This window comes from Brevibacillus sp. DP1.3A (assembly GCF_013284245.2).
Lineage (GTDB): Bacteria > Bacillota > Bacilli > Brevibacillales > Brevibacillaceae > Brevibacillus.
Genome location: NZ_CP085876.1, coordinates 4,833,659 through 5,582,500, shown reverse-complemented (window position 1 = coordinate 5,582,500; position 748,842 = coordinate 4,833,659). Strand labels below are relative to the sequence as shown.

Below are 748,842 nucleotides of genomic sequence, written 5' to 3'. Positions count from 1 at the left end.
GACGATGAGGTTGATAGGTTCGGTGTGGAAGCGCGGTAACGCGTGGAGCTGACGAATACTAATCGGTCGAGGACTTATCCACACACTTAGCAATCATGCGTATTCAGTTTTGAAGGAACAAACCTTCAATGTTCCTCGGTAGCTCAGTTGGTAGAGCAATCGGCTGTTAACCGATCGGTCGGCGGTTCGAGTCCGTCCCGAGGAGCCATATGGATGGATGTCCGAGCGGCCGAAGGAGCACGATTGGAAATCGTGTAGGCGGTGTCGAACCGTCTCGTGGGTTCAAATCCCACTCCATCCGCCATCTTGGCCCGTTGGTGAAGCGGTTTAACACAGCAGCCTTTCACGCTGTCATACAGGGGTTCGAATCCCCTACGGGTCACCTAGAAAGATCCCTACATATTTGTAGGTGATTTGGAGGCTTAGCTCAGCTGGGAGAGCATCTGCCTTACAAGCAGAGGGTCGGCGGTTCGATCCCGTCAGCCTCCACCACTAATATTAATGGACATAGTCCTGATTATCGCGGGATGGAGCAGCTCGGTAGCTCGTCGGGCTCATAACCCGAAGGTCGCAGGTTCAAATCCTGCTCCCGCAACCAAATATGGAGCTGTGGTGAAGTTGGAGTTCACGCCGGTCTGTCACACCGGAGGTCGCGGGTTCGAGTCCCGTCAGCTCCGCCATTTCTAATCAAATGAAATTGGCGCGTAAAGCATGGATATAAGGCTCGGTAGCTCAGTCGGTAGAGCAGAGGACTGAAAATCCTCGTGTCGGCGGTTCGATTCCGTCCCGAGCCACCTTTATAGGGGCATAGTTTAAAGGTAGAACGAAGGTCTCCAAAACCTTTGGTGTGGGTTCGATTCCTACTGCCCCTGCCATTTTTTAAGACAACAGTAGTAATTATGGCGGTCGTGGCGAAGGGGTTAACGCACCGGATTGTGGCTCCGGCACTCGTGGGTTCAAGTCCCATCGATCGCCCCATAAATTCATAGTTGGGGATTACTTATTGGGGTATAGCCAAGCGGTAAGGCAACGGACTTTGACTCCGTCATTCCTAGGTTCAAATCCTAGTACCCCAGCCATTAAAATGCGGACGTAGCTCAATTGGTAGAGCGTCGCCTTGCCAAGGCGAAGGTCGAGGGTTCGAGACCCTTCGTCCGCTCCATTTCTCAAATTGTTTCACCTTATATCATGGAGGCATAGCCAAGGGGTAAGGCACGGGTCTGCAAAACCCTTATCCCCGGTTCAAATCCGGGTGCCTCCTCCATAGTACTTGCCGGTGTGGCGGAATGGCAGACGCGCGCGACTCAAAATCGTGAGGGAAACCGTGGGGGTTCAAGTCCCTTCACCGGCACCATACTTTTACAAGCTAACCCTGAATGTCAAGATATCTTGATGATTGGGGTTTTTTTCTGCTTTATTATGCACATAGTGTAGACAGGGAAATAGACAACTTGTGTACGTAAGAGGACGAGGTGGTTGAGGTGTTTTACAAACTACAAGACAAACCGCCAATGGGGATCACGACGCTGTCCGTATTGCAGTGGATGATCGTAACTGTTTCCAGCAGTGTGGCGGTACCACTAATGATTGGAGATATGTACGGCTTGCAGGCTGATGAAATTGGAAAGCTGATGCAGCAGACCATGTTTTACATTGGACTCGCGTCACTACTGCAGGTATGGATTGGACACCGCTATCCAATGATAGAAGGACCGGCTGGATTATGGTGGGGGATCTTTATCATTTTGGCTCAACTCGGAACGAGCATGGGTCTTCACCCACAAGAAATTGGTCAATCCTTTCAAGTGGGGATGATATTAGCAGGTCTACTCTTTTTCATTTTTGGTTTATTAGGCTGGATTGGCAAATTGCAGAAGTGGTTTACGCCGCTGGTTTCAGGGACGTATATGATTTTGCTTGCTGTTTCTTTGTGTAGTAACATTCTCACCGGCATGCTCGGTATTGGTTTTCAGCATTCAAAAGAGGTACAACCGGGTGTAGCACTTGTGTCTATAGGGATCGTAGCCCTTGTTGTGTTTATTATGCGAACGAAGCGATTCTCCAGTTTTGCCGTATTGTTTGGCATGGTTGGTGGCTGGATCGTGTACGCGCTTCTTGGATGGACAGAACCTGTCCGGCCTACTGAGCAATTATTATCATGGCCTTCTATTTTCTTTTGGGGACCCCCACGCTGGGATTGGGGCGTTGTATTAACAAGTATGCTGACAGGATTCGTTCTGTTGACAAACCTCATGACGAGTTTGTCAGTCATGGGAAAAGCGACAGACACTGTGCCTACTGAAAAGCAGTACAACCGCGGGGGCATTTTTACAGGGGTATCCCATTTCCTGTCAGGCTTGAGCGGTGTGGTTGGTATGATTCCACTTTCCTTGGCAGCAGCGGTTATTCAAACGACGAAAATGGCTTCGCGCCTGCCATTTGTGATAGCGATGCTGGGGATGATGCTGATTGGGTTGATTCCCACTGTTGCCCATTTTTTGGCGGCTTTACCTACTCCAGTGGCATACGCGGCAATGTTCATTTCCTATACGCAACTGCTTGGCTTCGGGTTGAAGGATTACGTGAATGTGAAGATGGACGAACGTACGATTATTGTTGGGGGCAGCTCGCTTCTGATCGGGATCGGAGTCATGTTCGTACCTGCTGTAGCTTGGCAGCAACTTCCTGCATTAGCCAGTTTTTTGTTCGGCAATGGCTTACTGCTTGGAGTTATTGTGTGCCTGGTCCTGGAACATATTGTTTTTAGAAAAAAGGAAGATAGCGTAGAAAAAGACGGCCAGGCTGCATGACGGGCCGTCTTTTTCTTAGGCAGTAACTATAGAGGAGTGAGTCAGCTCGCCACCGTTGATTTCCGTAAACATGCGACCAACTGAACCTACGATTTCTTCTTTTTTAGATTGTTCCATTTTTTCATGGAAAAAGATGATTTGGAGGAGCGTGCTGCTTTGTTCCGTTACGCATGAGCGCTTGGAATCAACGATGGGACTCCCAAATGCGCCGTTACTATCAGCGAGCAACAGTTTTCCTTCCATGTTGACTTCGCGTCCATTTAATCCTTCATAGACATCATCGGCGTAGCCGAGGCGACAAGTGATATCACCCGCTAAGTGATTGACGTCATAAATCCCAAAAGGAAGCGCGTGCAAAACCGAGAAAAAATTATTAACATCAACAGCGCTATTAATCCAGAAAAAAGGATTTCCCTGCAGCAGTCGGCGAAGTAATGCTTCGGAGGAAGGGCGGTATCTGGATGGATCAATGCCAACTTGCTTAAAGCAGGCCCTCCACTCGCGGATGCCTTCGATTTCTGTCAGGTTTGCAGTGTCGTGCTCCAGCCGCAAGCTCTCCACATAATAATTAATGCGTCCTTGCAGCATTTTGGGGGAGTCACTAACGGAAGCATTGCTGTATTGTAAAATGCCGAGAGAAAATTGCGGCAGACGCTCGGACACGGAAGAATCTAGCTGAACTTGCATCTATAGACACTCCTTATTAAACCTATTTTTGGTAGTATAACAAAAAATTTTTGTGGAAGCGACTAAGCTTCGATACAATAGAAGAGAACAGAGGAGGGAACCCTGACGATGACGATGCGTGAGGTTGATATTTATACTGACGGAGCTTGTTCCGGCAATCCAGGACCAGGTGGTTGGGGAGCTGTACTGATGTACGGCCAACACATCAAGGAAATGTCCGGTGCCGAACCGCATACAACAAATAACAGAATGGAGCTGTTGGCGGCCATCAAGGCGCTCTCTACATTGAAGGAGCCTTGTAAAGTGACGTTGTACAGCGATAGTGCATACTTGGTTAACTGCTTCAAGCAAGGCTGGTATAAAGGCTGGCTGAAAAACGGCTGGAAAAACAGCAAAGGCCAGCAGGTGGAAAATCAGGACTTATGGAAAGAACTGCTGCAATTGATGGACACCCACGAGGTAGAGTACGTAAAAGTCAAAGGACACGCCGACAACAAATGGAACAACCGCTGCGACGAATTGGCGACAGGAGCGATTAAACAGCTGTGAACGACTTGCAGTACTGGGAGCAGACAAAGCAGTCCATCATTGACTATGCCAAGGAAATCGGAATTGATAAGATCGGGTTTGCCAGTGCCGATCCATTCACGACCTTAAAAGAACGGCTTATTGTACACCGGGAAAAGGGTTATGAATCTGGATTTGAAGAACATGATTTAGAAAAGAGAACGAACCCGGAACTGTTGTTAGAAGGGGCACGTTCCCTGATTTCAATAGCACTGGCCTACCCATCCAAGCTCAAAAATCCACCAAAGTCAGAGCCTGGAGCGTATCGGGGAATCTTGTGCCGTGCAGCATGGGGAACCGATTACCATCACGTTCTGCGCGACAAGCTGGACAAGTTGACTCGATTCATTATGGAGCTGGAACCAGGGACTCGGATCGAATCCATGGTAGACACGGGAGAATTGTCTGATCGTGCGGTAGCCGAGCGAGCTGGGATTGGGTTTGTAGGAAAAAACTGTGCCATCATAACGCCAGAGTTCGGATCATGGGTGTACTTGGGGGAGCTTGTAACGAATCTTCCGTTGCCAAGCGACCAACCGATCGAAGAAGGCTGTGGCGACTGTAATATATGTGTAGACGCTTGTCCGACCGGAGCCTTGATTCAGGGGGGGCAGCTTGATGCACAGCGATGTGTTGCGTATTTGACTCAGGTAAAAGATTTTATTCCAGATGAATTCCGCGGAAAAATCGGGAATCGGCTGTATGGTTGCGACACTTGTCAGACGGTATGTCCTAAGAATCGTCGTATCGACAACGACCATCATGCTGAATTTCATCCTGATCCGGAGATTGCCAAGCCTTTGTTGATTCCGCTGCTTCAGATGAGCAATAAGGAGTTCAAGGAAAAGTTCGGCCAATCCTCTTCATCTTGGCGGGGCAAAAAGCCCATTCAGCGTAATGCCATACTAGCGCTTGCACATTTCAAGGATCGGACGGCTGTTCCTCATTTGGAGCGTCTTTTGTTCGAAGATCCCCGTCCAGTCATTCGTGGAACTGCTGCATGGGCACTTGGAAAAATCGGAGGAGAGCAGGCACAAGAAGCGCTCATTACCGCGAAAGCAAAAGAGGCGTCACCAGAAGTAGTGGAAGAGATAGAAAAAGGCATGAGCATGATTCGTGCATAGGCTTAGTTTGAACGAGAGAGGGAGGACGTAAAATGGCAAAGGAATTAGGCTATACCATGATGGATTCACCGATTGGACCATTGCTCTTGGCTTCTACAGAAGAAGGGCTGTGCTACATTCAGTTTGCCAATGAACAAGACGGATTGGAGCCTCTGGTGCGCTGGTGCAAAAAAACGTTCTTAGGAATTACCCCAACATGCAACGATGCGATCAATGAGTCCGCAAAAATACAGCTAGAAGAGTATTTTGCAGGCAAGCGAAAAACGTTTGATGTTCCAACCGTATTGTACGGAACGCCCTTTCAAAAGTCTGTATGGAATGAGTTATCGAACATCCCCTATGGAGAAACTCGTTCTTACAAAGATATTGCCTTGGCTATTGGAGCGGCGAAAGCTGTTCGAGCCATTGGCGGTGCGAACAATCGCAATCCGATTCCTGTCATTATACCGTGCCATCGTGTCATTGGCTCGAATGGTGCCTTGGTCGGATACGGCGGTGGCTTATCCATTAAAGAATATTTGCTGTCCTTAGAAGAAGGTCCACTATTTGCTCACGCTTCTTCCTAATAAGCTGTCTGCTTGCTCGGGCAGCTTTTCTTTTTCTTCTGAATGCTCCACGAGCGACATATTCTTCATTGAGATGAACGGTTTATGAGTCTATGTCGCAGGCTGGAGGCGGAAAGGAGGAGGGGAAAGTGGAGTGGCGTGAATTTGTTCAGCAATACTTTCAAGCAGTTCATCGGTCATCTATGGACGGAAAGTATGAGCGGCTGCTGCCTTTTTATTTCACAGGAGAGTCTGGCGTACAGGAAGAATGGGATCGACTGAACCGGGAGAAGCGGAAAATTGAGGAGCGGGGAGCCAAATTATTGGCTGTCCAGGGACAAGTAACGCCCATGTGTTGGGTAGATACCGATGCCACCATGGAAATAACGGTTCAATGGCAAGAAAATAAAACACTGGGGATCAAGCATACCAAGTATAAAGAGGCAAATAAAAGAGTGTTCCAGCTCCAGTTGCTCAAAACGAATGAAAAGTGTTCCATTATCGGGGCGAGGGAGTCGAATGGGGATCAAAAATTGGTGGTCGAGGAAGAGGAGGAGCCTGTCATCGTTGTGTCAGGCGTCGAGGATGCCATTGACCAACCTATGCTGATTGTGCATGGAGCGGGAGGTTACAACGCTTCAAATGCAGTCGCGTATGCGGAACGCTACTGGAACACGACCAATCCCGTGTATCCTCGTTTTACGGATGACTGCACGAATTTTATTTCGCAATGTTTACACGCTGGCGGAATCCCTATGCTGATGTCGAAAGAGATGGGCAAGGGCTGGTGGATTCGCACGGGAAAAGGAACCTCTTGGAGCTATAGCTGGACGGTAGCGCATAGCTTGTATTTGCTTTTGAAATCGGGTGGACCACCTATGCGGGCGGTTACGAAAAGCTCTGCGGCCGAATTGCTCCCAGGTGATATCATTTGTTATGACTTTGACGGGGATGGGCGTTTTCAGCACAATACGATCGTGGTCGCAAAAGACGCGAATCAGATGCCGTTAGTGAATGCCCATACAACAGATAGCAGCATGCGTTATTGGGCATATGAGGATTCCACAGCCTATACGCCCAAAATGCGCTATGCCTTCTTTCATATAAGAGGGGTATAATTACCGCTTGCGAAAAAAAGCTCTTCGTATAAATGAGATGCTGCGAATCATCCAAATCATTGCTGCGAAAATAAGCATGTCTGAAAAGGTATGCGGTTCTCCTTTAATGGATTGTATGTAAATCAAGCCATGGAACAACACGATGATAAAAAGCCATGGATTGGCGAGATGAAGCCTTTTCCAACTGGAGCCACCCAGCCATTTTTCTGCCCGTGCAGAAGAAGTCAGCCATAGGGCTAGTAGAATGAAAAAAGCAAGCAGCCCAAGATAGTTCGCAACGCCTGTGAGGGTCCAGTTGGGAGATGGCCACATGGTGGGATCAGAGGAATCGAAAAAGAACAGACCCAGCCATCCATCAGCCTTTTCAGAACGGTTTTCATGAATGACCATCAGGCGAGGCTCACTTTCAAAAAGGATGAGCACAAGAATGACATGCAGCAGTCCAGTTAGTCCAGCCCATATGCCGATATCTCGACGGATGGACAAGCTGACAGCCGTCCAGCCAGCAGGGAGCCAGGACTGGAGTGGACCAATCAGTAAGGTGCAGCCAATCAAAATAAATGAGAGATAGCCGAGCAGCATACTCCATGTTTCCAGTGCAGGGAACGAAGAAAAATCAGTCCACATCCAAGTGGCGCCTAACAGGATCAAACTCAGGATGCTCACATGTGCGACAAGGCGTCGCCCAAATGAAAAGGGTGTCCTCATCTAATCGTCACTCCTTCGATAGCCAAAGTTTTCTGATTAGATGCAGCAGGCACTCCATTTGTTACAGAAGCTGGGTACGGTGGTATAATAGGACGAGTACAGGTATCAAGTTCGCAATTTACAAGGAGATTTTCAGATATGCCGTTACATATAGTTTTGCATGAGCCGCTCATCCCTGCCAATACGGGAAACATCGCCCGTTCATGTGCAGCGACGGGAGCGCATCTGCATTTAATTCATCCGCTCGGATTTTCAACGGACGATCGTTACCTGAAGCGGGCTGGTCTCGATTATTGGCATGCAGTAAATGTTCACCATCATGAGAGCTTCGAGCACTTTGCTGCGGCACAAGGAGAAGGTGCGGGTACCTTTTACTTTGTGGAGACCTGGGGGGAAAAGTTGTATACAGACGTTTCTTTCCGGGATGGCGACTACATTATCTTGGGCAAGGAGACGACGGGCTTGCCGGAAGAGCTGACAGAAAAATATCGGGAACAGACTATTCGTATCCCGATGAGCGGTGCGACCCGTTCTGTGAACCTGTCCAATTGTGCAGCTATTGTCTTATTTGAGGGACTTCGTCAGTTAGGTTTTCCATCGCTATCGTAAGGCATTTGGGAGGGAGAGATCCATTATGACTGTGAACACCATCCTGTTTGATTTGGACGGTACGTTATTAGAGATGCAGACAGAACCCTTTGTCAAAAGTTACTTGGTTGAAGTAGGCCGTCATGTCGGAGATAAGTACGATACCGAAAAGCTGTTGGCGCTGATTTGGGATGCGACCAAGGCAATGATCATGAATCAAGAGCCTGACAAGACGAACGAGCAAGTTTTTATCGAACATTTTACCGAACACAGTGAGTGGGATCGGGAGGAAATATGGTCTCTGTTCGATTCGTTTTATCGCGATGTATTTCCGACACTTTCTCACCTGACGTATCCTTCACCATGGGCAAAGCAGATCATTGATGCCGCCAAAGAGCAAGGATTTCGGGTTGCAGTAGCGACGAATCCTGTTTTCCCGCGTGATGCGATTCACCATCGCCTCGCTTGGATCGGGATGTCCCCGAATGATTTCGAGCTGGTCACTGTCTACGAGGAGTCGCATTTCACAAAGCCGAATCCTGGTTACTACAAGGAGATTTGTCAAAAGCTCGGGGTTGAACCGACAGACTGTGTCATGGTCGGGAATCACATGCAGGAGGACATGGTCGCATCCAAGCTGGGAATGAAAACGTTTTTGGTAACTAATTGGATGGAAGACCGCGGTGAGCCTCAGTATCCGGTAGATCAGCGGGGATCATTAGAAGAGCTGTTTACGGCGCTTTCTGAAAAAAGCGGTGTGTTTGCAGGTTAAGGAATGACCATGAAAGAATAGACGAGAAGCAGGCTGTCCGTTTGAAAAAATGGTCAAGCCTGCTTTTTCACATACTTTTCCCAAAATCATCAGGTAGGCTAGGGGTGTACGACTACGTTTTACATAATAAAGGAGGAAAAAATCTGTATGAAAAAACTTGTTTCGTCTCTGATGATGGCTACCTTACTGTTTAGCGGTATCTCTGTTGTGGCTGCAGCGGATACAGCAGCGGATGCTACGGTTAAGCACTCGAAAGCGGAGAAAAAGGAAGAAAACAGAGCAAAACTGAACGCGAAGGCTACCAAGTGGGGCGTAGAAACCACGGATAAAACAAATAAGGAAGTAAAAGCAGCCATTCAAGAAGCAAAAGCGGCAAAGAAAGCAGAAAACGTTGAGAAAAAAGCGGCAAAAGAAGCGAAGAAGCAAGAGCAACTCGCCAAGCTAAATGATAAAGCTGTGAAGCTGGGCGTTGATACAGCAGGTAAGACGGCGAAGGAAGTAAAAGCGGCTATTAAAGAAGCAAAAGTAGCAAAAAAAGCAGAAAACGTTGAGAAAAAGGCAGCAAAAGAAGCGAAGAAGCAAGAACAGCTCGAGAACCTGAAAGAAAAGGCGGCCAAGTGGGGCGTTGACATAACAGGTAAGAGCGCAAAAGAAATCAAGGCTGAAATCGAAGCGAAGAAAGCAGAAAAGAAAGAGAATAAGAAATAACAAGAAAACAAAAAAAGCAGGTTGCCACAGTAGGCAGCCTGCTTTTTTCCCCTGGATGCTTCTTACATGTTCCAGGTTTTGTCTTCGTTGTAGCCCGCTGTCAGCATGAAAAACAGAAAAGCTCCGAGGACCAATGCTACGATAAATGTACCCACGTTTGACAGCTCCTTTCGTAAACAAACTACTCCCATTATAGCGTAGCCTGCCCACTTTGCAAACGAATTAAAGCTGTTGCGCCCTTGTGAGTGACAATTTTCGATAGTCATACACGAGCTTCAAAAAAGCACTTAGCGCAATATATACACTCAGTTTCTCACCCGTATCGAGTTCCATCCCTGTCACTGCTTGGTAAATGAATATCGCAAGAATCACCAAGCTCGCGATGCCAGTCAAATAAAGTCCTTTTTTCACTTGAATGCGTTCTACTTGAATATCCATGATCGTTCCTCCTGTTATTTTATGCCAATGCGTCTTGGCCTCCGTGTATGTTGCTTATGATTGTATTTTACAGGGGAGATGGGCTTACAAACCATCGAATCAACTTACAGCTACGCACGGTAAACCTTACAATTCCGTAATCTTCCAAGCTGTTAAAAAGCAATGTGACGGATTTTTTATGGGAAGATTGCTGAAACTTGTGCAGATGTCTCGCATACACATATGTAAAGGCTGTAAGAGCCTGTTGGCAACCGGAGAAAACGGCTTGCACGTGAATGCGTGACCGCAGGCGGACATATACATGAGAGTACATTGTCGTTGGGAAGAGAGAGGGCTTAAGAGGGAGGAGTGTCGAACATGGACATTTTAAAACGGATCGCTGAGCACCGGGCCCGCGAAGAAAACCTGATGTGGAGAGGAACATTCGCCGAATATTTGCAACTGGTACGTAAAAATCCGCAAATAGCCCAGACGGCGCACTCACGCGTCTACAACATGATTAAAAGCGCGGGGGTTGAAGAGAACGAGGACGGCTCACGTTCGTATCAATTTTTTAGTCGAGAAATCTTCGGATTGGATCGTTCTGTTGAGCGCCTAGTGGAGGAATATTTCCACTCGGCTGCACGTCGTCTGGATGTTCGCAAACGCATCTTGCTCTTGATGGGACCTGTCAGTGGCGGTAAGTCTACGCTCGTAACGATGCTCAAGCGAGGACTGGAAGAGTATTCTCGGACGGAAGACGGAGCGATCTTTGCACTTGATGGTTGCCCCATGCACGAAGAACCTCTTCATCTTATCCCGCACGAGTTGCGTCCAGAGGTAGAAGAAGAGCTGGGAATCAAGATTGAAGGGGAATTGACGCCCTATAACCGGATGAGGTTGGAGAACGAATTCGGAGGGTGCATCGAAGATTTCCCTGTTCACCGGATTTTGTTTTCCGAAGCCAATCGTGTCGGGATCGGTACATTTAGCCCTTCCGATCCGAAGTCTCAGGATATTGCCGATTTGACGGGGAGCATCGACTTTTCGACGATTACGAAGTACGGCTCTGAGTCTGACCCGCGCGCGTATCGTTTTGATGGGGAGCTGAACAAAGCCAATCGCGGATTGATGGAATTCCAGGAAATGTTGAAATGCGACGAGAAATTTTTGTGGCATCTCCTGTCGCTGACACAGGAAGGGAACTTCAAGGCAGGTCGTTTTGCCCTCATTTCTGCAGATGAGCTGATTGTTGCGCATACGAATGAATCGGAGTACAAGGCTTTTATTGCGAATAAGAAAAATGAGGCACTGCAATCTCGGATTATCGTTATGCCGATGCCGTATAATCTGCGTGTCAGTGACGAAGAAAAAATATACGCAAAATTAATCAAGCAATCCGACTTGGGGCATGTGCATATTGCACCGCATGCGCTCCGGTCAGCAGCAGTCTTTTCCATTATGACCCGCCTGAAAGAATCGAAAAAACAAGGGGCCGACTTGCTGAAAAAGATGCGGCTGTATGACGGTGAATCGGTGGAAGGCTTCAAGGGAGCCGATCTGGAAGAGCTGCGTAACGAGCATTCCGATGAAGGAATGTCTGGTATTGATCCGCGTTATGTCATCAACCGTATCTCCAGTGCACTGATCCGCCGCGACACCGAGTGCATCAATGCGCTTGATATTCTCCGGGCGCTAAAAGAAGGCTTTGACCAGCATCCATCCATCACCAAGGAGCAGCGGGAGAGGTATATGAACTTCATCTCTATCGCGCGCAAGGAATACGACGAGCTGGCGAAAAAAGAAGTGCAGAAGGCGTTTGTCTACAGCTACGAAGAGTCGGCAAAAACGCTCATGGATAACTATTTGGACAATGTGGAAGCTTATTGCAACATGAACAAAATCCGTGACCCCGTTACAGGTGAGGAGATGGATCCAGATGAGCGCCTGATGCGTTCTATCGAGGAGCAAATCGGCATCTCAGAAAATGCCAAGCGGGCCTTCCGTGAAGAAATTCTCATCCGTATCTCGGCCTATGCGCGTAAAGGGAAGCGTTTTGACTACAGCACGCATGATCGTCTGCGGGAAGCTATCGAGAAGAAGCTGTTTGCCGATCTGAAGGATGTCGTCAAGATTACGACCTCGAACAAAACACCAGATGAGCATCAGCTCAAGAAGATTAATGAGGTTACCAAGCGTCTTATCGAAGAGCATCAATATTGCCCAGTTTGCGCAAATGAGCTGCTGCGCTATGTGGGTAGCCTGTTGAACAGATGACGGAACTTTTGCGACATGAGGAGCACGTCATATTCGGCGCAGATTGCGCCAGTTGCTAGGAGGAGACGGCATGAAAGATGAATCATCGTTCATTGTCTCCCGGGAAGACTGGTCGCTGCACCGCAAAGGGTACCAGGACCAAAATCGACACCAGGAAAAAGTGAAAGAAGCGATCAAAAAAAATCTGCCCGATCTCGTCAGCGAAGAAAACATCATCATGTCGAATGGTCGGGAAGTTATTAAGATCCCTATTCGCTCCCTGGATGAATACCGATTGCGTTTTAACTTCCAAAAGGGAAAACATGGCGGTCAAGGTAAAGGAAATAGTAAAGTAGGCGATGTCGTAGCCCGTGACGGCGATCCGGCACAAGGGCCAGGAAAAGGTCAGGGAGCGGGTGATCAGCCAGGTGTAGACTACTACGAGGCTGAAATCAGCGTAGAAGAATTGCAGGAGATGCTTTTCGCCGAGCTGGAGCTGCCGAACCTTCAACAAAAAGACGAGGAACAAATCGTCGTGGAAGAGACTCGGTTCAATGATGTCAGGAAAAAAGGCTTGATGGGTAACATTGATAAAAAACGTACGCTGATCGCAGCCATCCGCCGAAATGCGCTGGCAGGCTACAGTGATATGGAGCTGGGGATCACCGATGATGACCTGCGCTTCAAGACGTGGGAAGAGATCATCAAGCCACATTCCAATGCTGTCATTATTGCGATGATGGATACGTCGGGAAGTATGGGCGTGTTTGAAAAGTATATCGCCCGCAGCTTCTTCTTCTGGATGGTACGTTTTCTGCGCACCAAGTACGAAAAAGTCGAGATCGTCTTCATTGCCCATCATACGGATGCGAAGGAAGTAACGGAGGACACCTTTTTCTCGAAAGGGGAAAGCGGGGGGACGATCTGCTCCTCTGCCTACAAGAAAGCGTTGGAGATCATCGATAGCCGCTACCCAACATCGCAGTACAACATTTACCCGTTCCATTTTTCCGATGGCGACAACCTCACGTCTGACAATGAGCGTTGCGTAAAGCTGGTAAAAGAGCTCATGGAGAGATGCAACATGTTCGGCTATGGCGAAGTGAATCAGTATAATCGTCATTCAACCCTCATGTCAGCATATCGCCACATCAAAGAGCCGAAATTCATGCATTGTGTCATTCGGGAAAAGGGCGAGGTATACAAGGCATTGCGTACTTTCTTTGGCAAGAAGGAAGCTGTGAAGTAATCATAGAGGCAACCGGGCGAGAAATCGTCCGGTTGACTTATATTTGCTTGCATGAGCCACATGAACAAAATGTGAGGGGTGTTACTATGTATCCACAAAAGCATCGGATGCGCAACACGGGAGCCTTCACTTTCTTGGCATACTTTACATTGGGTGCAGGTGTACTGCTATTTTCTATCGGTTTATACAATGCAACAGGTCTTCAGCTGCACGAAAAGGGGTATTATATCGCATGTATGCTTCTGGTAGCAGTTGGATCGATTTTGACGCAAAAAGTAGTGAGAGATAATGCAGAGGATCGAGCGATTATCGAGGAACAGGAAAGAGAATTTAATTTGAAGGTATCGAAAGCGGAGAAAGATACGCCGAAATAGCCCTGTTTACATATGGGTGGTCCGGTTAATCCAGTTGACCCTGTAGAAACTTCGGAGTCTAGTATTCTCGTTAGAGTATCGCAGAGCAGCATCTCTTTTTGAATGACTGTCTGTAGCATATTTTGTAATGTAATGGCATTCTCACGAGTAAGGCTGATTGGATGTTCACCCAATCTGGTCAAATTGGACGGGGATGCAGCTATCGGGGAAACCAATGGATTGCAAAAGAAAACCGTCAGGGTCATGCCCTGACGGTTTTTCGAATGAGCTCTATAAACTCCGCTGCTTTCTCGATGTGTGGAGCATGCCCCACATGTTCCATGACAAACTCCTGATAGGAACCCCCAGCGCGTTGATACTGTTCGAGCACGTCACGAATTTGGGAGACCATTGGCTGCGGGGGATAGTCGTCTTCCCCTGGCCATCCGGGGACATAGCCAAGCTTGCCCAGGGTACCGAAATCAGCAAGCGACTGATCCGAGATAATGGCATCATCCGCACCGCGAATCCATAAAATCGGACACTTCGGCTCAATCTGGACAATACCGGACAAATTTACGTATTTGGGAGAAATCGCATTCGTAATCCCTGTCGCCCCAGGAGCAACACCGGGCCAATCGTTTACGTATTCAAAAGCACCAGGGTAAAAGTCTTCTCCCGTTCTCGTAGAGAGTATCGCGCTCACATAACGGTCTTCCTGCTCTGGGTCGACTTGGAACGGGGGCTTGAAATAAAGTTGATTCATGACATTGCGAGGACTGGAGGGAGATTCATTACTCATATCTTTGGCTGCTATCCTTTTAACCAGCTCGGAGTTGACGGCTCCTCCACCCGAGCCTGAAAAGCTGCTGTAGCAGGGGGTGCCAGCTATATCCTTGGTTCCACCAAAGCCGTAAGGGGACATGGGGGCGATTAGAATCAGGGAGCGGACTTCCTGCGGGTGATCGATGGCAAACTGCATCACGATCCCTCCACCCAAAGACCAGCCGGCAAGATGGATAGGTGTTGGCAAGTCCAATGCCCGAATAAACGAATGAAGGTCATCCGACCAGTCTCGCAAACCGCGTGTTGCATCGATAGGCAATGCTTCACTTGCTCCATAGCCACGCATATCAGGTGCATACACACGGTACTGGTCACATAGAGCCGCAATGGTATCATCCCAGAACAAGTTGGCTGATGCATTGCCGTGAATGAGGAGAAGCGGTTCTCCTTCCGGTACGCCTGCTGTCAGGTAGGAAACAAGCAATCGATCTGTTTGAATCGTTTTTGTTTCGATTCGTGCATCCATCAATGATGTGCCTCCTTTCATTGTAAAAGAACATAAATATCAGAATATTTACATTATATATCTGTTCAGTTACAAAATGAGAAAAGAAAACAACCGCCCGTGAAAGGCGGTTGCAGGAAGGTTACATATGGAGACCACGCATCTGTTGTTCGATTTTTTCAAAGCCGCCAGAAACCTTAACGACTTCGTCTTTTTGCTCAGAAACGAGAACAAGCACTTCTTCCAGGCTCTCTTTGTTCTTGTCGGTAATATCTGCGTTGACTTCTACTTTTGCGCCGACTTCCTGAATCATGCTGTGAACATGGATGATGAACTCTTGCAGGTTTTTCGTTTTATCCGCAAAGTTTTGCATGTAGTTGTCTACATTGGTGAACATTTCTTGCACTTCGAGGATGCCCTCGCTATTTTTCTCAAAAGAAGTCTGTGACTCGGAAATCATATCCGATACCAGCTTCATTTTTTTGCGAATGGTCATCAGCAGGCTCGAGATCGACTCAGAGGATAGCTTGGAGGATTCAGCCAGCTTGCGTACTTCATCTGCTACGACAGCAAATCCTCGGCCGTGTTCGCCTGCGCGAGACGCTTCAATCGTGGCATTGAGTGCCAACAGATTGGTTTGTGCAGAAATCTCGGAAATGGTTTGAATGATTTTCCCAATCGATTCGGTTTCTTTATTGAGCTCTTGAATCAGTTGGTTCGTACCTTGGATGTCCGTGATGAATCGTTCAAAGTCATTGCCGATGTTGCCAATGCGTTTGCCGCTCTCGCTAGTGGCTTCTTTGGTCGATTCTACGTACTCATGCATCTCTGTAACAGAGCGAGTCATATCCTCAACTTGCAGATTCGTCGAGCTCATTTCCCGACGCAGCTCGTCCGTGTTGCTGGTCTGGACCGTAAAGGACTCCATAATGTCTTGCAGGGAAGCGACGGTTTCGACTGCGCGAACATTCACGCCGTCCGTCACCTGGTTCAAATTCTCTTGATAGTCTTGCATAGAGGTGAGTGATTCATTGATTTGATCCAGAACACGTTGCAACGATTCCTTCGAGGCAATCGCTTCTTGCTTTTGTTGCTCACTTTCCTCTTGCAGCTTGTTATTGAATACAGCATGCATCATGCTCGTGACAGAGACGAAGCAGAAGGTAAGCAGGAAGTACATCAGATCAAGATTGTTAGTCGAATGGAAAATCGTTTCTCTCTGTGTCAGGAAGTAGTAAGAGACAATACCCAATGTCGATACAATCGTCAAAATATTGATGAGTCGGTCTTGATAAATCCCCATGACTGCTACAAAGAACATAATGGTCATGATATTGATCATATGCGGGTCTAGTCCAACTACGATGAACATGAAGATCCCGATTACGGCGAAGTTGAAAAACTTCATGAAGGGCGCTGCTTTTTCACGGAAGCTCGGGCGATTGGAGATGTAAGTAAAAGGTGCCAGCACGCCATACAAAATACCCAGTATCGTGAAAACGAATGTGTACGATACGCCTAGAAAAAGGTTTAAGACCTGAACAACCGTAATAATACTTGCGAATACGATTACGACCCAATTGTTTCTTCTTCTCAATAGATCAATGTTATCAATGTTATCCATGTTACCCACCTACCTCGACTTTTACTTGGTTGGATGACGACGAATTGTACCAGGAATATTTCGGATCGTGCTTATTGTCATAGACATCTTTTAGATGAAACAGGGTCGGAATGGCATCGGCCCCTTTGTAAAAGACGATATCTTTGGTTTGAGTCGCTTTTACTTGATACTTCTTGTTAATGAACGAAAAAAAAGTCGGATCTGCTACCCCAATTGCGTGGGTATAATCATGCTTTTCAGCGTAATCTATCATCAAGCAAATTCCTTTTTGCCCTAGTTGTCCACGGTATTTCGGCAAAACAGCAAGACTGTCTACCTCCATTACTTTCATATCTTCTGTAACAACATCCTGAAAAAGTGCTTTCATATAAGCATTTGATTTGGAAAAGGGCGTCATTTCAAATGTTCCACCTGCTTCACCGTCTTCGGCAATTAAGAGGAATTGTGCGGAGCCTTCTTTCGCGTACTCCATCTCGAAGCCCATGCTTGTCCATACTGTTTCTTTGATTTCATGAAATTTTGCTAACTCTTGTACGGTTTCTACTTGTTTGTACATAACTTGTCCACTCCATCATTTTCTGATTACCGTGTTGTGTATGTTTGACGTCTCAAAAGTTATGTTTTTCCATCCGTTACGAAAATGAAAGTGCTTTCATCCTCCTTTCAAAAAACGAAACACAAAAAAAGGCCGTTCCATCGAAATGGAACAACCGAAGCTACCAACATCAAAAAAATGGTCTCAAGATGATGGCAACCCGGCTATCATGGTCAAAGACTGTAGACCCGTGGTTTTGCGTCGCCACCTTTCGATGACTTTGCCTTTTGCATTTTTTAGCAAAACTTGTAAAAATGTGTCGAATTTTGCTAGATATAATCATGCAAAATATAAGCCAAAAGATATATCTTTGTCAAGTTTTGGTAGGGAAAAGAAACTAATTGTTTATAAAGCTTAGACGTACAAAAAACCAGTTGTGGTATCAACTGGTTCTTCGTTATATAGGCGTTAGGTTAGGTTACGCAGAATGTCTAAAACTTCGGTTGGCTCCATTCGCTTTTTGTAATCTGGATCTAAGCATGCTAACCGGATTACGCTCTGGTTGTCGAGGATATAAGTAGCAGGAATGGGGAGCGTCCAAGAATCGTCACTATTAAAATGCTTGAGATCAATATCCAATGATCGGTAGGTATCCTGTAAAGAATCAGGCAGTCTGAATCTGAGTTTATATTTTTCTGCTACCTGGTTATTGGTATCGCATAACACGGGAAAGCTCAGTCCGTTTTTCTCTTGCATAGTAAGAGAGTGTGCAGGAGATTGTGGGCTAATGGCAAACAATTGGGCACCCAGAGAGGTTATCGTATCGATCTGTTTTTGGTATGCTTGCAGTTCCAAATTGCAGTAGGGGCACCATGATCCACGGAAAAACGTGAGGACGATGGGACCTTTTACGATTTCTTCCGACAAGGTAATGGTCTTGCCAGTGTGATCGTTCAATGTGAAATCAGGCGCCATCGAACCAATCGGTAAGCCCTTTGCCTGTCCAGAGATCCTCAGCTCCTCGATTGATCTTGTAAATGAATCTGTTACTTCACGAGTGAGGAAGTCTGCTATTTGAATGGTTGTATAATCTAGCTCTTCGCGCAGGCTCTGAAAATGTGGTTTATCCATATGTCGTTCCCCTCTTTTTCGAAAGAATAGTAGAAGCCATAGCTTTACGATATCTTTCTTTTAGAGGGAAAGATGTAAACTGGATTACATCTTCTTTAAAATGTTGTCCCGATGAATGGAAATGGTTTTAAAGCCTGTTTGAATTAGTTCTTCTCTTGCTAAAGCACGTAATGCTACCGTCACAGCTTCCCTGGATGCCCCGACAAAATGGGCGAGCTCTTGATGGGAAAGAGGTAACTCAATTTGTAGAAACGCAGAACTGTTAGGATTGCCAAATTGGTCGGCAAGCCTTACTAACGTGGAAATAATGCGATCTTGTAAAGGGAGAAGGGCAAGATTTTCGGCTGCTTGGCTGATCGAAACCATTCTATCGCTAATGAGCCTCATGATCTTCATCATCAGTTGCGGGTGTTCGATTATGTAGCTCTCAAATTTTGCTTTGCTCATTTTACAAATGAGGCAGTCTTCGATGGTTTCTATATACATCTCCCGTGTACCTAATGAGAGCAAATCCACTTCTCCAAACACATTGCCTTCCCCAAGGATATCAAATGTAAACTGCCGACCATCCCGATTTACTTTATATAAACGTACTTTCCCCTGTTTGATGAAGTAGAAGCCCTCTGAAAAAGTTTCTGGTGTTTGAATGCACGTATTTTTGGGGAAAGGGGTTAAGGAGGTTAATTGATCGATTAAGCGCAAACTTTCCTCGGATAATGAATTCAACAAATAAAATTGGGATAAATATGTGATTCGGTTCATCATTTCTGTTCGGTTTGGGTCTTCAGGATGGTTCTTTTCGCTTTGGTTACAATTCTTTTCGTTTCCTTTGAATCAGAGATGCTTAGCCACTCGTCACAAAGCTGTATCACCCAGCTTGGTTGTGATTTACTCGCATCGTTCAACCAATTCCCTACAGAATCTTGAACATATTTAGATAGATCTGACTTCACTGGCGTGAGCAAAGGCAGGCAGCGAGCTGGATCATTTTTCAATGCGTCAATATGCTTACACCAGACACCTCGTGGGCGTGTGGCCTCTACCGCAAAGCGGCGAATATTTTCGTCGGTATCCAGTACCCATTCGCTCAGGAGTTGAATGGAATGGTTCAGATCATGCACGAGAGAATCTCGAATCGCCATCCATGCGATCTCTCTCACTCCAAAATGATGATCTGCCGCGAATTTTCTTATTTGCCTTAGTTTTTCTTCGACCGATAAGGTGTTGTCCAAGCCAATGATATAGGCACTCCAGCAACGTACACTGTCTGACTTGTGGGTGGCCAACGATAGGAAAACGGGAGACGTAGCTATGGGTTCACCCGATTTGTGTAAGATCGCAAGTAGTTCTTGTCCAATCAGACGGATAGCCTTCATTCCGCTCGTAGATCCCGTTTCTTCTAATTGATCAACAAGTGGAGAGACATGCGCATCTAATTGAACATGAGGCAGAACGCTTCGTAACAGATGAATATGATCCACAGCCTGCCATTCAGTCAAATTGACGCTTTCTAATTCTCCAGCATGAAGGAGTGCTAATACATTTTCAGGGATGAGCGAGGCTTTAACTGCTCCTTTTCTCGTGTGTACCGAATCCGGCATTTTCAACAAACCCCTTTTCACTGAAATGATAGACATTCAAAACGGAATAGCTGCAACAAAAGTATACATAAAAATCACCCGTAACAAAAATTTTCCAACTATCCGATAACTAGAAGGAATAGGAGGGGATTTTATGAAGGAAGTAAAAGTGATTCAATTTTACTTTTCCGGAGGCGGTGAAACGATTAGCATCGAATCGACGGAACCGGAAGAGATCATTCAAATGGTCGCTAATCAAAGCGACGGATGGCTCCAGTATGATGATGTTGTCATCAACGTCAGAAATGTTTCGTATATCAAAGTACGCAATCAGGCGTAAGGATAGGAAAAGGGCGTCAAGCTCCGATACGAAAAAGCTCTCCTTTGAATATGGAGGGCTTTTTCGTGTTGGAGGTAGCGCTGCTGGTTATCCTATTTAATAGAAGAAAAAGGAGGGTGGCAAGATGACGCTGGAAGAAGTCATGCAGAAGCTCGAAGCGATGGGGACAGAGCAGACGAAAAAAACGTTATTGCGGCATGGGGCGAAAGAGCCTTTGTTTGGCGTGCGAGTGGGCGATATGAAAAAGCTGGTCAAGGAGGTAAAGCGTGATCAGCAGCTCGTCCAGGCGCTGTACGATACGGGAAACTACGACGCCATGTACTTGGCAGGATTGACGGTTGACCCGAAGAGCATGACAAAAGAGCGGCTGCAGGCTTGGGTCAAGGAAGCGTCTTGGTACGCGCCCGCCGAATATACGGTTGCGAGTGTAGCCGCTGAGAGCCCTTTTGCCATGGAGTTGGCACGAGAATGGATCGAGTCAAAAGAAGAGATGGTAGCCACATGTGGGTGGAATACGTATTCGAACTACTTGTCGATTATTCCCGATGAACAGCTAGATAAAGAAGAAATCAAGCGGCTCCTTATGAGAGTGAAGGAGACGATTCACCAGGAACAAAATCGCGTACGGTACACCATGAATCAATTCGTTATTTCAGTAGGAGCATATGTACCGGAGCTTCATCAGGAAGCGTTGGAAGTGGCCACAGAAATTGGCAAAGTGCATGTGGACGTCGGACAGACAGCGTGCAAGGTTCCGTTGGCTACGGAGTATATCAAAAAGATAGAGGAACGCGGGAGTGTCGGAAAAAAGAAAAAGACGTGCATCTGCTAGTCGGGCATTTTACTCATTCATTTGGCGTATATTTCTAAGGTGCTTTTGTTTACTAAAGTATCGACTATTCCTTGCTAATGTGCTATCATGATACCTTGTTAACGTATTACCACTTTATCAGAGTGAAATATAGAGTAGGGAAAACGAGGGGGATCATCACGATGAAGAAAATAGCATGGATGTCATTGTTATTGAGTGCGATGGTTTCATTGGTAGTGGGCTGTTCCAGCGCAAAGACTGGCGCTGACGCGAACAAGCTGATTATCGGAGTTGATGATAAGTTTGCACCAATGGGATTCCGGGATGAGAAAAATGAGCTAGTCGGTTTTGATATTGATTATGCACGTGCAGCCGGCGAAAAGATGGGCAAACAAGTCGAGTTTCAACCTATCGATTGGAGCGCAAAAGAATCTGAACTAAATAGCGGTCGTATCGACTTGATCTGGAATGGATATACGATTACAGATGAGAGAAAAGAGAAGGTTCTCTTTACCAAGCCTTATCTGAAAAACGCGCAAGTAGTTGTTACGATGGCAAATAGCAACTTGACAAAGCTGTCAGACTTGGCCGGTAAAGGAATTGGTTTGCAAAAGCTGTCTTCCGCAGCTGACGCTGTCAATGCAAATGACATGAAAAATCAGGTCAAATCAATTACAGAGTATCCTGATAATGTACTGGCATTGAGCGATATGAAGATTGGGCGCGTGGAAGCAGTTGTCATCGACCAGATTGTAGCCGATTACTACATGGCAAAAGAATCTGGAACCTTTAAGCTGTTGGAAGAATCACTTGCTCCTGAGGAGTATGGAGTGGGCGTCAAAAAAGGGAACGAGGCGTTATTGAACGAACTGCAAAAAGCCTTGGATACCATGAATCAGGATGGAACAGCAGCTAAAATATCGGAAAAATGGTTTGGCGAAAATCGCGTGTTGAAATAAACGGAAGATACGATGGCTTCGCCGAATGATTGGCGAAGCCACGCTTTATTATAAGGATTAGGAGCATACCAGATGAGCTTAGACTATATTATCTCCATTACCGTGCCTATGCTAGAAGGGGCGCAGATGACGGTGTTACTGTTCTTCATCGCTATTCTGGCATCGATCCCATTGGGATTTCTTATTACCTTAATGGCGAATAGCAGCAACAAAGGTCTGTCTTGGTTCGCGCACACCTATGTGTATGTCATGCGTGGAACGCCTCTATTATTACAGCTATTGTTTTTTGTCTTTGGCCTCCCCCTCTTGCCAGTGATCGGAGAATACTTGGTTATGGATCGATTCGTAGCTGCATGCCTCGGCTTCGTGCTGAACTACGCAGCGTATTTCGCGGAGATTTTCCGTGGAGGACTGCTATCGATCGACAAAGGACAGTACGAGGCGGCACAGGTCCTCGGCTTTAGCAAATGGCAGACAACCAACAAGATTATTTTGCCGCAAATGTTTCGCGTGGCTTTACCTGCTGTCGCAAATGAATCCATTACGCTCGTAAAAGACACAGCGCTGCTCTATGCGGTTGCCGTCCCAGAATTGCTTCACTTTGCACAAACGGCTGTGAATCGCGATTTTACCATCGTTCCGTTTTTTATTGCGGGAATCATTTATTTGTTGATGACGCTATTGTTGACGTTGTTCTTTAAGTGGCTGGAGAAAAGATTCAAATTCGAATAAAGGGCTGGCGCAATATGGAAATCATTCAAGTATCGAATCTAAAGAAATCGTTTGGTAATCAGGAAGTTTTGCGAGATGTCTCGTTTTCGGTGAAAAAGAACGAAGTCGTGGCAGTAATCGGGCCTTCTGGCTCCGGCAAAAGCACGATGCTACGCAGCTTGGTCAATCTGGAGCAGGTGAATGGTGGCAGCATTCGTGTGCAGGATGATTATTTGGTGAAGGACGGCGTTTATGCCAGTAACCAGGAAATCAAGCAGATCACATCGAGAATGGGCATGGTCTTTCAGCATTTTAATCTGTTTCCTCATCTCACAGTAAAAGAAAATCTGGAGATTGCACCACGCGTAGTCAAAGGTGAGGCGCCCCAGGACATCCACAGAAAGAGTGCAGATCTCTTGGAAAAGGTCGGCCTGTCTGATAAGGCAGACGCGTATCCGGCGAAGCTCTCAGGTGGACAGAAGCAGCGTGTGGCGATCGCCAGAGCACTGATGATGAATCCGCAAATATTGTTGTTTGACGAGCCTACGTCTGCGCTCGATCCAGAACTGACGGGTGAGGTCCTGCAAGTCATCAAGCAGCTTGCCCAGGAGCATATGACGATGATGGTTGTGACGCATGAGATGGGATTCGCACGCGAGGTGGCGAACCAAATCATGTTTATGGACAACGGGGAATTCGTAGAGTCGGGAACACCTGAGCAATTGTTTACAAACGCTAAATTTGAGCGGACCAAAACTTTTTTGCATCGTGCATTAAAATAGGAAGATCAACAACAAATGCCCTCAGTGTCGAGAAGACAGATTGAGGGCATTTTGTATAGACAGGCTACATCACCTGATAGTTCAAGTACCGTTGGCTGATGAACGAATGAAAATGATCACTGAACGAGTCAGCATTTAAAAACGCATTGTAAGCGTAAGGAGTGACCCGACAGTAAACGAGCTCTCGTCCATCGTGAAAACGGATGTAGAGGTGGCTTGAAGACAGATCGTAGCGAGCAGCTTTGATCAATTTCGATTCCAGTTCCTTGTAGGTAATTTCTTGGGGTTGATTCTGACGTGGCAGAAATTGGCGGAAAAAAGATCTCAATGTACGTGCAAACTCCTTTATCTAAAAATCTGCTTATCTATTTCTACGAGTCTTCATTTTACGCAAAAATTTAGATTCGGAATACAAAAATAGCACACCAATTGCAAAATAGGCTAAGAGAACCGTATTCAGAACGATCATCGGAAAGTCGGCAAGCATGTAAGTGCCTCCTGTTAGAGAGAATGAAGTCACGAATGAAAAGGAACCTGCTCCAAAAAAGTGAAAATTTTCTTTTTGCTTCGTTCTATGGGCCTATAATCTGATTGTGTATAGAAAGGAATGATCATCCGAAAGTATGTAGACTCATGAAAAATGTTGTCGAATATAGTCTATATTACCTATTTTGTTATTGTCAATAATTACATAGCACCAAAACTTCTTTTTGCAAATTTCCTTGGTGAACTACCTTGTATCACGAGGTATAGTGTGATAATCTCTAGGCATGTCACGGGGAGGAGATGCTTTTGTGAACAAGGAGTTGTTGAAAGGAAGCATCGATCTATTGCTTCTCTCGCTGATCGCACAGAAAGATCAGTACGGCTATGAGTTAGCCAAGAAGATTCGCGATAAAAGCGATGAGCTGTATGAAATCGGTGAGGGCACATTATACCCTGCCCTAAAGCGACTGGAGACGCAAAAGGCAGTGGAGTCTTACTGGGGGGAAGCCAACGAAGGCGGACGCCGCAAATATTATCGGATTACCAAGACCGGCCAGGGACTTCTTCAAGACAAGATGAAGGATTGGCAGAGCTTGAGCAGACTCATTACGCTCGTCAATGAGGGAAGTGAGTAAGCGAATGAAGCTGGAAGAGTACGCAGAGCGGGTTGTCAGGCGTTTGCCGTGTTCCAGATGGGAAAAGCAGGATGTCAAAGATGAGCTGATGGATCATTTAAGGAGCATGAAGAGTGAGTTGGTCGAAGAAGGCTACGAGGAACAGCAGGCCGTCTCTCTGACCATTCAACGATTTGGGCCTACGGGGGCAATCAGCCGGGAACTGTCTGAATCGATGCCGCTCATTGATAAATACTTCCGCAAATGGCTCATGACGTTGTTTTTCTTGTATGTAGCGATCTCCAGCTATCTCTTGTTATTGTCGCCTGATCGCTTCCGGCGCAGAGCTTTTACAGTGGAATGGAAGCAGAGGATGATCGAATACGGTGTCCCGCAATATACGCATCTTTTTCAAAATACGAAGCCATTTCAAACCTTGGTGGATTACGTCTTCCATTATGATCATTACAGCTTCGGTACGGTGATGTATAACTTGATAGGGAATATCCTTATTTTTTTGCCGCTGGGATTGTTTTTGCCGCTTTTATTCTTGTCCTTTCAAAACATGCATCGCGTGTTTTTTCTCACATTGTCCGCCAGTCTTATCATTGAAGCGTTGCAGCTTTTTCTTGCATTAGGAAGCTTTGATGTCGATGATCTGCTGCTGAATGTAATCGGGGGACTGATTGGTTATGGAATGTTTCGATTAGGAGCAGCCATGATACACAGGCGAAGGAAAAGCATTCGCTTCGATGACGATTTGTCCGCTACACCCTCGTAAAAGCAACATAAGTCGAAGAAGCCTCATGGACCGAGGTCGCCGAGTTGTAAGGTGACCTTGGACAAGGTTTTCGATGGCTTTTTATGCATGTGTACATCGTATTACGATATACATAGTTATTCGATCTAGGAGGATTTCATGAAAAGAAAAGCGATTTTACTCATCGTGTTCGCCCTCATGCTCCAAGTAGTAGTTGGTTGTGAGAGCAACCATGCTAACGGGCAAGTGCAGACGAAGCAACACGCAGATTTTACTTTTGATGTGAAGCCGGAGACCTTCGAAGTATTTGTCGAGAAAGACGGAGTGAAGGAAAGTGCTTCTGAGCCCATCCCAGCGCGTAAGGTAGCGAATGTACAAAAAGGTGAGCAGGAGATTACCTGGAGCTATCCAGACGATAAGCTGGATGTCTCGCTTCAAAAGAAAGAGGATCATTTGCAAATCACCCTGACCTCGACAGGGACAGAGAGCTTTTCCTGGCCTACCGTGAAAGGATCTAGCTATATGCTGCCTTTAGGGGAAGGCAAGTGGATTCCTGCCGACGACAGAGAGTGGCAGTCCTTTTTCAAAGAGGAGAGTCTTACTTTCGCGGAGTCATTCTCCATGCGCTTTTTTGCTGTCAATAAGAACAAGTACGCGCTCATGTACGTGGTGGACAACTTGTTTAACAGTACAGTCGATTTTGCAGTCGATCCGACGATTTCCTTCACGTTCTCGCATGAGTTCACAACGATTAATTCAGACAAGACCTACGGATTTCGCTTGTATGTAACAGACAATGATCCAGTCAGCATTGCAGGCGTGTACAAGGATTATATAAAGGAAAAGGGAGAGCTGCTGACTCTGGCAGAAAAAGCGAAAGCGAACCCGGATGTGGAAAAGCTGTACGGAGCTCCTCATTTTTATTTGTGGAACAAGAGCTTCCTGACTGCTGAGGATGTAAAATGGCGTGCATTGAAAACCAAAATGGACGCGAACTTCATCGGATGGATGGAGCAGTTCTTGCAAAGCAGCGAGGATGGAAAAGAGAGCATCCAGCAATTCCGCGAGATTCAAAAACAGGATTACGTCGCGGACTACCAGAAGAGAGCGATCATCAGCGGGTTCAACTATGCGTTGCGCTCGCGTGAGTTTTACAATCCGAAGCTATTTACGAACGTCGATGAGAAGACAAAAGAACTCATCGGAAAAGGGATCGACAAGCTGACGGAAGCACAGCTGTACGACTTGAACAAACGACTGCTGAAAAGTGTATTGCAGGATGCCGTTCCACCGATAGAAAAGTGGGGCAATGCGGATTCTACTGATCTGCTCACGGACATGAAAGCAGCCGGAATTACGAATGCATGGATCGGCTTGCCGGACTGGACTGCCGCTTACATGAAGCCAGCATTCACTCAACAGGCGAATGATACAGGCTATTTGATCGCCAGTTACGACTCGTACCATTCCATTCATAAGGAAGAGAATCAGGATTGGAATACGGCTATTTTCGAGGATAAGAGCTTGTATGAGAATGCGACAATCACGAAGAAAAATGGAGAAAAGAAGGCTGGTTTTCTGCAACGTGGCAGATTGTTGAATCCAACCTTATCGCTGCCAAGTGTGAAGCAGCGTATGGATGAAATCATGAGTAACGATGTCGCTTTTAACTCGTGGTTTATTGATGTAGATGCAGCAGGGGATTTCAACGATGATTATTCGCCTGAGCACACGACGACAGAAGCGCAGGATATGAAGGCGAAGCTTGCACGGATGGACTATATTCGTGATGAAAAGAAATTGGTCGTTGGCTCTGAGACGGGCAACGACTTCGCTAGTAGAAGCATTGCTTTTGCCCACGGGATTGAGACGCCTGTCATCAAATGGGCAGATCCAGATATGAGAAAAAACAAGCAAAGCCCGTATTATGTGGGAGGTTATTGGTCCCCAGCGGGTGAGATTCCAGAGCGTTACAAGAAGCAGGTTCCGATTAAGGAAGAGTACCAGCATGTGTACATTAATCCAGCGTACTCCTTGCCGCTATTCAAACTGGTTTACAATAACTCGGTGATCACAAGCCATCACTGGGAGTGGGGTAGCCTGAAGATCAAGGGAGAAGTCGGTACTCGCATGCTCAAAGAACTGCTCTACAATGTCCCGCCGCTCTATCATGTGGATAGAAAGATGTGGGATGCTGAACAAGAGTTGATCATGAACTATCTGAAGGTGTGGTCTCCCTTCCATAAAAAAGCAGTGCAGCAAGAGATGACCGATTATCGTGTGTTGTCTGAAGACAGACTCGTGCAAAAGGCAGTTTATGGGGATGATTTGCAAGTGATCGCCAATTTCTCACAGAAAGATTTCACGTACGAGAATCAAGTGGTGAAGGCTAGATCGGCTCTCATCATCGATGGTAAGAATAAACAGACATTCCTTGCTCCAGCGCAATAGGAATGCATGGAAAAAGGCTGTCCGCGAAAATAATGCGGCAGCCTTTTTGCTTACTAAGGAAGTGGGGAGTATTTCTTGCTTTTCAAATCGTATTGCAGTCGATTGATAAAGTTCATGGAAATGCGGGAGTAATGCCGTTCCGCAGAGCGGACCCAGCCATAATAAATAGGTTGTTGATAAGGGATATCCAAATCAAGGGTTCTCGAATCGGAGTCTTGCAAATGTGGTTCATGAACAAAAGAGTAGTCCAGTCCGATCGTAACAGCGAGATTTTGCCGGATCGCATTGCGGAGGGCTTCTGTGTTGTTTGTGGTGAACAGTATGTCGACAGGACCGTATGTAGCGGCAAAATCCTCTACGAACCATTTGACATAGTCGTCGTTGTACAGGACAAAGGATTGCTTACGGAGCTCTTCGGGCGTAACGGAATCCTGATAAGCAAGTGGCGAGTTTTTGGGGACACCGACGACCATTTTTCCCTCTAGCAGCTGTTCGAACACCAAGCCAAGTCCCTCGCTCTTTTTGAGCAGGTTCTCGTGGATGATGACCAGCCCAATGTCCAGCTTGTCATGAAGAATGTCCTCTAATATTTCCTGCGTGCCTTTTTCTGCAATTTCGGTACGGATGTGAGGATAATCTTTCTTAAAGCTCGCGACGGCATCGACCAGTAGATTCATGGGACCGGGAATCGTGGCGAGTCTCAGCTCACCCGTCAACGTGTTCGTGTAGTTTTGTGCTTCCTCCCAGATCTCCTGGATTTTCCCCAAGGCTTCAAACGCTTTTTTGATGATGATACGCCCTTCAGAGGTCGGTACAGCTCCTAAGCGCGAACGTGTAAACAGAGTAACGCCTAGCTCTGCTTCCAGACTGGCGAGTGACTGGCTGATGGCAGAGAGTGTCACGTGCTTGTTCTGAGCGGCTTTGGTCAGGGAGCCTGCCTTCGCTATTTCTACGATATATTCCAGTTGTTCCAGATGCATTTGGCAAGCTCACATCCTTTAGTCGTACTTAAGGAAGGGTAAGTATGTTTACATATTTTTAAATATAAAAGAGTCCTATAATGAAAGCAAGGCAAGGGATCAGGTATAAAAGACATAATAAATGGAGGCGTTTTCAATGGCGAGACTCGAAGGGAAAGTAGCGATCATTTCCGGTGGCGGAACAGGAATCGGGAAAACAACGGCGATTCGTTTTGCCAAAGAAGGTGCGGAAGTAGTCGTTACCGATATCAATCTGGAAAGTGCCTCTCAGACGGTAGCCGAAATCAAGGATGCGGGTGGAGAAGCCATCGCGATTGCGCATGATGTAAGCCGTGAAGAGCAATGGCAGCAGGTAGTGGCAACCACCGTAGAACAATACGAGAAAGTAGATATCCTGTTCAACAATGCAGGCATTTATATCATTAAACCGTTGGCGGAGATTACCGTAGAGGAATGGAATCGTCTCATGGCGATTAACGTAACGGGCGTCTTTTTGGGAATGAAGCATGTGATGCCACACATGGCAAAACAACAAGGTGGTTCTGTCATCAATGCCTCTTCCATCGCTGGGCTTTTTGGTGCACCGGGTCACGTCTTGTACGGAGCGAGCAAGGGAGCGGTTCGTATCATGTCCAAGGATGCAGCGATGGAGTATGCGGCACAAGGTGTGCGCGTAAACTCGATTCACCCTGGTTATATCGATACAAACATGGTGTCCTATGCTTCGGAAACGACAAAGCATTCCAAAGCAGAGCTGGCACAAGCTACTCCAACAGGTCGACTCGGTACTGTCGAGGATGTAGCCAATATAGTGCTGTTCCTCGCTTCTGACGAGTCTTCCCATGTCACAGGGGCGGAATTCGTCATCGATGGCGGCGCGACAGCGAGATAAATCGGTACGAATACCATTTTCGAAAATAGGAGGAGTTATCCATGAGACTCGAAAATAAAGTAGCGATCGTAACAGGTGGAGCAAGCGGAATCGGAGAGACAACCGTCCGTCTCTTCGCAAATGAAGGGGCAAAAGTAGTGATTGCTGACTTCTCCCCACGTGGAAATGAATTGGCGGAAGAGCTCAATCAGGCGGGCTTCGATGCGTTGTTCGTGAAAACGGACGTAACGAAAGAAGACGAAGTGAAAAATATGGTGAGCGCCACTGTAGAAAAGTTCGGAAAGGTAGACATTCTGTTTGCCAATGCGGGAATCGCGAAAGACGCACCAGGTCATCTGTTGAGTATGGATGATTGGCAAAGAACGATTGATATCAATCTGACTGGCGTGTTCTTGTGCGATAAATACGTTATCGAGCAAATGCTGGCGCAAGGGACTGGCGGCGCGATCGTCAATTGTGGCTCGATCCATAGCCATGCCGGAAAAGCAGGTGTGACCGCATACTCTTCCGCCAAAGGTGGCGTGAAGCTCCTGACCCAGACACTGGGACTTACGTATGCCAAGCAAGGGATTCGCGTAAATGCGGTCTGCCCAGGCTATATTGACACGCCGCTGATCGCTGGTCGAGATGAAGCCTTAAACGAGCACCTGATTGGATTGCATCCGATGGGGCGCTTGGGTAAACCAGAAGAAGTTGCCAAGGCTGTTCTGTTCCTTGCCAGCGATGATGCTTCCTTTGTCACTGGGACAAGCTTGCTGGTCGACGGCGGTTATACCGCGCAATAAAAAGGTCTTTCTCCTCGCGTAGATTTGTCTACTCGGGGAGATTTTTTTTCGCAAGATCACATCGGACAAATGCCCTCAACCATCGTCCAAGCGGGCGCCAAACCGATCGAATATGATGGGAATAAGCCATTACGCAACGGGGAGGGAGGAGTTTTGCCGACTTTTGTAGGCACGGTAACCATTACCAATAATGTCGGGAATATCAACTTTGGCGATACGGCAAACAACTCTCCGAAAAGCGTAACCAAAGCGTTTGCTGGTTCGGGTGGAAATAATAGCGGTAACGTAGTGAAGGTCATCAATGAAAATAGTCAAACCATCACATGGGTGGGTTCCATTACCCGTGGAATGAAAGCAAAAAAAGCAAAGAAACAAATCCGTCGCGCAGCCCGAAAAGGCAAAAAGAAAAAGTAGCCTTGAAAAAGGCGCGTGTGAGAATGGACAAGCTCAACAATAGAATTGAGATTAAGACTATTGCGAATTTATGTGAATTGAGATAAAAAAGATGAAAGACGATCGCAGAAAGGAAAGCAAACCATATGACGAAAACAAATGAAGAATCACTCTTATTTACCCGTGTGAACAAAGACACGCAGGCACTGCCGATTTCCATTGAGGATTGGGAGAAAAAGGCGCGAGAGGTTTTGCCGGATGGGCCATTTGATTATGTTGCCGGGGGATCAGGGGCAGAAGAAACGCTGGTAGAAAATCGGACAGCTTTTTCCCGTTGGGCAATCATTCCGCGGATGATGCGGGATGTGACGAGTCGCACCATCGGTATTTCGATGTACAATCAAGCGTTGCGCACACCGATCTTCTTGGCACCTGTAGGCATGCAGACGATTTCACATCCCGATGGAGAGCTGGCGTCTGCCAAGGCGGCAGCAGCAGCCGGAGTGCCGTTCGTAGCCAGTACAGTTTCCGCTCACTCACTCGAACAGATTGCCGAAGTGATGGGCGATGCCTATCGCTGGTTCCAGCTCTATTGGTCGAATGATCGAGAGGTTTCTGCCAGCATGGTCAGACGAGCGGAAAAGTCTGGCTATTCTGCCATTGTCCTCACGGTAGATACCGTTATGCTAGGGTGGAAGCGCAGAGACTTCCGCAACGGGTATTCGCCACTGCGCGAAGGAAGGGGACTGGCGAATTACTTGACAGATCCTGTTTTCTGCTCGCGACTCCCTGAGGTAACGCCGGAGAATGCAGTGGAGGAAGTGTTGAAAAACATTTATCATCCAGCGCTGAATTGGAACGATATCGCCTTTTTGCGTGAGCATACTCGTCTACCGATTTTGGTAAAAGGCATTTTGCATCCGGATGATGCGCGACTTGCTTTAGAGCATGGTGTAGATGGAATCATTGTTTCCAATCACGGTGGACGGCAGATGGATGGCGCCATTTCTACGCTGGATGCGTTGCCAGCGATTGCCGAAGTGGTAGCTGGCAAAATACCTGTCTTGCTCGACAGTGGCGTGCGTACAGGAGCAGATGTCGTGAAAGCAATTGCTTTAGGTGCCAATGCTATCCTGATTGGTCGCCCATTCCTGTATGGACTGGCTGTTGCAGGAGAGCAAGGCGTAGCGAGTGTGTTAGATACACTCATCCATGAATTTGACGTCGCGATGGCGCTGTCTGGCAGCAATTCTGTTGCGGACCTCAATCGCAGCATTTTGGCCCGTTTGTAAGGGAAACAGGCCAATCATACCCATTGTTGAAAAAAGTGAGCCAGGCTACGTGCACTGGTTCATTTTTTTCGTATGGACACCTCATGAAGTTTGCAAAAATGTTGTTTCTACCGCAGCTGTTCTCGTTGAACTTTCGGAAAAACATGGTAAAATGGAACGAACTTGTATTCTGAACGTTACGATCCTTCTGTAAGGATCATTTTTTTTGACTGTATTCGAAAGTATAAACAGGAGATTGAAATGAATAACCAAATGTTATCTTCACTGACACCCCAAGATTGGGCTGGGCTACTACGCGAAAAAGATGGTGAGCTGAACATGGTTGTGAATGAGCTGGCAGATGTCAAATACGCTTTGGACCAATCCACGATCTTGGCAATTACGGACCATAAGGGGATTATTTTGCGGGCAAATGAGCAATTTTGCCGCATATCGAAATACGAACGAAGCGAATTGATTGGAAAAGACCATCGTATTCTTAATTCGGGTTACCATCCGCAAGGCTTTTTTAAAGAAATGTGGTCTTGCATTCGATCTGGCCAGGTCTGGCGGGGGGAAATTCGTAATCGCGCCAAAGATGGCAGCTATTATTGGGTCGATACAACCATCGTGCCATTTAAGAACCAAGAGGGCGAAATCTATCAATACCTTTCCATTCGCAGTGATATCACATGTCGTAAGCTGATGGAAGACGAGCTCAAGCGGAGTGAAGAAAAGTATCGCATTATCGCGGAAAACACATCGGATATCATCAGCATCATCAACCTGGATGGGGAATTCCTCTATTTGTCCCCGTCTCATAAGCGGGTATGGGAGCATACCGTTCCTGATGAGGAAATCCATAACCTGTTCGAGTGGATTGTGGAGGATGACCGAGATATTTTTGCTTATGCGATTCAGCATGCCTTCTCTACACGTAAAGAGTACATGGTGGAGTGCCGGATTAACACCCAAAGAAACGATGTGATCTGGACAGAAAGCAAAATCAATCCGATCACGGATGAAGAAGGAAATGTGACCAAGCTGCTCCTCGTTACCCGTGACGTCACAGACCGGAAACAGTCCGAAGAGACCATTCACCACTTGGCTTATCACGATGCGTTGACAGACCTGCCGAATCGACGGATGTATGTTCAACAGCTCAGCAAGGAAATGATGCAGGCCAAGCGTTTCCAATCGAATCTGGCTGTGTTGTTTTTAGACATGGATCGCTTTAAGGATGTGAATGATTCGTTCGGTCATGACGTAGGGGATATGTTGCTGATCGAAGCATCAAAGCGTCTACAGGCATGCCTAAAACAAGGAGATGTCGTGGCCAGGTTGGGTGGAGACGAATTTACGATTTTGCAGAACCATCTACAAGATCGAAGCGAAGCGACTGCATTGGCAGAGCAGATCATGAATCAGTTACAGCGGCCGTTTGAATTAGAGGGTCATGCGTTCAACGTGTCGTGCAGCATCGGTATCGCCATGTACCCGCAGGATGGGGACAATCCCGAAGATTTGTTGAAAAGGGCCGATACGGCCTTATATACAGTGAAGTCACGTGGGAAGAATGGCTATGACTTTTTCGATCCAACGATGGAGGCGAAGTCGCTGGAGCGCATTTTGATGGAAAATGAGATGCGGAAAGCCATTGAACAAGAGCAGTTCCAAATTTACTATCAGCCCAAAATCGATATTGTGACAAGTTCGATGACAGGCATGGAGGCGCTCGTCAGATGGGTGCATCCAGAGCTGGGCATCATCCCGCCGAATCGCTTTATTCCTATCGCTGAGGAGACAGGAATGATTCTGGCGCTTGGGGAATGGATTTTGAAACAGGCGTGCAAACAAAATAAAATCTGGCACGATCAAGGATATACCCTGAAGGTCTCTGTGAATTTGTCAGCGAGACAGATCTATCAAAAAGATCTGGTCGAGATGATCAAGGATATTCTTCGGGAAACCAATCTGTCTCCTGATTGGTTAGAGCTCGAGATTACGGAGAGTATTTTTGTCAAAATGGAAGAGGCAACGGCAGTCCTGCAACAGATTCGGGACATCGGCATCCAAATTTCGATTGATGATTTTGGGACAGGCTATAGCTCGTTTAGTTATATTAAAAGCTTGCCAGTCGATACCATCAAAATTGACGCCTCATTTATTCGCGACATTCATCACAACCAAGAGAGTCAAGCGATTGTAAAAGCGATTGTCACGATCGCGCAAAGTCTCAATATGAATGTCATCGCAGAGGGAATTGAGCTCCATGATCAAGTAGCGGCTTTGAAGGAAAATGGCTGCGACCACGGTCAAGGCTATCTGTTCAGCAAGCCGCTTCCGACAGATGCTTTCGACCAGTTCCTGCGCCAAGAGCTGCAATAATATGGCAGGAAGCAAAGCCGGGTGAGAACATCCGGCTTCTTCTTTCGTGTGGTACTATAAGAGGCGGACAAAAACATAAGAGCAAGTGTGCAGCTAGAAAGGGAGGCCCCTCGTGGGAAAGTTTTCGGGTAAGACTGTTGTTGCTATTGCAAGTTTGGTATTGATGTGGGGATTAAGCTGGTCGATCTACAAAATGTCACTCGCTTATACGCCACCGATTTTATTCGCAGGAATGCGTTCGCTGATTGGCGGACTTCTGCTCGCTTTATTCATTTTACCGAAATGGAAAAAGATCAACTGGCGTGAAAACTGGTTGCGCTATTGTATATCTGCCTTTCTGAATACCTTGTGCTTTTACGGCATTCAGACGGTTGGACTCGTGTATTTGCCAGGTGGATTATTCTCTGTGTTGGTGTACTTCCAGCCAATCTTGATTGGACTCTTTGCCTGGTTGTGGCTGGGTGAGAGCATGACGGTCCTCAAGGTCATCGGGCTGATCATGGGATTCCTCGGGATACTTGCGGTCAGTGCAGATGGACTGACTGGACAGGTTTCCATCGTGGGCGTTATTTTAGGTTTGTTGACGGCTCTTACGTGGGCGCTGGGCGTGATCTATGTGAAAAAAGTTAGTGCCAAGGTAGATTCGCTGTGGATGGTTGCCATGCAATGCATCATCGGTGGCGCGGCCTTAACTCTTTTGGGGACAGGCGTAGAGAGCTGGTCCGACATTGTCTGGAATGTTCCGTATCTGATCGGTCTCAGCTATGGCGCTACATTTGGTGTACCGATTGCCATTGTCATTTACTTTGGGCTCGTGAATGCAGGCGAAGCGAGCAAGGTGGCCGCCTTTACGTTTCTCGTACCGCTCATCGCAGTCGTCACGGGTACCATTTTCATGGACGAGCCGGTTACGTATTCGCTCATCGCTGGTCTGGTATTGATCGTGTGCAGTATTTGCTTGGTGAACTATCAGAAAAAGATACGACAACCTGCAATTGCTAATACTCTTAATCGTTGATGAGACGACAAAAAAACAGCCGACACCAGGTTCGGCTGTTTTTCTTTTTGAGATTATACGTAGGGCTCTTTGTAGATTCCTTTTTCATAAATGTACTGAAGGCAAGCATCCGGCAACAGGAAGCTGGGATCGCCGCCCTTGCGGATTTCGTCTCGGATGTAGGTAGAGCTGATTCCCATGTTGATGCCTTTGCTCATAATGAGAAAATGCTCGTCGTGATTGCGCAGCAGCGCGTCCTCGGCGATCAGGTCAGCGGTCGGATAGCCTTCACGCGACATCACGATGAAGTTGAAGCCTGCGATCAGCTTTTCAGCGTTACCCCAGTTCGACAGTCCCTCTAACAAATCCGACCCCATGATGAAAAAGAGCTCGTCGTTCGGGTACTTCTTTTTCATGTGCATCATCGTATCGTACGTATAGGTTTCACCTGGCAAGGCATCCATCTCGACTGTAGAAATCTCGAAAAGAGGTTCGTCATATTTGTTTGTTTTGTGTGTACTGCTTGCTAAAGCCAGTTTGAGCATGTGCAAGCGATGGACGTCCTCTGTCTGCAATTTTTTATCATGACGCTTTGAAGAGCATGGTACGAAAATGACTTTGTCCAGTCGTCTCCGGTGAGCGACGGTCGCTGCGGTGAACAAATGGCTATAGGTTATGGGATCAAAGCTGCTGCCATAAATGCCGATTCGCATAAAAATTGCCTCCTATCGTCATGAGCCTGTTATTTTTTTCGAACAGTCATGCCAAGCTGGTTCTGAAAATGACCGAGAGCCCATTTGTGGCCTTCTGGAAGAAAGCTCGCTACAGCATCCTCGTGGATGACGACAGAAAAGCCGTTATAGAAGCCTTCAATCGCTGTATGGAGTACACAAATGTCCGTGCAGACACCTACCAGATGAATCTCGGTAATACCTCTCGTACGCAACAATAGCGCAAGGTCGGTACCTTGGAAAGCACTGTAGCGCGTCTTATCCATCCAGTGAATCGTATCTTCGAATTCCTCGTAAATCTCCTGAATGCTGCCATACAAATTCCGTCCAGCCGTCCCGATAATGTTGTGCGGAGGGTAGAGTCCTGTCTCAGGGTGATACGGGTCCTGCTCGCGATGAGCGTCGACTGCCATGACGACAAAGTCGCCTTCTGCGAGGAAGTCGCGGATCAGCTCTCCAATGCGTCTTTCAATAGCCTGACCAGGCTCTCCACAAGTCAATGCACCATCTGTCGCGACAAAATCATTCGTGTAGTCGATCACAATCAAAGCTTTCATGGCAAAAACCTCCTGAATGTGGACTTTTTCAGTAAATCATGGCAGTTGGGGTAAAGCCTGTAAAGCGATAGAGCTTGGCTGGTGAATTCGAAAACTCGGTCGAGTAGACAGGCTGTCCGTCAGCTGATAGAACTGGCTCGAGCAATCCTTGCCGTCTGGTTGTCGCAAGCAAGCGCCGCTCGAAATTTCCGCGATCTTTTGCCGAAAAGGACGGAACGACGGTCTCGATCACTTGCAGCAGTTCGCTCAAGGTAAACTCATCTGGCAAAAACGCTTTGGCGATAGTCGTTTGCAGCATCTGCTCACGAACTCGCTGTAAGGCGTCAGTCAAAATTTCACGATGATCAAAAGCAAGGTTGAGGGCAAAAGCTTCTTCAATCGGAAACAGCAGCGCGTCTGATGCATCGTCGCTAGCCTGTGTGTGTTTCAATAAATCTTCATGAACGAGGGAGACATAGGCAACACTCGGGATCCAACCACGAGGGTCTCTACCTGGCTTGTAGTACGTCTTCAACTGCTCGATGTGTACATCGCGGTCAATATTCGTCTCTTCTTTCAATTCACGATAGGCGCATTCGTCCAGTGTCTCCGATTCATGGGAAAATCCGCCGGGTAAGGCCCATTGCTCTCCAAATGTATCGCTTTTTCGCTTGATCAAAAGGACGGCCAATTGCTTGAGTGGCAGTGATTTTGTTTTCGTTTGGCGCGGGATGGAAAGGATCGTAAAGAGGCAAATATCTGTAGGAAGTCCATCCGGCGAGCGGTACTTTTTGGTACGATAGTGGATGCGTTTGGCTCGAAGGGGTGACGTACTCACAAGATCATCCTTTCCGTTTGCTCGAATCTGATATCATGCTTTTATGTTATGATAACGTTTTAACAATGTCAATATTACAATGTAAAAAACTGTGAAAAAAGACGTCTGTGAATGTCAGACGTCTCTCGAAGCAATTCCTGCGAAAAGCGATTGATTAAACAGCATCCAGCGCGAGTCGCAATGTAATGTTAATGTTTTCTTCCGTTTTGGCCACGATTGTATGAGGGCTAGTCAATCCGAAGTCACCAAACGTTACGACGGACGTTCCTTCCAACTGCAGCTTGCCTTGGGAATAAATCGCGTCAGCATTAATTTTCACGTCTTTGGCAAGTCCTTTTACGGTCAGGACGCCATTGATGGTGAACGAAGCTTTTTGGCCTTCTGTCCAAGTGGTTGGCCAGTTCTCAAAAGATTTCGCTTCAAATGTAGCTGCAGGGTTCACGGCTGTATCAAAGTAATCTGGAGATTTGATATGGGTGTCGCGCTTTTCATTACCGGAGTTCAGCTTATTCAAGTCTGCGGAAGCTGTTGCTTTCATTTGATCTGGTGCAGAGAGGTTTACATCCCAGCTACCAGTAATGCCGTCCATTTCAAAGTTTACCGTTTCTTTCGACGTAGTTACGGAGAAATAGACTTTGGACTGGTCATTGATTGTCCATTTTTTATTCAGTTGATCTGCTGTCAAAGGTGTTGACAAAGCGGTAGATGAGGCTGTGGTTACCGCAGCTGCAGGCTGAATCTCCACATGGTTTCCCACGAAATAGTCATAGAGCATGTAACCTCCGATACCGACCACAAGCGTGGCAACTGATGCTGTCAGGATAACCGAATTCTTTTTCATTATTGTATAACCTCCATGTTTTGAAGTGTTCAGATTGTCGTATGTATTTGACTACGCAGGGATCATTATGAGAGAGGAAGCTGAGTGGGGCTTGAAAGCTGGCTGAAAGTTTGTTGAAAGTGCAATGGTAAGAGAATTATCAACGTTTTTTATATTAAATTTACATTTATTGGGTTGCTGTACTATCAAAAGCTTTCAGCTCGTACTCAGGGCATATTCAGCAAACATTCAGCTACTCTTGGCCTGTTCAGGTAAAATAGAGGTGAGGTGAAAGAAATGAGCCTAAACAAAGGCATTAAAATATTGCTTGTCGATGATGAACCGACCATCCTGCAATTTTTGGAGATGGGTCTTGAAAATGAAGGTTTTCAAGTATTGACGGCACAAGATGGGATGACTGCCGTGACCATGGTAAAGGAGCATCAGCCCCATGTCGTCATTCTCGATGTGATGATGCCAGGCATGGACGGCTTCGAGGTATGCCGGATGTTGAAAAAGATACAGAATGTAGCAACGATCATGCTGACAGCCAGAGAAGACGTGGAGGATCGGGTAAAAGGGCTGACGCTTGGTGCCGATGATTATATGATCAAGCCGTTTAGCTTTGAGGAGCTACTTGCCCGTATTCATGCGCGCATTCGCAATCATTACCCACATCTGCTCTCCAAGGTACATCTCGGCCCCTTCCAGATCGATGACAGGCGAAAGGAAATTACCTACGAGGAAACGCTTCTAGAGCTATCGCCAACGGAATACTCTTTGCTGAAATATTTGGTGACGAATCACGGCTTGGTGCTGAGTAAACCAATGATTTTGGATAACGTGTGGGGCTATGATTTCGGTGGGGAGGAGAACATTGTCGAGGTGTATATTCGCTCCCTGCGTGACAAACTGAACGATCGTCAGCATCGAATCATTCGCACATTGCGCGGTGCGGGCTATCGGGTTGATTTTGTATGACGATGAATCGAAACAATCAATGGGCCGCCTTCCTAGAACCGAACTCTTTGCGTTATCAGCTTTTGTCACGTTCGTTATTTATCTTATCTGGGTTGCTGCTTCTAATCGGCATGATTCAATACTTATTGATGGAGCAGTTCTTGTTTCGCAGCAAAGCGGAAAGCTTGTTAAATCTGGCAGTTACCGTTCCTTATCAGGTCTTGGAAGATACGGAAACGCTCCCGAAATACGATCAGTATGTCAGCGCGTTGCTCTCCTTGCGTACACCTGATATCAAGTATGCCTTTATTGATAACGACGCCAATGTGACGGAGCTGTTTGCGAATCCGAGCGAAGGCTATTCCCCACGCTTTCCTGATAGTTTATACCGCGAGATCTTAGCTAGTGGCGTATGCACTTTTAAATATAAAATTTTGGAAGGTAGCACTGGGAAGGATTATTTAGTCGTGCTGGCACCTATCAAATCACCTGAACAGCTGCAAGGAATCGTACAACTGAGTACACCTGTCGGCTCGATGCGGGAAGTGCTATTTCCACAGCTGATCATTTTCTTCTCTGCATCTGCACTCGCCTTGCTAATTGGCTTGTTAACCTATGTGCCTGTGCTCCGCCGTACGCTGAACCCACTTTCTCGTATTGAGGTTACAGTTGAGCGGATTAATGCGGGTAATTTGGATGAACGACTGCCGATGGATCAAGGCCAAATGGAGATTGATCAATTATCGGCGGTCTTTAACGGAATGCTGGAGCGGTTGGAAACCTCCTTTAAAATCGAGCAAGAAGCTGGAGAACGGATGCGACGCTTTGTAGCAGACGCTTCGCACGAATTGCGAACACCGCTGACATCCATCCATGGTTTTTTGGAGGTGCTGCTACGCGGTGCGGCGGCAAATCCCGAACATTTGCAGAAAGCTTTGAAAAGCATGTACGGCGAGACAGAGCGGCTGAACAAACTGGTTAATGATTTGCTCTACCTGGCTCGGATGGATCGGGAACCGGCTTTTCTTTTGCAAGAAGGGCAGTTGGACGCGGTCGTGCACAGTATGGAATCGCAGCTCATGGTCCTGGCAGGTGACCGAAACGTTCATTTCCGCGTAGAACCGAATGTTACGGCTACTTTCGATTGTGACGGAATGAAGCAAGTTATTCTCAATCTGTTTCAAAATGCGGTGCAGCATACTGACCCTGTGAACGGTGAGATCGAGCTTACATTGAGCAAGATTGCCAATGGGATTGAACTGACGTTCAGAGATAATGGGGCAGGGATCGCACCGGAGCATGTCCCGCATGTATTCGACCGTTTCTATCGGATTGAATCCTCACGCGCACGCAAAAGCGGAGGTGCTGGCTTGGGGCTGTCGATCACCCAATCCATCGTAGAAAATCATCGTGGAAAAATTGACGTACAAAGCAGCTTGGGAACTGGGACCGTGTTTCGCGTCTGGTTGCCTAACGGTTTGAAAGAGGTCCAGAAGACAGAAGTTGTTGGTTGACAATGAGAGAAAACGTCATTTATAATCTGAGACATTCAATAAAACAACCAACACAGCCGTGAAAAGGAAAGTAAAAAAGGGATTTTGACGTCCAGAGAGTTGCCTGTTAGCTGAGAGGGCAGCCGCGAACTCTTTTTGAAAGCCACCTTGGAGCTCTGCTTTTGAAAATGCCAAGTAGAAAGCAGCGGATGGCCCACGTTATGGGGCGCATGTCTTTGTAGACAGCACGAGTTTGCCTTTTGTGAGAGAGGCAAAAAAGCTGAGTGGTAACGCGATACCTTCGCCTCAGCAATCAGATTCATGGAAATCATGAGTCTGGTTGCTGGGGCTTTTTGCATTATGAGGTTGTGTAAAAAATAAAGAGAAAACTGGAGTGGTGGGGCATGGATCGCTTGAAGCAAAGAGAGCTGTTACACCTGTTGGAAGAAGACAGTCGCATGAGCGCTGAGCAAATCGGAAAAATGATCGGGGAGCCGACTGAGGTCGTTGAACAGACGATTGCAGCATTGGAAGCTGAGAAGGTCATTGTCAAATATCCAGCGCTGGTGAACTGGGAGCGTGTGGACGATCATCCGTACGTGAACGCCATGATTGATGTGAAAGTGACGCCGAAGCGCGATGTCGGCTTTGATGAAGTGGCGGAGCGAATCTGCCGTTTCCCAGAAGTGAAGGCTGTTTACTTGATGTCTGGTGCAAGCTATGACTTGTCGATTATTTTGGAAGGCAAAACGATGAAAGAGGTAGCCACTTTTGTTTCGCAAAAGCTGTCCACTCTCGATTCCGTTGTCTCAACAGCTACACACTTTATTTTGAAACGTTACAAGCACGATGGCATTGAGCTGGAAGATCGTGACGAAGATCACAGGATGGTGGTTACGCCGTGAATACACAAGTCAAAGTCAAAAACCGTTTATCCAATACAGTTCAATCATTGAAGCCATCAGGCATTCGCCGCTTTTTCGATTTGGCAGCATCGATGGAGGGAGTCATTTCCTTAGGTGTAGGGGAGCCTGATTTCGTTACTCCTTGGCGCATGAGAGAAGCTTCGATTTCTTCGCTGGAGCGTGGACATACAGCTTATACATCCAATGCAGGTATGCTGCCATTGCGTGTGGAAATTCAGAAATACTTGGAAGAACGTTTTTCTGTCAGCTATCATCCAGAGACAGAAATTCTCGTGACGGTTGGTGCCAGCGAAGCGATTGATATCGCACTGCGTGCCATTCTCGATCCGGGTGATGAAGTGTTGGTTGTGGAACCTTGCTATGTCTCCTATGAACCAGTCATTCGCTTAGCTGGCGGGGTGCCGGTTTTCCTGAAAACAACGATGGAAAACCAGTTCAAGCTGACACCGCAAGAGCTGGAGACGCACATCACCGCGCGTACAAAAGCAATCATCTTCTGCTATCCAAATAACCCGACTGGGGGGACTATGACGGCAGAAGAGTGGAAAACGCTTTTGCCGATCATTGAAAAGCATGACCTCATGGTGATCTCCGATGAGATTTATGCGGAACTTACCTACGGTCGAATGCACGATAGTATCGCGGCTCTGCCAGGGATGAAAGATCGGACGATCCTGATCTCCGGTTTTTCCAAAGCATTCGCGATGACCGGCTGGCGTCTGGGATATGTCTGCGCGTCGCCTGATTTGCTCGCAGGCATGCTGAAAATCCATCAGTACACCATGTTGTGTGCACCGACAATGGCTCAGATGGCTGCATTGGAAGCTCTGCGTCATGGACGTTCTGATAAGGAAAGAATGATTGAGAGCTACCGTCAGCGCCGCAATTATGTGGTAGATGGATTCCGTCAAATCGGATTGACTTGCCACGAGCCGGACGGAGCATTCTACGCATTCCCGTCTGTAGCTTCTACAGGCCTCAGCTCTTCTGAGTTTGCAGAGAAGCTGCTGATGGAGGAAAAGGTAGCTGTCGTACCTGGAGATGTGTTCGGCGAAAGCGGACAGGGGCATATCCGTTGTTCTTATGCAACATCGATGGAGCAGTTGAAGAAGGCTCTAGAACGTATGGAGAGCTTGATGGGACGACTGTCATAACATTTTCCGGGAAATAAAGGGGGGCGGCTTTCGAAGCTGTCCCCTTTGTTGCGAAGTGGCTGTGGTGGGGAAGAAGCGCATTTCCAGTCTGCACTTCGGCCTACGCCCCGCAAGGGGGATTCACTGGCCGCTTCGGAAAAAATGGCGGGAGCGCTTCAAACGTAGAAGCCTCGGTGAAGTATTTCATAAGTGAAGCTGAAAACCCCCGCCATTTTTTCCGAAGCTGAGTTGTGCTCCAGAGGCGCTTGACTGGAAATGCGCTTCTTCTTACGCGGCTGTAGGAAGGGAACAGCTTGAAAACTGGTGTAAGAAGAATGATTGAAGGTAGGGCAAGAAGTTTTAAAGCCACAAGCCTTTTTAGGAGGAGATTCCTTAATGATTTCACTGCCAACCCATTTTACCCAAACAATTATGGGCGTACATAAAGAAGAGGGGTGTCTCTGGCTGGATTCCTTTCATGAGTTGATTGCCGATTGCGAAGAACGGTGGTCTCTAAAGGTGCTTGAGCCGTTTCCACTCTCCTATAACTTTGTCGCACCAGTTGTGTTGAAGGATGGGAGAAACGCAGTGCTGAAGCTGGGCGTGCCTGGACAGGATTGGCAAAGAGAGCTGGCAGCGATTCGGGCTTTTGCAGGGCGGGGAATGGTGCAGCTACTCGATGCTGACGAGGAAAAAGGGATCATGCTTTTGGAGCGCATCATGCCAGGGGAGACACTGGATATGCTGAGTAGTGAAGACGAGCGAATTCAATGCGTGGCGGACGTGATCAAAAGGATGCATACCCCCATTTCGAGAGTTGGCAAGCGTGCGTCTATGTTTCCGACGATAGCAGACTGGGCTGTGGGACTGGAAGAGATTCGCCCTCATTTCCAAGGGGGGACAGGACCGATTCCCGAGCAAATGGTGGAGTGGGCCATGCAATGGTACAAAAAACTTCTCTCCACACAAAAAGAACAGTGCCTGCTGCATGGTGATCTTCATCATGAAAATATTTTGCGCGCTGAGAGAGAGCCGTGGCTGGCTATTGATCCAAAAGGGCTGATCGGGGAGACGGAATACGAGGTGATTCCGTTTTTGCTGAACCATTTGCCAGAGGATGGGATAGAAGAAGTAATGAAACAGCGGGTCGATGGGCTGACGAAGGCGCTGTCTTTGCAAAAAGAGAGAGTGTTGGCGTGGGCGTATTGCCACAGTGTGCTATCGGCTTGGTGGTTCATAGAGGATTTTGGTGTAGACGGTGGTCGTCTGGTAATGCCGGGAGTTTTTGAGAGGCTAATAAATGAGTAAAGGCTTCACCCTGTGGGATGAAGCCTTCTTTATTTTAAATGAATAAATGAGATCCTTCGTTATACGAAATATTAATAGCCAGTTGACTGATTCAAGGTGGTAGCAGCGAGATTGTATTGATAAACCGATTCGATTGCTTTTGTTTCGGAGTCAAACAGGTTTGCTTCGTCTTCCATCAGTTCTTTCATCGATGCTTTTCCTAATCTATATTGATCGATTGTTGCCTGATAGCGCTCCAATGCGGTTTCTTTCTTCGTTGTACTTTCCTCTAAAGTCTTTTTTGCTGCCAGTATCTTCGTATAGTTGTCACTTACTTCTTGGCCGACTTTCTTTTGTGTCTTTTGTTTTTGCAGTTCCGCTTTTTTGTGCTCGTTTTTTGCGATTGTACCTTTATGTGTACTGAGTGCGGAATACTCTGCCGTGTAATCAATTCTTACTTGGGCAAAGTCTATTTCTGCTTGTGCCTTGATCATCTCAGGACGTTTTTCAAAAGCTTTTGCTTGCAATTGCTCCAGGGAAAGTAGCTCATGCTGGGTCAGATCAGTAGCGGTCATTTTCCATTGTCTGTCCGCTTTTTCATTCAATAAATCGTTGAGCTTGGCCAATGCTTGTTTGTAGCTGGTTTCAAGGGCAGCAAGATTTTTATGAGCTTCTGTTTCTTGGGAGTCCAACCAGTACTGTCTTTGCAAGCTTTTCTTCTGCGCTTTGATTTTTGCGTCTAATGACTGGACTTCGAAGAATGCTTTTTGCACTTGCAATTGTATGGTGTTTTTTTGCGTATTCAGGGCGACTTCATCGACAACTACTTCTTTGACCGCTTTGGCTGCGTCTTCGAATTTCTTTTTTGCATCAGCCAGAGTCATGATGTCGGCTTTTTTGATTTCTTCTTTTTCTCTCAGTGTGATGGATGTCTCGTACTTCGTAATATCTAAATCAAGCCGAAGCACCTCCAGATCAACGCTGTTCTTTATTGCCTGTTCGACTGCGAAATCTAGCGACAAAAGGGAAACATCCGTCTGTTCAGCAGTGGCCACGAGTGGTGCGGCCAGAGCCATATGGGCGCCACCTGTGAGGAGAGAAGTGACTAATGTTGTGCTGTAAATGTGTTTGAAGAGCCTGGATTTCATGGGGCAACCTCCTGATCATATATGCAAGAATTTGATAACGATTCTCATTATCAAATCCATGAAAAGTATATATTTCCAATAGAATTTCGTCAATAAGAAAATGTTTTTTCATCATGTTCTTGGTCAGAAATCCAAAAGGAATCCCCTTCAGGAAAAAGGCAAAGTGAGCATCTGCCTGTTTCCCCAAAGGGGATTTGTTCTTCGTGATGGGAAAGAACTATTCTTTGTCCCTGTTTTCTTTTTTTGCCGCAGCCGTCTTTGCAGTTTGGTCCAATGTCCCTTCCTTTGGTGTAAGGGAATAACCATGCATATTGCTTCCGTTATAACCCATGTCCGGCTTTTCCTTTGAGATGCGATCAGTCATTTGCGTCCCCCTTATTTTGCCCAGTGGGTGTAGAGTCTTGCTGCACATACGGATTGTCGATGTCATTTGGTTCCTTGTCTAGATTGGTACGGATTGCGATTATTGGGCTATTCGGAGGTTGAGCGATTAGTCTGTCATCCAGTTGTTTGAAATCAGGCAGGTCGTTTTCGCGAGTGTCATCCATGTTCGTCTCCTCCTTTACGGGTTAGTATGTCCACCATCTGCCTGCCAATTTCCTTAACTGGAAAAGGAAAGAGACTGGTACTACACACGAAAAAACAGCCCCAGTCCCAGGAAAAGTTCGGGCGGAGGCTGTGGCGATCATCTTTGTGCAGTTAACTCGTTTTCTTGGCTAGGATCTTCATAAAAGAGGCAAGATTCGTTTGTAGCAATGGTGTGAAGGTAGAAAAGGAAGTATTTTCAGTGAGTGTAGTCATTTGACGAACAAATTCAGTGGCGTCCTTTGTATTTACATTCTCAAAGTGGTTAGCGATTTTTGTATTTTTTAAATCGGAGAGAAGCGTAGCTTGTTCGTTTCGGTATTGTGCGATCCAGTCTGGACGATGTTGCAGCTTTTTGACGAATTGAATCAGCGTGCTTACTTTCTCTGTTTGATTGGTTGTGGCCGCTTGCATTTTTTTGTAGGCTTCTGGGTCATACCGCTCCATCAGCGTGGACGGATTAACATAGTCGTTCGGCGCCCCATGTGGTTTTTGCGGAAGCTCTACGTAGCTGGCACTGCCAGTTGCAGGGTCAACCTTTCGTGTTTTGGCGACTCCAGCAAGCAGCTGGAGGGTATCCAAAAATTCAGCAGCATTTTTTTCATCACCCATGTATTGGTCTGCCAAATATTTACCTTGGGTTAAACCGACTTCTACCAAAGCAGTTCTTTCTTCATCCGTGTAGGTGGATTGGGAGTTGAAAAAATTTTGCTCCAGGATGTGGTCAAAGGCTTTGCGAGCCTCGGGTGGTTTATCTGCGAAAATTTTATCCAAACGCTCATTAATCTCTGTGCTAAAGAAAAATTGGACGCTGTGATGTTCGATGGCATCAGCAGGTAGCTCGCGTGCCTTGTGTGAACGAAGGTCTACAGTATCGGGCTTGGGCAATCCCAGACTAGTTCCTGTCACCATTTTGGGTGCAGGTTGGTTAGTTGGAAGCTGGGGGGGTAGGTAGCGGGTATTCGATTGGATTTGCATGTTCTACTCTCCTCACATGGATTCATGTTCAGTCGTGATGGCAGGAGATCTGGTTACCTTTTATCAGATGACTGGTATGAGTTGTGAGAACGGAAGGAAACGGATCTCAATTGCTTCTTGCCTATACTATCGGCTGTTTTTGGTCCATTTTTAATATGCTGGCAAAGATGAAAAAGGACTCCCGTTCAGATAACGGAAGTCCGTATTTTTTTCTTCGATTACTTCGTGTATTCATCCATGCTGAAGTCTACTTGTTCAAGCGGGACGAGCTTGGTCTTTTTGGTGATTTTATAAGCGAGCCAAATGATTAAGAAGAGTGGCAGGCCAATGTAAGAGACCAGGACGCCATACCAGTCAATCATTCCACCCACGAATGCGGAGTAGTTTTGCCCCAAAATAACGATACAGCAAATGATGAAGGCAAAAATCGGTCCAAACGGGAACCATTTTGCCCGATAAGGCAATTCGCTTAAGTCACGACCCTGAGCGATAAACGCTTTGCGGAAACGATAGTGACTAATGGCAATTCCCAGCCAAGCGATGAAGCCTGACATACCGGAAGCATTCAAAAGCCATACATACACTTCGCCTTCCCCAAACAGAGAGGACAGAAAAGCAAGGGCGCCAATGAGCGCAGTCAAGATCAAGGCATTGATCGGTACGCCGTTACTTGTTACTTTCGCGAACCATTTTGGTGCGTTTCCTTCTTTCGCCAAGTTCCATAGCATGCGTGTAGAGGCGTACATACCAGAGTTACCAGCAGACAATACAGACGTGAGAATAACGGCATTCATGACAGATGCTGCAAAAGCAAATCCGGCATTTTCAAATACAATCGTAAACGGACTGATCGCAATATCCGTAAGGTCGCCACTGATCAGATTTGGATTATCGTATGGAACCAACAACCCGATGATCAAAATAGCGAGGATGTAGAAAAGCAAGATGCGCCAAAAAATTTGACGGATGGCCTTCGGAATGTTGCGGGCAGGGTCTTCGCTCTCCCCAGCTGCGACACCAACGAGCTCTGTCCCTTGGAAAGAGAATCCGGCAATCATAAAGACACCGAGCAGGGCCATGAAGCCGCCATTGAATGGCGCGTCGCCTTTGGTGAAGTTTTGGAAGCCGACTGCTTGACCGCCCATAATGCCAAAAATCATCAACACACCCACAATAATAAAGATGATGACCGTTATTACTTTAATCAAGGCGAACCAATATTCTGATTCTCCATAGGCTTTCACAGACAGGAGATTCAAGGCAAACAGCAATCCGAGGAACAAAGCGCTCCACAATATCGCTGGGGTATCCGGGAACCAATATTTCATAATAAGTGCCGAAGCTGACAGCTCGACGGCAATGGTAATCGCCCAGTTGTACCAGTAGTTCCAGCCGAGAGCAAAGCCGAGAGATGGATCGACGAACCGTGTGGCATACGTCGAAAACGAACCGGAAACAGGCATGAAGGCCGCCATTTCCCCCAAGCTGGTCATTAAAAAGTAAACCATGATACTAATGGCGAGATAGGCGACTAAAGCTCCACCAGGTCCAGCGGAATGGATCGAGCCTCCACTCGCGAGAAACAATCCCGTCCCAATCGAGCCGCCGATGGCGATCATCGTCAGGTGTCGGGCTTTTAAACCACGTTGCAATTGATTTTGTGACATAAGCTGCTTGCACGACCTTTCTTGATTTTTGAGAAGGAAGGTCGGAAATTAAAAAACCGCCATAGCCAAAAAAATGGCATAGGGCGGTATCATCCAATCCCCACCAAGCCTTCACTGAAGATAGCTCACCACGTTTGCTTGGCATGCAAACGTGACAGTTCTGCCTCTTTCGAGTACAGCCCCAACCCAATCGCACAGAGACGCGATATGAGCTTCGGCGGATTTTCCTTACCTGGAGTCATTGATTTTCTCTGAATCTCGTACAGGATGATATAAAAGCCGCGACCTCTATCCCCACCGTGAAAGATGAGGATAACATGTATGAAATTATGTGATTTAACAACTATAAAGGATTGTTCGGGATTAATCAATGTGAAATTTTGTTATTCAAATGAACGTCTGGCAGGCCAGGAGCCTTGCAGCTTGCGAATTTGGACGATTTGTCCCGTATGAAACGCATCATGCAAGACAAGACTCATTACGGCCTGGTAAATGGGTTTATAGGTAGCCATCTGGTTTAACTCTTCATCCGTCAGCAAGGAAAGCTTTTCATGAATGTGGTGATGGACGCTTTCCATTCGCAAGAGGGTAGCTTGCCAAGCGTCTTCGTCATCTGGACCACCGGATGGGGTGAAGGTATCATCGTTCGTCACAGCGGAGCCAGGAAATTCGGTGCCCAAAAGACGATGCAACAGGCGTTCTTTGTAATAAAGCAGGTGGCTGACGTTTTCCCAGATTGTGTTGGCTGCTTCTCCCACAGGGCGCCAGCATGCCTCCGCTACTGATACTCCGGCAAGCGCTTCTTTTAAGGGTGGATACCAGTCTTCCTTGTCATAGGCACATTCCCAACCGTGCAAAAGCAATTCCTTCCGATTCATACGCTTCCTCCTCGTCTGTGAAACAGATTGATGAAACGCTATAATAGCTGTAAGAAATGATTGTGTAACCAGTTAATTCAATTACGATAGTTACAAATAAAGACTACCATATCCTGTATGGTCATACAAGAGAGAAAAATGAAGGGTTTCGTCAGGAGAGTTGATGACATGGACTGGCTTTGTATCGATTTTTTAAATAGTGATTGGCGGGATTGGCGCGGTTCTGGTCGTGGGGAAAATCGTCTGGAGAAAGAGGAATGGCTGTCATCCTTTTTGCAGACATACAAGCTAACCGCACCGCTGCCGATGAATGAGGCGTGTGCCGCGTCTCTTTTGCAATTGCGGGAGCGTTTGAGACGTATGCTAGAGGCCGTAATCCGTGGAGACCGATTCCAAGAGGAGGACCTTGTGGAATTGAACAAAGTGTTGGCTCTCGCTCCTTTTCATACGCAGGTGTTGTATGTAGATGAGGAGGGCGGCTACAGGCAAAAGCAATCCAGCCAAGCAGAGGGATGGTCACTCGTCATGGCACAAATTGCAGCTTCTTTCGCGGAGTTGCTTGCCCCACAGCATCTGGAGCGAATCAAAATATGTGACAACGAGGATTGCCGCTGGGTGTTTTATGATGAAAGCCGCAACCGGGTGCGCCGCTGGTGTGATGACAAAATGTGCGGAAACCTGATGAAGGTGCGCCGTTTTCGTGAGCGGCAGAAGGAAAAAGGTTAATGGAGCCTTAACCAAAGACCGTCGGGATTTTGTCTCTGACGGTTTTTTCTATGTTTGAGACATAATAAGTAGCATATACATGGGAACGGAAACGAGGTGGGTAGGATGAGTCAAGCGCGCAAAAAATGGTTTCAGGCACTCGTATTGGTGACACTTGGGGCGATTTGTCTGGCTATATGGTATTTGCAGCCATATCAGCCCGATCAGGCAGCGTTAACGGCCATGCAAGGCGGTGAGGGGATTACGGTCATGGATACGAATGACTGGATTATTTTCCAAGGCGGGGAGTCACGCGAACCGGGACTCATCTTATATCCGGGAGCACTTGTCAAACCGGAGAGCTATGCACCGATTGCCCGTGCTTTGGCAGGCTCCGGCTACCATGTTTTTCTCGCACGAATGCCGCTGAATTTGGCTGTAAGTGATATGACGCGAGCCACACAAGTATTGAAGGCGTACCCGAATAAAACGTTTGTCATCGGAGGACATTCGCTTGGTGGTACTATGGCAGCTCAATTCGCAGCAAACCACCCGGACCGAATCAACGGCGTGTTTTTACTGGGAGCGTATCCGAATAGTCAGGGGAACTTGAAGAAGGTGAATTTGCCTGTGCTGTCTTTGCTCGGGTCTCGCGATGGAGTGATCAATATGGAAAGGTTTATGGAGAGCAAGCAATATTTGCCCGATCGTACTGTGTACATGTCCATAGAAGGGGGGAATCACTCCCAGTTCGGAAGCTATGGATCGCAGGAGGGCGACCAGCCTGCTGCCATTACCCCGCAGGAGCAGTGGCAGCAAACAGTGGCAGCAATCAAGGATTGGCTGCTTAATGAGGTTACGATGATGAACGTGGAATAATACCAGATACAACACCTGTAATGCGAATGTTTTCCGAGGGGAGTAGCATGGGGGTGTCTTGCTCGCGTGTGGTTGTAAACAGACATTCCAATGGATTGACGTCTGCTGCGATGCGCACAAGAAACTGCCCCTCCTGTCGGATCAACACAGGTCTGTCTTTTACAGGCTCCATCGAAAAGTCTGCGATCAAGAGAGCATCTCCGGGAAAAATACCGAGACCACGAAGGCCATCATCTCGCATGATGAGAGCAAAGCGGGCCACGTGATAGCTGGCTACCTGCAAGGAGGGTAACAGCGACAGCTCCTCGTCTTGGTCCAAGGCGAGATCAAAAAAATGAGTCGTGTATGCATCTCCGGCAATAAAGACTCGTTTCATCAGGTATCGCCTCCTTCATAACTAGCGTCTTAATTTATCCATAGACGGGAAAGCCTTTGGCATACAGTCGGCTCAGTATGCGCTCAAAACGGGCGCGAGCAAGAGGCATCGGCACCTGAAAGCGCTGAGCCAACATAGCCGGAGCGTTGTATCGCGAGCAATCGGCAAGCAGGGGGCTCATCATGTAGATGGGGAGCAGCAAATGCTCGGCAAAATGATTCGCCTGCGATTCTTGCCAGTCAATCATCCATTCGCTGCTTTGGGGCTGAATGCCTTCATGAAGGAGCAAATGTCCAAGCTCATGCGCGATTTTAACCCGCTGGGTAGCTGGATCGAGTCGCTCGTCCACCGCAATGACATAACGTCCCGGAGAAAAGGGATGCGCGTGTGCACGACTCCTGCCGCAAATGCGATGGATCTCGATGCCGTACGTTTCGCACAGCAGATGCAGATCGATTTGTTCGGGCTGGTCGATGCCGTGATGCTGAAGCAACAAGTACACGCGACTCTCGAGCCATGTTTGCGGTTCGCAGATTTCTTTCAAAAGGGAGTGAAGCATCAAGGACCTCCTAAATGAATGGTGAGGAACGTACGTTCTGCTTTGTGCTGAAAAGAAAACCCCGCACTGGGGTTATTTTTATTTTTTTTTGATGTCTTCCGTGATGTCAAACAAAGACGGAGGTCGTTCCTCGCGTACTTTACGGACTTTCCACTGTTTCTTCAAGTCGTACCAGTAGCGGCGAATTTCTTTTTTCTCCTCTTCTGAAGCGTCCAGATACCCGTCTAGGAAATAGTAGTCGTCTGGGTCATCGATCTTTTCCTGCAAGAGCTCGTCCAACGAACGTTGATTTGTCTGCTCAGTTGCGGGGAGGATATAGGCTGTGACTTCATCTGTGCGGCCCAACAACCAATCGGTTGTGACGTCCAGCACATCAGCCAATTGCCGTAGCATGTCATTCGGTGGTGTGCTGTGGTTGTTCTCGTAGTTACTGATCGTCCCCTTGGTCGTGCAGACATGCTCTGCCAACTCTTCCTGGGTCAGACCTTTTGTCTTACGAGCTGTGCGTAAGCGCTGAGATAGCATGAGCGTGCCAGTCCTTCCTATGAGGATGTACAAATTTATTGTACTAAATGAGAGGGAAAAAGAAAAGTATGGATATTAATTTTGTTTTCAACGAATTATGTACAAGCCTTTTGTACAAAATACAGATAAGGACGGTGCAGGAACACTCGTTCTGTACAGTGACAAAAGGGGAGATCAAACATGGAAGATCAAGTAACAACCGTATTACTTCAGCAAGGGCCATTTGCTGCTTTGTTTGTCTGGTTGTTGTTTTATATTATGAAAGCAAATCGCGAGCGCGAGGGGCGCTTACAAGACTTGTTGGACAAATACAGCGACAAATATGATCTGATCCTCGAGGAATTGCGCGAGATCAAAGGAAAAGTGAAGAAATAACGCTTTTTGACATCAAACCTTCTGATGAGCGTGACGAATACGAATACGAATCCATTACTTATGTTGCCCGATTCCTTGAAGAGCTTATTCAGCAAGGGGGGACAAATCGTTGCAGCCTGTACCAGACCTTGATCGGCCTTTAGCCCTTCAAGGTCCTTTTTTACTTGCAGTGTCCTTTTCCCCAATCACACGTCTTCCATAATAACTTACTAATACTTAGCAAAAAGGAGCAGCATGACTATGCATTTACCCGTCGTCTACTCAACCATCTGTGAAAAAGCATTACAGAAAGTACTTCAGGAAGCATATCCAACCGAACAAATACAAACGGTACACTACATGCTTCGAGGCATGAACGATACGTACCTCGTGGAGACAATCGATCAAAAACGAATATTCAGGCTGTATCGCAGTGATTGGCGAACAGAGGAAGCAGCAGTCGCGTTCGAGATGGAGCTGTTGCTTCATTTGAACAGACAAGGAGTATCGGTTTCTGTGCCAATTGCGGACGGCTCAGGAAAGCATGTCTTGAGACTGCAAGCAGCAGAAGGCAATCGCTTTGGCACGCTGTTCACTTATGCCTGTGGCAAGGAGCAAGAGATCGATAGCGAGGAACTGAGCGCACGGTTTGGCAGAACCGTTGCTGAGTTGCATGTCAAAGCAGAAGGTTTTTCCACACAACAAGCTCGCGAGGTGTGGGATGCCAAGACGTTGATTCATCGCCCGTTAGCGATCATCGAGGCACGTCTGCAGCATCGGAAGGAGGATTTTCAATTTCTCCAAAAGCTGGCGATTGAGCTGGAAGCCAAGCTGAACGAGCATATCCGTGCGGGACTAGACTGGGGGATTTGCCACGGAGACCTTCAAGGGAATTTTAATACGAATTTTTGCGAGGACAACACCTGTACCCACTTTGATTTCGACCTGTGCGGATATGGCTGGCGGGCGTATGATCTAGCCGCTTTCAAGCTGAGCCGAATATTGATCGAAGAAGATGACGAACTGGTGGAATCGCTATGGAGTGCTTTCCTAAAAGGATATACCGAGGTTCGTCCCTTATCTGGAAACGATCAGGCTGCGGTGTCGCTTATGACAGGCATTCGCCAATTGTGGCTAATGGGGCTGTGCATGCATGATCCTCATATCATGGGTAGTAGCGAATCGGATGATGCTTTTGTGAATGAGAAGATGGAGTTTTTCAAAAAATTTTTCGCGTAAACGAGAAGTATTTTGCAAAGCGTTGTCAGAAAAACATGCGACCCGAAGTCAATGATAGGTAAGCCATACATTGACGAGAAAGAGGGAGAAAGCATGCTATCTTATATGGGAAGTGGCCACTACTGCTACGCAAATTCATCATCAATGCTTTTGGAGACAATTGGGGAGAAGGTAGCGCCTGCTGTACTCGAGGTACTTTCCGGTGTAGGAGTCGGAGCCATCTGGTATGAGGAGCAAAAAGTCATTTATTTCGGACAAGTGATTCCTGACCGTGGTGTCAGTCATGCGCTAGAACTGCTTGGTTTTCGTTGGACGGAAAGATCAGGAGATGCAGAGGGCGAGCCACCGTTGGCAGAATTACGGCGCGATTTGGAAAAGGGACCCGTGTTACTCGGACCGCTTGATATGGGCTACCTGACGTATAACCCAAATGCTCAGTACTTGGGAGGTGCTGATCATTTTGTTCTTGCGTACGAGATGGATGATCAAGCGATCTACGTGCATGATCCCGCAGGTTTTCCTTTTGTCAGCCTGCCGTTGTCTCAGTTTGTCTTGGCGTGGAAGGCTGAGAAAATCTTTGATAGCCTCTTTTCCTATCATTATTGGACTGCACCAAAGCGTGTAGGTAGTCCGACGGAGGAGGAGCTGGTTGCAAATGCGCTTCGTTTATACCAAGGGATCTATCAGGAAAGCGCAGCAGCTGAACCGAACCCTTCGATCCTATACGGAAAGGAAGCGATCTTGCGTGTAGTGAAGCGGATGGAAGATGAAGGTGGACTTTCGCCAGCGGAAATGGGCCACTTATCCTATTTTGCTTTCCAGCTAGGGGCGAGGCGAGCGATGGATTTCGCTGTATTTTTCTCGAAGCATGAGCCAGAGCTGGCGGCGATCAAAGAGAAGCAGGCGAAGCAATTCGGACGTTGTCACACACTGACCGTAGAAAAGAATGAGAAAGAACTCGCGGATGCCATGCGCGTGCTGACAGATATCGAAGAAGAATTTCGCCAAGCGGTTTGTACCAAATAATATCGTTCCCCCGAGTGAGTAAGCAACGCTCCTTGGGGGTTTTTCTTTAATTTAAATATTATTACTTTTTTATGATTCATGACAATTACATCCCGGATGTGTTACCTTGATATTCATTCGTCCATGTAAAAGAGACAAAGTCCATTCCACGCGGACATTATTTACCAACACGTAACGGGGGTTCAAGTCATGAAACAGTTAGGTTTACTACCCAAAATTCTGATCGCCATTGTCCTTGGGATCGGGATCGGTTCCATTTCGCCGATTTGGGTTGTGAAAGGATTGGCTACATTTAGTGGCCTGTTTGGAAATTTCCTCGGATTTGCGATTCCGTTGATTATCATTGGATTTATCGCGCCAGGCATTGGTGAGCTGGGCAAAGGGGCAGGGCGTTTGCTTGGGATAACCACAGGGGTTGCTTACTTGTCTACGATCCTTGCAGGAGCGCTTGCTTATTTGGTCAGTACGAGTATTTTTCCACACATTCTTGAGGTAGGTGGACTGGTGAATCAGTATGCCAACCCGGAGAAAGCACTGGTGAAGCCGTTCTTTACCGTGGACATGCCGCCGATTGTAGGTGTGATGACAGCATTGTTGCTCGCCTTCACCCTTGGTCTTGGAGCGACTGTCATCAAAGGGAACGCCCTGCAAAATGTGATGGTAGACTTGAGAGATATCGTAGAGAAGCTGATCGCTTCCGTCATTATCCCGTTGCTTCCCTTACATATCCTGTCTGTATTTTCTAACCTGACCTATGGTGGACAAGTCACCATGATTTTGTCCGTGTTCGTTAAAGTTTTCGTTATGATTATTGGCTTGCATCTATTCTATCTGTTCGTGCAGTACTTGGTAGCGGGCCAGATGGGACGCAAAAATCCATTCACGCTGATGAAAAATATGCTTCCCGCTTACTTTACCGCGATTGGGACACAATCATCTGCGGCCACCATTCCTGTGACACTGAATCAAACCAAGAAAAACGGTGTGAGCGAAAAGATCGCAGATTTCGTCGTTCCACTCTGTGCGACGATCCATCTTTCCGGAAGCACGATTACGCTTGTCAGCTGTTCCATGGCAGTCATGATGCTAAATGACATGACGACATCCTTTAGCGTGATGTTTCCGTTCATCTTGATGCTGGGCGTAACGATGATCGCCGCACCAGGTGTGCCGGGCGGAGCAGTCATGGCGGCACTCGGATTGATGGAGTCCATGCTCGGATTTACAACTACGTTGACTTCGTTGATGATTGCGCTGTACATCGCGCAGGATAGCTTCGGTACCGCTTGTAACGTAACGGGTGATGGTGCGATTGCGGTGATTACGGATCGTTTGAGCGAGGAGAAAGCGGCTTAAAATCTGCTTGAAAGATGTATGTGGAAAAGAGGCCCGTCCCTTTGGGGATGGGGCTTTTTTTGTTATCCTTCGACAAAAAGTCAGTATAGTTTACAAAAATCAACAAATAAATTCAAAAAACTTTATATTTTGACAAAAATTGAAAATAATGGTACATTCGTTCTATTCCATAATATAGGAGGCAATCATTGTGAAAAAAATTCTACTAGCATTGACACTTGTGTTTGCTGTATCGTCCTCAGCTTTTGCTTCAAGCTCGGAAACAGAATCGAACAATACTTTCGAAACAGCTAATTCATTGGCGGTTGACGCTAGCATTTCAGGTCAAGTTGACAAAAGTGATGATGAAGATATTTTTGTTTTTGTAGCTAACAAAACTGGACAAGTACGTGTTTTACTTACAGCACCAACTGGGATTGCAGCCGTTGGGTTATATGACTCTGACACTACATATATTCGAAATGCTTTCATGGAGATACCAATGGATATTGAAGTAGTGGCTGGTCAAAAGTATTATCTTAAAGTATTGAGACTTGGTGAAACTGTCAACTATAGTTTGTCCGTTAATAATCTATAATTAATTTCGAATATGAGACAAAATAGCTCTTTTCTATAGCCAAACTTGGTTTAGAAAGGGGCTATTTTGGCTATGTACAGGTACAGTTGCAAAAGATTAACCCTTGGTTTTCGTGGGGATTTTTTTCACTCAATTTCCCCCGTTTCCAACTAGTGAGAATTATATTATCATTGGGTATAATTCCATCATTCTACTTTTTGCGAAAAGGGGAATACATAACGCAATGTTTAACGAACGGAAAGCGTTACAAATGACATTGCAGGCCATGCTAGAGCAACGTATGGCACTGCGTCGACAGTATGTCGATCAGGACAAGCAGTTGGGAGCTGACATCAAACAGCTTTTGAGCCGTATTCGCGAGTTGGATAACGAAGCCGGGATCGGAGACGATGAAAGCTCAGAGGATGAAACTATGTCAACAGAGGAATTTTCCGACGATCTGATGAAGCGAATGAAGGTAAGAAAGGCTCACATTCGTCACGATTATTTGGAAGTTGCGAAGCACATCGAGAACCTGTTACGGGAAGCGATGTCTCCGATGTCATTGGCTGATCTCTGCTCCGTGTTGAAAGCACGGCACCAGGTTGAGTTTGCGAGTCCCTACATTGGTGTACAGAAGTCATTAAAGTATCTACCCCAAGTAAAAGTAGAAAAAGACGGGCGGAAACTGATTTTTTCACTCTAGGCAACGAGGGTGAGATAGACAGTTTCACGGAAGGCAAGACCCAAAAAAGGCGATGTGTCTATGCACAATCGCCTTTTGGTGTCTATTGATTTACTTGCTTATTGCAAGAAGGACTTGAGCATCCAAATGTGTTTTTCCAGGCCGCTGCGGATTCCCAAAAGCATATCGGCTGTCGCTTCATCGTCGGCTTGGTCTGCCGTTTCCATAGCCAGCTTCAGCTCGTCTACGAGAATGGAGAAGTCTCTTGCGATCGTTTCTACCATTTGCTCAGCTGTTTCGTTTCCTTCTGCTTCGGTGATGCTCGCTGTGTTCAGACATGCAGCCAAAGTCGCTACAGGCTTTCCGCCGATGGAGAGGACACGTTCAGCGAGGGAATCAAGATTCGCTGCTGCTTCGTTGTACAATTCCTCAAATTTTGCGTGGAGCGTAAAGAAGTGAGGTCCTTTTACATTCCAGTGAAAATTGTGTAGTTTCGTATAGAGGACTGTCCAGTTCGCCACTTGTTTATTTAATACGCTATAGAGTGTGTTTTCCATTGAGAATCTCTCCTTATTTATAATAATTATTTGTTTAAACTTATTATAAACTAATAAGGATTATTGTCAACACCCAGGAGGAAATTTATGCAGCAGCTGCGTATCGGTGCGGTTATTTTAGCGGGCGGAAAAAGCAGCAGAATGGGCTCGCCAAAGCAAAACTTACCGTGGAGGGACGGAACCTTTTTAACAGAGCTAGTAAAAGAAGTACAGGAGGTTGGCTTGTCTTGTTTCATTGTAGCGAACGATTTTTCGGATACTCAAGTGACACAAAAGGAACAAATTGATGAACGGCCCGTCACAATTACACCTGATCTGGTACCATCCTGCGGTCCTGTCAGTGGACTGGTTACTGCCTTTCGCGTAAGTTCCGAGGATGCTTTGCTGGTGTTGTCCTGTGATCTTCCCTTTATGGATCGTGGGCAAATTGCCAAGCTTATTGAATTTGCGAGGGAGAGGGACGATTGGGATGTGATCGTCACCCAATCAGAGGGACGCACGCATCCGTTATGCGCAGTGTATCATCGGAGAACGCAGGCTAATTGGGAACGGGCGCTGTTACATGGACAGCGAAAACTGATGTGGACATTAGAAGAGTTGCGGGTGGTGCCATTGCCTGATGAATGGTTGGACCCTTGGGCTGTATTTAATGTCAACACGCCTGAAGAGTACGAACAGGCTAAACTAGAAGAAAAACGCAGAAAGACAGGACATGCTTGAGACGTGTCCTGTCTTTTTGTTTGGAAAAAAGGGGCTGTTTATAGGGGGCTATCATACAAGCATTTCTCAGGACAAACCGTATGAATAGTAGTGATCGCTAACGAAAGGAGGGAAGCGCAATGACAAGAAAGTGCAAAAAACAGGGCCAACACCACGGTCACCACTGTTGTTGCAAAAAACACGACAAACATCACGACCACCATTGTTGCGGTAAAAAACACGACAAGCATCACGACCACCACTGTTGCGGTAAAAAACACGACAAGCATCACGACCACCACTGTTGCTGCAAGAAACATGACGATTACTGCGAGCCTCACTGCTGCTGCAAAAAACACGATGAGCCGCATTGCTGCTGCAAAAAGCATGAACAGTGCCACGATCACTGCTGCTGCTGCAAATGTCATGATTGCAAATGCTGTGAAAAACATGACCACCACTGTTGCAAGAAGCATGAAATAGATGATGAAGACGAAGAAGAGGATGACGACGAAGACGAAGACGAAGATGACCACCACTGCAAGCATCACAAAAAGAAACATTGCTGGTGCAAATAGAAAATTCCCACGTACAAAGAACAAAAGCCCGAGAGCTAACTCGGGCTTTGAGATTACCAACAGCTTGTCCCGCTTTTGATTGATTCCTCCTTTAAGGTAGGAGGATTCTCTGCGCTTGTGTATACACGTTCATTTTGTCATTGCGGATAAATCCGACAGCGGTGAGCTTCAGCTCATCTGCCAGTTGCAGGGCGAGATCAGTTGGAGCGGACTTGGACAATATGATGCCAGCACCAATCTTGGCAGCCTTGAGCAGCACCTCAGACGAGATGCGTCCACTGAAGACAAGAATTTTGTCCGTGGTCGAAATGTCATCTCGCAAGCATTTCCCATAGATCTTGTCGAGAGCATTGTGACGTCCGATGTCGGAGAACTGAAGCAAAACTTCATCCGGTGTACAGAGGGCTGCATTGTGGACGCCACCTGTTTGGCGGTGGATCTCAGACGACGCTTGCAATTCTTTCATCAGGCGCATGCATTGAGCGGGAGTGACAGTTGTTGTGCTTTCAACGGGCTTTGCTGTGCGCGCATCGCTAAAAAAGTAAAAGGATTGTCTGCTTTTTCCGCAGCAGGAGGTAATTCTGCGTTTGGAGTAAAAGCTCTGCGACAAAATCGTTTCTTTATGCAAATCAACGTAGGCAAAACCTTGGGCCTCATTAATCGTAAGCTGTTTGATTTCCGAGTAGCTCTTGATGACGCCCTCGGCTGCTAGAAAACCGATGACCATTTCTTCCAGGTCGGCCGGAGTACATACGATTGTAGCGAATTCCTCATCATTGAGGAAAATCGTGAGGGGGTACTCGGTAACGATTTCGTCGTCTTCCCAGCCATGTTGGTCAGCCGAAATTTTCAACACGGGCAGTCGGGTGGTGATGGTTAGTTCGGACATACGGGCCTCCTTTTTGTCGGAAATATGAAGTTTTTATGGCTATTTTGTGAGGAAAATATTGTCGAGTGAACGCTTACATGGTAGTATACTATGTGAGATGAAAAGTGTCATAAAATTTTCGTCTTTCCATGTATGCTTAGCGTAAGGACAGATTGACACGGAGCAGCGACCCTGCCACCGATTATTTTGTAGCCTTGCAGCGAATTACATAGTGAACACAATGCTTGTTGATGCTGATGTAGCGTTCCTGCTGATGATTAACTGCTGTGTTTCATCGTATCCCTCGTTTCCATTTGTGGAGACCTGGGTGAGTCGGTGAAATCAGCAGTTTTTCTTTTTTTCGAGAAGGCTGCTGATGGATCCACAGCATGCGAAAGACCATTGCGAAGGAGATGAATGATTTGGAACAAAAAGTGAAAAACCGCTGGCTCATCGCGTTGGCTGCGGTAGGCATCCACATCTCGATTGGATCAGTATACGCATGGAGTGTATTCACGAAGCCAATTACCGAGCAGTTCGGCTGGGACTTGCCAGACGTTCAATTTACGTTTAGTATTGCGATCTTGTTCTTAGGGCTGTCTGCTGCCTTCCTCGGTCATTACGTAGAAAAGCATGGCCCGCGCAAAGCTGGCATTCTAGCATCTATCTTTTTTGGAGTAGGAACTGTCGGGGCTGGCTTGGCGATTCAAATGAGCAGCTTGCCTCTGTTGTACTTGTGTTATGGGGTACTTGGCGGTATCGGTCTTGGTGTAGGTTATATTACGCCAGTATCGACCTTGGTCAAATGGTTTCCGGATCGCCGTGGTTTAGCAACAGGTCTTGCGATTATGGGCTTCGGCTTTGCATCCATGATTGCTAGTCCGATTATGAACACTTTGATTGCAAATGTAGGAATCGCGAACACCTTTTATATTTTGGGCATTATTTATTTCGTTGTCATGTTGGCTTCGGCTCAATATTTGGCTCCACCTCCAAAAGGCTGGGTACCTGCTGGATTTTCCGCTACGGGAACAGCTGGCAGCAAGCAAATCAAAAAAGATTTGTGCCAATTGACTGCCAACGAAGCGATCAAGACACGCCGTTTTTACTGGCTGTGGTTGATGCTGTTTATTAATGTGACATGTGGAATCGCGGTTATTTCGGTAGCATCGCCGATGGCGCAAGAAATGGTGGGCATGTCTGTCGGAACAGCAGCTCTGATGGTAGGGTTAAACGGTTTGTTCAACGGTGGTGGACGAATCGGATGGGCGTCTCTGTCTGATTTCATTGGACGACCAAATACGTACACAGCTTTCTTTGTTATCCAAATGGTATTGTTCTTCCTGTTGCCGAATTTGTCCAATCCAATTCTGTTCATGGTTGCGATGTTTATCATTATGACCTGTTACGGTGGTGGCTTTGCATCTATCCCGGCATACATTGGTGACTTGTTTGGAACGAAGCAATTGGGCGCGATTCACGGCTATATTTTGACGGCATGGGCTGCTGCCGGCTTGGCAGGGCCGATCTTTGCAGCATGGGTTCGCAAGACGACAGATAGCTATACAGGAACTATGAGTGTTTTCGCAGGAATGTTCGTTGTCGCTCTGGTGATCTCGCTATTAGTCCGTCTGGATATCAAAAAACTGAAGGAAGAAGCCAAACAAAGAGAAAAGTCTGTTGAATTGGCTAGTTAATCAATGGTAAAGTTTAAGTAGAGAATGATTTGAAGTAAAGGTGATTTTCCTCGATGAATAAGTTCGAAGCAGAATTCAGTAATTTGGTCAGGGCTTTCCGAAAGCGCCATATGGGAAAGGGACCTAGCAAGATCAGCACCACGTTCTGCAAGAACTGGGCGATTTGCGAGATGGAAGGCAACCTTTCTCCGGTGGAAAAGTTCATCGCCACTTCGGAAGACGGAAAGCAGACATTACGAGCTGCCCGAACCGAAATGGTCAAAGAGATCTATCGGAAACACCAGCCAGTTGACATGGAAGCGTTTCTTGGAGCAAAACTCGTTGATCTATTCGTCGATATTGACATTGAACGGGATTTTGGAATGTCGATCTTTGTTTTTGATCAAGACATCGAAAAAAGAATGAAAAACGAACCGTAAGTCTAAACGAAGCAGCGATCCTGTTCACCGGCTTAGACATAACGGAATTCGCGAAAGCAAACACGAAGTTGAGACTAGGTAGCGAACCTGCCGTAGACAACCACCGTGAACACGCTCTTTTCCTATAGGACAAGGGACGGTTTCATGGTGGTTTTTTCGTCTCAATGGAGTTTATTAGAGGGGAGATAAAGAAATGGGCAAGACCAAGCATGGCGGACCAATTAAGCTGGATACTTCGTGGAAGCCTTCCTTATGGGCTTCACTGATGCCGATGGGACTCGGAAAAATCAAGCCGCATCACATTCGCGATACGATGAAGGTGGCCTATGACAATCGCGATAATTTGGGCTACGCCTATCGAATTTTAACGCAAGGTGTATGTGATGGCTGCGCTCTCGGCGTATCCGGTCTCTACGATCAGACGCTGACTGGCCCGCATTTGTGCACCACGCGCTTGAACGTGCTGCGTCTCAATACGATGTCTGCGATGGATCCAAAATGGTTCGAAGATGTACGGGCGCTACAAAAGTTATCCAGCGAAGAATTGCGAAAGCTCGGAAGAATCCCGTATCCGCTGTCCAGAAAACCTGGGGAAAACAAGTTCACGCGCATTAGCTGGGATGAAGCGCTGAACCGCATTGCGAAAAAAATCAAAGACATCAGCCCAAAACAACTGGCCTTTTTCTTGACAGCTCGTGGTATTACGAACGAGGTATACTACACGGCAGCGAAAATGGCTCGTTTCCTCGGAACCAACAACATCGACAACGCATCACGTATTTGTCACTCGCCGAGTAAGACGGCATTGAAGCGTTCGGTTGGAATTGGTGCATCGAGCTGTAACTATCAGGATTGGATCGGTACTGATGTGCTCGTATTCTGGGGCTCTGTACCAGGTAACAACCAGCCTGTATCGACGAAATACATGTATGCTGCGAAAAAAGCAGGAACGAAAATCATCTTGATTAACCCGTACAGAGAGCCAGCGATGGAGAAGTACTGGATTCCATCTGTACCGGATAGTGCTTTGTTCGGAACGAAGATTGCAGACGATTTCTACCAAGTGAACATTGGCGGCGACATCGCATTCATGAACGGCGTGATGAAGATTTGGTTCGAGATGGAGGAAGCCAAACCAGGTTCTGCGATCAATCATGAATTCATCAAGGAGCACGCGAACGGAATCGAAGAGCTGCGCAAGCATGTGATGAATGAATCGTGGGACAAAATCATTGAATCCTCCGGTCTCAGCCGTGAGCGTATCAAAGAATTCGCGCAACTGCTCGCCAACTCCAAAAATGGTGTATTCGTATGGAGTATGGGACTGACCCAGCACAAATTCGGTACGGACAATATTTCTCAAGTAGCCAATCTGGCTATCCTGCGTGGATTCTTCGGTCGTAAGCACACAGGTCTCATGCCGATTCGCGGTCACTCCGGCGTACAAGGCTCCGGTGAAATGGGTGCCGATCCATTCAGCTTGCCTGGCGGCGACTTCGAAGAAAAATCGTGGAACCGCATTGAAAAGATCTGGAACTTCCCGATCCCGAAATGGCAAGGGGATATCGTAGGTATTTCTTTGGAAAATGCAGTGTTGCCAGATGGACACGAGCGCAAGACCAGACTGTTCTACACGAGCGGTGGTAACTTCCTGGAGACGATGCCAGATCCGGACTTCATGCAAAAATGCTTGGAAAGCGTAGAGCTGCGTGTACATCAGGACATCATTTTCAATACATCTACGTTGGTGGACGCGAAGGAAGAAGTGATCGTTCTACCGGCAATGACTCGTTACGAGCAGCCGGGTGGCGGTACTTCGACTAGTACAGAGCGTATGGTCTACTTCAGTGCGGAAGTCGAAGGGCCACGTATTGAAGAAGCCCGTTCGGAATGGGAGATTTACGTAGACTTGGCGGCTCGGGTAAATCCAGAGAAAAAGCATCTGATGCACTTCTCCAATGCGGCTGAAATTCGCGCAGAGATCGCCCTAGCGAATCCGAACTACGACGGCATCCAGCATCTGAAAAACCGTGGAGATGTCTTCCAATGGGGTGGCGCATGGTTGTGTGAAGATGGCGTATGCCCGACACCAGACGGACGTTCGAATCTGATCCCGATTGAGATTCCGGATTTGAACAAGCCAGAGGGTCACTTCTATGTAACGACTCGTCGGGGCAAGCAGTTCAACTCGATGGTCTATAGCAAGAAAGACCCGTTCAACAATGCGGACCGTTATGATATCCTGATCAATGCAGAGGATGCAAAAGAACTGCGCATTGCAGAAGGCGAAAATATCGTCGTTTACAATAAATATGGAACGTTCCAAGGACGGGCCAAATTCGAGGACACTAGACGAGGAAACATTCAAGTACACTGGCCGGAAGGGAACGTACTCATTCCGAAGGGTGTATACGAGACATACGCTGGTATTCCCGAATACAATACAGCCGTGAAGGTTGAAAAAGCGGACACTTTCCACGCCAACAAAGATTTGAAATACGTGGAGAGAGAAGTAGAAGATTTGGAAGTAAACGTCGGCTGACGAGCTGTAGCAATGGGTGGTCAAGATTAGGAGGAACAAGCCATGCGTTTTTCGCGACAAACACTCTCGGTTGAAGAAGCGATGAGCAAGCTGTTGGCAAAATTGCTGACAGGGAGAACGGAACAAGTGCAGATCGGGGAGGCATACGGGCGGATACTGGCCTCTGAACTATGTGCAACATACGATTTGCCGCACTTTGACCGCTCGCCACTGGATGGGTTTGCCGTGAGAGCTGCGGATACTGTGGGGGCCTCCGTTGACCACCCGATTACGCTAACAGTGCTAGAGACGGTTGCGGCCGGGCAAGTACCTACTAGAGAATTGGAAAAGGGCTACGCGACGCGGATCATGACTGGTGCGATGATGCCTGCGGGTGCGGATGCGGTCATCATGTTTGAGCAAACGTACAACCCAGCCGAAGAGGCGGATACTGTACGGATCAAGCGGGAGATGAAGCCTGGAGAAAATGTATCGCGACGCGGTGAAGAGATGGCCAGAGGAACGATCATTGCTAAGGCGGGCGAGCGGATTAACGCAGGTACGCTCGCCAGTTTGGCTACGTTTGGCTATTCGCAGGTAGAGGTGTTCTGCAAGCCGCGTGTCGGTCTGATTTCGACTGGAAGCGAGCTGCTGGAGATTGATCAGCCGCTTGCTCCAGGCAAAATTCGCAACAGTAATACGGTGATGCTGACTGCCTTGATTGCCGAGGCAGGGGGCATCCCTGTTTCGTTTTCAAGACTGCCGGATGATCTGTCGGTGGCAAAGGCGAAAATCAGTGAATGCTTGCAGGGCGTGGATTTGGTCATTTCAAGCGGCGGTGTGTCCGTTGGGGATTTTGATGTGATCGCGGCTTTAGTGGATGAGCCTGAGGTGGAGCTTCTGTTCAACAGGATCGCGATACGTCCGGGAAGTCCGACGACAACCATGATCATAGAAGGCAAGCCTCTTATTGCCCTATCAGGGAATCCGGGTGCCTGTTTTCTCGGGTTTGAGTTATTTGCGCGAGCAGCCATTCGTCGCATCTCGGGAGAAGCCCATGTAGTGCAGCAGGTGATTAAGGCGAGACTTGGTGTCGATTATACGAAGCCTTGTCCATACCCTCGTTACCTGCGAGGGAAGCTTCTCGAAAAAGACGGGGTTTTGCACGCGATACCTGATTTCAATGAAAAGGCAGGGAATCTGGGGACGTTGAAGGACAGCGAATGCTTTATGATCATACCAGCAGGGGGAAGCGGGCAAAAAGCAGGAGAGCTGGTTGATGTTCTCACGCATGCCGCCCCAACCTGGAGAAGAGAGGGATAGCGAATGGTCAAGCCACCTTGTGTTTTGCAGATTGTCGGTTATTCGAACAGTGGCAAGACGACGCTGCTCACCAAGCTCATTCCGATCCTCGAAAAAGCAGGGATTAGAGTCGGAGTCATCAAGCATGATGGTGGACACGATTTTGAGTGGGATCAGCCAGGGAAGGACACCTGGCGTTATCGTGAAGCCGGAGCCTCGCTAGTTGCGATCACTTCCAAAACGAAAACGGCCATCGTAGAGCAAAAGCCGCAGGAGTTGTCCGTTCTTATTCAGCGCTTAGCAGATGCCGGGGCTGAGCTCATTTTGGTAGAGGGCTTCAAGCGTGAAGGCTATCCCAAGCTCGTCCTGCTTCGCAGGCCAGAAGATGAGGAGCTCTTATCGATCGTTACTCATCTGGTAGGGATCGTAGGTTGGTCAGACAATCGTCAGCCGGGGTTGCCATTTTTCGATATTAATGACATAGACAACATGGCCAAGTTTGTGAGGGAACGGGTATCTGGTTGGAATTGTCAAAACTGATTAGAAACATTGAGATCATCCCAGCTTGATTTGGGATGATCTTTTTTTGTAGCATGGCAGATTATCCATGTAATGAAATATGTGGTAATGTAAATAAAAAATCGGCGAGAAATGATAAGGAGCAAAGAACATGAAATGCCCTCACTGTAACAACGAGTTAAATGAACTTCCTTTCTGTTACGGAATGAATGCGCCACATTATTTTTACATGGTACCAGAAGAGAAAAGAACAGAATTAATAAGAGACTTTTGTGTAATTGATGAACAGCATTTCTTTATTAGAGGACATATTGAAATACCAATAGTGGATACAAATGAGAAGTTTATATGGAGTGTTTGGGTCTCACTTAGTGAAGAAAACTTTTTGAAATCGAATGAATTGCTGCATGTAGAAGGAAGAGAAAATGAAAAACCTTATTTTGGTTGGTTATCGACTGAACTTTCCGTCTATCCAAAAACTACACTATCTTTAAAGACATTCGTACATACACAAGAAGTTGGTGCGGTTCCCTTAATAGAATTAGAACAAACGAATCATCCACTTGCCGTTGAACAAAGAGAAGGGATTACAATGGAGAGAGTGAAAGAAATTGCTCATTTAATCAATCATACTGAGTAATAAGAAAATGCCTGCTGCCGGGTTGTTCCGGCAGCTTTTTCGTTTTCTAATGCTTTAGATGATAGCTTATGGATTGCTTCAATCTGGTAGTTTTGGACGTATATATTCACTCCAATGGCTGATAAACTTGCAGCATATTTCAAAATAATAGGAGTGATAACAATGGATGGAGTGCGTTACAAAATTAGAGAAGTATTGGATCAGAGCAAGATTGAGACGTTTTTGCAGCAAGCTAGAATCGGACATCTTGGAATGGTCGATGGTCATTTGCCGTATGTTGTTCCGCTCAATTTTGTTTGGACAAATGGGCAGCTTTATTTCCATGGAGCCACCGGCGGGAGAAGAAATCAGGTTATGGATGCTAATCCAGAGGTCTGTTTTACGGTTTGTGAAGAATATGGAACGATTACTGATCCGGTGCCAGCTAAGACAGACACAGCGTATATGAGTGTAATGATTTTTGGCAAGGCACAGCCTATAGTCGATCTGGATGAAGCTACACACATGTTGCAAGAAATGATGAATAAGTATGTGCCTGGCTACTATAATCGGCCTTTACCCAAGCAGCACGTAGACAAATACCGTTCAGCAGTATTCGGTGGTCCGGTTCAGGTGTACCGAATAGATCCATATCATATCACTGCGAAAGAAAATGCAATGGAAGAAGAAAAAATGTTCAAACCTGGTAAAACCGTGTAATCTTCGCAAGACGAAAAATGCCTTCTTCAATGGTGGATTCATCTACTTTAGCAAAACCCAGTACCCACCCTTTTCGATCGCTTTTCATACAATACTTGCTAAGTGGATAAACACGGATTCCATTTTCGAGTGCTAGGTTCGTCGCGGCTTCTTCGACAAACGATTTATCAGCTTCAAGAAGGATATGCAACCCCGTTTCTACGCCGCTTAGTGTGAAGTGTTCGCCGAGACCTGTCGTGATGATGGCCTTCGTCATGGCTTCATGTCTGCGCCGATATACATTTCGAACCCGTCTCATATGGCGCATGAAATGACCATGCTCAATAAAATGAGTAAGCGTTAATTGCTCCATAATCGGGAGATGCCGATAGGTTAATTCATGGACTTGGGCGAGCTGACGAATGGCCTCTTTGGGACCAACGATTGCCGATATTCGAATACCAGGAGCAATCATTTTGGAAAAACTCATCATATACAACGTGTTCTGAGGTCGCTGACTGAACAAGGTTGGAAGGGGGTCGCCGCGATAGCGAAATTCACTATCGTAATCATCCTCAACAATCCAAAACTGCTGCTCGGCAGCCATGTGTAACAATTGTTGCCTGCGAGGTTCCGACATAATTACTCCAACCGCACACTGGTGCGATGGCGTAACATAGACAAGCTTGGACCCCGGATGAATCTGGTCTACACATAACCCGTACTCGTCAACTGGTACGGAGACAACTTGCATACGCCGATACTTCATTGCCATCCAGGCAGCAGGGAAGCCAGGATCTTCAACAGAAACGCTATCTCCTTCATGTAAAAGGGCTTGGGCGATCAAATCGATGCTATGTTGTGCACCTGAGGTTAACATGATTTGATCGATATTCACATGAACCCCCCGTTCAAGTGACAAATAACGTTGAATCTGTTCTCGCAGTGGTTGGTATCCATAGGCATTGCCATAAGCCCAACTGTCCAGATTCGTTTCTGTAGAAGCCTGTAAAAACGAACGTCTCCAATTCTTTTGAAACTGTTCGTCCAAATAGGGCTCATGGGGACTGAAATCGATCTCAACCTTTTGACTATCTTTGTCCCCGAACCAACCGTGCAAATGACCGATTGTAGTGTTTAATAAAGGCAATTCGGGAGGGACAGGTCCTTCTGGCGCAGCATCCTCTGAAGGACGAGTTGCATAAGTCCATTCGCTAACTCTAGTCCCGCCGCGACGAGAGGTTACCGTGTATCCGCGACTAAATAACTCCTCATAAACAATCTGCATGGTTGAACGGGAAACGCCAATTAAAGAAGCGAGTTCGCGGGAGGGGAGCAGCAATTCACCTGGCTGCCATTTCCCGGTGGTAATATTATGGATCGCTTGGTCCAGCAGTTGCTGCCAGATTGGACGCTTGTCATCTCTGTTTACTGTTAGCATTCATTCACCTTCAGTGGTTTTGTTTAATGATGGATTTGGCTGATATGCTATCATGGCAATCGTTACTTTTGCAACAAGACAGTTGGGGGACGACTTTTTCTTATGGCGTTTTGCAGTTGTCACAAATTGTTTCTATTTCCTGTGACCAGAATCACATGTGTATTTCTGAACCTCCCGTACACTTGAAATATAGAAAGAACGAAGCACTTCAAGGAGGTTCTACGATGTTAAGCCCAAAAACCATTGAAATCATAAAATCAACCGTTCCTGTGCTAGAGGTGCATGGAACTGCCATTACAAAACGTTTTTATCAAATGATGTTTGCTAAGCACCCTGAGCTTCTCAATATTTTCAACCACGCCAATCAAAAGCAGGGAAGACAGCAAGCCGCTCTGGCAAATGCGGTGTATGCTGCGGCTTTGTATATTGATAAGCTGGAAACGATTTTGCCTGTTGTGAAGCAGATTGGACACAAGCACCGCAGCTTGGGAGTGAAGGCCGAACACTACCCAATCGTTGGGGAAAACCTGCTTGCTGCGATCAAAGAAGTACTTGGGGATGCCGCTACGGACGAGATTTTACAGGCGTGGGCAGAAGCGTATGGTGTCATTGCGGATGCTTTCATCGGTGTAGAACACGAAATGTATGAAGAGGCGAGCGGACAGGCTGGAGGTTGGGAAGATTTCAGAGAGTTTATCGTCCAACGCAAGGTGAAGGAAAGCGACGTAATCACTTCCTTTTATCTGGTTCCGGCGGATGGTCAGTCGATTTCCAGCTATGAGCCAGGGCAGTATGTCAGCGTCAAGGTAGAACTACCGGGCGAGCAATTTACGCACATTCGCCAATACAGTCTCTCTGATGCACCAGGGAATGCGTACTACCGCATTTCTGTCAAACGCGAGGATGCGATGCAAGATAAGCCAGCAGGAAAAGTATCCGTTTATTTGTCAGAGGAAGTGAAGGAAGGAGATAGCCTGCAGCTGTCTGCTCCGGCTGGAGATTTTACCTTACAGCAAGAGGGCAGCCGTCCGGTTGTGCTACTCAGTGGTGGTGTAGGATTGACCCCAATGATCAGCATGCTGACCACACTGATCAAATCGGGAACAGACCGTCCGATCACTTTCATTCACGCAGCCAAAAACGGAAATGTGCATGCCATGAAGCCAGCAGTAGAGGAGCTGGCCGCAAAACATCCGCAGCTCTCTGTTCACTGGTGCTATACACAGCCGACCGAGCAAGATCGATTGAACGGTGCTTTCCAGAAAGAAGGATATATCGACTTGCCGTGGCTGCAAAATGTCATCGATACAAAAGAGGCGAGCTACTATTTCTGTGGTCCAATTCCATTCATGAAGACGATCAACGGTGCTCTGTTGGAATGGGGAGTGCCAGCAGACGATATTCATTTTGAGTTTTTTGGACCGGCTGCTACATTGGCATAAAGAGGATCTTACAGAAAAGTACTAAACTTACTCGCGATTCGCAGTTTGAGCGCGCAGCAGTCGATTTACCGTCTCGCGGCGAAGCCCGATGAGCTGACCGATTTCATCCTGAGTCAGCAACTCCGAAAGCGAGGCGACAGGAATGAATGTCTGAAACCAAAGCTGGAGCTTGCGAAGCTTTTCAGCAGGAGAGACTTCGGTCAGTTGGTCGATACGCTGCTGCATCATACGTAGCTTCCCTTGCAGCTGTAGCGCGATATCACGACACTTTTCAGGATTGTCATCCAGATGGCGATACCAATCTGGGGCAGATAGCACTTCGACCTCACAGGTCACAAGCGCGATTGCTGTCCCGTAATAGGGATTCGGGCTCATTAACGAATGATGCGGAATGATCTCATCCGGAACGATGATGTTGACCAGCGTCAATGCTCCGTCTGCATGCACCCGAACGATTTTTAACAGACCGCTCTTCAGATGATAGAGCGGTCCTGTTTCTCCTTGTCGAAACAGGACTTCTCCCTTGTGCAGGATCATGGGTTTCTCCTCGATTCTCTAAGTTTTTCTCTAGCAATTATAGCAAGCCCGGCATGTGGAAGTAAGCAAGCGTAAAAAGCAGTTTGCCGCTTTTTTAGGCTTGCTACAGCAATAATGCCTTTTGCTATAATGGGGAAATCACAGCTAGATAAAGGGAGTTGTCTGATGCTCAACTTTTTTACATGGGTAGGCTCCATAGTGGGGGTACTCCTTATCGGATTGATTGGCTATGTGGCTTACCGCTACTGGTACCATATGGGACAGCTTCCGAAGCCGGAGTTTCGTCATCTGGACACGAAAAAGCCAGTGCCTGCCGACTGGAGTCATGATGAGGTTACATTTACATGGATCGGCCACTCGACGATTCTGTTGAATATGTTTGGTACGAAAATACTGACGGATCCGGTTTTGGGAGAGAAGCTCGGGATTAAGCTTGCAGGTGTCCATTTTGGTCCCAAGCGCTTTACGCCTCCTGCCCTCGACTTTGCTGAGATTGGCGAGGTAGATATCATCTTGCTATCGCATGCCCATTTGGATCATGTCGATCTGCCTACCTTGCAGAAAATAGCGAATCGTTCCACACATGTGATTACGGCGCACCAGACGAGCAAGCTGTTCAAGCATATGCCATTTGGTTCGTATGAGGAAATGCAGCCGGGAGAAGCCGTTACAACCAAAGAAGGAATGACGGTTACTGCGATTCCTGTTCGCCATTGGGGCAACCGGTTTCCATGGAATCATGAATATGGCTACAACGGCTATATGATTGAGAAAAACGGCGTGCGCATCCTCTATCCAGGCGATACTGCTTATATCTCCATGGAAAATTTGGCGAAGCAATTCGGGCCTATCGATCTGGTGTTCATGCCGATTGGAGCCTACAAGCCAGACTCGTATCAAGCAGCGCATTGTACGCCAGAGCAAGCATGGCAAATGTTCAAGGAGACTGAAGCCAAGTGGCTGGTGCCCATTCATTGGAATACGTTTGTGCTCTCGCGTGAGCCTGTTGATGAGCCGTTCGAGCGTCTGTTGGCAGTAGCGGGGGACGAGAGGGATAGGATCGTTGTTGAAAAACAAGGGGAGACGTTTTCGATCCCTGTTCAATAGGCGTGAAAAGTTAGCGACTGCTTACATGGCAGTCGCTTTTCTAACGATATGAATAAATGGGGAGGGAATAGCTACCTTATTATAGAAATATTTTTATCGAAGGAGTTTTTTGAGGAGGGGTACATATGACAAAAGCATTGCCACAACGCTGGGATATGGATGTGATTTTTCCTGGTGGTAGTGAATCAGAGGATTTTCGGGCGTTTTTAGGAACTTTGGAAGGGGATATTGCGAACCTGAAAGCTCGGTTGGAACAATCTAGCACTGGTTTGCATGAAACAGCGGCTTTCAAGGAAGTTGTCACTCAGGTCCAAAGCATTGCTGTGCGTGTGAGACAAGCAGGTGCATTCATTTCCTGCCTGACTGCTCAAAATGTAAAGGATGAGCCAGCCAAGCTGATGGGTGGGCGTGTGAAGAGCATCTCGGCTGCGTTTGGTGCAGTATTGACGCGCTGGGAAGAAAAGCTGCTGGCTATCGACGAGGCTGCATGGGAGAATCTGTTGGCAGACGAAGAAGTGCAACCGCTTGCTTTTGTGCTGAATGAGCGCCGTCGCCGTGCACAGGAAAAGCTGTCGCCTGAACAAGAAGTGCTGGCAAACGATTTAGCTGTAGACGGGTATCACGCTTGGCAAGATTTGTACAATGCGGTCGTGGGACGTATGAGCATTGAGGTTGAGGTCAATGGAGAGACGAAGCAGATGTCTGTCGGGCAAGCGTCTAACCTAATGAGCAGTCCTGACCGTGCTGTTCGTGCCCATGTTTTTGAAAAGTGGACAGAAGCTTGGGGCAAGGAAACGGAGCTGTGCGCGCAGGCGCTGAATCACTTGGGTGGTTTCCGTCTCTCTCTGTACCGTCATCGCGGCTGGGATTCCGTTCTGCGTGAGCCGCTGGATATTGGACGGATGCAGGAAAAAACACTCGACGCGATGTGGCAGGCTATCGACAATCGCAAGGATCGTTTGGTTGCCTATCTGGAGCGCAAGGCGAAGTTGCTCGGTGTAGACAAGCTGAGCTGGTACGATGTAGGGGCTCCAGTCGGGAATGTACATAAAGAAGTGTCTTACGATGAAGCAGCTGCCCTGATCGTTGAGCACTTCAAACGTTTCAATCCGAGCATGGCTGAGTTTGCGCAAAAGGCATTCGATGAGGGCTGGATCGAGGCAGAGGATCGTCCTGGCAAGCGCCCAGGCGGATTCTGCACGAGCTTCCCAGTCAGCAAGCAGTCTCGCGTGTTCATGACGTATGCAGGAAGCGCAAGCAATGTATCCACACTGGCACATGAGCTGGGGCATGCGTATCATCAGCAAGTCATGTGGAATTTGCCAGCACTTAACCAAAACTACGCGATGAACGTAGCGGAAACAGCATCTACCTTCGCAGAGATGATTCTCGCTGACGCTGCTGTGAAAAATGCAGCCAATGACGATGAAAAACTGGTGCTCTTGGAAGATAAGCTGCAATCCATCGTCGCGTTTTTCATGAACATCCACGCTCGCTTTATTTTCGAGAAAAACTTCTACGAGAAGCGCAAAGAAGGTCTCGTTAGCGCGGCTGATCTAGACCGAATCATGGAAGAGGCGCAAAAGCAAGCGTACAATGGCGCTTTGGCAGATTACGAGCCGCACTTCTGGGCATCCAAGCTGCATTTCTATATCACGTCGTATCCGTTCTACAACTTCCCGTACACATTCGGGTACTTGTTTAGCATGAGTGTCTATGCGCGTGCACTCGAAGAAGGCGAGAGCTTCGCTCCGAAATATGATGCACTGCTCCAAGATACGGGCCGCCTGATGGTAGAGGACTTGGCGAAGAAGCATCTCGGCGAGGACATGACGACAGTTGAGTTCTGGCAAAAAGCTGTTGATCTGGCTGTGGCAGACATCGACGAATTCCTGCGCCTGACAGAAGAAGCATAAATTCACGAATAAATAAGCTCCAAGCAGTCTGTCGCTTTTCTGACAGGCTGCTTTTTCGTTGAGAGATTGTTAACATCGCAGACGAAATCTTCGGATAACCTTTACCTGCGGTTTATAGAATCCTCGCTATTTTTTCGTACAGTAAAAGGGAAGGGAGTACTTGCAAAGGGAGGCATCGTAATGGACACTGGCAGTCATCTTTTGTTGGGTGTCACACTGGCGGGCTTAGCCCATATCACGCCAGCAGTGGCACATGATCCGGCGCTTGCTCAGGCGCTGATGATCGCAACGGTAGTGGGATCTCATGCCCCGGATTTCGACACTGTGGCCAGACTTCGCGGTATTTCTTTTTACATTCGCTTTCATCGGGGAATTACTCATTCGATTCCCGCCCTGTTTCTGTGGCCCCTCATCATCAGTCTTCCTCTTGCCTGGGGGTTTGGTCTCATGGGGCAGTTCGGGATTTTGTACGGATGGACGCTGCTGGCTGTTGTGCTGCATGTTTTTCTCGATATGCTAAACGCCTATGGAGTTCAATGTATTCGACCTATTAGCAAGCGCTGGGTGCATTTGGATGTGCTCGCGATTTTTGAGCCACTGGTGTTCGCGGTTCATTTGGCAGCGGCGATATGGTGGATAGCTTTTAACGGAGATCCCAGCATGCTATTTCCGGGAGCATATGGGATGACGCTCCTGTATATTGGCGTGCGGGCTTGGCAGCATCAGCGTAACGTCAAGCGGGTAGTAAGGGCGTTGGAAACAAGAGGCATATCCCATGTTTTCCCGAGTATACATCCTTTTCACTGGCGATTCGTCGTAGAGACGGAGAAACTGTTTTACACAGGGAGAGTCGAGTATGCACGTGTGATACTCGAGGATGTGTATCCGAAGCAGCAGCGTGATGCAATCATCCAGGCTACTGTCGGTGTGGACGGAGTTCGTGCTTTTCTCGGATTTGCTCAACGAATCCACGTCACGTGGAAGGAGATTGCCGACGGTTATGAAGTCACGTGGAGCGATGTGCGTTTTTGGTACAACCGCAAGCTGCCATTTGGCGTAGATGTTGTCTTGGATCGTGATTTGAACGTAGTTGATCATCGGCTGGGCTGGCGAAAAAAAGCGTGGGACCCGCCGTTTGTATAAGGAAAGCTAGTATAGGTAAGCCCCGTCAGTTTGGTGAAGCTGGGGGCTTACTTTTTTTGCGTGTGGAAATTTAAAACAATAAATTTCGTAGTGCATAACGAGGTGCATCAGCGTCTGCTTCTTGCATTGCTTCAGTAAAACTTTCTGCTTAAACGCGGTCGCCCCCCTTGAGGATGCCTAGATAGAGTTTTTTTCTGTGCAAACAAAAATGAAGATCATCCATCAGTTTATGCTGATAAAAATAATCTTCTAAGGTTTAAGAGGTATCGATAAACCAACAAAGCTGGTGAGAAGAAAAAGCACAGGGCTCGTAGACCTTGACAGCGCCTCCCCAGTCGGAACTTTCAAAAGGGGACCACGCTTGTCGAACACTTCTTCTATGAGATACTTCCGCCCATAGGGTGGCTTTGGCTCGACGGTCCCCTTTTGGAAGTGGAGACGGACAGTGAATCACCCCTGCTGGCGTGTCAGAGTCGAAGAGAGCTGTGCTTTTTCTTCTCCTCCACTATGTTGACCCCATTCATAAGGACCTTTATAAGTTATTCTAACGAAATGGCGCTATGCAATCTCCAGAAAGAATGATACACTGAAAAAAACTAAACGTTCGATGGTGATAGAATGAATGTGTTATATTCGATCAGAGTAGAATGGTCTCCTGCGTATGAATGTATCATTAGCCTTTACACTTACATCTACGAGAAGGAGCGCAAGCATTGTTTGCTTGGTACGGCTTGGTTAGAGGAGACAAAACAAAAGCTCCCGGTCTCTTTTGCAGATGAACTCGCAGATGAACGCTGGGAGGTACTCCACCGTTTGGTGCTGCTTGTAGCGCAATCACCCCGGACCAAATCCGTTGAAGAATTTCTTGGGTGGCTGGAAAGCATCCCTCCCGGTGAAATTTATGAGCGCCTCGCGCCATGGGTGGAGACAATCCCACTGAACTTGGGAGAAATCCGTGATCGCAGCCTATCGTTGCTTACCCGGTGGAATGAACATTATTTTTCGAAAGTGGACCCACGCATTTTGGAGAGTCTGCAACGGAGCGCCGATGAGTTGACAGTCCGCGCCAAAGAAACGCCTCCAATCGATTTGGTCGATCATGTTACGAACGGTATCTGGATTGAGCCGATGGCAGATTTGCGAGAGGTTGTACTGATCCCGCAATATCATTGTGCCCATTCTTCTGTTCTCGACTTTTATCGGGGACTTGCCACTTGCATGTACCCTGTCAAAGATGCAACAACGACCAAACCACAGCCGCTTCTGGAGCTGTTGCCTATTACACAGTGCTTGGCGGATGAGAAGCGTCTGCAAATCTTGCGCTGCCTGGCAAAAAAGACGTGCACCCTCGGTGAATTACAGAAGCAAGTATCCTTAGCAAAAAGCACCGTCCATCATCATGTAACGGCATTGCGCAGAGCGGGGCTGATTCGTGCTCACTACACAGGAAGTACGACGATTTCCTACTACAGTCTGCGAGAAGCCTTCGTCGAGCGTCTCCCGGTCTTACTGCGTTCCTTCTTCCATACACCAGAGTGATTTTGCTTACGGAAATGGCATGATTTTGTTGAGAGGGTAGGTTGAATCAGTATGAGCAAAATGAGGCAAGTGTGGGAGGCGTATCACCCGATTGTTCATCTGTTGATGGCAGGCACGGTGTTCGTTCAGCTCACCCAATCGATGAGTATCCCTTTTCTGGCCATCTATCTCGGTGAAACGACGAAGCTCTCTCATGCCTATATTGGACTGATTATCGGTGCAGGTCCTTTGGCTGGAACAGTAGGAGGATTTGTTGGCGGGATTCTCTCGGATTTGTTTGGCAGACAAAAGCTGATGTTTTTTTCCTTGCTTGCTATGGCGTGCTCGATTATCGGATTCATTACGGTGGCTCATCCGATCGGTTTGCTGTTAATCAGCATGGTTATGGGATTTGCGGCTTCGATTTTTGCGACGGTTTCAAAAGCGCTGATGGGCGACTTGACTCCCGAGCATAGACGTTTTCGTGTGTTCTCGAACCGCTATCTTGCGAACAATCTAGGTTTCGCGATTGGTCCTATGCTCGGTGCTTTTTTGGGGATTTCCGGCAGCAATCTGGCGTTTTTTCTGACTGCGGTATCCTTGGTGAGCTTTGCCATCATTTTATTAGTGGCATGTCGGAGATGTGGCGTCACCGATGATGCTGGGGGGAACGGAGAAGTAGAGAGAGCTAGTTTGGGTGAGATCTGGCAAGTGCTCAGAAGGGATGTCGTCCTTCTTACATTTGTCACAGGCGGAATCCTGTTAGTGACGGTGTACGGTCAGATGTCTGTTACGCTCTCCCAATACTTGCGGGAAAACTTTTCAGAGGGAGTCGCCTTGTTTGGAACATTGATGAGCGTCAATGGATTTACCGTCTTGCTTTTGCAAATTCCAGTGACGAGGCTGGTTGAGCGTTATTCCTTGTTTACACGGATAGCAGGTGGCGCTGTATTGATGGCCATAGGAGAAGTCGGATTTGCTTTTTCGCCAGACTGGGCTTGGTTTATTACGGCGATGATCGTATTTACGCTAGGGGAAATCTTGATCATACCTGCGGAGTATGCGCAAATCGATGAGATCAGTCCAGCGAATATGCGAGGGACTTACTACGGGGCACAAAGCGCAACGATGCTGGGCAGCTTCCTTGGACCATGGGCAGGTGGTATGGTGCTCACCGCATATGGTGGCCCCGTGATGTTTTTGGTCATGGCAGTATTGGCGCTGGTTAGCTTGATCTTTTATTGGCTGGGACGTAGGCTGCATGAAAAGCGGAAGCAGCCTAGAATTGCAATTGTAGAGACTGCCATGTAACTTCTTGCCGATTGATTGCGAGTACCGTATAATGGAAAGTATCTTTTTCAAAAGGGGACGTTTTGATGTCGGTGTGTGTTCTTAACTAGGCAATTGGATAGGGTACTCCCAGTATTTTTGGCAAAAACCACATTTCATGTCGGCTTATTTGCTATGGAAAAAGGGAGGCCTTGATTAGTTAAGAACTTACGGTCATCCATCTACCCATTTGTTCGACTACGGGAACCGTGCTCTTACGCACGGTTTTTTTGCGTGACTATCCACGCGCACGTAGCGAACGTATGCCCTCAAGGCGGAGATGAACGAATGTTCATGCTCTGCCTTTTTTGCATGCATGATGGGTCCATCCCTTTTGAAAAGAGGTTTTCTACATGAAAAATTATATCGAAGACACCTATAAACAAGTGCGTTTACAAGAAGGCCAGCGTGTAATCGAACAGTTTCTGCTCGCGTGTTATTTTCATCCGGGTTTGCCTACGAAAGAGCTGGCGAGAAAGGTGCTCTTGCCTGTACCTGTGGCGACTGCGATCAAAAAAGAACTGATCAAGGCCGGTGCCGTACAGCAGGGGAGCGGGGTGAGATGCACCGCAGAAGGGGAAGCGTTCATTGAGCAAAAGCTAGGGTTTGGTGGGCTGGATCGAGAGCTGTACGAGAAGTTGATGAGAGACGACGAAGCTTGGAAAACCGAGCTGGCTGACTTGCAAGCGGAAATGGAGACGATTTTTGCTGGGCGTCCGCAAGTCGATGTACAGATCGATCAGTCCAAATGCACAGTCGAGACGAGCTTGCGCAGGGCAATCTTATGCTTGCGGCATCAGAGCTTGGTGGGCAAAAAAATATTATGCGTCGGGGATGATGATTTGGTTAGCATCTCGCTGGGGCTTTTGCTCAAGCGCCTGTTTCCGGGGAATCAGCAACGTCCAGGGCAAATTGACGTAGTCGATATCGATGAACGTTTTCTCCAGTACATTACGGATGTGTCCAAGCAAAAAGCATTGACCGTGGCCTGCCATCAGGCTGATTTGCGGCAGCCGCTGCCGAAGAAGCTGCAGGGTGGGTACGATTGCTTTTTCACCGATCCGCCTTATACGCTGCAAGGAATGGCTTTGTTTTTATCCCGTGGAATCAGTGGGCTGCAAAAGCAAAAAGGACTGTCCATCTTCTTGTCCTTTGCGCATAAATCGCCTGATTTCACGCTGAATATGCAACGGGAGTTCGTGCTGGCAGGCTTGACCGTACGAGAGGTGCTCAGTCATTTCAATGAATACGAAGCGGCGCAAATGATTGGAAACAAGGGACAAATGATCGTGCTCACCACCACAGAGCTGACGGCTCCGACGATCAAGCATCCATTTCTGGAGTCGCTGTACACAGGCGAAGAGACTCCTTCCAAGCGTGAGTATCAATGCAAGCGTTGCAAAAGATCGATCCAGGTAGGGGCACAGGCAAAAATAGTGACGATAGAACAATTGAAAAAACGCGGCTGCCCTCGTTGTAAGCACCAGAGCTTTGAACTGTTGTCCCGCCGGAGAGCACAAGACTGATTGTCTGCAAGTGGGCATATGGTAGTGGTGGAGGGGAGGGAGAATAAAATAAGATGGCTTACGAAAAAGCGTTTGCATTATTACGGATCGGGACGGGAATCTTGTTTTTCATTCATGGCATAGCCAAGCTGCAAAAAGGGATGGCTGTTGTTGTGACGACGTTTGGAGATCTCGGCTTGCCGGGGTGGCTGGCGTATCTGGTGTTGATCGTAGAACTGATCGGCGGTCTCGCGCTGATCATCGGTGTCGGGGCGAGATATGCTGCCTGGGGATTAGCTGCGATCATGGCAGGAGCAATTGTGACGGTGAAATGGGCGAAAGGGTTTGTTGGCGGTTATGAGCTGAATTTGATCCTGTTGCTTGTCACGATTTGTGTGGGTCTAAAAAGGTGAAAAAGAGATCCGGCTGAACCAGTAAGTGGTCAGCTGGATCTCTTTTTTTAAACAAACAGCTCGTAATACTCAGGAGAAACGTTTTCTAAAAATGGACTTTTTTCACCCGAATAGTAAAGGTGCAGCTCGTGCATGGCACGTGTACATGCCGTGTAAAAAAGCTTGCGTTCACTTTCTTCGCCATAGCATGTGGCCGAAGCATCATAAAGGATGACCGCATCGAACTCGACCCCTTTTGCCAAGTAAGAGGGAATGATCAAGATTCCCTTCTCAAAGGAAAGAGTAGCGGGCTTGATCAAGCGAATCGGCAATCTCTCTTGCAAAGCGTCATGGACGGCTTGGGCTTCCTCTAGCGTTTTGGTGATAACAGCGATCGTCTGATGACCACGATCGGCGAGCTCACGTATGCGCGCTTCGATTTGATCGGTATGAGCTTGAGGTGATGTCACTTTGGTTAGCGTTGGCAAGCGACCGTCGCGCATAAATGGCTCAATCATATCCCCGTTTCGCAAAAGTTGTCGTGTAAACAAGACGATGGGATAGGTGGAGCGGTAGCTTTTGGTCAGGACGAAGGTCTCCGTCTTTTCAGGCTCAAACAGGGATGTGACAGCATCAAAGCTATTCTGGTGATACGCATGGGCGTAAATCGCCTGATTCCAGTCTCCCAGCACGGTCATTTTGGCACGGGGAAACAAGCTCTTGATGAGAGCGAACTGAAAGGCGGAGTAGTCCTGGGCTTCATCGAGAAAGACATGACGGACGAGGTTGTTCGTCTGCTTACCCTCCAATCGTTCCTGTAAATACAAATAAGGAGGGATATCTTCACATGCCAAATACTGTTGCTCTAAACGCTCTGTTGTCTGTTCGCACACTGCGGGCCAATTGTCCAATACATCGTGTTGGAGTGTGTCTGGCGCAAGCGTCCCGAGCAAGTCAGGTGACAAGAAGAGCTGGCGGTAAATAGCGCGCGTATCAATAAATTGTAGTTCCCGAATAAAATCGCGCAGTGGCTGAAACTGCTTTTTGACGATCCAGTTGGCTAAGAGCTCCTGCTCGCGTTCGAAGTCATCGAAGGTATCCTCACGAAACTGCTTTTTGCGGCGCAGCGATTGATAGGCAGCTACATAAGCATCTCGGTCAAGTAGCTCCATTTCCTCTTCTACCCATGGTTTTGATCGTTCACGCTGTTCCCGTTTTTTCAGCTCTGTCAGCAGTGATTTCGCAACGAGTACCATCCGATTGGGGATCGGCAGACTCGTATCGAGAGAATAAAACAGTTCATGGATGTGCGCAGCACTGATTAGAGTCTGGTTTCTAAATGTAACGGGGCGAAACAGGATACCAGATTCCTTCAGGCTATTTGCGTATTGATCCATGGCTTGCAAAAACAAGTCGCTTGATTTGAAACGGATTCCTTCCAGCCGCGCCTCGCATCCAGACTGATCACTTGCTGTCAGTACATACTCCATCTGTTCAAGCGGGTTTTCTAGACGGAAGTCGTCACCGAGACGATGCTCCGCGTATTCCTGAAAAGTCGTTTGCTGCATATTTTCCTCGCCGAGCTCAGGAAGAACGGTCGAGACGTAGCTGTTGAACAAGGAGTTGGGCGAGAACAAGACGATTTGCTCCGCGGTCAATGTCTTGCGATAACGGTATAACAAATAAGCGATTCGTTGCAAAGCCGCTGACGTTTTTCCGCTACCAGCAGCTCCGGAGACGATGACGAGTCGGCTGCGTTCGTTGCGGATGATACAGTTTTGATCCCGCTGGATCGTGGCCACGATGCTTTTCATCTGCGAGTCAGCCTGTTTGCCGAGTACCTCCTGAAGCAGCTCGTCACCAATCGTCACGCCCGTATCGAACAGGTGCAGCAATTTGCCGTCGCGAATGATGTATTGTCTTTTGCACGTAATCTCTCCACTTACGCTTCCGCTTGGGGTATTGTACTCTGCTGGCCCCGGCGCGTAGTCGTAATACAGACTGGAGATCGGTGCGCGCCAGTCGTAGACGAGAAATTCTTCATCGTTTTTATCCAGCAAGGAAGCAATGCCGAGATAGATGGCTTCTGGCTTCGATTCCAGCTCTTCTTGAAAATCAATCCTGCCAAAATAGGGAGAGTGCAACAATCGCTGCAGTGTACGCAACTGATTTTGGGCATGGCGATGGATGCGTTCACGTTCGGACAGGACTTCCGCTTGTTGCTTAATACTGGCGTAAGTCTCGACAGCTTCGATGGCATCTTCGAAGTTGACTGTTACATCGTCCCAAAAATGCTTGCGAATTCCGATGATATCCTCGCTCACGACATTCACATGCTCTTTGAGGTCATCTATTCGGTTCTTTATCTCTGAGATGACTCGTTCAACACGTTGTTGTTCGTTTTGCCGATCTTGATCAGTCACGCTCATGGTACCGCTCCTTTTTCGTTCCCCATTTTTGGCCTGAAGGTTTGACAATCGAAAGTGAATGTGGTACTATTATATTGGAGATAAAATAGTTACATATTTACAATTGACCAACAGACCAATTCTCATTTTATCACGTGAAAATTGGCTTTTCAACATGGTATAGGGAAAATACAAAGTGAAATGACAGGGAACTCCTTTGGGGGTTCCCTTTTTTGTTGCGGCTATACTTGTCCGTCAAGCATTCCAGTGAGAGCTACCCATATACGGGTTGTTCCCACCAGTCTATTGAAAAGGAAAAGGATGTCTTCTCACCTGTGTTTGGAACGCGAACGATGAGTGCCATTCCTGGTCCGAGAATCCACTGTCCACCAGGGGTCGCCTCAACGGTGGAGGACGCCGGAATGATTCGCGTGGCAGTATGAATGTGATCAGAAAAGGTATCCGCCATGCCAGTGCCATGCAAAAGTTGCCCTTGGGCGGCGGGACAAGCGGGGAGTTGAACATAACCAGAAGTCACTTGACGTGAGAGAGTTGCACCAGTGAGGGAGGAGCCTTTGCCAAACAAAAAATGTGCTTCTATCGGGTGCGGGGATGGATTGGTGATCATCCAATGGTGGACAAATAAATGAACACCGGAGCGTAAGGGATTCGACAAGGTAGCGATCCCGATAGCCCCATCGCCCACGATCATTTTTTCCGATTGCCCCATAAAGTATTTACATTGATCCGCCATCGACATCGCATACGGAATGTGAACACTCCGACTCAGCTGTTCCGTAGCAGAAGGAGTGGGAAACGGATAGTACCCCATCTGCATGTAGACATCTGGTATTCCGCTGTAAAAGTACGAGGGGCGTGTATAGGAGGGCTTTGTCATGATTTCCTCTCCTTGTGAGTGGGGTAACTGCTAACCCTACAGCATATGGCCATCGTCCATAGAGGGTGTCAGGAGTTGGCGTTATTGGCAGGCAAAGTTCCGATGAAGTCATGGCGTAAAGAAAAAAGGCTGGGAGTCAGAATCCCAACCTTTAGCAAGCTTTTGTCTACGATACGGTTTTCCAAGCATGAATCGCAAGCAGCGCCCATCCAGCGAGGAACAAAACGCCGCCAATCGGGGTAATCGCTCCGAGAACCTTAATACCGGTCATTGCCAGCGTGTAGAGGCTGCCGGAGAAGACCAAAGTTCCGGCTGCAAAGCACCAGCCCGCCCATACGAGGCCAGAAGAATCCGGGTACCATTTGAGCAACAGGGCAACCAGCACCAGAGCCAGCGCATGTGTCGTCTGATAGGTCACGCCCGTATGGAAAATGCCCAGCGAATAGGCGTCCAGTTTTTCCTTCAGTGCATGTGCTCCGAATGCTCCTAACGCAACCGAAAGAAATCCACTGATACTGCCAAGCATCAAAAACAGCTTCATGAGTGCGTCACTCCTTTTTTCGCATAACCTGTACATTTGTCTGTTCTCTATTTTAACGTAAATCGGGTATGAAAGCCCAATTGTAATTTGGTGAACACGCCTTGGACTACCGTACAGACCGCTTGTCAACCTCCGTCATAAAGTAAAGTATCGCAGTGGCAACGCTTACAGGCTGCTGCGACGGGAGGTGACGTAAGATGAACAAATGGATTTCCAACGTAGGTGGTCTCCTCGGTGGCTACGCATTGCTGAAAGCACCGGTAGCTGGTTCCTTCCTTAATGGATTGGACCCGCTAATAGATGGAGTTGGTCTCACCGCTGTGGTCGTATTCGCAGGAGCTCTTATTTATTCTGGTGTACGCGACTGGTTCAAGGGTTAAGAAGTAAGATAGAAAACAAATCAAGGGTGTCTCCAATCGGGGATGCCTTTTTTTCTGGATGAATAACAGAGCAAATTTACAGAAATAGCCTTAGTCCGAACTACTACCGGACTAAGGCTGTTTAGATGCATCTTATTTGTGCTTTACTTGATTACTCTTTTTATTCGAGATTAAATCCATTATACCGATCAAGGCCACTATAAAAATAGACTGCAATAGAGGTTTTACATAGCTGGATTGATCGTAAATAAAGTAAGCTACTATTAAGTTGAGTATGAAAGTAATTAAGTACCCAAAAGTTTTAATTATCTCACCTCATCTCAGAACCAAGGGTCTATTATAGTAGATTCTCTTACATCTACTTCAAGATTACCACCAGTATAATTTGAATTTTTGGTAACTCTTATTTCTTTTTTGATTTCATAGTCTCCAATGAAGTTTCCGTTCATATCAAATTTACCAGCCGATAATTCTCTGTAGAAGTATTTAATAGCAAAATATAAGTTTTCTGTGTCACTACTAACGAAATAATAGACACCGAATCCACCAACAGCAGCTACACCAACTCTACGAGGATCTGGTAATCCACCAGCTTTTGCCCACTCGACTACGGCTGCTCCCAACGCTGTTTTTACTGCTGCTTTGAATTTCTTGGAAGTGTTAATGTCATGCGTTTTCATGTGTACGTAGGGAGTTGGATAAGAAGCAGCAGCTTTAAGACTGGTTTTAAACTCTGAGACAAGCAAATTATTGACTTTAGATATGGATTCAGGTGATGTTTCGACTAACTTTAAATTACCATCTACAATTTTAAAGTCAATATTGTTTTTCTGTAAGATACTGATAACTCTTTCATTGGCTATAGGTGATACTTTTTCATTGACTTCTGCCGCAGAAGCAAGAGGAACACTGAAAACTACCATTAAACAAATGGCAAGAAATAGAGTGTACAACCGTTTCACTATAGGACCTCCACTCATAATGTGTTTACAATTTTGATTATATATGGAAAAATTAGTAAATGAAAGAGGTCTCTGAAAATATTTTTGGCAATGATAGGGGGATAGTTGATTATTTTGTTTGAATTAAAAGCAATATCTATTCTAAATGTTGGCGTCTTTTAACCCGGTGCCCATATGCATAAAGTAGACCGACCGCAAAAGGGGGAGGCGAAACAATTTGACCAACGACAAGCGAAAAGAACTGGAGCGATCCATTGACGAAATTACCGAGATCGCCAAAGGGTTTAATCTCGATTTTTACCCGATGCGATACGAGATATGCCCGTCTGACATCATCTATACATAATGGGGCTGTCCCAAAAGCCGTGAAAACGGCTGAGGAAAGCCCCTTTTTTCGTGGAGATTATAAAGACTTTTCTCGTGCCCTAGCTGCAGTATCATATGACTTTTTGGCAAGACAGTAATGGTAATGACCATCTCCAGACTTCGCTTGTGACCAATGTCTGTCCCCTTTTTTCAAACCTTTCAGCTAGTTTTGCATACGTTTCCTTGCTTTTACTCATGATTAGTACCTCCCTTACAGTTTCACAAGCTGATGTACTCATGGCACCATTATTACCAAGTTAATGTACAATAAACTGAGCTCTGATTTGTCGAAAAAGCACGCATTGTCTAATTTTTTGTGAAAGGGTAAAATTATATTGTGAGTTTCATATTAGGAGGGATCATCAAATGAGAGATCGTAATATAGACGGAAGGTACAGGCAAAAAAGAGGAGATACTCATGTCGGTACCATTGAAGAAAAATATGGTTTGGATTTTGGTGTACGAAGCGACATGCATCTTGAGACCCTCCGCAAACGAGAGGGAGGAAAATCCCTCACACAAATCATAAAAGAGTACAGCGACAATGATGATGAACAATAGGCTTGTTGAAAATAACTTACTTCATGAGAAGTGAAAGGGCATCTAGGAATAAGAAATCCGAGATGCCCTTTCATTATATTATTACCCGGACGGAGGGAATACATGGCGAGGAGAATTAAACAAACGGGAAAATTGTTACATGTACCTAATAAAGCGATTCGATCGTTGTTGTTTTCAAAAGTGGAGAGTACAGCATTAGTAAGACGTTATCTTCAGGTGACGAAAGGAACCACTGTAAAGAGCATAGGGGACGCTCTGATGAGATCCACTAAAGAAACGCTAATCAAAATCGTAAACGCTTGTCCCGAAATCGATCAGAAAGCTATCGAGGATTGTTTTGAAGACAACCGCTATAGTGCTCGTCCTAGTTTTCAGCTATACATGTTAATCCCAATCGATCCGAAGCTTATGCATAAGGATTTTATGAAAAATTGGGGAAAGAACAAAGGCCTGGCCGCGTTAAATCAAATACTTATTGATGAAGTTCATTCGAAGGGAGAATGGAAGAACATCGAGATTATAGACCAAAGCGAAGTTGATCCTTCTACCCTTGAATTTTCGTTTTCATATCATGAACGATATGAGTACATCGAGCCTGAAACGGAAGATAGTAAACATGTTTATGAGTTGAAGTACGGGTTCTTTTGGATGAACATTGATGAGCGGTTTGTGAGCATTAGTGTGCCAACTGATAGTATCTCCACAGTGTTAGCACTTGCCATCCAACAGGTATTTAAAATTTATACAACATCGGTCAATATTTCAGATAACGTCATGAAACGTATGTTTAAGGTTGATGATTTGAAAAGCTCATCGCTTTATCATCCCAAACCACCCGAAGGTATGCCACAACGCTTTACCGTGGCAGATCCGCATATGGGTTCGATAATGGAGAAAATGAAGGGATACGAGGAATACGGCTCTGCACGTTCCACCTATCAGGAAGAAGTCGAGGAAGATACGTTTTCTTCGCTTGGAATCAACTTAAATAAAGGGAAAATTTATCTGACTCGACAACTAAAAGCTTCGACTCTTCGTCGCTGGGGACTTCAACGGATTAAACAGTTGACGGGTTATATGAAGGGTATCTATGAAAAGGGAACGTTAGATGAACAATTTGAAGTCCTTGGATTGAACGACGACGAAACGTTAAAAGATTTTACTCATACAAATGAAGAGAGAGCTGTCATTCTGTCCATATTAAAAACAATCATGAGATGTAAGCAAAATGAGGAACGAAGCATGTCAGTGATTGAGTATAACGTGGAGAACCTGTATAAAGTCTTACGAAAACATACCACTGCCATATTTAAACCATTTTGTGGAGAATGCCAGCATTATAATGAAATCGTATGTCCATCCTGTGGGAAAGCGGAAGTGGTTACCATTCAAAAAAAGGGCGAATTAGAGGGAAGTTGCGGATACTGCCATGAATCTGTTGCTCTCTCCCTTTTGACTTGTACGGAAGGTCACAGAGTGAAAGTAACTTCCTATTACGATGGAATGCAGATGATTCCGCAGATGAACCTAAATGAATTGTTGAACCAATTAGCAGAAAAGTATTTTAGGATACGTCTCCAACTAGGAGAAAAAACTAACTTCTATCTGATTGGCAACACGGTGTATGTTACTAAAACAACTACTTCGAGCAAAGTAATGTACCATATTTCCGATATTCGGAGTCTCAAGCCTGTGTGGGATCGAACACTGACTGATGAGAAGAAAGCAGAAGTGACAGAAATCCTGCAACTTTTGAAAGAGAAATGTAGCAACCACAGTGTGGAAGGCTGTCGCAAATGCCAAAGCGAAAAGAGCTTACTTTGCATCATGAAGCCGTTTGCGACGTTTACGGACCATAAGCTTCATCCTCATCATGGACAAGAATTCGGTGACGTTAGTTTTACGATGGAACTCGAGAATTTGGGAATTTCCGATGCGGTTTTTGTGGGAATGGCAAAGAGCTACGAAGAAGGGACGATAACCCAAAGTCATCGTTTGGGAAGAGAAATGATTCAACAATTTATCGCGAAATGCATTGATGATCGGGTTCATGTTTTGGGGCTTATTATCGCTGCGGATGTTGATCAAGGATTGATTGCTATGTGCAGACACCTAGCAGAAAAACACAACAAGAAAGTGATGATGTGGTGCTTTGATGAGCTAGTTCTTGCTGTGGATTTTGCTCTAGAAAAACTAGGATTGAATCCTGTTGATGTAAAGAAAGCTATCGTATCAGATACCCATAAAAGAACTACGGGTAAGGGAACTGGGAAAGCAAAGGGCAATAAAACAGCCAGTACGAAGGCAAGAAGTAAACCTATAAGAAAGAAAGCTGCAAATTAATAAACCCCAGGCACACAAGAAATCCTTTTTGAAGTGCACCCCTTAAAGTAGACATTGGAAAAACCCCTGCGGTTTACCGATGAAAACTTTAGGGGGTGTATTTTTATGCCAGCAAAGAAAGGGCAGAAGTTTAAGCATTATAGTGAAGAACTTAAGTTGCAAGCAATTCAGATGAGATTAAAGGGTGTTTCCAAACGGGTGATCATGGAAGAATTGAAAATTCATGATGAGGACCGACTAAAGGTCTGGATGCGGAAGTATAGGAAACTCGGAGAGTTTGGTCTTCTAGATCAACGTGGCCGTCGCGAAGAATACATAGATGCAAACAGATATATCGAAAAGTTAAAGCGGGAGAATAAGATGCTAAAAAAGTGCTTGGAAATCTGGATGCGGGAGGTGCAGTCCATAAGTATGCCGCAATCAAGAAAGCAGCAGGAGAATACACCATCAGTGAGCTCTGTAAGCTGTTTGGCGTCTCAAGAAGTGGATACTACGCATACTTAAAACGCCAAGGAATAGATCGGGACAAGTCTATGAAAGATTTAGTCCAGGCTGTGTATAAGAAGTACCACGGTAAATATGGGTATAGACAAATCCAACTATTTCTCCTGCAAGATCATGGGGTGTGGGTCAATCATAAGAAGGTACTACGTCTCATGCAAGAAATGGGGCTCCGTTCTCGAATACGTCGCAAGTATCGTTATCACCTTGCTTCATCGGTTGGGGGGCGAGTTGCCCAAAATATTCTACAGCGTAATTTCAAAGCAGATGTGCCCAATCAAAAGTGGGTAACGGACGTCACACAGTATCGTGTCTCGGATACTTGGCTCTACCTGTCTGCTATTAAAGATTTGTTTAATAACGAAATCGTGGCCTATCACATGGATGTTCGCAACGACAATCAATTGGTCCTACGGACCTTTGAGAAAGCTTTTGAAAAGACGAAAGACGTGACTGGACTGATCGTTCACAGCGATCAAGGATTCCAATACACGTCCTACGCTTACCACGACATGCTGCCAAAGGTTGGCGCCCAAATCAGCATGTCTAGAAGAGGCAACTGTTATGACAATGCCTCGATGGAGAGCTTCTTCTCGCATCTTAAAACGGAAGGGCTCTATCCTTATGATATCCGAAGTATCGATGAGGCACAAAGGCGAATCGAGAAGTACATTGACTTCTACAACAAAAATCGCCCGCAGAGAAAATTAAAAAAGCTGACGCCTGTTGAATTCAGACGCCAGCTAGTGGCCTAACGGCCCGGGTTTTTCTTACTGTCCACTAAACGGGGCCTTGACCATTTCGTGTGCTTGGGTTTTTCTATGAATAGTTTGATTTAGTGGAAAGAGCAAAGTTAGGCGTTATTGAAAAAAGAGAGCCATATTTCGCTCAAGAGAACGTTTTTTAAAGATGTGTATTGTGTAAATTGTGGATGACACGCTCTGTTCGCTATAAAAATGTCGCTTTAGAAGTTATAATAAGTGGTATGACACTTGAAGGCTTCATCGAAATAGGAGGTTAAGTAGTTTGGAACCTTTTGATAAAAAACCCACAGTATTAAGTATGTTTTGTGGCTGTGGAGGACTAGACTTGGGATTCCACGAGAGTGGGTATGACGTAGTGTGGGCAAACGATATTAATGAAGATGCTTGTCTTACGTATGAACACAATCTTGGACAAGTTGTTAGAGGAAATATTGAAGACTTAGAGATCCCTGTTATAAAGGATCTGGACATTCTTTTATCGGGTTTCCCTTGCCAGTCATTTTCAAATGCTGGTAATCGTAAAGGAATCTACGAAAAAAGGGGAAACTTATATAAGTTTACTTTGAAATACATCGAAGTCCTTCGTCCAAAAGTAGTAATGATGGAAAATGTGCGAGGTTTACTATCCACGAAAACGGAAACTGGATATTTACTTCCAGAGATCTTCCAAAGCCTAACCAAAATGAACTATGAGGTGCATTTCAAACTGGTAAATGCTGCTCATTTTGGGGTACCACAAAATAGATTAAGGGTAATTATTGTTGCGTTAAAAAAAGACGCGGCATTAGGTAAGTTTTATTTTCCAGAACCTATTACTGGACTAGACTTGTCTATTCAAAATACCATCTTTGATATCCCGGCAGATACACCAAATCAAGATGAAATGCTGAAATTAAATCCCCAAGCACTATATTTAGGGGACTTTGTTCCAGAGGGAGGTTCATGGAAGGATATCCCGACAGAAGTGCTACCTGATCGATTGAAGAAAATTAGAGATAATATGGAAAAGTACAGATGGCCCAACTTCTATCGAAGATTCCACAGAGATGAGATTGCTGGAACGATTACAGCTGCATTTAAGCCCGAAAATGCTGGTGTATGGCACCCTGTTGAAAAAAGAGTGTTTACAACAAGAGAAATTGCCAGAATACAGTCTTTTCCCGATGACTTTGAATTTAAAGGACGCACCATTAAAGCAAATTATGAAATGATCGGGAATGCAGTGCCACCGAAACTTTCCTATGCTTTTGCTAGAGAACTTAGAAAAGTTTTAGTTGGCGAAGACATCCCAAAAAGAGGGGAAGTCAGACTGTTTTCTCAGATAGGCTTCGGGTCAGTTCCAATTCGTGTTAACGATCCTGAAGTTATTTATGATTACTATGAACCTATTCAAGAACAGTTGAGTTTTATTAAAGCACTCGGACAATAATTATTAAGTGGGGGGTCTTTATAAGATCCCCTCTTGTTTTATGATCTACTGTCCAGACTTTGAAACGAATGCTGATAAATACTTTTGGAGTTGAGAAAATGTACTTTTCGTCAAGTGTGTTTATAGATAATTTCGAAAGATTGAGATTAACTGTTAACGATGGGAAGAAAGGGATAGAGCAAACTACAGGCTTAGCCACCTTTTTAGCTGTAGATATGGCACAGAAAGAAACTGGACAAGAAATTTTAAATTTACACCCAGAAAACAGACAGCATCGTGAACGGGTGACAAGCAATTTTGTAAACGTCCTTTGTGTAGGTAGAAGAGATGGGATTGAACTCCAAGTAAACAATTTGGGGATGATCGAATTTGAACAGAGGAAACTGGATAAAAAGTTTAGCTCGAACGTTTTAACTACACCAGTAAAAAGAGCATCCGAAACTGTTGGAACAAGGAATTACCCGAGTCGACCGGCACCTTTGCTTACATTGGGACTTGAACTTGTATCAGGTAATAAGTGGGGTGTGAAGAAGTTAGACAATTGGACAGAGACTTTTATGACTTTTTTCAACGATAGATTATGCGGCCAAGATACTTTTCCGTTAATTGTGTATCTTTTACGGGATCATTCTTTTGGTTCTATTCCTGATCCTTCCAAGGCTTTAATCGATGCTTTACAACTCAAGTTTACGAGTGAATTAAGTGACTATCTGGTGACCCACGCAAGGATACCTGATAATTGGGATACTGGAAGCTTTTTTTCAGAAATACCCATTTCAATAGAAGAACTTGAAGACATTGCAGCAGAGAGTGAGGAGCCTGAAATGGTTACAGGTAATCTTCAGGAGGGAGAAATAGATAACAGTTTACCTAAAAACTTAATTTTATTTGGACCTCCTGGAACAGGAAAGACATTTCGTACTGCAGAGTTAGCACTGCGGATGTGTGGGAATTGGTTAGCGGAATTTGGCTCAGCTGAAAAAAGATCCGAGGTCATGCAAACCTTTAAGCAGCTTCAAGACTTAGGGATGATCGAATTTGTTACCTTCCATCAATCAATCGCTTATGAGGAGTTTGTTGAGGGCATTAATGCCAAAGTTGAAGATGGAGCTGTACATTACATAATCAAAGACGGCATATTTAAAGAGATTTGTAGTAGGGCTGAACAGTCAGGAAAGAATCATATCCTAATTATTGATGAAATTAACAGGGCTAATATCTCAAAAGTATTTGGTGAGTTGATTACGCTAATCGAGGAAGATAAAAGGGCGGGCGAGTTAAATGAGATCAGAGTTCGCTTACCTTATTCTCAACAACTATTTTCTGTTCCCAGCAATTTATACATAATTGGAACGATGAATACAGTTGATCGCTCAATCGCACTTATGGACGTGGCACTAAGAAGAAGGTTTGAGTTTGAGGAAATCATGCCACAGACTGATTTACTTGGAGTAATAAAGGTAGACGATGAGGAAATCAACCTGTCGCAACTAGTAGAAACAATAAACAAAAGAATAACTATTTTGCTCGATAGAAATCATACATTGGGGCAAGCCATTTTTATGCGGGTATCTAGTTTAGAGGGGTTAATATCGGTTATGAAATACAAATTGTTGCCATTGTTACAGGAATATTTTTATGGTCAGTGGGATAAAATTGGTGTTGTTTTGGGTGATAACTTGAAAGAAGACAAGGATCTTAAGTTGATAGTGGAAGATAAAGAGTATGACACAGAAAAACTATTGGGAAAATCAGATTACATGGATCAGTATGATCCGATTTATACAGTAAACCCTAAATTTGGTACAGATGAAAAACACGATATTAAAATAATCAAGAGTATTTACGAATAGTGGGATGGTTCCATGATACCAGTCATTAGTGTAAAGGAATATGAAGCGATACTAATAGGTAATCGGTTCTCGCTTGAAAAAAAGATGATAACTAGGTCACAAGCCTCTTTGCTAGAGAAATTGGAACGAGAACAGGGCAAGTCCATTTTTAAATGGGGTAATAATCAGATCATCCCCCAACAATGGATAGGAGTAGCAAGTGTCGCAAATCTACAAGTGGAAATTTTACCGAAGTTGTCCGTGGATGATTTTCAAAATATCAGAAGAAATCTCCTTTACATGTTGACAGTCGCAAGAGAAGTTCCTTTTAGGGTTCAAGACCTTGGAAGATATGATACTCAAAAACACACGTTTTTGGAATGCTTTATTAAAGTTTTTATAGACAAATTGACCTTTGCCATTAAAGCTGGTGTGATCCATCAATACAACCAGATCGAAGAAAATGTTCCCTTTCTCAAGGGGAAACTAATAGTGCCCGAGCATTTACGAAAGAATTTTTATAACCGAAGTAAGTTTTATGTTGGCTATGACGAATATTCCATACAGAATATACCAAATAGGATATTGAAAGCAACTATAGGTAAGCTCACCAACATTTCGAAACTTTCAACTAATAAGAAAGAACTTCAGTTACTCAATGCCTTATTCTCGGAGGTAGATGAAAGGGAGTTTAGCATTAGTGATTTCAATTTGTTAAGCTTGCCAAGGACCGTACATCAGTCTTATAAGGAAATATTTGGAATGTGTAAGGTATTTTGGGAAGATGAATCACCAAATTTAAGTAGTGGTTCTTCACAAAGTTTTAGCCTGCTTTTTGATATGAATGTTATCTATGAGAAATTTATCCAAAACCTTTTAGTGCAGTATAAAGACAAAGTAATGGACGAAAAAAGCAATGTTTTGACAAAACGTGATGGGACATCAAGGTTTTTGCTTAAAAATCTACAAAATCGCGGGGCATTTAGGTTAATGCCAGATAATTGTATTTATAACCAAGATGAAGGAAAAATAGTAAAAATAATTGATACTAAATGGAAAGTCCTAGACAATAGAAAATTGAACTTTGGAGTTAGTCAGCAAGATATGTATCAAATGTATGCATATGCAAGAGAGTTTGAGTGTAGTAAGATTGTTTTACTATATCCAAACAATCAAATACTACCTATGGAACTACCGAAATATTATAACGAAACTTTTCATGACAGGAAAATTGAGATATCAGTAAAGACTGTTAATCTTAATTACAGGCTTCCGGAAGAGATTGATCGTTTGATTATGGAATTAAAGGAAATTGTACAAATTTAGTGGGTTAATTATAATTCATTTCTTAGACAGTTAACTGTTGAAAATTAGTACTAAGCTGCTTTACTCCTTCACTTGATGAAGGAGTTTATTTTTTTGCGGGCAATTTACTTTTTTGCACTAAAATACTACCATCGAATTATTAGTATAAATTACTCATATTTTATATCGAGGGTGCAGTAAAAACATACAGGAAATCATGCATGAAAGGGATTGGGTAAAATTGGCGATCAAATACGAACAAATTCTTGAATCAAAATTGAATAAATGGAAATCAAACCTTATTGATCTTTCCAAACGAAATCGCTTACTTAACTTTGCTGAAAACAGTTCTTCAGTCCTGCGTTTTAAGATGGAAATGGAGGATTTGTTCAGTGGATTACTTGAAGATTACCAATATAAAGTAAACAGCATTGTTGATATGCAAGCGTATGTTTTGAAAGAGAAAAGACGGAAGAAACGTAGTAAAGACATTACGGTTAGTGAAGCAGACCAACAAGTTAAATTATGGGGAGAGATTGCAGATAAGGATGAAGATGAAATTGAAAATGCATATGGAAAATTAGAAAAACAGCTCAATGGTATTCGTTTGAAAGCTAAAACCTTCAGTGATGAAAAAGGGATCAACACGCTTTTCATTGGCTTTGGTTTTTTAAAGTGGAAAGAATCAGATGACAGCAATATTTATATTAAATCGCCAATTGTACTGCTCCCCGTAATCTTAAAAAGAGAGAATGTAAATGAACCGTATTGTATCGAAAAATATTCTGATGAGGTAACAATTAATCCTACCTTACTTCAAAAACTAAAAGTTGATTTTGGATTAAATTTTTCCTTTAACCAAGAAGAAGGCGACCTCACATTAGCGGATATCATTACTCAATTTGAATCCCAAATCAGAAATCAAAAGGATTGGGAAGTAGTAAAGGACTCTTATCTAGGATTGTTCTCATTTAGTAAACTCGTAATGTTCAAAGATTTTGAGCAGTATGCTGATTTGTTAAAGAAACACGAGCTAGTTCAAAAATTGGCAGGCGTTTCTGATCAAACGACTTATTCTGAAAGGGATTCCTATGAAGATATTCGAGAACACGACAGAAAAACTCGGTCAGCTGAATCCTTTCAAATTTTAGATGCAGATTCAAGTCAGCAAGAAGCTATATTGGCAGTTCAAAAAGGAAAAAGTTTTATAATCAGTGGTCCACCTGGAACCGGTAAGAGTCAAACTATCACGAATATTATTGCTGAATCTCTTGCGAAAGGAAAACAAGTGCTATTCGTCAGCGAGAAAAAGGCAGCCCTAAATGTGGTTAAAAAACGTTTGGATGATCAATTCCTCGGTGACTTTTGTCTTGAGTTACATAGCAATAATGTCAGCAAAAGGTATGTATTAGAGGAGTTAATTCGAACTTCTGGGTTACTTTATTCGCCGAATCGATCCCCAGTAAATTTTGATTCTTTTGATCGAATGAAGGCAAGATTGAATGAGTATGTGGATGCTTTACACACAAAAATTGAACCCTTGCAATTAACTCCACAGTATGTCCATGGCCTTTTAGCGAAGATGCATGATGTTGATGAATTAGCCTATACCATTGAAGACATACAATCCGTCAATCGTTCACGATTAGAGGATATTAATGAACTCTTGCAAAAAATGGAGACTTATTCTGATGTGATAAAAAACCATGAACAACATGTATGGAGAGGGGCTTTACAGACACGTTTCACGCTTGAATTGCAAGGCAACATCTCCGCCAATTTTCGTAAGTTAGCTAATGGACTCGAAAGCGTGGAAGATAAAATTAGGAACATGCCTTCTTTTATCTGGGCGTATTGGGGGACGACTCCAGAAACAGTAGAGCGAATTCAAAATCTAAGTAACTCGTTGAATCAAATTCCCAAAATTCCTAGGTATTGGCTTAGTGATGATAAATCGTATGATACTAGCAAAGAAGTTTATGATCAAATGAAGGAAACGTTTCTACGATTTGCAGGGAAACAAAATCAGTTGTTCGAGTTTTATAACGAAAATGTGATTTCCTTAGATCTTGATCAAATTGAGTATACAATATCAAGAAAGTTCCAGCATGAATTGCATGGACTAATAAAGAATCCAGATACGTTTCTTGATGACATTGTAGCTTGTAAACAAGAACTTCTGAATGCCGTCCAAAAGACAGAGAAAGAACTAGCGATTTTGTTAAGTACGCAAGCTTTTTCAAATGAAATATTTGGAGTACAGTTTCCGAATGTATCTATAAACAATATTCAAGCATTTTTGACCATTGGGAAGTACATTTTAATAAATCCAACCCCAACCCCTGTATGGTTTGAACGAGCTAAACATCAGCAACTAATTGAGGAAGTCAGAGAGACGAAAAGCAAGTTTGAAGAGTACACAAGTGAGCGTATGGCATTTGAACAAAGGTATGATCTTGATTTACTGAACGAGATAGATGTGAAAGATGTTTTTCAAAGATTTATGAACGAATATGCGGGTTTCTTTCGTATCTTTAAGAGAAGATTTTGGGATGACAAGAAAAAGCTAAAATTATTTCAGAAAGAGAAAACAAACCTATCATACGAAGAGCTTAGTAAGGACCTCAGGCAGGCAGTAAAATTGGTGGAAAAGAAAGCCTGGATAACTGAAGCGGATCCTGAATTGAAGAGGCGTTTTGGTAAGACTTATCAAGGTGAACGAACCGATTGGGAACAACTGTGTCAGAATATGATCAATGTATATGAACTTTGTTCTTTCTTGGAAGCTGCCGAGCTTCCGAAATCAGGTATTGAAAAACTAATGCTTGACTTGAATAGCTATCAGTTGGAACGAGTGAAAACAAAGTTCCACGAAATAACGGAGGCACTCTCTCGGTTTAATAACCAGATGGGAATATTATTCGACCAGGTACACATCGCAAATGTATTGGAACAAAAAGACGAAGATCTTTTATTTGTTGAAGGTAATTTGCAAAGAATCCATGAAATATCTGAAGAATTACAGACAGGTGTAAACGAATTAACCCAGTTCTCAAATAAAAATAGGTGGAAAAACAGCAAAGAATTTATAGCAGATATCCATGAAATAAAAGAGTACATGGAAATGAAGCAAAACATTGAAAATGTGATGAATGATTATCAGTATCTCTATGGTCCACTGTTTCATAGATATGAAACCGATTGGAATGAAGTATTTTCGGCAATTCAATGGACTCAAAAGTTATTGGATATTTGGGATGGCAAGGTTCCTGAATCAATGATTGAGTTAATCTTTGATGAATCTCGCATCCAATATGCTCAATTCATGCAGCATGTTAGAGAAATAGCGATTGCTTGGAATAACACGGTAAGAGAGAGGGACTTCTTTTTTACGGTTTTCCCAAGGGATGCCAAATTATTTGGACAAAATACTTTCCAGCAAGCGGATTTACGTAACATCATTCAACATCTGGATGTTTGGGTTGACGAATCCTACAAATTAGAAGAATGGAATGCTTTTCAAAATGTATTGCAGGAATCTTCCGAATATGGAATTGCGGAATTTGTTTATGAAATCATGAATCCAGATGACCATCAAGGGAATACCCGTGACTTATTCCTTAAACGGTTTTATAAACTATGGTTAGATTATGCGTATTCTCTGCTCCCAAGTCTATCCCTGTTTTATTTTGATCAGCATCAACGACTTCTGGATGAATTTAAGAATACGGATCAAGCTCAAATAAAGCAAAATGGAGCACGGCTTCATCATATTTTGATGAATAATAAAGAAATGTTTCTTAATTCATTTACAGGTATACAACATACTGAAGCTTCTATTCTAAGTAGAGAAGTTCAAAAGCAAAAACGACATAAAGCTATTCGTCGATTATTTTCTGAGATACCTAATCTGCTTACAGCATTAAAGCCTTGTATGATGATGAGTCCCATGTCTGTTAGCCAATTCATCGATCCGAATATCATCAAGTTTGATGTAGTTATTTTTGATGAAGCATCCCAAATATGTTCAGAGGATGCCATCGGTTCTATCATGAGAGGCAAACAAATCATTATTGCCGGTGACAATAAACAGTTACCACCAACACGCTTTTTTGGGACTACAGCCGAAGAAGACGAGGAGTTTATTGATGAAGAGGATTCAACAAATGAAATTTATGAGAGTGTCCTTGACGAAGCAGCTGTATTTATGCCAACCGTACCACTAAAATGGCACTACAGGAGTAAACATGAGTCACTCATCGCTTTTTCGAACCGTGAAATCTATAACAACGATCTTTACACGTTCCCAAGTTCAAGTTCAGCCGATAACGATGGGGTGTCACTTGTTTACGTTTCAGAGGGAGTTTATGATCGTGGAGGAAGTAAGAAAAACCGGATTGAAGCAATGGCAGTAGCGAAGCTGATCTTTGAGCATTTCCTTAATTCACGCCGAAGCTTGGGAGTAATTGCATTCAGTGAAGCACAGCAAGAAGCGATACGTGATTATGTAGATGAGATACGAAAGAAACGACCAGAGTTCGAGAAATTTTTTACTGAGGATACTGCTGAACCATTTTTTATTAAAAATCTCGAGAATGTACAAGGAGACGAACGGGATACGATTATTTTTAGCGTAGGATACGGAAAAGATGGGAACGGGAAATTGCATTATAACTTTGGGCCACTTAACAAACCCGGTGGTGAACGTCGTTTAAATGTAGCTATTACTCGTGCAAAATACGAAGTCAAAATCGTTTCTAGCATACTCCATACGGATTTAGATGATGAAAAGCTGAACAAACTAGGCCCTCAACTTCTAAAAAGTTATTTGTATTATGCCAGCACCAGAGGAAAATTTAATCCGAATAGTAGTACCAATTCAGATGTTGGGTTTGATTCCCCATTAGAAGAAGATGTTTATGATGCATTAACGGCTCGAGGACTCATCTTACACAAACAGGTGGGATGTTCCTCATATCGAATTGATCTTGCGGTTGTAGACCCTAATCATCCAGGGAGGTATTTACTCGGTATTGAGTGCGATGGAGCTACTTATCATTCTTCCAAAACGGCACGAGATCGGGATAGGCTGAGACAACAAGTTCTTGAGTCGCTCGGATGGAAAATACACCGCATTTGGTCACAAGATTGGTTTAAACGGAAGAGACATGAAATTGAAAAAATCGTAAGTTTGGTAAACGAAATCAATTGTAAAAATTAGTACAGAACGTAATTGATTTTAATAAGTAGGATGTTTCTTTTAGCTGTTTCCCCCATATACATAAAGTAGACCGACGGCAAAAGGGGGAGGCGAAACGATTTGACCAACGACGAGCGAAACGAACTGGAGCGATCCATTGACGAAATTACCGAGATCGCCAAAGGGTTCAATCTTGATTTTTACCCGATGCGATACGAGATATGCCCGTCTGACATCATTTATACATTTGGCGCGTATGGAATGCCGACACGATTTTCTCATTGGAGTTTTGGGAAGTCGTTCTACCGAATGAAACTGCAATATGACCTGAATCTGAGCAAAATCTATGAGCTCGTCATCAACTCCAATCCTTGTTACGCGTTTCTTTTGGACGGCAATTCCTTGATCCAAAACAAGCTCATTGTGGCTCACGTCCTTGCTCATTGCGACTTCTTCAAAAACAATGTGCGCTTCTCCAACACCAATCGGGATATGGTCGAAAGTATGGCGGCCAGTGGAGAGCGGATTCGCCAGTATGAAATCGAGTACGGCAAGGATGCTGTCGAGAATTTGCTCGATGCGAGCTTGGCGATTCAGGAGCATATCGATCCGAGCTTGCTGCGTCCAAAGCTGCGTTGGAAACGAGAGCCAGAGGAAATGAACAAAAAGACGAAGAACGAACGGCGATCCCCATATGACGATCTCTGGGGATTGGACCGCAAAGCAAAAGAGGAAGCCGAGCTGGTAAAAGCACCACGCAAATTCCCGCCAGAGCCGGAAAAAGACCTCCTGCTGTTCATTATGGAATACAGCAATATCTTAGACGATTGGCAACGGGATGTGCTGACGATCATTCGGGATGAGATGCTGTATTTCTGGCCGCAGATGGAGACGAAGATCATGAACGAAGGCTGGGCCACCTACTGGCATATGCGCATCCTACGGGAAATGGAGCTGACTGAATCGGAGACGATCGAGTTTGCCAAGCTGCATTCCTCCGTCATTCAGCCTTCGACGACGAGCATTAATCCGTATCATTTGGGTCTGAAAATTTTGGAGGACATTGAGAAACGCTGGGATAATCCGACCAAGGAAGAGCAGGAACGCTTCGGACGCAAGCCAGGAGAGGGACGCGCGAAAATTTTCGAGGTGCGGGAGCTGGAGTCCGACATCAGCTTCATTCGTAACTTCCTGACCAAGGACCTCGTCAGTGATCTGGATTTGTACATGTTCGGCAAGCAGGGCAACGATTGGGTTGTCGCGGAAAAGCAGTGGGAAAAGGTACGCGATGGTCTTGCGGGCACACGGGTTAATGGGGGATTCCCTTATGTACTCGTGCACGATGGGGATTACTTACGCTCCGGCGAGCTGTACTTGAAGCATCATTTCGAGGGGCTGGAGCTGGATGTCAAATACGTAGAAAAAACATTGCCTTACGTCTATTCCCTATGGGGAAAATCCGTTCATCTGGAATCGATGGTGGAGGATCGACAGGTGTTGTTTACGTACGATGGGAAGAAGGTACATCGTCGCTTTTTATAGGGGAAAAAGGCCGCATGCCCGGTGGAAGCTGACCGAGCGTGCGGCCTTTTCTACGTGTCCGAACTAGGACAACTGATCCGTAATTCCGATGTGACTGCTGATCCCGCCGTCCATGGTGATGCTGGCTCCGTTGATGTACCCGCTATGTGGTCCGACGAGATGATAAACCATCTGGGCGATTTCCAATGGATGAGCTACACGTTTTACCGGGCTTTTGGCGATGACCCGATTCATATAATCAGAAATATCCTCCGGACGTACGCCCATCGCAGTATCCACATACCCCGGACAGATGGCATTACAAGTAATCCCGTGCTCTCCCCATTCCGCCGCAATTGTTTTTGTATAGCCGATCATGCCGTGTTTGGAAGCGACGTAGGTGGATGAATGTGCAGAGCCTAGTAAGCCCTGAATGGAAGCGATGTTTACGATCCGCCCGTAGTTCCTTTCTTTCATTTTGGGCAACAGGTTTCTGCAAAATAGGAATACACTCTTCAGGTTGGTATTCATGATCCAATCCCACTCTTCATCGGAGACCTCGTCTACCCGGTGGAATGGCCCGCCCACTCCTGCATTATTGACCAAGATGGTGACATCCCCGAAATGCGATTCCACAAGCTGGATGGCTTCTTCAACCTGCGCTCGTTGACCGACATCACAGCGAATGGGCAAGGCTTGACCGCCTGCCTGATTGATTTCTTTGGCGACTAACTGTGCCTTTTCTTCTTGTACATCAAGAACAGCGACATGGACCCCATGTTGAGCCAAAAGTTTTGCTGCTGCGGCCCCGATCCCATTGCCTGCTCCTGTGATCATTGCTACTTGCTGCATTTGTAAACTCTCCTTATTAATCTGTCATTTAGAGAATGCCTTTAGGAGGAAGGATTTTGACTTCATCGATTCGAACGTGGAGGGGACGGGAGGCGATATCTAACACGGTATCTGCCACATCTTTTGGTACGAGCATCGCACTCGGATCAAAAAAATGCCGGTCCTCCGTCATGTTTGTATGAACGGCGCCGGGAAAAATGGTGGAGACTCTTACATTGTCGTTTTTCCATTCTTCATTGCAAATTTGGGAAAAGCCTTGGACGGCAAATTTCGAAGCACCATAAACGCCGTTTTCCGCAATGGGAATATAGCCTGAGACACTAGAGATATTGATGATTCGGCCCCCGTGAGCTTTCATTACCTTGTATCCTTCGCGACTACAAAGAAAGAGTCCAGTTACATTAGTGCGGAAAACATTCTCCCATTCTTCTAAGCTTGTTTGTTCAACAGGCTTAAACACGCCGACTCCTGCATTGTTGACGAGGACATCTAGACGTCCGTATATCCTTTGTACACGCGCAAATAGGGCAAGGACACTTTGCTCGTCTGTCACGTCTAGCTGTATATTCGTCACACTTCCCGGTTCAGCGTGTGCGATTTCGTTGGGATGAGGCGCGGATCGAGAGGTTGCCCAAACAATCGCTCCTTCTTTTGCCAGAACATTTGCCATTTCAAGACCCAATCCTCGACTGGCTCCTGTGATGACCACGACTTTATTCAGTAGTTTCATGTGTACCTCCGGATATAAAACGTGCATTCCAAGAATTGGGTTCATTCAAGCGTTTTTAATGGTACAAAAATTTGCTTTCCCCAACAAGCGCCATAGGAATGAATTTCGGTAAAAGTAGTAGGAATTTGCTTGGCAGGAACTAGGTATTTGATCGTGGAAAGCTTTGTTAGTAAACCTATTTCACCCTGGGAGGCTCATTCTATGGAAAAGCATGCGGCTGTTATCGGATCAGGTGTTATGGGACATGGAATCGCGCAGCTATATGCATTGGCTGGATTTCGTGTTTCTCTTTACGATTTGCAGGAAGAGTTTTTGATGAAAGCGAGAGCTAGCATCGAGCACAGCCTTTCCCTTCTGGTTGCAGAGGGAGTGATTGCAGACCAGTCTAGAGTAACAGCACTCGAACATATTGTCCTGACCACGGATTTGCGAGCGGCAGTATCTGATGCAGAAGTCATCACAGAAGCAGTACCAGAAGTCATCGAGCTAAAGTGGGAGCTGTTTGAAAAGCTGGAGCAATACGCAAGGCCAGATGCGATTATTGCTTCCAATACGTCTACGTTTTCGATTGCGCGACTGATCGAAAAAGCAACTACGCCACAACGCTATATCATTACACATTTTTTCAATCCGGCTCAATTGGTTCCGTTGGTCGAGATAGTCAAGCACGAGAGGACCGCGCAGGAAGTGGTTCGCAAGACGATGCAGCTAATGGAAGAGATCGGGAAGTCTCCGGTTTTGCTGAAAAAGGATGTACCGGGCTTTATCGCCAATCGGCTACAAACAGCCTTGATGAGAGAAGCTTTTCATTTGCTCGCAGAAGGTGTAGCAGATGCAGCCCAGATCGATACGGTGATGAAAGAGGGCATTGGCTATCGTTGGGCTTTTGTCGGGCCTATTGAGACGGCGGATTTTGGCGGACTTGATACGTGGAAGCGTGTGATGGATAACCTGGCGCCAGAGCTGGATGCGTCGACAAAAGCACCCGCCATCATTGAAGACAGAGTAGCAGAAGGCAATCTCGGCACCAAGACCGGAGCAGGTATTTACTCGTATAAGGATACGTCTGTTTCAGAAAAGCTTCGTGTACGTGACGAACAGTTCATTCGCTTGGGGAAAATGAAGCGCGGTTGAAATGGCTTACAGATAAATACTTTATTCGTAAATTTTTCACTAAATACTCATTCATTCCTAGCCGATATTAGATTGGGGTTATATCATGGAAAAAATTTCCCCAATACAACCTAGAAAGTAGTTGAGAATGAGTGAGAGTTGGCCTAATAAATTGGAGTAGAAGCTTTAAAACGAGGTTAATCGCAGCCTTTCTATTGATTCTGCTTGTTCCTACTATTGTCGTTGGAACACTGGCTTCCAATCAGGCGAAGCAGGAGATGGAAAAACAGATCTTGAACAGCGCTAAAGAAAATGTCGGGCTGGTCAATTCGATTGTGACGAGTACGATTAAACCCAAGCTGGACACCATTGAGTTTTTAGCCAAAACCGTTAACAAAAGCATGTATCCAACCAAAGACAGTGCAGCGCTCGTCATGCCGCATCTGGATATTTACAGTGGAATGCTTCCGGACACGAATGGCATTGGTTTGGGGACAGTGGACGGCCAGTATTATCAATCCCCGAAGGTAACAGTAAAGGCAGGTTTTGATCCGCGAACGAGAGAATGGTACAAGAAAGCGATGGAAAATAAGGGGAAGGCTGTCATTACGGAGCCGTATGTCTCAGCAGCATCAGGCAAAGTCCTCGTTACCATTTCTAAAACGACGGATGATGGATCAGGTGTGGTCGGAATTGTGATGGGTGTCGAGCAGATCAAAGGTCTGGCGGATATGGTCAGTATCGGAAGCGACGGGTACGTCATGATTTTGGACAGCAACAAGAAGTTCGTTGTTCATCCAGAAAAAGAGTCTGGCACTGTAGCGGAAGAGAGCTATTTTGAAAAATTGTATGAAGGTGCATCAGGTGACTTCCGTTACGACGAGCAAGGCAACGAACAAGAAGTGCACTACACGACGAATGAGCTGACTGGCTGGAAAATCGCTGGAAAACTGGATCGTTCGGAGATACAGAACTCTGTACAGCCAATCTTCACCTTTACGTACATGACAATCGCTATTTGCTTGATTGTAGGAGGATTGATCGTAACGGTTGTACTGCGCTCGATTATCCGATCTATTCATGCGGTCAAGGTACATGCAGTCAAAGTGAGTGAGGGTATACTTACTGAGCCTATCCAGGTTCGTTCCAATGATGAGATTGGTGAGCTGGGTCGCGCCTTCAATACGATGCAGGACAACCTGCGCACGCTCATTTCGGATGTAGAGACAAGAGCAGAACAAGTGGCCGCTTCGTCTGAGCAATTGACCGCGAGTGCGCAGCAGACGAGCATCGCCACTGAGCATGTTGCCACGGCCGTGCAAGAAGTTGCTGGCAGCGTAGAGAAGCAAACGAATGGAATTGACCAAAACGTCCACTCTCTCCAAAATATATCAGACGGCGTAGCGCAAATTGTGGAGAGTGTACATGGATTGACGGATATCGCTGAGCAAACAACTATTCACGCAGGTGAAGGCGGCGAATCGGTTCAGAAGGTAATGGGCCAGATGGACTCGATTCACGCGTCTGTGGAACAGCTCAATCACATGGTTCATTCCCTTTCAGAACGCTCCAGAGACATTGTCGCCTTCTCCGAAGTGATCAGTGGAATTTCGCAGCAAACAAACCTGCTTGCACTGAATGCAGCGATCGAGGCGGCACGGGCAGGCGAGCATGGCAAAGGATTTGCGGTTGTAGCAACAGAGGTAAGGCTGTTGGCAGAGCAATCGCAGGAATCGGCCAAGCAAATTTCCGACCTTATCGTAGAAATTCAACGTGATACGCAAGAATCCGTTGAGACTATGGAGAAAGTCAGACGCGATGTTTCGGAAGGCTTGCGAATTTCCAAAGGTACGATTGATAAATTCGAGGAAATTTTGACAAGCACGAAACAAACAAATCCTCGTATCGAGGAGGTCTCGTCGATCGCTCGACAAATCGTAGCAGCTGTTGCGGAAGTAAAGGTGACAGCGAACGAGTTGGCGATGATTGCAAAAGGCAATGCAGAAACAGCAGAGGAAGTAGCCGCTTCTACAGAAGAGCAGCTCGCATCGATGCAAGAAGTTTCAGCATCTGCCCAATCTCTGTCATCGTTGGCAGAAGAGCTGAATACGATGATCAATAAATTTCGCTACTAAATAGTCTACCAATACCGACCGTCCTGTCTATCATACATAAACAGGGCGGTTTTTCTATGGCTCGGGGGGCGATATATTCCCGGCTTTTTTTATCTATTGCAGTTCTATATATTTTTTACTTAATTAACCTTCCTTCGTTACCGATATAAAAAATTAGGACTTCACCAACACGAAACGTTTATCCAAATACAACTTAGAAAGTAGATGAAATGAAGTGAAAACTAAATTGCGAAATTGGTTTCGAAGCTATCGAACCAAACTCATTATCACATTTCTCTTGATTCTGTTAGTCCCTTCCCTTGTCGTTGGAAGCCTAGCTTACCATCAAGCGAAACAAGAAATTGACAAACAGATCATGGACAGCGCCAACGAAAACGTCGATTTGGTCAACTCCATCGTCAGCAATACGTTTGAGGGCAAAAAGAAGGATGCTGACTATTTGGCAAAAGATATCACACCTGGCGTGAAATCAGCTGAAGTTCAAGAAGAAATCATGCATCATTTGGATATGTATATGGGTATGCATGCGGAAGCGTCCAGTATCAGTTTGGGAACGGTTGATGGACAGTACTTCCGCGCTCCTAAGCAAGAAGTACAGGCAGGTTTTGATCCGCGTACGAGAGACTGGTACAAAAGAGCGATGGAAAACAAGGGGACTGTCGTCGTTACGGAGCCATATATTTCGGCGGTATCAGGTGAGGTTTTAGTAGCGGTAGCAAGAACGACGGAGGATGGCGAAGGGGTTATCTGCATTACCGTTGGGATTGAACAGATCAAACAACTGGCAAACTCAGTCAGCATCGGTACCGATGGAGATGTCATCGTAGTGGACAGCAATAAGAAGTATGTCGTCCATCCGGAAAATCAGGCAGGAACGCTGGCACAAGAGAGTTTTTACGACAATTTGTACCAAGGGGAAACAGGTAAATTCACTTACGAGGAGCAAAGCATCCCGAAACAGATTTACTATGTGACGAATCCGGCTACAGGCTGGAAAATTGCCGGGTCGATGTACCTGTCAGAGATTGAGGATGCTGCACAGCCGATTTTTGCGCAAACATTTTGGACGATCACGATCTGCTTGCTGCTGGGAGGACTCATTGTAGCAGCTGTACTGCGTTCCCTCCTCCAGTCCATTCAGGAAGTGAAGGTACATGCGGTCAGAGTGAGCCAAGGTAATTTGACTGACCCGATTAAAGTGCGGTCAACCGATGAAATCGGTGAGCTCGGCCATGCGTTTAACACGATGCAGGATAACCTGCGCGCGCTCATTTCCGATGTCGAGGCCAGAGCGGAGCAAGTAGCAGCGTCTTCGGAGCAATTGACTGCGAGTGCGCAGCAGACGAGCATTGCAACCGAGCATGTAACGACTGCTGTTCAGGACGTAGCTGGCAGCGCGGAACAACAAACGAGCGGAATCGACCAAAATGTTCGTTCATTACAGGACATTTCGGAAGGGGTCACACGGATAGTAGAGAGTGTTAATGTGTTGTCAGATACTGCTCAGCAAACGACAGTTCAGGCAGAAGAAGGAGGCAACTTTGTCGCTCAGGTCATGAGTCAAATGAAGTCGATTCATGAATCGGTAGAACAGTCGGATCGCATGACCAAATCGCTCTATGATCGTTCGAAAGAAATCGGCACGATCTCGGATGTCATCAGCGGAATTGCCCAGCAGACGAATTTGTTGGCATTGAATGCAGCGATAGAAGCGGCGCGGGCTGGTGAGCATGGTAAAGGCTTTGCGGTTGTTGCTACAGAGGTGCGTCTGTTGGCTGAGCAATCACAATTGTCGGCCAAGCAAATTTCTGAATTGATTACAGAGATTCAGCGGGAAACCAAGCAATCCGTCGACAACATGGAAAAAGTCAGCCTGGATGTTGCAGCAGGCTTGAACGTTTCGGAGGAGACGATTCACAAGTTTGAAGGCATCATGGAAAGCACCAGACTGACCAATCCACATATCGCAGAGGTTTCCTTGATCGCACAGCAAATCTTGGCTAGTGTTCAGGAAGTAACCGCGACAGCCAATGTGCTCGTCACCATCGCGAAAAGTAATGCCGAAACAGCCGAGGAAGTAGCAGCCTCTACTGAGGAGCAGCTCGCCTCCATGCAAGAGATCTCATCCTCCGCTCAATCCCTGTCGTCATTGGCGGAAGAGCTGAAAGTTTTGATCAATAAGTTTACTTATTAACCTGTGTCCTTACACAAACGAAGCGCCCTGTCTCTAGGCATACGAGCAGGGCGCTTCGCCGTATAGATGTGGTAACATATGGGCAACACAACCGATATGGAATGAGGAGATGTGAACGATGAACATGAGGATCAGAATAGAACAGGTAGATGATTATTCTGTTACGGAACAAGTCGTAAAAAGTGCATTCGCGAATGCAGAGTTCAGCGATCACAAAGAACATGAATTGGTGTCTCGCATCAGAAAATCTGATGCATTCATCCCCGCGTTATCTCTAGTTGCGATTGATGAAGAAAATCAAGAAATCATAGGACATATTCTTTTGTCGAAAATATACATTCGCAATGACAATCGGAGCATAGAGTCACTTGCACTTGCCCCAGTGTCTGTCTTGCCCGATTACCAAAGCAAAGGAATCGGAAAGAAGTTAATTCTCGAAGCCCTCCAAAAAGCCAAAGAACGGGGATACCAATCTGTTGTTGTTCTCGGGCATTCCGAATATTACCCGAAGTTTGGCTTCCAAAAAGCTTCGCACTGGGGAATAAAAGCACCTTTCGACGTACCGGATGAGGTATTTATGGCGTTGGAGCTGCAAGAAAATGCGCTGGCTCAAGTCTCGGGCGTTGTTGAATACTCCAGTGCTTTTTTTGAATAGGTAGGGATTGTTAATGAAAAGAAACGCAGTAGATTGTTGAAGCCATCTATTGTGTTTCTCTATTCCTAATTATGGTAATATGAAGTGCCTACCAATTCGAGAAAAAACGGAATCGTATGTCGGAGGGGAAAAGGAAACGATGGAACTCAGGCGAAACGAATCGATCGTGCAAGAGAATATAGCGGCAAACCTATTCAGAGGAATGGAAGGAGTAGGTGGGAAGTTAACGATTACGAGTGAAAGACTCTATTTTCAACCACACAGTCTCAATATTCAAACACAACCTCTCGAATTAAACTTGAATGATATTGCGGCAGTTGAAAAGCGGAACACGCTGTTCGTGATCCCAAACGGAATGAAAATCAAGATGCATAATGGGCAAGAGCATAAATTTGTTGTATGGAAACGAGCGGAGATCATTGGAATGATTCAGGATACAAAAGTGAAGCAAAAAATGACGGTGATCATTAAGACGAGGTAAGCGATCCGTTCAATGAAAATCGCCCTGCCACAAGCAATACTGTGCAGGGCTATTCCTATATTTTACAAGTCCTTTGCAATGTGCGGTTTGCTATAATGACTGGTACCCCCACCGCCAACCAATACTCTTCCACCTTGTCTGAAGATGAGCAATTTCCTAGATCCATTTGAAAGCAGTACCGTTATTTTTGCTCGATTCGCTGTTGCAATATAGATAACGTAACCACTTCTGGAGATTACTGTACGCCAGTTGCGATCGAATTCAGAGCGCAGAACCCGATTGGAATACACTTGGTTTTCCACGCGTCTCGCAGTGATTCTTTTCTTTTTCATCGAGTATCAACACCTCCTGTCAATCTATCCTATTCAGGAGATAGAAAAAAGAATGGACAAGAGTTGTAGGCGATTTTACTATTTTCGTTGCAACAACACAGGAAGCGTTCTATGATAACATCAAGGACGGTATTCATCGTAGTAAGCCGTCAAAAAGGAGTGAAAGACAATGGCAAAAAGCGCAGCACGCAAGCAACGGGAAAAGCTGGCCCGTGAAGGCAAAAGAAATCCAGAGCTCAACAGAAGCATTTTCGCTTTTGCAGACATGACACAACGGACGACGAAGACGAGAGCAGAAAAACTGAATCAACAGAAACACAAAAGGTCGTTATCCTACCAAAGTGATGATGGCCTTTTTTATTTGCGTGCGAAGCGTGCTGTAATCGTTTAACATAAAGTCATCCCGTACCAAAGTGAGGCATGACACCATGAATAATACCATTCATCCCGAATGCGCGAGAGCCATTCAACATCTCCTCCAGCTGAAGGACCCCAAACGCGAAGACTTTTTGGCGTTGAAAACGTACGGTAATGACCGCTATTCGGCAATGGGGTGGGAAGAGCTACAGTCGTACATCAATGAAAAGACCGTCGTCATTGTCGAGCAGTTTGAAAATGAACAAAATATTATGTCTGCCCTGCGCTGGGTAGCCAGAGGACTGCCGGTTTGGCTAGCGATTCGAAAAGTGCGGGCGGATTATTCTGTGTATGGATACAAGAAGTAGCCTGTCTTTCAAAAAAAATATATGCAAATAATAGAAATAATACTGCACTAGCGAAAAGATAGGTCTATTATTGTCAGTATCAGCAATATTGGAGGGAGACATCATGACAGATTACTTACTTAGCTTACTACAAATCATTATGATCAACCTGGTCCTGAGCGGAGACAATGCAGTCGTTATTGCTCTTGCCTGTCGCAACCTGAGTCCAGAGCTACAGAAAAAAGCCACCTTTTGGGGGAGCTTTGGTGCAATCGGACTGCGGATCATCCTTACCTTCATTGCCATCTGGCTGTTGAACATCCCGTTTGTCCAAGTCGTCGGAGGACTTTTGCTCATCTGGATTGCGGTCAAGCTGTTAAAAGGTGAAGATGAGGACAGTCACATTGGTGGCGGAGCGAGTTTTGTTGAGGCACTTAAAACCATTATTTTTGCCGATCTGATTATGAGTCTGGACAATGTCATTGCCGTAGCGGGAGCAGCGAACGGGAACCTGGTTTTGGTCATCATCGGTCTTGCCATCAGCATTCCGCTCATCATTTGGGGAAGCCAGTTGCTGATGAAGCTGATGAATCGTTTTCCCATCATCGTATTATTGGGGGCGGCATTGCTCGGATATACAGCAGGAGAAATGATTGTAGGAGACAAAGCAGTTGGCAGCTTCCTGGAGGGGGTAATGCCTTCGCTGCATATTATTTTGCCGGTAGCATTGGCACTTCTGGTAATTGTGATTGGAAACTATTTGAAAAGGAAGGAGAAAAATGTGTTAAATAAAGAAGTGACAAATAATCATGCGGAGACACTATAGCCATGGAATATCGCGATTGGTACATTCTCCAAACCTTGTACCAGGAACAAAACATCACCAAAACAGCCGAAAGCTTGTATTTGTCCCAGCCTGCTCTGACCAAACGGCTGCGGCAGATTGAAAAAGAGTTTGGCGTACAGATTGTGCAACGGGGGAGTAGAGGCGTTCATTTCACTCCTCAAGGCGAGTATTTGGCCAAATGTGCGGATGAAATGCTCCTCAGACTGCGCAATATCAAGGAGCATGTCTTGAACATGGGAGACGAGGTCAATGGTACGCTCCGGCTGGGGGTTTCCAACTATTTTGCACGGTACAAGCTCCCGATGATCTTGAAAAAGTTCAAGGAAGCCTATCCAAACGTCGAGTACAAGGTGATGACCGGATGGAGCAAAGACGTCTACAAGTCCGTGTATAATCAGGACGTGCACGTAGGCTTCGTCCGGGGAAGCTACAACTGGTCCGACCAAAAGCACTTGCTGTTCGAGGAATCGGTCTATGTCGTTTCCACGGAACCCATTCATATCGACGACCTACCCACCCTGCCGCGAATCGACTATGAGACCGATCCGATGCTGCGGGCGTTAGTGGACAACTGGTGGACCGAACGATTTTCCCAACCACCTCTGATCGGTATGGAGGTCGACAAGGCGGATACATGCAGTGAAATGGTAGCAAACGGTTTGGGGTACGCGATCCTTCCACGAGGCGTGCTGAATGGCAAAGACGATCTGCACATGATTGAGCTAACCACAGCAGAAGGGGAGCCGATCAAGCGAAGTACCTGGATGTTTTATCATGCCGACTCAATGGACTTGCAAATGGTCAAGGCATTTGTACGCTTCATGGAGCAGGGTGAGATAACATTTCTCGATTAAGCAAGGAAAAAGGAACTGCTGGGAACTCTCTGAATGGGAGCCAGCAGTTTTTTATTATTCACGCAAGGAATCGCCAACGATAACCATTTTGTATTTTTGCTGCGAGAACAATTGTTTTACACTAGGTGTACCCCCACCCTAGAAGCTTCATACAACGTCGGAGAGTAGGAGAGGGAACGCTTATGCTGCTACGCATTCTGTTTACATTGCTGTTCGGATCACTGGGAGGCTGGCTGTTTGCTACCATCCACAGCCCACTTCCTTGGCTGCTCGGAGCACTAGTCACCACAGTTATCTGTAATATGCTTGGGGTCAAAAATCTTTGGATTCCCCGTTGGTTTCGTCAAGCAGGATTGACAGTGATCGGGATCACCCTTGGTCTGCGAATGACACCTGAAATCGTCGATACGATGACGGGGCACATCGGTTTGATGCTCGTCACCACGATTTTGACCATCTTGATCAGTTTGATGAACGCTTGGATATTTTATAAGGTCTGCCGAGTAGACGGAATAACGGCGATCTTCAGCAATATCCCCGGCGGATTATCAGAAATGGTGTCGGTGGGGCAAATGGCAGGGGGAAATCAGCAAGTCATCACGATTTTCCACTCGATTCGTGCGATTAGCGTCGTGCTTTGCACACCTTATCTTGTGACATTTCTACCTACCCATGCTGCCATACAGACAGCTACTACAGAACACATGCTGGGGATTGGGCAGACGGTCATGATTCTTGTGGCTGGTGTCATTGGAGCGTTGATTGCGTCTCGCTGTTATATACCCGCTCCGTTCTTGCTAGGTGCCTTGCTCGTGACCGCTTTGATTTCGATGAATACATCACTTGTGGGAGAGAGTCCTGCGTTGCCAAGCATCTTGGTCCAAGTGGCGCAAATATTCATCGGGGTCAGCATCGGTCTTGGTTTCAAACGAGAGGACATCGCCAAAAACCGCCGATTCTTTCTGTTCGGCCTGATGCACTCCCTGTTTTTGTTCGTCATGGTGATTGCCCTTGCTATCGGCATTTCTTACGTGACGGCTACTGATATCGTGACGGCGATTCTGGCTACGGTGCCAGGTGGACTCGCCGAAATGAGCTTGACTGCCTTGGCGACAGGAGCCGATCCGCTCTTAGTGACGGCGTTTCATCTGTTTCGTGTGGTCCTCGTACTCACGTTGTTTTCCTTCGGCGCTCGTGCGTGGACGAACCGCCACAGCAGGATCAAACAGCCAAAGGAGACCGGTGCTTGACGCAGTATTACAGTCGAATCAATGGTAAGGCCTGTACGTTCCCTGATCGGAACGGCAGGTCTTTTTGGCGTGAAAAAAATGAAAATAATCATAAATATGGTGTTTATCCAAATTATCTGAACAAACTAGGAAGCGTTTTCATCGGATGCTATGATCTCCTTAACATATTTGAAAACGCTATCATTCGAGGGGGTTATAAAGATGAAAAAATCAAACAAATGGACAAAGTGGACCGGAGTACTCCTCACTACGGCAATGGCACTTAGCCTCGCAGCCTGTGGAGGTGGTGGGCAGACAGCATCCTCTGGAGGAGCTTCTACCTACCCAGAAAAACCTATCTCGGTTATCGCTCCGTCTGGGGCAGGCGGCGGTTTGGATAAAACAGCGCGTTCCCTCGCAAAGGTGATGTCAGCAACGAAGCTGGTAGACAAGACGATCTCCGTTGAAAACAAGCCAGGTGGCGGACAGGCAGTAGGTTTGGCTGATTTCGTGACGCAGGATAAGAAAAACAACTATAAACTCCTGCTTCCTTCTACACCAATCGTCATCAACAATGTGAAAAAAGAAGGAAACAGCCCGCATTCCTACAATGATATGACTCCGTTGGCACAATTGACGAAAGATTACGGCGCGATTGTAGTAGCAGCCGATTCTCCATACAAGGATCTGAAATCGTTAATGGATGCAATCAAAGCTGATCCAACCAAAGTAACGGTTGCAGGCGGTTCTGCTCCTGGCTCGCTTGATCACTTGACCTTTTTGATGCCAGCTGTAAAAGCGGGAATTGATCCGAAATCAGTGAAATACATTTCTTACGATGGCGGCGGAGAAGCGATCGCATCTCTCTTGGGTGGCAATGCTGACGTACTGGCTACAGATGTATCCGGTTCGGGTGAATACTTGAAATCCGGCAAAGTAAGAATCTTGGGTGTTTCTTCCCCTGAGCGCTTGAAAGGTATGTTCAAGGACATCCCGACGTACAAAGAATCCGGTTATGACACGGAGCTGATCAACTGGCGCGGTGTATTTGGACCAAAAGACATGACGCCAGATGCTGTTGCTTACTGGGAGCAAAAATTGAAAGCGATGACAGAGACTCCTGAGTGGAAAGCAGAGCTGGAAGCAAACGGCTGGGACGATGGCTACAAAAACGGTGCAGACTTCAAGAGCTACCTGGGTGAGCAAGAAAAAATGTTCACGGAAATCCTGGGCTTGCTCGGAATGGCGAAATAAAAAGGTTTGATGCGGGATGGAGAAGGAGCGATTCTTCTCCTCCTTCATTCTGGATTCTTGTACGAACAGGAGGGAACACACGTGAGCAAAACATTTGACCGCTTCGCCAGTCTGATTTTTCTCGTGTTGGGCGTAGCATTTGTGGTCGGAAGCCAAAACATTTCGGCGAGCGCTTACGGTAGCAATGTCGGACCAAACATTTTTCCGATGGGACTCGGAAGTCTGCTGATCCTGCTCAGCCTGCGATTATTTTATGAGACGTTCAAATACAAGCAAGAGGACGAGAAAGAGAAGCAAAAGCTCGATTACAAACGGTTCCTCATCATTCTTGTCGCGGCATTATTCTACGTATTGCTTTTAGAGGAAATCGGCTATGTGATTAGTACCTTCCTTTTCCTTTTAGTTGGATTTCAGACGATGCAGAAAGGGAAATGGCTCAACAGCGTGCTCATTTCCGGTGCGTTTTCATTCGGTGTCTACTTGTTGTACGTAGAAGTTCTCGATGGCACTTTGCCTGGTTTACCAACATGGTTAGGCTTGTAGGAGGTGGATGAAATGGGTGCAATTGATTATTTGCTGAACGGATTTGCTACTGCCCTGCAATGGCAAAATATCATCTTTGCGTTTGTCGGCGTCTTGATCGGGACAGTAGTCGGGGTATTGCCAGGGATTGGGCCAATCAGTGGCGTGGCCTTGTTGATTCCAGTGACAGCTTCGTTGACGAGTGGACTGCCGCCAGAAGCAGCGGCGACCAGCGCCATTATTTTGCTGGCAGGGGTTTACTACGGAGCGATGTACGGCGGCTCTACCACTTCGATTTTGTTGAATACACCTGGTGAGTCATCTTCTGTTGTTACCGTACTGGACGGATACCCGATGGCTAAGCAGGGAAGAGCGGGCGTCGCTCTCTCCATCGCTGCGATTGGTTCGTTTTTTGCAGGGCTAGTCTCGCTTATCGGTCTAGTATTTTTGGCAGAGCCACTCTCAGAGGTAGCGCTCAAGCTCAGTCCGGCAGATGAGTTTTCACTGATGATCTTGGGGTTATGTGCACTGAGCGGGTTGGCAGGTAAGTCCGTCACCAAAGCACTGATGATGACGGTTTTTGGCTTATTGATCGCGACGATCGGGCTAGACAATGTATCCGGCGTGGCGCGTTTTACTTTTGATATGCCCGAGCTTTATTCCGGTTTGGAATTTTTGACGATTGCCGTAGGGGTATTTGCGCTTGGGGAAGTGTTCAAGACGATCCTCGAACGTGATGTGAATGAGGGGGAGATCGCCAAAATCTCCCGAATCATACCGACCAAGGAAGACTTGAAGGAAAGTGCTGGACCGATTCTCCGTGGATCACTTGTTGGATTCTTTAAAGGAATCGTTCCTGGTTCCGGTGCTACACTGGCCTCCTTCCTCGCTTATTTGCTGGAAAAGAAAATCAGTAAAACGCCTGAAAAATTCGGCAAAGGGGCAATCGCTGGGGTAGCGGCTCCTGAGTCGGCGAACAACGCAGCATCTGGCGGGGCGATGATCCCACTTCTAACCTTGGGGATTCCAGGTACAGGGACGACAGCGGTATTGATGGGTGCATTGATTATGTACAACGTGCAGCCAGGTCCACTCTTGTTTGAAGATCATCCAACCATCGCTTGGGGCTTGATCGCCAGTATGTTCATCGGAAACGTGATGCTCTTGATCCTCAATATGCCGCTTGTAAAGGTGTTTGCGAAGCTGATTGAGACACCACCTAAATATTTGATCCCGATGATCGTTGCCATTTCCGTGTTTGGTGTATACGCAGTCCGAGTCTCGGTCTTTGATCTAGTCTTGCTGCTCCTCTGTGGACTCGTCGGTTACTTTTTGGCGAAAAACGATTTCCCAATGGCACCACTCGTTCTTGGCTTGGTGTTGGGTCCGATGATTGAAAACAATTTGCGACGCGCGCTGACGACGTCCAATGGTGATTTTTCTATCTTTATTGAAAAGCCAGTATCGTTGGTGTTCCTCATCATTGCGGTTCTCTGGATCACCGTTCCCTTGATCATGAAAATGAGAGGGAAGAAAGTAATCGTGAACGAAGAATAGAGGAGGGCGATTCTCATGCGCGATGACAAAAAGATCAAAGAGGAAGTCAAACAGCAGTTCGGTGCGAATGCCGAAAAGTATGTGAACAGCCAGACACATGCTACGGGAGAGGATCTCGCTCTCCTGAAGCCTTGGCTGATTCCTTCGCCTGATTGGGTGTTTCTCGATGTGGCAACGGGCGGCGGTCATCTTACCAAGGCAATCGCTCCACATGTCGGTCAAGTCTTTGCGACTGATTTGACACAGCCGATGCTTGCAGCGGCGCGAAACCATCTGAAATCTCACACTAGCAATGTCTTTTATGTGGTTGCGGATGCGGAAACACTGCCGTTTTTGAGTGAATCCTTTGACGCAGTCGGGTGCAGAATTGCGGCTCATCACTTTCCGAACCCAGAGGCGTTTGTAAAAGAAGTGGCCCGTGTCTTAAAGCCAGGCGGAAAATTCGTGTTGATCGACAATATCGCAGCAGAGGATGAAAAGCTCGATCGATTTGTGAATACGCTGGAAAAACTTCGGGATCACAGCCATGTACGAAGCTACTCACGCTCCGAATGGTTAGCATGGATAGAGCAAGAGGGACTGGTGGAGAGTCATTCGCGCATCCGTAAAAAGACGTTCCCGTATGCCACTTGGGTCAGACGTACGACTGAGACTGAGGAGCAGGTTGAGCAAGTAACCGCGCATATCACAAGTGCCGATGAGGAAATCCACGCCTACTTTGCTGTAGGAAAAGAAGGAGAGCAAGTCGTTTCCATCCAAGTTGATGAGTGGATGGCGTTGTTTGAGAAACCAGAATGATAAGGACGATGCTTCTAAGCTGGTCCCCGCTTACAATCAAGCGGGGGCTTGTTCTTTTTTGTATGGGTACCTAAGTAACGATTCGTAATGATAAGGGGGCTTTCACGACGGTTTTTGGCATTATTTTTTTGGGATATTTTGCTCTGTATTTACTATTCGTTTGAATTCGGTCAATATAGAGTACGAATGGTCTATATGAAGGAAAATATGCTACTATAACCACAGGAGGTATGTGATGGATGAAGTTGACCTGAGAATTGTTCAATTGCTCGAGGAAAACGGTAGGATATCTCATGAGGAAATCAGCAAGCTACTGCACATCTCGCGACCGGCTGTCCACCAACGGGTTGCCAAGCTCGAAAAGAATGGTGTTATCAAGGGATACCGTGGCATCATTGACTGGAGAAAATTAGACCAAAGGCTGAAGGTATTGATCTTCGTCAAAGCAAGATGTCAGGACTTCAAAGAAATCACAACAAAGATTGTGAACGTTCAGGTACCGAACGTGACCATCATCGAATGCCAGCGGCTCGCGGGAGAGTGGTGTATGATGCTAAAAGTACGTGCGACGGCACCGGAAGATATCACCAATCTGATCGATGAAATGGTCCAGTATGACGAAATACTGGAAACCTCCACGACCTTCATCTTGTCGACGATCTACGAGGATGGCTGGAAAGAAATTTGAAGACCAAGGTGGAAACACAATGACAGGAAAAAAAGATTCGAAATTATTTGTCGTTACGATTGCGTTGCTAGCGGTCTACCTGTTTTGGGGAGGCACTTATCTCGGAATGAAGATCGCCATTGAGTCGATGCCACCCTTTATTATGGCGGGTGCGCGATTTTTTCTAGCGGGATCGATCCTGTTCCTGATCGGGCGTTGGAAAGGGGCAGAGCTGCCCAGTGCAGCAGAATGGAGAGGGGCCGGAGTTGTTGGGGCGTTGCTGCTTCTCGGAGGTAACGGTGTAGTCGCATGGGCACAGCTCAAGGTACCGTCAGCAATCGCGTCCTTGCTGATCGCTACGGTTCCATTATGGATTCTCGTCTTCAACTGGATCGGTGGCAACAAAAAGAAGCCAACAGTTGGAGTCATGGGAGGAATCCTGTTTGGCTTGGCGGGGATCGCTGTGCTGGTTGTCCATCCCGAGAGCTCAAGCAATCAAGGGATCGATACCATCGGAATCTTGGCGCTCCTGTTTGCCTCGATCTGTTGGGCAGTGGGATCGCTGTATTCGCGCTATGCAAAGCTCCCAGCATCACCTGTGATGGCGACGTCCTTACAAATGATCATTGGAGGAAGTTTGCTGGGGATCGCGTCGCTGTTTCTCGACGATTGGACGAAGCTGCATATATCGGAGATTTCTCTGCGTTCCTGGATTGCCTTTGGCTATTTAGTTGGATTTGGTTCCATTGTCGCCTACACGGCGTACATTTGGCTTTTGAAAAATGCAGAGCCTTCCCTGGTCTCCACGTACGCCTATGTGAACCCGATTGTCGCAGTATTTCTAGGTTGGCTGATCGCTGATGAACAATTGACAAGCCAAACCTTGATTGCTGCTGTCATGATCATCGCATCCGTTGCCATCATCACAATGTTTCGGGAAAAGAGTCCAGGTGCGACACAACCGGTAGCAAGAAAAGAAAAAGGGAAGCTTCAGGTTCATAAATGAAGCTTTCCCTTTTTTTGCTATCAGGCATTATTTGGCCGTTTTTTGCGGTACCCAGCGGTATTTTCGTTCCGGACGCCCGACGGTTCCATAGAACGTCTCAACAGTCACTTCATTAATAGAGACGAGAAATTCGAGGTATCTGCGCACAGTCGAATGGCTCATGCCAGCCAGTGCAGCCAAATCATCGGCATTCATGCTTTGGGTGGTCTCCTGCATTTTGTCCCTGATCAGCTTTAACGTCAGCTTGTCGATGCCTTTCGGGAGTGTGGTGACTGTCTCAACGGCTTTGGTAGCAGGAGTGTGTGCAGCTTTTGTAAACAGCTTGTCCACTGCTGTTTGATCAATGGTTGTATGCTGCTGCAACTGGCGTCTCGTATTTGCATATTGCTCCAAGGTAGACATGAATTTATCGATCATAATCGGCTTGATGATGTAGCTGTATGCCCCGCCACGTATCGCTTCTCTCACGGTTTCCACATCGTTTGCGGCCGTGATCATGACGACATCGATCCCGCGAAAATGCTTCCGAACTTCACGCAACAGGTCAATCCCATTCATATCCGGCAAATAAATGTCCAAGAGCAGAACATCCGGCGTAACGACGTGAAGCATCTCCAATGCCTGTTTTCCAGTCGTGGCCGTGGCAATAATCTGGAATCCTTCCAGTTTACTTGTGAATTGTTCATAGATTCTAGCTGCAATTTCGTCATCTTCCACGATCATGACGGTAATGGGTTTCTCAGACATGATGGATTGCCTCCTCTCTACTTGCTTTGTCCCATTTCTTGGGGACGTCGACGGTGAAACGCGCTCCGCCAAGATCACTTTTTCCGAGTGAGATTTGCCCCTCTAATAGCTCGATGGCGTTTTTCACAATAGCCAAACCGAGTCCTCGATTTTCACCTGATTTCGTAGTGACACCGCTTTCAAAGATACGGGGCTCCAATTCTTTTGATACCCCATGCCCATTGTCCTCGATATCAAAAATGATATCGCCACCTAAATCAGTAAAGGATACGTGAACCATTGCGTCAGAGCCTTTGTATTCGAGTGCAGCTTCCATCGCGTTGTCGATCAAATTACCGAGAATGGTGACAAGTACCTTCGTATCGATGCTGTCAGGTACATCTCCCAAATAGCTGTCCTGATCTATTTCGAGTAATACCTTCAGCTCTTTGGAGCGATTGATTTTCCCTAGCAGACAAGCTGCGATGAAGGGCTCTTTGACTGAACTCATAATGAAGGCGAGAATATCCTGCCGTTCTTTAACTTCATCGGTGATGAGTTCGATTGCTTTGTCGTACTCCTTTAGCTTGAGTAGACCGTAAATAGTGTTCAAACGATTTAAATATTCGTGATTTTGTGCACGCATATTGTCCGAAAAGGAACTGATCTTCGTAATTTCTTCGGTGAGCTGCTCGATTTCAGACTCTGGACGAAATGTGAAGACGACGCCTCTAATTTCATTATTACTCAAAATAGGAGAGTAGTCGGTTATAAAAATTTCGTGCCCCAGCAAAATTTTGTAGTTCATTTCTTGCGTATTTCGATTGACAGAAAGAATGATGTCGCGCAATTGCGGGCTAGCGATCGATTTCCCTACGGTCAAATCCTCTTGGAGGAGGGAACGTGCGCGTTTATTCATCGAGACGACACGCCCTTGCATATCGACTGCTACCGTAGCATCGCGAATCGATTCAAGAATAGCTGCTTTTTCCGTAAACAAAAATGAAATTTCTTCTGGCTCCAGACCAAAGATCAATCGCTTGACTCTTCTGGCAATGATAATAGCGCCAATAATTCCGATAACCAACAGCACCAAGGATAAGGAGACGACTCTTTCCTTGTATTCCGCGACCTTTTTTTCTACATCACTCATGACATAGCCGACAGAGGAGACGCCGATTGTTTCGCCTTTCTTGTTGACGATCGGTGTTTTCGCTTTGATGGCTGGACCTGAAATGCCTGTCCCCCGATAAATGACCGAGCGGTTTTCTAAAAAGACGGGGTCATTGCTGGTTCCCATCGGTAATCCAATCTGCTTTGGGTCGTAGTGAGAGTACCGAATACCGTCCTTGTTTCCAATCACCACATAGCTGGCGCCAGTTTCCATCCGAATGGTTTCGGCTATCGGTTGTATCACCTTGGAAGGATGATCGGTCTCGAAGGCTGCAATGATGCGCTCGTCCATGGCAGATAGCTTGGCGACCGTCATGGCTTGCTGTCCAATATAACGATCCAAAATGTCATCTAATATGAAGGAAAATAAGGCAGTTCCTATCCCCATGCTGATCAGGACAACGATGGAAATGAGCAGAACCATTTGGGTCAAGAGGCTGATGCGGGCTTTTTTGGGTGTATGAACCATGGGCAAACCACCTTCGATGACAGTTCAAGATGTTAGGAATGTATGAAACCGTTTACTCCATTCATTATAACAATAACGCTTTCACATTTGTGACACAAAGTAAAAATGTAACAACGCGACAGCCAATAGGTTTATGAAAAAAGTTTTGACAATTTTTTTATAAAAAATTGAACAAAATATGAACAACAAGTGAATATTATGTTACAATAAGAGCATCAAACAAACACGGTCACGCAAAAAATCTATGATGATAGGGGTTTTGTGTTATGAATAACGATCGAAAAGCAGCGGATGTATTAAGATGGATGGCTTGGACAGTATTATTTGTCGGTGCTGTTATTATGGCTTTCACTGCAAGCGATTTCAGATCGCAGAACATGCCGTTGATGGTGTCGATCGGATTTTTGATCGCTGGTATGAATATCTTCATTATGAGCACGGTATTTCGCTTGATGACACTAAAAAGAACTGACGCCTAACAAGATAAAATAGTCCCATAGAGAACCTCTCATTTTCTTCATTATTTTGAGAGGTTTTTTTATTTATACGGAATTTTGCCGTCAGCCAAATGCGCTGGCGTTTTTTTGATTTTTTTATTAAAAGTGAAAAGAAATCTTGACATTCAAGATTGGGCGAGATGACCAAAAATGGGTGCTGGACTTCATTAGAGGAGAATCCTAACAAGAATATGATCAACTCGTGAATGCTATGTGAACACTTTGTAACAGAAAAGCTACGAAATATTGAACGTCGTTAAAAACGAGTACAAAAGCTCGCAGACTCTGCTAGTATGTATATGCGGCAAATAGTGAAGTTCACTTGTGTTAAAAAACCTCTATTGTGAGGAACTCTCGAAAAGTGTGAATGCACGTTAAAAAAGAAGGTTTTCCAAAACCTCGTTCGAGACCTCTCTATAGTGAGTGACTGCACTATAGACATATGTGAGGCGAAGTTCATCTGAAAGGAACTGCGCTCTCAAAGTATTACATGCTCGTTGTTTGTGACTAGGAGGGATTAGGAGAATGAGCGGAGGAAAAATGCTGAGGCATATCCAGTTTTGGATCTTGGCAGTGTTGGGCACCGTTCTGCTGACAGGCTGTGGTAGCGAATACCTCGTCTTGAATCCAAAAGGACCTGTAGCAGAAACGCAGTACAATCTCATTATTATTTCCACGATATTGGTCGCTGTCATTATCGTTCCGGTTATTGCGCTTACCGCTTTCATTGTATACCGCTATCGGGATACACCGGGCAATAAAGCAAGTTATAAGCCGGAGTGGGCACACAGTACAACCCTAGAGGTAATTTGGTGGATTATTCCTATCGTTATCGTTGCATTGCTGGGTTACTTTACTGTCCGTGATATTTATTTGTTAAAAGAGAACCCGAATAAAGAAGTTGCTCCTATGACCATTCAGGTTACGGCTTTGGACTGGAAATGGATGTTTACGTATCCAGAACAAAATATCGCAACTGTTAACCATCTGGAGATTCCAGCAGGTGTACCGATTCGCTTCCAGGTATCTGCTGATGCACCGATGAACTCTTTCTGGGTTCCAGAATTGGGTGGACAAATTTATGCGATGGCGGGAATGGCTACCGAGTTGTATCTGCAAGCAGATGAACCAGGTACATTCGCTGGATTTAGCTCCAACTTCTCTGGTGAAGGCTTCGCTAAAATGCAGTTTAATGTAGTGGCAAAACCGAAAGAAGAGTTCGATAACTGGGTCAAAGAAGTAAAAGGTACGACTCCAGCTATGACGAAGGCAGATTATGAAGAACTTCGCAAGCCTGGCGTGACAGATAAGTTTACGTATTCTGCATTCCCAGAAGGTATGTTTGAAGAGATCGTTGCCAAATATGGCCATGGTCACGATATGGACTATGTGATGGAGAAACCTCCTGCGCCTGCAGGTGACAAGTCTTCTAATGAGACTTCGCAAAATACGCAGCAAAAGACTGAATCGCACAACATGCCTGGAATGAATCATTCCAGTATGAACCACTAGGCGAGAGGGAGGAGGAATACCACGTGTGGGAGAACATTAAGGATTTTGCATCCACGTTCTTTGTAACAGGTGACCCGCTGATTTACGGTGCGGACGTATCGATTGTACTATCCATGGTTGCGATCGTATTCGTTCTGACTAAGTATAAAAAATGGGGTTGGCTATGGCGTGAATGGTTGACTACAGTTGACCATAAGCGTATTGGTATTATGTATTTGATCGCATCGCTTCTGATGCTGTTCCGCGGTGGGGTTGACGCCCTGCTGATGCGTTTGCAACTGGCATTCCCGAACGTAGAGTTCCTGAACTCGGATCACTATAATGCCATCTTTACGACTCATGGTACGATCATGATTTTGTTCATGGCGATGCCGATGATGTTTGCCTTGTTCAACATGGTAGTACCGCTTCAGCTCGGCGCTCGAGATGTAGCGTATCCGTTCTTGAACGCACTCAGCTTCTGGCTGTTTATGCTCGGTGCGATGCTGTTCAACATTTCGTTCGTAATCGGGGGCTCCCCGGACGCTGGTTGGTTGTCTTACCCGCCATTGTCACAAAATGAATTCAGCCCTGGACCAGGTCAGAACTTCTATATATGGGGGATTCAGATCTCCGGTATCGGTAGTTTGGCGACAGGGATTAACTTTATCGTAACGATTCTCAAAATGCGTGCACCTGGCATGAAGCTTTCCAAAATGCCATTGTTTAGCTGGTCCGTATTGTCCAGCTGCATTATGATTATCTTCGCTTTCCCAATCTTGACTGTAACACTTGCACTGTTGTTCCTTGACCGTTTTGCAGGTGCTCACTTCTTCACGATGGACGGCGGCGGTAATCCGATGATGTACCTCAACCTCATCTGGATGTGGGGTCACCCTGAGGTATATATCGTAGTAGTACCAGCTTTCGGTATCTTCTCTGAAATCGTGGCTACGTTCTCACGCAAAAAGATTTTCGGCTACAAATCAATGGTTTGGGCGATGATGATCATTGCCGTTGTATCGTTCTTTACATGGGCTCACCACTTCTTCACAATGGGTACGAGCGCAAGTGTTATCGCCTTCTTTGCGATATCAACGATGATTGTTGGTATCCCGACCGGGGTTAAGGTCTTTAACTGGCTGTTTACAATGTACCGTGGTCGGATATCCTTTAAACAACCAATGCTGTGGACCATTGCCTTTATCCCGTGCTTCGTAATTGGTGGAGCGACAGGGGTAATGCTGGCAGTAGCTCCGGCGGACTATCAATATCACAACAGTTACTTCTTGGTTGCCCACTTCCACCAAGTATTGATCGGTGGGGTAGTGTTCGGTTACCTGGCTGGTATTTACTACTGGTGGCCAAAACTGTTCGGTTTCAAGCTCGACGAGAAACTGGGCAAATGGGGCTTCTGGTTCTGGAATATTGGTTTCTACGTGTGCTTTATGCCGCAATACGCGCTCGGTTTCATGGGTATGACTCGCCGTTACTATACGTACGGTTGGGATCGCGGTTGGGCAGACATGAACTTGGTATCCACTGTTGGGGCATTCATGATGGGTATCGGTTTCATCTTCCAAGTATGGCAAATCGCTTACAGCATCAAAAATGGTGAGCGCGACACGACAGGCGATCCATGGAATGGTCGTACGCTGGAGTGGTCGATTCCGTCACCTGCACCGTTCTACAACTTTGCTGTTGTACCACAAGTGAAAGAAATGGATGACTGGTGGGCAACAAAAGAAGCAAAAGCAAATGGCACCTATAAAGAAGAACCGGCGAAACTGGAGCCGATTCATATGCCGAAGAACTCTGGAATTCCGTTTATCATGGCGAACTTCTGGTTCTTGGTAGGTTTTGGTTTCACATTTGGTTGGGTTTGGATGGCCGTCATTGGATTCATTGGAGTATTCGCATGCATGTGGGCACGCTCCTTCCAATACGACACGGATTATTACGTACCGGTGGAGGAAGTGCGTCGCACTGAGGCTTCACTGGGGAGGGTGGTGTAACGATGGCGCAGCATCATGACCATGGTCACGGCCACGACCACGACCATCATGAAGAGCATGAACAATTAAAGGTTCTTGGTTTTTGGATTTTCGTTGTAACAGACTGCGTGCTGTTCGGTACATTGTTTGCAACATATGCGGTAATGATGAATAGCTTTGCTGGTGGACCAACTGGACAGGAATTGTTCCAGCTGCCAGGTGTTATTGCTTCAACCTTTATCTTGTTGACAAGTAGCTTTACCAGCGGGCTCGCTGTTTTGGCGATGAACAAAGGCAATGTCAAGCAGCTGATTGCTTGGCTGGCTGTAACTGGTCTTTTGGGACTGTCTTTCGTAGTGTTGGAAGTCACTGAGTTTATGCACTTGATCAGCGAAGGTGCAACTATGGGTACTAGCGGCTACTGGTCCGCTTTCTACACACTGGTTGGTACGCACGGATTGCACGTAACGCTTGGTTTGTTCTGGATGACTGCGTTGATCTTCCAGCTGAAGCGTCGTGGAATCACCGCGGTTACTCGCCGCAAAATTACCAACCTGAGCTTGTACTGGCACTTCCTTGACGTTGTGTGGATCTTCCTCTTCACAGTCGTTTACTTGATGGGGGTGATGTAAGGTGGCACAACATCAAAACCATGGCGGACATCATAGTCACGGATCGATGAAAGAGTACGTGATCGGTTTTATCCTGTCGATCGTGCTCACCATTATCCCACTCGTGCTGGTCATGAACCCGATTTTGAGTAAAACGGCGACCATGATCACGATCTTGGTAATGGCGCTCTTGCAGTTCGTAGTTCAGTTGGTCTTCTTCATGCACATCCGCGAAGGAGAAAAACCACGCTACAACGTACAGACATTGATTCTTGGACTTGTGTTTGTATTTACAATCATTGCAGGTTCCCTCTGGATCATGTTGTTTAACAAATATTAATCAGTTAAGAGCGTGGCACAGGCGATTCGTTGCTTGTGCCGCGTTTTTTTTGTTTTTGAAGTGGCGGTAGTGGGAGGAAGAAGCGCATTTCCAGTCTGCGCTTCGGCCTACGCCCCGCAAGGGGTGGGGACTGTCCGCTTCGGAAAAAATGGCGGGAGCGCTTCAAACGTTGAAGTTTCGAAGAGGTAGTTCATAAGTGAAGCTGAAATTCCCCGCCATTTTTTCCTACGCTGAGTTGGGCTCCAGAGGCGCTTGGACTGGAAATGCGCTTCTTCTTACGCGGCTTTTCGTCAACTAATAGAAGTGATTCAAGAAGGTGAAAAATTGTTTGGCTAGTAACTCTCTCTTCTTGTAGCTATAATAGAAAGAATTTTACGCAAAAATATGCAAAGGGAGTGGAGTCGATGGCTGGGCGACTGTATTTAACAAAGCCTTGTGCAGAACTTCAAGCAGAGTATATTTCCTTTTACGAAGAGTGGAAAGAAAGTGGAGAGCCTATCGTACCGTGGGTGGTGGATCGGGAGCCTTATGATTTTCCTGCGTATCTGGAATTTCTGAAGAGTGAGAGTAGCGAGGAAAATCTTTCGGAGGGATATGTTCCTCATTCGACGTATTGGCTCATAAATGAAGAGCAGCGCATAGTGGGGGCGGTGAATATTAGGCATCGTCTCAACGAGCGTTTACGAAAATACAGCGGGCACATCGGATATGGAATCCGCCCTTCCGAGAGACGCAAAGGATATGCGACGGAAATTTTAGCGCAAGCTCTAAACATCACGAGTGAGCTGGGGATAAACGAAGTATTGGTGATTTGTGATTATGATAATGTTGCATCGGAAAAAACGATAGTAAAGAACGGTGGCGTGTTTGAAGCGGAATGTACGGACGAGGATGGGATTGTGATCCGCCGTTACTGGATTACACGATAATGATGGAAAAGAATATCATGCATTCGGGAAGTCCACCTTTTCTATCATAGAGAAGGTGGACTTTTTTCATGAAAGTGTTTTTAGGACTTTTCTTTTTCGATACATAGTATATAATTATGTTATGAAAGTTATTTTGGAAGGGAGAGATTTCTTTGTTTGATATCGTAATTATTGGAGCAGGCCCGGCAGGAGGAAGTGCAGCGTTGTTTGCTGCAAAAGCAGGTAAGAAGACGTTGCTGATTGATAGTGATAAAAGCATGACCAAGCGCGCGTGGATGGAAAATCACTACGGCATCATGGAAATCTCAGGTCCAGACCTCATTGAGATCGGTAAAAAGCAAGCAGCGAAATTCGGTGCGGAGCTGGTAGCCGACCAAGTAAGCAGCATTACCAAAACAGAGCAAGGCTTGCTCGTAGAGACAGCGGAAAAAGGCAGCTTCGAGGCTAAGCATGTGATTCTGGCAACTGGAGCGCTCGTGACTTTGGCAGAAGCGATTGGGGTAAAAACCAAAGAAGGTACAGAGCCACGGATCAAAACTGTTGTCGATGTCGATGCACAAGGGAAAACGAACATCGAAGGAATTTGGGCAGCAGGTACGTGCGCGGGAGTGAGCGTACATACGATCATTACATCTGGTGATGGCGCCAAGGTTGCAATCAATGTTATCAGCGAACTGAATGGCGAGCGTTACGTCGATCACGATGTTTTGAAAACAAACTAAATCAGGTTAGAAACACCTTCTTACCATTTTGGTCAAGGCCCCGTTTAGTGGACAGTAAGAAAAACCCGGGCCGTTAGGCCACTAGCTGGCGTCTGAATTCAACAGGCGTCAGCTTTTTTAATTTTCTCTGCGGGCGATTTTTGTTGTAGAAGTCAATGTACTTCTCGATTCGCCTTTGTGCCTCATCGATACTTCGGATATCATAAGGATAGAGCCCTTCCGTTTTAAGATGCGAGAAGAAGCTCTCCATCGAGGCATTGTCATAACAGTTGCCTCTTCTAGACATGCTGATTTGGGCGCCAACCTTTGGCAGCATGTCGTGGTAAGCGTAGGACGTGTATTGGAATCCTTGATCGCTGTGAACGATCAGTCCAGTCACGTCTTTCGTCTTTTCAAAAGCTTTCTCAAAGGTCCGTAGGACCAATTGATTGTCGTTGCGAACATCCATGTGATAGGCCACGATTTCGTTATTAAACAAATCTTTAATAGCAGACAGGTAGAGCCAAGTATCCGAGACACGATACTGTGTGACGTCCGTTACCCACTTTTGATTGGGCACATCTGCTTTGAAATTACGCTGTAGAATATTTTGGGCAACTCGCCCCCCAACCGATGAAGCAAGGTGATAACGATACTTGCGACGTATTCGAGAACGGAGCCCCATTTCTTGCATGAGACGTAGTACCTTCTTATGATTGACCCACACCCCATGATCTTGCAGGAGAAATAGTTGGATTTGTCTATACCCATATTTACCGTGGTACTTCTTATACACAGCCTGGACTAAATCTTTCATAGACTTGTCCCGATCTATTCCTTGGCGTTTTAAGTATGCGTAGTATCCACTTCTTGAGACGCCAAACAGCTTACAGAGCTCACTGATGGTGTATTCTCCTGCTGCTTTCTTGATTGCGGCATACTTATGGACTGCACCTCCCGCATCCAGATTTCCAAGCACTTTTTTAGCATCTTATTCTCCCGCTTTAACTTTTCGATATATCTGTTTGCATCTATGTATTCTTCGCGACGGCCACGTTGATCTAGAAGACCAAACTCTCCGAGTTTCCTATACTTCCGCATCCAGACCTTTAGTCGGTCCTCATCATGAATTTTCAATTCTTCCATGATCACCCGTTTGGAAACACCCTTTAATCTCATCTGAATTGCTTGCAACTTAAGTTCTTCACTATAATGCTTAAACTTCTGCCCTTTCTTTGCTGGCATAAAAATACACCCCCTAAAGTTTTCATCGGTAAACCGCAGGGGTTTTTCCAATGTCTACTTTAAGGGGTGCACTTCATTTTGAAGAAGGTGTTTTCTTTTTTCTTCCAATCAACGATAGCTTGTATCGTGATCTCGTTTTTGACATAATGAAGCTAATTGTGCTCAGAGAAGAGAAGAATCCTGTCAGGTTGAAGAGCGTTCCTGTTGCTCTGGAGAATTGATGCGGATTCTATTTTTATCTAGATGGCCCTATGTAAGAAGGGAGGGAGACAGGTAGCATGTTCGTCAATTATATGGTGATTAGCTTGATCGTTTCTTCCTGCACGATCGCGCTAATTTTCTTGATTCGAAAAGTATTTCGCACCCAGCTGTCGGCTAGATGGCAGTACAATTTGTGGTTTCTCTTGCTGGTCGCTTTGACGCCAGTATTTATTCCGAATTACTTTTTTGATTTTGGAAATCTATTTGTCTCAGACATGAATCAGCGTAATGCAGCCGGCAGCTCGACGCTCGCTGCGCAAGCTCCTGTGTTTGAAAATGTGAATTGGGTACAGGATTTAACGTTGTCGGTAAATAGCCATACAACTGACTCCTTTCCTACGATTCTCGTCAGCATATGGGTAGTCGGCATGATCGTTTGTGCTTCGATCACGTTATCAGCCTGGTTAAAAATCCGGCAGATCAAGCGGACAGCATCTGTGATCACTAATCAAGAAATCATCGATTTGTTTGAACAATGCAAGAAGGATGTAAAAATAAATCGGAACATCGTGTTAGCAGAATCCAAGCAGGTCAAATCTCCGATGACGTTTGGCGTTTTTACGACGTATGTTATTCTTCCCAGTCATTTTGATGAATGGCTGTCGATCAATGAAATGAAGTATATCTTTTTGCATGAGCTCATGCACAAAAAAAACAATGATATCGTCATGAACTACGTGACCGTCGTGTATCAGCTTTTGTACTGGTTCCATCCATTAGTTTGGCTGGCATTTCGGGAAATGAGAGTGGACCGTGAAATTGCTTGTGATGTAGCTGTGTTGAACTTTTTAGACAAGCGAAATTATGTGGAATATGGTCATACCATCATTAAGTTTTTGGATAAAGAAAGTCGAACTGGAAATGTTGTTTTGGCCAATCAGTTAAACGGTTGCAAGAAGGCAGTGAAAAAACGAATCGAGAAAATCGCATCCCACAAGGCCGAATCAAAGCTGTTGCAGTTAAAAAGTACGTTCATTTTTTCCATGATGGGCGTCTTGGTTGCCAGTCAGGTTCTTGTTGGTTCCGCTTTAGCTGACGATCGCAGTCGCTATCATTTTCAAGATGATCGAACCATTTACGAGGATTTAGACAACTATTTCCGTGGTTATGAAGGTAGTTTTGTCTTATATGATTGGAAAGCCGACCAGTATCGGATTTACAACAAGGCAGGAAGTACACAACGAATTTCACCGAACTCCACCTACAAGATTTTTCTCACCTTGTTTGGATTGGAGACCGATGTGATTTCGAGGGAAGGCTCCCTGTTAAAATGGGATGGAATCCGTTATCCGTATGAGCAGTGGAACCACGATCAAGATCTATTTACCGCGATGCGATACTCCACGAACTGGTACTTTAAAGAGTTGGATAAGAGCATCTCTCCGGATACATTGCAAGCTTTTCTGGAACAATTGAACTACGGAAATTACAATACATCTGGTGGAATCGGCGAATATTGGATAGAATCTTCCTTGAAGATTTCTCCGGTGGAGCAGGTACAATTATTAAAAGCGTTCTATACGAACCAGTTTGGTTTTCAAGAAAACAATATCCAGACGGTGAAAGATTCCATCCGCTTATCGGAAAAGGCGGGTTCGATTCTTTCCGGGAAAACAGGTACAGGCGCCGTCAATCAAAAAGACGTGAACGGTTGGTTCGTTGGATATGTAGAGAACAAGGAGGGCACCTACTTCTTTGCTACAAATATACAAAGCGAAGATGACGCGAATGGACCTGCAGCAGCAGAAATAACCTTGTCTATTTTGAAAGCGAAAGGTCTTTACTAGCCTTTGTTCTTTCAGTCATGATTATCGAAAGGGGGAGACTTCATGTCTACATCTATGCCAAGTATTTCAGAAGCGGAATGGCGAGTGATGAATGTGCTATGGGAAAGGTCACCGCTGACGGCCAACGAAATTATTTCCTCCTTGGAAGGTCAAACGGATTGGAACCCAAAAACAGTACGTACTCTTTTGAATCGTTTGGTTCAAAAAAATGCCGTTGGAGTCAATCAAAACCAAAGAGTCTATACGTTTTATCCGTTGTACTCGCAAAATGAATGCCAGCACGCTGAGGCACAGTCCTTTCTGGAGCGGATTTACAGCGGAGCGCTAAAATCGATGTTGGTTCAGTTCATTCAGAAGGAATCCTTATCGGACGAGGAGATTCAGGAGTTGCGTTCCATATTGGATGCGAAACAAACATCGACTGATGCTCCTAAAAAATGAGGCACGCCCTTTCAAGCTGACTTGGAGAAACCATTTACGGTTATCCAGTTTTCTTGAGAGGGCGTCTTTTTTATTTTAACAAAGAAGGAATGTAGCTCTTTTCCTTGCAAGAAAAAGGAGATTGACACTAGTGGATTACGCGTGTAATATTATCGTGAAATCAATTGACTACAAATGTAATACGATATTACAAGAATAATCTACAGTTGTTATCTTCCTAGAAAGAGGTATGTCATCCATGAAAGCTCACCAATCTAAACGGATCGGATTCACAGTGAAAACGATTTTTCTCACGCTTCTCACGCTCACTGGTTGCTCTTCTCCAGAAGCACCTGTCGTAAAAACGGAAACGACAGCATCTGCAATGGATCTAAAGTTCGCTGCGCTGGAAAAGAAGTTTGATGCGAAGCTCGGCGTATATGCGATCGATACCGAAACAGATTTGGCAGTTGCTTATCGCGAAGATGAACGATTCGCTTTTGCCTCTACGTACAAGGCTTTAGCCGCAGGTGCAGTTTTGCATCAGAAACCGTTGGAAGAGCTAGACAAAGTCATCACCTACACCAAGGATGATCTCGTTACTTATTCACCCATCACAGAAAAACACGTAGCGACCGGGATGACTCTTCGCGAGGTTGCAGACGCCGCGGTTCGCTATAGTGACAACACGGCGGGAAATCTGTTGTTCAAAGAATTGGGTGGACCTAAAGGCTTTGAATCAGCTTTGAGACAGATTGGTGATAGTGTTACGACATCCGAGCGCTATGAGACGGAATTGAATGAGGCTAAACCAGAAGATATTCGCGATACAAGCACACCGAAAGCACTTGCAACGAGCCTAAGAGCCTATACGGTAGGGGATGCGCTGTCGGCGGAGAAGCAGACGATTCTTATCGAGTGGCTGCAAGGCAACACGACGGGAGACAAGCTGATTCGGGCGGGCGTCCCCAAAGACTGGAAGGTCGGAGATAAGACGGGAGCAGCAAGCTACGGAACGCGAAACGATATAGGTATCATATGGCCACCGAATAAAAAGCCCATTGTCATTGCAGTGCTGTCGAGCAGAGATAAGCAGGACGCCACTTATGATGATGCGCTCATTGCTGAAGCTACCAAGGTTGCTGTTGACGCACTGACGGCTGTAAAACCGTAATAGATCAACAAGTGAGGTGATCACCAGATGATAGACAACGGTGCATACTTACTCGTAAAAAAAGGGGACCTCAACCAATTTGCCACGCGCAAATATCTCACCAAGGATCGCTGTACAATTGGGCGGAAGGGGACAAGCTTTCAACTGGACATTACATTTAATAGTCCGTACATTTCGAGAATGCATGCAGCCTTCCAAAGGATCGGGAACGATTACAAGATTATCGATCTGGAAAGCAAGCATGGCACAGAGGTAAACGGGACGCCCCTTCATTATTCGTCTCACATTCTTCGTCACGGCGATCAAATAAGCTTGTCAAAAGGGATAGCAGAGCTCGTCTTTTTACGAGAGGTCAATAGACTGGATGATACGGTGGAGCTCCCTCTCACGCAGCCAAAGAGCGATTCGCTTTTGCCAGGTTTAGAGTTTCATCTGGAGAGAAGAGAAGTTCGTCTCGACGGGACTAGACTGCATTTGACCGGAAAAGATATGGATTTGCTGAAGCTTCTCTACCAAAAGGCGAACCAGGCTGTTAGTTTTGAAGAAATTATGCTGACAGTCTGGCCAGAGCGAATGCTGCATGAGGGTAATGTCCCGGATGTCGGACGAGTGGAAGTCAATGCGCTCGTCTATCGATTAAGGAAAAAGCTTCGGCGCTTCGGGCAGCAAATCACGACGATTCCGCGATATGGATATCGCTTAGATGTTTAAAACAGGGAAAAGCAAAATCCATGTTAGAAAGGTGAGATTCGTTTGAAGAATCATAAGGGTTGGATAGGGAAAGCAGTATGTAGTTTGTTCCTGACAGTCGCCGTTACTCTAACATCTTTTTCTAATCAAACGACGATTGCCCAAGTTACAACATCAACTCCCACTCAGATTACCAATCCAGGGAAAAGCATTGTGTTAACAAAATTAAATGACAAAGTATGGTTACATACATCCTATAATGAATGGAATGGCACAACCTATGACCACAATGGCTTAATCGTTTCTACGTCCAAAGGAGTCGTCCTGATTGATACAGCATGGGGGGACACTCAAAAAACGGAAGAGCTATTACAGATGATTAAGAAGCATTGGAAGAAAGACGTTGTTCTGGCTCTGATTACGCATGCACATGATGACAGCATTTCAGGTATCCGGGCGTTACTCCATCAAAAAATAGATGTACGCAGTACACGTTTGACGGCAAAATTAGCGAAAGAATATGGATATCCTTCGCCCAATCCGACACTCGATGAAAAGCCCGTAATAAAGGTAGGCGACACCATCTTAGAAGCCTATTATCCTGGGGAAGGGCATTCGAGTGATAACATTACCGTTTGGCTTCCCCAATCCAAAATATTATTCGGTGGATGCTTCGTCAAATCATTAGATGCTAAGGACCTCGGAAATCTTTCAGATGCCAATGTAGAACAATGGGATGACTCCGTTCAGAAGGTAATCGAAAAATATCCACAGGTCGAAACGGTTGTACCTGGACATGGGAACACGGGAGGCAAAAACTTGCTTGATCACACCATTGAGCTAATCAAACAACATTCTCAGAAGCAAGAAGCTGCCTTGAAATGAATCTCCTTCAAAACAAACTCCTTCTCAAGATCAACATGAGAAGGAGTTTGTTTATGTAAGGTGTTTTCTTTTTTCTTCCAATCGTCTAAACTTTTGATATAGGCCAGAAGTCATTGCTCTATTACCATAATCATTCAGTCATAGGAGTCCTTATTATGAAAAAAATCGTAGGTATTTCCTTGATGGTCGCTTTACTAGGCTTCAACGCCTATTTGTGGCCGACACTGATTCACGCAGTAAAAACAGATGGACGAACGGATACAAAAACAGCATCTGTCTCGCAAAAAGCAGGTACTGCAATGCCTGCTATGGATTTGGCCAATCAAGGTCCGCGCAACGCAAATGTTTCCGCCTATCCGGTTGAAAAGCCTGTGGCTGTGTCAGCTCCTGCACCTGTACCAGCGTCAGCGCAGAAACAAAGCGAAGTGAAGCCAAAAACAAAAGCAGTAGCAGCTGCTAAAACGAGCACACCGAAGAAGAAAACACAAAAGACGAAAACCGCGACAAAAGCAGTCAAGAAACAGACGGCACGTCCTCCGGCAAATAAGGTGCCAACGTATCCGGCCTGGGATGATAACGGCCTCTATGTCGTAGACGATGGAGGACCAGGAAGTAGTTGGGTGAGGCTGTCGGATGGTTCTTTGCTGCGTAAGAGCGACGGGACACGGACATTTAACATGCCCTATGATAAGAATCCATTCACTGGAGAGATTAAGCCGACAGTGGAGCCGATGTCAGAAGCGGCGTATAAAATGTGGAAGGGCAATCAAGCCCAGCAGCCATCGCCATTCAGCCCGTCACCGTTCGGGCGATAATAGATTGCGAAAAATTGCTCCGCGAAAAGGAGCAGTTTTTTTCGATATGTAGTCAAATTTGAATATAATAATGTATAGTACTTTGATTTGACCACTCAGGAGGGTGAAGCAATGATTGCAAGAGAAAGTAAAGTGAATAGGGTAGTAGCGGGGCTGCTGCTTGGTCTCCTGATGGCTTCCATGGACAATACCATTGTTGCGACGGCGATGGCTACGATTGTCGGTGAGATGGGCGGCATGGATAAGTTTGTTTGGGTGACATCAGCGTACATGGTCGCTACGATGGCAGGGATGCCGATCTTCGGTAAACTCTCCGATATGTATGGGCGAAAACGTTTTTACATATTTGGTCTCATCGTATTTTTGTTAGGGTCCATTTTATGCGGGACGGCAAACAGCATCGTTGAGTTGAGTATTTATCGGGCGATTCAAGGGATTGGCGGCGGAGCGCTGATGCCGATTGCCTTCACGATTATTTTTGACGTATTCCCGCCGGAGAAGCGTGGAAAGATGACGGGACTTTTCGGAGCTGTATTCGGTACGTCCAGCGTATTTGGACCTTTGCTGGGTGCGTATATTACCGAATATGTCAGCTGGCATTGGATCTTTTACATCAATGTACCGATTGGTGCTATGTCCCTTTGGTTGATCTCGATGTATTACAAGGAGTCTCTGGAATTCCGCAAGCAGAGCATTGACTGGTGGGGAGCGATTACGCTGGTGGGTGCTGTAGTGAGTCTGATGTTTGCACTGGAGCTGGGCGGCAATCAATACGCGTGGGATTCGATGCAGATTATTGGATTGTTCTCTTCCTTTTTCTTGTTGTTTGTAATTTTTCTATTTGTCGAGAAGCGGGCATCTGATCCGATTATTTCGTTCTCCATGTTCAAGAAGCGGTTATTTGCCGCGACAAATGCGATTGCACTGTTGTATGGAGCTGCTTTCATTATCGCTACGGTGTACCTGCCGATTTTTATCCAAGGGGTATATGGCGGATCAGCGACGAATGCCGGATTGCTGTTGACACCGATGATGCTCGGTTCGGTTGCTGGTAGCCAGCTAGGCGGATTCTTGACGACGAAGACCAGCTTCCGCAATATTATGCTTCTGTCCGCAGTCTTTTTCATTCCAGGTATTTTCCTTTTGAGTACACTGACACCTGATATTCCTCGTTCGATCGTTACGCTTTATATGGTGATTGCAGGGTTTGGTGTGGGCTTCTCTTTCTCCACATTGGGAATTTCAGCGATTCATGGCTTTGATATGCGTCAAAGAGGATCGGCAAGTTCGACGAACTCTTTTTCCCGTTCATTGGGGATGACATTGGGAATCACCGTATTTGGTATCTTGCAACGTAATTCGTTTGAAAACGGCATGTTCTCAGCCTTCGGGGGTCAAGGGATGACGAATGCCATTACAGACCCGCGAGCGATTTTGACACCAGAAGCGCGCGAATCCATTCCGGCTCCTGTTTTGGATCAAATGATCGATATTCTCGCTTCTTCGATTGCGAATACGTTTATGTGGGCGCTCATTCCTGCAGTTCTTGCTCTCGTGTGCATTTTACTGATGGGAAATGATCGGGCGCTGGGGAAATCGCCTTCCGCACCGAAACCGGAACGCGGGTAGAGGAGAATCGTCATGAGTCTAAAATTGCTTGTTCTGGGATTGCTGATGGAAGGGGAGAAGCATCCCTACGAGGTTCAGCAGCAGGTGAAGGCCAGGGGAATGGATTGCTACATGAAATACGCCAAAGGTTCCCTCTACTATGCCTTCGACCAACTGGAAAAGAGCGGGATGATTGAGGTCAAAGAAGTCATTCGCGAGACTAGCCGCCCAGAGAAGACGATGTATGGGATCACGGTAAAAGGCGAAGAGCAATTCCAACAGCTTCTCTTGGAAGAACTGCAAAAACCAATGCAGCTGACCAATCCGATCTACGCGGCTCTTACTTTTGCTTCGTACGGTAATCCACAGAAAATGGATGAGGCGCTTGAAGGTAACATCCAGGAGGTAAGACGGTTAGCTGGATTATTGGAATCGATCCAGGAGGAAAAAAGAGAGAGGCTTAGCTGGGGCGCACGAACGATTCTGATCGGTGCCATTGAGCATTTGCACGCAGAGATGCGCTGGATGGAACGCATCCGAGAAGAAGCTTGGGGCCGTTGATTTTGAATATATTATGAACATTGGACTATTTTCATCATTATGATAGTTTTTCGTTTATAATAGTGGTAATTTCAATGGCAAGGATGGTACCCGCACATGATGAATTCTGCCCTCGGACGCTTTCGTCTCATCGGCCTGATCGAAGGTATCTCGTATTTAGTACTTCTCGGGATTGCTATGCCGCTTAAGTATTTTTGGGATTATCCAGCCGCAGTAAAAATTGCCGGCTCGCTTCATGGATTGTTTTTTGTCCTGTATATTTTGGCGTTGGCACATGTTACAATGACCAATAAGTGGTCCTTCTTGAAAGTGATCGGGGCATTTATTGCTTCATTACTGCCATTCGGCAACTTTGTTCTGGATGCACGCCTGAAAAAAGAGCAGTAAGTATACACATTACAAATTACGTAAGGCACTAGAAGGCGGGTCATTGTACCCGTCTTTCGTACATATTCAAAAGAGAAAAAAATGGAGGGGATCTGTGTGGAGACCAGAATTTTAGCAGGAATTCTTTTGTGGGACGAAAAGGAACAGTACTTTCTTGAAACCGTGATGGAGGACCGTTACAAGCTGGTTTTGCCGCAGATTATCACGCTTGCGAGCACAGAAGAAAAGGTAGCGACGGATGAATTGAACGAGCAATATGTCGGTCAAAATGTGATTGCCAGATGCTTTGTTTGATGTGAACTGATAATTCCGAAAAAGGTGTGGATAGGTGTGGAACTGCGTGACCGCTATGCTGGAAGTTTGCTAGGGTTGGCTGTTGGAGATGCACTCGGCACTACTATAGAATTTCGCAAACCGGGTACCTTCGAACCACTTACAGAAATGGTCGGGGGAGGGCCTTTCGATTTAAAGCCAGGAGAATGGACGGATGATACGTCGATGGCGCTGTGCCTGGCTGAGAGCTTGATTACGAAAAATGGCTTCGATCCGGTTGATCAGATGAACCGATACGTAGCCTGGTTTCGAAATGGGTATATGAGCTGCAAAGATCATTGCTTCGATATTGGGAATATCACCAAAGAAGCGCTGTGGCGTTTTGAGCAGACGAATAATCCATTCAGCGGATCGGATCATCCGATGTCAGCAGGGAATGGCTCCATTATGAGACTAGCACCTGTCGCGCTCTATTATGCCAATCAACCGGCGCTCGCTATTGAATATTGTGCGCAAAGTTCTCGCACCACTCACGCGACGGCAAAGGCAGTAGACGGCTGTCGTTTTTTGGGGGCATTGCTCCTGGGGGCTCTACAGGGTATTTCCAAAGAGGAATTGCTTGCTGATTCGTTCTCTCCTGTAGCCGATCTATGGGAAAAGCAACCGCTTGATCCTGATATCGCCCGTGTCGCGAATGGCTCCTACAAAGAGAAAACTAGAAAAGAGATCAAAGGATCGGGGTATGTCGTCGATTCGCTTGAAGCGGCGCTTTGGGCTTTTTATTCCAGTAGTTCTTTTGAAGAAGGCCTGTTCCTAGCGGTAAACTTCGGTGATGATGCGGATACGACGGGAGCTGTCTATGGTCAATTGGCAGGTGCTTATTATGGAGTAGAGGGCTTGCCTCAACGGATGCTTGCGCTGTTGGCCAAGCGAGAATTGATGGAGGAGTTCGCACGGAAATTGTATCAAAACAACCAAACTTTACCGCTTTTATAAAAATACCTTCAATTATATGATTATCACGATTACAAAATCATCATGGTACCCGGTCTGGGTGGGGGTAGGAGAGCAATGGGTTTGGCGTTTGTTTTGATCATCATCGGGATCAACATTTTGTACGTTTCGTTTTTTACGCTGCGACTACTGATGGTGATCAAGGGCTATCGGGTGTTGGCATCCCTATTGGCGATGGTGGAAGTATTCGTGTATTTGAAAGGGTTGGAGATTGTTCTGGACAACCTAGACAATCCGATCAATCTCGCAGCCTACTGTATCGGTTGGGGAATGGGTGTATTCATCGGCAGCAAGATCGAGGAGTATTTGGCCTTGGGCTATGTCACGCTGCAAGTTGTTGTGGATTCCGTTGACTTGGAGGTTCCTGTGAAGCTGCGTGAACACGGCTTTGGCGTTACTTCCTGGGTAGCAGAGGGACGCGACGGACATCGTCTCATGATGCAAGTGTTGACGAAGCGCAGCAACGAGAAAAAACTGTGGAACCTCATTCATGAGATTGCGCCAAAAGCATTCGTGATCTCTTTTGAGCCGAAACATTTGAAGGGCGGCTTCTGGGTGAACCGCCTGCGGGGATAATCTCTTGTGACGAAAACAAAAAAGCAGCCAGTCCTCTTTTGCGGAAGCAAAGCAAGAGAGGGCTGGCTTTTCGCATTGTTACTGCTGGCTTGCTTTTGCTGCCTGGAGCAGCATTTCTTTGGAAACTGTTGGCGAATCGGTAGCTACCCGATACATAATCGGTTGCTCTCCATCTTGATTCAACCAAGACAGCTCTTGATACTGACCGGATTCACTAAACAAGAACTGGTCGTTTTTCGTGTAATGCGCTTTTTTTCCGCTGACAGTTACTGCATCGTATTTCGTTGTTTCTGGCGTGCTCAATTGTACATCTAGCTGTTCTTTCGGAAATTTCTCTACTGTGACAAAGATACGTTCTTTTTGCTCGTTCTCATACAGGCTCGTATAGGCTTCGATAGGAGAAGTCGCTTGTGGAACGACTTTCCATACGACATTTTTACCTGTTTCCTTGCTTTCTTTTTGAAGCTCATGCAGCCACTGCTGTCCTTCTTGACCCATCATGACACCGTAGGGGGTACCTTGTTTGCCCTCAAGGAATGAAAAGCTGTCAGGGAGCTCGTGTGGCAAGGCATGTGAGAGAGAAGCTTCTGCACTGAGGACGGCAGTCCATGCCTTCCAATCTTTCACGACATCCGGCTTTTCTATGCCGATCATGGGATTTTGTTGAAAGAGAGGGTGTTTCTCTTTTTCCAGCGCTGCGAAATAGACGAGGGCGGTCTCGCCTGTTGTCAGTTTGTTCGTTACGTTTGCCAATTCCAAACGTATTTCTTCAGGCGTGATTTGCGTCAATGTAAAATCCGTAAGCGCTTGAACTTCCATACGGACAGAGCCTTCATCAATTTTGTACAACAAGGTGTGTGTCGCATAACCAAAACCAGTGAGCAGGGCGAACGCTGCTACAACATGTACCAGCTTTGGGCGAAAGCGCATCCCTTTGTACAAACGCCATTTGCCAGCCAACTCATTTTTGGCTACTCGTTCGATTTTGCTGTCCAGTGAAGGGTCAATCTGGAGCTTCCCTGCTGCCTGTGCATACTCTCTTCTCAACTTTTGCTCAATGAACATGAAAAGATACCTCCTCACGATTAATTCGATTCTCAAAATGCTCTCTCAACTTTTTCATCGCCAAGTGATGTCTCGATTTCACCGTTCCGAGCGGGATTTGGAGAATACCTGCAATTTCCTCCAAGGAACAGTTTTGATAGTAACGCAGTACGACGATTTCCTTGAGCTTGAAGGATAATTTCTCTACGGCGGGAATGACCTCCAGCTCATCACTGATCGCCCCCAGCTTATCCTCCATCCCTGCAACAGGTGCTTCGTAGCCTTTTTCCTTTACCCGCTCCAGCAGGCGGAATCTTCGCCAAATGCTTCGATTCCAGTTGCGAACCTGCCGCACAATCAATCCGTTGAACCATGGGATAAAGGGCTGCTCCACATCGTACCTGTCGATGCTTCGAATCAACTCCACGTACACTTCACTCATCATGTCGTCTACATCCTGTTTGTGCGGCGCCAGAAAATAGATCAGGTTGTAGGCGTACGTGCGAGTTGCTCGATAGACTTCTTGAAAAGCTTCTTCCTCTCCTTGGCGCATCCGGATGAGCCAAGGCTTTACATTTTCCTCTTTCATAGGCCGGCCTCCATTCAGGTCTTACATGATATATTGGCTCCCATTTGCTTGGTAGGTTCACTTCGTTTTTTTATTGTGTTTTATTAGAAAATTTTAAACAAAAAAACTTTTCTTTGTCTTTTTCAGTAGTTTTGAGTAGTTCGACATTAGTATACAAAATAAGACATAGAGCAAGGGGGGATTTAAGGTTGATTAGTTTTCATCAAGTAAATAAACATTACGGAAGCTTTCACGTCCTCAAGAACATCAACCTGCACATCAACCAGGGAGAAGTCGTCGTGGTCATTGGCCCGTCAGGATCGGGTAAAAGCACGATGGTTCGCTGCATCAACAGATTGGAAACGGTTACAAACGGAGAACTCGTGGTAGACGGGGTGAAAGTAAACGATAAAAACACCGATATCAACAAGCTGCGTCGGGACATCGGCATGGTGTTCCAGCACTTCAATCTATACCCGCACAAGACCGTATTGCAAAACATTACGCTGGCACCAACTAAGGTATTGGGCGTATCGCAGAAGGAAGCCGAAGAAACAGCTCTCTACTATTTGGAAAAGGTAGGGATTCCGGAAAAGGCAGAAATGTTCCCAACGCAACTATCTGGCGGTCAACAGCAACGCGTAGCGATCGCACGCGGACTGGCCATGCGACCAAAAATCATGTTGTTTGACGAACCGACCTCTGCACTTGACCCCGAGACGATCGGCGAAGTGCTCGACGTCATGAAGAAGCTGGCGAAGGAAGGTATGACGATGGTGGTCGTGACGCACGAAATGGGCTTTGCCCGCGAAGTGGCAGATCGCATCGTGTTTATGGATCAGGGAACGATTCTTGAAGATTCTACTCCAGAGGAGTTTTTCGCAAGTCCGCGTGAAGAGCGTGCGCGTTTGTTCTTGAGTCGGATTTTGAATCACTAAAAAAAATAAAACGATAGAGAAAAGGGGTATTCAGATGAAAGCAAACAAGCTTTGGAAAAAGGTAGCAGGGATGGGTCTGGTTCTGATGCTGAGCGCAACTGCGTTGGCAGGCTGTGGTGGGGGTAGTACAACAGAAGGCGGCGCAAAAGGTACACCAGCTGCAGCAGGTACAGGCACATTGGCAAAAATCAAAGAAAGAGACAAATTCGTAGTCGGAGTTAAGTACGACCTGAACCTGTTCGGCTTGAAAGACCCGGCAACCGGAAATGTAGATGGCTTCGATATCGATATTGCGAAGGCAATTGCGAAGAAAGTGCTCGGGGACGAAAACAAAATCGAGCTGAAGGAAGTAACCTCCAAAACGCGTATCCCGATGCTGAAAAACGGTGAAATTGACGCGATCATCGCAACGATGACTATTACAGAAGACCGCAAAAAAGAAGTAGACTTCTCTGACGTATACTTCCTGGCAGGTCAATCTTTCTTGGTGAAAAAGGACACCTCAATCAACGGTCTGAAAGACATGCAAAAAGGCATGAAGATCGTGACCGCAAAAGGTTCTACTTCTGCGAAAAACATCAGAGCGAGTGCTCCTGATGTAGAAGTACTTGAATTCGAAAACTACGCGGAAGCCTTCACAGCACTCAAAGCTGGTCAAGGTGACGCGCTGACAACTGATAACGCTCTTTTGTACGGCATGGCGAAGCAAGATCCGAACTACCGTGTAACAGAAGAGACCTTCACTGAAGAGCCATACGGTATTGCAATCAGCAAGGGTGACGCTGAATTCGTGAAAACCGTGAACGATGTGCTGAAAGAAATGAAAGAAAACGGTGAATACGACAAGATTTATGAAAAATGGATCGGAACAAAACCTAAAAAATAATGCGGTTCGACTCCATAAAGAATGAGCGGTTTACTCTGCCGCTCATTCCCTTATATTCCTAACAGAATTTTGCACACAAGGAGGATCGCATAAGAGATGATCGATTTTTCTATCTTGTTTGATCACATGGATATGTATCTCAAAGGCTTTTGGAACACCTTGCAGGCGAGCCTGCTTGCTCTCGTCGGGAGCTTTGCACTGGGGACGCTCTTTGCGATCTTTCGGATTTCTCCGATTCGACCACTCAAGTGGATCGCTACGGTTTACGTAGAGTTTGTGCGTAATATCCCGCTAATTCTCGTCGTTTTCCTCTTTTTTGTGGGCTTACCGGCAATTGGTATCGTGCTGGAGCCTTTCATTGCAGGTACGCTTGGCTTGACGGTGTATACGGCAGCATTTATCGCGGAGACGATCCGCGCAGGTATTCTGGCGATTCCAAAAGGACAGACAGAAGCCGCTCGTTCTTCGGGATTGACGTACGGACAAACGATGCGCTATATCATCTTGCCGCAAGCGATCAAGGTCGTGATCCCGCCGATGGGCAACCAGTTTATCAATCTCGTAAAAAACTCCTCTGTATTAGGTGTGATTGCAGGTCTTGACCTGATGTACTTTGGAGACCTGATCTCCGCTGATACGTTTGTTACCTTTGATGTGTACATTTTTGTAGCTGTTTTCTATCTGATTCTGACCCTTCCGTTGAGCGCGTTCGTCAGTTATTTGGAGCGACGCTTGGCTGGAAGCCGCTAAGGAGGAGGGGACATCATGGACTTTATCGGAGCCTATACGCCCAGTCATTTGACCTTCCTGCTCGAAGGCTTTTGGGTCACCTTGCAGGTCGCTTTCTTGTCAATTGTCTTCAGCTTTACTATTGCGATACTCGTAGGGGTTTTGCGTTACGCAAAAATTCCCGGAGTCTCACAAGTTCTCGGGACAATCGTAGAGCTGATTCGCAATTTGCCGCTCTTGTTGATTATTTTCTTTACGTATTTTGCTCTCCCGGAAGTGGGAATCAAGCTGGACAAGTTTTGGGCCGCTGTTCTGGCATTAGTTATTTTCGAAGCAGCGATGTTGTCGGAAATCGTGCGAAGCGGTTTAAATTCGGTCGAAAAAGGACAAATTGAAGCTGCACGTTCTTCTGGTTTGAATTATGTCCAGACACTGTGGAATGTTGTCCTGCCACAGGCTCTCAGAAGAATGGTTCCGCCGATTGTGAGCCAATTCATTTCGCTCTTGAAGGATACGTCGCTGGCCGTCGTAATCGCATTGCCAGAGTTGATGAACCATGCGCAAATCATCAACGGACGCAATGTCAACTACGTCATCCCGACCTTCCTGATGGTGGCAGTGATGTACTTTGTCGTCAACTACGCGTTGTCAGTCGTCTCCAAGCGACTGGAAAACAAGCACGCTTAAGCGTTCTATCTTTGCAGATCTCCGATTCTTAGTAAAATAAGAATAGGAGATCTTTTTCCGTGCGAAAGGAGCAGCTATGCGAGAACGCCTTTTGATCCTGTTTATTATCATGCTGGCAACTGCTTTTTTTGGAGAGATGAAGGTAAACCCCGTAGGAGGGTCGTTTCGTTTTTCCTTGGGCATCGCTGCTTTCTTTTTCGGGTTGTTGTGGTTTTCGTCCGTACCTGTATTGTTGACGGGATTTTTTACAGGGACGTTTATCTTCGGATTTCGCGTCGGAATGGATGTCTTTTTTGCGTACCGTCCGTACATGGAGAGTGTGGCTGCGCATCTTCCCTCAGCCTTTTTCTATTTCAGCTTTACCGTCCTGTTTTATTTGCTCCGTGCGCGTAGCTATCGGGAATTTCCTTTATGGTTGGGGCTCATAGGTGCATCTATTGATTTCGTCTCCAATGTGGTAGAGATCCAAGTACGACAGTATTTCACTGATTTTCCGCCGATCACCTGGCAAAGCTTTTTGATGCTTCTCTTTTTTGGGGTCCTGCGCAGCTTTTTTGCTGTCGGCTTGTACAACAGCTTTTCAATCAGGCAGTTACGGGCAGTGGGAGAGGTGCGTCAACAGGAGTTGGAGCGTCTGCGGATGATCAATACGGAGCTGTATGAAGAAGCCTTTTACTTGCGCAAATCGATGACGCATCTGGAGGAAATCACGCGAGAGAGCTATCAGCTTTACAGGCGTCTGCTCACCTCGGGTCATGCGGAATCCCCGACGGCCTTGTCGATTGCCGAGAATGTACATGAGGTGAAAAAAGATTCGCAGCGGATGCTGGCGGGTATTTCCAAGCTGATTAATCAGGAGGGACTAGCACCACAGCTGCCGATCAAAGAGCTGTGTGAGTTGGTTGCACGCGCGAATCAGAAATACGCAGAGATGTTGGGAAAAGATATACGAATAGAGTGGAGCTGTAATATCAACCTATCGACCAGCCAAATCTATGCGCTGCTCTCCGTGCTAAACAACCTGGTAGCCAATGCGGTAGAGGCGATTCCCACGTCGGGACGGATTGAGCTGAATGTGAAGCTGATTCATCGTCATCTGGTGTTCAGTGTACTTGATAGTGGTCCGGGAATCCCGCTAGAAGAGCAGGAATGGGTGTTTCAGCCCGGGTATACGACCAAATACGATGAACAGGGAAATGCATCTACCGGAATTGGATTGACGCATGCCCGCGGAATTGTCCAAAGCCTGCAAGGAAGCTTGCGTATTTTACCTGATCAGAAGCAAATGACGCACTTAGAAGTACAAATTCCGACCGACCAATTGCTCGGAAAGGAGGGAGTGTAAGCAATGATACGTTTCTTTTTAATTGAAGACGATGCTGTAGTGCGCCGCATGCTCGAAAGGATTATTCAAGACAGCGGGTTGGGTGAAATTGTAGGGCAAGCCAGCGACGGCAGTCACGTATCGATTGATCAACTGTATGGGGTCGATGTTATTTTGATCGACTTGTTAATGCCGGGGCTCGATGGCATCCAAACGATCAAAAAGTTGCAGGCAGATGGCTTTGCGGGTCGTTTCATCATGGTGTCACAGGTGGAAAACAAGGAAATGATCGGGGAGGCTTATTTGCAGGGGATTGATACCTTTATTCAAAAACCGATCAATCGCCTGGAAGTCATGGCTGTGCTGAAGCGGGTATCGGATTACTTGTCGCTGGAAGCATCTTTGCAAACCATCCGCAAATCATTGCAAATCTTGGATGTCAAAGCAAAAGAACCGCATACCAGCGGCTTGAAAAGTCAGTCGTCCGATCAGGATATTCTGGCACAAAAAGCGAGAAAACTGCTTTTGCAGCTAGGGATCGCAAGTGAAGCCGGGGCTCCCGATTTGCTATTGATCATGGAATGGCTCGTACAGGATGAGCGACAAGGAGACAAGCTACACGAATTGCAGCTCAAGGAACTGTATACACAAATTCTACTGAAGGTGCATGCCAGCCTGGATGAGCATGGAATTACTAAAGAGGTGCGTGCCATGGAACAACGGATACGCCGGATGGTCCTGCAAGCCTTTACGCATCTTTCCTCCTTGGGGTTGACCGACTATGCCAACCCGACCTTTGAACACTTTGCACCACGACTGTTTGACTTTCAAGAAATTCGCCAACGGATGCAAGAGCTGGAGGCGGGCGAAAAAACGACGAAGTGCCGGATTAGCGTGAAAAAGTTTTTATCTGTCTTTTATATGGAAGCAAAGGCGCTATAAATAGCAAAAACGCGGGAGCCGATCAAAACGATCTAATCTCCCGCGTTTTCTTATTCATGCCTTTGCCTGATGAACAAGCTCGGAAAAGGCACCGTACAAACCAATTGCCCCATACTGCTGCTGGTACTCCTGTATCGACCCATCACGCACGATTTTCCCGTTCATCAAGAAAATCGCTCGATCCGCCACCGCATCTGCCACCTGCAACTGGTGTGTCGTAAAGAGAACGGATTGACCCGAGAGCTTTACTTCCCGCACGAGATCGACAAAGGCATCCATCCAATATGGATCGAGTCCATTGGTCGGTTCATCGAGGACGACGAGTGCAGGCTTGGCCAATATCGCTTGGGCAAACAAGAGGCGCTGCTGCATGCCTTTGGAGAACTGAGATACCCGTTTGTTTCTCACTTCATGCAGTCCCACCATTTTCAGCAGTCGATCCGCCTCTTCTGCGGTGCGATTGCGCAGGGAAGCGTAAAATTCGAGCGTTTCTTTCGCAGTAAGTCCGGCAGAAAACGTAAAGTGATCCGGCATATAACCGATTTCTTGAAGATACTCTACGCGATTATCGTTCCAGTTTAACCCGTTTAGCTGAATGGTTCCCGAAGAAGGCGGGAGAATACCGACCAGCATCCGCAGGATCGTACTTTTTCCTGCACCGTTACCGCCGCATAACGCGACGACCTGACCGGGTGCAATGTCCATACTGAATGGGTGGACGATTGTTTTCCCGTTGATTTCCTTGGTGACCTGATCGATGGTGAGTCCTAACATATTCATCGCATTACCTTCTTTCCCATACCCGGATGGCTATGAACAGGGTCGCACTGATCCAGAGCAGACTGAGTGCGACGAAGATGAGATCACCAAGCGGGGAGTCGGCCCAGTACACCCATTTGTAGTATTCAGGTCCAAAGATCGAGCCACCGCCTAATCTGGCAACGGAAAAGATTCGTACAAACTCCGCTGGGTTGAGAAATGTTGCAAGCTGAAGCAGAGGCTTGATCCATGTATAAGGGACGAAGCTGAGCACAGAGATGAGCAAAGTAGGCCATGCCAGAATATAGAAGAACCAGACGCTGACTCCCATTGTCAAAGCCTGCCAACGGTTTTTACTGATGGCGCCAATCAGCATGGCTAGACCTAAAAATAACAGAATGAGACAAATGGAAAAGGCAAGCAAAAACAAGAGCGTCGAAAATGCAAAGCTTTTTCCTAACAGCATGCCAGCCACACCAGACAACCCATACCCGAAGGCGACAATCGCAACTAATACGAGTGCTTGTCCCAAGTATTTCCCCAACAAGAAGGAGGAGGTTGTCATGGCATAGGTAGAGAGGAGCTGCCAGCTTCCCTCTTCTTTTTCCGCCGTCAAGGAAAAAGAGGAGAGAAGCATCGTCATCAGTGGGAGCAAATACAAAATCAGATTCAGCATGGTACCTGTCGTATACGTATAACCCTTCATGTAGGACTGCGATTGGATGATCAAGAGTCCCAAACTAAACAGGGAGAACAGAGCCATAAACGAGTAGGACCATGGATTCCGAAAGCCTACCTTCACTTCTCGTTTGGCAATCAGATTGATGTGCAAAGACTCCACTCCCTCTGTTAGTTATGTGTGGTTGGGGTAGTGCTGTTGCTTCCGTGATCGGCTGGTTTGCTTTCGTGACCGCCACTATGTTGCCCTTCGGAAGACTGACCGTCTTTGTTCATGTGCTTGCTCATGCCATTTTCCCAGCTATGATTTTTCAACTCTTCCGCACTCATGACAATGCCTTTCTTTTGTTCCTGAACGAAGCTGTCTGCAGCAGACTTCTCTTTGAAGGAATAGATGCCATATGTCATTGGTGTTTTGAAGTCTTTGTCGTAAGCGTAGGTCGCTTGCTCTGCTTTTGTCCATTCTGCTGTGTAGTAATCGCGGACAAATTGTACAGCCACGTTATCGGTTCCATTCTCTTTCGTCCAGTTGTTCAAGCAGCCGAGATCATCGAACTTCAGTGCTTTTCCATCTTTTAAGACGATTTCAGTAGCATTGTGATCGTTAGGGACATGCATTTTGCAAAGATCGCATTTGTCTACGCCTTCCGCGATATCTACAGGTTTCGGCTCTTCGCTTCCGCAGCCGACCATAAGTAGGCTAATTCCGATAATTGCTCCGATTGATGTGCACCATTTTGTCATTTTGTTCATGATTTTCTCACTCCTATATAAATGATCGAACAACTTCCTATTAACAAGATAAGTCCAAGAATACCTGCACCCCAACCGCTCGTTTTCCCAGATTCCATTAGCACGGTGTCCGAGGGTTGCATTAAAGGAGATGCGTCCTTGATTGCTGAGCCTGCCCCACTTGTAAACAAGCCTTCCAGAAACACGAATCCCGGGGCTTGGAAAAACAGCTGGTAGGCAGGAACAGCGTCGGTCAAACCTAGGTAAAAAGGATTCATCTCGTACGGCAAATCACTGCGGGAATCCCCGTTCACATCGAGTCCTTGCAGATTGTCCCAGTAGTTTTTGTTTAAGTTGTTGTTCTGACTATCCTGGGCTTGCGCTTGGATGACGTTGGAGACAAATTGATTATCGGTTAATACGTTGTCAGAAGAGGACAAAAACTGCATACCGATAAAGTTGAGACTGAGTAAATTGTTTTTGACCGTAATGCCGGATGATTGCTCTAAGTACAGTCCAACGCGGTTCCCCTCAATCGTGTTGTTCGCAACCAGCGTATCCTGTACGGTAATGAGAAGAATTCCTTGCGAACCAGGATTTTTTTGCTGTTTCAAAAATTGATTCCCGGTAACCGTCAATTTGCGCGACTCCATAAGCTGGGAGCCTGTCACATTTTCCATTCCAATGTTGTTGATGACTGTCGTATCAGAGGTGCCCATGAAGTGATAGCCGTACCGCGAACTCGTCACCAGATTTTGTTCCAGATGGTTTCGATCGCTATTTTCGACGTAAAAGCCATCTTCGACATTCGTTACCTGATTTTTAATGAAACGGTTATGATGCGATTCACGCACGTCAATTCCGTTTCCTCGCTTCGCTTTTTCCGTTTGCTTTGGCTTTACTTCAGGCTGCGCTCCGTGATTATGTCCAGAACTGGTCGTTGGACTGCCATCGCCTTTAATTTTTCCGATGACTTGAACGTTGTGCAGCGTGTTGTAGTCTGCTTGGCGTAATTGAATACCGATCCCTTTTGTTTCAACAATGACATTCTCCAGAAAGTTTTGATCGCCACGGATGACAAGAGCGGCTACGTCACTGTTGATTCGCTTGTCCACGATATGGATTCCTTGCACGCTCACATTGTCGCTTTCAATCGTGAGCGTTGCCTCCTCTTCGGTCGGATTGATGATCTTCACTGGATCATTGGCTACCAATTGAATCGGCTTGGTAATGCGGATAGGACCTTTGTACAAACCATACGGGATGGTAACGGTATCGTTAGGGCGTGCTTGATCAATCATCGCCTGCAAGGAGTCAGAATCTGCAGACGTCGCCTTGGCTGTGATAGGCAGCTGTAGAGCAACGATACAAATGACGGAGACGAAAAGTAGCGGGAGAGATAATTTTCGATTGTTCCATCGTAATGACAGGGTGCATCCTCCCCTATTCCACTAGAGAGCTCTCTGGTTTTTTGCCGATAATCGGCTGCTAGCTACATTTAGGATAACAGCCTCTTTTCATTTTCGTATGACTCAACCGGGCTATAAAACGTGTCAAAAAACGCAACGATTTTAAAAAAATGGAAGGGGGCGAGAGGCTTACACCTGAGGTGGCATTGTGCAATCAAAGCGGTCATACTAAATGAGAGAGAAGAAAAGGAGAGACGATAAATGGATACAAACATAGAGAAAGCACTGCGCACGACGCTGGAGTATTGGGATCGGATGAAAAAGAGCCATGAGGACGACGCGGAGGACGATGCGAATCAGTTTGAGGCTTCGTTTTACCGCATGATGGAGCAAATCCGTGAGTGGTACGATCAACTGGAGACGAAGCCTGATACGCTAGAGGATGCGCTGCTTCTGCCGGACATGGCAGAGGTTGCAGAACAGCTGCCTGTAGAGATCATGCTGAATTTTGAAACCGAGCTGGAATTGATCGTAGATGGGCAAATACGGGAGGAGGATGAGAAATACGATTAAAAACAGAGAACTTGTTGCATCCTATCCTTGACATGATTTACTAGAATTTTGTGTTTGGGGAGGGTAAGCACAAGTGGTACCTACTCTGTTGTGCGTCATTATCTTCATCATTCTTTTACCACCCATTGTATTTTTGGGTTACATGTATGCTCTGTCTAAACAGCCGAAGCACTCCATTATTCGGTCCCATCCGTTTTTGGGGTGGATGCGTTATTTGCTGGAAAAGCTCGGGCCTGAGCTTCGCCAGTATTGGTTTGACGATGATACAGACGGTAGGCCGTTCTCCAGAGCTGACTTCGTGGGCCTCATGTATGCGTCAAAATACCGGACGGACCTGATTTCGTTCGGAGGGAAACGTGATTATGAGAAGCCCGGCTTTTATTTGTCCAATGCGATGTTCCCGAAGCTGACGAGTGAGCTGCGCATTGATAATGAAAAAGTCGTCCCCGGCAGAAAATATGAGATTACCCATGAAGGACTGTTCACGAGAAGGGAAAAGTTTATCGAGGAACAAGAAGTAAAGCCGTGGTTGCTGCATGACGAGGACGTCATTGTCGTGGGAGAAAACAGAAGGCAGCCCTGGCGGCTGAAAGGGATGTTTGGTGCTTCGGCTACCTCCTTTGGAGCAGTGGGAGAAAATTATATCCTATCCACTGGGCATGGGGCACATATGGCAGGCGGCTCTTGGATCAATACCGGAGAGGGTGGCGTTGCAGAAGTTCACCTCTCGACAGACGCGGATATCATTTCGCAAATCGGGCCGGGGATGTTCGGCTTTCGTGATGACAAGGGCAAGTTTTCGATCGAAGAATTCAAGAACAAGGCTAACATTTCTAATATCAAGGCATTCGAGCTGAAATTTCATCAAGGGGCTAAAATACGCGGAGGTCATCTCGAGGGCTCCAAGGTCACGGAAAAAGTCGCGGCAGCAAGGCTGGTACCAGTGGGACAAACGGTCAATTCACCGAATCGCTTCGAGTTTCTCACCAATCCTGAGGAAGCCTTGCGATTCATCGGCAGTTTGCAGGAGGCGGGGGGCAAGCCTGTCGGTGTAAAAATCGTCGTCGGCGATCCGAAGCGATTGGAGCCGTTTTTTGAGAAGATGGTGGAGCTGTCGATTTATCCGGATTTCATCACGGTAGATGGCTCTGAGGGCGGTTCAGGCGCAATGTTCAAGGCAATGGCAGATGGCATGGGCTTGCCGCTTTTCGCCGCGCTCATCATTCTCGATGATACGATGAGGAAATTCGGCGTACGGGACCGGATCAGGATTTTTGCTTCCGGCAAGCTCGTTACCCCTGACAAAGTAGCGATCGCCATGGCATTGGGAGCGGATTGCGTCAACTCCGCGCGCGGCTTCATGATTGCAACTGGCTGCATCATGGCGATGCAATGCCATACGGGCAAATGTCCGACAGGAGTCACTACGACGGATTCCAAGTACCAGGAGGCGTTGGTTCCGGCAGAAAAGCAGTGGCGTGTCATGAACTATATTTTGCAGTTGAGGGAAGGCTTGTTCTCGCTGGCGGCAGCATGTGGCTTGGAGAGTCCGACTGAGCTTAGGAGAGAGCATGTCGTGTTTACCAATGAAAGCGGTGAGACCATGCGTGTGGTTGACTTGTTTCCGTACCCGGCCGTGTCCAGATAAGTATTTACAAAGAAGATAAATAATGGTACTGTGAATAAATCAGGCTATAGTACACCTTCCTTCTAACCCAACTAGCGATTAGGGGTACTGCTTTCCTGATTTTTTTATGCCTATAATTAAAATGAGAAGGCCGTATGATCCTGTGTAAGCGATCATGCGGCCTTTGTTTATGTCTATCGATTAGGAGATCGTGTTTTGCCCAGGCTTCCAGTCCATTGGGCACAATCCGCCTGATTGCAGAGCTTCGATCACACGGAGCGTTTCATCTACGCTTCTACCAACCTTGGAGTTGGAGATGACTGCGTATTGCAGGATGCCTTCTGGATCGATGATGAAGCTGCCGCGCAGCGGGGCTTTGGTTGCTTCGTCCAGCACACCGTATGCCATGGTCGCTTCTTTGCTGTAATCGGAAGCGAGCGGGAACGAGAGTGGACCGATGCCGTCACTCGATCTCATCCATGCTTTGTGTGTATGTATGCTGTCGCCGCTAATGCCAAGCACCTCGACATTCAAATCCGCGAACTCCTTGATCCGGCGGTTGAGGCTGAGGATTTCCGTCGGGCATACTTTCGAAAAGTCAAACGGGTAAAAGAACAAAAGAAGCCATTTTCCACGATAGTCTACCAAGCTCTTTGGCAGGGGAAATCCGTTGTCAAACGTTACGGTGTCCATCGTAAAATCAGGTGCAGGAAGTCCAATACGTGCTGTCATATCAATCTCCTCGTTTCTGATACCGTATGTCTGGTACTGGTATCAAAGTATCACGAAAGATCAAGACAATCAATTAGTTCTGAATATCAGAAGTATGGTGGAGCTTTTTTGCATCGTTCTTTTGTAGAAGGAAGAAAATGATTGGAAGAAAGGCAACCAAGAAACAAAAGGCGGCGAGAATCGGAAATATGGACATTTCTAAAACAGCACGACCGAGATAGGTTTGCCAGCCAATTGCAGCTAAACCAAGCAAGTAGGCGATACCTGTGAGATGGATGAATCCAGTACGAATAGTGGACACGTGCTTTTTACGTTCCGCTAACCAAGCGACAAAAGGTACTGCTTGCAGGGCATGAAAGCCAATCCCATGGAGCCAAATGATATTCCCTTGCTGCCCGACCACTCGACCATCATTGAATGAAATCCAGAGGCCTGCCGCAAACGATAGCATAATCGCAATCATTGCATAACGGATGCCAACTGCCAGCTCTGGGTGTAGGGAATAAGCTTTTTTGCGGAAAAACTGAATGGCGACGAATACATAAAAGAGGACCAAGAGAAGAGCCACAAAAGTAAAAATGGAACCGACAGCAACGTCGAAGGGTGTGCCATTTTTGACGAACCTCGGGTCCACGCCGCGGAAGTTTTGTACGGTTTCCGCTCCATAAGAATAGAAAGCAAGCAAGATATAAGACCAGCGAAAGAAAGCTCTACTTCGCGTGCCTAGGGCAGATAACGGCATAATTGCGGCTGTCGACAATAAAAATATTCCAAGTGCGGCGTTAAAGGAAAACGCTTTCGAGACATCGCCATTAGGAGCGACGGGTCCTCCGTACAGCATGACCCAGATTGCGCATATGGCAGCGAGTAAGAAGCCGAGCAAGCCGGTATACACTAACCATTTCTCCCCTTGAAAGAAAGGGGATGCTGTATGACTTTTCATAACAGATTGATTCATGAATCGAATTCTCCCTCCTGTAAAGTTTTGGTACTCTGCTACTCACTTTACAGGGGTGAAGAATATGAAATAACGGGCAACGGAATGAAATCGAATTAGGTCCGGGGACGGATTTATGTGTCGTTCCTGCGGGAGAGCTTTACCATCAGGAAAAATTGAAGTAAGATGGTTAAAAATTACAAAAAGGAATAAAAAATCAGGCTATTGTACACCTTCCTTCTGAGCTAAAGGTTTGGTTCACCAATAGGGGTACTACTTTCCTGATTTTTTTCGTGATGCCAATGAAAAATCAAATCTACCTTCGCCGGAAAAATAAAATCGTCGTACATCAGGGGCAGCATGAACTGCCTACCTCTTATTTAGCTGCGGCTTTGCGCAATATAGAGAGCTTGGGCTATACCTTTTCACTGGATTTACTAGAAAGAATCCGGACGCTGTCGGAAGGAGAGTTTTTCGCGCTCTATTCGGACGTGGTAGCTGTGCTCAAGATAAAGATCGGAGCATCCCGCCAGTACAAGCCGATGTATCCGAATTTTCCTAAGCAAGTCATGGAGGCTAGCGAGGGTGAGCTGTTTGTAAATACGATCATTCACTATTTGACGTTGGACCTTCCTGTGCACGAAGTGAAAAAACGTTTGCCTTTGCTGCGAGAATCTCGCCTGAAGTTGATTCATCTGGGCACAGACGAAGAGCTATTACAGATAGGAATGAACTTGCTGCGCTCCAATAGCTCGCTTTCTGCTACTGACAAGGAAGACTTGGAGGGCTTGATTCAGGCCTATGAAGGCATCGCAGAAGCTCTGCCAGCAGAGATTCCTCAAAAAGAAAACGTGGCGATCGCTGCTAGCCTGCTGCTCAAGTATGACAAGCTTCCTACTACTTTTTTTGCCCACTATTGCAAGACCGCGACTGATGTATTACGTCTGGCCGTGGCACTGTCTGATGGGGATGTGAGCTTGGCAGAGCCTGCAAAATTTCGCAAGTTCAAACGCGGTGAGAGGAGATTGCTTCTCCACCTGCTGGAAGCCAGCTCGAATATCGTAGAAGATATGAATCGTTACAAAAACAGATGGATTCGTCTCGGGGAAATCTTGCATCCGTTTGAATATAAGGATCGCTATCCGAAAGCGGCAGAAGCATTCGATATTTTGCGCAATAATCACAAGATCGAGACGTTCAATAGCCAAGTAGAGCAGGCGCTGGTCCGTGCGGATGTGAATACGGCGATCAAGCTGCTCGAACAGCGTCCAGGGGAATTTGCCCGTCGTCTGGATCATTTGTTGCGTTTGACGGAGCAGGGGAGTTCAGTTCTTTCTGCCTTCGAGAAAATTGCGGATGGTGTATCGACTCCAGTTCTTTTGCAAGTCATGAATCACTTCAACAAACGGGATAGCTACGGGGAATGGCGAACCTTTTTTCCGAAAGGGCAAGTGGCAAAAGTACAGGCAATCGAAAACCGAGTGGCAGGGCTGCAAGAGGACATCAGACAGAAGGCAGCGGATATTTGCCGGACATCCTTGTTAAACCGTTTTGCCCAATTGCCGTCGCTGGGTAACGTCTATATCGACCCGCGACTGCAGGAGCATCTCGTTCCATTTTCGATGCGATCCGCCAGCAAAGCACTACGCACGATTGCACGTGGCTCCCGGCTATCGATCCCGGATGGAGGAACGATTCGCTTTTTCCTGTGGTGGAGGGAAGGGATCGTTAACGATGTCCCTACAGGCAGAGTCGATATCGATTTGTCTGCCGTGCTATATAATGAAGACTGGAAATACATGGAGCATATTTCCTATACCAATCTGCGTTCCGACAAGTATCAAGCGTGTCATAGCGGGGATATTGTGGAGGCTCCCAAAGGCGCGTGCGAATTCATCGACATCGACATGGATTCTGTCATCCACTATGGGGGTCGATATGTCGTCATGAACCTGTATTCGTTTACGGATCAGCCTTATTGCGATTTGCCTGAATGCTTCGCTGGCTGGATGATTCGTTCGGCGCCACAGACAGGGGGAATTTTCGAGCCGCAGACGGTACAGGACAAGATTGACCTCGCCGCAAATACGCGGATTTGTATCCCGGTCATTCTCGATCTCGTGGAAAGAAAAGTGATTTGGACGGATATCGCCCTGAATTCCGATCCACGGTTTGCCAACAATGTGGAGTCCAATGCTGGAGGGGTGGAACTGATGGGAAGAGCGCTCACCTCGTTGGTGAAGCCTACTCTGCATGAGTTGTTTATGCTTCATGCACAGGCGAGAGGGACGCTGACTGATCAAGCAGGAGAGGCAGATACGGTATTTTCCTTGGAGGAAGGGATTACGCCGTTTGATACGGAGATCATCATGGCGGATTTCTTGCAGTAACGTTAGGGGAGTGTAAGGCTTGGGTTCGGTATTGTACCGGACTCAAGCCTTTTCATTTTGTCTATTCTAGCTAAAAATTTTTCTGCTTTGTTCATGAAAATTTCAAATAAAACCCAATTAATAGTCAGAACGAGCTATTTTTTTGCTAGTAACTGGAACTCTATAATGTCAAATGTAAATGGACAATTGAATTTGGAAAGAGGAGGAAGAAGAATTGGAAATGGATTCGTTTTATTGGGAAATGGTCAAGAAAAATATTGGCGTGTATACCACTGAGGAACAAAACCGCTTAAAGAAAGGAAAGGTCATCATATTTGGACTCGGCGGGGTCGGGGGAATGGAAGCGATTCTTTGCGCCCGCATGGGGATCGGGCAGGTCACCGGAGTAGATCCTGATGAATTCGAAGTTTCTAACATCAATCGTCAAATGCTGGCAACGGTACATTCATTGGGTAAATCAAAAGCGGCGACGGCTGAAGAAGTTCTTCAATCCATTAACCCATACATATCTGTTCGATGCGTCCAAGCAAATGTTGATGAAGACAATGTGCTTGAACTGATGAAAGGGCATGATCTGGTGATAGAAGCAGTGGACGATATACCCTCCCGCGTCATCATCCACCGGACCGCGCGTGAGCTGGGCATACCAAGCGTGGGCATGTCAGGGAGCCCCCCAACCCGCGGGTTTGTCTCTTCCTTTTTTCCAGACGGCATCTCGTACGAAACAGCATTGAACATTCCAGGAGCAGGGGAGAAGTTGACCAATGAAGCGTTACGCCAAGAGATTGCTGACATAAAAAAAGCCAGGGCCTGGCACTCTGTCAAAGAAGGAGCTCCAAAGGAATGGGCAGAGGATTTTTGTGAGGGAAAGGCTGGCTGGATTATTACACCAGTTCGTGCCCATCTCATAGCGCTTTTCAGCTTTCATGAAGCCGTGCAAATCTTGACGGGCAGAGAACCGTTGGCACGTGCACCCAAAGGAGTTCTCATTAATCTAGATACGGACACACCGGTAAAAGTGACAACTCCCCCTGATGGAACGTGGAACTATGCAACATTATAACGATTTTGAAAGAACAAAGGAGATGATCGTATGACATTGATAGAAAATAGCCAATTATATAACAACAGTTTTACCCGCAATTTCGGAATCATTACGAGTGAGGAGCAAGCCAAACTGCGAAATGCTAGAGTAACCGTGGTAGGTGCAGGTGGCGTGGGAGGAATTACATTGATTCAACTCGCCCGGATGGGTGTAGGGAAGCTTCATGTCATCGATCAAGACTCGTTTGAGGAAAGTAATCTCAATCGCCAAATGCTCAGCTTTGTCAGCAAAATCAACTCTCCCAAGGCGGAAGTAGCGAAGGAAATACTTCACGATATCAATCCAGAGCTGGAAGTAAAGGTTACAAGGGAGTTTGTTACCGAAGAAAATGCACATGATCTGCTGGGTGATACAGATGTGATTGTAGATGCTACGGATAATCTGGTTGCACGGGTAATCATCCATAGAACAGCAGCCGATATGGGTATTCCCTCCATCTGGATTGCGGTAACACCACCTTTCCGCGGAGGAGTCATGTGCATGACCCCGGACTCCTTGCCCTATGAGGTCGCCATGAGACACCCTTCCTATCAACAGCCTCTCACGCCAGAGATGCGTGAAAAAATTAATCAGATCAAAGACGAGCGTGCAAAGTATTCCGTATCGCAAGGCGCTTTGCCTGAATGGGCAGATGCCTATGTAAAAAAAGAGGCTCCATGGGCAGTGCTTGCTCCGGTAGCGAATATCGTCGGCGTATTGGCTAGCTTTGAGGCATTCAAACTAATCATTCAGAGACCAGACCTATTGCCAGCCGTTGCTCCCAATCTAGTCAAAGTCAATTTAGCTTCCGTCCAAATGGTACAGGTGGAAGCCCCGGCAGAGGGAAGCTGGGATAACACGCTACTATAAGGACTCTTATGTTGCATACCACCATTATCTTACTGGTAATCGCCCTCTTGTCATTAGTGGCAAAGGATCTGGTTCTCGTCTACGCTTCCCTCTTGCTGCTCGGATTATCTTTGCTAAAAGCAGTGCCTGTCATGGATGCAATCCAAAAACCAATTTTCCATGTGGGTCTGTTTTGTCTAATGGTATTCTTGTTGATTCCGATTGCCAAAGGAAAATATGATTTCATCTCCCTTGGCAAGGAAATGGTCAGTTGGAAAGCAACGATAGCCATTTTAGCAGGTTTTATCATCTCTTATGTCGGGGGAAGGGGCTTAAGTATTTTGCCAGATCAACCGGTTGTTTTCATAGGCGTAACACTTGGAACACTTTTGGCAGTGCTACTGACTAATGGGTTGCCCGCAGGCTTAATCATTGCAGCAGGATGCATTGCGTTGCTGTCGAGAATCTTCAATTTCTAGCACCCTCTAAATCTAATTTGAAAGAAGTGCCAAACTATGAATTTCAATCATCAAATGAAAAATCATTTTCTTATGCTAGTCCTATCTTTAGGGCTACTTGTTCAAGGGTGTTCAAATCCTGATTCCCCCAATCAAAATAGTACAACACAAGCTCAATCCGTAGTGGAATCAACCAGTGAGATCGTAACGGAAGAGCTGAAAGTGCCAAGCAACGATCAGGACGTCTCCTTATATGTGAGGCATATGAGTGCCAAAAACAAGGAAAAGTTCACCAACAATGAGGTTGTATTGTTTCTTGAACCGTTTAGCGTACCTACCGCCCAAGCATTTGATGTTCCGGGATACTCCTGGATGGAGGAATACGCAAAGCAAGGTTACGACACATGGGCGATGGACTTCCGAGGGTTTGGGCATTCTACCCGACCAGTTGAAATGGATAAACCACCTGTGGAGAATGCTCCAGTCGTTCGTGCCAGTGAGGCGGTAAAAGATCTGGAGGCTGTCGTCCAGCACATAAAGAAAACTCGACAAGTGGATAAAATCAGTATCGTAGGATGGTCTTGGGGTGGAGTTGTTGCAGGGATGTACGCGACTGAACATTCCGATGATATTGAAAAACTCGTGCTTTATGGTGTTATGCATGGTTTTTCTTTGCCTTTGATGGCAACTCCATTTGAAGCAAAAGGGAAGCCAGGTGAAATCAATCCCCAATTACCAGCGTACCAGGTTGTCCAGTTTGACAAGGCCATGCACCATTGGCACATGATGCTAGATAAACGTGATCTGGTTTCTGGAGAGGCAATGAATGCTGTATCCAAGGTCTTCGTAAACTCTGATCCTAACAGCAGCAAGCAACCTGAACAGTCCATCCGCCGTCCAATGGGACCTTTGGTAGATCTGTATTACATCTGGACGGACAGACCAATTTTTGATGCAGCGAAAATTACGACGCCAGTGTTGATCATTCGAGGAGATCTGGACTTTTTTGCAGATAAGTCCCTCTTCCATAAGCTGACCAATGCATCTGCAAAACAAGAAGTGGTTATCAAAGATGCAACACATTGGGTGTTGTATGAAAAAAATCGTGATCAACTCTTGCGTGAAACAGACGAATTCCTGAAAAAGTAAGTAAACTCGTAAGGATGTGCTGGAAATGAAGCCGTTTCAAATTTTGGATGCAACACTGCGAGAAGGAGAACAGCAAGCAGGCGTTCGCTTCACATGCGAAGACAAGATTCGCATACTGCATCTCTTGGAAAGTTATCATATTAACCTCATAGAAGTGGGCCACCCTGGAATTTCTGCCCTGGATGAAGAAATCTGCCGAAAAGTGGCTCAATCGGCAAGACGAGCGCAAATATTAATGCATGCGAGAGCTACTGTTGAAGAAGTACATGCAGCAAAGCGCGCCAAAGCAGACTGGGTGGGGATATGGGCTTCCATTAATGATGTGTCTATCCAAACCAAATTCAGTCATCATCAGGAAAGCTATATACATGAGAAAGTCCAACAAGCTGTTATCGAAGCAAAAAAGCTTGGCTTACAGGTTAGATTCACGATTGAAGACGCTTCACGGACAGAGTGGGAAAGGATATCCAGCTTAGGTCATGTTGCTTTACAGGCAGGCGCAGATCGCATTAGTTTGGCAGATACTGTCGGGATATGGGAGCCTGATACATGCAAAAAAATCGTAACTCATGCCATTGAGGAATTTGGATGCGAGATTGAAGTGCATCTGCATAATGATTTCGGTCTTGCTCAAGCGAATGCGCTGGCGGCTATTGATGCAGGCGCCTCTGTCATTGATACAACAATTTTAGGAATCGGTGAAAGAGCTGGTATTACTGACTTGATCCAGCTTACTGTCGCGTTGCAAAAGCTGCGAAATGATCATCGTTATTCTTTGGATAGAATTCCCGAGCTTGTACAAGCGATACGTCTGACGACAGGGTATAGACCGGACGAACTACGCCCTATCACTGGGCAAAATGCCTTTACGCATACATCGGCTTACCATGTCCAAGCCGTAAAGAGAAATTCCAAAGCGTATGAGCCATTTCCTCCCGAAACAATTGGAAGAATACGGCTTCTCGAAGAAAAGCGTCCTCCACTAGGAAGCCCAAAGCTGCCTGTTTCCTTACAGGTAGGAAAGCCGTTTCCCAAAGGTGCTTCAGAGCTACGGTATCATCGTGACGGTCCAGGGATACGCTGGGTTATGATGGATTCGCGTGTTGATGAGCGAGCCTCATTCTATGTGATCCAAAGGATCTTTAGATTATGCGATTTGTCCGGTGTTTCTGAAAAACATGTAGACAGACATGCGCATCATTGTGACAGTGCCTTCCTCTTTTGGGGAGATGCACCTGATGGCACTGGTCTGGTGTGTCATGTTCAACTGGGTGAAGAAGAGAAGACTGTTGAGAGTCCAACAGCTATTTTTATCCCAGCAGGCGTCGAGCATTCCTATCACTATGTGTCAGGGCGCGGAACTTATACAAATATTGTATTGTCGCCTGAATACAACAAAAGCCTTTTGGTTTCAGCAGCATCTTCTGAAATACCAGTGACCTAAGAGGTACAGGAATTTGTTGAGTTTGAAGAGTGGGCGGCCATCTGGGCATGAGTACGGTATCGACCGGGCTCATGCCTTTTTCGGCTGAATACTTGAGTATTTGTGGTTACATCGACAAAACCCCGCCATAGATCGGCTCTTGCTGCGTTTTTTGTCCCCAGGTGCGCGTCCCATACTCGAAATGCCACCATTCTTTCGGATAGTTGACGAATCCGACAGTCGTCATCAAATGATACAGCAGTCGGCGATTGTCTCGAATCTCGATGTCCTTTTGTGTAGGCTGTACGAGTTCTTCATAATGCCGAGTTGCAGCCCTTTCACTGAAGTCATCGAAGGCTGTCCCCATCTCCAGCCAGCCATCAGGTCCTGCGATAGTCAGATCGACTGCGCCACCGGATAGGTGAGGGGACGGCTTGGAGAGGTCTGTTGTTGGATAAGCGACGAATTTGCTCAATTCTTCGGTGAGCGCGGGTCCTTCCTGCCAGCCTTGTGAAAGCAAGGCTTCACGGAAACGTTCATACAAGGATGCCTGTACCTCGAACGAGCGCCAGCCGTCCAACACGACGAGCTTGTAGCCAATAGGCAGTTGCGCGGCTGCCATGGCGAGCTTGCGTGCTGCCCCTTCTCGCAAAAAGGCTTCTGGCTGTGTTCCGGCATAGCCCTCGTGGTAGTAGGCTGGATAGACTGTGATTTGTTCACAGAGGGAAGAGAGGGGGATCATCGGTTCGCTGCATTCCTTGATCGGCAGTGGGCTGGGCAGGACCATGTCTGGTATTTTTGGAATCGGAGGAAATAGCATGACTGCACACCACTTTCGATTGTTTGCCAATAGGGTAACGAAAATTTTCAGGTAAGTAAATGGTGATTATCTTAAATTTTCTGCCAATAGACACCTGCGAGGAATCGGCAGCTTTTGCTTGAATCCTCGGTAGCTTTTGCTATTATTAAAGCAAGTGCTTGTCAACGAAACGAATGACATTTACATATGGAAGAGAAACAGGTCCTTGTTTTTGCGAAACCGATTCGCAGGAGCAAGGTTAAAAGGGAAGTTTGGTGAAAAGCCAACGCGGTCCCGCCACTGTAAGAGAGTAGCTGTTCTTCAAGGCACCATGCCATCCACTGCCCATCCGGGAGCGGGAAGGAGAAGAAGAGCGATGATCCTCGAGCCAGGAGACCTGCCTGTTTTTATGTTTACACTGATTTCCTTCGGGTCAAAGGAAGAGGTGAGGATTGTTGCTTTCGGCTATCCGCGCTTTGTTTTTCCTTACGTACTGGGGAAACAGAGCGCTTTTTTTGTTGGCTTCGGAAAGTATTTGGAGGAAACAACGGAGTAAAATACATCACTTTTTGAGGTGGTTACGATGGAGAAAAACGATAAGAAGCGGGGCTTGACCCTCGTTTACACGGGAGACGGCAAAGGAAAAACGACGGCAGCAGTCGGATTGGCTGTGCGGGCGACAGGGCGCGGAAAAAAGGTGCTGATGGTTCAATTCATCAAGTCGCCGGAGCGTACATACGGAGAAAAGATTATTTTCGATAAATTGGGCATAGAAATTGTGCAAATGGGTGTTGGCTTCACATGGACGAAGACACCGGAGGAGCATCGTCAGGCTTTGAAAGAAGCTTGGGCGTTTGCGAGCGAAAAGCTCTCTTCCGGAGCGTACGATGTCGTCATTCTGGATGAGCTGAATAATGCATTGGCGATTGACCGCTTCCCGATTGACGATGTGTTGCCATTGTCCGATGTCTTGGAAGCGATTCAAAACAGGCCAAGTCATATCCACCTCGTGATTACGGGACGGGCAGCAAAGCAGGAGATTTTGGACATCGCAGATTTGGTGACAGAGATGAAGCCAATCAAGCATTACTACGATGAAGGGATTCCAGCTGTGCTGGGGGTAGAGTTTTGACAAGCGCAGGTGTAATAGAAACATACGGTCATGGTGGAGACTTGCTGACCGCAGCGCAGCGCTTTGGTCGAGAGCCAGGGCAGTTTCTGGATTACAGTGCCAATATTAATCCGCTGGGGATGCCAGCAAGCGTTCGTGAGATGCTGCTGGCTTCGCTAGCTGCTGTAGCGCATTACCCAGACCCTGGACATCGTGTGTTTCGTCATGCATTGGCAAAACGGCTGCAAGTGCCGGAAGAATGGTTGCTGCCTGCCAATGGTGCAGCGGAGGCAATGGCATTGGCTATCCTCGGTCTTTCGCCGCAAACGGTTGGTGTAGTGTATCCTTGCTTTTCGGAATACGCGCAACTTTCCGAGCAGTATGGTGCTCGCGTCATTGGCTGTTTCGGGAAGGAAGCGAACGGGTACAAGCCCGATCCTGAAGAGCTGCACACTCTTTTTACGCAGTCTGATCTCGTATTTGTCGGGTCGCCAAACAATCCAACCGGAATCCTGTATCAACCGGATGAGCTGCGCCAAATGGCGGAATGGACGAAAGAGACCAATACGTGGCTCATCGTGGATGAGGCTTTTCTCGATTTTGTGGAGGAAGAGCGGCAGTATACATTGGCGACGCAGCTGGAGCGCTTTCCCCGTGTGATTTTGATGCGTTCGATGACGAAAATGTACGCGATCCCGGGATTGCGCCTGGGTTATGCGATTGCGCATCCAGATGTCATTGCGAAGATGCGCCAGAAGCAAGTGAGCTGGAGCGTGAATGCACTAGCCCTTTTAGCTGGAGAACTGTGCTTGCAGGAGCAGGCATACGAGAAACAGACGCGCAGGCTCATAAAAGCAGAACGTGCGTATTTGACTGATTGTATCCGTAGTGAGTTGGGCTGGCAGGTATGGCCGGGGGAAGCAAACTTTCTGTTGCTGCGATCGCCAGCAGGATTGCCAGCTGAACAATTGCAGGCACGGCTCGGCAAAAAAGGCGTTCTGATCCGCAACTGTGCGATGTATCCCGGTTTGACGGCACATGATGTGAGAATCGCAGTGCGTGGACGAGAGGAAAATGAACGACTTCTGGCAGCGCTTCGCGAGGTCCATGCGGAAGGAAGTGAACAGCGATGAGCTTGGTGCTGGTAACAGGCGGTGTCCGTTCAGGAAAAAGCCGCTACGCGGAAGAGCTTGCGATGACGTTGAGCAGTCGAGTCCTGTACGTGGCGACAGGCAAGGCCTGGGATGATGAAATGAAGCAGAGAATCGAGCTGCATCAGGCACGTCGTCCGTTGGATTGGGGCTGTGTGGAGGTAGGAGAGCGCTTAACCGATTACTACGCATTTAGTGAGCAGTATGATGTGGTGTTGATCGATTGTCTGTCCACCTGGGTGAGTAATCGATTGATGAGCGTGGATGAGTCGGAATGGAGAAGTCCTTCACACACGCAAGCCCTGTTGCAGGAGGCAAAGGCATGGCTGTCCCTCGTTCAGAATTCCCCGCAAAGAGTCATTGCTGTCACAAGCGAGGTCGGATTGGGCGGTGTAGCCTTGAGTCGTTTGGGCAGATGGTTCGCGGATGTGCTGGGCGATGTCAATCAGAGAAGTGCGCGACAAGCGGACGCCGTCTACGCGGTTTTGTCGGGGATACCGTGGAGGATCAAAGGATGAATGCATTTTTACACGCGATCTCGTTTTTTACGCGTATTCCGGTTCCGTGGCTTCGTCCTTCAGAGGAGGCATGGAGAAAAAGCGTCAACTGGTATCCCGCAGTTGGTTTGGTCATCGGTTTATTGCTATGGGTTGTACATCAGGCAGGCCTGCTGTTGTTTAGTCCTTGGATCGCGGCTATTTTGACGTTGGTCGCATGGGTCTACGTGACTGGTGGTCTTCATATGGATGGGTGGATGGACCTCGCGGACGGTCTTGGCAGCAGCAGACCGAGAGAGCAAATACTTGCGATTATGAAGGACAGCCGCGTAGGTGCGATGGGCGTTCTTGCTGCGATTATGCTGTTGCTGATCAAGGCTGGTGCAGTCGCAGAACTCGTACATCCGGGATGGGGCAGCTTTTTAATCGTAGCACCAGTGGTAGCGCGGACACATGTGCTTTTGTCGATCAAGCTCTGGCCGTATCTTTCGGCAGACAAAGGGATCGGAAAAGGCATCAGTGCTGGGCTTTCCGTTTCCTCTATCATCGTGAGCTACATCCTCGTGTTTGCCGCAGGTTGGTATCTTGGGGGCTTGCAGGTCATCATAGCCATTTTTCTGTCGCTATTGTTCGCTCTATTGTTTTCACGCTCGGTTGCAAAAAAACTAGGCGGTTTAAATGGAGACTGCTACGGGGCTGTTATCGAAAGCAGTGAAGCGGTCGTTCTGCTGGTGTTAGTGGGGAGCTGGTGGTTATGAAGCTAGTTTGGATACGTCACGGGGAGACAGACAGCAATCGTGAGCATCGATATTTGGGGCATAGCGACGTTCCTTTGAATGAGAGCGGGCATCTGCACGCGAGTGATTTGGCCAAGGAATTACCAGTGCTCATTGGGGGACCTGCTGCGATTTACTCAAGCGACCTGCTCAGATGCATGCAGACTGCCGAACCACTCACAGCTGCTTTGGGGCTATCGGTTATTCCGGAGCCAGCACTCCGAGAGCTGTCTTTTGGTGAGTGGGAGCTGATGACCTACGACGAGCTGATGGTGTCGGACCCTGTGCGGGCCACGAGGTGGTACGACGATCCTTTTCGAAATCGACCTCCACAAGGGGAGAGTCTGGAAGAGCTGGGGATGCGCGTGGATCGTTGGCTACGTTCCTTGTTGGAGAGAGCGGACAAGGAGGAGGCATCCGATCCAGTCGTCATCGTCACACATGGCGGCGTGATCCGCTGGTTCCAGGCCGCGTGGCTCGAAAACAATCCTGACCGATATTGGCAGGTCGATGGCGTTAAGCATGGGGAGGCTCTGGTAGCGGAATGCTTGGATGCACAAGGGCAGAGTTGGATGCGACAACCCCTGAAGAGTAAGAGAGGGACAACATGACAGAAGTATGGATATTATGCGCGGCCTACTTGATTGATCGGGTGGTAGGAGACCCCAGGAGCCTGCCACATCCAGTGATCATCATGGGCTGGTGGATTACACGATTGGAGCGGGTCATACGTTCTCTCGTCAAAAAGGAGTCGCATTTGAAGCTAGCAGGAGTCCTGTTCCCGCTCGTGATCGTTGGCGGCAGCTACGCTGTCGTTTGGCTACTTTTGTGGGGAGTCACGTTCATCCATCCGGTGCTTGCCTGGATATTGGGTGCCTGGTTGATTTCCACGACGATTGCAACAAAAGGCTTGGCCGATGCCGGGATGGAAATTGCCCGTCATCTTGTGGCTGGGGATATGGAAGCGGCGAGACGTTCCTTGTCCATGGTAGTCGGACGCGATACAGAGCGGCTAGATGAACCGGAAGTATGTCGGGGAGCGGTGGAAACCGTGGCGGAAAACATCGTCGATGCGATCGTCTCTCCGCTGATTTACGCAGCGATTGGGGGAGCACCGTTGGCAATGGCGTACCGTGCCGCCAACACCCTCGACTCCATGGTTGGCTATAAAAACGAGCAGTATATGAATCTCGGCTGGGCATCTGCCCGCTTTGACGATGTACTGAACTACATACCCGCCCGTTTGACAGCGTTGTTGCTCGTTGCCGCAAGCTGGCTGCAGCGATTGGATGGGAAGCAGTGCTGGGCAATGATCAGAAGAGATGCGCATTTGCATCCGAGTCCAAACAGCGGTTTGCCGGAAGCCGGAGTCGCTGGCGCATTAGGCGTGCAGCTCGGGGGACTGAATTATTACCAAGGTGTTGCATCGAATCGGGCAAAAATGGGAGATGCGAAGCGACCATTGCAGGCTAGTGATATTGTCGCGACGATTCGTTTGATGTATCTCGTTTCGCTCTTATGTCTGTTCGTTAGCGTGATGATATCGATTTTATTATAAACAGGAAGCGAAAAGGGGAGGGGCCTTATGAGCGGCAAGTTGTTTGTGATCGGGTTTGGTCCAGGAAGTTTTGAGCATATCACCAAGCGGGCGCGGGAAGCCCTGCAGGAGGCCGATGTCATTATCGGCTATTCCACCTACGTAGATTTGATCCGCGGACTTTTGACGAATCAGCAAATCGTCAGCACAGGGATGACAGAAGAAGTAACGCGTGCACGGGAAGCTGTACGTCAGGCGGAAGAGGAAGGCAAAAAGGTAGCGGTCATTTCCAGTGGAGACTCAGGTGTTTACGGGATGGCAGGTCTCGTATACGAGGTGTTGGTGGAAAAAGGCTGGACAGAAGCTACTGGCGTACCAATCGAAATCGTACCGGGCATCTCGGCGATCAATTCCTGTGGGGCAATCCTCGGTGCGCCTATCATGCACGACGCATGCACGATCAGTCTGAGCGATCACTTGACGCCGTGGGAACTGATTGCCAAACGGATTGACGCAGCAGGGATGGCTGACTTTGTTATCGCGTTGTACAACCCGCGCAGCGGACGACGCACACGTCAGATTGTGGAAGCGCAACGCATTCTTTTGCAGTACCGCTCACCAGATACGCCAGTCGGTATCGTGAAAAGTGCTTATCGCGAACGCGAAACGGTTGTCGTGACGACCCTGGCGCAAATGCTAGAGCATGATATCGGCATGTTGACCACGGTGATTATCGGAAATACATCGACGTTTGTATACGACGGCAAAATGATTACGCCGCGTGGCTACCAGCGCAAATACACACTGTCTGCCGATGAGCAGCCACTGAAGCTACATCAGCGTCTGCGTGTAGAAAATGAGCCATGGTCGCTCGAGGCCTCCGAGGAGAGCAGCCTTGCGTCAGCTCCGGCAGCACCAGCAACACCGAAGGCAGAAAGGCCAATCGCCGTTACCGAGGACAGAGAAACTGTTACAGAACCAGCAAATCGTGCAGCAACAAGCACAGCAGTTCTGGAAGCGCCGCCTGTAACAGAAGAAGCAGCACCAAAAGCTCCTTTCACATGGGCCATGGAGGCGTTGACGGCTATCAATGCGGCGAAAGGCATTGAAACCAAGCCCGCTTCCGGGCAGGTCCATCGTCCGGTATCTACCTTTACGCCAGAGATGATTTTCGAATGTGCGGTAAGTCCGGGGGTCGCCAATAAAAAAATCACGCCGCTGCAAATGATGACGATTGCCGAAGTGGCCGGCGAAAAAGGCGAGATCGAATACACTCCACACCACCAAATGATTTTGCGCGTACCGACTGCCAACCCTGAGAGCATCACTAGCCGCTTGCGAGAGCTTGGATTGATTCTCAGCCCGATCGGAGACGTTTTGCAGGTAAAAGCGTGTGATTTCTGCGACGGCGAGAAAAAAGACAGCATTCCTTATGCCGACGAGCTGCACCAAAAGCTGGGAGGAAAAGAAATGCCGAAGGAACTGAAGATCGGCTTCAACGGCTGCGGGATGGCGTGCTATGGCGCGGTTCAAGAGGATATCGGGATCGTATTCCGCAAAGGAAAGTTCGATTTATTCCTGGGAGCAAAAACGGTGGGACGCAATGCACACTCTGGTATTCCGGTAGCGGAAGGCATCGAAAAAGAAGAGATTGTTCCACTCGTGGAGCGAATCGTGAACCGATTCAAAAAAGACGCGTTTCCGAACGAGCGGTTCCACAAGTTTTTCCAACGTGTAGGTGAGCTGGAGGGCTACGCATGGTACGAGCCAGCAAAAGCTGAAATCGAGAACGCTGCATGCGGAGATTAATGCAAGAACACCGAATAAAAACGAGGGGGACATAAAATGGACGCAGTATTATTTGTAGGTCATGGAAGCAAGGACCCGGAAGGCAATGAAGAGATTCGCCAGTTTGTAGCGACGCTTACTCCGGACTTGGATGTACCGATTATCGAGACGTGCTTTCTGGAGTTTGCCCGTCCTGACATGCTGCAAGGCTTGAATACATGCGTGGCACGAGGTGCAACCCGCGTGGCGGTGATTCCAATCATCCTGTTCTCTGCCGGACATGCGAAAATTCACATTCCAGCTGCTATCGACGAGGCGAAGGAGCTGCACCCACACGTTCAGTTCATCTACGGACGCCCGATCGGCATTCACGACGAGGTCATCAATATTTTGACCGCACGTATGGAAGAGGCAGGCTTTGCCTCCGGGGAAGACAACGATGACCTGGCTGTACTCGTAATCGGACGCGGCAGCAGCGATGCAGATGCCAATAGCGATATTTACAAAATGTCCCGACTGTTCTGGGAGCGATACAAAGCCAAGTGGGTAGAGACTGCCTTCATGGGCGTGACGTATCCATTGTACGACGAGGGTGTTGAGCGTTGCCTGAAGCTGGGGGCGAAGCGCATCGTTCTCTTGCCGTACTTCCTGTTCACGGGTGTGTTGATCAAACGGATGAGCGATCAGCTGGAGAAGTTCCGTGAGCAATACCCAGAAGCTCAGTTCGAAATGGCCGAGTATTTTGGCTTCCATCCTTTGTTGAAAGAAGTGCTCAAGGATCGTGTGGTGGAAGCGTTGCACGGTGAAGTGAAGCTGAACTGTGATACCTGTCAGTACAGGCTGGCAGCGATGGAGCACATCGACCATCACCATCACCACCATGATGACGAGCATGGACATCACCACCACCATGGTCACCACCATCATCATCACGATCACGACCATGACCATGACCACGATCACGATCATGACCATGATCATAAGCATGATCACAAGCACGATCACGATCACGTTACCAAGTAGGAGGGAGACAGCATGATTCTGGTACTGGCTGGAACGAGCGACGCGCGCGAGTTGGCTTTGCAAATCAAGGACAAGGGCTACGAGCTGTTGACGACGGTCGTCACTGACAATGCTGCGAAAAGCATGGAGGAGGCGGGCGTGCCTGTTCAGGTCGGACGCCTGACCGCCGAAGATATTCAGCAGCTGATCCAAGAGAGAGCCGTGCAATGCGTGGTCGACGCGAGTCATCCCTTCGCAGAGGAAGCCTCCAAAAACGCCATGGCAGGAGCACAGGGCGCGGGAGTCCCCTACATTCGCTACGAGCGGGAAAGCCTCTCCTCACCGGGCAGCGAGAAGCTGATTGTGGTAGAAGATTATGTTCAGGCGGCAGAGCTGGCGGCTGAAAAGCGCGGCGTCATCATGCTGACGACAGGAAGCAAGACGCTGAAAACGTTCACGGATCGGCTGTTGGGCCTGCCGGACACGACGCTGGTAGCACGCATGCTGCCGCGTCTTGACAATATGCAGAAATGCGAAGAGCTCGGTGTCGAGCAAAAAAACATCGTCGCGATGCAAGGTCCTTTTTCCAAGGAGCTGAACAAAGCGCTCTACGACCATTATGGTGTCACGCTGATGATTACCAAGGAGAGCGGCAAGGTAGGCGCTTTTGATGAAAAGGTGGAAGCGGCACTGGAAATGGGCATCGAAACAATCGTCATCGGTCGTCCGAAGATCGATTACGGAACGAAGTTTTCCGACTTTACCAGTGTTTTAGAACAACTCAAAGAGGTTGTTCAATAAGTCGTCTTTTGATCACGAAGTGGTTCGTGAAGCATATTCGACATCGAATATGGCGTTCACCGTCAAAGTCCGGTGCTGAAAAGCCGACTTTTTGAACGCGCATTTAAATTGTGACTGGAGGAAACTAACCATGGATTTCAAAACGGAATTTAAACCAATGACCGTACAACCGCAAGAGATTGAGGAATTGAGCTTTCAAATCATTACGGATGAGCTGGGCGAGCATTCTTTTACAGAAGAACAATATCCGGTAGTACAACGTGTCATCCACGCATCCGCAGACTTTGACCTCGGACGCAGTCTTGTTTTCCACCCGGACGCAGTAAAATCGGGAATCGAAGTGATCCGCAGCGGCAAAATCGTTGTAGCAGATGTACAGATGGTGCAAGTCGGTATCAGCAAAAACCGCATTGAGAAATTCGGCGGAGAAGTGAAGGTGTACATCTCTGACCGCGATGTGATGGAAGAGGCGAAGCGCCTGAATACGACCCGTGCGATCATTTCCATGCGCAAAGCGATCAAGGAAGCGGATGGCGGTATCTTTTGCATCGGAAACGCACCTACGGCACTTCTGGAGCTGATCCGCATGGTGAAGGAAGGCGAAGCAAAGCCAGGTCTGGTGATCGGTATGCCAGTTGGCTTCGTTTCTGCGGCAGAATCCAAGGAAGAGCTGGCGAAGCTCGATATCCCATTCATCACGAACATGGGACGTAAAGGCGGAAGCCCAGTAACCGTAGCAGCATTGAATGCCATTTCGATCATGGCGGAACGGTTGGGCTAAGCAGATGGTAGCCAAAGCAGCAACGGACGAAAAAGAGGCAAAGCCCCTCCGCCACGGATATACGACTGGATCATGTGCAACGGCGACGACCAAGGCTGCTTTGATCGCGCTGATTACTCAGGAAGAGCAAAGCCAAGCGACAATTCGCCTGCCAATCGGCGAGGACGTCACCTTTCAGATGGAGAGCTGCGAATTTTCATTGGCGAGGGCGACAGTTAGCACGATCAAGGATGGGGGAGACGACCCTGACGCGACACACGGTGCCCTTATCCTCTCAACCGTAGAATGGTCGGATGAGCCCGGCATTATTTTGGATGGCGGACTCGGTGTGGGACGGGTGACCAAGCCAGGTTTGCCCGTTCCGATTGGCGAGGCAGCGATCAATCCCGTCCCGCGCAAAATGATCAGGGAAACCGCGCAGGCTGTTCTGGATGGTTACGGGACCCAGCGCGGGATCAAAATCGTCATCTCCGTGCCTGCGGGCGAGGAAATCGCCAAAAAAACATTGAATGGACGACTCGGCATACTCGGCGGCATCTCCATTTTGGGGACGCGTGGAATCGTGGTGCCGTTTTCCACTTCTGCTTACAAGGCAAGCGTGGCGCAAGCGGTCAACGTCGCCAAGGAAGCTGGCTGCGATCATATTGTGCTGTCGACGGGTGGAAAGAGTGAATCTTACGGGGTCGCTACTTATCCAGAGCTGTCGGAAGAAGCATTCGTGGAAATGGGCGATTTCGTCGGCTTTTCTCTCAAGCAGTGCAAGAACAAGAAGATGCGCAAAGTGACCTTGGTCGGGATGATGGGCAAGTTTTCCAAGGTAGCGCAAGGCGTCATGATGGTTCACTCCAAAAGCGCACCGGTTGACTTCGGCTTCCTCGCTCAAATGGCGGCAGATGCGGGAGCTTCGCAGGAGCGTATTGACGAAATTTTGGGAGCCAACACCGCTTCGCAGGTAGGCGATATGATGGTGGACACGCCCGCCTTTTTCGAGATCATGTGCGAAAACTGTTGTCGCGCTGCACTTAAGGAAGTGGGCGGCGGCATCGAGGTCGAAACCATCATCATCACAATGAAAGGGTCCCTGTTGGGAAGGGTGACGATCAATGACACAGGCGATGAAAGTAATTGGAATCGGGGATGATGGACAGCAGAGTCTGCTGCCGTTGTACCGGACTTGGATAGAAGAAAGTGAACTGTTGGTTGGAGGAGAGCGACACCTCAGTTTTTTCCCGGAGTATACAGGGGAAAAGCGTGTACTGAAGGGCGGTCTGACTGCCATGGTGGAGGAGCTGCGTACAGAGACGCGCAAGACTGTCATTCTGGCGTCAGGCGACCCGCTCTTTTACGGGATCGGCAGCTTGCTTGCAAAAAAACTGAACGTGGAGATTTACCCGCACCTAAGCTCCATCCAGCTCGCTTTTGCCAAAATGGGAGAAGCATGGCAGGATGCGACACTTGCTAGCGTGCACGGACGCAGTATCAAAGGTCTGGCACAGCGGATCGACGGGAAGGATAAGGTCGCACTGTTGACGGATCGGGAAAACTCACCAGCAGCGATCGCCCGCTATCTCCTTTCGTTCCACATGACCGAGTACGATGCGTTCGTGGCGGAGAATCTGGGCAGTGCGGAAGAGCGGACAGGCTGGTATTCCCTTGAGGAAATGGCAGATGGTATCTTCTCTGATCTGAATGTCGTGATTTTGAAAAAACGCCGTCCAAGCCCGGTATGGCCGTTTGGAATCGCAGACGAGGAGTTTTCCCAGCGCAAGCCAGACAAGGGACTCATTACGAAAAAAGAAGTTCGCATTTTAAGCATTGCACAGCTGCAATTGCATGCTAAAAGCATCGTTTGGGACATCGGCACCTGCACAGGCTCTGTCGCCATTGAAGCGGCACGAATTGCGCGTGAGGGTGAAGTGTACGGCGTAGAGAAGAACGCGGACGATCTGGAAAACTGCCGCCAGAACATGGCGAAGTTTCGCACGGATTTGACAGTGATCAACGCACGTGCCCCACATGGCTTGGATCAGTTCCCAGACCCGGATGCCGTATTTATTGGCGGCAGTGGCGGAGAATTGCGCGAGCTGTTGAACATCTGCTGCACACGACTGCGCCCGAATGGCCGGATTGTGGTGAACGCAGCGACCATTGAGACATTGTACGAAGCGACACAAGCATTCGCGCAGGAAGGATTCGAGACATCGGTGACACTGGCACAGCTATCGCGCAGCAAGCCGATTTTGTCCCTAACGCGCTTTGAAGCATTGAATCCGATCTACATCATTACGGCCTGGGCCAAGCAGGCAGAAGACCAAGGAGGAGACAGCAAGTGACTAAGATCGGAACATTGTACGGACTGGGCGTAGGTCCCGGCGACCCTGAATTGATTACCGTAAAGGCATTTCGTCTATTGCAGCAATCGCCAGTGATTGCCTACCCGAAAAAACGGATGGGCAGCAAAAGCTACGCACATCAAATCGCGGAGCTGTATGTGCAATCCTCAGACAAGGAAATGCTCGGACTCGTTTTCCCGATGACGCGGGACAAAGAAATTTTGGAGCGCGAGTGGAACAACACGGTAGAGGTCGTCTGGGAACGTCTGTCTGAAGGCAAGGACGTCGCTTTTGTAACGGAAGGCGATCCAATGTTTTACAGCACGTTTATCCACATGATGCGCGTCATGCATGAGGAGCACCCAGAAGTGCCAATCGTGACTGTACCAGGTGTCTCTTCGTTTTTGGGAGCAGCATCGCGATTCAATCTGCCACTGGCGGATGGCGACGAGCAGATCGGCATCATCCCGGCAACAGAAGACAAGGAAGCCATGCGCAAAGCGCTTGAAAACCACGATACCGTCGTGTTCCTGAAGGTAGCAAAAGTACTGCCAATGATCATTGGCTTGCTGAAAGAAATGGGGCTGGCTGAAAAGGCATCGGTAGCGACCAAGGTCACTTCCTCCGAGGAAATGGTTTGGACCGATATGCGTGAACTAGAGCGGGCAGAGCTTAGCTATCTTACACTGATGGTGGTGAAAAAGTAATGAAACTGTACATAGTGGGAGCGGGTCCCGGCGACCCTGATTTGATTACAGTAAAAGGCTTGAAGCTGCTGCAAAAGGCAGATGTCATTATGTATACCGACTCTCTCGTGAACGAGGAATTGGTAGCAATGAGCAATCCCGATGCAGAGGTACTGCAAAGCTCGGGTATGGCATTGGAAGAAATGGTAGAGCTGTTGGTAGACCGGATTAGTAGCGGAAAAACAGTCGTACGCCTGCATACAGGTGATCCCTCCATTTATGGCGCGATTATGGAACAGATCGCATTGTTGAAGGAAAAGGGCATCGAGGTAGAAATCGTTCCAGGTGTGAGCTCGGTATTTGCGGCAGCGGCAGCAGTAGGTGCCGAGTTGACGATTCCTGATCTGACACAGACGATCATCCTCACCCGCGCGGAAGGTCGCACACCTGTGCCTGAAAGAGAAAAGCTGCGTGCACTCGCTGAGCATCATTGCACGTTGGCTCTGTACCTTAGCGCGACTTTGACGAAAAAAGTAGTCCGCGAACTGGTCGAGGCAGGCTGGAGCGAGGATACGCCTGTCGCAGTTGTACAACGTGCAAGCTGGCCGGATCAATTGATCATTCGCACCACACTGAAAAATTTGGACGAAGACATGGGCAAAAACGGCATCCGCAAGCACGCGATGATTTTGGCTGGCTGGGCATTGGACCCGAACATCCACGACAAGAGCGAGCAATACCGTTCCAAGCTGTACGATAAAACCTTTACACACGGGTTCAGAAAAGGTGTGAAGGAATAATGAAGATCATCGAACTGATCGAGGGAGAAATCCCTGTTATCGAGCAGCGCGGAGACTATGCGATCGTCGCCATCACGAAGCACGGAGTAGAGATGGCGCGCGATCTGGCACAGAAATTCCCTGGGACGGACCTGTACTACATGAGCAAGTTCGAGCGTGGAGATGAGGAAGCGCGCGGCATCCAGCTGTTTTCGAACAGTGTACGGATGCTGTTTCCCGCTCTCTGGCCTGCTTATAAAGGGTTAATCATCATTATTTCACTGGGTGCGGTTATTCGGATGATCGCACCTTTGCTCGAAGATAAAAAGAAAGACCCGGGTGTCGTCGTCGTCGATGACCGTGGGGAGAATGTCATCAGTGTGCTGTCCGGTCATTTGGGCGGTGCCAATGAGCTGGCTCGCGAGGTAGCGGCAGTCATGGGTGCTCGTCCGATTATCACGACAGCATCTGACGTACAAAAGACGATCCCGGTCGATCTATTTGGTAGACGTTTTGGCTGGGAGTGGGATTCCGCTGAAAAGCTGACCCCTGTCAGTGCTTCTGTCGTAAATGAGGAGCGCGTAGCCGTCATCAATGAATCCGGTGAACGTGACTGGTGGATGCATGACACGCCGATGCCACCGTCCATCAAGGAATACGCGACAATCGCTGAGGCAAAAGCCGATCAGCCGCAAGGTGCTCTAGTCGTTTCTCATCGCTTGCTCACACCGGAGGAACAATCGATTTTGGACAACGGCGTCCTTTATCGTCCGAAGGTAATCGTGCTCGGGATGGGCTGCAACCGTGGAACCTCCGCAGAGGAGATCGAGGCAGTCATCAAGGAAACGCTGGATGAACTGCAATTTTCAATCAAAAGTGTAAAAGCACTGGCGACCATCGAGCTGAAAAAGGATGAAGCAGGTCTGATCGCCGTTTGCGAAAAATACGGCTGGTCATTCGTCTGGTATTCGCCTGAAGAGTTGAATCAGGTAGAAATCAGCGATCCGTCTGATACCGTCTTCAAGTTCACTGGCGCGTACGGAGTGAGCGAGCCTGCCGCGAAGCTGTATGCTGGCGCGGGCGAACTCGTTTTGACCAAGAAGAAGTCGGGCAACACCACCATTTCGGTCGGATTGATGCCCTATCATGAGGAGGAGCGCGCATGACGGACAGCCGCCGTATTGTGATTGCCGGAACAGGCAGCGGAGCGGGTAAGACAACCGTTACCATCGGACTGATGGCTGCTCTGAAAAGAAAAGGGCATACCGTACAGGGCTTCAAGTGCGGACCTGACTACATCGATCCTACGTATCATACGGCTGTGACGGGCAGAGCTTCGCGCAATCTGGACAGCTTCATGCTGGAGCACGAGATCGTGAAGGAGATTTTTGTCCGCGGCAGCGAGGGTGCAGACATCTCGATTATCGAGGGTGTCATGGGTATGTACGATGGCAAGGAAGCGACCAGCGATAAAGGCAGTACGGCCGAAATCAGCATCCTGACTGGCTCTCCGGTTCTGTTGGTTGTCAATTGTCAGAGCATGGCGCGAAGTGCGGCAGCGATTGTCAAAGGCTTTCAATTGCTCAACCCACAGGCGAGAATCGTCGGTGTCATCGCGAACAAGGTCGGCAGTGAGGGACATCACAAAATCGTGAAGGCAGCGATCGAGCAGGAGTGCGGGATTCCGGTCGTGGGCTACCTGAAACGGGAGAACGAGCTGGAAATACCGGAACGTCATCTCGGATTGGTGCCATCTGTCGAGCGTGGAGAGTTGACTCCTTTGTTTGAAAAGCTGGCTGACTTGATCGCGGAGACAGTAGATTTGGAACAAATCTGGGAGCTGGCCAAGGCAGAGCCGCTACAAGCGAAACCTACGCTGTTTGTTCCGCGAAAAGCATCTGCCACTGTCACTATTGCTGTCGCGAAGGACCCTGCTTTTCATTTTTACTATCCGGAAAATTTGGAGCTGCTCGAAGCATATGGCGCGAAGCTCGCGTTTTTTTCACCGCTGGCCGGAGAGGGAGTGCCTGAGGACGCGGATGGCTTGTACATCGGGGGAGGCTTCCCGGAGGAATTTGCAGCAGAGCTATCGCAAAATGAAGCGGTGAAGCAATCGATCCGATCTGCGATCACAAAAGGCTTGCCTACCTTGGCTGAGTGCGGTGGCTACATGTTTTTGACAGAGGCAATCGTGACGACAGAGGGCGACAGCTATCCGATGGTGGGGCTCATCCCAGGCAAGGTGACCATGCAGAAAAAGCTCGCAGCGCTTGGCTATCGGGAAGTGCGCGGCAAGGGAGTCAATTTCTTGCTCGGAACCGAGGAACAGGCAAAAGGACATGAATTCCATTACTCTACTTATGCTTCGGATCAAGAGCTGCCAGCAGCATATGAGACGAAAGGGCTTCGCGGTACGAAACCGGAGGGCTATGCACAGGATAATCTGGTCGCAGGCTATACTCACTTGCATTTCGGCTCCAATCCTGACCTGGTCGAACGTTGGCTGAGCCGTTGCGCGGAGGTGGCCGCTCGTGCCTAAAGCCCTCCCGTTGATGGTGCAAGGTACCAGCTCGGATGCAGGAAAAAGTGCGATTGCTACAGCGCTGTGCCGGATTTTTGCCCAGGATGGCTACAAGACAGCTCCGTTCAAATCACAAAATATGGCGTTGAACTCCTACGTTACGCTTGATGGAAAAGAAATCGGCCGGGCACAGGGCGTTCAGGCGGAAGCAGCAGGAATTCTGGCGACGACCGATATGAACCCCATTTTGATCAAACCTACTAGAGATTCTGAATCGCAAATTGTCGTCAACGGCGAGCCATACGGCAACATGAAAGCGATGGCCTATCGTACAGAATTTTACCACGAGGGCTTGCGGATCATTGAGGAAGCGTATCAACGACTCGCTAGCACCTACGAGCGGGTCGTCATCGAAGGGGCTGGCAGTCCGGCAGAGGTTAATCTAAATGACCGCGAGCTCGTCAATATGCGAGTCGCTCGTCTTACGAACGCGCCCGTCATTTTGGTGGCAGACATCGAGCGTGGGGGTGTGTTTGCCAGCTTGGTCGGTACCCTTCAGCTGCTTGAACCCGAAGATCGGGACCGTGTGATCGGAGTCATCATCAATCGTTTTCGCGGTGATTTGACACTTTTGCAGCCGGGGCTGGACTGGTTCGAAGAATATACGGGCAAGCCTGTCCTTGGTGTCGTGCCTTTTATTCCAGACTTGTGGATCGATGCGGAGGATTCGCTGATTTTGCACCGTTATCAAGGTCAGCGTGAGACACCGCGAGAGATTGACATTGCTGTTTTGCGTTACCCGCGAATTTCCAACTTTACAGACGTGGACCCGTTTTTTGTAGAGCCGGATTGCCGGATGCGCTTTGTGACACGTTTGGAAGAGTTGGGTGAACCAGATCTGATTGTCTTGCCGGGCAGCAAGAATACACTTGAAGATTTGCAATTTCTGCGAGAGACAGGTCTTGCCGCGGCGGTCAAAGACCTTCATCATAAAGGGAAGACGTATATCGTCGGCTTGTGTGGCGGCTATCAAATGCTGGGAGAATCCATTCACGATCCAGCTGGGGTCGAGTCTCCGTTGCAGCAGCTTGATGGGCTAGGCCTCATCCCGATGATCACGACGATGGAGCAGAAGAAAACGACAGTTTTGTCCCGCGGAGAAGCAGTATTTGCGAAGGAAAGGCTGACGGTGGAAGGCTACGAGATTCACATGGGGCAATCTGCTTATCCGAGCAATGATTTTCCTTTTATCCAGATGGAGGGGCGTACGGAGGGCTATTGTCAGGAGGAGCGGCAGTTGATCGGCACGTATTTTCATGGCCTGTTCCACAATGACCACTTCCGCACGCTGTTGCTGAATACCATCCGTGAGAAAAAAGGTCTTCCACCCATCGAGGATCGCCCATCCTTTGTCGCTCTGAGAGAGCAGGGGTACGATCTGTTGGCGGAAACCGTTCGTCGCCATGTGAAGTTGGATACGATCGAAGAGTACATGAAGGCTTTTCAAGAAAAAGAGATGCTACAGAGTAAAATTATTCAATAAACCCTTCAGGTTTCTACCTTTCTTACAATCTTGCTGGCTGATGTTCATGGTCCAAGGATCAAGAGCGAATAAATCTAAGAAAATGACAAAGGAGCTGGCTGAGGGTGATACTGGCGAAGAAAATTAGGCTAAAGCCAACCCCTGAGCAAGAACAACAACTTTGGAGATCGGCAGGAACTGCTCGTTGGGTTTACAACTGGACACTAGCAAGACAAGAAGTAAACTATCATAACGGTGGCGCGTTTTTGTTAGACGGAGGTTTAAGAAAAGAACTTACACAACTCAAACAGTCAGAAGAATATGTTTGGTTATATGACGTCTCCAACAATATCACCAAACAGGCTGTCAAAGACGCATGTGATGCATATAAGAGATTCTTCAAAGGACTGGCAGATCAGCCGAGATTCAAGAGACGTAGGCACTCTAATCCATCGTTTTACAACGACCCTGTGAAGTTAAAAGCAAAGTCTGGTCTCGTTCTCATCGAGAAGGTCGGGTGGGTATCTACATCGGAGCAAGTTCCCATGGATGTGAAATATAACAATCCACGCATCTCCTTTGACGGGAAATATTGGTATCTATCTGTTGGTTTTGAACATGAGATAAAAAAGCCAGAACGAACAGGTCAAGCTCTTGGAATTGACGTAGGTATCAAAGAACTTGCTGTCTGCTCGAATGGAATGGTATTCAAAAACATCAATAAAACGAGAGAAGTAAAGAAAGCTGAGAAGCATTTGCGTCGGTTACAGCGTAGAGTTTCTCGTCAATATGAATCGAACAAGGAGGGAAACCGTTTCGTCAAAACATGTAACATTGTGAAAGTCGAGAAATCGGTTCGTTTGCTTTATCGAAGACTAACGAATATCCGTACAAACCATATCCATCAGGCTACTAATGCTATCGTGAAAACCAAGCCTAGCAAAGTAGTGATGGAGAACTTGAATATCAGAGGTATGATGAGGAATCACTATTTATCAAAAGCTCTCGCACAACAGAAGTTGTATGCGTTCAAAAGACAGTTACAATACAAGTGCGAGAAATACGGTATTGGCTTCCTGGAAGCTGAGCAATGGTATCCATCATCTAAAACCTGCTCTGATTGCGGAGAAATCAAGAGGGACTTGAAACTATCCGATCGGGTATTTAAGTGTGGTTGCGGTCTAGAACTAGATAGAGACCTCAATGCTTCTATCAATCTAGCGAAATTAGCAAACTAACTTTGATAAGTTATGGCTAATGTGTAGGATTCGTTGTATCCGAATTTACGCCTGTGGAGTGTTACAAAATGTAAGTAGCTACGGCAAAAGCAGACACGAAGAAGCAGGAAGCAAACAAAAGATGCATAGACTTTTATTATCTTTTGGCAACGGTGCAAATATAATGTCAGTCATTTATCCGGCGATTGAGCCACGAAATCAGGAAGCAAGTGAGCAAACGAGACAGCATGTGGATCAGTTGACCAAGCCGCTTGGCAGCCTTGGTCGCTTGGAGCAATTGGCTATTGAGCTGGCAGGGATGACAGGTGAGACGATGCCTGTTGTGACACCGCCGGGCGTGCTTGTTTTTGCGGCCGATCACGGTGTGGCACGGGAAGGTGTCTCTGCCTATCCGCAGGAAGTGACAGCGCAAATGGTGCTGAATATGGTTCATGGCGGAGCGGGAGTCAACGTCTTCGCCAGACAAATCGGAGCCATCCAAAAAATCGTAGATGTCGGTGTAGCGGTCGAGGTCGAAGCTCCGGGCGTTTACAGCAAGCGAATCAGAGCAGGCTCGGGCAATATGCTGAAAGAAGCAGCGATGACCGCAGACGAAGCGCAGCGCTCCATTGCAGTTGGCCTCGAGATGGCAGAAGCGATTATCGGGGAAGGTGCAAAAGTCCTGATCGTCGGTGAAGTAGGGATTGGCAACACGACAGCCAGTAGTGCGATTCTGTCAGCCTTAACTGGAGCTGATCCTGAGCAAATCGTCGGACGAGGAACAGGGCTGGATGACGCAGGCTGGCAGCGTAAAAAGGCAGTTGTTCGTGACGTGCTTGCGCTGCATCGCCCGGATGCAACCAATCCGTTGGACGTTTTGGCAAAAGTCGGCGGACTGGAAATCGGAGCAATGGCAGGGGCGATCATGGGAGCAGCTTCTCGCCGCGTCCCTGTGCTGCTGGACGGCTTTATCGCTACGGTAGCGGCTTTGCTTGCTGTTCGAATGGAGCCACTCGTTGCTGATTACTTGATCGCGGGTCACCGTTCTGAGGAGCCGGGGCATGATTTTGTCCTGCAAGCATTAGGCAAGGAGCCATTGCTCAGCCTGAAATTGCGACTGGGCGAAGGAAGCGGAGCAACATTGGCGTTTCCAATCGTGGAAGCAGCGACACGGATGGTTCGTGAGATGGCGACATTTGCATCAGCAGGAGTAAGTGACCGATGAGCGGCGCGGGTAAAGTCTATCTCGTAGGAGCCGGCCCTGGCGATCCAAAGCTGATTACCGTAAAAGGAATGGAATGCCTGCAAAAGGCAGAGGTGGTTGTGTATGATCGTCTGGCAAATCCAGCTCTGCTGGAGTACGCGCCACAGACGGCGGAACGCATCTACTGCGGCAAGCTGCCAGATCATCACACGATGAGACAGGAATCCATTAACGAGCTGTTAGCGGATAAAGCGCTGGAAGGAAAAGTCGTCGTTCGGCTAAAAGGTGGCGATCCCTGTGTATTTGGCCGTGCGGGAGAAGAAGCGCAGCATTTGGCTGAGCGAGGAATTGCCTTCGAAATTGTCCCGGGAGTAACAGCTGGGATTGCAGCCTCGGCGTACGCGGGTATTCCGGTGACACACCGCGATCACGGCTCGTCATTTGCTGTCGTGACGGGACATTTGCGCGAAGACAAGCCGGAGTTAGCTGTAGAAAAATGGCGTGCTCTCGCGAATGGCATCGACACCGTTGCCTTTTACATGGGAGTAGCCAATCTGCCGTTGATCCGCACCCAATTAATCAAGCATGGACGCGATCCGCATACGCCAGTAGCCGTCATCTCTTGGGGAACACTCCCACAGCAAGCGGTGGTAACGGGTACTTTGGCTGATATTGAGGAACGTTTGGCTGAAAACAGTCACATCACGAATCCAGCTATCATTCTGGTCGGTGATGTGGTTAAGATGCGTGAGAAAATCAACTGGTTTGAAGCTACGCTTGGAATCGAGCAAGTGCAACAATAGGAAGCTGAGGGGAGGGAACGCTGGTGACGCACTATGCCATGATGGTCAATCTACAAAACAAGCGTTGCTTGGTGGTCGGTGGCGGGCAGGTAGCCGAGCGGAAAATCGGTAGTCTGCTTGCTGCTGGTGCGGATGTCACCGTTGTGAGTCCCTCCTGTACGGCAATCATCCTTGAATGGGCACACGCTAAGAAGCTGATGGTAGCACTGCGCCCCTTTATCCCGCAGGACGTAGAGGAGGCAGTGCTCATCATCGCGGCGACGAGTGATCCCGCCGTCAATCTGACTGTATACGAAGCGTGCCGTCCGCATCAATGGATCAATATCGTTGATCGCCCCGATCTCTGTTCTTTTACCGTTCCATCCGTCGTTGCACGTGGAGACTTGCAGATTGCTATCTCTACGGGTGGGAACAACCCGGGTCTGGCGAAGAAAATGCGCCGCCAGCTCGAAGAATGGGTGGGACCGGAATACGAGGACTACACGCTTTTTCTCGGCAGCATGAGAAGACAAGTACTCGCGCTGGCGGTGAGCGAAGCGGACAAACGGGCAATCTTGGCAGAGCTTTTGGACGACCGATTTTTACAGTGGACCAAAAGTGGCGAAACCGACCGAAGGGATCGGGAGGCAGAAGCGCTGCTTAACATCACAAAAGAGTAGATCAACGCAAAAATAGGATGGCTCTCACTAAGCTACTTGGTGGGAGCTTTTTTCTAGCTCTTTAGCCAGATCATTTCCAAATGCCTTTGGACCTCTTGAAAGCCGAGCTTGCTGTACATTTCCTGTGGAGTATCATCTGCATAGGTCGTCAAGTACATATGGGTGGCACCGAGTTTTTTGGCGTCCTGCATCATGACCCGAATGATTTCCGTGCCGAATCCTCTACGCTGCCAGGCATCCAGTATAAAAAATTCCTCCATACGAACGAGCTCCTTGTAAAGATGCCATTCACATGCACCGACTGGCTCCTGATCGACAAAGCACACATACGGAATGATCTCACCTCTTTCATAAATTTCTCTTTTCCGGTTCGCTTTACGTACAGCAAAATCAGGATTGATCATGACGGAATCACTAGCGGTAAGACAGCGTATGCCTGCTTCCATGACGTCAGTTGAATCCCCTCGTAAAACGGAGCAGTGTGGATTCGGCGCTAGTTTATCGGCAACATCCAGCGGAGCAAGCATGTACAGCATCGTATTTACTTCAAACCCAAGCTGGGTCGCAAAAGACACTACCTCTTCTGAATAAGGTAGCGACGGGTGCAGCTCCAGCTTCAAGTGGCCAAGCTGTTGCTCTTTGGCATGTCGAAGCTCTTGCTCGATGTAAGCTTGCACCCAGTCTTGAGTGGGAACTGACATAATTTCTATATAATTATGGCTATACATGTCCGGGACCGATTCATCGCGATATACACGCACTTGTGGATGCTCCGTTCGCGTAGAAAAAGCAAGGGCATAGCGCTCCTGCAAAGTAAAAATATTCGTGAGCATTCCTTTATTCCCCATTTCCTGATATGGTGATAGTTGTTTGGATACTTGTCTTCCCTAGAGTAAGACATTTTCCTAAAGGAGGAAACGAAAATGTCGGACGCTTTTCAAATGGGCCCTTTTTTGTTGAAAATGAGCATGCTGGCGGTCATTGTTTCGCTTTCGCTCGGTTATGTGGCCATTTCCGCTCAGCTTAAAAATAACAGAGAAATGAAATCAGCCGTTATTGAGCTGTTGAGCAATGCGCTGGTGCTGGCATTTCTCATTTGGAAATTCAGCTACGTCCTGTTTTATTTTTCGAAAGCGGTGGAGAATCCCTCATCCATTCTTTATTTTTCTGGAGGAGAAAACGGAGCCATGCTGGCAGTCGTGGCAGTTGTCGTCTACCTCACCAAGACGGTACGCAAAAAAGCGATTCCTGTTCATTTCGTCGTCTTGGGAATGGCGACAGGATCTCTTGCTGCAATAGGCGTTTATCAGCTGCTCACGGTCGTGTTAGAACAGAGCAGCATGTGGTATCACGTACAGCAGGTCGCCATATGTGTCTTCTTTCTTTGGTGGCTGCATCGGGCAAAGGAAGGACTCATTCATCTAGTGGCTTGGCTTGCACCCGTGATGTGGTTTGCCATTAGCCAAGTCTATGTGCACTTTTTTGTTCCGAATCGAGAAGCTATGTTTGCAGGACTTTCCGGCGATCAGCTCATGTACTATGCATTCGCTCTCTTGCTGCTCTTTTTGTCCAGACGAGTGAAGCCGATAGGGGGAACGACCGATGAAGAAGCATCATAATGTTTGGGCGATCGTCGTACTCTTGGGGCTTTTGGGATGGGGCATTTTTGATACGGAATTCTTGAACAAGCAGGAGCCCATCGCTTCAGGCAACGGGCAGATTGGCATTGAAAAAGGGAATACCGCTCCGGATTTTGAACTCCAGCAGATAGGTGGCGGTACGGTCAAGCTGTCCGATTTACGGGGGAAAAAAGTCATTCTCAATCTGTGGGCGACGTGGTGTCCTCCTTGCCGCGCAGAAATGCCGGACATGCAGCGTTACTACGAAGAGAACAAGGAAAAAGGCGTCGTTATTCTCGGTGTTAATTTGACCGATACGGAGACGAGCCCGGAAGCGGTGGCGGATTTTGTGAAGTTGTATGGCATTACCTTCCCGATCTTGCTCGATCCCGATAAAGAAGTGGCGAATGTGTACAAAGCCATTTCGATTCCGACCAGCTACATCATTGATTCGAACGGCGTGGTCCAGAATAAATACATCGGCCCGATGAGTGAAGAAATCATGGAGAACATGTTGTCTGCGATCAAATAGAAAAACCGACAGCAGGCATATCTGCTGTCGGTAGTGATGTCTCTCCTATTATCCAGCGTCTGCTTTGTTTTCTGGTTCTTTGTGTGGTGTCTTTCGATCCAGACGAAACACAGCATTGAGCAACTTGTAAATATGCTTGGATTCCTTGGTCAACAATGGACCTAAAATGGCGAGAATCAAAACGTAAAGAGCCGCAAATGGTTGCAGAATTTCCATGAGTGCGCCCGCTTTTCCGAGATTAGCCATGATAATGGAGAACTCACCGCGAGATACGATGGTCAGTCCAATATTGGTAGAAGCCTTGGGAGACAGTCCAGCGCTTCGGCCAGCCAAAAGTCCGGCCACGACGTTACCGAAGAGGGTAATGGCGACTGCAGCGATGGACAACCATACGGCTCCACCCAACTCCAACGGATCAATCGTCAAGCCGAAGCTGAAGAAGAACATGGCTCCGAAGAAGTCACGAAACGGCAGGATGAGGTGCTCGATGCGCTTCATGTGTTGTGTTTCTGCCAAGACGAGACCTACGAGCAATGCTCCGATGGCTTCGGCAACATGGATCGTTTCGGAAAAACCCGCAATCAGAAACAGAGCGGCAAACACCGTAATCATAAACACTTCGTTTGATTTGATGTTCAATGCCCGATTCAGGAAAGGTACGAGCTTGCGGCCTACGATAATGAGGAGAAGCATGTAGCCGAGTGCAATCAATGCGGATGAGAGTACGCCAGCAAGAGAGGTTGCACCGCTTAACACCAAGCCGGACACGATCGAAATATAGACGGCCAAGAATATGTCTTCGAACATGATGATCCCCAAGATCATCTCTGTTTCGCGATTTGCTGTACGTTTGAGATCCACCAGTACTTTTGCCACAATGGCGCTGGAGGAAATAGTGGTAATACCGGCGATAATCAATACCTCTTTGAGAGGGAAGCCAGCGGCCCAACCAAATACGAGGCCGAGGGTAAAGTTAATCACGATGTAGATCGTACCGCCTACGGCAATGGATCGACCAGCCTTGATCAAACGGCCTACCGAAAATTCCAGTCCGAGGTAAAACAACAGGAAGAGTACGCCAAGTCTGCCCATAAATTCGATGAGCGGGGCGCTTTCAATAAAGCGGAGATCAAACAAACCGATGTCGGGAGCGTGTGGACCCACGATCATCCCGACAAGAATGTAGAAGGGTACAATGGAGAATTTTAACTTCATAGAGAGGAACCCCGCAATTGCTATGAGTGCGAGGGCGAGACCGACTTCAAAAACGATGTGCTCCAATATCACTCACCTCCGTTGCTGAGATTAGTCTTGAGAGCCTTCACCTGCTTCCGTTCACCTGCAACGACCAACGTAGATCCTGTACAAAGGACATACTCGGGGCCGGGATTAATCGTTTGTTTATGGTCTTTTTCGATAACAGCGATGATGGTAGCGCCTGTTTCTTGACGAATGTTGAGTTCCCCAATAGTCTTGCCAATGGCAGGAGCGTTCGATTCAATCTTGTACCATTCGATCATGAGTTTGTCTAACGCAACCTCGACTGTTTCCAGTGCAGACGGTTTGTACGTCAAGCCGCCTACGATGGCAGCAATTTGTCTCGCCTCATCATCGTCAAGGGTAACCATGGAGATCGTTTCGTCCATATCATCACGGTCAAAGTGATACATTTCCCTGCGGCCGTCATCGTGAATGACGATAACCAGCTTGTCGCCACTTCTGGTTTCGACCTGGTACTTCCTACCGATTCCTGGTAAATCGGATTCTCTAATAGAGAACATGTAAGATCCTCCTTCGCGCAAAACACTGTATTGGCATAGATAGCGGCTCTTTTTTTCAGTGAGCAACAAGTCGTCAATAATTATTTGGAATTATATCCATTCCGGTGATATTTTAGTAATAATCCCCCCTGTTGTGCGGATTATTGTCGACATTCATACCTACATCAACTATTATACACGAAATGACGTCATTTTTCTTCAAAATGAAACGTTTTTATTAAAAAATGACACACTTATAAACGAACAGGAATATTAACCTTCCTCTAAAACGCGGTCGCTCCACCATGAGTGGGCTTCGATAGAGGTTATTTTAAGGATGATGAAACATGGCGAATAAACAGTATCGATTAACTGAAGCTGAATGGATCTTTATTCAAGACATGCGGTCCATGGATATGGATGAGCTATTGGACATCGTGATCGCATTGCGCAATGAGGTAAGGGAGCTGGAGAAAAAGGCGGAGCTGATCAGAGAGCGCGAGAAAGAGGGCTGGCAGGAGGAGTATCAGGCAGCACAGAAGCGAATTAATCACCTGCGCCAATTTGAGCAGGAGCTTCGTAAGACATGGCCAAATGATTAAAGCAAAAAGAGGTTCTCTCTCAATAGGAGAACCTCTTTTTTATAGGGACTAGGCCATGATCGGTTTTGCTTCTGAATCGTTGTCCGACTCGATGGCGGTTTCATCTGCTTGCTGGACGCGTCCCGGATGGAACTCATTTTCATGCTTGGCTATGACCACGGTAGCTACGCCATTTCCGATCAAATTCGTGATGGCACGAGCTTCTGACATGAATCGATCAACACCGAGCAAGAGGGCAATGCCTTCGACCGGAATGATAGGGAAGGCTGCCAAGGTAGCGGCGAGTGTAATGAAACCAGAACCTGTGACACCGGCAGCCCCTTTTGACGTAATCATCAGGATTCCTAAAAGGGTGACCTGTTCCCAGAAGCTGAGCTCGATGCCATATGCCTGGGCGATAAAAATGGCAGCCATAGATAAATAGATCGAGGTACCATCCAGGTTAAACGAGTAGCCCGTCGGTACGACCAGACCGACAACGGATTTGGAGCAACCGTACTTCTCCAACCGATCCATCATTCTCGGAAGAGCGGACTCTGAGGAGGATGTACCGAGCACGAGCAGGATTTCCTCCCGAATGTATTTGATAAACGAGAAGATGTTGAATTTGTAGTAGCGCGCGATCCCACCCAGTATGAGAATAATGAACAAAAACATCGTGATGTAGACAGCCGTCATCAAAAGCCCCAGTCTGGTCAGCGAACCGATGCCGAATTTGCCAATCGTGTACGCCATTGCACCAAATGCAGCTATTGGAGAAACCTTCATGATCATGTTGACGACACCAAAAAATCCGTGTGCCAGCTTATCAAACAGCTTGATGACAGGCTGGGACGCTTGCCCCATGGCAGCGAGTGAGAGACCAAACAGGACAGCGAAGAACAGAATGGGCAACAACTCGCCATTTGCCATAGCACCGACGACATTTTCCGGGATGATCGCCGTAATAAAATCAATAAAACCGTTGTTACTCTGGGCAGCAGCCTCTGTGTATTTGGAGACGTCCCCGCTGGTCAGGCCCGATTTGTCAAAGCCTACCCCAGGCTTGATCAGGTTGACCACGAGCAGTCCGATCGCCAATGCGATTGTAGTAACGATTTCAAAATAGAGCAGCGCTTTGCCGCCGATCTTACCGACCTTTTTCATGTCTCCCATACTGGCGATTCCATGCACTACGGTGAAGAAGACAATCGGTGGAATGACCATTTTGATCAGTTTGACAAAAATATCGGCCAACACCTTCAGCTCTGCGCCAAATTTGGGTGCAAAATGACCAACTAGGATACCGAGAATGATGGCAATAACGACCTGTACGGTCAGATTTTTAAAGTTGATCCGCATGAAATTCGTTCCTCCTCCAGGTTTTGAAAACGCTTTATTCCTCTCTTTCGCATTGTATAAATTGTGTGAAAAATTGAAAATGATACGGTCATATTGGTTGTTTTGGTCCTTTTGGTCATAGAAATCCCCTCAAATTGGAAAGGAAAAAATCAATTGTTGACATACTCTCGACACGAACGATAGGTAAAGTAAGAGATGTACATAGTGACACGAAAGAAATAGACAACCGGGAGAATGGAGGATTTTCTATGTTCAAGAAGCAATATCTGGCGATTGCCTCAGCGTTGATTCTGACTACCACACTTATTCCGACGAGCTCTCAAGCAGCTACTGGAACGAAGAATCTGCAAGCTAAGTACAACAACATTAAAGTTATCTATAACGGTGCAACTGTTCCAACTACAATCGAACCATTCATCGTAAACGGAACCACGTACATTCCACTTCGCATGATGGCTGGTGTATTTAACAAGGATGTAGCATGGGATGGCGCGAAGTACACCGTTACGGTAAAAGACATGCCTAACTCCCAGCACGCAAACGAGTTGGCTGCACGTGACGCTCAAATCAGAAGCCTGCAAAACACCATCGATAGCCTGAACAAAGAGATCTCTGATTTGAAAAACGGCAAGAAAAACAATAATAATAACAACAACGATGATGATATTCAGGATGCCTTGGATGATCTGGAAGATGATCTGAATTCTGATTACGATGACTACAAAGACCTCAAATGGAGTATCTCCCTGAAGGGCGATGAGGATGATATCGACGTAGAAATCGAGATCAATCTGGATAAATACCAAGATGAATTCGATGATCTGGATGACGATGGCGATGTAGAGGCTCTCGTTGAAGATATTATCAAAGATATCTGGGACAACAAGGATTTCGAAGATGCCGACATTACAGGTGAAGTCATCGACAGCGACAATGACGATACCATTTATGAGTTCGAAGGCGATGCTAGCGACGAAGACATCAACTTTGACGTGTAAAATGATCTAAAGTGGGGACATTTCTCACAAAAAAAGCCTTGCTCCTTTTCACAGGATGCAAGGCTTTTTTCCTATTTTCCAAAAACATCAAAGCCAAATTTTAATACGAGGATGTAAACTGATAGAATAGAGGTACGTAGACTATTAGAGAGACCATGCGACAATTCTCGAATAGGAATGATCATATGTCTGTAAATCAGGTAGGGAAGTTATGAAAAGCATTTTGTTGGTAGAAGATGAACTGGTGATATCGCGCGTGCTGAAGGCTTATTTGCAAAAGGCCGGGTATGAGGTCTGGCAAGCGAACGACGGAATCGAGGCCATGCAGCTTTTTGATGAGAAAAAGCCGGATCTGGTTCTGTTGGATGTCATGCTCCCTGAACGCAACGGCTGGGAGATCCTCCAGTACATTCGCGAAAAGAGCTCCTGTCCGGTGATTATCATGACAGCGCTCGGTCAGACAGACCAAAAGCTCAAAGGACTCAATCAAGGGGCAGATGACTACATAACGAAGCCTTTTGTCGCGGATGAAGTAGTTGCACGAGTCAATGCGGTGCTGCGCCGCTCTGTTATTTTGGTGAAAGATCAGGAAACCCGACTATTTGGAAGCTTAAAAATAAACTTTCAGTCCCACCACGTGACGTTGCACGGTCTCGAACTGACGTTTCACCCGCGTGATTTGTCCTTGCTGCTTTTTCTGGCACAAAATCCGAATCAGACCTTTACCCGTGAGCAATTGATCGAACAAGTATGGGGAATGGACTATGGTGGAAGTGACCGTGCTGTAGACCTGGCGATCAAGCGGGTCAGAAAGACACTGGAGAATTGGCCAGTTCAGGAAGGCGAGATCAAGACGCAAAGAGGGGTTGGGTATCAATTCTGTGTTTATAAAAAACAATGAGCCCGTATCGCTGCTGCGCTATTGGACCACACGCTATCTATTCACCCTCGTGATCGGATTGCTCATTATTGGGGCTGTCTCTGCCTATTGGATCAAGTACGCTGCGATTGAAAAGCAGATCGAGGTCACACGACTGTTTGCAGAGGAAGTGGCTGATCGAGTCGTCGATGATGTTGGAAATATTTTGGTGGGGGAAAAACTTCATCAGGTATTGGATAATCGGCGCAAGTTTATGGGTGTGGATCGCAACCTGATTTTGTTCATTGAGGATGTAAAAGGAGAGGTCGTTTACAGTCGGCCAACCAAGCTCCCGCCTCCTTTGCAGCAGGCAGCTCCTCAGTTGTTGGAGCAGGCGGATACGTGGGATAAAGTGAGGCATCCGTCAGGTGAGACCCTGTATGTAATCAGAAAAAATTTGGAATACAATGATCGAATAATAGGCAAGGTAATCTTGCTTTTCCCAGAAACAGATATCAAGGTAGGTAAAGAAGAAATCCAATATTTGGTCATCATGCTGGGCAGTTTGGGTGTGCTTGGCTGGGCCGTTATTTATTTTCATGCGCGGAAGCTGTCTGAACCGATTCAAAATGTGGTGATGTCCGCACGACAGATCGTAGAAGGAAACTACGACGTCTTGATCAATAAAACGATCAAGGAAAAAGAAATTCACGAGCTGGTGCATACGTTTGCGGAAATGGCCGACCGTCTTCGGCAGTTGGAAAGCATGCGCACAGAGCTTTTGGCTGGAGTGACACACGAGCTGAAAACCCCCGTTACGTCGATTAGCGGATTAATCCAGGCGATTAACGACGAGGTGGTTTCCGGTGAGGAACAGAAGGAGTTTTTGGAAATCTGCCTGAAGGAAACGAAGCGCTTGCAAAAAATGGTAGAGGATTTGCTAGACTTCAATTCATTTGCCGTAGGAGCGATCACCGTTTGTCAGGAAGAGCAAAACGTGAACAAGCTGATCCGCGAGATCGCCTCACAATGGCAGATTGTCCACGACCTCGGTCACGTGACGTTTACCGTTTGGGTTCTGGAAAAGCAGGCGATGATCTATGTCGATCCGGGTCGTGTGCAGCAAATCTTGATTAACCTTTTGAACAACGCGAAACAGGCTGTCGGTGAGAAGGGGAGCATAGCGCTCACTCTATACGAAACGGACACCGATTTACGAATCGACGTCAAAGACGATGGGCCAGGAATACCCGCAAAGGAACAGCCTCTTGTGTTCGAGCGTTTCTTTCGGGGAAGCAATAAAAAAGACAAAGTACGTGGACTCGGTTTGGGGTTGTCCTATTCTCGCATGATGGCGAAGGCTCTTGGCGGAGATCTCCTCCTCGCAAAAAGCACGTCAGAGGGATCTGTATTTACGCTGATTTTGCCCATGCGCAAGGAGCAGAAAGAGGAGATTGCTTGAGAGCTTCACCGGCGTTGGTGGAGCTCTCTGATTTTCTGCATCAAGGGTTCTCCGATACTCGGAGCGAATTGATCGTAGACTGGTTGTAATGCTTCGATCCAGGCGGCACGTTCTTCGGCAGTCTGTATGTGGATGTGCATTCCCCCATTTTCTTGGAGCAAGCGCAGCTGTTTGTCATTCATCGAAACAGCCAATTGATTATTGTAAGCTGTCGCTTCCTGCATCGCTTCCGATATGGCCTGCTGAATATCGGCGGGGAGGTTGTTCCAAAACGTTTTATTAATCACGACGGTGTAGCCTAGATAGCTGTGATTGCTGATCGTCATGTGCTTTTGTACTTGATAGAGCCGTTTTGTGTACACATTGGAGATCGTATTTTCTTCGCCGTCTACTTTTCCAGCAGCCAGCATGCTGTATAATTCATTGAAGGAAGAGCCTACAGGGATTGCCTGGAGCGTGCGAAACTGAGCTTCGATCACGTTGCCTGGAATGATGCGCAAGCGTTGTCCGACAAAATCGGAAGGCATGATCAACGGGCGGTTGGCTGTGACTTGCTTAAAGCCGCTTGCCCAAAAGGCGAGTCCTTTCATGTCGGAATCTTCAAGCTTATCGAATAGTATTTGACCGATTTCCCCATTGAATACGGTTTCGACATCCTCCTGGGATCGAAACAGATAAGGCAGATCAAGCACAGCCCACTCGGGAATGGTGTTAGACAGATAGGAGAATGCAGGTGCGATCATCTGGATCTCGCCGTTTTGCAAAGCAGTCATCTCGGTTTTCTCGGTATGAAGGATACTGTTGGGAAAGACTTGTACCTCGACACGTCCGTTTGTCTTTTCCTTCACTAGCTGGGAAAAGCGTTCGATAGTCAGACCCTTCGGCGTGTTTTCCGCGATCACGTGGCTGAACTTGATAATAATTTGATTGGACAGCCCTACCTGTTCTTCGTCGTATCCTCTGGTTTCCATCAGGAAATCTGGCCCGAAGCCTATAATGACAGCGCTCACAAGTCCGAGTATGACAATGAATGTACTGGTTACCAACGATTTCATTTTCTAACACCTGCTTATGTTGAATGAATTTGAGTTGCAAACCCAATGGAAAGGAAAGAACGAACCTGTTTGAACGCTTAACAATCAAATGGAAGATTATGCTGCTCTCCGTCGGAATCGTTCTTTTTTCCTTGATCATCGGAAACTTGATCATGGCCGGAGGGATTATTCGGATTACGGAGACCCAACTGGGACAACGGCTGATGACCACAGCGCGCACGGTTGCGACGATTCCCAATGTACAAAAAAGCATTCAGGAACCAGATGGGTGGAAGGTGATCCAACAGACAGCAAACAACCTGCGCGTCGTCAACGATGTGACGTATATTGTCGTGCTGAATAAGGAGCGTGTTCGTTATTCAGACCCATTAGATGAGCGAATCGGTACGGTATTTATGGACCCCGCGGTTGATGAGGCCTATGCCGAGCACTCCTATTTTCAAAAAGTCAAAGGAGAGATGGGAACGGCTCTGCGGGCCTACGTGCCGATCATGGATGACCAGCATCAGCAAGTGGGTGTTGTCTTGGTCGGACGTGTCATGCCTGATGTCTGGGGGATCTTGTACACCGAGCGAAACAATATCGCGCTGACCTTTTTCTTCTCCTTATTGTTCGGGGTGTGGGGCTCTTATCAGTTGGCCCGTCACATGAAAAAGCAGATGCTCGACCTGGAGCCGGACGAAATCGCACGAATCCTGGTAGAGAGAACCGCAACCTTCCATGCCATGCATGAGGGGGTCATCGCCATCGACAATCGGGAGCGAATCACGATTTTTAACGACCGGGCGAAGCAAATTTTTGGCATCGAAGGAGAGGTGCTGGGCAAGCACATTCGGTCTGTCCTGCACGACACAAGATTACCAGAAGTGCTGGAGCTTCGCCAGAATTTTACCAACACAGAAATTCACGTCGGCAATACGCTGCTATGGTCGAACCGATTTCTGATCAAGGTTGAGGAAAAGGTCGTCGGCGCGATTGCGATTTTTCAGGACAGAACAGAAGTGGCGAGAATGGCGGAGGAGCTGACGGGCGTAAAAGAATTCGTCGGTGCGCTGCGGGTACAAAATCACGAGCACATGAATCATTTGCATACCATCGCAGGCTTGCTCCAGCTCCATCAGCATGAAAAGGCACTCGCGTATTTGTTCGAGGTCAACGAGCAGCAGGAGGAGCTCACTTCCTTTTTAACAACGCGAATCATGGATGAGAATTTATCTGGGCTCTTGATTGGCAAAGTAAGTCGCGGAAGAGAGCTGGGCATCCGTGTTGTCATTGATCGCAGGAGTCATTTGGAATGCTTTCCGCCGTACATGGATCATCATAATTTCGTGCTTATTTTGGGCAATCTGATCGAGAATGCCTTTGATTCACTGGAGCGCATCGAACGCGAGGATAAGGAGATCATGATCAGTATCGAGCAGGACGAAGAGATTTGCTCCATCCTGGTGGAGGACAATGGAAGCGGCATGGACGAAGAGACGCGCCGACACATGCTGGAACGGGGATTTTCTACGAAAGAACGAGCGCACCGTGGACTTGGTCTGCATCTGGTGCATCAGTTGGTCAATAAAGGGGGAGGCGAGCTGGTTTGCCATTCGGCACGCGGAGAAGGGGCCAGCTTTCTCATAACGTTTCCGATGGGGGAGGTGGACAGTCATGGAGAAGGATAACGATAACATTCGCGTACTGATTATGGAAGACGATCCGATGGTACAGGAAATCAACAAGCAGTTCATTGAGCGCGTCCCGGGCTTTGTCGTCGTAGGAATTGCAGCCAATGGGGCAGATGGACTCAAGCTAGTGAATGAACTCACTCCTGACTTGGTGATCATTGATATTTTCATGCCAATCCAGGACGGGGTGAAGGCGCTGATAGAGTTACGTGCCGCCAAACATGCGGTTGACGTCATCGTCGTAACAGCTGCAAAGGACAAAACTACGATCCAATCGATGCTGCGCAATGGGGCGATGGACTATATTATCAAGCCGTTTCAATTCGAACGGATCAAGCAGTCGTTGGAAAACTATCGGGAGTTTCGCCGGCGGATTGATTGGGAGGGCACCGCATCCCAGGATGAGGTTGACCAGCTGTTATTCCGCAAAAGTCCAGAAAAAGAACTAGCCGATGCCACTACAGGCAGGGCAGTGCTGCCGAAGGGACTGCACGCTGTCACCATGGAGCAAATCATGCGACAGATCGAGAAAGAGAGTCAGCCACTATCGGCAGATGACGTGGCCGAACGCGTAGGGATTGCGAGAGTGACGGCCAGACGCTATTTAGACTATCTGGAGAAGAGCGGGAGTGTCAGAATGGACGTCAGCTATGGTGGGGTAGGCAGACCAACGAATCGCTATGTACGTGTCACTCCACAAGTGGCGGGGGGCACCGGAGGTAGAGAACGCCATGATCGATTATGAAGCGTTAATAGGCTCGCTGTTTGATATCGTGCACGTAACAGACGCAGAAGGCAGAACCTTGTATGGCTCGGGAAGATATGAGGAATTTTTCGGAATCGATCCCAGGGAGATGGTGGGCAAGCCAATCGAGGAGTTTTATCACCTCGGTTATTTTGCGCCAACGATCACGAGGCGGGTCATTCGTGACAAGAAAAAGATACACACGATTCAAACCACTCGCAAAAATCGCAAGCTTTTTGTGGAAGGCACACCGATTTGGGATCAGGACGGGAATTTTAGCGGAGTGATCCATACGTTCATTGATATCACTAGCCAGGAGCAACTCCAGCAGGAATTACATGAAGTCAAGTACGTCGGCACGGTCTTGCAGAGTGAAATGACCAAGGAGAACAACAGACAAAAAGGTGAGACGAGCTTGATCTACCGCAGTCAGTCCATGGAGCAGGTCGCCATGATGGCCAAAAAACTGTCGCAGGTAGAATCATCCATGATCCTGTTAGGAGAATCAGGTGTCGGAAAAGGCGTGCTGGCAAAATACATCCACGAGTGCAGTCCGCGGGTAGACAAGCCATTCGTGCACATCAACTGCGGAGCCATCCCCGAGACATTGCTGGAGTCAGAGTTGTTTGGCTATGAAAAGGGTGCTTTTACAGGAGCATTCAAAGATGGTAAGGCAGGTTTGATTGAAAAGGCAAACGGAGGAACGCTGTTTTTGGACGAGATCGGGGAGATGTCACTCTCCTTGCAAGTGAAGCTGTTGAATGTGTTGCAAGAAAAAACGATTACGCCCGTAGGTAGCTCTGTTTCGCGAAAAGTAGATGTAAAGCTAATCACGGCAACGAATAAAAACCTGCGACAAATGGTCAAGGATGGCAAGTTTCGCGAGGATTTGTACTATCGTATTCACGTCGTCCCGTTGGAAATTCCACCGCTGCGCGAACGGCAGGAAGAGATACCTGTGCTCGTTCATTACTTTCTCAATGTCTTTTCGCAAAAGTACTGTTTGGAAAGACAGCTCGCAGATACCTGCTATCGCATCCTCAGTGAATACGATTGGCCTGGCAATGTCCGGGAGTTGGAAAATGTGGTGGAACGGCTCGTCGTCACGTCTCACGATGTCCTCATTACGCCCGCGCAAATTCCTCGTTATATTCATAACCAAGAGTACAGTGAGCACAAAGGGATCAAGGTAGATCGTGTGATGGCGATGCAAGAAGCAATGGACGAGGTGGAGCGCCAGCTCGTGCACCGGGCGTATGAGCAGCATAAGACGACGACAAAGGTAGCGGAAGCGCTCGGAATCAGCCAGCCTTCTGCAAGTCGCAAGCTGCGAAAATGGCTATGCACCATGTGACACAGATGTACGATAATGGGGAGAGAACCCGGAGGAGGAGACTGGACAGATGAACAAAGGGAAAGCATTGCGAGCGGGAGATACAATCGGAGTAGTGGCAACCTCTAGTCCTGCTACAGAAGAAGTGCTGAACAAAGCAATGGCAGAGCTGCAAGGTTTGGGATACAAGGTGAAAATATCGGATACGTGCCGAGAATCGTACGGTGGGTATTTGGCGGGAACTCCTGAGCACCGGGCGGCTGAGCTGAATGCCATGTTCGTCGACGAGGAAGTGGACGGAATCATGTGCATGCGGGGCGGATACGGTTCCCCGCAAATTCTGTCCTTGCTCGATTATGACCTCATCGCCCAAAACCCGAAGCTGTTTATCGGCTACAGCGACATTACGGCGCTGCATACCGTTTTCGGACAGCGAGCGAATCTGGCTACCCTTCACGGACCGATGGCAACCTCAGACATCGCACATGGACTGGATGACTGGTCCAAACAATATTTGCTGCGCGCCATGACTCGCCCCGAGCCATTGGGAGCGATCATTAATCCACCTGGGGAAGAAATCGTCTGTCTCGTCGAAGGTCAGGCAGCTGGTCCCGTAGTCGGCGGGAATCTCGCCCTCGTCTCCGCGTTGATGGGGACGCCTTACCAGCTCGATACGAGAGGCAAGCTGTTGTTCCTGGAGGATATCGACGAAGAGCCATACCGGATTGACCGCATGCTGACACAGCTTGCTCAAGGCGGCTTGTTTGATGATTGTGCGGGCGTCGTCATCGGGACATGGACCGATTGTGAGCCGAAAAAGCGCGAAGGCTTCTCTGTCTGGGATGTGTTTCAAAATATCGTCGTACCGTACGGAAAGCCGACCATCTGGAACATTCAGATTGGGCATGGCGCGTGCAACATCGCTCTCCCTCTGGGCGTAGAGGCCAGTCTCGATGGGACAAACGGTGAACTGGTGATCGAAGAGAGTGTAACCATTTAACAAGAATGCTTTTTCATTCAAGAAGGCTTCCCCAACCATTGCAGAGTTGGTGGAGGCCTTTTTGGGTTATTTAGAAAAATAAGGAAACGGGACGTTTGACCCATAAATTACTTTCCAGTTTATCCCGATTATTAGATGGAATGTAAAAATAAGACGAATTATGGAAGTTGCTTGCAGAGGATTTTTTTGGAAAGGGGGATAGGTCTAAAGATGCTAGCGTTACTTCAAGCACTTGCAATGGGGTTGTTTAGCCCCGAGTACTCATATGTCGTGCGGGGAGCGACCCTCAAGTGCAGCAAGGGAACCGACCCCGGCATATTGAATTTGCCCTTGTGCCATGGCGTTTATAGCCTAGACAAGCCTGTCATGAATGTTGCCGATCACGTCCCCGGAGTGAATATCGGATGCTTTGGATTTTGCACAGCGGCAGGAGGAGGACTGTGTGTGCCACAGACGACCTCGAAATGGACAGATGGAAAGCACGATGTGCTCATCGACAACGAGCATGCCTTACTGAGCAAGTCGCAGCTAGTCTGCAATCTGTCAGGCATCATCACGATTGAAAAAGACGGTCAGGATTGACGCTTCCCGCGCTTGCTAGAGAAGGAGGGGAGAGAACATGCAGCGTACAAGCGGCGTCATGACCTACCAGGATATAAAATTCGTTTGGCCATATGGACCGATCCGGCTAGATCAGCTGGAGTTCGTCCATCAGACAGGCACGCATGCCAAGCTCACAATCACAGGAATTGTCCCGGAAGACAAAGAGGACGAGATCATCAATCGAGCCGGCACCCACGATCCCATCGAGCTGTACAAGGTGGAAGGCGGGCAAAAACAGCCGATTTTCATGGGGCGGCTGGATCATGTGGAGATCAAGGTCGTACGTGACATTCACTACGTCACGATAAAAGCCGTGTCTCATACATATGCGCTGGACATGAGCGTAAAAATACGTTCGTTTCAAGAAGTGAATCGGTTGTACCGGGATGTCGTAGACGAAATCATGTCCGTCTATCACGGTGGAGATGTCATCGATCAAGCCTTCGACGAACGTCAGCAGGGTAACTTCATCATGCAGTACGAGGAGACAGACTGGACTTTTTTAAAACGAATCGCGTCCCATGTCGGAGCCGTCCTCGTACCGGATTTGAGTGCGCATAAGGTACGCTTGTGGATCGGCATGCCCGAGGGACGCAAGCAAATCAAGCTGGAAGAAGAATCGCCATACGAGGTCAACCGGGCCATCGCACCGTACATGAAAAAAGCCGCAAACGGCTCCTCGTCCGTCAGCGAGTACCAGTACACGACGTACACCTTCGATTACGACGACCTGCTGCAAATCGGGGATGAGGTGCAGCGGGAAGGGCAAACGTTTGTCATTACAAAAGTGAGTGGAAAGCTGGAGCAGGGACTCCTGAGGTGGAGCTACGTCTGCGCCGTGCCTGAAGCCGTCAAGCAATCGAAGCTGTACAACAAGGCCATCATCGGTGCGGCGATCGACGGAAAAGTGATTCAAATTGGTCGCAATCAGGTCAAGCTCCATCTAAACATGGACAAAAAGCAAGAGCCAAGCAAGGCCCAGTGGTTCCCGTATGCGGCGGAAGGCAACCAAATCTTGTACCTCATGCCCGAGCTCGGTTCGAAGGTAAAGCTGTACTTCCCGAGCGCCGATGAAGACGACGGTATGGTCATGAACTCCGTGCGTCATGCGCCCAAAGGAGCGGCCGCCGAGAAGCAAGATCGGCAAATGCAGGACCCCGGTGTGAAGACGTTCGGGAATCCGCAGGGGAAAGAGTTCTCGCTTGGGGATAAAGAGCTGACGATGACTGCTCAGGAAGGGATGCTCTACATCTCGATGAACAAGGATGTAGGCGTCAGTCTGAACAGTACCTCGAATGTGAATATCAGTGCGAGTGGTGCGCTGAGTCTGAGTGGGGCGGCTGTATATTTGTCCGGGACTGAGAGCTTGAACGTGAAAACGGCGTCGGATACGATAGAACTATTGGAGGAAAACAAATCCAGTAGTGAGGAAATTAAGCTGGATGCGACCGTTCGTCAGGCGTTTCCGATGATATTAAGTGCGTTTGAACAGGATTTGAAGGAAAACGGTCAGGCTGCCATCATGGCCCGCAGAGCCTTCAACAACCAGGTTGCTGAGGTAAAAGGGAAGTTAGATGCCTTTGGAGATACATTGGCGGGGTTGTGGAATACCGCAGTAGATGCCGGGGACATGCTGCTGACAGGACTTGCGGGAGAAGAGAATACGCAAGATATATATGAATTTGTAAGCGGCGAAGAAGTAGGCACACTGAGAGAACGCAATGGCATCGTGAAAGGCATCGAGCAAGGCGTAAACAACACGCTCAATTATGTGGGAGATACGTTTACGGGCAAGAAGGCACCGGAAGAAATCCTTTCAGATTTAGGGAAGCTGGGAGAAGGGCTTTACGACGAGTATCTCGATCCATTTGCGAAGGACGCCCAATACGATCAAGATAACTTGATTAAAGGCGGTCTGTGGACCAGATCGGAAGACGAGAGCTATGCGAAGGGCCAGAATGAGTTCAAGAAAGACATGGTGGTAGCTGAGGTAGCGGTAACCGTTCTTAGTGCCGGAACAGGTACAGCCGTCATGAGGACGGTGAAAACTGCCGATAAGCTGAATGGGCCGGATGGCAAGAAAAAGTCTGGTGATCAAGAGGGAAATGGGAAAGGTGTCCTTTTGCCTAATTCCAGTATCGACGACGCAATGAGCGCCATGCTTAAGGATGGAAAGCTAAAGACGCATGGTAAGAGTTTTGCAGAGTCGATGATTAAATTAAAAGATAAAATTGAAGAGTTCCTCAAGCAGATGGGTAAGTTGTTTGATGGAAGAGTTGTTGTCTTCAGAAACGCTGCTACGGGTCAACTTCATGTTTATTGGGTTCGGAATAATGATTTGCCTGATAATGGAGGCGGCGGTGGGGGAAATCATCGTCGTAGAAAAGAGGAGGAAGAGCGAGAAAGGGAAGAGAGGGAAAGACAAGAGCGTGAAAGACAAGAGCGTGAAAGGAAGGAACGTGAAGAAAAAGAGAAAGAAGAAAGAGAAAGAAAGGAAAAAGAAGAAAGGGAACGAGAGATAGAGGATACTGAGGGGACGGTTAAAGGTCCGGTTAAAATTGAAAAGATTGATTGGAGTAAATATAACCGTGTAGATAATTATAAACCGACCTTTGAAACTATATTTGATGAAGCAAATTACAGGCTTGCATCAAAGCACTATGATGAGATTAGAAGTGTGGGTATGGAAGATATTGAACAGGTTGCAAAAAATACTGGTTTATCAGTAGAAGAAATAAGCGCAGTGAAGCAACACATCTTTTTTGATTCACATAAAATACCATTGAATGATAAAAGCTATAGAGTAGGGCAATTTACTCCAGATGCTGATTTTGGTTACGCATGGAAGCAAGCACAAAAAGAGAAAGAATTAACACAATCACAAAAAGAGTGGTTACAACAAATGATTAAACATGAGCTTACGGAAATTAAACTTATGAAGCAAGGATATCCATATAAAAATCCTGGTGCATTCAATCCTGACTCGAATTCCTTTGGTTCTAAACCTCCAGGAGCACACGACGCAGCTGATCCTCAACCTAAAGGTGAGTTTGATGGGGCGTTTAGCTATAATCTTAAAGAACAAGGTAAGATAGAAAAACAACTAGAAAAAGAAAAAGGAGAATGAATGTGGGATATTTAAATCAGGCGATTAAACGTATTTCCGTAATAGATTGGGGCAGTCTTGGAGAAAAGGAAACCATGTCACAAAGTTATTTGTGTCGAGAGTACTTAAGAAGAGCAACCAAATTTTTAAGAGATTATCCAGGTACTTGTGTACCTCCTTTTATTATGATTTCAAATTCGATCACTGAGCCACAAGAAAACATTGAGATGATTGAAATACTGAATGAAATAAATAATTCTTACCATAGAGCTCTCGTTACGAGTTATCTTGAATTATGCGCTCTTATTGATGAAAAAAATCCAATTGCTATGGATAACAAGGATTTGTTTGAGCCAGCAATAAAGCTATATGAAAGAGGTGGCTTTTTCTATAGAAGGGAAGGATATATATATATAAATGGTAGTTCTATTATAATTGCAGATGTTGCTTGGGATGAACAGGAACCACTAGATATTAGTGATGAAACCTTGGCTGCGCTAGATAATGGTTGTGCCGAGTAAACTATTGTTACATTTTTCAATATTGATTGAACTACTTAGTGACGATTAAAACAATCATTCAACCTGTAACCCATGCAAAAATATAGACTGGGTTTACAATGTGGCAACAAGATCGTACAATACAACAAACCAAACACTAAACAATTCAAACACTTGATAAACTTTCAAAGCTCTTTCCCACTTGAACGATGAGTAGGAATGAGCTTGTTTTACATGCTATTAAGGAGATAGATATATGAGACGAAATTACGAAGCTTTATTTGGTGCATTTTATGAAAGATATTTTGATTTTAAAAGCGAAAAGATGAGTGATGTTGAAGCGCTTGTCCGCACATCTGATGCATATTTTGGTGTGCAAAGAAGAGGTGAGATGGAGAAGGCTGTAGTAAACATTGCAGAAGGAAGAATATATTTAACACATTCAAAAATATTCATTAAGGCAAAAGAGATAATAGTTGAGGCATTAAATTCTATAGATTTAAAAAAGCTTCAACTTGAAACATCTCCAGATGAGTATCAGGACATATTAGAGCGCATAGATATGGTACTAGATGGAATTGATAATATACCAATTGATTATAGTCCATACACAAGATGGTATTACTATGAAATGGAGAAAGAAGTAAGGAATTATTTTGGGGTAATTATTAATGACATAAAAAATGTAAGTGAGCTTGTAGATAATATTATGGAGCGTTTCGAAAGGGAATGTACGAATACGTCTAGTGAAAATATTGTTGTTAAAACTACAATTGCAGAATTACTAATTAGACATGGTATTAAGGAAAATGAACAGTTTGTAAAAATCAGAAGTGAGTTGGAACAGTTTGATATAAATGACGTAGGTGAACAATTAACAGAAGATGAAAAGGCAGATCTGTCTATTCGAATTAAGGAAGTATTGAGTAAATAATAGAATACAGCCTGATTAGGCCCCATATGCTATTTACTGCTTATTTGGAGCTTGTATTAAGAGAATTATTCAACAAACCTAACACTAAAAAACTTAACAAGAACACTTGATAAACTTTCAAAGGCTTATTCCACCTGAACGACGAGGAGAATAAGCCTATTATGCATGCTCAGATTTAGAGAGGAAGGGAAAGGTGTCCTTTTGCCTAATTCCAGTATCGATGACGTAATGAGCGCCATGCTTAAGGATGGAAAGCTAAAGACGCATGGTAAGAGTTTTGCAGAGTCGATGATTGAATTACAAGAAAAAGTTGATAAGTTCCTCAAACAGATGACTGGAGTGTTTAATGGAAGAATTGTTGTTCTCAGAGATGCTGTTACGGGTCAACCTATGGTTTATTGGATGCGGCATGACGATTTGCCTGGTAATGGAGGCGGTCGTGGAGGTAATTATCGGCATAGTGATGCGGGGAATGGTGGGACTGGTCATGCTGAAAAACCTCTCGACACTTCTAATAAGAAGGATTTACCAAAGGTAGTGAACGGAGATTCTGGGAATTCGAATAATTCTATACCTCCTAAGGGTAAGCCTGATACTACAAAGAAAAATGATCCTCAAGGAAATAATAAGCCAGATACTAAGGGGACGGGAAAGGTAGTTCGAATGACCGTAAGGCTTATCTGTATGATGAAGCTGGAAATTATACTGGAGGAAGAACACAAGCAGAGTTGGACGATTTGGCACACGATCCAGCTCATGCAGGTTCGACAAGGCAGATTGATATTGATAAAGGAAAACATGAGGCAAGGGTTGGGTTAGAATTAGAGGAGGCAAGAAAGCTAGATGGACCGATAACTAGAGATCCAATCCGGAAAGGCAGAGTTCATAGATGCCAAAGGGCAAGCATGGGATGTTAAGTCCTTTAATTCAAATTATCCGCCTAAAAAGGGTGGTTATAAACTTTCAAGCGCCATGAGGTCAATTAATAAATCTCTAAGTGAAGGTTAAAATGTGATACTTGATGTCTCTAACTTAAGTATCGAAAACAAAGCAGAACTTTTGCAAGAAATTACAAATCAAAGCTTAATGAATAAAATCGTTATATGGCCTTAGGGGGTGATAATGAATGGATTTATTTACAAAGTTTAAAAAATATACTGAGTTTTCAATGGGTCTATCAAAAGAAGTGTGCGAACTTATTTATCAAGATACTTCTTTTGAGGGAATAGTGTTTACGGGGTATGATTTAAACAATAGCAGTTTTTTAGAAGTAGTATTCAACAGATGTGACTTTTCAAATGTATATTTAAGTGGAGCATCACTGTGTGGTAGTACCTTTAATGGGTGCGAATTTTCGGGGAATATATTCAGGAAAGGTAATGCTGACTATTCGAGCTTTAATTCAACAGTTCTCAATAACTTGGATTCATTTAGAACTACTTTTAATGAATCTCAACTTTTCGATGTGAAAGTTTCTAATTCTAAACTTGAACTAACTTATATGGATGACTCAACATTTTCAGAAGTAGAATTTGAAAACACAGAGTTTTTATCATCAACATTTAATAATTCTACTTTTAAAAATGTGAAATTTATCAATTGTTGCTTTGAAAATACGAAATTTCTAAATATCACTGGTTTTGATGAGGTGCATTTTGTAAATTCAAGTATTAAAATAAATGGAGAGTTGAAAATTGGTTTATCAAGTCATGAGATGAAGAATCTAATAAATTTTAGCATCTCTCAATAAGAATCAATTAATAAGTAAACATGAAGAGCCTCATGAGATACCCAGCGTAGAAGAAGGAGCTGTCAAGAATTTTTTTGCAAACCATTTACAGCCCCACAACAAGATCGTACAATACAACCAACAAACCAAACCCTAAACAATTCAAACACTTGATAAACTTTCAAAGGCTTATTCCACTTGAACAATGAGGAGGAATGAGCTTTTTTACATACCCTCAAATGAATTGATAAAGGAGACAAAAGGATAGAGGGATAGGAGTTAAGACTATATTCAGAAGGGATGACAACTAATAAAGAAAAATGCAAAGAATATTACAAGGTGAAGCACGCGGATTGACATTTGATGGATGGGTATATCCAAGCGAAACGGTGATTAATAATTTTTACCCAGTTGTAAATTGGAATCAATATAGAAGTTTATAAATTTGAAGGAGTGTAATAAATATGCGAAGTTTTGAAGAGTATGCGCAAATGTTCCCAAATAAAGAAGGGAATTTTAGTATGGTGATTGAATATTTCTTTTTGCTTTCTGATTACGATTTTATGGAAGCTTTAGAATTCATGGCAGAAGGATACGGTTTCTCTGCAAATTATAGAGGCTTTAATTTTCCTGATTCGTATCATCGCGAAGAAGATAGATATTTTGAAGAGGGGGTTGAGTTCTTTATTATTTATGGACTGGGAGGTAAGACTAATCAAACAATAATTGACAATCATTCATATGTGATGTATTTAGAGATTGCTTGTAACGACTTATTGACTCGACAAGAGATATTTGGCGCAAATTAGAGATAATCTAAATCTGTAAAAATATGATTGGTACATAGAGTGATGAACAGGTGTGCCAAGTATGTTGTGTAAATAAGAGTACAAGCAAACAACAAGATTGTACAATACAATCAACAAACTAAACACTAAAAACTAAAAACTTGACTACCAAACTCGATAAACTTTTAAAGGCTTATTCCAACTTGAATGAGGGGAGGAATGAGCCTTTTGTGTATGCAGAGGAAGTAACTATATGTATTTCCCGAGCTGTGAATAGGGAGATGACATGGTTGTACACGCCATGTGCCATCGTCAAAAAAATGGAATTGCATTGTAAAGTGCTGTGGTTGATACGGCAGATATTGCGTTTACCACAGTAACGTTTGGTGGCTCAGAAGAAATTTATGAATGGGTAAGTGGTAAAGAGGTAGGATCACTTACCGAGCGAAATATCATGGCAAAGGGAGTCGCGGATCGTGCTACCAGTGCCTTGAATTACGCGGGAGATGTGCTCACGGGGAATAAATCGGCGAGAGAAATAGGAACAGATGTATTAGAAACGGCTTGGTCGGGTGCAAAAGGAGTCTACAGCGATGTCATAGAACCCTTTGTAAAAGATGGGCAATACATGTTGGAAGACACACAAGGCGGCAGGTGGACCAGGTCTAGCGAAGAAAGCTACGAAAAAGGCCGAAATAGAGGCAAGCAAGATTTGGTTATCGCCGAGCTAGTGGTAAGCCGTGGGGCTTTTTCTGCCTATAAGCAGGCAGCTAAACAGACAATTGACATAGGTCCAGATGGGGATTCCCAACGTGGCAAACGAGACGGTGGAAATGGAACGGGATTACTTCTCGATGGCGCAGATAACAACCGGAACAGTAGCTCATCACTAAAGGGTGGAAAGCTAAAGACGCAGGCTAAGAGTTTTCCAAAATCGATCGAGGAATTACAAAAAGAGGTTGAAAAGCTTCTCAAGCAGATGGGGAACATGCTTGGTGGAGTTGCTGTTTTTAGAGACGCTTATTCGGGTGAATATAGGTTTTATTTTGTTCGGCATGATGATTTGTCTGGTGGTAATGGCGGTGGTGGTGGTAATCATCGTCGTAGTGATAATGGTGATGAGGGGACGGGTGAAGCTAATAAGCCTAACCTGTATGATAAGGATGGAAATTATACTGGGGGTAGAAGCCAAAAGGAATTGGATGATTTGGCTACAGACCCAGATAGAGGCTATGTTTTAGATGAACAAGGCGAAAAGGAAAGAGAAGTAGGTTTAGCTGTAGAAGAAAGAGGGGAACTAGGCAAAATTAAAAGGGATTCTGGTGGCGCTGAATTCTATGATGAATCATCACCTACTAAGCAACGTTGGGATGTTAAGAGTTATGAATCTTATCCTAATGGTCACACAAACCCTAAAAAGGGAGCATTTAGTGTGAAAAGAACACTGGAAAATATGTACAAAAAATTAAATAAAGATATCAATATAATAATTGACACTAGAGGGCTAATCCCGGAACATGTTGCTCAACTAAAAGATGCAGTGAGTAAGGAAGGTATTGCAGATAGGATTATTTGGTATCCATAAAAAGGGTGATTAGAATGGTAGATGAAAAAAGTATAATTAAAAAATTTGAATTACATCAAGTATGGTTAGACTCAGTGGGGAGGGAGGGGGAGAAATTGGTACTTGACGAAATAAATCTGGAAGGTCTCGACTTGTCCAATTTTTCCTTTAAAGAAGCTAGGTTAATTGAATGTTCGTTTGATAGTATGAACTTAGAAAAAGGAAATTTTATTTTAACTTGGCTATATTCTTCAACGTTTAGAAATACTTATTTACACGGGGCTAACTTCTATAAAGGTTATGTTTCATATGCGGATTTTAGTTACTCTAATCTCAGAAACTCAAAATTTACAGATTGTGAGAGTGCAGAGACCATTTTTTTGGGGGCTGATCTTTCGAATGCTGAGTTAAATGTTTGTTATTTTAGTAGTGTAGACTTTAGAAATTCAAAACTGGATAATGCAAACATTGAAGATTCTTTTTTTGAAGATGTCTTAGTAAAGGGTGCAAGTTTCAAAAATGTTAAGGGAATTGAGAAGGCTAAAATTATTAGTATAAATATTGGAACTCCAGAAGAACCAATTACCTTAGATAAAGAACAAGCAAAAAGGTGGATTTTTGAGAATTGCATGTGAGTTGTTATTTAATAATGGTTTACTAAGATATTTTTTGTAAATACATTTACAATCCCAACAATAAGATCGTTCAATACAATCAACAAGCCAAACACTAAATAACTTACAAACACTTGATAAACTTTCAAAGGCTTATTCCAACATCAACGAGGAGGAGTAAGCCTTTTTCGTAATGAAGTGAAAGTGGAAAAATACCTAAGCTAAATGAGTTTGTTGAGGAGACGTATATATGAATAATTACATTTTATCTTTTACAAAAAAGATTAATCATTTTTTGTGCAAAAAGAAATCTCAAATATTATTTTTTTACATGATGAGGATGATGATGAGAGATTAGACCATGTACTTTTCCTTGAGAAAGATGATGGTGATGTCATAGGCTTGTATATAAGAGGTATGAATCCACTTATCTCAATGAATAGAATTAATGATTTGGATGATTTTAATATATTTGCTAGTTATGAGGGATTAATTGAATGTAAGGAGAATTTTAAACTCAAAATAGAGTATTTAGCTTTGTGTTTTAGCACTCAATACAACGAATTATTTGGTTTATATTTGGCGAATAACGATGCATCTAGTTCTATATTTATCTTATTTTTACAAGATGAAATTTATGTAGAAAAGGATTGTAGTAAATACGACGCTAGGAGGATGCTTGAAAAAAGGTTTTCGGCTGAAGGTTTTATAACATACGAAAAAAATATGAGACTGACTGGAAACAAGTGAGCTTCTAACCGGGTCTGTTTAGAATTTCGTGTAAACCCGTTTATAAGCACAACAACAAGATCGTACAATACAACTAACAATGCCGCAATGCTAGTTACCCGCCCACGTTGGCGGTTTCTTTTTTCGTCCGTTGCTATACCACAATAACTCAAATAATCACTGAATGAAAGAGTATGAGCCGCGGCTGTTCAAAAAGTCCCATCCAGTGTCGAATGAATCACTTCATTTCATCATTACTTAGTTTATCTTTGTTCTCTCAGTAGAAAGTTTTCACGAATTAAGATGTACGCACATTAATGCTTGAATTTTATACCCTATTTAACTTAATAACGTCACGTTGAACAGGTCGTTTATGGTCAGATACCACCATGATTGACCTGTTTTTATGTGCAGCCGAAGGAAAGTAGATTTTGTAGCTTAATGAAAGAGAGAAATTGACTACTGAAGTTCTGTTGAAAAGGAATTGTAGGAAACCGAAAGGCTGCCATCATGTCGTGTAGAGCCGTCAACAACCAAGTGGCTGAGGTGAAAGGGAAGTTAGATGCCTTTGGTTGGTATGTTCGGTAATTATAATGGAGTTCGGGTAGGAATAATTAAGACAAATGGTGAAATAGGAACTGTTTTCCCGGATAATTCGATACAATCCTAATTATTTGGAGGTATAGAAGAATGTTCAATGATAAAGTAAAAGCAATATTAGGTGCAAGAGCACTACTAGATGAGAATGATCCGAGAATAGAACAAAAGTGGATGGAATTGACCGATGTGCTTAGTGAGAATGAAGATTTAACATTAAATTTTTTGAAGGATTGTACAAAGACAGAGCTTAGTTATTTAAGTGAAGTGTTTGAAGATGTGGCGTACAAGTTACAAAGTAAGAAGTATATCCAATTATTATATTTACTAGATAATAGGTATCCTGACTTGGAATTGAAAAGACATATTCAGATTGCTGAGAGTTATATCGAATGAAGTAAAAGTGTCTGTCAAGAAATTTTGTGAGTTTAAACAGTTAACCAAAAACCTGACAAATACACTTGAAACTCTTCCCAAGGCGTATTCCAACTTGAACCATGAGGAGGAGTGAGCTTTTTTGTTCGCCCGAATTTAAAAGTGTAAATTGTAATTGAGGAATAGACGTATGACGTAATTAAGCCCCGAAGCTCGCGAAGTTACAGCGCTTCAAATCAAACAGAATAAGAAATAGTAAGTTTATATTCCACGGTGGGAGTATATAGCAAAATGAAAAATTTAATAAGTGCCGCAGAAAGAATTTCATTGATTGATTTTGATAATATTCGTAACCAGGATTACAAATCACATCATTTACTAGTGCAAGAATTCCTAAGAAGGGCTACACGTGTTATTCATGAATATTCAATTACTTTAAAGACTTTAAGGTATCCGTTTATTTCTGCATTTGATGTAATGGATAGAGAGTTAGACATAGATGTCCTTCAATGGTGCCCGAAACTTGAAGAAATTCATAATGGTACTATTAAATATATGTGTCGATACTATCTTCAATGGTCAGTTTTAATAGATAAAGGGATACCAGTTGCGTTAGAACATAAGGATTTGTATGAACCGTTGATACAATTATTAGAAAGAGGAGGGAGTTTTGATATTCGTCAAAATTCAATGATTGTTGGTGAGGCTACCTTCCATCTTCCTACTTATCGTGACAAGGTAATTAAGGAACCCAATGACATTAGTGACCAACATTTAGATCGATTGGATTTAGAACAAGACATGGAAATAAAGTGGGAAAATGAGGACGGACTGATTATTACAAGCTACTTAGAGTATGCTCAAACTAGAATTGCGTCTATCAATTTTATGCTTGAACAACCAGAAAAGAAATCCCATTTAATCTTAATAAATGAATTTTTAAGAAGGGCGGCATATTTTGAACGATTTTTATATTTAAGTATCGATAGTCCGTTTGTTAATGCTGTAGAAGCGCTGGGGTATTCATATACATTAGAGATAGAAGAAGTATGTCCAGCTATTCAATCAATTGAAAGTGAATTAATCAAGTCAGTTTGTATAAATTACTTAGAACTATCAGCGTTAGTAGATCAGAAAGTACTAAAAGCTCGAAAGTATTATAATCTTTATGAGCCTATTATTAAATATTTTGAAAGGGGTGGGAAAATCATCCTTATGGATAAGAATATTATTGCTGGATCAGAGATGATTCCGCTTGCAGATTGGTATGTAGACGCCATAACGAACTCACCAGAAGATATAAGTGATAGAAATTTAAATTTACTTGACTCAACTTTAGTTGAATGAAGTAACTAAATAAATCTTGATATAATTTGGGTAGATTCGGGATTCACTGAGCAAGCTGATATTGAAGCTCTATAATTTATCATTTTGGGAAAGGGAATAATTTGTAGGGTTACCGAGTGCTGAATAAACCTATCATTTAACACATATGTAGACCGGGTTTACATCTTAATAGTAAGGTCGTAGAATACACAAGAAACCAAACACTAAACAACTTAACAAACACACTTGATAAACTTTCAAAGGCTTATTCCAACTCGAATGACGAGGAGGAATGAGCCTATTAAGCATGCCAAAAATGAATGGAGGAAAGAAAAATGGCAAGCAGATACAGGAAAAGGTAGGATGAATTGCACAGGCACAAACAGAGTGAGAGGCTACTGTCAGAAAGCACAAGAGTTACGCAGGATGAAGGTTCTGGCGAGAATCGATCTCCTTTAAGCGGATTCTTTTTTCTGAACGAAGAAAGGCTGCCGAGTTTCTTGACAGCCTTAAAATGGGGAGGGGATTTCTCAATTCATATTTCTTCACAGCTATTAATCTTTCAGCCCGGTAATAGCCTACCGCTTAATCGGTAAAGAATAGTAACCAAACGCTAAATCAATCAAGGCACTTGCTTCTTGACGCTTCAGTAAATCTTTTGCGCGGAATGTGAAAGAGCCATCTGCGCTTATCTTCGTATCCGGATCGACGATGCCTTGTGAAGCAAGAGTAGTGATCGCATCTGTTGCCCATGCATCGGCTGTGTCTTGCAGCTTCACTTTGTTGGTTGCCTCCGGTTCAAGCTGCTTCAAAGTTTGGATCATGACAGCAGCGGCTTGTCTTGTGATAGGTGCCGAAGGGTTCAAATCAGGGACACGCGCGGCCAATTGCTGTCTATTGATGGCTTCATCCCCGGGAAATCCGTACCAGCCATGTGCTTTGATCAGAGCATCAATAAATTCGCCTTGTGTCATGGTCCCAGTAGGATCAAATTTACTGCCTGTTTTTGCTCCCATAATGGAAAGAGCGCTGAGATTGTTGATATAGGTCTTATAGCTACTGCTATTAGATACGTCTGAGTATGTCTCTTTCTTATCCATTTTTTGTGAATGGGCAACGGCAAGTGAGACGTTTTTTGGCGTGGGATAATAGAAGTATGTAATGTTACCGTCTTTCTCTTCTTTGAATGCGATTTTACTGCCTTCCTCATCTACAAACAGTAGTGGATGAATCATGCGCAGCTTTTGTTTTCCGATTGTTGCATCTTCCACCATAAGTGAGCCATTCTCGTAGGCAATAGAAGTGCGGTTCCAAAAGCCACGCGTATTTTGGTACAGCCCGATATATTTTTGCGCGTCCTTTTCACTCAAGGGCAAATACACAGGCTCCGCTTTTTCTTTTTCCGGGAAATAATGATCCATGAACTCTTTGAAAATTTCTGCTCTCATGTCCGAATCATTGTTGTAGGACATATAAAAGGCAGTTTTTTGTTCAGGGATCAATACGATCAGGGAAGCATGTCCAGTAATGTTTCCACCCTTGAAAACAACGTGCTGACCATTTGTCAGGTCTCTATAAAGGTTTTCAAAGCCTACTGTTGTGACCGGGATGTCCTTTTCCGCAAAAATCTGGTAAGAATGCATTAAGTCCATGCTTTTTTGGCTTACGATTTCCTTGCCATCAAATTTTCCGTTTTGCAGGTGCATGATCATGTACTTGGCCATGTCTTCTCCCGTTGATAGAATGCTTCCCTGCGGAGCATCAGTTGGAAGGAATCCATCTGCCGGATGTGGCTCGCCATTAGGGCGGTAATGGGCAGCCATTCTCTTCAAGAGCTCAGGCTTGAAGCGTACGCTACTAGAGGTCATTCCGAGAGGCTTGAACACTTTTTCATCCATATACTCGTTATAAGGGACTCCACTTGCTTTTTCCACGGCGTAGCCAGCGAGTAAGAATCCAGTATTATCATACGAATAGACCTCGCCAGGTGGTCGGATGACAGTCGGCATATTATTCTTGGAAAGGAATTCATCCATCGAGATGTCCTGCTCGGTGTATTGTGGACCGAGAAAGGTAGTGATGTCAGGCATATCGAAGCCGCTTGAGTAGGTAAGCATGTCGTACATGGTGAGCGGTTTTCCGGTCGTATTGGGAATCTTTACCCCGCCGAGATATTCCTCTACATTATGATGCAGGTCTATTTTGCCCGCATCGACTTGCTGCAAGACGGCCATGGCGGTAAAGGTTTTCGTTACAGAGCCAATTTGGAACACCGTGTCTTTATCAACAGGGATTTTCTTTTCCTTGTCAGCGAAACCGTATCCTTTGTTCACGATAACCTTGCCATCGTGGACGACAACAAAGTTGGAACCATTCACATTAAATTTTTTCATTTTCTCTGCAAACAGTTGATCGGCAAACGCTTCTACTTCTTTGGCATCCAGCGGTCCTTTTATGTTGGTGGCAGCAATGGAAGCAGTCTGATTTATTTCCATTGCACCAAGTGGCTGCGTGCATACGGCAATCAAGGTCGTGGAGAGAAGAAAAACCGTGAGACTCATTTTTTGAAAAACCTTTTTCATGCGAGATTCCCCTTTTGATTTATGCTTTTATGCTAACACGTTTTGGGGCACCGACTCCGAGAGTGAGCGCTTGAGCACAGTATGGCAAAGCTCGTGTCATACTCGGTAGTTATTTTCTGTCATATGCTCGGTAGTTACTTTGTGTCATATGACATTTTGGCACTCGCTCATGTCATGCTCAGCGGATTACGGAGCAAATGAAAAAGGCTGCCGAGTTTCTCGACAGCCTTAAAGTGGGGGAGAGTAGCTATTAATCTTTCAGCTCAGTAATTACTTTTGAAGCACGTTTTTCATCCGGGGTAGGGAACATTTGATATTGATGCTGAAGCTCGATTTCCTTCTCATTCAAGTCACTTGAAACTTTTTGCTCAGCTTGTCCCCTGTTTTTATCGCTATTTTCCACGACCAGTCACCTCCCTCAAAGGAGTAGGGTATACAACAAGTCCCTACTTTATCCCAAAAAGAGGAAACAGATGCTTACTGTTTAATCGGCAATGAATAGTAGCCAAACGCTAAATCAAGCAAGGCACTGGCTTCTTGACGCTTCAGTAAATCTTTTCCGCGGAATGTGAAAGAGCCATCTGCGCTTACCTTCGTATCAGGATCCACGACGCCTTGTGAAACAAGTGCAGTGATCGCATCTGCTGCCCATGTGTCGGCGTTGTCTTGCAGCGTCACTTTGCTGGTTGCCACAGGTTCAAGTTGCTTCAAATTTTGGATCATGGCAGCAGCGACTTGTCTTGTGATTGGTGCCGATGGGTTCAAATTAGGGATGCCAGCAACCATTTGCTGTCTAATCCCGTCTTCACTCCCGGCCATTACGTACATGCCTTGTGCTTTGATCAGGGCGTCAGCAAATTCGCCTTGTGTCATGGTCCCTGTAGGATCAAATTTACTTCCTGTTTTCGCTCCCATAATGGAAAAGGCGCTGAGGTTGTTGATATGGGTCTTATAGCTGCTGGTGTTAGGGACGTCTGAGTAGGTGTTTTTCATTTCCATTTTTTGTGAATCGGCAGCAAGGCTAGCGCCTTTTTCCGTTGTATAATAGAAGTATTTGATGTTACCGTTTTGGTCTTTCTTGAACGCGATTTTTTCGCCTTCCTCATCTACAAATAGCAATGGGTGAATCATTCGCAGCTTTTGTTTTCCGGTTGCCTCACCCTCAAGCACGAGTGATCCATTCTCATAGGTAATAGAAGTGCGTGTCCAATAGAAACGCGTATTTTGATACAGCCCGAAATATTTTTGCGCATCCCCTTCACTCAAGGGCAAGTAATCAGACTCTGGATCTGCTTTTGCTTTTACTTTTTCCGGGAAATAATGATCCATGAATTCTTTGTAAATATCAGCGCTAAACATTGTGTCATTGTTGTAGGACATGAAAAAGCCGGTTTTTTGTTCCGGGATCAATACCATTAGGGAAGAATGGCCTGGCATGTTTCCGCCCTTCAAAACAACGTGCTGACCATTTGCAAACTCTGGAAAATAGTTTTCAAAGCCTACGGTAGTGATTGGGATGTCCTTTTCTGCGAAAATCTGAAAAGAATGCATCAAGTCCATGCTTTTCTCGCTGACGATTTCCTTGCCGTCAAATTTTCCGTTTTGCAGCTGCATGATCACGTACTTTGCCATGTCTTCTGCTGTTGATAGAATGCTTCCCTGCGGACCATCAGTTGGAGCGTGTCCTTCTGCCGGACGTGGCTCGCCATTAAGATCGTAATGGGCAGCCATTCGCTTCATGAGCTCAGGCTTGAAGCGTACACTGGTCGAGGTCATTCCGAGAGGCTTGAACACTTTTTCATCCATATACTGGGCATAGGGGATTCCACTTGCTTTTTCCACGGCGTAGCCAGCGAGTAAGAATCCTGTATTATCATACGTATAGGCTTCGCCAGGTGGTCGGATGACGGTCGGCATGTGCTTTGGAAGGAATTCATCCATAGAGATGTCCTGCCCGATGTATTGTGGACCGGTAAAGGTAGTTTCGTCAGGCAATTCGAAGCCAGTTGAGTAGGTGAGCAAGTCGTACATGGAGACCGGTTTTCCTGTCTTATTAGGAATTTTTAGCCCACCGAGATATTCCTCTATATTGCCATGCAGGTCAATTTTACCCGCATCGACTTGCTGCATGGCAGCCAAGGCGGTAAAGGTTTTCGATACTGAGGCAATTTGGAACACCGTGTCTTTATCAACAGGGGTTTTCTTTTCCTTGTCAGCAAAGCCGTAGCCTTTGTTCACGATGACCTTGCCATCACGGACAACAACAAAGCTGGAACCAGTCACATTAAATTCTTTCATTTTATCTGCAAACAGTGGATCGGCAAACGCTTCTATTTCTTTGGCATCCAACGGTCCTTGGGCAGCAATGGAAGCAGTCTGAGTGGATTCCACAGCACCGAGCGGTTGCGTGCATGCGGCAATCAAGGTCGTGGAGAGAAGAAAAACGACGAGACTCATTTTTTGTATCACTTTTTTCATGTGCGATTCTCCTTTTTGTTTTGGCAACACGTTTTGACGCACCGACTCTGAGAATGAGCGCTTGAGCACAGTATGGCAAAGCTCGCGTCATACTCGGTAGTTACTTCTTGTCATCATTTTTCCGATATACAAAATAGTTGCTGTCTCTGTGATGAAATGACATGACTTGACATGCCATATGACGTTTTGGCACTGGCTCAGAGAGGAGAGGAGTTAGTTTCGTTTAATCGGCAGCGAATAGTAGCCAAACGCTAAATCAAGCAAGGCACTTGCTTCTTGACGCTTCAGTAAATCTTTTGCGCGGAATGTGAAAGAGCCATTTGCGCTTACTTTCGTATCCGGATCAACGATGCCTTGTGAAACAAGAGCAGTGATCGCATCTTTTGCCCATGCATCGGCGGTATCTTGTAGCTTCGTTTTGGTGTTTGCCACTGGTTCAAGCTGCTTCAAATTTTGGATCATGACAGCAGCGACTTGTCTGGTGATTGGTGCAGATGGATTCAAATTAGGGATGCCCGCGGCCAATTGCTGTCTAATCCCGTCTTCACTCCCGGCAAATACGTACATGCCTTGTGCTTTGATCAGAGCGTCAGTAAATTCGCCTTGTGTCATGGTTCCTGTAGGATCAAATTTATTTCCTGTTTTTGCTCCCATAATGGAAAGAGCGCTGAGGTTGTTGATATAGGTCTTATAGCTACTAGTGTTAGAGACGTCTGAGTAGGTCTGTTTCATTTCCATTTTTTGTGAATCGGCAACCAGTAAAGCACCTTTTGGCGTTGCATAATAGAAGTATTTGATGTTACCGTTTTTGTCTTCCTTGAACGCGACTTTATTGCCTTCCTCATCTACAAACAGCAATGGATGAATCATTCGCAGCTTTTGTTTTCCGGTTATCTCATTCTCAAGCACGAGTGAGCCATTCTCGTAGGTAATAGAAGTACGGGCAAAATAGACACGCGTATTTTGATACAGCCCGAAATATTTTTGCGCATCCTTTTCACTCAAAGGTAAGTAAGCAGGCTCTGCTTGTTCTTTTGTCGCTGGGAAGTAATGATCCATGAATTCTTTGTAAATTTCGGAGCTTAATAATGAATCATTGTTGTAGGACATGAAAAAGCCGGTTTTTTGTTCTGGGACCAATACCATCAGGGAAGAATGGCCAGGCATGTTTCCACCCTTCAAAACAACGTGTTGACCATTTGCCAGCTCTGGAAAATAGCCTTCAAAGCCTACGGTTGTGATCGGGATGTCCTTATTCGCGAAAATCTGGTACGTATGCATCAAGTCCATGCTTTTTTCGCTGACGATTTCCTTGCCGTCAAATTTTCCGTTTTGCAGCTGCATGATCATATACTTGGCCATGTCTTCGCCTGTTGATAGAATGCTTCCCTGTGGACCATCAGTTGGAGTGCGCCCTTCTGGAGGACGAAGCTCTCCTTTACGACCGACGTAATTGGCAGCCATTCGCTTCATGAGCTCAGGCTTAAAGCGTACACTGCTTGAGGTCATTCCGAGAGGCTTGAACACTTTTTCATCCATATACTGGGCAAAGGGGATTCCACTTGCATTTTCCACGGCGTAACCAGCAAGTAAGAATCCAGAATTATCATACGTATAGGCCTCGCCAGGTGGTCGGATGACGGTCGGCATATGCTTTGGAAGGTATTCATCCATCGAGATGTCCTGATCAATGTATTGGGCACCGGTAATGGCAATGCCATCAGGCAAATCGATGCCACTTGTGTAGGTAAGCAAGTCGTACATGGTGACCGGTTTTCCTGTCTTATTAGGAATCTTTAGCCCACCGAGATATTCCTCTACATTGCCATGCAGGTCAATATTACCCGCATCGACTTGCTGCATGGCAGCCAAAGCGGTAAAGGTTTTCGATACAGAGGCAATTTGGAACACCGTATCTTTATCAACAGGGATTTTCTTTTCCTTGTTAGCGAAGCCGTAGCCTTTGTTCACGATGACCTTGCCATCACGGACGACCACAAAGCTCGAACCATTCACATTGTATTGTTTCATTTTCTCTGCAAACAGTGGATCGGCAAATGCTTCTACTTCTTTGGCATCCACTGGTCCGTTTATGCTGGAAGCAGTCTGATTTGATTCCATGGCACCGAGCGGCTGTGTGCATGCGGTAATCAAGGTGGTGGAGAGAAGAAAAACGGCGAGACTCATTTTTTGTATCACTTTTTTCATGTGCGATTCTCCTTTTTGTGTTGGTAACACCGCAGCGACTCCGAGAGTGAGCGCTTGAGCACAGTATGGCAAAGCTAGTGTCATACTCGGTAGTTACTTCCTGTCATCACTTTTCCGACTTACAAAATTCTTTTGATGAAATGACATGACTTAGCCTGTCATATGACATTTTGATACTGGCTCATGTGACGCGCAGTGGATTACGGTAAGGGCAGACCGTCATCATCGTGTCGGAAAAGGTATAGATAGGAGCGAGTTAGCTTAGATGAAAAGAGCGATTATGCGTAACGTTCAAAATGTTATCTTTTTGCTGTTTACATTTGTCTCGGGGGTATTTTATTTATGTTTTTACTTGGTCAGTATCGTGCTTGGCTTGGCCTTGTCATTTACCGTAGTGGGAATTCCATTGCTCACCAATGTGTTGCGTACAAGCCAAACCTTTGTCCAGCATGAACGTATTCAGACGAAGATTTATACCGATATTTCCATAGAACCGTTGGCAATGAGACAAAGAGCAGTGGGAAACCAATGGATGCAGGCAAAGGCGGAATTAATGAATGTAAGAAACTGGATATCCGTTTATTGGCTGATGCAAAAATTCGTCCTAGGGTGCATTTGCCTGATTATCGGAGTGCTCATCTACATTGCACCCGTATGTTTTGCGTTCATACCGTTGCTCTATCCTTTCGTTGAGCTACATTTTTTCGGGAGCGTAGTGGATTCAGAACTGAAGGCATTGCAAATAATGAGTTTAGGATTCATACTCATGATCGGGTGCTCCAAGCTCGGGAACGGACTCGTACATTTAATTGGTGGGTACACGCGCTTGATGTTCAAAGCAATTAGGGGATGATAGTTTGTTAGATATCGTAAAACAATGGGCCTGGTATGACTGGGTGATGTTTTTTTTGCGTCTGATCGTTTGCTTTTCACTCACCGTTACGACTGTAAATTTTGGAGAATATCTCACTCTGCCCTTATGGATGGTTATACTTTGGGAAATGATGGTTTTTTCCGTCCCGTGGATTTGTTTAATGCTGAGCTATCGTTACTATCTGATAGCAGAAATGCTCTTGTTTGGCGGATTATCGATTTATCTCACGTCTATGTTTCCGGAGGCGTACCTTACTTTTTTGATGCCAGCTTTTTTGATTGCCGCCAATAGTGCGGAGAAATCGTTTCGCTGGTCGGCTCCCATTACGATTGTTTTTATCCCACTGTTGATAATGTTTTTTTCTCGTGCAATTGATGTGTTCGAGATTTTTCCGCAAGTCGGGCTTGCTTATGTGATAGGGTTTGCCTTTCATTTGCTCATCGTCAATCATCGGCAAAATGAAATTATCCGCAAGCAAAACAGTGTGCTGGAGCAATACCTCTCTCAAATCGAGAGAGTGACTCTGCTTGAGGAGCGGGACCGCCTTTCCAAGGACCTGCATGATACGATGGGGCATTCCTATGTCTCGATCATCATGGGGCTGGAAACCTTACGTCCGGATGTAGCGTCGCAGGAAGGGACGCAAAAGCTCGACTCCCTCTTGCAGCTTGCGCGAAAAGGCATGAAGGAAGTGAGAGGGTACTTGCATCAGATGGGGTCACCGGAAGAGACACTTCCCTTGGTCCATTCGCTGAGGCAGCTTGCGGAGGAGTTTCAGACACATGCCAAGGTGAATGTGCGGTTTCGTGCGATCGGAGAAGAGTATCCTGTTGGTAAGCAGGTGAAAATGACCTTTTTTCGCTGCTTGCAGGAATCTTTGACGAATGCGGTACGCCACGGGCAGGCTACGGACATCGTCGTTTCTCTCTATTTTGAGCCGCAACAGACGAGGCTGGAAGTACAGGATAACGGTCACGGGATGGAAAATTGGAAGGATGGTTTCGGGATCACGACGATGAAAGAGAGGGCATCTCATTTGCAAGGAAGAGTATCCGTATACTCAGAGCGGGGAGAAGGAACGATCGTTACTTGTTTTGTGCCGAGGCTGGTAGAGAGCGCGGATGAAATCATTCGTTTGTTTATCGTAGATGATCACTCGTTTATTCGGGAAAGCTTGCGCACCATACTCGAGGGACAGCGGGACCTGCGGGTAGTCGGGTTAGCCGAGGATGGGGCGCAGGCTGTGGAGCTGTGCGAGGAGCTAGAACCAGACCTCGTGCTGATGGACTTGGAAATGCCGAATATGGACGGGATCACTGCGACAAAACGAATAAAGGAAAAATGGCCGGGTATTCGTGTTCTTGTCCTGTCTACGTTTCAGGATACTGAAAAAGCCAAAGAAATCATGCGTAGTGGTGCAGACGGCTATCTCTTGAAATCGATTGAATCACGCGAGCTAGCGGAAACGATTCGCCTCGTCCATCGCGGCGGTACGATGATTGCACAAGACCTACTTCATAAAATGCTGGATGCACAGCCAGTAAACGAACAGGAAGATTTACTCGTTGCACCGAAAATAAGCGAAAAAGACGAGAATGCTTATGGTTTAACGAAGCGGGAGCTGGAGATTTTGCAGATGCTCTCCCAAGGCATGCGCTATAAAACAATCGCTTCCAAGCTGTATTTGTCAGATGGGACAGTGCGTAACTATGCGTCTGCTCTGTATGACAAGCTCGGAGTGCGGAATCGGGATGACGCGGTACAAAAAGGGAAAAAGGAAGGACTTCTGTAACGTACGACAGCCAGGGAGAGTAGGCCCTGGCTTTTTTGCTTTTCCTGTCCTGAAAGCTGGAGGGCACAATGCATTTTGCTAAAAATAGCTAGTTTATTGTAAATATTTCATGTTCTGTTAATATGAAGTTTGGTACAAATGATGGGAATTGGGAGACAGAGCAAAGAGATTATCGAGGAGATTTTTAGTGGAGGACAACAATGAAACGATTGATGGCAGCATTGTTAAGCCTTGTGTTAATCCTGACGGCCCAATCTAATACGGTTCAAGCCAATGGGAATGACACAAGAGTCGATTACGAACAACATTATACACGTATCGGGGAGGATTACCACATCCTTAACGATAATGTGCTACTGTCGAAAAAAGATGGAACCGTATGGACTTGGTACATCTATGGACATCCTCTTAGTTCTTCAGATCTATTCTATAAAGCCAAAAAAATGCAAATTCCGGGCTTGCAGAATGTGAAGGAGATGATAGTCAAAAGGAAGTCGGCCCGGGGTAACTATATTGTTAACTACGTGGCCCTAAAAAATGACGGAACGGTGTGGTATTGGGACGCCGCCCCCGGCACTACTCTTGAAGCGAGTACGGCTAGTGCTCCGAAGCAAATCAAAGATTTGAAAAATGTAACGTCACTAGCCACGCATTATAACAGTGCCTACAAGGTCTTGTTCGTACTAAAATCAGACGGTTCCGTATGGAGTTTGGGAAGTGAAACAGGTACCACGAAGGGGGCCACACCCGTTCCGGTCCGAACAAAGCTACTAGATGATGTCGTATCCATAAAAACGGCTAACGGCATCGGATTCGCTGTGAAAAAGGACGGTACGGTTTGGAGATGGAAGGCAAATTCGTATCTGCCGAATAACCGCTCGAAAAACACAAGTCCAGAGCAGATGAACGGATTTGCTGATATCGTCAAGATAGAGCCGGGCATTTCTATCAGCTATGCCTATATGAAGGATGGCACTGTCTTGTCTTGGCCAACTGCTGACACGAAAAAATATCCTTTGTATTTACATGCAGCAAAAGACGCGCGAACGATCATGCAATTTGACTCCTTGAGAGATCGGAATATCGATAAAACGTATGCCTTCCGAGAAGACGATCAGCTTTGGTCAGTGGACAACAACGATAAAGTTTTCCCAGAGCTTACGGACATTGCTTCTATATACCAAAATGACTATTCCCTACAAAATAGGTATTACTATGTAGTAAAAAAGGATCAGACATTGTGGGCTTGGGCAGATTCGATTGCCTTGCCAAAGCTAGTTGTTTTCACGGATGAAACGGTAGCTCGTAATCGTTCAGAGAAAACAGATAAATCAACAGCCGAACGCCCTAGCACAGCAGACAAACCAACGGGCAATCGCTCTGAAACAACAGCCCAGCCTGTGATACGAACTACGCCGGAAATGAGTCTCTATCCGTATGTCACGATGCTGCAACCTGGCGACAAACAGTTCATTGCGGTAAATAATCTGCTTCCTGGGACAAAAATGACGTACACCATTGAAGATCCGAGCATAGGAACCTTATCGAATGTGAATGGTACACAGGTCGTAAAAGCGAACAAATCCGGGCAGACCATTGTGCGGGCAACTGCAAGCAGAGCTGGTTCTCCGGACGTGACCGCTTACTTTTTGTTGTACGTCGTCGATAGTAATAGACTGTCCGAGACGTATTACACTGCCGTCGAATCGGTTCCTGTCGCTGACAGACAACGTCCGTTTATTGTGGAGGGACTGACCCAAGCAGGAGAGCTAGTTATTACAGCCGCAAGTAGCGAAAAGTCGGATATTGTGAATGGCCAACTCATCATCACGCCCGAGTTGGTTGACCGCGTAGCTGACAATGCGCGAAAGGCTAAGACTGCTGTAGAGCAGACGCTATCGGAAAACAACATTGCTCTTGCTAGAGAGTTAGTCGTAAATGGGGAAATTTTGTCTTTGCCTGAACAAAAAGGTTTTACAGTCAAACTTTATAAGGATAGCTTCACCAATCGTAAGGATATCGACTATCTTACCGTCCATGCGGGGGATGCGAAACTGACGTTTAACCTTGCGACCGTAAATCGCCTGTTCCATTCGCTCCCGGTTATTGTTATTCGCTTGGTCGAAAACAATAACGGCGGATACCATGTACAATTTTTAGATGAACAAGGGCAGGAGCTTTCTAACGTATCTAGCAACATCGGGCTCATTCTGCCTGCACATCAGGCGGACGCGACACATAATAGCGTGTTCTATACGAATGGGAAAGTAACGCAGCCTATCGGAGGAAAGTTCAATCCGTACAATAACGGCATGGAAGCCGAAATAAACCGTTCTGGAACGTATTTCGTGGATAATAATACCAAAACGTTCCCTGATGTTGACAATCGGGATCCTGAGTTACAGCAAGCCGTACAGTTTCTGGGATCGAAAGGAATCGTAACCGGGAAAGAAGATGGCAACTTTGAGCCCGATTCACCGCTTACCCGTGCAGAGTTCACGGCGATGCTTGTAAGAGCTTTTTACGCTTTGGACGAAACGGCGACGGAGAGCTTTTCAGACGTGAATCCGCCGCAATGGCATGTTCCATTTATCGCGTCATCCGAAAAAAAGGATATTGTCAAAGGTTATCCGGATGGCACGTTTAGGCCAGACCATACCATTTCCCGGGAAGAAATGGCTGCGATTGGTGCAAGATCATTACATGAAAAGAAAAATTATCATTACCCTTCGAATACGGAGGACTACTTGAGTCAATTCACAGACCAACACACGATTTCCGATTGGGCGAGACCAACGATGGCTTTGGCTGTGAAGCAGCGCTTGATAGATGTACCTGCGGATAAACAGATTAGAGCTGGCGAGGCTGTCACTCGCGGGGAAGCTGCCCGAATGTTGTATCGACTATATTTGCAGCTTTGATACGGTTAATTAATTGCGAAAGGCTTATTCCAACTTGAATGATGAGGGGGAATGAGCCTTTTTTAAAGGTGACACCATCAACTTTGAAAACGGCCGATATAGATATATAGATAGGAGAAATAAGTCATGGAGAACATAAATCCTAAATATGTTACTCGAAGTGCTATTGAAGGCCTTGTAAAGAAAATCAAATTACCAGCTCCCAAGGAATTTTCACAAGATTGGGAGTATGAAGTGTCCGATTCTTCAAGAGTAGCGGATTTCTTATTTGCATATGAAAACTTTAATCTAGATATAGAGGAAAAGTTTGCTTTAATGATTGTTATTATTTCTTCATACGAAGATGCGATGATAGAAGAAAAGGACGAGGAGAGTTGGGGTAGCTCTATCAGGAATCATCTCCTTAAAGATATTCGTATTCATAAGAATACGATTGATTATTGGGCTATGTTGGATGAGGATGATATGGAAAACTGCTTTTTTGTAACACCTTTTATAAGAGAGATCGTAAATGTAGCTAAGCTAGGTGGTCGAAATTAAACTTCCAAAGGCTTATCCCACCTTTAACGATGAGGGAAACATGAGTAGTAAATGGAGGATTAAACATGCATTGGGAGTACGAGGAATTGTTTGAGGCAATCAATGAAATGTACCAAGAGTATAGAGCAGAGGACATGAGGGGTACTCAAGCGCTGTCTAGGACCCTTGGTGAATTTGAAACAACGATGAACCTTGGTATTTTTGAAAAATCGATAGTCCTAATAGCCTACGGAGAGATATTATTAACCCACTCTGCGGTATTTCACAAATCCAAAGAGTATCTTTTAAAAGGATTGGATAGTTTGAATATGCAGCAACTAAAGGAAAAACTGTCGCTGGAACAATTCGATGATCTTATTACAAGAAAAACCTTGTTATTAGAAAAAATTGAACAGAAGCCAATTGAATATCATTTAGATAAGATAGTTTAAGTGGAATTTTTCAAACCAATCCCCTGAGAAATTTTACAACTATTTACATAAAGTTGTATATTAAACTACCAAATGGTACCCCTATATCCATAAACAATTCTTCTATCAAACTCCACGAGGAGGAATGACACGATGGAAATGTCTATCACAAGAGGACTCTCAGAACTAAAGTTACTCGATAAACGAATCCAAAAAGGAATCAATGAAACGACTTTCATGTCTTCGGCCATTGGACATAAGCCAGTATCTGGTTACACGTCAACAGAACTCTATGAGGAAACAACAGAGCGAAACTACCAATCCATCATTGATCTAATAAAAAGAAGACAAAAAATGAAGTCACTGATCGTCGAGTCCAACGCAAAGACGATGGTAACGATAAGCGGCAAGAGAATGACAGTTGCCGAAGCAATCGAGCGAAAAACGTCCATTCAATACGAGAAATCACTGCTGGAGAAAATGAGAAGAGATTACAACCAAGCAGTCACGCAGGTTGAATCGAAAAATGAAGAAGTACAGCTACGATTAGAAAAGCTGCTCGAAGCGAACTTTGGCAAAGACTCCAAGGTGAAGGATACGGAAATGGAAGCGATCTCCAAACCGTTTAAAGAGCAAAATGAAGCGAAGCTCGTAGACCCATTGAAGTTGAAAGAAAAAATGGATACGCTTAGTAAAGAAATTGACGAGTTTGAGTGTGAAGTCGATTTTATTTTAAGCGAATCCAATACTATTACCAAAATTAATCTTGTGGATTAACAGTGTGATTTGCTAATCATTTGAATAGCTGATAAACGAGAGTCCCTTGCCTAGTGGGTCAACTAGGCCATCCTAAAATTATTTGGCGAATACGAGGATGAAAGCTCAAAGATGAGAGCTCAGCTTTCAAAACTTACGTATCAAAGCTCTTTAGGCTCAAAGATCAGGACTTACGCTTTAAGACTCGATGAAATCTTGGGGCATTGGTCCATAAAAGTACACTCTCTGGACTTTTCAGTAACCACCAAGCTAAATGGTTAGCAACTAGGACTTATTCGAAGTAGAGATATGTTGAGAGAAGATTCTCAGCGTACCTCTACTTTTTTATTTTATAAACGAAACGGTTAAGAGATAGAAAAGATATGTCGATACAAATAGGAAGAAAAGGTAATAAATTGATTGTGCAATACAAGGAAAGTCAGGGAGTGAAGCAATGGAATTTGAGTTTCATGTTACCTTCAACGATCTACAACTTGATGAAAAGGAAGCTTTTATCGATCTCTGCCAATCGCAACAAGTGAAACCGGTCATGATCGTCTTGGATCAGGGAAATTACATCAATCAACCGATGATAACAGGAGTAATCATACGACCAGATTTTCATGAAGCCAATAAAGAGATGGAAAAGATTGCAGCTACGTTTCAACACAACGGTTTTACCATCGTCCGAAAAAAAGTAGAGATTTCTCCAAAGGAAGAAACGTATTTTCACCAGCCCATCCTAAACTCGAAGCCTTACTTCGAATGGCATGGCAAAGTAGCGGTCGATGATGTCGCCGCCTTACGAAATTTATGCGAGGGTCATGGTGGACATATTTCGAGAAACTCTTTGAATGCGAATGGAAAAGTGAGATTTATCACCGTCCGAGAATATGAGAGCCCAAAACAGTTTTACGATCGAGTAGAAATGATACATACCATTTTGCAAGCAAATCAGATTGGGCTAATCAAAGAACAATATGAACTATGTATTTATGACAGCCGCGAAGAACTGGACAGCGGCTGGATTTCCTAATTTTTAGATGGAGGATCATGATGATTACATATGATGATGTAGCAGAGTTGGAATATGAGGCGAGAGAGCTTGTTGTTTTGGAAGCACTGTTGAGAAGAATTACTCTAGTGAATATGCCCTTTGTATTAAAAGGCAGCCTTCTAACCAGACAATATTTGGACAACCGCGAGATTCGGGACGCAGATGATATCGACTTATTGTATGCGGGGAAGATCAGGGACGTCGAACATGCACATGAAGTATTTACACAGTGGATGATTCAAGTAACCGAAATGGATCTGAACGACGGCGTCGTGTTTAGAAGTTTTCGAAAGAATGCATTTTGGAGATATATCGACTACGCTATGGCAGATGATTTTCCGACGATCAATACGGATATTGCCTATTATTTCAAAGGTCAACCAAGGGAAGCGTCTGACTATAATGAGCTTAATCTGGATATTTCGTTTAACTTGGAAATGGATGCAGACCCGGTTCCACTAGAGTACCAACCTGCCATTGGAGAAAGCTTTCATGTTCCGTACACTGTACCTCTGTCCATCCAGGTTGCTTGGAAGCTGCATCAAACGATTGTCAGGCCGAGGTTTAAAGACTTGTATGATTTGAAATTTTTACTCTCCCACCCGTCCTATGACAATGATGCGCTCAAGGAAACATTACAGGCGCTCGTGAACGAATGCAGTATCGATCCATCTATTAAAAAAGCGGATATGAAAAAAGTGCTCGTTGATGATTTACAGCACATATACGATTCATTATCCTACGATTACGAGTTGAGAAAATATGCGGGCAGTATGGATCGTGGCCTCTATTTTACGCAGTTTGTCAGTGATTTGCGTAAAAAGATGGATTTTGCCGGGATTAATGGGTATACGTTTGAAAGTTTGCCAAGTCCAACACCGAAAAAATTGTAACAGCATAGTAAGTGAAGTAGGCTTGTTCCGTCTGTCGTGGTAGACGGAATGAGCTTTTTTTATATCCTTAATAAATGAAACAGCGGCTACCTAAGACCTAAAACAAAGTCGATAACACCACGTCTTTAGCTGCCGCTGTATTCTGTTATTGGTTGATTAACCCAAAAAGGCAATAGAACGCTTCACTTTCCTGGCGAATGCAATGGGATTATCAATCGACTCCCAATGAATATACATAAGACGCGGGTTTTCAAAGAGCCAGTGATTATGGACTGCTGTAACTTTTATCCCGTTTTTGCGAAGGTTTGACAGCAAACGGTTTACTTGGTTTTGGAAGAGAGCCGTTTCCCCTAAACAAAGTGCACGTCCTGAACTGTTCAAGGATTCGAACGAGAACAGTTGATAACGGACCAATGGGGATGTGGTTCTTCTGCCTAATATGGACGCATTGAATATTCTATTTCTGGAGACGAAACAAACGGGACCTCTCGTAATTTCATGCTCTGTTCCACCTAAAATGGCAGAAAATCGGTTACACAGTCTTCTAAACTGGGGACTTGCCTTTGCTTTTGCCTTTACTTTGCCCATATCCGTCATCCTTTCGATTATGATGAAATGAAAACTTCATGGCTCCACCATGTTAACCCAGGAATGCGATGGACTCTTTGGTTTTCCTGGCGAATACGATCGGATTTTCTATCGCTTCCCAATGCATATACATTAAGCGCGGGTTTTCTTTTAGCCAGTGGTTGTGAAGTGCCGTCACTTTAATCCCACGTTTGCGGAGATTCGACATCAAGCGGTTCACCTGATTTTGGTGAACGGCAGTCTCGCCCAAACAAAGGGCACGACCCGACCTATCAAGGGATTCAAACGAAAACATTTGAGCTCGAACTAAAGGGGAAAGCGTTCGTCTTCCCAAGATTGTTTCTCGAAGATTTGCAAGCCGCATGACAAAACAAACCGGCCCACTCTCAATTTCCGACTCGCCCCCTAATATTCTTCCAAATCGGGTACAGAGCCTTTTGAATTGTGGGCTAACCTTTGCTTTCGCTTTATTCGCCATAGTAATCCTCCTTTTTTCAATCTCGAAATATCGTATGATTGACAGAAAAAAGGGAAATGAGTAATTTGTGGTTTTTTACGTGAAAAAGACACAGATTTCATTCTAGGTCCTAGTTGTTCAAGGGATTGGCTTTGGCACAGATACAGGAGGCTTTACATTTTGGAGTGACAAACTTGAATATTGAATGGAGGTGACCAGCATGTACAAAGAATTAGATGTTTTCATAACAGGCTGCCAAAATACCGTTGATTATTGGTATGACTATGGCTGCATAATAGCGTCTGACATGCTAGTGAAGTTCAGTCAAAAGGATTGGGAAGACCTGTCCAGTCATATGCTGATGAAACCGTTAGAATGGCAGCGAAAACTTGCGTACTGTTTGGATAGTTGTTGTAACGAGCATGAGCTGAATATTCTACTATCGTTGCTGGATACGGGTGATGAAGAACTTTTCGTGATCTGTGTAGATACGTTGAGAAGCTATACGACTCTAGAAGGGAAACAAATGATACGTGACAATCCTGCCATACTCGTTCGTGTAAATGAATTACTTCCCAGAGCTGGCGTTGCGACTAGGAGAGTATTAGAGGATTTTCTTGTGAAAATACATGGCTAAGTTGCTTCATTTATTGAGTTGCTAAAATACGGAGAGCATTATGAAGATAGGCTAAAGGATCTTGTAGATGCGCTCTGTACATGAAAAGAATAGAAACGACCGATTCACCACATACTACAAACGATTTATACCATGAGAGGTGGAGCGCCCGGATGAGTATGACAATGAGTCGGCCCGTGACCGACGTACTTAATAAACAGGTTGCCAACTGGTCTGTGTTGTATATGAAGCTGCATCATTATCATTGGTTTGTCAAAGGCCCGAATTTTTTTACCCTGCATGAAAAATTCGAGGAGCTATATAACGAGGCAGCCAAAAATGTGGATGAGCTGGCGGAGCGGCTGTTAACGGTTGGAGGCAAGCCTGTTTCGACGTTGAAGGCTTGTATGGAGCAGGCTTCCATAAAGGAAGCCACAGGTGGAGAGTCTGCGGATCAAATGGTAGAGGCAGTCGTGAGCGATTTTACACTCCTGATCAAGGAGCTCCAAGAGGGAATTACAGCCGCGGAAGCAGAGGACGATGAAGCGACTGGCGATATGTTCTTGGGGATCATGGACAGCTTGCAAAAGCATGTGTGGATGCTGCAAGCCCACTTGGGAAAATAACGAGAAATTCTTTTACAAGCAAAGCTGATGCCATGGGGTATCAGCTTTTTTCCTATGTGCTCATGAAGGCAAAAGTGCAGGGCTGGTCTGATTTGGGACAACCCCCTTGTTCCCAAGAGAGACATGCTGGTGTAAACTAACCTTGTGTGAAATAAAGAAAGCACTTTCATGATGGAAAGGATGTACATTCCCATGGCATCACCCTATGTTACATTTAATCGCGAGCAGTGGAGTGCTCTGCGGGCTTCCACGCCGTTGACCATATCTGATAACGAGCTTTCCCTTTTGCAGGGCTTGAACGAGAAAATGTCCATGACGGAAGTCTCCGACATTTACCTACCGTTGTCCCGTCTGCTGAATTTGTACGTCGGGGGCACGCAGGAGCTGTACCAGGCGACTCACACTTTTTTAGGGAACCAGGATGGCAAGGTTCCATTCATTATCGGTATCGCAGGTAGTGTGGCTGTAGGCAAAAGCACAACGGCTCGCATTTTGCAGACGCTGTTGTCCCGCTGGCCGAATCATCCGAAGGTCGATTTGGTAACGACAGATGGATTCCTGTATCCGAACAAGGTTCTAGAAGATAGAGGAATCATGAAGCGCAAGGGATTCCCAGAGAGTTATGACTTGCGCCGCTTTATCAATTTTTTATCCGATGTAAAATCGGGTTTGCCTGAAGTGAAGGCGCCAGTTTATTCCCACCTTGTGTATGACATCGTACCAGATGAATGGCAGACCGTCAGACAGCCTGACATTTTGATTGTCGAAGGCTTGAATGTGCTGCAACCGCCTAGAGGTGACGAAAACGATGCTCGTATTTCCGAGGTCATTGTTTCTGATTTCTTTGACTTCACGATCTACGTGCACGCGGAAGAGAAGCACATCCTGAAATGGTATGTAGAGCGGTTCAAGCTGTTGCGTCAGACCGCGTTCTCCGATCCATCCTCGTATTTCAAGCGTTACGCGAGTCTGTCAGACGAGGAGGCGACGGAGGTAGCCACCGGCATTTGGACGGAGATCAACGGAGCCAACCTGCGCCAAAACATTTTGCCGACACGTGTTCGCGCTCAATTGATTTTGGACAAGGGGCAGGATCATATGATACAAAGCGTGAAGCTGCGCAAGCTGTAGATAAAAAGGTGGGGGACGGTTGTCATGAAAGTGATTAGTGCCTGTTTGATCGGCTGTGAATGCCGTTACGATCAGAAGTCATGCTTGGACCAAGAGCTGGAGCAATTGCTCCGGGAAGGAAAGGCTATCCCCGTCTGTCCTGAACAGCTGGGAGGCTTGCCAACACCACGACCGCCAGCAGAAATCATCGGGGGGACTGGAGAAGATGTTCTGGATGGCAAAGCACGCATCATAGACGACACTGGTCGAGACGTCACCGAGGAATTTTTGATGGGGGCAAACCAAGCGCTGAAGCTGGCGAAAACGGTTGGAGCCACATCCGCCATATTAAAAGAGAACAGCCCGTCCTGTGGAAGCTCCTTTGTTTACGATGGTAGCTTTTCCGGGAAAAAAATGCCGGGTGTCGGGCTGACGGCGGCGCTGTTTCGCAGAAACGGGATTGAGGTAACATCTGAGTCAATAGTATCCAATGAATAACAAAGGGGGACGCGATGGATAGCGTCCTCCTTTTTACAACTCCTTCAACAACCTCTCCAGCTTCTTCTGCTGATCCTTCCGTTTCTTTTTCGCAATCCGGTCTTCTTCCTGCAATGCCATGACAAGAGAAAAGCACATCAGGACCATGATGACGGTAAAAGGCAGCGCTGCCACAATAGAGGCTGTTTGCAGACCTTCTAAGCCGCCGCTTAACAATAGAACGATCGCGATAGCGGATTGGAGGATGCCCCAGGTGATTTTTACCCGATTCGACGGGTCCAGGTTGCCATCAGAAGACAGCATGCCGAGTACGAAAATAGCTGAATCCGCCGATGTGATAAAAAACGTGATGATCAAAAGAATCGCAACGACAGCGAGGATGTATCCCATGGGCAACTGCTCAAGTGCGAGGAACAAAGCAGTCGAGATGTCACGTTGTACTGCTGCCCCTATAGCTGCTTGATCAAAAATCTCGAGATGAAGCGCCGTCCCGCCAAACACCGAAAACCAAATGAAGCTCAACAAACTCGGAACGAGCATCACGCAAATGACGAATTCCTTGATCGTGCGACCTTTGGAGACGCGTGCGATAAACATGCCGACGAACGGCGCCCAGGCAATCCACCACGACCAGTAAAACAGCGTCCAGTTGGCTACCCATGTCCCTTGTGTAAAAGGGGTCAGCCGCAAGCTCATCGAGATGAGATTGTTCAAATAACTGCCCAGCGTGCTGGTGAAGGCGTCAAAAATAAACGAGGTTGGTCCCAATACGAGCGTCAGCAGGAGGAGCAACAAGGCCAATACCAGATTCGTATTGCTTAAATACTTGATTCCCCGATCCAGTCCTGTCGTAGCCGAGAGTAGAAATAGTACCGTAATAATGGAAATGATCACGATTTGCACGGTGGTGTTGGACGGCAATCCAAAGAGGTGAGACAATCCTCCGTTTATTTGTAGAGTTCCGAGGCCAAGTGAGGTTGCGACACCGAATGCCGTGGCGATGACAGCGAGAATATCGATCCCTTTTCCGATCGGTCCGTGTATGCGTTCACCAAGCAGTGGGCCAAAGGTGGAGGAGATCAAGCCCTTCGCCCCTTTGCGAAATTGAAAATACGCGAGAGCGAGAGCGATGAGAGCATAGATCCCCCAAGGATGCAGCCCCCAGTGAAAAAACGCATACCGCAGAGCAGTTTGTGCGGCTTCGGTCGTTTGTCCAGCCACACCTGCTGGTGGAGAGAAGTAATGAGAGACGGGCTCCGCCACTCCCCAAAAGACAAGACCAATCCCCATCCCAGCAGAAAACAACATGGCAAACCAGGTAGGCAGTGAATATTCCGGCTCGTCATCGTCGTTCCCCAAAGGGATTTGTCCGTATCTGCTAAAGGCAAGGAAGATGCAAAAGATCAGAAAACCGAAAGTCACGATTAAATAAAACCAGCCAAAATTCGTTGTGGTCACTTTCAGTACATGGGAAGCCGCAGAGGCGAAAAGCTCAGGAGTAATCGCGCCGAACAGCACAATGACAAATACAATGACCAAGGATATCAGGAAAGTCATCTTTATCCTCCCGGGAATCTACAAGAAATGGTAATAGTTTATCATCCCGCGGGATTTCCAAGATTATTCCGGATGTGACCGCCCCTGAATGGAGTTACGATGAAAACGTCTCGATAAACCGATTCGCTGCTTTGGACAGATGGCGTCCAGACTGCCAAACGACAGCAGCGGAAGAATAAATGGAAGTTCCGGAGAGGCGAATCCCGCGAATTTGTTCGCTCTGATGAGTCTCCCATGCCGAGATGGGGACGATGGAGGAACCGACCGAGGAGGCGACCATGCTGACGATGAGAGAGATGTCCGGGCACTCGCAGATGACGTGCGGTTCCACGCCTAGACGGGAGAACTCTTTGATAATCAAGTCGTAGATGCCCAATCCTGGCGTGCTCGGCATAATGAGCGGAAGCTCCGCGATCTCGCGCATTTCGATTTCCTTACGATCGGCATAGGGGGAGGTGGCAGGAACGATGAGCACAAAATCCTCTTCCTCCAACGGAATCATGGTGCAGTTGTTCAACGAGTGGGGAAGGCGTACGATAGCGACTTCTATGGTTCTGCGCTCCAGCCACTGATTGAGGAGCTGCGTATCGCCTTTCCAGATTTTATACGTAATGAGCGGATACTTTTGCTGAAACACACGAATTTGTTCTGGCAGGCGGTAGGCCGACAGTGCACTGACACCGATGGACAACGTCCCCCGAATGCCTTCGCCTGTTTCTTTGACCTCGGAGAGAGCTTCCTCCATTTGATGAACGATATTGAGCGCCTGTTTATAGAGAGTGACGCCTGCTTCTGTCAGGATCATTTGTTTTCCTGAGCGCTCAATGAGCATGACCCCGAGCTCCTCCTCCATTTGCTTCAGCTGCTGACTCAAAGGTGGCTGGGCCATGTTCAGTCTTTTAGCCGCCCCCGTTATTTGACCTTCCTCTGCTATGGCGATAAAGTAACGCAGTTGCCGAATATCCACACACAATGCCTTCTTTCCTTACGAGAATGGTTCCATATGAAAATGATATGAAAATTAGATTTTATGGATATTTTTCATATTGATGAAGCTATGATAGCATGTTTCCTGTGAATCTTCACTTCATGGAATAGACATAAAGGAAAGAAGGGGAAATCCGTGCGTACGTGGATGGAAAAGCTATTTCACTTGCGCGCTTACGACACGACGTTTCAAAGGGAACTCATCGCCGGATTTATTGGCTTTGTCACCATTGTCTACATTGTTGCCGTAAACGCTTCGATTTTAAATGATGCTGGAATACCGATGGAAGCAGGCATTCTGGCGACTGTATTGACGGCATTTATCGGGTCACTTCTTATGGCCTTTTGGGCAAATGCTCCGATTATTCTGGTTCCCGGAATGGGGATCAACGCCCTGTTTACGTTCACGTTATGCCAATCGATGGGCCTCACTTGGCAGGAAGCATTAGCTGCAGTTTTTGTTTCGGGTCTGATCTTTACTGTGATTGCCTTTACCAAGGCTGCGACGATATTGTCCAATGCGATTCCCGCTTCGCTAAAAGAAGCGATTACCGTAGGGATTGGGTTGTTCTTGACCTTCATCGGTCTGCAAAAAGGCGGGCTGATCGTCATGAATCCGTCTACATTTGTAGCGCTGGGTGACTTGTCCAGCCCGCATGTGATCGTCATGCTGATTACTTTGATTGTTACGTTGATTTTGTTTGTTCGCAATGTGCCGGGCAACTTCTTGATCGGAATTACGGTTGGTACAGGACTTGGCTTTTTGTTCGGGATTGTCGAGCCAGGAGGAGGAGGATCGTTTTCGTTTGCGGATTATGGAAGCGTATTTGCGGGTCTTTCCTTTTCTGCCATTTGGGCGTTGCCATTTTGGATCGCGACCTTCTCATTGGCGATGGTCATCGTCTTTGAAAATATTGGCTTGATTCATGGACATACCTCGATGCTTGGACAGCCGGAGAAGTTCGGCCGCTCGCTGCAAGCAAATGCGTTGTCGGCTGCCATCTCTGGCATTTTGGGAACCAGTCCGACAGTTTCGACGGTGGAGACCGCGGCAGGAATCGCAGCAGGAGGAAGGACGGGACTGACCGCACTTGTAACAGGTACCTTGTTCCTGCTCTCGCTCGGTTTGCTTCCTGTCATCAAAATGATTCCGGATGGAGCTATTGCCCCAGTGCTCATCATCATTGGCGCACTGATGCTGCAAAATGTACAGAATATCAATCTGAAGGACTTCTCGGAAGGCTTCCCTGCCTTTTTGATCATCGCGATTATCCCGTTGTCCTACAGCATTGTAGATGGAATTGCGTTTGGATTCGTGGCGTATCCGCTTATGAAGCTCGCATTGGGCAAACGTCGCGAAGTGCCTGCGCTCATGTACGTCATCGCCGGATTGTTCTTGCTGAATCTCATGCTGCCGATATTCACATAAAAGAGTAGTTTTCCCTCGACTTGAGTCGGGGGTTTTTTTGTTCTGTTCTCTAGAAAGTGGTGCAAGGATTGTGAAATAATGGATGGAAATTTCAGAGAACAGGAGGCCTTTCCATGATCCATGAGATGACGTTTCAATTGCGTACTTCTAATTTCACCAAAGGACATGCCTGGTACCAGAGCTTTTTGCAAAGAGAGCCGGATTTTGTTCCACATGAAGGATTTGCTGAGTGGGAAGTACTGCCTGGGTGTTGGCTGCAGCTGGCAGAGGGGACACCAGCGGAAGGAAGCGGTCCCGTGCGATTTGCTGTGGTTGATATCGAGTCGGAAAGAGAAAGACTGATCAACGAGCTTCAAATCGAGCGGTTTGAGATTTTCCAACGCGAAGAAGTGCCGGTCAAGTGGGGGACGTTTGCCGATCCATGGGGGAATCGCATTGGTCTTTTCGAGTACCTGGATCCAGCTGAAAAAGAGGAGAAGCAAAAAAGACTTGAGAAGCTGAGGTGAAAAAAGAGAATGGTTTTGCCTCGTAAAAACTCAATAAAACGAAAACAATCCCTTTGCCAATGAGAGTGGCAAAGGGATTGTTCGTGGAGAGATGCGTATGAATTATCGTTTTACCAGCGTAAACGCTTGTTTTACTTGGTCCAGAGACATCATCAGAGGGATGAATTTCTTCCCTTCTTTGCTTGCTGGATCAAATACCGTATCTTGTGGCAAGCTTGCTACATAAACCGTGTTGGTTGCTTGGTTACGTGCAATTTCGGTGCCGACTGGCGGCTCGTCCGGGTTGTTCAGTTTTTTCCAGTCATTCAGGTCAAACGCGGTGATAACCACAACAGGTGTACGATCTTCCGCTTTGTCAGCATTGAAGATGAAGCGGGTTACACTCTTTGCTTCTGGCAAGTATTCGTCTGCATTTGGGCCAGTTTTTTCCTCAACAAGGATGTTGCCGTTCCAAGATTTTGGACCTTTAAAAGCAAAGGCAGAGTCTTGGCTTTTGAAAGTATCATGATAGACTTCGAGTGGTTTTACAGCTGGTTCGAAGTTGGCACTCATCAATTCCCATTTGGTTTGGTTCCACTTCCATTTGGATTTGAGGTAGCCGCGAACATCTGCATTGTAATCACCAGTCAGACGCTCTGTGCCTTCCAGTACATAGAGACCATTTTTGTTTAGATCGATTGGTTTCAGTTCTACGAAGTCCGCTCCGACTACACCCGCTTTGTTTTTATCCAGACCTGGCAGGCTGAGCTCTTTCGCTTTTCCATCTTTAATGTTGTAGATGTGATTGGTTGTGTAGCCACCGCTTCCGCCAGTGCTTGCAGTAACCATGATCTCGCCTTTTTTATCGTAAGTGAAATCTTGAACGGAGAGCTTCGGCTCGTAGCCGTTGTCCTTCACGTCGATGTTAAAAGATTGCTTCGTTTTGCCATCTGTTACTTTGATAGTGAGGTCCTTAACGTATGGGCTGTTTTTCTCTTTATTCCCGTACAGAACGACTGTGTCTGCGGTCTTGTCACCCGTTACGTCTGCTGTTTTTTTCGTAATCTCTTGCAAGCCTTTTGTTGTAGCAGTTGTGTTGCTTGCATCTGCTGTAATTGCATACCCTCCAGTGAAAAGTACGGAAGTAAGTACAGTTCCTGTTACGAGTTTGTTCAAGTGTTTCATGTGTTTCATGTGATGAATCTCCTCCCCAGTCTTGCTGACTGATCATGATGTAATGTGTAGTGTGCTGTATCTTGTGCTTGTCCTTGCTACACGTTCATTATGTACGATAGTGTGGATGCATTGGTTACAGACTATCGACATAAATCCTACAAATCAGTAACAGGTAAATGCTAGGGTGCGAGGAGGTTGCTCGCTTCTCGGATTAATGGACGAGAAAATATTATTTGATTTTAGACAGACCTGTCTGTATACTAAAATTCAAGGAGAGCGGATGCGCCTCCACCAACATTCAACAAACGAAGGGGAGATCTACCATGAGCAAGGACATTCGACCACCGTTTACAAAGGAGTCTGCATTGGCAAAAGTGCAGTTTGCTGAGGATGCTTGGAATTCTCGCAATCCGGAGCGGGTATCTTTGGGATACTCCGTTGATTCCAATTGGCATAATCGCACAGAATTCTTTACCGGCCGAGAGGCTATCAAGACGTTTTTGACAAATAAGTGGGCTAGAGAGCTGGACTACAAACTTAAGAAGGAACTTTGGTGCTACACGGACAATCGGATTGCAGTGCGTTTTGAGTACGAATATCGTGATGCAAATACAGGTCAGTGGATGCGATGCCATGGAAATGAATACTGGGAGTTTGCCGAGGATGGTCTCATGAAGAGACGGGATATGACGGGGAATGATTTTCCTATCAAAGAGGCGGATCGTAAATTCAAATAATGGTTTGAACTATAAAAAATAAAAAGGATGATAAAAAATGAGTAAAGACATTCGACCACCGTTCACACTTGAATCCGCGTTGGCAAAAGTAAAATTTGCCGAAGATGCTTGGAACTCTCGCGATCCGGAACGCGTGTCACTAGGGTATACCGTTGACTCCAACTGGCGCAACCGCACAGAGTTTTTTACAGGTCGCGAGAATATTAAAGCTTTTTTGACGAAGAAATGGGCAAGGGAGCAGGACTATAAACTCATGAAAGAGCTTTGGTGCTACACGGACAACCGGATTGCGGTTCGTTTTGAGTATGAGTACCGTGATGCAGAAACTGGTCAATGGATGAGATGCCATGGGAATGAGCTTTGGGAATATGATGAAGACGGTCTTATGAGAAGACGGGATATGAGTGGAAACGATTATCCGATTAACGAAAATGATCGGCGTTACAAATAACCATCGGGAAATAGCAGCGTGTTCCAAAACCACGGAAATGAGGTGAAAACGATGACAGTATATTACAAAACAGAATGTGTGGACGGTCTCGCCATTTTTTATCGGGAGGCTGGGAATCAAGAGAACCCGACCATTTTGTTGCTCCATGGGTTTCCATCTTCTTCTCACATGTACCGCAACTTAATTGCCGAGCTCTCTGATGAATACCATATCATTGCACCTGACTATCCTGGTTTCGGTAACAGTGATCAGCCTTCTACGGCCGAATTTGCCTATACCTTCGACAATTTGGCCGATGTTATGGATGCATTTGTCGAGCAGCTCCAATTGAAGAAATACAGCATTTATGTCCACGATTATGGGGCGCCAGTCGGATTCAGATTGGCTGTCAAACATCCAGAACGAGTCCAAGCCATTATCTCTCAAAACGGAAATGCATACGAAGAAGGCTTGCTATCTTCGTGGGCTCCCGTACGGACGTATTGGGAAAATCCGGCTGATGATGCCTCTATCAACAATGTTTTAGGTCTGCTGAAACCAGAGTTCACAAAACATCAGTATGTAAACGGGACACGCAACCCGGAAAAAATCAGCCCAGACAGTTGGAATTTGGACCAATATGTGCTGGAGCGACCTGGGAATAGCGAGATCCAGCTTGCCCTGCTCTATGATTATCAAAACAATTTGAAACAATATCCGAGTTGGCATGAGTATTTCCGGACCTACCAGCCTCCGACATTGGTTGCTTGGGGAAAAAATGATATGTTCTTTGGTCCGGATGGGGCGTTGGCTTACCAAAAGGACTTAAAAGATGTTGAGGTTCATCTGCTCAATACGGGTCATTTTCCTTTGGAAGAAGATTTGGAAATCAGCGTAGCGTTAATTAAGCGATTTTTAGGTGAGCGAATAAAGGAATTGGAAAGCGGCGTGCAATAACAGCTGAACGGTGACCCGTGGGATGGCCCCTTTGAAAAACTGGCTCTCTTGCGGGTCTGTTCAAAGATTTTTACAGATCATGAATGACACGTATACTCCAGTTGGATCAACAAATGAATAAAATTGAACTTTGCATACGAAAAATAGATGTAATCCACCAAAAGACTAATAATGGAGGAGCCATATGAAAGCGAGCGACCTTGTGGTGCAATGTCTGGAGGCTGAGGGAGTTGAGTACATTTTCGGCATCCCGGGTGAAGAGACTATTGATCTTATCGACTCCTTATCTCGGTCATCGATTCAATTTGTAGTTACGCGGCACGAACAAGGGGCAGCCTTTATGGCAGATGTGTATGGTCGACTCACGGGAAAACCCGGCGTGTGTCTCGCTACGTTGGGGCCTGGCGCGACGAATCTGATTACAGGTGTGGCTAATGCTCACTTGGACCGCTCGCCATTGATTGCCATTACCGGTCAGACAGATCGTAGCCAGCTGCACAAAGAATCACATCAAAATATAGATACGATACAATTATACAAAGGAATTACAAAATACAATCAGCAGATTGCATCCGCGCACACAATTCCAGAGATCATCCGTAAGGCGTTTGCTCTGGCAACAACCGACAGTTTTGGCGCTGTGCATCTGCAGCTGCCTGTAGATGTTGCTCGGGATACGGTAGTCGGCTCACCACTTCCCATTGGAAGAAAAGCAAAAGTTTGTCCCGACAAGTCATCGCTGCACACAGCCGCACAATTAATCATGGAGGCAAAGAGACCAATCATCCTTGTAGGCAACGGTGCGGTTCGTAGTCGAGCTTGGAAAGAAATTCGACAATTAGTAGAGAAAGCGAATTTGCCATTGGTCAATACTTTTATGGCCAAAGGTTTTCTGCCTTTCGATCACCCGCTGAATCTGTTCACAGTCGGCGGTAGTTTCGATCCTGATGGTTTGCTTCCTCTGCATGAAGCAGATTTGGTCATCGCTATTGGATTTGATTTTGTTGAATTTGATTCGAAATTCTGGAACGAGGATAAATCGCGTAAAGTACTGAGTATTCATACCACCTACGCTGAAACTGATGCTCATTTTCCCGTTGAATTGGACCTTGTGGGTGATTTGCGAGAAACGATTAAGGCATTATCAAACCTGTTAAATCGGAGACCCGAACCTGTAGACTATGAGAAGATTCGTGTACGTAGAATGAAGAAGTTGCGGGCCATCCCATCAGAACAGGATCTGCCTCACAAGGTGATGTGGACCTTAAGCAAAAAGCTACCGAAGGAAAGCATCGTGATTTCTGATGTCGGCTTGCATAAGATCTGGGTATCATTCTGGTACCAGCCAAAACTTCCAGGGCAAACGATTATTTTCAACGGTCTTGCATCAATGGGAGCATCGCTGCCTGGCGCTTTGGCAAGCTGCTTGGTCAAGCCAAACTGTCCTGTTGTTATCATAACGGGAGACGGTGGCTTTCTCATGAATGCTCAGGAGCTCGAGACCGCAAAGCGCTTGGGTCTGAGCTTTACTATCATCATCTTTAATGACCAGCGGTATAGCTTAATAGAGAAGCACCAATGCAATGCCAATATAGCGGTTACACAGATTTCTTTTACCAATCCGGATTTTAACCTTTTTGCCCAAAGCTTTGGAGTTGCATACAGGCGTGTTACAAATACAGAGGAGTTTCCTCAAGCTCTTACAGAGGCAGTAGATAGTGGAGAACTGAATTTAATGGAGATCGTTATAAGGAACCCAATTATCGAGATAAAATAACGTTATTCGCAGAAAAAAAGCCGAAAAATTAAATTTGAAATTATATATACTTGTCTGTATAGTAATGGCGTGGAGACAGAAGGATTGGGTTGAAAAATAGCATAAAATGGAATTTGGGACACATATATGTCGTTCAAGAAAAATTCGCTTTTCAACTTTCTGGAAAAGAAGTTCAAATGCCCTCAAATTTCAAGACTTTATTTGATCCAGGAACTCAGCCTTCTAACTGGGATCTAAAACCTCCAGCATTGTTAGCGTTGATTGAACTATTGACGGCGCAAATGCTAAGGATCGAATCGACACTTTCGAACAATTTGAAAGAAGCGGTAGAGCCTTCCTATAAATCATCTACTGGACTTTCTTTCACAACAGTTGAGCAATTACTTGGCTTTTCCCTATACCATGAGGCAATGCACTTTGCAACGATCAAAAATATTGGGAAATTAATCGCCAACCTTCGTGCTCATTAATAGAGGAGGAGAAGGCATGAGACAAAGAAAAAAAGAGCAAATACTGGATGTTGCCTCATCCTTGTTTTATAAACAAGGAATTACTGCTACGGGGGTCGATCAAGTTGTAGCAGAATCCGGAGTAGCCAAAATGACGCTGTATAATAACTTTCCTACTAAAGAGCATTTGGTGATAGCTTATCTTGAGACAAGAGACTCCCTTTGGAGAAACTGGTTCGAAACTACAGTTTATAAGAAGGAAGTTACCCCGTCGGAGCGTTTGGTTGCTCTATTTGATACATTAGAAGAGTGGTTCTTGCAATCTGACTTTCGTGGGTGTTCCTTCATAAATACGGCTGCAGAATTTAATGAACCTACTCATTCGTTTCATCAAGTATCTTTAAGGCATAAATCACTATTAAAAAATTTTATCAAAAAACTTGTTCAAGAAGCTGGAGTACGGGAGGAAGAAGAACTAACCAATGCGTTGTATCTTTTGATAGAAGGCAGCATTGTTACTGCAATGATCGAGGGAAATCACGAAACAGTTCATCATGCGCGTAGAACGGCTCAGAAGCTCGTAAGTATCTTTCTATAAGAAGCTTCAAGTATGCATTGTGATACTGGTCTCTACTATTACCCATTGATAAGACCATCGCCCTTAGTGATGGCTTTTTTGCTTGCGCCTTGTCTTTACGTGCCGTTGACGAACCGTGATTCTCTGGCTTTTCATTGTTGATAAAATAAGAGAATGCAAGTAAAATGATTGAATGCTCAAAACGGGCCGCGGTTCGTAAACTCCCGCGTTATCAAAACTAGGAGGAAATCATATGTTTAATTTTTGGATCGGAGTGCTTTTTGCTCTGGTGAACTTCGGGCTGTTCCTGCTCTGCTACCGATTGTTCGGCAGAATGGGACTGTACGCGTGGATCGGGATGGCAACCGTGTTAGCCAACATTCAGGTGGTCAAAACAATCGAGATGTTCGGTCTGGTCATGACGCTCGGCAATACGATTTATGCTTCTATTTATTTGGTAAGCGATCTATTGAACGAGAAGTATGGGGAAAGAGAAGCGAAAAAAGCTGTATGGTTTGGCTTCTTTACCTTAATTGCGGCAACGATCATCATGCAGCTCGTGCTGGTGTTTGAACCACAGGAAACAGATATTGCCCAAGGTTCCTTAGAGACGATTTTTGGCTTAATGCCAAGAGTGGCATTGGGGAGCTTGTGTGCGTATTTTGTCAGTCAATTTGTCGACGTGAAAATCTATTCGTGGTTGAAGAAAAAATGTCCAGGCCGAAATCAGCTCTGGATTCGCAATAATGGAAGCACGCTCTTCAGTCAGTTGCTTGACTCCGTTACCTTTTGTACGATTGCCTTTTTGGGTGAATTCCCGATGGACGTATGGTGGCAAATCCTGTTGACTACCTACCTGATCAAGTTCGTCGTATCGGCAGCTTCGACGCCGGTTCTATATATCGCACGCAATATGAAAGTAGACGAAAGCTAATTGACAAAAACAAAGAAAAACCGCCAAGGACGATGGAGCTTGGCGGTTTTTGTTTTTACAAGTTTAGAAGGATTATACAAACTTTACATCAAATTTACATAAGGTTCAGGTTATACGTTTACCATCTTATAGTAGTTACTTCGGAATGATGTGAGGAGGAATGATGCAAGAATGTTGAAAAAAAGAGGAATTGCCTCCCGGTGGTCGAAGCTGGCGCTAATAGCCGCGGTCATGGTGGGAACTGTTTTACCGACCGGGTGGATGCCACAGGCAAAGGCCGCGCGCGCTGATCATGTGGTGATCAGTGAGGTGTATGGGGGTGGGGGGAACTCAGGTGCCCTGTACAAGAATGACTTCATTGAGCTGTATAACCCGACAGACACGGCTGTTTCGGTTGGAGGCTGGTCTGTGCAGTATGCTTCTGCTACGGGAGGGACTTGGCAGAAGACAGATTTGGCTGGAAGCATAGCTCCGTATGGCTTCTTTTTGGTCCAGCAAGCAGCGGAAGCAGGTGGGACGGCCGAACTCCCTACGCCAGATGGCGTCGGGTCGATTCGGATGTCTGGGACTCAAGGAAAAGTTGCCTTGGTTAACCATAATACGCTTTTAGTTGGGACGGATGTCTCCTCCCAATTAGGTGTTGTTGATATGGTCGGAATTGGTGCGGCAACTACATACGAAGGCAGTTCACCTGCACCAGCAACTTCAAACTCGACCAGCGCCCAACGCATTAGCGACGCCAGCGGCATTGTGCCGAACGGAGGAAATGGCTGGGATACCAATAACAATGGCAACGATTTTATCACAGGGGCACCTACCCCCAAAAACACGCAAAGCCCAGTAGAACCGCCGCTACCAACAGACGTGACCGAAAAACTGAATGCCACAGAACTTATTTTTGATCATACTGATCCTATCCAAGCAACAATTCGCGGCTATGTCGGTCAAGGACGGACTATTAAGGTTTATGCGAGTCAGCCTACAGGAACAGGTAGCGACACGCCTTTGGCACAGCAAGATTCGGATGCTTCCGGACTAATCGAGCTGACTTTTACTAATCCCGATCCAAATTTGCTGGGAGTCTATCTCACAGCAACGGAAGGGAGTAAGAAAGAAAGCACGAGTATTGAGCTGAGGCCAGCGGTAGCCAGTACAGCTTTGATCCAGGAAAAAGTCAGCCTGCAAGCATTGAACGGTGTGGGCGAGCTGCGAGGAGAAGTAGGTGCGGCAGCAGGGAATGCGATACTGCGGGCATACGATCCGCAAAAACAACCGCTGATGCTTAGTAATAAAGAAACAGGAACAGCACAGGCAAACGGGTCATTTTCTTTTACGATTCCAAACATCGATCAGCTGGATCATATTCTCGTAACGCAGCAAACAGCTGGGGAATATGGCAAGTCGTTTGAGAGTCCGGAAGTTAGTGTTACCAAGTCAGCCGTAGGTTCGACTACGATTGCTGAAGCAAGAAGCACCCCGGTAGGAACGAACGTGATTGTCGTCGGAACGGTGACGGCGATGTTTGAAGCGGGCGGACAAAACAACGTGTATTTCCAGGATGAGACGGCAGGACTCGTACTTCGTGCGCCAGGACTGACTGGCAAAATTGAGGTAGGAGACAAGATTCGCGCTACCGGAAAAATGAGTGACTACCGTGGACTGGCTCAACTCGAAGCACTCACCAGTAACGTGGAAATCGTACAAAAACAAGCGGGTGTGCCTAGTCCGCAAATCGTGACATCCACTGATTTTGCCGCCGCAACAGGAGAGGCATTGGAAGGCAAGCTGGTGACTGTAAAACTGGTGACTGTCCAATCAGTATCGAGTGGCAATTACACGCTGGAGGATCAGTACGGCAGGTTTGTATCTCGTCCTGCTGCCACGCTTCCGCTCCCCGTGAACAAAAGCTACGCTGCAATTACTGGCGTTGTGAACTATGACAACAATGCATACAAATTGGTTCCACGGACAGTAGCAGATCTCGTAGAAGATGAAAGTAAAGTCCCTATGGTCACAGCGAGCCCAGCAGGCCCTATGGTGGCAAAAGGAACAAAAGTCACGTTCTCAACGACAATGGCTGACGCCACGATCTTCTATACGATAGATGGTTCAACGCCGAGCAGAGGAAGCATCAAGTATACAGGACCGATCCAGATTGACGCGGATACGACCCTTTCAGCTATAGCTGTCAAGGATGGTTACACAGACAGCAATGTAGCGACCTTCCGTTACATGATTCAAAAAGAAAACGTTCGGATTCATGATATCCAAGGAACGTCGCACCGATCAGCGATGGCCGATGGAACAGTGAACAATGTTCCGGGGATCGTGACGGCTGTTGTCCGAAGCGGCAGCAATGTACAAGGCTTTTATATGCAAGACCCGCAACCGGATTCAGATCCATTTACCTCAGAAGGTATATACGTTTACGACAAAGCAGCGGTCACCCCGGGCGATGAAGTAACCGTTAGCGGAACCGTCAAGGAATACGTGCCATCGAACAGGGCGGGTACAGACCTCACCCAGACGCAAATTGATGCGTCCAACGTTGTTATCGGCGCTAGAAAGGCACTCCCAGACCCACTCAGTCTGGGCAAAGACAACTACGAATATCCGGAAGGGATCATCGACAACGATAGCCTCGGCAAATTCGATCCGGATCAAGACGGCATCGATTTCTGGGAAAGTCTCGAAGGCATGCTGGTGCAGATCGACAATCCAATCGTCGTTGGCGAAACCAAGACGTTTACCAATCCACGTGCAACGGAATTTGTCGTTATTGATGATCAAGCCCATCCGAGTCAGCCGCGTACACCAGCTGGCGGAGTGGTGCTAGAGGCCAATGATTTTCACCCTGAGCGCATCACGGTATCGGACAAACTCGAATCGATTACCGGTGAAGTAAAAGTCGGCGACAAATTTGACGGACCACTGGTAGGCATCATTGACTACGGCTTTGCGAATTACAAGCTGTTCCATACAAGACCATTTACGGTACAGGCAAGTCATTATGTGCCGCCAGTAACGAGTATTTCCCCAAAAGACGATAAGCTGACAATCGCTACGTACAACATCGAGAATTTCTCGGCAAAAACCGATTCTGCCAAAATCAATCGCATCGCCGAGACGATCGTGGACAACATGAAGGGGCCGGATATTATTGGTGTGGTGGAAATGCAGGACGACAATGGGCCGACTGACAATGGGCAAACAGATGCTACGCAGTCTGCGGACGCATTGATCAAAGCAATTGAAAACAAAAACGGCCCGACTTACCGATACACCGATATCGCACCAGAGAACAATCAGGATGGTGGACAGCCAGGAGGAAACATTCGCGTCGGGTTCTTCTACAACCCTGAACGGGTACAGCTGGCAGCAGGAACGCCAGGAGGCGCGACTGATACGGTGCAGATAGAGACACGAGATGGTGTAGCGCATTTGTCACACAATCCAGGACGGGTCGATCCGACAAACGCGGCGTTTGCTTCGAGCCGTAAGCCGTTGGCAGCGGAGTTCATTTTCCAAGGCGAGCCTGTCATTGTCATTGCCAACCATTTCAACTCCAAGGGTGGGGATCAAGCGCTGTTTGGAAAAGATCAGCCGCCACAGCTGGTGAGTGAAGTACAGCGAATGAAAATTGCCCGTGTGTTAAATAACTTTGTAAAAGAAATCCATGCGGCGGAAGCGAAAGCAAATGTTGTGGTGCTTGGCGATCTTAACGATTTCCCGTTTTCGAATCCGGTGCAGGAATTGGCAGATGGCGTTTTGACCAATATGGTGGAGAAACTGCCGAAGGGTGAGCAGTATACGTACGTGTACCAAGGGAACTCTCAAGTCTTGGATCAAATTTTGGTCAGCAACCATTTGGAGGACGACACAAAGGTTGATATCGTTCACATCAACGCTGGCTTGACTGAGAACGAAGGACGTGTGAGTGATCATAATCCTGTCCTTGTACAACTGGACTTGAAGGATCGCGGCACGCCGGAAAAAACAGCACAAGAAGTGGCAGAAAGCATCACGCAGCTTACTCAGCCAGCAGCGGGTGAGACGCGCTTGAAGCTGCCAGAAGTACCTACAGGCTTTACTATCGCAATCAAGTCTTCTAGTGATCCAGCAGTGATTGCGCTGGACGGCAAAATTACGCCGCCATATCGCCAGACGAATGTAGACCTGGTTTTTGAGGTCACAAGAGCATCCGATCAATCGACAGCAGAAACTAAAGTATTGACCGTGCAGGTTCCAGCCAAGCCGGACTCACCACCGCCAGTTACACCGCCGGACAGAACACCGACACCGGACTCGCAGCGAGAGTTGAACAAGCAAGCAGCTCAAGTCATCTCTGCAAGTAGCGAGGAGAAAGCCATTTTAGGACAGGTGGATCAAGTACTTAGCCATCTGGAAAAACTTCTGGATGCAGAGCAATGGACGCCGACTGAGAAATGGGAGACAGTCACCGATACGATCACGACTGTACTCGAGGCAGTGGCCGAGCAGGCTGAGCGAGAAACCATTAGTGAAGAGACACTCCAAGATGTGACGAAGAGCTTTTTGGACAAAGCATTTGACCCGCTCACAGAAGATGGCATCAAGGATGAAGAGATTGCCCGCCTGGCACTTGCCTCCTTGACGAGTTTGGCGAAAACAGCGCTGGAGCCGCTCGATGAAAAGGAAATTTCCAAAGAGGTAGCCAAGCATGTCCGTACACTGGCAGAAGAGCTTTTGAAAAAGCTTGGCACTGTCGTCATTGAAGATGGGGATGAGATCAAGGCAGATGACGAACAAGTAGATGAACTTCTAGACGTACTCGGAGAATTCATGAAAGCAATCGAGTCAGTGAAAGACAAGATTGGCTTTGCTCCGGTGCTGTTCATTCAAGTGGAAGAAAGCGATGAGGATGCGAGCGACACGCGTTCTCACAAAGGAGAATCAGCTGATCGGACAGTGACCCTGGAACAGAAGCTGGTTGAGCAATTGAAGGAAAAAGAGGTAGGCATTCGCGTAACCTTGGACAGCGAAGCATGGGTAGAGGTGCCTAGCGCATACTTTTCCGCTCAGCGTGCAAGAGAGTTTGCCCTCTCTTTGACGGAAGCAAATGGGGACGGGTGGAAAGGTGTGCCTAACCCTGGCGAAGCCTATCAATTGCAAGTGTGGAGCAACGGCAAGAAAGTGACAAATCTCGGCAAGACAGGCTTTACACTTGGTCTGCCAGTCGCCGATGACGCAAGCGAAAAGCTCCAGGCGTATTCGTACCGGAGCAATATGTGGAGAGCAGCTATTGGACTCAAGGGAAAAGCGATCCAGGTGACGAAAGAAGACGATCTGGGGAGCTTTACAGTAGCGACGGCGGCCACTTATGTCGTCGGTGAGAGTGCCCTGAAAAGAATCGAGATCGATCCGAAATCTCTCAAGCTAGCCCAGGGCGAGGAAGCACAGCTCAAGGTGATGGCGATTCTCGGTAATGATGCGGAAGAAGACGTTACTGAAGCGGAGGGAATCGAGTTCACATCAAGCAAGCCCGAACAGGTAGAGGTTGATGAGACGGGGCGTATTCTTGTCTTGGATGATGCCAAACCAAGAACAAGAGTGACCATCACGATCAGCTACGCTGGCAAGACAGCGAAGGTAACTGTCACGGTTAAGAGCAATTGACGAAAAGAAAACGGGTTGGGAGATAGCTTCCCAGCCCGTTTTTTGTTGTGGAAATGGATTAGATACGTGCCATCCCCATCACTTTTTCAACTTTGTACAGCATCTCGTTCGCGACCTTATTCGCTTTGTCTGCCCCGGCAGTCAGGATATCATCCAGCTCAGAGGAGTGGAACAGCTGCTCGAAGCGTTCTTGAATCGGACGAAGTGTTTCTACGACAACTTCAGCCAGCTCGGTTTTGAATGCGCCGTAGCCCTTGCCCTCGTACATCGCTTCGATCTCATCCAGTGTTTTTCCGGAGCAGAGAGAGTAGATGGTCATGAGGTTAGAGACAGCAGGCTTTTCAGCTTTGTCATAACGCACAACGCTGTCGGAATCCGTTTGCGCGCGCTTGATTTTTTTCGTGATGGTGTCCGCATCATCCAGCATGGAGATGAAGGCGCCTTGGTTTGGATCGGATTTGCTCATTTTCTTGGTGCCTTCAGCAAGGGACATGATGCGTGCACCAGTCTCAGGCAGGCGAACCTCTGGAATGGTGAAAATGTCGCCATAGCGGTTGTTAAAACGAGCGGCTAAATCACGAGTCAGCTCCAGATGCTGCTTCTGGTCTTCGCCCACAGGGACGAAATCAGTGCCGTACAGCAAAATATCAGCAGCCATCAATGGAGGATAAGCCAGCAGACCGCCTGGAATGGATTCGCCGCGTCCATCGGATTTGTCCTTGAATTGGGTCATGCGCTCCAATTCACCCAAGTAAGAGGTGCACAGCATGATCCAGCCGAGCTTGGCATGGGCCGGTACTTCCGATTGGACGAACAGTGTCATTTTGTTCGGATCGAGGCCAACGGACAAATAGAGAGCTGCGAGACGACGGATGTTTTCGCGCAGGACAGCAGGCTCTTGTGGAACGGTGATCGCATGCTGGTCTACGATGCAGTAAAAGCAGTTGAACTGATCTTGAAGCGGAACGAAGTGCTTCATTGCGCCCAAGTAGTTGCCGAGTGTCATAATGCCGCTCGGTTGAATGCCGGAAAAGATGGTTTTCATGGGAAAGCTGCTCCTTTCAATCGTGAAATATGAATGTCCGAATTACATACAAAAAGGTCCATCCGCCCTGGACAGGGACGAATGAACCGTGGTGCCACCCTTGTTATTTCACGCAAGGAATCATCCATACGCAAAATCTCTTTGATCCGTACCGTTTCTGTGTAAAACAGCTTGATACGGTGTCCATTGTAACGTACGGACGTAACGCCAAAGCCTACTGCCGCTATGAGAGCGGGTTCGGTTTGGAGCTCGGAAGCCCATTCATCATTTCCTTAACACTGATTCGCACCAACCATCAGCTCTCTGAAGTCTCGAAAAATGACTACTCTTCTTCCTCATTGCCATCAAAAGATACCCTTTGAGCAAACATTTTACATAGAGTGGAATCAAAAAGCAAGTGGGTCTTGACAAGAAAATCCAAAAGTTGTAAAAATAACTCAATAGTTATATAACTGATGAGTTACTTTCGGGGTGGGAAAATGACCAATGACAAATTGTCGAAAGGGGAGTTGAGTCGCAATCGGTTGCTTGCGGCGGCAGCTTCTGAGTTCGCAGCAAAAGGCTTTCATCGTACACGGGTGAGTGACATCGTGAAAACAGCAGGCTTGACACAGGCGTCGTTTTACCAGTATTTCGACAGCAAGGAAGGCTTGTATCAGCAGTTGACGGACACATTCGTCACCAAGCTATGGGAATTGGCGGATAGCGGTCAAAAGGTAACGGCTTTGACGAAGGAAGATGTTTTCCATCAGGTACGAGAGAATCTGCTCGCTTTGTTCCGCTTTTTTCAGGAGCAGCCTGATTTGACTCGGATCGTGCTGTATCAGGCAGAAGAGGGCGAAGCGCTGCATCGTAAGCTGGCTTCGATTGTTGCTGTCAACTTGCGACAAAATCAGACTGCTGGGCACGTCCGTGTTGAGTTGTCTGTGGAGGTGGCGGCAGAGGCAATGATCGCAGTCGTAGACCGCATGACGACGCGGTATTTGCTGACGGGTGAGAAAACAGCGGAGCAGCTTGCGGACGACGCGGTATCTTTTTTGGCATATGGAATTTTGCAGGCAAACGAATAGAAAGAGGGTGCTTGTATGCTGGAGCTGTCCCATCTGATTTGGCTGTTTTTGGTCGTTTTCATGTTTCATGATTTCGAGGAGATCGTGATGGTAGAAGGCTGGGTGCGAGCAAAAAAAGACATCATTAGACAGACTGTGCCAGAACGGCTTATGAAGATAATAGAGCCTTCACTTTCGATGAACACGGCGCAATTTGCGGTCGCAGTCTCTTGTGTTTTCGCGGTTTTATCGGCAGCGGTCATCCTGACTGTCACGACACTTTCGGCTGGAACGTACCTCCCGTTTTTTCTGGTTTGTTTGCACGTGATGTTTCTCCATGTGTTCATGCATGTTGGTCATACCGTTGTCCTTCGCACGTACACACCTGGTGTGGTGACGGCTGTGGCATTGGTTTTACCGTATAGTTTGTACACGTATGATTGATTGCTTGAGGCTGGGCTTGTGACGTGGCCGTTGCTATGGAGCACGTTGCCGTACAGCTTGTTGATCATACCTGTTTTGTACGTGGCACACCAGATTGGGGAGGCAGCAGGTAAAGTGATCCCCCGATGAGAAAAAGAAAAGGAGTATGTTATCCTAGTAGAGGGTGTTCAAAAAGTCGTTTATTGATCACAGAAGCAGTTCACGAGTAGGAAGAGATTGGTGTGAAAGAGGGAATTTTGTTGAAGCTGCGACTAGGCGTAATAGGCGCGGATGATTCACTTGCCATCATCGAATCAGTCATGCGAGAGTTTCCCGAAATTGAATACTTGCCGATTGTTTATTGGAAGGAAGAAGAGATCCTCGATCTGATCATGCCGCATGTGGATGAGGTGGATATGTGGCTTTTCTCCGGACAGGTCCCTTATGCCATGGTGAGCGAGTCAGGCAAGGTCCAAGTGCCGATGGCTTATGTGCCTCATCTCGGTGCGAGCTTGTACAGAACCTTGCTTCACCTGTCCCATCAATTGGGAATCCGGGTGGATGAAGTGAGCTTTGATACATTTTCACCAGAAGAACTGGTGCATTTTATGGATGAAGCGGGTATCGCTGGTGGTTACAAATGGCTCAAGCATTACGAGGGAGCAATCTCAGCCGATGAACTGGCGGATTACCACGAACAGCTTTGGAGGGCAGGCAAGACAAAGGTGGCTGTCACCTGCTTGCGGACAGCAGATGTAGAGCTGGCACGGAGAGGTGTCCCTGTACATCGGGTTGTGCCGACACGTGCAGGCGTGATTTCGGTTATTCACATGCTTTTGCGAACGCACGAAATGCTTCACTTCAAAGATACCCAAATTGCCGTGCAGATGATGGAGATTGATCCATTTCGCGAGCTTGCGGGTGGCAACTTTTCCACAGATGAATGGCAAAATGCCGAGATCAAGACGATGGAAAAGCTGTTGCGCTACGCGAAGCATTTGCAAGGCTCACTAAAGACAGCAGGTCCCGGACGCTACGTCATTTTTACAACGCGGGGCAATCTGCAAGAAGTGACCCGTGACTATGCGACCATGCCGGATTTGGAAGAGCTGTTTGGCATTCGCGCTGATCTGGTGACGTGCGGAATTGGGATCGGCAAGACTGCTTATGAAGCAGAAATCCACGGTGGCGCAGCTTTGCTGCACGCCAAAGAGCGCGGGACAGGCAACTGGATGGTCTTCTTTGATGACAAAAGCGTCGTAGGGCCGCTTGGTCGTGATGAACAGATCACCTATCGGTATGACTCAGAAAAGCTGCAAGAGCTTAGCCAGCTTACCTCTTTAAGTGTCATGACGCTCGCCAAGCTTTACTCCATACTCAAAAAGCGAGGCTCTCAGGAAATTCATGCGACAGAATTAGCCTCATATCTACAAATTCTGCCACGAAGCGCCAGACGAATCCTGATTGAACTGGAGTCAAAGGGACTAGCGCAGGTGATCAGAGAAGAAAACCCACACCCGCGGGGCAGACCGCGAAAGGTGTATCGGATCGTATGGCAATCGCAATTGTAATAAATTTACCAATTAATCATTTCTTTCGGGAAATGATTTTTTTGTCGTTAAAAAATTGTTCTCAAATTCACATTTATGACAAATAATAAGAGATGTAAACAACTATGAACTTACATAAAAAACAATATTTTCCAAGGAGGAGTTAACAAGTATGAAAAAATCGGTTTTTGCAGTAACACTCAGCTTCGCATTAGGTACTTCTACCTTCCTGCCGCTAGCTGCGCAGGCCGAATCCGAAAGCATCGTCTATAGCGCTGAGTGGGATACCCCCGAATTTATTGGAGAAGAGTTCGAGGCAGAAGATCTGGATGGCGAAGACAAAGTTTGGGGATTCCTGGAGCAACATCAAGATTCCTTCCGCATTGACGGAGAAGTGAGAGATCACTTTAAAGTGCTTGATGAAGTGACAGACAGAGAGACAGACATGACTCACTACCGCGTACAAGAAATGTACGAAGGCATCCCGGTCTATGGTTATCAGCAGACGATTCACGTAAACGAGGATGGAAATGTAACGGCATTCCTCGGTAACTACGCGCCTGACCTGTCAAACAATGATAAGCTGACGGAAAAACCAAAACTCAAGGCAGATAAAGCGGTCAAAGAGGCCATCAAGGATTTGGAGGATGAGATTGACAAAGAAGTGGAGAAGTTCGAGGTGAAGCCAAAAGGGAACCTCTATATCTACATCCACGAAGATGAATCGTATTTGGCTTACGAAGTGGAGCTGAATTTCCTCGATCCGCAGCCAGGGCGTTGGAAGTATTTCATCGATGCAAACACTGGTGACGTGATCAACAAATACAATATGCTCCATGAGATTACAGGAACGGGTACGGGGGTACTTGGTGACTCTAAGTCCTTCGAAGTAACGAAAGTAAGCAATACAAACTACACGGCGAAAGATACAACGCGCGGCAAGGGAATTGAGACGTACAATGCACGGAACAGATACACCCTCCCAGGCACGCTTGGCTCTGATACCGATAACAAATGGACAGATGGAGCACTTGTCGACGCTCATGCCTATGCACAGAAAACCTACGATTACTACAAAAGTGCACATAACCGCAACAGCTATGACAACAACGGTGCGAAATTGATTTCTACTGTCCATTACGGTAGCAACTACAACAACGCATTCTGGAACGGCGTGCAAATGGTATACGGGGATGGAGATGGAAGCGTATTCCGCCCATTGTCTGCTGGCTTGGATGTCGTTGCACATGAATTAACACATGCCGTTACAGAAAAAACAGCCAATCTGATCTATCAAAATGAGTCCGGTGCGTTAAATGAATCCATCTCTGACATCTTCGGGGCAATGATTGACAACGATGATTGGCTGATGGGTGAAGATGTATACACACCAGGAACGCCTGGAGATGCACTGCGCTCTCTCGAAGATCCAACAGTTGCTGGTGATCCTGACCACTACAGCGATCGCTACACGGGTCCAAATGACAACGGAGGCGTACACATTAACAGCGGTATCAACAACAAAGCGGCATATCTCCTCTCAGAGGGTGGTTCGCACCACGGTGTAACGGTCACAGGCATCGGTCGCAATGACACAGCAAAAATCTACTACTACGCTCTAACAAACTACCTCAATCCAAACTCTAATTTCTCCGCTATGCGACAAGCAGCTATTCAATCCGCTACAGTTCTTTTCGGTGCTAATTCCCAACAAGTAGAATCAGTAAAAGATGCGTATGATGCCATTGGAGTGCAATAATCAAATAAAGTATTTTGTTACACGAAATATTTGTCATACTATTTGAAAAATTGCTTTGCTCCTATTGTGGGGCAAGGCAGTTTTTTGTATGTTGGTGGTAATGTAAAGGTGTATCGAATCGTAAGGGAAGTATAATTGTAATAAATTTACCAATTAATCATTTCTTTCTGGAAGTGATTTTTTTGTCGTTAAAAAATAGTTTTCAAATTCAGAATTTTGATAAATAATAAAAGATATAAACAACTATGAATTTACATAAAAAACAATATTTTCCAAGAAGGGGTTTAACAAGTATGAAAAAATCGGTTTTTGCAGTAACACTCAGCTTCGCATTAGGTACTTCTACATTCCTGCCGCTAGCTGCGCAGGCCGAATCCGAAAGCATCGTCTATAGTGCTGAGTGGGATACCCCCGAATTTATCGGAGAAGAGTTCGAGGCAGAAGATCTGGATGGCGAAGACAAAGTTTGGGGATTCCTGGAGCAACATCAAGATTCCTTCCGTATTGATGGAGAAGTGAGAGACCACTTTAAAGTGCTTGATGAAGTGACAGACAGAGAGACAGATATGACTCACTACCGCGTGCAAGAAATGTACGAAGGTATCCCGGTCTTTGGTTATCAGCAGACGATTCACGTAAACGAGGATGGAAATGTAACAGCATTCCTCGGGAACTACGCACCTAACTTGGCAGATAATGATAAGCTTACGAAAAAACCAAAGCTCAAGGCAGATAAGGCAGTCAAAGAGGCCATCAAGGATTTGGAGGATGAGATCGACGAAAAAGTGGAGAAGTTCGAGGTGAAGCCAAAAGGGAACCTCTACGTATATATCCACGAAGATCAATCGTATTTGGCTTACGAAGTGGAACTGAATTTCCTCGATCCGCTACCAGGCCGTTGGAAGTATTTCATCGACGCGCATTCGGGTGATGTGATTAACAAATACAATATGCTCCATGAGATTACAGGGACGGGTACAGGAGTACTAGGTGACACCAAATCATTCGAAGTAACGAAAGTAAGCAATACCAACTATACGGCGAAAGATACGACGCGCGGCAAGGGAATCGAAACGTACAATGCACGCAACAGATTAGTCCAACCTGGTACTCTTGGTTCTGACTCGGATAACAACTGGACAGATGGAGCACTTGTCGACGCTCATGCCCATGCTCAGGCAACCTACGATTACTACAAAAACGCACATAACCGTAACAGCTTTGACAACAAGGGTGCGAAAATCATCTCTACAGTCCATTACGGTAGAAACGATAACCGCGCATTCTGGAACGGCGTACAAATAACATACGGGGATGGAGATGGACGCTTATTCCGCCCATTTTCCGCTGGCTTGGATGTCGTTGCTCATGAATTAACTCACGCTGTCACAGAACGAACAGCCGGTCTGATCTATGAAAACGAGTCTGGTGCGCTGAACGAATCCATGTCTGACATCTTCGGGGCGATGATTGATAATGACGATTGGTTAATAGGTGAAGATGTATACACGCCAGAAACGCCAGGAGACGCACTGCGCTCTCTCGAAGATCCAACAGTGGCTGGCGATCCTGACCACTACAGCAATCGATACATCGGTCAAGCAGATGAGGGAGGCGTTCACACTAACAGCGGGATCAACAACAAAGCGGCATATCTCCTCGCAGAGGGTGGCACACACTCCGGTGTAACGGTCACAGGCATTGGACGAGATGACACAGCAAAAATTTACTACTACACACTAACAAACTACCTCAATCCAAACTCTAACTTCTCTGCTATGCGACAAGCAGCGATTCAATCTGCGACAGCTCTGTTCGGCGCCAATTCCCAGCAAGTAGAATCTGTAAAAGATGCGTATGACGCAATTGGCGTACAATAATCAGGTCAACTATTTCGTTATTCGAAACAATTGACGTACTATTTGAAAAATTGCTTTGCTCCTATTGTGGGGCAGGGCAATTTTTTGTATGTTGGTGATAATTAATTGCGTGTGTATAGGGAGTTAGAAAGGAGTACCACATGGATCATTTCAAAAACATATTGAGACACCATTACGATATAGACGCTGTTGATGTTACCCCTCAGCAAGGAGGATGGTCGGCGCTAGCTTATAAAGTCATCAGCGACCAGCAGTTCTTTTTCTTGAAGGTCTATGAAAAAAGTAGAGCATCTACGCCAAAGTGGACAGCGCTGATCGACAAGTATGTTCCCATTATCCAGTGGCTATCACGCCAAACCAGACTACAAGGCAAACTTCCAGTTCCGCTACTGACTAGAAACGCTGCGTATAAACATGAAGATGACATGGGTATCTATCAACTGTTTGCCTATATTGAGGGGAAAACCATTGGGAACCAAGCGTTAAACTCGTTGCAAGTTCGCCAGCTAGCAGAAATCATAGCGGAGTTGCATTTGTATGGGGAAGAAATCCCGGTCAGTACGGCTGCCATCAAGGAAGACTTCCGCATCCCATTTGCCGAGCAGTTTAGAGAAATGCTGAACGAAGATATCCACCGTCTGCCGGACGATGTGAATGAAATCGTCAAACCATTTGCCAACATACTGGCTACTCGCATGAATGATTTGGAGATGATTGCCGAGGAATTGCGAGGCAGTGAGGTGAAAATGAAGCTTTGCCATACGGACATTCACAACTGGAACCTGATGCAATCTGGTCAGCAGCTCATTCTCATAGACTGGGAAGGATTAAGGCTGGCTCCGGTAGAAGCCGATCTGATGTTTTTGGTAGATCAGCCTTTTTTTGAGGAGTTTATGGCTACCTATCAGATGACACATACAAATTATGTGGTCAATCGACAAGCGTTGGAATTCTATCAAATCCGACGTAGGTTGGAAGATATATGTGAACTACTAGAGCAGCTTTTGTTTGATGAGCAGGAGGAACAGGATCGAGTAGGGACGATCGGGCATTTGAAAGGGGAATTGAGGAAGATAGAGGTAGAGATTTAATTGTAGGAGGAAGAGTGAATTTGAACTACTCTATTCTAGATAACGTAGAAGAATCTCCATAAGGAAAATGAAGAAGAATGTTGAGGTTTGTGGCGCTTCTTGACAGATTGTATCGGTATAGTTATTATCGATACTCAAAGTCTTTAATTAATGTGTATCTCCCAAGAGGGCTTCAGGCGCTAACGGAGTCCTTGTCATTGTCTAGGACAGCGCCAATTCTTTCGAAAATTACAGATATTATCTATCTGTAAAAACTTTATACCTAGAATACTTTTCGTGTATCTCATACTGAAACAATGGAGGTTACCGATGAACGAAGAAATTACATTCAACTCCAAAATGGTTCTTGCGTACGATGCTAACACGCGAATCTCGATTCCCACCTATGATTTTTTATTCACGATGGTCCAATCCTATTTTCGAGCTCAATTGGGGGAAAAAGAGGCATCATTGCTCGTCGTTGGTGCGGGCGGTGGAAATGAATTTTCTGCATGGGGACCCTCTAATCCAAAATGGACGTTCACCGGAGTCGATCCTTCTGCCGAGATGCTTGCGATGGCGAAAAACAAAACCGTCCAACTGGGGTTGGAAAGCCGCGTCCAGCTCATTCAGGGAACAATTGAGGATGTTCCTCATTCAGACTCGAAGTACGATGCGGCGAGTTGTATCTTGGTTCTGCACTTCATTAACGATGTGCCGGAGAAGCTGAAGCTGCTCAGGGCCATTAAGGAGCATTTGAAACCGGGGGCTCCCTTCGTACTGGTTAGTGCGTACGGAGACCTCGATGATGCCGAACTTCGAAACAGATTAAACATATGGAAAAGCTTTTTTTTGGATGTGGGATACGAATCAGCGAAAGTAGAAGAGATGGGTAATACCATCATGACAAAAGCTTCTTTTCTATCTGAACCTAAAATCGAACAGCTATTGAGAGAAGCTGGCTTTACGAATATAGGCAGGTTTCATTCTACGGGACTTTTTGGGGGATGGATTTGTCATGCGGAATGAATAGCGGCGGAAGTCTTGGACTTTATTTCGGGGTCCATGGCTGCCGCCTTTTCAAAATAGACAGACTATTATACAATTAAGGACATAACCGTTAATCAACCGTTATTGGCTCTGCATAGAAGGAGGAGTGGCGTGTCATGATCAATTCGGATCGATTGTGGGATCGATTGGGACAGCTTGGCAACATTGGGAAGCAAGAGGCGGGCGGCATCACGCGGTTGTCTTTTACGCCTGAGGAACGTGCGGCAAAGGATCTCGTCACAGGCTTTATGAAGGAAGCAGGTCTCACCGTTCGCGAAGATGAGGTTGGGAACTTGATTGGGCGAAAAGAAGGGAAAAATCCGGCCGCTCCTGTCGTATTGGTTGGCTCGCATATCGACTCCGTACCAAATGGCGGCGATTATGATGGTCCACTTGGCGTACTGGCTGGTGTAGAAGTTTTACAGACGATGCAGGAACAGGCGATCGAAACAGAGCATCCGATCGAAGTCATCGCGTTCACGGATGAAGAAGGAACGCGTTTTGGTTACGGGATGATCGGCAGTCGCGGTATCGCGGGTCTGATCAAGCGTGACGAGCTGGAACAAGCAGACAAGAATGGGGTCACGATTGCTGAAGCAATGCGGCAAACGGGGCTTGATCCGGACCGCACCAGTCTCGCCGCGAGAACTCCCGGAAGTGTGAAAGCGTATGTGGAGCTACATATCGAGCAAGGCAAGGTACTGGAGAGCCGTGGGCTATCTGTTGGGATCGTGACAGGAGTGGCGGGACCGCTCTGGTTGAATTTCGTGCTAGAGGGAGAAGCCGGTCATGCCGGGGCAACGCCGATGAATTTGCGCCGTGATCCGCTGGCATCCGCCGCTCAAGTGATGCTTGCCATCGAGGAAGAAGCCGGACGGACAGGAACCAGTGTAGGGACGGTTGGAAGGCTGCAAGCTTTCCCAGGCGGGGTGAATGTCATTCCTGGACGAGTCGAGTTTTCACTTGATTTGCGAGATGTGGACGAAGCAATCCGCGATGAAGTGGAACAGCGCATTTACGAACGGGCAAAAGCGATCTGTGCAAAGCGCAATGTGACGTTGAAAGTAGAGCTGCTGCAACGCATAGCTCCTGCTGTATGCTCGGACGATATCCAGAATGCTGTAGCCGAAGCGTGTGAGGCAGAAGGCTTGGAAGCATTTAGACTGCCGAGTGGGGCAGGGCATGATTGCATGCAGCTAGTTGAGCTGTGCCCGGTTGGCATGATTTTCGCTCGATCCAAGGATGGCATTAGCCACAACCCGGCAGAATTCACGACAAAAGAGGATTGTGCGAACGGAGCGCAAGTACTGTACCGCACCGTTTTATCCTTAGCAAAATAGGCATAAGAGATAGTAAGTGGGGGAGCCACGTAAATCAGGAGGAGAGCGGCATGACAGCAACGGCAGTGGTAACGCTTAATAAGGCGGTCGAAGAAATCAAGGATCAGGTAATCGCGTGGAGACGGTATCTGCACGAAAACCCTGAATTATCCTTCCATGAAGAAAAAACAGCACAGTTTGTATACGAGACACTGCTTACCTTTGGCAATCTGGAAGTGTCCAGACCGACGAAAAACAGTGTGATGGCCAGATTGATCGGTTCCCAGCCTGGGAAAGTGCTCGCCATGCGCGCTGACATGGACGCATTGCCGATTACGGAAGAGAATACGTTTGAATTCGTATCGAAAAATCCTGGCGTCATGCATGCGTGCGGACACGACGGACATACTTCCATGCTGCTCGGAACGGCAAAGCTGCTGTCCGGGATGAAGGATCAGATCAAGGGAGAGGTTCGTTTCTTCTTTCAGCACGCGGAGGAAGTATACCCAGGCGGAGCGGAGGAAATGGTACAGGCAGGTGTCATGGACGGCGTAGATATGGTGATTGGTACGCATCTGTGGTCGACGATGGAATTTGGGACAGTGGGTATCTGCCCAGGTCCAATGATGGCTGCACCTGATACGTTCTGGATCACCGTTCTTGGAAAAGGCGGACATGCGGCGCTCCCGCATGAAACGATCGACAGCATCGCGATTGCGGCACAAGTGGTGACCAATCTCCAGCACGTCGTATCCCGCAATGCAGATCCGCTCGATAATCTGGTTCTCTCTGTCACACAATTTGTGGGGGGAACGACACATAACGTCATTCCGGGTGCTGTAGAGATTTGCGGGACAGTCCGCAGCTTTGACAAAAATCTGCGCGAGTCCGTTCCGGGACTCATGGAACGCGTGATCAAAGGCATTACAGAAGCACACGGCGCGGGGTACAAGTTCAAGTACGAATTTGGCTATCGCCCGGTTATCAACGATGCCGAAGTGACGAAATTGATGGAAGAGGTCGTCGAAGAATCACTGGGAGCAGAATGGGTAGAGCATATGCGTCCAACCATGGGTGGTGAGGATTTCTCCGCCTTCCAGCAAAAAGCGCCAGGCTGCTTCTTCTACGTCGCTGCTGGAAACAAAGAAAAAGGCATCACATATCCGCACCACCATCCACGCTTTACAATCGACGAGGATGCGCTCGAAGTCGGCGTAAAAATGTTCGTCAACGCGGCAAGAAAAATCGTGATGTAACGAGAGTGGCACACATACAGAAGAGCTTCCAGTCAAGAGAGACGGGAAGCTCTTTTTGGCGTGCGAAAGGCAGCATCAAACCTTAGTGGGTGAGTTCTTTTTCTTTGGTGTGAAATGATTTTTGAATCTGCGAAATTTGTCCGGCATGGATACCCGTGTGATACATGAGGCGACCCAATGCTTCTAAAGGAGTAGAAGACCCCAATGGCGTTTCAACGGACTTGTGCCAAGCTTCCTCTGGTAAGTCACGCATCGCATCGATCAAGTGTTGGTTGGAAGCGGACATGAAATCAGCGAGCTCTTGCACGTTGGTAAAGGCAACTTTGGTTCCGGTAGGACCGTTTTTCGTCAATAGCTCTACGTCAGATGGGATGCTCCGACCGAAAAACCATTCGGCAAACATGTACTCGACCTCAGCGCTATGGCGCAGCATATACCCGATGGAGACTGCATTCATGCTCAAACGTAAATCTTGTTCGGGCAAGCTTTTCGCAGTCTTGTGAAAACGTTCCTGGATGGTGAGCCAAAGTGTCAATGCGGTTGAATAGGTCATGGATGATGCCCCTCCGTTATTTTTTGGATGTGTGACCATCTCGGTTGACGTGGACAAATTTATCGGCTGTCAGGTCAATGTCGTAAGCCTGACCGAACCCAGCTACATAGCGTCCCTCTGATGGTGTCAATTCGAACAAGGAAAAATCAAGGCCGCGCAGCATATCCATCATGTTTTTTCCGAATGACTGTGCAAACAGCTCGAAAATCTCATCGTACCCGGCATTACCCAAATTCAGGGCAGAACACACGAAGCGAGCGCGTTGGCGAGCAAACAGATTGGTGGCTTTCGACTCGTCTTCAATGAGCATGGCATCGACTGCAGGATTTTCTTCCATGTAGCGATAGTGATTCGCAATTTTACTAATGTAGATGTAGAACTTTCCATCGTATTTGACGAACGGGGCGTAGGAGAGAAACGGTTTTCCATGCTCGTCGACCGTGCTTAACATGAGTGTCTTCATGTCCGCAGCAAACGATTGGTACTGGGTCTTCATCGCTTCCTTATCCATCGCTTTCATACGAGCACCTCACTTGTTTAGTTTGCTTTTTTCAGTATGTGAATCCTGGGGCTAGAGCAGTCTGGCGTGTACTGAATCTCGGTTTCGACGCCGTACACGCTGCGAATCAGCTCCATCGTAAGCACATCTTGAGGTTTTCCAAAAACACGCAGGCTTCCATCTTTGATCACACAAATTTTATCGCTGTAGGCGCTGGCGTGATTCAAATCATGCAGCACCATGACAACCGTCAGCTTCAAATCCTGATTGAGCTTGCGAACGAGTTCAAGCACATCCAGTTGATGGGCGATGTCCAAATAGGTAGTTGGCTCATCGAGCAACAAGATTTTCGGTCGTTGAGCCAAAGCCATCGCGATCCATGCACGCTGTGCTTCCCCGCCAGACAGAGAGACGAGGTAGCGGTCCTTGTAGCTGAGCATACCGGTTTGTTCCAAAGCCCACGTGACGATCTCGTAGTCTTCGCCACTCAGGCGCTCAAACCATTTTTTATGGGGAACGCGACCGTATCCGACCAGCTCTCCTACCGTTACGTCTGACGGGCACGTGTTGGATTGGCAAAGCATGCACATGATGCGAGAGATTTGCTTCATACTCAGGCTGTTTAATTCTTGATCCGCAATACAGACACGGCCACTTTCACAAGGAATCAGCCGTGAAATTGCTTTGAGAATCGATGATTTTCCTGAACCGTTTGGACCAATGATCGAAACAACCTCTCCTTCTTGGATATCGAGGGAAAAGTCATGGACGATGGTCTTCGGACCGTAGCTGATGTTCAACGATTGCACTTGTAACATGTCACATGCCCCCTTTTCGCATCAAGTAAAGGAAATAAGGTCCACCCACGATTGCCATCACAATCCCGGCAGGAATCTCCAAAGGAGCGAATACAGTTCGACCAAACGAATCGGCAACAAGCAAGACAAGAGAGCCAAGCACGAGGCTAAACGGCAAGCCCAGACGGTAATCAGAGCCGACGAGCATGCGAGCCATGTGCGGTACGACTAGTCCGATAAACCCAACAAGGCCGACAGTCGATACCGAAACTGCTGCTAGGTAGACCGCGATGATAGAAAGAGAGAGGCGCAAGCGATGCAAGTTCTGCCCTAAATTGTGAGCGACTTGTTCTCCTAGGCGTAATATGTTTGCCTGCCGGATCGATAATAGCGCTGCGATCCACCCGACGATCGAGTAGGGAAGCATCACCATGACATCGCCCATGCCTTTTCCGGACAGACTGCCATTCATCCATTGTAGCGCACCCGGTAGCTTGTCACTGTACAGGATGGACAATAACCCGATTGCTCCACCGAATACAGCATTGACGGCAACCCCCGATAATATGATGCGCACAGGTGTTAATCCGCCCTGTTTTTTCCAAGCCATGGAGTAGACCATGCCTGCTGCTACTCCGCCACCAATGATGGCAGCTAGGGGTATCAAGTAAGAATAGTCGGGCATGACCAGCATGATGAACAACACCGTAACGGCTGCTCCGCTGGATACGCCCGTCAAGCCTGGATCGGCAAGCGGATTTTGCATGACTGCTTGCAGGAGGGCACCCGATGCAGCGAGATTGGCCCCAATCAATAGTGCGAGAAACACACGCGGAATCCGGATATCCCACAGGATGGTTTGGCTGGCGGCATCGCCGTGTCCAAGTATGGTTTCTATTGTTTCGGCAAGCGTGAGGCGCACGCTCCCCAGACCAATGGAGAGCAGTACAGCTACAACGAGCATGACACAAGCTGTCACCAAGAGAGCTGCTTTCCTGTTCGGAATGTTCTGGGTCACTGGAAAAACTCCTTATTCGGTATACAGGATGTTTACGAGCTCCTCGTAGGCAGCCGGGACTTTTACTAGAGAGGCGATCCCGAATGTGCTGTAGTCGAGTGCTTTCATTTTGCCATTTTTGAATGCGCTCAGTTTTTCCCATGCGCCGTTTTTCTTCACGTCTTCTTCGAACTTTTTGGTCACTGCACTCGGATCGCCATGCGCTACCAGTAAAATAACATCGGGATTGGCAGCTACGATCGATTCCATGTTGAGCGGCACGTATGTCTCGGTTTGTTTCAGGACATCGGAAGCGACGTTGGATGCGCCGAGATTGCGGGCGAGGCTTCCGACAAATGTATTTTCATTCATGACCATAAGGGCTTCGGCTGAACCGAACAAGAACAATACTTTGGGAGCGGGTTTCCCTTTGGTTGCGTCTATGATGGTTTTTTCTTTTTCCATGATGGATTGGAGAAAGGCTGTTGCTTTCTCTTCCTGCTTGAACAGGCGTCCGAGTACGACGGTAGACAGTTTGAGCTCGTCGATTGAGTCTACAGGCAAGTACGCGGTAGACAGCGCGGCGGGCTTGAATTTTTTATCGATGCTCGCTTGGATGGAGGTAGGGCCGAGAATGACGTCAGGCTGAAGCTTCGCGACCTGCTCCAAATCAGGCTGGTGAGAAGTGCCGATACGCGGAACAGTGTCGAGGGAGGCTGGCAGCTTGCTGCTTGTCGTCGGTACGCCTACGGGAGTGACACCCAGTTCGTTCAGTATCTCGGTAATCGCTACGGAAACGGTCACGACTTTTGTAGGTGGCTGGGTTTTGAATTGGGTGAGTAGCTCTTCTACCTTCTTTTCATCTACGCTGATTGTATGAACGGCTTGTTGGCTTGATGTCGACGAGTCCGACTGTGAGCTGGTAGCTGCTTGTTGTGTGGCAGCTTCGGGGGACGCGGAATTGCTGCATCCAACTACACCTGTCAATAGCAAAGCAATCATCCCGGTTTTCCATCCTGCATGTTTCAATGTACGTAGCCTCCTGAAAATTTATGATAATGAGAATCAATCTCTATTGGATCGATTATGATTATATAGAGAATGATTACTATTATCAATAGAAAGTTTCCATAGAAAAGAATGGCGAAAACAGGAGAAAAACCGCGGAAAAAGAGGAAAAGTAGAGGTGTTTTGTGATAAGAGCGAAGGCTGCCCGGAGCAACTGTATGGAGCGTATATCATGCGGATCAGGCCATTTCGTAAGCGAGACGTCCGGGCATCCTAAGTCAGCTGGCAGCAAGAAAAAGAAAGCAACCATATAAATCTTGCAGCCGTCTAGCGAATCCGAAAAAGCTTCTGCCAGATCGATGTTTTCCGTTCAGCGTCCCTGATTTTGGCTAACTCGATTTTGGCATCCATAATGTCATTCATTGCCTTGGTCAAGCGGCGATCACGTTCCTTCAGGTTGTTGGTAATATAGGTTTCCTGCTTTTCTACACGCGCTAACAGCGCAAAGTACGCGGCGTCTTGTTGCTGGACATGGGAGGCCAAGACATGCAGCTTTTCATCCAGCTCTTCAAGGGCAGCAGTATGGTTTAAAGCCGGATGTGAGGAAACAGGGGGGAATGCAACCGCAACGGCCGTTTCCTTTCGGGCAGGTTCAGGTGAGCTTTGCGTAGCAACCATTCGGGCAGCTTCATCTTGCGGAATGAATTGATCCTTGGTTAAGCTATAGAACCGCTGAAGACACGTAATATCAACCTGCCTGTACTCCCGACGATTCTGACTATCCCGTAAAAACCAGTAGCCGTGCTGTTCTAAGAGCATACTCCACTTGCGCAAGGTGCTCGCCCCAATACCTAACAGACCCGCAACATCTTTGCCACTGTATGTTCTCTCCCGTGCCAATAATTCGATAACCTCTCCCATGGAAATCCCTCCTCTGCGTAAGTCCGCTCATCTCTTGCTATACCGTTTCTGTATGTGAAAATGGTTTTCCTTGTGGAATCGTGCGACAAAATCTCACAGTGTTCGTAAACGGAGGGCTATTTTGGCGTCAATTTGTCACCAGACGACAAAGTTGTTGAAAATGGGGACAAATGACGGACGGGTACAAGTACATTTTCTCTTTGACTCCGCTTTTGCTCAGTAGGGCTATGCCAAATGTTCATAGGATGCATGAGAAGGAGGGATTAACCATGGCATTCAAAGACCAGGTAAAAAAATTCGAAGGCAGAAATGTTAGGGTTGCCACTGTAGAAGGTACTTTTTTCGGTCGTCTGGTACAAGTAAAATCGACCACCATTATTTTGGAAGAGCGCAATGGTAATCGCCGCACCATTATTCGTGATTCGAAAATTATTGCCGTTACAGAGCATGACGGCGACGATTGCTAAGTACTGATTGTAGAAAATTAGGATTTGTTTCTCAGGCTGTCGAGTGATCGACGGCCTTTCCTATTCTTTACACCCTGCGGCATGGTAACATAAAAGGGACTGAAAAAATGCTGCGAATAGAGGGGGTACCACAATGTTGGATATTCGTTTTCACGGACATTCTTCCGTGCAGGTAACAAGTGAAGGGCATTCAATTATGATTGATCCATTTATTTCAGGAAGCCCAGTGGCAGCAACCAAGCTGGAAGACATATCGGTTCAGTACATCCTTCTGACACATGGACACCAAGATCATATTTTGGATGCGGTAGAGTTGGCCAAGAAAAACGATGCGACAATCGTTGCAACCCATGAGCTTGCTACCTATTTGAGCTGGCAGGGAGTCAAGACCATCTCGATGAATCTGGGAGGCTCTGTCCAACTGCCATTTGGAAAAGTGAAAATGACACAGGCGTTCCACAGCTCCGGTGTCGTGCTGGATGATGAGAAACAAATCGTGTACATGGGAATGCCAGGGGGCTTTGTGATCGAGCTGGGTGGAAAAACGATCTATCACGCAGGGGATACAGGACTGTTCGGTGACATGAAGCTGATCGGAGAGCGTCATAACATCGATTTGGCGTTCCTGCCAATTGGAGATGTGTTCACAATGGGACCTGAGGATGCACTCGTAGCTGCCGAGTGGGTACAAGCCGATTTTGTTGTGCCCATTCATTACGATACATTCCCGCCGATCAAGCAGGATGGGGAAGCATTCGTAGCCGAGCTGGCTGAGAAAGACATCAGAGGCAAGGCATTGAAGCCAGGGGAGACATTGCGTTTGCCATAACTCGCTCTAGATACATAGAACCGCTAATCTACGGAAGATGAGATTAGCGGTTTTTTTATGGAGTTTCTATGTATGTGGCTGCGGTGGGGAGAAGAATATTTCCAGTCTAGGCTCCAGGCTCCGTCCTGCTGAGGGTTGAGACTGTCCGCTCCGAAGGGATTTGCGGGGAACCGCAAAAGTGGTAGCCGCTTCGTCGCGTGGGCACGTTGCGTCTCTTTTACCCGCAAATCCCTTCTCCGCTTGGTAGGACTCCACAAGTCGCTACGTCTGGAAATATTCTTCTCTGTCGTAACTGATTACGTTCTTCCATCTATTAAGGAATTAAAAACTCGGATCACATGGAAAGTCCGTAGAGGAAACAGGAGAAATAAGCGAAGATCTTTGGTACACCGACCGAGACGTAATGAAAAAAAGAGAAACAAGCTCTTAGCGTCCACCTCTGAGACGCCTCTTGAATGGACTACTTTGGACGCGGGTTTCGCTTTTTTTCATGGAGTCGGGCAGTCAATCCCACAGCGGGTGGACCTAGAAGCTGAGCGTTTTCTCCTGTTTTCTCCCAGCACTACAGCAACAACTTGAGGTTCCTATTATGTGGCTGCGGTGGGGAGAAGAATATTTCCAGTCTAGGCTCCAGGCTCCGTCCTGCTGAGGGTTGAGACTGTCCGCTCCGAAGGGATTTGCGGGGAAACGCAAAAGTGGTAGACGCTTCGTCGCGTGGGCACGCCAAAGTTTCTTTTGCTCGCAAATCCCTTCTCCGCTCGGTAGGACTCCACAAGTCGCTACGTCTGGAAATATTCTTCTCTGTCGTAACTGATTACGTTCTTCCATCTATTAAGGAATTAAAAACTCGGATCACACGGAAAGCTCGTAGAGGAAACAGGAGAAAAAAGCGAAGATCTTTGGGACACCGACCGAGACGCAATGAAAAAAAGAGAAACAAGCTCTTAGCGTCCACCTCTGAAACGCCCCCAGAATGGACCACTTTGGACGCGGGTTTCGCTTTTTTTCATGGAGCCGGGCAGTCAATCCCACAGCGGGTGGACCTAGAAGCTGAGCGGTTTCTCCTGTTTTCTCCCAGCACTACAGCAACAACTTGAGGTTCCTATTATGTGGCTGCGGTGGGGAGAAGAATATTTCCAGACTAGGCTCCAGGCTCCGTCCTGCTGAGGGTTGAGACTGTCCGCTCCGAAGGGATTTGCGGGGAAACGCAAAAGTGGTAGCCGCTTCGTCGCGTGGGCACGCCTAAGTTTCTGTTGCCCGCAAATCCCTTCTCCGCTCGGTAGGACTCCACAAGTCGCTACGTCTGGAAATATTCTTCTCTGTCGTAACTGATTAGGTTCTTCTATCTTTTAATGCTTTTAAGACTCGTTTAACACGGAAAGCTCGTAGAGAAAACAGGAGAAAAAAGCGAAGATCTTAGGGACACCGCCCGAGGTGCAATGAAAAAAAGAGAAACAAGCTCTTAGCGTCCACCTCTGAGACGCCTCCTGAATGGACGACTTTGGACGCGGGTTTCGCTTTTTTTCATGGAGCCGGGCAGTCAATCCCACAGCGGGTGGACCTAGAAGCTGAGCGGTTTCTCCTGTTTTCTCCCAGCACTACAGCAACAACTTGAGGTTCCTATTATGTGGCTGCGGTGGGGAGAAGAATATTTCCAGACTAGGCTCCAGGCTCCGTCCTGCTGAGGGTTGAGACTGTCCGCTCCGAAGGGATTTGCGGGGAAACGCAAAAGTGGTAGCCGCTTCGTCGCGTGGGCACGCCTAAGTTTCTGTTGCCCGCAAATCCCTTCTCCGCTCGGTAGGACTCCACAAGTCGCTACGTCTGGAAATATTCTTCTCTGTCGTAACTGATTAGGTTCTTCTATCTTTTAATGCTTTTAAGACTCGTTTAACACGGAAAGCTCGTAGAGAAAACAGGAGAAAAAAGCGAAGATCTTAGGGACACCGCCCGAGGTGCAATGAAAAAAAGAGAAACAAGCTCTTAGCGTCCACCTCTGAGACGCCTCCTGAATGGACGACTTTGGACGCGGGTTTCGCTTTTTTTCATGGAGCCGGGCAGTCAATCCCACAGCGGGTGGACCTAGAAGCTGAGCGGTTTCTCCTGTTTTCTCCCAGCACTACAGCAACAACTTGAGGTTCCTATTATGTGGCTGCGGTGGGGAGAAGAATATTTCCAGACTAGGCTCCAGGCTCCGTCCTGCTGAGGGTTGAGACTGTCCGCTCCGAAGGGATTTGCGGGGAAACGCAAAAGTGGTAGCCGCTTCGTCGCGTGGGCACGCCTAAGTTTCTGTTGCCCGCAAATCCCTTCTCCGCTCGGTAGGACTCCACAAGTCGCTACGTCTGGAAATATTCTTCTCTGTCGTAACTGATTAGGTTCTTCTATCTTTTAATGCTTTTAAGACTCGTTTAACACGGAAAGCTCGTAGAGAAAACAGGAGAAAAAAGCGAAGATCTTAGGGACACCGCCCGAGGTGCAATGAAAAAAAGAGAAACAAGCTCTTAGCGTCCACCTCTGAGACGCCTCCTGAATGGACGACTTTGGACGCGGGTTTCGCTTTTTTTCATGGAGCCGGGCAGTCAATCCCACAGCGGGTGGCCCAAGAAGCTGAGCGTTTTCTCCTGTTTCCTCTCCGGCACTACAGCAACGTACCAGTTTTTCCCATACGAAAAAGAAATCTCTGAAACTAGCATGAAAAGAGAACGACCACTCATAGATATAGAAGAGATAGAAAAGAAAGAAGAGGAAAGGGTGACTTCCTGGATGAGATTGGTGCACAATATTCTTCTATTTCTTGCAGGAGTGGTCGTTTATTCACTAGGTGGTCTTGCTTTTCCAGACGGTGGGGCCTGGTATGATTCCCTTGCCAAGCCCGATGGAACACCGCCAATCTACTTGTTTCGTATCATCTGGCTCATTTTATACGCGCTCATAGCATGGTCGTTACTGATCTTGATTCGAACGAGACAGATAGACCGCGAGCTTTTGCTTTTATACGGAATCAATTGGTTTTTTCATCAACTTTTTTTCGTGTTGTTTATCGGCTATCAACTGCTCGTATTGGCTGCGCTGGATACCATTCTGGTGATGTATTCGACATGGGTGCTGATTCGCGCCATTCGTCCCCACCACAAGATCGCATCCTCGCTGCTCATTCCCTCTTTCATGTGGAGCATGTTTGCGATGTGTCTCGCGATTGGCTTCTGCTTGCTCAACCTGTGAGCACAATAGCAATTACAGACCCTCGACGAGTCGGCTGGCTCGTGATGTCGCTTCTCTCTTTATTTCCTCCCAATGGAGGGTTTGGAATTGGCGCTGATGCATCAAAATTTCTCCGTTCACAATGGTTGTATCCACATCGGTTCCCGTCGCGCTGTATGCAAGTAGGGCAGGGATGTCATGGACAGGCTGCAGGTGCGGTTTATCTAGATCGATCAGGATGAGATCAGCTCTCTTCCCAACTTCCAGAGTTCCGACTTCGTGATCGATCGCAAGCAGCTTCGCACTTTCGATGGTAGCCATGCGCAAGGCAGCTTCGGCAGGCAGTACCGTTGGATCGCCGTGCTTGAGCTTTTGCATCCAAGTTGCGGCTTTGATCTCGGCAAACATATCGAGAGTCGTAGCACTGCCAGCACCATCTGTTCCCATCCCGACAGTGACCTCAGCCTCGATCAGCTCTCTGACAGGGGAGATGCCGCAGCCGAGCTTCAAATTGCTGACAGGATTATGTGCGACGCCGCCTCTCATACCGCGAAGAAGCGCGACATCGGATTCATTCAAATGAACAGCATGAGCGAGCAAGACGTGGGTGTCGTGGAACATGCCCAGTTCATGCAAATACTCCGTGGGAGTCTGATTGTACTTGGCCCGGATTTTCTCTCCTTCTTCAATTGTTTCAGCCAGATGGATGTGGAGCGGGATTTGGCGCTTGTGGGAAAGCCCGATGACTCCTTGCAGAGGCTTCGGCGGGCATGTATAAGGAGCGTGCGGACCGAGCATCGTCGTGATTCTGCCATCGCCAGCCCCCGTCCAGTTGTCGATGAGGTCTAAGGCTTCGGCCATTCGTCGTCCTCCGTCATCCTCGAAAAAGACCATGCCGCGAGTCAAGGAAGCGCGTATCCCGGAATCAAGTACCGCTTGGGCAACCGCATCCATATGCACGTACATATCGGCAAAAGCGGTCGTGCCAGAAGCGATCATTTCCGCGATCCCGAGTGTCGTCCCCCAGTACACATCTTCTCTTGTCATCCGGGCTTCAGCTGGCAGCATCTTTTTGTCCAACCAATCCATCAGCTTGAGGTCATCGGAAAAAGCACGCAGCAAGGACATGCTGGCATGGTTGTGCGCGTTGATGAGACCAGGCATCGCTACCTTATTTTTAGCCAGTATGACACGGTCTGCTTCCTCTTCAAGGGATGGGCCGATTTTGGCGATTCGACCATCCACGATCCAAATATCCCCGAGAAATGGCTTCTCTCCCTCAACCATCGTCAATATCATGCAGTCTTTAATCAGTAACGTTTTCATGGGAAAATCCTCCTTATTATTCCTGTTAGCGATGCAAGCGTAAAGCTTGACGCCGCGAGAAAGTCAAGGAGGGAATTTTTAGAAAAAAAGAGAACAAATTCAGAAGAGCTGTGCTGAGCTCCGTGATTTTGAAATATTGTTTATTAGATAACAATTGACGAGAGAAATAATGCTACATAAAATGTAGATAAGATTTGGGGGAAGAAAGCGATGTCACATATGTTAAATGGAGGGCTTGTCAGCCTACAAGCAATCTTGGATCAATTGAAACCTTCGGAGCGAAAAGTCGCTGATTATATCCTGGCTCACCCGGAAGATGTCGTGAAGCTTTCTGTACAAAAACTGGCGGAATTTAGTGGGGTTTCCGAGGCGACGATTATCCGTTTGGCTCGCTCTCTTAATATGAAGGGATATCAGGAGCTAAAGCTGCGCGTCGCGGGAGATTTGACGAAGCAGACGGCGATGGGCAGCTATCAGGAGATTATGATGGAGGGTTCAGTTGAATCGATTATGCAAGCGGTCAGCTGGAACAATATTCAATCCATCCAGGATACGCTCTCCGTCTTGTCCAACGAAGAAGTAAAGAAAGCAGTCGACGTGCTGTCGGTAGCCAGGAAGATTGATGTCTACGGCGTCGGTGCATCGGCAGTCATTGCTGACGATATCCGGCAAAAATTTTCGCGGATTAACTTGTGGTGTGAGGCTTATTCGGATTTTCACGCTCAATTGACGTCGGCAGTCACTTTAACGGAAAAAGACGTGGTCATCGGCATATCTTATTCAGGACAGACCGAAGACATTATTCAATCGTTGACGGAGGCTAAGCAGCAGGGAGCGACCATCATTACCCTGACCAAATTCGGTCCCTCACCAGTAGCCGAACTAGCCAATATCCGGCTGTTCACTAGCTCGGTAGAAAAAAGCATTCGCAGTGGAGCCATGGCTTCACGCATTGCTCAATTGAACGTCATCGATATTTTGTTTATTACCATGATCAGCAGGATGCAAGAGCAAGTCATACCCCTGTTGGAAAAATCAAGGCTTGCTGTGAGTCGAACGAAACGCTCATCGACGTAGGAGAAGGAGGGAAGACATGGACGATCTGGAGCTGCTATTGCAAGGATGGGTGGACAACGGTTTGCTGCCGGGAGCTGCCTTGCGAATCGTACGTGATCGTCGTATCTGGTATGCGTGTGATGTCGGGACGACGAGTATCGCCAAAGACCAGCGGGTGACGCCGGATACCATGTTTGACCTGGCGTCGCTCACCAAAGTGACAGCGACGCTGCCTGCTATCCTTTTGCTCATGCAGGAGGGAGTGATAGCGCTAGATGATCAGATTAGTCGATTTTTTCCCGATTGTCCCGCTGATAAAAAGCGGATCACACTCGCGCAGCTGCTTGCGCATACCTCAGGAATGCCGGCAGATTTGGCAGAAAGAAGGCGCGATAGCGAGATCGATTTGCCAGAGTTGTTGTATGCGCAAGAATTGATTCACGAGCCAGGGGCCCAGGTAGTTTACAGTGATTTGGGCATGATCTGGTTGGGCCTTGTTATCGAGCAAGTAACCGGAGAGCGCTTGGACCAATTTGTTACCCGGCGCATCTTCACCCCATTGGGCATGGCACATACCGCCTACTGTCCAAATCAACAAATTTATCGGAATATTGCGTCTTCTGAATATTGTAGCCTCACCAACGCCTACATTACAGGCGAGGTTCATGATGAGAAAGCATTTGCGATGGGAGGGGTTGCCGGACATGCTGGACTATTTTCAACGGCTGACGATTTGTGCCGATACGCGATGAGCTGGTTGTACCAAGATCCTCGAATACTTGCGAGCGAATGGTACGAACTGGCGATTCGCAATCATACAGAGCAAGCAGGGGGGAGTAGAGGGTATGGCTGGGAGCTCAATCAAGCGTCCACCACCTTGAGCTGTGGAAGCGGCTGGCATCGTAAGAGCTTCGGGCATACGGGCTTTACTGGAACCAGTATGTGGATCGACCCGGAGCAACAGTTTGCTGTCATCTTTCTCACTAACGCTGTTCATCTAGGCCGCAATCATCAGCTTCGGCAATTACGACCGATTTTGCACGATGCTGTTACGGCCCAGCTTTTGCAGACCTAAGGGAAGAAAAAGGGGAGGGTTTCGCATGAAGCAATTTCGTTTTCGCTATGTAGCTTCAATCGTGTTGGCTGCGGTTATGGTAGTGACAGGATGTAGCGGTGGAGGAACCGAAACACAGTCTGGCGGCGGGCAGGGTGGAGGACAGCAGGTAACACTCTCCATGCATAGCTGGCGTGTTGAAGACACAGAGGGCTACAAAGCCATCATCAAGGCTTTTGAGGCAGACAATCCGAATATCAAGATCGACTTCAAACCATTCAAAGCAACGGAGTACAATACCATCTTAAACACGGCGCTCCAAAGCGACAGTGGTCCAGATATTTTGCAACTGCGTCCCTACGCTCCAGGGATTACCTTGGCTGAAGCTGGACATCTGGAGCCTCTCGACAATGTGCCAGGCCTATCCACCATACCAAAAGACGTCCTCGCAGCGGCCACAGGTAAAGATGGTAAAGTCTACGGTGTCCCACTATCCCTGAACTCCACGCAATTTTACTACAACAAGAAAATCTTCGAGCAAAACGGGCTCCAGGCACCGAAAAGCTGGGATGAGCTGATTGCGACAGCCAAAACATTGAAAGAGAAAGGAATCGTTCCGATCTCTTTCGGAGCAAAGGAAGGCTGGCTTCTTTCTCTCAGTCATGGTGTGATTGCTCCAGCTAGCTACAGCGGAACGGACTATCTCGACAAGCTGCTAAAAGGAGAAAGTGACCTAAAAAGCGCCGAGTTCCTCCAATCCGTGCAGCGTATGCAAGAACTTATCCCTTATTTCCCGGAAAATTATGTAGGTCTCGAATTGAATGATATGCGGACGTTGTTCGCCACGGAAAAAGCAGCGATGTTCATCAATGGTAGCTTTGAACTAGAAGGCATCAAAAAGCTCAACCCCGATTTGCCACTTGATTTCTTTCCGATGCCAACCGATGACGGTAAACAAGTCCTGACAACCTGGGTCGATGGTTCCTATGCCGTCAATGCCAAGTCCAAACATAAAGCAGAGGCATTGAAGTTCATGGAATTCATGGCGACGAAAAAGTTCGGGGAGCTATTCGCAAATCAATTCAAACGAATCAGCGCGGTGCCAGGTGTATCGACAGACGATCCGTTGGTAAACAAGATGGCAGAGCTGTCCCAATCAAGCGCCACACCCTATTTGATGGTCGTCAACTTCGCGGAAGGAAAACCGACCACGAAGCAAACATTGGAAAACGCCCTCCAAGGCATGTATTTAGGGAAGCTCACCCCTGAGCAGGTCGTAGAAGAAGTACAAAAGTCGGCGGCTACCTGGTTTCCTCCCTTTAAGAAGTAGAAAATAGCAGACGGAAAGGGGAGTGGGACCCGAGTTGGGCTCACTCCCGGCTTCTGAACAGGCCGCGATGATTTTCGTGAAAAAGGGGTGGGTATCATCGAGACGGTAAACAGGAAAAGAATTCGAACAAAGGGGCAAGTGCGCTGGCTGATTCACTTGTTTCCGCTGCCCGCGCTTGTTATTTATACGTTGTTTGTCGTGTATCCGATCTTTTCGGCATTCTTATACAGCTTGTACGACTGGAATGGCATCAAGCGCGGGGTTTTTGTCGGACTACAAAATTTCATCACGCTGTTTACGGTGGAGCCCTTCAACGAAATGTTCTGGAATGCTTTTCGGCATAATGTCTTCTACTTTGTGATCGAAATGATTGTGCAAAATGGGATCGCTTTCGGACTGGCTTTTCTCATCTATCGCAAAATACGAGGTTCCGGGTTTCTCAAGATCGCTTATTTCATGCCAAGGCTGTTGTCTGTAATTGTTATTGGGTTTTTATGGAAGTTGATTTTAAATCCGAATTACGGGGCACTCAATACGATTTTGGCAAAAATTGGTTTAGGTGAGTGGGCCAGACCATGGCTCGGTGACCCGGATACAGCGCTTCTCGCGATTATTTTGATTAACTGCTGGTTTGGCATAGGCTTTGCCATGCTGATCTTTTTGGCGGGACTTCAGTCGATCCCGGAGGATTTGATCGAGGCGGCGAGGTTGGATGGGGCAACTGGCTGGCGGATGCTGTGGAAAATGATTTTGCCGCTGTGCATGCCAGCAATCACGATTATGACGATATTTACGTTCATTCAGGCGTTTGAAGCGTTCGAGCTCGTCTACGCCATGCAAGGATCGATGGGTGAGCCGTTTTATTCGACGGATACGCTGGCTGTTTACTTTTATCGCATGGCGTTTAGCAGCGGAGCTGGGGATGTCACACTTGGACTCGGTTCGGCATTGGCTGTCGTGTTGTTTTTCATCGTCGGATCTGTGTCGGCGCTGTCACTCTATTTGATGAGGAAACGAGAAGTCCAACACTAGTTGCGTGTTCCTGAGTGGAAAGGAGGATGCGGTGTGAAGATGACTGTGGGTGGGAGAGCTGTATCTTATGTGCTGGCGTATTTATTTGCGTTAATCGCGCTATATCCGATCGTACTGATGATTTCTTCTTCCTTGAAAACAAATATGGAGATATTTGCGAGTCCGCTCTCGCTTCCGAAGACGTTTAGCCTGGATACGTATAAGAAGCTGTGGGAAGCCGTGCCTTTTGCTGATTTTTTATGGAACAGTGTATTCGTCAGTGCCATGTCTGTCTTGTTGATTACGGTTTTTTCAGCGATGGCGGCCTTTTACTTGTCGCGATTTTCCTTTAAATGGACAGGGGGGCTATACTTCTTTTTCATTGTTGGCCTGATGATTCCGATCAAGTTGGGGATCGTTCCCTTATTTTTGCTGATGAAGAATCTCGGGCTCTTGAATTCACTGTGGTCGCTGATTCTGATTTATACGGCGAGTGGCATTCCGATCTCTGTTTTTATTTTGACGGGCTTCTTCCGGACGTTGCCGATTGAGCTGGAGGAAGCGGCGCGGATCGATGGGTGCAGCCATTTTCAGGTGTTTTGGCGCGTGCTCTTGCCGCTGATTCGTCCGGCCTTGGCTACGGTGATCATTATTAATTTCATCCATGCGTGGAACGACTTTTTCTTTCCGTTGATTTTCATTCAAGAGGAAGCACTCAAGACGATTCCGGTAGGCATGATGGTGCTGTTTGGAGAATATGAAACAGATTGGAGCCTACTGTTTGCTGGGCTCACGTTGTCTGCCTTACCGATGATCGTCTTGTTTTTGATGGCATCGAGGCAGTTTATGGAGGGGTTGACGGCAGGTGCAGTCAAGTAATGGGGAGAAGTGGTTTATCGGGATCGATGGAGGCGGAAGCAAAACCAGTGCAGCGATCTGCAATGAGGCGGGACAGGTTCGCGCAATTATGGTAGGGGAATCATCAAATCCGCTCTCCAGGAGCTGGGGGGATGTGGAGGCTACTCTGCGCCAACTCATTGATGCTGTGAGGATAAAGGCAGGAGCCAAAGAAGAGGAAGTCGCCGGTCTGTTTATCGGGCTTGGTGGTGCAGATCGTCCGCAAATCAAGGAAAGAATTCAGCATTCCTTTGCCGATGAGTGGGGAGAACGGCTGTTGATTGATAACGATGTCGTCGCAGCTCTTTACGCGGGGACATGGGGGCAGCCAGGCGTCGTTCTCCTTGCCGGTACCGGCTCGATTGCCTGTGCCTTTTCAAAAGAGGGGGCGCGGCACCGTGTAGGCGGATGGGGGTATCTGGTAGGAGATGAGGGCAGCGGGTTTGATTTGGGCAAAAAAGCGGCAATTGCCGTATTGCGCGAATACGATGGGCGCGGTGAATCGACAGTACTGACGCGACTGTTTATGGACCACTATGGCGTAGAACGTCCTGATGAGCTGATCAACCTGATCTACGGAGGAAGCAATCCGCGAATGGAGCTGGCAAAAACGAGTCAGCTCGTGGAACAAGCCGCAACACTAGGCGATCCGGTGGCGAATGCTTTGATCATGCAAGCAGTGGAGGATTTGCTAGAATTGGCCGATGCTTGCTTAAAAAAGGTCCAGGAGCCTATACCGGTCGTTTTGGCGGGAGGGTTGTTAACTGCCGGTACAACCCTTCGGGAACAACTGGTTGCGAGAGCTTCATTTCAAACAGTGATACCCACCGTTTCACCTGTCGTCGGAGCACTGGTCGCGGCAGTTGCGAGGCAGGGCTTGGCTGTTGACGAAAAAATGGCAGAGCAACTGCGTGTCAGCGCAGCGGTACTGGAAAAATTGCACATTTAAATTATCCGGGGGATGGAAACAATAGAGCGAATAGGGTAAAATTGGGTGAGAATAGGATTTGAGAACGTTGTAGGCTATTTCCGTAATTTGGAGTAGCCGTTTTCTCGTCCCAGGAGGGAGGGGCACGATGAAAAACTTATTGGACAGTGGATGGAGAAGTGGTCATCTCTATCGTTCCTTCTTTGATCAAATGATTCAGGCCACTTTTCTGCTCGATCAATTTGGTAGAGTTTTTAAAGGCAATCCTGCCTGCCAAGTGTTAAATGGCTACCCCGTAGAAGAATGGGAAGGGTCCTTATTTTGGAAGCTGGCTGTTTCGGAAGAACAGGAAATGGTACGCCTTCAAACACAGTTTGCGATGAATGGCGATCCGAGACCTTTTTACACCGCTTTTCGTCATAAGGATGGGACAAGTATTCCCGTGTATATTACATATGGAACCTTTTGGGAGGAAGGCACGTCTATTGGGTATTATTCGATGGTGCAGAAGCTCCCGGCCTCGTTTGGGAACAGCTATGGCTCCAAACAGTGCAGAGTATTGGATATTTCCGGTGAAGGTGCGTTCATCTACCATGCTGGGGAGCTTCAATACGTCAACCAGGCAGGGATGCAACTAGTTGGGGCTTCCGGCTTGGACGAGCTGCTATGGTATCCTTTTCAGTCGTTTTTCCATCCCCGTGATGTACCGAAGATCAAGGGACTCCTCCGCATTTTGGAGGAAGGGGAAACGGCTGCGCCGATTGAGGTTGAGCTGATCCGCTTGGATGGAACTCGGACGGAGGTAGAAGTGTGTGGAACATCCGTGCCGATGCAGGACAAGCCCTCCGTGTACATACTGATCCGAGATATCACGGAACGCAAACGGGCGCAAGAATTTTTGCAAAACTCGGAAAAACTCGCGCTAGTCGGTCAATTGGCGGCAGGGATCGCACATGAGATACGCAATCCGCTTACCTCGCTAAAAGGCTTTGTGCAATTAATGCAAAAGGATGGCATGAGAAAGCCAGAATACTTCTCGATCATGAGCTCGGAATTGGCGCGGATCGAGATGATTGTCACAGAGCTGCTGGTCTTGGCGAAGCCGCATACGGCCGTGTTTGAAGCCCGCGATCTGTCCAACCTGATCACGCATGTGGTGACGCTCTTGGAGACGGAGGCGATTTTGAAAAAGGTCATGATTCAGGTCGTTTTCGAATCGGAAGTCCCCTTGATCCATTGCGATGAGAATCAGTTGAAGCAAGCCTTCATTAACTTTTTGAAAAATGGAATCGAAGCAACCTCAGGGAATGGAGAAATTGTGATTCGACTGCGGTGTGAAGATGACCGAGTCGTCATTCGGTTTGAAGATAATGGAGTGGGTATTCCAGCTCATCAGATTGCGAGATTGGGAGAGGCTTTTTTCACGACGAAGGAAACGGGGACGGGCCTGGGATTGATGGTGAGCCGCAAAATCATTGAGAACCATCGAGGGACTCTGCGGTTGATCAGCACCCCAGGTAACGGAACGGCAGTCGAGGTATGCTTGCCGATCAGCAGCTAGGAGGACGACTGGATGAACAAAAATACGGTACTGACAGCAGGCTTCGCCCAAATCCCCAAGGGAACTACCTTGTACGAGGTTTCTACCATGGTTGGCTGTGTACTCATCATTGATGTAGACGCCGAAGTGATTTGTGACGCCAGCTTTACCTTTGTCATGGACAAGACGAGCGAGTTTTTGGTTAGCTTGCTTGTAGGCAAGACAGTTGCAGATGGCATGCAGGAGATCACAAAGGCGATCCAAGAACGTTTTTTAGCACCTGGTCAGGGAGCTGTCTTGCAAGCCATCCGTGCAGCTATTGAGCGATATCATGAAAAAAAAGCGTAAAGCTACCCAATAGCCGGAGGGTTGAATATGCATGAGAAGCACGACGTTAGAGAAGCGTATGCAAGACAGTTGTTGGAGCGTTATAGCCAATGGCTCGGAAACATAGAAGAAGTCGAGCTTGGCGAGGTCGAAGCATTATCTCGTGAGGTAGACAGTATGCTGTCGGAGCAGGACAGTGTCTTGCATGCAGAACTGCTTAAGAAGATTGTGGAGCTGCGAAATAAGGTAACCGAAATGATGTGGATCTCCGAGCACATGAAGATTTTACATGACCTCAGCCACATTTTTGCGAAAACGTTTGAGGAAAGCAAAATTTTGTGGAAAGCATTCGAGCTGGTCTCGCGTGTGATGCGTGCAGATGCTTTCTTTATTGCCTTTTATGATGAAGGCGACAGTGAGATCAAAATTCCGATCAGCATAGATAATGGGGTCAATTACGGTCCGCTCACGATTCCCTACGGGCAAGCGATGGTGTCCAAAGTAATCGATACAAGGGAAACAATCCACATCAAGACGATGAAGAACGAGCCAAGCGAGCCAGAAATGATCCGCTGGGGAAGCCCGGAAATTGATACGAATACATGCATTTTCGTTCCACTTATGCTGGGGAATCAGATCAAGGGCGTTATTTCTGCCCAGTCTTATCGCGAGTTCGCCTATAAAAAAGAGCACGAGGAACTACTGAAAATCATTGGTTTTCAGGTAGCAAGTGCTATCGAAACGGCGCGTTTGTATGAGCGAATGTATCAGATGTCGTTCCAGGATGAGCTGACAGGGATTGCGAACTATCGTGCGTTCCATCGTGATTTGGAAAAGCTGCTGAGTGAAGAGGATGCGTCTGTTTCTTTGATCATGCTGGACTCAGACAGCTTAAAAGCGGTGAACGACCATTATGGTCATCATGCAGGGGACGCACTGATTAAGCAAATTGCCGAAGCGATGAAAGAAGTGTCGGGACCAGAGGATACTGCGTATCGTTATGCGGGAGACGAGTTCATGCTGCTCTGCCCAGGATCGTCTATGGAGATGGCGGAGGAAAAAGCGCATGCCATTCGGGAGTATTTGCGCTTGCGCCCCTTAACACAGGACGATTGCTGCATCTTGATTGCGGTCAGTGTTGGCATTGCGCGCTTCCCTCAAGACGCAAACACGGCAGATGGCTTGAAGCGGGCAGCAGATGAGGCACTGTACCGCTCCAAGCGCAAAGGAAAAAACTGCACGACCGTGTATGCAGCCGGCTAAGCTTTCTGCCGACGCATGGCGAATAGAAACGTCAAAATTGGCGAGATCCACAGGTAGATGACATAAGGCAAGTATTCCAGTGTAGATACATGCAAGGTAGCAGTAAAGAATGCACCACTTACCCCCCATGGAATGAGTGGGTTGACGAGTGTCCCGCAGTCTTCTAGAGTACGAGACAGTCGTCTGCCCGCCATTCCGCGAGCCTCGAATGCTTCGCGAAACATCTGTCCAGGGAGCAGGATGGACAAGTATTGTTCTCCTGTCAGCAGATTCACGAGAATAGAAGAAGATCCGGCAAGACCGACCATCTCAGAGTCTCGTTTGATTCGATTGATGAATCCGGAAAAGAGTGCATGAAACACACCGCTGTATTGCAGAATGCCCCCTAAAGACAAGGCAATCAAAATCAAGGCGAGGGACCAGGTCATCGACAACAGTCCACCGCGGTCCACAATTGATGCAACGGCTTCATTGGCGATATTGCTGACGAAGCCTTTTTGCATGACAGTCATCCATTCGACCGGAGAAGTAACTCCTTCCGAAAGAGCAGCTGTAACAATCCCGCTCAAAATCCCGAATACCAATGTAGGCAAAATCGGTTTTCGCAGCGCTGAGCATAACAGGACGACGAATGCTGGCAGCAGCGATAAAAGGCTAAGCGAGAAGTTTTGTTCCAAAGCAAGCTGGATTTCTTGAATGGCGTCTAGATTAACACTGGCACTTTGTCCTTGAAATCCGAAGAAAATCGCGGTAATGACAAGGGCAGGGACGGCAGTGCGTGACATGAACTTGACGTGCTCCGACAAGGAAACGCCTGCAATGGCTGCTGCAAAGTTGGTCGTGTCGGAGAGAGGCGACATTTTATCCCCGAAACATGCTCCACAAATAATGGCTCCGGCTGTAATCAAGGGATCAAGTCCGAGTGCAGTCGAGACCCCCATCATAGCGACCCCTACCGTACTAATTGTGGTAAAAGAGCTTCCTGTAACGGAAGAAACGATTACCGTCAGAAACAGGGCGGAGAGTGTGAAGTACTCCGGTGAGATGATCGAAATGCCGAGGTGCAGAATCATCGGAACGGTTCCACTCATCATCCAAACCCCGATTAAAATTCCGATTAAGGATAGAATCAGCATGGGGGCGATCGCAGTTTGAATTCCTTTGATCAAGCCCTCCTCCATTTGCTTCCACGGAACGCCGAACAGGAAGAGAAGAGTAGAAGCTCCAATGGTTGCGAGGAAGAGCGGCATATGCGGCTCAACTTTGCCCCAGAAAAGGGCGGGAAATAAGATTCCGAATACGGTGACAAGCACCCAAATACTTTGCGAAAAAGATAATGGCTTGTTCATAATGGCAACTCCTTGTTAAATCAGGCTGAAGCAGTGAGAAGGTACATTTTTACTTTCGTACTTTTGTGCTTTCTTGCTTTTTTGCTTTTGTGCGTTCAAGTGTTAGTGGTACTTTATCCTGAATTACTTGTTTCGTCAACGAAATCGGGTGAATTCGGAATCGTAAAATAATTCAGGGTAGTGGGCGGACTTTTTCGTACGCCTTTTTATAATAAGACCTTATTTAAAATAATTATAAAAAGATATTGACTTTCAAATTATATCAAGTACAATGATAATTGTTCCTAGTTGATAATAATTATAATTTGATAATAAGGAAAGGGGGAGCGTTCATGTATGATGTCATCATCATCGGCGGAGGACCAGCTGGTGCTTCCGCTGCCATTTATACAGCTCGTGGAAATCTAAAAACGCTCGTCATCGATAAGGCACCCGGAACTGGGGCGCTTGCCCTGACACATAAAATCGCCAACTACCCAGGGGTAGAAGGCGAGATGACTGGGAAGGAACTATTGGATAAAATGCGCAGACAAGCGGAGGGCTTCGGTGCAGAATTCATCCAGACTACGATTTCTGCGGTAGATGTAGAGGATGAGGAAAAAAGCATCTTCACGGCTCATGGTACTTTCCAAGCGAAGGCTGTGATCATAGCGACTGGTTCCAAAGGACGTAACCGTATGCTTCCAGGAGAAGAGCAATTGCTCGGGCGAGGCGTGAGTACTTGCGCGACATGCGACGGAGCTTTTTATGAAGGCAAGCACGTTGCGGTCATCGGTGATACGGAGGAAGCATGGGAAGAAGCGCATGCACTGACCAAATTTACGGACAGAATCACTTTCTTGGTGCCGCGCGCTGATCTTCAAGGGGTAGAAGGACTACCTGAGCTGCCGAACACGGAAATGCGTTTCCGTACGCGCCCATTGGAAATCGTGGGAGAGAAAGCGGTCGAAGGGTTGCGCATTCGCACGGCAGAAGGAGCAGAAGAAATGCTGTCCGTAGACGGAGTCTTCGTCTTCCTGTCTGGCAGCAAGCCGGGTACCGATTTCTTGGATGGACAAGTTCGCCTCGATGAGGAAGGATTTATGATTCTAGATGAGTTCATGCAGTCTTCTGTTCCAGGCGTATTTGGAGCGGGTGAGGTGCGCAAAACACCTGTGAAGCAAGCAGTAGTCGCTGCGGCAGACGGTGCCATTGCAGCTATGGCTGTAGACAAATACATCAACAAGCGTTCCAAAGTTGTCCCCCAATACAAATAGAAGAAAAGGAGAGAAACAAACATGGCACAAGCAATCGTATACTCCAGCACAAATTGCAACTTCTGCAAGCAATTGAAGACGTATTTGACAGAACAAAACATTTCTTTCGAAGAGCGCAACATCGATGAAAAAGAAGAGTACGGCCAAGAACTGAGCCGTTTAGGCATGATGTCTGTTCCACTGACAGTCATCGGTGAAAAGCAAATTTTGGGCTTCAACCCGACACGTATTAAAAAAGCACTGGCAGCATTGGAAGAGGCTGCGAAGTAATTTTCATCAGACACCATATAAAAGGAGAGATTTATCATGACAACACAGCAAACAATTCAACTTCAAGTAGGAAAACCAGCACCTGACTTTAACATGCTCACGACCAAAAACCTCGAGACACTGGAAGAACGTGTGTCGCTGGCTGATTACAAAGGAAAATGGCTGATTTTGTTCTTCTGGCCGTTCGACTTCACATTCGTTTGCCCAACAGAGGTAACTTCGTTTAGTGACAACATGGAAGAGTTCGAGGATTTGGATTGCGAAGTACTGGGTGTATCCACGGATAGCGTACATACGCACCGGGCATGGATCAAAACACCGCGCGATGAAAATGGCATCGGTGAAGTAAACTTCCCGCTCGCGAGCGACTTCAAAAAAGAGACGGCACAAGCTTATGGTGTCCTGGACGAAGAGACTGGTGCAGCTCACCGTGGCTTGTTCATCATCGATCCAGACGGCATTCTGCGCTACCAAGTGGTAACTGACATGAACGTAGGTCGCAGCGTGGCAGAGACGACTCGTATTTTGCAAGCCCTGCAAGCTGGCGGTCTGTGCCCGGCGAACTGGAAGCCAGGACAGAAGACGTTGTAATCAAAGAAAGAGCATTGCTTCTATAATATAGAAGAGGGACAGTCCCACCCGTCTAGTGAAGACGGAGGGATTGTCCTTTTTTTATGGAAGGAACACGTGGAGATGGTGCTAACGTTGACCATTCCATTCCTCTAAAAGCAGTTCGTTGTTGATACTCATACCAGCCGCAGAGCCTAGAGCAACGGCAGTGATCACCTGGTAGTGTGTAGTTGCTGCATCACCAGCACTGTAGACCCCCGGTACGCTCGTTTTCCCAAAGCTGTCGACGATAACCGTACCTGCTTCCGTTACCTGGCAGCCTAATGCTTGCGGCAAGTCAGATCCAGCCACGAGCTTGGGAGCAAAAAAGATCCCGGTGCACGATATGAAGTTGCCATTTGTAAGCTCAACGCGCTGCACCATCCCATCGACAGATACAATACGCTCAATCGGGGAGTCAAAGACAGGAACGCGATGCTGCAACAGCTCCAACCTTTGTTCTTCCGTGAACTCATCTGGTCCATTGGTGCAGACGGTGTATTGATTGGTCCAACCAGACAGCATTTTTGCCAAATGCAATGCCTTCTCTCCGTTGGCGATCAAGACGAGTGGCTGGTCGCGTAATTCCCATCCATCGCAATAAGGGCAGACAAAAGCACTTTTTCCATACACTTCTGCTAATCCGTTAACAGGCAAAGGAAGATCCTTCATTCCCACTGCGAACAGCAGCTTTTTGCTCTGATAAGTCGTTCCCTGTGCAGTCGTTATGAGAAAATTTCCATCGTGTCCCGTGATCGTTACTGTTGTATCCTCCACAAAGTGAACGGAGGGGTAGGCGCTGATTTGCTCCCTTGCAATGCGACGAAATTCGCTCGGAGTGATGCCGTCTCTCGTAAGAAAGCCATGTGACTCACTTGTAACGCGATTACGTGGACGGCCTTCATCGATAACGACCACACTTTTTCTTGCCCTGCCAAGTGCGAGAGCGGCACTCATACCTGCTGGTCCGCCGCCAATAATCCCTACATCGATAAGTTGATTCATGTTTATATACCACCTTTATAGATTCTTTATGTCTATTATAAATAAACCTTCCTCAGAATCAATGTGCGAAACACTTTGTATTCTTTTTGTAAATAATCCCTTATCTCGAAAAAATCCAACGCCTTCCAAATAGTAGCAACCTACCATTTTTACTAGCGAAAAGGAAAAAAAAGGAACGAGTAAATGTACCTAATTGAGAAAAAGTGTGGGCCAGAAGACCGTCCCGGTTGCAGGACTTCTCTACAAAAAACGTAGGTCAATGGAGGCGAATCCGTCCCAACATTACAATTTCATGACAAATCTGAAAAATGCACAATAGTGATTTTTGTCTATGGGAACGATTCGCTCCCTATGTTTACAATGACTGTGACGTGGCAACATATCGGAGGTTGACGAGGAATGGAGCCAACAAAAAAGAGAAGATGGCGCTGGATGAGCCTGACCATGCTGATCGTGGTGGGGGCAAGTGCCTTCTGGTGGTTTTGGGCAGCAGATCGTGTCGAAAGCATGGAGACGACTACAGGTGCTCAATTAAAATTTCGCGCGAATGGCGAGCTGTTCGAAGTCTATCAGAATGAGAAATGGCAGCCCTTTTTTGCGAAAGGTGTCAATCTGGGGGCATCATTACCGGGTCATTATCCGGGTGAGCTTCCCATAACAAGAGAGGATTACATGCGCTGGTTCGCGATGATCGACGAGATGGGAGCGAACGTCATTCGTGTGTATACCATCCATTCTCCTGTCTTTTATGAAGCTCTGGTCGATTACAATCGGCAAAAAGAAGGAGACCCTCTCTATTTGATGCAGGGCATTTGGAGTCCAGAAGAGCTGTTGATTGAAAAGAAAGACGCTTATCTGCCAGAGATTCGCGAGGAGTTTCGACAGGAAATCAAGGATGCAGTCGGCGCTGTTTACGGGGACATCACCCTGCCGGAAAAACCGGGAAAGGCAAGTGGTACATACCGTGCCAATGCGGGCAAATATTTGATCGGCTGGCACACAGGGACCGAGTGGGACCCCGTGATGGTGAAAAACACCAACCGCCTACATCAAAAAGTTGCTCCCTATCAAGGGAAGTACTTCCACGCGACACCGAATGCAACCGCTTTTGAGACATGGATTGCTGAAATGGTGGATACCGTCGCAATGGAGGAGAACAAATACGGTTGGCAGCATCCGATGACCTTCACCAATTGGGTGACTACAGACCCCTTATCGCATCCGGGAGAGCCGATTCATCATGAGGATTTGGTCAGTGTCGATCCTACCCATATAGAGCCAACACAGTGGGAGGCAGGCTACTTCGCTTCCTATCACGTGTACCCGTATTATCCCGATTTCTTCCGCTACGACACTACCCTGCAACAGCTGAAGAACGATGCAGGGCAAATGGATACGTACAAAGCGTATTTGCGACAACTGAAGCAGTATCACAAAAACATGCCGATCATGGTGACGGAATTCGGGGTCCCGGCATCGGTGGGAGTCGCCCATCTAGGCAATTTGGGGCGCAATCAGGGTGGTCATTCAGAAAAGCAGCAGGGAGAGATCGATGTCGAGCTTTTGCAAGAAATCCATCAGGAAGGTTATGCAGGAGCAATCGTATTCGTCTGGCAGGACGAGTGGTTCAAAAAAACGTGGAATACGATGCGCTTTGAGTTGCCGGAAGATCGGCGCTCCCTGTGGATCAACGTGTTGACCAATGAGTCTCTGTTTGGAGTCCTCGGCATGTACCCGAACAAAGAAGGCATGCTGACCATCGATGGGAATCGCACAGATTGGGATCAGCTCGTGCCGGAAGAGAAGCAACGCCTCGATGTTCAAGTCCCAGGCGTCGACGAAATCTGGATGACACATGATGAAGGGTACGTCTATTTCCTTGCTCAGTTGAAGGAAGAGTTTGACCCGGCAAAACAACAGCTTTATGTGGGCGTTGATACGCTTCCTGGCGGGAACAAGCATGCTGCTCAGCTGCCAGGCCTGACGCTGGATGAGGGTCTAGAAACGCTGATCGCGTTGGGAAAAGCAGACGAGAGCCAGATTCAAATCGCTGCCAATTACGACTTTCATGCTCGCTTATACGGAAAACGCTACGGCATGCTTGCGGTCAAGGAAGCGGAGAAAAAAGACAATTCCGGGATATTCAAGCCGTGGAAGCTGGCCGTTAGCTTGGAGATGGAGCCGCCAGATAGCAAGAAGTACTATCCGTTGGAGGAAGTCGAGGTCGGCAAGCTAATCCGGGGAACGACAGATTCCCAAGACCCGCAGTACGACTCACGAACCGCCTGGCAAGCAAAGGGCAAAGTGGTAGAGCTGAGAGTACCGTGGATGCTGCTTGGATTTACAGACCCGAGCTCCTTGTCCGTCATGAGCTATGAAGATGATGGCAAAAGCTTCACGACGAAGAAGACGAAAGGCATACGCATCCTGCCGCTCCTGGTGGATACAGCGACGAAACAAATCATCGGGCAAAACGCTTACGCAGTGACGAAGCTCCCGATGTATACATGGCAAGGATGGGAGCAGGTAGGCTATCACGAACGCAAAAAACAGAGCTATTCCATACTAAAAAAAGCATTCCATGAGATTGAGGCTCCGGTGAAGATCGGGACTCAGCCTTGATTGGATAGGAGAGTGGCAAACGTGCAAACACCATTGGCGACGGCAATTGTTTTTCTGTACGCGCTATGTGGATTGACAGTACTAGGCTTGCTTGTCTTGTTCGCACTGAAGCTGCGCAACATTTCGGTGGAGAAACAGACCATGCGTTGTTTGGAAAAATATCGCGACTACTTCGTTTACCTCCAAGCACACGGGGAAGAAGAGGAGCGTTTGCAAGTGCCTTATGGCGCTGTGACACCAAAAGAAAAGCAAATCATTCAGAAAAAGCTGTTTGAGCTGATGGAGCGGGTTACTGGCATTCATCGGGACAAGCTGATCTGGCTCTGCGAGGATATGGGACTCGTAGAGCTGGACATGCAAAGACTAAATGGCTGGTGGAAATGGACGAGAGTGGATGCCGCTTACAATTTGGGGATCATGCGCTCCAAGCTCGCCGTACCTGCTCTCTTAACCCTCCTGCAAAAAAACACAAATGACATTAGTGTTTTTATCATTGCTCGTTCCGTCGCCAAATGTGCACGCAATACAGAAGATTTGCGGGAAATGGTGACCCACGTTGTTGGAGCGAAGAAAAATGTCCACCAGCTCATCGTGGACATCATCAGTGATACGCAGGTGGATACGGCACCGCTTTTTGCACAGTTTTTACAAGAATCCGATGCTGAACTGGTCCAAATCGGACTGATTGGCTACGCCGTGCATGCACAGCCCGGCATTGAGCCTGCGCTATACCAGCTCATTCAATCGCCTGACAAGGAAGTCCGAATTAAGGCAGTCAAGCTCATGTGTCGGGATATCCGCTATATGAATGAGCAGACAGTCACTGCTTTTATGAATCACAAAGATTGGGAAATTCGGGCAATGACAGCGAAGGCAATTGGCTCACTGAAATTGCATTCGTACATCCCCTCGCTGAAAAAGGCGGTGGGCGATGTGAACTGGTGGGTTCGTCATCACAGTGCACGTAGCCTGGCGCAGCTAGAGGTCGAAGGCTTTGCTGCCCTGTGTGAGATTTTGCAGGAAGAGAGAAACGGTCATAAGAGCGAGATGGCTCATCAAGTGATCCAGGAGGAGTTGGAAAAAGAGAAGCTGGTTCTACAGGGTGCAACAGCGACCGAGAAGCTCGTGCAATACAACGAAAAGCTGCATATGTACCGCAAGTCGTATCGCAAAACGATCTCCACGGTTCAGGCACTGGAAAGATAGAGCGAAAGGAGGCTGCCATGAGAGATTTTCTACTTTACTACGGAGTATTTGCAGTCTATTACGTCATCGTGATCAACTCTTTGTACTTCATCATCATGCTGTTCTCGTTCAATAGCATCATGGGAATCTTAAAAAGCTCCATCTATTCGAGATTCCAGACACTTTCAGGCTCTGAGCACGTTCCGCCGATTTCGATTCTCGTGCCAGCATACAACGAGGAGCTGACGATTATTGAAAATGTAAGGTCGCTCTTATCCTTGAACTATCCACGCTACGAGGTGCTCGTGGTCAACGATGGATCGAAGGATGATACCTTGCAGGTAATGATTAACGAGTTTTCGCTAGTTTACTCCGAGCACATGCCGGTGCAGCCGCTTCTTCATACGTCGAAGATCAGGGGAATCTACCACAATCCGGCTTTTCCGAATCTGTATTTGATCGACAAAGAGAACGGAGGAAAAGCTGACTCGCTCAATGCGGGGATCAATCTCTCCCACTATCCGTTGATCGCTTCCATTGATGCAGATTCCTTGCTGGAAAAAGACGCGCTGATTCGCATTGCGAAGGTGTATATGGAAAACCCGGATGAAACAGTTGCCATCGGCGGAGATATCCGCATTGCCAACGGCTGCAAGATCGAAGACGGTGTCGTGAAGGACATTCGTTTGCCAGACAAGTTTTTGCCGATGATGCAGTCCGTCGAATACCTCAAGGCGTTTCTCGGGGGACGCATCGGCTGGAGCGCGATCAACGGATTGATTATCGTCTCAGGCGCGTTCGGTGTTTTTCGCAAGGATTACATCATCAAGGTAGGCGGTTATCGCGAGGGGTATCCGGGTGAAGACATGAACATCATCATCAAGCTGCACAAGTACATGCTGGAAAACAAGCTACCGTACCGAGTGGCATTTTGCCCCGATGCAGTCTGCTGGACACAAGCGCCGGATACGCTCAAAATCTTGGGCAGTCAACGGCGCAGATGGGGACGCGGCAATCTGAAAAACATGATTGAGTACGGCAGACACATGGCGTTTCGCCCCAAGTACAAGCTGTTCGGGATGCTCACGCTACCGTTCAATATCTTGTTTGAAACCTTAAATCCGTACTTTCGCATCACGGGTCTATTGGCCCTCATCGGTTATACCTTGCTGGATATGACCAACGGCTACGTCCTCTTAATCTACGGCTTGCTCAATGTGCTGTATGGCATGCTGCTTGGCATTGGCTCCTTATTTCTGGAGGAAATCGCATTTCGACGGTATCCGCGTTTTCGAGACATCGTCAAAATGCTTTTCTATACGATACTGATGTTCTTCGGCTATCGGCAAATCGGTGTCATCTGGAGATTCCTCGGTCATATTGAATATTTGCGCAACAACAACTCGTGGGGAACGATGACGCGGACGAGCTGGCAGACGAAGGGCAGCGAAAACATTTCAAGTTTGGAGGCTAGATCATGAGTAATCTCGTACCTGTTTTTTACGAGCATCTGAGCAAGATGGAAGAGAAACAATTGGCGTGTGGGGTTATTCTGGCGGCTTGCAAAACCCTCACGAAAGAGTCAATGGAGCTGATCAAGCAAGACCTGGGCACTCGTTCAGGTGACGGCTCCGAGATTGTTTTGCACTACGCGTATGACAAAAACAAGCAGCTCTTCGGAATACTGCTTGAAGGACAGAAGCTTTCGAGCACCCATTTCTATGCTTTGCGTGTCAAAGACTATTTGCAAGAGCACAAACTGGTAGCAGGCAGCCTCTTGATTGCGAGTTTTCCCGAAAGCTCGCGCTCGTCCGGTCAAATGCTGATGCGGATGATCCAAGAGATGAGAGAGCCGGGCGCTCATGGGGAGATCAAGATTTACGAGCAGAATCCCGCTCAAAAAGAGGAGCCGGCAAGTATTTTGCTGGTTAACCATGATGAGACTGTCAACGAGTTTTTGAGCATCTACTTTCAGCGCAAAGGGTATCTCGTTACGGTAGCCAATGACGGGATGGATGGCATGGAAAAATATCAGGAGGTCGCCCCTGATCTTGTGATTACCGACCTGAATCTCCCTATCCTCAATGGATACCAGCTGATGGAAAAAATCAAGCATATCAGCGCTTCCATGAGCAAGATCATGGTGCTCACAGACAAACGTCTGGAAGAAGATGTGCAAAAATCGTTTGCGATGGGAGCATCTGACTACATTACCAAGCCATTCTCCCCGGTAGAGCTAGAAGCCAGGGTGAAAAGGCTGATTTCATAATTCTAGAAAGAGAAAGGGAGAGAAACGAGGATGGCGAGATACGAGGAACTGCAACAAAAGATTCAAATGAAGACAGCGAGAGTAGGTGTCATTGGGCTTGGGTATGTAGGGCTGCCGCTGGCGATAGAGACGATCAAGAGTGGTTATACCGTAATCGGAATCGATCTGCATGGCGGAAAAATCGAGAGCCTGAAAAGAGGAGAGTCTTACGTCCAGGATATTTCTAATGAAACCTTGCAGGAATGCCTCGCGACCAATCGCTTTTTTCCGACGACTGATTATAGCGTCATCGAGGAGTTGGATGCGATCAGCATTTGCGTTCCGACGCCACTCAGTCCCAATCAGGACCCGGACACCTCTTACATTACAAACGTTGTCGAGCAAATCAAGAGATTCATGAAAAGAGGAATGCTCATTACGCTAGAGAGCACAACTTATCCGGGAACGACGGAAGAACTAATCCAGCGTGAATTTGAAAAGCTGGGCTATCGGGCTGGCATCGACTTCTTCCTCTGCTACTCGCCGGAGAGGGTCGACCCGGGCAATCGCAAATACAGTACGTACAATACGCCAAAGGTGATCGGCGGGACGACAGAACGTTGCATGGAGTTAGGCACGCTCTTGTACGGCAGCCTGGTTAAAACTGTCGTGCCGGTCTCTTCGCCAAAGGTGGCGGAGATGTCCAAGCTTTTGGAAAATACCTTCCGTAGCGTCAATATTGCCTTCATGAATGAGATGGCAATGATGTGCGACAGAATGGGCATCAATGTTTGGGAAGTAATCAAGGCCGCATCGACCAAGCCTTTCGGGTTCATGCCGTTTTACCCGGGACCCGGAATCGGTGGGCATTGCATACCGCTCGATCCGATGTATTTGTCGTGGAAGGCCAAGGGCTTTCGTTTTCACAGCCAATTTATTGAGATCGCCCAATCGATTAACGACAACATGCCGGACTATGTGCGCAATAAGACAGCACAAGTGCTCAACATTTACGCCAAAGCGATCAACAGCTCACGCATCTTAATTCTTGGTATGGCCTACAAGCCGGAAGTTGATGACCTGCGGGAATCACCTGGGCTGGAGATTTACGAGCTGTTCACCAATAGCGGAGCAACTGTCGACTATTTCGACCCGTATGCGCAGAGCTTTGTGAATAAAAAAGGTGAGATCATCCACTCCATCGCCAATGACTACGAGGCGTTCAAGACTTACGATTGCATGGTGCTTATTACGAATCACCAAAGCTTTGCCTATCAGGAACTGGCGGATTTGGGAGTGGCCATTATCGATACACGCAATGCGTTTGAGGGCATCACGAATTCGAATGTGTATCGCATCGGAACCTCAGTCGCTATCAAGCAGGAGAAGGAAGTCGTCAGCTTGCTCGCATAATACAAAGTCCGAACATTATACGCAACAAGGGAGGAACCGAAGACATGTGCGGAATTATGGGATATATCGGGAACAGGGAAGCGCAGCCGATTCTAATCAATGGGCTGCGAAAGCTGGAATACAGAGGGTACGATTCAGCTGGCATTGCGATTTGTGATGGAGCAACCATCGGCATTCGCAAGGCAAAAGGCAGAATTGACGTACTGGAGAGCCAAACCCAAAAGTCAGGCTTGCAGGGCTCCATTGGCATTGGTCATACGCGCTGGGCGACACACGGACGACCGTCTGACGAAAACTCTCATCCTCATTTTGATCAATCCGGCAAGTTTTCGATCGTGCATAACGGCATTATCGAAAACTACCTGGATCTCAAGCAGGAGTTGATGGAACAAGGCGTGACGTTTACTTCGGAGACGGACACGGAGGTCATCGTGCACCTTTTGGCGCAGGAATACGACAACAACCTGGTTGCGGCAGTGCAGAAGGTCGCTGGCAAAATCCGCGGAGCATTTGCTCTCGGTGTGATGACGGAGCATGAGCCTGACAAGCTGATTGCAGTTCGTATGGCGAGCCCGTTGATTATCGGGGTAGGGGAGAATGAGAATTTCATCGGTTCTGATATCCCGGCGATCCTGGAGCATACGCGCGATGTGTACGTTCTCGAAGACGGAGACCTGGCGATTCTGACCAAAGATTCAGTTCACGTCATGCGTCTGGATACGACGGAGCCAATCGAGCGAGAGCTGGTGCGAATTGAGTGGGACAAGGAGCAAGCGGAAAAAGACGGCTTTGCTCACTATATGCAAAAGGAAATTTACGAGCAGCCGCGTGCCCTGCGCAATACAATGACAGGACGAATCGATGCTACACAGCAAAAGGTTATTTTTCCTAATCTTCAGTTATCAGAATCGAGTGCCAAGCGTGTGGAGAAAATCTACATTGTCGCATGCGGTACCGCTTATCATGCAGGCTTGATCGGCAAGCATGTGATCGAACGACTGGCACAGATTCCGGTAGAAGTAGATGTAGCGTCGGAGTTTCGTTACCGTCGCCCACTCTTTCAACCCAATACGCTTACGATTGCCGTCAGTCAATCAGGGGAAACAGCAGATACATTGGCAGCCATGCGTGAAGCCAAACGAAACGGTTCAGCAGTACTCGCTATTACGAATGTAGTCGGTAGCTCGATTGCCCGTGATGCCGATGACGTGATTACGACAAATGCAGGTCCGGAAATCGCGGTTGCTTCGACGAAGGCATATACCTCGCAACTGATTGCGTTTTACTTGCTCGGCATCTATTTGGCGCAAGCGAAGGGAACACTGGACGCTGACACCCGTGCCTCACTGCTTGACCAACTGACCGGTCTCCCGGATCAAGTCGAGCATATACTCGAGCATGCAGATGAGATTCGTCATTTCGCTGAATCGATCAAGGACGAGCAGCATCTGTTTTTCATCGGACGAGGACTTGATCATGCAGTATCTATGGAAGGCTCGCTCAAGCTGAAGGAAATCTCGTATATTCACTCGGAGGCGTATGCGGCAGGGGAGCTAAAGCACGGCACGCTGGCGCTGATCGAAGAGGGAACGAGAGTCATTGCCTTGGCTACACAGGATGAGCTGCATGAGAAAATGATCAGTAATATTACAGAAGTGAAAGCCCGTGGAGCAAAAGTTCTCGGTATTACCTTAGATGGACATGTAGAGCTGCATCGCTCGGTTGATGATGTTTGCCTGATTCCGCAGACGGATGCCTTGCTTACACCGGTTCTAGGCGTTATCCCCCTCCAGCTCATTTCGTATTACACTTCTGTTGCGCTCGGCAATGACGTAGATCGTCCACGAAATTTGGCCAAAAGTGTAACAGTTGAATAAACACAAACGTCAGTCGTAAGGAAGTTCAAAAAATCGACTTTTTGAACAGGCATTGATAGCAAGAAGGGGGAAGGATGAATGAACACCTCGAAGCGGACGTTGAATCAGGAGAAATTACTGGAGATTATGCTTCAGGCCTATCAGCTGGGCGTGCAGAGGAAAGACATTGATTTGACCATGATGATTGACACACTGACCTATGAATTGAAACCATACTTCGATCAGCAAATCCAACAAGGTCAGCTTGCAAAAGGGGAGCTGACCAAGACGGAGGCGATAGGATGAACATACATGCAGTAGTACTCGCAGCAGGAAAAGGTACCAGAATGAAATCTTCGCTCTACAAGGTCATGCATCCAATCTGCGGGAAGCCGATGATTGAACATGTTGTAGAGACATTGGAAGCATTGTCACTTCGCCACTTAGTCGTCGTTGTCGGTCACGGAGCCGAAGTGGTCAAAGAGCAGCTGAAAAACCGCGTTCAGTATGCGTATCAACCGGAACAGCTTGGGACCGCTCATGCTGTTTGGATGAGCCACGAAATTCTCGGGGCGCAGGATGGCGTAACGATTGTCATGAATGGTGATACACCGCTCGTACAAGAACAGACGCTGCGAAGCTTGCTCGAGTATCACCAACTAAAACAGGCAGCAGCCACGGTTTTGACCGCCATTGTGGACGAGCCTACAGGCTATGGCAGGATCATTCGCGACGAGAACGGCGATGTCCGAAAAATTATCGAGGAAAAAGACGCGACCTTGGGACAAAAAAAGGTGAATGAGATCAGTACCGGAATCTTTTGCTTCGACAATCAAAAGCTGTTTTCAATGCTGCCGATGGTCTCAAACGAAAACGCGCAAGGGGAGTTTTACTTGCCGGACGTTCTGGGGCTATTGCAAGAGCAAGGTCATTTGGTAGCGGCGTTTGCAACGGATGATCCCGAAGAAGGCAATGGCGTCAATGATCGTGTGCAGCTCGCTGATTTGGAGCAGCTGATGCGCAAGCGAATCAACGATTTCCATATGCGAAACGGAGTTACAATGATAGATCCGAGCTCGACGTACATCGATTCGGACGTAATGATCGGGCGTGATACGGTGCTCTATCCGGGCACCTGCCTTTTTGGCGAAACACAGATTGGTAAAGGCTGCCAAATCGGGCCGCACGCGCTGATCAAAAACAAGAGCATCGAGGATTACACGAGAATTCAACCGTTTTCAGCGGTTGACGGCAGTACGTTTGGTGAGCGGGCTTTTGCTGGAGTGGGAGCGACGACACAACAGTATGGTATCGACCAGCACTGATGCAGGTATTTCGTCGATATAGCTGGCTTTGGATAGCGCTGCTCCTTGTGACAGTGGCTTCGATCATCATGCTGTCGTTGGCAAACACCCGCTCCGCCCTGACAAAAGCAACTTGGATATGGGATGCCAAGCAAATGGAGACCCAAACCGATGAAATGATCGAGTTTGCCGAGAAAAACGACATCAACCTGATCTATCTTCACGTTGAACCAGCTGTAGTTGCGCCAGAGACGTATCGTACCTTCATTGAAAAAGCCAACCAAGTAGGCATTAAGGTAGAGGCGCTTGGCGGTGACCCAAATTGGGCGTTAACCGCGAATCGCCAGAGCATCGACGATCTCATCTCCTGGGTGAAGGCGTTCAATCGCAATGCCAAGTCAGATGAACGATTCTCGGGAATTCACGTCGATATCGAGCCGTATTTGTTGCCTGCATGGAAGGAAGACCAGGAAAAAATCGTCCGGCAATGGCTGAAAAATGTCAGCTATCTGGCAGCAGAGACGAAGAAGGATACGGATCTCGCTGTCGGTGCCGACTTGCCTTTTTGGATCGACTCCGTAAACGTTCCTGGCAGTGATGAGAAAGTGAGCAACTGGATGGTGCAACGACTCGACAGTATTACGTTAATGGCCTACCGCAATCAAGCCCTTGGGCAAAATGGGATCATCGAAATAGTAGAGAAGATCGTCGATGATGCCAATGTACACAAAAAAGGGTCGGTTATCGTAGGCGTCAACATCATGGAAACGATGGAAGGCGCTCATGTGAGTTTTTATGAAGAAGGCACTGAAGAGATGAACAACCAGTTGGCCATTTTACAAGAGGAGCTGTCAAACAATCCGGCGTTTGCGGGAAGTGCGATCCATGATTACGAGAGCTGGAAGCACGCAAGTCAACGAGAGGAGCAACTTTGAAGAATGAAAGCTGCGCGCATCTATTTGAGTGTTCTCTGCCTGACTGTCGGCTTTCTGTTCGGCTTTTCCCCCGCGGAGAAGAAGAGTAAAGCAACGTGGATCTGGCAATCCGAAATGATCGGGAGAGAGAAACAAGAGATTCTCGATTTCTGCAAAAGTAACGATATTAATCTCGTCTACTTGCGAATTGAAATGAACAAGCCCTATGATTACTACCGCGATTTTATCCGCGAAGCAACAGAGATGGGGATCGAGGTTCATGCGGTTGCTGGCCATCCGGCATGGGCACTCAAGAGCAATGAAAAGCGGATGATGAATATCGTCCACTGGGTAAAAAGCTACAACCGAGAAGCGGAAAAGAATGAGCTAATTCGCGGGATTCAGTTAGACATCGAGCCGTATCTCCTGCCGTTTTGGGAGGACGATCAGAAGCGGATTATCCGTGAATGGCAAGCCAATGTGCAGGCGTTCACAGCCGAGGTGTCAAAAGATGAGGATTTGGTTGCCAGTGCAGCCATTCCATTTTGGCTGGACGATATCCCCGTTCCGGGACAAGAAGAGATGTCCTTGTCCAAATGGATGATCAGCCAGTTTGATACGGTATGTATCATGGCGTATCGTGACACACTTTCCGGTCAAAACGGCATCCTGAATTTGATTGATCAGGAAATGAAGGAAGCGGATGAATTAGAGACGCGTGTCTTGGTTGCTGTAAATATGAAGCCACTTGATGAAGACCATGCTTCTTTTGCAGAGGAAGGTCCGGCTCTTATGAAACAGCAATTAGAGCAATTGCCTGCACATTTGGCACAGCATCCGTCCTTCTCTGGTGTCGCGATTCACGATTATCGCTACTGGAAGGAGGCGACGCCACTGCCCCCGGTAACGAAGCAACGCTACAGAGGCACCTACATATGGCGTGCAGAATTGATTGGCACGGAAAAGGAGGAAATTCTCTCCTTTGCGGAACAAAACGGGGTGAATCTCCTCTATGTTCGTCTTGATTTGGAGCAGCCGACTTCCTATTATCGCGATTTCGTGAGAGAGGCTCGTGAAGCGGGTATCGAGGTTCATGCGATGGGCGGTCATCCGATTTGGGCGATGGCTGAAAATCGGAGCAAGATCATGAAACTCGTGAATTGGGTGAAAGACTACAATGAGTCTGTTTCGACAGAAGAGCAATTTCACGGCATTCACTTAGATATCGAGCCGTATGTCCTTCCTGTCTGGCGTGAGGATAAAGAGGAAGTCTTGCGCCAGTGGATGGACAACATCGAAGCATTTGTCGAGGAGACCAAGGACGGGACTTCCTTGGAAGCGAGCGTCGATCTCGCTGCATGGCTGGACAAGACACCGACTCCAGGTCAGCCCGAATTGCCGTTTTCGCATTGGATGATCAAACAGGTTGATCATACGACCTTGATGGCATTTCGCGATCGTGCTCCCAGCATCATCGGCTTGGTTGAAAATCAGATGAAGTACGCAGAGAGCCTCCAGAAAAAGCTGGTCGTCGCCGTGGAGACAAAAGAGAGCCACGAAGGGAATGGGATCACCTTTTACGAGGAAGGCATGGGCGAAATGGATCGGCAGCTGGATCTGGTGACAAAAGCGCTGGATCGGTACTCCTCTTATTGGGGGCTCGCCATTCATGCTTATGACTACTGGAAAAACGGGAAAGAGTAGGCTGCCTGCATCGTGCACCATTGTTGTACAATAGAAGAAAACGAGCGTCGGAAAGAGGAGAACAAGCCATGCGAGATGTGCAAAACCGACATCGAAATCTTCCGCAGCGTACGCCAGATATGTTGTACAACGTGGTGCGCAAGTTTTACCGTGGAGCAGTCAGTCATTTTGACCTGATTCAGGAGAAAAAGCAGGAAGCACGTGCAGCCTTGGAAGCTGGTGACCACGACAAAATCCGTGAAGCCGTACACACGTTATTTTTGGAGTTTCATTTTTATGTGACCTGCTGGCTCCAGATTGAGCTTGCCCTGTATCGACTGGCGCGTCAGGATGAACGCCTTGCGCAAGTGATGGAAAGATATCGACCTTCGTTGGAAAAGCATGTAGCGGTACGGCAACTGCTGGATCAGACGGAGGTGTGTGTGGAGGCGCAGTTTCAACCAACCGGGGATGGATGGTCCTGCGTGCAGAAGGATGCCTACGTGTTTGGTAGCATCATTTTTACAGTGGATGAAGAGAGTCTGCAAGATTTGCACGCCGTGTATCAGGCGATTTGGGAAAATGGAGACCGCTGACTCATAACAAAAAGCGTGACCGTCGCGATGGATGGTCACGCTTTTCTCATTTAGAAAGTGCCAGGGAAAATGGAGCCTGTGTGAGGAGCCATCTGGCCTGGGGTGTTTAATTGGTGAACCTCTTGTGTGTTTGTGCCAGCAAAGCCGGGAGAGAAGATCGATTGTGCTCCTGCGCCAGCCTGATTGCTGTACGCCTGATTGGCATATGCCTGTGGCTGTAGCTGAGGTTGTAGCTGAGGTTGCTGCTGCTGACCTTGTTGCGCTTGCATGCCATAGCCAGTGTTATTCAACTGGCGAACTTCCTGGACATTGGTATTGGCAAAGCCAGGCGCAAAAATACTACCAGTCATCGCTGGCGGCGGATACGCTGCTTGATTCGTATAGCCAGCTTGTCCTCCGTAGCCGCTATAGCCAACTTGATTGCGAGCTTGAACCGCTTGAACATTTGTGCCGGCAAAGCCCGGAGAGAAAATGGAGCCTTGTCCAACCGATTGCTGATAAGAAGGCTGTGCTTGTATGTAGCCAGCTTGCTGGCCTTGTGCATAGCCGGAGAATTGGTTTTGCATAGGGTGAAGCGCTTGATTTTGCCCATAGCCATATTGCTGCTGTTGTTGTTGAGGATAACCAGCTTGATTGAGCTGTCTTACTTCCTGGACATTGGTATTCGCAAAGTTAGGGGAAAAAATCGATTGTGCCCCGCCGTAGGACATGCCCGGTGTAGGGGTCCCGATGGATTGGGCATGCCCGCCGTGGTTCCAATGCTGTACTTCCTGTACGTTTGTTCCGGCGTATCCTTGTTGGAACATCGCGCCTGCAGGGCTCATTGCTCCAAAAAATTGCGGTTGTTGTTGGGATTGCATCATATGGTTAATTGTATGGGTCATGGTTAAGACCACCTCCATGGAGTATTTTTTCCAAGGTCGATCATGTCATGCATCCGATAACGAAAAAAACATGCCGGAGTCTAAACGGCATGTTCCTTTAGATCAAAACGTGTGACTTGCCTCATTGTTCAGTGCTACCCGCACGTACAGCCAGCATGCCGATTCACCTATTGCGGTAGCGTTTATCTACAATCAGGAAGGATTGACCCATTATGAGCCAACAGCCTGGGGGTCAATCGCGTCAGCCAGTCGTCCGTTGGGTGATGCGCCGTTCCCCTTCCTGACGGGCAAATCGCACCAAGGTCGTCTGTGAATCAGCCAGTGCTGTTCGACTCCCTTATCCTGCGGCATTCCCTCGCTTGCTTTGCAAGTGGGAGACATGTTGTGCGTAGTGGATCAAATTGGCTAACGATAATCGTCGAATCGATGGTTCATCGAATTTCTCCGGCTTTGCATTCGCTTCAAAAAGCCATAGCTTTCCTTCTTCTGTCAAGCCAAGGTCCATCGACATCTCAGCCAAATCCGTCCATTCTGCATTTAATGATCGTGCGATGGCGAGTGCCGTATCGTGAATGTGTCTTTCCATTTGCTCGTGATTATTAGTAAACAAGGCTTGCGTAACGGTTGATAACGAGTGGATCGAGCCGCCGCGTGGCACATGAGTGGTGATGCTTTGCGAGCCAGACCTTCTAATGCCAACTCCGGTTACGCTCCACTCGCCCTCGCCATCTTTCTGTACGAGGACGCGCACATCAAAAGGTTTGCCGTTGTAACGGGCACGATGGATACCTTGCTGCATGATGTACTTCTGCTGTTTGACATGAAGTCTAATATGCTTCCATACGTCATTCAAATTGGAAAAGCGGCGAGTAATGGCCTTTTGCTCCTTTAACCGTTGCAGGAACCACTTATCGTTTTTGAACTCAATGCGCATAATCCCCTGACCAGCTCTACCGCGCACAGGTTTCAAGTAGACAAAGCGATGTTCAGTGCAAAAGCTTCGAAAGCGAGCCAAGGTGTCCAGCTGTTTCGTATCTGGTAGAAAAGCTTGCACCTCCAGGTGGGACTCAAGCATCGTAAACAGCTTTTGCTTGTCAAAAAAGCTGCGATTAAACAATGTGACATTTGGCATCTCATGAATGCGGTTCAATGCTCTTCGGACTTCAGGGCGCCGTTCTGCTTTTCTCGTCGGAATTCGGTTGTAAACCACATGGGGAAAAGGTAGAATCACCTCTTGCCACGAGTTAAGACGATTGTTGTACAAATAGCCGCGCACCTTTTTCTTCTCCCAATTGATTCCTTGAGGAGTGAACACATATACGAGTGCACCCCATTGTTTTCCCGATTGAGTAATATCCTTGAAGTTCTCGCGATTTCCTAAAAATGTTGCCCCTTCACCAACGGTCAATATGCCAAATAATGGGCCAAGCTTCAGGGAGTCGTCCGCCATTTTCCAGTTAATGCGTGTACGAATACGGCTTGCTTGCACGCGGGGTAAACCAGCGTATATCCGTTTCGTATGAGAAAAGGGACCGAGACTGGCGACCAGTGGCTTTGGCGAGCGTTTAAGGACTAGCCGAGGTAACTGTACGAACCATCTACCACTAGGGAGGATCGTCAGCCACCCGGAGCGCTGCTGAAGCATGGTGTTCCTCCTTCCTGAAAAACGGTACAGATCGCGTGCGACTAGAAATTGGCCAAGTAACAGCTATAATCGACGAGCAACTTGCGTGATTCGTGATCAGCTTCCTTGAGTCGGGCGTGCTTGAATATAGAACGGCCAGGCTTGGAATTCGCTTCGAACATCCAGACATGGCCTTGCGTATCAATCCCCATGTCCAGCCCCAATTCTCCTAAATCAATCCCTTTTGCCAGTTCGATTGCAGTAGCGAGTCGGATCGACGCGTCAGAAATGCGCTGAGTCATGAGGGGTTTTTGTCTGCCAAACAGGTGCTGCAACAGGTCATCGCCGGGGATGACAGTTCCACCCGTGCGTACGTGGGTAGTTACGCTGCCAGAACCGGCAACCTTGGCTGCCGTGCAGGAGACGACCCACTCGTTTTGCTGATTTTTATGCAAGTGAACACGGAAATCAAACGGTCGTCCATGGAATGTCATGAGCGAAATGCCCTGTTGTGCCAGATACGCACTGACGCGACGACTGCGGAAGACATGCTGATAAAGGCTGGACAGCTTGGAAAATTGTCTTTTTACATTGCCGCTGCCTGTATGATAGGAGGCAGTAAAGCCACCGCCTGCCTGGTGAACAACTTTGACAATACCGTACCCGAGACTTCCATTTTTGGGCTTCAAGTAAACGATGGGGTATTTACGCAGCAAGTTTCGAACAGTGGTAAGAGAAGGAGAGGTGTAAGTCTCCGGGATATGCTCATTCACTTCTGGATTCGGATAAAGCAGTTGGTGCACGCCCCATTTGTTAAAAAAGCCCTGATTGAACATTGGTAAATTGGGGTAACTGGCGAGTCGAAACTTGAATTCCTGGACGGCTTCATGTTTTTCTGCCGAACGAGAGGGAATACGATCATAGACGACATCGGGCATGGCGGTCACATGCTTTTTCCAAAAGTAGCCGCCTGACTTGTTTCTGCGCAAAAACCACGCTTTGACCGTACTGGATTCCCAGTCCACATCGGTTGGGGAAAATATATAGTAGAAAACGCCTTTCCCTTCTTGAGCTTGTAACAGATTGTAAAAAAACGAGGTGCGAGGGCCAATTGGCTGCTTGGGATCTCGTCTTATGCCAGTCGTAACGATCCCGATTGAAGGACCGATCCGGAGTGCGGAGCCTTCTAGTTTGAGCTGGATCAAGCCAGGGTGAGGAATGCCCAGCTCCGTTTGCAAGAGCGTCGTCACTTTCAAGACGTTCGTATCCGGATTGCGTTTATCTTGTAAGACAGTTGCGACTACTTCCTTTTTACCCAGTAAGACCTTTATTTTTTGGCGTTGCCGTAGCTGTAGCTGTTGGAAGAGAGTAGCTGGTAGGATAATCCCACTGATACGGGGGTTGGAAAGGAAGCGAAGCCGCATTCTGAACGTTTCCATGCTTTAACCTCCTACACGCTCTTTCATGAGATAGTGGGCGTAGCGAACAGGCTGAGTAATCGAATGCAGTTGTGCAGTCGGGTCGTCAATCATGCGAAAAACGGTTCGCCCTGGCCTGCTGTTTACCTCAATGATCCAAACATTACCTGCGGTGTCGATGCCAATATCGATTCCCAGCTCAACGAGTCTGCCGTGTGACTCTTCCAAAAAACGGGGAAGTTCTTCTGCCACTCGCTTGATTGTTTGCTCGATGCGTGCCGCTTTTGCGGATGTGAAGTGAAGGGGCAGGAAAGAGGCCAGAGGTGTTGCTTTCCCTCCTCCGTGCAAATTGGAGGTGATACTGCGTTTATCTCCCAGTCGCACAGCTTTGCCAGTCGTCCCCCATTTACCCAGCCCGTTTTTTTGAACCAGAACACGGACATCGAATGGGGTACCATCCGGGGTATGCAACTCCAAATAGGGCTGTACCAGGAACTTGCGGCCGGCAGTAAAGACAGACACAAAACTTTTTAATCCGGCAGTGTCACGAATTCGCCTGGTGAAAGGCTTATTGTCTCGGTTTCGTCCAGAAGCTTCATAGCCACTGCGCACTTCTTTGATTCTCACGACGCCAATACCGTGAGTTCCCGCCATCGGCTTGATGATGGCTGCCCCGTATTTTTGCAAGGTTGCATGGAGCACAGGATATGAGAATATTTCAGTAGGCGGGAGCAGCGGGGCGAGGAGAGGGGACTTAACGAGCATCTGGTGCACCTGCCATTTTCCAGACAGACCATGCCCCAAAAACGTAATGTTGCGATCGTTTTGCAACTTTTCCACAAATGGTTTATAGTGGCGATAAGATGGGCCCACAAAGCAACGATCATAGATAAAGGCGGGGATTGGGAAGTCTTTCGCGTGCCAGGACCCATTGCGATATTCGAAGCCTTTTACCATTCGGGTGGAAAAGTTAACCTGACGTGGTGAAAAAACGAAGACGCGAATGCCGTGCTTGCGTCCATAGAGCGTAAGCTTTTTGTAGTACCCTTTGTCTACAAAGTGGGAGCCTTGGCACCGGGCCATGATGCCCAGACTTCTCTCGGATGCTGTCATGTAGGTCACCTTCGCCTGTTTTTGTTGCGCTTCGGTCTTCTTTTTATCGTCTTTTGTGGTTGAATGGTCCGGGGAAAACCACTTAGAAAGGCGGAATAATCCAGCATGCGAATGACAGAAGGGCGAGCACGCCGAGGCAGCTCTTCGGCACCCTCAGGCAACGGAACGGTTTTGGCTGTCTTGGATGGCTTGCTGTTGACCTCCAATAGCCACACACGTCCATGGACATCGACTCCCAGATCAATTCCGAATTCTGCGTACTGCCCAGGCAGTGATTCTTCTAAAAGGATCGCGAGCTTAAGTGCTACTGCGCGTAACGTTTGAGGGGATGGTCGAATCGCGCTCGCCCGTGGTCCACAAACTCGCAGCGCCTGAAGGGGAGTCATCATTTGCCCGCCTCTGGCTATATTGGAAACAATGTGGTTTAATCCCAGGCGAGCTACCATGGAAGTGATGGACCATTCGCCTTTTCGGTCTTTTTGTACCAATACACGAAAATCTGTCGGTCGTCCTTGGATGCCGATTAACGTTAACCCTTGTTGCAGCAAATAGGATGTGCCTTTTGCCCTTTTTTGCAAATACTGATGTAAGCTCTGAATGCTAGCAAATGATTTGCGCAATCCTCCGGGGAACGCGAGCTGGTATCCCTCGGGCGAACTGCGAACTCGAATGATCCCGCGCCCCATGCTGCCGTTAGCTGGTTTTGCATAAACGGTGCGATACGTAGATAGCATTTGCCGTAGGTCTTCCTGTTTCAAATAACGAACCATACTAGGAAGATGTTCGGAGGCTGTTGGTTGATTCTCAAGAGCGGCGTGTACATGCCACTTATTCAAAAAACGCTCGTTAAAAAAGGGAATGGAAGCGTCCTTGCAGCGTTGAACCCAGTTGACCATCTGTTCACTTCGTTCGCGTTGGCGGGATACGAGCCGGTTGTAAATGCATTGCGGAAGAGGAAGTAAGGTTTGTCTCCAGACGCCTCCTCTTCTAACGATGCCGCGCACGATTTCCGCATCCCAGTTGACATCCTGAAGCCGAAATACACAAAGGATACCTCCGCGTTTACGGGTGATATCAGACATCTCCTGGAAGAAAGAGTTTAGGTGTCCAAACGGTGCTTGCGAGAACGCTGCATTGTAGGTCGAAACAAGAACACCTACATACGGTCCGAAAACGATTGTTTTCTGACTCGCATCATAACGGATTAAGAGTGGAACGCCCCTGGGCAGATGTAGTGATTGAGCTAAAGATGGTCGTATGAAGGTTTTACCCGAGGTTTTGCCTCCCCGTTCCCAACTGCCTAAGCGTGCGGAAACGGTTTTGCTCCCAAATTGAACCGCAATGGTGGACGGTGTTGAAAGATTCCATTTGCGCAAGTGCGCCTGGGGCAGGTAAAGGTCTACTTCCGATATTATCTCGTTTTCAACAACGATTGTTGGAACGTAGGACATGAGTATCCCCTTCCCATCAGGCAAAAGTTAGTCTATGGTATGAGCATCCAAAACGTTTGGTGCCATGTAGAGAAGAGAGGTTGTTAGGATTTATGAACGCTTGGATACTATTAGTGAATATTGCAGTAGGCTCTGTCATCGGTGGAGTGACGAATGATTTAGCCATCCGAATGCTGTTTAAACCAGTAAAACCGTGGTATATAGGCAGATGGAAAGTGCCTTTTACTCCGGGATTGATCCCGAGGAGACGGGACGATATCGCGATACAAATGGGCAGACTCGTCGAAGAACATTTGCTGACGACAGAGGGGGTCAAGCGTGCGCTGAACCAGAGTGGTTTGGAGAGCACACTGACGGGATGGATGAACACCATCGCTCGCGACTGGATGACAGATGAGCGTAGTCTACGTCAAGCATTGCTCACGGTGATGCCACAGTTATTTAAGGAAGACGGAACGTGGAGTGAGGGTGTCCGCGCGCCTATCGAGGCGAAATGGGGTACTTTTGTTGAACAGGTTCTGGCACAATATGAAGAGAAAAAACTGCGAGAGTTCGTTACGGAAAACGGACGAGAGCGCCTGGATGTTGCACTTGGCAGTGTGAGCGAACTGCTTTTGAAACGTTTCCGCGAATATTTACATTCCCCGGAAGGTCAGCAAACCTTGCAAAACATGGTTCGCGGATTGCTCGGTGGAGGCGGAGGCATGTTTGGTGGCTTGGTCGGGATGTTTCTTGGGGATGACAAGATTTTGGGCAAGATTCTCCCGTATCTCGATGAGCTATTGCAAAGCAGAGAGCTTTCCGAGCGCGTGCACTACTTTTTGCATAAGGAAGCGGACAAGCTCTTGGACAAAAATGTGGGCGAAGTGGTTGCCTGGATTGGGCGAGATCAAGTGGACGACTGGGCGCGGAAGCTTTTTGCAAAGCTGGAGGAGCAAAGCCTGCGTATCGTGGACGAGCCTCTGTCTCGTTTGACAGCGCCTTTTTCTGAGACGGTGACAACGGAACTCGTTCCTCGTTTGGCAAAGTGGATGGTGGACACGCTGCAACAAAACATAGAGAGAATATTTTCGCGCCTGACCATCCGGGATATTGTTACCCGGCAAGTAGAGGGTTTCCCGATTGAAAGAATTGAAGAGATGGTTGTCGGGATCTCAGGCAAGGAATTCCGCATGATTACCGTGCTCGGATTTATCCTTGGCGGGATTATAGGGCTATTCCAAGGATTATTGGCAAACTTCTTCGGTTAAGAAAAAGGAAGTTCAAAGAGTCGTTTTTTGAACACGTACTAAAACTGAAAAGAAACTGTAACTGTGTTGTAATAATCCTGTAATATTCCTTGGGTATGATAAAAGCACGATGAAAACCCCCTTAATGATATACTTTCTGGTCGGTAGCTTTCGAAAAAGCTACCCTTTTTTTTTGCCCCGCCTTCGGGTATATTGGTCGAAGGAGCGCACGTACATGGAACGGGTGGGAGAAAAGGAAGGGGGAATAGCAATATGGCAACGAAACATGAACAAATCTTGCAACATATTGATCGCCTTCCGATCGGTTCGAAGATTTCCGTGCGGCAGATCGCGAAAGACCTGGATGTGAGTGAAGGGACTGCATACCGCGCGATCAAGGAAGCGGAAACACAAGGATACGTCAGCACGATTGAGCGTGTCGGCACGGTGAGAATCGAGAAGAAGCAAAAGGAAAATATTGAACGTTTGACCTTTGCGGAGGTTGTGAACATCGTCGATGGTCATGTGCAAGCCGGACGTGAAGGCTTACACAAGACCTTGAATAAATTTGTAATAGGAGCCATGCAGCTCGAAGCCATGATGCGCTATATCGATGCCGGAAGTCTCTTGATTGTCGGTAACCGCTATCAGGCGCACAAAATCGCTTTGCAGCAAGGGGCTGCTGTATTAATTACCGGGGGATTCGATACAAGCGAGGAAATCAAGCAGCTGGCTGACCGCTTAGCGCTGCCAATCATCTCCTCCAGCTACGACTCCTTTACGGTAGCATCGATGATTAACCGAGCCATTTATGATCGCCTCATCAAAAAGGAAATCGTAATGGTAGAGGATATTTTGAAGCCGCTTGCAGAAACGCCTGTCTTATTGACATCAGATTCTGTTGCTAAGTGGCACCAGTATACGGAGCTGTATCAGGACACGAGATTCCCCGTCGTTGACGAGCAGATGCGCCTGATCGGGATTGTTACCTCTAAAGACATCATCGGTCACGAGGAAACGGCGACGATCGATAAGGTCATGACGAAAAACCCGATTACGACCTCGCCGCGGGTATCCGTAGCGTCATCTGCGCACACCATGGTGTGGGAAGGAATCGAGCTATTGCCTGTCGTAGACAACCATCGCAAGCTCGTAGGGGTCTTGAGCCGCAACGACGTGTTAAAAGCACTGCAATTTACAGCTAAGCAACCCCAGATGAGTGAAACGTTCCCGAATCTGATCATGTCCCATTTCCGTGAGGAGCGACAAGCAGATGAGATGGTCTATCTTGGGGATGTGAGCCCACAAATGACCAACCATCTCGGTACGATTGCCAGCGGAATTATGACGACGGTCATGGTCGAGGCTGCTTGTAACCTGCTGCGTCATCATCGTCGAGGCGACATGGTACCGGAAAATATCACCGTCTATTTCCTAAAGCCAGTCCAGATGGAAAGTCATATCGAAGTTAAGCCGCGCCTATTGGACATCAGCCGCCGCTTCGGAAAAGTCGAAGTATCCGTATTCCACGGGGATCAGCTCGTGGGGCAGGCCATGATTACTGCGCAAATTATTGAGCGTTAAAGGAACAGTCTCTTTATGACTGTTCTTTTTTTTGGAAAAGTGGCTGTAGTGGGGAGAAGAAGCGCATTTCCAGTCTACGCTTCGGCCTCCGCCCCGCAAGGGGGGAAGACTGTCCGCTCCGGAATGAATGACGGGAGCGCTTCAAACCAGAAAACGCAAATGCGTTTTTGTATGTAATAAAAGCTGAAATTCCCCGTCATTCATTCCGGAGCTGAGATGGGCTTCAGAGGCGCTTGGACTGGAAATGCGCTTCTTCTACGCAGCTTTATTAAACATCATTGAAGGTGAATGCAAGACGCTTCAATCATCCTGATTAACTGACAAAAACCAGTCACAACTACAGCGAGAGCCGCTTCGAGGAAAAAGGAGAAATAAGCGAGGCTCTTTGGGACACCAGCCGAGGCGCAGTGGAAAAAGGGAAACACGCCTTTAAGCGTCCACCTCTGAATATGCTCCCTGAGAGGACTACTTTGGACGCGGTTTCCCTTTTTCCACGGAGCCGTGCAGGAATGACCCCATGCAGGGGGCCCAAGAAGCTCGAGCGTTTTCTCCTTTTTCCGCTGCCACCAACAGCAACGGCTAAGGGTGTTTGATACGTGCTCGAATTGACAGCCAAAGAAATCAAACTTATCATCTAATTAGAATATCATCTAATCGAAACGAATAGACAAAGAAAGGAGTGCCTCGTTTTGCAATTAAACCAACTCGTCACCTTTTACAAAGCACTCGGAGACCCGACGCGCGTACGCATTCTCGCGATTTTGGCAAATGGTCCCCTGCACGGACAGGCGTTGGCAGGCAAGCTCGGCGTAACACCTCCTACCATCACCCACCATATGGCAAAGCTTCGAGAAGCAGGTGTCGTTTACGAACGTCGTGATAAAAACACCATTTACTTTTACCTGCACGAAGCCAATGTAAAACGCCAGTCGCAGGCAATCGTGAACGTCATGGAAAAAGCAAAGGATTCGACAACAGAGGACATTTTTGCGCAAGACAACTCACATGTTCAGAGGAGGCACCAGATGGCAGCGGAAAAAATGCAGGTCATTCGCAGCTTCATTACGCCAGATGGCAAGCTGAAACAAATTCCGTCCCAGCGGAAGAAAAAGCTGATCGTCTTTGAACACATGGTCCGTGGGTTAGAAAAAGACCGCAAATACAAGGAACAAGAGATCAACGAATACATTCGCCAATTCCACGAGGATTATGCTACGATTCGCCGGGAATTCATCATGAATCATTATATGTATCGAGAAGAGGGCATCTATGAGCTGAACCCAGAGGAAATGTGGACAAAAGCCGAAGACCTGCAATAGCAGGAAATGGTTTCCTTCTGAATTGAACAGAAAAAAGGACAACCTTCGGCACTGCCGCTCAGGTTGTCGAAGCAATAGAATGTCACACAAATTCATTATAGCGAGTGCTCTATCAGGTTTGTATGATAAACAGCTGGGAATAGAGGAAAAGTATTTCCAGTCAACGTTTTCCCAAAAATAAAAAAGGCATGCGGAACGTAAAGCTGTTCCCATGCCTTTTTCTTATTGAGGTTTTTGAACACTTATACCCCTTTTTTCAATTCTGCCTGCCAAGCTGTACGATAACGGAAATAATTGCGAGTTCCCAAAAATAAATTCATAGCCCCTACAATCAACATGATCAACGCGACAACAATGCGGATCGTATCGAGAGAATCAAAAGTAAACTGATTAATGCCGAACAAAGACACGAGTATCCCCAATGACACATTCATTTTCCCTAGCATCATACGCGATTCAAGCGGATGGATGCCTCGTCTGCGCGCATGGATACTATAGTAGACGCTTGCTACCAGGGAAGCGAGAACACCGGTCATGTAAAAGGCAAACCACATAGATGGATTCATCCTTTCTAGCCATTCTGGTATTACCCATCCTACCAAAATCAGGGGAGAACGGTCAAATACAAGCGAGAACGTTTGTTCTTAACGTCCGGATGCGCTATACTTCCGGTATAATGTAAGAGAGATAGTTTCAATCGTGAAAAGTGAGAGGGGTAATATCATGACCTCCTTTGTCCATTTGCATGTTCATACGGAGTACAGTCTGCTGGACGGAGCAGCACGTATCAATGCGCTAGTGAAGCGAGCCAGCGAATTGGGCATGCATGCACTGGCTATGACAGACCATGCCAATCTATACGGGGCGATCCCGTTTTATAAAGCTTGTCTGGAGGCAGGCATCCAACCGATTATCGGAATGGAAATATACGTAATAGAAGGAAATCTTCAAGATCGCGTGCGAAATGCACCGCCACCTAGTCATCTGATCGTTCTCGCTGAAAACGAAATGGGCTACCGGAATCTCCTGAAGCTGGCGACAATCGCGAATACAGACGGCAACTATATTCTTCCGCGTCTCAACAAAGAGGTGTTGGCAAAGCATACAGACGGACTCATTGCACTAAGCGGTTGCCAACAAGGGGAAGTAGCCAAGCTGTTACTGGCTGGAGAAGCGGACGCTGCGAAAGAAGCAGCCCGCAAGTATCAGCGAGTGTTTGGTGAACAGCATTTTTATCTGGAACTGGCTGATCATGGCCTAGAAGTGGAGCGCAGGCTGAATACTCGTCTCGTGAAACTGAGCCAGGAGACGGGGATTCCGCTGATTGCGACGAACAATGTTCACTACATCCACAGGGAGGATCACCAGCAGCATGATATCTTGTTGGCGATCAAAGAAGGCAAGACGATTGGCGAAGAAAATCGTTTTCGCTACGAGACGGATCAATACTATCTAAAAAGTGCCGAGGAAATGGCAGCGCTCTTTGCCTTTGCTCCCCAGGCGTTAGCGAATACGATAGCCGTTGCAGATAGGTGCAAGCTGGAGCTTACCTTTGGTGCGCATATTTTGCCGGAATTTCCTTTGGCAGAGGGACAAGCTTCCACACAGTATTTGCGTGAACTGTGTGAAAAGGGCTGCCTGGAGCGATACGGTGAGATTACGCCAGAGGTGCAAGCGCGCCTGGATCACGAGCTGGCGATTATTACAGGGACGGGCTTCACCGATTACTTCCTGATTGTATGGGATTTCATGCGGTACGCTCACGAAAACGGGATACCGACTGGACCAGGACGAGGGTCTGCGGCAGGTAGTCTGGTCGCGTACGTTTTGAAAATCACGAATGTCGATCCACTTCGCTTTCAATTGCTCTTTGAACGCTTCCTCAACCCGGAGCGGGTGACGATGCCCGATATTGATATCGATTTTTCCGTAGAGCGCCGTGACGAAGTCATTCACTATGTAGCGAGCAAGTACGGTCATGATCGTGTCGCCCAGATCATTACCTTTGGAACGATGGCGGCTCGTGCAGCAGTGCGTGACGTTGGGCGGGCGTTAGGCCTGTCTTTGGGCATCGTGGATCGCGTGGCCAAAATGATTCCGCAATCGCCAGGTATGACGTTTGAGCGGGCGATGCAGATCAACCCGGATATCGGCAAGCTGTGCGCGGAAAACAAACAGGCAGCACAATTGATCGAAACGGCAAGGGGTGTAGAAGGCTTGCCGCGCCACGCCTCCACACATGCGGCGGGTGTCGTCATTTCGCGTGAACCGCTGACGAATTACGTTCCATTACAGACGGGAAATGAAGGCTTGGCGCTCACGCAGTATCCGATGGAGATTCTCGAAGAAGTTGGTCTATTGAAGATGGACTTCCTCGGCTTGCGCAATTTGACAATCATTCAGGAGACATTGCGTCATTTGCAGGAGCAGGGAATATCGCTTGATCTGGATAAGCTGCCGACTGACGATGAGAAAACGTTTCGTATGCTCTCCCGTGGAGAGACAACCGGCATTTTCCAACTGGAATCTTCGGGGATGCGCAATGTGCTGCGAGATTTGAAGCCGAGCAACCTCGACGACATCATTGCGGTTCTGGCGTTGTATCGCCCGGGGCCGATGGAGATCATCCCGCAGTACATCGCCGCCAAACACGGACAGAGCAAAGTACAGTACGCTCATCCTGTTCTCGAGCCGATTTTGCAGGAGACACACGGTTTTATGATTTATCAGGAGCAAATCATGCAGATTTCCTCGACACTCGCAGGCTTCAGTCTTGGTGAGGCAGATATTTTGCGTCGAGCAGTCGGGAAAAAGAAACGGGAGCTATTGGCGGAGCAGCGGGAGAAGTTCGTGGCTGGTTGTGTCCGGCAAGGGTACGGAGAAGAGCTGGGCAATCAAGTCTACGATTTGATCGTGCGTTTTGCCGATTATGGCTTCAACAAAGCCCACTCGGTGGCTTATGCGGTCATTGCCTATCAGATGGCTTATTTGAAAGCAACTTATCCGCTTGCGTTCATGGCAGCGCTACTCTCGTTGTCCATTGGCAGTCAAACGAGAATTGCCGAGTACACGGAAGAAGCGCGGCGATTACAGCTTACCGTGCTCGGGCCTGACGTGAATAAGAGCCTGGCCTACTTTACAGTGGAGCAGGATGCGATTCGCTTTGGTTTGGCCGCAGTGAAAAACGTCGGCTACGGTGCCATCGAATCAATCGTGAAAGAGCGAAAAGGCAGACCGTATCGCGACGTCTTTGATTTTTGTGCCCGCGTGGATGCGCGGTTAGTCAATCGCAGAGTAGTAGAGTCGCTCACTTTATGCGGCGCGTTGGACTCGTTGCCAGGACATCGCAGTCAGCTTTTGCTATTGCTAGATGAAGCGGTAGGAAAGGCAAACAGCAAGAGAATTGAGCGTGACGCCAACCAGCTCAATCTATTTGCGGGTGAAGAAGATGCGGCACCACTGCGTGAGCTGGCAGAATATCCCGAGGTACCGCCGCTCTCACATACGCAGCAATTAAAAGAGGAGCGGGATTTGATCGGGGTATACATCTCCGGTCATCCACTTGATCAATTTGCCCATGTCGCCAGTCGCCCGGAAGTAGCAGTTATCTCTTCATTGGGGGATGCGCCGCGCGACAAGACGGTGAAAGTATTCGGAATGATAACGGAAGCCAGACGCATCCAAACGAAAAAAGGGGACCCGATGGCGTTTATTACGCTAGAGGACAAAACGGCACCCGTAGAGCTGGTCGTTTTCCCACAGGTATATGCGAAGTATGCACCACTGCTCGAGCGCGAACAAATGGTCGTGGCAGAAGCCCGAGTCGATCATCAGGACGACATGGTCAAGCTCTTGGCTTCTCGTTTCTGGGATGCACAATCGCTGCCGCAGCCGAAGGCCGAGACTGTATTATTTGTCAAAATATCGGCAGAGCAAGAGCACGATTCGACGCTGCAAAGACTTTCACGCTTGTTTGTCGAAAAAAAAGGAACGATTCCTGTTATCCTCTTCTACGAAGGAAAAAGACAGACAATTCGCCTGCCAGAAGCAAATTGGGTAGACGTAGATGAGTCATTTTTGGAGCAAGCGCGAGAAATTGTGGGTCCTGACAGCGTAATTCGGAAAGAAATGCCTATAAATTGGGGAGGATGAGGAATGTCCTCCCTTTTTCGCCGTTTTCGGCAGGTTTACAGGAGAACAGTTTTTTATTATATTGAGAGCATAACTCAAAAAGTGGTCAGACCACTTGGAATAACCCAGGCATTTTTTGCTGCCTACAAGCCATCATAGAAACTATTATCGTGAAATGGAGTGGGATCTCATGTCCAACCTGAGAGAGGAAGCACTGGAGCTTCACAAAAAACATCAAGGAAAATTGGAGGCAGTGACCAAGGTACCCGTTCGCAATGCTTACGATCTGAGTCTTGCCTATTCTCCTGGGGTTGCTGAACCTTGCAAAGATATTTTTGATGACAAGTCCAAAGTGTACGATTACACGATGAAAGGTAATCTGGTTGCAGTAGTCAGCGACGGTACTGCTGTACTGGGTCTCGGAAACATCGGACCAGAAGCAGCAATGCCGGTTATGGAAGGGAAAGCAGTTCTGTTCAAATCCTTCGCAGGTGTAGATGCATTCCCGATTTGCTTGAATACAACAGATGTAGATAAAATCGTAGAGACAGTAAAACTGCTTGAGCCTACTTTTGGTGGCGTTAACTTGGAAGATATCGCAGCTCCTGCATGCTTCGAAATCGAAGAGCGTCTGAAACGCGAAACAAACATCCCAATTTTCCATGATGACCAACACGGTACCGCAATCGTTACAGCGGCAGGTCTGATCAATGCTCTGCGCGTGGTTGACAAAAAGCTGGAAGATATCCGTGTAGTAGCGAACGGTGCAGGTGCAGCTGGTATCGCGATCATGAAGCTTTTGATTTCTATGGGCGTTAAAGAAGTAATCATGGTGGATACAAAAGGAATCGTGTACGAAGGCCGTCCATTCGGTATGAACCCAGTGAAGGAACAAATGGCAAAAATTACAAACCGCAGCATGCTGCAAGGTGACCTGGCTGATGCAATGAAGGGCGCTGACGTATTTGTCGGTGTATCCGTAGCTGGCGCTGTTACACAGGACATGGTTCGTTCGATGAACCGCGATCCGATCATTTTCGCTATGGCAAACCCAGTACCAGAAATCATGCCACAAGAAGCAAAAGAAGCAGGTGCGGCAGTAATCGGTACAGGCCGTTCCGACTTCCCTAACCAAGTAAACAACGTTCTGGCATTCCCGGGTATCTTCCGTGGCGCTTTGGATGTACGTGCAACGGAGATCAACGAAGAAATGAAGCTGGCTGCTGTATATGCAATCGCAGACCTGATCACGCCAGAAGAGCTTACTGCGGATAAAGTGATTCCTTCCGCATTCGATCCACGTGTAGCGCCAAACGTAGCTGCGGCAGTAGCAAAAGCAGCGATGGAAACGGGTGTTGCTCGCATCACAGTTGATCCGGAAGAAGTAAAACAAAAAACGACGAAATTGACAGCTATCTCTTACCAAGAAGCGTAAAATACTCTTTATCGAGGCACCGACGACACCCTCCGCGCAAAAACGTAGGCTTCTTACAAACGTGGAGGGTGCTCCTCGTTAAAGGTACGAGTAAGGAGGATAATCGTGCTCGACTCTTCTCAAGATCGAAAGGTTTACGAAGGAATTCTCCTGCAACTTCATGAAATCATTCAGGAGCAAAACTTGCGACCCGGGGACAAGCTGCCGTCTGAGCGAGAGCTGTCCGAGCAACTGGGAGCAGGTCGCTCCTCTGTACGAGAGGCTCTTCGGGCTCTGGAGCTACTCGGACTCATTGAGACGCGTCGCGGGGAAGGCACCTTCCTCAAGCATTACCGACACAATCGGCTGATCGATATTCTTGGCTTTTTTATCCTACGGGATACCAAAACCAAGAAGGACTTGATCGAGATGCGGCGAATGCTAGAGCTGGATGCTGTCCGCTTAGCCTGTAGACGGGCGACTGACAAGCATTTTGATGAAATGGAACGCATCCTGGCCATTGCGGAGGAAAGAGTAGCAAGAGGCGAGGTACCTGCGGAGGAAGACTATCAGTTTCATCGTGTCATATGTCGCTCCAGCCGCAACTCGATTCTGCATCGCATCTGGACGCCTTTGGTTGAGTACAGCAACAGTATCCGTATTGAATCACTGTCACGCGAAGGCAGAGCGAGTGCAGCACTCGTAGAGCATCGACAGATTATGGAAGCCATTCGCGAAGGCGATGTGAACGTCGCATTAGAGAGAATGAAGAAGCATTTGGAGAACAGCAAGCTTTAGTTTTCCCCCAATTTGCGAGGGGCGCTGGCGCTGTGATATGATGATGCAGTCCTGTATTGGACGATTGAGGAGGAAGCCAGCATGTGGACGGTCATCTACATCGCTCCTAGCGCTAGAATTGCAGAACGGATACAGCAACGTTTGACAGATGAAGGGTTTTTGGTAAAGGTTCGCGAAGGTAAGGTCTCGAAGCAATACGAGATTCTTGTGCCGGAGAGCGAACTAAACGAAGTCCGGGATGTACTCGGCACGATCCTTCACTGAAGAGAAAGGTGGGTGTACCTGTGCTTAAAGATCTTTTTGGGAAAAAGCGCAAATTCGCTACAGTTCCTTCAGAGACACTAGCACGTGTCCCTGCTTCCACCGAAACTAGCAAGGAAGCGGGTACGAAAGAAAAGGAAGTCCCTGAGGGATTAATGAATAAATGCCCACATTGTGGGACGATTCACTACTCAAAGGATTTGGAGAAGAATTTGCGCGTCTGCAAAGGCTGCCAGTTCCATTACTCCATGTCCGCTCCAGAGCGTCTGCAAGCGCTTCTGGATGATGGGGTTCTGACAGAAGAATTTGATGCCAATTTGATTACCGCCAATCCACTCGGTTTTCCTGGTTATTTGGAAAAAATGGAGCAAGATATGGCCAACACCAATTTGAACGAGGCGATCATTACAGGCGAAGGTGTTCTGGGTGGAAGCCGCATTGTGATTGGGGTCATGGATTCTCGTTTCCGTATGGCGAGTATGGGATCAGTCGTCGGGGAAAAAATCACGCGCGCAATTGAGCAAGCGATCGAACGGCGTTTGCCTTTCATTCTGTTCAGTGCATCTGGTGGAGCACGTATGCAAGAAGGCGTATTGAGCCTGATGCAAATGGCGAAAACCAGCGCAGCGTTGTCTCGATTGGATCGCGAACGCTTGTTGTTTGTCTCGGTCATGACGAATCCTACATATGGTGGCGTATCAGCCAGCTTTTCTTCGTTGGGAGATTACAATATCGCAGAACCAGGAGCTATGATCGGTTTTGCTGGGCGTCGAGTCATTGAGCAAACGATCCGTCAGGAGTTGCCAAAAGACTTCCAAACAGCGGAATTCTTGTTAAAAAACGGGCAACTCGATATGGTGGTACACCGTAAGGATATGCGTAATACGCTGTCCAAACTGGTAGAGATGCACACGTCTCGGGAAGGAGTAGAAACATGGCAGGCGAGCTCTCCTTTGAAAAGCCATTAGTAGAATTACAAGATAAGATTAAGGAATTGCGCCGTTTTACTGAGGAAAAGGGAATTGATTTCTCTGATGAAATACAGCGTCTCGAACAAAAATCAAAAGAGCTTGCTGAGCAAATTTACGGTAATTTGACTCCATGGCAACGCGTACAGTTGGCTCGTCATCCGGAACGGCCAACGACTTTGGACTATATACAACTACTTTTTACTGATTTTATCGAGGTTCATGGGGACCGTTTGTTCGGAGACGACCATTCTATTGTGGGTGGAATTGCCAAGCTGGATGGGCGCCCCGTTACGATCATCGGTCACCAAAAAGGGAAAGACACAAAAGACAACATCAAGCGCAACTTCGGGATGGCTCACCCAGAAGGCTACCGGAAGGCATTGCGCATTATGCAGCAGGCGGACAAGTTCGGTCGCCCGATTATTTGCTTTATCAATACATCAGGTGCTTATCCTGGAAAAGCGGCAGAAGAGCGCGGTCAGAGCGAAGCGATTGCCCGCAATCTGCGTGAAATGGCGACATTTGGCGTGCCGATTATTTGTATTGTTATCGGGGAAGGCGGAAGCGGGGGAGCCTTGGCGATCAGCGTAGGCAACCGCATCTATATGTTGGAGAATTCCTATTACTCCGTGATTGCACCGGAGAGTGCCGCTGCGATTCTCTGGAGAGACTCCAGCTTGGGTATGCGTGCAGCGGAGACGATGAAAATTACGGCTCCTGATTTGTTGGAATTAGGAGTCATTGATGGAATTATTGATGAACCATTCGGAGGAGCCCATCGTGATTTGATCGCGCAGGCAGGGATGGTCAAGGCGGTCATCGCGGAACAACTAGAACAGCTGGGCCGTTTAACTCCAGAAGAATTGATACAGGACCGTTACGAGAAGTTTAAACAGATCGGAGAATTCGCCACCCTGTAAGAAACAGGGGGCGTTTTTTTCTTTTTTCTCCGAGGAAAATCTGCTACAATCGAAGTCGAATGAAAGAGTTATCAGAGCTTTCGAAAAGTATGGCACATATCTTTTCAGTGTATAACAGATATGAGGAATTGAGTGATACAGCATGTTTCATACAAAGTATGGTACATACTGTTTCCGTTAAATGACATGCTAAAGACGATATGATTGGAGAGGTGGATTCCATGCGAAAACTTGCAGTTCTCACTAGCGGTGGAGATTCTCCTGGAATGAATGCCGCAGTCCGGGCGGCTGTACGTCGTGCTCATTTTCACGAAGTACAAATGTTTGGGGTTTACCACGGATACGAAGGGCTGATGAGGGGAGATATCAAGGAGATGTCTCTAGGCTCTGTTGGGGATATTATCCAACGGGGAGGAACCATTCTGTACTCCGCTCGCAGTGAAGCGTTCAAGACGGAAGCCGGACAGCAAAAAGCAGTGGAGCAATTACGTGCTCATGGAATTGAGGGTCTGATTGTGATTGGGGGAGACGGGTCGTTTCGCGGTGCACAGAAGCTGACCGAAAGAGGCTTCCCGACGATTGGCGTACCGGGTACGATTGATAATGATATTCCATGCACCGATTTCACGATCGGGTTTGATACCGCATTGAATACCGTTGTGGAAGCGATCGATAAAATCCGCGATACGGCCACCTCGCATGAACGCACGTACATTATTGAAGTAATGGGGCGAGATGCTGGCGATCTGGCATTGTGGGCAGGGCTTGCAGCTGGTGCCGAGTCCATTATTATCCCGGAAGCGTCGCAGGAGCTGGACGATATTATTGAGCGTCTGCATGCTGGACAGCGCCGTGGTAAAAAGCATTCCATCATCATTGTGGCGGAAGGGGTAGGAAGTGCAGCTTCTTATGCCGAAGCGATCACGAAAGAGACGGGCTGGGAGACTCGCGTAACGGTACTGGGTCATATTCAGCGTGGTGGTTCCCCTACTGCGATGGACCGAATGCTGGCGAGCCGAATGGGTGCAGCAGCTGTCGATTTGTTGTTGAAAGGCAAGCAGGACCGAATGGTTGGGATTCAGAACAACGAGATCGTTGACGTTGATTTTCAGGAAGCATTGGCGAAAAAGCATCAATTGGATTTATCCATTTATCAATTGGCGCGCACGCTATCTATATAAAACTAACAGTTTTCGGAGTGTAGAGGAGGCTTACATCCTATGTTAAGGAAAGCAAAAATCGTGTGTACCATTGGACCGGCGAGTGAAACGGTTGAAACACTGAAAAAATTGATCGAAGCAGGAATGAACGTAGCGCGTTTGAATTTCTCGCACGGTTCCCATGAGGAGCATGCGGCGCGAATTGTAAACATTCGTCAGGCATCAAAAGAAACCGGGAAACCTGTTGCAATCCTGTTGGATACAAAAGGTCCTGAAATTCGTACGGGTACGCTCGCAGTAGATGCAGTCGAGCTCGTAGAAGGAAATACGCTGATCCTCACCACTGAGGAAGTACCAGGTACTGTTGAGCGCGTCTCCATTACGTATCCGGAATTGCCTCGTGATGTAAAAATCGACGATACGATCTTGATCGACGACGGTTTGATCGGGTTAACTGTACAGGAAGTGAGTGACACCGAAATCATCTGCTTGATCAAAAACGGTGGAACACTGAAGAGCAAAAAAGGCGTCAATGTTCCGGGTGTCAAAATCAACTTGCCAGGTATCACAGAAAAGGATGCACAGGATATCGAATTCGGTATTGAACAAGGAGTCGATTTCATTGCGGCTTCCTTCGTACGAAAAGCATCGGATATCTTGGAGATTCGCAAAATCCTGGAGCGCCATAACGTGCGTATCGATATTATCGCGAAAATCGAAAACCAAGAAGGCGTCGATAACGTAGACGAAATTCTGGTAGTAACAGATGGAATCATGGTTGCGCGCGGTGATTTGGGCGTAGAGATTCCGGCAGAAGAAGTACCACTTGTTCAGAAGAAGCTGATCAAGAAGTGTAATGAACTCGCGAAGCCAGTTATTACGGCGACACAAATGCTTGATTCCATGCAGCGCAACCCACGTCCGACACGTGCGGAAGCGAGTGACGTTGCGAACGCCATTTTCGATGGTACAGACGCAATTATGCTCTCCGGTGAGACGGCTGCCGGTAAATACCCGGTTGAGTCTGTCGAAACCATGGTGCGCATCGCTGTACGTGCAGAGCAAGAGCTGAATTATCGTGAGATCTTGTACGCACAAGCACAGCTCAAACAAGTGACGATTACCGATGCCATCAGCCAAGCTGTATCCAATGCAGCATTGGATCTGGACGCAGCAGCAATTATTACTGCGACCGAAAGCGGACACACAGCTCGCATGGTATCAAAGTTCCGTCCAAAAGCACCGATCGTGGCTGTAACGCCGCATGAAGCGATTATTCGCCGTCTTGCACTCGTAAATGGCGTGTATCCGGTGAAGGGCGAAATGGCGAATACAACCGATGAAATGCTGGAGATGTCTGTCCAGGAGGCGCTCGATGCAGGCTTCGTTCGTCATGGCGATCTCGTTGTGATCACAGCAGGCGTACCTGTCCGTGAAGTTGGGACAACGAACCTGATGAAAATCCACGTCATTGGCGATGTGGTAGCAAAAGGACAAGGAATCGGCCGAAAAGTTGTCACAAACAAGGTAGTTATTGCTAGATCCGCTGAAGAGGCGCTGGCAAAGGTAGAAGAAGGGGCGATCCTCGTAACCATCGGTACCGACTCCGATATGATTGAAGCGTTTGGCAAGGCTGGCGCAGTGATTTGCGAAGAGGGTGGACTTACCTCTCACGCAGCCATCGTAGGCTTGAATCTCGGCGTTCCAGTCATCGTAGGTGTGCAATTTGCTACGGATGTATTGAAGGACGGGCAAATCGTAACGGTGGATTCTGAACGTGGGCATATTTACTCAGGGCATGCCCGGATTCTGTAGGTAATACTATTCATCTTTCATACAGAATACCTCTGAAGGGTGACCAAGCGTCACCCTTTTTTGGCTTGGGGAAAAAGGATTAGCCGACGAACTACCTGATAAGTTTTACCAGATAACGGTGATTATTAGGTGGTGCAAAGCGAGTGGGAATCTGTTAAAATCGGTCGGTGGCTTTGTGTCAGGACGGATTAAATCCATACGTTCGGGGTTTCCAAATCATGACAGAATGGGTGTTGTAGCGCTCGTTGCCAGGAAAAGGCTGAACAAAAAAGGGTCCTTCTGTACGTCCAATGTTCGGGATTTTGTGTCAAGTGTTTTTTTAGAGCAAACACAACATCTAGTATTGTCGAAAATTATTTCGCACAATATATAGGTAAAACTATTGAGTTTTACAGATAAAGATAGTTAAACTAGAGAGGAAAGATTCGAAGGAGGAACGATATGCTGGCGACCGAAACCGTATCCCGAACTCAATTTTTGCGGGATGAATTCTTAAATCAATATCCTGATTTTCCGATCCATATGAGTCCTCTGGGACAATTTGTTTACTACCGTACTTATTCTCGCTTTGTACCGGAAAAGGGAAGACGAGAAACGTGGAAAGAAACTTGCCGCCGCTCGGTGGATTACAATATTAAGCTGGCTTATCAGCATTTGAACAAAATCGGAATGTACGCCGATTCTCGCGCAATGGAAAAAGAGGCAGAAGGTTTGTTTGACAACATGTTTAACCTTCGCCAGTTTTTGTCTGGCCGTACCTTGTGGGTTGGCGGTGCAGACAACGGCGTAGCGGATTTGTATCCGTTGGCGAACTTCAACTGCTCCTTCCTGAACATCAAGTCTTGGGATGACTTGGGCGATTTGTTCTACCTTCTCTTGGTAGGAACTGGCGTAGGCTTCAAATGCACGAAGGAAATGGCTGCTGGACTGGGCCCGATTCGCACGAATGTTTCGCTGCTTTCTTCTGAATACAGACCGTTGCCAAAGCATCAACGCCTGGAGCGCTCTGAGCTGAATGTACTGGATAACGGCTTTGCCAAAATTTATGTGGGAGACAGTAAAGAAGGCTGGGTAGAATCCCTCCGTCTCTACCTGCAAATTTTGACAGATTCCACTTATGAACACATTCACACCGTGAAAATCTCTTACAACAGCGTGCGTCCGAAAGGCGAGCGACTGAAGCGTTTTGGCGGTACTGCTAGTGGTCATGAACCACTTCGTGAAATGTTTGAAGGAATCGATAAAGTGTTGAAAAACCAAATCGACCAGCATTTGGCACCAATCGAGAGTGATGGAAAAGGATACGGTAAAATCCGTCCGATACATATTCTCGACATTGGAAACCTCATCGGAGCAAACGTCGTAGTAGGTGGCGTACGCCGTACAGCGGAAATTTTCCTGTTCGATCACGATGATTACGAGTGCATGCTGGCGAAATACGGCATCAATGGCTTCTGGACAGAGGATCAGCTGAACCACCACCGTCGTGTAGGCGAGCTGTTGGGAGAGCATAAGCCTGTATGGTTTGACAGCATCCAAAATGTAGGAGATGGACGCTCCGGTCTGGATCACCGCCGCATGTCCAACAACTCGATCGCCTTTACCAAACAACCGACCAAGCCATTCTTGAACCTTGTGTTCACCTTGATGCAATTGGAAGGCGAACCAGGCTTCATCAACTTGGAAGAAGCAAACCGTCGTCGTCCAAATGCAGAGGGCTTGAACCCTTGTGCAGAAATCCTGCTCGATTCTTATGGCGTCTGCAACCTGACGACAGTCAATCTGGTTGAATTCGTGAAGGATCGCGAGGATGGCTCCAAGTATCTGGATCTCGATGGCTTGCTGGAAGCACAACGCAAATCTGCTCGTGCCGGTCTGCGTATGACGCTGGTTACGTTGGAGCTGCCGCATTGGGATACCGTTCAACAGCGTGACCGTTTGCTCGGAACTTCCCTTACTGGTGTGAAGGATGCGCTGGCATCCCTTGGCTATACAGAAGAGCAAGAGCTCGAACTGCTGCGCAAGCTGGGCGATGCTGCTCGTGACGAGGCGAACCGTTATGCGTATGAGCTGCGAGTGAATTCTCCACTCCTGGTAACGACCGTGAAGCCGGAAGGTACGCTGTCTCAGGTAGCTGGTGGTGTCTCCAGTGGTCTGCACTGGTCCCATTCGCCGTACTACATCCGCCGCATTCGTATCAATGCTGAGGATCCATTGGCTAAAGCAGTACAAGCTCTTGGCTGGACAGTAAACCCAGAGGTAGGATCACCAGGTGAAACGTATGAAGAGCGCATGGCAAATGCACGCACACTCGTTATCGATTTCCCTGTAGCATCAGGTGCAGAAGAAACGAAGAACGAAGTAAGTGCAAAACGCCAATTCGATACGTACTTCCGTTTCCAGAAAGAATATACCGAGCACAACTCTTCGAACACCATTACGGTTCGCAAGGAAGAGTGGGTAGAAGTAGAAGACATCGTTTACGAAAACTGGGATAATTTCGTAGGTGTATCCTTCTTGCAATTGGATGGAGGAAACTACCAATTGGCTCCATATGAAGAGTGCACCAAAGAACAGTACGAGGCATTGAAGCAGTCCATGAAGCCATTTGATCCTGCGATTTTGCAGCAGTACGAAACCGGCGGAGAGGCTGATCTGTCCACGGCTGAATCTTGCGAAGGCGGCGCTTGCCCGATTCGCTAAGCGATCCGAATAATAGGAGACAGGGGGGAGACTGGAAGAAACAGTCTACCCCTGTTTTGTTGTATGTGGCTGTAGTTAGAGAAGAATATTTCCAGTCTAGGCTCCAGGCTCCGTCCCTCGGGGAAGCTTGGACTGCCCGCTCCGAAGGGATTAGCGGGGAAACGCAAAAGTGGTAGCCGCTACGTCGCGTGGGCACGGTTGCGTTTCTTTTGCCCGCTAATCCCTTCTCCGCTCGGTAGGACTCCACAAGTCGCTACGCCTGGAAATATTCTTCTCTAGCGTAACAGATGCGATTCTTCAATCTATTAAGGCATTTAAGACCCATCTAACACGGAAAGCTCGTAGAGGAAACAGGAGAAATAAGCGAAGATCTTAGGGACACCGACCGAGACGGAATGCCAAAAGCGAAACACGCCCTTAAGCGTCCACCTCTGAAACACATCCTGAATGGACCACTTTGGACGCGGTTTCGCTTTTGGCATGGAGTCGGGCAGTCAATCCTGCAGGGGGTGGCCCTAGAAGCTGAGCGTTTTCTCCTGTTTCCTCTCCACCACTACAGCACCGTATATACTGTCTATATCAATGAGCCTTGAGTAGGGGGACTATGGTACAATTATTGATATAGAGAAAGGAGCGATCCAAAATGACTCCCATTATTCATTCCCATCGATTGCGCGTCCGCTATGGCGAAACCGATCAGATGGGTGTGGTCTACCATACGAATTACTTGAACTGGTTTGAAGTAGGAAGAACAGAATTGATTCGCCATGCGGGGATCACCTATCGTGAGCTTGAGGAAAAAGGCGTACTTCTGCCTGTTACAGATGCGAACATCTCTTACAAACAACCCGCCCGCTATGACGATGAGGTAGAAATACGGACGCGAGTAAAAGAGATGAGTCCTGTCCGCCTCACTTTTGCTTACGAGATTGTTAGATTGCCTGACCAACAGCTGTTGGTTTCAGGAGAGACGATGCATGTATTTACCAACACAGCTTTGAGGCCGATTCGCTTGTCGCGAGCGGAGCCTGACATCTATGATTGGTTGGACTCCCAGCATAAAGGAGGGGAATAGGCATGTTCCGCTTTTTTGCCATTCTGTTTGTCGTCGCGTTTGGATTAGAGCTTTGGGGGCTTATTACCATTGGATCGTGGATCGGTGGTTGGAACACAGTCGTGCTGGTTATTCTCACGGGGATCTTGGGAGCTTGGCTCGCGAGGCAGCAGGGGATGCGAGTATTCCGGATGGTCCAACATCAGTTGTCGCGTGGGCAAATGCCTACGGATTCGCTCATCGATGGTGTTTTGATCTTGATCGGTGGCATTTTGCTCTTGTTGCCTGGATTCGTCACGGATGTGATTGGACTGGTCTTCCTCATTCCGTACACACGGATGATTATTCGTCATCTGTTGAAGCGCTGGCTGTGGAATCTCATCTCGTCTGGTCGTGTTCAATTGTTTTTCCGCCGCTAATACAGATATTCCCTATAAAAAAGAACCGCTCCGAGCTGTGTGACATGCTGCTCGCAAGCGGTTCTTTTTATGTTGGGTCAGGTTTTCTTTCCACGGATATAGCCCCATACATCGACGAAGACGTTGGCTTTTACCAAAGCATTGATCATGACGAGTGAAACAGGTCCGATGATCAAGCCTAAAAATCCAAACAACTGGAGGCCGACAAACAGCGCAACCAGCGTGAGGAGAGGATCGAGACCGACGTTTTCCGCAACGACTTTTGGCTCGATAATTTGACGGAAAATCAAGACGACCCCGTACAAAATGGACAAGCCGATGACCATCGTGTAATTGCCTTTAAAAAACATGTAGATGATCCAAGGGACAAAGACGGTCCCTGTCCCAAGATAAGGCAAGAGATCAACCAAGCCCGTGATCAAGCCAATCGTAATTGCGTATTCGACACGCATGAACAACAGACCAATAATCACGATGGCAGCGGTTAAGGAGATGAGAGTCAACTGCGCCTTGACGAACCCGAACAAGGCATTGCGCAAATCGATAAAAATTTGATCGAGACGGCTGTTTACCCCTGTTGGCAAAAGACGGCGAGCCCGCGCTTCCCAAAGAGCAAAATCTTTGGAGATAAAGAAGGCACCCATGATGGAAATGACAGAAACCGTCGCCATATTTGGGAGTGAAACAAGAAGGTTTTTCAATCCATCCAGGAATTTGACGATCAAATCCTGCCCGACATTCGTGATGGTCGAGATCGCACTGCCTACCGTACTGGTAAGCTTATCCTTATAGCTTGGATCGAGCTGATCGTAAAACCACTGAATCTGATTGTAAATGCCCATCAAGAAGTCTTGAGAAATCGTATTTTGCAAATAATGGGCCAGCTCCTGTGAAACGACTGGCAAGCGTTTGGCCAGCTCTCCGATTTCCACGACCGTTTCCGTGATGATCAGTGTGACCACTCCACCAGCGAGCAGCATCAAAATCAAGAGCGCGATTATGACCGAAAGCCAGCGTGGAATCCGGAACTTTCTGGTCATGAACGTAACTGGTTTGTTGATGATGAGCGCAATGATTAAAGCGATTATAAATGGGTACAGTAAGGGTGTTGCGTACTGGAATACCCAAATCCCTACATAGACAAGCAGGCAAACCCATAACAAGCGAATGATTTGAAAGAGGCGCTCTACCCAGTTTTCCTGATTCAAACGATTTCTCCTTTCCGCCGCGAAGGTGCGAACAAAATACTGATGTTTCTATTATGCAGCATGCCTGATGGGTGGAGCAAGAATCGCGAAAAAACAAAACTCCGTTTCACCCTTCGAAACATTTTTTCGCCAACCTTATTCACAAAATCGCAATAATCTTTTATAATTGGGTCGTCTTAGTGGATTCTTTTCTCTCGCCTCTCCCCTTACACGAGCGTCATTTTTTATGTACGACCTTGTGAGGATTTGCGTGGATACATTCCCTGTCAAGAGTGGTGGATGAAAGAAACCGCTGCTTACAATTGCATAGATAGGATGTTCAAAAAGTCGTCTTTTTTGAACGTGATCAGGTCGTTTATCAGTCATGGCGGACAAGCGAAGACTAGATAAGCACTACTACTTGAGTGGAAAAGGAGAGGGAGTTCAATGACAACTACTCGTGGACTTGAAGGCGTTGTTGCCGCTCAATCATCCATCTGTTCGATCGTCGATGGGGTTCTTTGCTATGGCGGGATCAACATCGATGAGCTGGCAGAACATGCAACTTTTGAAGAGGTTGTATATTTGCTCTGGCATGGAGCGTTACCGAAGCGTGATCAGCTAGACGCTTTGAAAAAACAATTGGGTGAAAATGCAGCAGTGGCCCAAGAAGTGCTGGAAAGCATTCGCCACTATCCAAAAGGCGTACACCCAATGGCGGCGTTGCGCACAGCTGTCTCTTCGCTAGCGCTCTACGACACAGAAGCGCAAGATATGTCTTCTGAAGCCAACTATCGGAAATCTATCCGTCTGATGGCACAAACTCCTACCTTGATCGCTGCTTACGAGCGTATGCGTAAAGGTCTGGAGCCAGTAGCTCCACGTGCAGATTTCACGATTGCACAAAACTTCCTCTACATGCTCACAGGCCAAGAGCCAACAGAAACGGCAGTAAAAGCGTTTGACGTTGCTCTGATCCTGCATGCTGACCATGAGTTTAATGCATCTACATTCTCTGCTCGTGTATCTGTTGCGACTCTGACTGACATTTATTCCGGTATCGTGTCCGCAATCGGTACGCTCAAAGGCCCTCTGCATGGTGGCGCTAATGAAGCAGTAGCGAAAATGCTCAACGAAATCGGCGGCATGGCTAACGTAGAATCCTACATCCGCACCAAGCTAGATAACAAGGAAAAAATCATGGGCTTCGGACACCGTGTATACAAAGACGGTGACCCACGTGCGAAATGGCTGAAAGAAATGTCCAAAGCACTGACCGCGCAAATCGGTCGCCCTGAGCTGTATGAGATGTCTGTGAAGATCGATGAAATGATTTCCGGCGAAAAAGGCTTGAAGCCAAACGTTGACTTCTACTCCGCATCTGTTTACATTTCTCTCGGTCTCGAAACAGACCTGTTCACACCGATCTTTGCCATCAGCCGTATGTCCGGTTGGACGGCACACATCATGGAACAGTATGAAAATAATCGCCTGATCCGTCCTCGCGCGGATTACACCGGTCCGGTCAACCAACACTACGTTCCAATTGACCGCCGCTAAGAACTCGCTATTTTCGAGCGTGGAGGGCAGGTGGTCAGCCAAGCTGATCGCACCTGAGCGCAAGCTTGAGAACTACCACGAGTGAGTGGTAGTTCTCCTACGTCTGGAAATATTCATAATCACCGAATATATATAACACTGGAGGGATTTTTTGTGTTTAAAAACCTGACGCAACCAACTGTAGGCGAAAAAATTACTGTGGATAACGGTAAACTGGTAGTTCCAAACAATCCGATCATTCCTTTCATCGAGGGTGACGGTACTGGCCCTGACATCTGGAAAGCTTCCGTACGCGCTCTGGATGCTGCTGTAGAGAAAGCTTACAATGGCGAGAAAAAAATCGCTTGGTTCGAAGTATTCGCAGGTGAAAAATCCTTCAACCAATACAACGAGTGGCTGCCAGAAGATACGCTGACTGCTGTTCGTGAATACCTGATCGCAATCAAAGGTCCTTTGACTACACCAGTTGGTGGCGGTATCCGTTCCATCAACGTAGCACTGCGTCAAGAGCTGGATCTGTATGCTTGCGTACGTCCTGTTCAATACTTCGATGGTGTTCCATCCCCAGTGAAACATCCTGAATTGACTGACATGGTAATCTTCCGCGAGAACACTGAAGACATCTACGCTGGTGTAGAGTGGGCTGAAGGTACTCCAGAAGTGAAAAAAGTAATCGACTTCCTGCAAAACGAAATGGGCGTGAAGAAAATCCGCTTCCCAGAAACATCTGGTATCGGTATCAAGCCTGTTTCCAAAGATGGTACAGAGCGTCTGGTTCGTGCAGCGATCGACTATGCAATCGAAAATAAGCGCAAATCTGTTACCCTCGTACACAAAGGCAACATCATGAAGTTCACAGAAGGTGCTTTCAAAAGCTGGGGATATGCACTGGCTGAAGCAGAATACGGCGACAAAGTATTCACTTGGGCACAATACGATCGTATCAAAGCTGAAGGCGGCGACGCTGACAAAGCACAAAAAGAAGCAGAAGCAGCTGGCAAAATCATCGTGAAAGATGTTATCGCTGACGCGTTCCTGCAACAAATCCTGACTCGTCCAGCTGAGTACGATGTAGTAGCAACACTCAACCTGAACGGTGACTATGTATCTGACGCACTGGCTGCACAAGTAGGCGGTATCGGTATCGCTCCAGGTGCAAACATCAACTACCTGACTGGCCATGCGATCTTCGAAGCAACTCATGGTACAGCTCCAAAATATGCTGGTCTGGACAAAGTAAACCCATCCTCCGTGATCCTGTCCGGAGAAATGATGCTGCGTCACCTGGGCTGGAACGAAGCAGCTGATCTGATCATCAACTCCATGGAAAAAACCATCTCCGCGAAAACAGTAACATACGATTTCGCTCGTCTGATGGAAGGCGCACAAGAACTGAAATGCTCCGAGTTTGCTGACGCTCTGATTCAAAACATGTAAGATAGATTTGGGTACAAATTTTTACACTTACATTTTTGGAGGGGAATAGTTCATGGCATTCAACCGTAAAAAAATCGCTGTTATCGGTAGTGGCTTCACTGGTGCAACAACTGCATTCATTTTGGGGCAAAAAGAGCTGGGCGACGTAGTATTGGTTGACATTCCGCAACTGGAAAACCCAACAAAAGGTAAAGCGCTCGACATGATGGAATCCTCTCCAGTATTAGGCTTTGATGCGAACATCACAGGTACTGCGAACTATGAAGACATCAAAGATGCTGATCTGGTCATCATCACAGCAGGTATTGCCCGCAAGCCTGGCATGTCCCGCGATGACTTGGTGAACACCAATGCTGGCATTATGAAATCTGTTGCAGAGCAAGTAAAAACATATGCACCTAACTCTATCGTGCTCGTACTGTCCAACCCAGTTGACGCGATGACGTACACCTTCTTCAAAACGTCCGGCTTCCCGAAAGAGCGCGTAATCGGTCAATCCGGCGTTCTGGATTCGGCTCGTTTTCGTACCTTCGTGGCTATGGAGTTGAGCGTATCTGTAGAAGACGTAACGGGCTTCGTTTTGGGTGGTCACGGTGATGACATGGTTCCTTTGGTTCGCTACTCTTATGCTGGTGGTATCCCATTGGAAAAATTAATCCCGAAAGACCGTCTGGATGCGATTGTAGAGCGTACTCGCAAGGGCGGCGGCGAGATCGTGAACCTTCTGGGGAACGGTTCCGCTTACTATGCACCTGCGGCTTCCTTGGTACAAATGGCTGAGGCCATCCTCAAGGACAAAAAACGCATTCTGCCATCCATCGCTCTTCTGCAAGGAGAGTACGGCTACAACGATCTCTACCTGGGTGTACCGACTCTGCTCGGCGCAAACGGGATCGAGAAAGTGATCGAATTGGATCTGACTGACGAAGAGAAAGCAGCTCTCGATAAGTCTGCTGACTCTGTACGCAGCGTAATGGCTGTTTTGAAATAAGATCAATACATGTAAGACGCCTTTCTTTGGGAAGGCGTCTTTTTTGCTTGATAAAGTGGCTCTAGTGGGGGAAGAAGCGAATTTCCAGTCTACGCTTCGGCCTACGCCCCGCAAGGGGGGATTGACTGTCCGCGTCGGAATAAATGGCGGGAGCGCTTCAAACGTAGAAGTTTCGAGGAGATAGTCCATAAGTGAAGCTGAAATTCCCCGCCATTTATTCCTATGCTGGGCTGGGCTTCAGAGGCGCTTGGACTGGAAATTCGCTTCTTCTACGCAGCTTTTTCTTTATCTTAAAGTAGAATCTAAGAAGTGGCTTCAAAAGCTCCGCTGTGTTGACTTGCAAAACGTACTAAAAGCACGAAATACATCCACAGCTGTACGGAAGCACTGTCACATGTTTAGAAGGAGACCGCCCGAACGAAGAGAGGGTACAGGCGACTGGAAAACATGTGGCAGGGCTTCTCCCGACCACTATAGCTGGAAGACAACTAAGATTTTTAAAGTAGATACCTTTACCTAAAAGAGGAATACTATTGCCAAGCAATAAGTTCTATATGCCCTTTCAGCATGTCTTTACAAAAAAATTACTTGTTTTCCGCAATGAGCATTGGCAGACTGAGTATTGTAGAGAGAAGCATTTTTTAGGGGACGTAGGTTAGAAAATCGAGCGCAAGCATTGCAACGCTAGGGGGAAACAGACAGATGATCAAAGTATTGGTAGTGGATGACGAAGCTTCCATTGTAAAGCTATTGCAATTTAATCTTGAAAAATCAGGTTTTCAGGTCGTAACAGCTTTTGACGGAAAACAGGCCTTGGAAATGGTTAAGAGCGAGCAGCCTGATTTTATCATTCTTGATTTGATGCTTCCCAAGATGGATGGAATGGATGTATGCAAAACCTTGCGCCAGGAACGCAATAATACGCCGATCTTGATGCTTACAGCGAAAGATGATGAGCTCGACAAGATTTTGGGGCTTGAGCTTGGTGCCGATGATTATTTGACAAAACCATTTAGCCCGAGAGAAGTAATTGCCCGCGTTAAAGCCATTCTGCGGCGGTTTCAGAACACGCCAGAAGCGACTACAGCGCCTCAAGAGGTGTTGCTCCAATTTGGGGATATTCGCATCTACCCAGAGAAGTACGAGGTGTTTTGTAAAGACGTCAAGGTCGAGCTGACACCAAAGGAATTCGAGCTGCTGAACTATTTAGCGAGCCACCAAGGGCGTGTACTGACGCGCGATCAATTATTAAACGCTGTTTGGAACTACGATTTCATCGGGGATTCTCGAATTGTAGACGTGCATGTCAGCCATTTGCGCGAGAAGCTTGAGGATGACACAAAGAACCCGAAATACATCAAAACAGTTCGCGGATTAGGATACAAACTGGAAGGATAACGGAGGATTTACCTTGACTCGCTTTCGAATCAAACTCACTTTGACTATTTTGGGTTTAATCTCCCTCGTACTATTGGTGATGGGCATGTATTTTGCCAAAGTGCTGGAGAATTCCTACCTCCAATCACTGAATGAGCTATTGTCCCGCGAGTCGAAGCTCATCTCTCAGGCGGTCCGTTTCCCGAACGTCTTTACCGATAAGGCGACATTAGCGGATCGGGTCACACAAGTAGCGCCAACGGATGAAGTACGGATTACCATTATCGACAAGGATGGTCAGGTTATGTACGACAACTCCTCCCACTCGGAAGAGATGGAAAACCACCATGATCGACCGGAGATGATGGCAGCGTTAAAAGGAGAAACAGGGATTTCCCGCCGTTTCAGTGAGACGCTCGGCTATGACATGATGTACGTTGCAGTACCTGTTGAACTGAACAACGAAATATTCGGTGTTGTTCGTTCAGCGATGTCGATGAAAGATATTACCGATACGATCCACAAAATGTGGTACAGCTTGCTCACCGGTTTATTGGTTACTTTGGTAGTCGGATCGATTGTCGTTTCCCGCATTTCCTTTTCCATTATTCGTCCGATCGAGGAGATCACCCGGGTAGCCCGCAACATTACACAGCGCCAATACGAGAGCCGTGTGAGAATCAAAGCAAAGGATGAGATCGGTCAGCTGGCAGGAGCGATCAATTTCATGGCATCGAGCCTGGAGCAGCAGATGTACGAAATCTCGGAGAATCAGCAGCGCCTAGCAGGGGTGCTGACCAATATGACGAGTGGCGTGATCTTCATTTCAGAGCAACGTCGGATCATGCTGGTCAATCCAGCCGTTGAAAAGCTGTTGGGGACTGCTGGACATGAGATCGTAGGGAAGCTGCATATCGAGGCAGGCAAAAGCTTTGGGCTCAGCCAATACATCGACAGGTGCCTCGACAGAAGCGAGAAGTTCCGCCAAGAGGTACACATCTATTACCCACAGGAACGCATCCTTGACGTGAATTTTGCTCCCTACATTAACTTCAAGGGGGAGTCGAGGGGTGTAGTCGTGGTGCTGCATGACATCACCGACATTCGCCGCCTGGAGAAGATGCGCAGTGACTTCGTGGCAAACGTATCGCATGAGCTACGCACGCCGATTACCTCGATCAAGGGCTTCACGGAGACCTTGCTTGAAGGGGCGATGCAGGACGAGGAAACATGTCGTAACTTCTTGCAGATCATTTCAGATGAGAGCGAGCGACTCTACCGGATGATCCGCGATATTTTGGAGCTGTCCAAAATCGAGCAGAAGCGAATCCCGTTGCATCTGAGTCAGGTTCACTTGCAGGATTTAATCAGTTCGGCAGTTGCCATCATGCATGACCAGGCACAGCGCAAGGAATTGACGATCACGCTTCCTTCACCGAAGCCAGATATTTGGCTCATGACGGATAAGGATTGCTTGCAGCAGATCATCTTGAATCTGTTGACAAATGCGATCGCTTATACGCAAGAAGGTGGAAAAATCAACGTCAAGACACAGGCAGACAGCGAAAACATCACCATTCAAGTGATGGATACCGGGATCGGCATTCCGGAAAAGGAACTCACGCGTATCTTTGAGAGGTTTTATCGCGTAGACAAGGCGCGTAGCCGCGATTCAGGTGGAACAGGTTTGGGCCTCGCAATTGTGAAGCATCTCGTGGAAAACTTGCACGGACATATCAGTGTGGAGAGCAAGGAAGGAAGAGGGACAACCTTCACAGTTACACTTCCCCTTACCTAAAAAAGCTACTGCAAAAACATTTACACAAACAAAATAGTAGCTTTACTTCTACAATACAATCGCCTTGTACCATTTGACATGTCAGACACTAGAAGGGGGAAGAGGGAAATGTCACGGCACGCTTTTGAAGAACAGCAGGATGTACTGCATCGCAAGCTCATGACGATGGGCACATTGGTGGAAGAAGCTATTCATAAATCCATTAAGAGTCTGGTTGAGCGAGATGCTGAACTGGCTGAACAGGTTATCGCAAGCGATCCTGTGATCAATGAGTTGGAGCAAGAAATACAGAGCGATTGCTTCCGTCTCATTGCACTGCAGCAGCCAGTCGGAGGTGACTTGCGACGCTTGGGAACAATGTTGAAGCTGGTGACGGATTTGGAGCGAATGGGTGATCATGCCGTTTCCATTGCCAAGACGACCCGACGCTTGATGGCGGACCCGTACGTGAAACCCCTCATCGATATTCCGATGATGGCTGATCACGTCAAGGCTATGGTACGTGATTGCTTAAATGCGTATATTGCACGCAACAAAGATGCGGCAGAAGAGATTGCGGCACGCGACGACATAGTTGATAAACTGTACTCTACGATTTTCCATGATCTGATTGAATTGATGACGAAAAACAGTCAGGCCATTTCGCAAGGAACGCATTTGCTCTTGGTCGCGCAATATTTGGAACGGATTGCCGATCATGTTACGAACATCTGCGAATGGATTATCTATATGTCTACTGGTAAAATGACGGATTTGAATAAATAATACCCGAATGACAAAAAGCCGCTGTGAGCTATGAATAATAGCTTGCAGCGGTTTTTTGTAGACAGACGCCTATTTCTCCTGTTGTGCATACAATACATCGTTTCAACCGCAGCGAGAAGATGCACAGGAGGGAAAAGCAATGACGAAAAAAGTGCGCCATATATATGCCGCAGGGAATACTGCGCGAGGATACAAGACTTTTTATGACTCCGTATTGGAAGGCTTGGAGCGTGTTTATATTTTGACAGGGACAGTGGAAGGAATTACATCGCCACTGATCGAGTCGATTGGAAATCAAATGGCACGAAAAACAGATGAAGTGGAGTGGATTCACTCTCCTTTTGTGAACGGACAGTTTGATGGTGTCATTTTTCCTCGCTATAAAGTAGCGATCATGGACGGAAGTTATCCGCGCCTGTGGAGACCGGCTTCCCCTGGCGTAACTGAAATTCAGATCAATTTGCAGGCGATGGTAGACGTTGATCAGCTCGTGGATGACAAAGACCGGATCGCCGTATGGTACGAAGAGATTTTTAAGAAGAGCGAAGAAGCTTATCAAGCTTTTGGCGAAGCACTGCGCATCCATGATGAGTGGGAAGCCCCTTACATTGAAAACTTAGACAGAGAAGAAGCCAATCTTGTCACGAAAGAAGTCATCGGGCTATTCTTCAGGGATGAGCAGCTAGAGAAGAAAGCAAAAGTTCGGCGTATGTACTTGGGGGCTGCCACTCCACAGGGACCAGTCGATCATATCATAAAGCTGACAGACCAATTGGAGAAGCGCTACTTCATCAAGGGCAGACCAGGCTCTGGCAAGTCAACCATGCTGAAAAAGCTGGTGAAGGAAGCCCAGACACGTGGCTTTGATGTGGAAGTGTACCACTGTGGTTTGGACCCGCACAGCCTCGATATGGTGATTGTACCTGAGAAGAGCCTCGCAATTTTTGACAGCACGGCTCCGCATGAGTATTTTCCTAGCAAAGATACGGATGAGGTCATTGATATGTATGAACGTGCGATTACCCCAGGAACCGATGAGAAATACGAAGAAGAATTATTGGATATTAAGGTAAGATATACCCAAAAAATCAAAGAGGCCACAGCCAATCTAGTGGCAGCTAAGGAGTTGCGTGACCAGTTAAACACCACGTATCAGGAAGCCGTTGACCAGCAGCGTTTAAAGGCTGTCTCGCAAGCTCTCGTAAGCAGACTAACAAAGATGAGTTAATGGTATTTAGATCGTAGAATGAAACCCGTTCGACTGCTCATACTACAATAACGGAAGATGATCGTTGTTGGAGAATGGAGGTGAGCAGCCGGATGGGTTTTGCTATGAAATTAGCTCTGTTACTGTTAATCAATCCCCTCGACCCAACGAATTTTTTGCAGATAGAGATGGGAGACAAGACGGTAGCTATTCTCAATCGTGCTGATTATTCTCTTTCCTTTGATGGCGTTCCTTTGGTTGATGAAAGCAAGCTTGCGCGAATGGTGGAAGAGGTGGCGAAAAAGGCCCACATCGAGCCCATCAATGCGACGATTAATAACGCCGGGGCCATTGTTCCAGAAACCAAGGGAAGAAGGTTAGATGACCTAGCATTTCGCGCACGTTTTTACGATTATTTTTACGGTACGGGAGCCGCAAGCATGAATGTCAGCTACAAAGAGGTATTCCCGAAGGTAGACCAGGCTCTCATGAGTCAGGTTCGGAAAAAAAGGATCGGACAATATGCGACCTATTTCAATGCAGGCAACCGGAATCGTGTACACAACATCAAGCTCGCCTCGCAAGCGATTAACAATTACGTCGTATTGCCAGGAGAAATTTTTTCTTTTAATAAGGTAGTGGGCCAGCGTACAAAAGAAAAAGGGTATTTGCAGGCGCCCATTATTGTCAGGGGAGAGCTGTCGGAAGGCATCGGGGGAGGAATCTGCCAAGTATCGTCTACTTTGTTCAATGCGGTAGACCAGGCAGGTTTGCATATTATGCAGCGCTATTCTCACAGCCGAAACGTAGCGTACGTACCTCCAGGTCGGGATGCGACCGTAAGCTGGTACGGCCCTGATTTTGTGTTTCAAAACAAATACGCTTATCCCGTCTTGATCCGGGCGATCGCGAGCAACGGAAGCATGTACGTGACGGTTCACTCTTTTCCAGAAATTGAGCATGAGCCACGAAATGTGCCAAGCGTACGCCGCACGACCCCTGAGGAAGCACCGGATGTTCCATCTATTTTGAATGGAAATGGACCGACAATCCCTTAGAGATGAAAAGGGGTGTCGGTCTTTATACGTCTTGGGTACGAGGCTGCGGTTGGGAGAAGAATATTTCCAGTCTAGGCTCCAGGCTCCGTCCTACTGGGGGTCAAGACTGTCCGCTCCGAAGGGATTTGCGGGGAAACGCAAAAGTCGTAGCCGCTTCGTAGTTCGGGCACGGTTGCGTTTCTTTTGCCCGCAAATCCCTTCTCCGCTCGGTAGAACTCCACAAGTCGCTACGTCTGGAAATATTCTTCTCATAGTTCCGTAGTTTTTAAAGTTACAATAGCATCAGATTTCTGACATTCATTTAAATCCAAAAATTTACATTATTTTCTATTAATTGTATTATTTTGGTGTGAACTATTAGATTGTAGGTTAATGTTATGCTTTCATTCAAGAAAAAAGTTATCTCATTTGTCACGACTGTTGCCCTAACATGTCTTTTACCGTTAAGTATTAGTGCGAGTAATCTTAATCCTGATGAAATAGGCTTTAGGAGCATTAAGATTGAAAATCTTGAGGTAACAGTTTTTGATGATGGGCGAGTAAAAGGGATTGAATATTCGGAGGAATTATCCAAAAAAGATAGGAAAAGAATTCTAGAACTTATGCATTTTACAGAACAAGAAATTAACCGTATGCCCGAGGGATTACAAGAAGACGTTATTCGGCTGGGTGGTGTAAAAGTAGATACAACCATTGAGGATTTTGTTCATATATATACTGATTTAGAAGGAAATGATCATATAGTAACTGATGAAAATAAAAATGAAGTTGATGAAATTAAGCAAAAGGATTTGGAGATAATTGCACAACAATCAGGCAAGGAATTAGCAATCACTCCCTCCGCTGTTAGAGATGGTAATTTCTATGGATCAAGTATGGCTGTTTATATGGGGAAATCCAGAAATGGGAGAGAATTAGAATACCACTATTTAACAGAATTCGAGTGGAGTTCACGTCCGTGGCTTTACTTCGTAGATACCATAGCAAATACATGGCAAAATCATACTACTGGAGTTTCAAGGGATGGCAGATATGTTGTAAGACCATTTAATGGAAATGGCGATCCAATGGGAGGTATATCTATTGGTTTAAGTAACTTTGATGATTCTAATCCTTTAGGTACAAAAGCTGACGTAGATCTGGCTCGACATGATGGAATCCATGAGGGATGGTTAAATGATGTCGTCCGGATACCTGATTCCGAGAAGGGGCGAACTGGACAATTTGTTTCTGCTTATGTTCATTCCTATTCGTTGGATGGTATAAGCATAAATTTTAAGTATCTAGGTTATCAATTTAGTGGAACCGGGGATAAATGGTCATGGAAAACCTCATTTGAAATTGGTAAGGACAGTAAATAATATTTTACAGCCCTCTGCATACTTATTGTTAGAGGGCTGTTGTGTATATTTATAACTCATTCAATTCTTTAAAAAATAATAGGGAAGGTACAAACACCAAGTATTTTAGTTTTACTTTATACCCCATAATGATGGCTTAGATGATTTATTGAGGTATCAATTTTACAAATTGTTATAATAAAGTTAAAACGGTGAGGTGACAATTTTGGAAGAATATATTCGTGCTTTAGCTTTTTGGTTTAATCCCATATTGGCAATTTGGTTTTTTATAAATTTCATTTCGATTATTAATAGAATCGTCAAAAATGAAGATTATAAATCTAATCTCTGGATTGGCTCCATGCTCTTGTTTTGGTTCGTTTTTTCCACCTCTTTTACTCCTTGAAATGTAAGATAAAAATGGGTCCTTTAGACATTTATTTAAGTTCCTTTATACTAATAATTCATTTTAGAGCGATCATTTCTCGGTATTTTAAAGAGGATAGATCGCTTAACTATTTATTAAAGAAATCTGAATGAGGGTACTTAATCTACATAAATTTGTTTTGCTTACCTAGTTAAAGTTTAACCTAAAGAAATAGTTGCCACGGATAAAAAAACATCGTATAGTTTTCATGTGATAAATTTCGTGCACGAAATATTACTTAAGAAAGGAGTGCACTATGAATAAATCACTGCATATTAGGGACTTGTTAAAACGGTTGAACAAGACATTTGGAACAATGGCCACAAAAGAACTGTCCCAATATGGTGTGACTGTCCCGCAGCTAATGGTCATTCGAGAAATACATCCTGATCCCAAAACGATCGGTCAGATAAGCAAAGCCGTAGATTTATCGTACAGCACCGTTTCTGGCATCATAGATCGTTTGGAACGAGAACAACTCGTAGAACGCGTACGTGATGAGAATGACCGGCGTGTTGTCTGGATTCGTAAAACACCGAAGATTTCTGAGCTGTTCGCAAAGGTTGATTTTTTCTCAGAGAACTTTTACAAGCGTATTTTCCATGGATTTTCCGATGAGGATTTAGACATCATTATTCAGTCGATGGAAACATTGATTGCGAAACTAGAAGAACGAGAAAGTTGAGGAGAAACCATGAAGCGAAAACTGGTTTTGTATGTCATTTTGCTCCTGATCGTGGCAGGTGGTGGAGGAATCGGTTACTACTTTTGGTATCAAGGTGCACATTATGTGTCCACACAAGATGCTCGGATTGCTGGAGACATTTATCGCGTCATGCCAAAAATGACAGGCAAACTGACCGGACTCGCTGTCAAAGAAGGCGACACCGTTATAGCGGACCAAATCGTAGGACAGCAAGATACAACTAACGTAGCAACGACGATGCTGGAAAACAGCGTGTTGCGTTCTCCCATTACAGGTACTGTGATTAAAACGCAAGCAAAAGAGGGAGAGATTGTTTCGACAGGGCAATCGGTAGCTCTCGTGATTGACGAAAACAAATTGTACATCTCCGCTAATTTGGAAGAGACTGAGATCGAACGGTTGAAACTCGGCCAAAAAGTAGATTTTACGATTGACGCTTACCCAGGTAAGAAAATGGGCGGTCATTTGATGGAGATCGGAAAGGCGACGAATTCTACATTTTCCTTGATGCCAGCGACCAATACGAGCGGGAACTTTACCAAAGTAACTCAGCGTATCCCGATCAAAATCGCCATAGATGACACAGCAGGTCTGGACCTGGTGGCCGGATTGAACGCCGAGATCAAAGTGCACGTGAAGGAGATGTAATCAAGCATGAAAAAGACAGCACAATGGAAAACAATCGCTGCAGTCATGGCGGCCGTTTCGCTTATTACGGCGGGCTGTAGCGAGACATCTTCTGCATCGCAAGCGAGCGAGAACGTCCCTGTCGTGAAGACGTGGAAGGTGACCTCTGCCTCTACGGGTGTCATCGCCAATGGTAAGGTGGCAGCATCTGAGGAGATCCAAGTCGTTTCTAAAGTATCTGGGAAAGCAGCGAGCGTGAAGGTGAAAGAAGGAGCAGTCGTCAAGCAAGGCGATGTTCTGGTCACGCTGGAGGCAGCCGATTATCAGCAGCAGATCAATCAGGCACAGGCAGCCATTGCAGGCGCTCAGGCAAAGCTGAGAGATACGAAAGCAGGAGCACGCAATGAGCAGCTGACGCAGCTTGGAAGTATTGTTACCCAGGCAGAAGCCAGCCTGAAGGTGGTCGAGAGCAACTACAACCGGATGAAAGCACTGTTTGATGCGGGCGCATTGTCCCAGGCTGAGCTGGAGAAATCTTCGCTCGAATTGGAAAAGGCGCGCACAGGTCTTGAACAAGCGCAAGCCCAATTCGATCTGGCAAAAGCAGGCCCAACTGCCGACACGGTAGCGGCTCTGCAAGCAGAAGTAAGCCGTTTGGGCTCCAATTTGGAGCTGGCAAAAAGCAATTATGACAATACCATTATTCGTGCGCCAATCACAGGTATCGTCGCCAAGCGCTCAGTTGACCCGGGAGAAATGGCAGCAGCGGGGACGCCTCTTATGGTGCTAGTGAATATGGCAGATGTCAAAGTAGAAGCAAGCGTACCGGAAAACCAAATCAACCAAGTGAAGGTCGGCTCTACTGTTGATGTGAAGGTAGGCAGTCTGGGTGGAAAAGTGCTGAAAGGTACCGTTGAGTTTGTCTCTCCGATTTCGGATACCAACAGCAGTTCTTTCCCAGTTAAAGTGAAGGTGAATAATCAGGACGGCATGCTACGTGCAGGGATGGTAGCAGAAGTCATGCTCCAAGGCCAGGCAACGCCAGGAACAAAATTACCGACATCAGCCGTGCTGGAAAAGGACAGCAAGCATTACGTCTATACCGTAAACGACAACGTTGTACACCAGGTGGAAGTTGCGGTGGAGAACGCAAGCGGCGAATGGTCAACTGTCACGAATGGCGTCAAAGACAATGATCAAATTGTGCTGAACCCGACAGACAAACTGTCCGAGGGCAGTAAGGTGATCGCAAACTAACGGGGGTGTTGACACATGGCGGAAGCGGTGGCACACCGAGAGGAGAAAAGCGGGAACGGCGGCATGTGGCTGTCTCTTCTTGCCATCCTCTCAGGAACCTTCGTTGCGATTCTGAACAATAGCTTGATTAACGTTGCCCTACCTGCCATGGTCAATATTTTTGGTTCGTCTACCGAGACCATGCAGTGGGTATTGACCGGATATATGCTGGCAAACGCCGTCATGATTCCGATGAGCGGCTCGTTGTCTGCCAAATTCGGGGCGAAAAAAATATTTGTACTCTCCTTATCCGCGTTTACTTTTTCGTCCATCCTTTGTGCCTTGGCGTGGAGTGACTCTTCGCTGATTGCCTTTCGCGTCGTGCAAGGTGTCAGCGGGGGGATGATCATGCCAATCGGGATGTCGATGATTTACATGATCGTTCCGCGTGAAAAGATCGGAATGGCATTGGGGATATTCGGGATTGCTTCCATGACTGCCCCTGCGCTGGGCCCGACATTGGGTGGATATCTCATCGAATTTTTAAGTTGGCAATTTCTTTTTCTGGTCGGTGTACCCTTTGGTATTTTTGCGGTGATCATGAGTATCGTGCTGCTCAAGGAAACGCCGAAAAAGCCAGAGTTAAAGTTCGACTTTTTGGGAGCATTTCTTGCTATCGTCGGTTTTGGGACGCTGTTGCTCGCTTTAAGTAAAGGGCAAGCAGAGGGCTGGACCTCCTTTTTCATCGTCAGCTTATTTTTCATTGCCGTGATGAGTTTGATCCTGTTTGTTTGGGTGGAGTTGGGTAAAGAAAGTCCGTTGCTCGATTTGCGACTTTTGAAGATTCCTACCTTCACCATCAGCATTTTGACATCCGGCTTCGTCATGATGGGGATGATGGGCGGTATCTTCCTGATGCCGATTTTCCTCCAAAACATTCAGGGATTGACGGCTATGGAGTCAGGAATCCTGCTGATGCCGCAATCGATTGCCATGGCGATCATGATGCCAATAAGCGGAAAGCTAATGGATAAATACGGGATCGGACCGATTGGGCTGATCGGCTTGACCATCATGAGCATCACGACGTATGAACTCCACAATCTATCTGCTGACAGCATGCATTCGTGGATCGATATGATATTGACCATTCGCGGGGTTGGAATCGGATTGTGTATGATGACCCTGTCTACTGTAGGGATGAACGCCGTTCCGCGTACAAGTGTGGGGGATGCTTCTCCGCTGTCCAATGTATTGCGTCAGGTCATGAGCTCGTTTGCCATTGCGATTTTGACAGTGATCATGCAGGCGCGTCAAAATTTCCACATGGCTTCAATCTCTGAAAACTTGAATACGGATATGGCGATGCAGTTTATCAGTGGCATTTCAGGCATGTATGCACAAGTAGGGGTAGATGCGGCGAGTGCGACAGGCGGAGCCAGCGCGATTTTGTACGGAATGATGGCAAAAGAATCGCTGGTTCAAGGCATCGGGGATACTTTCCTCGTCTCCGTTATCCCTATTGTCCTCTCGATTCCACTTCTGTACTTCCTGCATAAAAAGCCGAAAAAACCGCAACAGTTGCCAGCAACCGAGAAGGCAACAGCCTAATAGCAAGGGGCAATTCCGCAAGTCTTATCGAAGACTTCTTAGGAATTGCCCCTTTTGTCTGTTAGGACATCATTTTAAATAACCAGTACACAATCCGTCCTACGATGTAGCCAAGAAGAATTGTCCAGCCAATCTTCGCCCAAATACTCAGTCCCTTGACGAATTCACGCAAGCTTTTTCGGTTCTCCGGTTGCTTGTTCAATGGAGGACACTCCTTTAGCAGGTTGGTTAAAACGAATGAACACATAAATGCCGGCGATAATGATCAAGCCGCCAATCCATTGCGGAGGCGTTACTACTTCACCCAAGATGAAGTAAGCGAGAATCGCAGTCCCGATCGGTTCTCCCAAAATCCCCATGGATATCGTAGTCGTATTGAGCCATTTTATGATCCAGTTAAAAATAGAATGTCCAAGCAAGGTCGGGAACAGGGCGAGACAGAAGAACCAGCCCCAATCTGCCGCAGGGTAACCAAAGAGCGAATACCCGAGAGCCAGATCATAGGCGAGCAGAATCACGCTGGTGGCTGTATAGACGACGAGTGTGTAGGCAAAGGAGGACATATGTTGACGAACGTATTGCCCGACCAGCCAGTAGCCCGTCACGGTGACAGCTCCCATTAATGCGAGGAAATCACCCCACAGAGCCATGCCGCCTACTTGAAAATCTCCCCAGCCAATCACGAAGCTTCCCGCAATCGCCAGCAAACCGCCGGATAGAGCTAGAAATCGAACTTTTTCACCAAAAAAGAAATAACCGCCGATGAATGCAAATAATGGCTGCAACGTAACGAGCACAGTAGAACTGGCTACAGACGTGTAGTTCAGCGATTCAAACCACAACAGAAAGTGGCTTGCCAAAAAGGCTCCGGATAAAATGCAGAGTAGCCACACTTTTTTGGACATTTTTCCAATCTCTGCGATGGCACCACGATTCCAAAATAAAAAAGGAAGCGTTAAGAGAACGGAAAAAATCAGGCGATACGTAGCGATAATCGGAGCAGGTGCATCCGATAGCTTTACAAAGATCGCAGAAGAGGAAATGGCGATCACCCCGATCAAGAGAGCCAAATACGGGGGGAATAACGGTTTTTCCAAAGATTGATTCATCAGTACACCTTCTTATGCGGGTAAGGTCATGTTTCATTATTGTAATTGTACAGTTGGATTAAAAAATTCACAATGTTATGTGTACCTCGCCGACTGAAAGGTTTCTTTTCAATCCGGTTATCCTACAGGCATGAGAAACTTACAGGCTATCTTCCGTATCGCTGCTTTCATACTTATCCTCATCTGTATCCCGACGCGAAGCGAGGCATTGCCGCTCACCCCATTTCACATTTTGATTGATGTAGGTCATGGGGGTGTAGATACGGGAACTTCTTACGGGGATTTGTATGAAAAAGACATCAATCTGCAAATTGCCAAGCAACTATACCAACAGTTGACAGAAGCTGGCTATACGGTGGCCTTGAATCGGAACAAAGATATCGCACTGAGCGATGAGAATCGGTGGTTGGACAACCGATCGAGGCATATTCGAGATTTGGCACAGAGGAAGAATTTAGCGAAAGAGATCGGTCCCCAGATGTTGCTCAGCCTGCATGTAAACTGGGCGTCTAATTCGCGGCGACGGGGTGCCATTCTTTTGTTCCAAGATACCGAACAAAGCTATATGCTGGCAGAACTGCTGCAAAACTCGCTGAACAAGCTGACAGGGACGAACAACCAGCCAGTCAGGGGGAAGACGTACTACATGCTGCGTCATAACTACTGTCCGTCTGTCATCGTGGAGATGGGTTTTATCAGCAATGCACATGACCGCGAAATGTTAACGAATCCCAAAGCACAAGAAAAAATCGCTCAGGCCATTACAGAAGCCGTGAGCGAGTACGTAAAGCTGTCGGGAAATCTGAAAACGGAGGCTCGTGTGAAGGAGAGCTGGTGGCGAAAATTAATGAGCAGCTTGCTGGATAAGCTTTGAAATGGTTACAAATTCGGCCTCCTTCTGAATTCGCGGGATGTACTGGCGCAGAACGGAGGCTGTTTTCTTGCCAGGAGGCCCAACATGGCCTATCGCGATACATAGGGGATGGTTGTGGATTCGTTTGCAGACGAGCTCCATTTGCTTCGTAATATGTGGGACAGAGTAAACGTCATCGAGAAAAATTTGATTCACTGCATGGGGCACGCCCATTTCAGCCGCGATTTTCGCCGCCACGCTTTTATCCGTGGTTTTGCTATCCAGGTAAATGAGCCCCCGCTCCTTCACTACCTTCATGATGATGCGCATGATTCGCTCGTCAGCCGTTATTTTAGAGCCCATATGGTTGTTCATGCCAATCGCATGTGGTACTTCGTCAATCGCTTTCTCCACGCGACTGCGAATCTCATCGTCGGACAGATCAGCCGTAATGGCTCCAGGACCAAGCCACGAGCGTTTTCCTTTCATCGGCTCCATCGGCATGTGAACGAGTACATCATGTCCTTTTTGATGGGCAAGCTCGGCATCCTGCTTCGTGCTTGGCAGAAACGGCATGACGGCAACGGTTAGAGGAACTGGCAACGATAATATTTCCTCCGTCCCTTGCATGTTGTTCCCGAAGTCATCAATGACAAATGCCATCAGCTTTTTGCCTGCGGGCTCAGGCTCTACATGTGGGGTCGCTGTTGCAGGTATAGACCCGAAGGAAAGAAATAGCGTGAGCAAGAGCGGAATCATTTTCCTCCCATTCATAGGTTCACCTTCCTTGTCCATTTTTTTTCATAGTCTGTTCAATCATCTTGTTCTTTACCCGCCATATCTACGGCTTGGCTTTGATGTTTGCCCTATGTTACGATTAAAGATAGTAGTTTTGTAACGAGAGGGGTCGAATTCCTTGAGTCATTTTGTGTTGATTGATGGAAACAGTGTTGCGAACCGGGCGTTTTATGCGCTCCCTTTATTGTCCACATCGGCAGGACTGCATACGAACGCAGTGCTGGGCTTTACGACTATGCTGTTAAAAGTGTTGGAGGAAATGAAGCCAACGCATATCATGGTTGCTTTTGACGCTGGAAAAGTCGTGTTTCGCCATAGCGAGTATGCAGAGTACAAAGGGGGACGCAGCAAAACTCCGCCGGAGCTGTCTGAACAGTTTCCATTGATTCGGGAGCTGTTGGATGCCTTCTCAATCAAACGCTTCGAGCTGGAAGGCTACGAGGCGGATGACATTATCGGTACATTGACGAAGCAGGCTGATGAGCAAGCTTGGAAAACGACTGTCATTACCGGAGACAAAGATATGCTGCAGCTCGTGTCTGAGCATGTATCCGTCGCTTTGACGCGCAAGGGAGTCAGCGAAATCGAGCTGTACACTCCACAAGAAATTCACGAAAAGTACGGCCTTAAGCCGCTGCAAATAATTGATCTGAAAGGCTTGATGGGCGATTCGTCCGACAACATTCCAGGTGTCCCGGGTGTCGGAGAGAAAACAGCGCTGAAGCTGCTGCACGAATACGGCTCTGTTGAGCAGGTACTGGAAAACATCGATAAAGTGTCAGGCAAAAAGCTGCAAGAGAACCTGCGTGAGAATGTAGACAAGGCGAACATGAGTAAAGCCTTGGCAACCATTTTGCGTGAAGCGCCTGTAGAGCTGGATGTGCAAGAGACTGGCTTTGAAGGCTATGAGGGTGTACCTCTAAGTGAGTTCTTTAAAAAGATGGAGTTCAAATCGCTGCTGTCCAAGATCAAAGTGGCAAAGCCAGTAGATGGAAGCGGTCAAGCAGACGCCAAGCCGTTTTCGTTTGAGATGATTTCAGAGGATAACAAAGCGGCGTACGAGTCCAAGCTGACTTCGCCAATGGCTCTTTACATCGAAATGGATGGGGAAAACTATCACCATGCGCCATTCCTCGGAATTGGACTGGCTGTGGAAGATACGGTGATGTTCGTTCCGTGGGACGTAGCCAAGGAATGGAAGGCACTCTGTGAGTGGCTGGCGGATCCGACGAAGGAGAAGTGGGTATTTGACGGCAAGCGAGACACGGTTGGACTCGCTTGGCATGATTTGGCGATAAAAGGCATCAGCTTTGATGTGTACCTCGCTTCTTACCTGCTGAATGCGGCTGAGAGCAACCCAACCTTGGATAGCATTGCGGCTCAATACGCACAGACACGGGTATTGTCAGATGAAGAGGTGTACGGCAAGGGTGCCAAACGTCTTGTTCCTGAAATGGACGTGCTGAGCGAGCATGTGGCGCATAAAGCGGCAGCAATCTGGCAAAGCGTGCCTGTATTGCGTGAGCAGCTGGCGGAAAACGAAATGGAAAAGCTGCTCGGTGAATTGGAAGCCCCGCTGAGTATGGTACTGGCTCTCATGGAAAAGCAAGGCATCAAGGTAAACAGTGAGCGCCTCGTACAAATGGGGGAAGACCTGGACCAAAAGCTCGCGAGTCTGACAGATCAGATTTACGAGCTGGCGGGTGGGGCATTCAACATCAACTCGCCAAAACAATTGGGTGAGATTTTGTTTGACCGCTTGTCTCTGCCTGTATTGAAAAAGACCAAAACAGGGCCTTCTACCAGTGCAGATGTATTGGAGAAGCTCGCTCCGTACCATCCGATCATCGATGCGATCCTGACCTTCCGTCAGCTCGGCAAGCTCCGCTCTACGTATATTGAGGGCTTGACCAAGGAAATCCATACGAAGACGAGCAAGGTGCATACGCTTTACAACCAAGCGACTACGGCGACAGGGCGCCTGTCCAGTACGGACCCGAATCTGCAAAATATCCCGATCCGCATGGAAGAAGGACGCAAGATTCGCGAGGCGTTTATCCCGTCGGAGGACGGCTGGTACATGCTGGCAGCCGACTATTCCCAGATTGAGCTGCGGATTTTGGCCCACATTTCGCAAGACGAAAATTTGATTGACGCCTTCCAAAAAGGAATGGATATTCATACCCGTACCGCCATGGACGTATTTGGTGTGAGTGAGGAAGAAGTGACTTCGCTGATGCGCCGTCAGGCCAAAGCGGTCAACTTCGGGATTGTATACGGCATCAGCGACTACGGTCTGTCGCAAAACCTCAATATTACCCGTAAAGAAGCCGGGGACTTCATTGAGCGTTACTTTGATGTCTTCTCCGGTGTGAAGCGCTGGATGGACGAGATTGTCCAACAGGCGAAGGCGGATGGCTATGTGACGACCTTGTTGAACCGCCGTCGCTACCTGCCTGATATTCGCAGCAGCAACTTTAACCTGCGTTCGTTTGCCGAGCGTACTGCGATGAACACGCCGATCCAGGGTACTGCTGCCGATGTGATCAAGCTGGCGATGATTCGCATGCAAGAGGCACTCGAGGAGAAAGGTCTTGCTAGCCGCATGCTTTTGCAAGTGCACGATGAGCTTGTATTTGAAGTGCCAGAAAATGAGCTGGAGGTCATGCGCAAGCTGGTGCCAGAAGCGATGGAGAGTGCGCTGTCCCTCAACGTGCCACTCAAGGTGGACGTCAGTGACGGACGTACCTGGTACGATGCGAAGTAAGCATGCCTAGAACATAAAGATGGATAGACAGCGAGAGGAGGAGGGCATATGCCAGAATTGCCGGAGGTAGAAACCGTCGTACGGACTCTGCGTGGCTTGGTTATGGGAAAAACGATCGAGAGAGTAAGTGTTCATTTGGCGCGTATTGTGCGTCAGCCAGATGACGTGGAAGCTTTCAAATCTCTCTTGGTGGGACAAACCATCCAGGATATCCAACGGCGGGCAAAATTCATTCAGTTTTTCTTAAACGAGGATGTGCTCGTGTCCCATCTGCGTATGGAAGGGCGCTATGGCATGTATCAGGCGGATGATCCCGTTGAGAAGCATACCCATGTCGTCTTCCATTTTACGGACGGAACGGAGCTGCGTTATCGGGATGTTCGCCAGTTCGGAACGATGGATCTGTTCCCTAAGGGGAAGGAAACAACCGTCGGACCTTTGGCAAAACTGGGAGTAGAACCGCTAGATAAAAGTTTTACTCCTGAAGTTTTGGGGAAATTGTTAAAAGGACGGTCAACAAAAATTAAGCCGCTTCTCCTAAACCAGGAATGTATTGTAGGACTGGGGAATATTTATGTGGACGAGTCACTCTTTAAAGCAGGCATTCATCCGGAGAAACCAGCAGGAAAGCTGACAGATAAAGAAGTTATCCGACTACACGAAAGCATTGTCTCCACTTTGCAAGAAGCGGTAGAACAAGGTGGTAGCTCCATCAAGTCGTATGTGAACGGACAGGGCGAGATGGGAATGTTCCAGCAATCGCTTTTAGTGTATGGACGAAAAGACGAGGCGTGCACGAAGTGCGGGGCCGAAATCATTCGGTTTGTAGTCGGCGGCAGAGGGACGCATATTTGTCCCGATTGCCAAAAGAACCAGTAACTTCGAGAAGTTTTTCACAAAGCAGTTATAACAGTTCGACCAAGGGAGGAGGATGGGCATGATACTAGGATTAACAGGCGGAATTGCTACTGGGAAAAGCACAGTGACAGGTATGCTTCGAGAGCGCGGAATTCCTGTCATTGACGCTGACCAAATCGCCAGAGAGGTCGTAGAACCAGGTAAACTGGCCTATGAAGCGATCGTGCGCCATTTTGGAAGAGAAATCCTATTGGAAGATGGTCAGATTGATCGGAAAAAACTAGGTGAGATCGTATTTTCGGACGAGTCCGAGCGTCAAAAGCTGAACGCCATCGTCCATCCCGAGGTACGCCGCGTCATGCGGGAAGAGGCCGAAACAGCAGAAGCGAATGGAGCCGAGATCGTCTTTATGGACATTCCTCTGCTGTATGAGAGCAAGCTTACGCATATGGTAGAAAAAATCGTGGTTGTCTATGCGCCCTATGAGATGCAATTGGCGAGAATGCTGGAGCGCGACGAATTGGAAGAAGAACAAGCACGAAAAAGACTGCGGGCGCAGTTTCCTATTGATCAGAAGAAGCAGGGCGCAGACTTTTTGATCGATAATTCTGGTTCGCGTGAAGAAACCGAGCGTCAAGTGGAGGCGGTATTGGCCGCGATTCGATCGGAGCGTCAATCATGAGTTTTGGCAAACGTGCAGCATTGATTTTGCTCGTTTTGGCGAGTGTATTTCTGCTGCTAAACACGCCATTGGTGTGGAAATGGATGTACCCGATCAAATATGAGCAACAGATTGTGACGGCTTCACTGAAATATGAGGTGGACCCTCATTTGGTATTGGCCGTCATTCGTTCCGAGAGTGGGTTTGCGACAGATCGCGTTTCGAAAAAAGGTGCGGTCGGGCTCATGCAAATCATGCCGGATACTGCGCAGTGGATCGTCAAGGAGGCAGGCTTCCGTCCAAAGGACAGTGAATACTTGTACGACCCCGTCATGAACATCGAGATTGGGACATGGTATCTCGATTTTTTGCTGTCCCGCTATGATGGCGATATCGTCAAAGTCATTGCAGCCTACAACGCCGGTCCGGGCAAAGTAAACGGATGGCTCGCGAGTGAGCAATGGAACGGAACTCGCGAGACGATTGAGGACATTCCATATGGGGAGACCCGTCAATATGTCCAGCGAGTGCTCTATTATCATGATCGTTACAAAAATATATACGACTTTCAATTACGTTAAAAATCATGAAAAGCCGCTTCTCTTGCTGATAAGAGAGCGGCTTTTTTCTCTTTTTTTGGGTAGGGTAAATCGTCCAAATATTTATTTTTCAGTAAAACACATTGATAATTGTGTCATACTTATTATAATAAAAGTATCAGATAAGCGTAACTCAATTCGAAAGGGGTTTCTATATATGACAATTAAAATCGGTATTAATGGTTTCGGACGTATTGGCCGCATGGTATTCCGCCGCGCTATCCAGGACCCCAACATTGAAATCGTTGCAATCAACGCCAGCTACCCAGCGGAGACGCTTGCGCATTTGTTGAAATATGACACGATCCACGGACGCCTGCAAAATAAAGTGGAAGTCCAAGACAACAAGATTATCGTAGACGGAAAAGCAACAGTTGTACTGTCTGACCGTGATCCGCTGAAGCTGCCTTGGGGTGACCTCGGAGTCGAGATCGTTGTAGAGGCTACAGGTAAATTCAACAATCGCGAAGGCGCTGGCAAGCACCTGCAAAGCGGTGCGAAAAAAGTTGTGATTACAGCGCCAGCGAAAGAAGAAGACGTCACGATCGTGATGGGTGTAAACGATGGCACCTACGACCATGCGAATCATCACATTATCTCCAATGCTTCCTGCACAACCAACTGTCTCGCACCTGTGGCAAAAGTGCTCAACGATGCATTCGGTATCGAACAAGGTCTCATGACTACAATTCACTCGTTTACAAACGATCAGGTGAATCTCGACAATCCGCATAAAGACCTGCGTCGTGCACGTGCAGCTAGCGAGTCCATCATTCCAACGACGACAGGAGCTGCTCGTGCAGTAGGAATCGTTTTGCCAGAATTGAATGGCAAGCTAAACGGTTTTTCCTTGCGCGTACCTACTCCAAACGTTTCTGTAGTAGACTTGGTGGTCAATACGAAGAAGCCAGTTACATTGGACGAAGTAAACCGCGTCCTGCGTGAAGCGAGCGAAGGCAGCATGAAAGGCTACCTCGAGTTCTGCGACGAGCCGCTCGTATCCAGCGATTTCAATGGCAACGATCACTCCTCGATCATCGACGGTCTGTCTACGATGGTAATGGGAGACAATCAGGTGAAAGTGATTGCTTGGTACGATAACGAGTGGGGCTACTCCTGCCGTGTTGTAGACCTGGTTCGCCACGTATCCGAGCAGAACAATCAAGCTGTAACAAAAGAAGCAGCTGCTGTGGGTGTAAAATAAGTAGCATAAACAAAACCCCTTTGCCGAATTTCGAGCAAAGGGGTTTTTCGTTGCTTCGTATTTACGATGTGGTAGAAGATTCATCTAATGAGTTCACGTTAAACAGATCATCATCTTCAAAGCCGACAATAAATAGTCGGATGTTCGCCTTGAGATCGAGGTCATAAGGGCTTGGGACGTCGTTTCCTCGGCCGTCTTTTAGCACACGTACGGTAGGGCGATGCGAATAATCCGGATCAACTCGACTCACTACCCCGACTTCTCCGGTATTCAAAACGACGCTGCTTCCAATCGGGAAGATAGCAATGTGCTTGATAAAGGCATTGACTAGATGATGCTCGAATAGTGTACCGCCAGAGCCTAGCAGGTACTCGACAGCATCCTGTGGCATGTACCGCTTGCGCCATGGACGTGGGGAAGTCAATGAGTCATAAATATCACAGAGGCCGACGATTTGTGCGAATTCGTGAATTTGCTTGCCGGATAATCCCTGTGGATAGCCGCTTCCATTTAGCCGTTCATGGTGTTGCAAGCATACATGTGCTGACAAAAGCGAGATGTCATGCTGCTTTCGCAACAAATTAAAGCCAAGCATCGTGTGCTGTTTGGCGATTTCCTTCTCTTCGTCCGTCCAACGCTCTGTTTTTTGCAACAGCTCTTCAGGCAGGCTTATTTTGCCGATATCGTGCAGCATGGCGCCTACGCCTAGGTTTATGAGCTGTGTGCGATTGTAGCCCAGAGACATGCCCACAGCAGTTGCCAGCACGGCCACATTCACAGAGTGATGGTATAGGGATGGCGAATGAGAAGACATCGTCGTCAAATGTCCAACCATTTGCTTGTTTTGCATCAGGTCGTCCAAAATAGAACTAAAGGCACGCTGAAAATGAAGGCCCATTTCTTTTAAGGAAATTTTCCGGGCCAGCTTGTTTGAGTTTGTAATTTGTTTGATCGTCTTCTCGATGGTTTCCACAGCTACTTGTCTGGTTTGTGGGCGAATCACTTCTTCCACAACGATGTCATAGGTACGGGGATCATCGATATACACCGAATCAACACCAGTTCGCTCTAATCCGGTGATGAGTCGTTCCGTTAATTCCATACCGGTTCCAAGCAGCACCTTTCCATCATCTGTGAAGACCGTACGTCCCAATTTCATTCCAGGCTGTAGGTGCTTTAAAGATACTAAACGCATGACTATCCCTCCAACAGTACCATAATTGTACTCCATTCGACTTATGCTTTAAATAGGTACAAGGATTGACTTGACTTCTGACAGGAATATGAGGGACACTGTAGACAAGTATTGTCAGTATTGGAGTTGATTCTGATATGCGTTGTCCATTTTGCGAATATAATGGGACTAGAGTCCTAGATTCACGTCCTTTCAATCATAATAAATCCATTCGTCGTCGCCGCGAGTGCGAAGCCTGCGAGCGCCGTTTTACTACTTTTGAAATGGTAGAAGAAACACCTTTGTTAATTGTGAAAAAGGAAGGAACCCGCGAGGAATTCAGTCGAGACAAGATATTGCGCGGGTTGGTGCGCGCTTGCGAAAAGCGTCCCGTACCGTTGGAAGTGCTTGAAAATGTAGTGAACGACATTGAAAAAGAATTGCGCAGCTGCGGGCAAGCAGAGATCCCGAGCAATGACGTTGGGGAGAAGGTCATGGAGCGTTTATACCATGTCGATGAGGTCGCATATGTGCGCTTCGCCTCTGTATACCGCCAATTCAAAGATATCAATGTATTTATGAAAGAGCTGGAGGAGCTTTTAGCTCAAGCGCGAAGCAGCTCGTTTCCAAAAGAATAGATAAGCTTTTTTCTGCCAGACTCGCAACCTCTCTCGCTCTTGCGGCCAATCCGCCAGGGCTTCTTTGGCTTTCCAGCTGATTTTTCCGCGAATGAATGGGGAGTCGTGCTATAATAAAAGAATCGAATTTTGTCAGGAAGGAAAGATCTGATGCGTCGTTTAGTTTGGAACGAGTTGTTGCCGAAGGATCGTTATCTGGTGCGAATGGCAAGACCGATTGGCTTTGCCGAAATGGGCTTTGTTACGCAGCTATACTTGCCGATCATCGGTGTCGAATCGTACGCTCTCTACCAACTGCTCGTCCATGGCGTGCAGGAGGTGAGCGGAGCCTCCTCGGAGGGGACCCATCGCAGTTTGATGCTGACGACTTCGCTTTCTCTGGATCGGCTATTGGATGCGCGTGAACGTCTGGAGGCAATCGGGCTAGTCGAGGTGCGCCGCAGGGAAAATCAGCAGCGTGACTATTATTACGAGTACTTGATCAAACCTCCGCTTAGTCCGGCTGAGTTTTTTGCAGACTATGTACTGTCGTTGATGTTGTTAAACAAAATCGAAAATGTTCGCTATTCGCAACTGCGCCAGCATTATGCAGATACGCTTGGCAGTCAGTTGGATCTAGAATACTCCATTGTGGAAAACGTCACGAAAGACTTCCATGATGTGTTCCAGTCGTTGAAACAATCGGAGCTGGAAGTGAAAAAAGGGTCGGAGCGAGACCAGTTTTTAACCGAGATGGACACCAGCTTCCCGCAAGCACCGATGAAATCTGGCTACGAGGCACAGGTCAACCATTCGCTGAGTGTATCGTCCTTGCGTCTGTACTTGCCGGATAATGCCGACTCGGTCAAAGTTTTGGAAGGCAAGAGCATGGAGCTGTTGTTCTCGCTGTGCCATTTCTATCAGCTGGACAGCTGGGGGATGGGGCAGGAGCTGCGTGATTGGACGCTGTACAAAGCGGATCGGAGCTTGGACGGAGAAGTTTTGCGCAAGCGTTTGGTACAACGCTACACGGAAGACAAGTTATACCGAACGGCGCCTGCAACTGACATGACAGAGGATGGCTTTGGACCTGGTCGCTTGCCTGAGCCTGGCAGTGAAGCCTTTATCCGTGCTTGTCGCCAGTTATCTCCGGTGACCCTGTTGGAAAAGGTCGTTGGTGGCAGAATCAGTAAGGTGTTTTTGGAACGTGCTGAAACACTTGTATTTGCGGATGGGATGCAGCCGGAAGTCGTCAATGCGCTGCTGCTCCATACGTTAGCCAGCATGCAAATGGAGCTGCCAAAAGCGTACATGGAGACGATTCGTGACAGCTGGAAAGCCAAGCGGATCGCGACAGTTGACGAGGCAGTCAAGCAGATCCTCGAGCGTGCGGATCAACGGGCACAAACAGCCGAGAAGGCAAAAACGGGCAAGAAGGAATCTGCCCCTGTCAGACGCAACGGTAGAGCTATCTTGCAGGACAAGCTGCCGGCATCTGTTGAGTGGCAGCTGTCGCAGGAGAAAACCGCAACGGACGCTGAAAAGAAACAGTCCATTCAGGATTTTCCAGACTTGCAGAAAAGACTGGAAACCTTGCGAAAACGGAAATAAGGAGTGTGAGGGAACGTGGAATCTATCAGTGAGTTCATGCAAGAGCTCGCCAAACGAACGCCGCGTCAGTTGCTGACACCAGATCAGCAGTTAGATAAAATGTTCCGTTCGTCAGCATATTTAAAAGCATTTCAACAAGAGCATCCCGCATTGACTCGAGACGATTACCTTCGCTCGCTCTCCAACATCTATACGGCAGTCAAGGAGCAGTATTGGTGTGAGCGTTGTCCGGGTCTTGGCGAATGCCCGAATTTGGTCAAGGGGCATAGCACTCAATTGGAGCTGGCTCACCAACATATTATCAGCTCGATGACGCCCTGTTCCAAGCAGCTGTCGCACGAGGAAGAGATTCGCCGCCGCCGACTGATGCGCAGCTACTACGTTTCCGAAGAGACCTTGAACGCGAGCTTTGAGGGCTTGGTCATTGACTCCGGGAATTTGGCTACGGTAGATGCCGCGATTCAGTTCTGTGAAAAAGTCGGAACAGGCGAGCGGGTAAAAGGACTTTATCTGCACGGTCCGTTTGGTGTCGGAAAAAGCTACATCATGGGAGCAATCGGTCGTGAGCTCTCGGAGCGCAACGTTGCTTCCTTGCTGGTTTATGTGCCTGACTTTATCCGGGAGATGAAGGATTCTATCTCGGATCAATCGTACGCAGGGAAGCTGGAGCTACTGAAAGAAGTGCCTGTACTGATCCTCGATGATATCGGTGCGGAGAACTTGACGCCATGGGTTCGGGACGAGATTTTGGGAGTTATATTGAATCAGCGGGCAAACAACCATTTGCCTACGCTGTTTACTTCAAACTACGCGCTGAATGAACTGCAAGAGCATTTGTCTATCTCCAATGGGAATAGGATCGAACAAACAAAAGCGGCTCGCATCATGGAGCGAATCCGCCATTTTGTCGATGTGTATGAAATTTTACGCGAGAACCACCGTTCCTAGCACTTGTGAAAAGAGGCGAGAGAGCTCCCAATGCGTGAGGGCGAGTACTTCTCTCGCCTTATGATACGGTCCAAACAGGACGTGTGACGTCGTCCCTACAGGAGAGGCGACAATTCCCAGTGAATCAGCCATGATCATTGCACGGGCCAAATGATAGTCGTGGCTGATGATCAGGGCATCTTGAATATGATGTTCCTCCAAGACCTGCTGGCCGTACAGCAGGTTTTCGTATGTGCTGGTAGACTTGCTTTCTAGCAAAATGTCCTCTTTGGGAATTCCTTTGGCCACCAAGTAATTTCTGCTTACAGCAGCTTCCGTGATCGTTTTGCCTTCACCAAGGCCGCCTGTGACCAGCAGCTTCGATACATACCCTCCTTCATACAGGGTCGCCGCCTGCTCCAGACGTTCGCGCAGACCAGGACTAGGTCCCTCACCCCAGACCGCTGCACCGAGGACAATGCCGACGGTTGCATGTCGGGCTTTGGCTTTCTCAATCGTCTGTTCGATGCGATACCAGTTGTAGCCCGACCATATCAGCCCGAGCAGCATGACGATCCCCAACACTATCCATATCCCGCGCCAGCAAGGACGCTGTGCGGCTATCGCTCGATTTTTCATTCTTCGAAATCTCCCTCGTAGTCCCTCTCTTTATTTAGACGTTTGAAAGAAGGTCTAGTTACAAAGCTTGACACATGCCTGACACGAAAAACTAGTAAATTGTTTCTTGCTCTTTGCCGATATAGTAATGGTGGAATGGTTTCGAAGATCAGCAAATTTCATACTTGCGAGGGAGGCTAGTTAATGTTCTGGAAAAAAACGATGCTCTTGTTTCTGGCCGTCCTGCTATTAGTGGGGACTGGAAACGCAGGGGTAGGATTGGCTGCCGATGAAATCAGCCGACTCGTTCTGTCCAAGAACGAGGTAACATTGGAAAATGGAGACTCTACCAAGCTGACGGCTACCGCTATTTATGTGAGCGGAAAAACGGAAGACGTCACCGTCAAGACAGAATGGACCACGCAAAATGCGGATGTAGCCTCTGTATATGCGGGGCAGATTACAGCCAAATCGGTAGGGAAATCTACCATTACAGCTACTTACATGGGTAAGCCTGTCGTAGTGGGTGTGAATGTAACCAAAAAGGTAAAGGCACTGACAACAGAAGATCAAACGTTGAACGTGAGAATTGGCAGCACGGAAAATGTAAAGCTGACAGCTGTATACAGCGATGGGACAACAGAAGATGTAACGACCCAAGCAGACTGGTCCATCGATAATCCGGCGATTGCGACTGTAGTCAATGGTGCAATCAAAGGTTTGAATTCAGGAACGGGTACCGTGACAGCGAAGTTTGGCAGCCAGACGACGACGATCTCTGTAAACGTCGAGATCGCCCACAGATTGGAGCCAAACAAAAACCAGGTTTCACTCTTGCTGAACGGCGAAGAAACAATCAAGCTCAAGGCCATTTTCCCGGATGGAAGTGTAACGGAAGACGTCTCGGACAAGGCTGAATGGTCTTCAGACAATACCGCTGTAGCTGATGCGCTCAAAGGCACGATTAAGGCATATGGCGCGGGTACAGCAACCATTACGGCGAAGTATGGAACAAAAACAGCGACGATCAAAGTCGATGTGGATACAACGCAAAAGCTGGAACTCAACAAGCAAAACATTTTCATGAATGTGGGCAAGGAAGAAGCCATCGAGCTGAAAGCAACTTATGCCAATGGCGGCGGTTCCACAGTGGTGAACGATAAGGCCGAATGGTCCTCCGATCGCGAGGACGTTGCGTATTACAGCAACGGGAAAATCCATGCGGTGAAGTCCGGTGAAGCAGTTATTACTGCGAAATACGGAAACAAATCCGTTCAGGTACGCGTAGATGTAGAAGTACCTCGTTCCTTGTATATCGTTCCAGCTTTCCTGACGATGAAAAGCGGATCGACGAAAGACGTAATTGTAAACGCGTCCTACGCAAACGGAACAAGTGAAGATATCACTTCAAAAGTAGAGTGGTCTTCGGATAATGCAGATGTCGTATTTGCAAGCGGCAAGACCGTATCCGCCTACAAGGCTGGAACGGCGAATGTAACCGCGAAATACGGCGGAAAAACAGCAACACTGGTTGTCGATGTAGATGTACCGCAAAACTTGACCGCAGATATCACGACAGTAGCGATCCCAGTGGGTGGAGCGAAGCAAGTGAAAGTAACGGCTTCTTATCCAGATGGAAGCACTCCTGCTGAAGATGTCACTCAAAAAGTCGTTTGGTCATCCAGTGCTCCGAACGTAGCAAGCGTGCGTCAAGGCTTGATCACTGGTGTGTCAACAGGTGCAGCGACCGTAACTGCTACATATGGAACACGCACAGTGAACATTTCCGTATCGGTTGGTGTCATGCAGACATTGACGGTAGACAAGAAAAAGATCGTGCTTGGCAAAGGCAAGTCCGAAACCGTTAAGCTGACTGCAGCTTACGCAGATGGAACGAACAAGGATGTAACAGATACAGCGACATGGAGCACGGCTTCTGCTGCTGTAGCAGAAGTAATGAACGGGAAGATCACCGCGACAGGAGCAGGGAAAACGACCGTAACAGGTACCTTCGAAGGCAAGTCGGTTTCGATTGCAGTAGAAGTAGACCAAGCGACTAATCTCTCTGTTGATCCTCGCATGATGATCCTGAACGTTAGTGAATCAAAAGATATCAAGCTGAGCGCAACAGACTCCGCTGGCAATTCGGACAATGTGACCAACGATGCAGAATGGTCCTCGTCCTCGCTGAAAGTAGCGGATGTGGTAAACGGCCGCGTAACAGGTCTCTCAAACGGACGTGCGACGATCACCGCGAAATACGGCGGCAAATCGATCAGCATCCCGGTAGAAGTCGGAATCGTGACCAAGCTGGAAGCAAACAAGCGCTTTGTATCTACAAAGTCGAACAGCAACGTACAAGTAACCTTGACAGCTACCTTCTCCGATGGCCGCACCATGGATGTTACCAATTTGGCTGACTGGAAGACGAGCAACTACAAGGTAGCAGACGTAACCAAAGGCCTCGTTTCAGGACGTGCCTACGGCAAAACGACGGTTACAGCGAGATACAACGACAAGAGCGTATCCATTCCAGTCGATGTTGATATGTTGAAATACTTGAAGACAGATGTCGTCCAGCTCGTGATGAGCAAAGGCGAAGTGAAGAAAGTGAGCGCCATCGCGACGTACATGGATGGCTCTGAGCAAGATGTCAGTAAGCCAGCTCTCTGGACCACTTCTCGCCTGTTGGTAGCCGATGTGAAAGACGGTGTGATCAAGGCGACAGGGTCGGGTAAAGCGACGATTTATGTGCAGTATGGTGGGAAGAAGACACCGATTGTGGTGACGGTGAGATAGTGGGTTGATAGAGTAAAGAGGAAAGCCAACCGGTGGAGATCGGTTGGCTTTTTTGTAGGTTTTTTCAGCGGGACAGGGATTTATCGAGTTTGTAAAAACAAAAAAGTCACCTTATGCAAGTGACTTGTGCATTCTTTATTATGGTGGAGCCAAGGGGGATCGAACCCCTGACCTCTTGACTGCCAGTCAAGCACTCTCCCAGCTGAGCTATGGCCCCATTAATGTCTAAATACTAACATATGTTGGGTAGATAGTCAATAGTATAATCGCATGTGGGGAGAGTGATGCATATGGCAGTAATCCTGTCACTATGCCCCTCTAAGAGGCCCGACACGACCCCAAAAAGAAAATTGTACGCTTATACAACTTGGACGCAATTTAATCGGTTCCTAAATATATGAGGAACCGATTAAATATTACACCTTTTTTTGGAATTTTATTGTCCTTTGCTTTGCCCATTTTATACATTTCTTTTCAATAAAATGATACGATACGATAGAAAACAATATTGCCGTTGTAACACATAAGAGGAACAGCAAAGAGATTGGAATTTTTGCATACAAAAGTTTAAATAGTACCATCATGATTGGAAAATGACATAAATAGATACTATATGAAATTTCTCCTAAGTATACAAATACACTCTTATTTAAAATTGCTTTTACTTTTAGGTTACTCATAGCCATTATAATAAGTATACTAACACCAATTACAACGCCCCAATCTTTTAATAGAAACATCGTATCACTACGAGAAATCACCAAAATTCCAGTAGAGTATAAATATAGAATGATTCCTAATGTGATAAGAAGTCTTCTTTTTAATTTTTTCATATTTCTATATAATCGGATAAGTTCTTCCTGATGCTTAAAAAGTAACATTCCGACCATAAACATAGATGTGAAATGCAGTGTATCAGCATAACCATTATAAAATCCCTCAGCTTTTCCAATGTGCAATATATTAAGGAAAATACTAATTAAAGAAAAGCTCATGGCAAACAGTATCGTTTTCTTCCAACTCTGTTTATAAAAAAGAAGGAATAACAAGGGAAACACGATAGATATACGAATTTCTTGAGCCAATGACCAGATAACCGGATTGTAATTATCTGAAAAAAAGTTATTGAGAAGCACTAGGTGATTGATAATATCTAATTCTGTTATAGGACCTTGCCACTTATCATAGTACCAATCTCGTAGTCCCGTAACTTCATATGGCGAAAACAAAATAAATAAAGCAAAGGTGATGAACATCCAGACATAATAAGGGATATAAATTCTTACAAATCGCTTAATTAAATATCCCCAATAATTTGTTTTTGAATGATAAATTGCCATTGATAAGACAAAACCACTGAGTACATAAAAAATGATTACAGCTTCTCCACCAGCCCATAAAAATCTAAGAGGTGAAAATTTGATGGAATTAGGCAACGATGGTAGCATTAAAAAAAAATGTCCTATCACCACTGTAATAGCCGCCAATCCTCGTATTGAATCTAATTCTTTTATTCTCTTACTCATAGATGACCCTCCTTGTAAACTTTGCTGTTGATAAATGCCACTATACTAGTTCTGAAGAGGATTTTTATATTTAGGGATAAATCATATAATACTAATCGAAAGATAAAAGAAACTTTATCTAAAGATTTTTTAAAAAATTCATTTCAAATTTATAAATGTAATGGGTGTTGCGCTTTGAATTGCCCGGATGCGAACAAGAAAAACCCTTGATATTCAAGGGTTTTTAAGATTGGTTTGTTTTTATGAATTGAATTATTTTCACTGGCAGTGAAGAGGTCAGCGGTTCGATCCCGCTATGCTCCACCATATAAGTAACTATGGAAACGGCAGAGATGCCGTTTTTTCTTTTTGTAATATATACCGCGCTTCTCTGAAAAAACAGTGCGAAAAGATACTCTCCCCCCGCTCCGTTCATCATTCTTCTTTTCACAAAATTACAGATTCATCAAACCGCGAAACGCTTTTATCTTCCCCCTGCTAACAGGAATATCCGTCTGGCTGTCATCGTTCATCTTAATCAAATACGTATTATTAAACCACGGAATGATTTCTTTAATATGCTTCACGTTCAAAATATAGTTTCGATGACTTCTAAAGAAAGAGCGGGACCGGTTCAAAATCTCCTCCAGCTCATTTAAGGACAAGTCGCACTTGTCGATACTCTCTTTTGTCGCAACATATAAATCTTTCTCCCGCACAAACGCAAAGTAAATCTGCCCTACAGGGATCGGGATGATCTTATTGGTCTTCCGGATGCAGACATGCTCTTCCATCGGGGGAACTGTTGAGGTGCGGGCATTCATGGTCGATCGGTTCCTCAGTGTCCTTACTTTTTTGATCACATCGTCCAATTTCGATTCCATGATCGGTTTGGTCAAATAGCCCACAGCCAGCGTGGAAAAAGCCTCCAGAGCGTGTTCATGATAGGCAGTCGAAAAAACGATCAATGGGGGATTGGACATCTGACTCAATGTTTTGGCAAATTCAAGCCCATTCATCCCGGGCATCTGAATATCAAGCATAAGCAAATCAGGCTCGGAATTAATAATATGAGGCAATGCTTCAAGCGGATTGGTATAGATTGCGTCCACCTGGATATCAATATACTTTTTCAGCAAATATTCCAATTCGGAACAAATGGCTGGCTCGTCATCAATGATGATCGTTTTCAGGAGCATCTGGATGCACTTCCTTTTCAAATGCGGATAACGGAGCGACAAAGGATACTACTGTTCCCAAACCGGGCTTGCTTTGAATCGTGAGGCCATACTTTTTGCCATAAATGGATCGAAGCCGTGAATGGACATTGACAAGGCCGATCCCTTTCGATTGGCTGTTCCAGATTTCGTCCAAACGCTCTTCACTGATTCCAACTCCATTGTCTTCAATGCTGATTTTCACTTCTTGGTTGTACGGTTCTACTCGAATTGTGAGCAGACAGTCGCTAACTTTTGGGGAAAGTCCATGGTGAATGGCATTTTCCACGATCGGCTGCAAAGTCAGGACAGGCAATTTGCGCTCCCGCAGAGATTCGTCGATCTCCATGTTCACCTTTAATCGGTTGCTAAATCTGACCTTCTCGATTTCCAAATACGACTTGATTCCGTCCAGTTCTTCCTGCAAGCTGTGATGATTTCCCTTGCTTTTCAAATTGCGCCTGAAGATGTCACTTAAATGACCGATCAAGTTTCTCGCCTGATCAGGGTCAGTACGACAATAGGACATAATTGTCCCCAAGGTGTTGAACAGAAAATGCGGGTGGATTTGTGCTTGCAGGGCGCTCACTTCAGCCTGCTTCCGCAGCTTCGCTTGATGCTCGATCTCCGCCAGTTCAATTTGGACTGACAGCAGCTTGGCCAGGCCGTCTACTAACTTCTCATTGGTCTGGGACGTCTTAGAGGAAGAGGTTTTATAGTAGAATTGCAACGTCCCGATTTTCTGGTTTTGATGATACAAAGGTGCGGCGCTGATCGATTTTAGGCGAGGCGGACGCGGAAGAGCAAAATCTTTGTCGCACCATACCCCTGTAGTGTGGGTCAAAACAGCCTCCGCTACTTGTGTGCACAGCGTCTCTTTCTGCAAATGATTCTCCAGTTCATGGCCTTTTGCGCTGAGCAGCTTTTCGCGGTCTGTAATGGCGACTGCATCCACCCTGGCTATTTCACGGATGATTTCAGCGGTTTTTTTCGCAGAATGTTCATTTAGCCCCGTCCGCAGATGAGGCAATGTTTGGCTTGCAATCGACAAGGCCAGGTTTGCCCCCAATGCGCCGGACTGGTCTTGCATCATTTTGAGATTTTGGAAAACGCGCGTGAAGAGCAGCAGTCCCGCAATGGTCATAATTGTGGTCGGGATCGCAATTTTCACTTCCAGTTCGAGTGCCGCAGAAAAAGGTTTGGCCATGAGAAGCACCAAAACTTTTTGAATGAGCTCGGCAGTAATGCCAATCAGTACGATATGCTGCCATTTTAGACTCAGCATATTCATTTTCGTACTTACGATCCCGGCGAAGTAGCCGTTCATTACGGTCGAGATGGCACAGGCGAATGCGGTAAATCCGCCTATCGAATAGCGATGAATACCGCCGATAAGGCCGGCAAAAAAACCGACAACAGGCCCTCCGATCAACCCGCCCGCGACGGCACCGACAATGCGCGTATTGGCGAGTGCGTCATCGACCCGTAACCCATTCTCCGTTCCGATTACTGACAGGAACCCAAACAGCGTAGAGAGGATCACGATCCGCATCCAGTTGTTTTTCCCGTACATGATGTTCCGAAAGTAATCTAGTTGGCCGATGATAAGGGCGATGACTGCGATTACAGAGATGTTTTCAAGTAGTCCCAGAAGCATAGTGATTGTCATAACAGCCGCCCCCCTATGGAAAAGGGTAGCCCGATCCGGTTGAAAAATCAATGTAACTCAACTGGGTTTTTCGGCAGTTCAGATGTCGTTTTTGCATATTCGGAAGTATTCAGTAGATTCTAGCAAAACAAACAACTTAGAATAAGAACAGTTCTTCGAGAATCCATCCGGGTCAATATGTAACCCCTTTCAAAGCAAACAATGCCCCCATCATTCTTGAGAAAAGGTATTGTTTCAATTGAAAGCGGTTAAACTATCCCAATTGCGAATGGATTCGGGTCAATCATAAGGAGGGGGCAGCAATGAAGTCATCAAGTGATCGTGCAGATACGCGGCGCATCACAAGCAACATCTTTAAAGGTTCACTGGGGAACCTGATTGAATGGTATGACTGGTACGTATATGCAGCTTTTGCGGTGTATTTCTCGTCTCAGTTCTTTCCAAAAGGAGACGCTACCAGCCAGTTGCTGAATACTGCCGCTGTTTTTGCTATTGGATTTTTAATGAGACCGATTGGGAGCTTGCTCCTGGGCCGATACGCTGACCGTCACGGGCGCCGTGCCGCGTTGACGCTGTCTGTTAGCATCATGGCAGGTGGTTCTCTGGTGATTGCCGTAACACCAAACTATGAAACCATTGGCGTGTTTGCACCTATTATTCTCGTTCTTGCCCGCCTGCTCCAAGGGCTTTCGCTTGGCGGGGAATACGGAACATCTGCAACGTATCTGTCCGAGATGGCTGCGAGTGGTCGCCGAGGGTTCTATTCTAGCTTTCAATACGTTACGCTGATCAGTGGACAATTGTTGGCGTTGGGTGTGCAAATTATCCTGCAGCAAATACTCCCGGAAGAAGCCATGATGGCATGGGGCTGGCGAATTCCTTTCATCATCGGGGCATTTGGAGCAGTAGCCGTGTTGTGGCTGCGCCGTAGTATGGACGAATCGGAGCAATATACCAAAATGGAGTCGAAAAACAAGGAGAAGGCGGGTACGCTTCGAGAGTTGATGAAGCATCCGAAGGCGGTACTGGCAGTTGTTGGCCTTACGCTCGGGGGAACTATCGCCTTTAACACCTACACGACCTATTTGCAAAAATTCATGGTGATTACGGTAGGAATGCCGAAAGAAGTAGTCAGCTGGATTAACTTTACCGCATTGCTCGTATTCGTTGTCATGCAGCCGCTTGCTGGTATGCTGTCGGACCGAATTGGACGGCGTCCGTTACTAATTGGTTTCGGTATTCTTGGAACATTGTGGACTGTACCGATGTTTTTGCTCCTGGAACAAACGACTAGCCCATATGTCGCTTTCTTATTGATGCTGTCTGGTCTTATCATTGTTACTGGCTATACGTCCATCAATGCGATCGTGAAAGCCGAGATGTTTCCTACCGCCATTCGCGCTCTTGGTGTAGGCTTTCCGTATGGCGTGACTGTTGCGATCTTTGGAGGAACAGCGGAATTCATCGCACTATGGTTTAAAAGTATCGGGAACGAGTCTCTCTTCTATTACTATGTAGCAGCTTGTATTGCCATAAGCCTCCTCGTTTACTGGCGCATGGGTGAGTCGTCGAAAAACTCCCAGATCGAAGCTGAGCTGAATACAGCAAAGGACTAGATTGAAGAATAGAGGGGCAACGAAAAACGGCAGAGATGCCGTTTTTTTTGCATGTACCGAACGGTAAAAGATTGCTTTTCAAAACTCCCGCTTTTATAATGAATAAAAACTCACTCAAAAAACGAGGTCCCCCAATGCCCCGCACCAAAGAACAATACGAACAAATGCGCAACGCAACCAAACAGAAAATACAATCAGCAGCCATGCAGCTATTCGTTCAAAAAGGTTTCGGGTCTACGAATGTCCAGGACATTGCGGATACGGCTGGCATCAGCATCGGGCTTTTGTACCGACATTACAAATCGAAAGAAACCTTGTTTGACGACCTGGTGGATTACGCACTTGCAGGATTGCAGAAAAACATCGATATTTTCGTGTCGACTGTTTCACCCAAACAAGCATTGGATCAGTTTCTGAAAGAAGTTCACAACGACATGACGACAGGCGAAGAGTTTGCGAATTTGCTGATACTGATGGCGCAATCGTTTCTATCGGGAGGAGGTACAAGCGTCAAACAAACCGAGGTAGCTCGCCTTAGCGACAAGTTGTTTCACGCCACAGCACAGCTTATCAAAAAGGGTCAGGCACTCGGTGAATTCCGATCAGGGGACCCAGATGAAATGGTCGTATTTATTTATTCGACGCTCCACGGCCTAGCTATGATGAAAATGATGCGAAAAAACCACTTCACGATGCCTTCCCGCGTCATCCTCACTTCTTTTCTGTATAAGGAAGGAGAATAACCGGACATGTTTACAGTGATCAGGGCGGACCAAGTAGAATTCGATGCAAGAGAGCAAATGTCTCAGATTTTTGCGGAGGGATTCACGCAGTGGCTTGGCTTTTTTTCCATTGACAAGCAAACCATTGCAAGAGCTTTTGCTCACATGTTCGTTTTGAATCAATTTTATGTAGCGGTAACGAATGATCGCAAAGTAGCTGGCATGGCCGCATGCACGGATGGCACTGCGCCATCGGTAAAACTAAATCCAAAAGAGCTGCGAAAGCATCTGGGACTCTATAAAGGCACCCTCGCCGGTCTCTTTTTGAAAAAAGAATTTGAAGCTACACTGGCAGATCCCTCGCCTGTTACATGTTCCATCGATTTTGTCGGAACGGCTCCCGAATTCAGAGGGCAGGGAGCGGCGATGGTGATTCTCCGTCACATGATAGAAAATACCCTGTATGAACAATTTCTCATCGAAGAAGTAGCAGATACGAATATTCCCGCTATGAAGCTATATCAAAAGCTAGGGTTCCAAGAATATAAGCGAAAACCTGTCCCTTTAAAGAGAGCTGAAAAAATCGGCATCCATGGTTTCGTCTCTTTGCAATACGTGAAGGGTGCATCTCATTCACAATAAATAAAGCGAACAAAAAAATCGCCCAAGAGAAACCATGTCTCCTGAGCGATTTTTCGATTTTTAACCTTGCCCTACAATCTTCTTCAAGCGTCCCACCAGCGGGATGACAATAACCGCTGCTACAACCACCTGCAAAACGTTCCCCGGAATGGAGCCAAACGGCTGAATCCAGTTACCGTAAAGAATAACCTCAACAAAGTAGTAACCCACGATCTTAATCACCAATGCAGCGGCAACTGCGAGTGCGTACACAAATACCCGATTGCCAGGTACCTTTTCGGCGATGAGGCCAGCTACATAGCCCATTGCACCTACGATTATGAAGGTAAACGGCGCCCATGCTGTCCAACCGGAGATAAGGTCAAAGAGGCCCATACCAAAAGCTCCAGCAATAGCTCCTGTTTTTCTGCCATACACAAAAGCTGCGATTAAAAGAGGCACGTTACCGAGATGGATGAGGCCACCGTTCCCCATGATCGGGAGTCGTAAATTGATAAACATGGTGGCTGCGAGTGTAAAAGCGATAAAAAGTGCATTGATAACGAGGGTTTTCGTCTTTGTTGCTTTTCTTGATGAAAAAGTAGAATCCATATGATAGCCTCTTTCTTATTATTTTTACTATTATCATACTCAGAATCAGCTACATAATAAATACACTTTGCACGATTTCTTTGCTTAGGTAAATCATTCCAGCGAAAGAGATACGCTGGATAAAGGCCTGTGATAAAATATGGCTGTAAAAATGGATCCAGATATCTTGGACAGGAAGCAGGTGCAAAGACAGTGACAGATTTGGATAAACTAGCCGAAGTATTTGCTAGTGGTTCCTCCGAGATAGTAAGTACGTACCGTCTAGTCATCCATCCGAACCGTATATTGCGTGAATTCAGGACGGTATGGCATGGTTTTCTTTTTACGACTCGCGGAGCAGCTAGAATGTGTGTGAATGGAACTGTCTACGAATTACATCCAGGATCCGTGTTTCATGCAGCGCCAGATATGCTGCTGAACACGCAAGTCATTGGAGAATCTGAGTTCGAGTACTATTTGCTTATGTATCGATTGGACAAGTCAGGGGATGAAGATAGCGACCATGAATGCGACGCACATTTCAAGCTGGAACCGGGAGCGAATCCAAGAGTGACCGAATTGCTGATGATGCTTCATCAGAGTGCCCACGCAGTTGACGGAATTGGGAGGCTTCGTATCAAGGAATTATTTCTTGGTATCATGCATCAAGTTTTGATGGGGTGCAATCATCGAGAGAGTGAGAGTTCTCCTAGTAAAAAGGTGATAGAGCAAGCCGTTGCATACATAAACGGACATTATATGAATCCACTGACACTCAATGAATTGGCGGAGTTGCATGCAATGACTCCCAAAAGCTTCTCTTACTTCTTCCATAAATATACGGGGGTCCGTCCAATCGATTATGTCATCCAGTATCGGATGGAGAGAGCGAGTGAATTACTTCTAACCGGTAATTATTCGATCCGTGATGTAGCCTTCAGTGTGGGGTACGACAATCCACTGTATTTCAGTAGAGTTTTTAAAAAGAAATTCGGGGTTTCTCCCTCTGCTTACACAAGTCAATGAGTGCTTCTTTCGTCGCTCGTTTAAATAATGATGCATGTAAAATTTGGGATTTGTGTATTTGCATTTATACCAGTCCTTGTTACACTACTCGATGATAATGAGAATCATTTTTATTGTTGTGTAGGAAAGGTAGGTAAAAATGATGGAAAGCAGACAATTATGCATCGGATTATCCTTAAACACAACGTGGATGAAGGGGGAAGGATGGCGACACCCGGACAGCGATGTGGAAAAAATGGATTCCATCGACTATTACATTGCAGTGGCAAAAATGGCGGAGGAGGCAAAGCTCGATTTTCTTTTCAGGGCTGATTATCTATATGTTCATCCGCAGATGATAGGCGATTCCGTTAATTTTGGGAGTCCTGACCCTACGATGATGTTCGCTACGATTGCTAGGGAAACCGAGCGGATCGGACTGGTTACGACGATTTCTACGACGTTTAATCCGCCGTATGTTGTTGCTAGGCAGCTTCAGTCTCTACATTGGCTGAGTAATGGTCGTGCTGGCTGGAATATTGTCACTTCTATTGAAGGAGCCGAAAATTTCGGTGATGGCCCCATGCCGTCTCCTGAAGAAAGATACGCGAAAGCCATGGAATTTACGGATGTTGTGCGCAAGCTATGGGACAGCTTCCCGCAAGAAGCCATTGTGATTGACCGTGAGTCTGGCGTGTTTTCTGACAGGGACAAAATCTCCCCGATTCATCATTCAGGCGAGTTTTTCAGTGTCAAGGGACCGCTTACTTTGCCAGGCCATCCATCGGGATCGATTCCTTTCTTTCAGGCAGGCGCGTCAGATACAGGACGGACGTTTGCCTCCAGAGTCGCAGATGCCATTTTTGCAGCGATGCCAGATATCGAATCGGGAGTGGAGTTGCGTAGGGATCTGAGGAGAAGAGCCGAGGAACAGGGCCGTAGTCCCGATGCCATCAAAGTTTTGCCGGGATTGTATTTTTTCTTGGCTGACACTCGTGAGGAAGCTCAGGAATTACACAAAGTGGCACACGCAAATTTGAGTACGGAGCGCAGACTTGCATCGTTAAAATCAGTGCTGGGTCTCGATGCATGCGGTTTTGCTTTGGACCAACGCGTAACTGCTGATATGCTTCCTGATGCGAATCAGCCCGTCCGTAGCCGAACACATGCCGAGCTGTTGCGCCGATATATCACCATCCATCAACCTACAGTAGAAGAGGTGTTGGCAAGGCCAGAGGTTGTCGGATCTGCTCACTGGGTTTCTGTTGGAACAGTTGAAGACGTGTTGAGCGATATCCTGGAGCGGTTTGAGGCTGGAGCGATCGACGGATTCATTGCACTTCCAGGCGGATCAGAAAAATCGATGGCCCTGTTCTTTGACAAGCTGATGCCGAAATTGGTTGAAAGAGGCTTGTTTAGAAGCGAATATGCGGGCGTCACCTTGCGAGAACATTTAGGAATGAGATAAGCCTTGGAAAAGGGGTTCAGGAGAAAAATGAACAAAAAAGTAATGCTGGTTGGCCTGATAGCAGTCTGGATGCTTGTTTTAGCAGCATGTGGAGCTGGCAAACAGGCAGAATCGAGTTCAACCGCTAGCATCAGCGGAGATCATGCACAACAGACAGGAACAAGCGAAACAAGAACGATTGAGTATTTAGGCAAAAAGTATACCGTCCCGCAAAAGGTAGAAAAAATCGTAATTACTGGCGCGATGGAAGCGATGGAGGATGCAGTAGTGCTCGACGTGCATCCAATTGGGGCGATATCCGTTGGTGGACAATTTCCTGAAATCTTTGCTTCGGTAACGGGTAAGTCGGAATCCATTGGTGAAAAACAGCAACCGAACTTCGAGAAAATATTGCAATTGAAGCCAGATGTCATTTTGGGTTCCACCAAGTTCCAAAAAGAAGTGGTGGATAACTTGCAAAAAATCGCTCCTATCATTTTGGTGTCGCATATTTCGACTGACTGGGAATCCAATCTGAAGCTAATGGGAGAATTATCTGGGAAGCATGCAGAGGCAGAAAAGGTTCTAACCGAATATGAAACAAATACACAAGCAGTCAAAGCATCGCTGAAGGAAAAGCTACAGGGGAAAAAAGTAGCTGCTGTTCGCATTCGTGGTACACAAGCTTACGTTTATCCGAAAGATGTGTATTTCAACCCGGTCTTGTACGATGAATTGGGTCTGGAAGTTCCGGAACAGATTAGCAAGGCGAAAACGCAAGAAGCGATCTCAGTCGAGCAGCTGGCTGAAATGAATCCAGATTATATATTTGTACAGTTCTCAACACGTGAAACGCAAGATGCAAAGAATGCATTTGAAGAATTGAAAAAGAACCCCATTATCCAAAGTACGAATGCCTTTAAACAAAATCACGTGTACGTCAATGTGGTTGATCCACTCTTGGAAGGTGGCCCCGCATATAGCCGTATCAGGTTTCTGGAAAGTGTGCAAAAGCACCTCGCTAAATAAGGGAATGGAGAAAACTCAAGCTGGGATAGGCTTGAGTTTTTGTTTTATCGTTCTGGTCTGGCAATGCTTAGGCAAGCCTCTCCCCAAGCTGGTTCACTTTCTCCAGCCACTTCTTGCGCTTTTTCTCCGCCGATGCATTCACTCCACTAATCTCCGTAACCTTCACAGGCTTAATCCCGCAAAACTTCAAAATGTTGCGTTTCATCACGAGATGTCCGGCTTGCCAGTAGATCAATCGGTTGTACCAAGATGGAGTATCCATGGTCACAATCACATGCGCGGTTTTGCCCGTTAAGAGCTTATCCCATAGAGAAGAGCCTTCCCGATATTTATAGGCGAATCCGGGTAATAAGACACGATCGAAAAATCCCTTCAAGATAGCGGGCATCGTGCCCCACCAAGTCGGATAGACAATGATCAGATGATCCGCCCAACGGATGAGGTCCTGCGCTTCTTTTAAGTCATCCTCTAGCTCCGTTCTTTTCCGATATCCGTACTTCAAATTTGGGTCGAAAGAGATTTGGCTCAAGTCAATGGTGCGAATCTGTGCTGCTTTGCCTTTAGCTCCTTTCATATAGGCGTGCGCCAACGCAGAGCAATAGCTCTCGGGATCTGGATGTCCGATGATAACGAGAATGTTCATTTTCATATCCCCCTGTAGAGTTGATTCCATAACCGACAGATCGTGGTAAACTGAACTGTATTCAGCATATCGTGTGGAATGGAACAGATGAATGATCGAAAGCGCATAAATGTTGTGGATTCACGCAAAGGAGGTTCCGTACTTGGAAAATGCGCATGGGTTTGCAATTTCGATGGTGTATCCGATTATGAAAACAATTACTCACAAGAAGCTTGATTTTGAGCGTTTTTGTGACCATATTTCTTTCGACAGTAGCTTGCTAAAAGATGTAGAGGCGCGCATTGATGAAGCGGAGCTCGAGCGTTTGATGAAGGAAGCTGCCATTTATACGCAGGATGATCATTTCGGGCTACATCAAGGACAATTAACCGATATTGCCGATCTGGGCATTCTTGGCTATGTCATGATGCATTCCGAAAAAATCGTCGATGCATTGAAGGCATATCAGCGGTATCATGTGATCCTTTGCATCGGGTACGACCTAGATTGGGAAGAGCGGGGGAAAGATGTTTTCCTGCGGTTTCATAGACAAAGCCCTGGGAGCGTTTCTCGACATTGCATGGAGGATATGGTCAGCTCCTTGTACCACTTGATTGTCCATATGAGTCATCGGTCTATTCCGTTACAGGAAATACAATTCACACACGACGCTACGGCCGATATCGCTCCGTATTTGAATTTGTTTGGAATGCAGCCTCATTTTAAGGGAAAAGAAAATGGGCTCTTGATAGGCAAAGAAGTTTTGCAATACCCGATCCTGTATTCAGATGTTCGCCTGCGTAAAGCTTTTGAACCAATCGCGGAAGATATTAGAGAGAAGCTGATCAAAGGAAGGGAATTTTCAGACCGTGTGTTTCAATGGATGATGGGATGTATGCCTGCTGCTTTTCCGACCTTACAGCAGACTGCCGCTGCTTTTCATATGAGTACGAGATCCCTGCAAGGGAAACTAAAGGCAGAGGACACTTCCTATCATGAATTGTCCACGAATGTCCGCAAAGAAATGGCGATGGGGTATTTACAGCAAGCGGAGCATTCCATCGGGGAGATTGCGTACCTGCTGCATTTTTCAGATCCAAGCGCTTTTCAAAATGCTTTCAAGAAATGGACGGGGCTGACACCGGGGCAATATCGGATCAATCGCCAAGCACTTGCCATGTAACGTCATGATGGAACACGCTGCGTAAGCGTGTTTTTTTGTGTTGTCGAACCTATTCGTTTGACAAACTGGAAAATCATTGTGTACACTTTTTTTATTCCGACTGTACAGTATAAATAAACGAGGTAAGATCATGCCCAAATTAGGAATGGAACCACAGCGCCGAGCAGATGTCATCAATGCGACCTTAACTTGTATTAGCAATCACGGGATTGATGGCATGACGCTAGATAAGGTGGCGGAGTATGCGGACTGCTCAAAAGGTGTCGTCACGTATTATTTTAAGAATAAGGATAATTTGACGAGTGAAGCCTTTCAGGCATTCTTGGCCTATTATGGCTTGAAAATCGAATCTGACATTGAGAACACCATGACAGCCCAGGAAATGATGGATGTTACGCTTACGCATATCTTGCCGCCATACGTGAACGACAAAGAAAAAGGGATCAATGTTTCACAGTTGGATGGCATCGCTAACATGTACATCCCGCATGAAGATCAAGCAAGACTCTTTGTACAATTCTTCTCCAAAGCCGCATTGGACCCCAATCTCCAAGAAGTGGTTGCGAAAAGTTATACGAGAGATTTGCAGGGCATCACAAAGATTTTTGATTACGGCAAGCAAACCGGGCTTATGTCTGTAGAGGATTCACAAAGCGCTGCCTACGGACTCATGGCGATGGTTGTGGGCTTGAGCTTCTTTCGAGTGGCGAGCATTGCGCCAGCAAACGGCGAAGACAATCGATATATTTGTGAGGATTTTGTGAGGCAGATTACCAATAGAAAGTGAGGAGGATACACATGAATATTACAAAGGTAGAAGCAGCCGTGGGAAACATTGCGATCGTGAGTGGTAGCGAGGTATTGATTATTGATGTGCAGTCAGCCCTGGATCTGATTGCAACCGTACACTATGAGGCAGACAGTAATCGTATCATTATAAACAAATCATTGATTAACGAAAGCTTTTTCGATTTGAAAACACGCCTTGCTGGCGAGATCCTGCAAAAGTTCATCAATTATCGGGTGAAAGTGGCAATTGTAGGAGATTTTTCGGTGTACACAAGTAAAAGTCTAAAAGACTTCATTTATGAATCCAACAACGGAAAGGACATCTTTTTCTTGCCGACCGAAGAGCAGGCGATCGAGAAGTTAAGCCAGGTGAAATAGAGATGGAACGGGCGTACACCATGGTGAATATCCCAGCAGGGCAAATCGAATTACGGGACGATCGAATCAAAGCCACATGGACAACTGAGGTGAACGCATTTTTACTCTCGCCGGTTCCTGTTACGAATGCGTTATACTTCTCGGTGGTACAAAAAGCAGCTGGACCGAATGACCATCCAGAGGCTCCCGTTGTAAATGTCTCGTGGAACGATGCGATTTCGTTTTGCAATCTGCTATCTCAACAAGCGGGTCTCACAGAATGCTACTCGATAAGTGAAGATGGTGAGCGTGTCGTATGGAACGAGGAAGCGAATGGCTATCGTCTGCCGACAGAGGCGGAATGGCAGTACGCGTGCAAAGCAGGGACGGGTGGTTATCGGTACGGCGAGCTGGATGAGATCGCATGGTACCAAGAGAATGCTGAGCGTACAGCACATGCGGTAGGACAAAAGCGACCGAATGCGTGGGGGCTCTATGACACGCTGGGAAATGTTTGGGAGTGGTGCTGGGACCTTTACGATGTAAACGTCTACGGCTCCTATCGAATTTTTCGCGGTGGCAGCTGGGCAGAAGAGGCCAGAGGCTGTGGGGCGACGTGCCGTAGACGCAGTCACCCCACGTTTCGAATTGATGATCTCGGCTTTCGTCTTGCCAGGGGGGCTTGCAAAATCCAAAAGAATCCGTTATATTGATTTTAGTTAGATAATCTAATTATATTCAAGGTGGATTATGAGCAGAAAAAACAAGAGAGAGCATACATCTGATCAATTGCCAAAACTAGGTATTCAGCCGTATTTGGATCTGATGGAAAAAACAGCTCTGCAAAATACGGATCGCAAATTGGCTCATTTGGGGTTATTGATGCTATGGCTGGGGGATAACGCCATAGACACCATTGATTTGAATTTGGAGTCATTCGGCATAACGGAGAGTAAATGGGACGTATTGCTGTTGCTTACGTTACATGAAGACAGTGAACTTATCACCCCCTCTTCGCTTGCAGATAGACTGGGTATTCGGCGTGCTTCTGTTACAGCTTTGCTGGACTGGCTGGAAAAAAGGCACTGGATAATCAGGGAGCAAAGCACGCTGGATGGTCGCAAGATTCATGTCAAAATAACACAGGAAGGCAGAGAATTAGTAGCCAGAGCACTGCCAGTTTTCTGGTCTGCCTGCTCCTCCATTATGAGCGACTTAGAAGAGGAAGAACGGATGCTGCTAGAAAAAATCTTGATGAAGTTGAATCGCAGCATGGAAGAGAAACTGGGGGTGGGAAGATAAGATCATATTTTTTTATGAATATAATTAGATAATCTAACTACATTGTGTGTAAATAATTGAAAAAGAGGTGTGCGATGTCACAGCGAAACTACTCACTCATGACTGCAATCTTATGCTGGTCAGGAATCGTCGTCATGTCGAGCTTATACGTCACGATTCCCCTTATGACTATATTTGCCGATCTTTTCAGTATTACATTGACACAGGCTGCAGCAGTAGGTAGCGCATTTTCGGTTGGGTTTGCCATAGGGTGCCTGATTTATGGACCGTTGTCCGAAAAGTATGGCCGCAAGAACGTGATCGTGTTCGGGCTGATTGCCTTGACTCTCTTTTCTTTGTTGCTTGGAAGTGCAAATCATTTCGCATGGATCATTGTGCTCAGGAGCTTGCAAGGTGCTGCCGCAGCTACATTCTCGCCTGTTGCGCTCGCCTATGCTGTGGAAATGTTCCCTGCGGCAAAACGGGTAACGGCAATCGGATTTATCAGCACAGGATTTTTGGCGGCTGGGATCATTGGTCAAGTGATCAGTAGCTTTATGAGTCAACAATATAGTTGGCACGCCGTATTCTATATGCTTGCTGCTATTTATTTCGTGACGCTGCTCGTGGTGATGAGGTGGCTACCAAAAGAAGAGAGTCCTCTTGCTACCGTGAATATTTGGGAGCCGATTAAGCGAATTCCCTCCCTGTTCAAACAAAAAAATATCGTCTTGAGTTACATAATCGCTCTTGTATTGCTTATGTCATTCGTTAATATGTATACGGTCTTGGGGAGTTATTTGGCGGGACCCGATTTTGGGCTTAGCAACAAGGATATTCTGCTTGTTCGAACGATTGGTGTAGTGGGCATGCTCATTTCTCCGCTGGCGGGCGGGCTGGCAAAACGGTTTGGCTTACGTACCGTGCTACGCTGCGGGTTAGGTCTGGCAGTGGTCAGTATGTCTTCCTTCGGTATGATATCTAATTTGTCTCTTTTGATTGGTACGAGTGTGTTTTTCGTTGCCGGAATTGCGTTATCTGTTCCTTCCCTGATCACGCTTATTGGACAGCTAGGGGGCAAATCGCGGGGAATTGCGGTTTCTGTGTATACGTTTATCCTGTTTTCGGGAACAAGTCTTGGGCCGATATTGTCCATCCGTTTGATGAATGTTGGCAGCTATGAACTTACTTTTGTACTGCTTGCAATCGTACTTGGCATTGGTCTGTTGGCTGCATGCCTGATTCGTAGTGATTCCGCGGTTGAAAGCATTAGCACAAAACCTCCTTCACCACTAGCTTAGTGGTTGAGGAGGTTTTGTTGTTACAAACGACGGCTACTATCGATTATTTTGTTGATTTAGCAAGCGTTCTCGCTGTTTATGCATGGCAATGAAAGCGGCAAACACGAGCAGCAGGCTTCCTGTGAACAGAAACCCTTCCTCGATGGAGAAGGGCAGCCACCCTAAAAGGCCTGAGCCGACGACCACACCGAGAGAGAAGAAGGCGTATAAGTAACCGTGTGCTTTCCCCCGCAATTCTTGCGGCGTCGATTGAATGAGCATCGTATTGACAGAAGGAAACAAGAGAGCGAAGCCTATCCCATATAGTCCTAACATGCAGTACAGTGCCAATGTCGTGTTGGATTGACCAATAAGCAGCTGACTCACGCCCATGAAACCAATTCCGATGGACATCGTTTTGGAAGGGGCCACACGATCAAAAATGCGATTGGTCGGAAGCACGAAAATCAGAACGGCAATCATCCCAAACGTGCTCAATAACGTACCGCTTAATTTCGAATCGTATCCAAGCGATTGGACATGCAAGGGCAAAAGGTAAGCGATGACGCCTTGTGAAAACATGAGCAAAAAGGCACCGCCGTAAGCCTTGATTATCCCAGCATTGAAGATCAGGGCTGAGGTTGGAACGTCCTTCTTAAGCTTCTCTTTCTTGCAGGCCTGAGTGGATCGCAGAAAAATGACGGACAGAATGGCTAGGAAAAAGCCCATTACAGCTACACATGTAAAGACAAAAGGCACAGAGGTTTTGCTTGCCATAATGCCGCTGAATGCAGGTCCGATAATCGCTGCGAGTCCCACAAAGGTACCGGTGAAAGCAACCTTTCGTCCTTGCTGCTCATGTGTAGTGTTATTCGCAGAGAAAGTAAAAGCAGCAGGAACTATCAAACCGGCAACAAATCCGTGAATGAGTCGCACGATAATCAACAGAAACGGCTGATCGACGATGTGATACAGCAGCAAGGCACAGCTTGATAAAACCAATCCGATCAAAAGTGGTTTGGATGGACCAACCTTATCTGTCAGTATGCCAGAGATAATATTGCCAAAAGTATTGGCTAACGAATACAGACCGATGACAAAGCCTATAACAAATGAACTGGCACCTACGGAAGCAGCAAATGTACTCATGACCGGCAGTTGCGAGAACAAATCAAAGAACGAGAAAAAAACGATGCCGTATACGAGCAGGGCATTATTAAACGGCTTCAGAGGATACACATCCTGTGCCGTTTTCAGTCTGCGATCCAGAAAGAAGTTCCCAAACGGTACAAAAGCGGCAAGTAACGCAGCAAGAGACCAGAGCAAGCTCCATCTCACGCGAATGGCCGCATAGAGTATCGCCAGAGCATACAAGCAAAATATCCCGCCGTGAATACTTCCTATGATGGTTACGGCTTTGTCTAAGCCCCACACGTATTTCAAGGGCATTGCGATGCCCATCAATACTAATAAGGAAAGGCCATCGAATAGGCCTGTAAGACGTAAAAAGTAAATTGGATGTACCCGCACTTGTGACTCTCCTCATTTTTTATGAAGTGATGCCTCTATCCTAACATTTTTTTTGATGAAGAAAGTGAACAAATTCGGGTCATTCCTGTGTCGATATCATGAGGAAGGTGTATTTCTTCTGCCGTGATCTTAACTGTAATCTTCAATTAGGGAGACTTTTCCTTCTTTCATCATAAAAAGCGATTTCCCTTTTAATTGCATCGTATCTCCAGCCTTAAATCCGTTTGGCAAATCAATCGCCAGTATTCCTTCATAATCAATTTGCACTTTTGCTTTGTCATCCATTACTAGGCAGGCAAGAATGGTCTGACGCCGACTCTAGAAAATTTTCGCAGACTTTTCAGCTAGCTCACTAAACGCTTCTAATCCTTTGGTTTCTATGTCCAGTTCACCGTTGGAATAATTCCTGAACACAATATCCGTATGCAAGAGTTTCACCATACCTTGGACATCAAATGCAGCTGTTCTCCTCTAATAACTATAGGAGAACAAACCATCATCGCCCAATTGCGACACTATCGACGAGTTGGTCTTCTGTTTAAGAGTGACATTTTATGGGCGATTGCTTACAATTTACGGTGTAAAAAACGCGATTGTGGTATTCGTGAAAAGCACGTGCGAACAAATAGGATTGGCGAGGTGTCCCGATGAAGAATCCAAATACCGAATCTAGCAAAATCGTTGGTCAAACGGCAGCGACAGGCTTCCAAGTAGGTGTCAAGAACAGACATGGGCGTTTTTAACCTCGTCTGAAGGGGTGAAATTATGGCTTGGACATGTATCGAGCCTTACCTTTAGCGAGGGGGAGACCTTTACTTCCAGCGAAGGAATATCGGGTCAATTTCGTGTTGTAAAGCCGTTCCAGCAGTTTCGTTTGAAGTGGTCGATGAAGGATTGGGAAAAGCCGTCCACATTGCAAATCCGGCTGATATCCGACAAGCCTGACCGAACGACAATTAGTTTTCATCAAGAGAATTTGGATAACAGTAGCACAAGGGAGCAAATGAAGCTTCATTGGGAAGAAGTTCTGAATGAAATCAGGCAAAAAGTCTCCATGATGGAGAGGGAATAAAAACTTCTGTCGGAACGGGGATTTATTTTTCCATGTTCTACGCAGAGTAGCAAAGTATGTTCCTGAATAGTAACGTGGGAGGCGTCCGATGGAGGGCGCTTTTTTGCTTTTCGGATGCTATTTTTAAGGTTTATATAAGGTTTAAATAAAAATGCTCTAAGGTTCGATCGCTATGATAAATGTAGTTCGAAAAAATGAGTTGCATTTGAAAGGATAGCGATATGAAAACCATTCTGGAAGCAATCCACGTGCAAAAAACATTTGGCACAAAAGGAAATGTGTATACCGCCCTGCAAGATATTAACTTAAAAATACAAGAGGGTGAATTTGTCGGAATCATGGGCCCATCCGGAGCCGGAAAATCAACCTTGCTCAATATTTTTTCGACCATCGATATGCCCTCTTCGGGTGAGGTCGTTATTGCTGATCAAAATATCGTCTACATGAACGAAGAGCAATTATCAGACTTTCGCCGGAATAAGCTGGGCTTTATTTTTCAAGACTATAATCTTCTCGATACGTTGACTGTCAAAGAAAATATTTTGCTTCCGCTTGCCTTGTCGAAGGTGCCAGCCGCTGAAATCGAAAAGCGAGTCAACGAGATAGCGGACACGTTCGGCATTCGGGAAATCTTAGACAAATACCCTTACCATATTTCAGGGGGTCAAAAACAACGGACAGCGGCTTCGCGGGCCATCGTGGCAAATCCAAGCCTCATTTTGGCGGACGAACCCACAGGTGCGCTTGATTCCAAATCGGCAGCAAGCTTGCTAGAAAGCTTAAGCAGACTCAATGAAACCAATCAATCTACCATTCTGATGGTCACGCATGATGCGTATGCGGCGAGTTACTGTAAACGGGTTATTTTCATCAAGGATGGTCAACTCTTTACCGAGTTCCACAAAGAAAAGCAGTCCCGGAAGGAGTTTTTCCAAAAGATACTGGAGATTCTTGCTTCGCTTGGGGGTGGGTATCATGACGCTCTTTAGCATTGCCAGAAAAAATATCCGAAAAAATTTCACCAACTATTTTATCTATTTTGCTTCGATGATTTTTAGTATTGTGATTTACTTCACGTTTGTTTCCTTAAAGTATGACGATACGATTCAGCTGGCCGCCGAAGGGTCGAATAAAATCAGTTCTGTATTTAGCGGAGCGTCGGTCGTGTTAATGATCTTCGTGGCCATCTTTATCTGGTATTCCAACGCATTCTTCACACGCAAACGCAAGAAGGAGGTCGGGCTTTACTCATTGCTAGGCGTACGCAAGAAGCAGATCGGCCGCATGCTTTTTTACGAGAACTTCATAATGGGAATCATCGCGCTCCTGATCGGAATTGCTCTTGGTTCCGTGTTGTCCAAGTTTTTTGTTGCGGTATTAATGAAGGTCATGGGTTATGATGCCATCGCTAATTTCTCTGTTTCATCCGAGGCAATGATAAACACGATCACCGTCTTCTCTATCATTACGTTCATAAATTCGCTCCAAGGCTATCGGTTAATTTATCGCTTCAAATTAATCGAACTCTTTCGCGCGGATCAAGAAAGCGAAAAAGAACCAAGAACTTCTTGGATCACTGCTATCTTATCGGTTGCGTTGATTGGCTTTGGTTATTGGCTTACGCTGCAAAACATCTTTGAGTCAGCCATATGGAGAAAAGTAGGGATAATGGCAACGCCGCTCCTCATCTTACTAACCGTCATTCTCGGTACGTATCTCCTATTCGGTGTTTTCAGCGTTACGCTATTGAAAAGGTTAAGAAACCATAAGAAGAGTTATTGGAATGGCATTAACGTAATAGGGATTTCTCAGCTACTGTATCGAATGAAAGGAAATGCCCGCACGTTAACCATCATTGCTGTACTAAGCGCCACGACGCTCACATCTGTTGGAACGGCATACAGCTTGTATTACAACAATAGAAGCACCGTCGAAAAGGTGAATCCGAACAGCATGATGTTTATCGCTACGGACAGACATGTAACCAAACAGGTGGAGGAAGTGATTTCGAAGCATCCCAATCATGAAGTTCTTTATCATCGAACCATTCCGGTTATTCAGATGGATGTAGATACTGGTGATCTGGATGATGGAAGTAATGAACGGACATATACCGTGATGTCAAATCGTGAATTCAACCAATTGACCCAATTACAAGGAAAAGACGAGGTGATTTCCTTACAAGCCCAGGAAGCCGTTTTATTAGACCCCTATTACATCGAGGGTATTTCCCCTCAATATGTCGGGAAAAGGCTCCCTTTAAAAGCGAAGGGCGGCGAAGAGATTATAACGATCAAGGATCGAAAGGATTACAACGTCTTGAATCTGCAAACGGTCTTTTCGACGATCGTCGTCAGCGATGAGCTGTTCGTCCGCTTGCAACAAGAAGCGAATCAGGCGAGCTTGGTAGCATATGCCATTACGCAGGAAGATCAGGCCAAACAATTAACCAAAGAGATTCAAGCGATCTTACCCGAAAAAGCAAGATTTGCAAGCTTCTATCAGGACTATGCACAAGGATTGGAAACTTCCGGCTTACTCATTTTTATGGGCGGATTTCTGGGACTCGTTTTCCTGGCTGCAACTGGTAGCATCATTTACTTTAAACAGCTAACGGAAGCCCATGCAGACAAAGGGCGATATGAGATTTTATACAAAATCGGCGTCAGAAAAAAAGAAATCAAAAAAACCATTGCCAAACAAGTCTTGTTCATATTCGCGCTTCCCTTGCTAGCTGGTATCGCGCATAGTGCCGTCGCTCTAACGCCTTTATCACGGATGTTGCAAATGAACTTAGTCGTTCCTGTGGTGATTTGTATGGCGATCTATACATGCATGTACACCGCCTACTATTTCTTGACCGTCCATGCGTACTACAAAATCGTAACGAAAACAAAATCGTAAACTTTTAAAGGAGACTATTTATGAAAAAGACAACCATCATCGTATTATCAGTCATACTTGCTCTTATGATAGGAGCTGTACTCTTGCTTCAAAACGTGAATTTTAACAGATTGGGTGCAGATGAGTATTATGTTCAGATTAATAAAGAGGGGAAAAAGAATGAAGTTACACTGGATAGCGGCGAGAAGTTTGTCTCGTACGATTATACGCTGCAAGGCTATAACGCAAATGGCGAAGAAAAAACACTCAACTTTATGGCGATGAAAGAGCTGCGTAAAGATGCCTATCTGTGCGTATTCGTAAAAGAAGAAAAAGGAGTTACCTCCTATCAGGAAGTGAAAGTGGACGAACTGCCTGATAAAGCGAAAGAAAAATTGGCAATCCAGCAGTAAACTAAAGAAGGTAGAAGGTTATGCCGAAGTCATTAAAGGATGGCTTCGGTGTATCCTTGTTTGTTCAAGGAAAGGATAAGCAATAATTTCAGTTTTGGCAGGGGGCTTCTACATGAGCAAAGTACTGATTGTGGACGATGAAGAGGATATCGTCAAACTGTTGAAAACGGTTCTGATCAAGGAAGGCATCGAGAATGTATACACGGCTTCAACGGCAGCCGAAGGATTTGGGCAGTTTCAAGACAAGCATCCAGATGTTGTGATTTTGGATATTATGCTTCCAGACGGGGAAGGCTATGACGTATGCAAAAAGATCAGAAGTATCTCACATGTCCCGATCTTGTTTCTATCCGCAAAAACGGAAGAAGTGGATAAACTAGTAGGCTTGGCCATCGGCGGTGACGACTATATTGGCAAACCGTTCAGTCCGAAAGAAGTGGCCTATCGAGTGAAAGCACAATTAAGAAGAGCTGAATATCAGCAAGTTCAAGTAAAGGCGGATCCTATCATTAAGGTCGGCCCATTTGTCTTTGATGAAGAAAAGGTCGAGTTGCGAAAGCATGGAACCATCATCGAATTGAAACCGAAAGAGCTGGGGCTGTTCACCCATTTGCTCAAGCATCCTAACCAAATTATCAGCAAAGAAAAGCTGTACTACCAAGTATGGGGTGAAGATTTCTTTGGCTTTGACAATACCGTGATGGTACACATCAGAAAATTACGAGAGAAAATAGAGGATGATCCTTCCAATCCAACATACCTGTTAACGGTGAAGGGCTTGGGATATAAGCTGGTGGTAAAGGATGAATAGTGGATGAATTGGAGGTTGACTGGGAGGTTTCTGGCGTCTGTTGTTTTGATTGTCATTTTGGTTGTACTAAGCAATATTGTTCTTCTTGTTTTGTCGATCGTGGTCACCATCCAAACGGAGTGGGATGAAACTGCAATAAGCGAGAAGAGAAACTCTGCTGAAGCAATAACCAGTCGTTTCCATGAGCAAATTGTCATTTCGAATCATCAGGCGACGCTTACAGACAAAGGGAAAGCGGAGCTGGATCAGCATAACGCATGGATACAAATTCTAGACGAAGATGGCAAACAGATCTTTGGCTATCGATTGCCGGTGGGTATAAAAGAAAAATATGCGCCCATAGACATTATCCAGATGTACAAATACAAAGAAATTGATATGAACACGATGGTCTTTATTGGTGAGAAGCAAACAGGTTCCAGCCATTATAGTTACTTTATCGGGTTTCAAAATCCAAATTTGCAAAGACACGTATTGTCCTATGATATCCGGGAGGTCGTGCAAGTATTTAACATAGGAAGCATTCTCGTTCTGACCGTCGACGGATTGATCGCGCTGATCGTTGGATATTTTTTTAGCAAAAGACTAACGAAACCACTGTTGTCACTCATAGAGGGAATAAGAAAGCTCGCTAATAAGGAATACCATATCAACTATGAACCGATTGGCATCTATAAAGATGTTTTCTATAATGTCAATTATTTATCACATGAACTAAGAGCGGCGGAAAATGAAAGAAAAAAATTAGATGCAATGAGAGAAGAGTGGATCGGCAATGTCTCTCACGATTTAAAAACGCCATTAGCGTCGATCCAAGGCTACGCAGAAATGATGAAAGACACCGAGTATGATTTTTCGTGTGAGGAAATGAGAGAGTTTGCGGAGATTATTGAACGAAAGTCATTGTACTTGAAAGACGTCATTGAGGATCTGAATTTATCTGCCCGCCTAAAAAATAAAGAATTGCGCTTGCTCAAATCAAATAAGAACATCGTGACCCTATTACGAAATGTCGTCATTGATACATTGAACGATGCGAGATATGCAGACAGGAACATGGAATTCCGATTTAGCGATGAAATGATCAAAGTGGATACGGATGAAATTCTGATTCGTAGAGCGATCACCAATTTAATCTACAATGCCATCGTTCATAATGATCCTTCCGTCCTCATCAAAGTAAGTGTAGAGAAAGGTCAGCGTACCCTGATCAGAATCGAGGACAACGGCAAAGGAATGAAAGAGCAGGAGCTCGATCGAATCTTTGACCGTTACTACCGGGGGACGAATACTGGAGAGCTGCACAAAGGCTCCGGGCTGGGTATGGCCATTGCGCGGGATATTATTGTGGCGCACGGTGGAGAAATAAAGGTGAATAGTTTATTGGGGCTAGGAACAAAGATTGAAATCCAACTATGAAAAAGGCTGCTACTCAGCTACTCAACAGGTAAAAGGAGTACTCTCATGTCATCGTACGTATTTCCCATTCAATATGCTTTTCTTGTTTTTATGCTAGGTTCTTATTTATTGTTTGTTCCCTGGCTCATTTACACGTATAGAAAAGATGGGTTTTTTAGTTGGTGGAGGTTCATTTTAAACGCCTCCCTTCTTTTTTATTTGCTTTGCTCTTTGTTTTTGGTGCTGCTTCCTTTGCCAGACACGAGGGATACTTGCGCGATGCAAGCAGAGAATACGGTTTATTATTCGCTGATTCCCTTTACCTTTGTCCGTGATATTCTCAAGGAAACTTCGATGGTATGGTCCCATCCATCCAGCTATATTCAACTCATATCAGAACGAGCTTTCTTGCAAGCCGCATTTAATTTTTTGCTACTGCTCCCATTTGGCGTTTATCTCCGGTACTTTTTCCAGAAGCGGGAATATTGGAAACGGGCTTTGGGGCTTGGTTTTGGGTTGTCGCTTTTCTTTGAGGTCACACAATTAACGGGGATTTATGGCATTTATAATTGTCCCTATCGACTGTTCGACGTCGATGATCTTATACTCAACAGCAGTGGTGTATTATTTGGATTTTTCATTGCTCCGATCATACTGGCTTTGTTTCCGTCCAATAAAAGCATAGAAGCGAAAAGAGAAAGTGTCATGGAGAGTGATATCGTCCTCCCTGTACCGCAATTGCTGGCGTTGTTGATCGACAGTATTGCAGTTCAGTTCTTGTCGGATTTGTTTGGCTTTCTTCTTCCGGTTGGCTGGCTGACAGAGGTGATCAGTACCTTGCTCGGTATGTTGCTTTGCTTCTATTTCATTCCAATTTTATGGAATGGAAAGACGATTGGATCGGCGATTTTGCGGTTCAGACTGGTGAACGAAGATTCCGGGAAGCCATTCGGAATTGCTTTATTCAAGCGATTTCTTGCGCTGTATTTCACTTGGTTTTTCATGTACACCTCGAGTGCAATCGGTCAGATAGAGAGTTTAATGGAGTCGGCTTTTTATCCATTTCTTATCCTTTTCTCCTTTGGCGTCATCGTAGTGATTTCGCTTGTACTCCTCATTCACGGTCTGCTTGTGGTGTTTTCCGGCGGTAGACGCAGGTTTTATTTTGACTTTGCGTCCAGAATAAGACCAACTCGAAAGTGAATCTAAGAGAGGGTACGCAGGATTTTTCTGTTAGATGTGGTAAGATATACGGTATGAAAAAATGCAAAAAAAAGAGGTGTGACGATGGTAGAAGAGTTGTCAAATTACCTAAAAGAATGTGACATAGAAGTGGTTGCTGGGGAAGACTTCTCGGTACCTGCTACAAAGGAAGATAAGCACAGCATTTTGGTCCTGCCTAGCTATAATATACTAGAGATGATAGAAGAAGCTGTGGACGAAGAAGGATCACTCTCTGATTATGTACATAACCAGCTAGAGGAGGTTCATCATTTATTAGTAGAGGATGTCTTTCGGCAAATTGTAAAATCTCGACTGTTGTATACAGACATTTCATCCGAGTTGAAAAATTTGGATGGGAAGAACTTTGAAGAAATCTATAAGGCATATTCCCTTATATGGGAAGGTCATGAGCTAATCAATGAACAACTCAGTGAAACAGAGATGGAGTCCTTTCTCATAAGTGAAAAATGGGTTCAGGATCGGTTAGAAGATGATTCCTTGATTGTTATGGAATTGCCGCTAGCATCTGGTTATGAAGCACCGTTGTGGGTCCCGATGGGCGGCTATAATGACTGCCCACTACCTGTTTATCAGTCCGTTATCGTAAAGCACTGGCAGGAGGCGTATGGGATCAAGATTCTCGCTGTGACAGAGGATACTTGGATTTTTCAAGCCGGTTCAAGACCGCAGACCTACCAGGAGGCCCTAAAGCTGGCACAAGAGCATTTCATCTTTTGTCAGTACGTTTTGGATGAGTTTCCTTCAATAGGGCATTATGCCGATTATTTAATGAAACAGGATGTGTGGTATTTTTGGTGGGATTAACCCGCCATATTCCTGAAATATCTCCCGTGTTCCGACAATAAACATAACAAGATACCAAAGAACACTGGGGGAAGGAATGAGCAAATCATGCCTCAAGGAATACATGATGTGGAGCTGAACCAGCCCATTGGGTCGGTATGGCAGTTTGTGAGTATAGTGGAGAATTGGGTTCCACTGGTACCTGGCTACATCAGCCACGAGGTAATCAATGAACGACGTGTCGCTTGGACGTTTACAGGCGATATCGGCATCATGAAGAAAACGATCAGTCTGCAAGTAGATATCACCGAATGGACGCCTCCGACCGAGGTGAGGTTTACCTTGACGGGGATCAGCGGGAATTTCACTGGACATGGCTACTTCCAAGCAAAAGCTTTGGGGGAGGCACGTACGAAAATGACGGGATGTCTCGACATCACTGCCCATGGTGTGAAGGGCCCCATGATCAATTCCATTCTGAAATCCAATCTTCCCAAGACAACGAGGGAGCTCGTGGAGGCTATTGGAAAACGTATAACGAAATAGTATCCTTGCCACCAAAACGAAAACACGCCAGCTCGGCGTGTTTTTTTGTGTGATGCGGTAGTTTATGGAACGATGAGCAAGAAGGGGAATGTCGTGATCAAGGTTGGAACATGATGAAATTGTGCCAAAATGAAAGGCAAAGGGGGCAGCTCTTTGCCGAAAAAACCGGCATGTGAGACTGGCCCATTTAACTCTTACTCATTCCGCCAAGCCAACGCCAGCGTCCCCATCCCAGCATGCGCCCCAATCGTGGAACTGATCGGTCCAACCAACACCTCGACATCGGAGTACTTGCTCTGAATTTTCTCTTTCAGTTCCAGCGCTTTGTCCAAAACGTTGCCATGCAAAATCTGCACGTGCTTCACGGTGTAATTCTGTTTGGCTTTCTCCAGCTGTTCCAGCATGCGCTTGACGGCTTTCCCTTCGGTACGAACCTTTTCATATACTTCAAACAGCCCATCTTTAATTTGGAAAATCGGCTTGATCTGAAGCAGATTGCCGATGAAATATTGCAAACCGGTCATTCGGCCGCCCTTGTAAAACTGGTCGAGACTGCCAACCAGGATATAGTTCTCAAACTTTTTGTATTCCTCGCGCAAGGAAGCCGCAATCTCCTGATAGCCTTTTCCTTCTTTGGCTTGCTCGATTCCGTTTAAGATGATCGAGGTAATCGGGTACGACATCAGCTTGGAATCTACCGGCTCGACAGGGAAGTCTACCATCTTGGCTGCTGTTGCACTTGAATTGTAGGTCCCACTCAGATCAGAGGAGAGGTGGACAGCAATCGCGCATTCATACTCTTCCTTTAATCGTTCGTAGAGCGTCACAAATTTTCCTAAGGAAGGCTGTGACGTTTTGGGAGCATAACTAGCCTGTACAATTTTTTGATAAAGCTGTTCAGGCGCTAAATCAATGCCGTCTTCAAAAGTGCCATCTTCAAAGATAATCTCCAGTGGAACGACGTAGATGTCATGCTCTTCCATGATGTGATCAGGGATGAGTGCGGTGCTGTCTGTAACCCAGGCAATTTTTTTCTTCAAGGAAACATGTCCTCCCCCATTAAAGTAGAAACCTAGTCTTGCTCTATCTGTACTAGCGAAAGCTTTGGGTCATGGTTGTCCATTACTGATGTTGTATAAGCAAACTCGCATATTCTATCATAATACGAAAACTGTCGTTTTTTGTCGTAAATAGAAGAAGTTTTATTGAACAAATGAAAAATCCCATGTTTCTTCGAGAGGAAGAGACATGGGATTCGTATCGTCTACTCAACCAACGGCTTGATTTTGGGAAACACCGTCAATGCTGTCTTGTAAAACACATCCTCGTGATACTCCGCTGGGAACAGCTCCTGTACAAACTGGATATATGGCTTCACTGGCGCCAACGGCCAGTCTGTTCCGAACAAAAACTTGTCGTAATGATCACAATAGGTAATTGCGTGGCGCAGATGGGAGAAGAAGAGCGGGGAGTCCGCGAGTCGCTTGCAATTGGCTGCGTCACCGACCATTAAGCCGGAGAGATCTGCAAACATATTGCGGTTTTTATAAACGACTTCTGCCCCATCGAGTACCCATGGATCGCCAAAATGGGCCATCATGAAATTGACGTCTCGATGCTTCACCGCCACCTCGTCCAGTGTGAGAGGGTGGGAGTATTTTAAGAGCCCACGTTCCGAGTACGTATCGCCGGTGTGAAAGACGACAGGTACCTGGTATTTGGCTGCGAGCGCATAAACGGGATCGTAGACGCTATCATAGGCGTAGAATGGATAGTAGCCCAGATAGATTTTCAACCCGACCACATTGGGCTTTTGCAGGTCAGCTTCCAAGCGTGCTACTGCTGCTTCATCCAGCTTGAACGGGTTGATTCCCAGGCAATAGACGAACTGTGGCGGCAACTCGTCTGTCAGGTCTAGTCCCATGGGAGTGACAGCTTCCACATCGGGGAAGCCGTCTGGCTGAGTCTCTGTTAAGCCCATGCCTATCCCAAGGACCACGCCGTTCTCGGCATATTCTTGCAAGAGACCAGCGACGGAGTAATCGACAAACGACTTTTCTGCCGCCGTCCGCTTGAATTCCTCGATATGGGATAAATGCATGTGCGCATCAATGATTTTCATTGGGAAGCCCTCCCTTATTTGGCAAAGCGTATCGCCCGTAAGTCAGACAAGGCATTGGATGGAAGCGTGTTGTCGGCAAACAGGAAAAAGACAGGCGGAGTAAAGGTAGTGCTGTTGTTTGGTAGATTCAGTTCGCGTATGACAGAAGCTACGGCCACTTCCTTGTTTGCGTATACTTGGAGGTCCGCAGTATCGAGGTCAGTAACGATATGCATCTGATCCTTGCAGGAAGCTCGCCCTAGGACATAATCGGATACTTCAAGGACATCCAATTCACCTTGTGCCAGCTTGTAGCTGAGCTCCTCGCCATTCGTACCGATGGTTTTCAGCCATACCGCCTCGTCCTCGGTTCCTGGCTGCAAAAAGATGTCAGTGGCTAATTCCTTGCCAGCAAAGTACGTTCCGGTATTCTGCTCGATCGCTACGGTATGACAGAGGACAGGTACTCCTGGCAGCAGTAAGTAATACTGATGGCAAGTCAACCCGCGATACTTCTCCTGCTTTTTCACATGGTAGCTCACCTTAATTCCCTGCCACGCATTTTGCTTGTTGTCGATTAGCTCGACAAAGGAAGCAGTACGCTCTTCCTTAACCAGTGAAAACGCGCTTAACTCCTCCATATAGTTGCCGATTCCACCTGTCCACGGATTCCACCAAGATTTCGGCTTCCGTTCAGGGAATGCGCTGTCCAGCCACTCCTGCCCATTGCTTGTAAGCGAGTATAGCGTCGGAGCAAAATCTGGAGCAGCTTTGATCCGCAATCGTCCATTGTCGGCGATATAGACCTGCTGTCCTTCTTCCTCTGTTTGCTCCTGTATGACCTTGCCTTGACCGATTGGGAAAATCGCGCTCTGCAAATGCGACATATGAGTGGCAAAACGTCCCTCTACTTGCACGAGGTCATATGGTTTTTCTGGCGTCATGAAGGAGAAGCCAGATTCCGTCTCTTCCACATCTTCTGTAAAGTTCTGCGTTTGTTCGGAAGCTGACTCGCTCAAAAGAGATGCCATCAGTTCTCCGTCCAAGTACTGCTGCTTGTATTCTTTCACCTGTACATCCAGTTCCTTGCTTGTGACAAACGGATTTTGCCCATTGGCACTCAACTCTAGGTGAGAGGTCAAGATCAGGTCTGCTGGCATAGGTTCTTTACGGGCAAAGGCACGGAACTCTTTCCAGTCAGCGTAGCCCCCATGCGAGAAGTGGAAGGGGCCGAACGATTTTTTTTCATGTGGAGCAAGCATGCCGAGATTGGTTTCAAGTGTGACGTACCAGCCTTGAATGTCAAAACGGTATTCAGGAGGCCAGCACATTCCCCATGGGGCCGTTTCATCCTGTGTAAACAGCCAGTTTTCACTGACTAACTCAGCATCCCAATAATCCATATCGCTGCCGTAGGAGGATGGTGTTTCAACATAACGGCCTTGGTACGGCACAATGGGGCGATGAAAACTGTGACTAAATCCTTGGTTAAGCCAAAGCTCAGTAGTCAACTTGTCAGCAGAGTGGTTTTCTATCTCCACTCCATGTTCTACGGTGCCATCCCCGAACAGGAGCGTTTTGCTAACCAGTGCAATTTGCGGGTATGCCCCGGAGCGATACGTTGCACGGATGCCGATTGCTCCCTTTTCCACGATAAACTCAACTTTCTCGGCACGCTTCTTCGAGAACTCGCTGGAAAACGGTTTGCCGAGCTTGGGATAGAGGAAGTTAGTTGGCTCCCCACCTGTCCCGCCGACAACGGTTATCTCATTATCTTCTTTGTTCAAGTAGAGCGTATGGCGGCCATGGTGAACTTGCCAAGCCTGTTCTGTTTCTCCCGACACCATCGCACCAAGCCCCGTAAAGGCAGCTCCGATTTTTTTGGCAAAAGAAACCGATCTGCCATCTGCGAGCTTTGTCTCCACCTGCACGTTGGCTTCGTAAAAGCCGTGTTCATACAGGTCAGCGTTAAGCGGAAGCGAAATGCGCTCTTTGCCAGCCAGTTTCAAAGTGTGGCGTTGCTCTTGTAAGCCAAAAAATGAACACAAGGGCAGCTCGAATGAAAATTCCGCTTCTTCCGCAAAGTTGTTTTCCACGTCCAAATAAAACAGCTTTGTTTGTCCCGGATAGGAGAGGCCAGGTACATGCAAGGAAAGGGTAGCAGGAAACTTGGGAAGGATTCCTACCTCGAACAGCGCTGCCTTGCCGTTGATCAGCAGGTTGGTACAAACACGCGGATGCGTGCGCCAGATGCTTTGTTCTTCTGTGATTGGATCGACAAAAAAGGTAGCTGACAGCGTCGTTTCATCTGTCACAGCCAGCTCGTGTTGATAATCAAAGCGGATCGTGTCGCTCGGTTGCCCGTTTAACGAAATCTGTAACGGCTTTCCTGATTTGTTGACGATCCGGTAGTGAATTTGATATTCCCGTCCAAAGACTAGCTCCAGCTTTTCCGCTTCGGCAGACACGAGATAATCCTCCGTCTCGATGAGGCGCATGCCCCGACCCCGCCGCTCAAACTCCACGCGCAAGCTCTTTTCTCCTTTTGCCCAGGAGTATATGAAGTAATCAAAGCCGTTTTCCTTGCGTCCATCCGGCTCTACAACGATCTCCCGAGTGGAGTCCTGATACCAATCAAGCTCCTCAAAATAGTGGGCGATCGCTTCGGTACGGAGCACAGAAGGAATCATGTTCATCAGATGGGTGGCGTCGTCCCGGTCTTCCCAGAAAAACCCGAACTTCTTATACAACGGAACAGCTTTCGTGTTTCCTGCCCACGTATACAGATCAAGTCGCGGCCAGTCGAGCTCAATCGTTTTCTCCAGTGCGCATGAAAGCAGCATCCGGCCGACTTTTTTTCCGTGAAAGTCGGGACGTACATTGAGCAACGGGATATAGAGGGCACCGGTATCTTCCCGATATTCGGCCAGGCTGCAATAACCAACGACCGTTTCACCTTCCATTGCGAGATAGACAGTGATAGCGTCAGAGGCTGCTTCTTCTTGTCTGATTTGTTCGGCTGTCGTAATCGAATTTCCGCCTCCCCAGCTATCTCGGCTGGCATTCCACATATCTGCGACCGCTGCGGCCAACTCAGGGCGGTAGGTGACAATTGAGATTGATGCTTCCATGCTTGTTAACACCTCGATTACATTGTTAAATTATGTATCTTATAAGAGTTGTACGTTTGATCGACAAAATTGTTGCTAGTTTTCGGAAAAAGAATCAGTGCAAAACTTATTATTGGTGATATCCATGGATATTTTCATGTACGTAAGCTGCTACTGGAAAAAATAAATTATAGGCCAATACAGGACCAAGCTATTTTTATTGGAGATTATATAAGTAGAGGACCTGAATCTCTAAAAGTTGTTTCAGAGATAAAAAGAATGGTGGAGGAGGAAGATGCAATTACTTTGAAGATGAAGGACATATTTTTGTACACGCAGGAGTTCGTCCAAGGAATTGGCGAGAAACAACACCTTCCGATTTTGTCTGGCTAGGTGAGGATTTTATAGAAAGTCCAACAAACATTGACAAAGTTGTAGTATTTGGACACACCCCAACTTCTAGAATAATATCGAATCCAGAACCCAATCAAATTTGGTATTCAACAGAAGGTGATAAAATAGGAATAGATGGCGGGTGTGGCTATTCTGGTGGACAACTAAATGCCTTGGAAATCAACACGGAAGGATACAGGAACCACTTTGTAAAATGTTAAAATACACAGCCCCTACCCTAGTTAAAAGGTGGGGGCTGTTTGACGCTTGCCAACTAACCGGCCATTTCCTTACTTTACAAGTCCCTTCAAGTAGTCCAGGAGCAACGGATAGAAATGCGGTTTGAAGTGAACGCCGTTGTCCGCGTATTGGATTTTGTTGGAGGTGAAGAGGGGTGACAAGTCCACGTAATCGACTTTGACTTCATCGGCCAACTGTTCAAGCGCTTGGTTGAAGGCAGTAATGTTCGCATACTGCGGCACTTGTTTCAGGGTTTCCTCGGCGACTGGCGGGATTGACAGGATGTGGAGCTTGGCCTTTGGCAGCTTGTTCCGGATGCTGTCGATCAGCTGGCGATAGCGCTCGACGAATTCCTGCTTGTCCGACAACCGAATGTCATTGCTGCCCAACAGAATGAAGACATGTTCCGGTGCCCGGCTGGCGAGTTTCTCGACATTCATGAGAGCGAGAGAGAGCGTCGCGCCGCTCGGGGCGATGACATTCGCTGTATCCACTTTGTTCAGATAGGACAACGCCCCCAGGATGGAATCCCCCAGGAAAACACTGTGCCTGAACGCTGCTTTGTAGGCTTCGTTCGTATCGGTGACCGCCGGACCGCGCAGCTGATTGGCCAAATCCGTTCGCTCTTTCAAATAGCCCAGCAGGATGGGGTAGAATGGGTTCGTGAAATGAGAGCCGTCTTCATCGTATTGAATCTTGTGCTGCCGGAAAATGGGTGCAAGGTCAATGTAGTCGATTCCCTTCTCCTTCGCCATTTTCTGCAGGGCTGCGTTGAATGTTTCAATCTGCGGGTTCATGGACGCACCGAACGGTGATGTGGCATCTACTGGCGTAATCGACAGCATGTAGACGCGGGCCGCTGGCAGGAGTTCCCTTATACGATCAACCAGCCGAGTGTATTTCTGTATGAATGTCTTCTTCGCTTCCTCCAGCGGTTCCCCGAGATCGTTCTGCCCCATTGACAGGAACACATGCGACGGCTTGCGGCTCGTGATCTCTTCGACGTTGTCCAGTGTAGATTGGACCGTTGCGCCCAATCCCCCCATAGCGTTCGCTTCAGGCATCAGGTCATCGTTCGTCAGTCCTCCGATAATGGAGTCGCCTACGAACAAGCTACTGCCGAACAATTCCTGAACACTGCCTGCAGGCGCCTGTGTCGTAGCGAGCTGAGTCTGCCCCTTGTCGTCGGCCGCACCACAGGCGACGAGGGTTGATAGTATCGCCGCTGACAGAAAAATACTTACCCATCGTTGTACCAATTTCATACGCAATAACTCCTTCTTACAAGATAGCCATATCATAGAATAGAGAAATCAATATCGGGTGCAGATGAGATCAATATTGGGTGCAGACGAGAAATGTAGCAAGCAGTGTCATCGTGGAATGGATGATGCCAGAAACATCGCCAAAATATTCGTCGCGATATTTGATCGGTTGAGGTTCTCCTGATCGTCCACCATACGCAAGTAATGATGGATGTAAAATTAAGGAAACGATAAGGTGCGATTTAGAAGCCATTAAGCTTAGCTCGTTACAATCAGGCTTGAGGTGATAGTCATGGAGCTACAGCAAAACCGCGTTCGCATCATCGATGGCTTGCGGGGATTTAGTTTAGTAGGAATTTTGATGGCGAATATGCTGATTTTCCAGTATGGGATTTGGGGAAGCCAAGAAATGGATTTATACGCCCTCCCCGATTATGAAATGACAGCTTATAAGCTTGTGAAAATATTTGTGGAAGGCAGCTTTATGCCGATTTTTACCTTCATGTTTGGTTTTGGCATGATCAAGATGCAGCAAAGCTTGGCCGCCAAAGGTTTGAAGCAAAAACGCTACCTTGCCCGCAGATTTTTGATGCTGATCGGACTTGGTCTCCTTCATTCGTACTTCCTATGGGAAGGGGATATCTTGGGGTTTTATGGCATGATGGGCTTCTTTCTGTTGCTGTTCATGAACCGTAAACCGAAAACACTGCTCATTTGGGGGATTGTCTTACTCTGCCTCATCAGCTTAATGGGGCTTGCTCCAGAAGATCCGAATGATCCTGAGAGCATTACCGATCCTGCCCGTATGGAAGCGTATGTGGTCAAAACCATGACCGTCTATGGCACGGGCACATACGAAGAGATCGTGCATCACAGAAGCAGTGAAGACCCGCTTGGATTGCCAGAATACATGATGATTGCTTTACTGTTGCTCGCGCCGCTTATGAGCGCACCCATGTTCCTTTTTGGGATGTATGCTGCGAAGCGCAGGTGGTTCGAGAAGCCAGAGGAAGAACGAACCTCGTATTTCCGAAACATGCTGATCTTCTTGCCAGCGGGACTTTTGTTAAAAGGGCTACATGAGTATCTACCGGGAAATTGGTGGAGTGGCGTCGGTGAGATATCGGGGGGAACCATTCTTGCCATCGGTTACATTTTTGCCTTTGTTTGGTTCTTTTCCAGAAGCACGGAATCAACTTGGCTGCCAAGGTTTCAGGCCGTGGGGAAACTCTCCTTAACGAATTACCTTTTGCAAACCGTCATTTGTACGACGATCTTCTATGGCTATGGACTCGGGTGGTTCGGAAAGATCGGGGTATTGGCTGGTTGCGGATTAGCGATCGTGATTTATGTGGGACAGCTTTTCTTAAGCCCGCTGTATTTAAAACGGTTCCGTTATGGCCCAGTGGAACGACTATTGCGTATGTGGACGAATTTTTCGCTCTCGGGCAAGACAAAGCAACGCCCAGAAAAACCTATTTCTGCTTAGCGCCAGAAAATAAGAACCAAGTTGCTGCTCTATTGGCTACTTGGTTTTTTGTTTTTCTTGGCCTCTAAAAATATGAATCCTCTTATCGGTCTCCATCATATAATGTCAACGATTGGAAAAAGATGATCAAATGGGTCATCGTAAAGAACGGAGGATGGGAATTGGGACGTTTTCCAAGAGCAGTAATGAGTCTTGTTTTCTTTAGCCTCTTTTGCTTGATCTTCCAAGCATCCATATTCGTGCCTGTAAGCCAAGCAGCAAGTGAAGAGGAAACACCTGCCGCGGTAGAATCCACTGTAGATCTTCGTCACTTACAAGGAAAAGTCAATGAAATTAACGCCGAGAATTTAATCCAGGAAAAATATACGCCCGACAGCTGGAGCAAGCTTGTGTATGCGTTGGATGCTGCAAAAGCCGTACTGACGAAGCCAAACGTCACCCAAGCAGAAATCGATGGTGCCTTGTCCGTGTTAGTCATAGCAAGAGAAGGGCTGAAGAAGCAGGAAGGTGCAGTCGACAAGAGTAAACTGCAAACGAAAGTAGAGGAAATTGCAGTGGAAAAGCTGCAAGAAAAAGATTACACGAGGACCAGTTGGAAAGAGCTGCAGGATCGACTAGGGAATGCTTACTTTGTGCTGGATGATTCGCATGCGAGCCAGATTGTCGTAGATGTTGCCCTTGAGAAACTGATCAAAGCGAGACAAGATTTGAAGAGACAAGATGACGCTGTTTATAAAAGAGAATTGAGAGCCAAAGTGGAAGAGATCGAGGACAAAGACTTGGATGAAGACGACTACACCAGATCAAGCTGGCGTGATTTGGAAGATGCACTCGAACATGCATGGGATGTCATCAACGATTCACATGCCAGACAGTCGGAGGTAGACGACGCCCTGTACGATTTGAAGAAGGCATGGAGAAATCTAGAGGATGACGATGATTGGGACAGAGACCGGGATCGGGACAAAGACCGTAAAAAAGATTCCTATACCACACCGACAAACAGCTTTTTCACTGGAGGCAGCTCTATAAATAAGAAAGAGGAACGCCCTGCAACCAATAAGAAAAGCAAGAGCCAACGTGGCTATATCAATGGCTATCCTGACGGAACGTTTCAACCGGATCGCACGGTGACACGTGCGGAGATGGCTGCCATTTTACTGAACGCTGAAATGGTGAGCCAGTCTTCTGCGAATAAAGGAAGGTTCTTCGATGTAGCCGACAACTACTGGGCAGTAAATCCGATTCATCAAGCAAGTGCAGCGGGTATGATGAGCGGCTACTCAGATGGCACATTCCGCCCATCGGCCAACATTACCCGAGCGGAAATAGCCGCGGTCATCTATAAGTACAAGGCCTTGCAAGGTGCGGGAGGGGGCACTGCCTTTTTTGATGTGAGGGGAGATCACTGGTCATCTCCAATCATTGCAGCGGTTGTTGCAAAAGGCTACATGACAGGTTATCCCGACGGCACCTTCCAGCCAGAGAAAGCGCTGACTCGTGCCGAAGCTGTAACGATTCTCAATCGCGTGCTGAATCGCGTGCCAGAGAACCAAGCTGGCCCGCAAAGATGGCCGGACGTCGTACCTGGTCATTGGGCGTATAAAGAAATTGAAGAAGCATCCATGAAGTAACGATTTCGAAAAAGGACTCACCCTCCTGTAAAATAAGAGGGTGAGTTTTTTTAATCCTGACACACATGATGTCAGGATTCGTGCATTATGATGAGGACAGTTACCGAATAGGTGATGAACATGAGGAGTGTAAACAGATGAAGCTGGATCGATTACTTGCCATCACAATAGAGTTGATGACGAAAAAACGGGTGACAGCAACAAATCTTGCAGCCAGATTTGAGGTCTCTGTTCGAACGATTTATCGTGATGTTGAGTTAATGAATCAAGCTGGCATTCCCGTCGTTTCATTTACGGGAGCAGATGGTGGATTCGAGCTGATGGAAGGTTTCTTCCTAACGAAGCAGCACTTCTCTGTAAAAGACTTTTCGGTCATATACCATCTCTTAAAAAGTACGGAAGGAGCTATCGGAGGAAAATATACGACACTTGTTCAGAAGCTGGGCAGCCTGCAGCCTGCTCTACTGAATGGGGGAAATAACGAATCGATCATTTTTAACCTGAGTACGGTAGAAGATGAAAAGGCCGCTATTCACCCGCTTTCAGAGGCGATCCAGCAAAATCGAGTCACGAAGTTCTCTTATAGGAGTGCATCAGGTACGGTCTCAGAGAGACGAGTAGAGCCGCTCCGTTTATTTTGGGAGCGTGGAGCGTGGTATCTTCAGGCGTATTGCTTATCGCGTCAGGCGAATCGAATCTTTCGCCTTTCCAGGATTACCGCGCTTGAGGTGACAGAAGTCATTTTTCACCTAAGAAAAGACCAGACAAGCCAGGCCGAAGAAGAAACGCAAGACTTTGAAGGGACACTCGCGCATCTCCGTTTTGATCCGTCCGTAGGGCTACGTGTGTTGGAACAATTCCCGGGAGAATGCACGCATCACGGTACGCATATCGATTTGCACAAAGTTTTTTATAAACGAGACTACGCGATTTCCGTCGTATTAAGTTATGGAGCAAAGGTGGAGATCATCTCCCCTGACGACTTAAAAGAAGATGTATGGAAAGAAATCAAAGAGATTCAGCAACGCTACCAATAATTTGAGGAGGATGTACAACATGACGATTTTAGTAACGGGTGCAACAGGTACGGTAGGGAGACATGTGGTGGATCAGCTTTTGAAAAAGGGAGTCAAGGTGCGTGCTATTTCGCGGAATCCGGAAAAAGCCGACCAGCCAGTGGGAGTAGAGGTTGTGGCAGGGGACCTTGCTATACCGGAAAGCTTGGAAGCGGCGTTGCAAGGTGTAACGGCTCTGCACTTAATTGCTTCTAGCTACACCTTTCAAACCGATCCGAAGGTAGTCGAAATGGCGGAAAGAGCTGGTGTGAAGCGCGTGTCCGTTTTGGTGAGCGACACCGAAGGGCCTGTGGAAGAAGCACTGGCAAACAGTGGGATGGAGTGGACTCTCCTGAAGCCTGTGGAATTCATGTCCAATGCGATTATCGATTGGCAGGAGTCGATTCGTTTGGAGGGAGTCGTGCGAGAGCCTTTTGGCAATGCCTTAAGCGCCAAAGTACACGAAGCAGATATCGCGAGTGTTTCTGTGGTGGCATTACTTGAATCGGGACACCATGGGCAAAGTTATTTTCTTACGGGACCAGAAGCGATTACGCGCATTGAATCTGTTCAGATAATTTCGAAAATTTTAGAGAGAGAAATTCGGTTTGAAGAGCTTACGGAGGAGCAGGCGCGACAGAATTGGAGAGATCAGGGGTACGAAGAGGGAGATATCGACTTTTTCGTAGCCATGGGCAAAAATCCACCTGAAGTGGGCTACACAGTCTTATCTACGGTGGAGCAAGTGACGGGAAAGCCTGCAAGAACGTTTGCCGAATGGGCATCGGAACATAAAAGCTATTTTGGATAAGGAGTGGCCGCCATGTCATACGCCATTGAAGTTACGAATCTCAGGAAATCGTTCGGGGATCATGAGGTGGTCAAAGGAATTGACCTGTATGTAAAAAAAGGGGAGCTGTTCGCTTTGCTCGGCCCGAATGGCGCTGGAAAAACGACAACCATCCATATGCTTTCCACGCTCCTTGCGCCAGATGGTGGAACAGCGTTGGTAGCCGGATGCGATATCGTGAAAAACGCGCAGGCTGTGCGCAAGAAAATAAGCCTAACGGGACAGTTTGCTGCCCTGGATGAAGGATTAACCGGATTGCAAAACTTGATCTTGATTGGCAGATTGTTTGGCTACTCTGCGAGGGAAGCACGTACGAAAGCAAGCGAGCTGCTTCATACCTTTGGGCTTGCAGATGCCATGGATCGTACGGTGGAAAACTATTCTGGCGGGATGCGGCGACGATTAGATATCGCCGCTAGCGTCCTCACACAGCCGGAGCTTATTTTTCTGGATGAGCCAACTACGGGTCTCGATCCGCAAAGTCGGCAACAAGTATGGGAAGTCGTCCGTGCGCTGTTGAAATCAGGCACCACTGTGCTAGTAACGACCCAATATCTCGAAGAAGCCGATCAATTAGCAGACCGGATCGCGGTGATCGATAAAGGAACGATGATTGCAGAAGGGACACCTGAGCAGTTAAAAGCCTCGGTGGGAGGCAAGACGTTGACGGTTCGATTGACCGAACATCTGAACAAGGAACGGATCAGCCGTCTTTTGGAAGAACAACTTCGGTTACCGATTTATCCAGATCAAGATGACCCGCATTTTTTTAGAATCCCGGTAAAAGAAGCGAGTCTGGCAAACCAAGCAATCGGGATGCTTCTGGCTCATGATGTTTCCATCGAGCATTTTTCCCTGAGTGACCCGAGTCTGGAAGAAGTGTTTTTGGCCCTGACTCATGGCAAAAAGAAGGAGGCCATCTCATGAACGCAAGTCATACGCTCAGTACCTTTGCGGCGATCCGCATCTTTATGTGGCGCACATGGCAAAACACACAGAACAACTTTTTCACATTTTGTATGGACGCTATCCTCTCACCTGTGATGATGTTGCTTATTTTTACGTATTTGTTCGGTGGAGCCATCGCTGGTTCTACGGCATCGTATCTCCAGTTTTTTCTGCCAGGTGTGCTTGTGTTGACGATCATTCCAATGACGGTTTATAGCGGGACAACCATCTGCCAGGATATTGCGAAGGGGGTGTATAACCGTTTTCGTACCATGCCCTTTTGGCAGCCAGCGTCTGTCATAGGCCCATTACTGACAGATGGCCTACGGTATTCGGTTGCGATACTCGTCGCCTTTGGTACAGGAATGCTGCTTGGGTTTCGTCCAGAAGGGGGTATAGTCGGTGCGGTACTCGCTATTTTGTATATCATTTTCTTCGCCTTTAGTGTGAGCTGGATTTTTTCCATGATCGGTATTTTGGCAAAGAGATCGGAGACGGTATCGGGTTCAAGTATGTTTTTTGTGTACCCGTTGCTTTTTGCCAGCACGATCTTCGTAGATTCTTCTACCATGCCCAAATGGATGGGGACAATCGTCAATCTAAACCCGATCAGTATCGCAGTAGGGACGGTTCGAGGATTGATGGGCGGAACAGCAAATCTGTCTGATCTGATGGTAGGGATCGGATTATGTCTGCTGCTCATTGGCATATTTGCTCCGTTGACGATGCGTCTGTATTTGACCAAACCGAATCGATAACTTGCGGATTCATTGCGAAAGCGTCGACGATCAATGTCGATGCTTTTTATGTATAGTGAAAATGGTCGCATTTCCTATTCTTTTCTATCATTCGGTTATCTCTTCCAGATTATTGTGGTATAATCTACCATTGTGAAACAAACAGCTTAGAATCGAGAGGAGAAAGTTTGATGAAACTAAACAAACGCTGGAGCAAGCTGACTCGTTGGGCGGGAACAGGTGCCCTCAGCTTGGCGCTCTTGCTGGGATATGTGTTGCCTGTGCACGGGCAGACACCCGTAGCTCCTGTTATCAGCCCTTGGTCTGTCACCACGTTGAACGAAGGGGAAAAATACGGGATTTTTCCACTGGCGTGGTATGAGGATGCCTCTTTTCAACAAGCCATTTCTGCTGAGAAGTTCACTATCTTGCTGGAAGGTACAGCGAAAAAACTGGACCGTCTGGGATTGAAGAAAAAGAATGCGACTTTGCCGCTTGCAAAGGATAAGGTCATGACGAAGGAAGCGGTCACGACTGCTTTGTACAACATACTGGCAAACTACGAATTGCCAGCAGCATTCGAAATGAACGGGGAGAGTCCGATTGACTACATGAAGAAAAAGGGCCTGGTAAAAGGGACGAGCGCTGGTCTTGAGCTGAAACAGCCAAGCACGGTGGAGCAATCAACAGTGATGGCAAGCAGACTGGTTGAGTTTGCATACGATACGGTTGGTGCTGGTGCCGAAGGTCTGATGTGGAAAGTGACCAACGATAAAAACACCATGTACTTGCTCGGCTCGATTCATGTGGGAATCCCCGATATGTACCCGATGCAAAAAGACATCCGGGAAGCGTATGAAGAGTCAGACGAACTGTGGGTTGAGGCAGACATTATTAATGGGGACAGTGATTATCTCACGCAAAAAATGGTCTATACAGATGGCAAGACACTAAAGGATCATGTATCTGCTGAGACATATCAAAAGCTGCAAAAACTGCTCTCAAAGCTGGAGCTGCCAGCCAATTCCTTTGATGCCTACAAGCCTTTTGCCATTTCCTTGTCTGTGCCATCGCTGGGCTATGTAGACACCGATACAGACCTTCAGTTCAGTATGCTTTCCGGTATCGACAGGTACTTCCTGACAAAGGCGATGCTGGATGAGAAGCCGATCAATGAGCTGGAAGGCATCAAGCTGCAAGCAGATTTGCTCTCTGGCGTTCCGGCAGAGCAACAGGAGAAGGAATTGAATATCATGTTGGATGTTGCTTTGACCGAAAAAGGGCTTCAAGAAAACGCAGACATGCTAAAAAACATGCAAACAGAATGGGTAGAAGGCGATCTGGAGGGCTTTACCAAGATCATGACAGAGCATGGCGATTTCGGTGAAGGCGAAGTGAATCAGCGTCTGCTCGGTGAGCGAGACAAAAACATGGCTATTAAACTCGCAGAAGTGTTGGAGAAAGAAGGGGAAACTACTTCTTTTGTCGTGGTCGGTGCTGCCCACTTTTCAATGAAGGGCATGGTTATCGATCATTTGAAAGCCAAGGGCTATAACGTCCAACAATTGCAATAAGAGCTAGAATAGGAAGTGTCGGCGCGCAGGCTGGCACTTCTTTTTTGTTTACCGAAAAATTGCTTACCCGGACAACTGTTGCTAACATTCTCCAGTTGATAGTAAAATTATACTATCTTGGCATACATAGGAGGTATTTTGCGTGGGCTTGTTTGATATGTTTAAGACAGACAAAGGGGAAGAAATGACCCCTCATTTTGGATTCGCATGTTCCTTGCTCTACATGATGAAATCGGATGGAGAAATGGACCACGAGGAAATCGGTCAATTGCTCGCTGTATTGGGCGGTGAAGAAAGCAACGGCGTGATTGGTGTAGGTGCTAATAACAGACAGTTGCTCGATAACGCAATGAAATATACACGCAATAACTCCATCGAGAAATTCCTGAACGAAGTAACTCCATTGCTCACAGATGCTCAAAAAATGTGCATCCTGGTTAACCTGATCGATTCCTCTCTGGCAGATGGCCAACCTGAGCGTGAAGAGCAAGAACTGTTTGGCAAGTTCTTGACTGCATTTGGTATTTCGGAAGATCGTTTCCGTCCATTCTTTGAAGTAATCGTGTTGAAAAATGACCGTGGTGTGTTCGTGAATCAAAACCATCCAAAGAACCAACCAGGTTACAGAGTTACGCTTCCCGTTTAATCTTGGATACGAATTCAGAACCTTCTCATTTGAGAAGGTTTTTTTCGTTTTTAGAAAAAGACAGTTCCCCAAAAGAGCAATACAGAAGAAATGTCGCCGCTTTGATTGTGCTACGATCTGCTTAGGAAAAAAATGAAAGGTGGGACCCCCATGCGGAGTCAAATTTCCAAAACACGTCTGTGGATTGCACGGATGATGAGCGGACTTGTCATTCTTTTTATGCTTTTTGACGGTGTATTCAAACTCATCCAGCCGGCTCCTGTCGTAGAGGGAACGCTCGTACTTGGCTATGCGGAGCATCACATTGGCTTAATTGGAATTCTCGCCCTTGTATCAACGGTGCTGTATGCCATTCCCCGAACAGCAGTTTTGGGTGCGCTTCTGCTGACTGGATTTTTCGGTGGGGTCATCGCTACCCAGATCCGTGTAGATGCGCCACTCTTTTCCCATACGCTGTTTGCTGTCTACCTCGCGATTTTGATGTGGGGCGGGTTGTGGCTGCGGGATGAACGTGTGCGAAAACTGCTTTTCGCTGCGAAAGAAGAAAAATGATAAACACAAAAGAAGCTGTAGCCACATCATTGGCTACAGCTTTTTACCATGGTCCTATTTGCTTGTCACCGTGAATCTCCGGTATTCGTTGGGCAATAGGCCGGTGCTTTTGCGAAACAGCTGGGAGAAGCGACTGGAGTTGTGATAGCCTACGATATACGCAATCTGATTGATGTGTAAATCGGTGCTCGTGAGCAGTTGCTCAGCGTGATTCATTCGCTTGTTTTGGATATATTCGGTAATGGTGCATTGGTTCGCTTGCTTAAAGGTGTATTTTAGCTTGGTGAGTCCCATGCAGGCGATCCGGGCGAGGTGCTCCAAGTGTATTTCGGAGGAGAAGTGATCGTCAATGTAGGCTGTAACAGCTGTCAGGCCGTCCATATCCTGTCGGGATATGCTTTTGGATGGATGCGTTTTTTTATGTGCTTTGGCCTTCTCCACAATTAGCGATACTGCTTCTGCGACTTTCCCCTCGTAGTACAGCTTTGCGGCAATTCCCGTTCCCCGAAAATTCCGTATCTGTCGGAGCAAGAAAACAAGCTCCGCGAAATTCGTCATCCCATCTATAGTAATAAAGGACGAGCGCAGGTCCTTATACTCTACTGGATATTTGCTTTTCAAATAATCCTCGTAATACTCCGGCATGATTTCAATAGCTGTCGAGCGAATGGGAATGTTTTTGCGATAGCTGGCCCGATACAAATTGTTATAGCCGATATGGACGCGGATGCAACCGCTTGACAATCGTTTATATGGGTTGAATTCTTCTCCAGAGACGGAATCGTAATAATTGAAGCTCAGGTACTTGGGCTGCTGGAACTCCAGAAACAAATCCTCGTAAAAGACGAAATCTTGGATCGAAATCGAAAACAGGTTGTCGCGCGTATAAGTCCAGTAACGCCCCTGACCTTTCTCTGGTAAAACAGAAAAGCAAGTACCCTCGCGGTTGTATGGACCGTGGTCGTCGTCAGGATAAAAGCCGCATTGCATTAAACACGGCGTATGTAGTTCCGTCAAAATATCTTTCATTATAGTCACCACCCATGCCGTGATCGGACGAAAACATACTACGAAAAGACGTATGTCTACCTGTCGTATTGCTAGAGATTATGATCATCATTATCATTACGATTTGTAAGGGAGGCTGTCTCCCTTTATAAGGTTGTGTGTGATCTCGGTTGTAGGGGTGTTTGTTGGATGAAGGAAGAAGCTAATGAAAAAGAAACAGCGCGTACGAGACGTCTCGGTCCCAGAACGCATCTGTTGGTGCTGGTAATAGCAAGTATCTTGACCATGATCGTTCGTGATGATATACAGGTGCACTTACTGGTGGCACTAAGTGTAGTGTACTTGGTATGGAATTACCTGTCCAGAAAGGCGTTTCAACTGGTCGTGTTCTATTGCGTGTGCATGACTTTTGTGTTTTTTATGCCGAATGCGTTGTCGTTGGGAACGATGAAGCTCATCGTCTACACGATGGTGAGGATGATGCCGGTCATCATGATCGGCACGGTTCTGATCTATACGCCACCTGGTAGTATCATGAGTGCCTTTGAGAAGATGTATGTCCCCAAAACGATTTTGGTGATGATTTGCATTTTGATCCGATTTTTCCCCGTGGTCCTTTTGGAAATGAAAGCGATTCGTGACGGAATCCGCGCCAGAGGGATTTTTCCACAGTGGTACAGCGTACTGAAGCATCCGGCCATGGCCTACGAATGTTTTTTTATGCCGTTGGTCGTCCGTTGCCTGAAGCTGTCGTCAGAACTGGCGTCGTCTGCTGAGCTCCGCGGTATCGAGTGCACAAATGCGCGGACCTCTATCTATCCGATTGGCTTCAAGATCACGGATGGCATCGTCGTCGGGGTGTATGCGCTGATAGGCTCGGCAATTTACTGGACGGGAGGGATGATTTCGTGATTGAGCTGAACGATGTCACGTTTCATTATGGACAGGAAGATGGGGGACATGACACTGAGACTGGCGTGAAAAATATCAGCTTATCTGTAAAAGCCGGACAGTGTGTCGTGCTATGTGGGCGGTCTGGTTGCGGCAAGAGTACGATTATGAGGCTGGTCAATGGTCTCGCACCGAATTTTTATACCGGACGCCTCACGGGTGAAGTAAGCGTGGGTGGCAAAAGTCCTGCGAGCATGCTGCCAGAGGAACGTACCCGGCTAATGGGCGTCGTGTTTCAAGACCCCCGCAGCCAATTTTTTATGGAAACTGTCCGAGATGAGCTGGCGTTTTCCGCAGAAAACATCGGCATGGCACCAGACGAGATTCGAAGCCGGATGGATAGACAGGCGAGCCAGCTCGGGATTTCCCACCTGCTCGATAGCTCTTTACATAAGCTGTCCAGCGGGCAAAAGCAACGGGTGGCTATAGCGGCCGCATCCGTTTTGACACCGCCACTTCTCTTGTTGGATGAGCCTACTGCGAATCTGGACGCTTCCTCTACGCAAAACCTGATTGAAATCATAAGCAAGCTCAAGCAAAAAGGTACCACCTTGCTCATCAGCGAGCATCGGCTCGTTCCTTTTCTACCCGTTGTCGATTTGTTTGTCTGCATGGAAAATGGCAAAATCGCACACACGTGGACGAAGGACGAGTTCTGCCAGCTATCTCATGATGATGTCCGTATGTACGGTTTGCGTCATCCTGACATGACGCTTCCCGAGACAGCGAAGAAACATGAGCAGCCAGAGATGTCCGAATTCATGGTGGAAGGAAGAGGGCTTAGCTATTTTTATAAAAAGAAAAACGACGGAATCACCGATATCAACATCTCGCTTCCGCAGGGGAGCGTAACAGCGTTGACTGGAGAGAACGGTACGGGCAAGACGACGCTATGCAAAATTTTATGCGGTCTTCTTCGTGAGCGAAAAGGAACGATTGTCCGCCAAGGTCGTTCACTTTCTGCCAGCAAAAGACGAGCTGTGAGTTATTTGGTGATGCAGGATGCGGACTATCAGCTCTACGCAGACAGTGTCGGAAACGAAATCGTGCTGGGGAAGATGTTGAATGAAGAGCTCCGCGCAAAGGCGTATGAAGCGATGGATGCTTTCGGTTTACGCGAGCTTCGCGATCGGCATCCGGCGTCATTATCCGGTGGAGAGAAGCAGCGGGTCACGATGGCAGCCGCTTATTGCTCCGAGGCAGAATTGATAGTGCTGGATGAACCGACAAGCGGACTTGACGGCGATGGAGTGCTGAAGGTAGCAGCATGGGTGAAAAAGCTGGCTGAAGCAGGCAAAACGGTCGTCATGATCACGCATGACCAGATTCTTTCCAAGCTGGCATGTGATCAAGTGGTTGAGCTGCGGCTTACCCGAGACGTTGAGACGATTTTTGCGGAGGCAGGGATACGGACAACCATTGAAACTGCCAATCGTTGACAGATGAAAAAGCATGTGGTAGGATGGGCACAACTTATTAGGAACGGAGGGTTACGTGTGGCAAATTAATTTTTCGATACTTTATTCGCACAACACAATCGATGAAATAGCGTGAAAAGGCTATGTTGTGTGCAGACGAATCGAAAAATGGATTGCCGCTACGGTAACCCAATTGAATCATGGGCAAATGGAGTGAGGAAGGCAAGCGTGATGACCTCCTCTATTTGCATGATCTACGAAGAGAATGGAACCAATTCTGTACAATCAGATGCTGGTATCTGATGTTCATGGTTTTCGTTTCTTCTTCCTTTTTCGATGACGTAAGCACAGGCAGCCTAGCCTGTGTTTTTTTATTTCAGTTCGTTGAGGAGGAAAACTTACAATGGCAGAACAGATATTAAAAGTGAACGGTGTGGAAATATGTGCGGAAAGCTTTGGGAAGCCCACAGATCCGGCGATTTTGCTGATTATGGGAGCCCAGATGTCCATGCTTTGGTGGGAGGAAGAATTTTGTCAGCGAATAGCCGACGCTGGACGCTTTGTTATTCGTTTTGATAATCGGGATGTCGGACGTTCCACGACCTACGAGGTTGGCCAACCTGGCTATACATTTGAAGATATGGCGGATGACGCTGTTCACGTCCTAGATGCATTCGGCGTACAGCAGGCGCACATCCTTGGTATGTCGATGGGCGGAATGTTGACGCAAATCATTGCATTGCGACATCCCGAAAGAGTTCGCACGATCACATTGCACGCAACGTCCAATTTTGCTCCTGACCTACCTCCAATCGATGAGAAGCTGATGGAGTTTTTCAGCAATATGAGGGAAATCAATTGGGAGGATGAACAAGAGGTTTTAGAGGTTGCCGTGGCGAGTTCGAAGGTTTTGATCGGTTCCAAGCATCCTTTTGACGAGGCGCGCGTTCGTGAATTGGCCCAAATAGATATCGCCAGAAGCAACCATTATGCGAGTAAGAACAACCACGCCTTCGTGACGACCGGTGAAACGTACCTGATGCGGACAGGGGAAATCGCTGTACCAGCTCTCGTGATTCACGGTACAGAAGACTTGCTCATTCCTTTCGCGCATGCATTGCATCTTGCAAACACCATTCCGGGAGCAGTCTTGCTCACGTTGGAAGGGACAGGGCATGAGCTTCCACATGGGGATTGGGATGTCGTCATCGAAGCGATTTTGAAGCATACGAGTGCAAGACGCGTACGATTATAAATATCAGCTCGATTGCGGGCAAAAAAACATTCGTGAGATCGCGCTGGTTCCAACCAGACAGCAAGGTGGGGTACCAGAAATACGAGAACGAATTGAATCGTTACGAGAGCAGCAAGCCCAAGTTTCAACTCCAAAGCAGATAAAACGTGAGATGGATGAGAATAATAAAGATGCAATTATAGTATCTTTAAAACGTAAAATTAAGAAATTGGATGAAGAAAATAAAGAACTACGTGAGCAGTTAAAATTTGCTTATGCAGAGGTTTATAAAAAAATCTAAGGGAACATCGTTCCCTCCTTATTCAACTAAAGGGCCATTTAATTGAATAACACTTTAATGAAAACTGGATATTTATGTTAGATTTTAGAAGAGATTGTGAAGTTTTGTACTTAAAGTAACGGGGCAGGCTAGCTGAAGAAGAACGTAGAATACTAAGGTGCAATGCTAGATGCTTAAGAGGCATTATTGTCTCTTAAGCATCTGGAATAATTGTAATAGCAACTGTTCGAACTGGAGTATCTTCTGCATTATTTTCACTTGTATTATGGTAGTACTTATTAATTAATTCGTTTAATTCATTTTGGAATTGATTGAATTTTTCATCATCTAACGTTAACGCGGCTAAAGAAAAAGTAGCACTATCCTCTGAATTGTTTTGCTCTTCTAATTTTTTAAGATAACTTTGATATTGATACAAAAGAGATAATTGGTAGTAAGTAACATAATCAAGTTTCTGCTGTTGCGATGCTTTTTTCCATTCCTCCGCATCGATTCTAGCCTCATCTTCTTTTAAAGCATAATATTTTTCAGAAACAGATTTCACTTTTTTTTCTTTAATAACGTGAATAATTCCAGAATCCATCATAATTTGTAACTGTCTATATAGAGTTGCTTGAGGTACATCTTTAATGATTTTGACCATTTCTAAAGGTGTTAATCCATTTTCTTTATTTCTCATTAATGATTGGCAAATTTTCATTCTAACGGGATGCATTAAAACATCAACTTTATTGACCATAATATCCCCTCTTATTCATCCGGTTTTTCATTCCTATTATAAATAATGAGAATAATTATTGCAATCATTCAACTTTTACTTTATCATTATCGATAACGATAATGAAGTTTGGTTAAGCAGAGTTAAATGCTCTTAAAGATATTGATTTTATAGCTTTTCTCTAAGGGCGTTAATCTAAGACTAATACTTTTATAAGAGGGGATACGAAAATGATAAAAAGAATAGAATTGATATTAACAGTTAGTATTATTATGTTTTTGACTGTTTTTGGACTAAGTACAAAACTTAGTTTTGCAGCGGAATTAAAGAAAATTAACGGGGAAACACCTTCGGGTATTCCATTGAATGAGATGGAAGAAAAGATAGATCAATATGTATCGAAGTATTTAGACAAAACAACACCAGGGGCTGCAATTGCAGTTGTGAAAGATGGTCAAATTATTCTCTCAAAAGGCTATGGATATGCGGATGTTGAAAAGCAAATTTCAGTTGATCCATCAAAGACAGTTTTTGAATGGGGATCCATAAGTAAATTATTCACTTGGACATCTGCAATGCAATTAGTTGAACAAGGTAAACTTGATTTAGATGAGGATATTAAAACATATCTACCTTCTGACTTTGCAAAAAAACTTAATTTCCAACAAACTGTTACAATGAGAGATCTTATGAATCATGCTGCTGGATTTGGAGACTACGCCTTTAATACAATTGCTTTTTCAAAGGATGGATTATTCCCTCTTGAAGAAGCATTACTACTTGATAAATCTAAACAGTATTATAAAGTGGGAACAGCTAGTTCGTATAGTAACTATGGAGCATCTCTTGCTGGTTATGTAGTGGAATGTATAAGTAAACAGCCATTTCATGATTATGAACGGGAACATTTATTTAATGTACTTGAGATGAATAATACAACGGGAAATACAACATTTGATGATAATAAAAAACTTTTAGAAACAAAAGCAAAGGGATATTTACCAAATCCAGAAGGAGGTTTCATACTTGGTAATTGGTCATATGTTTCTCATTATCCAGCAGGTTCTATAAACGGTACGGTAGAAGATTTGGCAAAATATGCAATTGCAATAACTCCAGAAAAAGGTCAAAAGTCACCACTATTTGATAATTCAGACACATTAGAAACTATGTTTTCACCAAGTTACAGTTTAGATGGAGAAATGGTTGGAACGGCACATGGTTTTTTTGAATATGTGGGAGAATACCGTACTATTGGTCATGGAGGTAATACTGCAACATTTTCAAGTCAATTTGCGATAGTACCTGAAGAAAGATTTGGAATTGTAATCCTTACAAATGCAAGTGCTGAAATGGACATTCTATTTGGAGTACAAGAATTGTTAATTGGTAAAAAGCATACAGAGAGTAAAGTTCCTTATCTAAAACTACCTTCTTCAAATGAAGTAGATGGAAAATATGTTCCATTTCAACGGCAAGAGGGAAATTTTTTAGAATTTGCAAATTATCAAAATTTATATACTGTTAGTGCAACGAACAAAAATGAAATCACAATGAGTTTAGGGCAATATAAAGGTACTTATGTACAGACGAAACCATATTATTATGAACTTGTTAAAGAAAATTTCCCTGTTTTTAGAAATGCGTATCCCATTTTACAATTCAAAATGGAAGAAGGCAAAGTGAAACAGATAATTGTAGGACATGGTATGGATTTATCTGAACTACCACCTGATAGAACAATCCCAGTTTTAATTGCTAGTGTTTTAGTATTATTAAGTACAACTCTGTATTTCTTAATTGCACCACTGATTTTACTCATTCTTAAATTTAAAAATAGAAAGAAACAATTAGAATTAGAAGATAAAAGATTTAATTTCTACTATTCAATGTTAATATTATGTGGCACAATAACTTTTTTAAACAATCTAATATGTATTACTAGAATTATGATGAATAAATTCCGTACCTTTGCGGAGGTCAAACCTCATCTTTTACTGAATTATCCCTTACTCGTATGTACAGTTATTGCAGCCTTCTTCTCTATCAAATATATGAGAAAAATAGTAAGTTCTAAAAAACGTAAAGTATTTTATTTTCTTACAATTACTTTGTTAACTTTATTATTTGCATTATTAATAGGATGGAATTTCTTTATTGTTGTATAAATAATTAGCTAACTATGATTGTCAGTGTTGTTGAACAATTTTATATGGAAAATCATGATAGAGAAGAATGGTAGAACCCACAAATTGGTGAAGTAAATCAAATATTACAGTTCCGAAATTTTCATTAAAAAAGTTAACAGTACTTTATATAATTATCTTGTTCAGCTAACGGGGGCATTAGTTCAATAACGATCTTCAACAATCGGGCGCGTTTGTTTAACAACAAGTAAAAGGATGTTACATATTATACATGACTAATATGTAACATCCTTTATTTTTTATGACATTATAAAATTTAGGTCTTGATAACGTACGAAATCCGCGTTTTATCGGTGGTACCCCAAGGTTAAAAATCGAAGAGAGTAACGAGAAAAAACGGAGTGGAAAACAGGAAGTAACCCTGCTTTCTCTCCGTTTTTTTATTTATGGAATCGTTTTCGCTTATGCTCTCGGGCTAACGAGAATTTTCACCTGGTTTTTCTCTTTTAGCAGTGCTTCAAACCCATGCTCCACAATGTCGTCGAGCTTGATTCGCTGGGTGACCAGCTTGTCCGCTGGGAAGAAGCCCTTTTCCATCAGGCTGATGACAGCAGGGAATACGTCGCGGTAGCCGATGATGCCTGTCATGTTGCGTTCTTTCATGACGATGTGGTTCGGTTTGATTGACGCTTCTCTTTCGAAGATGCTGACGATCATGATTTGTCCAGCGATTTTGGTAGATTCGATGGCTTGCGTGAGGACAGGAGGCACGCCTGTGACTTCAAAGGCGATATCTGCGCCGCCGTTTGTCCGGTTGTGAATTTCCTGGACTACGTCGTATTCTTTCGGATCGATGACGATGGCGCCCAGCTCAGCTGCCTTGTTTTTACGTTCAGGGGACAGCTCCACTGCATAAATCTCAGCCGCACCTGCTGCTTTCAGTGCTTCAATGACAAGCAGGCCGATAGGACCGGCGCCGAATACGACAGCTTTGTCGCCGGCTTTCAACTGACTCGAACGTACTGCGTAAAGGGCTACGGCAGATGGCTCGACAAGAGCGCCTTGCTCATAAGAGAGACTGTCTGGGATTTTGTGGACCATGTGCTCATCGCAAGCCACGTATTCCGAGAAGCCGCCACCACCGCCAGCCAAACCGAGGAAGCCCATTTTTTCACAAAGATTGTATTTGCCTTGTCTGCACGCAGTGCATGTTCCGCAAGCGAAAACCGGCTCGACAACGACGCGATCCCCAACCTTGATGGTGTTCACGCCTTCCCCGATTTCCACTACTTGTCCGGAAAATTCATGCCCCATTACGATCGGGGCTTTTTCGCCTGTAAGTGGATGTTCAGCTCCCTGTGGGATGAAGATCGGGCCAGCCACGTATTCGTGCAAGTCGCTTCCGCAAATACCGCACCACTCGACTCTGATTTTCACTTTACCTTTGGACGCAATCGGTTCCGAAATGGTTTCCAAACGGAGGTCTTTCAAACCGTGCCAACGTAATGCTTTCATATCTGCCATCTCCTCGTTCGAATTGGATTCTATATGAAATTCAGCAAGAAAAATAGGAAACGTTTCCGGAAATAATATGTCATAAGTTTGGCGTCTTGTCAATTTGATTTCCTAGGAAAGAGTTTGAGATGGTGTGCAATTGGTTGAGGAGAGGATGCTGATTCTCGCTAAGTTGAGAAGATGTATACGTGTTGTGCAACAGGTGCGGAGTTGTCTGCTTTGTTTTGGCCACGCCTCGTTACCATTGGTTTTGTGTATGCTATAATAGCGGTAGGAAAACACATTTTAGCTCGGAAACATAGAAAACGATTCCGATATGGAAAGGAAAGCAAGGCGTTGGATACAAAAAATAAAGTGACAATAGAAGACGTTGCGAAGAAGGCTGGCGTAGGAATCGCAACAGTATCGAGAGCCATCAATGACAGCGCGGGGATCAGTCCTAAGACGAAAGCGTTGATTTTGCAGGTGATCGACGAGCTGGGCTTTATTCCGAACACTTCTGCACAAAGTCTAAAGGTGCGCCAAACCTATCAAATCGCACTGGCTGTTCCTGACATTCGAAATGCAATTATTCCAGATATCGCCTGGTCAGTCGAGCAAGCGGCCAAGCAGCATGGCTACCGTGTCGTACAAATTAATACAGCAGGAAATGCCCGAATGGAGCTTGAGACTGTGCGTGAGGTCAAAAAGCTGCATGTAGACGGGCTGATTATCATGCCGCTCGCCTATCCGAAGACGTTGGTCCAGATGATTAACAAAGCGAGTGTTCCGGTTTCGATTATTAACTATGGGAAAAAGCTCGAGGACAATGTGAAAGCAGATGTGGTTAGCATGGCCCGTCAAGAAGGTCGACTCGTCATGGAGCATCTAATCAAAATTGGCCGTACGCGAATTGCTTACGCAGGCGCGCCGAAGGACAAGATCGAGGAGCGGTATTTTGCCTATGAGGCTTCGCTTCAGCACGTCGATCCTTCGCTAGTGTATTTTGGTGAGGACTTCTCGTTTGAGACGGGGCTTCGTGCTGCTGATTACTTTTTTAGCTTGAAAAACATGCCGGATGCCATCTATGCGGTCAATGACATGGTGGCAATCGGGATCGTGAATCGGTTCAAGGAGCTGGGAGTCCGCGTGCCAGAAGATGTCGCGGTCGTGGGAATTGACAACAATGTGTGGACGACGATAACGACTCCGCAGATCAGTTCTGTTTCGATCATGGGAGAAGAGGTGGCACGGCTGGCGACTGAGCTTTTGCTGAAACGGATTCGAGAGCAAGGGGCAGGGGCGTACGAACGCGTACAGTTCGAGCCGCGGCTGATTGTAAGGGAGTCCAGTGTAGCTGTTATCCGTAAATCCTCGTTGGATACATAGGGCAATTTCAGAAGAAAAGCCGAGTGGAAGACAGGTGATCGGTGATGATACCTGGCGTTTCCTCGGCTTTGTGTTTAAGGCAAAATCGCAAACGAACGAACAGGAAACCCGGAGGCTTTTTCAGGCTTCGGTGTAATGTTTACAATGACAGCACCTTTTGCTGGGAGCTTATCGAGATTTTTGAGCAGCTCAACTTGATAGGTGTCTTGATCGAGCACGAAATATTCACCCAAAAGCGCTCCGTTTTTCCGGTAATCGATAGTCGCATCCGTATCGAAGGTTTCGTGACCGACTGCTTTGATTTGTCTTTCTTCGAACAAAAATTTTAAAGCCTCCAAAGACCAGCCAGGAGCGTGATTATTGCCATCTGCATCCTTATTGTTGAAGGCATCCACATCTGGCCAGCGCTTGCTCCAATCTGTGCGCAAGGCGACGAAGGAGCCGCTCTCGATTTGACCATGCTCGGTTTCAAAATGCAAAATGTCTCCCACGGAAAGCGAATAGTCGTTGTTGGCTTCGGCTTCTTTTGATTTGTCGATGACGATGAGCGGCAATACGAGCTCCTTCAGCTCGATCTCGTCTAAGTAACGCTTGTTGCGCACGAAGTGAATCGGTGCATCCAAGTGCGTACCGTACTGTCCAGGAAAAGAGAAGCGCTGGGCAAAGAAGCCGTCGTCATGTGTGAACAGCGTTTGGAATTCGGCGGCGTCAAAGGCGTGGAAGTGCGGAGATTCTGGACCGAATGTGTGCGTGAGATCGACCCATTCTTTTTGTTTTAACAGGGTAATTGCTTGAATCAAATCGTTTGCCATGTGCCCACCTCATTAATATTTTTTGAATTTTCGCGCTTGTACAACCAAGTTTATCCAATACTTTATCGGTTCTAATTCCGAGTGTCAATATCGGATAATACGAATGAACGATTTGACTAATAATAGCAATCGGGAAGAAGCCTTCGAGCATGATTCTGCTATTCTTAAAGGAGAATAACAAGCATCATCCAACCAAAACGCAAAGGAGAAATTCCCATGACAAAAGAGCTTTGGATCAATTTGCCTGTCAAGGACCTCGAAAAGTCCAAAACGTTTTTTGCCGCACTCGGATTCTCTTTTCATCCTCGCCATGAGAACAGCAAAGATGTAGCGGGCTTGGTGATTGGTGAGAAAAACCTCCTAGTGATGCTTTTCCCGGAAGCTACCTTCCAATCGTTTACGCAAAATGAGCTGGCAGATACGAAGCGCGGAACGGAAGTGTTGTTTTCGATCGATGCTGAGAGCAGAGAAGAAGTGGATGAATTGGTGGGTCAGGTGGTAGAGGCTGGGGGCACTGTTTTCAGTGAACCGCGGGAGCATGGTCCGGGAATGTACGGAGCGGGCTTCGCTGATTTGGATGGTCATCGGTGGAATGTGCTGTATATGGATATGAGCAAAATGCAGATGGAGTAAGGGGCAATTGGTGAAAAGGAGCCTTCCAAATGGGAGGGCTCCTTTTTTACAATGAGAGTTTGGGAGAGGATTATTTACTCGTATAAGTTGAGAGAGAACCGTCCGCTAATAAGATGTTGTAAGTACGGTGTAGCATCACCACGGCCTCCGCTCGTGTGAGTGGATCGTGTATTTCCAATTGGTTTTTCCACGTACTCATAATGTCGTTGCCGACGAGCCATGCGAGTGCATATGCTTTTAATGTGTCAATGTCACCGTTGGCAAATATGAGTTCTCCAGTGTCGAGGTGACTATAGCTAATCGTGTATTCGCCGTCATCAATTTTATCTACAGCACGTGAACCAGGATAACGCGTTGAGTACCCAGTTGAATCAAACGACTGTATGGTAATGTCGTCAATTTCTGCAAGTATTGGCAAGACTTGATCGTCAGGCATTTGATACATCTTTTCACCAAAAAACGATTGGAAGAAGTACAGAGCATCCCAGCGTGTTACCTTTTTTTCGGGATAAATGTAAACTTTGTCCCAGTCCCAATCTACAACACCAAATGAGTTTGCGTCGTACATTTCCATCAATGGCTGATAGGCCCAATGGCTTTTGGGGACATCTTCAAACTTTTGTATTTTCTGCACGGGGGATTCTTTGTTGAGATTCGGACGAAGCTTATTAAACAACTTATGAACCATAACAGTTAACTCGGCTCTGTCAATCGCCTCATTCGGTCTGAAGGCTCCATTGGAATAGCCGCTTAAAACACCTTTTTTCACCATGAAATCAACCGATTCCCGAGCCCAATGTCCATCCGGGATATCGCTGAACTGACTGGCTTGTACAGGCACGGGAGTTGAAAAAAGAATAGAAACGAAAAGAGCTACGCATAATATCATATTTTTCATCATGTTCCTCCTTTACCATCGATTTCCTTTTCCCTTCCCTATTTCTACTTAAACATTTCAGCTATACACAGGCTGATGTCAGGAAGGGATGCAAATGGTATGCTGGAGGGGTAAGGCAGGATTGGAGAAGGGGATGGTGTTATGAAAAGGACACGCAAAATCACCTCCTAAAATCATGATGTTTTCGATTTTAGGAGGGATATCCAATGAAATTTCAGCGAATCGATCTAGATAATTGGAGCAGAAGGTCTTATTTCGAGCATTATCTGAACCGAGTAAATTGCACCTTCAGTATGACTGCCAACATTGATATAACGGAATTGCTCCCCGCTCTACGGCAAAAGGGGTTGAAGCTGTACCCGGCTTTTCTGTATATGGTGACGAACGTTGTCAATGCGCATCGCGAATTTCGGACTTCCTTTCATACAGATGGCGAGTTGGGCTATTGGGAGAGTATGATACCCAGCTATACTTTTTTTCATCAGGATGATCAAACTTTTTCTACGATGTGGACGGATTTCGCTGACGAGTTCCATGTGTTTTATCAAAATTACGTAGCGGATATGAAACAGTACGGGAACAACAAAGGTCTTGTGGCGAAAGAACTGGAACCCCCTTATACTTTCCCAGTCTCGTGTATTCCCTGGGTTAGCTTCAGTGGGTTTAATCTGAATATTTCGGGAGATGGGCGGTATTTGCTGCCAATCATTACAAGTGGAAAGTATTTCGAGCAAGAAGGCAAAACGTTATTGCCTGTTTCTTTACAAGTCCATCATGCGGTTTGTGATGGATATCACGCCAGCCTGTTCATCAATGACTTGCAAAAATGGGCAAAAGATTACAAGGAATGGTTAGGTGTTGAGTGAATTGGCTCGTTTGGTATGCTTCTCCTTCCTAATCTCTTCCAATCATTTATAATAACGGTAGGAGAACTGGGAGGAGAAGGAATGAACAAAGAATTGGTAGGGAAAATCTTCGGCTGTATCGTTTTAGGTGCGATCATCACGGTGATCGGAGTGGTGGCGGTGGTGATGACTGCCCTGAACGCACAGGGAAGAGTGTATTCCCTTCTTGTTGCTGTCACGACGGTCGTTTTTATCCTCTACATCATCGGCCAAATCTTCGCCCCGCAAAAGAGTCGCTTATGGAACCGAGCCCTCTTTGTCTATTTTCTCTTTTGTACGCTGCCAGTTGCAGGATATGAGATCAGCAGCTATTACCATAACAGCATTCCTGTGGTCAGTGAGGCAGAGGTCAATCTGGAGCAGTATAAACCGTTTGGTACAGACTCCAAAATTCAAAAACTTGATCAACCAGCGACACTGTCGTTACAGTCTGATTTGCCCAAAATAGATGGGGCGACGGCTTTGTATCCGCTTTACGCTTCCTTTGTGCAGGCTGTTTATCCCGAGAAAGCGTACGACCTCTACGACAGCGAAGTCATGGTAAGTAAGACGCCAAATGCGTATGAAAACTTACTGGATGGCAAAGTCGATGTCATCTTTGCAGCAGGTCCTTCTGAAGAACAGCTCCTAGCCGCAAAAGAAAAAGGCGTAGAACTCAAGCTGACACCAATCGGAAGGGAAGCCTTTGTCTTTTTTGTCCATGCAGAGAATTCTGTTCAGGGGCTCACTACCCAGCAGATTCAGGGCATCTATGCGGGAGATATCATTTCTTGGGATGGAGTTGGGGGCGGCTATGAGTTTATTCGTGCCTTTCAGCGGCCAGAAAATAGCGGGAGTCAGACGATGCTGCAGAAGATCATGGGAGATAAAGAGCTCATGACCGCGCCACAAGAAGACGTGGTAACAGGGATGGGCGGAATCATCGAGCAAACAGCCAACTACAAAAATTATTCGAATGCCATCGGTTACTCGTTCTTGTTTTATGCCACGGAGATGGTGCGAAACGGTAACATTCGTCTACTCGCAATTGATGGGGTACTGCCTAATAAGGAAACGATAAAAAACAGAGCGTATCCGTTTGCGGCTCAGTTTTACGTAGTGACAGCTGGGACAGACAATCCGAATGCAGAGAAACTGATCGAATGGATTTTGTCTCCACAAGGACAAGAATTAGTAGAAAAAACGGGCTATATTCCGGTGAAATAATAAGGAGCAAGCAAAGGAGACCCTTGGGCAATTGGTCAAGACCCCATTTCGTAGACAGTAAGAAAAACCCTGGCCGTTAGGCCGCTAACTGACGTCTAAATTCACTAGGCGTCAGTTTTTTTAATTTCAGTTGAAGACGTTCTTCGTTGTAAAAATGGATATATTCCTCAATTCTTCTTTGAGCATCTTGTACATCTCGTATATCATAGGGATATAGAGCTTCGGTTTTCAAATGAGAAAAGAAGCTCTCCATCGAGGAGTTGTCTAGGCAATTGCCTCGTCGTGACATGCTGATTTTGGCGCCAACCGTAGGCAGCATGTCGTGGTATGCATGAGACGTGTACTGGTGACCCTGATCGCTGTGAACGATCACACCAGTCACGTCTTTTTGTGTTTTAAATGCTTTCTTGAAAGTCTGAAGAACAAGCGCATTGTCGTTTCGAGAGCTGATATGATAGGCAACAATTTCGCGCGTACACAAATCTTTAATTGCTGAGAGATAGATGCGTTCATCTCCGATTCGATATTGGGTAACGTCAGTTACCCATTTTTGATTTGGTCTCTGAGCAACGAAATTACGATTTAGCATGTTCTCGGCTACACGTCCATCGGAAACAATGGCTTGAAAAGTGGTGATATGGGCACGTTTCCGGCGAATAACTGCTTTAATCCCCAGATTTTGCATCAACCGTAACACTTTTTTATGGTTTACTTTACAACCATACTGGCGTACTAGTTCTGCTTGAATTCTGCGGTAGCCGTAAATTCCTTTCCTTTGCTTATAGATCATGTTGATTTTCTCTTTCAAAGCTTTGTCCTTGTTCTGTTTTCTAGTGGAGAGGTATTTATAATATCCGCTTCTCGAGACACCTAAAGCCTTACAAATCTCAGTTACCATGAAGATTGAAGACAATGTCTCCACCATGTGATATTTCTTCCTTACACCTCCCGTACCCAGATTTCCAAACACTTTTTTAGGATTTCATTTTCACGCTTTAATTTTTGAACATGACGGTCCTGGTCAATATACGTCTCCCGACGTCCACGTTGATCTAGGAGTCCAAACTCTCCAAGCTGTCTATACTTTCTCATCCACTTTCTCACACGATCTTTGTCCAGAATTCCCAGATGTTCTGTAATTCGTTTATACGTCCATTTTTCCTCAAGATGTAAACGTATGGCTTCCCTTTTCAGTGTTTCTGGATAGCTCATAAACTTTTGCCCTTTAGCTGCCATAAAAAAATGCACCCCCTAAAGTTCATCGGTAAACCACAGGGGTTTTTCCAATGTCTACTTTAAGGGGTGCACTTCAAATTGACCCGAGGGTTTTTGTTTCTATCCATCTTCATTCTCAAGCTCTTAAACTTTACTTATTTAAAATAGGTATTTCTCCAAGCAGTTTCTTCAAGTTAATAGAATCCCACGGCATATGCTCGGTTATACCTAATCCAACTACATCTGTTTCTTCAGATAGTTCTTTAATCAGATGAAGTAGTTGAGGTATTTGCATTGTTCCCGCAGCAGAAAGATTATAAGGTGCTTCAGGGTTGGCGAATAATAAAGAGCGGAATGCCTTTGGGTCAAGGACATCTAAATCAAGGTGAATAGCTAGGTGCTTAATACCACTTTCTTTTATCCACTCTTTTACAGATTCAGTACTTTTCATCAACGCTTTCGTTCCCGCTGTTTTAATACCTAGCCTTTGAATGATTTCTGAATCTTGCTCTGTAGGAGCTTCTAATCCCGCCATAAAGATATTTTCAGGCTTCAGAGGGATTTCCACATGTTTTGCGAACTCTTCATCTCCTTCTCCCAAAAGATTCCCAAGAGGTAATGTATGTCCGTAGTCATACCCAACAATCCTAACCAAATCACTGTGAGCATCGATCCAAATTAAACCTAATTCACCACCGTATCGTTTGTTTAAATACGCAAATGGAGCTTGCTCTACCAAGCAGTCACCGCCAAACATCACAATCCGATCTGGCTTATGAGCATCAATGATATGATGAGCAGCCTCTACTTGTTCAAGTAGTTGTTTTCTCCCATAAGTACCGTTCTCGTTTTCAAGCGGAGTTCCATCATAAGCTCGAACTGGTATATGAATAAGGGGTTGATCATTGTCCGGAGCTAGCCACGCAAGCAACTCGGCTCCAAGAGAGTAGTTAGGGTTATTTCCCCCTTGCCATTGCGGCATTAACAGGCGTATTGTTTTTTTAGTCACGTTTGTCTCTCCTTTGCTTCAAAGTAAGGCTAGTATAAACGGACCAAAAATAAAAAAGCAGTACGCACTTTATTGATAGCTACTACCGGAAAGGATAGTGTAAATATGAGTATGGCTGAATATAAAGGTAAAGTTAAAAATATTCAAGATACACCTTTTGGTTATACATTGTCAGTAATCGGTGGTAAATGGAAAATGGTTATTATTTATCTTCTAGCAGAAAACCAACCGGTTCGCTTCAATGATCTGAAAAGACAAATAGGAGCTATTACTTATAAAACATTAAGTTCACAACTAAAAGAATTGGAAGCGGATGGTTTGGTGAAACGGAAAGAGTATCCTCAAGTTCCTCCTAAAGTCGAGTACAGTCTCACGGATAAAGCGAAAACACTATTACCCGTTTTGGAAGAGTTATGTGAGTGGGGAGCAAAAAATCAAAATAATTAAGTTCATTTTTTCTGATGCGTTACGAATTCCAGTGCTGGATGAGTGAAAAAGATACGTTAGTCTAATACTTTATTATCCTTGAACAGCTGGTTCATATTGACAGAAAAATCTAAGACTGTTATAAAAATAGTGAATAGCACTCGCGAGGTGAGAGTGCTAACATTGGAAAAGGAATACATAAGAAGTCCGGAAGGGTGGGTATTTCATGGAAAAAAAGCAGTTTCAAGCAGAATCTACACGTCTGTTGGAAATGATGATCCATTCTATTTACACACAAAAGGAAATCTTTTTGCGCGAGTTGATTTCCAATTCGAGTGACGCGATTGACAAAATTTACTACAAATCGCTCGTCGATGATCAATTGGTGTTTGATAAAGAGAACTATTTCATCAAAATTGCGGTTAACAAAGACACCAGAACTTTGACTCTGACAGATACCGGGATCGGCATGACGCAGGATGAACTGGAAAATAATCTGGGTGTCATTGCGAAGAGCGGCTCTTTGGCGTTCAAAAAAGAAAACGACGCGAAGGATGGGTACAACATCATCGGTCAATTCGGTGTAGGTTTCTACTCGGCCTTCATGGTTGCCGACAAGGTTACGGTCATCAGTAAAGCACTGGGCAGCGACACGGGGTACAAATGGGAGTCCAGCGGGGCGGATGGCTACACGATCGAGCCTTATCACAAAGATTCCGTCGGGACCGAAATCAATCTCGAAATCAAAGAGAATACAGAAGAAGAGAATTACGACGAGTTTTTGGAAGAGTACCGTTTAAAAGCGATTATCAAAAAGTACTCTGACTTCATTCGTTACCCGATCAAAATGGACGTTACGCAGCATCAGCCAAAAGAGGGCAGCGAAAACGAGTACGAACAAGTGACGGAAGAGCAAATCGTGAACAGCATGGTTCCGATTTGGCGAAAAAATAAAAGCGAGCTGACGACTGAGGATTACGAACAGTTTTATGCCAGCAAGCATTATGGCTTCGACAAGCCGCTCAAGCACATCCACATCAGTGCAGATGGAGCCGTTGTTTATCAGGCGATTTTGTACATCCCGGAGAGCATGCCATTTGATTACTACTCGAAGGAGTACGAAAAAGGTCTGGAGCTGTATGCAAACGGTGTACTGATCATGAACAAATGCGCGGACCTGCTTCCAGACTACTTCAGCTTTGTCAAAGGGATGGTTGACTCCGAGAGCCTGTCGCTCAACATTTCTCGTGAGATGCTGCAGCATGACCGTCAATTGAAGCTGATTGCGAAAAACATCACGAGCAAAATCAAAAGCCAGCTGCAAAGCTTGCTGAAAACAGAGCGTGAGAAATACGAGCTGTTCTACAATTCATTTGGCAGACAGCTGAAATACGGCATGTACAGCGACTACGGAACACATAAAGAAACACTGCAAGACCTGTTGATGTTCTACTCTTCCAAAGAGAAAAAGCTGGTGACGCTAGAAGAGTACGTAGAGAGAATGCCAGAAGATCAAAAGTACATCTACTACGCATCTGGCGAGTCGATCGAGCGAATCGAAAAACTGCCGCAAACAGAGCTCGTATCCGAGAAAGGTTACGAAATCCTGTACTTCACAGATGACGTCGATGAGTTCGCGATCAAAATGATGATGAACTACAAGGAAAAGGAATTCAAATCCGTATCGAGCGGGGATTTGGGAATCGAGCCAGGCGAAGAAGAAAAAGCAGCCGAAGTCGAAAACGAAAATAACAAAGAACTGTTCGACTATATGGCATCGCTGCTCGAAGGAAAAGTCAAAGCCGTAAAAGCTTCCAAGCGCTTGAAGTCACACCCTGTCTGCTTGTCGACTGAGGGTGAAGTGACGATTGAAATGGAAAAAATCTTGAATGCGATGCCAAACAATTCGAATGTCAAGGCAGACAAGGTACTGGAGATCAATGTGAACCATGCGGTGTTCCAGTCGTTGAAGGGTGCCTTTGACACTGACAAGGAAAAGGTCAATCTGTATACGGCCCTCCTGTACAATCAGGCTCTCTTGATCGAAGGCTTGCCGATTCAAGACCCGGTTGAGTTTACGAACGACATTTGCAAAGTTATGGTGTAATCATAAAAAAGGGGATGAGACTTACTCATCCTCTTTTTTATGCGAAAAACGTCTCGGAGTGATAAAAAAACTAGTTTCTTGACCTCGTCACATACGTAAAGATTGGATCCCTTAGCTCGAACTCATATGTTGCTCCATTCACTATTCCAACGACCTTCTCACTGTCATATAAATCGAGCAAGAAATCGGCCATTTGCTTAGCTGTATGGAACTTAGGAAGTGCACCAGCATATTCAAAATGATCAATATCAAAGGAACGCTTCGCAAATTCGGTCTCTGTTGCAGCAGGTGCCAAGACTTTTGCTTGCATGGCTGCTCCGTTCTCCCTCAATTCTTGTGCTAGCCCTTCCGTAAAGGCACTTACATAGAACTTCGTTGCGCAATAGGTCACGGCGTCAGCAATGATTTTGTAACCTCCGCCTGAAGAAATATTGATGATTTGCGTTCCTTTAACATGTGCATAGTCACGAGCATAACGAGAAGATAGAATAGTTAGTGCTTCAATGTTCAAGTGAAGCATGGACTCAATTTTATTCAAGTTTTGTTCCCCAACAGAAGCAAAGTTTCCGAACCCCGCATTGTTAATCCAGGTCTCAATCTCATAATCCTTTAGACTGTCGTAAAAATCATGAACATTTGCACGCACACTTAAGTCTACTGTTCGAATGACTACATCCAATTTTGCGTTGATTTCAGCCACTTTTGCTTTTACCTTTTCTAATTCCTCCGTTCGACGAGCTGCTACAATTAAGTTTTTTCCACGAGCAGCAAATGCCAGAGCGGTTTCAAAGCCAATTCCTGAACTTGCTCCCGTAATGACCGTATATTTCATGAATACCCCTCCTGAATTTTATTCCCTGGTTTTCATTGAGTAGTAACGATGAGCTGATTATACTGATTAGAGTAAACTCTAAGTCAAGGGTATAAAATCTATGTGGAGGTTTCTAATGCACACAGTTGGTGAAGTGGCACATCTATTAGGGTTAAGCACACATACGCTGCGTTATTATGAAAAGGAAAAAATAATTATTCCTGATCGCGATGAAAACGGTGACAGGCGATATAACGATTCACATATTCGATGGCTGCAATTCGTTATCAAGTTAAAAGAAACGCAAATGCCTGTCTCGAAAATCAAGAAGTACGCTTCACTGTTTTTAGAAGGAGAACATACTACCACAGCTCGATTGAGTCTTTTAGAAGAACACAAACACTATATTGAGCAGCAAATAAAAACTTTAATCGATGTGGATGGTATGCTGGAACGTAAAATTGTTGCTTACAAAGATTACATCAGTAACCGAGAAGCCAAAGCACCGGTAGACGAAGAAAAGATATACATAGAGAGAGGAGAGTAGAAACTATGTGGAATCCGTTGGAAGTAAAAGATCTCATCACCAGTGCAGAAGAACTAAAAAGTCTGGTAGGAGAACCGCACGAGGCGGTTGTGAAAAAAAGCATCGCGCAGGTTGAGTCGCATGTGATTCATTACGTGTCTATGTCGCCGTTGTTTTTCTTGTCTACAGCAGATGCTTCAGGTAGATGTGACGTTTCCCCGCGAGGCGACGAGCCGGGCTTCGTTAAAGTGCTGGATGATCACCATATTATTTTTCCAGAGCGAATGGGGAACAGACGGGTCGACTCTTTGCTGAATATCATCGCCAATCCGCAGGTGGATATGATTTTCCTGATTCCTGGTCTGGAAGAAGTGTTGAGAATTAACGGATCAGCCCGCATTACGAAAGATGCAGAGCTACTCGCTGCGCAAGAATGGAAGGGTAAAACAAACGGCATGGGCGTGATCGTGAAGGTAGAAGAGTGCTTCCTTCATTGCCCGCGCGCATTTAAACAAGCAGGCTTGTGGAAGGCGGATTCTTGGCCAGAAAAAGAGGCGATGCCTTCGATGCTGGAAATGTTTCGCGCTCATTTGAAAATAAATGGCGTTACGTTGAATGAAAAAGAATAAGAAAGAAAAAACCTTGAATGAGCTTCAAGGTTTTTTTTCGTCCAAACGAGCTTGGCAGGAAGCCGAACCGAGCCACGTATGTGGATTGCCGGCCCAGCACCAGCCTAGCTTCGGTTTATTTTCGCTGATCCACATGGCAGTTACGCGTCGGTCGCCACAACGAGAGCCGAGTAGAGAAAAGCCGTTGTTTTTCTTTACCTGATCCGGGAAGTGAGTGATCAGGGCAATCCCTTCTTCCAGCGTGAGCGGAGAACGCTGTTGCTCCAAGAGGGTGGGCATCGCGTCATTCGGAGTGACGTTCAACGTCTCTTTTCCTGTATCAATTCCGGTCATTAGGTAAGCCATTCCTGTAGGAATCTCGATGCCCTCGATGGGTGTAAACCGCCGGATTTCTTCCGCATCTATGACACTGAAGCCAGCTTTCTTTTGCCGCTCGATTGCTTGCATCGCTTTTTCTCCGTCGAACCAATCGCCTTTCACCACGAGAACAAAGGGGACGAGGCCCTCTTGCTGGTCGTCTTCTTGTATGGGGAGAGCTTCTGCCAGTGGTTGCAGAGGGTCCAGATTTTTCCTGAACTCATCTGCTGTCATGCCCGCCATTTCAGGATAGCCTTTTTGAATGAGCGTTGTCAGTTGCCGTTCGAATTCAGCTTTGTGCATGGGTTAATGCGCCTCCTTCCACTTGTCACTTTCATCTTACAACATTGGTGCGAATTAAAAGGTTTAGCCAAAATAAAAGGAATAAAGCAGATTTAGATTGAAGTAACTTTACAACTAAGCTTTAATCTTTATGAAAGAAAATCGGTTAGGGGGCTGGTTGCCATGCGTCCCATTGATATTGCACGTAAGCTAAAGCTGAGCACGAGCGCCTTGCGCAATTATGAAGCGCATGGGCTGGTTCCGCCTGTGGCGCGGTCTGCGAGCGGCTACCGGAAGTATACGGAGGAGCACGTCGCTTATTTTACATGTATTCAAGCCATGTCTCCTGGCTTTGGAATGGAAGTGACGGCTCAGGTCATGCGACTGATTCAGGATAGACAGTTGCAGGCTGCTCTGTGGCTTGTGAATGAGGTACAGGCTAATCTACATAGGGACAAGCAGTTAGCCGAACGAAACTTGACGATGCTTGAAGACGGTGGAGCAGGAAAGTATGAGGAAGCTGGAAACAGCGAATGGATGACGATTGGGGAGGTAGCAGCCATGACTTCACTGCCCAGCTCAACGATCCGCCACTGGGAAAAGGTAGGACTCATTACGACTTCCCGAGATGAGAAAAATGGCTACCGTCTCTTCAATCGCTCGCAAATCCGCAAAATCATGCTGCTTCGTACGCTGCGACCTGCTGTCTATTCTTTATCGGTTGTGGAGCTAAAGGAAGCCATCGCGAACATGAATGAAGAGGATGTGAAAGAGGCGCGAAACATCGCTTTGGAAACACTGCGTTATCTGGATCAGATGAATCTCGTACAAATGCGTGGGGTTTTCTATTTCTATCAATTATGTAAAGTGGTTCAGTTGGTCGAGGAATAGGGTAGCGAAAAGAGAAAACCCTCTTCTGCACATTCGCAAAAGAGGGGATGTCGTCGTTATTCCACAAACAGTGATACTCGCTCAAATCCCGCATCTGAAATGCGAATCAAGCCCGTATCCGATATGTGCAAGGTCGGTATGACGACCAGAGCTAGCAAAGACAATGTCATAAAGGCGTAGTTCATCGTGCAGCCCGCTTTCACCAATGCATGGCTAATCTCCATGGATTGCTGCACAACTGTTTCATAAGGCTCTGTCGACATCAGTCCAGCTAAACGCAGCGGAAGCTCCACGATTTCGCCGTCTCCAGTCACGACAGCGATACCGCCTTGCATGCTGATCACAGCATTGGCTGCTTGTGCCATCCGCTCATCGTCGTTTCCGATGACAAGCACGTTATGGCAGTCATGGGCGACAGTCATGGCAATCGCTGCTGGCTGGTTAAATCCGACATTGCCGACAATCCCGATGCCTGAGCCGCCTGTTTTCCCATGGCGCTCGAAAATAGCCATTTTGCACAACGTGCTCTCTGGCGTAACCTGAAGTTCACCATTTGCGACAGCTACATCGACAAACACTTCGTCCGTCTCTACGTGATTTTCGCGGACAACTGCCACGCGCGTTTTGATCGTCCCAGACGGAACAGGGGTCTTGATGATGAAGTCAGATGGAGTGAGCTCAGCCTTGATTTTCACAGAGTTGACAGCAAACGCAGGGTAAGGGAACGGAGGAAGTTCGAGCGTCATCTCACCGTTTTCCGCCACTACTTCACCGCGTGCGATCGTCATTACGACATCCACATCAGCCAGATTTCCTTCGAGCAAAATCATATCGGCGATGATACCCGGTGCGATCGAGCCTACATCTCTTGCGACACCGAATCGTTCTGCTGTATTGATGGTCGCCATCTGGAAGGCAGTAACGGGCTTCACTCCTTGCGAGATCGCGTGTCTAACGATGAAGTTCATATGACCTTCTTCTTTCAACGAATCACAGATGCGGTCATCGGACACGAGCATCATCCGGCGGGAGTCAATGCCCTGTTCGGTGTGTGCTTTGATCGTTGCTGCAACATCGTGCCACGCAGAGCCGCGGCGCATTTTGGCATACATGCCGAGGCGTACGCGCTGTGCGACATCTTCGCTGGTCACACATTCATGGCAGCCGGTTACACCCGCAGCGGCGTAAGCAGCCAGACGCGGATCACTTGAAGGCCATGTATAGTGACCGTCCACTACTTTTCCTGCCCGCAGTGTCGCTTGAATCTCTCCAATCATTTTCGGGTCTCCGTATACGACACCAGGGAAATTCATGACTTCTCCGAGTGCGATCATATCTGGTCCCCAGCTCAATGCTTCCGCGACCTCCGCTGGTCCGAATTCTGCCCCAGCCGTTTCAAAAGAAGCATCCGTTGAAGGGACGCAGGAAGCGACCTGCATGTAAGCAGCCATCGGTGTTTGTCTCGCCTCATCCAGCATGATGCGCAAACCAGGTAGACCGAGAACATTTGAGATCTCATGCGCATCGAAAAAGCCGCCTGTCGTTCCGAGCGGCAGTACCGCATTGGCGAACTGCGTCACGGACAGCATGCTGCTTTCGATATGACAGTGCCCGTCCAACAGTCCTGGTGCCATATACTTTCCTTTGGCATCGATGATCTTGGTGGATTCATCCGTCATGCCTTCCACAAAAGGACCGACATAGGCGATACGAGTGCCAACGACAGCCACGGACATATTCGGCAAGATTTCACCGGAGAGAACATTGACGAGAGTGCCGTTATGGATGAAGAGAGTCGCTTTTTTCTCCCCTCTGGAAAAGGCAACGAGATCAGGAATGCAATCTGCGAGTGGAGGTCTTGCAAAGGACGAATGCTGCTGTGTCATGTTTACTATCACCTCATGCTGGATTTGGTTTTTTACATATAGTACACATCGAAGCGGAAGGAAGCTAGTTTTCTTTTATAAAAAATTTGAAAAAGAGGCTTCGTCTCCTATTTTCCGTTTATGTACGATCTCAAGTGCAAAAAGGGTCTTGTGATCAAAATAAAACACCTCCCATTTTCACCGATGTTGAAAGTGAAAACAGGAGGCGCTGCTTAGTGTTCTGCTACCTCTATTTCATTTGTCTTCGTTTTCCGCAGTTTGTAAATCACGACGAGTAAAATAAACCATACAGGTGTGATGAACAAGGCGACTCGTGTATCTTCCGCGAGTGCAAGGACGACCAGAATGAAGGCAAGGAATGCTAGGATCAGGTAGTTGGCAAAAGGATAGAGCGGCATTTTAAATGTATTCGCTTTTGCTAAATCTGGTCTCGTTTTGCGATATTTCAAATGACAGATGACGGTAATTCCCCAAATAAAGATAAAGCAAACGGTCGACACGCTTGTGATCAATGTAAAGACGCCTTCTGGTATGACGTAATTCAATACAACGGCGATAAGGATAACAACCGTCGAAAAGAGTAGTGCATTTGCCGGGACCTTGTTGGCAGTCAGCTTGGTAAGGGGCACAGGTGCATTCTTTTCTTTGGCAAGGGAGTAAACCATCCGGCTTGTACTAAAAATGGCGCTATTACATGCGGAAGCGGCGGATGTCAGTACAACGAAGTTGACGATACCAGCAGCGGCTGCAATGCCAATCGCTGCGAAGACCTGCACGAATGGACTCTCCAATGGGTTGATCGCGTTCCAAGGATAAATGCTCATGATGACGATGAGTGCGCCAACGTAGAAAATCAAAATCCGAATCGGGATTTGGTTAATCGCTTTTGGAATGACTCGTTTTGGATCTTCTGTTTCACCGGCTGTCAAACCGACGAGCTCAATCCCAACAAATGCGAACACGACCATCTGGAAGGAGAGAAGGAACCCATTGAAGCCGTTCGGGAACATTCCGCCATGACTCCAGAGATTCGTGAAGCTGGACGCACCTGCATTCGTAGAAAAGCCCTTGATGATCATGAAGATGCCGACAAAAATCAGGGCGAGAATCGCGATGACCTTTACGAGAGCGAACCAAAATTCCATTTCTCCAAAAAGCTTCACCGTAGCTAGGTTCATGATTAACAAAATCACGAGGGCAATTAAGCCTGGCATCCACTGCGGTATTTCCGGAAACCAGTATTGCGTATACAGACCAACCGCTGTCAGGTCAGCCATGGCGATCGAAATCCAGCAAAACCAGTAAGTCCAGCCCGTGACAAATGCGGCCATATTCCCCAAATAGTCTTTGACGAAATCCACAAAAGAATGGTAGTCCAAATTGCTCAAGAGGAGCTCCCCGAGTGAGCGCATGATTAAAAAGCAGATGATACCCGTAATCAAGTAAGCAAATAAGATGGATGGGCCGGCCAAATGAATCGATTTTCCTGCGCCCAAAAATAATCCTGTTCCGATTGCTCCACCGATCGCGATGAGTTGTACGTGTCTATTTTTTAGACCTCTCTCCAATTTTTGATCCTGCATACGATCCACCTCGCTCTATTTTTAGTTAGTTTTTAATTTTTAGATTTTTATCAAACAGATAATGTTCATATTAACATAACTATAGTTGTTTCACATATGTTTATTTATTTTTATAGAAAAAAAGCTTTTAATTATGAACGAAATAGGGACATTTTGGGAGTGATGGATTTTTTAAACAAGAGCTGCACTTTTTTTGTATTTCAGAAAAAAGAATATATTGACATGGTAATGGAAATCATTTAATTTTGCATTAGGGCAACTTTTTTATACGAATGCATATTAGTTTGTTCGGGCGAATATTATTGGTACAAGACTACATTTTTGTGTTAAGGCATATGTGCATAAAGGAATTACCCGTTTCACCATCGTTTTTTTGGCGGGATCATATAACGGGCTATTATTTGGAGGGAAAAAATCATGGATTCTGCTATCGCTGTAAGGGACCTGCATGTCTCTTACTTTGGGAATGAAGTTGTTCGGAATGTTTCGTTTGATGTTGAACTAGGGAGCATGGTTGGAATCATTGGTCCAAATGGGGCAGGGAAGTCAACCCTGATCAAAGCGCTCTTGGACCTCATTCCGAGAGATAAGGGGAATGTGTGGATTTTTGGGAAAGAGACAAATGAATTCCGGAAGAAAATTGCCTATGTACCACAGCGGAGCATGATTGATTGGACATTTCCGATCACCGTCATGGATACAGTGCTGATCGGGACATACCCAAGTGTCGGACTGTTCAAATTTCCGAAAAAAAAGGAAAAAGCGTGGGCGCTGGAATGTCTGAGAAAAGTAGGGCTAGAGGATTTCCGCGACAGGCAGATTGGGGAGCTCTCCGGTGGGCAGCAACAGCGTGTCTTCCTGGCAAGGGCACTTGCGCAAAAACCAGAGCTGCTGCTTCTGGACGAGCCGTTTGTGGGAATTGATGTGGCGAGCGAGGATACAATCATTCGCATCTTGAAAGAGCTGCAGTTTGAGGACAAAACGATTGTCGTCGTCCATCATGACTTGTCCAAAGCATATGCGTATTTTGATCAGCTTCTTCTAATGAACAAAGAATTGATCAAGTACGGGACGGTCGATGAAGTGCTGAAACGAGAAGTCATGTCGAGAGCATATTCCTATCAACTCCCATTTCTCGAAAAGTCCGAGGTGCTTGCATAATGGATTTCTTGATGGCAATTGGACAGTATGAGTTTTTGCAAAAAGCATTGTTTACATCTGTAGTGGTTGGGTTAATCTGCGGCGTCATCGGTAGCTTTATCATCTTGCGGGGAATGTCCTTGATGGGGGATGCCATCTCACACGCTGTTTTGCCTGGGGTGGCCCTCTCCTATGCTTTTGGGATCAATTTCTTCGTGGGCGCTGTTTTAACGGGTGTACTCACTGCTGTTGGAATTGGCTACGTGAGCCAAAATAGCCGCATCAAGAACGATACGGCGATTGGAATTTTGTTCACGTCCGCCTTTGCGATCGGGATCATCATGGTTACGATGTTGAAAAGCAGTACCGATTTGTATCACATTTTGTTCGGGAATGTATTGGCTGTGCGTTCGTCAGACATGTGGGTGACGGTTGGCATCGGGGTCATCGTCATCGTGACAGTCTACGCTTTTTTCAAAGAACTGTTACTGACTTCGTTCGATCCGACCATTGCGGCTGCCTACGGCTTGCGTAACAACCTCATTCATTACTTGCTGATGACCTTGCTGACGATGGTAACTGTCGCTTCCTTGCAAACCGTAGGAATCGTATTAGTCGTGGCCATGCTGATTACACCGGCTGCTACTGCCTATCTTTTGACGGACCGTTTGTCGATCATGATCTTTTTGGCTGGCGGGTTTGGAATGCTGTCGGCGGTTATTGGCCTTTATTTTAGCTTTACCTATAATTTGGCCTCTGGTGCCACGATTGTCGTGGTTGCAACCGTGTTATTCTTCCTGGCCTTTCTTTTCTCCCCAAAACACGGGGTGGTATGGAAATCAATCCGAGCGCGACAAAAACGAGTCGAGCTCTCAAAGTAAAGGAGAATATCGTCATGAAGAAGTGGAATCTGTTTTTCGTTTTTTTAGTATCAACCGTATTAATGACAGCGTGTGGTGCTCCGCAAAGTGCGAACGAGCCCACGAAGTCAGATGGTGACAAGCTGCAGGTCGTGACCACGTATTCCATCCTGTATGACATCGTGAAAAACGTTGGAGGAGATCGGGTAGAGATCCATAGTCTTGCTCCGATTGGCTCCAATCCACATGAATATGATCCATTGCCTGCTGACGTGCAAAAAACGACGGATGCAGACGCGGTTTTCTACAACGGCTTGAATCTGGAGGCGGGTAACTCTTGGTTTAATAATCTCATGACCACAGCGGGCAAATCAGGTCCGGATGCACCCGTGTTCCGACTCAGTGAGGGTGTAGCGGCCAAGCATTTGACAACCAAAGGCAAAGAGAGTGAAGAAGACCCGCACGCTTGGCTGGATGTACGCAATGGCATCAAGTATGCGGAGAATGCAAAAAATGCCCTGATCAAGGTGGACCCAGCGCACAAGGAAACGTATGAGCAAAACGCCAAGAAGTACATCGAACAGCTGACTGCTTTGCACGAGGACGCGGTTAAGCAATACAGCCAGATTCCGAAAGAACAGCGTATGCTTGTGACGAGCGAGGGAGCATTCAAATATTTCAGCGAAGCGTACGATTTTGATGCGGCATACATTTGGGAAATCAACTCGGAGAACCAAGGAACGCCAGAGCAGGTCACACAGGTGGTTGATACGATCCGTGCGAAAAAAATCCCGGCTCTGTTCGTAGAGACGAGTATCGATCCGCGCAGCATGGAGATGGTATCGAATGAAACGGGTGTACCGATTGTCGGGAAAGTATTTACGGACTCTCTCGGAAAGCCGGGAGAAGATGGCGATACGTACATCAAAATGATGGAATGGAATATCAAGACGATTTACGAAGGATTGACCAAGAAATAAGATTCGTAAAAGCAAAGCACAGCTCTCCTAATTGGGGCTGTGCTTTTAAATTCTTCCACCGCTTAACATATTTCATAGGATTGAGGTATAATAGGCTAGTGTGTAAAAGGAATCCGGAGTTTTTATATTTTTAATCTGTCATATTGAAAGAGAGTGGGATTATGGGTCGTAAGTGGAACAATATTAAAGAGAAGAAAGCTTCTAAAGACGCGAGTACCAGTCGTATTTATGCGAAGTTCGGGAAGGAAATTTACGTGGCGGCAAAGCAAGGCGAGCCGGACCCAGAGTCCAACCGTGCTCTGAAGGTCGTCCTGGAGCGTGCTAAAACGTACAGCGTACCGAAAGCGATTATCGACCGCGCGATTGATAAAGCAAAGGGCGGCTCTGATGAAACATTTAGCGATCTGCGCTATGAAGGCTTCGGGCCAAACGGTTCTATGATCATCGTGGATGCACTGACCAACAACGTAAACCGCACAGCTCCTGAAGTGCGTGCCGCTTTCAACAAAAATGGCGGTAACATGGGCGTATCGGGTTCGGTTGCTTACATGTTTGACCCAACAGCGGTATTTGGCTTTGAAGGCAAATCCTCTGATGAAGTGCTGGAACTCTTGATGGAAGCGGATGTAGACGTGCGCGACATTTTGGATGAAGACGGTGCTGTCATTGTTTACGCAGATGCAGAACAGTTCCACTCTGTACAAGAAGCACTCAAAAATGGCGGCGTCACAGAGTTTACCGTAGCTGAACTGACGATGCTGCCACAAAACGAAGTCACGCTAACAGAAGATGTACAAGCCCAATTCGAAAAGCTGATCGATGCTTTGGAAGACTTGGACGATGTGCAGCAGGTGTACCATAACGTTGATTTAGGTGAATAATGTTTTCAATGGAGAAGACCTTTGTTTTAGGACAAGGGTCTTTTTTATGTGCTGCGTATTGGCTGCGGTGAAGAGAAGAATATTTCCAGTCTAGGCTCCAGGCTCCGTCCTGCTGGGGGTTAAGACTGTCCGCTCCGAAGGGATTCGCGGGGAAACGCAAAAGTGGTAGCCGCTTCGTCGCACGGGCACGTTGCGTTTCTTTTGCCCGCAAATCCCTTCTCCGCTCGGTAGGACTCCACAAGTCGCTACGTCTGGAAATATTCTTCTCTGTCGTAACTGAACACATTCTTCCATCTTTTAAGGCTTTTAAAACCCGTTTAACACGGAAAGCTCGTAGAGGAAACAGGAGAAATAAGCGAAGATCTTTGGGACACCGACCGAGGCGCAATGAAAAAAAGGGAAACAAGCTTTTAGCGTCCACCTCTGAGACACCTCTTGAATGGACGACTTTGGACGCGGGTTTCGCTTTTTTTCATGGAGCCGGGCAGTTAATCCCACAGGGGGTGGACCTAGAAGCTGAGCGTTTTCTCCTGTTTCCTCCCCACCGCTACAGCAACTGCATAAGGTTCCTAAAATGTGGCTTCTGGGAAGAGAAGAATATTTCCAGTCTAGGCTCGAGGCTCCGTCCTGCTGGGGGTTAAGACTGTCCGCTCCGAAGGGATTCGCGGGGAAACGCAAAAGTGGTAGCCGCTTCGTCGCGCGGGCACGGTTGCGTTTCTGTTGCCCGCAAATCCCTTCTCCGCTGGGTAGGACTCCACAAGTCGCTACGTCTGGAAATATTCTTCTCTGTCGTAACAGATCACCTTCTTCCATCTTTTAAAACTCGTTTAACACAGAGAGGTCGTAGAGGAAACAGGAGAAAAAAGCGAAGATCTTTGGTACACCGACCGAGGCGCAATGAAAAAAAGAGAAACAAGCTTTTAGCGTCCACCTCTGAGACACATCCTGAATGGACGACTTTGGACGCGGGTTTCGCTTTTTTTCATGGAGCCGGGCAGTTAATCCCACAGGGGGTGGACCTAGAAGCTGAGCGTTTTCTCCTGTTTCCTCCCCACCACTACAGCAACTGCATAAGGTTCCTAAAATGTGGCTTCTGGGAAGAGAAGAATATTTCCAGTCTAGGCTCGAGGCTCCGTCCTGCTGGGGGTTAAGACTGTCCGCTCCGAAGGGATTCGCGGGGAAACGCAAAAGTGGTAGCCGCTTTGTCGCGCGGGCACGGTTGCGTTTCTGTTGCCCGCAAATCCCTTCTCTGCTGGGTAGGACTCCACAAGTCGCTACGTCTGGAAATATTCTTCTCTGTCGGAACTGAACACATTCTTCCATCTTTTAAGGCTTTTAAAACCCGTTTAACACGGAAAGCTCGTAGAGGAAACAGGAGAAATAAGCGAAGATCTTTGGGACACCGACCGAGGCGCAATGAAAAAAAGAGAAACAAGCTTTTAGCGTCCACCTCTGAGACACCTCCTGAATGGACGACTTTGGACGCGGGTTTCGCTTTTTTTCATGGAGCCGGGCAGTCAATCCCACAGGGGGTGGCCCAAGAAGCTGAGCGTTTTCTCCTGTTTCCTCCTCAGCACTACAGCAACAACTTGAGGTTCTTATGTATGTGGCTGCGGTGAAGAGAAGAATATTTCCAGTCTAGGCTCCAGGCTCCGTCCTGCTGGGGGCTAGGACTGTCCGCTCCGAAGGGATTTGCGGGGAAACGCAAAAGTGGTAGCCGCTTCGTCGCACGGGCACGTTGCGTTTCTTTTGCCCGCAAATCCCTTCTCCGCTCGGTAGGACTCCACAAGTCGCTACGTCTGGAAATATTCTTCTCTGTCGTAACAGATCACATTCTTCCATCTTTTAAAACCCGTTTAACACGGAAAGCTCGTAGAGGAAACAGGAGAAATAAGCGAAGATCTTTGGGACACCGACCGAGGCGCAATGTAAAAAAGGGAAACAAGCTTTTAGCGTCCACCTCTGAGACACAGCCTGAATGGACGACTTTGGACGCGGGTTTCGCTTTTTTTCATGGAGCCGGGCAGTGAATCCCTCAGCGGGTGGGACAAGAAGCTGAGCGTTTTCTCCTGTTTCCTCCCCACCACGACCGCCCGACAAACGGGTTTTAAAAGAAATAAAACCGCCCCCATAAAGGAGACGGCATATATCGAGCTCGTTAGTTTTGAGGTGTTACCGATCATCACGTGCGACGCATCTACCTCCAGTATGAAGTTAGAAGCTTAAAGCAGTGTACGGTTTCCCTTACTCACTAGGTGATCGTGTAAATCATCCATGGCACATCGCCTCCGTAAAGGACTACAGCCTGATTGAAAATACACCACCGAGCTCGATGAGTATAGTATGAGCAAAGCCCATCTTTTTATTCACTCATCTTTAGCATCTGTTTTCGAATCGCATTTAAAAACGATTGGTTGCTGTAGGCCGTGCCACCAGCTAATCCTGGTTCAACTGCATTCATGTACATTTGATCCGCTTTGACTGCGCTTAGGTTTGTCCATGCAGGCTGCTCTTGCAACTGCTTGAAAGCGGGCTGGTCTTCTTTGTTGACCATCACAAACAAGTAGTTGGGATCTTCTTTTGCCAAAGCATCCATAGAGAGTGCGGTACGCTCCTGTATATTCGCAACGACATCTGGGACAGGCAGGGCCAAGTCCGTATATAACAGGTAATTGTACCGTTCATCCTTCGGATAGGCGTAGAAGGAGCCTTCTTGGAACCACAGCGTCAGCACTTTCTTTTCTGGAAGTGGAGTGAGCTTGTCGCGGAGTTCCAATGCGTTTTGCTTCACTTTACCTACAAAAGTATCCAAATTGGCATCTTTTCCACGAACATCAGCGAGCAGACGCAAGTTTTCTTGCCAATGAGCTCCGTTCGTAGAGACGGGAATGACGGATGCAGTGGTTTGCAATTTGGCCAAGTTTTCCTTGGAGGTCTTGTCAGTTGTCATGATGACGTCAGGTTCGAGGGCAACCAGCTCACCTAGGTTATCTGCAATATTATAAGGGAGATGCTTGGCGTTTCTGGTCATGGCTTGATATTCTGCGGGAAATTTCCCGTTTTTATCCATGGTTGCTGCGACGGGCGGGATTCCCAGCAAGAAAGAATCTTCATACGAAGCAGGGAAGCCTACGAAAACAATATCTTTGGTTCTGGCCGGAATTGTATAAGTGTTGCCCAAGTAATTGATCGATCTGGTCGGTTTCGATGCCGCTGAATCGCCCGTTTGTCCACCATTGCCGCAGGCTGCCAGGACGAGGAGCAAAGCGGCAATCGGGATAGCTAATAGCCGTTTATACATACAGGTCACTCCGTTCTTACTTCTTGTGTTATCAGGAAAGTAGCAGGACTCATGTAAATTATAGGCTACCCGATCCATTCGTCGCTGTTGCATTCCTGAACATTTTCAAACATTCTGCTGTAACCTTTTTCCTGCTCAAGACACTAATGGGTATCCGTGAAAATTTTCGCTATAGGAAAGTAGTCGATCAGCCGACAGCAAGAGAATGGAGGAGCTTTTTTGTATGAAGAAATGAAACATCAGGTCATGGCCATCTATGAGCGGCATTATCATGATGTGTATCAATTTTTGCTGTACTTTGCCGGTAGTCAGAATGATGCAGAAGATTTGACGCAGGAGGTTTTTTTGCGAGTGATTCGCTCACTTGAACGATTTGAAGAGCGATCTGACGTAAAGACATGGCTGTTTGCGATCGCGAAGCATACAGCGATGAATTACTATCGAAAACGCAAGTGGCAGAAGCTGTTGTCAGGGGACTGGCTGTCTGGCGTGATGTCAGCCTCGGAAGGGAATCCGGCACAGGAAGCGGAAAGCCGGGAGGACGAGCAGGAATTGCTCGCTGCGATCAAGGGACTGCCACCGCATTACCGCATGGTTGTCATTCTGCGTGGCATTAAAGAGTACAGCGTCAAAGAGACAGCCGAAATACTGGGTTGTTCTGAATCAAACGTGAAAACGACGATGCACCGGGCACTGAAGCTGCTGCATGGCAAACTGTCGCATACGAAGAAGGGGGAGTTGTACAGTGGATTGGCAAAATGAACGAGATATGCTGGAACGGTTAGCGACTCTGCAAAAAAGTACACCCCCTCGTAAGGAGTTTGTGGAGAGTTTACGTACTGTGCTGGAACAAGAAACAATTCGGGTTGGCAAGAGGAGACGGCTGTTCATGAATCCGTTGAAAGCGGGTATGACAGCAGTCGTGATCGCTTCTGGCTTTGGGCTGTACATCATGGCTGGTATGGGGCAAAACGAACGCGTGGACCCTCAGGTGACGGCAACAAGTAGTCCGCAGCTTCCCGCCCATCCTGTATACGAGCAGGCGAAGAAGCTGCTGCAAGAATTGGCAGGTCGAGATGCGAGTCAATATGCGGTAAACGGCACGCTGTCCAATACAGAAACAGGTCATGTCGTGATGAACAAGACGGTTAACAACATTCCGGTTCTGGAAGACCAATACACATTTACGATAGACAAGGCGGGCAGGCATTATATAAAAGAGATACAGACAAACGATACGACACGCATGGTCTTTCCTGATCCCAAAAAGGCAATGCCAGTGAAGCAGGCTGAGCAAATTTTTGGGCAAAGCGCCCGGCTCCTGTATTCAGAGGGGGAAGGGCGGTTGCAATATGAGTTTCCATTTTCAGGTGATATCGATGCCATCACAGGAGAAATTTACCCCACAGAACGCTATCATCCCGATTACAGTCTCGTAGAAATGCCGCCAATTCCGGTGAAACCGGGAGGCGTGAAGCTGGTAGCTCCTGACATCGAAGAAGCAGATAGACTTTTTCGGGAGTGGGGATTCGAGCCTCCGTTTTCCTTCGTGGTTCATCAAGGCTCTGGCGAACATACGTACAAAGTAGAGACGCGAACCAAACAGAAAATGGAACTGACCGTGGTGACAGAAACAGGGGGGATTGTCGACTATCGGTATGGAAATATCCATGAGAAAGAGGAGAAGCTCCCTCATCCGAAGCTTGAAAACGTTCAAGAAGCAGCTAAGCAGTTTCAGAAATACCTTCCGTTAGACACCAAAGAACTGCTACTTGGTCCTACCACTAGAATAGGCAACATCGAAACCTATCAATTCTTCAAGTCCCATCAGGGAGTACAGATTATGGGGGGGTACACGGTTCATTTTGATGTGGACAGGAAACAGGTGATCGGAATCATTCCCCCGTATGCCGAGGAGTCTAAACCGCTCCCTGACAAAAGCAAGGCAATGTCACGGGAAGACGCGACTAGCGTATACGTCACCCATCGTCCGCTGCAATTGGTTTACAAGCTGATTGAGAATCCAGCTACAGGGAAAATAGAGCCGCGTCTCGTCTATCATATTTATTATCACGATACCCCACTTTATATGGTGGATGCGCTGACAGGGGAGTGGGTGCGTAGATAATAACATCGTAACAACAGAAAAACCAGGGAGCGGATTCCCTGGTTTTTTCGCTATGTCTCTTATTTGAAGAGCGGAACGTAAATATCAATCTCATTGTCTTCTTGCTCTGGCTTGTAGCGCTCGTCCCAATACTCAAAATCAAATCCGGCATAATCATATCCCGATTCGCAGAGCCAAGACCCGTAAAGAAAACCATACGTCTCTCCCAAGCTTTCCTCGGATCCCTTGTGGGTTACTTTTGCAAATGTCCCCGCAGGAATCGTGTGACTGACCATCCCTTCAGGAATATCGGCGAGGCTGGAAACTGCGACGCCAATCAGGGTGGTAAAGGGATCTATCGCTGCATCGAAGTCATCTTTGTCAGGATAGATTTGGATTAGGTATTCACCCTCACCAACCTGATTTTGAATCTCGCTTTTTCTAGCTCGCAAAGCTTCAGTCGTTGTAGCGGAGAGCTTTTTGCCCAAGTCTTCTGTCACATTCGCCGTAAAAGTGATACCAATTACAAGTGTTTCCTCGCGGGAGAGAATTGTTGGTTCCATAGAACAACGTCCTTTCGTTTATAGAATAGGGAACAGAACTAATCTCGCAGCTATTTCAGCTCTCGGGCATATATCTTCATCCCATCATGCGTAAACGTACCGATATATTTCTTGCCACCTATCGTATATTCCATAGAAACGGTTTCCTTTCTAGGAGGCGTGAGCAGCTTGAGCGGAAACGGAAATGGCTGCTTGTTCACCACGTCTGCAATGATCTGTGTGTCTGTATGAAAGAGCTTTCCAGTCTGTTTCAATTGTTTGAGCTGCTCTGGTTTATCCAGCTTGTAAGGAAGAGTCGTGGTTGGTTTGTCCATCGCATTGATTTTCTGGAAGAAATACCCGTCCTTTGTTTTCGACACCGCAATAAACTGTCCGTCACTCGTCTCTTTCAGAAAGGCATACTTTTTCGAAGCGAATGTTCCTTTTTTATTCATCAATAAGTAAAATTCTTCCTTGTCCTTTTTGCCTGACACGATAAAAACACCGGAATGGAAGTTGGATTCCACCTTGTAATTTCGGGATGGCTTCAACACGACTTTTCCTTCGTGTGTAATAAAGTGGGTCATGCCATTAATTTTCACTCGATGCAATCCTTCGCTGTAACCCATGTACTCATCAAAAAATGGCTTCGCGTGTATTTTTCCATTCATGTCTTTCAATCCTAATTTGGAGGAGAGAATCATACCATCCTTTTTGTTGTATTGGACAAAAGGGTAATGATGAATGTCGTAAGTTGTTACTCCTGTTTGCTCACTTGTCATCGTGAATATTGCCCCATCCGTGATCTGTTTGGATGTTTTCGTACGAGCATTGTACAGATAAGAGGTATAGCTTGTGGGAGAATACAAAAACCACTCTCCGTCTATTTGCGTGAAGTAATCGTTATAGGTGGTTATTTCCTGTGTGTTGCCTTGTTTATCGAAAATAATAAACGAGCTGTTACCAAAGTGGGTAATGATATGAAAAAAGCCATACCCGTCTTGCAATGGACTGATGTAGCCTGGATATAATAACGCTTCCTGCTGATCGATTACTTTCCCGGTCGGAGAAACAAGGGCAAAATGAGGGAACCATTTCTGCTTGAACTCTTTGTAATAGGGATCATTCGGACTCGATCCTGCAAATGGTACGAAAAATGGTTCCGTTAGTCCAGGTGGTACCTGAATCTCTTTTTCTGTCGGAACGTACTTGAGTACTGTCGTTTCCGGTCTGTCTGAACGGATGGCATTTTCGGAATGTGCGACAGAAGGAACGATTGATAGAGTAAGGCTTAGGGCTAACAGAATGTTGACGTATTTGGTCTTTTTCATAGGTAGAATCACTTTCTCTTTCCATTTTTTATCTGTAGAAGGTAGACGTTTCTCGAAAGCTGAATGTTACACATGTGTTGATCTTACAAGATTTGGATGATAGAATCGTATACATAGATTTATGATGTATTGTTTATCTAGGTATATGCGGTTAAATCGGGAGGTTCTATGAAAATCAATAAGGAGCTTTTAAAAGGCAGTACCGTGATCCTGATCTTGACGATGCTGGATCGAAAGGAAATGTACGGGTATGAGATCGCGAAAGCCATCGAGAAGGAGTCAAATGGTCTGTTTACATTAAAAGAAGGGACGCTGTATCCGATCCTGCATGCGCTAGAAGCAGAGCGTTACGTGGAAGCGTATTGGGATGAAAAGGATGGAAGAAAACGCAAATACTATCGGATTACGGCAGAAGGTCGCGGGCAATTGAAGGAGAAAAAGCTCGAGTGGCATACGTTCCGCGATGGGATTGATCGGGTGCTGGGAGAGGGAAGAGCATGAAGCAGACGAATACACATCCATTGATTGCAGACTATCTCGATCAAGTATGTCGCCATGTGCGGGTAACGGAAATGCATCGCAGAATTCGGGATGAGCTGGAAAGTCACCTGTTAGATTTGATGGATGAGCAGATGGAAGAGGGGACACGAGAGGAAGAAGCGGTAAGGCAAGCCATTTTGCAAATGGGGGATTCTGCTGCGGTTGGGAAGCAGCTGCATCAGATTTATAAGCCCAGAGTGGAGTGGAGAATTCTAGTGTATGTGATGGCTTTTCTGGCTGTTGGTCTGTTTACGATGTATGGAACTCCGGTCAATTTCTTTGAGGAAAAGCTGGACAAGTATTGGCTTTCAGCCCTACTGGGTATCGGGGTGATGCTTGTGGTGGCTTTTACAGACTATCGCAAGCTATTGGCATATTCATTGCATGTATACGTGCTGACTGTAGGCGTTTTTCTTTTTGTTATTTGGTATGAATATTCAGTTTATGGAAGGGTGATTGTGCATTTCAATCGTTTCGGGATTTCTGATTTTGGAACGATTTCTATGTATTTGTTTCTCGTCAGCGTCGCAGGTATGCTCCTTACGAGGGCGTGGCGCTTCCGGAGCACTGCTTCTAAGCTGATTGTGTTTGTTTTTCTGCCAACTATATTTTTGCTGATGACGCAACAGTATTTGAATCTTAAGCTTTACTTATTTGGTTTTGTTGTACTCTTGATGTACACGAAGACAGTTAAGAAAGAAAAGCTCCCCCTTTACATCACGTCTGTTGGTGCTTATCTAGCTGCCTTGTTATTGGATTACCACACTTTTGATAAGTTGTTGGACTGGATGCAACCGATGAAAGATCCTGAAGGAGGCGGTTATTTTTATCTCTTAGCGATGGATACGATTCGCTCGGCAGGTTTTTGGGGAAAGGGCTTCGGTGCGTCTTTACAATTCCCTCAAATAGACTCCGATTTCAAGTTCACGTATTTAATCTATAGCTATGGCTGGATTGCTGGACTCTTGATCTTGTTAGCCGTTACCCTGTTTATGATGAGACTGGTTCGGGTCGTCAAGGAAGTGGACGAGCCATATGGCAAGCATCTCATAATCAGCATCGTTCCTTTATTCTCGGTGTACTTCTTATGGCCTCTGCTGATGTCAACAGGCATGGTGCCAATCGCACAACTTGAAATTCCTTTTCTCAGCTATAGCAGAATAGGAACTGCTTTAGCTCATTTCGCTGTCCTCGGTCTCATTCTGAGTGTCCATCGGCATAGAAACTCAATAGGGAAGCCACATACCTTCGTGGCAAAATAGCAATCCATAAGAAGCCTCGGGCAATCAGAAATGCTAGGATATAGACATCAAGGAAAAACAAACCCGAGGAGGAAGTACACATGGCATTGCAATCCAAACAGATTTTCGTCAATTTACCGGTGAAAGACCTCAACAAATCGATCGACTTCTTTACAGCAATCGGCTATGAATTCAACCCGCAATTTACGGATCAAAATGCAGCATGCCTGGTGATCGGTGAAAACATTTTTGCCATGCTGCTCGTCGAAGAGTTTTTCCAAACGTTTACGAAAAAAGAGCTGACGGATGCAACGAGAAGCACCGAAGTAATTGTCGCGTTGTCGGCGGACAGCAAAGAGCAGGTCGATGAGATTGTAAACAAAGCATTAGCTGCGGGCGCCACTCCATCGAAAGACCCGGTTGACCACGGCTTCATGTACAGCTGGAGCTTTCAAGATTTGGATGGCCATCTGTGGGAGTTCTTGTATATGGATCAAGGCGCTGTTCCACAGGAATAAAAGACCGAGTAAACGAAATGAGGGCAAAAAGCAGGGGATCGAAAAAGTGATTCCAGCTTTTTGCCCTTTTTTGTCAGTACTGGCACATTCCAAGCGGATTCCCGTCTGGGTCAAAAAACGTCAGCACCTTCGTAGACCCAAATTCATCAATCGGCGTTACCATCACTCCACGCTCTGTTAATAGTTGATGTGCAGCCTCAATGTCCGCGGGTAGAAAATTATAGTATTTGCCGACACCAAAACGATTTTCCGGAAATGTCATCGGCTGATGGTTCTCTACGCGGACGAGACAGATCAGGGTGCTTGATTCATCAGAAATCCGCATCGTAATCGCTTCCTCTTCCACAAACAAAGGTCTGCACCCAAGCTTTTCTTCATACCATTTTGCAGATGCACCCGGGTTAGTAACGGGTATAAAAACCCCTTCCATGCCTTTTAACAGTGATTGAGCCATCCTTTCATCTCCCATTCGAGCAAAAATTGATCGCCTATGATTTCGACGACGATGCTAGGAAAAACCTGTAAGCCCCCACACTTTCCTTTTGACAATCACTCGTGACATTTCGCTAGCTAAGCGTTATCTTGTACGTAAGAACACAGATGGGGTGAACGGATGCGCTTTTACACAACCTACATAAAAAAATACGGCGTAGTCGCCGGGATTTCCATGTTTTTCTTAGCTTTGGAGGCGGTATGTGATCTTTTGCAGCCGACGATCCTGTCGCACATTATCGATACGGGTGTAGCAAACCGGGATATGGACTACGTGCTCAAGACAGGCGGGCTGATGCTGCTCGTTACGGCGTTGGGGGCAGTCGCGGCATCGATCCGCAATGTGCTGGCCACATACGTTTCGCAAAACTTTGGTGCGCAGCTGCGCGCAGATTTGTTTTCAAAAGTGCAGTCCTTATCCTTTGAAAACTTGAACAAGTTCGACAGAGCCTCGCTCGTGACACGTCTGACCAATGACGTCAATCAAGTGCAGATGTTTGTGAACGGCATGATGCGAATATTCGTCAAGGCGCCTTTGATGTGCATTGGCGGGTTGTTTATGGCAACCCAATTGAACTTGAATTTAGCTGTGATTCTCGCAATTGTCGTACCTATTGTGGGATTGTTTATTTTCTTGAACATGAAAATTGGTTTTCCGTTTTTTCTGAAGGTGCAACAAGCACTTGACCGGGTGAACGGTGCGATGCGTGAGTATTTATCTGGCGTACGAGTCGTTAAGGCATTCAATCGCTTTGATTTTGAGCGTGGCAAGTTTACACGGGCAAACGAAGAACTGCAATCCAAATCGGTATCGGCTACGCGGGTTATGTCCATCTTCAGTCCCGCGATCATGCTGACGATGAATCTCGGAATTGTCGCGGTCCTCTGGCTTGGGGGTCTTGGCGTAGAACAAGGTAGCATCGAAGTCGGTCATATCATCGCGTTTACGAACTACATGACGCAAATTCTGTTTTCACTCATGATGATTTCCTTGGTATTTAACATGTTCGTGCGGGCCAAAGCATCGGCAGGTCGCATCGGAGAAGTATTTGCTGAAGAAAACCAAATGAGCTGGAAAGAGGAACAACCTCATGAGCTTGCAGGCAAAAAGGGACGTATCGACTTCGAACAGGTCAGCTTCTCGTATGACGGAGGTGGCGGTCAGCCAGTACTCAAGCAGATTTCGTTTACTTGTCTGCCTGGAGAGACCGTCGGGATTATCGGGTCGACAGGCGCTGGAAAAAGCAGTTTGGTTGGCTTGATTCCACGGTTTTATGATGTAACGGAAGGCACGATTCGGGTAGATGGCATGGATGTACGAGACATCGAACCCAAGCGATTACGTGAAAAAATGGCGATCGTACCGCAAAAAACGATGCTGTTTACAGGCACGGTGATGGAAAACATTCGTTGGGGCAAGGCAGAGGCGAGCCACGAGGAGGTCGAGCTAGCGGCACGCATGGCACAGGCTCACGAGTTCATCTCCGCCACTCCTGAAGGCTATGAGACACGCGTAGGGCAGGGAGGAGTCAACTTCTCTGGAGGGCAAAAGCAGCGTATTTCTATAGCCAGAGCCTTGGTGAAAAAGCCGGAAATCCTCATTCTCGACGACAGTACCAGCGCGGTAGATGTGGCGACAGAAGGGAAGATTAAGGATGCGCTCCGAGCCTATGCGGCTGGCCTCACTTGCATCTTGATCGCACAGCGGATTACGTCTGTCATGGATGCGGATAAAATCATCGTGCTCGACAATGGAGAAGTCGCTGGCATCGGTCCGCATGACGAACTGATGACCTCTTGCCAGGTCTATCAGGAAATCTTTCAGTCACAAATCGGCCGGGAGGTGAAGTAAGGTGAGTCAACAGAAGCAACAACCGGTCTTTTCACCGAGACCTGGCCGAGGGTTTGGACATGGTGCTGCCAGAGGTCCAGTGAGTAAGCCCAAGAATTTTTCAGGTACGCTAAAAAGGCTCTGGCAAGCTTTTGGCAAAGAAAAAAAGCTGCTGCCGATTGTATTTGTCATTGTTTTTGTCGATGCATTACTCATGCTGTCTGCGCCATATTTGATCGGAAAGTCGATTGATGCGATGACAGGTGGCGAGGAAGCTCTTAGCTTTTTGTCTATCATCATTCTTGCCTTGCTCGGCTCTTACATCTTGGATGGGGCGTTGACGTTTTTGCAAAGCTGGTTGATGGCAGGCATCTCGCAACGGATCGTCACGAATCTGAGGCAAGCCCTTTTTGACAAGCTGCAAAAGCTGCCGATTGCTTATTTCGATGAGCGTACGCACGGGGAGTTAATGAGCAGGCTCACGAATGATATCGACAACGTCAGCAACTCCATCTCTCAATCCACAACGCAGTTGATGTCAGGGGGAATCGTGTTACTTGGTTCGCTGGTGATGATGCTCGTCTTGTCTCCGATCCTGACACTCGCATGCTTGATCACGGTGCCACTCGTGTTTCTGCTCACACGCACGATTGCCAAACGAACAAGTGTACTGTTCAAAAATCAGCAGATGGAGCTGGGCAAGCTGAACGGGCACATTGAAGAGACGATTTCTGGCATTCAGGTGGTGCAGGCCTTCAATTATGAGCAAAAGGCCATTGAGGACTTTACGACGATCAATGACCGGCTCTGCAAGATCGGGATGAAGGCACAGGTATGGACAGGCTTTCTCATGCCGATCATGAACGTGATTAACAACCTCGGCTTTGCCATGGTGGCGATTGTAGGAGGCGTTCTCGCTGTAAAAGGATTGATCACAGTCGGTGTTATTGCGAGCTTTCTCAGTTATTCCCGACAGTTTGTTCGTCCGCTGAACGACCTCGCGAACATTTTCAATGTGCTTCAATCCGGTGTTGCTGGCGCGGAGCGTGTGTTTGAGGTATTGGATGAACAAGAGGAGCCATTGGATTATCCGGGTGCCACTGTGCTTGCACATCCCAAGGGTCACGTCGTCTTTGATCAGGTTAGCTTCGGCTATCGTTCGGATCAATTGATTTTGAAAAATATCAGCTTCGAGGCACAGGCAGGGAGCACCATCTCGTTAGTCGGACCGACGGGTGCAGGCAAGACCACCATCGTGAATTTGCTCACGCGGTTTTACGATGTGACCTCAGGAACGATATATTTGGATGGAAAAGACATTCGAGAGTATTCCCGGGACAGCTTGCGGCGCAGCTTTGGCTTTGTTTTGCAGGATACGTACTTGTTTTCCGGTACCATCAAGGAGAATATTATGTACGGCAAGCCGGATGCGGCAGATACGGAGGTAGTAGCCGCTGCGAAAATGGCAAATGCGGACGTGTTCATCAATCGACTCCCGATGCGCTATGATACGATGCTGACGGAAAATGGGGGCAACCTGAGTCAGGGACAACGTCAGCTTTTGGCGATAGCCCGTGTCATACTCGCCAAGCCGTCGCTGCTGATACTCGACGAGGCGACAAGCAGCATCGACACACGCACAGAGCTGAATATCCAGGATGCGCTCCTTACTATTATGGAGGGGCGTACGAGCTTTGTGATTGCGCATAGGCTGGGTACAATTCGGGATGCCGACACGATTATGGTTGTGGATCGGGGAGAGATCGTGGAAAAAGGCAGTCATGACGAACTTATCGAGCAAAAAGGTACCTATTATCAACTGTTTTACAACCAGTTTAAAAATCTGGAGGCTGCTGGGGAATAACAGAGCACCCCGTCCAAACACGGAAATGATGTGGATGACGGGGTGCTTTTTTTATTGGTTAGGATGCTTGTTTGCTGGCGGCGATCAACAAGAAGATCGGCCGACGGATTTCGTCTCGCATCCCAGGTATATCCAGCATTTCTTCAGGAGGACCAGGTTCAGCGACTTTTGTTAGGTGAAATCCGGCAGCAAGGAGATCGTTCATATAGCTCGAAAACGTTCGATGATACTTGATGACTTCATGATCCAGAAAGGTGGTTTGCCGGATGCCTTCCTGCTGGTAGTTGTCCACTGGCCAGTGCAAGCGTTCGCCTTGAGGTCCGTAATGCCAGTCTTGTTCAGGGAGAGCAGTGAAGACGGGATGCTCCACGGAGAAAACGAAGGGACCTCCAGGAGCAAGACAGTGATAAACACGTTGGCAAAGCAGGTCAAAGCGCTCCACATAATGGATGGCCAAGGAGCTGATGACGACGTCGAATTCCTCTGAAGCAAAATCGATATCTTCAATCGGAAGACGCAGATACTCGATGGCGGGATCAGTTGTCGTCTCTCTGGCACGCGCCAGCATTTTTTCGGAAAGGTCCACACCCACAACGGAGCGGGCCTGTTGCTCACGCGCATATCGGCAGTGCCAGCCGAAGCCACAGCCTAGATCGAGCACTTTTTTCTCGTGAAGGGAAGGCAGTAGCTCCCGAAACGCGTGCCATTCTCCCGCGGCGTTCAGTCCCTCAACCGAACGAGCCATTTGACTGTATTTGATGAAAAAACCTTGCTCATCGTATTTGTTCTGTTTCATCCGTTCAAAACCTCCTGGGTCGGGTCGTAGGCTTGGAGTAGCTCCCGCAGCGCTTGCTTGACATCCCCCTGAAACAATCCACCGTGATAGCAAATCAACTGCTCGATGTCATATTCGAGTAAGTGGCGGACAGAGCGAATCGCTTCCTGCATATCCATCGTATAGGCCGGATTGGCGATTTCGAGTCTACCGTTTTCGATCACAACAGCATCTCCGGCAATCAGCGTTTTGCTTGGGATCAAATATAACGATATATGTCCCGGCATATGTCCAGGTGTGTGAATGACCTCGATTCCTCCGCACCAAGGTAGACGTTCATGATTCGTTACGGTTTTATCAACCGTAGTGGGCTCAATGGACTGCAAAAAGCGAATAAATTCCTTAGCGTGCTGCTTTTCATCCGACGACAGATGGTCCTGTGTTGCTTGCGCCTGCTCCAATCGCAAAGATGTTTTTTGTCCGGTGATGTATGGTGCTTCGGTTTCATAAGCGATGATTTCGAGGTGCGGATCGGTTCTTTTTAACGCTGCCAAAGAACCGATGTGATCCATATCGTGATGCGTAACAATGACCTTCGTTAGGTCGTCGAGCGTAAGCTGTTGCTTGTGTGCGGCCTCCTGAAGCAGTGGCAAAAAGTCCGGATAACCACAGTCCACAAGGATCATTTCATGCTCATCCTGCAACAGCACCGGGGTAATGACCTGTGCAGATCCATTGTACATAAACGAAATGTCGAGAAAGTGAATCTGGTTCATACGTTGTCCCTCCTGACTGGCTGATCTTAAAAAGGAGTGTAACGCAATTGGGAAATAGACACACGGTCGACCTTTTCTCTGTCTCATTTATGTCCACGTATAATGCGTCGAATACTGTGTTCGGTCAAGTAATGCTTCCGGGCGAGCATTTTGACAGAAGCCCCTTCGCGATAGGCTTGCAAAATCGCTTGATTGCGCTCGTTTAGCCATTGCTTTGTGTCTGTGGAGGAGCCCCATTGTCGCTTATTTTCGTGGTGGATCGGGATGTACAAGTAACTTCCTTGTACATAATGTTGAATTTGCCGCAGCAGATCGTCTGGCAAGAGGTCTTGTGCATTTTTGTATTTCATGTGCTTTGCTCCTATCTATATAGCGTGATGTGCGTATATAGATGAGCAAAGAGATCCTCAACTCAATATCGGGAAGGCTCTGAACCAAGAGAAAGGGGAACTCTTTGCTCAGAGCCGTAATCGGCTCTTCGTACATAAGGGTGTAGCATATGAATCATCTCCCTTCTTGTCTCTATAGTAGTGAGAAAGAGGAGTTCCTTCAACAATCTTCTTTGCCTTGTTTTCCAAATAAAGGGTATGATGAGGGGACTGTGGATAATCGAATGAGTTGAGGTGGTAAGATGTTGGGAGCATGCGGAATATGCAACGAAAATCTGGATCAAAATAACCAGTGCAGGTGTACAAGGCAAGAGAGAGCTACGTCAAATCGTAACAGTGGACGCAGAGGATGTATAAAATGCGGCTGCACGCGTACAACTGTGACACAGATGTCAGCTACAGGCGGTGGCTTATCGCGCATGTTGAATGTTCAGTACCAGGTGTATGATGTGATCAGCTGTGTGAATTGCGGTTATAGTGAGATGTATAAACAGAATTCTTCGTCAACGATGAATATTGTAGATTTGTTTTTCGGATAGGAGATGTGCATTGATATGAGTCTTGGTGGCTTTCAAAGCGGCTTTTCCGCTCGCAAGGTACCACGGGCGGAAGTGCGGTGGGGACAGTTTTTAATATGCAATCACGGTTGTGAGGAAGTCATTCAATTGATTTCGCATGTATCTGGTGAAGTTGAATTTGAGCTATGCAAAATCGAGGCAGAGCGTATGGCACATGTTCTTTTAGAAGCATCGAAAGCAGAGCGTTCATGACATGTATTTTTCATAAATTTCTTGAAACTTATAGCCCACTCCCTCGTATAAATGAATGAGCATGTATAGATAGAGGGAGGACGAGTATGAGCGACAAAAATGTTGTAAAAATGAGTCCCTTTCAAGCAGGAGGAAAGCTGATCGCAACGATTGTGGTACTGGTTGTGTTGGTCTTGCTTGGCACGCAATCTTTTACGATTATTTCCGCAGGGCACAGTGGAGTTGTGCTGCAACTGGGAGCGGTACAGCCAAAAGTGCTGCAAGAGGGCATGCATTTTAAAATTCCGTTCATCCAAACCGTGGTGCCGATGGAAGTGCGGGTACAAAAATCAGAAATGAGTCAGACTTCTGCTTCACGTGACTTGCAAACCGTATCTACGACGATTGCCGTTAACCATCATTTGGATGCAGAAAGTGTCAACAAACTGTATCAGCAAGTGGGATTAGAGTACAATAGCCGAATTGTTGATCCTGCCATTGCCGAATCATTTAAAGCCGTTACCGCTCAATACACAGCAGAAGAACTGGTATCCAAGCGTTCAGAGGTCAGCCAAAAGGTAAAAGAAGTTCTGCATAAAAAGCTGGCAAACTATAACATCATCCTCGACGAAATCAATATTCGCGAGTTTACTTTCAGTGATGAATTCAACCGCGCCATTGAATCCAAGCAGGTAGCCGAGCAGCAAGCGCTCAAATCGAAGCTGGATCTGGAGCGGATCAAGATCGAGAAAGAGCAAGAAATTACGAGAGCAGAAGCACAGGCACAAGCACTGCGCCTGCAAAAGCAAGAGGTTACGCCAGAGCTGATTCAGCTCAGACAGATTGAGGCGCAACTCGAAGCGATCCGCAAATGGGATGGAAAGCTGCCGAACGTGACGGGTGGAGCTACTCCGTTTATCAATGTGGGTACCCAATAACCGAATAAATGAACAAAGCCACTCCCTTGAGAAGGAGTGGCTTTGTTTTTAGTTGCGGATGAGATAATCGAAAGCTCCCAAAGCCGCAGTAGCACCAGATCCCATCGAAATGATGATCTGTTTATAAGCACTATTTGTGCAATCACCGGCTGCAAAAACACCAGGGATGTTTGTCGAACCATGGCTGTCTACCACGATCTCACCAAAGCGAGTGCGCTCAATCGTGTCTCCCAACCAATCTGTATTCGGTACCAGACCGATCTGTACAAACACACCTTGCAATTCAATGTGCTTGGTTTCACCTGTCTCACGTTCGATGTAAGAAATGCCGTTTACTTTATCAGTACCCGTAATTTCTTTGGTTTGAACGTTTTTAAGTACAGTGACATTTGGCAGACTGTAGAGACGATCTTGCAATACCGCGTCAGCTTTCAGTTCTGGCGAGAATTCCAGAACCGTTACATGTTTCACAATACCTGCGAGATCAATCGCTGCTTCCACACCTGAATTACCGCCACCAACAACTGCAACATCTTTGCCTATGAACAAAGGACCATCGCAGTGAGGGCAATAAGCTACACCCTTGTTCTTGAACTCTGCTTCACCTGGTACACCCAGATTCCGCCAACGAGCACCTGTCGACAAGATGACTGTCTTACTCTTCAGAACAGCGCCGTTTTCAAGTTCAATTTCGATTAAATCCTTCTTCTCTAAACGCTTGGCACGTTGCAGCTTCATGACATCAATGCCATACTCTTTTACTTGCTTCTCCAAGTTGGCTGCGAGCTGAGGACCTTCAATGTATTTCACACTGATGAAGTTCTCAATGCCCAAAGTGTCATTGACTTGACCGCCAAGGCGTTCAGCAACGAGACCAGTACGAATCCCTTTGCGTGCTGCATAGATCGCCGCACTTGCACCTGCTGGGCCACCGCCGACAACAAGCACATCATAAGGATCTTTATTGTCAAACTCAGATGCGTCTGGAGCAGAACCCAGCTTGGCAAGAATTTCTTCCACTGTCATACGACCGCTTTCGAAAAATTCACCATTGAGGAAAACGCTTGGCACAGCCATCACGTTTTTGCTCTCTACCTCGTCCTTGAATACGGCACCGTCAATCATTGTATGAGTAATACCAGGATTGAAGATACTCATCAAGTTCAGAGCTTGGACAACATCTGGACAATTGTGGCAACTCAAGCTGATGTAAGTTTCGAACTTATATTCACCACGAAGGTCTTTGATTTGATCAATGACACTTTGCTCGACCTTTGGAGCTCTTCCGCTAACTTGCAAGAGAGCCAATACCAAGGAAGTAAATTCGTGACCCAGTGGAGTACCAGCAAAAACGACGCCAGTATCTTCACCGACACGGTTTACGCTAAAGCTAGGTGTGCGAGTTAGTTCTGCTTTCTCCACACTGATCCTCAAAGACATGCTGGCTAACTCATCAATCAGTGCAAGCATCTCAGAAGATGCCTCATCGGTGCCTGCACTGACTTTGAGTACAATATCGCCTTCCAAGAGCTCGAGATATTGTTCTAGTTGCGCTTTGATTTCTTGGTCAAGGGCCATTTTATATCACACCTTAAATTTTGCCTACGAGATCAAGGCTTGGTTTCAGTGTTTTGCCACCTTCTTGCCATTTTGCTGGGCAAACTTCACCTGGATTGTTGCGAACATATTGTGCTGCTTTGATTTTGTTGATCAGAGCACTTGCATCACGGCCAATGCCACCTGCAGTAATCTCAACAGCTTGAACGACACCGTCTGGGTCGATGATGAATGTACCGCGATCTGCCAGACCTTCAGCTTCGATCAATACATCGAAGTTGCGGGAGATAACATGGGAAGGATCGCCGATCATGATGTATTCTACTTTACCAATTGCTTCAGAGCTTGCGTGCCATGCTTTATGAGTGAAGTGCGTATCTGTGGAAACGGAGTATACTTCAACACCGAGTTCTTTCAAAGTTGCATATTGGTTTTGCAGATCTTCAAGTTCAGTAGGGCAAACGAAAGTAAAGTCTGCTGGGTAGAAGCATACTACGCTCCATTGACCTTTGAAGTTTGCTTCTGTTACTTCGAGGAATTTACCTTTTTGGAATGCTTGTGCTTTGAAAGGCAATACTTCAGTTCCGATGAGTGACATAGTGTTAGCTCCTTTATATGTTTTTTTGTATAGTACATATTCAGGACATGCGTTACGAGGCATGCTTGAATATAATTTACAATGATTATTATTTAATAAATGATTCAGTAAGTCAAGTTTTTTATAATGATTATAATGTGATAATTTATACAAGCCGTTTTCTCCATCATTTAGTATGATTCGAACGGCATAAGAGTATTCGTTTGCTGCATGAAAAATTGACGATTCGTCCGTAGAAACCGGGCGGATTGTTTTACGTATGAAATAAAGAGCGAATTGATAGCGTAATTAACATACAGGAGTGATGATATGCCATCTCCAATCAACGCACCGCAAAAATGCTTGTCCAAGGATGCGTTCAAAGTACAGCTTATTACCGAGGGGATCACGGTTGTGATCGGGTTAGTTATTTTGGCCGTCCTCTATTATCTAGATGATCGTTTTGCTTGGAAGGAATGGATCGGATGGAGTTTGCATGGATTGCTCGTTATCGGTGTGATCGCGACGATTTGGTCGTTTGTCGAGCCGTATTTTTTATATAAAAGCTGGCGGTATGATATCGACGAAGATTTCCTGCAAATGAAATTCGGGGTGATCATAGAGAGACATTTCCTTGTCCCCATGACGAAAATCCAAGCAGTCTCATCGAAACAAGGACCGATTTTACGAAAGTACGGGCTGTACACCATCTCGATAAAAACAATGGGCTCCTCGCACGAGATTCCAGGACTGCCGGGAGATGTCGCTTCTCAATTAAGAGAACAGATTGCTCACTACGCCAAATTAAAGGAAGTGGAGTAGTGATGGAAGCAAAACGATACCATCCACTAAATATCCTTTTTGATCTCATCACTCAAGTAAAGCATCTGTTTTTTCCTGCGTTGATTTTGTTTGTGTTCAATTATGACTCGACGAACGCATTCATTACGTACGGGAGAATTGTTTTTTACATCTATGTAGTAGGGATGCTGGTCTATCTGGTTTTGAAATGGATTTCGTACAAGTATAGGCTGGATGATACGGCTTTCCATCTATACGAAGGAATTTTTACGAAGACAAAGCAAACGATCCCCTTTACCAAAATCCAAAACGTCAATCGACATACGACCTTGCTGCACCGGATTTTTAAAGTGACTTCTATCCGGTTTGAGACAGGGATGGTTGGGGATGATTCTAGCGTCGAATTCGCGGTGATTTCTGTAATCGAAGCGGATCGACTGGATGCTGGAGCTAAAGGGAAAGAAGGTGACGCGACCTCTTCAGAGGAAATCAGTACGCCGTATACCACTCCTGAGCGAATCATTCATTTTACGCCAACGAAAAAAGAGATTATCAAGGCTTCCTTCACTTCTCTCAGCTTCCTCGGGATGATTACGTTACTGGTATGGGCATATTTCAAGCTCACCGAATATATCGACGTGGAGGAGCAGGTAGTAGGTATTTATTCGCTTATTACGAGCTCGTGGACATGGATCACGCTGACAGCCGTTGGACTTCTCGTCCTATCCATCGTATTCGGCATGGTCACGACCTATATTCGTTACGGAAAATATGAGATTTCGTCGGATCACGAGCGGATTTACATTGCCAAAGGAGTCATCGAAGAAACAGCTTTTTCGATCGCAAAAGAGAGAGTGCAAGCGATTAAAATCAAACAATCCTTGTTAAAGCGCATGTTGGGCCTCGCCGAAGTCAAGCTGACTGTTGTCGGCGGGGATAGTGATTCGGATAAAGATAAACAGGATGTCAGCTCACTCTATCCATTTTTACCGGTAAAACGTGCGTATGAGATGATCTCAGAAATATTGCCTGCGTATGAAGTGACGGAAGAAATGACGAGTCTCCCTCAAAAATCATTATGGATTCGCTTGGTCAGATCGAGCTGGATTTGGATCATAGGCACAGGTGTGCTTTCCTATTTCAAGCCGAATATTTGGGGGTGGGAGCAAGCGTGGTGGGTTATATCCATTGCGTTGACACTGCTCATTCTGGCCTTCGAAGTCATTGAATTTACCAACACGCGATACACCTTGAATGATCACTTTATTCAGTTCCAAACAGGGAGCCTTACCACGACTTTATTTGTGTCAAAACGAGAGAAGATCATAGAGGTCAACGTCAAAAGAGGTCTCCTGCAAAAGCAGCTAGGACTTGCTTCGATCAAAACGGTCAATCGCGCCAAACCCGTGAGTCATAAAGGGGTAACAGATGTGCCGATAGAGTTGGCAGAAGGGTTTTATCAGTGGTATATGGGACGTAGAAAAGAGATCAAAGTAGAATAGAAGAAGAGGGGGCGTAGAAGGAAAAGGCGAATCTTTTCCCTCTACGTTCTTGTGCTTTCAAACAGCTCCAGCCATTCCCCATCGGGACCTTTGAAGAACATATAACGCGAACCGTTTGGCAATGTGGTTATTTCCTGATCGATAAAAGATACATGTAGTTGCTTCAAACGGTCGATTTCAGCTTCGAGGTTGTCCACAGCAAACGCAAGGTGGTGGACCTTGCCCTCTATCGGCAGCGAATCGCTATATCCGTGAATGAGCTCCAGCTCTGTCTCTGTGCTTCCCGGAAATCCAAGAAAAGCAAGGGTAATGACTCCGTTGGAATGAGCGAGCTTTCCTTTTAGCTCCATCCCAATCACTTCGGTGTAAAAGGTAATCGAGGTCTCCAAATCTTTTACCATCAAACCCACATGCTCCAGTTTTTTGATCGCCATATCACTTCATTCCTTTCTACAGGTATGATTTTTATCTATTGTAGAAGAATTTGGAGGAAAAGTCTGTATGCCCAAGCAGTCATGATAGGTTTTCCAATGATAAACATGGCTATAATTGGGGTGTGGTGCAAATTTCGTCATCCTTGGGGTGGAGCATGGAGTCTATTGTGGAAATGGTTGCGAGAGCAGTGCTGGCTTTTGCTATCATGATGATCATTACAAGGATGTTGGGCAAGCAGACGATCGCGCAAATGACGTATCACGACTTTGTTGCGGCGATTACTTTGGGGGCGCTGACAGCAAATCTTGCCTTTAACAACATGGTCAAAATATCGCACTTGATCGTGACGTTACTCACTTTTAGTGGTATCGCCTATTTGTTGATGATCGTCTCTCTGAAAAACCGGAAGATGCGAAAATGGTTTTCGGGCCAGCCGACGGTAATCATCCAGGATGGAAGAATTCTCGAAGATAACATGCGCAAGCTGAAGCTGACGTTGGATACGCTGAATCAAGAACTGCGGGAAAGAAACATTTTTAATATCGAAGAAGTTCAATATGCTGTGCTGGAGTTGAACGGAGAGGTATCAATTCTGCGAAAACCGCAGTTTTTGCCTGTTACTCGCGGAGATTTGAAACTGAAAATGGGGAACAGGCAGACATTCCCGATTGAATTGATCATGGATGGCCAAATCATCCAGAGCAACCTACGCCAACATAGCCTAACCATCGAGTGGCTACTCTCACAGGTGGGCAAAAAAGGCTTGAGCATCGCGGAAGTGAATTACGCCGTGATTAGCTCCAATGGACATATTTATTTCGATCCGTATGATGATCGTATCAGCAATCCGATCGACAAAGAATAGGGATTCGCAAAAAAACCTCCGGGATGGAGGTTTTTCATTTGCTCGAGTATTGGCTGAGTGTGCCTGTTTGCTTCAAATAGTTATAAAATCTGTGCAAAATAGTGACAGCCTCTGCGCGAGTCAGCATTTCTCGACCCTCGAACTTGCCGTTCCATGCAGTCATGATCCCTGTTTTTTGCAAGAGGGCGAGATTGGTTCCTAGGATTCCACTGTAGTCATCCGTAAACAATATTTCATCGCCATCTTGGCCAAAGAGAAGCGGATAGAGGATGTTCGTTTGGTCTCTCCCATCTTCGTTGTACCGACCATCCTCCTGGAAAAAGTCTTCAGGCGAATTTGGGTCAAGCGAATACTGACTCAAGATGATGGGAATATCCCGCATGGTAGAGAGGATTTGTAAGACCTCTGCCGCTGGAATGTCTTGGTTTTCTAACATAAAGACGGGCAGGACGTTTGCCGCACCAATTCGATTTAGTTTCGTGTCTGGGAAATAAAAGTAGCCATGGGACGAATAGCGGACAGCGTTCCACCAGTCTCGTGTGACAATCGAGCTGATCTCCGTGTACGCCCAGTGATTTTTTGGCACGTCGGCAAATCGCTCGATGTGATAGTCGCCATAATCTGTCTTTTGGTTAGCTTTGTACGGTCTGTAACGATCAAACAGGCGATAGATCATAACAGTCATTTCTGCCTTGTCGACCAATCTTTCAGGCTGGAAGCGACCGTCAGGATAACCGCTCACCACACCCTTATCTACCATGAAGGAGATCGAATTCATGGCCCAGCCGTATTTCTTTGGATCGACATCATTAAATTTCGGTGCAGCATGAGAAACCGCAGGATAAATACTAGATAATCCCAGAATGAGTGCAAGTAACACCGTGATGACTTTCATATGTTCTCCTCTCTTTTTTCTATCAAATGGTAAGGATTATCCTTCTAGTATACTATCCGGTGCTGGAAAAGGAAGGTGTTCTGCAAGAACAGATGTGACGATATGCAACGAGTCAAACTCGCCAGATGAAGCCGCGATGATCGGCGGTTTAGAAGGAAACAGTTGCTTGTTAATTTCATGGGGAGAAAGCCCTTTGCTATGGAAATGCAGGATTTCCCCAGACAGATTCTCCAAATGCTCCAGCTTTTGTTGCAAGCGTGTTTTCCCGTCTGGATGATAGCCGGAATGGGCGCAAAAGATCGACTTGAAGTCACAAGCGAGAACCGTACGAAGGGAATTCATCAAGGTGGGGATCGATTCTTCTCGTAATATGACCTTCGTTTTCACACCCATAAAAAGATCGCCACAGAACAAGCGACCAGTCCTTTCGTCCAATAAGGCTATATGGTCTTGGGCATGGCCGGGGGTATCAAGCACTTTCCATTCGATGGAGCGAGAGTGATGGATGTCACCCAAAGGTTGGGCCACAAACGGATAGCGAATCCCCCAAGTAAGCTTACGATAGAAAGGGTAGTGTGCTTTTTGGGAGCAAATGTCCATTCCTTTTTCGTGAATGAAAAGAGGGACCTGTTTATTCTGGGCAATCCACGAGGCGGTTCCGACATGGTCTTCATGGCTGTGCGTCAGTACGACTGAATCAAACGAGGCTTCCTGAAACCTGTGAACGAGAGCTTGCTCGAGTACTTTCGGGCCAGTATCAACCAGCATGCCATCCGTCACATAAACAGTAATCCCTGATTCCCAATCCCCTACACGAACAATCCCTTCTAGACATGCCACGTCTTCATGATGATGAATGTGAATCATACCGCACACCTCCCATAGTGATGGAATCATTATACTATTGAATGATTATTCAGTCATTTTTGTTTGCGATCCACACTCATTCTACATCCCTGTATCGTGTATGATGAATAGGGATGATTGCTCGTATGAGGTGAAAACATGAATGCATTGCCGATAAATGAAGTATTGCCAGAGCTGGTAGACACGCTGCGCAAAGGGACAAACGCAGTGTTGGTCGCTGCTCCGGGTGCGGGGAAGACGACGCGGGTACCACTGGCCTTGCGTGAAGAAGCTTGGTTACACAATCGACGAATTGTGATGCTGGTGCCACGCAGACTGGCCGCACGTCAAGCTGCTACCTACATGGCTGCCTTGCTGGGGGAAGAAGTTGGACAAACGGTCGGATACCGGGTCAAGCGTGAATCAAGAGTAGGTCCAGGCACTCGGATTGAAGTGATTACAGAAGGAATTTTAACGAGAATGCTACAGGATGATCCGGAGCTATCTGATGTCGGTCTTGTTATTTTCGACGAGTTCCACGAACGGAATTTGCACGCGGATTTAGGTCTGGCCCTTAGTCTTCAGGCACAAAGCTTGTTTCGGGAAGACCTGCGAATTCTCGTGATGTCCGCTACGCTCGATGCTGAGCCCGTGTCAGCCTTGCTGGGGAATGCTCCTGTTATCAGTAGTAAAGGCAGGATGTTCCCGGTGGAGACGCACTTTTTGACTTCCCCGATGGAGGGACGTCTGGAGGAAGCAGTTGTCCAGATGATCTTCCAAGCGTTGAGACAAGAAGAGGGAGATATGCTCGTCTTTTTACCAGGAGCCAAAGAAATTCACCGGGTGCAAGATTTGCTTGAACAAAGCGGTGTGGGCACGAATATACGGACTGCGCCTCTTTACGGAAATTTGTCGCAGGAGGAACAAGATAAGGCGATCCAGCCCGGGAAAACAGGGGAGCGCAAAATTGTCCTCGCCACCTCTATTGCCGAGACGAGCTTGACTGTCGAGGGTGTACGCATCGTGATTGATAGTGGATTAAAACGGGTCCCGCGCTTTTCTCCACGAACAGGGATGACGAGACTGGAAACAGCAAAGGTATCAAGGGCGTCTGCAGACCAACGTCGAGGAAGGGCTGGGCGGCTTGCGCCCGGGGCCTGCTTTCGACTGTGGACAGAGCAAGAAGATCGCATGCTCATGCCACAGCAGGCACCTGAAATCATGGAAGCGGATCTGGCTGTACTCGCTTTGGAGCTGGCTCTGTGGGGAGTCGGGGCACCGGAAGAGCTGGATTGGCTGAATCCCCCGCCAAAGGCAGCGATGGCACAGGCTCAAGAGCTGCTGCTTCAGCTGGGCGCATTAGATGAGCGGAAGCAGATCACACCACATGGACGAATGCTAACTGAGATGGGTGTGCATCCGAGATTAGGCCACATGATTCAGAAAGCGTATGAACTGGGACAAGGTGAACTAGCTTGCGAGCTGGCAGTCCTCTTGGAAGAACGAGATATTGTGAGGGGGCGCCAAGCGTCAGCAGATGCGGATATGCGCACGCGTGTTGAACTGCTTCGTCAGGTAGCAAACAAACAGAGTGTGGCAGTGGAGCTTTCGATTGATGTAGGGGCGTGCAAAAGACTTTGGAAAGAGGCGGCTCACTTCAAGCGGGTATGGGCAAAAAATCAGTCTGGTGACAATTCCATTCGTACAGAAGCGACGGGAAGACTGCTGGCGTTTGCGTACCCGGACCGGATTGCCCAGCGAAGGGCAGATGGACGTTATTTGCTTTGCAATGGGCGTGGGGCGGCTTTTTCCGTGCATCAACCATTGACTGCTTCGCCGTATATTGTGGCAGCAGAACTCGATGACCAAGGCGCAGATAGTCGGATATTACTGGCGGCTAGTGTGGAAGAAAGCGAGCTGTTGAATGATTGTGCGATGCAGATTACCGAACGAATGAACGTATGGTGGGAGCATACAGCAGGGGCAGTTCGCAGCCGTAAGCAAAAACGGTTGGGGGCGATCCTGCTGGCGGATATACCTGCGGAGGCTTCGCCAGATGAGGTGTTAACAGCGTTTTTGGAAGGAATAAAGGAAGAAGGCTTGGAGATTTTGCCGTGGAATCGACAGGCGAGACAGTATCGCGAGCGTTTGCTGTTTATGCATCGTCTGGAGGAAGGCTGGCCGAATGTGGAAGATGAGGCACTGCTTGCTTCCTTGGGGGAATGGCTCGCTCCCCATGTGTATGGTTTCAAAAGAAAGGAAGACCTGCAGTCGCTGTCAGTGACGACGTTGCTGGAGAGTATGCTGTCATGGGAGCAGCGCAGACAACTAGACGAATACGTTCCAACTCATGTGATCGTCCCGAGTGGTTCCAAAATTCCTGTCGATTACAGCGATCCAGTGGCACCGGTGCTCTCGGTCCGGCTACAGGAGTTGTTTGGTTGGCAAGACTCTCCGAGAATAGGCAGAGGCAGAGTACCACTGACATTGCACCTGCTTTCACCAGCTCATCGTCCGGTACAAGTGACACGGGACTTGGCGAGCTTTTGGGCACATGCGTATTTTGAAGTGAAAAAAGATTTAAAGGGCCGTTATCCCAAGCATTATTGGCCAGATGATCCGCTAGCGGCCATTCCGACAAATCGGACGCGTCCACGCATATAAATCGAGTAGCTAGGTATATTCGGGCATAGAGGAGGGGCTCGACGTCAGGTGAAATTTCCCATTTTGCTAGTTCCATGTTCGTGAGTCACGTCAATTGTGAAACCTTCTTCGTGTTCGGGTACGTCAGGAAGATACCGTGAATCACGTACTACCCCCTCTATTTCTCTGGGCTGCCTGTTGATCAGGCGGTCTTTTTTTTGCATAAAAAGGTTCCATTGATTTAAGTCAATGACCGCCGCTATTGTTCCTCCTACAATAAACTCTACATTGTAAAGTAGGAGGGATCTTATGGCGGTCTCAGTCATCCAGCCATCGATTCAGAGAAAATCTGCTCTGATTGCTGGTATTTCACTTTTCATCATGGTGCTTGTTTCCTTTTTTTCGTACGGTTTTGCTCATGAAAGTCTTGTCGTGCAAGGAGATGCCAACGCAACGTTTCAGAACATCAAGTCATCCCCTATGCTGTTCAAAGCCGAGATTTTCGGTTGGGTCATCATCCTAATCACGGATATCGTCGTCGCTTGGGCTTTTTATCTCTTCCTCAAGCCGAATAATCCGTACCTGTCACTACTCGCTGCTTGGTTCCGTTTGATCTATACCGCTATTTTGGGAATAGCCTTGCTTAATCTGATTGTTGTGCTGCTCCTTTCGAAAAGTACGGAGCCATTGGGGCTAATTCCAATCGATCAGCTTCAAGCACAAATGATGCTTAGTTTGCAAGCATTTGAGTCAATTTGGTCCATTGGATTAATGATCTTTGGCGGGCATCTCATGCTTGTCGGTTATGTGGCTGTCCAATCCGAAAACATCCCGAGGGTCATTGGCTTATTACTGTTGGCGGCTTCCGTAGGCTATATGGTGATCAACCTAAGCAAATTGTTTTTTCCACAAAATATCGGACTGATATCGACGCTAACAGCTATATTTCAATTGCCAATGATCGCGGGAGAGTTGGGCTTTGGGATTTGGCTGCTGTTGAAAGGAGGGGTAGCCTCCAAAAGAAGCTGACAACCCGCTACGATTTGTTAGTGGAGGTCCTCTTTTTAATCCGACTTAATGACTCTGGCGTCATGCCCAGGTAGCTCGCCAATTGATGCTGGGGCACACGATCGATTAAGTGAGGGCGTTTCTGCAAAACGGTTTTATACCGCTCTTCGGGTGTGGAAGCGATAAAGGAAGCGAACTCATCTTGTATCTCGCCAAGGTTTTCTTCTAGCATCTTGCGTGACATGCTTTCCAATTGTGCGTATTTGCTGAACATGTCACTTACGGTATCAAGATTACCTACGACCAATGTACAGTCTTCGAGACAAGCTAAAAAATACGCAGATGACTGATCCAGCTTATGCTGACCCAGATTCACAATGGTTTGTTCTTCCGTGTAGAATTGGGATGTAACTTCTTTCCCTGATTCATCTATCGAATACTGTCTAACACATCCCTTTAATACAAAATAACACTTCGTGGGTTTATCTCCTTGTTGAAGGAGTATCGTTCCTTTTTTATACTCCTCCGTAACGATTTCATCAACGATTGCCCGTTGCTCTTTTTCAGAAAGGGTTGTAAATCTAGTAAGGTATTTCAAGAGAATCTCTTTCATTTCATATTCCTTTCCTGAAAGAAAAAGGTCCCCATGCTCGAAACGGGAACCTTTTCTTTTTTTGTCTTTCGTCGCGGCTTACGCCTTGTTCCCCCACTGCTCCCGATAAATCAACTGTTGCAGGTCCTCGCGTTGTCTCCAGTGGTGCAGCTCCAAGAGTGGACGTTCTGGATAATGATCCGTGTAGCCGATCGACAGCAATGCGACAGGATCGATATGCGGCGGTATGTTTAGGATACGACGCACATCTGCCTTCTTGTAAAAGCTGACCCAGCCCATCGCCAAATCTTCTGCGTAGGCAGCTAGCCACATGTTTTGGATCGCACAGCTGACAGACATAATATCTGTTTCCGGGATGGAATTGCGTCCGAGGACATGGTCTCCGCCACGTGTAGGATCACAAGTGACACAGATGGTGACAGGTGCTTCCTTGATCCCTTGAATTTTCAACTCCAAAAAGGTCGACTCCCGTCCCGTGCCTTCGTAGTGGATGGCTAGCGCCCGGCGTTCTTTATCCGCACATTCTGCGAGAGCTTGTTTGGTTGCGTCGTCTTCTACCAGGACAAAATTCCATGGCTGCATGAATCCGACGGAAGGAGCATGGTGGGCAGCAGCCAAGATCATGGCGAGCTTTTCCGGGGCGACAGGGTCTTGACGAAAGCTACGAATATCGCGACGATTGCTGATGGCTTTATACAAACCGTTTTTTTCTTCCGCGGTTAAGCGTTTCATGAGAAAAACCTCCCTATTTACATTCAGGTCTCTTTATTTTACTTACAAAGTATGCTTCCTTCCAGACATCTACTTGACATATTCATGTCCTACGCTAAAGGGGAGACTAGTCCGAGCAGAGGGGAGAGAGTACTGAAGAATGCCAAACATCTTAATCGTGGAAGACGAGTTACCCATCTCTCGGGTATTGAAGGCGTACTTGGAAAAAAACAACTTTCGGGTCGAACAGGCATTTAACGGTGAGGAAGCAGAGCGGAAGTTTGATTCACTCAATCCTACGCTCGTCTTGCTGGATGTGATGCTGCCTGGGCGAAGCGGATGGAGTATTCTCGAATATATTCGAGCGAAAAGCTCGTGTCCTGTCATCATGCTGACAGCGTTGGGACAAATCGATAACAAGCTGGCTGGCTTGAACAAAGGCGCCGATGACTATATTACTAAGCCCTTTATTGCCGACGAAGTGGTCGCTCGGGTACATGCGGTATTACGTCGCCCGAAACAATTGATAGAAGGCAATCATGTGAAGCAGTTCGGCAGTCTGAAAGTCGACTTCAAGGCGTATTCTGTCATGCTGTACGGTATCGAACTGACGTTCACGCCAAAGGACTTGTGCCTGTTTCTTTTTTTGGCACAGTACAAAAACCAGACCTTCACCAGAGAACAGCTCATCGAGCAGGTATGGGGGATGGATTACGAAGGAAGTGATCGCGCAGTAGACCTCGCGATCAAACGCATCCGGCGATCTTTGGAGAATTGGCCGACATCCGAAGGGGAAATCCGTACCTATCGTGGCTTGGGATACAAGCTTTGTGTATATGAGTGAGAAAAAACGTACCTCTTTGTTTCGCTATTGGACGACGCGATACTTGATCATCTTGTGTATCGGCCTTTTCGTGATCGGGATTGCCTCCAGTTATTGGATTTCTTATAGCGAGACACAAAAACGCCTTGATTTTATGAGACTGATGGCAGCGGAAGTAGCGGATCGAGTCGTTGATGTGGAAGGTAAGGTAAAAATGGCTCCGTTCTTGTTTCGTATAGTGGACAGTCGCCAGGAATCACTCGGAGTCAATTACAAGCCCATTATGATGATTTTAGATGAACACAAACAACCAGTATTTGGCGTACCCGGTCCTTTTTCTGGGGAACTGAAGCGCATCGCGCCTGATCTGGTGGAAGCGGATGACAGCCTGTCACAGTTTGAGCTTGCGCGGGGCGACGAAGTGCTTTTCGTGAAGGAAAGCATTAAGGTTGATGAGCGAGTGGTTGGCTGGGTCATGCTGTTTACCCCACAAAAACAGGTGATACGTAGCATGACCGAATTCCAATTGCTCGCGATCATGCTTCTGAGTCTCGGTTTGCTTGGCTGGCTCGTCATTTATTTGCTGACGAAAAAGCTGTCTCAGCCGATTAAGGATGTGGCAGACGCTGCCAAGCAAATCGTGCTGGGAAACTACGAGATTCAATTGGATAAAAACAAGCGAGAACAAGAAGTGTATGAGCTGATCCATTCCTTTGAAGAAATGGCAGAACGACTGAAGCAGCTGGAAATGATGCGTACCGAGCTATTGGCAGGGGTGACCCATGAACTCAAAACACCTGTTACGTCCATCAGTGGGCTGGTACAAGCTGTGAGGGAAGAGGTTGTGAGCGGTGAGGAAGCCAAGGAGTTTTTGGATATTTGTACGAAGGAAACGACACGTCTTCAAAAGATGATAGAGGATTTGCTCGATTTTAACTCTTTTGCTGTGGGTGACATTCGCATTCGCCGGCAACCTCAAAACATGCAGGAGCTGATCCGGGAAATTACGCACCAATGGGAAATTGTGCAAGAAGAAGAGAAGCTAAGCTTGCACATCGAAAATGCCTCTGATCCGATTTGGATAGAGACCGACCCACTGCGTGTGCAACAAATCATGTACAATCTCTTAAACAATGCGGCACAAGCGATGGAATCGGAGGGACGGATCGTCGTGTCACTATCTGCAACAGCAGATGAGATTCGCATTGACGTGAAGGACAATGGACGTGGAGTACCGCTTGAAGAACAGTCTTTGATATTCGAGCGATTCTACCGAGGCGAGGACAAGAAGCACATCATCCGTGGGCTTGGTCTTGGTCTGTCTTTTAGCAGAATGATTGCCCAAGCGTTAGGAGGTATGTTGATCCTGACGGAGAGTACAGCGTCAGGCAGCACCTTCACGTTGATTTTGCGCAAATAAAATAGGCATGATCCTAAAACGACCTGGTTCTCTGGTCGTTTTTTTGTGTCTTCATCTGACTTTTCCCTGACGTATTCGTTCCGTATAGTGGTCGCAACCAAAAAGACAAGTCTTCAATCAAGTAGACGGTAGGAGGACTGAGCGTGACTCACTCGGAGAAAAAGAGAGCGTTGTTTTCGAAGGTAGGAAGCAACAAGAAAAGATGGATGGTTGGTATATTGGCTGTCGGAGCCGTGGTCATTTCAGGTGGAATATTCGGCTACCAGTCGTTTTTTCCCCCACAAACGGCGCAGGCCGCTTTTCAAGTGGAAACGGTAAAAAGGGGAGACATCTCAGAAGTCGTGCAGGCATCAGGCACTGTCCAGGCTTCCAAGCGCTCGTCTCTCTCGTTTTCCGATGCAGAAGAAGCCAAGGATGCGATCTCTACCATTCAGGTCGGCGTTGGTGATGCCGTGAAGGCAGGGCAAGTTCTGGCGACGATGGACGATTCCGTAGCGAGAATCCAGGTGACCAATGCGGAAGCAAATCTTTTATCGGCGCAAGCCAAGCTAGGGGAGGCACAAAAGCGCAAGAGTCCCGCAGAAATCACGTCTTTGCAAGCCGCCGTCAATCAGACCAAGAACGAATGGGAGCTCGCAAAGCAAAACATTGACGGGAAAAAAGCGGCGAATGACGTGGAGAAGGCAAAGGCAAACCTGGAGAGTGCCCAGAAGACGTACACTTCCCAGCAGACCTTGTTTGCGGCAGGTGCGATTGCCAAGAGTGAATTCGACAGTGCCCAGTCCTCGTTGGATCAGGCCCAACGCGATTACAACTCGGCGGTATTGACAGCCGGACAGACGACAGGGCAGGCCAGTGTGAAGGTAGAGCAGGCATTGGCTGCGTATCAAACAGCGCAAGAAGCGTTGCAGGAAGCGAATGAAGGTCCTGATGCTGCCACAGTATTATCGGCAAAAGCAGCGGTGGAACAGGGAAAAGCGGGGCTGCAACAAGCACAAAAGGCATGGAGAGCTGTCACCTTGAAAGCACCGATGGACGGAGTAATCGTTCAGGTGAATGGCAATGTAGGCGAAATACCCGGCAATGATTTCATTATCATGGATAATTCGAATAGCGGAGATTTAGAGGTGTTGGCCCAGATTAGCCAGAGTGACATCGGAAAAGTGCAGGAAGGCTTGCCTGTGACGTTTACGACGAGTTCTTATGCGGACGAGACGTTCCGTGGAAAAGTAAAGCTGATCTATCCGGAAGCGAAAACCGACGCTGGAGTCACCACTTACGATGTGCTTTTGTCTGTGGCAAATCAGGATAACAAATTGAAGATCGGCATGACGATGAACGTCGCGATCGAACGAGGAACCCATAAAAATGTGCTCGTGGTACCTGCGCAAGCGCTGCAAACGCAAAATGGCAAGGATGGCGTGTATGTACTAAAGGATGCTGCAGCACAACAAGCTGGTGAAGGAGCGGAAGGGAATCAGGCTGAGACGAAGCAAGCGAATAACCGCAGTGGAGGCAAAGAGGGCAGAGCGAATATGCCGTATCGATTTGTTCCGATCAAAATGGGATACTTCACTGCCGAGCTGGTAGAGGTGACGGAGGGACTTACCGAGGGAGAGCGTGTCGTCATCCTCGTGAATACACAGACCTCATCTGGAACGAGTCAAAATGGAAATCGAATGGGCGGCGGCGGTATGCCGGGATTCGGCGGAATGGGCGTCCAGATAAGGGGACGGTAGGCAGATGAAAGCGGTCATTCAAATAGAAGAGCTGAGAAAACAGTACGTCATCGGAGATCAGGAGATTTATGCGCTCAGAGGTGTCAGCTTGTCGATTGAGGAAGGGGATTTCGTGGCAATCATGGGACCCTCCGGTTCAGGCAAATCTTCCATGATGAATGTGATTGGCTGTCTGGATAAGCCTACCTCGGGGGAATTTTTTTTAGACGGCTATCCTGTATCACAAGCACATGATGATGAATTGGCGGTCATCCGCAATCAGAAAATCGGCTTTGTTTTTCAAAATTTCAATCTGCTACCACGTACAACCGCAGTTGAAAATGTAGAGCTGCCTCTATTATATGGAGGCACGTCTGCACGGGAACGAAGAGAAAAAGCCATCCGGGCATTAACGAGTGTCGGACTGGCAGAGCGATTGAACAACAAGCCCAATGAGCTGTCAGGTGGGCAGCAGCAACGTGTGTCAATCGCGCGAGCTCTCGTCAATGATCCGGTCATCCTGCTGGCAGATGAGCCGACAGGAGCGCTGGACACGAAGACAAGTGAAGAGATCATGGGTATTTTTCAAAAGCTGAACGATGCGGGCAAAACGGTTATTTTGGTGACACATGAACCTGATATTGCGGAGTATGCCAAGCGGATCGTCCGGTTTCGTGATGGGCAAATCATTGCGGATGAAGTGGTGGAGGATCGCAGGAGGGTGTCGATGGAGGGTAGAGCAGATGAGCTTTATTGAATGTGTACGCATTTCATTTCGCAGCATCAGGGCAAATGGCTTGCGCTCCGTTCTCACGATGCTGGGAATTATCATCGGTGTGGCAGCTGTTATCGCGATGGTGGCAATCGGAGAAGGGACTTCCACATCTGTTGCTTCGCAGATCAATGGTTTAGGGAGCAATCTGCTGATTGTCACCCCTGGCCAGGCGACACAAGGCAGAGTAAGCCTTGGGGCTGGCTCTCTGAATACGCTGACGATGGCAGATGCAGAAACCCTGATGCAAAAAGAGTCCATTTCGGGTGTGGCTCCCAGCGTTAATTCGCGGGGGCAGATTGTCTGGGGAAGCAATAACTATTCCAGTACGCTCGAGGGGACGTCAGCTGATTTCCCTCTGGTGAGGAATGTAGAAGTTGGACAAGGGCGTTTCTTTAGTAACTTTGAAGTGAAGATGCAATACAACGTGGCAGTCGTGGGGACAGAGGTGGTCAGCAACCTGTTTAAAGGAGCAGATCCAGTAGGGCAAACCGTTCAGATCAACCGGATTCCGTTTACGATCATCGGCGTATTGCAGAGCCAGGGAAGTTCAGGCATGACGAACAACGACGATCGGATCATCATTCCGATTACTACTGCGATGAGCAGGTTAACCGGAGATAAAAACGTGGGCTCGATCTACGTCTCGGCAGCATCGTCGGACTTGATGGAGAAGGCGCAACAAGATATTCAGCAAGCCCTTCGTGCTAATCACAAACTACGGCCACAAGCTGCCGATGATTTCCGCATTACGTCCCAGTCAGACATTTTAAGTACGGCACAGTCAGTATCCAGCTCGATGACCGCGCTTTTATCTGGCATTGCTGCCATCTCGCTGATTGTTGGCGGGATAGGCGTCATGAACATTATGCTTGTATCCGTCACGGAGCGGACACGGGAGATCGGGATTCGCAAGGCGATTGGAGCCAAGCGGGGAGATATTCTCCGTCAGTTTTTGATCGAAGCGGTTACGCTTAGCCTGATTGGCGGGGTGATTGGTATTGCCTTAGGGGTAGGTGCTGCGTATTTGGTTAGCAAGCTCGGTCAGATGGCGACCTCCATTAGTCTGTCGCCGATCATGTATGCGTTTTTGACCTCTACATTGGTTGGAGTCATTTTTGGTGTGTATCCGGCGAGAAAAGCAGCGCAGCTCAAACCAATTGATGCACTGCGGTATGAGTGAGTGTGTAATTTTTCCAATCCGGGCATACTAGCCGTGAGAGGTGTTGGAGCTGATGGAAAAAAGCGTTCAATTTTCCGTACCATGGCGAGAAGCAACACGTATTGTGAAAAGGATCAAAACAAGCAAATTGCGTTATTTTGTCAGACAACAAGAGGGCAAGACCAGTGTTGCGTTCGTCTTTCCTCGAGTTAGCGTCAGCCAATATGTCTATTTGTATATCATTTTTGGACCAAGAGCTGCTGATGTGCTCAACAACGATAGCAAATAGAATGATCCCTGATGGCCCGAGCAGGCGTCAGGGATTTGCAATAATTCACAGGAAAACAAAACCTGACACTTTTCGATAGGACTGTTTCATAGTACAATTCCAATATGAACGAACTTGGGGAAGTTCGGGATGGCGGCACCCAATCTGTGCAGAAGGGCCGCCTCTTTTTTTTATGATTGTACAAATGTTCGTTTTCGACAGCATTTTTACTCAGAGGATATACTAGGTACAATTACCTGAATATACAGCTGGAATGAGTGAGTAGTTGGATATAAAATAAGCTTATTCACGTGAATACAACGTACTACTCTCTCCCAAGATTTGATATCTTGGGGCTTTTTTTGTTCAAAATGCATGAAAAAAAGCCGTTTCTCATAACGGCTCTGTTATCGATAGGGTAGGTTGAAAGCTGCCTTTTAGCAAGGCATCAATCACTTGCTCCTGTGTGAGAGAAATCGTGATGCCCATCCCGGGCAGGTCGACAGAAAAAACATTCTCTCGGTACAAATACCAGAGATCGCCTGTCGGCTCTATGGAATAGACGTGTATATTATTCTGAGAATGCTGGCCTGCTTTTCGGATTTCCCGCAACGCTGTAAACATTTCTCCCCAAATAGGCAGATAAGGCTTCGTTTGGTGCTGAACAATCGCTTGGATCAGTTGGTTTTTCACGAGAGAAATAGCATCCATGGTTGGGTGATTCAACGAAGGCATGACCGTTCTTCTCCTTTTGCATGGCTTGGCGCATTAGTCTTGCGTGATGGCGATTTTTGTCGAAGTTATGAATAAGTGTAAGATAGTTATCCGTTCGATGCAAGAGAAGAGAAGGTAGAGATGAGCATTTGGATATTTGACGGTTGCTGCTGATTTGGATAGCATAGGAAAAGCGGTTTTGACAAATGGCAATAGCGAGAAGCGGGAGATGAAATTGTGGCAAAAAAACACCGGTTGATCATCGAGTTTTGCGGTGGATTTGGTCAAGGGCTGGCCTTGCTGTATGCTTTGCGGTCGCCTGATGTTCAAGTGGCAGGAATCATTTGCAGAGACACGCAGTCAAGCTTGGCTAGCAAGCTGATTGATTTTGCACAGCCAGGCTATGAAATTCCAATCATTACAGGTGCCAAGCAACCGCTTTTCTCGGGAACGATAGAGACGACCACCTCTGAAGGTGTACGGCTCCTTGCAGAAAACACGCAAGATGAGGAAAGTGACTTGACGCTCGTGACGTTTGACCGTTTGACGACGCTAGCTATGGCTGTCGCGCGTGATCCATTGTTGGCGCATAAATTTACGAGAATCGTGGTGCAGGGTGGAGCCATACGTGTACCAGGAGATGTTACGGCCATTGCTGAAACAAACATGCATGGTGATCCGGAAGCAGCTGCGCTCGTTTTGGCAGCCCGCTTGCCGCTTGTGCTTGTTCCATTAGATACAACCAGCTCGTTTCGTTTGACGGAAGAGCAAGTACATACGCTGAGCAGTCTCGCACAAGCAGTTGGCCTGATCGATAGAACGACGATGTCAGACATGCAGTTCGCCGCTTCTGCTCGTACGCTCCATGCATGGGTAGCGATGCTCGCGGCTCTCTCGCCTGAAAAGATGCGGACGGAGCAGATGAAGCTCTCAGTCGAATGCAAAAGCGAATGGTCACGCGGTGCCATTCTAGCCGATCTACGGGCGAAACCGAGTGTAGGAACCGATACCGCCGTATGCGTTGAGGTTGAGATGGCAGAGGCAGAGCGTTGGCTGCAAACCGTTTTGGATCAGGGAGGGGTATAAGCGCATGGAAAAAATCATTTTGGATGTAGATACCGGGATTGATGATGCGCTGGCGATTGCATATGCCGTTCACTCGCCTGCTCTTGAAGTGTGTGGGGTTACCACGACTTTTGGCAATATTACGGTGGAGGAAGCAACACGCAATACCTTACAGGTGCTAGAGCTGCTGGATGCCTCTACGATTCCTGTCTATCAGGGGGCATCGAAGCCGATTGTTCGCGACCTCACAGGAAAAGCAAGGCTGTTCCACGGTGAAAACGGGCTAGGCAATGTCGTCCTTCCTAAACCTTCGACAACGGCACAGCCACAGTGTGCCACACAATATCTCATCTCTGCGATAAAGGAACATCCTCACGAATTGACACTCGTGACCGTCGGAAGCATGACCAATCTGGCGCAGGCGATTATGGCTGCTCCAGAGATCGTATCCCTTGTCAAACGAGTGGTCGTGATGGGAGGCGCTGTAACGGTGCCGGGGAATCGCACGCCTGTAGCGGAGGCGAATATTTGCGCCGATCCGGAAGCGGCAGCGTATGTCTTCCAGTCTGGTATTCCAGTGACGCTGGTAGGCCTGGATGTGACGATGCAAACGCTGCTTACCCGCGAACACTTGCAGGAATGGAGAGCGAAGGATACACGCTTGAGTCATGTTTTCGCGGATATGTGCGAGGTGTACATGAATGCCTACGCCACAGTGGGTAATTTGCGCGGCTGCGGTCTGCATGATCCGTTGGCGGTAGGTGTCGTCATTGATCCGACGTTTGTAAAGTCAGTCCCAATGCATGTTGCGGTAGATACGTCCGGGGGAGCCAGTGATGCCCGTACGATTGGGGACAGACGGGAACATCCAGCGCAGCCGCCGAATGTGGACGTGTGCCTGGAGGTTGACCATGAGCGCTTTGTCGGTCATTTTTTACAGAATGTATTAGGAAATTAGGAGGTAGGTATTGTGTTAAAAGAGTTTAAAGAGTTTGCGTTAAAAGGAAATGTGATGGATCTCGCTGTCGGTGTCGTGATCGGTGGGGCTTTCGGGAAGATTGTGACCTCGCTTGTCAATGACATCATTACCCCATTGATTGGGATGCTTTTGGGCAAGGTCGATTTCTCCGGCTTGTTCATCAATTTGAGCGGGGTCCCTTACAATACGATTACAGAAGCAAAAGCCGCAAAAGCTGCGACACTGAATTACGGGTTGTTCCTCAATTCCGTGATTGATTTTGTCATCATTGCCTTTTCCATTTTTATCGTCATCAAGCAGCTCAACCGTTTCAAACGCAAGCAAGAAGTGGAGAAAGCACCTGAAACGACCAAAGAGTGCCCGCATTGCATCTCGGCGATTCCGATCAAGGCTACACGTTGCCCGAACTGCACCTCCATGCTGGAGACAAAAGGAACATTGGCACACGAATAAGACAAATACACGAATCAAACGAACAGAGGAGGGCGATTATGCCTTCCTCTGTTTTCGTTTCGCGCGGTTTTTGTACTGAGAGTGAAGTCTTTTAATCGTATGGTAATAAGTCTTGTCTTTGAGCTTGGCAAACAGCCCGTGGGAAGGAAAGTCGTAATTGACCTCAATAATGGAGAGGTTTCCTGCTTTATCAATGGCAAAATCAACGCCGATTTGCGCACTGTGCCGATATTTATTAAAGTGGGCACATACACGGTGACTGATTTGGATCAACTGAGAGACGACACTTTTTATTTTGTCGGGCGCGACTGCCTCTGATTTCTTCAAGGCATGCGGGACTGTGACGGCATATCCGCCGCCGCGAGCGACATTGGTAATGATACTGTCGGCACCGGCTACCTTGGCTAGCATGCCGGCATATTGCCATTTGCCCAAGCCATTGCGCATCATCATGACGCGAATATCAAAGGGGCGGCCGTCAATTTCAGCTAAATCCAGTCCTTTTTGAATCACGTAATTTTTTTCCGTACACTGCGCGGCGAGCTGCTGCTTCAAGTTAGCCAAAGAATCTGCATGCATAGGTTCTCCGCGCTCCTTGACAAATTGATAGCCCTCGCCATCCGTTTTCCAGACACGGATAATGCCTTTCCCCATATGGGTTCTCGTCGGTTTGATATAGACGGTAGAATACTGCGCTACATACGAGTCCAAACTTGCGGGCTGATATAAAGAAGTAGGCGGTAGGTAAGGGCGAAGGTAAGGACTTTTTGAAAAGAACTGATGAAGGCTCCACTTGGAGGAGGAGATCACATCATGCACCTCACTTTACGAAAAATCCATTCGTCCCAGCATATGCAGAAGCGATCGTGACCGTTTTTATTTTGAAAGGGGACGTTTTTCAAAAATGGCCAAGGACTTAAGAAGGAGTTAAAGGATTATGGGGGAATATATGTTCTAATCATAGGAGAAGGATGGCGAAAATAATGTGGCAATTCCGTCCGGTGCAAACTCCGACTCTGCAACGAGCGAGCGCCCAAAATGCCTATCGCTACCAAGAGTACATGCCCAGCAAATGCCTGGTGAACTATATAGCCTGCTACTGGACCTCAGAGTACGACGGCAAAGGGATAGCACTTACAAGCCGAGTCATACCCGATGGATGCGTCGATATCATTTTCAATCTCGGTGCCACTTCCTATCAGAAGGAGGCATTTCTAACGGGACTGATGAGGACGTACGAGGTTATCCCATTGACCGAACCACAATCCTTGATCGGCATTCGGTTTTACGCTGAGGGAGCAGCTCGCTTTTTACGCTATCCGGTCGCCATGATCAACGGGTATCATCCCAATCTGGAAGACATCTGGGGCAAAGAGGCGGATCAGGTGATAGAAGGCTTGCTCGAGGCTTCCGACACGGCGGAGCGGATCGCTTGGTTGGAGCAGGAGCTTATCAAACGATTGTGGATAGATGATCCGGCAGACCAGTTGCTTTTGACAAGCATGAACTATTTATATGAATACAGAGGAAATCTTTCCATGGCCGCGCTTGCCGAGAAAGTGAATTATAGCGAGAGAACCTTGCGCAGGACGTTTCAACACCAGTTGGGAATGAGCCCGAAGGAACTGGGACGAATCATTCAATTTCAAGGGCTGCTGCAAATGCTGGCTAAGGGAACACGGACTTCGTTTACAGATGCAGCTCTCCAATGTGGCTATTACGATCAGTCGCACTTGATCAAGAGCTTTCACACTTTTTACGGTGAAGCTCCAAGTAAAATTGTCTCGCCAGATCGTGCGAATCGATAGTCTTTAAAAGTTGTCCGTTTTTTACAATCTTCTTTTTACCAGACGCGTTACCCTAAAGAAAGGATGGTGAATTCATGTGAATGAACAAACATTAGATACATACTGCCGGAAGCAGCCAGGTGCCACCCATGACTATCAGATGGATTGGGAATGCGATCGCTACCATGTTGGAGGCAAAATATTTGCCATGATCGGAGGCGATTCCAAAGGTGTTCGCATCCTCACCTTGAAATGCGATCCGATGCGTGCGGAGGAATTGCGCGAGACCTACGGAGGGATCGTACCTGGCTATCACATGAATAAATCCCATTGGAATTCTATCTACTTGGACGCTGACATTCCCGAAGGCTTATGGGAAAAGATGATCGCGCATGCGTACGAAACGGTGCTCCAAAAGCTGCCCAAGCGCGTCCAGCAAGAAATCAAGAGCGAACAGGAGTGAGTGATGTGGGAATCAAGCTTGATATGGTAGGGATAGTCGTACAGGACATGAAAAAAGCATTGGATTTCTATCGAGTACTCGGTTTCGATATTCCCGAGGTAGCAAATGACGAGCCTCATGTGGAGGTAGCGCAGGACGGTGTTCGTTTGGCCTTTGATACACTGGAAGTGGCCAAGAGTGTGTATGGAGGATGGGAAGTGCCTGTCGGGCATCGGATTGAGCTGGCTTTTTTGTGTGAGGATGCTGCGGCGCTTGATGCGTTGTATACAAAAATCGTTTCACATGGCTACGAGAGTCACCGTGAGCCGTGGGATGCTTTTTGGGGCCAGCGGTATGCCATTGTGAAAGACCCGGATGGAAACCTGATCAGTTTGTTTGCGTAATACGATTCTTACATAAGAAGACAAGCCGAGCCTATGTAAAAAGGTTCGGCTTGTTTGTGTTTGTGGACAGAATCATTGGCTGATATATAAAACTTTTTAATAGGAAAACATCCCCATAACATCCCGGTTTTTTCTCAATAGAACGGGCTATTGCTGTGACAGCTTGAACGGGGTGAGACCTGTGCATAGTTGTTGTTTCAAGAAATAAAATTTACTAATAATCGATTGACTTGTGTAATTTTGCTACATATAATGAAAGCGATAACAGGAACGAATTTTTCAACGATTCTCGATTCTCAAATGGGGGCTTTTGACATGGATCAACCTGCAAAATTGCTCGATTATCGTGCGAAAAATGAGCATGTACTCATCGGCCTCATGTCGGGTACTTCGCTAGATGGCATTGATGCCGCACTCGTAGCGATCCGCACGGATGAACAGGGCGAGATCGAAAAGGTGACTCTCCGCGATTTTTTTTATATGCCTTACTCCGATGACTTGCGTGAGTGGGTCATGAATCTGTGTAGTGTAGAGACAGCGAGAGTGGATCAGTTGACTGCGGTTCATTACGGCCTATCTGAATGGTATGCCTATGCGGTACAGCAATTGATGCAGAAAGCTGGTGTCACGACAGCCGAAGTAGATGCAGTCTGTATGCACGGACAAACCATTTGGCATATTGCCGGGCGCGCGCCATTTCCTGGACCACGAGGAATGACAGAGGTCAGAGCGTCCTTGCAAATCGGCGAGCTGTCCACGCTGGCAGAACGTACGGGTATTCCGGTAGTGGGAAACTTCCGCGCTCGAGACTTGGCTGCTGATGGAGAAGGAGCACCGCTTGTTCCGTATGCGGACTATATTTTGTTCCGCCATCCGCAAAAAGGCAGACTGCTGCAAAACATCGGTGGAATCGCCAATGTCACATTACTCCCTGCAAGCGTAGCTATCGATCAAGTCGTCGCTTTTGACACAGGCCCTGGCAATATGATCATGGATCAAATCGTTCAGCTCATGACCAACGGACAGATGAGGTATGACGAGGGTGGCAAGCTGGCCGCAGGTGGCACCGTCTCTTCAGTGCTACTGGAAAAATGGCTGCAGGACCCTTATTACCAGATCAAGCCACCGAAAAGCACAGGTCGCGAAGTATACGGCAAAGCTTTTGCCCAAGAGCTGTTTCATGATGCGAATCAACTCGGGATTAGTCAGACGGATCTGTTAGCAACCGTGACAGCATTGACTGCCACGACAATTGCGAACGCCTATATGCAATTCGTATTACCAACAACCAAAGTGGAGGAAGTGATCGTCTCAGGGGGAGGCGCTCATAACCAGACGCTTCTCGCGATGCTGCAGCGTCATTTGCCGACAGGAATGACCGTGATGACGGCGCAGCAGTTTGGGATGCCTGACGATGCGAAGGAAGCCGTCGCTTTTGCCATTTTGGGTCATGAGACACTAATGGGACGACCATCCAATGTGCCATCCGTAACAGGGGCGAAGAGGGCCGTACCGTTAGGAAATATATGCTTCTAACATGAGATCAACAGAGGGGGTAACATCGTGAAAAAAAGAGTATTGGCAGGCTTTTTCCTATCATTGTCTCTCGTGCTTTCCGCTTGTTCTGGTGGAGGAACAGCACCCACAGAGCAAGGCAAGTCAGCAGAAGGACAAGCAAAAACTGAACTGATCGTGGCAGCCGAGCAAGAGCCAGTGGGCTACGATCCGCACAAAGTTCCAGCCGCATCCAGTTTGCGGGTCTATGCGCTCATTTACGATAGCCTGACCAAGTTGGACGAGAACATGAACATCGTACCGAACCTGGCAGAGAAATGGGAGATTGCGCCAGACGGAAAAACGGTCACGATGTTCCTGCAAAAAGGCGTCAAATTCCACAACGGAAAAGACATGACGGCTGAAGACGTAAAATTCAGCTTTGAGCGAATCATGAATCCAGACACGGGTTCGATCGCGAAATCGTATTTTTCCAGCGTAGAAGCAATTGAAGTGAAAGATCCGACAACGGTTGTCTTCAAGCTGAAAAATGCAGACGCATCGTTCGTAGCGAACACGGCAAGTGCTTATGCTTCCATCGTGCCAGCAGGCTCCACTGACCTGACCAAGGAAGCAATCGGTACGGGTCCATTCAAAATGGAAAAAAGTGAGTCGGGACAATATGTCCTGCTGAAGAAAAATCCGGAATACTTCAATAAAGAATTGCCAAAGGTAGAGTCCATCAAGTTCCAAATCATGAAGGACGAGGCGGAGCGTCTAGCTGCGATTCGCTCTGGTAAAGTCGACATCAGCATGGTGTCTGCTGATTCTGCGAAGCTCTTGGAAGGCAAGCCAGGCGTACAGATCAAGAACTACCAATCCTTGGAGTACAGTTACCTGGGTATTAACGTAAACAAAAAGCCTTTTGATAATCCAAAAGTGCGCGAAGCGATCAGCTATGCCGTTGACCGTAACCAAATTATCCAGACTGTTTGGAAAGGGGAAGCGACTCTGACTGGTCCGATCGCGCCTGCGTTGACTAATTCGGCTTTGGACCCTGCTACTTATCCGACCTACAAAACAGATGTAGAAAAAGCGAAGCAATTGCTGGCGGAAGCGGGCTATCCAAACGGTTTCGAGACCCAAATCGAGACAGCAGCAACTTACCCAGACATGGTAGAAACGGCACAAGTGATTCAACAACAGCTCAAAGCAATAGGTATCAATGCGAAGATCAACCAGCTTGAGTGGGGGAACTACATCGATACGTGGAAATCCAAGGACATGAACTTGATGGTAGGCCGCAACACTTCTGGTGTTGATGCTGATCGTTCCATGCGCTTCTTCTTCTCGACAACTGGTTCTGCCAACGTGTGGAACTACTCCAACCCTGCCTACGATGAACTGGTGCAAAAAGCACTGACGACAGTAGATCAGAGTGAGCGCAAAAAGCTGTATGACGAAGCACAAACCATGCTGGTAGCAGATGCACCAAACCTGTTCCTGGCATCACCGAAAAACTACTACGCGGTGCGTGACAATATCGATTTCACACCGACCGCAGCGGGCGAAGTATACTCGCTGATCAAAACTTCGATCAAGTAATGTAGCATGCGTGTGATGAAGGCTCCGCCAGAGGTTAGGCGGAGCCAAGTTTCTAAATATGGAGGGAAACTCGTGGGATCTTATCTAATCAAACGTGTCGCCAGCTTGATTCCCATCCTGTTTGGCATATCCGTCTTGATCTTCACGATCCTGCATCTGGTGCCGGGCGATCCAGCTTCCATCATGCTAGGAACGAATGCCACACCGGAAGCAATTGCGGCCTTGAATAAAAGCATGGGTCTGGATCAGCCGTTGATTAACCAGTACCTGAATTGGATCACAGGAATCCTGCAAGGGAATTTTGGTGTATCGGTCCACACAGGAGAAGAGATTTTGCCCCAAATTCTCAAGCGTTTTGCCATCACCATGCAACTGACTGTATTTGGCGTTCTGATTGGGTGGGTGCTCGCGATTCCGTTCGGGATTCTCTCGGCGATTCGGGCTCATTCCAAAACAGACATCGTGGTTCGTGTGTTTACGCTGCTAGGTATTTCTGTTCCGAACTTTGCCATCGGGACCCTGCTCTTGCTCGGCTTTTCCCTTTATTTCAACTGGTTCCCACCCATTGATGTGGTGAACTTCTGGGAAGATCCGATCGAGGCGTTCAAGGTATTCATACTGCCTGCGACAACGATGGGGATTGTGGTGGCTGCTGGTGTGATGCGGATGACTCGTTCTGCGTTTTTGGAAACCATGGACAAAGATTTTATTCGGACAGCGCGGGCCAAGGGCAACAGTAAATGGACAATCGTTATGGGCCATGCGTTCCGCAACTCTTCGATTCCGATCGTCACGATCGCAGGTATGCAGATTGGTTACCTGCTGGGCGGGTCTGTGATCGTCGAGCAGCTGTTCTCGATTCCTGGTCTGGGCCAGTACATTCTGGAAGGAATTTATCAGCGGGATTATCCGGTTGTACAGGGAGGCGTTTTGTTCGTCGCTCTGGTGTTTGTCCTGGTCAATCTGCTCATCGACCTGATCTATACCTGGATTGATCCACGTATCAAGTATTGACAAGGGGAATGCGACATGAGCACATTTCGAAAGCGTTTTTTGGCGAATAAGACAGCCGTCTTCTGCTCCATTTTGCTGGCGTTGCTCTGTTTGACGGCAGTGCTGGCTCCGGTGTTGGCTCCGCATGACCCGACACAAATGTTTCAGGATCATCGGATGGAAGGCAGCTCGGGTGAGTTTTTGCTAGGTACGGACCAGTTTGGTCGTGATATTTTGAGCCGCATCATCCACGGTGCGCGCGTATCGCTTGTGGTCGGGCTTTCTGCCGTTCTTGTCAGTGTCGTTTTCGGTACGCTGTTTGGCTTGATCGCTGGCTACTTCGGGCGCTGGATTGACGGTTTTATCATGCGCTGTATGGACGTTCTGTTTGCTTTTCCGGAAATTTTGCTGGCGCTGGCGATTGTCGCTGCATTAGGGCCGGGAACCTTCAACACGATCATGGCTATCGGGATCGTGAACATTCCGATCTTCACCCGGACGGTGAGGGGAGCGGTTCTCTCTATCAAAAATCTGGAGTACGTAGAAAGCGCTCGTGCCATCGGTGCGAGTACACCGCGTATCTTGTTTCAGGAAATTTTTCCGAATGTAACGGCACCACTGCTTGTTCAATCCTCACTGGCGATTTCAGGTGCGATCCTGACAGAATCGGCCCTCAGCTTTTTGGGCTTGGGGATTCAGCCGCCAGACCCGTCATGGGGCGGGATGATTTCAGAAGCGCGCCGCTACATGGAGCTGGCTCCGGGTATGATCATCTGGCCATGCATTGCCATGACGGTGACGATTCTTGCTTGCAACATGTTTGGGGATGCCGTCCGTGATATTCTCGACCCGCGTCATCGTGGGAAATAGGAACGATAGGCTGAGGTGAGAACGAATGAACGTGCAACAGTTCAGAGAACGAATGGAGTCCAGTCTGACGCGAGGGATTCATCAGGGAATTTTTCCAGGAGGCGCTGTCAGCATACTGCGAAAAGATGCGCCTGCTGTGACAGTTTGCATGGGAAAAACAAGCTATGGACATGATGGAAGGCCGGTTCATAGTCAAACGCTGTACGATATGGCCTCTTTGACCAAGGTGATGGTGACCTTGCCACTCATCCTCATCAGTGTGCAGGAAGGCAAGCTCTCGTTGACTGACTCCGTGACGACCTACTTGCCAGAATTGGCGAGCGCCCATGATCAGGAACGCAAACGGCAGATCAAAATCATTCACCTGCTCACACATACATCGGGACTTCCTGCATGGCGTCCGTACTTTTTGCTGGGGAAAAATCGGGAGGATTATTTGCGGCTCATCGCAAACGAGTCGATGCTGGATGACCCAGGACGTAGCGTTGTGTACAGCGATTTGGGATTCATGCTGTTGGGCTTTTTACTGGAGCGTATCTGGGACGAGGAACTGGACGCGCTGGCGAAGCGACTGATTTTTCAACCGAGCCGAATGCTTCATACGAGCTACTTGCCGCTGGAACAAACACGTCTGCACGGAATGGACATCGCTGCTACGGAGAAGGGAAATGCCTTTGAACAAGAGATGGCTGTGACTTTTTTGTCAGAGCTAGCAGAAGCCAGACATCCATTGGCGTTGGAATGGCAGCAAGCTTTGACCGGATACGGTTGGCGAGAAGGAGTTATTAGTGGCACGGTTCACGATTGCAACGCCCACTATGGCTTGGAAGGTGTCAGTGGGCACGCCGGACTTTTTTCCACCTTGGCTGATACAGAGCGCTACATGCACATTTGGACGAGTCGGAAGGCTTCCGTACAGCTTGATCCGACGCTGTGTGCCTTGGCTACTCGCTCACTCACAGACCATTCGATTCATCGCAGAGGACTGGGATGGATCATTTCCTCGACAGGCGGCTCCTTAGAACAGCTTGCCGCAGGTTGCAGTGGGGGAGACCTTGTTTCGGAGCGCGCCTTTGGGCATACCGGCTTTACAGGAACGTCGATCTGGTCGGACCCGGCGAGAGACGTGACGCTGATTACATTGACAAACCGCGTGCATCCTGTTGCGAGCCCGTTAATCGGGGCGTGGCGGACCGCTCACCATAACCGATTATTTTCTGTAATCAAACCTGACCACACATCCTGATGAAAAGGGGGAGTACTCATGGCAGCAATGCTTACGATTGATGATTTGCGAACTTCTTTTATCCAAGCAGGCAAAAAGCTGACCGTGATCGAGGGTGTCAGTCTCTCTGTAGAGCCTGGTGAAACCGTCGGTGTGGTCGGTGAATCCGGATGTGGAAAAAGCGTGACCAGCATGTCCATCATGCAGCTCTTGGGACGGAATGTGGAGATGACCGGGAGCATCCGTTTTCAAGACAAGGAGCTGCTCTCACTTACGGATAAAAAAATGCAGACGATTCGCGGTAATCAGATCGCGATGATTTTTCAGGAGCCGATGACTTCGCTCAACCCATTGCATTCGATCGGTAAACAGATCAGCGAGCCACTTCGTCGGCATCTCGGATTGTCCAAACAGGAAGCCAAGCGACGGACGATCGAGCTTTTGAAAGAAGTCGGAATTCCGCGTGCCGATGAAATCATTTCCGACTATCCGCACCAATTGTCAGGCGGGATGCGTCAACGTGTGATGATCGCGATGGCGATGTCTTGTGCGCCCAAGCTCTTGATTGCCGACGAACCGACGACGGCGTTGGACGTGACGATTCAGGCGCAAATATTGGAACTCATGAAAAAAGTCCGGCAAGAGCAAGGCACTTCCATCCTGCTTATCACACATGACCTGGGAGTCGTGGCGGAGATGTGTCATCGCGTCATCGTCATGTATGCAGGTCAAATCGTAGAGGAAGCCGACGTCAAGCAGCTGTTTGACGAGCCGAAGCATCCGTATACGAGAGGGCTTTTGAAATCGATGCCTTCTGTCAGTGTCAACCAAGAGCGTTTGGATGCGATTCCGGGCTCGGTGCCTCTTTTGAGCGAAATGCCAGTGGGATGTCGTTTTGCACCGCGCTGCTCACAGGTCATGGATATTTGCCGCGAGAAAAATCCAGAGCTTACGCCTGTCGCAGACAACCAAAAGTGCCGCTGCTGGCTGTATCGCGAGGAGGACATGCAATGAGGCAACCACTGCTGGAAGTCAAATCATTGACCAAGCATTTCACGAGCAAGCAAGGATTCTTCAGCAAGGAGAAAATCGTCCGTGCCGTCGATGGAGTCAACTTGACTGTTTATCCGGGCGAGACTGTCAGCATCGTAGGCGAATCAGGTTGTGGGAAGTCCACGACAGGACGCTGCATCCTGCGTCTGATTGAACCGACTGATGGAGAAATCTTTTTTGAAGGACAGGATATCCGCAAGCTCAATGAATCAGAGCTCCGACGGGCTAGACGCAACATGCAGCTCGTGTTTCAGGACCCGTTTGCCTCGCTGAACCCACGAAAAACAATCGGCCAGCTTTTGGAGGACCCACTCATCATCCACGGCATCGGCAATTCAGTAGAACGCCGCAAGCAAGTCGAGGAGATGATCCAGATCGTCGGCCTCTCCAAGCAGCAGCTGGATCGCTTTCCGCATGAGTTTTCCGGTGGTCAGCGCCAGCGGATTGGCATAGCAAGGGCACTGATTTTGCGCCCGAAGCTGATTGTGGCTGATGAGCCTGTATCTGCTCTGGACGTGTCGATTCAGGCACAAATTTTGAACCTGATGCAAGATTTGCAAAAGGAATTCAATCTGACGTATTTGTTTATCTCGCATGATTTGAGTGTCGTCCGCCATATTTCTGATCGGGTAGCGGTCATGTATCTCGGAAAAGTGGTGGAGGTAGCGGATAAACAATCGTTGTACGAGAAACCAACACATCCCTATACACAAGCACTGTTATCAGCGGTGCCTGTACCGAATCCCCATTTGACGACCCAGCGGATCATTTTGGAGGGAGACCTGCCTAGTCCAGCGAATCCGCCGTCTGGCTGCACATTTCATCCGCGTTGCCGCCACTGTATGGACATTTGCAAAACAGTCGCGCCAGTGGCTAGCGAGGTTTCAGCAGGGCACTTTGTCACTTGCCATCAGTCATGAAGTGAGCATGGGGCAGTAAGATTGAAAAGGAGGTTCGATAGAGCATGAATCTGGAGAACTTGCAAGCATTGACGACTGAAGGAAAAAACGAGGGCAGCAGTGATTTGGATCAATTGAGTGCCCGAGGCATCGTACAAATGATGAACGATGAGGACAAGAAGGTTCCTTATGCAGTAGAGCGCGTCCTCGATCAAGTATCCGATGCGGTAGATGTCATCACACACGCATTGGAAAAGGGCGGAAGACTGTTTTACTTTGGTGCTGGAACGAGTGGACGCTTAGGGATCTTGGATGCGTCTGAGTGCCCACCGACCTTTGGTACCCAGCCTGAGCTCGTTCAGGGTGTGATTGCAGGCGGACCATCCGCACTGGTACGCGCGGTAGAAGGTGCAGAGGATTCTTTTGAATTAGGTCAAGAAGATGTGCATAAATACGGCGTGACCAAAAATGATGTGGTCGTAGGGATCGCAGCCAGTGGACGGACTCCGTACGTTCTCGGTGTTTTGGCGGAAGCACAGAAGATCGAGGCCAAGACGGTTGCTGTCTCTTGCAACAAGCCTTCGTACATCAATGAAGGCGTAGATGTAGCGATTAATGTTGTCGTAGGACCGGAAGTATTGACCGGATCGACAAGGCTCAAGGCAGGAACGGCCCAAAAGCTGGTGCTGAACATGCTGACGACAGCTACGATGATTCGTTTGGGAAAAGTGTACGGAAATCTGATGGTAAGCGTGCAGGCGACCAACCTCAAGCTGAAGGAACGAGTAAAGCGGATCATCATGGAAGTGACCGGAGCGAGTTACGAGGAAGCGGAGCAACTGGCTGATCAGGCAGACGGTGATGCGAAGACAGCCATTATCATGAAGCTGACTGGATCGAGCAGGGAAGAGGCCACTCGTCTGTTGAATGTTACCAATGGAAGAATCAGGGAAGCTATTCAGCAGTTTGACTAAGTTTTTGGGAAAGGATGGAGAGATTCCATGTTGCCAGAATCCATTCGCGAAGAGCTGCGTGCCATCGTCGGAGAGAAAAGCTGTCTCGACAAACAGGAAGCATTAGTCGCCTATTCGTATGACGCGACGCCGATGCAGCAAGCATTGCCGGATGTGGTCGTCATGCCGAAGAGCACAGCCGAAGTCCAACAGGTCATGCGAGTTGCAGCGCGACATCACATCCCGATTGTGACGCGTGGAGCAGGCTCCAATCTATGCGGCGGAACGATACCAGTCGGTGGCGGAATTGTCTTGGTATTGAGCCGGATGAATCAGATCGTAGAGATTGACGAGCAAAATTTGACGATAACGGTGCAGCCGGGGGTTCGAACGGTCGACATCCATCAGGCGGTAGAGGCACTCGGTTTGTTTTACCCACCAGATCCAGGCAGCATGGTCATCTCCACGATTGGCGGGAATATTGCGCTCAATTCGGGTGGACTGCGTGGATTGAAGTACGGAACAACCAAGGATTACGTGTTGGGTCTCGAAGCTGTGTTGCCGAACGGTGAGGTCATCCGTACCGGGGGCAAGCTGATGAAGGATGTGGCGGGCTATGATCTGACCAAGCTCTTGGTCGGCAGCGAGGGCACATTGGCGATCATTACCGAGGCTATTCTCAAGCTGATTCCGAAGCCGCAAACACAGCGAGTCATGCTGGCTATGTTTGCAGATATGGCACAGGCGGCGAGGTCTGTTTCCGATATTATTGCCAATCGCATCATTCCTGGCACGCTTGAATTTCTCGATCAGGGTACAATCCGTGTTGTCGAGGATTTCAAACAGATCGGGCTTCCGACAGATGTGGCGGCGATCCTCCTGATCGGTCAGGACGGAGAGCCGCAGACGGTCGATCGGGACATGGAGCAGATCGCTGCTATTTGCCAGAAGAATGATGCCGTCCAAATCAAGGTAGCGACGACAGCCGAGGAAGCGGATGAGGTAATGACTGCTAGACGCAGTGCGCTCGCCGCATTGTCAAGGATGCGTCCTACGACCATTTTGGAGGACGCGACCGTTCCCCGCGCCGCGATAGCACCGATGGTCGCCGCGATCCAAGAGATTACAGGGCGTTACGGACTGCAAATATGCACCTTTGGCCATGCAGGTGACGGCAATTTGCATCCGACCTGCATGACAGACGCTCGCAACACGGAAGAGATCGAGCGTGTCGAGCATGCCTTCGAGGAAATTTTTGCTGCGGCAATCGATTTGGGCGGAACGATTACGGGAGAGCATGGCGTAGGGATCGTCAAGGCACCGTATTTGGAGTGGAAAGTAGGAGCCGCAGGTATGGAGATCATGAAAGGCATCAAGCACGCTTTCGATCCTCACAATCTCCTGAATCCTGACAAGATGTTTGCCAAACAGTCCCGGAACAGAGTGGTGGTCCAGCGTGCTTAAAGAAGCCTTGGTAAATAAACTCGATTACGATGAACTGTCCAACTGTATGCGCTGTGGCTTCTGTCAGCCAGCCTGTCCGACCTTTCGGGAAACAGGCTATGAGGCAGCTTCTCCACGAGGTCGCATCGCCTTGATGAAAGCCGTAGCAGACGGTGTCATGGAGCCGGACAAAGATTTCGTCGATCAAATGAATCTCTGTCTAGGCTGCCGAGCATGTGAGCCTGTATGCCCAGCAGGTGTGCCGTACGGTCAGCTGATCGAGCAGACGAGAGAAGCGATCGAAGAGGTACAGGAGCATCCATGGTGGGTCAAAGCCGTCCGCAAGCTCGCGTTTTTTCACCTGTTTCCTCATCAGAAGCGCATGTACCAGCTCGGCGGGCTCTTACGCTTCTATCAGCGCTCAGGTGTGCAAAAAGCTGCTCGCAAGCTGGGAGTGTTATCCATCCTACCTAAGCAAATGCGGGAAATGGAAGCGATTATGCCTGAAGCATCTGGAAAAGGTATCGTGGACTTTTTCGGTGGCACGGTTATTCCAGCCGTAGGCGAGCGCAAGTATCGCGTAGGAATGTTTCACGGCTGCATCATGGATGTCCTATTCAATGAGACGAATCGCAACACCGTGCGCCTTCTGAGTGAGGCAGGCTGTGAGGTCATCGTCGCTCCAGACCAGGTGTGCTGCGGTGCTCTCCATGCACATAGCGGTGAGCGTGAACAGGCTCGCCATCTGGCGCGAAAAAATGTGGCTGCTTTTCACAAGGCTGATGTGGATATCATTGTATCCAATGCAGGCGGTTGCGGGGCGATGCTGCAAGAATACGACCATTTGCTGGCGGAGGATGCCGAACGGCAGGAGAAGGCACAATGGTTCGCTTCACGCGTGAAGGATATTAGCGAGGTGCTTGCACTCATCGTCGAGCCAAAAGAATGGCAATCATTGCCACAGCGGATCACCTATCAATCCTCCTGTCACCTGCGCAACGGGATGAAGGTGACAAAAGAGCCGGTGAGCCTGTTGCAAGCCATTCCAGGAGCCACATACGTACAGCTTCGCGAGGGAGATCGCTGCTGCGGCTCTGCGGGCATTTACAATCTGGTGCAGCCTGAGATGGCCGGGAGCCTCTTGGATGAAAAAATGGGCCATGTAGCGGCTACCCAAGCGGACATTCTCGTGACCTCGAATCCGGGCTGTCTGTTGCAAATGAAAGCAGGCATTCATCGAGCTGGACTGGAAGGAAAGATGGAGGCCGTGCACATCGTCGATTTATTGGCGCGTGTTCAGCAGGAAGAAAAGCCCTTGTCTACCCCTAAGTGAGTGGGGATGACAAGGGCTTTTTCCGCTGAAGAGGGGTTTAGCTGTGTTGTGCTCTTTCCTGATCGTAGATATCCAGCGCGGCTTGAACGGCGCGCCCTGCATGCACACGTGCTCCATGCCGCATGAGAACCGCTTCCAACGCCCCTAGCACATGCAAAATATTTTTCTTCCGGCAGCTGTAGCCCATTGTGCCAATCCGCCAGATTGTCCCTTTTAGCGGCCCGAAGGAACTGGCAATTTCAATATGAAAATCTTCGAGCAGCATGGCGCGGACTGACTCTCCGTCCAGTCCCTCAGGAATTTTAATGCAGGTCACGACGGGAAGTTTGCAAGCCGGATCGCCGTAGAGCTGTAATCCCATCGCCAATACACCTGCGACCAAGGCTTGTTCATGCAAGCGATGTCTGGCGAATCTCGCCTCCAGACCTTCCGTGAGGGCAATGCGCACTCCCTCGCGCAAGGCGTACAGCATCGTTGTCGCCTCCGTATGGTGGTTCAGCCGTGCGGGTCCCCAGTAATCCATGAGCTGGCTCAAGTCAAAATAGTTGCTGCGGATCGTTCGGGTTTGAATAGATTTCGGAGCAGAGGGATCAGCGAGTCCACGCTCAATTTTTTTTCGTTGGAGCAAGAGTGCTTCTACACGAGAATTAAACGTGATAGGAGCCATCCCAGAGGGGACAGACAAGCATTTTTGTGTGCCGCCAATACATGCGTCGATACACCAATCGTCTACCTTCACTTCTGTCCCGCCGATCGAAGCGACAGCATCGACGACAAATAGGACATCCATCTGGCGGCAAGCTTCTCCGATTTCTTTCAAAGGCTGAACACATCCGGTGGATGTTTCGCCATGTACCATTGCTACGATTTTGGGCTGAACTCGCTCGATTTCGGCAATGACGTCCTGCGGTTCAAAGACACTTCCCCAGCGCGTTTCCATCGTAATCACATCTGCGCCGTACCTTTCCGCAATCTCCGTGAGGAGGTGCCCGAATCGTCCATAAATGGGTACAAGCACCCGATCTCCTGGTTCGATTATGCTACACAAAACGGCCTCAATGCCCGCCCGGGAAGTTCCGTCAATAGGGAATGCCCAATGATTGGATGTCTGAAACAATTTCCGAAGCATTTCCATTGTTTCGTTCATGATGTTCGTGAATTCTGGATCAAATTGCCCCAAAATGGGTGAACCCATCACGCGAAGAACACTAGGCTCGGCCTCGACGGGCCCTGGCGTCATGATTGTTCGTTGTGAGGTGGTCAGTTCTTTGTATGCACACATAAGCTCTCCCCCAGATCTTTCTATATCAACGGCCGCTTTTCCGATTCTATCACCGGAAAAAACGGCCGCAGCACTACCAATCTTTTGTGCCCATCAAAAATCTATTTTGAAATTCAAGAAACCAGCTTTCCGCAGCGCCTCGTAAATGATGACGAGCGCTGGACCGAGTATGAGCCCGAAAAATCCCATTACCTGAAATCCGAGGAACAAGCTGACAAGAGCGGCAAGGGCACTAATTCCCAGATTAGATGCGAGTACCTTGGGCTCAATAATGCGGCGGACGACCGTAATCACGAGGAAAATGACGATCAGGCCGATTGCCAAATAAGAGTTGCCCATCAAGAAGTTGTAAATAGCCCATGGGACGAGGAACGAACCTGCGCCCAAGATGGGGAGAATATCGACGAAAACGATCATGAGCGAAATGACGGCTGCATACTTGACCTGCAAAATGAGCAATCCCAAAAAGGACAGCGTGAACGTCATCAGGCTCAAGATGATTTGAGCACGTAAAAAACCAAGGGTGGCACGGTTCAATTGAGAGATAACCACCTCGACCTTTTCACGAGCAGATACGGTAAACATTCTCATGAAGCCCGCACGCAATTTCGGCAAATCGAGACTGATCAAAAACAAGGCAACCAAGTAAATAATTGTCGAGATCAAAAAGCCCGGAACGATGGCTGCCACACCGAGAATGCCTTTGGCAACCGTGGAGGCTGAAGTAAGCGCCCAGCTTTTAAGCCCAGCGAAGACACTCTGGATTTCCGAGACGGTTTCGGCAGGTAACGATTCATAGTAAGTTTCCCAGCTCATCAAATAGGACTCGACCAACTCAAAAATATGCTGCGAAAAAGCGGGTAATCGCTGAGCCAAATCAATTCCCTGAATCACGATCTGCGTACCGATCCAGTACAGTACGATCCCAAAAGAAATGAGGAATAGGAAAAAGGAGGCGATTACCGCACTCATCCGATTCATTCGTAGCCTTTTGATAAGAAACAGGACGAGCGGCTCAACCAGAATTGCTGTTAACAGTGCTAGCAAAAAGGGGACGGAGTAAGGTAAAAGAAACAACCCGACTGCAAGAACTAGTAGCAGGATGATCATTTTCCGAATCGTCATGACTGCGCTCCATTCTGAATGAAAAATCGCTGAAAACTGATTCCCTTATTTTATCATTTTTCCAGAAACGAATACAACGAGCCCCATAATATCGCGATTTGTTAGAAAATATCAGAAAAAATAAAGAAATGAAAAGAATACAAAAAAGGGGAAAACACAAAAAGTCATGATATGATGCTCACCTATATACCACTTAAGCTTGATGCGTATAAGCATATCGGCTTGAGAGTCACATCTTAATCTTTCATAGCGAGGTGTCAGAATGAAGCGGTTTGGATTAGCGATGCAGATTGTCATCGGTCTCATTCTGGGTATCCTGGTGGGTGCTATTTTTTACGGCAACCCGGCAGTGGCGACCTATTTACAGCCTATCGGTGATATTTTTCTCCGATTGATTAAAATGATTGTCGTTCCGATCGTTGTTGCCACGCTTATTGTGGGCGTAGCAGGCGTAGGTGACATGAAGAAGCTGGGCAAAATCGGTGGTAAGACAATTCTGTATTTTGAAATCGTTACCACGATAGCCATTATCATTGGTCTTTTGGCGGCGAACATCTTTCAACCGGGTCTCGGTGTGGATCGAACAGTTCTTACTAAGACCGATATCCACAAGTATGTAGACACGGCAGAAACGACACAAAGCCACGGCATGGTGGAAACATTCGTCAATATTGTGCCAACCAATGTGTTTGATGCACTGGCTCGTGGCGACATGTTAGCCATTATTTTCTTCTCCGTTCTGTTTGGACTTGGTGTAGCAGCAGCAGGAGAAAAAGGAAGGCCCGTTCTCAACTTCTTCAATGGGGTTGCAGACGCGATGTTCTGGGTTGTAAACACAATCATGCGTTTTGCTCCGTTTGGTGTTTTTGCGCTGATTGGTGTTACCGTTTCCAAGTTTGGTTTGTCATCGCTCATTCCATTGGGCAAACTGGTTATTTTGGTTCACTTTGCCATGTTGTTCTTCATCTTGGTGGTATTGGGCATCATCGCACGTATCAGCGGAGTCAAAATCACTTCCATTCTGCGTGTACTGAAGGACGAGCTGTTGTTGGCTTACTCCACTTCCAGCTCCGAGACTGTACTGCCTAAAATTATGGAAAAAATGGAGAAGATGGGCTGTCCGAAGGCGATCACGTCCTTTGTTATTCCGACGGGCTACTCCTTCAACCTGGATGGTTCCACGCTGTACCAGGCACTGGCTGCTCTGTTCATTGCGCAAATGTATGGTATTCACATGCCAATCAGCACACAGATCACGCTGATGCTCGTACTGATGGTTACGTCCAAAGGGATCGCTGGTGTACCGGGAGTATCGTTCGTAGTATTGTTGGCTACGCTCGGCTCTGTAGGTCTCCCAGTAGAAGGTCTTGCTTTCATCGCCGGTGTAGACCGTTTGATGGATATGGCTCGTACAGTTGTGAACGTAGTAGGTAATGCGTTGGCAGCAATCGTGATCTCTCGTTGGGAAGGTCAGTTCGACAAAAAGAAAGCAGACGATTATGTTCAGGCAGTAAAAGCCGATCCAAGTGCTGCTTAATAGAAGCTATAAATAGTGTGAAGAAGCCTCCTGTCAGTGTAAGAACTGGCAGGGGGCTTTTTTGCTTTGGTTTGAAAAAGTGGCGGTAGTTGTGGGAAGAAGCGCATTTCCAGTCTACGCTTCGGCCTCCGCCCCGCAAGGGGTGACAACTGTCCGCTCCGGAATAAATGGCGGGAGCGCTTCAAACCCGAAAACGCTAAAGCGTTTTTGTATGTGATAAAAGCTGAAATTCCCCGCCATTTATTCCGGAGCTGGGAGGGGCTCCAGAGGCGCTTTGATTGGAACTGCGCTTCTTCTACGCGGCTGTTTTCTACAAATAAAGCCCTTTGCTTTAAAGTGGGGAATTTTTATTGACACCAAAAACAGGAAAGAGTAATATGATACCAACAACTTGATAATAACATTTTGTTAATAACAAAAAGACAACAACAATTCAGCAGCTAAAAGAGGCGATTGAATGAAAGAAAAATCACATGTAAATAAACAAGGTCAAACCGAACTGGAGTACTTGGAGGCTTATGATGTCAGCCAATTCGAGCGGCCGTCTGTGACAGTCGATATGCTGGTATTCACTGTGATGGATGAGCTGGAGGAGAATTACCGCAAGCTCTCGCCCAAGTCGTTGAAAATATTGCTCGTGAAGCGTGGTGAGCATCCGTATATCGGCCAATGGGCGTTGCCAGGCGGGTTTGTTACACCTGGGGAGAGTCTCGAGGAGGCAGCCAGACGCGAGCTGCGTACGGAAACAAACGTAGACGACATTTATTTGGAGCAGCTCTACACCTGGGGCGATGCGGGCAGAGATCCGCGGACATGGGTCATCAGCACGTCGTACATGGCCTTGGTAGACAGCTCGTCTTTACAGCTGCAGGCAGGGGATGATGCAGATGAAGCCGAGTGGTACCGCATCGAGGACAAATGGCTGAAAGAAACAAAGACGGCGACTATTGACGGCTCCATTACTGAAAAATGGTTGGAGCTGCGACTTGTGCATGAGAGAGAAGAATTGTCTGCCACCATTAAGATCACCAAAACAGTAACGGGTCGTACCGTACGTGAGACCCGCGAAATTGTAGAGACGAATAACCTTGCATTTGATCACGCCAAAATCATTCAATACGCTCTGGAACGATTGCGTAACAAGATTGAATACACGGACATCGCCTTTGCTTTAATGCCGGAGCTGTTCACGCTAAGCGATCTGCAACAGGTGTACGAAGTGATTTTGGGACGTGAGCTGTTGGCTGCGGCGTTTCGCAGGAAGGTAACCGACAAAGTGCTGGAAACGAATCAATATCGAAAACATGCCGGGCACCGACCATCCAAGTATTTTCGTTTTAATCCGGAATGGATGGATCAGACGTAGCCCTGTACCAGGGAGGAAATCACAATGAATCAGGGACACAATCGAAGCGTTCGCGTACGAATCGCGCAAGAGACACTGCAAATCATAGAGCAGGGTTACTACGTGAATAAAGCAGGAGAAAAGAAGAGCATTACGGAGAATCTAGCTTCTGCCGTCAGCCAGTCGGTTCTGTATCGGCCAAATGATTTGGCAGCAGACACAGTGCCACTACCATCGCATCAAACAACGGCTGCAAAGCTTCGTGCCAAGGTCGAGGTTACCTCGGAATCCAGCCTGGATGCAGCCAAGCGCCTCATCGTTCACGAGAAGCGAGCAGATGCTGTATGCTTGAATTTTGCTTCCGCCAAAAATCCGGGTGGAGGATTCCTCGGGGGAAGCCAGGCGCAGGAAGAGAGCTTGGCGCGTTCCTCCGGGCTGTATCTTTGCATCGTGCAAATGGAGGAAATGTACACATATCACCGCCAGTTGAAAACCTGCTTTTATTCTGACTACATGATTTATTCACCGCGGGTCCCCGTGCTCCGCGATCAAAGCGATCAGCTTTTGAATGACCCCTACCTCTTATCTTTTATTACGGCGCCTGCCGTGAATGCTGGGGTTGTTCGTGAGCGAGAGCCTGAAAATATCGTGAAGATTGGCCCTGTCATGAAGGAGCGCATTCGGAAAATTTTGCGGACAGCAGCCATTCATAACCACCGGACGATCATTTTGGGAGCATACGGCTGCGGAGTATTCCGCAACAAAGCGGAGGACGTAGCAGATTACTTTGCGACTGTTTTGATCGAGGAACAGTATGCACAGCTTTTTGACCATATCATTTTTGCTGTCTACGACAATTCTGCGCGCCAGGAAAACCTGCGAGCGTTCAAGGAGAGATTCGCATGAATGCGAAAAGCACCGGCTTTTTAGCAGACTGGAATTGGTTTGAAAAAGTATGGCTCATCTCGTTTACTCTCGTTACCCTCTATTTGTATTTCGCACTGGATGATACATTAATCGGCTTGATCGCGTCTTTAACAGGGATGCTGAGTGTCGTGCTCGTCGCCAAAGGAAAGACGTGGAGCTACTACCCGGGTATCATCAATGTGATTTTGTACGCGTTCGTCGCCTATGGGCAAAAGTACTATGGCGAGGTAATGCTGAATCTTCTCTATTTTTTGCCGATGCAATTCATTGGACTCTACCTGTGGCGTAAAAACCGCGTGTCCGAAGTCAAGCAAAATGACGTTAAGATTACCATTTTGTCCAGCCAAGCACGCATCTGGTGGACGGTCTTGAGCATCATTGCAACGATTGCTTACGGGTTTGTATTGAAGCAAATGGGCGGGGCCTTGCCTTTTGTCGATTCCTTGACGGCTGTTCTCTCCGTCATCGCCATGCTCTTCATGGTGAAGCGTTTGGTCGAGCAGTGGGTGGTCTGGATCATCATTGATTTGTTCACGATTTACATGTGGCTGGTAGCGTTTTTGAAGGACGGAAGCGATATCTCGATGCTGGTCATGTGGTCTGCTTATTTGGTGAATGCCATCTACGGATTGATGAACTGGGTTCGGCAGTACCGCAAGCAAAGGGAGGAGCAGACATGGGGGGCGTAGGCTTCATTGGCGGCAAATTTTTGCCACTGCATCAAGGACATGTATACGCAATTACACAGGCGGCCTGCCGCTGCGACGAGCTGTACGTCGTTCTCTCGCACAGCCCTACTCGCGACCGAAAGCTGTGTGAGAAGGCAGGAATCAAGCCAATTCGCTATGAAGTGAGATTGAGATGGCTGTCTACGCTGGTGAAGGACATGGAAAATGTTCGCGTGCTTGCAGTCGAAGATCTTGCGGATAGCGACGAGAGCTACGATTGGGAGGCAGGAGCAGCGGACATCAAACGCATGATTGGGAAAAAAATTGATCTAGTTTTCAGCTCCGAGCCCTCCTACGATCTGATTTTTCGCCGTTTATACCCGGAGGCAGCGCACATCATTCTCGATGAATCACGCAGCCAAGTACCGATTTCCGCTACTCAAATTCGCAATGAAGGGGTCTACACCCATTGGCAGCACATCCCGACTGTTGTTCAGCCCTATTTCGTCAAAAAGGTAGTGGTGGTAGGAACAGAGAGCTGCGGGAAATCGACCTTGACCCGTTATCTTGCGAAAATCTACAACACCGTGTTTGTCGAGGAGTATGGACGAACAATCTGCGAAGAGGTTGGGGGCTGCGATACGATTTTGACACCGGAGTATTTCCCGCATATTGCGTATGGTCACAAAATGAAAGAGTACGAAGCGCTCCAGAAAGCCAACAAGCTCTTGTTCATCGATACCGAAGCGATTGTCACCCAGTTTTACTCCGAACTGTACACCGGGCAAACCTTCCCTGTTCTCGACCAGGTTGCCGACGAGCAAGCATATGATTTATGGCTGTTCATGGAGCCAGATGTCGCGTGGGTGGATGATGGACTGCGCGTGCACGGAGAAGAGCAAGTACGCCTGCACAATCATGAAAAACTGCGCCAGATGCTGGATGAGCGGGGAATTACGTACGTGACACTGCGAGGAAATTATGCCGAGAGACTGCAAGGAGCTATGCAGCATGTCGATCAACTGTTGAAGACGACTTCTCAACGAGCTGGAATTGGGCTAGACTAAAGTCATCAAACGATTCTGACAGTAGAAGGGAGCCGTGCTGCATGCAGTCGATCGTACAGCCGCTATCCCCCCTTAGCTTGAAGGAATGGGCAGTCGCCGTCAAAGCACTTGGAGAAGGTGAGCAGATCATCACGATCCGCAAGGGTGGATTATACGAAGAAACACGAGAATTCCGCTTGGAAAATAATCAATTTTATTTGTATCCGACCTATGAGCACCAGAAGCGCGACATGGTAAAGGCAGACTACCAACATCTGTTAGACGCGACCCTCGAAGGCTGGACAATGGACAAGAAGACCGTGATGATCGAATATTTTGCCGAAGTAACCGACGATGTTGAGTTGATGGACGAAGCCAAGCTGCGTGCACTTTCGCCCTTCCACATCTGGACGGATAATTTCGCAGATGTACGTTTGCATTGGAAGAAAAAACAGCCGCTTCACATTTTGTTCGTGCGGATGTATCGAATTGAGCAGCCTGTAGAAATCCCGATTGACGCTGCTTATCAAGGCTGCAAATCTTGGCATGAACTATTGGTGGACATTCCGCGAGCAGCGTTTACCCCTGTGCTTTCCGACGAGGAGTTCGCAGCGAAAAAAGCCGCAATCATGACCATTCTGCAAAACTAACATTCCATTTCAATCTTGTCTGGAGGGTTCCTCATGAAAGCGATTTTGGTAACGGAATTAGGCGGGCCGGAAACGATGAAATATGCGGAAGTCGAGATGCCGACCATGTCACCTACACAGGTCCTGATCCGCGTCGAGATGACCAGTGTCAATTTTGCCGATATCAAATCCAGATATGGAAAAAAGGGAGCATCCAAGCTGCCGTTTATCCCGGGACTCGACGCGACTGGCGTGATCGAACAGGTGGGGGCAGAGGTACAAAGCCTGAAGGTGGGGCAAAGAGTCATCGCATTTCCGGCTAACGGTTCATACGCCGAGTATATCGTGGCGGATGAGAGCTTGACCTTTGCACTGCCAGATCAAATCAGCACGGAAACAGCAGCCGCTTGCCCAGTCGTGTCATTTACTTCGTACCAGCTACTGGCGAAGGTTGCTCGCATTGCCAAAGGGGAAACCGTACTGATTCACGCTGCAGCAGGCGGAATCGGGACAACGGCGATTCAATTAGCCAAGCTGCTCGGAGCAGGACGAGTCATCGGCACTGTCGGTAATGAAGCAAAGGCGGAAATTGCCTTGTCAGCCGGTGCCGACCACGTGATTTGCAATGATCGCGAAGATTTTGTGGAAAAGGTACGAGCGTTGACGGATGGTGCGGGAGCCGATGTCATTTTGGACTCGATTTCCGGAACGGTGAGCGAGCGTAGTCTCGAGTGCCTCGCTTGGTACGGCCGACTCGTCCATTTCGGCAATGCCAGCGGCGAAATCGGTCAGATCAAGACGATCGATCTGCATGCAAGCTGCCGTTCTGTATTAGGTTTCAGCTTTGGTACGACACGCAAGCTGCGTCCACACTTGTTGCAGGATACAGCCAAGCAAGTCTTGGAGTATTTGGCGAATGGCCAGCTCGACATCAAGATCGGCAAGCATTTTGCATTGGAAGACGCAGCGAGCGCCCATGCGTTGGTCGAGAGCAGGGCGAGCACGGGAAAAGTACTGCTGGATGTGCGGTCATAATGATGTGGAGCCCTTGCTGACTCAAAAGCGAGGGCTTTTTTTATCATTTTGGAGAGGTGAATGCTATGCAGATGAATTCAACAAGCGAACTGGACAAAAACGTCATCACTGAATTTTTCATCAAACGCTGGGGAAGTCCACAAATGGTCATCTCCAGTGGGAATGTGAAATCATTTCCTTGGACAGCGTAAGCGAAAACAAAGGAATCGGGACCGCACTTCTCAATCAAGTAGAGCAGACCGCCCGAACGTAGTGAGGAAAAAGGCGTCTGGTGTTCAAAGAAAATAAAGTATTAGACTATGCAATCCACCCATACAAACAAGCCAGTCAAAACACGAAAATAAAGTGTTGAAGTGACTCCATAAAGTTGGACACGTATTATATTTAAGCAATCTGAAGGGTTTGAGTTCGGTATTGTACTGGACTCAAGCCTTTTAATTTTGTCTTGATTCGCTTGCTGTTATAGTAGTCGATATATTTCGCTAACGGCCCCCTAACATTCCTAAACCTAAAGGTTTACCTTCAATATTTCCCGATGCCAAAAAGCCCTCTCAACTGAGAGGGCTTCAGATTCAGTATCGGATTCCTTTTTTCATGCTGTTTTTTCGTTTCCAGCTATCGCAGTAAGTTTGCGTCATCAAAAGAAGGTATTAGAAATTTATAGTCGATAGGCGATGACATCACGATCAGCGTCGTGTAGGTTCCGTATTTATCAGATTGATTTCCGAATTCCTCGAGGGCTTGGGTGGATTCGGTCATGACTTTCAAGAGGTAATTGTGTTCCCCACTGATACGATAACATTCCACAACATCGGGAGTGGAGCGGCAAAAATCAAGGAAAGCGTGACAATCTCTCGTATGAAACAGGATAAAGGCTACCGTATGCTTTCCCACTTTTTCAGGGCAAATGATGGTGCGATACTCGCTTATGACCCCTTTTTCCTCCAAACGTTTCACCCTCTCCGTCACCGCGGGCTGTGATAATCCTACAAATTTTCCGAGGTCAGTCATGGAAATCCTCGCTTGGTTTTGCAGGTGGTAAAGGATTTGCTTATCAACGTGATCCATCAATATCGTCTCCTTTTGATTTATAAGTATTTGCTATCAAACTTCTTGAATTTATTCGTGAAGAAGCACATCTAACTTGATTACGTTATGTAATTACCTTAACTAATTTTATAAAATTAACTTACAATAGTAAAGCGGTGAAGGCTTTAACTATTTCGAAAGGATGAAAAGAGTTGAGTACACTTTATGCAAGAAAAAATGATCTGGAACATTTGGCAGATCGTATTGATGAGGTCATCGAGCGAACGCTGTACGAGAAGCGATTGGTTGGTGCGGTCATTAAAGTAGCGATAGATGGGGAACTGGTTTATAGCCGTGCAGCCGGTTTTGCTGACCGAGAGGAAAATCGGCCCATGAGAGAAGAGACGTTATTCCGGCTGGCATCGGTAACGAAACCCATCGTTTCAACGGCTGCTCTCGTGCTCGTTGCGCAAGGGAGGTTACAACTTGACGACCGCGTTGATCGTTGGCTGCCGGAGTTTCGGCCGCGTTTGCAAAACGGTGAGTACGCAACAATAACAGTTCGACACCTAATGACGCACACCGCGGGTCTGACATACCGCTTCTTTCAAGAGGAAAATGGTTCCTATCAACGAGCCGGGGTATCGGATGGCATGGATCAGTCGGTTATCACGCTGGAAGAAAACTTGCGCCGGATAGCCTCTGTTCCCCTTCTCTCTACGCCGGGAACCGAGTGGAGATATTCCATTGCGACCGATGTGTTAGGGGCAGTCATTGCAAAAGTTACAGAAACACCGCTTGATGAGGCTATTCATTCGCTGGTAACAGGACCGCTTACGATGCATGATACGGGTTTTACTGCAATAGACCCCGAAAGACTTGCAACGGCTTATGCCAATGATCTGCCAGAGCTTCGACCTTTGCTTGATCCCGACCACCTTCCGTTTATAGAGGGCACGGCGGGCTTCCGGCTTTCCCCTGGTCGGGCACTTGATAGCGCAGCTTTTCCTTCTGGCGGAGCAGGCATGGTTGGCAGTGCCGGGGATTTTCTACAATTGCTGGAAGCATTGCGCAAGGGAGGATCTCCGCTTTTGTCAGAGTCTTTGGTTCGCGAATTGACCACCAATCAGATTGGTGATCTGCCAATGGCCTATTGGCCAGGTCGCGGGTTTGGTCTTGGTTTTACGCTACTCAAGGATCCTGTCGCCGCAAACACCCCTGAATCTCCGGGCACATGGCGTATGGGGGGCACATATGGTCACTCATGGTTTGTCGATCCCTTGCAGCGGCTCAGCGTCGTGGCGTTCACCAATACCGCTCTGGAAGGCATGTCCGGCCAGTTTACGGTTGACCTTTGTGAAGCTGTATATAACAGGAATAAGTAATCGAAAACGAACACAAGAGCCTTGGTCTAGAAGGAACAAGCCAAGGCTCTTGTACAGAATTTGAATAAACCGGACTGTACAGCAATCGTTTCATGTCAAACCGTAAAGAGAGGTGCTTACGTCATATACCATCATACTACCCCGACAAAGAGTGTCTCCGGTGCTCTCCAATCCGACAGTCTTCCCTGGTCCGGCTTACTGGCCCTTGCTATGGCGGGATTCGTCTGTATTCTCACCGAAACGATTCCGGCTGGCTTGCTGCTTCAGATAAGCGAGGGGCTTGGAGTATCGGAGGTCCTGGCGGGTCAGCTTGTCACCTTGTACGCCCTTGGCTCACTATCGGCTGCGATTCCATTGACAGCAGCGACGCGCGGATGGCGACGGCGACCGCTTTTACTGATGTGCATCCTTGGATTTTTCATTTTCAACTCGATCACCACTCTGTCTTCCAGCTATACGCTGACGCTGGTTGCTCGATTTTTCGCGGGTGTTTCCGCTGGCGTATTGTGGGGGATGATTGCAGGCTATGCTCGTCGGATGGTGCAAGAATCGCTGAAAGGGCGGGCAATGGCGGTGGCTATGGTAGGGACCCCTCTCGCTCTGGCGCTTGGTGTCCCTGCTGGAACATTTCTCGGTGCTCTTATTGGCTGGCGCTTGGTGTTCGGTATCATGTCACTACTGGCTCTGATGCTGGTTATATGGGTACTTTGGAAGCTGCCAGACTATCCTGGAGAGAATGTGGATAAACGGCTCCCCCTCCACCAGATCTTTGTTATCCCCGGGGTGAGGCCGGTACTGTTTGTCGTAATTACCTGGGTTCTAGCCCATAACATTCTCTATACTTATATTGCACCATATCTTGCTCAGGTTGGATTATCAGAGCGTATTGATTGGGTATTACTCATTTTTGGAATGACTTCGCTGGTTGGGATCTGGGGTATTGGTGTGTTGATTGATCGAAAATTACGACCTCTGGTTCTGATCAGCCTCATCGTATTCGCCACGGCGTCTGTTGTTCTTGGTATAGGCAGCGGCCATCCCATCGTGATTTATCTAATGGTAGCTCTGTGGGGATTGACGTTTGGAGGGGCAGCGACTTTGCTACAGACTGCACTAGCTGATGCTGCGGGCGAGAATGCAAATGTGGCCCAGTCCATGCTCGTGACGGCGTGGAACATGGCCATCGGTGGAGGCGGGATGTTGGGCGGAGTCCTTATCGAAATAATGGATCCCAGCTCCTTACCTTGGGCTTTGTTTATTTTGCTCATCCTTGCGCTTCTAGTAGCTTGGCGTGCAAGCAAGCACGGATTTCCTTCAAAATGAAGACCTAGCTCTAGACAGGACAGGATACCTTCTATCCTATTTGCGTTTACAACTAATAAAAACGGCGATAATCCAGGTGTTCGTAGAAAATAAAGTAGACTATTCAATACTTCCGTACAAAAAGTCAGTCCAGCCACTGAACTGCACCCCATTTGTTAGACACACCTAACAATTGGAGGTGCAGTTTTTTTATGGCTAAATTTTCTGCGGACGATAAGTTATCAGCAGTTCTACGCTATGTAGTCGGCAAAGAAACTCATGCTTCCATCGCTGCTTCTATTGGTGCAACGAAAAGTGAATCATTCAGAAAAGCCTATACAGGGTAGCGGAATCTTGGGCAAGAGCGAGTTAGCCTTAAAAAGTATGGTTCGCATGAAAAAATATCGTTCTTATAAGGGGAAAGTTGGCAATATAACCCCGAATGGTTTTGGACCGTAACTTTCGAGCTGAAAAACCAAATCAGAAGAGGGTAACGGATATTACGGAGTTTAAGCTATTTGATCACTCGCTCTCGGCATAATCTGTATTCAAGATATCATCTTTCAGTAGCAGTTTGAGCTGTCTTCTTTACGTTTCAACAAATATACTTGCCATCATTTGAGATACGGTTCTCCGCGCTTTATCTTAAGCTAATCTACCGGTTAGCGTAGTGACGCATCGTCAGTCTAATACTATATTTTCTGAGTCTACAAACATTATTTTCTTCGAACATCTGGAAAACATGTGCCTTCGCTTCCCCCCGACCACCGCAGATTGAAATCCTCCGGCTTTTTAAAAAGTTTGCCCCCACACAATTGTTGACATTCGTAACTGTACGAATTATTATTACAGTACTCTTCGCAAGGAGGCCGTCTGTGACGTGAATAGTGAATTTACCATAGCTGTTCACAGCTTGGCTTTGTTGGCTCATATCCCAGAGCATATGGCAAGCAGTGAGCTTATCGCAAAAAATGTATGTACGAATCCTGCCAGAATTCGCAAAATCATGAGCATTCTGCGTAAGAACGGGTTTGTGAAGACCAAAGAGGGAATTGGCGGCGGTTATATACTTGCGTGCGACCCGAATGAGGTCACCTTGGCCGAGATATATCGTTCGATCTCGAATGGTACACTGAAGCCGCACTGGTGTTCGGGAGATCCGCAAGAAGCGTGTCAGGTTTCTGCGAATATGCACGGAGTCATGGATCAGATTTTTACCGAAGCAGAGATGTACTTTACAAAGTATTTGGAACAAATCACGATCCAGACTGTATTAGATAAAGTCCGTCAAGGATGTCAGGAGAATTCGCAACAGTAACCATACAAATTTTTAACATGGAAACTGTAATAATTTCCGTTACAATTAGGAGGTGCACGGGAATGAATCGAGATGAGTTATTGGAAGTCGGAGAATGGATATTAGGCAAAACCAAATTCGGCGAGTTAGTTCAAGGCTTCGTCGAAACAGATGATTCATTGCGAGGTACCGCGAAAGTTTATGTGGTTCAATGCGACAACGAAGAGACGATCGGCAAGCAGGTGGTGATTCCAAGACAGTGGATGGAACGCATTCCGGTAGGTTCTTTTGATGATGAAGAGCACATGCATGATCTGATCGACCTCGCCCTCGCAACCAAAGATAGAGAGTGGTTTATGGACCTGGCTGCCAAGGCAAGCACCATGAAACAGACGTCAGGGAAAGAAGCCCGCAAAACAAGAAGCTCTTCCATTCGCAATCGCTTGGGAACTTCTGCTATTTGGGAGCAATAATTTTTCACTATACAGGAGGAGTACGGAGTATGTCTAACGTGAATCATAACAGTTGGTTTGAAAAAGGAATGAGCTTTGCTGCGTACAAAGAAAGCATGGACGTCAACAAAGAAGAGCTGTCCCGCGTATACGATCAGCTCACATTTACTGACGAAGATCTGGCTGTCTGGAAGGATCTCTCCCAGCGCAATTGGAAAGGGGTCGTGCTGACCGCAGACTGGTGTGGGGATGCTTCCTTGTGCGTTCCTGTCATTCAGCGAATTGCCGAGGAAAGCAACATCGAATTGCGCTTTCTCATCCGTGACGAAAATCTGGAGCTGATGGATCAATACCTGACCAATGGCACAGCACGTGCCATCCCGATCTTTATTTTCCTCGACCAGGATGGCTACGAGGCAAGAGTTTGGGGACCGCGTTCTCCAGAAGTGCAGGAAATGATTACGACTGCCCGTGCAGGATTGCCGGCTGCAGACGCTCCTGATTTTGAGGAAAAGCAAAAGGAGCTGTACCGCAACTTCAAGCAACAGATTTCAACAGACCCTGCCATGTGGCGCACGGTGATTGAAAGTGTGAAAGCGAAGCTGCAAGGCTAAAGAGAAAAATCTATAAGGATAGGACTGGATAAATGAATATGAATGCACAAGAGAATAGTCAGCGACCGATTCTCTTCCTGATGATCAACATGTTTATCGCCATGCTGGGAATTGGCTTGATTATTCCGATTTTGCCCGAGTTTCTCAAAGAGTTCGGCGCGGGTGGGGAGACGGCTGGATACTTGGTGGCGGCCTTTGGTGTGACCCAATTTCTGTTTTCTCCGATTGCGGGGGAATGGTCGGATAAGTACGGGCGAAAAATCATGATTGTAATGGGACTCGTCCTGTTTACGATCTCCAATCTGGTATTTGCCTTGGCTGAACAAACTTGGGTGCTCTATCTTTCTCGTCTGATCGGCGGGATCGGGGCAGCAGCGATGATTCCGTCGATGCTGGCGTATGTAGCTGACATTACGACAGAGGATAAACGTGGAAAAGGATTGGGGATGCTTGGAGCTGCCATGTCGCTCGGATTTGTTATCGGGCCTGGTATTGGCGGATTTTTGGCAGAGCTTGGCTTGCGTATGCCGTTCTATATTTCCGCGGCAGTTGGTGCGGTAGCCACACTTGGTTCCATCTTTTTCTTGTCAGAATCACTTCCTAAGGAAAAGCAGCTCGCGGCACGAAACGCCAAAGAGAAGCAGGAAAACATCTTCGCACAACTCGGCAAGTCATTTCAATCGTCGTACTTCATCATGCTGGTGCTGGTCTTTACGATGACGTTTGGCTTGGCGAACTTCGAAGTTATCTTCCCGCTGTTCGTCGATGCGAAGTTCGCTTATACTCCGCGCGATATTTCCATTATTATCACAGTGGGAGCACTTGCCGGTACGATTGTGCAGGCAGCGCTGATCGGCAAGCTCATTACTCGTTTTGGCGAGAAGAAGCTCATTAATGTGACGTTCTTCTTGTCTGCTGTATCGATGGTGATGATGCTATTGTCCGGTAACTTCTGGTATATGCTGATTATGACGGTTATCTTCTTTACCCTGACGTCGATTATGCGTCCAGCGATCAACACGCTGATCTCCAAGCGAGCAGGGGATGAACAAGGCTTCGTAGCAGGGATGAACAATGCCTACATGAGTCTGGGGAATATTTTTGGCCCAGCAGTGGCAGGTACGCTGTACGGGGTTCATTTGAACGCACCGTATTTGTTCGGCGCGATTATCCTGGTTCTCAGCTTGTTCTTGTCGCAGGTGGAAAGCCGTCGCAGCGTGAAGCGCGTCGTGGCCTAACCCTTGACAGTTTTTAGAAACCAGTGTAAAAAGTAAAGTAACAACAATAACACCAACAAATTCATTGACGAGAAAGAGTAAGCTAATCCCCTTGTTCCCCAGAGAGTTGGCCCTTGTGCTGAAAGCCAACGTTCAAGACTTAGCCAAAAATCCTCTCCGAGAAGGAAAGCTGAAGCATCTGGAGTAAGCTGACCCGGAATCCCACCGTTACAAGGGACGCGTATGATGGTACGTAGTAGAGGTGCCGAAATGACATGCTTGCATGAAGATTTCGGAACAAGGGTGGTATCGCGAGATCAAATCTCGTCCCTTAGGGGGCGGGATTTTTTTGCGTTCTATGAACCTACACTTCTACGCAAACTACAGAAGAAGGAGTGTACATGATGAGGAAAGTAGACGTAAAAGAAAAAGCAAGGACACGAGAGTTACGCATTCTGGATCAGTGGAGGGAAGATGACACATTCCGCAAGTCGATGGACAATCGGCTAGGAAAGCCTAATTTCGTCTTTTATGAAGGTCCACCGACCGCCAACGGACAGCCGCATATCGGTCACGTGCTCGGACGGGTCATCAAGGATTTCATCGGACGTTACAAAACGATGTCCGGTTACCGTGTCGTCCGCAAAGCAGGCTGGGATACACATGGTCTCCCGGTAGAGCTTGGGGTGGAGAAACGACTCGGCATTTCCGGCAAGCAGGAGATCGAAAACTACGGAGTGGCCAAGTTCGTCGAGGAGTGCAAAAACAGCGTATTTGAGTACGAAAAGCAATGGCGCGAGTTGACGGAAGGCATCGCTTACTGGACAGATATGGAGCATCCATATGTCACCTTGACCAACGATTACATCGAAAGCGTCTGGCACATCCTTTCTGAAATTCATAAGAAAGAACTGCTGTACAAAGGACATCGTGTCAGTCCGTATTGCCCGGATTGCCAGACGACACTCAGCTCCCATGAAGTGGCGCAAGGCTATGAAGACGTGAAGGACTTAAGTGCGACCGTCAAATTCAAAAGCAAGACAAACGAGGACATCTTTCTCGCGTGGACGACGACACCATGGACACTTCCAGCAAACGTGGCATTGGTTGTTAACAAAGAGCTCGATTACGTGCGGGTGAAGCACAAGGATGAAGTGTACGTCGTAGCAAAAAATCTCGCGGAGAAAGTGTTCAAGGAAGACTACGAGGTTTTGTCCACGCACAAAGGGGCAGAATTCGTCGGTACCCCGTATGAACCGCCTTTTGGCTATATTAAGGTAAACCATGGACATATCGTCGTCGATGCGGACTATGTCAGTGATACGAGCGGAACTGGCATTGTGCATACTGCGCCAGCGCACGGGGAGGATGACTATCGCACGACCCGTCAGCATGGTCTTGATTTCGTGAACGTCGTGAATTTGGCTGGCCGCTATACCGATCAAATCTCAGATTTCGCGGGTCGCTTCGTCAAGGATTGCGACGTCGATATCGTAAAGGATCTGTCTCATCGCGGACTGTTGTTTTCCAAGGAGCGTTACGAGCATAGCTATCCGTTCTGCTGGCGCTGCAAATCGCCACTGCTCTACTACGCGATGGAGAGCTGGTTCATCAAAACGACAGCGATCAAGGATCAGCTGATCGAAAACAACAGCAAGATCGAATGGTATCCAGGCCATTTGCGCGAAGGGCGCTTCGGGAAATTCCTCGAAGAGCTCGTAGACTGGAATATCAGCCGCAATCGGTATTGGGGGACGCCGCTCAATTTATGGCTTTGTCAGGATTGTGGCTGCGAATATGCGCCAGGCAGTGTAAAAGAGCTGCGTGAGAAGTCTGTGGCGCCACTCGACGAGAATCTGGAGCTGCACAAGCCGTTTGTGGATAATGTGAAGCTGCATTGCTCTTGCGGCGGTACGATGGAGCGGACCCCTGAGGTCATTGATGTGTGGTTCGACAGTGGTTCGATGCCGTTTGCTCAGTACCATCATCCATTCGGCGACGAAAAGGTATTTCAGGAGCAGTACCCTGCCGACATCATTTCGGAAGGAATCGATCAGACGCGGGGCTGGTTCTTCAGCTTATTGGCAGTTTCAACTTTGTATAACGGAAAAGCCCCTTACAAGGCGGTCATCTCTACCGGTCACGTTTTGGATGAACACGGTCAAAAGATGTCCAAAAGCAAAGGAAACGGGATCGATCCGTGGGAGGTTATCGAGGAGTTCGGTGCAGATGCGTTCCGGTGGGCACTCTTGTCTGACAGTGCGCCGTGGAGCAGCAAGCGGTTCTCCAAGCGGATCGTCGCCGAGGCGAAGTACAAAGTGATCGATACGATCCATAACACTCATGCTTTTTATTCGTTATACGCCTTGATCGATGCATTCAAGCCAGAAGAGCATCTGCCACAACCGCCTGTGAATGAATTGGATTGTTGGATACTATCCCGCTTGAATACCACCTTGCAGCACGTGGAAAAAGGTCTGGAAACCTACGATTTCATGAATCCGGCTGGGCATATCGAAGCGTTCGTCGACGAGCTGAGCAACTGGTACATCCGTCGTTCGCGGGATCGTTTCTGGAGCAGCGGGATGACTCCTGACAAAGTATCTGCTTACCAGACCCTGCGGGAAGTGTTGCTGACGCTGGCGAAGATGATCGCACCATACGCACCGCTGATCGCAGAAGATATGTATGGTAATCTGGGTGGAGAAGGCAGTGTTCATTTGACTGACTATCCGAAGGTGAACACAGAAGCAATCGACGCAACCCTTGAGCGGGACATGGAAACGGCTCGACACATCGTGGAGCTGGCTAGAAATGTCCGCAACGAAACTGGACTCAAGACCAGACAGCCTCTGTCCGAGCTGATCGTATCGATGGAGCAGCCATTTAACCTTGAGAGATTTGCTGGCATTATCCAAGACGAGATCAATGTGAAAAACATTCGGGTGGAGCAAAGCGACAGCAGCTTCGTGACGTATCATTTCAAGCTCAACCTGAAGGTAGCTGGGAAAAAATACGGCAAGCACGTTGGGCCAATCCAAGGGTATCTAAAAGAATTGAACGCAGCCGATGCACAGAAAGCGGTGGACAATGGCTACCTGGATGTAGAGGTCGCAGGCGAGAGCGTGCGGCTTACACTAGATGAGTTGCTCGTGGAAAAGCAAGGGAAGCAAGGCTTCGCTTCTGCATCTGGCTATCAGCTCCACGTGGCCTTGAATACGACACTCACAGAAGAGCTTGAGCAAGAAGGCTTGGTTCGAGAAATCATCCGTGTCATCCAGGATGCACGCAAAAAGCTGGATTTGCCCATCGATAAACGTGTCCAGCTCACACTGGATGTGGGCGATGAGCTACGAGCAGCATTGGAGCGTTTTGATCATGTTTTGCGTGAGAGTGTACTCGTTTCGGATGTGTCGTTTGCGAAAGCAGCAGATATGGAGACCGTTTCGTTTGGAGACAAAACATTTGGTTTACACATCGTGTAACAAAGCGGTTGGATAAAGAAACAGCTAGGGAACATGGTTGGTATACCGGTTCTCTAGCTGTTTTCTTCAGTCATGTAACATCTCTGGGTCAAACCATACGTCTTCATAATCGTCCGCAACTGACAATCTGAGCTTTTCAGAAGGAATGTTCAGATGAATGGAGAAAGGGGTAGAGGCACGAAGACGAACATTCACCAGGAAGAGAGGAAATGCAGATGGACCAAGTGAAATGGAACGTTGGGGTGATTGGCGCAGGCGTCATGGGCGAACGCATGATGAATGCTATCCGTACCCACGAAAAATTTCGAGTAGCCGCAGTGAGTGATGTATCGGCGGAAAGAGCACAGGAAGCCGCGCAAAAGTCCGGTGATGTGCCTTGGTACACAGATTATAAGGAATTATTGAAAAAGGTAGAGCTGGACGTCATCTATTTGGCAGTTCCTCCCAAATTCCATCACGCCATTGCTCTGGATGTGCTGGCGCACAAAAAGCATTTACTCTGCGAAAAGCCGTTGGCTAATTCGTTGACAGAAGCGCAAGAAATGTTGGAAGCAGCAAATGACGCAGGGGTTGTCCATGCGATGAACTTCCCGCTCTACTATCAAGGTGTTTTTCCTGAGCTCTCACGCAGACTCGAAGAAATCGGAGATATCCGACGCATCGATATCTTGACGCATTTTCACCAGTGGCCGCGTCCATGGCAGCAAACACCTTGGCTGGCTGGTCGTGAGCAAGGCGGCTTCATCCGTGAAGTGCTCCCTCATTTCACTCACCTGACTTACGCGCTCTTCGGAGATTTGCATGTAGTACGCTCAGAGGTAGATTATCCAGCAGATCCTGCGCTATGCGAGACAGGTGTATCGGCTTTCCTACGTCTGACAGATGGTACCCCGGTTACGATCAATGGCTTGGCGGGTATCGCGCACCAAGAGCATTTGGATTATCGCGTGTACGGGTCAAAAGGGACGCTGAGTGTCGTGAACTGGAGCAATCTGTTTGTGGGTGGACACGGCGAAGCGCTCGTTCCGGCTGAAATTCCACAGCAAGACCGTCTCTCCCTGTTGTTGGATGAGCTGTCCATTGCCATTAACGGTGGGGACGCTAGACTGGTTACGTTTGAGACAGGCGTGAAAGTACAGCAAGTGCTGGAAGCATTGCTTGGACATGAAAAAGTACACTACATCAAATAGAATTTAGCAGGAACAGTCCATGAAAATAGAGCAGTTGGGCAGGGGTATCACATCCTGCGCGACTGCTCTTTTCTTTTTGCTATGGCTCGTATGTCTGTAAAAGCTGCTCTATATGCTTGATGGCAAAATGGACATGCTTGTTATCGCGGGTGAGTCTGCTTGCCATTATGGCTCCTTCAATGGAAGAGAAGATAACCGAAGCGACTGCTTCTGCGTCCATTTCAGCACGAAATTCTCCCTGGGAGATTCCTTCTTCCAGCAACCCTTGCATGAACGATATGGTCTCTTGGTAAGCGGCGACGGCATAGTTGCGAAGAACAGGGAACGAATGGTCGCTTTCGACGGCTGTGTTGAGAAGCGGGCAGCCGCCTTGGAGCGGGGGATTGTTTACCGCATCAGAATATACCTTTGCCATGGCTACGAGTTTTGCAGTGGCTGTGTCCTGTTTTTCTAGCGCAGCCGCAAAATGTTCATTCAATACTTCACCAGCATATTTGAAGGCCTCGATTGCTATTTCATCTTTACTGGCAAAACCTCTGTAGAGAGCGCCTTTGGTAAGTCCCGTGGCATCCATGATGTCTTGCATGGAGGTTCCTGTATAACCGTTTTGATTAAACAGCTCGGCTGACTTCTGGATAATATGCAGCTTTGTTTTTTCGCCTTTTCGCATCGCGATAGTCCTTTCATTCGGCCAACACGGTCTATATTCGTCCAAGTTATTGTAACATTTCTCTCATGTACGAAAGAAGGCATTCATGTAAAATCAAAAGAGACCGAACTGTCCGGTCTCAAAAATTGAACAAAGGGTTGTGTGACAGGATGAACCGTATCAAACCGTATTCGATTGTCATTTTCGTCGCTTGTATAGCGATCACGTATGCACTTGTGCAAAACTTTCTCATCGATCCAGAAGCGAAAGGCTTTCTCAGTCACAAGTCTGATTACAACAAAGAGCGAATGAACACATCGATCTGGCTTACGGTGATGTATGTCCATTTGTTTTTCGCTCTGATTGCCCTGGTCTGTGGAGTGGCTAACTTTTCGGACAAGCTGCTCGCAGAGAACCGCAAGCTACATAAAGTAACAGGCTATGTTTATCTTTTTAGTGTGTTGGTTGTGGTAGTCACCTCGGGATTTATGGCCCCTTATGTAACGGGTGGAAAAGTGGCGAGTTGGCCCTTCCACTTGTTGAACGTCATCTGGCCGGCCATCACCATTACGGCACTCGTCAAAATTAAAAAGCGCCAAGTCATGAAGCATAAGGAATGGATGGTCCGGAGTTTCGTCTTCTTGTTCACCAACATGGCGATTCATCTCGTGAAGCTGATCGTAGAGAAGGTAGTAGGATTGCCGTATGAGCTCAGCTACACAATCGGTGTATATGTCGCCATGATTGGACTTGTCGTGACGGCGGAGATGATCATTCGTACGAAATTGCGAGCACGGAAAAAAGCATGAGAGCGACTCAGCTTTTTCAATTGTTACTCCTCTTCGACGCTCTCACTTCCTTGTTTCGGGGGAAATAGTCTCTGTAACTCTCGTTTATTGTAATATTCATTTTGCAGAAGAGTGGGTTCAACTGCGTAGGCTAGCTCGGGGCTTTGTGGTGCCACGGATTCCAATGTGATGTGGATGCTTTTAATGGGGGGCTTGATTTCAGTCTTGGGGGATTTTTTTTGATTCCTCTTTTTGTTTTTACTTTTGTTTACTGGTTGGGGGTTCGCTACAGGTTCGGCGATGTTTTGTACTTCCTCCACCACTTCTATATTTCCTTGGAAGAACAAATGGTGTGCTGTTTCGTTTATCGCATCTGTATCCCCCTCTTGCAAATCTCGTAATGAGAGTTTCGATCTCTCGATGAGAAGGTTGATCTCGGGCTCTAGGAGCTCTTGAGTAATTGTTCCATGTGGATCGTCTTTCCAAAATGTATTGATCGCCTGCACATCGCCCGCAAAGTATTCCAACTTATGCCGAGCGTAAATGTGCTTCCAGCATTTTTCGGAAATGACTACTTTCACTTTGATTTTTTCATCAAATTTGGTTAGCTGGTAATCCCAAGTAAAGGTCGCTTCCTTGAAAGCATCTTGTACGTCTTGTACGTCTTGTGTGTCTTGCGTGTTTGGTTTCGCTGTTTTGTCTTTTCCATACCCTAATAAATGCTGCTCTGAGCCCAAATCCTCTAACTTGCTTGCTCCCGTTTTTAGCCATTCTGCAGGTACACGCTTCACATTTTTCGTTTCAGATTTGTACCAGATGGTTTCATCATAGCCTGGTTCCTTCGTGAACTCCTGACGCACTTTCTCCAAGCAGGTCTTTATATCATTCATTATTTTGGAAAGCTCTTCATCCATCTCTTCGGCCAGATCATCATCTTGCTTCGTTTTTGGAAACAGCATGGTCAAATGGTAGAGCTTACGTATAAACGAATCGATTTTTCTTAGTTGTTCAGAGATTGCCTTTTCTCTGGCGATGATTGTCGACTCCTTAGCCGTGCTTACCATCTCAATTTGAGGATCGAATTTTGAACCGGGATTCCCAGTCGTTTCTTTAAATCCAGGCACCAAGTTCTTATAGAAATTCACCAATTGAATCCTCGTGCATTTTTCATCGTTATCGGAGACATCTTTTACTTCGCTTATAAGTTGAGCGTAGGATTCCTTGGCTGCCTTAAATGTTTCGTTCGGCAATTGCCGGATACCCTCTAATAATTCGCTCAACGTGATAAGCGAATGCTGGGAGATGGTATGATCCATTTGCATCTCATCATTTTGAAAAGCTTCGCTTCTAGCTTCTTCTGCGGTTGCTCGACGAGCCGTATTATGGCCATCTTCGTCTTTAAAGCGTTGAATTGGCTGTTTATTAGGCACGATTCCCTGCCTCTGGGATTTCATTAATTGAATCAGTGCACGATTTCCAATCGACTTCTGCAGCTGGATAAGGTGTGACGGGCTATCTCGCTTGATGGATGCAGAAGGTGGGGGCATCGTTTTGTGGAAGGGCTGCTGCAGAGTGGGTGTTTTGGCTACGTGTTCGAATAGATGAGACGACATGGGAAATCACCTCCAGGGGATCTGTATGAATAGAATGTGGTGGCTAACCTACTGCTGCAAGGCTTTGCTCTGCATCAAAAAGTCGATAAACGTACGCATAATCCCGTGAACAGGTGTATCCTTGAGGTAAATCAGCTCGAAGTTCCGGTTGATTTGCGGCAGGTTCAGGACGTCTACTTCCTGCAGCTCGCCTTCGCTCAAGTCCTTGGAGATGGCAAAGCGAGGCAAAAAGGCGATGCCCAGCCGTTGTTTAACCATCCGCTTCACGACCTCGATGTTGTCAGCCTCCATGACGACATTGTTTTGTAGCTGAAAATGGCTGAATGCATTGTTGATCAGCTTCCAGTCGAGCGAGCCCCGATTGAACAAGATCAGTCGTTCACGTGCGACTTCTTCAATGGAGACCTGATGGCGGAAAGAAAATGGATGGTCGGGATAAATCGCTAAGACCATGTCATCCGGCATCAGTTGAATCCGGTTAATCTGTGGATGGGTAACAGCACGAGCAATTCCGAATGACACCTCGTGGTTCAGAACCATATCGAGCACCTGATGGGAATGTCCGGTGAGGATCGTCAGCTTGATTTTGGGGTACAGCTGTTGGAATTGCTGGACGAGGTCAGGCAAAATGTAAAAGGCGGAGACAAAAACGGTGGAGATGGTCAATTCTCCCTCTACATCGCCTTGTGATCGCTGAATCGCTTGCTGTCCCTCTTGTAGCATGTGCATGATGTTTTTCGCATAGGGAAGGAACAGATCGCCTTCCTTTGTAAGAGAAATCGTATGACCCGTACGTTGAAACAGCTTACAGCCCATAGTCGTTTCGAGTGCCTTGATCCGCATGCTGACCGTGGGCTGTGACAGATAGAGCAAATCAGCCGTTTTGCTGAAGCTCCCGGTCAGGGCGACAAAGATGAATGCTTCAATTTGCTCCATATTCATGAGTAGTGGCTCCATTATGTGAATTTTTAAATCGTGTAGAAAAGTTTACGTGCTTTACAGTGTAAAAGCGACCGTGTTTAAACTTTCCGCAAAAACGCGGCTGCTCCTCCTCGGACATACCTCGATAATGTTTTCTTAAGTGACTTATTGCAATAATTTATTGGATTCGCTCTCCAAAATACATTACCTTAAAATTAACAGAATAGGTAGTGTTCTCAAAGGAAATTAGCACAAGGGATGGTTAAAGATGACCAAGATGCCGATTATCGATTTGCACTGTGATGCACTTCTGAAAATTTGGGAGAAAAATGGGGCTCTGTCCTTTGCGGATGCGGACGAGCTAGACGTCAACAGAAAACGGCTGCACGATGGCGGGGTAAAGCTGCAGTGCTATGCGATCTGGACATCGCCTGAATTGTCCACGGAGCAACGTTTTCAAAAAGCTTTGGATCAAATTCATTACTTTTATACAGAGGTGCTCGGAAAACATCCAGAAATGAAACAAATTCGTGATTGGAGCGATCTCGACCATTTACAAGAGGGTGAGATCGGAGCATTGCTGACGTTGGAAGGTGTAGAGCCAATCGGCAACGATTTGAAGAAGCTGCACATTTTGTATCAGTTAGGGGTTCGCTCTGTGGGCCTCACCTGGAACTTCGCGAATCTCGCTGCGGATGGTGCGCTGGAACCGAGGAATGCCGGACTGACAACTTTTGGCAAGGAAATCGTTCAGTTTCACAATGAGCATAAAATGTTGACGGACGTCTCACATCTAGGGGAGGGCAGCTTCTGGGATACGATTGAGCTCGCTACATACCCGATCGCGAGTCATTCAAATGCACGAGCGATCTGCGACCATCCACGCAATCTGACGGATGAACAGGCAAAAGCGTTATTTGCCAAAGGCGCGAATGTACACGTCGTCTACTGCACTCAGTTTATCAATGAAACGACACCAACCACGATAGATGATCTGATCAAGCATATCGATCATTTTTGTTCACTCGGTGGCGTGCGTCATATCGGGCTTGGCTCTGACTTCGACGGCATTACCGCAAAGGTCGTGGGCTTGGAGCATGCGGGTCAGAGCCAAAACCTGATCAACGAGCTGCTCAAGCATTTTAAGGAAGAAGAAGTGCGCGGGTTTGCCTATGAGAACTTTCTGCGCAATCGTCCCGTGTAAACGATCGGCACAGCCTTACGAAAGGAATGGAGTGCATGACGAAACAAATTCGGCAGCTCGGTGCGACAATCGGGAAGCTGCCGGTCGGTAAGAAAAATGACATTACGGATGTAGCCGGAGTCCGAGTGGGACATGTGACGATCCAGCATGAGCTGGACAACGACGACTATGCATGCACAGGAGTGACAGCTATTTTGCCACATGGCGGTAGCTTGTTTCGCGAAAAAGTAACCGCAGCCAGCTATGTGATCAATGGCTTCGGCAAAACGACGGGACTCGTGCAAGTAAATGAGCTGGGGGTATTGGAATCGCCGATCATGCTCACCAATACGTTTTCCGTTCCAGCGGTTACACAAGGGACTCTGCAATACATGCTGGATACGAACGAAGAGATCGGGGACACGACCGGGACGATCAACATTGTCGTGGGCGAATGCAACGATGGTCATCTCAATTCCATTCGCCGCTGTGTCGTGCGCCCGGAAGATGCTCGAGAAGCGATTCTGAACGCAACGGACCAGGCCGTAGAAGAAGGAGCTGTCGGGGCAGGGACGGGGATGATTGCCTTTGGCTATAAAGGTGGTATCGGCTCGTCTTCTCGTATCGTTGTGGCTGAGGAGCAGGTCTATACATTGGGGGCTTTGGTACTCAGCAACTTTGGCAACAAAAATGATTTCTTGGGAGCAAATCTGTTCACAAGCTCTAAAAGCAATGAAAACGCCGTAGAGAAGTCCGAGGATGGCTCCATCATCATCGTACTGGCGACAGATGCGCCGCTCAGTGATCGACAACTGCTTCGGGTAGCAAAGCGCGCAGGAATCGGCTTGGGACGAACGGGGAGCCATTTTGGGCACGGGAGCGGCGACATCGTTATCGCTTTTTCCACAGCTCAAAAAATCCCGCATCAGACAACAGCCGTTACGGAAACCCGCGTGCAATTACGCGAGGATCACCCGATCATGAACGAGCTGTTTGCTGCTGCGGCAGAAGCGACAGAGGAAGCCATCTACCACTCTCTTTCGCAAGCAGTCACGACTAGGGGAAGAAAAGGACGCATCGTTCATGCGTATCCAAGTCAGGACTTAGGAGAGTAGTAACATAACCTTACAACTGGTGACATACCTTGAGTGTAAAGAGGTGCATGGTGTGAAACAGGAGGTAGGGTTATGTACATTGAAGTCGAAAAGGGTGTCACGGTTTTCGTTGAAGACCTCAATCCTGGCCCGAATAGCAAAACGATTTTTTTCGTTCACGGCTGGCCGCTCAACCATAACATGTATTCCTACCAATTCAACGTACTTCCTCAGCATGGGTTCCGCTGTGTTGCTATGGACATACGCGGCAACGGCCAATCGGACAAACCGTGGAGCGGCTATACGTATGATCGCTTAGCAGATGACATCTATGTCGTTTTGGAAGCATTAAAGATAAGGGATGCCGTCTTGCTAGGTTTTTCAGTGGGTGGAGCCATTTCGATTCGGTATATGTCTCGTTATGAGGGGCGCCATATTTCCAAGCTAGCGTTAGTGGATGCGGTTTCTCCTTCCTTTGTGAAAATGCCGGGTTCTCCATACGGCGTCCCGAAGGAGCAAGCAGATGGGCTGATCAGTCAGATGTACGCCAATTTACCTGAGTTATTAAACACGGTTTCTTTGCAGTTTTTCAATCGAAATTTAGGGACTGCTACGCTCCAGTGGTTTGTCAAAATGGGGCTGGACTCCGCGTCCTATGCGCTCATCAAAATCATGCAAGCAGCATCGAGGGAGAATGTAATCAATGACTTGAGTCAAATCCGTGTGCCAACCGGAATCTTTCATGGGATTCACGATCAATTGATCCCATTCAAAAGCGCCGAGCTCACCCAGCAGCAAATCAAAGGGTCGAAGCTGTTTCCGTTTGATAACAGTGGACACGGTTTGCCAATTTGTCAGGCGGATGATTTTAATAAGAAGCTGATGGAGTTTATTAACGCTTGATATGGAGAGGTTTAGAAAGCCGATATTTCTGCCTTGGTGCAGCATATCGGCTATTTTTTTAGAAATTACCAAAATATCGTTTTCAATCGCACTGAAAGCTGGCACGTCTCCTTCTGTTTATTTTTAAAAAATAGATGAGGGTAGTGCTCTGAAAAACGATGAAATTTATGGACTTAGTGTTCTGGGGATTACATTTGATGAAATGGTGTTCTTTGAAGCGGAGGTGAATCGATGAGCCAAATGAAAGTTGTACCCGTCGAAGTTCCCTGGATGATCAGTCCCTCCCATGATTTTGCCGGTTTTACTGGTTATGAGGATCGGGAAGTAAGCGTGGAAGTGATGTGTGGATTTAATCAAAAGCGATACGACGAGGTCATGTCTAAGCTACAAGAGCAATACGGGGATGACATTCCAGACGACGAATACAATAAAGCCGGCAGTGCTATGATCAAAATTACATTCAAGGCGATCGGTCTTTTTACGAAATACGGTAAAATAGACGGTTATGAACGATATGATTTCAGCATGCTTGATCCGTACTATGACGGAAGCTTGTCTATCAGTGATGAATGGAACGAAACGAATGTTTGCCCGAACCCTGGATTCTATGAGGTTGTGGAATCGAACGTGAAAGAAGCTTTTGGATTCACATCCCCGCGAGTAAAGCATTGGGTATTATGCGCGCATGATTCATGTATCGATGTGTTGGCCTATTCATTTGAATGGGAGGAGGTAGAATGGGGGAAAGCAAAATAACGGTCGCTCCCAGCTAGAAATACCGAGAGAAATCAAAAGGCATTGCCCATTCTTGCAAACAAGAGGGCGATGCCTTTGTTTTTTGTCTTACTTTGAACAATTTGTTCAATATGAGCTAGACAATTTGTTCAATTCGTTCAAAGGCAATCGACAAATGTACGCGTAGAAAAAATGCGGATAGAGTGGGATTTCGTTCATTTTCAGTTGAAAAATATATTTGGAATGAAAATTGCTAATGGAATAATCCTCGGAGAAGAGAAACTAATACTTTACTCTCGACGCACAACACTCGATTGGATTTTTCTTCATTTCCTACAGCAAGGTGTTATATTCAGGTGTCTTTACGAAATCATAAATGAATCTGGTAGGTTAATCCTCGAAAAATGATCGAGTGGTGCGAAGAAATCACCGGAGGGATATTTTATGCAAATGAAAGCTGCTGTTACTCACTCAAAAGGTGAAGAATTTCGTATTGAAACAATTCAACTCGATGAACCTAAGAGCGGAGAAGTTCTGATTCGCGTCGTAGCTTCTGGAATTTGCCACACAGATATGATTGCGCGAGATCAAGAATATCCTGTTCCGCTTCCTGCCGTTCTGGGCCATGAAGGTGCGGGAGTAGTTGAAAAGGTAGGCGAGGGTGTTACTTATGTACAGCCTGGCGATCATGTGGTGCTCGGTTTTGCCCATTGCGGAAAATGCCACTATTGCTTGAGCGGACGCCCGTATGTATGTGAAAGATTTTTCGAGCTGAACTTCCTTGGCAATATGGAAGATGGGACAAAAAGACATCACTGCGAAGAGAAAGGATTGTCCAACTTCTTCGGTCAGTCCTCTTTTGGAACGTACACGATTGTAAATGAGCGCAATCTGGTGAAAGTAGACAAAGATGTGGATTTGGCTCTTTTGGGACCGCTTGGTTGCGGTATTCAAACAGGTAGTGGCACGGTCATAAACAGGCTGAAGCCAGAGGCAGGATCAAGCATTGCCGTGTTTGGTGCAGGAGCGGTTGGGCTTAGCGCGATCATGGCTGCGAATGCAATCGGCTGCGGCACGATCATTGCGGTCGATGTGCATGATAATCGTCTTGAGCTGGCAAAAGAACTGGGTGCGACCCATGTCATTAATGCGCGAAACGTTGATCCGGTAGAAAAGATCAAGAAGATTGCCAATGGCGGCGTAAACTATGCAGCAGAAACTGCTGGTCGACCAGGCGTGTTGCGTCAAGCTGTCGATGCACTCACATTCTGCGGAGTCGTAGCGCAAATCGGGGCACCTCCACTCGGAACCGATGAGAAAATCGATACGAACGACTTGCTCTTGCTCAACAAAACTATTACGGGCGTGGTAGAAGGGGCTTGCGTACCGCGCATTTTCATTCCGCAGCTGATCAATTTGTACAAGCAAGGGAAATTCCCGATGGACAAGCTGGTAAAATTCTATCGTTTCGATGAAATCAACCAAGCGGTAGCCGATTCTCATAGCGGTAAAACAATCAAAGCAATCATCAAGATGGACTAAGCTAGGAGGACACTTCATATGAGCAACATTTTCAGCGAGTACACAAAACAATTCATTGATGGCGAATGGCGAGAAGGAAAGAGCCAGAATAGCTATACTAACCGCAACCCATACGATCAATCCGAGCTGGTGAGTATCAAGCTGGCTACGGTTGAAGATGTAGAGCAGGCGTACCGATCTGCAAAAGCAGCACAGAAAGAGTGGGCAAAAACGAATGCGTACGTTCGCTCTGGCATCATTCACAATATCGCAGCAGTGGTAGAAAAAAATCGTGAGCTGCTCGTGAATATTTTAGTCTCCGAGACAGGCAGCACATTTGCAAAAGCAAACGCGGAAGTTGATTTTGTGGTCGGCGATATCAAGGAATATGCTTCCTTGCCATTACGGATGAAAGGCGAAATATTGCCTTCCTTCATTCCGGGCAAAGAAAACCGCGTCTACCATCTGCCAGTTGGGGTAGTAGGTGTAATCAGTCCGTTTAACTTCCCACTGTATTTGTCTATCCGTGCCATCATCCCTGCTCTGGCTACTGGTAACGGCGTTGTGGTCAAGCCGGATCTGCAAACATACATCTCCGGTGGATTGGTCATTGCGAAGCTACTTGAAGAAGTTGGACTGCCAAAAGGCTTGTTTAACGTAGTCGTTGCAGATATTGCGGAAATCGGCGATGCCATGATCGAAAATCCGATTCCAAAAGTCATTTCCTTCACAGGCTCTTCCGCTGCTGGTCGTCGAATCGGCGAAATCTGCGGCAGAAACTTGAAGAAAGCTTCTTTGGAATTAGGCGGAAACAACGTGATGATCGTCCTGGAAGATGCAGATGTCGAGCAAGCAGCAAGTGCGGCTGTCTTCGGGAAATTCCTCCACCAAGGACAAGTTTGCATGGCGTTGAACCGCATTATCGTTCATCGCAAAATCTATGATCAATTTATTGACGCTTTCGCGAAAAAAGCTTCCGTCATCCAAGCGGGCAATCCAGCAGACCCGAATACCTTTGTCGGTCCGCTTATTAACGAAAGACAAGTGGATAAAATTCAAGGCTTGGTCGATCAATCAATCGAGGAAGGTGCGCGTGTCATCAAACGCGGTGAAGTAAAAGGCACACTGATGGAGCCAGTGATTCTGGCAGATGTCACGAATGATATGGCGACAGCAAAGAATGAAGTATTCGGTCCTGTTGCCAATATTTTGCCGGTGGATAGCGAAGAGGAAGCAATCCGCATCGCAAACGAAACAGATTTTGGCTTGAGCGGATCTTTGTTTACACGGGATTTGGAGCATGGCGTAGAAGTCGCTCTGCAAATCGAAACAGGTATGATGCATATCAACGATCAAAGTATCAATACCGAGCCGAACGTACCATTTGGCGGAGAAAAATCATCCGGCCTGGGACGCCATGGCAGCGACTGGTCTCTGCATGAGTTTACGTCTCCACGCTGGGTATCCATTCAGAAGGAAACTCGTCCATTTCCGTTTTAATAGATAAAAGCCAAATCCCTTCCGTTCAAAAGACCGAAGGGATTTGTTTTTTTAAGTAGCTGTAGTGGGGGAAGAAGCGCATTTCCAGTCTACGCTTCGGCCTACGCCCCGCTGTAGGTATGGCTGTTCGCTCCGGAAAAAATGGCAGGAGCGCTTCAAACGTAGAAAGTTTCGAGGAAGTAATCCATAAGTGAAGCTGAAATTCCCTGCCATTTTTTCCTACGCTAGGGCGGGCTCCAGAGGCGCTTGGACTGGAAATGCGCTTCTTCTACGCAGCTTCTGTCAGCTTCCTCGTTAGTTCATTCATGAGGGAATGCAATGATCTTACACAAGTTTAATCATCGTAGTATCTACGAAGTGCAACCTGAACAATAATCTTATAAGCGAGTACAACCACTCAAGCTGGTAAGAGAAAAAAGAAGAAATAAGCGAAAGTCTTTGGGATACCAACCGAAGCGTAATGGAAAAAGGGAAACCTGCCTTTAGCGTCCACCTCTGAGACGCTCCTTAGATGCGCGACTTTGGACGCGGGTTTCGTTTTTTCCATGGAGCTGGGCAGAACTGCCTCACGGCAGGTAGACCAAGAACTTGAGCGTTTTCTTCTTTTTTCTCTTCACCACTAAAGTCTGGACCAGGGTCTTGCAGGTCTTTGAAGCTCATTACTGGCAACAGCTGTAGAATGCCATACGGTATAGAGGTATAATAAAAGAAGGAGAGATAACTAGATGGGAGGGTAGGCTATGTACAAAAATCGGATGAATGCCAGAGAGACGTTTCTCTCTGCTGGACAAGTGAAGGCTGATGTTCCCGTCAGTATTTCAGAGTCGTGGAGCAGGAGCCTGTCCTATAAAATAGATCCGAATTTGCGAAAAACGCCTGAAGTACTCAACCAAATGGATGTCCACATACTACAGGAATCCAGCTTGTTATACCATGCATATCAATCGATTATCCCAAAGATCCAATCTTTCATTCATACAAAATACTCCATCATGCTTGCAGATCATAAAGCGAGATTACTCCATGTCAATGCCGACCACCAATTGATGGAGCTGTTAACCAGCTTCAATGCAGTTCCAGGCGGAGTGTGGAGCGAGGAGCTATGCGGAACGACTGCGTTCGGCACCACCCTCGTGGCGGGGCAGCCAGTCGTCATCCATGATGCACAACACTTTTGTGAGAGCTGGCAAAACATTTCCTGCGCGGGTGTGCCGATTTTTCATCCGATCACGAAACAGGTGATTGGCGTATTGGATTTGACGAGCTTTGCAGAAGACTTTCCTGCCCATGCCTTGGTCTTAACACAAACGGTTGCGAAAAGCATGGAGATGGAGATTTTCAATCAGCTTCAAATTCATCGGCTGTATCTCGAAAATACGTTTTTAGAAAAAGAGCTGTCCATTACCAATGATTTACTGGTGGCCATTGATTTGGAGGGGCAGATCGTACGGAGCAATGATCCGACTACGAGCGACCAGCAGGAGTGGTGTAACAGATTCGACTGGCAGCGCTTCTTCCAATCTTGTCAGGAGCAATCCGACCTTTCCTTGTTATCCACAATCGTTCCGGCTGAGCGGCCTTTGCCTTTTTCTCCCGATCCTGCTACAGGCAGACTTCAGCTCGTGTACTACAAAAATCGGATGATCGGTGCGCTTATTCAAATGCGCCGCCAACCTGCGCGTTCTGCGAAAATCGTTGAAATTGCTGACAATCCATCCCAAAACCGTGGACTGGCTATCAAGGGAACTACGAAAGAAATGGTGGGAGAGTCACCACAGTGGCTTGGTTTGCTGCAAAAATTGGACAAGGTCGCTGGGCGTAATATGTCTGTGCTCTTAATCGGGGAAAGCGGAACAGGGAAAGAAGTACTATCCCAGTACATTCACGACCATAGCTTGCGAAGACATAAGCCTTTTGTTGCGGTAAACTGCGCCGCTTTTGCCCATGATCTGGTCGCGAGCGAATTGTTTGGCTATGCGCCGGGGACGTTTACGGGCGGCTTGAAGGAAGGGAAAGTGGGGCTGTTTGAAGTTGCGGACGGGGGCACCTTGTTCCTGGATGAAATCGCGGAGCTCCCACTGCCGATTCAGGCGATGCTGCTGCGCGTATTGCAGGAGAAGCAAGTGACCCGCATCGGAGAATACAAGGCTCGTCCTTTGGACATTCGGATCGTTGCTGCCAGCAATAAGGATCTGAAAAGAATGGCTGACGCCGGACAATTCCGTTTGGATCTCTACTACCGATTGAATTCGATAGAACTAAAAGTCCCACCACTGCGCGAGCGAAAAGAAGACATCGTCCCGATGGCCGAACACTTTTTGGGCGCTCACAGACACGGATCATTTGCATACCGCTTAATGCCCGATACGATGGACGCACTGCGATTGTACGATTGGCCAGGAAATGTCCGTGAGCTGAAAAATGCGATCGAGCATGCTGTCGTCTTTGCAGATGATGACCGGATCTTCCCATGGCATATACCGGATATGATCCAAGAGTCAACAGGGACAACGGAAGACAGCAAACGGCTTTTGCAGCCCACGCCGCTAGATGATGAACGTACGCAAATCGTGGATGCATTGAACGACAGCCGCTATAACTACACAAAGGCAGCGAAGCTGCTGGGGATTTCCCGGGGCACGTTGTACAATAAAATGAAAAAATATGAGATTACGTAGAAAAGGAGTGTTCCTAAGGCATGTTGAATGGCTTTGGGAACACTCTTTTTGCTAACTAGAATCTTATAGCCAAAGGCAGGGGAATGGAATGGACCACGCAAGCGTTTCAGCTCTAGAAGCATTTGTGCAGCAGTTTATGGAGAAGGAAAAGGTGCCGGGCCTCTCCGTTGGTATCTCCCGGGATGGTGAGACCATCTATCAAAAAGGCTTTGGTGTCACCGATCTGGAGACGAACCAGTCAGTAACACCCGAGACCATTTTCGGTATTGCTTCGGTTACCAAATCAGTTACGGCTGCTGCCATCATGCAGCTAGTGGCAGAAGGCAAGCTGACAGTTGACGACTCAATTCGCAGCTATTTGCCTGATTTACAAGTAAAGGGGGACATACATACTGACAAAATCACAATTCACCATTTGCTCTCTCACACTTCAGGTGTTCCACCGCTGCTGCGCCGTGAAGAACTAACGAGACTCCCCGAGCATATTGCCTATTTGAACGAAGTCCAATTTGTCCCCCTTGGTGCGCCGGGGGAGTATATCAGTTACAGTAATGACATGTTTCTCCTGCTAGGAGCTATTATCGAGCGTGTCACTGGGCAGCGCTACCGTACCTCTGTAACAGAACGCCTGCTAGCGCCGCTCGAAATGAATCGCTCGACCTATAACCTGGAAGAAGTCGCTCGCTTTTCCGATGTCTCCGTCCCTTATGTAAAAGGGGAGGAGCAGCAACTAAAAAAGGTGCCGTGGCCCACGCTTGGCAATTATGAAGTGGGGGGAGGCATTCGCTCCAATGTCGTTGATTTGCTGAAATACGGTCAGCTCTATATCAATGCCGGTCGCTATAAAGAGAAGCAGGTAGCAGATGGAGCCTCGCTTAGAGCCATGTGGCAGCCGGTTTATCGACTGACAAAAGACGCCTGGTATGGCTATGCGCTCAAAACAACCCCCAATTATGCAGGAATAACGCTAGTTGAGCATGGGGGCGGTCAGCCAGGGGTGTCGTCGAACTTCGGGTTTGTACCAGAAAAAGGTCTAGTCGTCACCGTTCTTTCCAACCTGGAAAACGTGCCGATCCGGGGCGTATGGCTGGCTGCTGTGAATGCTGCCCTTGGTTTGCCGCTTGCACACAAAGAAGACGAAGCTCCGCTCTATACGCCAACGAGAGAAGAGCTAGAGAAGCTCGTCGGGACGTACGCGTCAGGGGAAGGCGGAAGATTGCGACTCTTCCTTCGAGACGAAGCTCCTGTTGCAGAGGTAGCTGGTATGGAGTACGAGTTACGGGCCAGCAGCCACGATACGCTGATCGATGTACAAAACGGTCAACCGCTCCGCTTCTTTTTCAAAGAACAGCAGCAAGCATGGGCAGTCCTCATGGGGCTGAGAATGCTTTGTAGGAATGAAAACAAGTCCTAGACTGACTCAATAAATGAAACGGCGGCGACCTAAGACATGATAATAATGTCTTGGACTCGCCGCTGTTATGACTGTATCCTTAGTTTGGTTGAGATTCCCCTGCCTAGACTAAAAATGATACGTTGAGATTAAAAAGGACAGAAAGGAAAGAAGAAGCGCCGGTATTGCTTTCGGAAAAGGATCTCTAGCAATCACGAGTAGGATGAAGGCAGCTACCAACATGGTCACGCCTAAAAGTAATCCTGATAGTAACGCAGCGATCGAAAACCATATTCCAATAATCAAGCCAATGGAACTGATGATTTCAATAAAGCCAGTTAAGAAGTTAAAGATGGGAGGGAGTCCAAATCGATCAAACTCATTCGCCATTTTACCGGAAATAATTTTTGTACCTGTAAACATAAAGAAGATCGCAACAATGACTTGCAAAACGATTAAGATCATGACGGCTTCCTCACTTTCGTTATTCCGTATCAAATTGAATATATGCTATAGCATGTATTTGATGGAGAAAGTATCTGCATCTCCATTTATTCATCTTTTACTACTTGGTATAGTTTGTCGAGCAATGCATGCAATTCTGCAATCTCTACATCGGTAAGGTTTTGCGTTACATGGTTATGCGCTTCGGTAACAACGGGTAGAAGCTTTGATTTTAGCTCCATCCCTTTGTCACTCAGCAACAAGTTATGAGAGCGTTTATCCGCGTCATTTAAAGTGCGAATGACGATTCCCTTTTTTTCAAGCGAGTAAATCATTCTGACGACTGTGGTTTGATCGCGGTCAATAGCATCTGAAAGTTCTTTTTGTGTTATCGCTCTTTCTCCTTCCATTACACTAAGAATTCCCCATTGCTCTGGCGTGATCTCAAATTGTTTTAACCTCTTCTTAAAATAGTTCGTCATTTTCATATCTGTACGGTGAAGAAGAAATCCAGTCAGATTGAATAATTCCATAAAGAATCCAAACTCCTTCGTATACATGCTGTAGCATATAAAATGCTAACTTATTTATTCCAGTTAGTCAAATAAAAGAGTGCCGGGAAAGCCTCACTGAAAAAAGAGTAAAGAAAACGAAAAAACTGGTAAAAATATTAAAACTCATAATTCAGAATATTTAATATAATACGAACTGTCTTACAAAAAGATCATGAGGGGGTTCGTGTATGGGATTTCGTTCCTGGATTTCTGTGGCGCTCCAATTAACGATGGCGACAGCATTGCTTGTAGGCTGTAGTCAGCCGACGGCCACTCCTGACTCAGCATCGTCGTCAGGTACGAATGGCGTCACGCTAAAAATGGTCGAGAGCATTACTAGCCCACAACGAACTGCGCTGTTAAAAGAAATGCTAGCCCAGTTTGAAGCGAAGAATCCGGGGATCAAAGTCGATCTGATTTCACCTCCATTTGAAGGAGCGGATCAGAAGATCACACAGATGCTGATGGCAAAAGAAGAGCTGGACGTACTAGAGGTTCGCGAATTTAATGCCAAGCAGTTTTCGATGAACGGCTTTATTGAAAATTTGAAGCCCTACACAGACAAATGGCAGAATTACGATCAGCTGACCGATGTCGCCAAACGTCGAGCCACTTGGGTGGACAAAACTCCTTATTACATTCCGAATGGACTATACCAGCGCGTCTTGTATTATCGGACGGATTGGTTTAAGGAAGCAGGGATCGAGGTGCCGAAGACGTGGGATGAGCTCTTGGTCGCAGCTAAAAAGCTGACGGACCCAGCCAAAAACCGCTACGGGTACAGCTTCCGGGGAGGTGCGACTGGGTGGGATTATGCGTTGATCACCATGTGGGCCTATAACGGGACAGAGGTCGACCCTGACTCAGCCTTTTTCATGAAGGATGGACGCACGCTCTTCTCCACGCCACAATCACTGGAAGCGATGCAGTATTATAAACAGCTTTACAAGGAAGCCTCACCAAAAGATTCGGTGAGCTGGGGCTTTCAGGAGATGGTACAGGGCTTTGTAGCGGGTTCGACTGCCATGCTGATTCAAGACCCTGACGTCATCGATGGAGCCAAGGAGAAGATGCAGGAAGGGACGTGGGCGACCGCTCCGATTCCGATTGGTCCTTCAGGTGTCGCGCAACAAGTAGTCGGTGGACCAGGCTGGGGGATGGCTTCGTACTCGAAGCACAAGGAAGAGGCGTGGAAGCTGATTGAATTCCTCTCTGATCCTGAACAGAGCACTCATTTTGCGAAAAAGACTTCCACGATTCCTGTCGTGAAGAGCGCGGCAGAAGATGAGTTTTACAAGTCAGGTTACTTCCAGCCGTTTATTGAGATGAGCCAGCAGCCAACGAAGTTCCTCGATGTTTCACGTCCTGTGGATTACAAAGGCTGGGGAGCTTGGCAAAGCACGGCGGATAAAGATATTCAAAGCTTTTTGCTCGATCAGCTCACCGCAGAGGACCTGTTGAAAAAATGGGATCAATACTGGACGAAAGAAAAAGACGAGCGAAAGTAGACGTGGGGGGATGGTAGCTTGGACACACAAAAACCCATCGTCATGACGACGAAGCAGGTTGTGCCGGAAGGGAAGAAATCGTTCCAGATCTCCAAAGAAGGTCGCTTTATATTTTTGTGCTTGTTGCCCGCCCTTTTGTTTGTTTCGGTCTTTACGTATTATCCACTCGTGCGTGGAATCATCATGTCTTTTCAGAACTACACGCTCTTTGACTTGATGAATATTCAGTTCATCGGGCTGGACAACTTTGTGAACGTATTGACAAGCCCAGACTTCCCGCGAGTTGCCATGAACAGCTTTTACTGGGTGTTTTTCTCCCTTGTCTTTCAATTGCTGTTTGGCTTCATGCTGGCCCTCTTGATGCGTAAAAAATTTCGCGGGAGAGGGATTTATCAGGCATTTGTCTTTTTCCCGTGGGCGATGTCCGGCTTTCTGATTGGGTTGATTTGGCGGTGGATGTTCAATGCCCAGTTTGGCGTCATTAACGATTTGCTCTTGAAAACGGGCCTGATTGATGCGCCGATCTCCTTTTTGGCGGATGGCGCTTGGGCGATGGCTGCTGTCATTATCGCGAATATATGGTATGGCGTCGCGTTTTTTGCCATCATGATCCTGGCAGCCCTGCAATCGATTCCTGAGGAGCTGTACGAAGCAGCAGCGATGGACGGAGCGGGACGGATTCAGCAGTTTTGGAGAGTGACGCTGCCGTATATCATGCCTACGATGCTGGTGACGATCCTGTTGCGGGTGATCTGGATTCTCAACTTCCCGGACATTATTTACGCGATGACAAATGGAGCTCCTGCAGGCTCCACGCATATATTCGCTACCTACATGATCGATAAAGTCATCTTTGGACAAGACTACGGGCAAGCCTCGGCAGTGGGTGTCATCATCGTGCTGATTTTGATGTTATTCACGATCTTTTACGTGAAAGCGACCAAAGTAGAGAAGGGAGGGGACTTCTGATGCACCGTGAACATCTAGGGTGGAGGACTGGTAGAGCGATTGTATTGACCTTGTTTCTTGCGTTCGCGATTTTCCCGCTGTATTGGATTATCATTACGTCGCTCAAAGGTCAAAAGGAAATCTTTTCGCTCCCGATTCAATATTGGCCGGAACAGGTGACACTGATCAACTACTTGGAGATCTTTCAGATTTCCCACTTTCAGGTATATATCTGGAACAGCTTTCTCGTTTCCTTGGTCGCTTCGGCTATGGTCGTGTTCATCTCGATGCTCGGCGGTTACGTGTTGGCCCGCTTTTCGTTTCAAGGGAAGCGGCAGGTGATGTTCGGATTTCTCGTCACCCAAATGATCCCGATGTTCATTGGCATGGCGCCGTTGTACATGATGATGTCCAAGATGCACATCTTAAACAGCCTGTTTTCGTTGATGCTCATCTACACGGTCATGCTGATTCCATTTTGTACGATCATCATGTCTGGCTTTTTTCAACGGATACCCAACGCCTTGGAGGAAGCAGCGATGATGGACGGCTGTTCCCGGTTGAGCGCCCTGTTTCGCGTCATCGTGCCGATCATGCTCCCCGGAATTGCGGCCACGTTTATTTTCGCCTTTGTGCAATGCTGGAACGAGCTGATTATGGCAGTTCTGTTCATTGATGAAGAGTCGGTCAAAACGATTCCCGTCGCGATGAATGCCTTCATCAAAAAGTACGATATCGAGTGGGGAGCGATGTCGGCAGCTACGGTGCTGTCAGTCATCCCGACGATGCTGCTGTTTGCCTTTTGCCAAAAGTACTTGGTGGAAGGGCTCACGCAGGGTGCCGTAAAAGGCTAGATGTAGTCCCGCATGCCGGCTTGGTACGCTGTCTCATCATCTTTTTCCAAACCGAACAGCGCTTCCTCCAAGGCAAATGTACTGCGGTAAAATCTCATCCTTGTCATCACCTGCTCAAGCTGGGGGTACACCGGAGTGAAATGCTGCAAAAACGGTTCCCCGTAGCTTGCGCAGAGTCCTGCGAGGTCGTATGCCGGATCGCCCACACCCGAGCCGCCAAAGTCGATGATGCCTGTGATGCGTTGTTTTGCCGGGGAGTACAAGATATTCCCTGTGCCGAAATCTCCGTGAGTCAAGCAAGGCTGAAAATCAAAGTGGGCAGGGTCAGCCAGATACGATTCGAACCGCTCTGCTACATCCTTTTTCGCTTGCTCACGCATGGCTGGGAACAATTGCGATACAATCTGTTCATACAGCTCAGTCAACTGCTTGGCCATGTCAAAATCGCCAGGGATAAGCTCCGGGAGCAAGGAGGAGACGGGAAGCTGGTGTAGTTCATGAAGAAATTGTGCCAGCTGGGCAGCGACAGTCGGTACCGAGTTTTGACGAGAGGCTGCTTGAAAAGCTTCTCGGGTAAAAGGCTCACCTTCGAGTAGCGGATATCCGGCAAACACCTTCCCAGGTAGTTCCTCAGCAAAGGACAAATAGATCGGAGCTGGAATCGGCAGGGAGAGATATGATTTTACCGTACGTAAAATGTTCGTTTCGACCTTCAGTTGCTCGATTCCGGCGGTATATTTCGGGAAGCGAAACACGTACGCGTCATTGACAATGAGCACATCATTGTTTTGACCCATTTCGTTAAAGTAGGCGGAAGTGATGGTCAATTCTGGATACGTTGCTTGAATGTGTTGGATATACGCTTGCGTTGTCATCATGATTCTCCTTCCAATACCCCGCATTTCGAAAAAAGAGCACTCTCCCCTAAGGAAAGTGCTTTTTTGTATTTACGATGCTGCCAGTTGAAATCTGACAAGCGTTTCTTTGGTGTCTGCGAGCTTTTCTAGTTCAACAATTCGCCAGTTAGGGGAGATTGTCCTGCGCATCCACGCCAGTGCATCGTCTGGTAAGCGAACGTGGTGCAGCGCTGTTTCCTCGACTTGATAGTCACGCTCCGCTTGGATGTTGTAGCGTTTGTTCAGCAAAAATTTGATCCCGTTAAAAGTGGTGAACTTGATCTGGTAGCCTTCTCGAATCGCAGCTTCCAGCGTAGAGGGATCATTTTTGGACAGCTCAAAGAGATGGGTGTAATCGTATTTACCGCCCTCCACGTCCGAAAAAGGCGCAGGGTCACCTGTTCTCAGCTTGTGGATGATTTCTTCCTCGACGAATCCATGGGCACGGGCTGCCTCTAACAGCATCGTTTCCCACTGGGATAGTTTTACGGTAGACATGGACTGTCCCCTCCTCTTATCACGATGTAACGGTACAGACTCGCCCGCTTTCTTCTAGTATAAAGCAACGAAATTGTACTTCTCAACTACAATTCCGACTGTTTTAGTATGAAAAGTGCGGCGAACTGCTTTGCTCAGGATGAAAACGAGGAGAGCTTCTTCTTTTCACGCGGCTCCTTGGAAGTTGTGGTCAAGGACACCCCAGCGATGATGAGAATCGCACCGAAAAATTGTACAGCTGTTACAGGCTTTGCCAGCAATAATAAGCCAAAAAGCATGGCAATAAAAGGTTCCAGATTGGCAAACATCGCGGCTTTGGCAGCGCCCACCTTCTGTAGTTGACTGTTCCAGATTAGGGTCACAATGCCGTGCATGACGACAGCGGTGACAAACAAGAGAAGCCAGGATGAGAGGCTGGTGCTTACCGTGGCCGCAGGAATGCTGATCAGAACAAAAGGCAGCATCGATCCGAAGCCGATCAAATTGGATACGAGTGTCGTCACGAGTGGAGGGAGTCGATGTCCCAACAACCTGACGAGTATGATCGAGGTAGCGAACGTCAGCATCGTCAATACAATCCAGAGGATACCGACATCAAAATGCAGCTCTGCCCCTGTATAAATGACGAATAAAACGCCTGATGTTCCGATCACCGAACCGATTGCCATGCGGCCAGTCAGCGATTCTTTCAAGAACAAGGCAGCCAAGAGAGCCGTTGTAATCGGCGTCAGCGCCAGGATCAGGGCAGAGGTGGTCGGATCAGCTGTAACGAGACCTTTATAGAAGGACCACTGGTTGATGAATACGCCGACAACTCCCAGTACCGCGAGCAAGAGCCAGTCCGTACGAGAGAGCTTTGGCATTTTTAGACGCCTTCTGGACCAAATGAGCAGAAACAACACGATAAACAAGAGACGCATAGCCGACAAAAAGAGCGGAGAAAACTCGGCGACGAGCATTTTCCCGAAGACGAAATTGCTGCCCCAAGCGGTTACGCAAAAAATGAGTAGCAAGTAGGAGCGTAGCATAGGATTCGTTCCTTCCTGTGGGTCAGCGAGTGTGATCCGGCGTTCGGATGTACCGTTTCCATAGCCAGGTCATGGACAAGTAGGCCGTTAAGACCAGAGCTGTACATAAGGAGGCAATCCAGATTGCCATCATCGGATCGACGTACATCCGGCTGCTATAGCCTGCGACGAATCCCATTACTGCGCTGATCAAAATGAAAGTAGGTGCCTTCCCCTTCGTCAACACGATGACGACGACAGGCAAAAACAGCGAGGCATAAATAATGCCAAAGAAGAACAGCAAATCCAGCAAGGTCGGCTGAAAGTAGATCGTCAAACCATACGAAAGCGCGCCGATGGCAATGGCAAGGATGTAGCCCAAACGGATTTTTTGCCGTTCAGAAGAGTCTGGGCGGAACAGTTGATAGACGTTGTTGACCATCAGACTGATCATAGAATGAAGACCTGCACCAAAAGCGGACATGATCGCACCAAAGGCACAGAGGACAAATAATACAAGCAATATCATCGTGTCAATCTTGCGTACGAGATCAAACAACAGCGAGTAAATATCATCAAAGCCGCCCGTAAAAAGAACGATGATGATCAGCGAGGAAAACGCCAGTGGTACGGTGGCAAAAATGAGTCCGGACACCAGAAAGGTAGGGACGATCTTTTTCTCTTCCATCATATAGAGCCGCTGCCACGATGCCTGATCGACAAACACTTGACCAAACCCAATTAACAGCCCGGTAATGATAAAAAAAAGACCCTCGTTGTTGTTGAGCACCAGAAGGTAAGGATGGTAAAGGCGCAGTCCGTTATAGACGTGCTCGACCCCTTTTCCAACGAAAAAGTAGACGGGAATCAGGATGATGGCCGCAAACGTAATGACAATTTGCACGATGGCAAAACGATGGATCGAGCGGATACCTCCGATGCCTGCAAACAGCACACAAAATCCAAAAAAACAGAGCAAGCCGAGCGGGATCGGTAAGCCAAACAAGATGTTCAGCAATACGCCCCCAGCCATTCCCTGGACGAACATCGCTTCAATCGTGGTAATCAAAAGGATGATGATCATCAACCAGTAACCAAAAGGATGCAGCTTGTCCCGCATGTAATCCCCGATGGTCATCCCTTCTGATAACTCACGGCGGACCTTACGCCCAAGCAGTCCAAACATACTGAGGGCAAATGCTCCCATCAAAGCGAAGCCGATCCCGCCAAATATCCCGTATTTGACGAGTGCTTCCGGTGAACCGAAGATCGTGTTTCCGGTCACCCAGCGGGCGAGGATCGAGACGACCCCAAGCCCAATGCCGATCTTTGCTGCACCTACCATGTATTCGCGAAACGATAAGTAGGTCAAGATACATTCCCCTTGTCCCGGTATTCTTTCGGGGTTTTCCCCACTACCTTGCGAAAAATGGTGCTGAAATAGTGTTGGCTGTTGAAGCCAGTTCGCTCGGCAACCGTCGATATGCTCCAATCAGGATGAGCGATCAGGAACTTCTTCGACATTTGAATGCGGTACTGCATTAAATACTCAGAGAATGAGACGCCTACTTCTTCATGAAAACGGCGGCTCAAATAGGTAGGATTGATATGGACTTCTGCGGCAAGATCAGCCAAATTCAGCTTCTCCGCGAATTTTTGATGAATGATGTTCATCGCATCGGAAATAATTCGGGTGTAAGCGGAGAGGGCAGGGCTCTTCTGATATTTTTTCAGAATGTCGACCAGCTCGCTCTCAATGACGGGCTTCGTGATGTAATCCACGACACCGAGACGGATCGATTGCTTGGCATAATGGAAATCTTGATAAGCCGTGACAATGATGAGCTCGATGTCTTTGTGCTGGGCTCTCAGCTCTTCGCCAAGCACCAGCCCGGATTTCCCCGGAAGATTAATGTCCAGAAAGGCGAGATGAAGAGGAACCTTCTGGCTGATCGCCATGGCTTGACTGCCATCTGCGGCCTTGTAGAATTTCCACAAGGGGAACATGGGCTGAATCAAATACTCGAGTTGGTCCAGCTCCAACGGTTCGTCATCCACGAGTAGTACGTTCATCTTCTCACCTCAGATCGATTTGTTCATACGTACAGGGCCACCTGACAGACACAAGAGTTCCTCCCTCAGATATCGGAGCAAGCTCCAGATGTGCATGATCACCAAAACAAAGGTGGAGCCGCCTGCGGATGTTGTCTAACCCGTGACCGCTCTCCTCATGTGGCTGTTCAGTTTCGATCTCACTTTCATTCTGGAATGTTGTGAGTCCGGAAGAACCGTTGTCGATGACCGTAAGCAGGACATCGTCATCTTTTCGGCTTATGTGGATGTCTAAGGTAGCTTCGCCCATTTTTCGTTCCAATCCATGCTTAAATGCGTTTTCCACGAGCGTTTGCAAGACGAATGGCGGAATCGATGCTTGTAAGAGATCCTCTGCACAATCTAGCTGAATCCGGAGCCGATTGCCGAAACGCAGCTTTTGAATCTCCAAATATTGTTCCGTGTACGTAATCTCCCGCGCCAATGAAATCAACGGCTCAGTGGATTTGTATTTAAATTTGAGAAACTGGGAGAGGACTTCGAGCGCTCTCACCAGTTCCTTCGTTCGGTTCAATCGCGCCAGACTCAGAATGACATTTAACGTATTAAACAAGAAGTGAGGCTGGATTTGTTGATTCAACTGATTGTAGAGCGCTTGCTGTAGCTCTTTTTCCAGCTCGATCTTCAGATTCTTGTTTTCTAACAGATCAATCCGCTTCTCGAAAATGAACAGAAACAATAAAGCAATAGCTCCTATAATAGGAGCCAAAATAAACAGTAGAATGAGCAATGTGAAACCTTCGAAGCTTATCATGAGATCCCTTCTGTATGGATAGATTTTGCAGTTACCATCATATCATGCTGCTTCGTTATCGCTTGCGTTTTTAGAAAATTTTAATCTCTCTATTACTAGACTTGGATGATGTGGCAGGCGACTTGATGCGTGTCGTGCAGGCTGGTCAAGCCAGGTACTTCTGTTTTGCAGCGATCAATCGCATACGGGCAACGCGTATGGAAGCGGCAGCCCTGCGGAGGATTGATGGGAGAAGGTACATCTCCGCGCAGAATGATTCGCTCCTGCTTTTTGTTAACGTCTGGCACCGGGATCGCAGACAAGAGTGCCTGTGTGTAAGGATGCTGCGGGTTGTCGAACAGCGACTTTTTATCCGCGATCTCTACCACTTTACCGAGGTACATCACCATGACGCGATCCGAGATGTGACGAACGACGCCGAGGTCATGGGAGATGAACAAATACGTCAGCTTGAACTGTCTTTGCAACGATTTCAGGAGATTCAGCACTTGAGCCTGAATGGATACGTCGAGTGCCGATACGGCTTCGTCACAAATGATCAGCTTTGGTTGCATCGCGAGGGCACGGGCAATCCCGATCCGTTGGCGTTGTCCACCGCTGAACTCGTGCGGGAATCGGTCAATTTGATCCGGACGCAAGCCTACATAGCCGAGCAGCTCGATAATGCGCTCGCGGCGTTGATGCGCAGGTACGATATTTTGGATCGCCAACGCTTCCCCGAGAATAGCGGATACAGATTGGCGCGGGTTGAGCGAAGCAAATGGGTCCTGGAAAATGACTTGCAAATGCTTGCGCATGTCGCGCATTTGCTTCTTGGACATCGCCAGCAGATCTTGTCCTTCGAATAATACCGTTCCGCTCGTCGGTTCATCTAGACGGAGGATGGCACGACCGGTAGTGGATTTGCCACAACCGGATTCGCCTACAATACTCAGTGTTTCTCCTTCATGGATCGTGAAGCTGATGTCATCCACGGCTTTTACATGGTTGACGGTACGGCCTAAAATGCCGCCTTTGATCGGGAAGTGCTGCTTGAGATTTTTAACTTCGAGCAGTGGTTTTTTTGTTGGATTCGTTTGTGTCGTCATCATGGTCATACCCCCACTTCCGTAGCAGTCTTGGTGTCGCCGTCCCACTCTGACGTATACATCCAGCAGCGTACTTTGCTTCCGTCTGCATACTCCAAGAGCTCAGGAAGCTTCGTATTGCACAGCTCTGTTGCATGCGGGCAACGTGGAGCGAATCGGCATCCAACTGGCATGTTGAACGGACTTGGAACGTTCCCTTTAATCGCTTGCAGCTCTTCCACGTCCTCATCCAGACGGGGGAGGGAGTTCATCAGCCCTACTGTATAGGGATGGCGTGGATTCGCGAACAGATTTTGTGCAGTCGTGTACTCCACGACTTTTCCTGCGTACATGACCGCAACGCGATCGCATGTTTCAGCAACGACGCCAAGATCGTGAGTAATCATGATAATGCTCATGCCCATTTCGACTTGTAGCTTTTTCATCAGCTCGAGAATCTGAGCCTGAATGGTAACGTCCAAAGCCGTCGTCGGTTCATCCGCGATCAAAATTTCCGGGCGGCAGGCGAGAGCCATCGCGATCATGACGCGTTGGCGCATACCACCAGACAATTCATGTGGCTCTTGAGTCGCGCGTTTTTCTGGGGAAGGAATACCGACCAAACGCAGCATGTCGACTGCTTTGTCCCACGCTTCCCTACGTCCCATGTTTTGGTGCAGACGCAATACCTCTGCGATTTGTTCCCCAACCGAATAAACCGGATTAAGCGAGGTCATTGGTTCTTGGAAAATCATTGAAATCTCGTTGCCGCGGATCGAGCGCATGGCTGACTCGGATTTCTTTGTGAGGTCTTGCCCTTTGAAAAGGATTTCTCCTCCTACAATTTTTCCCGGAGGGCTGGCAATCAAACGCAGGATCGAGAGGGAAGTGATACTTTTTCCACAGCCCGATTCTCCTACCAGACCTAGTGTCTCTCCTCTATTTAGAGAGAAATCAACGCCGTCCACTGCTTTACTGACGCCATCTTCTGTGAAAAAATGCGTTTGCAGATTGCGAACGTCCAGGATGATATCTTGTTGTTCCGGCATGGTGATCCCTCCTTAGTTCAGATCAATTCGTTTATTGAAGTAGCGATACAATACATCGACGAGCAGGTTCACGAACACGAAGATAATGGAAGCGATTAATACGCCGCCTTGTACGACAGGTAAATCACGCATGCGGATCGCATCGACGATCAGACGACCCAAGCCGTTGATGGCAAATACAGATTCTACGAGAACCGTACCACCCAAAAGGAAACCGAACTGCAAGCCAACGACGGTAATAATCGGGATCAACGCGTTTTTCAAAGCATGCTTGTAAATGATGACTGTTTCACGCAAGCCTTTTGCTTTCGCAGTGCGGATGTAGTCTTGACGTACGACGTCGAGCATACTGGAGCGAGTCATACGAGCAACGATGGCAGCCCCAGCGGTACCGAGTGTGATCGCTGGCAAAATCATGTGCTTCCAAGTGCCCCAGCCTGCGACCGGGAAGAGTTGCAACTTGACGGAGAACGTGTAGATCAAACTCAAGCCGAGCCAAAAGCTTGGCAAGGATACACCGAGCAAGGCAATAACCATGATCGTGATATCAGCAGCAGAGTATTGCTTGGTAGCAGAGATGATCCCTGCGATCATTCCGAGTACAACCGTTACAAAAATACTGGCAACGGCGAGCTCGATGGTAGCAGGCAGGCGAGCCATGATCTCATCCCACACGGGAAGATTGGAGCGAAGTGATGTACCTAGATCGCCTTGGAACACGCTGGCGACATATTGCACGTATTGAACCATGACCGGCTGATCCAAGCCGAGCTGTGTACGCATTTTTGCAATCGTTTCTTCAGAAGCGCCTTCACCAGCAAGCAATACCGCCGGGTCGCCAGGAACCATTTGCATGATCAAAAACACGACCAGAATGACACCGAGCAGGACGGGAATCATCTGCAGCAGGCGACGGATAATGTAAACAAACATGTAGCATTCCCTCCTATTGTTTCATTCGTGGATCGAGAGCGTCCCTGAGGCCGTCCCCAAAGATGTTGAAGCCGAGAACAAGAGTTGCAATAGCGAAACCAGGGAACATGGCCAGATGCGGAGCGGTAAACAAGAAGTCGCGTCCGTTACTGAGCATGGCGCCCCACTCCGGCAGAGGAGGCTGTGCTCCCAGTCCGAGGAACGAGAGGCCAGCGGCGGAAAGAATCGCAGTAGCTAGGCGCATCGTTGCCTGTACAATAATAGGAGACAAAATGTTTGGAAAAATGTGTCTAAAGATAATCGTGAAGTCATTAGCACCGAGTGAGCGGATCGCATCGATGTATTCCAGCTTTTTCACAGTCAGGGTAGAACCGCGAACAATCCGTGCAAATACAGGGATCGAGAAGATACCGACGGCGACCATGACATTAAAGAGACTCGGCCCTAAAGCACTTACGATGGCCAAAGAAAGCAGGATTCCCGGGAAGGCGAGCAGGACATCGATGATACGGGAGATAACTGTATCTACCCAGCCCCCGTAATAACCGGATAATAATCCGAGAATAATTCCGAAAAATGCACCAATAAAGACGGCGACAAATCCGACGGACATCGAGAGCTGTGTTCCGTATAAAAGACGGCTCATTACATCCCGACCTTTGTCATCGGTACCCATCCAGTGTTCAGCAGATGGTGGCTTCAACTTGTTAACCAAGTCAATCTCATATGGATCGTAGGGAGCGATGAATGGTGCCAACAGGGCAATCGCGATATAAAAAATCACGATACAGCCACCTACCATGGCGAGTTTGTTTTTTCGTAATTTCCTGTAAAAAGTCCGCCATCTACTAGGGCGTGCAGCCGCTGCTTTCGGCGGAAGAGCTTGATTGGTTGGTGCGATCTCAACCTTCATGGTGTAACCCCTCCTTTGCTTACGTCAAAGTTATCAGAAAAATGTACGAAGTAAAGGCAATTTGAACAAGTCGTAAAAATAGTGAAAATAGACGTAAAGATTGTGCAAATCAAGTCTTCCAGCTTCCTAGATAATGGGGGAGAAAGGAATGGAGAGAGACAAAGAGAGGGTGGATAATGGATGGGCGTTACCTATTGGTTGACCAATGTTCGTTTGGAGACGGGCTACCGTCGGGAAAACGGTGTCGTCACGGGGACAGAGGCATCCTTGTTTCACATTTTGGTAAAAGACGGAAAATTCGCGCGTATTGTACCAGCGACAGAGAAGCTTACAGATGGTATTTTGCAAAAGGATGCAAAAGGCTTATTGGCACTCCCATCTTTCGTAGAGAAGCATGTTCATTTGGACAAGACGCTTCAGGGAGAACCATGGCGGGCCGTCATTCCTGTGTCTACTATCATTGAACGCTGTGAAATTGAAAAACGTACACTGCCGGGATTGCCTACAACTACACAAGAGCGTGCGGAGAATCTGTTGGAGATCCTCTTGTCCTATGGCTCGACACACGTACGTACACATGTGGACATTTACCCGGAAGTGGGAATCTCCAATTTGGAATCAGTAAAAGCAGCATTAGCAACCTACGCGGATCGAGTAACCCACGAGATCGTGGCATTCCCGCAGCATGGCTTGTTGCGTACAGATGCAAAAGCGCTCTTACGTGAGGCATTGCGTCAAGGCGCGACTCATGTAGGTGGTGTAGACCCAGCTAATGTGGATGGCGATATAGAAGAATCCTTGCACCAAATGATGGAGCTGGCTGTAGAAGCAAACGCAGGTGTGGACTTGCATTTGCATGACCCAGGACATTTGGGAACCTACACAATGAAACGACTAGCTGCAATGACCGTAGACGCTGGCTGGCAAGGTCGCGTAGCAATCAGCCATGCGTTTGCGCTTGGAGACATCCCTGTGCCAGAAGCAGAGGAGATGGCGACGATCCTGCGGGAAGCGGGCATCACGATCATCACCAGCGTACCATTTAGCCGCGTCATTCCACCTGTGCAGCTGTTGCACCAAAATGGCGTAGACGTTGCGGTCGGCTGCGACAACATTTTTGACACGTGGCAACCATATGGAAATGGCGATGTATTGGAGCGCCTCTGGCGACTGGCAGAACGCAATCGTTGGCTGGATGAGTTGTCCCTATCTCAATCGCTGCGTTTTATCACAGGTGGCAAAACGACGTTGGATGCCAACGGAACACAGCTGTGGCCTGCACAAGGCGAAGACGCTAGCCTGATCCTCGTGGATGCGACCTGCTCGGCAGAAGCGATCGCGCGCCGTGCAGATCGACACGCAGTATTCTTCAAAGGCAATCTCGCTTCTGGTCAAGTGGATGAAGTGAACGTTTAAGAGGGGTGAAAAGCCGGTGAAATCTTCTCCTTATTGGATCGTCAACGCTCGATTGGAAATCGGGTATGAGTGGGAAGAAGGCGTGATCAGTGGAACGCGGACAGAGCTGTGCGATTTGCTCATTGAGCATGGAAAAATCACACGCATTGTCCCTTCTAGTGAAATTTTGGAGGATGGGCTGCCTAAAAAGGACGCGAAGGGCTTACTGATCTTGCCGTCTATGGCCGAGAAGCACATTCATCTGGAAAAAACGTATTACGGCGGCCCATGGAAGGCAACGACTCCCGTAAAAAACTTGTTCGAACGCCACACTGAGGACAGAGGGCTGTTGCCGATGTATCTCAAACAGGCTCAGACAGGAGCAGAAAATATTCTCTCGACGCTGGTGGAAACAGGGGTTACGCATGTAAGAACGCATTGTCATGTGGACCCACAGGTTGGTCTTGGGTTTTTGGAAGGAATGAAGAGTGCGTTTGAGACGTATGCAGACCGTGTCTCCCACGAAATCGTTGCTTTCCCGCATTATGGCATGCTGCGTACACAAGCGCGCGACATGGTACGTGAGGCACTGCGTCAAGGAGCCACTCATGTAGGCGGCGTCGATCCAGGTGGAGTAGACGGCGACATCGAGCGTTCTCTGCAAACGATGCTAGAGCTGGCAGTCGAAGCGGATGCCGACATTGACATGCATTTGCATGATCCGGGGCATCTCGGAGTATTTACGATGAAGCGCCTTGCTACTCTGACTGAAGAGGCAGACTGGCAAGGACGTGTCACGATTAGCCACGCGATGGGATTAGGCGATGTTTCACAGGAGGAAGCCAAAGAGATGGCGCAACGACTCGCCTCTCTTGGTATCTCTATCGCATCGACAGTGCCGATCAATCGCCCGACCATTCCGATTCCGTTGCTGCATCAAGAAGGCGTAGCGGTCATGCTCGGCAACGATAGCTTGACAGACAACTGGACACCCTTTGGCAGCGGAGACTTGTTGGAAAAAGCAGGACGACTGGCTGAACGCTTCCGCTTGACGGATGAAAGATCGTTAGGCGTAGCACTCGGCTTTGTGACAGAAGGGCGGATCACTCTCGACGAAACCGGGAATCGCCTGTGGCCATTGGCTGGAGATGAGGCGAGCCTGATGGCGGTCGAAGCGACATGTTCAGCAGAAGCTGTTGCGAGACGTGCGAAGCGCAAGGTCGTTCTTTTTCAAGGCAACCGGGTAGCAGGTGAGTGGTAGTACTACTTTTAAATAGAAAGGATGTCATGGATAGATGTCTACAGCCTATTGGATTACCAACGTCCGCTTGGAGAGCGGATACCGCAAAGAAAATGACAAGGTGGTTGCTACAGATACTGAAGTGGCGCATCTATTAATAGAAGACGGACGAATTGCACAGATCGTGAGTGGAGCTGCTCCACAAACCGAGCTGCCAACGAAGGATGCCAGCGGTTTGTTGGCACTGCCGTCATTTAGGGATATGCACATCCATATCGATAAAACGTACTATGGCGGTCCTTGGAAAGCCGTGACACCAGTAAAAAACATCTTGGGTCGACTGGAAGAAGAGAGCCAGCTCATGCCGAAGCTATTGCCAACAGCACAAGAGCGCGCAGAAAAAATGCTGGAATTGCTGCTGTCCGCAGGCTCCACCCATATTCGCTCTCATTGTAATATCGATCCGTACATCGGACTTAAAAACCTGGAAGCGACTATGGCTGCACTGGAGACCTTTAGCGGCAGATTACAGTGCGAAGTCGTTGCCTTCCCGCAGCAAGGTCTTCTGCGAAGCAACCAAGTGGAGAACATCCGTCAAGCCTTGAAGATGGGCGCGACCTACGTTGGTGGTGTAGACCCGGCGACAGTGGATCAAAACATCGAGAAATCGCTCGCTACCATTTTTGAGCTGGCAGTCGAAGCGAATGCACCAATCGACGTTCATTTGCATGACCCAGATCATCTCGGGGTGTTTACATTCAAGCGTCTGGCTAAAATGACCGAAGAAGCAGGGTGGCAAGGTCGCGTTACCATCAGCCATGCCAACTCCCTTGCTGACATCAGCCTGGAAGAAGCAGGTGACGTTGCTGAAATGCTTGCTGGCTTGGGCATTTCGATCACTTCCACTGTACCAGTGAACAGAGGGACGATTCCCATTCCATTGCTGCATGAAAAAGGTGTCTCCGTCTCTCTCGGAGACGACAGTATTACCGATCACTGGTCGCCATTTGGACAAGGTGACAGCTTGGAAAAAGCAGGTCGCTTGGCAGAGCGCTTCCGCATGCAGGATGAGCGTTCCCTGTCCCAAGCACTGGGGTTCATTACAGGTGGGAAAACGCCGCTGGATAAAGAGGGCAACCGCATGTGGCCGAATGTTGGCGACGAGGCGGATATCGTATTCGTTCATGCAGCCTCGGCAGCAGAAGCAGTTGCACGCCGTGCGAAGCGTCAAGCGGTCATGTACCGTGGGAATGTTGTTTCTGGGGCTTTGTAAAATCGAAAATGAAAGCGTAAAAAGGCAGAACCACAGGGTTTTGCCTTTTTTCTTTTTGTAAGTGGTTATAGTTTCCATAATGAGGAATTTATTTTCGTTTATCTTAGTTTATTCCAATTTTATTAAACAATGGTTTCCATTTGCGTTACTATTAATAAATCTCATATTTTTCAGACATATTTTCGGGGGTGTCATTTTGTCGTTCATTGCAGAGACAAAAAACGTAGAACGCACGTTTGGTAGAGGGGCAACTGCCGTCAGAGCGCTTGCGGGCGTAAAAATGCGTGTAGAATCAGGACGTTTGCTCGTACTAAAAGGCAGATCAGGGTCAGGAAAAACGACTCTATTAAACCTTTTGGGTGGTCTCGATCGTCCGACGGCAGGAAGCGTGTACTTTCAGGGACGAGAAATCGGCCAGCTATCGGATCATGAGAGAACGAAGATCAGGCAAAAAAACATGGCATTTATCTTCCAGTCGTTTGGCTTGCTTCCGCTGATGTCAGCCGCTGAAAACGTCGAGTTTGGACTCCGCCTGTCAGGGGTGCCTGCTGCCGAATGGAGGGAGCGTGTTCGCGAATCGCTGGATATCGTTGGGTTGTCCAAACGGGCACATCATCGGCCGTTTGAGATGTCCGGTGGAGAACAGCAACGCTGTGCGATTGCCAGAGCTGTTGCGAACAGGCCGACACTACTATTGGCGGATGAGCCGACAGCTGAGCTGGATAGTAAAACGGGCCTGCAAATTAGCCGTTTATTTCGCCAACTGGTCGATGAAGGTGCTATGAGTATTGTCATGACGACACATGATCCTGGTGTAATGGAGGTGGCGGACGATGTCTATGAATTGGAGGACGGTCGTATCAAGGAATAGCAAAATAAAATGGGCGTACTTGAGCGTTTTCCTTTTGTTGACGGGCTGTTCCCTATTCCCTAAGGAAGAGGAGGTTCTGGCTCCGCCATTAGTGGAGCCTTCGCCTATCAAATACGAGGTGGCAGAAGTTTTACAAGGGACGATCGTAAAAAGTGTGAAAGGAAACGCCTCCTTCACGACCGTGAAAACGGCGGAGCTCTCTTTCCCAGAGACGAAGGGACTGCGGCTGAAGTCGTTCTCTGTCCAAGGCGGCGATCAGGTGAAAAAAGGACAGGTACTTGCTGAATTGGATGCGGCTGAAATGGAGAGGTCGATCGAGTCGGCCCGGTATGAAGTGGAGAAGGCAAAGCTGGAGCTGCTTGAAGCCCAGCAGGATAATCACTACGAAGTCGAATCCGCCAAGCTGGACGTTTTGAAGGCAGAGATGAACGCCAAGGTAGACGAGACCAAGCTAGCCAAGATCGAATTGGAAAAGGTTAAGCTAGACTTGGCGAAATTGCAGGATCCCAAGAAGCAGCAGTACGTGGTGGAGCGTGCCAGGCTGAACGTGAAGCAAAAAGAGATGGACCTGAAGAACCTGCAACAGCGTTGGGCCGAGACCAAGCTGATCTCGCCTTTTGACGGAATCGTGCTTTTCGTAAGCAATCAACAGGTAGGGGATGAGGTGGAGGCGCATCAAAAGTTGGTAACCATAGGCGATCCGAACAAGCTGTTCGTGGTGTATACCGCTCCCGAGAAAGAGGCGCTGCAAGATGTTAGGGAAGGGATGAAAGTCATTCTCTCGGGCAAAGACGGCGAAAAAGGCGAGGGGACCGTTGTTCAGACACCCCTGCATGTCCCATCCAATTTACCAGAGGATTTGACGAAGCTGTATCAGAGAAGTCTACTCATTACACCGAAAATCCCTCCAAAGGGCTTGGAGATCGGGACAGGAGTTAGTATTGAAGTGATTGTGGACAAGCAGGATCAGACGCTTTTTATACCGAGAAAAGCACTTCATGAATTATCAGGTAGGAAGTACGTTCGGGTGCTCGACGGGAATAGCAAGAAGGAAGTGGACGTGGAGACTGGTATCATCACCCAGAGGGAGGTTGAGATTCGCAAAGGTCTATCGGCAGGCCAACTGGTTATTTTGGAATAGGGGGACAATTTCGTGGCGATGCTGCAAATGATCTTGCGGAAAATGATGAATAACCGCTGGCTGGTCGGCAGTCTGTTGATCGGGCTGGTCGTCGCTGTCGGATTGGTATCGAGTATACCCGCATTCACGTCAGGGGTACTCCAACGCATGTTGACCAAGGATTTGGAGGAATACCAGAAGAATGTGAACCGCTTCCCTGGTGGCTTACTGATTGGGGTCAATCAAAACAAACTGGGAAAGAATGGGGCGGCTCTTGTAGACGAAATGACCGCTCATCTGCAAAACGAAGTAATCGCTCAACTGGATGTCCCGGTGTATGCAGAAGTGACCGTTTTGCGGACCATTCCGTTTAATGCTATTCAAGAAAACATACAGCCGAAGAGCACGGTCAGTTCCGACAGTTCGCGGATCTATTCGCTGAGCGGACTTGCGCAGCATATGACGCTTGTCGACGGTCGCCTGCCTGCTGCAACCCCCGTTGATGGCGTGTACGAAGCGCTGGTAACGGAAAAAGCGTTAAAGGACCGCCGGATGGTGCTAGGCAGCTTGTATGAGCTGACCACGATCCAGGTAGAAGGACTCAAGGTGCGAATCAAGCCAGTCGGTGTTTTCAAGGAAAAAGAGGGGAACGATCCTTATTGGTTTGCTTCGACTAGTGAATACTCCAGTGGCTTCGTATTGGATGAACGGCTTTTTCGGAGTGTGTTTTTGGAAGAGAAAAATCTAGTCATTTCAACCCAGATGTATACGGCCTTTCACTATCAATCATTTCGGATCAGTGATACAGAGAAGCTGAATTCATTGGTGGCCGGAATCGAAGGGAAGCTGCAACAGCATGGATTGAAAAAAGCGGAAATCGACGTTCAGTTTCCGGCGGCTAGTCTTGTGGGCAAGTACAATGAGCAAGAGAAGCAATTCAAAACCATTCTCTGGTCTCTCTACATCCCCATTTTCATTATGCTGGGCCTTTATCTCGTGATGGTTTCGGGATTAATTGTGGAAAGGCAACGAACGGAAATCGCAGTGCTGGGCAGCAGGGGAGCCAGCAGAATGCAGATTTTTTCTATTTATTTTATGGAGATGGCCATTCTTGGGTTATGCGCCTTCTTGATCGGTCCCTTTGTGGGGATTCAGCTTAGTAAGATACTTGGCGTCTCGAATGGATTTCTCGAATTTGTCGATCGCAAAGGTTTGGATGTCACGATCAGTCCGGAAGTGTTCGTGTATGCAGCGTGGATGGTGGTTGCTTGTATCACACTTGTTTTGATTTCTGTGTTTCTGGCAACCAGGCAAAATATCGTCACGCACAAACAAAACATGGCGAGAATGAGTGGATCCGCCATTTGGCACCGGCTGTTTTTCGATGTATTGCTGCTTGCGATATCGTGGTATGGATGGTATTCCTATCAAAACGCCGCTGAAACCGCAGCAAAAACGAGCGAAGGGGCTACGGCCATCTCGATCGATTTCCTTCTCTTTTTTGTGCCCGTTCTGTTTTCGCTCGGTCTTGGCCTACTGCTTCTCCGATTATACCCGTGGCTCCTGCGTCTGATGTCTTGGGCAGGACGTTCCTTCTTCCCGCTTTCTCTGCATACGACGCTGGTTCAGGTAGGGAGAGCTCCACGACAGTATCATTTTCTCATGCTGTTTGTGACGATTACGGTCGCAGTAGGAATGTTCAGTGCAAGCATGGCACGGACGATCAATCAAAATGCAGAGGAGAGAATTCGTTACCATATCGGCGCGGATATTCGTTTGAAGGCAGAGTGGCAGAGCGACAAACCGGAAGTAACGGTCTATCGGGGAGGAAGGAATGCGGAAGAAGGTGAGGAAGCAGAAGTGGAACAAGCGCCTGCAGCTCCTCCCATTCAGTTTGTAGAGCCGGATTTCGAAGTGTACAGTCGATTGCCTGAGGTTGAGCATGCAACAAAAGTCTTTGTGAACGGCCTGGCGGAGGCTTCTTTTCGTGGCGATCCTGTGAAGGACATCACCTTGATGGGGATCGAGCCCAAAGAGTTTGCTAAGACCGCTTGGATGAAGTCTGACTTGCTTCCGCATCACTTCCACGATTATTTGAATTTGATAGCAAAAGAACCGCATGCCCTATTGTTGTCTCGCAGCCTCGCTGACAAGCTGCACGTGGTGGAGGGACAAACCATCCTGCTCGGTTGGGGGGATTCTCGCAGGGTTGAAATGATTGTGTATGCTATCGTGGATTACTGGCCGGGATGGAATCCTGCGCCTGAAAAAAGCACATATGGAAGCAGAATGGAAGAACGGTATTTGGCAGTCGCCAATCTCCCGTTTGTGCAAGACAAGATGCGTCTGGAGCCGTATGAGGTTTGGATCAAAATGAAAGAGGGATCGTCTTCTGAATCGCTTTACAAGGGACTGTCACAAGAGGGAGTCAAGCTCGCCATGCTGAATAATGCCAAACAGCAAGTGATCCAGACGAAAAACAGCGCCTTTTATTTGGGGCTGAACGGATCACTGACGCTTGGGTTCCTGCTTTCCATGCTGGTCACCTTTATCGGCTACGTGTTGTACTGGGTGCTTACACTTGGAGCCAGAAAATTGCAATACGGCGTGTTCCGCGCGATGGGAATGCCATTCAGACAGCTTCTTGCCATACTCGCATGGGAGCAACTCTTGACGTTTGGCGTCGCTTTTGCGATGGGAATGACAGCGGGCAAGCTGGCAAATAGCCTGTTTTTGCCTGCACTTAGTCTCTATTTACATGCCGATAAGCAAGTTCCTCCCTTTACCGTTATTTCGATGCTGCAAGATGAACAAATCATTTATACGTTCATTGCCGTGACACTGGTTATCGGAATCGGGATCGTTGGTATTCTGCTGTCACGGATGCAGATCCATCAAGCCGTAAAGCTGGGGGAGGACTAATCAGATGATCGTATGCGAAAATTTGGTGAAAATCTACAAGGCAAATGATCTAGAAGTGGTCGCGCTGCAAGGGTTGGATTTGCGTGTAGAGACCGGAGAGCTGATGGGGATCATTGGAAATAGTGGCAGTGGCAAATCAACACTTTTGAACATGCTGGGAGGGCTGGACCGTCCTTCAGCAGGAAAACTTTCCGTCGCGGGAGCTGATTTATTTCGATTGACGACTTCCGAGCTGGTTCAGTATCGCTTGCAGACCGTAGGCTTTGTCTGGCAGAACAACGCCCGCAATCTGATCCCGTATCTATCCGCACTGCAAAATGTGGAGATGCCAATGCTTTTGAGGGGCAAGCGAAAAAGGGAGCGCGCCCACGAGTTGTTGGAACTCGTGGGGCTGGGCCACCGAAAAAAGAACAAGCTGAGCGAACTTTCCGGCGGGGAGCAACAACGGGTAGCCATCGCGATCGCGTTGGCGAACGAGCCCAAGCTGCTTTTGGCAGATGAACCGACTGGCAGTGTAGACACTCGAACGGCAGCTATCATTCTCGATTTGTTTCAAGAGCTGAACCGTTCGTTTGGGCTAACCGTCGTCATCGTGACTCATGACTTGGAGCTGGCACGCAAAGTCGATCGTGTCGTAGCCATTAGGGATGGGAAAACGTCCAGCGAGTTGTTGCGGCGAAAAGGAACGGAAGAAAACACTTCCGAGTCTTCGGATGAGTCAGCTAACGAGGACACTCATGAGGAACTAGCTGTGCTTGATCAGGTGGGGAGGCTCCAGATCCCAATGGAGTACCTCCAGGCGATCCAGGCGGACGGCAAGCTCCGAATCGAGCTGGAAGATGATCGAATTATCCTAAAGGCGCCTGTAGCCTCCACAAAAACAGACACGCGAATGTGACGTGTCTGTTTTTTTGTTCAGCTAGTGGGTTATGCCTGCACCTAAAATGCATGGCACCAGCATAAAGGATCATCGCCCCCACAATGAGGGCAACAACCTCCTGTATATCGAAGTCGAATTTGATCTGAATGTAGCACACCATAGTCGGTAATCGGTTCGACGCCCGGGATTGGTTCGTCTGGGATCTCGCGCACTTTCATGTCCGACCACTTGCCGCTCCAGGAACATATCCTGCACGTTAATCTCTCAGCTGTAGGGTGCAACGCATTCTCGATGACGATCATACATTCTTGACTGTTGGTACTACAAGTAGGACAATCGTGAAGTTTCATGATTTATCACCTCTCAAGTTTGCATACATCCCCAAAATAATCGACAACAACCTCACGGAATTCTTGAGCGGCTCGCGAAATGTACCGACTCCTGTGCCATAATAATGCGATTTCCCGTACCAATTCGTGATTTTCTACTTGGAGATACTTGATTTGTTCACGAGAATCTCTTGCTGTGCTTGGTATGAAGGCTATGCCAATTTCTGCTTCCACCAGCTGGATTAGCCTTGCAGGTTCATCTCCCTCATACACATATGTAGGTGCGAATCCAGCTGACTTGCATATAGCGTCTACGAAATCGCGTGTACCGTACCCTTTCTTTACACCGACAAACGATTCATCCTTCAGTTCTGTCAAAGATACGATACTTCGGTCTGCTAGTCGATGTCCCCTTGGAACAGCTACGAGGATAGGGTCAATGAAGACGATTTGACATTCAATGTCATCGTCTTGTATCGGAGGGGAGGACAAGCAAAAATCGACCTCTCCTCTATGAAGAAGCGTAACCATTTCCTGCGTGGTGAGCATTTGTACATGGAATTGGATATCGGGCCGCTTTTTCCGAAACTCGCGAAGGATATTGGGCAGCGTGCTTGCAGTTGTCACCGCCAATTCAAGTGTGCCATGTTCCGGGTTGGACAAATCGCTAAGCTCTAGCTTCCCCTGTTCTAATTCAAATAAAGCTCTTTCCACACGGCAAAGGAATTTGCTTCCGAACTCATTCAGACGTAGCTTTCTCCCTTTTCGATCAAAGAGCGGGACTCCCAGATCCTCCTCTAATCGTTGAATCGTTTTGCTTAGAGACGATTGGGTCACATGCAGACTTCTCGCAGCTTCGGTCATATGCTCCATACGAGCTACCGTAAGAAAGTATTGCAATTGAAGAAGTTCCATGTAGCTCCTCCATTCATTCCTTTCAATCTATGAAATCATAACATGAAATGCGTTGGAGTAAATGTTTGATTTCCAGTACGATATCATCAAAACGCTTTAAGGGGGGATGAAAATGGGGACTCACAACAGGTGGTTGATGATTTCCGTTGGACTGGGGATATTATTGAACCCATTAAATTCTTCGATGATTTCTGTTGCGATTGCAAGGCTGCAAAATGTGTACCGTCTTGACTTCACTGTTGTTTCGTGGATTATTTTCTCGTTTTACATTGCGAGTGCGATCGCTCAGCCTGTCATGGGAAAGGCAAGCGATTTGTTCGGTCGTAAGAAGATATTTCTTACCGGGCTTGTCGTATCTTTCGTTGCTTCATTATTGGCTCCATTATCACCAAGCTTTGGGTGGCTCATTGTGTTCCGAATTGTGCAATCGATCGGAACAAGCATGATGGTTGCGGTTGGAATGGCCATTGTACGAATTCATATTACGGAGAAACAAGCGACTGCGCTTTCCGTACTGTCCATATTCCTATCCGGAGCAGCAGCAATTGGACCTTTTATCGGAGGGGTATTGATTCATTATTGGGATTGGTCTGCTATCTTTCTCATTAATATTCCGTTCGTGGTGGCGAGCTTACTGTTAGCCTGGAAGATGATTCCAAAGGATGAATCGGCAGCATCTGTTGCACATAACATGTCCTTTCGAAAATGGTTGGAGCTGATTGATGCAACAGGGATCATGCTCTTCGCAGTGGGTCTGGTTGCACTGCTCATTGGATTACTGTCAGCAAAATCATCGGGGCATGTCACATGGTGGCATATCGTGGTTGGAGGGATCGGCCTCGTTACACTGGGGGCTTTCGTACGACATGAGTTAAAAACGACGTCTCCGTTTATTCCTCTACGGACATTCGCCAAGTATCCTGCGATGACGTGGGTCAATATTGAATTCATGCTCGTTAACGTCCTTTTTTATTCGCTCTTTTTCGGGCTTCCGTCCTACTTGCAAATGGTTCGTCATGTCAGCGAGTTCCATACAGGAATGCTCATGCTCAGCTTAGGTTTATGCTCACTCGTTGTGTCTCCAATAGCAGGAAGATGGATTGATCAATCAGGACCTCGGCCGGCATTGTTCGCATCCGCCATGCTTATGACATTTGGGTCATTGTGGCTCGTGACGTTCAATCAAGATTCACATGTGATCAGTGTGTGTGTGGCGTTAGCAGCATTCGGTATTAGCAACGGGTTAAACAATGTCGGAATGCAAGCAGCCTTGTTCAAAAGCTCTCCAAAAGAAATCATCGGAGTAGCATCCGGATTATTTCAAACATCCAGATACCTGGGAACCATTCTCTCCTCGTTGTTGATAAGCATTGTAATGGGAGATAAGTTTAGCGCCGAGGGTTTGCAAGCGCTTGGCATTATCCTCACGACAATCTCATTGTCTTTGGTACTTAGAAGTTGGCGACGGGAATCAAGGCAAGCGGGGGAGTCGTAGATTCACTCATCCCTATTCAAAATCGCAGGCATGGTTCATAACAAATTGTTTGAATTTTTCAGTGGCAGGTGATAAATATCTCCCTTCTACCCAAGCAATTCCAATTGTCCGTTGGCACTTCGGGCTTTTGACAGGGATTTGTGTGATCTTACTCTGGTCCGTGCCCTTTAAATTGGGCAAAAGGGAGATTCCTAGCCCAGCAGCGACCAGTCCTGCAACGGTGTCTGCTTCTTCGCCTTCAAATGTAATCGGAGGTGTAATGCCAGCTTCTTGAAACAATTGCTCGACGGTGATACGAAGGGAGTACCCTTCTTTTAAATGAATAAATGCTTCATCTGCAATCTCTTCCAAAGTAATCGAGGGACGATTTGCATATTTGTGGTCTTTGGGGACAATTACAAAAAGTTCTTCATTCCAAAGCGGCTTCCATACAAAGGGAGATTTCATATCCATAGGAGCAAGTAGACAAAGATCAAATTCTCCTCCTTGCAACTGATTCATAAGCGTATGGGAGGGACCTTGTCCGAGGCGAAAATGAATGTTTGGGTAGTGGGAGCGAAAAGAAGCAAGTAAATCAGGGATACGACTGGTACTTAGCGTGTGCAGAAACCCAAGAGACACTTCACCCTTATCTGGATCAAGTAAATCCATGATTTCTTGTTTTCCTTCATGGAATTCCTTCATCATATTTTCGACTCGCTTTAAAAAGAGATGACCATATTTATTGAGCCGTATCGAACGTCCCTGACGGTCAAATAAGGGCACGCCTACTTCATCCTCAAATCGGGCAATCGAACGACTAAGGGCAGACTGGGAAATCGAGAGAGCTTTGGCAGCATGTGTCACGTGTTGGATTCTTGCCAGTGTCTGAAAATATTCAAATTGTTGCCATTCCATTCGAAAGCACCACTTTCCGTTCGGATTTTTCATTACATAAATGCATGAAAAACATGATTATAATGAATTATACATCATAGATAAATGGTGATACCATGAAACCATAATCATCCTGAAATGATATGGTGATCACATGATACAACAAGGCACGCCACTCTTCCGCAAAACCAGCTTTGCTTTTTTTGCTGCTGGTTTCAATACGTTTGCTATTCTTTACTGCGTACAGCCTTTAATGCCGGAATTTTCAAAAGAATTTTCGGTTAGTCCAACGACAGCAAGCTTTTCCCTCTCCATTACAACGATGGTTCTTGCCATCAGTATGCTCATTTTTGGGTCGCTGTCAGAAGTATGGGGACGCAAGCCAATCATGATCGTTTCCATGCTCGCTTCGTCTGTGTTTTGTATTCTCACAGCATTTAGTTCGAATTTTCATGTTCTCCTAGTATTGCGAACGATTGAAGGAATTTCATTGGCCGGTTTACCCTCCATCGCAATGGCCTATCTCGGAGAAGAAATCGAATCCAAAAGTTTGGGAGCGGCTATGGGTCTCTATATATGCGGCAATTCCATTGGGGCTGTGTTTGGCAGGGTTTTCTCTGGAATGATGAGTGACTACTTCGGCTGGCAGATCGCAATAGGGGGGATTGGTCTCATCAGTTTGGCTGCCACACTGATTTTTTGGAACGCCTTACCACCGTCACAAAATTTCAAAGCACGCCCATTCGTAATTAGAAAATTAGGTCTGTCTTTAATAGACCATCTAAAGGCTCCAAGTCTCATTTGTTTATTTGTCATCGGCTTTATACTTTTAGGGAGTAATGTAGCGCTGTTCAATTACATCGCTTATGTATTGCTCGAAAAGCCCTATTCACTCAGCCAAACATTTATAAGTTGGACATTTTTAATTATGATCATCGGAATGTTCAGCTCTGTCTGGATAGGAAAATTAATAGATCGTCATGGTAAGCAAAAGCTATTATTCATAAGCTTGATTCTCGCATTGATCGGCGTCTGCTTGACGTGGGAAGCGAATCTCATTCTAAAAATAGGAGGACTTGGATTTTTTACTTTTGGATTTTTTGGAGCTCATGCCGTTGCAAGCAGCTGGGTAGGACAGCTTGCTTTACAGAACAAAGCACAGGCCTCTTCCTTGTACTTATTTTTCTACTATACGGGCTCAAGTGTAGGAGGAACAATCGGAGGATTGTTTTGGTCCGCATACGGATGGGGAGGCGTCATCAGCATGAATGTCGGCTTTCTCCTGGTTGGCTTCATACTTTGGGCGTGCGTCTCAAAAATGGTACAGAACGCGAAGAAAGTGACGAAAATAGCCTAGACTTGTGTCCCAAAATAAAGAAACGGAAAAACTCAGTATCGTTTTTGTGATACGAAGTCTTTCCGTTTCTTTATATGTCAAACGATTAGCCAATTGCCAGCGCCAATAAGACGGCGAAAGCACCACCTGCAAGTGAGCCAACGACATTGACGGCATCGTTGTTCCAACCAGTGCGGCCGCGGATTCGCACGGCTGGTTTGCCGCAGTGACGAGCCTGCTCGATTTCACGACCGCAAGCGCCGCAACGGTACATTTGCTGCCATGTCGCACCGATCCACGAATCAACCAGTGACCCTATCATGCCCGCCAGTCCTGCTATGCCGATCCAGGCTGCCAGTCTAAGGGCAGGTGTGATCACATCCGGCGCGGGTTGCCCGGGAATTGCAAGCAGCAACCACGCTACAACGCCGATAAATAGTCCACCAGCCAGCGAAGCACCCATGCCCAGGCCAGAAATACCGCCAGAAGTGCCGGGCGGAACACGCTGACCCGTCTTGATCGATCTCGGAGGCTTCCGGCTTAAGCCGCCGATTTCTGTCGCCCATGTATCGGCTGTGACCGCCGCCATCACGCCGAGGAACGCGTACCACCATAGCGGATACGGCCACGCCCAATTTGCTACACATAACAGGAGCCCGAGCCCGCCGTTTGCGAGCACCTGGCCAGCATCGCGTCTCCCTGTTTTCTCATAACCGCGCTCGGCCTCTTGCTTTCTATGCTTTTTCCACTTGGACAATAAGGTGGACGAGACAAAAAAAGCGATGAGGGAGCCGAACCAGATAGGGCTTCCGAGTGCGTACATCATGGTGCCCAGTATCACTGCCGCCAAAAAGCCGGAACCAGACAGCGACCGTTTTGCATAAGCCGCTCCGGCAATTCCGACGCTGCATGCCAGACCGATTAACCACTCCACAGTTTTCCGCCCCCTTTTCTTTGAACTATTATACCTCAACGCAGCAGGCAAGATGAGCGGTTGAATAACGGATGTGGGAAAAAGGTTAATTGGGTACACAGAAGAAATAGTAAATACGAATGGCAAGATTAAAAGCATAGCAAGTGACGAGGAGGACGTACGAGGGGAGTTAAAAAGTGCAAAAAGTTGGGCATAGATAGACGTGTTGTATGAACGGGTATCTTATTAAAGAAAGGATGATTTGGTATGAAGACTTCTCTCAAAGAGAATGCGGTGTCGTTTTTGCAACTGGTAGCGTCGGGGAATGTGCGAGAAGCATACCAAAGACACACTGGTCCGAATTTCCGCCACCATAATCCCTTTTTCCGTGGCGATGCTCATTCGCTTATGCTCGCAATGGAAGAGAACGCCGCAAAGAATCCTCATAAGACTCTCGAAGTGAAACGTGCCATCGAAGAGGGGGAGATCGTTGCGGTTCATTCCCATGTGAAGCAAAACCAAGAGGATCTTGGGGGAGCTGTAGTCCATATCTTCCGTTTTCATAACGACCAAATCATTGAATTGTGGGATGTAGGCCAGCCCATACCGGATGATTCCCCCAATGAGAATGGAATGTTCTAAAGTCAGGATATGGTTGTTGAGCGAACGGGCATCGATCGTTTCATAAACACAAAGAATGGCAGCCAGTGCATTTGGCTGCCGTTTGTTTAACCAAAGATGGTCATTTCCTTAAGATTGATATCTAACACTTCCATCTTCACCATACCGCCAAGATGATGTGGCACTAAATCAGACAATTCTTTTAGCGCCATATGGAATTCATCGATTCTTGTTTCATCTATTAATTCAATACAGAGGAATGCATTTTTCGTATTTTCTGTTAGCATCGTCCGCTGAGCTTCACGCCAATTCCAGCATCTGCAGATGGCACCGTCATCATCTTTATAAACAATTTCCCCTTCATATGGCGAAGCATTTTCATCCTGTCCCAATGGGATAAACGGTTCGTTACCGTTTGCTTGTGTTAGCCGAATATCGCCTACAAAAGTATCGATATCTTCTCCACCACACGGAAGCCCATAACGCAATGAAATGGAATTATAGATGTCAACAAGCGGGTTTATTGTTCCGATCGGATTGCCATTTTTCACTCTTTTTAATAAAGCTTCAATGGAACACCTTGCCCCTTTCTTAGTCTTGAATTTCTGAAAAGCTTCTCGCCAAACGGAAATAACAGGATTACTACTGAATTCCTCTAGACGTAAGAATTTATGCGCTTCTTTCTCTGCCTCCTGCAGCAGCTTCTCGTATTTTTCAACGTCCCTAATTGAATTATCAATTCCTTGGCAAATCACGATGCCTATTTTTGCATGCGGAAATAACGACCAAAAATCATCTTCAATGATAAATCTAGTCATAACTATCTCTCCGTTTCATTTCACTTATTATGTTTTGGAGGGGCCTTTGGAATTTCGGAAGCCGTTCTATAGGCTGATCATTTAAATAACTCTTTCCGTTGCTCACGCATCCACTGAGCAACCTGAATTTCCCCTTGATCACTTGATTTTTCAAGCTCTGCCACAATCGATTGATAATCGGTGTTGTTGCGATTTTGGCTCATTTTGGCTGCCCCTTGAATAGAGGTGATTTCAATCTCAAAACCAACGATTCCTTTCATTTCTCTCTCAAGCAACTCAGGATTGAAGGTCTCCCAGAGCCGACCATTTTCTCGGTGAGATTCATAGTGTGTAAGCATAGAATCCAAAGCCGATTTCAGTTCATCCTTCGTGAGGATACGTGCTGTCCCATACGCATGTACAGCGAGATAGTCCCATGTGGGAACTTGTTCACTCTCATACCAGCTTGACGAAATGTAAGCGTGCGGTCCTTGAAAAATAAGCAAAACTTCTCTATTGTTATCCAACGTTTTCTTCTGCGTGTTTCCGTATGCGATGTGCCCAGTCGCATAGATTTTCCCTTCCTCTTCACGAATTTCCAACGGAATATGCGTAGCCAACGGGCGATGTTCATCAACCGTAATCAATAGGGCAAACGGGTTAGACTTCATCATTTGAACTGCCTCGTCATGATTCATCCGATATTGCTTAGGAATGTACACAGTAACCACCCTTTCAACTTGTTCTTGAACCAAGAGTATGATACAAACTGACATAAAAAAAGATACAATAACAAACAAATATACATGTCAGAAGGGGTGCAAATGAAAAATACCATTTTTACATTCAAAGATAACTCTCCTAAATACAAACAAATATACGAGAAATTTAAATCATTTATTGAACAAGGCGACATTAAGGCGGATGAGCCATTGCCCTCCATTCGTCAACTTGCAGATTCCTTGCATGTAAGCCGTAATACAACACTAATGGCGTATGAACAACTTGTTGCTGAAGGGTATGTTCGTGGAGAAGGCCGCAAGGGTTATTTTGTCAATGAGTTAGAGCCCGTTTTATTTCTAGAGGCCCGCAGCTCTTCTACTCACAAGCATACAGAGCCGGTACCACCTGTTCGCATTGATTTTCGCGCAGACATCGTCGATCAAGCGCATTTCCCTTTAAAAACATGGCGGAGGATTTCGAATCAAGTATTAACGGCAAAGGACAGCTTTCGGTATGGGGAGCCTTTTGGTGAATGGAGCCTACGTGAGCAAATCGCAGCATATTTACTCCAATCTCGTGGAGTGAGAACAGAACCAGATGCCATCATTATCGGAAGTAGTACCCAACAAATGCTTGTGTATCTCGGTCTTGTCCTGAAACATGATTTTCCTAGCATCATTGTCGAGGACCCTGGTTATGATGGCGCTAGAAATGCTTTTCAATTGAACGGTTTTACACTGGAAACGTTACCCGTTTATGAGACAGGTGCTGATTTTTCATACTTGGAACATATGAAATCACGATTGATATATGTGGCGCCGTCCCATCACAGTCCATATGGGGTAAGCATGCCCATTCAACAAAGGCATACACTCATCCATTGGGCAAAAAATAGGCAAGGATATATTATCGAAGACGATTATGATAGTGAATATCGCTATACCCAACAACCATTTCCGGCTCTCGCTTCCATCGATTCAACGAGAGTTATTTATCTCGGAAATTTCTCGAAGTGCTTTCTGCCAGGAATTCGTTTAAGTTATATGGTGTTGCCACAGCCACTTATCAACTGTTATAAAAATCAATTCGCACATTTCGAGAGTACCACTTCACTACTTAGCCAATTCGCAATGGCGAAATTTATGGAAGAAGGGGAGTGGAATCGCCATATTAAACGGATGCGTCTTGTTTATAAACGAAAAATGCAGCACTTCGTTTGTGAATTGAGGAAGCATTTCAAACAACGTATTTCTATCATTGGGGAGCAGTCTGGATTGTACGTATTAGTCAAAGTACACGTGGAGCGTTCAGAAGAATGGCTCATTCAACAAGCGGCCATTCAGGGAGTTAAAGTCTATCCGACTTCACTCTACTTCCTTAAAAACAAAACCGATCAACCAATGATGAAGCTTGGTTTCAGTAATTTATCAAGTGATGAAATCCAACGTGGTGTGAAGCTCTTAAAAAAGGCTTGGTTTTAAAATCCATTAACATAAACATATGTTTATATACTTATAAACAACGAGAATACAGTATACTAAAAAAAGAGAAAGGATGGATTTACCACAAAGAGGGATAGGACTTACATAAGGGGGGACTGGAATGGATTGGGCTATGATAGTGGAGTATGGATGGGTGCTACTTGTCCTGATTGGCCTAGAAGGGATCTTGGCGGCAGACAATGCTTTGGTGATCGCAATTATGGTGAAGCATCTTCCGGAGAAAGAGCGGAAGAAAGCTTTATTTTATGGGCTTGCTGGAGCCTTTCTATTCCGTTTCGGTTCGTTATTTATCATTTCCTACCTTGTGGACGTATGGCAAGTACAGGCAATCGGGGCAGCTTACCTCCTGTTTATAGCCATCCACCATATCGTGAAGAAATTTATATTGCGCAAAGATCAAAATAAGGAGACTGGCGCCGAGAAGCAAGGCTCTGGATTATGGATGACGGTACTGAAAGTGGAATTAGCGGACCTTGCCTTTGCAGTTGATGCTATCCTCGCTGCTGTTGCCTTCGCTGTGACACTCCCGGAGACGTCATTACCAAAAGTAGGCGGATTGGATGGCGGGCAGTTTGGTGTCATTCTTGCCGGTGGAATCATCGGGTTAGTCATAATGCGATTTGCCGCCTCTTACTTTGTAGGGTTGCTACAGCGAAAGCCTGGAATAGAGACAGCCGCATTTTTGATCGTCGGCTGGGTTGGTGTTAAGTTGGCCGTATACACACTGTCGCACCCTGAGCTAGGTTATTTGGCAGCAGATTTCCCAAAGTCGGTCGCGTGGAAGGCAACGTTCTGGACCGTTCTTCTCTTGATCGCTGTACTGGGTTGGTTCTTATCTAAAGAGAAGGAATCTTTCTCCAATCATCCAGCAGCTTAATATCCGATAAAGCATAAAGAGGCTTCGCCCAAATCGGCGAAGCCTTCCCATCTATTATCTGCCCGCTTCCAATCTCTCCAAAGCACCATGCACAATCTTTCCTTTAAACATAACAGCAGCCCGACGAGATTTTCTCGCAATCGCTTCCGCAGAGCAGGAGCTTTCTGCAAACACGATGCTTGCCGCGTCGCCAACCTTTGGCCATGCACGGTTGCCATCTTTATCGAGCGTTGTTTTTCCTCCGGTGATGAAGTACAAGGATTGCACCAATGATTTCTCATCGACCCAACGGTAGCGCTCAACCAGACGGTTTAACTTATCCAGCATATCGCCTGTACCATATGGCGACCACGAATCGTAGAAGCCATCATAACCAAGTGCGACTTGTACGCCTTTGGCATGAAGCATCGGAACAGGTGGCATTGCCCGATTAATCGGAACGGTCGTCATGATCATCGTTCCCAGCTGGGACAATCGGTCTGCCATGTCCGAGCTTTCCTCTATCGACACATCTCCGAGCGCAAAGGCATGACTGATCGCCATACGGTTTTGCCAGCCAGCTTCCTCGGTCAGATCGAGCAGTCTTTTGATCGTATAAAAGCCGAGTGTCCCCGGATCATGCAGGTGAATATCGACATCCGCATCTGCTTCCACTGCAATGTCCATCATTTCACGCAAGGAGCCTTCCAATTCATTATCAATCCCAGCCGGGTCCAAGCCTCCAACCAGTGTAGCGCCTTCCTTCATCGCTTGTCTCATCAAGGAGCTTGCTTGTGTGCGCAGGAGCCCCTGCTGCGGGAAAGCGACGATTTCATACGTCAGGCGATCGCTGTACTCTTCCAGTGCTGCACGCACACCCTCCAGGTTTTTCAGCCCGATGTATGGATCGATGTTGACGTGTGTGCGGACATGTGTGGCACCGCCTTTGATATGCCACTGGAGCATTGCTTGCGCGCGCTCCTTGGTCGTCCCAGTCATCAGCGGCATTTCTTTTGCTTCGAACTCCAAGCGATCAATCAGTTTTTTCGGAGGGAGGCACGATTTCCAGGTTGCGCCCGCATACGTTTTGTCCAGATGATTATGCTTTTCAACAAAAGAGGGGAGGGCCAATAAACCTTTTGCATCTTCTTGCGGTAAAGTGGTGTCGAGTGTTTCGTGCGCCGATACGATCTCTGCGATTTTGCCGTCTTCGATTTTTAGATGACAGATTTCTGAGAGTGTGTGAAAGACGCCGTCTTCTCCTGTTTCAAATCCTTTATCAAGACGAACGTTGGTTAACCAAAAAGCTTGCATCACTAGAAATCAGCCCTTTCTCTGTAGTGCATTTAGTGGATGAGAGTCCAGTCTAGCTGTCTATGTTAATTGTAGTGAATATTTTGAATAAGTTTTTTCATCTTTTTTACTAGTTTTTGCATGATCTTTACGTATTGCGTGGAATCTTGTGTGTTTTCGAAAAGGAGTAAAGATTGTGCAAATACATATAAAAGTTTTGAAACAAATTTTACAGAATATTTCCTATAATAACGAAAGATACAATGGAGTGGAGAGGCCGGAACGAGAAAGAGTAGGGAGGATCATCATGAAAAAGAAAATAACCGCAAAATATGTCATCGGTTTTGACGGCGAAGATCATGTGATTATCAAGGATGGGGAAGTCGTTTACGAGAATGACACCATTGTGTATGTGGGGCACCATTTTGATGGCGAGGTAGATGAAGTGATCGATGCTGGCAATGCAGTAGTCAGCCCGGGCTTCATTGACCTGAATGCGTTGGGTGATATTGATCACGACATCGTACATCTGGAGCAAGCTTCTGCGAGAAGCAAAAACATGCTTTGGTCTGAAGACTACTACCGCAAAGGCTACCATGAGGTAATGCCCCCTGAGGAAGAGGCGTTCAAATCCCTTTACGCCTACAGCCAACTGATTCTAAATGGGGTAACGACAGCGATGCCGATTACATCCGTTTTCTATAAGCGCTGGGCGGAAACGTATGAGGAGCTGGCAGCCGCAGCCGATCATGCAGGACGCTTGGGATTGCGTATGTACATGGGGCCGAGCTATCAATCCGGTATGCGTGTCGTGAAGGCAAATGGAGAGATTGAAGTACTGTGGAACGAAGCGGAAGGACAAGCAGGTCTGGAGCGGGCCGTACAATTTGTCAAAGATTTCGATGGGGCTCACAACGGACTCATCCGTGGAATGCTGGCGCCGGAGCGAATCGAGTCACAGTCTGTAGAGAACCTGATCAACACAAAGCGCTACAGCGAAGAGCTCGGATGTCCTATCCGTCTTCATGCTGCACAAGGTCTCTATGAATATACAGAAATCCATCGTCGACACAACAAATCACCGATTCAGTTCCTGAATGAGATCGGCTTCCTCGGAAAGAAAACGGCAATTCCGCACGCACATTTCATTCCAGGGTTTAGTAAAGCGAAATTCGGAGAGGGAGACGATTTGGCGATCCTCCAAGAGACAGGCACGACCGTGATTCACTGCCCGCTCGTAGTCGGTCGCCATGGCGAGGCACTCGAATCGTTTGCCCGTTACAAACGTCGCGGCGTCAACATCGCGATTGGAACCGATACGTTCCCGCCTGACTTCATCCAAAACATTCGCACAGCCAGCATGCTGTCTCGTTTGGTGGAAGGCGATGTCGCGGATTCCAGCTACGCGGATATTTACCGCGCAGCAACATTGGGCGGCGCACGTTTCCTTGGCAGAGATGATCTGGGACGATTGGCGCCGGGGGCAAAAGCAGATATCATTGCCATCGATCTGGACGGTTTCCACATGGGTGCGGTTGATGATCCAATCCGTACGATCATCACGTGTGGCTCAGGTCGTGATGTGAAGCTCTCCATCATCGCTGGACGCACCGTAATGAAAGACCGCCTCATGCCAGGAGTTGATTTGGAAGAGATCAAAGCAAAGGGACAGCGTTACTTTGACAAAATGCGTCTGGGCTACGTAGAGCGCGACTATCAACAGCTGGGCGAAAAAGAGCTGTTTAAGCCTTCTTTCCCAATCGTGAGCAAACTATAGCCTAAATAAATAGAAGAAGCACAATCTGCTAGAAACGGCGGATTGTGCTTTTTTCACTTACCGGATGAACCCACCTTCGGAATGCATAATCTGTCCGGTAATCCACTCCGCTTCGTCACTTGCCAGAAAAGCGACAAGTCGCGCTGCATCCTCGGGCTGTCCAATCCGTCCCATAGGAAATCGCTGCAAAATGTTTTGCTTGATTTCTTCGTTCATCCAGCCTGAATTGGTGGGCCCAGGATTTACAGCGTTGACCGTAATCCCTCGCGTAGCTACTTCGGCAGCCAGTGTCGTCGTCAGGGCATCCACGGCTCCTTTTGTTGCGGCATACGCGATCTCACCGACCATCGGGCCTTTGGACTGACCAGATGTCATATTGATGATTCGTCCTCCGCGTTGGTGAGAGAAGCGACGTGCAAATTCCACACTGAGCATTGTGGTTGCCCGTACATTGATGGCATAATGTGCGTCCAAACTGGCAATATCCAGTGCCTCGTAGCCGTCATTTGTCGAGTAGCAAGCGTTGTTGACGAGGATGATTGGTTCGCCCAGTTGTGCTGTAGCTGCGTCGAGCACCTCTTTGTAGACATCAGACTGTGACAGGTTGATTTCGATCCCGGCACATCTGACTCCGTAGCGTCTGATCTCGTCCTGCAAGATTGCGGGTTCATCCTTTTGAATCCCATGCGTCATGGATTGGTCATAGGCGGTCCAATACGTATGGAAAATATCGGCCCCGTGTGAGGCAAGCATTTTACAGATAGCAGCCCCAATCCCTTGAAGGCGGCTGGCTCCTGTTACTATGGCAATTTTTCCGTGCAAGTGAAGGTGTGTGGTCATACATATCCCTCCTCATTCTGTCACTATACTTTCTTTTCGGGATACCTATTCCTTTCATCCTACATACGAAGAAAAAAATCGATCGCGAAAATTTTGCGAAGTTTTCGCTAAATAACCATAAATTGTAGGGGTAGGAGAAACTTACGCTGGAAATCATGCAAAATTGTTGCTATTTTGTATATATAGGAAGTTGTTCAAATAGTGGATTTAATACTAAGGGAGATGTAGAAGATGGAGTGTCAGTTAACAATTACCCGGACAGAACAGAAAAAAGAAAAACCAGCTTCTGACAAGCTGGGGTTCGGTGTTCATTTTACCGATCATATGTTCACCATGGATTATACAGAAGGTAAAGGATGGCATGATCCACAAATCGTTCCTTACTCTCCGCTGACATTGGACCCGGCAGCAATGGTGTTCCATTACGGGCAAGCTGTATTTGAGGGCTTGAAAGCTTATCGCAATCAAGAGGGCAAGGTTCGCTTGTTCCGTCCTGATCAAAATTTCAAGCGTATGAACCGTTCATTGGAGCGTATGAGCATGCCGTTGATCGACGAGGAATTCATGGTCGAGGCATTGAAACAGCTGGTTGCAGTAGATAAAGAATGGATTCCAACAGAAAGTGGACAGTCTCTCTACATTCGTCCCTTCGTAATCGCGACAGAGCCATGCTTTGGTGTGCGCGCCTCGTATACGTACAAATTGGTGATTGTGCTCTCTCCAGTTGGAGCGTACTATGCGGGTGGCATGAAGCCCGTGAAAATTTACGTAGAAAACAATTATGTTCGTGCGGTAAGAGGCGGAACAGGAAACGCTAAAGTAGCAGGTAACTACGCGGGCGGTCTGAAAGCACAAGTGGAAGCAAAAGAAAAAGGCTATGAGCAAGTGCTGTGGCTCGATGGCGTAGAGAATAAATATATTGAAGAAGTAGGCAGTATGAACGTGTTCTTCAAGGTAAAAGGGGAAGTGTGGACCCCATCATTGAACGGCAGCATCCTGGAGGGTATCACGAGAGATTCGACCATTCAATTGCTCAAGGACTGGGGAATTCCAGTCGTAGAGAAGCGGATCTCGATGGAAGACCTGCATACCGCTTACGTCAACGGTGAGCTGGAAGAAGCGTTCGGTACCGGAACAGCGGCTGTTATTTCCCCAGTAGGTGATCTGAACTGGAACGGACATCAGATGATCATTAACGGTGAAAAAACAGGGGAATTGACAACAAGACTGTACGACGAGATGACAGGAATCCAGTACGGTGAGCGTGAAGACAAGTTTGGCTGGTCGGTAGAAGTGACAGAATAATCACGCCAGTAATACAAGAGGCATAGCCTTCTCTTTTTCGAAAGAGGGCTATGCCTTTTTTGATCGTGCAGGAAAGTTCAATCGCTTCACCGCGCGAAAGTTGGAGAAGGAACACTCCATTTCGCGCAGGTACTGGAATGTCGCAGTATTTCACTTCTTGACAGGGGATTGTGTAAAATACTACCATTTGTGGTAATACCACAAAAACTTGTTATAGGACCAGCAGTACAAGGAGGCGATCATGACATTGGAGAAAAAAGGGGGAAAGAAAGAACGGGCGTCGGATCAAATTGAGATGAAATTAATCAAGGCAATTTTGACCAAAGAATATCCTACAGGAAGTACGCTGCGGCCGGAACGGGAGTTGGCAGAGTACTACGGGGTAGGTCGGCCAACCGTTAGAGAAGCACTGCAACGCTTGGAAAGAGATGGCTGGATTACTGTGCGGAAAGGACATCCGGCAATTGTCAACGATTATTGGCACCAAGGCAATGTAATGACCCTTGTCCATATCATTCAAAACCACGACGATGTTACGGATGAGTTTATTTCGTACTTGCTGGAACTGCGGATATCGTTGGCGCCTGTTTACATTCGCAACGCAGTTGCTGCTCATCAGCCGAAGGTAGTCGCATTGCTTGCCAATCTCGATCAACTGAAACCTGATGCTGATTCTTATGCAGCGTTTGACTGGGAGCTGCAGAAAAATCTGACGAGGCTTTCCCCAAATCCTATCTATTTACTGATTGTAAACAGTTTTGATTCCTTTTACCTAAAAATGGCGCGAAGGTATTTTTCCATCCCGGAACACCGCGAAGCATCTTGGCAGTATTACCATGAACTGTTGAACGTCGCTTTACAGGGAGATGACATCGAAGCAGAGCGAGTAGCCAAAAAGGCAATGGAAAAAAGTTTGGAGCTGTGGAAAAACCGAACCGTGTTGGAACAAGAAAAGTGAAGGAACACAAGAGGAGGGCGTTCTGTTGAAGGCAAAGTTTCTGAAGGAATTCTTTACGTTTCCGGATATCCTCATCATGAGCATTCTACTTCTGATCAGCTTGTCTTTCACTATTTCTGAATGGTACGTGTTGGAAACATGGGTGGCACTCGTGGCGGGGATGATTGGATATGCGGCAAGCGAATACTTGATTCATCGATTTCTCTTTCACCTTAAACCGCCTCGAAATCCATTTTTTCTTCATTTGTTAAAACGCTTACATTACGATCATCACGCTGATCCGAACAACTTGCACCTGTTGTTCTTGCCCGTGTGGTACAGCTTGCCGCTCATTGCGGGAACCGGAGCCATTTGTTATCTGCTTACTTCCGACGTGATTGTGACCAATGCCTTTGTTACAGGTGTGATAGGATTTCTGCTATTTTATGAATGGACGCATTATATCGCCCATCGTCCGATTCAACCCATATCTCCATGGGGGCGCTGGATGAAAAAGCTCCATCTATGGCATCACTTTAAAAATGAACACTATTGGTACGGTGTCACCAGCCCTGTTTTTGACGTCATGCTGGGAACTTACAAGAATGAACAGGATGTCGAGAAAAGTTCGACGGTGAGGGATCTGGAAAGACGATGGGACAAAGATGTTGAACTGTAAATGGTCTTTCATGCACGGCCATCCCTTTTTAAGGGATGGTTTTTTTCTTCCCAAGATTTACAAGCTATCGATAAACCGCCAAAGCTGGTGAGAAGAAAAAGCACAGGGCTCGTAGACCTTGACAACGCCTACCCAGTCGGAACTTCAAAAAGGGGACCACGCTTGTCGAACACTTCTTCCTTGAGAAACGTCCGCCCGTAGGGTGGCTTTGGCTCGACGGTCCCCTTTTTGAAGTGTAGACGGCCAGTGAATCCCCCCTGCTGGCGTGTCAGAGTCGAAGAGAACTGTGCTTTTTCTTCTCCTCCACTATGTAGGTAGCTTCAATAGAGTTATTTTGAACATTAAAAAACCACATGGTAAAGAAAATGAAAAGAAAGGTAAAGATATTGAAAAGATTAATAGTAAGAAAATTAGTAATATTTAGTCATGTCATATTCTTTTCATTCTATCATCCAGAATAAGGGGGCATTCACAGTGAAGAAGAAGCACATGCTAGGATCCATTCTCGCCCTGTCCGTCTTGCTTTCTACAGTCTTGGCAGGCTGTGGTGGCAGTCAGACATCCAGTGGGACGAATTCCGCGTCCAACTCCAATCAAGCTTCGACTAGCCCCGCGTCTTCATCGGCCGCAGCGGGTGAAGGCGGTACCTTGATTATTGCGCGCTTGTCCGATGCGAATAATCTGGACCCGCATTTCAGTACCCAGATTAATTCCATGGCAGTGACGCAGCACAAGCTCTATGAAGGTCTGGTCATGATGGATCGGAATAGTGAGTACAAACCTCTTTTGGCAAAGGAATGGAAACAAAAAGACGATGTCACCTGGGAGTTCACGCTGCGTGATGGTGTTACCTTCCATGACGGGGAACCCTTCCATGCTGAAGCCGTGAAGAAGACGATCGACCGTATTTTGGACAAAGACAATCCGACTCCCAAAGCAAACATGTTTGGCATGATTAAAGAAGTGAAGGTCATTGACCCACTGAAGGTAGAAATTATTTTACATTATCCGTTCGCAGGGCTACTGTCCGTACTGGCGAGTGCCGAGGGTGGCATTATCAGTCCGAAGGCGATTAAGGAATTTGGCAAAGAGTTGTCCAAGAAACCAGTAGGTACGGGGCCGTTCATCTTTGAATCATGGACGCCTGGACAAGAAATCGTCATGGTGAAAAACGAGAAGTATTGGGGCACCCAACCGAAGCTGGAAAAAGTCGTTTTCAAGACTATTCCTGAGGATGCGACACGCGTAGCCATGGTGGAGACAGGTGAAGCCCATGTCGCAGAACAGCTTCCAGTCACTGAATTGGAAAGGGTACAGAACTCGCAGAGCATGTCTTTGGGACGGTTCGAATCATTTGCAGTTGACCACATCGGGATGAACGTCAAGCAGAAGCCTTTTGACGATGTTCGCGTCCGTCAGGCCATCGCCCATGCGATTGATAAGGAAGCGATTATAAAAGGGGTTTACAACAATGTCGGAAAAGTAGCCATCTCGTCATTAGGGCCAAAAGTCATCGGCTATAGCCCGAATATTAAAACGCCGGAATACGATTTGAACAAAGCAAAGCAATTGCTCACCGAAGCAGGCTACGCCAACGGATTCAAGGCAACCATCTATCTCAATGACAACAAGGCACGGATCAATGTGGCAGAAGTGCTGCAATCCCAGCTGAAGGGAATCGGCATCGACTTGCAGATTCAAGTGATGGAGTTCGGCGCGTATCTGGAATTGGCGGCAAAAGGTGAAGCGCAAATGTTCATTAGTGGATGGGGCAATGCGACCGGGGATGCAGATTACAACCAGTACAACCTTTTCCACAGCACGTCAGCAGGTGTGCCAGGCAACCATTCCTTCTATAATAATCCAAAAGTCGATGCGCTGATTGAAGCGGGTCGTAAGGAAAAAGATCCAGAGAAGCGCAAGGAAATCTACGCAGAGGCGCAGCAAATCGAGATGGAGGAGGTGCCGTTGCTGCCATTCCGCAGCAGTGAAAACCTCGCGGCCATTGCAAAAAATGTACAGGGTGTGTACATCAGTCCATCCGGGTACATTGACGTGAGCCAAGTGACGATTCAATAGCAGGAGCATGAGACCTTCTCCAACAAATGGAGAGGGTCTTTTTTTGAACACGCTCTGTTCGTATAAAAGTAGAAAAAGTGAAAAAAAGAGTAAAGATAGTGAAAATACAAGTAAAGAGAGTGAAAATACAATGCCAGAATAGTGGGTAAAATGAAATATGCGCGAATGGTCAAAATATTCAAGTACATCGGGCGCAAAAAACGGTCACCACCGTTTTTTTGACCGCAAGCGGTCACATCAACATTTATGAAAAACGTCGAGACGTTTTTCACAAAACAGGGGGATAACTACATGAAAAAGACGCGCTTTTTCCAGACGCTGCTTGCCATGACCGTTGTGGTGTCTACAGCGTTGGCAGGCTGCTCACAAGCACCTGAAGCAGGAGGGAGTACCAATTCTTCAGGGCAAACCAATGCTTTTGCACCAGCTGGCAAAGAAGGCGGGACACTCGTCATCGCCCGCTTGTCTGATGCGAACAACCTTGACCCACATTTTCTAACACAAATCAATTCCGCTGCCATCATTCATCACAAGGTATACGAGGGTCTTGTTCGGATGGACAAAGAAAGCAAATATGTAGGCTCACTCGCTTCTGAATGGAAGCAGCTCGATGACGTGACATGGGAATTCAAGCTTCGCTCCGGTGTGACGTTCCACGATGGCACGCCATTCAATGCGGAAGCTGTGAAAAAGACGATTGCTCGTGTCCAAGACCCGGCAGTAGGCTCTAACCGCGCCAATTTGTTTGAAGCAATCAAAGAAGTAAAGGTCGTGGATGATACAACGGTTCAATTCATCCTGCACTATCCATACGCACCACTCCTGTCCGTGCTCGCCAGTGCAGAGGGTGGAATTTTGTCACCAAAAGCGATCGAACAGTATGGAAAAGAATTGACCAAGCATCCAACGGGAACAGGCCCTTACAAATTCGAATCATGGACACCTGGTCAAGAAGTCGTCCTGGTGAAAAACGATAGCTATTGGGGCGACAAACCGAATCTGGACAAAGTCGTCTTCAAGACCGTTCCAGAGGATACGACCAGACTCGCGATGGTCGAGACAGGAGAAGCGAATGTAGCTGAGCAATTGCCAGTGACAGAAGTCGATCGGGTGAAAAATTCTCCGAGTATGACACTTGGTCGTTACCCTGCTTTCGCTAGCGATCATATCGGGATTAACAACTCGAAGAAGCCATTCGATGATGTGCGCGTTCGTCAAGCGATTGCACATGCGATCGATAAGAAGACCATCATTCAAGGGGTCTACAACGATGTCGGTACGGTTGCTCATTCTTCCATTACCCCGTCCATGGTTGGGTACAGCCCGAATGTAAAAGACTTGCCTTACGATCTGGAAAAATCCAAAAAACTGTTGGCAGAAGCTGGATACGCGAACGGCTTCAAAGCAACTATTTACTTAAATGATAACAAGGCACGAGTTAGCTTGGCAGAGGTGTTGCAGCAACAGCTGAAACAAATCAATATCGATTTGGAAGTGAAAGTGCTAGAGTTCGGAGCTTATATTGAAGCAGCCAACAAAGGCGAAACAGAATTGTTCCTCAGTGGTTGGGGCAATGCCACAGGCGATGCAGACTACAACCAATACAACCTGTTCCACACGAAGTCGCAAGGAGCAGCCGGCAACCATGCTTTCTACAGCAATCCGGAAGTGGACAAGCTGATCGATGAGGGCCGCAAAGAGAAAGACGAAGAAAAACGGAAGCAAATCTACGAAAAAGCACAGCAAATCGAAATGGACGAAGCCGCAATGGTACCATACCGCTTCTCAGAAAACCTCGCAGCGATCCAAAAAGGTGTAGAGGGAGTTTGGATCAGCCCAGCAGGACACATTGAGATCGACGATGTAACATTGCCATAATTTTCAGCAAAAAGTGCTTCATGATCAGCATAGCTTCGCCCATTGGGAACGAGCTATGCTGATTGATTATACAAAGAGGAATAAAATGGGGGCGAGTCTATGAAAAAACAGAAGATGCTAGGTTCAATGCTGGCAGGTATCCTGAGCGTTGGCCTCGTGCTTACAGGCTGTTCATCAGGTACAGAGCAAGGTGCGGCAGGGACTCCGGCTGCAAAGGAAGCTCCCGCAACAGATCAGACGCTGGTGATTGCACGTCAGTCTGACGCAAATAATCTAGACCCGCACTTTATTTCAGCGATCAATGCAGCGAGTGTGGTCCATCACAAAGTGTACGAAGGTCTCGTCCAGCGAGATGATAACATGGCGTTCAAACCGATGCTCGCCACGGAATGGAAGCAGTTGGATGATGTCACCTGGGAGTTCAAGCTGCGTCAGGGAGTCAACTTCCACGATGGTACGCCGTTTAACGCCGAGGCGGTGAAAGCAACATTCGCACGCGTCCTCGATGAAAAGGTCGCCTCTCCACGTGCGACTCAGTTCAAGATGGTATCGGAAGTCAAGGTAGTGGATGATTACACCGTTCATTTCAAGCTAGCCTACCCGTATTCCCCATTGCTGTCGATCCTCGCCAACCACGAAGGCAGCATCATTAGTCCAAAAGCAATTGAGCAATACGGCAAGGAGCTGAGCAAACATCCCGTCGGTACAGGGCCGTTCGTATTCGAATCGTGGACACCTGGCCAAGAGATCGTACTCGTGAAAAATGACAACTACTGGGGAGAAAAGGTAAAATTCAAGAAGGCCGTCTTCAAAGTCGTGCCAGAGGACACGACACGCGTAGCCATGGTAGAGACGGGAGAGGCGCACATCGCTGAACCATTGCCGGTGACAGAAATAGACCGCGTCAGTAATTCCCCTCATATGAGCTTGTATCGGACAGAGGGCTTAGGGACAGATTTCATCGGGTTCAATACCAAGAAAAAACCGTTTGACGACGCCCGTGTTCGCCAGGCGATCAACTATGCGATTGAGACCGATGCGATCATCAAAGGTGTGTACAACGATGTCGGAACGAAAGCGAATTCCGCAATGAGTCCGAAGGTTCTTGGATACGATGAGGCGTTAAAAGGATACGAGTTCGATCCGAACAAGGCGAAGGCTCTGTTGAAAGAAGCAGGCTATCCGGACGGCTTCAAGACAACCTTGTGGACAGGCGATCGCAAGGAACGGATTAATGCAGCGGAAGTAATCCAGTCCCAATTAAAGGGAATCGGCATTGAAGTAGAGGTAAAAGTGCTTGAGTATGGAGCCTATTTAGATGCTGAAGACAACGGTGAAACAGAGCTGTTCATCAGCGGCTGGGGCAATGCCACTGGTGACGCTGACTACAACCAGTACAATCTGTTCCACTCCAGCTCTTTGGGCAAAGGTGGAAACACAACGTTCTACGTGAATAAAGAAGTGGACAAGCTGATCGAAGAGGGGCGCCGCGAGCAGGATACGGAAAAGCGCAAGCAAATCTATGCAAAGGCGCTAGAGATTGAAAAGCAAGAAGCACCAATCGTCCCAATCCGCAATCTTGAGCATGTCGCTGCAGTCGCCAAAAACATCAAAGGCTTCTGGATCAGCCCTTCTGGGTACATGATGATCAATGGCATTACGATTGAATAACGCAAACATTTAGAGAGAAAAGGATGGGACGGAGCATGAAAGAAAGCTTGTGGATCAAAAATGCGAGTCTGGAATGTGGTTATACAGAGGCGAATGGCATCGCGACGGGAACAAAGACGGAGCGTTTTCATGTCTTGCTCACGGACGGTCGCGTGGAGAAAATCGTACCTGCTTCTTCTGGTATACCCGATGGGGTATCTGTGTGGGATGCACAAGGCTTACTGATGCTTCCTTCTTTCCGGGAAATGCACATTCATTTGGACAAAACATTTTATGGAGGTCCGTGGCAAGCCGTTCTTCCTGCTCCCAATCGTTTTTTTCGAATCGAACAAGAGCAGGAATTGCTGCCCCGCCAGCTTCCCGTCGCTCGTGAGCGTGCAGAAAAGCTGCTGGAGTTAGTGCAATCACACGGTGCTACTCACGTGCGAACCCATTGCAACATTGACCCGGTCATTGGGTTGAAGAACCTGGAAGCCACATTGGAAGCATTGGCAACTTACCGTGAAAAACTTTCCTGGGAAATTGTCGCGTTTCCCCAACATGGTTTGCTCCGCAGTGATTCCGTTGCCCTCGTCCGTGAGGCGATGAAGCATGGAGCCGGCCTCGTCGGTGGTGTCGATCCTGCCACGTTTGACGATGATATCGAGAAATCTCTTGATACGATGATGGACATAGCGGTGGAAGCGAATGCGGATGTTGACCTGCACTTGCACGAGCCTGGACATTTGGGTGTTTATATTATGAAAAAGCTGGCTGCTATGACGAAGGATGCGGGGTGGCAAGGGCGAGTCACTGTCAGTCATGCTTATGGGCTAGGAGAGGTTCCGACTGCTGTGGTAGAAGAGGTTGCGGAGCTTTTTGCCGAACAGCAAATCGCTGTCATGTCAGCTGTTCCCATTGATATGCCGACCATCCCGATTCCATTGCTTCATGCCAAGGGCGTTCATGTTGGATTGGGCAATGACAACATCACCGATCACTGGGACCCATTTGGAACCGGAGATATGCTGCAAAAAGCAAACCGTCTGGCTGAACGGTTCCGTTGGATTGATGAGCGATCTCTATCGCGAGCACTGGGATTCGTTACAGGTGGCGTGACTCCACTGGACCAAGCTGGGAATCAGGTTTGGCCAAAAGTCGGAGACGAAGCAAATGCGGTTTTCGTCCGTGCCAAATGCTCCGCCGAGGCTGTGGCTAGACTATCTCCGAAGGAAGCGGTGGTTTTCTCGGGCAAGATGGTTTGGCAGAAACAATCATAAAGATAGTAAGATGTGATCCGATCTTCCAAGGCTTCTTGGGGAGGTCGGATTTTTCATTTGTTAATAAAAGTAGCCGTAGTGAAGGAAGAAGCGCCTTTCCAGTCTACGCTTCGGCCTCCGCCCCGCAAGGGGGGATTGACTGCTCGCTTCGGAATAAATGGCGGGAGCGCTTCAAACGTAGAAGTTTCGAGGAGGTAGTTCATAAGTGAAGCTGAAATTCCCCACCATGAATTCCTACGCTGGGGCGGGCTCCAGAGGCGCTTGGACTGGAAATGCACTTCTTCCGGCGTAGCTTTGGTAACATCTTGAAAGTAGATTCAAGGCGACAATTAATTACTTAACTAACTATAAAGTGTTTTTCATAGCAAATCCATACATTAGAATGCTACAGAAGAACAATCATGAAGAACCTTCAAACATTTTCTTGTTGCTTTTCATACATAGATCGAAAAATAGACAAAAGCAACGTCAAAGAAGCGTGTTTCCAGTCATAGCGCCTCTGGAGCCCGACCGAGCGGAGGCCGAAGCGAAGACTGGAAACACGCTTCTCCACCGAAGCTACGGTATCAATGTATTTTCATCTGTACAAAATTAAATAAAAGTAAAAATATTATAAATTGATGTAAAGATGCTGAAAGGTTCGGTTGAAAATCTACCGTATAATGCAAATAAGAAATACATTCAGAATTTTCGACAGTATTCTACAGGGGGTAGACACAAATGAAGAAAACGCGCATGGTCGGTTCCTTGTTGGCTCTGACATTGACGGTTAGTGTTGCGCTGACTGGATGTGGTGGTGCGAGCTCGGAGCAATCCGGTTCAACAAATACAACTGCTACAGAAGCTCCGAAAGAAGGGGGAACCCTGATTGTAGCCCGCAAGGCAGACGCCAACAATTTGGACCCGCATTTCATTTCTAATATTCCTTCGGCAAACTATGTGTATGGAAAAGTGTATGAGAGCTTGGTGTCTCGTGATAAAAACGGCGAGTACAAGCCTACACTCGCTACTGAATGGAAACAGCTCGACGACTTGACATGGGAGTTTAAGCTCCGTGAGGGCGTTACGTTCCACGATGGTACACCCTTTACAGCAGAAGCTGTGAAAAAGACGTTCGAACGTGTACTCGATCCAAAGGTGGCATCACCGCGTGCATCCAACTTCTCCATGATCAAAGAAATCAAGATCGTGGATGACAAGACTGTACATTTCGCGCTGGAGTATCCTTTTGCACCGCTGCTCTCCATCTTGGCTAGCTCAGAAGGAAGCATCATCAGCCCGAAAGCAATCGCCGAGCATTCCGATACATTGGCGAAGCAGCCTGTAGGAACCGGACCTTTCAAATTTACATCGTGGGCACCGGGTCAAGATATGAAACTCTCGAAAAATGATACCTACTGGGGTGAAAAGCCAAAGGTAGATGAAGTATTGTACAAGGTCGTGCCAGAAGATACGACACGCGTAGCGATGATCGAAGCAGGCGAAGCGCACATCGGCGATCAGCTTCCAGTGACGGAAGTAGAGCGTGCACAGGCATCTCCTGGCATGAACATGGTGCGTGCAGAAGGCTTGGGTGTGGATTATATTGGCTTTAACGTGCAGAAGAAGCCATTTGATGATGTACGCGTACGTCAAGCTGTCGCGCATGCTATCGAAAAACAAGCCATTGTACAAGGGGTATACAACAATGTAGGAACACAAGCTGTTTCCTCTATGTCACCAAAAGTAATCGGCTACAACCCGAATCTCCAGGATTACTCGTATGACGTCAATGCAGCAAAAGCACTGCTCGCAGAAGCAGGTTACCCGAACGGTTTCAAGACGTCCATCGTGACAGACGACCGTAAAGAGCGCATGAACGTAGCAGAAGTCATCCAGTCACAGTTGAAAGGCATCGGCATTGATTTGGAGATCAAAGTAATGGAATACGGTGCGTATCTGGAGCACACAGACAATGGTGAGCATGCGATGTTCATCGGGGGCTGGGGCAATGCAACAGGGGATGGCGATTACAACCAGTACAACGTCTTCCACAGCACTTCGAAAGGCAGCGCAGGTAACATGGCGTTCTACAACAACCCAGAGATAGACAAGCTGATTGAAGAAGGACGTCGCGAAAAAGATGTACAAAAACGCAATGAAATTTACGCAAAGCTGCAAGAAATCGAGCTGAAGGAAGTACCGATCCTTCCAATCCGCACGATTGACCATGTGGCGGTTACATCCAAGAATGTAAACGGCTTCTGGCTGAGCCCTGTTGGCTACTTGATGCTGGATGAAGTATCGATCAACTAATGGTGATAGAAGGGATGGCGTTTGTCGCTGTCCCTTCTTTCGTCACGTCAATAGAGAGGAATTTACGCTCTGGACCGGGAATCTAACTTAGGGGAAAGAAATGCGCAAGAGACAAGTCATGGGGTGGAAAACATGCAGGAAGAGCAGCTAGACATTTTTGACGAAGCAGGACAGCACATCGGGGTAGAAGCGCGTAGCGAAGTACACCGTTTGGGGCTGTGGCACCAAACCTTTCACTGCTGGATTTATCGCGTAGTAGATGACCAGATCGAATTGTTGTTCCAAAAAAGACATCCACAAAAGGATACTTGTCCGAACTTGCTTGACATCACCTCTGCCGGTCATCTTCTCGCTTCGGAACAGCCATGTGACGGCGTACGGGAATTGGAGGAGGAGCTGGGCTTGTCCGTGAGCTTTGAGGAATTGGACAAGCTAGGCGTGATCCGTGATGTAATGGTTGCCCCCTCCATCATTGATAAGGAAATGTGCCATACATTTTTGTATGAATGCGATCAACCCTTACGCGAGTACCGGGTACAGGAAGAAGAAGTCACAGGGCTGTTTTGGGTCAGTCTGCATGAGCTAGAGCGGTTGTTTGCTGGCGAGATCGGGCAGATGACGGTGAATGGATTTTTGCTAACGGAAGATGGTGAGCAAAAAGATACAGCGATGATTGCGGCCAACGCTGACTTTGTTCCACATGAAGTGCATTATTACCAGCAGGTGTTTGCAGCTGTGAAACTACGCGCAGCTAATCGATAACCCTGATCAGAAAAACAATGCCTCGTTTGTCATCGACAAGACGAGGTTTTTCGTTGGGTGAGAAAGATTGGCGAAAACATGTTCCCTAATGTGATATACTAGACAATGCTTTTTCACTGCTCGCGATCATGCGTAGATAGAGAGAGGAGATCGAGATGAGACTACAGATTATGATTGCCCTTATGCTCTCGACATTCCTTGCTGCGATGGAAGGAACGATTGTGAGTACAGCCGTACCACGTATTACGAGTGATTTGGCAGGCTTTGAACAGGTGAGCTGGGTATACGCCATCTACATGCTTGCCACTGCCGTATCTGCTCCCATTTACGGCAAGCTGGCTGATTTATTTGGCCGAAAAAACGTATTGCTAATCGGGATCGGTATCTTTTTGTTAGGTTCCACGCTTTGTGGAGTGGCGACGTCGATGTGGCAGCTCATTGTTTTCCGTGCCATTCAAGGCTTGGGTGCAGGTTCAGTCATGCCGATTACGATGACTATCATTGGAGATTTGTACACCGAGCAGACTGCCAGAGCAAAAGCGCAGGGCTGGATTAGCGCTGTATGGGGACTTTCCGGTGTGGCAGGTCCGTTGGTCGGAGGATTTTTAGTCGATACACTGACGTGGCGTTATATCTTTTTTCTTAACTTGCCTTTTGGCCTCGTATCATTTTTCATGCTCGTCTTTTTGTACAAGGAAAAGCTTTCCGTCAAAGAAAAGCGCCATATCGATTATCCAGGCGCGCTTATTTTTTCGCTCGGGACCATCGCCTTGTTGTATGCCTTGTTAACAGGTAGCCAAAATCAATCCTGGACCAGTCCGGTGACGATTTCCTTGATCGTATTTGCTTTGGTGACCTATCTGATGTTTATATCGGTGGAGAAGAAATCGCCTGAGCCGCTGATTCCGCTTTCGCTTTTTACCAATCGAAACGTGGCCATGACCAATCTGCTGACGCTCTTGACCAATGGAATTGTAATCAGCATGGTGGTGTACTTGCCGATCTGGAGCCAGGGAGTCTTGGGAGAAAGTGCGACAATGGCTGGCTTTGTCCTGACACCGATGCCGGTATGCTGGACGATCGGCTCTATCCTTGCCGGGAACTTGTTAGGCAAGCTGCGAGCTGAACAATTGTTTATGGCAGGGACAGCCGTTCTGACCGTAGCGACAACATTGTTGAGCTTCTTGTCCGCTCAGTCAGCGGGATACCTCATTTATGTGGCTGTAGGCTTAATTGGTTTGGGAATGGGGCTCATTTCTCCGATCATCATGGTAAAAATTCAATCGTCCGTTGCAGTCGACAAGAGGGGGACAGCGGTTGCCCTCAATACATTCACGGGTACATTTAGTCAAACCTTTGGGGCAGCGGTATTCGGAATGTTGTTCAACATGGTGACTGTAGCAAGTGGTCATGCGAATTTAGGAGCTTCCTTTGAACACGGATCGATTCCAGTGGCACAGCTGGCACAGATCCGAGACTTATTGGCTAGCGGTGTTCATGTGGTCTTCACAGGCACATTAGTGCTTGCGATAGGCAGCTTTGTTCTGGCGCTTGTGATCGCAAAAGGAAGCCGAGTCAAACAGACACACTAATTCGAAGACGTCCGCCGAGTGCGGACGTTTTTTCAATAATTGGTTACAGTTTTCCAAAAAATACAAACTACATATTGCCAGTTGTTGCATTCATCGATACTATTTTCCTAGATGCCCAAATTTTTGCTGACAGGAGTGCATGAGACGATGGAGGAGATTCGACCGGTTTCAATTGACGATATCGATGAGGTCGTTAGGATTGCAGCGATGAGCTACCCTGGAAGCAATCTACTGGGTGCAGAGAGCAGACAGCGATTTGCCGAACGCGTAAGGGAGACGATCGAAAACGACCCACATGTCAGCTACCACGGATGCTACCGTGATGGAAGACTAGCGGGTATAATGAAATGGTACGATTTTCCTATGAATGTTCACGGTACACCGCTTTTGACTGGCGGTATTGGGATGGTCGCCGTAGACCTTTTGCATAAAAAGGAAAAAGTGGCCATGACGATGCTGCAAGGTTTTCTTTCCAGCTATCGGGAGCGGGGAATCTCGCTGGTCTCTCTCTATCCGTTTCGTGTTGATTTTTACAAGCAAATGGGTTTTGGAATAGGGACCAAGGTTCACCAATACAAGTTCAAGCCGTCCAGCCTGCCGTTTGTAGGCAAGGACAAAATCGTCTATATAGGAAAAGAGGACAAAGAAGAACTGTCTGCTTGCTATCACCGAATCGCCCGTCAAACACATGGCATGATCAAGCGAACAGATCGAGAGTGGGATAGACTCCTCGATGGTCCTGAAATGATTACCGTCGGCTACAAAAAGGAAGGGAGGCTAAGCGGCTATCTCGTTTTCCAGTTCCAGAGCGCCCATGAAAAAAACAAACTCTTCAACAACATAGAAGTAAGAGAGCTTCAGTATGAGAGCCGCGAAGCACTTGCACAACTGCTCTCTTTCCTGCGTAGCCAGGCCGATCAGATTCAACGGATCGAATTTACGACGCATGACGAAGATTTTCACTTGTTGCTATCTGATCCAGGCAATGGAACGGATTCGATATTGTGGAGCATTTATCATGAGAGCCATGTATCTGGAGTCGGTTTGATGTATCGGATCATTGATGTGCCGGGATTTTTCCGTCAGTTGTCCCACCACCGTTTTGGTTCGGAAACGGTAAATGTAAAGCTGACGATCCGCGATTCGTTCCTGCCTGAGAATGAAGGAACATGGGTCATCAAGTTTGTCGATGGACGTCCGGAATTAGGAGAGGCAGTGGAGCCTGACGTTTCGGTACAGCTAGATATTTCGAATTTTTCTTCGCTCGTGATGGGGGTAGTAACTGCCCAAAAACTGTATCAATACGGCCAATTGGAGCTGGATGCTCCAGAAAAGCTTCTGATTTTGGATAGGCTGTTCGCTGTTCCTGAGAAGCCGCGAAGTGTGACTACCTTCTAGAAAAGAAGAATTGTCACGTTTTTGATACATTTGGTTATCTTATGTTGCTTCCTCCCATATGTTGTTAGTAAACGGGAGGAGGTAGGTTTTATGATCTTTCTTACACTGGTTATCTTTTTTGCGTTTCTTTTGATTGTTTGGGTGGTCGTTAGACTCCTCTTCCGACTGGAAAAGCATGATTCCATCACACATGATGAGAGAGAATTATGGAATCGCTTTCAGGTGAAAGAGCAGGAGATCAAATACCGAAAGCCCAAAAAATAAAAAGAAAGGCGCCAAGGTGACAGGCGCTCTTTCTTTTGCGTCTTACCCACTATGAGAAGAGAAAGAAGGAGAAAACAATGCCAGGTAGATCAGAGGGGCATCAACGTGAATTTTTTCGCTTACGTCTAGAATACGCCCTCTGTGCAGACATGACTATTGTGCTGGTCAAAGGGAAAACCATGGAGATTGGGAGCACGCAGGTATTGATCGAGGATATCGGGGCAGGTGGACTTCGTTTTCTCTCTCATCTCAAAATGCCGGCAAATGACCAGCTCGTTCTGCAGTTTGCGACGGAATTGTGCGGACAGGCTCTGAAAATGTACGGACACGTAGTCCGCACGATTCCGTGGGAAACGGACTATTACGAATACGCTGTACGGTTTACTATGGAAGAGGAACAACATCTGGAGATTAATCGCTTGGTAAACCGATTGGCGATCCGCTATCGGCAGAATCGGACAGCAACAGAAGGACGTTTCTTTAAAGGTGATCGTCTGGCATTTTTAAAAGAGTTGGCTCAAGCAAGTCTTGCGATGCGAGCCAGTGAAGCATAGACAAAAACGCTTTCTGTTGTGTGAATACACAACAGAGGGCTTTTTTGTTTGACATAAAACAAACACGGTGATAAGTTATCTATAATAAATCAAACGAATAAAGGTTGTGTTTATATATGAGTCTTCATGAAGCATTCTGGAGCGCTTCCCTTCAAGAGTGGAAGCAAGGTTACATCGAACAAGACGAACATTTTATGTGTTTGCTCTGTGGGGAACAGGTGGAGAAAGGAATTATTTATCCAGTGGAGGGTGTCCTGTATGAAGCGTCCCGCTTTATGCGCCATCATATCGAGGCTACGCACGGTTCTGTCTTTACTCACCTGAGCCAGTTGGATAAACGATTGACGGGCTTGTCTGATCATCAGGTTAATTTGCTTCGCCTCTTTTACCAGGGCAAGACAGATACTGAGGTTCAAAATGAAATGGGGATCGGCAGTGCATCGACGATCCGTAATCACCGCTTTGCACTCAAGGAAAAAGAACGTCAGGCCAAGGTGTTCCTGGTCATGATGGAGTTACTGCATGAAGCGGATAAAAATCAATCGTCCAACGATGCCAAATCAAGCAAGCAAAAGAATACCTCGAAAGATGGCGATGCCGCAGAGTATGCCGCGATCGTAAAGAAATTCTTGCCGAATGGACTATCAGGTCGATTAGAACGATTCCCGCGCAAGCACAAGCATAAACTCATTCTCCTCGAAGAGATTTCTAAAAAATTTGAGCTCGATCGTTTCTACACCGAGCGGGAAGTGAATGAGATTTTGGAAGGTCTCTACGATGATTATGTGACCTTGCGGAGATATTTAGTCGATGTTGGTTTGATGGATAGACAGGCGGACGGGAGTCAATATTGGCGGATCGCTGTGGAAAATGAAGGAGAGGAACGGGGAGCGCAACAGATGAATCGCAAGCAAGAGCTCAAACAGATGTACAAGGAAGTAGAAACCGATGCAGGCGTTTATCAAATTAAGAACAAGCAAAATGACAAAGTGTTCATCGCGAGCACGAATAACCTAAAAACGATCAACGGTAGGAAGTTCATGCTTCAGCATGGCTCGCATCCTAATCGTGAGCTGCAAAAAGACTGGGATAAATACGGTTCGGACGCTTTTGAAATCGAAGTACTAGAAAAGGTTGAGAAGAAAGACCATCCGTATTTTGATGGAAAGGATGCACTGGAAAAACTCGAAGATAAATGGATGAAAAAGCTGGCGCCATATGGTGATCGAGGCTATCACGTGCAAAAAGATCCATCCTAGTCTCGTCTATCATCCAGCATGCGGAAGCGCTCCAAGTGATCCCACAGACCTTCCTTTTGCAAGATCTGGATTTGTTTTTCGCCAAGTAAATCAAAATGTGGGAAGGGTGCACGGTTATGGATGTAGACAGGATCGAGCCCGTTGGCAAGGCACCAGTCTGTCAGTAACGAATAATTGGCACAGCCTACTTTTGTAACGGTTTTGATTCCGGGAAACCGGGGGTCCAGCCAATAGTGAGTGAGAAATGCCAATTCGCCTCGACTAACGGCTTGCTTCCAACGGTTCAGTTCGTCTCGTGTAATCCCAAATGCCACTCTTCCTCATCCTTTGCAAAGCGGTCGTGTTTCTCACTCATTAATAGCATGGAATGGTATAAACGTCAAAAAGACAGTTCTCCCCCGGGGATAGCCGACGGAAACTGTCTTTTTGTGCTTGGTTGCTTACCGAACTCCTGTTGGAAGCTGAGGCGGAATGTAATTTAACTCTTCGTCCGCGGTGATGTAATCGGTGTTGACCATGAGGAGCAAATAGCGTTTGCCGGTTTGCGGATCGCTGATAATGATGTGGTCGCGGCCAGCTGTTTCGAGGACGCCACGGAAAATTTTGGCGTTCCATTGGCTGTTGTTTTCAAACGTTTGGTACACCGTAATGACCTTGCCTCGATTCAGGCGAAGGATGTTTTCGATGTACGATTCTTCCATCACTTGCCCAGGAGTAATGGGCATTCCAGGAATCAAGGATCCGCTTGGCTGCATCGGAACCAGTTGAGGTTGCTGCTGCTGAATCATCTGCTGCTGTTGCTGAGGTATGCCGTATGGAAACTGTGCGGATGGGTACATGTCGTATCCGTATTGTTGTTGAGGGTAACCAGTGTAAGGCATTTGTTGACTCATGATGAACTCGCTCCTTTATCTATCTAATTCTTTTAATAGACGCGTGGGCAATCTGCTGGTGTTGGAACGAAGAAGCAGTGTGCCTTATAGCGACCGGAGTTTTGTTGATCCCACCAAGTAGGAGGACAGTTTCCGGCAGGACGGTAGAACCACAATGCGTTGCTCGCGGGGCGGGTTTTCTCTCCATTGACTGCGCGCTGTGCCAGTCTTCTGTCTTTTTCCCTGGCCCGTTGATAGAAATACGGCTTCTGGATCGCTTCGAATCCTCCCGGAGATTGATAGACCATGTCACGCATGCTGCGAATGTTTTTGAAGTCAAGGCAGTTACCTAAAATCCGATTTACCCCAACGTTGCCAACCATCAACATACCCAACTCACCTTCACCCTCAGCCTCGGCCCGAATCAGTCTGGCAAGCATATCGACATCACTGGAGTTCGCTTTGATGACGGCCATTGCTTCACCTCCTTCCACAAAAATCACAATAACAATATATGGGCGAATAATAGATTGGTGATTGGCCCGATAAATTTTCATCAAGTTGACGTTTACGTAAACGGCAGTTACAATCATTTTATTCGGTAAATTGTGAATTTTATAAATGTAAGTAAGGGGCGCTGGACATGAGCAGAGAAGGAATACAGAAGGAAGAATCGTGGACCATCTCTGATCTTGCTCAACAATTAGATGTCAGCACCAGAACGATTCGGTACTACGAAGAGCTCGGCTTGATTTTTCCCAGTCGGACAGAGAAGGGAAGCAGGCACTATAACCGCAAGGACCGTGCCAGGCTGCGACTCATTCTGCGAGGGAAGCGATTCGGATTTTCGTTGGATCAGATTCGCGAAATGATTGAGCTGTTCGACGAGGACCGTTCAGGTCGTGCGCAGCTTATGCGAACGATTGAGTACGGCAACCAAAAGCTGGCTGAGATCGACGAGAAAATCATGGAACTCCGACAACTGAGAGAAGACATTCTCGTCTACAAGCAAAACTTTGAACAAAAATTGCTTGAAGAAAATGAGGAGGAGAAACGATGAACGTATCAGCTCTGCTCACAGCAAACGGAAGGAAATACCCTGACAAGTCCGCGCTGATTGCAGGAGATGTAGAGATCAGCTTTTCACAGTGGGACACACGCTCTACTCAGTGGGCTTGCCATTTGCAAGAGCTTGGCATCGAGCAAGGGGATCGGGTTGTCATGCTGATGCCCAATTGCCCGGAGTTTGCCATTTTTTACGTCGCCGTCATTCGTAGTGGTGCCCTCGTCGTACCGATCAATGCGCGCTCAACCCAAGAAGAAGTACGACATATATGTGAACATGCCGGTGCAAAGGCACTTCTTGTTCATGATGCCCTCGTACCTATCGTGAATGAGTGGGTCCTTCAAACGCCACAGCTTGTGGCAATCAAAACAGGTGTGAGTCAAGGGAATTGGCATGGAATCGCTGACTGGGATGCCAATGACGTGTCTTTTGATAAAATGAAGGCGCTTTCTTCGCAGCCTTATTTGGCGAACATGAACGAAGATAGCGAGGTCAGCATCCTGTATACTTCTGGTACGACTGGACGCCCTAAAGGGGTGCTTTATACACATAGAAGCTTATTGACTGTCGCGAAAATGATGTCGATTGAACTGACGATGACTCATCATTCGCGAATTTTGCATTTGATGCCACTGAGTCATTCGGCTCCCCTCCATCTCTTTTTCATTGCAGGGCTTATGCTTGGCGCCACCCAGGTAATGGCCTTGACCTTCTCGCCGCAGCTTCTTTTGGATTTGGTGCAGCAGCATCGGATTACGCATTTCTTCGGAGCGCCAGTGGCGTATTTGCTGACGATGAAGCATCCCGAGTTTACGGCGTACGATTTGTCTTCCATCGAACATTGGATGTATGGCGGGGCTCCTCTGTCCAAAGAGATGGCTTCGGTTATGGAAGGGGCTTATGGACGCAATAAACTGGCGTGCGTCTACGGGTTGACGGAGGCAGGGCCGACCGGAATGTGTCTTCTGCATCGAGAGCATCCGGACAAAATCGGCAGTATAGGCAATCGAGGTGTATTGTTCGCCGAAATGGAGGTTGTAAACGAGCGAGGAGAGCGATGCGCCAGTGGCGAAGCGGGCGAAATTCGCTTGCGCGGAGAAGGGACAATGAAAGGATACTACAACGATCCAGTGGCTACAGCAGAAACCATACGCGATGGTTGGGTGTACACTGGTGATATTGCACGCGTGGATGAGGATGGATTTCTGTGGATGATTGATCGCAAAAAAGACGTGATGATTACAGGCGGGGTAAACGTCTACCCTAAGGAAATCGAGCAGTTGTTGGAGCGTCATCCGTCGATTGGCGAGGTAGCTGTTGTAGGTTTGCCACATCCTGAGTGGGGTGAGACGGTTACGGCCTATGTGGTTCTGAAACCAGGAGTTGATACCAATCGAGAGTGGCTAGAGGAAATCCAAGGCTTTTTGCGTGGTCATCTCGCCGATTACAAGCTCCCGCGACAGGTGAATATCGTTCCTGCGCTGCCGCGGAACACGAGCGGAAAAGTCCTGAAGCATGTATTGCGTGATGTCAGTTCCCAAAAGGAAGTGGAACTACGATGAGTGATTTGCAAACGAGCATCGATCAGCGAACATACAGCGACAACATCCCGCACCCGCGTACGCCACAGGCGCAAAACTTTTTCAAAGCAGATCCCAACCTCGATTATTTGCTGGAACGTTATCTCCCTGCTTCCATGCATGAATGGGCCAGACAGCAGTTGAGCTGGTTAGGTACGCAAGTGGCAGGACCCATCGATGAGCGTGCCGCCTATACAGACAGAGAAGGAAAGCCGAGATTGCGCAAGTACAATCGACTGGGCGAGGACATTTCTGAGATCATTACCAATGAAGGCTATAAGGAAACAATAGCAGAAGTTTACGGAGCAGGCATCGTCAGCTACTTGTATCAAGACATTCCTGAGTTGGGCAGAAAAGCGCCGTATAGCTATTCCTTTTTCATGGGCTATCTCGTGAGTCAGTCTGAGCCGGGCTTCTATTGCCCTGTCACCTTGTCGATGTCAGCTGCTTATTTAATTGACCGCTATGGCAGCGAAGAACAAAAGGAGCAGTACCTGACAGGACTGACCTCTCGTGATCGCACTCGCCTGTATGAAGGGGCTACTTGGCTGACGGAGAGACAGGGTGGTTCGGATGTCGGTGCGAATTTGACTGTAGCAGAGCCAGTAACAGGTCGGCCTGGTGTGTACCGATTGACAGGAGAAAAGTTTTTTGCGAGCAATGCTGGAGCATTTGTTGCGACTGTTTTGGCGAGAATCGATGAGGAGAAACCGGGGACAAAAGGGCTCGGACTGTTTTTGGTGCCTTGGATAAAGCCTGACAACGAACGCAATCACATCCAGGTCCGCCGCCTGAAAGATAAGCTGGGCGTCAACGCCGTACCATCTGCGGAGATACTGTTGAACGGAGCAGAGGGCTATTTGATCGGGGAGCCTCAGAACGGCTTCAAGTACATGGCAGAAGCCCTGAATCTGTCTCGCATTTGCAACGCGATTGCTTCGATCGGGATCATGCGTCGAGCTTTTTACGAAGCGAGGTATTACGCCGAGCAACGTCGTGCATTCGGGAATCCAATCGATCAGTACCCGATGGTAAAAGAAATGCTGGTGAGCCTCTTAATGGATACGGAGGTCAGCACGGGTGCGGTGTTTGATATGATTGCTGTTTATGATCGCTTGCAGTCTCATTCAGCGAGCAAAGAGGATAACGCGCTTGCTCGCCTGCTGATTCCTTTGCTGAAATATCGTACAGGGGAAGAGGCTGTCGAATCGACTCATACCGCAATTGAAATTCATGGCGGTAACGGTTATATCGAGGAATACGTAACACCGCGTCTGTTGCGTGATGCGCAAGTTTTGACCGTATGGGAAGGCACCTCGAATATACTCGCACTCGATATTTTGCGTGTGATGCAAAAAGAAAACAGCCACGAAGCGTTTAGCAGATTGCTTCGGGAGCGCATAGCTGGCTGGAAGCATGCCTTTTCACAGACGTACGCCGAGTTGATTCGGACAGAACTGGCCATCCTAGAGGAAAATATCGCCTATCTCATGCAACAGACCCACGATTATGTAACGTACAAATTAAAAACGCTCGCGGACCATATGGTAGATTTGTACACCTTATCATGCATCGTCAGTGAAGCAGAGGATCAGGTGACGCGTGAGGGAAATGCCCGCAAATACATTTTGGCAAAGCTGTATGCCGAAAAGCATTTCCATTCACAAGAAAAGCGGGGGATTCAAGCCGATTCTTTGCTGGATGTACAGTTCTTTACCCAACTGGTGGAATATCAGTTTGTCAGCGTTGAAGATTGGGCCCAACAGTCCGCTATTGTTCAGACCCGATAAATCAAAATGCGCCTTAGACCACTTATTGAGGTGGCGAAGGCGCTTTTGATTTTTACGCATACCGCTTGCGGCGCATACTCCAAATAAACCAGATCGCAGCAACCACTGTTGCGATCGCCAGCAGCGTGATCTCAAAGTATTCATCGATCAGAACCTTTGCGTGTTTTCCGTACAAATAAAACAAGGTGCCAATCAAATAAAACTTCAATCCCCGCCCGATGATCGCATAAAACATCAGCTTGGTCAGCGAGTAATTGAATACGCCAGAGAGCACAGTGAAAACCTTGAAAGGAATGGGGGTAAAAGCTCCGATCAGTACGGCAGCATCCCCGTTTTTTGCGAATTTTTCCGTCGCTACAATCACCCATTTTTCAGGGAGAATCTTGTGCAAAAGTGGTTTTCCCAGCCATCTCCCCAACAAAAATCCGATGGGGGCGCCGAGGACGGAAGCAGTAAAGGCTACTGTTGCAAACTGAATCGCTGAGCCTGGATCGAGCAGACTCATCGCAATTTGCATAAAAAACGGAGGAATCGGACTAATAAATGAGTCCAAAAATGCCATGGCAACAAGTCCCCACATCCCATATTGCATGAATAGCTGTGTGATATGTTCGAGCATGAGCATCTCCTTAGAAGGTTTTTTCTATTGTAGCTATCCTATGCCAGTTTGTCCAAAGAAAGACCACAACTGAAGTTAGATGTCGAGTGGGAATCGCTGGGCCAGTAAAATGGTTATTAGCGTGGTCCAATGAGTGTATCCTAGGTCGAATATTGGTAGTGAAGTCCTTGTTTTTTCATTGACGCTAGGAAAGATTATCCACTAAAATGTAGGGAAACAGGACAAACATCATGGGAGGAACCAATGAAAACATTGGGTTCGGGAAAAGTCGTTTTCTATGCGCCAAACGGGACTAACTTGCAATTGTCTGGGGAAATTGACGTTCGTGGTGATCGGGTAGCCATAACAGAAATCATCTATTTTAATGGCCAACCAAACGGAGCACGCGAAACGAATTTGCCACTCGCGCAAACCGTGATTTACTGGGAGCCAGAAGTATACGAACAGATCGGATATGAAGAACAATAAGAATCATTGCGATTCCAAGCCCTGTCTCTTGCAGGGTTTTTTCGCGTATGGAGCGAATCTGCCAGCACCTCGGGCTATAGCCGATGTCCTGGTATTGTGTTATGATGTGGGATGGAATTTACGTATGGTACAAGGAGTGATCCTTATGATCGATTCTATATTGGAACGTGCTCTCGCAGGTGAACGACTGGGTCTCGAAGACGGTCTGGCTTTGTTTGCGAGCAATGAAATCGAAAAGATCGGACATTACGCCAATCTGGTCATGCAAAAGCATCATCCAGAACCGATTGCGACTTTTGTCATCAGTCGCAACGTCAATTACACGAACGTATGTGACACGTATTGCCGTTTTTGTGCCTTTTACCGTCGCCCGGGCTCTTCTGAAGGATACGTTCTCCCCAAAGAAACGATTTTCCAAAAAATTCAGGAGACCGTGGACGTTGGCGGTACAGAAATCTTGATGCAAGGCGGTACCAATCCGGATCTGAAACTGGATTATTATACTGACCTCTTGCGTGAGATCAAGCAGCGCTTCCCGCATATTACGATGCACTCTCTGTCTGTAGCGGAAGTGATGAAAATCGCGGAAGTTTCCAACATGTCTGTCGAGGAAGTGCTGAAAGAGCTGAAGGCAGCGGGTCTCGATTCCTTGCCGGGAGCGGGTGGCGAAATCCTCGATGATCGTACACGTCAGAAGATTTCCCGCTTGAAGGGTTCTTGGACTGAATGGATTGATACTCAAAAAGCCGCACACCGTGCAGGCTTGCCAGGTACAGCTACCATGGTAATTGGTTTTGGGGAAGAGATGGAAGAGCGTGTACTGTCCCTTCTGCGAATTCGTGATGCACAAGATGAGACAGGCGGCTTCAAAGCGTTTATCGTCTGGACCTTCCAGCCGGACAACACCAACATGAAGGCTGTCAACAATACGCCAGAGGAATACTTGAAAACACTGGCAATCAGCCGCCTTATGCTGGATAATATCAAAAACTTCCAATCCTCCTGGGTGACGATGGGCCCGCATTACGGTCAGCTTTCTCTCTCTTATGGAGCGAACGATTTCGGTCAAACGATGATGGAAGAAAACGTTGTTTCCGCAGCGGCATGTACGTACAAGGTAAACACGAACCAAATTTTGGAGCTCATTCGCGGCGCAGGCAAAATCCCTGCACAGCGCAACACACAGTATGACATTCTGCGCGTTTTCAAAGACGGCGAGATGGCAGAACGTGATTTTGTCATGCAAAACTAATAAACCAAAAAAACGCTTCTCTGCCCCACCTCCTAACAAAGGGAAATCGGCAGGGGAGCGTTTTTTGGTTATTTAATCAGGAACTTTTTACCTGCAACCTTCCCTGAGTTTCCAACCGTTTAAAAGTATATCGCTCCTGACGGGACATATACTGTAACTACAATGGCGGTTGGGGGGATGGTTATGCAGACGTTTCGCGTATTGCTGGAGAATGTCCCTGAGCATTGTGACACGTATCGGGCTATCGTAAATGAGATGACGGAGCGGGTCAACACTGCACCGGTGCGCATTACATACAGGGAGCAAGAAGAGAATGGATACCTCTTGTTCTACTTTCAAAGCTGGTGTGAGACTGAGTATGACGCGCAGACCATCGAGTGGGCGAGAGCCTTCGTTGCTCTTACATTAGCCGAATGGGTCATTCAGGTGAAGGAACCGAAAATTATGGAAGAAATGGCCGCTGACTTACTCGCTGCCGAACAGATGGAGACAGAGTGGGCAGAGATTTTTCCTTATATTCAACGTATGTGCCAAGAAGTCGAGCTTGATGGCAGGGAACTGTTAACGGCTACAACACGCAAGGCAAACGTATATCGCAACGTTTTCACCTATTTGGAGTGGGAGAGAACAATCAACGTCTTGGGCTTCGTCCGGTTTCGACTACAGGAACATTGGAACGAGCTATTCGAACTCGTGGAAACTGGCATTGATGAATATCTGGAAGACAAGCAATACCAAGAGTTTGTCGAGTTGTTGCGCTATTTCATTGCTGTACAGGAAACCAAGCAGGAAGTCGTTCATGTCGTTCCTAGTGTGGACAAACCTTTCCATCTTTATGATAAAAAAGGGGATCGGCTTTGGCTTGAACAGTTGGATACCGTTCTGAACATGGACGAACAAAAATGCAGGGACGAGGATTATTTGGTCAGTGCTTTGGTTACACTGGCTCCTGAGAGTATCGTGCTCCATATGGCTTCCGAAAAGCCTGGGCTTGCACAGACGATCCGCAGTATTTTTGACAGTCGGCTCGTTACTTGCCACTCTTGTTCGCTTTGTCTATCCGAGCGACGTGTACTTGACGGGAATAATCCCTCTAAACTATAATAGCAACAACAACTTTACAGCGCTTATAAATACGATGAGAAGGACACGGACAATAGTTAGGACGCTCTAGAGAGGCGGGTCACAGGCTGGAAGCTCGCTGCGAACTGTTATTGATCTACCACCTTCGAGTAGCTACCGGGAACGAAGCGTAGGCTTTTACTATCGGTATGCCGGTTAAATACCGTTACATGGAATGAGGAGTCTGTTTTTGTGAACAGACTTGAAGTAGGGTGGTACCGCGAGAACACACTCGTCCCTTTTTGGGGATGAGTGTTTTTTTATTTTCTCAACCAAACAAGATACAGGAAGGAAGAATCCACAGTGGCACAAATTCATGTTACTTTCCCAGATGGAGCCGTTCGTCAATACGACGCTGGGATTACTATCGAAGACATCGCAGGCTCCATTAGCTCTAGCCTGAAGAAAAAGGCAGTAGCTGGTAAAAAAGACGGCAAGGTTGTCGATCTGTACACAGAACTCACAGATGACGCAGCGATTGAAATCGTTACCCTCGATTCTGCCGACGGGTTGGAAGTATACCGCCACAGTACAGCTCACTTGCTCGCTCAAGCGGTAAAACGCATTTACGGCGCTGAAGTGAAGTTCGGAATCGGTCCTGTGATCGAAGATGGCTTCTACTACGACATGGATATTCCAGTTTCCCTTTCCCCAGAGGATTTGGGCAAAATCGAAGCAGAAATGGAAAAAATCGTGAAGGAAGACCTGCCGATTCGCCGCAAAGTCGTAAGCCGCGAAGAAGCAACTGCGATTTTCCAAGAACTGAACGATCACCTGAAGCTGGAACTGATTCGCGACCTGCCAGAGGATGCGACTATCACGATGTATGAGCAAGGCGAATTTTTCGACCTCTGTCGTGGTCCGCACTTGCCGTCCACTGGCTTCATCAAAGCATTCAAGCTGATGAGCGTGGCAGGTGCATACTGGCGCGGAAAAGCAGAAAACCAAGTTCTGCAACGCGTATACGGTACAGCTTGGCCGAAAAAAGCAGACATGGATGAATATCTGCACTTCATCGAAGAAGCGAAAAAGCGCGATCACCGCAAATTGGGTAAAGAACTGGGACTGTTCATGTTCTCCGAGGAAGCACCAGGTATGCCGTTCTACCTGCCAAAAGGCTTCACTGTTCGCAACGAGCTGGAGCAATTCTCCCGCCGTCTGCAACAATTGGCACAATACACAGAAGTGCGCTCTCCGTTCCTCATGAACGAGCGTCTCTGGAAAGAATCTGGTCACTGGGATCATTACAAAGAGAACATGTACTTCTCTGAAGTAGACAACGCGACTTATGCCTTGAAACCAATGAACTGCCCAGGTCACATGCTGATCTATAAAAACGAGATGCATTCCTACCGCGACCTGCCGATCCGTTACTCCGAGTTCGGGCAAGTTCACCGCCATGAGTACTCCGGGGCATTGAATGGAATGCTGCGGGTGCGTACCTTCTGCCAGGATGACGCGCACGTATTTGTTCGTCCTGATCAGATCGCGAGCGAAATCAAAGGCATGATCACTTTGATTGATAGCATCTACAAGGTATTTGGCTTCGAATACAGTGTGGCTCTGTCCACTCGTCCGGAAGATTCCATGGGCTCTGATGAGCTATGGGAAGCAGCAGAAAGCTCTCTGAAAACAGTGTTGGATGAGCTCGGTATGGCCTATGAAATCAAAGACGGAGACGGTGCGTTCTACGGACCGAAGATCGACTTCCAAATTACCGACGCTCTGAAACGCCGTCACCAATGTGGAACGATCCAGCTGGACTTCCAAATGCCTGAGAAATTCGACCTGACTTATGTCGGTCAAGACAACGAGAAGCATCGTCCAGTTGTTTTGCACCGTGCGATGTACGGCTCCATGGAGCGCTTCATTGGTATCCTGATCGAGCACTACGCTGGTGCATTCCCGATTTGGCTGACTCCGATCCAAGCACGCATCATGAACATCAGCGAAGTGCATATGCCATATGCAGAACAAGTAAGAGAAAAACTGCAACAAGCTGGCATTCGCGTAGAGCTGGATGGCCGCAATGAGAAGATCGGCTACAAAATCCGTGAAGCACAAGTTGAAAAAATCCCGTACATGCTGGTCATCGGTGAAAAAGAGGTGGCTGACGGTACACTGTCCGTCCGCAAACGCGGAGTGGGCGATGAAGGCGCGATGACAGTGGATGCGTTTGTAGAAAAAATCCGCGCTGAAATCAATGAAATGAAGTAAAAGCGTATAGAAGTAGAGCCGCCCTGAAGTTTTGGGCGGCTTTTTTCATTATACGTTTACTTGGAAAAAAGAACGGGAAAAGGATGTAGGGTAATTGTTCTTATGGACATCAAGAAGAACTGCGGGGGATACGTATGCGGGTAAGCATCAAGCAAAGACTGATAGCAGCATTTCTTGCCATTATTTTAATCCCGATTGGAGTGATTAGCTCATTTGTATATGTCAGTATGGAGGAGCGAATCCAGACTTATTTTATTGAATCCTCGACAAAAGAAGTGGCTCAAGTAGACAACGCGATTAACTTGTATTTCGACTCGATTCGTGAAAACGTAAACCTGATAGCAGGCAGTCCCTTATTAAAAAGTGCAGATAACACTATCACGACGTATATGGACAAACCAACCAAAACCAAGCATACCCCACTGCAAAATGGCGGGGTAGAGGCGGCCATTTTTAAAGATTTCCTACGATTTGTCGATTCTCATCCGAATACTGCATTTATTTATTTAGCGACAAAATACGGAGGATACATACAGTGGCCGACAGATGATGTCATTCCGAATTACGATCCGCGTACAAGGGATTGGTACAAAACCCCAATGGAGAATCCCGGAAAAGTGATCACGACAGATCCGTATCTCTATTTGGGCGACAACAGTATCGTGATCAGTAACGTGACGATGCTAAAGGATGACAAGGGTGAACCACTGGGCGTCGTTGGACTGGATGTGAATTTAAAAGGGCTAACCGACATTTTGAAAGAAATTAAGATTGGGAAAACGGGTTATCTCATGCTGGTTGGCAAAGACGGAACGATTTTGGCTAATCCGAAGAACCCCGAGCTCAATTCGAAAAAACTGAAAGATACGCAAATTCCTGAATTGGCTGCTATCGCAGAGAATACCCCCAGCAGCTTTGCGGTCACGATGAACGATACCGAGTATTTGGCGAACGTCTTTACTTCAGACAAAACTGGCTGGAAATATATTTCGTTTATTGAAAAAGCTGAGCTCTCTGCTGAAGCCCATCAAATCGGTTTCATCATCGGGATGTTAAGTATTTTGTTTGCCTTACTAGCGGTTGTCGCTTCCGTTCTTTTCTCGCACAAATTCACCAAGCCATTGCTTGCCATCGTTGACCAGATTGCCCAGATCGGACGTGGTGACTTTACTGCTGAATTGCCCAAAAACCTTTTGGAAAGAAAAGATGAAATCGGCATGCTTGGTCAGAGCATTCAGGTGATGCAAGTATCCATCCAAGGACTCATTCGGGAAGTCCAAAAAGCGGTTAACACCCTCTCTACTTCGTCAGACAACATATCGGTTCGCTTGGCAGACAATGTAGATACTACGAACAAGATATCTACTACCATACAGGAGGTAGCGAGCGGGGCGCAAAATCAGCTCAGAGGTACGGAAGAATCCGCAAGAGCGATGGAAGAAATGTCAATCGGCATCCAGCGTGTGGCGGAAACAACCTCCATCATCTCGGAAGCATCTACATGTACGGCGGATGAAGCGCAGCTAGGAAACCAGTCCATCCAAAAAGCTATCCAGCAAATGGACTCCGTCCGTGACTCTGTGGAACATTCCGTATCCGTAGTCAAGCAATTGGGTGAGCGATCCAAAGAAATTGTGCAAATCATTGATGTGATTACGGGAATTGCTTCCCAAACGAATCTGCTTGCTCTCAATGCAGCCATCGAAGCTGCCCGTGCGGGAGAGCATGGACGAGGTTTTGCTGTCGTAGCAGATGAAGTGAGAAAACTCGCTGAACAATCTGATGAGTCTGCTCGGCAAATCGCCAACCTCATTCAGGAGATCCAAGCAGATACGACCATGGCGGTCACCGCGATGGATTCAGTCAATCAAGATGTTCAGGATGGATTGTCTACTGTACTGGAGTCAGGAGAAGCCTTCCAACGCATCTTACAAGAAATTCAACAGATAACCGATCAAATTCAGGAGGTATCTGCTGTCTCTGAACAGATGTCCGCTGGATCGGAACAAGTAGCAGCATCTGTGGACGAGACTGCTCAAATTGCAAGGATTTCAGCGCACAATGCTGAAAATCTGGCTGCTTCCTCCAAAGGACAATTGGCCACTATGGAAGAGTTTTCCGCTTCATTTGAATCCTTGAATCATATGGCTCGTGAACTGGAAAGAATGATCAGTAAATTTAAGATATAAGAATGCATAACGGAAAGAGTACGAATGTCGGGAGGTATTCGTACTCTTTTTTTGCAAAGTGGTCCCATTTATGACACAATGTGCGGTTTACGTTTGAAAATTTGGCTATTTCGATTTATGATAATAGACTGGTACTAAGTCGAAATGCGATAAAAGGAGAGTGAACATCTATGCCAGAAAAAGTGCTTGATTTGCGGAACCGTCCTCTCCGGGATTTACGAATATCTGTCACCGATAAATGTAACTTTCGTTGTCGTTATTGCATGCCTGCCGAAATTTTTGGACCGGATTTTGAGTTTTTGCCGCAAAGTAAGTTGCTGACCTTTGAGGAGATTACCCGTTTGACCCAGATCTTTACTTCGCTTGGGGTCGGGAAAATCCGCATTACCGGCGGAGAGCCATTAATGCGCAGAAATTTGCCTGAATTGATTCGAATGATACGTGAAGTGGAAGGCGTTCAAGATATTGCGATGACGACCAACGGTTCTCTCTTGTCCCGCCATGCGCAAGCACTAAAAGAAGCAGGTCTGGATCGGGTCACGGTCAGCTTAGACAGCTTGGATAATGAGCGCTTTGGGATGTTGAACGGTAGAGGCTATCAGGTCGATACCGTGCTGGAAGGGATTCGTGTTGCGGCAGATGCCGGGCTTTCGATCAAGATCAACATGGTGGTACAACGCGGAGTCAACGATCAAGATATTTTGCCGATGGCACGGTACTTCCGTGAGCAAGGGCACACCCTTCGATTTATTGAATTCATGGATGTGGGAAACAGTAACGGCTGGCGGCTGGATCAAGTCGTACCTTCCCGTGAAATTGTGCGCATGATCCATGAAGAGATGCCGTTGGTAGCGACTGAAGCGAACTACTATGGAGAGGTGGCTTCTCGCTATCGCTATGAGGGATCGGACCAGGAGATCGGGTTGATCTCATCGGTGACCCAAGCTTTTTGCTCCACTTGTACGCGAGCTCGCCTGTCGGCAGAAGGGAAATTGTACAACTGTCTCTTCGCTTCATCCGGAGATGATTTGCGCGAGCCAGTCCGCGATGGACGCACGGATGAGGAGATTCGCGAGCTGATACGTGCGATCTGGGAGCGGCGCGACGTGCGCTACTCGGAGGAACGACTAAGTGAAACGCCTGGTCTCGCCAAGCGTGATAAGGTTGAAATGTCCCATATCGGGGGATAATTAGGTATTAGCCTTGACAAAACCCAAGCTACCTTGTAATATAAGTTGCGTGTATAAACACTTCATACTTCGAGAACAAGCAGAGGCGCACAGCTTCTCACCTGGGTCGACGTCGTATACGACTGTTGACAGGTAACTCTTACGCAAGGATCCTCGGATCTGATGAAATTGCTTAGGTGAGATATGTGCGGGCGCAGATTGCGTTCGCATATTTTTGTTCCTTCTCGAAATTGACGGGGGTGGCAAGTATTAGCAAGGATCAAATGTTAATTAACGAAGCGATCCGAGCCCGTGAAGTCCGTTTAATCGGTGCTGACGGGAGCCAATTGGGAGTCGTACCTTTTAGGGAAGCATTGCGCATTGCCCAGGAAGCTGAATTGGATCTGGTAAACGTTGCTCCTACAGCCAAGCCGCCTGTATGCCGTATCATGGACTATGGAAAGTTCAAATACGAGCAGGCGAAAAAGGAAAAAGAAGCGCGTAAAAACCAGAAGATCATCGAGCTGAAAGAAGTGCGTTTTTCTTCTAACATCGAGGAACACGATTTTCAAACAAAGCTTCGCAACGTCCGCAAGTTCTTGGAGGATCAACACAAGGTGAAGTGTACGATCCGTTTCCGTGGACGTGAAATCACCCACTCCGAAATTGGACTAGGCGTTATGGAACGTGTTGCTGCCCAGTGTGAAGATCTCGCTACGCCTGAGCGCAAGCCGAAGATCGAGGGTCGCAGCATGATCATGATTCTGGCTCCGAAAGCGGAAAAGCAGTAAGATAGTAGTTTAGACAGGAGGATTTTTCAGATGCCTAAAATGAAAACCAACAAGGCCGCTGCGAAACGTTTCAAAAAGACTGGAAGCGGCCAATTGAAGCGCGACCGTGCGTTTGGTAGCCACTTGTTCGCTAACAAATCGACGAAAGCTAAGCGCCACCTGCGCAAAGCTGCACTCGTTTCCAAAGGCGATCAAAAACGTATTGAGCAAATGCTCACTTACATGTAAGTTTTTCTTTATTACACACCATTACGCAGCATGAGCTCCCTAAGCGCCTAGCAGTAGGCCGCCATGCTGGAAAGACCAGGAGGAGTTTAGTATGCCAAGAGTAAAAGGTGGCATTGTTACACGCCGTCGTCATAAGAAAATCCTGAAGCTGGCGAAAGGATACTTCGGTTCCAAACATCGCCTGTTTAAATCCGCTAATGCGCAGGTTATGAAATCCCTGCTGTATGCATACCGTGACCGTCGTCAAAAGAAACGTGATTTCCGCAAACTGTGGATCACTCGTATCAACGCGCAAGCTCGCATGAACGGTCTGTCCTACAGCCGTTTGATGCACGGCCTGAAAGTTGCTGGCATCGAAGTTAACCGCAAAATGCTGGCTGACTTGGCTGTTAACGACAAAGCTGCGTTCAACGAACTGGCAACAGTTGCAAAAAGCAAACTGAACGCTTAATTTTTGAATAGAAGAGCCGATCTTCCCGATTGAGGGCAAGGTTGGCTTTTTTGTTGTGGTCTAGATAGCAAAATCAAACGAATAGCATCCTACACCTGTCCACACGCTATCAATCTCCTTGTCATATCTTACAGCAAAGATAGAAGGAGGTAAGTGGCATGGCAGAATTACGAGTAAGCCTATGGGCAGGCAGAAACTTTGAAGCTCGTCGTATTCGTTTTCGCAGACGTGGGGTAGCAGTCCGACAGTGTCAAGCATTTGAATTCATGACCACTTCTCAAATCAGGGAGATTCAACGGACGAGAACAGCACCGAGAAACGTGGTAGAAATCAGAACGTAGAAATGGAAGTTTAAGTCAAAGAAAAAACAACCGAGATCACATTCGGTTGTTTTTTTCTATTTCTATTCAACAAATGATTCGCTGGCGAATAGCGTCTGCCACACCTTGTGCGCGATTTTGCACACCGAGCTTTTTTAAGGAAGACTTGATGTAATCCTGCACGGTAAACTCACTAATTCCCATCCAGTCTGCCATCTCCTTAACGCTTTCGCCCCATGACATCCGCTGCATGACTTCGACTTCTCGGCGTGAAAGCTTGACGGTTTTAGGGCGAAGGGAGTCGGTTGCCAATACTTTGCCCAGCATCAAACAGTATGCGCTTAAGGATTGTACCAATTGATGGTTGATGCCGGAACAGCCATCCTGATGCCAGGAAATACCGGCGTAGCCGAGTACGTTAGGCCCATAGCTGATGGGGAGAATGAGCGCATAAGGGGCGCCATACACTAAATTGGGCGGGAACTGACGAATCGCCTCAGAATCTAGCAGGACGGCTTTCTGTTCACGGATCGCATGCTGGATGAGGGGCATATTGCGCATGTCCACCCGTATATCGCGGATGGAGCATAACTCTTGGTCGAGGATCGACCATAGTCCCTCACCCATTTGACTGAGCGTCGAGTAATTGCACAGAATGGCTCCCATGAAAGGAAAGAGATCCACGAAGCCGCGTACAGCAAGCACCAGTTTCTCCTCATAAAATGTTGTTTCTTCGATTCGGTCGATGTACATGTTCAGCTCTGGACTGACCATGGAGTGATTGCCACCTCCATTTGAGTGATGAACACCCCCTGATTTTTGGGGATATGAACGATCGTTCAGTCTGACCTATAATCTACATACAGCGCCTTCATTTTATCAAACCGCTGATCGGAGCGTAAAGAATGGATTTGGGATAAATTAACAATTACATGACTTCTTTCATTCGTTCGGAATAGAAGGCGCATGAGAAAAGGAAAGGTTGGATGGGGATGAGGAATGGTTTTGTTTCGACCAGCCAAAAAGGATTGAATCAGGAGCTACTGCCGTACCAATTGTATCAAAAAGCGAAGAGATACGGCATTTGGAACCCGCAGGACATTGATTTTACGCAAGACCGCGAAGATTACGCAAATATGAATCTGGAGCAGAAGGAAGAAACCTTGGGACGAATTGCTGGTTTTCTTGGTGGGGAAGAGGCTGTCACCCTCGATCTTTTACCTTTGATCATGGTCATTGCAGAGGAAGGGCGATTGGAGGAAGAAATGTATTTGACAACCTTCCTCTTTGAAGAGGCCAAGCATACCGAGTTTTTCCGGTTGGTTCTCGACAACATCGGCGAGTCAGGAGACTTGCATCATTTTCACGATGATGTGTACAAGCGAATTTTCCATGAGATCTTGCCGAATGCACTCAATCGTCTGTTGACGGATAAATCCCCCGAAGCCATCGCAGAAGCTTCTACTGTCTACAACATGTTTGTGGAAGGCGTGCTCGCAGAGACAGGCTACTATGCATTTTACGAAGCACTCAGCAAAACGGGGCTCATGCCTGGTTTAATGCAAGGAATTGGGTATTTGAAGACAGATGAATCGCGGCATATCAGCTACGGAACTTTCCTGCTGCAGCGATTGATCTGTGAGCATCCCCATATTTACGATGTCATTGCCAAAAAGATGGATGAGCTGGCTCCAATGGCAAGTCATCTGTACGACTGGATGGATGACCCCCAAGGGGTGAGTGCATTCGGGGTGAAGGTCACTGATTTGCAGCAGTTTGCGAAAAAGCAACTGAGTGTGCGCATGGAGGTACTTGCCCGAGCAAAAGGGCAGACGATTGAAGAGCTGTATAAGCATACAAGAACAACGATCGATGTGTAAGAAAAATAGATCCAGTTGCAGAACTAGGCTCTGGTCCTAAAGTAGAATCCGCCCAAGGTCTGAGTAAAAAACAACCTCCCGCCCGTGTTAGACAGCCTGGCTGATCCCTTACAATAAAGCCATAAGAGGAAAACATTGGATAGGGAGAGAGATCAAAATGAGAAAACAAAAGTGGATGATGATGGGAATTACAGCAGTTGTTTGTTCAGCGATGGTTGTACCAGGGGCGTTTGCCAAAGAGAAAGACGACGCACATTCCGTGACGAATACTTTCTTTGCCCCTGCTCCGTACACGACGGCTCCAGTAGTTCAGAAAACAGATGCCGTGACAGGCACGCAAAAAACAGGAAGTGCATTTATTTTCGCTCCAAATGTAAACGAAAAAGAAGAAAACTAATGGGGTTAAAGCATCCGTACAGGATGCTTTTTCTTTTGTAAAAAACGATTCCGTCTCAAGTCTGAGAAAAAAACAATCTTTCGTCCGTGTCGAGCAGACTCTCCAATGCCATACAATAAAAAGCGTTACAGGAAAACATTGGATAGGGAGAGAGACATAGATGAGAAAACAAAAATGGATGATGATGGGTGTAACAGCAGTTGTCTGTTCAGCATTGCTCGTGCCAGGAGCTTTTGCAAAAGAAAAGGATGATTCTTACACCGTGACACCTTCCTTGGTAAACCCTGGTTCGTACGCCGTACCAACGGTTCAAAAAACCGAGGCCAAAAATACGCAACAAACCGGAGCCTCTTTTATTTTCGCCCCGACAGTAAACGAAAAAGAGGAAAAATAAAGCAGCAAAAAGCTGTCAGACCCTGTCTGGCGGCTTTTTTTTGTGAAAAACGTCCCCTCTCATTGGGGGATCGAAACATCTCGACGTTTTTCATAAAAGTGGATGCGACCGCTTGCGGTCAACCAAACGGTACTGACCGTTTGGTTTGGGCGAGTTGGATATAGGTGGACGATGCGCCACTTCCAGTCACTAGGCATATGATGGTGGGTGAATCCTAGCAAGAGAGGAGCTTCGCTGATGAACAATCGCCAGAAAATGGCGGATGAGGAAATACAGGAATGGGCAAGCCGACTGGAAGCTCAAGCGCCGCAGGACGTGCTTGTGAACGCCGTGGAAAACTATGCAGCCAGTCTGATCCTAGCTGCCAGCTTTGGCGCTGAAGATGTCGTTTTAATCGACATGCTGCACAAATTGGCTCCCACCATTCCTGTATTTTACCTCGATACCAACATTCATTTTGCTGAAACGTATGATACGCGTGACAAGCTGCAAGCCAGATATGGTACGACATTTATTCAAGTGCAGCCACAGCTGACGCTAGCTGAGCAGACAGAAAAACACGGAGACAAACTGTGGGAGAGAGAACCGAATCTTTGCTGCGAGATTCGGAAGGTAGAGCCGTTAAAGCGCGTCCTGTCCAACTATCAGGCGTGGATGACAGGCATTCGCCGCGAACAATCACTTACCCGAGCGAATACAAAAAAAGTGGAGTGGGACGAAAAATTCAACCTGGTTAAATTCAATCCGCTAGCAGATTGGACAGAGGCCCAGGTGTGGGAATATATCCATGCAAATGATGTCCCTTACAATCCATTGCACGACCGGAACTATCCAAGCATTGGCTGCCGAGTATGCACGCGCGCTGTCATGCCTGGCCAAGATTCCCGATCCGGACGGTGGGCTGGCTTCGAAAAGACCGAATGCGGTCTGCACAAATGAACAGTGCAGGAGGGAAAGATGTGAAGCAAACGATCTTGCCGCACGGGATCCAAAAAGCCATTATCGTGGACAAATGGACCCTGTCGGACATCGAATGTCTTGCCATCGGAGCATTTTCTCCGTTAACTGGATTCATGGAAGAGGCGGATTACCACACTGTTGTGGAAACGATGCGTCTAGCCAATGGAACGGTTTGGCCATTGCCAGTGACATTAGCTGTTGATGCAGATGAGCACGACGATCTTGCGCCCGGCGACAGTATTCTGTTACGTGGGGAAGATGGAGTGGACTATGCGATTTTGCAGGTGAATAGCTGCTTTGTGCCAGATAAAATGCGGGAGGCCGAGCTCGTTTTTCGTACGGTGGATCTCGCTCACCCCGGTGTGAAAAAGGTGTTTGAAAAGCCAGACCTATACGTGGGTGGGTCTGTAGAAATACTGCAAAAGCCACAGCCTGAGCGCTTCTCTGATTTTTATTTGACGCCGGCAGAAACGAGAGAAAGCTTTCGAGAAAATGGCTGGAAAACGGTGGTTGGTTTCCAAACGCGGAATCCCGTTCACCGGGCGCATGAATATATTCAAAAGGCGGCATTGGAGATTGTCGATGGCCTTTTTCTCAACCCATTGATGGGGGAAACGAAATCAGACGATGTTCCTGCACAAGTGCGAATGAAAAGCTATCTCGCCCTTCTGGAAAATTACTATCCGCGCAACCGTGTACTGCTCGGTGCTTTTCCGGCTGCCATGCGATATGCGGGTCCGCGTGAGGCGGTCTTCCACGCATTGGTACGAAAAAATTACGGTTGTACACACTTTATTGTCGGCCGCGATCACGCAGGGGTAGGCGATTATTACGGCACGTATGATGCGCAGCACATCTTTTCCGAGTTTGCGCCAGGTGAGCTCGGTATCCAGCTGCTCTTTTTTGAGCACAGCTTTTACTGCAAGGCATGCCAAGGGATGGCAACGACCAAGACGTGCCCGCATGACAAAGACTCTCATATGACCTTATCGGGAACAAAAGTGAGGGAAATGTTGAGAAACGGGATCACGCCACCTCCGGAATTTACACGCCCGGAAGTCGCAACGATTTTGATAGAGGGATTGAAATCCTCGCAATAAAACGGAACCGAAAAAGCAGGAGAGGGACGGCAATGCCGTTCTTTTCCGTTGTGAAAAACTGGACAAGTTTTCCTGTATTCAGTGAAGAACGTCTCGACGTTTTTCATAAAAGTATACGCGACCGCTTGCGGTCAACAAAACGGTTTTGATCGTTTTATTGTATCCGCTTTCACGCAAAAACCGCGCTATAAAGCCATTTCCAACTGAGCATTCGTTCGGACGAAAGTCCAGTAAAATCTTTTTGTTTTCGTTGACACCCCCTAGGTGCCTAGCTATAATCAGACGTAACACTTTATTCTGACAACAACAATATTGAAAATATTGTTTTAATAGTAGGCCATGACGAGGATGGTGCGCGTTACCCCTTTTACAGAGAGCCCTGATGCTGAGAAACGGGTATTGGGTACGTCGCATTGCTCACCTCCGAGCCGTTTAGCTGAAACTTGCTTTGCAGGTAGTAGGCCAAACCGCTTAACACCCGTTAACGTGTTACAGTCCACATTTGTTGTGACTGGCTGAGATCGGCTGACCGTGAGGCGCCGATAAAGTTGGGTGGTACCGCGAACCCTTTCGCCCCAAAAGACATGGAAATAAAACCGTGTCGGGGCGAAAGGGTTTTTCTATGTGTCTATAGTTATTTTCAATACCTGTTGAGAATTGGGAGGAGGAGAGGTCAATGAGTGTTGAAATGGCCGAATTGCAGAAAAAGAACGGCATTCCACCGATTCAGTTCGGGGAAGAAGTGTCAGGAGCAGAAACGCTGCTGCGCTGTTTAATCCTGGAGCAGGTCGAATACATTTTCGGCTATCCAGGCGGTGCGGTGCTCCCCATTTATGACTCCCTGTACGGGAGCTACTTCAAGCACATTTTGACTCGCCACGAGCAAGGCGCTATCCACGCTGCTGATGGATATGCCCGAGCAACAGGCAAACCGGGTGTATGTATCGCCACTTCCGGTCCGGGAGCAACGAACCTCGTAACAGGGATTGCAACCGCTCAGATGGACTCGGTTCCGCTGGTCTGCATCACAGGTAACGTGGCACAGTCGCTGATTGGTACCGACGCGTTCCAAGAGGCGAACATTACGGGAATTACCATCCCAATTACGAAGCACAGCTACTTTGTCCGCGACATTCGCGATCTTCCACGGATTGTGAAGGAAGCTTTCCACATCGCGACAACCGGTCGTCCGGGCCCAGTATTGATCGACATTCCCAAAGACGTCGCCAATGAGAAGGCTCCATTTACCTACCCGGATAAAGTGGAGATTCGCGGCTACCGCGCTTCACTCGTACCAAGCGACGAACAAGTACAAGAGTTTGTAAAAGCCGTTAGCGAAGCGAAGCGTCCAGTCATTTTGGCGGGCGGGGGAATCATTGCAGCTCAAGCAGAAAAAGAATTGCGCGACTTTGCTGAAAAAACACGCATCCCGGTGATCAACACCTTCATGGGATTGGGCGGTTTCCCTGGAACACACGAGCTGTCGCTGGCAATGCCAGGGATGCACGGAAATTACACAGCGAATCAAGCGCTCTTGAATGCGGATTGCGTGATTGGTTTGGGAGCACGCTTTGATGACCGAATCACGATGGGACGCACGAAAGAGTTCGCACCAAAAGCCCGCATCGTACACGTCGACATCGATCCAGCAGAGCTGGGGAAAAACGTAGAGACAGCCGTTACAGTAGCAGGCGACGTGAAGAGCACGCTGGCAAAAGCAATTCCGCTCGCAAAAGCTTGTGATTCGGAAGCATGGATCAGCCAGTTGAAAGAGTGGAAAGAACAATATCCGTACAAGTACAAAAAAGATGGCGACGTATTGAAGCCACAAGCAGTCATTGAACTCTTGTACAACTCCACAGATGGGGAAGCGATCGTCACAACAGACGTTGGACAACACCAGATGTGGACAGCTCAATACTATAAGTTCAAGCACCCGCGCTCCTTTATCTCTTCCGGTGGTCTCGGCACGATGGGCTTTGGCTTCCCGGCAGCAATTGGCGCACAGATCGCTCACCCGGATCGCACGGTAATCTCCGTCGTTGGAGATGGCGGATTCCAGATGACCAACCAGGAGCTGGCAATCGTCTCCCAATACAACATTCCGGTCAAAGTAGCGATTGTGAACAACCAGTGCTTGGGAATGGTACGTCAATGGCAGGAGCTCTTCTACGATAATCGCTACAGCCAAATCGATCTGACATGCAGCCCGGATTTTGTCAAGCTGGCAGAAGCATATGGCGTAAAAGGCTTGCGAGCAAGCACGCCGGAAGAAGCCGAAGCCGTTTGGGCAGAGGCGCTAGCACATGATGGACCAGTCGTGGTGGACTTCCGCGTTGCACAGGAAGAAAATGTATATCCGATGGTTGCATCAGGCAACACATTAGATCAGATGGAATTGGGGGACGATTAGGATGCAGCAACATACCATTTCCGTACTCGTCAACGACCAACCAGGCGTTTTGACCAGAGTGGCGACACTGTTCGGCCAACGCGGCTTCAACATCGACAGCATTACGGTGGGAGGCACGGAAGAACAGGGGCTATCCCGGATGATCATTTCAACCGGGGGAGATGACCGCCAAATCAATCAGCTCATGAAGCAATTGCACAAGCTGATCGATGTCATCTCAGTCACGAATCTCAGTGAAAACCCTTTTGTATCAAGGGAACTGGCACTGATTAAAGTGACGGCATCGCCCAGCCAGCTGGCAGAGTTAAACGGAATTGTCGAGCCGTTCCGTGCCGCGATCGTCGATGTGGGTCCTAGCTCACTGATCGTGCAAGTAACGGGTGACACCGAAAAGATTGATGCGCTGCTCGTACTATTACAAAACTACGGCGTTATTGAATTGACAAGAACAGGTTCAGTAGCGATGGCGCGCAGTATTGTTCCAGCAACAGCCGCAGCAACGGTTTAAATTGCCAAATTTCAGAATAAAAATTCAAACTAAACAATTTTAGGGAGGCTATACAAATGGTAAAAATGTATTATGAAGCGGACGTAAAACAAGAGGTACTGCGTGGAAAAACAATCGCAATCATCGGTTACGGTAGCCAAGGTCATGCACAAGCACAAAACCTGCGCGACAGCGGTTATAAAGTAGTTGTGGGTCTTCGCCCAGGAAAATCTTGGGATGTTGCAGCAAAAGACGGTTTTGAAGTTCTGACAGTAGCAGAAGCAACCAAACGCGCTGACGTGGTTCAAATCCTGATGCCAGATGAGCGTCAAGCACAAGTATACCGCGACGAGATCGCTCCAAACCTGAAATCCGGCGCTGCACTTTGCTTCTCTCACGGATTCAACATCCACTACGCGCAAATCGTGCCACCAGCTGATGTAGACGTAATCATGGCAGCGCCAAAAAGCCCGGGTCACCTGGTTCGTCGCGTATACCAAGAAGGCTTCGGCGTACCTGGTTTGATCGCAATTTACCAAGATGCAACTGGCAACGCGAAAGATCTCGCACTCGCCTACTCCAGCGGTATCGGTTGCACAAAAGCAGGCGTAATCGAAACTTCTTTCCGTGAAGAGACAGAAACAGACTTGTTCGGTGAGCAAGCAGTATTGTGCGGTGGCGCAAGCGAGCTGGTAAAAGCAGGATTCGATACATTGGTGGAAGCAGGTTATGCTCCTGAGATCGCCTACTTCGAGTGCTTGCATGAGCTGAAGCTGATCGTTGACCTGATGTACGAGGGTGGCTTGGCTCGTATGCGCTACTCCATCAGTGACACAGCTGAGTACGGTGACTACAGCACTGGTCGTCGCATCATCACAGATGAAACTCGCAAAGAAATGAAAAAAGTACTGGCAGAAATCCAAGACGGTACATTTGCTCGCAATTGGATCTTGGAAAACCAAGCAAACCGTCCTGGCTTCACTTCCCGTCGCCGTCTGGAATCCGAGCATGGTATCGAGGTAGTAGGGGAGCAACTGCGTGGCATGATGTCTTGGATCAACAAAGATACGAAAAAAGAAGAAGCGAAAATCGGCCAATAATTGCCGTGTGAAAAATTTATATATAATGTAGGGAAAAATGTGGAGGTGAAAAGTTCATGCGGACCATTGAGATTTTTGATACGACACTGCGCGATGGGGAGCAGTCTCCGGGCGTCAATATTAGCACGAACGAAAAGGTGGAGATCGCCCTTCAACTCGAGAAGCTGGGCGTAAACAGAATTGAGGCGGGCTTCGCTGCTGCCTCCCCAGGTGACCAAAAGTCTGTGGCCGAAGTTGCAAAACGGGTGAAGAATGCAACCGTCGTCAGTCTGGCTCGTGCCGTAAAAGACGACATGGATAAGGCATACGAAGCGCTTCGCAACGCACAAAACGCTTCCCTCCACGTCTTTCTCGCAACATCTCCGATTCACCGTCAGTTCAAGCTGAACATGAGCAAGGAAGAAGTCCTTGCTCGGGCGGTGGAAGCAGTTACTTATGCGAAAAAGTACTTTACGGAAGTTCAGTTTTCCGCAGAGGATGCGGCGCGTACCGAGATCGAATTTTTGGCAGAGGTTGTAGAGGCTGTTATCAAAGCAGGGGCTACTACGGTAAATATTCCAGATACGGTTGGCTACATGACGCCGTATCAGTACGGAAACATTTTCCGTGAGCTGAAAACTCGGGTACCTTCTACGGATCTGATTCGTCTGAGCTGTCATTGCCACGATGACCTCGGGATGGCAGTGGCCAACAGTCTCGCTGCAGTCGAGGGTGGAGCTACGCAAGTGGAGGGCACCATCAATGGAATCGGAGAGCGCGCTGGAAATGCTGCTCTGGAAGAAGTGGCGCTTGCATTGGAGACGCGCAAGGATTACTACCAGGCGACGACCAAGTTGAATTTGAAAGAAATCGCACGGACCAGCCAGCTGGTGAGCCGTTTGACAGGGATGATCGTGCCAGGAAATAAAGCAGTCGTGGGGGCAAATGCTTTTGCGCACGAGTCCGGTATTCACCAGGATGGTGTGTTAAAAGAAGTCACTACGTACGAAATTATCCGTCCGGAATCGGTCGGCTTCAAGTCAAACAAACTGGTTCTTGGCAAGCACTCTGGGCGCCATGCTTTCAAAGAAAAGTTGGTTGATCTGGGCTATCACTTGGAGCAAGAAGAGGTAAACGTAGCGTTTGCAGCGTTCAAAGTATTGTGCGACAAGAAGAAAGAAATCACGGATGACGACATCCTCGCATTGGTCGACTCCAAGATGGTTCGCGGACCAGAAGCGTTCCAGCTGGAATCTGTACAGCTCGCTTACGGCAACATTTCCGTTCCGACAGCGAGTGTGCGACTGATTCGTGCCGACGGATCGGTATGCGAAGAAGCCGCATGTGGAAATGGATCGGTTGATTCCATCTACAAAGCGATTGACCGCGCTACCGGAGAAGAAGTTACCCTCGTCGATTACAAAATCCTTTCCGTTACTCACGGACAAGATGCGCTGGGTGAAGTGTTCGTCCGTCTACAGCAGGGCGATCTGATCGTTACCGGCCGCGGTGTGAGCACAGATGTGCTGGAAGCGAGCGCAATCGCCTATGTACGGGCAGTGAACAAGATCATGGAACGTCGTGGCGAGCCTATGCCCGTCAGTGCAACGATATAAAGATAGGTCAAATGTGGATAGGATCATAGGAACCAGCAGCGTTCGGAAACCATTACGTATAGAAAAGCGGGATAAACGATGAAGAAAAACTATCGCATCGCCGTTCTTCCTGGAGACGGTATTGGACCAGAAATCATGCAGGAAGCGGTCAAAGTCCTTACACTCGTAGGGGAACTTGAAGATGTCACTTTTACATGTGAAGAAGGCAGGATCGGTGGTATCGCAATCGATACGGATGGAACACCATTGCCAGAAGAAACGGTAACGCTGACTAAGCAAGCGGATGCTGTACTCTTGGGAGCCGTTGGCGGACCGAAGTGGGATCAGAATCCTGGGCATCTTCGTCCAGAAACAGGGCTGCTCGGCATTCGCAAAGCGCTCGGTTTGTTTGCGAACATTCGCCCAGCTACCATGCACAGCTCTCTGGTGGATGCGTCCTCCCTCAAGCCAGAAGTCGTTTCTGGTGTTGACTTGATCGTTGTACGTGAACTGACCGGGGGCATTTATTTCGGTGAGAAAAAACGCTACGACGGTCCAAACGGTGAAGTCGCAGAAGATCAGTGCATCTATCATGAAGCGGAAGTCGAGCGAATCATTCGAGTCGGTTTCGACATTGCGCGCAAACGCCAAAAGCGTCTCGTATCTGTAGATAAGGCAAATGTCCTCGAAAGCTCCCGCCTCTGGCGCAAGGTAGCCGAGCGAGTAGCGGCTGACTATCCAGATGTAGAGCTGTCTCACCAGTTGGTAGACTCTTGCGCGATGCAGCTCGTGCGTGAACCAAAACAGTTTGACGTCATCGTGACGGAAAACATGTTTGGCGACATCTTGAGCGATCAGGCAGCGATGCTGACTGGTTCGATTGGGATGCTGTCTTCGGCGAGTCTGGCAGCAGGCAGCTTTGGCCTGTATGAACCGGTTCATGGCTCTGCCCCTGACATTGCTGGAAAAGGCATTGCCAATCCGCTGGCAACCATTCTATCCGTCGCGATGATGCTTCGTCTCTCGCTCGGTATGGATGAAGCGGCAGCAGCAGTGGAAAATGCAGTTTGGTCCGTACTGGAAGCAGGACATCGCACTGGCGATATCGCGGCAGACAGAAGCAAAGCGATTGGTACAATCGAGATGGGCCAACTGGTTCGCGACGAGTTGTCCAAACAGTGGCAAAAACAATAAATCATACACAAAACGAAACCCTGCCAAAGTCCTTCGGGTGCTTTGGCAGGGTTTTACCTTTTTATACTGCTTATCCGATGGTGATCTTCCCTTTTGGATAACGGAAGTATTCCTTTTGCTTGCGTTGTGCGAGGGCAAAGGCAATCGTGAGAGGTCCTAAACGACCAGCAAACATCGTCAATATGATCAGCGTTTTCCCGATCGGAGTCAGATGAGGGGTCAGCCCCATGGATAGTCCAGTCGTAGCAAACGCGGAAGTGACCTCGAACAGGATCATTTCGAATCGGGCGGTTGTCTCCGTAATTGAGAGCACCATCGTCATGACAAGTACAATGGACAGGGCGATCATGGTCAGTGTCAGTGATTTGTAGACCATGTGAGGCAGGATGCGTTGACGGAAGAAGATCACGTCTTCTTTTCCTTTAATTTGGGCGATAACAGCACCAATTAGTGTGGCAAAGGTCGTCGTCTTGATTCCGCCTCCCGTTGAGCCTGGAGAAGCACCGATGAACATCAGGATAATAATGAGGAAAAGCGAAGATTGATACATATCCCCGATATTCAATGTGTTCGAACCTGCCGTACGAGGTGTAACCGACTGATATAAGGAGCCTAGCACTTTGCCCATCATGGAAAGGGGCTGCAAAGTCTTCGGATTGTTATACTCCAAAATGAAGATAAGCACGGTCCCTGCCGTGATCAAAAGACCCGTTGTTGCCAGTACCACTTTCGTATGTAAAGACAGGCGACGGGTTTGACGATAATCGTATAACTCACTCACAACGATGAAACCTATACCGCCAAGAATGATCATCAAACAGACGACGAGATTGACAAGCAGATCATCTACATAAGCAGTTAAGCTAGCGAAATCGCCCATCAGATCAAATCCAGCGTTATTAAAGTTAGAAATCGCATGGAAAAAGCCGAAGTATATCGCTTTTGACAGAGGAAAGTCAAATGCAAAACGAATAGAGAGAAGCACTCCACCTATAAACTCAGTGACGGCAGTAAAAATCAAAATCATTTTGGCTAAACGTACGACACCTTCTATCGATATCTGATTCAGTGACTCTTGAAGGATGAGTCGTTCACGCAATGAGATTTTTTTACGCATAATCAGTGCGAAAAAGGTAGCGAACGTCATAAAGCCAAGTCCGCCTATCTGGATGAGTGACAAAATGACAAGTTGACCAAAGGTAGTGAAAGTCGTTCCAGTATCGACGACAACCAAGCCTGTTACACACGTAGCAGAGGTGGCTGTAAACAGAGCATCAAGCCAATACAGGCCAAGTCCATCAACTGTAGAGACCGGGAGTGTCAAAAGCAGCGCTCCCAGGAAAATAATTAAGGCAAACCCAAGTACAAGCGTTTTTGGTGGATCAAGGTGAAGCTTATCTACGATTTTTTTAATCATAGCAGGTTATACCTCGGCTTTTTTCGAGTCTAGTGTAAAGGAAAGAGGGAAATCCATCTCTTAGTATGGCATTTCCCTTGGAAAACTTACCGAAGTAGAGCAGCGCCCAATCGGTGAAGCCAATGCTTCAATTCTCGTTCTTCCAGTGGAGCAAGCGGGAAACGGACAGCCGGGCAGCGCAGAATATCGGCAGGCTCATCCGCTACGCGAAAAGCATGACCGCCAGTCAGCTCGAGACCCTCCTCTCGAAGAATAGCGACGACTCTCTCTTCTTGTTCGGTTGCTCTTGTGGTTGGCGTGCCCCATTTGATCCACGTATTTAAGCCACCTGAAATGGGGTACATTCGTGCGTGTTCGGGGAGTGCTTGCCGTCTTTCCTGCCAGAGTCGTAGGAAGCGGGCCTGGAACAGGGCACGTCGATCTGCTAGAAACTCTTCGTAAAACCAAGGATCATCGAGGAGTTGAACGGCTGCCTCTACGACGAGCAGGGAAGGTTCCGCTCCGGTCATGGAAACAAGCTGGCTGTAGCGCTCCAATTCATCATCCGATAAATCAGAAGGAAGCATCAACACGCCCAATTGCAGGTCGCGAGCCAGTGTTTTGGACAAAGAATGCAAATAGTAGACCTCGACAGAGCTTTTTGCCTGCACAGCCATGTGGTACAGGGGAACGCTCGGCTCTTCAAACCAGAGATCTCCATAATGGTCGTTTTCAATCAGACGTACGTTATGATTCTGTGCCCATTCGAGCAGCTCTTCTTTTCGTTTCAATGAATAGCTGATGCCCGTAGGGAATTGGTAATGCGGGTTAATCAACAGCCAATTGGCGGGGTAATGCTCCTGCTCTTCATTGAGGGCTTGAATACAAACGCCTTCTTCATCCATACGAATCGGTCGAACCGTAATACCGCATTGGCTCAGTAAGCGCAGGAATACGGGATAGCTATACTCCTCCACATAGACGACATCGCGCGCATTCATGATCCGCTGTGCTAGGAAGGCGAAGCCGCTCGTGCTTCTGTTAAAAAGCAGAAGGCGTTCAGGTGAGTGTGGCAGTCCCCTGCGGCTGAGATGATCAGCGAAAACTTTGGTAGCCTGCGTTCGCATGATTTTCTTCTTCGCGGACGGTTCATCCAATACGGTCAGGCTCTCATAAAAAGCACCACGCAATCGCTTCACCAGCTCTTCGCTTGGACGAGGGGAGGAATCAGCCAGAGAAGCGATTGGAATATCTGTGAGCGGGAGGCGATTTTCCAAACGAGCTTCTTTGGCAAGCTGCGTCAAGTAATAGCCTTTGCCATGAACAGCTTCCAGCCAGCCTTCCAACGCAAGATGATCGTATGCTTTTTTGACTGTCTCCAACGAGCAGCCGCTAATTGTTTTCATATCTCGTAGTGATATCAATTGTTGTCCATCTACAAGAAAGGCACCACGCAGAATCGCTGTTTTTAATTGTTCAGCGAGTTGTACATAGATCGGTGTGTGCGATTGTTTGTGGAAATGAAAAGAAAAATAAGGTCGCTCTGGCATTCGCGCACGCCTCCTTGTCTGTCGAAAAAATAGCAGTCATCAGCATTATATAGGAAAGAGAAGCATCTCGGGTATAGGGAGTGAAGAAATTGTTGCCGGAACGACGAAGGTATTGGAAACCCGAACATGGTATCATGAGAAATAGATATATATTGAAGAAATGAGGAAATGACGGATGAGTACGCAGGAACACAAGGCGCTATCGCCCAAGCAAGTCACATGCATGGTCATAACCGTTTCCGATACTCGGACAGAGGATACAGATAAAAGCGGACAGTTAATGAAGCAGCTGCTGACTGAAGCCGGTCACAGCATTGCGCTTTATCAAATTGTAAAGGACGAGCCTGTACAAGTCATTGCGGCAATCGAAGCGGGAATCTCACATGACGACGTTCAAGTCATTCTTCTCAATGGCGGTACTGGCATTTCGCCAAGAGATAATACCTTTGAGGCTGTTTCTGGCTTGCTTGATAAGGAAATGCCGGGATTTGGCGAGCTGTTTCGGATGTTGAGCTATACAGAAGACATCGGTTCCGCAGCGATGCTCAGTCGTGCGATTGCAGGGACGCGGAAAGGGAAAATGATTTTTTCCACGCCAGGCTCGACAGGTGCGGTGCGACTGGCGATGAATCGGTTGATCGTGCCAGAGCTGGGGCATGTGGTGCGCGAATTAAATCGTTAACGATTTGCCGTTAGTAGTCTCGTATGGTACTGTTACGAAAGGAAAAAGATCGGTCAGACCATGAACCATCGATTGCAGATGGTTTTTTGGTGCCGAATTTTGCAAGGAGAGTAGACCCATCCATGAAGATTTTACTATCGACCTTAAACGCCAAGTTTATTCACTCCTCACTCGCTTTGCGCTATTTGCGAAGCTATGCCCAGGAAGCATTTCCTTCGATTGAGCTGGTGGAGTATACCATCAACGATGTGACGTTAAATATAGTAGCAGATATACACAAGCGCAAGCCCGATGTCGTTGCATTTTCCTGTTATATCTGGAACATTCGTGAGACGCTCAGTGTCATGCGCACGCTGAAAAAGATTTGCCCGGATGTTCCGATTATCCTCGGGGGACCAGAAGTGACCTATGATGCGGACGAATGGATGAAGAAGCATCCTGAAATCGATGTCATCTGCATTGGTGAAGGGGAGCAGACCTTCTTGGAGCTTTTGCAGGTGTATCAGGAATCATTGCAAACCAAGCAGCCTCCACGCCTGCGTGATGTAGCCGGAATCGCATATCGCGAAGAGGAGTACGTGCGTTTTTCCATGCCGCGTGCGCAAGTGGAAGAGATGGACAGCATTCCTTCACCATACGCGGACCATCTGGACGAGCTGAACAACCGCGTCGTCTATTTTGAGGCATCCCGTGGCTGTCCGTTCAAATGCCAATACTGTCTGTCCTCGATTGAAGACGGCGTACGCTATTTCAGTCTGGAACGAGTGAAAGAAGATCTCATGCGTTTGATCAATCACGGCGTCAAAACGATCAAGTTCGTGGATCGCACATTTAACATCAATAAAAAATATGCGCTGGAAATCTTTCAGTTTTTGATCGACAACCACAATGGAACGGTCTTCCAATTCGAGATCACAGCAGACATTTTGCGAGCGGACGTACTCGACTTCTTGACCGAGAACGCACCGCCAGGCATTTTCCGCTTCGAGATTGGGGTTCAGTCCACAAATGATGAAACCAACCGCCTTGTTCAGCGGATTCAGCGCTTCGATCGTCTTGCGCGTACAGTGACACAGATCAAGGATTCGAAAAAAATCGATCAGCATCTGGACTTGATCGCTGGTTTGCCTGAGGAAGATTATGCATCCTTCCGCAAAACCTTCAATGACGTGTTTGGTCTACGCCCGGAAGAGCTTCAGCTCGGCTTTTTGAAAATGCTCCGCGGGACAGGCGTTCGTGCGCGTGCGGCTAATCATGGCTATGTTTTTATGGATGAGGCTCCTTACGAAATTTTGGGGAATAACGTCCTTTCCTTTGATGACATGCAAAGAATCAAGCGTGTAGAAGACATTCTGGAAAAGTACTGGAATGCGCACCGGATGGACTATACAGTGGAGTGGCTGTTGGCGAATCAGTTCGAAACGGCTTTTGACTTCTTCCAGACATTTGGTGACTATTGGGAAAATCAAGGCTGGAGCCGTATCGGTCATCAATTAGAGGATTTGTTCATGCGCTTGCAGAAGTTTTTGCAATTCAAGCAAGTGGACGGTATGGGCCATGTGCTCAGCATGATGAAATTCGATTTCCTGCGCAACCAGAAGCATCGCCCGCGCAAGCTGTGGTGGGAGGATGTCATGGACAAGGAAGAGATGCAACAGACTTTCGCTGTCCTAACTGAGCAGCGTGAGCGACTCCGCGATGATTTTGCGGCACATGCTGCATTGGAAAAAGATTACTTCAAGCACACGCTGACTGCCAAGGTGACCTTTGACATTGAAAAATGGATGGAGACCGGTGAGCTTGTCGAGGGAGATTTTACACTCGTCGTGTATTATCCGTACAAAGATGAAGAGCAAAATGCTTTTGCTGTCGTCAAGCAGGACGTCCAAGTAGCAGGCTAAACTACCGGATTATCAGAGGAGTTGGGGGGAGGAGACGCAGATGAACGCAAGCGAGTATACGGAGGTTGTCGAGGAACTGTTGCGTGCACATGGTGATTCGATTCTGGCTGGTCCAATGGAGCAGTACATGAAAAATCATTTTCCTTTTCTGGGGATCAAATCACCACAGCGCAAAGAGCTGACCAAACAAATCTTTCGTGATTATGGCGTACCCGAAAATTGGGAGCAGGTCGCTCGTTCCTTGTGGGCTTTGCCAGCGCGCGAGTACCAGTATGTAGCGCTTGACGTACTCGAGAAGTCCAAAAAGCGTCTCACCCCTGACCATCTCCCGTTCGTTGTCGAACTTATCACGACAAAATCGTGGTGGGATACCGTGGATTATTTGGCTTCCCATACAACGGGCAGATTGTTTGCCTTGCATCCCGAACTGATCGAATCGAATACGACAGCCTGGATGAATGGAGCCAATATGTGGCTGCAACGAACGGCGATTTTATTTCAGTTGTCATACAAAGACAAGACAGATCAGCGGCTGCTCTTTTCCTTGGTGGAAAGATGCGCGGATTCCAAAGAGTTTTTTATTCAGAAGGCAATCGGGTGGGCGTTGAGAGAGTATGCGAAAACAAATCCCGACGCCGTACGTGAATTTGTAGAAGCGACGTCACTTGCGAGTTTGTCCAGACGTGAAGCGCTCAAACATCTATCATGATAGAGTCGTCTGGCATATCTGTGCTTGATAAAATACGTAAATCTATTGCAAAATAAACAAGTACCTTTTTTTAGGTTCATACGTAATACATAGAGTCAGATATCGTGCGATGCCATAGCTGCTAGTATGTCAAGAAATGACCGCACTGTGGCAAGGATAGGGGATTTTGCCTCATGGAAGTCGACCTGCTGATGTCAATCATAGAGCAATACGGCTACGTAGCGATTTTTTTCCTGCTTTGGCTGGGGATTGTAGGTTTGCCGATTCCCGATGAACTGGTTGTCGCTACAGGAGGATTTCTTGCCTCCATCGGCGTGCTAAACCCATGGTATTCTTTTTTGGCGGGATATTTAGGGGTTGCCTCCGGATTGACGATTGGCTTTTTACTTGGAAAGTACTTTGGGAAACCGATATTGAAATGGCTGTGCAAAACCGAGAAAATGAGGAACGCGGTGAATCGATCAACGGGCTTGCTGGAGAAGTATGGTACTACTGCTCTTTGCATCAGCTACTTATTTCCCGTTGTCCGTCATGTGGTACCTTATTTGGTTGGGCTTGGCGGTATGACGTTCCGTCGTTATGCGATGCTATCTTATCCAATCGGGTTGGTTTGGACCATCGCCTTTTACTTTCTCGGCCATGTATTCGGTAATAATGTGGAAGCCATTATCGAAGTCATCCGTAAATACGGTTTCTACGCTTTGCTGGTGATCGTGGTTGTTTTGGGTGTGGTATTCTTCGTACGCAAGCAGTTTATGGGAAATCGGGCATATCGGGCAAAAGGAGATTAAGAAATGTACCATCAACAATTAGCTGCCCATCGCCGCAATTTCGTGCTGGTGCTCGTCATAAGCTGGGCCCTCCTCTTGGTAGGATACTTCAATTCGAATGTCTGGGTGCTGGCGGCAGGAGCTTTACTGCTGAATGGCTATGCTTATTACTTGATGCAGACAGACAAGCGTCTGGCTAAGGAAAAAGGTTTTCGGGTTCCGGAACTGAGCCTTTTGCTGGTCGCATTTTTAGGAGGAGGGATCGGTGCGCTTGAGGGCATGCTTATTCAACGGCATAAGACCAAGCATATCTCTTTTCTCATCCTGGTCCCGCTCTTTTGCATCGCGCAAATCTTGCTAGTCATTTGGTTAACGCAACTATACTTGGATAAAAATCTCGTGTCGTAGGTGGCACGGGATTTTCTTTTTGCGAATGGGATTTTCTTGTTTGAAAATTCAGCCTATAATAGGGGTAACGATAGAACAAGCTGAGGAGGTAGCTATGTCTCAATCAAGCCCCCTAACGAAAGCGCACGCACAGCAATTGGATGCACAGGACGAACTCGCGAGCTATCGCGAAGAGTTTTATTTGCTTCCGAGCCTGTATTTGGATGGAAACTCGCTTGGTCTCATGTCAAAAAGAGCGGAAAAGAGTGTCATGGATGTGATGCGGTCTTGGAAGGAGCTGGGTGTGGAAGGCTGGACAACGGGTAACCATCCGTGGTTTTTCTTCTCGGAGAAATTGGGAGAGATGAGCGCAGCACTTGTAGGGGCAAGCCCCGAGGAAGTGATCGTAACGGGTTCTACGACGATCAACCTCCATCAGTTGGCAGCTACCTTCTATCATCCGGTTGGGAAGAGGACGAAGGTGATTGCAACCGAGCTGGATTTCCCTACCGATATATACGCACTCCAGAGTCAAATGAAGCTCCATGGACTGGACCCGGAAGAGCATTTGGTTCGGGTAGCGTCAAGAGATGGCCGCCTGATCGAAGAAGAGGACATTATCGATGCGATGACGGATGAAGTAGCACTGGTTGTCCTCCCGACCGTCCTGTATCGCAGCGGCCAGCTACTCGATATCGAACGATTGACAGCAGCCGCACATGAGAGAGGCATTCTAATTGGTTTTGACGGATGTCACTCTGTAGGTGCGATCCCGCATTTCTTCAGCAAATGGGGAGTGGACTTTGCATACTGGTGCAACTACAAATACGTAAATGCAGGGCCCGGCAGCGTGGGTAGCTTATATGTCAACCGCAAGCATTTTGGCAGGGCTCCTGGATTGGCGGGATGGTTCAGTTCGAAAAAGGATAAGCAATTTGATATGGAACATACGCTGGATGCTTGCGAAAGTGCGGGCGCTTACCAGATTGGTACCCCGCATATGCTGAGTCTCGCCCCACTGCTTGGTTCCTTGGAAATGTTTCAGGAGGTGTCCGTGGAAAAGCTTCGTACCAAGTCGCTCGCCTTAACGCGCTTCATGATGGATTTGATCGAGGTGGAGCTAGCAGACATGGGTTTTACAATTGCAAACCCACAGCAGGATGATCGCCGAGGTGGGCATGTCAGCCTTGAGCATGATGAGGCCATACGTATATGCAAGGCTTTGAAGGAAGCGGGCATTATTCCTGACTTCCGTGCACCAAACATCATCCGGTTAGCTCCCGTTGCTTTCTATACGACTTATACAGAGGTTTGGGAAAGTATCCAGATCGTAAAGACGATCATGCAAGAGAAGAACTACGAGAAATTTGAGAACAAGCGCGAGGTAGTTGCTTAACAGGTCCGACTTAGGTTGGGCCTGTTTTTCTTTTTGAATACGCCTTTTACGGGATTTCCTTTCCATTATTGGGCACACTATCCGTACCTGTAGGCAGGATACATTCCATGGATAAGGGTGAGCAGCTTGAGCCAGTTTTTTCAAGCATGGCAAAAAAGAAAAGAAGCCCTCCAGTCAAAATCGTTGGAGCAGTACGCCGAGAAGAGCATGGAAAGCGTATCAGATGTTACGCTCACGACAAATGTGGAAGAAAACATTCAATTGATTGAAGCGCAGTTTGGAAAATGTGACGATCTCGTCATTCGTCGTTTTCAAACAAAGTCAAAGGCTCAGGCCGCTATCGTTTTTATAGATGGCATGGTGGATCGCAATGTCATCAGTGATTTTATTATTCGCTATATGACGACTCCCGATATCACCTATCATGATCCGGCGACAAATGAGCTGGATTTGACAGACAAACTGAGGCAGATCGTCCGAAATATTTTGTCTGGATGTGCGGTACTGATCATCGATGGGTGTCAAAATGCTTATTTGAATAACACGAGAGGTTGGGACAGGCGTTCAGTGGAAGAGCCTCAGACGGAATCAGTCGTACGAGGGCCGCGCGATGGGTTTTGTGAAACGTTGTGCGTGAATGCAGCGCTGATCCGCTTCCGCTTGAAGGACCCTAATCTCAGAGTGCGTCATATGGTTGTCGGTGAACGAACACAGACTGACATTTACGTCATGTACATCGACGGCATTGCGTATCCCCCGATGGTGGAAGAAGTGATTGCGCGAATTGAGAACGTTCATGTGGATTCTGTGCTGGAGAGTGGTTACATCGAACAAATGATCCAGGATCGGAGATGGTCCCCATTTCCGCAGATTCAAAACACGGAGCGCCCTGACAAAGTAGTGGCCAATCTCTTGGAAGGGAAGGTAGGCATTCTGGTTGACGGGACACCGTTTGGTTTGATTGCCCCGGCTGTATTTTCGCAGTTTTATCAGAGTCCCGAGGATTATTACGAGCGATTTTACATCGCGACCTTGATTCGTTTCATTCGGATTATCAGTATCAGCATCGCCTTGATGTTGCCGTCTCTTTATATCGCTTTTAGTGCGTTCCATCCGGAGATGATTCCTTCTCGACTGGTCATTGCGATGGCGGCAGGACGATCTACTGTTCCATTCCCTTCTCTAGTCGAAGCCCTGATTATGGAGTTGGCCATTGAGATATTGAGGGAAGCTAGCGTGAGGCTGCCGGGGCCAATAGGTCCTACGATCGGGATTGTTGGAGCACTCGTGGTCGGGGAAGCGGCGGTAACTGCTGGGCTTGTCAGTCCTGTCATGGTAATCATCGTAGCTGTGACGACAATCGGTTCGTTCGCATCCCCGAGTTACAGTGCAGCGATTGCCATTCGGATGCTCCGCTTTCCGGTTATGATCTTGGCAGGGATGTTTGGTCTTTACGGTATTATGCTGTTTGTGATCGTCATCCTCATTCACTTATCTTCATTGAAATCGTTTGGAGTACCCTATATGAGCCCACTTAGTCCGCTCAACCTGAATGGAATGAAGGACTTGTTCATAAGGGCTCCTCATCATCTCTTCAAAACAAGGCCGATGATGTTTCATGTCCAAGATAAAATCCGGATCAGAGAGGAGGATAACCCGAAATGAACAGGAGGGAGGGGCACGGCTGGCACCAGACTCTATCGATGTGGCAGCAAATTTGTCTCATCACAAGTACCTTAATCGGTGTCGGCGTGTTGACCCTTCCTCGTACAACCAGTTCGAAATTATTTGAGGCAGGCTGGATCGCCCCCCTTATTGGCTCTGCAGGTGCGTTTGTTTCCTTATGGTTGATTGTCAAATTGAGCAAGCGTTACCCAGGGGAAACCTTTATTGAATACAGTCACAAGGTATGGGGATCCGCCAGACGGCCTTGGGTGGGCAAAGTATTCAGCCTCCCTTGGATTTGTATCTATCTGGTATACCTGTATTTTTCCACGGCAGTCGTATCGCGTGTGTTTGGTGAAGTCGTTGTGACTTCCGTTCTTTTGCAGACTCCGTTGGAAGTATTGCTGATCACGATGTTTTTGCTGGTACTATTTTTGTGCATGCATGAGGTGGAAGTAGTAGCTCGAGTGAACGAGCTGCTGTTTCCTTTTATTATCTTTCCACTTCTTTTTATTGCGATTGCGTCGTTTCAAAAGGCGGAAATTGGGAATCTCCTGCCGATTAATCATGTGTCGATCCGTTCAATGGTAGAAGGAGTGTACGAAGGAATTTATTCCTATTCCGGTTTTGAAATTATGTTCGTCTTTTTCGCCTATGCGCAAAAAAACACGAACAGGGAATTGGCGGGATTTTACAGTTTATTAATTGCAGCATCACTCTACATGTTAATTGTGGTTGCTGGTATTTCGGTATTTGGATACGAAGAGCTGCAGAGGGTGACGTGGCCGACACTTGAATTGGTCAAGACGACACAGGTGCCAGGATTGATCTTGGAACGTTTGGAGTCTGCTTTTTTGGCAGTGTGGGTGTCGGCCGTTTTTACTACGGTAGCCAATGCATATTATGCGGTTGTTTATTCACTGAGACAATTGTTTCGCAAGGGAATCAGGTTTCAAAGAATCGTGGCTTCTGCCCTTCTCGTCCCTTTATTCTTCTTTTCACTCATTCCACAAAACATTACAGAAGTATTTAAGTGGGCGTCGTTGCTGGGGTTGTCTAGCCTGGTTATTAATTTGCTGTTCCCCGTCGTTTACTGGGTAGCAATCCTCATCCGTGACATGGTGACCCGACGAGAGGGGCGGAATATCGATGGGTAAGTCTTTTAGATACTTCGCTTTGCTGATCATCTGTACAATCTTGCTGACGGGGTGCTGGGACAGACGGGAATTGGAGGAACGCGCATCGGTATTGGCTATTGCGATTGATCAGGATGAAAAAGATGAAAATCTGTACAAAATGACCGTCCAAATTCCGATTCCCATCAAAATCGCGGGGAGCAGCGGGAAGGGGGGAGGGAGTGGTGCGGATGCCGTGAAAATCATGAGCGTGACAGGAAGAACGGTGACAGATGCTGCCAACAACTTGCAAATGCGGCTGAACCAACGATTGTTTCTTGGACATACGCGTGTTCTCGCTTTGAGTGAGGAGATCGCTAGAAAGGGGATCCAAGACATCATGGACGGTTTTCGTCGCGAACCGCAAATACGGAGACTCCTGTGGCCGATCGTCGTAAAGGGCAAAGCGTCTACCTTGCTGGAAATCAAGCCGAGGATCGAGCCAATTCCGGTCGTCTTTTTGATGGGGCTGATCGAAAATGGCATGAAATTAGGGAGAATTCCGGATCAAACGTTGGGCGACTATTTCAATCAGACCTCTAATCTTACCATGGAGCCGTTTCTGAATTATGTAGAGGCAAGTAAAAATGAAGTGAGCTGGAAAGGGGTTGCTGTTTTTCGTGGACACAAGATGATGGGGATACTGGATCACCTGCAAACATGGGCATTGCTCCAGCTGCGAAATGAAAAACCGGGTGGAGACATTGTGATTGCATTGCCGAAAACCAAGAACGGATATGTAAGCTTTCGACCGCACTTCGCAAAAAAAAAGGTGACCATTCAAGATGACTTTTCGGCTACCTTTCATTGCGAGCTCCAAGGGGATATTGTCGAACTCACAGAAGACCTGCATATTCCCCCAGAGCAATTCGTCACACAAATGCAGGCGCTGATAAAAAAAGAAATGGAAAACCGTGCAAAGAAGCTTTTGCAGCAATTGCAAAAGCAGTACAATAGCGACATTTTAAAGCTCGGTCTTACACTGCGTGCGAAGCATTATCATGATTACTGGAAGACTCACGACTGGAAGAAAGATTTCAGGGATTTTCCGATTCGCGTCAAATACACAATCAAGCTGCGCCGTCTTGGTATGGAAATGCAATAGGAGAGCGATCACTGTGGAGAATCAGCAACGTAATTTTGGTACCTGGCAAATTACAAGTATTATAATCAGTTCGATGATCGGGGTGGGGATTCTCACCATCCCGAGAACGTCCACTATTCTTCTTCAACAAGCGGGGTGGATTGGCCCTATTTCAGGTGCCTTAATAGCCGGCGTGGCAGTGACGGCCATCGTGTATTTAGGTAATCAGTTTCCTGGTCTTACCTTTGTCGAATTTATGCCGCGGATATTTGGTTCTGTCATAGGCACACTGTGTATTTGTCTATTCATTCTTTATCAGTTTTTCAATGCAGGTATAACAGCCAGAGTGTTTGGGGAAGTCGTCGTGACCTCCGTTTTGCCAGATACACCGCTGGAGGTAATTATAGTCACGCTGCTTTTGTTGGTCTTGTTTCTATGCTGTCATGAGATTGAAGTAGTGGCAAGGGTAAATGAGCTGTTGATTCCTTTTCTCCTGTTGCCGTCGCTCTTGATTCCGCTCGTCTCCTTTATGAACGCAGATTGGTACAATTTATTGCCATTTCATATAGAGTCATGGACAGATGTCGTAAAAACAGGTCTGGATACTTACACGCTTTATACCGGATATGAGCTATTAATGGTTTATTTTGCTTTCGCGATTCCAGGTGCAAGGCTTGGAGTGGCAAGCATTACAGGTATGAGCTTTGCCTTTGTCGTTTATATGATTACAGTTATCGCAGGTATCACTGTATTTGGATATGAAGAATTACAGCGGCTGATTTGGCCTACGCTTGAACTGGTCAAGGTAACCCAGAGAACCGGCTGGTTTTTGGAGCGTTTTGAGTCCGCTTTTCTTGCGATCTGGGTTGCTTCTGTATTTACAACGATCGGGAATATGTTTTATGCGACGATTTTTTCATTACGGCAGTGGTTTCGAAAAGGCATTCGTTTTCAACGAATTAGCGCAATCGTGATGATGGTGCCACTTTTTTTCTTTTCGTTAATACCGCAAAATACGGTGGAGTTGTATTCATATTTAAAACACTTGACCACCATGGGATATATGGTAACCATCTTCATTCCGATCTTGCTGGCCATCACCCAATTCATGCGCAATCAGTTCAATAAAGGCCGGGAAGTAAACAATGAAAAGGGAGGGACATAAGAGTCCCTCCCTTTGTAGCATGCTTTTTTCGAAGAAGATGTGGTTAGATCGGTTTTTCGGCTTGCTCAGGCAAGTGTTCCGCGATAGTCGAAATCATGGATTGACGTGAGGAAGCATCACTGTTTTGCCACAGCACTTCAAACAAAACGCCTAAACCTGGGAGTGTTTTCTCCTGACCGCTAGAGATGGCATCACTGATGGTTTCTTCGACTGCGCTTGGATCTGAGCCTTGCATTTTGTACATGATCGCTTGACGTAAGTTGAGTGAGGCAATATTCATGACCGTGCTACACCTCTCTTGTGAGAATGAATTCAAGAAATAGTATTTGTAAACGCTGATTTGTGCATACCATGCTTTTCGAACAAAACGTTCATGACCGTTTTGTGGCGGATGTTTTGGATGTGCTATAATGCTTGATATTGGTAAGTTCCGTAAAGGAGAAGATTAACATGTCCAAGCAATTTGCCATTATCGGGATGGGACGTTTTGGTTCTAGCGTGGCGAGAACGTTGTACGAGATGGATTATGAAGTCATGGGAATAGATGAGAACGAGGAGCGTATTAACGAAAATATTCAGTACGTAACGCACGCGGTAGCAGCTGATTCTACGGATGAACGCGCCTTGAAGGAAATCGGCATTCGCAATTTTGACGTAGTCGTCGTGGCGATTGGGGTCGATATTCAGGCGAGCATCCTGACGGTATTGACACTGAAAGACTTGGGTGTCAAAAAGATCGTGGCAAAAGCACAGAATGAGCGTCATGGACAAGTATTGTACAAGGTAGGAGCTGACCGTGTCGTATTCCCTGAGCGTGACATGGGGGTGCGGGTCGCCCACAATCTGATCTCCTCTAACGTTCTTGATTTTATTGAGCTGGCAGAGGACTACAGCGTGGCGGAGGTAGTCGTGTCGTCCAAGCTGGTCGGTCAAAACTTGCGGCAACTGGATATTCGGAAAAAATACGAGGTCAACGTTATTGCCATCAAAAGTGGAGATAAATTCAACATCGCTCCTAGCCCGGATGAAGTCATCCAATACGGCGACGTGCTTGTGGTGATCGGGAACAACAAAGACTTACGTGAATTTGAGGAGCGGGCATAGGTTTATGACAAATGAAATCATTACTTCGGTACAAAACCCTCTGGTAAAGCGATTGCACCAGTTGCTATCACGGAAAGGTCGGGAAGAGCAGCAGCGTTTTCTCGTGGAAGGGGCGCATCTGGTAGAGGAGGCGTTAAAAAGCGGGGCGGAGGTAGTCACCGTTATTTACGATCAGCAGCGTGACATGGACCCTGCCTGTCAGCGTGCTCTGGCTAATCATCCGGAAGCTGTCCAGGTCATTGCGGCATCAGAAGTAGTACTGGCGAAGCTGTCCGAAACCAAGTCACCACAAGGAATTGTGGCCGAAGTGAAAAAAACAGCAGCAGATTGGGCAAAATGGGTAGATAAGAAGAGAGAGGAACAAGGCAGCTTGCTACTCCTCTTTTTGGACGAAATACAAGACCCGGGCAACCTCGGCACGATTTTGCGTACAGCAGAAGCGGCAGCAGTTGATGGTGTCGTACTTGGAAGTGGAAGTGTCGATATTTACAATGGAAAAGTGGTACGGGCCACAATGGGAGCACTGTTCCGCATCCCGGTCTTTACACAATCGTTAGTCGAGACGGCAGATGAATGGAAGGCAAAGGGAGGGCGAGTTCTGATCTCTTCCTTGGAGCAAAACAGTGTTTCCTATGACGAGGCTGATTATGCTGGTCTGACGGCAATGGTTATCGGAAATGAAGGAAGAGGCGTCTCCAAAGAGATGTTTGCCAGGGCAGATCAATTCGTTCACATTCCGCTTTATGGCGGCGCAGAGTCATTGAATGCAGCAGTCGCGGCAGGAATTTTTGTATACGAGGCACAACGCAAAAGAAAAGATCGGCATGCTTAGCCGATCTTTTGCTCACTTTTTTTCTCTTTGTACTCTTCGCGCGCGAGCTGCCATTGATCTTGCGCCATCCGGATAATGCCGCTCTCAATGGTGTGGTTGCGAAAAGCTAGTGCTTTGCCGAAATACTTGATGGCTAAGTCAAACTTTTCGAGTCTGCGGTAGAGTTCACCAATCAAGTACAGCAAGCGGACTTCGGTCATTTCCTTGTCGCCGCGTGTATAGTCGGAATGAATATACGATTGTTCATATTCTTCCACGGCCATATCGATAAAGCGCATTTCTTCCGCGATATTTTTCTGGAATCGATAAAGCCATGCGAGACGCAAATACAGACCCGCTTTTACGGAATGGGGCTGATCCGTTAGTTCAGCTGCGTAAATGGCCAGTTTGTAGCTGACAATGGCTTCTGGTACATGACGAACCTTCCCAAAATCTTTTGGCTTCCATTTCGAGGAGATTTGTTCATCCACAATCTGCTTTTGCCAAGGGGCGAGCTTGTCCCGGAATTGATCCGTAAAGGCGAAGCCGCATTCAGGGCAGACATTGACGGTATATAAAATGGGATTTAAAGATTGCTCTTTAAAGGTGGTATAAAAATCGCTGTCGCGATTGACCATCGTCAACGTTCCGCTTCTGATCCTTTTGGTCGAAAAGGTCGCTTGGCAATGGCGACAGTTGCTTGTCTTATCGTAAAGGGCGGAAACATTATCAATCATGTCAAAATCCCCTTTCGAATGGGTAACATATACATGAAAACACTCTCTTGATATGTAACATTTGTAGAATTGAAAGTTCTCTCTTGTTGCGCTATAATTTTCCTTACGTAACAATTATAACGTAAAGCGATGACGGAGACTAGTACGCAGGACCTATCTGTTTTTTCAGGGAGAAGATGTCACAGACTGCGAGCATCTTTAACATGATAGCTGCCGAATTCACTCCAAAGCCGCACTCTGAACCGCTTTTCGCGCAGTAGGAGCAGCCGGGTCATACCCGTTACCAATGATCTGAAGTGAGACAAATGTCTCTTTCCACTAGTGATATTGTCATGTATTTGTCACAGGCTGGAAGTGAATTGTCTAACAAGGGTGGTACCGCGAGAAAAAAGTAACTCGTCCCTTTTCTGGGGCGGGTTTTTCTTTTTTTTTACGTTAGCCTCGATAGAGGTTATTTTATCAAATGAAAAAAGGAGCGATTCGAAGTGCAAACTCGGTTGCAAGAAATGAAAGAGTCCGCACTGGGCCAAATCAGCCAAGTGACAGAAGCCGCACAACTTCAGGATTTGCGCGTCAAATACCTGGGGAAAAAGGGCGAGTTGACAGAACTGCTGCGCGGAATGGGCGGCTTGTCCCCAGAAGAGCGTCCAGTTGTCGGTCAGCTGGTGAATGAAGTAAGGGAAGCCCTGGAAGCAGCGTTCTCCGGCAAACAACAAGCATTTGAAGAAGCGGCTCTCTTTGCCAAGCTTTCTTCTCAAACGATCGATGTGACACTGCCAGGACGTCCAGTACCAGCAGGCACCATGCACCCACTCTCTCGGATCATTGAAGAGATCGAAGACATTTTCATCGGCTTGGGCTTTGAGGTGGCAGAAGGTCCTGAGGTTGAAATGGACCACTTCAACTTCGAGATGCTGAACCTGCCGAAAGATCACCCGGCACGCGATATGCAAGACACGTTCTACGTTACAGAAGAACTGCTGCTCCGTACGCAGACATCTCCTGTGCAAGCACGTACGATGTTGAAAAAAGAAGGTAAGACCCCACTCAAAATGATCTGTCCGGGTAAAGTGTATCGCCGCGATGATGACGATGCGACACATTCCCACCAATTCACGCAGATCGAAGGTCTCGTGATTGATAAAAAAATCGGGATGAGTGACTTGAAAGGTACCCTCTTGACGTTTGCCCGTCAAATGTTCGGGGAAAACCAACAAATTCGCCTGCGCCCAAGCTTCTTCCCGTTCACGGAGCCATCCGTAGAGGTAGACCTACAATGCTTCAACTGCGGCGGTCACGGTTGCCGTGTATGTAAGCAAACAGGTTGGATCGAGATTTTGGGTGCTGGTATGGTTCACCCACGCGTACTGGAAATGGCCGGCTACAACCCTGAGGAAGTCAGCGGCTTTGCGTTCGGTATGGGTGTAGAACGAATTGCGATGCTCAAATACGCGGTAGAGGACATCCGCCATTTTTATACCAACGACGTTCGTTTCCTGCGTCAGTTCAATCGAGGCTAGAGAGGAGAGGCAAAGATGAAGGTATCATACCAATGGTTATCTGAATACGTCGATCTGAGTGGAACGACGCCCCAGGAGCTGGCTGAAAAGCTGACTCGCAGCGGGATTGAAGTAGACGCAGTTGAATCGCGCAACGCAGGTGTATCCGGTGTTGTGATCGGTTATGTAAAAGAACGCAGCAAGCACCCGGATGCAGACCGTCTCAACGTATGCGTCGTTGATGCAGGACAAGGAGAAGACCTGCAAATCGTATGTGGTGCAGCGAACGTAGACAAGGGACAAAAAGTTCTCGTTGCCATGATCGGTGCGAAGCTCCCAGGTGGACTGAACATCAAGCGTTCCAAGCTGCGCGGTGTAGAATCCCAAGGGATGATCTGCTCGGCAAAAGAATTGGGCTTAAACGACAAGCTTCTGGCAAAAGATCAGCAAGAAGGCATTATGGTCTTGCCAGCGGATGCGGAAATCGGAATGGATGCTATTTCGTACCTCGGCTTGGATGACTATGTGCTGGAATTGGGATTGACGCCGAACCGTTCGGATTGCTTGAGCATGCTGGGGGTTGCTTACGAGGTAGCCGCTATTTTGGGCAAAGAAGTGGTATTCCCGCAAATCGAGCTGACCGAAAACGGTGGTGAAAACCCGATCCAAGTCAAGATCGAAGCTACAAATGAAAGTTATCAATACCACGGTCGTCACTTTACTAACGCCAAAATCGCGACATCTCCGCAATGGATGAAAAATCGCCTGATGGCAGCGGGAATTCGTCCGATCAACAACGTGGTAGACGTGACCAACTATGTCCTGCTCGAGTACGGTCAGCCGCTGCATGCTTTCGATGCGACACAAGTAGCTGATCGCTCTATTGTCGTTCGACTGGCAAAAGAGGGCGAAAAGCTCGTGACATTGGATGATCAAGAGCGCACGCTGGATGAGCAAACCTTGCTGATTGCCGACCAGACCAAAGGCTTGGCGATCGCAGGGGTAATGGGTGGAGCGAACTCCGAAATTACTGGCGAGACGAGCGAAATCATCCTCGAAGCAGCTTGGTTCACGCCAAAAACTGTACGTCGCACAGCTCGTATGCTCGGCATGCGTACAGAAGGCTGCGTGCGTTGGGAAAAAGGCGTTGACCAAGCGCGTGTGCAGGAAGCGGGAGAGCGTGCTGCTGCTCTGATTCAGCAATTGTCTGGGGCGACGGTATCCAAAGGAATCAGCTCTGCTGTTGTAAGCGAAGCTGCGCCTGCTGTTGTTTCCGTTACGCTTACAAAAATCAATCAGCATCTCGGAACCAATATGTCGGCTTCTGAAGTATCGCCGATTTTCGAGCGTCTGCAATTCCCATATGAAGTAGCGGACGACAAATGGACGGTAACCGTTCCAACGAGACGTGGCGACATTACGCTGCCAGAGGATTTGGTGGAAGAGGTTGCACGTCTGTATGGCTACGACAACATTCCGACCAGCTTGCCTTCCGGTTCGACTACACAGGGACAGTTGACTAAAGAACAGCAATTGCGCCGTACCATCCGTCATCACCTGATCGGTACTGGAATGAATGAAGCGATTTCCTATGCACTGGTTCATCCAGATCGTGTCGAGGCAGTAGCGGGTCTGCACCAGGAAAAAGTAAACCCTGTTGCGCTCATGATGCCAATGAGTGAAGACCATAGCGTTCTGCGCACGAGTTTGATTCCAAGCCTCTTGGAAACAGTGGCTTACAATAAAAACCGCCAAAACCACGATGTCGCGATTTTTGAATTGGGCCGTGTGTTCTTGACGAAAGAAGAAACACTCACGCAGCTTCCAGAAGAGCGTCTGTATGTAGCGGGTGCATTGACTGGACAACTGCTCACACAAAACTGGATGGGCGCTAAACAGCCTGTTGATTTCTTCCAAACCAAAGGGATTGTCGAATCACTCTTTGCTCGTTTGGGTATCCAAGCTGCCGAATACAAAGCGGTTCAGGACATCGCAGGTATGCACCCAGGACGTACCGCAGAAGTATGGGTAGGAGAAAAACGTCTGGGCTATCTGGGGCAAGTTCATCCGGGCACAGAAAAAGCGTATGATCTGTCCGAAACGTACGTATTCCAATTTGATGTAGCTGCTTTGATTGATGTGTCTGCCGAGGTAGGACATTACAATCAGTTGCCGAAGTCCCCAGCGGTAACGCGTGACTTGGCTCTCGTTGTGGATCGCAGTGTAGCTGCTGGTGCATTGGAAGCAACGATTCGTGAAGCGTCAGGTGAGCTGCTCGAGTCCGTAACCTTGTTCGATGTATACATGGGTGAGCGTATCGCCCAAGATAAGAAGAGCATGGCATTTGCCCTCGTATTCCGTCACGCAGAGCGTACTTTGCAGGACGAAGAGATTCAACAAGTGACTACTGCTGTCATCGAAGCCTTGAAAAACAACACAGGCGCTGAACTGCGCATGTAAGATTGCTTGACGAAAACTGACATTTTCAGTAACCTAAAAAGGATAAAGTAGAGCAAAGGTCGCAGTAGGGAGGTACCTCTCGTGCAAGGTGATGGGAAAAATCGTTTGACGGTGGACATCTTTGGCCAACAATACCGGCTCAGTGGCAAGGCAAGTGTCAATCACATACGCATGGTGGCCGGTTTCGTTGATGATAAGATGAACGAAATCGCAAACGGCAACCATCGACTGGATACTGCCAAAATTGCCGTACTTTCTGCGGTTAATATCGCGGATGAATACTTCCGCTTGCGTCAGGAGTACGAAGAACTGCTGAAAATCATTCAGGAAGAGGCAAAGGCTAAACCGATAGATTAAGGAAAAGAGGGGCGCAATGCCTCTCTTTTCACGTTGTGGGTAATAATGAGAAGAGCCACCCCGTCTTTGATGGGATGGCTCTTTGTTGCATCTTGCCTATGTCTCCTGCTTGTTCCCGGCATCTCCATTGCGCATATCCATATGGGTTTTGATCGGGATAAACAAGTCGATGATCCCGATCACCAAGGAAGCCAGAAGCGCTCCAAGAATCGTTACGCGGAAGCCAGAGACGATGAACTGAGTGAGATAAATCACGACGGCACTGACCAAGAAGCCAATAATACCACGATTGTACGGCGAAATTCGATCTCCGAAAATGGCTTCTACGGCCCAGCCAATCAGTGCGATGACAACGGCCGCGAACAGAGCTGTCCAAAAACTGCTAACCGAAAAGCCGGGGACCAGAAATCCGACAAACATCAGGACTACGGCAGCGACGATAAAGCGGACGATATGGCGCATGATCGTCAAGTGTACTCCTCCTTTAGGGTTGTTTCACCTTTCATTCTCTCACGCAATGAGTAGAACTATGCTAAACGAAAACGTGTAAAATTATCCTTCGCCGGTGGTGCCTGTCCGAAGCTATCCGTTGCCCAAGTTTTCTAAGCTCCGCTGCCATGCTATAATGGGGAGATATCGTAATGATTGCCGGTATAGACCGTCGCTCCCGCCCGCACGGTACAACGGTCGCCGCTGGATAAAGAAGGAGGAGCACAGTGGAACAACGGGTTTTAAAGACGTTAGAATACGATAAAATAGTCGCCCTGTTGATTGACAAGGCATCTTGCACATATGGTAAAGAAAAAGCATCAGAACTGATTCCTTTTTTACGCTTGGATGAAGTCATTACTGCTCAGCAAGGGACTGAACAAGCAGCAACCGTGTTGCGCTTGAAAGGCAGCGTGCCTCTCGGTGGCATTCGCGATATCCGCGGTCCCGTACAGCGCGCCAGATTGAACGCCATGCTCGCCCCGATGGAATTGCTGGATATCGCCAGCACCGTTATGGCCGGACGCAGGCTCAAAACGTTTTTGCTCGATATGTGTGAGGATCACGAGCTGCCATTATTGCAACAGGAGGCAGAGCGTATTGAGGGCCTGCGCGAGTTGGAAACCGAAATTCGCCGCTGTATTGATGAAAATGGCGACATTTTGGATAGCGCGAGTCTTGAATTGCGACAGGTACGTCAGGAGATTAGACAGCTCGAGTCGCGCATTCGCGAAAAGCTCGATCAAATGACACGCTCGTCTACTTACCAAAAAATGCTGATGGAAAATATCGTTACGATTCGTGGCGATCGTTTCGTTATTCCGGTGAAGCAGGAGTATCGCTCTGTATTTGGCGGAATTGTCCACGACCAGTCGGCATCTGGGGCGACGCTCTTTATCGAACCGGAAGTAATCGTTGAGATGAACAACAAGCTTCGCGAACTACGCCTGCGCGAGGAACGTGAAGTGGAGCGCATTCTGTATGTGTTGACGGAGCAGGTATCCTTTGCGGTAGAGGCTTTGATCGAGAACACAGAAGCGCTGACAGAGCTCGATTTTATGTTTGCCAAGGCTCAGCTTGCCTGGAGCATGAAAGCGATTTGCCCACGTATCAATGATCGCGGATACGTAAACATGCGAAAAGCGCGTCATCCACTCATTCCACGAGAAGTTGTCGTTCCTGTAGATGTGGAGCTAGGTGGAGAGTATCAGGCGATTGTTGTGACTGGCCCGAATACAGGCGGAAAAACCGTTTCCCTCAAAACAATCGGACTGCTGTCCTTGATGACCATGGCAGGCTTGCATATTCCTGCAGAGGAAGAGAGCGAGATGACTGTATTCTCCTCCGTTTTTGCCGATATCGGGGATGAGCAATCCATCGAGCAGAGCCTGTCTACATTCTCGAGCCATATGACCAATATTATTCAAATCTTGGCGAAAATGGACGACAAGAGCTTGGTTCTGTTTGACGAGCTAGGGGCAGGAACAGACCCGACAGAGGGTGCTGCTCTGGCCATGTCCATCATCGACCATGTGATTGATTCCGGCGCGAGATTGGTCGCAACGACTCACTACAGCGAATTGAAGGCGTATGCCTACGATAGACCAGAGGTCATCAACGCCAGCGTAGAATTTGACGTACAGACGCTGCGTCCTACTTATCGCTTGCTCATCGGGGTGCCAGGTAGGTCCAACGCGTTTGCCATCGGAAGACGTCTGGGATTGCCAGAACACATCATTGATGTAGCGCGCGGCTCAATCAGTGAGGAAGACAATCAGGTCGAGAGCATGATCGCTTCGTTGGAGCGTAATCGCAAGTCGGCGGAAGCAGACAGGTTAGCGGCAAAAGCGGCACGCGAGGAAGCGGAAGAGCTGCGTAGACAGCTGGAAGAAGAGCGCGCGCAATTTGCTGAAGAGAAAAACAAGCGAATGGAGCGAGCAGAGGACGAAGCGCGAATTGCTGTCCAACTCGCAAAAGAAGAAGCTGAAACGATCATTCGCGAGCTGCGCGAAATGATGGCAGAAGGCATGGAAATCAAGGAGCATCGTCTCATCGATGCGAAGAAGCGCTTGGGCAATGCCGTCCTTGAGCTGGAGAAGGAAAAGGTGAAGAAGCCAGCAAAAGCAGTTCGTGCCACACAGATCAAGGTGGGCGACGAGGTAATGGTGACGAGCTTCGGACAAAAAGGAACCGTGCTGGAAAAAGTAAACAATGAAGAATTCCTCGTGCAGATCGGGATCATGAAAATGAAAGTGAAGCGCGATGATATGCATGTACAAAACTCGATCCAGCAAAAACCACAAGCGGCTCCGTACACCTCTGTGAAGCGTCGCAGTGAGAATATCAAGATGGATCTCGACTTGCGCGGCTACAACGTCGAGGACAGCATTCGGGAAATCGATCAGTTTTTAGATGATGCTCTGTTGGCAGGCTTGCACTCGGTCTCCATTATTCACGGACACGGGACAGGGGTACTGCGCAAAGGCGTGCACGAGTATTTGAGAAATCATCGCAATGTAAAATCCTTCCGCTTAGGTGGTCAAGGAGAAGGCGGCGTAGGTGCTACCATTGCCGAATTGAAATAAGAGGTCGGGAGGGACATATGGAAAGCCTTCTACACAATCCATATTTTGCAACTGCAGCTTATTTTACTGTGTCTGGACTGGCGATGGTTTTATTCTTAGCCATTTTTGAACTAGTGACGCGTTATCGTGTTTGGGAAGAATTGAAGCGTGGGAACATGGCAGTAGCAATGGCAACAGGCGGGAAAATTTTTGGGATCGCGAACATTTTCCGCTATTCCATTCAGGCGCATTTGTCTTTGGGCGAAGCATTGATTTGGGCGACATTCGGATTTTTCCTGTTGTTGTCTGCTTACTTCATTTTTGAATTCATGACCCCTACATTTAATGTCGATCAGGAAATTGCAAAAGATAACAGGGCCATTGGTTTTATTGCGATGGTCCTGTCCATCGGTTTTTCGTATATCATAGGGGCATCCTTGCCTCGTTAGACGGGTTGAACGATATTTCAAACGAGAGTATAATTTGATTTGGCGAAAGAGTACCAAACTATTCTGCCCAATCAAAGTCCTTTTTACGAAAAAGAGGACAAGCCAAGATTGTATGGGGGAGGAACAGCCTTGGAAACGTTGTACAAGGTCCTCATCGGATTGTGTGTGCTTTTTATCGCTGCAGGTGTTTACTACCTGTCCTAAAAATGAGCAAGTTGGGCGCGTGACTACTACAGTCATACGGACCTTACTTAGAGAATGTGAAAGAGGAGATACGCAATGACTCAACCTGTACGCGTAGCTGTTGTGGGATTGGGGTTTGTAGGCCTGCCGTTGGCGCTTACCTATGCCATGAAAGGAGCAAACGTCATCGGTATTGACGTCTTACCGCATGTCGTCGATGAGATCAATGCGGCACATTCCCATCACCTGGAGTCCTATCAGGGAAAAACGTTGCCAGAGATCCTCAAAGAGCAGATTGAAGCAAAACGTTTCCGTGCAACGTCCTCCTATGAGGAAGCGGCTGCGGAAGTCCATAACTATATTGTAACAGTCGGATTGCCTGTTCATAACGGCGATCCAGATCTCGGACCGCTGAAAAGCTGTGCACAAGCGCTCGGTCGCGTACTGAAAAAAGGCGATACCATCATGATCCGCAGTACCGTCGTACCAGGAACGACAGAAGATGTGATTCTGCCGATTTTGGAGGAAACAAGCGGTCTTGTTGCTGGTGTCGATTTCTTCCTGACATACTGCTCGGAGCGAATTGCAGAGGGGCGTGCTTTTGAAGAGTTCATCCATATGCCGCTCGTTCTGGGTGGTATCAATGAACAAAGCGCTGAAAAAGGAAAAGAGTTGTTGTCCTTCATCAGCGAGACGGACATTACGATCACGGATATCCGCGTAGTTGAGACAGCAAAAGTCATCGAGAACATCCAGCGTGATGTGAACATTGCGATGGTACAGGAATTCGCTCGTTTCTCCGAGGCATTCGGCATCGATACGTTCGAGTTGATCAAGGTTGCCAATACGCACACGCGTGTAAACCTGTTATCGCCAGGACCGGGTGTAGGTGGCTTCTGCTTGCCAAATGCGCTGTACTACTTGCAGCCTAAGGCACGTGAATTGGAAGTAAACCTGCCGATTCTGCAACTGGCTCGCAACACGAATGATGCAGTACCAGAAGTGTTGATTGGCATGCTCGAGCAAGCCTTGAAGAATAATGGCAAGACATTGGTAGGAAGCCGCGTAGCTGTATTGGGGATGGCGATGAAAGACTTTTCCAATGACGACCGCGTAAGCCCTGTCCACGACCTGATCAAGGTGCTCATAGCAAAAGGAGTAGACGTTCGTTCCTACGATCCGGCTGTTCCGACTGTGTATGATCACAAGGTTGACAGTCTGGAGAAAGCAGTGAATGGAGCAGATGCGTTGTTCCTGACTGCTGTCCAAAAGGAATTTGCTGAGGCGGATTGGGCCAATGTCGCTGAAAAGATGGCTGACGCGCCGATTCTCTTCGATACGAAGAACCGCATCCCGCGTGATCTTGTCAGCAAGGCGACTGTGGTGCGCATTTAATTCTTGAATAAGTTCCACTGATTCGTACGAGAAAACCTCTCTAAACGCACGTAGAAGCGTTTGGAGAGGTTTTTTTTCAAAAAGTAGTGAACCATATTGAACGAGAGAGCCAATACAAGGTGTATACAATTTCAGGGGGCCCTCCGATGAATGATCAAATGTTAGAACTGTGGCTGGACCGTTTGCTTGATGGAGACCAGGAAGCTTTTGAGGTAGTCTACAGCATGACGCGGACAAAAATTTACGGTACCGTAGCAGCCATGGTCACGAATAAAGAAGATGTTCATGATATTGTAAGCGAAATTTACTATCAGCTTTGGAGATCACTGCCTGCCTATGATCGCAAGCGTCCGTTTCTTTTCTGGGTGAATGGGATTGTCATTAGACAGGTGAAAAACTGGCGTAGACAGATTTGGAGAAGATTCCGTCTGTTAGAACGAAAACAGAGCTTGGAAGAAGAGCAACATGTCGAAACGCCGGATGAGCCAATGCTTGCGATGGAGTCTGCCACAGAGATGCAGCAAGCAATCCAAAAGCTGCCGTTCAAGCTGCGCATCGTCGTGATTTATCGGTATTACTACGATTTCACGTACGATCAGATTGCCGAACTGCTGCAAATACCAGTGGGCACAGCAAAATCGAGAAATCATCTGGCATTAAAGCGAATCCGAGAGTGGATTGACGTCGAATGGAATGAGGAGGAACTCCAAACATGTCTATCGAAAAAATCGTAAAACAGTCGATCACCAAACAAATTGACGAGACTAGGATCCCTGATGTAGTAGACCAGCGAGTCAGGCAGTCCTTTCATCGCTATCACGAAAAAAAGGAGCCTGTAACGATGATGAAAAAAAGATTAGTTATGATGGGATTGGTTGCTGCTATTGTACTGCCGACTGGCGTATATGCGGCTTTAAATGGAACTTCATATTTTGCAGACAAACCAAAAGACTTGAACAGTTTGGTGGATGAAGGGGTTAAGCGAGCAGCGGCAGAAGGGTTGTCCATACCGATCGATCAAAAAATAACCGATCAAGGAATTACCATTCATTTTACGGAAGTGTATGCGGAAGAATCCAAAGTTCTGCTGCACTATCGTATCGAACAACAAAACGGCGAACTGGTGCCTTTCGAGTTCGATACGACAGGATTAGATGTGGTAGGCGAACAAAATGGCAATCCCGTGTACCAGGATAAAGGCGTGGAAGGTACGAGTGTCCTAAACTTTATCGGGACCAGCAAAGAGGATCATTTGCCTTTCTACTTAACTGACGAGTCTGGTAAGGAAGTAGAGGTGGGAATAGCGGATCACGATAAGCCAGAGGGCGTTCTTGCCTTCCTCGCGAGTGGATTCAAGCTACCGCAGCCACTCACCTTGAATGTCGATGTGAACCGGATCGGCAAAACAGCGGGCAACTGGAAGGGACAAATCATTGTGGACCAGAGTAAAGCAGAAGAAGCAACAAAGGCTGCGAAATAGGAGAAAAAAACTAGACCACGTATAATAAGCCTCGTAAATGGCAATAGTAACCGAGGTAAGACAATATTTCAAATGTCATGTAAGGGTTACATGCTAGGAGGCAAAAATGGAACGTGGAAGAGTAAAGTGGTTCAACAGTGAAAAAGGTTTCGGTTTTATCGAGCGTGATGGTGGAGATGACGTTTTCGTTCACTTCTCCGCTATTCAGGGCGAAGGATACAAATCCTTGGACGAAGGGCAAGAGGTGGAGTTTGACGTAGAAAACGGTCAACGCGGTCCTCAGGCGACGAACGTTCGGAGACTATAAAAGCTGAAACGACAAGCAGACTCAGGTGATGGGTCTGCTTTTTTAATTTGGTTGAAGTAGCTGCAGTGGGGGAAAGAAGCGCATTTCCAGTCTACGCTTCGGCCTACGCCCTGCTGAGCTAGGGTGGGCTCCAGAGGCGCTAGGACTGGAAATGCGCTTCTTTCTCAGTGGCTTTATAAAACCAATTAAAAAATGGAAAAAAAGAAGAGAACGGAAGAACTGATTTCAGCCCTTCCGTTCCTCCCTTAGCTTTTTAAAAAAATTCAGCACCCGACGCCAGGTTCAGCATGGCGCGCATCGTTTTGTACATATCTTGCGGATTGGCTGCATTGTAATAAATCGTGTTTGTTGCTGTTTCATAGCGCGTGCCCGGGACAATTGCGGCCATCTCGGCTTGTCCTGCATGCGAGAATTCCATCGCCAGTTCTACAGGTACAGCTGTACGGAATGGCTGGATGTTGTTCCGGTTGCGCAAGGCATTGGCCGTCTTGCGCTTCAGTTCAGCAGTCGCTTCTTCACGCGAGAGACAGATAGCAGCTGTGCGGGATACAGCTTCTTTCACGATCGCTGTTTGAATGCCTGGAATCAGTTCCTGTGCTTCGACGGCGATGAGATTATCACCAGACACCATGACAACAGGAACGTTGTGCATGCCCGCAATCGCGGCGTTAAAGCCGAACTCACCGACGACCTGTCCGTTGATATACATATTGTGGACAACACCGGACATCGTATGACTGAGCACGCCAGGAATCCCTTGGCGGGTATGATAGCCGATAAACATCGCTGCATCAAAGCTCTCATCGAGTCCTTGCATCATGGATGAATCGCGTGGAGAACCTGCCAACAGTCTCGCTTTTGGATGGAGCTTTTCCCAGAGAATGTTGTTCATCGTGTTGTGACTGTCTGCTACAACAATTTCCGTTACGCCAGACTCAAGTGCAGCTTCAATAACCGCATTGGCATCGTCCGTCATAAACTGGCGGCCACGCTGATAGTTAACCCCCGAATCTGGGTTAATATAGCTCGTATCCACAATACCTGAAATACCTTCCATGTCTACCGAAAGAAATAATTTCATCTCATTTTCACCCTTTCTGTCTGGTGCAGCTTGTTATACAAAATAGTTCCAATTCATATGTAACCAGATTGATCATGAGTAGGCAACCATAAAAACAGATTCTTCAAACAAATCATATGAAAAAGCACGATGCCCGCTGTTCGCGTTTCACCGTGCTTTTCGTTACTTCAGTAACGTACGATATAGAGCAACAATTTGTTCGGTCATGAGTTGAATGGTAAAAGTGGATTCTACTTTGTTCAGCGCGTTTTGCACCATGGTCTCACGCAACTGTGGTGAAGTCCATAGCCGTTCCATTGCTTGCGCCAACAAAGCGGGATTTCCCGGTTCTACGATCAACCCCGTCTCGCCATCGAAAACAAACTCTTTCACACCGCCGACACTGCTTGCTACGACAGGAACCTCCGAAGCCATCGCCTCAATGATCGTATAACCTAGCCCTTCGTACAGAGAAGAGTGGACAAAACCATCTAAGGCATGCAAGCAAGCAGGAATATCTTGCCGAAATCCAGCGAAGCGAACACGCGATTCCAGCCCCAATTCTTTTACCTTGGCTTCGAGACCAGCACGTTCAGAGCCGTCTCCAATCAACACGAGATAAGGGGCCTCTTTCTTGTCCGTCATAAGCGTATGAAAAGCATCGAGCAGAATCGGGAGACCTTTTACGGGAACAAAGCGAGCTGCTGTCCCGAACAAAAAGGCGTCCTCTGGTATGTTCCATTCCGCACGCAGTCGATTGCGGTCATTCGCTCGTAAATGGTTTTGCCGATAAGGCTTCATGTCCATTCCGTTATAAATCACGCTAATGTCAGCCGAACGAACACCCTGCCCCCGTAAAATATCGGCAATCGCACCACTGATCGCGATATAATGACGGTTCCAATGTCTCGTGCTCATTTCCATTATGCTGACAATGGCATAGGCCAAGGAGCTTGTATAATCATAACGGAGGGAGCTGTGAACAGTGGTCAGCAAAGGCACCTTCATACCGCGAGCAGCCAGTCGGGAAAAGAAATTGGCTTTAATCCCATGCGTATGGATGATCGCTGGTTGGAATGTGGAAAAGGCATTCCGCAGAGCCTGAAGCAATCGTAAGTCAAAACGTCCGAACTGATTCAGTGTAATGACTTGGATGCCTGATTCCCGCAATTTACTCGCGAATAGAGAATCATAGAAGCATACGACTGCGACATCTACTTCGTCGACAGGAAAAGTAGTGACCAAATTGAGAATATGTTGTTCAGCACCGCCAAATTCCCCCCCGCCAATCACGTGGAGGACTCGTAATTTGCTCATCTGAATTCACCCGAATCGTAATTAAAAAACCTCTTACCGAGGTATGTAAATGGAGGTACGACCGAATAGAGGCGGTGTACCAAAAAAATGAACGATCATTTATAAACAAAGCCATTTTCACTATAGCAGATGCCCGCTAGATTCGCAATAAGACAGCACTTATGGTATCGTTGATGATGGAAAATTGAAATGGAGAAGGACGGTTACGTAAATGAATACGCACAACGTGTTGATCATATGCTACATATTTCCTCCTATTGGTGGAGGCGGCGTGCCAAGACCGTTGAAAATGGCCAAATATTTGGGGGAGTTTGGCTGGAATGTCCATGTGCTGACAGTAGATCCTGCTTATCATGCGACGCTCGATCCATCCCTTTTGGCACAGCTGCCGAGTGATGTCACCATTCACCGTGCGAAGGAGTGGCAGTTGTTGCCGAATCGAGGGGGGCAAGCCGCATCAGCTAGTGCCAATACAACGTCCATACCATCGCAGCCTTCGTTCAAGGCGAAGGTAAAAAAACAGGTCGTCAATGTGCTGAAAAAAGTAAAGCCATTCTTGTTGATTCCAGACGACCAAATCCTATGGATGCCGAATGCGCTCAAGCTGGGGCGGGAGATTATGCGCCGTGAAAAGATCGACGTGATTTTTTCCACATCGGGACCAGTAACGAACCATTTGGTTGCGAAAAAGCTTTCCCGTGAGTTTGGCTGCAAATGGGTAGCGGATTTCCGTGATCCGTGGACGCAAAATATGCACACCTCTGGCATCGAATGGCGAGAGCGCATGGAAGAGCGAATGGAGGAGGCGGTGATGTCCCAAGCGGATGCGATCACGACCGTTACCGCGACCTTCGCCTATAATTTTCGAGAGAAGCACCAGGACCGCATCAAGCGGATGGAGCTGATCTACAATGGGTTTGATCAGGCTGATTTTCAAGGTTTGGCTGCCAGCCATGCTGCTCCGAACAAATTTCATGCGGTGTACGCCGGTATTTTGTATCAAAAGCGCAACCCACGCCTTCTCCTGCAAGCCATCCGGGAACTCATCGATGAAAAAGCAATAGACCGAAATGATCTCTTGCTCAGCTTTGCCGGGGTGTTCGATTATCCGGGGTATTCCGAAAATCGCGACTGTGTAGAAGCATTGGGGCTGGGTGACATCGTTCGGGTACTGGGGAACCTGCCGCATAAAGAAGCGCTCGGACTGATGAAAGGTGCGAATGCCCTCTTGCTGATCGGGGATGTGTCCGCTGACGCCGGAGCGTATATTCCGGGCAAGCTCTACGAATACATGGGGATCGGCAACCCGATTCTTGCTCTGAACAAAAGAGGCGAAGCGACAGAGATTATTGAAGATTTCCGTCTCGGACAAGTAGCCGATCCAGAGCAAAAAGACGAGATCAAGCAAGCGTACTTGAAGTTGTATCAGGAGTGGAAAGCCCAAGGACAAACGGGTAGCGAGGAACGTGGAGCGGATTTTGCAGAGCGTGTGAAACCGTACGAACGCCGTGAACAGGCGAAGCAATTGGCGCAATTGATGGATGAATTGGTAAAATAATTGTACAGTATAGCCCGCCCCGGAGCCATTGAAGGCTGCGGGGTTTTCTTCGTGACAGACATACTTCTTCTGCTTCAAAATAAAAGGACCTGACGATAATAGTCAGGTCCTGATTCGTACCGATCAGTCTGCTGCCACGCGAAGGTAGCAGACTTTTTTAGTACAACAAATATTTTTCTACTTCTTCCGGTTCTTTGATGTGAATGCCACCCGTATCATCGTATTTAAACAGGTTGAACATCACTTGTTGGTCCATCGTTCCGGCTTCAGGCAGCGGCAGAATGATCCACGTTTCGTACTGGTGGATCAGACGATCTTCCTTGCCGAACCAAAACGTTGTCTTGATCGTGGATTCCTTCAAGATGTAATCCAGATCAGGGCGTTCTCCCAGTTGCTTTTTCAATGGTTCAAACAGTGGGCTTTGGCTATTTTTCAGCCATTCTGCTCCTGTCATTTTCAATTGAAACGGAACGCTGACGACGCCAATTACTTTTTCCTCAGGCAATTGGACGGCCTGGTCCATGAAAGGCAGCCAGTCCTCGAAGCCTTTCAATACGTCGAAGGCAAGCGGCTCATCCGGAGCGGTTACAAACTGCTCGTTTGCCTTGATGTAGCGTTTGTCGTGAATCCGATAGTACGAATACGGTTGGGCTGCGATGCGTGCATCTACATTGTAGCCTTTCCCGTTGATGACAGCTCCATTGAACATGCTCGTTGTGGAGCGGGACAGGATCGTATTTTTTACATGGCCCTTGTACCAGTAAGTTTGTGCATCTTTATCCGTCTTGCCTTTTTCCAGAGCCGTTTTCAGCCACTCCGCACCTGACTCTGTTTGGACGGTGGTCGTTTGATCTGGCTTCTGGTCAAAATTGGTGGTGGCAAAAGCCTTCGTCCCTGATTCATAGGTGCAGCCACCGAGCAGCGAGGCTGTGCAGATGGCAGCGAGCAGTGCCCATGCTTTCGTAGCTTTACGCATGGCGGAACCTCCTTACGACTCCGTATCCCAAGAGTCCCACGAATAGTGCGATTGTGAGTCCGAATACCGGAATGTTGTGCTGCTTGAACACGAGAATGCGATGTGTATTGTACATGTTCGCAACGATTTCATTTTTCTTGTCGCCGTCGATATCTCCGATTTGGACATTGATCAGCGGCATGTAAATGCGCCAGTTTTGTTTCAAGCCCTCTGGCGTGTAGTCATAGCCAGCCAAATAGCGAGTATCTGTGGTACTTACCCAGCTCTTTGCTTTGGCTATGATCTCAGGCTTTTCGTTGTTGCCGATGGTAGCGAAGTTAGAGAAGCGGAAGCTCTTGTCGCGATCTCCGCTAGCCCACAAAATCTCCCACGTGCCGTCTGGCTTCGGCTTCAAGATGTACGATGGCTTTCCTGCAACGAGTAGTTCATCGACCTTGTCGTTGTCGATATCGGCAGGAATGAACTCGCCTGTTGCCAATTCAGCCTGTTTGCGTGTCAGTGTGTACGATTCTGTCAGTGTGCCATCTGGCTCGACAGACAGTACACTCAGGTGCTCGCCCATAACAACGAGGCCCTCGCGGCCATCTGGCAGCATCATGGTGGTCATCAGCTTGGTTGCTTTTGTCGTGCCGCCAAAAGGCTTGCCATCGTAGTTTCCTGTCAGCATACCATCCTTGATATGCAGATCCGTGTATTTCGAGCCGATGATTTGACGCAGGTCCATACTGCCTTCGTTTTCCACCAGCAGGTTTGCGATATTTTCCATATCAAGCATAAACGCACGATATGGTGCCGTTCCGATTTGCATCATGCCTTCTGCATATGGTTGGCGTTGTACATTCGGTACCAACTGACCGTCTTTCATCGTGTAATACGGGAAGCCAGGGTAATCGGTCGGCAATTTTTCCTTGATGATCTCCAAGGTATCTGCCGGGATCTGGTCAATCGGCATCCGCACCATTTGGCCGTCTTTCCAGGTCAGGACGTAAAGAGAAACAGGTTCCGCCTGCAAGTGGCGCAGCTTTTCCGCCATTGCTTTTTTCTCTTCTTCTGTCTCTGGCTTTTCAATTTCTTCAGGAAGTGGAAGCTCCTCGGCATTGCCGTACGTGATGATCTCCATGCTGCCATCGCCATTGACGTCATGCAGCGTGAGCGGGAAGTAATCCACCCAATCTCCGTTGTATAAACGCTCAGACTCGTATTTCACGGTGAAGTTGCTCAGTGCAGTCAGTGTATCTCTGTTGAACGTCACATTCGCCAAGAGGGCGATCAGAACTAACGAGCCGACTGCACGCCAGTTGAGGCGCCCATACCATTTCACGAGAAGCGCAATCACGATGACTGCGATTGCTCCACCGATCAACAGAGCAGCAGTCGTTTTCACATCGACGCGTGTCAGCGCACGATCCAAGAGCAAGAAGCCGATGGTAAACACAAGCACTTGACGACGTTCTGACGGATGGACCACGAAGTAGCAAAAAGCTAGCAGTGGCAGGAAAATGAGTACAGCAATCCATGTTAAATCAAGGAACGCTGGTTTCACGAGCAAATGGTAAATCAGAAACAGGGCAATGGCGTACAGCGCCCAGCTTATCGTTTCGAGAATAGGATTCCGGCGCATGCCCTCACCACCTTTTGTTTTGTGTCTGGTCGACGAATAATGCGCACAGGAAGCCGCCAAACAGCCAGAAATAGAGGGCCATGAACGGCACCTCGAAAATGTTTTCCACGAGGTTATGCGTTGCTACCGCGATTAATCCGCCCAGCAGTCCGAGAATCGCGAAAAAGTGCGGCGAACCCTGGATGTTGCGGATGAGCCCAGCTCCGTATTTGAACATCGTGATCACGGTTCCGATCAGTAGGATGATCCCGATCAGACCGTATTCCGCTAAACTTTTAAAGAAGTAGCTGTCTGAATAAATGGTACCGAAATGGCGAGCTGCAACTGCTCCGCCGTGATGACCGAGTCCGACACCGAACAATGGCTCGATACGCATATTGTCGTATGCTTTTCCCCAGCGCCCGATGCGTCCACCTTCACTGCTAGATTCGAAGTATTCAGGTGTAAACAGCGTGAAAATGCGATCTTTAACTTTTCCAACAAGCGGAACCGAATCAGGAACGAAGAACAGGGCTACAAGCCCGATAATCCCTGCGATCACCAAGTATCCTGCGACTCGTTTGTTCCATATGTAGAAGCAAACAAATGCAGCAAAGGCAAGGGCAAACCAAGAACCGCGGGAACTTGTTAACAGCATGGCGAGCAAAGTCGTCAGCGCAACGATGGCCCAAATCCATTTTTGCTTGCGATCCTTCGTTGTCATAAATAGACCAGCGGCAATCGGTGTAATCAACGCCATATAGCTGCCCAATACGTTCGGGCTCGTTACGAAGGAGAATGCACGCGTGGTAACTGCTTCCCCTTCCTGCACCCATGATTCAGGTGTTTTGACGCCTACGATGACTTGCAAGACACCATACAGTGCCGCTACGAAACCAACCAGCACAAGTCCCTTCATGAACTTGTCTAGGTCTTCCATTGACTTCAATAAATAGAAGCCCATGAAAAAGGCGAGGATGTACTGGTAGACGGAACGGAATCCTTCTACGCTCGCTTCCCAGTTCGCCATGTCTGTCACCATGATGGCAACTCCGAGGACGAAAAGGGCTCCAAGCCAATGTTTGATTCCAGGCATCGTCCGATTTGACTGTAAAAACGCAACGAATGTAAACAGCATCAAGACGATGAGCAGTCCTTCATCCCACAAAGAAGATATGACTGGAATCGGTAGAATCTGTCGCAAGACGTAATCGATTACTGGATAGGCCAACAGCAAATACAACCACGTAGATGATTGGCTTCCCCACTTCAACACGGTTTCTCTCATTTTTATTGTAGTCCTCCTACAGGTAGGGATTAACCTACCTATTATAATGAATCTGACAACCAGGTAGCAAGCCGGGGGGGGAAAGAGGTTGGTAGGAACGGTAGAAATAAGATATGATAACTAGGGAGTTTGAGGATAGAACCAAGCCTGGAACGTAGGGTTTCAAATAGGGATAGGAGATAAGTGGACATGAGTTTGTTAAAAATCGCTTCCATGATTGTCGTGCTGACTCTCGTTGGAAGGCTTCTAGGCTTTTTTCGCAGTGTGTATGTATCCAGCTTGTACGGTACTGGGATGGAGGCAGATGCGTTTAATATCGCGGCAACGATCCCGTTGACGCTGTTCTTGGTCATACCGGGAGCAGTCAATGCTGTACTGATTCCGACGATGCGAGGCATGATGGAAAAAGGAGAGCGGGCGACTGACTTGTATCAGAAGATGCTCACGATCATCTTGGGTATATTCGTTACGCTGTCTGTCTTAGGAGTGGTCTTTTCTTACCAGCTTGCTGCGATGTTCGGACTGACAGGTGAGAAGCTGGAACTCACGGCTAGCATGCTGCAATGGATGTGGCCATCAGCTATTTTCATCGGGTTAACAGGGCTGTGGTCGAGTATTTGTAATGCTCACCAGCATTTCTTTACACCGACGCTTGGCACGGTAGTCAATGGAGCTTTGGTGATTGTCAGCATGTATGTGCTCGTTCCGATGTATGGTCCCATTGGACTTTCGATGGCTACGACAATCGGTTACTTGGCTGCACTGTTGCCGATTCTCCCGACTTTGCGCGGATACGGCTATCAGCACCGCTTTTCTTTCGCTTGGCGTGAGGACGCTTCTCTCAAAGGCATGGGTGAGCGGGTTATTCCGATTTTGATTGGTGCGGTTGTAGCTCAGGCCACAACCTTTTTAGAGCGAGGCTTCGCAGAAGGTCTCGGAACGGGTGTCGTTTCCGCTCTCGCCAATGCGAACCAGATCATGCAATTGCCTCTGGCTATTTTTGTCGGGGCGTTTACGTTGCCGTTATTCCCACTGTTGGCAAGTCACGTCAAGCGGGGGGAAATGACAGAGATGAAGCAAATCTTGCAAAAGGGACTTGCCTATCTCCTCATTTTGCTGTTGCCCGTGACGGTCGGACTTGCGCTATACGCAGAGCCTATCATCCGACTAGCTTTTGAGCGCGGTGCGTTTGATGAGCGTTCTGTCGCTTTGACAGCGTGGGCACTGCCGTTTTACGGCGTGGGACTTTTCTTTTTAGCATCGAGAGACTTGTTGACTCGCGCCTTTTATGCACTGGAAAATACGAAGACACCCGTTATTATCGGGGCGATCGGGATCGGTGTGTATGCCCTTGCCAACTGGTTGCTTATTCCATTGCTTGGTCATGGCGGAATTGCCCTGGCTAATGCAGTTTCGGCTATCAGTCAAGCACTGCTGCTGTTTGTTTTGCTATGGAGGGCGGTAGGCAGTCCTGTACGGGCGAATTTCCTCATGACTGCCGGGAAAACCATTTTGGGCTGCGCAGTTATGGCCGGTGCTATTTTACTCGTCGATCCATGGTTATCCGCATGGCCTGTCTGGTTGTACTTGCCGTTAGGAATTATTGGTGCTGCTGTTTTATATCTCGTGGTGCTCATTTTGGTTCGCGAGCCACTTGTATCAGAGCTGCTGCATAAAGTACGCAAGCGGTCTACTCCAGCGGGAGGGCGCTCGTAAGCGGGAATTCCCGGATTGCATAACGAGTCTTACCCGAGCTTGCAGGGGGAATGGTCTCCACGTAAGAAACTTGGATGCTCACTTGACCTAACGCCGAGCGAATTCCTGCCAAAAGCTTGGCTTCATCGGCAGGTAAAAAACGTTCGGGCTCCTTTACCAGTCTCAGGCTCAGTCGCTCCGGCTCATGCTGAACGATCTGGAAGGTGCGGAAGCTGTCCATATTGCGCACGATGTGATTGAAATAATGTCCGTGCACGTACCGTCCGTTTAGCGATAGGAACATGTCGTCTTCTCTGCCATCGATCGTAGCAAGCAGTGGAAACGGGAGATTGCATGAGCAGGCTGAATCAGAAAGCGCGACGACATCTCCTAATTGGTAGCGCAGGCGAGGCATGACGGTATTGTGCAGGTCTGTAACAAGCAGTGCTCCTGGTTGCCCTTTGTAGACGGGAATATGCGTAATGGGATCGACTACCTCCAAATAACAGTTCCCTGAAAAGGCATGCATGCTCCCTGCCTTGCATTGATAGGCGATGATTCCGCCGTCACGGGCACCGTATTCATTCACAACAGGCGCATCAAAAGCTTGGAAAATCGTTTGCCGCTGGTGTTCGTGCAGGCTTTCTGCTGTAGAGACCACGGCTTTGAGCGGGATTCCGAGTGTCAGGCCGCGTCGTAGCATCATCGTGGCGAGCGTATGAAGTGCGGAGGCGTAGCCGTATAAATAGGCTGGTTGGAAATTCTGGATGAGGCGCAGGTTTACTTCTACATGTCTTTCGTCCAGTTCATAGGCAGAAATCATCATGCGGTTTTTCAACCAGCGCTCCTTCCAGCGGTAGCGACGAGCTTGCTGGGCGTTTAATTCGAGTGGCGAACCCCAAATCATCACACATGGGTCACCTATGCGAATGCCGTACCAGGATAGGCCCAACCAGCGCGCAGCTTCATATCGCTCGACAGTTGGACGATCGAGATAAAAATGGGTAGGCTCACCTGTGGAGCCTCCTGTACGATTTCCAATGAGCCCGCTTGTTTGTAAGCCTTGGCTCATATATTGATCAGCGTGTTGCCGAAAGTGTGCTTTGGTCAGAACAGGAATACGCTGCAAAAAACGTTCAGGCATCTCGCGCATTTTTCTCCAGTCTGGGGCGAAGGTAGTGTAGGCTGGTACGTTTTGTATCGCATGATCGAGTAGCTGCACCAGCTTTTCTCGCTGCTGCACGTTAAGTTCTTCGGCAGATAGATGCTGAGCTGCTTGCAATTCTTTCATGTAACGACGGATGAGATTTCCTTTCAAAGCCTCCATTAACGGCCACTGTACATGGCGGATTAAAAATCCGGTTGTGGGCATAATATCCCCTCCTACTCACAGATCACACAGGCAGACCGCAAGCGGTCACATTCTGTCTAATGAAAAACGTCGACACGTTTTTCACAAAAATCAATGGAATCTGTTTTTCACCAGTATTCCTGCGAAATTCCATCGATATACCTGTTTGCTGGAAGAGGGAAATGATAGTAGGATAGAAAGTGGGTTCATGTCGATTGGTGCTGCCCCACGGGTATCCAGTCAAAGAGACGAATAAAGGAGTTACCCATGTTGAAAAAAAGTCATTTTCTCGCGGGAGCGTTGATCTTAGCCGTAGCGGGGATTTTGTCAAAAGTTATCGGGATGTTTTATCGGATTCCGCTTCAGGAGATAGTGGGCGACAGAGGTCTCGGACTCTATCAGGAAGTATATCCTCTCTACCTGACCTTTCTCATATTGGCGACAGCAGGTGTGCCAGTAGCATTGTCGAGGGTGATTGCAGAGGCATTGGCTGAAGGAAAACAAGGCTCTATTGGACAAATTTTGGCCCGTAGCATGGTCATGATGGGCGCCATCGGACTTGTCTTGTTTGCACTCCTGTACGTAAGCTCCCCACTGATCGCAAAGCTCATGGGGAATCCGCATTTGATTGAGCCAATTCGGGCGATTTCTATGTCGCTGCTGTTCGTTCCCTTGATTGCGGTTATTCGTGGCTTTTTCTACGGCCATCAAAAAATGTTGTTTGTCGGGCTCTCGCAAATCGTAGAGCAGACGTTGCGTGTCGTATTTATTTTGGTAGCTTCCCTGTATCTCGTGTCACTCGGTGAAGATACGGATACGGTGATTACCGGTGTCAACTTCGGTACGATGATCAGTACATTTTTAAGTCTCGGGTTTCTAGCGTTACTCATGTGGCTCCACAACCGGAAAAATTCCGTATTTAGTGGGGCAGAGTGGGGGCGCCTTAGTTGGTGGTATGATCGTGCTTTCTTCGCCTCGATGTGGCGAATTGCCTGGCCGATTTGTGTCAGCGCCTTAGTTATCCCGATTTTCAGCCTGACCGATTCCTTTCTGGCGATTAACATCTTCCGCTACATATGGAATGTGGACGGCTTGACGGCGGATACGTGGTTTGGCATTTACAGCAGGGGAGGACCACTTCTGCAAATGGCGAGCTTGTTCGGTTCGTCGATTGCCCTCTCGATCGTGCCTGCTATTGCCGAAGCGATCAGACAAAAGGATCAGGAACGGATTACGACCTTGACCAAGCTCTCCCTGCGCTTTGCTTGGCTAATCGGTCTACCTGCAGGTCTTGGACTGACTGCTGTAGCTGAAGGGGCCAATCTGGCGTTGTATGGTGATATGGAAGGCACGCGTGCAATGGCGATTTTAGGCATCACGGCGATCCCGCTTTCCTTGTTGCTTGCTACAAACGGGATTTTGCAAGGGATCGGCAAAGAAAAAATCCCTGCGCGTCATCTGCTGTATGGTGTCATTGTAAAAGTACTGGCGACACTCGTGTTTACCTCGATGTTTGGTATGGACGGCTTGTCCCTGTCATGGCTGATTGCTACTGCATTTGTCTGCGTACTCAATATGCGCGTCATCAACCGTTACGTATCGATTCCGATAAACTGGCGCTTCGATACCATTTATCCGTTACTGGTGGCTAACCTCATGCTGATTCTGGCTTGGGGAGCGACTGAGGCAGTAGATTTCCTGTTCAGGGGAAGAGAACCAGTGCGTATTTTGGGAGCGATAGAGACCGTCGCTGGAGTCGGTGTAGGACTTGTTGTCTACTTGGGACTGCTTATCATCATTCCACTCATTGAGGATAAGGAACTGGACTGGCTACCAGGCGGAAACAAGCTGCGCGCCTTTATCCAATTCATTCGGAAGAAGCAGGCTTCCTCGTTAAAGTCTAATACGCATAACGATTGATAAAATCGAAAAAACCCCTTTCTCAACAAACGGAGGAAGGGGTTTTTTGTGATCTTGCTTATTTCGCTTTTTGATAAACACATACGACCATTTTTACGAAAAATTCACGGGTAGCAGGTAAGTTCGCCAAGGTCTGCAACTGATTACGCAACGGAATCTCTCGCTGGTAAACCGCAGGCTGCACCACGCCTTGTTGAATTTTTCGAAACCGTTTGATCGTCATGCGATTGATGTACGAGATCGTATCTCTGCCATCAGGAAGCTTGTCGAAGCGAAAAGCAATCCGGTCAGAACCGTCTGGCAAGTCACGGACTAGCTTTTTATAGGCATCAATCAAGGTTTGGTCCGAGAAGAGAGCATGCACCCAAGGAATGCCGATCGCATCTGACAAATGGGCACCGTATGGATGATAATACGGCGGAAAATTGATGTAGAGATGCCCGCCAGGCTTCAATACCCGAAAGCATTCCTCCAGCGTCTTTTCCGGTTCGCCTACGTGTTCCATCGCGTCATTCATGATGATCGTATCGAAAGTGTTGTCTGGGAAGTCCATTCTCGCGGCATCACCAGTCATGAAGGAGACAAGATGATCCAGTCCTTTTTTCTTCGCGAATTCATTTCCTTCCTTCGCGTAGTGGGGGACGATGTCGATGCCGATCATTTTTTTAGGGCCATACGTGGCGTAGTAGCAGGTTTTTCCCCCACCGCCACAGCCGATGTCTAAAACCGTTTTGTCACGGAACATTTGCTCCTGTGAATGGAAGGGGAGGAAAAACTGAATAGTTTGATCCCCTTTTTGAAATTGCCATTCGGTATAGCTCATTTCCCCGTTGTTTGCCAGGTTGAAAGGGTGAACGGGGAGAGGAAATAATCGATTTAAACCAAGTAACACTTGTGAAGAAAAGGACATGATGTCCTCCTTTCCAGGTCAGCCTTATTTACGCAGCGCCTGTAGAACAAGTTCACTGCTTTTGGAAGCTTCGATTGCTAACAGATGGGAATGCTTTGTTACCACATCAATTTCGTGATCGAGGTTGTCCAGTTTTTCAGCGAGCAAGGTCAAAAGTGTAGTTTCATCGAGTTCAGTAATATGACCAGCATTGGGCATTCCAGCGCGTTCTACGAATCGATCAATTTTGGGATCGTAGGAGATGCCGATAAAAGGGATTCGCAGCATGCACGCAAGAATAAGCGAGTGAAGCCTCATACCAACGACGTAGTTGCATTGCTTCAGTACGGACATAATGTCATGAAAAGTGACAGGCGCATCGAGAAGACGTGCTCCTGGTTGGCTCATCTGGTCCATGATTTCCTGAGACGGTGCCAAATCGCTAGGGACATGCATCGGCAGGAAGAGAACATTCCATCCGCGCATGATAAACCAATCTGCTGCTCGGGCTATCTTCTGTTTGAAGTGCTGTTCCTGCTTCCAGTCCCGGACAGAGATGGCGACTAAAGGCTTGGAAGGATCATCAAACATACCGTGAAGCAGCTCTTTTCCCCGTTGATCTGCAATATCGTCTGGGGATATCGTCAGAGCAGGGTCAGCTGTAATATAAATAGGGGCTTTTTTTACGCCGCAGGCTTTGAAGTCCTCACCTGATTCGTAGTCGCGAACTGTGATGATGTTGACGTGATTCACCACGCGTTTAATCATCGTGCGACTGAGAGATTGGAGGATGGGGCCAAATCCTTGTGCGTAAAAGACCACGGGTTTACCTAAAAGCTTGGCAATGGTGACGATGCCCAAATAGTAGAGGACACTGCGAGGACTGGTTACATCCTGCATCAGTGTACCGCCGCCCATCACCAGCATGTCACTTCGCGAAAGCTCGCGGACGATGGTTCCAAAGCTCCAGCGGTTATAGGCTTCAATCCCGAACAATTCCGCAGTCCGATCAGGCTGATTGGACAAGACGGCGAGAGAGATATTTGGTTGTTCCCGCTTAAGAGAGCTGATGATGCCGTACAGGACCACATCGTCTCCGGCATTATTAAAGCCGTAGTACCCGGAGATGAGAATTCGCGACATGGAGTGAACCTTCTTTCTATATCAAACGTACAGGAAAAATACATTCTCAAGTATAATCGAGTAAACAAGGGGAAGTAAAGCAACCACAGTAGAAAACTTCACGCCCCAATTGTTTGGACGGATACAGTGGGTGCAGCGCTGTTCGTAGGGTATAATGATGTTGTTCCGACTTACGAGAACATATAGAGGAAACCCATACCGAACATGCCGATGCCAAGAACAATGAGGGCAATCATGACGATGAATAGCCCCTTATTTTTGCGGCGACGGTAAAAAAATTCGTCAAACATGGTAAGCCTCCCTGCGGTTATGTTAGTCCATTCTACTATCATACCATGTTCTCTATCATCCTTGCCATCCACATATAAGTGAATAGATGTCCGCAAGAATAGGGGCGAATAACAGCAAAAGGGAAGGAGCATTTTTCATCATGGAAAGCATGTGGCTCAAATACACATTACTAGTGGAACCAGAGATTGAGGATTTATTTGTGGCAGAGGTTTTGACCAGCTCCTACACGCTTGGCTGGATCGAACCGCAAATCGAAGTACTGACAACGGAAAACGGATATGATTACGCAGAAAATACGGAAGGTCCACTTGTTGGCTATTTGTTTGAACCCCAGAACGATCTTGAAGAGGAGCATGTAGCTCGCCTGAAGACCTACATTCAACGCTGGAATGGACAAGTCACCATAAAAGAAGTAGAACTCGTAGCTGAAGAAAATGAATCGTGGAAAGATGAGTTCCGGGAAGTCAAGATAGGAGACTGGTGGGTGGCACCAACGTGGACGGACCCCGCAGCGCTGGAGTCAGCTCGGCATATCCTATGGATCGATCCAGGTGCAGCCTTCGGAACTGGCTATCATGGAACGACGCAGGACATTCTTTTGTTTTTGCAAGAAATGGATCTGGAGGGTAAGCAAGTCATTGATATAGGAGCTGGCTCAGGAATTCTCTCTTTGTACTGCGCTTTGAATGGAACGAAGCATCCTGTGTGGGCCGTTGATATTAATCCACAAAGCGAGTATCAGATTCTCGTCAATGCGACGAATAACCACCTTCCTGACCACGCTGTACAAGTCGTGATTGGAGATGCGAGCGAGGACGCAGTGAAATCCCAATTGCCTGACCAAGCTGATGTCATTCTGGTCAACATCGGAGGCGATGAAAATGTCGCGATGCTTCCGATGATTACGGAACGAATGGCACCTGGAGGAACTTTGATTCTCTCCGGAATTGTCGAATGGAATCGGGAAGCTGTCATCGCCACATTTGAACAGGCAGGCTTCCAAGTAGAGAAAGAAAGTCAACAAGACGAATGGGTCACCGTTGTATTGAAAAACATCGCTTAGAACCGTCCTGTAACTTCCGTGTGAGACAATAAAGAAAAAGGTTACTCAATGGAGGGGAAAACCAATGGAGCAGGTTGTCATTGCTGCTGCCGGACGTACGCCAATCGGTACGTTTGGTGGTGTCCTGAAAGATGTAAGCGCTCGCAAGCTGGCAGAAACCGTCATTCGTGGTGTCATGGCTCGATCTGGCCTGGAAGCTTCTCAAATCGATGAAGTCATTTTAGGAAATTGCATTCAACGTACAGACGAGCCGAACATAGCGCGAGTGGCAGCATTGGATGCAGGATTGGGGAAAGAAGTGACGGGCTTCACGATTCAACGTCAATGTGCGTCCGGCATGCAAGCGATTGCGAGCGGCGCTTCCCAAATCCTTTTAGGCGACAGTGAAATCGTCTTGGCAGGCGGCGTAGAGAGCATGAGCAACGCCCCGTATGTCCTGAAAAATGCGCGCTGGGGCAAACGATTAACACATGGGGAAATGACCGATGCGATGTGGGAGTTGTTAACAGACCCCCACCATCAAATCCTGATGGGCGAGACGGCAGAACGTCTGGTCGATCGTTATGGGATCACGCGCGAGGAGTCAGATGAGATTGCCTTGCGCAGTCAGCAAAACGCAATCCGCGCCATAGACAGCGGTATGTTTGCCGAAGAAATTATCGGGGTCCCAATTAAAAAGCGCTCCGAAGAAATCGTCGTAACGGAAGACGAATTCCCTCGCAGGGGAGTGACCTTGGAAAGTCTCGCGAAGCTAAGACCCAGTTTTCGTGACAATGGTACAGTGACGCCAGGCAATGCCTCCGGGCTCAACGACGGAGCGTCCGCAGCCGTTTTGATGAAAGAAGGAAAAGCGAGAGAGCTCGGTATCGAACCACTCGGCAGAATTGTCTCGTGGGCGGTAGCGGGGGTAGAGCCTGATTTGATGGGATATGGACCCGTTCCAGCAGTGAAGCGTGCATTGGCAAAAGCCGGTTTGACGCTCGCGGATATCGAACTGATCGAAGTGAACGAAGCCTTTGCCGCGCAATACCTCGCCGTGGAAAAACTGCTAGAGCTACCGCGAGAAATAACGAATGTGAACGGAAGCGGCATCGCGCTAGGTCACCCTGTCGGTTCTACTGGCTGCCGAATTGTCGTAACCTTGCTGCACGAAATGAAGCGGCGACAGTTGAAACGAGGCTTGGCTGCCCTTTGTGTTGGCGGCGGGATGGGTATGGCGATGGTTGTCGAACGCACATAGGTTTAAACGAGGTCTCCCCTGTTAAAAATGGAAGCAAAGGGGGAGGCTTTGTCATGTTTATATGGTCATTTTTCAAGCGACATGGAAAACAGATTGCGTTTCATACCTTATCCTGTTTGGCGATCGGGGCGTTGCTGCTGGTTGCCTACAGTGCCTATCAATATAAGCAAATGACAAATCAGTGGTATGCTCCGATTGATGGAGCCAAAGGGAGCGCAAAACAGGCAGCTGTTTCCCTTCCTCCACGTGATCTTTTGACAGGAACAGAACCATTGAAGCCTTTCGTCGCCCTACTTCTTGGTGTGGATAGTCGAGACGGGGAAAGTGCACGTTCAGATACAATGATGCTTGCGGCGATTCATCCCGGGAAGCAATCCGTCTACCTTTTGGCGATTCCGCGTGACAGCTACATGGAGCTCCCGGGAAAAGGATACGACAAGGTGAACCATGCGATGGCTTTTGGTGGTCCAAAAATGGTGAAAGAATCGCTGGAAAAATTTTTACAACTAAAAATTGATCGGTATATCTCCGTAGATTTCGATGGCTTCCGTCAAATTGTGGACGAGCTGGGAGGTGTCACTGTCGATGTGAAGAAACGAATGAAGTACAGCGATCCGAGCGACGACACGTACATCGACATTCAACCAGGGCTGCAGACTTTATCAGGTGAGCAGGCATTGGATTACGCTCGTTATCGCAAAAGTGATCTTGGCAAGGAAGACAGTGATTACATGCGGATTGACCGACAGCAGGAGATTCTCAAAGCGTTGGCTTCTAAAGGCACCTCGTTCCAAGTGTATACCAAGGCATTTTCACTCATGGAAATTCTGGGTCAGTATGTGAAAACGGACCTCACGGAGCAGGAAATCGCCTCTCTGTTATTGTCCTATGGCGATGGCACTCCGAACTCCATTCAAGCTGATACATTGGTCGGGCAGGATGAGCGCATTTGGCATAATGGCATCGTTGGCTGGTATCATCTCGTCCCCACAGCTGAACGGGAAAGAGCACGCCAGCAAATTATCAAGGAAGTAACACGGTAAGACATATAGAGCATAAGGGCAGAGGACACGGCTTTCATCAAGGGCTGCGTCCTTTTTTTCGTCGAATGGTCTTGTCCCAGATGGAAAGTACATGATTTTAGTTGGAAAATTGAATATGTTTCGAATACAATAGTCATTAGGAAGAGATTATGAATGTAGATCATAGGGAGGCAAGGCCATTTAAGGGATGGAGGGAATGACCATGTCAAATGCCAAGCCTTGGATTGCCAATTACCCGCCCGAAACTGCGCCGTCATTGGATTACCCCCGTGTTCCTTTGACGCATTTTCTGGAGCAGTCTGCAGCTATGTATCCAGACAGTAACGCGATCTATTTCATGGGAAAAAGCATTACGTATCGAGAGCTTTTGCAGTTGTCATACCAATTTGCCAATGCATTGATCAAGCGCGGTGTAAAGAAAGGCGACCGCGTGGCGATTATGCTGCCAAATACTCCTCAAGCCGTCATCAGCTACTACGGAGCGCTTTTTGCAGGCGCGATCGTGGTCATGACCAACCCGCTGTATACCGAGCGAGAATTGATTCACCAAATGAACGATTCAGGCGCCGAGACCATCATCACACTGGATTTGTTGTACAAACGTGTTACCCAAGTCCGTGCATCTACCTCACTTCAACGAATCATCATCACAAGCATTGGCGATTTCCTTCCCTTATTGAAAAAATGGCTATATCCGTTCGTGCAGAAGAAACAAGGACAAAATCCGCAGGTTACATACAGCGCAGATATTGAGCCTTTTCTTTCTGTATTAAAAGAAAGCGCTACCAAGCCTGTTGAAGTACCAGTCGATCCGACCCAGGACATCGCACTCCTCCAGTATACAGGGGGGACAACAGGTGTTGCCAAAGGCGTCATGCTGACGCACGCCAACCTCATTGCGAATGCAGTCCAGTGCCAAGCGGTCCTTTACAAGCTGAAAAAGGGACAGGAACGGATTCTGTGTGTGCTCCCACTGTTCCACGTGTATGGGATGACTACCGTGATGAACAAAGGCATTTGTATCGCAGCAGAAATTATTCTCGTTCCCAAATTCGACGTGAAACAAATATTTGAAATGATTGATAAACGGAAGCCTACTCTTTTCCCAGGGGCACCCACCATGTATATCGGTCTCATCAACCACCCGGACTTGAAGAAGCATGATCTTTCTTCCATCGACGCATGTGTCAGTGGATCAGCCCCGTTGCCGATCGAAGTCAAGCTCAAATTTGAGGAGTTGACGGGCGGCAAGCTGGTCGAGGGTTACGGGATGACGGAGGCTTCTCCTGTAACACATTCTAATCCCATTTGGGAAAAAGGCATTACCGGAAGCATCGGAATGCCATGGCCAGATACGGATTGCCGAATTGTGGATACGGCAACAGGAGAAGCGATGCCCCAAGGCGAGGTCGGGGAGTTGGCCGTAAAAGGACCCCAAGTCATGCTCGGCTATTGGAATCGCCCAGAAGATACCGCTGCCGTATTGAAGGATGGCTGGTTTTTGACGGGAGATATGGGCTATATGGACGACAACGGCTATTTCTATATCGTAGATCGCAAAAAAGACATGATAATTGCCGGTGGCTTCAATATTTATCCGCGCGAAGTAGAAGAAGTGCTGTTTGAGCATCCCGCCATCCAGGAGGCAGCAGTCATCGGTGTCCCAGATCCGTACCGGGGCGAAACAGTCAAAGCATACGTCGTATTCAAGGATGGACAGCTCGCGAGTGAAGAGGATCTAGAAGCGCATTGCAGACAGAGACTTGCCGCCTATAAGATTCCGAGACAATACGAGATTCGTACAGATTTGCCCAAAACCATGGTCGGAAAAGTATTACGTCGTCAATTACAAGAAGAAGACAAGAAGAAAAGAGAAGCCCAGGAAGAAATCAAAACGAGCTAGTAGCTGATGTTTTGAGGCTTGCGATCCCAGGCGGAAAGCGGCCTTTTTTGCTGACCTCTTGCGATTGACAGAGGAGTGGCCCTGTATTACACTAATTATGAATGAGTGATCATTCATTTCATCATCAATGTTAGTAAACATGGAGGTAGTTATGGCAAAGAAAACGGGGGAAAAGTATCAAGCCATTATTGATGCTGCTGTTCGAGTAATCGCCAAACAGGGCTATTACAGTGCCCAGGTATCGAAAATTGCGAAAGAGGCGAAGGTAGCAGACGGCACCATATACCTCTATTTTGAAAACAAGGATGATATTTTGATTTCACTGTTTAACGAAAAGATGGGCCTGTTTGTGGAGACAAACCGCAAACGCATTTCGGAAGCGACGACCATTGAGCAAAAGCTGTATGTACTCATTCATGCACACTTGAGCCAGCTATCTATGGACCATGATCTGGCAAAAGTGACGCAAATCGAGCTACGCCAATCCAGTCCGATCATTAGTGAAGGAATCGGCAACGTGATGAAGCAGTATTTCAACCTCATTGACGAAGTGATCGTAGAGGGTATGGAACAGGGCGTATTCCGATCCGATCTCGAGGTGCGGATTACGCGAAAAATGATTTTTGGAACGCTGGACGAAGTGACGACATCTTGGGTGATGAAACAGTGCAAGTACGACCTTGTCTCTTATGTTGATTCCATTCATAACCTCTTCCTGCTTGGTATGAAGGGAAAAGAATGAAAAGAAAAGCTTTTTTTGCATGAAAACGTTTGTTACAATGGAAACAGTAAGACTGAGCGATCGCTCGGATTAAAAAGTAGCTGTTTTTATATATGGGGAGAGTTTGGGGGGAGAGGAATGGCGTCGCATTGGAATGTAGAAATCGTTGATCGCGTTGCTACGGTTACGATTAGCAACCCGCCTGCTAACGCACTCAGTCAAGCAGTACTCGGTCAATTGAGTGAACTTTTGGACCAGTGGGAAAATAACGATGAAATCAAAGCAATCGTTTTGACTGGCGAAGGTCGGTTTTTCATTGCAGGAGCGGACATCAAAGAATTTACCCAACTGAATCGGGATAATGCGGAAGAACTGGCGAAGAAGGGTCAAGCATTGTTCAATCGCTTGGAAACGTTCCCGAAGCCAATCGTTGCAGCAATTAACGGTGCTTGCCTTGGGGGAGGATTGGAGCTTGCGTTGGCATGCCATATCCGCTTTGCAGCACCTGAAGCCAAACTCGGGCTGCCTGAGTTGAATCTCGGACTCATTCCTGGCTACGGTGGTACGCAACGTCTACCACGTCTGGTTGGTCGTGGCAAAGCGACACAAATGATTCTTACATCTGAGATGATCGGTGGCGAGGAAGCTCTGCGTATCGGTCTTGTGGAAGCGGTTTATCCCGTAGAGCAGTTGCTTGCAGAAGCGCAAAAGCTGGCGGCTGTTTTCGCAAGTAAGAGCGCGATTACCCTGAAGCTTGCCCTAGCGTCCATCCATAACACAACGGAGCTTTCGTTGTCACAAGGCTTGGAGCAAGAAGCAAAGCTATTTGGCGATGCATTCGCGACGGAGGACGTAAAAGAAGGCGTGACTGCTTTTCTCGAGAAGCGCAAGCCGCAATTCGCAGATCGGTAGTTAAGCATATAGCTTCACAAGTATGAGGTACCACTAAGGAGGAGGCATCCTGATGAATATCGTGGTTGTGTTGAAACAAACGTTTGACACAGAAGAAAAAATCGTCATCCAAAACGGACAAATTTCCGAAGATGGCGTTGAATTCATCATTAATCCCTACGATGAGTACGCTGTAGAAGAGGCGATCAAGCTCAAGGAAGATCACGGCGGCGAAGTAACCGTAATCAGCGTCGGCCCAGACCGTGCTGAAAGTGCACTGCGCACTGCTTTGGCAATGGGAGCAGACAAGGCTGTTTTGGTGGATGACGAGTCTCTGTTCGGAGACGAATTCACGATCGCCAAAGTATTGGCTGCAGTAGCGAAAAAGGTTGGCTTCGATATCATCATTGGTGGACAAATGGCTGTAGACTCCGGGGCTGGCCAAGGCGGTCCTCGTCTGGCAGAAGAACTGGGAATTAACCATGTATCGACTGCTGTGAAGCTAGAGGTGGACGGGACGAACGTACGCGTAGAGCGCGATGTAGAAGGGGACCTGGAAGTTGTGGAGACGAGCCTTCCTGTTTTGATTACGGCTCAGCAAGGACTCAACGAGCCGCGCTATCCTTCTCTCCCAGGTATTATGAAAGCGAAGAAAAAACCATTGGATAGACTCGGCGCAGACGATTTGGGAATTACTGCGGATGAGGTAAAAGCAAAGACAGAAATCGTCGATCAGACATTGCCTCCGAAAAAGCAGGCGGGTCGCATTCTCTCTGGCGAATTGGCAGCTCAAACGTCGGAATTGGTGCAACTGTTGCGCAATGAAGCGAAAGTGATCTAAGCGAGAGGGAGAGGATATCCATGAAAAAAGTACTTGTATTGGCAGAAGTACGTGACGGACAACTTCGCAACGTGTCGCTGGAAGCATTGACTGCAGCACAAGCATTGGCTGAGGGCGGCGAAATCGTAGCAGGTGTATTCGGAGCAAATGCAGCAACGCATGCAGTGACATTGGGTCATCACGGTGCGAGCACGGTATATACGGCTGATCATACAGCGTTGGCACAGTACACGCCAGATGCGTATGTGCAGGCACTCGCGCAGTTGATTGAACTGGCTTCTCCAGACGCAGTTGTTTTGGGTCACACCGCGATCGGTCGTGATATCGCACCTCGCGTAGCAGCGAGACTCGGTTATGGTCTGGTTTCGGACGTAACAAGTGTAGAAGCGGGCCCTGTCTTCGTTCGCCCGATCTATGCAGGAAAAGCGACGCAATCACGCAAATTCGTTGATGGAACAACATTTATTACGATTCGTCCAAACAACATTGCCATCGGCGCTGCTGACCCTTCGAAAACGGCAGTGGTGGTACCAGTTGAATTGGATATCAAGGATTTGCGCACGATCGTAAAAGATGTTGTAAGAAAAACAAGCGGCAAAGTAGATCTTTCCGAAGCAAAAGTCGTGATTTCCGGTGGACGCGGAGTGAAGAGTGCAGAAGGCTTCCAGCCGTTGTACGATCTGGCGGAAGTACTCGGTGCAGCTGTTGGTGCATCTCGTGGCGCTTGCGACGCAGACTATTGCGATTACTCCATGCAGATCGGACAGACAGGCAAGGTTGTTACACCTGATCTGTATATCGCATGCGGGATTTCGGGAGCGATTCAGCACTTAGCTGGTATGTCCAGCTCGAAAGTCATTGTTGCCATCAACAAAGATCCAGAAGCGCCAATCTTCCAAGTGGCTGATTACGGTATCGTAGGTGACTTGTTCGAAGTGCTGCCATTGCTGACGGCAGAGTTTAAAAAAGTATTGGTGTAACAGAAAGACAGTAACAAGGCGCTCCTTTTGGGGCGCTTTTTTTGTCAGCAAGGCTTACTTTATTCTTTCCTTGCTTGGTATAATAGGCAGTAAGGAGAGGTGATCGGGATGAGCGAACAGCTTTTGCAACAACTGATACACATGGTGGCGGAGAATAACCGATTGGTTAAAGAAACGCAGGAGGAGCTACGCGAGTTTAAGAAAGAAATGTATGATTTTCGGGATGAGATGTACGAATTCCGCGATGACGCTACGCGCCGATTAGACAGAGTGGAACGCCAAAATAAACATATCGATGCAGACCTTGATCTGCTGCATCGGAAAGTTAGTGACCACGAACGGGAGATCAACCGGATCAAACAAGTCGGGCAATAAGGTGCGGCCAGACTGGACAGACTATAGCGAGAAGTGCAGGGCAAAGTGTGGAGCGGCGTAGTCAATTTGTTGTTTGAATGATATACTGATAACCGTTAGGAACCTTTATTTAGTAATTGAAATTCAAGGAGGTAACTTCTATGGCAATTGTAAATGCTACCGACCAAAACTTTTCCCAGGAAGTAGAGCAAGGCGGTACAGTCCTGGTTGACTTCTGGGCTCCATGGTGCGGCCCTTGCAAAATGATCGCTCCTGTACTGGAGCAAATCGACGGTGAAGTGGGCTCCCAGCTCAAAATCGTCAAAGTAAACGTGGATGACAACCCAGATTCTGCTGGTCGTTTTGGCGTAATGTCTATCCCAACACTGATCGTATTCAAAGACGGTCAACCAGTTGACAAAGTGATCGGCTTCCAACCAAAAGAAGCGCTCATGGCAACTGTAGGCAAACATCTGTAAGAGCAATGCAATGAGTAAAGCGGCATGTAATGTGCCGCTTTTTTTTATGGTTAGATGCAGAATTCTGAACGATCGTTTGTCAAAAAATTAAGTTTACTTGAGCGAAAATAATTGCGTTTTTAGAATACTTTGATTAAACTTCTTGTATTCAATTTATTTCGAAAATAGAGGGGGCTTTTCTAATGAAGGGATTTCATTTGATGCGCTCGCTGGCGGCGATCTCGCTAGGGGCGGTATTGATGGTCGGATGTTCGAGCGGAGGAAATACAAGTGCTCCTGCAGCAGGAGAAGGTGGCTCTGGACAAGCAGCTAGCGCCGATGGACAAGAGGTTCAAGCAAAAATCGGTGTCGTTGGTTTCCTCTCAGGATCTGGCGCAGCCTATGGAGAAGCACAAAAAGCAGGATTGGAGCTGGCGTTGGGTGAGCTGAATGAAGCGAACAAAGGCAAGCTCAAGATCGAATTGAAGTTTGAAGACTCCGCCGGAGAAAAAGAAGGCGCGATTAATGCGGTAAATAAACTGATTAATCAGGATAATGTCGTGGCGATCATCGGACCGACACTTTCCGGTGAAATGTTTGCAGCGGGACCTGTTGCAAACGAGGCGGAAACCCCGATTTTTGGTATCTCCAACACTTCAGAAGGAATCAATGATATCGGGGAGTACGTGTTCCGCAATTCTTTGCCTGAATCCATTGCGATCCCGACAGCTATGAAAGCAGCCGTTGAGAAAAATCGATTGAAAAAAGTAGCACTCATCCATGCTTCCAACGATGACTTCTCCGTGAATGGCTACAAGGTCATGAAAGCAACGGCTGAGAAGCTAGGCTTGGAGATTACCAGTGAAGCGACTTTCGCAAATGGAGATGTGGACTTTTCGGCACAATTGACCAAGCTGAAGCAAACAAACCCAGATGCTTTGCTAGTGTCCGCTTTGTACAAAGAAGGCTCTATGGTTGTGAAAAAAGCACGTGAGCTGGGCTTTACAGGGACAATTCTTGGTGGAAATGGTTTTAATAATCCGAAAGTTTTTGAAATTGCAGGTCCAGCTGCTGAAGGCTTAATCGTTGCCACACCATTCAGCCCTGAAAAGAAAGATGATAAAGTACAAGCCTTCGTAAAAGCATTCGAAGCCAAATATAACAAAAAGCCTGACCAGTTCGCTGCCCAAGCATATGACTCGCTGTATATCATGTCGCAGTCACTGCTTGCCGCAGGAAAAGCAGATCGCGAAGAGTTGCGTGGACAATTGGCTCAGCTGAAAGACTTCACGGGTGTATCCGGCAAACTGTCTTTTGACGAGAAACGCAATCCGATTGGTGATGCGGTTGTCGTTGTCGCAAAAGAAGGCAAATTCGTCCCGTTTGAATAGGATCGTGCCCGGGGTCGCTCCGGGCTTCTTTTTCTATAGTTATCTCGCTGGATCAGAAAGTACCAGATGAAGTTCTTCGCTTGCTGATCCAGCGAGAATAACTCAATCATCGTTGGATGTTAACCACTTAACAGTGAGGTGAGGCATTTGTTTTGGCAGCAATTAGTCAACGGTTTGACAGTTGGTAGCACTTATTCATTGATTGCATTGGGCTATACGCTCATTTTTGGTGTCTTGGGAATCATTAATATGGCACACGGCCAAATTTTTATTTTTGGATCACTGGTTGGCTTGGTATTGATGACCAGCCTGAATATGCCTTTAGGGGTAGCGCTGATCGTGGCGATCGTGATATCGGCCATTTTGGGTCTCGTGCTGGAGTATACAGCGCTTCGCCCCCTTCGTAAAAAAAATGTACCCCATCTGGCATCCTTGATCAGTACGATCGGATTTGCCATTTTGATGGAGGAAGCCATGCACAAGTTTTTCGGTGCTGACTCCCGTGCGTTCCCACAATCCTTTGGGGATACCACTTTTGACTTGGGGCTCATTCAAATTCGCAGCGTCGATCTCGTTATTTTGGGGATTTCTGTGTTGCTGATGTTTGTCCTGCATTTCTGGATTCAAAAAACGAAAATGGGAAAAGCGATTCGCGCGACGGCTGAAAATACGGATACTGCAAATCTTTTGGGGATTAACACGAACATGGTCATTGTCGTGACCGTTATGCTTGCTTCGGCACTGGGAGGCGTCGCCGGAATATTGATCGGGATGGCGTACTCTGCTCTCATTCCGACGATGGGGATGACGCTTGGCTTCAAAGGTTTGGCTGTTTTGATATTAGGCGGAGTAGGCAGCATTCCTGGAGCCATGGTGTGTGGCGTATTGCTCGGGATTATCGAGGTGTTTACTGTCGCGTACGGAGACTCGTCGTATCGGGATGCGGTTGCTTTTGGCTTGATCATTCTCATTTTGCTCTTGAAGCCGGAAGGACTATTTGGACGCAAAGCGTAAGGGAGGTGCAGACATTGGACATTCTCAATCCATATAACTTACAGGTACTGACTTTTATCTTGTTAAACAGTATTTTAGCGATCAGTATTTACATTACGCTCTCGACGGGCCAGCTTTCCTTGGGCCATGCGGGCTTTATGAGCATTGGTGCTTTTACGGCGAGTATTTTGACAAAGCAAGCGGACATGCCTCTGTTTATCGCCATCATAATCGGAGGACTGGCGGCTGGGCTGATTGCACTCTTGATCGGTGCTCCGACATTGAAGCTCCATGGCTTGTACCTGGCTATTGCTACGCTTGGCTTTGGTGAAGTGATCCGCGTTATTTTTCTTAATATGGAAATTACGAATGGCGCCCTCGGATTGACCGGACTTCAATCGATTGGCAATTACTTGTACGATTTTGAAAAAGCAATGGGGTTAAAAGCGCAAACCTTTGGTATTTCGGTCATGCAAATGAAGTCATTATCGACCTTTGTGTTTATGCTGCTCCTGTTTGCCTTCGTTCTTTTCCTGACGCTGCGTTTGAACCGTTCGCGTCTTGGGCGTGCTTTTGAAGCGATCAAAGCAGATGAAACGGCGGCACGAGCGATGGGATTGCAAGTCAACTATTATAAAATGCTTGCTTTTGTGATCGGTTCAATTTTGGCAGGGGTGTGTGGAGGATTGTTCGCTCACATTACGACGACCATTACGCCAGATGATTTTAACTACCATAAAGTTGTAGAGATTCTGTCTTATGCCGTGATCGGAGGTAGCGAAGTCGTATGGGGACCGCTGTTTGGTGCCTTGGTTCTCACGGCATTGCCAGAGGTACTGCGTGGTTTGGCCGAGTACAAAATGCTCATGTACGGTTTGATCATGGTCGGTGTAATGGCGTTCCGCCCGCATGGCTTGATCGGTGCCGACACGTTCCAGAAGCTGTTCAAGCGTCGTCGGGGCAAGTCATCGGATAAGGAAGCGAAGGGGGGAGTATAGGATGTTGCTGGAACTTGCGAACGTAGGAAAAAGCTTTGGCGGCATCACCGCTCTTCGTGACGTTTCTTTTTCCGTCGGAGAGGGCGAAATTGTCGGCTTGATTGGACCGAATGGTGCGGGGAAAACGACCATTTTCAATATGGCAACGGGTATATTCGAACCAACGACGGGTACTTTTTCTTTTGCCGGACAAAAGCTAAATGGAATAGCGCCGAACAAAATTACCGAAATGGGGATTGCGAGGACGTTCCAAAATATTCGCCTCTTCGGTCACATGAGTGCGCTGGACAACGTGAAGGTAGGCTGCCACTCGCGCATGAAGGCAGGCTTCTGGGCATCCCTTTTGAAAACACCCGGACAACGTGCGGAAGAAAAGGCGGTTACCAAAAAAGCAGAGGAGCTTCTCGAATTCGTAGGCTTGTCTGACATTGCAGATGTGCGCTCGGATACTTTGGCCTACGGTCAACAACGGCGCCTGGAGATTGCACGGGCACTGGCTACTGAGCCAAAGCTTTTACTTTTGGACGAGCCTGCTGCCGGAATGATCGAGACTGAGACAAAAGCGCTCATGGAGCTGGTCAAAAAAATTCGCGATGACGGGACGACGGTCCTGTTGGTCGAACATGATATGGGATTGGTCATGAACCTGTGTGAAAAGGTCGTATGTATCAACTTTGGGGTCAAAATTGCTGACGGCACCCCGGCAGAGGTACAAAACAATCCAGATGTGATTGAAGCCTACCTCGGCAAGGAGGATGAATAAGATGCTGAACATACAAAACTTGACGACCTCCTACGGTCAAATCAAGGCAATTCGTGGGATCACGCTGGAAGTGCCTGAGGGCAAAATCGTCTCGCTAATCGGGGCGAACGGAGCGGGGAAAACCACAACCATGCGTACGATCGCAGGTCAACTGAAGCCTGAAGCAGGGACGATTACGTTTTGTGGTCAACGTATAGAGGGTTCGAGACCTCATCAGATCGTAAAAGCCGGACTGGCTTTGGTACCAGAAGGGCGTGCGATCCTCGGGAAGATGACCGTGCTGGAAAACCTGGAGATGGGTGCATTCCAGCGCAACGATGCACAAGGAATCAAGGACGACATGGAAAAGATGATGATCTGGTTCCCTATCCTCAAGGAACGGCTTTCTCAATTGGGAGGGACGATGTCTGGCGGTCAGCAGCAAATGCTAGCCATTGCCCGCGCATTGATGTCTCGACCGAAGCTGCTACTTTTGGACGAGCCGTCGATGGGTTTGGCTCCCATTGTGGTGTCGGACATTTTCAAGGTGATCAAAGAAATCAATGCGGAAGGTACAACCGTCCTCATCGTGGAGCAAAATGTCAAACAGGCCCTCAAAATCGCTGATTACGGGTATGTACTGGAGGCAGGGCAAATCGTATTGGACGGTACAGGAGAATCATTGTTAAACGACGAGCGTGTAAAAGAGGCATATTTGGGCGGTCGCAAGCACTAGTCTGCCTATAAAAAACTGTCGCCATGTAATGAGGCGGCAGTTTTTTTCGTATTGATTCCATGGTACTATGAAGGGTAGAACGTATATTCTCTTATGATGCGAAAAACGGAAGGAAGCTGGATACGATGCCAACCAAATTGACGAGAGAGCAAATGGAATATCTTGTTCATCAAGTACAGCGCTATTTTATAGAAGAACGGTCGGAGACACTCGGCAATTTGGAGACGGAAGAGTTGATTGCCTTTTTTTCAAAGGAGCTCGGCCCCTTCTATTACAATCAAGGGGTACAAGACAGCCGCAAGCTGCTGATGGAACGAATGAGTTCCTTAGAAGATGAACTGTATGTATTGGAAAAGCCAATCCACAAGAACAAATAGATACAAGGCAGATATAGAGCAAAGAGGAGGGAGCAGCCATGAACAGCTCCTTAAAAGATAAACTGGCCGTCCTTCCAGATAAGCCAGGCTGCTACCTGATGAAAAATGCGAGCGGGGAAATCATTTACGTAGGAAAAGCCAAGGTTCTGAAAAACCGCGTCCGCTCTTATTTTACAGGCAGTCATAACGGGAAGACGCAGCTGTTGGTCAGTGAGATCGTGGACTTTGAGTACATTGTGGTATCCTCAGCGATTGAGGCGCTCATCCTCGAGTGCAACCTGATCAAAGAGCACGACCCGCGTTACAATGTCATGCTCCGCGACGACAAGACGTACCCGTACATCAAAATTACGAATGAGGCACAGCCCCGCCTGGAGATTACCCGTAAGGTATTAAAAGATAAAGCCAAGTATTTCGGTCCGTATCCGAATGCCGGAGATGCCTCCGAGGTGAAGAAGCTGCTGGATCGCCTCTATCCGTTGCGCAAATGCCGCAATATGCCCAAGCAGGTTTGTCTTTACTACCATTTGGGACAATGTCTAGCGCCCTGTGTGTACGAGGTATCGGCAGAGGAAAATCAGCGTTTGGTGGATGAAATCAGCCGGTTCCTCGATGGTGGCCATGATGCAATGAAGCAAACTCTCACGGAAAAAATGCTGCAAGCCGCAGAAAACATGGAGTTCGAACGCGCCAAGGAATATCGCGATCAGATCAAGAGCATCGAAGCGGTGATGGAGAAGCAGAAGATCACGTTCGCTGATACGGTAGACCGCGACATTATTGGGTTTGCTGTGGAAAAAGGCTGGATGTGCATTCAGGTGTTCTATATGCGAAAAGGGAAGATGATCGAGCGTCAGACGACTTCCTTTCCATACTACGGTAGCGAAACCGAAGACTTCATGTCTTATGTGAGCCAGTTCTACTACGACAAGCAAAATGCGCTGCCAAAAGAAATTTTGCTCCCGCAAGAGAGTGAACCGGAGCTTTTGAGTGAGTGGCTGGGCATCAAAGTCCACGCTCCCAAAAGAGGCAAAAAGCATGAGCTCGTGAACATGGCTTCCGAGAACGCCCGTATTGCTTTGCAGGAGAAGTTCGCGCTGATGTCCAAGGACGATGCTCGTACGGTCCAAGCGGTACACAATCTCGGTCACATTTTAGGGATTCCGGTTCCTCATCGAATTGAAGCGTTTGACAACTCCAACATTCAGGGAACAGAGCCTGTGTCTGCGATGATTGTGTTTACAGACGGCCGCCCTGACAAAAAGGAGTACCGCAAATTCAAGATCAAAACCGTCGAGGGACCAGATGATTACGGCTCCATGCGCGAAGTCGTTCTCCGTCGATACTCTCGCCTGCTGAAAGAAAACCAGCCGATGCCCGACCTGATTGTGATCGATGGTGGAAAAGGTCAAATCAGTGCGGCTATGGACGTGCTGGAAAACGAGCTGGGTCTCTATATTCCCGTCTGTGGACTCGCGAAGGATGAGAAGCACCGCACTGCTCAGCTCATGTACGGAGATCCGCCAGAGCCTGTAAATCTTAGGCGTGATAGCTATGAGTTTTATTTGTTGCAGCGCATCCAAGATGAAGTCCACCGTTTTGTTATTACGTTCCACAGACAATCCCGGACGAAAACGATGCTCTCTTCGCAATTAGATGAGATCCCGGGTATCGGTGAGAAGCGACGCAAGCTGTTGTTCTCTCATTTTGGCTCGCTGAAAAAAATGCGCGAGGCGACGGTTGAAGACTTCCGTCAATTAGGGATCGGCGACAAGCTGGCAAAAGAAATCATCACTCATCTGCGCAAGCTGGACACATAGCAAATGTAACTTTTGGAACATCCTCTTAAAAAGGAATTGATCCATTTTTAGACTCATGATATAATCCGATTCAAACAGAATAGTTAGCCTCACTTCCATTATGGAGTGAGGTAGAGGCGCGAAAACCAAGAGTACCACCCTGAGATCGGGTATCTGTGAAGGGGACGGAAAAGGGGAATTCGCCGAAGTGTGGAGGGAAACCCGCTTTTCTCCATGCTGGGTCTGCGTTGAACAAATGCAGGACTGTCATCTGCACAATGACCAATTGTCAGATGGAGAGCTATCTCACGGTGTGTCAATGTGAGTTTTGATGGTGTTTACTGTCAATCTTCGTTGTCCGCGTGTATTGGGAGGGAGGAACCGGTATGTCGAAACAATAGGCAGCGGCAGGTCTTATTCCTTGTCGGTGCCTTTTTTGTAAAATAAAAATGCAAGACTTTTCCTTATAGAGAGAATAGTGAAAAACCATACGATACGAGATAAATACCAACATTGGATATGAGAAAAGGGAGAGAAGCCGCATGGGGTTGATCGTGCAGAAATACGGAGGCACCTCTGTAGGTACCATTGAGCGAATTTTACGAGTTGCGGATCGAATTATCAGCTACAAAGAGGAAGGGCATGATGTGGTAGTCGTTGTTTCTGCAATGGGGAAATCTACTGACGTATTGGTAGACATGGCCAAGCAGATTAGCGCATACCCATCCGAGCGTGAAATGGATATGCTGCTGACCACGGGGGAGCAGGTATCGATCGCGCTTTTGTCGATGGCCTTGCATACAAAAGGCTACGACGCCATTTCTCTGACGGGTTGGCAGGCTGGAATTACCACAGAGGCGATTCACGGAAGAGCACGGATCAAGCAGATTGATCCAGAGCGGATTCAATCCGAGCTCGGTCGTGGTCGTGTGGTGATTGTGGCAGGATTCCAAGGGATCAGTGACGAAGGTGAAATTACGACGCTCGGCCGCGGTGGATCGGATACATCTGCGGTTACACTCGCAGCGAGCTTGAACGCTGAGAAATGCGAAATCTTTACGGACGTGTCCGGGGTGTACACAGCTGATCCGCGAATGGTTCCAGCTGCGAGCAAGCTGGATACGATCTCGTATGATGAGATGCTGGAGCTGGCGAACCTCGGTGCAGGGGTTCTTCATCCAAGGTCAGTAGAGGCTGCGAAAAAATACAAGGTAAGGCTGGTCGTCCGCTCCAGCTTTACTGCCGAAGATGGTACGTACGTTGAGGAGGTTGCCAACATGGAAACAGGAAGAGTAGTAAGTGGAGTTGCACACGATGAAGATGTAGCCAAAATTACGGTGGTCGGCATGCCTGCCAAGGTCGGGACGCTCTCCCGTCTGTTTAATACGTTGGCGGACAATCAGGTGAACGTCGATATCATTATCCAAAGCTCCTATGATGCGTCTGTTACGAACATTTCTTTTACCGTTGCAGCGGATGATCTGAAAAAAGCACTGGATACGCTGGACAGAAACAAAACCGAGCTTGGCTTTGAAAAAGTCGATTTCGAGGAAGGCTTGACCAAGGTATCGATTGTTGGCTCAGGCATGATCAACAATCCAGGGGTAGCTGCCGAGATGTTCCGCGTCCTGGCAGAAAAAGAAATATCTATTAAAATGGTATCTACGTCTGATATCAAGGTTTCTTGCGTTATTCCAGCAGCTTTGACGGAGCTGGCTGTTCGCAGTCTTCATTCGGCATATGGTCTGGATGTCGAGGAAACCGCGGTCGTGCACGGAGTATAAAACATGGATGGATGCTCCCTCTCCCTTTGTTACAGGTAGAGGGGGCATTTTCTTCATGACGCTACTTGTACAGATATACGTATGTCTGAAGGGCTTTCCATTTCGATTTTGCTGAATGCCTCTCTTGCTTTCCACTGCTCAATCATCCCAGCTATGATCCCAGCCTCAAAAGAAAGACTGCATCCTAGTCTCTCTATAGACTGATAGCTAAAAATAGAATGAGTGAGCGAATAGACGATAGTTTGCCCGGTCTCCTCCACGATGTCTAGTTGGCCTAATCCGAGCCGAATAAAAGGCATAATCGGGCCAGTTGCAGATTGGATGGGGATTTGGCGGCCCATATTTTTTCCTATCCAATAGAGAATATGGTTTTCACTGTCACCTAGCAGGGTGCTGGTCAGCGTTTCGCGTAGAAGATGATAGCCAAGATAGGGCATGTTCATTCTTTCCGCATAGGGAATGGTCTCCGGCGGCAACAGTGCTGCAAGCTGATCCTTCTCTTTCATATGTGCCTCCCTCCTGTCTGTACTAGATTATGAGGAGGGGCTCACATTTATGACATCTTAATAGAAAAAATAGCTAGACTAAACAAAGTTATTCTATCAATGTATTTAGTACATTGATTGTCTTGACGCTCTGTGTCGACAAGAGTACAATTGGATTTGGTCAAAGTTTTGCCCAACTTTTTCTCGAATTTTGACACATTCCGACAAATTCATATGATCTAGCAAACGCAGTCTTTTTGTGAACAGCGTCAAGATGCTCTTCATAAAATGATCGTGGCGGTTTTGCTATGTCTAATGGGTGAGGCAATGGGTTAGGATATTGGGGAAAGGTCTATCAAAACGGACGAAAACCGTTTTGGACCGCTTGCGGTGATGCTTGACGTTTTTCACAGAATTGAGAGTTACATACATTGAAAGGGGGACCATTGTATGGCGAAAGGCCATAGCTTTCTCAGTCACAAGCTACACTCACTTCTTGGTTTGTTTCCGATCGGGCTCTTCCTCGTGTTCCACTTGACCGCCAACTATCAAGCGACTCGTGGACCTGAAGCTTTCAACCAGGCAGTAGGCTTCATTGAAAGCCTTCCATTTCTGTTAGTACTTGAATTTGCCTTGATCTACCTCCCGATCCTGTTTCACGCAGTTTACGGTCTCTACATTGCGTTCCAAGCGAAGCATAACGTAGGGAACTTCGGTTACTTCCGAAACCAAATGTTCTTGTGGCAACGCGTTACAGGAGTCATTACCCTCATTTTTATTGTTTGGCATGTTTGGGAAACCCGTATCCAAAAAGCACTGGGTGCACACGTAGATTATGACATGATGGCAAACATTTTGAGCAGTCCTGCAATGATCGTATTCTACACAATCGGGATTATTAGCACGACTTTCCACTTCTCCAACGGACTGTGGTCGTTCCTGGTTCACTGGGGAATTACAGTTGGGCCGCGTTCCCAACGCATTGCAACATTCCTGACTTTGGGCGTATTCGTAATTGTAACCTTCATCGGCTTGCGTGCGATGTCGGCTTTCATTTTGTAGGGATAGGGGGACAAAACTCATGGCAAAAGGTAAACTGATCATTGTCGGTGGAGGTTTGGCCGGCTTGATGGCTACCATTAAAGCAGCAGAAAAAGGCGTTCCTGTTCAGCTGTTCTCCCTGGTTCCGGTAAAACGTTCCCACTCTGTCTGTGCGCAGGGCGGTATTAACGGTGCGGTAAATACCAAAGGGGAAGGCGACTCCACATGGGAGCACTTCGACGATACAGTATATGGCGGAGACTTCTTGGCAAACCAACCGCCAGTTAAAGCAATGTGCGATGCAGCACCTGGCATCATCTATATGTTGGACCGTATGGGCGTTATGTTTAACCGTACGCCAGAAGGTCTGTTGGACTTCCGTCGTTTCGGGGGAACCAAACATCACCGTACCGCTTTTGCGGGTGCGACCACTGGACAACAGCTTTTGTACGCATTGGACGAACAAGTACGCCGTTATGAAGCTGAAGGTCTGGTAACCAAGTACGAATATTGGGATTTCCTCGGAGCCGTTTTGGACGATACAGGAACCTGTCGCGGGATTACTGCGCAAAACATGCGTTCCGGTGAAATTCAATCCTTCCGTGCGGATGCCGTTATTTTGGCAACAGGCGGACCTGGTATCATCTTCGGTAAATCGACGAACTCGATTATCAATACAGGTACAGCAGCGTCTGCGGCGTATCAACAAGGGGTTATCTACTCCAATGGTGAGATGATCCAAATTCACCCAACTGCAATCCCTGGCGACGACAAGCTGCGTCTGATGTCCGAGTCTGCTCGTGGTGAGGGTGGCCGTGTATGGACGTACAGAGACGGTAAGCCTTGGTACTTCCTGGAAGATAAATACCCTGCATACGGAAACCTGGTTCCGCGTGACATCGCGACTCGCGAAATCTTCTCCGTTTGCGTAGATATGAAGCTGGGTATCAACGGCGAAAACATGGTATACCTCGACCTGTCCCACAAAGATCCAAAAGAACTGGATGTAAAATTGGGCGGTATTATCGAGATTTACGAAAAATTCGTAGGGGATGACCCACGTAAAGTTCCAATGAAGATTTTCCCTGCGGTTCACTACTCCATGGGCGGTATGTGGGTAGACTACAACCAAATGACCAATATCCCTGGTCTGTTTGCAGCAGGTGAGTGCGATTACTCTCAGCACGGTGCAAACCGTTTGGGTGCGAACTCCCTCCTGTCCGCGATCTATGGCGGTATGGTAGCAGGTCCAAAAGCAATCGAGTACATCAAAGGCTTGAACAAATCCTCTGATGATCTGTCTTCCACGCTCTTCGACGGCTTTGCTAGCCAAGAGCAAGCGAAATACGACAGCATCCTGAAAATGGACGGAACAGAAAATGCTTACCTGATCCACAAGGAACTGGGTGAGTGGATGACTGACAACGTAACGGTAGTACGTTACAACGACCGTCTGCAAAAAACGGATGATAAGATCGTTGAACTGATGGAACGCTACAAGAAAATTAACATCAACGATACAAATAAATGGAGCAACTCTGGTGCTGCGTTTACCCGTCATCTCTGGAACATGCTCGCACTGTCCCGTGCGATCACGATCGGTGCTCTCAAGCGCGACGAGAGCCGCGGTGCTCACTACAAGCCTGATTTCCCTGAGCGTGATGACGAGAACTTCATGAAGACGACAATGGCGAAGTACAATGCTGAAACGACTGCGCCTGAAATCTACTATGAAGACATCGACGTATCCCTGATCGCACCACGTAAACGTGACTATACGTCTGACAAGAAATAAGAGAGGAGGAAACTGATCATGGCAGAAAAATTGATTCATTTGATTATCACTCGTCAAGATAGCCCTGACAGCACTCCGTACAAGGAAGAGTTCAAAATCCCTTACCGTCCTGGTATGAACGTGATTAGTGCTTTGATGGAGATTCAACGTAATCCACTCAACGCACAAGGTCAAAAAACGTCTCCAGTAAACTGGGAATCGAACTGCTTGGAAGAAGTATGCGGTGCGTGCTCGATGGTTATTAACGGAAGACCGCGCCAAGCGTGCTCGGCACTGGTTGATAAACTGGAACAGCCGATTCGTCTTGAGCCAATGAGCACCTTCCCTGTACAACGTGACTTGTCGATTGACCGCAGCCGCATGTTCGATGCGCTGAAACGCGTAAAAGCGTGGGTTCCGATCGATGGTACGCATGATCTGGGACCTGGTCCTCGCATGCCGGAAGTTGAGCGTCAATGGGCGTACGAGCTTTCGAAGTGCATGACGTGCGGTGTTTGCTTGGAAGCTTGCCCGAACGTGAATGCAAAGGCTGAGTTCATCGGTCCGTTCGCGATTTCGCAGGTTCGTCTGTTCAACCAGCATCCAACGGGTATGATGAACAAGCATGAGCGTCTGGAAGCCCTGATGGAAGATGGCGGTATCGGTGATTGCGGTAACTCGCAAAACTGCGTACAAGCATGTCCAAAAGGCATTCCGCTGACAACTTCGATCGCTCACATGAACAAAGAAACAACTAAACATGCAGTGAAGAAGTTCTTCTTCTCCTAATAGACGAAGAAAAGGCGTGCACCGGTTATCCGGAATGCACGCCTTTTTTCTTTGATTTTAGTTCTCGGAATTCGTCTCGATGACCGCCGCCATCGCCAGCTTTTCAAAAATGAGGACGAAGTGCTGGAGTTCATCTTCGCTGAGGTGAGAGAACATTTTATTTAGCTTTTCTCTCCGATTCTGCTTGGCTACTTGCAGAATTTTTTTGCCAGAATCGCGCAAGCTGATGTAAACCACTCGGCGATCTTCCTCATCACGATCACGGGCGACGAAGCCGTGTTTATCCAAACGGTCGACCATTGCTGTGATTGCGCTCGGTTTGACCCCCATTGATTCAGCCAATTCTCCAACGGTGCATTTTTCCTTCTGTTCCAACTGATGAAGAATGTAGAATTGCGGGCCAGTTAAACCAGAGACAGGTTCGGCTAATTGCGTTCCCATCGTGCGCATAATGGTACGAAACGCCTCCTGCAGGCGCTCAAGCGTATCTGTTAAGGGGGAGGGCATGCTCGTATCTTCTCCTTATTTGATCTATTTCTTCGTTATCGGGAATATTTGATATGTAATATTTAACGCACTTAAATATAGGCTGAAAATACTTCGTTTGTCAACCTTTGCGAAAAGAAGGGAATACCCAAGCGATTCCTAGTGAAAACTGAAAACATAATGGAATGACTTCCAGCAAGGGGGCAAACGATGAAGAAAAAGGTATGCAGCATTGGATTGATATTGGCTTTGCTTCCCGCAACGACTGTCAGCACAACAGCGTTTGAAGGAACGGCGACCATTCGTACGCAGATTTTGCAGGATCTCGCGGAAATGCACGAGCCATTACATACAGGCAAGGTGGATAAGGAATATAAAACAAAGGCAGATGAATGGCAACGGCAAGAACTACTACTGCGAGGTGAGCAATTAAAATCCGCGCCTGTCGATTCGCTGGAAATGATTGAGGCGACTAAGGCTTGGGAGGAATCGGGGGTAAAAGGGGAAGGGATGCTCGTTTCTGTGATCGATACGGGAGTCAATCCGCGCCATCCCGATTTGCCTGCCCCGCATGATAAGCGTTCAGCCATGCAAAAGTCAGGCTCTTCCCAGAAGGTGATCCCTGGCTTTAACTGGGCTGATCGTACGCAAACAACGGAAGACGTATCGGAATCTCAGCATGGTATCCATGTGGCGGGAATTATTGGTGCGAACGGAAAAGTAAAAGGGGTTGCTCCTGAAGCCCAGCTCATCAGCCAAAAAGTATTTTCCAATTATCAAAGCGAGGTTCCTGGGCTAGGTGAATCGATTTTATTTGCGATCAATGATTCCATTACGAAAAAAGCAGATGTCATCAACTTGAGTCTCGGTTCCTCAGCGGGCTATGTGGATGAAACCAATGTGGAGCAAATGGCAGTAAAGCGAGCAGTCGATAATGGGATCGTAGTAGTGGCAGCCGCGGGTAATGATGCGTATTTCGGCAGTGATAAGGTACGAGCACAGAATCCGGATATCGCCATGATCGGTTCTCCAGGCTTGAGTCCTGATGCGTTTTCAGTTGCTTCTGTCAATGCTACAGCACTCGCTGGCTATAGCTTCACGGTGCAAGGGGTACCCAGTATGGAGAAAGTCGTGTATTTATCGGGATACGTGGAAGGCGGGGGGGCAATAAACCCAGTCATGACACTGATGAAGCCGTACCCGCTTGTCTATATGGGAAAAGGGAAGAAGGAAGACTACAATGTTTCCGTAAAAGATAAGGTGGTATTGCTCGAGCGAGGCGACATTTCATTCGACGATAAGCTGCGCCTTGCCAAAGAAGCAGGAGCAGTTGGTGCAATCATCTACAACAATGAAATGGGACCACTCATTATCAGTGCAGAGCATGCCAAACAAATCCCGGCTGTTTCTGTCTTAAAGCACATGGGAGAGCAAATGGCACAAGCGATTAAAAAAGGCAAGAAAGTGACGGTCTCCTTTAACGGTGAATATGGACAAAATCCAATGCCTTATCCAGACGGAGGAACGATCTCGGCCTTTTCGTCATGGGGACCAACCCCCGATTTGCAGTTCAAGCCGGAGATTGCAGCTCCAGGTGGGGGCATCTTGTCACTCACGCGAGAGTCTGAATATGCCGTGAAAAGTGGTACGTCAATGGCAACGCCACATGTGGCAGGCGGGATGGCTTTGCTGAAGCAAGGCTATCTCAAGCAAGGGCGGAACCTGCAAGGCAGATCGCTTGTCGATACGTTAAAGGCGGCGGCGATGAATACAGCAGAACCGATTATCGATCCGCAAATCAGCGTACCCGCAGCGGATAAAGAGAAAGCAAAAAAAGTTCCTTACAGCCCACGGGTTCAAGGGGCAGGACTGATGCAAATCGCAAAAGCAATCAAGACGCCAGCCATTGTTGTGAATGCAAAAGGAAAAGCAGGTGTCTCATTGGGAGAGATTGGGAATTCAACGACCTTTTCTCTATTCATTAATAACAAGTTTGGCAAAAAGCCCATTACGTATCAGCTGCAAAATGAGTTTGGTGTGATGACTGACTTGCGCAAGAATGGGATCAACATGCTAACCGATACCCTTTTCGAGGGGGCAGAATTGCAATTTTCCGCTCCTAAGATTACCGTTGCGCCGGGGAAGTTAGAGGAAGTGAAGGTAACGCTCACGATTCCGAAAGGCTCAGCACGCAATCAATTTGCAGAAGGATTTATTTCCTTTCAACCAGATGATAAGGAGCTGCCAACGTTGCGCACGTCGTTTTATGGCTTCTACGGCGACTGGGATGAACCAAGGATTATGGATCAGCCCGTATGGGAGGCAGAAAGTCAGGAAAAACGAACAGGTGTCAAGACGAGCTGGTATCACGATAAACGCAATGACAAATGGCGCTATCGGGATTATCTAGGTGTTACAGGTGTCAAAGCCGATGGCGGTGCGAAAGTCGACCCCAATCATATTGCCTTTTCGCCAAACGGGGATGGGCATTACGATGTTGCGGCTCCTTCGATTACTTTTTTGCGCAATGCCCGTCATATTATCGTCGAAGTAACAGACCAGTCAGGCAAGCCGATTCGCACTCTTGTGCGTGATGAAAAGGTGAGCAAGTACGACCAATCCAAGCTGGGGACGCCATACTATTTTACGGAAAAGGAAGCGTGGAGCTGGGATGGAAAGATCTTTTCACCACAAAAAGGCGCCTATATACAGGCACCTGATGGACAGTACCAATTCTCCATTAAGGCCAAAATAGACGACCGCAATGCAAATTGGCAATCAATGACACTCCCCATCCGCGTGGATACAAAAGCTCCTGTGATTACAGCTTCTGTGTCAGGAAACCGGGTTCAGTGGAGCAGCCGCGATAAAGATATCCAAGCCTATTTCCTCTATGTAAACGGCAAAAGGGTAGGCGGTCCCTATTCTCCAAAAGTGTCCAGCACACTCATTAATCAGCCGGATAAAAAAATGAGTGTGGTAGCGTATGATTATGCAGGGAACATCAGTGTGGCGCATATTAACGGGAAAAGTGACAGCACTCCGCCATTTGTGGAGTTCCCGGATGATTTGTTTCCTTATCTGAAAATATCCAAGCAGCCGGATGTAGCCTTCAGGGGCAAAGTAACAGGCGAGGATATGATGGACAGAGTCCGCTTGTCGATTAACAAAACGCCTGTAAAGCTGGCGACGGATGGATCATTTGAAACCATCCTGCGATTAACGGAAGGTCTCAATTATGTGATGTACAGTGCGATGGATATGTATGGAAACAAGCGCCAATTCACGCAGCGGGTCATCGTCGATACGAGTCCTCCAACACTGCAATTGTTAAACGATGGCAGCGAAGACGTCCAGTTCGATGCAGCAACCAAGAACATGCTGGTTCCAGTCCGCTTCATGTACAGAGATCAAACATATAAAGGTCAGGTAAGTATCAATGGGCAAATCGTGTCCTACTTTGAAGAAGAGCAATTGGAAATTCCTGCCCAAAAATACGTAACGCAAATTTTGAGTATGAAGCAGGGAGAAAATCGTATTTTGCTTGAAGGCAAAGACGGTGCAGGTAATCAAAGTATGTTGCTAGTGTATGCGTATGTCGATGCCAATTCAGGGTCGGTCGTCATAAGCAATGGGGAGCAGCGTATATCCTACAAGGCGCGAACAGTGCCAGCTCCGACGATCCAGCTGCCGAACAAACAGCTAGAAGGGCAGGAAGGTGAAGCACTGCCCATCGAAGGGAAAGTGACAGGTGCCGGTGCTGTTAACCTTCAAATCAACTATGGATCAAAAAGCTTTCAGACCAACGCGAATGATCGTGGGCTATTTCGCTTGGTGCTTCATGAGGTAGAGGAAGGCAAGCAAAAATTGACGGTTGTTGCTACTGATGCACTGGGTAGGGAAGCCCGGGCGGAGATGAACGTCGTCGGTAAGAAAAAATAGAGTAGCAGGCCCGTCAGTAGCAGAGAAAAGGCTATTGCCGGGCCAAATTTTTGTGGGAGGATTCCATTCGATGTTTTACCACGGGATCATGTGGGAATATGTTACGAGAGAGTACCCTGTGCTATCACCAAGAAGGACCGCTAGAAGGAAGCATGGGGCAGAGCAATTGTGGGATCGTATTCATCTGATCGAACAATTCGGTTTGGAGCCCGTTCATTTGCTTGAGGCCGACGAACGGTACGATGCTGTCCGCTGTATACAGGAATGCTTGGCATTTGGAGATACTGTTTTTGCCTTTGATCGAGTCCAGCTTCCGATGTGGCAATTGAGTAAGCATGAGATCGGGGTAGAAATATTAGACTTGCGAACGTGCACGGCCATCTATACCTTTCGTCATGAGACAAAAGTAGATGATTATTTTCCTGGCACACCATGTTTCTATGACCTTATGCCTATAAAGTTTTCGTAATCCTATTGCGTCTGCCAAAAATCGACATTATGATATTCCTATACGAGTGCGTGTTCAAAAAGTCGTCTTTTCAACACCTCTTTCGATGTCGAATAGGCTTCCAGTACTACTACGTGATCAAAAGACGACTTTTTGAACAACCTCTGAGAGTGAATTGCCCGGGAAAGGGAGAGAACGCAGATGATAGTCCAGTACCTTGATCCATTTCTTGAATCAGCTTCGTCCGTGATTCAACAAGTATGCAATGTCGACATTTCGCGTGGAGAGTTAGCTGAAAGAGAATGGAGCCATGTAGAAGGCCATACATGGATTCGAATCGGAATGACAGGTCAATTACAGGGTGAGGTCTTTTTCGGTCTGCAAGAGGAATTGGCTTTGCGCATTGTCTCGGCCATGATGGGCGGCTACCCCGTGCAAGAGATGGATGAGCTCGGAAAAAGTGCCATTTCCGAGTTGGGGAACATGATTTCCGGGAATGCGAGTACGCTTTTGTCCAATCGAGGTGTTATTGTAGACATTACCCCGCCTTTATTTTTACACCAGCATGACTTGAAAGACATGGCAGGGACAGCATTGGCTGCACCACTCGATCTTCATGACATGGGCAGACTGGATATTCAAATTATTGTGATAAGATAGAGGCGGCTAATGGCCGTCTTTTTTGTGAAGGATACGTAGCCACAACATCATCATTCAAAGGAGGGATGGAACGAGATGGATCATTACTTCTCGATCTGTTCAGCTGAGATGTATTATGAGAAATACATGGCCTTTTTATTGGAAAACTACGACCAGCTTCGCATGCCCTATTCCTTTCCTGTGACACTCAGTTTTCTGGCGAGTCCCGTTTTAATGGAGGGGAAAGCATTTCTTTGCTTCAACGATGACGATGAAGTGATCGGTGCCTTTTCGTACATTTACGGGACAGGTGAAAATCAGTACGAAGACAAGCATATCGTTCAAATTCAGGTAGTCTATTTTTTAGAACAGTATCGTAGCAGTCGCCTTTTTTTGCATGCCCTTCAGTATGTAACCGAATATATCGCCTATATGGAGGAAGACGTGAAGGAGTTTCGATTCTGGACTTCCTCGGACGACTCTTTACGTAAATTGTTTACCAAGATTGCAGAACGAGTAGCTTCTGTGGAAACGGCAAATGGTCCATTGGATGAATATCGCGCATCGTTTTTGGCTTGGCAATCCTATGCAGCCAGGTTTCAACATGAACCATTTTTCTAATCCAAGAAGGAGACGTTACGATGCTGTTCGTCATCAAAAACCTGTTTGGCTACATACGCCCCTATAAGCTCCTGAGTTCCCTTTTTTTCCTCACGCTTGCACTCGATCTGCTTTTTCTATCCTTGGCACCTCTTAGTTTCCAGATGATCATTGACAAAGCGATTGTTCCCAAAGATATGCAAATTTTCACAGTCATCATGATCGTATTGGCAATTAGCGGGTTTATCTGTGTCAGTGCTGGAATTATCAGTGATTATGTTCTGGCAAAACTAAATGCACGTGTGCAAAATGATTTGCGGCAAAAATTGTTTGCCCATATGCAGCATTTGCCGGTCAGCTATTTCCACAAAACGCGTTCGGGCGAACTAGTCTCACACTTTTCGGTGGATTTGCCCGTCATTGACAGATCGTTGGCCATTCTCTTCACGACGGGTATTCAGTCATTGGTGGTCGTGACGATTAGTACGATGGTGTTGTTATATTTGGAATGGGTGATGGCGCTGTGTATCTTGGTGGGAGCAATCTTGATCTGTACAGGTCCTTATTTGCTTGGCCGACGTGCCCACGCCGTCAATGCCGCATACAAAGAACAGCTCGCTTCTATGACGAATGATGTCCAGGAAAATACGAAAGCGCAAATGGTTATCAAGGGCTTCAACCTGCAAGATGTCATGATCGATAAATTCAATGAAAGACTCAAATTGCTGTTGGTCAGCAACTATCGCAAAAATTTGATGGCAGCGAAGCTGGAACGGATTCCTGCGCTATCCTTACTACTCGTCAATTTTACGATTATTGGCTTCGGTTCCTATCTGGCACTCACCGGGCGCATCTCTGTTGGTTCGCTTGTCGCCTTTTTCACCATGTATACGTCGATGGGGAATGCAGTGTTTAATCTGACCTTTACGCTCCCGCTGATTACAGATGCACAAGTCAGTATGGAGCGAATCCAGAAGGTACTGAATGAACCGAGTGAAAAAGTCGACCATTCTGTAGCGGAACAGCCCGATTTGCGTTTGACTGAAGTGTCCATAAAAAATGTTGCGTTTGGCTATCAGGAAAATCAGTTGCATATAAATCAGGTCAGCATGCAGATTCCGGCTCGAACAAAAGTTGCGATTGTTGGCTCCAGCGGTTCTGGAAAAAGCACGATCGTTCAGCTGTTATTAGGCTTTTATCAACCTAGTTCTGGCCATATCGAGATAAACGAAACGGAACAAAGCTCGATGAATGTAATCGGGGAGCCTTCCGAAACCACGTAGGGGTCGTCTTTCAGGATAACTTTCTTTTTCACGGAACAATAGCGGAAAACATCCGGCTCGGCAAACTCGATGCGACCAACGATGAGTTGAGGATGGCTGCACAGCAAGCGGAGATCCATGACTATATCATGAATCTACCAGATAAGTACGAAACACTAGTTTTGGATGGGGGAAGCAACCTCTCTGGGGGACAAAGGCAGCGACTTGCCATTGCTCGAGCGATTCTGCGCAATCCTTCATTACTCATTCTGGATGAAGCAACTTCTGCCCTCGATCCCATTTCAGAGGCTTCTATTAACAAGACTTTTGCAAAGCTTTCCAGCGATCGGACTGTCATTACGGTGACACATCGCTTGTCGACCATAACGGACAAGGATCAAATATTTGTGCTGGAGCAGGGGGAACTAGTGGAGCAAGGAACTCACTCCCAACTGTTGCAAAAGAGGGGCTATTACAGAAGGCTATGGGACAAGCAAAGTGCTTTGAGCAGCCCAGAAGGTGTTACGGATGTTCCCAAACATCTGCTGAATCTGAGGAGCAGATTCGATTTGCGATCGTAGAGGACGGCGATCACTTTGGAGAAACAGACTTAGCGGGTGCTTTACAGACAACAACCGTGACGGCTCTCACCTCTTGTGTTGTTTTGACCTTACCTTTGAAGGTATACCAGTACATCACGTCCCAACACACGGCGATTGGCAGGAAAGTCCAACAGCCGATACGTTAACGAACAGAAAAAGAAAGGCAGTGTGCAAAGGATGCATGTCCAATTCAGAAGCTGTACGAGTGACGATGATTTTGCCCAATTCACGCTATTCTTTATGCGCAATCGCTTGGAGTTTAGTCGTATGTTTTCTCTTAGTGACACACTCGTTCATATTTTGACGTTTCTCCCGGATTCTCATTTGATCCTGATAGAAGACGAGCGAGGTAAATTGGTCGGATGGGGCCATTATCAATACTTGACAGGAGAAAGGCAAGCAAACCCAGAGGGCGAAATTTGCTATATCCATTCAGTCATCGTTGAAGAAAAATATCGAAGTAGCAGGGTATTTCTGAAAGGCTTTCGCCACCTTATTAGACAGGTCCAAGAAGAAAATGAACACGTGAAACAAGTGACCTTTCGTGCAGATGCTAATCATGTTTATTTGAACCGGCTCTATTCGAAATTTGCACAGGTTGTAGGGGAGCAGGAAGGCTATTACGGACAAGAAAACATCTATATGACCGAAATCAATCAACTCGCTTCCTATCTGGGAATGGTCATAATTGACGGTAAATAAGGAAAAATGCTATTCTTAAGAAGATATTGTCAGAAAGGAGGACTATTAGATGATTCCAATGGTACCACGTTTGAAAGACGGAGTAAGAAAACCTTTCACTGCTTCGATTCAAAATCTTCTCATGAAAAATGAGCAGCTGCGTGTAGCTACTTCTTCTACGAAGTAATCGATCAGCTATCATCTTTTTCGAATCAACTGTTCCCATGAATGGAGAAGTGGTTGACAGGCTATCCTGCTCAGCCACTTTTTTATTTCTGTTTGAATAGAATAAAAAAATAAAATATTTTCTATTGTCTGGATGATTTTTAATAGATAGTGTATTGTTGGAAATAGTAAGGGGGTATGAGAGTTTGACCTATGTTAAACAATTAATCGGGATGTTTTTCCTAGTTATCGTCGTTTGCGGTGGGCCGTTCATGCTATATACGCAAAAGGAAGAAATAGTATTCGAACCGGGAAATATCGTAGTCCATACGGTATATCTGATTCAGCAGATTGCAGAAGGCTCCCTCGGAACCTATTATTCGGGGCAAACGGAAAGGAGCATTGCAGAGGATATCCTCCCATTTGCAATTAGCTCTTTTGAACTACTATTCGCAAGTGTTAGTGTCGCAGTCCTTGCTAGTATTATTTTTGGATTGCTATTGCAGCGCTTTCGGATTGTACGTCAATTTCAAAAGGTTTTGAATCTCCTTGCCACGATTCCTGATTTTATCCTAATAGTTGTTTCGATTGTGGGTGCGGTCGGATTTTACAAGATGACGAACATTCGAATTATCACCCTATCACCCATAAGTGACTCTGAGAGTACCTGGTTTCCGATCACTTTACTGTCAATTGGACCAACGATTTTTCTCATGAAGGTAGTCAGTTTGAAGTATGCACAAATTGGCGGCGAAGACTATATAAAAACAGCACTTGCCAAGGGGATGGGGATTTGGCATGTTCTGATTCACCACGTCTATAAAAATATCAAGCCGTTTCTGATTGCTGATTTAAAGAAGACGATTGCGATTTCGGTAGCCAACTTGTTTATTGTTGAGTACTTATTAAACGTCGTAGGATTGACCCGGTTTATTTTCAGTAAAGATGGCGGATACGAATTCAATGCTGCTGTCATGGGACTTTTAGGTATTATTTTGCTATCCATTTTAGTCTATGTATTGATTCGTCTCATTCTGTATGTGATTGAACGCGCGGTTGTGTATAAATAACCCAGACTTCTTTTGGAATGAGTGAGGGTATGGTATGAGGAAACGGTTCAATTGGGCTTTATGGCTAGGCTGTATCTTGGTAGTATTTCTAATGATTATTGGAGTAGCCGGACCTTATTTGGCCCCCTATGATATCGATTACCAGGTGAAAGTGCGCAATGAAATGGTGAACGGGAAGCAAGTGATCATTTCGCCGCCTCTGGCACCTTCAGGCGAGCATCTGTTGGGTACGGATAAATGGGGCTATGATTTGCTTACAAAACTACTCCATGGGGCACCGTACACCATTTTTATTACGCTCATGATTGCGTTATTGCGATTATTGATTGGAGCATGGATCGGACTGTATATTGGAATATTGGACAAGCAGCAGCGTTGGTGGATTGCGATTGAGAACGCCTGGGGGTACATGCCCATATTTATTCCTGTCTATTTTTTATTGAAAGGAATCAATATCAATCCAGAGTTGCCAACGTTTACGCTCGTGTTGTTTTTCGTAGTGGTCGTGGCAGTGCTAGGGGCGCCTTCGGTAGCTGCGTCCATCCGTCAAAAAACGGAGCAAATCAAGGAATCCCAGTACGTTTTAGCTGCGACTTCGCTGGGGGCTGGGCGGGATCAGATCATCTTTCGCCACATTCTGCCGCATTTGAAGGAGCATCTGGTCATTGTTTTGGTGACAGAGATGATCGCCACCATGACGTTGATGGGGCTTCTCGGGATATTTGGTCTGTTTGTAGGTGGCACGACTATGTACTATGACCCTGTTGAGTTTCACTCGACCACACATGAATGGGCAGGACTGCTCGGGACTTACCGAAGCTTTGTCTACACGAATTACACGTGGATTTTCCTGATTCCACTTGCTGCTTATATGCTTGCAATCAGTTCCTTTAGTCTACTGGCCAAAGGATTGCGTGATAAATTCGAACAGACGTATAGCCGTACCCCATTTATTTAAGCAGCTGGTCACTTTTCAGCATGAGGGATAAGTGAGGTTTTTTGATGAAAAAACGAATCCATTTTTCTTTATGGCTAGGCAGTATTTTCGTGTTCCTTCTGATCGTGATCGCTGTGGTGGGGCCTTACATGGCTCCCTATGATCTGGAATATCAAGCGAAGATGCGTCAGGAGATTGTGAACGGTAAACAAGTCATGGTCTCTCCGCCCTTCCCGCCGTCAGAGGAACATTTACTCGGCACGGACAAATGGGGGTATGATTTACTGACCCTCTTGCTCCATGGAGCGCCATACACTGTTTTTATTACCCTTGCGATCGCATTTATTCGCGTGTTACTTGGTACATGGATTGGACTCTACATCGGCATCCAAGATAAAGAGCAGCGTTGGTGGATGGCGATTGAAAATGCATGGAGCTATATGCCTGTGTTTATCCCCGTGTATTTTCTTTTGCGAGGAATCAATGTGAATTCGGAGCTGCCGACGTTCACGCTCGTGCTGCTTTTCATTGGGCTCGTCTCTGTCCTTGGAACACCTTCTGTAGCCTCTTCTGTGCGACAAAAGGCCGAACAAATTAAAGAATCACAATACGTTTTGGCTGCTGTTGCACTGGGAGCTGGCCGGAATCAAATCGTCTTTCGCCACATCTTGCCGCATTTGAAGGAACAGCTCATTATCATCTTGGTGACAGAAATGATCGCTGTCATGACCTTGATGGGGCTTCTCGGCATATTTGACCTGTTTGTAGGTGGTACGAAAATGACCTTTGACCCGATTCTGTATCATTCCATTACACACGAATGGGCAGGGCTGCTTGGGTCTTATCGAGGCTTTATTTACAGTAACTATACGTGGATTTTTCTCGTACCACTGGGGGCATTCATGATCGCCATTGGATCGTTTAGCTTGTTAGCCAAAGGTTTGCGTGATAAGTTCGAGCAAACGTATAATCGTACCCCTTTTATTTAGGGTGTGGTGCCCTTGATTTTTACGAATCAAGGGCATCTTTGGTTGATCCGGTTAAAAATAATGGTCGAATTGTAGGGAGCAGTATATGTGTCGGGTGAATAGACTGGAGTGTCGGGGGCGGTGTTGGCCTTGGGTTCCGATGGCAATCTCATCAGGCGAGGCGAACTCGTCGCGATCTGAACGGGGGACAACTGGGGGCCATCGTCGTCTCGAACGGAAAATTCACGGCGGATGTCGAAGAGGTTTCTCAGCGGTGTTCGGAACCCATTGCCCATTTTCTGAATAGGATGTAAGGCAAAAGCCTAAAATCCTTGAAATTCCGGCACCATCACCCACCCCCCATCATAGGATAAGGTGACTCTGTAATCCCTCAACCTTGTTCCTGTAGAGCCCACAAGGAGGGGTGGCACGATTGAAGGGTAGCGACCAAACCAAGCCGTTGTTAACGAATCGCGAAAGAGAAGTGTTTGAACTCTTGGTCCAAGATAAGACAACCAAAGAGATTGCCGGACAACTCTTCATCAGCGAAAAGACTGTGCGCAATCACATTAGTAACGTCATGCAAAAATTAGGTGTCAAAGGTCGATCTCAGGCAGTAGTCGAACTCGTTCGACTTGGTGAACTAGAGATTTGAACCCAGTCCACCCAGCCTCCCTTTTCTTCCCTTGGTCGGAAGGGAGGGTTTTTTTATGTTCATTTGCGTAAATGGCGAACATGAGGGGGCGGACAAAGAAAGAAGCAGAGAAGGCAATGGGAGGCTGGAGGTTGGTGCTTAACAAATCGGTAATTGTGGGAATTTTAATGTCGTAGTTAGTTGTTACTCATAGTGAGGGGGCGTAGGGTCAAGATAGTTAATTAATGCGACAACCCCCCAATAAATAATAGAAGTGATCAGCACATATATCCATCTTTTACGCAGGGACTTTGAACGTACGATTAAACACCATCCAAGGAAGGGCAATGTTATCAAAATAATTGATGTAAATTCGATCATGCAAAATTCACTCCTTTCACGTTTAAATACGCAATTGGGGAATATTGGTTACCTGGTCGTTTTAACACAGCACACGTTTGATAAATGAGGGGAGAGAGCGGGTATCATCCGCACTTGAAACGATCAATGACCTTGACGGAGGGGTGGACGGGCTTGAAATACCTCTCTCAATTAGCCATTTCGTGAGAAATTGCTGCGACACATCCCGCGTGGTAATTATAGCAATATATCAAAATAGAAATTCTCGGGCCTGCTCACGAAACGGAAAAAATCGTACGCTAAGTAATGCTTTGCATGAAAAAAAACCGGACCTCACAAGGTAACCCGGTTCTCGAAATTGCTATAAGGAGTATCAACAACAAATCGCGTAAAACGTACGTTAAGCTTAATTCAAATAAGCCGACCTTATGCTAGCTTAGGAATTACACCAATAATTCCATAGCTGCTCGTTCTTTATCCGCAATCTCGAGCAAAAGCTTAGAAACCTGGTTTAGCTCCTGGTAGCTTCCCGTTCTTCCTGCATGGTTGATCAAAGAAGAAACGCTGGCCCACATTGGAGCGATTTCCGCGAACATCAATGATGCCTGCTCTAATTTTGGGTCTCCAAGCAGTTCTGTGCATTCTTTGAGAAAATCGCGATACAGGTTGCGAAACAATGCACCGCCGGTTCCCGCTCTTTCCATTAGCAACGCAGTTAAACATAGATCATGCTCAAAATTTTTGCTGCGCTCAGGCCACTTCAAAATTTCGCTGCTCATTTTCATAATGCCTTTATTCCCGATATTTCGAATGGGTGGATTCAAATAGTCATTCGCATTCTGGGTTAAGGACGCACGAATAGCAGGTACAAGCGGCGGAAGGGCAACAACCGACTCAATCGTGAAGGAACGATTTCGGGAGCTCATCGACCCCTTGGCATTGCGGGCCATGGCCAAATGATCCAAACGCGTCTTAACCAGTCCGCCCTGCTGTTTCGTATCCGCCATGTAGGCGTATTCGTCATCCATCCCATAGATCACCGCATAGTGGGCGGCAAAGTGCACTTTGTTTGTGAAATAATCCAAATAATAAGAGTCCAGTTTAAGTCCAACCGGACTGCCGTGTTCGATGAAGCTCTGTACGTTCTGCCAAGCTTTGTCAACGGACGAAGTTTCTTGTATCCTGACGGTCAAGTTGAGTCGCGTGGCTAAGCAAGCAGACAATTCATCCGGCTTCACTCTTCCTCCGATAAAAGGAAAGTCCAGCCCCTTCGAATCCCAATAAATGAATCCCAATCCTTGTCCGAGTCCGAATAACATGGGTTCTGAAAGCTGGACACCCGCAAATTGAAGCAAATTCCCCATCGTCGTCGTCTCGCAATGTTCGCCCTGATAAGGAACGAAACCTTCAATGATTGTAGCCATGTTATTTCATCTCCTCCAATAATTCGTTGATTAGATGAACGACGAATGACCGTTCGCACTCAATAAGGCTCATAGCATGAAGGAAAAGCGCTCTTACATGCAACGGCAATTGAACGCCTCCTTGCGATTCGGACTTTCGCCCGATCTGTTTCGAAGTCTCCTTAAGAAAATCCAGCCGTTGCCGCAATGCTTCAATGGCTTCACCCTTCTTGACAAAAGGCAAAGCAGCCAACCCAAGGTCGAACCGGGGGTCGCGTTCTCGCGAAGAAGACAGGCTGACAATGATTTCATTTCTTAGCAAGTCCATACCGGCTTCCATCATGATAAATCGTATCGGCATAGGTCCCTTACCGGATTTCTCACTGGAACCCTCTGACTCGATCAATCCTTTATCGTTCAATTTCTTCAGTCCTGTATATATCGAAGTCGTGCCGATATTCGCCCATTCCCGGTAGCCGCGCTGATCGATTAACTTATTGATGTCGTAACCCGACACTTGATTACATTCCGCGATAATTTGCAACAGCATAAATTCTACATTCGAAAGTTGATTCATGGAGAGACTCCTCATGATTTATATTTCATATATGTAATATAACAGTAGTGTAATATAAGATCAATATCTTGTTCCTTTCGTTGCATACAAATCCACGGTTGGCAAGCATTCTTGAGAATTAAGAAAACTGGCCGAAGTGGTCAATGCGCAGTCCCAACAGACCTTTAGCACTTGGTGGGGAGACGGTACGACTTCATCATCAGACGGTCAGTGGTTCCGGGCTGGTGGCATAGGCCAAGCCGTCGGTCACTTCAACGCGAAATATGGCAAGGAGCCCGGTGTCACATTTTACACACATATATCAGGATCAGTATTCGCCATTTCACACCAAAGTCATCAACGCCGCTGAACGCGATGCGACCCATGTACTGGACGGTCTGTTGTATCACGAGTCGGATTTGCACATTGAAGAGCACTACACCGACACAGCAGGCTTTACTGATCATGTTTTTGGCCTGATGCAACTATTGGGCTTCCGTTTTGCTCCAGGCATCCGCGACCTCAAAGACAAAAATCTATATGTGGTCGGCGACATAAAAGCATTCCCAACGCTGGCAAGCCTGATCGGTGGCGGCATCAACGTAAAACACATTCGTACACAATGGGACGATATTCTTCGCCTAGCAGCGTCGATTAAACAGGGTACCGTCACCGCTTCTCTGATGCTTAGAAAGTTGGGCAGTTATCCACGTCAGAACGAGCTAGCTATGACGCTGCGGGAATTAGGACGTATCGAGCGTACGCTTTTCACACTGGACTGGCTGCAAAACGTTGAGTTACGCCGTCGGGTACAGGTTGGCTTGAACAAAGGTGAAGCCAAGAATGCACTAGCCCGCGCGGTCGGTCGATTGATGACAACCTATTAGAACACCTATCAACACTCGGATGGGAACACATCAACCTGACTGGCGACTACACATGGCACCAGAGCAACCAGGTGGCACCAGGCAAGTTCAGGCCGTTACGCCCAGTCAGTGACTCGTAGCGTACGATAATTTCCGTTTCGTGAGGTGACCCCATTCTCACACAAGTATGTAAAAATATATATAAGAAAGAACTTTCGCGTATAGCATGTAGTTCTTTATTTTCGAACTCATATATAACTAAGCACTACAGTAATGCTCATTGTAATAAAGAAATACCCCTTCCATTATTGGTAAGGGGCGGAGGTGGGCGATAGGTTTTTATTTATGGTCCAGCTGCACTATTCGATTAACAATGGCTTCTGCTAAGTCCATTCATCAACAGAGGGAATTAGCTTACTTAGTCCTTCTCTCATCGTCTGTATGGTCCCATTGTGTGATATGAGCAAATCCAATAGCACCCTTCAGGTATGCAAAAAGGGAAACAACGCGGATATTGATCTGGAAATTGAACTAATCGACCATTTACTTTCTTGAATCCCTTAGAGTTAGAATTTTTCTTGCTCAAGAGATATCACCTCCTGATAACGTTCTAAGATAACATATTAACAAATTTTACCTTTTGACTGGACGAGTGTTCTGCCGAATCGAAAATAGCGTGAAAAACAGGTATAGAAGGACACCAGTCGTGAGTCGTGATGTATTGGTAATAGTTTATAAGCTCTTGAAAAGTCAGTAGTTTAACAAATTGTGTAATTAGTAAGTTTCATGGGAAGGTAATAGCATTTAACGAAGTAATAGGAACGAACATTTCGTACACATTATTAACCACTCCAATATGAAGAAAAATGCTGTAAATATGAGTGCCTGGAGAAGGAGTATCAACCCAAGTAATAGTAAGAGGAAGCATTTCATATTTCGTTCCAATTTCGGAAGGGGATTCAGGGGAGTTAGTTTGACTGTGCCAATTTGAGTAACTCGCAATTACAGTGGATGTTGTACCAGTTACTCTTTTTAAACCAAAGAATATACGAATAAGGTAATCAGGTTGTACGTCCACATTAACGACTAGATGAGCCATAGAATCAAATTTAATTTGCTGACCAACACGTGTTGTTATCGGTGATAGAGAAACAAGTGTCGTTTCAGTCGCAATGGGCACTGGAATATTATCATTCTGTGCAAATAAAAGGGTTGGCAAAATAATCACCTGCTTACGAAGTTATAAGGTATTCCCAAATTTATGCCGTTATTTGAATATTTATTCTGGAAGTAATTTGACATAACAGTAATAAAGTTACCAACACCCACCATTAAGTGTCATTTCATAAATGAAAACAAGCTGATCTATTGTAGATCAGCTTAGAAGTAAATTTGTAAAAATTAGACGGATTCGTGAAACGATTATTTGAATACAGTATTTCAAAATATCAGAGAGGACGGGGATTTGGAACTACTCTTTCACCGAGGTTATTCTGCTATCAATAAGGCGAGAAACTCTGTAAGAAACAGGATGGAAGCCTTGACGAGGCCAATAACGTGAAGATTGTAAATTCGTTTCTCTCCAATCTGTCATGCAGTAGGCATATCCTTTTTTCTTCACATGGGCAAGTCCATGTAGTGTAAGTGCATAATTGATACCTTGCCCGCGATATTGATCTAGAGTACCAGCAACCCCTAATTCAACACAACGATCCGGTACATTCAAATTTACATTACTTTTATCTAAGGGGAAATATCCTTGGAAAGAAACAATTTTTCCATCTTTTAAGGCGATCCAGAAATCGACATCATGATCATCAAGGAGACCTGCATAACCTTTACGTAATTCCTGAGGGTCATCACGTAAAGAATAACTAAAAACGGGTGCCTTATTTTGATGAGTTCTAATAATATTTGCAATATCCTCTACCAAACTACGATCTTCTGGGGATGCCAAGCGAATTTCAACATCTGGAATGCTCAAGGGAAAGGGAGATTCCCGATCATGTAAGGAGAGTAATGCATGTATTTGTTCAAAGCCAAATCCTAAACGGAACCAAGAATGAAGTAATTCCGGTTGACTGGCTGGAATTAGTGCAAAATGACTGAAATATCCCTCATCTACCCATCGTTGAGAAGCCTCTGAATAAAGATCTCTATATAATTCAACGGAGGTATTGTGAGAAATTGCATGACCCTCCAAATTGATCCAGACATGTCGATCCCGAAGAGGATTTTCAATCTTTTGTCCAATTAGGTAACCAATTAATTTACCATCTTCAATTGCTGCGACTCCGCTACTGTTTGGTTTTGACCATATCGTTTTAACAGCAGTCGTTGCATAATTTTCATCTTCACATTCAATTGGTAGTACCGAAAGGATTTCACGATCTAGTTTATGACGTTTGGACAATAGTTGCCCAGCCTCTGAGATTAACTCATCAGTAAATGGTATGAAATACATGAAATGGACACTTCTGTTTTTTATCATCATAAAGCTGCTCTTAATCTATTGCAATTAGTTTCCTTAATCCAATTGGCACTTTAAATTCTTGGGGGAATTACATGGCGAAATTTCGCCCTAGAAGGTGAAGTAAAGGCAGGCGATTCGGGTAAAGACGGGATCAATAACTGGGGTGAAAATGCCGTGGTACTGCAGATGATTCTTATCGAGTAAAGCAGTGGAATGAATTGCCGAACAAAATTAGTTTAGTGGCTGAACGCCTGAAGGAGATCTAAATTGAGAATAGGCCAGCACTCCAGATCATCGGGAGGTATCGACGGAAGATGTCCTGATTTATGCTGATCCACCTTACATTTTGGGTACAAGGAACGGAGAGATTTATGGGAATGAGATGACGGATGATGATCATTCTGATTTGTTGAAGGCTTTAAATGATCATCCCGGCCCAGTGCTGCTCTCCGGATATGCAAATGAGCTATATGAGGATTTGCTGAGTGAGTGGCAACGGAAGGAACGCCAGTCAAGTGGGGCAGCAGACAATCTTCTCGCTGCCCGGCATATAGCGGATGGTTACAAAATGCTCAGGGAGGAAAGTGAAAGCCGTCAATCAAGAAATTAGCAATTTGTAGAGGTACCAACATATCCAAAATCCAAGGAGAATCCAAATGAGAATGAAAAGTACGCCTATAATCCAATTTTTCGGTTTACCTTTAGCTAGAAGTTGTTGAGCTTTTTCTCGACAATCACTAATGGTTTGGAAGAGTGTTGCTTCGCTCAACGAAATCATCTCAAGAGTAATGTAACAAACGATATTGTTTCATTCCATTCAACTCCATCAAAAAAACCTGCAGCAAGATAGGTTTAATCTTGTGCAGGTTAACAGTCTCTTAGTGAAATGGTTAGAAAGGTCTTCTAATAACTTTAATTCTCCGTGCTCCATTGCGGATAAGCCTTTGCGCTCGTTGACGGCTGATTCTAACAAGTACTGAAGTATCTGTTGAGTTTTCAACGTCAAAGACTGAGAAAAACCGACCATTAGCGAACAGTACACCTTTAAATTCAACACTCAATCCTGGGCGGGCTCGCGGTCGTGTGTTCTGAATAATAGTACGCATTACACCTGCATTAATGAGTGCCCTCGCCTGTTGGGGCGTTGTACGAACCGCAAAAACGGGGTCAATTTCAACACCAGGCGCCTTTGCTTCCACTTCAACAATTAGGAAAAATCGGTCTCCGATCCGTGCAAATGCTATTTGCCCCGATTGTAATCGGCTGTGTTGCCATGAGAGATATCACCTCCTTGTACCAAAATATGCAGGAGGTGTTGGAGGGGACAAGGGCATCACTACAATTTTTGATTTTTGGTATTTTGACTAGATTCGTAAGTGGACATGAGGTTTCTTTACTAATTAGTTAGGGAGGAAAGAACGATGGGAAAGTGCTGCTACAAGAATTGTAGTAATGACGCGGTGGTACCAGGAGTTGTCTTTGCAAGGAACGAGAATGGCGGTTTCTTTCCGGTCAAAAAGGAGGAATCAGCATGACTGAGCAACAGATCGTTGAAACGCTGGGAATGAAGGTAATGGGATGGGATCTTGGCAGGCATGCAGGAGAGCTGTAAGGCTTGCTTAAAACAAAGGAAAAAGACTGGGACCCACTCCACAACTTATCCGATGCGTGGCAAATCCTCACAAAGCTAAAAGAATCGTACAAGAACGCGGGCATCCTCTACAACGATTTGGCTGATGTCTGGGAGTGCCACGCGGGTTATGACGGACACAGTTACTTCGCAATCGACGTTGAAGGTAAAACAGAATGCGATGCGATCTGCAATGCAGGTATGAAGGCGGCAGAGTAGCTGCACTTAACAAATCGGTAATTATTAAAAGTGAAAAAACACTTCTCGATGAGAAGTGTAAGAAATGAAATTGATTATTACTCTTTTACATCAATTTCCCAATCTTCTGAGCCTATAATATTTCCTTTCTCTACAGAAAATTGAAGGGTATATTTTCCCGATTCTTGGAAGAAAACAGTCCCTTCATATCCATCCTCATAGGGTTGCATTACAATGCTCACATTTTGGTTATTGTCAAAGTAAGTCACTTTTACAAGTGCATTCCGTAATGGCCTATCATTGTAAAACAAATTGCTCGCTACATCAATTGGAGTTTTGGCTACAATTCCATTGGCAGAACCGGCTTGTAAGTTCCATCCAAATTCATTTCTTTGGGCTGGTGATGGGTCAAGTAAGGAACTTGCAGGAATTAAAAGTGCAAATAAGAGAGGCAGAACAACTACTAAGTTTCCAGATTTAAAAAGTTTTTTGTTCAAAATGAATTACCTCCGATTCAAATACTGATCCTGCTTACACTTTAAGGACGAAGATAATGGTAATTTGTTACAACTCCATTCAGTTTTTTTACAAACCACACGATTTGTAAATGGAGGAATCAGACATGAACGGTAACTTGTATTCAGATTTTGAAGAACGGTATCAAGAGGCGGTACAGATTGTGAAGGAAACCAAGCAGTGCGCTACGAGCATGTTACAACGGAAGCTGAGATGCGGTTACATTTATGCAGCGCGCCTTATTGATCGCATGGTGCAAGAGGGGGTAGTTTCTTCGTTCGTGAACCAAGGGGAATTTATATTTAACAAAACATTACATATTCGTATTTCTTTCCAGGACAGCCTTTTGTAATCCCAGTCCAATTAAACTACTAACTGCGACTGTCAAAAAGGTTGCAACAAGAAGCATTGGCTTATTTTTATTAAACTTAAAAATGAATACTAAGCCGATAATGAAACTTATCAATAAACAAGTTAATATTACTTGTGAGAAGAGGAAAAACGTAAGAAACGTCAACACACCTCTTAACGCAATGTAAGAGGTGTGTCTATTATCAAGCTTTGTTAAAACAATTTATTTGTCTAGTAGGGAACCGTCGGGAAATGCATTCTTTAGAGAGTCAGCAAGTACAATAATTTTATTCCAATCAAAATTGTATTTGTTAAAAACAGATGCGCTTGTGATGCCGCGCTTAACGACTCTTCCATTTTCTTCATCCAAAAGGTAGACAGTTGCACTGCTTTGGAACTTTATCAGTTGAGCATTTTCACCAATGACTGGCCCATCGGGAATACTGCTAAGAGACGGATATTCCCTAATACCATCCCAATTATTGAATAATTTAAAATAAACTTCGGCACTAACAATGCCTCTTTTTTTACCATCCATGACCAAATATACAGTTGCACTGTTAGTTTCTTTCACCCGAAAACCATTCAATAGATGTGGATCTATTGCTTTTGCTTGAATTGACTGACTTGACTTTGGAGAATGAGAGGTGGCAGTCGTCTTATTTGACTCAGCATACGATGGTGTAGCCAACATACTAGCTAAAAGTAATGTAGCAGATAGGCAAGACAAAGTGCGCTTCATAAAAAAACAACTCCTTAATTTGTAATTTATTTCCAATTCAATATGAATTTCTTGACTATCAATAGTTTTCCTTTGGATGTATGGAAGGAATTGTTACAAAAATGCGAATACTAAAATTTTTGTAGAGTTGTTTTTTAGGAATCTCATAAAACCAAAAACGCGGGAGGGGGACAGGATGAAAGCGGGACGTGAGCTCGATGCGAAAGTGGCAGAGACGCTGGGATGGAAATCAACCAAGCTAGGTAACTGGTATGATGAGCAATTAGATCAGATGAAATCACTGCCTTACTTTTCCATCACTTGGGAAGGAATGGGTGTGCTGGTACGAAGAAACGAGAAAGTAAAGACATGGGTTCAAACAACCTCTTCATGGCAGTTGTGATGCGATTTCGGCGAAAGCGTTAAATAGCCCCCACCTTTATCAAGATGAGGGCCGTCTATATTGCCGACAGTTGATAGAACTATCGTGGCAACTTGCGATTGTTTCCCCTTCAACGGATTTACTGTTCTTGTTGTGCAATAGTGGTGCAACTTGAAACTCTGCCCAAAATAGTTCTTGCTCGCCTTTACTGTTTCTGGTCGTGCAGGTCCGTCGTCAGATTGTCGAGTGCAGCGGACCAGCCGTCGTACATGTACTTATCGCCGGGGTGACCGGCGAATCTGCGCAGGTGGAAGATCATCTCGGTGCGAATGTGGACATGTTCATTGTTCCTCCTTTAGGGTCATGGTTTTGAGATGTTCTTCCAGTGCATCGAAACGCTGGTTCCACTCGCGGCGGTGCTTCACGACCCAGGCCGATACCTCATCGAGAGGCTCGGTGCGCATCGTCAAGGTCCGCCATTAGGCTTTCGGTGTGCGTTTGATCAGCCTTGCTCGCTCCAGCACTTTTAGGTGCTGAGAGATTGCGGGTGCGGTTATCTCGAAAAGTTCGGAGACCTCCCCGACTGTCGAGGCCCCCTGTGATAGCCTGGTCAGGATATTTCGGCGCGTCGGATCGGCGAGTGCAGCGAGTATGAGGCTGAGTTTGTCTTTTGTAACCAATTAAATATCTCCTTAATTAAGGTTCTTATTAAACATATACCGCAATGTAGGTCATTTCGAGCTGCTTGGAAAGGGCATTGAAGATATTGAACGGATATGAGTAGGGTCTTAACAATAGCTAATTTTGATGCTAAAAAAGGAGTTAAGGGAAGTTTGAGTAGGTGGATAGAAGTGAAGGGTTAGTTACTCTACCGTCAAATAGACTGGCAATACCAATGGTTTTTGGTTTGTTGAGGTTATGTGAAGTTAAATGAAGTGAATCTCTGTTTTTACTATTGAAGGGTAGCGACCAAACCGAGTCGTTGTTAACGAATCGGGAAAGAGAAGTGTTTGAACTCTTGGTCCAAGATAAGACATCCAAAGAGATTGCCGGACAACTTTTCATCAGCGAAAAGACTGTGCGCAATCACATTAGTAATGTCATGCAAAAATCAGGTCAGGTGTCAAATGTCGATCTCAGGCAGTAGTCTAGAGATTTGAACTCAGTCCACCTAGCCTTTCTTTTCTTCCCTTGGGAGGATTTTTTTTATATTTATTAAACTAGAAGTTAAAAAAATATATAATTTACGATTTACCTCACAGAAAAATGATCAAACTGCAGTAAAGGAAATCATCTGCAAGAATACATCGGGTTAAAATTAATGGCTAAAAATCCGGAACACAATCTAGAAGCAAAAGAGTACGTCGATTAGAAATAATGAGAAATGTCATAGGTATATAATAACTATTCCCCTCTACACGGAGGGGAATTTTTGATAATAAATCTAGTTTCGACTTTGCGAAAAAGAAATTTGAAATCAGTTAACTTAGCGTTTCTTTTCTTCCCTTGGTGGCAAGGGAGATATTGGAAGAAACGTTAAAATATATTGATGTATTTGCTACGGGGAAAAAAGGAGAAATTGAAGATTTTCAGTAAATTGAGCATTCTTTATACGGATTAATATGTAAGGAAGAATTTTTTAGGAGTCAACGATACTTAAAATGTACTAGTAGTTTGACCCACGTTGAATTTTTTTATAGAGCAATATTATTGTCTATTCCTAATATGAATTTGGTCTGTAAAAATGTAATGAATTTGGTTTTTGCTGTCTCTTACCACAATGTAATTTTTATCTTGAAAAACTCGAATTCCTTCTACCTTTTTTATTTCACCATTCAGTGTATAGCTCACTAATACTAAATCTGTATCAAATTGTGCAAGATTCTTACCGAATCCTCCGAATTGATGAGCTGTATGTGATACAAATATAAGAATTATAGTAAAAGAGAATATTACAAGTAAAATGATGTAGGAAATATAGGAAATGGATCTCATTATTCTAGTATGTAGAATGAACGCATTCGATTTCAGAAAATCCCACTTTGAATAATTATGTAATAAAATTTTTGATTCACAAAGAACTGCTTTTAATGTATTTTTATGCTTTTTTTCCGATTGTTTTAATTTCTTTCTAAAAACAAAAAATAGGTATATTAAAAGTACCGCAGCCATATTTCCAGATTGTAATGAGATAAAAACTTCTTGTTGAAAAGAATCTAAATCGATTGCAGAGGTATTCCATTGTATTTCTTTTGCATAAAAAATGTGATTAATTGCCACTTCCCAAAAGGAGGAGTATTTTGAAGAGTAAAATAAGTAATAAGATAGCAAAGATGCAGTATGTAATAATGAAAACGATAAGAGCAATAGTACACCCAAAAATAATAATGCAAAACTGAAATATAGTTTTTTGGATCTAATTTTCTGTAACATAATTGTTCCATAAAACAAGGCTAGACCAAAAGGAATAATAGCTATTAAGGTCATAAACAAATATACGAATGAGTAATAATAATATAGTTCGTTATTAAAGTTTATTGGATTCTGAAAAGCAGTTATTAAGGAAAGTACCTCATTTTTCCCTTTACTTTGTAAGATAATAAAACCAATAATATATATTATTTCATGAGTTATACCTAAAAAGGCGAGAGCTACAAGTACTCTCAAAGTAATGGGGATTCTCAAGTATAAGAGTATGAATTTGCTGAAAGGTATTTTGTCTCTATGTTGTTCAATGAAAGATATAACTTTTATGTACTTACTTTTAATCCAATTAAGCGATCCCAACCCAGTGCCATTCCTTTCAAACGAAAAATGTAAGGATATTAACTCTTAACACTAGCTAACTAGTAAAAATTGGTGATATGTATCATTATTATCGGATTTATCTATGCTTGAGTTGAATCCGATAATTGTGAAAAGGTTTTATCACTGTAATTTATTTAGGATAATCTTTTTTGAGAAAATAAAATCATAAGGCGAAGTGAACCTTGGACGTTTTAGGGAGAGAAAGGCGATCCCTTCTGAATGAACACTTCTTTAGTGAAAGTGTAGCATTACGAGATCATAAAGAAAGCAGATAACTACATATTGTAAGATATTATTAAGTAAAAGCTCGTTTTTGGAAACGAGTAGTGTGGAACAGTTAAATCTTAGGTATGTAGAAGTAGTAAAAACGTAGCGATGCCATGCAAAAATTAGGTGTCAAATCTCTCGTTCGACTTGGTGAACGAGAGATTTGAACACAGTCCACCCATCCTCCCTTTTCTTCCCTTGGTCGGAGGGAAGGGTTTTTTTATGTTCTTTTGCATCGAATTACCCTTTTATTACCATTTATGTAAATACATTAGCATATCGTGATATAAGTCGTAATAAGATGGATTTGTAACAAAATCCATGAAGATCGAGAGGGATACTATGAAATTCAGTAAATGTGTTAGGAATGTGCTAATGGTAGGTGCCCTGCTTGTCACCTCCGTATTGCCAATGGCGGCACAGGCGGCGCAAGTAGAGGAAAATCAAGCGGAGGAGACAGCGGTATCCAATTACAAAATTATTGGCTACTATCCCTCATGGGGGGCTTATGGACGAAACTACAATGTAACGGATATCGATCCCAATAAAGTAACGCATATTAACTACGCATTTGCGGATATTTGCTGGAATGGCAGACACGGCAACCCAGATCCAACGGGGCCCAATCCACAAACGTGGGCTTGCCAGAATGAAGTAGGCAATATTAATGCCCCAAATGGTACGGTTGTTCTCGGAGATCCATGGATTGATGTGCAAAAATCCTTTCCAGGAGATACGTGGGATCAGCCGATCCGCGGAAATTTGAATCAATTGGCAAAATTGAAGCAAAAAAACCCTCAATTGAAGACATTGATATCGATCGGGGGCTGGACGTGGTCCAATCGCTTCTCTGATGTAGCGGCAGATCCGGCTGCACGGGAAGTATTTGCACAATCTTCGGTAGATTTTATCCGGAAATATCAGATGGATGGGGTCGATCTCGATTGGGAGTACCCAGTTGAAGGAGGCTTGCCTGGAAACAGCAAACGTCCAGAAGATAAGCAAAATTATACGTTGTTGCTACAGGCTGTCAGAAACAAACTCGATGCGGCTGAGGTAACGGATGGCAAACAGTACTATTTGACGATTGCCTCTGGTGCCAGCCCTAGCTATGCAGCAAATACAGAGCTTGGAAATATTGCCAGGGTTGTGGATTGGATCAATATTATGACCTACGACTTCTATGGAGCCTTCCAAAAGCAGACTGGACATAACGCGCCGTTGGCCTATGATCCAGCAGCAGGAGCAGCTGGTTTGCCAAATGCTCAAACCTATAATATCCAAACAGCTGTAGAGGGTCATCTTCGTGACGGTGTTCCTGCCAGCAAGCTCGTTCTCGGACTTCCGTTTTACGGAAGGGGCTGGTCGGGTTGCGGAACGGCTAACAATGGAGAATATCAAAATTGCACTGGGCCTTCAGTAGGAACGTGGGAACCTGGCATGCTTGACTTCACGGATATCCAAAATAATTATGTAAACAAAAATGGCTTCACACGCCACTGGAATGACGCGGCAAAAGTGCCTTACCTCTTCAACACGGCTTCGAAAACATATATTAGCTATGACGATGTGACTTCGATCGGACACAAAACCTCTTATATTACATCCAAAGGATTGGCAGGCGCAATGTTCTGGGAATTTAGCGGGGACCGTAACAAGGTTCTACTGGACAAAGTGAATGGCGATCTTCTGGGCGGGACAGCTCCAGTCGACAACGTACCGCCGACAGCTCCAGCCACTCTCCAAGCGACTGCAAAAACCGCTACAAGTGTTAGCCTGAGTTGGGGAGCTGCTACCGACAATGTAGGGGTTACTGGCTATGAAGTATACAATGGCACTCAGCTTGCGAAAACGGTAACCGGTACAACTACGACGATTAGCGGGCTTACAGCTGGCACTACGTACCAATTCACGGTGAAGGCGAAAGATGCAGCGGGTAATTCCTCAGTAGCAAGCAATGAGGTAACGGTTACGACGGATACGATTCAGCCAGACAATCAACCTCCAAGCACACCTACTAATCTAGTCGTAACAGGGAAAACAGGCACGAGTATCAGCCTGAGCTGGGCTGCTTCTACAGACAATATTGCGGTGACGAATTACGAGGTTTACAACGGGACAGCATTAGCAGCGGATGTAACGACTACGACTGCAACTGTCACAGGACTCACGCCTAACACGTCTTATACCTTCTCGGTGGTAGCGAAGGATGCAGCAGGTAATTCTTCTCAGAAAAGCATCGAGGTCGTAGGCGTGACAGATGCTGCAAATCCGGGAACTCCAGCATGGGCGCCAAATGTAAGCTACGTGCCTGGTGACCTGGTTAGCTATCAAGGCAAGGTATACAAATGTCTGCAACCACACACTTCTCTCGTAGGGTGGGAGCCATCAAATGTAGCGGCTCTCTGGCAAGTTCAACAGCAAGCGGCAGTAGAAGGAGTCGATGGTTATGTAGATGAGGAGATTTTGGAGGAAACCGAAGGAACGGAAGGAACAGAAGAAACGCCAGAAACAGAAGGAAATGCAGATACCCAATAAGTAAGGAAGGGGCTGTCCCTCTAGTCATAAATGACGGAGGAACAGCCCCTATTTGTTCGTTTGGAAATTAAGCAAAGGCTTTTAACAGTTGGAGGACTAATGGAATAAGATCTCCAATAAAAGTAAGAATCGCAATTGCAGTATTCATAGAAGCCCCTCCTTAAAATTCCAAATTCACTATTATTATATTAATGTTCATTATAGTAATCAAGAAATATTTTCCACTCATGTCGAATTAACAAAGTGGCTTATGTAAAAAAGTGATAGAATGCGTTGATAACAATAACGATTTGTAATGCAACCAGTCCAAAAATAATAACAGACCAGTCTCTGTTTTTTTTCCATTCCAATACGCCTTTCGAGGAACAGATAACGACAAGGCCTACCAATGCTAATAGCTGAAAGAAAGCGACACTTGTCAGTAGTGCTAAAATTCCAATGACAACAACAACAGTTGCAGTCGCTTTAAACCAAAAGGGCTGCTCACTCATACTAACGCCCCATTTCCCTTTTTTGTAAATTTTAACATACATAAGAAATAAGCCAAGCCATAAGGCCCAGTTGGGGACTTAAATGAAAAGCAAAGGGGAGTATTCCGACTTCTTACCAAGGCAGGCACAGCGTTCCTTCGATTCATCGGAGGAATGTTTTTTTATGTAAATGTTTCGGGATAATTGAAACAAAACAGATTGAGGTTCGAATAATGAATGCGAGAAAGCAAATATGAACAGACGAGAGGAAGAGAAATGATGAAAAAAGTTACGCACGCTGTGTTCCTCCTGATGGCTGCAAGTATTGCGATGTCATCTTCTAGTGGTGCAATGGCAAGGGAGAACACGCTGGAAAAAATAAAAGTAGAGCAAATGACACCTGAAATAAACAAACTGGTAGAAAAAGGGGTTATGATTTTGCAAAAGGGGATGTCTTTTTTGAAGAATTAACTGGTGAAAACCCGTGATTATCAATTATTTCTGGAAAACAAAGAAAGGGGAGGGACGTACTAATTATTCGTGGAGAACGGACGACGGATGGATTGGGAGCATGCTAATCGAACCGGAGACAGGTTCAATTGTGAACTATCATGTCATCGATACTCGTGTGTCAAAGACCGCTACTAAAAAATTGACGCAAGAGCAGGCTTTGCAATTGGCCATAAATGAATTAGCAGAGATCGCTCCTGCCGGTACGGGTGAGCTGCTGCTACTTCAGCCCGGAGAATATGATGAAAGTACAAATCAATACGCCTTCCATTTTGTAATGCAAAAGCAAGGGATTCCTGTAGAGGATTGGCTGACGCATATCTCGATCAACGGTAGCAATGGGAAAGTCATGGGGATCGATCTCAATGAAAAGGTCGATGGAGTAATGACTGATCCGAAGAAGGCAATCTCCACCAGCTTGGCTTCCACATCGTCCTCATAATAGTAATGGTACGTTAGTTCATAGTGGGTGGAGCGGTTTTTCCAGATAAGAGTGGCTAATGGGCCGTTGTAACCGAACTTGGCGGGGCCATTCTTTAGTGGAATGGTTTTCGTTTCATCGTAGCCTCCGATAAAGTCTCCAGAGCTATTAGAATCCAAGGTGAGATAGGCACCCAAGGCGATATAGTATATCAGCTTGATTGTTGGCGAATATATATGGAATATTCAATCAGAAAAAATTGATTGAAATCTAAGAAAAAACGAAATTGACACAAAATACAAATTTCAGTATGATCACTTTATAAAGTCATTGGAAAAACAAAGGATGAACGAATACGATGCGCAGAACTGGAGATCTGAAACTAATCCAAGAGCTCAATCGCTTTATTATACTCGACACTATTCGCCAGTTTGGGCCCATCTCGCGAAGTGATATCGCCAAAAAGCAGGGCATCAGTCCAACTACAGTCACCTCGGCAGTCAATGAGCTGATCCGTGACGGCATGGTTGCAGAAGATGGGACAGGTGAGTCAAAGGGTGGCCGTAAGCCTATTATGGTTCGCTTCTGTCCAGACGGGAAGTTTTTGATTGGCGTCTCTATTACGAATACAGCGATTACGATTGCTGAAATGAATTTGGAAGCGGCTACAAAGCAAAAGAAAATCTATCCGGTAAAAGCTGGTCTAGTGAGTGACCTGATCATCCAGTATGTGCTGGATTCGATTGAGGACTTTCTCCAGTCAGTGGATGATGTTAGTCGTTGTCTAGGCATTTCCATCATCGCACCAGGGATTGTCGATGCAGCGAGTGGGGTCATCCGCTTCAACTCCAAGCTGCGCTTGCATGATGTTCCGTTAAAGGACATGGCAGAAGAACGTTTTGGGCTAAACACATGGCTCGACAATGATGCCAATGCAATCGCCCTGGCAGAAAAAAACTTCGGTGGTGGACTGAATGCTGACAATCTCCTGTTTGTTACCGTAGGAGAAGGGGTTGGTTCGGGTCTCGTTGTAAACGGTTCCATCTTCCGCGGAAGCCGAGGTGGAGCAGGTGAATTCGGGCATACGACAGTCGATCGAAGTGGGATGCGCTGTGACTGCGGCAACGTCGGCTGTTTGGAAAACTACGTGGCGTGGCCAGCCATTTACTCAGGCATATTGTCCGCCGTTACACGCGGAAAAGAAACGCTCGTCATGGATTTGGCTGACGGAGATATGACAAGAATCACATTTGATGTCTTTCGCCAAGCACTGCATCAAGGGGATCAAGTATGCCAAGACATCGTCGACGAAATCGCTTCGTACTTGTCGATCGGCATTGTGAATCTGGTGAATTTGTTCAACCCGAGCCTAATCATTCTGGGTGGAGAAATGATCCGAGACAATCAAGTATTGTTTGATCGCATCCAAAAACAAGTGATGGCTCAAGCGATGGGGACGATGGTCGAAGGGCTGGAATTCCGTCCAACTGTATTGGGAGCTGATTTCGAGGTCAAGGCTGCTGCTGCTGTTTTGTTACAAGAGGTTTTTCACTTCAGCTTGTAACATCTTTTTTGCATACTTTATTTGGTCATTGGAAAAAGAAAGTTTTCATCCATCAAAAATCGTTGAAAGGGGGCGAGTCGAAAAGGGAAGCGTGTCGTGTTTGGCAATGTTTTGGGGGTAAAAGAGGAGAACGTAAATCGAGGAGGGATTTCTGATGAAGAAGTTGGTTTCGATTGCAATGGCTGCTCTCTTGGTAGCAGTGGCAGGATGTTCGGGCGGCGGACAGAGCTCCGCACCAGCTGGAACGACTGACAGTGCTGCTTCAGGCGAAAAGGTAACGCTCACATATGCTCTGTGGGACAAAAACCAATTGCCTGCGATGGAGGAAATCGCGAAAAAGTTTAACGAAAAGAATCCGAACGTGGACATCAAAATCGAGCTAACGCCTAACAAGCAATACTGGACAAAGATGGAGGCAGCCGCAACGGGTGGCACCTTGCCAGACATTTTTTGGATTAATGGTCCACGTATTATTAAATACGCAGCGAATGACATGCTCTTGCCGCTTACAGATCAAATTAAGGCAGATGGCATCGATCTGAACAATTATCCGAAAGCTCTCGTTGATCTCTACACCTACGATGGACAAAACTACGCGCTACCGAAAGACTTCGACACCATTGGCCTTTGGTACAACAAGAAACTGTTTGACGACGCAAAAGTATCGTATCCAGACGAAACCTGGGATTGGAACAAGCTGAAGGAAGCAGCAAAGCAATTGACTGATGAGAAAAAAGGCGTTTGGGGAATTGCAGCACCTCCTTATGGACAAGACGGCTTCTATAACACGATCTATCAAAGCGGTGGCTATATCATTTCGGAAGACAAGAAAACGTCCGGCTATGACAAACCGGAAACGATCGAAGGCCTCAAGTTTTGGACAGACCTGATCAACGAAAAATCATCCCCAACAGCAGCACAATTGTCCGAAACAGAGGCAACACAGCTGTTTGAATCAGGCAAGATCGCGATGATGTACAACGGATCATGGATGGCATCTGCTTTTAATAAGAATGAGTATACAAAGGACAAAGTGGACGTGACGTATCTTCCAAAAGGGAAAGAGAACACAAGCGTCATTCACGGCCTGGGCAACGTGATTTCGGCTAATACCAAACATCCGAAGGAAGCATGGGAATTCGTGAAATTTTTGGGTTCGAAAGAAGGGGCAGAAATCCTGGCAAAATCGGGTGCTGCGATTCCGGCATTTAACGGAACACAGGATACATGGGTACAATCCATGCCGAACTTTAATCTGAAAATTTTTATTGATCAGGCAGCTGCAGCAAAACCATATCCGATCTCGAAGGACACAGCAAAATGGGCCAAGCTGGAAACAGAGCTCATGACCAAGGCTTGGGCTGGTCAAATGAGCGTAGAGGATGCTTCCAAAGAGCTCGCACAAAAAATGAACGAAATGCTTAGCCAAGAATAAAAGCTCCATGATGGATGGCTTCGCATCATGGACGAGGCCATCCTTTTTTGAAAAGCTTATGTAAGGAGGGAATGAATGCGATGAGCAGCCAGTTGCAGCCTGAAATGCACGCCGCCGTCCAGCCAAAAACGAAAAAATCGTTGAATCGCATGAAGAGAAGTGATTGGTTCTGGGCGTATCTCATGATTGCTCCCACACTGATCGGGTTGGGTGTCTTCTACTTATGGCCGATCGTACAAACCATTTATTTGAGCTTTACCAAATGGGGAGGATTCGGCAAGTACAAGTGGGCTGGCTTACATAATTACGAGTTGTTGTTCAAGGACCCTTACTTGTGGATCGCGCTGAAAAACACGCTAATTTATACAGTGATCGCAGTTCCTGTCGGTATCGCTATCTCCATTTTTATCGCTGTGCTGCTTAATCAGAAAATTAAGGGTATTACGATTTATCGCACCCTGTACTTCCTGCCCGTTGTGACGATGGCGGCAGCGGTGGCGATGGTGTGGAGATGGTTGTACAACGCTGACTACGGTCTGATCAATTATTTGCTGGGCTTGGTAGGCATTGAGGGCCCACGCTGGATATCTGATCCCGCCATTGCTTTGTATGCGGTGATTATCGTTGCCGTTTGGAGCTCCATCGGATACAACATGGTGATTTTTCTGGCCGGATTGCAAGGGATCCCGAGAAGCTATTACGAAGCAGCAGAAATTGACGGAGCGGGACCGGTTCGTATGTTTTTCAAGATTACGTTGCCGCTGTTGACTCCATCGATCTTTTTCGTCAGTATCACTTCCTTGATTGGGGCTTTTCAAGTATTTGACCTGATTTATCTGATGCTCGGAAGCAAAATGGGCAATCCGGCGACTGAGCAAACGCAGACGATGGCGTACTTGTTCTTTACGAATGGATTTGAATCAGGGAACGGTGGCTATGCGGCCGCAGTTGCTGTCGTGCTTCTGGTGATGATCCTGATCGTCACTGCTATTCAAATGAAGTTACAGAAAAAATGGGTTCACTATGATTAATCAAAGCTGAACAGACGGGAGGGATATGGAATGAGTGTTTATACGAGTCGGAACAAAATGGGCAAGAAGTTGTTGATTCATCTGCTGTTGATTGCAGGTGCTCTCGTGATGATTGCGCCATTCGTCTGGATGGTCCTCACTTCTCTCAAGTCACTAGGCGAATCGACACAGGTGCCTCCAGTCATTTTGCCGACCAAGTATCAATGGGAGAATTACACCCATATTTTTGAGATGCTGCCCTTCTTGGACTTTTATTGGAATACCGTGATCACAACCGCGGCGAAGGTAGTCGGGCAAGTATTCCTTTGCTCGCTTGCGGCATACGCATTCGCGCGAATTGAATTTCCAGGGCGAAACGCCTTGTTCATCTTGTTCTTGACCGTTTTGATGGTGCCAGGTCAGGTGTTTCTGCTTCCGCAATTTATGATCATGAAAGAGCTTGGCTGGCTGAACACGTTAACAGCATTGATTGTACCAGGATTGTTTAGTGCATTTGGAACGTTTCTTCTGCGTCAGTTTTTCATGTCGCTGCCAAAAGAACTGGAAGAGGCGGCGAAGCTCGATGGCTGCAACCATTTTCAGATTTACTGGAGAATTATGTTGCCGCTGGCGAGGCCCGGCTTGATCGCACTCGCCATTTTCGTAGCGTTGTGGTCTTGGAACGACCTAATGTGGCCGCTGATCGTCAACAGCACGCCTGATAAAATGCCGCTCTCCGCTGGTTTGGCGTACTTGACGGGCGAGCACACCAATTTGACGAATTACCCGATTTTGATGGCGGGCTCCGTTCTTGCCATTTGGCCGATGATCATCGTCTTTATATTCTTGCAGAAGCATTTTGTCGAGGGAATTACCCTAACTGGGTCCAAATAGTCATTTTCGAAAAAAGGAGTGAAACCATTATGCATCATGTTCTGGTAATCGGAGCAGGAACCATGGGGACTGTTCACGCGAAATCGTATGCTGCCATGGAAAACGTCAAGCTGGTCGGGATCGTCGATATCCGCAGCGAGAGAGGAAAAGAGCTGGCAGCAGAGACAAAAACAGAATGGTTTGAAAGCTATGAAGAGGCTATGGAAAAATTGGCGCAGGTCGACATCGTAGACGTGTGTTTGCCTACGTACCTTCATAAAACTTATGTGAAAAAGGCTGCGGATGCAGGCAAGCATGTCATTTGCGAAAAGCCGTTGGCTCGTGATAAGGAAGAGGCTCGTTTTATCGTTGATTATTGCCGGGAGAAGAACGTCAAGCTGTTCGTTGGACACGTCCTGCGCTTCTTCCCGGAATATGAAAAGTCCCGTCAGTTGGTTAATGATGGTGCGATTGGTAACGTTGGTGTGGCACGTACGTTCCGTGGTGGTATTTTCCCAACAGCGTGGAACGACTGGTACGCGGACTACAAAAACAGTGGCAGCCTTGTATTAGATATGATCATTCACGATTTTGACTTTTTGCGTTGGTGCTTCGGGGATGTGGAGCGTGTGTACGCGAAAGGCTTGCTTGGTCGAGGTTTTGCCCGGATGGATTACGCACTGGTTACGCTTCGCTTCAAGAACGGCATGATTGCACATGTGGAAGGCTCGTGGGCACATGAAGGCTTCGCGATGAAAATGGAGCTGGCAGGGAAGGAAGGCATCATTTCCTACGACAGCTCGAAGGAAAAACCGCTTGTGGCGGTTAATCGCTCGAAGCAAGCAGGCATGAGCGGAGTCGCAGTTCCGGAGAGTCCGTTGCGTGAAAACCCGTATTTCAGAGAATTGAAGCATTTCATCGAGTGCATCGACCGTGATCTGGAGCCACTCGTGACGGCAGAAGACGCCGTGAAAGCGGTAGAAATCGCTCGTGCTGCGCTTGTGTCAATCGAAACGGGTAAACCCGTAACTTTGGTGTAGGAGGGGACTGGACATGAAACTCGGAATCATCAGTGTTGCACATATGCATGCATACAGCTATGCAAATGCGATTGCGAAAGTAGATGGGGTTCAATTGGTCGGAGTAGCAGATGAGGATGAAGTACGCGGAAAGGCGGCGGCTGAAAAGTTTGGCGTTCCGTTCTTCTCCGATTATCATGAGCTGCTCGCAACGGATATCGATGCGGTCATCGTCACCTCGGAAAACGCCAAGCACCAAGAGCATACGTTAGCGGCAGCGAAGGCTGGCAAGCACATCTTGTGCGAAAAACCGCTGGCGACAACAGCAGAGGCTGCTCAAGAGATGATCGACTTTTGCCACGAGCAGGGCGTTATTTTGCAGACGGCATTCCCCGTGCGATTCCATCCGGCTGTTGTTCGAGCAAAGCAATTGGTGGAGCAAGGCAAGGTCGGACGTATCATGGCGATCCGGGGTACGAACCGTGGACAAAATCCTGGTGGTTGGTTCGTCGATCGGGAAAAATCCGGCGGAGGCGCAGTGATCGATCACACGGTTCACGTTGTTGATTTGATGCGCTGGTTCATGGACTCTGAAGTGCGTGAGGTTTACGCGGAGGTAGACAGCAAGTTTTCCGATACACCGATTGATGATTGCGGCATTTTGACCATGGAATTTGAGAACGGAGTTTTTGCCACACTCGATTGCAGCTGGTCTCGTAACAAAGCCTTCCCGACATGGGGAGATGTGACGATGGAAATTATCGGGACAGAAGGCACGATCTCGCTCGACGCTTTTTCTCAAAAGCTGGATGTCTATTCCAATGAAAAAGGATTGAAGTGGGTCAACTGGGGCGATGACATGGACAGTCAATTGGTCAAAGATTTCGTCACCAGCGTGCGTGAAAAGAAAGCGCCGTCGATTACGGGTGAAGACGGCTTGCGAGCGGTGGAAGTAGCACTCGCAGCTTATCAATCTGCTGAACAGAAGCAACCAGTCGTATTACGCTAGGACGGTGAATGACGCATGAGTGTACGTGTAGGCATGATCGGCGTAGGTGGAATCGGGCAGCATCATCTGAAAGGCTTATTGACGGACGAAAGGGTAAAGGTCGTTGCGGTGTGCGACGTGAACCAAGAGGCGGCTGCAGAGACTGCTGAGCGCATTGGTGCGCATGGCTACACCTCTTGGCGTGAGCTAGTAGAGGCAGAAAAGCTGGATGCTTTGTTTGTGTGCGTCCCACCTTTTGCGCATGAAGAGATTGAGGAAACGGCGGCGGCGAAAGGCATTCATCTGTTTGTGGAAAAGCCAATTGGGCTGGACATACAGAAAGTGAACGAAAAGCAAGCAGCGATTGAAAAGGCAGGGATTATCACCGCGACTGGCTATTGCCTACGCTATCTCGATATCGTGCAGGAAGCAAAAGCGTACTTGGAAGGCAAGCCGATTGCACTCGTTCGTGGCCATTATTTGACTAAGTTCGTCACGACACCTTGGTGGAGGGAAATGGGCAAGTCAGGCGGACAGCTTGTCGAGCAGGCGACACATACATTGGACATGATGCGGTATTTGGCCGGAGATATCGAGAAGGTCTATGCGCAGATGGCCTTGCTCGCCTCGCGTGACATTCCAAACATCGATATTCCAGACGTGACATCCATCAGTATGGTGTTTCAGTCAGGGGCGCTAGGACATCTGGATACGTGCTTCATCCAGCAGGATCACCGTACAAATGTAGAAATCTTGGGTAAAGATTTCCGCGTCATGATCGACGGGAAGCAATTAGCGATCATGGATGAGCAGGGAGCACGTACTCAAGAGAGCACAGTGGATATGTACGTGGAGCAAGATCGAGCGTTTATTACAGCGATTTTGACAGGGGATCGCAGCTTGATTCTGTCGCCGTATGAATCAGCGAGAAAGACGCTAGAAGTAACATTGGCAGCGAATCAGTCGGCACAAGAAGGAAAGCCTGTCACTATTTTGAGAAAAGGGGAGTGAGGCGCATGGCTTTTCAAAAGGGAATCAATGCTTGGTGCTTCCCAAAGGAAACGAGCGTACAAGAAATGTTTCGCCAGGCGAAAGCGCATGGCTATCAAGGGGTAGAACTGAATTTGGACGAGGGAGATGCACCCTTTCATCTAGAGATGACAGAGCAGGAATGGAAGGGGCTGGCAGACGAGGCTCGTGAGCTCGGTTTGGAGCTGCCAAGCGTTTCTACTGCCCTTTTATGGAAATATCCGTTGACACATAATGAGGAAGCGATCCGCGAGCAAGGCATTCGTGTTGTCGAGAAAATGATAGAGGCGGCAAGTATTTTTGGCTCACGGACCGTTCTCGTCGTCCCAGGTCTCGTAACGGCTGAGGTGTCGTATGCTACGGCCTACGAGCGGGCGCGTGAAGCATTGCAGCGTTTGGCGAAAAAGGCGGAGCAGCATCAGGTATACATCGGGGTAGAAAACGTGTGGAACAAGTTTTTGCTCAGTCCACTGGAGATGGCCCGCTTGATCGATGAAGTAGACAGTCCTTGGGTAGGCGCTTATTTTGATATAGGCAACGTCCTGCAATTCGGTTTTCCTGAGCAATGGATTCGCATTTTGGGTAAGAGAATCCAAGCTATTCACGTCAAAGATTTCAAGACGTCGACAGGCAACATCACAGGTTTCGTGCCGCTGCTCGCTGGCGATATCCCATGGAACCGCGTGGTGGAAGCGTTGCGTGAGATCGGGTATGAAGGCTACATCATCCCGGAAATCTCGCCATACAGCCAGTTGCCTGAGCAATTGATCGCGCATACGTCCCAAGCGTTGGACGCCATTTTTCAATCGTGAATGGACAACAAGGATGTGAAGCGGAAGATGAATCAAGACAAACCATATGCCATCGGGATTGATCTGGGTGGTACAAAAATCATAGCCGCGATCGTCGACCAGCATGGCAACATCCTCAGGCAGGCGAACGCAGCGACCCAAACAGAAGAGGCAGCTCAGACAGTCATCGGACGCATCGGTGATTTGGTGCAGACTGTCCTAGACGATAGCGGAATCAATCTTTCGCGCATTCGCGGGATCGGGATTGCAACTGCGGGAATTATTGATACCCAGCGCCAAATGGTCATTTTTGCGAGCAATCTAAACTGGAGCGATGTGCCGATCGGCGCGATACTTCAGGAGCGGTTTGGCGTAGCTGTGCAATTGATCAATGATGCCAATGCAGCAGCGGTAGCAGAATGGGCGTTTGGAAGTGCACGAGGCACGAAAGACTTGATCTATGTAACGGTCAGTACGGGTGTTGGTGCTGGCATTATCAGTGGAGGACGGCTGATTACAGGTGTTGGCGATAGCGCCGGGGAGTTCGGGCATATTTCGCTTGATCCCGAAGGACCGTTGTGCGTGTGTGGGAATAGAGGGTGCCTGGAAAATTACACGTCTGGGCTGGCTTTGGCAAGTAGAGCTAGGGAACAGCTACTACAGGGTGTTACAAGCTCGTTGCTCGTTGAAAATGGGAATGACCTGAGCAGGATAACGGCTAGAGAGGTCGGAGAGGCAGCGATTCGGGGCGATTTGCTCAGCATGACCTTGATGAAGGAAGCAGGTTATTATCTCGGGGTCGGACTGACCAATCTGATCCATCTGTTCAATCCGCAGGTGATCGTCATTGGTGGCGGTGTGATGAAGAACGGACAGCTGCTGCTTGCGGAAGCAAAGAACGTCATTCGCGAGCGCTCCATCTCTCGGATGGCAAACCAAGTGAGCCTCCAGTTGACTACGATTGGAGCGGAAGCAGGGGTGCTCGGTGCTGCAGGCATGTATTATCCGTCCGAGCGTGAAATGGTTGAGGTATAACGAAACGAAAGTACGAGAAGCCGATGTTTGGTAGACATCGGCTTTTTCCTGTTCCGTGGATTGTGCGAGTCATAGGAGCCTAGACCTAGATTCTATCTATTGGTAAAATATTGATTGGAAAATCTTCACATAACTTGATAGAGAGACTGACGGAGGGGAATAGTGCTACAAAAATGGGATGATTTTTTATCGTTGAGTCTAATGGATAAGAAATATCAGGTCTCTACCATTACAATCGAAGAAGGTCAAACCCTCGATTTAAGTCACTATTTTGGGAACACATACTTTTAATGAGTGTTTTGGCCTTTAGACTTATAGGGTTTTCCCCCGCGATTCATGTATCATAAAACTATGGCACGTTTTGGCAGGAAAAACAGGTCAAACGTAATAGAATTTGTGGGTAAAGGGGTCGCAGCATGAAAGGAAAAAACAAAAGCATTATGATCGTCATGGCTCTGGTCATCGTCGCATTGCTGGGTTACGCAGGCTATCGTTTCTTTGGTCCTGTGACACTGGCGGAAGGGTATTTGTACGAAGACGATACACGCATGCTATACACGAGTGTCACGGTAAATAACGAGAAAGTAAACGTAGAAATGACAGATTCTATCGTCGAAACGGAAGACAGCATCCCTGTTCTAAAAACCGAGTCGATCTTGCTGGAGGGAACTATGGATGGGAAGCAGTTGACCCTCAAAAATCCGGCAACTGGCCAGGATATCATCGGCACAGTGAATGGTGACGAGCTCCAATTTGACGGGCTGCTTATGGAAGAAAATAAGGGACTGACGAGTCTTGTTGCTACAAACAAAAGCGCGTTCGAGAGCAAGTTGGCGACATTAACCAAGCGCATCAACGAGGAAGCAGAAGTAAAAAAGAAAGAAGTAGCAGAACAAAGAGTCAAAGAAGCAGCGCGTGTCGACTTCGCCAAAAAAGTAGAACAGACAGGGAAGCTAGAGGCTGATCTGATTGAAACGGCAAAGTATTTGGACGAGCTGCAATTTACGGATGAAGCGCAGTTTTCAAATGATCAAATAACGGAGCTACAAAGACTGTTGGAAGAGATTCGGACCTATTCGACGCAGCCAGGCTTGAGCAAAATGGAATTCGAGGTCATGCAAGGAACGCTGGGCAGTATGAAGGTGTTGGTCGATGGGATGAACACCATGGATGGTTCGATCCAGGATAAAAACAAAAACATGCAGGAAATGACCGCCATCATGGAGACCGACATGAAGAATATCCAATCGATATGGGCGGAAATCAAAGCGAGCGTGCCGGATGCCGAGAAACGGGAAAAAGCAATCAATGCGGCCATCAAGACGGCCACTGATTCCATCGCGCAGGCGAAGCAGCGCCAAGGCTCGGTAGACAAAAGCGGACAAGCTAAAGTGAAAGAAACCGCGAACAGCCTGTATCAACAAGCGGTGAATGTACTGAATCAGACAAAAGAAAAGTATGGTTTTTAGACAGGAACAAGGCTCTCATTCGAGAGCTTTTTCCCATTTGAGCACCCTTATCGTTTTCAGGTCGAAAAAATTGTATTATTCTTATAGTATTACTAAGAGATAATCATAAGGCAAATTTTCCAGGAGGAGTACGATGAGCGTCTACCAGAACATTACCGAATTGATTGGAAATACGCCGATTGTTCGACTGAGGCGCATGGTTCCTGAAGGAGCAGCAGAAGTTTTTGTGAAGTTGGAGAAATTCAATCCATCCGGGAGTGTGAAAGACCGCGCTGCCTACAATCTGATTTTGACGGCTGAGCAAGCAGGACTGATTCAACCGGGGGATACGATCATAGAGCCGACGAGCGGCAATACCGGAATCGGCTTGGCGATGAATGCCGCTGCAAAAGGCTATCGCGCGATTTTGGTCATGCCTGACAATATGTCGAAGGAACGGATCAATATTTTGAAAGCGTATGGGGCAGAGGTTGTCTTGACGCCGAGTGAGCTGAGGATGCCGGGGGCAATAGCCAAAGCGCAAGAGCTGCAAAAAGAGATTCCACGCAGCTTTATTCCTCAGCAATTCGAGAATCAGGCAAACCCGGACATCCATCGAACGACGACAGCTGAGGAAATTTTTACGCAAACGAATGGTCGACTGGATGCGTTTGTCGCCACAGCGGGGACGGGGGGAACGATTACCGGAACAGGCGAAGCGTTGCGGGAAAAGCTCCCGGAGCTGTATATCGCTGTCGTCGAACCAAAAGGCTCCCCGGTTCTGTCTGGCGGAAAGCCTGGTCCACATAAACTGGTAGGCACGAGCCCTGGTTTTGTTCCACAAATCCTCAATACAAGCGTTTATAATGAAATCATTCAAATCGCAGACGAAGACGCCCTACAAAGCATGCGGCAGCTTGCAGCGTTGGAAGGGATTCTCGTCGGGCCTTCATCGGGTGCCTCGGTTTTTGCTGCCATCACGATTGCCAAAAGGCTGGGAGTGGGTAAGCGGGTCGTTTGCATTGCGCCTGACACGGGGGAGCGGTATTTGAGTATGAATCTTTTCTAATTAGGAGAAAAGGCGATGAGCAACGAAAAACACGCGCTGATCATCGGGGCAGGCTTGAGCGGGCTTGCCTCGGCGCTTGCCTTGAAGCAAAAGGGTTGGCAAGTGACGCTTTATGAGCAGGCAAAGGAGCATAAAGGCATCGGTGCTGGAATCGTTTTGGCTGCCAATGCGATGAAGGCATTGGATAAGCTGGGAGTTGGACAGGAGGTACGCGAGCTTGGGGCAGCTGTCCGTTCAGCACGAATTCGCGACTGGAAGGGAAATTTGTTAGTCGAGCTGCCTGTCGCGGAACAAGCAGAACGGTACGGGGCTGACAGCTACTTAATTCATCGGGCTGATCTACAGCAGGCTCTTTTGTCGAAAATCTCGACGCATGAATTGGTTCTCGGCAAGCAGTTCGTTTCTTTTTCTCAAGAAGAAGGAAGGGTTTATGCCGCTTTTGCAGATGGGTCAAGTACACATGGAACGATTCTGATCGGAGCGGACGGGATTCACTCTCGTGTGCGGAAGAGCCTGTTCGGTGAAGAGTCTATGAGATACTCCGGGTACACGGCGATTCGCGGGATTGCTACTTACCAAGACCCTCGTTATCCGCTGGAATCAGGAGGAGGCTTTGAAGCATGGGGCAGGGGGATTCGTTTCGGGTTTTCCCATATCGGCAACAATCGAATACATTGGTTTGCCGCCATCAATGCACCTGAGGGAGAAAAAGATGGGCCGCTGGGCCGGAAGCGAGAGACGTTGCGCCGACTGGATGGCTGGTATGAGCCAGTACGTGCAGTGATTGAGGCGACAGAGGATGCAGCCATCTTGCGGCATGATATATACGACCGTGCACCACTCAGGAGATGGAGTCAGGGCCGGGTTACATTAGTGGGCGATGCGGCACATCCGATGCTACCAAATCTGGGGCAAGGGGCGGGTCAGGGAATGGAAGACGCACTCGTGCTGGCCAGATGCTTGGCAGTGGCAGATCATACAGACTCGGCTTATGCTTTGCACATGTATGAAGAGCTACGGAAGAAGCGGGCGAATGCGATTGTGAAAGGTTCCCGCTTGATGGGGGCAGTCACCCAATGGGAAAATCCGTTGGCCATCGCGGCTCGTCATTTTATGCTAAAAACGATCCCTGCCCGTATCCAGAGCAGAAGACTGGACTGGATTGTTGGACACGAGGTGTGAATATGGCGGCAGAAAAAAGGCAAGGGACAAGAGGCCCTTGCCTTTCAACTTTGTTCGATTATTGATGACGTGCCTGATAGGCAAGCAACGCTGCAATGAATAACTGACCGGTTTGAATCATGGAGCGCTCATCGACATCGAATTTGGGATGGTGATGCGGATACGTCGCCTGAATCTCCGGGTTGCGTCCACCGACCATGAAGAAGGTAGCGGGGCGCTCTTGGGCAAAGTAAGCAAAATCCTCTCCGCCCATGCCAGGTGGGATTTTCAAAACGCGCTCCTCACCAAAAATACGTTTGGCTTCTGCTACAAACAGCGGAGTCTCTGTCTCATCGTTCCAAGTAGCTGGGTAGCCGCGTTGGTACACGATTTCGCAAGTAGCGTCTACAGCCTGGCAGCTGGCTTCCACGATGCGTTTCAGAGATTGCTCGACCGCGACTCTCACTTCCTCGTCATACGTACGGACTGTGCCCTTTAGCCTTACTTGATCAGGGATGACGTTGAACGCCTCGCCCCCGCCCACGAAGGAGCAAACAGACAAAACGACTTGTTTTAGCGGATCTACCTGACGGCTGGCAATCTGCTGCAAATTCATGACAACCTGACTTCCCAATACGATTGGATCAACGGAGGTATGAGGATAAGCACCGTGTCCGCCTTTTCCGTACAAGACGATCTCGAAGCTATCTGCTGCTGCCGTAATGTAGCCATGACCAATCCCGACAGTGCCTACGGGAAGCTCGGAGGCGACATGCGCGCCATACACGACATCGACTCCTTCGAGGCAACCCGCCTCTACCATGGCTTTGGCGCCACCAGGTGGCAGCTCTTCCGCGAACTGATGCAGGAATACCACATTTCCTGGGAGCTCATCACGGAACTCGCTCAACACTTGTGCGACTCCCAAAAGTCCGGAGGTATGTATATCGTGACCGCAGGCATGCATAACGCCTGGAATGCGGGACTTGTACGGTACTTCTTTTTCATCTTGAATGGGCAAGGCATCGAAGTCAGCGCGCAACGCAACTGTTTTTCCTGGCTTTCCACCCCTCAGGAGACCGACAACGCCCATGCCGCCGACACCGGTTTGGACTTCTATACCAAAAGAAGCCAGCTTGTCTGCTACTTTCTTCGCTGTGTTTTCCTCCTGAAAGGAAAGCTCGGGATACATATGCAAATCACGTCTGAATGTAACAAGATCTGGATAAATCTCCTGCAGCCGGGCAAACCATTTTTCTTCCATCGAACCCACTCCTTTTTCCTAGGGAAAGAGATTGGTATTTCGTATTCGTCTTATTATAAAAATATTCCGAATCATAATTCAATGTATGATTTCGAGAAGTATAATGAAGCTAAATTCATATTATGTAGACATTTCCAGTAGAAATCTCTAGAATATTAGAGAGACATGTTCAAAAAGTCGTGTTTTTAGTACAACTGCGTAATCAAAAGACGACTTTTTGAACAGATGGATTGAGGAGATTATGACGAGTCCAATACAACCAAAAAATCATAGAGTTCTAATCATTATGCTCGTTTCTGGCATCCTTGTTTTGATCTTGACTTGTGTAAGCATCGCGATTTCCTATTTCAATACGATTCAATCCGTCCGACTCTCCATTGCGAATCAAAGCATGAAAGCTGCTTCTACGGTAGCAGACAGTCTAGATGTTGACGCGTATCAGGAGTTTTTACGAAATCCGGTAAAAGAGACGCCCGCCTATAAACGAATCGAACAGCAATTGAATCTAGCGCGTGAGCAGTTCGGTCTGCTGTATTTATACACGATTCAAGTCAATGAAGACAGGCAGAGTGGTCGCGCGATGATCGTCGCAAGACCTCCAAGTGCGCAGCAAAATTTTGATATCGGTATGCCTATTGTTCTATCTTCTGAGCACATTCAAATGATTTACGAAGGATCATCAGCGTACTACTCAGATATTATCAGAGATCCAAATTACGGGGTCTACATGTCTGCGGGTGCGCCGCTTAGAGATAGAGAAGGAAGAATCATCGGAATCATCGGAGTAGATACGGACGTAGCCATCGTCGAGGACATTGGAAATGATGTCGTTCGTAGCAGCATTCCTGTTTTTGCGATTCAAGGTTTGTTTGTCGTCGTACTCATCTTCCTGGTTCTTTGCATGGAACGCTGGTACCAACGCGCCATCAAGGCAGCAGTTGGCGAGACGGAAGAAACCTATCAGGATGAATTGCGCTCAGTCATTTGTTCGATGCGCTCCATACGCCATGATTTCGTCAATCACATGCAAGTGCTCTACGGTTTGATCGAATGCGGATATTATCCAAAAGCACGAGATTACGTGCAGTCGTTGCTGAAGGAAACCAAGCTTCTGGACCTCACCGTGAGGTTTGCGAATCCTGCCTTAATGGTATTGCTTCACACCAAATGGGAGCAGGCTAAATCCAAACAAATCGTGATGCAATTTGAAGAATGTTCTGATCCAATCGATAGCATTCCTTCCATTGATCTGATCAAAATTTTATCGAATCTTATTGATAATGCGATTGAAGCGGCGGAGTTAGCGGATGGGGAAAAGCGAGTCAGCATTCATTTTTGCTGTGATGAAGAACACGTTATTTTCCGAGTGGAAAATACAGGACCGGAAATATGGCCAGAACAACGTGCACGTATTTTCGAGAATGGCTATACCACGAAAACAGAGAAAAAATGTGGCTCGCGTGGAACGGGTCTGACGATCGTAGATTCAGTTGTTCACAAGTACAAGGGGAAAATTGAGGTTTGGTCCGAGCGGGGAATCACGAGATTTACCGTCCGGTTGCCAGTGAAATAGGCTCGTAACGAAAACGATTCTAGGATGATAAGAAAAAGCCGTCAATGATTTGACGGCTTTTTGCTTTTGCGAGTCACTATGCATTTTGTCCTGGCGCAGGCTGTGCTACTTGGCTTTCCTGTGCTTGAAATGGACGTGAGATCGAGTAGAAGGCAAACCCGAACGAAAGCAGGACGAACACGGCTCCAACCCAAGGCGTGTAGATGACAGATGACCGCTCGACGACGAGACCGCCAGCCAGAGAGCCAAGGGCGATACCTAAATGCTGGGCAGAAGTATTCAAGCTTAATTGAATGTCTGCGGTAGCAGGTGAGCAGGAGATCAAATAGTTTTGCTGTGCTGGCGAAATAGCCCAGCTAAGCGCACTCCAGATTACCATGATCGGCAAGAACAAATAAAGAGAGCCTGCAAAAAACGGCAAGACACACATGATCAAGCCAAACACTGGAATGATGAACAGAATGCTCTTGGTTGCTCCCCATTTGTCTGAGATCCAACCGCCAATACCACCGCCTGCAACGGCAGCAATCCCGAACAAGAGATAAATCCAGCTCAGTGTCGTTGCGTCCACATTCATCGTCGTTTGCAGATAAGGGGTAAAGTATGCGTACAGAGTCAAGTGCCCTGTCAGCATTAACAAGACGATAAACAATGCGCTGAATAGCTTGCCGCTACGGAGGGTAGTCATTTGATCACGCAGCGGAATGGGCGGTGCAGTTTGTACTTTTGGCAAAAACAAGAGGATAAAAATCATCGCGACGATACTCAGAGCCGCAATTAGCCAAAACGGGGCACGCCATCCGAAGGCATTCCCCAGAGCCAATCCGACAGGGACGCCGAGTACGAGCGAACCGCTAATCCCCATGAAAATAACGCCAATGGCACGGCCGCGATAAGCAGGTTCCACAAGACTTGTCGCAATGGTAATCGACAGCACAATCAGGATGGAACTGCTTGCTGCGCTCAAGATGCGTGCCGTCATTAATACAGCGTAGCTCGGACTAAGTGCCGCGAGCACATTACTTAGGAAAAAGGCCGCTAATGCATACATGTATAGCTTTTTGCGCTCGACACGCCTTGTAACATGTAGGAGCAGAGGAGCGGCAATGGCAAATGCAAGGGAGAATATGGTGATCAATTGTCCGGCAGCGCTAATCGATACCTGAAGATCACGAGCAATCAGATCGAGCGTACCACCGATAATCAATTCCACCGTACCTACAACAAAGGTAGCAATCGCTAAGATGAAGACACGTGGATTCAAAACAATAGCTCCTCTCCAAATAAAAAGGTTACTACCATAATAGTAACCTTTTTTGTGCTGTGCAACTACAAATTTCTCCATACAAATAAAAAAGACTCTGGCCAAAAGCCAAAGTCCAGGTATTGTCAGTATCGGAGGCGGATGATCATCTTGCGGATTTCTTCATCGTCAAACAGTTGATCCACATATTTTTGGGTGATTTTTGTCAGCGCGACATCATGGTAGAAAGAATCGGCAAAAAATTTGACGAACGGTTGACCGCGTGTCTTGATCGCATGCCAGCCCGTGTCCTCCTCGCCTGCAAAAATCATTTCATCTTGGTCCGCTACGATTAGCTGATAGCGCTCCAAGCCTTGATGCTCTTGCACAGGGATAAAGGAATGAACACAGGAGAGCTTGGTGTTAATCTGCCCGATGACCAAGGCTTCGATCTCCAACCCTTCTTTTTCTTTCATCTCCAGTAGGGGTACATACTCCAAAAAATCATCGGACCAGGCAGAGATGCGAATAGACCGTGTTGCTCGTTGGATCAATTGTTTGCATTCAGCGCGGATCGATTCATTAACCTTCAGGCTCCAGACCCGGTCATCGCGTACGGTTTTATGAGAAAGGGAGCTGGTCAATTTTTTGACGTCTGTTTGAAATTGGCGGGTCAGCTTTTCTACCAAGCTGTCCAAAGGAAGGGCTGTATACCGCTTTTTCTTTTCTGATACGGTGTCAAGGACCATCCCCTTTTCTACCAGACGATTCAACACCTCGTAAATTTTTGCCTTTGGCACCCCCGAATGCTTCACGACCATTGCTGCATCGAGAGGCTCGCCGCTAGACGCCAACGCTTCATAAACTTTACTCTCATACAGAGAAAAACCAAATGTTTGCAGCATCAAAATCCTCCATGGAAAACACGAGCATTTTTATTCGATCGTACCGATAAATGAATTGTTTTGCAAGAAAGAGAGGGGGGGCGAAAGAAATAAATGATAGAAAAATATCGAGCTTTTTCGACAAAATTCACCAAATTTCTATAGGCCTTTAGACAGTAGACACGATGATAATATATCGAACTGATACCCCGTGAATAAATGAATCGCCGAAAATTCGGCACGTATTGTAACTAGTTCGATAGCCTTATTAAGAAATTTCTTTTGAACGGGAAGTATTTTTTGTCGAAGAAAAGAATTTGGCAAAAATTACGTATCACGCAATAATTATGAATAGTCGGAATTGGGGGTCTGATTTTTCCGATGCATCACAAATAGATAGAAAAAGAGGGTGAACCGTAGTGAAGAAAGGCAAAAAGCTCTTATCCGTTTTATTTTCCTCCTCACTCGTGCTCAGTACTTTTGTGGCTGCACCTACAGCTGGTTTGGCCAAATCAAAAGAGGACAAGCATGATCTGCAAGTAGACTTGTCCACTGTTAACCTGGATCGACTGATTAAAGGGTTAATAGAGCAAGGAATCATTGATGAAGACGCCGATCAGGAAGAGATTGACGAGGCGTTGCTCGAGTACTTCGAAGACAAAAAAGTACCGCACGGCGTTGATGAAACGTCCTCTTACGGTAAGGAAGCGAGCAGAGGACAGCAGGCAGCATTGGCTGATGCTGTGCAGAAAGTGGCTGAGATGGAGGACGGCGATGAAGTGCGCTCTTCCAAACGTCTACATACCGATAACATTGTTGTCGCTCTTATTGAGTTCCCTGACCGGGAGCATAACCAGTTACCAAAAGTGAGTGATTCGCTTTGGACGGAAGACTTCAACGAAAAGCACTACAAAGAGATGCTGTTTGATCAGAAGGGGTACGAAACTCCTGAAGGAATCGGCATGACAACAATGGCGAAATACTTCTATCTGCAATCGGGAAGATCTTGGACGGTTGACGGTGTGGTAACGCCTTGGCAAATGGCAGAGAATGGCTACAAGTATTATGGTGGAAACTCCAAGGCCGGTGACGATTCCAATCCGCGCGATCTGGTAATCGAGACGCTTGAGGCAGTTGGGGAATCCATTGCTGGGAAAGAGGAATTGTATGATCAGCGCGATCCGTATGACATCGATGGTGATGGAGACCTGATGGAGCCGGATGGCAATCTGGACAACCTCATGCTCGTTCATGCAGGGATCGGAGAAGAGACAGGGGAAGACCCAGATGCGATCTGGTCTCACCGTTGGACCTTGAAAAAACCAGTGGATATTCCAGGCACAAGCCTCAAAGCGTTTGATTACATGATCCAGCCTGAAGATGGCGCACCAGGTGTATTCACTCACGAATATGGACACAATCTCGGTTTGCCAGACTTGTATGACACGTCAAGAAAAGGTAAAGATTCTCCAGTAGGTGCTTGGTCTCTCATGTCGTCTGGTAGCCATACAGGTAAAGTCTTCCAAACGGAACCTACTGGCCTTGATCCTTGGTCCAAAATGGTTCTGCAACAAATGTTTGGCGGCAACTGGATTGCTCCGACTGTTCTGGACTACAAGGATGTAGAAAAACGCAAGAGAACGGTTCCGCTCATCGATGCGAGCAGCACCGAGAAAAGCGGAAAAGTCGTTAAGCTGAATATGCCGAAAGTTGAAAAGAAACCGCCAGTTGAGCCAAAAGATGGTGGATACGCATACTTCTCGGATGAAGGCAACAAACTTAACACCAAAATGACTTCCGATGTGATCGATTTGTCTGGGGTCAGCTCCGCAACGATGAAATTCGATTCATGGAGAAGCATTGAGGAAGGTTATGACTACCTGTCCGTCAATGTGATTGATGCGGATACAGGTGAGAAAAAAGAAGTACAGAAATTCGATGATGTAACAAATGGCTGGGACAAAGAAGAAATCAGCCTGAATGAGTTTGTCGGCAAAAAAGTGCAAGTTGAGTTTAACTATGTGACAGACGTTGCTTTCGTATTGGACGGCTTCTATCTCGATAACTTTGAAGTAGAGGCAGATGGACAAGTCATCTTCGCGGATGATGCAGAGGGTGAGAAGAAGTTCAAATTGGATGGCTTCGTCCACTTCGATGGAAAAGGTAAAATGTACGATGCGTACTACCTGGTTGAGCTGCGCTCTCACGAAGGAATTGACGCTGGACTGAAGCACTTCCGCCGTAACGACTCCTTCTTCACGTATGATCCAGGTATGGTGATCTGGTACTTTGATGGTCGCTACGAAAGAACACGTGATAACAATACGAGCCAGCATCCAGGCTACGGCTTACTCGGTGTAGTAGATGCCCATCAAGAAGTACGTTACTGGAACAATGATGAGGGTAACAAAAACGCAATTGCAGACTCCCGCTATCAGGTGAACGATGCTGCGTTTAGCCCGAACAAAACATCCGGTATGGATCTGGATTACATCTATGGAACGATGGAATACGAGCCGTTGAAAGGCGTTAAGGAGTTTGACGACAGTGATGACTTCTCGATGCCGGAAGTACCGGAAGTCGGAAAAATCCTGCAGCAAATTGGTTTGCAAATTAAGCTGAAAAAAGTAGACAAAAAGTTTACGGAAGCTTCGGTTGAGTTCTCTATTGATAAAAAATAATGAATAAGCCAAAAGACGCCACACAGCGCCAAGCTGATGTTTGGCGTCTTTTTCGTTTCTATGATAACTGGTCTAAGCTCGGCTGCATCGAAATAGGCTATAACAATGAACGACAAGCTGCCTGATCTGATTGCGCGTAAGAAAGGCAACCTTTTGTACAGGCATAGGTATCGCGCTCGGCAGCAAGGGGGGATCAATCATGCTGCATATTATTGCTTGCATTAAGCAGGTGCCGGACACCAAAATCATCAAGATGAATCCGAAGACGAATACGATGGATCGCGCCAGTGCACCAGCCATCCTCAACCCGTATGATGCACATGCGGTGGAGGAAGCCGTTCGGTTGAAAAATCGATATGGGGGTGTGGTCTCTGTCGTCACCATGGGACCTCCGCCAGCGGTGAAGGCTATTCGGAAATGTATCGAGATCGGAGCAGACGCAGGCTATCTGGTAACGGATCGCGCATTTGCCGGAGCAGATACATTGGCAACCAGCTATGCAATTACCAAAGCCATTGAGAAGATTGCAGAAAGCCAGCCAGTCGACCTCGTCATTTGCGGGAAGATGACTATCGATGGTGATACGGGACAAGTCGGACCGGGTGTCGCCAGAAGGTTGGATATTCCGCCGCTTACGTGTGTGAAAAAAGTAGTGGAGATAAACAAAGAACAAGGTTACGCCATCGTGCATCGAAAGCTGGAGGATGGTTATGAAGTCATTCAGTCGACCTTGCCTTGCTTGTTTTCCGTGGAGAAGGAGATTAACGAGGTACCTTATTCTCCGCTGCCCAACATGCTTCGAGCTGCTAGATATAATCCCGTTGTCTGGTCCGTCGATGACTTGGGGGATATCGATCGGACGCAGTTAGGTCTGAAGGGCTCTCCTACCATCGTTGCAAAAGTTTGGCCCCCAGAGAAGCCAAAGGGTGGCGAAATGCTCGAAGGAAGCGTCAGCGAGCAAATCGCGCGCTTGATGGAAATTTTGCACGATAAACAGCGACTGTTTCGGGTGAAGGAGGAGCAGATATGAATATGGATGATTTTCGTGGCATCTGGGTGTTTTTAGAGGTGAGTGACGGCCGTATCGCGCCTGTGTCACTCGAGCTGCTGGGGGCGGGTAGACAAATGGCTGACAAGCGAGACGTGCCGCTTGCTGGCTTGTTAATCGGAGATGGAATCAAGGAGTTGGCCCACACGGCGTTTCCATACGGTGCGGACCAAGTGTATGTATACGATCACAAGATTTTTCATGATTACCGAACAGAGTCCTACATGCGAGCAGTTATCGAATGTGTCCAAAAGCACAAGCCAGAAATCATCTTGTATGGGGCGACTTCAACCGGAAAAGATTTGGCGAGCGCTGTCGCGACGGACTTGGAGACAGGGCTGACCGCTGACACAACCATGCTCGATGTGAACGCGGAGACAGGCTTATTGGAGGCAAGCCGTCCAGCGTTTGGCGGTAACATCATGGCAACGATTTTGTGCAAAAAACATCGCCCGCAAATGGCGACCGTTCGCCCGAAAGTCATGAAAGCGCTTGAGCCAGACGAGTCACGTACAGGAGTAATCATTGATGAAAGCATGGAGCTGCGTGAAGAAGACATTCGCACAAAAGTACTGAAAATCGTCCGGGAGACGAAGGAAAAGGTGCGGCTGGATGAGGCTGATGTGATCGTCGCTGGTGGCAAGGGACTCGGAAGCAAGGAAGGCTTTGCGCTTATTCATCGCTTCGCAGAACGAATCGGGGCAACGGTCGGGGCCAGCAGAGATGCGGTGGAAGCAGGCTGGATCGGTCATGAACATCAGGTAGGACAGACGGGAGTGACTGTCACACCCAAAATATACTTTGCCATCGGCATATCGGGAGCTATTCAGCATTTGGTCGGCATGCGCAACTCGGGATTGATCATTGCCATCAATAAAGATCCGAATGCACTCATCTTCCAGTCTTGTCACTACGGTATTGTCGGTGATGCTTTTGAAATTGTGCCAATGCTCATTGAAGCATTCCAAAAGGAGCCGGACAAGGAGGTAACGTATGGCTGAGAAATTTGATGTAATCATTGTCGGAGCAGGTCCGGCTGGAACGGCTTGTGCTTATACGCTTGCCAAGGCGGGTGTAAATGTACTGTTGATGGAGCGCGGGGAATATCCGGGTTCCAAAAACGTCATGGGAGGTGTTTTGTATCGCAAAACGATGGAAGACATCATTCCCGAATTTTACAAGGAGGCGCCTGTTGAACGGCCGATCGTTGAGCAGCGGTTCATGATGCTCGATAAGGAATCAGCCATCAATTTCAGTTATAAGGGCATGGAGTGGGCCCAGGAGCCCTATAACAATTTCACGGTGTTGCGAGCGAAATTTGACCAATGGTTTGCAGATAAAGCTGTACAGCAGGGAGCACTTTTACTCAATGAGACCGTTGCTTTGCAGTGCATTGTTGAAAATGGCAAGGTAGTCGGTGTCAAAACAGATCGACCGGATGGGGATCTATACGCAGATGTTGTCGTTCTGGCAGACGGCGTCAACTCCTTGCTGGCGAAATCGTTAGGTTTCCACAAAGAGTTTCGCCCAGATGAAGTAGCGCTCGCTGTCATGGAAGTACTGAAGCTGGATCGCAAAATAATCGAGGATCGCTTTAACTTAGAGGGCGATCACGGTTGTACGATTGAAATTTTCGGGGATTCGACCAAAGGGATTTTGGGGACGGCGTGGTTGTATACGAATAAGGACAGCTTGAACATTGGGGTAGGGACGATGCTGTCAGGTCTGATCAAAAACAAGATCAAGCCGTATGAGTTGTTGGACTATGTAAAAAATCACCCGATGATTCGGCCGTATATCCAAGGTTGTGAGCAGCAGGAATACTTGGCGCACCTGATTCCCGAGGGGGGATATCGTTCCATTCCCAAAGTTGTCGGCAATGGTGTACTTGTTGTAGGAGATGCTGCCCAGCTCGTCAATGCGATCCATCGAGAGGGATCGAATATGGCAATGGCATCTGGTGTCATGGCGGCGGAAACGATCCTGGCGGCAAAAGAGGCAGGGGACTATTCCGAAAAAATGCTCGACGAATACCGAATCAATCTATTGAACAGCTTTGTCGGTCAAGATTTGAAAAAGTATAAGGACGCAACGCATCACTTTGAAAAATTCCCGCAGTATATCGAACAGTACATTCCGATGATGAACAAAGCGGCGAGTCAAATGTTCACGGTTGATGGCAGCTCGAAATGGAGCAAGCAGAAGAAAATCTGGAGCGACCTCGGCTCTGCGAAGGACAAATGGAAAATGGCGCGTGACTTGATGAATGCGTGGAGGGTGATGAAGTGATGCAGGATCTACCGAAGGGCCAGTCAATCGAGGAGAAACAGTACCTTGTGCGCTTCAAAGCAGATACGGAGTCACATTTGCATGTGCTCTCTGCAGATGTTTGTGCGACGCAATGCCCTGATAAGCTCTGTACCATCTTCTGTCCTGCGGAAGTATACAAATGGGAAGAAGTGCGGATGCACGTCGGTTACGAAGGGTGTCACGAATGTGGGAGCTGCCGCATTGGTTGTCCGTACGAAAATATAAAATGGGTGTATCCGAAGGGTGGACACGGAATCATTTTCAGACTCGGGTAATGGGCGGCGATGAGCGGTGATACAAGTAGGAGATCTGGTCGTATACGTAAAGGATGGCGCAAAGGGAGTTGTCATTCATATTGAGGAGGACCGCTTTCAGGTAAAGTGGGAAGATGATTTTGTCAGCTGGGAGAAAAGGGAATGGCTGCTGCCCAGTTCAATGGAACATGGCGATCTTCAAAAACAGAAAGAACAGCGGGAGTAAATTCCCACTGTTCTTTTGTTTTGCGTGAATTTGACCACTAGTTACGGACTGTATAAGGATACACCCGAGCAAAAGCCCCCTCCATTCGAAAACAGCCGAGAACTGGTTGTGGAGAAGCGAGCGAAACGATGAGATACGCGGCCTCAGGGTAATGACAGTAAGCAATATCTTCAGGTGACGGAATGGGAGGTGCAGTAGGGTGGGAGTGATAGATCCCAACCAAATGCTCTCCGCGCAACGCCATTTTGTGGAAAACGTATTGAATCTGCTTGGGGTCCATGGCGAAAGCGACCGGGCTTTTCAATATATTTTCCATACGCCAAACCGTCTGTGCACTCCCATTTCTACCGGAAAGCAATCCGCACGTTTCATTTGGCTTCTTCTCCAGGGAATCTCGGATGATTTCATCCCAGACTGCACGGGTCATGGAAAAGGGGGTCTCTAAAAGATTAGCCCTGCCAACGCCTGCCGCAGCATCCCCCACTCGTTCTATTCTGGACGGACGGTTGGACTTTATGAACCGGACCGGATTTTGGCAATGGTGATCGCGGCATTCTCGATGGGCGCTGGGCAGGATGGACTTGATGTTGTTGACGTTGATGATACAGTGCACGCATTTGTTCAGGTGTCATGGTTTTTCCTCCCTTTCTGGCTGTATTATGTTGTATTCATGATGGATTCACATGGTAACGGCTCTCGCACATTTTCAATTTTTCAACGAAACGGGTTGAATTCGTTGGCATTTTTGGGAAAGGGCATCTGCATTTTTACTGGTGCGGAAGACAGTTGTTGAGTGGAGGGATCGGAGATTGGCATGAATTGCGTGTTTGGTTGGAATTGGGCATTTTGCTGGAGTTGACTGAAGGCTTTATTGGTTCGAGATTCTTTTTGCGTGAATTCTTTGATGATTTGCTTGTATTTTTCTTCGTTGTTTTGGAGTTCTTTCACCATGTTTTTGAGTCCGGTAATCGTTTTTTTCAACACTTGCTCCTGGGATGCAAGCTGCTCCATGGCTTTTTCCTTTTCTGTTAGCAGAGAGTCATATTTTTGGGTTGTTTTCTCCAGGACTTCGTTCCATTTATTTTTTTGAAGAGAGACGTTCGCGAGCTTTTCGTCGGTTTCCTTGGTTTGTTGCTGAAAAGATTTGATACGATCCTGGGCCTCCGTTAATTGCTGTTTTGTTTCTTTTAACTCCGACTGGAGACTCTTAACGGTGTTTTGTGTTTGTTGGATTTCTTCGTCGCGTTTTTGGATGCTTTGCTGCAATTCTTGCTCATGCAGAGAATGCGATTCGGCCAGCTTTTTATAGTCAGCGACGAGTTGATTTTTCGTTAACCGAGCTGCTTCCAGCTCAAGCAGAGCTTCTGTTAATTGTTGAGAAGTCTCTTCGTGCTTTGCTGTCCAACTTTGTTCGAGATCTATTGCTTTTTGCAACATCTCATGGCGGGTGGCTTCTAGCTTTTGCTCTTTCGTGCGTAAATCCTGTTTTTGCGCTTCGAGTTCTTGCTCTCGGGTGTAAATATCTTGATTCTGCACTTGTAGCTCCTGCTCCCAGGTTTGCAACTCTTGCCTCTGAACTTGGATTTCTTGCTCCTGAGAGAGGAGGGCCTGTTCCAGTGTGTTTAATTCTTGCTCCTGAGTGAGCAACTCCTGTTCACGATTGTGTAGGGTATGCCCTTGAGCCTGCAGCTCCTGCTCTTGGTTGTGTAGCTCTTGATCTCGTGCGTTCAGCTCTTGTTTCAGCGTGAGTAACTCTTGCTCGTGGGAGTGGACTTCCTGCTCATGAGAGAGAAGCTCTTGCCCGCGAAGCTGTAGCGCTTGCTCTCGGGATTGAAGTCCTTGTTCTTGAAGCTGTTGTTCCTGGGTCTGAGCCAGAAGTGCTTGTTCCTGGGAGAGGTTGGCTTGCTCCCAATCCCGAAGCTCCTGTTCATGGGTTTTGAGCTCTTGTTCTTGAACCTGCAACGCCTGCGCATGAGCTTGTAGCTCTTTTCCTTGCACCTGCAGATCTTGTTCAAAACCGTTTAGTTCTTCTTCCCGTGCTTGTAGTTCTCGCGTCTGTGCGAGAAGTTCTTGATCTCGTGCCTGAAGACCTTGCTCGAAAGTGAGTAGCTCTTGTTCTTTCGTCTGGAGGTTTTGATTCTGAGAGTGAAGTTCATGCCCGCGCGTTTGCAGCTCTTGCTCGAGAATGTAAAAGTCCTGCTCTCGTGCCTGAAGGTATTGGGTCTGGGTGAGAAGGTCTTGCCCCCGAGCTTTGAGTTCTTGTTCGAGGATTGTTAGTTCTTGTTCTTTTGTTTTCAGGTTATCTGCTTGCGTTTGCAGTTCTTGCCCTTGTACTTGGATTTCTTGCTCAAAATGCAGAAGGTCCTGCTCCCGTGCTTCGAGGTTTTGCGTTTTGGAAGTGAGCTGCTGTTCTGTCGTCTGCAAGTTATGCGCTAGGGATTGAAGGTCTTGCCCTTGAGTCTGAAGCTCTTGCTCGAGATCGAAAAGTTCCTGTTCTCGTGCGTTGAGGTCTTGCGTCTGGGAATGCAGCTCTAGCTCTTTGGAAGTGAGCTGTTGTTCTTTCGTCTCGAGGTTATGAGCTAGGGATTGAAGGTCTTGGCCTTGCGTCTGAAGCTCATGTTCGATATCGAGAAGTTCTTGCTCCCGTGCGTTGAGGTCTTGCGTCTGGGAATGCAGCTCTAGCTCTTTGGAAGTGAGCTGTTGTTCTTTCGTCTGCAGGTTATGCGTTAGGGATTGAAGTTCTTGGCCTTGCGTCTGAAGCTCATGTTCGATATCGAGAAGTTCTTGCTCCCGTGCATTGAGGTCTTGCGTTTGAGAATGCAGCTCTAGCTCTTTGGAAGTGAGCTGTTGTTCTTTCGTTTGCAGGTTGTGCGCTAGGGATTGAAGGTCTTGCCCTTGAGTCTGAAGCTCTTGTTCGATATCGAGAAGTTCTTGCTCCCGTGCGTTGAGGTCTTGCGTTTGGGAATGCAGCTCTAGCTCTTTGGAAGTGAGCTGTTGTTCTTTCGTCTCGAGGTTATGAGCTAGGGATTGAAGTTCTTGGCCAAGTGTCTGAAGTTCTTGTTCGAGAACGTGAAGGTCCTGTTCTCGTGTGTTGAGGTCTTGCGTCTGGGAATGCAGCTCTAGCTCTTTGGACTGGAGCTGTTGTTCTTTCGTTTGCAGGTTTTGAGCCAGGGATTGAAGGTCTTGCCCTTGAGTCTGAAGCTCTTGCTCGAGAACGTGAAGTTCCTGTTCCCGTGCGTCGAGGTCTTGCGTTTGAGAATGCAGCTCTAGCTCTTTGGAAGTGAGCTGTTGTTCTTTCGTTTGCAGGTTGTGCGCTAGGGATTGAAGGTCTTGCCCTTGCGTCTGAAGCTCTTGCTCGAGATCGAAAAGTTCCTGTTCTCGTGCGTTGAGGTCTTGCGTATGAGAATGCAGCTCTAGCTCTTTGGACTGGAGTTGTTGTTCTTTCGTCTGCAGGTTTTGAGCCAGGGATTGAAGGTCTTGCCCTTGCGTCAGAAGCTCCTGCTCGATATCGAGAAGTTCTTGCTCCCGTGCGTTGAGGTCTTGCGTTTGAGAATGCAGCTCTAGCTCTTTGGACTGGAGCTGTTGTTCTTTCGTTTGTAGGTTGTGCGTTAGGGATTGAAGGTCTTTCCCTTGAGTCTGAAGCTCTTGCTCGATATCGAGAAGTTCTTGCTCCCGTGCGTTGAGGTCTTGCGTCTGGGAATACAGCTCTAGCTCTTTGGACTGGAGTTGTTGTTCTTTCGTTTGCAGGTTTTGAGCCAGGGATTGAAGTTCTTGGCCTTGCGTCTGAAGCTCATGTTCGATATCGAGAAGTTCTTGCTCCCGTGCGTTGAGGTCTTGCGTTTGAGAATGCAGCTCTAGCTCTTTGGAAGTGAGCTGTTGTTCTTTCGTTTGCAGGTTGTGCGCTAGGGATTGAAGGTCTTGCCCTTGAGTCTGAAGCTCTTGCTCGAGAACGTGAAGATCTTGCTCCCGTGCGTCGAGGTCTTGCGTTTTGGAGGTGAGATGCTGTTCTGTCGTTTGCAGGTTGTGAGCTAGGGATTGAAGTTCTTGGCCTTGAGTCTGAAGCACTTGCTCGAGATCGAGAAGATCCTGCTCTCGTGCGTCGAGGTTTTGCGTTTTGGAAGAGAGCTGTTGTTCTTTCGTTTGCAGGTTGTGAGCCAGGGATTGAAGTTCTTTGCCTTGAGTCTGAAGCTCTTGTTCGATATCGAGAAGTTCTTGCTCCCGTGCGTTGAGGTCTTGCGTCTGGGAATGCAGCTCAAGCTCTTTGGAAGTGAGTTGTTGTTCTTTCGTTTGCAGGTTGTGCGCTAGGGATTGAAGGTCTTGCCCTTGAGTCTGAAGCTCTTGCTCGAGAACGAGAAGATCCTGCTCCCGTGCGTCGAGGTCTTGCGTTTTGGACGTGAGCTGCTGTTCTGTCGTTTGCAGGTTGTGAGCTAGGGATTGAAGTTCTTGGTCTTGAGTCTGAAGCACTTGCTCGAGATTGAGAAGATCCTGCTCTCGTGTGTCGAGGTTTTGCGTTTTGGAAGAGAGCTGTTGTTCTTTCGTTTGCAGGTTGTGAGCCAGGGATTGAAGGTCTTGCCCTTGCGTCTGAAGCTCATGTTCGATATCGAGAAGTTCTTGCTCCCGTGCGTTGAGGTCTTGCGTTTGAGAATGCAGCTCTAGCTCTTTGGACTGGAGCTGCTGTTCTTTCGTCTGCAGGTTATGCGTTAGGGATTGAAGGTCTTGGCCTTGCGTCTGAAGCTCATGTTCGATATCGAGAAGTTCTTGCTCCCGTGCGTTGAGGTCTTGCGTTTGAGAATGCAGCTCTAGCTCTTTGGACTGGAGCTGTTGTTCTTTCGTCTGCAGGTTATGCGTTAGGGATTGAAGGTCTTGCCCTTGAGTCTGAAGCTCTTGTTCGAGAACGTGAAGGTCCTGCTCCCGTGCATAGAGGTCTTGTGCCTGAGTGTGCATTTCTAGTCCTTGCGCTTGTAACGCTTGTTCAAGACTGAGAAGTTCCTGCTCCTGTGCTTGAAGTTCTTGTGTCTGAGAATGCAGCTCCAGCTCCTTAGCATCGAGCTTTTGCTCGGTAACAAGCAGCTGTTGTTCTTTGGTCTGGAGGTTATGCTTTAGGAATTGCAATTCTTGACCTTGCCCTAGCAACTCTTGCTCAAGACCGGCAAGTTCCTGCTGCTGTGCTTGAAGGTCTTGTGTCTGAGAATGCAGCTCGAGCTCCTTAGCCTGGAGCTTTTGATCTGTAACAACCAGCTCTTGTTCTTTTGTCTGTAGGTTATCCGCTTGGGAATGCAGTTCTAACCATTGAGTCTGAAGCTCTTGTTCAAGACCGAGAAGGTTCTGCTCCCGTTTTTGTAGGCGTTGCGTCTGAGAATGCAGCTCTTGCTCCTTCGATTGGAGGTCTTGTTCGAGAGAAAGTAGATTCTGCTCTTTCGTCTGAAGGCTACTCGCTAGGGATTGCAGTTCCTGCCCTTGCCCCAGCAACTCTTGCTCAAGATCGTGAAGTTCCTGCTCCTGTGCCGTGAGACTGTGCTCAAACACGTGGAGGTTTTGCTCCCGCACCTGTAGCTCCTGCTCCCGCTGCTCCCAATTTGCGCTTGCTTCTGTAAGCTGCTGGAGGTCAGAGAGTGTCTGCTCTTCCCGTGCTCGTGCGTCCTCCAACCGCTGATTCAATGATTCAATTTTGGATAGTTGCTCGTGCTGCCTCATCTGCGCACACTCAAACTCTTCATTTACATGATCCAAAGCTTGTTTCCATGTAAGCTGTTGCTGCTCCAGATGCGCGATCATGTCTAAATGCTGCTGGCGTTCTTGCAGGATCTCCTCGATTTTACTCAGCTGCTGCTGATCTTGATCGTGTAACGCTTTTTGCCATTGTGCCTCTTTTTGTTCGTAGCTTTGTACTCGCCGTTGGAGCAATTCAATGTGCTCGCGTAAGTGTGTTTCCTGCGCTTGATGTTTGGACATGATTTCTTCAAGCCGTGGACCTTTTCGTTGCTCTCTGATCTCGGTTTGCAAGCTGTCGATTGAACTCTTTAGTTTTGCCTCTGTTTCCTGGTGGTCGGTTATGGCATTTTCGCGTTGTTTTAGGAGATGTTCGTAGTAGTCGAGCTTGCTCTTCATTTCTTGAAGCATGTCTTGTGAATCATTCAAGCGCTGCTTCCATTCTGCGCCTTTGCTGTCCAAATCGTGGAGGTTCTGGTTCAGTTGTTCAAGCTGCTCTCTATATGCTTCATTTTTTTGGGATGTTTCCTCTATCTGCTTCTGTAGGTACCACACTTCTTGCATGAGTTGGTTTGCTTTTTCTTCGTAGTAGTGTGCTTGTTTTTTTAGCAGGAGGAGCTTCTCATTTTCTCTCGACTTGTTCGCATTGGAGATTCTCCTTTTGTACACAGTGTTGTCCTCCTTTTTCCGTCTGGCTTTCCCATATAGACATATGTACGGGGTGGGAATTGGTGCCTGTATTGTAGTGACGGCTCATCTATAGAAAAAACGGGAGAAGTGTTGGTCTTCTCCCGCCTGATTGGAAACGAATATTTTTTTTCTTACGGAGTGGTAATGACAATATCCCCGAACGTGATGCAATCGGCAACCAGTAATTGTTCGTCTGGAACGATTGTAATAGTGGCACTGAAGACGAGGATACCAGAAGAGTCGGTGAGTGTCAGAATGATAACGTCTGGCAGGTTGAGTCCTGTTTCGGCGAGTGTCAGAGAGTAGGTCACCGTTTCTTGTGCGCCTGTTGCTGTGAATGTCCGTACACCAGTACCTGTTACGATCAGACCTGTCACAATTGGCAGGATAGGTAGTACGGAAATGCATGTCGGAGAGCTGATAGTCGTTGGCGAGAAGCTGAAGCTTTGATCGCCAAGGACATCAGGCAGGAGAGCATCAAAGAAGTTAAAGGTAAACGAGCTGCTGGATGGATCGCAACTTGGGCAGATATCCGCGATGAGCTGGATCGTACCGACGGCAATGGCGAGTGGAATACCAATAGAAATGGAGACGTTTGGTACCAACGCGTTGACGGACGCCTGGCAATCGCAGTTGCGTACTGGGAAGATTGGTGGGCATTGTGGCGGGAATGTGATCGGCGGGCAACGGAAAGATGGCGTTGGCGATGGAATTGGAATGTTGTTTGGACGTGGAGAGCAGAATTTCGCCAATACTTCCAGTTTGACTTCTGCTTCTACCTGGATCTCTACGCAGACAATGACGTCGAGTTGAACCATGCCACCGAGGAGAACAGTACCGGTCGGTGAGCACTCGAAAGCACTGATTCGGCACAAGATATTGTCCTCATCAAGCGGTTCAGGCAGGCAGAGAACGACTTCCTGATCGAATTGCACTGTCGTTGTGAATTCGCAGAGAGGTGTTCCGTCTGCGAAGACGCGAACGAGCACAGTGGCTCCGAACACAAAGCGAACGACTCCGACCCGAACAGTGGTCCCATTGACTGTAATGTTCTCGCGGCGAATACTGACGACTCTGCAAGTAGGACCAGGAGTAACTGGCTCAACGCAGGAGATCGTGATATCTTGCCCTGCACGAATGGCAGCGTCTACCAGAGCTTGACAATCGTCGGGAAGGGCAATCTTGTTTCGGTAGCTGTTCGCTAATACTACCCAGTCATACACCTTGTTGACGCGAATGCACTCTTCCTGCAGGTTGTTCGATATAGGAGGAGTTGCTGTAGGCGTCGGTGTAGGGAGCTGGCGACCCATAATGGGCTTCACGTGATGTTTCACCGTAAGAATCCTTCCTTTCCTAGGGAGTTTGCTTTGCAGTTACATACTATGTGGGCAACGGGAGTTTGGCATGTTGAGCATGCGCCTATTTTTTAGGTCACTATCTTGTCAGAATGGAATTTGAAATTTTTGAAAGAACCAATTGTCGTCGAATTTCCTTTGGGCATTGTATCGAACACGCTGAGCGGCAGCCCCGCAAGTCAGCACGTCATCCGCAATTTCACTCGCATTTGCGTAGAGCACAAGTTTTTTCGCAGCCTCAATCCGCTGCTCGTTAAAATGGCTGTACGCCATTCGAAGCATATTGTAATAAATGTGCTCATGTGCAACTGTGTAAGGGTGAACTTGCCTAAACAAATGTAGGATTTTTACAGATGGCTGGACCATACACGTATATCCGAATAGCCACATTTTGATGGAAAACTCGATATCTTCAAATCCCCATATGCGAAAACCGCGGTCAAAACCCCCGACTTTCATAAAAGCTTCTCTGGTGACCAGGAAGCATCCCCCTGGCAATATCGCAACCGGTGCCGTACCTGTTGGCTTTGGATACCAGGTGATCTCGAGCTTTTGATTCAGATTTTGCCCATAACCAATTTTATGTGGCTCCGTCATGGAAGCGATTCCGGGAGCAACGCCATCTGCTTTTTTTGTAAGAATGAGCTCCATCATGCGATCAATCCAGAAGTTTTCAAAAGACAGATGGGCATCGCAAAAAATGAAGTAGTTGCCGCGTGCGTGATTCACGCCCAAGTTTCGTGCTGCAGCAGCACCAATGCCTTCTGTTGTGATTAATTTTATTTTTTCATTTTGCCCTTGACCTTGTAGAAAGTGACAACCGTTATCAGTTGAGGCATCATCGACTACGATCACTTCATATGGATACGTGGTTCTTGTATTCAAAAGGGAAGTGATGGTAGAACGCACATTGTCCCCCTCATTTTTTACAGGAATGATAATGGAGATCAGGGGCATCTGTGAGGTGGGCATATGACCACTCCTTTCTGTAGCATCGTATGCACAACGCGCTTCTTCGGAACAGTCATCGCCAAAAATGTTCACTTTGGACACTGGGCATTCATACAATATCGCGGACTGACGGAAAGTGTCGTGAGGAGAGATGGGAATGGATGTTGAGGTATATTACAGTGGTCAACGTGGCGGGACCATGCCGTACGCGGCTCTGCCAGCGTTCCGTTTATTTTGCAAGCAAAATGGCTTTCAATTGAAGTGGGATTCGACGAATAAAAGAGTGGACCTGGATTCGGGGTTGAAAGGAAAAGTTTGCGTTCTTTTTACAGGCATGTCTTCAGAAGGGACCGCCTACGAGTGGGAGGTATTGGGGAACGTCCAAAAATTTCTCTCTGATAGTGGGATGGAGGTTGTCTTAAGCCAAAACAATCCGTCTCTGGCGAAAAATACGGATGTGGCCATACGTTTCAGCTTAAAGGAAATGCGAGCCCTAGAAAAACCGAGACTGATTTTCTTTCAGTCGGAGGATGAAAAGCGGCAAGATCTGGTCAAGTGCTTGCGTACAGAAATGCAGCAGTCAGGAATCCCGTGTCTCTATAAAGTAATCAAAAACCAAAAGCAACCATCAATCGTTCACATCCAGTTGCAGTTGCCGCTTTATACGGACGTGAGCAAGCGTAAGATCTATGCGGAAAAAATTTCGCTACACTTAGCGTCAGGGGTTTTGGAGTATTTCCAAAATGGATTGCACATTCAACCAATGGCGTTTTTACCACCCAATATTTTAAAGCTGTTTTATTCCACTATGCTCTTTGCCTCTGATGAGGAAAGTCAGAAGGGAGCAGATGAAAAGCCAATAGCAGAGGAACAAAGCACGATTCAGGAAAGTGACCAGCCGAATGTTGAGGCCAGTGACTCAAATAGTGAAGTAAACAGTGAAGAAAACAGCGAATTAAACAATGAAAGAGAAGAGCTGTCGATCTTGGCAGAAGAAAAACTGCTGGAACATGTAGTGACCATTCATCCGATCGAAGAAGTGTCTGAACAGGTTGAATTGCGTACAGCGGCAGAAGTGTATTTTGATTACACGTTGATTCACTCTGAATCAGTTGAGAAGCCATACCTGTTGATTGGGACACTTCAGGTGAAGAATACGGGGAACCTTGAACTGAAAAATCCAATCGTTTGCCTGCGCGTCTCGCCTGTCGATTCGATCAAAATGGGAGGGCAGGTTTTGCCGCCGAAGCTCGTGGAGACGATGGCTGTGCAAGGTACATCGGGTTTAAAAGGATGGAGATACTTGGAAGACGATTGGTTTGCCCAAGCGATGGAGAGAGGGGAATACTGGATAGCGCCGATCCAGCCTGTAACCATCGTGCCGGAATCGACGGAATCGTTCCAAAACTTCCAGATTTCATTTATGAAACAAGAAGCGGGGAAGGGAATCGTCGTCGAGGGTGTCGTGTTGTGCAACGATCAGACCGTACACTTTTCGGCCAATAACCGGATTGCTGTGTCATTCTAATATGGAAGAAAAGCCACCATTTCAGTAGAAATGATGGCTTTTCCGTTCCGCGCCTCTATTTTTTTAAGAACATTTGCACGAACGTTTTCCCGTGTGGACCGCCATTCACAACAGCAATGGCTACGTAGTCGTATGTCGGACTCATGATATTGGCTTTGTGCCCGGAGGAATTCATAAACATTTGATGGGCGCTGCTTACAGAGTAGTTTTGAGCAATATTTTCAGCAGCAGCCAAATAGCGAATACCAAAAGTATCCATCATTTGAAACGGTGAGCCGTAAGTGGGAGAGGTGTGGCTAAAGTACCCTTTGTTTACCATCTCTTGGGCTTTCACGCGTGCAACATTCACCAACTGCATGTCCACTTGATAAGGTGCGAGTCCGCGGCTGGTGCGCTCTTGATTCACGAGTTGAACCATTTCTTTTTCCTCAGCCGTCAAACCAGCAGGAAGAGGAACTTGCGTGCCAGCACCAGGGTTTTGTGGTTGCTCAGGCTTGCTTGGTGTTACGGGAGTCGTTGGATTTGTTGGAGTGGTTGGCTTTGTATCTGGTTTGGGTTGCACTGGATTGTTCTTGTATTGCGTTTGAATGGCAGTATAGGTTTTGGTATCAGCTTCACCAGTCAAGGTTTGTTTATTGCGCGACTGGAACAGCATGACGGCAAAACGCGTAGATTCATCGTATTGGCCCGATGCCGTTACTTTGTAACCGAGGCCAGCGAGCATCGTTTGCAATTCCTTCACGCGTTCACCACTAGCACCCAATTTCAGCGTAGCGTAATCATTGGACTCAGCAGGTTTGGACGGTGTGCTTGGCTGTGTCGGCTGCTCTTGCTTGCGAGCTTGGTACACGCTCTTCAGTTTATCGTAAGTGGGTTTGTTTACAATTCCGGTTTGCGGCAGCTTGTATTTTTTCTGGAACGCTTTGACGTTATAAGCTGTGTTGCTGTTGTAGATCTTGTCCACCACCAGCTTGTAGTCGTAATGGAGTGCATCGAGCATCTTTTCCACTTCAAGCACGCGCGAGTTTTTCATCCCTTTTTTCAAAGAGGTAAAGCTTGTTTTCGCAAATGCAGGTTGTCCGATCATGGTTACGAGGACGGACAGGGAAAGGATGGTTGCCATTTTCTTTATGTTGCGATTCATCTCATCACGCCTTTCTCTGGTTTGTCGCACCACAATGGTACTAAATGTGGAACAAATGAGAAAAGCACAAAATATTGGAAAGAGGTGGAGGTGGAATGTTTGACCTCTCTTGGATCGACCTAATCATTCTTGTGCTGGCAAGCTTTCGTCTCACGCATTTGATTGTTTTTGATGAGATCACGTCTTTTCTGCGAAAACCATTTTACCAGGTGTTATATGTACCCGATGAGTCGGGGCAAATGGTGCGGGACTTTCAATTTAAAGGCGGGAGGGTGCGCCAATGGATAGGCAGATTGTTGAGCTGCCATTGGTGCGTGGGGATTTGGGTGGGCGCTCTGATCGTTGGGCTGTATATGTATGTGCCAGCCGCCTATCCGTTGCTGCTCCTGCTTGCCATAGCCGGAGCGGCGGCTGTCATTGAGACGAAATTATACTCGAGTTGAAAGGTTAGCTCCTCGAAAAAGCTTTGTACACGATCACTTCGTCATACGAAAGAGGAATGATCTCTTCGGCCATGTATCCTCCTGCCATTCTTTGCTGGACTTGAGGAGTGCTTGGGATACCGACACTGGAAGACGCGATGTCCACACGAATCGTCGTTGCATTCGGATCGAGTGGAATTTCGAGGGCAAAGGTGGGTTTATCAACGGTATAACTTTTTACGTTTACGCCATTCACGAGCGCAGTCAAAACAATGGGCTTCGGCAATTTTATGGGGGAGCCAGGGACTTTGCCCTTCACTAACAACATTTGAGCCGGTGCAGATGGATCTGATTCAACAATCGCACGTAGGACAGGAGGCGCCCACAAGTCCATCCCCCGATTCATGCTTGTGATTCTGGTTGTATTGGATGGAAAGGACTTATAGAGCCTCAACAGGTCGAGTACACCCATGCCTTTGTATTGTGGAACGTACGATATCCAGTGGCTGGGTATGGACGAATAATTTTTTGCAAGAGATCGTATGACTTCGGGTACGCCGACGGAATGCCATTGGGTAGCTGATTTGCAAGCCGTGTGGATTCGAGCGTTTCCTAAATAGTGAGGCAGATAACCGATGGGATAAAATTTGGCGATGCGCATCCACAGGTCGTAATCCATGCAAAATTGCAATTTTTCATCAACGCCCCCCATGTGCCTGAAGACGTGGGCTCTGATGAAAGCGGATGGCTGGCAAATCACACAGCTTTGATACAACTTCTTGGAATCAGCTTGTTCTGACGGGTAAGTGGTGGATACTTGACCGTACTCGTTCATTACATGGCAATTGCCGTGAAGCATTCCCCAGGCTGGGTTACCCGCAAAAGCGTGAACAGCCTTCATAATGGCGCCAGGTACATAGGTGTCGTCTGAATTCAGCCAGCCGATGATTTCGCCTCTTGCCAATGCCAAGCCTTTGTTAAGCGCATGAGACTGTCCGCGATCCGGTTCGGAAATATAACGGAAACGCGGATCTTTTTGTGCATATTCTTGCAAGATGGAGAGCGTATCGTCAGTCGAGCCTCCATCTACCACGATATGCTCAAGGTTTGCATAGTCCTGGGTCAATATGCTATTTATCGTCTCACGAATAAACCGGCCTTGGTTGTAAGAGGGGGTAATGATACTCACTAATGGTTGCTGTGAGTGGGACACGAGATTCACTCCCATCTTTCCATCATAAAAAATGCATGCACTACCATCAGACTATGAAAGAATGGAAAATCGGGTACACAAGCATCGTCGATCTTGTGCACCCGATTTCAATTTACCCGGATTTTACAGGTAGTCCGGAACGATCCCTGGATTGCGGAAAATACGGAGCAACTCCGCGTGGCAGTTAGGGTCGATCGCGCTGCCAGGAATGGCTCTTGCCACGAGGCTGATGCGACCCGCATCGTAATTGTTGATTTTGCCGGAAGGGATGGTCCGAACCGATTCAGGAATGATTTCAAACAGTGTGCCTCTGAGCATCTCCTCGATGCAAAGGACGGACGGCAACCACCAAGTCGTATCGTCCTTATAAATCCGGTTCATTTGTCCAGGAGCTCCGTTGTAGACCATGATGGATTGATTCGTATCCAAAATACAGGCAGTTTCCAACAAGAGGTGCCCACCTGGTTTAATCACGCTTCGGCATTGCGACAATGTCCACATTGGATCACGCAGATGATAGAGCAATCCAAGATGCTGGACGACATCAAATTGATTGTGCCGTATTTGTTGAGGAAATGGCAGTGGTACTATAAAATCGTCCATCAGCAAAACTTGCAGCCCTTCCCATAGTTTATAAGGGCTGGTATTATACAGCGGCAAAACTTTGCTTTGCAGGATGTTCTTGCAAAACTCAAAATTCAAATAGAGCGGCTGCATACAGTCCGTAGCCACGACAAGACTTGCCCCTCTTTGCTCCGCTTCAAACGCCCACATTCCGTCAAAGCTAGCGAGATCAAGGACGCGTTTCCCCGAATATTGGATGTATTCTCTGGATTGTCTCGTCATATTCCATATATTTTCCAGAAGCGTAATCCCGGGAGTGATAATGCCTGGTCGCAGCGTGATTTTATGGTACCATCGCCGTTTGCTGATCTCCTCGAGGATTTCCTGATCTGTCCAAAATCTTCCCATCGACATGTCCCCCTTCATTGCAGAGTGCTTGCCCTATACGATATGTTCGGACCGTGCTGGGGGAAATGATATAAATGCATAAATTTCGTCCTATTCACGTCTAAAGTTGCTTGGCAACAAGCAGGTTTTCGGAAAAAAGGCATATGCCCGTTTCTCGTTGTCTGTCACATACATAAAGTATGGGGAGAAAAAGGAGGCGGAAAGAGTATGCCCTTACCCATTGTGATCATCCATCGAGGGGACGATGATTATCTCACATACAGCTTGCAGCAAGCGAAAAGAAGTAATCCCCATTCGCCCGTCTATCTGATCGGGAATGGAGGAAACAGAAGGTATGCTATGAACGGCATCATTCATGAGATGATAGACGATTACATGCATGCCGCTATCGAAATGACGAGAGTCTATAAACATATTCATTTCATGCCCTATGAGTACAATCTGTTTTGTTTTCAAAGATGGTTTATTTTGTTAGCGTTTATGAAAAAGCATCAGATTCCGAAATGCTGTTATATCGATACAGACGTCATGCTGTTTACCGACGTGAACCATCCGCGCTTTGACAACTTTATGATGGAATTCGTATGGACCAATTTCTTAGATAGGCAGAAGCTAGAACAGTTTTGCGAGTTTATGACGTCACAGTTTGCCAATCCGATAACATTTGCGAAAGTTGTTCATTACACGATGCAGAGAAAGGAACATGTCAGATTCAATCAGCCTTTAATTACAGATATGGTGCTGGCCTTGCTATTTCTTGCACATTTCAAGGATTACCAAATGAAGAACGGCTTGTTTCATGATGGCTTTATTGACGGCAATATTCAGCAGTCTGCTTCCGTGGAGAATTTGTATGGCTATAAGAAAATTTACTCGATAAATGGTGTCCTGTGCTGCAAGGATAAGGCAACGAGTCATTATCTACCGTTGTTTTCTCTTCATTTTCAAGGATACACGAAGCACCATATGAAGTTTTTCACGGCTCCTTATCTCCCACAAGCAGGTTCTTACATTTTCGATTATATTTCCAATCGATGGATTCAGTTTTTATAGGCTTCTATCATCCCTCGTGTTATTTGACCATTTTCATTGGATCATAGAGCATCGACTGCGACAAACGCATAAGATGGTGCATACAACACGATAAACGGATAGAGGTGGCCTGAGTGAAACTGATATTGCTATCGGGTGGTTCAGGGAAAAGGCTGTGGCCGCTCTCCAATGATGTCAGGTCCAAACAGTTCTTGAAGTTGATAGGCAATGCACATGCCCAACCAGAGGCGATGGTTCAACGAGTGTGGAGGCAGCTGACCTCCCGCAATTGGTCGGAGCCTGTTTATATTTCAACAGGCCGTTCACATGTTGACTTGCTTCAAAGCCAACTTGGAGAAGACGTTCCCTTGATCGTGGAGCCGGAAAAAAGAGATACCTTCCCTGCCATTGCTTTAGCGGTGACTTATTTGTACTCTGCTTTAACGATAGCCCCGGATGAAGTCATCGCTATCATGCCTGTAGATCCATTCGTTGAGGATCGCTTCATGGACAGGATCAAGGAGCTGGAGAATGTCATACTTAGATCAGGCGCGAATCTCGCATTAATCGGAGTAAAGCCTACGTATCCATCTACGAAATACGGTTACATTGTTCCACAGCTAGAATCACAATCGGATCAAGGTAAGAGGCCTCATGCCTATCAAAAAGTAAAAAGCTTCAAAGAAAAGCCGTCACTTGAGCAAGCGCAGGATTTAGTAGAAAAGAAGGCCCTATGGAATTGTGGAATTTTTGCTTTTCGATTGGGCTATCTGATTCGCGAATTAGAGCAAAAAGGATTGCCTACTGAATACAACCGTATGCTTGAGCAATATAGCCAAATGCCTGCCATCAGTTTTGACTATGAGATTGTAGAAAAGGCAGAGAAAGTAGTCGTTCTCCCGTATGACGGAAACTGGAAGGACTTAGGGACATGGAATACGCTAGCGGAAGAAATGAGAGGGAATGCAATCGGTAAGGTTTTGCTCGATGAGAGTTGCACGAATACACACGTTATCAACGAATTGGACATACCTATCGTGTCCATTGGTTTATCGGATATGATCGTGGCTGCCAGTCCTGATGGCATCCTCGTTTCTTCCAAGGAACAAAGTCATATGGTCAAAAATTTGGCTTTGGATTGGACAAAGCGCCCAATGTATGAAGAGCGGCGCTGGGGAAGGTATCAGGTTATGCATTTTCAGAAGAATGAAGACGACGTGGAAGTATTAACGAAAAGAATCCATGTATACGCCGGGAAAAATTTGAGCTATCAGTACCATCACCACCGTAGCGAAGTATGGATCATCGTAGAGGGCTGCGGCGAGTTCATCTTGGATGATCAGCTGAACCAGGTTGGACCAGGTGACGTATTGCAAATCCCGGTAGGAGCCAAGCATGCAATCAAAGCTACGACCGAGCTGGAATTCATCGAGGTACAGATGGGAAGTCAGTTGGTGGAAGAAGATATCGTTCGACTTGGAATGACATGGTCAGCGATTCTGGAGCAAATTGGGAAGCACGGTGATCACGATGATTGATCCAGCGTTCTGGCGAGACAAAAAAGTGTTGATCACAGGTCATACGGGGTTCAAAGGGGCATGGCTGTGCCTATGGCTGCATCATTTAGGGGCGAAGGTAACAGGGTATGCGCTGTCGCCGCCGACGAATCCGAGTATTTTTGAGTGTGCCCAAATCAGCTCATTGGTTGATTCGATCATTGATGATGTCAGATCGAAGGAAAGCGTTCAAAAAGCGATTAACCAAGCAAACCCGGATATCATCATTCATATGGCCGCTCAGCCGCTGGTGCGTTTGTCGTATCAATATCCGGCGGAAACCTACGAAATCAATGTCATGGGTACGGTGAATGTACTTGAGGCGGCGAGAGTGGCTGTGCAGAACGGAATGAAAATGAAAGCAATCATCAATGTTACGACGGATAAGGTTTACGAAAACCGGGAGTGGGTGTGGGGATACCGGGAGCAGGATGTGTTGGGCGGCTACGACCCGTACTCCAACAGCAAAGCATGCTCGGAGCAAGTGACTGCCTCCTATCGCAATGCTTTCTTTCACCCCGACCAGTATCACCAGCATGGCGTAGCAGTTGCTTCAGCGCGAGCAGGCAATGTAATCGGCGGCGGTGATTGGGCTCTTGATCGCTTGATACCGGATTGCCTGCGTGCCCTGATAAACGGAGAGAAAATCACCACCCGAAATCCCAAAGCCATTCGACCGTGGCAGCACGTCCTTGAGCCATTAACAGGGTATTTGATGCTCGCTGAAAAAATGTGGGGAAATGGCAAGAATTATGCCCAGAGCTGGAATTTCGGTCCGAATGAGGAAGATGCCAAATCGGTAGAGTGGATCGTCCAGCAATTGTGTGAGCGATGGGGAGCTGGTGCCAGCTTTGAAGCAGAGCGAACCGATCCACAATGGCACGAAGCTCAATATTTAAAGCTGGACTGTTCCAAAGCCAAAAGCGTAATAGGCTGGAAGCCCAAGTGGTCACTCGAGCAGACCTTGGACAGTATCATTTCTTGGCATAAGGCCTATCAGCAAAAGCAAGACGTAAGAGAGATCTGTTTGGCCCAAATCGCAGCGTATACAGATAGGGCCCAGTGAACACGAGAGGAAGGAGGGCAGCCAATGAAAGTCGTCATCCTAGCAGGTGGGTATGGCACACGCATTGGAGAAGAAACGCATCTTCGTCCGAAGCCGCTCATTGAGATCGGTGAATGGCCCATCATTTGTCATATCATGTCCATTTATTCCAAGTACGGTTTCCATGATTTCATCATCTGTCTCGGGTACAAAGGCTATATGATCAAGGAGTACTTCGCGCACTACTTCCTTCACCATTCTGATGTGACCTTTGATTTTCGTAACGACAATCAGGTCACTTTTCACAACCATAATGCTGCTCCGTGGCGAGTCACATTGATTGATACGGGGAAAGACACAGGGACAGGTGGAAGGGTGAGGCGGATACAGAAGTATGTAGGGGAAGAAACATTCATGCTGACGTACGGAGATGGCTTATCCGACATTGATATTAAACAGCTGGTAAAATTTCATCGCACGCATAAAAAACTCGCAACGATCACCACGACTCAACCGCCAGGCAGATTCGGAGCATTGGATATTGCCGATGGGGGCACCGTAACAGGATTCCAGGAGAAGCCAAAGGGGGACGGCGGGTGGATCAATGCTGGTTTTTTTGTCATGGAGCCGGGCGTATTTGACTATATTGCGGGTGATGAGACGGTATTGGAAAAAGAGCCGCTGGAGAGCTTGGCCAAGGCAAATCAACTGATGGCCTTCAAGCATACCGGTTTTTGGCATCCGATGGATACGCTCAGAGATAAAAACTACTTGGAAGAACTGTGGAAATCCGGAAAGGCAGCATGGGCAACCAGCCGAACATAAAGGAGGAAGCAGGAGTGGGTGAATTAAACGAGAACAGTGAAGAAGTTTTTTCTCCGATCGGATACGGGGACATAACGATCGATTGTGGGGCAAACCACGGGCTCATTTCTCAAAAAATGGCGGATAAAGGCGCCCTCGTCTTTGCGTTTGAACCGAATCCATACGTATTTGAGGAATTGAAAAAAAGGGTGGGCTCCTATCCCAATGTCATATGTATAAACAAAGCGGTTTGGCATAAAAACGATAAGCTACGCTTGCATTTGCATGATCTTTACCATACGGATCCGGCAGGGTCTGCTTATGCCTCTTCTCTATTGACTAATCATCCAGTTACGAATCCCGAAAAGTATGTAGAGGTAGAGGTAATTGATTTGACACAGTTTATCCAAATGCTCAATCGTCCGATCAAATTGATCAAAATGGATATTGAAGGAGCAGAATTTGAACTGTTGGAAAAAATCGTGGAGCAAAATTTACATCTGCAAGTAGAAAAAATCGTCGTAGAAAATCATGAATGGCTGATCGAAGACTTGAAAACCAAAGCCGATCACTTTCGGAGGGTCATGCAAGAAAAACAAATTCACAACATCGACTTGAACTGGGTATAAGAAGAGTGCCAAGCAGGTGAAGGGGAGCGATCCCAGATGAAGATACTTGTGACCGGCGCGACAGGCTTTCTCGGAAGCCAGCTCGTAAAAGCGCTGCGATTGGACGGACATACTGTCATCATTTTGAAAAGGAGCACTTCCGATTGCTTGCGTATCCAGGACATATTGCCTGATTTGATTACGTATGATACGGATCGCGGTCAATGGGAAGCTCCTTTTTTCGAGCAGGGGAGAATCGATGCGATCATCCATACGGCAACCTGTTATGGACGAAACAACGAGAGCAATGCCACGATGGTAGATGCCAATGTGACCTTTCCGCTGAAACTGCTGGATGCGGCTATGCGCTTCGACACCCCTGTTTTTCTGAATACGGATACGTTTTCCAGTGTGCCCGTCCGATTATCCAAACATCTACAACCATACAATTTGACGAAGCGCCAGTTTCGAGAATGGGGAAAATGCCTAGCAGATTCATCTTCCCTGCAACTCATCAACGTCAGGCTGGAGCATGTGTATGGTCCGTATGACAATACGAATAAATTTGTCTCTTTTGTCATCAAAAGCTGTCTTGAAAATAAGCCCGAACTAAGGCTTACAGAGGGAAAGCAAGCAAGGGACTTTATTTATGTGGATGATGTTGTTTCTGCCTTTCGTGTGTTGTTGGCGCATGCTACCCGTATACCCGCTGGATTTACGGAATACCAGGTAGGGACAGGTACGGCAACCTCGATCCGAGAGTTTGTAGAACTGGTTCATCAGATGACTCAATCAAGCACGGTTCTGAAGTTCGGATCGATTGCGTATACCGACATGGAAATCATGCATTCACAAGCAGATATTCGACCGCTGCAAGCTCTAGGGTGGAATCATCAAGTAAAGCTGGAGGATGGATTGAGAAAGGTAATGGCCACTTTCAAATAACAACGAAACAAAAAACATGGCGAGCCTGCAGCCATGTTTTTATCATGTGCGCTTAATCGAGGAAAGTCTTGTTCGTACAGAACAGATCAGCGTGGAAAGGTTTCATTTCGTCTAGTAAGTGGTTGTAGTTCTTCACTTTTACCACCGTATTGTCCCGTTTAAACATATACAGATGGGTAAACAATTTCTCCAGCAGTGTGTATAGCACGAGTGGATGTCTGCCGAAGTTTTCTTTGATGCTTTCTGGGTTGAATTCAATGATCACATCCGGGTCCCACTGCTTAAGCGTTCGCATGGCATTTTCCAAGACAACGACTTCCGAGCCTTCCACGTCAATTTTAATGAGGTCGATGCGCGAGATCATATTCTGCTCTACCCAGTCATCCAGCCTGACACATGATATGAATTGGGTGGATTTCTCCACGTCTTCTGGCTCATGCGGGATATAAGACCATCCGCCTCCACGCGGGTCGTCTTTAAAATGGATGTTCCCGTTCCGGTCTGCCATTCCGAGCTGGAGTGGCTCGACATTGGTGATGTGATTCTCGGACAGGTTTCGCAGGAGATAAGGATAATTGACATCGGAGGGTTCGAATGCGTACACCTTGCCTTGGGGCGCAAGATAGCTCAGAGCGAGTGAGATCGGACCGATGTTCGCACCGATGTCTAGGCAAATATGGTCAGGTTGTACGATTTTTTTCAGAGGAAGGATAACGTAGTCTTCATAGTATCCTTTGTAATACTCCATAAAGTACAGGACGCTTTGATCGGAGCCGTCCCCATAGACGGTAAAGGTTTGATTGTCAAACGGCAGGTGAAAGTCAACTTTCTTCATCGAATTCGTTGCTCCTTCAAGTGGATTGTAGATCATGATGATGTCATTTCCTACGACGAATAAGAGGTCGGGACGAAGAGAATGAACGAATTCTCGTAGTTCTTGGATAGTGGGATAATCGTTCAACAATGGATTGGGACCAATAAAGCAACGAGCATCATCAATCAAAATGACGTGATTTTGGACGGAATGCTGCAAAATGGCAGCAAGTTCCTGCAAGATGGGGGTGTCCAGGTCTCCTTTGGCTGCCTCAGATGAGCGGGGAATGTAATGGCCGTCCAGCCA

Annotated in this window: 696 protein-coding genes, 14 tRNA genes, 1 rRNA gene, 7 pseudogenes, 4 riboswitches and 6 other annotated features (2 of these 728 only partly in view); of the genes and pseudogenes, 526 read left to right on the top strand and 192 right to left on the bottom strand. The window is 47.2% G+C overall.

Features of this window, described 5'->3' with window-relative positions; genetic code table 11:
• From HP399_RS25685 to HP399_RS25615, 15 genes are all read left to right on the top strand, one after another.
• Window positions 1-82, top strand: a 23S ribosomal RNA gene (locus tag HP399_RS25685) (it extends 2,847 nt beyond the left edge of the window).
• Between the two features lie 50 nt (window positions 83-132).
• Window positions 133-208 (top strand) — tRNA-Asn (locus HP399_RS25680).
• 3 nt (window positions 209-211) lie between these two features.
• A tRNA-Ser gene (locus tag HP399_RS25675) sits at window positions 212-304 on the top strand.
• 4 nt (window positions 305-308) lie between these two features.
• Window positions 309-382, top strand: a tRNA-Glu gene (locus HP399_RS25670).
• A 34-nt stretch (window positions 383-416) separates the two neighbouring features.
• A tRNA-Val gene (locus tag HP399_RS25665) sits at window positions 417-492 on the top strand.
• A 29-nt stretch (window positions 493-521) separates the two neighbouring features.
• Window positions 522-598: transfer RNA gene (locus tag HP399_RS25660), tRNA-Met, on the top strand.
• 5 nt (window positions 599-603) lie between these two features.
• A tRNA-Asp gene (locus HP399_RS25655) sits at window positions 604-680 on the top strand.
• Between the two features lie 41 nt (window positions 681-721).
• Window positions 722-794: transfer RNA gene (locus tag HP399_RS25650), tRNA-Phe, on the top strand.
• Between the two features lie 7 nt (window positions 795-801).
• A tRNA-Trp gene (locus HP399_RS25645) sits at window positions 802-875 on the top strand.
• 27 nt (window positions 876-902) lie between these two features.
• A tRNA-His gene (locus HP399_RS25640) sits at window positions 903-978 on the top strand.
• A 26-nt stretch (window positions 979-1,004) separates the two neighbouring features.
• Window positions 1,005-1,079 (top strand) — tRNA-Gln (locus tag HP399_RS25635).
• Window positions 1,080-1,086: 7 nt separating this feature from the next.
• Window positions 1,087-1,162 (top strand) — tRNA-Gly (locus HP399_RS25630).
• A 28-nt stretch (window positions 1,163-1,190) separates the two neighbouring features.
• Window positions 1,191-1,264 (top strand) — tRNA-Cys (locus tag HP399_RS25625).
• A gap of 8 nt (window positions 1,265-1,272) precedes the next feature.
• A tRNA-Leu gene (locus HP399_RS25620) sits at window positions 1,273-1,354 on the top strand.
• A gap of 127 nt (window positions 1,355-1,481) precedes the next feature.
• A complete protein-coding gene (locus HP399_RS25615) occupies window positions 1,482-2,810 on the top strand; it encodes a purine/pyrimidine permease (protein ID WP_173621050.1) in 1,329 nt (442 codons plus the stop codon).
• Between the two features lie 15 nt (window positions 2,811-2,825).
• On the opposite strand, the gene HP399_RS25610 is transcribed toward HP399_RS25615, so the two are convergent.
• Window positions 2,826-3,497, bottom strand: a complete 672-nt coding sequence (locus tag HP399_RS25610; protein ID WP_173621049.1) for a B3/B4 domain-containing protein — start codon at window positions 3,495-3,497, stop codon at window positions 2,826-2,828.
• A gap of 114 nt (window positions 3,498-3,611) precedes the next feature.
• On the opposite strand from HP399_RS25610, the gene rnhA reads away from it, so the two are divergent.
• The 4 genes from rnhA to HP399_RS25590 all read left to right on the top strand — a co-directional run bounded on the left by rnhA (window position 3,612) and on the right by HP399_RS25590 (window position 6,851).
• Window positions 3,612-4,046 carry a ribonuclease HI gene (rnhA, locus tag HP399_RS25605; protein ID WP_173621054.1) on the top strand — a complete coding sequence of 145 codons (435 nt, stop codon included), beginning with the start codon at window positions 3,612-3,614 and terminating at the stop codon, window positions 4,044-4,046.
• A complete protein-coding gene (queG, locus tag HP399_RS25600) occupies window positions 4,043-5,188 on the top strand; it encodes a tRNA epoxyqueuosine(34) reductase QueG (protein WP_173621048.1) in 1,146 nt (381 codons plus the stop codon). Before rnhA ends, queG begins: the two co-directional genes overlap by 4 nt.
• A 32-nt stretch (window positions 5,189-5,220) precedes the next feature.
• Window positions 5,221-5,754, top strand: a complete 534-nt coding sequence (locus tag HP399_RS25595; protein ID WP_173621047.1) for a methylated-DNA--[protein]-cysteine S-methyltransferase — start codon at window positions 5,221-5,223, stop codon at window positions 5,752-5,754.
• A gap of 128 nt (window positions 5,755-5,882) precedes the next feature.
• Complete coding sequence (locus HP399_RS25590) at window positions 5,883-6,851, top strand: amidase domain-containing protein (RefSeq protein ID WP_173621046.1); 969 nt, start codon at window positions 5,883-5,885, stop codon at window positions 6,849-6,851.
• On the opposite strand, the gene HP399_RS25585 is transcribed toward HP399_RS25590, so the two are convergent.
• Complete coding sequence (locus tag HP399_RS25585) at window positions 6,852-7,559, bottom strand: ferric reductase-like transmembrane domain-containing protein (RefSeq protein ID WP_173621045.1); 708 nt, start codon at window positions 7,557-7,559, stop codon at window positions 6,852-6,854.
• Between the two features lie 138 nt (window positions 7,560-7,697).
• On the opposite strand from HP399_RS25585, the gene trmL reads away from it, so the two are divergent.
• The 3 genes from trmL to HP399_RS25570 all read left to right on the top strand — a co-directional run bounded on the left by trmL (window position 7,698) and on the right by HP399_RS25570 (window position 9,627).
• Window positions 7,698-8,168 carry a tRNA (uridine(34)/cytosine(34)/5-carboxymethylaminomethyluridine(34)-2'-O)-methyltransferase TrmL gene (gene trmL, locus HP399_RS25580; RefSeq protein ID WP_048031461.1) on the top strand — a complete coding sequence of 157 codons (471 nt, stop codon included), beginning with the start codon at window positions 7,698-7,700 and terminating at the stop codon, window positions 8,166-8,168.
• 25 nt (window positions 8,169-8,193) lie between these two features.
• Window positions 8,194-8,919: an HAD family hydrolase gene (locus HP399_RS25575; RefSeq protein ID WP_173621044.1), complete on the top strand. Its 726-nt coding sequence runs from the start codon at window positions 8,194-8,196 to the stop codon at window positions 8,917-8,919.
• 147 nt (window positions 8,920-9,066) lie between these two features.
• Complete coding sequence (locus tag HP399_RS25570; RefSeq protein WP_173621043.1) at window positions 9,067-9,627, top strand: hypothetical protein; 561 nt, start codon at window positions 9,067-9,069, stop codon at window positions 9,625-9,627.
• Window positions 9,628-9,849: 222 nt separating this feature from the next.
• Here HP399_RS25570 and HP399_RS25565 read toward each other — a convergent pair whose 3' ends face one another.
• Window positions 9,850-10,065 (bottom strand): hypothetical protein, encoded by a 216-nt coding sequence (locus HP399_RS25565; RefSeq protein WP_173621042.1) that lies wholly within the window; start codon window positions 10,063-10,065, stop codon window positions 9,850-9,852.
• Window positions 10,066-10,422: 357 nt separating this feature from the next.
• Here HP399_RS25565 and HP399_RS25560 point away from each other — a divergent pair, with 357 nt between their 5' ends.
• From HP399_RS25560 to HP399_RS25550, 3 genes are all read left to right on the top strand, one after another.
• Window positions 10,423-12,321, top strand: a complete 1,899-nt coding sequence (locus HP399_RS25560) for a PrkA family serine protein kinase (protein WP_173621041.1) — start codon at window positions 10,423-10,425, stop codon at window positions 12,319-12,321.
• 70 nt (window positions 12,322-12,391) lie between these two features.
• Window positions 12,392-13,549, top strand: coding sequence for a sporulation protein YhbH (gene yhbH, locus HP399_RS25555; RefSeq protein ID WP_017251936.1), 1,158 nt, complete (start codon window positions 12,392-12,394; stop codon window positions 13,547-13,549).
• Between the two features lie 86 nt (window positions 13,550-13,635).
• Window positions 13,636-13,923, top strand: coding sequence for a YiaA/YiaB family inner membrane protein (locus HP399_RS25550; RefSeq protein WP_106655951.1), 288 nt, complete (start codon window positions 13,636-13,638; stop codon window positions 13,921-13,923).
• Between the two features lie 241 nt (window positions 13,924-14,164).
• On the opposite strand, the gene HP399_RS25545 is transcribed toward HP399_RS25550, so the two are convergent.
• The 6 genes from HP399_RS25545 to HP399_RS25520 all read right to left on the bottom strand — a co-directional run bounded on the left by HP399_RS25545 (window position 14,165) and on the right by HP399_RS25520 (window position 20,084).
• Window positions 14,165-15,214, bottom strand: coding sequence for an alpha/beta hydrolase (locus HP399_RS25545; protein WP_173621040.1), 1,050 nt, complete (start codon window positions 15,212-15,214; stop codon window positions 14,165-14,167).
• A 121-nt stretch (window positions 15,215-15,335) separates the two neighbouring features.
• Window positions 15,336-16,826: a methyl-accepting chemotaxis protein gene (locus tag HP399_RS25540; RefSeq protein ID WP_173621039.1), complete on the bottom strand. Its 1,491-nt coding sequence runs from the start codon at window positions 16,824-16,826 to the stop codon at window positions 15,336-15,338.
• Complete coding sequence (locus HP399_RS25535; protein ID WP_173621038.1) at window positions 16,819-17,373, bottom strand: GNAT family N-acetyltransferase; 555 nt, start codon at window positions 17,371-17,373, stop codon at window positions 16,819-16,821. Before HP399_RS25535 ends, HP399_RS25540 begins: the two co-directional genes overlap by 8 nt.
• 190 nt (window positions 17,374-17,563) lie before the next feature.
• Window positions 17,564-17,647: riboswitch (cyclic di-GMP riboswitch) on the bottom strand.
• A 173-nt stretch (window positions 17,648-17,820) separates the two neighbouring features.
• A complete protein-coding gene (locus tag HP399_RS25530) occupies window positions 17,821-18,483 on the bottom strand; it encodes a peroxiredoxin-like family protein (protein WP_173621037.1) in 663 nt (220 codons plus the stop codon).
• Between the two features lie 84 nt (window positions 18,484-18,567).
• Entirely contained in the window at window positions 18,568-19,245 is a 678-nt protein-coding gene (locus tag HP399_RS25525; RefSeq protein ID WP_173621053.1) for a Crp/Fnr family transcriptional regulator, read from the bottom strand.
• Window positions 19,245-20,084, bottom strand: a complete 840-nt coding sequence (locus HP399_RS25520; protein WP_173621036.1) for a DNA alkylation repair protein — start codon at window positions 20,082-20,084, stop codon at window positions 19,245-19,247. The genes HP399_RS25525 and HP399_RS25520 overlap by 1 nt, the downstream gene beginning before the upstream one ends.
• A gap of 133 nt (window positions 20,085-20,217) precedes the next feature.
• Between HP399_RS25520 and HP399_RS25515 the strand changes: the two genes are divergently transcribed.
• The 5 genes from HP399_RS25515 to HP399_RS25495 all read left to right on the top strand — a co-directional run bounded on the left by HP399_RS25515 (window position 20,218) and on the right by HP399_RS25495 (window position 23,666).
• Window positions 20,218-20,403 carry a hypothetical protein gene (locus tag HP399_RS25515; RefSeq protein ID WP_173621035.1) on the top strand — a complete coding sequence of 62 codons (186 nt, stop codon included), beginning with the start codon at window positions 20,218-20,220 and terminating at the stop codon, window positions 20,401-20,403.
• A gap of 124 nt (window positions 20,404-20,527) precedes the next feature.
• The gene (locus tag HP399_RS25510; RefSeq protein ID WP_173621034.1) at window positions 20,528-21,235 is read left to right on the top strand and encodes a DNA alkylation repair protein; all 708 of its coding nucleotides are present in this window, start codon (window positions 20,528-20,530) and stop codon (window positions 21,233-21,235) included.
• A 161-nt stretch (window positions 21,236-21,396) separates the two neighbouring features.
• On the top strand, window positions 21,397-22,173 hold the full coding sequence (locus HP399_RS25505) for an amino acid ABC transporter substrate-binding protein (RefSeq protein WP_173621033.1): 777 nt from the start codon (window positions 21,397-21,399) through the stop codon (window positions 22,171-22,173).
• 72 nt (window positions 22,174-22,245) lie between these two features.
• Window positions 22,246-22,905, top strand: coding sequence for an amino acid ABC transporter permease (locus HP399_RS25500; protein ID WP_007726776.1), 660 nt, complete (start codon window positions 22,246-22,248; stop codon window positions 22,903-22,905).
• Window positions 22,906-22,919: 14 nt separating this feature from the next.
• Entirely contained in the window at window positions 22,920-23,666 is a 747-nt protein-coding gene (locus tag HP399_RS25495) for an amino acid ABC transporter ATP-binding protein (protein ID WP_217367916.1), read from the top strand.
• Between the two features lie 64 nt (window positions 23,667-23,730).
• On the opposite strand, the gene HP399_RS25490 is transcribed toward HP399_RS25495, so the two are convergent.
• Entirely contained in the window at window positions 23,731-23,994 is a 264-nt protein-coding gene (locus HP399_RS25490; RefSeq protein ID WP_173621032.1) for a KTSC domain-containing protein, read from the bottom strand.
• Window positions 23,995-24,460: 466 nt separating this feature from the next.
• On the opposite strand from HP399_RS25490, the gene HP399_RS25485 reads away from it, so the two are divergent.
• The 3 genes from HP399_RS25485 (at window position 24,461) to HP399_RS25475 (ending at window position 27,977) form a co-directional block, all read left to right on the top strand.
• Entirely contained in the window at window positions 24,461-24,787 is a 327-nt protein-coding gene (locus HP399_RS25485; protein WP_173621031.1) for a PadR family transcriptional regulator, read from the top strand.
• Window positions 24,780-25,547 carry a VanZ family protein gene (locus tag HP399_RS25480; protein WP_228088357.1) on the top strand — a complete coding sequence of 256 codons (768 nt, stop codon included), beginning with the start codon at window positions 24,780-24,782 and terminating at the stop codon, window positions 25,545-25,547. The genes HP399_RS25485 and HP399_RS25480 overlap by 8 nt, the downstream gene beginning before the upstream one ends.
• A gap of 138 nt (window positions 25,548-25,685) precedes the next feature.
• Window positions 25,686-27,977: a glycoside hydrolase gene (locus HP399_RS25475; protein ID WP_173621030.1), complete on the top strand. Its 2,292-nt coding sequence runs from the start codon at window positions 25,686-25,688 to the stop codon at window positions 27,975-27,977.
• Window positions 27,978-28,030: 53 nt separating this feature from the next.
• Here HP399_RS25475 and HP399_RS25470 read toward each other — a convergent pair whose 3' ends face one another.
• Window positions 28,031-28,957, bottom strand: a complete 927-nt coding sequence (locus tag HP399_RS25470; RefSeq protein WP_173621029.1) for a LysR family transcriptional regulator — start codon at window positions 28,955-28,957, stop codon at window positions 28,031-28,033.
• A gap of 136 nt (window positions 28,958-29,093) precedes the next feature.
• Here HP399_RS25470 and HP399_RS25465 point away from each other — a divergent pair, with 136 nt between their 5' ends.
• The 6 genes from HP399_RS25465 (at window position 29,094) to HP399_RS25440 (ending at window position 35,704) form a co-directional block, all read left to right on the top strand.
• Window positions 29,094-29,849: an SDR family NAD(P)-dependent oxidoreductase gene (locus HP399_RS25465; protein ID WP_173621028.1), complete on the top strand. Its 756-nt coding sequence runs from the start codon at window positions 29,094-29,096 to the stop codon at window positions 29,847-29,849.
• Window positions 29,850-29,890: 41 nt separating this feature from the next.
• Entirely contained in the window at window positions 29,891-30,634 is a 744-nt protein-coding gene (locus HP399_RS25460) for an SDR family NAD(P)-dependent oxidoreductase (RefSeq protein ID WP_173621027.1), read from the top strand.
• Window positions 30,635-30,787: 153 nt separating this feature from the next.
• Window positions 30,788-31,048: a spore germination protein gene (locus HP399_RS25455; protein WP_173621026.1), complete on the top strand. Its 261-nt coding sequence runs from the start codon at window positions 30,788-30,790 to the stop codon at window positions 31,046-31,048.
• 125 nt (window positions 31,049-31,173) lie between these two features.
• Window positions 31,174-32,319 carry an alpha-hydroxy-acid oxidizing protein gene (locus HP399_RS25450; protein ID WP_173621025.1) on the top strand — a complete coding sequence of 382 codons (1,146 nt, stop codon included), beginning with the start codon at window positions 31,174-31,176 and terminating at the stop codon, window positions 32,317-32,319.
• A 240-nt stretch (window positions 32,320-32,559) separates the two neighbouring features.
• A complete protein-coding gene (locus tag HP399_RS25445) occupies window positions 32,560-34,686 on the top strand; it encodes a bifunctional diguanylate cyclase/phosphodiesterase (RefSeq protein WP_173621024.1) in 2,127 nt (708 codons plus the stop codon).
• Between the two features lie 112 nt (window positions 34,687-34,798).
• Window positions 34,799-35,704, top strand: coding sequence for a DMT family transporter (locus HP399_RS25440; protein ID WP_173621023.1), 906 nt, complete (start codon window positions 34,799-34,801; stop codon window positions 35,702-35,704).
• A 53-nt stretch (window positions 35,705-35,757) separates the two neighbouring features.
• Here HP399_RS25440 and nadD read toward each other — a convergent pair whose 3' ends face one another.
• The 4 genes from nadD to HP399_RS25420 all read right to left on the bottom strand — a co-directional run bounded on the left by nadD (window position 35,758) and on the right by HP399_RS25420 (window position 38,629).
• On the bottom strand, window positions 35,758-36,396 hold the full coding sequence (nadD, locus tag HP399_RS25435) for a nicotinate-nucleotide adenylyltransferase (protein WP_173621022.1): 639 nt from the start codon (window positions 36,394-36,396) through the stop codon (window positions 35,758-35,760).
• Window positions 36,397-36,425: 29 nt separating this feature from the next.
• Window positions 36,426-36,971, bottom strand: a complete 546-nt coding sequence (locus HP399_RS25430) for a cysteine hydrolase family protein (protein ID WP_173621021.1) — start codon at window positions 36,969-36,971, stop codon at window positions 36,426-36,428.
• Window positions 36,972-36,999: 28 nt separating this feature from the next.
• Window positions 37,000-37,788 (bottom strand): NUDIX hydrolase, encoded by a 789-nt coding sequence (locus HP399_RS25425; RefSeq protein WP_173621020.1) that lies wholly within the window; start codon window positions 37,786-37,788, stop codon window positions 37,000-37,002.
• Window positions 37,789-37,942: 154 nt separating this feature from the next.
• Window positions 37,943-38,629 carry a YceI family protein gene (locus tag HP399_RS25420; RefSeq protein WP_173621019.1) on the bottom strand — a complete coding sequence of 229 codons (687 nt, stop codon included), beginning with the start codon at window positions 38,627-38,629 and terminating at the stop codon, window positions 37,943-37,945.
• Window positions 38,630-38,905: 276 nt separating this feature from the next.
• Here HP399_RS25420 and HP399_RS25415 point away from each other — a divergent pair, with 276 nt between their 5' ends.
• The 5 genes from HP399_RS25415 (at window position 38,906) to HP399_RS25395 (ending at window position 44,428) form a co-directional block, all read left to right on the top strand.
• Window positions 38,906-39,589, top strand: a complete 684-nt coding sequence (locus HP399_RS25415; RefSeq protein WP_007722570.1) for a response regulator transcription factor — start codon at window positions 38,906-38,908, stop codon at window positions 39,587-39,589.
• Complete coding sequence (locus HP399_RS25410) at window positions 39,586-41,082, top strand: sensor histidine kinase (protein ID WP_173621018.1); 1,497 nt, start codon at window positions 39,586-39,588, stop codon at window positions 41,080-41,082. Before HP399_RS25415 ends, HP399_RS25410 begins: the two co-directional genes overlap by 4 nt.
• Window positions 41,083-41,131: 49 nt before the next feature.
• Window positions 41,132-41,373 (top strand) — a binding site (T-box leader).
• 92 nt (window positions 41,374-41,465) lie between these two features.
• Window positions 41,466-41,966: an Lrp/AsnC family transcriptional regulator gene (locus tag HP399_RS25405; protein ID WP_007722565.1), complete on the top strand. Its 501-nt coding sequence runs from the start codon at window positions 41,466-41,468 to the stop codon at window positions 41,964-41,966.
• On the top strand, window positions 41,963-43,141 hold the full coding sequence (locus tag HP399_RS25400; protein WP_173621017.1) for an aminotransferase: 1,179 nt from the start codon (window positions 41,963-41,965) through the stop codon (window positions 43,139-43,141). Before HP399_RS25405 ends, HP399_RS25400 begins: the two co-directional genes overlap by 4 nt.
• 375 nt (window positions 43,142-43,516) lie before the next feature.
• Window positions 43,517-44,428, top strand: a complete 912-nt coding sequence (locus HP399_RS25395) for an aminoglycoside phosphotransferase family protein (protein ID WP_173621016.1) — start codon at window positions 43,517-43,519, stop codon at window positions 44,426-44,428.
• Window positions 44,429-44,499: 71 nt separating this feature from the next.
• Here HP399_RS25395 and HP399_RS25390 read toward each other — a convergent pair whose 3' ends face one another.
• From HP399_RS25390 to HP399_RS25365, 6 genes are all read right to left on the bottom strand, one after another.
• Window positions 44,500-45,555, bottom strand: coding sequence for a TolC family protein (locus tag HP399_RS25390; RefSeq protein ID WP_173621015.1), 1,056 nt, complete (start codon window positions 45,553-45,555; stop codon window positions 44,500-44,502).
• A gap of 217 nt (window positions 45,556-45,772) precedes the next feature.
• Window positions 45,773-45,919, bottom strand: a complete 147-nt coding sequence (locus tag HP399_RS25385) for a hypothetical protein (RefSeq protein ID WP_173621014.1) — start codon at window positions 45,917-45,919, stop codon at window positions 45,773-45,775.
• On the bottom strand, window positions 45,912-46,103 hold the full coding sequence (locus HP399_RS25380) for a hypothetical protein (RefSeq protein WP_173621013.1): 192 nt from the start codon (window positions 46,101-46,103) through the stop codon (window positions 45,912-45,914). Before HP399_RS25380 ends, HP399_RS25385 begins: the two co-directional genes overlap by 8 nt.
• Window positions 46,104-46,254: 151 nt before the next feature.
• Window positions 46,255-47,118: a hypothetical protein gene (locus HP399_RS25375; RefSeq protein ID WP_173621012.1), complete on the bottom strand. Its 864-nt coding sequence runs from the start codon at window positions 47,116-47,118 to the stop codon at window positions 46,255-46,257.
• Between the two features lie 218 nt (window positions 47,119-47,336).
• Entirely contained in the window at window positions 47,337-48,785 is a 1,449-nt protein-coding gene (locus HP399_RS25370; RefSeq protein ID WP_173621011.1) for an amino acid permease, read from the bottom strand.
• A gap of 113 nt (window positions 48,786-48,898) precedes the next feature.
• Window positions 48,899-49,084, bottom strand: a riboswitch (Lysine riboswitch).
• An 84-nt stretch (window positions 49,085-49,168) separates the two neighbouring features.
• Window positions 49,169-49,663, bottom strand: coding sequence for a DinB family protein (locus tag HP399_RS25365; RefSeq protein WP_173621010.1), 495 nt, complete (start codon window positions 49,661-49,663; stop codon window positions 49,169-49,171).
• A gap of 168 nt (window positions 49,664-49,831) precedes the next feature.
• Between HP399_RS25365 and HP399_RS25360 the strand changes: the two genes are divergently transcribed.
• Window positions 49,832-50,389, top strand: coding sequence for a CGNR zinc finger domain-containing protein (locus tag HP399_RS25360; protein ID WP_173621009.1), 558 nt, complete (start codon window positions 49,832-49,834; stop codon window positions 50,387-50,389).
• Window positions 50,390-50,494: 105 nt separating this feature from the next.
• The gene (locus tag HP399_RS25355) at window positions 50,495-51,247 is read left to right on the top strand and encodes an alpha/beta fold hydrolase (RefSeq protein ID WP_173621008.1); all 753 of its coding nucleotides are present in this window, start codon (window positions 50,495-50,497) and stop codon (window positions 51,245-51,247) included.
• On the opposite strand, the gene HP399_RS25350 is transcribed toward HP399_RS25355, so the two are convergent.
• The 3 genes from HP399_RS25350 to HP399_RS25340 form a co-directional block, all read right to left on the bottom strand.
• Complete coding sequence (locus HP399_RS25350) at window positions 51,225-51,623, bottom strand: hypothetical protein (protein WP_173621007.1); 399 nt, start codon at window positions 51,621-51,623, stop codon at window positions 51,225-51,227. The two genes, HP399_RS25355 and HP399_RS25350, sit on opposite strands and share 23 nt — an antisense overlap.
• A gap of 34 nt (window positions 51,624-51,657) precedes the next feature.
• Complete coding sequence (locus tag HP399_RS25345) at window positions 51,658-52,182, bottom strand: ImmA/IrrE family metallo-endopeptidase (protein ID WP_173621006.1); 525 nt, start codon at window positions 52,180-52,182, stop codon at window positions 51,658-51,660.
• Between the two features lie 78 nt (window positions 52,183-52,260).
• Window positions 52,261-52,707, bottom strand: a complete 447-nt coding sequence (locus HP399_RS25340; RefSeq protein ID WP_048031497.1) for a helix-turn-helix domain-containing protein — start codon at window positions 52,705-52,707, stop codon at window positions 52,261-52,263.
• A 180-nt stretch (window positions 52,708-52,887) separates the two neighbouring features.
• Between HP399_RS25340 and HP399_RS25335 the strand changes: the two genes are divergently transcribed.
• From HP399_RS25335 to HP399_RS25310, 6 genes are all read left to right on the top strand, one after another.
• The gene (locus HP399_RS25335) at window positions 52,888-53,082 is read left to right on the top strand and encodes a BhlA/UviB family holin-like peptide (RefSeq protein WP_017251979.1); all 195 of its coding nucleotides are present in this window, start codon (window positions 52,888-52,890) and stop codon (window positions 53,080-53,082) included.
• A 240-nt stretch (window positions 53,083-53,322) separates the two neighbouring features.
• Entirely contained in the window at window positions 53,323-54,300 is a 978-nt protein-coding gene (locus tag HP399_RS25330; protein ID WP_173621005.1) for a homoserine kinase, read from the top strand.
• A 93-nt stretch (window positions 54,301-54,393) separates the two neighbouring features.
• A complete protein-coding gene (locus HP399_RS25325; protein WP_173621004.1) occupies window positions 54,394-55,326 on the top strand; it encodes a cysteine peptidase family C39 domain-containing protein in 933 nt (310 codons plus the stop codon).
• 189 nt (window positions 55,327-55,515) lie between these two features.
• Window positions 55,516-56,682, top strand: coding sequence for a dicarboxylate/amino acid:cation symporter (locus tag HP399_RS25320; protein WP_173621003.1), 1,167 nt, complete (start codon window positions 55,516-55,518; stop codon window positions 56,680-56,682).
• A gap of 190 nt (window positions 56,683-56,872) precedes the next feature.
• The gene (locus HP399_RS25315; RefSeq protein WP_173621002.1) at window positions 56,873-57,259 is read left to right on the top strand and encodes a hypothetical protein; all 387 of its coding nucleotides are present in this window, start codon (window positions 56,873-56,875) and stop codon (window positions 57,257-57,259) included.
• Window positions 57,260-57,482: 223 nt separating this feature from the next.
• The gene (locus tag HP399_RS25310; protein WP_173621001.1) at window positions 57,483-57,944 is read left to right on the top strand and encodes a hypothetical protein; all 462 of its coding nucleotides are present in this window, start codon (window positions 57,483-57,485) and stop codon (window positions 57,942-57,944) included.
• Between the two features lie 98 nt (window positions 57,945-58,042).
• Here HP399_RS25310 and HP399_RS25305 read toward each other — a convergent pair whose 3' ends face one another.
• Window positions 58,043-58,480: a Dps family protein gene (locus HP399_RS25305; RefSeq protein WP_173621000.1), complete on the bottom strand. Its 438-nt coding sequence runs from the start codon at window positions 58,478-58,480 to the stop codon at window positions 58,043-58,045.
• Window positions 58,481-58,567: 87 nt separating this feature from the next.
• Here HP399_RS25305 and HP399_RS25300 point away from each other — a divergent pair, with 87 nt between their 5' ends.
• Window positions 58,568-59,200: a molybdenum cofactor guanylyltransferase gene (locus tag HP399_RS25300; protein WP_173620999.1), complete on the top strand. Its 633-nt coding sequence runs from the start codon at window positions 58,568-58,570 to the stop codon at window positions 59,198-59,200.
• 38 nt (window positions 59,201-59,238) lie between these two features.
• Here HP399_RS25300 and HP399_RS25295 read toward each other — a convergent pair whose 3' ends face one another.
• Both HP399_RS25295 and fdhD read right to left on the bottom strand, forming a co-directional pair.
• A complete protein-coding gene (locus tag HP399_RS25295) occupies window positions 59,239-59,817 on the bottom strand; it encodes a hypothetical protein (RefSeq protein WP_173620998.1) in 579 nt (192 codons plus the stop codon).
• 31 nt (window positions 59,818-59,848) lie between these two features.
• Window positions 59,849-60,646, bottom strand: coding sequence for a formate dehydrogenase accessory sulfurtransferase FdhD (gene fdhD / locus HP399_RS25290; RefSeq protein ID WP_017251989.1), 798 nt, complete (start codon window positions 60,644-60,646; stop codon window positions 59,849-59,851).
• A gap of 401 nt (window positions 60,647-61,047) precedes the next feature.
• Between fdhD and HP399_RS25285 the strand changes: the two genes are divergently transcribed.
• The 7 genes from HP399_RS25285 to HP399_RS25255 all read left to right on the top strand — a co-directional run bounded on the left by HP399_RS25285 (window position 61,048) and on the right by HP399_RS25255 (window position 68,422).
• Complete coding sequence (locus tag HP399_RS25285) at window positions 61,048-62,322, top strand: L-lactate MFS transporter (RefSeq protein ID WP_304502547.1); 1,275 nt, start codon at window positions 61,048-61,050, stop codon at window positions 62,320-62,322.
• Between the two features lie 53 nt (window positions 62,323-62,375).
• Entirely contained in the window at window positions 62,376-62,741 is a 366-nt protein-coding gene (locus HP399_RS25280) for a Na-translocating system protein MpsC family protein (RefSeq protein WP_007722503.1), read from the top strand.
• Window positions 62,742-62,934: 193 nt separating this feature from the next.
• Window positions 62,935-65,283, top strand: coding sequence for an FdhF/YdeP family oxidoreductase (locus HP399_RS25275; RefSeq protein ID WP_173620996.1), 2,349 nt, complete (start codon window positions 62,935-62,937; stop codon window positions 65,281-65,283).
• Window positions 65,284-65,325: 42 nt separating this feature from the next.
• A complete protein-coding gene (gene glp, locus HP399_RS25270) occupies window positions 65,326-66,585 on the top strand; it encodes a molybdopterin molybdotransferase MoeA (RefSeq protein ID WP_173620995.1) in 1,260 nt (419 codons plus the stop codon).
• 3 nt (window positions 66,586-66,588) lie between these two features.
• Window positions 66,589-67,104: a molybdopterin-guanine dinucleotide biosynthesis protein B gene (gene mobB / locus HP399_RS25265; protein ID WP_173620994.1), complete on the top strand. Its 516-nt coding sequence runs from the start codon at window positions 66,589-66,591 to the stop codon at window positions 67,102-67,104.
• 130 nt (window positions 67,105-67,234) lie between these two features.
• Entirely contained in the window at window positions 67,235-67,723 is a 489-nt protein-coding gene (locus HP399_RS25260; RefSeq protein WP_173620993.1) for a DUF2199 domain-containing protein, read from the top strand.
• Between the two features lie 162 nt (window positions 67,724-67,885).
• Complete coding sequence (locus HP399_RS25255; protein ID WP_173620992.1) at window positions 67,886-68,422, top strand: pyridoxamine 5'-phosphate oxidase family protein; 537 nt, start codon at window positions 67,886-67,888, stop codon at window positions 68,420-68,422.
• On the opposite strand, the gene HP399_RS25250 is transcribed toward HP399_RS25255, so the two are convergent.
• Complete coding sequence (locus HP399_RS25250) at window positions 68,400-69,842, bottom strand: MocR-like pyridoxine biosynthesis transcription factor PdxR (protein WP_173620991.1); 1,443 nt, start codon at window positions 69,840-69,842, stop codon at window positions 68,400-68,402. The genes HP399_RS25255 and HP399_RS25250 overlap by 23 nt on opposite strands.
• 224 nt (window positions 69,843-70,066) lie before the next feature.
• Between HP399_RS25250 and hmpA the strand changes: the two genes are divergently transcribed.
• A complete protein-coding gene (gene hmpA, locus HP399_RS25245; RefSeq protein WP_173620990.1) occupies window positions 70,067-71,284 on the top strand; it encodes an NO-inducible flavohemoprotein in 1,218 nt (405 codons plus the stop codon).
• 27 nt (window positions 71,285-71,311) lie between these two features.
• On the opposite strand, the gene HP399_RS25240 is transcribed toward hmpA, so the two are convergent.
• Window positions 71,312-71,821, bottom strand: coding sequence for a Crp/Fnr family transcriptional regulator (locus HP399_RS25240; protein ID WP_173620989.1), 510 nt, complete (start codon window positions 71,819-71,821; stop codon window positions 71,312-71,314).
• Window positions 71,822-71,986: 165 nt separating this feature from the next.
• On the opposite strand from HP399_RS25240, the gene HP399_RS25235 reads away from it, so the two are divergent.
• From HP399_RS25235 to HP399_RS25205, 7 genes are all read left to right on the top strand, one after another.
• Window positions 71,987-72,928: an MBL fold metallo-hydrolase gene (locus HP399_RS25235; RefSeq protein WP_173620988.1), complete on the top strand. Its 942-nt coding sequence runs from the start codon at window positions 71,987-71,989 to the stop codon at window positions 72,926-72,928.
• A gap of 125 nt (window positions 72,929-73,053) precedes the next feature.
• A complete protein-coding gene (locus HP399_RS25230) occupies window positions 73,054-74,844 on the top strand; it encodes a M3 family oligoendopeptidase (RefSeq protein ID WP_173620987.1) in 1,791 nt (596 codons plus the stop codon).
• Window positions 74,845-75,024: 180 nt separating this feature from the next.
• Window positions 75,025-75,987, top strand: coding sequence for a metal-dependent hydrolase (locus tag HP399_RS25225; protein WP_173620986.1), 963 nt, complete (start codon window positions 75,025-75,027; stop codon window positions 75,985-75,987).
• Between the two features lie 618 nt (window positions 75,988-76,605).
• Window positions 76,606-77,526, top strand: coding sequence for an ArsR/SmtB family transcription factor (locus HP399_RS25220; RefSeq protein ID WP_173620985.1), 921 nt, complete (start codon window positions 76,606-76,608; stop codon window positions 77,524-77,526).
• A 51-nt stretch (window positions 77,527-77,577) separates the two neighbouring features.
• Window positions 77,578-78,816 carry an MDR family MFS transporter gene (locus tag HP399_RS25215; RefSeq protein ID WP_173620984.1) on the top strand — a complete coding sequence of 413 codons (1,239 nt, stop codon included), beginning with the start codon at window positions 77,578-77,580 and terminating at the stop codon, window positions 78,814-78,816.
• A 371-nt stretch (window positions 78,817-79,187) separates the two neighbouring features.
• A complete protein-coding gene (locus tag HP399_RS25210) occupies window positions 79,188-80,360 on the top strand; it encodes a bis-aminopropyl spermidine synthase family protein (RefSeq protein ID WP_173620983.1) in 1,173 nt (390 codons plus the stop codon).
• Between the two features lie 53 nt (window positions 80,361-80,413).
• The gene (locus tag HP399_RS25205) at window positions 80,414-80,752 is read left to right on the top strand and encodes a DoxX family protein (protein WP_007722256.1); all 339 of its coding nucleotides are present in this window, start codon (window positions 80,414-80,416) and stop codon (window positions 80,750-80,752) included.
• Between the two features lie 47 nt (window positions 80,753-80,799).
• Here the strand turns inward: HP399_RS25205 and helD are convergent, their stop codons facing one another.
• The 3 genes from helD to HP399_RS25190 form a co-directional block, all read right to left on the bottom strand.
• Window positions 80,800-83,160, bottom strand: coding sequence for an RNA polymerase recycling motor HelD (helD, locus tag HP399_RS25200; protein ID WP_173620982.1), 2,361 nt, complete (start codon window positions 83,158-83,160; stop codon window positions 80,800-80,802).
• 253 nt (window positions 83,161-83,413) lie between these two features.
• On the bottom strand, window positions 83,414-84,037 hold the full coding sequence (locus HP399_RS25195) for a DUF6143 family protein (RefSeq protein ID WP_173620981.1): 624 nt from the start codon (window positions 84,035-84,037) through the stop codon (window positions 83,414-83,416).
• 166 nt (window positions 84,038-84,203) lie between these two features.
• On the bottom strand, window positions 84,204-84,578 hold the full coding sequence (locus HP399_RS25190) for a DUF423 domain-containing protein (RefSeq protein ID WP_173620980.1): 375 nt from the start codon (window positions 84,576-84,578) through the stop codon (window positions 84,204-84,206).
• 197 nt (window positions 84,579-84,775) lie between these two features.
• Between HP399_RS25190 and HP399_RS25185 the strand changes: the two genes are divergently transcribed.
• Window positions 84,776-84,958 carry a hypothetical protein gene (locus HP399_RS25185; RefSeq protein ID WP_069846451.1) on the top strand — a complete coding sequence of 61 codons (183 nt, stop codon included), beginning with the start codon at window positions 84,776-84,778 and terminating at the stop codon, window positions 84,956-84,958.
• A 320-nt stretch (window positions 84,959-85,278) separates the two neighbouring features.
• Here HP399_RS25185 and HP399_RS25180 read toward each other — a convergent pair whose 3' ends face one another.
• Window positions 85,279-85,920, bottom strand: coding sequence for a hypothetical protein (locus HP399_RS25180; RefSeq protein WP_017252011.1), 642 nt, complete (start codon window positions 85,918-85,920; stop codon window positions 85,279-85,281).
• A 217-nt stretch (window positions 85,921-86,137) separates the two neighbouring features.
• On the opposite strand from HP399_RS25180, the pseudogene HP399_RS25175 reads away from it, so the two are divergent.
• The 10 genes and pseudogenes from HP399_RS25175 to HP399_RS25130 all read left to right on the top strand — a co-directional run.
• Window positions 86,138-86,263, top strand: a pseudogene (locus HP399_RS25175) (SpoVR family protein); the annotation flags it as partial.
• 389 nt (window positions 86,264-86,652) lie between these two features.
• Window positions 86,653-86,847 carry a hypothetical protein gene (locus tag HP399_RS25170; RefSeq protein WP_173620979.1) on the top strand — a complete coding sequence of 65 codons (195 nt, stop codon included), beginning with the start codon at window positions 86,653-86,655 and terminating at the stop codon, window positions 86,845-86,847.
• Between the two features lie 102 nt (window positions 86,848-86,949).
• Window positions 86,950-89,190: a hypothetical protein gene (locus HP399_RS25165; RefSeq protein ID WP_173620978.1), complete on the top strand. Its 2,241-nt coding sequence runs from the start codon at window positions 86,950-86,952 to the stop codon at window positions 89,188-89,190.
• Window positions 89,191-89,295: 105 nt separating this feature from the next.
• Complete coding sequence (locus HP399_RS25160) at window positions 89,296-89,694, top strand: helix-turn-helix domain-containing protein (RefSeq protein WP_228088307.1); 399 nt, start codon at window positions 89,296-89,298, stop codon at window positions 89,692-89,694.
• Window positions 89,610-90,446, top strand: coding sequence for an IS3 family transposase (locus HP399_RS25155; protein ID WP_228088537.1), 837 nt, complete (start codon window positions 89,610-89,612; stop codon window positions 90,444-90,446). The genes HP399_RS25160 and HP399_RS25155 overlap by 85 nt, the downstream gene beginning before the upstream one ends.
• A gap of 271 nt (window positions 90,447-90,717) precedes the next feature.
• A complete protein-coding gene (locus tag HP399_RS25150; RefSeq protein WP_017252023.1) occupies window positions 90,718-91,884 on the top strand; it encodes a DNA cytosine methyltransferase in 1,167 nt (388 codons plus the stop codon).
• 98 nt (window positions 91,885-91,982) lie between these two features.
• Window positions 91,983-93,737, top strand: coding sequence for an McrB family protein (locus HP399_RS25145; protein ID WP_173621284.1), 1,755 nt, complete (start codon window positions 91,983-91,985; stop codon window positions 93,735-93,737).
• A 12-nt stretch (window positions 93,738-93,749) separates the two neighbouring features.
• Window positions 93,750-95,042: an McrC family protein gene (locus tag HP399_RS25140; protein ID WP_173621285.1), complete on the top strand. Its 1,293-nt coding sequence runs from the start codon at window positions 93,750-93,752 to the stop codon at window positions 95,040-95,042.
• A 220-nt stretch (window positions 95,043-95,262) separates the two neighbouring features.
• Window positions 95,263-100,242 carry a DUF4011 domain-containing protein gene (locus HP399_RS25135; RefSeq protein WP_173621286.1) on the top strand — a complete coding sequence of 1,660 codons (4,980 nt, stop codon included), beginning with the start codon at window positions 95,263-95,265 and terminating at the stop codon, window positions 100,240-100,242.
• A 99-nt stretch (window positions 100,243-100,341) separates the two neighbouring features.
• Window positions 100,342-101,763: a SpoVR family protein gene (locus tag HP399_RS25130; protein WP_173621287.1), complete on the top strand. Its 1,422-nt coding sequence runs from the start codon at window positions 100,342-100,344 to the stop codon at window positions 101,761-101,763.
• 63 nt (window positions 101,764-101,826) lie between these two features.
• Here the strand turns inward: HP399_RS25130 and HP399_RS25125 are convergent, their stop codons facing one another.
• Together HP399_RS25125 and HP399_RS25120 are read right to left on the bottom strand one after the other, a co-directional pair.
• The gene (locus tag HP399_RS25125; protein ID WP_173621288.1) at window positions 101,827-102,594 is read right to left on the bottom strand and encodes an SDR family NAD(P)-dependent oxidoreductase; all 768 of its coding nucleotides are present in this window, start codon (window positions 102,592-102,594) and stop codon (window positions 101,827-101,829) included.
• A gap of 28 nt (window positions 102,595-102,622) precedes the next feature.
• Window positions 102,623-103,324 (bottom strand): SDR family oxidoreductase, encoded by a 702-nt coding sequence (locus HP399_RS25120; protein WP_173621289.1) that lies wholly within the window; start codon window positions 103,322-103,324, stop codon window positions 102,623-102,625.
• A gap of 201 nt (window positions 103,325-103,525) precedes the next feature.
• Between HP399_RS25120 and HP399_RS25115 the strand changes: the two genes are divergently transcribed.
• The 5 genes from HP399_RS25115 to HP399_RS25095 all read left to right on the top strand — a co-directional run bounded on the left by HP399_RS25115 (window position 103,526) and on the right by HP399_RS25095 (window position 109,902).
• The gene (locus HP399_RS25115; RefSeq protein WP_173621290.1) at window positions 103,526-104,458 is read left to right on the top strand and encodes a 3-hydroxyacyl-CoA dehydrogenase family protein; all 933 of its coding nucleotides are present in this window, start codon (window positions 103,526-103,528) and stop codon (window positions 104,456-104,458) included.
• Between the two features lie 131 nt (window positions 104,459-104,589).
• The gene (locus tag HP399_RS25110) at window positions 104,590-106,572 is read left to right on the top strand and encodes a methyl-accepting chemotaxis protein (RefSeq protein ID WP_173621291.1); all 1,983 of its coding nucleotides are present in this window, start codon (window positions 104,590-104,592) and stop codon (window positions 106,570-106,572) included.
• A 214-nt stretch (window positions 106,573-106,786) separates the two neighbouring features.
• Window positions 106,787-108,766, top strand: a complete 1,980-nt coding sequence (locus tag HP399_RS25105; protein WP_173621292.1) for a methyl-accepting chemotaxis protein — start codon at window positions 106,787-106,789, stop codon at window positions 108,764-108,766.
• A 118-nt stretch (window positions 108,767-108,884) separates the two neighbouring features.
• A complete protein-coding gene (locus HP399_RS25100) occupies window positions 108,885-109,421 on the top strand; it encodes a GNAT family N-acetyltransferase (protein ID WP_173621293.1) in 537 nt (178 codons plus the stop codon).
• 139 nt (window positions 109,422-109,560) lie between these two features.
• Window positions 109,561-109,902 (top strand): GRAM domain-containing protein, encoded by a 342-nt coding sequence (locus tag HP399_RS25095; protein ID WP_173621294.1) that lies wholly within the window; start codon window positions 109,561-109,563, stop codon window positions 109,900-109,902.
• 62 nt (window positions 109,903-109,964) lie between these two features.
• Here the strand turns inward: HP399_RS25095 and HP399_RS25090 are convergent, their stop codons facing one another.
• Entirely contained in the window at window positions 109,965-110,234 is a 270-nt protein-coding gene (locus HP399_RS25090; protein WP_007722283.1) for a hypothetical protein, read from the bottom strand.
• Window positions 110,235-110,403: 169 nt separating this feature from the next.
• Between HP399_RS25090 and HP399_RS25085 the strand changes: the two genes are divergently transcribed.
• The 11 genes from HP399_RS25085 (at window position 110,404) to HP399_RS25035 (ending at window position 119,672) form a co-directional block, all read left to right on the top strand.
• Entirely contained in the window at window positions 110,404-110,625 is a 222-nt protein-coding gene (locus HP399_RS25085) for a hypothetical protein (RefSeq protein WP_007722284.1), read from the top strand.
• Between the two features lie 37 nt (window positions 110,626-110,662).
• Complete coding sequence (locus HP399_RS25080) at window positions 110,663-110,959, top strand: hypothetical protein (protein ID WP_173621295.1); 297 nt, start codon at window positions 110,663-110,665, stop codon at window positions 110,957-110,959.
• A 103-nt stretch (window positions 110,960-111,062) separates the two neighbouring features.
• Window positions 111,063-111,764: a TerC family protein gene (locus HP399_RS25075; RefSeq protein WP_173621296.1), complete on the top strand. Its 702-nt coding sequence runs from the start codon at window positions 111,063-111,065 to the stop codon at window positions 111,762-111,764.
• Between the two features lie 2 nt (window positions 111,765-111,766).
• Window positions 111,767-112,639 carry a LysR family transcriptional regulator gene (locus tag HP399_RS25070; protein WP_173621297.1) on the top strand — a complete coding sequence of 291 codons (873 nt, stop codon included), beginning with the start codon at window positions 111,767-111,769 and terminating at the stop codon, window positions 112,637-112,639.
• Between the two features lie 182 nt (window positions 112,640-112,821).
• Complete coding sequence (locus HP399_RS25065; RefSeq protein WP_173621298.1) at window positions 112,822-113,889, top strand: AbrB family transcriptional regulator; 1,068 nt, start codon at window positions 112,822-112,824, stop codon at window positions 113,887-113,889.
• A 201-nt stretch (window positions 113,890-114,090) separates the two neighbouring features.
• On the top strand, window positions 114,091-115,122 hold the full coding sequence (locus HP399_RS25060) for a Bug family tripartite tricarboxylate transporter substrate binding protein (RefSeq protein ID WP_173621299.1): 1,032 nt from the start codon (window positions 114,091-114,093) through the stop codon (window positions 115,120-115,122).
• 81 nt (window positions 115,123-115,203) lie between these two features.
• Window positions 115,204-115,665, top strand: a complete 462-nt coding sequence (locus tag HP399_RS25055) for a tripartite tricarboxylate transporter TctB family protein (protein ID WP_173621300.1) — start codon at window positions 115,204-115,206, stop codon at window positions 115,663-115,665.
• Between the two features lie 12 nt (window positions 115,666-115,677).
• Window positions 115,678-117,201 carry a tripartite tricarboxylate transporter permease gene (locus HP399_RS25050; RefSeq protein WP_173621301.1) on the top strand — a complete coding sequence of 508 codons (1,524 nt, stop codon included), beginning with the start codon at window positions 115,678-115,680 and terminating at the stop codon, window positions 117,199-117,201.
• 15 nt (window positions 117,202-117,216) lie between these two features.
• Window positions 117,217-117,999 carry a class I SAM-dependent methyltransferase gene (locus tag HP399_RS25045; RefSeq protein ID WP_173621302.1) on the top strand — a complete coding sequence of 261 codons (783 nt, stop codon included), beginning with the start codon at window positions 117,217-117,219 and terminating at the stop codon, window positions 117,997-117,999.
• A 235-nt stretch (window positions 118,000-118,234) separates the two neighbouring features.
• Window positions 118,235-118,687 (top strand): Lrp/AsnC family transcriptional regulator, encoded by a 453-nt coding sequence (locus HP399_RS25040; RefSeq protein ID WP_173621303.1) that lies wholly within the window; start codon window positions 118,235-118,237, stop codon window positions 118,685-118,687.
• Between the two features lie 19 nt (window positions 118,688-118,706).
• Window positions 118,707-119,672 (top strand): EamA family transporter, encoded by a 966-nt coding sequence (locus HP399_RS25035; protein WP_173621304.1) that lies wholly within the window; start codon window positions 118,707-118,709, stop codon window positions 119,670-119,672.
• Between the two features lie 27 nt (window positions 119,673-119,699).
• Here HP399_RS25035 and HP399_RS25030 read toward each other — a convergent pair whose 3' ends face one another.
• Both HP399_RS25030 and HP399_RS25025 read right to left on the bottom strand, forming a co-directional pair.
• A complete protein-coding gene (locus tag HP399_RS25030; RefSeq protein ID WP_173621305.1) occupies window positions 119,700-120,419 on the bottom strand; it encodes a response regulator in 720 nt (239 codons plus the stop codon).
• Window positions 120,412-122,040, bottom strand: a complete 1,629-nt coding sequence (locus HP399_RS25025) for an ATP-binding protein (RefSeq protein WP_228088350.1) — start codon at window positions 122,038-122,040, stop codon at window positions 120,412-120,414. The genes HP399_RS25030 and HP399_RS25025 overlap by 8 nt, the downstream gene beginning before the upstream one ends.
• A 266-nt stretch (window positions 122,041-122,306) precedes the next feature.
• On the opposite strand from HP399_RS25025, the gene HP399_RS25020 reads away from it, so the two are divergent.
• The 7 genes from HP399_RS25020 to HP399_RS24990 all read left to right on the top strand — a co-directional run bounded on the left by HP399_RS25020 (window position 122,307) and on the right by HP399_RS24990 (window position 128,624).
• Entirely contained in the window at window positions 122,307-122,519 is a 213-nt protein-coding gene (locus HP399_RS25020; RefSeq protein WP_039960752.1) for a hypothetical protein, read from the top strand.
• Window positions 122,520-123,062: 543 nt separating this feature from the next.
• A complete protein-coding gene (gene qoxA, locus HP399_RS25015) occupies window positions 123,063-124,049 on the top strand; it encodes a cytochrome aa3 quinol oxidase subunit II (RefSeq protein ID WP_173621307.1) in 987 nt (328 codons plus the stop codon).
• Between the two features lie 23 nt (window positions 124,050-124,072).
• Window positions 124,073-126,043: a cbb3-type cytochrome c oxidase subunit I gene (locus HP399_RS25010; RefSeq protein WP_173621308.1), complete on the top strand. Its 1,971-nt coding sequence runs from the start codon at window positions 124,073-124,075 to the stop codon at window positions 126,041-126,043.
• 2 nt (window positions 126,044-126,045) lie between these two features.
• A complete protein-coding gene (cyoC, locus tag HP399_RS25005; RefSeq protein ID WP_048031550.1) occupies window positions 126,046-126,654 on the top strand; it encodes a cytochrome o ubiquinol oxidase subunit III in 609 nt (202 codons plus the stop codon).
• 1 nt (window position 126,655) lies between these two features.
• Window positions 126,656-126,973 (top strand): cytochrome o ubiquinol oxidase subunit IV, encoded by a 318-nt coding sequence (cyoD, locus tag HP399_RS25000; protein WP_007722316.1) that lies wholly within the window; start codon window positions 126,656-126,658, stop codon window positions 126,971-126,973.
• 404 nt (window positions 126,974-127,377) lie between these two features.
• Window positions 127,378-127,902 (top strand): GNAT family N-acetyltransferase, encoded by a 525-nt coding sequence (locus HP399_RS24995; RefSeq protein ID WP_173621309.1) that lies wholly within the window; start codon window positions 127,378-127,380, stop codon window positions 127,900-127,902.
• Between the two features lie 152 nt (window positions 127,903-128,054).
• The gene (locus tag HP399_RS24990; protein WP_173621310.1) at window positions 128,055-128,624 is read left to right on the top strand and encodes an FAD-dependent oxidoreductase; all 570 of its coding nucleotides are present in this window, start codon (window positions 128,055-128,057) and stop codon (window positions 128,622-128,624) included.
• Between the two features lie 73 nt (window positions 128,625-128,697).
• Here HP399_RS24990 and HP399_RS24985 read toward each other — a convergent pair whose 3' ends face one another.
• Both HP399_RS24985 and HP399_RS24980 read right to left on the bottom strand, forming a co-directional pair.
• Window positions 128,698-129,507 (bottom strand): IS3 family transposase, encoded by an 810-nt coding sequence (locus tag HP399_RS24985; protein ID WP_255654199.1) that lies wholly within the window; start codon window positions 129,505-129,507, stop codon window positions 128,698-128,700.
• Window positions 129,450-129,848 carry a helix-turn-helix domain-containing protein gene (locus HP399_RS24980; protein ID WP_228088307.1) on the bottom strand — a complete coding sequence of 133 codons (399 nt, stop codon included), beginning with the start codon at window positions 129,846-129,848 and terminating at the stop codon, window positions 129,450-129,452. The genes HP399_RS24985 and HP399_RS24980 overlap by 58 nt, the downstream gene beginning before the upstream one ends.
• A 50-nt stretch (window positions 129,849-129,898) precedes the next feature.
• Between HP399_RS24980 and HP399_RS24975 the strand changes: the two genes are divergently transcribed.
• From HP399_RS24975 to HP399_RS24915, 13 genes are all read left to right on the top strand, one after another.
• Window positions 129,899-130,069, top strand: a complete 171-nt coding sequence (locus HP399_RS24975) for a hypothetical protein (protein WP_228088349.1) — start codon at window positions 129,899-129,901, stop codon at window positions 130,067-130,069.
• A gap of 57 nt (window positions 130,070-130,126) precedes the next feature.
• Window positions 130,127-131,896: a BlaR1 family beta-lactam sensor/signal transducer gene (locus tag HP399_RS24970; RefSeq protein WP_173620151.1), complete on the top strand. Its 1,770-nt coding sequence runs from the start codon at window positions 130,127-130,129 to the stop codon at window positions 131,894-131,896.
• Between the two features lie 42 nt (window positions 131,897-131,938).
• A complete protein-coding gene (blaI, locus tag HP399_RS24965) occupies window positions 131,939-132,337 on the top strand; it encodes a penicillinase repressor BlaI (RefSeq protein ID WP_173620150.1) in 399 nt (132 codons plus the stop codon).
• A 238-nt stretch (window positions 132,338-132,575) separates the two neighbouring features.
• Window positions 132,576-133,490 (top strand): BBI family class A beta-lactamase, encoded by a 915-nt coding sequence (blaBBI, locus tag HP399_RS24960; RefSeq protein ID WP_173620149.1) that lies wholly within the window; start codon window positions 132,576-132,578, stop codon window positions 133,488-133,490.
• Between the two features lie 27 nt (window positions 133,491-133,517).
• Window positions 133,518-134,201 (top strand): FHA domain-containing protein, encoded by a 684-nt coding sequence (locus HP399_RS24955; RefSeq protein ID WP_173620148.1) that lies wholly within the window; start codon window positions 133,518-133,520, stop codon window positions 134,199-134,201.
• A gap of 42 nt (window positions 134,202-134,243) precedes the next feature.
• Window positions 134,244-135,065, top strand: a complete 822-nt coding sequence (bla, locus tag HP399_RS24950) for a subclass B1 metallo-beta-lactamase (protein ID WP_173620147.1) — start codon at window positions 134,244-134,246, stop codon at window positions 135,063-135,065.
• Window positions 135,066-135,220: 155 nt separating this feature from the next.
• Window positions 135,221-135,880, top strand: coding sequence for a hypothetical protein (locus HP399_RS24945; protein WP_173620146.1), 660 nt, complete (start codon window positions 135,221-135,223; stop codon window positions 135,878-135,880).
• Window positions 135,881-135,991: 111 nt separating this feature from the next.
• Window positions 135,992-137,509 (top strand): MDR family MFS transporter, encoded by a 1,518-nt coding sequence (locus HP399_RS24940; protein WP_173620145.1) that lies wholly within the window; start codon window positions 135,992-135,994, stop codon window positions 137,507-137,509.
• A gap of 12 nt (window positions 137,510-137,521) precedes the next feature.
• Window positions 137,522-138,049: a PadR family transcriptional regulator gene (locus HP399_RS24935; protein WP_173620144.1), complete on the top strand. Its 528-nt coding sequence runs from the start codon at window positions 137,522-137,524 to the stop codon at window positions 138,047-138,049.
• 96 nt (window positions 138,050-138,145) lie between these two features.
• Window positions 138,146-138,436 carry a DUF3817 domain-containing protein gene (locus tag HP399_RS24930; RefSeq protein ID WP_007715976.1) on the top strand — a complete coding sequence of 97 codons (291 nt, stop codon included), beginning with the start codon at window positions 138,146-138,148 and terminating at the stop codon, window positions 138,434-138,436.
• 96 nt (window positions 138,437-138,532) lie between these two features.
• Window positions 138,533-138,730 carry a hypothetical protein gene (locus tag HP399_RS24925; protein ID WP_228088347.1) on the top strand — a complete coding sequence of 66 codons (198 nt, stop codon included), beginning with the start codon at window positions 138,533-138,535 and terminating at the stop codon, window positions 138,728-138,730.
• Window positions 138,731-138,766: 36 nt separating this feature from the next.
• Window positions 138,767-139,705 (top strand): ADP-ribosylglycohydrolase family protein, encoded by a 939-nt coding sequence (locus HP399_RS24920; protein WP_173620142.1) that lies wholly within the window; start codon window positions 138,767-138,769, stop codon window positions 139,703-139,705.
• A gap of 75 nt (window positions 139,706-139,780) precedes the next feature.
• The gene (locus tag HP399_RS24915; protein WP_007715966.1) at window positions 139,781-140,299 is read left to right on the top strand and encodes a DUF2179 domain-containing protein; all 519 of its coding nucleotides are present in this window, start codon (window positions 139,781-139,783) and stop codon (window positions 140,297-140,299) included.
• A gap of 78 nt (window positions 140,300-140,377) precedes the next feature.
• Here HP399_RS24915 and HP399_RS24910 read toward each other — a convergent pair whose 3' ends face one another.
• The gene (locus tag HP399_RS24910; protein ID WP_173620141.1) at window positions 140,378-141,364 is read right to left on the bottom strand and encodes a hypothetical protein; all 987 of its coding nucleotides are present in this window, start codon (window positions 141,362-141,364) and stop codon (window positions 140,378-140,380) included.
• Window positions 141,354-141,932 (bottom strand): sigma-70 family RNA polymerase sigma factor, encoded by a 579-nt coding sequence (locus HP399_RS24905; protein ID WP_173620140.1) that lies wholly within the window; start codon window positions 141,930-141,932, stop codon window positions 141,354-141,356. Before HP399_RS24905 ends, HP399_RS24910 begins: the two co-directional genes overlap by 11 nt.
• A 188-nt stretch (window positions 141,933-142,120) precedes the next feature.
• Here HP399_RS24905 and HP399_RS24900 point away from each other — a divergent pair, with 188 nt between their 5' ends.
• The 6 genes from HP399_RS24900 (at window position 142,121) to HP399_RS24875 (ending at window position 147,417) form a co-directional block, all read left to right on the top strand.
• The gene (locus tag HP399_RS24900) at window positions 142,121-142,849 is read left to right on the top strand and encodes an amino acid ABC transporter ATP-binding protein (RefSeq protein ID WP_106841425.1); all 729 of its coding nucleotides are present in this window, start codon (window positions 142,121-142,123) and stop codon (window positions 142,847-142,849) included.
• Window positions 142,850-142,883: 34 nt separating this feature from the next.
• Complete coding sequence (locus HP399_RS24895) at window positions 142,884-143,735, top strand: transporter substrate-binding domain-containing protein (RefSeq protein ID WP_173620139.1); 852 nt, start codon at window positions 142,884-142,886, stop codon at window positions 143,733-143,735.
• Between the two features lie 96 nt (window positions 143,736-143,831).
• Window positions 143,832-144,485, top strand: coding sequence for an amino acid ABC transporter permease (locus HP399_RS24890; protein WP_173620138.1), 654 nt, complete (start codon window positions 143,832-143,834; stop codon window positions 144,483-144,485).
• Between the two features lie 15 nt (window positions 144,486-144,500).
• Window positions 144,501-145,151: an amino acid ABC transporter permease gene (locus HP399_RS24885; RefSeq protein ID WP_173620137.1), complete on the top strand. Its 651-nt coding sequence runs from the start codon at window positions 144,501-144,503 to the stop codon at window positions 145,149-145,151.
• Window positions 145,152-145,227: 76 nt separating this feature from the next.
• Entirely contained in the window at window positions 145,228-146,496 is a 1,269-nt protein-coding gene (locus tag HP399_RS24880; protein ID WP_173620136.1) for a sensor histidine kinase, read from the top strand.
• Between the two features lie 3 nt (window positions 146,497-146,499).
• On the top strand, window positions 146,500-147,417 hold the full coding sequence (locus HP399_RS24875; protein WP_106778558.1) for a response regulator: 918 nt from the start codon (window positions 146,500-146,502) through the stop codon (window positions 147,415-147,417).
• Between the two features lie 54 nt (window positions 147,418-147,471).
• Here the strand turns inward: HP399_RS24875 and HP399_RS24870 are convergent, their stop codons facing one another.
• The 4 genes from HP399_RS24870 to HP399_RS24855 are packed head-to-tail and all read right to left on the bottom strand — an operon-like array spanning window position 147,472 to window position 150,896.
• Window positions 147,472-148,197 (bottom strand): ABC transporter ATP-binding protein, encoded by a 726-nt coding sequence (locus tag HP399_RS24870; protein ID WP_173620135.1) that lies wholly within the window; start codon window positions 148,195-148,197, stop codon window positions 147,472-147,474.
• Window positions 148,198-148,201: 4 nt separating this feature from the next.
• A complete protein-coding gene (locus HP399_RS24865) occupies window positions 148,202-149,008 on the bottom strand; it encodes an ABC transporter permease (protein WP_007715938.1) in 807 nt (268 codons plus the stop codon).
• A gap of 17 nt (window positions 149,009-149,025) precedes the next feature.
• Entirely contained in the window at window positions 149,026-149,607 is a 582-nt protein-coding gene (locus HP399_RS24860; protein WP_173620134.1) for a nitrous oxide reductase accessory protein NosL, read from the bottom strand.
• Window positions 149,604-150,896 carry a right-handed parallel beta-helix repeat-containing protein gene (locus HP399_RS24855; protein ID WP_173620133.1) on the bottom strand — a complete coding sequence of 431 codons (1,293 nt, stop codon included), beginning with the start codon at window positions 150,894-150,896 and terminating at the stop codon, window positions 149,604-149,606. The genes HP399_RS24860 and HP399_RS24855 overlap by 4 nt, the downstream gene beginning before the upstream one ends.
• A gap of 360 nt (window positions 150,897-151,256) precedes the next feature.
• On the opposite strand from HP399_RS24855, the gene HP399_RS24850 reads away from it, so the two are divergent.
• Both HP399_RS24850 and HP399_RS24845 read left to right on the top strand, forming a co-directional pair.
• Complete coding sequence (locus HP399_RS24850; RefSeq protein WP_173620132.1) at window positions 151,257-151,568, top strand: hypothetical protein; 312 nt, start codon at window positions 151,257-151,259, stop codon at window positions 151,566-151,568.
• Window positions 151,569-151,641: 73 nt separating this feature from the next.
• Window positions 151,642-153,216 carry an FMN-binding glutamate synthase family protein gene (locus HP399_RS24845; protein WP_173620131.1) on the top strand — a complete coding sequence of 525 codons (1,575 nt, stop codon included), beginning with the start codon at window positions 151,642-151,644 and terminating at the stop codon, window positions 153,214-153,216.
• Between the two features lie 180 nt (window positions 153,217-153,396).
• Here the strand turns inward: HP399_RS24845 and HP399_RS24840 are convergent, their stop codons facing one another.
• Both HP399_RS24840 and HP399_RS24835 read right to left on the bottom strand, forming a co-directional pair.
• A complete protein-coding gene (locus tag HP399_RS24840) occupies window positions 153,397-153,927 on the bottom strand; it encodes a peroxiredoxin (RefSeq protein ID WP_173620130.1) in 531 nt (176 codons plus the stop codon).
• Window positions 153,928-154,000: 73 nt separating this feature from the next.
• Window positions 154,001-154,885 carry a hypothetical protein gene (locus tag HP399_RS24835; protein WP_173620129.1) on the bottom strand — a complete coding sequence of 295 codons (885 nt, stop codon included), beginning with the start codon at window positions 154,883-154,885 and terminating at the stop codon, window positions 154,001-154,003.
• Window positions 154,886-155,166: 281 nt separating this feature from the next.
• Between HP399_RS24835 and HP399_RS24830 the strand changes: the two genes are divergently transcribed.
• The 6 genes from HP399_RS24830 to HP399_RS24805 all read left to right on the top strand — a co-directional run bounded on the left by HP399_RS24830 (window position 155,167) and on the right by HP399_RS24805 (window position 162,238).
• Window positions 155,167-157,254, top strand: coding sequence for a TerD family protein (locus HP399_RS24830; RefSeq protein ID WP_173620128.1), 2,088 nt, complete (start codon window positions 155,167-155,169; stop codon window positions 157,252-157,254).
• A 214-nt stretch (window positions 157,255-157,468) separates the two neighbouring features.
• Window positions 157,469-158,317: a HesA/MoeB/ThiF family protein gene (locus HP399_RS24825; RefSeq protein WP_173620127.1), complete on the top strand. Its 849-nt coding sequence runs from the start codon at window positions 157,469-157,471 to the stop codon at window positions 158,315-158,317.
• Window positions 158,318-158,347: 30 nt separating this feature from the next.
• The gene (locus HP399_RS24820; protein ID WP_173620126.1) at window positions 158,348-159,208 is read left to right on the top strand and encodes a HesA/MoeB/ThiF family protein; all 861 of its coding nucleotides are present in this window, start codon (window positions 158,348-158,350) and stop codon (window positions 159,206-159,208) included.
• 8 nt (window positions 159,209-159,216) lie between these two features.
• A complete protein-coding gene (locus HP399_RS24815) occupies window positions 159,217-159,666 on the top strand; it encodes a DUF441 domain-containing protein (RefSeq protein WP_173620125.1) in 450 nt (149 codons plus the stop codon).
• Between the two features lie 36 nt (window positions 159,667-159,702).
• Window positions 159,703-160,794, top strand: coding sequence for an alpha/beta hydrolase (locus HP399_RS24810; RefSeq protein WP_173620124.1), 1,092 nt, complete (start codon window positions 159,703-159,705; stop codon window positions 160,792-160,794).
• 25 nt (window positions 160,795-160,819) lie between these two features.
• The gene (locus HP399_RS24805; protein ID WP_173620123.1) at window positions 160,820-162,238 is read left to right on the top strand and encodes a LeuA family protein; all 1,419 of its coding nucleotides are present in this window, start codon (window positions 160,820-160,822) and stop codon (window positions 162,236-162,238) included.
• Between the two features lie 106 nt (window positions 162,239-162,344).
• On the opposite strand, the gene HP399_RS24800 is transcribed toward HP399_RS24805, so the two are convergent.
• On the bottom strand, window positions 162,345-163,037 hold the full coding sequence (locus tag HP399_RS24800; protein WP_173620122.1) for a M15 family metallopeptidase: 693 nt from the start codon (window positions 163,035-163,037) through the stop codon (window positions 162,345-162,347).
• Window positions 163,038-163,219: 182 nt separating this feature from the next.
• Window positions 163,220-163,436: riboswitch (cobalamin riboswitch) on the top strand.
• On the opposite strand from HP399_RS24800, the gene HP399_RS24795 reads away from it, so the two are divergent.
• The 22 genes from HP399_RS24795 (at window position 163,393) to HP399_RS24690 (ending at window position 184,184) form a co-directional block, all read left to right on the top strand.
• Complete coding sequence (locus HP399_RS24795) at window positions 163,393-163,572, top strand: hypothetical protein (protein ID WP_173620121.1); 180 nt, start codon at window positions 163,393-163,395, stop codon at window positions 163,570-163,572. It overlaps the preceding riboswitch by 44 nt.
• A 27-nt stretch (window positions 163,573-163,599) precedes the next feature.
• Window positions 163,600-164,148 carry a cob(I)yrinic acid a,c-diamide adenosyltransferase gene (gene cobO, locus HP399_RS24790; protein WP_017247397.1) on the top strand — a complete coding sequence of 183 codons (549 nt, stop codon included), beginning with the start codon at window positions 163,600-163,602 and terminating at the stop codon, window positions 164,146-164,148.
• Window positions 164,145-165,260, top strand: a complete 1,116-nt coding sequence (cobD, locus tag HP399_RS24785) for a threonine-phosphate decarboxylase CobD (RefSeq protein ID WP_173620120.1) — start codon at window positions 164,145-164,147, stop codon at window positions 165,258-165,260. Before cobO ends, cobD begins: the two co-directional genes overlap by 4 nt.
• The gene (cobU, locus tag HP399_RS24780) at window positions 165,257-165,796 is read left to right on the top strand and encodes a bifunctional adenosylcobinamide kinase/adenosylcobinamide-phosphate guanylyltransferase (protein WP_173620119.1); all 540 of its coding nucleotides are present in this window, start codon (window positions 165,257-165,259) and stop codon (window positions 165,794-165,796) included. The genes cobD and cobU overlap by 4 nt, the downstream gene beginning before the upstream one ends.
• A complete protein-coding gene (gene cobS, locus HP399_RS24775) occupies window positions 165,793-166,533 on the top strand; it encodes an adenosylcobinamide-GDP ribazoletransferase (RefSeq protein ID WP_173620118.1) in 741 nt (246 codons plus the stop codon). The genes cobU and cobS overlap by 4 nt, the downstream gene beginning before the upstream one ends.
• On the top strand, window positions 166,530-167,162 hold the full coding sequence (locus tag HP399_RS24770) for a histidine phosphatase family protein (protein ID WP_173620117.1): 633 nt from the start codon (window positions 166,530-166,532) through the stop codon (window positions 167,160-167,162). Before cobS ends, HP399_RS24770 begins: the two co-directional genes overlap by 4 nt.
• Entirely contained in the window at window positions 167,159-168,109 is a 951-nt protein-coding gene (gene cbiB / locus HP399_RS24765; protein ID WP_173620116.1) for an adenosylcobinamide-phosphate synthase CbiB, read from the top strand. Before HP399_RS24770 ends, cbiB begins: the two co-directional genes overlap by 4 nt.
• Window positions 168,110-168,136: 27 nt before the next feature.
• Window positions 168,137-169,897, top strand: a complete 1,761-nt coding sequence (gene cobJ, locus HP399_RS24760; protein ID WP_173620115.1) for a precorrin-3B C(17)-methyltransferase — start codon at window positions 168,137-168,139, stop codon at window positions 169,895-169,897.
• 36 nt (window positions 169,898-169,933) lie between these two features.
• Window positions 169,934-170,899 (top strand): sirohydrochlorin chelatase, encoded by a 966-nt coding sequence (locus HP399_RS24755; RefSeq protein WP_173620114.1) that lies wholly within the window; start codon window positions 169,934-169,936, stop codon window positions 170,897-170,899.
• Window positions 170,900-170,911: 12 nt separating this feature from the next.
• Entirely contained in the window at window positions 170,912-171,679 is a 768-nt protein-coding gene (gene cobK, locus HP399_RS24750; RefSeq protein WP_173620113.1) for a precorrin-6A reductase, read from the top strand.
• Between the two features lie 130 nt (window positions 171,680-171,809).
• The gene (locus tag HP399_RS24745) at window positions 171,810-172,460 is read left to right on the top strand and encodes a precorrin-8X methylmutase (RefSeq protein ID WP_173620112.1); all 651 of its coding nucleotides are present in this window, start codon (window positions 171,810-171,812) and stop codon (window positions 172,458-172,460) included.
• A 4-nt stretch (window positions 172,461-172,464) separates the two neighbouring features.
• Window positions 172,465-173,601 (top strand): cobalt-precorrin-5B (C(1))-methyltransferase, encoded by a 1,137-nt coding sequence (locus tag HP399_RS24740; RefSeq protein WP_173620160.1) that lies wholly within the window; start codon window positions 172,465-172,467, stop codon window positions 173,599-173,601.
• Window positions 173,564-174,793: a precorrin-6y C5,15-methyltransferase (decarboxylating) subunit CbiE gene (gene cbiE / locus HP399_RS24735; protein ID WP_173620111.1), complete on the top strand. Its 1,230-nt coding sequence runs from the start codon at window positions 173,564-173,566 to the stop codon at window positions 174,791-174,793. The genes HP399_RS24740 and cbiE overlap by 38 nt, the downstream gene beginning before the upstream one ends.
• The gene (cobI, locus tag HP399_RS24730) at window positions 174,790-175,500 is read left to right on the top strand and encodes a precorrin-2 C(20)-methyltransferase (protein ID WP_173620110.1); all 711 of its coding nucleotides are present in this window, start codon (window positions 174,790-174,792) and stop codon (window positions 175,498-175,500) included. The genes cbiE and cobI overlap by 4 nt, the downstream gene beginning before the upstream one ends.
• The gene (cobM, locus tag HP399_RS24725) at window positions 175,500-176,279 is read left to right on the top strand and encodes a precorrin-4 C(11)-methyltransferase (protein WP_173620109.1); all 780 of its coding nucleotides are present in this window, start codon (window positions 175,500-175,502) and stop codon (window positions 176,277-176,279) included. Before cobI ends, cobM begins: the two co-directional genes overlap by 1 nt.
• Window positions 176,279-177,424 (top strand): cobalt-precorrin 5A hydrolase, encoded by a 1,146-nt coding sequence (locus tag HP399_RS24720; RefSeq protein WP_173620108.1) that lies wholly within the window; start codon window positions 176,279-176,281, stop codon window positions 177,422-177,424. Before cobM ends, HP399_RS24720 begins: the two co-directional genes overlap by 1 nt.
• Entirely contained in the window at window positions 177,421-178,797 is a 1,377-nt protein-coding gene (locus HP399_RS24715) for a cobyrinic acid a,c-diamide synthase CobB (protein ID WP_173620107.1), read from the top strand. Before HP399_RS24720 ends, HP399_RS24715 begins: the two co-directional genes overlap by 4 nt.
• Window positions 178,790-180,322, top strand: a complete 1,533-nt coding sequence (locus tag HP399_RS24710) for a cobyric acid synthase (RefSeq protein WP_173620106.1) — start codon at window positions 178,790-178,792, stop codon at window positions 180,320-180,322. Before HP399_RS24715 ends, HP399_RS24710 begins: the two co-directional genes overlap by 8 nt.
• A gap of 104 nt (window positions 180,323-180,426) precedes the next feature.
• On the top strand, window positions 180,427-181,539 hold the full coding sequence (locus tag HP399_RS24705) for an RNA-guided endonuclease InsQ/TnpB family protein (RefSeq protein ID WP_173620105.1): 1,113 nt from the start codon (window positions 180,427-180,429) through the stop codon (window positions 181,537-181,539).
• 163 nt (window positions 181,540-181,702) lie between these two features.
• Entirely contained in the window at window positions 181,703-182,743 is a 1,041-nt protein-coding gene (gene cobT / locus HP399_RS24700; RefSeq protein WP_173620159.1) for a nicotinate-nucleotide--dimethylbenzimidazole phosphoribosyltransferase, read from the top strand.
• On the top strand, window positions 182,740-183,525 hold the full coding sequence (cobA, locus tag HP399_RS24695; RefSeq protein WP_173620104.1) for a uroporphyrinogen-III C-methyltransferase: 786 nt from the start codon (window positions 182,740-182,742) through the stop codon (window positions 183,523-183,525). Before cobT ends, cobA begins: the two co-directional genes overlap by 4 nt.
• A 23-nt stretch (window positions 183,526-183,548) precedes the next feature.
• Window positions 183,549-184,184: a precorrin-2 dehydrogenase/sirohydrochlorin ferrochelatase family protein gene (locus HP399_RS24690; RefSeq protein ID WP_173620103.1), complete on the top strand. Its 636-nt coding sequence runs from the start codon at window positions 183,549-183,551 to the stop codon at window positions 184,182-184,184.
• 53 nt (window positions 184,185-184,237) lie between these two features.
• Here the strand turns inward: HP399_RS24690 and HP399_RS24685 are convergent, their stop codons facing one another.
• Entirely contained in the window at window positions 184,238-185,017 is a 780-nt protein-coding gene (locus HP399_RS24685; protein WP_173620102.1) for a GNAT family N-acetyltransferase, read from the bottom strand.
• A 90-nt stretch (window positions 185,018-185,107) separates the two neighbouring features.
• Between HP399_RS24685 and HP399_RS24680 the strand changes: the two genes are divergently transcribed.
• Both HP399_RS24680 and HP399_RS24675 read left to right on the top strand, forming a co-directional pair.
• Entirely contained in the window at window positions 185,108-185,803 is a 696-nt protein-coding gene (locus HP399_RS24680; RefSeq protein WP_173620101.1) for a hypothetical protein, read from the top strand.
• Complete coding sequence (locus HP399_RS24675; RefSeq protein ID WP_173620100.1) at window positions 185,787-186,335, top strand: peroxiredoxin family protein; 549 nt, start codon at window positions 185,787-185,789, stop codon at window positions 186,333-186,335. Before HP399_RS24680 ends, HP399_RS24675 begins: the two co-directional genes overlap by 17 nt.
• A gap of 48 nt (window positions 186,336-186,383) precedes the next feature.
• Here HP399_RS24675 and HP399_RS24670 read toward each other — a convergent pair whose 3' ends face one another.
• Window positions 186,384-187,616 carry a cation:proton antiporter gene (locus tag HP399_RS24670; protein ID WP_173620099.1) on the bottom strand — a complete coding sequence of 411 codons (1,233 nt, stop codon included), beginning with the start codon at window positions 187,614-187,616 and terminating at the stop codon, window positions 186,384-186,386.
• Between the two features lie 2 nt (window positions 187,617-187,618).
• Window positions 187,619-188,116: a cation:proton antiporter regulatory subunit gene (locus tag HP399_RS24665; protein ID WP_173620098.1), complete on the bottom strand. Its 498-nt coding sequence runs from the start codon at window positions 188,114-188,116 to the stop codon at window positions 187,619-187,621.
• Window positions 188,117-188,442: 326 nt separating this feature from the next.
• On the opposite strand from HP399_RS24665, the gene HP399_RS24660 reads away from it, so the two are divergent.
• Window positions 188,443-188,697, top strand: coding sequence for a hypothetical protein (locus tag HP399_RS24660; protein ID WP_173620097.1), 255 nt, complete (start codon window positions 188,443-188,445; stop codon window positions 188,695-188,697).
• A gap of 48 nt (window positions 188,698-188,745) precedes the next feature.
• Here the strand turns inward: HP399_RS24660 and HP399_RS24655 are convergent, their stop codons facing one another.
• Complete coding sequence (locus HP399_RS24655) at window positions 188,746-190,038, bottom strand: dicarboxylate/amino acid:cation symporter (protein WP_173620096.1); 1,293 nt, start codon at window positions 190,036-190,038, stop codon at window positions 188,746-188,748.
• Between the two features lie 248 nt (window positions 190,039-190,286).
• Between HP399_RS24655 and HP399_RS24650 the strand changes: the two genes are divergently transcribed.
• The 3 genes from HP399_RS24650 (at window position 190,287) to HP399_RS24640 (ending at window position 193,357) form a co-directional block, all read left to right on the top strand.
• Window positions 190,287-191,036: a stalk domain-containing protein gene (locus tag HP399_RS24650; protein ID WP_173620095.1), complete on the top strand. Its 750-nt coding sequence runs from the start codon at window positions 190,287-190,289 to the stop codon at window positions 191,034-191,036.
• 211 nt (window positions 191,037-191,247) lie between these two features.
• Entirely contained in the window at window positions 191,248-191,937 is a 690-nt protein-coding gene (locus HP399_RS24645; RefSeq protein WP_173620094.1) for a response regulator transcription factor, read from the top strand.
• Window positions 191,903-193,357, top strand: a complete 1,455-nt coding sequence (locus HP399_RS24640; RefSeq protein ID WP_173620093.1) for a HAMP domain-containing sensor histidine kinase — start codon at window positions 191,903-191,905, stop codon at window positions 193,355-193,357. The genes HP399_RS24645 and HP399_RS24640 overlap by 35 nt, the downstream gene beginning before the upstream one ends.
• Window positions 193,358-193,362: 5 nt before the next feature.
• Here the strand turns inward: HP399_RS24640 and HP399_RS24635 are convergent, their stop codons facing one another.
• Window positions 193,363-194,412, bottom strand: a complete 1,050-nt coding sequence (locus HP399_RS24635) for a DctP family TRAP transporter solute-binding subunit (protein WP_173620092.1) — start codon at window positions 194,410-194,412, stop codon at window positions 193,363-193,365.
• A 98-nt stretch (window positions 194,413-194,510) separates the two neighbouring features.
• Here HP399_RS24635 and HP399_RS24630 point away from each other — a divergent pair, with 98 nt between their 5' ends.
• From HP399_RS24630 to HP399_RS24555, 16 genes are all read left to right on the top strand, one after another.
• Entirely contained in the window at window positions 194,511-196,082 is a 1,572-nt protein-coding gene (locus HP399_RS24630; protein WP_173620158.1) for an ATP-binding protein, read from the top strand.
• Window positions 196,069-196,830 (top strand): response regulator, encoded by a 762-nt coding sequence (locus HP399_RS24625; protein WP_173620091.1) that lies wholly within the window; start codon window positions 196,069-196,071, stop codon window positions 196,828-196,830. The genes HP399_RS24630 and HP399_RS24625 overlap by 14 nt, the downstream gene beginning before the upstream one ends.
• On the top strand, window positions 196,817-198,184 hold the full coding sequence (locus HP399_RS24620) for a sigma-54 interaction domain-containing protein (RefSeq protein WP_173620090.1): 1,368 nt from the start codon (window positions 196,817-196,819) through the stop codon (window positions 198,182-198,184). The genes HP399_RS24625 and HP399_RS24620 overlap by 14 nt, the downstream gene beginning before the upstream one ends.
• Window positions 198,185-198,233: 49 nt before the next feature.
• On the top strand, window positions 198,234-199,163 hold the full coding sequence (locus HP399_RS24615; RefSeq protein ID WP_173620089.1) for a S66 peptidase family protein: 930 nt from the start codon (window positions 198,234-198,236) through the stop codon (window positions 199,161-199,163).
• 210 nt (window positions 199,164-199,373) lie between these two features.
• The gene (locus HP399_RS24610; protein ID WP_007726007.1) at window positions 199,374-199,745 is read left to right on the top strand and encodes a DUF4280 domain-containing protein; all 372 of its coding nucleotides are present in this window, start codon (window positions 199,374-199,376) and stop codon (window positions 199,743-199,745) included.
• A gap of 37 nt (window positions 199,746-199,782) precedes the next feature.
• The gene (locus HP399_RS24605) at window positions 199,783-202,893 is read left to right on the top strand and encodes a late control protein (RefSeq protein ID WP_228088343.1); all 3,111 of its coding nucleotides are present in this window, start codon (window positions 199,783-199,785) and stop codon (window positions 202,891-202,893) included.
• Window positions 202,894-202,895: 2 nt separating this feature from the next.
• On the top strand, window positions 202,896-203,393 hold the full coding sequence (locus tag HP399_RS24600; protein ID WP_173620088.1) for a hypothetical protein: 498 nt from the start codon (window positions 202,896-202,898) through the stop codon (window positions 203,391-203,393).
• A gap of 235 nt (window positions 203,394-203,628) precedes the next feature.
• Window positions 203,629-204,306 carry an Imm3 family immunity protein gene (locus HP399_RS24595; protein WP_173620087.1) on the top strand — a complete coding sequence of 226 codons (678 nt, stop codon included), beginning with the start codon at window positions 203,629-203,631 and terminating at the stop codon, window positions 204,304-204,306.
• Between the two features lie 201 nt (window positions 204,307-204,507).
• A complete protein-coding gene (locus tag HP399_RS24590) occupies window positions 204,508-205,125 on the top strand; it encodes a hypothetical protein (protein WP_173620086.1) in 618 nt (205 codons plus the stop codon).
• A 307-nt stretch (window positions 205,126-205,432) separates the two neighbouring features.
• Complete coding sequence (locus HP399_RS24585) at window positions 205,433-206,056, top strand: pentapeptide repeat-containing protein (RefSeq protein ID WP_173620085.1); 624 nt, start codon at window positions 205,433-205,435, stop codon at window positions 206,054-206,056.
• A gap of 443 nt (window positions 206,057-206,499) precedes the next feature.
• Window positions 206,500-206,844 carry a ribonuclease toxin immunity protein CdiI gene (cdiI, locus tag HP399_RS24580; RefSeq protein WP_173620084.1) on the top strand — a complete coding sequence of 115 codons (345 nt, stop codon included), beginning with the start codon at window positions 206,500-206,502 and terminating at the stop codon, window positions 206,842-206,844.
• A 322-nt stretch (window positions 206,845-207,166) separates the two neighbouring features.
• Window positions 207,167-208,408 carry a hypothetical protein gene (locus tag HP399_RS24575; protein ID WP_173620083.1) on the top strand — a complete coding sequence of 414 codons (1,242 nt, stop codon included), beginning with the start codon at window positions 207,167-207,169 and terminating at the stop codon, window positions 208,406-208,408.
• A 14-nt stretch (window positions 208,409-208,422) separates the two neighbouring features.
• On the top strand, window positions 208,423-209,022 hold the full coding sequence (locus HP399_RS24570; protein WP_173620082.1) for a pentapeptide repeat-containing protein: 600 nt from the start codon (window positions 208,423-208,425) through the stop codon (window positions 209,020-209,022).
• 276 nt (window positions 209,023-209,298) lie between these two features.
• Window positions 209,299-209,751 (top strand): hypothetical protein, encoded by a 453-nt coding sequence (locus HP399_RS24565; protein ID WP_228088342.1) that lies wholly within the window; start codon window positions 209,299-209,301, stop codon window positions 209,749-209,751.
• A gap of 669 nt (window positions 209,752-210,420) precedes the next feature.
• Window positions 210,421-210,723 (top strand): hypothetical protein, encoded by a 303-nt coding sequence (locus tag HP399_RS24560; RefSeq protein ID WP_173620081.1) that lies wholly within the window; start codon window positions 210,421-210,423, stop codon window positions 210,721-210,723.
• A 270-nt stretch (window positions 210,724-210,993) separates the two neighbouring features.
• The gene (locus HP399_RS24555) at window positions 210,994-212,049 is read left to right on the top strand and encodes a hypothetical protein (RefSeq protein WP_173620080.1); all 1,056 of its coding nucleotides are present in this window, start codon (window positions 210,994-210,996) and stop codon (window positions 212,047-212,049) included.
• Between the two features lie 557 nt (window positions 212,050-212,606).
• Here the strand turns inward: HP399_RS24555 and HP399_RS24550 are convergent.
• The 4 genes from HP399_RS24550 to HP399_RS24535 all read right to left on the bottom strand — a co-directional run bounded on the left by HP399_RS24550 (window position 212,607) and on the right by HP399_RS24535 (window position 219,296).
• Window positions 212,607-214,610, bottom strand: a complete 2,004-nt coding sequence (locus HP399_RS24550) for a serine hydrolase domain-containing protein (protein ID WP_173620079.1) — start codon at window positions 214,608-214,610, stop codon at window positions 212,607-212,609.
• A gap of 250 nt (window positions 214,611-214,860) precedes the next feature.
• Window positions 214,861-215,013 (bottom strand): hypothetical protein, encoded by a 153-nt coding sequence (locus HP399_RS24545; protein WP_173620078.1) that lies wholly within the window; start codon window positions 215,011-215,013, stop codon window positions 214,861-214,863.
• Window positions 215,014-215,087: 74 nt separating this feature from the next.
• Window positions 215,088-217,088 carry a serine hydrolase domain-containing protein gene (locus HP399_RS24540; RefSeq protein WP_173620077.1) on the bottom strand — a complete coding sequence of 667 codons (2,001 nt, stop codon included), beginning with the start codon at window positions 217,086-217,088 and terminating at the stop codon, window positions 215,088-215,090.
• Window positions 217,089-217,301: 213 nt separating this feature from the next.
• Window positions 217,302-219,296, bottom strand: coding sequence for a serine hydrolase domain-containing protein (locus HP399_RS24535; protein WP_173620076.1), 1,995 nt, complete (start codon window positions 219,294-219,296; stop codon window positions 217,302-217,304).
• Between the two features lie 265 nt (window positions 219,297-219,561).
• Here HP399_RS24535 and HP399_RS24530 point away from each other — a divergent pair, with 265 nt between their 5' ends.
• The 8 genes from HP399_RS24530 to HP399_RS24495 all read left to right on the top strand — a co-directional run bounded on the left by HP399_RS24530 (window position 219,562) and on the right by HP399_RS24495 (window position 228,539).
• Entirely contained in the window at window positions 219,562-220,149 is a 588-nt protein-coding gene (locus HP399_RS24530; protein ID WP_173620075.1) for a sensor domain-containing protein, read from the top strand.
• Between the two features lie 4 nt (window positions 220,150-220,153).
• A complete protein-coding gene (locus HP399_RS24525; RefSeq protein ID WP_173620074.1) occupies window positions 220,154-221,962 on the top strand; it encodes a helix-turn-helix transcriptional regulator in 1,809 nt (602 codons plus the stop codon).
• Between the two features lie 200 nt (window positions 221,963-222,162).
• A complete protein-coding gene (locus tag HP399_RS24520; protein ID WP_173620073.1) occupies window positions 222,163-224,883 on the top strand; it encodes an S-layer homology domain-containing protein in 2,721 nt (906 codons plus the stop codon).
• Between the two features lie 126 nt (window positions 224,884-225,009).
• Window positions 225,010-225,423, top strand: a complete 414-nt coding sequence (locus HP399_RS24515) for a hypothetical protein (protein WP_173620072.1) — start codon at window positions 225,010-225,012, stop codon at window positions 225,421-225,423.
• 65 nt (window positions 225,424-225,488) lie between these two features.
• Complete coding sequence (locus tag HP399_RS24510; protein ID WP_173620071.1) at window positions 225,489-225,854, top strand: Imm3 family immunity protein; 366 nt, start codon at window positions 225,489-225,491, stop codon at window positions 225,852-225,854.
• Between the two features lie 132 nt (window positions 225,855-225,986).
• Complete coding sequence (locus HP399_RS24505; RefSeq protein WP_173620070.1) at window positions 225,987-226,610, top strand: hypothetical protein; 624 nt, start codon at window positions 225,987-225,989, stop codon at window positions 226,608-226,610.
• Between the two features lie 433 nt (window positions 226,611-227,043).
• Entirely contained in the window at window positions 227,044-227,625 is a 582-nt protein-coding gene (locus HP399_RS24500) for a hypothetical protein (protein WP_173620069.1), read from the top strand.
• A gap of 17 nt (window positions 227,626-227,642) precedes the next feature.
• Complete coding sequence (locus HP399_RS24495) at window positions 227,643-228,539, top strand: nucleotidyl transferase AbiEii/AbiGii toxin family protein (RefSeq protein ID WP_228088340.1); 897 nt, start codon at window positions 227,643-227,645, stop codon at window positions 228,537-228,539.
• 156 nt (window positions 228,540-228,695) lie between these two features.
• Here HP399_RS24495 and HP399_RS24490 read toward each other — a convergent pair whose 3' ends face one another.
• Together HP399_RS24490 and HP399_RS24485 are read right to left on the bottom strand one after the other, a co-directional pair.
• Window positions 228,696-229,127: a DUF1259 domain-containing protein gene (locus HP399_RS24490; protein WP_069846206.1), complete on the bottom strand. Its 432-nt coding sequence runs from the start codon at window positions 229,125-229,127 to the stop codon at window positions 228,696-228,698.
• Window positions 229,128-229,179: 52 nt separating this feature from the next.
• The gene (locus HP399_RS24485; protein ID WP_173620068.1) at window positions 229,180-229,605 is read right to left on the bottom strand and encodes a DUF1259 domain-containing protein; all 426 of its coding nucleotides are present in this window, start codon (window positions 229,603-229,605) and stop codon (window positions 229,180-229,182) included.
• A gap of 199 nt (window positions 229,606-229,804) precedes the next feature.
• On the opposite strand from HP399_RS24485, the gene HP399_RS24480 reads away from it, so the two are divergent.
• The 4 genes from HP399_RS24480 to HP399_RS24465 all read left to right on the top strand — a co-directional run bounded on the left by HP399_RS24480 (window position 229,805) and on the right by HP399_RS24465 (window position 232,434).
• On the top strand, window positions 229,805-230,221 hold the full coding sequence (locus HP399_RS24480; protein WP_173620067.1) for a hypothetical protein: 417 nt from the start codon (window positions 229,805-229,807) through the stop codon (window positions 230,219-230,221).
• A 152-nt stretch (window positions 230,222-230,373) separates the two neighbouring features.
• Window positions 230,374-230,826 carry a Dps family protein gene (locus HP399_RS24475; protein ID WP_173620066.1) on the top strand — a complete coding sequence of 151 codons (453 nt, stop codon included), beginning with the start codon at window positions 230,374-230,376 and terminating at the stop codon, window positions 230,824-230,826.
• A gap of 192 nt (window positions 230,827-231,018) precedes the next feature.
• A complete protein-coding gene (gene coaA, locus HP399_RS24470; RefSeq protein WP_228088339.1) occupies window positions 231,019-231,957 on the top strand; it encodes a type I pantothenate kinase in 939 nt (312 codons plus the stop codon).
• Window positions 231,958-231,981: 24 nt separating this feature from the next.
• Window positions 231,982-232,434, top strand: a complete 453-nt coding sequence (locus HP399_RS24465; protein ID WP_173620064.1) for a 2-thiouracil desulfurase family protein — start codon at window positions 231,982-231,984, stop codon at window positions 232,432-232,434.
• A 33-nt stretch (window positions 232,435-232,467) separates the two neighbouring features.
• Here the strand turns inward: HP399_RS24465 and HP399_RS24460 are convergent, their stop codons facing one another.
• Both HP399_RS24460 and HP399_RS24455 read right to left on the bottom strand, forming a co-directional pair.
• Window positions 232,468-233,991 (bottom strand): glycine betaine uptake BCCT transporter, encoded by a 1,524-nt coding sequence (locus HP399_RS24460; RefSeq protein ID WP_173620063.1) that lies wholly within the window; start codon window positions 233,989-233,991, stop codon window positions 232,468-232,470.
• Window positions 233,992-234,085: 94 nt separating this feature from the next.
• On the bottom strand, window positions 234,086-234,958 hold the full coding sequence (locus HP399_RS24455) for a LysR family transcriptional regulator (RefSeq protein ID WP_007726059.1): 873 nt from the start codon (window positions 234,956-234,958) through the stop codon (window positions 234,086-234,088).
• 156 nt (window positions 234,959-235,114) lie between these two features.
• Here HP399_RS24455 and HP399_RS24450 point away from each other — a divergent pair, with 156 nt between their 5' ends.
• The gene (locus HP399_RS24450; RefSeq protein ID WP_173620062.1) at window positions 235,115-236,407 is read left to right on the top strand and encodes an NCS2 family permease; all 1,293 of its coding nucleotides are present in this window, start codon (window positions 235,115-235,117) and stop codon (window positions 236,405-236,407) included.
• Between the two features lie 113 nt (window positions 236,408-236,520).
• Window positions 236,521-236,913, top strand: a complete 393-nt coding sequence (locus tag HP399_RS24445; protein WP_173620061.1) for a VOC family protein — start codon at window positions 236,521-236,523, stop codon at window positions 236,911-236,913.
• A gap of 102 nt (window positions 236,914-237,015) precedes the next feature.
• Here HP399_RS24445 and HP399_RS24440 read toward each other — a convergent pair whose 3' ends face one another.
• Window positions 237,016-238,086 (bottom strand): hypothetical protein, encoded by a 1,071-nt coding sequence (locus HP399_RS24440; protein WP_173620060.1) that lies wholly within the window; start codon window positions 238,084-238,086, stop codon window positions 237,016-237,018.
• A 305-nt stretch (window positions 238,087-238,391) separates the two neighbouring features.
• Between HP399_RS24440 and HP399_RS24435 the strand changes: the two genes are divergently transcribed.
• The 8 genes from HP399_RS24435 to HP399_RS24400 all read left to right on the top strand — a co-directional run bounded on the left by HP399_RS24435 (window position 238,392) and on the right by HP399_RS24400 (window position 249,584).
• Entirely contained in the window at window positions 238,392-238,805 is a 414-nt protein-coding gene (locus tag HP399_RS24435) for a nuclear transport factor 2 family protein (RefSeq protein ID WP_106839119.1), read from the top strand.
• Window positions 238,806-238,842: 37 nt separating this feature from the next.
• Complete coding sequence (locus HP399_RS24430; RefSeq protein ID WP_017247339.1) at window positions 238,843-239,256, top strand: nuclear transport factor 2 family protein; 414 nt, start codon at window positions 238,843-238,845, stop codon at window positions 239,254-239,256.
• A 51-nt stretch (window positions 239,257-239,307) separates the two neighbouring features.
• Complete coding sequence (locus tag HP399_RS24425) at window positions 239,308-240,192, top strand: alpha/beta fold hydrolase (RefSeq protein ID WP_173620059.1); 885 nt, start codon at window positions 239,308-239,310, stop codon at window positions 240,190-240,192.
• A gap of 184 nt (window positions 240,193-240,376) precedes the next feature.
• The gene (locus tag HP399_RS24420) at window positions 240,377-241,969 is read left to right on the top strand and encodes an acetolactate synthase large subunit (RefSeq protein ID WP_173620058.1); all 1,593 of its coding nucleotides are present in this window, start codon (window positions 240,377-240,379) and stop codon (window positions 241,967-241,969) included.
• An 89-nt stretch (window positions 241,970-242,058) separates the two neighbouring features.
• Window positions 242,059-242,439: a DinB family protein gene (locus HP399_RS24415; RefSeq protein WP_228088338.1), complete on the top strand. Its 381-nt coding sequence runs from the start codon at window positions 242,059-242,061 to the stop codon at window positions 242,437-242,439.
• Between the two features lie 16 nt (window positions 242,440-242,455).
• Complete coding sequence (locus HP399_RS24410; protein WP_173620057.1) at window positions 242,456-243,016, top strand: TetR/AcrR family transcriptional regulator; 561 nt, start codon at window positions 242,456-242,458, stop codon at window positions 243,014-243,016.
• Window positions 243,017-243,248: 232 nt separating this feature from the next.
• Window positions 243,249-243,929: a queuosine precursor transporter gene (locus HP399_RS24405; protein ID WP_173620056.1), complete on the top strand. Its 681-nt coding sequence runs from the start codon at window positions 243,249-243,251 to the stop codon at window positions 243,927-243,929.
• Between the two features lie 171 nt (window positions 243,930-244,100).
• Window positions 244,101-249,584 (top strand): chitobiase/beta-hexosaminidase C-terminal domain-containing protein, encoded by a 5,484-nt coding sequence (locus tag HP399_RS24400; RefSeq protein ID WP_173620055.1) that lies wholly within the window; start codon window positions 244,101-244,103, stop codon window positions 249,582-249,584.
• 58 nt (window positions 249,585-249,642) lie between these two features.
• On the opposite strand, the gene trpS is transcribed toward HP399_RS24400, so the two are convergent.
• A complete protein-coding gene (gene trpS, locus HP399_RS24395; protein ID WP_017247332.1) occupies window positions 249,643-250,629 on the bottom strand; it encodes a tryptophan--tRNA ligase in 987 nt (328 codons plus the stop codon).
• A 70-nt stretch (window positions 250,630-250,699) separates the two neighbouring features.
• Window positions 250,700-250,977: a binding site (T-box leader), on the bottom strand.
• A 131-nt stretch (window positions 250,978-251,108) separates the two neighbouring features.
• Between trpS and HP399_RS24390 the strand changes: the two genes are divergently transcribed.
• The 9 genes from HP399_RS24390 (at window position 251,109) to HP399_RS24350 (ending at window position 261,985) form a co-directional block, all read left to right on the top strand.
• Complete coding sequence (locus HP399_RS24390) at window positions 251,109-251,699, top strand: TetR/AcrR family transcriptional regulator (protein WP_228088337.1); 591 nt, start codon at window positions 251,109-251,111, stop codon at window positions 251,697-251,699.
• 15 nt (window positions 251,700-251,714) lie between these two features.
• The gene (locus HP399_RS24385) at window positions 251,715-252,122 is read left to right on the top strand and encodes an HXXEE domain-containing protein (RefSeq protein ID WP_228088336.1); all 408 of its coding nucleotides are present in this window, start codon (window positions 251,715-251,717) and stop codon (window positions 252,120-252,122) included.
• Between the two features lie 221 nt (window positions 252,123-252,343).
• Window positions 252,344-253,672, top strand: coding sequence for a helix-turn-helix domain-containing protein (locus HP399_RS24380; RefSeq protein WP_228088335.1), 1,329 nt, complete (start codon window positions 252,344-252,346; stop codon window positions 253,670-253,672).
• A gap of 151 nt (window positions 253,673-253,823) precedes the next feature.
• A complete protein-coding gene (locus HP399_RS24375) occupies window positions 253,824-255,410 on the top strand; it encodes a M4 family metallopeptidase (protein WP_173620053.1) in 1,587 nt (528 codons plus the stop codon).
• Between the two features lie 293 nt (window positions 255,411-255,703).
• Window positions 255,704-257,290 (top strand): M4 family metallopeptidase, encoded by a 1,587-nt coding sequence (locus HP399_RS24370; RefSeq protein WP_173620052.1) that lies wholly within the window; start codon window positions 255,704-255,706, stop codon window positions 257,288-257,290.
• Window positions 257,291-257,430: 140 nt separating this feature from the next.
• On the top strand, window positions 257,431-258,381 hold the full coding sequence (locus HP399_RS24365; protein ID WP_173620051.1) for an aminoglycoside phosphotransferase family protein: 951 nt from the start codon (window positions 257,431-257,433) through the stop codon (window positions 258,379-258,381).
• Between the two features lie 309 nt (window positions 258,382-258,690).
• Window positions 258,691-259,389 carry a class I SAM-dependent methyltransferase gene (locus tag HP399_RS24360; RefSeq protein WP_173620050.1) on the top strand — a complete coding sequence of 233 codons (699 nt, stop codon included), beginning with the start codon at window positions 258,691-258,693 and terminating at the stop codon, window positions 259,387-259,389.
• Window positions 259,390-259,526: 137 nt separating this feature from the next.
• Window positions 259,527-260,750, top strand: a complete 1,224-nt coding sequence (locus HP399_RS24355) for a Zn-dependent hydrolase (protein WP_173620049.1) — start codon at window positions 259,527-259,529, stop codon at window positions 260,748-260,750.
• 50 nt (window positions 260,751-260,800) lie between these two features.
• Window positions 260,801-261,985, top strand: a complete 1,185-nt coding sequence (locus HP399_RS24350; RefSeq protein WP_173620048.1) for a M20 family metallopeptidase — start codon at window positions 260,801-260,803, stop codon at window positions 261,983-261,985.
• Between the two features lie 82 nt (window positions 261,986-262,067).
• On the opposite strand, the gene HP399_RS24345 is transcribed toward HP399_RS24350, so the two are convergent.
• The 6 genes from HP399_RS24345 to HP399_RS24320 all read right to left on the bottom strand — a co-directional run bounded on the left by HP399_RS24345 (window position 262,068) and on the right by HP399_RS24320 (window position 266,760).
• A complete protein-coding gene (locus HP399_RS24345) occupies window positions 262,068-262,538 on the bottom strand; it encodes a DinB family protein (RefSeq protein WP_173620047.1) in 471 nt (156 codons plus the stop codon).
• Between the two features lie 16 nt (window positions 262,539-262,554).
• Complete coding sequence (locus tag HP399_RS24340) at window positions 262,555-263,058, bottom strand: HugZ family pyridoxamine 5'-phosphate oxidase (protein ID WP_173620046.1); 504 nt, start codon at window positions 263,056-263,058, stop codon at window positions 262,555-262,557.
• Between the two features lie 17 nt (window positions 263,059-263,075).
• The gene (locus HP399_RS24335; RefSeq protein ID WP_173620045.1) at window positions 263,076-263,855 is read right to left on the bottom strand and encodes an ABC transporter ATP-binding protein; all 780 of its coding nucleotides are present in this window, start codon (window positions 263,853-263,855) and stop codon (window positions 263,076-263,078) included.
• A gap of 1 nt (window position 263,856) precedes the next feature.
• Entirely contained in the window at window positions 263,857-264,852 is a 996-nt protein-coding gene (locus HP399_RS24330; RefSeq protein ID WP_173620044.1) for a FecCD family ABC transporter permease, read from the bottom strand.
• A 12-nt stretch (window positions 264,853-264,864) separates the two neighbouring features.
• Window positions 264,865-265,860 carry a helical backbone metal receptor gene (locus HP399_RS24325; protein ID WP_173620043.1) on the bottom strand — a complete coding sequence of 332 codons (996 nt, stop codon included), beginning with the start codon at window positions 265,858-265,860 and terminating at the stop codon, window positions 264,865-264,867.
• Window positions 265,861-266,166: 306 nt separating this feature from the next.
• Window positions 266,167-266,760 carry a MerR family transcriptional regulator gene (locus tag HP399_RS24320; protein WP_173620042.1) on the bottom strand — a complete coding sequence of 198 codons (594 nt, stop codon included), beginning with the start codon at window positions 266,758-266,760 and terminating at the stop codon, window positions 266,167-266,169.
• Between the two features lie 269 nt (window positions 266,761-267,029).
• Here HP399_RS24320 and HP399_RS24315 point away from each other — a divergent pair, with 269 nt between their 5' ends.
• The 3 genes from HP399_RS24315 (at window position 267,030) to HP399_RS24305 (ending at window position 271,275) form a co-directional block, all read left to right on the top strand.
• Window positions 267,030-267,227, top strand: coding sequence for a hypothetical protein (locus tag HP399_RS24315; RefSeq protein WP_007726095.1), 198 nt, complete (start codon window positions 267,030-267,032; stop codon window positions 267,225-267,227).
• Window positions 267,228-267,360: 133 nt separating this feature from the next.
• The gene (locus HP399_RS24310; RefSeq protein WP_173620041.1) at window positions 267,361-268,056 is read left to right on the top strand and encodes a metal-dependent hydrolase; all 696 of its coding nucleotides are present in this window, start codon (window positions 267,361-267,363) and stop codon (window positions 268,054-268,056) included.
• A 2,760-nt stretch (window positions 268,057-270,816) separates the two neighbouring features.
• Complete coding sequence (locus tag HP399_RS24305) at window positions 270,817-271,275, top strand: TspO/MBR family protein (protein ID WP_173620040.1); 459 nt, start codon at window positions 270,817-270,819, stop codon at window positions 271,273-271,275.
• Window positions 271,276-271,287: 12 nt separating this feature from the next.
• On the opposite strand, the gene HP399_RS24300 is transcribed toward HP399_RS24305, so the two are convergent.
• Window positions 271,288-272,580, bottom strand: coding sequence for an amidohydrolase (locus HP399_RS24300; protein ID WP_173620039.1), 1,293 nt, complete (start codon window positions 272,578-272,580; stop codon window positions 271,288-271,290).
• 210 nt (window positions 272,581-272,790) lie between these two features.
• On the opposite strand from HP399_RS24300, the gene HP399_RS24295 reads away from it, so the two are divergent.
• From HP399_RS24295 to HP399_RS24255, 9 genes are all read left to right on the top strand, one after another.
• Window positions 272,791-273,657, top strand: coding sequence for a MurR/RpiR family transcriptional regulator (locus HP399_RS24295; RefSeq protein ID WP_007725322.1), 867 nt, complete (start codon window positions 272,791-272,793; stop codon window positions 273,655-273,657).
• A 16-nt stretch (window positions 273,658-273,673) separates the two neighbouring features.
• Window positions 273,674-274,711, top strand: coding sequence for a serine hydrolase domain-containing protein (locus HP399_RS24290; protein ID WP_173620038.1), 1,038 nt, complete (start codon window positions 273,674-273,676; stop codon window positions 274,709-274,711).
• 25 nt (window positions 274,712-274,736) lie between these two features.
• The gene (locus tag HP399_RS24285) at window positions 274,737-276,020 is read left to right on the top strand and encodes an ABC transporter substrate-binding protein (protein WP_173620037.1); all 1,284 of its coding nucleotides are present in this window, start codon (window positions 274,737-274,739) and stop codon (window positions 276,018-276,020) included.
• A 138-nt stretch (window positions 276,021-276,158) separates the two neighbouring features.
• The gene (locus HP399_RS24280) at window positions 276,159-277,052 is read left to right on the top strand and encodes a carbohydrate ABC transporter permease (protein ID WP_173620155.1); all 894 of its coding nucleotides are present in this window, start codon (window positions 276,159-276,161) and stop codon (window positions 277,050-277,052) included.
• Window positions 277,053-277,085: 33 nt separating this feature from the next.
• The gene (locus HP399_RS24275) at window positions 277,086-277,910 is read left to right on the top strand and encodes a carbohydrate ABC transporter permease (RefSeq protein ID WP_173620036.1); all 825 of its coding nucleotides are present in this window, start codon (window positions 277,086-277,088) and stop codon (window positions 277,908-277,910) included.
• Window positions 277,897-278,877 (top strand): N-acetylglucosamine kinase, encoded by a 981-nt coding sequence (locus HP399_RS24270; RefSeq protein WP_173620035.1) that lies wholly within the window; start codon window positions 277,897-277,899, stop codon window positions 278,875-278,877. The genes HP399_RS24275 and HP399_RS24270 overlap by 14 nt, the downstream gene beginning before the upstream one ends.
• Before the next feature lie 127 nt (window positions 278,878-279,004).
• The gene (locus tag HP399_RS24265; RefSeq protein WP_173620034.1) at window positions 279,005-280,417 is read left to right on the top strand and encodes a PAS domain-containing sensor histidine kinase; all 1,413 of its coding nucleotides are present in this window, start codon (window positions 279,005-279,007) and stop codon (window positions 280,415-280,417) included.
• 12 nt (window positions 280,418-280,429) lie between these two features.
• Window positions 280,430-280,744 (top strand): DUF3870 domain-containing protein, encoded by a 315-nt coding sequence (locus HP399_RS24260; protein WP_007725309.1) that lies wholly within the window; start codon window positions 280,430-280,432, stop codon window positions 280,742-280,744.
• A gap of 27 nt (window positions 280,745-280,771) precedes the next feature.
• A complete protein-coding gene (locus HP399_RS24255; protein ID WP_173620033.1) occupies window positions 280,772-281,986 on the top strand; it encodes a sensor domain-containing diguanylate cyclase in 1,215 nt (404 codons plus the stop codon).
• Here the strand turns inward: HP399_RS24255 and nhaC are convergent.
• Window positions 281,983-283,335: a Na+/H+ antiporter NhaC gene (gene nhaC / locus HP399_RS24250; protein WP_173620032.1), complete on the bottom strand. Its 1,353-nt coding sequence runs from the start codon at window positions 283,333-283,335 to the stop codon at window positions 281,983-281,985. The two genes, HP399_RS24255 and nhaC, sit on opposite strands and share 4 nt — an antisense overlap.
• Before the next feature lie 332 nt (window positions 283,336-283,667).
• On the opposite strand from nhaC, the gene HP399_RS24245 reads away from it, so the two are divergent.
• Genes HP399_RS24245 through HP399_RS24235 form a run of 3 tightly spaced genes read left to right on the top strand, consistent with a single transcriptional unit; the run spans window position 283,668 to window position 285,452 of the window.
• Window positions 283,668-284,591 carry an NAD(P)/FAD-dependent oxidoreductase gene (locus HP399_RS24245; protein WP_173620031.1) on the top strand — a complete coding sequence of 308 codons (924 nt, stop codon included), beginning with the start codon at window positions 283,668-283,670 and terminating at the stop codon, window positions 284,589-284,591.
• A gap of 21 nt (window positions 284,592-284,612) precedes the next feature.
• Window positions 284,613-284,861, top strand: coding sequence for a glutaredoxin family protein (locus tag HP399_RS24240; protein WP_173620030.1), 249 nt, complete (start codon window positions 284,613-284,615; stop codon window positions 284,859-284,861).
• Between the two features lie 36 nt (window positions 284,862-284,897).
• On the top strand, window positions 284,898-285,452 hold the full coding sequence (locus tag HP399_RS24235; protein ID WP_173620029.1) for a peroxiredoxin: 555 nt from the start codon (window positions 284,898-284,900) through the stop codon (window positions 285,450-285,452).
• A gap of 108 nt (window positions 285,453-285,560) precedes the next feature.
• On the opposite strand, the gene HP399_RS24230 is transcribed toward HP399_RS24235, so the two are convergent.
• Complete coding sequence (locus tag HP399_RS24230) at window positions 285,561-286,475, bottom strand: NAD(P)/FAD-dependent oxidoreductase (protein ID WP_173620028.1); 915 nt, start codon at window positions 286,473-286,475, stop codon at window positions 285,561-285,563.
• A gap of 399 nt (window positions 286,476-286,874) precedes the next feature.
• On the opposite strand from HP399_RS24230, the gene HP399_RS24225 reads away from it, so the two are divergent.
• From HP399_RS24225 to HP399_RS24175, 11 genes are all read left to right on the top strand, one after another.
• On the top strand, window positions 286,875-289,097 hold the full coding sequence (locus HP399_RS24225) for a hypothetical protein (RefSeq protein ID WP_173620027.1): 2,223 nt from the start codon (window positions 286,875-286,877) through the stop codon (window positions 289,095-289,097).
• A 21-nt stretch (window positions 289,098-289,118) separates the two neighbouring features.
• Window positions 289,119-290,303, top strand: a complete 1,185-nt coding sequence (locus HP399_RS24220; protein WP_173620026.1) for a HEAT repeat domain-containing protein — start codon at window positions 289,119-289,121, stop codon at window positions 290,301-290,303.
• A 17-nt stretch (window positions 290,304-290,320) separates the two neighbouring features.
• Entirely contained in the window at window positions 290,321-291,763 is a 1,443-nt protein-coding gene (locus HP399_RS24215) for a glycosyltransferase family 2 protein (RefSeq protein WP_173620025.1), read from the top strand.
• Window positions 291,760-292,551 carry a response regulator transcription factor gene (locus HP399_RS24210; RefSeq protein ID WP_173620024.1) on the top strand — a complete coding sequence of 264 codons (792 nt, stop codon included), beginning with the start codon at window positions 291,760-291,762 and terminating at the stop codon, window positions 292,549-292,551. Before HP399_RS24215 ends, HP399_RS24210 begins: the two co-directional genes overlap by 4 nt.
• Before the next feature lie 30 nt (window positions 292,552-292,581).
• A complete protein-coding gene (locus tag HP399_RS24205; protein ID WP_173620023.1) occupies window positions 292,582-293,943 on the top strand; it encodes a nucleotide sugar dehydrogenase in 1,362 nt (453 codons plus the stop codon).
• A gap of 44 nt (window positions 293,944-293,987) precedes the next feature.
• Window positions 293,988-295,820 carry a glutamine--fructose-6-phosphate transaminase (isomerizing) gene (gene glmS / locus HP399_RS24200; RefSeq protein ID WP_173620022.1) on the top strand — a complete coding sequence of 611 codons (1,833 nt, stop codon included), beginning with the start codon at window positions 293,988-293,990 and terminating at the stop codon, window positions 295,818-295,820.
• Between the two features lie 78 nt (window positions 295,821-295,898).
• Window positions 295,899-296,105, top strand: a complete 207-nt coding sequence (locus tag HP399_RS24195; protein WP_007728018.1) for a hypothetical protein — start codon at window positions 295,899-295,901, stop codon at window positions 296,103-296,105.
• Window positions 296,102-297,124: a bifunctional UDP-N-acetylglucosamine diphosphorylase/glucosamine-1-phosphate N-acetyltransferase GlmU gene (glmU, locus tag HP399_RS24190; protein ID WP_173620021.1), complete on the top strand. Its 1,023-nt coding sequence runs from the start codon at window positions 296,102-296,104 to the stop codon at window positions 297,122-297,124. Before HP399_RS24195 ends, glmU begins: the two co-directional genes overlap by 4 nt.
• 47 nt (window positions 297,125-297,171) lie before the next feature.
• Window positions 297,172-298,038 (top strand): hypothetical protein, encoded by an 867-nt coding sequence (locus HP399_RS24185; RefSeq protein ID WP_228088332.1) that lies wholly within the window; start codon window positions 297,172-297,174, stop codon window positions 298,036-298,038.
• Window positions 298,039-298,041: 3 nt separating this feature from the next.
• Entirely contained in the window at window positions 298,042-299,721 is a 1,680-nt protein-coding gene (locus tag HP399_RS24180; protein WP_173620019.1) for a hypothetical protein, read from the top strand.
• 68 nt (window positions 299,722-299,789) lie between these two features.
• The gene (locus HP399_RS24175) at window positions 299,790-300,296 is read left to right on the top strand and encodes a hypothetical protein (RefSeq protein WP_173620018.1); all 507 of its coding nucleotides are present in this window, start codon (window positions 299,790-299,792) and stop codon (window positions 300,294-300,296) included.
• A 50-nt stretch (window positions 300,297-300,346) separates the two neighbouring features.
• Here the strand turns inward: HP399_RS24175 and HP399_RS24170 are convergent, their stop codons facing one another.
• Window positions 300,347-301,180, bottom strand: coding sequence for a hypothetical protein (locus HP399_RS24170; RefSeq protein ID WP_173620017.1), 834 nt, complete (start codon window positions 301,178-301,180; stop codon window positions 300,347-300,349).
• Window positions 301,181-301,304: 124 nt separating this feature from the next.
• On the opposite strand from HP399_RS24170, the gene HP399_RS24165 reads away from it, so the two are divergent.
• Window positions 301,305-301,493, top strand: a complete 189-nt coding sequence (locus HP399_RS24165; RefSeq protein WP_173620016.1) for a hypothetical protein — start codon at window positions 301,305-301,307, stop codon at window positions 301,491-301,493.
• A 24-nt stretch (window positions 301,494-301,517) separates the two neighbouring features.
• On the opposite strand, the gene HP399_RS24160 is transcribed toward HP399_RS24165, so the two are convergent.
• From HP399_RS24160 to HP399_RS24145, 4 genes are read right to left on the bottom strand one after another with little or no spacing between them, the layout of a single operon-like run.
• Complete coding sequence (locus HP399_RS24160) at window positions 301,518-302,825, bottom strand: YheC/YheD family endospore coat-associated protein (RefSeq protein WP_173620015.1); 1,308 nt, start codon at window positions 302,823-302,825, stop codon at window positions 301,518-301,520.
• A gap of 41 nt (window positions 302,826-302,866) precedes the next feature.
• Window positions 302,867-304,243, bottom strand: a complete 1,377-nt coding sequence (locus HP399_RS24155; protein WP_173620014.1) for a YheC/YheD family endospore coat-associated protein — start codon at window positions 304,241-304,243, stop codon at window positions 302,867-302,869.
• A 3-nt stretch (window positions 304,244-304,246) separates the two neighbouring features.
• On the bottom strand, window positions 304,247-305,335 hold the full coding sequence (locus HP399_RS24150) for a YheC/YheD family endospore coat-associated protein (protein WP_173620013.1): 1,089 nt from the start codon (window positions 305,333-305,335) through the stop codon (window positions 304,247-304,249).
• Between the two features lie 5 nt (window positions 305,336-305,340).
• Window positions 305,341-306,786 carry a YheC/YheD family endospore coat-associated protein gene (locus tag HP399_RS24145; RefSeq protein ID WP_173620012.1) on the bottom strand — a complete coding sequence of 482 codons (1,446 nt, stop codon included), beginning with the start codon at window positions 306,784-306,786 and terminating at the stop codon, window positions 305,341-305,343.
• 92 nt (window positions 306,787-306,878) lie between these two features.
• Here HP399_RS24145 and HP399_RS24140 point away from each other — a divergent pair, with 92 nt between their 5' ends.
• The 3 genes from HP399_RS24140 to HP399_RS24130 all read left to right on the top strand — a co-directional run bounded on the left by HP399_RS24140 (window position 306,879) and on the right by HP399_RS24130 (window position 310,918).
• Window positions 306,879-308,036: a DUF445 domain-containing protein gene (locus HP399_RS24140; RefSeq protein ID WP_173620011.1), complete on the top strand. Its 1,158-nt coding sequence runs from the start codon at window positions 306,879-306,881 to the stop codon at window positions 308,034-308,036.
• 252 nt (window positions 308,037-308,288) lie between these two features.
• Entirely contained in the window at window positions 308,289-309,599 is a 1,311-nt protein-coding gene (locus HP399_RS24135; protein WP_173620010.1) for a DRTGG domain-containing protein, read from the top strand.
• 689 nt (window positions 309,600-310,288) lie between these two features.
• Window positions 310,289-310,918 carry a DUF2087 domain-containing protein gene (locus tag HP399_RS24130; protein WP_173620009.1) on the top strand — a complete coding sequence of 210 codons (630 nt, stop codon included), beginning with the start codon at window positions 310,289-310,291 and terminating at the stop codon, window positions 310,916-310,918.
• Window positions 310,919-311,160: 242 nt separating this feature from the next.
• Here the strand turns inward: HP399_RS24130 and HP399_RS24125 are convergent, their stop codons facing one another.
• Window positions 311,161-311,472: a YtpI family protein gene (locus tag HP399_RS24125; RefSeq protein WP_173620008.1), complete on the bottom strand. Its 312-nt coding sequence runs from the start codon at window positions 311,470-311,472 to the stop codon at window positions 311,161-311,163.
• A gap of 169 nt (window positions 311,473-311,641) precedes the next feature.
• Between HP399_RS24125 and HP399_RS24120 the strand changes: the two genes are divergently transcribed.
• The 11 genes from HP399_RS24120 (at window position 311,642) to HP399_RS24070 (ending at window position 326,564) form a co-directional block, all read left to right on the top strand.
• Window positions 311,642-315,070, top strand: a complete 3,429-nt coding sequence (locus HP399_RS24120) for a DNA polymerase III subunit alpha (protein ID WP_173620007.1) — start codon at window positions 311,642-311,644, stop codon at window positions 315,068-315,070.
• A 169-nt stretch (window positions 315,071-315,239) separates the two neighbouring features.
• A complete protein-coding gene (locus tag HP399_RS24115; protein ID WP_007725350.1) occupies window positions 315,240-316,484 on the top strand; it encodes an NADP-dependent malic enzyme in 1,245 nt (414 codons plus the stop codon).
• Window positions 316,485-316,589: 105 nt separating this feature from the next.
• A complete protein-coding gene (locus HP399_RS24110) occupies window positions 316,590-317,261 on the top strand; it encodes a FadR/GntR family transcriptional regulator (RefSeq protein WP_012685105.1) in 672 nt (223 codons plus the stop codon).
• Window positions 317,262-317,342: 81 nt separating this feature from the next.
• A complete protein-coding gene (locus HP399_RS24105; RefSeq protein WP_007725347.1) occupies window positions 317,343-317,525 on the top strand; it encodes a hypothetical protein in 183 nt (60 codons plus the stop codon).
• A 20-nt stretch (window positions 317,526-317,545) separates the two neighbouring features.
• Window positions 317,546-318,490 (top strand): acetyl-CoA carboxylase, carboxyltransferase subunit beta, encoded by a 945-nt coding sequence (accD, locus tag HP399_RS24100; RefSeq protein ID WP_173620006.1) that lies wholly within the window; start codon window positions 317,546-317,548, stop codon window positions 318,488-318,490.
• The gene (gene accA / locus HP399_RS24095) at window positions 318,457-319,413 is read left to right on the top strand and encodes an acetyl-CoA carboxylase carboxyl transferase subunit alpha (RefSeq protein WP_173620005.1); all 957 of its coding nucleotides are present in this window, start codon (window positions 318,457-318,459) and stop codon (window positions 319,411-319,413) included. The genes accD and accA overlap by 34 nt, the downstream gene beginning before the upstream one ends.
• Window positions 319,414-319,634: 221 nt before the next feature.
• On the top strand, window positions 319,635-320,594 hold the full coding sequence (pfkA, locus tag HP399_RS24090) for a 6-phosphofructokinase (RefSeq protein ID WP_173620004.1): 960 nt from the start codon (window positions 319,635-319,637) through the stop codon (window positions 320,592-320,594).
• 39 nt (window positions 320,595-320,633) lie between these two features.
• Window positions 320,634-322,388: a pyruvate kinase gene (pyk, locus tag HP399_RS24085; RefSeq protein ID WP_173620003.1), complete on the top strand. Its 1,755-nt coding sequence runs from the start codon at window positions 320,634-320,636 to the stop codon at window positions 322,386-322,388.
• Window positions 322,389-322,829: 441 nt separating this feature from the next.
• Window positions 322,830-325,091 carry a ribonucleoside-triphosphate reductase, adenosylcobalamin-dependent gene (gene nrdJ, locus HP399_RS24080; RefSeq protein ID WP_173620002.1) on the top strand — a complete coding sequence of 754 codons (2,262 nt, stop codon included), beginning with the start codon at window positions 322,830-322,832 and terminating at the stop codon, window positions 325,089-325,091.
• Window positions 325,092-325,734: 643 nt separating this feature from the next.
• Window positions 325,735-326,166, top strand: a complete 432-nt coding sequence (locus HP399_RS24075; RefSeq protein ID WP_007725341.1) for an acyl-CoA thioesterase — start codon at window positions 325,735-325,737, stop codon at window positions 326,164-326,166.
• A 2-nt stretch (window positions 326,167-326,168) separates the two neighbouring features.
• Window positions 326,169-326,564, top strand: coding sequence for an FxsA family protein (locus HP399_RS24070; RefSeq protein WP_173620001.1), 396 nt, complete (start codon window positions 326,169-326,171; stop codon window positions 326,562-326,564).
• Window positions 326,565-326,641: 77 nt separating this feature from the next.
• On the opposite strand, the gene ytvI (HP399_RS24065) is transcribed toward HP399_RS24070, so the two are convergent.
• Entirely contained in the window at window positions 326,642-327,772 is a 1,131-nt protein-coding gene (gene ytvI, locus HP399_RS24065) for a sporulation integral membrane protein YtvI (protein WP_173620000.1), read from the bottom strand.
• 426 nt (window positions 327,773-328,198) lie between these two features.
• On the opposite strand from ytvI (HP399_RS24065), the gene citZ reads away from it, so the two are divergent.
• The 13 genes from citZ to HP399_RS24000 all read left to right on the top strand — a co-directional run bounded on the left by citZ (window position 328,199) and on the right by HP399_RS24000 (window position 343,891).
• Window positions 328,199-329,311 (top strand): citrate synthase, encoded by a 1,113-nt coding sequence (gene citZ / locus HP399_RS24060; RefSeq protein ID WP_007725337.1) that lies wholly within the window; start codon window positions 328,199-328,201, stop codon window positions 329,309-329,311.
• Window positions 329,312-329,464: 153 nt separating this feature from the next.
• Complete coding sequence (icd, locus tag HP399_RS24055) at window positions 329,465-330,748, top strand: NADP-dependent isocitrate dehydrogenase (protein WP_173619999.1); 1,284 nt, start codon at window positions 329,465-329,467, stop codon at window positions 330,746-330,748.
• A gap of 52 nt (window positions 330,749-330,800) precedes the next feature.
• Window positions 330,801-331,739: a malate dehydrogenase gene (gene mdh, locus HP399_RS24050; RefSeq protein ID WP_173619998.1), complete on the top strand. Its 939-nt coding sequence runs from the start codon at window positions 330,801-330,803 to the stop codon at window positions 331,737-331,739.
• Between the two features lie 702 nt (window positions 331,740-332,441).
• Window positions 332,442-333,137, top strand: a complete 696-nt coding sequence (locus HP399_RS24045; protein ID WP_007725334.1) for a response regulator transcription factor — start codon at window positions 332,442-332,444, stop codon at window positions 333,135-333,137.
• Between the two features lie 13 nt (window positions 333,138-333,150).
• Window positions 333,151-334,914 carry a two-component system histidine kinase PnpS gene (pnpS, locus tag HP399_RS24040; protein WP_173619997.1) on the top strand — a complete coding sequence of 588 codons (1,764 nt, stop codon included), beginning with the start codon at window positions 333,151-333,153 and terminating at the stop codon, window positions 334,912-334,914.
• A gap of 108 nt (window positions 334,915-335,022) precedes the next feature.
• Entirely contained in the window at window positions 335,023-335,679 is a 657-nt protein-coding gene (phoU, locus tag HP399_RS24035) for a phosphate signaling complex protein PhoU (RefSeq protein WP_106841714.1), read from the top strand.
• Window positions 335,680-335,818: 139 nt separating this feature from the next.
• Entirely contained in the window at window positions 335,819-336,907 is a 1,089-nt protein-coding gene (locus tag HP399_RS24030) for a PRK06851 family protein (RefSeq protein ID WP_173619996.1), read from the top strand.
• Window positions 336,908-336,999: 92 nt separating this feature from the next.
• Window positions 337,000-337,944 (top strand): VanW family protein, encoded by a 945-nt coding sequence (locus tag HP399_RS24025; protein ID WP_173619995.1) that lies wholly within the window; start codon window positions 337,000-337,002, stop codon window positions 337,942-337,944.
• A 377-nt stretch (window positions 337,945-338,321) separates the two neighbouring features.
• Entirely contained in the window at window positions 338,322-339,305 is a 984-nt protein-coding gene (locus HP399_RS24020) for a hypothetical protein (RefSeq protein ID WP_173619994.1), read from the top strand.
• Between the two features lie 662 nt (window positions 339,306-339,967).
• Complete coding sequence (locus HP399_RS24015; RefSeq protein WP_012685124.1) at window positions 339,968-340,396, top strand: MarR family winged helix-turn-helix transcriptional regulator; 429 nt, start codon at window positions 339,968-339,970, stop codon at window positions 340,394-340,396.
• A gap of 9 nt (window positions 340,397-340,405) precedes the next feature.
• Entirely contained in the window at window positions 340,406-341,065 is a 660-nt protein-coding gene (locus tag HP399_RS24010) for an HlyD family secretion protein (protein WP_173619993.1), read from the top strand.
• A gap of 6 nt (window positions 341,066-341,071) precedes the next feature.
• Window positions 341,072-342,301 (top strand): efflux RND transporter periplasmic adaptor subunit, encoded by a 1,230-nt coding sequence (locus HP399_RS24005; RefSeq protein ID WP_173619992.1) that lies wholly within the window; start codon window positions 341,072-341,074, stop codon window positions 342,299-342,301.
• 15 nt (window positions 342,302-342,316) lie between these two features.
• On the top strand, window positions 342,317-343,891 hold the full coding sequence (locus HP399_RS24000; protein WP_173619991.1) for a DHA2 family efflux MFS transporter permease subunit: 1,575 nt from the start codon (window positions 342,317-342,319) through the stop codon (window positions 343,889-343,891).
• 61 nt (window positions 343,892-343,952) lie between these two features.
• Here the strand turns inward: HP399_RS24000 and HP399_RS23995 are convergent, their stop codons facing one another.
• Together HP399_RS23995 and HP399_RS23990 are read right to left on the bottom strand one after the other, a co-directional pair.
• Window positions 343,953-344,093, bottom strand: a complete 141-nt coding sequence (locus HP399_RS23995) for a hypothetical protein (protein ID WP_173619929.1) — start codon at window positions 344,091-344,093, stop codon at window positions 343,953-343,955.
• Window positions 344,056-345,000, bottom strand: a complete 945-nt coding sequence (locus HP399_RS23990) for a DMT family transporter (RefSeq protein ID WP_173619990.1) — start codon at window positions 344,998-345,000, stop codon at window positions 344,056-344,058. The genes HP399_RS23995 and HP399_RS23990 overlap by 38 nt, the downstream gene beginning before the upstream one ends.
• Window positions 345,001-345,130: 130 nt before the next feature.
• On the opposite strand from HP399_RS23990, the gene HP399_RS23985 reads away from it, so the two are divergent.
• The gene (locus HP399_RS23985; protein WP_173619989.1) at window positions 345,131-345,874 is read left to right on the top strand and encodes an N-acetylmuramoyl-L-alanine amidase family protein; all 744 of its coding nucleotides are present in this window, start codon (window positions 345,131-345,133) and stop codon (window positions 345,872-345,874) included.
• On the opposite strand, the gene HP399_RS23980 is transcribed toward HP399_RS23985, so the two are convergent.
• A complete protein-coding gene (locus HP399_RS23980) occupies window positions 345,845-346,627 on the bottom strand; it encodes a divergent polysaccharide deacetylase family protein (RefSeq protein ID WP_173619988.1) in 783 nt (260 codons plus the stop codon). The two genes, HP399_RS23985 and HP399_RS23980, sit on opposite strands and share 30 nt — an antisense overlap.
• Before the next feature lie 142 nt (window positions 346,628-346,769).
• Between HP399_RS23980 and polA the strand changes: the two genes are divergently transcribed.
• From polA to HP399_RS23955, 5 genes are all read left to right on the top strand, one after another.
• Entirely contained in the window at window positions 346,770-349,418 is a 2,649-nt protein-coding gene (gene polA / locus HP399_RS23975) for a DNA polymerase I (protein ID WP_173619987.1), read from the top strand.
• Window positions 349,419-349,466: 48 nt separating this feature from the next.
• Window positions 349,467-350,297: a DNA-formamidopyrimidine glycosylase gene (mutM, locus tag HP399_RS23970; protein ID WP_173619986.1), complete on the top strand. Its 831-nt coding sequence runs from the start codon at window positions 349,467-349,469 to the stop codon at window positions 350,295-350,297.
• A gap of 52 nt (window positions 350,298-350,349) precedes the next feature.
• Window positions 350,350-350,958 carry a dephospho-CoA kinase gene (coaE, locus tag HP399_RS23965; RefSeq protein WP_039960162.1) on the top strand — a complete coding sequence of 203 codons (609 nt, stop codon included), beginning with the start codon at window positions 350,350-350,352 and terminating at the stop codon, window positions 350,956-350,958.
• Window positions 350,955-351,518, top strand: coding sequence for a lytic transglycosylase domain-containing protein (locus tag HP399_RS23960; protein WP_173619985.1), 564 nt, complete (start codon window positions 350,955-350,957; stop codon window positions 351,516-351,518). The genes coaE and HP399_RS23960 overlap by 4 nt, the downstream gene beginning before the upstream one ends.
• 175 nt (window positions 351,519-351,693) lie before the next feature.
• The gene (locus HP399_RS23955) at window positions 351,694-352,740 is read left to right on the top strand and encodes a glyceraldehyde-3-phosphate dehydrogenase (protein ID WP_173619984.1); all 1,047 of its coding nucleotides are present in this window, start codon (window positions 351,694-351,696) and stop codon (window positions 352,738-352,740) included.
• Window positions 352,741-352,801: 61 nt separating this feature from the next.
• Here the strand turns inward: HP399_RS23955 and HP399_RS23950 are convergent, their stop codons facing one another.
• Entirely contained in the window at window positions 352,802-353,935 is a 1,134-nt protein-coding gene (locus HP399_RS23950) for an HD-GYP domain-containing protein (protein ID WP_173619983.1), read from the bottom strand.
• A gap of 137 nt (window positions 353,936-354,072) precedes the next feature.
• Here HP399_RS23950 and nrdR point away from each other — a divergent pair, with 137 nt between their 5' ends.
• The 3 genes from nrdR (at window position 354,073) to dnaI (ending at window position 357,090) form a co-directional block, all read left to right on the top strand.
• On the top strand, window positions 354,073-354,552 hold the full coding sequence (nrdR, locus tag HP399_RS23945) for a transcriptional regulator NrdR (RefSeq protein ID WP_173619982.1): 480 nt from the start codon (window positions 354,073-354,075) through the stop codon (window positions 354,550-354,552).
• 150 nt (window positions 354,553-354,702) lie between these two features.
• On the top strand, window positions 354,703-356,142 hold the full coding sequence (locus tag HP399_RS23940; RefSeq protein WP_173619981.1) for a replication initiation and membrane attachment family protein: 1,440 nt from the start codon (window positions 354,703-354,705) through the stop codon (window positions 356,140-356,142).
• 15 nt (window positions 356,143-356,157) lie between these two features.
• Window positions 356,158-357,090, top strand: coding sequence for a primosomal protein DnaI (gene dnaI, locus HP399_RS23935; protein WP_173619980.1), 933 nt, complete (start codon window positions 356,158-356,160; stop codon window positions 357,088-357,090).
• Here the strand turns inward: dnaI and HP399_RS23930 are convergent.
• Window positions 357,067-357,708 carry a YdcF family protein gene (locus HP399_RS23930; RefSeq protein WP_173619979.1) on the bottom strand — a complete coding sequence of 214 codons (642 nt, stop codon included), beginning with the start codon at window positions 357,706-357,708 and terminating at the stop codon, window positions 357,067-357,069. The genes dnaI and HP399_RS23930 overlap by 24 nt on opposite strands.
• Before the next feature lie 183 nt (window positions 357,709-357,891).
• Between HP399_RS23930 and HP399_RS23925 the strand changes: the two genes are divergently transcribed.
• Window positions 357,892-360,486: an Ig-like domain-containing protein gene (locus HP399_RS23925; RefSeq protein ID WP_173619978.1), complete on the top strand. Its 2,595-nt coding sequence runs from the start codon at window positions 357,892-357,894 to the stop codon at window positions 360,484-360,486.
• A gap of 141 nt (window positions 360,487-360,627) precedes the next feature.
• On the opposite strand, the gene HP399_RS23920 is transcribed toward HP399_RS23925, so the two are convergent.
• From HP399_RS23920 to HP399_RS23905, 4 genes are all read right to left on the bottom strand, one after another.
• Window positions 360,628-360,703, bottom strand: a tRNA-Ala gene (locus tag HP399_RS23920).
• A gap of 199 nt (window positions 360,704-360,902) precedes the next feature.
• Window positions 360,903-362,012: an acyltransferase family protein gene (locus HP399_RS23915; RefSeq protein WP_173619977.1), complete on the bottom strand. Its 1,110-nt coding sequence runs from the start codon at window positions 362,010-362,012 to the stop codon at window positions 360,903-360,905.
• Between the two features lie 434 nt (window positions 362,013-362,446).
• The gene (locus HP399_RS23910; protein ID WP_173619976.1) at window positions 362,447-363,190 is read right to left on the bottom strand and encodes a LytR/AlgR family response regulator transcription factor; all 744 of its coding nucleotides are present in this window, start codon (window positions 363,188-363,190) and stop codon (window positions 362,447-362,449) included.
• Entirely contained in the window at window positions 363,165-364,877 is a 1,713-nt protein-coding gene (locus HP399_RS23905; protein ID WP_173619975.1) for a LytS/YhcK type 5TM receptor domain-containing protein, read from the bottom strand. Before HP399_RS23905 ends, HP399_RS23910 begins: the two co-directional genes overlap by 26 nt.
• Before the next feature lie 302 nt (window positions 364,878-365,179).
• Between HP399_RS23905 and HP399_RS23900 the strand changes: the two genes are divergently transcribed.
• From HP399_RS23900 to HP399_RS23890, 3 genes are all read left to right on the top strand, one after another.
• Window positions 365,180-366,493 carry an MFS transporter gene (locus tag HP399_RS23900; RefSeq protein ID WP_173619974.1) on the top strand — a complete coding sequence of 438 codons (1,314 nt, stop codon included), beginning with the start codon at window positions 365,180-365,182 and terminating at the stop codon, window positions 366,491-366,493.
• 134 nt (window positions 366,494-366,627) lie between these two features.
• Window positions 366,628-367,236, top strand: coding sequence for a TetR/AcrR family transcriptional regulator (locus HP399_RS23895; RefSeq protein WP_173619973.1), 609 nt, complete (start codon window positions 366,628-366,630; stop codon window positions 367,234-367,236).
• A gap of 6 nt (window positions 367,237-367,242) precedes the next feature.
• Window positions 367,243-367,857: a GNAT family N-acetyltransferase gene (locus tag HP399_RS23890; protein ID WP_173619972.1), complete on the top strand. Its 615-nt coding sequence runs from the start codon at window positions 367,243-367,245 to the stop codon at window positions 367,855-367,857.
• A gap of 60 nt (window positions 367,858-367,917) precedes the next feature.
• Here the strand turns inward: HP399_RS23890 and HP399_RS23885 are convergent, their stop codons facing one another.
• A complete protein-coding gene (locus tag HP399_RS23885; protein WP_173619971.1) occupies window positions 367,918-368,448 on the bottom strand; it encodes an ECF transporter S component in 531 nt (176 codons plus the stop codon).
• A 192-nt stretch (window positions 368,449-368,640) separates the two neighbouring features.
• On the opposite strand from HP399_RS23885, the gene HP399_RS23880 reads away from it, so the two are divergent.
• The 3 genes from HP399_RS23880 (at window position 368,641) to HP399_RS23870 (ending at window position 371,908) form a co-directional block, all read left to right on the top strand.
• Window positions 368,641-369,453 (top strand): helix-turn-helix transcriptional regulator, encoded by an 813-nt coding sequence (locus HP399_RS23880; RefSeq protein ID WP_173619970.1) that lies wholly within the window; start codon window positions 368,641-368,643, stop codon window positions 369,451-369,453.
• 139 nt (window positions 369,454-369,592) lie between these two features.
• Window positions 369,593-370,900 carry an NtaA/DmoA family FMN-dependent monooxygenase gene (locus HP399_RS23875; protein WP_173619969.1) on the top strand — a complete coding sequence of 436 codons (1,308 nt, stop codon included), beginning with the start codon at window positions 369,593-369,595 and terminating at the stop codon, window positions 370,898-370,900.
• Window positions 370,901-370,927: 27 nt separating this feature from the next.
• Complete coding sequence (locus HP399_RS23870) at window positions 370,928-371,908, top strand: ABC transporter substrate-binding protein (protein WP_173619968.1); 981 nt, start codon at window positions 370,928-370,930, stop codon at window positions 371,906-371,908.
• A gap of 67 nt (window positions 371,909-371,975) precedes the next feature.
• Here HP399_RS23870 and HP399_RS23865 read toward each other — a convergent pair whose 3' ends face one another.
• A complete protein-coding gene (locus HP399_RS23865; protein WP_173619967.1) occupies window positions 371,976-372,551 on the bottom strand; it encodes an NAD(P)H-dependent oxidoreductase in 576 nt (191 codons plus the stop codon).
• Window positions 372,552-372,693: 142 nt separating this feature from the next.
• Here HP399_RS23865 and HP399_RS23860 point away from each other — a divergent pair, with 142 nt between their 5' ends.
• From HP399_RS23860 to HP399_RS23835, 6 genes are all read left to right on the top strand, one after another.
• On the top strand, window positions 372,694-373,713 hold the full coding sequence (locus HP399_RS23860) for an AraC family transcriptional regulator (RefSeq protein WP_173619966.1): 1,020 nt from the start codon (window positions 372,694-372,696) through the stop codon (window positions 373,711-373,713).
• Between the two features lie 130 nt (window positions 373,714-373,843).
• Complete coding sequence (locus HP399_RS23855) at window positions 373,844-374,500, top strand: TetR/AcrR family transcriptional regulator (RefSeq protein WP_173619965.1); 657 nt, start codon at window positions 373,844-373,846, stop codon at window positions 374,498-374,500.
• Window positions 374,501-374,511: 11 nt separating this feature from the next.
• Complete coding sequence (locus tag HP399_RS23850; protein ID WP_007723697.1) at window positions 374,512-374,880, top strand: DUF4180 domain-containing protein; 369 nt, start codon at window positions 374,512-374,514, stop codon at window positions 374,878-374,880.
• A gap of 2 nt (window positions 374,881-374,882) precedes the next feature.
• Entirely contained in the window at window positions 374,883-375,572 is a 690-nt protein-coding gene (locus HP399_RS23845) for a formylglycine-generating enzyme family protein (RefSeq protein ID WP_173619964.1), read from the top strand.
• Between the two features lie 37 nt (window positions 375,573-375,609).
• A complete protein-coding gene (locus HP399_RS23840) occupies window positions 375,610-376,161 on the top strand; it encodes a MarR family winged helix-turn-helix transcriptional regulator (protein ID WP_173619963.1) in 552 nt (183 codons plus the stop codon).
• A 74-nt stretch (window positions 376,162-376,235) separates the two neighbouring features.
• Window positions 376,236-377,441, top strand: a complete 1,206-nt coding sequence (locus HP399_RS23835; RefSeq protein ID WP_173619962.1) for an MFS transporter — start codon at window positions 376,236-376,238, stop codon at window positions 377,439-377,441.
• A gap of 36 nt (window positions 377,442-377,477) precedes the next feature.
• Here HP399_RS23835 and HP399_RS23830 read toward each other — a convergent pair whose 3' ends face one another.
• Together HP399_RS23830 and HP399_RS31215 are read right to left on the bottom strand one after the other, a co-directional pair.
• Window positions 377,478-378,950, bottom strand: coding sequence for an MFS transporter (locus HP399_RS23830; protein WP_173619961.1), 1,473 nt, complete (start codon window positions 378,948-378,950; stop codon window positions 377,478-377,480).
• A gap of 129 nt (window positions 378,951-379,079) precedes the next feature.
• The gene (locus HP399_RS31215) at window positions 379,080-379,217 is read right to left on the bottom strand and encodes a hypothetical protein (RefSeq protein ID WP_370642552.1); all 138 of its coding nucleotides are present in this window, start codon (window positions 379,215-379,217) and stop codon (window positions 379,080-379,082) included.
• Window positions 379,218-379,597: 380 nt separating this feature from the next.
• On the opposite strand from HP399_RS31215, the pseudogene HP399_RS23820 reads away from it, so the two are divergent.
• The 9 genes and pseudogenes from HP399_RS23820 to HP399_RS23780 all read left to right on the top strand — a co-directional run bounded on the left by HP399_RS23820 (window position 379,598) and on the right by HP399_RS23780 (window position 388,101).
• Window positions 379,598-380,022 (top strand): annotated as a pseudogene (locus HP399_RS23820) (SRPBCC domain-containing protein).
• A gap of 221 nt (window positions 380,023-380,243) precedes the next feature.
• Window positions 380,244-381,011, top strand: a complete 768-nt coding sequence (locus HP399_RS23815) for an ABC transporter ATP-binding protein (RefSeq protein ID WP_173619960.1) — start codon at window positions 380,244-380,246, stop codon at window positions 381,009-381,011.
• The gene (locus tag HP399_RS23810; protein ID WP_173619959.1) at window positions 380,998-382,926 is read left to right on the top strand and encodes an ABC transporter permease; all 1,929 of its coding nucleotides are present in this window, start codon (window positions 380,998-381,000) and stop codon (window positions 382,924-382,926) included. The genes HP399_RS23815 and HP399_RS23810 overlap by 14 nt, the downstream gene beginning before the upstream one ends.
• 20 nt (window positions 382,927-382,946) lie before the next feature.
• Window positions 382,947-383,318: a YxeA family protein gene (locus HP399_RS23805; RefSeq protein WP_173619958.1), complete on the top strand. Its 372-nt coding sequence runs from the start codon at window positions 382,947-382,949 to the stop codon at window positions 383,316-383,318.
• Between the two features lie 112 nt (window positions 383,319-383,430).
• Window positions 383,431-384,129, top strand: coding sequence for a response regulator transcription factor (locus HP399_RS23800; protein ID WP_173619957.1), 699 nt, complete (start codon window positions 383,431-383,433; stop codon window positions 384,127-384,129).
• Between the two features lie 3 nt (window positions 384,130-384,132).
• Window positions 384,133-385,548: a sensor histidine kinase gene (locus tag HP399_RS23795; protein WP_173619956.1), complete on the top strand. Its 1,416-nt coding sequence runs from the start codon at window positions 384,133-384,135 to the stop codon at window positions 385,546-385,548.
• Between the two features lie 45 nt (window positions 385,549-385,593).
• Complete coding sequence (locus HP399_RS23790; RefSeq protein ID WP_173619955.1) at window positions 385,594-386,730, top strand: VanZ family protein; 1,137 nt, start codon at window positions 385,594-385,596, stop codon at window positions 386,728-386,730.
• A gap of 84 nt (window positions 386,731-386,814) precedes the next feature.
• Window positions 386,815-387,576 carry a DUF4253 domain-containing protein gene (locus HP399_RS23785; RefSeq protein ID WP_173619954.1) on the top strand — a complete coding sequence of 254 codons (762 nt, stop codon included), beginning with the start codon at window positions 386,815-386,817 and terminating at the stop codon, window positions 387,574-387,576.
• Window positions 387,577-387,663: 87 nt separating this feature from the next.
• Window positions 387,664-388,101, top strand: coding sequence for an SRPBCC family protein (locus HP399_RS23780; protein ID WP_173619953.1), 438 nt, complete (start codon window positions 387,664-387,666; stop codon window positions 388,099-388,101).
• 194 nt (window positions 388,102-388,295) lie between these two features.
• Here HP399_RS23780 and HP399_RS23775 read toward each other — a convergent pair whose 3' ends face one another.
• The 3 genes from HP399_RS23775 to HP399_RS23765 form a co-directional block, all read right to left on the bottom strand.
• Window positions 388,296-389,141, bottom strand: a complete 846-nt coding sequence (locus tag HP399_RS23775; RefSeq protein WP_173619952.1) for a DegV family protein — start codon at window positions 389,139-389,141, stop codon at window positions 388,296-388,298.
• A 224-nt stretch (window positions 389,142-389,365) separates the two neighbouring features.
• Entirely contained in the window at window positions 389,366-390,223 is an 858-nt protein-coding gene (locus HP399_RS23770) for an amidohydrolase family protein (protein WP_173619951.1), read from the bottom strand.
• A 14-nt stretch (window positions 390,224-390,237) separates the two neighbouring features.
• Window positions 390,238-393,333 (bottom strand): GNAT family N-acetyltransferase, encoded by a 3,096-nt coding sequence (locus tag HP399_RS23765; protein WP_173619950.1) that lies wholly within the window; start codon window positions 393,331-393,333, stop codon window positions 390,238-390,240.
• A gap of 69 nt (window positions 393,334-393,402) precedes the next feature.
• Here HP399_RS23765 and HP399_RS31210 point away from each other — a divergent pair, with 69 nt between their 5' ends.
• Window positions 393,403-393,705, top strand: coding sequence for a metallophosphoesterase (locus tag HP399_RS31210; RefSeq protein WP_217367787.1), 303 nt, complete (start codon window positions 393,403-393,405; stop codon window positions 393,703-393,705).
• Between the two features lie 290 nt (window positions 393,706-393,995).
• Here the strand turns inward: HP399_RS31210 and HP399_RS23760 are convergent, their stop codons facing one another.
• Window positions 393,996-395,210 carry a GDSL-type esterase/lipase family protein gene (locus tag HP399_RS23760; RefSeq protein WP_173619949.1) on the bottom strand — a complete coding sequence of 405 codons (1,215 nt, stop codon included), beginning with the start codon at window positions 395,208-395,210 and terminating at the stop codon, window positions 393,996-393,998.
• Window positions 395,211-395,502: 292 nt separating this feature from the next.
• On the opposite strand from HP399_RS23760, the gene HP399_RS23755 reads away from it, so the two are divergent.
• The 9 genes from HP399_RS23755 to HP399_RS23715 all read left to right on the top strand — a co-directional run bounded on the left by HP399_RS23755 (window position 395,503) and on the right by HP399_RS23715 (window position 404,695).
• A complete protein-coding gene (locus HP399_RS23755) occupies window positions 395,503-396,699 on the top strand; it encodes a DUF418 domain-containing protein (RefSeq protein WP_173619948.1) in 1,197 nt (398 codons plus the stop codon).
• A 161-nt stretch (window positions 396,700-396,860) separates the two neighbouring features.
• Window positions 396,861-398,333, top strand: a complete 1,473-nt coding sequence (locus HP399_RS23750; protein ID WP_228088329.1) for an S-layer homology domain-containing protein — start codon at window positions 396,861-396,863, stop codon at window positions 398,331-398,333.
• A gap of 137 nt (window positions 398,334-398,470) precedes the next feature.
• Entirely contained in the window at window positions 398,471-399,370 is a 900-nt protein-coding gene (locus HP399_RS23745; protein WP_173619946.1) for a helix-turn-helix transcriptional regulator, read from the top strand.
• A gap of 19 nt (window positions 399,371-399,389) precedes the next feature.
• Entirely contained in the window at window positions 399,390-400,199 is an 810-nt protein-coding gene (locus HP399_RS23740; protein ID WP_173619945.1) for an SDR family NAD(P)-dependent oxidoreductase, read from the top strand.
• 12 nt (window positions 400,200-400,211) lie between these two features.
• Window positions 400,212-401,165: an ATP-binding cassette domain-containing protein gene (locus tag HP399_RS23735; protein WP_173619944.1), complete on the top strand. Its 954-nt coding sequence runs from the start codon at window positions 400,212-400,214 to the stop codon at window positions 401,163-401,165.
• Window positions 401,162-401,944 carry an ABC transporter permease gene (locus tag HP399_RS23730; protein ID WP_173619943.1) on the top strand — a complete coding sequence of 261 codons (783 nt, stop codon included), beginning with the start codon at window positions 401,162-401,164 and terminating at the stop codon, window positions 401,942-401,944. The genes HP399_RS23735 and HP399_RS23730 overlap by 4 nt, the downstream gene beginning before the upstream one ends.
• A gap of 170 nt (window positions 401,945-402,114) precedes the next feature.
• On the top strand, window positions 402,115-403,497 hold the full coding sequence (locus HP399_RS23725; protein ID WP_173619942.1) for a TraB/GumN family protein: 1,383 nt from the start codon (window positions 402,115-402,117) through the stop codon (window positions 403,495-403,497).
• A gap of 142 nt (window positions 403,498-403,639) precedes the next feature.
• Window positions 403,640-404,143, top strand: coding sequence for a tellurite resistance TerB family protein (locus tag HP399_RS23720; protein ID WP_007723788.1), 504 nt, complete (start codon window positions 403,640-403,642; stop codon window positions 404,141-404,143).
• A 150-nt stretch (window positions 404,144-404,293) separates the two neighbouring features.
• Window positions 404,294-404,695 (top strand): DoxX family protein, encoded by a 402-nt coding sequence (locus tag HP399_RS23715; protein ID WP_173619941.1) that lies wholly within the window; start codon window positions 404,294-404,296, stop codon window positions 404,693-404,695.
• A gap of 54 nt (window positions 404,696-404,749) precedes the next feature.
• Here the strand turns inward: HP399_RS23715 and HP399_RS23710 are convergent, their stop codons facing one another.
• Window positions 404,750-405,724 carry a helix-turn-helix domain-containing protein gene (locus tag HP399_RS23710; protein WP_173619940.1) on the bottom strand — a complete coding sequence of 325 codons (975 nt, stop codon included), beginning with the start codon at window positions 405,722-405,724 and terminating at the stop codon, window positions 404,750-404,752.
• Between the two features lie 168 nt (window positions 405,725-405,892).
• Between HP399_RS23710 and HP399_RS23705 the strand changes: the two genes are divergently transcribed.
• The 4 genes from HP399_RS23705 (at window position 405,893) to HP399_RS23690 (ending at window position 409,607) form a co-directional block, all read left to right on the top strand.
• Window positions 405,893-406,615, top strand: coding sequence for an energy-coupling factor transporter transmembrane component T (locus HP399_RS23705; protein WP_173619939.1), 723 nt, complete (start codon window positions 405,893-405,895; stop codon window positions 406,613-406,615).
• Complete coding sequence (locus HP399_RS23700; protein WP_173619938.1) at window positions 406,612-408,093, top strand: ABC transporter ATP-binding protein; 1,482 nt, start codon at window positions 406,612-406,614, stop codon at window positions 408,091-408,093. Before HP399_RS23705 ends, HP399_RS23700 begins: the two co-directional genes overlap by 4 nt.
• A 382-nt stretch (window positions 408,094-408,475) precedes the next feature.
• Window positions 408,476-409,327: a BRB family alpha/beta fold macrolide esterase gene (locus HP399_RS23695; protein WP_173619937.1), complete on the top strand. Its 852-nt coding sequence runs from the start codon at window positions 408,476-408,478 to the stop codon at window positions 409,325-409,327.
• 28 nt (window positions 409,328-409,355) lie between these two features.
• Window positions 409,356-409,607 (top strand): transposase, encoded by a 252-nt coding sequence (locus tag HP399_RS23690; RefSeq protein ID WP_173620153.1) that lies wholly within the window; start codon window positions 409,356-409,358, stop codon window positions 409,605-409,607.
• 193 nt (window positions 409,608-409,800) lie between these two features.
• Here the strand turns inward: HP399_RS23690 and HP399_RS23685 are convergent, their stop codons facing one another.
• Window positions 409,801-410,346 carry a helix-turn-helix domain-containing protein gene (locus HP399_RS23685; RefSeq protein ID WP_173619936.1) on the bottom strand — a complete coding sequence of 182 codons (546 nt, stop codon included), beginning with the start codon at window positions 410,344-410,346 and terminating at the stop codon, window positions 409,801-409,803.
• A gap of 209 nt (window positions 410,347-410,555) precedes the next feature.
• Here HP399_RS23685 and HP399_RS23680 point away from each other — a divergent pair, with 209 nt between their 5' ends.
• Window positions 410,556-412,493, top strand: coding sequence for a serine hydrolase domain-containing protein (locus tag HP399_RS23680; RefSeq protein WP_173619935.1), 1,938 nt, complete (start codon window positions 410,556-410,558; stop codon window positions 412,491-412,493).
• Window positions 412,494-412,934: 441 nt separating this feature from the next.
• On the opposite strand, the gene HP399_RS23675 is transcribed toward HP399_RS23680, so the two are convergent.
• The gene (locus HP399_RS23675) at window positions 412,935-413,987 is read right to left on the bottom strand and encodes a 2,3-butanediol dehydrogenase (RefSeq protein WP_173619934.1); all 1,053 of its coding nucleotides are present in this window, start codon (window positions 413,985-413,987) and stop codon (window positions 412,935-412,937) included.
• Window positions 413,988-414,323: 336 nt separating this feature from the next.
• Between HP399_RS23675 and HP399_RS23670 the strand changes: the two genes are divergently transcribed.
• Window positions 414,324-415,355, top strand: a complete 1,032-nt coding sequence (locus HP399_RS23670) for a LacI family DNA-binding transcriptional regulator (RefSeq protein WP_039960918.1) — start codon at window positions 414,324-414,326, stop codon at window positions 415,353-415,355.
• Window positions 415,356-415,429: 74 nt separating this feature from the next.
• Here the strand turns inward: HP399_RS23670 and HP399_RS23665 are convergent, their stop codons facing one another.
• Window positions 415,430-416,167, bottom strand: coding sequence for a cyclase family protein (locus HP399_RS23665; protein ID WP_173619933.1), 738 nt, complete (start codon window positions 416,165-416,167; stop codon window positions 415,430-415,432).
• Between the two features lie 216 nt (window positions 416,168-416,383).
• On the opposite strand from HP399_RS23665, the gene HP399_RS23660 reads away from it, so the two are divergent.
• Window positions 416,384-416,800 (top strand): VOC family protein, encoded by a 417-nt coding sequence (locus HP399_RS23660; RefSeq protein WP_173619932.1) that lies wholly within the window; start codon window positions 416,384-416,386, stop codon window positions 416,798-416,800.
• Window positions 416,801-416,870: 70 nt separating this feature from the next.
• Here the strand turns inward: HP399_RS23660 and HP399_RS23655 are convergent, their stop codons facing one another.
• On the bottom strand, window positions 416,871-417,701 hold the full coding sequence (locus tag HP399_RS23655; RefSeq protein WP_228088328.1) for an S-layer homology domain-containing protein: 831 nt from the start codon (window positions 417,699-417,701) through the stop codon (window positions 416,871-416,873).
• Window positions 417,702-417,904: 203 nt separating this feature from the next.
• On the opposite strand from HP399_RS23655, the gene catA reads away from it, so the two are divergent.
• Both catA and HP399_RS23645 read left to right on the top strand, forming a co-directional pair.
• Window positions 417,905-418,564 carry a type A chloramphenicol O-acetyltransferase gene (catA, locus tag HP399_RS23650; protein WP_173619931.1) on the top strand — a complete coding sequence of 220 codons (660 nt, stop codon included), beginning with the start codon at window positions 417,905-417,907 and terminating at the stop codon, window positions 418,562-418,564.
• 81 nt (window positions 418,565-418,645) lie between these two features.
• A complete protein-coding gene (locus HP399_RS23645) occupies window positions 418,646-419,809 on the top strand; it encodes a PstS family phosphate ABC transporter substrate-binding protein (RefSeq protein WP_173619930.1) in 1,164 nt (387 codons plus the stop codon).
• A gap of 76 nt (window positions 419,810-419,885) precedes the next feature.
• On the opposite strand, the gene HP399_RS23640 is transcribed toward HP399_RS23645, so the two are convergent.
• From HP399_RS23640 to HP399_RS23630, 3 genes are all read right to left on the bottom strand, one after another.
• Complete coding sequence (locus HP399_RS23640) at window positions 419,886-420,707, bottom strand: IS3 family transposase (protein ID WP_255654190.1); 822 nt, start codon at window positions 420,705-420,707, stop codon at window positions 419,886-419,888.
• 41 nt (window positions 420,708-420,748) lie between these two features.
• Window positions 420,749-421,021 (bottom strand): helix-turn-helix domain-containing protein, encoded by a 273-nt coding sequence (locus HP399_RS23635; RefSeq protein WP_228088556.1) that lies wholly within the window; start codon window positions 421,019-421,021, stop codon window positions 420,749-420,751.
• 154 nt (window positions 421,022-421,175) lie between these two features.
• On the bottom strand, window positions 421,176-422,033 hold the full coding sequence (locus HP399_RS23630) for an arginase family protein (RefSeq protein WP_173621450.1): 858 nt from the start codon (window positions 422,031-422,033) through the stop codon (window positions 421,176-421,178).
• Between the two features lie 105 nt (window positions 422,034-422,138).
• On the opposite strand from HP399_RS23630, the gene HP399_RS23625 reads away from it, so the two are divergent.
• Both HP399_RS23625 and htpG read left to right on the top strand, forming a co-directional pair.
• Window positions 422,139-422,480: a winged helix-turn-helix transcriptional regulator gene (locus tag HP399_RS23625; protein ID WP_144617096.1), complete on the top strand. Its 342-nt coding sequence runs from the start codon at window positions 422,139-422,141 to the stop codon at window positions 422,478-422,480.
• Between the two features lie 205 nt (window positions 422,481-422,685).
• Window positions 422,686-424,566: a molecular chaperone HtpG gene (htpG, locus tag HP399_RS23620; RefSeq protein ID WP_173621449.1), complete on the top strand. Its 1,881-nt coding sequence runs from the start codon at window positions 422,686-422,688 to the stop codon at window positions 424,564-424,566.
• A 70-nt stretch (window positions 424,567-424,636) separates the two neighbouring features.
• On the opposite strand, the gene HP399_RS23615 is transcribed toward htpG, so the two are convergent.
• Window positions 424,637-425,398, bottom strand: coding sequence for an SDR family NAD(P)-dependent oxidoreductase (locus tag HP399_RS23615; RefSeq protein WP_173621448.1), 762 nt, complete (start codon window positions 425,396-425,398; stop codon window positions 424,637-424,639).
• Window positions 425,399-425,513: 115 nt separating this feature from the next.
• Between HP399_RS23615 and HP399_RS23610 the strand changes: the two genes are divergently transcribed.
• Both HP399_RS23610 and HP399_RS23605 read left to right on the top strand, forming a co-directional pair.
• On the top strand, window positions 425,514-425,924 hold the full coding sequence (locus HP399_RS23610) for a MerR family transcriptional regulator (RefSeq protein WP_173621447.1): 411 nt from the start codon (window positions 425,514-425,516) through the stop codon (window positions 425,922-425,924).
• Between the two features lie 5 nt (window positions 425,925-425,929).
• A complete protein-coding gene (locus tag HP399_RS23605) occupies window positions 425,930-426,532 on the top strand; it encodes an MSMEG_1061 family FMN-dependent PPOX-type flavoprotein (protein WP_173621446.1) in 603 nt (200 codons plus the stop codon).
• A gap of 24 nt (window positions 426,533-426,556) precedes the next feature.
• Here the strand turns inward: HP399_RS23605 and HP399_RS23600 are convergent, their stop codons facing one another.
• A complete protein-coding gene (locus HP399_RS23600) occupies window positions 426,557-427,192 on the bottom strand; it encodes a DUF5701 family protein (protein ID WP_173621445.1) in 636 nt (211 codons plus the stop codon).
• Window positions 427,193-427,354: 162 nt separating this feature from the next.
• Between HP399_RS23600 and HP399_RS23595 the strand changes: the two genes are divergently transcribed.
• Window positions 427,355-428,062 (top strand): MerR family DNA-binding transcriptional regulator, encoded by a 708-nt coding sequence (locus HP399_RS23595; protein ID WP_173621444.1) that lies wholly within the window; start codon window positions 427,355-427,357, stop codon window positions 428,060-428,062.
• Window positions 428,063-428,118: 56 nt separating this feature from the next.
• Here the strand turns inward: HP399_RS23595 and HP399_RS23590 are convergent, their stop codons facing one another.
• A complete protein-coding gene (locus HP399_RS23590) occupies window positions 428,119-429,948 on the bottom strand; it encodes an adenine deaminase (RefSeq protein ID WP_173621443.1) in 1,830 nt (609 codons plus the stop codon).
• A gap of 212 nt (window positions 429,949-430,160) precedes the next feature.
• Complete coding sequence (locus HP399_RS23585; RefSeq protein ID WP_173621442.1) at window positions 430,161-431,531, bottom strand: amino acid permease; 1,371 nt, start codon at window positions 431,529-431,531, stop codon at window positions 430,161-430,163.
• A gap of 417 nt (window positions 431,532-431,948) precedes the next feature.
• Here HP399_RS23585 and HP399_RS23580 point away from each other — a divergent pair, with 417 nt between their 5' ends.
• From HP399_RS23580 to HP399_RS23565, 4 genes are all read left to right on the top strand, one after another.
• A complete protein-coding gene (locus HP399_RS23580; protein WP_173621441.1) occupies window positions 431,949-432,692 on the top strand; it encodes a metal ABC transporter ATP-binding protein in 744 nt (247 codons plus the stop codon).
• Window positions 432,692-433,552, top strand: coding sequence for a metal ABC transporter permease (locus HP399_RS23575; protein WP_173621440.1), 861 nt, complete (start codon window positions 432,692-432,694; stop codon window positions 433,550-433,552). Before HP399_RS23580 ends, HP399_RS23575 begins: the two co-directional genes overlap by 1 nt.
• Window positions 433,553-433,566: 14 nt before the next feature.
• Window positions 433,567-434,511: a metal ABC transporter substrate-binding protein gene (locus tag HP399_RS23570; protein ID WP_173621439.1), complete on the top strand. Its 945-nt coding sequence runs from the start codon at window positions 433,567-433,569 to the stop codon at window positions 434,509-434,511.
• 161 nt (window positions 434,512-434,672) lie between these two features.
• Complete coding sequence (locus HP399_RS23565; RefSeq protein ID WP_173621438.1) at window positions 434,673-435,392, top strand: YebC/PmpR family DNA-binding transcriptional regulator; 720 nt, start codon at window positions 434,673-434,675, stop codon at window positions 435,390-435,392.
• 2,362 nt (window positions 435,393-437,754) lie between these two features.
• On the opposite strand, the gene HP399_RS23560 is transcribed toward HP399_RS23565, so the two are convergent.
• Window positions 437,755-438,693: an ABC transporter substrate-binding protein gene (locus HP399_RS23560; protein ID WP_173619249.1), complete on the bottom strand. Its 939-nt coding sequence runs from the start codon at window positions 438,691-438,693 to the stop codon at window positions 437,755-437,757.
• Between the two features lie 219 nt (window positions 438,694-438,912).
• Here HP399_RS23560 and HP399_RS23555 point away from each other — a divergent pair, with 219 nt between their 5' ends.
• Both HP399_RS23555 and HP399_RS23550 read left to right on the top strand, forming a co-directional pair.
• Complete coding sequence (locus HP399_RS23555) at window positions 438,913-439,455, top strand: RNA polymerase sigma factor (RefSeq protein WP_173619248.1); 543 nt, start codon at window positions 438,913-438,915, stop codon at window positions 439,453-439,455.
• A complete protein-coding gene (locus HP399_RS23550; RefSeq protein ID WP_173619247.1) occupies window positions 439,439-440,821 on the top strand; it encodes a hypothetical protein in 1,383 nt (460 codons plus the stop codon). Before HP399_RS23555 ends, HP399_RS23550 begins: the two co-directional genes overlap by 17 nt.
• 59 nt (window positions 440,822-440,880) lie before the next feature.
• Here HP399_RS23550 and HP399_RS23545 read toward each other — a convergent pair whose 3' ends face one another.
• Both HP399_RS23545 and HP399_RS23540 read right to left on the bottom strand, forming a co-directional pair.
• Window positions 440,881-441,363 (bottom strand): GyrI-like domain-containing protein, encoded by a 483-nt coding sequence (locus tag HP399_RS23545; RefSeq protein ID WP_173619246.1) that lies wholly within the window; start codon window positions 441,361-441,363, stop codon window positions 440,881-440,883.
• A gap of 50 nt (window positions 441,364-441,413) precedes the next feature.
• Entirely contained in the window at window positions 441,414-442,673 is a 1,260-nt protein-coding gene (locus HP399_RS23540) for a hypothetical protein (protein ID WP_173619245.1), read from the bottom strand.
• Between the two features lie 168 nt (window positions 442,674-442,841).
• On the opposite strand from HP399_RS23540, the gene HP399_RS23535 reads away from it, so the two are divergent.
• From HP399_RS23535 to HP399_RS23525, 3 genes are all read left to right on the top strand, one after another.
• On the top strand, window positions 442,842-443,174 hold the full coding sequence (locus HP399_RS23535; protein WP_048031793.1) for a PadR family transcriptional regulator: 333 nt from the start codon (window positions 442,842-442,844) through the stop codon (window positions 443,172-443,174).
• Window positions 443,171-444,475 carry an FtsW/RodA/SpoVE family cell cycle protein gene (locus HP399_RS23530; RefSeq protein WP_173619244.1) on the top strand — a complete coding sequence of 435 codons (1,305 nt, stop codon included), beginning with the start codon at window positions 443,171-443,173 and terminating at the stop codon, window positions 444,473-444,475. The genes HP399_RS23535 and HP399_RS23530 overlap by 4 nt, the downstream gene beginning before the upstream one ends.
• A gap of 80 nt (window positions 444,476-444,555) precedes the next feature.
• A complete protein-coding gene (locus tag HP399_RS23525) occupies window positions 444,556-444,972 on the top strand; it encodes a VOC family protein (protein WP_106839428.1) in 417 nt (138 codons plus the stop codon).
• A 73-nt stretch (window positions 444,973-445,045) separates the two neighbouring features.
• Here the strand turns inward: HP399_RS23525 and HP399_RS23520 are convergent, their stop codons facing one another.
• The gene (locus tag HP399_RS23520; RefSeq protein WP_173619243.1) at window positions 445,046-445,426 is read right to left on the bottom strand and encodes a VOC family protein; all 381 of its coding nucleotides are present in this window, start codon (window positions 445,424-445,426) and stop codon (window positions 445,046-445,048) included.
• A 159-nt stretch (window positions 445,427-445,585) separates the two neighbouring features.
• Between HP399_RS23520 and HP399_RS23515 the strand changes: the two genes are divergently transcribed.
• Together HP399_RS23515 and HP399_RS23510 are read left to right on the top strand one after the other, a co-directional pair.
• Window positions 445,586-447,316: an ABC transporter ATP-binding protein gene (locus HP399_RS23515; protein ID WP_173619242.1), complete on the top strand. Its 1,731-nt coding sequence runs from the start codon at window positions 445,586-445,588 to the stop codon at window positions 447,314-447,316.
• Window position 447,317: 1 nt separating this feature from the next.
• Window positions 447,318-449,159 (top strand): ABC transporter ATP-binding protein, encoded by a 1,842-nt coding sequence (locus tag HP399_RS23510; RefSeq protein WP_173619241.1) that lies wholly within the window; start codon window positions 447,318-447,320, stop codon window positions 449,157-449,159.
• Between the two features lie 58 nt (window positions 449,160-449,217).
• Here the strand turns inward: HP399_RS23510 and HP399_RS23505 are convergent, their stop codons facing one another.
• The 3 genes from HP399_RS23505 to HP399_RS23495 all read right to left on the bottom strand — a co-directional run bounded on the left by HP399_RS23505 (window position 449,218) and on the right by HP399_RS23495 (window position 451,060).
• Window positions 449,218-449,955, bottom strand: a complete 738-nt coding sequence (locus HP399_RS23505) for a class I SAM-dependent methyltransferase (RefSeq protein ID WP_173619240.1) — start codon at window positions 449,953-449,955, stop codon at window positions 449,218-449,220.
• The gene (locus tag HP399_RS23500; RefSeq protein ID WP_173619239.1) at window positions 449,952-450,710 is read right to left on the bottom strand and encodes an MBL fold metallo-hydrolase; all 759 of its coding nucleotides are present in this window, start codon (window positions 450,708-450,710) and stop codon (window positions 449,952-449,954) included. The genes HP399_RS23505 and HP399_RS23500 overlap by 4 nt, the downstream gene beginning before the upstream one ends.
• Window positions 450,711-450,793: 83 nt before the next feature.
• A complete protein-coding gene (locus HP399_RS23495; protein ID WP_173619238.1) occupies window positions 450,794-451,060 on the bottom strand; it encodes a CD3324 family protein in 267 nt (88 codons plus the stop codon).
• Between the two features lie 273 nt (window positions 451,061-451,333).
• Here HP399_RS23495 and HP399_RS31045 point away from each other — a divergent pair, with 273 nt between their 5' ends.
• The 4 genes from HP399_RS31045 to HP399_RS23480 all read left to right on the top strand — a co-directional run bounded on the left by HP399_RS31045 (window position 451,334) and on the right by HP399_RS23480 (window position 452,786).
• On the top strand, window positions 451,334-451,456 hold the full coding sequence (locus HP399_RS31045; protein ID WP_255653782.1) for a hypothetical protein: 123 nt from the start codon (window positions 451,334-451,336) through the stop codon (window positions 451,454-451,456).
• A gap of 32 nt (window positions 451,457-451,488) precedes the next feature.
• The gene (locus HP399_RS23490) at window positions 451,489-451,638 is read left to right on the top strand and encodes a zinc ribbon domain-containing protein (RefSeq protein WP_238543350.1); all 150 of its coding nucleotides are present in this window, start codon (window positions 451,489-451,491) and stop codon (window positions 451,636-451,638) included.
• Window positions 451,639-451,653: 15 nt separating this feature from the next.
• Window positions 451,654-451,869: a hypothetical protein gene (locus HP399_RS23485; protein ID WP_173619236.1), complete on the top strand. Its 216-nt coding sequence runs from the start codon at window positions 451,654-451,656 to the stop codon at window positions 451,867-451,869.
• A gap of 86 nt (window positions 451,870-451,955) precedes the next feature.
• Window positions 451,956-452,786: a prohibitin family protein gene (locus tag HP399_RS23480; protein ID WP_173619235.1), complete on the top strand. Its 831-nt coding sequence runs from the start codon at window positions 451,956-451,958 to the stop codon at window positions 452,784-452,786.
• A gap of 48 nt (window positions 452,787-452,834) precedes the next feature.
• Here the strand turns inward: HP399_RS23480 and ahpF are convergent, their stop codons facing one another.
• Together ahpF and ahpC are read right to left on the bottom strand one after the other, a co-directional pair.
• Window positions 452,835-454,364, bottom strand: coding sequence for an alkyl hydroperoxide reductase subunit F (ahpF, locus tag HP399_RS23475; RefSeq protein WP_173619234.1), 1,530 nt, complete (start codon window positions 454,362-454,364; stop codon window positions 452,835-452,837).
• 13 nt (window positions 454,365-454,377) lie between these two features.
• Window positions 454,378-454,941: an alkyl hydroperoxide reductase subunit C gene (ahpC, locus tag HP399_RS23470; protein ID WP_106832905.1), complete on the bottom strand. Its 564-nt coding sequence runs from the start codon at window positions 454,939-454,941 to the stop codon at window positions 454,378-454,380.
• A 309-nt stretch (window positions 454,942-455,250) separates the two neighbouring features.
• Here ahpC and HP399_RS23465 point away from each other — a divergent pair, with 309 nt between their 5' ends.
• Together HP399_RS23465 and HP399_RS23460 are read left to right on the top strand one after the other, a co-directional pair.
• On the top strand, window positions 455,251-455,742 hold the full coding sequence (locus tag HP399_RS23465; protein WP_173619233.1) for a PH domain-containing protein: 492 nt from the start codon (window positions 455,251-455,253) through the stop codon (window positions 455,740-455,742).
• Window positions 455,742-457,223: a PH domain-containing protein gene (locus HP399_RS23460; protein WP_173619232.1), complete on the top strand. Its 1,482-nt coding sequence runs from the start codon at window positions 455,742-455,744 to the stop codon at window positions 457,221-457,223. The genes HP399_RS23465 and HP399_RS23460 overlap by 1 nt, the downstream gene beginning before the upstream one ends.
• Window positions 457,224-457,264: 41 nt before the next feature.
• Here the strand turns inward: HP399_RS23460 and HP399_RS23455 are convergent, their stop codons facing one another.
• Window positions 457,265-457,657 (bottom strand): VOC family protein, encoded by a 393-nt coding sequence (locus HP399_RS23455; RefSeq protein ID WP_173619231.1) that lies wholly within the window; start codon window positions 457,655-457,657, stop codon window positions 457,265-457,267.
• 155 nt (window positions 457,658-457,812) lie between these two features.
• Here HP399_RS23455 and HP399_RS23450 point away from each other — a divergent pair, with 155 nt between their 5' ends.
• Window positions 457,813-458,523 carry a DUF421 domain-containing protein gene (locus tag HP399_RS23450; RefSeq protein ID WP_173619230.1) on the top strand — a complete coding sequence of 237 codons (711 nt, stop codon included), beginning with the start codon at window positions 457,813-457,815 and terminating at the stop codon, window positions 458,521-458,523.
• Between the two features lie 34 nt (window positions 458,524-458,557).
• On the opposite strand, the gene HP399_RS23445 is transcribed toward HP399_RS23450, so the two are convergent.
• Both HP399_RS23445 and HP399_RS23440 read right to left on the bottom strand, forming a co-directional pair.
• Complete coding sequence (locus tag HP399_RS23445; RefSeq protein WP_173619229.1) at window positions 458,558-459,418, bottom strand: S-layer homology domain-containing protein; 861 nt, start codon at window positions 459,416-459,418, stop codon at window positions 458,558-458,560.
• A 36-nt stretch (window positions 459,419-459,454) separates the two neighbouring features.
• Window positions 459,455-460,285: an MBL fold metallo-hydrolase gene (locus HP399_RS23440; protein WP_173619228.1), complete on the bottom strand. Its 831-nt coding sequence runs from the start codon at window positions 460,283-460,285 to the stop codon at window positions 459,455-459,457.
• Between the two features lie 138 nt (window positions 460,286-460,423).
• Here HP399_RS23440 and hrpB point away from each other — a divergent pair, with 138 nt between their 5' ends.
• Window positions 460,424-462,928, top strand: coding sequence for an ATP-dependent helicase HrpB (gene hrpB / locus HP399_RS23435; protein WP_173619227.1), 2,505 nt, complete (start codon window positions 460,424-460,426; stop codon window positions 462,926-462,928).
• 288 nt (window positions 462,929-463,216) lie between these two features.
• Entirely contained in the window at window positions 463,217-463,936 is a 720-nt protein-coding gene (locus HP399_RS23430; RefSeq protein ID WP_173619226.1) for a DUF4386 domain-containing protein, read from the top strand.
• A gap of 7 nt (window positions 463,937-463,943) precedes the next feature.
• Here HP399_RS23430 and HP399_RS23425 read toward each other — a convergent pair whose 3' ends face one another.
• Together HP399_RS23425 and bluB are read right to left on the bottom strand one after the other, a co-directional pair.
• Complete coding sequence (locus HP399_RS23425; protein WP_173619225.1) at window positions 463,944-464,528, bottom strand: Crp/Fnr family transcriptional regulator; 585 nt, start codon at window positions 464,526-464,528, stop codon at window positions 463,944-463,946.
• A 78-nt stretch (window positions 464,529-464,606) separates the two neighbouring features.
• Window positions 464,607-465,260 carry a 5,6-dimethylbenzimidazole synthase gene (bluB, locus tag HP399_RS23420; RefSeq protein ID WP_173619224.1) on the bottom strand — a complete coding sequence of 218 codons (654 nt, stop codon included), beginning with the start codon at window positions 465,258-465,260 and terminating at the stop codon, window positions 464,607-464,609.
• Between the two features lie 139 nt (window positions 465,261-465,399).
• Here bluB and HP399_RS23415 point away from each other — a divergent pair, with 139 nt between their 5' ends.
• The 6 genes from HP399_RS23415 to HP399_RS23390 all read left to right on the top strand — a co-directional run bounded on the left by HP399_RS23415 (window position 465,400) and on the right by HP399_RS23390 (window position 471,423).
• The gene (locus HP399_RS23415; RefSeq protein WP_173619223.1) at window positions 465,400-466,083 is read left to right on the top strand and encodes a response regulator transcription factor; all 684 of its coding nucleotides are present in this window, start codon (window positions 465,400-465,402) and stop codon (window positions 466,081-466,083) included.
• Window positions 466,049-467,482, top strand: a complete 1,434-nt coding sequence (locus HP399_RS23410) for a HAMP domain-containing sensor histidine kinase (RefSeq protein WP_173619222.1) — start codon at window positions 466,049-466,051, stop codon at window positions 467,480-467,482. The genes HP399_RS23415 and HP399_RS23410 overlap by 35 nt, the downstream gene beginning before the upstream one ends.
• 143 nt (window positions 467,483-467,625) lie before the next feature.
• Window positions 467,626-469,221, top strand: a complete 1,596-nt coding sequence (locus HP399_RS23405; RefSeq protein ID WP_173619221.1) for an efflux RND transporter periplasmic adaptor subunit — start codon at window positions 467,626-467,628, stop codon at window positions 469,219-469,221.
• A gap of 4 nt (window positions 469,222-469,225) precedes the next feature.
• The gene (locus tag HP399_RS23400; RefSeq protein ID WP_173619220.1) at window positions 469,226-469,957 is read left to right on the top strand and encodes an ABC transporter ATP-binding protein; all 732 of its coding nucleotides are present in this window, start codon (window positions 469,226-469,228) and stop codon (window positions 469,955-469,957) included.
• Window positions 469,944-471,155 (top strand): ABC transporter permease, encoded by a 1,212-nt coding sequence (locus HP399_RS23395; protein ID WP_173619219.1) that lies wholly within the window; start codon window positions 469,944-469,946, stop codon window positions 471,153-471,155. The genes HP399_RS23400 and HP399_RS23395 overlap by 14 nt, the downstream gene beginning before the upstream one ends.
• Window positions 471,156-471,207: 52 nt before the next feature.
• On the top strand, window positions 471,208-471,423 hold the full coding sequence (locus tag HP399_RS23390) for a hypothetical protein (RefSeq protein ID WP_017250899.1): 216 nt from the start codon (window positions 471,208-471,210) through the stop codon (window positions 471,421-471,423).
• A 372-nt stretch (window positions 471,424-471,795) separates the two neighbouring features.
• Here the strand turns inward: HP399_RS23390 and HP399_RS23385 are convergent, their stop codons facing one another.
• Window positions 471,796-472,137 carry a hypothetical protein gene (locus HP399_RS23385; protein ID WP_173619218.1) on the bottom strand — a complete coding sequence of 114 codons (342 nt, stop codon included), beginning with the start codon at window positions 472,135-472,137 and terminating at the stop codon, window positions 471,796-471,798.
• A gap of 216 nt (window positions 472,138-472,353) precedes the next feature.
• Between HP399_RS23385 and HP399_RS23380 the strand changes: the two genes are divergently transcribed.
• From HP399_RS23380 to mscL, 3 genes are read left to right on the top strand one after another with little or no spacing between them, the layout of a single operon-like run.
• Window positions 472,354-473,202 (top strand): nucleoside hydrolase, encoded by an 849-nt coding sequence (locus tag HP399_RS23380; protein WP_173619217.1) that lies wholly within the window; start codon window positions 472,354-472,356, stop codon window positions 473,200-473,202.
• Between the two features lie 4 nt (window positions 473,203-473,206).
• Window positions 473,207-474,139: a nucleoside hydrolase gene (locus tag HP399_RS23375; protein ID WP_173619216.1), complete on the top strand. Its 933-nt coding sequence runs from the start codon at window positions 473,207-473,209 to the stop codon at window positions 474,137-474,139.
• A 12-nt stretch (window positions 474,140-474,151) separates the two neighbouring features.
• Entirely contained in the window at window positions 474,152-474,613 is a 462-nt protein-coding gene (mscL, locus tag HP399_RS23370; RefSeq protein ID WP_173619215.1) for a large conductance mechanosensitive channel protein MscL, read from the top strand.
• A 36-nt stretch (window positions 474,614-474,649) separates the two neighbouring features.
• Here mscL and HP399_RS23365 read toward each other — a convergent pair whose 3' ends face one another.
• The gene (locus HP399_RS23365; protein ID WP_173619214.1) at window positions 474,650-475,423 is read right to left on the bottom strand and encodes a YheC/YheD family protein; all 774 of its coding nucleotides are present in this window, start codon (window positions 475,421-475,423) and stop codon (window positions 474,650-474,652) included.
• Window positions 475,424-475,584: 161 nt separating this feature from the next.
• Here HP399_RS23365 and HP399_RS23360 point away from each other — a divergent pair, with 161 nt between their 5' ends.
• From HP399_RS23360 to HP399_RS23300, 13 genes are all read left to right on the top strand, one after another.
• Window positions 475,585-476,421, top strand: coding sequence for an AraC family transcriptional regulator (locus HP399_RS23360; RefSeq protein WP_173619213.1), 837 nt, complete (start codon window positions 475,585-475,587; stop codon window positions 476,419-476,421).
• A gap of 76 nt (window positions 476,422-476,497) precedes the next feature.
• Window positions 476,498-476,863 carry an MmcQ/YjbR family DNA-binding protein gene (locus tag HP399_RS23355; protein ID WP_173619212.1) on the top strand — a complete coding sequence of 122 codons (366 nt, stop codon included), beginning with the start codon at window positions 476,498-476,500 and terminating at the stop codon, window positions 476,861-476,863.
• 5 nt (window positions 476,864-476,868) lie between these two features.
• Window positions 476,869-477,246: a VOC family protein gene (locus HP399_RS23350; RefSeq protein WP_173619211.1), complete on the top strand. Its 378-nt coding sequence runs from the start codon at window positions 476,869-476,871 to the stop codon at window positions 477,244-477,246.
• Between the two features lie 315 nt (window positions 477,247-477,561).
• Window positions 477,562-478,782 (top strand): anhydro-N-acetylmuramic acid kinase, encoded by a 1,221-nt coding sequence (locus tag HP399_RS23345; protein ID WP_173619210.1) that lies wholly within the window; start codon window positions 477,562-477,564, stop codon window positions 478,780-478,782.
• Between the two features lie 27 nt (window positions 478,783-478,809).
• A complete protein-coding gene (locus HP399_RS23340; RefSeq protein ID WP_173619209.1) occupies window positions 478,810-480,345 on the top strand; it encodes an ABC transporter substrate-binding protein in 1,536 nt (511 codons plus the stop codon).
• A 72-nt stretch (window positions 480,346-480,417) separates the two neighbouring features.
• A complete protein-coding gene (locus HP399_RS23335; protein WP_173619208.1) occupies window positions 480,418-481,359 on the top strand; it encodes an ABC transporter permease in 942 nt (313 codons plus the stop codon).
• A gap of 15 nt (window positions 481,360-481,374) precedes the next feature.
• Window positions 481,375-482,208 carry an ABC transporter permease gene (locus tag HP399_RS23330; RefSeq protein ID WP_173619207.1) on the top strand — a complete coding sequence of 278 codons (834 nt, stop codon included), beginning with the start codon at window positions 481,375-481,377 and terminating at the stop codon, window positions 482,206-482,208.
• Window positions 482,209-482,233: 25 nt separating this feature from the next.
• Window positions 482,234-483,454, top strand: coding sequence for a serine hydrolase domain-containing protein (locus tag HP399_RS23325; RefSeq protein ID WP_173619206.1), 1,221 nt, complete (start codon window positions 482,234-482,236; stop codon window positions 483,452-483,454).
• A gap of 18 nt (window positions 483,455-483,472) precedes the next feature.
• Window positions 483,473-484,447: an ABC transporter ATP-binding protein gene (locus HP399_RS23320; protein WP_173619205.1), complete on the top strand. Its 975-nt coding sequence runs from the start codon at window positions 483,473-483,475 to the stop codon at window positions 484,445-484,447.
• Window positions 484,444-485,406 carry an ABC transporter ATP-binding protein gene (locus HP399_RS23315; RefSeq protein ID WP_173619204.1) on the top strand — a complete coding sequence of 321 codons (963 nt, stop codon included), beginning with the start codon at window positions 484,444-484,446 and terminating at the stop codon, window positions 485,404-485,406. Before HP399_RS23320 ends, HP399_RS23315 begins: the two co-directional genes overlap by 4 nt.
• Window positions 485,407-485,450: 44 nt before the next feature.
• Window positions 485,451-486,359: an N-acetylmuramic acid 6-phosphate etherase gene (gene murQ, locus HP399_RS23310; RefSeq protein ID WP_173619203.1), complete on the top strand. Its 909-nt coding sequence runs from the start codon at window positions 485,451-485,453 to the stop codon at window positions 486,357-486,359.
• 27 nt (window positions 486,360-486,386) lie between these two features.
• Window positions 486,387-487,802, top strand: a complete 1,416-nt coding sequence (locus HP399_RS23305) for an FAD-binding oxidoreductase (protein WP_173619202.1) — start codon at window positions 486,387-486,389, stop codon at window positions 487,800-487,802.
• Window positions 487,795-489,114 carry a (Fe-S)-binding protein gene (locus HP399_RS23300; protein ID WP_173619201.1) on the top strand — a complete coding sequence of 440 codons (1,320 nt, stop codon included), beginning with the start codon at window positions 487,795-487,797 and terminating at the stop codon, window positions 489,112-489,114. The genes HP399_RS23305 and HP399_RS23300 overlap by 8 nt, the downstream gene beginning before the upstream one ends.
• Window positions 489,115-489,151: 37 nt before the next feature.
• Here HP399_RS23300 and HP399_RS23295 read toward each other — a convergent pair whose 3' ends face one another.
• Together HP399_RS23295 and ytvI (HP399_RS23290) are read right to left on the bottom strand one after the other, a co-directional pair.
• Window positions 489,152-490,396 (bottom strand): pyridoxal-phosphate-dependent aminotransferase family protein, encoded by a 1,245-nt coding sequence (locus HP399_RS23295; protein WP_173619200.1) that lies wholly within the window; start codon window positions 490,394-490,396, stop codon window positions 489,152-489,154.
• 93 nt (window positions 490,397-490,489) lie between these two features.
• A complete protein-coding gene (gene ytvI, locus HP399_RS23290) occupies window positions 490,490-491,521 on the bottom strand; it encodes a sporulation integral membrane protein YtvI (RefSeq protein ID WP_007716162.1) in 1,032 nt (343 codons plus the stop codon).
• A 262-nt stretch (window positions 491,522-491,783) separates the two neighbouring features.
• Between ytvI (HP399_RS23290) and HP399_RS23285 the strand changes: the two genes are divergently transcribed.
• The 8 genes and pseudogenes from HP399_RS23285 to HP399_RS23250 form a co-directional block, all read left to right on the top strand.
• On the top strand, window positions 491,784-493,058 hold the full coding sequence (locus HP399_RS23285; RefSeq protein ID WP_173619199.1) for a cation:dicarboxylate symporter family transporter: 1,275 nt from the start codon (window positions 491,784-491,786) through the stop codon (window positions 493,056-493,058).
• Window positions 493,059-493,515: 457 nt separating this feature from the next.
• Window positions 493,516-494,424 carry an NUDIX hydrolase gene (locus HP399_RS23280; RefSeq protein WP_173619198.1) on the top strand — a complete coding sequence of 303 codons (909 nt, stop codon included), beginning with the start codon at window positions 493,516-493,518 and terminating at the stop codon, window positions 494,422-494,424.
• Between the two features lie 24 nt (window positions 494,425-494,448).
• Entirely contained in the window at window positions 494,449-495,309 is an 861-nt protein-coding gene (locus HP399_RS23275; RefSeq protein WP_173619197.1) for a TIGR02452 family protein, read from the top strand.
• On the top strand, window positions 495,306-496,019 hold the full coding sequence (gene pnuC, locus HP399_RS23270; protein WP_173619196.1) for a nicotinamide riboside transporter PnuC: 714 nt from the start codon (window positions 495,306-495,308) through the stop codon (window positions 496,017-496,019). The genes HP399_RS23275 and pnuC overlap by 4 nt, the downstream gene beginning before the upstream one ends.
• The gene (gene nadR / locus HP399_RS23265) at window positions 496,007-497,065 is read left to right on the top strand and encodes a multifunctional transcriptional regulator/nicotinamide-nucleotide adenylyltransferase/ribosylnicotinamide kinase NadR (RefSeq protein ID WP_173619195.1); all 1,059 of its coding nucleotides are present in this window, start codon (window positions 496,007-496,009) and stop codon (window positions 497,063-497,065) included. The genes pnuC and nadR overlap by 13 nt, the downstream gene beginning before the upstream one ends.
• A 41-nt stretch (window positions 497,066-497,106) precedes the next feature.
• Window positions 497,107-497,694 (top strand): DUF1802 family protein, encoded by a 588-nt coding sequence (locus HP399_RS23260; protein ID WP_173619194.1) that lies wholly within the window; start codon window positions 497,107-497,109, stop codon window positions 497,692-497,694.
• Window positions 497,695-497,727: 33 nt separating this feature from the next.
• A complete protein-coding gene (locus tag HP399_RS23255; protein ID WP_173619193.1) occupies window positions 497,728-498,708 on the top strand; it encodes a quinone oxidoreductase family protein in 981 nt (326 codons plus the stop codon).
• Between the two features lie 65 nt (window positions 498,709-498,773).
• Window positions 498,774-498,955 (top strand): annotated as a pseudogene (locus HP399_RS23250) (GNAT family N-acetyltransferase); the annotation flags it as partial.
• 137 nt (window positions 498,956-499,092) lie between these two features.
• Here the strand turns inward: HP399_RS23250 and HP399_RS23245 are convergent.
• Both HP399_RS23245 and HP399_RS23240 read right to left on the bottom strand, forming a co-directional pair.
• Window positions 499,093-499,194: pseudogene (locus HP399_RS23245) on the bottom strand (IS3 family transposase); the annotation flags it as partial.
• A 129-nt stretch (window positions 499,195-499,323) separates the two neighbouring features.
• Window positions 499,324-499,776 (bottom strand): Lrp/AsnC family transcriptional regulator, encoded by a 453-nt coding sequence (locus HP399_RS23240; RefSeq protein WP_173619192.1) that lies wholly within the window; start codon window positions 499,774-499,776, stop codon window positions 499,324-499,326.
• Between the two features lie 173 nt (window positions 499,777-499,949).
• Here HP399_RS23240 and HP399_RS23235 point away from each other — a divergent pair, with 173 nt between their 5' ends.
• The 9 genes and pseudogenes from HP399_RS23235 to HP399_RS23195 all read left to right on the top strand — a co-directional run bounded on the left by HP399_RS23235 (window position 499,950) and on the right by HP399_RS23195 (window position 510,679).
• The gene (locus tag HP399_RS23235; RefSeq protein ID WP_228088326.1) at window positions 499,950-501,122 is read left to right on the top strand and encodes a serine hydrolase domain-containing protein; all 1,173 of its coding nucleotides are present in this window, start codon (window positions 499,950-499,952) and stop codon (window positions 501,120-501,122) included.
• A gap of 210 nt (window positions 501,123-501,332) precedes the next feature.
• Entirely contained in the window at window positions 501,333-502,445 is a 1,113-nt protein-coding gene (locus tag HP399_RS23230; RefSeq protein ID WP_173619191.1) for an MFS transporter, read from the top strand.
• A gap of 345 nt (window positions 502,446-502,790) precedes the next feature.
• Window positions 502,791-502,956, top strand: a pseudogene (locus HP399_RS23225) (IS3 family transposase); the annotation flags it as partial.
• Window positions 502,957-503,304: 348 nt separating this feature from the next.
• Window positions 503,305-503,742 (top strand): RrF2 family transcriptional regulator, encoded by a 438-nt coding sequence (locus HP399_RS23220; protein WP_048031845.1) that lies wholly within the window; start codon window positions 503,305-503,307, stop codon window positions 503,740-503,742.
• A 62-nt stretch (window positions 503,743-503,804) separates the two neighbouring features.
• Window positions 503,805-504,194, top strand: coding sequence for an IDEAL domain-containing protein (locus HP399_RS23215; RefSeq protein WP_173619190.1), 390 nt, complete (start codon window positions 503,805-503,807; stop codon window positions 504,192-504,194).
• Window positions 504,195-504,223: 29 nt separating this feature from the next.
• Entirely contained in the window at window positions 504,224-504,787 is a 564-nt protein-coding gene (locus tag HP399_RS23210; RefSeq protein WP_173619189.1) for a thioredoxin family protein, read from the top strand.
• A gap of 32 nt (window positions 504,788-504,819) precedes the next feature.
• Window positions 504,820-506,025: an MFS transporter gene (locus HP399_RS23205; RefSeq protein WP_173619188.1), complete on the top strand. Its 1,206-nt coding sequence runs from the start codon at window positions 504,820-504,822 to the stop codon at window positions 506,023-506,025.
• Window positions 506,026-506,080: 55 nt separating this feature from the next.
• Window positions 506,081-506,339, top strand: a binding site (T-box leader).
• A gap of 69 nt (window positions 506,340-506,408) precedes the next feature.
• Window positions 506,409-509,489: an isoleucine--tRNA ligase gene (gene ileS / locus HP399_RS23200; protein ID WP_173619267.1), complete on the top strand. Its 3,081-nt coding sequence runs from the start codon at window positions 506,409-506,411 to the stop codon at window positions 509,487-509,489.
• Between the two features lie 215 nt (window positions 509,490-509,704).
• Window positions 509,705-510,679 (top strand): Gfo/Idh/MocA family protein, encoded by a 975-nt coding sequence (locus tag HP399_RS23195; RefSeq protein ID WP_173619187.1) that lies wholly within the window; start codon window positions 509,705-509,707, stop codon window positions 510,677-510,679.
• A 79-nt stretch (window positions 510,680-510,758) separates the two neighbouring features.
• Here the strand turns inward: HP399_RS23195 and HP399_RS23190 are convergent, their stop codons facing one another.
• Window positions 510,759-511,349: a TetR/AcrR family transcriptional regulator gene (locus HP399_RS23190; protein WP_173619186.1), complete on the bottom strand. Its 591-nt coding sequence runs from the start codon at window positions 511,347-511,349 to the stop codon at window positions 510,759-510,761.
• Window positions 511,350-511,498: 149 nt separating this feature from the next.
• Between HP399_RS23190 and HP399_RS23185 the strand changes: the two genes are divergently transcribed.
• Entirely contained in the window at window positions 511,499-512,137 is a 639-nt protein-coding gene (locus tag HP399_RS23185; protein ID WP_173619185.1) for a DUF2306 domain-containing protein, read from the top strand.
• 23 nt (window positions 512,138-512,160) lie between these two features.
• Here the strand turns inward: HP399_RS23185 and HP399_RS23180 are convergent, their stop codons facing one another.
• Window positions 512,161-513,729 (bottom strand): hypothetical protein, encoded by a 1,569-nt coding sequence (locus tag HP399_RS23180; RefSeq protein ID WP_173619184.1) that lies wholly within the window; start codon window positions 513,727-513,729, stop codon window positions 512,161-512,163.
• Between the two features lie 48 nt (window positions 513,730-513,777).
• Window positions 513,778-514,671, bottom strand: coding sequence for a LysR family transcriptional regulator (locus HP399_RS23175; RefSeq protein ID WP_173619183.1), 894 nt, complete (start codon window positions 514,669-514,671; stop codon window positions 513,778-513,780).
• Between the two features lie 247 nt (window positions 514,672-514,918).
• Here HP399_RS23175 and HP399_RS23170 point away from each other — a divergent pair, with 247 nt between their 5' ends.
• The 8 genes from HP399_RS23170 to HP399_RS23135 all read left to right on the top strand — a co-directional run bounded on the left by HP399_RS23170 (window position 514,919) and on the right by HP399_RS23135 (window position 525,678).
• Window positions 514,919-515,854: a dipeptidase gene (locus tag HP399_RS23170; RefSeq protein ID WP_173619182.1), complete on the top strand. Its 936-nt coding sequence runs from the start codon at window positions 514,919-514,921 to the stop codon at window positions 515,852-515,854.
• Between the two features lie 35 nt (window positions 515,855-515,889).
• Window positions 515,890-516,948, top strand: coding sequence for a P1 family peptidase (locus HP399_RS23165; protein WP_173619181.1), 1,059 nt, complete (start codon window positions 515,890-515,892; stop codon window positions 516,946-516,948).
• Between the two features lie 72 nt (window positions 516,949-517,020).
• Complete coding sequence (locus HP399_RS23160; protein ID WP_173619180.1) at window positions 517,021-517,830, top strand: alpha/beta fold hydrolase; 810 nt, start codon at window positions 517,021-517,023, stop codon at window positions 517,828-517,830.
• A 231-nt stretch (window positions 517,831-518,061) separates the two neighbouring features.
• Complete coding sequence (locus HP399_RS23155) at window positions 518,062-518,586, top strand: hypothetical protein (protein ID WP_173619179.1); 525 nt, start codon at window positions 518,062-518,064, stop codon at window positions 518,584-518,586.
• A 423-nt stretch (window positions 518,587-519,009) separates the two neighbouring features.
• Entirely contained in the window at window positions 519,010-520,107 is a 1,098-nt protein-coding gene (locus tag HP399_RS23150) for an NAD(P)-dependent alcohol dehydrogenase (RefSeq protein WP_173619178.1), read from the top strand.
• Between the two features lie 18 nt (window positions 520,108-520,125).
• Window positions 520,126-521,586, top strand: a complete 1,461-nt coding sequence (locus HP399_RS23145; RefSeq protein ID WP_173619177.1) for an aldehyde dehydrogenase family protein — start codon at window positions 520,126-520,128, stop codon at window positions 521,584-521,586.
• 740 nt (window positions 521,587-522,326) lie between these two features.
• Window positions 522,327-524,264 carry a sigma-54-dependent Fis family transcriptional regulator gene (locus HP399_RS23140; RefSeq protein WP_173619176.1) on the top strand — a complete coding sequence of 646 codons (1,938 nt, stop codon included), beginning with the start codon at window positions 522,327-522,329 and terminating at the stop codon, window positions 524,262-524,264.
• A gap of 88 nt (window positions 524,265-524,352) precedes the next feature.
• Window positions 524,353-525,678, top strand: a complete 1,326-nt coding sequence (locus tag HP399_RS23135; RefSeq protein ID WP_173619175.1) for a serine hydrolase domain-containing protein — start codon at window positions 524,353-524,355, stop codon at window positions 525,676-525,678.
• A 108-nt stretch (window positions 525,679-525,786) separates the two neighbouring features.
• Here the strand turns inward: HP399_RS23135 and HP399_RS23130 are convergent, their stop codons facing one another.
• Both HP399_RS23130 and HP399_RS23125 read right to left on the bottom strand, forming a co-directional pair.
• A complete protein-coding gene (locus HP399_RS23130) occupies window positions 525,787-526,122 on the bottom strand; it encodes a DoxX family protein (RefSeq protein ID WP_173619174.1) in 336 nt (111 codons plus the stop codon).
• An 86-nt stretch (window positions 526,123-526,208) separates the two neighbouring features.
• On the bottom strand, window positions 526,209-526,634 hold the full coding sequence (locus HP399_RS23125) for a MarR family winged helix-turn-helix transcriptional regulator (protein WP_173619173.1): 426 nt from the start codon (window positions 526,632-526,634) through the stop codon (window positions 526,209-526,211).
• Between the two features lie 209 nt (window positions 526,635-526,843).
• Between HP399_RS23125 and HP399_RS23120 the strand changes: the two genes are divergently transcribed.
• Genes HP399_RS23120 through HP399_RS23110 form a run of 3 tightly spaced genes read left to right on the top strand, consistent with a single transcriptional unit; the run spans window position 526,844 to window position 529,965 of the window.
• On the top strand, window positions 526,844-528,163 hold the full coding sequence (locus HP399_RS23120) for an ABC transporter substrate-binding protein (protein WP_173619172.1): 1,320 nt from the start codon (window positions 526,844-526,846) through the stop codon (window positions 528,161-528,163).
• Window positions 528,164-528,181: 18 nt separating this feature from the next.
• The gene (locus HP399_RS23115; RefSeq protein ID WP_173619171.1) at window positions 528,182-529,132 is read left to right on the top strand and encodes a carbohydrate ABC transporter permease; all 951 of its coding nucleotides are present in this window, start codon (window positions 528,182-528,184) and stop codon (window positions 529,130-529,132) included.
• Window positions 529,132-529,965 (top strand): carbohydrate ABC transporter permease, encoded by an 834-nt coding sequence (locus HP399_RS23110; RefSeq protein WP_173619170.1) that lies wholly within the window; start codon window positions 529,132-529,134, stop codon window positions 529,963-529,965. The genes HP399_RS23115 and HP399_RS23110 overlap by 1 nt, the downstream gene beginning before the upstream one ends.
• Here HP399_RS23110 and HP399_RS23105 read toward each other — a convergent pair.
• The 10 genes from HP399_RS23105 to nikC form a co-directional block, all read right to left on the bottom strand.
• On the bottom strand, window positions 529,962-530,840 hold the full coding sequence (locus tag HP399_RS23105) for a phosphotransferase family protein (RefSeq protein WP_173619266.1): 879 nt from the start codon (window positions 530,838-530,840) through the stop codon (window positions 529,962-529,964). The two genes, HP399_RS23110 and HP399_RS23105, sit on opposite strands and share 4 nt — an antisense overlap.
• 72 nt (window positions 530,841-530,912) lie before the next feature.
• Window positions 530,913-531,359 (bottom strand): hypothetical protein, encoded by a 447-nt coding sequence (locus tag HP399_RS23100; protein ID WP_173619169.1) that lies wholly within the window; start codon window positions 531,357-531,359, stop codon window positions 530,913-530,915.
• Between the two features lie 134 nt (window positions 531,360-531,493).
• The gene (locus HP399_RS23095; RefSeq protein ID WP_173619168.1) at window positions 531,494-532,387 is read right to left on the bottom strand and encodes a DMT family transporter; all 894 of its coding nucleotides are present in this window, start codon (window positions 532,385-532,387) and stop codon (window positions 531,494-531,496) included.
• A 22-nt stretch (window positions 532,388-532,409) separates the two neighbouring features.
• A complete protein-coding gene (locus tag HP399_RS23090; RefSeq protein ID WP_173619167.1) occupies window positions 532,410-533,738 on the bottom strand; it encodes a sodium:solute symporter family transporter in 1,329 nt (442 codons plus the stop codon).
• The gene (locus HP399_RS23085) at window positions 533,735-534,439 is read right to left on the bottom strand and encodes a response regulator transcription factor (RefSeq protein WP_173619166.1); all 705 of its coding nucleotides are present in this window, start codon (window positions 534,437-534,439) and stop codon (window positions 533,735-533,737) included. The genes HP399_RS23090 and HP399_RS23085 overlap by 4 nt, the downstream gene beginning before the upstream one ends.
• Before the next feature lie 4 nt (window positions 534,440-534,443).
• Window positions 534,444-535,232 (bottom strand): sensor histidine kinase, encoded by a 789-nt coding sequence (locus HP399_RS23080; RefSeq protein ID WP_173619165.1) that lies wholly within the window; start codon window positions 535,230-535,232, stop codon window positions 534,444-534,446.
• A gap of 95 nt (window positions 535,233-535,327) precedes the next feature.
• On the bottom strand, window positions 535,328-536,323 hold the full coding sequence (locus HP399_RS23075; RefSeq protein ID WP_228088325.1) for an ABC transporter ATP-binding protein: 996 nt from the start codon (window positions 536,321-536,323) through the stop codon (window positions 535,328-535,330).
• Between the two features lie 2 nt (window positions 536,324-536,325).
• Window positions 536,326-537,348 (bottom strand): ABC transporter ATP-binding protein, encoded by a 1,023-nt coding sequence (locus HP399_RS23070; RefSeq protein WP_173619164.1) that lies wholly within the window; start codon window positions 537,346-537,348, stop codon window positions 536,326-536,328.
• Between the two features lie 12 nt (window positions 537,349-537,360).
• Complete coding sequence (gene nikB, locus HP399_RS23065; RefSeq protein WP_173619163.1) at window positions 537,361-538,281, bottom strand: nickel ABC transporter permease; 921 nt, start codon at window positions 538,279-538,281, stop codon at window positions 537,361-537,363.
• A 13-nt stretch (window positions 538,282-538,294) separates the two neighbouring features.
• Complete coding sequence (nikC, locus tag HP399_RS23060) at window positions 538,295-539,194, bottom strand: nickel transporter permease (protein WP_173619162.1); 900 nt, start codon at window positions 539,192-539,194, stop codon at window positions 538,295-538,297.
• 180 nt (window positions 539,195-539,374) lie between these two features.
• Here nikC and HP399_RS23055 point away from each other — a divergent pair, with 180 nt between their 5' ends.
• The 7 genes from HP399_RS23055 (at window position 539,375) to HP399_RS23025 (ending at window position 548,913) form a co-directional block, all read left to right on the top strand.
• Window positions 539,375-540,610 (top strand): amidohydrolase, encoded by a 1,236-nt coding sequence (locus HP399_RS23055; protein ID WP_173619161.1) that lies wholly within the window; start codon window positions 539,375-539,377, stop codon window positions 540,608-540,610.
• Between the two features lie 16 nt (window positions 540,611-540,626).
• Window positions 540,627-541,850 carry an amidohydrolase gene (locus HP399_RS23050; protein WP_173619160.1) on the top strand — a complete coding sequence of 408 codons (1,224 nt, stop codon included), beginning with the start codon at window positions 540,627-540,629 and terminating at the stop codon, window positions 541,848-541,850.
• 34 nt (window positions 541,851-541,884) lie between these two features.
• A complete protein-coding gene (locus HP399_RS23045; RefSeq protein ID WP_173619159.1) occupies window positions 541,885-543,102 on the top strand; it encodes an amidohydrolase family protein in 1,218 nt (405 codons plus the stop codon).
• Window positions 543,103-543,298: 196 nt separating this feature from the next.
• The gene (locus tag HP399_RS23040) at window positions 543,299-543,973 is read left to right on the top strand and encodes an ABC transporter ATP-binding protein (RefSeq protein WP_106832967.1); all 675 of its coding nucleotides are present in this window, start codon (window positions 543,299-543,301) and stop codon (window positions 543,971-543,973) included.
• Window positions 543,936-545,114: an efflux RND transporter periplasmic adaptor subunit gene (locus HP399_RS23035; RefSeq protein ID WP_173619158.1), complete on the top strand. Its 1,179-nt coding sequence runs from the start codon at window positions 543,936-543,938 to the stop codon at window positions 545,112-545,114. The genes HP399_RS23040 and HP399_RS23035 overlap by 38 nt, the downstream gene beginning before the upstream one ends.
• Window positions 545,115-545,132: 18 nt before the next feature.
• Entirely contained in the window at window positions 545,133-548,015 is a 2,883-nt protein-coding gene (locus HP399_RS23030; protein WP_217367707.1) for an ABC transporter permease, read from the top strand.
• Between the two features lie 4 nt (window positions 548,016-548,019).
• Window positions 548,020-548,913: an ABC transporter ATP-binding protein gene (locus HP399_RS23025; protein ID WP_173619156.1), complete on the top strand. Its 894-nt coding sequence runs from the start codon at window positions 548,020-548,022 to the stop codon at window positions 548,911-548,913.
• A 338-nt stretch (window positions 548,914-549,251) separates the two neighbouring features.
• On the opposite strand, the gene HP399_RS23020 is transcribed toward HP399_RS23025, so the two are convergent.
• The gene (locus HP399_RS23020) at window positions 549,252-550,139 is read right to left on the bottom strand and encodes a LysR family transcriptional regulator (RefSeq protein ID WP_173619155.1); all 888 of its coding nucleotides are present in this window, start codon (window positions 550,137-550,139) and stop codon (window positions 549,252-549,254) included.
• Between the two features lie 112 nt (window positions 550,140-550,251).
• Between HP399_RS23020 and HP399_RS23015 the strand changes: the two genes are divergently transcribed.
• On the top strand, window positions 550,252-551,634 hold the full coding sequence (locus tag HP399_RS23015) for an MFS transporter (protein ID WP_173619154.1): 1,383 nt from the start codon (window positions 550,252-550,254) through the stop codon (window positions 551,632-551,634).
• 12 nt (window positions 551,635-551,646) lie between these two features.
• Here HP399_RS23015 and HP399_RS23010 read toward each other — a convergent pair whose 3' ends face one another.
• Window positions 551,647-552,531, bottom strand: coding sequence for a LysR family transcriptional regulator (locus HP399_RS23010; protein ID WP_173619153.1), 885 nt, complete (start codon window positions 552,529-552,531; stop codon window positions 551,647-551,649).
• A gap of 133 nt (window positions 552,532-552,664) precedes the next feature.
• Here HP399_RS23010 and HP399_RS23005 point away from each other — a divergent pair, with 133 nt between their 5' ends.
• Window positions 552,665-553,867 carry an MFS transporter gene (locus tag HP399_RS23005; RefSeq protein ID WP_173619152.1) on the top strand — a complete coding sequence of 401 codons (1,203 nt, stop codon included), beginning with the start codon at window positions 552,665-552,667 and terminating at the stop codon, window positions 553,865-553,867.
• Between the two features lie 85 nt (window positions 553,868-553,952).
• Here the strand turns inward: HP399_RS23005 and HP399_RS23000 are convergent, their stop codons facing one another.
• The gene (locus HP399_RS23000) at window positions 553,953-554,780 is read right to left on the bottom strand and encodes a DUF92 domain-containing protein (RefSeq protein ID WP_173619151.1); all 828 of its coding nucleotides are present in this window, start codon (window positions 554,778-554,780) and stop codon (window positions 553,953-553,955) included.
• 246 nt (window positions 554,781-555,026) lie between these two features.
• Between HP399_RS23000 and HP399_RS22995 the strand changes: the two genes are divergently transcribed.
• A complete protein-coding gene (locus tag HP399_RS22995; RefSeq protein WP_173619150.1) occupies window positions 555,027-555,401 on the top strand; it encodes a nuclear transport factor 2 family protein in 375 nt (124 codons plus the stop codon).
• Between the two features lie 86 nt (window positions 555,402-555,487).
• Here HP399_RS22995 and HP399_RS22990 read toward each other — a convergent pair whose 3' ends face one another.
• Both HP399_RS22990 and HP399_RS22985 read right to left on the bottom strand, forming a co-directional pair.
• Window positions 555,488-556,198, bottom strand: coding sequence for a B3/B4 domain-containing protein (locus HP399_RS22990; protein ID WP_173619149.1), 711 nt, complete (start codon window positions 556,196-556,198; stop codon window positions 555,488-555,490).
• Between the two features lie 77 nt (window positions 556,199-556,275).
• Window positions 556,276-556,899 (bottom strand): FMN-binding negative transcriptional regulator, encoded by a 624-nt coding sequence (locus HP399_RS22985; protein ID WP_173619148.1) that lies wholly within the window; start codon window positions 556,897-556,899, stop codon window positions 556,276-556,278.
• Between the two features lie 102 nt (window positions 556,900-557,001).
• On the opposite strand from HP399_RS22985, the gene HP399_RS22980 reads away from it, so the two are divergent.
• Both HP399_RS22980 and HP399_RS22975 read left to right on the top strand, forming a co-directional pair.
• The gene (locus HP399_RS22980; RefSeq protein WP_173619147.1) at window positions 557,002-558,381 is read left to right on the top strand and encodes a MocR-like pyridoxine biosynthesis transcription factor PdxR; all 1,380 of its coding nucleotides are present in this window, start codon (window positions 557,002-557,004) and stop codon (window positions 558,379-558,381) included.
• Window positions 558,382-558,502: 121 nt separating this feature from the next.
• A complete protein-coding gene (locus HP399_RS22975) occupies window positions 558,503-559,279 on the top strand; it encodes a TerC family protein (protein WP_173619146.1) in 777 nt (258 codons plus the stop codon).
• A gap of 54 nt (window positions 559,280-559,333) precedes the next feature.
• Here the strand turns inward: HP399_RS22975 and HP399_RS22970 are convergent, their stop codons facing one another.
• Window positions 559,334-560,575: an amidohydrolase family protein gene (locus HP399_RS22970; RefSeq protein ID WP_173619145.1), complete on the bottom strand. Its 1,242-nt coding sequence runs from the start codon at window positions 560,573-560,575 to the stop codon at window positions 559,334-559,336.
• A gap of 283 nt (window positions 560,576-560,858) precedes the next feature.
• On the opposite strand from HP399_RS22970, the gene HP399_RS22965 reads away from it, so the two are divergent.
• A complete protein-coding gene (locus HP399_RS22965) occupies window positions 560,859-562,328 on the top strand; it encodes an amidohydrolase family protein (RefSeq protein ID WP_173619144.1) in 1,470 nt (489 codons plus the stop codon).
• Between the two features lie 57 nt (window positions 562,329-562,385).
• Here HP399_RS22965 and HP399_RS22960 read toward each other — a convergent pair whose 3' ends face one another.
• Window positions 562,386-563,168, bottom strand: coding sequence for an SDR family oxidoreductase (locus HP399_RS22960; RefSeq protein WP_173619143.1), 783 nt, complete (start codon window positions 563,166-563,168; stop codon window positions 562,386-562,388).
• 231 nt (window positions 563,169-563,399) lie between these two features.
• Between HP399_RS22960 and HP399_RS22955 the strand changes: the two genes are divergently transcribed.
• From HP399_RS22955 to HP399_RS22890, 14 genes are all read left to right on the top strand, one after another.
• Window positions 563,400-564,473: a branched-chain amino acid aminotransferase gene (locus tag HP399_RS22955; RefSeq protein ID WP_173619142.1), complete on the top strand. Its 1,074-nt coding sequence runs from the start codon at window positions 563,400-563,402 to the stop codon at window positions 564,471-564,473.
• Window positions 564,474-564,714: 241 nt separating this feature from the next.
• Window positions 564,715-565,431, top strand: coding sequence for a GntR family transcriptional regulator (locus HP399_RS22950; protein WP_173619141.1), 717 nt, complete (start codon window positions 564,715-564,717; stop codon window positions 565,429-565,431).
• A 25-nt stretch (window positions 565,432-565,456) separates the two neighbouring features.
• Window positions 565,457-566,089, top strand: coding sequence for a sterol desaturase family protein (locus HP399_RS22945; RefSeq protein ID WP_173619140.1), 633 nt, complete (start codon window positions 565,457-565,459; stop codon window positions 566,087-566,089).
• 474 nt (window positions 566,090-566,563) lie between these two features.
• On the top strand, window positions 566,564-568,168 hold the full coding sequence (locus HP399_RS22940) for a glutathione ABC transporter substrate-binding protein (protein ID WP_173619139.1): 1,605 nt from the start codon (window positions 566,564-566,566) through the stop codon (window positions 568,166-568,168).
• Between the two features lie 291 nt (window positions 568,169-568,459).
• The gene (locus HP399_RS22935) at window positions 568,460-570,046 is read left to right on the top strand and encodes a glutathione ABC transporter substrate-binding protein (RefSeq protein ID WP_173619138.1); all 1,587 of its coding nucleotides are present in this window, start codon (window positions 568,460-568,462) and stop codon (window positions 570,044-570,046) included.
• Window positions 570,047-570,145: 99 nt separating this feature from the next.
• Complete coding sequence (locus tag HP399_RS22930) at window positions 570,146-571,717, top strand: glutathione ABC transporter substrate-binding protein (protein WP_173619137.1); 1,572 nt, start codon at window positions 570,146-570,148, stop codon at window positions 571,715-571,717.
• Window positions 571,718-571,752: 35 nt separating this feature from the next.
• Complete coding sequence (locus tag HP399_RS22925) at window positions 571,753-572,976, top strand: amidohydrolase family protein (protein WP_173619136.1); 1,224 nt, start codon at window positions 571,753-571,755, stop codon at window positions 572,974-572,976.
• Between the two features lie 720 nt (window positions 572,977-573,696).
• Window positions 573,697-575,271 (top strand): glutathione ABC transporter substrate-binding protein, encoded by a 1,575-nt coding sequence (locus tag HP399_RS22920; RefSeq protein WP_173619135.1) that lies wholly within the window; start codon window positions 573,697-573,699, stop codon window positions 575,269-575,271.
• Between the two features lie 132 nt (window positions 575,272-575,403).
• Complete coding sequence (locus HP399_RS22915; RefSeq protein WP_173619134.1) at window positions 575,404-576,033, top strand: NUDIX hydrolase; 630 nt, start codon at window positions 575,404-575,406, stop codon at window positions 576,031-576,033.
• A gap of 155 nt (window positions 576,034-576,188) precedes the next feature.
• Complete coding sequence (locus HP399_RS22910) at window positions 576,189-577,625, top strand: MDR family MFS transporter (RefSeq protein ID WP_173619133.1); 1,437 nt, start codon at window positions 576,189-576,191, stop codon at window positions 577,623-577,625.
• Between the two features lie 147 nt (window positions 577,626-577,772).
• Window positions 577,773-579,023 carry a GNAT family N-acetyltransferase gene (eis, locus tag HP399_RS22905; RefSeq protein ID WP_173619132.1) on the top strand — a complete coding sequence of 417 codons (1,251 nt, stop codon included), beginning with the start codon at window positions 577,773-577,775 and terminating at the stop codon, window positions 579,021-579,023.
• Window positions 579,024-579,113: 90 nt separating this feature from the next.
• A complete protein-coding gene (locus tag HP399_RS22900) occupies window positions 579,114-579,287 on the top strand; it encodes a hypothetical protein (RefSeq protein ID WP_007728597.1) in 174 nt (57 codons plus the stop codon).
• A gap of 77 nt (window positions 579,288-579,364) precedes the next feature.
• Entirely contained in the window at window positions 579,365-579,841 is a 477-nt protein-coding gene (locus HP399_RS22895; RefSeq protein WP_173619131.1) for a PilZ domain-containing protein, read from the top strand.
• 116 nt (window positions 579,842-579,957) lie between these two features.
• Window positions 579,958-581,100 (top strand): DUF2087 domain-containing protein, encoded by a 1,143-nt coding sequence (locus HP399_RS22890; RefSeq protein WP_173619130.1) that lies wholly within the window; start codon window positions 579,958-579,960, stop codon window positions 581,098-581,100.
• Here the strand turns inward: HP399_RS22890 and HP399_RS22885 are convergent.
• The 3 genes from HP399_RS22885 to HP399_RS22875 all read right to left on the bottom strand — a co-directional run bounded on the left by HP399_RS22885 (window position 581,097) and on the right by HP399_RS22875 (window position 582,448).
• Window positions 581,097-581,414, bottom strand: coding sequence for a hypothetical protein (locus HP399_RS22885; protein ID WP_047070940.1), 318 nt, complete (start codon window positions 581,412-581,414; stop codon window positions 581,097-581,099). The two genes, HP399_RS22890 and HP399_RS22885, sit on opposite strands and share 4 nt — an antisense overlap.
• 126 nt (window positions 581,415-581,540) lie before the next feature.
• A complete protein-coding gene (gene gerQ / locus HP399_RS22880; RefSeq protein WP_173619129.1) occupies window positions 581,541-581,993 on the bottom strand; it encodes a spore coat protein GerQ in 453 nt (150 codons plus the stop codon).
• A gap of 32 nt (window positions 581,994-582,025) precedes the next feature.
• On the bottom strand, window positions 582,026-582,448 hold the full coding sequence (locus HP399_RS22875; RefSeq protein WP_173619128.1) for a cell wall hydrolase: 423 nt from the start codon (window positions 582,446-582,448) through the stop codon (window positions 582,026-582,028).
• A gap of 167 nt (window positions 582,449-582,615) precedes the next feature.
• On the opposite strand from HP399_RS22875, the gene HP399_RS22870 reads away from it, so the two are divergent.
• The 3 genes from HP399_RS22870 to HP399_RS22860 are packed head-to-tail and all read left to right on the top strand — an operon-like array spanning window position 582,616 to window position 586,408.
• Window positions 582,616-583,032: a MerR family transcriptional regulator gene (locus HP399_RS22870; RefSeq protein ID WP_173619127.1), complete on the top strand. Its 417-nt coding sequence runs from the start codon at window positions 582,616-582,618 to the stop codon at window positions 583,030-583,032.
• Window positions 583,029-584,600: a class I adenylate-forming enzyme family protein gene (locus HP399_RS22865; RefSeq protein WP_173619126.1), complete on the top strand. Its 1,572-nt coding sequence runs from the start codon at window positions 583,029-583,031 to the stop codon at window positions 584,598-584,600. The genes HP399_RS22870 and HP399_RS22865 overlap by 4 nt, the downstream gene beginning before the upstream one ends.
• Complete coding sequence (locus HP399_RS22860; protein ID WP_173619125.1) at window positions 584,597-586,408, top strand: acyl-CoA dehydrogenase family protein; 1,812 nt, start codon at window positions 584,597-584,599, stop codon at window positions 586,406-586,408. The genes HP399_RS22865 and HP399_RS22860 overlap by 4 nt, the downstream gene beginning before the upstream one ends.
• Before the next feature lie 52 nt (window positions 586,409-586,460).
• Here the strand turns inward: HP399_RS22860 and HP399_RS22855 are convergent, their stop codons facing one another.
• Window positions 586,461-587,027 carry a YqaA family protein gene (locus tag HP399_RS22855; protein ID WP_173619124.1) on the bottom strand — a complete coding sequence of 189 codons (567 nt, stop codon included), beginning with the start codon at window positions 587,025-587,027 and terminating at the stop codon, window positions 586,461-586,463.
• 243 nt (window positions 587,028-587,270) lie between these two features.
• On the opposite strand from HP399_RS22855, the gene HP399_RS22850 reads away from it, so the two are divergent.
• From HP399_RS22850 to HP399_RS22805, 10 genes are all read left to right on the top strand, one after another.
• Window positions 587,271-587,495, top strand: a complete 225-nt coding sequence (locus HP399_RS22850; protein WP_173619123.1) for a hypothetical protein — start codon at window positions 587,271-587,273, stop codon at window positions 587,493-587,495.
• A 145-nt stretch (window positions 587,496-587,640) separates the two neighbouring features.
• Window positions 587,641-588,747, top strand: coding sequence for a cyclic dehypoxanthinyl futalosine synthase (gene mqnC, locus HP399_RS22845; protein ID WP_173619122.1), 1,107 nt, complete (start codon window positions 587,641-587,643; stop codon window positions 588,745-588,747).
• A 183-nt stretch (window positions 588,748-588,930) separates the two neighbouring features.
• On the top strand, window positions 588,931-589,851 hold the full coding sequence (ytxC, locus tag HP399_RS22840) for a putative sporulation protein YtxC (protein ID WP_173619121.1): 921 nt from the start codon (window positions 588,931-588,933) through the stop codon (window positions 589,849-589,851).
• 25 nt (window positions 589,852-589,876) lie between these two features.
• Window positions 589,877-590,112: a binding site (T-box leader), on the top strand.
• 60 nt (window positions 590,113-590,172) lie between these two features.
• The gene (gene thrS / locus HP399_RS22835) at window positions 590,173-592,086 is read left to right on the top strand and encodes a threonine--tRNA ligase (RefSeq protein ID WP_007728574.1); all 1,914 of its coding nucleotides are present in this window, start codon (window positions 590,173-590,175) and stop codon (window positions 592,084-592,086) included.
• A 134-nt stretch (window positions 592,087-592,220) separates the two neighbouring features.
• A complete protein-coding gene (locus HP399_RS22830) occupies window positions 592,221-594,275 on the top strand; it encodes a methyl-accepting chemotaxis protein (protein ID WP_173619120.1) in 2,055 nt (684 codons plus the stop codon).
• A gap of 170 nt (window positions 594,276-594,445) precedes the next feature.
• Window positions 594,446-595,465 carry a GTP 3',8-cyclase MoaA gene (gene moaA, locus HP399_RS22825; protein ID WP_173619119.1) on the top strand — a complete coding sequence of 340 codons (1,020 nt, stop codon included), beginning with the start codon at window positions 594,446-594,448 and terminating at the stop codon, window positions 595,463-595,465.
• 71 nt (window positions 595,466-595,536) lie between these two features.
• Window positions 595,537-595,687 (top strand) — a sequence feature (ribosomal protein L20 leader region).
• A 41-nt stretch (window positions 595,688-595,728) separates the two neighbouring features.
• Entirely contained in the window at window positions 595,729-596,235 is a 507-nt protein-coding gene (gene infC / locus HP399_RS22820) for a translation initiation factor IF-3 (RefSeq protein ID WP_035984450.1), read from the top strand.
• A gap of 30 nt (window positions 596,236-596,265) precedes the next feature.
• A complete protein-coding gene (gene rpmI / locus HP399_RS22815; RefSeq protein ID WP_007728569.1) occupies window positions 596,266-596,463 on the top strand; it encodes a 50S ribosomal protein L35 in 198 nt (65 codons plus the stop codon).
• A 91-nt stretch (window positions 596,464-596,554) separates the two neighbouring features.
• Window positions 596,555-596,914 (top strand): 50S ribosomal protein L20, encoded by a 360-nt coding sequence (gene rplT / locus HP399_RS22810; protein ID WP_007728568.1) that lies wholly within the window; start codon window positions 596,555-596,557, stop codon window positions 596,912-596,914.
• Between the two features lie 158 nt (window positions 596,915-597,072).
• On the top strand, window positions 597,073-597,255 hold the full coding sequence (locus HP399_RS22805) for a hypothetical protein (RefSeq protein WP_173619118.1): 183 nt from the start codon (window positions 597,073-597,075) through the stop codon (window positions 597,253-597,255).
• A 66-nt stretch (window positions 597,256-597,321) separates the two neighbouring features.
• Here HP399_RS22805 and HP399_RS22800 read toward each other — a convergent pair whose 3' ends face one another.
• Complete coding sequence (locus HP399_RS22800) at window positions 597,322-598,008, bottom strand: helix-turn-helix transcriptional regulator (RefSeq protein ID WP_173619117.1); 687 nt, start codon at window positions 598,006-598,008, stop codon at window positions 597,322-597,324.
• A gap of 212 nt (window positions 598,009-598,220) precedes the next feature.
• On the opposite strand from HP399_RS22800, the gene HP399_RS22795 reads away from it, so the two are divergent.
• The 10 genes from HP399_RS22795 (at window position 598,221) to leuB (ending at window position 608,733) form a co-directional block, all read left to right on the top strand.
• Window positions 598,221-599,114, top strand: a complete 894-nt coding sequence (locus tag HP399_RS22795) for a R2-like ligand-binding oxidase (protein ID WP_304502533.1) — start codon at window positions 598,221-598,223, stop codon at window positions 599,112-599,114.
• A gap of 157 nt (window positions 599,115-599,271) precedes the next feature.
• Entirely contained in the window at window positions 599,272-599,511 is a 240-nt protein-coding gene (locus HP399_RS22790; protein ID WP_173619116.1) for a hypothetical protein, read from the top strand.
• A 160-nt stretch (window positions 599,512-599,671) separates the two neighbouring features.
• Complete coding sequence (locus HP399_RS22785) at window positions 599,672-599,905, top strand: hypothetical protein (protein ID WP_173619115.1); 234 nt, start codon at window positions 599,672-599,674, stop codon at window positions 599,903-599,905.
• A gap of 237 nt (window positions 599,906-600,142) precedes the next feature.
• Window positions 600,143-600,844, top strand: a complete 702-nt coding sequence (locus HP399_RS22780; protein WP_173619114.1) for a phosphoadenylyl-sulfate reductase — start codon at window positions 600,143-600,145, stop codon at window positions 600,842-600,844.
• The gene (gene sat / locus HP399_RS22775; RefSeq protein WP_173619113.1) at window positions 600,826-601,965 is read left to right on the top strand and encodes a sulfate adenylyltransferase; all 1,140 of its coding nucleotides are present in this window, start codon (window positions 600,826-600,828) and stop codon (window positions 601,963-601,965) included. Before HP399_RS22780 ends, sat begins: the two co-directional genes overlap by 19 nt.
• Before the next feature lie 676 nt (window positions 601,966-602,641).
• The gene (gene ilvB / locus HP399_RS22770; RefSeq protein WP_173619112.1) at window positions 602,642-604,378 is read left to right on the top strand and encodes a biosynthetic-type acetolactate synthase large subunit; all 1,737 of its coding nucleotides are present in this window, start codon (window positions 602,642-602,644) and stop codon (window positions 604,376-604,378) included.
• Between the two features lies 1 nt (window position 604,379).
• Entirely contained in the window at window positions 604,380-604,886 is a 507-nt protein-coding gene (gene ilvN / locus HP399_RS22765) for an acetolactate synthase small subunit (protein WP_173619111.1), read from the top strand.
• 56 nt (window positions 604,887-604,942) lie between these two features.
• A complete protein-coding gene (gene ilvC, locus HP399_RS22760) occupies window positions 604,943-605,965 on the top strand; it encodes a ketol-acid reductoisomerase (RefSeq protein WP_007728552.1) in 1,023 nt (340 codons plus the stop codon).
• A 56-nt stretch (window positions 605,966-606,021) separates the two neighbouring features.
• The gene (locus HP399_RS22755; protein WP_173619110.1) at window positions 606,022-607,560 is read left to right on the top strand and encodes a 2-isopropylmalate synthase; all 1,539 of its coding nucleotides are present in this window, start codon (window positions 606,022-606,024) and stop codon (window positions 607,558-607,560) included.
• A 78-nt stretch (window positions 607,561-607,638) separates the two neighbouring features.
• The gene (gene leuB / locus HP399_RS22750; protein WP_173619109.1) at window positions 607,639-608,733 is read left to right on the top strand and encodes a 3-isopropylmalate dehydrogenase; all 1,095 of its coding nucleotides are present in this window, start codon (window positions 607,639-607,641) and stop codon (window positions 608,731-608,733) included.
• Window positions 608,734-608,803: 70 nt separating this feature from the next.
• Here the strand turns inward: leuB and HP399_RS22745 are convergent, their stop codons facing one another.
• Complete coding sequence (locus tag HP399_RS22745) at window positions 608,804-610,150, bottom strand: TrkH family potassium uptake protein (RefSeq protein ID WP_173619108.1); 1,347 nt, start codon at window positions 610,148-610,150, stop codon at window positions 608,804-608,806.
• An 86-nt stretch (window positions 610,151-610,236) separates the two neighbouring features.
• A complete protein-coding gene (locus HP399_RS22740; protein WP_173619107.1) occupies window positions 610,237-611,679 on the bottom strand; it encodes an aminotransferase-like domain-containing protein in 1,443 nt (480 codons plus the stop codon).
• 175 nt (window positions 611,680-611,854) lie between these two features.
• Here HP399_RS22740 and HP399_RS22735 point away from each other — a divergent pair, with 175 nt between their 5' ends.
• The 10 genes from HP399_RS22735 (at window position 611,855) to HP399_RS22690 (ending at window position 622,613) form a co-directional block, all read left to right on the top strand.
• The gene (locus HP399_RS22735; RefSeq protein WP_173619106.1) at window positions 611,855-612,361 is read left to right on the top strand and encodes a MogA/MoaB family molybdenum cofactor biosynthesis protein; all 507 of its coding nucleotides are present in this window, start codon (window positions 611,855-611,857) and stop codon (window positions 612,359-612,361) included.
• Between the two features lie 122 nt (window positions 612,362-612,483).
• Window positions 612,484-614,262 carry a B12-binding domain-containing radical SAM protein gene (locus HP399_RS22730; RefSeq protein ID WP_173619105.1) on the top strand — a complete coding sequence of 593 codons (1,779 nt, stop codon included), beginning with the start codon at window positions 612,484-612,486 and terminating at the stop codon, window positions 614,260-614,262.
• Window positions 614,263-614,302: 40 nt separating this feature from the next.
• A complete protein-coding gene (locus HP399_RS22725) occupies window positions 614,303-614,971 on the top strand; it encodes a DNA alkylation repair protein (protein ID WP_228088323.1) in 669 nt (222 codons plus the stop codon).
• 173 nt (window positions 614,972-615,144) lie between these two features.
• On the top strand, window positions 615,145-615,762 hold the full coding sequence (locus HP399_RS22720) for a DedA family protein (protein ID WP_173619104.1): 618 nt from the start codon (window positions 615,145-615,147) through the stop codon (window positions 615,760-615,762).
• A 3-nt stretch (window positions 615,763-615,765) separates the two neighbouring features.
• Window positions 615,766-616,149, top strand: a complete 384-nt coding sequence (locus tag HP399_RS22715) for a DUF1294 domain-containing protein (protein ID WP_173619103.1) — start codon at window positions 615,766-615,768, stop codon at window positions 616,147-616,149.
• Between the two features lie 94 nt (window positions 616,150-616,243).
• Window positions 616,244-617,524, top strand: coding sequence for a kynureninase (gene kynU / locus HP399_RS22710; RefSeq protein WP_173619102.1), 1,281 nt, complete (start codon window positions 616,244-616,246; stop codon window positions 617,522-617,524).
• A gap of 126 nt (window positions 617,525-617,650) precedes the next feature.
• Window positions 617,651-619,189 carry a spore germination protein gene (locus HP399_RS22705; protein ID WP_173619101.1) on the top strand — a complete coding sequence of 513 codons (1,539 nt, stop codon included), beginning with the start codon at window positions 617,651-617,653 and terminating at the stop codon, window positions 619,187-619,189.
• Window positions 619,186-620,346, top strand: coding sequence for a GerAB/ArcD/ProY family transporter (locus HP399_RS22700; RefSeq protein ID WP_173619100.1), 1,161 nt, complete (start codon window positions 619,186-619,188; stop codon window positions 620,344-620,346). The genes HP399_RS22705 and HP399_RS22700 overlap by 4 nt, the downstream gene beginning before the upstream one ends.
• Window positions 620,339-621,469 (top strand): Ger(x)C family spore germination protein, encoded by a 1,131-nt coding sequence (locus HP399_RS22695; RefSeq protein WP_173619099.1) that lies wholly within the window; start codon window positions 620,339-620,341, stop codon window positions 621,467-621,469. Before HP399_RS22700 ends, HP399_RS22695 begins: the two co-directional genes overlap by 8 nt.
• A 13-nt stretch (window positions 621,470-621,482) precedes the next feature.
• Window positions 621,483-622,613: a GerAB/ArcD/ProY family transporter gene (locus HP399_RS22690; protein WP_173619098.1), complete on the top strand. Its 1,131-nt coding sequence runs from the start codon at window positions 621,483-621,485 to the stop codon at window positions 622,611-622,613.
• Window positions 622,614-622,656: 43 nt separating this feature from the next.
• Here the strand turns inward: HP399_RS22690 and sspI are convergent, their stop codons facing one another.
• Window positions 622,657-622,893 (bottom strand): small acid-soluble spore protein SspI, encoded by a 237-nt coding sequence (gene sspI, locus HP399_RS22685; protein ID WP_173619097.1) that lies wholly within the window; start codon window positions 622,891-622,893, stop codon window positions 622,657-622,659.
• A 170-nt stretch (window positions 622,894-623,063) separates the two neighbouring features.
• Here sspI and HP399_RS22680 point away from each other — a divergent pair, with 170 nt between their 5' ends.
• Both HP399_RS22680 and HP399_RS22675 read left to right on the top strand, forming a co-directional pair.
• Window positions 623,064-623,717 carry a potassium channel family protein gene (locus tag HP399_RS22680; protein ID WP_007728524.1) on the top strand — a complete coding sequence of 218 codons (654 nt, stop codon included), beginning with the start codon at window positions 623,064-623,066 and terminating at the stop codon, window positions 623,715-623,717.
• 4 nt (window positions 623,718-623,721) lie between these two features.
• The gene (locus HP399_RS22675) at window positions 623,722-624,549 is read left to right on the top strand and encodes a TrmH family RNA methyltransferase (RefSeq protein ID WP_173619096.1); all 828 of its coding nucleotides are present in this window, start codon (window positions 623,722-623,724) and stop codon (window positions 624,547-624,549) included.
• On the opposite strand, the gene HP399_RS22670 is transcribed toward HP399_RS22675, so the two are convergent.
• On the bottom strand, window positions 624,546-625,265 hold the full coding sequence (locus tag HP399_RS22670) for a DUF2225 domain-containing protein (protein ID WP_173619095.1): 720 nt from the start codon (window positions 625,263-625,265) through the stop codon (window positions 624,546-624,548). The two genes, HP399_RS22675 and HP399_RS22670, sit on opposite strands and share 4 nt — an antisense overlap.
• A 120-nt stretch (window positions 625,266-625,385) precedes the next feature.
• Window positions 625,386-625,672, top strand: a binding site (T-box leader).
• Between the two features lie 78 nt (window positions 625,673-625,750).
• On the opposite strand from HP399_RS22670, the gene pheS reads away from it, so the two are divergent.
• From pheS to zapA, 3 genes are all read left to right on the top strand, one after another.
• Entirely contained in the window at window positions 625,751-626,785 is a 1,035-nt protein-coding gene (gene pheS, locus HP399_RS22665) for a phenylalanine--tRNA ligase subunit alpha (protein WP_007728518.1), read from the top strand.
• A gap of 15 nt (window positions 626,786-626,800) precedes the next feature.
• A complete protein-coding gene (gene pheT, locus HP399_RS22660; protein ID WP_173619094.1) occupies window positions 626,801-629,224 on the top strand; it encodes a phenylalanine--tRNA ligase subunit beta in 2,424 nt (807 codons plus the stop codon).
• Between the two features lie 81 nt (window positions 629,225-629,305).
• The gene (gene zapA, locus HP399_RS22655; RefSeq protein ID WP_007728510.1) at window positions 629,306-629,581 is read left to right on the top strand and encodes a cell division protein ZapA; all 276 of its coding nucleotides are present in this window, start codon (window positions 629,306-629,308) and stop codon (window positions 629,579-629,581) included.
• A gap of 96 nt (window positions 629,582-629,677) precedes the next feature.
• On the opposite strand, the gene HP399_RS22650 is transcribed toward zapA, so the two are convergent.
• On the bottom strand, window positions 629,678-630,052 hold the full coding sequence (locus tag HP399_RS22650; RefSeq protein WP_017251059.1) for a phage holin family protein: 375 nt from the start codon (window positions 630,050-630,052) through the stop codon (window positions 629,678-629,680).
• A 245-nt stretch (window positions 630,053-630,297) separates the two neighbouring features.
• Between HP399_RS22650 and HP399_RS22645 the strand changes: the two genes are divergently transcribed.
• From HP399_RS22645 to HP399_RS22620, 6 genes are all read left to right on the top strand, one after another.
• On the top strand, window positions 630,298-632,655 hold the full coding sequence (locus HP399_RS22645; protein ID WP_173619093.1) for an endonuclease MutS2: 2,358 nt from the start codon (window positions 630,298-630,300) through the stop codon (window positions 632,653-632,655).
• Window positions 632,656-632,672: 17 nt separating this feature from the next.
• Window positions 632,673-633,083 (top strand): DUF350 domain-containing protein, encoded by a 411-nt coding sequence (locus HP399_RS22640; RefSeq protein WP_007728502.1) that lies wholly within the window; start codon window positions 632,673-632,675, stop codon window positions 633,081-633,083.
• 279 nt (window positions 633,084-633,362) lie between these two features.
• Complete coding sequence (locus tag HP399_RS22635) at window positions 633,363-634,661, top strand: nucleotide sugar dehydrogenase (protein WP_173619092.1); 1,299 nt, start codon at window positions 633,363-633,365, stop codon at window positions 634,659-634,661.
• Between the two features lie 146 nt (window positions 634,662-634,807).
• Entirely contained in the window at window positions 634,808-635,395 is a 588-nt protein-coding gene (locus HP399_RS22630) for a sigma-70 family RNA polymerase sigma factor (RefSeq protein ID WP_173619091.1), read from the top strand.
• Window positions 635,374-636,141 (top strand): DUF4179 domain-containing protein, encoded by a 768-nt coding sequence (locus HP399_RS22625; protein WP_173619090.1) that lies wholly within the window; start codon window positions 635,374-635,376, stop codon window positions 636,139-636,141. Before HP399_RS22630 ends, HP399_RS22625 begins: the two co-directional genes overlap by 22 nt.
• Before the next feature lie 106 nt (window positions 636,142-636,247).
• Window positions 636,248-636,448 (top strand): cold-shock protein, encoded by a 201-nt coding sequence (locus HP399_RS22620; RefSeq protein WP_007728493.1) that lies wholly within the window; start codon window positions 636,248-636,250, stop codon window positions 636,446-636,448.
• Window positions 636,449-636,701: 253 nt separating this feature from the next.
• Here the strand turns inward: HP399_RS22620 and HP399_RS22615 are convergent, their stop codons facing one another.
• Window positions 636,702-637,529 (bottom strand): M55 family metallopeptidase, encoded by an 828-nt coding sequence (locus HP399_RS22615; protein ID WP_173619089.1) that lies wholly within the window; start codon window positions 637,527-637,529, stop codon window positions 636,702-636,704.
• Between the two features lie 162 nt (window positions 637,530-637,691).
• A complete protein-coding gene (locus HP399_RS22610) occupies window positions 637,692-638,825 on the bottom strand; it encodes a glycosyltransferase (protein ID WP_173619088.1) in 1,134 nt (377 codons plus the stop codon).
• A 211-nt stretch (window positions 638,826-639,036) separates the two neighbouring features.
• Here HP399_RS22610 and HP399_RS22605 point away from each other — a divergent pair, with 211 nt between their 5' ends.
• A complete protein-coding gene (locus tag HP399_RS22605) occupies window positions 639,037-640,383 on the top strand; it encodes a glycosyltransferase family 4 protein (protein ID WP_173619087.1) in 1,347 nt (448 codons plus the stop codon).
• A 157-nt stretch (window positions 640,384-640,540) separates the two neighbouring features.
• Here the strand turns inward: HP399_RS22605 and HP399_RS22600 are convergent, their stop codons facing one another.
• Genes HP399_RS22600 through HP399_RS22590 form a run of 3 tightly spaced genes read right to left on the bottom strand, consistent with a single transcriptional unit; the run spans window position 640,541 to window position 644,247 of the window.
• Complete coding sequence (locus HP399_RS22600) at window positions 640,541-641,359, bottom strand: hypothetical protein (RefSeq protein WP_173619086.1); 819 nt, start codon at window positions 641,357-641,359, stop codon at window positions 640,541-640,543.
• Window positions 641,352-642,980 (bottom strand): hypothetical protein, encoded by a 1,629-nt coding sequence (locus HP399_RS22595; RefSeq protein WP_173619085.1) that lies wholly within the window; start codon window positions 642,978-642,980, stop codon window positions 641,352-641,354. Before HP399_RS22595 ends, HP399_RS22600 begins: the two co-directional genes overlap by 8 nt.
• 4 nt (window positions 642,981-642,984) lie before the next feature.
• A complete protein-coding gene (locus tag HP399_RS22590) occupies window positions 642,985-644,247 on the bottom strand; it encodes an O-antigen ligase family protein (protein ID WP_173619084.1) in 1,263 nt (420 codons plus the stop codon).
• A gap of 189 nt (window positions 644,248-644,436) precedes the next feature.
• Between HP399_RS22590 and murJ the strand changes: the two genes are divergently transcribed.
• Window positions 644,437-645,963, top strand: coding sequence for a murein biosynthesis integral membrane protein MurJ (gene murJ, locus HP399_RS22585; protein WP_173619083.1), 1,527 nt, complete (start codon window positions 644,437-644,439; stop codon window positions 645,961-645,963).
• Here murJ and HP399_RS22580 read toward each other — a convergent pair.
• On the bottom strand, window positions 645,938-647,314 hold the full coding sequence (locus HP399_RS22580; RefSeq protein ID WP_173619082.1) for a phenylacetate--CoA ligase family protein: 1,377 nt from the start codon (window positions 647,312-647,314) through the stop codon (window positions 645,938-645,940). The genes murJ and HP399_RS22580 overlap by 26 nt on opposite strands.
• A gap of 246 nt (window positions 647,315-647,560) precedes the next feature.
• Between HP399_RS22580 and HP399_RS22575 the strand changes: the two genes are divergently transcribed.
• Entirely contained in the window at window positions 647,561-649,213 is a 1,653-nt protein-coding gene (locus tag HP399_RS22575) for a putative polysaccharide biosynthesis protein (protein ID WP_173619081.1), read from the top strand.
• Window positions 649,214-649,271: 58 nt separating this feature from the next.
• Here the strand turns inward: HP399_RS22575 and HP399_RS22570 are convergent, their stop codons facing one another.
• Both HP399_RS22570 and csaB read right to left on the bottom strand, forming a co-directional pair.
• Window positions 649,272-650,123: a class I SAM-dependent methyltransferase gene (locus tag HP399_RS22570; protein ID WP_173619080.1), complete on the bottom strand. Its 852-nt coding sequence runs from the start codon at window positions 650,121-650,123 to the stop codon at window positions 649,272-649,274.
• Between the two features lie 24 nt (window positions 650,124-650,147).
• A complete protein-coding gene (gene csaB / locus HP399_RS22565) occupies window positions 650,148-651,245 on the bottom strand; it encodes a polysaccharide pyruvyl transferase CsaB (protein WP_173619079.1) in 1,098 nt (365 codons plus the stop codon).
• A gap of 430 nt (window positions 651,246-651,675) precedes the next feature.
• On the opposite strand from csaB, the gene HP399_RS22560 reads away from it, so the two are divergent.
• From HP399_RS22560 to HP399_RS22475, 18 genes are all read left to right on the top strand, one after another.
• Window positions 651,676-652,599: a 50S ribosomal protein L11 methyltransferase gene (locus HP399_RS22560; RefSeq protein ID WP_173619078.1), complete on the top strand. Its 924-nt coding sequence runs from the start codon at window positions 651,676-651,678 to the stop codon at window positions 652,597-652,599.
• Window positions 652,600-652,663: 64 nt separating this feature from the next.
• Complete coding sequence (locus HP399_RS22555) at window positions 652,664-653,839, top strand: acetyl-CoA C-acetyltransferase (RefSeq protein WP_173619077.1); 1,176 nt, start codon at window positions 652,664-652,666, stop codon at window positions 653,837-653,839.
• Between the two features lie 53 nt (window positions 653,840-653,892).
• Window positions 653,893-654,882: an LCP family protein gene (locus HP399_RS22550; RefSeq protein ID WP_173619076.1), complete on the top strand. Its 990-nt coding sequence runs from the start codon at window positions 653,893-653,895 to the stop codon at window positions 654,880-654,882.
• A 202-nt stretch (window positions 654,883-655,084) separates the two neighbouring features.
• The gene (locus tag HP399_RS22545; RefSeq protein ID WP_173619075.1) at window positions 655,085-656,785 is read left to right on the top strand and encodes an AMP-binding protein; all 1,701 of its coding nucleotides are present in this window, start codon (window positions 655,085-655,087) and stop codon (window positions 656,783-656,785) included.
• A 151-nt stretch (window positions 656,786-656,936) separates the two neighbouring features.
• A complete protein-coding gene (locus HP399_RS22540; RefSeq protein WP_173619074.1) occupies window positions 656,937-657,527 on the top strand; it encodes a fatty acid metabolism transcriptional regulator FadR in 591 nt (196 codons plus the stop codon).
• A 117-nt stretch (window positions 657,528-657,644) separates the two neighbouring features.
• Window positions 657,645-658,418 carry an enoyl-CoA hydratase gene (locus HP399_RS22535; RefSeq protein WP_173619073.1) on the top strand — a complete coding sequence of 258 codons (774 nt, stop codon included), beginning with the start codon at window positions 657,645-657,647 and terminating at the stop codon, window positions 658,416-658,418.
• 52 nt (window positions 658,419-658,470) lie between these two features.
• Window positions 658,471-659,238 carry an electron transfer flavoprotein subunit beta/FixA family protein gene (locus tag HP399_RS22530; RefSeq protein WP_007722418.1) on the top strand — a complete coding sequence of 256 codons (768 nt, stop codon included), beginning with the start codon at window positions 658,471-658,473 and terminating at the stop codon, window positions 659,236-659,238.
• Between the two features lie 20 nt (window positions 659,239-659,258).
• Entirely contained in the window at window positions 659,259-660,218 is a 960-nt protein-coding gene (locus tag HP399_RS22525) for an electron transfer flavoprotein subunit alpha/FixB family protein (RefSeq protein WP_173619072.1), read from the top strand.
• A 108-nt stretch (window positions 660,219-660,326) separates the two neighbouring features.
• Window positions 660,327-660,593, top strand: coding sequence for a hypothetical protein (locus tag HP399_RS22520; protein WP_173619071.1), 267 nt, complete (start codon window positions 660,327-660,329; stop codon window positions 660,591-660,593).
• Window positions 660,594-660,709: 116 nt separating this feature from the next.
• Entirely contained in the window at window positions 660,710-661,051 is a 342-nt protein-coding gene (gene trxA, locus HP399_RS22515) for a thioredoxin (protein WP_228088322.1), read from the top strand.
• 182 nt (window positions 661,052-661,233) lie between these two features.
• Window positions 661,234-662,421 carry an ABC transporter substrate-binding protein gene (locus HP399_RS22510; protein WP_173619070.1) on the top strand — a complete coding sequence of 396 codons (1,188 nt, stop codon included), beginning with the start codon at window positions 661,234-661,236 and terminating at the stop codon, window positions 662,419-662,421.
• Window positions 662,422-662,568: 147 nt separating this feature from the next.
• Window positions 662,569-663,435 (top strand): branched-chain amino acid ABC transporter permease, encoded by an 867-nt coding sequence (locus tag HP399_RS22505; RefSeq protein ID WP_173619069.1) that lies wholly within the window; start codon window positions 662,569-662,571, stop codon window positions 663,433-663,435.
• A 5-nt stretch (window positions 663,436-663,440) separates the two neighbouring features.
• Window positions 663,441-664,412: a branched-chain amino acid ABC transporter permease gene (locus HP399_RS22500; RefSeq protein WP_173619068.1), complete on the top strand. Its 972-nt coding sequence runs from the start codon at window positions 663,441-663,443 to the stop codon at window positions 664,410-664,412.
• Between the two features lies 1 nt (window position 664,413).
• On the top strand, window positions 664,414-665,175 hold the full coding sequence (locus tag HP399_RS22495) for an ABC transporter ATP-binding protein (protein WP_007722436.1): 762 nt from the start codon (window positions 664,414-664,416) through the stop codon (window positions 665,173-665,175).
• 1 nt (window position 665,176) lies between these two features.
• Complete coding sequence (locus HP399_RS22490; protein ID WP_173619067.1) at window positions 665,177-665,890, top strand: ABC transporter ATP-binding protein; 714 nt, start codon at window positions 665,177-665,179, stop codon at window positions 665,888-665,890.
• Window positions 665,891-666,015: 125 nt separating this feature from the next.
• Window positions 666,016-666,267, top strand: coding sequence for a DUF2164 domain-containing protein (locus HP399_RS22485; protein WP_173619066.1), 252 nt, complete (start codon window positions 666,016-666,018; stop codon window positions 666,265-666,267).
• Between the two features lie 38 nt (window positions 666,268-666,305).
• Window positions 666,306-668,087 (top strand): excinuclease ABC subunit UvrC, encoded by a 1,782-nt coding sequence (gene uvrC, locus HP399_RS22480; RefSeq protein ID WP_173619065.1) that lies wholly within the window; start codon window positions 666,306-666,308, stop codon window positions 668,085-668,087.
• Between the two features lie 103 nt (window positions 668,088-668,190).
• Window positions 668,191-668,378, top strand: a riboswitch (Lysine riboswitch).
• A gap of 230 nt (window positions 668,379-668,608) precedes the next feature.
• Window positions 668,609-669,850: an aspartate kinase gene (locus HP399_RS22475; protein ID WP_173619064.1), complete on the top strand. Its 1,242-nt coding sequence runs from the start codon at window positions 668,609-668,611 to the stop codon at window positions 669,848-669,850.
• Between the two features lie 53 nt (window positions 669,851-669,903).
• Here HP399_RS22475 and HP399_RS22470 read toward each other — a convergent pair whose 3' ends face one another.
• Window positions 669,904-670,356, bottom strand: coding sequence for a YslB family protein (locus HP399_RS22470; RefSeq protein ID WP_173619063.1), 453 nt, complete (start codon window positions 670,354-670,356; stop codon window positions 669,904-669,906).
• Window positions 670,357-670,785: 429 nt separating this feature from the next.
• Here HP399_RS22470 and HP399_RS22465 point away from each other — a divergent pair, with 429 nt between their 5' ends.
• From HP399_RS22465 to sdhB, 3 genes are read left to right on the top strand one after another with little or no spacing between them, the layout of a single operon-like run.
• Window positions 670,786-671,397: a succinate dehydrogenase cytochrome b558 subunit gene (locus HP399_RS22465; RefSeq protein WP_007722458.1), complete on the top strand. Its 612-nt coding sequence runs from the start codon at window positions 670,786-670,788 to the stop codon at window positions 671,395-671,397.
• Window positions 671,398-671,416: 19 nt separating this feature from the next.
• On the top strand, window positions 671,417-673,171 hold the full coding sequence (sdhA, locus tag HP399_RS22460) for a succinate dehydrogenase flavoprotein subunit (RefSeq protein ID WP_007722462.1): 1,755 nt from the start codon (window positions 671,417-671,419) through the stop codon (window positions 673,169-673,171).
• An 18-nt stretch (window positions 673,172-673,189) separates the two neighbouring features.
• Window positions 673,190-673,939 (top strand): succinate dehydrogenase iron-sulfur subunit, encoded by a 750-nt coding sequence (gene sdhB / locus HP399_RS22455; protein ID WP_007722466.1) that lies wholly within the window; start codon window positions 673,190-673,192, stop codon window positions 673,937-673,939.
• 57 nt (window positions 673,940-673,996) lie between these two features.
• Here sdhB and HP399_RS22450 read toward each other — a convergent pair whose 3' ends face one another.
• Window positions 673,997-674,446 (bottom strand): MarR family winged helix-turn-helix transcriptional regulator, encoded by a 450-nt coding sequence (locus HP399_RS22450; RefSeq protein ID WP_173619062.1) that lies wholly within the window; start codon window positions 674,444-674,446, stop codon window positions 673,997-673,999.
• Between the two features lie 189 nt (window positions 674,447-674,635).
• Between HP399_RS22450 and HP399_RS31100 the strand changes: the two genes are divergently transcribed.
• From HP399_RS31100 to HP399_RS22395, 11 genes and pseudogenes are all read left to right on the top strand, one after another.
• Window positions 674,636-678,367: a S8 family serine peptidase gene (locus tag HP399_RS31100; protein WP_173619061.1), complete on the top strand. Its 3,732-nt coding sequence runs from the start codon at window positions 674,636-674,638 to the stop codon at window positions 678,365-678,367.
• A 70-nt stretch (window positions 678,368-678,437) separates the two neighbouring features.
• A complete protein-coding gene (locus tag HP399_RS22435; protein WP_173619060.1) occupies window positions 678,438-678,836 on the top strand; it encodes a hypothetical protein in 399 nt (132 codons plus the stop codon).
• A gap of 180 nt (window positions 678,837-679,016) precedes the next feature.
• The gene (locus HP399_RS22430; RefSeq protein WP_173619059.1) at window positions 679,017-679,475 is read left to right on the top strand and encodes a chemotaxis protein CheX; all 459 of its coding nucleotides are present in this window, start codon (window positions 679,017-679,019) and stop codon (window positions 679,473-679,475) included.
• A 75-nt stretch (window positions 679,476-679,550) separates the two neighbouring features.
• The gene (locus tag HP399_RS22425) at window positions 679,551-680,075 is read left to right on the top strand and encodes a hypothetical protein (RefSeq protein WP_173619058.1); all 525 of its coding nucleotides are present in this window, start codon (window positions 679,551-679,553) and stop codon (window positions 680,073-680,075) included.
• A 20-nt stretch (window positions 680,076-680,095) separates the two neighbouring features.
• Window positions 680,096-681,337: an ABC transporter transmembrane domain-containing protein gene (locus HP399_RS22420; RefSeq protein ID WP_255653756.1), complete on the top strand. Its 1,242-nt coding sequence runs from the start codon at window positions 680,096-680,098 to the stop codon at window positions 681,335-681,337.
• A 26-nt stretch (window positions 681,338-681,363) separates the two neighbouring features.
• Window positions 681,364-681,897 (top strand): annotated as a pseudogene (locus HP399_RS31040) (ATP-binding cassette domain-containing protein); the annotation flags it as partial.
• Window positions 681,898-682,185: 288 nt separating this feature from the next.
• Window positions 682,186-682,620: a GNAT family N-acetyltransferase gene (locus HP399_RS22415; protein WP_228088321.1), complete on the top strand. Its 435-nt coding sequence runs from the start codon at window positions 682,186-682,188 to the stop codon at window positions 682,618-682,620.
• 350 nt (window positions 682,621-682,970) lie between these two features.
• Entirely contained in the window at window positions 682,971-683,834 is an 864-nt protein-coding gene (locus HP399_RS22410) for an ABC transporter permease subunit (RefSeq protein WP_173619056.1), read from the top strand.
• 34 nt (window positions 683,835-683,868) lie between these two features.
• The gene (locus HP399_RS22405) at window positions 683,869-684,792 is read left to right on the top strand and encodes an ABC transporter permease (RefSeq protein ID WP_173619055.1); all 924 of its coding nucleotides are present in this window, start codon (window positions 683,869-683,871) and stop codon (window positions 684,790-684,792) included.
• Window positions 684,793-684,836: 44 nt separating this feature from the next.
• Window positions 684,837-685,760, top strand: a complete 924-nt coding sequence (locus tag HP399_RS22400) for an ABC transporter permease (protein ID WP_173619054.1) — start codon at window positions 684,837-684,839, stop codon at window positions 685,758-685,760.
• 412 nt (window positions 685,761-686,172) lie between these two features.
• Window positions 686,173-686,394: a helix-turn-helix domain-containing protein gene (locus tag HP399_RS22395; RefSeq protein WP_003387736.1), complete on the top strand. Its 222-nt coding sequence runs from the start codon at window positions 686,173-686,175 to the stop codon at window positions 686,392-686,394.
• Between the two features lie 782 nt (window positions 686,395-687,176).
• On the opposite strand, the gene HP399_RS22390 is transcribed toward HP399_RS22395, so the two are convergent.
• Both HP399_RS22390 and HP399_RS22385 read right to left on the bottom strand, forming a co-directional pair.
• Window positions 687,177-688,157, bottom strand: a complete 981-nt coding sequence (locus HP399_RS22390) for a BtrH N-terminal domain-containing protein (RefSeq protein WP_173619053.1) — start codon at window positions 688,155-688,157, stop codon at window positions 687,177-687,179.
• A 1-nt stretch (window position 688,158) separates the two neighbouring features.
• Window positions 688,159-688,713: a PadR family transcriptional regulator gene (locus HP399_RS22385; RefSeq protein WP_173619052.1), complete on the bottom strand. Its 555-nt coding sequence runs from the start codon at window positions 688,711-688,713 to the stop codon at window positions 688,159-688,161.
• 127 nt (window positions 688,714-688,840) lie between these two features.
• On the opposite strand from HP399_RS22385, the pseudogene HP399_RS22380 reads away from it, so the two are divergent.
• Window positions 688,841-689,698, top strand: a pseudogene (locus tag HP399_RS22380) (Tn3 family transposase); the annotation flags it as partial.
• Between the two features lie 644 nt (window positions 689,699-690,342).
• On the opposite strand, the gene HP399_RS22375 reads toward HP399_RS22380, so the two are convergent.
• Both HP399_RS22375 and HP399_RS22370 read right to left on the bottom strand, forming a co-directional pair.
• On the bottom strand, window positions 690,343-690,777 hold the full coding sequence (locus tag HP399_RS22375; protein WP_173619051.1) for a hypothetical protein: 435 nt from the start codon (window positions 690,775-690,777) through the stop codon (window positions 690,343-690,345).
• 252 nt (window positions 690,778-691,029) lie between these two features.
• Entirely contained in the window at window positions 691,030-692,022 is a 993-nt protein-coding gene (locus HP399_RS22370; protein WP_173619050.1) for a GNAT family N-acetyltransferase, read from the bottom strand.
• Window positions 692,023-692,377: 355 nt separating this feature from the next.
• Between HP399_RS22370 and HP399_RS22365 the strand changes: the two genes are divergently transcribed.
• Both HP399_RS22365 and HP399_RS22360 read left to right on the top strand, forming a co-directional pair.
• Window positions 692,378-692,641 (top strand): hypothetical protein, encoded by a 264-nt coding sequence (locus HP399_RS22365; protein ID WP_370642542.1) that lies wholly within the window; start codon window positions 692,378-692,380, stop codon window positions 692,639-692,641.
• Window positions 692,642-693,646: 1,005 nt separating this feature from the next.
• The gene (locus HP399_RS22360; protein ID WP_173619049.1) at window positions 693,647-693,880 is read left to right on the top strand and encodes a BC1872 family protein; all 234 of its coding nucleotides are present in this window, start codon (window positions 693,647-693,649) and stop codon (window positions 693,878-693,880) included.
• 77 nt (window positions 693,881-693,957) lie between these two features.
• On the opposite strand, the gene HP399_RS22355 is transcribed toward HP399_RS22360, so the two are convergent.
• Window positions 693,958-694,356 (bottom strand): hypothetical protein, encoded by a 399-nt coding sequence (locus HP399_RS22355; RefSeq protein ID WP_173619048.1) that lies wholly within the window; start codon window positions 694,354-694,356, stop codon window positions 693,958-693,960.
• 125 nt (window positions 694,357-694,481) lie between these two features.
• Between HP399_RS22355 and HP399_RS22350 the strand changes: the two genes are divergently transcribed.
• Complete coding sequence (locus tag HP399_RS22350; protein WP_173619047.1) at window positions 694,482-694,727, top strand: DNA translocase FtsK; 246 nt, start codon at window positions 694,482-694,484, stop codon at window positions 694,725-694,727.
• 222 nt (window positions 694,728-694,949) lie between these two features.
• Here the strand turns inward: HP399_RS22350 and HP399_RS22345 are convergent, their stop codons facing one another.
• Window positions 694,950-695,468: a hypothetical protein gene (locus tag HP399_RS22345; RefSeq protein WP_173619046.1), complete on the bottom strand. Its 519-nt coding sequence runs from the start codon at window positions 695,466-695,468 to the stop codon at window positions 694,950-694,952.
• 175 nt (window positions 695,469-695,643) lie between these two features.
• Between HP399_RS22345 and HP399_RS22340 the strand changes: the two genes are divergently transcribed.
• Window positions 695,644-695,850 (top strand): hypothetical protein, encoded by a 207-nt coding sequence (locus tag HP399_RS22340; RefSeq protein WP_173619045.1) that lies wholly within the window; start codon window positions 695,644-695,646, stop codon window positions 695,848-695,850.
• A 458-nt stretch (window positions 695,851-696,308) separates the two neighbouring features.
• Here HP399_RS22340 and HP399_RS31205 read toward each other — a convergent pair whose 3' ends face one another.
• Window positions 696,309-696,509, bottom strand: a complete 201-nt coding sequence (locus HP399_RS31205; protein ID WP_217367679.1) for an ArsR/SmtB family transcription factor — start codon at window positions 696,507-696,509, stop codon at window positions 696,309-696,311.
• Between the two features lie 275 nt (window positions 696,510-696,784).
• Here HP399_RS31205 and HP399_RS22335 point away from each other — a divergent pair, with 275 nt between their 5' ends.
• A complete protein-coding gene (locus tag HP399_RS22335; protein ID WP_370642540.1) occupies window positions 696,785-696,976 on the top strand; it encodes a helix-turn-helix domain-containing protein in 192 nt (63 codons plus the stop codon).
• 560 nt (window positions 696,977-697,536) lie between these two features.
• Here HP399_RS22335 and HP399_RS22330 read toward each other — a convergent pair.
• Window positions 697,537-698,496, bottom strand: coding sequence for a hypothetical protein (locus HP399_RS22330; protein ID WP_173619044.1), 960 nt, complete (start codon window positions 698,494-698,496; stop codon window positions 697,537-697,539).
• Between the two features lie 729 nt (window positions 698,497-699,225).
• On the opposite strand from HP399_RS22330, the gene HP399_RS22325 reads away from it, so the two are divergent.
• Window positions 699,226-701,442, top strand: coding sequence for a glycosyl hydrolase family 18 protein (locus tag HP399_RS22325; RefSeq protein WP_173619043.1), 2,217 nt, complete (start codon window positions 699,226-699,228; stop codon window positions 701,440-701,442).
• A 248-nt stretch (window positions 701,443-701,690) separates the two neighbouring features.
• On the opposite strand, the gene HP399_RS22320 is transcribed toward HP399_RS22325, so the two are convergent.
• Window positions 701,691-701,933 carry a hypothetical protein gene (locus HP399_RS22320; protein WP_173619042.1) on the bottom strand — a complete coding sequence of 81 codons (243 nt, stop codon included), beginning with the start codon at window positions 701,931-701,933 and terminating at the stop codon, window positions 701,691-701,693.
• 255 nt (window positions 701,934-702,188) lie between these two features.
• Here HP399_RS22320 and HP399_RS22315 point away from each other — a divergent pair, with 255 nt between their 5' ends.
• The 14 genes from HP399_RS22315 (at window position 702,189) to HP399_RS22250 (ending at window position 716,286) form a co-directional block, all read left to right on the top strand.
• Entirely contained in the window at window positions 702,189-702,383 is a 195-nt protein-coding gene (locus tag HP399_RS22315) for a hypothetical protein (RefSeq protein WP_173619041.1), read from the top strand.
• Window positions 702,384-702,396: 13 nt separating this feature from the next.
• Entirely contained in the window at window positions 702,397-702,864 is a 468-nt protein-coding gene (locus HP399_RS22310) for a YcdB/YcdC domain-containing protein (RefSeq protein WP_370642539.1), read from the top strand.
• A 337-nt stretch (window positions 702,865-703,201) separates the two neighbouring features.
• Window positions 703,202-704,407, top strand: a complete 1,206-nt coding sequence (locus HP399_RS22305; protein WP_173619039.1) for an ROK family transcriptional regulator — start codon at window positions 703,202-703,204, stop codon at window positions 704,405-704,407.
• Window positions 704,408-704,561: 154 nt separating this feature from the next.
• The gene (locus HP399_RS22300) at window positions 704,562-705,842 is read left to right on the top strand and encodes an ABC transporter substrate-binding protein (RefSeq protein ID WP_173619038.1); all 1,281 of its coding nucleotides are present in this window, start codon (window positions 704,562-704,564) and stop codon (window positions 705,840-705,842) included.
• Window positions 705,843-705,913: 71 nt separating this feature from the next.
• Window positions 705,914-706,873, top strand: a complete 960-nt coding sequence (locus HP399_RS22295) for a carbohydrate ABC transporter permease (RefSeq protein ID WP_082195893.1) — start codon at window positions 705,914-705,916, stop codon at window positions 706,871-706,873.
• Window positions 706,874-706,903: 30 nt separating this feature from the next.
• Window positions 706,904-707,746: a carbohydrate ABC transporter permease gene (locus HP399_RS22290; protein WP_173619037.1), complete on the top strand. Its 843-nt coding sequence runs from the start codon at window positions 706,904-706,906 to the stop codon at window positions 707,744-707,746.
• Window positions 707,747-707,775: 29 nt separating this feature from the next.
• Window positions 707,776-708,765 carry a Gfo/Idh/MocA family protein gene (locus HP399_RS22285; protein ID WP_007726915.1) on the top strand — a complete coding sequence of 330 codons (990 nt, stop codon included), beginning with the start codon at window positions 707,776-707,778 and terminating at the stop codon, window positions 708,763-708,765.
• A 13-nt stretch (window positions 708,766-708,778) separates the two neighbouring features.
• Window positions 708,779-709,753: a Gfo/Idh/MocA family protein gene (locus HP399_RS22280; RefSeq protein WP_173619036.1), complete on the top strand. Its 975-nt coding sequence runs from the start codon at window positions 708,779-708,781 to the stop codon at window positions 709,751-709,753.
• A 15-nt stretch (window positions 709,754-709,768) separates the two neighbouring features.
• Entirely contained in the window at window positions 709,769-710,743 is a 975-nt protein-coding gene (locus HP399_RS22275; protein WP_173619035.1) for a Gfo/Idh/MocA family protein, read from the top strand.
• 5 nt (window positions 710,744-710,748) lie between these two features.
• Window positions 710,749-711,573, top strand: coding sequence for a sugar phosphate isomerase/epimerase family protein (locus tag HP399_RS22270; RefSeq protein ID WP_173619034.1), 825 nt, complete (start codon window positions 710,749-710,751; stop codon window positions 711,571-711,573).
• Between the two features lie 27 nt (window positions 711,574-711,600).
• A complete protein-coding gene (locus HP399_RS22265) occupies window positions 711,601-712,587 on the top strand; it encodes an ROK family protein (RefSeq protein WP_173619033.1) in 987 nt (328 codons plus the stop codon).
• 416 nt (window positions 712,588-713,003) lie between these two features.
• A complete protein-coding gene (locus HP399_RS22260; RefSeq protein ID WP_173619032.1) occupies window positions 713,004-714,056 on the top strand; it encodes a hypothetical protein in 1,053 nt (350 codons plus the stop codon).
• A gap of 133 nt (window positions 714,057-714,189) precedes the next feature.
• On the top strand, window positions 714,190-715,104 hold the full coding sequence (gene cysK, locus HP399_RS22255) for a cysteine synthase A (protein WP_017251131.1): 915 nt from the start codon (window positions 714,190-714,192) through the stop codon (window positions 715,102-715,104).
• A gap of 15 nt (window positions 715,105-715,119) precedes the next feature.
• Entirely contained in the window at window positions 715,120-716,286 is a 1,167-nt protein-coding gene (locus HP399_RS22250) for an FAD-dependent monooxygenase (RefSeq protein WP_173619031.1), read from the top strand.
• 58 nt (window positions 716,287-716,344) lie between these two features.
• Here the strand turns inward: HP399_RS22250 and HP399_RS22245 are convergent, their stop codons facing one another.
• Window positions 716,345-717,529 (bottom strand): M20 metallopeptidase family protein, encoded by a 1,185-nt coding sequence (locus tag HP399_RS22245; RefSeq protein ID WP_173619030.1) that lies wholly within the window; start codon window positions 717,527-717,529, stop codon window positions 716,345-716,347.
• A gap of 241 nt (window positions 717,530-717,770) precedes the next feature.
• On the opposite strand from HP399_RS22245, the gene HP399_RS22240 reads away from it, so the two are divergent.
• On the top strand, window positions 717,771-719,102 hold the full coding sequence (locus tag HP399_RS22240) for a sensor histidine kinase (RefSeq protein ID WP_173619029.1): 1,332 nt from the start codon (window positions 717,771-717,773) through the stop codon (window positions 719,100-719,102).
• Window positions 719,103-719,178: 76 nt separating this feature from the next.
• On the opposite strand, the gene HP399_RS22235 is transcribed toward HP399_RS22240, so the two are convergent.
• Both HP399_RS22235 and HP399_RS22230 read right to left on the bottom strand, forming a co-directional pair.
• Entirely contained in the window at window positions 719,179-720,366 is a 1,188-nt protein-coding gene (locus HP399_RS22235; protein ID WP_173619028.1) for an MFS transporter, read from the bottom strand.
• A 125-nt stretch (window positions 720,367-720,491) separates the two neighbouring features.
• A complete protein-coding gene (locus HP399_RS22230) occupies window positions 720,492-721,250 on the bottom strand; it encodes a TrmB family transcriptional regulator (protein ID WP_173619027.1) in 759 nt (252 codons plus the stop codon).
• Between the two features lie 398 nt (window positions 721,251-721,648).
• Between HP399_RS22230 and HP399_RS22225 the strand changes: the two genes are divergently transcribed.
• The 6 genes from HP399_RS22225 to HP399_RS22200 all read left to right on the top strand — a co-directional run bounded on the left by HP399_RS22225 (window position 721,649) and on the right by HP399_RS22200 (window position 727,748).
• Window positions 721,649-723,910 (top strand): immune inhibitor A domain-containing protein, encoded by a 2,262-nt coding sequence (locus tag HP399_RS22225; protein ID WP_173619026.1) that lies wholly within the window; start codon window positions 721,649-721,651, stop codon window positions 723,908-723,910.
• A gap of 199 nt (window positions 723,911-724,109) precedes the next feature.
• Window positions 724,110-724,940, top strand: a complete 831-nt coding sequence (locus HP399_RS22220) for an electron transfer flavoprotein subunit beta/FixA family protein (protein WP_173619025.1) — start codon at window positions 724,110-724,112, stop codon at window positions 724,938-724,940.
• Window positions 724,937-725,959, top strand: a complete 1,023-nt coding sequence (locus HP399_RS22215; protein WP_173619024.1) for an electron transfer flavoprotein subunit alpha/FixB family protein — start codon at window positions 724,937-724,939, stop codon at window positions 725,957-725,959. Before HP399_RS22220 ends, HP399_RS22215 begins: the two co-directional genes overlap by 4 nt.
• The gene (locus HP399_RS22210) at window positions 725,952-727,247 is read left to right on the top strand and encodes an FAD-dependent oxidoreductase (protein WP_173619023.1); all 1,296 of its coding nucleotides are present in this window, start codon (window positions 725,952-725,954) and stop codon (window positions 727,245-727,247) included. The genes HP399_RS22215 and HP399_RS22210 overlap by 8 nt, the downstream gene beginning before the upstream one ends.
• Window positions 727,247-727,543 (top strand): ferredoxin family protein, encoded by a 297-nt coding sequence (locus HP399_RS22205; protein ID WP_007726971.1) that lies wholly within the window; start codon window positions 727,247-727,249, stop codon window positions 727,541-727,543. Before HP399_RS22210 ends, HP399_RS22205 begins: the two co-directional genes overlap by 1 nt.
• 16 nt (window positions 727,544-727,559) lie before the next feature.
• Entirely contained in the window at window positions 727,560-727,748 is a 189-nt protein-coding gene (locus HP399_RS22200; protein WP_017251140.1) for a hypothetical protein, read from the top strand.
• 37 nt (window positions 727,749-727,785) lie between these two features.
• Here the strand turns inward: HP399_RS22200 and HP399_RS22195 are convergent, their stop codons facing one another.
• The 5 genes from HP399_RS22195 to HP399_RS22175 form a co-directional block, all read right to left on the bottom strand.
• Entirely contained in the window at window positions 727,786-728,175 is a 390-nt protein-coding gene (locus tag HP399_RS22195) for a M67 family metallopeptidase (RefSeq protein WP_217367678.1), read from the bottom strand.
• Window positions 728,176-728,197: 22 nt separating this feature from the next.
• On the bottom strand, window positions 728,198-728,380 hold the full coding sequence (locus HP399_RS22190) for a hypothetical protein (RefSeq protein ID WP_217367677.1): 183 nt from the start codon (window positions 728,378-728,380) through the stop codon (window positions 728,198-728,200).
• 82 nt (window positions 728,381-728,462) lie between these two features.
• The gene (locus tag HP399_RS22185; protein ID WP_173619021.1) at window positions 728,463-734,126 is read right to left on the bottom strand and encodes a hypothetical protein; all 5,664 of its coding nucleotides are present in this window, start codon (window positions 734,124-734,126) and stop codon (window positions 728,463-728,465) included.
• 152 nt (window positions 734,127-734,278) lie between these two features.
• Window positions 734,279-735,481 (bottom strand): BMQ_0737 family morphogenetic spore coat protein, encoded by a 1,203-nt coding sequence (locus tag HP399_RS22180; protein WP_173619020.1) that lies wholly within the window; start codon window positions 735,479-735,481, stop codon window positions 734,279-734,281.
• 108 nt (window positions 735,482-735,589) lie between these two features.
• Window positions 735,590-736,474: a glycosyltransferase family 2 protein gene (locus HP399_RS22175; RefSeq protein WP_173619019.1), complete on the bottom strand. Its 885-nt coding sequence runs from the start codon at window positions 736,472-736,474 to the stop codon at window positions 735,590-735,592.
• 136 nt (window positions 736,475-736,610) lie between these two features.
• On the opposite strand from HP399_RS22175, the gene HP399_RS22170 reads away from it, so the two are divergent.
• Window positions 736,611-737,981, top strand: a complete 1,371-nt coding sequence (locus HP399_RS22170) for a hypothetical protein (protein ID WP_173619018.1) — start codon at window positions 736,611-736,613, stop codon at window positions 737,979-737,981.
• Window positions 737,982-738,036: 55 nt separating this feature from the next.
• Here HP399_RS22170 and HP399_RS22165 read toward each other — a convergent pair whose 3' ends face one another.
• A complete protein-coding gene (locus HP399_RS22165) occupies window positions 738,037-739,125 on the bottom strand; it encodes a peptidoglycan-binding protein (protein WP_173619017.1) in 1,089 nt (362 codons plus the stop codon).
• A gap of 95 nt (window positions 739,126-739,220) precedes the next feature.
• Between HP399_RS22165 and HP399_RS22160 the strand changes: the two genes are divergently transcribed.
• Window positions 739,221-739,568 carry a DUF1360 domain-containing protein gene (locus tag HP399_RS22160; protein WP_173619016.1) on the top strand — a complete coding sequence of 116 codons (348 nt, stop codon included), beginning with the start codon at window positions 739,221-739,223 and terminating at the stop codon, window positions 739,566-739,568.
• A gap of 4 nt (window positions 739,569-739,572) precedes the next feature.
• Here the strand turns inward: HP399_RS22160 and HP399_RS22155 are convergent, their stop codons facing one another.
• The gene (locus HP399_RS22155) at window positions 739,573-740,760 is read right to left on the bottom strand and encodes a glycosyltransferase family 2 protein (protein ID WP_173619015.1); all 1,188 of its coding nucleotides are present in this window, start codon (window positions 740,758-740,760) and stop codon (window positions 739,573-739,575) included.
• Window positions 740,761-740,883: 123 nt separating this feature from the next.
• Window positions 740,884-741,732 (bottom strand): DUF1698 domain-containing protein, encoded by an 849-nt coding sequence (locus HP399_RS22150; RefSeq protein ID WP_173619014.1) that lies wholly within the window; start codon window positions 741,730-741,732, stop codon window positions 740,884-740,886.
• A gap of 207 nt (window positions 741,733-741,939) precedes the next feature.
• Between HP399_RS22150 and HP399_RS22145 the strand changes: the two genes are divergently transcribed.
• The 6 genes from HP399_RS22145 (at window position 741,940) to HP399_RS22120 (ending at window position 747,722) form a co-directional block, all read left to right on the top strand.
• Window positions 741,940-742,785 (top strand): hypothetical protein, encoded by an 846-nt coding sequence (locus HP399_RS22145; protein WP_173619013.1) that lies wholly within the window; start codon window positions 741,940-741,942, stop codon window positions 742,783-742,785.
• A 113-nt stretch (window positions 742,786-742,898) separates the two neighbouring features.
• Complete coding sequence (locus HP399_RS22140) at window positions 742,899-744,302, top strand: sugar phosphate nucleotidyltransferase (protein WP_173619012.1); 1,404 nt, start codon at window positions 742,899-742,901, stop codon at window positions 744,300-744,302.
• Complete coding sequence (gene rfbG / locus HP399_RS22135) at window positions 744,295-745,386, top strand: CDP-glucose 4,6-dehydratase (protein WP_173619261.1); 1,092 nt, start codon at window positions 744,295-744,297, stop codon at window positions 745,384-745,386. The genes HP399_RS22140 and rfbG overlap by 8 nt, the downstream gene beginning before the upstream one ends.
• Before the next feature lie 24 nt (window positions 745,387-745,410).
• Window positions 745,411-746,190, top strand: coding sequence for a glucose-1-phosphate cytidylyltransferase (gene rfbF / locus HP399_RS22130; RefSeq protein WP_173619011.1), 780 nt, complete (start codon window positions 745,411-745,413; stop codon window positions 746,188-746,190).
• Between the two features lie 14 nt (window positions 746,191-746,204).
• A complete protein-coding gene (locus HP399_RS22125; protein WP_173619010.1) occupies window positions 746,205-746,798 on the top strand; it encodes an FkbM family methyltransferase in 594 nt (197 codons plus the stop codon).
• A 36-nt stretch (window positions 746,799-746,834) separates the two neighbouring features.
• Window positions 746,835-747,722: an NAD-dependent epimerase/dehydratase family protein gene (locus HP399_RS22120; protein ID WP_173619009.1), complete on the top strand. Its 888-nt coding sequence runs from the start codon at window positions 746,835-746,837 to the stop codon at window positions 747,720-747,722.
• Between the two features lie 52 nt (window positions 747,723-747,774).
• Here the strand turns inward: HP399_RS22120 and HP399_RS22115 are convergent, their stop codons facing one another.
• A protein-coding gene (locus tag HP399_RS22115; RefSeq protein ID WP_173619008.1) for an FkbM family methyltransferase crosses the window boundary here: on the bottom strand, window positions 747,775-748,842 show its 3' portion. It continues 372 nt past the right edge of the window; only the last 1,068 of its 1,440 coding nucleotides appear in the window; its start codon lies beyond the right edge, outside the window; the stop codon is at window positions 747,775-747,777.

Coding starts and splice junctions, on each gene's coding strand:
- HP399_RS25610 (WP_173621049.1), bottom strand. CDS start 3,497: ATGCAAGTTCAGCTAGATTCTTCCGTGTCCGAGCGTCTGCCGCAATTT.
- rnhA (WP_173621054.1), top strand. CDS start 3,612: ATGCGTGAGGTTGATATTTATACTGACGGAGCTTGTTCCGGCAATCCA.
- HP399_RS25595 (WP_173621047.1), top strand. CDS start 5,221: ATGGCAAAGGAATTAGGCTATACCATGATGGATTCACCGATTGGACCA.
- HP399_RS25585 (WP_173621045.1), bottom strand. CDS start 7,559: ATGAGGACACCCTTTTCATTTGGGCGACGCCTTGTCGCACATGTGAGC.
- trmL (WP_048031461.1), top strand. CDS start 7,698: ATGCCGTTACATATAGTTTTGCATGAGCCGCTCATCCCTGCCAATACG.
- HP399_RS25575 (WP_173621044.1), top strand. CDS start 8,194: ATGACTGTGAACACCATCCTGTTTGATTTGGACGGTACGTTATTAGAG.
- HP399_RS25570 (WP_173621043.1), top strand. CDS start 9,067: ATGAAAAAACTTGTTTCGTCTCTGATGATGGCTACCTTACTGTTTAGC.
- HP399_RS25565 (WP_173621042.1), bottom strand. CDS start 10,065: ATGGATATTCAAGTAGAACGCATTCAAGTGAAAAAAGGACTTTATTTG.
- HP399_RS25560 (WP_173621041.1), top strand. CDS start 10,423: ATGGACATTTTAAAACGGATCGCTGAGCACCGGGCCCGCGAAGAAAAC.
- yhbH (WP_017251936.1), top strand. CDS start 12,392: ATGAAAGATGAATCATCGTTCATTGTCTCCCGGGAAGACTGGTCGCTG.
- HP399_RS25550 (WP_106655951.1), top strand. CDS start 13,636: ATGTATCCACAAAAGCATCGGATGCGCAACACGGGAGCCTTCACTTTC.
- HP399_RS25545 (WP_173621040.1), bottom strand. CDS start 15,214: ATGGATGCACGAATCGAAACAAAAACGATTCAAACAGATCGATTGCTT.
- HP399_RS25535 (WP_173621038.1), bottom strand. CDS start 17,373: ATGTACAAACAAGTAGAAACCGTACAAGAGTTAGCAAAATTTCATGAA.
- HP399_RS25530 (WP_173621037.1), bottom strand. CDS start 18,483: ATGGATAAACCACATTTTCAGAGCCTGCGCGAAGAGCTAGATTATACA.
- HP399_RS25525 (WP_173621053.1), bottom strand. CDS start 19,245: ATGAACCGAATCACATATTTATCCCAATTTTATTTGTTGAATTCATTA.
- HP399_RS25520 (WP_173621036.1), bottom strand. CDS start 20,084: ATGCCGGATTCGGTACACACGAGAAAAGGAGCAGTTAAAGCCTCGCTC.
- HP399_RS25515 (WP_173621035.1), top strand. CDS start 20,218: ATGAAGGAAGTAAAAGTGATTCAATTTTACTTTTCCGGAGGCGGTGAA.
- HP399_RS25510 (WP_173621034.1), top strand. CDS start 20,528: ATGACGCTGGAAGAAGTCATGCAGAAGCTCGAAGCGATGGGGACAGAG.
- HP399_RS25505 (WP_173621033.1), top strand. CDS start 21,397: ATGAAGAAAATAGCATGGATGTCATTGTTATTGAGTGCGATGGTTTCA.
- HP399_RS25500 (WP_007726776.1), top strand. CDS start 22,246: ATGAGCTTAGACTATATTATCTCCATTACCGTGCCTATGCTAGAAGGG.
- HP399_RS25495 (WP_217367916.1), top strand. CDS start 22,920: ATGGAAATCATTCAAGTATCGAATCTAAAGAAATCGTTTGGTAATCAG.
- HP399_RS25475 (WP_173621030.1), top strand. CDS start 25,686: ATGAAAAGAAAAGCGATTTTACTCATCGTGTTCGCCCTCATGCTCCAA.
- HP399_RS25470 (WP_173621029.1), bottom strand. CDS start 28,957: ATGCATCTGGAACAACTGGAATATATCGTAGAAATAGCGAAGGCAGGC.
- HP399_RS25465 (WP_173621028.1), top strand. CDS start 29,094: ATGGCGAGACTCGAAGGGAAAGTAGCGATCATTTCCGGTGGCGGAACA.
- HP399_RS25460 (WP_173621027.1), top strand. CDS start 29,891: ATGAGACTCGAAAATAAAGTAGCGATCGTAACAGGTGGAGCAAGCGGA.
- HP399_RS25450 (WP_173621025.1), top strand. CDS start 31,174: ATGACGAAAACAAATGAAGAATCACTCTTATTTACCCGTGTGAACAAA.
- HP399_RS25445 (WP_173621024.1), top strand. CDS start 32,560: ATGAATAACCAAATGTTATCTTCACTGACACCCCAAGATTGGGCTGGG.
- nadD (WP_173621022.1), bottom strand. CDS start 36,396: ATGCGAATCGGCATTTATGGCAGCAGCTTTGATCCCATAACCTATAGC.
- HP399_RS25430 (WP_173621021.1), bottom strand. CDS start 36,971: ATGAAAGCTTTGATTGTGATCGACTACACGAATGATTTTGTCGCGACA.
- HP399_RS25420 (WP_173621019.1), bottom strand. CDS start 38,629: ATGAAAAAGAATTCGGTTATCCTGACAGCATCAGTTGCCACGCTTGTG.
- HP399_RS25415 (WP_007722570.1), top strand. CDS start 38,906: ATGAGCCTAAACAAAGGCATTAAAATATTGCTTGTCGATGATGAACCG.
- HP399_RS25410 (WP_173621018.1), top strand. CDS start 39,586: ATGACGATGAATCGAAACAATCAATGGGCCGCCTTCCTAGAACCGAAC.
- HP399_RS25405 (WP_007722565.1), top strand. CDS start 41,466: ATGGATCGCTTGAAGCAAAGAGAGCTGTTACACCTGTTGGAAGAAGAC.
- HP399_RS25395 (WP_173621016.1), top strand. CDS start 43,517: ATGATTTCACTGCCAACCCATTTTACCCAAACAATTATGGGCGTACAT.
- HP399_RS25390 (WP_173621015.1), bottom strand. CDS start 45,555: ATGAAATCCAGGCTCTTCAAACACATTTACAGCACAACATTAGTCACT.
- HP399_RS25385 (WP_173621014.1), bottom strand. CDS start 45,919: ATGACTGATCGCATCTCAAAGGAAAAGCCGGACATGGGTTATAACGGA.
- HP399_RS25380 (WP_173621013.1), bottom strand. CDS start 46,103: ATGGATGACACTCGCGAAAACGACCTGCCTGATTTCAAACAACTGGAT.
- HP399_RS25375 (WP_173621012.1), bottom strand. CDS start 47,118: ATGCAAATCCAATCGAATACCCGCTACCTACCCCCCCAGCTTCCAACT.
- HP399_RS25370 (WP_173621011.1), bottom strand. CDS start 48,785: ATGTCACAAAATCAATTGCAACGTGGTTTAAAAGCCCGACACCTGACG.
- HP399_RS25365 (WP_173621010.1), bottom strand. CDS start 49,663: ATGAATCGGAAGGAATTGCTTTTGCACGGTTGGGAATGTGCCTATGAC.
- HP399_RS25360 (WP_173621009.1), top strand. CDS start 49,832: ATGGACTGGCTTTGTATCGATTTTTTAAATAGTGATTGGCGGGATTGG.
- HP399_RS25355 (WP_173621008.1), top strand. CDS start 50,495: ATGAGTCAAGCGCGCAAAAAATGGTTTCAGGCACTCGTATTGGTGACA.
- HP399_RS25350 (WP_173621007.1), bottom strand. CDS start 51,623: ATGAAACGAGTCTTTATTGCCGGAGATGCATACACGACTCATTTTTTT.
- HP399_RS25345 (WP_173621006.1), bottom strand. CDS start 52,182: ATGCTTCACTCCCTTTTGAAAGAAATCTGCGAACCGCAAACATGGCTC.
- HP399_RS25340 (WP_048031497.1), bottom strand. CDS start 52,707: ATGCTATCTCAGCGCTTACGCACAGCTCGTAAGACAAAAGGTCTGACC.
- HP399_RS25335 (WP_017251979.1), top strand. CDS start 52,888: ATGGAAGATCAAGTAACAACCGTATTACTTCAGCAAGGGCCATTTGCT.
- HP399_RS25330 (WP_173621005.1), top strand. CDS start 53,323: ATGCATTTACCCGTCGTCTACTCAACCATCTGTGAAAAAGCATTACAG.
- HP399_RS25325 (WP_173621004.1), top strand. CDS start 54,394: ATGCTATCTTATATGGGAAGTGGCCACTACTGCTACGCAAATTCATCA.
- HP399_RS25320 (WP_173621003.1), top strand. CDS start 55,516: ATGAAACAGTTAGGTTTACTACCCAAAATTCTGATCGCCATTGTCCTT.
- HP399_RS25310 (WP_173621001.1), top strand. CDS start 57,483: ATGTTTAACGAACGGAAAGCGTTACAAATGACATTGCAGGCCATGCTA.
- HP399_RS25305 (WP_173621000.1), bottom strand. CDS start 58,480: ATGGAAAACACACTCTATAGCGTATTAAATAAACAAGTGGCGAACTGG.
- HP399_RS25300 (WP_173620999.1), top strand. CDS start 58,568: ATGCAGCAGCTGCGTATCGGTGCGGTTATTTTAGCGGGCGGAAAAAGC.
- fdhD (WP_017251989.1), bottom strand. CDS start 60,646: ATGTCCGAACTAACCATCACCACCCGACTGCCCGTGTTGAAAATTTCG.
- HP399_RS25280 (WP_007722503.1), top strand. CDS start 62,376: ATGAATAAGTTCGAAGCAGAATTCAGTAATTTGGTCAGGGCTTTCCGA.
- HP399_RS25275 (WP_173620996.1), top strand. CDS start 62,935: ATGGGCAAGACCAAGCATGGCGGACCAATTAAGCTGGATACTTCGTGG.
- glp (WP_173620995.1), top strand. CDS start 65,326: ATGCGTTTTTCGCGACAAACACTCTCGGTTGAAGAAGCGATGAGCAAG.
- mobB (WP_173620994.1), top strand. CDS start 66,589: ATGGTCAAGCCACCTTGTGTTTTGCAGATTGTCGGTTATTCGAACAGT.
- HP399_RS25260 (WP_173620993.1), top strand. CDS start 67,235: ATGAAATGCCCTCACTGTAACAACGAGTTAAATGAACTTCCTTTCTGT.
- HP399_RS25255 (WP_173620992.1), top strand. CDS start 67,886: ATGGATGGAGTGCGTTACAAAATTAGAGAAGTATTGGATCAGAGCAAG.
- HP399_RS25250 (WP_173620991.1), bottom strand. CDS start 69,842: ATGCTAACAGTAAACAGAGATGACAAGCGTCCAATCTGGCAGCAACTG.
- hmpA (WP_173620990.1), top strand. CDS start 70,067: ATGTTAAGCCCAAAAACCATTGAAATCATAAAATCAACCGTTCCTGTG.
- HP399_RS25240 (WP_173620989.1), bottom strand. CDS start 71,821: ATGATCCTGCACAAGGGAGAAGTCCTGTTTCGACAAGGAGAAACAGGA.
- HP399_RS25235 (WP_173620988.1), top strand. CDS start 71,987: ATGCTCAACTTTTTTACATGGGTAGGCTCCATAGTGGGGGTACTCCTT.
- HP399_RS25230 (WP_173620987.1), top strand. CDS start 73,054: ATGACAAAAGCATTGCCACAACGCTGGGATATGGATGTGATTTTTCCT.
- HP399_RS25225 (WP_173620986.1), top strand. CDS start 75,025: ATGGACACTGGCAGTCATCTTTTGTTGGGTGTCACACTGGCGGGCTTA.
- HP399_RS25220 (WP_173620985.1), top strand. CDS start 76,606: ATGAATGTGTTATATTCGATCAGAGTAGAATGGTCTCCTGCGTATGAA.
- HP399_RS25215 (WP_173620984.1), top strand. CDS start 77,578: ATGAGCAAAATGAGGCAAGTGTGGGAGGCGTATCACCCGATTGTTCAT.
- HP399_RS25210 (WP_173620983.1), top strand. CDS start 79,188: ATGAAAAATTATATCGAAGACACCTATAAACAAGTGCGTTTACAAGAA.
- HP399_RS25205 (WP_007722256.1), top strand. CDS start 80,414: ATGGCTTACGAAAAAGCGTTTGCATTATTACGGATCGGGACGGGAATC.
- helD (WP_173620982.1), bottom strand. CDS start 83,160: ATGAGCGTGACTGATCAAGATCGGCAAAACGAACAACAACGTGTTGAA.
- HP399_RS25195 (WP_173620981.1), bottom strand. CDS start 84,037: ATGACAAAGCCCTCCTATACACGCCCCTCGTACTTTTACAGCGGAATA.
- HP399_RS25190 (WP_173620980.1), bottom strand. CDS start 84,578: ATGAAGCTGTTTTTGATGCTTGGCAGTATCAGTGGATTTCTTTCGGTT.
- HP399_RS25185 (WP_069846451.1), top strand. CDS start 84,776: ATGAACAAATGGATTTCCAACGTAGGTGGTCTCCTCGGTGGCTACGCA.
- HP399_RS25170 (WP_173620979.1), top strand. CDS start 86,653: ATGAGAGATCGTAATATAGACGGAAGGTACAGGCAAAAAAGAGGAGAT.
- HP399_RS25165 (WP_173620978.1), top strand. CDS start 86,950: ATGGCGAGGAGAATTAAACAAACGGGAAAATTGTTACATGTACCTAAT.
- HP399_RS25160 (WP_228088307.1), top strand. CDS start 89,296: ATGCCAGCAAAGAAAGGGCAGAAGTTTAAGCATTATAGTGAAGAACTT.
- HP399_RS25145 (WP_173621284.1), top strand. CDS start 91,983: ATGTACTTTTCGTCAAGTGTGTTTATAGATAATTTCGAAAGATTGAGA.
- HP399_RS25140 (WP_173621285.1), top strand. CDS start 93,750: ATGATACCAGTCATTAGTGTAAAGGAATATGAAGCGATACTAATAGGT.
- HP399_RS25125 (WP_173621288.1), bottom strand. CDS start 102,594: ATGCAGCAAGTAGCAATGATCACAGGAGCAGGCAATGGGATCGGGGCC.
- HP399_RS25120 (WP_173621289.1), bottom strand. CDS start 103,324: ATGAAACTACTGAATAAAGTCGTGGTCATCACAGGAGCCAGTCGAGGA.
- HP399_RS25115 (WP_173621290.1), top strand. CDS start 103,526: ATGGAAAAGCATGCGGCTGTTATCGGATCAGGTGTTATGGGACATGGA.
- HP399_RS25100 (WP_173621293.1), top strand. CDS start 108,885: ATGAACATGAGGATCAGAATAGAACAGGTAGATGATTATTCTGTTACG.
- HP399_RS25095 (WP_173621294.1), top strand. CDS start 109,561: ATGGAACTCAGGCGAAACGAATCGATCGTGCAAGAGAATATAGCGGCA.
- HP399_RS25090 (WP_007722283.1), bottom strand. CDS start 110,234: ATGAAAAAGAAAAGAATCACTGCGAGACGCGTGGAAAACCAAGTGTAT.
- HP399_RS25085 (WP_007722284.1), top strand. CDS start 110,404: ATGGCAAAAAGCGCAGCACGCAAGCAACGGGAAAAGCTGGCCCGTGAA.
- HP399_RS25080 (WP_173621295.1), top strand. CDS start 110,663: ATGAATAATACCATTCATCCCGAATGCGCGAGAGCCATTCAACATCTC.
- HP399_RS25075 (WP_173621296.1), top strand. CDS start 111,063: ATGACAGATTACTTACTTAGCTTACTACAAATCATTATGATCAACCTG.
- HP399_RS25070 (WP_173621297.1), top strand. CDS start 111,767: ATGGAATATCGCGATTGGTACATTCTCCAAACCTTGTACCAGGAACAA.
- HP399_RS25065 (WP_173621298.1), top strand. CDS start 112,822: ATGCTGCTACGCATTCTGTTTACATTGCTGTTCGGATCACTGGGAGGC.
- HP399_RS25060 (WP_173621299.1), top strand. CDS start 114,091: ATGAAAAAATCAAACAAATGGACAAAGTGGACCGGAGTACTCCTCACT.
- HP399_RS25050 (WP_173621301.1), top strand. CDS start 115,678: ATGGGTGCAATTGATTATTTGCTGAACGGATTTGCTACTGCCCTGCAA.
- HP399_RS25045 (WP_173621302.1), top strand. CDS start 117,217: ATGCGCGATGACAAAAAGATCAAAGAGGAAGTCAAACAGCAGTTCGGT.
- HP399_RS25040 (WP_173621303.1), top strand. CDS start 118,235: ATGGATGAAGTTGACCTGAGAATTGTTCAATTGCTCGAGGAAAACGGT.
- HP399_RS25035 (WP_173621304.1), top strand. CDS start 118,707: ATGACAGGAAAAAAAGATTCGAAATTATTTGTCGTTACGATTGCGTTG.
- HP399_RS25030 (WP_173621305.1), bottom strand. CDS start 120,419: ATGTCTGAGAAACCCATTACCGTCATGATCGTGGAAGATGACGAAATT.
- HP399_RS25025 (WP_228088350.1), bottom strand. CDS start 122,040: ATGGTTCATACACCCAAAAAAGCCCGCATCAGCCTCTTGACCCAAATG.
- HP399_RS25020 (WP_039960752.1), top strand. CDS start 122,307: ATGAATAACGATCGAAAAGCAGCGGATGTATTAAGATGGATGGCTTGG.
- qoxA (WP_173621307.1), top strand. CDS start 123,063: ATGAGCGGAGGAAAAATGCTGAGGCATATCCAGTTTTGGATCTTGGCA.
- cyoC (WP_048031550.1), top strand. CDS start 126,046: ATGGCGCAGCATCATGACCATGGTCACGGCCACGACCACGACCATCAT.
- HP399_RS24995 (WP_173621309.1), top strand. CDS start 127,378: ATGGCTGGGCGACTGTATTTAACAAAGCCTTGTGCAGAACTTCAAGCA.
- HP399_RS24980 (WP_228088307.1), bottom strand. CDS start 129,848: ATGCCAGCAAAGAAAGGGCAGAAGTTTAAGCATTATAGTGAAGAACTT.
- HP399_RS24975 (WP_228088349.1), top strand. CDS start 129,899: ATGTCTACTTTAAGGGGTGCACTTCATTTTGAAGAAGGTGTTTTCTTT.
- HP399_RS24970 (WP_173620151.1), top strand. CDS start 130,127: ATGTTCGTCAATTATATGGTGATTAGCTTGATCGTTTCTTCCTGCACG.
- blaI (WP_173620150.1), top strand. CDS start 131,939: ATGTCTACATCTATGCCAAGTATTTCAGAAGCGGAATGGCGAGTGATG.
- blaBBI (WP_173620149.1), top strand. CDS start 132,576: ATGAAAGCTCACCAATCTAAACGGATCGGATTCACAGTGAAAACGATT.
- HP399_RS24955 (WP_173620148.1), top strand. CDS start 133,518: ATGATAGACAACGGTGCATACTTACTCGTAAAAAAAGGGGACCTCAAC.
- HP399_RS24945 (WP_173620146.1), top strand. CDS start 135,221: ATGAAAAAAATCGTAGGTATTTCCTTGATGGTCGCTTTACTAGGCTTC.
- HP399_RS24940 (WP_173620145.1), top strand. CDS start 135,992: ATGATTGCAAGAGAAAGTAAAGTGAATAGGGTAGTAGCGGGGCTGCTG.
- HP399_RS24935 (WP_173620144.1), top strand. CDS start 137,522: ATGAGTCTAAAATTGCTTGTTCTGGGATTGCTGATGGAAGGGGAGAAG.
- HP399_RS24930 (WP_007715976.1), top strand. CDS start 138,146: ATGATGAATTCTGCCCTCGGACGCTTTCGTCTCATCGGCCTGATCGAA.
- HP399_RS24915 (WP_007715966.1), top strand. CDS start 139,781: ATGGGTTTGGCGTTTGTTTTGATCATCATCGGGATCAACATTTTGTAC.
- HP399_RS24910 (WP_173620141.1), bottom strand. CDS start 141,364: ATGTTCATTGAGCAAAAGTTGAGAAGAGAGTATGCACAGGCAGCAGGG.
- HP399_RS24905 (WP_173620140.1), bottom strand. CDS start 141,932: ATGAAAGAGGAAAATGTAAAGCCTTGGCTCATCCGGATGCGCCAAGGA.
- HP399_RS24895 (WP_173620139.1), top strand. CDS start 142,884: ATGAAAGCAAACAAGCTTTGGAAAAAGGTAGCAGGGATGGGTCTGGTT.
- HP399_RS24890 (WP_173620138.1), top strand. CDS start 143,832: ATGATCGATTTTTCTATCTTGTTTGATCACATGGATATGTATCTCAAA.
- HP399_RS24885 (WP_173620137.1), top strand. CDS start 144,501: ATGGACTTTATCGGAGCCTATACGCCCAGTCATTTGACCTTCCTGCTC.
- HP399_RS24880 (WP_173620136.1), top strand. CDS start 145,228: ATGCGAGAACGCCTTTTGATCCTGTTTATTATCATGCTGGCAACTGCT.
- HP399_RS24875 (WP_106778558.1), top strand. CDS start 146,500: ATGATACGTTTCTTTTTAATTGAAGACGATGCTGTAGTGCGCCGCATG.
- HP399_RS24870 (WP_173620135.1), bottom strand. CDS start 148,197: ATGAATATGTTAGGACTCACCATCGATCAGGTCACCAAGGAAATCAAC.
- HP399_RS24860 (WP_173620134.1), bottom strand. CDS start 149,607: ATGAACAAAATGACAAAATGGTGCACATCAATCGGAGCAATTATCGGA.
- HP399_RS24850 (WP_173620132.1), top strand. CDS start 151,257: ATGGATACAAACATAGAGAAAGCACTGCGCACGACGCTGGAGTATTGG.
- HP399_RS24840 (WP_173620130.1), bottom strand. CDS start 153,927: ATGACAGCACGTATTGGACTTCCTGCACCTGATTTTACGATGGACACC.
- HP399_RS24835 (WP_173620129.1), bottom strand. CDS start 154,885: ATGAATCAATCTGTTATGAAAAGTCATACAGCATCCCCTTTCTTTCAA.
- HP399_RS24830 (WP_173620128.1), top strand. CDS start 155,167: ATGAAAAATCAAATCTACCTTCGCCGGAAAAATAAAATCGTCGTACAT.
- HP399_RS24820 (WP_173620126.1), top strand. CDS start 158,348: ATGACATTGATAGAAAATAGCCAATTATATAACAACAGTTTTACCCGC.
- HP399_RS24815 (WP_173620125.1), top strand. CDS start 159,217: ATGTTGCATACCACCATTATCTTACTGGTAATCGCCCTCTTGTCATTA.
- HP399_RS24810 (WP_173620124.1), top strand. CDS start 159,703: ATGAATTTCAATCATCAAATGAAAAATCATTTTCTTATGCTAGTCCTA.
- HP399_RS24805 (WP_173620123.1), top strand. CDS start 160,820: ATGAAGCCGTTTCAAATTTTGGATGCAACACTGCGAGAAGGAGAACAG.
- HP399_RS24800 (WP_173620122.1), bottom strand. CDS start 163,037: ATGCTATTTCCTCCGATTCCAAAAATACCAGACATGGTCCTGCCCAGC.
- HP399_RS24795 (WP_173620121.1), top strand. CDS start 163,393: ATGATCCTCGAGCCAGGAGACCTGCCTGTTTTTATGTTTACACTGATT.
- cobO (WP_017247397.1), top strand. CDS start 163,600: ATGGAGAAAAACGATAAGAAGCGGGGCTTGACCCTCGTTTACACGGGA.
- cobU (WP_173620119.1), top strand. CDS start 165,257: ATGAGCTTGGTGCTGGTAACAGGCGGTGTCCGTTCAGGAAAAAGCCGC.
- cobS (WP_173620118.1), top strand. CDS start 165,793: ATGAATGCATTTTTACACGCGATCTCGTTTTTTACGCGTATTCCGGTT.
- HP399_RS24770 (WP_173620117.1), top strand. CDS start 166,530: ATGAAGCTAGTTTGGATACGTCACGGGGAGACAGACAGCAATCGTGAG.
- cbiB (WP_173620116.1), top strand. CDS start 167,159: ATGACAGAAGTATGGATATTATGCGCGGCCTACTTGATTGATCGGGTG.
- cobJ (WP_173620115.1), top strand. CDS start 168,137: ATGAGCGGCAAGTTGTTTGTGATCGGGTTTGGTCCAGGAAGTTTTGAG.
- HP399_RS24755 (WP_173620114.1), top strand. CDS start 169,934: ATGGACGCAGTATTATTTGTAGGTCATGGAAGCAAGGACCCGGAAGGC.
- cobK (WP_173620113.1), top strand. CDS start 170,912: ATGATTCTGGTACTGGCTGGAACGAGCGACGCGCGCGAGTTGGCTTTG.
- HP399_RS24745 (WP_173620112.1), top strand. CDS start 171,810: ATGGATTTCAAAACGGAATTTAAACCAATGACCGTACAACCGCAAGAG.
- HP399_RS24740 (WP_173620160.1), top strand. CDS start 172,465: ATGGTAGCCAAAGCAGCAACGGACGAAAAAGAGGCAAAGCCCCTCCGC.
- cbiE (WP_173620111.1), top strand. CDS start 173,564: ATGACACAGGCGATGAAAGTAATTGGAATCGGGGATGATGGACAGCAG.
- cobM (WP_173620109.1), top strand. CDS start 175,500: ATGAAACTGTACATAGTGGGAGCGGGTCCCGGCGACCCTGATTTGATT.
- HP399_RS24720 (WP_173620108.1), top strand. CDS start 176,279: ATGAAGATCATCGAACTGATCGAGGGAGAAATCCCTGTTATCGAGCAG.
- HP399_RS24715 (WP_173620107.1), top strand. CDS start 177,421: ATGACGGACAGCCGCCGTATTGTGATTGCCGGAACAGGCAGCGGAGCG.
- cobT (WP_173620159.1), top strand. CDS start 181,703: ATGTCAGTCATTTATCCGGCGATTGAGCCACGAAATCAGGAAGCAAGT.
- cobA (WP_173620104.1), top strand. CDS start 182,740: ATGAGCGGCGCGGGTAAAGTCTATCTCGTAGGAGCCGGCCCTGGCGAT.
- HP399_RS24685 (WP_173620102.1), bottom strand. CDS start 185,017: ATGCTCACGAATATTTTTACTTTGCAGGAGCGCTATGCCCTTGCTTTT.
- HP399_RS24680 (WP_173620101.1), top strand. CDS start 185,108: ATGTCGGACGCTTTTCAAATGGGCCCTTTTTTGTTGAAAATGAGCATG.
- HP399_RS24675 (WP_173620100.1), top strand. CDS start 185,787: ATGAAGAAGCATCATAATGTTTGGGCGATCGTCGTACTCTTGGGGCTT.
- HP399_RS24665 (WP_173620098.1), bottom strand. CDS start 188,116: ATGTTCTCTATTAGAGAATCCGATTTACCAGGAATCGGTAGGAAGTAC.
- HP399_RS24660 (WP_173620097.1), top strand. CDS start 188,443: ATGGCGAATAAACAGTATCGATTAACTGAAGCTGAATGGATCTTTATT.
- HP399_RS24655 (WP_173620096.1), bottom strand. CDS start 190,038: ATGCGGATCAACTTTAAAAATCTGACCGTACAGGTCGTTATTGCCATC.
- HP399_RS24650 (WP_173620095.1), top strand. CDS start 190,287: ATGTTCAAGAAGCAATATCTGGCGATTGCCTCAGCGTTGATTCTGACT.
- HP399_RS24645 (WP_173620094.1), top strand. CDS start 191,248: ATGAAAAGCATTTTGTTGGTAGAAGATGAACTGGTGATATCGCGCGTG.
- HP399_RS24635 (WP_173620092.1), bottom strand. CDS start 194,412: ATGAAATCGTTGGTAACCAGTACATTCATTGTCATACTCGGACTTGTG.
- HP399_RS24630 (WP_173620158.1), top strand. CDS start 194,511: ATGCTGCTCTCCGTCGGAATCGTTCTTTTTTCCTTGATCATCGGAAAC.
- HP399_RS24625 (WP_173620091.1), top strand. CDS start 196,069: ATGGAGAAGGATAACGATAACATTCGCGTACTGATTATGGAAGACGAT.
- HP399_RS24620 (WP_173620090.1), top strand. CDS start 196,817: ATGATCGATTATGAAGCGTTAATAGGCTCGCTGTTTGATATCGTGCAC.
- HP399_RS24615 (WP_173620089.1), top strand. CDS start 198,234: ATGAACAAAGGGAAAGCATTGCGAGCGGGAGATACAATCGGAGTAGTG.
- HP399_RS24610 (WP_007726007.1), top strand. CDS start 199,374: ATGCTAGCGTTACTTCAAGCACTTGCAATGGGGTTGTTTAGCCCCGAG.
- HP399_RS24605 (WP_228088343.1), top strand. CDS start 199,783: ATGCAGCGTACAAGCGGCGTCATGACCTACCAGGATATAAAATTCGTT.
- HP399_RS24595 (WP_173620087.1), top strand. CDS start 203,629: ATGAGACGAAATTACGAAGCTTTATTTGGTGCATTTTATGAAAGATAT.
- HP399_RS24585 (WP_173620085.1), top strand. CDS start 205,433: ATGGATTTATTTACAAAGTTTAAAAAATATACTGAGTTTTCAATGGGT.
- cdiI (WP_173620084.1), top strand. CDS start 206,500: ATGCGAAGTTTTGAAGAGTATGCGCAAATGTTCCCAAATAAAGAAGGG.
- HP399_RS24570 (WP_173620082.1), top strand. CDS start 208,423: ATGGTAGATGAAAAAAGTATAATTAAAAAATTTGAATTACATCAAGTA.
- HP399_RS24560 (WP_173620081.1), top strand. CDS start 210,421: ATGTTCAATGATAAAGTAAAAGCAATATTAGGTGCAAGAGCACTACTA.
- HP399_RS24555 (WP_173620080.1), top strand. CDS start 210,994: ATGAAAAATTTAATAAGTGCCGCAGAAAGAATTTCATTGATTGATTTT.
- HP399_RS24550 (WP_173620079.1), bottom strand. CDS start 214,610: ATGAAAAAGGTTTTTCAAAAAATGAGTCTCACGGTTTTTCTTCTCTCC.
- HP399_RS24540 (WP_173620077.1), bottom strand. CDS start 217,088: ATGAAAAAAGTGATACAAAAAATGAGTCTCGTCGTTTTTCTTCTCTCC.
- HP399_RS24535 (WP_173620076.1), bottom strand. CDS start 219,296: ATGAAAAAAGTGATACAAAAAATGAGTCTCGCCGTTTTTCTTCTCTCC.
- HP399_RS24530 (WP_173620075.1), top strand. CDS start 219,562: ATGAAAAGAGCGATTATGCGTAACGTTCAAAATGTTATCTTTTTGCTG.
- HP399_RS24520 (WP_173620073.1), top strand. CDS start 222,163: ATGAAACGATTGATGGCAGCATTGTTAAGCCTTGTGTTAATCCTGACG.
- HP399_RS24515 (WP_173620072.1), top strand. CDS start 225,010: ATGGAGAACATAAATCCTAAATATGTTACTCGAAGTGCTATTGAAGGC.
- HP399_RS24510 (WP_173620071.1), top strand. CDS start 225,489: ATGCATTGGGAGTACGAGGAATTGTTTGAGGCAATCAATGAAATGTAC.
- HP399_RS24505 (WP_173620070.1), top strand. CDS start 225,987: ATGGAAATGTCTATCACAAGAGGACTCTCAGAACTAAAGTTACTCGAT.
- HP399_RS24500 (WP_173620069.1), top strand. CDS start 227,044: ATGGAATTTGAGTTTCATGTTACCTTCAACGATCTACAACTTGATGAA.
- HP399_RS24495 (WP_228088340.1), top strand. CDS start 227,643: ATGATGATTACATATGATGATGTAGCAGAGTTGGAATATGAGGCGAGA.
- HP399_RS24490 (WP_069846206.1), bottom strand. CDS start 229,127: ATGGGCAAAGTAAAGGCAAAAGCAAAGGCAAGTCCCCAGTTTAGAAGA.
- HP399_RS24485 (WP_173620068.1), bottom strand. CDS start 229,605: ATGGCGAATAAAGCGAAAGCAAAGGTTAGCCCACAATTCAAAAGGCTC.
- HP399_RS24480 (WP_173620067.1), top strand. CDS start 229,805: ATGTACAAAGAATTAGATGTTTTCATAACAGGCTGCCAAAATACCGTT.
- HP399_RS24475 (WP_173620066.1), top strand. CDS start 230,374: ATGAGTATGACAATGAGTCGGCCCGTGACCGACGTACTTAATAAACAG.
- coaA (WP_228088339.1), top strand. CDS start 231,019: ATGGCATCACCCTATGTTACATTTAATCGCGAGCAGTGGAGTGCTCTG.
- HP399_RS24465 (WP_173620064.1), top strand. CDS start 231,982: ATGAAAGTGATTAGTGCCTGTTTGATCGGCTGTGAATGCCGTTACGAT.
- HP399_RS24460 (WP_173620063.1), bottom strand. CDS start 233,991: ATGACTTTCCTGATATCCTTGGTCATTGTATTTGTCATTGTGCTGTTC.
- HP399_RS24445 (WP_173620061.1), top strand. CDS start 236,521: ATGATCCATGAGATGACGTTTCAATTGCGTACTTCTAATTTCACCAAA.
- HP399_RS24440 (WP_173620060.1), bottom strand. CDS start 238,086: ATGAAACACATGAAACACTTGAACAAACTCGTAACAGGAACTGTACTT.
- HP399_RS24435 (WP_106839119.1), top strand. CDS start 238,392: ATGAGCAAGGACATTCGACCACCGTTTACAAAGGAGTCTGCATTGGCA.
- HP399_RS24430 (WP_017247339.1), top strand. CDS start 238,843: ATGAGTAAAGACATTCGACCACCGTTCACACTTGAATCCGCGTTGGCA.
- HP399_RS24425 (WP_173620059.1), top strand. CDS start 239,308: ATGACAGTATATTACAAAACAGAATGTGTGGACGGTCTCGCCATTTTT.
- HP399_RS24420 (WP_173620058.1), top strand. CDS start 240,377: ATGAAAGCGAGCGACCTTGTGGTGCAATGTCTGGAGGCTGAGGGAGTT.
- HP399_RS24410 (WP_173620057.1), top strand. CDS start 242,456: ATGAGACAAAGAAAAAAAGAGCAAATACTGGATGTTGCCTCATCCTTG.
- HP399_RS24405 (WP_173620056.1), top strand. CDS start 243,249: ATGTTTAATTTTTGGATCGGAGTGCTTTTTGCTCTGGTGAACTTCGGG.
- HP399_RS24400 (WP_173620055.1), top strand. CDS start 244,101: ATGTTGAAAAAAAGAGGAATTGCCTCCCGGTGGTCGAAGCTGGCGCTA.
- trpS (WP_017247332.1), bottom strand. CDS start 250,629: ATGAAAACCATCTTTTCCGGCATTCAACCGAGCGGCATTATGACACTC.
- HP399_RS24390 (WP_228088337.1), top strand. CDS start 251,109: ATGACCAATGACAAATTGTCGAAAGGGGAGTTGAGTCGCAATCGGTTG.
- HP399_RS24385 (WP_228088336.1), top strand. CDS start 251,715: ATGCTGGAGCTGTCCCATCTGATTTGGCTGTTTTTGGTCGTTTTCATG.
- HP399_RS24375 (WP_173620053.1), top strand. CDS start 253,824: ATGAAAAAATCGGTTTTTGCAGTAACACTCAGCTTCGCATTAGGTACT.
- HP399_RS24370 (WP_173620052.1), top strand. CDS start 255,704: ATGAAAAAATCGGTTTTTGCAGTAACACTCAGCTTCGCATTAGGTACT.
- HP399_RS24365 (WP_173620051.1), top strand. CDS start 257,431: ATGGATCATTTCAAAAACATATTGAGACACCATTACGATATAGACGCT.
- HP399_RS24360 (WP_173620050.1), top strand. CDS start 258,691: ATGAACGAAGAAATTACATTCAACTCCAAAATGGTTCTTGCGTACGAT.
- HP399_RS24355 (WP_173620049.1), top strand. CDS start 259,527: ATGATCAATTCGGATCGATTGTGGGATCGATTGGGACAGCTTGGCAAC.
- HP399_RS24350 (WP_173620048.1), top strand. CDS start 260,801: ATGACAGCAACGGCAGTGGTAACGCTTAATAAGGCGGTCGAAGAAATC.
- HP399_RS24345 (WP_173620047.1), bottom strand. CDS start 262,538: ATGACCTATTCAACCGCATTGACACTTTGGCTCACCATCCAGGAACGT.
- HP399_RS24340 (WP_173620046.1), bottom strand. CDS start 263,058: ATGAAAGCGATGGATAAGGAAGCGATGAAGACCCAGTACCAATCGTTT.
- HP399_RS24335 (WP_173620045.1), bottom strand. CDS start 263,855: ATGTTACAAGTGCAATCGTTGAACATCAGCTACGGTCCGAAGACCATC.
- HP399_RS24320 (WP_173620042.1), bottom strand. CDS start 266,760: ATGGGAGAGGTTATCGAATTATTGGCACGGGAGAGAACATACAGTGGC.
- HP399_RS24315 (WP_007726095.1), top strand. CDS start 267,030: ATGGCATTCAAAGACCAGGTAAAAAAATTCGAAGGCAGAAATGTTAGG.
- HP399_RS24310 (WP_173620041.1), top strand. CDS start 267,361: ATGTTGGATATTCGTTTTCACGGACATTCTTCCGTGCAGGTAACAAGT.
- HP399_RS24305 (WP_173620040.1), top strand. CDS start 270,817: ATGAGATTGGTGCACAATATTCTTCTATTTCTTGCAGGAGTGGTCGTT.
- HP399_RS24300 (WP_173620039.1), bottom strand. CDS start 272,580: ATGAAAACGTTACTGATTAAAGACTGCATGATATTGACGATGGTTGAG.
- HP399_RS24295 (WP_007725322.1), top strand. CDS start 272,791: ATGTCACATATGTTAAATGGAGGGCTTGTCAGCCTACAAGCAATCTTG.
- HP399_RS24290 (WP_173620038.1), top strand. CDS start 273,674: ATGGACGATCTGGAGCTGCTATTGCAAGGATGGGTGGACAACGGTTTG.
- HP399_RS24285 (WP_173620037.1), top strand. CDS start 274,737: ATGAAGCAATTTCGTTTTCGCTATGTAGCTTCAATCGTGTTGGCTGCG.
- HP399_RS24265 (WP_173620034.1), top strand. CDS start 279,005: ATGAAAAACTTATTGGACAGTGGATGGAGAAGTGGTCATCTCTATCGT.
- HP399_RS24260 (WP_007725309.1), top strand. CDS start 280,430: ATGAACAAAAATACGGTACTGACAGCAGGCTTCGCCCAAATCCCCAAG.
- HP399_RS24255 (WP_173620033.1), top strand. CDS start 280,772: ATGCATGAGAAGCACGACGTTAGAGAAGCGTATGCAAGACAGTTGTTG.
- nhaC (WP_173620032.1), bottom strand. CDS start 283,335: ATGAACAAGCCATTATCTTTTTCGCAAAGTATTTGGGTGCTTGTCACC.
- HP399_RS24245 (WP_173620031.1), top strand. CDS start 283,668: ATGTATGATGTCATCATCATCGGCGGAGGACCAGCTGGTGCTTCCGCT.
- HP399_RS24240 (WP_173620030.1), top strand. CDS start 284,613: ATGGCACAAGCAATCGTATACTCCAGCACAAATTGCAACTTCTGCAAG.
- HP399_RS24235 (WP_173620029.1), top strand. CDS start 284,898: ATGACAACACAGCAAACAATTCAACTTCAAGTAGGAAAACCAGCACCT.
- HP399_RS24230 (WP_173620028.1), bottom strand. CDS start 286,475: ATGAATCAACTTATCGATGTAGGGATTATTGGCGGCGGACCAGCAGGT.
- HP399_RS24225 (WP_173620027.1), top strand. CDS start 286,875: ATGGAGCCAACAAAAAAGAGAAGATGGCGCTGGATGAGCCTGACCATG.
- HP399_RS24215 (WP_173620025.1), top strand. CDS start 290,321: ATGAGAGATTTTCTACTTTACTACGGAGTATTTGCAGTCTATTACGTC.
- HP399_RS24210 (WP_173620024.1), top strand. CDS start 291,760: ATGAGTAATCTCGTACCTGTTTTTTACGAGCATCTGAGCAAGATGGAA.
- HP399_RS24205 (WP_173620023.1), top strand. CDS start 292,582: ATGGCGAGATACGAGGAACTGCAACAAAAGATTCAAATGAAGACAGCG.
- glmS (WP_173620022.1), top strand. CDS start 293,988: ATGTGCGGAATTATGGGATATATCGGGAACAGGGAAGCGCAGCCGATT.
- HP399_RS24195 (WP_007728018.1), top strand. CDS start 295,899: ATGAACACCTCGAAGCGGACGTTGAATCAGGAGAAATTACTGGAGATT.
- glmU (WP_173620021.1), top strand. CDS start 296,102: ATGAACATACATGCAGTAGTACTCGCAGCAGGAAAAGGTACCAGAATG.
- HP399_RS24180 (WP_173620019.1), top strand. CDS start 298,042: ATGAAAGCTGCGCGCATCTATTTGAGTGTTCTCTGCCTGACTGTCGGC.
- HP399_RS24175 (WP_173620018.1), top strand. CDS start 299,790: ATGCGAGATGTGCAAAACCGACATCGAAATCTTCCGCAGCGTACGCCA.
- HP399_RS24170 (WP_173620017.1), bottom strand. CDS start 301,180: ATGACCCATACAATTAACCATATGATGCAATCCCAACAACAACCGCAA.
- HP399_RS24160 (WP_173620015.1), bottom strand. CDS start 302,825: ATGCTTCAGCAGCGCTCCGGGTGGCTGACGATCCTCCCTAGTGGTAGA.
- HP399_RS24155 (WP_173620014.1), bottom strand. CDS start 304,243: ATGGAAACGTTCAGAATGCGGCTTCGCTTCCTTTCCAACCCCCGTATC.
- HP399_RS24150 (WP_173620013.1), bottom strand. CDS start 305,335: ATGACAGCATCCGAGAGAAGTCTGGGCATCATGGCCCGGTGCCAAGGC.
- HP399_RS24145 (WP_173620012.1), bottom strand. CDS start 306,786: ATGTCCTACGTTCCAACAATCGTTGTTGAAAACGAGATAATATCGGAA.
- HP399_RS24140 (WP_173620011.1), top strand. CDS start 306,879: ATGAACGCTTGGATACTATTAGTGAATATTGCAGTAGGCTCTGTCATC.
- HP399_RS24135 (WP_173620010.1), top strand. CDS start 308,289: ATGGCAACGAAACATGAACAAATCTTGCAACATATTGATCGCCTTCCG.
- HP399_RS24125 (WP_173620008.1), bottom strand. CDS start 311,472: ATGTGGTTTGCCTTTTACATGACCGGTGTTCTCGCTTCCCTGGTAGCA.
- HP399_RS24120 (WP_173620007.1), top strand. CDS start 311,642: ATGACCTCCTTTGTCCATTTGCATGTTCATACGGAGTACAGTCTGCTG.
- HP399_RS24115 (WP_007725350.1), top strand. CDS start 315,240: ATGTCCAACCTGAGAGAGGAAGCACTGGAGCTTCACAAAAAACATCAA.
- HP399_RS24105 (WP_007725347.1), top strand. CDS start 317,343: ATGTGGACGGTCATCTACATCGCTCCTAGCGCTAGAATTGCAGAACGG.
- accA (WP_173620005.1), top strand. CDS start 318,457: ATGGCAGGCGAGCTCTCCTTTGAAAAGCCATTAGTAGAATTACAAGAT.
- pfkA (WP_173620004.1), top strand. CDS start 319,635: ATGCGAAAACTTGCAGTTCTCACTAGCGGTGGAGATTCTCCTGGAATG.
- pyk (WP_173620003.1), top strand. CDS start 320,634: ATGTTAAGGAAAGCAAAAATCGTGTGTACCATTGGACCGGCGAGTGAA.
- nrdJ (WP_173620002.1), top strand. CDS start 322,830: ATGCTGGCGACCGAAACCGTATCCCGAACTCAATTTTTGCGGGATGAA.
- HP399_RS24075 (WP_007725341.1), top strand. CDS start 325,735: ATGACTCCCATTATTCATTCCCATCGATTGCGCGTCCGCTATGGCGAA.
- HP399_RS24070 (WP_173620001.1), top strand. CDS start 326,169: ATGTTCCGCTTTTTTGCCATTCTGTTTGTCGTCGCGTTTGGATTAGAG.
- citZ (WP_007725337.1), top strand. CDS start 328,199: ATGACAACTACTCGTGGACTTGAAGGCGTTGTTGCCGCTCAATCATCC.
- mdh (WP_173619998.1), top strand. CDS start 330,801: ATGGCATTCAACCGTAAAAAAATCGCTGTTATCGGTAGTGGCTTCACT.
- HP399_RS24045 (WP_007725334.1), top strand. CDS start 332,442: ATGATCAAAGTATTGGTAGTGGATGACGAAGCTTCCATTGTAAAGCTA.
- phoU (WP_106841714.1), top strand. CDS start 335,023: ATGTCACGGCACGCTTTTGAAGAACAGCAGGATGTACTGCATCGCAAG.
- HP399_RS24030 (WP_173619996.1), top strand. CDS start 335,819: ATGACGAAAAAAGTGCGCCATATATATGCCGCAGGGAATACTGCGCGA.
- HP399_RS24025 (WP_173619995.1), top strand. CDS start 337,000: ATGGGTTTTGCTATGAAATTAGCTCTGTTACTGTTAATCAATCCCCTC.
- HP399_RS24020 (WP_173619994.1), top strand. CDS start 338,322: ATGCTTTCATTCAAGAAAAAAGTTATCTCATTTGTCACGACTGTTGCC.
- HP399_RS24015 (WP_012685124.1), top strand. CDS start 339,968: ATGAATAAATCACTGCATATTAGGGACTTGTTAAAACGGTTGAACAAG.
- HP399_RS24010 (WP_173619993.1), top strand. CDS start 340,406: ATGAAGCGAAAACTGGTTTTGTATGTCATTTTGCTCCTGATCGTGGCA.
- HP399_RS24005 (WP_173619992.1), top strand. CDS start 341,072: ATGAAAAAGACAGCACAATGGAAAACAATCGCTGCAGTCATGGCGGCC.
- HP399_RS24000 (WP_173619991.1), top strand. CDS start 342,317: ATGGCGGAAGCGGTGGCACACCGAGAGGAGAAAAGCGGGAACGGCGGC.
- HP399_RS23990 (WP_173619990.1), bottom strand. CDS start 345,000: ATGAATCAATCTTTGGAAAAACCGTTATTCCCCCCGTATTTGGCTCTC.
- HP399_RS23985 (WP_173619989.1), top strand. CDS start 345,131: ATGAGAAACTTACAGGCTATCTTCCGTATCGCTGCTTTCATACTTATC.
- HP399_RS23980 (WP_173619988.1), bottom strand. CDS start 346,627: ATGAATGGGAGGAAAATGATTCCGCTCTTGCTCACGCTATTTCTTTCC.
- mutM (WP_173619986.1), top strand. CDS start 349,467: ATGCCAGAATTGCCGGAGGTAGAAACCGTCGTACGGACTCTGCGTGGC.
- coaE (WP_039960162.1), top strand. CDS start 350,350: ATGGGCATGATACTAGGATTAACAGGCGGAATTGCTACTGGGAAAAGC.
- HP399_RS23960 (WP_173619985.1), top strand. CDS start 350,955: ATGAGTTTTGGCAAACGTGCAGCATTGATTTTGCTCGTTTTGGCGAGT.
- HP399_RS23955 (WP_173619984.1), top strand. CDS start 351,694: ATGACAATTAAAATCGGTATTAATGGTTTCGGACGTATTGGCCGCATG.
- HP399_RS23950 (WP_173619983.1), bottom strand. CDS start 353,935: ATGCGTTTAGTATCTTTAAAGCACCTACAGCCTGGAATGAAATTGGGA.
- nrdR (WP_173619982.1), top strand. CDS start 354,073: ATGCGTTGTCCATTTTGCGAATATAATGGGACTAGAGTCCTAGATTCA.
- HP399_RS23940 (WP_173619981.1), top strand. CDS start 354,703: ATGCGTCGTTTAGTTTGGAACGAGTTGTTGCCGAAGGATCGTTATCTG.
- HP399_RS23930 (WP_173619979.1), bottom strand. CDS start 357,708: ATGAAAAATCGAGCGATAGCCGCACAGCGTCCTTGCTGGCGCGGGATA.
- HP399_RS23925 (WP_173619978.1), top strand. CDS start 357,892: ATGTTCTGGAAAAAAACGATGCTCTTGTTTCTGGCCGTCCTGCTATTA.
- HP399_RS23915 (WP_173619977.1), bottom strand. CDS start 362,012: ATGAGTAAGAGAATAAAAGAATTAGATTCAATACGAGGATTGGCGGCT.
- HP399_RS23910 (WP_173619976.1), bottom strand. CDS start 363,190: ATGCTCCTGAAAACGATCATCATTGATGACGAGCCAGCCATTTGTTCC.
- HP399_RS23905 (WP_173619975.1), bottom strand. CDS start 364,877: ATGACAATCACTATGCTTCTGGGACTACTTGAAAACATCTCTGTAATC.
- HP399_RS23900 (WP_173619974.1), top strand. CDS start 365,180: ATGAAGTCATCAAGTGATCGTGCAGATACGCGGCGCATCACAAGCAAC.
- HP399_RS23895 (WP_173619973.1), top strand. CDS start 366,628: ATGCCCCGCACCAAAGAACAATACGAACAAATGCGCAACGCAACCAAA.
- HP399_RS23890 (WP_173619972.1), top strand. CDS start 367,243: ATGTTTACAGTGATCAGGGCGGACCAAGTAGAATTCGATGCAAGAGAG.
- HP399_RS23885 (WP_173619971.1), bottom strand. CDS start 368,448: ATGGATTCTACTTTTTCATCAAGAAAAGCAACAAAGACGAAAACCCTC.
- HP399_RS23875 (WP_173619969.1), top strand. CDS start 369,593: ATGATGGAAAGCAGACAATTATGCATCGGATTATCCTTAAACACAACG.
- HP399_RS23870 (WP_173619968.1), top strand. CDS start 370,928: ATGAACAAAAAAGTAATGCTGGTTGGCCTGATAGCAGTCTGGATGCTT.
- HP399_RS23865 (WP_173619967.1), bottom strand. CDS start 372,551: ATGAACATTCTCGTTATCATCGGACATCCAGATCCCGAGAGCTATTGC.
- HP399_RS23855 (WP_173619965.1), top strand. CDS start 373,844: ATGCCCAAATTAGGAATGGAACCACAGCGCCGAGCAGATGTCATCAAT.
- HP399_RS23850 (WP_007723697.1), top strand. CDS start 374,512: ATGAATATTACAAAGGTAGAAGCAGCCGTGGGAAACATTGCGATCGTG.
- HP399_RS23845 (WP_173619964.1), top strand. CDS start 374,883: ATGGAACGGGCGTACACCATGGTGAATATCCCAGCAGGGCAAATCGAA.
- HP399_RS23840 (WP_173619963.1), top strand. CDS start 375,610: ATGAGCAGAAAAAACAAGAGAGAGCATACATCTGATCAATTGCCAAAA.
- HP399_RS23835 (WP_173619962.1), top strand. CDS start 376,236: ATGTCACAGCGAAACTACTCACTCATGACTGCAATCTTATGCTGGTCA.
- HP399_RS23815 (WP_173619960.1), top strand. CDS start 380,244: ATGAAAACCATTCTGGAAGCAATCCACGTGCAAAAAACATTTGGCACA.
- HP399_RS23810 (WP_173619959.1), top strand. CDS start 380,998: ATGACGCTCTTTAGCATTGCCAGAAAAAATATCCGAAAAAATTTCACC.
- HP399_RS23805 (WP_173619958.1), top strand. CDS start 382,947: ATGAAAAAGACAACCATCATCGTATTATCAGTCATACTTGCTCTTATG.
- HP399_RS23800 (WP_173619957.1), top strand. CDS start 383,431: ATGAGCAAAGTACTGATTGTGGACGATGAAGAGGATATCGTCAAACTG.
- HP399_RS23795 (WP_173619956.1), top strand. CDS start 384,133: ATGAATTGGAGGTTGACTGGGAGGTTTCTGGCGTCTGTTGTTTTGATT.
- HP399_RS23790 (WP_173619955.1), top strand. CDS start 385,594: ATGTCATCGTACGTATTTCCCATTCAATATGCTTTTCTTGTTTTTATG.
- HP399_RS23785 (WP_173619954.1), top strand. CDS start 386,815: ATGGTAGAAGAGTTGTCAAATTACCTAAAAGAATGTGACATAGAAGTG.
- HP399_RS23780 (WP_173619953.1), top strand. CDS start 387,664: ATGCCTCAAGGAATACATGATGTGGAGCTGAACCAGCCCATTGGGTCG.
- HP399_RS23770 (WP_173619951.1), bottom strand. CDS start 390,223: ATGAAAATCATTGATGCGCACATGCATTTATCCCATATCGAGGAATTC.
- HP399_RS23765 (WP_173619950.1), bottom strand. CDS start 393,333: ATGGAAGCATCAATCTCAATTGTCACCTACCGCCCTGAGTTGGCCGCA.
- HP399_RS23760 (WP_173619949.1), bottom strand. CDS start 395,210: ATGAAATTGGTACAACGATGGGTAAGTATTTTTCTGTCAGCGGCGATA.
- HP399_RS23755 (WP_173619948.1), top strand. CDS start 395,503: ATGGAGCTACAGCAAAACCGCGTTCGCATCATCGATGGCTTGCGGGGA.
- HP399_RS23745 (WP_173619946.1), top strand. CDS start 398,471: ATGAAGCTGGATCGATTACTTGCCATCACAATAGAGTTGATGACGAAA.
- HP399_RS23740 (WP_173619945.1), top strand. CDS start 399,390: ATGACGATTTTAGTAACGGGTGCAACAGGTACGGTAGGGAGACATGTG.
- HP399_RS23735 (WP_173619944.1), top strand. CDS start 400,212: ATGTCATACGCCATTGAAGTTACGAATCTCAGGAAATCGTTCGGGGAT.
- HP399_RS23730 (WP_173619943.1), top strand. CDS start 401,162: ATGAACGCAAGTCATACGCTCAGTACCTTTGCGGCGATCCGCATCTTT.
- HP399_RS23725 (WP_173619942.1), top strand. CDS start 402,115: ATGAAACTAAACAAACGCTGGAGCAAGCTGACTCGTTGGGCGGGAACA.
- HP399_RS23715 (WP_173619941.1), top strand. CDS start 404,294: ATGCGGAGTCAAATTTCCAAAACACGTCTGTGGATTGCACGGATGATG.
- HP399_RS23710 (WP_173619940.1), bottom strand. CDS start 405,724: ATGAAAGATATTTTGACGGAACTACATACGCCGTGTTTAATGCAATGC.
- HP399_RS23705 (WP_173619939.1), top strand. CDS start 405,893: ATGAAGGAAGAAGCTAATGAAAAAGAAACAGCGCGTACGAGACGTCTC.
- HP399_RS23695 (WP_173619937.1), top strand. CDS start 408,476: ATGGCAGAACAGATATTAAAAGTGAACGGTGTGGAAATATGTGCGGAA.
- HP399_RS23685 (WP_173619936.1), bottom strand. CDS start 410,346: ATGGTCAATAAAGTTGATGTTTTAATGCATCCCGTTAGAATGAAAATT.
- HP399_RS23680 (WP_173619935.1), top strand. CDS start 410,556: ATGATAAAAAGAATAGAATTGATATTAACAGTTAGTATTATTATGTTT.
- HP399_RS23675 (WP_173619934.1), bottom strand. CDS start 413,987: ATGAAAGCATTACGTTGGCACGGTTTGAAAGACCTCCGTTTGGAAACC.
- HP399_RS23665 (WP_173619933.1), bottom strand. CDS start 416,167: ATGGCAAACGATTTGATTCAAGCAATTACCCTGTTAAAACAAAAAGAA.
- HP399_RS23660 (WP_173619932.1), top strand. CDS start 416,384: ATGACAAAAGAGCTTTGGATCAATTTGCCTGTCAAGGACCTCGAAAAG.
- HP399_RS23655 (WP_228088328.1), bottom strand. CDS start 417,701: ATGATGAAAAATATGATATTATGCGTAGCTCTTTTCGTTTCTATTCTT.
- catA (WP_173619931.1), top strand. CDS start 417,905: ATGAAATTTCAGCGAATCGATCTAGATAATTGGAGCAGAAGGTCTTAT.
- HP399_RS23645 (WP_173619930.1), top strand. CDS start 418,646: ATGAACAAAGAATTGGTAGGGAAAATCTTCGGCTGTATCGTTTTAGGT.
- HP399_RS23640 (WP_255654190.1), bottom strand. CDS start 420,707: ATGGTAACTGAGATTTGTAAGGCTTTAGGTGTCTCGAGAAGCGGATAT.
- HP399_RS23635 (WP_228088556.1), bottom strand. CDS start 421,021: ATGAGCTATCCAGAAACACTGAAAAGGGAAGCCATACGTTTACATCTT.
- HP399_RS23625 (WP_144617096.1), top strand. CDS start 422,139: ATGAGTATGGCTGAATATAAAGGTAAAGTTAAAAATATTCAAGATACA.
- htpG (WP_173621449.1), top strand. CDS start 422,686: ATGGAAAAAAAGCAGTTTCAAGCAGAATCTACACGTCTGTTGGAAATG.
- HP399_RS23615 (WP_173621448.1), bottom strand. CDS start 425,398: ATGAAATATACGGTCATTACGGGAGCAAGTTCAGGAATTGGCTTTGAA.
- HP399_RS23610 (WP_173621447.1), top strand. CDS start 425,514: ATGCACACAGTTGGTGAAGTGGCACATCTATTAGGGTTAAGCACACAT.
- HP399_RS23605 (WP_173621446.1), top strand. CDS start 425,930: ATGTGGAATCCGTTGGAAGTAAAAGATCTCATCACCAGTGCAGAAGAA.
- HP399_RS23600 (WP_173621445.1), bottom strand. CDS start 427,192: ATGCACAAAGCTGAATTCGAACGGCAACTGACAACGCTCATTCAAAAA.
- HP399_RS23595 (WP_173621444.1), top strand. CDS start 427,355: ATGCGTCCCATTGATATTGCACGTAAGCTAAAGCTGAGCACGAGCGCC.
- HP399_RS23590 (WP_173621443.1), bottom strand. CDS start 429,948: ATGACACAGCAGCATTCGTCCTTTGCAAGACCTCCACTCGCAGATTGC.
- HP399_RS23585 (WP_173621442.1), bottom strand. CDS start 431,531: ATGCAGGATCAAAAATTGGAGAGAGGTCTAAAAAATAGACACGTACAA.
- HP399_RS23580 (WP_173621441.1), top strand. CDS start 431,949: ATGGATTCTGCTATCGCTGTAAGGGACCTGCATGTCTCTTACTTTGGG.
- HP399_RS23575 (WP_173621440.1), top strand. CDS start 432,692: ATGGATTTCTTGATGGCAATTGGACAGTATGAGTTTTTGCAAAAAGCA.
- HP399_RS23570 (WP_173621439.1), top strand. CDS start 433,567: ATGAAGAAGTGGAATCTGTTTTTCGTTTTTTTAGTATCAACCGTATTA.
- HP399_RS23565 (WP_173621438.1), top strand. CDS start 434,673: ATGGGTCGTAAGTGGAACAATATTAAAGAGAAGAAAGCTTCTAAAGAC.
- HP399_RS23560 (WP_173619249.1), bottom strand. CDS start 438,693: ATGTATAAACGGCTATTAGCTATCCCGATTGCCGCTTTGCTCCTCGTC.
- HP399_RS23545 (WP_173619246.1), bottom strand. CDS start 441,363: ATGGAACCAACAATTCTCTCCCGCGAGGAAACACTTGTAATTGGTATC.
- HP399_RS23540 (WP_173619245.1), bottom strand. CDS start 442,673: ATGAAAAAGACCAAATACGTCAACATTCTGTTAGCCCTAAGCCTTACT.
- HP399_RS23535 (WP_048031793.1), top strand. CDS start 442,842: ATGAAAATCAATAAGGAGCTTTTAAAAGGCAGTACCGTGATCCTGATC.
- HP399_RS23530 (WP_173619244.1), top strand. CDS start 443,171: ATGAAGCAGACGAATACACATCCATTGATTGCAGACTATCTCGATCAA.
- HP399_RS23525 (WP_106839428.1), top strand. CDS start 444,556: ATGGCATTGCAATCCAAACAGATTTTCGTCAATTTACCGGTGAAAGAC.
- HP399_RS23520 (WP_173619243.1), bottom strand. CDS start 445,426: ATGGCTCAATCACTGTTAAAAGGCATGGAAGGGGTTTTTATACCCGTT.
- HP399_RS23515 (WP_173619242.1), top strand. CDS start 445,586: ATGCGCTTTTACACAACCTACATAAAAAAATACGGCGTAGTCGCCGGG.
- HP399_RS23505 (WP_173619240.1), bottom strand. CDS start 449,955: ATGAAACAGAACAAATACGATGAGCAAGGTTTTTTCATCAAATACAGT.
- HP399_RS23500 (WP_173619239.1), bottom strand. CDS start 450,710: ATGAACCAGATTCACTTTCTCGACATTTCGTTTATGTACAATGGATCT.
- HP399_RS23495 (WP_173619238.1), bottom strand. CDS start 451,060: ATGAAATACAAAAATGCACAAGACCTCTTGCCAGACGATCTGCTGCGG.
- HP399_RS23490 (WP_238543350.1), top strand. CDS start 451,489: ATGTCAGCTACAGGCGGTGGCTTATCGCGCATGTTGAATGTTCAGTAC.
- HP399_RS23485 (WP_173619236.1), top strand. CDS start 451,654: ATGAGTCTTGGTGGCTTTCAAAGCGGCTTTTCCGCTCGCAAGGTACCA.
- HP399_RS23480 (WP_173619235.1), top strand. CDS start 451,956: ATGAGCGACAAAAATGTTGTAAAAATGAGTCCCTTTCAAGCAGGAGGA.
- ahpF (WP_173619234.1), bottom strand. CDS start 454,364: ATGGCCCTTGACCAAGAAATCAAAGCGCAACTAGAACAATATCTCGAG.
- ahpC (WP_106832905.1), bottom strand. CDS start 454,941: ATGTCACTCATCGGAACTGAAGTATTGCCTTTCAAAGCACAAGCATTC.
- HP399_RS23465 (WP_173619233.1), top strand. CDS start 455,251: ATGCCATCTCCAATCAACGCACCGCAAAAATGCTTGTCCAAGGATGCG.
- HP399_RS23455 (WP_173619231.1), bottom strand. CDS start 457,657: ATGGCGATCAAAAAACTGGAGCATGTGGGTTTGATGGTAAAAGATTTG.
- HP399_RS23450 (WP_173619230.1), top strand. CDS start 457,813: ATGGAGTCTATTGTGGAAATGGTTGCGAGAGCAGTGCTGGCTTTTGCT.
- HP399_RS23445 (WP_173619229.1), bottom strand. CDS start 459,418: ATGAAAGTCATCACGGTGTTACTTGCACTCATTCTGGGATTATCTAGT.
- HP399_RS23440 (WP_173619228.1), bottom strand. CDS start 460,285: ATGATTCACATTCATCATCATGAAGACGTGGCATGTCTAGAAGGGATT.
- hrpB (WP_173619227.1), top strand. CDS start 460,424: ATGAATGCATTGCCGATAAATGAAGTATTGCCAGAGCTGGTAGACACG.
- HP399_RS23430 (WP_173619226.1), top strand. CDS start 463,217: ATGGCGGTCTCAGTCATCCAGCCATCGATTCAGAGAAAATCTGCTCTG.
- HP399_RS23425 (WP_173619225.1), bottom strand. CDS start 464,528: ATGAAAGAGATTCTCTTGAAATACCTTACTAGATTTACAACCCTTTCT.
- bluB (WP_173619224.1), bottom strand. CDS start 465,260: ATGAAACGCTTAACCGCGGAAGAAAAAAACGGTTTGTATAAAGCCATC.
- HP399_RS23415 (WP_173619223.1), top strand. CDS start 465,400: ATGCCAAACATCTTAATCGTGGAAGACGAGTTACCCATCTCTCGGGTA.
- HP399_RS23400 (WP_173619220.1), top strand. CDS start 469,226: ATGAAAGCGGTCATTCAAATAGAAGAGCTGAGAAAACAGTACGTCATC.
- HP399_RS23395 (WP_173619219.1), top strand. CDS start 469,944: ATGAGCTTTATTGAATGTGTACGCATTTCATTTCGCAGCATCAGGGCA.
- HP399_RS23390 (WP_017250899.1), top strand. CDS start 471,208: ATGGAAAAAAGCGTTCAATTTTCCGTACCATGGCGAGAAGCAACACGT.
- HP399_RS23385 (WP_173619218.1), bottom strand. CDS start 472,137: ATGCCTTCGTTGAATCACCCAACCATGGATGCTATTTCTCTCGTGAAA.
- HP399_RS23375 (WP_173619216.1), top strand. CDS start 473,207: ATGGAAAAAATCATTTTGGATGTAGATACCGGGATTGATGATGCGCTG.
- HP399_RS23360 (WP_173619213.1), top strand. CDS start 475,585: ATGGCGAAAATAATGTGGCAATTCCGTCCGGTGCAAACTCCGACTCTG.
- HP399_RS23345 (WP_173619210.1), top strand. CDS start 477,562: ATGGATCAACCTGCAAAATTGCTCGATTATCGTGCGAAAAATGAGCAT.
- HP399_RS23330 (WP_173619207.1), top strand. CDS start 481,375: ATGAGCACATTTCGAAAGCGTTTTTTGGCGAATAAGACAGCCGTCTTC.
- HP399_RS23325 (WP_173619206.1), top strand. CDS start 482,234: ATGAACGTGCAACAGTTCAGAGAACGAATGGAGTCCAGTCTGACGCGA.
- HP399_RS23320 (WP_173619205.1), top strand. CDS start 483,473: ATGGCAGCAATGCTTACGATTGATGATTTGCGAACTTCTTTTATCCAA.
- HP399_RS23315 (WP_173619204.1), top strand. CDS start 484,444: ATGAGGCAACCACTGCTGGAAGTCAAATCATTGACCAAGCATTTCACG.
- murQ (WP_173619203.1), top strand. CDS start 485,451: ATGAATCTGGAGAACTTGCAAGCATTGACGACTGAAGGAAAAAACGAG.
- HP399_RS23305 (WP_173619202.1), top strand. CDS start 486,387: ATGTTGCCAGAATCCATTCGCGAAGAGCTGCGTGCCATCGTCGGAGAG.
- HP399_RS23295 (WP_173619200.1), bottom strand. CDS start 490,396: ATGTGTGCATACAAAGAACTGACCACCTCACAACGAACAATCATGACG.
- ytvI (WP_007716162.1), bottom strand. CDS start 491,521: ATGACGATTCGGAAAATGATCATCCTGCTACTAGTTCTTGCAGTCGGG.
- HP399_RS23285 (WP_173619199.1), top strand. CDS start 491,784: ATGAAGCGGTTTGGATTAGCGATGCAGATTGTCATCGGTCTCATTCTG.
- HP399_RS23280 (WP_173619198.1), top strand. CDS start 493,516: ATGAAAGAAAAATCACATGTAAATAAACAAGGTCAAACCGAACTGGAG.
- HP399_RS23275 (WP_173619197.1), top strand. CDS start 494,449: ATGAATCAGGGACACAATCGAAGCGTTCGCGTACGAATCGCGCAAGAG.
- pnuC (WP_173619196.1), top strand. CDS start 495,306: ATGAATGCGAAAAGCACCGGCTTTTTAGCAGACTGGAATTGGTTTGAA.
- nadR (WP_173619195.1), top strand. CDS start 496,007: ATGGGGGGCGTAGGCTTCATTGGCGGCAAATTTTTGCCACTGCATCAA.
- HP399_RS23260 (WP_173619194.1), top strand. CDS start 497,107: ATGCAGTCGATCGTACAGCCGCTATCCCCCCTTAGCTTGAAGGAATGG.
- HP399_RS23255 (WP_173619193.1), top strand. CDS start 497,728: ATGAAAGCGATTTTGGTAACGGAATTAGGCGGGCCGGAAACGATGAAA.
- HP399_RS23240 (WP_173619192.1), bottom strand. CDS start 499,776: ATGGATCACGTTGATAAGCAAATCCTTTACCACCTGCAAAACCAAGCG.
- HP399_RS23230 (WP_173619191.1), top strand. CDS start 501,333: ATGGCGGGATTCGTCTGTATTCTCACCGAAACGATTCCGGCTGGCTTG.
- HP399_RS23215 (WP_173619190.1), top strand. CDS start 503,805: ATGAATCGAGATGAGTTATTGGAAGTCGGAGAATGGATATTAGGCAAA.
- HP399_RS23210 (WP_173619189.1), top strand. CDS start 504,224: ATGTCTAACGTGAATCATAACAGTTGGTTTGAAAAAGGAATGAGCTTT.
- HP399_RS23205 (WP_173619188.1), top strand. CDS start 504,820: ATGAATATGAATGCACAAGAGAATAGTCAGCGACCGATTCTCTTCCTG.
- ileS (WP_173619267.1), top strand. CDS start 506,409: ATGAGGAAAGTAGACGTAAAAGAAAAAGCAAGGACACGAGAGTTACGC.
- HP399_RS23195 (WP_173619187.1), top strand. CDS start 509,705: ATGGACCAAGTGAAATGGAACGTTGGGGTGATTGGCGCAGGCGTCATG.
- HP399_RS23190 (WP_173619186.1), bottom strand. CDS start 511,349: ATGCGAAAAGGCGAAAAAACAAAGCTGCATATTATCCAGAAGTCAGCC.
- HP399_RS23185 (WP_173619185.1), top strand. CDS start 511,499: ATGAACCGTATCAAACCGTATTCGATTGTCATTTTCGTCGCTTGTATA.
- HP399_RS23180 (WP_173619184.1), bottom strand. CDS start 513,729: ATGTCGTCTCATCTATTCGAACACGTAGCCAAAACACCCACTCTGCAG.
- HP399_RS23175 (WP_173619183.1), bottom strand. CDS start 514,671: ATGAATATGGAGCAAATTGAAGCATTCATCTTTGTCGCCCTGACCGGG.
- HP399_RS23170 (WP_173619182.1), top strand. CDS start 514,919: ATGACCAAGATGCCGATTATCGATTTGCACTGTGATGCACTTCTGAAA.
- HP399_RS23165 (WP_173619181.1), top strand. CDS start 515,890: ATGACGAAACAAATTCGGCAGCTCGGTGCGACAATCGGGAAGCTGCCG.
- HP399_RS23160 (WP_173619180.1), top strand. CDS start 517,021: ATGTACATTGAAGTCGAAAAGGGTGTCACGGTTTTCGTTGAAGACCTC.
- HP399_RS23155 (WP_173619179.1), top strand. CDS start 518,062: ATGAGCCAAATGAAAGTTGTACCCGTCGAAGTTCCCTGGATGATCAGT.
- HP399_RS23150 (WP_173619178.1), top strand. CDS start 519,010: ATGCAAATGAAAGCTGCTGTTACTCACTCAAAAGGTGAAGAATTTCGT.
- HP399_RS23145 (WP_173619177.1), top strand. CDS start 520,126: ATGAGCAACATTTTCAGCGAGTACACAAAACAATTCATTGATGGCGAA.
- HP399_RS23140 (WP_173619176.1), top strand. CDS start 522,327: ATGTACAAAAATCGGATGAATGCCAGAGAGACGTTTCTCTCTGCTGGA.
- HP399_RS23135 (WP_173619175.1), top strand. CDS start 524,353: ATGGACCACGCAAGCGTTTCAGCTCTAGAAGCATTTGTGCAGCAGTTT.
- HP399_RS23130 (WP_173619174.1), bottom strand. CDS start 526,122: ATGATCTTAATCGTTTTGCAAGTCATTGTTGCGATCTTCTTTATGTTT.
- HP399_RS23125 (WP_173619173.1), bottom strand. CDS start 526,634: ATGGAATTATTCAATCTGACTGGATTTCTTCTTCACCGTACAGATATG.
- HP399_RS23120 (WP_173619172.1), top strand. CDS start 526,844: ATGGGATTTCGTTCCTGGATTTCTGTGGCGCTCCAATTAACGATGGCG.
- HP399_RS23110 (WP_173619170.1), top strand. CDS start 529,132: ATGCACCGTGAACATCTAGGGTGGAGGACTGGTAGAGCGATTGTATTG.
- HP399_RS23105 (WP_173619266.1), bottom strand. CDS start 530,840: ATGACAACGCAAGCGTATATCCAACACATTCAAGCAACGTATCCAGAA.
- HP399_RS23100 (WP_173619169.1), bottom strand. CDS start 531,359: ATGTCTACCGTAAAACTATCCCAGTGGGAAACGATGCTGTTAGAGGCA.
- HP399_RS23095 (WP_173619168.1), bottom strand. CDS start 532,387: ATGCTACGCTCCTACTTGCTACTCATTTTTTGCGTAACCGCTTGGGGC.
- HP399_RS23085 (WP_173619166.1), bottom strand. CDS start 534,439: ATGAACGTACTACTCGTGGATGACGAACCGTTGGAGCTGGACCAACTC.
- HP399_RS23080 (WP_173619165.1), bottom strand. CDS start 535,232: ATGATAAGCTTCGAAGGTTTCACATTGCTCATTCTACTGTTTATTTTG.
- HP399_RS23075 (WP_228088325.1), bottom strand. CDS start 536,323: ATGATGACGACACAAACGAATCCAACAAAAAAACCACTGCTCGAAGTT.
- HP399_RS23070 (WP_173619164.1), bottom strand. CDS start 537,348: ATGCCGGAACAACAAGATATCATCCTGGACGTTCGCAATCTGCAAACG.
- nikB (WP_173619163.1), bottom strand. CDS start 538,281: ATGTTTGTTTACATTATCCGTCGCCTGCTGCAGATGATTCCCGTCCTG.
- nikC (WP_173619162.1), bottom strand. CDS start 539,194: ATGAAGGTTGAGATCGCACCAACCAATCAAGCTCTTCCGCCGAAAGCA.
- HP399_RS23055 (WP_173619161.1), top strand. CDS start 539,375: ATGGGCGTTACCTATTGGTTGACCAATGTTCGTTTGGAGACGGGCTAC.
- HP399_RS23045 (WP_173619159.1), top strand. CDS start 541,885: ATGTCTACAGCCTATTGGATTACCAACGTCCGCTTGGAGAGCGGATAC.
- HP399_RS23035 (WP_173619158.1), top strand. CDS start 543,936: ATGTCTATGAATTGGAGGACGGTCGTATCAAGGAATAGCAAAATAAAA.
- HP399_RS23030 (WP_217367707.1), top strand. CDS start 545,133: ATGCTGCAAATGATCTTGCGGAAAATGATGAATAACCGCTGGCTGGTC.
- HP399_RS23025 (WP_173619156.1), top strand. CDS start 548,020: ATGATCGTATGCGAAAATTTGGTGAAAATCTACAAGGCAAATGATCTA.
- HP399_RS23020 (WP_173619155.1), bottom strand. CDS start 550,139: ATGGAACTTCTTCAATTGCAATACTTTCTTACGGTAGCTCGTATGGAG.
- HP399_RS23015 (WP_173619154.1), top strand. CDS start 550,252: ATGGGGACTCACAACAGGTGGTTGATGATTTCCGTTGGACTGGGGATA.
- HP399_RS23010 (WP_173619153.1), bottom strand. CDS start 552,531: ATGGAATGGCAACAATTTGAATATTTTCAGACACTGGCAAGAATCCAA.
- HP399_RS23005 (WP_173619152.1), top strand. CDS start 552,665: ATGATACAACAAGGCACGCCACTCTTCCGCAAAACCAGCTTTGCTTTT.
- HP399_RS22995 (WP_173619150.1), top strand. CDS start 555,027: ATGAAGACTTCTCTCAAAGAGAATGCGGTGTCGTTTTTGCAACTGGTA.
- HP399_RS22990 (WP_173619149.1), bottom strand. CDS start 556,198: ATGACTAGATTTATCATTGAAGATGATTTTTGGTCGTTATTTCCGCAT.
- HP399_RS22980 (WP_173619147.1), top strand. CDS start 557,002: ATGAAAAATACCATTTTTACATTCAAAGATAACTCTCCTAAATACAAA.
- HP399_RS22975 (WP_173619146.1), top strand. CDS start 558,503: ATGGATTGGGCTATGATAGTGGAGTATGGATGGGTGCTACTTGTCCTG.
- HP399_RS22965 (WP_173619144.1), top strand. CDS start 560,859: ATGAAAAAGAAAATAACCGCAAAATATGTCATCGGTTTTGACGGCGAA.
- HP399_RS22960 (WP_173619143.1), bottom strand. CDS start 563,168: ATGACCACACACCTTCACTTGCACGGAAAAATTGCCATAGTAACAGGA.
- HP399_RS22955 (WP_173619142.1), top strand. CDS start 563,400: ATGGAGTGTCAGTTAACAATTACCCGGACAGAACAGAAAAAAGAAAAA.
- HP399_RS22950 (WP_173619141.1), top strand. CDS start 564,715: ATGACATTGGAGAAAAAAGGGGGAAAGAAAGAACGGGCGTCGGATCAA.
- HP399_RS22935 (WP_173619138.1), top strand. CDS start 568,460: ATGAAAAAGACGCGCTTTTTCCAGACGCTGCTTGCCATGACCGTTGTG.
- HP399_RS22930 (WP_173619137.1), top strand. CDS start 570,146: ATGAAAAAACAGAAGATGCTAGGTTCAATGCTGGCAGGTATCCTGAGC.
- HP399_RS22925 (WP_173619136.1), top strand. CDS start 571,753: ATGAAAGAAAGCTTGTGGATCAAAAATGCGAGTCTGGAATGTGGTTAT.
- HP399_RS22920 (WP_173619135.1), top strand. CDS start 573,697: ATGAAGAAAACGCGCATGGTCGGTTCCTTGTTGGCTCTGACATTGACG.
- HP399_RS22915 (WP_173619134.1), top strand. CDS start 575,404: ATGCAGGAAGAGCAGCTAGACATTTTTGACGAAGCAGGACAGCACATC.
- HP399_RS22910 (WP_173619133.1), top strand. CDS start 576,189: ATGAGACTACAGATTATGATTGCCCTTATGCTCTCGACATTCCTTGCT.
- eis (WP_173619132.1), top strand. CDS start 577,773: ATGGAGGAGATTCGACCGGTTTCAATTGACGATATCGATGAGGTCGTT.
- HP399_RS22900 (WP_007728597.1), top strand. CDS start 579,114: ATGATCTTTCTTACACTGGTTATCTTTTTTGCGTTTCTTTTGATTGTT.
- HP399_RS22895 (WP_173619131.1), top strand. CDS start 579,365: ATGCCAGGTAGATCAGAGGGGCATCAACGTGAATTTTTTCGCTTACGT.
- HP399_RS22890 (WP_173619130.1), top strand. CDS start 579,958: ATGAGTCTTCATGAAGCATTCTGGAGCGCTTCCCTTCAAGAGTGGAAG.
- gerQ (WP_173619129.1), bottom strand. CDS start 581,993: ATGAGTCAACAAATGCCTTACACTGGTTACCCTCAACAACAATACGGA.
- HP399_RS22875 (WP_173619128.1), bottom strand. CDS start 582,448: ATGGCCGTCATCAAAGCGAACTCCAGTGATGTCGATATGCTTGCCAGA.
- HP399_RS22870 (WP_173619127.1), top strand. CDS start 582,616: ATGAGCAGAGAAGGAATACAGAAGGAAGAATCGTGGACCATCTCTGAT.
- HP399_RS22865 (WP_173619126.1), top strand. CDS start 583,029: ATGAACGTATCAGCTCTGCTCACAGCAAACGGAAGGAAATACCCTGAC.
- HP399_RS22860 (WP_173619125.1), top strand. CDS start 584,597: ATGAGTGATTTGCAAACGAGCATCGATCAGCGAACATACAGCGACAAC.
- HP399_RS22855 (WP_173619124.1), bottom strand. CDS start 587,027: ATGCTCGAACATATCACACAGCTATTCATGCAATATGGGATGTGGGGA.
- HP399_RS22850 (WP_173619123.1), top strand. CDS start 587,271: ATGAAAACATTGGGTTCGGGAAAAGTCGTTTTCTATGCGCCAAACGGG.
- mqnC (WP_173619122.1), top strand. CDS start 587,641: ATGATCGATTCTATATTGGAACGTGCTCTCGCAGGTGAACGACTGGGT.
- ytxC (WP_173619121.1), top strand. CDS start 588,931: ATGCAGACGTTTCGCGTATTGCTGGAGAATGTCCCTGAGCATTGTGAC.
- HP399_RS22830 (WP_173619120.1), top strand. CDS start 592,221: ATGCGGGTAAGCATCAAGCAAAGACTGATAGCAGCATTTCTTGCCATT.
- moaA (WP_173619119.1), top strand. CDS start 594,446: ATGCCAGAAAAAGTGCTTGATTTGCGGAACCGTCCTCTCCGGGATTTA.
- infC (WP_035984450.1), top strand. CDS start 595,729: ATGTTAATTAACGAAGCGATCCGAGCCCGTGAAGTCCGTTTAATCGGT.
- rpmI (WP_007728569.1), top strand. CDS start 596,266: ATGCCTAAAATGAAAACCAACAAGGCCGCTGCGAAACGTTTCAAAAAG.
- rplT (WP_007728568.1), top strand. CDS start 596,555: ATGCCAAGAGTAAAAGGTGGCATTGTTACACGCCGTCGTCATAAGAAA.
- HP399_RS22805 (WP_173619118.1), top strand. CDS start 597,073: ATGGCAGAATTACGAGTAAGCCTATGGGCAGGCAGAAACTTTGAAGCT.
- HP399_RS22800 (WP_173619117.1), bottom strand. CDS start 598,008: ATGGTCAGTCCAGAGCTGAACATGTACATCGACCGAATCGAAGAAACA.
- HP399_RS22795 (WP_304502533.1), top strand. CDS start 598,221: ATGGGGATGAGGAATGGTTTTGTTTCGACCAGCCAAAAAGGATTGAAT.
- HP399_RS22790 (WP_173619116.1), top strand. CDS start 599,272: ATGAGAAAACAAAAGTGGATGATGATGGGAATTACAGCAGTTGTTTGT.
- HP399_RS22785 (WP_173619115.1), top strand. CDS start 599,672: ATGAGAAAACAAAAATGGATGATGATGGGTGTAACAGCAGTTGTCTGT.
- HP399_RS22780 (WP_173619114.1), top strand. CDS start 600,143: ATGAACAATCGCCAGAAAATGGCGGATGAGGAAATACAGGAATGGGCA.
- sat (WP_173619113.1), top strand. CDS start 600,826: ATGCGGTCTGCACAAATGAACAGTGCAGGAGGGAAAGATGTGAAGCAA.
- ilvB (WP_173619112.1), top strand. CDS start 602,642: ATGAGTGTTGAAATGGCCGAATTGCAGAAAAAGAACGGCATTCCACCG.
- ilvN (WP_173619111.1), top strand. CDS start 604,380: ATGCAGCAACATACCATTTCCGTACTCGTCAACGACCAACCAGGCGTT.
- ilvC (WP_007728552.1), top strand. CDS start 604,943: ATGGTAAAAATGTATTATGAAGCGGACGTAAAACAAGAGGTACTGCGT.
- HP399_RS22755 (WP_173619110.1), top strand. CDS start 606,022: ATGCGGACCATTGAGATTTTTGATACGACACTGCGCGATGGGGAGCAG.
- leuB (WP_173619109.1), top strand. CDS start 607,639: ATGAAGAAAAACTATCGCATCGCCGTTCTTCCTGGAGACGGTATTGGA.
- HP399_RS22745 (WP_173619108.1), bottom strand. CDS start 610,150: ATGATTAAAAAAATCGTAGATAAGCTTCACCTTGATCCACCAAAAACG.
- HP399_RS22740 (WP_173619107.1), bottom strand. CDS start 611,679: ATGCCAGAGCGACCTTATTTTTCTTTTCATTTCCACAAACAATCGCAC.
- HP399_RS22735 (WP_173619106.1), top strand. CDS start 611,855: ATGAGTACGCAGGAACACAAGGCGCTATCGCCCAAGCAAGTCACATGC.
- HP399_RS22730 (WP_173619105.1), top strand. CDS start 612,484: ATGAAGATTTTACTATCGACCTTAAACGCCAAGTTTATTCACTCCTCA.
- HP399_RS22725 (WP_228088323.1), top strand. CDS start 614,303: ATGAACGCAAGCGAGTATACGGAGGTTGTCGAGGAACTGTTGCGTGCA.
- HP399_RS22720 (WP_173619104.1), top strand. CDS start 615,145: ATGGAAGTCGACCTGCTGATGTCAATCATAGAGCAATACGGCTACGTA.
- HP399_RS22715 (WP_173619103.1), top strand. CDS start 615,766: ATGTACCATCAACAATTAGCTGCCCATCGCCGCAATTTCGTGCTGGTG.
- kynU (WP_173619102.1), top strand. CDS start 616,244: ATGTCTCAATCAAGCCCCCTAACGAAAGCGCACGCACAGCAATTGGAT.
- HP399_RS22700 (WP_173619100.1), top strand. CDS start 619,186: ATGAACAGGAGGGAGGGGCACGGCTGGCACCAGACTCTATCGATGTGG.
- HP399_RS22695 (WP_173619099.1), top strand. CDS start 620,339: ATGGGTAAGTCTTTTAGATACTTCGCTTTGCTGATCATCTGTACAATC.
- sspI (WP_173619097.1), bottom strand. CDS start 622,893: ATGAATATTGCCTCACTCAACTTACGTCAAGCGATCATGTACAAAATG.
- HP399_RS22680 (WP_007728524.1), top strand. CDS start 623,064: ATGTCCAAGCAATTTGCCATTATCGGGATGGGACGTTTTGGTTCTAGC.
- HP399_RS22675 (WP_173619096.1), top strand. CDS start 623,722: ATGACAAATGAAATCATTACTTCGGTACAAAACCCTCTGGTAAAGCGA.
- HP399_RS22670 (WP_173619095.1), bottom strand. CDS start 625,265: ATGATTGATAATGTTTCCGCCCTTTACGATAAGACAAGCAACTGTCGC.
- pheT (WP_173619094.1), top strand. CDS start 626,801: ATGAAGGTATCATACCAATGGTTATCTGAATACGTCGATCTGAGTGGA.
- HP399_RS22640 (WP_007728502.1), top strand. CDS start 632,673: ATGGAAAGCCTTCTACACAATCCATATTTTGCAACTGCAGCTTATTTT.
- HP399_RS22635 (WP_173619092.1), top strand. CDS start 633,363: ATGACTCAACCTGTACGCGTAGCTGTTGTGGGATTGGGGTTTGTAGGC.
- HP399_RS22630 (WP_173619091.1), top strand. CDS start 634,808: ATGAATGATCAAATGTTAGAACTGTGGCTGGACCGTTTGCTTGATGGA.
- HP399_RS22625 (WP_173619090.1), top strand. CDS start 635,374: ATGTCTATCGAAAAAATCGTAAAACAGTCGATCACCAAACAAATTGAC.
- HP399_RS22620 (WP_007728493.1), top strand. CDS start 636,248: ATGGAACGTGGAAGAGTAAAGTGGTTCAACAGTGAAAAAGGTTTCGGT.
- HP399_RS22615 (WP_173619089.1), bottom strand. CDS start 637,529: ATGAAATTATTTCTTTCGGTAGACATGGAAGGTATTTCAGGTATTGTG.
- HP399_RS22610 (WP_173619088.1), bottom strand. CDS start 638,825: ATGAGCAAATTACGAGTCCTCCACGTGATTGGCGGGGGGGAATTTGGC.
- HP399_RS22605 (WP_173619087.1), top strand. CDS start 639,037: ATGAATACGCACAACGTGTTGATCATATGCTACATATTTCCTCCTATT.
- HP399_RS22600 (WP_173619086.1), bottom strand. CDS start 641,359: ATGCGTAAAGCTACGAAAGCATGGGCACTGCTCGCTGCCATCTGCACA.
- HP399_RS22595 (WP_173619085.1), bottom strand. CDS start 642,980: ATGCGCCGGAATCCTATTCTCGAAACGATAAGCTGGGCGCTGTACGCC.
- HP399_RS22590 (WP_173619084.1), bottom strand. CDS start 644,247: ATGAGAGAAACCGTGTTGAAGTGGGGAAGCCAATCATCTACGTGGTTG.
- murJ (WP_173619083.1), top strand. CDS start 644,437: ATGAGTTTGTTAAAAATCGCTTCCATGATTGTCGTGCTGACTCTCGTT.
- HP399_RS22580 (WP_173619082.1), bottom strand. CDS start 647,314: ATGCCCACAACCGGATTTTTAATCCGCCATGTACAGTGGCCGTTAATG.
- HP399_RS22575 (WP_173619081.1), top strand. CDS start 647,561: ATGTTGAAAAAAAGTCATTTTCTCGCGGGAGCGTTGATCTTAGCCGTA.
- HP399_RS22570 (WP_173619080.1), bottom strand. CDS start 650,123: ATGTCCTTTTCTTCACAAGTGTTACTTGGTTTAAATCGATTATTTCCT.
- csaB (WP_173619079.1), bottom strand. CDS start 651,245: ATGTCGCGAATTCTCATCTCCGGGTACTACGGCTTTAATAATGCCGGA.
- HP399_RS22560 (WP_173619078.1), top strand. CDS start 651,676: ATGGAAAGCATGTGGCTCAAATACACATTACTAGTGGAACCAGAGATT.
- HP399_RS22555 (WP_173619077.1), top strand. CDS start 652,664: ATGGAGCAGGTTGTCATTGCTGCTGCCGGACGTACGCCAATCGGTACG.
- HP399_RS22550 (WP_173619076.1), top strand. CDS start 653,893: ATGTTTATATGGTCATTTTTCAAGCGACATGGAAAACAGATTGCGTTT.
- HP399_RS22545 (WP_173619075.1), top strand. CDS start 655,085: ATGTCAAATGCCAAGCCTTGGATTGCCAATTACCCGCCCGAAACTGCG.
- HP399_RS22540 (WP_173619074.1), top strand. CDS start 656,937: ATGGCAAAGAAAACGGGGGAAAAGTATCAAGCCATTATTGATGCTGCT.
- HP399_RS22535 (WP_173619073.1), top strand. CDS start 657,645: ATGGCGTCGCATTGGAATGTAGAAATCGTTGATCGCGTTGCTACGGTT.
- HP399_RS22530 (WP_007722418.1), top strand. CDS start 658,471: ATGAATATCGTGGTTGTGTTGAAACAAACGTTTGACACAGAAGAAAAA.
- HP399_RS22525 (WP_173619072.1), top strand. CDS start 659,259: ATGAAAAAAGTACTTGTATTGGCAGAAGTACGTGACGGACAACTTCGC.
- HP399_RS22520 (WP_173619071.1), top strand. CDS start 660,327: ATGAGCGAACAGCTTTTGCAACAACTGATACACATGGTGGCGGAGAAT.
- HP399_RS22510 (WP_173619070.1), top strand. CDS start 661,234: ATGAAGGGATTTCATTTGATGCGCTCGCTGGCGGCGATCTCGCTAGGG.
- HP399_RS22495 (WP_007722436.1), top strand. CDS start 664,414: ATGTTGCTGGAACTTGCGAACGTAGGAAAAAGCTTTGGCGGCATCACC.
- HP399_RS22490 (WP_173619067.1), top strand. CDS start 665,177: ATGCTGAACATACAAAACTTGACGACCTCCTACGGTCAAATCAAGGCA.
- HP399_RS22485 (WP_173619066.1), top strand. CDS start 666,016: ATGCCAACCAAATTGACGAGAGAGCAAATGGAATATCTTGTTCATCAA.
- uvrC (WP_173619065.1), top strand. CDS start 666,306: ATGAACAGCTCCTTAAAAGATAAACTGGCCGTCCTTCCAGATAAGCCA.
- HP399_RS22475 (WP_173619064.1), top strand. CDS start 668,609: ATGGGGTTGATCGTGCAGAAATACGGAGGCACCTCTGTAGGTACCATT.
- HP399_RS22470 (WP_173619063.1), bottom strand. CDS start 670,356: ATGAAAGAGAAGGATCAGCTTGCAGCACTGTTGCCGCCGGAGACCATT.
- HP399_RS22465 (WP_007722458.1), top strand. CDS start 670,786: ATGGCGAAAGGCCATAGCTTTCTCAGTCACAAGCTACACTCACTTCTT.
- sdhA (WP_007722462.1), top strand. CDS start 671,417: ATGGCAAAAGGTAAACTGATCATTGTCGGTGGAGGTTTGGCCGGCTTG.
- sdhB (WP_007722466.1), top strand. CDS start 673,190: ATGGCAGAAAAATTGATTCATTTGATTATCACTCGTCAAGATAGCCCT.
- HP399_RS22450 (WP_173619062.1), bottom strand. CDS start 674,446: ATGCCCTCCCCCTTAACAGATACGCTTGAGCGCCTGCAGGAGGCGTTT.
- HP399_RS31100 (WP_173619061.1), top strand. CDS start 674,636: ATGAAGAAAAAGGTATGCAGCATTGGATTGATATTGGCTTTGCTTCCC.
- HP399_RS22435 (WP_173619060.1), top strand. CDS start 678,438: ATGTTTTACCACGGGATCATGTGGGAATATGTTACGAGAGAGTACCCT.
- HP399_RS22430 (WP_173619059.1), top strand. CDS start 679,017: ATGATAGTCCAGTACCTTGATCCATTTCTTGAATCAGCTTCGTCCGTG.
- HP399_RS22425 (WP_173619058.1), top strand. CDS start 679,551: ATGGATCATTACTTCTCGATCTGTTCAGCTGAGATGTATTATGAGAAA.
- HP399_RS22420 (WP_255653756.1), top strand. CDS start 680,096: ATGCTGTTCGTCATCAAAAACCTGTTTGGCTACATACGCCCCTATAAG.
- HP399_RS22415 (WP_228088321.1), top strand. CDS start 682,186: ATGTTTTCTCTTAGTGACACACTCGTTCATATTTTGACGTTTCTCCCG.
- HP399_RS22405 (WP_173619055.1), top strand. CDS start 683,869: ATGAGGAAACGGTTCAATTGGGCTTTATGGCTAGGCTGTATCTTGGTA.
- HP399_RS22400 (WP_173619054.1), top strand. CDS start 684,837: ATGAAAAAACGAATCCATTTTTCTTTATGGCTAGGCAGTATTTTCGTG.
- HP399_RS22390 (WP_173619053.1), bottom strand. CDS start 688,157: ATGGCTACAATCATTGAAGGTTTCGTTCCTTATCAGGGCGAACATTGC.
- HP399_RS22385 (WP_173619052.1), bottom strand. CDS start 688,713: ATGAATCAACTTTCGAATGTAGAATTTATGCTGTTGCAAATTATCGCG.
- HP399_RS22370 (WP_173619050.1), bottom strand. CDS start 692,022: ATGTATTTCATACCATTTACTGATGAGTTAATCTCAGAGGCTGGGCAA.
- HP399_RS22350 (WP_173619047.1), top strand. CDS start 694,482: ATGAACGGTAACTTGTATTCAGATTTTGAAGAACGGTATCAAGAGGCG.
- HP399_RS22345 (WP_173619046.1), bottom strand. CDS start 695,468: ATGAAGCGCACTTTGTCTTGCCTATCTGCTACATTACTTTTAGCTAGT.
- HP399_RS22340 (WP_173619045.1), top strand. CDS start 695,644: ATGAAAGCGGGACGTGAGCTCGATGCGAAAGTGGCAGAGACGCTGGGA.
- HP399_RS22325 (WP_173619043.1), top strand. CDS start 699,226: ATGAAGATCGAGAGGGATACTATGAAATTCAGTAAATGTGTTAGGAAT.
- HP399_RS22320 (WP_173619042.1), bottom strand. CDS start 701,933: ATGAGTGAGCAGCCCTTTTGGTTTAAAGCGACTGCAACTGTTGTTGTT.
- HP399_RS22315 (WP_173619041.1), top strand. CDS start 702,189: ATGATGAAAAAAGTTACGCACGCTGTGTTCCTCCTGATGGCTGCAAGT.
- HP399_RS22305 (WP_173619039.1), top strand. CDS start 703,202: ATGCGCAGAACTGGAGATCTGAAACTAATCCAAGAGCTCAATCGCTTT.
- HP399_RS22300 (WP_173619038.1), top strand. CDS start 704,562: ATGAAGAAGTTGGTTTCGATTGCAATGGCTGCTCTCTTGGTAGCAGTG.
- HP399_RS22295 (WP_082195893.1), top strand. CDS start 705,914: ATGAATGCGATGAGCAGCCAGTTGCAGCCTGAAATGCACGCCGCCGTC.
- HP399_RS22290 (WP_173619037.1), top strand. CDS start 706,904: ATGAGTGTTTATACGAGTCGGAACAAAATGGGCAAGAAGTTGTTGATT.
- HP399_RS22285 (WP_007726915.1), top strand. CDS start 707,776: ATGCATCATGTTCTGGTAATCGGAGCAGGAACCATGGGGACTGTTCAC.
- HP399_RS22280 (WP_173619036.1), top strand. CDS start 708,779: ATGAAACTCGGAATCATCAGTGTTGCACATATGCATGCATACAGCTAT.
- HP399_RS22275 (WP_173619035.1), top strand. CDS start 709,769: ATGAGTGTACGTGTAGGCATGATCGGCGTAGGTGGAATCGGGCAGCAT.
- HP399_RS22270 (WP_173619034.1), top strand. CDS start 710,749: ATGGCTTTTCAAAAGGGAATCAATGCTTGGTGCTTCCCAAAGGAAACG.
- HP399_RS22265 (WP_173619033.1), top strand. CDS start 711,601: ATGAATCAAGACAAACCATATGCCATCGGGATTGATCTGGGTGGTACA.
- HP399_RS22260 (WP_173619032.1), top strand. CDS start 713,004: ATGAAAGGAAAAAACAAAAGCATTATGATCGTCATGGCTCTGGTCATC.
- cysK (WP_017251131.1), top strand. CDS start 714,190: ATGAGCGTCTACCAGAACATTACCGAATTGATTGGAAATACGCCGATT.
- HP399_RS22250 (WP_173619031.1), top strand. CDS start 715,120: ATGAGCAACGAAAAACACGCGCTGATCATCGGGGCAGGCTTGAGCGGG.
- HP399_RS22245 (WP_173619030.1), bottom strand. CDS start 717,529: ATGGAAGAAAAATGGTTTGCCCGGCTGCAGGAGATTTATCCAGATCTT.
- HP399_RS22240 (WP_173619029.1), top strand. CDS start 717,771: ATGACGAGTCCAATACAACCAAAAAATCATAGAGTTCTAATCATTATG.
- HP399_RS22230 (WP_173619027.1), bottom strand. CDS start 721,250: ATGCTGCAAACATTTGGTTTTTCTCTGTATGAGAGTAAAGTTTATGAA.
- HP399_RS22220 (WP_173619025.1), top strand. CDS start 724,110: ATGCTGCATATTATTGCTTGCATTAAGCAGGTGCCGGACACCAAAATC.
- HP399_RS22215 (WP_173619024.1), top strand. CDS start 724,937: ATGAATATGGATGATTTTCGTGGCATCTGGGTGTTTTTAGAGGTGAGT.
- HP399_RS22210 (WP_173619023.1), top strand. CDS start 725,952: ATGGCTGAGAAATTTGATGTAATCATTGTCGGAGCAGGTCCGGCTGGA.
- HP399_RS22205 (WP_007726971.1), top strand. CDS start 727,247: ATGCAGGATCTACCGAAGGGCCAGTCAATCGAGGAGAAACAGTACCTT.
- HP399_RS22195 (WP_217367678.1), bottom strand. CDS start 728,175: ATGACCCGTGCAGTCTGGGATGAAATCATCCGAGATTCCCTGGAGAAG.
- HP399_RS22190 (WP_217367677.1), bottom strand. CDS start 728,380: ATGACACCTGAACAAATGCGTGCACTGTATCATCAACGTCAACAACAT.
- HP399_RS22175 (WP_173619019.1), bottom strand. CDS start 736,474: ATGCCCACCTCACAGATGCCCCTGATCTCCATTATCATTCCTGTAAAA.
- HP399_RS22170 (WP_173619018.1), top strand. CDS start 736,611: ATGGATGTTGAGGTATATTACAGTGGTCAACGTGGCGGGACCATGCCG.
- HP399_RS22165 (WP_173619017.1), bottom strand. CDS start 739,125: ATGAATCGCAACATAAAGAAAATGGCAACCATCCTTTCCCTGTCCGTC.
- HP399_RS22160 (WP_173619016.1), top strand. CDS start 739,221: ATGTTTGACCTCTCTTGGATCGACCTAATCATTCTTGTGCTGGCAAGC.
- HP399_RS22150 (WP_173619014.1), bottom strand. CDS start 741,732: ATGGGAAGATTTTGGACAGATCAGGAAATCCTCGAGGAGATCAGCAAA.
- HP399_RS22145 (WP_173619013.1), top strand. CDS start 741,940: ATGCCCTTACCCATTGTGATCATCCATCGAGGGGACGATGATTATCTC.
- rfbG (WP_173619261.1), top strand. CDS start 744,295: ATGATTGATCCAGCGTTCTGGCGAGACAAAAAAGTGTTGATCACAGGT.
- rfbF (WP_173619011.1), top strand. CDS start 745,411: ATGAAAGTCGTCATCCTAGCAGGTGGGTATGGCACACGCATTGGAGAA.
- HP399_RS22120 (WP_173619009.1), top strand. CDS start 746,835: ATGAAGATACTTGTGACCGGCGCGACAGGCTTTCTCGGAAGCCAGCTC.